This is a genomic window from Rahnella variigena, assembly GCF_003610915.1.
Taxonomy (GTDB): Bacteria; Pseudomonadota; Gammaproteobacteria; order Enterobacterales; family Enterobacteriaceae; genus Rahnella; species Rahnella variigena.
In genome coordinates, this window is record NZ_NSDJ01000002.1 from 1 (window position 1) to 742,735 (window position 742,735).

668 protein-coding genes, 1 tRNA gene and 22 pseudogenes are annotated in these 742,735 nt (G+C 51.5%); 362 read left to right on the plus strand and 329 right to left on the minus strand.

Going from position 1 to position 742,735, the window contains the following annotated elements:
* Positions 1–363: pseudogene (locus tag CKQ54_RS21970) on the minus strand (GntR family transcriptional regulator); the annotation flags it as partial.
* A 145-nt stretch (positions 364–508) separates the two neighbouring features.
* Here CKQ54_RS21970 and CKQ54_RS21975 point away from each other — a divergent pair.
* Positions 509–1,772: pseudogene (locus CKQ54_RS21975) on the plus strand (4-aminobutyrate--2-oxoglutarate transaminase).
* Positions 1,773–1,780: 8 nt separating this feature from the next.
* Positions 1,781–3,235 (plus strand): NAD-dependent succinate-semialdehyde dehydrogenase, encoded by a 1,455-nt coding sequence (locus CKQ54_RS21980; RefSeq protein ID WP_120162895.1) that lies wholly within the window; start codon positions 1,781–1,783, stop codon positions 3,233–3,235.
* A gap of 86 nt (positions 3,236–3,321) precedes the next feature.
* Here the strand turns inward: CKQ54_RS21980 and CKQ54_RS21985 are convergent, their stop codons facing one another.
* Complete coding sequence (locus CKQ54_RS21985; protein WP_279630530.1) at positions 3,322–4,833, minus strand: sugar porter family MFS transporter; 1,512 nt, start codon at positions 4,831–4,833, stop codon at positions 3,322–3,324.
* Positions 4,834–5,139: 306 nt separating this feature from the next.
* Here CKQ54_RS21985 and fabV (CKQ54_RS21990) point away from each other — a divergent pair, with 306 nt between their 5' ends.
* Positions 5,140–6,336: an enoyl-ACP reductase FabV gene (gene fabV / locus CKQ54_RS21990; RefSeq protein ID WP_120162896.1), complete on the plus strand. Its 1,197-nt coding sequence runs from the start codon at positions 5,140–5,142 to the stop codon at positions 6,334–6,336.
* Positions 6,337–6,408: 72 nt separating this feature from the next.
* On the opposite strand, the gene CKQ54_RS21995 is transcribed toward fabV (CKQ54_RS21990), so the two are convergent.
* The 3 genes from CKQ54_RS21995 to CKQ54_RS22005 all read right to left on the minus strand — a co-directional run bounded on the left by CKQ54_RS21995 (position 6,409) and on the right by CKQ54_RS22005 (position 7,838).
* Positions 6,409–6,669, minus strand: a complete 261-nt coding sequence (locus tag CKQ54_RS21995; protein WP_113876598.1) for a helix-turn-helix domain-containing protein — start codon at positions 6,667–6,669, stop codon at positions 6,409–6,411.
* Between the two features lie 164 nt (positions 6,670–6,833).
* On the minus strand, positions 6,834–6,890 hold the full coding sequence (locus CKQ54_RS26120; protein ID WP_390889625.1) for a hypothetical protein: 57 nt from the start codon (positions 6,888–6,890) through the stop codon (positions 6,834–6,836).
* 225 nt (positions 6,891–7,115) lie between these two features.
* Positions 7,116–7,838, minus strand: coding sequence for a putative quinol monooxygenase (locus tag CKQ54_RS22005; RefSeq protein ID WP_120162897.1), 723 nt, complete (start codon positions 7,836–7,838; stop codon positions 7,116–7,118).
* A gap of 363 nt (positions 7,839–8,201) precedes the next feature.
* Here CKQ54_RS22005 and CKQ54_RS22010 point away from each other — a divergent pair, with 363 nt between their 5' ends.
* Both CKQ54_RS22010 and CKQ54_RS22015 read left to right on the plus strand, forming a co-directional pair.
* A complete protein-coding gene (locus CKQ54_RS22010; RefSeq protein WP_120162898.1) occupies positions 8,202–9,230 on the plus strand; it encodes an aldo/keto reductase in 1,029 nt (342 codons plus the stop codon).
* A gap of 81 nt (positions 9,231–9,311) precedes the next feature.
* The gene (locus CKQ54_RS22015; protein WP_120162899.1) at positions 9,312–10,220 is read left to right on the plus strand and encodes a LysR family transcriptional regulator; all 909 of its coding nucleotides are present in this window, start codon (positions 9,312–9,314) and stop codon (positions 10,218–10,220) included.
* A gap of 63 nt (positions 10,221–10,283) precedes the next feature.
* Here the strand turns inward: CKQ54_RS22015 and CKQ54_RS22020 are convergent, their stop codons facing one another.
* The 3 genes from CKQ54_RS22020 to CKQ54_RS22030 all read right to left on the minus strand — a co-directional run bounded on the left by CKQ54_RS22020 (position 10,284) and on the right by CKQ54_RS22030 (position 16,259).
* Complete coding sequence (locus CKQ54_RS22020; protein WP_120162900.1) at positions 10,284–13,997, minus strand: autotransporter domain-containing protein; 3,714 nt, start codon at positions 13,995–13,997, stop codon at positions 10,284–10,286.
* A gap of 281 nt (positions 13,998–14,278) precedes the next feature.
* Positions 14,279–14,584: a YdgH/BhsA/McbA family protein gene (locus tag CKQ54_RS22025; RefSeq protein WP_112287418.1), complete on the minus strand. Its 306-nt coding sequence runs from the start codon at positions 14,582–14,584 to the stop codon at positions 14,279–14,281.
* 283 nt (positions 14,585–14,867) lie between these two features.
* A complete protein-coding gene (locus CKQ54_RS22030; RefSeq protein ID WP_120162901.1) occupies positions 14,868–16,259 on the minus strand; it encodes an aldehyde dehydrogenase family protein in 1,392 nt (463 codons plus the stop codon).
* A 100-nt stretch (positions 16,260–16,359) separates the two neighbouring features.
* On the opposite strand from CKQ54_RS22030, the gene ptrR (CKQ54_RS22035) reads away from it, so the two are divergent.
* The 5 genes from ptrR (CKQ54_RS22035) to CKQ54_RS22055 all read left to right on the plus strand — a co-directional run bounded on the left by ptrR (CKQ54_RS22035) (position 16,360) and on the right by CKQ54_RS22055 (position 19,846).
* On the plus strand, positions 16,360–17,244 hold the full coding sequence (gene ptrR, locus CKQ54_RS22035; RefSeq protein ID WP_120162902.1) for a putrescine utilization regulator PtrR: 885 nt from the start codon (positions 16,360–16,362) through the stop codon (positions 17,242–17,244).
* Positions 17,245–17,779: 535 nt separating this feature from the next.
* Entirely contained in the window at positions 17,780–18,187 is a 408-nt protein-coding gene (locus CKQ54_RS22040) for an H-NS family histone-like protein (protein ID WP_112287421.1), read from the plus strand.
* Positions 18,188–18,394: 207 nt separating this feature from the next.
* Positions 18,395–18,928, plus strand: coding sequence for a cytochrome b (locus CKQ54_RS22045; protein ID WP_120162903.1), 534 nt, complete (start codon positions 18,395–18,397; stop codon positions 18,926–18,928).
* 163 nt (positions 18,929–19,091) lie between these two features.
* Positions 19,092–19,541: an STM2901 family protein gene (locus tag CKQ54_RS22050; protein ID WP_120162972.1), complete on the plus strand. Its 450-nt coding sequence runs from the start codon at positions 19,092–19,094 to the stop codon at positions 19,539–19,541.
* Entirely contained in the window at positions 19,541–19,846 is a 306-nt protein-coding gene (locus CKQ54_RS22055; protein ID WP_240783363.1) for a DUF1493 family protein, read from the plus strand. The genes CKQ54_RS22050 and CKQ54_RS22055 overlap by 1 nt, the downstream gene beginning before the upstream one ends.
* Positions 19,847–19,865: 19 nt before the next feature.
* Here the strand turns inward: CKQ54_RS22055 and CKQ54_RS22060 are convergent, their stop codons facing one another.
* The gene (locus CKQ54_RS22060; protein WP_120162974.1) at positions 19,866–20,348 is read right to left on the minus strand and encodes an Hcp family type VI secretion system effector; all 483 of its coding nucleotides are present in this window, start codon (positions 20,346–20,348) and stop codon (positions 19,866–19,868) included.
* A gap of 210 nt (positions 20,349–20,558) precedes the next feature.
* On the opposite strand from CKQ54_RS22060, the gene CKQ54_RS22065 reads away from it, so the two are divergent.
* Complete coding sequence (locus tag CKQ54_RS22065; RefSeq protein ID WP_120162904.1) at positions 20,559–21,023, plus strand: STM2901 family protein; 465 nt, start codon at positions 20,559–20,561, stop codon at positions 21,021–21,023.
* Positions 21,008–21,352 (plus strand): DUF1493 family protein, encoded by a 345-nt coding sequence (locus CKQ54_RS22070; RefSeq protein WP_120162905.1) that lies wholly within the window; start codon positions 21,008–21,010, stop codon positions 21,350–21,352. The genes CKQ54_RS22065 and CKQ54_RS22070 overlap by 16 nt, the downstream gene beginning before the upstream one ends.
* Positions 21,353–21,374: 22 nt before the next feature.
* On the opposite strand, the pseudogene CKQ54_RS22075 reads toward CKQ54_RS22070, so the two are convergent.
* Both CKQ54_RS22075 and CKQ54_RS22080 read right to left on the minus strand, forming a co-directional pair.
* A pseudogene (locus CKQ54_RS22075) lies at positions 21,375–21,470 on the minus strand (type VI secretion system tube protein Hcp); the annotation flags it as partial.
* A 43-nt stretch (positions 21,471–21,513) separates the two neighbouring features.
* The gene (locus CKQ54_RS22080; RefSeq protein WP_120162906.1) at positions 21,514–22,437 is read right to left on the minus strand and encodes a ketopantoate reductase family protein; all 924 of its coding nucleotides are present in this window, start codon (positions 22,435–22,437) and stop codon (positions 21,514–21,516) included.
* A 155-nt stretch (positions 22,438–22,592) separates the two neighbouring features.
* On the opposite strand from CKQ54_RS22080, the pseudogene CKQ54_RS22085 reads away from it, so the two are divergent.
* Positions 22,593–23,354: pseudogene (locus tag CKQ54_RS22085) on the plus strand (Fic family protein); the annotation flags it as partial.
* 39 nt (positions 23,355–23,393) lie between these two features.
* On the opposite strand, the gene CKQ54_RS22090 reads toward CKQ54_RS22085, so the two are convergent.
* From CKQ54_RS22090 to rhaS (CKQ54_RS22105), 4 genes are all read right to left on the minus strand, one after another.
* Complete coding sequence (locus tag CKQ54_RS22090) at positions 23,394–24,356, minus strand: ABC transporter permease (RefSeq protein WP_113876654.1); 963 nt, start codon at positions 24,354–24,356, stop codon at positions 23,394–23,396.
* A 56-nt stretch (positions 24,357–24,412) separates the two neighbouring features.
* Complete coding sequence (locus CKQ54_RS22095; RefSeq protein ID WP_120162908.1) at positions 24,413–25,426, minus strand: ABC transporter permease; 1,014 nt, start codon at positions 25,424–25,426, stop codon at positions 24,413–24,415.
* Positions 25,423–26,937: a sugar ABC transporter ATP-binding protein gene (locus tag CKQ54_RS22100; RefSeq protein ID WP_120162909.1), complete on the minus strand. Its 1,515-nt coding sequence runs from the start codon at positions 26,935–26,937 to the stop codon at positions 25,423–25,425. Before CKQ54_RS22100 ends, CKQ54_RS22095 begins: the two co-directional genes overlap by 4 nt.
* A gap of 67 nt (positions 26,938–27,004) precedes the next feature.
* Positions 27,005–27,997: a rhamnose ABC transporter substrate-binding protein gene (gene rhaS / locus CKQ54_RS22105; RefSeq protein ID WP_056779797.1), complete on the minus strand. Its 993-nt coding sequence runs from the start codon at positions 27,995–27,997 to the stop codon at positions 27,005–27,007.
* Positions 27,998–28,408: 411 nt separating this feature from the next.
* On the opposite strand from rhaS (CKQ54_RS22105), the gene rhaS (CKQ54_RS22110) reads away from it, so the two are divergent.
* The 6 genes from rhaS (CKQ54_RS22110) to CKQ54_RS22135 all read left to right on the plus strand — a co-directional run bounded on the left by rhaS (CKQ54_RS22110) (position 28,409) and on the right by CKQ54_RS22135 (position 38,267).
* Positions 28,409–29,227, plus strand: coding sequence for an HTH-type transcriptional activator RhaS (gene rhaS, locus CKQ54_RS22110; protein WP_120162910.1), 819 nt, complete (start codon positions 28,409–28,411; stop codon positions 29,225–29,227).
* 194 nt (positions 29,228–29,421) lie between these two features.
* Entirely contained in the window at positions 29,422–30,861 is a 1,440-nt protein-coding gene (gene aldA / locus CKQ54_RS22115) for an aldehyde dehydrogenase (RefSeq protein WP_120162911.1), read from the plus strand.
* A gap of 54 nt (positions 30,862–30,915) precedes the next feature.
* Entirely contained in the window at positions 30,916–31,497 is a 582-nt protein-coding gene (locus tag CKQ54_RS22120) for an LUD domain-containing protein (protein ID WP_120162912.1), read from the plus strand.
* A 140-nt stretch (positions 31,498–31,637) separates the two neighbouring features.
* Positions 31,638–32,681, plus strand: coding sequence for a coiled-coil domain-containing protein (locus CKQ54_RS22125; RefSeq protein ID WP_120162913.1), 1,044 nt, complete (start codon positions 31,638–31,640; stop codon positions 32,679–32,681).
* 853 nt (positions 32,682–33,534) lie between these two features.
* Positions 33,535–35,688 carry a TonB-dependent receptor PqqU gene (gene pqqU, locus CKQ54_RS22130; RefSeq protein WP_120162914.1) on the plus strand — a complete coding sequence of 718 codons (2,154 nt, stop codon included), beginning with the start codon at positions 33,535–33,537 and terminating at the stop codon, positions 35,686–35,688.
* 179 nt (positions 35,689–35,867) lie between these two features.
* The gene (locus CKQ54_RS22135; RefSeq protein WP_120162915.1) at positions 35,868–38,267 is read left to right on the plus strand and encodes a glucose/quinate/shikimate family membrane-bound PQQ-dependent dehydrogenase; all 2,400 of its coding nucleotides are present in this window, start codon (positions 35,868–35,870) and stop codon (positions 38,265–38,267) included.
* Positions 38,268–38,342: 75 nt separating this feature from the next.
* On the opposite strand, the gene CKQ54_RS22140 is transcribed toward CKQ54_RS22135, so the two are convergent.
* Genes CKQ54_RS22140 through CKQ54_RS22150 form a run of 3 tightly spaced genes read right to left on the minus strand, consistent with a single transcriptional unit; the run spans position 38,343 to position 40,724 of the window.
* Positions 38,343–38,987: a hypothetical protein gene (locus tag CKQ54_RS22140; protein ID WP_120162916.1), complete on the minus strand. Its 645-nt coding sequence runs from the start codon at positions 38,985–38,987 to the stop codon at positions 38,343–38,345.
* A 47-nt stretch (positions 38,988–39,034) separates the two neighbouring features.
* Positions 39,035–39,274 (minus strand): DUF1272 domain-containing protein, encoded by a 240-nt coding sequence (locus CKQ54_RS22145; RefSeq protein ID WP_120162917.1) that lies wholly within the window; start codon positions 39,272–39,274, stop codon positions 39,035–39,037.
* A gap of 31 nt (positions 39,275–39,305) precedes the next feature.
* Positions 39,306–40,724 (minus strand): MFS transporter, encoded by a 1,419-nt coding sequence (locus CKQ54_RS22150; RefSeq protein WP_120162918.1) that lies wholly within the window; start codon positions 40,722–40,724, stop codon positions 39,306–39,308.
* Positions 40,725–40,858: 134 nt separating this feature from the next.
* On the opposite strand from CKQ54_RS22150, the gene CKQ54_RS22155 reads away from it, so the two are divergent.
* Positions 40,859–41,764: a LysR family transcriptional regulator gene (locus CKQ54_RS22155; protein ID WP_120162975.1), complete on the plus strand. Its 906-nt coding sequence runs from the start codon at positions 40,859–40,861 to the stop codon at positions 41,762–41,764.
* A gap of 15 nt (positions 41,765–41,779) precedes the next feature.
* Here the strand turns inward: CKQ54_RS22155 and exoX are convergent, their stop codons facing one another.
* The gene (gene exoX / locus CKQ54_RS22160; RefSeq protein ID WP_120162919.1) at positions 41,780–42,442 is read right to left on the minus strand and encodes an exodeoxyribonuclease X; all 663 of its coding nucleotides are present in this window, start codon (positions 42,440–42,442) and stop codon (positions 41,780–41,782) included.
* Between the two features lie 401 nt (positions 42,443–42,843).
* Here exoX and CKQ54_RS22165 point away from each other — a divergent pair, with 401 nt between their 5' ends.
* The 9 genes from CKQ54_RS22165 to CKQ54_RS22205 all read left to right on the plus strand — a co-directional run bounded on the left by CKQ54_RS22165 (position 42,844) and on the right by CKQ54_RS22205 (position 51,974).
* Positions 42,844–43,998 (plus strand): mandelate racemase family protein, encoded by a 1,155-nt coding sequence (locus CKQ54_RS22165; protein WP_037033211.1) that lies wholly within the window; start codon positions 42,844–42,846, stop codon positions 43,996–43,998.
* Positions 43,999–44,050: 52 nt separating this feature from the next.
* Positions 44,051–45,694 (plus strand): ABC transporter substrate-binding protein, encoded by a 1,644-nt coding sequence (locus tag CKQ54_RS22170; protein ID WP_425272817.1) that lies wholly within the window; start codon positions 44,051–44,053, stop codon positions 45,692–45,694.
* Between the two features lie 41 nt (positions 45,695–45,735).
* Positions 45,736–46,752 (plus strand): ABC transporter permease, encoded by a 1,017-nt coding sequence (locus CKQ54_RS22175; RefSeq protein ID WP_120162977.1) that lies wholly within the window; start codon positions 45,736–45,738, stop codon positions 46,750–46,752.
* Positions 46,749–47,654: an ABC transporter permease gene (locus CKQ54_RS22180; RefSeq protein ID WP_120162920.1), complete on the plus strand. Its 906-nt coding sequence runs from the start codon at positions 46,749–46,751 to the stop codon at positions 47,652–47,654. Before CKQ54_RS22175 ends, CKQ54_RS22180 begins: the two co-directional genes overlap by 4 nt.
* Positions 47,626–48,492 (plus strand): ABC transporter ATP-binding protein, encoded by an 867-nt coding sequence (locus tag CKQ54_RS22185; RefSeq protein WP_120162978.1) that lies wholly within the window; start codon positions 47,626–47,628, stop codon positions 48,490–48,492. Before CKQ54_RS22180 ends, CKQ54_RS22185 begins: the two co-directional genes overlap by 29 nt.
* A 24-nt stretch (positions 48,493–48,516) precedes the next feature.
* Positions 48,517–49,287: an ABC transporter ATP-binding protein gene (locus tag CKQ54_RS22190; RefSeq protein WP_120162979.1), complete on the plus strand. Its 771-nt coding sequence runs from the start codon at positions 48,517–48,519 to the stop codon at positions 49,285–49,287.
* A 166-nt stretch (positions 49,288–49,453) separates the two neighbouring features.
* A complete protein-coding gene (locus tag CKQ54_RS22195; protein ID WP_208644648.1) occupies positions 49,454–49,768 on the plus strand; it encodes a helix-turn-helix transcriptional regulator in 315 nt (104 codons plus the stop codon).
* A complete protein-coding gene (locus tag CKQ54_RS22200) occupies positions 49,761–51,026 on the plus strand; it encodes a type II toxin-antitoxin system HipA family toxin (RefSeq protein ID WP_120162922.1) in 1,266 nt (421 codons plus the stop codon). Before CKQ54_RS22195 ends, CKQ54_RS22200 begins: the two co-directional genes overlap by 8 nt.
* Before the next feature lie 63 nt (positions 51,027–51,089).
* Positions 51,090–51,974, plus strand: a complete 885-nt coding sequence (locus CKQ54_RS22205; RefSeq protein WP_120162923.1) for a GNAT family N-acetyltransferase — start codon at positions 51,090–51,092, stop codon at positions 51,972–51,974.
* Between the two features lie 20 nt (positions 51,975–51,994).
* Here CKQ54_RS22205 and CKQ54_RS22210 read toward each other — a convergent pair whose 3' ends face one another.
* The 7 genes from CKQ54_RS22210 to CKQ54_RS22240 all read right to left on the minus strand — a co-directional run bounded on the left by CKQ54_RS22210 (position 51,995) and on the right by CKQ54_RS22240 (position 60,636).
* A complete protein-coding gene (locus CKQ54_RS22210; RefSeq protein WP_120162924.1) occupies positions 51,995–53,344 on the minus strand; it encodes a glycoside hydrolase family 10-like protein in 1,350 nt (449 codons plus the stop codon).
* An 89-nt stretch (positions 53,345–53,433) separates the two neighbouring features.
* Positions 53,434–54,375, minus strand: a complete 942-nt coding sequence (locus tag CKQ54_RS22215; protein WP_120162925.1) for a DMT family transporter — start codon at positions 54,373–54,375, stop codon at positions 53,434–53,436.
* Between the two features lie 78 nt (positions 54,376–54,453).
* Positions 54,454–56,241, minus strand: a complete 1,788-nt coding sequence (locus CKQ54_RS22220; protein WP_120162926.1) for an ABC transporter permease subunit — start codon at positions 56,239–56,241, stop codon at positions 54,454–54,456.
* Positions 56,241–57,749 (minus strand): ABC transporter substrate-binding protein, encoded by a 1,509-nt coding sequence (locus tag CKQ54_RS22225; protein ID WP_120162927.1) that lies wholly within the window; start codon positions 57,747–57,749, stop codon positions 56,241–56,243. The genes CKQ54_RS22220 and CKQ54_RS22225 overlap by 1 nt, the downstream gene beginning before the upstream one ends.
* Positions 57,750–57,762: 13 nt before the next feature.
* Positions 57,763–59,001: an MFS transporter gene (locus tag CKQ54_RS22230; protein ID WP_120162928.1), complete on the minus strand. Its 1,239-nt coding sequence runs from the start codon at positions 58,999–59,001 to the stop codon at positions 57,763–57,765.
* A 4-nt stretch (positions 59,002–59,005) separates the two neighbouring features.
* Positions 59,006–59,821 carry an ABC transporter ATP-binding protein gene (locus CKQ54_RS22235; RefSeq protein ID WP_120162929.1) on the minus strand — a complete coding sequence of 272 codons (816 nt, stop codon included), beginning with the start codon at positions 59,819–59,821 and terminating at the stop codon, positions 59,006–59,008.
* Entirely contained in the window at positions 59,821–60,636 is an 816-nt protein-coding gene (locus CKQ54_RS22240) for an ATP-binding cassette domain-containing protein (RefSeq protein ID WP_120162980.1), read from the minus strand. The genes CKQ54_RS22235 and CKQ54_RS22240 overlap by 1 nt, the downstream gene beginning before the upstream one ends.
* A 264-nt stretch (positions 60,637–60,900) precedes the next feature.
* Here CKQ54_RS22240 and pduL point away from each other — a divergent pair, with 264 nt between their 5' ends.
* The 12 genes from pduL to pduF all read left to right on the plus strand — a co-directional run bounded on the left by pduL (position 60,901) and on the right by pduF (position 72,992).
* Positions 60,901–62,637, plus strand: a complete 1,737-nt coding sequence (gene pduL / locus CKQ54_RS26010; RefSeq protein ID WP_279630531.1) for a phosphate propanoyltransferase — start codon at positions 60,901–60,903, stop codon at positions 62,635–62,637.
* Positions 62,634–63,320 (plus strand): flavoprotein, encoded by a 687-nt coding sequence (locus tag CKQ54_RS22250; protein WP_120162930.1) that lies wholly within the window; start codon positions 62,634–62,636, stop codon positions 63,318–63,320. Before pduL ends, CKQ54_RS22250 begins: the two co-directional genes overlap by 4 nt.
* A 12-nt stretch (positions 63,321–63,332) precedes the next feature.
* Positions 63,333–63,599, plus strand: coding sequence for a microcompartment shell vertex protein GrpN (grpN, locus tag CKQ54_RS22255; RefSeq protein ID WP_112289088.1), 267 nt, complete (start codon positions 63,333–63,335; stop codon positions 63,597–63,599).
* A 9-nt stretch (positions 63,600–63,608) separates the two neighbouring features.
* Complete coding sequence (locus tag CKQ54_RS22260) at positions 63,609–64,100, plus strand: GlcG/HbpS family heme-binding protein (protein WP_120162931.1); 492 nt, start codon at positions 63,609–63,611, stop codon at positions 64,098–64,100.
* Positions 64,101–64,111: 11 nt separating this feature from the next.
* The gene (gene tdcD / locus CKQ54_RS22265) at positions 64,112–65,320 is read left to right on the plus strand and encodes a propionate kinase (protein ID WP_120162932.1); all 1,209 of its coding nucleotides are present in this window, start codon (positions 64,112–64,114) and stop codon (positions 65,318–65,320) included.
* 205 nt (positions 65,321–65,525) lie between these two features.
* Positions 65,526–65,807 carry a propanediol utilization system shell hexameric protein GrpH gene (gene grpH / locus CKQ54_RS22270; RefSeq protein WP_095925478.1) on the plus strand — a complete coding sequence of 94 codons (282 nt, stop codon included), beginning with the start codon at positions 65,526–65,528 and terminating at the stop codon, positions 65,805–65,807.
* A gap of 49 nt (positions 65,808–65,856) precedes the next feature.
* Positions 65,857–66,642: a propanediol utilization microcompartment protein PduB gene (gene pduB, locus CKQ54_RS22275; protein WP_112289091.1), complete on the plus strand. Its 786-nt coding sequence runs from the start codon at positions 65,857–65,859 to the stop codon at positions 66,640–66,642.
* A gap of 42 nt (positions 66,643–66,684) precedes the next feature.
* Positions 66,685–68,208 (plus strand): aldehyde dehydrogenase family protein, encoded by a 1,524-nt coding sequence (locus tag CKQ54_RS22280; RefSeq protein WP_120162933.1) that lies wholly within the window; start codon positions 66,685–66,687, stop codon positions 68,206–68,208.
* A 9-nt stretch (positions 68,209–68,217) separates the two neighbouring features.
* Positions 68,218–68,523, plus strand: a complete 306-nt coding sequence (locus tag CKQ54_RS22285; protein WP_112289093.1) for a BMC domain-containing protein — start codon at positions 68,218–68,220, stop codon at positions 68,521–68,523.
* 62 nt (positions 68,524–68,585) lie between these two features.
* Positions 68,586–71,132, plus strand: a complete 2,547-nt coding sequence (grpM, locus tag CKQ54_RS22290; protein ID WP_120162934.1) for a glycyl radical diol dehydratase GrpM — start codon at positions 68,586–68,588, stop codon at positions 71,130–71,132.
* A 78-nt stretch (positions 71,133–71,210) separates the two neighbouring features.
* On the plus strand, positions 71,211–72,128 hold the full coding sequence (locus CKQ54_RS22295) for a glycyl-radical enzyme activating protein (RefSeq protein WP_120162935.1): 918 nt from the start codon (positions 71,211–71,213) through the stop codon (positions 72,126–72,128).
* A gap of 54 nt (positions 72,129–72,182) precedes the next feature.
* Positions 72,183–72,992, plus strand: a complete 810-nt coding sequence (gene pduF, locus CKQ54_RS22300) for a propanediol diffusion facilitator PduF (protein WP_120162936.1) — start codon at positions 72,183–72,185, stop codon at positions 72,990–72,992.
* Between the two features lie 92 nt (positions 72,993–73,084).
* Here pduF and CKQ54_RS26015 read toward each other — a convergent pair whose 3' ends face one another.
* From CKQ54_RS26015 to CKQ54_RS22340, 8 genes are all read right to left on the minus strand, one after another.
* Positions 73,085–73,579: a BMC domain-containing protein gene (locus CKQ54_RS26015; RefSeq protein ID WP_120162937.1), complete on the minus strand. Its 495-nt coding sequence runs from the start codon at positions 73,577–73,579 to the stop codon at positions 73,085–73,087.
* 49 nt (positions 73,580–73,628) lie between these two features.
* Complete coding sequence (gene metK, locus CKQ54_RS22310; RefSeq protein ID WP_120162938.1) at positions 73,629–74,774, minus strand: methionine adenosyltransferase; 1,146 nt, start codon at positions 74,772–74,774, stop codon at positions 73,629–73,631.
* 118 nt (positions 74,775–74,892) lie between these two features.
* Entirely contained in the window at positions 74,893–75,960 is a 1,068-nt protein-coding gene (locus tag CKQ54_RS22315; protein ID WP_120162939.1) for an AraC family transcriptional regulator, read from the minus strand.
* Positions 75,961–75,977: 17 nt separating this feature from the next.
* Positions 75,978–77,207 (minus strand): sensor histidine kinase, encoded by a 1,230-nt coding sequence (locus CKQ54_RS22320; RefSeq protein WP_120162940.1) that lies wholly within the window; start codon positions 77,205–77,207, stop codon positions 75,978–75,980.
* Positions 77,208–77,499: 292 nt separating this feature from the next.
* Positions 77,500–78,555 (minus strand): LacI family DNA-binding transcriptional regulator, encoded by a 1,056-nt coding sequence (locus tag CKQ54_RS22325; RefSeq protein WP_120162941.1) that lies wholly within the window; start codon positions 78,553–78,555, stop codon positions 77,500–77,502.
* On the minus strand, positions 78,556–79,965 hold the full coding sequence (locus tag CKQ54_RS22330; RefSeq protein ID WP_120162942.1) for a sucrose-6-phosphate hydrolase: 1,410 nt from the start codon (positions 79,963–79,965) through the stop codon (positions 78,556–78,558).
* Complete coding sequence (locus CKQ54_RS22335; protein ID WP_120162943.1) at positions 79,962–81,335, minus strand: sucrose-specific PTS transporter subunit IIBC; 1,374 nt, start codon at positions 81,333–81,335, stop codon at positions 79,962–79,964. The genes CKQ54_RS22330 and CKQ54_RS22335 overlap by 4 nt, the downstream gene beginning before the upstream one ends.
* Positions 81,336–81,408: 73 nt before the next feature.
* Positions 81,409–82,989, minus strand: a complete 1,581-nt coding sequence (locus CKQ54_RS22340; protein WP_120162944.1) for a carbohydrate porin — start codon at positions 82,987–82,989, stop codon at positions 81,409–81,411.
* A 251-nt stretch (positions 82,990–83,240) separates the two neighbouring features.
* Between CKQ54_RS22340 and CKQ54_RS22345 the strand changes: the two genes are divergently transcribed.
* Entirely contained in the window at positions 83,241–84,179 is a 939-nt protein-coding gene (locus CKQ54_RS22345; RefSeq protein ID WP_120162945.1) for an aminoimidazole riboside kinase, read from the plus strand.
* A 73-nt stretch (positions 84,180–84,252) separates the two neighbouring features.
* The gene (locus CKQ54_RS22350) at positions 84,253–85,248 is read left to right on the plus strand and encodes a LacI family DNA-binding transcriptional regulator (protein WP_120162946.1); all 996 of its coding nucleotides are present in this window, start codon (positions 84,253–84,255) and stop codon (positions 85,246–85,248) included.
* Between the two features lie 2 nt (positions 85,249–85,250).
* Here the strand turns inward: CKQ54_RS22350 and CKQ54_RS22355 are convergent, their stop codons facing one another.
* From CKQ54_RS22355 to CKQ54_RS22370, 4 genes are all read right to left on the minus strand, one after another.
* Positions 85,251–86,690 carry a glycoside hydrolase family 32 protein gene (locus CKQ54_RS22355; protein ID WP_120162947.1) on the minus strand — a complete coding sequence of 480 codons (1,440 nt, stop codon included), beginning with the start codon at positions 86,688–86,690 and terminating at the stop codon, positions 85,251–85,253.
* Positions 86,687–87,952 carry an MFS transporter gene (locus CKQ54_RS22360; RefSeq protein WP_120162948.1) on the minus strand — a complete coding sequence of 422 codons (1,266 nt, stop codon included), beginning with the start codon at positions 87,950–87,952 and terminating at the stop codon, positions 86,687–86,689. The genes CKQ54_RS22355 and CKQ54_RS22360 overlap by 4 nt, the downstream gene beginning before the upstream one ends.
* A gap of 315 nt (positions 87,953–88,267) precedes the next feature.
* The gene (locus tag CKQ54_RS22365) at positions 88,268–89,290 is read right to left on the minus strand and encodes a hypothetical protein (protein ID WP_232829894.1); all 1,023 of its coding nucleotides are present in this window, start codon (positions 89,288–89,290) and stop codon (positions 88,268–88,270) included.
* A 293-nt stretch (positions 89,291–89,583) separates the two neighbouring features.
* Entirely contained in the window at positions 89,584–90,471 is an 888-nt protein-coding gene (locus CKQ54_RS22370) for a MurR/RpiR family transcriptional regulator (protein ID WP_120162949.1), read from the minus strand.
* A gap of 453 nt (positions 90,472–90,924) precedes the next feature.
* Between CKQ54_RS22370 and CKQ54_RS22375 the strand changes: the two genes are divergently transcribed.
* Both CKQ54_RS22375 and CKQ54_RS22380 read left to right on the plus strand, forming a co-directional pair.
* A complete protein-coding gene (locus tag CKQ54_RS22375; protein ID WP_120162950.1) occupies positions 90,925–93,054 on the plus strand; it encodes a TonB-dependent siderophore receptor in 2,130 nt (709 codons plus the stop codon).
* A gap of 34 nt (positions 93,055–93,088) precedes the next feature.
* The gene (locus CKQ54_RS22380) at positions 93,089–94,201 is read left to right on the plus strand and encodes an ABC transporter substrate-binding protein (RefSeq protein WP_120162981.1); all 1,113 of its coding nucleotides are present in this window, start codon (positions 93,089–93,091) and stop codon (positions 94,199–94,201) included.
* Positions 94,202–94,327: 126 nt separating this feature from the next.
* Here CKQ54_RS22380 and CKQ54_RS22385 read toward each other — a convergent pair whose 3' ends face one another.
* The 8 genes from CKQ54_RS22385 to CKQ54_RS22415 form a co-directional block, all read right to left on the minus strand.
* Positions 94,328–94,714, minus strand: a complete 387-nt coding sequence (locus tag CKQ54_RS22385; protein WP_120162951.1) for a methionine-R-sulfoxide reductase — start codon at positions 94,712–94,714, stop codon at positions 94,328–94,330.
* A 112-nt stretch (positions 94,715–94,826) separates the two neighbouring features.
* Positions 94,827–95,870: a TRAP transporter substrate-binding protein DctP gene (dctP, locus tag CKQ54_RS22390; RefSeq protein WP_120162952.1), complete on the minus strand. Its 1,044-nt coding sequence runs from the start codon at positions 95,868–95,870 to the stop codon at positions 94,827–94,829.
* A 64-nt stretch (positions 95,871–95,934) separates the two neighbouring features.
* Positions 95,935–96,075, minus strand: coding sequence for a hypothetical protein (locus CKQ54_RS25610; RefSeq protein WP_167459678.1), 141 nt, complete (start codon positions 96,073–96,075; stop codon positions 95,935–95,937).
* A gap of 15 nt (positions 96,076–96,090) precedes the next feature.
* Positions 96,091–97,209, minus strand: coding sequence for an NADH-dependent flavin oxidoreductase (locus CKQ54_RS22395; RefSeq protein ID WP_120162953.1), 1,119 nt, complete (start codon positions 97,207–97,209; stop codon positions 96,091–96,093).
* Between the two features lie 12 nt (positions 97,210–97,221).
* The gene (locus tag CKQ54_RS22400) at positions 97,222–98,280 is read right to left on the minus strand and encodes an alpha/beta hydrolase (RefSeq protein ID WP_244220280.1); all 1,059 of its coding nucleotides are present in this window, start codon (positions 98,278–98,280) and stop codon (positions 97,222–97,224) included.
* A 192-nt stretch (positions 98,281–98,472) separates the two neighbouring features.
* Positions 98,473–99,363, minus strand: coding sequence for a LysR family transcriptional regulator (locus tag CKQ54_RS22405; RefSeq protein ID WP_120162954.1), 891 nt, complete (start codon positions 99,361–99,363; stop codon positions 98,473–98,475).
* Between the two features lie 261 nt (positions 99,364–99,624).
* A complete protein-coding gene (locus CKQ54_RS22410) occupies positions 99,625–100,197 on the minus strand; it encodes a TetR/AcrR family transcriptional regulator (RefSeq protein ID WP_120162983.1) in 573 nt (190 codons plus the stop codon).
* Positions 100,198–100,292: 95 nt separating this feature from the next.
* Positions 100,293–101,156, minus strand: a complete 864-nt coding sequence (locus tag CKQ54_RS22415) for an arginase family protein (RefSeq protein WP_120162955.1) — start codon at positions 101,154–101,156, stop codon at positions 100,293–100,295.
* Between the two features lie 61 nt (positions 101,157–101,217).
* Here CKQ54_RS22415 and CKQ54_RS22420 point away from each other — a divergent pair, with 61 nt between their 5' ends.
* On the plus strand, positions 101,218–101,475 hold the full coding sequence (locus CKQ54_RS22420; RefSeq protein ID WP_120162956.1) for a hypothetical protein: 258 nt from the start codon (positions 101,218–101,220) through the stop codon (positions 101,473–101,475).
* A gap of 240 nt (positions 101,476–101,715) precedes the next feature.
* Here CKQ54_RS22420 and CKQ54_RS22425 read toward each other — a convergent pair whose 3' ends face one another.
* Positions 101,716–104,136 (minus strand): TonB-dependent receptor domain-containing protein, encoded by a 2,421-nt coding sequence (locus CKQ54_RS22425; protein WP_120162957.1) that lies wholly within the window; start codon positions 104,134–104,136, stop codon positions 101,716–101,718.
* Positions 104,137–104,507: 371 nt separating this feature from the next.
* Between CKQ54_RS22425 and CKQ54_RS22430 the strand changes: the two genes are divergently transcribed.
* Both CKQ54_RS22430 and CKQ54_RS22435 read left to right on the plus strand, forming a co-directional pair.
* The gene (locus tag CKQ54_RS22430) at positions 104,508–105,320 is read left to right on the plus strand and encodes a siderophore-interacting protein (protein ID WP_120162958.1); all 813 of its coding nucleotides are present in this window, start codon (positions 104,508–104,510) and stop codon (positions 105,318–105,320) included.
* A 2-nt stretch (positions 105,321–105,322) separates the two neighbouring features.
* Positions 105,323–105,805: a PadR family transcriptional regulator gene (locus CKQ54_RS22435; protein ID WP_244220281.1), complete on the plus strand. Its 483-nt coding sequence runs from the start codon at positions 105,323–105,325 to the stop codon at positions 105,803–105,805.
* A 67-nt stretch (positions 105,806–105,872) separates the two neighbouring features.
* Here the strand turns inward: CKQ54_RS22435 and map are convergent, their stop codons facing one another.
* The 5 genes from map to CKQ54_RS22460 form a co-directional block, all read right to left on the minus strand.
* Entirely contained in the window at positions 105,873–106,628 is a 756-nt protein-coding gene (gene map / locus CKQ54_RS22440; RefSeq protein ID WP_425272832.1) for a type I methionyl aminopeptidase, read from the minus strand.
* 37 nt (positions 106,629–106,665) lie between these two features.
* Entirely contained in the window at positions 106,666–106,920 is a 255-nt protein-coding gene (locus CKQ54_RS22445) for a ParD-like family protein (RefSeq protein ID WP_120162960.1), read from the minus strand.
* A 130-nt stretch (positions 106,921–107,050) separates the two neighbouring features.
* The gene (locus tag CKQ54_RS22450; protein WP_120162961.1) at positions 107,051–107,332 is read right to left on the minus strand and encodes a pentapeptide MXKDX repeat protein; all 282 of its coding nucleotides are present in this window, start codon (positions 107,330–107,332) and stop codon (positions 107,051–107,053) included.
* A gap of 70 nt (positions 107,333–107,402) precedes the next feature.
* On the minus strand, positions 107,403–108,206 hold the full coding sequence (locus CKQ54_RS22455) for a molybdopterin-dependent oxidoreductase (RefSeq protein ID WP_120162962.1): 804 nt from the start codon (positions 108,204–108,206) through the stop codon (positions 107,403–107,405).
* Between the two features lie 10 nt (positions 108,207–108,216).
* Positions 108,217–108,873, minus strand: coding sequence for a cytochrome b/b6 domain-containing protein (locus CKQ54_RS22460; protein ID WP_208644642.1), 657 nt, complete (start codon positions 108,871–108,873; stop codon positions 108,217–108,219).
* 153 nt (positions 108,874–109,026) lie between these two features.
* Between CKQ54_RS22460 and CKQ54_RS22465 the strand changes: the two genes are divergently transcribed.
* The 3 genes from CKQ54_RS22465 (at position 109,027) to CKQ54_RS22475 (ending at position 111,667) form a co-directional block, all read left to right on the plus strand.
* Entirely contained in the window at positions 109,027–109,749 is a 723-nt protein-coding gene (locus CKQ54_RS22465) for a response regulator transcription factor (protein WP_120162963.1), read from the plus strand.
* A gap of 3 nt (positions 109,750–109,752) precedes the next feature.
* Positions 109,753–111,219, plus strand: a complete 1,467-nt coding sequence (locus CKQ54_RS22470; protein WP_120162964.1) for a sensor histidine kinase — start codon at positions 109,753–109,755, stop codon at positions 111,217–111,219.
* A 127-nt stretch (positions 111,220–111,346) separates the two neighbouring features.
* The gene (locus tag CKQ54_RS22475) at positions 111,347–111,667 is read left to right on the plus strand and encodes a DMT family transporter (RefSeq protein WP_120162965.1); all 321 of its coding nucleotides are present in this window, start codon (positions 111,347–111,349) and stop codon (positions 111,665–111,667) included.
* A 102-nt stretch (positions 111,668–111,769) separates the two neighbouring features.
* Here CKQ54_RS22475 and CKQ54_RS22480 read toward each other — a convergent pair whose 3' ends face one another.
* Genes CKQ54_RS22480 through hutW form a run of 3 tightly spaced genes read right to left on the minus strand, consistent with a single transcriptional unit; the run spans position 111,770 to position 114,214 of the window.
* Positions 111,770–112,393 carry an SDR family oxidoreductase gene (locus CKQ54_RS22480; RefSeq protein ID WP_120162966.1) on the minus strand — a complete coding sequence of 208 codons (624 nt, stop codon included), beginning with the start codon at positions 112,391–112,393 and terminating at the stop codon, positions 111,770–111,772.
* Positions 112,394–112,395: 2 nt separating this feature from the next.
* Positions 112,396–112,902 carry a heme utilization cystosolic carrier protein HutX gene (gene hutX / locus CKQ54_RS22485; protein WP_120162967.1) on the minus strand — a complete coding sequence of 169 codons (507 nt, stop codon included), beginning with the start codon at positions 112,900–112,902 and terminating at the stop codon, positions 112,396–112,398.
* Positions 112,889–114,214, minus strand: coding sequence for a heme anaerobic degradation radical SAM methyltransferase ChuW/HutW (gene hutW, locus CKQ54_RS22490; protein ID WP_120162968.1), 1,326 nt, complete (start codon positions 114,212–114,214; stop codon positions 112,889–112,891). The genes hutX and hutW overlap by 14 nt, the downstream gene beginning before the upstream one ends.
* A 490-nt stretch (positions 114,215–114,704) precedes the next feature.
* Between hutW and CKQ54_RS22495 the strand changes: the two genes are divergently transcribed.
* Positions 114,705–116,474, plus strand: a complete 1,770-nt coding sequence (locus CKQ54_RS22495) for an LTA synthase family protein (protein WP_147412494.1) — start codon at positions 114,705–114,707, stop codon at positions 116,472–116,474.
* A 116-nt stretch (positions 116,475–116,590) separates the two neighbouring features.
* Here CKQ54_RS22495 and CKQ54_RS22500 read toward each other — a convergent pair whose 3' ends face one another.
* The 3 genes from CKQ54_RS22500 to CKQ54_RS22510 form a co-directional block, all read right to left on the minus strand.
* Positions 116,591–117,295, minus strand: coding sequence for an SDR family oxidoreductase (locus tag CKQ54_RS22500; protein ID WP_120162970.1), 705 nt, complete (start codon positions 117,293–117,295; stop codon positions 116,591–116,593).
* A gap of 133 nt (positions 117,296–117,428) precedes the next feature.
* Positions 117,429–118,792, minus strand: a protein-coding gene (locus CKQ54_RS22505) for an IS3 family transposase (protein WP_120349708.1) whose coding sequence is annotated in 2 segments (ribosomal slippage) — positions 117,429–118,303 and positions 118,303–118,792 — 1,365 coding nt in all. Because the reading frame shifts where the segments join, the coding sequence is not laid out codon by codon here.
* 78 nt (positions 118,793–118,870) lie between these two features.
* Complete coding sequence (locus CKQ54_RS22510) at positions 118,871–127,405, minus strand: glycoside hydrolase family 94 protein (protein WP_120162218.1); 8,535 nt, start codon at positions 127,403–127,405, stop codon at positions 118,871–118,873.
* Between the two features lie 335 nt (positions 127,406–127,740).
* Between CKQ54_RS22510 and lldD the strand changes: the two genes are divergently transcribed.
* Entirely contained in the window at positions 127,741–128,889 is a 1,149-nt protein-coding gene (gene lldD, locus CKQ54_RS22515; RefSeq protein ID WP_120162219.1) for an FMN-dependent L-lactate dehydrogenase LldD, read from the plus strand.
* A 44-nt stretch (positions 128,890–128,933) separates the two neighbouring features.
* Here lldD and CKQ54_RS22520 read toward each other — a convergent pair whose 3' ends face one another.
* The 10 genes from CKQ54_RS22520 to fhuE (CKQ54_RS22570) all read right to left on the minus strand — a co-directional run bounded on the left by CKQ54_RS22520 (position 128,934) and on the right by fhuE (CKQ54_RS22570) (position 139,760).
* Entirely contained in the window at positions 128,934–130,064 is a 1,131-nt protein-coding gene (locus tag CKQ54_RS22520) for a GGDEF domain-containing protein (RefSeq protein WP_120162220.1), read from the minus strand.
* Positions 130,065–130,128: 64 nt separating this feature from the next.
* Positions 130,129–132,381 carry a pyrroloquinoline quinone biosynthesis protein PqqF gene (gene pqqF / locus CKQ54_RS22525; RefSeq protein ID WP_244220282.1) on the minus strand — a complete coding sequence of 751 codons (2,253 nt, stop codon included), beginning with the start codon at positions 132,379–132,381 and terminating at the stop codon, positions 130,129–130,131.
* A gap of 7 nt (positions 132,382–132,388) precedes the next feature.
* A complete protein-coding gene (gene pqqE / locus CKQ54_RS22530) occupies positions 132,389–133,522 on the minus strand; it encodes a pyrroloquinoline quinone biosynthesis protein PqqE (protein ID WP_425272818.1) in 1,134 nt (377 codons plus the stop codon).
* Positions 133,509–133,766 carry a pyrroloquinoline quinone biosynthesis peptide chaperone PqqD gene (gene pqqD / locus CKQ54_RS22535; RefSeq protein WP_232829931.1) on the minus strand — a complete coding sequence of 86 codons (258 nt, stop codon included), beginning with the start codon at positions 133,764–133,766 and terminating at the stop codon, positions 133,509–133,511. The genes pqqE and pqqD overlap by 14 nt, the downstream gene beginning before the upstream one ends.
* 26 nt (positions 133,767–133,792) lie before the next feature.
* Complete coding sequence (gene pqqC / locus CKQ54_RS22540; RefSeq protein ID WP_120162222.1) at positions 133,793–134,560, minus strand: pyrroloquinoline-quinone synthase PqqC; 768 nt, start codon at positions 134,558–134,560, stop codon at positions 133,793–133,795.
* 12 nt (positions 134,561–134,572) lie between these two features.
* A complete protein-coding gene (gene pqqB, locus CKQ54_RS22545) occupies positions 134,573–135,484 on the minus strand; it encodes a pyrroloquinoline quinone biosynthesis protein PqqB (RefSeq protein WP_120162223.1) in 912 nt (303 codons plus the stop codon).
* A 57-nt stretch (positions 135,485–135,541) separates the two neighbouring features.
* Positions 135,542–135,613: a pyrroloquinoline quinone precursor peptide PqqA gene (gene pqqA, locus CKQ54_RS22550; RefSeq protein ID WP_013578120.1), complete on the minus strand. Its 72-nt coding sequence runs from the start codon at positions 135,611–135,613 to the stop codon at positions 135,542–135,544.
* A gap of 170 nt (positions 135,614–135,783) precedes the next feature.
* Positions 135,784–136,821, minus strand: a complete 1,038-nt coding sequence (locus tag CKQ54_RS22555) for a dipeptidase (RefSeq protein WP_120162224.1) — start codon at positions 136,819–136,821, stop codon at positions 135,784–135,786.
* A gap of 15 nt (positions 136,822–136,836) precedes the next feature.
* Positions 136,837–137,139 carry a hypothetical protein gene (locus CKQ54_RS25455; RefSeq protein WP_147412488.1) on the minus strand — a complete coding sequence of 101 codons (303 nt, stop codon included), beginning with the start codon at positions 137,137–137,139 and terminating at the stop codon, positions 136,837–136,839.
* A gap of 398 nt (positions 137,140–137,537) precedes the next feature.
* Positions 137,538–139,760 carry a ferric-rhodotorulic acid/ferric-coprogen receptor FhuE gene (gene fhuE, locus CKQ54_RS22570; RefSeq protein ID WP_120162226.1) on the minus strand — a complete coding sequence of 741 codons (2,223 nt, stop codon included), beginning with the start codon at positions 139,758–139,760 and terminating at the stop codon, positions 137,538–137,540.
* Between the two features lie 895 nt (positions 139,761–140,655).
* On the opposite strand from fhuE (CKQ54_RS22570), the gene CKQ54_RS22575 reads away from it, so the two are divergent.
* The 7 genes from CKQ54_RS22575 to blaRAHN all read left to right on the plus strand — a co-directional run bounded on the left by CKQ54_RS22575 (position 140,656) and on the right by blaRAHN (position 149,636).
* Positions 140,656–141,558 carry a homocysteine S-methyltransferase family protein gene (locus CKQ54_RS22575; RefSeq protein ID WP_120162227.1) on the plus strand — a complete coding sequence of 301 codons (903 nt, stop codon included), beginning with the start codon at positions 140,656–140,658 and terminating at the stop codon, positions 141,556–141,558.
* 67 nt (positions 141,559–141,625) lie between these two features.
* Positions 141,626–143,167 carry an ABC transporter substrate-binding protein gene (locus tag CKQ54_RS22580; protein WP_192878644.1) on the plus strand — a complete coding sequence of 514 codons (1,542 nt, stop codon included), beginning with the start codon at positions 141,626–141,628 and terminating at the stop codon, positions 143,165–143,167.
* Between the two features lie 94 nt (positions 143,168–143,261).
* On the plus strand, positions 143,262–144,200 hold the full coding sequence (locus tag CKQ54_RS22585; RefSeq protein ID WP_120162350.1) for an ABC transporter permease: 939 nt from the start codon (positions 143,262–143,264) through the stop codon (positions 144,198–144,200).
* An 18-nt stretch (positions 144,201–144,218) separates the two neighbouring features.
* On the plus strand, positions 144,219–145,034 hold the full coding sequence (locus tag CKQ54_RS22590) for an ABC transporter permease (protein WP_120162228.1): 816 nt from the start codon (positions 144,219–144,221) through the stop codon (positions 145,032–145,034).
* The gene (locus tag CKQ54_RS22595; RefSeq protein ID WP_120162229.1) at positions 145,031–146,620 is read left to right on the plus strand and encodes an ABC transporter ATP-binding protein; all 1,590 of its coding nucleotides are present in this window, start codon (positions 145,031–145,033) and stop codon (positions 146,618–146,620) included. The genes CKQ54_RS22590 and CKQ54_RS22595 overlap by 4 nt, the downstream gene beginning before the upstream one ends.
* Before the next feature lie 338 nt (positions 146,621–146,958).
* Positions 146,959–148,623 carry a methyl-accepting chemotaxis protein gene (locus CKQ54_RS22600; RefSeq protein ID WP_120162230.1) on the plus strand — a complete coding sequence of 555 codons (1,665 nt, stop codon included), beginning with the start codon at positions 146,959–146,961 and terminating at the stop codon, positions 148,621–148,623.
* Positions 148,624–148,748: 125 nt separating this feature from the next.
* Positions 148,749–149,636: an RAHN family extended-spectrum class A beta-lactamase gene (blaRAHN, locus tag CKQ54_RS22605; protein ID WP_120162231.1), complete on the plus strand. Its 888-nt coding sequence runs from the start codon at positions 148,749–148,751 to the stop codon at positions 149,634–149,636.
* Positions 149,637–149,719: 83 nt separating this feature from the next.
* Here blaRAHN and CKQ54_RS22610 read toward each other — a convergent pair whose 3' ends face one another.
* Positions 149,720–150,709: an aldo/keto reductase gene (locus CKQ54_RS22610; RefSeq protein WP_120162232.1), complete on the minus strand. Its 990-nt coding sequence runs from the start codon at positions 150,707–150,709 to the stop codon at positions 149,720–149,722.
* A gap of 742 nt (positions 150,710–151,451) precedes the next feature.
* Between CKQ54_RS22610 and CKQ54_RS22615 the strand changes: the two genes are divergently transcribed.
* Positions 151,452–152,837: a diaminobutyrate--2-oxoglutarate transaminase gene (locus CKQ54_RS22615; protein ID WP_120162233.1), complete on the plus strand. Its 1,386-nt coding sequence runs from the start codon at positions 151,452–151,454 to the stop codon at positions 152,835–152,837.
* 18 nt (positions 152,838–152,855) lie between these two features.
* Positions 152,856–154,328, plus strand: a complete 1,473-nt coding sequence (locus tag CKQ54_RS22620) for a pyridoxal phosphate-dependent decarboxylase family protein (protein ID WP_120162234.1) — start codon at positions 152,856–152,858, stop codon at positions 154,326–154,328.
* A gap of 168 nt (positions 154,329–154,496) precedes the next feature.
* Here CKQ54_RS22620 and CKQ54_RS22625 read toward each other — a convergent pair whose 3' ends face one another.
* The gene (locus tag CKQ54_RS22625; RefSeq protein ID WP_112286534.1) at positions 154,497–154,874 is read right to left on the minus strand and encodes a hypothetical protein; all 378 of its coding nucleotides are present in this window, start codon (positions 154,872–154,874) and stop codon (positions 154,497–154,499) included.
* Positions 154,874–155,494, minus strand: coding sequence for a hypothetical protein (locus CKQ54_RS22630; RefSeq protein WP_120162235.1), 621 nt, complete (start codon positions 155,492–155,494; stop codon positions 154,874–154,876). The genes CKQ54_RS22625 and CKQ54_RS22630 overlap by 1 nt, the downstream gene beginning before the upstream one ends.
* A 302-nt stretch (positions 155,495–155,796) precedes the next feature.
* Here CKQ54_RS22630 and CKQ54_RS22635 point away from each other — a divergent pair, with 302 nt between their 5' ends.
* Positions 155,797–156,909 (plus strand): mechanosensitive ion channel family protein, encoded by a 1,113-nt coding sequence (locus CKQ54_RS22635; protein ID WP_120162236.1) that lies wholly within the window; start codon positions 155,797–155,799, stop codon positions 156,907–156,909.
* A gap of 57 nt (positions 156,910–156,966) precedes the next feature.
* Here the strand turns inward: CKQ54_RS22635 and CKQ54_RS22640 are convergent, their stop codons facing one another.
* Entirely contained in the window at positions 156,967–158,289 is a 1,323-nt protein-coding gene (locus tag CKQ54_RS22640; RefSeq protein ID WP_120162237.1) for a serine hydrolase domain-containing protein, read from the minus strand.
* 118 nt (positions 158,290–158,407) lie between these two features.
* On the opposite strand from CKQ54_RS22640, the gene CKQ54_RS22645 reads away from it, so the two are divergent.
* Positions 158,408–159,304 (plus strand): LysR family transcriptional regulator, encoded by an 897-nt coding sequence (locus CKQ54_RS22645; RefSeq protein ID WP_120162238.1) that lies wholly within the window; start codon positions 158,408–158,410, stop codon positions 159,302–159,304.
* Positions 159,305–159,442: 138 nt separating this feature from the next.
* The gene (locus CKQ54_RS22650) at positions 159,443–160,279 is read left to right on the plus strand and encodes an alpha/beta fold hydrolase (RefSeq protein WP_120162239.1); all 837 of its coding nucleotides are present in this window, start codon (positions 159,443–159,445) and stop codon (positions 160,277–160,279) included.
* A 305-nt stretch (positions 160,280–160,584) separates the two neighbouring features.
* Here CKQ54_RS22650 and CKQ54_RS22655 read toward each other — a convergent pair whose 3' ends face one another.
* The 5 genes from CKQ54_RS22655 to CKQ54_RS22675 all read right to left on the minus strand — a co-directional run bounded on the left by CKQ54_RS22655 (position 160,585) and on the right by CKQ54_RS22675 (position 166,702).
* The gene (locus tag CKQ54_RS22655; RefSeq protein ID WP_112286543.1) at positions 160,585–160,857 is read right to left on the minus strand and encodes an ElaB/YgaM/YqjD family protein; all 273 of its coding nucleotides are present in this window, start codon (positions 160,855–160,857) and stop codon (positions 160,585–160,587) included.
* Between the two features lie 348 nt (positions 160,858–161,205).
* Positions 161,206–161,703, minus strand: a complete 498-nt coding sequence (locus tag CKQ54_RS22660) for a YciE/YciF ferroxidase family protein (RefSeq protein ID WP_120162240.1) — start codon at positions 161,701–161,703, stop codon at positions 161,206–161,208.
* Positions 161,704–162,047: 344 nt separating this feature from the next.
* Positions 162,048–164,573 (minus strand): malto-oligosyltrehalose synthase, encoded by a 2,526-nt coding sequence (treY, locus tag CKQ54_RS22665; protein ID WP_120162241.1) that lies wholly within the window; start codon positions 164,571–164,573, stop codon positions 162,048–162,050.
* Between the two features lie 2 nt (positions 164,574–164,575).
* Positions 164,576–166,357, minus strand: coding sequence for a malto-oligosyltrehalose trehalohydrolase (gene treZ / locus CKQ54_RS22670; RefSeq protein WP_120162242.1), 1,782 nt, complete (start codon positions 166,355–166,357; stop codon positions 164,576–164,578).
* 153 nt (positions 166,358–166,510) lie between these two features.
* A complete protein-coding gene (locus CKQ54_RS22675) occupies positions 166,511–166,702 on the minus strand; it encodes a hypothetical protein (protein WP_112286547.1) in 192 nt (63 codons plus the stop codon).
* A gap of 305 nt (positions 166,703–167,007) precedes the next feature.
* Between CKQ54_RS22675 and CKQ54_RS22680 the strand changes: the two genes are divergently transcribed.
* Positions 167,008–168,114, plus strand: a complete 1,107-nt coding sequence (locus CKQ54_RS22680) for an ABC transporter substrate-binding protein (protein WP_120162243.1) — start codon at positions 167,008–167,010, stop codon at positions 168,112–168,114.
* A gap of 129 nt (positions 168,115–168,243) precedes the next feature.
* Here CKQ54_RS22680 and CKQ54_RS22685 read toward each other — a convergent pair whose 3' ends face one another.
* Positions 168,244–169,029, minus strand: coding sequence for a MipA/OmpV family protein (locus CKQ54_RS22685; RefSeq protein ID WP_120162244.1), 786 nt, complete (start codon positions 169,027–169,029; stop codon positions 168,244–168,246).
* Between the two features lie 124 nt (positions 169,030–169,153).
* Here CKQ54_RS22685 and CKQ54_RS22690 point away from each other — a divergent pair, with 124 nt between their 5' ends.
* From CKQ54_RS22690 to btsR, 6 genes are all read left to right on the plus strand, one after another.
* On the plus strand, positions 169,154–169,849 hold the full coding sequence (locus tag CKQ54_RS22690) for a response regulator (protein WP_120162245.1): 696 nt from the start codon (positions 169,154–169,156) through the stop codon (positions 169,847–169,849).
* On the plus strand, positions 169,846–171,027 hold the full coding sequence (locus CKQ54_RS22695) for a sensor histidine kinase (RefSeq protein ID WP_120162246.1): 1,182 nt from the start codon (positions 169,846–169,848) through the stop codon (positions 171,025–171,027). Before CKQ54_RS22690 ends, CKQ54_RS22695 begins: the two co-directional genes overlap by 4 nt.
* A gap of 95 nt (positions 171,028–171,122) precedes the next feature.
* Positions 171,123–172,265: an efflux RND transporter periplasmic adaptor subunit gene (locus CKQ54_RS22700; protein ID WP_120162247.1), complete on the plus strand. Its 1,143-nt coding sequence runs from the start codon at positions 171,123–171,125 to the stop codon at positions 172,263–172,265.
* Complete coding sequence (locus CKQ54_RS22705; RefSeq protein WP_120162248.1) at positions 172,262–175,327, plus strand: efflux RND transporter permease subunit; 3,066 nt, start codon at positions 172,262–172,264, stop codon at positions 175,325–175,327. The genes CKQ54_RS22700 and CKQ54_RS22705 overlap by 4 nt, the downstream gene beginning before the upstream one ends.
* Positions 175,328–175,426: 99 nt before the next feature.
* Entirely contained in the window at positions 175,427–177,115 is a 1,689-nt protein-coding gene (locus CKQ54_RS22710; protein WP_112286554.1) for a sensor histidine kinase, read from the plus strand.
* On the plus strand, positions 177,109–177,828 hold the full coding sequence (btsR, locus tag CKQ54_RS22715; RefSeq protein ID WP_120162249.1) for a two-component system response regulator BtsR: 720 nt from the start codon (positions 177,109–177,111) through the stop codon (positions 177,826–177,828). The genes CKQ54_RS22710 and btsR overlap by 7 nt, the downstream gene beginning before the upstream one ends.
* A gap of 31 nt (positions 177,829–177,859) precedes the next feature.
* Here btsR and yjiA read toward each other — a convergent pair whose 3' ends face one another.
* From yjiA to CKQ54_RS22730, 3 genes are read right to left on the minus strand one after another with little or no spacing between them, the layout of a single operon-like run.
* Positions 177,860–178,822, minus strand: a complete 963-nt coding sequence (yjiA, locus tag CKQ54_RS22720; RefSeq protein WP_120162250.1) for a GTPase — start codon at positions 178,820–178,822, stop codon at positions 177,860–177,862.
* A 48-nt stretch (positions 178,823–178,870) separates the two neighbouring features.
* The gene (locus CKQ54_RS22725; RefSeq protein WP_120162251.1) at positions 178,871–179,074 is read right to left on the minus strand and encodes a YbdD/YjiX family protein; all 204 of its coding nucleotides are present in this window, start codon (positions 179,072–179,074) and stop codon (positions 178,871–178,873) included.
* Between the two features lie 59 nt (positions 179,075–179,133).
* Positions 179,134–181,287: a carbon starvation CstA family protein gene (locus CKQ54_RS22730; RefSeq protein ID WP_120162252.1), complete on the minus strand. Its 2,154-nt coding sequence runs from the start codon at positions 181,285–181,287 to the stop codon at positions 179,134–179,136.
* A 378-nt stretch (positions 181,288–181,665) separates the two neighbouring features.
* Here CKQ54_RS22730 and CKQ54_RS22735 point away from each other — a divergent pair, with 378 nt between their 5' ends.
* The 3 genes from CKQ54_RS22735 (at position 181,666) to CKQ54_RS22745 (ending at position 184,881) form a co-directional block, all read left to right on the plus strand.
* A complete protein-coding gene (locus CKQ54_RS22735) occupies positions 181,666–183,102 on the plus strand; it encodes a glycoside hydrolase family 1 protein (protein ID WP_120162253.1) in 1,437 nt (478 codons plus the stop codon).
* Positions 183,103–183,628: 526 nt separating this feature from the next.
* Positions 183,629–184,387 (plus strand): winged helix-turn-helix domain-containing protein, encoded by a 759-nt coding sequence (locus CKQ54_RS22740; RefSeq protein WP_244220283.1) that lies wholly within the window; start codon positions 183,629–183,631, stop codon positions 184,385–184,387.
* Complete coding sequence (locus CKQ54_RS22745) at positions 184,384–184,881, plus strand: FidL-like protein (protein WP_120162255.1); 498 nt, start codon at positions 184,384–184,386, stop codon at positions 184,879–184,881. The genes CKQ54_RS22740 and CKQ54_RS22745 overlap by 4 nt, the downstream gene beginning before the upstream one ends.
* A gap of 195 nt (positions 184,882–185,076) precedes the next feature.
* Here the strand turns inward: CKQ54_RS22745 and CKQ54_RS22750 are convergent, their stop codons facing one another.
* The 11 genes from CKQ54_RS22750 to CKQ54_RS22800 all read right to left on the minus strand — a co-directional run bounded on the left by CKQ54_RS22750 (position 185,077) and on the right by CKQ54_RS22800 (position 196,725).
* Positions 185,077–185,511, minus strand: coding sequence for a DcrB-related protein (locus tag CKQ54_RS22750; RefSeq protein ID WP_120162256.1), 435 nt, complete (start codon positions 185,509–185,511; stop codon positions 185,077–185,079).
* Positions 185,504–187,681 carry a peptidase domain-containing ABC transporter gene (locus CKQ54_RS22755; RefSeq protein ID WP_120162257.1) on the minus strand — a complete coding sequence of 726 codons (2,178 nt, stop codon included), beginning with the start codon at positions 187,679–187,681 and terminating at the stop codon, positions 185,504–185,506. The genes CKQ54_RS22750 and CKQ54_RS22755 overlap by 8 nt, the downstream gene beginning before the upstream one ends.
* A gap of 16 nt (positions 187,682–187,697) precedes the next feature.
* Complete coding sequence (locus CKQ54_RS22760; protein WP_120162258.1) at positions 187,698–188,957, minus strand: HlyD family secretion protein; 1,260 nt, start codon at positions 188,955–188,957, stop codon at positions 187,698–187,700.
* 26 nt (positions 188,958–188,983) lie between these two features.
* Positions 188,984–190,306, minus strand: a complete 1,323-nt coding sequence (locus tag CKQ54_RS22765; RefSeq protein ID WP_120162259.1) for a TolC family protein — start codon at positions 190,304–190,306, stop codon at positions 188,984–188,986.
* A gap of 36 nt (positions 190,307–190,342) precedes the next feature.
* On the minus strand, positions 190,343–190,999 hold the full coding sequence (locus tag CKQ54_RS22770) for a response regulator transcription factor (protein WP_120162260.1): 657 nt from the start codon (positions 190,997–190,999) through the stop codon (positions 190,343–190,345).
* 68 nt (positions 191,000–191,067) lie between these two features.
* A complete protein-coding gene (locus tag CKQ54_RS22775; RefSeq protein ID WP_120162261.1) occupies positions 191,068–192,120 on the minus strand; it encodes a fimbrial protein in 1,053 nt (350 codons plus the stop codon).
* A gap of 13 nt (positions 192,121–192,133) precedes the next feature.
* Complete coding sequence (locus CKQ54_RS22780; RefSeq protein WP_120162262.1) at positions 192,134–194,722, minus strand: fimbria/pilus outer membrane usher protein; 2,589 nt, start codon at positions 194,720–194,722, stop codon at positions 192,134–192,136.
* Between the two features lie 27 nt (positions 194,723–194,749).
* The gene (locus CKQ54_RS22785; protein ID WP_120162263.1) at positions 194,750–195,487 is read right to left on the minus strand and encodes a fimbrial biogenesis chaperone; all 738 of its coding nucleotides are present in this window, start codon (positions 195,485–195,487) and stop codon (positions 194,750–194,752) included.
* Positions 195,488–195,547: 60 nt separating this feature from the next.
* Positions 195,548–196,078, minus strand: a complete 531-nt coding sequence (locus CKQ54_RS22790; protein ID WP_120162264.1) for a fimbrial protein — start codon at positions 196,076–196,078, stop codon at positions 195,548–195,550.
* Between the two features lie 97 nt (positions 196,079–196,175).
* Positions 196,176–196,397, minus strand: coding sequence for a hypothetical protein (locus CKQ54_RS22795; protein ID WP_120162265.1), 222 nt, complete (start codon positions 196,395–196,397; stop codon positions 196,176–196,178).
* Positions 196,398–196,407: 10 nt separating this feature from the next.
* Positions 196,408–196,725, minus strand: a complete 318-nt coding sequence (locus CKQ54_RS22800) for a hypothetical protein (RefSeq protein ID WP_120162266.1) — start codon at positions 196,723–196,725, stop codon at positions 196,408–196,410.
* Positions 196,726–197,755: 1,030 nt separating this feature from the next.
* Here CKQ54_RS22800 and CKQ54_RS22805 point away from each other — a divergent pair.
* From CKQ54_RS22805 to CKQ54_RS22835, 7 genes are all read left to right on the plus strand, one after another.
* On the plus strand, positions 197,756–198,346 hold the full coding sequence (locus tag CKQ54_RS22805; RefSeq protein WP_120162351.1) for a helix-turn-helix domain-containing protein: 591 nt from the start codon (positions 197,756–197,758) through the stop codon (positions 198,344–198,346).
* Positions 198,347–198,391: 45 nt separating this feature from the next.
* Positions 198,392–199,024 (plus strand): helix-turn-helix transcriptional regulator, encoded by a 633-nt coding sequence (locus CKQ54_RS22810; RefSeq protein ID WP_120162267.1) that lies wholly within the window; start codon positions 198,392–198,394, stop codon positions 199,022–199,024.
* 152 nt (positions 199,025–199,176) lie between these two features.
* Positions 199,177–200,145: a hypothetical protein gene (locus tag CKQ54_RS22815; RefSeq protein WP_120162268.1), complete on the plus strand. Its 969-nt coding sequence runs from the start codon at positions 199,177–199,179 to the stop codon at positions 200,143–200,145.
* 33 nt (positions 200,146–200,178) lie between these two features.
* The gene (locus tag CKQ54_RS22820; RefSeq protein WP_120349709.1) at positions 200,179–212,628 is read left to right on the plus strand and encodes an Ig-like domain-containing protein; all 12,450 of its coding nucleotides are present in this window, start codon (positions 200,179–200,181) and stop codon (positions 212,626–212,628) included.
* A 212-nt stretch (positions 212,629–212,840) separates the two neighbouring features.
* A complete protein-coding gene (locus CKQ54_RS22825) occupies positions 212,841–214,238 on the plus strand; it encodes a TolC family protein (RefSeq protein WP_167459680.1) in 1,398 nt (465 codons plus the stop codon).
* A gap of 88 nt (positions 214,239–214,326) precedes the next feature.
* Positions 214,327–216,597 (plus strand): type I secretion system permease/ATPase, encoded by a 2,271-nt coding sequence (locus CKQ54_RS22830; RefSeq protein ID WP_120162271.1) that lies wholly within the window; start codon positions 214,327–214,329, stop codon positions 216,595–216,597.
* Positions 216,594–217,838 (plus strand): HlyD family type I secretion periplasmic adaptor subunit, encoded by a 1,245-nt coding sequence (locus CKQ54_RS22835; protein WP_120162272.1) that lies wholly within the window; start codon positions 216,594–216,596, stop codon positions 217,836–217,838. Before CKQ54_RS22830 ends, CKQ54_RS22835 begins: the two co-directional genes overlap by 4 nt.
* A 224-nt stretch (positions 217,839–218,062) precedes the next feature.
* On the opposite strand, the gene CKQ54_RS22840 is transcribed toward CKQ54_RS22835, so the two are convergent.
* Together CKQ54_RS22840 and CKQ54_RS22845 are read right to left on the minus strand one after the other, a co-directional pair.
* Positions 218,063–218,380 carry a NirD/YgiW/YdeI family stress tolerance protein gene (locus CKQ54_RS22840; RefSeq protein ID WP_120162273.1) on the minus strand — a complete coding sequence of 106 codons (318 nt, stop codon included), beginning with the start codon at positions 218,378–218,380 and terminating at the stop codon, positions 218,063–218,065.
* A 49-nt stretch (positions 218,381–218,429) separates the two neighbouring features.
* Positions 218,430–221,333 carry an autotransporter outer membrane beta-barrel domain-containing protein gene (locus CKQ54_RS22845; RefSeq protein WP_120162274.1) on the minus strand — a complete coding sequence of 968 codons (2,904 nt, stop codon included), beginning with the start codon at positions 221,331–221,333 and terminating at the stop codon, positions 218,430–218,432.
* Between the two features lie 1,023 nt (positions 221,334–222,356).
* Between CKQ54_RS22845 and CKQ54_RS22850 the strand changes: the two genes are divergently transcribed.
* The 3 genes from CKQ54_RS22850 to CKQ54_RS26180 all read left to right on the plus strand — a co-directional run bounded on the left by CKQ54_RS22850 (position 222,357) and on the right by CKQ54_RS26180 (position 227,736).
* Positions 222,357–226,394, plus strand: coding sequence for a S6 family peptidase (locus CKQ54_RS22850; protein ID WP_120162275.1), 4,038 nt, complete (start codon positions 222,357–222,359; stop codon positions 226,392–226,394).
* 190 nt (positions 226,395–226,584) lie between these two features.
* Positions 226,585–227,280: an aquaporin Z gene (gene aqpZ, locus CKQ54_RS22855; protein ID WP_120162352.1), complete on the plus strand. Its 696-nt coding sequence runs from the start codon at positions 226,585–226,587 to the stop codon at positions 227,278–227,280.
* A 195-nt stretch (positions 227,281–227,475) separates the two neighbouring features.
* Positions 227,476–227,736: a hypothetical protein gene (locus tag CKQ54_RS26180; protein WP_120162276.1), complete on the plus strand. Its 261-nt coding sequence runs from the start codon at positions 227,476–227,478 to the stop codon at positions 227,734–227,736.
* Between the two features lie 185 nt (positions 227,737–227,921).
* Here the strand turns inward: CKQ54_RS26180 and CKQ54_RS22865 are convergent, their stop codons facing one another.
* Positions 227,922–228,812: a LysR family transcriptional regulator gene (locus CKQ54_RS22865; RefSeq protein WP_120162277.1), complete on the minus strand. Its 891-nt coding sequence runs from the start codon at positions 228,810–228,812 to the stop codon at positions 227,922–227,924.
* A 239-nt stretch (positions 228,813–229,051) separates the two neighbouring features.
* On the opposite strand from CKQ54_RS22865, the gene CKQ54_RS22870 reads away from it, so the two are divergent.
* Together CKQ54_RS22870 and CKQ54_RS22875 are read left to right on the plus strand one after the other, a co-directional pair.
* Positions 229,052–230,239, plus strand: a complete 1,188-nt coding sequence (locus CKQ54_RS22870) for an MFS transporter (RefSeq protein ID WP_425272819.1) — start codon at positions 229,052–229,054, stop codon at positions 230,237–230,239.
* 68 nt (positions 230,240–230,307) lie between these two features.
* The gene (locus CKQ54_RS22875) at positions 230,308–231,336 is read left to right on the plus strand and encodes an alpha/beta hydrolase (protein WP_120162278.1); all 1,029 of its coding nucleotides are present in this window, start codon (positions 230,308–230,310) and stop codon (positions 231,334–231,336) included.
* A gap of 70 nt (positions 231,337–231,406) precedes the next feature.
* Here the strand turns inward: CKQ54_RS22875 and CKQ54_RS22880 are convergent, their stop codons facing one another.
* Together CKQ54_RS22880 and CKQ54_RS22885 are read right to left on the minus strand one after the other, a co-directional pair.
* On the minus strand, positions 231,407–231,892 hold the full coding sequence (locus CKQ54_RS22880; protein WP_120162279.1) for a hypothetical protein: 486 nt from the start codon (positions 231,890–231,892) through the stop codon (positions 231,407–231,409).
* The gene (locus CKQ54_RS22885; RefSeq protein ID WP_120162280.1) at positions 231,892–232,704 is read right to left on the minus strand and encodes a transcriptional regulator; all 813 of its coding nucleotides are present in this window, start codon (positions 232,702–232,704) and stop codon (positions 231,892–231,894) included. Before CKQ54_RS22885 ends, CKQ54_RS22880 begins: the two co-directional genes overlap by 1 nt.
* Before the next feature lie 264 nt (positions 232,705–232,968).
* Between CKQ54_RS22885 and CKQ54_RS22890 the strand changes: the two genes are divergently transcribed.
* Complete coding sequence (locus CKQ54_RS22890) at positions 232,969–233,595, plus strand: helix-turn-helix transcriptional regulator (RefSeq protein WP_120162281.1); 627 nt, start codon at positions 232,969–232,971, stop codon at positions 233,593–233,595.
* A 771-nt stretch (positions 233,596–234,366) separates the two neighbouring features.
* Here the strand turns inward: CKQ54_RS22890 and CKQ54_RS26125 are convergent.
* Positions 234,367–234,624 (minus strand): LysM peptidoglycan-binding domain-containing protein, encoded by a 258-nt coding sequence (locus CKQ54_RS26125; RefSeq protein ID WP_120162282.1) that lies wholly within the window; start codon positions 234,622–234,624, stop codon positions 234,367–234,369.
* Positions 234,625–234,753: 129 nt separating this feature from the next.
* Between CKQ54_RS26125 and CKQ54_RS22900 the strand changes: the two genes are divergently transcribed.
* From CKQ54_RS22900 to CKQ54_RS22920, 5 genes are all read left to right on the plus strand, one after another.
* Positions 234,754–235,014 carry a GlsB/YeaQ/YmgE family stress response membrane protein gene (locus CKQ54_RS22900; RefSeq protein WP_120162354.1) on the plus strand — a complete coding sequence of 87 codons (261 nt, stop codon included), beginning with the start codon at positions 234,754–234,756 and terminating at the stop codon, positions 235,012–235,014.
* A 35-nt stretch (positions 235,015–235,049) separates the two neighbouring features.
* Positions 235,050–235,430, plus strand: a complete 381-nt coding sequence (locus CKQ54_RS22905) for a YidB family protein (RefSeq protein ID WP_120162283.1) — start codon at positions 235,050–235,052, stop codon at positions 235,428–235,430.
* Between the two features lie 181 nt (positions 235,431–235,611).
* A complete protein-coding gene (gene aqpZ, locus CKQ54_RS22910; RefSeq protein ID WP_120162284.1) occupies positions 235,612–236,319 on the plus strand; it encodes an aquaporin Z in 708 nt (235 codons plus the stop codon).
* A gap of 19 nt (positions 236,320–236,338) precedes the next feature.
* The gene (locus CKQ54_RS22915) at positions 236,339–236,740 is read left to right on the plus strand and encodes a DUF4354 family protein (protein ID WP_120162285.1); all 402 of its coding nucleotides are present in this window, start codon (positions 236,339–236,341) and stop codon (positions 236,738–236,740) included.
* Positions 236,741–236,864: 124 nt separating this feature from the next.
* A complete protein-coding gene (locus CKQ54_RS22920; RefSeq protein WP_120162286.1) occupies positions 236,865–237,656 on the plus strand; it encodes an MBL fold metallo-hydrolase in 792 nt (263 codons plus the stop codon).
* A gap of 212 nt (positions 237,657–237,868) precedes the next feature.
* Here the strand turns inward: CKQ54_RS22920 and umuC are convergent, their stop codons facing one another.
* The gene (umuC, locus tag CKQ54_RS22925; protein ID WP_120162287.1) at positions 237,869–239,134 is read right to left on the minus strand and encodes a translesion error-prone DNA polymerase V subunit UmuC; all 1,266 of its coding nucleotides are present in this window, start codon (positions 239,132–239,134) and stop codon (positions 237,869–237,871) included.
* A gap of 595 nt (positions 239,135–239,729) precedes the next feature.
* Between umuC and CKQ54_RS22935 the strand changes: the two genes are divergently transcribed.
* The 3 genes from CKQ54_RS22935 to CKQ54_RS22945 all read left to right on the plus strand — a co-directional run bounded on the left by CKQ54_RS22935 (position 239,730) and on the right by CKQ54_RS22945 (position 242,116).
* Positions 239,730–240,389 carry an SDR family oxidoreductase gene (locus CKQ54_RS22935; RefSeq protein ID WP_120162288.1) on the plus strand — a complete coding sequence of 220 codons (660 nt, stop codon included), beginning with the start codon at positions 239,730–239,732 and terminating at the stop codon, positions 240,387–240,389.
* Between the two features lie 286 nt (positions 240,390–240,675).
* On the plus strand, positions 240,676–241,356 hold the full coding sequence (locus tag CKQ54_RS22940; RefSeq protein ID WP_120162289.1) for a type 1 glutamine amidotransferase domain-containing protein: 681 nt from the start codon (positions 240,676–240,678) through the stop codon (positions 241,354–241,356).
* 157 nt (positions 241,357–241,513) lie between these two features.
* The gene (locus CKQ54_RS22945) at positions 241,514–242,116 is read left to right on the plus strand and encodes a TetR/AcrR family transcriptional regulator (protein WP_112286564.1); all 603 of its coding nucleotides are present in this window, start codon (positions 241,514–241,516) and stop codon (positions 242,114–242,116) included.
* 48 nt (positions 242,117–242,164) lie between these two features.
* On the opposite strand, the gene CKQ54_RS22950 is transcribed toward CKQ54_RS22945, so the two are convergent.
* Positions 242,165–242,560, minus strand: coding sequence for an acyl-CoA thioesterase (locus tag CKQ54_RS22950; protein ID WP_112286565.1), 396 nt, complete (start codon positions 242,558–242,560; stop codon positions 242,165–242,167).
* A gap of 156 nt (positions 242,561–242,716) precedes the next feature.
* On the opposite strand from CKQ54_RS22950, the gene CKQ54_RS22955 reads away from it, so the two are divergent.
* Positions 242,717–243,610 carry a LysR family transcriptional regulator gene (locus CKQ54_RS22955; protein WP_120162290.1) on the plus strand — a complete coding sequence of 298 codons (894 nt, stop codon included), beginning with the start codon at positions 242,717–242,719 and terminating at the stop codon, positions 243,608–243,610.
* Between the two features lie 40 nt (positions 243,611–243,650).
* Here CKQ54_RS22955 and CKQ54_RS22960 read toward each other — a convergent pair whose 3' ends face one another.
* Positions 243,651–244,106, minus strand: a complete 456-nt coding sequence (locus CKQ54_RS22960; protein ID WP_120162291.1) for a GNAT family N-acetyltransferase — start codon at positions 244,104–244,106, stop codon at positions 243,651–243,653.
* A 229-nt stretch (positions 244,107–244,335) separates the two neighbouring features.
* Between CKQ54_RS22960 and CKQ54_RS22965 the strand changes: the two genes are divergently transcribed.
* Positions 244,336–244,965, plus strand: coding sequence for a dTMP kinase (locus CKQ54_RS22965; protein WP_120162292.1), 630 nt, complete (start codon positions 244,336–244,338; stop codon positions 244,963–244,965).
* Here CKQ54_RS22965 and CKQ54_RS22970 read toward each other — a convergent pair.
* Complete coding sequence (locus CKQ54_RS22970) at positions 244,948–245,835, minus strand: LysR family transcriptional regulator (protein ID WP_120162293.1); 888 nt, start codon at positions 245,833–245,835, stop codon at positions 244,948–244,950. The two genes, CKQ54_RS22965 and CKQ54_RS22970, sit on opposite strands and share 18 nt — an antisense overlap.
* A 128-nt stretch (positions 245,836–245,963) precedes the next feature.
* Between CKQ54_RS22970 and CKQ54_RS22975 the strand changes: the two genes are divergently transcribed.
* Positions 245,964–246,227, plus strand: coding sequence for a DUF2798 domain-containing protein (locus CKQ54_RS22975; protein WP_112286570.1), 264 nt, complete (start codon positions 245,964–245,966; stop codon positions 246,225–246,227).
* 98 nt (positions 246,228–246,325) lie between these two features.
* Positions 246,326–246,535, plus strand: a complete 210-nt coding sequence (locus CKQ54_RS22980) for a DUF6434 domain-containing protein (RefSeq protein WP_112286571.1) — start codon at positions 246,326–246,328, stop codon at positions 246,533–246,535.
* A 55-nt stretch (positions 246,536–246,590) separates the two neighbouring features.
* On the opposite strand, the gene CKQ54_RS22985 is transcribed toward CKQ54_RS22980, so the two are convergent.
* The gene (locus tag CKQ54_RS22985) at positions 246,591–247,448 is read right to left on the minus strand and encodes an aldo/keto reductase family oxidoreductase (RefSeq protein WP_120162294.1); all 858 of its coding nucleotides are present in this window, start codon (positions 247,446–247,448) and stop codon (positions 246,591–246,593) included.
* Positions 247,449–247,543: 95 nt separating this feature from the next.
* On the opposite strand from CKQ54_RS22985, the gene CKQ54_RS22990 reads away from it, so the two are divergent.
* A complete protein-coding gene (locus CKQ54_RS22990; protein WP_120162295.1) occupies positions 247,544–248,464 on the plus strand; it encodes a LysR family transcriptional regulator in 921 nt (306 codons plus the stop codon).
* Here the strand turns inward: CKQ54_RS22990 and CKQ54_RS25890 are convergent.
* A pseudogene (locus tag CKQ54_RS25890) lies at positions 248,456–248,563 on the minus strand (hypothetical protein); the annotation flags it as partial. The gene CKQ54_RS22990 and the pseudogene CKQ54_RS25890 sit on opposite strands and share 9 nt — an antisense overlap.
* Before the next feature lie 26 nt (positions 248,564–248,589).
* Here CKQ54_RS25890 and CKQ54_RS25895 point away from each other — a divergent pair.
* From CKQ54_RS25895 to CKQ54_RS23000, 3 genes and pseudogenes are all read left to right on the plus strand, one after another.
* Positions 248,590–248,688 (plus strand): annotated as a pseudogene (locus tag CKQ54_RS25895) (sulfite exporter TauE/SafE family protein); the annotation flags it as partial.
* 270 nt (positions 248,689–248,958) lie between these two features.
* Positions 248,959–249,486, plus strand: coding sequence for a hypothetical protein (locus CKQ54_RS22995; RefSeq protein WP_244220284.1), 528 nt, complete (start codon positions 248,959–248,961; stop codon positions 249,484–249,486).
* 197 nt (positions 249,487–249,683) lie between these two features.
* Positions 249,684–250,172, plus strand: a complete 489-nt coding sequence (locus CKQ54_RS23000) for a hypothetical protein (RefSeq protein ID WP_112286698.1) — start codon at positions 249,684–249,686, stop codon at positions 250,170–250,172.
* 10 nt (positions 250,173–250,182) lie between these two features.
* Here CKQ54_RS23000 and mntP read toward each other — a convergent pair whose 3' ends face one another.
* Both mntP and umuD (CKQ54_RS23010) read right to left on the minus strand, forming a co-directional pair.
* Complete coding sequence (mntP, locus tag CKQ54_RS23005; RefSeq protein WP_120162296.1) at positions 250,183–250,755, minus strand: manganese efflux pump MntP; 573 nt, start codon at positions 250,753–250,755, stop codon at positions 250,183–250,185.
* Positions 250,756–251,021: 266 nt separating this feature from the next.
* Positions 251,022–251,441, minus strand: coding sequence for a translesion error-prone DNA polymerase V autoproteolytic subunit (gene umuD, locus CKQ54_RS23010; protein ID WP_120162297.1), 420 nt, complete (start codon positions 251,439–251,441; stop codon positions 251,022–251,024).
* 526 nt (positions 251,442–251,967) lie between these two features.
* On the opposite strand from umuD (CKQ54_RS23010), the gene tssB (CKQ54_RS23015) reads away from it, so the two are divergent.
* The 19 genes from tssB (CKQ54_RS23015) (at position 251,968) to kup (ending at position 275,211) form a co-directional block, all read left to right on the plus strand.
* Positions 251,968–252,447, plus strand: a complete 480-nt coding sequence (tssB, locus tag CKQ54_RS23015; protein WP_120162298.1) for a type VI secretion system contractile sheath small subunit — start codon at positions 251,968–251,970, stop codon at positions 252,445–252,447.
* Complete coding sequence (gene tssC, locus CKQ54_RS23020; protein ID WP_120162299.1) at positions 252,444–253,925, plus strand: type VI secretion system contractile sheath large subunit; 1,482 nt, start codon at positions 252,444–252,446, stop codon at positions 253,923–253,925. Before tssB (CKQ54_RS23015) ends, tssC (CKQ54_RS23020) begins: the two co-directional genes overlap by 4 nt.
* A 29-nt stretch (positions 253,926–253,954) precedes the next feature.
* A complete protein-coding gene (locus tag CKQ54_RS23025) occupies positions 253,955–254,446 on the plus strand; it encodes an Hcp family type VI secretion system effector (RefSeq protein ID WP_120162300.1) in 492 nt (163 codons plus the stop codon).
* A 52-nt stretch (positions 254,447–254,498) separates the two neighbouring features.
* Positions 254,499–254,915, plus strand: coding sequence for a GPW/gp25 family protein (locus CKQ54_RS23030; RefSeq protein ID WP_120162301.1), 417 nt, complete (start codon positions 254,499–254,501; stop codon positions 254,913–254,915).
* Between the two features lie 12 nt (positions 254,916–254,927).
* The gene (tssF, locus tag CKQ54_RS23035) at positions 254,928–256,730 is read left to right on the plus strand and encodes a type VI secretion system baseplate subunit TssF (protein WP_120162302.1); all 1,803 of its coding nucleotides are present in this window, start codon (positions 254,928–254,930) and stop codon (positions 256,728–256,730) included.
* Positions 256,721–257,668 carry a type VI secretion system baseplate subunit TssG gene (gene tssG, locus CKQ54_RS23040; protein WP_120162303.1) on the plus strand — a complete coding sequence of 316 codons (948 nt, stop codon included), beginning with the start codon at positions 256,721–256,723 and terminating at the stop codon, positions 257,666–257,668. The genes tssF (CKQ54_RS23035) and tssG (CKQ54_RS23040) overlap by 10 nt, the downstream gene beginning before the upstream one ends.
* Before the next feature lie 3 nt (positions 257,669–257,671).
* Positions 257,672–259,585 (plus strand): type VI secretion system Vgr family protein, encoded by a 1,914-nt coding sequence (locus tag CKQ54_RS23045; RefSeq protein ID WP_120162304.1) that lies wholly within the window; start codon positions 257,672–257,674, stop codon positions 259,583–259,585.
* A gap of 13 nt (positions 259,586–259,598) precedes the next feature.
* Complete coding sequence (locus CKQ54_RS23050; RefSeq protein WP_120162305.1) at positions 259,599–260,114, plus strand: DUF6931 family protein; 516 nt, start codon at positions 259,599–259,601, stop codon at positions 260,112–260,114.
* A complete protein-coding gene (locus CKQ54_RS23055; protein ID WP_112286583.1) occupies positions 260,114–260,413 on the plus strand; it encodes a PAAR domain-containing protein in 300 nt (99 codons plus the stop codon). Before CKQ54_RS23050 ends, CKQ54_RS23055 begins: the two co-directional genes overlap by 1 nt.
* Positions 260,414–260,430: 17 nt before the next feature.
* A complete protein-coding gene (tssA, locus tag CKQ54_RS23060) occupies positions 260,431–261,489 on the plus strand; it encodes a type VI secretion system protein TssA (RefSeq protein ID WP_341868561.1) in 1,059 nt (352 codons plus the stop codon).
* Positions 261,486–262,061, plus strand: a complete 576-nt coding sequence (locus CKQ54_RS23065) for a type VI secretion lipoprotein TssJ (RefSeq protein ID WP_120162307.1) — start codon at positions 261,486–261,488, stop codon at positions 262,059–262,061. Before tssA (CKQ54_RS23060) ends, CKQ54_RS23065 begins: the two co-directional genes overlap by 4 nt.
* Positions 262,061–263,455, plus strand: coding sequence for a type VI secretion system baseplate subunit TssK (gene tssK / locus CKQ54_RS23070; RefSeq protein WP_120162308.1), 1,395 nt, complete (start codon positions 262,061–262,063; stop codon positions 263,453–263,455). The genes CKQ54_RS23065 and tssK (CKQ54_RS23070) overlap by 1 nt, the downstream gene beginning before the upstream one ends.
* The gene (locus CKQ54_RS23075; RefSeq protein WP_120162309.1) at positions 263,452–264,078 is read left to right on the plus strand and encodes a DotU family type IV/VI secretion system protein; all 627 of its coding nucleotides are present in this window, start codon (positions 263,452–263,454) and stop codon (positions 264,076–264,078) included. The genes tssK (CKQ54_RS23070) and CKQ54_RS23075 overlap by 4 nt, the downstream gene beginning before the upstream one ends.
* Before the next feature lie 115 nt (positions 264,079–264,193).
* Positions 264,194–267,517 carry a type VI secretion protein IcmF/TssM N-terminal domain-containing protein gene (locus CKQ54_RS23080; RefSeq protein WP_244220285.1) on the plus strand — a complete coding sequence of 1,108 codons (3,324 nt, stop codon included), beginning with the start codon at positions 264,194–264,196 and terminating at the stop codon, positions 267,515–267,517.
* A 44-nt stretch (positions 267,518–267,561) separates the two neighbouring features.
* Entirely contained in the window at positions 267,562–270,132 is a 2,571-nt protein-coding gene (gene tssH / locus CKQ54_RS23085; protein ID WP_120162311.1) for a type VI secretion system ATPase TssH, read from the plus strand.
* Between the two features lie 20 nt (positions 270,133–270,152).
* The gene (locus tag CKQ54_RS23090) at positions 270,153–271,481 is read left to right on the plus strand and encodes a VasL domain-containing protein (RefSeq protein WP_120162312.1); all 1,329 of its coding nucleotides are present in this window, start codon (positions 270,153–270,155) and stop codon (positions 271,479–271,481) included.
* A 153-nt stretch (positions 271,482–271,634) separates the two neighbouring features.
* The gene (locus tag CKQ54_RS23095; protein WP_120162313.1) at positions 271,635–272,222 is read left to right on the plus strand and encodes a GNAT family protein; all 588 of its coding nucleotides are present in this window, start codon (positions 271,635–271,637) and stop codon (positions 272,220–272,222) included.
* 204 nt (positions 272,223–272,426) lie between these two features.
* Positions 272,427–273,140, plus strand: a complete 714-nt coding sequence (locus tag CKQ54_RS23100) for a hypothetical protein (RefSeq protein ID WP_120162314.1) — start codon at positions 272,427–272,429, stop codon at positions 273,138–273,140.
* A gap of 196 nt (positions 273,141–273,336) precedes the next feature.
* Positions 273,337–275,211, plus strand: a complete 1,875-nt coding sequence (kup, locus tag CKQ54_RS23105) for a low affinity potassium transporter Kup (protein ID WP_120162315.1) — start codon at positions 273,337–273,339, stop codon at positions 275,209–275,211.
* Positions 275,212–275,253: 42 nt separating this feature from the next.
* On the opposite strand, the gene CKQ54_RS23110 is transcribed toward kup, so the two are convergent.
* Complete coding sequence (locus tag CKQ54_RS23110; RefSeq protein WP_120162316.1) at positions 275,254–276,033, minus strand: hypothetical protein; 780 nt, start codon at positions 276,031–276,033, stop codon at positions 275,254–275,256.
* Between the two features lie 223 nt (positions 276,034–276,256).
* Between CKQ54_RS23110 and CKQ54_RS23115 the strand changes: the two genes are divergently transcribed.
* The 4 genes from CKQ54_RS23115 to CKQ54_RS23130 all read left to right on the plus strand — a co-directional run bounded on the left by CKQ54_RS23115 (position 276,257) and on the right by CKQ54_RS23130 (position 279,498).
* Positions 276,257–277,024: a basic amino acid ABC transporter substrate-binding protein gene (locus CKQ54_RS23115; protein WP_120162317.1), complete on the plus strand. Its 768-nt coding sequence runs from the start codon at positions 276,257–276,259 to the stop codon at positions 277,022–277,024.
* Positions 277,025–277,084: 60 nt separating this feature from the next.
* Positions 277,085–277,849 carry an amino acid ABC transporter permease gene (locus CKQ54_RS23120; RefSeq protein WP_120162318.1) on the plus strand — a complete coding sequence of 255 codons (765 nt, stop codon included), beginning with the start codon at positions 277,085–277,087 and terminating at the stop codon, positions 277,847–277,849.
* Complete coding sequence (locus CKQ54_RS23125) at positions 277,836–278,558, plus strand: amino acid ABC transporter ATP-binding protein (RefSeq protein WP_120162356.1); 723 nt, start codon at positions 277,836–277,838, stop codon at positions 278,556–278,558. The genes CKQ54_RS23120 and CKQ54_RS23125 overlap by 14 nt, the downstream gene beginning before the upstream one ends.
* Before the next feature lie 112 nt (positions 278,559–278,670).
* Positions 278,671–279,498, plus strand: a complete 828-nt coding sequence (locus CKQ54_RS23130; RefSeq protein WP_244220286.1) for a serine hydrolase domain-containing protein — start codon at positions 278,671–278,673, stop codon at positions 279,496–279,498.
* A 13-nt stretch (positions 279,499–279,511) separates the two neighbouring features.
* On the opposite strand, the gene CKQ54_RS23135 is transcribed toward CKQ54_RS23130, so the two are convergent.
* On the minus strand, positions 279,512–279,907 hold the full coding sequence (locus CKQ54_RS23135) for a VOC family protein (protein ID WP_120162320.1): 396 nt from the start codon (positions 279,905–279,907) through the stop codon (positions 279,512–279,514).
* 143 nt (positions 279,908–280,050) lie between these two features.
* On the opposite strand from CKQ54_RS23135, the gene CKQ54_RS23140 reads away from it, so the two are divergent.
* The 3 genes from CKQ54_RS23140 to CKQ54_RS23150 all read left to right on the plus strand — a co-directional run bounded on the left by CKQ54_RS23140 (position 280,051) and on the right by CKQ54_RS23150 (position 283,236).
* Positions 280,051–281,049, plus strand: coding sequence for an ROK family protein (locus CKQ54_RS23140; RefSeq protein WP_120162321.1), 999 nt, complete (start codon positions 280,051–280,053; stop codon positions 281,047–281,049).
* An 87-nt stretch (positions 281,050–281,136) separates the two neighbouring features.
* Positions 281,137–282,306: an MFS transporter gene (locus tag CKQ54_RS23145; protein WP_120162322.1), complete on the plus strand. Its 1,170-nt coding sequence runs from the start codon at positions 281,137–281,139 to the stop codon at positions 282,304–282,306.
* A gap of 117 nt (positions 282,307–282,423) precedes the next feature.
* On the plus strand, positions 282,424–283,236 hold the full coding sequence (locus CKQ54_RS23150) for a Cof-type HAD-IIB family hydrolase (RefSeq protein ID WP_120162323.1): 813 nt from the start codon (positions 282,424–282,426) through the stop codon (positions 283,234–283,236).
* An 87-nt stretch (positions 283,237–283,323) separates the two neighbouring features.
* Here the strand turns inward: CKQ54_RS23150 and CKQ54_RS23155 are convergent, their stop codons facing one another.
* From CKQ54_RS23155 to mntR, 3 genes are all read right to left on the minus strand, one after another.
* Positions 283,324–283,863, minus strand: a complete 540-nt coding sequence (locus tag CKQ54_RS23155; RefSeq protein ID WP_120162324.1) for a glycine zipper family protein — start codon at positions 283,861–283,863, stop codon at positions 283,324–283,326.
* A gap of 15 nt (positions 283,864–283,878) precedes the next feature.
* Positions 283,879–284,229, minus strand: coding sequence for a hypothetical protein (locus tag CKQ54_RS23160; RefSeq protein ID WP_341868562.1), 351 nt, complete (start codon positions 284,227–284,229; stop codon positions 283,879–283,881).
* 282 nt (positions 284,230–284,511) lie between these two features.
* Positions 284,512–284,952, minus strand: coding sequence for a manganese-binding transcriptional regulator MntR (gene mntR / locus CKQ54_RS23165; protein WP_112286701.1), 441 nt, complete (start codon positions 284,950–284,952; stop codon positions 284,512–284,514).
* Positions 284,953–285,140: 188 nt separating this feature from the next.
* Between mntR and CKQ54_RS23170 the strand changes: the two genes are divergently transcribed.
* The 5 genes from CKQ54_RS23170 (at position 285,141) to CKQ54_RS23190 (ending at position 288,965) form a co-directional block, all read left to right on the plus strand.
* The gene (locus CKQ54_RS23170) at positions 285,141–286,094 is read left to right on the plus strand and encodes a metal ABC transporter substrate-binding protein (protein WP_120162325.1); all 954 of its coding nucleotides are present in this window, start codon (positions 285,141–285,143) and stop codon (positions 286,092–286,094) included.
* On the plus strand, positions 286,091–286,870 hold the full coding sequence (locus CKQ54_RS23175; RefSeq protein ID WP_120162326.1) for a metal ABC transporter ATP-binding protein: 780 nt from the start codon (positions 286,091–286,093) through the stop codon (positions 286,868–286,870). The genes CKQ54_RS23170 and CKQ54_RS23175 overlap by 4 nt, the downstream gene beginning before the upstream one ends.
* Positions 286,867–287,721 (plus strand): metal ABC transporter permease, encoded by an 855-nt coding sequence (locus CKQ54_RS23180; RefSeq protein ID WP_120162327.1) that lies wholly within the window; start codon positions 286,867–286,869, stop codon positions 287,719–287,721. The genes CKQ54_RS23175 and CKQ54_RS23180 overlap by 4 nt, the downstream gene beginning before the upstream one ends.
* The gene (locus tag CKQ54_RS23185; RefSeq protein WP_112286607.1) at positions 287,718–288,572 is read left to right on the plus strand and encodes a metal ABC transporter permease; all 855 of its coding nucleotides are present in this window, start codon (positions 287,718–287,720) and stop codon (positions 288,570–288,572) included. The genes CKQ54_RS23180 and CKQ54_RS23185 overlap by 4 nt, the downstream gene beginning before the upstream one ends.
* Positions 288,573–288,785: 213 nt before the next feature.
* Positions 288,786–288,965, plus strand: coding sequence for a hypothetical protein (locus CKQ54_RS23190; RefSeq protein WP_112286608.1), 180 nt, complete (start codon positions 288,786–288,788; stop codon positions 288,963–288,965).
* A 138-nt stretch (positions 288,966–289,103) separates the two neighbouring features.
* Here the strand turns inward: CKQ54_RS23190 and mtr are convergent, their stop codons facing one another.
* From mtr to CKQ54_RS23245, 12 genes and pseudogenes are all read right to left on the minus strand, one after another.
* Positions 289,104–290,348: a tryptophan permease gene (gene mtr, locus CKQ54_RS23195; RefSeq protein ID WP_120162328.1), complete on the minus strand. Its 1,245-nt coding sequence runs from the start codon at positions 290,346–290,348 to the stop codon at positions 289,104–289,106.
* A gap of 979 nt (positions 290,349–291,327) precedes the next feature.
* A complete protein-coding gene (locus CKQ54_RS23200; protein ID WP_120162329.1) occupies positions 291,328–292,062 on the minus strand; it encodes a pirin family protein in 735 nt (244 codons plus the stop codon).
* Positions 292,063–292,222: 160 nt separating this feature from the next.
* Positions 292,223–293,956: an ABC-F family ATP-binding cassette domain-containing protein gene (locus CKQ54_RS23205; protein ID WP_120162330.1), complete on the minus strand. Its 1,734-nt coding sequence runs from the start codon at positions 293,954–293,956 to the stop codon at positions 292,223–292,225.
* Between the two features lie 286 nt (positions 293,957–294,242).
* A pseudogene (locus CKQ54_RS23210) lies at positions 294,243–294,905 on the minus strand (MFS transporter); the annotation flags it as partial.
* Between the two features lie 123 nt (positions 294,906–295,028).
* Positions 295,029–296,168: a phage integrase Arm DNA-binding domain-containing protein gene (locus CKQ54_RS23215; protein ID WP_120162331.1), complete on the minus strand. Its 1,140-nt coding sequence runs from the start codon at positions 296,166–296,168 to the stop codon at positions 295,029–295,031.
* A complete protein-coding gene (locus CKQ54_RS23220; protein WP_120162332.1) occupies positions 296,143–296,406 on the minus strand; it encodes an excisionase in 264 nt (87 codons plus the stop codon). The genes CKQ54_RS23215 and CKQ54_RS23220 overlap by 26 nt, the downstream gene beginning before the upstream one ends.
* Before the next feature lie 206 nt (positions 296,407–296,612).
* Positions 296,613–296,810, minus strand: coding sequence for a hypothetical protein (locus tag CKQ54_RS26130; RefSeq protein WP_425272820.1), 198 nt, complete (start codon positions 296,808–296,810; stop codon positions 296,613–296,615).
* Positions 296,811–296,878: 68 nt separating this feature from the next.
* Complete coding sequence (locus CKQ54_RS23225; protein WP_425272821.1) at positions 296,879–297,688, minus strand: DGQHR domain-containing protein; 810 nt, start codon at positions 297,686–297,688, stop codon at positions 296,879–296,881.
* Positions 297,685–298,380, minus strand: a complete 696-nt coding sequence (locus CKQ54_RS23230) for a hypothetical protein (RefSeq protein ID WP_120162333.1) — start codon at positions 298,378–298,380, stop codon at positions 297,685–297,687. Before CKQ54_RS23230 ends, CKQ54_RS23225 begins: the two co-directional genes overlap by 4 nt.
* Positions 298,380–298,871, minus strand: coding sequence for a hypothetical protein (locus CKQ54_RS23235; protein ID WP_120162334.1), 492 nt, complete (start codon positions 298,869–298,871; stop codon positions 298,380–298,382). The genes CKQ54_RS23230 and CKQ54_RS23235 overlap by 1 nt, the downstream gene beginning before the upstream one ends.
* Before the next feature lie 947 nt (positions 298,872–299,818).
* The gene (locus CKQ54_RS25615) at positions 299,819–299,977 is read right to left on the minus strand and encodes a hypothetical protein (RefSeq protein WP_167459681.1); all 159 of its coding nucleotides are present in this window, start codon (positions 299,975–299,977) and stop codon (positions 299,819–299,821) included.
* Positions 299,978–300,208: 231 nt separating this feature from the next.
* On the minus strand, positions 300,209–300,853 hold the full coding sequence (locus CKQ54_RS23245; RefSeq protein ID WP_112198718.1) for a LexA family protein: 645 nt from the start codon (positions 300,851–300,853) through the stop codon (positions 300,209–300,211).
* Between the two features lie 97 nt (positions 300,854–300,950).
* Here CKQ54_RS23245 and CKQ54_RS23250 point away from each other — a divergent pair, with 97 nt between their 5' ends.
* The 11 genes from CKQ54_RS23250 (at position 300,951) to CKQ54_RS23295 (ending at position 306,736) form a co-directional block, all read left to right on the plus strand.
* On the plus strand, positions 300,951–301,166 hold the full coding sequence (locus CKQ54_RS23250; RefSeq protein WP_120162336.1) for a Cro/CI family transcriptional regulator: 216 nt from the start codon (positions 300,951–300,953) through the stop codon (positions 301,164–301,166).
* Positions 301,167–301,185: 19 nt separating this feature from the next.
* On the plus strand, positions 301,186–301,692 hold the full coding sequence (locus CKQ54_RS23255; RefSeq protein WP_120162337.1) for a YmfL family putative regulatory protein: 507 nt from the start codon (positions 301,186–301,188) through the stop codon (positions 301,690–301,692).
* 183 nt (positions 301,693–301,875) lie between these two features.
* Entirely contained in the window at positions 301,876–302,052 is a 177-nt protein-coding gene (locus CKQ54_RS23260) for a DUF4222 domain-containing protein (protein ID WP_120162338.1), read from the plus strand.
* On the plus strand, positions 302,049–303,056 hold the full coding sequence (locus tag CKQ54_RS23265) for a conserved phage C-terminal domain-containing protein (RefSeq protein WP_120162339.1): 1,008 nt from the start codon (positions 302,049–302,051) through the stop codon (positions 303,054–303,056). Before CKQ54_RS23260 ends, CKQ54_RS23265 begins: the two co-directional genes overlap by 4 nt.
* Positions 303,053–303,778: an MT-A70 family methyltransferase gene (locus tag CKQ54_RS23270; RefSeq protein WP_120162340.1), complete on the plus strand. Its 726-nt coding sequence runs from the start codon at positions 303,053–303,055 to the stop codon at positions 303,776–303,778. Before CKQ54_RS23265 ends, CKQ54_RS23270 begins: the two co-directional genes overlap by 4 nt.
* The gene (locus CKQ54_RS25620) at positions 303,775–303,933 is read left to right on the plus strand and encodes a hypothetical protein (RefSeq protein ID WP_167459682.1); all 159 of its coding nucleotides are present in this window, start codon (positions 303,775–303,777) and stop codon (positions 303,931–303,933) included. Before CKQ54_RS23270 ends, CKQ54_RS25620 begins: the two co-directional genes overlap by 4 nt.
* A complete protein-coding gene (locus CKQ54_RS23275; protein WP_120162341.1) occupies positions 303,930–304,283 on the plus strand; it encodes a chromosome partitioning protein ParB in 354 nt (117 codons plus the stop codon). Before CKQ54_RS25620 ends, CKQ54_RS23275 begins: the two co-directional genes overlap by 4 nt.
* Positions 304,274–304,648, plus strand: coding sequence for a RusA family crossover junction endodeoxyribonuclease (locus CKQ54_RS23280; protein ID WP_120162342.1), 375 nt, complete (start codon positions 304,274–304,276; stop codon positions 304,646–304,648). The genes CKQ54_RS23275 and CKQ54_RS23280 overlap by 10 nt, the downstream gene beginning before the upstream one ends.
* A gap of 14 nt (positions 304,649–304,662) precedes the next feature.
* A complete protein-coding gene (locus tag CKQ54_RS23285; RefSeq protein WP_120162343.1) occupies positions 304,663–305,358 on the plus strand; it encodes a phage antirepressor KilAC domain-containing protein in 696 nt (231 codons plus the stop codon).
* Entirely contained in the window at positions 305,355–306,368 is a 1,014-nt protein-coding gene (locus CKQ54_RS23290; protein ID WP_120162344.1) for a DUF968 domain-containing protein, read from the plus strand. Before CKQ54_RS23285 ends, CKQ54_RS23290 begins: the two co-directional genes overlap by 4 nt.
* Positions 306,369–306,382: 14 nt before the next feature.
* Positions 306,383–306,736, plus strand: a complete 354-nt coding sequence (locus tag CKQ54_RS23295) for an antiterminator Q family protein (protein WP_120162345.1) — start codon at positions 306,383–306,385, stop codon at positions 306,734–306,736.
* 39 nt (positions 306,737–306,775) lie between these two features.
* Here the strand turns inward: CKQ54_RS23295 and CKQ54_RS23300 are convergent, their stop codons facing one another.
* From CKQ54_RS23300 to CKQ54_RS23310, 3 genes are read right to left on the minus strand one after another with little or no spacing between them, the layout of a single operon-like run.
* On the minus strand, positions 306,776–307,411 hold the full coding sequence (locus tag CKQ54_RS23300; protein ID WP_120162346.1) for a hypothetical protein: 636 nt from the start codon (positions 307,409–307,411) through the stop codon (positions 306,776–306,778).
* Positions 307,408–307,797: a hypothetical protein gene (locus CKQ54_RS23305; protein ID WP_120162347.1), complete on the minus strand. Its 390-nt coding sequence runs from the start codon at positions 307,795–307,797 to the stop codon at positions 307,408–307,410. Before CKQ54_RS23305 ends, CKQ54_RS23300 begins: the two co-directional genes overlap by 4 nt.
* A complete protein-coding gene (locus CKQ54_RS23310) occupies positions 307,798–308,850 on the minus strand; it encodes a hypothetical protein (protein WP_120162348.1) in 1,053 nt (350 codons plus the stop codon).
* A gap of 354 nt (positions 308,851–309,204) precedes the next feature.
* Between CKQ54_RS23310 and CKQ54_RS23315 the strand changes: the two genes are divergently transcribed.
* The 36 genes and pseudogenes from CKQ54_RS23315 (at position 309,205) to CKQ54_RS23490 (ending at position 339,607) form a co-directional block, all read left to right on the plus strand.
* Positions 309,205–309,279 (plus strand) — tRNA-Gly (locus CKQ54_RS23315).
* Between the two features lie 148 nt (positions 309,280–309,427).
* Positions 309,428–309,694, plus strand: coding sequence for a hypothetical protein (locus CKQ54_RS23320; RefSeq protein ID WP_120162349.1), 267 nt, complete (start codon positions 309,428–309,430; stop codon positions 309,692–309,694).
* A 160-nt stretch (positions 309,695–309,854) separates the two neighbouring features.
* A protein-coding gene (locus tag CKQ54_RS23325) for an IS3 family transposase (RefSeq protein ID WP_120349708.1) occupies positions 309,855–311,218 on the plus strand; the annotation gives its coding sequence in 2 pieces (ribosomal slippage) (positions 309,855–310,344 and positions 310,344–311,218; 1,365 coding nt in all).
* A gap of 190 nt (positions 311,219–311,408) precedes the next feature.
* Complete coding sequence (locus tag CKQ54_RS23330) at positions 311,409–312,467, plus strand: DNA-methyltransferase (protein WP_208644643.1); 1,059 nt, start codon at positions 311,409–311,411, stop codon at positions 312,465–312,467.
* Between the two features lie 282 nt (positions 312,468–312,749).
* The gene (locus tag CKQ54_RS23335) at positions 312,750–312,953 is read left to right on the plus strand and encodes a class II holin family protein (protein ID WP_120163615.1); all 204 of its coding nucleotides are present in this window, start codon (positions 312,750–312,752) and stop codon (positions 312,951–312,953) included.
* A complete protein-coding gene (locus tag CKQ54_RS23340; protein ID WP_120163616.1) occupies positions 312,953–313,492 on the plus strand; it encodes a lysozyme in 540 nt (179 codons plus the stop codon). The genes CKQ54_RS23335 and CKQ54_RS23340 overlap by 1 nt, the downstream gene beginning before the upstream one ends.
* Entirely contained in the window at positions 313,485–313,976 is a 492-nt protein-coding gene (locus tag CKQ54_RS23345; RefSeq protein ID WP_120163617.1) for a lysis protein, read from the plus strand. The genes CKQ54_RS23340 and CKQ54_RS23345 overlap by 8 nt, the downstream gene beginning before the upstream one ends.
* An 81-nt stretch (positions 313,977–314,057) precedes the next feature.
* Positions 314,058–314,243, plus strand: coding sequence for a hypothetical protein (locus tag CKQ54_RS23350; RefSeq protein ID WP_120163618.1), 186 nt, complete (start codon positions 314,058–314,060; stop codon positions 314,241–314,243).
* Positions 314,244–314,630: 387 nt separating this feature from the next.
* A complete protein-coding gene (locus tag CKQ54_RS23355) occupies positions 314,631–315,053 on the plus strand; it encodes a hypothetical protein (protein ID WP_120163619.1) in 423 nt (140 codons plus the stop codon).
* 57 nt (positions 315,054–315,110) lie between these two features.
* Complete coding sequence (locus CKQ54_RS23360) at positions 315,111–316,568, plus strand: glycosyltransferase family 2 protein (RefSeq protein WP_120163620.1); 1,458 nt, start codon at positions 315,111–315,113, stop codon at positions 316,566–316,568.
* Positions 316,550–317,161, plus strand: a complete 612-nt coding sequence (locus tag CKQ54_RS23365; RefSeq protein ID WP_120163621.1) for a hypothetical protein — start codon at positions 316,550–316,552, stop codon at positions 317,159–317,161. Before CKQ54_RS23360 ends, CKQ54_RS23365 begins: the two co-directional genes overlap by 19 nt.
* On the plus strand, positions 317,149–317,457 hold the full coding sequence (locus CKQ54_RS23370; RefSeq protein ID WP_120163622.1) for an HNH endonuclease signature motif containing protein: 309 nt from the start codon (positions 317,149–317,151) through the stop codon (positions 317,455–317,457). Before CKQ54_RS23365 ends, CKQ54_RS23370 begins: the two co-directional genes overlap by 13 nt.
* Before the next feature lie 108 nt (positions 317,458–317,565).
* A complete protein-coding gene (locus CKQ54_RS23375) occupies positions 317,566–318,057 on the plus strand; it encodes a terminase small subunit (RefSeq protein WP_120163623.1) in 492 nt (163 codons plus the stop codon).
* On the plus strand, positions 318,058–319,719 hold the full coding sequence (locus tag CKQ54_RS23380) for a terminase large subunit (RefSeq protein WP_120163624.1): 1,662 nt from the start codon (positions 318,058–318,060) through the stop codon (positions 319,717–319,719). It abuts the gene before it with no gap.
* 57 nt (positions 319,720–319,776) lie between these two features.
* Positions 319,777–321,714, plus strand: coding sequence for a phage major capsid protein (locus CKQ54_RS23385; RefSeq protein ID WP_120163625.1), 1,938 nt, complete (start codon positions 319,777–319,779; stop codon positions 321,712–321,714).
* 47 nt (positions 321,715–321,761) lie between these two features.
* Entirely contained in the window at positions 321,762–321,917 is a 156-nt protein-coding gene (locus CKQ54_RS25625; RefSeq protein WP_167459683.1) for a hypothetical protein, read from the plus strand.
* A gap of 18 nt (positions 321,918–321,935) precedes the next feature.
* Complete coding sequence (locus tag CKQ54_RS23390) at positions 321,936–323,303, plus strand: phage portal protein (protein WP_120163626.1); 1,368 nt, start codon at positions 321,936–321,938, stop codon at positions 323,301–323,303.
* Positions 323,304–323,427: 124 nt separating this feature from the next.
* A complete protein-coding gene (locus CKQ54_RS23395) occupies positions 323,428–324,297 on the plus strand; it encodes a phage gp6-like head-tail connector protein (protein ID WP_147412506.1) in 870 nt (289 codons plus the stop codon).
* Entirely contained in the window at positions 324,294–324,620 is a 327-nt protein-coding gene (locus CKQ54_RS23400; protein WP_120163628.1) for a head-tail connector protein, read from the plus strand. The genes CKQ54_RS23395 and CKQ54_RS23400 overlap by 4 nt, the downstream gene beginning before the upstream one ends.
* Before the next feature lie 10 nt (positions 324,621–324,630).
* A complete protein-coding gene (locus CKQ54_RS23405) occupies positions 324,631–324,966 on the plus strand; it encodes a phage head closure protein (RefSeq protein ID WP_120163629.1) in 336 nt (111 codons plus the stop codon).
* Positions 324,959–325,348 carry a hypothetical protein gene (locus tag CKQ54_RS23410; protein ID WP_120163630.1) on the plus strand — a complete coding sequence of 130 codons (390 nt, stop codon included), beginning with the start codon at positions 324,959–324,961 and terminating at the stop codon, positions 325,346–325,348. The genes CKQ54_RS23405 and CKQ54_RS23410 overlap by 8 nt, the downstream gene beginning before the upstream one ends.
* Positions 325,345–325,755 carry an HK97-gp10 family putative phage morphogenesis protein gene (locus CKQ54_RS23415; protein ID WP_120163631.1) on the plus strand — a complete coding sequence of 137 codons (411 nt, stop codon included), beginning with the start codon at positions 325,345–325,347 and terminating at the stop codon, positions 325,753–325,755. Before CKQ54_RS23410 ends, CKQ54_RS23415 begins: the two co-directional genes overlap by 4 nt.
* Before the next feature lie 13 nt (positions 325,756–325,768).
* A pseudogene (locus CKQ54_RS23420) lies at positions 325,769–326,223 on the plus strand (phage tail protein).
* A gap of 60 nt (positions 326,224–326,283) precedes the next feature.
* Complete coding sequence (locus CKQ54_RS23425) at positions 326,284–326,625, plus strand: phage tail protein (protein WP_120163633.1); 342 nt, start codon at positions 326,284–326,286, stop codon at positions 326,623–326,625.
* A gap of 220 nt (positions 326,626–326,845) precedes the next feature.
* Positions 326,846–329,824: a phage tail tape measure protein gene (locus CKQ54_RS23435; protein ID WP_120163635.1), complete on the plus strand. Its 2,979-nt coding sequence runs from the start codon at positions 326,846–326,848 to the stop codon at positions 329,822–329,824.
* Between the two features lie 3 nt (positions 329,825–329,827).
* Positions 329,828–330,166, plus strand: coding sequence for a phage tail protein (locus CKQ54_RS23440; protein WP_120163636.1), 339 nt, complete (start codon positions 329,828–329,830; stop codon positions 330,164–330,166).
* Positions 330,163–330,918, plus strand: coding sequence for a phage minor tail protein L (locus tag CKQ54_RS23445; protein ID WP_120163637.1), 756 nt, complete (start codon positions 330,163–330,165; stop codon positions 330,916–330,918). The genes CKQ54_RS23440 and CKQ54_RS23445 overlap by 4 nt, the downstream gene beginning before the upstream one ends.
* A gap of 2 nt (positions 330,919–330,920) precedes the next feature.
* Positions 330,921–331,631: a C40 family peptidase gene (locus tag CKQ54_RS23450; protein WP_120163638.1), complete on the plus strand. Its 711-nt coding sequence runs from the start codon at positions 330,921–330,923 to the stop codon at positions 331,629–331,631.
* 66 nt (positions 331,632–331,697) lie between these two features.
* Positions 331,698–332,135, plus strand: coding sequence for a zinc ribbon domain-containing protein (locus CKQ54_RS25900; RefSeq protein ID WP_120163639.1), 438 nt, complete (start codon positions 331,698–331,700; stop codon positions 332,133–332,135).
* Between the two features lie 8 nt (positions 332,136–332,143).
* Entirely contained in the window at positions 332,144–332,554 is a 411-nt protein-coding gene (locus tag CKQ54_RS23460) for a hypothetical protein (RefSeq protein WP_208644644.1), read from the plus strand.
* A gap of 58 nt (positions 332,555–332,612) precedes the next feature.
* Positions 332,613–333,203: a tail assembly protein gene (locus CKQ54_RS23465; RefSeq protein ID WP_120163641.1), complete on the plus strand. Its 591-nt coding sequence runs from the start codon at positions 332,613–332,615 to the stop codon at positions 333,201–333,203.
* Between the two features lie 59 nt (positions 333,204–333,262).
* Positions 333,263–336,442: a TipJ family phage tail tip protein gene (locus CKQ54_RS23470; protein WP_120163642.1), complete on the plus strand. Its 3,180-nt coding sequence runs from the start codon at positions 333,263–333,265 to the stop codon at positions 336,440–336,442.
* On the plus strand, positions 336,442–337,452 hold the full coding sequence (locus CKQ54_RS23475; protein ID WP_120163643.1) for a DUF6453 family protein: 1,011 nt from the start codon (positions 336,442–336,444) through the stop codon (positions 337,450–337,452). The genes CKQ54_RS23470 and CKQ54_RS23475 overlap by 1 nt, the downstream gene beginning before the upstream one ends.
* A gap of 74 nt (positions 337,453–337,526) precedes the next feature.
* Positions 337,527–338,753 carry a tail fiber domain-containing protein gene (locus tag CKQ54_RS23480; RefSeq protein ID WP_120163644.1) on the plus strand — a complete coding sequence of 409 codons (1,227 nt, stop codon included), beginning with the start codon at positions 337,527–337,529 and terminating at the stop codon, positions 338,751–338,753.
* A gap of 87 nt (positions 338,754–338,840) precedes the next feature.
* Positions 338,841–339,035: a hypothetical protein gene (locus CKQ54_RS23485; RefSeq protein WP_112288446.1), complete on the plus strand. Its 195-nt coding sequence runs from the start codon at positions 338,841–338,843 to the stop codon at positions 339,033–339,035.
* A 194-nt stretch (positions 339,036–339,229) separates the two neighbouring features.
* Entirely contained in the window at positions 339,230–339,607 is a 378-nt protein-coding gene (locus tag CKQ54_RS23490) for a hypothetical protein (protein ID WP_147412507.1), read from the plus strand.
* Positions 339,608–340,446: 839 nt separating this feature from the next.
* On the opposite strand, the gene CKQ54_RS23495 is transcribed toward CKQ54_RS23490, so the two are convergent.
* On the minus strand, positions 340,447–340,683 hold the full coding sequence (locus tag CKQ54_RS23495) for a DinI-like family protein (protein ID WP_120163645.1): 237 nt from the start codon (positions 340,681–340,683) through the stop codon (positions 340,447–340,449).
* Between the two features lie 80 nt (positions 340,684–340,763).
* Between CKQ54_RS23495 and umuD (CKQ54_RS23500) the strand changes: the two genes are divergently transcribed.
* Together umuD (CKQ54_RS23500) and CKQ54_RS23505 are read left to right on the plus strand one after the other, a co-directional pair.
* A complete protein-coding gene (umuD, locus tag CKQ54_RS23500) occupies positions 340,764–341,186 on the plus strand; it encodes a translesion error-prone DNA polymerase V autoproteolytic subunit (protein WP_120163646.1) in 423 nt (140 codons plus the stop codon).
* The gene (locus CKQ54_RS23505) at positions 341,186–342,451 is read left to right on the plus strand and encodes a Y-family DNA polymerase (RefSeq protein ID WP_120163647.1); all 1,266 of its coding nucleotides are present in this window, start codon (positions 341,186–341,188) and stop codon (positions 342,449–342,451) included. Before umuD (CKQ54_RS23500) ends, CKQ54_RS23505 begins: the two co-directional genes overlap by 1 nt.
* On the opposite strand, the gene CKQ54_RS23510 is transcribed toward CKQ54_RS23505, so the two are convergent.
* The 5 genes and pseudogenes from CKQ54_RS23510 to CKQ54_RS23530 form a co-directional block, all read right to left on the minus strand.
* Entirely contained in the window at positions 342,423–343,154 is a 732-nt protein-coding gene (locus CKQ54_RS23510; protein WP_120163648.1) for an SOS response-associated peptidase family protein, read from the minus strand. The genes CKQ54_RS23505 and CKQ54_RS23510 overlap by 29 nt on opposite strands.
* Positions 343,155–343,528: 374 nt before the next feature.
* A pseudogene (locus CKQ54_RS23515) lies at positions 343,529–344,116 on the minus strand (MFS transporter); the annotation flags it as partial.
* Between the two features lie 139 nt (positions 344,117–344,255).
* Positions 344,256–345,179 (minus strand): alpha/beta fold hydrolase, encoded by a 924-nt coding sequence (locus CKQ54_RS23520; protein ID WP_120163649.1) that lies wholly within the window; start codon positions 345,177–345,179, stop codon positions 344,256–344,258.
* Between the two features lie 59 nt (positions 345,180–345,238).
* Positions 345,239–345,856, minus strand: coding sequence for a TetR/AcrR family transcriptional regulator (locus tag CKQ54_RS23525; protein WP_120163650.1), 618 nt, complete (start codon positions 345,854–345,856; stop codon positions 345,239–345,241).
* Between the two features lie 119 nt (positions 345,857–345,975).
* Positions 345,976–346,653 (minus strand): SDR family oxidoreductase, encoded by a 678-nt coding sequence (locus tag CKQ54_RS23530; RefSeq protein ID WP_120163651.1) that lies wholly within the window; start codon positions 346,651–346,653, stop codon positions 345,976–345,978.
* A gap of 262 nt (positions 346,654–346,915) precedes the next feature.
* Here CKQ54_RS23530 and CKQ54_RS23535 point away from each other — a divergent pair, with 262 nt between their 5' ends.
* A complete protein-coding gene (locus CKQ54_RS23535; protein WP_120163652.1) occupies positions 346,916–347,689 on the plus strand; it encodes a DUF3750 domain-containing protein in 774 nt (257 codons plus the stop codon).
* A gap of 72 nt (positions 347,690–347,761) precedes the next feature.
* On the opposite strand, the gene fumA is transcribed toward CKQ54_RS23535, so the two are convergent.
* Together fumA and CKQ54_RS23545 are read right to left on the minus strand one after the other, a co-directional pair.
* Positions 347,762–349,408, minus strand: coding sequence for a class I fumarate hydratase FumA (fumA, locus tag CKQ54_RS23540; protein WP_113877325.1), 1,647 nt, complete (start codon positions 349,406–349,408; stop codon positions 347,762–347,764).
* 190 nt (positions 349,409–349,598) lie between these two features.
* Positions 349,599–351,110, minus strand: a complete 1,512-nt coding sequence (locus tag CKQ54_RS23545) for an anion permease (protein ID WP_120163653.1) — start codon at positions 351,108–351,110, stop codon at positions 349,599–349,601.
* 770 nt (positions 351,111–351,880) lie between these two features.
* Here CKQ54_RS23545 and CKQ54_RS23550 point away from each other — a divergent pair.
* Positions 351,881–354,658, plus strand: coding sequence for a flavocytochrome c (locus CKQ54_RS23550; RefSeq protein WP_120163654.1), 2,778 nt, complete (start codon positions 351,881–351,883; stop codon positions 354,656–354,658).
* A gap of 23 nt (positions 354,659–354,681) precedes the next feature.
* Positions 354,682–355,644: an FAD:protein FMN transferase gene (locus tag CKQ54_RS23555; RefSeq protein ID WP_120163655.1), complete on the plus strand. Its 963-nt coding sequence runs from the start codon at positions 354,682–354,684 to the stop codon at positions 355,642–355,644.
* On the opposite strand, the gene dcuR is transcribed toward CKQ54_RS23555, so the two are convergent.
* The 5 genes from dcuR to CKQ54_RS23580 all read right to left on the minus strand — a co-directional run bounded on the left by dcuR (position 355,638) and on the right by CKQ54_RS23580 (position 362,869).
* Positions 355,638–356,357 (minus strand): two-component system response regulator DcuR, encoded by a 720-nt coding sequence (gene dcuR, locus CKQ54_RS23560; protein ID WP_112286620.1) that lies wholly within the window; start codon positions 356,355–356,357, stop codon positions 355,638–355,640. The genes CKQ54_RS23555 and dcuR overlap by 7 nt on opposite strands.
* Positions 356,354–357,973: a sensor histidine kinase gene (locus tag CKQ54_RS23565; protein ID WP_120163656.1), complete on the minus strand. Its 1,620-nt coding sequence runs from the start codon at positions 357,971–357,973 to the stop codon at positions 356,354–356,356. Before CKQ54_RS23565 ends, dcuR begins: the two co-directional genes overlap by 4 nt.
* Before the next feature lie 185 nt (positions 357,974–358,158).
* A complete protein-coding gene (locus CKQ54_RS23570) occupies positions 358,159–359,802 on the minus strand; it encodes a carbohydrate porin (RefSeq protein ID WP_120163657.1) in 1,644 nt (547 codons plus the stop codon).
* 55 nt (positions 359,803–359,857) lie between these two features.
* Positions 359,858–361,249 (minus strand): MFS transporter, encoded by a 1,392-nt coding sequence (locus tag CKQ54_RS23575; RefSeq protein WP_112286623.1) that lies wholly within the window; start codon positions 361,247–361,249, stop codon positions 359,858–359,860.
* Positions 361,250–361,294: 45 nt separating this feature from the next.
* Positions 361,295–362,869, minus strand: coding sequence for an alpha-L-rhamnosidase-related protein (locus tag CKQ54_RS23580; protein ID WP_120163658.1), 1,575 nt, complete (start codon positions 362,867–362,869; stop codon positions 361,295–361,297).
* Between the two features lie 217 nt (positions 362,870–363,086).
* On the opposite strand from CKQ54_RS23580, the gene CKQ54_RS23585 reads away from it, so the two are divergent.
* A complete protein-coding gene (locus tag CKQ54_RS23585) occupies positions 363,087–363,905 on the plus strand; it encodes a helix-turn-helix domain-containing protein (RefSeq protein ID WP_112286625.1) in 819 nt (272 codons plus the stop codon).
* Positions 363,906–363,955: 50 nt separating this feature from the next.
* Here CKQ54_RS23585 and CKQ54_RS23590 read toward each other — a convergent pair whose 3' ends face one another.
* The gene (locus tag CKQ54_RS23590) at positions 363,956–364,273 is read right to left on the minus strand and encodes an RcnB family protein (protein ID WP_120163659.1); all 318 of its coding nucleotides are present in this window, start codon (positions 364,271–364,273) and stop codon (positions 363,956–363,958) included.
* Between the two features lie 249 nt (positions 364,274–364,522).
* Between CKQ54_RS23590 and CKQ54_RS23595 the strand changes: the two genes are divergently transcribed.
* Both CKQ54_RS23595 and CKQ54_RS23600 read left to right on the plus strand, forming a co-directional pair.
* Entirely contained in the window at positions 364,523–365,431 is a 909-nt protein-coding gene (locus CKQ54_RS23595) for an SDR family oxidoreductase (protein WP_120163660.1), read from the plus strand.
* Between the two features lie 364 nt (positions 365,432–365,795).
* Positions 365,796–366,017, plus strand: a complete 222-nt coding sequence (locus CKQ54_RS23600) for a hypothetical protein (RefSeq protein WP_112286628.1) — start codon at positions 365,796–365,798, stop codon at positions 366,015–366,017.
* Between the two features lie 2 nt (positions 366,018–366,019).
* Here CKQ54_RS23600 and CKQ54_RS23605 read toward each other — a convergent pair whose 3' ends face one another.
* The 6 genes from CKQ54_RS23605 to CKQ54_RS23630 are packed head-to-tail and all read right to left on the minus strand — an operon-like array spanning position 366,020 to position 371,975.
* Positions 366,020–366,670 carry a flavin reductase family protein gene (locus CKQ54_RS23605; RefSeq protein WP_120163661.1) on the minus strand — a complete coding sequence of 217 codons (651 nt, stop codon included), beginning with the start codon at positions 366,668–366,670 and terminating at the stop codon, positions 366,020–366,022.
* Between the two features lies 1 nt (position 366,671).
* On the minus strand, positions 366,672–368,096 hold the full coding sequence (locus CKQ54_RS23610; protein WP_120163662.1) for a M24 family metallopeptidase: 1,425 nt from the start codon (positions 368,094–368,096) through the stop codon (positions 366,672–366,674).
* 35 nt (positions 368,097–368,131) lie between these two features.
* Complete coding sequence (locus CKQ54_RS23615) at positions 368,132–368,962, minus strand: ABC transporter permease (RefSeq protein WP_120163663.1); 831 nt, start codon at positions 368,960–368,962, stop codon at positions 368,132–368,134.
* Complete coding sequence (locus tag CKQ54_RS23620) at positions 368,955–369,785, minus strand: ABC transporter permease (protein WP_181955523.1); 831 nt, start codon at positions 369,783–369,785, stop codon at positions 368,955–368,957. The genes CKQ54_RS23615 and CKQ54_RS23620 overlap by 8 nt, the downstream gene beginning before the upstream one ends.
* A 6-nt stretch (positions 369,786–369,791) precedes the next feature.
* A complete protein-coding gene (locus CKQ54_RS23625; protein ID WP_120163664.1) occupies positions 369,792–370,844 on the minus strand; it encodes an extracellular solute-binding protein in 1,053 nt (350 codons plus the stop codon).
* 15 nt (positions 370,845–370,859) lie between these two features.
* Positions 370,860–371,975, minus strand: coding sequence for an ABC transporter ATP-binding protein (locus CKQ54_RS23630; protein ID WP_120163665.1), 1,116 nt, complete (start codon positions 371,973–371,975; stop codon positions 370,860–370,862).
* Between the two features lie 415 nt (positions 371,976–372,390).
* On the opposite strand from CKQ54_RS23630, the gene CKQ54_RS23635 reads away from it, so the two are divergent.
* From CKQ54_RS23635 to fhuE (CKQ54_RS23655), 5 genes are all read left to right on the plus strand, one after another.
* Positions 372,391–373,494 carry a sugar phosphate isomerase/epimerase family protein gene (locus CKQ54_RS23635; RefSeq protein ID WP_120163666.1) on the plus strand — a complete coding sequence of 368 codons (1,104 nt, stop codon included), beginning with the start codon at positions 372,391–372,393 and terminating at the stop codon, positions 373,492–373,494.
* 151 nt (positions 373,495–373,645) lie between these two features.
* The gene (locus CKQ54_RS23640) at positions 373,646–374,383 is read left to right on the plus strand and encodes a GntR family transcriptional regulator (RefSeq protein WP_120163672.1); all 738 of its coding nucleotides are present in this window, start codon (positions 373,646–373,648) and stop codon (positions 374,381–374,383) included.
* 130 nt (positions 374,384–374,513) lie between these two features.
* Positions 374,514–374,954, plus strand: coding sequence for a DUF2231 domain-containing protein (locus CKQ54_RS23645; protein ID WP_120163667.1), 441 nt, complete (start codon positions 374,514–374,516; stop codon positions 374,952–374,954).
* On the plus strand, positions 374,951–376,255 hold the full coding sequence (locus CKQ54_RS23650; protein WP_120163668.1) for a PQQ-dependent sugar dehydrogenase: 1,305 nt from the start codon (positions 374,951–374,953) through the stop codon (positions 376,253–376,255). Before CKQ54_RS23645 ends, CKQ54_RS23650 begins: the two co-directional genes overlap by 4 nt.
* Before the next feature lie 220 nt (positions 376,256–376,475).
* On the plus strand, positions 376,476–378,674 hold the full coding sequence (gene fhuE / locus CKQ54_RS23655) for a ferric-rhodotorulic acid/ferric-coprogen receptor FhuE (RefSeq protein WP_120163669.1): 2,199 nt from the start codon (positions 376,476–376,478) through the stop codon (positions 378,672–378,674).
* 117 nt (positions 378,675–378,791) lie between these two features.
* On the opposite strand, the gene CKQ54_RS23660 is transcribed toward fhuE (CKQ54_RS23655), so the two are convergent.
* On the minus strand, positions 378,792–379,109 hold the full coding sequence (locus tag CKQ54_RS23660) for a putative quinol monooxygenase (protein WP_120163670.1): 318 nt from the start codon (positions 379,107–379,109) through the stop codon (positions 378,792–378,794).
* A 292-nt stretch (positions 379,110–379,401) separates the two neighbouring features.
* Here CKQ54_RS23660 and CKQ54_RS23665 point away from each other — a divergent pair, with 292 nt between their 5' ends.
* Together CKQ54_RS23665 and CKQ54_RS23670 are read left to right on the plus strand one after the other, a co-directional pair.
* Positions 379,402–380,742, plus strand: coding sequence for an ISNCY family transposase (locus CKQ54_RS23665; protein WP_120349722.1), 1,341 nt, complete (start codon positions 379,402–379,404; stop codon positions 380,740–380,742).
* 197 nt (positions 380,743–380,939) lie between these two features.
* Positions 380,940–382,280, plus strand: coding sequence for an ISNCY family transposase (locus CKQ54_RS23670; protein ID WP_120349723.1), 1,341 nt, complete (start codon positions 380,940–380,942; stop codon positions 382,278–382,280).
* A 192-nt stretch (positions 382,281–382,472) separates the two neighbouring features.
* Here CKQ54_RS23670 and CKQ54_RS23675 read toward each other — a convergent pair whose 3' ends face one another.
* Together CKQ54_RS23675 and CKQ54_RS25905 are read right to left on the minus strand one after the other, a co-directional pair.
* Complete coding sequence (locus tag CKQ54_RS23675; RefSeq protein WP_112286639.1) at positions 382,473–382,829, minus strand: hypothetical protein; 357 nt, start codon at positions 382,827–382,829, stop codon at positions 382,473–382,475.
* A 67-nt stretch (positions 382,830–382,896) separates the two neighbouring features.
* A pseudogene (locus tag CKQ54_RS25905) lies at positions 382,897–383,033 on the minus strand (arsenical resistance protein ArsH); the annotation flags it as partial.
* A gap of 123 nt (positions 383,034–383,156) precedes the next feature.
* On the opposite strand from CKQ54_RS25905, the gene CKQ54_RS23685 reads away from it, so the two are divergent.
* The 3 genes and pseudogenes from CKQ54_RS23685 to arsC all read left to right on the plus strand — a co-directional run bounded on the left by CKQ54_RS23685 (position 383,157) and on the right by arsC (position 385,249).
* On the plus strand, positions 383,157–383,477 hold the full coding sequence (locus CKQ54_RS23685) for a metalloregulator ArsR/SmtB family transcription factor (protein ID WP_112286640.1): 321 nt from the start codon (positions 383,157–383,159) through the stop codon (positions 383,475–383,477).
* A 45-nt stretch (positions 383,478–383,522) separates the two neighbouring features.
* Positions 383,523–384,812, plus strand: a pseudogene (locus CKQ54_RS23690) (arsenic transporter).
* Positions 384,813–384,823: 11 nt separating this feature from the next.
* Positions 384,824–385,249, plus strand: a complete 426-nt coding sequence (gene arsC, locus CKQ54_RS23695) for a glutaredoxin-dependent arsenate reductase (RefSeq protein WP_120163612.1) — start codon at positions 384,824–384,826, stop codon at positions 385,247–385,249.
* A gap of 73 nt (positions 385,250–385,322) precedes the next feature.
* On the opposite strand, the gene CKQ54_RS23700 is transcribed toward arsC, so the two are convergent.
* Together CKQ54_RS23700 and CKQ54_RS23705 are read right to left on the minus strand one after the other, a co-directional pair.
* Positions 385,323–386,717, minus strand: coding sequence for a M24 family metallopeptidase (locus CKQ54_RS23700; protein ID WP_120163611.1), 1,395 nt, complete (start codon positions 386,715–386,717; stop codon positions 385,323–385,325).
* 29 nt (positions 386,718–386,746) lie between these two features.
* Positions 386,747–387,169 carry a GFA family protein gene (locus tag CKQ54_RS23705; RefSeq protein WP_112286644.1) on the minus strand — a complete coding sequence of 141 codons (423 nt, stop codon included), beginning with the start codon at positions 387,167–387,169 and terminating at the stop codon, positions 386,747–386,749.
* Between the two features lie 253 nt (positions 387,170–387,422).
* On the opposite strand from CKQ54_RS23705, the gene phoC reads away from it, so the two are divergent.
* Positions 387,423–388,160 (plus strand): acid phosphatase PhoC, encoded by a 738-nt coding sequence (gene phoC, locus CKQ54_RS23710; protein ID WP_112286645.1) that lies wholly within the window; start codon positions 387,423–387,425, stop codon positions 388,158–388,160.
* Positions 388,161–388,233: 73 nt separating this feature from the next.
* On the opposite strand, the gene CKQ54_RS23715 is transcribed toward phoC, so the two are convergent.
* Entirely contained in the window at positions 388,234–388,614 is a 381-nt protein-coding gene (locus CKQ54_RS23715) for a YebG family protein (protein ID WP_120163610.1), read from the minus strand.
* A gap of 159 nt (positions 388,615–388,773) precedes the next feature.
* On the opposite strand from CKQ54_RS23715, the gene CKQ54_RS23720 reads away from it, so the two are divergent.
* Entirely contained in the window at positions 388,774–389,235 is a 462-nt protein-coding gene (locus CKQ54_RS23720) for a GNAT family N-acetyltransferase (protein WP_113878191.1), read from the plus strand.
* Positions 389,236–389,276: 41 nt separating this feature from the next.
* On the opposite strand, the gene CKQ54_RS23725 is transcribed toward CKQ54_RS23720, so the two are convergent.
* The gene (locus CKQ54_RS23725; protein WP_120163609.1) at positions 389,277–390,146 is read right to left on the minus strand and encodes a LysR family transcriptional regulator; all 870 of its coding nucleotides are present in this window, start codon (positions 390,144–390,146) and stop codon (positions 389,277–389,279) included.
* A 106-nt stretch (positions 390,147–390,252) separates the two neighbouring features.
* Between CKQ54_RS23725 and CKQ54_RS23730 the strand changes: the two genes are divergently transcribed.
* Positions 390,253–391,242, plus strand: a complete 990-nt coding sequence (locus CKQ54_RS23730; RefSeq protein WP_120163608.1) for a nitrilase family protein — start codon at positions 390,253–390,255, stop codon at positions 391,240–391,242.
* A 166-nt stretch (positions 391,243–391,408) separates the two neighbouring features.
* A complete protein-coding gene (locus CKQ54_RS23735) occupies positions 391,409–391,858 on the plus strand; it encodes a hypothetical protein (RefSeq protein ID WP_147412505.1) in 450 nt (149 codons plus the stop codon).
* Positions 391,859–392,092: 234 nt separating this feature from the next.
* On the opposite strand, the gene CKQ54_RS23745 is transcribed toward CKQ54_RS23735, so the two are convergent.
* The 11 genes from CKQ54_RS23745 to CKQ54_RS23805 form a co-directional block, all read right to left on the minus strand.
* Positions 392,093–392,389 carry a DUF6966 domain-containing protein gene (locus CKQ54_RS23745; RefSeq protein WP_120163606.1) on the minus strand — a complete coding sequence of 99 codons (297 nt, stop codon included), beginning with the start codon at positions 392,387–392,389 and terminating at the stop codon, positions 392,093–392,095.
* Between the two features lie 236 nt (positions 392,390–392,625).
* Positions 392,626–392,931 (minus strand): hypothetical protein, encoded by a 306-nt coding sequence (locus CKQ54_RS23755; RefSeq protein ID WP_120163604.1) that lies wholly within the window; start codon positions 392,929–392,931, stop codon positions 392,626–392,628.
* Complete coding sequence (locus CKQ54_RS23760; RefSeq protein ID WP_120163603.1) at positions 392,918–393,499, minus strand: DUF8093 domain-containing protein; 582 nt, start codon at positions 393,497–393,499, stop codon at positions 392,918–392,920. The genes CKQ54_RS23755 and CKQ54_RS23760 overlap by 14 nt, the downstream gene beginning before the upstream one ends.
* 181 nt (positions 393,500–393,680) lie before the next feature.
* Positions 393,681–395,336: an alpha,alpha-trehalase gene (locus tag CKQ54_RS23765; RefSeq protein ID WP_120163602.1), complete on the minus strand. Its 1,656-nt coding sequence runs from the start codon at positions 395,334–395,336 to the stop codon at positions 393,681–393,683.
* A 54-nt stretch (positions 395,337–395,390) separates the two neighbouring features.
* Positions 395,391–396,785, minus strand: a complete 1,395-nt coding sequence (gene otsA / locus CKQ54_RS23770; RefSeq protein WP_120163601.1) for an alpha,alpha-trehalose-phosphate synthase — start codon at positions 396,783–396,785, stop codon at positions 395,391–395,393.
* The gene (gene otsB, locus CKQ54_RS23775) at positions 396,782–397,609 is read right to left on the minus strand and encodes a trehalose-phosphatase (RefSeq protein WP_120163600.1); all 828 of its coding nucleotides are present in this window, start codon (positions 397,607–397,609) and stop codon (positions 396,782–396,784) included. Before otsB ends, otsA begins: the two co-directional genes overlap by 4 nt.
* A 281-nt stretch (positions 397,610–397,890) precedes the next feature.
* On the minus strand, positions 397,891–399,558 hold the full coding sequence (locus CKQ54_RS23780; RefSeq protein WP_244220289.1) for a Na/Pi cotransporter family protein: 1,668 nt from the start codon (positions 399,556–399,558) through the stop codon (positions 397,891–397,893).
* Positions 399,559–400,524: 966 nt separating this feature from the next.
* Entirely contained in the window at positions 400,525–401,205 is a 681-nt protein-coding gene (locus tag CKQ54_RS23790) for an oligogalacturonate-specific porin KdgM family protein (protein WP_120163598.1), read from the minus strand.
* 74 nt (positions 401,206–401,279) lie between these two features.
* Positions 401,280–403,448, minus strand: a complete 2,169-nt coding sequence (locus CKQ54_RS23795) for a right-handed parallel beta-helix repeat-containing protein (protein ID WP_120163597.1) — start codon at positions 403,446–403,448, stop codon at positions 401,280–401,282.
* Positions 403,449–403,536: 88 nt separating this feature from the next.
* A complete protein-coding gene (locus tag CKQ54_RS23800; RefSeq protein WP_120163596.1) occupies positions 403,537–405,102 on the minus strand; it encodes an MFS transporter in 1,566 nt (521 codons plus the stop codon).
* 413 nt (positions 405,103–405,515) lie between these two features.
* Complete coding sequence (locus CKQ54_RS23805) at positions 405,516–406,511, minus strand: VirK/YbjX family protein (protein ID WP_120163595.1); 996 nt, start codon at positions 406,509–406,511, stop codon at positions 405,516–405,518.
* Positions 406,512–406,811: 300 nt separating this feature from the next.
* Between CKQ54_RS23805 and CKQ54_RS23810 the strand changes: the two genes are divergently transcribed.
* The 3 genes from CKQ54_RS23810 to CKQ54_RS23820 are packed head-to-tail and all read left to right on the plus strand — an operon-like array spanning position 406,812 to position 408,131.
* Complete coding sequence (locus CKQ54_RS23810; RefSeq protein ID WP_113878181.1) at positions 406,812–407,303, plus strand: Hcp family type VI secretion system effector; 492 nt, start codon at positions 406,812–406,814, stop codon at positions 407,301–407,303.
* A gap of 14 nt (positions 407,304–407,317) precedes the next feature.
* Positions 407,318–407,842 carry a DUF2778 domain-containing protein gene (locus CKQ54_RS23815; protein WP_113878180.1) on the plus strand — a complete coding sequence of 175 codons (525 nt, stop codon included), beginning with the start codon at positions 407,318–407,320 and terminating at the stop codon, positions 407,840–407,842.
* Positions 407,820–408,131 (plus strand): hypothetical protein, encoded by a 312-nt coding sequence (locus CKQ54_RS23820; RefSeq protein ID WP_120163594.1) that lies wholly within the window; start codon positions 407,820–407,822, stop codon positions 408,129–408,131. The genes CKQ54_RS23815 and CKQ54_RS23820 overlap by 23 nt, the downstream gene beginning before the upstream one ends.
* Before the next feature lie 66 nt (positions 408,132–408,197).
* On the opposite strand, the gene CKQ54_RS23825 is transcribed toward CKQ54_RS23820, so the two are convergent.
* Positions 408,198–409,280 carry an oxidoreductase gene (locus CKQ54_RS23825; protein ID WP_120163593.1) on the minus strand — a complete coding sequence of 361 codons (1,083 nt, stop codon included), beginning with the start codon at positions 409,278–409,280 and terminating at the stop codon, positions 408,198–408,200.
* Between the two features lie 221 nt (positions 409,281–409,501).
* Between CKQ54_RS23825 and CKQ54_RS23830 the strand changes: the two genes are divergently transcribed.
* Positions 409,502–410,569 carry a sugar ABC transporter substrate-binding protein gene (locus CKQ54_RS23830; RefSeq protein ID WP_120163592.1) on the plus strand — a complete coding sequence of 356 codons (1,068 nt, stop codon included), beginning with the start codon at positions 409,502–409,504 and terminating at the stop codon, positions 410,567–410,569.
* A 9-nt stretch (positions 410,570–410,578) separates the two neighbouring features.
* Positions 410,579–411,826, plus strand: a complete 1,248-nt coding sequence (locus tag CKQ54_RS23835) for an LVIVD repeat-containing protein (RefSeq protein WP_120163591.1) — start codon at positions 410,579–410,581, stop codon at positions 411,824–411,826.
* A 33-nt stretch (positions 411,827–411,859) separates the two neighbouring features.
* On the opposite strand, the gene CKQ54_RS23840 is transcribed toward CKQ54_RS23835, so the two are convergent.
* Entirely contained in the window at positions 411,860–412,783 is a 924-nt protein-coding gene (locus tag CKQ54_RS23840) for a DMT family transporter (protein ID WP_120163590.1), read from the minus strand.
* 142 nt (positions 412,784–412,925) lie between these two features.
* Between CKQ54_RS23840 and CKQ54_RS23845 the strand changes: the two genes are divergently transcribed.
* The 9 genes from CKQ54_RS23845 to fbaB all read left to right on the plus strand — a co-directional run bounded on the left by CKQ54_RS23845 (position 412,926) and on the right by fbaB (position 427,093).
* Positions 412,926–413,648 (plus strand): 2-phosphosulfolactate phosphatase, encoded by a 723-nt coding sequence (locus CKQ54_RS23845; RefSeq protein ID WP_120163589.1) that lies wholly within the window; start codon positions 412,926–412,928, stop codon positions 413,646–413,648.
* Positions 413,649–413,775: 127 nt separating this feature from the next.
* Complete coding sequence (locus tag CKQ54_RS23850) at positions 413,776–415,221, plus strand: MFS transporter (RefSeq protein WP_120163588.1); 1,446 nt, start codon at positions 413,776–413,778, stop codon at positions 415,219–415,221.
* 50 nt (positions 415,222–415,271) lie between these two features.
* Positions 415,272–416,165: a dihydrodipicolinate synthase family protein gene (locus CKQ54_RS23855; RefSeq protein ID WP_120163587.1), complete on the plus strand. Its 894-nt coding sequence runs from the start codon at positions 415,272–415,274 to the stop codon at positions 416,163–416,165.
* Between the two features lie 221 nt (positions 416,166–416,386).
* Positions 416,387–417,442: a hypothetical protein gene (locus CKQ54_RS23860; protein ID WP_120163586.1), complete on the plus strand. Its 1,056-nt coding sequence runs from the start codon at positions 416,387–416,389 to the stop codon at positions 417,440–417,442.
* Positions 417,443–417,787: 345 nt separating this feature from the next.
* Entirely contained in the window at positions 417,788–418,843 is a 1,056-nt protein-coding gene (locus CKQ54_RS23865; RefSeq protein ID WP_120163585.1) for a hypothetical protein, read from the plus strand.
* A gap of 198 nt (positions 418,844–419,041) precedes the next feature.
* Positions 419,042–420,424, plus strand: a complete 1,383-nt coding sequence (locus tag CKQ54_RS23870) for an SrfA family protein (protein ID WP_120163584.1) — start codon at positions 419,042–419,044, stop codon at positions 420,422–420,424.
* 4 nt (positions 420,425–420,428) lie between these two features.
* The gene (locus CKQ54_RS23875; protein ID WP_120163583.1) at positions 420,429–423,401 is read left to right on the plus strand and encodes a virulence factor SrfB; all 2,973 of its coding nucleotides are present in this window, start codon (positions 420,429–420,431) and stop codon (positions 423,399–423,401) included.
* The gene (locus CKQ54_RS23880) at positions 423,398–425,791 is read left to right on the plus strand and encodes a virulence factor SrfC family protein (RefSeq protein ID WP_120163582.1); all 2,394 of its coding nucleotides are present in this window, start codon (positions 423,398–423,400) and stop codon (positions 425,789–425,791) included. The genes CKQ54_RS23875 and CKQ54_RS23880 overlap by 4 nt, the downstream gene beginning before the upstream one ends.
* A 252-nt stretch (positions 425,792–426,043) precedes the next feature.
* Positions 426,044–427,093, plus strand: a complete 1,050-nt coding sequence (gene fbaB / locus CKQ54_RS23885; RefSeq protein WP_120163581.1) for a class I fructose-bisphosphate aldolase — start codon at positions 426,044–426,046, stop codon at positions 427,091–427,093.
* Positions 427,094–427,184: 91 nt separating this feature from the next.
* Here the strand turns inward: fbaB and CKQ54_RS23890 are convergent, their stop codons facing one another.
* The gene (locus CKQ54_RS23890) at positions 427,185–427,790 is read right to left on the minus strand and encodes a helix-turn-helix domain-containing protein (RefSeq protein ID WP_113878166.1); all 606 of its coding nucleotides are present in this window, start codon (positions 427,788–427,790) and stop codon (positions 427,185–427,187) included.
* 383 nt (positions 427,791–428,173) lie between these two features.
* On the opposite strand from CKQ54_RS23890, the gene CKQ54_RS23895 reads away from it, so the two are divergent.
* From CKQ54_RS23895 to CKQ54_RS23905, 3 genes are read left to right on the plus strand one after another with little or no spacing between them, the layout of a single operon-like run.
* Positions 428,174–429,859, plus strand: a complete 1,686-nt coding sequence (locus CKQ54_RS23895) for an Hsp70 family protein (RefSeq protein ID WP_120163580.1) — start codon at positions 428,174–428,176, stop codon at positions 429,857–429,859.
* Between the two features lie 4 nt (positions 429,860–429,863).
* Positions 429,864–431,126 (plus strand): hypothetical protein, encoded by a 1,263-nt coding sequence (locus CKQ54_RS25695; protein WP_208644645.1) that lies wholly within the window; start codon positions 429,864–429,866, stop codon positions 431,124–431,126.
* Positions 431,123–432,445, plus strand: a complete 1,323-nt coding sequence (locus CKQ54_RS23905) for a hypothetical protein (protein WP_120163579.1) — start codon at positions 431,123–431,125, stop codon at positions 432,443–432,445. The genes CKQ54_RS25695 and CKQ54_RS23905 overlap by 4 nt, the downstream gene beginning before the upstream one ends.
* 45 nt (positions 432,446–432,490) lie before the next feature.
* On the opposite strand, the gene amyA is transcribed toward CKQ54_RS23905, so the two are convergent.
* Both amyA and proP read right to left on the minus strand, forming a co-directional pair.
* Positions 432,491–433,972 (minus strand): alpha-amylase, encoded by a 1,482-nt coding sequence (gene amyA, locus CKQ54_RS23910; protein WP_120163578.1) that lies wholly within the window; start codon positions 433,970–433,972, stop codon positions 432,491–432,493.
* Positions 433,973–434,094: 122 nt separating this feature from the next.
* Complete coding sequence (gene proP, locus CKQ54_RS23915) at positions 434,095–435,597, minus strand: glycine betaine/L-proline transporter ProP (RefSeq protein ID WP_112286704.1); 1,503 nt, start codon at positions 435,595–435,597, stop codon at positions 434,095–434,097.
* Between the two features lie 283 nt (positions 435,598–435,880).
* On the opposite strand from proP, the gene CKQ54_RS23920 reads away from it, so the two are divergent.
* Both CKQ54_RS23920 and CKQ54_RS23925 read left to right on the plus strand, forming a co-directional pair.
* Positions 435,881–437,062, plus strand: coding sequence for an oligogalacturonate lyase family protein (locus CKQ54_RS23920; RefSeq protein ID WP_120163577.1), 1,182 nt, complete (start codon positions 435,881–435,883; stop codon positions 437,060–437,062).
* Between the two features lie 3 nt (positions 437,063–437,065).
* Positions 437,066–437,386, plus strand: a complete 321-nt coding sequence (locus CKQ54_RS23925; RefSeq protein ID WP_120163576.1) for a cupin domain-containing protein — start codon at positions 437,066–437,068, stop codon at positions 437,384–437,386.
* A gap of 193 nt (positions 437,387–437,579) precedes the next feature.
* Here CKQ54_RS23925 and CKQ54_RS23930 read toward each other — a convergent pair whose 3' ends face one another.
* The 3 genes from CKQ54_RS23930 to CKQ54_RS23940 all read right to left on the minus strand — a co-directional run bounded on the left by CKQ54_RS23930 (position 437,580) and on the right by CKQ54_RS23940 (position 439,781).
* A complete protein-coding gene (locus tag CKQ54_RS23930; RefSeq protein ID WP_112286679.1) occupies positions 437,580–438,218 on the minus strand; it encodes an RpiB/LacA/LacB family sugar-phosphate isomerase in 639 nt (212 codons plus the stop codon).
* A 68-nt stretch (positions 438,219–438,286) separates the two neighbouring features.
* On the minus strand, positions 438,287–439,048 hold the full coding sequence (kduD, locus tag CKQ54_RS23935; RefSeq protein ID WP_120163575.1) for a 2-dehydro-3-deoxy-D-gluconate 5-dehydrogenase KduD: 762 nt from the start codon (positions 439,046–439,048) through the stop codon (positions 438,287–438,289).
* A 376-nt stretch (positions 439,049–439,424) separates the two neighbouring features.
* Positions 439,425–439,781, minus strand: a complete 357-nt coding sequence (locus CKQ54_RS23940; RefSeq protein ID WP_112286681.1) for a helix-turn-helix domain-containing protein — start codon at positions 439,779–439,781, stop codon at positions 439,425–439,427.
* Between the two features lie 357 nt (positions 439,782–440,138).
* On the opposite strand from CKQ54_RS23940, the gene CKQ54_RS23945 reads away from it, so the two are divergent.
* Together CKQ54_RS23945 and oqxB are read left to right on the plus strand one after the other, a co-directional pair.
* Positions 440,139–441,362 (plus strand): efflux RND transporter periplasmic adaptor subunit, encoded by a 1,224-nt coding sequence (locus CKQ54_RS23945; protein ID WP_208644646.1) that lies wholly within the window; start codon positions 440,139–440,141, stop codon positions 441,360–441,362.
* Positions 441,363–441,378: 16 nt separating this feature from the next.
* Complete coding sequence (gene oqxB / locus CKQ54_RS23950; RefSeq protein WP_120163574.1) at positions 441,379–444,531, plus strand: multidrug efflux RND transporter permease subunit OqxB; 3,153 nt, start codon at positions 441,379–441,381, stop codon at positions 444,529–444,531.
* 88 nt (positions 444,532–444,619) lie between these two features.
* Here oqxB and CKQ54_RS23955 read toward each other — a convergent pair whose 3' ends face one another.
* Positions 444,620–445,105 (minus strand): RrF2 family transcriptional regulator, encoded by a 486-nt coding sequence (locus CKQ54_RS23955; RefSeq protein ID WP_113878276.1) that lies wholly within the window; start codon positions 445,103–445,105, stop codon positions 444,620–444,622.
* A gap of 385 nt (positions 445,106–445,490) precedes the next feature.
* On the opposite strand from CKQ54_RS23955, the gene CKQ54_RS23960 reads away from it, so the two are divergent.
* Positions 445,491–446,354: a MurR/RpiR family transcriptional regulator gene (locus CKQ54_RS23960; protein ID WP_112286684.1), complete on the plus strand. Its 864-nt coding sequence runs from the start codon at positions 445,491–445,493 to the stop codon at positions 446,352–446,354.
* A 28-nt stretch (positions 446,355–446,382) separates the two neighbouring features.
* Here CKQ54_RS23960 and CKQ54_RS23965 read toward each other — a convergent pair whose 3' ends face one another.
* From CKQ54_RS23965 to CKQ54_RS23985, 5 genes are all read right to left on the minus strand, one after another.
* Positions 446,383–446,985: a 2-dehydro-3-deoxy-6-phosphogalactonate aldolase gene (locus CKQ54_RS23965; RefSeq protein WP_120163573.1), complete on the minus strand. Its 603-nt coding sequence runs from the start codon at positions 446,983–446,985 to the stop codon at positions 446,383–446,385.
* A complete protein-coding gene (locus CKQ54_RS23970; protein ID WP_120163572.1) occupies positions 446,972–447,835 on the minus strand; it encodes a 2-dehydro-3-deoxygalactonokinase in 864 nt (287 codons plus the stop codon). Before CKQ54_RS23970 ends, CKQ54_RS23965 begins: the two co-directional genes overlap by 14 nt.
* Positions 447,832–449,322, minus strand: coding sequence for a sodium:solute symporter family protein (locus CKQ54_RS23975; protein ID WP_120163571.1), 1,491 nt, complete (start codon positions 449,320–449,322; stop codon positions 447,832–447,834). The genes CKQ54_RS23970 and CKQ54_RS23975 overlap by 4 nt, the downstream gene beginning before the upstream one ends.
* Positions 449,323–449,473: 151 nt before the next feature.
* Positions 449,474–449,869, minus strand: a complete 396-nt coding sequence (locus tag CKQ54_RS23980; protein WP_112286688.1) for a RidA family protein — start codon at positions 449,867–449,869, stop codon at positions 449,474–449,476.
* A gap of 68 nt (positions 449,870–449,937) precedes the next feature.
* A complete protein-coding gene (locus CKQ54_RS23985) occupies positions 449,938–451,368 on the minus strand; it encodes an N-acyl-D-amino-acid deacylase family protein (protein WP_120163570.1) in 1,431 nt (476 codons plus the stop codon).
* 201 nt (positions 451,369–451,569) lie between these two features.
* On the opposite strand from CKQ54_RS23985, the gene CKQ54_RS23990 reads away from it, so the two are divergent.
* Both CKQ54_RS23990 and CKQ54_RS24000 read left to right on the plus strand, forming a co-directional pair.
* Positions 451,570–452,790, plus strand: a complete 1,221-nt coding sequence (locus CKQ54_RS23990; RefSeq protein WP_120163569.1) for an amino acid deaminase — start codon at positions 451,570–451,572, stop codon at positions 452,788–452,790.
* 329 nt (positions 452,791–453,119) lie between these two features.
* Positions 453,120–454,483, plus strand: a protein-coding gene (locus CKQ54_RS24000; RefSeq protein WP_120349679.1) for an IS3 family transposase whose coding sequence is annotated in 2 segments (ribosomal slippage) — positions 453,120–453,609 and positions 453,609–454,483 — 1,365 coding nt in all. Because the reading frame shifts where the segments join, the coding sequence is not laid out codon by codon here.
* 94 nt (positions 454,484–454,577) lie between these two features.
* Here the strand turns inward: CKQ54_RS24000 and ompC are convergent.
* From ompC to CKQ54_RS24015, 3 genes are all read right to left on the minus strand, one after another.
* Entirely contained in the window at positions 454,578–455,714 is a 1,137-nt protein-coding gene (gene ompC / locus CKQ54_RS24005; RefSeq protein ID WP_120163802.1) for a porin OmpC, read from the minus strand.
* A 603-nt stretch (positions 455,715–456,317) separates the two neighbouring features.
* Positions 456,318–456,506: a hypothetical protein gene (locus CKQ54_RS24010; protein WP_120163803.1), complete on the minus strand. Its 189-nt coding sequence runs from the start codon at positions 456,504–456,506 to the stop codon at positions 456,318–456,320.
* 159 nt (positions 456,507–456,665) lie between these two features.
* Entirely contained in the window at positions 456,666–457,079 is a 414-nt protein-coding gene (locus CKQ54_RS24015; protein ID WP_120163804.1) for a hypothetical protein, read from the minus strand.
* Between the two features lie 225 nt (positions 457,080–457,304).
* On the opposite strand from CKQ54_RS24015, the gene CKQ54_RS24020 reads away from it, so the two are divergent.
* Positions 457,305–458,084 carry a (S)-acetoin forming diacetyl reductase gene (locus CKQ54_RS24020; protein WP_120163805.1) on the plus strand — a complete coding sequence of 260 codons (780 nt, stop codon included), beginning with the start codon at positions 457,305–457,307 and terminating at the stop codon, positions 458,082–458,084.
* A gap of 80 nt (positions 458,085–458,164) precedes the next feature.
* Here CKQ54_RS24020 and CKQ54_RS24025 read toward each other — a convergent pair whose 3' ends face one another.
* From CKQ54_RS24025 to CKQ54_RS24040, 4 genes are all read right to left on the minus strand, one after another.
* On the minus strand, positions 458,165–459,031 hold the full coding sequence (locus CKQ54_RS24025) for a helix-turn-helix domain-containing protein (protein ID WP_120163806.1): 867 nt from the start codon (positions 459,029–459,031) through the stop codon (positions 458,165–458,167).
* Between the two features lie 35 nt (positions 459,032–459,066).
* The gene (locus tag CKQ54_RS24030; RefSeq protein ID WP_113878269.1) at positions 459,067–459,402 is read right to left on the minus strand and encodes an SMR family transporter; all 336 of its coding nucleotides are present in this window, start codon (positions 459,400–459,402) and stop codon (positions 459,067–459,069) included.
* Positions 459,395–460,012, minus strand: a complete 618-nt coding sequence (locus CKQ54_RS24035) for a TetR family transcriptional regulator (protein ID WP_120163807.1) — start codon at positions 460,010–460,012, stop codon at positions 459,395–459,397. Before CKQ54_RS24035 ends, CKQ54_RS24030 begins: the two co-directional genes overlap by 8 nt.
* Positions 460,013–460,183: 171 nt before the next feature.
* Positions 460,184–461,692, minus strand: a complete 1,509-nt coding sequence (locus CKQ54_RS24040; RefSeq protein WP_244220291.1) for a tannase/feruloyl esterase family alpha/beta hydrolase — start codon at positions 461,690–461,692, stop codon at positions 460,184–460,186.
* 505 nt (positions 461,693–462,197) lie between these two features.
* On the opposite strand from CKQ54_RS24040, the gene CKQ54_RS24045 reads away from it, so the two are divergent.
* Positions 462,198–462,365: a YhfL family protein gene (locus CKQ54_RS24045; protein WP_120163809.1), complete on the plus strand. Its 168-nt coding sequence runs from the start codon at positions 462,198–462,200 to the stop codon at positions 462,363–462,365.
* A 297-nt stretch (positions 462,366–462,662) separates the two neighbouring features.
* Here CKQ54_RS24045 and CKQ54_RS24050 read toward each other — a convergent pair whose 3' ends face one another.
* From CKQ54_RS24050 to CKQ54_RS24095, 10 genes are all read right to left on the minus strand, one after another.
* Positions 462,663–463,484 carry an alpha/beta fold hydrolase gene (locus CKQ54_RS24050; RefSeq protein ID WP_120163810.1) on the minus strand — a complete coding sequence of 274 codons (822 nt, stop codon included), beginning with the start codon at positions 463,482–463,484 and terminating at the stop codon, positions 462,663–462,665.
* Between the two features lie 135 nt (positions 463,485–463,619).
* The gene (locus CKQ54_RS24055) at positions 463,620–464,375 is read right to left on the minus strand and encodes an alpha/beta fold hydrolase (RefSeq protein WP_120163811.1); all 756 of its coding nucleotides are present in this window, start codon (positions 464,373–464,375) and stop codon (positions 463,620–463,622) included.
* A 732-nt stretch (positions 464,376–465,107) separates the two neighbouring features.
* Positions 465,108–467,249 (minus strand): 5-histidylcysteine sulfoxide synthase, encoded by a 2,142-nt coding sequence (ovoA, locus tag CKQ54_RS24060; RefSeq protein ID WP_120163812.1) that lies wholly within the window; start codon positions 467,247–467,249, stop codon positions 465,108–465,110.
* Positions 467,250–467,395: 146 nt separating this feature from the next.
* Entirely contained in the window at positions 467,396–468,520 is a 1,125-nt protein-coding gene (locus tag CKQ54_RS24065) for a tyrosine-type recombinase/integrase (protein ID WP_120163813.1), read from the minus strand.
* Positions 468,521–468,731: 211 nt separating this feature from the next.
* Entirely contained in the window at positions 468,732–469,529 is a 798-nt protein-coding gene (locus CKQ54_RS24070) for a fimbrial biogenesis chaperone (protein WP_120163814.1), read from the minus strand.
* Positions 469,526–470,608: a fimbrial protein gene (locus CKQ54_RS24075; protein ID WP_120163815.1), complete on the minus strand. Its 1,083-nt coding sequence runs from the start codon at positions 470,606–470,608 to the stop codon at positions 469,526–469,528. Before CKQ54_RS24075 ends, CKQ54_RS24070 begins: the two co-directional genes overlap by 4 nt.
* 16 nt (positions 470,609–470,624) lie before the next feature.
* The gene (locus tag CKQ54_RS24080; protein WP_244220292.1) at positions 470,625–473,177 is read right to left on the minus strand and encodes a fimbria/pilus outer membrane usher protein; all 2,553 of its coding nucleotides are present in this window, start codon (positions 473,175–473,177) and stop codon (positions 470,625–470,627) included.
* On the minus strand, positions 473,161–473,895 hold the full coding sequence (locus CKQ54_RS24085; RefSeq protein ID WP_120163817.1) for a fimbrial biogenesis chaperone: 735 nt from the start codon (positions 473,893–473,895) through the stop codon (positions 473,161–473,163). The genes CKQ54_RS24080 and CKQ54_RS24085 overlap by 17 nt, the downstream gene beginning before the upstream one ends.
* A gap of 59 nt (positions 473,896–473,954) precedes the next feature.
* Positions 473,955–474,512 carry a fimbrial protein gene (locus tag CKQ54_RS24090; RefSeq protein WP_120163818.1) on the minus strand — a complete coding sequence of 186 codons (558 nt, stop codon included), beginning with the start codon at positions 474,510–474,512 and terminating at the stop codon, positions 473,955–473,957.
* A gap of 318 nt (positions 474,513–474,830) precedes the next feature.
* Entirely contained in the window at positions 474,831–476,378 is a 1,548-nt protein-coding gene (locus CKQ54_RS24095; protein WP_120163819.1) for a methyl-accepting chemotaxis protein, read from the minus strand.
* An 874-nt stretch (positions 476,379–477,252) separates the two neighbouring features.
* On the opposite strand from CKQ54_RS24095, the gene tssB (CKQ54_RS24100) reads away from it, so the two are divergent.
* From tssB (CKQ54_RS24100) to CKQ54_RS25630, 24 genes are all read left to right on the plus strand, one after another.
* A complete protein-coding gene (gene tssB, locus CKQ54_RS24100) occupies positions 477,253–477,747 on the plus strand; it encodes a type VI secretion system contractile sheath small subunit (RefSeq protein WP_120163820.1) in 495 nt (164 codons plus the stop codon).
* 31 nt (positions 477,748–477,778) lie between these two features.
* The gene (gene tssC, locus CKQ54_RS24105; RefSeq protein WP_113876422.1) at positions 477,779–479,326 is read left to right on the plus strand and encodes a type VI secretion system contractile sheath large subunit; all 1,548 of its coding nucleotides are present in this window, start codon (positions 477,779–477,781) and stop codon (positions 479,324–479,326) included.
* 14 nt (positions 479,327–479,340) lie between these two features.
* A complete protein-coding gene (gene tssK / locus CKQ54_RS24110) occupies positions 479,341–480,699 on the plus strand; it encodes a type VI secretion system baseplate subunit TssK (protein WP_120163821.1) in 1,359 nt (452 codons plus the stop codon).
* Complete coding sequence (gene tssL / locus CKQ54_RS24115) at positions 480,696–481,382, plus strand: type VI secretion system protein TssL, short form (RefSeq protein WP_120163822.1); 687 nt, start codon at positions 480,696–480,698, stop codon at positions 481,380–481,382. The genes tssK (CKQ54_RS24110) and tssL overlap by 4 nt, the downstream gene beginning before the upstream one ends.
* A complete protein-coding gene (locus CKQ54_RS24120; protein WP_120163823.1) occupies positions 481,382–483,073 on the plus strand; it encodes an OmpA family protein in 1,692 nt (563 codons plus the stop codon). Before tssL ends, CKQ54_RS24120 begins: the two co-directional genes overlap by 1 nt.
* 32 nt (positions 483,074–483,105) lie before the next feature.
* The gene (locus tag CKQ54_RS24125) at positions 483,106–483,597 is read left to right on the plus strand and encodes an Hcp family type VI secretion system effector (RefSeq protein ID WP_120163824.1); all 492 of its coding nucleotides are present in this window, start codon (positions 483,106–483,108) and stop codon (positions 483,595–483,597) included.
* 162 nt (positions 483,598–483,759) lie between these two features.
* Entirely contained in the window at positions 483,760–486,414 is a 2,655-nt protein-coding gene (gene tssH / locus CKQ54_RS24130) for a type VI secretion system ATPase TssH (protein ID WP_120163825.1), read from the plus strand.
* Complete coding sequence (locus CKQ54_RS24135; protein ID WP_120163826.1) at positions 486,411–488,942, plus strand: type VI secretion system Vgr family protein; 2,532 nt, start codon at positions 486,411–486,413, stop codon at positions 488,940–488,942. The genes tssH (CKQ54_RS24130) and CKQ54_RS24135 overlap by 4 nt, the downstream gene beginning before the upstream one ends.
* Positions 488,935–489,516: a M35 family metalloendopeptidase gene (locus CKQ54_RS24140; protein WP_052188946.1), complete on the plus strand. Its 582-nt coding sequence runs from the start codon at positions 488,935–488,937 to the stop codon at positions 489,514–489,516. Before CKQ54_RS24135 ends, CKQ54_RS24140 begins: the two co-directional genes overlap by 8 nt.
* A complete protein-coding gene (locus tag CKQ54_RS24145; protein WP_120163827.1) occupies positions 489,485–490,387 on the plus strand; it encodes a hypothetical protein in 903 nt (300 codons plus the stop codon). The genes CKQ54_RS24140 and CKQ54_RS24145 overlap by 32 nt, the downstream gene beginning before the upstream one ends.
* A gap of 177 nt (positions 490,388–490,564) precedes the next feature.
* On the plus strand, positions 490,565–493,234 hold the full coding sequence (locus CKQ54_RS24150; protein ID WP_120163828.1) for a type VI secretion system Vgr family protein: 2,670 nt from the start codon (positions 490,565–490,567) through the stop codon (positions 493,232–493,234).
* A 40-nt stretch (positions 493,235–493,274) separates the two neighbouring features.
* Positions 493,275–493,682, plus strand: a complete 408-nt coding sequence (locus tag CKQ54_RS24155) for a hypothetical protein (protein ID WP_047607003.1) — start codon at positions 493,275–493,277, stop codon at positions 493,680–493,682.
* A gap of 24 nt (positions 493,683–493,706) precedes the next feature.
* Positions 493,707–495,299, plus strand: a complete 1,593-nt coding sequence (locus tag CKQ54_RS24160) for a LysM peptidoglycan-binding domain-containing protein (RefSeq protein ID WP_167459684.1) — start codon at positions 493,707–493,709, stop codon at positions 495,297–495,299.
* Positions 495,296–496,042, plus strand: a complete 747-nt coding sequence (locus CKQ54_RS24165; RefSeq protein ID WP_120163830.1) for a hypothetical protein — start codon at positions 495,296–495,298, stop codon at positions 496,040–496,042. The genes CKQ54_RS24160 and CKQ54_RS24165 overlap by 4 nt, the downstream gene beginning before the upstream one ends.
* Positions 496,043–496,234: 192 nt before the next feature.
* On the plus strand, positions 496,235–497,467 hold the full coding sequence (locus CKQ54_RS24170; RefSeq protein WP_167459685.1) for a DUF92 domain-containing protein: 1,233 nt from the start codon (positions 496,235–496,237) through the stop codon (positions 497,465–497,467).
* Complete coding sequence (locus tag CKQ54_RS24175) at positions 497,464–500,889, plus strand: ImcF-related family protein (RefSeq protein WP_120163832.1); 3,426 nt, start codon at positions 497,464–497,466, stop codon at positions 500,887–500,889. Before CKQ54_RS24170 ends, CKQ54_RS24175 begins: the two co-directional genes overlap by 4 nt.
* Complete coding sequence (gene tssA / locus CKQ54_RS24180) at positions 500,889–502,481, plus strand: type VI secretion system protein TssA (RefSeq protein WP_120163833.1); 1,593 nt, start codon at positions 500,889–500,891, stop codon at positions 502,479–502,481. Before CKQ54_RS24175 ends, tssA (CKQ54_RS24180) begins: the two co-directional genes overlap by 1 nt.
* Before the next feature lie 22 nt (positions 502,482–502,503).
* A complete protein-coding gene (locus CKQ54_RS24185; protein ID WP_120349711.1) occupies positions 502,504–503,760 on the plus strand; it encodes a PAAR domain-containing protein in 1,257 nt (418 codons plus the stop codon).
* 1 nt (position 503,761) lies between these two features.
* A complete protein-coding gene (locus CKQ54_RS24190; protein ID WP_120349712.1) occupies positions 503,762–504,178 on the plus strand; it encodes a DUF1240 domain-containing protein in 417 nt (138 codons plus the stop codon).
* 170 nt (positions 504,179–504,348) lie between these two features.
* The gene (locus CKQ54_RS24195) at positions 504,349–505,539 is read left to right on the plus strand and encodes a PAAR domain-containing protein (protein ID WP_425272823.1); all 1,191 of its coding nucleotides are present in this window, start codon (positions 504,349–504,351) and stop codon (positions 505,537–505,539) included.
* A complete protein-coding gene (locus tag CKQ54_RS25910; protein WP_244220293.1) occupies positions 505,539–505,964 on the plus strand; it encodes a hypothetical protein in 426 nt (141 codons plus the stop codon). Before CKQ54_RS24195 ends, CKQ54_RS25910 begins: the two co-directional genes overlap by 1 nt.
* 69 nt (positions 505,965–506,033) lie before the next feature.
* Positions 506,034–507,077, plus strand: coding sequence for a polymorphic toxin type 44 domain-containing protein (locus CKQ54_RS24205; protein WP_120349713.1), 1,044 nt, complete (start codon positions 506,034–506,036; stop codon positions 507,075–507,077).
* A 7-nt stretch (positions 507,078–507,084) separates the two neighbouring features.
* On the plus strand, positions 507,085–507,555 hold the full coding sequence (tsiR, locus tag CKQ54_RS24210; RefSeq protein ID WP_120163348.1) for an immunity protein TsiR: 471 nt from the start codon (positions 507,085–507,087) through the stop codon (positions 507,553–507,555).
* 548 nt (positions 507,556–508,103) lie between these two features.
* The gene (locus CKQ54_RS25630; RefSeq protein WP_167459686.1) at positions 508,104–508,541 is read left to right on the plus strand and encodes a hypothetical protein; all 438 of its coding nucleotides are present in this window, start codon (positions 508,104–508,106) and stop codon (positions 508,539–508,541) included.
* A 268-nt stretch (positions 508,542–508,809) separates the two neighbouring features.
* Here CKQ54_RS25630 and CKQ54_RS25465 read toward each other — a convergent pair whose 3' ends face one another.
* Positions 508,810–508,995 carry a hypothetical protein gene (locus CKQ54_RS25465; RefSeq protein ID WP_147412499.1) on the minus strand — a complete coding sequence of 62 codons (186 nt, stop codon included), beginning with the start codon at positions 508,993–508,995 and terminating at the stop codon, positions 508,810–508,812.
* Between the two features lie 174 nt (positions 508,996–509,169).
* On the opposite strand from CKQ54_RS25465, the gene tssF (CKQ54_RS24225) reads away from it, so the two are divergent.
* The 17 genes from tssF (CKQ54_RS24225) (at position 509,170) to CKQ54_RS24305 (ending at position 524,373) form a co-directional block, all read left to right on the plus strand.
* Complete coding sequence (gene tssF / locus CKQ54_RS24225; protein WP_120163350.1) at positions 509,170–510,933, plus strand: type VI secretion system baseplate subunit TssF; 1,764 nt, start codon at positions 509,170–509,172, stop codon at positions 510,931–510,933.
* On the plus strand, positions 510,897–511,988 hold the full coding sequence (gene tssG, locus CKQ54_RS24230; protein WP_120349715.1) for a type VI secretion system baseplate subunit TssG: 1,092 nt from the start codon (positions 510,897–510,899) through the stop codon (positions 511,986–511,988). The genes tssF (CKQ54_RS24225) and tssG (CKQ54_RS24230) overlap by 37 nt, the downstream gene beginning before the upstream one ends.
* Positions 511,909–512,499 (plus strand): type VI secretion system lipoprotein TssJ, encoded by a 591-nt coding sequence (gene tssJ / locus CKQ54_RS24235; RefSeq protein ID WP_369964523.1) that lies wholly within the window; start codon positions 511,909–511,911, stop codon positions 512,497–512,499. Before tssG (CKQ54_RS24230) ends, tssJ begins: the two co-directional genes overlap by 80 nt.
* On the plus strand, positions 512,499–512,933 hold the full coding sequence (gene tssE, locus CKQ54_RS24240; protein WP_120163352.1) for a type VI secretion system baseplate subunit TssE: 435 nt from the start codon (positions 512,499–512,501) through the stop codon (positions 512,931–512,933). Before tssJ ends, tssE begins: the two co-directional genes overlap by 1 nt.
* A gap of 161 nt (positions 512,934–513,094) precedes the next feature.
* Positions 513,095–513,904: a lysozyme inhibitor LprI family protein gene (locus tag CKQ54_RS24245; protein WP_120163415.1), complete on the plus strand. Its 810-nt coding sequence runs from the start codon at positions 513,095–513,097 to the stop codon at positions 513,902–513,904.
* 82 nt (positions 513,905–513,986) lie between these two features.
* Positions 513,987–515,366, plus strand: a complete 1,380-nt coding sequence (locus CKQ54_RS24250; RefSeq protein ID WP_120163353.1) for a VasL domain-containing protein — start codon at positions 513,987–513,989, stop codon at positions 515,364–515,366.
* Positions 515,367–515,405: 39 nt separating this feature from the next.
* Positions 515,406–515,843, plus strand: coding sequence for an STM0539 family protein (locus CKQ54_RS24255; RefSeq protein WP_120163354.1), 438 nt, complete (start codon positions 515,406–515,408; stop codon positions 515,841–515,843).
* The gene (locus tag CKQ54_RS24260; RefSeq protein WP_147412501.1) at positions 515,840–516,661 is read left to right on the plus strand and encodes a DUF2145 domain-containing protein; all 822 of its coding nucleotides are present in this window, start codon (positions 515,840–515,842) and stop codon (positions 516,659–516,661) included. Before CKQ54_RS24255 ends, CKQ54_RS24260 begins: the two co-directional genes overlap by 4 nt.
* A 59-nt stretch (positions 516,662–516,720) precedes the next feature.
* Positions 516,721–517,191, plus strand: coding sequence for a hypothetical protein (locus CKQ54_RS24265; RefSeq protein ID WP_120163416.1), 471 nt, complete (start codon positions 516,721–516,723; stop codon positions 517,189–517,191).
* Between the two features lie 54 nt (positions 517,192–517,245).
* Positions 517,246–517,848 carry a CDP-alcohol phosphatidyltransferase family protein gene (locus tag CKQ54_RS24270; RefSeq protein WP_120163356.1) on the plus strand — a complete coding sequence of 201 codons (603 nt, stop codon included), beginning with the start codon at positions 517,246–517,248 and terminating at the stop codon, positions 517,846–517,848.
* Entirely contained in the window at positions 517,841–518,770 is a 930-nt protein-coding gene (locus CKQ54_RS24275) for a phosphatidate cytidylyltransferase (protein WP_120163357.1), read from the plus strand. Before CKQ54_RS24270 ends, CKQ54_RS24275 begins: the two co-directional genes overlap by 8 nt.
* An 87-nt stretch (positions 518,771–518,857) precedes the next feature.
* Positions 518,858–520,621 (plus strand): bifunctional alpha/beta hydrolase/class I SAM-dependent methyltransferase, encoded by a 1,764-nt coding sequence (locus CKQ54_RS24280; RefSeq protein WP_120163358.1) that lies wholly within the window; start codon positions 518,858–518,860, stop codon positions 520,619–520,621.
* A gap of 44 nt (positions 520,622–520,665) precedes the next feature.
* Positions 520,666–520,911, plus strand: coding sequence for a dual specificity protein phosphatase family protein (locus CKQ54_RS26135; RefSeq protein ID WP_120163359.1), 246 nt, complete (start codon positions 520,666–520,668; stop codon positions 520,909–520,911).
* Positions 520,912–520,964: 53 nt separating this feature from the next.
* On the plus strand, positions 520,965–521,243 hold the full coding sequence (locus tag CKQ54_RS24290) for a hypothetical protein (protein WP_120163360.1): 279 nt from the start codon (positions 520,965–520,967) through the stop codon (positions 521,241–521,243).
* Between the two features lie 519 nt (positions 521,244–521,762).
* Positions 521,763–523,187, plus strand: coding sequence for a cytochrome ubiquinol oxidase subunit I (locus CKQ54_RS24295; RefSeq protein WP_095925805.1), 1,425 nt, complete (start codon positions 521,763–521,765; stop codon positions 523,185–523,187).
* 2 nt (positions 523,188–523,189) lie between these two features.
* Positions 523,190–524,197, plus strand: a complete 1,008-nt coding sequence (gene cydB / locus CKQ54_RS24300; protein ID WP_120163361.1) for a cytochrome d ubiquinol oxidase subunit II — start codon at positions 523,190–523,192, stop codon at positions 524,195–524,197.
* A gap of 11 nt (positions 524,198–524,208) precedes the next feature.
* Positions 524,209–524,373 carry a DUF2474 domain-containing protein gene (locus CKQ54_RS24305; protein WP_013577857.1) on the plus strand — a complete coding sequence of 55 codons (165 nt, stop codon included), beginning with the start codon at positions 524,209–524,211 and terminating at the stop codon, positions 524,371–524,373.
* Positions 524,374–524,409: 36 nt separating this feature from the next.
* Here the strand turns inward: CKQ54_RS24305 and CKQ54_RS24310 are convergent, their stop codons facing one another.
* The 3 genes from CKQ54_RS24310 to CKQ54_RS24325 form a co-directional block, all read right to left on the minus strand.
* Entirely contained in the window at positions 524,410–524,988 is a 579-nt protein-coding gene (locus CKQ54_RS24310; protein WP_120163362.1) for a TetR/AcrR family transcriptional regulator, read from the minus strand.
* Between the two features lie 47 nt (positions 524,989–525,035).
* Positions 525,036–526,532, minus strand: coding sequence for an MFS transporter (locus CKQ54_RS24315; RefSeq protein WP_120163363.1), 1,497 nt, complete (start codon positions 526,530–526,532; stop codon positions 525,036–525,038).
* A gap of 719 nt (positions 526,533–527,251) precedes the next feature.
* Positions 527,252–529,591 carry a molybdopterin-dependent oxidoreductase gene (locus tag CKQ54_RS24325; protein WP_120163365.1) on the minus strand — a complete coding sequence of 780 codons (2,340 nt, stop codon included), beginning with the start codon at positions 529,589–529,591 and terminating at the stop codon, positions 527,252–527,254.
* A gap of 230 nt (positions 529,592–529,821) precedes the next feature.
* Between CKQ54_RS24325 and CKQ54_RS24330 the strand changes: the two genes are divergently transcribed.
* The 5 genes from CKQ54_RS24330 to CKQ54_RS24350 are packed head-to-tail and all read left to right on the plus strand — an operon-like array spanning position 529,822 to position 535,796.
* The gene (locus tag CKQ54_RS24330) at positions 529,822–531,369 is read left to right on the plus strand and encodes an ABC transporter substrate-binding protein (RefSeq protein ID WP_120163366.1); all 1,548 of its coding nucleotides are present in this window, start codon (positions 529,822–529,824) and stop codon (positions 531,367–531,369) included.
* Positions 531,369–532,367 carry an ABC transporter permease gene (locus tag CKQ54_RS24335; RefSeq protein ID WP_120163367.1) on the plus strand — a complete coding sequence of 333 codons (999 nt, stop codon included), beginning with the start codon at positions 531,369–531,371 and terminating at the stop codon, positions 532,365–532,367. The genes CKQ54_RS24330 and CKQ54_RS24335 overlap by 1 nt, the downstream gene beginning before the upstream one ends.
* Complete coding sequence (locus CKQ54_RS24340; RefSeq protein ID WP_120163368.1) at positions 532,364–533,179, plus strand: ABC transporter permease; 816 nt, start codon at positions 532,364–532,366, stop codon at positions 533,177–533,179. The genes CKQ54_RS24335 and CKQ54_RS24340 overlap by 4 nt, the downstream gene beginning before the upstream one ends.
* A complete protein-coding gene (locus CKQ54_RS24345; RefSeq protein ID WP_120163369.1) occupies positions 533,179–534,804 on the plus strand; it encodes an ABC transporter ATP-binding protein in 1,626 nt (541 codons plus the stop codon). The genes CKQ54_RS24340 and CKQ54_RS24345 overlap by 1 nt, the downstream gene beginning before the upstream one ends.
* Positions 534,801–535,796, plus strand: coding sequence for a dipeptidase (locus CKQ54_RS24350; RefSeq protein ID WP_120163370.1), 996 nt, complete (start codon positions 534,801–534,803; stop codon positions 535,794–535,796). The genes CKQ54_RS24345 and CKQ54_RS24350 overlap by 4 nt, the downstream gene beginning before the upstream one ends.
* 52 nt (positions 535,797–535,848) lie before the next feature.
* On the opposite strand, the gene CKQ54_RS24355 is transcribed toward CKQ54_RS24350, so the two are convergent.
* Complete coding sequence (locus CKQ54_RS24355) at positions 535,849–536,610, minus strand: FadR/GntR family transcriptional regulator (RefSeq protein ID WP_120163371.1); 762 nt, start codon at positions 536,608–536,610, stop codon at positions 535,849–535,851.
* A gap of 222 nt (positions 536,611–536,832) precedes the next feature.
* Here CKQ54_RS24355 and CKQ54_RS24360 point away from each other — a divergent pair, with 222 nt between their 5' ends.
* The 8 genes from CKQ54_RS24360 to CKQ54_RS24395 all read left to right on the plus strand — a co-directional run bounded on the left by CKQ54_RS24360 (position 536,833) and on the right by CKQ54_RS24395 (position 544,741).
* Complete coding sequence (locus CKQ54_RS24360; RefSeq protein WP_120163372.1) at positions 536,833–537,573, plus strand: SDR family oxidoreductase; 741 nt, start codon at positions 536,833–536,835, stop codon at positions 537,571–537,573.
* 38 nt (positions 537,574–537,611) lie between these two features.
* Positions 537,612–538,454, plus strand: coding sequence for an ureidoglycolate lyase (locus CKQ54_RS24365; RefSeq protein ID WP_120163373.1), 843 nt, complete (start codon positions 537,612–537,614; stop codon positions 538,452–538,454).
* Between the two features lie 27 nt (positions 538,455–538,481).
* A complete protein-coding gene (locus tag CKQ54_RS24370) occupies positions 538,482–539,759 on the plus strand; it encodes an L-fuconate dehydratase (protein ID WP_120163374.1) in 1,278 nt (425 codons plus the stop codon).
* Positions 539,760–539,793: 34 nt separating this feature from the next.
* Complete coding sequence (locus tag CKQ54_RS24375; protein ID WP_120163375.1) at positions 539,794–540,645, plus strand: amidohydrolase family protein; 852 nt, start codon at positions 539,794–539,796, stop codon at positions 540,643–540,645.
* Positions 540,645–541,421, plus strand: a complete 777-nt coding sequence (locus CKQ54_RS24380; protein ID WP_120163376.1) for an L-fucose dehydrogenase — start codon at positions 540,645–540,647, stop codon at positions 541,419–541,421. Before CKQ54_RS24375 ends, CKQ54_RS24380 begins: the two co-directional genes overlap by 1 nt.
* Positions 541,418–541,786, plus strand: a complete 369-nt coding sequence (locus CKQ54_RS24385; protein ID WP_113876454.1) for an L-rhamnose mutarotase — start codon at positions 541,418–541,420, stop codon at positions 541,784–541,786. The genes CKQ54_RS24380 and CKQ54_RS24385 overlap by 4 nt, the downstream gene beginning before the upstream one ends.
* Before the next feature lie 317 nt (positions 541,787–542,103).
* A complete protein-coding gene (gene fucP / locus CKQ54_RS24390) occupies positions 542,104–543,342 on the plus strand; it encodes an L-fucose:H+ symporter permease (protein ID WP_120163377.1) in 1,239 nt (412 codons plus the stop codon).
* A 193-nt stretch (positions 543,343–543,535) separates the two neighbouring features.
* Positions 543,536–544,741 carry an MFS transporter gene (locus tag CKQ54_RS24395; RefSeq protein WP_113876456.1) on the plus strand — a complete coding sequence of 402 codons (1,206 nt, stop codon included), beginning with the start codon at positions 543,536–543,538 and terminating at the stop codon, positions 544,739–544,741.
* A 47-nt stretch (positions 544,742–544,788) separates the two neighbouring features.
* Here the strand turns inward: CKQ54_RS24395 and CKQ54_RS24400 are convergent, their stop codons facing one another.
* The 3 genes from CKQ54_RS24400 to CKQ54_RS24410 are packed head-to-tail and all read right to left on the minus strand — an operon-like array spanning position 544,789 to position 546,228.
* On the minus strand, positions 544,789–545,499 hold the full coding sequence (locus CKQ54_RS24400; RefSeq protein ID WP_120163378.1) for an ArsR/SmtB family transcription factor: 711 nt from the start codon (positions 545,497–545,499) through the stop codon (positions 544,789–544,791).
* Positions 545,496–545,888 carry an amino acid-binding protein gene (locus tag CKQ54_RS24405; RefSeq protein WP_120163379.1) on the minus strand — a complete coding sequence of 131 codons (393 nt, stop codon included), beginning with the start codon at positions 545,886–545,888 and terminating at the stop codon, positions 545,496–545,498. Before CKQ54_RS24405 ends, CKQ54_RS24400 begins: the two co-directional genes overlap by 4 nt.
* Positions 545,881–546,228 (minus strand): antibiotic biosynthesis monooxygenase family protein, encoded by a 348-nt coding sequence (locus CKQ54_RS24410; RefSeq protein WP_120163380.1) that lies wholly within the window; start codon positions 546,226–546,228, stop codon positions 545,881–545,883. Before CKQ54_RS24410 ends, CKQ54_RS24405 begins: the two co-directional genes overlap by 8 nt.
* A 242-nt stretch (positions 546,229–546,470) precedes the next feature.
* Here CKQ54_RS24410 and CKQ54_RS24415 point away from each other — a divergent pair, with 242 nt between their 5' ends.
* The 6 genes from CKQ54_RS24415 (at position 546,471) to CKQ54_RS24440 (ending at position 553,540) form a co-directional block, all read left to right on the plus strand.
* Positions 546,471–547,454, plus strand: coding sequence for a DUF1852 domain-containing protein (locus CKQ54_RS24415; protein ID WP_120163381.1), 984 nt, complete (start codon positions 546,471–546,473; stop codon positions 547,452–547,454).
* A 30-nt stretch (positions 547,455–547,484) separates the two neighbouring features.
* Positions 547,485–548,516 carry a methionine synthase gene (locus CKQ54_RS24420; RefSeq protein WP_113876461.1) on the plus strand — a complete coding sequence of 344 codons (1,032 nt, stop codon included), beginning with the start codon at positions 547,485–547,487 and terminating at the stop codon, positions 548,514–548,516.
* A 253-nt stretch (positions 548,517–548,769) separates the two neighbouring features.
* A complete protein-coding gene (locus tag CKQ54_RS24425) occupies positions 548,770–549,465 on the plus strand; it encodes a fimbrial biogenesis chaperone (protein WP_120163382.1) in 696 nt (231 codons plus the stop codon).
* Between the two features lie 100 nt (positions 549,466–549,565).
* Positions 549,566–550,138, plus strand: a complete 573-nt coding sequence (locus CKQ54_RS24430) for a fimbrial protein (protein WP_157961000.1) — start codon at positions 549,566–549,568, stop codon at positions 550,136–550,138.
* A 103-nt stretch (positions 550,139–550,241) separates the two neighbouring features.
* On the plus strand, positions 550,242–552,674 hold the full coding sequence (locus tag CKQ54_RS24435; protein ID WP_120163383.1) for a fimbria/pilus outer membrane usher protein: 2,433 nt from the start codon (positions 550,242–550,244) through the stop codon (positions 552,672–552,674).
* Complete coding sequence (locus tag CKQ54_RS24440; protein WP_120163384.1) at positions 552,665–553,540, plus strand: hypothetical protein; 876 nt, start codon at positions 552,665–552,667, stop codon at positions 553,538–553,540. The genes CKQ54_RS24435 and CKQ54_RS24440 overlap by 10 nt, the downstream gene beginning before the upstream one ends.
* Here the strand turns inward: CKQ54_RS24440 and CKQ54_RS24445 are convergent.
* The gene (locus CKQ54_RS24445; protein ID WP_120163385.1) at positions 553,515–554,645 is read right to left on the minus strand and encodes an HD-GYP domain-containing protein; all 1,131 of its coding nucleotides are present in this window, start codon (positions 554,643–554,645) and stop codon (positions 553,515–553,517) included. The two genes, CKQ54_RS24440 and CKQ54_RS24445, sit on opposite strands and share 26 nt — an antisense overlap.
* A gap of 274 nt (positions 554,646–554,919) precedes the next feature.
* On the opposite strand from CKQ54_RS24445, the gene CKQ54_RS24450 reads away from it, so the two are divergent.
* The 4 genes from CKQ54_RS24450 (at position 554,920) to CKQ54_RS25635 (ending at position 557,199) form a co-directional block, all read left to right on the plus strand.
* A complete protein-coding gene (locus tag CKQ54_RS24450) occupies positions 554,920–555,702 on the plus strand; it encodes a winged helix-turn-helix domain-containing protein (protein WP_120163386.1) in 783 nt (260 codons plus the stop codon).
* Positions 555,699–556,190, plus strand: coding sequence for a FidL-like protein (locus tag CKQ54_RS24455; protein ID WP_112289708.1), 492 nt, complete (start codon positions 555,699–555,701; stop codon positions 556,188–556,190). The genes CKQ54_RS24450 and CKQ54_RS24455 overlap by 4 nt, the downstream gene beginning before the upstream one ends.
* A gap of 199 nt (positions 556,191–556,389) precedes the next feature.
* Complete coding sequence (locus CKQ54_RS24460; protein ID WP_112289707.1) at positions 556,390–556,956, plus strand: YfaZ family outer membrane protein; 567 nt, start codon at positions 556,390–556,392, stop codon at positions 556,954–556,956.
* An 81-nt stretch (positions 556,957–557,037) separates the two neighbouring features.
* A complete protein-coding gene (locus CKQ54_RS25635) occupies positions 557,038–557,199 on the plus strand; it encodes a hypothetical protein (protein ID WP_157960999.1) in 162 nt (53 codons plus the stop codon).
* Positions 557,200–557,219: 20 nt separating this feature from the next.
* On the opposite strand, the gene msrA is transcribed toward CKQ54_RS25635, so the two are convergent.
* From msrA to CKQ54_RS24500, 8 genes are all read right to left on the minus strand, one after another.
* Entirely contained in the window at positions 557,220–557,948 is a 729-nt protein-coding gene (msrA, locus tag CKQ54_RS24465) for a peptide-methionine (S)-S-oxide reductase MsrA (protein ID WP_120163387.1), read from the minus strand.
* A gap of 18 nt (positions 557,949–557,966) precedes the next feature.
* On the minus strand, positions 557,967–558,473 hold the full coding sequence (gene msrB, locus CKQ54_RS24470) for a peptide-methionine (R)-S-oxide reductase MsrB (protein ID WP_120163388.1): 507 nt from the start codon (positions 558,471–558,473) through the stop codon (positions 557,967–557,969).
* 240 nt (positions 558,474–558,713) lie between these two features.
* Entirely contained in the window at positions 558,714–560,753 is a 2,040-nt protein-coding gene (locus tag CKQ54_RS24475; protein WP_120163389.1) for a glycoside hydrolase family 31 protein, read from the minus strand.
* Positions 560,750–562,129, minus strand: a complete 1,380-nt coding sequence (locus tag CKQ54_RS24480) for a glycoside-pentoside-hexuronide (GPH):cation symporter (protein ID WP_120163390.1) — start codon at positions 562,127–562,129, stop codon at positions 560,750–560,752. Before CKQ54_RS24480 ends, CKQ54_RS24475 begins: the two co-directional genes overlap by 4 nt.
* A 242-nt stretch (positions 562,130–562,371) precedes the next feature.
* On the minus strand, positions 562,372–563,925 hold the full coding sequence (locus CKQ54_RS24485; RefSeq protein WP_120163391.1) for a peptide MFS transporter: 1,554 nt from the start codon (positions 563,923–563,925) through the stop codon (positions 562,372–562,374).
* Between the two features lie 378 nt (positions 563,926–564,303).
* The gene (locus tag CKQ54_RS24490) at positions 564,304–564,531 is read right to left on the minus strand and encodes a non-oxidative hydroxyarylic acid decarboxylases subunit D (RefSeq protein WP_112289696.1); all 228 of its coding nucleotides are present in this window, start codon (positions 564,529–564,531) and stop codon (positions 564,304–564,306) included.
* Between the two features lie 29 nt (positions 564,532–564,560).
* Positions 564,561–565,991, minus strand: a complete 1,431-nt coding sequence (locus CKQ54_RS24495; RefSeq protein WP_120163392.1) for a non-oxidative hydroxyarylic acid decarboxylases subunit C — start codon at positions 565,989–565,991, stop codon at positions 564,561–564,563.
* A gap of 49 nt (positions 565,992–566,040) precedes the next feature.
* The gene (locus tag CKQ54_RS24500) at positions 566,041–566,628 is read right to left on the minus strand and encodes a non-oxidative hydroxyarylic acid decarboxylases subunit B (RefSeq protein ID WP_120163393.1); all 588 of its coding nucleotides are present in this window, start codon (positions 566,626–566,628) and stop codon (positions 566,041–566,043) included.
* A gap of 156 nt (positions 566,629–566,784) precedes the next feature.
* On the opposite strand from CKQ54_RS24500, the gene CKQ54_RS24505 reads away from it, so the two are divergent.
* Complete coding sequence (locus CKQ54_RS24505; RefSeq protein ID WP_112289692.1) at positions 566,785–567,204, plus strand: MarR family winged helix-turn-helix transcriptional regulator; 420 nt, start codon at positions 566,785–566,787, stop codon at positions 567,202–567,204.
* A gap of 25 nt (positions 567,205–567,229) precedes the next feature.
* A complete protein-coding gene (idi, locus tag CKQ54_RS24510) occupies positions 567,230–567,763 on the plus strand; it encodes an isopentenyl-diphosphate Delta-isomerase (RefSeq protein ID WP_120163394.1) in 534 nt (177 codons plus the stop codon).
* Here the strand turns inward: idi and CKQ54_RS24515 are convergent.
* Positions 567,716–568,252, minus strand: coding sequence for an AAA family ATPase (locus tag CKQ54_RS24515; RefSeq protein ID WP_120163395.1), 537 nt, complete (start codon positions 568,250–568,252; stop codon positions 567,716–567,718). The two genes, idi and CKQ54_RS24515, sit on opposite strands and share 48 nt — an antisense overlap.
* 216 nt (positions 568,253–568,468) lie before the next feature.
* Entirely contained in the window at positions 568,469–568,717 is a 249-nt protein-coding gene (locus CKQ54_RS24520) for a hypothetical protein (RefSeq protein ID WP_112289687.1), read from the minus strand.
* A 51-nt stretch (positions 568,718–568,768) separates the two neighbouring features.
* On the opposite strand from CKQ54_RS24520, the gene CKQ54_RS24525 reads away from it, so the two are divergent.
* Entirely contained in the window at positions 568,769–569,026 is a 258-nt protein-coding gene (locus tag CKQ54_RS24525; protein WP_112289685.1) for a biofilm/acid-resistance regulator YmgB/AriR, read from the plus strand.
* A gap of 70 nt (positions 569,027–569,096) precedes the next feature.
* On the opposite strand, the gene CKQ54_RS24530 is transcribed toward CKQ54_RS24525, so the two are convergent.
* Complete coding sequence (locus tag CKQ54_RS24530; RefSeq protein ID WP_120163396.1) at positions 569,097–569,954, minus strand: SDR family oxidoreductase; 858 nt, start codon at positions 569,952–569,954, stop codon at positions 569,097–569,099.
* Positions 569,955–570,086: 132 nt separating this feature from the next.
* Here CKQ54_RS24530 and CKQ54_RS24535 point away from each other — a divergent pair, with 132 nt between their 5' ends.
* The 5 genes from CKQ54_RS24535 (at position 570,087) to CKQ54_RS24555 (ending at position 576,419) form a co-directional block, all read left to right on the plus strand.
* Positions 570,087–570,503, plus strand: a complete 417-nt coding sequence (locus tag CKQ54_RS24535; protein WP_120163397.1) for a winged helix-turn-helix transcriptional regulator — start codon at positions 570,087–570,089, stop codon at positions 570,501–570,503.
* Between the two features lie 118 nt (positions 570,504–570,621).
* Positions 570,622–571,182, plus strand: a complete 561-nt coding sequence (locus tag CKQ54_RS24540) for an antibiotic biosynthesis monooxygenase (RefSeq protein WP_120163398.1) — start codon at positions 570,622–570,624, stop codon at positions 571,180–571,182.
* A gap of 14 nt (positions 571,183–571,196) precedes the next feature.
* The gene (locus tag CKQ54_RS24545) at positions 571,197–573,068 is read left to right on the plus strand and encodes an amidohydrolase (RefSeq protein WP_120163399.1); all 1,872 of its coding nucleotides are present in this window, start codon (positions 571,197–571,199) and stop codon (positions 573,066–573,068) included.
* Positions 573,069–573,873: 805 nt separating this feature from the next.
* Positions 573,874–575,592 (plus strand): ABC transporter permease, encoded by a 1,719-nt coding sequence (locus tag CKQ54_RS24550; RefSeq protein WP_120163400.1) that lies wholly within the window; start codon positions 573,874–573,876, stop codon positions 575,590–575,592.
* Between the two features lie 35 nt (positions 575,593–575,627).
* The gene (locus CKQ54_RS24555) at positions 575,628–576,419 is read left to right on the plus strand and encodes an ABC transporter ATP-binding protein (protein ID WP_113876484.1); all 792 of its coding nucleotides are present in this window, start codon (positions 575,628–575,630) and stop codon (positions 576,417–576,419) included.
* A 122-nt stretch (positions 576,420–576,541) separates the two neighbouring features.
* Here CKQ54_RS24555 and CKQ54_RS24560 read toward each other — a convergent pair whose 3' ends face one another.
* Positions 576,542–577,555, minus strand: a complete 1,014-nt coding sequence (locus tag CKQ54_RS24560) for a zinc-dependent alcohol dehydrogenase family protein (protein ID WP_120163401.1) — start codon at positions 577,553–577,555, stop codon at positions 576,542–576,544.
* 174 nt (positions 577,556–577,729) lie between these two features.
* Between CKQ54_RS24560 and CKQ54_RS24565 the strand changes: the two genes are divergently transcribed.
* Positions 577,730–578,635 carry a LysR family transcriptional regulator gene (locus tag CKQ54_RS24565; RefSeq protein WP_120163402.1) on the plus strand — a complete coding sequence of 302 codons (906 nt, stop codon included), beginning with the start codon at positions 577,730–577,732 and terminating at the stop codon, positions 578,633–578,635.
* Positions 578,636–578,646: 11 nt separating this feature from the next.
* Here the strand turns inward: CKQ54_RS24565 and CKQ54_RS24570 are convergent, their stop codons facing one another.
* Positions 578,647–579,618: a LysR substrate-binding domain-containing protein gene (locus CKQ54_RS24570; RefSeq protein WP_120163403.1), complete on the minus strand. Its 972-nt coding sequence runs from the start codon at positions 579,616–579,618 to the stop codon at positions 578,647–578,649.
* A 143-nt stretch (positions 579,619–579,761) separates the two neighbouring features.
* Here CKQ54_RS24570 and CKQ54_RS24575 point away from each other — a divergent pair, with 143 nt between their 5' ends.
* The 7 genes and pseudogenes from CKQ54_RS24575 (at position 579,762) to CKQ54_RS24605 (ending at position 583,571) form a co-directional block, all read left to right on the plus strand.
* Positions 579,762–580,628, plus strand: a complete 867-nt coding sequence (locus CKQ54_RS24575; RefSeq protein ID WP_120163404.1) for an SDR family NAD(P)-dependent oxidoreductase — start codon at positions 579,762–579,764, stop codon at positions 580,626–580,628.
* An 11-nt stretch (positions 580,629–580,639) separates the two neighbouring features.
* Positions 580,640–581,500 (plus strand): SMP-30/gluconolactonase/LRE family protein, encoded by an 861-nt coding sequence (locus CKQ54_RS24580; RefSeq protein ID WP_279630536.1) that lies wholly within the window; start codon positions 580,640–580,642, stop codon positions 581,498–581,500.
* A 117-nt stretch (positions 581,501–581,617) separates the two neighbouring features.
* Positions 581,618–582,103 carry an Hcp family type VI secretion system effector gene (locus CKQ54_RS24585; RefSeq protein ID WP_120163406.1) on the plus strand — a complete coding sequence of 162 codons (486 nt, stop codon included), beginning with the start codon at positions 581,618–581,620 and terminating at the stop codon, positions 582,101–582,103.
* Between the two features lie 6 nt (positions 582,104–582,109).
* The gene (locus CKQ54_RS24590; protein ID WP_113876487.1) at positions 582,110–582,550 is read left to right on the plus strand and encodes an STM2901 family protein; all 441 of its coding nucleotides are present in this window, start codon (positions 582,110–582,112) and stop codon (positions 582,548–582,550) included.
* Positions 582,544–582,870, plus strand: coding sequence for a DUF1493 family protein (locus tag CKQ54_RS24595; RefSeq protein WP_120163407.1), 327 nt, complete (start codon positions 582,544–582,546; stop codon positions 582,868–582,870). Before CKQ54_RS24590 ends, CKQ54_RS24595 begins: the two co-directional genes overlap by 7 nt.
* Positions 582,871–582,882: 12 nt before the next feature.
* Positions 582,883–583,245: pseudogene (locus tag CKQ54_RS26140) on the plus strand (STM2901 family protein); the annotation flags it as partial.
* A complete protein-coding gene (locus tag CKQ54_RS24605) occupies positions 583,239–583,571 on the plus strand; it encodes a DUF1493 family protein (RefSeq protein WP_120163409.1) in 333 nt (110 codons plus the stop codon). The pseudogene CKQ54_RS26140 and the gene CKQ54_RS24605, both read left to right, overlap by 7 nt.
* Before the next feature lie 125 nt (positions 583,572–583,696).
* Here the strand turns inward: CKQ54_RS24605 and CKQ54_RS24610 are convergent, their stop codons facing one another.
* From CKQ54_RS24610 to CKQ54_RS24625, 4 genes are all read right to left on the minus strand, one after another.
* Positions 583,697–584,332: a DUF421 domain-containing protein gene (locus CKQ54_RS24610; protein ID WP_112289659.1), complete on the minus strand. Its 636-nt coding sequence runs from the start codon at positions 584,330–584,332 to the stop codon at positions 583,697–583,699.
* 11 nt (positions 584,333–584,343) lie between these two features.
* Positions 584,344–584,787 carry a DUF3290 domain-containing protein gene (locus tag CKQ54_RS24615; protein ID WP_112289657.1) on the minus strand — a complete coding sequence of 148 codons (444 nt, stop codon included), beginning with the start codon at positions 584,785–584,787 and terminating at the stop codon, positions 584,344–584,346.
* A gap of 232 nt (positions 584,788–585,019) precedes the next feature.
* Complete coding sequence (locus CKQ54_RS24620) at positions 585,020–585,490, minus strand: GNAT family N-acetyltransferase (protein ID WP_120163410.1); 471 nt, start codon at positions 585,488–585,490, stop codon at positions 585,020–585,022.
* A gap of 131 nt (positions 585,491–585,621) precedes the next feature.
* Positions 585,622–586,167: a cysteine hydrolase family protein gene (locus CKQ54_RS24625; RefSeq protein WP_112289654.1), complete on the minus strand. Its 546-nt coding sequence runs from the start codon at positions 586,165–586,167 to the stop codon at positions 585,622–585,624.
* 484 nt (positions 586,168–586,651) lie between these two features.
* Between CKQ54_RS24625 and CKQ54_RS24630 the strand changes: the two genes are divergently transcribed.
* The 3 genes from CKQ54_RS24630 to CKQ54_RS24640 all read left to right on the plus strand — a co-directional run bounded on the left by CKQ54_RS24630 (position 586,652) and on the right by CKQ54_RS24640 (position 589,900).
* Entirely contained in the window at positions 586,652–587,089 is a 438-nt protein-coding gene (locus CKQ54_RS24630) for a GNAT family N-acetyltransferase (protein WP_120163411.1), read from the plus strand.
* A 179-nt stretch (positions 587,090–587,268) separates the two neighbouring features.
* Positions 587,269–588,537: an MASE1 domain-containing protein gene (locus CKQ54_RS24635; protein ID WP_120163412.1), complete on the plus strand. Its 1,269-nt coding sequence runs from the start codon at positions 587,269–587,271 to the stop codon at positions 588,535–588,537.
* Between the two features lie 37 nt (positions 588,538–588,574).
* Positions 588,575–589,900: an HdeD family acid-resistance protein gene (locus CKQ54_RS24640; protein WP_120163413.1), complete on the plus strand. Its 1,326-nt coding sequence runs from the start codon at positions 588,575–588,577 to the stop codon at positions 589,898–589,900.
* 27 nt (positions 589,901–589,927) lie between these two features.
* On the opposite strand, the gene CKQ54_RS24645 is transcribed toward CKQ54_RS24640, so the two are convergent.
* Together CKQ54_RS24645 and CKQ54_RS24650 are read right to left on the minus strand one after the other, a co-directional pair.
* Complete coding sequence (locus CKQ54_RS24645; RefSeq protein ID WP_113876495.1) at positions 589,928–590,263, minus strand: DMT family transporter; 336 nt, start codon at positions 590,261–590,263, stop codon at positions 589,928–589,930.
* A 427-nt stretch (positions 590,264–590,690) separates the two neighbouring features.
* On the minus strand, positions 590,691–591,626 hold the full coding sequence (locus tag CKQ54_RS24650) for a LysR family transcriptional regulator (protein ID WP_120163414.1): 936 nt from the start codon (positions 591,624–591,626) through the stop codon (positions 590,691–590,693).
* A 452-nt stretch (positions 591,627–592,078) separates the two neighbouring features.
* Between CKQ54_RS24650 and CKQ54_RS24655 the strand changes: the two genes are divergently transcribed.
* Positions 592,079–592,978 (plus strand): GNAT family protein, encoded by a 900-nt coding sequence (locus tag CKQ54_RS24655; protein WP_120163280.1) that lies wholly within the window; start codon positions 592,079–592,081, stop codon positions 592,976–592,978.
* A 375-nt stretch (positions 592,979–593,353) separates the two neighbouring features.
* Positions 593,354–593,974 carry an acyl-homoserine-lactone synthase gene (locus CKQ54_RS24660; protein WP_113876498.1) on the plus strand — a complete coding sequence of 207 codons (621 nt, stop codon included), beginning with the start codon at positions 593,354–593,356 and terminating at the stop codon, positions 593,972–593,974.
* Here the strand turns inward: CKQ54_RS24660 and CKQ54_RS24665 are convergent.
* The 6 genes from CKQ54_RS24665 to CKQ54_RS24690 all read right to left on the minus strand — a co-directional run bounded on the left by CKQ54_RS24665 (position 593,946) and on the right by CKQ54_RS24690 (position 601,717).
* On the minus strand, positions 593,946–594,695 hold the full coding sequence (locus CKQ54_RS24665; RefSeq protein ID WP_113876499.1) for a LuxR family transcriptional regulator: 750 nt from the start codon (positions 594,693–594,695) through the stop codon (positions 593,946–593,948). The two genes, CKQ54_RS24660 and CKQ54_RS24665, sit on opposite strands and share 29 nt — an antisense overlap.
* A 352-nt stretch (positions 594,696–595,047) precedes the next feature.
* Positions 595,048–598,122: an efflux RND transporter permease subunit gene (locus CKQ54_RS24670; RefSeq protein ID WP_120163281.1), complete on the minus strand. Its 3,075-nt coding sequence runs from the start codon at positions 598,120–598,122 to the stop codon at positions 595,048–595,050.
* Positions 598,119–599,219, minus strand: coding sequence for an efflux RND transporter periplasmic adaptor subunit (locus tag CKQ54_RS24675; protein ID WP_120163282.1), 1,101 nt, complete (start codon positions 599,217–599,219; stop codon positions 598,119–598,121). The genes CKQ54_RS24670 and CKQ54_RS24675 overlap by 4 nt, the downstream gene beginning before the upstream one ends.
* A gap of 72 nt (positions 599,220–599,291) precedes the next feature.
* A complete protein-coding gene (locus CKQ54_RS24680; protein ID WP_244220295.1) occupies positions 599,292–599,906 on the minus strand; it encodes a TetR/AcrR family transcriptional regulator in 615 nt (204 codons plus the stop codon).
* A gap of 248 nt (positions 599,907–600,154) precedes the next feature.
* Complete coding sequence (locus CKQ54_RS24685) at positions 600,155–600,679, minus strand: phenolic acid decarboxylase (protein WP_112289636.1); 525 nt, start codon at positions 600,677–600,679, stop codon at positions 600,155–600,157.
* A 180-nt stretch (positions 600,680–600,859) separates the two neighbouring features.
* Positions 600,860–601,717: an MBL fold metallo-hydrolase gene (locus CKQ54_RS24690; RefSeq protein WP_120163283.1), complete on the minus strand. Its 858-nt coding sequence runs from the start codon at positions 601,715–601,717 to the stop codon at positions 600,860–600,862.
* A gap of 93 nt (positions 601,718–601,810) precedes the next feature.
* On the opposite strand from CKQ54_RS24690, the gene CKQ54_RS24695 reads away from it, so the two are divergent.
* The 3 genes from CKQ54_RS24695 (at position 601,811) to CKQ54_RS24705 (ending at position 603,380) form a co-directional block, all read left to right on the plus strand.
* A complete protein-coding gene (locus CKQ54_RS24695; RefSeq protein WP_120163284.1) occupies positions 601,811–602,215 on the plus strand; it encodes a winged helix-turn-helix transcriptional regulator in 405 nt (134 codons plus the stop codon).
* A 194-nt stretch (positions 602,216–602,409) separates the two neighbouring features.
* Positions 602,410–602,877: a DUF3237 domain-containing protein gene (locus CKQ54_RS24700; RefSeq protein WP_120163285.1), complete on the plus strand. Its 468-nt coding sequence runs from the start codon at positions 602,410–602,412 to the stop codon at positions 602,875–602,877.
* Between the two features lie 26 nt (positions 602,878–602,903).
* Positions 602,904–603,380, plus strand: a complete 477-nt coding sequence (locus CKQ54_RS24705; protein ID WP_120163286.1) for a glutathione peroxidase — start codon at positions 602,904–602,906, stop codon at positions 603,378–603,380.
* Between the two features lie 133 nt (positions 603,381–603,513).
* On the opposite strand, the gene CKQ54_RS24710 is transcribed toward CKQ54_RS24705, so the two are convergent.
* From CKQ54_RS24710 to yihU, 7 genes are all read right to left on the minus strand, one after another.
* Complete coding sequence (locus CKQ54_RS24710; protein WP_120163287.1) at positions 603,514–603,954, minus strand: PACE efflux transporter; 441 nt, start codon at positions 603,952–603,954, stop codon at positions 603,514–603,516.
* Positions 603,955–604,095: 141 nt separating this feature from the next.
* Positions 604,096–605,514: an MFS transporter gene (locus CKQ54_RS24715; RefSeq protein ID WP_120163288.1), complete on the minus strand. Its 1,419-nt coding sequence runs from the start codon at positions 605,512–605,514 to the stop codon at positions 604,096–604,098.
* A gap of 46 nt (positions 605,515–605,560) precedes the next feature.
* Positions 605,561–606,946, minus strand: a complete 1,386-nt coding sequence (locus CKQ54_RS24720) for an MFS transporter (protein WP_120163289.1) — start codon at positions 606,944–606,946, stop codon at positions 605,561–605,563.
* Positions 606,947–607,002: 56 nt separating this feature from the next.
* On the minus strand, positions 607,003–609,039 hold the full coding sequence (locus CKQ54_RS24725; protein WP_120163290.1) for an alpha-glucosidase: 2,037 nt from the start codon (positions 609,037–609,039) through the stop codon (positions 607,003–607,005).
* Between the two features lie 17 nt (positions 609,040–609,056).
* Entirely contained in the window at positions 609,057–610,298 is a 1,242-nt protein-coding gene (gene yihS / locus CKQ54_RS24730; protein WP_120163291.1) for a sulfoquinovose isomerase, read from the minus strand.
* Positions 610,299–610,313: 15 nt separating this feature from the next.
* Positions 610,314–611,192 carry a sulfofructosephosphate aldolase gene (gene yihT / locus CKQ54_RS24735; protein ID WP_120163292.1) on the minus strand — a complete coding sequence of 293 codons (879 nt, stop codon included), beginning with the start codon at positions 611,190–611,192 and terminating at the stop codon, positions 610,314–610,316.
* A 22-nt stretch (positions 611,193–611,214) separates the two neighbouring features.
* The gene (gene yihU / locus CKQ54_RS24740; protein WP_120163293.1) at positions 611,215–612,111 is read right to left on the minus strand and encodes a sulfolactaldehyde 3-reductase; all 897 of its coding nucleotides are present in this window, start codon (positions 612,109–612,111) and stop codon (positions 611,215–611,217) included.
* Between the two features lie 172 nt (positions 612,112–612,283).
* On the opposite strand from yihU, the gene CKQ54_RS24745 reads away from it, so the two are divergent.
* Genes CKQ54_RS24745 through CKQ54_RS24755 form a run of 3 tightly spaced genes read left to right on the plus strand, consistent with a single transcriptional unit; the run spans position 612,284 to position 614,843 of the window.
* Complete coding sequence (locus CKQ54_RS24745; protein ID WP_120163294.1) at positions 612,284–613,180, plus strand: sugar kinase; 897 nt, start codon at positions 612,284–612,286, stop codon at positions 613,178–613,180.
* Positions 613,181–613,216: 36 nt separating this feature from the next.
* Complete coding sequence (locus CKQ54_RS24750) at positions 613,217–614,002, plus strand: DeoR/GlpR family DNA-binding transcription regulator (RefSeq protein ID WP_120163295.1); 786 nt, start codon at positions 613,217–613,219, stop codon at positions 614,000–614,002.
* Positions 614,003–614,051: 49 nt separating this feature from the next.
* Positions 614,052–614,843, plus strand: coding sequence for a spermidine synthase (locus CKQ54_RS24755; RefSeq protein WP_120163296.1), 792 nt, complete (start codon positions 614,052–614,054; stop codon positions 614,841–614,843).
* 59 nt (positions 614,844–614,902) lie between these two features.
* On the opposite strand, the gene chbG is transcribed toward CKQ54_RS24755, so the two are convergent.
* From chbG to CKQ54_RS24785, 6 genes are all read right to left on the minus strand, one after another.
* Complete coding sequence (gene chbG / locus CKQ54_RS24760; RefSeq protein ID WP_120163297.1) at positions 614,903–615,661, minus strand: chitin disaccharide deacetylase; 759 nt, start codon at positions 615,659–615,661, stop codon at positions 614,903–614,905.
* A gap of 44 nt (positions 615,662–615,705) precedes the next feature.
* Positions 615,706–617,049 carry a 6-phospho-beta-glucosidase gene (locus tag CKQ54_RS24765; protein ID WP_120163298.1) on the minus strand — a complete coding sequence of 448 codons (1,344 nt, stop codon included), beginning with the start codon at positions 617,047–617,049 and terminating at the stop codon, positions 615,706–615,708.
* A 65-nt stretch (positions 617,050–617,114) separates the two neighbouring features.
* Entirely contained in the window at positions 617,115–617,951 is an 837-nt protein-coding gene (gene chbR / locus CKQ54_RS24770; protein WP_147412497.1) for a transcriptional regulator ChbR, read from the minus strand.
* A 14-nt stretch (positions 617,952–617,965) separates the two neighbouring features.
* Positions 617,966–618,313 (minus strand): PTS N,N'-diacetylchitobiose transporter subunit IIA, encoded by a 348-nt coding sequence (gene chbA / locus CKQ54_RS24775; protein WP_113876517.1) that lies wholly within the window; start codon positions 618,311–618,313, stop codon positions 617,966–617,968.
* A 63-nt stretch (positions 618,314–618,376) separates the two neighbouring features.
* Complete coding sequence (gene chbC, locus CKQ54_RS24780) at positions 618,377–619,735, minus strand: PTS N,N'-diacetylchitobiose transporter subunit IIC (RefSeq protein ID WP_112289611.1); 1,359 nt, start codon at positions 619,733–619,735, stop codon at positions 618,377–618,379.
* Positions 619,736–619,862: 127 nt separating this feature from the next.
* Positions 619,863–620,186, minus strand: a complete 324-nt coding sequence (locus CKQ54_RS24785) for a PTS sugar transporter subunit IIB (RefSeq protein WP_279630537.1) — start codon at positions 620,184–620,186, stop codon at positions 619,863–619,865.
* A 344-nt stretch (positions 620,187–620,530) separates the two neighbouring features.
* Between CKQ54_RS24785 and CKQ54_RS24790 the strand changes: the two genes are divergently transcribed.
* Positions 620,531–621,565 carry a LacI family DNA-binding transcriptional regulator gene (locus CKQ54_RS24790; protein WP_120163301.1) on the plus strand — a complete coding sequence of 345 codons (1,035 nt, stop codon included), beginning with the start codon at positions 620,531–620,533 and terminating at the stop codon, positions 621,563–621,565.
* On the opposite strand, the gene CKQ54_RS24795 is transcribed toward CKQ54_RS24790, so the two are convergent.
* Positions 621,557–622,315: an AraC family transcriptional regulator gene (locus CKQ54_RS24795; RefSeq protein WP_120163342.1), complete on the minus strand. Its 759-nt coding sequence runs from the start codon at positions 622,313–622,315 to the stop codon at positions 621,557–621,559. The two genes, CKQ54_RS24790 and CKQ54_RS24795, sit on opposite strands and share 9 nt — an antisense overlap.
* Before the next feature lie 94 nt (positions 622,316–622,409).
* On the opposite strand from CKQ54_RS24795, the gene CKQ54_RS24800 reads away from it, so the two are divergent.
* Entirely contained in the window at positions 622,410–622,802 is a 393-nt protein-coding gene (locus CKQ54_RS24800; RefSeq protein ID WP_113876520.1) for a nuclear transport factor 2 family protein, read from the plus strand.
* A gap of 93 nt (positions 622,803–622,895) precedes the next feature.
* On the opposite strand, the gene CKQ54_RS24805 is transcribed toward CKQ54_RS24800, so the two are convergent.
* On the minus strand, positions 622,896–624,098 hold the full coding sequence (locus tag CKQ54_RS24805; RefSeq protein ID WP_120163302.1) for an MFS transporter: 1,203 nt from the start codon (positions 624,096–624,098) through the stop codon (positions 622,896–622,898).
* A gap of 63 nt (positions 624,099–624,161) precedes the next feature.
* On the opposite strand from CKQ54_RS24805, the gene CKQ54_RS24810 reads away from it, so the two are divergent.
* Positions 624,162–625,205 (plus strand): AraC family transcriptional regulator, encoded by a 1,044-nt coding sequence (locus CKQ54_RS24810; RefSeq protein WP_120163303.1) that lies wholly within the window; start codon positions 624,162–624,164, stop codon positions 625,203–625,205.
* Between the two features lie 271 nt (positions 625,206–625,476).
* On the opposite strand, the gene etsC is transcribed toward CKQ54_RS24810, so the two are convergent.
* Genes etsC through etsA form a run of 3 tightly spaced genes read right to left on the minus strand, consistent with a single transcriptional unit; the run spans position 625,477 to position 629,975 of the window.
* Positions 625,477–626,847, minus strand: coding sequence for a macrolide efflux RND transporter outer membrane subunit EtsC (gene etsC, locus CKQ54_RS24815; protein WP_120163304.1), 1,371 nt, complete (start codon positions 626,845–626,847; stop codon positions 625,477–625,479).
* Positions 626,848–626,850: 3 nt separating this feature from the next.
* Complete coding sequence (locus CKQ54_RS24820; RefSeq protein WP_120163305.1) at positions 626,851–628,791, minus strand: MacB family efflux pump subunit; 1,941 nt, start codon at positions 628,789–628,791, stop codon at positions 626,851–626,853.
* Positions 628,788–629,975, minus strand: a complete 1,188-nt coding sequence (gene etsA / locus CKQ54_RS24825; RefSeq protein WP_120163343.1) for a macrolide efflux RND transporter periplasmic adaptor subunit EtsA — start codon at positions 629,973–629,975, stop codon at positions 628,788–628,790. The genes CKQ54_RS24820 and etsA overlap by 4 nt, the downstream gene beginning before the upstream one ends.
* Positions 629,976–630,604: 629 nt before the next feature.
* Here etsA and CKQ54_RS24830 point away from each other — a divergent pair.
* Genes CKQ54_RS24830 through CKQ54_RS24840 form a run of 3 tightly spaced genes read left to right on the plus strand, consistent with a single transcriptional unit; the run spans position 630,605 to position 634,433 of the window.
* Positions 630,605–631,330: a gluconate 2-dehydrogenase subunit 3 family protein gene (locus tag CKQ54_RS24830; RefSeq protein ID WP_120163306.1), complete on the plus strand. Its 726-nt coding sequence runs from the start codon at positions 630,605–630,607 to the stop codon at positions 631,328–631,330.
* A gap of 46 nt (positions 631,331–631,376) precedes the next feature.
* Positions 631,377–633,146 carry a GMC family oxidoreductase gene (locus tag CKQ54_RS24835; RefSeq protein WP_095925350.1) on the plus strand — a complete coding sequence of 590 codons (1,770 nt, stop codon included), beginning with the start codon at positions 631,377–631,379 and terminating at the stop codon, positions 633,144–633,146.
* 15 nt (positions 633,147–633,161) lie between these two features.
* Positions 633,162–634,433: a c-type cytochrome gene (locus tag CKQ54_RS24840; RefSeq protein WP_425272826.1), complete on the plus strand. Its 1,272-nt coding sequence runs from the start codon at positions 633,162–633,164 to the stop codon at positions 634,431–634,433.
* 56 nt (positions 634,434–634,489) lie between these two features.
* Here the strand turns inward: CKQ54_RS24840 and CKQ54_RS24845 are convergent, their stop codons facing one another.
* Both CKQ54_RS24845 and CKQ54_RS24850 read right to left on the minus strand, forming a co-directional pair.
* Positions 634,490–634,879 (minus strand): DUF4440 domain-containing protein, encoded by a 390-nt coding sequence (locus CKQ54_RS24845; RefSeq protein WP_120163308.1) that lies wholly within the window; start codon positions 634,877–634,879, stop codon positions 634,490–634,492.
* Entirely contained in the window at positions 634,876–636,264 is a 1,389-nt protein-coding gene (locus tag CKQ54_RS24850) for an MFS transporter (protein ID WP_120163309.1), read from the minus strand. Before CKQ54_RS24850 ends, CKQ54_RS24845 begins: the two co-directional genes overlap by 4 nt.
* Before the next feature lie 114 nt (positions 636,265–636,378).
* Between CKQ54_RS24850 and CKQ54_RS24855 the strand changes: the two genes are divergently transcribed.
* Together CKQ54_RS24855 and CKQ54_RS24860 are read left to right on the plus strand one after the other, a co-directional pair.
* Entirely contained in the window at positions 636,379–637,302 is a 924-nt protein-coding gene (locus CKQ54_RS24855) for a LysR family transcriptional regulator (protein WP_120163310.1), read from the plus strand.
* 19 nt (positions 637,303–637,321) lie between these two features.
* Positions 637,322–637,849 (plus strand): GNAT family N-acetyltransferase, encoded by a 528-nt coding sequence (locus CKQ54_RS24860; RefSeq protein WP_113876530.1) that lies wholly within the window; start codon positions 637,322–637,324, stop codon positions 637,847–637,849.
* Positions 637,850–637,858: 9 nt separating this feature from the next.
* On the opposite strand, the gene CKQ54_RS24865 is transcribed toward CKQ54_RS24860, so the two are convergent.
* Positions 637,859–638,488 carry a Vat family streptogramin A O-acetyltransferase gene (locus CKQ54_RS24865; protein WP_120163311.1) on the minus strand — a complete coding sequence of 210 codons (630 nt, stop codon included), beginning with the start codon at positions 638,486–638,488 and terminating at the stop codon, positions 637,859–637,861.
* Between the two features lie 123 nt (positions 638,489–638,611).
* On the opposite strand from CKQ54_RS24865, the gene tehB reads away from it, so the two are divergent.
* Positions 638,612–639,211, plus strand: a complete 600-nt coding sequence (gene tehB, locus CKQ54_RS24870; RefSeq protein ID WP_120163312.1) for a tellurite resistance methyltransferase TehB — start codon at positions 638,612–638,614, stop codon at positions 639,209–639,211.
* Positions 639,212–639,267: 56 nt separating this feature from the next.
* Here the strand turns inward: tehB and CKQ54_RS24875 are convergent, their stop codons facing one another.
* From CKQ54_RS24875 to CKQ54_RS24905, 7 genes are all read right to left on the minus strand, one after another.
* Positions 639,268–640,686, minus strand: coding sequence for a gamma-aminobutyraldehyde dehydrogenase (locus CKQ54_RS24875; protein WP_120163344.1), 1,419 nt, complete (start codon positions 640,684–640,686; stop codon positions 639,268–639,270).
* A 13-nt stretch (positions 640,687–640,699) separates the two neighbouring features.
* On the minus strand, positions 640,700–641,506 hold the full coding sequence (locus CKQ54_RS24880; protein ID WP_120163313.1) for an ABC transporter permease: 807 nt from the start codon (positions 641,504–641,506) through the stop codon (positions 640,700–640,702).
* Positions 641,496–642,428, minus strand: coding sequence for an ABC transporter permease (locus CKQ54_RS24885; RefSeq protein ID WP_113876645.1), 933 nt, complete (start codon positions 642,426–642,428; stop codon positions 641,496–641,498). Before CKQ54_RS24885 ends, CKQ54_RS24880 begins: the two co-directional genes overlap by 11 nt.
* 15 nt (positions 642,429–642,443) lie before the next feature.
* Positions 642,444–643,466 (minus strand): ABC transporter ATP-binding protein, encoded by a 1,023-nt coding sequence (locus tag CKQ54_RS24890; RefSeq protein WP_208644647.1) that lies wholly within the window; start codon positions 643,464–643,466, stop codon positions 642,444–642,446.
* A gap of 156 nt (positions 643,467–643,622) precedes the next feature.
* The gene (gene ydcS / locus CKQ54_RS24895) at positions 643,623–644,780 is read right to left on the minus strand and encodes a putative ABC transporter substrate-binding protein YdcS (protein WP_120163315.1); all 1,158 of its coding nucleotides are present in this window, start codon (positions 644,778–644,780) and stop codon (positions 643,623–643,625) included.
* A gap of 35 nt (positions 644,781–644,815) precedes the next feature.
* The gene (locus CKQ54_RS24900; protein WP_120163316.1) at positions 644,816–646,279 is read right to left on the minus strand and encodes a gamma-aminobutyraldehyde dehydrogenase; all 1,464 of its coding nucleotides are present in this window, start codon (positions 646,277–646,279) and stop codon (positions 644,816–644,818) included.
* Between the two features lie 149 nt (positions 646,280–646,428).
* Positions 646,429–647,337, minus strand: coding sequence for a LysR substrate-binding domain-containing protein (locus CKQ54_RS24905; protein ID WP_112289580.1), 909 nt, complete (start codon positions 647,335–647,337; stop codon positions 646,429–646,431).
* Between the two features lie 205 nt (positions 647,338–647,542).
* Between CKQ54_RS24905 and CKQ54_RS24910 the strand changes: the two genes are divergently transcribed.
* Together CKQ54_RS24910 and CKQ54_RS24915 are read left to right on the plus strand one after the other, a co-directional pair.
* On the plus strand, positions 647,543–647,776 hold the full coding sequence (locus CKQ54_RS24910; RefSeq protein WP_112289578.1) for a type II toxin-antitoxin system Phd/YefM family antitoxin: 234 nt from the start codon (positions 647,543–647,545) through the stop codon (positions 647,774–647,776).
* A 37-nt stretch (positions 647,777–647,813) separates the two neighbouring features.
* On the plus strand, positions 647,814–648,161 hold the full coding sequence (locus CKQ54_RS24915) for a type II toxin-antitoxin system RelE/ParE family toxin (protein ID WP_120163317.1): 348 nt from the start codon (positions 647,814–647,816) through the stop codon (positions 648,159–648,161).
* Between the two features lie 58 nt (positions 648,162–648,219).
* Here the strand turns inward: CKQ54_RS24915 and CKQ54_RS24920 are convergent, their stop codons facing one another.
* Positions 648,220–648,651 (minus strand): OsmC family protein, encoded by a 432-nt coding sequence (locus tag CKQ54_RS24920; RefSeq protein WP_112289575.1) that lies wholly within the window; start codon positions 648,649–648,651, stop codon positions 648,220–648,222.
* 133 nt (positions 648,652–648,784) lie between these two features.
* Here CKQ54_RS24920 and CKQ54_RS24925 point away from each other — a divergent pair, with 133 nt between their 5' ends.
* Positions 648,785–648,964, plus strand: a complete 180-nt coding sequence (locus CKQ54_RS24925; protein ID WP_113876646.1) for a YodC family protein — start codon at positions 648,785–648,787, stop codon at positions 648,962–648,964.
* 215 nt (positions 648,965–649,179) lie between these two features.
* Complete coding sequence (locus CKQ54_RS24930) at positions 649,180–649,539, plus strand: hypothetical protein (protein WP_120163318.1); 360 nt, start codon at positions 649,180–649,182, stop codon at positions 649,537–649,539.
* 71 nt (positions 649,540–649,610) lie between these two features.
* Here the strand turns inward: CKQ54_RS24930 and metQ are convergent.
* Positions 649,611–650,425, minus strand: a pseudogene (metQ, locus tag CKQ54_RS24935) (methionine ABC transporter substrate-binding lipoprotein MetQ).
* A 201-nt stretch (positions 650,426–650,626) separates the two neighbouring features.
* Complete coding sequence (locus tag CKQ54_RS24940) at positions 650,627–651,838, minus strand: MFS transporter (RefSeq protein ID WP_112289569.1); 1,212 nt, start codon at positions 651,836–651,838, stop codon at positions 650,627–650,629.
* Between the two features lie 453 nt (positions 651,839–652,291).
* Here CKQ54_RS24940 and CKQ54_RS24945 point away from each other — a divergent pair, with 453 nt between their 5' ends.
* On the plus strand, positions 652,292–653,518 hold the full coding sequence (locus tag CKQ54_RS24945; protein ID WP_120163319.1) for an MASE1 domain-containing protein: 1,227 nt from the start codon (positions 652,292–652,294) through the stop codon (positions 653,516–653,518).
* A 3-nt stretch (positions 653,519–653,521) separates the two neighbouring features.
* Positions 653,522–654,805: an HdeD family acid-resistance protein gene (locus CKQ54_RS24950; RefSeq protein ID WP_120163320.1), complete on the plus strand. Its 1,284-nt coding sequence runs from the start codon at positions 653,522–653,524 to the stop codon at positions 654,803–654,805.
* Here CKQ54_RS24950 and CKQ54_RS24955 read toward each other — a convergent pair.
* The 7 genes from CKQ54_RS24955 to CKQ54_RS24985 form a co-directional block, all read right to left on the minus strand.
* Positions 654,800–656,599 (minus strand): ABC transporter ATP-binding protein, encoded by a 1,800-nt coding sequence (locus CKQ54_RS24955; protein WP_120163321.1) that lies wholly within the window; start codon positions 656,597–656,599, stop codon positions 654,800–654,802. The genes CKQ54_RS24950 and CKQ54_RS24955 overlap by 6 nt on opposite strands.
* A gap of 2 nt (positions 656,600–656,601) precedes the next feature.
* Entirely contained in the window at positions 656,602–657,519 is a 918-nt protein-coding gene (locus CKQ54_RS24960; RefSeq protein ID WP_120163322.1) for an ABC transporter permease, read from the minus strand.
* Entirely contained in the window at positions 657,519–658,493 is a 975-nt protein-coding gene (locus tag CKQ54_RS24965; protein ID WP_120163323.1) for an ABC transporter permease, read from the minus strand. The genes CKQ54_RS24960 and CKQ54_RS24965 overlap by 1 nt, the downstream gene beginning before the upstream one ends.
* The gene (locus tag CKQ54_RS24970; RefSeq protein WP_120163324.1) at positions 658,490–659,452 is read right to left on the minus strand and encodes a nucleoside hydrolase; all 963 of its coding nucleotides are present in this window, start codon (positions 659,450–659,452) and stop codon (positions 658,490–658,492) included. Before CKQ54_RS24970 ends, CKQ54_RS24965 begins: the two co-directional genes overlap by 4 nt.
* A 4-nt stretch (positions 659,453–659,456) precedes the next feature.
* Positions 659,457–660,407 (minus strand): nucleoside hydrolase, encoded by a 951-nt coding sequence (locus CKQ54_RS24975; RefSeq protein WP_120163325.1) that lies wholly within the window; start codon positions 660,405–660,407, stop codon positions 659,457–659,459.
* On the minus strand, positions 660,404–661,288 hold the full coding sequence (locus CKQ54_RS24980) for a dihydrodipicolinate synthase family protein (RefSeq protein ID WP_120163326.1): 885 nt from the start codon (positions 661,286–661,288) through the stop codon (positions 660,404–660,406). The genes CKQ54_RS24975 and CKQ54_RS24980 overlap by 4 nt, the downstream gene beginning before the upstream one ends.
* Positions 661,289–661,378: 90 nt before the next feature.
* Positions 661,379–662,944, minus strand: coding sequence for an ABC transporter substrate-binding protein (locus CKQ54_RS24985; RefSeq protein ID WP_112289558.1), 1,566 nt, complete (start codon positions 662,942–662,944; stop codon positions 661,379–661,381).
* Positions 662,945–663,085: 141 nt separating this feature from the next.
* On the opposite strand from CKQ54_RS24985, the gene CKQ54_RS24990 reads away from it, so the two are divergent.
* On the plus strand, positions 663,086–663,973 hold the full coding sequence (locus tag CKQ54_RS24990; RefSeq protein ID WP_120163327.1) for a LysR family transcriptional regulator: 888 nt from the start codon (positions 663,086–663,088) through the stop codon (positions 663,971–663,973).
* Between the two features lie 379 nt (positions 663,974–664,352).
* Positions 664,353–666,842, plus strand: a complete 2,490-nt coding sequence (locus tag CKQ54_RS24995; RefSeq protein WP_244220296.1) for a membrane-bound PQQ-dependent dehydrogenase, glucose/quinate/shikimate family — start codon at positions 664,353–664,355, stop codon at positions 666,840–666,842.
* 70 nt (positions 666,843–666,912) lie between these two features.
* Here CKQ54_RS24995 and CKQ54_RS25640 read toward each other — a convergent pair.
* From CKQ54_RS25640 to CKQ54_RS25010, 3 genes and pseudogenes are all read right to left on the minus strand, one after another.
* A pseudogene (locus tag CKQ54_RS25640) lies at positions 666,913–667,278 on the minus strand (type II toxin-antitoxin system HipA family toxin); the annotation flags it as partial.
* A complete protein-coding gene (locus CKQ54_RS25700; RefSeq protein WP_120163329.1) occupies positions 667,248–667,448 on the minus strand; it encodes a HipA N-terminal domain-containing protein in 201 nt (66 codons plus the stop codon). The pseudogene CKQ54_RS25640 and the gene CKQ54_RS25700, both read right to left, overlap by 31 nt.
* A 4-nt stretch (positions 667,449–667,452) precedes the next feature.
* Positions 667,453–667,749, minus strand: coding sequence for a helix-turn-helix domain-containing protein (locus tag CKQ54_RS25010; protein WP_112289735.1), 297 nt, complete (start codon positions 667,747–667,749; stop codon positions 667,453–667,455).
* A 187-nt stretch (positions 667,750–667,936) separates the two neighbouring features.
* Between CKQ54_RS25010 and CKQ54_RS25015 the strand changes: the two genes are divergently transcribed.
* The gene (locus tag CKQ54_RS25015; protein WP_120163330.1) at positions 667,937–668,647 is read left to right on the plus strand and encodes a GntR family transcriptional regulator; all 711 of its coding nucleotides are present in this window, start codon (positions 667,937–667,939) and stop codon (positions 668,645–668,647) included.
* Between the two features lie 5 nt (positions 668,648–668,652).
* Here CKQ54_RS25015 and CKQ54_RS25020 read toward each other — a convergent pair whose 3' ends face one another.
* The gene (locus CKQ54_RS25020) at positions 668,653–669,852 is read right to left on the minus strand and encodes an enolase C-terminal domain-like protein (protein WP_120163331.1); all 1,200 of its coding nucleotides are present in this window, start codon (positions 669,850–669,852) and stop codon (positions 668,653–668,655) included.
* A 325-nt stretch (positions 669,853–670,177) separates the two neighbouring features.
* Between CKQ54_RS25020 and CKQ54_RS25025 the strand changes: the two genes are divergently transcribed.
* A complete protein-coding gene (locus CKQ54_RS25025; protein ID WP_120163332.1) occupies positions 670,178–671,578 on the plus strand; it encodes a PTS transporter subunit EIIC in 1,401 nt (466 codons plus the stop codon).
* Between the two features lie 6 nt (positions 671,579–671,584).
* On the opposite strand, the gene CKQ54_RS25030 is transcribed toward CKQ54_RS25025, so the two are convergent.
* Positions 671,585–672,457 carry a fumarylacetoacetate hydrolase family protein gene (locus CKQ54_RS25030; RefSeq protein ID WP_120163333.1) on the minus strand — a complete coding sequence of 291 codons (873 nt, stop codon included), beginning with the start codon at positions 672,455–672,457 and terminating at the stop codon, positions 671,585–671,587.
* Between the two features lie 159 nt (positions 672,458–672,616).
* Here CKQ54_RS25030 and CKQ54_RS25035 point away from each other — a divergent pair, with 159 nt between their 5' ends.
* Positions 672,617–673,540 (plus strand): LysR family transcriptional regulator, encoded by a 924-nt coding sequence (locus CKQ54_RS25035; RefSeq protein WP_113876553.1) that lies wholly within the window; start codon positions 672,617–672,619, stop codon positions 673,538–673,540.
* A gap of 31 nt (positions 673,541–673,571) precedes the next feature.
* Here the strand turns inward: CKQ54_RS25035 and CKQ54_RS25040 are convergent, their stop codons facing one another.
* The 20 genes from CKQ54_RS25040 to CKQ54_RS25135 form a co-directional block, all read right to left on the minus strand.
* Positions 673,572–674,537, minus strand: coding sequence for an ABC transporter ATP-binding protein (locus CKQ54_RS25040; RefSeq protein ID WP_120163334.1), 966 nt, complete (start codon positions 674,535–674,537; stop codon positions 673,572–673,574).
* The gene (locus tag CKQ54_RS25045; RefSeq protein WP_120163335.1) at positions 674,534–675,538 is read right to left on the minus strand and encodes an ABC transporter ATP-binding protein; all 1,005 of its coding nucleotides are present in this window, start codon (positions 675,536–675,538) and stop codon (positions 674,534–674,536) included. Before CKQ54_RS25045 ends, CKQ54_RS25040 begins: the two co-directional genes overlap by 4 nt.
* Entirely contained in the window at positions 675,535–676,482 is a 948-nt protein-coding gene (gene opp4C / locus CKQ54_RS25050) for an oligopeptide ABC transporter permease (RefSeq protein WP_167459688.1), read from the minus strand. Before opp4C ends, CKQ54_RS25045 begins: the two co-directional genes overlap by 4 nt.
* Positions 676,482–677,441, minus strand: coding sequence for an ABC transporter permease (locus CKQ54_RS25055; protein ID WP_113876647.1), 960 nt, complete (start codon positions 677,439–677,441; stop codon positions 676,482–676,484). Before CKQ54_RS25055 ends, opp4C begins: the two co-directional genes overlap by 1 nt.
* 51 nt (positions 677,442–677,492) lie before the next feature.
* Entirely contained in the window at positions 677,493–679,112 is a 1,620-nt protein-coding gene (locus CKQ54_RS25060; RefSeq protein WP_244220308.1) for an ABC transporter substrate-binding protein, read from the minus strand.
* 431 nt (positions 679,113–679,543) lie between these two features.
* Entirely contained in the window at positions 679,544–679,765 is a 222-nt protein-coding gene (locus CKQ54_RS25065) for a DNA-binding transcriptional regulator (RefSeq protein WP_120163338.1), read from the minus strand.
* Positions 679,766–679,859: 94 nt separating this feature from the next.
* Positions 679,860–681,011, minus strand: a complete 1,152-nt coding sequence (locus CKQ54_RS25070) for a phage late control D family protein (RefSeq protein ID WP_425272828.1) — start codon at positions 681,009–681,011, stop codon at positions 679,860–679,862.
* Positions 681,012–681,019: 8 nt separating this feature from the next.
* Positions 681,020–681,490 (minus strand): phage tail protein, encoded by a 471-nt coding sequence (locus CKQ54_RS25075; RefSeq protein ID WP_120163340.1) that lies wholly within the window; start codon positions 681,488–681,490, stop codon positions 681,020–681,022.
* Between the two features lie 12 nt (positions 681,491–681,502).
* Positions 681,503–683,998, minus strand: coding sequence for a phage tail tape measure protein (locus tag CKQ54_RS25080; RefSeq protein ID WP_120349716.1), 2,496 nt, complete (start codon positions 683,996–683,998; stop codon positions 681,503–681,505).
* Positions 683,991–684,113 (minus strand): GpE family phage tail protein, encoded by a 123-nt coding sequence (locus CKQ54_RS25085; protein WP_112150974.1) that lies wholly within the window; start codon positions 684,111–684,113, stop codon positions 683,991–683,993. Before CKQ54_RS25085 ends, CKQ54_RS25080 begins: the two co-directional genes overlap by 8 nt.
* Before the next feature lie 32 nt (positions 684,114–684,145).
* Entirely contained in the window at positions 684,146–684,427 is a 282-nt protein-coding gene (locus CKQ54_RS25090; protein ID WP_120349675.1) for a phage tail assembly protein, read from the minus strand.
* 58 nt (positions 684,428–684,485) lie between these two features.
* Complete coding sequence (locus CKQ54_RS25095) at positions 684,486–684,995, minus strand: phage major tail tube protein (RefSeq protein ID WP_113876562.1); 510 nt, start codon at positions 684,993–684,995, stop codon at positions 684,486–684,488.
* A gap of 13 nt (positions 684,996–685,008) precedes the next feature.
* The gene (locus CKQ54_RS25100) at positions 685,009–686,178 is read right to left on the minus strand and encodes a phage tail sheath protein (RefSeq protein WP_120349717.1); all 1,170 of its coding nucleotides are present in this window, start codon (positions 686,176–686,178) and stop codon (positions 685,009–685,011) included.
* Between the two features lie 151 nt (positions 686,179–686,329).
* Positions 686,330–686,656 (minus strand): hypothetical protein, encoded by a 327-nt coding sequence (locus CKQ54_RS25105; protein ID WP_120349718.1) that lies wholly within the window; start codon positions 686,654–686,656, stop codon positions 686,330–686,332.
* Between the two features lie 49 nt (positions 686,657–686,705).
* Entirely contained in the window at positions 686,706–687,161 is a 456-nt protein-coding gene (locus CKQ54_RS25110; RefSeq protein WP_120349719.1) for a tail fiber assembly protein, read from the minus strand.
* A gap of 9 nt (positions 687,162–687,170) precedes the next feature.
* On the minus strand, positions 687,171–689,924 hold the full coding sequence (locus CKQ54_RS25115; RefSeq protein ID WP_244220297.1) for a phage tail-collar fiber domain-containing protein: 2,754 nt from the start codon (positions 689,922–689,924) through the stop codon (positions 687,171–687,173).
* 9 nt (positions 689,925–689,933) lie between these two features.
* Positions 689,934–690,461, minus strand: coding sequence for a phage tail protein I (locus tag CKQ54_RS25120; protein WP_112286882.1), 528 nt, complete (start codon positions 690,459–690,461; stop codon positions 689,934–689,936).
* Complete coding sequence (locus tag CKQ54_RS25125) at positions 690,454–691,362, minus strand: baseplate assembly protein (RefSeq protein ID WP_120164114.1); 909 nt, start codon at positions 691,360–691,362, stop codon at positions 690,454–690,456. Before CKQ54_RS25125 ends, CKQ54_RS25120 begins: the two co-directional genes overlap by 8 nt.
* 3 nt (positions 691,363–691,365) lie before the next feature.
* A complete protein-coding gene (locus tag CKQ54_RS25130; protein ID WP_120164115.1) occupies positions 691,366–691,716 on the minus strand; it encodes a GPW/gp25 family protein in 351 nt (116 codons plus the stop codon).
* The gene (locus CKQ54_RS25135; RefSeq protein ID WP_120164116.1) at positions 691,713–692,354 is read right to left on the minus strand and encodes a phage baseplate assembly protein V; all 642 of its coding nucleotides are present in this window, start codon (positions 692,352–692,354) and stop codon (positions 691,713–691,715) included. The genes CKQ54_RS25130 and CKQ54_RS25135 overlap by 4 nt, the downstream gene beginning before the upstream one ends.
* Positions 692,355–692,671: 317 nt before the next feature.
* Between CKQ54_RS25135 and CKQ54_RS25140 the strand changes: the two genes are divergently transcribed.
* Positions 692,672–694,351 (plus strand): retron Ec67 family RNA-directed DNA polymerase/endonuclease, encoded by a 1,680-nt coding sequence (locus CKQ54_RS25140; RefSeq protein WP_167459689.1) that lies wholly within the window; start codon positions 692,672–692,674, stop codon positions 694,349–694,351.
* 38 nt (positions 694,352–694,389) lie between these two features.
* Here the strand turns inward: CKQ54_RS25140 and CKQ54_RS25145 are convergent, their stop codons facing one another.
* From CKQ54_RS25145 to CKQ54_RS25195, 11 genes are all read right to left on the minus strand, one after another.
* Positions 694,390–694,845, minus strand: coding sequence for a phage virion morphogenesis protein (locus CKQ54_RS25145; RefSeq protein WP_120164090.1), 456 nt, complete (start codon positions 694,843–694,845; stop codon positions 694,390–694,392).
* Entirely contained in the window at positions 694,838–695,305 is a 468-nt protein-coding gene (locus CKQ54_RS25150) for a phage tail protein (RefSeq protein ID WP_104922614.1), read from the minus strand. The genes CKQ54_RS25145 and CKQ54_RS25150 overlap by 8 nt, the downstream gene beginning before the upstream one ends.
* The gene (gene lysC, locus CKQ54_RS25915) at positions 695,268–695,513 is read right to left on the minus strand and encodes an Rz1-like lysis system protein LysC (RefSeq protein WP_244220298.1); all 246 of its coding nucleotides are present in this window, start codon (positions 695,511–695,513) and stop codon (positions 695,268–695,270) included. Before lysC ends, CKQ54_RS25150 begins: the two co-directional genes overlap by 38 nt.
* Positions 695,401–695,826: an Rz-like lysis system protein LysB gene (gene lysB / locus CKQ54_RS25160; protein WP_120164089.1), complete on the minus strand. Its 426-nt coding sequence runs from the start codon at positions 695,824–695,826 to the stop codon at positions 695,401–695,403. The genes lysC and lysB overlap by 113 nt, the downstream gene beginning before the upstream one ends.
* Entirely contained in the window at positions 695,826–696,335 is a 510-nt protein-coding gene (locus CKQ54_RS25165) for a lysozyme (RefSeq protein ID WP_120164088.1), read from the minus strand. The genes lysB and CKQ54_RS25165 overlap by 1 nt, the downstream gene beginning before the upstream one ends.
* Positions 696,316–696,525 (minus strand): phage holin, encoded by a 210-nt coding sequence (locus tag CKQ54_RS25170; RefSeq protein ID WP_120164091.1) that lies wholly within the window; start codon positions 696,523–696,525, stop codon positions 696,316–696,318. Before CKQ54_RS25170 ends, CKQ54_RS25165 begins: the two co-directional genes overlap by 20 nt.
* Before the next feature lie 5 nt (positions 696,526–696,530).
* A complete protein-coding gene (locus CKQ54_RS25175; RefSeq protein WP_120164087.1) occupies positions 696,531–696,734 on the minus strand; it encodes a tail protein X in 204 nt (67 codons plus the stop codon).
* On the minus strand, positions 696,734–697,207 hold the full coding sequence (locus CKQ54_RS25180; RefSeq protein ID WP_120164086.1) for a head completion/stabilization protein: 474 nt from the start codon (positions 697,205–697,207) through the stop codon (positions 696,734–696,736). The genes CKQ54_RS25175 and CKQ54_RS25180 overlap by 1 nt, the downstream gene beginning before the upstream one ends.
* A gap of 94 nt (positions 697,208–697,301) precedes the next feature.
* Complete coding sequence (gpM, locus tag CKQ54_RS25185) at positions 697,302–697,958, minus strand: phage terminase small subunit (protein WP_120164085.1); 657 nt, start codon at positions 697,956–697,958, stop codon at positions 697,302–697,304.
* A 10-nt stretch (positions 697,959–697,968) separates the two neighbouring features.
* Positions 697,969–699,045: a phage major capsid protein, P2 family gene (locus CKQ54_RS25190; protein WP_120164084.1), complete on the minus strand. Its 1,077-nt coding sequence runs from the start codon at positions 699,043–699,045 to the stop codon at positions 697,969–697,971.
* A gap of 44 nt (positions 699,046–699,089) precedes the next feature.
* A complete protein-coding gene (locus CKQ54_RS25195) occupies positions 699,090–699,941 on the minus strand; it encodes a GPO family capsid scaffolding protein (RefSeq protein ID WP_120164083.1) in 852 nt (283 codons plus the stop codon).
* A 143-nt stretch (positions 699,942–700,084) separates the two neighbouring features.
* On the opposite strand from CKQ54_RS25195, the gene CKQ54_RS25200 reads away from it, so the two are divergent.
* Together CKQ54_RS25200 and CKQ54_RS25205 are read left to right on the plus strand one after the other, a co-directional pair.
* Complete coding sequence (locus tag CKQ54_RS25200; protein WP_120164082.1) at positions 700,085–701,851, plus strand: terminase ATPase subunit family protein; 1,767 nt, start codon at positions 700,085–700,087, stop codon at positions 701,849–701,851.
* Between the two features lies 1 nt (position 701,852).
* Positions 701,853–702,890, plus strand: a complete 1,038-nt coding sequence (locus CKQ54_RS25205; RefSeq protein WP_120164081.1) for a phage portal protein — start codon at positions 701,853–701,855, stop codon at positions 702,888–702,890.
* A gap of 296 nt (positions 702,891–703,186) precedes the next feature.
* On the opposite strand, the gene CKQ54_RS25210 is transcribed toward CKQ54_RS25205, so the two are convergent.
* From CKQ54_RS25210 to CKQ54_RS25220, 3 genes are all read right to left on the minus strand, one after another.
* A complete protein-coding gene (locus CKQ54_RS25210) occupies positions 703,187–704,119 on the minus strand; it encodes an S-4TM family putative pore-forming effector (RefSeq protein WP_120164080.1) in 933 nt (310 codons plus the stop codon).
* The gene (locus CKQ54_RS25215; protein ID WP_120164079.1) at positions 704,119–705,123 is read right to left on the minus strand and encodes a nucleotidyltransferase; all 1,005 of its coding nucleotides are present in this window, start codon (positions 705,121–705,123) and stop codon (positions 704,119–704,121) included. The genes CKQ54_RS25210 and CKQ54_RS25215 overlap by 1 nt, the downstream gene beginning before the upstream one ends.
* A 515-nt stretch (positions 705,124–705,638) precedes the next feature.
* On the minus strand, positions 705,639–705,827 hold the full coding sequence (locus CKQ54_RS25220) for a hypothetical protein (RefSeq protein WP_120164078.1): 189 nt from the start codon (positions 705,825–705,827) through the stop codon (positions 705,639–705,641).
* Between the two features lie 212 nt (positions 705,828–706,039).
* On the opposite strand from CKQ54_RS25220, the gene CKQ54_RS25225 reads away from it, so the two are divergent.
* The 3 genes from CKQ54_RS25225 (at position 706,040) to CKQ54_RS25240 (ending at position 708,354) form a co-directional block, all read left to right on the plus strand.
* Complete coding sequence (locus CKQ54_RS25225) at positions 706,040–706,531, plus strand: Hcp family type VI secretion system effector (protein WP_047607110.1); 492 nt, start codon at positions 706,040–706,042, stop codon at positions 706,529–706,531.
* Positions 706,532–707,020 carry a DUF2778 domain-containing protein gene (locus CKQ54_RS25230; RefSeq protein ID WP_120349721.1) on the plus strand — a complete coding sequence of 163 codons (489 nt, stop codon included), beginning with the start codon at positions 706,532–706,534 and terminating at the stop codon, positions 707,018–707,020.
* 848 nt (positions 707,021–707,868) lie between these two features.
* Positions 707,869–708,354 carry a toll/interleukin-1 receptor domain-containing protein gene (locus tag CKQ54_RS25240; RefSeq protein ID WP_244220299.1) on the plus strand — a complete coding sequence of 162 codons (486 nt, stop codon included), beginning with the start codon at positions 707,869–707,871 and terminating at the stop codon, positions 708,352–708,354.
* A 119-nt stretch (positions 708,355–708,473) separates the two neighbouring features.
* On the opposite strand, the gene CKQ54_RS25245 is transcribed toward CKQ54_RS25240, so the two are convergent.
* The 7 genes from CKQ54_RS25245 to CKQ54_RS25275 all read right to left on the minus strand — a co-directional run bounded on the left by CKQ54_RS25245 (position 708,474) and on the right by CKQ54_RS25275 (position 712,621).
* Positions 708,474–710,717 (minus strand): replication endonuclease, encoded by a 2,244-nt coding sequence (locus CKQ54_RS25245; protein ID WP_120164075.1) that lies wholly within the window; start codon positions 710,715–710,717, stop codon positions 708,474–708,476.
* Positions 710,718–710,796: 79 nt separating this feature from the next.
* Positions 710,797–711,021, minus strand: a complete 225-nt coding sequence (locus CKQ54_RS25250) for a TraR/DksA C4-type zinc finger protein (RefSeq protein WP_120164074.1) — start codon at positions 711,019–711,021, stop codon at positions 710,797–710,799.
* Entirely contained in the window at positions 711,021–711,275 is a 255-nt protein-coding gene (locus tag CKQ54_RS25255) for a DUF2732 family protein (protein WP_120164073.1), read from the minus strand. Before CKQ54_RS25255 ends, CKQ54_RS25250 begins: the two co-directional genes overlap by 1 nt.
* A 65-nt stretch (positions 711,276–711,340) precedes the next feature.
* Positions 711,341–711,643, minus strand: a complete 303-nt coding sequence (locus CKQ54_RS25260) for a hypothetical protein (RefSeq protein WP_013573902.1) — start codon at positions 711,641–711,643, stop codon at positions 711,341–711,343.
* Between the two features lie 7 nt (positions 711,644–711,650).
* Entirely contained in the window at positions 711,651–711,821 is a 171-nt protein-coding gene (locus tag CKQ54_RS25265; RefSeq protein WP_120164072.1) for a phage filamentation protein Fil family protein, read from the minus strand.
* 2 nt (positions 711,822–711,823) lie between these two features.
* Entirely contained in the window at positions 711,824–712,330 is a 507-nt protein-coding gene (locus CKQ54_RS25270; RefSeq protein ID WP_113876586.1) for a phage regulatory CII family protein, read from the minus strand.
* Positions 712,331–712,360: 30 nt separating this feature from the next.
* On the minus strand, positions 712,361–712,621 hold the full coding sequence (locus CKQ54_RS25275; protein WP_120164071.1) for a hypothetical protein: 261 nt from the start codon (positions 712,619–712,621) through the stop codon (positions 712,361–712,363).
* A 134-nt stretch (positions 712,622–712,755) separates the two neighbouring features.
* On the opposite strand from CKQ54_RS25275, the gene CKQ54_RS25280 reads away from it, so the two are divergent.
* The gene (locus CKQ54_RS25280; RefSeq protein WP_120164070.1) at positions 712,756–713,343 is read left to right on the plus strand and encodes a phage repressor protein CI; all 588 of its coding nucleotides are present in this window, start codon (positions 712,756–712,758) and stop codon (positions 713,341–713,343) included.
* Entirely contained in the window at positions 713,343–714,335 is a 993-nt protein-coding gene (locus CKQ54_RS25285; protein WP_120164069.1) for a phage integrase, read from the plus strand. Before CKQ54_RS25280 ends, CKQ54_RS25285 begins: the two co-directional genes overlap by 1 nt.
* Positions 714,336–714,714: 379 nt before the next feature.
* Here CKQ54_RS25285 and CKQ54_RS25290 read toward each other — a convergent pair whose 3' ends face one another.
* From CKQ54_RS25290 to pdxR, 4 genes are all read right to left on the minus strand, one after another.
* Positions 714,715–715,701, minus strand: coding sequence for a replication initiation protein (locus tag CKQ54_RS25290; RefSeq protein WP_112289539.1), 987 nt, complete (start codon positions 715,699–715,701; stop codon positions 714,715–714,717).
* 1,372 nt (positions 715,702–717,073) lie between these two features.
* Positions 717,074–717,283 (minus strand): plasmid partition protein ParG, encoded by a 210-nt coding sequence (locus tag CKQ54_RS25295; protein ID WP_112289538.1) that lies wholly within the window; start codon positions 717,281–717,283, stop codon positions 717,074–717,076.
* Positions 717,280–717,906 (minus strand): ParA family partition ATPase, encoded by a 627-nt coding sequence (gene parA / locus CKQ54_RS25300; protein ID WP_120164068.1) that lies wholly within the window; start codon positions 717,904–717,906, stop codon positions 717,280–717,282. Before parA ends, CKQ54_RS25295 begins: the two co-directional genes overlap by 4 nt.
* 1,488 nt (positions 717,907–719,394) lie before the next feature.
* Positions 719,395–720,939, minus strand: coding sequence for a MocR-like pyridoxine biosynthesis transcription factor PdxR (gene pdxR, locus CKQ54_RS25305; protein WP_120162894.1), 1,545 nt, complete (start codon positions 720,937–720,939; stop codon positions 719,395–719,397).
* 146 nt (positions 720,940–721,085) lie between these two features.
* Between pdxR and CKQ54_RS25310 the strand changes: the two genes are divergently transcribed.
* Together CKQ54_RS25310 and CKQ54_RS25315 are read left to right on the plus strand one after the other, a co-directional pair.
* Positions 721,086–722,354: a 4-aminobutyrate--2-oxoglutarate transaminase gene (locus CKQ54_RS25310; RefSeq protein ID WP_113876593.1), complete on the plus strand. Its 1,269-nt coding sequence runs from the start codon at positions 721,086–721,088 to the stop codon at positions 722,352–722,354.
* An 8-nt stretch (positions 722,355–722,362) separates the two neighbouring features.
* A complete protein-coding gene (locus CKQ54_RS25315) occupies positions 722,363–723,817 on the plus strand; it encodes an NAD-dependent succinate-semialdehyde dehydrogenase (RefSeq protein ID WP_120162895.1) in 1,455 nt (484 codons plus the stop codon).
* Between the two features lie 86 nt (positions 723,818–723,903).
* On the opposite strand, the gene CKQ54_RS25320 is transcribed toward CKQ54_RS25315, so the two are convergent.
* Positions 723,904–725,415 (minus strand): sugar porter family MFS transporter, encoded by a 1,512-nt coding sequence (locus CKQ54_RS25320; RefSeq protein WP_279630530.1) that lies wholly within the window; start codon positions 725,413–725,415, stop codon positions 723,904–723,906.
* 306 nt (positions 725,416–725,721) lie between these two features.
* Here CKQ54_RS25320 and fabV (CKQ54_RS25325) point away from each other — a divergent pair, with 306 nt between their 5' ends.
* Positions 725,722–726,918, plus strand: a complete 1,197-nt coding sequence (gene fabV, locus CKQ54_RS25325; protein ID WP_120162896.1) for an enoyl-ACP reductase FabV — start codon at positions 725,722–725,724, stop codon at positions 726,916–726,918.
* Between the two features lie 72 nt (positions 726,919–726,990).
* Here fabV (CKQ54_RS25325) and CKQ54_RS25330 read toward each other — a convergent pair whose 3' ends face one another.
* From CKQ54_RS25330 to CKQ54_RS25340, 3 genes are all read right to left on the minus strand, one after another.
* Complete coding sequence (locus CKQ54_RS25330) at positions 726,991–727,251, minus strand: helix-turn-helix domain-containing protein (protein ID WP_113876598.1); 261 nt, start codon at positions 727,249–727,251, stop codon at positions 726,991–726,993.
* Positions 727,252–727,415: 164 nt separating this feature from the next.
* Positions 727,416–727,472, minus strand: coding sequence for a hypothetical protein (locus CKQ54_RS26145; protein ID WP_390889625.1), 57 nt, complete (start codon positions 727,470–727,472; stop codon positions 727,416–727,418).
* 225 nt (positions 727,473–727,697) lie between these two features.
* Positions 727,698–728,420, minus strand: a complete 723-nt coding sequence (locus CKQ54_RS25340; RefSeq protein WP_120162897.1) for a putative quinol monooxygenase — start codon at positions 728,418–728,420, stop codon at positions 727,698–727,700.
* 363 nt (positions 728,421–728,783) lie between these two features.
* Here CKQ54_RS25340 and CKQ54_RS25345 point away from each other — a divergent pair, with 363 nt between their 5' ends.
* Positions 728,784–729,812, plus strand: a complete 1,029-nt coding sequence (locus CKQ54_RS25345) for an aldo/keto reductase (RefSeq protein WP_120162898.1) — start codon at positions 728,784–728,786, stop codon at positions 729,810–729,812.
* A gap of 81 nt (positions 729,813–729,893) precedes the next feature.
* On the plus strand, positions 729,894–730,802 hold the full coding sequence (locus CKQ54_RS25350) for a LysR family transcriptional regulator (protein WP_120162899.1): 909 nt from the start codon (positions 729,894–729,896) through the stop codon (positions 730,800–730,802).
* A gap of 63 nt (positions 730,803–730,865) precedes the next feature.
* Here CKQ54_RS25350 and CKQ54_RS25355 read toward each other — a convergent pair whose 3' ends face one another.
* From CKQ54_RS25355 to CKQ54_RS25365, 3 genes and pseudogenes are all read right to left on the minus strand, one after another.
* Positions 730,866–734,579, minus strand: a complete 3,714-nt coding sequence (locus CKQ54_RS25355; RefSeq protein ID WP_120162900.1) for an autotransporter domain-containing protein — start codon at positions 734,577–734,579, stop codon at positions 730,866–730,868.
* Between the two features lie 281 nt (positions 734,580–734,860).
* Positions 734,861–735,166 carry a YdgH/BhsA/McbA family protein gene (locus tag CKQ54_RS25360; RefSeq protein WP_112287418.1) on the minus strand — a complete coding sequence of 102 codons (306 nt, stop codon included), beginning with the start codon at positions 735,164–735,166 and terminating at the stop codon, positions 734,861–734,863.
* Between the two features lie 283 nt (positions 735,167–735,449).
* A pseudogene (locus CKQ54_RS25365) lies at positions 735,450–736,840 on the minus strand (aldehyde dehydrogenase family protein).
* A gap of 100 nt (positions 736,841–736,940) precedes the next feature.
* Here CKQ54_RS25365 and ptrR (CKQ54_RS25370) point away from each other — a divergent pair.
* Positions 736,941–737,823, plus strand: a pseudogene (gene ptrR, locus CKQ54_RS25370) (putrescine utilization regulator PtrR).
* Here ptrR (CKQ54_RS25370) and CKQ54_RS26020 read toward each other — a convergent pair.
* Positions 737,798–737,926, minus strand: coding sequence for a hypothetical protein (locus tag CKQ54_RS26020; protein ID WP_279630538.1), 129 nt, complete (start codon positions 737,924–737,926; stop codon positions 737,798–737,800). The pseudogene ptrR (CKQ54_RS25370) and the gene CKQ54_RS26020 sit on opposite strands and share 26 nt — an antisense overlap.
* Positions 737,927–738,357: 431 nt before the next feature.
* Here CKQ54_RS26020 and CKQ54_RS25375 point away from each other — a divergent pair.
* The 5 genes and pseudogenes from CKQ54_RS25375 (at position 738,358) to CKQ54_RS25930 (ending at position 740,411) form a co-directional block, all read left to right on the plus strand.
* A pseudogene (locus CKQ54_RS25375) lies at positions 738,358–738,761 on the plus strand (H-NS family histone-like protein).
* Positions 738,762–738,966: 205 nt separating this feature from the next.
* Positions 738,967–739,371: a cytochrome b gene (locus CKQ54_RS25380; RefSeq protein WP_279630533.1), complete on the plus strand. Its 405-nt coding sequence runs from the start codon at positions 738,967–738,969 to the stop codon at positions 739,369–739,371.
* Positions 739,326–739,499, plus strand: a complete 174-nt coding sequence (locus CKQ54_RS26025; protein ID WP_279630534.1) for a cytochrome b — start codon at positions 739,326–739,328, stop codon at positions 739,497–739,499. Before CKQ54_RS25380 ends, CKQ54_RS26025 begins: the two co-directional genes overlap by 46 nt.
* A gap of 150 nt (positions 739,500–739,649) precedes the next feature.
* Positions 739,650–740,108 (plus strand): annotated as a pseudogene (locus CKQ54_RS26150) (STM2901 family protein).
* Positions 740,109–740,228: 120 nt separating this feature from the next.
* Complete coding sequence (locus CKQ54_RS25930; protein WP_244220301.1) at positions 740,229–740,411, plus strand: DUF1493 family protein; 183 nt, start codon at positions 740,229–740,231, stop codon at positions 740,409–740,411.
* A 19-nt stretch (positions 740,412–740,430) separates the two neighbouring features.
* Here the strand turns inward: CKQ54_RS25930 and CKQ54_RS25395 are convergent.
* Positions 740,431–740,912: pseudogene (locus tag CKQ54_RS25395) on the minus strand (Hcp family type VI secretion system effector).
* Positions 740,913–741,119: 207 nt separating this feature from the next.
* Between CKQ54_RS25395 and CKQ54_RS26155 the strand changes: the two are divergent.
* Together CKQ54_RS26155 and CKQ54_RS25405 are read left to right on the plus strand one after the other, a co-directional pair.
* A pseudogene (locus tag CKQ54_RS26155) lies at positions 741,120–741,582 on the plus strand (STM2901 family protein).
* Positions 741,567–741,910, plus strand: a pseudogene (locus tag CKQ54_RS25405) (DUF1493 family protein). The pseudogenes CKQ54_RS26155 and CKQ54_RS25405 overlap by 16 nt, the downstream one beginning before the upstream one ends.
* Positions 741,911–741,931: 21 nt before the next feature.
* Here the strand turns inward: CKQ54_RS25405 and CKQ54_RS25410 are convergent.
* From CKQ54_RS25410 to CKQ54_RS25945, 3 genes and pseudogenes are all read right to left on the minus strand, one after another.
* A pseudogene (locus tag CKQ54_RS25410) lies at positions 741,932–742,027 on the minus strand (type VI secretion system tube protein Hcp); the annotation flags it as partial.
* A gap of 51 nt (positions 742,028–742,078) precedes the next feature.
* Positions 742,079–742,315, minus strand: a complete 237-nt coding sequence (locus CKQ54_RS25940; RefSeq protein ID WP_244220302.1) for a ketopantoate reductase family protein — start codon at positions 742,313–742,315, stop codon at positions 742,079–742,081.
* A 5-nt stretch (positions 742,316–742,320) separates the two neighbouring features.
* Entirely contained in the window at positions 742,321–742,683 is a 363-nt protein-coding gene (locus CKQ54_RS25945; RefSeq protein WP_244220303.1) for a hypothetical protein, read from the minus strand.
* Positions 742,684–742,735: the final 52 nt, after the last annotated feature.

Genomic DNA, 742,735 nt, shown 5'->3' on the forward strand with positions numbered 1-742,735 from the left:
AGCAACCGGGTGCCTCGTTTGGAAAGCGCAACATGACTGCGAACTGGTGAAAAGTATCGGGCAGTTTTTCGGCAATTACACCGTCCTCGGGCAAATCAGATGTGACGAAAGTCCCACTTCCGGTACGGGTTTGAATATAACCCTCCGCCTGCAATTGGTCATACGCAGCCAGCACCGTATTGCGCGAAATATCCAGTTCTTTTGCAAGATCACGCGAAGCCGGTAAACGGCTGCCTGGTGTGATACTGCCGTCGAAAATTGCCTGTTGTAACGCCTGATACACGCGCTTATCAGCGTACCTGTAGACGTGTCGGAAAGGCCGGTCAGGCGTTGCGAAATGAGGTCAGAAAGCAGTGAACGCAAAAGTGGTACCTCAAAATAATTCAAACTGGTTCTGGATTATAGAACCGCTGGCGCGATAAAACACAAGAACGGATTGCTATTTCGACAAATTGTTCATCTTTGCAACCGCAATCTATAAAACATCAACCTTCATGCAGGAGCGAAGATGAGTCACAGTGAACTGGAAAAACGCCGTAAAGAAGCGACCCCAAGAGGTGTTGGCGTCATGTGTGATTTCTACGCGGCGAAGGCGGAAAACGCCACGCTGTGGATGAGCAGGGACGGGAATACATCGATTTTACTGCCGGGATTGCTGTGCTGAACACCGGGCATCGTCACCCGAAAATTGTTGAAGCGATCCGCACACAGCTCGACCTTTTCACTCATACGGCCTATCAGATTGTCCCGTACGCCAGCTTTGTGAATCTGGCAGAGCGCATCAATGCGATTGCTCCGGTCAATGGTAAAGCTAAAACGACCTTTTTCAGCACAGGCGCGGAAGCGGTAGAAAACGCGGTGAAAATTGCACGCGCGGCAACTGGTCGTCCTGGCATTCTGACATTCTCCGGCGCTTTCCACGGACGCACGCTGCTAACCATGGCGCTGACCGGCAAAGTAGTACCTTATAAAGTCGGGTTCGGGCCTTTTCCTGCCTCCGTTTTCCATGCGCAATATCCGAATGCCGTGCATGGCGTTACCACTCAAATGGCACTCGACAGCATCGAACGTATTTTCCGCAGTGATATTAGCCCTTCGCAAGTTGCAGCAATTATGTATGAGCCGGTTCAGGGCGAGGGCGGTTTCAATATTGCGCCGGAAGATTTCGTAAAAGGGCTGCGTGAAATCTGCGACGCCACGGCATTGTAATGATTGCTGATGAAGTCCAGAGCGGTTTTGCCCGTACGGCAAAATGTTTGCTTCGGATTATTATCCGGATGCTAAACCAGACATCGTCACGATGGCGAAAAGCCTCGGTGGCGGGATCCCGATATCCGGCGTAACGGGACGCGCAGAGCTGATGGATGCACCTGAGCCGGGAGGTCTGGGCGGAACTTACGCAGGTAATCCGCTGGCCGTGGCGTCAGCACTTGCTGTGCTCGACATCATCGAAGAAGAAAAATTGTGTGACCGCGCCAGCAGGTTAGGAGCGGAACTGGTGGAAGTGCTGGAAAAAGCCAAAACGACATGCCGGCGCTGGTGGATGTCCGCGCACGCGGGTCGATGGTCGCTGCCGAATTTAATGATCCGCGACCGGCAAACCATCTGCTGAGCTGACTAAACAGTATCTTCGCAAAGCGCTGGATGCCGGTTTGCTGATGCTGAGCTGCGGCGTACACGGTAACGTGATCCGCTTCCTGTATCCGCTGACCATTCCTGACGCCCAGTTTAAAGACGCACTGGCGATTTTATCCCGCGTTCTGGCTGACTGAGGCAACCTATGCAACTGAAACATCAAAGTCTTCTGCGCCAGCAATGCCTCATTAATGGCGAATGGTATGACAGTGAAAACGGTGAGTTCGACAATGTGATTAATCCGGCAAACGGAGAGGTAATAGGTCACGTTCCGCAAATCACCACGGCGCAAACGGCGCAGGCCATCGTGTATGCAGAACAGGCGCAGCGCGGCTGGAAAGACAAGACGGCAAAACAACGCGCTGCGCTGATGCAGAAATGGGCTCAGCTGATGCTGGAACACGCTGACGACTTAGCGGCATTGCTGACGGCGGAACAGGGCAAACCGCTGGCGGAAGCGCGGGGCGAAATAGTCTACGCTGCTTCCTTTATCGAATGGTTTGCCGAAGAAGCCAAACGCGTCGAAGGCAGCGTTCTGGCTCCTGTGCAGGCGTCGCAGCGGATGCTGGTTCTGAAACAACCGATCGGCGTATGTGCGGCTATCACACCGTGGAATTTCCCTGCGGCGATGATCACCCGTAAAGCCGCACCGGCGCTGGCTGCGGGTTGTGCAATGATTGTTAAACCAGCCGAACAGACCCCGCTCAGTGCGTTAGCGCTTGGACAACTGGCGATGGAAGCCGGTATTCCGGCAGGCGTTTTGCAGGTGATCACCGGTTCAGCGCAGGCCACGGGCAAGGTGTTGTGCGACAGTCCGGTGGTGCGCAAGCTGAGCTTTACTGGTTCGACTGAAGTGGGGCGCATCCTGATGGCGCAAAGTGCGCCGACGGTGAAAAAACTTTCGCTGGAACTGGGCGGTAACGCGCCCTTTATTGTGTTCGATGACGCCAATCTGGAGCGTGCTGTGGCCGGGATCATGGCCTCGAAGTTCCGTAACAGCGGGCAAACCTGCGTTTGCGCTAACCGGATCTATGTCCAGCAGGGCATTTATCCGGCGCTTATCGCCAGACTGGTCGACGAAGTGGAAAAACTCAACGTGGGTGAAGGCACACAAACCGGCATCACGCAGGGGCCGCTTATCGACCAGGCTGCGGTCAGCAAAGTGCAGGAACATATAGAAGATGCGTTATCGCAAGGCGCCACGTTACTGACCGGGGGGCAGCCGCATGCGTTGGGCGGAACTTTCTTCCAGCCGACAGTTATCGGCAATGTCACCTCAGCGATGAAATTTGCGCGTGAAGAAACCTTTGGTCCGGTAGCACCTGTATTTAGCTTTACCGATGAAGCGCAGGCTGTGGCGATGGCAAACGATACAGAGTTTGGCCTTGCTGCATACATTTTTACCCGCGACGCTGCACGTCAGTGGTGCGTGCCGGAAGCGCTGGAATACGGCATGGTGGGCATTAACACTGGCCTGATTTCCAACGAAGTCGCGCCGTTCGGGGGGATCAAGCAGTCCGGCCAGGGGCGTGAAGGGTCACGTCACGGGATGGACGATTATCTGGAAATGAAATACTTGTGCATTGAACTGGGTGAATAAGGGTGCAGGTTACGGGGAGTATGGGAACAGCATACTAAGAAAGCGCCGGACAACGTGTCCGGCGTATTAATGCGGCGATACAAAAGTTAACTTCTTGCTTCCTGCGGAGCAGGGTCATCCTGTAAGTGCTTTTTGAAGTGTTTCTCAATTTGCTCTAACGTTTTGCCCTGCGTTTCCGGTGCGAAGATGATCGCGAAAATGCCCCCTGCGACACCGATGGCGGCAAAGCAGAAGAAGGACATCGTCAGTCCGATGGTATCCAGCATGATCGGGAACATAAAGGCGATGGAGAAGTTGGTCATCTGCATAGCAAAGACTGATACGCCGTTAGCCATACCGCGGATGCGCATCGGGAACATTTCCGACAGCAGCAGCCAGGTCACAGGCGACAACGCGCCCTGCTGGAAGCAGAGGAAAATCAGCATACCGCCAAGAACCAGATAGCTGCGAACCGCATCGGGATGGCCGTTGACAGTTTCCGGCATCAGCCAGGTGACTAATCCGATGGCAAGCAGAGTCAGGGTACAGCCGATCTGACCGGTCAGCAGCAGCGGACGGCGCCCGAAGCGGCTGAGCAGCATGATGCCCACAAACGTCATGATCACCGAAATCACTCCGTTGGCGATGGTCGCCATCAGAGACGCGTTAGTGCTTAACCCCGTGGCCTGCAACATGGTCGGCGCGTAGAACATGATGGTATTCACGCCGGAGAGTTGTTGCAGCATGGCGATACCAATTCCCAGAAATACCAGGCGTTTCATCCAGACGGAAATAGTCTTCTGGCGGCGGGAATGCTTCTCGCTTTTGGAACTCATAGAACTGCGGATCTCACTCAGCTCTTTCTCTACTCTGCCTGCTTTACGGGTGCGCTCCAGCACGTCACGTGCCTCGCGATAGCGGCCATGCATGGCATACCAGCGCGGCGTGTCAGGCAGGAACAACATACCGACCCATAAAATCACTGCCGGAACACAGGCGACACCCAGCATCCAGCGCCAGGTAGTTTCGCCGCCCCAGACTTCGTTAATGGCCGCATTACTGGTGTAAGCAATCAGCTGGCCGGACACGATCATCAGTTCCTGCAAGGTGACGAACTGCCAGCGGCGGTTAGAAGGCACGATTTCCGCAATATAAATCGGCACAATCGCCGCCGCGCCACCGACGGCCAGCCCGAGAATAAAGCGGAACATAATCATCAGTACGACGTTGGGTGCCATGGCACAACCCAGCGAACCGGCCATGAATATGATTGCCATCACCAGAATGATTTTTTTGCGCCCGAACCGGTCAGCGACCCGACCCGCAAAGATCGCACCGATGGCAGAACCCAGTATCAGGAAGCTGGTCACCATCCCGGTGGTCACCGACGTCAGATGCAGATCGTGCTTCATGAACAGCAGCGCGCCCGCAATCACACCTGTATCGTAGCCAAACAATAAACCACCGAGGGTGGCAATAAACGCAATTACTTTTACCAGCGGTTCGGTCGGCGGCGGCGTTTTCTTCGCCTCGCTTTCCTGCCCGCTGTTGAGTTTCTCAGTCACAAGTGCTCCCTGTATTTCATTATTGTTGTCATATTTTTGTGTGATGCAGATCACACAACCTCTAAATCTAACCCATGTTTAGGATTTTGGTAGGCGGCGGGGGAAATTAGTCATGGATTACAACGCAGACACAAAAATTTCGGAAAATACTGAATGCCGCGCAGGAGTGAGACTGGAAGTGCATTACACTTTCTCAAAGAGGATATCGCGGTTCGTTTTTTATCCATTCGGGTAAAATAAGCGCTGTTTTTACTTCAGAGAAGTCTGTTTACGATGGGAAAAAGCAGCAGGTTTTGCCTGAAACGGCGCAAACCTATATTCTATCGGCCAATTTACTGAGACAGTTGCAATGAGGTCTATATGATTATCAAACCACGCATCCGTGGCTTTATCTGTGTTACTGCCCATCCGGAAGGTTGCAAGGCGAACGTTAAAGAACAAATCGACTACGTTACCGCGCAAGGCAAAATCGAAGGCGGTCCGAAAAAAGTCCTGGTGATCGGTGCTTCTACCGGTTACGGCCTCGCTGCCCGCATCTCAGCTGCTTTCGGTTCTGACGCAGCAACGCTGGGCATCTTCTTCGAACGTCCGGGCGATGAATCGAAAACTGCTACCGCAGGCTGGTACAACTCTGCTGCTTTCGAAGAATTTGCGGACGCAAAAGGTCTGTACGCTAAAAGCATCAACGGCGACGCGTTCTCTGATGAAGTGAAGCAAAAGACCATTGAGCTGATCAAACAAGATTTAGGTCAGGTAGATCTGGTGGTTTACAGCCTGGCCGCGCCGCGCCGTACCCACCCGAAAACCGGTGAAGTGTTCAACTCCACCCTGAAACCAATCGGTAAGCAAGTCACCATTCGTGGCATCAATACCGATAAAGAAACTATCAACGAAACCACGCTGGAGCCGGCAACCCCTGAAGAAATCGCGGGCACCGTTGCGGTCATGGGTGGTGAAGACTGGCAGATGTGGATCGAAGACCTGAAAGCCGCCGGTGTACTGGCTGAAGGCGCGAAGACCACGGCGTTCACCTATCTGGGTGAAGAAGTGACGCAGGACATCTACTGGAACGGTTCTATCGGTGAAGCGAAGAAGGATCTGGACAAACGTGTTCTGGATATCCGCAGCACACTGGCAGAGCAGGGCGGCGACGCACGTGTTTCCGTACTGAAGGCCGTTGTCACTCAGGCGAGTTCTGCTATCCCTGTGATGCCACTGTACCTTTCCCTGCTGTTCAAAGTGATGAAAGAGAAGGGCACTCACGAAGGTTGTATTGAGCAGGTTTACGGTCTGTACAAAGACAGCCTGTACGGCGCTGAGCCTCTGCTCGATAACGAAGGCCGTCTGCGCGCTGACCTGAAAGAGATCGCGCCAGAAGTGCAGGCAGAAGTCGGCAAGCTGTGGGATGAAGTCACCAATGACAACATCCCTGAGCTGACAGATTTCGCGGGCTACAAAAGCGAGTTCATGCGTCTGTTCGGCTTTGGCCTGAACGGCGTTGATTACGCAGCCGATACTAATCCAGACGTGAAAATCAAACATCTGATCCAGATGTAATTTGGATTAACGCTTAGATTGTTAAAACCCCACATTCGCTGAGAAGCGGGTGTGGGGTTTTTTTATAACTTTCTACATGCCGCCCGCAGATCTCACCTTCCGCTGAATAAGTTCACGCGTGTTTGGGTCGAAATACCGGCTTGGCCAGATGGCGCTCGGGTGTATATCCAATGCCTGCGCAATAAGCATTTCGCCTTTCGGCCAGGGTCTTGAAAGTGCGTTAGACAGTGTCGAGGAACTCAGACCGGCAGCGCGGGATACGGCGGCCATCGTTGTACCTTTCTTACGTAATCCGGCAATGATATCGGCCTGATGCCAGTCGCGATTATTCATGACGGGGTGCTCTTGTTTTTAACAGCACAGGAACAGCAGAGCAGAAGGGCAGAAATGTGGGGCTATGCGATAGTTTCATATACGACTCCTTGTAGTGAATACGACTACCACTGGAGCTGCGAAACTCTTTGGGTGGTAGCTCAGACAAGGTTCGCAGTACCGGCCTACAAGGACACCGGCCAGCCCGAAGGCTGCCCTGCCTGAGCCACCATTGATGTTATTAAACAGGGTTAGCTGCCTAAATAACAGGTGAGCAGAGACAATTGCACTCGATGTATAACATCAAGTACGTCCTTATAGTGTTGGCCGAGCTGCGAAACCCGGCTGCGGATTTTGCCGCAGCGGGCGCACTATAGCCTAATTGAGTAAGCTAAACCAACAGGCTAACCGCGAAAATGAGGTGCGCTTTCCAGAGAAATTTCAGGCGTTGCAGTGGGTTACATCCCTTACGGCCTTGTAAATCTTAAACCCCCTTTGTTCAGCAGAAGGTCCGGGCTTACGGACACGGCTTCTTTATTGGTCGTCATATTTGCTGTTTGTTTCAGGTAGTGGATGAAATGCGGGGTCTGGCGGTGCGCCTCATAAGCCGCTGTACTGGCGTAGATCTCGTAGAAATACCAGCGGTTGCTGTTTTCTTTATCGGTTGCTGCATACATTGCCAGTACGCCATCTTCCACTTTAAGCGACTCCACCATTTCGGGAAGAACGATGTCTTTAAAGGCCTGGCTGAATTCAGGTTTCACATCGACGATAACGAAGTTGTTTATCGTTGCATCATTTTGTACCACTTTTTTATCGCCCAGAAACTGAGGGACAGTATCGATCTTACGCTTGTGATTCGGTTCAATAATATCCGGGGTGTTCTGAATAAAAGCTTTATATTGTGGGGACTCAAGATGCTTTTTATAAGCATCATTGTCTGCGTAAATTTCCACCATATAAGCAATATTCACGTTGGCTTTCTGCCTGATGGAATACATGCCCAGCGTTCCCGCTTGGTCAGCGATGGAGGCCGTAATATTCTTTTTTGCCATCTCTTCGTAAGTGGCCGTTTTTCCTTGCTGAATACCCAGCTCAAAAATAGAAAAAACGGGAGCCGCAGGCGTGATCCGTTCCTGAGCGGCAACCGCGCTGCTCAGCGCAAGAGTAAAAATAAGGATGTTTTTCATAGTGTACCTGTTCAGAGGATTTATTTTATCCGGCCTGTTATAAATCAGTTTCCATTTCCCTGATGGCAGCAATCAGGCGTGCAGCATGATCTCAGGCCAGCGTTTTTTGCTTCGCAATGATGGCATCATCACGTCCGTTAAGAATGGTGGCATTGCCCACTGATTCTTCGAGGTTTGGCTGACCGGAGCTTATCAATAATTTCAACATTTTTTCTTGTTTTACAGCGGAATGCAAAAGTGAGGGCAGGTATCAGCCCAAATTACGGCCATTAATGAATTTTACTCAATGCGCCATGCATTAAAACGCCCTTCACGCAGTGAGTTCCGCCGGTTACGGTAACTGATATAACTCAGGAGAAGCACATGGAATATATCAATTTAGGCCGTACCGGACTGAAGGTCAGCAGGCTGTGTCTCGGATGTATGAGCTACGGTGAACCCGACCGGTTGCCGCAGCCCTGGTCGCTGGGAGAGGATGATTCACGTCCGCTGATCAGGCAGGCACTCGAGGCGGGCATCAATTTCTTCGATACCGCGAACGTTTATTCCGGCGGCAGTTCGGAAGAGATTGTCGGGCGCGCCATCCGCGATATGGCAAAGCGAGATGAAGTGGTGATTGCCACCAAAGCGTTTTTCCCGTTGCGCAATGCGCCGAATAACGGTTTTCTGTCGCGCAAGGCGTTGTTTCAGGCAATTGATGACAGCCTCAGTCGCCTGGGTATGGATTATGTTGACCTCTATCAGATCCATCGTTTTGACCACAGTACGCCGGTTGAGGAAACGATGGAAGCTCTGCATGACATCGTGAAAGCGGGCAAAGTGCGTTATATCGGCGCTTCATCGATGGAGGCATGGCGGTTTGCCAAAATGCAGCATACCGCGGAGAAAAATGGCTGGACGCGTTTCGTGTCCATGCAGCCGCAGTACAATCTTCTATATCGGGAAGAAGAGCGCGAAATGTTGCCGCAATGTCTGGATCAGGGCGTGGGTGTTATCCCCTGGAGTCCGATGGCTCGCGGGCGGCTGACGCGTGACTGGGATGAGAACACTACACGCAGCGAAAACGACGCCTTTGCGCTGAAAATGTACCAGAACGCCGCCGAACTGGATAAGCCGGTTGTGGATGTGGTGGCGCGTATTGCTCAGAAGCATGGCATATCCCGTGCACACATAGCACTTGCCTGGCTGCTGTCGAAACCGGTGATCACCGCACCCATTGTCGGTGCGACGAAACCTGCACATCTTGCTGAAGCCATTGGTGCGTTAAACTTCCGGCTGAGTACTACAGAAATTGAAGAACTTGAAGCGCCTTATCTGCCACACCCTGTCGATGGCGTGATCCCGCCGCTGCCTGCCGCAGCCCCCGCGCTGACCCCGCCTTGCGGAATTTAACTACCCCGGGGCAGACTGGCGCGACGATTATAACGGTGAGCGGATAAGGCGGAATGCGTTAACTAAAAAGGTATTTCGCGTATGCAAACCAACCGCTCTGACGTGGCCGATCTGATTTACTTTCTGGCTATTGCCCGGCACCGCAGTTTTAGTCGCGCGGCAGTTGAAATGGGTGTCAGTGCGTCGGCGCTGAGCCACGCGCTGAAAGGGCTGGAGAGCCGTCTGGGTGTCCGGTTACTTAACCGCACGACTAAAAGCGTGACCCTGACGACCGCCGGTGAAGCACTGGCAACGTCGGTGGGGCAGCCGTTTGAGGCGATTGATAACGCGCTCGAGACACTCAACAGGTTTCGCGATACGCCGAGCGGCCGGATCCGCATTAATGCAGCGGTTGAAGCCGCGAACCTTTTGATTGCTCCGGTCATTCCGGCATTTATGGCGCGCTACCCTGATGTGGAAATTGATCTCGTGGCCAGCAACCGGCTGATCGATGTCACCGATGCCGGATTTGACGCCGGTATCCGTTATGGGGGCACTGTGCCTGAAGACATGATTGCCCGGCGGCTTTCGGCGGATATCCGTTGGGTGATCGCCGCTTCCCCTGATTATCTGGCGCGGTCCGGCACACCTGAACATCCTGACGACCTGATGAACCACCGTTGCATCAGCAATCGCCTTGGCGATGACCGCATTTACCGCTGGGAGCTGGAACGTAATGGCGAGGCTCTGCAGATCACCGTACCGGGATCGGTTACGGTCGATCAGGCCCAGACCGGGCTGGTTGCAGTGCTCGGCGGGGCTGGTCTGATGTATTTGCCGGAGCCACTTGTCGCCCCTTATGTGCAAGACGGGCGTCTCCGGCTGGTGCTGACAGACTGGGCGCCAGCCGGAGAAGGGTTCTACATTTACTATTCCAGCCGCCGGCAGTTGCCAACGGGATTACGCCTGCTGATTGATTTTATCCGTGAAGTCAGGCCTCTGGGTTTGTAGTCGTGTGGTGGAGCCATGTCGGTTACATAAGTCGGTTACTTAAAAACAGGCCTGGCTTCCTTATCAGAACCCGATGTTCACCCGGATCATGATCATTTGTGAGCGGCTGCGTGCTTCATCCAGCCCGAGCGTGCCCTGATAGGCGATGCCCGGCGTGATGTTATGCGGCAGCAGGAAATCCAGCCCCATGCCTAACACCAGATTTTCCTGACTGTCGCCGTAGACATCCGCACTCCACGTATCATTGCCGGAATCGGCGTAACCCAGACGGGCGCGGCCCGGATCGCTGAAAGCCTGCGTGTATTCGAAACGACTTTGCCAGCGCAGCACCGACCACGTCAGTGGCAGTGCGTATTGGGTGCGAACGCCGAGCGCGCCGGTCACATCATTCAGCACCTGGGAGGCGAAAGCCAGATCGTAGGCATCGGCGCTGGATTCCGTGTAGCTGTCGAGCCGGGTGCGAGACAATTGCAGGCGTCCGTATGGCGAAATCAGCAGGTCGGGCAGACGATAGTCATAACCCGATGTCAGAGCCCCAAATACCTGATAACCGCCACGGTCGCCGCGGGCGAATTGATCCATTTCTGTCACATAACGACGGCTGTCGTAGTCCAGACGGCTGTATCCGAGCAAACCATCGATAAAGAAACGGCTGGGATGATAGCTGCCATAAAGCGCCGAGCTGATGGATCGACCGTTGCTGCGGGAACCGCTGTCACCGATATCGCTAACGTCTCTGCCAAAACCAATCCCCATACCTGCGGTGAAAGTCGGGGTGAACTGATAGTCCGCGCCGGTGCTGATGCCGACCAGCGTGTGACTGAAACTCACACTGTCTTTCCCCGAGTGGCCGAAGTCAACAAATCCGCCGGTCCAGTAATTGATACGCGAGTTCGCACCATTAAGCGGATGCTGCGCGGCGTTTTTATCGGTCAGTTGCGGCAGTTCAGGCTGCGGACGATTGTGCTCCCACGCGGTGTCCCACAGCGTGTCATCGTTGCCGCGTTCCTTTTTAGACGCTGGCATATTGAAACGGATGCCGTTCATATCGCTGCGCGCACTGGCCGGGTTGTGCAGCGTTTCCAGACGATCGCCGAAGTTGCGGATTTGCGCACGCGCGAAATTTTGCGCCGACTGAATCTGCGCGCTGACCAGGCCGAGCACATCCGGATCTTTGGACGGGTCAGGACGTCCGGCGATGGTCAGCGTCACGGTCGCTGGCGCAGATTGCGAGTCTTGCGTCAGCAGCACATAACGCAGTACCACCGTGCCGGAAGCCTGAGCCGCAGCCTGGAAGTCGAAATAAATACTGTTGTCGCTTTGCTCCAGTGCCGCACTGCCGAGCGTTACCGCCGGAGAATCGACGAGACGCGCACCAGTGAACGGCCCGCCGGTGGCATTTTCTGTCAGGTTTACCCGCACGGATTTGCCAGCCAGAACGGAGGCCGCATGGCTGACGCCCACCGGCTGCGCGCTGTTAATGTTTAGCGTGTACGCGACCTGAGCCGTTACGCCGCTGGCGTCGGTGGCGATCAACGTAAAGCTGTTGTTTCCCGATGCGGAAGGGGTTCCGCTCAGGGTGTCGCCGCTCAGTGTTAATCCGGCAGGCAATGTCCCTGACACGCGGTACTGATACGGTGCCGTGCCGCCGGTTACGCTGAACGTCTGACGATAAGGCTTGCCTGCGCGACCATCGGTCAACGCGCCGCTGGCAGGCGTAAAGGCCAGCGATACGGCAGTGATATTCAGCGTGACCGTCGCCTGTGCTGCGCCAAAACTGTTGGAAGCGTTGTAAATGAAACTGTCACTACCGGAATAACCTGCGACTGGCGTATATCGAATTTTTAGGTTCTGGATGCGCGCCGTGCCGTGTGCGGGTTGCTGCACAATCGCCAGTGACGTGACTGCGCCGCCCGACAGCAACGGCTCGATCAGATTCTCACTGGTATTGGCCGCCACGCTCGAGGATACCGCACTGACCACCGGTGCCTGTCCGGAAACGGTCAGTGCGTAGTTTACGGTGCCGGTGATCCCGTGACTGTCCGCGGCACTCACCTGAATGGCATAAGTGCCGGAAGCGGCGGGCGTACCGGAAATCTCACCCGTGCTGGCGCTGACGGAGAGTCCGGCAGGCAGGCCGGATGCGCTGTAGGTGTATGGAGCGTTGCCGTTGCTGGCAGTAATGATCTGCGACCACGGCGTACCTGCGGTGGCTGCGGGTAATGCGCCGCTCGCAGGCGTGAAGCCGAGCGTCACGCTGGCTACGGTTACATTCACCGTTGCAGCGGATGAAGTTCCCCAGTTATTGCTGGCGGTATAAGTGAAACTGTCGGTACCTGAATATCCGGGCGCAGGGGTGTAACTCAGTGAGGTACCCGAAGCCGTTGCCGTGCCGTGAAGCGGTGCGGTCGTAACGGTGACTGACGCTGCGACGCCGCCTGAAAGCGCCGGCACAATGGCATTGTTGCTGCTGTTACCGGCAACTGTGGTGCTGACTACACCCGCGACCGGTGCCTGCCCGTTAACGGTTATCGTATAGCTTTGGTTTCCGGTGGCAGCATTCGCCGTATCGTGCGCCACGACGGTAACGTTAAAGCTGCCCGTTGCAGTCGGCGTTCCCGAAATTTCGCCATTCAATGCCAGTGTTAATCCGGCAGGTAACGCATCCCCGGTCGTGAACTGATAGCTGCCTGACCCGCCGGTTGCCGTCAGTGTCTGGCTGTAAGCGGTGCCGGATGTGGCAGAAGGTAAGGTGACAGGCGACAGCGTAATCACCGGTGCTGCGACATTCACGCTGACGGTCGCTGGTGCGGATGTGCCCCAGTTGTTGCTGGCGGTATACGTGAAAGTGTCCGCACCGAAATAGTTTTGCAGCGGCGTATAAAGGGCAGTTGAGCCTGAGAATACGACCGAACCGTGTGCAGGTGCCGCACCCTGTGCCACCAATGTCGCTGCGCCACCGGAAAGGGGCAGGGCAATCGTATTATTACTGCTGTTAAACGCTACGCTGGCGCTGGCAGAACCGGCGACCGGTGCTAAACCGTTGCGTTGAACCTGAACAGAATAGCCGGACGTGGTGGTGCCGTCGGCAGCCGTCACGGTGACGGTGATCGTGTTACTGCCTTCACTTAACGGGATCGCCCCTGACGCACTGCCGGAAGTGACGGAAGTTCCATTCACTTTTACGGTTGCGGTGCTGTCGGTGGTCACTGGTGTCAGCGTAATGCTGGTCACGTTATTGGCGACGGTTGCGCTGTAAGAGGTTGTCCCGCTGGAAAAGGTCGGGGAAAGCGAACCGGTTGAAAGTGACAGCGCCGTGAGGCTGGCATCGGTGGATGCGCTGACCGGTGAGGTACAGGAAACGCTGAGAGGGCTCAGGTAGCCGTGGCTGGTGGTGATGCGAAAGCGAACTCCCGCACTCGCCAGTTGTGACCCTGTCACGGTGTAAGAATGAGTACCTGCCGTGCCGCCGGTGACGTAGTAGGTTGAGAATGTCGACTGCGCATAATTCGTCAGGCCGAAGCTGTCCGTATCTGTCATCTCGCTGTTCACACCGGCGCCAGAATCTGAAAACGTCAGCGTTAAGGTATCACTGGTATCAAACTGACTGGCCTGATAAGCCTGAGTTGAAAAGTTCGCGGTAGAAAACGTGCGGTTATTCAGCGCCGTACACCCTGCCGATTGAGCAATGGCCTGGGATACCGAAAAGAGTGATAACAAAAGAAAAGCGCAGACAAAACGGGCAAAGTGCCCGGTCGCGCGGCGATGGCGAGTCATGTAAATTCCCTGAGATATTATGACGTGCAGGCGTCTTTTGGTGTGGTTGTTTTGGTAATGTTATAAGAATGTTCCTAATGCCATTGCTCAAATAGCGAGTAAAAAACGGCTAATTACGGTGAGATCAAAAGGGATGACGTCAGGGTGTTTCAATCGCAATCGGGGGATGAGTATTAAGAAGGGCGTTCAGAGAAATGATATTGAAAGGCGAATTAAATAAAAAAGCCGCAGACCTGTCCGGTATGCGGCTTATTATATTTTACTTAAACTGTCAGGAAACATCAGTCATAGGCCACTTTATGGTTGATATGATAAAATGTCGCGGTGGCCGCCATGACGTGTTGTTCCTCTTTACCCGGTTTATGGGATTCCACATTAGTAATGTGATAACCGACCGCACCGGCATCTAACGCTTTTTTAACAATCGCATTGTTGAGTTCTTCCATGGAGGTAGCCCAGGAAACCGTTGTTACACCAACAGCTTGCAGGGAGGCTATTTCACGATGTGATAATCCGCTGCGGATCAAAACAGGCTTAACAGACTTCGGATAAAATATGGATAAAACATCATTTACTAAGCCTTTCATGGAGTTATTCCTCAAGAGTTCAATGTCTGAATCAGGTATTACGTTGCCGTCAATTCATCGGCACAACATTAATAAACACCTTTTCATGTGACGAACTTTAGCTTTAATTGCTAATTTCCTGTTAAGAAGGGTTTCGCCACAATTAACGCGATTTTAAAAGAGGATGCTTTCATTTCGTTACAGGTTCGTTATTTTTGACATGAATAAAAGGAAGGAAAAGACAACGGGCACTTTCGCGCCCGGATGAGTTTTCTTTTATACCCCTTACGGAGCGCGGCGGGTTTTATTTCCGGTTGCTCCACACGGTCTGCACGTTACAGAACTCGCGTAAACCGAAGTGTGAAAGCTCACGACCATAGCCGCTTTTTTTCACGCCACCGAACGCAACACGCGGATCGGATGCACTGTAACCGTTGATAAACACACCGCCGGTTTCCAGTTCATTCGTCATCTGTTCTGCCCGCGCAAGGTCAGTCGTGAAGATGGTCGCAGTCAGGCCAAAATCGCTGTCATTAGCCAGTTCGACGGCATGGTCAGCATCGCGCGCGACCGTAATGGCGGCGACCGGACCGAACAGCTCCTGGCGGAATGCAGTCATTTCAGGCGTCACATTGCTTAAAACAGTCGGTGCATAGAAATTACCGTTTCCGGGAATTTTCTCGCCGCCGAGCAGCAGGGTTGCGCCTTCTGCCAGCGTATCCTGGACTTGTTTATCCAGTTCATCACGCAAATCATAACGCGCCATCGGGCCGATATAGGTCGAGTCATCCAGCGGATCGCCCGTCACCAGCGCCTGTGCGGCGGCCACAAATTTTGCCGTAAAGGCATCCAGCACACCTTCCTCAACGATAAACCGCTTGGCTGCGGCACATACCTGCCCGGTATTTTGATAACGACCGGCGACTGCCGCTTTTACCGCTTCATCCAGATTTGCGTCATTGAGTACGATGAACGGGTCTGAACCGCCCAGTTCCAGCACACATTTTTTCAGAGACTTACCTGCCAGCTCTGCAATTGCCGCACCGGCACGCACGCTGCCTGTTACCGTCACGGCAACGACGCGCGGGTCAGCAATCAGTTCTGCCACTGCCGGATTTCCGACATTAATCACACCAAACACACCGGCCGGAAAACCAGCTTTCAGCGCGGCCTGTTTCACCAGATACGTGGTGCCCATCACGTTCGGCGCCGGTTTTAACAGGAAAGTGTTACCCGCCAGCAACGCCGGCACGGCACCGCGCAAAATCTGCCACACCGGGAAATTCCACGGCATAATCGCCAGTATCATCCCGGACGGCCTGTAATGAATGTGCGCCTCGCCGTTGTCGACCATCGTCGGTTCCGGTGCCAGCATCGCCGGACCGTTTTTAGCGTACCACTCACACAATCCGGCTGATTTTTCCACTTCAGCGCGTGCCTGTTTCACCGGCTTGCCCATTTCGAGGGTGATCATGCGGGCGATGTCTTCGCTGGCGGAGCGCAGTTCGGCGGCCAGATTGACCAGCAGCTTTGCCCGCTGTTGGACGTCAGTTTTGCGCCATTGCTTAAATGCCGCGCTGCCCTGCGAAACCGCCGCTTCCAGTGCCAGCGTGGTGTCAAAAGGATATTCAGCGATACGTTCGCCGGTGAACGGATTTTGCGAAATGGCATGTGCTTGCGAATTTGTCGTCGTCATTGTTTATTCCTCGTTAAACCAGTGCGTTCAGAATAGAGGGTTGCGTGTTTTAATAAAAATGAATAAAAATAAGTAAACCATTCACATTTTGAGAAAACCTATGAATCTCTCACAGCTTGAGATGTTCCGTGCCGTTGCTGAAACCGGCAGTATTAGTGCCGCCGCACAGCGGGTACATCGTGTTCCGTCGAATCTGACAACACGCATTAAGCAGCTTGAGGCGGAGCTGGGCGTCGAATTATTCATCCGCGAGAATCAGCGGTTACGTCTTTCGCCAGCAGGGCGTAATTTTCTTGATTACAACAACCGGATCCTGGATTTAGTGGAGGAGGCGCGGTTGTCGGTAGCCGGAACAGAACCTCAGGGGATTTTCGCACTGGGCGCCCTGGAAAGTACCGCCGCCGTGCGTATTCCGGCGCTGCTGGCGCAATATCATCAGCAGTTCACCAAAGTTGAACTGGCACTAAGTACCGGTCCGTCGGGTGAATTGCTGGATAAATTGCTCGAGGGTGAGCTGGAAGCAACATTTGTAGACGGGCCCGTTCTGCATCCTGTGCTGGATGGTGTACCGGTATATCCGGAGGAAATGGTGATTGTCGCGCCGCTGCATCATGCACCGGTCACACGCGGGCAGGACGTAAACGGAGAAATCGTGTATGCGTTTCGCTCCAACTGTTCTTACCGGCGTCATTTTGAAAGCTGGTTCGCGGATGATGGTGCAGCGCCGGGGAAAATTTACGAGATGGAGTCCTATCACGGCATGCTGGCCTGCGTCATTGCAGGTGGCGGACTGGCGCTGATGCCACGCAGTATGCTGGAAAGTATGCCGGGCAGCAGTACGGTGAGTATCTGGCCGCTGGCTGACAATTATCGTTATCTGACGACCTGGCTGGTGTGGCGGCGGGGGATCCTGACCAGAAACTTGTCTGAGTTTGCGAAGATGGCCAGGGAACTGACAATCAGCCTTCAGCTACCTGCAAAATGATCTGCCAGTCCAGCGCAAGTTTCAGCGCTACACAGCCAGCACAAACAACAAAAATGGTTTTGAACATAACGGTCAGGGGTCTTATTTTGTGATTTAAGTCTCATTTTGCCGTCGGAGTTGTTTAATTGCTTCTAAAAAATGGTGCAGAAGATGCTTTTTCTAACCCGTTTTACCGAAATGATTATTCAGAAAAGAGTAATGCTTCGCACGTAAAGACCAGACTTTGACAAATTTGTACATAATAACAACATAGTTTATTCACGTACTGACACTATTATCAAAGTGTGCAAATTGTGATTAATAATATTTTTCTGGCGTTTTTTAGGTGTTTAAAGTGATTTCTTCGTAAAAGTTTTAATTACTCAGCGACAACAAGTTGTTATGAGAGGGGGTATTAACAATTAAAGAAAAAGAGTGGCGACTGCCACCGTTGTGTCACGGTGAATAATATTATGCTGGCGCAATTGATATCATTATTTCTTTGTGTAGAATCAGGGTCACTAATTTAATGATACCCCTCTAAAGTGAGCACATCATGGACAACGCGTTAAACGTTTTGAATAATATCCGTACACTTCGGGCACAGGCTCGTGAAATGCCACTCAGCACTCTGGAAGAAATTCTCGAGAAGCTGACTGCAATTGTTGAAGAATCACGCGAAAATGTGAAAGCGCGCAGTGCGCAGCAGCAGGAACGTGACGAAAAATTACTGAAATACCGTGAAATGCTGGCAAACGACGGCATCGCTATTGATGACCTGCTGGGTCACCAGACAACCAAAGAATCCGGTAAAGCTAAGCGTAAACCACGCCCGGCAATCTATGAGTATACCGATACCGACGGTTCTAAAAAAACCTGGACCGGCCAGGGCCGCACTCCTTCTGCCATTAAAGCGGCACTGGATGGCGGTGCAACATTAGAGAGTTTTCTGATCGCGCGTTAATCAGGCTACCGATGTGTTCAGTGTTTTCTGCCTTGCAAACAGCAGGGCAGATAACACACTTATTTGTCTTTTTCCCATTCCGCAACTCCCTTTTTTAACATCGTAATACCCCTGCGTCCGATCATTTCTCACTAGTGCTCATTCCTCTTAATGTAAGCTTAAGTCTCAGCAAGTATGGTTAACGTCTCTTCGTTTACCGGAAATGCTATGCGTACCCGATATTCTTCCGTTCAAATTTTGCTCCACTGGCTGGTGTTTGTTTTAGTAGTATTGACCTATGCCACGATGGATATAAAAGGATGGTATGCAAAAGGCACGCCCTTGCGGGAGTTATTAGCCCTGACGCATTACAGTCTGGGATTTTGCGTATTATTTCTGATGTGTATACGGCTGTTTGTTCGCGGGATGTATGTTACGCCACCGGTCAAACCAGCGTTGCCGCGCTGGCAGCATTATTTTTCAGGTGGCGCGCAGATTCTTATATATCTGATGTTTCTCAGCTTACCGGTGATGGGTATTTTGTCACAATATTATGGCGGGCATGAGTGGACGATGTTTAACATCCTTATGCCGAGAAGCGTGTTTCCGAATTTACCGTTACAGAAACTATTAAAAACGCTGCATGAATGGCTCGCTAATGCGGGGTATTACCTCATCGGATTACATACTTTGGCGGCTCTCTGGCATCACTATCGCCGGCGCGATAACACGCTGATCAGGATGTTACCTTCACGAAAATAGCCCGCGGGTGCGTGGATCAATGTAACCGTTGCAAGGTTCTGGTATCAACAGACCGATTAACGTGACGGAAAGGAGCAATGATGATATCCAGTGCAAGGGGCATATTGCCTGCTGATAAATGCAGCAGTATCCTAAAGCCCTGCTAATCAAATGGATATTGAAAATGGATACTACCGAAGAACTTAATGGAACCTACTTTTACCATGGTCATGCCAATGTAAGCGCTCAGGAGTTATTTTGGTTGATTTTTGCGGAGTCCTTTGCTGAGCATCAAGGGCTCGCTATAGAAACCTCTGCGATGATCATTGCAGGCTGGCCAATTCTTCCAAAACCGAAGGGATTGGGGGATTCAACCTGGGGAACCAGCGTCGCTTCAAAACTTTCTCGAAGAATTTTTAAAGATATGCGCTTTGTTGAACCAGTTGCAACACCTGTAGGTTTTATGAAAACCCGCATGACAAAAAGTGTTGGTGCTGCTGTCGGGCGTTATGCGCCGTATGTCGGAGGAACAATTCCTGCCATGATCATATTTGGAATCATAGCCAGAAAAACCAGGAATAAATATAATCTGATTGCACGGCCGAAAGACTGTATTGAATGGACGTATTTCTGATGGTCGATGAGAAAGAGATTTTAAGTTACATCACTGATAAATATAGCGTACGGAAGCAAAAAGTTCTTAAAGAATGGACCTTTCAGGAGCATTTTAATTATCTTCAGGAAGAATTAGAAGAAATGTTAGTAGATTTGTTTACCCGGTACGGTATTTCGTACGATAATTTTAATTTAGATAATTATTTTGAACCAGAATGGCCTGTGTGGTTATGGTGGAAGAAATTACAACGTCGAGTTTACAAGCCGCTTACGGTCGAGATGATTATCGAATCAGCAAAGGCGGGTCGTTGGCTATATGATTAAGGGGCCTTAGCCCCTTTTCTTATGCAGTCTGGCGGTCATCCCATGAATCAGCATAGATGATATTGCCATCGTTATGCTTCCACGTAATCTTCTCGTAGCGTAATTCAACAGATTCCATATGGTTTTCATTAGGATTGCTTGAATGACCCATTACTGGGGAAATAGAGACAATCCGCACACCTTCTAACAGCATGTTGAAATACTCAACTTCCTGACCTGCATCATTAATCCGATACCATTTGAATTCAGCCGAAGCAAGGCATTGACCCGTCACCACTGCTTTGTAGATATACGGGCTTGAACAGTCAAAATCTTTCACCAGCATCATAGGGGAATGAATACGTGTACCCGTAATTTTCCCTGTACGATCATCAGTTGGCGTCATCAGATTATGATGGAATCCTTTTACTTCGATGCTGTATTCCCGCCCGATAACATCCACACCGCCTTTAATCAGTGCGCCGCCATCGTCTTTAAGCCATAAATAAGCTGGTATAGCCATTTTCAAAAAATCCATTTTAAAAGTGAGGCTTCAAAGTATTCCTTTGTTCAGCGGGGTACAATTATCGAAAGTCGTAGTTGCCTGATTTTCAGATGTTTATTACTGTAAGCGGGGCTCCTGCTGCGTGAAGCGCCCGCACATAGAATTCCCTTTGCCTGCTTATGAATACAGCAGTATTCTAAAGCCCTGCTAATCAAATGGATATGGAAAATGGATACCACCGAAACGCTAAACGGGACGTACTTCTACCACGGTCATGCGAATCTGAGTAATCAAGAGTTATTCGGGTTAATTTTTATTGAAAGCTTAGCGAACCACCTCGGCTTAGACACTACGGCTACAGTTCTCATTATTACAGGGCAGCCTTACATTCCGGTTCCGGGCAAAATGGTAACTGCAATAACGGGAACCAGCGTGGCGTCAAAGCTAACAAGAGCACTTTTAAAGCAAGCCAAACTACCCTTTGGCCTTAAAGCGTGGACGCCGGTTGGTAAGACTTTCAATACTCTGACTATGCGAAGAACCACTAAATGGGCTGCATTGATTGATAGATATGTTCCCTTTGTTGGATATGCAATGGCAATCATATTAGTCCAGCAGGTAGCAACTGAAACCAGATCGAAATATAACTTAATCGCCCGTCCAGAAGATCGTATTGAATGGACGTACTTTTAATGGAAGAAAAAGTTTTGTTAATGTTCCGCGAGGAAATACCTGGATACTACGATTTCGATTTAAAAAGGGAAGTGCCGCTTGAGTTTGATACTGAGCTACAGGATTTTGCTCCGGGTGATGATTTCATATGTGCTCTCGAAGCCTATGAAAAAACCTTTAAAGTGGATCTTTCAGTCGTAAATTGGTCCCACTATTTCCCTTGGGAAAACCTTCCTTTTTTAACTCGCTGGTTTAAGGCTAAGCGTAAGGATGTTGAAAAGATCAGAAAGCCTTTAACGGTGAGAATGTTTGCAGAATCGGCTCGGGCGGGTAAATGGCTTTATGATTAAGGGGCATTTTGCTCCTTTTTAATTATGCAGTTTGGCGATCATTCCACGAGTCAGCAAATATGATGTTCTCATCATTGTGCTTCCACGTAATCTTCTCGTAGCGTAATTCAACAGAATGCGCCCGTTCAGCGTTGAAATTTGCATGAACAGGCGGAAAGGTTTTACTGTTTTAAGTAGTTCTTCTGATAAACACACAAATGTGTATAAGCGGCCTGCAGATGCGGTACGCTGATCCCCACACGCGTGGCGCGCTCGACCAGATCACCAACAATCTGATCGGCTTCAATCGGATATTCCTGCATCATATCGCGGTACATGGACGAGGTTTGTGGCGAGTTTTTATCCGTCACCGCTTCCCTGACTTTTGCCACCGCCGCCGCGCGTTCCGCGTAGCCAAAGGCTTTCATGGTGGTCAGTGCCTCCGTGACAATAGCCTGGGCGAACTCTGTTCCGCCCGGTGCAGAAGCCACCTGGCCGATGTTTCCGCGCATGGTGCAGGTGATGGCGCCGAGGCTTGAAAGCAGCAACCACTTCTCCCACAAATCCGTGATAATCGTTTCAGAAAGGATGGCTTCAACGCCTGCGCTCTGAAACGCCTGATCGACTTTCAGAATGCGTTCGGTTTTTTCGCCAGAAAGTTCGCCATAAATAATCTGGTGCAATGGCGTCATCTGATGGATATGGCCGTCGGCATCCAGCGTTGCGTTGATTTTGCATAATCCGCCGATCAGGGCGTGCTCGCCGAAACGCAGACTCAGCGTCTCCATGTGTTTCATGCCGTTGAGAACCGGCATCACCATGGTATTTTCACCGACAACCGGCGCGATATCTTTCATTGCCGCTTCCAGCCCGAAGCTTTTAACGGTCAGTAAAATCAGGTCATAGGGACCGGAGAGCTGCGAGGCCTGTAAGACATTAGGCTGGAAATGGAAATCACCATGCGGACTGTGAACAGTCAGCCCGTTTTGCTCAACCGCAAGCGCGCGTTTTTCACGTAAAAGAAACGTCACATCCTGCCCGGCCTGCGCCAGACGTGCCCCGAAATACCCGCCGGTCGCACCAGCACCCACAACTAAAATCCGCATATATTTTCCCCTGTTACAAGTCATTCAGAAACCCGGTGTCTGATTAAACTACGGGAGGAGGGCTGCACGGATCAAGGGGCTGTGATGAAAGAAGGTTTTTTGAAGATTTTACCGCGTGATACTATGCGCAATCATTATTTCAAAAGGAGCACTGAATGGCAGGTTATCAGCCTCCGTACACTATCACATCGCAGATCCTCAGCCGTGTTGTGGACGTCGGGGAATTGCTGGGGCGCTGGGCTGCACATGCTGAACACTCATCTGTGCTTCTGCGCAAAGAAAACCGTATCCGTACTATTCAGGCTTCACTCGCTATCGAACATAACAGCCTGTCCACGCAGCAGGTCACGGCCATTATGGAAGGCAAGCGCGTGCTTGCGCCGCAAAAGGATATTCAGGAAGTGCGTAACGCCATCCTGACTTACGAACAATTACCGGCGTGGAAAAGTCATCGTCTTGATGATGTCCTGAAAGCCCACCAGACGCTCATGCTCGGACTGGTGGATGCGCCGGGACACCTTCGCACTGGCAATGTGGGCGTGTATCGCGACAACCAGCTGATTCATATGGCACCGCCTGCGGGGCAACTTTCCCGTCTGATGTCTGATTTGCTGAATTGGCTAAAGGAAACGGATATCCACCCGCTCATCGCCAGTTCGATTTTCCATTATGAGTTTGAATTTATTCATCCGTTTGCCGACGGCAATGGCAGGATGGGACGCTTATGGCAGACGCTGATCCTCAGTCAGTGGCGACCTGAACTGGCCTGGCTTCCGGTTGAAACGCTGATCCACAATCAGCAGCAGGACTATTACCGCATATTGGGCGAATGTGATCGCGCCAGTGACTGCACGGCGTTTATCGGTTTTATGCTCGATAAATTGGCTGAAGCGCTGAGTGAAGGTATTGACACACAACTCTCCAGCCATAATCCCCGCCCGCAGGCAAAGTGATCGCTATTTTCCCCGCGCCAGCACCTTGCGGTACAACACCGGCAATGAAATCACCACGATCAGCATCGCGCCGACAATCACCGACATCACAATCCCCGGCACATTCAGCAGGCTGAGTCCAAAGGTCAGCAAGCCCATCAGGAACGCGGCGATGATCACGCCGGTCATGCTGCCGGATCCGCCGAGCACGCTGACGCCGCCGAGCACTGCCATGGTGATCACGCTCAGTTCCCAGCCGAGTGCCAGCGTCGGACGCGTACTGCCGAGGCGCGACGTCAGCAGCACTGCCGCCAGTCCGGACATTACACCGACCAGCACGAACAGCGTCAGGTTGTGGCGTTTCACGTTAATCCCGGAATACCACGCCGCGACCGGATTGTTGCCGATGGCATACGTACGGCGGCCAAAGTTGGTTTTATGCAGCAGGAAATAAAACACCGCGCCGAGTACCAGGAACAGGGCGAATTCAAACGACAGCGGCCCCCAGACATACCCCTGACCAAACCACGCAAAACTGGCGGGATATTTATTCAGCGACTGATCGCCGAGCAGCACATACGTGATGCCACGGAACAGGCTCATGGTGCCGATAGTAATTACGATTGACGACAGATTCAGCCGCGTCACCAGCAGCCCGTTGATCAGGCCGCATAACAATCCCACGCTCAGCCCGACGCCCACCAGCGCGGGTGTCGGCAAACCGGCCTGCGCGCAGAATCCCATCACGGTGGAACTGAGCGCCATGGTGGAGGCGACCGACAGGTCGATTTCACGGGCGATAATCAGCATCGCCATCGGCAGCACGATGATGGCTTTTTCGGTGAAGTTAAACGTCGCGTCCGACAGATTCCAGATGTTGAGGAAATACGGCGAAGCGAACGCATTCACCACAAACACCAGCAGCGTTACCAGCAGCAAAAATCCTTCCCAGCACATCAGGCGGCGGAAAAACGGCGTGACGGACATGGTGGATTTTTCTCCGGCAGTTGAATGCGGCGTGTTGCGCGAAGTTAAGGTCTTACTCATGATCTTGCTCCGGTTTCAGTTCGCACAGGCTGGACGGCAGGAGAATGGCGCAGGATCAGCCGTCCCTTACGTTTATTGGCGCGTTCGTTGAGGATGACGGCAATCACGATCACGCCGCCGGAAATCGCCATCTGCCAGAACGGCGACACTTCAATCACCGGCAGGGCATTGTTGATGACGCCGAGGAACAGCGCGCCGAGCAGGCAGCCGACCACCGAGCCGATGCCGCCCATGGTGCTGATCCCGCCGATGACGCACGCCGCGACAATCTGTAATTCAAAGCCGTTGGCAACATCGACGTAAGCGACAGCGAAGCGTGAAATCCACAGATAGCCGCAGAAACCGGCCAGCGCGCCGGAAAGGCAGAAGCTGACGAACTGCATTTTACCGGCGTTAATACCGGTGTAATACGCTGCCGTGGCATTGCCGCCTGCGGTATACAAAGCGCGTCCGGTGCGGCTGTAACGCAGGAAATAGGCCACCAGAATCAGTGCCGCAATCGCACACCAGCCGAGCAGCGGCAGGCCGATAAAAGTGGCACGTGGCAGGCTGAGGAATTGCGGGCTCATCTGGTGAGCGTTGATCCAGCCGCCGTTGGAAAGCAGAAAGATAATGCCGCGATAAATGCTCATGGTGCCGAGCGTGACCACAATTGGCGGAATGCCGACTTTCCACACCAGCAGGCCGTTAATCGCGCCCATCACCAGTCCGAGAACTGTCGCCAGCACAACCAGCGACCACACCGGAATATCGGGATGATGGAAGTTAATCAGCGCGACGATCATGCCGGTCAGCGCCAGATTGGCGGCCATCGATAAGTCGATCCCTTTGGTCAGCAGCACCATCATCTGGCCGAGGGCGAGGATGATCAGAATCGAGGTATCGTTGAACATTTCAAGCAGGTTTCCGGCACCGACAAACTCCGGCGAACGTGCGCCGACGCCAAGCATCATCAGCACTATTACCACCGCCAGCAACAGCTCGCGATATTTGAGCAGGTTTTTGATCATGCTGCCTCCTCGCCTGCGCCGCTGGCGGCACTGACAATCATTTCTGCGCTGGCTTCACCGGCATTAAATTCCGCCACCATCAGCCCTTCATGCATCACAATGATGCGATCTGCCATGCCCATCACTTCTGGTAATTCGGATGACACCATAATCACCGCCAGCCCGCGCCCGACCAGTTCAGACATAAACTGATGTACCGCCGCTTTGGAGCCGATATCTATACCTTTAGTCGGCTCATCGAGAATGATGATGTCCGGTTTGGTCGCCAGCCATTTGGCTATCACCACTTTCTGCTGGTTACCGCCGGAAAGCGTACCTACTGCCTGTTTCCAGCTGGATGCTTTTACCTGCAAACGTCGGGCGTAATCATCCGCCAGCGCCCACTCTTTTTTGTCATTGAGCACGCCATGCGGATTCAACTGACTGAGCTGCGGCAGACTGATGTTCTGGCTGATGGGCAAATCAATAATTGCGCCTTGTTTCTGGCGCTCTTCCGGCACGTACACAATCCCTGCGCGGATAGCCTGAGAAGGGCGGGAGAAATGTTGTTCTTTGCCATTGATCAGAATTTTTCCGCCACCGGGTTGTGTGACGCCAAACAGCGCCTGCATCAGCTCGGTTCTGCCAGCTCCGACCAGCCCGTAAAAGCCGAGAATTTCGCCTTTGCGCAGAGAGAAGTTAATGCCTGCAAACTCGGTCGGATGGCTGAGGTTTTGCACCTCGAGCACGGTGTCACCCGGCTCGCAGTTCACTTTCGGGTAAGCCTGACTAACTTCGCGACCGACCATCATGGTCACCATCTGCTGTTCGCTGATGTCGCTGATTTTGCCGGAACCGACATAACTGCCATCACGCAAAACCGTGTAGTAATCGGAAATGGAGAAAATCTCGTCGAACTTGTGCGAGATAAACAGGATAGCTTTACCCTCGCGTTTCAGGCGTTCAACAATCTGATAAAACTCAACAATTTCATGCTGCGACAGCGCAGCGGTCGGTTCATCGAGAATAACCACCTGGGCATCAAACGACAGCGCACGGGCAATCGCCACCATATGACGCTGCGCGATACTCAGGTCTTTAAGGGTGGCGTGCGGGTCAATGTTCACTTCCAGGCGCGTCAGAATATCGCGTGCCTGCTGATGCATAACCGGCCAGTTCAGGCGTTTAAACAGCCCGCGATAGATGTAATGGCCGACAAAAATATTCTCGGTGACGGAAAGCTCGTCGAACAGCACGGTTTCCTGATGAATGGCGGTAATGCCAACTTTGTGCGCGGATTCGGGATTCGGCAGTTTGATTGGAATCGCTTTATAACGCAGTTCGCCTTCTTCCGGCTGATAAATGCCGGTCATGACTTTCACCAGCGTCGATTTTCCCGCGCCGTTTTCGCCAATCAGGGCGGTTACTTTTCCCGGATACAAATCCACGTGAACGTTGTTTAACGCCCTGACACCCGGAAAGACTTTGCTGATGCCTTTTAATGATAAAAGCGGCGTCGTTGAGTCTGTCATTTCAGTTCCCCTGTCTGGCTAAGCACAACAAAACGGCTCACCGCATCACGATGAGCCGCATTCAGGATCAGAAGATTTTGGAGAATTTGTCGATGTTACTGGCGTCGTAGACAAACGGTTCTGCCATCGCGCCGCTGCCGTCAGCATCCAGTTTCACTTTGCCTAAACGGCCCATGCTGGCTTCGGTTTTGGTGGCGGTGCCTTTGACTAAATCGTCCGCCAGATAAGTCGCGGCGTAGCCCAGATCAATCGGGTTCCAGATGGCGAAACTTTTCGTTGCCCCGGATTTCACCGCACCCGCCATTTCAGACGGCAAACCCAGGCCGGTTACGTAAACCTTGCCGATTTTGCCCTGATCTTTCACCGCCTGCGCCGCCGCCACGATACCGACGGAAGACGGAGAAATAATCACTTTCAGATCCGGGTAGGATTTCAGCAATCCGATGGTTTCACGGTAGCTTTTATCTGACAGATCATCGCCGTAAGCGACAGTCACCAGATTCACCGAAGGATATTTAGGCAGCACTTTTTTCATCTCTGCGATCCACAGATTCTGGTTAGTGGAGGTCGGCGTGGCGCTGAGGATTGCCACATCGCCTTTTTCCACGTTCAGGGCTTTCAGCGCATCGGCGGCCAGTTTGACGTTAGTTTCGCCGATCAGCGCGTTATTGGAAGGATTGAGGTGGATCTGGCGGCCATCTTTGGCGACGCCGGAATCCCACGACACCACTTTAATCCCGCGCTGCATGGCTTTTTTCAGTACCGGCACCAGCGCATCAGGGTCGTTTGCGGAGACGGCAATGGCATCGACACCCTGCGCGATCAGGCCGTTCAGCACTTCAATCTGCGCTTCGGCGGTGGTGGTGGTCGGGCCGGTATAAATTACCTTAACGTCCCCCAGTTCTTTGGCTGCCTGCTGCGCACCGACGTTAGCCGCCTCAAAAAAACCGTTGCCCAGCGATTTCGCTACCAGCGCAATTTTCACTTCTGCCGATGCCGCGCCCGCCAGCAGGATGCTGCTCGCCATCAGGGTAAGGCTCAGTACGTGTTTTAATTTCATTGTTGGTACTCCGCATGCTATTCGCATAAATCTGCAAAAAGTTTAACGACGAAAAGTTGCCGACGCGCCAGGCGCATGATCACGACTCTAGGAGGTTGCCGTCAGACTGACCTTTCCGCGAGTGCCAGTTCAGCGCTAACTATGGCAAAGACGCAAAGGTTTAAGCGAACAACCTCACAATTTGATAACAATTTTGTTTCGGTCATGCCAAACGGTCAGAAAACCACACATTACCGGTCTCTGAAGTCCGCACTTAAATAAGGTGTAAAGCCACGCGGTACGGCGGATGGCGCAGGATTTTGTAAGGAGGGAAATGTTTTGTTCAAAAGCGGCTGGCGGATCACAGTTTCAGCCTTATAGACGCGCCGGTGACGACTAAGATATTACGATAATGTTAATAAGGAGTTGGAAATGACCGTGCTACGCAGTAGTGAGTATTTTTCCTCAGGGGATTTTCCGGTCGCCATTGAACCCCGTTATCCGCAGGAAACGTTTCCCGAACATCATCATCAGGATTTCAATGAAATTGTGCTGGTCGAGCAGGGTACCGGCACGCACGTTTTCAACGACCAGCCGCTGATCCTCAGTGCCGGCAGCGTCTGTTTTGTCCGCCACAGCGACCACCATCTTTATGAAGATACCGACAATCTGCATCTGACCAACGTGCTGTACCGCAGCCCAAATGCGTTTCGGTTCCTGAATTGCGTCAGCGATTTGTTACCGCAGGAAGTGGACGGAATTTATCCGGCGCACTGGCGCATCAGTCCGAATCAGATAACTCAGGCCAAAACCATTATTGATCAGCTGGCGCGTAAGCCCTTCAGCCTGTCACCGGAAAATCAGGCGCAGCAGGAGCTGTACTTTATGCAGCTCTTATTGTTGCTGCGCAAAGGCAGCCGCGACGTGGGTTATCGCGGGCAGGGCGGTGACCTGAATAATTTGCTGGACTGGATGAACGAACATTACGACGAAGAAATCGACTGGCCGCAACTGGCTGCGCAGTTCTCGATGTCGCTGCGCACCTTGCACCGGCAGATGAAACAGCAAACCGGCTGCACGCCGCTCAATTATCTCAACCGTCTGCGCCTGCTTAATGCGCGCAATATGCTGCGTTTCAGCGACAGCCCGATTACCGAGATCGCCCATAACTGCGGTTTTTGCGACAGCAATTACTTCTCCACATTGTTTAAACGCGAGTTTGGCTATGCGCCAAGAAGTGTTCGTCAGTAGATATCACCATAATTTGCAGAAATGTTATGTCGGGCAACACGACTATGACATTTTTGCCATTTCTCAAAATTAAATGGCAATCACGGAAAGGTAAAAACCAGACGGATAGAACAGGCTGTTAAAACTTCACAAAAAAGAGCTTTTTTATTAACAACTCGTTCATCACCTCTATCCGTATCTTGGAGACTCCCTACATGAGCACAGTTCAGAAACGTATGTACATCAACGGCGAATTCGTTGAAAACACCGGCGGTAAGTGGATTGACGTTGTGAATCCGGCAACAGAACAGGTAATTTCGCAGATCCCTGAAGGCTCGGCAGAAGATGCCAGAAGAGCCATTGATGCGGCAGAAGCGGCGCAACCGGGCTGGGAAGCATTGCCTGCGGTTGAACGCGGCGTATGGCTGCATAAAATCGCCGCCGGTATCCGCGAGCGCGAAGCCGAACTGACTGACACCATTATTGCTGAAGGTGGCAAGACTTATGGTCTGGCGCAAACCGAAGTGCTGTTCACCGCGGATTATCTCGATTACATGGCTGAATGGGCGCGCCGTTACGAAGGCGAAATCATTCAGAGCGACCGTCCCAACGAAAACATCTTTGTGTTCCGCAAAGCCATCGGTGTGACCACCGGTATTTTGCCGTGGAACTTCCCGTTCTTCCTTATTGCCCGTAAGGCGGCACCGGCGCTGATCACCGGTAATACTATCGTGATCAAACCGAGTGAAATCACGCCGAACAACGCGGTGATCTTTGCTGAAATCATCCACAAAATCGGTCTGCCAAAGGGCGTGCTGAATATCGTGACCGGTTACGGTCCGACGGTTGGTCAGGAACTGGCAGCCAACCCGAAAGTCGGCATGGTCAGCCTGACCGGCAGCGTGGCGGCGGGTATCGCCACCATGACCGCCGCAGCGCAGAACGTCACGAAAGTCTCGCTGGAACTGGGCGGTAAAGCCCCGGCCATCGTGATGAATGACGCCGATTTGGATCTGGCGGTAAAAGCCATAGTCAGCTCCCGCGTCATCAATACCGGGCAGGTGTGTAACTGCGCCGAACGTGTTTACGTCCAGGAAGGCGTCTACGACGAATTCATTTCGCGCATCGGCGAAGCGATGAAAAAAGTCACGTTTGGCAATACTGCCGAACAAAAAGAGCTGGATATGGGCCCGCTGATCAGTGGTGCGGCGTTGCAGCGCGTGGAAGACAAAGTGGCGAAAGCCGTTTCTCAGGGCGCGAAAGTGCTGCTTGGCGGTAAACGCCATGGCGACAAAGGATTTTTCTATCAGCCAACGGTGCTGGTGGATGTGACGCAAGATATGCCGATCATGCACGAAGAAGTGTTTGGTCCGGTGTTGCCGGTCGCGACATTTAAAACGCTGGATGAAGCCATCGCGATGGCCAATGACAGCGAATACGGCCTGACGTCGTCGATTTACACCAGCAACATCAACACCGCGATGAAAGCGCTGAAACAGCTGAAATTCGGTGAAACTTACATCAACCGTGAAAACTTTGAAGCGATGCAGGGCTTCCACGCGGGCTGGCGTAAATCAGGCGTCGGTGGCGCAGACGGTAAACACGGCTTGCAGGAATATCTGCAAACGCACGTCGCGTATTTGCAATTCCACTAATCAGCAGTAACGGCCGGAGTGGGGCAACCTGACTCCGGCTTATAAGGACATATCATGAGCCGCAACGATTTCCTCACCGGCATTCGTCAGCATAAGATTATGCAAACGCTATTTCCGCCACAGCCTGAAAACCCTGACCTGGCGGAAGAGTTTGGCCGCGCGCTGACCCTGATGGGCGGCATCTGGGACGATACTTTTCTGCGTACGCCGCAGAATGGCTACACCACGCTGAACGCCTATCTGCGCGGGTTGTATCCGGCTGATTCCCTGTTTTGCTCCGCCACGCCGGAGATTATCGCGGAAGTGGATTTCAGCGCCCGCACTCAGGCGGCAGCGCTTAAAGATGTGGATGTCGGCGTGGTTCGCGCCTGCTTTGGTGTGGCTGAAACCGGTGCAGTGTTTCTCAGCGATCCGCAGCTTTGTGTGAATTCCCTCAGCGCGATGGCGAAACATCTGGTGGTGCTGCTCGACGTGAAGCACATCATCGAACATCTGCACCTTGCTCATCGCCATCCGCAACCCTTCAATGCCCGTTATACGGTGATGGTAACGGGGTCCGCCGCGATGGCCGACAGCGAAAGTGCGCTGATGCTCGGCGCAAAAGGGGTGCAGAGTTTGCGGGTGATCGCGATTTAAGTCCTAAAATCCACGGATCCTGCTGTACTCACTTCGCTTAAAATAACTCCTGTAAATAAAATAAATCCTATCTGATACAATAAGTAAACGGGGTCACAACGGGAGTGTCCTGACTTTTACTGCAGGTGAGCGCGACAACCATGAGCGTGATACAGAGCCTTATCAAACAAGCCTTTGGCACCGGTAACAGCAATGAAGCGGCCACTTTTCTGGCCAGCGCGTGCAACCGGATGAAGGCAATGGATAAAACGTCTATCGCCCGCGAAGTGGAAAGCGCGCTCAGAGGCGTCAGTTTCGGCCGTGCCGAAGGCGATAAAGCCAAAGTCAAAACCGTTTTTAAAGACACCGCCATCACGCTGGAAAAACTGGCGTCACTGGAAAAACAGGTGCGCAGCCTGACTCAAGAACTGGCTGTGGCGCGTCATCAAACCGGCAGCGGGAACAAAGAAGATGTTCAGCGACTTGAAGGCGAGCTATACCGCCTGAACACGCGGGTCAGCGAACTGCTGCGCCAGTCTGAAATACAGAAAAAGCAGCACGCCGACGAACTGGCGCTGATGCGATCCCGTCAGCAAACTGCCGGAAACTCTGCCTCCGCCGGGCTGGAAGAGTCAAGAAATCTTGTTGCTTACATGGGCAGTCAGATGGCGGCGATGGCCGCCGCCCGCGACAAGCTACAGGGCCAGATCGTTGAGGAAGAAGACAAACGTCACGCTGCCAACCGCCGTGCGGACGGTAATTACGCGCTGCTCGGACAGCAGAAAGAACTGACGGCTGAGGCGAACCGTAAAGTCACGCAACTGCGTGCCAGCCTGAAACTGGAAGAGTACGAAGGGCAAAACGCGAAGAGCGAAAGGACGAAACTGAAAAAGCAGCTCGCTGAGCTTCAGGACGAAAACAGCCGTCTGGCAGAACGTTTTCGCGATAACGAAGAAGATTGCGAACGGCTTAGCCAGGCGCTGGAGCGCACGAATCAGGAGTTCGCTGCCTACAAAGCGCAAAAGCAACGCTTAACCCGCTGGATCCATATTCCCGGCGCAATGATGGGAATTTCCGTTGTCGGGTTGGTGCTGTACTCAGATGCCCAGCCGGGGCATCTTTTCGATAACCTTGCCCCCGCTGCTTTTCTCGGCAGCGTCGTCTACGCACTTTCCCTGATGATTGCGTTTACTCGCCGGGCGTAGCGGCTGTCTGTGAACCGAATGCCGCTGTAGCGGCCAGTAACAATGTTGAAGCTAAACGTAAACGCACGGCACTTCCTCTCTTCGTTTTAAACCGGAATGAACATCTGTCTGCGGGGCCACTGTGAGCCTGACGGTCTGACAGAGAAGTGACGCGATCATGACAAAAACGTCATCAGGGCAGGGCGGCTAAGGTCGTGGAAGCGTTTTCCCTGAGCGGATTGTGGATATTTTAAACAGCGGAATGGATTTTGATTTTATATCTTATGTAAAGAAGGGAAGGTTTCATTACCCGGAACAAATTGGGTGAAAAAACGTCAGAGAATATTCTCTTGTCTTAAAATAGTGGTCTATATTTATTCTGACTCAGATTCAGTTTGTGCGGTTTCGAAAGATGAAAGTCAAATTACCTAACCGTAAGTAGCGCATGATTAATAGTCGTAATGGGCATTTCGTGATTATGATTTATATGTTTTATATCAGTGAATTATCTATAATGTAACCGTTACCATTCACAGGCTTATTATACGCGTCGATTTATCCGGTGAATTTTCAAATGAAAGCGGTGTTTTATTTTGCCCGGCCTTCAAAACGGTATCAGGCCAATTAATCCACGAAGTTTACGCGGGGATTTAATTGAAAAATCGCATCATGATGCACACTGCGTGCGGTATTTTGTTAAAAAGTTATATTTGTAAAGTTGCGTATGTACTAACAGGAAGAAAAAATCTATAGTGAGCCCCCTTACGGCTCTCAATCAGAACGGTCGATTTATGTCTACTTCTAATGTCTAAAATTGAGAGATGTGTCTTGTTTTTGACCCAGCCTTTTAACACAAAACAAAAGAACTCATAAAGTGAACGCCAAAACCTCTGCTTTTATCATCACGTTCTTGTCATTTTTGAACCCGGTTTCAGTCAGTTACGCGCAGTCAGCGACCGACGCCTCTAAGGGCGATACTGACGATTCATCAGACTCTTCTTCCCTGATGATCATTAAACGCGAAATCAGCGGGGGTCTGTCAGAACTGGACACACCCGCAGCGGTCAGCGTGGTGGATGGCGACGATTTCAGAAACAGCAAAGCGCAGGTCAACCTGTCAGAAAGCCTCGGCAGTGTTCCGGGTTTACAGGTGCAGAACCGCCAGAATTACGCGCAGGATCTCCAACTTTCCGTGCGTGGCTTCGGCAGCCGTTCGATGTACGGCGTGCGCGGTGTGCGTATTTACGTTGATGGTATTCCGGCCACGATGCCTGACGGGCAGGGCCAGACCTCCAATATCGATCTGAACTCGGTAGAACGCGTGGAAGTGCTGCGCGGTCCTTTCTCGGCGCTGTACGGCAATGCTTCCGGCGGCGTGGTGAACGTGGATACCCAGACCGGTTCTCAGCCTGCAAAACTGGAAGCAGGCACTTATTTTGGCAGTTACGGCTCGTTTCGTAACAGCGTAAAAGCCAGCGGTGCGACCGGCGACGGCACACACGCGGGTGATGTGAATTACCTGATTTCCGGCTCACGTTTTACCACCGACGGCTATCGCGACCACAGTGGTACGCAGAAAAACCTCGGTAACGGCAAACTGGGCGTGCGCATTGATGATGCCAGTACCCTGACGCTGATGTTTAACAGCGTTTCTGTTGATGCGAACGATCCGGGCGGTCTGACTGAATCCGAATGGCACGATGACCCGACGCAGGCGAAACGCGCCGATCAATACAATGCGCGCAAATCGCTGGATCAGACTCAGGTTGGCCTGCGTTATCAGCGTCAGATAGGCGAGAACGATGAGTTCAGCCTGATGACCTATCACGGCGAGCGCCACACCACGCAATACCAGACCATTCCGGCAGCATCGCAGAAGAATCCGCTGAACGCAGGCGGGGTGATCGTTCTGGAACGTAAATACTCCGGCGTGGATACCCGCTGGAAACATGACGATCAGATTGGTTCTGTGCCGTTCTCCGTTACCGGCGGTCTGGATTATGAAACCATGACCGAACGCCGCTTTGGTTATGAAAACTTCAATGATGAAGGCGATCTGGGCGTGAAAGGCGACGAACGTCGCAATGAAAAGAACGTGATGTGGAACCTCGATCCCTATCTGCAAACCACGTGGAACCTGACGTCGCGCTGGACGCTGGATGCCGGTGCGCGCTACAGCACCGTGAGTTTTGATTCGCAGGATTACTACATTACCGGCAGTAATCCGGATGACAGCGGTTCGCGCCGTTATCACAAGCTGCTGCCAATGGCTTCACTGAATTATGCAGTGACGCCGGCGCTGAACACCTATATCTCTGCCGGTCGCGGTTTCGAAACGCCAACCATTAATGAGCTTTCTTACCGCACTGACGGCAAGTCTGGCCTGAACCTGGGGCTGGAACCTTCGACCAGCAACACGGTTGAACTGGGCAGCAAATGGCGCGTCGGCAATGGTTTAGTTACCGCCGCGGTCTTCCAGACTGATACCGACGACGAGTTAATTGTTGCAGAAAGTGTCGGCGGACGTTCGAGTTACACCAACGCCGGTAAGACCCGTCGTCGCGGACTGGAACTGTCGTTAGATCAGCAGATTGAAGAAAACTGGCGCGTTAAAATGGCCTGGACTTTACTCGATGCCACCTTCCGCAATGAGACCTGCGGCGCCGGGGATTGCACGCCAGCGGGCAATCGTCTGCCGGGTATCGCACGCAACATGGGCTACGCTTCTCTGGAGTGGGCACCGGTTGATGGCTGGCATGCTGGCGCTGATGTGCGCTACATGAGTGACATCGAAGTGAATGACGAAAACAGTGAACAGGCACCGGCTTATACCGTCGCCAGCGTGAATGCGGGTTATCGCTTCAACTGGAACAAAGTGACGCTCGACCTGTTTACCCGCGTCGACAATCTGTTCGACAGAAATTACGTCGGTTCTGTCATCGTCAATGAAGGTAACGGTCGCTATTTCGAACCGGCACCTGGCAGAAACTACGGTGGCGGCGCTACGCTTTCTTATAGTTTCGAATAGATTTCATAAAGTAAGCGTTTTAGTCAGTAAGAACAATGAACCACGCGGTGTTGCCCGGTGCCTGCACTGAGAAAGCAGGGCGGCACATGCAAGGAATGACACCCGGTGAGAACCGGATGTTCTTGAAGATTCGGGTCACCCTGAATCGACGATTATAAAAATCAGTAAGGTCATCAACTATGGAAACGAAAGCCTCGTTATCACGCATCGTCGTCATAATTACCGCTTTGTTCGCCGCGTTAAGCGGGATTTATCTTCTTGTCGGCGGTATCTGGCTGGCAAAATTAGGTGGTTCTCTTTATTACATTATTGCCGGTGTCATTTCGCTGGTTACCGCGTGGCTGCTGTATCGCCGTCGCTCTTCTGCATTGTTGCTGTACGCCATCTTCCTGTTCGGCACCACGGTGTGGGCTGTGTGGGAAGTGGGCACAGACTTCTGGGCACTGACGCCGCGTTTAGACGTCACCTTCTTCCTGGGCCTGTGGATCCTGCTGCCAGTCGTTTATAACCAGATGCTGGCGAAAAATGCCTTCGCCCGTGGCGCACTGGCCGTTTCCCTGCTGTTCACCGTGATTGTGCTGGCGTACTCCGTCTTCAACGATCCGCAGGAAATCAACGGCACCATCAAAGCTGCCGATGCTGCACCTGCAGCGACCGATTCCGGCGTTCCTGCCAGTGACTGGCCGGCCTATGGCCGTACTCAGGGCGGTACCCGTTACTCGCCACTGAACCAGATCAACGATAAAAACGTCAGCAAACTCGACGTGGCATGGACTTTCCGTACCGGTGATCTGAAAACTCCGAACGATCCGGGTGAAATTACTGATGAAGTGACGCCAATTAAGATCGGCGACATGCTTTACCTGTGTACGCCACACCAGAAGCTGTTTGCTCTGGATGCCGCGACCGGTAAAGAGAAGTGGAAATTCGATCCACAGCTCAATTCTAACCCGACCTTCCAGCACGTGACCTGTCGCGGTGTGTCTTATCATGAGACGACGCCTGCGGCACAAGGTGATGCTGCTAAGGGCGCGGCACCTGCTGTCTGTTCACGTCGTATCATTCTGCCTGTTAATGATGGCCGTCTGTTCGCACTGGACGCTGAAACCGGCGCACGTTGCCCGGCATTCGGTAACAACGGTGAGCTGAACCTGCAAGGCAACATGCCTTACGCAACGCCGGGCCACTACGAGCCAACGTCACCGCCAATCATCACTAAATCTGTGATCATCGTGGCGGGTGCGGTTACTGATAACTACTCAAACCGCGAGCCTTCCGGCGTTATCCGTGGCTTTGATGTTGAGACCGGTAAACTGCTGTGGGCATTCGATCCGGGTGCTGCTGAACCAAACAAAATCCCTGCGGATGGTCAGCATTTCACACCGAACTCCCCGAACTCATGGGCACCAGCGGCTTATGATGACAAGCTGGATCTGGTTTACCTGCCAATCGGTGTAGCGACACCAGATATCTGGGGCGGCAACCGTACTCCGGAAATGGAACGTTACGCGAGCGGCTTGCTGGCGCTTAACGCAACCACCGGCAAACTGGCGTGGTTCTACCAGACTGTTCACCATGACCTGTGGGATATGGACGTTCCGGCGCAGCCAACCTTAGCTGATATCACTGACAAGAGCGGCAACAAAGTTCCTGCGATTTATGTTCCGACTAAAACCGGTAACATCTTCGTGCTGGATCGCCGTGACGGTAAGCTGATTGTTGATGCACCTGAAAAACCTGTTCCGCAAGGCGCAGCGAAAGGCGACCACGTTTCTCCGACTCAGCCATTCTCCGAACTGACTTTCCGTCCGGAAGCCAAACTGACCGGTAAAGACATGTGGGGCGCAACGATCTATGACCAGCTGATGTGTCGTGTGATCTTCCACAAACTGCGTTATGAAGGCACCTTCACACCGCCATCCGAGCAGGGCACTCTGGTGTTCCCGGGTAACCTCGGCATGTTCGAGTGGGGTGGTATTTCTGTTGATACCGATCGTCAGGTGGCTATCGCTAACCCGATTGCTCTGCCATTCGTGTCTAAACTGATCCCACGTGGTCCTGGAAACCCTATGGAGCCAGATGAAAACGATAAAGGCGGTTCCGGTACTGAGACGGGCATTCAGCCACAGTACGGCGTGCCATTCGGCGTGACGCTGAACCCGTTCCTGTCTCCGCTGGGCTTCCCTTGTAAACAGCCTTCATGGGGTTACATCTCCGGCGTTGACCTGAAAACCAACGATATCGTGTGGAAAAAACGTATCGGTACCGTGCGCGACAGCTCACCATTACCGCTGCCGTTCAAAATGGGTATGCCAATGCTTGGCGCACCGATTTCTACCGCCGGTAACGTGTTCTTCATCGCAGCGACCGCAGATAACTACCTGCGCGCATTCGATATGAGCAACGGTGACAAACTGTGGGAAGCACGTCTGCCAGCAGGCGGCCAGGCGACGCCGATGACTTATTCTGTGAACGGTAAACAATACGTTGTTATCGCAGCAGGCGGTCACGGTTCGTTCGGCACCAAACTGGGCGATTACATCATCGCTTATGCGCTGCCAGACGCTGACGCTAAATAATTAGCCGTCATAAGCTCTGAAATCTGAAAGGCCGCGCAAGCGGCCTTTTTTGTGGAACTTTTTCAGCAGTGGCAGCTATTTCCCACAGCCTGTCACTTGCGGATAGTTGCGGCAAACCAGCATGAGTTTATGTTTCGGTTCAAAGCCTTTATCCAGCATACATTGCTGAACTTTGGCGGCTTTCAGGACGGTTGGAACGAAAGGAACCGAGCCCAGCGGTTTCGGATATCCGCATTCATACATCACCTGTAACGCGAGCTTGTCATTCTCAGCTGCGTGCGAAAAATGCCGTGAGGCACCCGCTTTACGCCAGCTGATGAGTTGGTATTCATTCCGGCCTGAATCCGGTTTGATCGGATGAAAACCCTCATCAGCGACAAAAGGCAGTGCTTCGAGCTGTCGCTGACTGAGCGGGTGACCCTGTTGTTTCTCGATGCAGGCAGGGGTGTTTTTGTAGTAATCGCAAATGTGAAAACCCCCCTTATAGGTAAATCCTTTCCCCTCCATGCACTGGTAATACAGCACCGATTCATTATCGGTAAAAGAAGGTTCCGGCCCCGGCAGCGGGACGCCGCATTGCCCCATCGCAACACGCGCATCATCTATGCTGCTATTGGGGCGCTGCCACTGCGTTAAATCAGGCGGAGGCGGACATCCGGTGAGCAGAAAAACCGAACCAATCAGTGCAGATGAAGAAACCAGAGAAAAATAGCGAGGCATAAAAATCCTTTATTTATAATGATGATCCAGATTTCATTCAGCCATTACTAAGAAGCACACCCCTCTGGCTTAAATACCCGCGTGGTGGAGGCCGGATTGTTCGCCAGTTTATTTGCCGGTCTGCGCGGGCGTGCGACAAGTTCTCCGCCGCAATTGGGGCATATCCCGCTCAGTTTATCTTCGGCACAAGGGACACAGAATGTGCATTCAAATGAACAAATTCTGGCGTCAGCAGCCGGGGGCAGATCGGTGTTGCAGCACTCGCAATTGGGTCTCAGTTCCAGCATAGAATTTATCCTTGATCAGCATGTGTAAGTTTTAGCCATTTTGCAGGTGAGTGGCAGGGTTTCGCAAGCGGCTCAGACTGATCAGCATCGCCAGCACCGTGGCAATCACCGCCACCCACAAACTGACCTTCACCGCCTGCGCTTCCTGTAACACAGTACTGGCCGAATAAATGGTCAGGATAATGCCGACACACGCCGTTCCCAGACACTGACCGAAGGTACGCATGATCGCCAGCACACCGGAGGCATAACCGCTGTTTTCCCGTGAAGCGCTGGAGAGCATTTCACGGTTGTTCGGGCTCTGGAAGCAGCCGAAGCCCAGGCCGCAGATAAAGCTTCGCAGACCGATATCCCACATCTGCGGGTGTGGTGGCAGTTTTGCCAGCAGCAATAAACCCAGCGCGAAAACGCACAATCCTGCGGTCGAAATGATCGCTGCCGGATAGCGGTCAGCAAGGCGTCCGGCATGCGGCGCGGCGAGAATAATTCCCAGCGGCCACGGCGTGAAAAGCAGTGCTGAAACAAACGCGCTGTAACCGTAAACGCTCTGGAAGAGAAATGGCAGCGCGACAAAAGTGATGCCCTGACTGACAAAAGAGGCCAGCGAAGTGAACGCCGCCAGCGTGAACCGGCTGGATGCAAACATACCAGGCGGCAGCAGTGGTTTTGGTGCACGACGCTGACGCCAGACAAAAGCTGCGCCTGCGATCACTGCTGTCAGGCCATACGTTAAGGCTGTCGCCAGTTCGTCACTGCCCGGATGTGCGAAGGATTCGGCGGCCATAATCAGCGCGCCCAGCGCCACCGCCGACAGAACTGCACCCGCCGTATCAAATGGCTGACGCGTGCCAGCCGGATTGGAGGGCACCACGCGCAGCGTAATCACCACGGCAATAATGCCGAGCGGAATATTAATGGCGAACAGCCACTGCCAGCTCATCGCCGAAAGTATTGTCCCGCCCAGAACCGGCGCGACGGCGGTGCTGGTGGCGATCATCAGGGCGTTCAGCCCCAGTATTCGCCCGAGTAAACGATTGGGAAACACCGAGCGCAAAATCGCCGGGCCGATACTAAGCGTAGCCGCCGCACCGATACCCTGAAGCACACGCATGATAATCAGCATGTCGAGGGATGACGACAGCGCACAACCCAAAGAGGCGAGGGTAAAGACCGTCAATCCGGCGGCAAACAGCCGACGAAAGCCGATGTGGCTGGCGAGCGCGGCAAATATCGCCAGCGTCATGGAGGCTGAAAGCAGATACCCGTTCGACACCCATACCGCGGCGCCCGCAGAAATGTCCAGTGCCTGCGCGATTTGCGGCAGGGCAATGTTAACCATCGAGCCGTCGAACACTGCCATCGTCGCCATGATCATCACGGCGGCCATTGCCAGTCCCCGTTCATGGCCGGGTAATCCTTCATCGCCTGGTTTGTCGGAAAATAATTCCATAACGCATTCGCCTTATTGATATTGAGTCAGGTAACTATACCGGCAGGTAATATAGTGCGGAAGGCGCAGCATCTGCACTTAATACCTGCACCAAACGCCTTCTCTCATTATTGCTGTTGCGTTACTCTGTGCAGATGACTGAACCCGATCTGAACTTACTTATTGCACTTGATGTGCTGCTGGCTGAAGCAAGTGTAGCCGCTGCTGCCCGACGTCTGGGATTAAGCGCCTCTGCCATGAGCCGTACGCTGGGTCGCCTGCGCGAAAGTACCGGCGATCCGCTGCTGGTGCGTGCCGGACGAAATATGGTGCTGACGCCTTACGCCGAAGAAATCCGCCAGCGTGCCCGTAATGCCAGTTTTGAAGCCCGCGCGCTGTTGCGGCCTTCATCGGCAGATTTCAATGTCGCCAGACTTGAGCGCACTTTCCTGATCCGATCTAATGATGGTTTTGTGGTGGCCTTCGGCGCAGCGATGATTGCCGCTGCTGCGCAGGTCGCCCCTTCCGTGTGTTTGAGATTTATGCCAAAACCGGAAAAAACCTCAAATGCATTGCGGGAAGGGCGGGTCGATCTTGAGATTGGTGTTTTAGGCGAAATGGGGCCGGAAATTCGTTTACAGACGTTGTTCCGCGACAGGTTTATGGGCGTGGTAAGAAAAGGGCATCCGCTGTCGGGTGAGAAAATGATTACCGCGAACGAGTATGTGTCTTTCGGGCATGTTGTCGTTTCGCGCCGAAACAACACCTACGGGCCTGTCGATGACGCGCTGGCCGAAGTCGGATTGAAACGGAAAATCGCCGCCGTCGTGCCGGGTTTTTCTGCCGCGCTGGCGATTGCACAAAACTCCGATCTGGTGGCATTGATCCCCGCTTCATTTCTCATTGCTGAGCCAGACCGGTTACATGCGTTTGAACTGCCGGTGATCACCCGCGAAATCACTATCTCTCAGATGTGGCATCCGCGTTCAGAAGTCGATCCGGCGCATCGCTGGTTGCGACAACTGGTGCTGAGTGTGTGCAGGAATAAAATCCCGGATTGACTCACATTCAGTCCCTTACTCGGCGTCGAGATAATGTCTGAGCGTCATCCGCAAATCCGGCGTTAATTCTTTGATGTTTTTAAGCATCCAGCGCAAATATCCCGGATCATCCTCGGCGATTTCTGCAATTTTCCGGCCGCGATATTTTCCGAACATCATGGTGCTGACCAGGGCCGGGCGTCCGGTAATGGTCACCATTTCTTCGGGCGTCCAGCCGGATTCATCCATGATGCGGATCAGCAGCGCGGCAGTAATATAGCAGTCAAACAGCGCACGGTGATGATGCAAGTCCGCAGGCGTGGCAACTTGCAGCTTGAGAGATTTGTAGAGTGCCATATTGCTGTACTTAATCCCCGGCCATAAACGCCGCGCCAGTTTCACGGTACAAATCCATTCGCCCGACATATCAGGCAGCATGCGCTGATCAAAACTGGCATTGTGAGCAACATAATACTGACTGCCGTGGTAGCGCGGGATGATCTCCTCAATCCACGGTTTGTCGGCCACCATCGCTTCGGTGATTTTGTGGATGGCCATCGCCTGATGGCTGATCGGACGGTCCGGGCGCACCAGATCACTCATCGGGTTAACAATTTTCCCGTTCTCGATATCGACGGAGGCCACTTCCACCACGCCACCCTGCAATCCGCAGGTTTCCGTATCAATAACACGCAACATTTTCTACTCCGGCTGATCACCAAATACTTTCCAGTACCGATAGCCTAACGGAATGGCTTTCCTGTGCCCACTTTTCTGATCACAACTTTTTTCATCACAAACATAGACTGAATATCTCCCCATACTCACTCCGTCTATTTCCTGTACAGATCACACTTCCCCCTGCTTTCGTGAAAATGCTCACATTCGTCCGTGCAGATGCCCAAACAAACACGGAAATTTTCGGCTTTTAGCCGTGGAAATGCTTCAGGAAACTGTCTAAGTTCAATATTGAAACGCTATTTTATTATTGTTGGATTGCGGTTTTAAGGAAGTGTGAGTGCGCTCACATTGCTGAATGAACACGCAATTGCGGCGCGCCCTGAAGGGCGTTAACTCACTCAGTAATGGCAGGTATCGCTGTGAAAATAAGTTCTGTTGAAGTCTCTGTTTTTACTTATCCGACCCGTCGTGTTTCAGACAGCGCGGGTCATTCGCATCCGGGTGAAGAAAGTCAGGCAAAAATGGCGATGTTAACCATCACCACCGATGAAGGCGATTGCGGATATTCGTTCGCGCCGCCGGAAGTTGTGCGTCCGCACGTCGTGAACGCATTTTTCAGAAAAGTACTGATCGGTCAGAATCCGTTCGACCGTGAACGTCTCTGGCAGGATCTGGTGCACTGGCAACGCGGCAGTGCACATCAGCTGACCGAACGGGCGCTGTCGTTTGTCGAGCAGGCGCTGTGGGATCTGATCGGCCGCAAACTGAACATGCCGGTACACAAACTGCTGGGTGGATTCCGCGAGAAAGTACCGGCCTACGGCAGCACCATGTGCGGCGATGAATTGAAAGGCGGATTATCGACACCGGATGAATTCGGTCAGTTTGCTGAAAAACTGGTCGCGCGCGGTTATCAGGCCATCAAGCTGCACACCTGGATGCCGCCGGTGGCATTCGCCCCGGATCCGAAAATGGACATCAAAGCCTGCGCCGCCGTGCGTGAAGCCGTCGGGCCGGACATCGAACTGATGCTTGACGGCTATCACTGGTACAGCCGCAGTCAGGCGCTGACCATTGGTAAAGCGCTGGAAAAACTCAACTTTGCCTGGTTCGAAGAACCGATGGAAGAAGAGAGCATGGCGTCCTACGCATGGCTGGCGGAAAACCTGTCCATCGACGTGATCGGGCCGGAAAGTCTCGGAGGTAAACATCACAGCCGTGCGGACTGGGTCAAAGCCGGTGCCTGCGACATTTTACGTGCCGGTGCTAACGGCGTCGGCGGCATCTCGCCGTGTATGAAAGTTGCCAGTCTGGCAGAAGCCTTTGGCATGGATTGCGAAGTACACGGCAACGGCGCAGCGAGTCTGGCGGTGGTCGGTGCTATCCGCAACTGCCGCTGGTACGAGCGCGGTCTGCTGCATCCGTTCCTGGAATACGACGAACCCGCTGCGTATCTGAACAGCATCGTTGACCCGATGGATGAGCACGGTTTTGTGCATCTTTCTGACCGCCCTGGCCTGGGTGAGGACATCAATTTTGATTACATAGAAACCCATACCGTCAGTCGCGACTGACCTGCGGGCAGAAAAAAATAATAAACCTCTGACTCTACCCGGAAGGTACATCATGAACTCTGGCAAAACGTGGGGCGCGTGGATTTTCGCGCTCCTGCTGATGACCGGTGGCTGGACGGCGCAGGCAAAAACGCCGCCCGACCAGCTGATCATCGGCATGAACATGAATAACCTGTTAACGCTCGATCCGGCAGCGATGACCGGCAATGATATTGTCGGCATCGTGGTCAATCTTTATGACCCGCTGATTGAGCTTGATCCCCAACAACTCACCAACGTGCGCCCGGCGCTGGCGACCTCGTGGGAGGTCAATGACGCCCGTAATCTCATCACGTTTCATCTGCGCGACGGCGTGAAATTCCACTCCGGCAATCCCGTGACCGCTGACGATGTGGTGTGGTCCATGCGCCGCATTCTGCACCTCAATCTGGCACAGGCCTCGGTGTGGAAATCCTACGGTTTCAGCAAAAAGAATGTCGATGAGATGGTACGTTCGCCGTCTCCCGGTGTCGTCGAAATTCAGTTACCGAAACCCAATGACCCGAAACTGGTGATTTACTCACTGGCGGCGCTCGGCAGCGTGGTAGCGCTGGACAGCAAAACTGTGCAGGCGCATGAAGTGAACGGCGACTGGGGTAACCGCTGGCTGACCACCAACGAAGCCGGTTCCGGGCCGTTTCGCCTCGATAACTGGCAGGCGAAAGACGTGCTGAACATGAGCCGTAATCCGCAGTACTGGCGCGGTGAACCTAAGCTTTCGCGCGTAGTCTTCCGTCATTTTCAGGAGTCGCAGACGTTGCGCCTGATGATTGAAAAAGGTGATCTGGATATTGCCAATAACATGGCCGTATCGGATGTTACCGCGCTCAGTCACGACCCGGCGATGCAGGTCGATCAGGTAAAAAAAGGCACCATTTATTACGTGGCGATGAGCATGAAAGAGCCGCATTTTGCTAACCCGAAAGTACGCGAAGCGGTGCGCTATCTGATTGATTATCAGGGAATCGGCAAGGCGCTGATGAACGGCTACGGCATTGTGCATCAGCGGCCGATTCAGGTCGGGATGCCTGCCACGTTGCCGGATCCGGGTTACCAGCTTGATATTCCGCGGGCGAAAACTTTGCTGGCAGAAGCCGGATATCCCGACGGTTTTGATACCACGCTGCGGGTGCTGGCGGATCAGCCATTCCTCAATATCGCCATTGCTGTGCAGTCAACGCTGATGCAGGCAGGCATTCGCGCCAAAATTGTCACCGGCACCGGTAACCAGATTTACGGCGCGATGCGTGAACGTAAGTTCGACATGCTGGTCGGGCGCGGCGGCAGCGGCGTGGAACCGCATCCGCATTCCAGCCTGCGCGCGCTGGTTTATAACCCGGATAACAACGACGCGGCGCGGCTGACCAACTTTCAGGGCTGGCGCACCGGTTTTTACGACAAACAGCTGAACACGGATATTGATCAGGCGCTGCTCGAACGTGACCCGGAGAAACAAAAACAGGATTACTTCGCCATTCAGGAACGCTATGACGCGCTGATCCCGGCGCTGGTGCCGCTCTCGCAAATGGTTGATTCCATCGTGGTGCGCAGGGACGTCAAAAACTATCTGCCGCATCCCTCTGCGACCACGTTCCTGCGCGACGTCTGGAAAGACGAACCTGCTGACGTGCAGCCAACCGGAGGTAAAGGATTATGACCATGCAAATCCCGGCTCCCGCTTCAAAGCAAACGGCGCGGATGTCATTCCCCGCCGGACGTATCGGCAAACGGCTGGTGCAGGTGGCGGTCACACTGTTTGGCTTGCTGTTGCTGACTTTTTTTATTGGCCGCGTGATGCCGGTGGATCCGGTGCTGGCGATTGTCGGACCGGACGCCGACCACAGCACCTATGAACAGGTTTACCACCAGCTCGGTTTTGATAAACCGTTGTGGACGCAGTTCGGCATCTACCTTTCCGGGCTGGCGCACGGCGATTTAGGCAACGCGCTGCTGACCGGCAAACCGGTGACGCAGGACATTCTGCGCGTGTTCCCGGCCACCATGGAACTGGCGACGCTGGCGATCATTCTTGGCGCAGGCGTCGGCATACCGTTAGGTGTGCTGGCGGCGGCAAAACGCAACAGTATTGCGGATTACGTGGTGCGCATCATCAGTCTGGCCGGTTATTCCACGCCGATATTCTGGGTCGGCATGATGGGTTTACTGGTGTTTTATGCCTGGCTCGGTTGGGTAGGCGGTGCCGGACGGGTAGATTTCAGCCTCGACGGGCAGGTCACCCGCCACAGCGGATTTATGCTGATTGACGCGCTGATCGCCGGAAACTGGGAAGTGTTTCGCAACGCGCTTAATCACCTGATCCTGCCTGCGTCGCTACTCGGCTTTCATTCGCTGGCCTACATCAGCCGCATGACCCGCAGCTTTATGCTGGCGCAACTTTCACAGGAATTCATTATCACTGCCCGCGTCAAAGGGCTGAGTGAATGGCATGTGCTGTGGAATCACGCCTTCCGCAACATTCTGGTTCAGTTGCTGACCGTGGTGGCGCTGGCGTACGGCTCGCTGCTCGAAGGCGCGGTGCTGATTGAAACCGTGTTTTCCTGGCCTGGCTTTGGTTCGTATCTCACCAGCAGCCTGATGCTGGGTGACATGAACGCGGTGATGGGCTGCGTGCTGCTGGTCGGCATGATTTTCGTGGTGCTGAATTTGCTCTCTGACCTGCTCTATCAGGTCTTTGACCCGAGGACAAAAGTATGACGATTTCCCTCGATTCCGTCACGCTCAGCGCAGGCGACGAAAAACGTCAGCGCGTGAAAAGGGCGTTTGGCCGCGTGGGCCATTTTCTGTGGCAGATGGCCTGTAATCCGCTGACGGCCATCGGCGGCGCGATAGTTCTGGTGCTGATGATTGTGGCGATTTTTGCGCCGTGGATCGCGCCGTTTCATCCGCTGGTGCAGGATTTAAACAACGCGCTCAGCCCGCCGTCGGCAGCGCACTGGTTCGGCACCGACGAGTTTGGCCGCGATATTTTCAGCCGTCTGGTGTATGGCTCGCGCATCACTTTGTACATTGTGCTGCTGGTATCGGTCACCGTCGGGCCGCTTGGATTACTGTTAGGTGTCACCGCCGGGTATTTCGGCGGCAAAACCGACATGGTGCTGATGCGCGTCACCGATATTTTCATCTCTTTCCCGAGTCTGGTGCTGGCGCTGGCGTTTGTCGCCGCGCTCGGGCCGGGGCTGGAACATGTAGTGATCGCCATTACGCTCACCGCGTGGCCGCCAATTGCGCGTCTGGCGCGTGCTGAAACGCTCTCACTGCGACAGGCTGACTTTATCTCAGCGGTGCGTTTGCAGGGCGCGAGTCCGCTGCGGGTTTTGTGGCGTCACATTGTGCCGCTGTGCCTGCCGTCGGTGATCATCCGTATCACCATGAATATGGCCGGTATCATTCTGACTGCCGCCGGTCTGGGCTTCCTCGGCCTCGGCGCACAGCCACCGGATCCGGAGTGGGGCGCGATGATATCCAGCGGGCGTACGTACATGATGGAGTGCTGGTGGGTGGCGACTATTCCCGGTCTGACGATCCTGATTAACAGTCTGGCGTTCAACTTTTTAGGAGATGGCCTTCGTGACATTCTCGATCCCCGAAATGACTGACGCTCAGGCGTTACTCGATGTGCAGGATTTGCACGTCAGTTTTGTGAATGGTCGTCAGGTGACGCAGGCGGTACGCGGCGTGTCTTTCCAGCTCGGACGCGAAAAACTGGCGATTGTCGGCGAATCCGGCTCGGGTAAATCCACCGTCGGTCGTGCGCTGTTGCATCTGCATCCGTCAAAAGCGCAGATCACCGCCAGCAAAATGCAGTTCGCCGATGTCGATTTGCTGCACGCCAGCCCGAAGCAGATGCGTCAGGTTCGCGGCAAACGGATTTCGATGATTATGCAGGACCCGAAATACTCACTGAATCCGGTGCTGTGCGTGGGCGATCAGATTGCCGAAGCGTGGCGGTCGCACCACAAATGTTCGTATCAGGATGCCAAACGCAAAGTGCTGAATATGCTCGACGTGGTGCGCATCCGGGATCCGGAACGGGTGTACGGTCTGTACCCGCATGAGATATCCGGCGGGCAGGGACAGCGCATCATGATTGCAATGATGCTGATCACCGACCCGGAAATGGTGATCGCCGATGAACCGACCTCGGCGCTGGATGTGTCCGTGCGTTTACAGGTGCTGGCGCTGCTCGACGACCTGGTGAAAACGCGCGGTCTGGGGCTGATCTTTATCAGTCACGACATCAATCTGGTGCGCAGTTTCTGCGATCGTGTGCTGGTGATGTACGCCGGACGCATCGTGGAATCCATCGCCGCTACCGATCTTGATAACGCGCAGCATCCGTACACTCGCGGCCTGCTGAACGCGCTGCCGGACATGGATAACCGCCGTTATCCGCTGCCGGTGATGCAGCGGCAGGCCAGCTGGCTGACAGATTAAGGAACCGACATGACAGCTAAAACCATGATTGATGTGCGCAACCTGAACCTGACGTTTGGCGAAGGCGCGAAAACCACGCAGGTGCTGACGGATGTGAATATCGCCGTGCGTGAAGGCGAGATTTTCGGGCTGGTGGGCGAATCCGGTTCCGGTAAAACCACGGTGCTGAAATGTCTGGCGGGGTTGTTTACTCACTGGAAGGGCGAGCTGAAAATCGATGGCCAGCAGCTTGAGCACCGCATCGGACGCGACCGCTGTCGTCTGGTGCAGATGGTGTTTCAGGATCCTTACGGCTCCTTGCATCCGCGCCATACTATCGGCGACATTCTGGAAGAACCGCTGCAAATTCACCGTATCGACCAGCGTGATCAGCGCATTAATACCATTCTGGAGAAAGTCGGCCTGAACCGTGCGTTCCGCAGCCGTTATCCGCATCAGCTTTCCGGCGGCCAGCGCCAGCGCGTGGCAATTGCGCGGGCGCTGATCCTCAAACCGCGCGTGTTACTTCTCGACGAACCGACTTCTGCGCTGGATGTGTCGGTACAGGCAGAAGTCCTCAATTTGCTGTTCGATCTTCAAAAAGAGGAAGGCCTGACTTATCTGATGGTCACCCACGATTTGGGTGTGATCGCCCATCTCTGCCAGCGCGTCGCGGTGATGAAATACGGCAAAATCCTTGAAACACTGGAAACCGATGCCCTGCTGCGCGGCGATATCACGGACGATTACACCCGCGTGCTGGTCGACGCCAGCCGTGACTACAGCCGTGAAATGGCGGCGAAAGTGATGTTATGAGACTGGGCTAGCAAGTAATTTACTGCCGCTGCATCGGGCATGATGCAGCGGTCAAGATTCTTTTTCAATGGCTCACAAACCCTTCCTGATATTTCTATGCGGCATCTGTGTTTAATTCTATAATATTGTGTATTAAGTCTGATATTTAAGGTTTAAACACAATATGATGGATTTAAGTCTCAGCAGACCCGATGAAATTGTTAAAATGCTTTGTGACCGTCTGCGTAACGAACGGCTGTCACAGCAAATGACACAGGCTGATGTGGCAGCAAGGGCTGGCGTCGGCGTTAATACGGTTTCCAATCTCGAATCGGGAAAAAATGTGGGCTTTGAGAATGTGATCAGAGTAGCGATGGTACTTGGACGCCTGAGCGAACTCGAAGAACTTTTTAAGCCGAAAGTTGACAGTCTGGACGACATTCTCCGCTATGAAAGTAGCCTGAAACGCCAGCGGATCAGAAAGAAGACTGACGATGCCTGATAAAATAGAAGTGTATTACGAAGGATGGAGCGAACACTGGCTGTTGGGAACTCTAGTGTCTTCCACTGCGCTTACCGGTCGTCCGGTCATCTTGTTCGAATACAGTGATGAAGCCTTACGCAAAGGGCTGGAATTGTCTTCATATACGCTGCCGTTGCGCGGGTCCAAACTACGCAGAGAATTTCCCTTACATCAGCTGGGTTTGCCTGCGCCTGTCTATGACTCATTACCCGACGGTTGGGGGATGCTCCTGATGGACAGATTGTTCAGACAGCGTGGTCTCAACGCAGCGCGGATTGGGCCGCTGGAGCGACTCACCTATATCGGAAGTAATGCGATGGGGGCGATGTCATTCCGGCCTGCGCAACCGGAAGCATCTCCTCCTGAAGAAGACATTCCGCTCGTTCAATTAGCGTCTGAAGTTCAGGAAGTACTCGATGGTGAAGGTGGCGAGTTTTTGCAAAGATTGATGAAAATGGGTGGATCTCCGCAAGGTGCGAGACCCAAAGCGTTGCTTTGCCGTGATCCTGTGACGGGGATATTTACGACTAAGTCTGCTCCAGACCTGGAAAACTGGCTGATTAAATTTCCTGCCCGGCAGGAACATCCTGAAGTCTGTGCCATTGAGGCGGTCTATGCGCAAAGTCTGCGCAACTGCAATATTGTCACGCCGGATTCTCAGTATTTCAGTCTGCCGGGTGGGCAAGCTGCATTCGCCAGTAAACGTTTTGACCGCCAACAAGGGGTGAGAGTACCCATGCAAAGTCTCGCCGCATTCACCGGCGCTAACTACCAGTCCCCCGGGGCGCTCGATTACACCAATTTTTTACGTGCCACGCAGATGTGTACGAATGATGTTCGTGAAAAAGCTCGCGCGTTTGAGCGAGCGGTATTCAATATTGCGTTCAATAACCGCGACGACCATCCAAAAAATTTCTCTTACCTGATGGCATCTTCGGGTCAATGGACACTGGCACCGGCTTACGATGTCACTTATTGCGACGGGCCAGGCGGTTATCATCAGATGGATGTGATGGGTGAGGCACTCGACATCGAAAGGAAACATGTCATGGCGCTGGGCATGCAGGAAGCTGAATTAACCTCTCAGGAAACAGAACTTATTATTGAGAAAATATGTGAAGCTGCTGCCAGTTTTGCCGCGTTGTGTCAGGAGATGTTCCACCATCAAATCACGTTCGAAACGCGCAATACGATCCAGGCAACCATTAATGCCAATATAAAGCGGCTTTCAAACTAGCGTCTTGACAGAATAATGGAGACCCTTTAATTTCATTGATACTATCAACAATCAGGGTTAATCATGTCGGCCATTCACACGATCCGTACCGAGCTCCGCTATCTTGTCAGGGAGCTCGGGCTGCTGGATAAAAACTGTTTTCGCTCGGGTTTATCCCTGACACAGGCGCATCTGCTGACCTATCTGTCGAAGAATGGCGTGACGTCTTTTGCCGAATTATGTCTGCAGCTGAGTATGGATAAGGCGTCACTGAGCCGGACGCTGAACGTGCTGGCCGGGAAAAATTATGTTGAACCGGTGGCGGGTGTCAAAGACAAACGGCAGAAAAGTTTTCAGCTGACGGCGGCGGGTGCGCGGAGTTTAGAGACGGCGGATGACGCGGCGGATAATGAATTATCATTTATCGATAATGCAATGGCGTTGCAGGATGCGCAGGAAATAATAAACGGGTTACGTGCGCTGAGAATTAACACCTTCCGGCGTAATGCTGCACGTCATCCGCAAAGAATACAAATTGAAATAATGCGCAGTAATTACCTGCCGGAAGTGACGAAACTATTAACTGAGACCTTTGCGCAGGAGCAGAATATTCCGGCGGAACTGATTTCATTACCGCCGCAGTTGAAAAGTCAGTGCTGGATAGTCCGCTCGGGGGAATATGTTATGGGCACCGTTTCCTGCTGGTATGAAAATAATCACTGGCACTGGGGACGGTTTGCGGTGAATCCGTGCTATCGCGGAATGGGGATCGGTAAACAACTGGCGCGTGTTTCATTGCAGGAGATGCTGGAGCAAACGGATAAAGTGCTGCTGGATGCGCGGGATTCCACGGTGAAAATCATCAGTGATCTGGGCGGTGTAATCACCGGCCCGACCACCGATTTTTACGGTATGCCGATTACACCGATGCGCCTTAAAAAAGAAGATTTTCAAAACGCGACCGCCTGACCGGTCGCGTTCCTGTTGCCTCAGCCTGCGTTGCCCCATCTGCGTTTCAGGTAGCTGACGGCTTCCTGCGTCTGCGGCTGGTTGAGGTAGTTTTCCCTGAACAGAATCGTGCCCTGAATTTGCGGGTTGGATTCATTCATATCGAGCTGTTTTTTCAGCTCAGGCACGCCGCCGCTAATCATCCAGTCGGGTTCACTCTTCGAAGGTTCACCCACTTTATACAGTGCGACACCAATGTAGAGGCGCGTATGGGTGGGTTTCACCACTTCCGCCCACCACTGCGCCAGCACATCATAACGGGCGGCTTTGCGGGCAAAAGGCCAGTAAAGTTGCGGCGCGATGTAATCAAGCAAACCCTGCTGCACCCAGAGACGGGTATCGGCATACGCCTCATCATAGGCCGCCGCGCCAGAGGTGTAGGAACCTGCCGGATCGTGCGATACATTCCGCCAAACGCCTGCCGGACTGACGCCAAATTCCACGCCGGGTTTCAGCTGTTTAATGGTGCGTGAAACCTGCTCAATTAGCAGCTGGGTATTATGGCGTCGCCAGTCGGCTTTCGAGGCAAATCCGTGTCCGTAGCGCCGGAACGTCAGATTATCGTCAAGCGTCGAACCCGGCGCTTCAGTATAGAAATAGTCATCAAACTGCACGCCATCCACCGGATAACGCGACACCACTTCGGCCACGATGCTGGTTATCCAGTCGCGCGCTTCGGGAATACCAGGGTCGAGCACAAAGCGGTCGCTGGCGGTGCGGATCCAGTCGCGGTGCAGGACAAATACGCTGGCAGGATGCAGTGGCAGCGTGTTGTTCAGCTCAGCCACGGTAGAAGGTTTGGTGTTGACCGACACGCGGTAAGGGTTAAACCAGGCGTGGACCTTCATTCCGCGCTTATGCGCTTCATCGAGCATAAACTGCAACGGATCATAGCCCGGATCCTGGCCGATTTTGCCGGTCAGCGTATCCGACCACGGCAGGATTTTAGAGGCCCACAGCGCCGTGCCATCCGGTTTCACCTGGAAGAATACGGTGTTTATTCCGAGACTTTGCAGCTTGTCGAGTTTGTCAGTCAGAGCCTTTTTCTGCTGGCTGATGCGTGCAGCCGGACTGCTGGCCGTCACCGAAGACACCGGCGGCCAGTCGAGACGGGAAACCGTCGCCAGCCATACACCGCGCACCGGTTCATGCGACTGCGCAGATTTACCCGGCAGTGGCTGTTTGGACACCGGTGGCAGCGGCGTGACCAGTGATTTCGGCGGCTTCGAAGAGCAACTGGCCAGTAACAGCGCCAGCCCTATCAGGGTCGCTGATGTTTTGACGATCTTGATCGCTGAAATGTCTTGTGATCGGGCGATGATAAACTCCATTTTTCTTGTAATCGCGGGGACAGGCAGCAGATTAGCTGCTTCGTGTCGCGTGCTTAATGATCAGGATTAATTTTCACTGTAATCAGGCATTAACGCAATTTCCCCAGACGCCTTTTTGCTATCCACTGGCGCAACATTCCTTCGGCGCTCACGGTCAGGATCCCCAGCATGATAAGCAGCGCACCGGCGATAAAGTTGATTTTCAGCGGTTCATGCAGAAAAACCACGCCCGCAATAATGCCGAAAACCGGCGTCATAAACGAGAGGATCCCCAGACGCGAAGCCTGATAACGGCGCATCAGGCTGAACCACGCCAGATAACTGCCGAACGTCACGATCACGGTCTGAAATACCATGCTGCTGACAGAAACCGGCGTCAGGCGAAACTGCGTCTGACCGGTCAGTAACGCCATGGCACCAAGCAAAACGAACGCGCCAGCCAGCTGATAAAACAGCGTCATGGTGGCGCTGCCGGAAGATAACGCGCTGCGACGCACCACGATAGTGGTCATGCCCCAAAAGGCACCGGCCAGCAGGCCGAAGAAATCGCCGAGCAGCATATTGCTGGCCTGCGGTGCCGTAGAATTATTGCCGCCAAACAGGAAAGCGACAACTACGCCGAGAAAGGTGATGCCGACGCCGGACCATTGCAGGCGGCTCAGGCGTTCTTCCGGCACCAGAAAATGCAGACCGAGCGCAGCGAAAATCGGTGCGGTATACAGGAAAACCGCCATGTGAGCGGCAGTCGTGAACCGCAGCCCTTCAGCGACAAACATAAATTCAACGGAGAACAGCAAACCGACCAGCAATCCGGGGCGCAGCGTCTGTGCGCTGAACGGGATTTTTCGCTGGCGGATGAGCATCAGGATCATCACCGCCAGCCCCGCCATGCCCGAGCGCAGCGCCACCTGTAACAACGGCGTGATATCCGCTGCGGCGCTTTTGATCGCCACCTGCTGCATACCCCAGATAATACAAAGCCCAACCATCACGCTGCTGGCAAATCCGTCCAGCGGTTTACGCGAGTCCATTTTCTGTCTTCCTGTTCTGTCTTCTTGTCATAAATCAGTCCAACAGATTAGCGCGAAACTATAAATTCAGATAATGGTTCAGCGAGCACGGGCCGGATTTTTCCAGCGTACATTGCTCAGGGTTACGGCCATCACCGACAGTAACGCCAGCGCGCCTGCCGGGGCGAAAACCGTCCAGCCCGCACGCTCGATATAAGGCATGCCTTCGGCCAGCACGCGTCCCCATTCAGGCACCGGCGGCGGTGCGCCAAGCCCGAGAAAACCCAGAGACGCCAGCGCCAGCGCGATGCCGGGTAAACGCAGTAATGCGTGGCGCAGAAGCGGACCGGCAAGGGCGGGAAACACATAAAACACATGACGACGAATAGCCCCGACGCCGGAAAGGGGCAGCATCTGCATATAAGGACGCGCGCGGATTTCCGCCACCCGCGCGGCGGTGTGAGCTGCCAGCGGCGCCCAGCTGACGGCGGTGACGGCAATGATGGCGCCTCCTGCCGTAGCGCCGTTAAGGGCAGCGACCACTAATCCGGCGATCACCGGCGGCAGCGCATTGGCGACTTCAACAGGGCCGGTCATTGCGCGGGGAAACGCACCGGCAATCACCCCAGCGACCAGACAAATCAGCGAAACTATCAGCGCCTGAAAACAGGTATTGAGTGTGCCGTGCGCCACACGGGCGAGAAGGTCGCGCCCCATCGCGTCCGCGCCAAAAGGCAGGGCGAAAGACGGCGGCTGTAACCGTAAATAGTCCGATGCCAGCGGGTCGCGTGGCAAACCGGCGCAGACCATTACAACCAGAATCAACAGGCATAACAGCGGGATCCACGGGCGCGATTTTTCCGTGCGATTGGAGGATACCGGAACCGGCACCGCGTTCAGCCTGACGGCGCGCCCCAGCAAGACGATCCGCACCCCTCCGGTTAACATGCCAAAAAGAGACGCCAGTAACAGCAGGATCAGAATTCCGGTCTGTAAGGCCGGTAAATCACCCGCAGCCGCTGCGCCCAGCGTGGCGCGCCCGAGACCCGGAATGGCGAACACCTTTTCAACCGCCACTGCGCCGCCGGTCAGGGAAACCAGCACCAGCCCGGTCAGTGGCATTACCCCGGGCAGCGTCCGGCAGACAACGGCCAGTGCGGTATGACGGCGTTTAATACCCAGCACGCTCCAGGTCGTCAGCCAGTTTTCTTTAAAGGTTTCGCAGAGCGCATCAGAGTAAATTCGTCCGAGATACCCGCCAGCCGGAATACCCAGTGCCAGCGAAGGCAGCACTGCGTAATGCCAGCCTTGCCAGCCATAAGGCGGAAAAAGGGAAAGCCAGACCGCACCGACGATCAGCAGAACTGACGCCAGTAAAAACTCCGGCAGGGCGGTGAAAAGCGCTGCGGTAAAACCCGCCGGGCGGGGCGTTCTGCCCTGTAATCCGCGCAACATTGTGCCGGCGCACAACAACAGCGCGAGAGTAAAGGCCACGCCCGCGGAGGATGCCATCAGCGTTATTGAAACGCCGGTTGCCTGCAACGTACCGGGCAGAACCGGCAATCCCGAAACCCATGACACACCGGCGTCGCCGTGCAGCAAACCGTTCAACCAGTGCGTCAGCGCAAACCACGGCCCATTGTCCAGCCCGAGCGACTGGCGGATTGCCGACAGTGTTTCTGCCGTGGCTTCCTGCTCGCCGGAACGCGCGCGCAGTAATGACAGCGCCGGATCACCGCCGGACAACCACGGCAGCAGACCGGTCAGCACTACTATCGCCGCCAGGGTCAGCAGGCGTGAAATCAGTGGCATCAGTGCTCCGGCGGACTGGCTCATGCGCAGACGGCTGACACCCGCGCAGGTGCGGCAATACAGAGATTCGCTCATCAGCCAGCCTGACTCACACGCTGTGTAGCAGCGTTGATTAGCGTGCGTTCACGCGGGTCGCGCACGGCGTCACGAATATCAGCCGCTTCGCCCTGAATCACTCGTTCATGCAGTATTGGAATGGCGGCATCAGTTGAGAGGATCAGGTTTTCAGCCCGCATAATGGCCTCACGGCGCGCATTGCCTGCCGGAATGGCAGCGGCTTTTTGCAACGCCTGGTCGATTTCAGGGCGACAAAGTTGCGCGATGTTAAACGAACCTTTGCAGGCGAAATCGCTGTACATGTAGGCCACCGGATCGCCGGAATCAAGTACTGTCGCACGCGATAAAATAAACGCATCGAACTTACCTGCCAGCGCATCAGATTCGATTTGTGAATACTCGCGAACCACCTGATTGACGGTAAAACCGGCCGCCGTCAGCTGCTGCGCCAGATACACCGCCACTTCCGGCAGTTCGGCGCGGTCACTGAATGTCGCTAATGTGATGGTTTCACCGGCAGGTTTAGCAGCAGTAACAGGATCGCTCACCGGCTGGCGCAATTCTGCCGCCCACGGCAGCGCCGGGCCGAGCAAACCCTGCGCCACGTCGGCACGTTTTTCGTAGACGTTATCCACCAGTTGCTGACGGTTAATCGCGTCGCGCACGGCGGCACGCAATGCCGCATCCTGCATCACGCCGGATTTCGTATTGAGATACAGCGTGTTGGTGCGCGGCATGGGCACTTCGTGGATTAAACGCTGGTCGAGCAACGGTGCCTGTGAAACCGGAATAGCTTCCACAATATCCGCTGAACCGGTACGTAACGCTGCTCCCCGCGCGGTGCCATCCGGCACAAAACTGACGTCGATGCCGCTGGCTTTAGCCTGTTTCCCCCAGTAACCGGCGAAACGCTCGAGTCTGGCGCTGCTGGTGCCGTTGACCTGCACCAGTTCAAAGGGGCCGGAACCGGTATGACGCGGGTTAACCGTGCCATCCGCGCTGTAGGCTTTTTTTGAAAGGATGGCCAGCTGCGGGCTGGAAAGTCGCTGTGGCAACAACGGATCGGGTTGCGCGGTGGTGACGATAACGGCCAGCTGACCGTCCGCTTCAGCGGTCAGTTGCACGCCATCCAGAATGCGTGGTTTTGGCGCAGCTTGTGCGGCGACGGTCAGCGCATTTACCACCGTGGCGGCATCAAGCGCGCTGCCATCATGGAATTTTACCTCCGGGCGTAACTCAAACCGCCAGCGGTTATCGCCGGTTTGCTGCCAGTTTGTCGCCAGCGCCGGTTTCGCTTCACCCATTTTATCAAGCACCACCAGCGTTTCTGCTGTGCTCCAGCGCGAGAGTTTAAACGCATCGTCGCTGAGCGGCGTCAGGCCGGAACGTGGCGGTTGTAACATCGCCAGCCGCAGGCGCTGATCGACACTTTGTTGGGGAGTTTTATCGGCTTCATTGAAGCAACCGGTCAGTAATAGCGCAGCAGAAAGCAGCCCGGCCAGCGGGCTTACACGTAACAGAGACATCAAAAATTCCTTGTCAGATTGCGGGAGGAGGCAGGCGGCGGCAGATTCGCCACATCGCCAGCGCACTTAAAAAGGGAACCGCCGCCAGCGCCAGCCACGGAATGACCGCGGCGGGTGATGGGGTTAGCGCGTTATCAAGCAGGCCGCCGAGCAGGAAATTGCCCGCCAGCACCGCAATGCCGCCCATCGAAGAGAGCGCACCGTAATGCGCACCGAGATTATGTTGCCCGGCAAAGCGTGGGATCAGATCCATCCCGACCGGCACAATCAGCATCTGGCCGACAGTCAGCAGGGTGATCAGCAACACGGATGGAAGCAGCCGCAGCCAGCCCTGGGGCGGGATCGTCCAGGCGAACAGCGCGACAGCGACAAATGCGGCAGAGAGCAATCCGAAGCCCGCAGGCAAAATCCGTGCGGCACCCATCCGGCGGGCAAAACGCGCCAGCGGCATTTGCAGTACGATCACCAGAACCGAAGCCAGGACGAACAATGGCCCGAGATCTTGCTCACTGCCGCCAGAACGGCGCAGTTCAACCGGCAGTGCCAGATAGAGCTGGTTGTAGCTGAACAGGTACGCGCTATAGGCGATGATAAAAGCCACAAAACGCGGCTGACGGAACGTCTCCCACCACTGCACAATTTTCAATTCTGTGGCGCGTTTTGGCGTGGCGGGCAGGGTGAAAAACAGCACCAGCAGCGCAATCAGAAACAGTCCGGAACCGGCCAGCGCTACCGGCTGAAAACCGTATCCGGAAAGCAGGGAGCCTAGCAGCGGCCCAAGCACGGCCCCCAGTTCGGCACATACTGCTGACAGAGCAAACCATTCGGCGCGGCTGCGTTTTCCGGCTTTTTCGCTGTGGGTTCCGGCCTGCGCCAGTAGGGCTTCAATGGAAGGGGAAAACAGCGCGCCACCGACACCGGTCAGGCAGGCACCGAGGATCACGGGTGCCAGCGTGTCGGAAAGTCCGAGCAGCAGGAAACCGGCGATGCGCACCACGCAACCGAGCAGAATAATGAGACGTGCGCCGTAGCGATCTGATAACGCGCCGCCGAGTAAAAACATCCCTTGTTGTGAGAACGTCCGCAGACCCAGCACCAGCCCGATCGCCCAGCCGGAAAGCAGTAAATCATCGCGAAGAAAAATCGCCAGAAATGGCACGACAGCATAAAAGCCAATATTAAACACCAGACTGCTGGCAAGCAGCAGCGGCGGTTTGGGCGCAGAAGGGCGCGCAATAAAACGGGTCAGCATCCGGTTATCCGTTAACGATCAAAGGTAAATGAGGTATGGCGTTGAGTAACTGCCGCGTATGAGTATGGTCCGGCGAACGCAAAACGTCCTGCGTGGCGCGGTCTTCTACAATCTCACCGCCGTGCATCACCAGCAGACGGTCGCATAAACCGGCGACCATCGAAATATCATGTGTCACCATCAGCAGGCCCATGCCATTTTGCTGCGTCACCTGTTGCAGCAGCTGTTTGACCTGCGCACGCAGCGGCAGATCCAGCCCGCTGACCGGCTCATCAGCCACCAGAAATTGCGGGCGGATCGCCAGCGCACGGGCAATCGCCACACGCTGCGCCTGTCCGCCGGAAAGCTCACCTGCCGTCCGGGAGGTGAGAGTGTCGCTGAGACTCACCTGCGCCATCACATCGCTGACCCGCAAACGAATATCGCCTTCAAAACCCAGACGTTTCAGCGGTTCGGCAATAATCTGACCGATCGTCTGCGCAGGTGGCAATGAGCCTGCAGGATCCTGCGGAATATACTGCACGCACCGCCGGTATTCCCGCAAAGAACGTGCTGAGCCCGGGCGGATTTCTGTACCCGCGCAATACACTTTTCCGCTGTCGGGTGCTTCGAGCGCCAGAAGAATTTTCAGCAGGGAAGACTTACCGCAGCCGGAGGCACCCACCAGTCCGAGAGTTTCGTGGCGGCTTACGCGTAGCGACAAATGCTCAAACAGCGTCTTGTGCTGTCTGCGCCAGAAGGCACGTGGTAGCGCATGATGACGGCTGACGTTATGCAGATGCAAAAAGGGTTCGGTGACCAGATGCAGTGGAATTTCCATCAGACTGCAACCCCGCAAAGTGACGCAGCATTCTGATGCAGCATGGCGGCCTGTCTGGCGGCGTGAACCAGTTGTCTGGAATACGGATGTTGCGGGCGGCTGAGCAACTGCGACATCGCGGCAGATTCCACCAGAACACCGTTTTCCATCACCAGTGCGCGCTCGCATAATTGCGCGGCGACGGCGATATCGTGGGTGATAAACAGCAGCGCACGTGAAGGGCGGGCAAAACAGGCTGTACGTATGGCCTGCAAAACCTGATGTTGAGTTAACACATCCAGCGCGGTCGTCGGCTCGTCCGCCACCAGCAACGCTGCGCGAGATTGCATCGCCAGCGCAAGGCACAAACGCTGGCGCTGACCACCGGAAAGTTCAGCCGGATAACGTGAAGAGAGTCGCGCAATATCGCCCAACCCCACGGCGTCCAGCATGGCGTGAATCTCATCCGCGCTCGCAGCGGGCAGGGCGAGGCGCAGCTGTTTTCCAAGTGTCATCAGCGGGTTGAGTGCAGCGGAAGAATCCTGAAAAACCGTGGCGACACGGCTGTACGCGCAACGTGATACCGGCGGTTTGCCGCAAACTTCTGCGCCATTCACCCGGATACTACCACTGAGATCCGCGCCTGCGGGCGCTGTGCCAGTGATCGCCCTGGCGGTCAGAGATTTGCCTGAGCCGGAAGCGCCGAGCAGACAAACGCGCTCGCCTGCGTTGATGCTGAAGGTCAAACCGGAAATACGGTTTTCACCGGCGAGCCGCAGTGTCAGTCCTTCAACCACCAGAACCGGCTCATTGTTTTGTGTTTTGTCTAGCGTCATCCCTGAACCCGTCCACTCAGGCGTTTTGTGATATGTGATAACATAACAAATTGTGTCAATTTGATGCAAAAGGTTTTGTGTTTTTTTCTCTGTCATCTTCTTGCGTCCTGCATTTTTTTGCCCGTTGCAAAAACAACAGGGCAAAAAAGTCCTCCACCTGCACAACCCTGAGCAACAGCCTTTCAGAAGCAGAATGTTAGGTTAAATGCATCTTTTTTCGGCCGCCTTCCGTAAGCCGGCATCCTGAGTAAAGGTGTTGAAATAATGGCGAGTTATTTTTTCTCCAGCCCGCGCGTGTACTTTGGCGACGGCGCCCTCATGGCATTAAACAGCCTGATTAATATGAAAGTGGCGATTGTCACCGATGAATTTATGGTGACGTCAGGTAAGGTCGCGTATCTGACGGAACAGATGCCGCAGGCCACGATATCGGTGTATGGCAAGGTCAGGCCAGATCCGTGCACGGAAATTTTGCAGGAAGGCGCAGCACAGTTTAAAGCCTTCCGGCCACAGGTGATTATTGCACTGGGCGGCGGGTCTTCGCTGGATGCTGCCAAAGGCATCAAAGTGACGCTGGAAGACTACTATCAGCAGACCGATTCTCAGCAATATGACATCGAACTGATCGCCATTCCGACGACCAGCGGTTCCGGTTCGGAAGTGACGTCCTATGCGATTATTTCTGACCCGCAGAATGGCCGCAAATACCCGCTGGTTTCGCAGGCACTCGTACCGGATACCGCCATTCTTGATCCGCAACTGGTGCTGAGTGTACCGCGACATATCGCGGTAGATACCGGAATGGACGTGCTGACTCATGCCATCGAAGCACTGGTTTCAACCGGCGCTAATGATTTCAGTGATGCGCTGGCCGAAAAAGCCATCGCCCTGACGTGGCAGCATTTGCCGCAGATTTATGAGGATGATAAAGACGTCGCGGCGCGGACTCATATGCATAACGCTTCCTGTATGGCGGGCATGGCGTTTAACTCGGCCGGCCTTGGGCTGGTGCATGGCATGGCACACGCCATCGGCGGGATGTTGCATATTCCTCATGGTAAAATTAATGCCATGGTGTTGCCTTTAGTCACCGAATTTAACGCCGCGCATGCCTCGCCTGAAACGACCCGCCGTTACTGTCTGTGCGCCCAAATTATGGGTATCGCAACTGCTGATCCACAAGACATGATTTCACAACTGGTGGAGTGCCTCCGACAGCTAAACCGGCAATTTGGTATCCCCTGCAGCTTAAAAGAACTCGGTACGGATCTGGCCGCATATGAAACGATGCGCCCCTTGCTGACACAGGCCGTGCTGGCCGATGGTTGCACCGCTTCCAATCCCTATACGCCTTGTGCGCAGAGTATTGACCTGCTGCTTTCCTGCATCGCTGAAACCGGCGAATACCGCGCACTGAAGTTTGCTGTGCCAGTCGGTATTTCTAACCGCCACGTGCATTTGTGCCGTGAAGATATGGATGTGTTGTTCGGATATGGCTCGACGCTGACGCGCCTGAAAGCGGTTAAACAACCCGGTCAGTTTGCTGCGGAAGAGACCGTTACCTTGCGTACGCCCAAGGGTGATATTGCCAATGTGCGGGTGCTCGGGCCGCTGCGCAGCGTCACGCAGATTGAAATTTCAGTGGCCGACAGTTTTGCGCTGGGCGTCAAAGCGCCGGTGAGAATGTCAGGTGATCTGGAAAATTCGCCAGGTATCGAGCTGGTCGGGCCGAAAGGACAAGTCAGCAAACCGCACGGGACCATTGTGGCCTGGCGACACATTCATATCTCCCCGCAGGAAGCAGAACGCCACGGTTTGCGCGATGGCATGGAAATCGATTTGCAGGCACAGGGCCAGCGGGCGGGCATTCTGAGCCATGTGCTGGTGCGGGTCAGTGCGGATGCAGTGCCGGAATTGCATATCGATGTGGAAGAAGCCAACGGCCTGGGGCTGCGCAACGGCGACCTGCTGTTTCGGACCGGCAAGGTGACGCACCCATGAATACGCCGGAGCTTCAGCGTTTGTCACGGCTGATTGATAAGTCGATTGCCGAGCTGCTGGTGCGCAAACGTGCGGCACGCAATGCAGGACGCAAAACCGTGCGCGTGGTGATCACCGGCAGCGATCTGAATACCTTGCCACAGACTCTGAAAAGCCTGCGGGCGCTTGAATCTGCCGGTTATGATCTCCGGGTGATGTTTTCACACAGCGCCGGACAATCCGGCCTGAAATCTGCGTTACTCTCTGAAATTCAATCGGTTAGCGGTACCGATGAGTTTTCAACGCTGACCGACGACAGCCTGTATTTGCCGGCGCTTTCCACCAACAGCCTGAGCAAAATTGCGCTGGGGTTACGCGATAACCTCGCGACTACGCAGGTTTTTCACGCGCTCAGCTTAAATACGCCGGTGATTGTCACACTCAATTCCAAACTGCTGCATCTCAGTGACAGTGCGTTTACGCCGCCGCTGCAGGCCCGGCTGAATGATTATGTTGATTCGCTCAGGCAATACGGCATTGCGATAAAAGGCCTTGAAGACACTGCCTGCCAAAAGCGACTAATCACACTGAATGATATCCGTCTTCATCACACCAGCGGCTTGCTGCGCATTGGCCGTAACACGCTGATTACCCCCGCTGCGCAAGATGAAATTCGCCGACAGAACATCACCGTGATCCGGTGAACCGGAGGAATTATGTATCTGGCAAAAGTGACCGGCGCGCTGGTCTCGACCACCAAACACGTCTCGTTAAACGGGGCCAAATTACTGATGGTTGCGCGGCTGGATGAGCATTACCAGCCCACCGGCAGCGCCCAGGTGGCGGTGGATTTCGTCGGGGCAGGCAATGGCGAAATCGTCATTATCTCCACCGGCAGTTCGGCGCGCATGAGCAACAGCAAAGAGCATTCTGTGATTGATGCAGCCGTGGTTGGCATCGTCGATCCGCAAGATCTGTCTTAAGGAAACGCCATGTCTGAACAACTCGATAGCTGGATCAGCGCGGCGATTACCGTCCAGGGAACGGGTTCGCAGCGCACGTTTAGCCTGGAAGACGGCGCCTTGCTGGCGCGGTTTGCCGCTGAAGAAGCGCTGAGTATTGGCGTGCCGATGGTGTTCAGCCTGGCGGATGCCAGCGGCCATCAGCGCTATTTCTTCAGCATGGAGAATGCATTGCTGATCAGCCACCAGCTTGCGCCGGAAAAAGCCCGCACCGCCGTGGCGCTCAAAATGCCCACTCACAAACTTGCTGCGCTGATCCAACCTGGCGCAGCGCTTTACAGCCTGCAACATCAGAACGGCATTTGCTGCATTGGTGGCGGACTACCGTGCTGGTCGAAGGGGATTTTACTTGGCGGGATTGGCATCAGCGGCGGCACGGTTGAACAAGATCTGACTGTCGCGCGCAACACGCTCACACGCTTCAGCGTCGCCCGCTTCGTACTCACAACAGGAAATGATTAACAGGGGTCAACATGTCCTTCGGTTCACTGGTTTTAGTTATTAACTGCGGGTCATCCTCGCTGAAATTTTCGCTGATCCCGTCTGATTCAGGCGCGCCGGTGTTGTCGGGTCTGGCTGAAAGGCTGGGGCTGGATAACGCCAGCATGACGCTGAAAAACAGCCACGGACAGAAGACCACGGTGGCGCTGAGCGAAGCCAGCCACGTTTGCGCGCTGAAAGTGTTGTTCAGGGAACTGGCAGAACGCCAGTGGTTGCCTGCGGTAAAGGCTATTGGACATCGTGTCGCCCATGGCGGCAATGAATTCAAACAATCGGTTCGGCTCACGTCGGAGGTCATCGAAAAAATTCGTGCGCTGTCGGCGCTGGCGCCTCTGCATAACCCGGCGAATCTGACCGGCATCGAAGCGGCCATCGCACTGCTGCCTCAGGTGCAACAGGTCGCGGTGTTTGATACCGCGTTTCATCAGACACTGCCTGCGGCGGCCTACACCTACGCCATTCCGCTGGAATATCAGCAACGCTATCAGGTCCGCCGTTACGGATTTCATGGCACCTCGCATCGTTATATTGCGGGCGAAGCGCTGACAATGCTGGATCTCGACCCGGCCGATCATGGCATTCTGATTGCCCATCTTGGTAACGGTTCTTCGGTATGTGCTGTGCAAAACGGGCGCAGCGTGGATACCTCAATGGGCATGACGCCGCTGGAAGGGCTGGTGATGGGGACACGCTGTGGCGATCTGGATTTTGGTGCTGCGGCGCATATTGCGACCTGTACCGGTCAGAGTATCGATGCGTTGTACAAAATGGTGAATAACCAGTCAGGATTACTGGGATTATCCGGGTTATCCAGTGATTGCCGCACCTTACTGGAAGCGCGCGGGCAGGGTGATGCCCGGGCAACGCTGGCAATAGATGTGATGGTTCACCGGCTGGCGCGCCATCTGGGGGCGCATCTGACCTCACTGAAACGACTCGATGCGCTGATTTTTACGGGTGGCATTGGCGAAAATTCAGCGCTGGTCCGCGAACTGACGCTTGCGCGCCTTGGTGTGCTGGGGCTGAAACTGGACGTGCAGAAAAATCAGCACACCTGCGGCGGTCGCACGGGCGTTATCTCATTGCCTGGTTCCCCGCGCGTAGTCGTGATCCCGACTAATGAAGAAAAAATGATAGCGCTGGATGCGGTAGCGATTTGCGTCGAGCAGACGGTGAATTAATTAAAAAGAAAACAAAGAGATTTTATTGTCCGGTTGCCGGATGAAATAACAAGAAAGTCCGGCTGGCGGGCAAAACATTTTGTCGTGCAGTCCTTATTATCATTGTGCGTGAATAGTTTACCTGCAGGATATAAGTGCGCGGATTTTTGGCCGACGTTAATAACCCTGCATTAATTAATTTCCCAACTCAATATCAGAGGTCGTTATGCAACAAGAAGCGTTAGGTATGGTTGAAACAAAAGGTCTGGTTTCTGCAATTGAAGCCGCAGATACCATGGTTAAATCCGCCAATGTCACTCTGGTTGGTTATGAAAAAATCGGCTCAGGGCTGGTTACTGTGATGGTGCGCGGCGATGTTGGTGCAGTGAAAGCGGCGACGGATGCCGGTTCTGCTGCGGCGCTCAAAGTTGGCGAACTGGTATCTGTACATGTTATTCCTCGCCCGCATATTGAAGTTGAAAAAATTCTTCCAAAAGCCGTCGGCTAATAAAGGTCGGTAAACAGTTGTCGGTTAATAACCCCAGAGGATACTGACCATGAGAGATAATCTTGTTGAGCAGATTATATCTGAAGTAGTGAATAAACAGACCAGCGACAATGCCAGGGATAAAAAAGCCGCCAGTATTGCTGGTTGCGGTTTAACGGAATTTGTCGGCACCGCGCTCGGACATACTATTGGTCTGGTTATTGCCAATGTCGATCATCAGTTACATGACGTCATGAATATCGACAAGAAATATCGCTCTATTGGTATTCTTGGGGCGCGAACCGGTGCGGGTCCGCATATATTTGCGGCAGATGAAGCAGTGAAAGCCACCAACAGCGAAATATTATCGGTGGAACTGGCGCGTGATACTGAAGGCGGCGGCGGGCACGGATGTTTAATTATTTTTGGTGCTACTGATGTGTCCGATGTCCGCCGTGCTATTGAAGTGGCGCTTTCAGAGATTGAACGCACGATGGGCGATGTTTACGGCTCTCCGGCCGGTCATCTTGAATTCCAGTACACAGCACGTGCCAGTTTTGCGCTGAATAAAGCTTTCGGTGCGCCGGTCGGTAAAGCTTTCGGCATGACTTGTGCGTCACCTGCGGCCATCGGCGTGGTCATTGCCGATGTGGCGGCCAAATCGGCAGTGATCGAGCCGGTGGGTTACGCCAGTCCGTCGAAAGGTACCAGTTTTAGCAACGAAGTCATTTTCACCTTTGCCGGTGATTCTGGTGCAGTGCGACAGGCCGTAATTGCAGCACGTGAAGTCGGGCTGCAACTGCTTGCCACGCTGGATCCGACGCCTATCAGCTCTACCACCAAGCCCTATATTTAAGGGTTAACCTGGCGAAGCGACGTGAAGTAAGGAATTAACAGCATGAATGATATTGAAATTGCTCAGGCGGTCTCCAACGTGCTGAGCAGGTTTACCAAAACAACGTCAGATACTGCGCCTGAGGCAGTGTCTGAAATCGCTCAGGCAACGGGCGGTGACACGCTCGACGCCATTGTTGCCAGAGCGCTGGCGCAGGCACCTTCTAAAGCTCCTGCAACGGCGGTGCAGTCACCGGCATGTGAGGCAGGTAACGGTGCGTTTGCTTCCATGGATGAAGCGATTGCCGCGGCAGTGCTGGCGCAGGTTCAGTATCGCCACTGTTCAATGCAGGATCGGGCGACGTTTGTTCAGGGCATCCGCGATGTATTCCTGCAGGACGCCGTTTTGCAGGGTATTTCCCGCATGGCGGTAGAAGAAACCGGCATGGGCAATTACGCCGACAAGCTGACCAAAAACCGCGTGGCGGCACAGAAAACCCCCGGGCTGGAAGATCTCGTTACCGGCGCGCTGAGTGGTGACAGCGGCCTGACCCTGACGGAGTTTTCTGCTTACGGGGTTATCGGTTCGATCACGCCGACCACCAATCCGACAGAAACCATCATCAACAACAGTATCGGTATGCTGGCGGCAGGCAATTCCGTGGTATTCAGCCCGCATCCGCGCTCCCGCAACGTTTCTTTATACTGTGTTGAACTGATTAACCAGAAACTCGCCGCCCTGGGCGCGCCGGCCAATCTGGTGGTGACGGTAACACAGCCTTCCATAGACAACACCCGCTCGCTGATCAACGACCCGCGCATCAATATGCTGGTGGCGACCGGCGGTCCGGCGATTGTGAAAACGGTAATGTCATCCGGTAAAAAAGCGATTGGCGCCGGTGCAGGCAATCCGCCCGCAGTAGTGGATGAAACCGCCGATATTGAAAAGGCGGCCCGCGACATCATTCGCGGATGTAGCTTCGATAATAATTTGCCGTGCGTGGCTGAAAAAGAAGTGATTGTGGTCAATCAGGTAGCGGATTATCTGATCCATTGCATGAAAAAAAGCGGTGGCTATTTACTGTGTGACAAACAACTTATCCGCCAGCTGGAATCTCTGGTGCTGAACGAAAAAGGCTCCGGTCCTGACACCGCTTTTGTTGGCAAAGATGCTCGCTATATTCTGCAACAACTGGGCGTCAGTGCGCCGGAAGACACTAAAGTGATTCTGATTGAAACCGAGAAAAATCATCCGTTTGTGTTGCATGAACTGATGATGCCGGTGCTGCCGGTGGTGCGGGTCGATAATGTGGATGAAGCCATTGAATTGGCGGTGCAGGTCGAACATGGCAACCGCCATACCGCCATCATGCATTCAACCAACGTCGAAAAGCTGACCAAAATGGCCCGGCAGATCCAGACCACGATTTTCGTCAAAAACGGGCCTTCTTATGCCGGGTTGGGTGTCGGCGGCGAAGGGCATGCCACCTTTACCATTGCCGGACCTACCGGAGAAGGGCTGACGTCAGCGCGTTCATTTGCCAGAACCCGTCGCTGCGTGATGGTCGAGGCCCTTAACGTCAGATAAGGGGCGTCGATGAAAAAACGCATTATTAATGCCCCGACCCCGGACATCGTGGCGATGATAAAACGCAGAATGCCCGGGGAATTTCGTTCAAGGCTTGATCTTATCCGTATCGATGCGATTGGCATGATTATGTTGCCGGTGCCGGACCTGTATTTTTACGCAGATGCTGCCAGTAAAAGCGCCAACGTTGTGGTCTCGGAAATATTTGGTAGTTGTCCACAACATATTACGACGCTTGCTATTTTTGGCGAAGTCGCCGCGGTAAATGAAGCCATGCGAATAATAGAAGACGATAACAATAATAGCGCTTTCTGATTATCCGCTAATAAAAACTATTACTGCCGCAAGGTTAAATCACTCATTTCGGGAGTTACACTATGTTAGAGAAAGGTTTTTCTAATCCGACCGAACGTGTTGTCAGACTCAAAAATATGATCCTGCATGCGAAACCTTATGTTGAATCGGAACGTGCAGTATTAGCGACGCAGGCGTATAAAGAAAATGAACAACTGCCCGCTATTATGCGCCGGGCACGCGTAGTCGAAAAAATATTTAATGAGCTGCCGGTAACTATTCGTCCTGACGAACTGATTGTTGGCGCGGTGACGATTAATCCTCGCTCCACTGAAATCTGTCCTGAATTCTCTTACGACTGGGTAGAAAAAGAGTTTAATACCATGGAACACCGGGTCGCCGACCCGTTTATTATCCCGAAAAAAACGGCTGATGATTTGCATGAGGCATTTAAATACTGGCCGGGAAAAACCACCAGTTCACTGGCGGCATCTTATATGTCAGAAGGCACCAAAGAAAGTATGGCCAGCGGCGTATTTACCGTCGGCAACTATTTCTATGGTGGTGTCGGCCATGTCAGTGTGGATTACGGCAAAATACTGAAAATCGGCTTCCGAGGTATTATTAACCTCGTGACCCGTCAGCTGGAAGCTCTGGACCGTTCGGAACCGGGATATATTAAAAAAGAACAATTCTACAATGCCGTGATTATCAGCTATCAGGCGGCAATCAATTTTGCGCATCGCTATGCGCTGGAAGCGACACGTCTTGCGCAGCTGGAAAGTAATCCAACGCGTAAGCGCGAACTGGAACAAATTGCCCAAAACTGTAAGCGGGTGCCGGAAAACGGTGCCAGCAATTTCTGGGAAGCCTGTCAGACCTTCTGGTTCCTGCAAAGCATGTTGCAGATAGAATCCAGCGGTCACTCCATTTCCCCGGGGCGTTTCGATCAGTACATGTACCCGTATCTCGCCGCTGATACTTCCATCTCGAAAGAATTCGCGCAGGAGTTAGTGGATTGCTGCTGGATAAAGCTTAACGACATCAACAAAACCCGCGATGAAATTTCCGCACAGGCATTTGCCGGTTACGCCGTGTTCCAGAACTTGTGCGTCGGTGGTCAGACTGAAGATGGCCGCGATGCCACAAACCCCCTGACTTACATGTGCATGGAAGCCACTGCGCATGTGCGCCTGCCCCAGCCGTCTTTCTCCATTCGCGTCTGGCAGGGTACGCCGGACGAATTCCTCTACCGTGCATGTGAACTGGTGCGCATGGGGTTGGGCGTTCCGGCAATGTATAACGATGAAGTGATCATTCCGGCGCTGCAAAACCGTGGCGTTTCTCTGCACGATGCCCGTGACTATTGCATTATCGGTTGCGTCGAACCGCAGGCACCTCACCGTACCGAAGGCTGGCATGATGCGGCATTCTTCAACGTGGCGAAGGTGCTGGAAATCACACTGAACAATGGCCGTGTGGGCAGTAAACAATTAGGACCAGTGACCGGCGAAATGACCGGATATGCCAGCATTGATGACTTCTTCACTGCCTTCAAAAAACAGATGGCACACTTCGTTCATCAGCTGGTCGAGGCCTGTAACAGTGTCGATATCGCTCACGGCGAGCGCTGCCCGTTACCGTTCCTTTCCGCGCTGGTGGATGATTGCATAGGTCGTGGTAAATCATTACAGGATGGCGGAGCAATCTACAACTTTACCGGCCCGCAGGCCTTTGGTATCGCTGACACCGGGGATTCTGTTTACGCCATCCAGAAGCAAGTTTTTGAAGACCGCAAACTGTCAATGACTGAGCTGAAAAGCGCGCTGGACGCTAATTTCGGTCATGCCATCGGCAGCGCTCCTCATGAAGCAGGCGGTAAGTCATCCCTCGGCGAGCAGGAAATTCATGAGATGGTGAAACGTATCATCAATCAGCATGGTTCTCTCGATCCGGCGGCGATTAAAAATGAAGTTTACCGTCAGCTTGCCAGCACTACTTCTGCGGCTCCGGCTGGCAATAACCCGCGCTTTGAAGAGATTCGCCACATTCTGGAAAACTCACCGTGCTTTGGTAACGACATCGACGAAGTGGATTTGGTGGCGCGCAACTGTGCGCTGATTTACTGCCAGGAAGTCGAAAAATACACCAACCCGCGTGGTGGCCAGTTCCAGGCTGGGATCTATCCGGTTTCCGCTAACGTTTTGTTCGGCAAAGATGTGGCTGCACTGCCTGACGGACGCATGGCGAAAGAACCTTTGGCCGACGGCGTATCACCGCGTCAGGGCAAGGATACACAGGGGCCAACGGCAGCGGCTAACTCAGTGGCTAAACTCGATCATTTCATTGCCTCCAATGGCACGTTGTACAACCAGAAATTCCTGCCGTCTGCTCTGGCCGGTGAACAGGGGCTACGTCATTTCAGCGGACTGGTGCGTAACTACTTTGATAAGAAAGGTATGCATGTCCAGTTCAACGTCATTGACCGTAACACTCTGATAGAAGCGCAGAACAATCCACAACAACATCAGGATCTTGTTGTGCGGGTCGCCGGATACAGTGCGCAGTTTGTGGTGCTGGCGAAAGAGGTGCAGGACGACATTATCAGCCGTACAGAACAGCAATTCTGATCAGCTACCTTCACGGGCTATGTAGCAATACATAGCCCGTTTTTTAAATAACCTGTGGCGCTGATGGCGGGTCAAGTTATGAATAAAGTCGATTATGAGATGGAAGGGGTGCTGTTTAATATTCAGCGCTATTCTTTGCATGACGGGCCGGGGATCCGCACTATTCCTTTTTTTAAAGGTTGTCCGCTGTCATGCAAATGGTGCAGTAATCCGGAATCACAACGTCCTCAGCCGGAATTAATTTTTAAGAAGAGCGATTGTATTCGCTGTGGTAAATGCATTGAGGCATGCAAGCAGCAGGCATTATCGGTCAGTAATGCTTTCTTTATTGATCGCGAACGTTGTATTCAGTGCGGCAAATGTACGCAGGTTTGTCCGACACAGGCTCTGGAAATGAAAGGTAAACGCATGACGGTCGCTGACGTTATGCGGGAACTACAAAAGGAAGAAAATCTCTACCGTCGTTCTGGCGGCGGCATCACGCTTTCCGGCGGTGAACCGCTGGCGCAGCCTGATTTTGCCCGGGAACTGCTGAAAGCCTGTAAGGAAAAGGGCTGGCACACGGCCATCGAAACGACCGGTTTTACCACGCCGGAGGTGATTGCCGATGTATTCCCTTACGTTGATCTGGCACTTACCGACATTAAAGCGATCAATCCGGCCGTTCATCTGGCGAATACCGGGATTGAAAATAGTCAGATCCTGGAGAATTTACTGCGTATTTCATTCCTGACCAAAACCATTGTGCGTATTCCGGTGATCCCTGGCGTGAATGATAATTCCGAAGAAATACATAATATTGCGGAATTTGCGCGGCTGATGTCTAACGTCGATACCTTGCATTTATTGCCTTATCACTCTTTTGGTGAAAATAAGTATGGCCTGCTGGGGCGTATTTATCCGATGGGCGAAGCAGACAGTATTGCCGAATCAAAAATGGAATTATTAAAAAGAGAAGTTGAGTCGTCTGGTTTTCATTGCCATATCGGCGGCTGAGTTTCTGTTAAGGAAATCCAGCCTTATAAAACAATTATCGGGAAGGGTCGTTGTATGAATGATTCAGTGAAGACGCAATGTATTGCGGAATTTCTTGGTACCGGCTTATTTTTGTTTTTTGGCATCAGCTGTCTTGCGGCAGTAAAAGTTGCAGGAGCCAGTTTTGGTTTGTGGGAAATCTGCATTGTGTGGGGGCTGGGGATTTCGCTGGCTGTCTATCTCACCGCAGGCATTTCCGGCGCACACCTGAATCCCGCGATCACCATCGCTCTGTGGCTGTTTGCGTGTTTTCCCGCCCGTAAAGTGGTGCCATATATTATCGCCCAGGTAGCCGGGGCTTTCGGTGGCGCGCTGCTGGCATACATGTTCTACCATAATCTGTTTATCAATTTTGAAACCGCCAGCCATATGGTACGCGGCAGTGTGGAAAGCCTTCAACTGGCCAGCATTTTCAGTACTTATCCTTCGGCGGCCATCAGCGTGTGGCAGGCCGCGTTTATCGAAATAGTCATAACCTCGATTCTGATGGGACTGATCATGGCGCTGACCGACGACGGCAACGGCGTGCCGCGTGGCCCGCTAGGTCCGTTGCTGATTGGCATTCTTGTCGCAGTTCTCGGCGCTTCCACCGGTCCGCTGACTGGTTTTGCCATGAATCCGGCGCGTGATTTTGGCCCGAAATTATTCACTTTCTTTGCCGGCTGGGGTGACATCGCCATGACCGGAGGTCGTGACATTCCTTATTTCCTGATCCCGATTATTGCGCCTGTTATCGGTGCTTGCCTGGGTGCTGCGGTGTATCGCCTGTGTATAGGTAAAAACCTGCCGGGTAATGTGCCGGTGGCGGAAGTTGCAAAACCTTAGATTTCATTTAGCCCATAAAAACATCCCATAAAAAAGGCGGTGCTGATGCATCGCCGTTTTTTTATCTGCAAATTACGTTTATTTTTTTACGTTTATTTTCTACGGCCAGCGCCACGAGGCTTTTGGCTGTTGTTTACAGTGACCGTTGATTGTTCCTTCTTCGGTGCCTCTTCTGAAAAATCCATACAAGTGGATTGATCCGGCGTTTCTTCCACATTCAGTTCTTCCACATTACGCACCGGAATAGTGAGTGGGTTTTCAAACGGCACGGGTTCAGCTTCAGGCTCGGCAGCGGTTATGCCGAGGGTATCTGCAGAATAAATCATGCATTCAATGTGTTGCGCTGTGCGGGCAATTACTTTGTGCGCATAAACGGTGCCAACTTTGCTGGCCGCCATCACACCCGCTGCGACCCCCGCGTTAATCGCGCCGATTTCGCCTTCGAGTTTGACGGTGACCATACCGCCACCTTGGGTCAGTTCATAGCCGATAAGCGTGACGTGCGCGGATTTTATCGCGGCATCCGCGGCTTCTATTGCCGCGGCCAGACCGACGGTTTCAATTAATCCCAAACTTTGTCCGGGCATAAGTCGCTCCTGTTAACAGATTCAAGGTGAAGTGCGTCGCGCACTATATTCAGGCGTTATCGCGCAGTCCCTGTGCTTTATCGGTTTTTTCCCAGGGGAAAATGTCGCGACCAAAATGGCCGTAGCAGGCGGTCTGACGGTAACGCGGGACAAGCAAATCCAGTGTCGCGATGATGCCGCTGACGCTGAGGTCAAAATGTCGGTTCACCCGCTGAACCAGCTGTTGCTCCGTCAGCGGGCTGCTGCCAAAAGTGTCGATGCGGATGGCGACCGGGCGGGGCAGGCCGATGGCCCAGGCGAACTGGACTTCGCAGCGTTCTGCCAGCCCCGCCGCGACAATATTTTTTGCCACATAGCGTGCAGCATAAGCGGCCGAGCGATCGACTTTCGACGGATCTTTACCCGAAAACGCACCGCCGCCATGACGTGCTACGCCGCCGTAGGTATCTACGATGATTTTCCTGCCAGTCAGACCACAATCGGCTGCCGGACCGCCGGTGACAAATTGTCCGGCGGGGTTGATCAAAATACGGGTTTGCGGCGTTAGCCAGCGGGCAGGTATAACCGGTTTGATGATCTCTTCCAGCACCGCTTCGCGAAGTTGTGTAAGAGAAATCTCCGGGCAATGCTGCGTTGAAATCACCAGCGTATCGGCGGATACCACCTGATGCTGGCGATAGCGCAACGTCACCTGACTTTTAGCGTCTGGGTGCAGAAAGGGCAGCCGCCCAGACTGGCGTGACGCCGCATGACGCGCCATCAGCCGGTGCGCATACACCAGCGTCGCCGGCATATATTCCGGCGTTTCATTGCAGGCATATCCGAAAGTGATGCCCTGATCGCCCGCGCCCAGTGAGTCAGGGGTTGTGCCGCCGATGCCTTGTGCGATATCGGCAGACTGCTTACCCAGCATATTCAGTACGGCGCAGGTTGCGCCATCGAAACCCAGGCTGGAATGGTTGTAGCCAATTTCTTTAATGGTGTGACGGATAACCGATTCGATATCAACATGGGCGGTTGAGCTGATTTCCCCGGCCACAATGGCTACGCCGGTTTTGACCAGGCATTCACATGCCACTCTGGCCTGTGGATCCTGTAAAAGAAAGGCGTCCAGAATGGCATCAGCTATCTGGTCGGCCATTTTATCAGGGTGCCCGGCGGCAACCGATTCAGAGGTAAAAAGAGAGTCTTCCAAAGTCGCGCCACGTTGTTCAAAGGTTCCCCCATGGTAGGGGGCGGCGGCTGAAAGCAACGTGAATTATCTTGCGGGCAGGGTGGACTTTTTTGCCCTTACGGCGAGCCCGCCCACAAAATTAGCCCGCTTGTGAATTGACGGGTTCTGGTGCGACGATTTTACGGAAATCTGACGGTGACATGCCGGTTTCTTTTTTAAATATCCGGCAGAAGTAATTGGCGTCCTGATATGACAGTTCCAGCGCGATGGTGTTGATTCTGAGATCGCTGAACTGCAAAAGTGATTTGGCTACGCTTAACTTGCGGGCAGCGATGTAATTTGAAAAACCGTAGCCTGTCATTTTCTTGAAGGCCCGGCTCAGATAGCAGGAACTGACGAAGGAGCGTGCGGCAATATCGTCGAGCGTCAGATTATTAAGAATGTTTTTCTCAATGTGGAATCTGGCGCGATCGATAAAACTCATGGTGCCTGAAAAGTGCTTTAGTGCATGATCGAAAACGTCTTCACCAATGCTTAGCAGGCCGGTCATGATGCGGAAATAGGCTCCCGGCGTAATGCCTGACTGGCTGATTTCCTGGATCATTGCCGTCACTTTCTTCCCAGCGGGCAGTCCTTTATCTCCCAGTGAAGAAAGATGCTGATGCAGTAATTCGAGTATATCCGTTAGTAATTTGCGTTGACTGATGCCGGAAGGCGTACCCGCGCAGGCGTCATCGAGCGCATTCAACAGAAACTGATGCCACCGATGATAATCGCATTGTTCGATCATCTCGCCGACAGATTGTTTGAGTGCCCGTGACGCCGCAATGTCCACGTCACTGACTTCGAGGGTTTTGCTGATGGCGTCAGTCAGTGTGCTTTTCTTCACCGGTTTCAGCAGATAATCATCCACTTTCAGGTTCAGCATGCTGCGTACAATATCAAAGTCGTCATTAGCGGTAGTGACAATGACTTTGGTGCTGGCACTTTTGGTGCGCAGATATTCAATCACCTGATTGCCGTTAGGCAGCGGAATATTGATATCGACCAACATCATATCGATTTGATCGAGCTGGTCGATCAGCTGGATGGCTTTTTTGCCGGTATTGGCTTCATGCACCACGGAATTATCGACGTACTGAGACACAATGCGTCGCAAAGATTCAGATTCAATCAGTTCATCTTCTACAATCACAATATTGTACATAGTCTTTTCTCCCTGTTTCAGGCTTGCAGCATGGGGAATTTAAGAGTGATGGTGGTTCCCATTCTTGGCTGATGCGCGCTGGAAATCACCAGACCATAGCTTTCGCCAAATAACAGCTGAAGGCGGTTTTTTATATTATTAATGCCGATACCGCCTTTCTGACGGTTTTCGTCACCGGATAAAATGTTGGCAATATCAGCACGTGACATACCGTCGCCATTGTCGGTTACCTCAAGAATGACATCGTGCCCGTCGTCAGTCGCGCTGATGCGCAGCATACTGGGAGTGTCTCTCGGCTCGACAACGTAATTGAAAAAGTTCTCGACCAGGGGTTGCAAAATCAGAAACGGGCAGACGACATCAAGATATTTTTCCGGAATATCACACTCATAATCGAAACGGTCATTCATACGGACTTTCTGAATTGACATGTAGCAGGTGACATAATTAATTTCATGACTTAGCGTAATCAGACCATGATTATTTTTGCGCAGCAAATAGCGCATCATGTCGGAAAAATCATGCACCATGGTTTCTGTGCGCTGTGCATCTTCCAGATATGCCAGACGGCCAATGGTATTTAATACGTTAAATAGAAAGTGCGGGTTAATCTGATAAGACAGAGCTTTGAATTCCGCTTCGTGCAATGAACGTTCTATTTCCACTCTTTTACGCAACTCATCGGTGAGTTCGAGATCTTTGCGGTGCAGTTCCCGCTGAATATTGTTGGTATGTGCCTGTTCTACCAGATATGACGAGACATGTAATAATGTGGAGGCGGTCGATTCGAAACGATCGTAAGGCATGCGTTTAGCATCATGATGTAAGTCGATCAGCCATTCATTTTCTTTCCATATTTCGTTGTTATCGAGAATATACGGAATGGTGCGCTCTTTCTCTTCCTCGACTTTTACCTGGCCGGAAATAAACGCGCCAAGATAATGATCGTTAATCATGATCGGCACAGCGAACTCAACAAAGCCGCAGTAACAGCGGTACACCACCGGTTTTCCGGACTCCATAGCGGCACGTCCACCGGCGTTATCACTTTCGTAGCAGTGGTTCGCCAGCGATTCATTAAGGCGTGACCGGGCGCAGAAATCTGAAAACCCGCTGGCCTGTGTCACCGGAACGCCATCCTGATCGACTACCACTAAGGCAATCATCATCGATTTACTAAAATTATCCTGGAGAGTCTGAAGTCTTTTTACATCAAGAAATTCATGCAATTTATATTTGTTATTCATTATGATTACCTGCACTGGTAATTAAATACATTCACCGTATAAATATACAGGAAGGCATCTTTATGTATTTTGAAATCCGTCACAGCGGGGGAAATTTAATTAGCCTGGAATATTAATTTATATGCACTAATGTTAATTATAAGTGTGAAAATCAGTCAGGTATTTATCGTTCACACGCAAAATGATCAGGGTGCTCTCCCGCATGGATGACCACAAAGGACAACGCAGGCGGAATAAATCAGATGATGCGAAATGAATTATCACATCATCTTGTTGCGAGAGTATTTACTATTTATTTGATCTGCGAGAAGTGCCGGGAACGCCAGTGCAATTTAGGGGTCAGGAAGCATTGGGTTTGTGCGATGGGTTGTTCATTCATCAGGTCACTGATCATGCTGAAGCAGTGCATAGCCAGTTCCCCGCAATCCTGCGCGACCGTGTCAATTTTCACGGACAGGGAATCGTACAGATAGTGGTCGTCAAAACTGCACAGATGAATATCGCTCTCGAGCAGCTGATGCTGGCTCATATAGCGCAGAACGCCTTCCATCAGGCCGCAGGAAGCCACGAAAAGCGCTTTGGGCGGACGTCCGAGTCGGGCGCATAATTGTGCAAACATTTCATAGCCAGAGCTTGGGTGGTAATTGCCGTACACAATCCAGTCCGGATCCAGGCTGACACCCGCCCGCTGCAGGCCAAGCTGATAACCCGCGAGGCGGTCACGGGTAGGGGAAATTCGCGGCTGTCCGCCAAGAAAATAAAATTCATCACGCTGGGTTTGCGCTATACGTGAGACCAGTTCTGCTGAGGATTCGATGGCTTCACAAACCACAATCGGCAACTGCGTGTCTTGCATATGACGGTCAAATAAGACGACTGGTAACTGCTGGCTGATTTTGACGTATTCTGCATCGCTGAGCATGCTGGATGCGACAATCAGTCCGTCGACCTGACGCTGAATGAGATTATTGACCACCATGGTTTCCTGACTGGTATTTTCATCCGTGCATGCAATCAGCAGCTGCATGCCGTTCTCGCGACACAGCGTCTCAAGTTCGTTGGAGCAGGCAGCAAAACCATAGTTGGTCATTTCCGGGACGACTAACCCAAGTGTGAAACTGCGCGTGACATTGAGCGAACGGGCGTGAATGCTGGGCTGATAATGATGTTCAGCCGCCACGGCCAGCACCCGATCCCGGGTGGGATCGGAGATTCGAAACTTCTTGCTGTGTCCGTTGAGTACCTGGCTGGCAGTCGATTTTGAGACGCCAGCCAGTTCGGCTATGCCACTGATAGTGATGCGTTTGGTCTTTTTCACTGCGCCATATTCTGTTGTCCGGAAAGACATTTATTCTATCACGCATTCCGCCAACGACCAGTGGTGCAGCGTAATCTGATGTGACCCCTGTAAGTTCAATTGTGCCGGTAAAACAGGGAAATAGCGTGAGGACATCACTGCTTCTCCGCCATTAATGAAAATCTCAAGGCTCGACGCATCGCTTAACACCGTTAGTTTGTGCAGCGCGCCGCGCCAGATACGCTGTTCGGGCAAGCCAGTGCGCCGGTTTTTTCGCGTTAAATGCAGCCATTCTCCGTCGAAGCTGAGCGTCATGTCGCCACCTAAATCCGCGCTGAAAGCGTGTTCTGTGACGATTTCTGTTTCGGCTTTTGTGATGTTCAGAGGAGGGCAATCGTCGGCAATCCCCTGCCATGCCTGCTCATCACGACGGAGTTGTTGCAGCTCGCGCGCCGGTTTTTGCATGATTTTACCCGCCACCAGCGTCACTTCGCGCGGGCAGGTCATCGTATGCAGCCAGCCATTTTGTATTGTCGGCTGGAAAAACTCATCGCCGTCAGGGATACCCATCCATCCAATCAGCAGGCGTCGCCCGTCATCCGTTTGCGTGGTCTGTGGCGCATAAAATTCGAACCCCAGATCCAGCTCAGTGAATTCGCCGTGCTCAAGGGTCGCATTGTCGTAATCCAGTTGCCCGACAAAATAACCCGACTGGAACGTATTCAGATAACGGTCAGATTCCGCCGCTAAACCTTGCGGACAGCAAATCAGAATGTCGTTATCTGCCAGCCGGAATAAATCCGGACATTCCCACATGTAGCCGAATTCGCCCAGCCCCTGTAAACCTGAACCGGCAATTTCGCCCAGAAGATCCCAGGCTGATAAATCGTCAGATCGCAGCAATAACACTTTGCCTTTGAGGCTGAGATCCTGAGCGCCCAGCACCATGTACCAGTGGTTTTCATGCCGCCAGACTTTCGGATCACGCACATGTCCGGTGTAGCCTTCCGGCAGATTAAATACCGGCCCGGTTTTATCAAATTCGCCGTCTGCATTTTCGCGCGCCAGACACTGAAATGCGGTACGGCTGCCATCGGGATACTTCACGTTACCGGTATAAATCAGCGTCAGCTTGCCGTTATCTGTCACGGCTGAGCCTGAATAACAGCCGTGGGATTCGTAGGCTTCTGAAGGTGCCAGCGCCAGTGGTTCATGCTGCCAGTGCAGTAAATCTGCCGAACTCCAGTGCCCCCAGAATTTAGCACCGTGCGCGCAGGCCAGCGGGTTCCATTGATAGAACAAATGGAAACGACCGTTATGCTGAATAAATCCGTTCGGGTCATTGAGCAGCCCGACCGGCGGCGCGAGATGCCAGCCGGGGCGATAAGGGTCTGCCGCCGCTTTAACCTGACCGGCTACCACGCTGCGCAGTGCTTTTTTCAGCAAACTGGTTTCCGTCATTTCTCACTCTCCGTGTTGTATTTCAGCAGCAATGACAGCAGGAATGCGCTGCCGAAGGCAATCACCAGACCGATCAGGTAGCTGAGAATAGAGCTGGCCTGCACGATAGCCAGCCCCGGAATGCCGGTCAGACCGACTGCCGTCATATTGACGTGCATCGCCACCACCCAGGCACCGCCGAGCGCACCGCCCGCCAGCGCCGCCAGAAAAGGCTTCATAAAGCGCAGGTTGATCCCGAAGATTGCTGCCTCCGTAATACCCAGCATGGCGGAAAACGCCGAAGGCACTGCGATGGCTTTAATTTTCGCATCACGCGTTTTGAAGTAAACCGCCAGACAGGCACCGCCCTGCGCAACGTTAGCCATCGACCAGATCGGCAGCAGGAAATTCACGCCGATATTTGGATTACCCAGCAAACCGGCTTCGATCGCATGGAAGCTGTGGTGAATACCGGTGATGACGATGACCGAATACAGCCCGCCAAATATCAGCCCCGCGAACCAGCCTGCATGAGTAATCAATGTACTGAGAATAAAGGAGATGCCGTCACCCAGCGCACGACCCGCCGGGCCGATAATCAGGAAAGCGATAAAGCCGGAAATGATCACGGTCATGAAAGGCGTCAGGATCAGATCCAGCGCATCCGGAATGATTTTGCGCAGGCGTTTTTCGATGAAACTCATGAACCACACCGCCAGCAGTACCGGGAAAACTGTGCCCTGATAGCCGATCATCGCAATCTCAATACCAAAGAAATTCATGGTATGGAAACCGCTGGCGACGCCCCAGGCGTTAGTCAGCGCCGGATGGGTCAGAATGCCGCCCAGCGTAGCGCCGAGGAACGGGTTGCCGCCAAACTCCCGCGCGGCGGTAAAACCAATCAGAATTGGCAGAATGATAAACGCCGCTGAGCTGAACATATCGAGCATGATAAAAATCGCGCTCTCCGGGTTGGCCCAGCCGTAGGTTTTCACCATGCCGAGCAGCCCCATCAGCAGGCCGGATGCCACAATCGCCGGAATGATCGGCACGAAAATATTCGACAGCACGCGGGCGATGCGCTGGAACGGATTCAGCTTTTGCGCCGCAATATCCGCGGCTTCAGATTTACTGGATTCGCTGATACCGGCCACTTTAATAAATTCGGCGTAGACCTTGTTCACCAGCCCCGTACCAAAAATGATCTGAATCTGTCCGGCATTGCTGAAACAGCCTTTAACGCCTTCGACCTGTTCGATAGCACTTTTGTTGATCAGGTTGTCGTCCGCCAGCACCAGGCGCAGACGGGTGGCACAGTGTGCCGCGCTGGCAATATTCTCCTTGCCACCCAACAGCGGAAGCAATTCAGTCGCGATTGCATTGATATTCATAGAATCCCTTAGTTTTTCATTATCATTTACGCCCGGTCTGGCCGGGCGTTTTATTTAAATCAGACCCTGCCGTTTAGAACCAGGTTTCCATCTGGATGCCAAAGTTCCACTGTCCGCCCGCCGTGAATCCGTCGGTACCAAATGAGTCCGCGGAGGAATAACTGTCGAGCTCTTTGCTCCAGTCCATATACGTGGCGAAGAAGCGGATTTCCGGACGACTCAGCATGTCGCTGATATCGCCTACCTTGAAGGTCGGAGCGAAGGTCAGTTTGTAGAAACCGCCTTTCACTTTGTTGTAATCGCTGTAACCCTGTGGATTGAGATCCATATACTGATAGCTGCCTTCATATGCCAGTTCGAAGTTCTCGGTAATTTGCTGGATCAGGCGCGTGTTAAAGGTCAGCCATTTGTAATCATCGCCAGAGACATAACGGTCTTTGCTCTGCTGCGCCAGAACCGCCGGGGCGATACTCCAGTTTTTGCTGAGCGGCGTGATGCCATATGTTGCCAGACGCAGCGTACTGGCATCGTCAGTCAGACGTCCGTCAGAGCCCAGCGCTTTCACTTCTGCGCCCAGTCCGTGCCCGTAAAGCAAGGCTGTTTTCGATGTCCCTTCGCGCAGGCCGTAGAAACTGTCACCGTGATACGCCAGCATCGTGTGGAAGCCGGTGTCCGCCGCGGTGCTGATCCCCCGGTTGCCGGTATTTTCACGATCCTGATTATTTTTGGCACGCAGGCCGCTCAGCATCCACTGGAATGGACCGGCATAGTTGTTGGCCGTGACAATGTAGTTTTCGATGCGGGTGTCGTCGTTATTGTCATCTTTCAGATCGTCAAAGTTTCTTCCGTAAAGCGAGAAGTTACTTTTCAGGTTATCGCCCCATTTGACGTCGTAGATCCCGCCGCCGGTACCCGCCAGGAAGATGATGTCGGAATCCAGCCAGTGAATGTCGAAATTATCCCTGTCAAAGCGTTTACCCGCCCAAAGCGTGGAATCTTTCCAGACCCCGGTGAATGTCGGCAGTGAACCCAGCTCGACAAACGCCTGACGGATATTTAAGTCGCTGGTCGCGCCGGTCCAGTCGTTGTAGCTGCGCTGACCATCAGCCAGCATGACTTTATAGCGGGAGGTCGCACCGCTGGCCATCGTCTGGTTGTGCTCCAGATTGAGTTCGACGTAGGTGTTATTTTCGTTACCCAGACGCCCGACTGCACCGCCTGTTTGTCCGGCTGGGGTGACGTACGGGCCACTTTCCGTTGAGGTGCCAGAATCGTTCATGATCACGCCGGAACGGGCATAACCACTGAATTTAAACCCGCTGTTATCACTGCTGTTGCTTTTGGCATTGCCGGCTAACGTTTCGGTGCGTTTAGCCACATCGGCAGTTTGCTGCTGGGTGATTTCAGCCGTCTTCGCCACCTGACGGGTTTGCTGTTCGTTGCTGGCGGTGCGTGTCTCGAGTTGTTTAACCTGCTGTTCTGCCTGCGTAGCACGGGCTTCGGCCTTAGCGGCTCGGCTTTCGGCGAGTTGTAGTCGTTTTTCCATCGCCGCAAAGCGGGCTTCAATAGCACTGGAAGAAAGATCGGCCCCCTGAGCCGCAGAAGAAAGAATAAGTCCAATAGCAACAGCAAGATAGCGAGGTTTCATCATCATTTTTATCCCTTCAGAGGAAGTTTAATTATTATGGGAAAACCATTTTGCTAAATTGATAAACTGGTTTTCCTGAGCACAATAAACACCCGCTATGTATTTACGCAACGAAGTTCGGCAGCCTTGTGCCGGATTTGTGATCTTGCTGGCAATTCCCAATGTCGTCCTGAAAATTCATTTGCTCTTGATTAGCTAAACCGGTTCTTCTATTTTATCGACAGACGATTTATCAGGATTATGAAAAGGGAATGAAGATGAATAACCGGGTTTGGGTACTTGGCGATGCCGTGGTGGATTTGATCCCTGAGCAGGATGGCCGCTTATTAAAATGTCCGGGCGGAGCACCGGCAAACGTTGCCGTCGGCATCTGTCGTCTCGGCGGCGACAGCGCTTTTATCGGACGCGTGGGTGATGACCCGTTCGGGACGTTTCTGATGAAGACCCTGGATGATGAGGGCGTCAATACAGAGTGCATGACGCCTGATCCGCATCACCGCACTTCCACGGTGGTGGTGGAAAACGACGCTGACGGCGAGCGTTCCTTCACGTTTATGGTGCGTCCGGGCGCGGATTTATTCCTCCAGGCCACCGACATTCCGGCGTTTAGCGCAGGACAGTTTTTACACTTGTGTTCGATTGCCTTATCCGCAGAACCTTCCCGGGCTTCAGCTTTTCTGGCAATGGCGCAGATGAAAGCGGCGGGCGGATATGTCTGTTTTGATCCCAATATCCGGCATGACTTGTGGCCTGATGATGAACAGCTGCGTGACAATCTTGACCGCGCCTTGTCGCTGGCGGATGTGATTAAAATATCGGAGGACGAGCTGGAATTTCTGACCGGAGAAGCGTTGTTGTCCGAGGGAATGCTGCGCCTGTGTGATCGTTATAACCCCGAAATGTTGCTGGTCACGCAGGGGAAACAAGGTGTGTCGGTCTACCGGAAGAAAAATGCCAGCCTGAAGCATTACCCGGCACCCGAAGTGCGGGCGGTGGATACTACCGGTGCAGGAGATGCCTTTGTCGCCGGGCTGCTGGCCGGACTGGCGCAACACTGGCCACTGACCTCGGACAGCGCATGGCAGCAAACCATTCATCAGGCGCTGGCGTGCGGGGCGCTTGCCACCACCGCGAGAGGCGCAATGACCGCTTTGCCCGACAGCGCGACCTTAAAGGCGTTTTCCTCTCAGATCTGATCTGAATAGATTTACTCCCAGACCCTTTTTTTGTGTAGGATCAGGGGAGTCAATTTTGCCGGACCGGAGAGTTATGGCTTCGCTGAAAGAAGTAGCACAACTGGCCGCGGTGTCGCTGATGACAGTGTCCCGCGCCATTAACGAACCGCAACGGCTAAAGCCCGAGACACTGGCGCGTGTTCAGACGGCGATCAGCGCCCTGAATTATGTGCCTGATTTTTCCGCACGCAAAATGCGTGGCCGCAGTACCAAAGTCTCGACTCTGGGTGTGCTGGCGCTTGATACCGCCACCACGCCATTTTCCGTTGAACTCCTTCTCTCGATTGAACTGACGGCGCGTGAATTTGGCTGGAGCAGTTTTCTGGTCAATATCACGTCGCAGGAAGACAGTAAGCGGGCGGTAAGTCAGCTGCTTTCTCAGCGCCCGGACGGCATTATCTTTACGACCATGGGGCTGCGTGAAGTAGAAATCCCGGAACGTCTGCTGGATAAAAACCTGGTGCTGGCAAACTGCCTGAGCCGCGAACACGCGCTGCCGGGTTACATTCCTGATGACTTTGAAGGGCAGTATCAGGCGATGAAAGCCCTGATCAAGAAAGGTTACCAGCGTCCGCTATGCTTTTATTTACCCGATTCCATACCTGCCGGAATTTGCAGAAGGGCGGGCGCGGAAGCGGCATGGCAGGAAGCCGGATTGCCTGCACAACAACTGCGCCAGTTCCATATGGCGTCAGGTGATGAGCATTATCGCGATGTGGTGGCTTTACTTAATGAGTTTACCCCGCACGATAAGCCGGATTTTGACGTGCTGGTGTGCGGCAACGATCGTATTGCGTTTCTGGCCTATCAGGTATTGCTGGCGAAAGGCATCGCCATCCCGCAGCAGGTGGCGGTTCTGGGTTATGACAACATGGTCGGTATCGGTGACCTGTTCCAGCCGCCGCTGACCACGGTGCAGTTGCCGCACCGCGAGATAGGCCGTGAAGCGGTATTGCATCTGATCGAACAGCGGCCGAACAGCGGAGTGATACAGATTTCCTCCCCGCTGCTTGAACGTGCTTCTTTGTGACGTTATTCGGTGCTCAGTGTCCAGCTATCTCCCTGACTTAACATGGCCTGTCCTTTTTCTGCAAAGAGAGAAAGGGCGCGCTTGTCCGGCTGCGGATAAATTCTGCTGCTGAGCGTTTTCTCCCCCTGATTAACAAAAACTTCCACCGATGAGCGGTCGATAAAGACACGCAACTCCAGAAGATTGCCTTCCGGCAGCGCGACATTGCGGCTGTCCTGAATTCCGTATGCGGAATAATCCCGGTTCAGAAAGAGTCTTTGTGTCTGTTTGTCCACGAACAGGCAAAGACCGTCGCCGAGCGTGATGCCAAAGCGTTCCGCGTCCGAATGACTGAGATCCCATTGCAAGATAATTTCAGTTGCCTGAGCATTTTCAGAAAGTTGCTGCACGCTGCTTTTCAGCACGCAGGGCGTCAGCGGGCGATGTTCCCGGCGAAGTGTGCAGACTTCCTCTGCCGGCATCATGCGGACTTTTCCGTCACGTAACGTCAGCCCGCGGGGCAGGGTAAGGCAGCCCGCCCAGCCTTCTTCTTTGGACGGCATCACCGATTCCCACATATCCATCCAGGCGATAATGATCCGGCGTCCGTCAGCCGCAGTGAATGACTGCGGCGCATAGAAGTCGTGCCCGTGGTCGAGTTCCATAAAGCCTTGCGTAATCTCAAAGTTTTGACCCGGCTGCCAGTGCCCGCGCAGATAACCGCTCTGGAATAAGTTCTGATAATCATGGCCCTGCGTGCGGATCCCTTGCGGCGAGCACATCAGAATATGTTCATCGCCCAGCGGGAAGAAATCCGGGCATTCCCACATGTAACCGTCACCGGCGTCGGCTTTGGCGAGAACGCGATCAAACGTCCAGTCGCGCAAGCTGGTGCCTTTATAAAGCAGCACCTGTCCACAATCGCTGGCGTCACGGGCACCGACGACCATCCACCAGTGACCGTCTTCCTGCCACACTTTCGGATCGCGAAAGTGCATGATATTTTCCGGCGGCGTCAGCACCACACCCTGTTTGGTAAAATGAATACCGTCCTGACTGGTTGCCAGACATTGTACTTCGCGGATGGCGCTGTCATTGCCTTCACCATTGAGCCAGACGTGGCCGGTGTATATCAGGCTCAGCGTGCCATTGTCATCGACGGCACTGCCGGAGAAGCAACCGTCGCGGTCGAATTCTTCTCCCGGCGCCAGTGCCACCGGCTGATGCTGCCATCTCACCATATCCTTGCTGGTGGCGTGCCCCCAGTGCATTGGCCCCCAGTTTTCACTGAACGGGTGGTGCTGATAAAACGCGTGATATACCCCCTGATGATAAATCAGGCCATTCGGATCATTCATCCAGCCCGCCGGAGGGGCGAGGTGAAAGTTGGGATAAAAGGCGTTACCGCGCTGGTTTGTTGCCTGATTAAGCGCCAGTTGCGCGCGTTCAAGTTTTGTATTCATATCATCTCACTTTTATTCAGAAGCATGTTTTTGGATGCCGGGGAAGGTGGAGCCTGGCTTTTTTCGCCGGTCAGCAGGAAAACTGAAACGAGAGTGAGCACCAGAACCAGCGTCCCCATGATCATGTAAGTGTCAGCAAAGCCCAGCAGGTCGTAGCCGTGACCGGCCAGTGGCGACAACACACTGGCGCAGACTTGCGTAATGAACTGGAATCCAACCAGATATAGCGTTGCGGAAAGGCGCGGGTCAAAGCGGGTGGTAATGTATTTAAACATCGCAATCAGCAGGATGGGCAGCTCAACAGCGTGCAGCAATTTCATGCAGGAAATGGTGACCGCATCCGCTGCCAGGCCTGATCCAAACACGCGCAGTGCCATGATCGTCCCGCTGAGTAACAGTCCGTTTTTCGCCCCGATTTTGTTGACAACAAAAGGTGCCAGGAACATGCCGCCCGCTTCCAGAAACACCTGGAAAGAGTTAAGGAAACCGTACATCTCGTTGCCGTGGCGGACATCAGAAAACAGTGACGCGAAATACACCGGGAATTGCTGGTCGTAGACGTTGTAGACGCTGACGCCGGTAACAAAAACAATCAGCGCCCAAAACCGCGGGAGGCGGAACAGGGTCATCGCATCGCTGAGCGTCAGGGTGCTGGATTTGCCGTATTCGAGCTGGCTCAGGGCATCCGTTTTCACTTCCCGAAGTTGCCATAGCAGCAGCAGAAAAATGGCAGCCGAACAGGAAGCCATCCAGAAGTTGAGGTTGGGATTGATATTAAACAGCATCCCGGCAAAGAAGGTTGCGACGGCCCAGCCCAGTGAACCCCACATTCTGGCTTTACCGAACTCAAATCCAAGAATACGACTGACGCGCTCGGTGTAAGACTCCAGCGCACCGATCCCGGCAAAAAAAGTCGCACCGACATACAAACCGCCCGCCACAGCGCCTGACAAAATACTGATCTTCAGCAGCGGCGCAAAAACGAAAATAAAGAAAGGCCCGCTGATGAGTAACAGAAAACCCAGAAACCAGAGCAGGTTTTTACGCAACCCCAGTTTGTCCTGAATGAAACCGTACAGAGGCTGTGCACAAAGCGCGGTCAACGCGACGGCGGAAAAAAACAAGCCTGTTTCAGTGCCTTTCAGCCCGACCTTTTGGCTCAGCCACAGTGAGATAAGCGAAAAGGCGGAAGACCAGGTGTAGAAAAAGGAAAAAAGTAAACCACTCAGCAATGCGTAATGACTTCGTTGACTGTTTTTCATGGCATGTCCGGGTTTGAATCGTCACAAGGAGTCATATTGTTAACGTTAACATATGAGTTTTCAAAGATTCATAAAGCGCAAATTATGATGTTAATCACGAATGTTAACGTTAACATTTATGGAGTGTGATCAAAGTATCATTTTTCGGGAAGGGCATCTCTTTGTTGAGTGAAGCGAGCGGGTCAGCGAAAACAAAACGAGAAGGAGCATGGTAGGAAAAAGGGCGGGTTAAGCAGCTTCCGGGACTGAATAAAAAAGGAGGAGATATCGCTATCTCCTCCCGTGTTTTACATCAGGACATTTATGAGGCTGTCATTACAACGGGCGCTGATGGGTATAAACAGCACGGGGTTGAGTACGGCGTCCCAGCATGCCCATAAAGCCCGCCAGAATGGCTTCAATCACCAACATCACAAAGGTAAACCAGCTGGCTTTCGCCGTTGCAGCAGCTGCTTTTTCAGCGGCTTCGCGGGCTTTCTGCTCTGCCTGCTGTTTCAGTTCTTCATATTTAGCACGGGCCTGCTGATAGGTTTTTTCAGCCTGGCTGACAATCTGATCGACTTCCTGATCGCTTTTTCCGGTACGGGCTTTAATGATATTTTTCAACGCGTCACGGTCAGCTGCCTGGAATGTATCTGCATTACGACTAATTAAACCTTTAATAAAATTAGTGAGATCCGTATCGGCGGTTTGCGGATGATTACTGGTGTCAGCCGCCTGATTTTGGGCATTGTTTACTTCACCCTCGGCTTTATTTTGCAGGTTCTCTGGTTGCAACTCCGGTTTCCCGGTCTGGCGCAGAGTGGTTTCAAGTTCATTCTGCAGACTGTCGAGATTAATATTATTTTCTCCCAGCTTGTCTTTTACCATTTGACCTACCGGTGGCGCAGCGGCAGATATTCCACTGCCTAACGTTTGTAACCCGGATCCCACAACACTGGCTGCACCGCTGACCGCATTATTGACGACCACAATCAGGAACCAGGTGCAGATTAAGGTGTTTACCCCAAACATCAATACGCCATGCAAAGCTCCCTCACGCTGAGCCAGTCGTCCGCTGGCATATGCCCCGGCCGCAATCGAAATCAACATGCTGATGCCTGTCCAGATGGCCGCTCCTTTCCCTAATCCATCGAGCGGGTTTTGCTCTTTCAGGGGATCAATGGTACTGGCTCCGATGGCTGTCCCTAATATTGCCAGTAACAAATAAACCACCATTGAAATAATGACGCCGGCAAAAATAGCACTCCACGAAATACGTTTAAGCGGCACTCCGTTCGCAGGCTCAATCAACGTTTCGTTATAAACTTCAGTGGCAGGCCTTTGATGATCAGTCATTTGGACATCTCCATATATCGCCATATTTTTGATAGTAAGAAGGGAGCTTACCCCCTCATAATCACTGCTTATCCTGGCTAATGTCAGTGAATAATCACACGATTACATTAGCTGCCTTAATGTTAGTAAGAGAATGACGATTACACCAAAAAATAATTATTTCGCTAAATAATCAGGACGTTATTTACGACATGTCGCGCGCGTAAGTAATATCCCTGAGCATTGAGGGGAGAGGATCTCAGGAATAAAAAATTTAACCCGCTGTGTAATTACGCAGATCCGTTACATGATCTTCATTTAGAACGGGGAGCATTTAAGGCTTTGTTCAGATCCTGGATCCGCTTCATCGTTTTCATGGTTCGCGATGCAGATGCGGAAGCGACGGATAAAATCAGCATCTCAAGACACACCAGGACAGTGCCATGAAGTGGCATTCTGCCATTCTCACCACCCCGCGGCACATTGATAACGACGGTGGCTTCCCTGGTGAAAAAGGATTCCGCGGCATTTGTCAGTAATATTATCGGAATACCCAGACGTTTTGCTTCATGTACCGTCGTTTTCCCCTCACGGTGCGCGCTCTTCTGCGCCATCATGATCAGCACATCTCCACGCTGCAGGCCGATCAGTTGTTCTGCCAGCGCAATTCCCGAACGGTTAAGGCAGATAGCCGGGATCCCAATGCGTGTGAACAGTCTCGCACTGTACTCGGCCAGAATGCCGGACGCATTGATACCAAACAGCGCCACCTGACGGGCACCGGCCAGTAAGGCAATGGCTTCAGAAATAGCCTGTCGGTTTGCGGGCTCTGCCAGGGCATCACAAGCGCGCTTATGGCCGTCGAGAACAAAGTCCATTCCTGACGTCATATCACACGAGAGTTCGCTGACTGTGGTGATCATCTTTTCTTCAGAATTGACCGATGTCCCAAACCACGCCTCCAGCGTTTTTTTCATATCCCGCAACCCGGCAAAACCTAATGCCTGGACAGCACGTATTACAGTCGCATCGGAAACTTCTGTGGCGGCAGCAATCTCCATGGCCGTTGCGTCCAGCGCTGCTTCACGATTGTTCTGGATATAAGACGCAACGGTTTGCAACCCTGGCGGGAGCGTATGAGCCCGTGCGCGATATCGTTCTCCGAAAACATCGATCCTTTTTTTAATTCGCACATCAGCCATGGAGTTTTACTTATCCTCTTAATTTTTAATCACTTAAAAATGACATCGGGTTAACGGGCACTTTTACCATCTTAGCAATGTAGTGTTTTTAGGGGGAAGAATATTTTTAATCCGGAGCAGTAAAGTCTTGGAATTTTCATTCTGGGGAAGGGGTTTTGTTATAATATTGAATTAAATCAATATCTTAATGTTGTCCCTGCTTTGCCGGTAAAGGCACGGCCTGACGCATCTTCATGTAGCAGAAAAATGAAAAAGACAATTTACTACTACATCAGTGCGTGGTTGAATGATAATCAATTGCATTGACGGGGCTATTTGTTGCCCTATCAAAATAAAAATAAAAGACAGTGAACAGCCAGAAGATATAACCCATTTCTTTATGTGGATGTTGTTTTAACGCTATCTGGCAATTTTTTACGGAAAAGGCGTCATTTTCATACCAGGTCGAATTAAATGAATAATAAAGCGTTATTTAATTTTAAAAGAAAACACCATCCTGCATTAATTGCCGCTCTTTATGGCGTCGCGATGATAACCCCAAATACCGGTTATTCAGCAGACGATGGCGATACCCTGACGATTAGCGGTCAGGAGCAAAATAATCAGGGGTACAGCGCAGGCTCAAGTTCTGTTGCCAGCAAAACGCCGACACCTCGTCTTGACGAAGCGCAGTCGGTCAGCGTGGTGAGCCGGCAACAGCTGGATGACTATCAGGCTGAGAGCCTTTCTGACGCGATGCGTTTTGTTGCGGGTGTGAGCGAGGGCAATACGCTGGCGGGCACGGAGGATGGCTTTGTCCGCCGTGGCTTCGGTTCCAACTCTGATGGTTCTGTTTATCGTGACGGGGTACGCAGCAGCCAGGGCCTCAATTTTGATGCTACCACGGAGCGAGTTGAAGTGCTGAAAGGCTCTGCTTCTTTACTGTATGGGATCCAAAACCCGGGTGGCGTGATTAATCTTGTGAGCAAAAAGCCACAATATGACTGGCATACGAAAGTCAGCGGGCGTTATGCCAGTGAGGGCGGCGGCGCAGGGACAGTGGATGTTACCGGCCCGCTGGGTAACGGGTTTGCATTTCGCATGATCGCTGAAAAACAAGATCAGGATTACTGGCGTAATTTTGGCAGTGACAAGCACACGTTACTCTCTCCCTCTCTGCAATGGTATGGCGAAAAGGCCAGTTTCCTGATCAGCTATTCCGATTATCGCTACGACATTCCTTACGATCGCGGTACCGCTTTTATTAACGGTAAACCGATCGATATCGGCTACAAAGACCGGCTGGACGACAAGTCAAACCGGGCCTGGGGACATAATAAAACCCTGAACGCCCATTATGACTGGCAGTTCAGCGACGACTGGAGTACCCGTCTCACGCTTGGCTGGAACCAGCGCCGCTACGACAATGACGAAGTCAGGGTAACCGCAGTGAACACAACAACCGGTGCGGTGACGCGCAGGGCGGATGCTAACCGCGGCTTTAATCACAAGACCAAATATGTTTCCTGGGATTTGCTGGGCTCTCAGGACATTCTGGGCATGAATCACAATATCGTGCTGGGCACGGATTATGAGATGAACCAGACCTATCGTGCGCATCAATATCAGGGCAAGGCGAACAGCAGTTTTAACTATAATGATCCGCAATACGACATCCTCTCACCGGTCGTCGACAGCACAACAGAGAATACCGCGAACGGAAATAACCTGAACCGTATCCACAGCCGTTCAGTGTATGCAAAAGACAGTATTTCGCTGACTCCTAATTGGATTGCCGTCGTCGGCGGCCGTTATCAGCATTATGAACAGCGTGCTTCAAAGGGATTTGATCCGGTTGTTCAGACCCTGGATTCCGAAGGCAATAAATTCCTGCCACAGGCAGGGCTGATTTATAAAGTCACGCCTGATGTGTCCCTGTACAGCAGCGTCAGCAAGTCCTTTACCCCGTCCACGGATGTTGATGATGACGGCAACGTCGGCAAGCCGGAGCAGGGCACGACCTGGGAAGTGGGCAGCAAATGGCAGATGACTCCGCGCCTGTTTGCCAGTGTGGCGCTGTATCGTATTGATGAGCGGGATATGTCGCTCAGCATCAACGGAAACACCCGCGCCATTGATAAAGCACGCTCACGCGGTGCTGAATTTGAGCTCAACGGTGAAATTCTGCCTGACTGGGATGTCAGCGCGAATTACAGCTATGACAAAGCGGAAATTGTCGATGATGGCGTGAATTCCGCCAATAATGGCAACCGCCTGCAAAACGCGCCACGCCATTCAGGGGCACTGTATCTGAGTCATAACCTGACCATTAACGGCCTGCCGGGGGATTTCCGCATCGGCGGGGGAGCACGTTATGTCGGCACGCGGGCGGGGGATCCGGAAAACAGTTTCACTCTGCCTGATTATGTCGTCGCTGACAGTTTCGTGGCCTGGAATAACCGGCTGTTCGGTGAGAAAACCCAGCTGAAACTGAACCTGAATAATCTGTTTAATAAACATTATTACACTTCCAGTGGCGGTAATCTTCGCGTGCGTGAAGGTGAAACCCGTAATTTAATGGTGCAGGCAAGTGTTGAATTCTAATCTGAATATTGCTTTTGTTCCCGGCCAGAGGCGCATGCTACATGCGCTGATTAGCCTGCTGCTTATGTTGTTTCTGGCGCTGATAAGTCTGAAAGCGCAGGCGCGGACCATTATCGATATCGACGGCAATCATGTTGAAATTCCGGATAATCCGCAACGTATTGTGCTGGGAGAAAGTCGCATGCTCTATACGCTGGCGATGCTGGAACCCGGCGATCCGGTCAGACGCATCGTCGGCTGGCCCCTTGATTTGAAGAAATATGACAGTCAGATCTGGGCGATATTTGCGCAGAAGTTTCCCGATATGCTGGCTATTCCGTCGCTGGGGCTGGGCGGGACTAATGACATGAATCCTGAAAAGGTGCTGGCGCTCAAACCGGATCTGGTCATTTTGCCGAGTCTGGCGCGCTATGACGATGCAGATTTACGGCTAAAAGCCATGCTCGACGCCGCGCATATTCCGGTTGTTAAAATAGATCTCCGTGTGCGTCTGCTTAAAAATACCACGCGCAGTGTGGCTATCCTGGGCGAAGTGCTTAATCAGAGCGCAAGAGCGCAGGCTTTCAATCGCTTCTACGATGCGCATATGCAGGTCATTCATGACCGCCTGGCTTCTTACCACGGGAAAAAGCCGACCGTGCTGCTTCAGCTACATCTTGGACGCCGGAATGAATGTTGCGTAACGGCGGTAAAGGGAAGTCTTGGTGAACTGCTGTCCTTTGCCGGGGGGGATAACATCGCCAGCAAAACGGTACAGGGCGTCTTTGGACGATTAAATGAGGAAGTGGTGATCATGGCGCAACCCGAAGTTTACATCGCTACCGGCGCGGGTGCTGCTGAAGATCAGAATGATTTGAAACTCGGTCCGGCGATCACCCCCGACATGGCGCAGCAGAGCCTGCGTGAATTAACGGCCAGACAGAATGGATTACGTGAACTGAAAGCCCTGCATAATGGCCGAACGGGGATAATTTGGCAGAATTTCTACTTAAGTCCATGGCACGTTGCCGCCACGGAGTTCATGGCGAAGACACTTTATCCGGAACTGTTTACGGATATCGAACCGGAACACACGTTGAAGCAGATTTTCCATGATTATCTGCCGATACCTTACAGCGGGACATTCTTTGCGACCGGAGGTCAGTAAACACGTCAGACCCTGGCATTAGGTTTACTGAGCACCCCCCGGATAAAACATCACGCCATGATGATATTGTTGGCGTTTCCTTATAAGGGCTGCTCCTGAGCGGCCCTTTTTCACATCGTTTCCTGCTTATTCCGCTTTGTGATAATTACCACGCTCGTCTGCGCTTTCAAAAACCATTGAAACGGAGTTCACACAGTGACGCAGATTCTTCTCGGTTAAATATTCTCCCTCAAAGACATGCCCCAGATGCGCCTTGCAGTTGGCACAGACAATTTCGGTTCTGCGGCTATCGGCATCAGGCACGCGCTCAACCGCACCCGGAATTTCATCATCAAAAGCGGGCCAGCCGCAGTGAGATTCGAATTTATGTTCTGACGAATACAGCGGCGCAGAACATCTTTTGCAGACATAACGGCCCGGTGAAAAGTGCTCATTATATTCACCGGTATAAGGGCGCTCCGTCCCTTTATTTTCAATAACAAAACGTTCGAATTCGTTGAGTTCTTTATTCATTCTGATGACTCCTCAGATTACAGACATTGCAGGTGCTGGCTTTCAGTTTACACGATAAACCTGACCGCGTGGCGTACACGACCGGACCTGAGCACCTGCTGCTAAGCGCCGGTCAGCGGGAGTTCATCGACTCAGTCATCAGCACGCTGACTTTTTCCATCACCGGCACGGCCAGTGTGTTGCCTTGTGCTTCTTGCTCTTTTACCCACTGAGCCTGAGCGTCCTGATAGCGGGTAACCTTTTTCCAGTGGGTCACTTCGCTGTGTTGCAGCTCGCGGACATTTGCGCCCTCTTTGCGCAGGGCATCGAGCTGTGGTTCATAATTGCTGTCCATCACTGAACCGGCAGTTTTGTAGGCGATGCCGGCAGCGCGGGTGATGGCGTCTTTATCCTGCTGCGCCAGCTCGTTCCAGACTTTCTGATTCATCACCAGCAGATAAACATGGCCCAGCCACAGCTCTTTCGAGACTAAAACATCAGGGGCCATCTTTTGAATTCTAAGATCATAACCGCTGTCGACATTGACCATAATGCCGTCCAGCGTACCGGTTTTAAAGGCTTCCACAGTCTGCGGCCCCCACTGCATGGTTACCGGCGTGGCACCGGCATTACGCAGAAAACCCTGATGCCAGAAACTGGCTGAACGCCAGGTTGTCCCTTTAATATCCTCGAGGTTTTTGAGCGGATGTGTGCTGAAAAATGCCAGCGGATAACCCGTGGCAATCAGCACATTCACTACGCCTGCTTTTTTCAGTTCAGCAGGGAAGGCGGGGATTTCAGTAAAAACGCGACGGAAGAAAGCAATTTGCTTATCGCCGGAAGGCCCGACCGGAAAGCTTTTGAAGATCTGATGCAGCGGCAGTTCTTTCGCGGCATATTCCGGCACGACAATGCCGATATCTGCTGTCTTTCCCTCGCGCACGGTGCGTAATGCGTCGTAGCTGGTCGAAAGTTCGCCGCCCCAGTGCGCTTTAATCTTAAGGCGACCCTGAGATTCTTTTTCGACAGCAGGGAAGAACACGTCGTGGATAAAACCTGTACGCATTCCGCCCAGCGGTTCGTGATCGGTATATCGCAAGGTGGTGGTGGCTGAAACAGCCGCCGGTAAAAGGAGCAGGGTGAGCGCAAACGCCAGAGGTTTTCTGATTAATTCCATGTAATCTCACATTTTGGTCAGGCAAAACCTGAGTTTATCTGCTGACCAAAAATGTGAATGTGCGTTAAAACAGGTTATGCAGAAAGATGTAGGTTCCGTTCGGGCCGAACAGGAATTCGGCCAGTGCGCCGATTTCATCTGGCGTACCCCCCGCGACCTGGCGGTGACCTGGCGAGCATATTTTGATAAAACGCGCCGCGTTCATCACGGTTAGCCGTATTTAACGGATGTTAAACCAGCCAGTCGTTTCCTCAATTACACGCCACAGTTTTTGGGGTATAGCAAGTTTCTCTACGTCTGATGCAGCAATATTGAGAGCAATTTTTCCTTCAGCTTTGCCATCCACGAATTGAACCCAGTCTGGGTTCATAACCATACCCTGACCTACTGCCGTCAATGATACCCCTGCTTTTACAGCATCCTCGGCTTGCTCTGGTGTTCGCAACTGCCCGGCAACAATCAGAGGTATACGTCCAGCAAGGTGATCACGCACGATTTCGATGACTTTGGGGCCATTCGGTGCATCAACTGGTCTGGCTACAAGTGCATTACCGAGTGATACATGAAGATAATCGATACCCTCATCGACCAGGCGGTCAACCAGCTGAAGCGACTCATCAATGCGCAACCCATCTTCGTAATGCTCATCCGGGGAAATGCGGTATCCCATCAGGAAGGGATGGGTTGCATGATCAGCAATCGTTTTACGCACACTCTCAATGACGCTGAGCGGGAAACGCATACGGTTTTTAAGAGAGCCGCCCCATTGATCTTCTCTACGGTTGGAATGAGGTGAGAAAAAGTTTTGAAGTAAAAAACCATGGGCACCATGTAGCTCAACACCATCAAATCCTGCTTCTATTGCACGGCGAGTTGCTTCCCCGAAAGCCTGAATAACAGTTTCGACTTCAGTGCATGTCAGTTCACGAGGGGTAACGGACGGTGCGAAAGGACCGGCGTCACCGGGAATAGCACTTGCAGCCACAATATCCGAAACCAGTTCAGGGCTGGTTTTTACACCTGCATGGAATATTTGTAAAATTGCCGGTGCTCCACCGCTTTTTGCAGCCATAGCAAGGCGCTTTAAACCCGGAATAAATTTGTCGTCATACGCAGCAAACTCTCCCGTAAACCCAATGCCGTTTTCCTGAACATGTGTACAGCCAGTAATGACCAGCCCGATATCCTGAACGCGTCGACGATAATATGCTTCTTCCTCATCAGATACCGTGCCGTCATCATTACCCGCCCAGGTCGTCATCGGAGCCATCACAATACGGTTGCGCAGCGTCACACTTTTACCAAGTGGAAATTTTTCTAGTAGTGGAGTTTGTTTCATGGATAGTCATACCTATGCGAGATTTTTCTTGAAGAAAGGAGCCAGCTTACTCGCTGCAACCGTTGCACCCTGACCATCATAGAGGTCCATATGGGTGGCACCCGGAATGATATGCAGCGTTTTTTGAACAGAGGCCGCAGTGTTGTGTAATTCCTGGCTGTGCCAGAGCGATCCTGCTTTACTACCGGCTACAATCAGAAGTGGTTGTGTTAAATAGACATCCGCCCCTTCAAATCCGGTGAAAGACGCCAGCGTACTGATACTTGTCATCAGCATTTGATTGGTAGAAGTCGGATATTTTCCGCGTTCGGTCAGATAGTAGTCCGCAGCTTCCTGAAGATCTTTGGGGGCACTGGTATCACCCAATTTGGGCACATAGTTGACATAAACCGGTGCGCCGCCTGCTGCTTCGACTGTGCGCTGTTTAGCAACCGCATCCAGAGTTGGAATGAGTTCAGATTCTGATGTTGTTCCTTCCCAGCCTTTACGGGTCGCTGCTCCAACATCTACGGCACTGACCGTTGCCAGCGCTTTGATTCGGCGTTCCGTCATCGACGCTTTAACCGTGATACCACTGCCTGCACAAACGCCTAATGCGCCGATTCGATTATTATCGACATAAGGCAGAGTCGTCAGGTAATCGACTGCGCTATAGAAATCGACGACTCGCTTCATGGGGTCATCAACAAAACGCGGTAATCCGCCACTAGCCCCCTGATGGGAGGCATCAAACGCCAGGGTGACAAATCCTTCTTTAGCCAGTTTGAGGGCATAAAGTCCAGCTGTCTGTTCCTTAACGCCACCACCAGGGTGGACAACGACAATAGCAGCGTATTGACGGTTTTCGCTGAAATCCGGGGGGACGTAGATATTTCCGGACATCATTATCTCATTGTTCCGGAACAGAACGCTGGTGACTGTGATGCCATCTACGTGTGTAGTGGTGCCAGATGTATTAGGTGTAGGTGAGAGCATGGCTGAGGCATGACCCGCCATCAGTAATCCTGCTGAGGCCACTGAACTCGTCAGGATAAAATTACGGCGACTTAACCCACCTGTTTTTTTACTCATTGCAAGACTCCTTCATATACATGATGGCGGCCCTGGCCGCTGAAAGAACATGGATTGTTTCAGCGGCCATCTTAATCTCTTTAGTATTGAGAAATTAGATGCTTAATTTCGCATGGGCTTAGAAGGAGGTTTTATTAATAGGGTTATAAGTCACTGAGTTCGACATGAAACAGGACAAACAGCGCTCAAAGGTTATGGGGCACGGAGTGCTTTGAGCACAAGTGCAAATGCCGGAGAATGTTGTAGACGGCTGGGGTAGTAAAGATGATAGGGGGGACGCGGTGGACACCAGTCTGTCAGCACCTGGACTAACATCCCGTTTTCAAGATAATTCTCCACGATATCTAGCGGCAGATAAGCAAGTCCCAGTCCATCAAGGGCGGCCTGCCTCATCATATTTATCGTGCTGAAAGTCGCTCGTCCATCAATACGGACCTTAATTTCCGTCTCATCCTTGCGAAACTCCCAGGTATAGAATCCGCCATGAGTGGGCAGGCGTAATCTGATACAGCTATGATCGTTTAAATCACGAGGCGTTCCCGGATAGGACTTCCCCATGAAATAAGAGGGCGCACCGACCACTGCAAAACGAAAGTCCCTGGCAAGTGGCAGGGAAACCATATCCTTATCGACCTGTTCGCCCAACCGAACGCCAGCATCATAACGCTCAGCGACAATATCTTTGAGTCCGTACTCGCTGATAATTTCAATGTTGATATCGGGATACTCAAGCATCAGCGGGGCGAGTTTAGGCCAGAGAATTGTATCGGCTGCATGTTCAACGGCAGTAATACGCACAGTACCGGCTGGTTTTTCTCTCAACCCGCTGAGTGCGGCGATCTCACTTTCAATTTCGTCAAAATGTGGTCCTATACGGGAAAGTAGCCGCTCGCCAGCTTCTGTCACAGAAACGCTACGCGTGGTACGGGTAAGAAGGCGAAGGCCAAGATCTGCTTCAAGAGTCCTTACCGTGTAGCTCAGTGCCGACTGCGAGACACCTAACTGAGCGGCCGCTTTTGTGAAACTTTTTTCACGGGCAACTGCGATAAAAGCTTGATAATCGTTCACATTTTTACGGCGCATTTATTGACCAGGTTTTTTGGATTAATATTTCTTACTTATAAAATAATTCCTGGCGTGGAGGTTTGTCTATTGGTAACGAGCCAACGTTCCACATCCACGACAAGTATCCATTAGCACTCACTCATGCTCAATTGAACCAAGGCTTACCAACTTCCGCTTTTGGCACACAGCATACAAGTATCTGGCGCTGAAGGTCTGCTGAGAGCGATCAGCGGACATTAACGATTCGTGGGCCATCATGTTGACTAAATCTGGTTAGCACTAATTCAATAATTTTGACATCAGCTCAAAAAACATTGGCAGGTCATGGCTGATCGAGAAGGACGCATTTATGGCTTTACGTGCGATTAAACCGTCAATAAAGGCAAAAAGTATAATCGTGATTTCCTCCAGGTTAATGTTCCGGCGAAACTCTCCCGCCGCAATACCTTCTGTGATAATCCCTGCAATACTTTTCCGCATGATGATATCACTGGATATATACGTTTTTTGCAATTCAGGGTTCCGTGCAGATTCCGCAATGATTTCAACCCACAGTCGATGCGTGACTGGGTAACCTACATCGCTTATGCATGAAGTAACCTGCGTACAAAGGCGGTCGAAATAAGTACCGCCAGATGGAGTGTTATGGCCTATCAACGCTGAATTCTGCTCCTCAAGAACGATTGCCTTGATGAGGTCATCTTTGCTCTTGAAATACGTGTACATTGCTCCCTGGCTGATCCCAGCCCGGATGGAAATTTCACGCACGCTTGTCGCACTAAAGCCTTTTTCTGCAAAGCAGGCTGCAGCAGCGGTAATCAGCTTATGGTAGGTTTCAGTTTTCTTTAACATGTCGACTATTACGTTTAATCTGGTGCCCAACTTTAACGCTCTTTTATAATAGGAGCCAGGGTAGAACGCTGTAGCCTGGCTCCCTCAATCCGATGTTACTTTATAAGCGGTAACGCACTGAGCATATTCTTGAGGTTCAGCATATCCCAGGGCAAATGTTCAGCGATCGTCAGGCCAACAGGTTGTGCTTTTGAGTTAGCCTGAGCTATCAGGTTGAGTACATTTTCAATAGTCAGTTTGCCTTCTGCCACGTCACCAAAGTCATGCTCTCCTCTGCCAGGCCTTGCGAAAAGAACAGAACGGAAAAGTGATGGATCGAGAACGTCCAGATCAATGTGTATCGCCAGATATTCAATATTTTCCTTTTTAATCCACTCAATAACGTCTTTCCCGTCGTCTTTGATTTGTTCAGGACCGATAGTCGCAATGTTATGATGAGCAAGGTATTCCGCTTCATAAGTCAGTGGATCGTGGATACCGGCAATCATTATTTTTGAGGGATTGAGTCTGGTGGCCACATGAGCAAGCAAGTCTTTATCACCTGTTCCAATCAGTGCTCCCAGAACATGAGCATGGGCGTTTGGATATTGTTTTGCAGTCTGTACGTCGGGATGGGAGTCAATCCAGAGCACACCGAGTCTATCACCGTATTTATTGAGCAGATGTGAAAAAGGTGCCAGTGATACCAGGCAATCGCCGCCAAATACGACAATTGAATCGGGATCATGTTTCTCAATCAGAGCGGCTGCATCCTTGAGTTGCCTGATAATTTGAGGTTTAGCGTTAATGCCGTCCACCTCAACCAATGGCTCCGTTGTGGGCTCATCGACCGGAACAGACTCAACAGGACCATCCGATTCGGGTGAAAGATACGAGAGAAGAAGCGAGCCAAGATGATAGGGGGGATTATTGCCACCTTGCCATTGAGGAAATAATAATCTGAGTGTTTTACTGGTCATAATTTGCCTGTCTTGTTTGAGCAATGGATTGATTTGTGTGAAATTACCACTATAAAAATGAATGATCGTTCATTCATTTTACGTAATCATTGCTTTTCCGCAAGCAGCGCGGCACGTTCAGCTAATGCCGCAAAGTGAGAGCCTTTTTACCGAACACAAAAATCATCAGGGGCAGGAGCTGTCGGGCAGCGTGCGCATTACCCTTCAACCTTTGTTTGAAAATCAGGAAATTTTGCGGCGTTTACTTAAGCATTTGCGAGATTATCCGCACCTGAATATCGAATGGCTGCCGACCGGGTGTCCCGGAGTCTTTACGTGACCTGCAATTTAATTACCCGCTCAGCGCGCTGAATAACAGTAACTCCGGACGGGCCTGGCCCTGGCAATTTTCCGCCCCCATCAGCCTCTGCTACCCGCCCGCGTACGGCTGGTGTTTGACTGGCTGACGCAGATCCTCAAAGAGCTGTTCAGCGAATAGCGGCGTTATTAAGGAAATAAAAAAGCGCCATGTTTGCACATGACGCTGTTGTGATTAAACGGCTGTGTTTACCGTCTGATGTTAGAAATCAACATTGACGCCCAGCTGGAAGCTGCGACCTGGCATCACGGCCAGTGCCTTGTTGTATTCATCCTGATTAGTGGTATCAGTCAGAGTACGGCTGCTCAGGTAATCCCAGTATTTGCGGTCGGTGATGTTGTAAACACCACCGCTGAGTTTCACGTTCTTCGCGACTTTCCAGTACGCCGTTGCATCAACCATACCGTAGCCCGGTACGTTCATGTATTCGGTGGTGGAACCCGTGATTGGCGTACCGGCGTTGGTGTAGCTCTGACGGTTTGTCGCTTCGGCTTTTTTACCTTTGACGAAAGTCGCGGTCAGCGCAGTACCGTACACGCCGGATGGATCATCCCACGCCACGCCAGCGACAAATTTCATTGGCGGCACGCTGTCGAGATCCACATACTTGTCGCCATCGTAGCTGGATTTCGATTCACCTTTGGCATAACCCAGTGCGAAGGTGGTGCTCAGACCGTCAACGCTGCTGAACCAGGTACCGTAGTTAATTTTGGTGCTCAGATCGCCACCATAGATAAACGCTTCATCGCGGTTTTCGGCCTGATAAATCGTATAAATATTGGAGGGCACATTGGTGAACATGCCCGGGTTGGCAGCACGGCTGTAGCGGGTGTTGGCAATAAAGTTTTTGTAGGTGTTGTAGAAAACGGAAGTCTTGAAGGTTACACCTTCAGTCGCTTCACCTTTCATACCCCATTCGAAGTTATTGCTGGTCTCGGTTTTCAAATCCGTGTTGCCGATCAGCGCGTATTGCTGAGAACCGGCATAAGAAGAACCGAGGTTCCAGGAACCGTAAAGCTGGCTGGCATCCGGGAATTGCGCACCACGACGATATTGCAGGTAAGTCATCAGCTTAGGCGTGATGTCATAGGTGAACGCCAGGGACGGCAGAAATTGCGTATCGGAATTGGCTTTGCCATATAGGGTAGAAACCTGGCCTTCAGAGACGGTGCTGTTGGACAAGTCAGACAGATCTTTCGCTTTGGTGTTCTGATACGCCACACGCACAGCAGGCACGATGGAGAAGTCATGGCCATCAAGGTCAAACTTCATGGTGTCCTGCAGGAAGCCGCCGAGAATATAAGAACGGCTGTTCGCTTCCGGCTGCATGATAGTGGTGTAAACGCTTTGCTCCGGGCTTTCACGGAACGGACGTTCAGTGTTGGACATACGACCGTTGATACCGGCGCTCAGCTCATGACGACCCAGCGTTTTCAGCCAGCTGGTTTCCCCGCCGAAAGTGTTGACGTCATAGTTGGAATAGACGTTCATCATCTGCTTACTGGCGTTCGGCATGTAGGTATTGTCGTGCGCCTGCGTGTACTGGTAATACACTTTCGAAACAATAGCATCGACGTAATCGTTGAACGGTGTCCATTCGTCTTTCAGCGTCGCGCCCCAGCGGCGGGTGTTACTTTGCTGCTGTGCGGTGCCGAGAATGGCGCTGCCTGAGCTGTTCCACGCATCGTAATGGGTATGGTTTACTTTTTCGTAATAATCGAGCGTACCGGTGACTTTATGTTCGTCATTTGGCTGCCAGATAACGGATGTCATGACTGCGTCGGAGTGCCAGTTAGCCGGATACGCATCGTGCGTTCCGCTGTTATTGCTGGTTTCCTGGCCGTCGCGGCGGCTGATGGCGATCAGACCACGCAGGGTTTCATCACCTGCGGCGGCGGTGATGCCGTTGTGCCAGGAGCGGTCGGAAGAATCATAATCAGACTGGTAACCGAAATAGGTTTCCTTGCCCGGACGCAGATAATCATCGGCAGATTTTGGCAGGAAGGAAACGGCACCGCCGATTGAGGTGTTGGCGCGATCAGCGGAGGTGGCGCCGGATTCGATATCTACCTGGCCGTAAATGTAAGGATCGATGTAATCACGGCCAATACCGGAGGTGCCCAGACCCGCGCGGCTTGCGTAGCTGCGGCCGGTGGCGCTTGGCTGTGGAATGCCGTCGACATCGATGCCGACGCGGTTGCTTTCCAGACCACGGATGTTATAGCCGGTATAACCGTTACGGTCGAAGCCGCTTTTGCCGTTGCCGGAACCGCCGCTGGAGCCGGTTGCGGTGATCAGGGGCTCATAACGCATGATAGTGCCGAAATCATTGCCGCCTTTTTGCTGCATTTCTGCTGCGGTGATAGTGGTTTTCGAGCCCGGTTTTTTATCCGGTATCGTTTCGGTAACCGTCATCACTTCTTCATTGTTCTGCGCCAGATCCTGCGCAGTACGCACCACCGGTTTTTTCCTGATGGCTTCAGAAGCTGGCGTTTTATTGGCTGCCAGATCGGTGGTGTCTTTAACCGCTTGTGCTGCATTTACGTTAAAGGTGGTGGTGAGAATCGTCCCCATGAAAATGACGTTTTTCACCAAACCCTGCTGTGTAAAGGATTTGAACATTTGTTTTTAGCCCTGCACTATTTTTTAAAAGTTCTGCTCGCATTTACTGCCTTTCGACAAATCAGACGCGCTGGTCATCTGCTTTCAATTCTTCCGTAAAAAGCCCTTGTCCTTATAAAATATGGGTTTATTTGACGTCCTTACCCACTTCGGCTTGGTGCGAATGATAATGATACTGAGAATTGTTATCAACAAATTGATAAATAAAAATGGGCTTCTTAACGAAATCTTTGCAATGTGTGGCTCAGAATGAACTACCGCGAGATCAAAAGTGCGGGGGATGATGCCTGTGTCCTTACGTTTTTCAGGGTTGCGGAAAATATTCCTAAGATATATCTTTCGTTCAACCTTACTTAAAAAGAGAAAACGTGATGACTCAACATCGCAACGAAACCCCTGCCGTAAACTTGCCTGTCCGCGTCAAAAACGACCTGGTTTTCCGTCATATCACCGTCAAAAGCAGCGAAAACGTGGCTGGCTGTTTTCAGCGTATCGTGTTGAACGGCGACGATCTGAAAGGTTTTAACTCGCGTGGTTTTGATGACCACATCAAACTGTTTTTCCCGGCAAATCCCGGTGATGTGATCACGCCGCCGACCGCGACCGACGAAGGCATTGTCTGGGGCGAAGGGCCGCGTCCGCTTAACCGCGAATACACGCCGCTGCATTTCGATGCACAAGCCAACGAACTGACGCTGGATTTCTATCTTCACGATGGCGGTGTCGCCAGTGAATGGGCGGCTGGCGCGAAGCCGGGCGATAAACTGATCATCGGCGGACCGCGCGGTTCACTGATTATCCCGACCACTTACGCATGGCAGTTGTATGTCTGCGATGAAACCGGTCTTCCGGCGGTGAAGCGCCGTTTGCGCGAGCTGAAACAGCCCGCGTCTGCCGCGAAAGTGACCGTGCTGGTCAAAGTGAAAGATGTCAGTTGCGTTAGCTACTTAGACGATGAAAAAGAGTTCGACATCGAATGGGTTGTCAGTGAAGAACAAAACGGTTATCAGGAAGATGACGCGGCAGTTAAAAAACTGAAAAGCATTTCTTTGCCGGAAAGTGATTACTACATCTGGGCGACCGGCGAGGGGAAATTTGTTAAAGGGCTGAATGATTACTTCGTCGAAAATCGCGGACTGGACGCCAATCTGGTGCGTTGTGTCGCTTACTGGCACAACAAGTAACGATGATGAATCATAAACACCGTCGCGAAAGGATGTTTGAAACGGGTGATATCCGTCTGCTGATGCTGCATTTTTTACAGCAACGTTCCGCTCACGGTTATGAACTGATCAAAGCCATCGAAGAACTCTCCAAAGGCGAATACACGCCGAGCGCCAGTATCATTTATCCGAACCTGACCTTCCTGGAAGAACAGGGTCTGGTAACGGCAAAACAGGAAGAGGGCGGCAAGAAACAATATTCGATTACGCCGGAAGGCACGCAGTCGCTGGCAGAGCAGGGTGATTTGCTCGGTTCAGTGACGGAAAAACTGCATTCACTGGCGATTTTATCGAATAACCGCAGTATTCCGGAAATGCAGCGGGCGATTAACAATATGCGCATGGCGCTCAATTTGCGGCTGGCGAAAGGTCCGATCGGGCAGGAAACGCTGTATAAAATCACCGATGCGTTAGACCGCGCGACCAAAGAAATTGAGCGCAGCTAAACGGATTATCAAAAACTATAAAGCCTCCGACCGGAGGCTTTATACGTTCAGGAAATATCACGGAAAATCAGTTCTCTTCAGGCCATGGGGTCAATATTTCATAGCCATCTTTTGTCACCGCAATCATATGTTCCCATTGTGCGGACAACGAATGATCTTTAGTCACCACCGTCCAGCCGTCGGGCAGCACTTTATTCTGCTTTTTACCGGCGTTCAGCATCGGTTCGATGGTGAATAACATGCCTTCCTGCAACACCAGTCCGCGGCCTTTTTCACCGTAATGCAGCACCTGCGGATCTTCGTGATAACCCATGCCGATGCCGTGACCGCAGTATTCTTCTACGATGGAAAACCCTTCGCGCTTCGCTACCGAGGCAATGGCATGACCCACATCACCGAGGGTTGCGCCGGGACGCACCACTTCGATACCGGCCATCATTGCTTCAAAGGTGGTATCCACCAGACGGCGAGCCATAATGCTCGGCTCACCGGCGTAATACATGCGGCTGGTGTCGCCGTACCAGCCATCTTTGATCAGCGCCACGTCGATGTTCACGATATCGCCTTTCTTCAGCGCTTTATCGGAAGGAATACCGTGGCAAATCACATGGTTGACGGAGGTGCAGGTGGTTTTCTGATAGCCGTGATAACCGATATTTGCCGGGATCGCCTGTAATTCGTTGACGATAAAATCGTGGCAGATGCGGTCCAGTTCATTGGTCGTGACACCCGGTACCACATAAGGCGTGATCATATGCAGCACCCGCGCTGCCAGTTTACCGGCGATACGCGCTTTATCGATGCCTTCCGGCGTTTTGACCATGCGGTTATTATTGACGAAATATCGGCTGTCTAAACCATTATTCATTGCTTGCCTTCCTGTGTGTGCCGCTGACATTTAACAGCGTGCGGATACTTCCGGTGTTTTCTTCAGATTCCAAGCTGCAACGCACCAGCAATTGCGAAATCTCGCTGTGCGTCATGTCCGGATGAGTTTCCATCAGCATACCGATTTTCATCCAGTGCTCGGCCTGCGCGTTGATGGAACGCGTATACGCCAGACTGGCGATGCGCAGATTCTCATGCATCAGTTCGGAGATTTTAATGATACCCATCGGGCGTCCTCATTAGTATACGAATCATATATGTTTTATATACTACGCAGGTCGCTGTCAATTTTCCAATAAAAAAGCCTCCGCTGAACAGACGGAGGCGTTTTCGCTGCATAGCCGGGTTTAGCGGCGTTTACTGGGCAGAGGTGTTTTTTTTCATGGCATCTTTCGACATGTTGTCTTTGGACATTGAGTCTTTAGACATGCTGTCTTTCTTCATATGATCTTTCGACATGCAGTCTTTGCCCATGCTGTCTTTAGCCATGGAATCTTTACTCATGCTGTCTTTTTTCATGCAGTCTTTCGACATATGGCCCATGGTATCTTTCTTCGCCATCGCGTCAGCAGCATAAGTGGTGCTCACAGCGCCCATCATCAGACAAGCAGACATCATCATTACGGTTAACTTTTTCATGATAAATCCTTCTTTTAGGTTTTGAGATACAAAGGTTGTTGTGGACAGTGTTGATCCTTGAGGATCGTGTTCAGCTTCCGCCGAACCAGTTGTAGCCCTGATCTTCCCAGTAGCCACCAGTGAACTTGTTTGTTATTTCAATGACTTCAATATGCTTTGGATTCTTATAGCCGAGTTTGGTCGGCATTCTGAGCTTCATCGGGAAGCCGTATTTTCGCGGTAAAATCTGGCCGTCATAAGTCAGCGCCAGCAGGGTTTGCGGATGCAGTGCCGTCGCCATATCAATGCTGGTGTAATACTGATCTGCGCATTTAAAACTGACGTATTCCGCCGTGAGATCGGCCCCGATCAGACGCAGAAAATCACCGAACGGCACGCCGCCCCATTTGCCAATCGCGCTCCAGCCTTCGACACAAATGTGACGAGTCACCTGGCTGACCTGCGCCATTTTGTACAGCGTTGGCAATGACCATTCGCGTTTATCCAGCGCCAGACCGGCGATTTTCAGGCGATAAGCGTTACCGTCTACTTCCGGTGCGTCGTCTTCGGCGTAAAAAGCGTTAAACGGAAACGGACGTGTGATCATCGATTCGGCGTACACCGGCGCCAGGCGCGTCGAGCCAAACAGCCAGCCTTGCACGCGGTCGTTGAATCCAGAAATCTTACCGAGCGCGTTTTCGACGCTGGCGTTATCGCTGATATCGCAACCGGTGAGCATCGCGACGCCGCCGAGCGTCAGCCCGCGTTGCAGGAACAGGCGGCGGGAGGGCGCATCCAGTTCGCGGATAATCTGTTTTTTCGCTTCCTGTAAAATCGCTTCGCTGTCGGAAGGGCTGAAAATCTGGCTGATACTTTTTTTGAGGATGTTTTTCATCAGGTCTTCCTTAACGTCCGCGGATCATGGCAATCAGGGTTTTCGGCACCAGCGCCACCATCACGATATGCAGCACCACAAATCCCACCAGTGAAGCCATCGCCAGAAAATGCACATAACGCGCCGTATCAAAGCCGCCCATCAGTTCGCGCAGCAGCGGAAATTGCACGGATTTCCACACCACCAGCCCGGAAAGCACCAGCACAATGCCGTCAAACATCACGAACACATACGCCGCACGCTGAACCATATTGTAGTGACGCAAATCGTCGTGTTTCAGCTTGCCGCGCACGGCAGCCAGTAAATCGTTGAAGATGCCGCGCGGCGTCAGAGGCCAGAATTTTCGTTTCATGCGGCCGGTAAAAATGTTCATCATCAGATAAAACAGGCCGTTAAATCCAAACAGCCACATACCGGCGAAATGCCACTGAATGCCGCCACCGAGCCAGCCACCAAGTGTGACCGTTGGCGGGAAATCAAAATTAAACAGCGGTGAGGCGTTATAAATCTGCCAGCCGCTGGTGACCATAATCAGCACCGCCAGCGCGTTCAGCCAGTGCGTCAGACGAAGCCATAACGGATGCACGATGGCGGGTTTTTGTTTTGACGGATGCACGATGGCGGGTTTTTGTTTTGCCTGTCCGGGTAAATCCGTGTGTATTGTCATGATGAAGTCCGGCTGTCCGTCCTGTGATGAAGCGAGTATTGAGCGGATTTGTTCCCCGATACCTCACGCAAAGTTAAATAAAATGTGATAACTCGCGGGCGGTTGCTTGTGTAGACTCAAACCATTGGGGAACACCACGTTTTGGGATGACATATGGATAAGACGAAGAAGATCCTGATCGTTGAAGATGACGGGGATATCGCAGAACTGCTCAGCCTGCATCTGCGTGATGAAGGTTATGAAATTACGCACGCCGCAGACGGTAATCTGGGCGTGGCGCATCTGGAGAAAGGCGGCTGGGACGCGCTGATCCTCGACCTGATGCTGCCGGGTGTAGACGGTCTGGAAATCTGCCGCCGTGCGCGCAACATGACGCGTTATACGCCGATCATTATTATCAGCGCACGTTCCAGCGAAGTGCATCGGGTGCTCGGGCTGGAACTGGGCGCGGATGATTATCTGGCAAAACCTTTCTCCATGCTGGAACTGGTGGCGCGGGTCAAGGCGCTGTTCCGGCGGCAGGAAGCGATGAGTCGCAATATGAAAATGGATGCCGGTACCCTGAGTTTTTCCGGGCTGGTCATCGACCCGATTGCTCGCGAAGTGATGCTCAGTCAGCAGCCCGTTGAACTGACGCCGCGAGAGTTTGATTTGCTGTATTTCTTTGCCAAAAATCCCGGCAAAGTGTTCTCGCGCCTCAGCCTGCTCAATCAGGTCTGGGGCTACGAACACGAAGGGTATGAACATACGGTGAACACCCATATCAACCGTCTGCGCATCAAGATAGAAGCTAATCCGGCCGAGCCGGAACGTATTCTGACCGTGTGGGGAAAAGGCTACAAATTCGTGTCTTCCGCTGAAGACGCGCAAGGGTAAATCATGAAAAATCTCACGCTGGCGCAAAGACTGACTCTGGTATTTACGGTGTTACTGATCGCCTGCTGCGCGCTTTCCGGCTATATGCAGGTGCGCTCCAGCAACCAGTACAGCCAGTCGGTGATCCAGCGGCTGTCGGCCAACCTGGCGACGCAGATAGCGGCGAATAATCCGCTGCTCAGCGAGGGTGACTGGGATCCGAAAGTGGTCCATACCTTGTTCGATCAGCTGATGGCGGTGAATCCCAGCGTTGAGGTTTATCTGCTGGATAAAGACGGCAATATTGTCGGCAATGCTGCTCCTGCTGGCAGGCTGCAACAGAAACGCATCGATCTGGCACCGGTGAACGCGCTGATTCATGGTGCGAAAATGCCGGTGTATGGCGATAATCCGCGCGACCCGCATACTCCGCAGGTCTTCAGTGTCGCGCCGTTGCGGGTCAACGGAGAAACTCAGGGTTACGTGTACATCGTTCTGCTCGGGGATGCTTACACCGCGCTGACCAGTGACGCGCAATATCAGTCGGCGATATCTCTGGCGCTGCGCTCGATGGGGCTGGTGGCGCTGTTTGGTTTGCTGGCCGGTGCGCTGGCGTTCCGCTGGGTGACGCGTCCGGTGCGAAAACTCACGGCGCAAATTGCCGAACTTGATACCGGCGGCATGGACGCCATTCAGGCGCTGGCGAAAACGGAGACACCGGCCGGTGCCGCCCGCGATGAAGTCACGCAACTGCAACAGGCATTTGTCGCGCTGGCAAAACGTATCGATCAGCAATGGCAAAGCCTGATGGTGCAGGATCAGCAACGGCGTGAATTTATCGCCAATATTTCCCACGATCTGCGTACGCCGCTGACGTCGTTGCACGGTTATCTGGAAACGCTGTCGGTGAAATCAGACCATCTGAGCAATGAAGATCGCCAGCGTTATCTGAATATCGCTCTGACGCAGAGTAAAAAAGTCGGCCGTCTGGCGCAGGAATTATTCGAACTGGCGCGGCTGGAATACGGCGTGGTGAAACCGCAGAAAGAACCGTTCTCGCTGAGTGAATTAGTGCAGGATGTTTTCCAGAAATTCGAGCTGGCAACCGAAACCCGCGGGCAAAAATTACTGGCCGATATCACGCCGGGGATCCCGCTGGTGAATGCTGATTTAGGCATGATTGAACGGGTGCTGACCAACTTGCTGGATAACGCCATCCGCTTCACGCCGGAAGGGGGCACGATAGAAATTAAACTGTGGCCGCACGAAGGGCAGGTGATGGTACAACTGAAGGATAGCGGACCGGGCATTGCGCCGGAACTGAAAGACAGCCTGTTTGTACGTCCGTCGATACTCAGTACCAACAAACACCGCGCAGGCGGGCTGGGGCTGATGATTGTCCGCCGCATTCTGCAACTGCACGGCAGCGATATCCAGCTGATTGAACAGCCGAAACACGGCGCTTGTTTTCAATTTTCAGTGCCGGTCTGAATCCTGATTATGTTTTTGTAACAGCATGAAAGAGTGAACTATAATCTTTCACTCTTCATGCTGACTGGACGACCAGAGACTCAGCCATACTAAGCAGGGACGACCTTGCGCGTTTTCAGGAACTATCATGGCCTGGTTCTATCTGTTTCTTGCCGGTATTTTCGAAGTGGTCTGGTCGACCGCAATGAAAGAATCCCACGGTTTTACCCGCCTTATTCCCAGTATTCTCACGGTTTTCTTCATGATCCTCAGCGTCATTTTGCTGGCGATTTCGATGAAAACGCTGCCGCTCGGCACGTCTTACACCGTCTGGGTCGGCATCGGCGCTATCGGTGCCTTCATTCTCGGCGTGGTGATGTTCGGCGAAAGCCTCAACCCGCTGCGGGTGATCGCCGTGCTGCTGATTTTCTCCGGCGTGGTTCTGCTAAAAGTGGCGACGAAAGATTAAAGGCGGAAACGCTGATATGACAAAGCCGCTCTGTACAAGGAGCGGCTTTTTGTTATCTGATAACTTCAGCAAATCATTTGTACAGCACTGCGGGCATCTTCCTCAGAACCTTTCCCCTTCCAGCGTCGAATCACACAACGCGAAAATCTTACCCCAGCCTTCGCCGGAGGCCAGCAGTTGCTGAATGTGCAGCGCGACATCGCTGCGGCGCACGCGGCCATGGGCTTCGGTTTGAATCAGATGGGCTTTGCCTGTCGCTTCGCCATTCATCAGGCCGCCGGGCCGTAAGATGCACCCGTCCAGCGCGCTGGTTTGCAGCCAGCTTTCCGCCAGTGATTTTTCGCGTACGGCCTGACCGAAGGCCTGTTTTGCGCGGGCAGACAGCGTCGGCCAGCTGTCGCCGCAGCCAATTGAGGTGACCAGTAACATTTGGCGGATACCGGTTTGCTCCGCAGTATCAATGATCAACCGGTTGGCGGTGTAATCGGCGAGTTTACCGCCCAGCGTTGACACGATTTGTGCCCCGCTGCCTGCCATTTGGCAGGCCTGTAAAACGTCGGCGGGATTAAGCGCATCGCCCTCAATGACGGTCACACCACGTGCGCGCAAGGTTTGCGCCTGTTCGGCGTTGCGGATAAGCGCGACCACCGGACGTTCCTGCGCCGTGAGCGCCACCAGTTCAGCGCCGACGCCGCTGCCTGCGCCAAAAATCAGCAAAGTGTTCAAGATTATTTCTCCCTCTCAGCCAGAGTGGCGGGAAGGGCACGAAATGCATTCAGCTGATCGGTCAGTAATTCACGATGGCTGTCGCGCCCCACGAAAACCTTGAGCATGGCATAACCGGAAGCGTTTAAAAACCAGACACTTGCTGTGCTCATTCCCATAAACGGACGTTCAACCAGTGCAATGTGCTGACAGTGCGTCGCGCGGATATGCCCGCTCATGCCCCGTTTACCGCGCAGGTTAAAGTAACCGTGACGATGCGTGCCGGAGGGCAATTCGCCATGGAATTCGAGGATCAGATCGTCATTATTGACCAGCGTCGTCACTTCACCCCATCCGGTGATGTTGTCCCATACGGCATCGAAATGGGTTCCGGCAAACAGATAACTTCCCGGCAGGTTCTGAATCACTTCCAGCGGCGTGATGTGGTATTCGCGGGCGATATCTTCGACGGTGCCTTCTGGCTGCGTGGCGAGAAAGTCGATCAGGGACTGAAGTTTATCCGTTGGCATGAGTGGTATTCCGTAAAGTCAGTTGTGGGATCAATGTCTGTAAGGCCTGCAACATATTGCTGGCCCAGAATCGTCCGGAGGGAGTGAGACTGAAGCGCGGGCCTTCGTTGTGCATCAGGCCGCATTGTTGCCATTGCTGCAACAGGGGTTCGAGCGGGAAAGGGTTTTCGATGATACGGCTAAGATCATAACGGCCTGCTTCGATGCCGCCCTGTAAATCCAGCCGCCAGCGGTGCTCACCGGTCGTCGCTGCGGTCATCATCATGATCGGTTTTTGTCCGGCGTCCATTTGCTGGTAATACATCTCCAGGCTGCGCGCCGTCATATAGGATTGCCCACCGAGATTGCCGCCTGCGCCGCTGCCAAAAGCCAGACAGTCGGCTCCTTTTTTGATCAGCAAATTGTACAGATTGCGTTCGCGAGTGGTGCGCGCCCAGTGACTGTTGCTTATCTGATGCCAGCCGTTGCGCGCCAGAAAAGCTTCACCCTCGAGGTAAAAATCACGACGCTGAGTGACATCCGGCAGCGACACGCGTTTATTTTCCACCGCTTTGCCCAGCGGTGTGGAAGGCAGCAGATTCAGGGCGTAAAGATCGACGCCATCAAGCGGTAAATCACGGACGATTTGCAAATCTTCCCGCCAGCTTTTAGTTGTCTGTTCCGGTAATCCGAACATCAGGTCGCAGACCACCGCAGCGCGATCACGCTCCCCGAGTTTACGCAAAAACTGTATCGCTTCTTCACGGCTGGCGCGGCGTCCCATGCGCTGGCGGACACGGGTATCAAACGTCTGGATACCAATCGAAAAACGGTTTGCGCCCGCCTCCAGACAGGCGTCGATGCGCTCGTCATCGAAATTAAGGATCCGTCCCTCGACGGTGATTTCGCAATCCGGTGCCAGCGGCAAACAGCGACGCAGCGTGGTGATGATCCGGTGCAGCTGTTTTGCGCTGAGTGCCGTCGGTGTGCCGCCACCAAAATAGACAGCGTGGACAGGCGCGGACTGATGCAGCGGCGAAGCGGCTTCCTGTTCGATCTCCCGGATCAGATAATCACAGTATTGTTCTGTGGCCTCTGCTTCCAGTTTGTTCTGGTAGAACCCGCAAAACTTACAGTGCGTCGCACAAAAGGGGATATGCAGATAGACCAGACGCTTATTGGCCGGAAGCGGACGCTGGCACAGCGCCTGCCACTGAGCGGGGATCTCCTGCGGCGGAACCGGCTGCTGTGGCCGCCAGGGCATCACTGCCCAGCGGTCAGGGAACGGCAGTCCGTCTGCGGCAGCGTAAAAACGCGTGAGGTCTAAGCTCATTGAGTTTGTCTTCTCCTAAAAACAATCATTCATTCGCCGGCATTAAACGATAATGATTATCATTCGATCAAACCCAAAACGCATTTGTGATGATCTGTATCAAGTTTGGAAAAGTGAGGGAGGGTCCGAGGGATCAGTTCAGCGCTTCGCCTTATCCTGATGGTGATATTTGTACAATACTGGACCAGGTCCAAATGAAAATTTTTCTTAACTGAACCTTTCCCGATGCGTAATGAATTTTAAAAATAGGGCTGCAGACATTAAACTTTAAGGTATTTCTTATTTCTGATAACAAAAATATCGTATTTAGGCCAGGGTTACGTAGCCAATAGCAGAAATTGAGAGGAGTATATAAATATTAAGGTTATTATTGTTTCAAAATATTTATATGAGGGATTCATCAGGTATGTGAAAGTGATCTATGTGTCAGTTTTGTTTCATGATAAAATCAGGAGCACAAATTTTTAAATGATATAGGGTGTCTGCCAGCATGAATTCAGGTCTCAGATCTAATGGGAAGGGAAAGCAAAAAATAAGCATACTTATTGACTTTATTGCTTTTTTGGTAATACTTTTTGTTTTAAATAAAACACTTATTGTTCCCCTTGTTGGCACCAGTAACTATTCAAGCTCATATGAACTTATACGTTATATTTGGCTTTCATCTCCATTAATTCTAATATTTATAATCCTTCGAGTTCTGGGTGCGTCTTCATTATTTGCATTATTCCTGACAGTTGGGGTAATCTTAGTTTTAAACTATATAAACGGCACTAAAATAGCACTCACAGGTGAGCCTCTGTCTTTCAACGATATCTCATCAGGAGTGAATCTCAGCGTAAGTGCAAAATACGTGTCTTTCGCATCAATATTGAGAATTATAGCTGTATTGGTGCTGGGTGCTGTTGTGTTTATGTTGGGGCGTAAGTTAATCACAACAAAAATACATTATCGTATACTGGTGCTTCTCTTAATAATCACAGCTCCTTTTGTTTTGTCTCCCTATTTTGGTGAAGTATTCGGCAACAATAGTGCTATTACTGAAAAGTTTAATATTTTATTTAAAAAATACGACGTTGCATATTATGCATGGGACTGGCCAAAGAATGAAGCTGCTCATGGATTACCGATGCACCTGGTGCAAACAAGCGTTAGAAAAACAGTACCTCATGCTACCAGGTTACAACGTGAGTTGTTTCTCAAAAATAATGATGTTGACCCTTTAGTAACTCAGCAACCCCAAACAGTTATATACATATTATGTGAATCCTGTTGGTATGATAATAACCATTTTAAAGAATATTTCCAGCCCTTGGTTAACTCAGGTTACAAGACCTTTAGAGCGACATCACCAGTATATGGAGGAGGAACGGCGAATGCAGAATTTGAAATGCTCACAGGATTGCCAAGTAATTCCGGGGTTCTTTCTGGTATAATTTACCAAGAGTATGCTGATTTAATAAAAGACAACGCCTCTTCCTTGCCTAACGCCTTGAATCATGAAGGATATCTGACAATTGCTGCTCATGACTATATCGGTAAATTTTGGCGCAGAGACGTCATGTATAAAAAGTTTGGCTTCGACAAATTTATCACTCTGGATGATATGGGGCAGTTGCCAAAAGCTTATAGCGATCAGAGAAAAACAGGAACATGGCCACCTGATGATTTCCTCCTATATCGCTCAGTTTTAAATGAAGTCATTAATAACCCAGGCAAGAAGATGTTTTTCCATCTTATTACTATGTCCTCTCATGGGCCTTATCCTCATGACAATGACTTAGGAGAAGGTATATATAAAAGCAGAGTGCAAGAAAACGTCAATCGGTTAGTGGAATTCACTGATAAGCTTTCACAATTAGAACCGAACGCAATTATCTTAGTTTATGGGGACCACAAGCCTGCATTGAACCGCTATTTTTACGAGAATAAGGTGTTCCCTTCGAATCTATTTGTCAGAACAGGCAAGGAAGAGAATGATTTCTTATTCGGAAAAAATGTCACCCCAGTAGATTATGGTGACGTACCCGCTTTCATCAAAGGAGGTGATGATAAAATTGTTCAAAAATTTATCTCAGATGCCAACGGAAAGCCCTTTTTCTGTGTGTCATCAATTTTTGACAGGTATTTTATCAATTCCGGTATGTTCTCGTTTAACTATAATGTTCAGCATGGTTGCCTTTCTCCTCAACCTTATGACTATCATACTATGATAAACGTGACCCCGCCTTGGGTATATTCATTGTCTTTATTTGAATAATTTAAGGCACGGAAAAATTTATTTGTGACCGCCGGAGCTTTGGCGGTCTTACAGCCCACACACAAATAGCAGCACCCAAGCGCTGACGTAGTTTCTGCAATCCTATTTATCCTGATTCAGCGCTTCGCCTTATCCCGCCTCGGTCTGACGGCGATATCCGTAATTTGCGTATCGTCACTGGCGGCGATCACCAGACGCACCGCCGCAGCCACTGATTTCGGCGTGCTGTATTCACGCGGGTCGATGGCTTCAAAGTTGCCCTGACTTTCGCGAGTTTTGCGGTTCATCGGCGTATCTGTCGGGCCGGGCGCGACGGTGGAAACACGCACCCCGTATTCGCTTTCCTCCTGCCGCAGCGCGTGGGCGAGGGCGCTGAGGGCAAATTTTGACGCACAATACACCGTGTTTCCGCCATCAGCTTTGGTGCCGGATCCTGAACCGATAAACACCACCTGACCTTCCTGCTTTCTCAATGCAGGCAATGCCAGCCGGGTCAACTCAGCGGGCGCAAACACATTGATGGCAAACTGCTGCTGCCAGTCCTCTGGCGTTGCATTTTCAAGACGCAATGGTTTGGAAATGGCCGCCGAATGCACCAGCACATCAATTGCCGGTAATTCACTCACAAACTGCGCAACGGCGGCGAAGTCCAGCAGATTAATCTCTACCGCCTCGACATTTTCAATCAGGCGCAGCGCAGCCAGACTTTCTTTATTACGCCCAAGCGCATAGACCTGATGATCGCGCGCCAGATTATGAACAACCGCCAGCCCGATACCGCTGGTTCCGCCGGTGATAACTGCAACAGGGAATGAACTCATGATGTTTTCCTCAGGTTTTTCATCAAGTTATCAGCTCAGCGCCGGGCGGACGATTGCGTTTATTGGATTAGCTTTTGTGCAAAAATGAAAAGCCCCGTAATTGGACTGACCCCATAAAGTTGGACAGTTCATGTTAAGCGGCTTTCAGGGCCTGGGTTCGGTATTCTACCGGACTCAGGCCTTTTAATTTCAGGCTTATTCTTTCGTTGTTGTAGTAATGGATATACCCCTCTATCGCCTCCCTCAGTTCCCTGAGACTCCCGAACTGGCTCAGGTAAAAACACTCCGATTTCAGCGTACCGAAGAAGTTCTCCATTACAGCATTATCCAGGCAGTTTCCTTTACGCGACATACTTTGCGTTATGCCCTCTGCCTTTAATTTTGCCTGATAGGCTGCCATTCGATACTGCCAACCCTGATCCGAGTGCAACAACGGGGCATCTTCTGGACTGAGCTTTGCGAACGCATCACGCAGCATGGTATTCACCATTTCCATCACCGGTCTTTCCGACAGGCTGTATGAGATGATTTCCCGGTTAAAAAGATCGAGAACCGGTGACAGGTACAACTTTTTACCCTGTATCGAGAACTCTGTAACATCCGTAACCCACTTTTCGTTGGCTTTTGATGCACTGAAGTCCCGACTCAGGAGGTTGGAGGCTGCCTTGCCCGCTTCCCCTTTCCAGGCGCGATATTTCTTCACCCTGATAAGCGACCGGAGCGACACCTCTGCCATCAGCCGCTGTACTGTTTTATGGTTCACCAGCAGCCCCTGCTTTCTCAGTGAGAGCGTGATCCTGCGGTAACCATAACGCCCTTTATGATGGTGGTATATCTCTCTGATTTTGTCTTTCAGTCCGGCATGCCTGTCCACTCGCTTCAGCGCGTTCATATTGTGATACCACGTACTGCGGGACATCCCCGCTGCACGCAGAAGGTCACTAAGCGCATAATTACGCCTTAGCTCACTGATTATTGCGGCTTTTTGCCGTTTTTCTCGCTTTGAACTAAGGCCTTTAGCTTTTTTAGGTAGGCATTCTCTGCACGCAGGTAACGGAGCTCAGCCCGCAGCTCTTCGGGAGATAACTTTTCCAGCGCCTCATCGGTAAGTGGGGATGCTTTTTTGGGTTTTGTCATGCCTTTTCTCCGGCCGGGTTTTATGCTCAGAAGTCCATTCTCACCAGCGTCTTTGTAGACATTAACCCAGTGCCGGACGACGGTCTCGTTTGAGATATTAAACCGTGCGGCAGCTTCGCGCATTGAAAGTTCTTCACCGAGAACAGTCCGGACAACAGCAATCCGGAATGCCGGAGAATGGCGGTCATTTTTCCAGGTAATGCCATCAATACCGTGTAATTGCCAGGCTCTGACCCAGCGACGAACGGATGTTCTTTCGACACCAAAACGTTCTGCGGTCCGTTGTGTCCCGTCATTTCCGTAGAGGTAATGGCTGACCACAGCCATTCTGGTTTCGAGGGTATATTTTGGCTTCGCCATAAAAAACTGCACCTTACTCAGTTGGGTGTCCAACTTTTGGGGTGCAGTCCAAATACGGGGCTTTGAGTGGCAGCGGTATTATTCTCCCAGTTCAACCTCCACCCGATGTTCAATTCCGTCATCATTGAGCGGGATCTTGTCATCAGGAAGCGGCGTGCCGTCCAGCGTGACGCGGTATTCTCCGGTACTGCGGCGGACGGTGATCAGATAACGGCTGCTGCCCTGCTGATAAGTGACGGTGATTTCAGGCCAGTCCTGCGGAAGTTTGCTGTGGATCGAAATGGCATCGCCGTGGCGGGTGATGCCGAGCAGCGATTCGGTGATCAGGCGATACGTCCAGCCTGCGGAACCGGTGTACCAGCTCCAGCCACCGCGCCCGCTGTGCGGATCCACCGAGTAAATGTCGGCGGAAATCACGTATGGTTCGGCTTTGTAACGACTGACGGCCTCCGGCGTCAGGCTGTGATTAATCGGGTTGATCATCGACATCAGTTGCCACGCGCGTTCGGTGTTGCCTTGTCTGGCGAAAGCCATCACCGCCCAGATCGCACCGTGAGTGTATTGCCCGCCGTTTTCACGTACACCCGGCAGATAGCCACGGATATAACCCGGATTCGGCCCGTTGCCGTCGAAAGGTGGCGTCAGCAGTTTGATGAGTCCCGCGTCACTGTCCACCAGATATTTGTCCACCGACTGCATGGCGCTGGCAGTACGTTCCGGCGTGCCTGCGCCGGAAAGCACTGACCAGCTCTGAGCGATGGCGTCAATCTGGCATTCCGCATTGACGTGCGAACCGAGATTTTCACCGCTGTCGAAATATCCGCGCAGATACCATTCCCCGTCCCAGGCATGATCGTTGAGATTTTGTTTCAGCTGCGCCGACTGTTCACGGCACAATGTGGCAGTGTTGGCGTCCTGACGGATGTCCGCCAGTTCGCCGTAACGTTGCAGCACGTCATACAGGAAGAAGCCCAGCCAGACGCTTTCCCCGCGCCCGCCCAGACCGACCAGATTCATGCCGTCGTTCCAGTCGCCCGCGCCCATCAGCGGCAGACCGTGTTCACCCATTTTCAGGCCATGTTTCAGCGCGCGTATGCCGTGCTGCCACAAGCTTTCGCGGGTTCCGCTGACCACCGGTTGTTCGTAAAACGACTCTTCGCCCGGGGCTAGTAAACGTGCCTCAAGATACGGCACCTGTTCTTCTGCAATCGCGTGATCGCCGGTCACCGCGATGTAATGGCTGATGGCCAGCGGCAGCCACAAATAGTCATCGGAACAGCGGGTGCGGACGCCGTTGCCGGTTGGCGGGTGCCACCAGTGCTGGACGTCGCCTTCAACAAATTGCCGTGATGCACACAACAGGATCTGCTCACGCATCCGTTCCGGTGCCGCGTGAGTCAGCGCCAGCGTATCCTGCAACTGGTCGCGGAAACCAAACGCGCCGCCGGACTGGTAATAGCCGCTGCGGGCAAGGATCCGGCTGGCGAGGGTCTGATAAATCAGCCAGCCGTTAGTCAGCAAATCGACTGATTTATCCGGCGTGGTGATCTGAATTTTATCCAGCATCTGATGCCAGTGGTGATGAATTCTGTCCAGCTCAGCCTGCGCGGCGCCTTCCTGGAAGAACTGATGGATTAAGGCTTCGGCCTCACCGGCGTTTTGCCCCAGACCGAGGGCGAAAATAAAGGTGCGCTGATCGCCGTCGATGAGCGTGGTGGCGGACTGAACCGCACCGCACGGATCGAGCATTGCGCCGGTTTTATCCGACAGCCGCTGATTTTTCATTGCAGCGGGCGCTGCCGTTGACCCTGTGCGCCCGAGGAACTCACGACGATCGCCGCTCACCGAGCAGTGCGCGCCGGTTACGGCGAAGAAGGCGGTGCGCGGGGAGCCGTTACTGGTGTAATGGTTGGTCGCCAGCACGCCGCAACCCTGAGCCACGTGTGCCGCAGAGGTAACGATGTGCATAGCCGATTTGGCGCGTAAATCCGCCATCACCCATTCAGCATAACCGGTCACTGAGAGCCTGCGTGGCCGCCCGGAAAGGTTGGTCAGCGTCAGCATAATCAGTTTCACCGGCGCATGTTCCGCCACTAATACCGTCATTTCGCTGCTGATCCCGTGTCCGGTGTGTTCAAAAACGCTGTAGCCAAAACCGTGGCGTGTCACATAGCCGCCGTTACCACGTACTGGTAACGGTGCCGGTGACCAGACGCTGCCGGTTTCCTCATCGCGCAGATAGAACGCTTCACCGGAGCTGTCGCTGACCGGGTCGTTTTCCCATGGCGTCAGGCGGTATTCGTGGGCATTTTCAAACCACGTATAGGCCTGTCCGCTTTCTGAAATCACCGTCCCGAAACCGGCATTCGCCAGCACGTTTGACCACGGCGCAGGCGTATTCTGACCTTCGTTGAGCACAATCTGATATTCACGTCCGTCCGGCGAGAATCCGCCCAGCCCGTTGAAACAGGTCAGGTCACGTGGTGCTGCGGCAACCGGCGTATTGTCGGTGACGGTGCGTACCGGCAACAGAGCAGGCAGTGAGACGTGTGGCAATTGCATACGCAGGTTGAGCTGATCGGCCAGCGAGCCGCGGCGGTCGTCGATCACCACCCGCGCCACACTCATCAGCAATGTGCGGTCTTCCTGCGTCAGTTGTTCGCCATTGCGAACAAAAATTCCGCCCGGAATATCGGTCTGACTGGAGCCCGCGCCGGAAGCGACCAGGCTGAGGATCTGATTTTGCAACGCCTGCTGATAGCCGCCGGAGTCATTGCATAACAACACCAGATCCACCTTCAGCCCTTTGAGACGCCAGTAGTTGTGCGCGCGGATAAGTTGCGTCACTAGCCCGATATTTTCATCGCTGGTCAGGGTGAGCAGCACGATCGGCAGATCGCCGGAAAGCGATTGCCCCCACAGACCGGATTGTCCGCGGCGGTTGGCGGCCACGGTCTGCGCATCGCCGCGCAGTTCCTGACTGGCGAAAACCAGCGCACCGGCCAGACGGTTATACAATCCCGCGTCGTCTTCGGTGGCATTCAGCTGGCGCAGCACCACCTGACTGTGCGACCAGGCGATTTCGAATACCCGATCAGCAATATGATGGTCACGGTATTTTTCCAGCAACATCAGACTTTGCAGTCGTGTTTCGGAAATGCCGTACACCATATCGATAATCACCGGCACGCCGGGTTTCAGGGTAATGCGCTGGCGGATGGACATCACCGGATCCAGCACCGCACCGGCGCTGTTAGTGAGCGGTCCGCCCTGACGCAAGGCCTGCGGGCTGGCCGCGGTATTGCCGCGTCCGATAAAGGCCGACCGGTCGGTTTCGAACGACGTTTCCCGTTCGAAAGAGCCGTGGATTGCCATCATATGGAACATCCACGGGCACTGTTCTTCCGGTTCACGCGGACGGCGGTGGCACAAAATCCCTTCCTGTGCGGGCACCAGTTCGGTCTGCACAAACAGATTGCTGAACGCTGGATGTGCGGTGTCATTGGCGGCTGGCGCCAGTACCACTTCGGCATAGGTGGTGATTTCCAGCTCACGCGGACGGCGGCCATGATGCGTAACCGTCATGCGGCGGATTTCGACGTCATCTTCCGGCGAAACCACGATGTGGGTTTGCATGGTCAGCGAACCCTGTGTGCGTTTGAATTCCGCACCGAAATCGTTCAGCACCGCGTGATAGGTGCCTTTCTGTTTACCGAGCGGTTGCCAGGTATTGCTGTAGACCGCGCCGGACTCCGGATCGCTGAGATAGCAGAAAATCCCGCGGTTATCGCGCGTTGCATCTTCCCGCCAGCGGGTCAGCGTCAGGTCTTTCCAGCGGCTGACGCTGCCACCGGCCTGCGTGACCATCAGATGGTAATTGGTGTTAGACAGCAGCTGAATTTCCGGCGAGGCACTGCTGGTGTCGGTGAATTCACGCAACTCAATGTTCACTTTTTGCAGCGTATTGTCATGGGATTCAAAGTGACGACGCGGACTGTAAAGCTCGACGGCATCCGGCACCCGTTCCTGCAACAACAGGCGTGCCGACTGGAACGCGGCATTGGCGGCGAAGCGTGCGGTCATCGGCGCGCCCAGCAGCACATTGCCCAGCGCCAGGAAACCCATTCCCTGATGGTGAGCCATGTAAGAGCGCACCACGATGTAAATCTGGCCGCGGATCAGACGCGACGGGCTGTAATCCAGCGCGTCGTAAAAGCCATATTCGCCACGCGCACCGCAATGTTCCAGTACGTTGAGATTGAGACAGGCTTCCTGCGGGCGGATCATCAGCGCCATCATGGTGGCATAAGGCGCGACCACCATGTCTTCACCAAGACCGCGCTTCAGGCCCAGACCGGGCACACCGAAGGCGTGATACTGATAATTCTGATTGAGGTCAAATGCCGCATAAGCGGATTCAGAAATCCCCCACGGCACGCTGTTTTCCTTACCCCAGGCGATTTGCCGGTCAACGGCGGTCTGACACATCTGCACCAGCAGGGTATCCGGATAGGCCGGCATCACCAGTTGCGGCATCAGGTATTCAAACATCGATCCGCTCCACGACATCAGCGACGGCTGTTTGTCGATCACGGTGAACAGGCGTCCGAGCGCAAACCAGCTTTTTTGCGGCAACTGGTTGGTGGCGATGGTGACGTAGTTGGTCAGACGAATTTCAGAAGGCAGCAGATCGTATTTCCCGCTGTCCAGTTTATGCGAGTCGCAGTTATATCCGACGGTCAGCAGATGGGTATTCTTGTCGTACAGGAAGCGGAAATCCATGCGTGCATGGTCATTAAGGCGCTGTTCAAGTTCGCCGATAATGTCCAGACGCTGCCGTGCCAGACCGATCGCGCGGGAAAGCGCCGGTGCCGTACGGGCATCCTGTTGCGCCAGCCATTGCAGCGAAGGGAGCTGTGCGTTTTGCGCCTCCGGCGACAATTCTGCGTAAAAATCTGACCACGCCTGCAGACCGGCATCAAGTTGCTGCGCCAGTCGTTGCAGCCAGCCTTCTGCGGTGGCGGAAATCAGCGCACGCATCTCGCGCAGGCTCAAAATACTCTGCTCAGCTTTTTCATCCGCAGCCTGTTTCAGACTTTCGCGAAGCTTAGCCACCAGCGGGGCATCTGCCGGGGTTTCCGCCATATTCAGCGTGTCTTCCAGCCCTTTTAGCCATGCCGGAAGATTGACGGCTGGTTGTTTTCGCCACAGGCGTAAGCCGGTGCTCAGCGTCAGTAAATGCCCGGCCAGATTGCCGCTGTCTACACTGGAAATGTAGCGCGGATTGAGCGGCTGGAGCGTGCGTGTGTCGTACCAGTTATATAAATGTCCGCGATAATGCTCGAGTTTATCCAGCGTATCGAGCGTCAGCATCGTGCGTTCCAGCACTTCACCCTGGGTGAGATAACCAAAATCCCACGCGGTAATATTGGCCAGCAGCGACAACCCGATGTTGGTCGGCGAGGTGCGGTGCGCGATCACCGGCTGGGGGATTTCCTGGAAGTTATCCGGCGGCAGCCAGTTTTCTGTTTCATTCACGAAAACTTCAAAGAAGGACCAGGTCTGACGGGCAGCCTGACGCAGGTAAATCTGTTGTTGTGCGTCCAGATCCGGCACCTGGCGGCGGGCGGGCTGACTGAGCCAGCATAAAATACGCGGCGCGATAAACCACAGCAGGCCGAGCGGGACGGCAAAGCCCAGCAGCGGCGGACTTGCCTGCGCAGCGAGCAAAATGACCGCCACGCCTGCCAGCGGATTAGCCCACATGCGGCGGTAGAAATATCCCGGCGAATGCGCACGGGATTTCGCGCTGATATTGACGCTCGCCCACTCATGTAACTTGCGATGGCTGACACTGAGTCGCCACAGTGTCAGCAAAATCGCCTGCACCGAGTAGACGGCTTCGTGCGGCAACGTCATCAGATTAAGCAACACGCGGGAAATCCGGCTGACGGTGGCCGATGCCACACTTTTCAGATGCGGAACCAGCGCCCGTCGCGGCCCTTTATTCAGCAGGTCTAACACCAGCGCCACCAGCGCCGGGAACAGCAGCATCACGGTAATAAAACCGAGCCAGTAAAGTTTGTCCGGCACCACCAGCAGCGTGGTGAAGATCAGAACCAGCAGGGCTGGCGCGACCAGACTGCGGCGCAGGTTATCGAACAGTTTCCAGCGGGAAAGCGTGGTCAGCGGATTACGGCAGCGCGTCCCATCTTCCTGCGTGACATAAAACCCCAGCCAGTTAAGCAACTGCCAGTCGCCACGGATCCAGCGGGTTTTACGCGCTACGTCTGCCAGATAATGATCGGGATATTGCTCGTAAAGCACCACATCGCTGAGCATACCCGAGCGCGCGTAACAGCCTTCCAGCAGGTCGTGGCTGAGCACCAGATTTTCCGGGCAGGTATTGTCCGTGGCGCGGATGAACATATCGACGTCGTAAATACCTTTACCGACAAAAGAGCCTTCCCCGAATAAATCCTGATAGATGTCGGAAGACATCGACGAATAAGGATCGTTGCCCGGCACGCTGCTGCATAAAGCGGCGTAGCGTCCCTGACCGTTTTCCGGGATTTCCTCCGCCAGCCGTGGCTGGAGAATGGCGTAACCGGACACCACCCGATGACGTTTTTCGTCATACACCGGATGATTGAGCGGATGCGCCATTGCCGCGATCAGCTGATGAGCGGTGGCCCGCGGCAGCACGGTATCGCTGTCGAGAGTGATAACGTATTTCACCTGACGCAGATGCGCCTGCGTGCTGCCTTCGGTCAGCGAGAACGGCTCGCCTTCATCGCGCAGCCAGCGGTTAAGCGCATTCAGTTTGCCGCGCTTACGCTCATACCCCATCCATACGCCTTGTTTCTCATTGAGTTCGCTGTCGCGGTGCAACAGCGTAAACAGTGCGCCCTGCGCAGAGGGATAACGGCGGTTCAGCACCTGAATTTGCTGCACGGCAAAGGCCAGCAGGGCATCGTTATCCGCATTCTGCGGATTTACGCTGTCATGAAAATCACTGAGCAGCGCGAAATTCAGGTTAGGTAACACGTTGCCGAGATAACAAACTTCAAGGCTGCTGATCAGCGCCTCGATATTTTTGCGGCTGCCGAGCAGACACGGGATCACCACCAGTGTGCTGGCGGACGCGGGAATGCCACCGGCATATTCGAGGCGCGGCAGCGGTTGCGGCGTCCGGCTGCGGGTGGTGATTTCGCTGAGCAGATTGAGCGCGAACTGGCTGGCGACCAGCACCACCGGTACTAACAAACTCCACCATAACCAGTGCATAGGCGTATGGGCGGAACGGTAGAGCGCGTCAGCGGTGACAGCGGTGGTCAGCAGCAACAGGCTGCCGAGCCACGAGAGAAGCGGTGTCTGGTTGAGGCGGCCACGCATGCGCGTCACCCATGAGAATCTGACATTCAGGTCTTTTTCGAGAGCCTTGCGCCCGGCGTCGATCAGGTAATAACCCACATGTCGTTGCTGTACGGCACCGCTCGCCTGTTGCGCTAAGGCAATCGCGCGGCTGGCAACAAAGGCCTCGTCGTGGCGGGAGTTGCGCGAAAGGCGTTCTATCTGATGGCGGTAATTATCGCGGGTATCGAAGTGCATGGAGGCGTAAATGCCAGCGGGATCTTCATGCAGAATTTTCTCCACCACGCTGAGATTTTCAGCGAAATCCGCCCAGTCCATTTCGGTCAGCTGGCGTAATCCCATAATGCTGTTGCTGACTGAAAGCTGGTTGGCCGCCAGTTGCTGATTAAATTTGTCGATCACTTCCCGCTGCGTCAAGCCGACTTCGCTCAGACGCTGTTCCACCCAGGTCAGCGGCAGCGCCAGTATTGAACCGTGTCCCTGCAGACGGCGAACCAGTTCAGCGACAAACGCGCTGGTGCGCGGTGGATTGCTGCGTGCCATATCGGCAATCACGATGATCTGACTGGCCGGATCGTTCTCGGCGCTGTCTTGCAATTTATTGACCCAAAAATCGGCCAGATTGCGCTCCTGCTGGGCATTTGCCACTTCAATGCTGACGCGGCGCAGGTTCTCGATCAGCGCCAGACGCAGCATCCCCGGAAACGCCCACAATTCGCCGAGCGTCAGCTGTCGCACGCTCTGATAGGTGGAGAGAAAACGGGTGAGCGTGGTGATGTCCCAGAGTCCGTCGCTGTGGCTGACGACTTCGGTGGCGATGTCATAAATGCGCGGGCAAAAATGCGGTGCGCCCAGTGAGGGCAGGCCTTTGCCGAAGTTTTTCGGCAGCAACTGGCGAACGACGCGGATCTGTTCTTCGATCAGATAAAAGTTGTCGAGCAGCCATTCTCCGGCGGGCGTAATACTGGCTTTCTCGCCACTGCTGAGGATAAGACAGCTGCGGGTCAGGACTTTTTCGTTATCGTCGAGACGTTTAAGCAGGTAGTAGGGCAGTTTCTTACCGGAAAGCTTATGCGAGAGTGCCAGCTTGCCGCCAAAACGTTCCATCTGATCCGCTGAGAAGAGTTCGGCGCGGATAGGCGCGGGATTTTCCAGCGCGCTGGCCCGATGACGTCGGGTAATGACCGGAACAGGTGGTTCTCTTTTACTTTTAAACCAGTTAATCACAGCATTTTTCACGTCGACTTACCTTACGCGAACCCGAAAAGGCAGTTGCCTGAGCTGCGATAAGAGTTCACACGAAGAGAATAGTGGGCAGAGGGCAGGGAGGCAGATCGAATTTGTCGCCGGGCGGGCGTCTCCCCTGAGCTTAGTCTCTTTTGGGGCGGAGCGTGGGTTTAGTTTCCAAAGTTGCTGACGTTTCAGCGCAGATCACTGCAAAATTAATGGGGATCGTGAAACAGCGCTGAAATTCGTAGTCATTGTTTTCTCTCGTGTTGTGTATTTTCAACTACACTTTCTGCACCCCTACAGCGCCAAATAAAAGAGCGCGTTATGAATAACGAGAAAACATCATGATCATTTCTGCATCAACGGACTATCGCGCTGCGGCAAAAAGTAAACTGCCGCCATTCCTGTTTCATTACATCGACGGTGGCGCTTATAACGAGCACACGCTGCGTTGTAACACCGCCGATCTGGCTGATATCGCCCTGCGCCAGCGCATTCTGAAAAACATGTCGGATCTGAGTCTTGAAACCGAATTGTTTGGTGAAAAGCTGGCGATGCCTGTGGTGCTGGCACCGGTCGGGCTGACCGGCATGTACGCGCGACGTGGCGAAGTTCAGGCCGCCCGCGCCGCAGCAAAAAAAGGCATTCCGTTCACGCTTTCCACCGTTTCCGTTTGTCCGATTGAAGAAGTCGCACCGGCCATCGATCGCCCGATGTGGTTCCAGCTTTACGTGCTCAAAGACCGTGGATTTATGCGTAATGCGCTGGAACGCGCACAGGCCGCAGGCGTCAAAACGCTGGTGTTTACTGTTGATATGCCGGTGCCTGGCGCTCGTTATCGTGATGCCCATTCCGGTATGAGCGGCCCGAATGCCGCCGCCCGCCGCATGTTACAGGCGGTGATGCATCCGCAATGGGCCTGGGATGTGGGTCTGAACGGTAAACCGCACGATCTGGGGAATGTCTCGGCCTATCGCGGTAAACCGACCACGCTGGAAGATTATATCGGCTGGCTGGGTGCCAACTTCGACCCGTCGATTTCATGGAAAGATTTAGAGTGGATCCGCGAATTCTGGAAAGGTCCGATGATTATCAAAGGCATTCTGGATCCGGAAGACGCGAAAGATGCGGTGAAATTTGGTGCAGACGGCATCGTGGTGTCTAACCACGGCGGCCGCCAGCTCGACGGCGTGCTTTCTACCGCGCACGCACTGCCTGCCATCGCCGATGCGGTAAAAGGCGACATCACTATTCTTGCCGATTCCGGTATCCGCACCGGTCTGGACGTAGTGCGCATGATTGCCCTTGGCGCAGACAGCGTATTACTGGGCAGGGCGTTTGTGTACGCGCTGGCGGCGGCGGGCGAGGCGGGCGTGATTAATCTGCTGAACCTGATCGAGAAAGAAATGCGCGTGGCGATGACATTAACCGGCGCGAAATCGATATCTGAGATTAGCGCGGAATCGCTGGTGTACGGAAGAAGTTTGCGCTGATGCGGTCATTCCCGGGGCCGTCTGCTATGACTGCCCCGGTCTTATCACTCTGCCACGCAATACCCGTTTCTTCCCGCATGTTTTGCCTGATACAAGGCGCTGTCAGCGCGCTTTAGCAACTCCAGCGCCGTCATTCCCGTTGCCCATTGCATGATGCCCTGACTGACCGTTATGGTTTCTGAAACCTGTGATAACGCATGGGGAATAGCGGCTTTTTCGACACTCTCTTTGATGCGGTGCGCGATCACTGCTGCATCGTTGGCACCTGCGTTATGCAGCAGAATGACGAATTCCTCGCCACCGTAGCGGGCGACCAGATCAGCCGGTTGCCGGACGACATTCTTGAAGCATTCTGCGATGCCCACCAGACAGCTATCTCCCGCCTGATGACCATAGTGGTCGTTGTATTTTTTGAAGAAATCGACGTCAATCATGATCAGTGAAAAGGTGCCACCCGAACGTTCTGTCTGAGCAATAAGTTGTTCGAGCTGGTTATCAAGCTGGCGACGATTTGCCACGCCCGTCAGCGGGTCGTAATGCGCCAGATTATCCAGCTTACTGACCAGCAGCTGGTTATCACATTCCCGGCGAATCGAGAGCACAAACCAGCGGCTCAGCATGATGCGACCGGTTTCGAACAGGGCACTGGCGATCAGAATAGCCGCAACTTCTAATACCGGAATAGTGTTGTCACGAAAAATCAAATGTATAAACAGTGATAACCACAGCGGCGCGATGAAGCTGTAAAGGACCGGCATGGTCGGATAGAGCGCAATCAGCGCGGTAAAAATCAGCATGCAGAACAGAGGAAAGACCATTTGCTGCTGCGCATCGCTGGCCAGCATGTAGTGGAACACCACCGCCCAGTACAAACCGACCAGGAAAGCCAAGGCCATCGCCGGTGTGCGCGAACGGATGAAACGTAACACTGGCAGTGCAATGACAAAAAACACTAAAAAAATTAGCGATAACTTGTCCAGCACCGGTCCGGCAATCGCCACGTCGGCGTGCGGATCGAGCAAAAGTCTGAACTGGTGGCGACCAAACAGAAAAAGTACAAAACATAAATTAGCGATCAACAGCCAGATACCGCTGGTGCGCAGTGACGCTTTTTTATAATGATCCAGCATGGCGTTAAACGCAGTGTCTTGCAGCGTGTGAGTGGTCTTTTGCATGGCTTTCCTTAACTTCGTCTTCGTGGATAGTGTAGACGAAGAAGAGTTTTTACTCCTCCCCCTGCTAAGAGGCAGGCGGGGAGGGGGTTTTAAGGACGAACCGATGTACAAAGCAGACATCAACTTCTTGATTTTTCAGTAATACCCCACCCCAACCCTCCCCTTCGCAGGGGAGGGAGTTGTCCGGTTCGCGCACACAGGCCAGCAGTTGTTCTGTTGTAATCGCCGCAACAGACTCTTCATTCAGCTCTGGCGCAGCCGCAAACTCCCTCAACCATTGCTGCGTCGCTGCTTCCAGCCTGTCAGCAGGCCTGACTGCCAGCGATTCCCGCAGCGCGCCGCGCTTCTCCTCCAGTGCCTGCGGGGTGATGCTGTTAATCATGGCGGGGATCTGCGCGATAAACGCATCAATAAACCCCAGCAACGCTTGCGCGTCATATACGGGTGACTGTAAGGCAAACAAAATACCGGACTGGCGCGCGGTCTGATGGAAACGGCAACTGACCACATAGCCAATATTCTTTTCAACGCGGTATTGCTGGAAGAATGCTGGCTCAAGAAAAGACGCCAGAATCTGCGTGGCGGCCAGACATACGGCGGTGTTTTCCTTCAGCGGCCTGAACACTAGTACTGCGGCGTCATCACCCGCGGTCGCGAATTCATGTGACTTTTCGGACGAGCCGCAGATCACTTCCGGCAGTTTTGCGAGCAGCGTGCGGATCGCAATCTCCGACTCTGCCTTGCGTTGCTCCTGTTCAAAAAGCCGTTCGCCCTGCGTCAGCGCTATAGCCGAGGGCGAGCGCAGCAGCGCACGTGCTGTGGAGAGCGTACGTGTTACCCATTCCTGTGGCCCGCTGAGCTGCAATAATCCGTTTCCCTGAACATGCGTAAAGACCAGCGAATTGCCTTCATGAGCAGATTGCGCACTAAGTGCGCGCAGACAGGCACGGGCGATACAGGCCTGATGTAAGGTCAGGGGCGCACCGGTGGTATGCACCCTTTCGTCTGTTTTGTGCACAATTCCATTAGGTGGGAGATGAAAAGCAAAAGATGATTTTGTGACATTGTCACTTATTCCGTCCCACTCAGCGAAACTCACTGGCAGGTTGAAACCTTGTGCGGGCGTGCTTTGCCCCTGAACATCTGGCGCAATCCACAGTCGCGTCATGTTCCGCGGATGCAACTCAGCGAGTAATGTCTGCCAGCCATTTTGGGTGGCGGGCGGAAAGTCCAGCGTTCGCGTGCGCAGCTGATCCAGCGGCGTTAAACGGCTGAAATCGCGATGTGCGAGGGCGGCATAATGTTGCAGATGTTCCGCGCTTAAATCGCGGAACTGTTGCAGCCACAGGCAGAACAGCGTTTCGATGCGGGCGCGCAAACCGGGCGAAGTCTCGCAGACCAGAAATTCAACGCTGAGAATAGCGTCACGCTCTGATGCATACGGCAGCGAAACCCGCACATCATCGGCCAGCGCCTGCGTCCGCAGGGTGTCCAGCAAACTATCCGGTGCTTCGTCTGTCAGTAGCTGACGCAATAAGGTCAGGGCAGGGCAATGTGTGACCGGGAACGAAAAACGCAGCCGCGGTGAACCGTCAAGACGCAGCTGAAGATGGTGTTTGTCGCGTAATACAACAGGCTGAGCGGGCGCTGGCTGATAACCGTTGCGGGCTGAAAAGGCATTGCCGTAACGTTCTGACAGCGCGGTCAGTTCTGTGAAAGATTGCGGGCCCTGCAGCCACAGCGTCAGATGGTCTGCGGTGAAAAATTGCTGATGATAGTGCGTCAGCGCCCGTTGCAGTGCGGGAATATCTTCGCCGAAAGAGGCACGGTTACCGACGTGAAAATCGTGCAGGCGCGCCGGAGCGTTAAACGCCAGACTCAGTGCCGCATCACACAGCGAGTCTGCATGGCCGGTCAGCATGTTGTATTCGGCGTCAATGACAGACACTTCCTGCCTGACCGAATCCTCTGCCAGCAGCGGTTGCGCCAGCATATCCACCAGCCGTGCCAGACCCGCTTCAAATTTTGCCGGTGTCATGTCGAAAAACCATGCGGTGGCATTCGCGTGCGTGGTGGCGTTGAGTTTTGCACCCTCGGCCTGCGCCCACATCATCAGCCGATCGTCACCCTGAAACTGACGGCCTCCGGCAAACACAACGTGTTCGAACAGATGCGCCAGACCGGGGAATTCCGGCGGTTCGTGATGACTTCCGGCATCAAGGTGAATGAGTGCGGCAGCACGCGAGGCCTGCGGGTCGTGAAGCATGTTAACCCGCAGGCCGTTCGCCAGCGTCAGTGACTGCACGTCAGGCAGCATCAGCGTTTCAGCCTTTGAAGATCAGTTGCGAGTTCGCGCGGTTGCGGAACTGGAGCTGATTGATCTGAATGTTGGTGCAATTCGCCTGCTCGCGTGCGGCGAGGATCATGCCGTGATGTTCAGATTTGGAACACACCGGATCGGCGTTATCAGCATTGCCGGTCAGCATAAATGCCTGACAGCGACAGCCGCCGAAATCCTTCTCTTTTTCAGAGCAGGAACGGCAAGGTTCCGGCATCCAGTCGAAGCCACGGTATTTGTTAAAGCCGAAGGAGTCGTACCAGATTTCCTGCAGGGTATTTTCCAGTACCGATGGGAATTCCACCGGCAGCTGGCGCGCGCTGTGGCACGGCAGCGCCATGCCTTCCGGCGTGACACTTAAGAAAATCGCGCCCCAGCCGCCCATGCAGCCTTTCGGACGTTCTTCGTAATAATCCGGCGTCACAAACAGCAAATTCGCCAGATTACCGGTTCCGGCCATTTTCTCGCGGTACTGATGTACCACGTCTTCGGCGCGGGCGATCTGCTCCCGGGTCGGCAGCAACCCTTCGCGGTTGAGCTGTGCCCAGCCGTAAAACTGACAAGTCGCCAGTTCGACATCGTCGGCGTCCAGCTCAATGCTCAGGTCGATAATTTTGTCGATCTGATCGATGTTATGGCGGTGCAGCACGAAGTTCAGCACCATCGGATAACCGTGGGCTTTTACTGCTTTTGCCATCGCCAGCTTTTGCTGGAAAGCTTTAGCATTGCCCGCCAGCGCGGCGTTCAGCTCTTCGTCACTGGCCTGGAAGCTGATCTGAATATGGTCCAGACCGGCTTGTGCAAACGCATCGATTTTCTTTTCCGTCAGCCCGATCCCGGACGTGATCAGGTTGGTGTAAAAACCCAGATCACGCGCAGCGCGGATGAGCTCCGGCAAGTCTTTACGCACCAGCGGTTCGCCGCCGGAGAAACCGATTTGCACCGAGCCCATTTCCCGCGCTTCTTCAAACACCTTGATCCACTGGGCGGTGGTCAGTTCTTTTTCCTGTTTGGCGAAATCAAGCGGATTCGAGCAATACGGGCATTGCAGCGGGCAGCGGTAAGTCAGTTCGGCCAGCAGCCACAGTGGCGGTTTGACCGCAGGTTTAAGCAGGTTCACGGAAGGTAATCCACTTTTGTGCATGGGCCTGAGCGAAGAAATCTTTGACGTCATCATTCACGCCACCGGCTTCAGGGAAGCGCTCATTCAGCTCATCAATGATATTGGCAATCGTCCGCTCGCCGTCGACCAGTTGCAAAATAAACGTCGCACTGTCGTTGAGTTTTGCCATGCCTTCCGGATACAAAATCACGTGGCAGTCCTGCGTTTTTTCAAATTGCATGCGGTAGCCGCGGCGGAACATCGGCGTGTAGTGTTCGGTAATGGTGATCACAGAAGTCGTCCTTTGTGCCAGACCGCCAGTTGCGTCACGCTGTGGTACGGCGGGCGGTTAAGTTCGTAAGCCAGGGTCATGGAATCGAGCATGCTCCACAGAATGTCGAGTTTGAATTGCAGGATTTCCAGCATACGCTGTTGTTTTTCAACGGTATCGCAGTATTCCAGCGCCAGTTGCAGGCCGTGTTCGACGTCGCGATTCGCCTGACTCAGACGGCTGCGGAAATAGCCGTAACCCTCTTCCTCGATCCATTTGTAATGCTGCGGCCAGGTGTCGAGACGCGCCTGATGGATTTGCGGGGCAAACAGTTCAGTCAGCGAGCTGCACGCCGCTTCCTGCCAGACGGCGCGGCGGGCAAAGTTGACGTAGGCATCGACGGCGAAACGCACGCCCGGCAACACCATTTCTTCTGACAGCAGCACATCACGATCCAGACCGACCGCTTCACCCAGTCGCAGCCAGGCTTCGATACCGCCTTCACTGCCGTCATAACCGTCGTGATCAAGAATACGCTGCACCCATTTGCGGCGGGTCAGGGGATCCGGACAGTTAGCCATAATAGCCGCGTCTTTCAGCGGAATACTGGTCTGATAATAGAACCGGTTCGCTACCCAGCCCTGAATTTGCTCGCGCGTCGCCTGACCATTGTGCATCGCAATATGGTAGGGATGATGGATGTGGTAGAACGCGCCTTTGGCACGCAGCGCCTGTTCAAATTCTTGCGGCGTCATCGGTGACGTCGGGTGTGAAGAAGTCGTCATAATCGTATTTACCTAAAGTTCGATGCGCATCCCGTCCCGGCTGACTTCAATATTTTGCTGCGTCAGCGCCTGCCGCTCGGCAGAGGATTCATTGAGGATCGGGTTGGTATTATTAATATGGATGAGAATTTTGCGTTCCGCCGGAAGGGAAGAAAGCAGGGCAATCAGCCCCTGTTCTTCGGCAAGCGCCAGATGGCCCATGTCTTTGCCGGTATTGCGGCCAACGCCGGTGGTCGCCAGCTCGTTGTCCTGCCACAGCGTGCCGTCAATCAGCAGGCAGTCAGCTTTATTGAGCCACTTCATCAGCTCGTCGTCTGGCTCGCCCAGACCCGGTGCGTACAGCAGCGAGGTGCCGGTTTTCGTGTCTTCAATAAACAGCGCGATATTGTGGCCGGGGAGCGGTTTGCCGCGGTATTTCGAATAAGGCGGTGCGTTGCTCAGCAGCGGAATGGCAGTGAATTTCAGATCCGGGCACACGGCCACGGAGAAGCTGTTCTCCGGTTCGATAGCGTGGTGTTGCAGGCCGCCATTCCAGTGCGAAAGCATGGTGAAAATCGGGAAGCCGGTAGTGAGATCGTCGTGGACTTCCGGCGTACACCACACCTGATGCGGGCAGCCTTCGCGCAAATTCAGCAGACCGGTGCAGTGATCAATCTGGCTGTCGGTCAGGATGATGGAACCGATGGCGGTGCCGCGCAAAACGTCGTGTTTAATCAGTTCGGGCGTGGCGGCTATCTGGTGGCAAATGTCCGGCGAAGCGTTACACAGCACCCAGTCTCTGCCGTTGTCGCTGACGGCGATAGAAGATTGCGTGCGCGCGGAGGTTTTCATGGTGCCATTGCGCACACCCTGACAGTTGCTGCAATTGCAGTTCCACTGCGGGAAGCCGCCGCCAGCCGCTGAACCAAGTACGATAATTTGCATGTGTGAACCAGGGGAAAGGGAAGGAAGATGCCCACAGCGAACCGTGGGCATAAGGGCTTAGCGGTTAGAAATGTACAGCGTCACTTCTAAGCCTAAACGCAGGTCTTCGAAAGAAGGTTTAGTCCACATGATAACGTCCTCTTGGTGATTACAGTTTTAAGTTCACTGCCGCTTTCATTGCGGAAGGTGATCGGCTTATTGTCAAATATCGCCGGTTTGGCTACAAAAATGTTGCGATGGTGCCAGACCGATATTGCCCTGTAAGCCACAGGGATTAGCGCAAAACGCCGGATGAAAAACTATTCACCCCACGTTTGCTTTAATACTTTCAGCCAGTTGCGGTACGCGATTTTTTCGATAAGCGGCTTGCCGTAGCCCGCATCAGACATGGCCTGCAACAGAACGGGCAGTCCGGCAACATCACCCAGCGCGTCCGGCACATTGATACCGTCGAAATCCGAACCAAAACCGACATTTTCTTCGCCCAGTTTACCAATAAGGTTATCAAGATGTTTAACAATTTCGGTGATCGGGGTGTCGCCGTTGCGTTTCCCATCGGCACGCAGGAACGCGGTGCCGAAATTCACGCCAACAAAGCCGTCACTTTCGGCAATGGCGGCCAGTTGTTTATCGGTCAGATTACGCGGTTGCGGGCATAACGCATGGACATTGGAATGAGTGGCGACCAGCGGGGCATCGCTGAATTTTGCTGTCTGCCAGAAGGCTTTTTCGTTCATGTGCGAGACATCGAACAGAATTTTTTTGCGGTTGCATTCACGCAGTAAATCAAGCCCGGCGGGCGTCAGGCCATCACCGGTATCCGGCGAACCCGGAAAATCACCTTTGACTCCAGTACCAAACTGATTGGGTAAATTCCACAGCGGCCCGATGCTGCGCAGCCCTTTTTCATACCAGACTTCCAGCCGTGAATAGTCATCGCCCAGCGCTTCCGCGCCCTCGATATGCATCACCATTGCCAGCAGGCCGTGAGCCATACAATGCTCAATTTCGGCGACCGTCCGGCAGATTTTTGCCCGCCCGGATGACTGCGTTTCAAGGCGTTCAAGCAATGAAATCTGCGCCTGCGTGATGGCTAACGCGTCATGCGGTTCTGGCGGAGAATTTGGCTTCAGTTGCGGCATATACGAAGCAGGTGGTACGAAAATGGCAAATAAACCGCCTGCGAAACCGCCGAGGCGACAACGCCTGAGATCGAGATGCCCTTCAAGTGCGCCATCAAGAAACTGAGCAGCAGGATCTGCTGCGTCATGCAGCCACAGGCGAAGTAACAGGTCGTTATGACCGTCAAAGACAGGGGGATTGGGGATGGTGTTCATGATGTTAATGGTACTTTATAAAAGCATGTTGAAACATGGGGAATTATGTAAGTTTTGGTTTTTTGCACGGATCGGTGCAAAGGGGGCGATTTTAAAATCAATTTCCAGGTCAAGGTCAAGACCGTGGGCGTCGGCCCACACCGACCAGAGACCCGGTAACGCGCGGGCCTCTGGACTCCGCGCTTTTTTACTGCGCGCTGTCGCAGGCACGACGGACATGTTCTGGTGCAATAGTGAGTGGCGCAAAATGTCATCGCTGCGCGATCCCCGAATTTCAGGCTTCGAGCCAAAGGTCTCGAACCGTTCATTCGGTGCCATTTTTGATCACGCCAATCAACCTTTTTAAAAGATGAAAAACAGTATGCCGTTGAATTTAAGATCGTGGGGGCGATTCAGAAAGCTTGCTGAACGGAGCGGCCTGAAGACCTCAGGCTTCAGGACCGAGAGAAGGTACCGCGCAGCGGCAAGATTTCCAGCCTGTCGCGGAGATACCTGAAACATAGCCAGCGAGCGGAGCGCGTATTGAAAAAGCGAGGGGAGTTCAGAGGGGAAAGCCTTTCCCCTCTGGTCGGTTTCGGCGCAGCGCGTCATGTGACCGCAGCACTTGAGAAACCGAAATATTCTCGATCCAGCCCTCACGGCGAGTGAGAAACCGAAATATACCCGTTCTGCCCTCACTGCAAGTGATAAGCCGCAATTGCTGCGGCCTGAGCAAATCAGAAACTATAGCTCGCCGTCACCGACACATTCCGCGGCTCGCCATATACCACATACTGGTTCACGCTGGTGTCATATTCCTTGTCGAACAGGTTGTTGATATTGCCCTGCACGGCCAGCTGTTTCGTGACCTGATAACGGCTGAACAGATTGACCAGCGCGTAGCTGCCTTGCTCTGCATAACGGGTGCCGTTGCCGCTCGGGCCAGGGACGTCCTGCCAGACGTGAGTCTGCCAGTTCACGCCACCGCCGACGGTCAGATCCTGCAACATCGGCAGACGGTAGCTGGAGAACAATTTCAGCTGGGTGCGCGGCAGTTGCGGGTTAACCGCATCACCGTTTTCATCTTCTGCAATGTAACGGGTGCCGCCGAACGTCATCTGCCAGTTATCGGTCAGTGCGCCGTTCACTTCAAATTCCACGCCACGGCTGACGGTGCCGTCTTTCCCTTCATAGGCCGTATCGGTCGAGCCCGGGATTGTACGTCCGGTACTCTGCGCAACGTTGTCCAGTTCTGCGCGGAAGATGGAAACGGACGCTGTCAGGCGGCTGTTAAACCAGTCAGATTTCACACCCGCTTCGTAGTTTTTACCGATGACCGGGGAAAGATACGCGCCGTTGATATCACGGTAAGTCTGTGGCTGGAACACCGAGGTGTAGCTCGCGTAGGTCGACCAGGTATCGTTGATGTCAAACACCAGACCGGCATACGGCGTGATGTTGTTCTTCTCGATCTGATCGGTCAGCGTGTGCGAGTTCCAGTTGGTGTAACGCGCCCCGACGATCAGATGCAGCGGATCGGCCAGTGAAAGACGAGTCGCAACATAGGCTGACTTTTGACGGATAGTGTCGTCTTCGGCCAGAGAACGCGGGTTCCAGTCGGTCTCAGGGAACTGTCCGTTGAAATCATTAAAGTTGCCGAGCTCTTCGGTGGAAATATTGGCAAAGGAACTGTAATAGGTGTTCTGCTGTTTGCTGTAGCTCACGCCGGTCATCAGCTCGTGCTGACGGCCAAACAGCTGATACGGGCCACTGGCAAAGGCATCGACGCCATCGACTTTACGCTTACCGGTGTTGTAGCCGGTACCCGCAACGACCGGATATCCGGCATAGGCCGATTCACCGACGCCGGTGGTTTTATCAAATGTGCCGTCGATATACATCATCTTAGAGTCGATGTGCGATTCGGTATGCGTGCCGTTCAGGGTTGCCTGCCAGCCGTTGTCGAAGGACTGTTTCAGGGTGGTGAACAGCTTGGTGGTTTCTTTATCGCTGTAAGCCCAGTCCGGTGCCGAGTTAAAACCACGGCGATAGTCTGTTTTGCTGCCGTCCAGATACCAGCGCGGCATTCCGCCCCAGGTCGGGCTGTCGGTGTTGGTTTGCTGGAATTCGTAGCCCGCCGAAAGCAGAGTGGAATCGGTCAGGTCAGCATCCACGGTGGCATACACGAATTTTTTGGTCGCGCCGTAACGTTCAACGTAGCTGTTTTTATCCTGATAACCGGTGACAAGACGGCCGCGCACGCTGCCGGATTCATTCAGCGGGGTAGATAAATCCGCCACATAGCGTTGTTTGTTCCAGCTGCCGTAACTGGCGGCAACGTTACCGGTGAACTCTTTACTGTCGGCATGTTTACGCACCTGGTTAACGGACGCTGACGGATTCCCCGGACCGGTCATCAGGCCGGTCGCACCACGGACAACTTCGATACGATCATAAATGGCCGTGTCGGACTGGGAATCACCAATGTCCCAGCGTGGGTCAAAGGTGGTCGGGATGTTATCAACCATGTAGTTGTCGATCAGAAAACCGCGCGCGTAGTAGGTACGGCGGTCAAGGTCAGAGACACTTTCCTGGATCCCGGTGGTGTTTCGCAGCACATCACCCAGCGACTGAAGCTGCTGATCCTGCATACGTTGTGTGCTGATAATGCTGACGGACTGCGGGATATCGCGTGCAGTCAGCGCCATTTTGGTGCCCGCGGTGGTAACCGGCACACTGTAATCGGTCGCTGAGGTATCTGCCGCGCTGGTGTCGTTCTGACCGGTGACGACAACCGTGTCTTCAGCGGTTTTTTTTGCGCTGGCTTCTGCTGCATAAGCACTATGCAATGAAGATGAAACCAGCAGGGCAATGATGGAAAGTGAAAGTTTCTTTCCTGAATTGTTTTGAGGATTTTCCTTAACACTCCTGACGGCGTAATTCCCTGTAAAATTTGACATAAGTATTCTCCACACGGTTATTTTCTTATTTTTTAAACCACTGCATTTTTTTATGAATACGGCTTTATCAGCATGAGCAAACCCCGCCAGGATCCCCGGAACAAGGGCTGGAGAAGATAAAATGAGCATGGTTAATAAAACGAATGAGAATAATACGCATTGGGTTTACTGCTGTAAATAAATATTACAGACAGGGGGAGAGGGTGCGTGGGTTGGCCGCCCACACCGATAGCCGCAACGCTCCCTCCCCTGCGAAGGGAAGGGTTGGGGTGGGGTATTAAAAATAAATTAAGAAGCAGGAGTTTGCTCTGACCAGAACAAACAGTGTTTGCGCTTAAAACCCCCTCCCAGCCTCCCCCTTCGCAGGGGGAGGAGCAAAGATAAAAAACAGTATGCCGTTGAATTTAAGATGGTGCGGGCGATTCAGAAATCTTGCTGAACGGAGCGGCCTGAAGACCTCAGGCTTCAGGACCGAGAGAAGGAACCGCAAAGCGGCAAGATTTCCAGCCTGTCACCGGGATACCTGAAACATAGTGTCTGGCGGAGCGCGTATTGAAAAAGCGAGGGGAGTTCAGAGGGGGAAAGCCTTTCCCCTCTGGTCGGTTTTGGCGCAGCGCGTTAAGTGATCGCAGTACTTGAGAAACCGAAACATTCTCGATCCAGCCTTCACGGCGAGTGAGAAACCGAAATATTCTCGATCCAGCCCTCACGGCGAGTGAAAAACCGAAACATTCTCGATCCAGCTCCTCACCGCCAGGTGAGAACAATTTGCAATTAAAAATCCACCTTTTAGCCATTAAGAAATCTAGACATCTAAACGTTCGTTTTGTAGAGTGTCATCACCTGCCGTGTTAACGATTGATTCGGCTAAGAAAAATACGATGGTGGTGACACAATGTTCAGTAACATTCAAATCCTCGATGGCGGCATGGGTCGCGAACTGGCCCGGATGGGCGCTCCTTTTCGTCAGCCGGAATGGTCTGCGCTGGCGCTGATAGAGGCTCCGCAGTTTGTGCGTGCCGCGCATGATGCCTTTATCGCTGCCGGTTCTCAGGTGATCACCACCAACAGCTACGCCGTTGTACCGTTCCACGTCGGGGACGATGTTTTTGCTGAGCAGGGCGCGGCGCTGATCGCTCTTTCCGGCAAACTGGCGCGTGAAGCGGCGGATGCGGCTCCGGCTAAGGTGCTCGTTGCGGGTTCGCTTCCTCCGGTTCTGGGTTCTTATCGCCCGGATCTGTTCGAACCGGTGGCGGCTAAAAAATTACTTCAGGTGCTGGTGGATAACCTGACCGGTAACGTCGATGTCTGGCTGGCGGAAACACAGAGTTCTGTGGCGGAAGTTGAAGCGGTGCGTGATGTGCTGGGCGATGACCCCCGTCCGCTGTGGCTGTCCTTCACTTTGCAGGACAATCTTGATCCGCAGGGCAATGCGCTGCTGCGTTCCGGCGAATCCGTTGCTGAGGCGGTGAACGCTGCACTGCGGATTTCTGCCGGTGCGGTGCTGTTCAATTGCAGCCGACCGGAAGTGATGGCGACGGCGGTGAAAACCGCACGCGCTGCACTGACCGCGCAGGGATCGGCGCTTGATATCGGTGTCTATGCCAACGCCTTTGAACCTTCCGATAACACGCGCGGTGCCAACGAAGGGCTGAGCAAAATGCGTCAGGACACCGATCCTGCCGGATACCTCGATTTCGCCAAAGACTGGGTGGCGCAGGGCGCGACGATGGTTGGCGGCTGCTGCGGCATCGGGCCGGAACATATTGCGGCGCTGAAAAAAGCCTTCGTTAAATAACGTCCATAAAAAGAAAAAATCACATTTATATTCTGAAGGCATCCTTCGGAGACAGGGGAAACACATGATTGATCGTCGTTCGTTTATTAAAAGTGCGGGGGCACTTACCGTTGCTGCGGCAACGCATTCTCTGTGGCTGGGAAATGCTTTTGCTGCGGAGACAGATAAACCGAAAAAAGGCGGCCATCTGGTCGTCGGCGTAGATAACGCCTCAAGTACTGACCGTCTGGATCCAGCGTTCTGGTTCGAAACTTATATGTATTTCGTTGGCTCGCAGATGTTTAACAATCTGGTGGAAATCGACGAAAACGCGAAGCTCGCGCCGTCGCTGGCCGAGTCGTGGGCTTCCACTGACGGCAGCAAAACCTGGGTGCTGAAAATCCGTCAGGGCGTGCAGTTCCATGACGGTCGCTCACTGGGCGCGAAAGACGTGGTGTATTCCCTTAATCACCATCGTGGCGAGAAATCCACGTCGCCGGTGAAAGGGTATCTGGATCCGGTCAGTTCCATTGAAGCTACCGGTGAACATGAAGTGACGATCAAACTCACCGCGCCGGACGTCGAATTCGTCTGGCTGCTGAGCGCCGTGCATTTCGCCATTACCGCTGAAAACGAAAGCTTTGATAAAGGCATCGGTACCGGCGCCTTTATCCTGGAGAAATTCCAGCCGGGCGTCACCACGCTGACCAAACGCAATCCGAACTACTGGAACAGCGAACGTGGTCATGTCGATTCGGTCGAAACGCTGGCAATGAACGATTCTACTGCCCGTGTGGCCGCGCTGGTCAGCGGATCGGCGCAACTGATTAACCGCGTGAATCCGCGCATTGTCAGCCGCATCGAGCGTATGCCGAACCTCAAACTGGTGCGTGCCAAAGACAGCATGATTTACACCTTCCCGGGGCTGTCGAATCTCGCGCCGTTCGATAATGTTGATGGCCGTCTGGCGCTGAAATACGCCATTGATCGTCAGAAAATAATCGACACCGTGCTCGGCGGTTATGCCAGCGTGGCGAATGACAACCCGATCTTCCCGTCGAACCGTTACTTCGCGAAAGACATTCCGCAGCGTCCGTACGACCCAGAAAAAGCGCAATTCCACTGGAAGAAGTCTGGTTTCAGCGGTCCGCTGACGCTGAATGTGGCTGATGCCGGTTTCCCCGGCGCAGTCGATGCCGGTCAGATTTATCAGCAATCCGCGGCCAAAGCGGGCATTAACCTGAATGTGGTACGCGTGCCGGACGATGCGTTCTGGAATGATATCTGGCAGAAGAAAGCTTTTGTTTCGTCTAACTGGGCAAACCGTCCGACTGCTGATGCGCTGCTTTCACTGGTGTTCACCAGCCAGTCTTCGTGGAACGAATCGGCGTGGCATGTGCCTGAGTTCGATGCGATGGTGAAAGCCGCACGCGGTGAACCGGACGAAGCGCGCCGCAAGCAGATTTATCACGATATTCAGGTGATGCTGGTCGATCAGGGCAGCGAAATCATTCCGCTGTATGCCGATGCGCTCGATGGCTGTTCTTCCAAAATCAAAGGGTTCACCTCCGTTCCGGGGATGCCGCTGAGTGGCAACCGCGCGGCGGAAAAAGTCTGGATCGAAGGCTGAACCGGGTAAAAATATGTCTGACTTATCTGCACAACAGAAAGCGACTCAACGGCCTGCGGGCCGTTTTTCGCAACCTCATTCCGGCCTTCTGAGCATGGTGCTGGTGCGCCTGTTTTATGGCGTGCTGGTGGTGCTCGCGGTCTCGGTGCTGATTTTTGCCGGTGTGCAGCTGCTGCCGGGCAATGCCGCGACGGCTATTCTGGGCCAGAGCGCGACGCCGGATGCCATTCGCGAACTGAATCTCCAGCTCGGGCTGGATAAACCGGCCGTCAGCCGCTATCTGAGCTGGTTGTTTGGCGTGCTGCACGGTGATTTCGGCACCAGTTTTTCTACCCGTGAAGCCATCAGCGGTCCGCTGTTTACCCGTCTGGGCAATACGCTGTTTCTAGCCGGATGCACCGCCGCGATTGCGGTTCCGCTGGCGCTGCTGATCGGGTTTATCTCAGTGCGCTATCACGGCAGTGTTATTGATACGCTGCTCAATGTGATCACCCGCGCGACGGTCGCGTTGCCGGAGTTTTTCTCCGGTTATCTGCTGATCCTGATTTTTGCCATCACGCTGGCGTGGGCGCCAAGCAACAGCAGTATCACGGCAGATATGCCGCTGACGGCCAAACTTTCAGCGATTTCCCTGCCGTGTGCCACGCTGGTGCTGGCGATCCTCGGGCATATGAGCAACATGACCCGTGCTGCGCTGATTGCCGCGCAAAGTTCGGCGTATGTCGACACTGCGCTGCTGAAAGGGTTGTCGCCGTCGCGCATTTTGTGGCGTCACGTTTTACCCAATGCTATCGGGCCGATTATTAACGTCGTGGCGATTAATCTGGCGTATCTGATGGTTGGCGTGGTGATTGTCGAAAACGTGTTTGTGTATCCGGGACTCGGACAATACATGGTCGACAGCATCAGCAAGCGTGATATTCCGGTGATGCAGGACTGCGCGCTGTTACTGGCCGGCATTTATATCCTGCTGAATTTGCTGGCAGATGTGATGGCGCTGATCTCAAATCCGCGTTTACGCCACAACCGCTGAATCTTAGGAATAGTTGTCATGCCTGCATTAAAACCTGCTTCGATTCTCGGCCTGCTGGTGCTGAGTCTGTTTATTGTTATCGCCATTTTTGCTCCGTGGCTGGCGCCTCATGCACCGGATCAGACGCTCGGCATGTCGTGGGATTTACCGGGACCCAACGCACTTCTTGGCACCGATAATCTCGGACGTGATCTGCTTTCCCGGCTGATCTGGGGCACACGCGTTTCCCTGGGCGTGACCGCGCTGGCGGCGCTGGTGGCGTTTATCGTCGGCTGTACGCTGGGCTTTATCGCCGGACTGCACGGTGGCTGGCTGGATCAGGTGATTTCCCGCTGCAACGATATCGTGATGGCGATCCCGACGCTGATCCTGGCACTGATCGTGCTGGCTGTGTTACCTAAAACCATTCTGGTGCTGACGCTGGTGCTCGGTTTACTGGAATCTACCCGTGTACTGCGTGTGGCACGTTCTCTCGCGGTGGATATCGGCGTGATGGAATTTGTCGATGTGGCGCGTCTGCGCGGCGAAAGCCTCGGCTGGATCCTGTGGCGGGTCATTTTACCGAATGCATTACAGACGTTAATTGCCGAATTCGGCCTGCGTTTTATCTTCATTTTGCTGTTCCTTTCCGCGCTGTCTTTCCTCGGTTTAGGCGTTCAGCCACCGACCGCCGACTGGGGCGGACTGGCACGCGATAACAAAGACGGCATTCTGTTTGGTGTCTGGGCGGCATTAATTCCAGGCGGTGCCATTGCCGTGCTGGCGCTGGCGGTCAACGCAGTGGCGGACTGGCTGATGAGCGGTCAGCGTCGCGTCTGGGGGAAAAAAGCATGAATGAACAGTTACTGAACGTTGAAAACTTGTGTGTGGTTTCGCAGGGAAAAAGTCCGCGCACGCTGGTGGATAATGTCTCTTTTACCGTCAGACGCGGCGAAGTGCTCGGACTGATTGGTGAATCAGGTGCGGGCAAATCGACCATCGGACTGGCAATCCTCGGGCATTGCCGTCAGGGGATGCGCATTCAGTCAGGCAAGATTGCCTTCAGCGGGCAGGACCTGACGCAGCTTTCTGACCGACAGTTGCGTCAGGTGCGCGGCAGGCAAATTGCCTATGTGGCGCAATCTGCCGGTGCGGCGTTTAATCCGGCGATAACGCTCGGCGAGCAGGTGATTGAAGCAGCGCTGAAACACAATATTTTTAACCGCCAGCAGGCGCAGGCGAGGGCAATTGAGCTGTTCGAACAGCTTGGTTTGCCGGAGCCGCAGCAGTTTTATCAGCGCTATCCGCATCAGGTTTCCGGTGGCCAGTTACAGCGGGCGATGATTGCGATGGCACTTTGCGCGGGGCCGGAACTGCTGATTTTCGATGAGCCGACGACGGCACTGGATGTTACCACGCAGCTCGGCGTGCTAAAGGCTATCAGCGATGTCATTCGTCTTTCCGGCGTGGCGGCGATTTATATCAGCCATGATCTGGCGGTGGTCGCGCAGATAAGCCATCACATTATGGTATTGCAGCATGGCAAAATGGTGGAGCACGCGCCGACGGCACAACTGCTGGCTGAGCCTCAGCAGGATTACACCCGCCGCCTGTTACAGGCGCAGGGCAAGACCAAAACACCGCAAACCGGCGACGCGCCGCTGATGCTGACGATCAGTAATATCAGCGCCCGCTATCATGCGCAGCCGGTGCTGCAAAACATCTCACTCAGTTTGCCGCGTGGCCGCACGCTGGCGGTCATTGGTGAATCGGGTTCAGGCAAATCGACCCTCGGAAAAGTGATTTGCGGATTACTGGTGCCGGAATCAGGAGATGTCAGCCTGGAGCAGACCTTACTTCCCGCCGGACTGCGTCAGCGCAGCCGCGTGCAATTGCGCGATGTACAGATGATCCATCAGATCCCTGATACGGCGCTTAACCCGAAAGAGCGTATCGGCGGCCAGATTTCGCGCGTGCTGGCGTGTTTTACCACGCTGAACCGCAGTGAGCGTGAGGCACGGGTAAAAGCTTTGCTGGCGCAAGTCGGGCTTAATGCTGAACTGGCAGAGCGTTTTCCTGATGCGCTTTCCGGCGGTCAGAAACAGCGCGTTTGTATCGCGCGGGCACTGGCGGCTGAACCCAAAGTTATCGTTTGTGATGAGCCCACCTCGGCACTCGACCCGTTAGTCGCCCGCGATGTGCTGGCATTACTGCGCCAGATCCAGCAAGACACCGGCATTTCTTACCTGTTCATCACTCACGACTTGCAGGTGGTGCGGGAAGTCGCCGATGACGTCGCGGTGCTAAAACAGGGCGTGATTGTGCGCCAGGGCCCGGTCAGCTCCACTTTGGCCGAACCGCTGGACGATTACACCCGCGAATTGCTGCACTCCGTACCTGAGATTCGGGTCGGCTGGCTGGAAGAAATGTTTGCTAATTAATACTCCTCCTCCTGCCCGGCGGTTTCGTTGTGCTCCTCCCCCTGCGAAGGGGGAGGCGGGAGGGGGTATTAATGACGAAAAGAAAGCTTAAGTGAATTTCAACGTTATCGACTGACCTTAATACCCCACCCCAACCCTCCCCTTCGCAGGGGAGGGAGCAGAATGGTCATCCTTATTTACACTTTCCTAATATTCTCTTCGCTAAAGATTCCTTTATTTATACCGATAACCCTGTTGGATTAAATAAATATCTGCAAAGTAGTTCCTCTATGTAATCAATATTTTGAAATATTTTTTCATTGTATTTATTTTATTGGCCAGGAAACAAGGGAGAAGGAATGTTTAAAGCGATCAACAATATGCGTGTCGGTGCCCGTCTGGGTGCGGCATTTAGTCTGGTGATACTGCTGCTGATCATCGTCAGCGTAACGGCAGTGACGAAAATAAGCAGTATTAACAGCACTATCGAACAAATAGTCAGCGACCGTTATGTCAAAGTGCGGCTGGCATTTGATGTCCGTGACGGGGTGAACGATCAGATTAAATATCTTCGCGGTATTGTCATCGATACCAAAAATCCTGAGCAAAATAAAAAACGTTATTTACAGCTTGATGACACCGTTAAACAAACTAATTTAGCGATGGATAAAATCGCCGCTATCCAGACGACGGTGACAGGCAAACAAAAGATTAAAGCGTTGCAGGATGCCAGTGACACCTTTGAAGCCGCGAAAGAACAACTGGTCAATTTAGCGCGTGCCGGGGATATGGACGGCGCGACGGAATTCGTTCTGCGCAAACTGACTACGTCACAAAATGCTTATCTGGATCTGGCAACGGCGTTTGCCGACTCGCAGGATCAGCAGTTACAGAGCGAAGGCAAAACGGCGATTGCCGATGGCGCAACGGCGATTCAGCTGACACTGATTTTCTCCGCGCTGGCGATTCTGGTGGCGGCCACGCTGGGCTTTTTCCTCACCCGTTCTATCACCCGTCCGCTGAATACTGCCGTAAAAGTGGCAGAAAACGTCGCGGCAGGGGATCTGACCACGCAAATCCACGTGAGTTCAAACGATGAAACCGGTCAGCTCATGCAGGGGTTGAAAAACATGAACGAAAACCTGCTGAAGATTGTGACCGAAGTGCGTGCGGGTACCAACGCGATCCACAGCGCCTCGGGTGAAATCGCGGCCGGAAACCTGGATTTGTCTTCACGCACCGAACAGCAGGCCAGTTCGCTGGAAGAAACGGCCTCGGCCATGGAGCAGATGACCGCGACTGTGAAGCAGAATGCCGATAACGCGCGTCAGGCCAATCAGCTGGCGGCGCAGGCTTCCCGCGTGGCTGTGCAGGGCGGAGAAGTGGTGGGCGAAGTGGTTCACACCATGGAAGGCATCAACGCGTCTTCACGCAAAATCGTCGATATCATTGCCGTAATTGACGGCATTGCGTTCCAGACCAATATTCTGGCGCTGAATGCTGCGGTTGAAGCCGCGCGCGCCGGTGAGCAGGGGCGCGGTTTTGCGGTAGTGGCCTCTGAGGTGCGGAATCTGGCGCAACGATCTGCCAGTGCTGCGAAAGAGATCAAAGTGCTGATTGACGATTCTGTAGCGAAAGTGGATAACGGCACGCAACTGGTCGCCAAAGCCGGTTCGACGATGGCGGAAGTGGTGTCCAGCGTGAAAAGCGTGACCGACATTGTGGGCGAAATCGCTATCGCCAGTAACGAACAAAGCACCGGCATTGAGGAAATTAATAAAGCCATTACGCAGATGGATGAAGTGACGCAGCAGAACGCCGCACTGGTTCAGGAAGCGTCGTCGGCAGCGTATTCTCTCAATGAGCAGGCGGAGCGTTTATCACAAGCCATCAGCATCTTTAAAGTCAGCGCAGGTTCTGCGACGGCGGCGGTGCGTAAGGCTGCTCACGCGAAAACACCGGCCTTGTTGTCAAACCGCCAGCCGGTTCCTGCCGTTGAAGAAGGTAACTGGGAAACTTTTTAAACTTCCGCATAGTTTCTGAAAAATTTCTGTTTTACGTCTGAAACCCGACAAATTCTGTCGGGTTTTTTACTTTATGTGTCAGCTTTTGCCATAATCCCTTCGCCAATATAAAGGAGAAGGCTTTGATGATGAAAAATACCCTGCGTAAAACCGTGCTGATGGCAGCGGCTGTGGTGCCAATGCTCGCATTCAGCGCGCCGTCATGGGCGCAAACTGCGACGAAAATGACGTCAGTTCAGCAACAGCTGACGGCGTTGGAAAAAGAAAGCGGCGGACGTCTTGGCGTGATGCTGATTGATACGGCGGACAACTCGCAAATTGCTTATCGTGCGGATGAACGTTTTGCGATGTGCAGCACCAGTAAGTTCATGGCGGCTTCGGCGATCCTGAAAGAGAGCGAAGTGAAGAAAAATCTCCTTACTCAGCATGTCGCGTTGAAAAAATCGGATCTGGTGAATTACAACCCGATTACCGAAAAGCATCTCAACGAGGGTATGACGATTGGCGAACTGGCGGCAGCGGCCTTGCAATACAGTGATAACACCGCCATGAATAAGCTTATCGAACATCTCGGCGGGCCACACAAAGTCACCGATTATGCACGTACGCTGGGCGACAACACTTTCCGTCTGGATCGCACCGAACCGACGCTGAACACCGCCATTCCGGGCGATGAGCGCGACACCACGTCACCGCGTGCGATGGCGCTGAGCCTGCAACACGCGACGCTGGGCTCCGCGCTGGCGGAACCGCAGCGCGCACAACTGGTGGAATGGATGAAAGGGAATACCACCGGCGCGATGAGCATCCGCGCAGGATTACCGGCGACCTGGATTGTCGGCGATAAAACCGGCAGCGGCGATTACGGCACGACCAATGATATCGCAGTGATCTGGCCTGAAAACAAAGCGCCGCTGGTGCTGGTAACGTATTTCACCCAACCGGAAAAAGATGCAAAATCTCGTCGTGATGTGCTCGCCAGTGCGGCCAAGATAGTGACGCAGGGTTATTGATCCACGCACATAAAGATCAATTAAAAAAATAAGAAAAGGGTCCGCAGGGACCCTTTTTTGTGTCTGTTTAACGCCTGATCCGGTTAACGGCCAACGCGTGCCATCAGTGAAGCCGGATAACGGTCGCCCTGAACTTTCACGGTCTCCAGTGCGGTGGCTATGGTGCGCAGTTCGGCGTCTGACAGCGTGACCTCAGCAGCGCCGAGATTTTCTTCCAGACGGTGCAGTTTAGTGGTTCCCGGGATCGGCACTATCCACGGTTTCTGTGCCAGCAGCCAGGCTAACGCTATCTGCGCGGGCGTCACTTTTTTGTCCTGAGCAATCTGGTGAATAACTGTGATCAACTGCTGATTGGCCGCCAGTGCTTGCGGAGAAAAACGTGGCACAAGGCTCCGGAAATCATCACTGCCGAACGTTGAATCAGCAGTGATGGAACCGGTCAGGAAACCTTTACCGAGCGGACTGAATGGCACAAAGCCGATGCCCAGTTCTTCCAGCGTGGGGATGATTTCCTGCTCCGGCTCACGCCACCACATCGAATATTCACTTTGCAGTGCGGTCACCGGTTGTACCGCGTGCGCACGGCGGATTGTCTGCGCACCCGCTTCGGACAGTCCGAAATGCTTCACCTTACCTTCGCTGATCAGGTCTTTCACCGTACCGGCGACGTCTTCAATCGGTACTTCCGGGTCAACACGGTGCTGATAGAGCAGGTCGATAACGTCGGTTTTCAGACGCTTCAGCGAGCCTTCAACGGCCTGGCGGATATGTTCCGGGCGGCTGTTAAGGATTTGCTGCTTATTATCATCGCCGAAAGTGAAACCAAATTTTGTCGCGATCACCACTTTGTCACGAACCGGTGCCAGCGCCTCGCCAACCACTTCTTCATTGAGATAAGGGCCATAAACTTCAGCGGTATCAAAGAAAGTAACGCCCCGTTCGACCGCAGCGCGGATCAGTTCAACCGCCTGTTTGGTCCCCGTGGCAGGCCCGTATCCATGGCTCAGACCCATACAACCCAAACCGAGTGATGAGACTTCAAGGCCGGATTTTCCCAGCAGACGTTTTTGCATGTGGTTTTCCTCTGATTGATTTCTTAAATCCTGTCATCTTGTGATTATGGGATTTCCCGTTGCGGGCAACGGCAGGTGATGTAGTGTCAGTCATACTAGACGCTGAACTTTCATCAGATTAGAGGGGGTTATCTGCAAGAGCTTATGAGCAGGATTCATGAATCAATATGAGGCCGTTGTTATATCCTTGAAAAGTGGCCCTGTATTAAAGGTTTTAATAAGCAGTAATAAAAGTCCGGATTATTTCGTCCCTAAGTGGAATTGATCTCGTTGTAATATATTTAAACATTTATATCAGGCCAATATTCAGCCAGTTACTGGCGATATAATTATTATTGACACTTATCTGCTGTCCCCGAGACTATAATTGCAATGTTCACTATGACGTCTGATCCGGGTATCCCAACCTGTGCGGCGTCAAGCCTATCTGGCCAAACCTCTTCGCGATTTCGTCAGCAGGAAGTGCCTGCCGGGATCCCTGTTTAGCCTGTATTTAACAGGCCGGAAGTGCTTTTTAGGCCTTTATTAATGACCCCGTAATGGGCTAAACTCAGCACGATCGTTCATTAAATCAGCAACATATTGATTAGTATGCAAAATAATAAACAATTCTATACAAAATAAATTATTGAGGTGGGGGCAAAAAAGCCATATATTGGCCGCGTTTTTCACAGGGTACTTACTTTTAAATTCCATTTATTCAATTGCGGCGTTACCAATAACCCGCGGTTGTAGGAGAGATATGATGACGGATAAAGTCCGTATTGACAGTTTAGGTGCGAATTCATTAAACGGAAACAATGAAACCTATTTGGCGAGACAAGCTGAATTTGAATCGAATGTTCGGAGCTATCCTCGTAAATTGCCTCTGGCAATCGCGAAAGCCAATGGCGTGTGGATCACTGATGTTGAGAATAATCAATATCTTGATTGCCTGGCAGGCGCGGGTACGCTGGCTCTGGGACATAATCATCCTGACGTGCTGCAAAGCATCCAAAATGTCATTACCAGCGGCTTGCCGTTACATACACTGGATCTGACAACACCGTTGAAAGATCAGTTCTCCGAATATCTGCTTTCTGTGTTGCCACAACAGGGCAAAGAATATTGCCTGCAGTTCACCGGCCCGTCCGGTGCTGATGCTGTTGAAGCGGCAATGAAACTGGCTAAGAAAGTCACTGGCCGTACCGGTATCATCAGTTTCTCTGGTGGCTACCACGGCATGACGCACGCCACGCTGGCGGTGACCGGTAACCTGTCTCCGAAAGAAGCGGTTAACGGCATGATGCCGGAAGTGCAGTTTATGCCTTATCCGCACCAGTACCGCTGCCCGCTGGGCATTGGCGGTGACGCTGGCGTCAAAGCATTAACTTACTACTTCGAAAACCTGATCAACGACGTGGAAAGCGGCGTGCGCAAACCAGCGGCTGTGATCCTGGAAGCCGTTCAGGGCGAAGGCGGCGTGAACCCGGCTCCGGCTGAGTGGTTGCAGCGCATCCGTAAAGTAACTCAGGAACACGGCATTCTGCTGATCCTCGATGAAGTTCAGGCGGGTTTCTGCCGTACCGGCAAGCAGTTCGCCTTCGAACACGCAGGTATTGAGCCGGACATCATTGTGATGTCTAAAGCGGTGGGCGGTGGTCTGCCACTGGCTGTTCTGGGTATCAAAAAAGAGTTCGACGCCTGGGCGCCGGGTCACCACACCGGGACCTTCCGCGGCAACCAGCTGGCGATGGCGACCGGCCTGACCACGCTGAAAATCCTGAAAGAAGAAAAAATTGCCGAGAAAGTGGCTGCACAGGGCGAGTGGCTGAAAGGCAAACTGGCTGAGATGCAGAAACGTTATCCGGTAATTGGTCACGTGCGCGGTCTGGGTCTGATGATCGGTATCGAGATCGTGAAACCGAACGAAGCGCAGGATCATATGGGTTGCTACCCGGCTGACGGCGAGCTTTCTGCCCTGTTGCAGAAAAAATGCTTCGAAGCAGGCCTGATCCTCGAACGCGGTGGCCGTAATGGTTGCGTTCTTCGCCTGTTGCCTTCCCTGCTGATCACCAATGATGAGCTTGGTATTTTCCTCGATAAGTTTGAGCAGGCGCTGTTAGCGGCTGGCGTCAAGCCTGTCTGAGCGGAGTAAGAGATTCTGATGTCCGAGTTAAACCCGATTCTGGCAGGTTCAGCGCAAAGCACTGAAGCCTATCAGCAAGCCATTGCGCAGAGCAGTGAAGCTGTTGTGCAGTGGCTGCAACAACCTGAGATGTATCAGGGCAAAACCGTTGCTGAGCTGCGTGAACGTATCAAACTGGACTTCAATCCAAACGGCCTGGGTAATCAGGCCGCGATTGAACGCGCCATTGAATACTTTTTAAAAGACAGCCTGTCTGTACATCATCCGCAGTGTGTTGCGCATCTGCATTGCCCGAGTCTGGTCGTCAGCCAGGCCGCGGAAGTGCTGATCAACGCCACTAACCAGAGCATGGACTCCTGGGATCAAAGCCCGTCAGCGACCATCATTGAGATGAAACTGATCGAATGGCTGCGTACTCAGGTTGGCTATCAGGCTGGCGACGCGGGCGTGTTCACCAGCGGCGGCACCCAGAGCAATCTGATGGGGCTGATGCTGGCGCGTGATGCCTTCTTTGCCCGTCAGGGTCATTCCATTCAGCAGGATGGTCTGGTCGGTAATCTGCGTAAAGTTAAAGTGTTATGTTCTGAAAACGCGCATTTCTCTGTGCAGAAGAACATGGCATTGCTCGGTCTGGGTTATCAGTGCGTGACGCTGGTGAAAACCGACGAGTTCGCGCGTATGGATCTCAACGATCTGCGCGATAAAGTCGCACAGGCGCAGGCCAATGGCGATCAGATACTCGCGATCGTGGCGACCGCCGGGACCACCGACGCCGGTGCTATCGACCCGCTGCGCGCCATTGCTGAACTGGCCGCTGAGCATCAGATTTGGGTTCATGTGGATGCGGCGTGGGGCGGTGCTCTGTTGCTGTCCGAAAAATACCGCGACTATCTGGACGGCATCCAGTTAGTGGATTCCATCACTCTGGACTTCCACAAACAGTTCTTCCAGACCATCAGCTGTGGCGCGTTCCTGCTTAAAGAAGAACGTCATTACGAGCTGATGCGCTATCAGGCGGCTTATCTGAACTCTGAGTTCGACGAAGCTGCTGGTGTGCCAAATCTGGTGTCCAAATCGCTGCAAACCACCCGCCGTTTCGATGCACTGAAACTGTGGATGGGTCTTGAAGCGTTAGGGCAGAAACAGTATGCCGCCATCATCGATCACGGTGTGACGATGGCTCAGGAAGTCGCGCAGTATGTGACTTCTGAAGCCGCGCTGGAACTGGTGATGAAGCCTCAGCTGGCGAGCGTGCTGTTCCGTTATCGTCCTGAGCAACTGGCGGGCAGCAGCGATGCGGCTATCGCGTTGCTGAACCAGAAAATCGGCGATGCGCTGCTGGAATCTGGTCGCGCCAACGTAGGCGTTACTGAGCATAGCGGCGTGACCTGTCTCAAGCTGACTCTGCTGAACCCGACAGTAACGCTGGAAGACGTAAAAGTTCTGCTGGCGCTGGTTGAGAAAACCGCACAGCAACTGCTGAACCAGTAAGTTTTAGTTCTGCGCCCAGGCGCAGCCAAAAGCCGGTGATACGAAAGTGTCACCGGCTTTTTTATGTCCTTATTCACCGCAGGCCCTTTGTATTGCTGAACCACGGGAAAAAAGAACCCACCTGATGGTGGGCTGTGTAAGGGGTAATGCTGAAAGTATGCGACTCAGCTAAATCAGGGTTTGCTTGTCAGGTAATTTCATTGGCGGGTGAGCGGAGTAATGAACAAATCTTGCCGATGTAGTATTTTCATTTTGATAATGCACCACATGGCTTGATGTCCAGTCACCAAACGGCTTGCTCTGATTATATGACTGGTGACCGACATGGTAATGCCAGAGTCTGTTGGCGATTGCATACTGGATCAATTCCAGCCTCCTGGTGTGATTGAGACTGACTCCTGCTGAGGACTTATTCCTTCCCGGCAGGGAACTAAATCCACTTGACTTCAGCAATGCGACGAAGTCGCCAACGACCTTAACCTCTTCTTTTTTCAGGGTTAACATCAAATTAATGAATGATTGTGAATAAGTTACACTGACAGTCATTATGCATCCTTTCTCATTGACTCGATCCAATTGGCAAAATCTTCACCAGTAGTAACCCAATCAGGGTGGTTAACGCTTTTTGACTGGATAGATTGGGACATCACGTTAAGGTCATACGAAAATTCGTCGCTGCTTTGGGTCTGATATAGAGCAACGAGCTCACAGAGTTCACTGGTTATTTTTTGATAATCTTCAAAAGATTGCAGTGCCTTGGTCTTCATATATCGCAGATGCGTGATGTGGGGAGCCCAGGCTTCATGCATTTCGGCTTTAAAAAAGGTATATAGCATTCTTTTATTACCTAGCGAAATCTCAGCAACCCGTGAACGAAGATTTTCAGCTGAGTTCTCTTTAATCTGAAGGCCTTCTATGTCTGCTTCAGTTCCTGATTTCAGAGCCAAAATCATTTTGCTGCCTTCGATACATTGAAGCCTCACCGAATCAACAATGGCATCTGTTTTCTTTATTGCGTCCGACACCTGTTTTTTAGTCAGTGAACGATGATGGCTTCGATCAAAATCATCCAGAGGCCGCTCAACCACCTGAGAAGCCTTTCTAAATATGCCATCAACCTTATCCAGGTCGGGGCTAAAAAATGCCAAAGCCTCAATGCCAATCATCTCATTCATCCTTTGAGTTTATTGTGTATATCCCTTTACCGCAAATAGCCCGTAATCATTGTTCGGGCAGATCCTTACTTATTTCATAACATCGGATTTCATAACATCGGATTTCATAACATCGGACTCGCCCCAGAAATCATAGTAAACGAGCCAGTCACTCATTTATATACCGATGGCGCTAAGCCTTTAGCACGTTCTCTTTTCAGAAAACCCGCCTAATCACCGAACTTTCCTATTCTTCCGACCGCCAGGGCCTCGTTTCCTATACTGGTACTTTGTGCTGAAAACGGGGAGGGACGATGAATGTTCTGTCACATTTTAATTTTATCGCGCTGGTGATGACACCAGCATTCTGGATTGGCGTCGCGACGATGGTGATGGTTACGCTGGTGACTTACTGGCTACTGAGCTGGTTACTGTCGTTTCTGCGCAAAGGCGTTAAGAGCTGGGGGGAGGTGCATCCGGCGACCAACAGAATGCGATTTATATTGGGCGATATTCTCAACCGCACTAATAATCTGCTGATATTCGTCGCCGCATTCCTGTTCAGCCTGCGGTTCGTCGATCTGCCGGACAATCTCTACAACACCATCAGCCATGCGTGGTTTCTGGTGCTGGCGCTGCAAATGGCGCTATGGCTTGATCAGGGTGTGGTGTCGTGGTTGCGGCATATCATGCGGCAGCCGGGCATGAACAAAAATCCGGTGACGCTGGTGATCACCGGTCTGATATTCCGCGCGATGGTCTGGTCGGTAATGCTGTTATCCATTCTGGCTAACGTTGGCGTCAACATTACCGCGCTTGTCGCCAGTCTGGGCGTGGGCGGTATTGCTATCGCGCTGGCTATCCAGACCATTCTCAGCGATGTGTTTGCCTCGCTGTCGATTGGCTTTGATAAGCCTTTCGAAATTGGTGATTTTGTGGTGTTCAATGATGTCGCCGGTACGGTGGAACATATCGGCCTGAAGACCACACGCATCCGCAGCCTGAGTGGGGAACAGATTGTCTGCGGGAATGCCATTTTGCTTCAGCAGACGCTGCATAATTACAAGCGTATGCAAACCCGCCGTATCGTGTTTAATTTTGGTATCGCCATCAATACCCCGCCGGATAAGCTGCGCAATATCGGTGACATGGTCAAAGGGATTATTATCGACGTCGGCGAAACCAAATTTGACCGGGCGCATCTGCTGGGTTTTGGTACCGACCGTTTGAATATTGAGGTGGTTCATATCGTTAATACTGCCGACTACAACAAATATATGGATATCCAGCAGGAAATTAATATCCGCATTATCGAAAAGCTCATGGAAAACGGAATTGAGATGGCGCTGCCTAATATGATTGTTAAAACACCGGAGAAAAGTGGCGTTGGAGAATGGGAAGCTGCCAGCGCAAAACCGCAGGGTTAGGATAAAAAAGGGTTGCCGCACATCACAGTGCAGCAACCCTGGTTTTTTTGGATCTGATTAACGTAACTGCTGTGCGATGGCGCTGTACATCAGCGACGCTTCCAGCGGTTGCGCGCTGAAATCAGGTTCTGCCTGCGGCCATGTTGACCACTGAACAATAACCAGATTTTCAGCGCGGTTCACCATAATCACCTGACCATAAATACCCAGCGCCCACATCGAACCTTTTAGCGATTCAGACGGCGCTGGCGTGACGTTTTTGGCATTGGCGGGGACGGCATTATTCCACCACTGATAGCCGTACATGCCTTCCGGATGCGCAGCTGAAACCGAATTCTTCGCCTTATTCCAGTCTGCCGCCTGTTCCAGCCAGTGTTCAGGCAGACTTGTTTTACCGTCCGGCAACTGGCCGCCGCTCATTACAAACTCGCCGAAACGTCCCCAGTCTTCTAACGTCGCGTTAAAGCCGTGCGCCCCTACGTCATGTTTTCCCTGCTGATACGAGTGCCAGACGCCATCCTGGGCCATGCCGTAAGGCTGCCAGAGGGTTTTTTCCAGATATTTCGCCAGCGGCTTACCGGTGGCTTTTTCCAGCACATCGCCCAGCAGCCATGCACCGCCAGAAGAATACGACCAGGATTCACCCGCCGAATGCGCGCGTTTCAAACCCGTAATGATTTTACGAACGCAATCGTAGGTGCCCGGCTGCGCTTCACATTGGGTGAGATGAGCAAAATCTGATTCAGGATTAGTGTAGTCCTCATTCCATGCCACGCCGGAGGTGTGCTGAATAAGCTGGCGCAGCGTGACGCCTTCCCACGCGGTGCCTTTGAGGTCCGGCTCGTAATCGGTGATGAGGTCATTCAGTGATTTGATTTTTCCCTCTTTGATCGCAATCCCGACCAGTGTTGACACCACGGATTTCCCTACAGAACGCGATGTCCACAAGGTGTGGTCTGTATTGCCTTCGCCCAGATATTTGTACGCGATTTTGCCGTTCTTCAGCACAAGCATGCCGGTTACATTTTCACGCTTCAGGTAATCCTGCAGCGTATAGGTTTTACCGTTCACGCTGTACGTCGGATCCTGAAGTTGTTTTTCTGCCTGTACGAATGGCGTAGCCTTGCCATGACGGAAAACGTCGCCAGCATAATTGCGGTAGTCGTTACGAAAACCGATGACACGGGCGGCCTGATCCCAGTTCAGCATGTCTTTGGTATCCGGCAGCGTCTTATCGAATGGCGTCGGACAGTTGCTGAGTTTGATACCGCCGCAGTCCAGTGGTTGTTCTGCAGAAGCAGGCGTCATAAACGAGACTGCTGCACTCATGGTTACAGCCAGCATCAGAGGTTTTAGGAGGGGATGATTCCATGTTTTCATGTTTTCACTTATCCATCGGAGTATCGGGAAACATGAGTATAAGGAGGGTAAATGATTTAAAAAAATCAGCTGATGGGGGAAAATCCCCCAATAAAATGACATTTACAGGGAGCAGAACATGTCAGCGTTACGTTATTCCTTCTCACAGATAGAGGCTTTTGCCTGCGTTGCTGAAATGGGCAATTTATCCCGTGCCGCGTTATCACTGGGTAAGGATCGCACCACGCTGCGTGATTTAATTGATTATTTCGAAGACGCGCTGGGGTATCCGCTGTTTATCCGTCAGGGGCGCACGCTGGTGCTGACGGAGCAAGGGCAGCAACTCCACCGGCAGGCACATTTGCTGATGCGTCAGGCTCAGGCCTTTGAGTTTTACGCGCAGTCGCTGCCTCAGCCTGATCAGCAGGAACTGGTGATGGTCTACGACCCCTTCGTTTCGCAGGCGTTTATCGACGCTGTTATCGTGATGATGTCGAAAGAGGGGATCCGTTTCAGCGCATGGAGCGCATCGCGGGAAGAGGCCGAAGCGGCGCTGACTGCCGGGACGGCCCAGATTGCAGTCTGTCAGGCAAATAATCGTGCGCTGGGGATGGATATGGAATGGTGCGCGCTGGGCAATATTGAACTGGATTTTTACACCGCAAGCGGTTTGTTTCAGCATCAGCAGCGTCCGCTAACGTTGCTCAATCTTTCCCTGAAACCTCAGCTGGTCATGCATCACAAACAGGATGAGCAGATTGCCCGCCGGTTACAAATTTCGGGGCATACCCTGTATGTCAACGAGCGTTCTGCGCTGCGCAGTTTGCTGGAAAATGCGCAGGGGTGGGGATTTTTACCCACACATTATCAGGCATCGACATGGAAGGATGTGCAGGCGATTGAGACGGAAGTGGGCAATCAGGGACTGACCATTACGATGGTGGCTATCTGGCAGCCCGGTCAGACAAAGCAACCGGTCACTGGCAGATTAATCAGTGCACTGCCGGAATTATGGCGTAACAGCCTTCAGGGCTGAAGGATGTGATCGCCGGATAAATGTGCCCTCAGGCAGGCAATTTCAGCGGGCTTTGCTACGCTTTCTTAGCATCCTGTATCTGAACCTCGCCCTGCAAACCATACTGTTTTCCCGAAAATCTGCTGAGGAGTTCATTCTATGCCTTTTGTTAAAACGAAAGACGGAGTCAATATTTTCTTCAAAGACTGGGGTCCGAAAGACAAGCAACCGGTTGTTTTCCATCACGGATGGCCGCTGAGTGCGGATGACTGGGACAATCAGATGCTGTTCTTCCTGGCTGAAGGTTTTCGTGTGATCGCCATCGACCGTCGCGGACACGGGCGTTCGGATCAGACCAGTGAAGGTAACGATATGGATCACTATGCGTCCGATGCTTCCGCTGTCGCCGAGCATCTTGACCTGCATGATGCGGTGCATATCGGTCATTCAACGGGCGGAGGACAGGTTGCCCGCTATGTGGCGCAATATGGCCAGCCGCAGGGACGTGTGGCGAAAGCTGTGCTGATCAGCGCGGTTCCGCCGCTAATGGTGAAGACTGATGCTAATCCCGACGGTACACCGATTGCCGTCTTCGATGGTTTTCGCAGTGCGCTCGCCGCGAACCGTGCGCAGTTTTATTTAGACGTCGCTTCCGGACCTTTCTACGGGTTTAACCGCGACGGGGCAGAAGTGTCACAAGGCACCATCAATAACTGGTGGCGTCAGGGTATGACCGGCAGCGCCAATGCGCATTACGAAGGGATCAAGGCATTTTCGGAAACTGATCAGACCGACGATCTGAAAGCCATTACTGTGCCGACGCTGGTCTTGCAGGGGGATGATGATCAGGTTGTGCCCTATAAAGATGCTGCTCTCCTGCAGGATAAACTGCTGGCAGACAGCACCCTGAAGATTTATCCGGGCTATCCTCACGGTATGCACACCACACACGCCGACGTGATCAATAAGGATATTCTGGCGTTTATCCGCGGATAATTCCTGCGTCATTTACGTGAAACATTTTTGTTTACAAAGACCCGCTGAAATGGCGGGTTTTTTCTGCAAGGCATAAAAAAGCCCGTCAGGGGAAACGGGCGTTTTTAAGGTTACAAGGGGAAGTCTTGAGATTTCTGTAGGTTGCTACAGAGATGCTCACTATACACTCCCACTGTGACAGAAATGTGTAGGAGAATTCTGGTTCTCACGACAAAGCGTGGCGCGTACGGTGGCGGGATTGCGTCTTTCGGGCAATAAAAAAGGCCCGAAGGCCTTTTTTATGCGGACTATGCCAGCTTACTCACTTACTTACGGCCAAGCAGTAAACCCAGCACAACACCAATTGCGCCTGCCGCGATCAGACCGGACAGGGGATTTTCTTTGATCTTCTCCGCGACGTCAGAGACGACTTCACCGGCCTGAGCCGAGTATTTCCGCGCTGCGCCTTTAATCTGGTGCTTAGGAGAATCAACAAAATCGCCAAATTGTTTCTGTGCTTCACCGGCAAGCTGCTTGCCTTTGTCTTCGAGTTTATCTGCCAGATGGTTTGCGTCTGCATCGATATCATGTGATGACATATCTCTATCTCCTTTAGTTAACCGTTATTAAGCGTAGTCGAGATTTTAAGGTTGTGGCGTTAATACAGAATAAAAAATCGGATATGCTGTAAGGATATGTTAATGGCTGAGATTTTTCTTATTTTGTCTGAAGACTCATTTTTAAGAGTAATGTCCATTGCCTGATGGGATTTGAGTATTTGCAATGTCTGTTAGTAATGAATGAAAATTGTGATATTTCCCTTTTACTTGACATCGAATATTCAATTATCCCTGGGGCTTTCTTTTAACGTCATTCTTTTATTATCAGAAAGAAAAAGTGATTTCCGGATAAATACTACCCGCCTTTAGGGCGGGCATTATCATGCACTAACGGGTTTTGCTGGCGGAAGTCGATTCAGATTCAGCTATCGCCGTTAATTTAATATCGGCATTTTTTTCTTCCTGCAAAGTGGCTTCCAGAAGTTTGGCCGCTTTGGTATAACCCAGTTTTTTTGCCAGTGCGGCTAAGGTGCCGTAGGTAGCAATTTCATAATGCTCCACTTTTTGTGCGGCACCGATAAGGCCTGCATCCAGCACTTCACCTTTTTCTACAGAATCAATCAGTTCTTGTGCTTCCTCTACCAGGCCTTCCATCGCATGGCATTTCATTCGTTTAATGCGCAGTTCGTCGGAGGACTCTACAACCTGATCCAGTCTTTCAATCTGACCCTGTGTTTCTTCCAGGTGAGACTTAAACGCCTCGACCAGTTTGGGATCCGTCGCAGCGCGTGCCATTTTAGGCAGCGCTTTAGTAATTTGACGTTCTGCGCTGTAAACGTCAGATAAATCATGAATAAAGAGTTCTTTCAGATTTGTAATAGACATTTTATTTTCCTGTGGGTTATTTGTGACATCCCCTTTAGCTTAGCGGTATTATAATAAATGACTGTGAATTAAGAATTTTCTCAGGTGGAATTTAACGTTTCTGTAAAAAAGAAAATTTAAAGGTATGACGTTATTTTAAAGCACTATTTTTTTAGAAATAACTGCTTTGGATAATATTTTTTAAAATGGTCTTTTTAATACCATTCCTACCGTTAGGTCATGATTTTGCGGTTGATGTTATTTACTTTAAGGCGGTTGAGGAAGATGCGTAAATTAAAATAAAATAAGATGTTGCAATGAATATAAAAAACATTGCAACACCTCTTCTTTCTTTTCAGAACTCCTCAGCCAACTGAAACAGAACATAGCACGACCGGCTGATCACGCGGCCAGGTACTGAGATCCAGCCGGTCAGTCACGTGGATTTCTCTGCCGCTGAGCAGGTCACAACAGGTGCGGTGAGCCAGTGATTCTGGCAGCAGCACCTGCGTATCAACTTCCTCTGCGGGCTGAGTAAAGCCAACTTTTTGCTCATTAAAAACCAGACGGGGCGCGGCGACAATCACCGCTTCACCGTTTGCCTGCCGCGCAAAAGCGATGACCTTACCGGCGTGGTCGCCAGTCGTTTCCAGCGGGAGATAATCCCCTTGCAGAAAAAGCGCGGTTTTTTGCTGACGATAACGGGCAAGAACGGCAACGATATGTTGTTTCAGCTGCCCGCTTGTCCATGCGGTTTCATCGTTCCATGCTGGTTTTTCCCCCTGAACCAGCAGGCGCTTCAGCTCACCGAAATCAGGCAGACGCCGGTTATCCGGATCCACCAGACTGAAATTGAGCACTTCGCTGCCCTGATAAATATCCGGGACACCCGGCGCGATCATTTTGATCACCGTTTGGGTCAGACTGTTCACCAGCCCGGCGCGGATAAAGGGACGGATGGCAGCATAAAAATCATTCAGAAACAGACTGTTATCCGGAGAAAGAAGATGACGGGCATAGCCGAGTACGGCGTTTTCATAATCATCGTTGCTGTCACCCCAGCTGGTACGAAGCTTGGCTTCACGCAGCGCCTTTTCTACAAATAGCTGGAATCTTTCATTGAGTTCACGCAAACCTTCTTCATCGGCCGGATGCAGTGTTGCCGGCCATGCACCGGCCAGCGCCTGATAAAGCATCCATGCGCCGGTCAGTTTCGGTGCGGGGCCGTCGGGCAAGGTGATGACTTTCGACTGATTCATCTGATGCCAGCGGGTGACATTTTCGGCCCAAAGTTCCGGCGCTTCGGTGAGGGTAAACAGTCTGGCGCGGGCATCTTCGCCGCGTTTGGTATCGTGAGTTGACGTGGTGGAGAGTGCTGCCGGTTGTTCCCCGAGTCGACGGGCCATTTCCTGATGGAACCGGTCGAGGGAAAACCTGCGCAGCAGAGGCTCTGCGCCCACTTCGTTCAGGGCCAGATCCATGTGCTGGCGGAAGAACAGCGTGTCCTCCACGGATTTCGCCATCAGCGGCCCCGTCAGTTGCTGGAAGCGGGTGCGGAACTGGTCAGCCTGACCGGATACGGACTCCGGTGTTTGCGCACAGAGAATACGAGCCAGAAATTCGAGAATATCCGCCGGTACGGCAAGCGATGAGGTGGTGATCTTCCCGATAATGTTATGCAGCAGGGCAGCGTCATCGGCGGGCAGTCCACGCGATGTGCCATAAGTGCGATACACCGGGAAGGCGATCAGCAGTTCACGCAGCGCTGCCCGCAGGGTGTTGGCATCCCAGGTGTGGTCTTCCGCTTCTGCAATATTCAGCGCCAGCTGGCACAGCGTAGTGAATTCCCCTTCGAAATTTTTCTCCACCATCATCAGTTTGGCGGCGCGCAATTCTTCGCGCATATCCACCGGCTTGCCGACCACGTTTTCATACAGATTGCGCAGCACCGCGATGTTTTCATCTTCGACCAGCACATCGGAAAGTGCGGCGATAAATTCATAACCGGTGGTGCCGGAAACCGGCCAGTCAGCGGGCAGACGTTCGCCTTTACCGAGGATTTTCTCCACCGTGATGTAGCAATCCGCACCGGCCTTTTCCCGCAGACGTTCAAGATAAGCTTTTGGATCGGCAAGACCGTCCACATGATCCACCCGTAACCCGTCCACCGCGCCGGAATGCACCAGTTCGAGGATCAACCGGTGCGTATCATCGAATACCGCGTCATCTTCCACCCGCACGCCCGCCAGACCGGTAATTTCAAAAAATCGCCGGTACGAAAGCTCACGCGGCGCATCGCGCCATGACATCAGCCGGTAGGGCTGGCGCTGATGTAACTCCGCCAGCGCGCCGTTATCCGGCGTAGCTGCGCTGGCGTCGTGCGTGTCTGGGGCAAGGGGATAGTACGTGTCGAAATAGGCGAGTGCAGGCTGACCGGTTCGGGGATCCGGCTTCAGGGTGATTTCACCTTTTTCAAGCACCTCTTCAAACGTATCGCCGAGAAAAGGCAGGGTCAGCCGCTGCGACCAGTCGATATCAAAATGCCGTGCATAACGGCTTTTTTCGCCGTGTTCAATCACGTCACGCCACCATGGGTTTTCCAGCGACGCGGCCATATGATTCGGCACGATATCGAGGATCAGTCCCAGACCAGCGGCTTTCAGCGCCTGCGACAAACGGTCAAATCCCGCACGTCCGCCAATTATCGGATCGATTTCGTTGGCGTCGGTAATGTCGTAGCCATGCGTGGAATCGGAAGTCGCAGTAAAAATCGGTGAAGCATATAAGTGGCTGATCCCAAGTCGCTTTAAATAAGGAACCAGTGCCACTGCTTTATCAAAATCCATGCCATCGCGGAACTGAATGCGGTAGGTCGCGGCGGGTATGTTCACATTTATTCTCCCCTGAAAAGACGGACGATGACGGAGCCGGGTTCTGACGCTTCTGTCGATTCGGGCCAGGCAAACAGCGTTTCACCCGGCTGGTCCGGCAGCGGTTGTGTGGTTTCCCCGAGATTGAGGGTCAGAGACAGGATGCCTTTAGGGAATGTCCAGGTGACGGCGAGCATACCGTCCGTGGCCTGCACTATTTTGCCTACGTTGCCCTGCACCGGCGTGAGTAACGGCACGACATATTCACGACGCAGCTGGAGCAATGTGCGGGTCAGCGCCAGGCTGTCGGCGCCATCAGGGCTGGCGGGCTTCTGCCAGTCCAGTTTAGAGCTTTCGAACGTCGCTACGGCGTTAGGATCGGGCACGCTTTCATTGCCATATCCGCTGTGACCTTCGAATTCTCTGGCGCGTCCTTCGCGAACAGCCTGCGCAAGATCACCCTCGAAATCGGTGAAAAACAGGAACGGATGGGTTTCGCCGTACTCTTCGCCCATAAATAACAGCGGGATATGAGGTGAAAGCAGTAATGCGGCCAGCATGGCGCGTGTTTTACGTTCACCTGCCAGCGTGATCACACGGTCGCCCTGTGCGCGGTTGCCAATCTGATCGTGGTTTTGGATGAAATCGACAAAGGCGACCGGTGGCTGATCGCGGCTCTTTTCTCCGCGAGGCTTGCCACTTTGCGGGGAAATTTCGCCCTGATACGCAAACCCTTCCGCGAACGCGCGGGCGGCTAACCCGAGGGGATCGGCGGCGAAATCCTGATAATAGGCGTGCGTTTCACCGGTACTGAGAACGTGGACCGCGTTATGTAAGTCATCATTCCATTCAGCGGTAAACAGCGGGACATCACCTGCGGGCGTGCGCGGATGCAAAGAGGTAATATTGCGGCTGTCTTCGGTGGTCAGATGCACGTGGCGGCCGGTGATTTCTGTGCGAATACGCCGGGCGATCTCCGGCAGAATATGCGGGTCTGAGGCGTCTTTCATCTGATCGACCGCGTCAAAACGCAGCCCGTCAAGCTGATACTCCTTCAGCCAGTAAAGCGGCGCATCGGTGATGTACTGACGGGCACCTTCCTGATCATAAGCAATGCTCGCGCCCCAGGCGGTCTGGCGTTCAGAATCGAAAAACTGCGGCGCCAGCAAGGGCAGATAATTGCCCTCAGGGCCGAAATGGTTGAGCACAATATCGAGCACCACCGAGATGCCGTGACCGTGCGCCGCATCCACAAAAGCTTTGAAATCATCCGGTGTGCCGTAAGCAGAATGCGGCGCATAGAGCAACACGCCGTCATATCCCCAGCCACGATCACCGCCAAACTGCGCCAGTGGCAACACTTCTATCATGGTAATGCCGGTTTCAGCCAGATAAGGCAATTTCTCCATCGCCGCTGCGAACGTGCCCTGTGGGGTAAATGTGCCGACATGAAGCTCATAAATCACCGACTCTTCCCACGGACGTCCTTTCCAGTCAGCGTTCTGCCACTGATAGCTTTCTGATGACGTGACCAGCGAAGGGCCGTTGACGCCTGCCTGCTGGGCACGGGAAGCGGGATCAGGCACCGCCATGCCATCGGCCAGAATAATCTGGTATGCCTCACCGGCAGAAACACCGGTTGCTACCTGTTCAAACCAGCCGTCTTCAGCAGCGGACATTTCTGTGTCCTTGCCGGAGAGCCGCAAGGTTAATTTTGCCTGACCCGGTGCCCAGACCCGAAAGTGAACCGTACCGGCAGCAATGAAATTAGCCCCCCAGCTGGTGGTGAATGCGTTGAAATGCATCGCGTTACCTCGCATAAAAATGGGCGATCAAAAGGTCAGTTAGCCAACGAATAATAATGATAGTCGAGGATGACGCGGATGGGAGGCTTCAGGCATCAGGCCCCGGTTAAGGCCGGGGCGTTAAGGGTAAGTGTGATGAAACCGGTGCTGGCATCAGGACGATGAGGTGAAAAACACGATGGAAATAATGAAAGAAACGACGGTCCCGATGAGCAACATACATTTGCTCGGCGTGAAGAACTTCTTGTTCTGATTGGCTTTATAAGCCTTGAGTAATAACCACAGCATCACGATGCCAATGATAATAAATATTACGCCACCCGATATACTCGCGACTGGAGCCATATAAGTATCCTTCTCGTCGGTAAAATTTAATTATAGCTCAGCATCAGAGAAGCGTTTTTGAAGCGAATATTAACGGTTCATCGGCAATACTGGCATCAGACGATATGACATGCCCGGCCTGCCGCAGCGTCCGGTTCAGACTGTACTGAAGCCGCCGATCAAATGTATAATATCCTGCCGCGATAATGACATAGCGGAACTACCGTTTTGCAGTGACTTAAGTGAAATAAAGCGTTTAATAAATGGGTTTTTATAAAATGGCGTTCAGCCTCAGATAATAATCACACAATACCTAAGGGAATTAAATGAAGTTTCTTCATACTCTGCTTTTCATGCTGTCAGTGGTGATTACCGGACAGGCCAGTGCGGCAACAACCACCCTGACCGATGTACTGGGAAATAAAATAACCTTAAATACCCCGGTAAAAAGAGCGGTATTAGGTTTCTATTTTGAAGACTATATGGCGGTTGGCGGTGAACAGGCGTTTGACCATATTGTCGGTATCTCCCGCGAAGCCTGGCACGGCAAAGTTCCGGCGAACTGGGATATGTACATTAAACACCGTCCCTCCATTGCCGACATCCCGGATATTGGCGAAATCGATCTGCATAACGTGTCACTGGAAAAAGTGATCAGCCTGAAACCGGATGTGGTCATTTTAGCCAGCTGGCAGTATGCCGCCCTGAAATATGAAGTCACACAACTTCAGAGTCTGAACATCCCGGTTGTGGTGCTCGATTACAATGACCAGACGGTGGAAAATCATGTGAAATCCACCGAAATCATCGGGATATTAACCGGTCAGACTGAGCGTGCGCATGAGCTTGCTCAGCTTTATAAAAATAACATCACGCTGATTGAAGACCGCATCAAACAGGCAAATCTGCCGAAACCAAAAGTCTACATTGAGTTTGGCAATAAAGGTCCGGCGGAGTATTCGTTTACCTATGGCGAAAATATGTGGGGCGTGATGCTGCGTCTCGCGGGTGGTGAAAATATCGCGGCGCCGTTTGTTAAACAGTGGGGCGAAATTAACCCTGAGCAGTTACTGGTCGCTAAACCGGATGTCATTTTTATTTCCGGCCGGGAAAATAATAAGGTCGATACCGCATTAGAAATGGGTATTGGCGTCAATGAAGCCACGGCGAGAAAAAAACTGAACGGGTTCGCGCATCGTGACGGCTGGAGTTCATTACCGGCCATTAAGAATGACAGACTCTTCGGCGTTTATCAGGGCGCATCACGGACGCTGGTAGATTTCACTATGGTGCAGTTTATTGCCAAATCTCTTTATCCGGATTTATTTAAGGATATTGATCCGGTGAAAAACTATCACGATTATTACACAAAATATCTGCCTGTTATGCCGGTGGGAACCTTTGCGTTATCGGCCAGTGCTGAGCAGCAGTAATTATTCCTGATAACCGATCGTTGCTGTTAATCCATCGCCGCGATACGTTGCGGCGATGAGTCAGTCATCTCATGGGATGCCGCCCTGTCGCCGCGTACATTTCAGTGACCGCGAATTAAAAGGGATGAATTAAAAGGTATAAAGCACCGCCAGATTAAAAGTTGTCCCGCCGCGTTTTTCCACTATCGGACTGTCAGCGGCTTTATCGTCCAGCCAGGTGTAATCCGCACTGACCAGACCGCTCCAGTTCGGGGTTAACTGATGGCTCCAGGTCAGGCTGCTGTCCACGCCATAGAATCCTCCGGCGGCCTGATAAGCCCCAAAATGACTGCGACTGCTTTGCTCGCGGCTTACACCATAAAAGGTATTCATGTAGCGCCGGTCGCCAAAGAGCGCCGCCGACTGGAGCGCGACGGTGTCCGTATCATTCTGAAGCGGGAGTAACGTTACGGAAGTCTGATAATGCACGCCTTGCCCGTCGGTCAGCGGCAGGGTCGCTTTGCCTTCAAAAGACAGCCACGGTGTGGCTGACCAGCCCACGGCAAGGGCCGTGTTGGCGGTCGCATCAATATGCCCCATACCTTTGAGTTTTGCCGAGCCATCCCGCCACATGGAATTTTTGTCCGTACGTCCGAGGCTGTATCCCAGCGTATGTTCCAGATACAGGCCGTTATCCGTCTGCAAGTCATAGCCGATGCCTTTGAGCGAGTCGAAGAAAAACGCTCCGTCCCGCGCCTGAATAACAGGCGCAACCAGCCAGTTACGCTCACCGGAACCACTGTAACGCGGCGCGTTCTGCGCGCCCATTCCCACCGTGAAGGTGGTCGCTGGCGGGGTGTCATCGGCCAGTGTTTTAAGCACTGTCGCGGACAGGGCGAAACAGGTAATGTGCAGTATTAGTTTTCTGGATATCATGTAATTCCTCATCACCCAAACGTATGGTTCGTAGCGGATTGCAGCCGCGCCTGAAACCGAAGTATGAAGAGGCAGTGTCAACAAACTGTCGGGGATTTATGAAGAAACCGTCAAGGCGACAAACATGCAAACAACACGAGTCCTGATCATTGAAGACGATGCCGATGCGGCAGACGTTCTCGATGCCTATTTACAACGTGAAGGGTATGAGGTGCAGATTGCGGGCGACGGCATTTCCGGGCTCGACAAAGCATTGCGCTGGAAGCCCGATCTGGTGCTGCTGGATGTGATGCTGCCGGGCATGAGCGGCACCGACGTGCTGGCGACCCTGCGGCGGGAAACCCGTACGCCGGTGATTATGGTGACGGCGATGGGCGATATGCCGGACAAAATTGGCGCGCTGCGGGAAGGTGCCGATGACTACGTGGTTAAACCTTATAATCCCGGCGAAGTGGTGGCGCGGGTGCAGGCCGTGCTCCGGCGCACTGCGTCCGGTGAAAAAGATTCAGCAACCCTGCGCTGGCAGGCGCTTGAGGTGGATGTTGATGCGCTTACCGCCGCCGTCAGCGCCCCGGCGGGTGAAAACCGCTATCTGGATTTAACCCCGACCGAATTCAGCATTCTGAGCACCCTGATGCGCGCCCCGACGCGGCCGTTTTCGCGCCAGTATTTGCTTGAGCAATGCCTGCCCGAGAGTGAGGCGCTGGAAAGGGTAGTCGATACGCATGTCTATAACTTGCGTAAAAAGCTTGAATCAGCGGGCATCCTGAATGTGCTAGTCAACGTCCGCGGCGTGGGCTACAGGTTCAGACAGCCATGATACGCTTACACTATCAGTCTTTATGGCGCTGGATCTGCGTGCGCATTCTGACACTCGCCATCGGCAGCGTGGTTGTGATTGCGCTGTGTATGTGGCTGCGGTTTGTGATCGAAAACCTGTGGGTTTTGCATCATATGTCTCCTGCGATGCGACAGGAGTTTGAGGTATTGCGCAATAACCCTGAACTCAATCTTTCGCGTTTTCATGAGATTGTGGATCTGGGCTGGGGAGCGCGTTACTCGGATCCTTCTATCGCGTCAGCTGACTGGATCATGGTCGCCATTCTGGTGCTGGTGGTCATTCCGTTTATCGCGATTTTGGGATTAAAAGCCGCGCGGCCGCTTTCCTCGCAGTTTAGCCGTCTGGCGCAGGTGGCCCGTGCGGTAACCAAAGGGGATTTCAATACTCAGGCTGAACCGGTGAAAAATGCCCCCGCAGAACTGGTGCAGTTCACCGATGATTTTAACGCCATGATGCTGCAACTCTCGCGCTACGAGCGTGAACTGCGGGCATCGCATGTCGCGATGGCGCATGAGCTGCGTTCACCTCTGACGGCGGCGGTTGGGCGGTTGCAGGGGATGCTCGACGGCGTATTTCCGCCGGAGCCACGCCAGTTGCAGATGGTAATGAAACAGCTTCTGCACCTGAACCGGCTGATTGACGAACTGCATCTGCTTTCTCTGGCGGATGCCGGTCAGCTGAATCTGAGCAAAACGCCGCTGGATCTCACTGAACTGTTGCGCGAACGGGTTGCGTGGCTGAAACCGCAGTCAGCGGAGGCCGGTTTTGACATCCTCCTCACAACTGAGACTCCTTGCCGTTATGTTGGCGACCCGTTCCGTCTCGGGCAGGTATTTACCATTCTGATGGAAAATGCGCTGCGTTACGCACTGGAAGGGCGGCGTCTCGACATCACGGTCAGGCCGGAAAACGGCGGTTATGAGATAGCATTTCGGGACATGGGTCCGGCAGTCGATGACCATTTTCTGCCCGTCATGTTCGAGCGCTTCAGCCGGGCAGAATCTTCCCGCGCCCGGCATTCCGGTGGCAGCGGCCTTGGTTTATCCATTGCCCGCGCGATTTGTGAAGCCCACGGCGGGCGGATCAGTGCTGCGAAAAATGCGGGGGGCGGTCTGACCGTGACCGTCAGTTTACCTGTGCCGGAAAACGGACAATAAAAAAGACCGCGTCTTGACGGTTCCTTGATGAAATATCACGGGAATCTGGACAGTCAGTGGATTGAATAGCGATATCTCAATTCAGGACGACTGTTATGACCGTGACTTTGACTGATTATGTGCGCCACGCGGTGCGTCATCTGCACCCCTGTATTTGCCTGGCACCTCTCATCCCCGCAGCCTGTCTGCTGGTCCTGACTGTGATACTGACGGGCTGCGGGGATAAATCCCGTAAGCCCGCAGCGCCCGCACGCCCCGTCCGTGTGGTGATCGCCCCTTTACCCTCGGCATCCGCTACTGTGCCCCTGACCGGCGAAATCCGCGCTCAGGAAGAGGTGACGCTTGGGTTCCGGCTGGACGGTCGGGTGCTGAGCCGCGCGGTCGATGTCGGCGATCCCGTGGTGGCCGGGCAGGTGCTGGCAACGCAGGAAAGTGGCACCAGCCGTAATCAGCTCAACAGTGCGCAGGCCGATCTGGACAGCGCGCGGGCGGCAGAGCAGGTGGCGGCGCTGAATCTCAGGCGTATGCAGTTGCTGATGCCGGGTGGTGCTATCGCCCGCACTCAGCTCGACAGCGCGCAGTCTGACTGGCAGACCGCCCGCTCGCGACGTCTGAGCAGTGAGGATTCACTGAAAACCGCGCGGGAAAACCTTTCCTGGGCACAGCTTACGGCGCCAGCGGAGGGCGTGATCACACAGGTCAGTGTGGCGGCGGGACAAGTTGTCAGCGCCGGACAAACCGTGATGACACTTGCGTCGGGCCGCGGACGTGACGCGGTTTTCGACGTTGCCAGTCCGCAGTCCCTTTCTCAGCAAACCGGCGGCACTTTCAATGTCTCGCTGCTTTCTGACCCGTCTGTTGTGACGGCGGGACATTTACGCGACATCAGCCCGCAGGCCGATCCGCAAACCCGCACGTGGCGCGTTCGCCTGACGCTCGATAATCCGCCGCCCGCGATGGCGCTGGGCGCCAGTGTTCAGCTTTCACTTGTGCATGCCGGTAAGCCGGTGATCGCGTTACCTGCTTCTGCGCTGACCCGCGCCGGTGGCAATCCGGCCCTTTTTATCGTCAATACCCAAACACAGACGCTGCATCTGCGCCCCGTTGTTTTAGAGGGTTACAGCGCTTCAGACATCTTTATCTCTTCCGGTCTGAGCCCCGGTGAAAAGGTGGTGATCGCCGGAGTGAGTCAGTTGCGTGAAGGCGAGAAAGTGATGCCCGGTGAGAGTGCCGGATGAATCAGCGCCCCTCCTTACGTACCTTTAATCTTTCCGCCTGGGCGCTGGATCATCAGTCCCTGATGGCCTTTTTCATGCTGCTGTTAATGACCGCAGGGGTCATCAGTTATGAGCATTTACCGCGTAATGAGGATCCGGCATTCACTATTAAAACCGCCGTTGTGACCGCCCGCTGGCCGGGGGCTGACGTGGCGGATTCGGTCAGCCTGATGACGGATCCGCTGGAGAAAAAATTACAGGAAACGCCCTATCTGGATTACGTCCAGAGTGAAACCCGCGCCGGGCAGTCGGTTATTTTTGTTAATTTGCGCGATGACACACCGCCTGCCGCCGTGGCGGGGATCTGGTATCAGGTGCGTAAAAAGATGCAGGACATTGCCCCGTCGTTACCCGCAGGTGTGCAAACCAGCGTGAACGATGAGTTCGATGATACGTTTGGCACTATTTATGGTTTTACCGCCGAGGGCTATACGCCGCGTGAACTGCGCGACCGGGTAGACGATATCAGCCGCAGTCTGATGTCTTTGCCGGACATGGGTAAAACCAGTCTGCTGGGTGTGCAGGAGCAGAATATCGTGATTGCGTTTTCGCCCGCACAACTGGCGGGAATGGGGCTGGATTTACAGCAAATTACCGATGCGCTGAAAGCGCAAAACGCCGTCGAACCTTCGGGTGTTTTGCGCAGCGACCGTGACAATATCGCCTTGCGGGTGAGCGGTGCGCTGACGACGGAGCAGAGTCTGCGCGCGGTGACGCTGCATATCGCCGGGCGCTACATTCCGCTGACGGACGTCGCGACCATCAGCCGTCAGGATGCCGAACCGCCGTCACCGGTCTTTCGTGTCAACGGTAAACCGGCTATCGGGCTGGCTATTTCCATGGCGGCCAACGGCAATATGCTCTCCTTCGGCAAGGCGCTGAATGCGCGGATGGACGACATCAGCGCCAGACTGCCGCACGGCATTGAAATGAGTAAAGTCGCCGATCAGTCGGCAGTCGTTTCGCAAGCCGTCAGCGGCTTTATCCGGGTACTGATCGAAGCGGTAATGATTGTTCTGGCTGTCTCTTTTGTTTCGCTTGGCACCCGCGCCGGGCTGGTCGTTGCTGCCGCCATTCCGGTTGTGCTGGCGATGACATTTACCGGTATGTTGCTGGCGGGAATTGGCTTACAGCGGATTTCACTGGGAGCGCTGATTATCGCGCTGGGGTTGCTGGTCGATGATGCCATGATCACCGTCGAGGCGATGGTATCGCGCATTGAGGCCGGTGAGTCCAAATGGCGTGCGGCGACGTATGCTTTTGAAACCACTGCGTTCCCGATGCTGACCGGCACGCTGGTGATGATCGCTGGTTTTATTCCAGTCGGTTTCGCCGCCTCCAGCGCCGGTGAATATTGCTACTCGTTGTTTGCGGTGGTGTGTATCGCGCTGCTGTGCTCCTGGCTGGTTGCGATTCTTTTTTCTCCGCTGATGGGTTTGTGGATCTTGCCTGTAAAACAGGCTTCACAGGGGGGAAAAAGCAGCCGGCTGATGGGGTTGTATCAGCGCCTGCTGAATCAGGTACTGGCGCACCGCGGAATGACGATCGGTGTTGCCTGTCTGCTGCTGGGGCTGGCGGTGTATGCAACGACGTTTATGCAGGGCGAGTTTTTTCCGGCATCTGATCGCCCGGAACTGCTGGTAAGTCTGAGTCTGCCAGCTAACGCGTCGCAAGCGGAAACCGCCCGGCAAACTGCGCGGCTGGAGCAGGCGTTGCAGGGCAATCCTTATGTCGATCACTTTTCCAGCTACGTCGGATCCGGCGCGGTGCGATTTTATCTGCCGATGGATGTGTTACTGAATGACGAGAACACCGCGCAACTGGTGGTGGTCGCGAAAAGTCTGGATGACAGGGATAAGCTGAGTGCGCAGCTGGACTCGCTCCTGGTCCGGGATTTCAGCGATATCATTACCCGCGTTTCGCCGCTGGAACTGGGGCCGCCGGTGGGCTGGCCGGTAAAGTATCGGGTCAGCGGCCCCGCTTATGACAACGTCAGACAGATCGCGCAGCATCTCGCCAGCGTGCTGGGAAGCAGTCCGCTGACCCGCGAAGTGAATCTGACCGCCGGAGAACCGGAGCGGCTCATCACGTTGCAGGTGAATCAGACTGCGGCGCGGGCGGTGGGCGTCTCATCAGAAAGTCTGGCGGCATTGCTTAATACCGTATGGTCAGGCAGCGTCGTTACCACGGTCAGGGATAAAAACCGGCTGACCGATGTGGTTCTGCGGGCTAACGATCGTGAGCGGCTGGAGGTGGGCACGCTGTCGGGGCTGATGATCACCAGCGCAACGGGACAAAAAATACCGCTGAGTCAGGTTGCCACGCCGGTCTGGGGAATTGACGATCCGGTGGTCTGGCGGCGTCAGCGCCTGCCGTTTATCACCGTACAGACGGATTTAGCCGCGGGGCTGCGGGCAGAAGCGGTTTCACAGCAGCTTGCCCCTTTGGTTTCCAGCCTCCGTGCTTCGCTGCCTGCCGGATATCAGATTGAGGAGGGCGGAGCGGTGGCGGAATCAGATAAAGGCAACAGTTCGGTGTTCGCGGTGTTACCGGTCACCTTACTGATTATGATGACGTTGCTGATGATTCAGTTGCAGCGTTTTTCCCGCCTGTTGCTGGCGTTATTGATGGCGCCTTTCGGTCTGCCTGGCATCGTGCTGGCGATGCTGCCGACGGGTACTCCGATGGGATTTGTGGCTTTGCTGGGCATTATTGCTTTAGCAGGAATGATCATCCGTAACGCGGTGATCCTCATCAGCGAGGCCGATAACAATGTTCTCGCCGGGATGCGTGGCGATGAGGCCATCAAAGCCGCCGCCGTTCACCGGTCACGCCCGATCCTGCTGACAGCCTGTGCGGCAATACTCGGGATGGTGCCGATTGCTGAGCAGGTTTTCTGGGGACCGATGGCATACGCCATCATCGGCGGATTGCTGGTCGCCACTTTCGTGACGCTTACCGTATTACCGGCTGCCCTGAGTCTGGTGATGCAACGCGAGAAAATCCCGGGAGAGAAAATGTAATCCGTCAACCACCGCATTCCCGTTCTTCGGGCTGCTTCAAGGTAAATTTTTGCGCAACACGATATATTGCCCGCTTGTTGGATTTTGGACACTTTGGGAATGTACGAGTTTAATCTGGTGTTGCTGCTGTTACAGCAGATGTGCGTGTTTTTGGTGATCGCCTGGCTGATGAGTAAAACGCGGTTATTTATTCCGCTGGTTCAGGTCACGGTGCGCCTGCCGCACAAACTGTTGTGCTATATCACGTTTTCTATTTTTTGCATTATGGGCACCTATTTCGGGCTGCATATCGAGGATTCTATTGCCAATACCCGCGCGATCGGCGCGGTGATGGGCGGATTACTTGGCGGGCCGGTGGTCGGCGGATTAGTCGGCCTGACCGGCGGCATCCACCGTTATTCGATGGGGGGCATGACGGCGCTGAGTTGCATGATCTCCACCATCGCCGAGGGATTACTAGGCGGCCTGATCCACAGTGTTTTAATCAAACGCGGACGCATCGATAAGTTATTTAATCCGCTGGTGGCCGCTGGCGTCACCTTTGTGGCCGAAATTGTGCAAATGCTGATCATCCTGCTGATTGCCCGCCCGTTCACAGATGCACTCCATCTGGTCAGCAGTATTGCCGCGCCGATGATGGTGACCAATACGCTCGGTGCCGCCATGTTTATGCGTATTCTGCTGGATAAGCGGGCAATGTTCGAAAAATACACCTCGGCGTTTTCGGCAACAGCGCTGAAAGTCGCGGCCTCGACGGAAGGTATTTTGCGGCGCGGATTTAACGAAGAGAACAGCATGAAAGTGGCGCAGGTGCTGCTGAAAGAGCTGGATATTGGCGCGGTGGCGATAACCGATCGCGAGCGATTGCTGGCCTTTACCGGCATCGGCGACGACCATCATCTGGTCGGCAAACCTATTGCTTCTGACTATACCTGGCGCGCCATCGAGAACGACGAAGTGGTATACGCCGATGGCAACGAGATGCCTTACCGCTGTTCGCTGCATCCCAGCTGCAAACTGGGCTCGACGCTGGTGATCCCGCTGCGCGGCGAGAATCAGCGGGTGATCGGTACTATCAAATTGTACGAAGTGCGAAACCGGCTATTCAGTTCCATCAACCGCACATTGGGCGAAGGCATTGCCCAACTGCTGTCGGCACAGATCCTTGCCGGTAAATTCGAACAACAAAAAGCGCTGCTGGCGCAGTCTGAAATTAAGCTGCTGCACGCGCAGGTGAATCCGCATTTCCTGTTTAACGCCCTCAATACGCTGATGGCGGTGATACGCCACGACAGCGATAAAGCCGGGCAACTGGTGCAGTATCTCTCAACGTTCTTTCGCAAAAATCTCAAACGCTCTTCCGAGATTGTCACGCTGGCGGATGAGCTGGAGCACGTGAATGCCTATCTGCAAATCGAGCTGGCACGTTTTTCGTCGCGTCTGAACGTGGATTTACAGGTGCCGGATGCATTGTCTTTTCAGCATCTTCCGGCCTTTACTCTGCAACCGCTGGTGGAAAACGCCATAAAACACGGCACATCCCAGTTGCTGAGCAATGGCAATATCATCATTCGTGCTTACAGTGAGGGGCAGACAGTGATCGTCGAAGTGGAAGATAACGCCGGTTTGTATCAGCCGGAAGAAAGCGGTGACGGATTAGGCATGAGTCTGGTGGACAAGCGCCTGCGGGCGCGTTTTGGCGATGATTTCGGCATTACCGTCAACTGTAAACCGGATGATTTCACGCGTATTACGTTACGTCTGCCAGCGGAGGGCGCGCCATGCTAAGAGTGCTGATTGTCGATGATGAGCCGCTGGCGCTGGAGAATCTGCGCTTACAGCTTCAGGATGAAAGCGACATTGAAATTGTCGGCGAGTGTACCAATGCCATTGAAGCGATTGGCGTGATCCACAAAATCCGCCCTGACGTGGTGTTTCTGGACATTCAGATGCCGCGCATCAGCGGGCTGGAAATGGTCGGTATGCTCGATGAGCAGCACCGCCCGCACATCGTTTTTCTGACCGCCTTTGAGGAATATGCGGTGCAGGCGTTTGAACAGTGCGCGTTTGATTATCTGCTCAAACCCATCCAGACGCCGCGTTTACAAAAAACGCTGGCGCGTTTGCGGCTGGGTTTTCAGGAACAGGATGTCTCGCAGTTACCGCAATACCAGCAGCCGCTGAAGTTTATCCCCTGTCTGAGCAGCAACCGGATCTGGTTGTTGCAACTGGAAGATGTGGCATTCGTCAGCAGCCGCATCGGCGGGGTGTATGTCACCGGACAGGATGGCAAAGAGACATTTACGGAACTGACCTTACGCACGCTGGAAGTCCGTACGCCGTTGTTACGTTGTCACCGGCAGTATCTGGTGAATATGGATTATCTTAAGGAAATCCGCCTGGAAGATAAAAATCAGGCGGAGCTGTTACTGCGTGATGGTCAGGTCGTGCCGGTCAGCCGTCGCTATCTCAAATCGCTGAAAGAGACGGTGGGGCTGTAAACCCCGCCGGTTTTTCTTTTGGTCAGATCAATCAAGCCGGTCGCAGCCGGGCAAAAGCTTCGCGGATTTCGGTTTCAGGCAATTGCATACCGATAAACACTAACGCACTGCGCGGGGTTTCATCCGGCTGCCACGGGCGGTCCCAGTCGGCGCTGTACAGGCGCTGAACGCCCTGAAACAGCAGGCGGCACGGCTGATCTTCTATCCACAACATCCCTTTGTACCGCATCAGATTGTCGGCGAAGCTGGCCAGCAGTTCTTCCATCACCGCGGAAATGGCGGTCAGCGCCACCGGATAATCCAGCTCCACCACAATGGAGGAAACCGTGTTTTGCTGTGGCGCGACGCGATGGAACAGCGGTTTCGCGGCGATCACGTTTTCTTCGAGCATAAATCCGCGGGTATCAAACAACAGTGCCGGATCGATATCGCCCTGAACCATTTTATATACCGGCGCACGGGCATTAATACGTTGCAGCCGTTCTGTCAGTTCAGGGCATTCACCGGATACATCCGTTTTGGTCAGCAGGATGCGGTCGGCGTAACCAATCTGCGACTGTGCCAGCGGGAACTGATCCAGCTGCGACATGGCATGTACGGCATCCACCAGCGTGATAACGCCGTCTAAGACATAACGTTCACAGATGACTTCATGGGCGAAAAACGCCTGCAGGATCGGGCCGGGATCGGCCATGCCAGTGCATTCAATCATCAGCCGGTCAAACTGCACTTCGCCTTTATCCACGCTGTCGAGCAAATCCAGCAGCGCCGCTTCCAGCTCGCCCGAACGGGTGCAGCAAATACAGCCGTTGGATAAGGTGGTGATGCGCGTGGCGCGATCGCCAATCAGCTGGTTGTCGATGGGCATTTCGCCAAATTCATTCTCGATCACCGCAATTTTTATCTCTTGCTGCGTATGCAGAATCTGGCGTAAAAGCGTGGTTTTTCCGGCACCTAAAAAACCGGTTAATACTGTGACTGCAATCGGTGTCATGTTCGCTTTCCTCTTAACTACGGTGCTCTTTTTAACTTCAGCTACTTCTCAACAACAGCGCATTCCGCCTTTCCCGTCGCCGCCATAACGCGCCTGCTGGCGCTCGCGGAAAAACTCCTCGTAGGTCATCGGCGTGGTATCCGGGTGGTTGGTCTGCATATGCAGAACGTAAGTGTCGTAATCCGGTATGCCCACCAGCATACGCACGGCCTGACCGAGGTATTTCTTTGCCGCACCTAAGTTGTCAAACATACGTAATCCTCTGAATTATTTGGAAAAGCCCCGCGTGTGCGGGGCTTTCTGGTAAACGGTTAGTGCCCGGAGGAGATTTTAATCCCTTCCGCAGGAACCGGCACATAAGGCGTTTCCTTATCGGTACGCTTGTCGGTTTTACGTGCCTGTAGGCAGGCGCGAATACCGTAGAAAATGATGCTGTACACCACAATCAGGAACAGAATACTCAGCCCGGCGTTGGTGTAGTTGTTGATCACAATGTGATGCATATTGCTGATTTGTTCCGGTGTCAGGTTCTCGCCGCCAGCAGAAATGCGTTCTTTGTACTGACCGGCCATGTAGAAGAAGCCTTCCATCTGCGCATTGGTGCTGAACAGTTTCAGACCCAGCGCCCAGGTAGTACAAATCAGTAACCAGATGGCAGGCACCATGGTGACCCAGATGTACTTGGTGCGTTTCATTTTCACCAGTACTACGGTGGCGAGGATCAGCGCAACGGCAGCCAGCATCTGGTTCGAAATCCCAAACAGCGGCCACAGACTTTTCACGCCGCCCAGCGGATCGACCACGCCCTGATACAGCAGGTAACCCCACAGCCCGACGCAGCCTGCGGTACCAATAATCCCGGCGACCAGGGAGTCAGTTTTTTTCAGGAACGGCACAAAGTTACCCAGCAGATCCTGCAACATAAAGCGGCCGGAGCGCGTACCCGCATCCAGTGCGGTCAGGATAAACAGCGCTTCAAACAGAATGCCGAAGTGATACCAGAAGCCCATATCCGCCAGTGGCATGATCTTGTGGAACACATGCGCAATACCTACGGCAAGCGTAGGTGCGCCACCCGCACGGTTCAGCACTGACGGTTCACCGATGTCTTTCGCCGTTTGCATAATCTGCTCAGGCGAGATCACAAATCCCCATGAACTGACGGTTGCTGCCGCGTGCGCTGTAACATCTTTCAGCTGCGCCAGAATCATCGGTGCATTATCGCCGCCCAGTTCGTGCAGGTTTGGCATGGTGATGCCAAGCCCGGCTGGCGGGGTATTCATCGCGAAATACAGACCCGGTTCAATGATGGAGGCCGCGACCAGCGCCATCACCGCCACGAAGGATTCCATCAGCATCGCACCGTAACCGATAAACCGTGCATCGGTTTCACAGGCCAGCAACTTAGGCGTGGTGCCGGAAGCAATCAGCGCATGGAAACCGGACACTGCACCGCAGGCAATGGTGATAAACAGGAACGGGAACAACGCGCCTTTCCACAACGGACCTGTACCGTCGATGTACTGGGTCAGCGCAGGCATTTTCAGTTCCGGATTGAGGATCACGATACCGATCGCCAGCCCGACGATAACGCCGATTTTCAGGAAGGTTGCCAGATAGTCACGCGGCGCAAGAATAAGCCACACCGGCAGCAGGGCGGAGACGAACGCATAACCAATCAGCGTGAAGGTGATGGTGGTGTCTTTGAACGTCAGCGCCGGACCCCAGAACGGGTCGCTGGCGATAACGCCCCCGAAATAGATTGACGCGACCAGCAGGACAACGCCAATGACCGAGATTTCACCCACGCGTCCCGGCCGGATAAAGCGCATGTAGATGCCCATAAACAGCGCAATCGGCACCGTAGAACACACCGTAAACACGCCCCACGGACTTTCCGCCAGCGCTTTCACCACGATTAACGCCAGCACCGCCAGAATAATAATCATGATCAGGAAGCAACCGAACAGCGCAATAGTGCCCGGCACCGGCCCCATTTCTTCTTTGATCATCTCACCCAGAGACGCGCCGTTACGGCGTGAAGAGATGAAGAGCACCATGAAGTCCTGCACCGCACCGGCCAGAACCACACCGGCCAGCAACCACAGCACGCCCGGCAGATAACCCATTTGCGCGGCGAGCACCGGACCGACTAACGGACCGGCACCGGCGATGGCGGCAAAGTGGTGACCGAACAGCACGTTGCGGTTGGTCGGCACATAGTTCAGGCCGTCGTTGTTGATCACCGCAGGCGTGGAACGGGAAGGATCCAGCTTCATGACCTTTTGCGCGATATACAGACTGTAATAGCGATAGGCCACCAGATAGACCGACACCGAGGCGACGACTATCCATAATGCGCTGATGTGTTCACCCCGCCGCAGGGCGACGACGCCCAGACAGCAGGCACCGAGGAGGGCAACAAGCATCCACGGTAAGTGTTTGAAGAAGGCTTTTTTGTTCATAAATAACCCGGTTATTTAAAAAAACTCACGAAATGCCCGTCTCTGTTTTCTTTATTAAGCACTGCTTTCAGAGAGGCTGGGCCTGTTTATTGCGTATTTTTCTTGCGCACTTTTATTGCCCGTATAGGGTGCCAAAATCGCAGTTGCACAGGCGGGAAAGTTGGTCAGCGGTCACAGAGAGAGATAAGCGGTTGTCAGGCGGGATGAGCGGTTAAGGGGGCGATTAAGGACGTGAAATCTGTGAGTTAGGTCACGTAGCAATCCTGTCAGAAGGTCAGGACAGCAGCGTAACTTTTGTGGCACCGTCGTGTTTTGACAGGTAAATTATTCATTTGCTAAATGATCCGAGGGATCAATCAACACATTCAGGGAGTTTTTATGAAAGGTAAGTTTCCGCAAGGTTTTATGTGGGGCGGGGCAACGGCGGCCAATCAGGTGGAAGGGGCATACGATCAGGATGGCAAAGGGCTGTCCATCGTCGATGCCATTCCGGGCGGCAAAGACCGTCTGAAGATCGTTTCCTCACCGGAATTTGATTTTACCCTTGATCCCGCAAACCATACGTATCCGAATCATAAAGGCATCGATCACTATCATCGTTTTCAGGAAGATATCGCGCTGTTCGCGGAAATGGGATTCAAATGTTACCGTTTTTCTATCGCCTGGACACGCATCTACCCGAACGGCGTTGAGCAGGAGCCTGAGGAAGCCGGGCTGAAGCATTACGATCAGGTGATTGATGCCTGTATCGCGCACGGCATTGAACCAGTGATCACCATTTCACACTATGAGATGCCGCTGCATCTGGCGACCGCGTTTGGCGGCTGGAAAAACCGCGAACTGATTGGTCACTTCGAGCGTTTTGCCCGCACGGTGCTGACCCGCTACGGACATAAAGTGAAGTACTGGATGACCTTTAACGAGATCAACAGCGCGGCGCATTTCCCGATCATGAGTCAGGGGCTGACGGTGCAAACCGGCGCGCTTGAGGCGCAGGCGAAGTTCCAGGCGTGGCATAACCAGTTTGTCGCCAGCAGTCTGGCTGTCAAAATTGCCCACGAAACCAACGCGCAAATCCAGATCGGTTGCATGATCCTGTTTGCCACCAATTACGCTTATGACTGTAATCCGGTCAATCAGCTGGAAACCCTGAAAGAGACTCAGGCGTTTAATTTCTACTGCGCCGACGTGCAGGCGGGCGGTAAATATCCGTATTACGCCAAAAGCCTGTGGCAATCGCAGGGCGTCGAACTGGATATTCAGCCGGGTGATTTAGAGCTGATTAAAGAACATACGGTGGATTACATTGGTTTCAGCTACTACATGTCTTCGACCATCAACAAAACCAATCCTGACGCGGTCACAGCACAAGGTAACCTGCTCGGCGGCGCGCGTAATCCGTTCCTCGAAGCCAGTGACTGGGGCTGGGAAATCGACCCGGTCGGCCTGCGGATTGCCCTTAATCAGCTGTACGATCGCTATGAAAAACCGTTGTTCATTGTTGAGAACGGACTGGGCGCCGTCGATAAGCCGGATGAGAACCACTATATTGCCGATGATTACCGTATCAACTATCTGCGTCAGCATATTGAAGCCATGGCGGAAGCGATTGAAGACGGCGTGGAACTGATGGGCTACACCCCTTGGGGTTGTATCGATCTGGTGAGTATGTCCACCGGTGAGATGAGCAAACGTTACGGTCTGATTTATGTCGACCTCGACGATAAGATCTCCGGCACCGGTAACCGTTACCGCAAGAAATCGTTCCACTGGTATCAGAAAGTGATCGGAACGAACGGGGAAGATATCAGCTGATATTCTCCCGTCAGGCCTGAAACAGTCCGGGTGATGCCCGGACTGTTCTTTATTTTCGTTTCATTACCCGGGAACGGCAGGCAGTGGTAAGGGGGATACAGCATTGATGTTTCTCTTGAGCCCATAGGATATCTTTTTCAAATAAACCTCATCCTTAATATGAGCATAACCATATTAATAATATGGCTATTGAGAAAATCCTTAATTGGTGAAATTACGATTGTAAAAGAATTAAACAGGTAAGCGTGTCACCAGATATGTTCTTATTCAAACTTAGTCTGTGATAATTCGTAATAATCTGGAGATAAATTTCACTTAAGTTAAGGTCAGCGCGGGAGGTATACGAAGACAGTGCCATTTAAAGAAAGCAGTATAACGTATCATTAGTGCTTCTTTATTTAACTTATCCTATACTGTTATGACATAGTGATAATTCAGTGATTTTTTAATGATTTATATAATAGATGGCAGCATTACTTACAACCCAGATGACTGCACTCTGGGTCATATACCCACTGAAGAGTCCGTGAGCCTCAGTATCTCGGCAGGGCGCTTGCTCGAGCGACTGTTGAATTCTGAAGGGGAGATACTGGCCCGGGATATGTTGCTGACAGAAGTATGGGATAAGTATGGTTTGCGTGGGTCGAACAGCAACCTGAATCAGTATCTGAGTATTCTGAGGAGAGTACTCGCAGGATACGGGTGCGATAATCTCATCATCACCATTCCTAAAATAGGGATCCGTATTAATACGGAATTAAAGATCGAGCGTGAATCGTCTCCGGTATTGATCGCGAGCGATGATAATGTGGGGGAAGGGCAAGAAAGTATTACGACTCATGAAATAAGTACTGAGACGGTTCCGCCATTGCTTCGCGAACAAGAACAAATTTCACCTAAGCCATCGTGGTCAACTCCAGGATTATTGATTGCCGCAACGATTACTGCACTGCTCGCCGGGGGAGCGGGTTGGTATTACTGGACAATTCGTTCTGCGGAACAGATGCTACCAACAACCACGATAAAGCTGGAAGGGGGTTGTGAGGCAGTGTTATTACATGGACTGGATGTTCTTGAACGTAAGTCATTAGATCAACAAATTCGGGAAATAATAAAAGAAAATAATCAGTCTTGCGATACGAGTCATCGATTTTATTTTGACAATAATACGTCATTTACCACTCATAATTATGGCAGGACGATCCTGTCATCTTGTAAGATTGACAGCGGTGGCCACGTTATTTCATGTGATAATTTTTATTATTTAGACTGGAGAATGAATTGAAGCGGAATATTTTTTTAACGTTTGCTTTTGTGCTGATCTCACTTTTGTTACTACTTTTCATTGGTATTAACTATTCTGCTCAAAAAAGCGAAGTTTTTCCATTTCGTTGTTCAACTTTTTCCCGTTATGATTTAAGTCGTAAAGAAGGAAAAAGAATTGAATTTGCTGTTACACAAGATTTGCGGTTCCAGAATGATAAAACAGGCTATCTGTTACTCAATGGACAGACAACCTTAGGAGACGATTCTATGATAGTTAACAGAAGAATCGTTCTGTCCGGCGGAAATAAGATTGACAGTGATACTTACCGCTACAATATTAGTAATACTATCACGTCACCCACTGATACAACGCCAGACAGTATGTTCAATATGTTGCTAGCTGAACTCACGCTTGATCACTCTTATCTTCAGCTTAGTGTCGATAAGGTTGATAATAAATCTTATTTGATTGGTGGTCCGCTTTCATATTTATTTACATGTCAGCGATATTAAAATTTAACGATCACGGGTCTTCTGGTTTTGTTGAGGCAGAAAGGTTGAAAAAATTTCTGCCGATATAAATCATTAATTATTAGGTTTTTATTCTATTTTTCTAAAAAAAAGCCGCTGAACAGCGGCAGCGGCAAATAGTGTTTCCAATTTTACGGCATGAAATATGATACAAAATCAGTCTTTACTCTGATTCATTTACAAATTTGTTTTGAAGCTTTTCAGTGTATCTGTGAAACATTGATTATCTGCGTTTGTCAGGACAGATGATTTAGAAACTGAAAAAATTAGCAAGTCTTCCATGTTCAGCGTGAAAATAGCCTGTTTCTGGTAAGAACGAACTTTGTCTGGGCGTAAGAAACTGTAATTAATTAATATTCCTGAGGTCAGGTTGTCGCCAAGCACCACAAGTTCATAGGGTTCTTGCAACCACTCTTTCATTTTGGATTTTAAAATACTGAGCTGGCTGTCAATATATTCCTCAACGCTATTGTGATTGCCGAGACTATCACGAGAAATAGTAATCGTTGGCAGAATAGACCTCGTATCGTTCAGCGTATTCAAAGTACGCTCACAATATCCTGAAGGCAGTGTAACTACACCTTCACTAAAGCGGCAAATATTCTTATCCATGTGTTATCTCCATTTCCTTACTGTTGTCTGCACGAACGAATAATTGTTCTGCTGTGACTTCGCTGAGAGTACCGTTATGCATCATAACGATTTTATCTGCACTACGAATCGTTTCTGGTCGATGCGCAATGATAATGCGGGTGATGTTCATACGTTTAATCGAATCGTTGATTTTCGCTTCGTTTGAAATATCCAGGTGACTGGTCGCCTCATCCAATACAAGAATTTGTGGATCCCGGTACAGTGCGCGGGCCAATAAAATGCGTTGTAGCTGCCCCCCCGAAAGAAACGAACCCATATCGCCAACCAGACTCTGATAATTCATAGGCATTTTCATTATATCGCCATGAATTTGTGCCAGGCGTGCGACGCGGGTAATTTTGGCGTGATCGGGTTCGTTATCAAAGAAGCTAATATTTTCGCTGATAGATCCTGAAAAAAGTATGTCATCTTGCATCACGCAGCCTATCCGATCGCGATGATGAGAAAGCCCGGTTTGTTTTATATCGATACCTCCTACAGTAATAGTACCGCTCTCAGGATGTAATAAACCAAGGATGACTTTCGCTAACGTTGTCTTACCCTGACCAGATGGACCGACAATCGCTATACTTTCGCCCGCACGAATGGTCAGGTTGGCACCGTCAATAACCCAGGCATCAGTCGAACCATAGCGGAACTTAATGTCTGATAATACGATATCCTGTGCTGGCTGGTGCTCGTCGGTGGTATGCACGAGACCCGGGCTGGCTTCAGAGCTGGCCTCTGTTTCAGACAGGACGATATCTGCAAGTCGTTCTCCGTGCATTCGCAGCATACGAAAATCTATTATCGCATTGATTAAACCTGCACCACGGCTCATAAACTGATCGGAAAAACTAATGAATGCCGTGAGCATACCTGCAGAGAAATTCCCATCGAGCACCTGAAGCGCGGCTAACCAAACCAGGGCTACTCGCCCTACAGAAGTGAGTAAGCCTTGTGCGGAGCCGAACAGAATGTTGAGCTTCTGCATGACAATGCCTTTGTTGGTGCTGTCCACCATCAAATTCATATAGGCTGCCAGTCGGGGTACCTGCTTATTATTCGTTTTGACAGCCTGAATGCCGCGAAGTGTTTCCAGTAATGATGACTGCGTGCGTGCCGAACTGATAATTTGCTCTTCATTGGCGCGGCGAACCGGGTCATAAGCCATGAATCGCAGCAGGGCATAAACAACAAACAAGCCAATGACTAACCAGGCAAGTTTAGCGTTGTAAATAAACAACATTACTACTGTCACGATTGACATCACACCATCGAGAACCGTGCTGATAAATCGGGTGGTGAGAGTGCTTTGTATCGTGTTTAATGAGGCGTAGCGCGAAAGAATATCGCCCACATGACGCGATTCAAACCAGTCAAGAGGAAGCTTCAGCATATGGTGGCAGACATTAATGGTCCATTGCACACTCAATTGACTGGAGAACCAACTCATTACCCATGAGCGTAGTGCTGAGATAATGGTCTGAAACAGGGCAATCATCATGAAACCGACGCCAAGTAGCGTTAGTAATGAATAATCGGCAGAAACTAGCACCATATCCATGACCCATTGCATAAAGAATGGGGATAAAACACCGAACAGCTCCAACGCTACCGACAAAATAAGAACCTGAACGAAAGCGGACTTTACCCCTGTCACGCTTCCAACAAGTTTTCTCATTGAAATCCGCGCTTTCTCTTCTTTCACTTCAAAGGTGGAGGAGGGCACAAGTTCCAATGCGACACCGGTAAAAGTATTCGATGCTTCTTTAAACGTGACCTCACGAATGCCACGCGCGGGATCGTGAAGAGTGATCTTGTTACCACGCACTTTCTTAAGTACGACAAAATGGTTCAATTCCCAATGTAAAATACAAGGGGTACGGAGTTTCGACAGCTCTTCAAGGTCAACGCGCAGTGCACGCGAGCTCATATTCAGTTGCTGCGCAATGCCGATGACATCGGAAAGCGTCGCCCCTTTAAGCGATGTAGAAAATTGCCGGCGCAGGGTGATCATATCGATCTCATGCCCGTGATAGTTGGCAATCATACCCAGACAGGCTAATCCGCATTCGGCCGCTTGCGACTGACGGATTAAAGGCAGACGGTTAAACCATTTAAAATTGAGTTTCTCTAATAACAACACAGAACAGACCTTCTAATCAGAGCGAAATTTTGTGACCCAGCGCGAAAATCGGCTCAAGTACCCACTCGTAAAGACGACGTTTGTCGACGATAAAATCGGCGTCCAGCGCCATTCCCGGTTTTAGTGGCTCGTTTTGCATATAGGCTTTAATAGATTGTTTATCTAATGCCACCAGTACACGGTACTGTTGTTCTTCAACATTGTTTTTTCCGGTGAGCGTGGCGACTTCCTGCGGAGAAAGTGCTGTACGAGAGACCTCAATGACTTTTCCGTATTGCTGACCAAACTTCTGATAGGGAAAGGCTTTATAACGCAGTACGACGCGCTGCCCGGCCTGGATGAAACCGATGGACTTAGTATTCACCATCATGCGAGCGACAAGTTCAGTGTCACTGGGTAATATCGAGATCGCTGACTGGCCAGCGTTCAGCATTTGGCCATTCTTAATCATGATCATGCCGATATAGCCACTTTTTGGAGCACGCAATTCAAATGAACGGCGTGCTTCGTTCTCAACCAATGCCTGGCGATTGTCCGCGAGTTGCCGTTCGATATCGTTACGTTTCTTATCGTCATCAAGAGGCTTCTCATGGCGCTGCTGCTGAGCCTGCAAGATTTTTTGCGCGATATCTAAAATTTGCCGCTGATATTCCTGTTGCCGTGCCTGGCTGTCGAGTAAGTTTGACTCCTGCTCTTCAAGTTGACGGCTGGAGGCGTAACCCTGTGTATGCATGGCATTGAGTTTATCCAGCTGTAGTCGTGCTAAACTCACTTGTTTTTTGCGTTGTGCTAATTGAATTTTTAGCTGTTCTTGCTGTAGCTCAAGGCTGGCGATTGTCTCATTAACACCTTGCATCTCAACGGCATGCAGTTTGCTCAGTGTATTAAGATCTTGCTGTAGCCGTTCACGTTGTGCCGCCAGGTTTTCAGCAATCATCTGGCGAGTCTGACCCAGCTGTGTCGAGACCTCAGATGACAACACCATAACAACATCGCCTTTTTCTACGTGCTGGCCTTCTTTGACTGGAATATCAATTACAGTCGCGCTAACCGGGGGGGGAATAACTAACATGCCGTTCCTGGGTAATAACTCACCCGTTGAAGATTCGTATTTGGTATAACTGCCAAAAATAAAGAACAGGGCAGTGGCTGCCGTGATAACGACAACAATAGAAATAACCAACCAGCGATAGGGTGGGCAATAAAGTGCGACGGTTCCAAGATTACCGCGGTTGGCTGCATCGAGCGCTTCCTGGCGAAAAAGTGACTGTTCCATTTAACTATTCATTTTATTGGGTTGATTTAGCGGCACTGAAAAAAATTCAGCATATCGAGCGATAATGAACCGGTACTCTGTGCAAGATTGATCATGGCGTTTAAGTAATTCAAACGAGCCTCTGCCTGATCTTTAAGTATGCTGTAATACTTTTGCTGAGCATCGAGTTCATCATTAACTGTGCGAAATCCCATTTCACGTCCATATTGAACGGATAAGACTTTTTCGCGTGCAGAGGCGACCGCATTCTTTTCAGCGTCGATAAGAGCGGTGCCATTAGTGAGACTGAGCCAGGCAGAACGGGTATCCTGAACGGCCTTTCGCTGCGCTTCTAACGTGGAGTATTTAGCGGCTTCGCGTCGATAAGTGGCCTCAAAAGATTGCGATAGCTGGCTGCCGCCTGCGAAAAGCGGAACAGAAACGTTTACACCGTATTGCAGGTTATTGCTTTTGGAATTGGTGCCGAAAATAGCATCATAAAGAATATTGTCATCATTATCATTGCGGCTCCAGTTCTTGCCATAGCTTGCATAGAGCGAAACCACTGGCATATGCGCGCCGTCTGCGGCGAGCACATCAGCATCAGTTTGGTCATGCTGAAATTGCGCGATTCTGATATCTGTATTGCGCAACTGGCTGACACTGATCGCTTCTGACAAGGAAGAATAGGGCGTCGATTTAAGGCATTGAAAATTCACCGCCTCCAATGTGTCTGGGTTAATCCCGGATAAACGGCGTACGGCCTCCCCGGCCAGAAGCAACTGGTTACTGGCTTCAATCTGCTTTGCCTGCGCGATAGCATAGTTAGCATTTGCCTCATCAACTTCAGTGCGTGTGTTTTGATCATTGCGCAATCCGGCCTGAAGTTTTTCCATTTGCTGTTTAAAATTGTGCGTTGCAGCTTGTGCTGCCTGTAATACTTCCTGCTGGTAGAGAACCGTGAAATAGGCATTGGCGATCGAACCGAGCAGTTTTTCTTCAGCCTGGCGCGCCTGCGCTTCTGCGGTATTAGCAATCGCGACGCCTTTACGCCAACCGGCATATTTACTCATATCAAACAAGGGTTGCCGGACACGGACATCATAGTTGTGGGTTGTCACGCCACTCTGGTATTTTTTGTCTGGTTGTTCCTGACGGTCCCAGCCTCCTTCCAACGTCAGAGTGGGCAGCATTCCTGACATTCCTTGCCAGTATTTCTGTTTATCGGCTTCGCTGGTCTGCTTGCTTGACTGCAACGCCGAATCATAAGTTAAAGCTGCCTGCGCAGCTTGCTGTAAATTAGTTGCGTTTGCGCCGGATGAGGCACAAATAAATGCAATAAAAATACAATTCTTTTGATAGTGTTTCATTATTTTCGCTGTTTCATGCAATAAGTAATATCAGGCCTAAATTAATTCCTGAGTCAAAACATACTTTATTAAATCTGTGTTCGAATGTAGTTGAAGCTTACGCATCGCATTGTATTTCTGTGTTGCTACAGTACTCACACTACGTTTACGTAACCTTGCTATATTCATTAAGCTGTGCCCCATTGCAAAAAGCCGGATTATTTCCAACTCTGATGGGGTTAAAACATTATTACTTTCAACAAACAGCCGGTCTGATACCAAATTTTTCATCTGTTCTGAATAATAAATTCTTTTACGTGGATAAGTAATCCAGTGAAAAGCTTCAACTAACTGATGCCGGTTATCACGTTTGCTTACGATGCCGTTTATCGGAGTCTGAATGACCTTATTCAAAAGAGCTTGATTGGTCTGAGCTGTAAAAATAATAATTTTCATGTCAGGATGCCGCTTTCTAACCTCCTCAATTTTTCTAATGCCGTTTAAATTCGATTGTTCAGGGCCGAAATTCAAGTCAGTAATTAAAATTTCAGGTGGATTTTCATTTAACTGTGTTAACAAGTCCTCCCCGTCAACCGGATAAGAGAAAATTTCGTGCCGGATAAGTTCAGCTGCCAGTATAGTCTGGATGGAATACACAATGAAGGGACTCTCATCAGATACACCAATTCGGAATATGTTTTTTTTCTGTGGCATATCGTTTGAAAGTCCTTTATTCAATACTATCCAGATAAGGCAAGGCTCCGGTGGAGCCTTGCCAGGTATTACTGATAACTTATCGTATACGTTGCAACAGCATTGGCACTTCCCGGACCCACAGTATCTTTAATCTGATAATAACGTGCATATAAAGGTACTGTTATTAACGCAGCAGAAAGAGGGTACGATGCCACATTAAAAGGTGTTGCTAAGGCAACCGGTTGTTGATTTTCATTCAAAATCTGTACCCCTACACCGCTTGCGGTCGAAGAAGAATTAAGTGCCATTACACCTATGTCCGATAAACCGCTAACGGCGTCACCATCAAATTGCATCATGACGTCAAAAGAACCGGACAATAATGATTCGCAGTTGAGTTGTACGTTAAAGGGAATCATATTGCTGGTCTGCCCGATGCCTGACCCTAATCCACTGCTTTTGCTGACAGAATAACTCCCAAGCGGTACATATTTGTTAGTATCGCCAGCGACAGAACACGTTTCGTCCTTAACCGTGATACCTGATTTGATATTAGTGAAGTAAAACTTCAGGTCTGTTCCGGTAACAAAAGAGCCCACATCAAAGACGTTCACATAACTACGGAGCGAGTTTGAACTTGTCATGGACGCTGACGTCCTGACAATTTCAAATGGCACAGTCAGAGAGACGTCTGTATAAGCCCCGACCGTTCCCCCGCTGGTAAGAGCATAGGTGCTGATCGTTTGTCCGGTAGCGACTGATACGGGTTCGGCCGCCATATCACCGCCATAACCCGTATAAATAGTCAGACCGTAGCCCAGCGTGCCTTCAGCGATAGCCTTGCGCTTGAAATAAACTTCGCTGGTCAAACCATCTACGAACTGCTGCAAGTTGTCCAATGCGCACTGAAACTGAACCGTAAAACTGCCGCTGTAGACGACAGTACCCACGGGTACGGCTGACGATATAGACAATCCTAGAGAACTGAAGTCTAAGGCCGCGTCAGTATTCGTTTTCTTACACAGCAAAGTGACATTATCATCTGCCTGCGCATTAGCCGTCAGCATACCCAAAGTTAATGCCACTGCCATGGCAGGAATCAAATGACTCATTTTTTTGTATAAATTAAAATATGACATAAAATTCACCTGATTAGCCCTTGATATCATTATTGCTTGATTCATTGGAAACATAACGAGACTCGCGAGACTTATCATCGCTACAGGTTGTTTCTATTCTCGCCAGAGTATTGTTATTACTGCTACGAACGTTGCCAGATTCAAGGTTAACCAGACAGTTGTCTGTTGGCTTTTTACCCCATGAAATATGTAGCTGACTGATGTCTTTATTCAGCCTGGTATATATTTGTCCTCCCTGGGAGACAGTGGCTACGAGGTTTCCATTCTCATCATTAACTGCTGCACCAAAGGGGAGGGGATTCCCGTCCAACTGATTTGCACGTATTAAAAGTGGTTGCCCTTTACTTGTTTTGTAATCAACTTTTACTACCGCACCTTCAATAGGAATAACACGCTGTTGTGTCGCTTCCAGTTCAACATCGAGCGGAATACCTTTTGGATCTATTGCCAGTTCATTGATACGGTAAGGCATCAGATTTGGAACAATAGCCCGTCCATTACCATCTAAAACAATGTTTGGATAACCTATTACATGTGCGCCACTTGCATCCGGGGCAGTAATAATTGCATAGGTTGTTGCCTGATAAGCACTAAATGTCAGGCTATCAGGTAACGCGACCACTGTTCCACTGGCACCACCTGAAGCGGAATAATAGTTGCTTCCCTGGGTATAAGAAGCTGTAAGGGTGCTATATGGAGAGCGATATTGCCCACTGACCGAGCCGGACTTATTGTTCTCAGCATCACGTGCAGCGCTGACATTATAATTATATTGGTCGTAGTCTCCTAAAACACCATTAACAGCAGTCTGTGCAGTAACGCCTTCTTTTGAATGTGCTGCGCTTCCGGTGAGATAATTTTTACTATCGCTGCCTAAAGGAACAGAGAAGTCGATAGAGAATTGTGTATCGTGGCCGCCGGTTGAATATAATAATCGGTTTGCAGAAAAAGTATAGGCCACACGCCCGATAGTATTATTGTAACCTACCTGAAATTGGGTGTTTGTACCGGTTGAATTCCAGTAGTTTTGAACAAAACCAGTAAGATATACATTCCCAAATGAATCTCCTAAATTTTGGCTTGCTGTCAATGAAAAGCGTTGTTTTGGCCGGGAAAGATACGCTTTGGTTGTTTCGCTACCATACTTCTTGTAATAGTTGTTAATCTGCAGTGCATCATTAAAACTATAATAACCGGATGAAGAGAACCGGTATGCAGCAAGTGTAAAATTAGTATCAGTAGAAGAAACCTTCTTGCTATATGTTGCCCGATAGCTGACACCTTGTTTTTTGCTATCTGCATATTCGGTCTGCGCCCCGGTGACATCCACGGAAATCGCACCAAATGGCAACCCGAAAGCCCCACCCAGTAATAAGGAGGTATAACTATCAGAGCCAAGAATGCCTGAATAGCCTGTCAGACTATTAGTGAAGCCATGCTGAATTGTGCCCTGATAAATTGACGGGGTGTAAACCATATTATCGCGGCGAGACTGGCCACCTGTCAGGGTGTAATAAGTCATCCCCGGACGTTTTAAACGAGCCATGGAAGCATAAGGAACGGAAAAGTGTGATTCACTTCCGTCAGCTTCTTTAATCGTAACGTCTAAATCACCGCCGTAGCCAGTAGGGTAGAGATCGGAGATGTTAAATGCGCCAGGAGATACAGTGGTCTCATATATTTTATTGCCATTTTGTGTGACGGATACTTGTGCGTTAGTACGGGCAATACCACGAATTTCAGGGGCATAGCCGCGTTGAGAGTCTGGCAACATCTGATCAACGGTCGAAATTTGTGCCCCTCTGAAAGACAGGGTATCGAAAATTTCACCACTCGTATTGCCTTCACCCAGCAGTAAGCGTGACTTAATCTGCGGAATATCTCGTTGCACATAAGTATTAATGTCATCGTAATGATGATATTCAGTGCCTTGCTGACGTCGCCAGCTGAGTGCGCCATCGTGGCGGAACATCCAGCCACCCACATTAAAACCGGCCAGCGCGCGACCATAAAAGGAGTTGTACTCTTTGGCGCTATAAACAGAGCGATAATAGTTGGTGTTATAATTTAATGAAAACGCATTTTCACCGTGGTCCCAATACTCAGGCGATACATAGCCACGCGCCGTTCTGAACAGATAAATTTGCGGAATCGAGATGTCCATCTGCATATCGGCACTATTTATTGCTGCATGGCTATCCTCAACAACTTCCTCGAGCGCTATACACTGGCTTTCTGAACGTAAATTCGTGATCTGTTTTGCATCAAAAACGCTATCCTTGATTGCCAGGCTTTTGATTAAATTATAGGAAAGGCAGGCCTTATTACTATTGCCATCACGTATTACACGCACATTTTCACGGCTTACCAGGCGGCCATTGAGGTAAATATCAAGCGTATATACACCAGGGTCGATGGGATTTCCCTGAGCATAACGAGTCACATCTACCTTGACGCCCGACAGGTTTTTTACAAAAGACTCATCAAAATCATAGCTGGTTTCTGCAAAAGTAGGGGCAGCCGAAGTTGTAAGAAAAACTGCCAAAAAAGAATACAGAATATCCCGACCCACTGACTTTTTCATATAGACTATCCCTGCCATTATTGTTTCCTTATATAACTAATCTTGTTACTGACCGAGTTGGCTTTCAACATCACGTGCTGCGCCAAAATCATCCAAATATTGATAGTGAAGAGTGGGCTTTATATTGTCGATGTTGCTTGTTTTAAAGGTGAAATCTTTTGTTCCGTGGGGCAAAAGCATGCCACCATTTTCGCTTAAGACTTTGCGGCCATCAGCAGTCTCTGCCGTAATTTGAGCGACATTAATGTGATAGGGGGAATTGTTAACAGCGGTGAGCCGGTTAGTTTTATTGTTTTTACGCCAAATTAATGCCGCAGCCGATTTGTCAGCATCCCGGGAATTCAATCCTGTAGGCCGATAAAACAGTTTAATACGACTACGAATAGCCATCTGTAGCTGGTTTTTATCAGCCAGACTTTTATCTTTTGGTGGGATATCTAATACATTAAGCCAATAGATGGATTCTTTATCTGCGGGAAGATTGTTTCCTGTAAATACAATACGTAATGTCTGGCCCTTGTTGGCCTCCATGCGAAAAACGGGAGGGAGGAGAACAAAAGGAACATTGATTTTATCCACGGCCTGATTAATGTCGCCGTCATCAATCCATGCCTGTACCAGGGCGGGTTGATTACCACGATTATCCAGCCGTACTGTCACTTCCTTTTCGGAGGACGGATATATGACACGCGTTCCAATAATGGTGACATTGGCGGAAGCAGAGGAAAAGTAAACAGATGCTAGCAGAAGTGCAGCTAAAGAATTAAGGATTTTTTTTTTCATGATGTTACTGGAATCATTCAAGAGGGAAAGAGGTGGGAGACAAGCTCCCACCATCATCAATTAAAGATAATTGATAGAATAAGTTACTGATGACGCTACGGTACCGGCAGTAGCTGCAGCAGTAGCATAGTAACGTGCAGCGTAAGTCAGAGTTGCCGCGCCGTCAGCCAGGGTTGCAGTGGTAGGAGAGGTTGACTGGTCAGTGCTACCTGCATTTAAAGTAGTACCTGCATTATCCAGCAGTTCCAGATCAACGTTAGTAGCGGTCCCGGTATTCGTCAGACGGCCATTAGCATTCACATTGGCGCCTTGTTCAAAATAGGCATAAACGTCGCCAGTTGTTGTTGAACATTCACTCAGATCAACAGTGAAACGGGTGGCACCCGCAGTTTCGCCAGCAGTTTTGAGCAAGCTTGCTGCTACAGTTGGCAATGCTACGGTTGCTGAGCTGCTGCCGCCGTTGACGCTAACTGTACAAGTCTGGCTGTCAATATTACCAGTGAAGCTGATAGTGCCATCCGATGCTTCAGCAGCATTCACCTGAGAAGCAGCCAGCAGTAAACCTAAAGCAATCATGGAGACCTTTTTCATATACTATCCTTTGTATAAATAAAATTTAAATTACATTATGTTGAATGACGTTGATCATTCGTTTTACTTCTCTGAGAGAATCATTCTCTCCAGGGAATTAGAAAAGCAGCAGACCAAAGACGACGGTAGCAGCAATGCCGACAATACCCATTCCAAAAGCATTACCATTTACCGGCGTTGCTTCAGGAATCGAATCGGGCCGTTGCCATTCGACTTTTTCTTCAGATGAAGTGCCTAACTGTTTAAAAAAATCTAGAATTAATGATGTGAACGAGCCCCCGCTGACATCTTCAATTTCTTTTGTATTTAACTCACGCATTGAATTTCCTTTATGCAGTGACTACAGATGCATTTGGATCAAATTGGTTTTCAACGATTTCATTGAACCAGGCAGATGTGGTGCTCCAGCCGTTAATCGCACCATAAAGTGCACCATCAACAAGACCCACTACGGCGCCGACAACTAATCCCACACCGCCTGAAATAATCCCTGCACCAACGATGCCACCAGCACTTCCGCCACTCATTGCCCATTTCAAGCCAAAAGCGGTAATACCCGTTACAGCGCCTACAACTACAGCACCAATAAAGTCAAAAAAACCCGCGCCTGAAACATTTTGCGTTTCAAATGATGTTAACTCTCTCACTTAATCTCTCCATCCATTTAATCTAATAATTTTTCCATTTACTTACATCACCGTCTGAAGCAAGTGGCGCTATTAAATTGATTAATTGATTCGAGTTAAATAGTAAAAAATCCATAATTTATATTTTTTTAGAAGTTCTTTGGCGTTTTTTACATTTTTATAACGCCTATGATTTTTTTTGTGCCGAGTGTTTCTGACTCAAAGCTAATCTAATTAAAATGAATAATATCAATAAATTGTAATAATTCTGCTCCTGATTTAATTAAGGATTTGTAATTATCACTCCAAATTCAGACGCTAAATTTACAGAAATTTCAAAATATCAGTCATTCATCAATTTCGTTAATTTCGCTGTTCAACTATCTGGTCATAAAAACCGTTCAATAAACTGAAGTTTGCTGCACATTTTGGAGTGTAAAACTATTTAAAAGTTAATTATAAGCATAAAAAACTAAATAAATGGCATTTTCTTATTTAAATACCTGTTTTGGGCATGATGTGGTTAACTACTGTGGCAATGAACGAACAAGAGGGAGTGTGTCAGATGCGTGTATTAACATTGAACCCAAAATGATTATTCACTTTATTACCTCAGGTGATTTTTTAATAGATTGTTGTTTTTATTTCCATAAACGATGTGATGTATAACATCTATGGTTCATATGGTAATGGAAAATACAATTTTTCAGAAATAAGTTATAAAACAATCAGGAAGCCACTGTTTGCAAGATAACGGATCTGAATCATGATCATTAAATGGTTTGTTATACGGCTTATGTTCAAATAACTAGCATTTATATCTATTTTTGGCTCAGTTTGTGGGATTGAATTTTATTAGCGTGGAATTAATATAGTTCTCCCGGTTAAGTGTCTCTTTATCGAACCATAAATTTCATGGGTTTCGTGGATGACTTTTATTAGTTGTTCTCGATCACTATAAAGAACACAACAGGCTGGTTTGAGTTACTTTTGATACTAACAAGGACCATGGAACCTTGCCTTGTAAGTCAGTTTAATTGAGTTGACAGATATGCATAGAGTGAACGCAAATTATGACCGAATTATCGACGCATTAGCTGGATATACGCATGTAGCAAATCCTGATGAGATTTCACGCGGTAAACGGCGATATCATTTAACCAAAGATAACGTACGTCGGGTTATGTTTATCATGGATGGAGACTTTTTGCTGAAGCTGAAAGGAAGAAATAAGGTGCTTAATATTTTATCTTCACCGTCAGTGGTGGGGGTGACACCTGCTTTTGATGAGTCGCCAGTATATCTGGAAAGGATAGATTATGGAAAAATCAATTACATCGAATATGATGTTTTTTGGCGATTAATTTTTGAAAAGGATTTATTTAATGATGCCATGTCTATTTTGGCATGCCAATATTCAGACTTAATGGATTACATTCAGTTATCTAAAAGTAATTCTTACGATGAAGTGACTTCTCTGATTGAGCGTTGGAATAAATTGCCCACTCATCTTAAGAGACGTTTTTCTGTTCTCTATTTGATTGAACATAGTTCCCATCTTTCAAAAAGCTCCATAAGCAGAGTTTTGAAAGACCTTAAAGAGAAAGGGGAACTCGAGTTGATTAACGGAAAATTTATCTAGCGGGCATGTGGTTTTCCTGCCTTTGGATGAGGAATAGAACGCAATATGGATATTAAAGTTATATGTTCTGATGCTGATTTTTATTTTAAGAATGGCATTTCAAAAATAATTGAAGATGCTTTGCCAACGAAAAATAAAATTTCGTTTGTCGATAAGATCAATAGCGAAAGTATATCTCAGGCAGACTTCATTATAATTAATGCTGCCCACTGGCGTCTTTATATGTGTCATCCTGCCTACCGCTTTAGAAAAAAAAGCAGTGTCCTGATTTTATTCACTGACGATGACAGTAATATTTCGTCCGAAAAATTGCCAGTCTGCTATCAATCATTGACCTGCATATCGCAGACGGAAACTGTCAGAAACGTTAAGTATAAAATCGCGAAAGCCTGGTTTTTAGCAAATGAATTAAACATTTCTTACTACAGGTCAGGTGATTGTATAAGGTGCAAGTTACCACGGATTTCATTAATTCAGCTGAGAGTGTTACATCATTTTAAAAAGGGCGATACCGTCCACCAGACTGCTAAATATCTTGGTGTGTCAGTAAAAACAGTTTATACGCATAAATATAACATTATGAGGAAGTTTTATATAAAAGGTGATTTTCTATTTTATTCCTTCATCAGACATGTTTCCCTTTTCGAGCTCTATACAGGGTCATTAAATGATGAATGAAATCACTCCAGAGGAGCGGCGTATTCGAAAATAGTACGGTAACTCAATATAAATTCATCTCATTATTAACGATGGCCATCTTGTAAGCTTGCATAGTCATGCGTGTAACTTATTGTTTATTTTTGTTTTTTAGTAGATTGTAAGAGGTAGTTATGAAAATTGAATCATCCACCAAGAACAAGAGTTTCATTATTCCCTTCAAAGTTTTTACGGGGATTTCTCTTGGGTTATTTTTAACATTATTAAGTTATATATCTGGTAATTATGCATTCGCGATGCCATTTCAGGCTCAACATGTGTCAGAAGATCAAGGGCACTGGCAAGAGCTGGATACGCACGCGCACATTATTATTTATCGCCTTGACGATGACTCGGCAAAATCATCAAAGAGCGTCGTAAATATTTTCGTTAATCATCAGTATCATACGAGTTTCTTGTCACATAATCGTGCAGTGGAGTTACTGCTTTGTCCGGGTGAAAAGGCACTCGAATTCTCGATTGGTCAGCTTGACCGCCACCGTTTTGGTAACTCTGAAAAGGTAGGGCTGGTTTCCCCAACGTTGAAATCAGGTGAACGTTACTACTATCAGGTTTCTTTAAATGACCAGGGTAAAATTGATGCCCGTCTGGTTCCTGAAAAAGAAGCTGAAGCAGCGCTGGTAAATCTACAGCCGCAAGACAGAACATTGTCCCGTGTATTGAATGAGCGTACCTGTCCTGCAGTGACCTATTCAATTAATGCAGAAGACGTATTCACACATCATAAAAACTCAACGACGTTGAGCCATGCTGGTGAAAATGCGTTGTCTTCACTAGTGAAAACTATCGAGCATGAGTTTGGTGAAATAGATGAAGTTGTTATTAAAAACTCCAGTGACATTAATGATGAAACCGCCACTACACATCCTCTTTCACAAATGCGTGCGAATACGGTCACCACATGGCTAATAAACTCTCCGCTTTTATTGCCGCAATATCATGCGAAAGGAGTAGACATTAAATCCTGCTCATTACCTTTTGATAATAAAAGAGGCGCTCAAGCTTGCCTGGAGTCTTCAAGGACTATTGATGTTGAAGTTTATGGTGTAAGAAAAAACACTCACTCCGCTTTAATAAAATAATTGGATTTATCTTTATTTAATAAGAAGGTTATCATGTTAAAAATTAATATGCGTAGTGCAAAGGGGATTACATCTTCTTTCACTGTCGAAACGAATACAGATCAGAGTACGACAATTAAAGTGCCTAATCATGGTGCATTAAATATTGAACTCATCGATAGCGCGACGGGTCATGCACCACAAATGGTGATGACTAAGCGTGTTGGTAACAATTTACTCCTCGTTATCGGCCAGGGAGATCTCGACCATCCCGATGTTATTTTTGAAGATTATTATGACAATGATAATGCTCATCTGGTAGGCCTGGGTGAAAACGGACAGTATTATGAATATGTTCCCACATCTGGCGATGTCGCTGAATACACTCCCGCTCTGACCGAAGGTAAAAGTGGTGAATTAGTACTTGGCGGTGAAGGTTATACAAGTGCTGATCCTATCCTTGCTGACGATAATCATTTCGGCTGGCTTCCTTTTATGTTGTTAGGCGGTGCGGCTGCAGCGGGGGGTATTGTTGCAGCGGTTTCCAGCAGCGGCGGCAGTGATCATCATTCTGAAAATAAAACAGTGACGGTCACTCTCGACCCCATTACTGATGCAGATCAGAACGGGCGTCCGGAATTCTCCGGGACTTCAAATACTGCTAATTCGCAGGTTGTCATTCTCTTGCCTGATGGTTCGCAAATCACCACACAAACTGACAGCGAGGGTCACTGGTCTGTTGAAGCGCCATCTTCGCAACCGAACGGGACAGTGACTGTCACGGTCACTGACAGTGAGGGTAACAGCGCAAGTCTGGTAGAAGAGTACTCTGACAACGTATTGCCTGAGTCTGCTGTTATTAACGTTAATGACAATGATCAGATGGCGGGCAAGGCAGAACCGGGCTCTACAGTCATCATTACTGATGGTGAAACCGGTGAAACAATTACCGTTGATGTTGATGAAAACGGCGACTGGAGTATCCAGCCTAACCCGGTCAATGAAGGTGACAGCGATGTAAGCATCGTCGTCGTTGATCCTGCAGGTAATGTTTCTCCTCCGACTGACGCTTCTCGTGAAGATACCACGGCGCCGGACAACGTCACTTCCGGCGTGGTGACCGACAGCATCACCCTGACCGACGACGTGGGACCGGTGACCGGCGCTATCGCGGACGGCGCGGTGACCGACGATGCGCGTCCGACCTTTGCGGGTCAGGCGACGGCGGACATTGATCACGTCAACATTTACGACAACGGCGAGCTGGCGGGCACCGCAGCGGTGGACGAAAACGGCCAGTGGAGCTGGACGCCGGAGCAGGACCTGGCGGACGGTGAGCACGATCTGACGGTCGCAGCGGTAGACGCGGCGGGCAACGAAGGTCCGCAGGCGGACGGCGGTTGGGGCTTTACCGTGGACACCACCACGGCGGTGCCGGAAATTACCGTGAACACCGAGGACGAGCTGGCGGGTAACGCCGAGCCGGGCGCGGTGATCGTGATCACCGATCCGACCAGCGACAGCGAAACCAGCGTGGTGGCGGACGAGGACGGGCACTGGAGCATCCAGCCGAACCCGCTCGCCCCGGGCGACGCGGCGGTGGTGGTTGAGGCAACCGATGAAGCGGGCAACAGCAGCAGCATCGTGATCGACGGCCCGGCCGACAGCACGGCGCCGGACAACGTCACTTCCGGCGTGGTGACCGACAGCATCACCCTGACCGACGACGTGGGCCCGGTGACCGGCGCTATCGAGGACGGCGCGGTGACCGACGATGCGCGTCCGACCTTTGCGGGTCAGGCGACGGCGGACATCGATCACGTCAACATTTATGACAACGGCGAGCTGGCGGACACCGCAGCGGTGGACGAAAACGGCCAGTGGAGCTGGACGCCGGAGCAGGACCTGGCGGACGGTGAGCACGATCTGACGGTCGCAGCGGTAGACGCGGCGGGCAACGAAGGTCCGCAGGCGGACGGCGGTTGGGGCTTTACCGTGGACACCACCACGGCGGTGCCGGAAATTACCGTGAACACCGAGGACGAGCTGGCGGGTAACGCCGAGCCGGGCGCGGTGATCGTGATCACCGATCCGACCAGCGACAGCGAAACCAGCGTGGTGGCGGACGAGGACGGGCACTGGAGCATCCAGCCGAACCCGCTCGCCCCGGGCGACGCGGCGGTGGTGGTTGAGGCAACCGATGAAGCGGGCAACAGCAGCAGCATCGTGATCGACGGCCCGGCCGACAGCACGGCGCCGGACAACGTCACTTCCGGCGTGGTGACCGACAGCATCACCCTGACCGACGACGTGGGCCCGGTGACCGGCGCTATCGAGGACGGCGCGGTGACCGACGATGCGCGTCCGACCTTTGCGGGTCAGGCGACGGCGGACATCGATCACGTCAACATTTACGACAACGGCGAGCTGGCGGGCACCGCAGCGGTGGACGAAAACGGCCAGTGGAGCTGGACGCCGGAGCAGGACCTGGCGGACGGTGAGCACGATCTGACGGTCGCAGCGGTAGACGCGGCGGGCAACGAAGGTCCGCAGGCGGACGGCGGTTGGGGCTTTACCGTGGACACCACCACGGCGGTGCCGGAAATTACCGTGAACACCGAGGACGAGCTGGCGGGTAACGCCGAGCCGGGCGCGGTGATCGTGATCACCGATCCGACCAGCGACAGCGAAACCAGCGTGGTGGCGGACGAGGACGGGCACTGGAGCATCCAGCCGAACCCGCTCGCCCCGGGCGACGCGGCGGTGGTGGTTGAGGCAACCGATGAAGCGGGCAACAGCAGCAGCATCGTGATCGACGGCCCGGCCGACAGCACGGCGCCGGACAACGTCACTTCCGGCGTGGTGACCGACAGCATCACCCTGACCGACGACGTGGGCCCGGTGACCGGCGCTATCGAGGACGGCGCGGTGACCGACGATGCGCGTCCGACCTTTGCGGGTCAGGCGACGGCGGACATCGATCACGTCAACATTTATGACAACGGCGAGCTGGCGGACACCGCAGCGGTGGACGAAAACGGCCAGTGGAGCTGGACGCCGGAGCAGGACCTGGCGGACGGTGAGCACGATCTGACGGTCGCAGCGGTAGACGCGGCGGGCAACGAAGGTCCGCAGGCGGACGGCGGTTGGGGCTTTACCGTGGACACCACCACGGCGGTGCCGGAAATTACCGTGAACACCGAGGACGAGCTGGCGGGTAACGCCGAGCCGGGCGCGGTGATCGTGATCACCGATCCGACCAGCGACAGCGAAACCAGCGTGGTGGCGGACGAGGACGGGCACTGGAGCATCCAGCCGAACCCGCTCGCCCCGGGCGACGCGGCGGTGGTGGTTGAGGCAACGGACGAAGCGGGCAACAGCAGCAGCATCGTGATCGACGGCCCGGCCGACAGCACGGCGCCGGACAACGTTACTTCCGGCGTGGTGACCGACAGCATCACCCTGACCGACGACGTGGGGCCGGTGACCGGCGCTATCGAGGACGGCGCGGTGACCGACGATGCGCGTCCGACCTTTGCGGGTCAGGCAACGGCGGACATCGATCACGTCAACATTTATGACAACGGCGAGCTGGCGGGCACCGCAGCGGTGGACGAAAACGGCCAGTGGAGCTGGACGCCGGAGCAGGACCTGGCGGACGGTGAGCACGATCTGACTGTGACGGCGGTAGACGCGGCGGGCAACGAAGGTCCGCAGGCGGACGGCGGTTGGGGCTTTACCGTGGACACCACCACGGCGGTGCCGGAAATTACCGTGAACACCGAGGACGAGCTGGCGGGTAACGCCGAGCCGGGCGCGGTGATCGTGATCACCGATCCGACCAGCGACAGCGAAACCAGCGTGGTGGCGGACGAAGACGGGCACTGGAGCATTCAGCCGAATCCGCTCGCCCCGGGCGACGCGGCGGTGGTGGTTGAGGCAACCGATGAAGCGGGCAACAGCAGCAGCATCGTGATCGACGGCCCGGCCGACAGCACGGCGCCGGACAACGTCACTTCCGGCGTGGTGACCGACAGCATCACCCTGACCGACGACGTGGGACCGGTGACCGGCGCTATCGCGGACGGCGCGGTGACCGACGATGCGCGTCCGACCTTTGCGGGTCAGGCGACGGCGGATATCGATCACGTCAACATTTATGACAACGGCGAGCTGGCGGGCACCGCAGCGGTGGACGAAAACGGCCAGTGGAGCTGGACGCCGGAGCAGGACCTGGCGGACGGTGAGCACGATCTGACGGTCGCGGCGGTAGACGCGGCGGGCAACGAAGGTCCGCAGGCGGACGGCGGCTGGGGCTTTACCGTGGACACCACCACGGCGGTGCCGGAAATTACCGTGAACACCGAGGACGAGCTGGCGGGTAACGCCGAGCCGGGCGCGGTGATCGTGATCACCGATCCGACCAGCGACAGCGAAACCAGCGTGGTGGCGGACGAGGACGGGCACTGGAGCATCCAGCCGAACCCGCTCGCCCCGGGCGACGCGGCGGCGGTGGTTGAGGCAACCGATGAAGCGGGCAACAGCAGCAGCATCGTGATCGACGGCCCGGCCGACAGCACGGCGCCGGACAACGTTACTTCCGGCGTGGTGACCGACAGCATCACCCTGACCGACGACGTGGGGCCGGTGACCGGCGCTATCGAGGACGGCGCGGTGACCGACGATGCGCGTCCGACCTTTGCGGGTCAGGCAACGGCGGACATCGATCACGTCAACATTTATGACAACGGCGAGCTGGCGGGCACCGCAGCGGTGGACGAAAACGGCCAGTGGAGCTGGACGCCGGAGCAGGACCTGGCGGACGGTGAGCACGATCTGACGGTCGCAGCGGTAGACGCGGCGGGCAACGAAGGTCCGCAGGCGGACGGCGGTTGGGGCTTTACCGTGGATACTACTGCGCCTGGTGATGACGCGTTCGGTGAAGAAAGCATTACGCTGATGGATGATGTCGGACCTGTGCAGGGTGTAATTGCCGACGGTTCGACCACTGATGACGCACGTCCGATGTATAGCGGTAGCATAAGTGCGGAAGGCAAAGCAGCCGGTGTCGTCAGCGTCAACATCTACGACAACGGCGTATTCATTAGCAGTGCACCAGTGGATGCAGAGGGCAACTGGAGCTGGACAGCGGAAAGCGCGCTGGCAAGCGGGGCTCATGCCCTGACCGTTGCAGCAGTTGATGCGGCAGGCAACGAAGGTCCGCAGGTAAGTGGCACCACCGACGAAGCTTGGGACTTCAACGTTCTGACAAGTGCCCCGGCGCAGCCAGCGATTGAGAATGTCGTTGACGATTACAGTCAGGGTGAAGATGCGGATACTGGCTTCCTGCAAAAAGGACAATCCACCAACGACAGCACGCTGACCGTGAACGGCACAGCAGGTGCGGGTCTGACGGTAATAATCTGGGCGACCGACACTGCTGGCAATAAAGTGAAAGCAGGTGAGGGCGTGGCAGATGATGAAGGTCGCTGGAGCATCACCACGACAGAACTGGGCGAGGATGGCAATTACAACTTAACGGCTACTGCGGTCAACGCAGCAGGGGTATCTTCAGCCGAAACCGGGATGTTTAATGTCGTGCTCGACACTACGGCACCTGACGCGGCTACGGCTGCATTGATGGATGACCAGGGCGCCGTGCAGGGTGAAGTTACCGATGGAGGTGTTACCGATGACCGTTCACCGGTGCTGAATGGCATGGCTGAGGCCGGCGCAATTGTGGCTGTTTATCTCGATGATAGCGAAACACCTGCGGGTAGCACGGTAGCTGTTGATGACGGCAGCTGGACGTTGCCGCTGGGTACTCTGGCTGATGGCGAGCATCATTATCAGATTAAAGTCATAGATGCAGCGGGCAACGAAACGCGTGGTGATACCGTAAGCTTCACGCTGGACAGCAGCAACGTGGAACTGACCATTGATCTTGCGAACGATGACGCTGGCAGCATTACCGGTGTTGTACTGAACAACGGTCTGACCGATGACAATACGCCGGAATTGCAAGGTACTGCGTTGCCTGGCGCGGTGGTGACCATCCGCAACGCCGCGGGTGACATACTGGGTGAGAGTACAGCGGATGCGAATGGAACCTGGCTCTTTGCCGTGCCGTTACTTTCGGACGGTGAGCACAGCTTTACGGCGCAGGTGACTAATGCTGCGGGTAACAGCAGTGAAGCGACCTTCACCCTGACGGTCGATACCACACCGCCCGAGCCAGTGATTATCCAGTCACTGGAAGATGACGTGGGAACAATCCAGTTCACATCGCCTGTAGCAGGTAATGTGACCGACGATCCGGCACCGACCTTTACCGGTACGACGGAAGTGGGATCTCTGGTCACGCTGTATGACAACGGTATCTTGCTGGCAACACTCACCGCAGATGCACAAGGTAACTGGAGCTATACACCCACCACGAATCTGCTGGAAGGCACGCACAGCATCACTGCGACGGCAACTGACGCCGCTGGCAACGTGAGTGAACTCAGCAACAGCTGGAATTTCATTCTGGACATTACTGCCGCTAATGTAGGCATTTCGGGTAACTCTGAAGAGTCGCTTGGCGGTGTGACTGAGCCGGGTGTGGTGGTTGTCGTCGTTGATAAGAACGGAACCGAATATCGCACAGTGGCAGATCAGCAGGGTAACTGGATTATTGCCCCGAACCCGGTTGCCGCCGGTGAGTCTGGCGAGATCTATACCATAGATCCTGCAGGTAATCAGGGCACACCGGTTGCATTCCAGGGATCGGCGCTTGCCAGTTATAACCTGCTCAATGAAAGCGCGCAGGTGAACACCACCACCACCGGTGATCAGCTCAACCCGGCCACCACCCGTCTCGCCGACGGCCGTATCGTGGTGGTATGGCAGGGTGACGGTAATTCCGGTACTGAGGTCTACATGCAGCTTTTCGAGGCTGACGGTGTACACAAAATAGGTACCGAGCAGCAGGTAAACCAGCGCACCGCTAACAACCAGGACAGTGCGCAGGTTATCGCCCTGACCGACGGCGGTTTCCTGATTGTTTATGAGTCCAACAACAACGGGCTCGATAACAACGGCGATGGCGTGATGGCGCGCCGCTACGGCTCCGATGGCCAGGCGGTCACCGATGAGTTCCAGGTGAACACCACCTACAGTGGTGCTCAGAACCGCCCTGGCGCAATGGCGACCGACGACGGCGGCTACATTATCAGCTGGGAAAGCCAGGGCACCAGTATCGTTCAGCGCACCTATGATGCCGACAATACGTCCGCCGCCGGAGAAGTCGTTGTGGCAACCGGCAGCAGCATGGGCGCCTCGGGTGGTCCGGAAATGGCGGCCTTCACCGACGCGGCGCACAGCGGTATGTACATCACGGTGTGGAATGCGGGCAGCGGTCCGGGCGATACCAGTGGTACCGGTATCGTCGGGCAGATTTTTGCCGCTGACGGTACGCCGCTGGGCAGCAATGTTCAGATAAACACCACCACGGACAGTTCACAGAACTATCCGGACGTCATCACCCTGAGTGACGGCAGCGTAGTGGTTTACTGGGACTCCAGCGACAGCGGTGCGAACGGCTCTGACATCCGTGCGGTGCACTATCGTGTTGATGCAGAAACCGGCGCGCTGACGCTGGTCGGCAGTGGCGACTTTATCGTCAACACTTACACCAGTGGCAAGCAGTACAAGCCGGTGGGTGTGGCGCTTGAGGATGGCGGCTACCTGCTTATCTGGGGCTCAGAAGGCGGTGACGGAGATGGCTCGGCTATCTATGCGCAGCGCTTCGACGCGAACGATAACAGAGTAGGGCGTGAGTTCCTGGTCAATACCACTACCAGCGGTAACCAGGGCAGCGGCGGGGATTCGGTGGATGCTACGCACATCTTCGATGCGGTACTGACCGAAGACGGCAGCGTGTATGTCACCTGGCAGTCCGACAACGTGGACGGTGCGGGCACCGGTATCGAAGGTATCGTGATTGACGCCGATGCGGCGTTCTACTCCGAGTACACCATCAATACCACCACTGCTGGCAACCAGACGGTGTCATCAGTGGCCAGCCTGCCGGACGGCGGCGCAATCGTGGTGTGGCAGTCGGCAAACGGCGATGGTTCCGGTACCGGCATTAAAGGGCAGTTGCTGGATGCGAAGGGCCAGCCGGTCGGCGCAGAGTTTACTGTGAATACCACGACGGCAGGCGATCAGCTGACGCCGCAGGTCACGGTGCTTACCGACGGCAGCTTCCAGGTGGTCTGGAGCACCGGCTCGGGCGCAACCATCAAGGGTCAGGGCTTCGGCTACAGCTATGACAGCGAAGGCAACGTGAACGGCGTGGCGGCGGACGGCGCGGAGTACAGCGTCAACACCGGTACCACGGCAACCAAACAAACGGAACCGGCTATCACCGCGCTGGAGGATGGCGGTTATCTGGTGGTTTGGCAGGCGAACGTCAGTGGTAACTGGGTGATATACAGCCGGCAGTACGATGCCAGCGGCGTTCCGGTCACCGGCGAAACCGTGCTGATCACTACCACCCTGAGCGTGAATGGGGTACTGGGCGTCGGCGCCGACTGGCAACCGTTGCCGTCTGTTGCGGTACTGGAGAATGGCCAGGTCGCCATCACCTACACGGTGAAAGGCACCGGTTATGACGTGGGCGTGAGCATTTATGATCCGTCGAGCCATGCTGTGTTAACGAGTTTTGTGGCGAACCAGACGCTGACCAGCGATCAGGCCTCACCTGCGGTGAGCGCGCTGGACAACGGAAACTATGTCGTGACCTGGGATTCTAAAGACACCAGCGGGCCGGATCAGAATGGCCTTAGCGTCTGGGGCCGCATTTATGCGGCGGATGGCACCGCGGTTACCGATGAGTTCATTATCAACACCGCGACGGCCGGCGACCAGCATCTGGCACGCGTGGTGAGTCGCCCTGATGGCAGCTTCGTGGCGGTGTTCCTTTCGGCCACCGATACCCTGCCGGGTGCAGGTACCAACGGTATCTATGCGCAGTATTTTGATGCGGCGGGTAACAAGGTGGGGCAGCAGATGCAAATCCACCAGCTGACCTACGGCGCTCAGGTAGAGATTGATGCGACTTTCCTGGAAGGCGGTCAGCTGTATGTGACCTGGACCGATCAGGGCGTGGGTGACGGTGATGGCTCAGCAATCAAAGGACGCGTAGTCGACCTGGTGGAAACCCTGGGGCTTGAGCAGTTAACCCCGAACAATGACGATCCGACCAGCATTGACTATCAACCTGCGACGACGCCAATCTCCAATGATACGGATGTGTTGCCGCCAAATGTGGGTATCTCAACCAACACTAAAGAGACGCTGGGTGGCCAGACTGAAGCCGGCGCGACCGTCACAGTGACGGATGCAGACGGAAAGATCTATTCAACCGTAGCGGATGCTGATGGTGTATGGAAGATCGAACCTAACCCGCTGAGTGTAGGCGAAAATGGCACCATCACGGCGACGGATGCAGCGGGTAATGAGAGTCAGCCTGTTTTGATCTCCGGCGCTGCACTGAGTTCTTATGACCTGCTCAATGAAAGTGCGCAGGTGAACACCACCACCACCGGTGACCAGCTCAACCCGGCCACCACCCGTCTCGCCGACGGCCGTATCGTGGTGGTATGGCAGGGCGCAGGTACCTCCGGAACCGAAGTTTACATGCAGCTTTTCGAGGCTGACGGTGTACACAAAATCGGAACCGAGCAGCAGGTAAACCAGCGCACCGCTAATAACCAGGACAGTGCGCAGGTTATCGCCCTGACTGACGGCGGTTTCCTGATCGTCTATGAGTCCAACAACAACGGGCTGGATAACAACGGCGATGGCGTGATGGCGCGCCGCTACGGCTCCGATGGGCAGGCGGTCTCCGACGAGTTCCAGGTGAACACCACCTACAGTGGTGCCCAGAACCGTCCGGGCGCAATGGCGACCGACGACGGCGGCTACATTATCAGCTGGGAAAACCAGGGTACCAGCATCGTGCAACGTACCTATGATGCGGACAACGAGCCAACCACCGGTGAGGTGGTTGTGGCAACCGGCAGCAGCATGGGCGCCTCGGGTGGTCCGGAAATGGCGGCCTTCACCGACGCGGCACACAGCGGTATGTACATCACGGTGTGGAATGCGGGCAGTGGTCCGGGCGATACCAGTGGTACCGGTATCGTCGGGCAGATTTTTGCCGCTGACGGTACGCCGCTGGGCAGCAATGTTCAGATAAACACCACCACGGACAGTTCACAGAACTATCCGGACGTCATCACCCTGAGTGACGGCAGCGTAGTGGTTTACTGGGACTCCGGCGACAGCGGTGCGAACGGCTCTGACATCCGTGCGGTGCACTACCGTGTTGATGCAGAAACCGGCGCGCTGACGCTGGTCGGCAGTGGCGACTTTATCGTCAATACCTACACTACCGGCAAGCAGTACAAGCCGGTGGGTGTGACGCTTGAGGATGGCGGCTACCTGCTTATCTGGGGCTCAGAAGGCGGTGACGGAGATGGCTCGGCTATCTATGCGCAGCGCTTCGACGCGAACGATAACAGAGTAGGACGTGAATTCCTGGTGAACACCACCACCAGCGGTAACCAGGGCACCGGCGGCGACTCCATCGACGCCACGCACATCTTCGATGCGGTACTGACCGAAGACGGCAGCGTGTATGTCACCTGGCAGTCCGACAACGTGGACGGTGCGGGTACCGGTATCGAAGGTATCGTGATTAATGTGGATGCGGCTTTTTACTCCGAGTACACCGTTAACACGACCACTGCCGGCAATCAGACGGTCTCATCCGTTGTCGGTCTGCCAGACGGCGGCGCTATCGTGGTGTGGCAGTCGGCAAACGGTGATGGTTCCGGTACCGGCATTAAAGGGCAGTTGCTTGATGCGAAGGGCCAGCCGGTCGGCGCAGAGTTTACTGTGAATACCACGACGGCAGGCGATCAGCTGACGCCGCAGGTAGCGGTGCTGGCAGACGGCAGCTTCCAGGTGGTATGGAGCACGGATTCAGGCGGCCATATTAAAGGCCAGGGCTACACCTACAGCTACGACAGCAGCGGTAATGTCAGCGGCGTCGTTGCTGACGGCGCAGAGTACAATGTCGACTCCGGTACTGCCGCAAGCAAAATGCGTGTTCCGGCGATCACTGGCCTGGACGATGGCGGTTATCTGGTCGTCTGGGAAGCGAGCCTGAACGGTTCATGGGTGGTCTACGGCCGTCAGTATGACGCCAGCGGAACGCCGGTTACGGCCGAAACCGTACTGGTCAATACTGGTCTGAACCCGAACGCTATCATAGGTGAATGGGAGCCGCTGCCGTCGGTTGCGGTACTGGAGAATGGTCAGGTCGCCATCACCTACACGGTGAAAGGCACCGGTTATGACGTAGGCGTGTCGGTTTACGATCCGTCGAGCCACGTAGTGTTAACGAGCTTTGTGGCGAACCAGACGCTGACCAGCGATCAGGCTTCACCGGCTGTGAGCGCCCTGGACAACGGTAACTATGTCGTGACCTGGGATTCAAAAGATAACACCGGGCCGGACCAGAATGGCCAGAGCGTCTGGGGCCGCATTTATGCGGCGGACGGTACGGCGCTGACCGGTGAGTTCCTGATTAACACGACGACGGCCAGCGATCAGAGTATGGCGCGCGTGGTGAGCCAGACAGACGGCAGTTTTGTGGTTGTGTTCCTCTCGGATACCGATACGGCACCGGGCGCAGCTACCAGCGGTATCTACGCGCAGTACTTTGATGCGGCGGGTAACAAGGTGGGGCAGCAGATGCAGATCCATCAGCTGACCTACGGTGCTCAGGTGGAAGTTGATGCAACCTTCCTGGAAGGCGGTCAGCTGTATGTGACCTGGACCGATCAGGGCGTAGGTGACGGCGATGGCTCAGCAATCAAAGGCCGTTTAGTCGACCTTAATGAGACGTTGGGGCTGACTACTGAAACCGGCGCAACGCATATTGAGTATCAACCTGCGCAGTACGACCTCAATGGCACTGCAGACAGCGATGTGCTTGATGCTCGCGGCGCGAACTCAGTCGATGCGAAAGAGGGTGATGACACAATAGTCGTTAACAGCACTAACTTCACCAGTATCAAAGGTGGAGAAGGGCACGATACGTTAGTCTGGGATTCTAATAATGACTTAGAACTTGGCAGTGTCTCGAATAAAGTGAGTGGAATTGAAACTATCCACATGGGTAATAATACGGCGCAAACATTATTTATTAATGTTAATGATGTACTCGAGCTCACCAAAGAAAATGGTGATGAGGCCAATACGTTACGTATTACCGGTGATGTGGGTGATTCAAACTCTAATAATGCGAGTGATACTGTCAGTATTAATAAGTCGGAGTGGACAACGACAACGTCGCAAACTGAGAATGGTGTAAATTATGATGTATACACAAGCAATGATGACGCTACCGTCAAGCTGTTAATTCAGCATGGCTTAAACGTTATCTAATCTTAATGGCGGTAGCGAAGGCTACCGCCATTTCTTCATTCGTTGCTATTTTTCTTCCTGTTGCTGATACCTTCACCGATTTTTAACAGTTGGCGTATGTTCACATTTTTGGAACAAAAATGTAAATAAGAGCCCATTTTAAGGATTTAAAATCCATATATGGACTTTTTGCAGAATTAACGTTGTAGGTGATGCTCGGGTCGTTACAAGATATGCCATCGCAGTATTTGTCTGGTGGCAGTGTAAATAGCCAGTTTCACTCACTAGTTATTTTTGAGTTAATTATGAATGCAATCTTCTTGGCACTAAAATCGAAATTACCTTTGCGCAGTCTGATAATAGTGGGTTTGTTTTTTAATCCTTTATTAAATGCCCGCGCTACTGACTTTATTGAATTGCTACGTATGACGGCTGAACATCCTTCTGTGCGGTCCGGGATATCAACCAGCGCAGGTGCATATTATGATATCGAGCAGGCTAAAGCAGCTGATGGTTTTCAAATAAGTACGGGTGTGAGTAGCGTAGGATATACAGGGCAACCGGGTTATGAAAGTAATCCACTGTCGCCCCATATTTCTATCAGTAAATTACTTTATGACCATGGGCGTACCGCTGCCAGTGTTGCCGGAAAACAGGCCGCCTATTCTATGCAACAGGCACAAGTCAATGTGACGCGTGAGAGCCTTAATCAACAAGTTCTCTCGTTGTTCACCTCTGCCGCGACGAATGCCAAAGTTGTCGCTGTGCTCGATAAAGAGATCGCAGCGCTACAAGATCTGTTGAACAGGGTGCAGGCAATTGCCAGAGTTGACAGTGGTCGTGGGTCTGAGATCAATCAGGTGGAAACGCGGCTCAATGCCGTGATAGCCAGTCGTGAAATGAATTTCACAACCTACATGCAGGCACAGCAACAGCTTAGTGCGCTGCTCAATAATGACATCGTACTTACCCGTGATCTTCCTGACCTGAAAAAGACAGGGCTGTTACCCGCGTCTTTGGAACAGGCGCAGCAAGTGTTGAAAGAAAATCCCAGCTGGATGGTCTCACGTCAACGTAAAGAAGAGGCTAAAGCCGCTGTTGAGCTGGCCTCAAAGTGGAACCGTCCGAAATGGAATGTGCAGCTTAGTTTGGATAGCCCAAAACGCAATGGAGAAATGGAACCCTTCAAGGCCGTGACGTTGCAGGTGAGCAGCGATATCAGCTTATGGGACGGGGGTGCCGGCCGTGCAAACGCAAATGCAGAAACGCAGCGCTTAATTGCCGCTGAAGCAGATCAGGATGCAACTTTCCGAAGCTTAAAACAGCAACTGGATCAGTTGTGGGTCTCATTGCCTTTGCGTGAGCGACAAATAAACGCGTTGCAACGGCAATCCGAAACCGCGCTAAAAACCTGGAAAGCAGGGGAAGTGCAGTTTTTCGCTGGCCAGCGCCCTTTAACCGATCTGATTTCCTTTGCCACGGATTACTACACCAGCCTGGCCAGTTATCAGGAGCAGCAAATGCAATACCTGGCAACGCAATGGCAGATTGTCGCCGCTTTGGGCAAAACAAGTGAACTGGCGCAAAAGGTGAACTCATTACCCGCCAACACTATTCAGCCTGTGCACTGAGCCTATTTTCAATAAAGGGTATGCATGCCGTGAGATCTTTCCGCTTGTCGCCATGCCACCCTGAATTCATTGTCCAGAGGACAACATCGTGACTGATATAACTACCGGGCCTGCGGGCTCTGAAATGAATGCTGACAGCGAGCAGAATACAGGAGCCAACACTCAGGAATCGCTGTTGCTCGCTTTGCAAAGTGCGTTACGCCTGTTTGACGTACGACTTACCTTAAATAACTTACGTGCTGATATGCCCGCTTTCTCATCGCGTGATGAGCTTGCCGATCAAAATCAGTGGGTACTGAATGCTTTACAGAGTCGCGGCATCAGTGCGGCCTGGCAAAAAATAGATCTGGCTGATGTAAAAAACTTTGTTCTGCCTGCGGTGATGCGTCTTGATACCGGCTACTGCGTTCTTACAAAATTCAGCGAAAAAAGCTGCGCCATTATCGACCCCTCACTGGGCAGCCAGCCTGTTGAGGTTGATTTTTCACGACTGGCTCAACATTACTGCGGCGAATTGCTGCTGCTTCGCCCTAAGTCCTATCTCGATCACCGTGCTGATGACATTGTCAGCGTAGGCGAAGGACATTGGTTCTGGCATACCTTGTGGGGTTTTAAGCGTTACATATATGAAGCCGCAGCCCTGTCAGTGGTGATTAATCTGCTGGTTCTGGCCATGTCGATTTTTACTATGACGGTCTATAACCGCGTATTGCCTAATCAGACCTATATCACGCTCTGGACCATGGCGATCGGTGTGACGCTGGCCTTATTGTTTGAACTGGCAGCGCGTTTAGGCCGTGCCTGGATCACCGACCGGGCCGGTAAAAAAATTGACCTGGTACTCGGTGCCCAGCTCTTCCGTCACGTTCTCAATGGCAAAATGTCGAACCGGACACAATCAAGCGGGGCGTTTGGCAATGTCATGCAAAGTTTCGACAGCGTTCGGGAACTGACGACCTCAGCGGCACTCACTACCGTGGCCGACCTGCCATTTGTCTTATTATTTCTGGTGGTGATCCATCTGGTGGCCGGGCCACTTGTATGGTGTGTCATCCTGATCCTGCTAATTATTGTGGCGATGGTTTTGCTGATGCAAATCCCTTTAAAGCGCCATGCTGAAGCCTCAATGAAAATCGGCAGTAACCGTTACGGTTTGGTAATTGAGTCGCTGGATAATCTCGAAACGATCAAAGTGCTGCGCGCTGAAAATCTGGTGGCATCAAAACATGACGTGGCAAGCGTCAAACTCTCCTATGTGAATATGAAGTCACGTTTTCTGGCCACTATGGGGTCGAGCATCATACAGACCACTCAGCAGTTCGGTACCGTTATTTTGCTGGTATGGGGGGCTTATCTGGTCGGTGATGGTGATATTTCAATGGGGGGGATTATTGCCACCATGACCCTGATGGGGCGCGCCATTATGCCGATTGCAACCTTAGCCGCGCTCGGTCTGCGTATCCAGCAGGCGAAGACCTCACTGGCGATCCTTAATAAGGTCATGCAGGCGCCGACAGAACGTGAAAAAGACAAAGTGTATGTGCAACTGCCGCAGGGTAGCCAGACAGAAATCGACTGTAAGGGAATATCCTTCCATTACAAAGATGATTTACCGGCAGTCGTGGAGCAACTTGACGTCCGGTTCCGTCAGGGAGAGCGCGTAGCCATCCTTGGAAAAATGGGCAGCGGAAAATCATCACTCCTTCGCTTACTGGTCGGGCTCTATCCGCTCAGTACGGGCACCATTACTGTTGCCGGGGTGGATCTACGACAAATAGAGCCGGTGGAATTACGTACGCGTATTGCACTGGTCAACCAGGATCCCCGCTTTATGTATGGGACCTTACGCGACAACCTGGTGATGGGAGCCCCCTACGCCAGTGATGAAGAACTCATGGCTGCGGTTAAAATGACCGGCGTCAGCGACATTATAGCGGCACATCCGATGGGGTTCGGTATGCCGGTAAGTGAACGTGGTGAGAACTTCTCGGGTGGCCAAAAGCAGGCTATTGCATTGGCGCGCGCCATATTATCCAACCCTGACGTCTTGCTACTGGATGAGCCAACATCGGGTATGGATATGGGCTCTGAACGCATGATCCTGCAGGCGCTGATCCCTGCGATGGAAGGACGAACGGTCATTATTGTTACGCACCGTCCCGCTGTTTTGAAATATGTCGACCGGGTCATTGTCATGGATAACGGCATTAAGGTCGCTGATGGTCCCCGGGACGAAATTATCGACCTGTTGAACAGCGGGAAAATACCGGCTGCATCAGTACTGCGTTCTGCAGCCAAACCTGCTGGTGTCGAGATAAGTACAGATAATGCACGTCAGTCTGACGAGGTAACAGCATGAGTAAAATATCTAATAAAGCTAAAGGCCAAGGCAAAGACCTGGCGGATCGTACGGCCAGTGACATGGTACTGGCAGCCCGACAAGATCGTTGGGAAGGCTGGCTCTTTATCGCCTGGGGAGGCGTGACATTAATGGTACTGGCTGTGCTATGGGCGGCGAATTTTAACATTGAAGAGGTGACGACAGGATCTGCCAAAATCGTGCCGAGTTCCCATGAACAGGTGCTGCAAAGTCTTGAGGGCGGTATTTTGCAGGAACTGATGGTACATGAGGGGGACACTGTTGAGAAAGGGCAGCCGTTGGCCAAAATCGATCCTACCAGGGCACAAGCATCCTTTCGTGAAAGTGCTAACCGCTTGCTGGCCCTCCAGGCTCAGGCCGCACGTCTTGAAGCTGAGGCGTCGGGACACGATTTGATTTTTCCAGCGAAGGTGATGCAACAACCTGAGTTAGTGGCGCGGGAAACGGATGCATGGAATCTGCGCAAACGCGCGCTGGATGAGTCAATCGCAGGCTATCTGAGATCAAAGACGTTATTGCAAAAAGAACTGGTGATGGCCCGCGAGCTTTCAGCTAAATCATTGTTGTCGAAAACTGAAGTCTTGAAGCTTGAACGACAGGCGAATGATGCCGAATTGCAGATTACTGAGCGACAAAATCGTTATCACAACGAAGCGAATGATGAATTGTCGAAAGTAGAAGTCGAAATGACCAGTCTGCAAGAGACCGCTATGGGGCGACAAGATACTCTCGAACGAACTGAGGTGCGGTCACCGGTGCGCGGTATTGTGAATCGCATTAATATCAATACGATTGGCGGCGTTATTCAGCCAGGCTCATCGATTATGGAAGTGACACCGCTGGATGACCAGTTGCTTGTAGAGACACGGATCAGACCTTCTGATGTTGCTTTTCTGGCCCCGGGACAAGCGGCGGTAGTAAAAATTTCTGCCTACGATTACTCCATCTATGGCGGTCTGGAAGGGCATGTTCAGAGTATAAGTCCGGGAGCGCTTAAGGATGAAGAAAGCAAAACTGCAAGAAAACCGGGTGCAGACGATACTTATTATCGGGTCATGGTGCTGACGGAAAGCAACACTCTGACCAAGAGTGGAAGTCAGGAACTGCGTGTAATCCCCGGCATGACGGCCACAGTTGATATCCGTACGGGTGAAAAAAGTTTATTACAATATCTTCTGCGTCCTTTATTACGTGTTCAGGAGGCATTTCGCGAGAAGTAATGTCGAGAAGTTATATCAAGAACTAATTTCGAAAAGTCATATCCAGGCAATCGTCGATATTACTAAGGAATGCAACAGCAGGACGATTTGTAACGAAGATGAAAATGTTGATGACAGCGAAAGTCCACATTGACTTTGGGTTATTTAATAAACCCGGACAACCTGAATAACGTAGATGAAAAAAGCCAGCATATTTGCTGGCTTTTTCATAACCTGTTATGACGTTATTTTAAAATAATAATCCGACTAACATCAATTTCAACCTGGCGGTCATCGCGGTCAATTTCTCCATTAATCCGTACTTTTTTACCTATGAAGTAGCGGTCATCATCATCATCGTCTTCGTCTATATCAATCCTAATCTTGCCCGTTGGATCCTGAAGCCAGTAGTGGTCATCATCCGCGCGGCTACTGATGGTACCTGTCAGGGTAACATGTCGGTCATCACGCATGTTTTTTGCCTCGGCGATCGACACTTCCTGTTGCGCTAAAGCAGATGTGGAATACAGCGCTGCAAGAGTAAGTAATTGATATTTGTTCATTTATAGCTCCTTTGGTAAATATAAACAGCCTTGTCTGGTTGGGGCCTGATTAGAAACTGAAACGATAACCGGCATTGATTTGACGTTGGTTGAAGCGTTGACCGTCAAGAATATCTGCTTCAAGAAAAACGGTATGGTTGCTGAGTTGAGCGCTTACACCGGCACCATTATTCCAGCCATTTCCTTTAAAAGAGATTTTCTCTGTTGAGCCATTTAAGGCATAAGATGCATTGCCAGAGAATTCGCGCATCATCCCTGATTTGATATAGGTATTGAGTTTGTAATCATTTTGATTGATTTCATAACCGGCAACTAAGTCGGCGCGGCTCACCAGTGTTTTATAATTTGACAAGTCGATGTTCAGCCCGTTAGAGGCACGCACTGAGCTGCCATTCTGATGCCCCGCGGTGAACTGGAGTTGAGGTTCAAGATAAAAACCCGCACCGTTGCTGGAAAAACTTATTTTCTTTCCAGCTTCCAATGACACACTCATGCCAGAAGAAACGCCGTTGCCCGATACTGCATTATTCTGCGTATCGTTGACTGAAAACTGGTTTCTCATGCGATTGAACTTCATCACCCCATCAATGTAATAACCTGCATCATTCAGCCATGTTCCGTATAAACCAAAATGTTCAGACTTTGTGGTACCGCTGCCCCGGTTATAGTTCGGAGAGCCTTCGGTCATCCCCATAAACAGACCCAGATAGACCGGCAAATCTTCTGAAATACGTTTATCAACGCCAAACTGATAGCCGCTGTAATTCAAACTGAAATCACTTAACTTGCCATTGACAAAGCCGCTAAAACGTCCGTCTACACCACGCAGCCAGACATTTCCTTCCGTTTTACCCTGACGCACATCCCCCATGCGTTGCATCAAAGTTTGCATTTCGGCATAACTCATCAGATATCCAATATTAAGGAACTGAGCCCCTGCATTGGCAGAACTGGTAATGACAGATTGACGCTCGGAGTCAGCCGCCGTACCCGGACTTGTTGTATCAGCAGTTGACGCCGGCGTTACATCTCCATTATTTACCGTTGTCGCATCAGTTGCCGCAGCGGTATCGCTTGCAGTATCCGTATCAGCGGGCAGGGGGGTAACAGCAGAGTTGCTATCTTCGGTTTTTGATGACGAAAGGACCCAGTTAGTGCCCTGCTGATTGACGGTATAGACATAGCCGCCCAGCTCAACTTCTGAATTGCCTTTGAAAGTGGCAATACCGTCAGGCGTTTCAACCACGGTCAGTACTTCATTACCTGTGGTGACGGCACTGCCTCTGTTTTCAATGGTCAGGCCGTAAACGCCAGCACTGCTTTCTGTTACTACAATCTTATCGCCAATGTTGTTGAGCCCCTCACCGTCACCCGCAAGATTTGTACGCAGCGCAAAATTACCTGTGCCACTGAGGTTGGCAACAGTCAGCGTCGAGTAGGTGTTGTCGTCAGTTGCGGCGGTCAGATCGACCAGAGAATTGCTTAATTGCAAATTATCTAGAGTGGAACTGCTCGCTATACGCCATTCGCTGTCGGTTAAATTGACGTTCAGGTGGCCGCCATTAACATTGTCACTGACAGCACTGCCGGACCATAGCGAGCCAGAGGTAAAGTTAAGATCGATTAACCCCCCAAGAGATTCAATACTGCCGTTAATATCCATCTTGCCATCGGCAGAAATGACGCTGGGTGAATAGCCATCATTATGCTGGGTGGCCATTGCGATACCTTCTGGCGAACCCATGTCAATGGTGAGACCATCCTGAAGATTTACGACACCGTCTGCCATCGCATATACGCCGATGGTATTGTCCGCAGAACCGGTAATCGTTAACCCACTACCGTTTATTGTGCCGCCAGTGGCCCAAAGACCCAGCCCCATGCTGTCTGCTGTGTTAATGGCAATGTCAGTGTTTTCGAGATTAATTGTCGAACCCGCCGACTGTGCTGAAACCGCATAGGAGCCTGCTGACTGAACGGTGTTGCGCTCCTCTTCACTACCAAAGAAATTGACTGTTGCGCTGTCCCCCAAGGCGACAATTCCGCCACTTTGAGCAGAGGAAACGACGCTGCCAGCTCCGATAGTGGCCTCCCCGTTATCCCGGACGGACAAGCCTGCGGAAGTCGTGCCTGACGTGCTGATGGTCAAATGGTCAGCGGTTAAATTGCCTAAGTTCCATATGCCTGCAGAGGTATTACCGGTGGTAATGATAGTTGAATTACTGCCCAGATCGACTGAACTATTCTCCTGAATATTGATACCCTGAGAGCTATTACCCAGAGTGTTGATAGTCAGGTGATTTGCTGTGAGGGTTGAAGAACCCTCGCTGGCCAGGCCCGAAAGTGCGTCGATCTGAATGCCATGGCTACTGGTGCCATTTGTCTGAATAACGCTATTGTCTCCGAGATTGGCCTGACTTCCGTAACCGGAAATGTGCAATGCGACTCCGCTCGTTCCCTGAGTAGAGATTTGTAATTGGTCAGCAACCAGAGACGATGCATTGCTTATTGTTATTCCATCAGCGAATCCGTCGCCGGTGCCAACGATGCTTACTGAGGTGCCTGATCCTAAATCAGCGCTGGATTTATTGCCGTTAAGCTCAATACCGGTTGCTGTTTTTCCAGAGACATTGATAGTCAGTTTGTCCGCGGTGAGGCTGCTATTATCGCTATTTAAAATAATGCCTTGAGCAAAGTGATCGGCATCTGTGACCCGAACCGTGCTACCACTACCCACCGCAACTGTGCCCGTTGTCGCTTTAGGAACAAGGATACCGTAGCGTCCACCGCCGGATGACAGGTCAGCGATGAGTGTCGTGCCGTCCGATAAACTGATCGCACTCCCTGTCTGGCTGCCGGTCACCGCGGCGTAACCTGTACCCGTTATCGCACCTATTCCGCTAACCAGCATTAATGCTTTGGTTAGCCTGCTCACTTCAAACTTATTATTCATGTCTGTATCTCTTCCGTAAGACTCTTGATGATTTAACCTTGTCAGAACTGACCTAATGAATATGTTTACTGCATAAAAAACGGTACTTAACTAAAATCCCGTTAAGTTGATTTGCCTTTTGTTTGGTGTGAATTAACAGGATTATGCAGAGGGTTGCTGAATTATGTAAAGTTGCTTAAATGACAGGGTGATTTTATTTTGGTTGCGCTAGATGCAGTCTGATCTTTTCTTGTGATTGAAAAATAAGGGGATTTTAGGTGTAAAATAGAGTGTGTTTGTTAAATTTAATAACATGCATTGTCTTTTGACGATATATATTTACTTATGTGTTGAGCTGATGATGCTTAAATTAAAAATAATCTGAAGATGATTTTTAATCATGAGCCTGAATAGAAGGAGTAGGGGGGCGATAGCGGATGACCATTTTTACAAAGATGATCGCTGTTCTACCAGAGATGGGCTGTCCTGAAATAAACGGGAGTAAGTATATTTATGGAATATTTTGCAGAACTTCACCGATACTGAAACGAATGGCTATATTTTTCAGCCGTTTTTTTGTTGAGATATCGTGATATTTTTTAAATTATGGTGATGCAATGCTATGTAAGGGATATGTAATTTTTTATCTGGATAATTTACCGGGAGCATGGAATTTTAAATGAAATGTCAAAGAGGCAGAAAACCTTGCCTTTTCCAATCAAAAGTTTTATTAACTATACAAAGAAACTCTTTTCAGGATTAAAATTCACTGGCAATAAGGTTATTTATTTCATAGTCAATGGCTATTGCTTATTTTTGGAAACTTAAAGTCTTCACCTTAATTTAATTTATCCAACAATATTATAAACTGCATGGTATTTTGACTATATAAATTTTCTCTTACGAAACAAGGAAGTAGTTGTGTTCCATGACTGGGGTCAACTAAAATAATAAAGCCGCGCCAGGAAATATAAGTCGCAATGTTATTATTAACGTGAAGTTAGTATTTGCTTTTAAAAGTGATTAATTCACAAGGAGAATACATTGAAACATTTCGGTGTGACGGCTTTTATTTGCACGGCTTTTGTCTGTTCAAAATCTTATGCTGGAATTATGAGGCACGATGTTGATGTCCAGAACTATCGTGACTTTGCAGAAAACCTTGGTAAATTCTCTGCGGGAGTAACAAATCTGCCAATATATAAAACCGATGGCACGCTCGCCGGCTATCTGGATTTCTCTATGCCTGATTTCGGTATGGTGGCAACTTACGGATATAGCACGCTGGTGGCGTCATCCTATGTGGCAAGTGCCCGGCATAACACCGGCTATAAAACACTCAGTTTTGGTAATGGTGCGCAATATGCCTCAGTTTACACATTAATAAACCGTAATGAATCGGCGGATGCTGATGTTGACTTCCACCTGCCGCGTTTGAATAAAGTCGTTACTGAGGCAGCGCCGGTTGAGACTGTAGAAAAATCTGCTCTTCGTGATGCGGATGCTTCACGCTATTCCTGGTACACACGCGTTGGCGGTGGCACACAAAGCCAGGTGAGTGAAGATCAGACTGAACAAATTACGCTGAGTGGCGCCTATCAGTGGGTGAGTGGAGGAACTATCAATGCAGCGACAGTGACGACGCCTTCAAGCTCATTACGTGCAACGAGCTATGGCCCTGATAACCCGCTGACCTCCCCGCTTTCCATCGGGACGATGGCTGGTGATAGCGGCAGTCCAATCATGGTTTATGACGAGCTGGACAAAGTGTGGAAAATTGCCGGTGTTTTGCACGGTGCGTTTGTCACAGACCAGGTTTACGGTACGACCAGTATATGGGAGTACATGCCAGATAATTATATTCAGGATATTACTGCCGCCAACACGTCTGCGGATGTAGAGGACATCGCGGGTAAGGGGGCTGTTTACTGGAATAATGCAGCTATCACGCAGCAGGATACCGCATGGTCATGGAGCGGGCTGGCTCAGGCCTATGCGAGTGTTGCCCCAGCAAATGCGACGAATGATGAGCTGGATGCTACAAAAGATCTGCGCTTCAACGGAGCAGGGGGGCTGATTACCCTTAATGCTCCGATCAACATGGGTGCAGGGAAACTCCAGTTCTCCAATAACTACATTGTTGCGTCTGCTTCGGATGTAAATGCGACCTGGGCTGGCGGTGGGGTTGAAGTCGATGCTGGCAAAGAAGTGTTATGGAAGGTCAATGGCTTAGCCAACGATGCGCTTCACAAAATCGGAGCGGGTACGTTACATATCAATGCCAGGGGAAGTAACCCGGGCAGCCTCAATGTCGGCGAGGGTACGGTTATTCTCGATCAGATTGCTGATGAATCGGGAGATAAACAAGCATTCTCCTCCGTCACCCTGGTGAGCGGGCGCCCAACCGTTGTAATTGAAGACAGCCAGCAGGTTTCAACCAGTAATATCTATTTTGGTTATCGCGGCGGAAGGTTGGATTTGAATGGTAATGAATTAACTTTCAAAAAAATTAACCATACCGACAGTGGCGCCAAACTGGTTAATCACAGCGATGAACTGGCTACGCTTAACATCACGGGTTACACACCGGAGGATGTGTCGTTTAATACGTTTAATGGCAGCAATCCCAACGGAACGCCGGGATCTATTTATGTCTATAACAACCCGTATACCAAAGAGACTGAATACTTTCAGCTTAAGACCAGCAGTTATTGGTATTTCCCTACCGATAAGAGTTCAACCTCAACCTGGGCTTATCTTGGAACAGACGCCAATACTGCAGTTAACCATCGTTTAAACGAGTTAAATATTCAGGTTTTCCGGGGCTTTTTAGGTGAAACAGCAGAAGAGCTCACCAATGGCGGCATGAATGTTAATGTCACCCCGAATAACGACACGGCATTAACGGCTTTAACCGGTGGCATGAACCTGAATGGCACCCTCTATGCTGGCAAAGGTACCACGATACTTTCTGGCCAGCCTGTCGCACATGCCGGTAGTGTCGTCATCGAGGATGACTGGAGCACGTCGTTATTCAAGGCCAACAAGATTCATGTTGCTCAAGGCGCAAATTTCCAGATCGGAGAATATGCTGGCGTTCAGGCAGATATTGTCGCTGATGAATCTGCTCGCGTGGTATTTGGTTATAACGATAGTGAGCTTTCCGATGAGAAGACCTGGCGTTGTTATGCGGTTATCTATAAAGATGATGTTTCGTGTAGTCAGCCCGCTCGTGATGCCGCTTCGCTGTCTCTTCTTCCTGCCAGTGAAGTCATCGGTGACGTGCAGTTGGCAAATAATGCGTCTCTTTATCTTGGAAAAGTTAATTACCAGGGCGCAGTGACCTCCCCCGGTATGGCAGTGATGACACTAGATGCAAATGCAAACTGGATAATGACAGGTAACAGTAACCTCAATACCTTATATGCCAAAAGCGGAGCTAAATTGTCAACGGTGCAGCAAGGTGACTGGCGGGCAAAAAATCTTACGCTTAACTCCCTGGATGCCACAGGCCTGAATCTGATGCTGGGTGTAAAGCCTTCCACGTTGGAAAGCGACAAGCTCATCATTAAAGATTCTGCCACTGGCGGTAATAATCTGCTGGATGTGAGTTTGTTAGTTGACAGTACGGAGCCGGTCAAGCTGAAACAAGATTTAGTGATGATCGATGCACCAGCAGGTACTTCGCACAGTTATTTTGGCTTCGCCAATAGCTATAGCGGGTTCAGTGTGTATACGCCGAACTATCAGGTAAAAGATGAAAATGACCGCGTATTATGGGTTCTTGAACATAATGATGAGGGATCTGAAGCTATTGTCGATCCTGAAACAGATGCGCCGATAACGCCTCCTGCTGCAGATCCTACGCCGGATAAGGGAAGTGAAACGCCGGAGCAGGCAGATCCTACACCGGATACGGGGAGTGAAACGCCTGAGCAGGCAGATCCTACGCCGGATACGGGAAGTGAAACGCCGGAGCAGGCAGATCCTACGCCGGATACGGGCAGTGAAACGCCTGAGAAGGCAGATACCACGCCAGATACGGGTAGTGAAATACCAGCTCAGGCTGGTGAGGAAGTCCCGGAAGAGGCAACGAGTACATCAGAGGCAGGGAAGGATAAAGATGAGGAAACGACTGCAGTTATTGAAAAGGAGCCAACATTTAGCGCTGATGACTGGTTTAGTATCTACGACAATCAGGCTTTAATTCAGAACTCGCGTGCATTGATGGCATCTCGCCAATATATCTTTAGTGAAGCTGTTAATCAGTTGCACCAGCGTACAGATAGCTTGCGCACATCGTCGGAAAGAAGCGGTTCCTGGGCAACGTTTCAGCAGGGTAAAGGCAGTTTTCTCGGGCTGAATGCCAGCCAGCAGACGCTGACGGTGGGGTGGGATAAGCAAAGCAACGGCCAAATCTTTGGGCTCAGCGCCAGTTACACCCAGGGCCAGGTCGGAAATAAAGGTAAAGAAAACCACCGTATGACCACTGCGGGAGTTTATTACTCCCTGCTGTCTGACTCTGGATGGTTTTTGGATGCGGCGAGCCGTTATATGTACCTGAACCAGGAGTTATCCTTAGATTCTTCTCTGGGGATTATTGCGCAAAAACGTGACAGCCACATGCTGGCCGGTAGTCTGCGGACGGGTTATCAATTGGGCCTGGCCCATGACACTATTTTCATCTCACCTTTTGTTGGTGTGAGTGCAGGAGCACTTTCCGGATACTCTCTCAAGGGACAGGATGCTGAAGTAGGTCTGAGTTCAGGAAATCCTTATTTCGCGACCAGTGGTGTTATGGTGCAAAAACGCGGACTTGGAGCCGAGCTTCAAAATATTAATATCTTCGCGAGTATTGAGTATCAATATTCTCCCGGAAAAAACGGTTCTAAAACGACCCTTACAGACCGTCAATCTACCCGTGAGTATGATGCCTGGTCAGATAACCGCTACCGAAGCAGCATTGGCCTGGAGGGTAATATTAATCGTAATCTTTCGTTAAATGCGAAAGTCGATAAGAGTTTTGGAGGAGAGTTTAAAACTGACTATAGCGGTCAGGTTGGTTTTTCATATAATTTTTAACATTTCTCAGAGCGTCACCACTTTATTGTGGTGACGCTCTGAATCCGGTATCAAAGTAATAATGCGAGGCGCTATGGATATTTTTTTAATATTCATGGATTTATTGTTTCCTTGACTGTATTTAAATGACAGAAGGTGGATTTTGAAAGTCTTTGAAGGTTTTTATCAATGAGTGAAAATAGAGGTCTATATGTTTAAGAAGTTATCTGCAGAGTTTATTGGTACTTTTGTATTAGTTTTTGGGGGATGTGGTAGTGCTATTTTTGCTGCCGGATATCCGGGCTTAGGTATTGGGTTTGCAGGCGTTGCGCTGGCATTTGGCCTTACCGTATTAATGATGGCTTTTGCAGTGGGCCATATTTCTGGTGGGCACTTTAACCCCGCCGTGACATTAGGATTGTTCGCCGGTGGTCGTATTCACGCCAGCACTATCCTCCCTTACATTATCTCGCAAGTTCTGGGCGGGATCGCTGCGGCGGCAGTGCTATATGGGATAGCCAACGGCCATCCCGGTTTTGATGCAACAGTGAGCGGTTTTGCGGCAAACGGCTATGGTCAGCACTCCCCGGCGGGCTATAGTCTTTATGCAGCAATGATCTGTGAGGGTGTCCTGACGGCTATCTTCCTGATCGTTATTCATGGTGCTACTGACAAACGTGCTCCTGCGGGCTTTGCGCCAATTGCTATTGGTCTGGCGTTGACCCTGATCCACCTTGTCAGTATTCCTGTGACGAATACATCAGTTAACCCGGCTCGTAGTACAGCGGTTGCGCTCTTCCAGGGTTCATGGGCAATACAACAGTTATGGGTATTTTGGCTGATGCCGATTGTGGGTGGAATTATCGGTGGTTTGGTTTATCGCTTTGTTTTAGCATCAAAAGACTAAACTTGTCGGTCCATCACTGATGCTCTAAAATTGCCCGCTGTTTATATGTTAAATGGTCAGCGGGCAATTAATTTTCCATTCTTAGGATTCATTCGTAAATCATCCATGCTTTGTAAAGTTAACGATAATAATTTTGTAAGTCTATGCTAACTCTATATGCTAAGTTTCTTATGGGTTTTTATAATGGAATGAGACATGAAATGGATTATCATCAATAGTTGCTCATGTAAAAATACTGGCACTGTATTTTCTCTAATAGTCACGGAGAGAAATAATAGACTCATCCTCTGGTCTGACAATAACGTACAAATCAAACGAGGTGATATATTGAAATACGGACTAAGTTCTATATATCTGAATAATGACAGGGTCAGCTTGCACATTTTAAAAATAATGCCGTATAACACACAACTCTGGCAAACTATATTGAGGTCAACAGGAACAACCCTCCCATGAATCTCGTTATAAGGTGGCTTTTCAATGCACCAAGATGATCACATAGCATCCCACATGGTGTTGCGAAAATTGATGAAAATGTCTGAGAAAAGAAGAGGCTGAGCATCCCTATGCATGTCTGCAATGCAAATGGCACAATGAAACCGGCAGTCTGATTCGATTTCATTCCTCTCCCGATACCGAAATTAACGCTCGATTTTCAGCGCTTCCATTACGAGTGAAAATGCCGGCGAATGTTGTTTCCTGCTGGGATAATAGAGGTAATAACCCGGGAACGGCAGACAGTAAGGTTCCAGAAAGCGTATCAGACGTCCTTCCTCAATATGGGGAGCAAACTCCTCCTCGGGTAAAAAAGCCACACCCAACCCGGCTAAGGCTGCGTCGACCATGTGGGCCGACGTGTTAAACGTCAGTTGCCCGTCAACACGCACGTTGACCGGTCCCTCATCGTTATCGAACTCCCAGATATACAGCCCGCCCGACGTCGCCATCCGCATATTCATGCAGCTATGTTGCAGCAAATCTTGCGGAGTCAGGGGGATGGGGTGTGAGCGCAAATACTCAGGCGAGGCTACCGCGGCCATGCGCAGCTGAGGGGTTAGCGGCATGGCAATCATATCTTTATCTATGGTGTCACCCAGCCGCACACCCGCGTCAAACCTGTCAGCGACAATGTTGCGAAAACCGTGGTTGGCATCGAATTCCAGTTTTATCTCGGGATATTCGCGCAGCAATGCGGATAATTTCGGTAACAGAATGGTTTTGAGAACGTGCGGGCCGCAGGTGATACGCACCGTACCCGCAGGCTTGTCACGCATCTCTGTCAGCATGTCCAGTTCCGCTTCAATCTCATCAAAACGGGTGCCGATAGCCTGCAATAAACGCTCGCCTGCTGCCGTCGGCGACACATTGCGCGTGGTCCGCGTCAGTAACCGGATATCCATGCGATTTTCAAGTGCGGTGATGGTCTGACTGAGTGCGGGTTGTGTCACCCCCAGCTGCGCTGCGGCGCGGGTGAAACTGCCTTCGCGGGCCACAGTCACAAACGCAATAAGATCATTGAAATTACGTTTCATCGCACCTTCTTCACTTTCGATTTATAAGCAGAGCTTATAGCCCCATTAAGAATTTATTAGCTGGTAAGACTATACCCGTCGTGTAGAATTTTTAGCAAGCCGGAATACGAAAGAACCGGGATAAAAACCCCTCCGTCTGATTCGATTAACCACATGAAATTACTGTTTTTATTCTCACGAATAAGACGCGGCACCGGCTTGCCAAAAATTCATCCTGCAGAAAGAAAAAAGGATCACAAGTGACGACAGCAGCAGAGAAAGATTTTGTGAACCAGACTCCGGTCGCGCACTGGAACGGGGTCTGGGCGATAACGATGTGCGTATTTGCGCTGGTGGCATCCGAGTTTATGCCGGTGAGTTTACTGTCACCGGTTGCCCGCGATTTGGGCGTCAGCGAAGGGCTGGCCGGGCAGGGGATTGCCATCTCCGGTGGACTGGCGGTGATAACCAGTCTGTCGATCTCCCGGCTGGCCGGTAACGTCAACCGCAAGGCGCTGCTTTTAGGGCTGACGCTTCTGATGGCCTTTTCCGGCGGGCTGATTGCTTTAGCGCCCGGCTATACGACTTACATGATCGGGCGAGCCCTGATCGGCGTAGCCATTGGCGGATTCTGGTCCATGTCGGCCGCTGTCGCAATGCGGCTGGTTCCGCAGGATCAGGTTCCCCGCGCACTGGCTATTTTCAACGGCGGTAATGCGCTGGCAACTGTGGTCGCCGCACCGCTGGGCAGTTATCTGGGGGGCGTCATTGGCTGGCGCGGTGCCTTTTTGTGTCTCGTGCCTGTCGCACTGATCGCCTTTATCTGGCAGTGGATCAGCCTGCCTTCTATGGCGCCGGAAAGCAGGAAAAATTCTGCAGGGAACGTCTTCCGTTTATTCAAAAATCCTTTAGTGCTGGCGGGTATGGCTGCGTGCGGGATTTTCTTTATGGGGCAGTTTGCCCTGTTTACCTATATCCGCCCGTTCCTGGAAACCGTCACACGGGTCAGTGCAGAGATGCTGTCCCTCATTTTGCTGGCGATTGGCGTCGCGGGTTTTGCCGGGACATTACTGATCGGCACGTTTCTGAAAAAGCGTTTCTATCTCACGCTCATGGTGATCCCGCTGCTGATGGCCTTCATTGCCGTCATGCTGATGGTTCTTGGCCATTCGTCCGGGATCGTGATGATTCTGCTGGCTTTATGGGGGCTGGTGGCAACGGCGGCACCGGTCGGCTGGTGGTCCTGGGTGGCAAGCACTTTCCCCAATAATGCCGAAGCCGGGGGCGGGCTGATGGTCGCTGTGGTGCAACTGTCGATTGCGCTGGGCTCGACCTTAGGCGGCGTTGCCTTTGACCATATCGGCTGGCAGAGCACGTTTATTGTCAGCGCCGCGTTGCTGGTTCTGGCGTCCGGCCTGACGTTTATCACTTCCCGCAATGACCATTGATCACACAAGTATTTTTAACCGGACGAACTGATGTCCATTCACCGCAATACCTGATTAAGGATAATTCCATGAGAGTGTTAACGATGTTGTTAGGGCTGTTTGTCAGCTCATTTGCTGCAACAGCCGCCGATATGTCCAACGGCGCAGATAACTTTTATAAAAGCGATAAAGTGACTCAGCAAAAGGTGACGTTTAAAAACCAGTATCAGATGAATGTGACCGGCAATCTTTTCATGCCAAAAGGCATGAATGAAAGCGCGAAAAATCCGGCCATTGTTATTGGTCATCCTATGGGGGCGGTGAAAGAACAGAGTTCCAATCTGTATGCGCAAAAGCTTGCCGAGCAGGGATTTGTGACGCTGGCGATAGACATCTCTTTCTGGGGCGAAAGCGAAGGTAAACCGCGCAATGCTGTCGCGCCGGATATCTACGCAGAGGATTTCAGTGCCGCTGTGGATTACCTCGGCACGCGCCCGTACATCGACAAAAACCGCATCGGGGTACTGGGGATTTGTGGCAGCGGCAGTTTCGTTATCAGTGCGGCAAAAATTGATCCGCGTATGAAAGCGATTGCGACGGTCAGCATGTATGACATGGGGTCGGCAAATCGTCACGCGCTCAATAATTCGTTAACCCTTGCGCATCGTAAACAGATCATTGCCGAGGCGGCAGAGCAACGTTACAGCGAATTCACCGGTGGCGAAACGAAATACACCAGCGGCACGCCGCATAAAATTGACGAGAACTCTCCCCCTGTTGCCAAAGAGTTCTACGACTTTTATCGCACTCCGCGCGGCGAGTTTACGCCAAAAGGTTCATCACCGGCGCTGACCACGCACCCGACGCTGACCAGCAATGTGAAATTCATGAACTTCTATCCGTTCAACGACATTGAGACCATTTCACCGCGTCCGATGCTGTTTATCACCGGCGATCAGGCGCATTCAAAAGAATTCAGTGAAGATGCCTATAAACGTGCAGGCCAGCCGAAAGAGTTGTACATCGTTCCGGGTGCCGGTCACGTTGATCTTTACGACCGTACCGATCTGATCCCTTTTGCGAAACTGACCGCGTTCTTTAAAGAAAACCTGAAATAACCCCGCGGATTCTCAACAGTCCGGGCCGTTGCCCGGACTACACTTTTGCTTTCTGCTGCGGAGCAGGAAATCAATACTCGGTACAAATCAGATAAGGAGTGGGAGTTGTTGTAATGATCCACACGCCAGGACGAATTGTCTTTATTCTGACATGATGAGTTCCGACATCGTTTCTGAAATAAAAATCTGGCAGGTATTTCTTAAGAATATCAGGATCACTGCCATTTAATTCCATAACCCCCCCAGGTTTTTGCTCAAAAACAAACTCCCCATCCTCCTGGGTATAGATAAACTCTTTGTGGAGGTTGATGTTGGACTTTTGGATCCCATCCCGATAAAAGACTCCGTCCATATTGGCAAATCCGTCGCCATGATTTAAGTTAAAATTCATTGAAAGGCTTAGCTTTTCATTGCCGGAGTGAAGGGTGAAATTTGAGGTACAAAAAAAGGAGTCCCGCTGACGAAGCTCAGTTTTACTCAGCAGATACCCACACACGCCGGAGAAGAGAAGGAAGGCCAGCGCGACACCAAATTGTAACTTTGTAATTTTAATCATCACTGCCCCGTTTCGGTAAAAAAGTCAGAAGTACACAGCGAGGTCTTATCTGTTCTTTTTGCATTCAGGGCATGTGAGCATCTCAACAAAGAGACCTGGGGGGAGGGCGGGTAATTCGTCAGGTACCACCATTTTTCTTTCACACACACCGCTTTTTGGTCGGTCAGAAACTGCGTAAAGAAAGCATCACTCCTTAATGAATGGTTTCTGTAGACCTGGCAGTCATCAATATTTTCAATTTTGTTAAAATCTGGGGCGATGTACTGCGGGATAATATTCTCACCCACTAAGTTAGTGAGAAAGTATGCGGTATAAAAAACTATCAGGCAGCCGGCTGCTAATGCACCCCAACGTAAATAAGGGGAACCGTCCACAGACTGAGTCAATGGTGCTGCTTTGATTTCTTCTGTCTCATCAGTGTTGATAATATCCACAGTAGATGTGGGTAAATGTTCATCATGCTCATAGATAAATTCAACGGGGAATGCCGAGGGGATAACAAATCCACGTTTGGGCACCGTTTTAATCATCTCATCCGAAAGACCCAATGACACTAACGCCTTCCGCAATATAGACATATTCTGATACAGCGTATTAGGGGAAACCATCATTCCTCTGGACTCCCATGCGAATGCCAGCAGATCAGCATGGGAAACGACCTCCCCTTTATGTTGGAGCAAAGATAAAAGACAAAGACTGGCTGGAATGGCTAAGGTTAACTGACTTTCAATTTTGTCGTTTATATAAACAGAGTGCGTTGAAGGATCGTAAAAGACCTTACCTTCAAGAAGGATGAGCTTTAGGTTTGTCACTTTGAAAAGGCCAGTCTATTTGAAATTAAAAGTTTCAATAACATTATCATATAAATCTAAAGCGCGCCAAGAGCTAAGCGTAAGTTAAGCGTAAAAATCTTTATCAGATTTTTATTATCTTGTAATTCAACATAATAAATGCTCTCGCTATTTGATCCTGACAAAGTTTCTAAAGTTTCGAATGAGAAAATCATGAGTTGCTCACAATCTTCTTCTCTAAGAAACTGAAATCAGAAATTTTAGGAATCACGGGTATTGAATCTTATGCCTGAAATGGCATTCATGTGCCTCATTTGTTATAGGAAAATTTTTGTGTATAGACCTTGTTTAACTTACGGCTCTCTTTGTTTTATCTCTGAAGATAACTACACGCTTCCGTATTTGATGGCACTTATTAGCAGGGAAATTGATATTAAGGCAGGTAGTTCTTGTTGTGTATTACTTTCAACCCATCATACGCTGATCGAAACCTCTGCCTTTTTATTAAAATACCTTAAAGACGTACGCAATTATGATATTATTATTTTTATCGCTCCGATGTCTATAAAACCGATCCTTGAAAACATCGGAGAACTTCCCATCTTCTTTATCAATGTTAAATCTCCTGCGGACATGATATCAAAAGAAGTCAGCATTTATTCATCTTTGAATATTCGGAGGTATTATAAATGGCAACCGCTCTTATTAACCCTGTGTGAAGAAAGAACGATGGCTTTACTACTGAAAGGCTATACACCCACAAGAATCACGAAGATACTAAATTTGAATGAAAAGACCATCAGTCTTCAGAAGCGCAGAGTGATGAAAAAATACAATGTGAGCAGCCTGGCAGAACTTTTTATTAAGCACAGATTGATGCAGGAAATGCACAGCGTCCTGCGCAATGTCTGATGTTTGTTAACGACACGAACAGAACCCGACCATCCTTCAATCACCCCGAAAATGCAGCTGTTCTTGTAAATCTGTGCATTGTGTATCAAGAGTAGGGCGTTTGCATTTTCTCATGAGGATCTCATGTTGACTGTCTTTTGAACTCAGAAGACTTTGCTCAGTTTGACTTGTTTAATGCATTGTATTTTTATTATCTTCCTATAAATCAATAGTATGCGCTCATCTCAAGAAGTCATAACACCTTGGTGACTTCATGTGAAGATACCTTTGATGCCGGCATGAGAACTTTATGAGTGGTATTTTGACACCCCACGTTTAAGATTAATCACACATTCAGCAGCCGTTTACACTCAGTTGAAAAATGATTGAAGCTTGGTTTATCCCGACAGTTTCGTTTGTAACTATAGAGTCAGGTGTGTGCCTGTAAGAGCATGGAGCCGAATGGAAGTGTATTTCATGCAGTCAGTAGAACAAATACGTTTTAGCGTGAAAACGCATTGCTGCCGGGTGTTGATATTTTTAAACGTATAAACCCGATACGAACAACTCATAAAATTCTCAAACACATCATTTTGTGAATTCAGAGAATGGGATATCCTTTCATATGTGAAATGGAAATCCTCTTAGGATTAATCATTAGTAATGATAAGAATGAATATATTAATCAAAAAAATATGAGAAATGGAGGGTGTAGTTAAAGCAATGAAAACCCACCCTCCAAGAATAAAGTTAATAATTCACATGAAGATTAACTTTGAAACATGAAATGAGTCACTCCGGGATGCGTAAAACCTGGCCGATTGCGATGTTATCAGGGTTAGTAAGTTGCTCTTTATTTTCTTCAAAAATTCTCATGTATTGAGAGGGTTGGTGATAAAACTCCTTCGCAATACTGCTTAATGTATCTCCTTCTTTCACGGTGTAGGTACGTACATTTTCTGACTTAGTTACCGGGGTCGGGGTGTCATTTTTTTGTACGTCATTTAACAATTCACTACCGATGTTTTTAACTTTTTCAAAAATATTCATATGAAGCCTCTCATGAAAATCTAATGTTTAGGTTACGTTTATAAATTAGGTTTGCAATACAAATGAAAGCACAAGTACTATATATTCAAATATTAAATGTACAATATTTATTTAAATGAGGTGGGTGTGATGGGTATTTTATCTTGGGCTTTATTTGGTTTGATTACAGGCGTTTTGGCCCGATGTGTTATGCCGGGTAAACAACATTTTGGATTGTTCATGACTATGTTACTCGGGGTTGCAGGTGCATTAACAGGCGGTTGGTTCAGCACATCGTTAGGATTGGTTAATGTAAATGGTTTTAATTTTCCCAGCGTTGCAATTGCTACCTTGGGTGCAGTTATTCTTCTTTTTATTATGCATATACTGCGTTCAAAAAAACAGCAGTGATATTAACTAATTTAATTTATTCAAGGAGTAATTATATGAGCTTAATACAAAATATTTTGGGAAGTCTGGGTCTAACTGATCAGATTAGTGACGAGCTAAAAGGGGTGGTTGAGTGGGTAGAGCAGCAGGGAGGGATCCACTCTATCGTGAATCGTCTTCAAAATGGGGAGTTCAGTGATATTGTAAAATCATGGCTTAGTGATGATAAGAATATGGCTATAAGTAGTGAGCTCGTTCAAAAAATGCTTAATACCAGCGAGATTAATCAATTGGCTGATCATTTAGGCATCAACTTCAATGACGCTTCAAAGCTGCTGGCAGAATGTCTTCCGCAATTAGTGAACATGGCATCATCGAATGGGAAGATGAATGAGAATACAGATTTGATTGATAATCTCAGTAAAATTTCTCACTAATATTTAACCTGAAGAACCCAATTTTGGGCTTGTTCGAAATACTCTACTCTCTGTCTATTGTTTGGTCAGACTAAAACACTGAAATGATAATCTCAGAAACCATCCCTTGAAATAATCTCTTAGGGGAGCGGTATCTGTATCACTTGAAATTTTCACAGCATGGCTGACACCAGGAAATTGTATGTTTAAAAAATTATCTGCCGAATTTATTGGCACATTTGTATTAGTTTTTGGCGGTTGTGGCAGTGCAATTTTTGCCGCTGGCTTTCCGGGAGTTGGGATCGGGTTTGCCGGTGTCGCGCTGGCATTTGGCCTTACCGTATTGACTATGGCATTTGCGGTGGGGCATATATCAGGCGGCCACTTTAACCCGGCAGTGACGTTAGGTTTATTCGCCGGCGGTCGTATTCCTGCCCGTGAGGTTGTACCTTACATTATTTCGCAAGTTCTGGGCGGCGTCGTGGCGGCCTGCGTGTTGTATCTTATTGCCCGCGGACATGCAGGATTTGATGCCACTGCGAGTGGGTTTGCGTCTAATGGTTATGGTTCGCACTCTCCGGGCGGTTACAGCCTTTCGGCTGCGTTGATCAGTGAAGGCGTTCTTACCGCTATCTTCCTGATTATCATTCATGGCGCAACGGATAAGCGTGCCCCTGCTGGCTTTGCACCTATTGCCATTGGTCTGGCATTGACCCTGATTCATCTTATCAGCATTCCGATAACGAATACTTCTGTGAACCCGGCGCGTAGTACCGCTGTCGCATTATTTCAGGGAACCTGGGCATTGCAGCAGTTGTGGGTATTTTGGTTGATGCCATTGGTGGGCGGGGTGCTCGGTGGTTTATTTTATCGTTTTGCTCTGGCATCAAAATGCCAGGCTGAATCTTAAAACTGATGAGAAATAGATTATGAATATTTCATATTTTACGCGTAGTGCTTTGCTGATTCTGTTCACAGTTACTGCGTATGCCAGCCCTGTTTCAACACCGGATTTACGAATTGATTCGTTTAAAGAAAAGCAAGGATCACTGGCTCAAAATGGTGAGGTTTCTTATGAAGTTGTGTTCGACGTTAACGTTGCCAACCTTCTTAATGAAGACTTCAAAATGCCTAAGAGCTGCTTCATTCTGAGTGATGAACAACATAATAAGGTTGTCAGCAGCGGCATCAGTGCCAATTTGTTGATGCCCTACGGTAAACGGGGCAGCAAAGAAGGGAAAGTCATGTTCACCAGTAAAGATAAGAAAATTTATGATATGTCGCTGGTGAGCTGGTCATCAACGGAATGTCATCTGGAAACAGCGAAATGACCATCTGAAAACCCATTACTTAAGTAAAAACTGCGAAGACAGTAATGGAAGACGCTAAGGCTGTGGCCAGTTTTGTTAACCACTACAGATCAGGTTCTTTATGTCGGACATTGAGGGAAGAAGGATGTCGTTAACCATTACTGTATTACTCGAAAATAATAAAAGTAATAACAACCTTATCGCCAAACCCGGGCTGAGTTTGTTGCTCGAGGATGAATGCAACAGGGTGCTGTTTGATACCGGCCCTGACGGCAGTTTTTCGCACAATGCCCAGAATATGGGCATTAATCTTAATGATCTTACTGCCGTTGTATTATCACATGGTCATTATGATCACTGCGGCGGAGTACCGTGGGTCACGAAAGGAACGAGGATCATTTGTCATCCTGGGGTGAACGATAAACGATACGCGGCAGTCCATGTAATGGGCCGTGAGATGAAAATGAAACAATTATCAGCTGACGTAGAGTTTGCACATCATAAGATGGAATATACCCGCGAGCAGTTGAGCATCGGCAAACGTTTTCTCTGGTCTGGTGAGGTCGACACACCAGAACCGAAGGCATATGGTCTTCTTGAAGGCGATCCCTGCCAACCAGATTACATCGATGATGAAGGGATTTTAATTTATCGTACAGCACAGGGACTGATCATTTTCACGGGATGCGGACATAAGGGGTTGATTAATATCATTCGTCACTGCCAGAAAATAACAGGTGATAATCGTATTTATGCGATTGTTGGTGGATTCCACCTCCGATGCGCTTCTCCACGTAAGTTACTCGAGGTACGTCATTTTATTCAGGAGTTAAAGCCACGCTGGGTGCTGGGATGTCACTGTACTGGCTGGTGGGGGAATTTATGGTTGCCTGGCACAATGAAACTGGTCACTGGCAGCAAGGTTGTGCTGCCCTGAAGCCATCCAGATAAAAGGCATACAGACAACTGTGAGGTTAGAGATAAAGACGGCAATCACCGGTTACATCATTCCGGCCTTTTCAAGCGTTTCTGCTTTATTATCAATAACCCTCACAATCTTACTAAATGTCAGACAGTCTCGATCATACTTTACGTATTACCGCCAAATGACGCATTAATAACCGAGTCTGCTCATCGACATTTCGAAGCCTACACTTTTGCCCGCACCAGCTCATTAAACCGCGTCGTGTACGCCGGTGACAACATTTCGCGTTTCATCGCCCAGCCGCGCTGGATCCCCTGACCGGCAAACCAGACTTTGCCGACCCCGTCCTTGTGGATCTTGTCCAGCGTGGCCATCAGCAGATCGCTGTTTTTCTTTGGCTGATATTCATCAAACAGATTGAGCTGGGCGACGCCCTGACTGAAAAAGTCACCCAGCATCACACCGCCTTTCTGATAGCGATATCCGGGTTTCCAGATCTGATCGAGACAACGCACGGCGGCGGCAAGAATATCGCGGCTGTCGTGTGTCGGCGTCATCAGTTTGATGCCGGCATGATTGCCGTAATAGGGGACTTTCGGGTCGTGCGGACTGGTTTTCACAAACGCTGACACGTAGCGGCAATACTGATGTTCTCCGCGCAGTTTTTCCGCCGCGAGTACGGCGTAATTGCAGATGGCTTCGCGCATATCCTGATACTCCGTAATGCGTTCGCCGAAAGAGCGCGAACAGATAATCTGCTGCTTGGTCGGCACCGATTCTTCAAGCGCCAGACAGGACTCGCCGCGCAGTTCGCGCACGGTACGCTCCAGCACCACGCTGAAATGTTTGCGGATCAGCGCCGAAGGGCAGTCGGCAAGTTGCAACGCCGTGGTGATCCCCAGCATGTTGAGCTTTTTACTGATGCGCCGCCCCACGCCCCAGACTTCTTCCACCGGCACCAGAGCCATCAGTTTCCGCTGACGCACGGTCTGCGATAAATCCAGCACGCCACCGGTGCCTTTCCAGGTTTTCGCCGCAAAGTTCGCCAGCTTGGCCAGCGTTTTAGTGGGGGCAATCCCCACCCCAACGGCCAGATGCGTCTCCTTCCAGAGGGTCTTCTGCACCTGTTTACCAAACTCATGCAGCGAGATGCAGTTTTCGATATTAGTGATATCCAGAAAGGCCTCATCAATGGAGTAGATATCCACCGCAGGCGCCAGCCGTTCGAGCGTTTCCATCACGCGGTTCGACATGTCGGCATACAGCGCGTAGTTGGAGGAAAACACTGCCACGTTGTGCTGGCGGATCGCGTCACGCGCCTTGAAAAAGGGCGCGCCCATCGGGATTTGCGCCTTTTTGGCCAGCGCATTGCGGGCAATCACGCAGCCGTCATTGTTGGACAACACAATCACCGGCCGCCCGCGAAGGTCTGGCCGGAACACGGTTTCGCAGCTCGCGTAAAAGGAGTTCACATCAACGAGGGCAAACATGGTTCGGCTGCCGCTTGTCAGGGTTCATTTTCCACATCTGTTTCCATATCCATAAAATACTGGTTATGCATACAGTATAATCATAAGTGCGGGAAATGGAAAACGCTTAATAGGGGTGAGTCGTCAATCAGCCGGGCAATACAAATCAGCTGCTGATCACCGAGTGTCTTACCCAGACTGAAAGGTGTCGCCAGCATTCGCTCAAGTTTTGCTCTCAGTCAGGTGAAATACACCACCGCCTTGCCGACGCGGCATTTAAGAAGGTGAGAAGTGAAGATGTGTTCCCGTATTTCCCCCAACCGCACAGGGTTATCCACAAAATCTGGGGATAACCTTGTGCAAAGTCTGGCCTGAAAATCAGTCGTAAATTCCTTCAGACCAGTCGGCATAACCTTTTGCGCCACCGCCGTAACAGGTTTCTTTTGCGGCGATGGTCAACTCAGCACCATAACGCAGACGTTTGGGTTGTCTGCCATACTGATTTCTTAATGGTTGACCGGTCGGCTAGTTTTGTGGTTGCATTTTGTGCGATCCATTTTTACCGGGTGTCGCTGCAAAGAATAATGGCGACACACATTTTGAGAAGGAGGCATTAATGACCACGATTTTCATTATCGGCGCGGCGGGTAATATAGGGCGCCGTCTGTCAAAGACGCTTGCAGATAAAGGACATGCTGTTCGTGCGCTTTACCGTAAACCTGAACAGGAACAGACGTTACGTCAGGCAGGGGCCGAACCGGTCAGCGGGAACCTGACAGAACTGGATGCCACTACTTTGGCAGCGTACATGAAAGGCAGCGACGTGGTGGTTTTCACCGCCGGGGCCGGTGGCAAAGGCGGACCGGAAATGACCAATGCGGTCGATGGCGAAGGGCTGAAAACCGCGGTCGCGGCGGCGACTCAGGCTGGCGTTTCGCGCTTTTTGCTGGTGTCTGCATTCCCGGAAGCAGGGCGCGGTAAAACCATTTCTGATACGTTTGAAAACTACATGCGCGTCAAAAAAGAAGCCGATGTGGCGCTGGCGCAAAGCGAACTGGACTGGGTGATCTTAAGACCGGGAACACTGGTGGATGACAGCGGTACCGGACTGATTCAGGCCGGACCCGCCATTCCTTACGGCGATATCCCCCGTGATGACGTGGCAGCCACGCTTGCTGAAATCATTGAGCAGCCTGATGTCAGCCGCGTCATCATTGAACTGACTGCGGGAGATGTGCCGGTTCGTCAGGCTGTAGAAAAGATAGCGAAACGCTAAAAGTTTTTGCCACTCCCAGGCGGGCAGAAGAACGTTTGCCCGTCAGGAGAGTGGCGGATCGGAAAGGGGAGCCGGCAGCCTGAATGAAAAGTTTTTTAAATTACCTGTAGACGACTGGTCTAATTGTTGTTAGTGTAGCGACAAGGTTAAGGCGAACGGGCGATATCACACTGCTTTGTTCAGACCGGATCCAAAGGCTTTTCGTAATGGGTTCACAGGTTTTTTTTATCTGACATCTAGACGACTGGTCTACTCAAATCACAATTCACTACGCCGGAGATTTATTATGAAGATTCTTATGGTTCTCACCTCACACGATAAACTGGGTAACACAGGCCGTAAAACAGGTTTCTGGCTGGAAGAGCTGGCCGCACCTTACTATGCATTTAAAGATGCCGGAGCGGAAATTACGCTGGCTTCTCCAGAAGGTGGCAACCCGCCGTTAGATCCAAAAAGCAATGAGCCTGATTTCCAGACTGAACAGACTCACCGCTTCGAGGCCGACGAGCAGGCAACCGCTCAGCTGGCTTCAACGGTTCGTCTCGACAGCGTGTCGCAAGCTGATTTCGACGCCGTTTTCTATCCTGGCGGCCACGGTCCGTTGTGGGATCTGGCAGAAGATAAAAATTCTGTCGCCCTGATCGAAGCGTTTCTGGCGGCCGGTAAGCACGTGGCGCTGGTCTGTCATGCACCGGGCGTACTGCGTCATGTTAAAACTTCTGAAGGAAAACCACTGGTTGAAGGTAAAAAAGTGACCGGTTTTACCAACACCGAAGAAGAAGCGGTAGGGCTGACTGACGTGGTGCCTTTCCTGGTGGAAGACGAACTGATAGCCAAAGGCGGTATCTATTCCAAAGGACCAGACTGGGGTTCCTATGTGGTTATCGACGGTCTGCTGATCACCGGTCAAAACCCGGGATCTTCTGCTGAAGCGGCTGAACTGCTGATTAAGCAACTGGGCGCATAGTCGTTCCTCACGCGGGGTGGCAGGCATGAATGTCGCCCCGCTTAGCAGGTGTCGACCTGTTGTTATTGCGGGGTGGGCGGGTGTATTGTCGTGCGTGAATATGTTGTCCTTTCATTCGCTCATAGACGACTGGTCTAGTTTCTGGTAAATTTGCCCTATGACTACTGCAACTCAACACCATAACAATGACGTCCGCGAGCATATCCTTGCGACAGGCCAGCGTATTATGGCCGGCAAGGGTTTTTCTGCTGTCGGACTGAATGAAATCCTCAAAGACGCGGGCGTGCCCAAAGGGTCTTTCTATCACTATTTTGGCTCGAAAGAGGCTTTTGGTGTGGGAATGCTTGAGCGCTATTTTGAAGACTATCTGGCCGACCTCGACAGGACGCTGAGCCAGCCCGGCCTTAATATGGCGCAGCGACTGATGAATTACTGGCAGCTATGGCGGGAATCTCAGTCATTCTCCGACTGTCAGGGCAAATGCCTCGCCGTGAAACTGGGCGCGGAAGTTGCAGATCTGTCGGATACCATGCGTTTAACGCTGCTTTCCGGCACGGCGGGAATTATCTCGCGTCTGGCGGAAGCATTAGAAACTGGTGTGGCTGAGGGATCTCTGACGATTGATGACACACCACGCACTGTGGCGGAAAGTTTGTATCAGCTCTGGCTGGGTGCCAGCGTGATGGTCAAGATTGTCCGCAACATGAGCCCGTTTGATTCCGCGATGGCGACGACGCAAAAAATTATTCACATCATCTGAAAATAATGCCAGCCATATTAAATGACTGGCATTCGCTTGCGAAAATGATTATTCCGGCAGTTGTGCTAACGCGTTTTTCACTGCATCAGGCATCGAAGGGCGTCCGTTAGTCAGACAGGTTGCCACAAAAGTGGCTTCGGCAAACACCACGCCATCCACTTTGATCTGCTGAACGAAGTTGACGCGGTTACGTTTCTCATTTCTCGCCAGTTCACAGGTTACTTCAACCTGATCGCCTTTTTGCAGGCTTTTACGAAAGCGCAGTGAATACTCCAGCACCATGTACATGTTGCCCTGAGCAAACTCTGCCTCGATATCAATACCCAGCGCTTCGCGCATGTAGGCATGGCGCGTCCATTCCATATAGAAGGGATAATACAAACCATCCACGACACCCTGAAAATCGATATGTTTTTCATCTACTTCATAATGCTTACTAAACATTTGCTGCTCCGTAGCCAGTCCATTTTTTTAAACAGGGCATCATATATACAACAGTAAGTTCTTTTGGTAAAAACCAACGTGTTTCAGAATATAAGATCTCTTGTATCAGGATAAAAAAATCCCTTTGCGGGAGCCGGTGACTATAGGAAAGAACCCATGCTGAAAGAAAACTTCAACGAACTGCAGATTTTTCTGGTCGTTGCGAGAGAACGAAGTTTTACCAAAGCAGCAGGAAAGCTGGGGGTTTCGCAGTCGGCACTCAGTCATGCCGTTAAGGCGCTGGAAGAACGTTTAAACATCCGCCTTTTGACCCGCACCACCCGAAGTGTGGCGCCCACTGAAATCGGCGAGAAGATTATTGCCTGCCTGGAACCACGACTTGCGGATCTCGAGCAGGAGCTGGAAACACTTGTTCAGCTTAACGGCCCGACCTCCGGGAATATCCGCATATCGGCGGGGGAACACTCCGCAAGAAAATTGTTGTGGCCAAAGCTGAAGCCGTTTTTACAAGAATATCCTGAAATCAATGTCGAACTGCATGTGGATAACGGTTTCGTCGATATCGTCGATGGTCGCTACGATGCCGGAGTGCGTCTGGGCGAGAGCGTAGATAAAGATATGATTGCCGTACGCATCGGTCCGGATTTCCGTATGGTGGTCGTCGGTTCGCCGGACTATTTTGTTGAAAAGGGTATTCCGCAAACTCCGCATGAGCTGCAATACCACAAGTGCATCAATATGCGTCTGCCAACCGCCGGTGGGTTGTACCACTGGGAATTCGAGAAAGAGGGAAAGCCGTTGCGGGTGCGCGTGGAAGGGCAACTGACGTTTAATTTGCTGTCAGAACGAATCGATGCGGTGCTGTCAGGATTTGGACTTGCCTGTGTGCCGGAGGACATGGTTGAGGACCGGGTGAAATCTGGTGAACTGATTCAGGTGCTGGATGCGTGGTGTCCGTCGTTTCCGGGCTATTACCTTTACTACCCGAGCAGAAAACAACATCCGCCAGCTTTTGCGCTGATGATTGATATGCTGCGCTACAACGGATAATACGTCAGCGGCACGAATTTTATCCTTCACAGGTTATGGTTCAGTCCCGCAATATTTTCGAGAAACATACAGCCTCATTCCGGCCGATATAGGGTCCGTAATTCTCTATGAGTACGTATCCGTTATTCTTATAAAAATTTACCGCCTTATGGTTAACGTGTCGGGTTTCAAGCCATATCTCTGTATATCCCATGTTTTTCGCGGATGTTTCGAGAAAATTGAGTAAGGCTTTTCCTACCCCAGGGGCGCTTCGATCTGAGAACATTCTTTTAAGTTCGGCGATATTTTCTGTTAACGGTCGGATAGCTCCGCACCCTGTTGCATCGCCTTTTTCGTTTCGTGCCAGCACCCAAAGCGATCTGTCACCATCCATTGAATCTATTGTGAAATTACTTTTTCCACTATCACCCGTTATCGCTGCAAGCTCCGCTGACAATTTTTCTACTAAAGAACAAGAATCTGGCGAAAATGGGTCTGATTTCTCTACTGTTATCATTCGATACCCTCATAAAGTTCTTAGTCAGAATAGAAGATGTTTAAGGTAAATTCCTCATGTTTTATTTGATGATGTTAAATGCCGGATTTCTACAGCTCCACCTGTGATGTTTTCCGTTTTTCTGGCCGATCACTTAAACTGCCCCACACAGGACGGAACATAGGGAAAGTAAGATGCTTTTGCCAGCGACAAGCTTTATAAAAAACGTGTATCAATCGTCATCTGAAGAATGAGTCATCAATTGTTTGTTTCTCTGGATGGGCCCAAGGGTGCCGGTAAAACCACATTGCTGGAGGCCATTACGAAAGTATTAAGGGCAGACAACAAGAAGGTGGTCCGCCTTTGCGAGAAAAAAAGCGATCCATACAGGGGCGAAACAATGGCTCTTGTTAACAAGTTCGCCCGAAATCCCACTCTGGATTTGGAATTAGAGGTTTGTAAGCGCCTTGCTGATAGCCGTGCCTGGATTTCTGAACATGTGCTGACTAAGCAGCCAGCGGACTGCATTATCCTGATGGATCGCTGGTATCCGTCGGATGCCGCATTTCGCCGGATGATCCCTTTTGCAGAGATTTTACAGCTTAACATTGAACGAAGGGTGAGAACGCCAGACCTGCATGTCGGGGTGGTGACTGCGCCTGAAATTTCCTGGGCAAGGGCCGCGTCGCGGTCGCGCGGGCTGGGCAGTACGGTGATTTCTAAGCTGGAAGAGCATGTCGCTTGTACCACGGCGTTCGAGCGAGAAGTTGCACATCATGACTGGATTTTATGCCGCAATGAAGGAACGATCGAAGACGCAACGATGCAGGTCATTTCAGAGATCTACAGGGTGTCCGGCCTCTTACATCCCCGCTTCTAAAAACTCAATAAAGGCTCTGACTTTTGAATTCAGTGCCGAGCGTTCGTTGACGCAGGCATAGATATTCATCGGCAGAGACTCTGCGTCGCTGTCGCAGAACAAAGGCATGAGCCGTCCGCTATCAATCAACGGCTGGGCGATAAAGCTTGCCAGCCGCGCGATACCGCCGCCGTTCTCTGCTATTTTGGCAATAATATCAATGTCATCGCTGATGAATTGCGGATTGAGTTTCGCATTAATAGGTTGCCCGTTAATCTTAAATGTCCAGGGCAGAAAACGTCCGTCGGTGGGATAACGAAAAACCAGGCAGGCGTGCCGGCTCAGTTCTTCGGGAGTCTGCGGGATGCCTGCGCGCGCCAGATAAGCGGGGGCGGCGCAGAATATAAACGGCAAAGAGGCGATTTTTCTGGCAATCAGTTGATCGTTTAGTTGTGCCTCGATGCGGATACTGACGTCTATGCCTTCCAGCCGGTGGTCAACGTTGCGATCTGTGCTGATCAGTTCGACATCAATATCGGGAAATGACGCTTTGAACGCTGGCATCAGTGGTGCGATGACATACCGGCCAAAGGCGGCAGTCGTGGCGATGCACAGCGTCCCTTGTGGTTTGGTTTCAAGCGCAGCAGCCTGCGAAGCGAGATCAATATCATGGGGAATATGACGGACTTTCTCGAAATAGCGTTTACCACTTTCGGTTAATGTCATGCTCCGGGTGGTGCGCGATATCAGGCGTACGCCCAGATGTGTCTCAAGTCGCGACAGGCTCTGGCTCACCGCCGCCGGACTCATCCCTTTACCACGTGCTGCCGCGGCGATACTGCCGTGTTCCACTACGCGGATAAAATTGCTGATCAGCCCTAACACATCCATAGTCTCTCCCGTGCCCGATTCGTCACTTTTTATTAATAATGATTAAAGCACAACCGCTCTACTACCGTCAGGGCTAGCTTGTTAGTTTATCCGCTGTTTCGCAAACCTCCGTTAAACAGGATAACCCGATGACTGACGCAGTGACTAAAAATATCCCACGTATTCGCTTTCCTAAACGTACTTCCCCCTACATTTTTGCGCTGTACATGGCGACCATTATGGCGTTTCTGATGAGTCTGGTGATCACTCTGGCTGAATTTGGCATGGGGCCTCATTACATGGAAAATGTGATGAATGCTTATCAGGTTGCTATGCCCGCGGCCTTTGTCTGCATACTCGTTGTCCGTCCGGTGGTTATCCGGCTGGTGGGATTAACGGTTCACGGTCACTGAGTCATTCAACAGGCTGCCTGGAGATATATAGAAAAGGGCGGGCGTCTCATCTACGCTGTATGAGCTTTGCCCTTTTTGCATTTACAGGAACTGGAAAGATGAAAGTCGACTGGCACAGTGCCTTACTGACACGTACCACGCTTGTGGATAAGCATTACAGAAACACCCAGAATGTTCGTCGTTTCCTGACTGAACAGTGCGGGGAGGATTTTCGCTTCGATCGTGATTTTATGGCCTGGATACGCAATGGAGTGCCAAAAACGCTGGGCGATGTGGCCGATGAGTGGAAGCGCAGGCAGTCACCGTAACGCTGATATTTTAAATTCTGAGTCCCCGATGCTGAGGACTCAGTTCACAAGATCCTCAGTTCATTCCGTTCAGTTTTTCCATCAGCTCATCAGATAAATTCAGCCGTGCGCTGGCCAGGTTTTCCTGCAAATGTTCCGGTGATGACGTGCCGGGGATCAGCAAAATATTCGGTGAACGTCTGAGCAACCAGGCCAGCGCGACCTGCATCGGTGTGGCCTGTAAGTCAGCGGCGACTTCATCGAGTTGCGTTGACTGCAGCGGGGAAAATCCGCCGAGCGGGAAGAAAGGCACGTAGGCGATGCCCTGATCCGCCAGCCGGTCCACCAGCGCATCGTCATGGCGGTTGGCCAGGTTATACATATTCTGCACGCAGACAATCGGCGTCAGTTTCTGCGCGTCCTCGACCTGTTTTGCCGTGACATTGCTCAGGCCAATATGACGAACCAGTCCGCGTTCTTTTAGCTTAATCATCGCCTCCAGCTGCGGTTCGAGCGATCCTTCTTTCGGCTGATGGGTATCCAGCATACTGCGCAGATTCACCACTTCCATTGCCTCAAGCCCCAGATTGCGCAGGTTATCTTCCACCGCACTGACCAGTTCCTGTGGCGTAAATGCCGTTAACCAGCCGCCTTTCTCATCCCGGCGCGCACCGACTTTGGTGACGATACACAGATTGTCAGCGTAAGGATGCAGGGCTTTTTTGATTAGCTTATTGGTTTCATGCGGACCGTAGAAATCACTGGTATCGATATGATTCACACCGCTCGCCACCGCATCGCGCAATACCTGAATGGCGCGGGCTTCATCTTTTACCGGACCAAAAACACCCGGACCTGCCAGCTGCATGGCACCGTAACCTAAACGTGCCACTTCGCGGTCGCCGAGACGATAAGTCATTGAGGGTTGTGACATGGGATTCTCCTTTATGTGTGTTCAATGATTGTAGCGCTGCGCTGGCTGTGCAACTATCCGGTGAAATCAGGACAAACTGTACGAGGCTACGCACAATGTCGATGGATATCGCCCTGCTGCACGCAGTGGTTGAGGTGGCAAAAGCCGGAGGATTTCGCGAGGCGGCACGGGTCACCGGCAGTAATGCATCACGGCTCAGCGATGCGGTACGCCGCGCCGAACAACAACTGGGCATCCGGTTATTTCACCGCACCACACGCACGGTGGTTCTGACCGAAGCTGGCAGGGCGCTGATTGAACGACTGCTGCCCGCGATGAATGAAGTGAATGCCGCGCTGGATGCGCTCAACCGTTACCGCCACACGCCCGGCGGCATATTGCGTCTGAATGTGCCGGTCAGCGCCACGCGGCTGGTTTTACCTGCCTTAGTGCCGGAGTTTTTACAGCGCTATCCCGATATCCAGCTGGAAATCATCGCCGAAAGTAATGTGCAGGATGTGTTTCGTGACGGCTGCGACGCCGGTATCCGCTATGACGAACGTCTGGAGCAGGACATGGTGGCGATCCCCATTGGTCCGCGTATTCAGCGCTACGCCGCTGCCGCGTCACCGGCATATCTTGATGTCCACGGCAGGCCGTCGCATCCGCGGGATCTGATCCCGCATCGCTGTCTGCGCGGACGCTATGCCAGCGGCATCATGCCCGACTGGGAATTCGAGCGTGAAGGCGAAACCGTCAGCGTGCAGGTGAGCGGTCCGCTGGTGGTCAGCGTGGGTGGCGCGGTCGATCTGGCGGTGGAAGCAGCGATTGCAGGAACGGGGATCATTTATCTGTTTGAAGAATGGTTACGACCCGCCATCACCAGCGGAAAACTCGAGCCCCTGTTGCAGCCATGGTGGCTGTCTTTTTCCGGTCCGTGGCTTTATTACAACGATCGCCGTCTGATCCCCGCGCCTTTACAGGCATTCATTGATTTTGTGCGCGAAGACAATTTGCGCCGGGAAAACTCACTCTGAGCCTGGCGCTGCCTGTGTGGTCGCCGCCGGATGATATGAAGAGGGCGGCTGCCCGGTCACGCGCCGGAACATGGTGGAAAACGACGAGCCGTTGTCGTATCACGGCGTCAGGTTCTTCTGGCATGCTCTTTACCCGCCGGTGTATTCCAGCCGTGCCCGACGTTCTGCATGCCCGGATTTATGTCATCTTGCTGCTGGCGGTGCTGATGGCGATGGCTATTTGAAAACACGAATAATTAACACAACCATAATATAATTCACGACTATTACCCATGAGGGATATATTTATCCAAAGCTCATAAATAACATTTACCTTAATAAAGGTATAGACCGGACTTGTTTAACTCTTATTTAGTTTTCCCACCTCAGAATAATAGTATTAAAAATATCCTTTATACACACTGAAGAGATATTAAATAAATTCAGTTCATCGGTAACAGGTACGAATTTTTCCGGTGGTTCAATACATTATCTGAGGCTGGAATAATCATCTTATGCGTAGAGTTAACCGGGTAAATCTTTTATGGCTTCTGGCCTTTACGGGGCCAGGGGCGGCTAAAAATGATGCCAGCGAACTGAGTTTGTACTCAATCAATACCGGTTCATTTGTTTACCATATGACGGGTAATGTCGGGGATTACAACGAAATTTTCAAGAATAAGTTCTTTTCCGTTGAGCGTAAATTATCTCAGGAGTCGAAGAACAGTATGCTCGTGGGCACGATGAAAAACAGTTTTAACGATCGCTGTTTGTCGATGGGTATGAGAAGGGATTTACACGAAATCAATTCTAGGTGGATGATAAAAGGGGTCTATGCCTACACCGGTGAGTTCTTTGCAAAAGCGTTCAGTGACTGCGGCAATCACGGGTCATATCATGATTTTAAAAAAGTCACCGGCATCGGTTTTTCGCCTTACATCTACCACGCTCTCCAGTACAATCCGACCACTTTCTTCGGCGTTGAAGCGGGGATTATTGCGCCTGACATTTTTGCAACCAGTATCCAGTGGAGCTTCCGATAAGGTTCTGACATAAATAGTTTTTTTCAATGCGATAACGCCTCCCTATATACCGAAAATACCTTTCGGTTCTCCTCCTGATATTCTTTTTATTCACTGCGTCTATACTCAAATTCAGGCTGATGCTGTTCGATTTTCAATACTTTTTTTTCATTAAGGCGGTGGCTGACGTGCTTAAGAAAACTTTCGGGCTTTCATGCCTGCCGTTATTAGTAGCCCTGCCTGCGAGCCAGGCAGATCAATTAAACTTATATTCGATTAACACCGGATCCTTCGTTTATCACCTGACCGGTAACCACGGGCAATATACCGAGAAATTTGATAACGATTTCTATTCGGTTGAGCGAAAATTCTCTGAAGATTCAAAGTATAGTGTGTTAGTCGGGACGATGAAAAACAGCTTTGATGACCGCTGTATCGCCATAGGGATGCGGCGCGACTGGGCGGAGAGCAACACGGGTTGGGTGTTCAAAGGCGTGTACGGTTACACCGGTGAGTTCTTTTTTGATGCCTTCAAACACTGCGGCGATGATGGATCTTATGCCGATTTCAAGAAAGTCACCGGCATTGGCTTTTCACCGTATATTTATCACGCCATTCAATACAACTTCACTGATTATTTCGGCGTTGAAAGCGGGATTATTATCCCTTCAGTTTTTGTGATCACCGTGCAATGGAGTTTTAGATAACGCCCCACGCTCAACCCAGCAATCCCAGATGTTCGACCAGAATCGATGTGCCGATGCCAATCAGTACCACGCCACCGAGGATTTCCGCCCATTTACCGATCGCCGCACCGAGAAAACGGCCCAGCAACATACCGGACGTTGCCATGATGGTGGTGGCCGCGCCAATAGTCAGCGCCATCACCAGAATATTCACCTGAAGGAACGCCAGCCCGACGCCGACGGCCATTGCATCCAGACTGGTCGCGACGGCGGTGGTGACCAGCAGCCAGAAGCCGTGGCGACGCGGTGCTTCTGTCTCTTCTGCGGTATCTTTTTTAAAGGCTTCCACAATCATACGGATACCGAGGATCAGCAGCAGGGTGAACGCCACCCAGTGATCCCAGCTCATAATAAACTGGCTGGCCGCCAGACCAATACCCCAGCCGATGACCGGCGTAATCGCTTCGATCACACCAAAAATGAGCCCGGTACGTAATGCCTCTTTAAAGGGCGGACGGTGCAGTGCTGCGCCTTTGCCGATTGCTGCTGCGAACGCATCCATGGACATGCCGAACGCCAGAATGAGGATTGTGTAAAGTTGCATAAAACAGACCAGTCAGGCCTTCATGAAGAAAAAAGGCTGTTTATTAAAAGATGCGCGCAGTTTGCCACAGAACTTAAAATAAAAAAACCATAACTTTCAATGTGTTATAGTATTGGTTAAGAATGTTAGCACAGGCTATATTTGGTTGAAATGCCCGCAAATTGCTGAAAATGGCATCGGCAGGAATGAAAAACATCAATCATCATAACGATTTATCGCGAGCCGGTTTTATTCACGGAATCTCACCTGCGAAGGCTCGCGCTTCCTCATCGTGCGGCGTAAACAATAAACGTCACTACGCCAAATATCTCCAGCGACTCTTCATCCTGGAAAGTGATCGGCTGATAATTCGGATTCATCGGTACCAGTTGCAGCACCGGATGAGTCCGCAATTTTTTTACTGTGAATTCCCCGTCCACCGCCGCCACTACGATATCGCCATCAACCGCTGTCAGGGCGCTGTCCACCACCAGCAAATCGCCTTCGTTGACGTTGGCATCGCTCATCGAATGGCCGGAAACACGGATAAAATAGGTCGCGCTGGGATGGGCAATCAGCAGCTTGTTCAGATCGATACGCGACTCCACGTAATCCTGCGCCGGAGACGGAAAGCCGCAAGGCACGCGATCCAGGAATAACGGCAGGGTGATTTTTTGCAGATGTTCTGCGGGTGTGTACAACATCATACTCATTTCTCGAGATACTGGTTTTATATACAGTATTCACGCTGAAGGGGCACGGATCAAGCCTGTCAGATGAAGAAAATCCTATCTGCCTGTGCGGACAGAAAATTTAGTGTTCCGCCTATATCCTGTTTCACGACGTACAACGGCGTTCAGACCGGGAGACAATAAAATTATGAGGTTTGTAATTTATTCGAGCTATTTTTAGACAGTAAACAATTGCCCTGTGCAAACTGCACACAAAATAAAGTGTTAAAAGATATTATTTTTAGAAAATTAAAATTTCTACGTATTATGGTGTCACATGAAATTTTTAATTATTTAATAGAGGTAGAGAAGTTTCTATAAATGTGTGCTTTTCATAAGTAAATAAATGTAATGTATTTATAATGTCATGATTTAATTGATTTAATTTTAATTAAATAAAGTTAATATATTAGTAAGCAGAAAGATATTTAAAAAGAAAAAGCAATTGTCTATCCTTGCCACTGTATTTTAATTACCTCCCCTCTATTATGGTGATTTATCTGTGAGCAATACACAACATAAACTTAGCAAAGCTCGCCCTCCTCGCGTTCAAATAACCTATGACGTGGAAGTTGGCGGCGCTGAATCCAAAAAAGAATTGCCTTTAGTCATGGGCGTTATTGGTGATTTTGCCAAAGATGAAATGTCTCTGCGCGATCGTCGTTTCACACATATTGATAAAGACAACTTTAACAATGTGATGGAAGGCATGAGCCCGGCAATTGACATGTTGATCGAAAGCACATTACCGGAAAAAGAAGGTCAGATGGCCGTTTCGCTGGAATTTAACTGTATGGATGATTTCTCGCCTGAGAATGTGGCTATGCAAGTTGAGCCTCTGCGCAAACTGCTTGAATTACGTGAACAATTGAGCGATTTGCGTAACCGCACAGCCAGCAATGATCGCCTGAAAGAACAGTTGGTTGAATTGCTTGAGAGCCTGAATAAAGACGCAGAACCTGCAAAAGGAGATGCTGAATGAGTGATATTCAGGTCATGAATACCTCAGCGCCGGCTGAGCAATCAAATGATTATCTTGATCAGATCATCGATAATACTCAGGCTATTCGCCGGGAATCTGATCGGCATAAAGTAAAAACGCAGCTGGATAACTTCCTGTCTGAAGTGGCATCCGGTGCGGTCATTGTGTCTAATGATCTGGTGGGAAGCATTGAAGCCCGTATTGCCGCCATTGATGAATTGTTATCTTCCCAGGTCAGCAAAATTATCCAGGCGCCGGAATTTCAGCGTATGGAATCCTCCTGGCGCGGTCTGCACAAGCTTGTGCAAAGCAGCGTGACAGAAAATACCAAAGTGCGCGTTTTTAACTGCACGAAGAAAGAACTGCTGCGTGATTTTAAATCAGCCTCCGATTTTGATCAGTCTTCCTTATTTAAAAGCATTTATGAAAGCGAATACGGCACCTTTGGGGGCGATCCTTATTCTGCTTTTGTCGGTGATTTCGAATTTGATTCCATGCCGGAAGACCTGCAATTGCTGGAACAGATTTCTCATGTCGCTGCCGCAGCACATGCACCTTTCCTGAGTGCCGCGAATCCAGGCATGTTCGGTATGGGCTCGTATTCTGAGATGCCGCGTCCGCGTGATCTGGGCAAGTTATTTGATACCTCTGATTATGCCCGCTGGAAATCATTCCGCCAGAGCGACGACTCCCGTTATGTTGGCTTAACACTGCCGCGTGTTATCGGGCGCCTGCCTTATGGCGCTAAAACCGTGTCTGTAGAGGCCTTCAATTTCGAAGAAAAAATTGCAGAAAACAATGATGGTGCAAGCTACCTATGGGTGAATGCTGCGTATGAATTAGCGGGCCGTATGGTCGAAGCTTTCGAAGAACATGGCTGGTGCGCTGCGATCCGCGGTGTCGAAGGCGGTGGTCTGGTCAAATCCTTGCCGACCTATAACTATATTTCGCAAACTGGCGAAAAAGTCATGCAATGCCCGACTGAAGTAGCGATTTCCGATCGTCGCGAAAAAGAATTAGCCGATCTGGGCTTTATTCCGTTGGTTTATTGCAAAGGCACGGATTATGCGGCGTTCTTCGCTGTGCAATCAACAAATAAACCGCGCAAATATGATTCTGAACTGGCTAATGCGAATGCTAAATTGTCCAGTCAGTTGCAATATATTATGACAACGTCGCGCTTTGCTCATTATTTAAAATCCATCGTGCGCGATAAAGTGGGCAGTTTTATGTCCAAATCTGAATGCCAGCATTTCCTGCAGAATTGGATCAACCAATATGTGGTGGGTTCCGACAATGTAGGGCCAACAATTAAAGCCAGTCATCCATTGCGTGAGGCAGTTGTGGAAGTTGTTGATGTCCCAGGTTCACCAGGCAGTTATCGCGCCGTTGCGTATTTGAAACCGCATTTCCAGCTTGAAGGTCTCAGCATGTCGCTGCGTCTGGTAGCGGAACTCCCTGCATCAACCGGTGCATAAATATTTAATCAACACTATAAGGAAATACCATGGCTACTGAATCCCTTTTTATGCAAATTGAAGGCGTTAAAGGCACCGTAAGTAATAAAGGTTTTGAGGGTTGGATTGCTGTTGAGAATATGAACTTCGGTGTGTATTGCTCTGCAAAAATCGATAATGCCAGCGGTCAGGTAAACAGCGATGGCGTGAATTTTGATGCGATTTCATTCTCAAAAGTAATGGACACCACTTCAACGCAACTGGCTAACATGGTTGCTCAGGGCACCAATCTTAAACAAATCTCCATTGTTAAAGCATTGTTCCAGGGCGAAAAAATGGTTCAGGCGTTGAAACTGACCTACAAAAACTGTGTGCTGACCAGCTACAACTTTGCTGCTTACTCTGAAGGTGAAGTGCCGAGTGAAAATCTGAGCTTCGTCTTTGGTCAGATGACATTCGAAACCAATATGGTTGAGCCAGACGGTAAAACCAGCAAACAAGGTCCTGTGGGCTGGAATTTGGTTGAGAATACCAAGCTGTAATTTTTCAAATCATCAGTGCATGTTTCGACATGCACTGTTTCACGGTGTGTTAATGAAAAGTTTATTACAGCAATTATCTGATGATAATCCGAAAGACCAAAATTGTCCTGATGTGGCCGAAGACAAAAGCAGCATGTTAATTGAAGAGATATTGCTGCTTTTGTCTTCACGCCCCAGAAGTTATCGAATTGATAAAACGCCATTAATTAATGAATCCATTCTTAATTATGGTGTGAGTGATGTATTTGCCAGCGATACACCTCGCCTTGAACGTAATGCCATTATGCAGTCCCGTATTGAAATTGCATTGCAACGATTTGAACCGAGGTTGAAAAATATCCGCGTTACGCCAGGAAATGAGCACGGAAGTTTGTGTTCATTCATCATTGACGCTGAGACTTCTGCTGGTGAAGTTCGCTACCGGCTTATATGGGACGATGTTATCAGTCAATTTTCTCTGCGTGAGTGACAGGTATTAATTATGTTAGCGAAAAAATTAATTTCTTATTATCAGAATGAACTCGCTTACCTGAAAACGCAGGGAAAGGCCTTCGCACGCCATTTTCCCAAGGTCGCCAGACGTTTAGGCATGTCAGAAGGAACATCAGAAGATCCGCATATTGAGCGAATGATCGAGTCTTTTGCCCTGGTGACTGCCCAAATTCAGCAGCGACTTGATGAGGATATGCCGGAAGTCACTGATGCATTACTGACGGTTCTGGCACCGCAGTTTCTGCGTCCTTTTCCTTCGGTGTGCATCGTGCAAATGTTGCCGGATAGTAAGGTGAGTGCGCTGACGGCCAGTAACCGTATCGACGCTGGTACCGCGTTATATTCCCGTCCGGTCAACGGGCAGATTTGTCGTTTTCGCACCACCTATCCGGTGACACTTCAGCCGGTCAGTCTTCACAAAGCCAGTCTGCATCTTGATGATGATGACATGAGCTGGAGTCTGAAAATGCAGCTGTCAGTCTGGCCTGGCGCTACGCTGACGGCGGAGACGCTGAGGATCCATCTGCGTGGTACCAGCACCATCGTTAACATCTTTTATACCTTGCTGTGCAGTGAAGTGGAGAGTCTGTCTCTTTTTGCGCAAGACCACTGTCATAGCTTGTCGCCGCAGGCGATACATGCCGTGGGCTTTGGCGAGGATGAAGGGTTGTTGTCCGGGGATTCACGGGTTTCGCCGACGCACAGTTTGTTGCAGGACTATTTTTTCTTCCCGCAAAAGTTTCATTTTATTGATATGCCGCTGCCCGCGGCAATGGTCGCTGGCGGACAGACAGAATTGTCACTGGTGGTGAAATTTAATCGCTGCGCGATGGCGCGCCAGCTAGAAAAGATAGCCGGTACGGTGGATGAAAATCTGTTCCTGCTCAATTGCACCCCTGCCATTAACCTGTTCGCGCACCGTGCTGAGCCGATTTCGCCTGACCATGAAACCGCTGAATATCCGGTGATCCCGGACATCCGTTATCAGGATGCGATGGAAGTCTGGTCTGTGGACAGCGTCAGTGCGATGCGTAAGCAGGGCAATGAAACACGCTCCCGTCCCATCTATCCGCTGTTTGGGCTGGATCATTCGGCCAGCGACGGTGAGTCCGGGCTTTTCTGGCAATGCATGCGTCGTGAAACCCTGCTCAATGAGGGCGTGGCGTCCACGTTGTTTATCGCTTTTTCTGACCGGGGAGAAAAACCGCTGGTGCCCGGCTGCGATATTGTCAGTCTGAATCTGTCCTGTACCAACCGGGATGTGCCCGCCGCTATGCGTAATGGCGATCCTGACGGCGATTTTGAATCAGAACTGCCGATTGCGGGCATGAAAATTATCGCGCTGACACGCCCGACGTTGCCGGTCAGACCGCCAGTGAAACAGGCTACTCGCTGGCGTCTTATTTCTCAGCTTTCGCTCAATCATATGCTGATCAGTGGGCCGGAAGGCGCACGCGTCCTTAAAGAGTCGCTGGCGTTGTACAACTTTACGGATAATCCAGGCATTAGCCGTCTGATTAATCTGATTAAAAGCGTCAGTGCCCGCCCCGTTGTCGCCCGCCTGAATCCACAGGATCCCCGTTCAATGGCGCGCGGCATTGAAATTCGTATGACCTTTGCCGGTGAGGCTGCCGAAGAGGTTGAGTATTTTTTGCTGTGCCGTTTTATCGACTGCTTCCTGGCGCTGTATTCCCCAGTCAACAGCTTTACCCGCGTAGTGACCTGCATCGATGGCCGCGATGAAACAGCATGTACCTGGCCCGTTCGCGCGGGACGACTGTTATGGATCTGAATAAAATTCTCAGCCCACATAACTTTTTCCAGCAGGTGCGCACCATGTTGCGCAGGCTGACACGCGGGCAGGGGACTGACAGCAAGCAGGTGCTTGAAGAACAGCTTTATTTCGTTTCGCCGCTCTCTCTGGATGCGCCGAGAGGTGAAATTACCGCAGTGACACCGCTCGAAGAGCAGCGCTGGCAGGTTGAAGTGTCAGGACACGGGCTGACGGGAACACTGGGCGCATTGCCGACGGTGTATACCGAATGGATGATTGAGCGTTACTACCGGCACGGGGATGTGACCGCCAAGGCTTTCCTCGATATTTTTAATCACCGGTTACATAGCCTGCGCTATCTCGCGTGGCAGAAATATCACTACTACGCGATGGCAGAATTCTGCGTAACACGGCCGCTAAGTTCGGCGCTGCGTGCGTTATCTGGCGTGACAAACAGCTCGCCTTCATTACAGCAGGAGCAATTTGCCGACCTTTTTTCGCATTCAGTCCGCTCCATGCTCAATTTTGAAACCTGGCTTAAGCACCGGTTCTCGGTCGGCGTGAAAGTCACGCCTTTTACCGGCGGATGGCAAGCGATGGAACCTGCGCTTTGTTGCTGCCTGGGGAATCCGGCTCAACCGCTGGCGGTCGCCCCGATGTTGGGCGGTGTCTATTGGGACCGGCAGGCACATTTTACGGTCACTCTGGGACCCGTGCCGATGCATAACGCGGGTCAGTATTTACCAAAGGGAAAGCATTACCAAAAACTATGGTCGCATATTCGCGAATATGTCGGTGAGGGACTGGATTTCGACATCGACCTGCTTATTGAGAATAAATCAAACGTCGTTACGCCATTGGGGAACGGGCAACTCGGGCTGGATATTTGCCTTGGTGCTTCTCCGGCGGCTGAGCTGCATAAAATTCGTTTACCCGTCTGCCGGGAAGGAAAATAGAACATGTCAAACTTACTGGGGCAAGACAACCGGTTTATCCGCTTTGTCGGGAACGCTGCGGATCAACTAACGTTGATGCATATCGAAGGTGATGAGCAGTTTTCTGACACCTTCCGCTATCAGATTCAGTTTCGTACATCGTTAATTACCGGGCAGATGGGCCGTTTTCTGGGGCATGAAATTGCCTGCGAGATGGGTCGTGGCAATCAAAAACGCTACGTTCACGGCGTGCTGACGAACATCAAAGAAGACAACAATGCCGATGGTCTCAGCACTTTCACTGGCACGCTGGAGCCGCGTATGGCGCTGTTGCGTCTGGGGCGTAATTTGGCGGTTTTTCAAAATATTACCGTGCCGGATTTAGTCTGCAAGCTGCTTCGTCAGCAGAATATCAACCACATTGATTTACGCTTGCGCGGAACATATACGCCCCGTGAATATTGCATCCAGTATCGTGAATCCGATTTTGATTTCATCAGTCGCTTACTTGAGCAGGAAGGTATTTATTACTACTTCCAGCACGACGCCGGACAACACACATTGGTGCTGGCCGATCATCCTTCCAGCCACCAGACCGGCAAAACGGCAGAATTACCCTTTATGCCTCAGGCAGGGCGGGGTGATGGCGTCGGGATCCTGAGTTGGGTGGCGTGCTCTTCTCTGGCGGCATCGTCCGTATTGCTGAAGGGTTTTAACATGGTCCAGGCGGCCAGTGTTGAAGGTGGATCTCAGGCTGTGGTGGCTGAATATGCAGTGCCGGGTGTCAGCTATGTTGACACTGATGGCCATGAAAAACGTGAATTACTGCAATCAGGTGCCCGGCTGAAAATGGAACAGCTTGAGTCAGACAACCAGCAGTTCTACGCAGAAGCCAGTATCTGGTGGCTAGGCTGTGGCGATAAATTCCATCTGAGCGCTCACCCTTCATGCCCGGGCGATTACCGTATTAAGTCTGTACACATGCGGGCTTCCAGCAGCATTGACCAGAGTGGTCCTGATTTCAGTTGCGAACTCACCGTGCTGAAAGACAGCCTCGCCTGGCGTCCCGCGTGTCTTACGAAACAGCCTGAAATCGCAGGTATCCTCACGGCAGTCGTCGTCGGTCCCAAATCAGAAGAAATCCATACAGACGAATACGGTCGCATCAAAATTCAGTTTCCGTGGGACGGGGAAAACAAACACGACGACGGCAGTTCCTGCTGGGTAAGGGTTTCACAACCCTGGGCTGGCGGGCGCTTTGGTGCCGTATTCCTGCCTCGCGTCAACAGCGAAGTCACGGTCAGTTTCGTGCAGGGCAACCCGGATTATCCACTGGTGACCGGTACGGTGTTTAACGGTCAAAACAAACCACCGCTGAGCTTGCCGGAGGAAAAAAATCACGCCGGATTCGTGTCACGCAGCTCGCTTAACGCCAGTGTTGAAGAAGGGCATGCGTTGCGCTTTGACGATAAAAAAGGCGCAGAACGGCTGATCATCACCTCGCAACGCGATCTGTTGCTGACGGTAAAAAACGATGTGATTTCCGACATTTCTAAAAATGTCACGGAAACCATCGGTGAAAACCGCACCACCGAAATAACAAAGGGCAACCAATCCCTGACGCTTAAACAGGGCGATTACAGCCTGGACATAAAAGGCAACCTGCAGGAAAGCCTGAGCGGTGGCGATCATCAGTTAAAAATCAGCGGGGGTGGGAGTTCCGTTAAAGCGGATAAAGCCTGCGTCATTGAATCCACCCAGACGATCGAATTCAAAGTTGGCAGCAGCAAAATCTCTATTTCTCCTTCCGGTATTACGCTCAGCGGAACCACGATCAAAATCGAGGGCAAGGGGACGGCAGAACTTAAAGGCGCAATGGTCACTGTTCAGGGTAGTGGTATGACCCAGATCAAGGGCGGCGTGACAATGATCGGCTGAGGACAAACATAACATGAAAGAAAAATTACTCTCGCCCGAGGCACTCGCAACGCACAACCCGCTGCAAAGTACCGCTGAAAATGCCGTGCGTCTGATGCAGGCAGGGCAATGGGAAGATGCATTGGCCTGCCTGGCGGCGGAAGAGCCACAAGAAAAACTGATGGCCTGGACATTGCAGCAGGTGCTAAAGCGCGCCGGGTCGCAGGACACAGCGGTAAAACACTGCACCAGCGACATCAGCCAGTGGCTAAGCGCACCCGATGACGCACTGCGTTTTAGTATTTTCCAGCAGGCTGAATTGCTGGGGTTTGATACTCCGCCCGGTGCCCTCGGTTTATCGCTGTTCTGGATGCAGGGCAGTATGACGGCCGCAGAGTTCGAAGCAGTTTATCCCGAACCTCATTTGTCACGGCTGATGCTGCTCTGTGCGTTGAAATTACTCAGTGTGGCGATAGCAACAGATACCCCGCCGCACACCGGCGCGCAAATCTTGCTGGCTGAATGGCTGGCTTTACGGAGCGTTAACTGATGGCCCAACCCGCTGCCCGAGTCGGCGATATGCATGTGTGCCCGATGGTTACGCCGGGTTTGCCGCCCATTCCGCACGTTGGCGGGCCGGTAACAACGCCGGGGACGCCAACTGTTCTGATCGGCGGGATGCCTGCCGCCACAATGGGATCGATGGCAGTCTGCGTCGGGCCACCAGATTCGGTGGTGATGGGCAGCAGCAAAGTGCTTATCGGCGGAAAACCTGCAGCGCGTATGGGCGACAGCACCGCGCATGGCGGAACCATCGTTGCGGGTTGTCCGACCGTCCTGATTTCTTAGAGCGTATAGACATGATAATGAACTTTGAGCCCCTGCTGGCGCCTCTCGATGCCGACCAGCCTGCCGGCCGTGATATGGAATATGAGCAGATCTTTGACGATATCCGCCAGGCGAGGGAAAGCGATCCTGACTATTTGCCACAGGGCGAATGGGCGACTGAATTGCGCAAGGCTGACTGGGGCAAAGTCGTCCGGTTGAGCACAAAGGTATTGCAGGAGAACAGTAAGGATTTCCAGGTCGCATGCTGGCTGACGGAAGGCCTGAGCCAGGTGCATGGGCTCAATGGTTTGCTCGCCGGGATCGGTTTTCTTACACCCTTTATTCAACGCTACTGGCAGAGCGGGTGGCCGGCACTGGATGACGATGGTGCGATTATCCGCCACGGCATGATCAATCGTTTGGATCGTCAGCTTGCGCAATTGCTGCAATGCCATCCTATATTCGGTCAGGCGGAAAGCACACTCGATCACTGGCGGAAAGTTCTCGCGTATGAGCATCGCGTCACCATGAAACCTGACAGCGCCGCAGTGCCGGGCAGTGATGACGATTTCTCGATGGAAACATTCAACCGCTGGGCCGCTGCACTGGCCCCGCAAAAAGTCGCTGCGAAAAGTGACATGTTGAATCAGATGGTCGCCACACTGGACGCGCTGGAAACGGCCTACGGTCAGCTCAATCCACAGGCAGATTCTGTGGCAATGGGGCAGACGCGCAGTGCGACGGTCGAAATGCAGGAATTCGTGAAGCGCCTGTTTGATCGTGCGGCACCCGCATATGACGACGTGATGACACTTAACGTATTAACGCCTTATGACGATGAACAGGAAAGCGACGTTAATTCACTGATGAACACGACCCATAAACAGACCATGTCGCGGGATCTGGCTATCAGCCAAATGCTGACCATCGCCCATTTCTTTCGCCAGACCGAACCCTCCAGCCCGGTGCCTTTTTTGATGGAACGGGCCGCACGCTGGGCAGGAATGACCCTGACCGAGTGGCTGGAGGAAATGTTGCAGGATGACAGCAGTATGCGCGATATCAACAATGTTCTTAAAGGGCACGGAAGAGAATGACGGGTAAAAAACGGGCGGGGCTGATGTTGGCCGCAATGCTTCTTGCAGGTTGCGTTTCAGACAATGACCAGGGACGTGAGCAAGCCATGGATGAGGCACCTGCGCCTTTTGCAAACGGTGCAATTACCCTGCAACTGCGGGCTGAACCGGGGCTGAACGCTGTCAATGAGATGCCTAACAGTTGCACGGTGTTGCTGTTGCAGGCGAAAGACAAACCGGCGCTGGAGAAATTGCTGGGTAATCCTGCCACGCTGAAAAGTTTGTTCGCTGGTGCGGGCAGTGAAGGTGAAGTTCTGCAGGTAGACCGTTACGTCATGATGCCAGGCCAGACCAATATCGTGCATGTCGATCGTGCAAGGGATACCCGCAATGTGGCACTGGTGGCGGGTTATTACCCCTTCCCGGTAAAAAAACACATGGTCAGCACAGCGGTGCCGGTTGAAGCCACCAGCACCGGCTGGTGGGAACCGGTCTGGCAGGCACATTTAACACCGCTCACCCTTTCGGTCACGCTGGGCAGTGAAAGTATCGTCAGCGCAGATGTTCCCGCCACTGACGGAGAAAAACGTTAATGTATCCGGAACAACAACAAATTTACTGGCACTCAGGGCTTTATCTTCAGCCTCAGCATTTTCAGTCACTTGACCTGCATTACGAATGGAGTCTGGCTGAACATCTGCGTCTTGCCCAACCCTATAATTACGGGCTGATTGAGCTGACAATAAATGAGGCAGCGCTAAGCGATTACGTCATCAGCGTTGAGCAGATCCGTTGTATTTTACCCGGCGGCACGTTGCTGTCGCAACCGGGTAACAGCCTGGTAGAAAAGCGCAATTTCCGCGATATGTGGAAACAGCGTGATCAGCCACTGACACTCTGGCTGGCGCTGCGCCGGTTCGATCCTTTACACAGTAATGTCACGACGCTGGAAAAAGAGCATGACCGTGCGGTCACCCGCTGGATAAATACCAGCGAAGAGCGGGTGATGAAAGATGTCTATGACCACGCCCCCGACGCGACGGTGGCGCGCCTTTGTTACAACGTAAGATTGCTGACCGATGTCGAAAAAGCCGATGCCGTTGACTGTGAGTGTATTCCGCTCACCCGGCTGCGTTATGAAAACGAAAGCGTGATTATTGATCCGGCATTTTCGGCGCCTGCGGTGACGCTCTTTGGATCGGGCAGCCTCGGTAAACTGATCGAAACACTCTATTTTGAAATGAGTGCCCGTGCCCGAAAACTTGAAGAATATAAGCGTTCTGAACGTCTGGTCAGTGACGCAGACCGTGGTGATCAGGTGACTCAACTATTGGCTATGCGTTCGCTGAACCGCGTGCTACCCCAGCTGAAAAGCTTTTGTCAGGCCCGTCAGATCCATCCGTGGCAGGTATATAACGTATTGTGCCAGCTGATCGGTGAACTCTCCTCCTTCAACGACAGTTGTTCTTTCCTGGGTGAATGGCGTGACGGTGAAAATCCGCTACAGGCCTATAACCATAATGATCTGCTGAGCTGTTTTGACAGTGCGCGTAAGACATTGATTACTCTGCTCAACAGTCTGGTTCTCGAAGACAACACTTACATCACTCTAGAGAACGATCAGCAGGGTGTGTTCATCGGCGATTTCGACACTACACAAAGTAAAGATGCTGAAATGGTGTTGTTGCTTTTACGTTCAGCCAGCATGCCGATGGAAAATCGTCAGGTCAAAAATCCGGGTGGCATCAAACTGGCGTCGCCAAAAGTAATTGAACCGCTGATCCAGCATGCCTTGCCGGGGATCCCTGTGACGCGTTGTCCTCAACCGCCACGTGGTGTGCCTAACCGCAGCGACTCGCATTATTTCATGGTTGAGCAAGACAGCGATTTGTGGCGTAAAGCCAGTCAGCACAACAGCATTGCTTTTTACTGGCCGGATATGCCTGACGATCTTCAGGTACAGATTATTTTTGTGGTGCCGTCATGATGACTTTACTGAATTGTTATTTGCCGTTGTTCCGGCAGGTCACCGCGTTCTTTATTAATCCGCAGGATGATGCGGATTACGCCGGGTTTCGCGAAAAATGCATAACGTTATTACAGCAGGCATTAAATGAATCTGAACGCCATCATGAACCTCAGGAATGTGAAGACGCCTTTTTTGCGGTCGTGCTTTGGATTGATGAAAGGGTATTACGTTCACAAGCGGCCTGGGTGAAAAACTGGCGCAGTAATTTACTGCAAAAATATTATTTTGATATTTCCGTCGGCGGTGAGGAGTTTTTTGTCTGGCTTGATGCAATTGATAAAGAAAATGTCTCACTCAGAATGGTGTATTTATTCTGTCTGCTGATGGGATTTCACGGTAAATATACTCATCAGGACGCTTCGTTGTTGCAGCAACGTATTGACGATGAACGTCAGTGCCTGCCCGAAGCCTGGCGTCATTGGCCAAATGATGCTTTGCTGGTAGAGCAGGACGGCGGATGCATTGAAAAAAACAGTGTTGTGATAAAAAAAATCCGTCAACGAAAGTGGTTATTACTCTCATTGCCCCTGGTTATTTATGTGTTGGTTATGTTCGCTGGCTTAGGAATGTTTATCGGATAATATTATGTTAAAAAAATTAACTTCCTTTGTCGCGTGGGCTTTGTTTCTGTGCGTGTTATTTATTGTCTGTCTGGTGATCTCATCAGTTCTAGAGCAAGAAATTATTTATGCATTTATGATGTGGTTTGTTGTGATCCTGACAATTTTAATTGCCCGCTTCATTTGGGGGTTTTCTTCAGGGATTACACAAGCGAAATATATTGCAGCCCTTAAAGCAAAATTCAAACTGACCCGGCTGGAATATGTATTATCCGAGCACTGGAAAACGGGTGCGGCGGTAATTAAACGCATCAGAAGACGTAAACAGCCTATTCCCTGGTTTATTCTGACGGGCGGACGAAGCGGTAAAACAACCCTGATGGCGGGCGCCGGATTACCTCTGTTTTCTAATGAACCGGAAAGTTCGCTGGTGGTGCCGACGCGCACCCTGCGCTGGTGGTTTTTCCGTTCAGCAGGCTTTCTGGATCTTTCCAGCCATTTTCTGAGTAAAACGCCCGCCTTTGAACGTGGCTGGCTGCGGCTGGTGAACTGGTGCGGTCGTTTGCCTGCCCCGGCAGGAATAGTGGTGTGCGTTTCTGTCACCGAACTGCTCGAAAAAGATGAAGCTGCATTGCATCTGCATGCGCGACATATCCGCACGCAAATCGAACCGCTGGTCAATAAAGTCAGACGCCGTCTGCCGGTGTACCTGTTCATTACCTGCTGCGACCGCGTAGCCGGGTTCAGTCACTGGGCTAACAAACTCTCGCCAGCCCAGCGTCAGCAGCCTTTAGGTTATTACTGGCGCCATTCTCCGGTCGTAGATGGTAAAGATCCGGCGCTGCTGGATCCCCTTTTTACCTGCGTGAAAGACGGACTGGATAAAGTACGGGTCAGCCAGCTTTCCGGTGGCGAACCTGACGGCGAGACGCTGCCGCTGATGAACTTTCCGGAACAGTTGCCGCAGTTACAACCCGCGCTGCAACGCTATCTGGCGGCCTTGTGCGAACCGGATGCGTACTTTCAACCGGCGGAGTTAGGCGGGATCTGGTTTACCGCTACGGAGCCGGTCAGTAAAAACAGTGCCACGCGTCAGGCTGTCTTTGTCCATGATCTGATGACGCGGATTTTACCGATATTAAGCCGTCAGCGTGAAGTCGTGCCCGTCGGGTTTGGCCGGCGTTATCTGCAGCAATGGGGAATGCTGACTTTCAGCGCACTTGCGGTCTTATATGTGCTGGTGAGCGGCTATTTTGTCCACAATCTGACAGGTGTCTTACACGAAAAAGCCGATGTAACGGCACAGGTTCAGCAACTGGAAAACATCGAAGGCTGGAGCAAGACACCTGTGCGTTACCTGCCTTTTGTGCCGGTGCTCAACCAGCGTCATGCGCAACTTGAGGCCAGTATCATGGCGGCAACGCCACGCGATAACATTAACATCCGCCAGATTGCTAACCAGTATCGGGAACAATTTGAACAGGCCGATGCGCCGCAAAAAAGGACCATGATCCTGACGCTGGCACGTACGCTGATCACTAAACAGGCCATGTGGGAAAAGCAGCCGTTAAGTGAACTGATGAAGCAGGAGCCTATTCCCGCTGAACTCAGCCTGACCGGGGCGACGCTTGCCTTGCCACAGTCGCAAGATGCGGTGTTGCAGCGAGCCTTGTTGCAACAGCCCGGTGGCGAAGAACAACTCACCGTGCTGCGTGAATTGCTGGGCCGTCTGGTGAACAGTGATCCGCAAACTGAGTGGTTAGTGGCACCGTCTGAAGATCTGACGCCGGTAAATCTGACCGATTTCCTGCCTGCTTCTGCCGATAAAACTTACCTCAGCGGTCTGTGGACGTTGCAGGGCACCGCTGAAATTCAGCACTGGCTGGATGAAATTCGCCTGGCGGGCGGCAATACCCCGATGCCGGAACTGGCCGCATTTGAGCAACGCTGGCCAATCCTGCGCCAGACACAATGGATGAAGATGATGCTGGCCATGAACCAGCAACCTGCCCCCGTGCTGGCTGATGAGCAGTGGCAAGCCACGCTGATCGCTCTTGATCAGGGGCACAGTCCGTCGATGAAATTTGCCGCGTATGCGAATGAGCAACTGGAAGATATCAGCGTAACGCAAGCGCAGTTCTGGCTGCGCGAGTTGCGCCGCCTGCATCAGTTGCAAACTATGCCGTTACCCGGCGCGCTGATGCCTCGCTTCAGCAGACTGCAGCAATCCATGCAACAGAAAATAGTGGCACTGTTGAAACTCGATAGCAAAACGCAGACGCCTGCAATTTCCGAACTCAACGTGAAGAACTGGAATGCCTGGGAGGCCGGTCTGCACGCGGCAGTCGCGGATGTTTTTGCCACGCCGAAAAATAGTGACCGGCTGACCCGTGGATTGTTCCAGACCGATGAGAAGGGCGACAGTAATCCTCTGCAACTGCTTGAAAGCCGCTTTAACGTGTTGCGTAAAAGCCTCTCGACGGAACGCCCTGATTTCGCAACTGACGCGGTGTGGGCACTGTATCAAAACGACTCCCGCTGGCTGGTGGCGCATGCCATGCAACGTTCCGGCTGCTGGCTGCAACAGCAATGGCAGAGCCGTGTGCTGTGGCCGATGGAAAATAACGCCAGTCGTCTTGAGTATCAGGATCAGCAAGATCTGGCCTGGCAGTATCTGTCTGATTTTATTCGCGGACCGGCGAAAAGCGTGCTGGTGGTTGATGACAGCGGGCCGAAAGCGGGTGAATTCAGCGGGCAAACGCCGGGTCTGACACCGGAGTTCCTGCGGATGGTCAATCACGTGCTGCGCCCCGATGACGTACTGGCGATGCCGGAGCGTGAGAATACCCGCAGCGACGATGCACTGGCCGCTCTGAAAGAAGAACAAACTCAGCTCGAAGCACAAATGGCCGCACTGGAGACAAAAACGCTGGAACTGACGTTGAAAAGTCAGCCTGCCACCATTCCGGGCGGCGCGCGTTTGATGCCAACCGGCACCCGGCTGACGCTGTTTTGCGATGAACAGCAGTGGAAACTTAACAGCATGAACTTCAGCGAACAGGCGCCATTCCGCTGGCGGGCAGGGCACTGTAGCCGCGCATCTCTGGTGATTAATTTCCCGGGCTTTGACCTGACTTATGAATATTTTGGCGATGCCGCCTGGCCGGATTTCCTGGAAGATTTTGCCAATGGTCAGCACAGCTTTAAAGCCGATGACTTCCCGGATGACGCCGCGCAGCTGGCTTCACTGGGCATTAAAGAAGTGATGGTGCGCTATCAGGCTGGCGCGCAAAACCGGATCCAGGAAACCTGGCAGCAGTGGCAGGAGTTGCGTCAGGCACTGAATGACAATGCGGATGCGCAACAGGATGCCCGTAGCAAAAAAGCGGAAAAACAACGACCAGCGGCGCTGAACAGTGGGTTCTCGCAGTTACCGGTTCGTATCACCGATTGTCACTGAGTGTCTGCTTAAGACCCGGTTGAGAAAACTAAACAGGATGACTTATGGGTAGCTACCTGAAGAAAATTGTAGAAAAAATGAATGTCGGGGCTCGTGAATGCCTCGATGCGGCGATAAGTCTGGCGGTCAGCCGGACACACCATGAAGTGGAAATCGAGCACTTACTGCTGGCGGTGGTGACTCGCCAGCCAGCCATGATTGAGCAACTCTGCCTGAATGCTGGGTTGCGCGGCGATGCGCTGGTCGATGCATTGAAAACCAGCCTGAATCAGCAGCGCAGCGGCAATACGCGCAGTCCGGTGTTATCGGAATTACTGGTGGAGCATCTTGAAAAATCCTGGCTTCATGCCAGCACCTGCTGGCAACAAATGCAGCTTCCGGTACAGGCGTTTCTCGGCAGTCTGATTGCCAATGAAAAAGACATTCAGACGCACCTTTGCCCCGCGCTACAGCAGGCATTGGTGTGTCAGGCGGATCGCGCCGATCAGTTACTGCGTGACGCTTGTGTGCACAATGCCAGTGTCAGCGCAGCCGCGCCGGTGGATCATAACGCGGATTCTGCGGTGATGAAATTCACCCGTAATCTGACCGAACAGGCGCGCAACGCGACGCTTGATCCGGCACTCGGACGCGAACAGGAAATTCGTCAGCTGATTGATGTGCTGTTGCGTCGCCGTCAGAACAATCCGGTACTGACCGGTGAGCCGGGGGTAGGGAAAACGGCGCTGGTCGAAGGACTGGCTCAGCGTATTACGCAAGGCAGCGTGCCGGAAGCCTTGAAGAATATGGAAATTTTATCGCTGGATATGGGGCTGTTACAGGCCGGTGCCAGCGTCAAAGGCGAATTTGAAAATCGTCTGCAAACGCTGTTACGTGAAATCAAAGAATATCCGTCTCCGGTGATCCTGTTTATCGATGAGGCTCACACGCTAATTGGTGCTGGTGGTCAGGCAGGGCAAAACGATGCCGCAAACCTGCTTAAACCTGCTCTGGCGCGAGGAGAAATGCGCGTGATGGCAGCCACTACCTGGGCGGAATACAAAAAGTATTTTGAAAAAGACGCCGCACTGGCACGTCGTTTTCAGGTCATTAAAGTGGCGGAACCGGATGAAGAAACTGCCACCGCCATGCTGCGCTCGCTGAAACCGGCGCTGAGCCAGCATCACGGTGTGCAGATCCTCGAAAGTGCGCTGGTGGCCGCCGTTCGCTTGTCCAGCCGCTATATATCAGGCCGTCAGCTGCCGGACAAATCGATTAGCCTGCTGGATACTGCCTGCGCCCGTGTGGCGATCTCGCAATGCCATGAGCCTAAGGAAATCGAAGATCTCAACGCGCTGCTCAGCAACATTCATACCGAACGGGAAAGCCTGCTCGAAGAAGGAGATAACGCCACAAGGTTGAAATGGCTGGATCAGCGTGAAAGCGAACTTACCCTGAGCTTAGAGAAACTGCTGCCCGTCTGGCGGCAACAGCAAGATTTGGTGGTGCAGATCACCGCGTGTGAGGACGTGGCGCAGACCGCTGCACTGCGTACCCAGCTGGCGGAGATGCATAAAGATCATGCTTTGGTTTATGACTGTGTCGATGCGGTCTGTGTCGCAGATGTGATCGCCGGGTGGACAGGTATTCCGCTGGGCAGAATGGTGGAAAAAGAGCAGCAACAGCTTAGCGATCTGGTCGCGCGGCTGGAAAGCCGGGTGATCGGGCAATCCCATGCATTAGCGACAATTGCACAACAAATCCGCATCGGCCGCGCCAATCTTGCTGATCCGGTTAAGCCAACCGGCGTCTTTATGCTGGCCGGGCCTTCTGGCGTCGGTAAAACAGAAACGGCGCTGGCCTTGTCCGAACTGCTTTTCGGCGGTGAACAAAGTCTGATTACCATCAATATGTCTGAATATCAGGAAGCGCATTCGGTGTCCGGACTGAAAGGATCGCCGCCGGGGTATGTTGGCTATGGACAGGGTGGCGTGCTGACCGAGGCGGTGCGCCGTCGCCCTTACAGCGTGGTGCTGCTTGATGAAGTGGAGAAAGCGCACCCTGATGTGATGGAAATGTTCTACCAGGTGTTCGACAAAGGCGTGATGGAAGACGCCGAAGGTCAGCTGATTAACTTCCGTAATACGCTCATTATTCTGACCAGCAACCTGGCAAGCGATCTGGTGATGACCGCCTGCGCAGCCGGAAGTACCGATCAAAATGCGCTGACCCGGTTATTGCGCCCTGAATTCGACAAATTCTTCCGTCCTGCGCTGATGGGCCGTTTGCAACTGATCCCGTATCTGCCGGTTGTGGGCGAAACGCTGGCAAAAATCATCCGCCTCAAACTCGATAAAGTCTGCAAACGCTTTATCGCCGCGGGTGAAGGCAACTCAGATCTGACTTACAGCGAGAAAGTGGTGGAGTTTATGGCCAGCCGCTGTCAGGTGGAACAAAGCGGGGCGCGCGAAATTGATGCCGTGCTGAACCGGGAATTGCTGCCGCTGCTGACCGATCGCCTGCTGGCGGTAGAAAGCAAAGCTGATATCCGCCTGCAAATTGGTGTCAGTAAAGATCAGCTCACACTGACCAAACAGCCAGCAGTGAAACGCTCTGCTGCGAAACAACCCGCCTGAATGACAGGGAAAGAGTGACCATGAAAAATCGGGTGAATCTTCGGGCGCTAAAAATCAACGGGCACGATCCGCGCCTCAGCAAGTCGTTTTTGCTGCTGAGCAGCGAGCTCAGTCCGCTGACCGGCACCATCCCAGCGAGGCTGGACTGGAATGCGCTGGAGGAAAAGTGTTTTCAGCTGTTCCATGAATATGGCTATGACCTGCAAAGTGGCATGTGGTTTTGCCTGATCAACTTGCGGCTTAAAAGCTGGAAAGGGCTGGCGCTGGCACTTGATCTGTTGTCCACAGCATTTGCCCACAACAGCCAGCGTTGCTGGCCACCGGTCGCGGCGGTTCAGCAACGTCAGCAACTGATGGACTGGTTCAATGCAAATGTGGCGACGCATATCTATACGCTGGAATATGGCCCGGAAAACAGTGGCGAAATGCGTCTGGTTGAAAAAAGTATTGGTGTGCTGTGCGGACAGTCTAAAAACCTGCACTCACGAAGCCATGATTCTCTGAACAATCTGCATTATTTTCTTCAGGTTCGCTGCCGGTCGGTGCCCTATCCGTCGCAGCCAAAACCTGTGAAAGCGTTGCAGCCTGTACCGGAGCCAGCGCCTGAAATCATCAGCGAGAAAAAAGCGCCGGTGACCGAAATACTGCCGGATGCAGATCCTACAGAAATCTGTCTGGAGTCTGTGTCATGTCGGCGTCAGCTTATGTGGGCTTTGTGCGGGATGGCGGCGGGTATCGCGATATGTGCTGTCGCAGCCGGTATCTGGTTCTCTATGCAGTCGCAGAGTTTCGGTGAAAAACTCAGTGCTCCGTTACTGGCACTACAACACAGTGAAGGTCAGCTGGATGAGGTCTGGCGTATGGCGCAGGAACCCGAATTGCGAGCACAGAAAACGGCGGTATTAACCCATGCTGCGCCCTTGCTGGGCTGGCTGAGCGCACAACCTTCCGATGTGCTGCTGCGGCAAGGAAAAATATTATCTGACCATCTGGAAAAAGCTTATCCGGGCAATGAATACAGTGCGCAATGGCAGCGCACAATGGATGAGAAGGCGGGAGATATCCCGGCGCTGGATGGTTTCGTTCTTGCTAATAAACATCTTGATGAGCTTGAAGCACGCTTACTGAATGCCGAAAAAAAACACAGCCAATATATGACTGTGTCGGAATTGAAAACAGCGGTATATCAGATACGCCAGGATTTGCAACGTAACGGAACCAGCGCGGAAACATTATTGTGGACGATTCAACAGGACAGGGAGAATAACCGTCAGGTTAACCCCGCCATGATAAAACAAATCTCACAGAGAATAGATGCCTTAAATGCTGCCAGTATCACACTGCATTAGCGAAAGGTAAAAAACTTAAAGTCCCGTTTATTGCTTAATCATCGCTGCCTATGATGACTCTAAAACAATTAATTTTTTCATTAATAGTACATCTGTAGTCAAATATTCGAAAATCATTCATCAGGCTAATCGTTCAGGAGAGGTACGAAAAATATGCATTTTATAGAAAAGTATCCGCAAGGTAAAAAACCATTAATTATGACGTTGTCAGAGGATGTGGAATCACCACCGGATTATGACCACAATGCCATGAATTTTTCGCTGCTTACGCAAGCATATCAGGATGTCGCTGCGGGACGTTGTTCTGTGCAATGTGAACCAGGGGAAAAAGATTTTTTGTATATATCAGCAATATACGTTGATGGCAATACCAATACACCTACGAAAAAAAATCCTAATCAATTTGTTGGCTTAGGACAGATTTTGGTATTCGCGGCGATAAAATATGGGCGCGAATTGAAGATTGAACAAGCCTCACTGTTGCCGGTAAACCACAGTCAGGGATTTTATCTAAAAATGGGATTTCATCCGACGGTTGTAGGCGCGGTAAATCGAATGGATAAAGGTGGGGCTTCGCTCAAATCTGGTGATGGAAAATTAAATCCCCAGTGGCTCAATCGTTTTTCGCAGTCGTCCTTTCAGAACGCAAATTTCCGGGGAGCAAACTGGTCAGGGAATATTAATAATATTTATTTGAATCTCAGGAATAACATCATGAAAAATTGGGACATTGTCGGTTGAAGCGACAATACCGTTTTTTTGAAAGGACAGAGCACGTAATCATTTAATCAGGTAATCAAGAGAGGCTTTCGTTATGGGCTATAAAATTTTTCTTGTGGTCTTTTACTAAAGCTTTAACAAACAGAGCTGCGAGTTGAGTGCATTGAGAGATTCTGACTGCACGCCAGCACTTGTTGAATATTAATCATGTAATGGAGTTACATTATGTTCGGAAAAACACACTTAAAGTCCCCTGATGCAGATAAAGTTAAGGCATTAAAAAAATGGGATGCGCGTAATAAGAAAAGACAACTTCTTATTCATACCGTTTCGGCTGCCTATGGATCCTCGCCTTTGATGACTCAACCCGCCCGGGAGGTATTTAAAACCTGGGATATTATTTCAAGTTCATTCATTGATGTGGATGCAGTGCTGAGAGGTTTCCGGCTGGGAGTCGGACTCAATGTCAGATCGCAGTCAGGATTGTTTTTCGAAGCAGGCTTTATTCTCGATGTGCCGGTGCAAAATATCATGGGGACATTCAGTGGTGATGTCTGGTTCCCTAATCATGCGGGTGTAGATAACGGTATGGTTCATGACCGTTTTGCGCTGGCTGACAATATCTTCGCGGGCAGATCTAAAAAGAAAGAGATTATTGCTCCCGGTGGTTACAATCAAATTCAACCCCCAGAAAAGATACTCAAGAATACCAATTACCAATGGCATAACGAAATTCTGCTTATTGGTCGTCCGGATATTAATACTTATCAGGGATTGCCTCCGACACGTGAGATTAAAATAGCGGGGATTTTTGTAGCACCTAAGACGATACGTCCGACCCAGATAGCGACCAGAGAGATTAACGAGAAGTTGTACAGGTTAGTTGAGAGGATGAAAAGATGTAATCCTGGTGTTCCGGTTATTGACATTTCTCGTTAGAGACCCAATTCGTTGTGATGAGGATCATGTGTAAGGCCCCTCAAACCGGTTCGCTTTACGCATGACCTTCATGCCATTGATGACAAAAGTCAGCCTTGAATAATAAAGCGTTCATCTAACCCCGATGGCTGTCGAGTGTATCTATACTCTTTCTGTGGGGCGACACATGTCGCCCCGGGAAACTGTGAAGCCACTCATGAAGCATACAAAAAATAAATCATCGCTGCTGACTGTGACCGTGGCGTGTATTGGTGTCGTTTATGGTGATATCGGTACCAGCCCGCTGTATACCCTGCGTGAATGCCTGACCGGACAAGCGGGCATCGCCGTGACCCAAAGTGCATTATTCGGCTTTCTGTCGCTTATTTTCTGGCTCCTGATGCTGGTGGTGTCGGTGAAATACATCAGCTTCGTGATGCGTGCCGACAATGACGGCGAGGGCGGCATTCTGACGCTGATGTCGCTGGCGATCCGCAATCTTAATCCGCGGTGGATCCCGGCGATCATGTTTATCGGGCTGGTCGGCGGCAGCTTTTTCTATGGTGACGGCGTGATCACGCCTGCCATTTCGGTGCTTTCGGCGATGGAAGGGCTGGAGATCATTGAGCCGTCGCTCGACCGTTTTATTATTCCGTTTTCGATTGCCGTGCTGACGCTGCTTTTCTTTATTCAGAAAAATGGTACCGGCAGCGTGGGCAAAATCTTTGCGCCGGTGATGGTGCTGTGGTTTGTGACTATCGGCCTGCTGGGGATTGGCGGTATTGTGCGTAATCCCGATGTATTACAGGCGCTGAATCCTTACTGGGCGCTGCATTTCTTTGTGGAATTCAAAACCGTCTCGTTCTTTGCGCTCGGCATGGTGGTGCTGTCGGTGACCGGTGGTGAAGCGTTATATGCCGACATGGGGCATTTCGGTAAAAAACCGATCCGTATTGCCTGGTTTATTCTGGTCGGGCCTTCGCTGGTGATGAATTACTTCGGGCAGGGCGCATTGCTGCTCAGCAAACCCGACGCTATCGTGAATCCGTTTTTCCTGCTCGCGCCGGGCTGGGCGCTGATCCCGCTGCTGATACTGGCTACGCTGGCGACGGTGATTGCCTCGCAGGCGGTGATTTCCGGCGTGTTCTCCCTGACGCGTCAGGCCGTGCGTATGGGCTATCTGCCGCCGATGCGCATCATCTATACCTCAGATGAAGAATCTGGTCAGATTTACATTCCGGTCGTCAACTGGCTGTTGTATTTCGCGGTACTGATTGCCATCGTCAGCTTTAAACATTCCAGCAATCTGGCGTCGGCGTACGGGATTGTTGTCACCGGTACGATGGTCATTACGTCGGTATTGATTGGCATTGTTATGGTCAAAAACTGGGGATGGAAAACCTGGGCTGGTGGCCTGATGATGGCAGCGATGCTGATCATTGATGTGCCGTTGTTTGCCGCCAACCTGACCAAACTGTTCTCCGGCGGGTGGCTGCCGGTGGCCATCGGGCTGACCATTCTGTTGATTATGCTGACCTGGAAAACCGAGCGTTCGCGCCTGCTGCGCCGCCTGAGGCAGGATCCGGAAGCGCTTGAGGCACTGATCGCCTCGCTGGAAAAAGCACCGCCGAAACGCGTGCCGGGCACGGCAGTGGTGATGTCACGCGGGCAATATGAAGTGCCGCTGGTGCTCTTGCACAATCTCAAGCACAACAAAATTTTGCACGAGCGTGTGGTGCTGCTGACGGTGGTGACGGAAGACGTGCCTTATGTTCACAACGTGAAAAGGGTGACGATTGAACAGCTTTCACCGGCATTCTGGCGGGTGATTGCCAGTTATGGCTGGCGGGAAACGCCGAATGTCACGGATATTCTCTACCGCTGCGGGCTGGAAGGGCTGAAATGTACGATGAACGAGACGTCTTTCTTTATGTCGCGGGACACCTTTACGCTGGGCGAACCCCGTCCGTGGTATTTAAAAGCGCGCGGGAAACTGTTCCAGGTCTTGCAGCGTAACTCTCTGCGTGCGCCGGAGCATTATCATATTCCCCCGAACAGGGTGATTGAGCTGGGGGCGGTGGTGAAATTCTGAGGATTTGCCCGCCGGATCGTGAGAACCGGCGGACAAAGCAGATTACGCTTGCGGTGCTGAAGTCAGGTCAGTGACTTCAGGCGTAGTCGAACTCTGCGTCGCCTGTGAGGTTTGCGACTGAGTGGTCGGCGTCAGGTCAGTAACGGCCGGTGTCTGCGGTGCTGGCGCAGCAGTTTGTGTCTGCTGAGTCGCTGCCGGGGTTGCAGGGGTAGCAGTTTGCACCGGCTGAGTCGCAACTGCCGCTGGAGTAGCAGATGCTGAAGTTGTTGAAGTCGCAGACGTTGCAGAAGTCTGCTGAGTCACTACCGCAGTGGCTGCTGGTGCGTCAGCTGGTGTTGCTGAAGCCTGCGACTGTTCGGCGACTGCCGGTGCTTCGATGTCTTTCGGCAGAGACGGAACAGGTTCTGCCGGAATCGATTCTGACTTCGGTTTCGGCACTGGCGTTGATGCGCGAACCAGGAACGTCGGTTTCAGATTCGCCACAGAATAAGTCACGTGGCTGACCGCATCACGCGATGTCGCGACTTCGACCGGCGCAATGGTGACGCGGCCAATCAGCGAACGGGCATAGCCGCCGACTTTGTGTTTACCTTCCGGAAGCTGGACTTCCATGCTCTCGCCAGTCCCCAGCGCACCCGCCTCTTTATCATCAATGGTCACATACAGTTTGGTGCCATCGTCGGTTTTCGTCGGGACGTGCGCTACGGTCAGGCGCGTCGAGCCAAAATCGAAAGCCGGTGCCTGGTCGGCGGTTTTCGTTTTTGCGCATCCTGTGAGTGCGATAACGGCTGCTGCGGCAGCAAGGGTGAAGCGATAACTCATAGTGCGACGTCTTCCTTTAAGGGATTTTTGTGATCTGCGTATCAATATACCTGATCCCACGGGAGAGATGAAAGTTCTTACAGGGAACTCGGAGGAGTCTGCTATTCACTTCTCAATGTGTTCTTCATATCAGCCCGCTGTAACTTTCGGTTGAAGCGCTTCGTCAACTTGTGTATTTTTATGCAAATTAACTGCATAAAATAACAATCACACAGGAGTGACCATGCTTAAGTCATTAATTTTCACCGGGTGCCTGCTTTCTTCATTAATCACATCTGCTTATGCCGCACAGACCACATACGTGGTCGGTTCCGGCGGTACATACCGTCCGTTTGAATACGAAAACAGCCAGAAACAGCTGGAAGGTTTTGATATCGACATCATCAAGGCGATCGCTAAAGCCGAAGATTTTGACATCAAACTGGTTAATACGCCGTGGGAAGGAATTTTTGCGACACTGAATTCCGGTGATCGTGACATCATTATTTCTGGCATCACCATTACCGATAAACGTAAAGCGATGGTGGCTTTCTCTGCCCCGTATTTCCCGGCAGAACAGTCCATCGTGGTGCCTGAAGACTCTAAAGTGGATTCCGTAGCCGCCCTGAAAGGTCAGAAAGTGGGTGTGGTAAACTCCAGCACCGGCGACATCGTGGTGTCCAATGAACTGGGCAAAAACAGCACCGACATCAAACGTTTTGATAACACTCCGCTGATGTTGCAGGAGCTGGCGGAAGACGGTATCGGCGCGGCAGTGGGCGACGTGGGCGTGGTGAAGTACTACATCAAATCCCATCCTGAGAAAGCGCTGAAACTGGTACCGGATGCTAAATTCGAACGTCAGTATTTCGGTATTGCGGTCGCCAAAGACAACACCGAACTGCTGGGTAAAATCAACGCCGGTCTGAAGAAAATCGTGGCTGATGGCACGTACGCTAAAATCTACGAAACCTGGTTTGATAAGAACGTTCCAGTGCTTCCCGCTCAATAATATTCTCATCACGAACAACGTTAATCAGGGGCGGTAACACGCTCCTGAACAAGGACAGGTATGACCGGATTTCGCTGGGAGATAATCTCAGAATATGCGCCACTGTTTGTGCAGGGCGCGCTGATGACCATCAAATGCACCATTATTTGTGTGATTTTGGGTACCACCTGGGGTCTGCTGCTGGGGCTAGGACGGATGGCCCGTGCCGACGAAGGCCCATGGAAACACGTTTTGCGTTTTGCCGTGCAATGGCCGGTGCGCATTTACGTCAGTGCTTTTCGCGGTACGCCGCTGTTTGTGCAGATTATGGTGGTTCACTTTGCTTTAGTGCCACTGTTTATTAATCCGCGTGACGGCATTTTAGTGGCGAACGGTCTGATGTCCTCGGATTTCGCCCGTGCGCTGCGCTCAGATTACGGTGCATTCTTATCCTGCGTGGTGGCGATTACCCTCAACGCCGGGGCGTATGTCTCCGAGATTTTCCGTGCGGGTATTCAGTCTATCGACAACGGTCAGATGGAAGCTTCCCGCGCGCTGGGAATGGGCTGGGGCAAAACGATGCGCAAGGTTATCTTGCCGCAGGCGTTCCGCCGTATTTTGCCGCCACTGGGCAATAACGCTATTGCGATTGTGAAAGATTCCTCGCTGGCCTCGGCGATTGGCCTGGCCGATCTGGCGTATGCCGCGCGTACTGTTTCCGGCGCTTACGCCACCTACTGGGAACCCTACCTGACTATTTCACTGGTTTACTGGGTTCTGACTTTCCTGCTCTCGCTACTCGTTCAACACATGGAAAAGAGGTTTGGCAAAAGTGATTCACGTTAAGGATTTACAGAAACAGTTTGGCGAAACCCACGTGTTGCGCGGCATTTCCTGTGACATCGCAGAGAAAGAAGTGGTGTGCATCATCGGGCCTTCAGGTTCAGGTAAAAGTACCTTTCTGCGCTGCCTGAATGCGCTGGAAAAGCCTAATGGTGGCGAAGTGGTGGTGAACGGTTTTGCGGTGCATGATCCGAAAACCAATCTTAATACGCTGCGTGCCGGCATCGGCATGGTGTTCCAGCGCTTTAATCTGTTCCCGCACATGACCGTGCTGGAAAACCTGATTATGGCGCCGATGTCGCTGAAGGGATTATCGAAAGCGGAAGCCGTAACGCGTGCCGAAAAATTGCTGCAAAAAGTCGGACTGATCGACAAAATCGACGCCTGGCCTTCCAGTTTGTCCGGTGGTCAGCAACAGCGCGTGGCGATTGCCCGTGCGCTGGCAATGGAACCGTCGATCATTCTTTTTGATGAACCGACGTCAGCGCTGGATCCGGAGCTGGTCGGTGAAGTGCTGGCGGTCATGAAACAGCTGGCGCTCGAAGGCATGACGATGGTGATTGTGACGCATGAAATGGGCTTTGCGCGTGAAGTCGCTGACCGCGTAGTGTTTATCGATCAGGGTGTGATTCAGGAGCAGGGGCCACCGGCGCAACTGTTTACCGCACCGGAAAATCCGCGAACCCGCGAATTTTTGAGTAAAGTATTATGATCCGACGGGCGCTTAAACAGCGCCCGTTTTCTTTAATGTGATGAGGTTTGCCATGCAGAGCTTTCATTCTTATTGTATTTCAGCCTCCGGCGAAGAGAGGGCAGGAGGCGATATGCAAGCTCGTTTTCCTTACTGGAGTTTCACGAAAACCGCGATCGCGATTTGTGCGCTGAAACTTAGTGAAAACGGGACTGTAAATTTGGATGGCTGTGTTGATGGCGAAGCTTACACCCTGCGGCAGCTGCTCAACCACACCGCCGGATTGCCGGATTACGGCGCACTGAAAGATTATCACGACGCTGTCGCTGCCGGAGGAGAACCCTGGTCGCGCGACAAATTGCTCAGTGCCGCGTTAGCCAGAGGCATGTTGTTTGCGCCGGATGCGGGCTGGTCTTATTCCAATATTGGCTACATGCTGGCCCGCGAACACATTGAAGCCGCGTCAGGGCTGAGTTTCGCGCAACTGATGACTGACCTCATCTCGACACCGCTCGGACTGACCAGTGTCGCACTTGTCACCACGCGCGAGGAATTCGCACAACTGCACTGTGAAGCCGCCGGAAAATACGCTCCGGGCTGGGTATATCATGGTTGTCTGGCAGGCAATGTGCGGGATGCGGCCAGACTGCTGCACGGATTATTCAGCGGTAAACTGCTGAGCGCAGCGTCAATGGCTGAAATGCAGGTGACCATCCCGCTTGGCGGTGCTCTGGAAGGACGGCCGTGGACAGAATGCGGTTACGCGCTGGGGCTGATGAGCGGTGCAATGGGAGAGGCAGGGCGTTCAGCTGGTCATTCAGGCGGCGGCCCGTCGTGCGTGAACGCGGTCTATCACTTCCCGGATCTCCGCGAACCTGTGACCGGTGCCTGCTTTACTGACGGGCATTACGAAGGTGTGGCAGAAACTGAACTGGGCAGGCTGGTGCAAAACTTCGGGTAAAAGGGCTAAAGCTTCAGGCCTCAGGATGATGGCAACAAATACACAGCTTATTACCGTCGGCATCCCGAAAATAAGCACCGTAGTAATCCGGATGATAATGCGGGCGTAGTCCCGGCGCGCCTTCATCTGTCGCGCCGTTTGCCATCGCAAACTGATAGATTTGATCCACGGTAGCACGCCTGTCTGCCAGTAATGCCAGCATCTGACCATTACCCGCACTGGCAGGTTCGCCGTCATGCGGCTGGCCGATAACAAACAGCGGCCTTGGCGAATCCGGTGCCATCCACGCCGCCCAGGGTTTTTCCCTGTCGCAAAACTTGAGGGTATGCCCCAGTGCCGCCATCACCGCCGAATAGAAAGTGAAAGCCCGTTCAAAATCGTAAACGCCAATACAAATATGGGAAATCAAAATCGCTCTCCTTTTGAAACAGTCCCCCTTGTTATAGCGGGTTATTTTCCGCTCTGCCGTTTTTTGAATGTGATCTCTAAAAAGTCGTGCCGCCGGATCCGTGCTAAATTACCCCCCATTCTTACCCGCATTCCCGAGGCAACATGATCATCCCTTCAAACCGTACCACCCGTGAAATGAAGATAAACAATGTCGTGCTGGTGACGAATGCATTGAAATCTCTGGGCTCGGCGACGAAGGCGGAACTGGCGGGTGTCACCGGTCTGAGTATCGCCACCTGCGGCGCAGTGCTGAATGATATGTGCCAGCGGCACGAAGTGCTGGCGCTGGAACTCGAAGTCTCGCGTGGTGGCCGTCCGGCGCAGCGCTATGCGTATAACCCGAACTATTTCTCGGTACTTAGCCTGTACGCGCAAGGCAGCGACGCTGCCGCACAGATTGTCTGGTCGGTGAATTCAGCCACCGGTGAAAGTCTGGCGCAGGGTGAAATCCGCTTTTTACCGCTGACGCTGGCGACGTTTTATCAGCAAATTGGCAGCCTGCTGGCGGACTATCCCAATATTAAAGCGCTGGGCATTGGCCTGCCGGGCGTGGTGGTCAAAGGAACCGTCGCGACCTGTGATATCAGCGTGTTTGCCGGGGTGGCGGTTGAGCAGCAACTGCGTGAACAGTTCGGGATTTATGTTCAGGCGGATAACGACATGAACTACACCGCATGGGGTTTTTACCGCAGCAGTTGCGCAGGCATTACCGCGCCGGTGGCGTATCTCTTCAAACCTGAAGTGCCTTGTCTGGGCTGTGGCATGGTGATTAACGGTCAGGTATTACAGGGTGCCAGCCAGTTTGCAGGGGAAGTGTCAAATCTGCCTTTTGAAGGATTGGATAAACTGCCGGTCGCAGAAGAAATGGCGAAAGTGATTGTCTCGCTGACCGCCATTATCAACCCGGCCACCATCGCGCTTTCCGGCCCGAAAATAAGTGAAGCACTGCTGCCTGAGCTGAAGATGCTTTGCCTGCAGCGCATTCCCGCACAGCATATGCCGCAGCTGACTTACCGCCCGTCGATGCGTCAGGATTATCTTCAAGGCATCGCGGAACTGACGCTCAGCAACTACAATCTGCACGTTGCTTTCGGTGAATAACGCCGGTTGACTTTGTTGTTCGCCCCCTTATACTGCGGACTTATTAAAAGACTTTTAATAACTAACTTCACCTCGCGGGAGAACCTGATGTCACTGTCATCTGAAATTGCGCACAACGGTATTCATGCCGGAAGTCCTGTCCGGCGTGTCGCGACGCGGGCGATATTTTTTGTCACCGGCATGGCGATGGGGCTGTGGGCGGCGCTGGTTCCCTATGCCCAATTGCGGACGCATTCAGAGGCGGGTGATCTCGGGTTATTGCTGCTGTGTCTTGGTGCCGGTTCGCTGCTGTCGATGCTTGGGTCGGGACGGATTATCGGCAAGTTTGGCTGTCGGGCAGTGATCGTCGCGGCGGTCATTTTGTACTGTCTGATGCTGCCACTGCTGGCGGTGTTCAGTGACATCTGGCTGCTGGCGCTCAGTCTGTTTATTTTCGGCATGGGCATCGGGCTGGCGGATGTAGCCGTCAATGTGCAGGGCACGCTGGTGGAACAGGCCGCGGATAAACCGCTGATGTCAGGGTTTCATTGCCTGTGGAGCGTGGGCGGGATCGCCGGCGCCGGTGGCGGTGCGTTGCTGCTCAGTGCCGGTATCACGCCGCTCGGCAGCACGTTTTTTGCCGTCGTGCTGGTTATCGCGCTGACGGCGTATTCTTATCGCGGAATGTTACCGTTTGGCGCACATGAGGAGCCTGAAGAAGGCCAGCCGAAAGCCAGACCGAATTTCCGTCTGGTGCTGATGGCGGTGATGGCGATGATTTGTTTTATGGCCGAAGGCGCGGTGCTGGACTGGGGCGGTGTCTTCCTGACCCGGGACCGCGGTCTGGCGCTGGAACATGCGGGCTGGGGCTTTGCGGTATTTGCCGTAGCGATGTCGCTGATGCGCCTGACCGGTGATGCGATTGTCAGTGCACTGGGGCGCAAACGGATCCTGATTATCGGCGGGATTTTGGGTATCGCCGGTTATCTGATGGTTGTGCTGTTGCCGGGCTGGATCCTGCCATTGTGCGGTTTTGCGCTGGTAGGGATAGGCGCAGCGAATATTGTTCCGGTGCTGATTACGCTGGCCGGTCAGGAAAAAGTGATGCCGGTCAATATGGCGGTGGCGATGGTGGCGACGCTCGGTTATCTCGGCGTGCTGGGTGGTCCGGCGCTGATCGGCTTTATTGCGCATCTTTCCAGCTTGTATGTCGCATTCTCGGCGGTCGCGGCGGCGTTTCTGATCATCACGTTTGGCGCATACAAACTGAAGTATTGATTGTTTTCAAAGACCAATGATTTATAACTGAGTGGCAAATTTGCCAGCTGGCGCGTAAAAACCGCCAGCCCTCTTTTAGCCTGATTGATTTAAAATCCGACTCTGTAAGGAGCAGTAATGGCTGTAAAACTTATCGCCGTAGACATGGATGGAACCTTTCTCAATCCGCAGCACGAATACAATAAAGCCCGCTTTCGCGAGCAATATCAGCAACTTTTGCAACGTGACATTAAATTTGTAGTGGCGAGCGGCAACCAGTATTACCAGCTGAAATCCTTCTTTGATGATCTCGATACACAAATTGCTTACGTTGCTGAAGGCGGCGGGTATGTGGTCGATAAAGAACAGGAAATTTACTGCGGCAAACTTGAACCGGAACAGGTGACGCAGGTGCTGGAATGGATAAGTCGCACGCCGGGCATTAACACCATTGTGTGCGGTCGCAAAGGGGCTTATGTGCTCAGCGGCACCGATGAGGATTTCATCAGCCGTATGCGCCGTTACTATCACCGACTGACAAAAGTGCATCAATACAAAGAAATCGACGATACGATTTTCAAATTTGCACTGAGCTACGTGGAAGACGATGTCTATCCGCTGATGAGTGAAGTTAACGCCAACCTTGGCGGGATTGTTGCACCGGTGACCAGCGGACATGGCTCTGTTGATTTGATCATCAGCGGAAATCACAAAGCCTGCGGTCTGCAAAAAATCCAGCAGATTTACGGCGTCCGTGATGACGAAGTGCTGGCGTTTGGCGACAGCGGCAACGATCTGGAAATGCTCAGCTATGCCGGTTACGGTTTTGCGATGGAAAATGCCTCTGCACCGGCAAAAGCCGCCGCGAAATACGTCGCGCCATCTAACCGTGATGAGGGCGTGCTGAAAGTGATTGATGACGTGCTGAACGGTCGCGCGCCATTCGCCTAAGCAGTTCAATGTGCATTAAAACGAAAAGGCTGCCGCATAAAACGGCAGCCTTTTTAGCATTGTGTAATGAAGATTGTGCTATGAAAATTAAGGCACGTAGTCTGGCGGCACGCCACTGTTACCGGGCTCTGCAGGGTAGTAATCCGGCGGAACCGGCGATTGCGGTGGTTGATTCGAGCTGTAACCGTCGCTGGCGTCTACCGGCACCTTATTGCCTTTGGCGTACATACATTGCGTGTACACCGTATCATACTGATCCTGTAAATCGCCGCTGCTGGCCCCCGCATTATTGCTGCCCATTGCGCTGCCAATCAGCAAACCACTGCCTGCGCCAATCAATGCGCCCGATCCGGCCTGATGCGACGCTGCGCCAATCAGCGCTCCGGCTGCCGCGCCCACGACGGTGCCAGCGGCAGCGGTACCGGCGGCATTATTACTGGCAGTTTCTGCGCCGCCATTCACACTGCCATAGGCCGCGTTACGGCATGACATTTCATCCATCTGAAACTGTTGATAATCCTTTCCGGTACCTGGCAGCACCATCACATCTGGTCGGGTTGGAGGAGAAACGCAGCCGGATAAGGCCGCGGCTAAGGCGAGAACCGCCACCGAAGTAAACCTGTTCATGACTTTTATCGCCTGTTAACGTGGTCCTGCGACCACTTTCATCCAGCCGCGCGGGCAGGCCGGGACTCGCGGATAATATCCCGCCGGATTCTGGCAGTAATACGCATAAGCCGGGGGTTTCTCGACATACGTTTGCGGCTGCGGTGGCGCAGCGTAAACGACGGCAGGCGGTCCGTAATAGACCGGCGGAGGAATGCCAATCACCACGTCCGGCCCATACCAGCCCCCGCGATAATAGCCGCCATGGTAATAACCATGGCCGTAATAGCCGTGACCATAGTAACCATGATTGTAGTAACCATGACCGTAATAACCGTAGGCGAACGACGCAGAACTGGCCGACATCAGCGCGCCAGCCGTAAGCATCAACAACAATAGCCTTTTCATAACGACCTCGAAGTGCATTGAGCGGATGTCCGAAGTGATAAAACCCACCACTCCTGAGGATAACGATACGCCTGTTGCGGCTAAAAGGTTGGCGGGGGATTAGGGTGAATATGACAAGGCTGTGGCAGCAATTGTGACCAAAAAATTCAGCAGCAAACGTTTGTTTACGTTCAGGGTTTGAGAGGCGGGGGATTCATATTTCAGACCCAGTTTTGCCACAGCAAATCCGGGCTGAGAATTAAAAAATTCGAATTTAAGGTGTTATTTCTTACTTGCTGTAAAACGTCTGAAGGCTTCCAGCGTTTCATCGCTGACGTGATGCTCCACCCCTTCAGCATCCAGACGCGCTGTCTCTGCGCTGATGCCGAGCGCGATGAAAAACGCTTCAACCACGTTATGACGTTCGCGGTTTTCCGCCGCCAGTTTCTCACCTTCCGGCGTCAGAAAGGTTCCGCGATAGGGCAGCTGGTGAACCAGTCCGGCATTGGCCAGGCGTTTCAGGGTTTTTGCCACTGTCGGCTGGGAAACACCCAGACGCGCGGCCAGATCTACCTGTCGCGCTTCGCCAAATTCGTGAATCAAATCTGAAATCAGCTCAACGTAATCATCCATTAATTCCCGGCGATGCGCCTCGCGCACCTGTAAGAAACCCTGCGCGTGTTCTTCCACATCCAGTAATGGATTCATTTTTTTATCTTTCACTACGCCTGCCTCTTTCTTGCTTAACGGTTTTTCACCGCAGCCGCGCTCACCGCAGCAACCCACGCATTGTAAACCAAGTCCACATATCTACCAATTTATGAAAACTTTGCATTGGCTATGGAGTATAGCCTGTGCTATACCTGAATAATAAACCGCCGTTTGATGCGCAGAATGACAGGAGAGATTTCATGGAAAATGGACGACACATCTTAAAATTATTCAGCCATTCGCCGTTTCGTTTGCGGCTGATGCTGGTCGGCATGATTGTGGCGCTGATCACCGGCAACGCGCAGGCGGCAGACCAGACGGCCAGCAAGGACAAAAAAAAGTTTAAAGTCGTGACCACTTTCACGGTGATCCAGGACATCGCGCAGAACGTCGCCGGCGATGCCGCCACCGTGGAGTCGATCACCAAACCGGGCGCTGAGATCCACGACTATCAGCCTACGCCGCGGGATATTGTGAAAACGCAATCCGCCGATCTGATCCTGTGGAACGGGTTTAATCTTGAACGCTGGTTCGGGCGCTTCTTTGCCAACATCAAACATGTGCCTTCGGTCACCGTGACGGACGGCATAACGCCGCTGCCGATTCAGGAAGGGCCGTATCTGGGCAATCCAAATCCGCACGCGTGGATGTCGGCTAAAAATGCGCTGGTGTATGTCGAAAATATCCGTGCGGCGCTGGTGAAATATGACCCCGAAAATGCCGCAACCTACGATCGTAACGCCAAAGATTATGCGCAAAAAATCAGCCAGCTGGATGCGCCGCTGCGTGAACGTCTGGCAAAAATTCCGGCAGGGCAGCGCTGGTTAGTGACCAGTGAAGGTGCGTTCAGTTATCTGGCGAAAGATTATGATTTGAAAGAGGCCTATCTGTGGCCTATCAATGCTGAAGAACAGGGCACGCCGCAGCAGGTGAAAAAAATCATCGATTTGGTGCGTCAGCAGAATATCCCGGTGGTGTTCAGTGAAAGCACAATTTCAGACAAACCGGCAAAACAGGTCAGCAAGGAAACCGGCGCGAAATACGGCGGCGTGCTGTATGTCGATTCGCTGTCAGCGACTGACGGCCCGGTTCCCACGTATATCGATCTGCTGAAAGTCACGGTCGGCACCATTGCAGAAGGGTTCGGACAATGAGAGAAGCCGCGCTGAATCTTAACGTTGATGACATTTCGGTGACCTATAACAACGGTCATACCGCGATTGAAAACGCCTCGTTTACCCTGCAAGGCGGTTCGATTTGCGCGCTGCTCGGCGTTAACGGCAGCGGTAAATCCACGCTGTTTAAAACCATCATGGGAATACTCCGTCCGACGCACGGCAGCGTGACGCTGGACGGCCTGAACGTGGCGAAAGCGCTGAAGCAAAACCTCATCGCCTACGTGCCCCAGTCGGAGGATGTGGACTGGAATTTTCCGGTACTGGTGCGTGATGTGGTTATGATGGGGCGCTACGGCAAAATGTCGTTTCTGCGGATCCCATCGGCGGAAGACAAAAAACAGGTGGCGTCGGCGCTGGCTCGCGTAGGCCTCACTGATCTGGCGCATCGGCAGATTGGTGAGCTTTCTGGCGGGCAAAAAAAACGCGTTTTTCTGGCGCGGGCGCTGGCACAGCAGGGGCGCGTCATGTTGCTCGATGAACCGTTTACCGGTGTGGATATCAAAACGGAAAACGCCATTATCGAACTCCTGCGCCAGCTGCGTGAAGAAGGGCATCTGATTTTGGTTTCGACGCACAACATCGCTAGTGTGCCGGATTTCTGCGACCGCGTAGTGCTGATCAACCGCACGGTCATCGCGGCCGGTGCGCTCGACACTACGTTTACCTCTCATAATCTCGAAAAGACCTTTGGCGGCGCGTTGAGGAATATCGGTTATTTAGTGCCACAGGAACCGGTGAGGCGGGCGGTATGATGGCGCTGCTGCTGGAGCCGTTTCAGTACAACTACATGGTGAAAGCCATCTGGGTGAGTGCCGGTGTCGGCGCGGTGTGCGCATTTTTATCGGCGTATCTGATGCTGAAAGGCTGGTCGCTGATGGGTGATGCGCTCTCGCATTCCGTCGTGCCGGGTGTGGCAGGCGCTTATGCACTGGGCTTTCCGTATGCCATCGGAGCCTTCGGTACCGGCATTCTGGCGGCACTTTCCATGACGCTGCTGCGCCATTTCACCAGGCTGCGCGAAGACGCGATCATCGGCTTCGTCTTCTCGACCTTCTTTGCGCTCGGGCTGTTGCTGGTTTCCCTTAATCCGACATCCGTTAACGTGCAGTCGATCCTGTTCGGCAATATTTTAGGTATCGATGACGCTGATATTTTGCAGGTGCAGATTATCGTCGGCGTTTCCCTGCTGGTGCTGTGCGTGATCTGGCGCGACCTGCTGGCCGTATTTTTCGATGAGGCGCACGCGGTTTCGGTCGGGCTTTCTCCGCTACGACTCAAAATCATTTTCTTCACTATATTCAGCGCGTGCAGCGTGGCGGCGTTACAAACCGTCGGCGCAATTTTGGTGATTGCCATGGTGATCACGCCCGGTGCGACCGCCTATCTGCTTTCCGATCGTTTCTCCCATGTGTTGATTATTTCGGTGATTATCGGCGCAGTCACCAGCGCGGCAGGTGCCTGGTTGAGCTATTTCCTGGATGGCGCAACCGGCGGCGTCATTGTCTGCCTGCAAACCGCGGTCTTCCTGCTGGCGTTTTTATTCGCGCCAAAACACGGCTGGCTGGCCAGTCATTTGCGTATCAAACGCCGGAGCCGCGCATGATGTCCTGGTTTGATGTACTGATGGAGCCAATGAGCTTCGACTTTATGCAGCGCGCGCTGCTGACCGCTATGGCGACCAGCATTGTCTGCGCGATATTCTCTTGTTTTCTGGTGCTCAAAGGCTGGTCGCTGATGGGCGATGCGATTTCACATGCAGTGCTGCCCGGCGTGGTGCTGGCCTATCTGGCGGGTATTCCTCTGGTGATTGGCGCGTTTGGTTCCGGTCTGTTTTGCGCGGTGGCAACCGGATTTATCAAAGAGCATTGCAGGGTCAAAGAAGACTCGGTGATGGGTATTGTCTTCTCGGGCATGTTTGCTGCCGGTCTGGTGCTGTTTTCCCGGGTGAATACGGAGCAGCATCTCAGCCATATTCTGTTCGGCAATGTGCTGGGCGTGACGGACAGTGAAATGCTGCAAACGCTGATTATCGCGCTGGTGGTGACGCTGGCGATCATCATCAAATTCAAAGACCTGATGCTATTTTGTTTCGACCCGGTGCAGGCGAAAGTGATCGGTCTGCCGGTACGTTTTTATCATTATGCGTTGCTGTGTATGCTGGCGCTGACCATTGTGGCGGCGTTGCAGGCCGTTGGCGTTGTACTGGTGGTCGCAATGCTGATTACGCCAGGCATTACAGCATTCCTGCTGTGTAAGACACTGCCAAAAATGATAATCGTGGCTGTGACGGTGTCACTTATTGCCGCCATTTCCGGCACCTTTATCAGTTTTTATATCGATGCAGCGACCGGACCGGCAATAGTGCTGATTCAGGCTATGCTTTTCCTGCTGGCATTAGCTGTGCATCTTTTGCGTAAACCGTTCAAATCGCGCCAGTCAGCACCGAATGCATAGTGTCTGTAACACAGGTTTGGCATGTTTGCGTGCATATATTCCTTATTAAAAGAGATTCTGATGACCCAACAATTTGCTCCTGTCGAACTGGAAAAGCCTCCGCCTGATTAACCACGGCACGACGGCGCTGGCTACCTGTCGCATAAAGACCTACCATCGACCGGCAACAAAAGGGTTTAATGAAGTTCAATGAAGTAAGCGTTAAGGATTGTTATGAGCGAAGTAGCAAGTTCCATCAGTGTTGGCGATAGCTTTACTGTCAAGAACGGCTCAACCCACGAAGTAACTGGCTTTGTGAAGAAGGGAGAGAGAATTTACCCGATGATCAAAACAGATCATGGTGATTCAAGCTTCACCTTCATCAAAGAAATTGTTTCGGTAAATAAAGCTTAAACATTAACAACCTTCTCTGTGATCGCGGCCTGTTTGTATTACGTAAAGAACAGGCTGCGTGATGTCAGTTTCCCACCAATTTCCTCTTCTTTCCTCCGTCTTTGCCATATGCACATCTGCCGGACATTGCAGTTTGAATTAACGATATACCGGCAGTAGATTCGCGCTTGAAAGAATATGTACTGCCGCATTGAGCACGCCGAACAGCAGCACCAGTACGATCATTTTATTCCCACCCCACACGCGGTACAGCGGGCTGCCAAAACGCTGGCGTGATGCGCGTGCCATCAGCGCCGGAACAATCACCGCCCAGACCGTTGCCGCCAGTCCGGCAAAACCAATCGCATAAATGAAACCATCGGGATAAATCACACCACCGATAATCGGCGGAACGAACGTCACCAGCGCTGTTTTGAAGCGACCAGTCCGGCTGTCGTTGAATTTAAACAGATCCGCCAGATAATCAAACAGGCCGAGCGTCACCCCTAAGAATGAACAGGCGACGGCAAAGTTTGAGAAAATCGTCAGCAGCAAGTCCAGACCGGCGCTGTTAAGTATCTGGCTCAGCGACTGCACCAGCACATCAATATTGCCACCCCGTTCAGCGATGCTGATGAATTCAGGACGCGGAATGTTGCCCATCGTTCCCAGCATCCAGATGATGTACAGCCCGAGCGCCATCAGTGTACCCAGCAGCAGACACTTCTTGATGATTAGCGGATTTTTGCCGTAGTACTTCATCAGGCTCGGCACATTGCCGTGATAGCCAAATGACGCCAGACAGAACGGCAGCGTCGCCAGCACATAAGGCATGTAGCTCGGATTAATTTCGACGTTGTTAAGCAAATTCACCGGTTTCACATGCCACAGCAGGCTGCCGAAGGTCAGGAAGAAGGCAATGATTTTCGCGCCAAGCACAATGGCCGTCATCCGGCTCACCGCGCGGGTGCTCAGCCAGACGATAAAGGCCACGACCAGCGCCGTCAGCAGACCGCCGAGGCGGGGAGAAAAACTCACCGACATCTCACGCAACGTATGCTGGATCACCGAGCCGCTGGCGGAAATATAGGCGTAGGTCAGAATATACAAAACGAACGCGATAGTGATGCCGTTCAGCCGGTTCCAGTGTTTACCCAGCAGATCGCCGGTCACCGTATTGAAACTCGATCCCACCGGATAGTTAAGATTTGCTTCAAGGATCATTAGTCCGGAATGCAGCATACAAAACCAGGTAAAAATCAGGGCAGCTACAGACCAGAAAAACCAGGCGCCGGACATCACCACCGGCAGGGAAAACATCCCTGCGCCGATGATCGTTCCACCAATAATCATTGCACCGCCCAGTACTGAACGTTGCGGGGCGGTCACAGAAAGCGTCGCCATAGTGCGTATCCTCGCGTGGCTTTTATCAGAATTCGTTGAAAGAATGGCTGAAAAAGAAAAGAGTTAAATAACGAACAGAAATCGCTGTTTTGTGCTGCGATTTTGGTCTTAAGCGCGGCAATATAGTGGAAATGAAGCGGTTTGTACACTGCTGAACTAGTTTGCTGATACAAAAACGCACATTCAGAAGCTGAACAGGGCAATCAGTAAGATGAGCAGGGAAATAACGCCGAAAATGTGTACAAAATATTAACGTTGTGCAATTTTGCGGTTAATAGGGTGCGGAGTATTCATGGCGCAGATCACAGATTTCATTACGATTTCTTATCTAAAAAAAATAAAAAACCCTGTTTGAAAATACAGGGTTGACACACAACATATAGCGAGTAAATTAGAACTCAGCACCAGAGAGAAGTGAAAAGAAATTTTTATTTCGCGGTGTAATTAGCAAGTTGATAAACTTGTCAGTAATGAGATGCGATAAAGGCCACGAAGTATTTTAGTATGGGTGATTCAACACCGGGCGTTATTTGAAAGTCCGTGAGATGATGCTTTAAGGCCACGCAGTAAAGCTGTGCAATCGCATGATGTGGACGAAAACGCGATGATGTAACGCCTTGTTAGTTAGAGTAATGTTCGCGATTTGGGTACGTAAGTATGAAATCGAGAATGTCGCGACGAAAGTAAGGCCATGCATCAAAGAGTATATATCGCGAGGGTGATGTACTCATTTATCCCGAGACATATCAGAAGGGTAAATGAAACGCGCAGGATACTGATGTTATTCCACAAAATTATAGGAGGATAGCGTTACCAGGCAGTAAAAATATATCCTGTGATAATATGTACATCTTTAGCAGTTGCATTACCTAAGCAGTACACGTAATTAAGTTGATGAATGTTAAATATTAATTTGATAGTACCTTAAAAGCCCCGGTTTAACGACTGGGGCTTTTTCACTTGTACAGCCTGTTACTCATTATTTCCCGCTGATAGTGCCTTCAAGAATCGCCTGCGCGCCCAGACACACCAGAAAACACACCAGCGTGGTGTCTTTACCTGCAGTCGCAGCAGTTAATGCGCTGTCCTCATCGCTGATCGCGTCGCCTTTTGACAGCGTGACATCGCCGATGCTGATTTCGCCGTCCATCACATACAGCCATTGAGCAAATCCCGCATGTGAGGGAACTTCCGTGGTGGTGTTTTCATCCATGCGAATGTCATAGACATATACCGCCTGCCTGATTTCAAGCGGAGACTCAATGCCTTCCGGCGCAGCCAGCAGCGTCCACTCATTGCTTTTTATACCGTCAGGGCGCGTCATAAACTGCACGCGGCCTTCCAGATTTGCCTGACGCGGCCGGATAAATATCTGCAACATCTCCGCCGACACCAGCGGTGTGGATTCCTCATGCCAGAAACTTTCACCGGCGTTCATCATCATCAGCTGTTTCGGTGAAAGGGGAACGCGGTGACCAGCAGAATCTTCATGCACCATAGAACCCCGCCACATATAACTGAGGATTTCGTCGTTATTATGCTCGTGCATTTTCACCAGCGTGCCCTGTTCGAGAGTGGCATGATCGATAACACTCAAAGGGCCGAACGCGTCATCATTTTTCTCAGGCTGGATTTGCCCCGGCCGCATACGACGGATACGAAACGGGCCATATTCAAAGGTAGTTTTGGGTTCAGCACGTAAAACGTTAAACATAATCTCTCCGGCGGCAGACAGGAACGCAGGGTTCGGATGAAAATCGGATACCATTTTTTAACATACTATGTTCATTAAAGCGTACCCGCCGTGAATAAACTTTCCGTTTAGTCCGAAACAAAGGCCCCGTCCCTGAGGCCTTTAGATCCAAAATGAGCAGTTAGCCAAGACTCAACAACGTACTCAGCTGCTCAATTTGTGATTGCCACTGACGTTGCAGCTCAGGTTTCTGGTGCTTAGGTTTGCGCGCCAGATCTTCTGCCAGAAGGTGTTCAACCTCTACCAGCCTCGCCAGCAGTTGCTCTTCTTCTGTTTCCTCAGTGTGGATTACGTCAGTCCCGCTTTCTGAAAGAATGGGTTCCGCTGGCGGGGGAGAACCCGCCAGTACGGCGTAAACCGGCGCAAGGGTATGCCACTCTTTTAACCGTTGCTCATCCACCAGCCAGAACCGGTTACAACTTTGCTCGATGAGCGTCCGGTCATGTGACACCAAAAGCACCGCACCACGGAAGGTTTTCAGCGTTTCCGCCAGCTCTTCTTTGCCTTCCAGATCCAGATGGTTAGTCGGTTCATCAAGCAGCAAAAGCGAATAATTCGCCAGCGTCAGCCCGATAAACAGCAGCCGCGAACGTTCGCCGCCGCTGAGCGTACTCACTTTTTGCTGGTGACGGATAAACGGGAATCCTGCGCCAATCAGCGCCATTTTTCTCTGTTCTTCCGTCAGCGGGGCGAAGTTCGCCAGCGCATCACCAAGAGAATCATCGTCCTGCAACTGATGCTGATTCTGATCGTAATAACCCACCCGCACGCGGGGATGGAAAGTCACACCCGTATGGGTTGTTTCCGGCTGACTGAAGGCGTGCCACAACGTCTGCAACAGCGAGGACTTGCCGCAACCGTTGCGCCCGACCAGTGCGATACGGTCACCGCTTTTGATGCGCATTTCATCCACTGTGAACAAAACCGGAGCATTGCGCGCAGGACGAACCTGCAAACCGGACAGCGCCAGAACCCGGTCCGCCGCCAGCGCTTCGCCTTTTAACTGCAGTTTCCACTGATTACCGGCGGTGACTTCAGTTTGATCCTCTTTCAGCCGGTCGACCTGCTTTTCCATTTGCTTTGCCTTGCGCGCCAGCTTTTCGTTGTCATACACGCTGCCCCACAGCGCCAGACGTTTGGCACTTTTAGTTACGCGGTCAATCTCCTTTTGTTCTGTTTCCCTGCGCACAGCGTCGGAGGCGTCTTTTTCTTGCAGCGCCAGACGTGCCTGCGTACAAGGGAGACGAATAAACTGCAGGGTTTTATCGCGCAGGATCCAGGTGCTGTTGGTCACGTTATCAAGCAGGCTGCGGTCGTGAGAAACCAGCACGAAACTGCCGTTCCAGTTTTTCAGAAACTGTTCCAGCCATAACAGCGTCGGCAGATCCAGATGGTTGCTCGGTTCATCGAGCAGCAGTAAATCGGGCTGGCGGATCAGCGCGCGGGCCAGCAGCAGGCGGGTATGCTGCCCGCCGCTGAGCGTTCCGGCCGTCAGCTGCCAGGCGGATTCATCGAAACCCAGCGTGGAAAGCAACACCTGCGCCTGCCAGAGCTCAGGCTGATGAAGGCCTGGCGGCAGATGGTTCAGAACAGATTCAAGCAGGGTATGGTGGTTCAGTTCTTCGGGCAGATGTTGTTCAACGCGGGCCATCAGGCACTGATTCGCCAGCGTGACACTGCCGGACGTTGCTGCCAGTTCACCGCTGAGGATTTTCAGCAGAGTACTTTTGCCACAGCCGTTGTGGCCGATAAGGCCGATGCGGTCGCCTTTTTTCAGGCCGAAGGAAATCTCAGCCAGCAAAGGGCCAAAAGAATTATCGAATGATACAGATTGTGCAGACAGTAAAGTCATGATGCTTACTCAGGTTTTCGGGCATAGGATGCCTCTCGTCAATAAAGCCGACGATAACCGGTAAGCCGGAGGGAAGAACTCAGATTGTCAGTTAGCTTCGCTCAGACAGGTTATCGCGGCAGGGAGCCGGAAACGCCTGAGCAGCGACGATCGCCAAAGACAGGTGAATATAAAAACCATTCACGGGTCAGCATGGGGATCCTCCTTATATATAAAATTGGTGAATGAATGAACTGATTATATTAGGGAATTTTGAATTGTTCCAGTTTCAAAATTCCCCGACCCGCCGTTACGCCTCAACAACCTCATTTTCCAGTTTCTGCCGCTTACGCAAACCGGGGAACCAGGTCATCCACAATCCGACGACAATCAATGTACCGATGCCGCCAATGGCTGCCGCCGTGACTGCGCCCACCCAGGCGGCCATCAGACCGGATTCAAATTCACCGAGCTGGTTCGAGGTGTTGATGAAGATCGAATTAACCGCGCTGACGCGTCCGCGCATATCGTCTGGCGTGTCCAGTTGTACCAGTGCACCGCGAATGACCATGCTTATCATGTCGAATCCGCCGAGCGCAAACAGTGCCAGCATGGATAACCACAGCGAGGTGGAGAACGCGAACACCAGCGTCGCCGCGCCGAAGCCTGCCACGGCGGCAAACATGGTCATACCCACGTTACGTTGCAGCGCGCGGTGGCTCAGCCAGAAACCGACAATCAGTCCACCCACGGCCGGAGCGCCGCGCAACAGACCCAATCCCCATGGGCCGGTATGCAGAATGTCGTGGGCAAAAATCGGCAGCAGGGCGGTCGCACCGCCGAGCAGAACCGCGAACAAATCCAGAGAGATCACACCCAGAACATCCGGACGGGCGCGGATGAAACTGATACCGGCGAACAAGGTTTTAAAGGTCGCCGGAACACGGCGAGGTTGCGCCTGTTCGTAACGCAAACAGCGGAAGTGGAAACTCATGTTTTTACTGAGTTTATTTTCTTCCCCAAAATCCCTCCAAAACATCTCCCCAAAATGGATTTTAAAAATTATCCCGTTTGTTGGGGAGTAATCCCGTAACTTTCACACAGCTAACGTTATCCAATCTGCTCCTCTGTCGTCATGGTACAACTCAGTCATAGCTGCCGTTTTGTGTCCGAGTAGAGTTTGCGTGTTGATCCCGTGCGCACTGAAGAGCCTTTCAGCCAGAGAACGTTGTTCGTGAAAAGTCGGGGGCGTAGTTCCTTCAGTAAATTTTAAACCACTTGCGATACGCGCCTGCTTAAACATACGAGTTACTCCGTTTCCCGTTACCGGGTCGCCAGGCTTTGAAGAACCATGAGCGCGAGAGTGGTGGATCATGTACTTGCTCATCACCCTGTCCCTGCATTGCCTGATCACATCATCAAGAGACAAATTAATTTCTGGAAGAAATAGGGTGAGAGGTAAAGCTAGCCGTGTTCCTGTCTTCGACTGTGTGATATGCAGGTGACCGTCCCAAACATCTGAGAATTTCATGTTCAGAATATCTGCACGTCGCTGACCAGTAATCAGGGCAAGAAGCATGGAGTTTTGCAGATAGGGCTGAAGGTCTGCCGCATTATCGAAAATCTTTTTCCATTGAGAAAAACTAAGCCTTCCCCTGGTAACTTTATTTCTTGGAACTCTGGTTGCCAAAGCTGGGTTGAATCCGGGTTCTATTTCGCCTGAGTGCTGGGCCTCTTTAAATATATCCCCCCACGTAGCCCTTAACATCTGAGCCATTCTGTTTTTTCCCTCTGATTTATACTCGTCAAGAATTGCGGCAATTGACTTTGTATCCAAATTATTAAGGCGCACATTCGGTAGCCTTTTTGAAAGAACCTGTGCACAGCTTTTACGTGTTTTGAACGTGGCCTTCTTTATTTCCCCTTCTATTAAACGCTCTTCAAGTAGAGATATATATTTACCAACCCAATCCGAAACCCTTATGCCTGCCTCTTTATTTGTTGTTTTTTTCACAGTCATATCAACGAGAAAGTTTATGTGTTTTGATTGCTGCTCTGTGATCATGGTATTGGCTGCAATAGCCGCCTCACGAGCGGTATCTCCATCGGTTCCGAATCCTATAAATTTACCAGTGATCGGGTGACGATATTGCCAATACACCTTGCTGGTTCGACGGTCGAACTTGCAGTAAAGGTTGGGGATATTTACTTTATGTGTGCGTGGTCTGGCTGCCATTTATCGTTTTCTCCAGTAGTGCTTTTACAGAAGCGGGGAGATGATTCGGTATCGCCGCTTTTGCAATAACGCCGACATACTTCGCATCTTCATCAACGACCCATTTGCTGCCTTGTTTGATCGGAGCAGGGATGATCTGGCCGGTTTTTGCATAACGATGAAGTGTTGCTGGCGCTGGTGGATATTTAAACCCTTTCGGACTGGATGCCCATTCCATCAAAGGTACGAGTTGGCCCATACGCTTTTTCTCCACACGTTTAGTTATAGCCGGCTGCACACCGGTTTACTGACTGACCCGAAATCGGCCGTAATATTTTCCAGATCGCCACCAGAGCATTTTCTCCCCTGGCGGCATTGCTGGCGCAAACTCAACTGGAACAAACCACAAATTTAGCATTCGTTTCACAAGTAACCGTCTGACTAAATACGAACGGTTTGACTCAGTCATGCAACTTCCGGTTTGAAAGATGTCTGTTGAATCGCAATAGCCAGGCGCTGACCGGCTGCCTTTTGAGCCGGAATACTTGCAATTACTGTTGGCCGTTCTTTGTCTGTATTTGCACAAATGCCTCCCCAGTTCGAAATCTCGAAGAAGTTTTCCAGTTCAAGAGATGTGCTCTTGCTGGCTAACTCTTCGATCATCAACACAACACCCTGAACAGGCCGATGTTTAAGCAGCTCCTGAATTGCGTAGCCGAATGCATTGATCATCACGGCGTGGAACTGGATGTAATCCCGTTTGTATTCAGCCGGTGAAACAGAATGGTGAAGATCCTTGATAGCTGTAAGACTAAGCCACGCTTCCCAGATGTCGTAAATACACCTTTTGAGACTTCTTTCCCCTTGCTGACAGAGAATTTAGTTGTTGCATCACTCAGTGCCTTAAAGCTGATCCACAACTCGCTTTTGGCCGGAACAACATTGTGCTCAAAGTCAGTTATCACTGAGAAAAGTTCGTGAGTAGACAGGAAAGAAACCATGCTTTGGGCGACAGTATCTCTTCCGTTGTAAGTCATATTGATGGCGGCGGACGGTTTCGAGACGTTGTTATTTATGTCAGAGAAAAACTGCTGCCTTACTTTTAGCGGTAATTTCTGTGTCAACATCAGAGGAATTGAGACCGAGGTGCTGTGGTTCCGGCAAAAATCGCTGATCCCAGCGGCGCGGTGCTGACCATCAAATAATTTAATTTCTGCATCCATAGGGAATCTAACGATACCGACGTTCGTGTTGCCGAACGGTTCGAATTCAATATCACAATCACAGTTGCCAACCAGCGGCGGAATAATGAATGCCGTTTTGGTTTCAACTGAATTGACTAAATAGTCATGGAATTTTTTAACTCGCGTTTTGTTTATTTCACGCTGTGAACGGTCCAGAGCATGGCCGAAATTATCAGATGACAATACTCTGGTCAGCGTTCTGCCCGGAATAGTCATCAGCAAAACATAGGTGTCGCCCTGAAAGCCGTATGACGCAGGGAACTCGAAGTAATATTCCATCTGTGTTTTATCAGTCATGGCTGCTCTCCTGCTGGCGCTACACGTTCGAATTCAATCACCCAGACCCACGGGTTAGTCTGCCAACTGCCTTCGCCGTAAATCGATTCCCACAACCAGGAATAAACTTCATTCGCGCTGTAACTGGCACTACCGAAATATTGGTCACCTGGATTGATGCAGTAGCGGCCTGATGCCGGAAGTTGGCAAATACCCTCGCGGACAGCATCACCCGAACTGATGTTCTGAATCCGCTGTACTCCGACATTGGATATTTTCAACTGAATGCGACTGGCCCAGCGGGGCATGTGCAGGGATGGGCGAAGTTTTCCTGGTTCGGTTACTACTGGGGGAGTGTCAAACCCTGTCCATTTACCAGTACGACCGCCATCAGCTTCAAACTGAATTGGGGCCCAGGGATTCTTATAACCAGCTGACATCGACAGATCCGCCACCTCGCGTGGTGAATGTATATCAAGGCTTCTTGCCATCCTGAAAGCCTCACGTACCCAGAGCTGATCACCTGGCTTACCCAGCGGGCTGTTGCGATAATCACCAGCGGCAACTTCCCCAGACAGTTCATTTCCCGCGAGCTCACAACCCATGTCTTTATCGATAAGCGGGAGTTTAATAACACGTCGCGTTTGCGTCTTGCTACCGCTGAGAATGGCCTTAACCATCTCAGCGTTGAATAAAATAGGGCGTTCTTTCATTATTCCACCCTCGTAGCTGTGCGCAGTACCTGATAAATCTGGTGTGCGATAGTGCGTTCATTACCCACAGGGCAGGCTTTGAAATATTCATAAGCAGCGGTGATCGCCACCTGGTGCTTTCCCAAAAAGTCGGTTTTAAGGCGCGCGATTTCCGCTTGTTCTTCAGTAGTGCGACGGAACCAAACGCTGTAAGGGCCATCTTCGGTATCGTGAACTGATGCGAGGAACCAACCTTCTCCTATTGGTGGAGTTGGCTCCCAAGCTGAAACATCGGCGCCGCCTTCTTCATAGGCTGCGTGAATATCATCAGCCGCCGGATCTGCATCAAGCGAAAGTGTATAAACCTCGACACCTTGAGCCTTTGCCCATGCTTCAAATTCTCCTGGCGCTGGGTATTCGTTACCGTTTGCCGGTTCGAAGAAATCAGGGTGAGTCCAAAAACCCAAGTTATCGGAGTTGCGTTCCGGTATAACCGGTTGAATAAGTTTCATGGCTGCATTCCTAAATAAGTGATTGCCATAACCACGCCGAGAGCCAGAAAAAGGCGATATCAGTTTTCATGAAATAACCCCTATGCGGATTTCGGCGTGAACGAATCCCTTGCCAGTGATGGCAATTAATTTGCTCAGGCATAGATAAGAGCCGCTGGTTGAGCAATGGGTATACCGGTTTCGCTCCGGGGTTGTTTTTACGACCCTTATTTACTCTGGTTTCAGCGGTAAGAACACTCGCGACCAATGCGCTTACCTGCTGTACCGACTTATCAGTGATCTTTCTGCTGCACTAATCCGACGAAAATGGAGAAAGCTGCTACACTAAAATATGAATAGGAAAACTCTTAATAATTCCAATTAAGTCCCGCACCTATCGCCAGAGTTCTAAAAATGCCTGATATAAAACTCTCTTGTGAGAAATGTACTTCTGAACGTTTTGTAGCCTCTTCCAATTATCCAAGCTCTGACATGGTTTCCTCACTCGTCTGCGCTCTTTGCCACCACCCAGTAGATGTGAGCTCAGTAGTCACATTCAGGGACACTCCCTATATTGCCCTAGTTCCGCCTCTGCCAGACCACCTCTTTCACCATATTGAATCCAGCCACCAGGGTTGAATTATTCAAACTGCCATTAAGCTACAGTGTTCTTTCTGTTGTGTGCCTGGTCACTTCTCCACCTCAGGCGGCGGTGTTATCTTGGTAGTTCTCACACAGCCAAGAAGGAAATGAAGGTGAAAAACGCTTCGACTATTTAGTCACTTTAGCCCGTAGGATTGAAGCTCTTGAGAACGCATTCACGGTAGCGCTTCATTCCGTTTCAACCGTCTTACCCACAGTAAAGAGCGACGTCATTGAAAATCTAAATCGTCATGTTCAAGCTTATAAAGGTAAGGATCCTGCCGTTGCCTCGGCAACCAAGTTGCTCATTAACCGAATTGAAGCTTTCAATCCGAAGATAAGAGATTAATTTTGGTAATCTCGCCGTCTTCTATAAAGGCGGCTACTCCCTGTGCTTGCTCTTGCAAGCTTTCAGGATCCGTTTCTTCGATGAACTCTTCATTCGAAGATGCCAGACCAACAGTTTTCGGTTCTTGCTTATCCATCCCGATACTTCATTAAGCTGCTCTGTTCTTGCTGTCGTGCTGCTGATACCTGAGAGAATCATTCGATGCTTCTTTGCCACCTGCAACTACTGCGTGGGCATCCACGTTGATCACTGCTGATGGTGTGAATCTAAAATAATTTAGTTTTTAATGCAACAGTGAAAACTAAAAATATTTAGATTTATAACTGAAAGGTGTTTTGAATGAAGTAGGGCTAGTAGGAAGGGGGGATCAACGCCGTCTGAATTTTCGGTGCTCTACCATTACGCCAATTATTGATATGGGTTCTTGGTCAGAATGTTTTGTTGGGAAATCTTGATTTAGAGGCACAAGTGAAAAAATCTCATTACCCCCAGCATCTCTACCACGTGCTCTGTATTTTTTGAATGTTGCTTCATGTTCACCATTCTTCGCTACAACGTAATCACCAGGCAGCGGACCTATGTCCGGATCAACGATAATTAGATCACCTTCAGTAAACTCTGGCTCCATTGACTTTCCTTTGATTTTTAAGGCAAAAGAACGGGGTGATAGTCCTATGTCAGTTAGGATATAGTCAATATTACCTTCAAGGTTGCTTGCGTCCGACGCGGATGTCCAGATACCAGCCTGAACGTAACTGATAATGGGGATCTGGCGTGTCCCAAAAGATGCGGGAATGATGTTAGAAATTTCTTCTTTACCGTAAAGAATGAAAGCCTCAGAAACACCGAAAAAAGCCGCCAAATTACTCAAAGACTTCCCACCCGGTTCATTCAGGTCACGTTCCCAGTAGCCAATAGTCACATCACTAACACCTAGCGCCTTTGCGACCTGAGCTTGAGTCAGTTTCCTGTCTTTACGAAGGTTTTTTATCCGCTGCCCTTGGGTAAGCATTTTCCATCCTCTTAATGAACCTAAGTTATTTTAGTTTTTATTGATCAAAATAAAATTAAATAATACTATCTAAAATAATTTAGAAACCGGAGGTGTTATGACGACGAGTGACCTTGAAAAATATTTTGGCGAACCCGGTAAAGTCGCTGAGTTTTTTGGGATATCCCCTGAAGCATTTTATTTGTGGAGAAAGCGCCCTGGCCAACTGATCCCGAAAGGCCGAGCTGCCGAAGCTGCATATAGAACCAAAGGTGAACTGAAATACGACCCAACACTTTACAAAAAGGCTATCACCACTGGCGAACAACCATAACTACCAAAGGGAAAACAACATGGTAGACCTGAAATCAGTAGTTAAAACGATGTGCAAAGCCTATCCCGGCGGTCGGTCTGCTATGGCTGGCGCTCTGGGCATGACTGAAACGCAGTTCAACAACAATTTGTACGAAAAGAACGGCTGCCGGTTCTTCGAAATTGCCGAGCTGGAAGCGATGGAAGACATCAGCGGCACTAATCATCTGGCGGATTACTTCGCCCAGCGCCGCGGCGGTTTTTTCGTTGAAATCCCCAATCGTGACGAACTGGACCACGTTGACCTGTTTATCAAAGGGGTAAAGGTTGCCGCTAAGAGTGGGAAGGTCGATCAGCAGATAAATATTTCGATTGCAGACGACGGGGTGATTGATGAAGGCGAGAAGGCAGAAATTATGGCTCTTCATCGTAAGCATTTAGCTGCCCGCGATGAGTACGTGAAGTCAGTGGTGGCTTTGCATGAAAGGGTTGACGCCTCAGGAGTGCAGTCCCGAGGCGTCGGCGCATTAAAAACGTGTGTGGAGTGATTAACGCATGAACAGTCTACTCATAAAAGCTGGCGTTCCGCAAATCCGCTGTGTTGCGAAAGGCGGGGCCGCTGGCTCTCTTTCGTATGAAGTGATGATAGGTAACCGCTGGATGCCGTGCAACTACCAGTTCGCGGCGTGGTGGGTAGGTTACGTCCGCCAGAGCAGCCAGAAGGTGACGGCATGTCTGAAGAAATCCAAAAGCTGGACAGGCGTTACAAGGATTGGCGGGGCGTTGTGGTACACGTCGTGGGCTTCGACAGAGCAGGGGATCGCGTCATCTTCATGCGCGCCGGTTACCCGCATGAGTGCGCCCAGCCTACTGAACAATTCCGGCGAAAGTTTAAGAGGGTCTTATGAGCGTTAAGTTATCCGCATACGTCTGGGATGGTTGCGCTGCTGCCGGTTTAAAAATATCGGCGGTTGCCATAATGGCGCGCCTCGCTGACTTCAGTTCTGACGAAGGCCTGTGCTGGCCGTCGATCACCACCATTGCCCGCCAGTTGGGTGCAGGTGAAAGCACTGTGCGCACTACGCTGGGCAAACTTGAGGCTGACGGCTGGATCACCAGTACCCAGCGCCGCAAGGGAAACCGCAATACGTCGAACATGTATCAGCTGAATATTGCGAAGCTTCGTGCTGCTGCTGAACCGTCAGATTCTGACGCATCAAAATCTGACACATCAAATTCTGACCGGTCAAAATTTGACGCATCAAAATCCAACACGAATACCGGTTTTCACCCGCCAGAATCTGGGGGGGATCCGTTAGTAAATTCAAAACAAGATCCATCAGATAATAAAACCTCTTGTCAGCCTGCTGTGCAGACCGACGCCGAAGTCGAAATTACTGATCAGGCTAAACAGGTTCTGAACTACCTGAACCAGGTCACCGGCTCCCGCTATCAGGTCAGCAAATCCTCACTGGATAACATCCGCGCCAGACTGCGTGAAGGCTTCACCACTGAAGAACATCAGCGGACGGTTGATTACATGCATGCCAAATGGGGAGGCGATCTGGAAATGGCCGAGTACCTGCGACCGTCCACGCTCTTTCAACCTTCAAAGTTCCCTGGCTACCTCGAAGGCGCTAACGCCTGGAATCGTGCAGGCCGTCCAGCGCGCAAAAACGGGAAGTGGGAGCGTGAAGGTGACGTTGCAGTTGATGCAGCCGAGCGGGATGCGGCATACCGCCGGTTCATTAGCGGAGTAGCGGCAACCAAGGCACCGAGTGCGCTGGAAAAAACGGTTTGCGCCGAGGCCAGCAAAGCCAACATCCGTAGCATGCGTGCCGATTTCGCCATATCGCAGTGGGCCAAGATCTGGAAAGAGTGCGCCCAGCGCCAGCAGGGAGTGAAAGCATGAGCTATCAACTGATATATGCGGACCCGCCTTGGCAGTACAGCAACAAAATCAGTAACGGTGCGGCGGGTGATCATTACAGCACCATGACGCTGGAAGACATCAAACGCCTACCAGTCTGGTCAATCGCCGCTGAAAGCGCGGTGTTGGCAATGTGGTACACAGGAAATTTCGCAGAAGAAGCTGTCGAGCTGGCGCAGGCCTGGGGCTTTAAAGTCAAGACGATGAAAGGTTTCACGTGGATCAAGCTTTATGAGCAGGCGCGGGGGCGTATTGAGCGGGCACTTGCAGAGCAGACCATGATCGACTTTGAAGACTTTCTGGATGCACTCAGCGCCGAAACAGTCATGAACGGCGGCAACTATACGCGCGGTAATAGCGAAGATGTTCTGATCGCCGTCCGCGGCTCCGGGCTCGAGCGCGTCAGCGCCAGTGTTAAACAGGTTGTTCACAGCTGCCGCGGTGAGCACAGCGAAAAACCAGCAGAAGTGCGTTTCCGTCTCGAAGAGCTTTACGGATCAGTATCCCGCATTGAGCTGTTCAGCCGTGGTGACGCCGCTGGCTGGCATCACTGGGGCAACGAAAACCCGTTCAACGATATCGATCTGGTACCGGCAACCTTTACCACGATCCCGCCGGCGCTCAATTCCCGCGTAAAAGTGTTGGCCGGTCATTATCTGGCTGTTACGGCTGGCGCTGATTACCTGCAGGAGGGGGCCGCGTGAACGATTTCCAGAAAATCTGGCTCGATGCCTACCGCGATTACCTGAAGGCCATATCCATCACCGGTGAATATTGCCCGGCTGATTACACCGCTTCGCGGGAACATGCTGACGCAGTTCTCAATAGCCTGATCAAGGCGGGAGAGGTGACTGCATGATCCTGGGAAAATTAATCAGTTCACAGCGCTATCTCGATCGGAAGAAAGTCGTTGATAAAGCGCTTCGCTTCAAAATGTTCCGCGTATCAGTGTATCCAGTCGTGCTTCGTGGTGTTCAGTACACGGTCCTGATGGACGGCCACCACAACTTTGCGGCGGCGAAATTGGCTGAAGTCGAGCCGGTTTACATCGGGACACCGAAAAAACTGGTGAAGATATTCAGCAAAATGACCGATCGGGAAATCGAGGTGATGCTGATAAACAACCTGACCGACTGCGATTATTACTTTGTCGATACCGGCGAAGTGGTGGAACACCTTCTGATGCCGGAGTACCACAAATGCAACTGACCCTGCCATTCCCGCCAAGCGTCAACGGTTACTGGCGAGCCATTAAAACCGGCGTAAAGATAAGCGCCCGCGGGAGGATCTTCCGGTCAAATGCGCTGGCGGCGATTTATCAGCAGTTGCGCTGCCGGCCACCCGCGCTGCTGACTGAACTGGATGTGCATCTGGTTCTGTTTCCACCGACCAGGGCGAAACGCGATTTAGATAATTTTCAGAAGGCGCTGTTTGATGGCCTGACCCACGCGGGGATCTGGAAAGACGACAGCCAGGTAAAACGAATGACGGTCGAATGGGGGCCGGTAACCAAAGAAGGGAAGGCAGAAATAACGATTACTGATTTCAAACCCGCCGGTGTGCAGCCGGTTTAACGTGTGGAGTGATTATGTCTAACAGTTTGCTGTCAGGAAAAGTGGTAACGATGTCGAGCCGTGAGATTGCTGAGCTTGTGCAGAGTAAGCATAGCGATGTGAAACGCTCAGCTGAACGGCTCGCAGTTGGTGGAATTTTAAGCGCGCCGTTGGCGCACACCCCCTATTTTCATGAGCAGAACGGTCAGGAGTATCAGGAGTACTGGTTCAATAAGCGTGACTCGCTGGTGCTGGTTGCCCGGCTGTCGCCCGAGTTCACCGCCGCGGTAGTTGACCGCTGGCAGGAACTGGAATCTAAAAGCCAGTTACCCCAGTCATTGCCCGAGGCTCTCCGCCTGGCTGCTGACCTTGCCGACGAAAAGCTGGCGCTGGAGTCACAGCTGGCGCTGGCGGCCCCAAAAGTGGAATTCGTTGATCAATACGTCATGGCTAAGGGCTCTATGGGATTCCGCGCAGTCTGCAAATTGCTGCATGCGAAAGAACCTGAATTCCGGATGTTCCTACTTGAAAAAGACATTGTTTACCGGCTGGAAGGCCAGTTGACGCCAAAGGCGAATCATTTAGAGGTAGGGCGGTTTGAGGTGAAAACCGGTACCAACCCGAATAGCCAGCATGCATTCCGTCAGGCACGCTTCACGGCGAAGGGTGTTGAATGGGTTGCCGGTCTGTGGGCTGGTTATCTGCGCCAGAAACAGGAGAACGCGGCGTGAGAGCATTACTGAAACCATACCCCCAGCGAGAGTTGGGGATCGTGCAGTTCGCGCTGCCGGCGGACATGGTGAAGTTCTTCAGCAGTAAACGCCTGCTGATCACCAACGAGCCAGCCGAACTCCATAAACTGCCTGATGGTGTGGTACCGGCTGAAGCGCAGTTTCTTTCAAGTGACCCGCGTCTGTCTGGTTTTCTGTCATCACCAGCGGTAATTGCCAGAGTTGGCGGCATGGACGCGCTGACGCTGTGGGTTAAACGCCACCGAGTGTGCCAGTGTCCGGACTACAACGGGGAATTCCATCACCATGAGCTGGTGCAGGTTCCCCGCGGTCGTGGCGTGGTCTGCCTGTGCTGGGCGCATGACAACGAATTTCGGGATAAAGAATCGGCAAAACTGGATGCTATCGCGCTGGCGAACGCCGCCGAGTTTGTGACTGAGGCAATCCGGTACCGGTATGGCCTGCCTGATGGTCGTCACCTGACTTTGCCGGAATTGTGTTGGTGGGTAACGAGTAAGGGGCTGGCGGCACAGTTGCCGGAGGAAATCATTTGCGAGGCTCTGGGCGTGAAATACCGTGCGTCTGGTACCCAGATGAAAGAATCCGACACCAATCCGTATGAGAAAGAACCGCGAGATGCCTTGGTGAGCAACATCAAACCGGTGTTGGCGCTGGCAATCGATCCGGAGACACCGGAATCATTCCTCCGTATTCCGAAGCGCCGCCGGTACGAAAACGCAAAATACACCCAATGGGTTAAGCGCCAGCCATGTTGTGCCTGTGGCAACGGGGCTGATGATCCGCACCACATCACCGGCAACGGGTTTGGCGGTATGGCAACAAAAGCGCATGACCTGTTCGTGATCCCGCTGTGCAGACGGTGTCACGACTCACTTCATGCGAATACCCCGGCTTGGGAAGAAGAACATGGTGATCAGATGTATTTGGTCATGAAGACATTAGACCGCGCGCTGGCGATGGGTGTTATCGCTACCGGCAAGCAAAAATAAGTGTGGAGAGAATAATGCGTGATATTCATGAGACTTTAGAACTTTGGGGCGCATGGGCTGCTAGCGACAATAGCGGTGTGGACTTTGCTCCGATTGCTGCCGGGTTTAAAGGGCTTCTGCCACAAACCTCGAGGTCACGCTTAAAGTGCGATGATGATGAAGGCATCTTGATTGATGGATGTGTGGCACGGCTTAAAAAATACAGGGGTGAAGAGTATGAATTGGTAATTTTGCATTACGTATTCAATATTTCACTTAGGTCGATAGCCAAACGACGAAAATGTGCTGACGGAACGATTAGAAAAAAAATGCAAACGGCTCAGGGGTTTATTCTTGGCGTTGTAAGTATGCTTGATAAAAAATATTAACCCTATTTAAAATATCGGATAGGTAATTTCACCTTGAGGTTACTTATCCTTTGGATCAAAATGTAAAACAACTGCTACATGCTTAACCTTGTAAGGAAGTCCTGAACTAACATGTTTATGGGTTGTATAAAAGCTAAGTTTTCCTCTTACTTCACAGTCTTCTTCAGAATATTCAGGTAGTGCTTCAGATTGTATTTTTGCTTTCCAATTATCAATAACTGATTTGGCATCTTTTACTCGCACATAAATAATCAAAGCTCCCTGAGAACAATTTTCTGTACCAGAAGAATATCTGGTGCATAATTGATTAAAACCTTTGACTAAATAGTCATATCCACTATGTATTTTAGCTTCACCTAACCATTTATAATTATTTTTCTTCAGAACTAAATCTGTATGGCCACCTTTAATCATTTCATCACGAGACGCAACATAACCGCGGCCCTTAAAAAAAGTGATTATTTCGGTTGAGAGACGGTCTTCTCCGTCATTAGATCTAACCTTCGCATCTTCCTCAATGATGTTGATACAATCTTCAAGATTGCTATATACGTTTTTAACAAAATCATCATAACTGTTACAGAAAAGTTCTTCATAGAAAATTTTTGCGCTTGGGCAAGATTTGGCTAAAATTCTTAATGTCTGAATTGAGATGTTATCTGTATCGTTCATCATTCATCTCTCCCTGTATTTAGAGAGAAATAAATATGAATTTTAGCTTGGAAATCCCTGATTGGATTACCAGAAATATATAAAATTCCTGTTTCATTTGCTTCTGCAACTTCTGCTCTAGTTAATTCCTCGCTAAAGTCACCTTCACTATATAAAAAGTTTACATTGAGAAGATGAGAGTTTTCACCAGTGAGATAAGTTGCAGCTCTGAAAATAACACCTTCATTTTCGGTAGGAACTTTCTGTTTCAAAGTATTGAAAGTAATAAATTTAAGACTATCATTATCACTTTTTTCTAAGAAGTCAATAATTAAAATGCAGGCATGTAACGCTTGTTGGTCCAAGCGTAATTCATCATGTACTTTCATTTTGACTTCTTCAATGTTCATTTAAATCACCTTTGATAACAACATGGTGAAATCACGTTTAGTACCACATCCATCAATTATAACATGGTCTATAGATGGATTCGAGCTTGTTGTTAAAGACGTAGTGCCAGGAATCGTAAGTACAAGATCGGTATTAAGTTCGCCCTTCCACGATTTAGATATAGCGTAATTATTAGTAATGCCATTTAGCGCTTTTAGACCAGCAATATGAAAGCTTTCATTTCTAAGGTCATTAGTTTTTTTTCTCATTTTCTCTGACTTATCAGAGCCTGTGCCTGTGGAATGTCCGAGGTTAACTATATTACCGTCTGAGTCATTGTAAAGTTTATTGATTTTATTAAATAAATTAAGTCGGCTAATTGCAACAACATCATTATGTTTTTTCATGATTCCTTTAATAATAAATATTCTATATCTTTCCTCTGCCTTGAGTGCTTCTTCAAGAGTTATGGTTGAGCAGTTGTCTATCTCGAACCTGAAGGTGAAGTTTTTTTTATCATAAATGATTTTATCAAAAAACTGCACGTATCTATTTTTGACACCAATGACCTCATCGAACTGATCAAGGTCTTTTATAGTTGTAGTGCTCATTGTTCCAAAATCTATTACATCTCTTTCTTTAAATACTCGTGGGTATGTGAAAACTAATGAAACGATATCATTATTAATCTCAACGTCAACAGCAGATGGTCTAAGCAATGACATTTTATTAAGTTCATTTTCCGGTAAAGGAAGGGGGAATTTTTTAAGGTACTTGTTGGTGTTTTTTTCAGTTAGGTCAACAGAAGTACTCAAAAAATTAAATATTTTATCTGATAGTTTTGTATTCGTTAACTTGCTTAAAAAAATAGTTCTCTTACCATAGTGGAATTGAGATTCATAAATTTCCTTCCAATCACTGAGTACTTGCTTGTCTTGACTATTTACATAAACGTCCCTTAGTAGATCCCAACCGCGTGCTGAAGTTAGTTGGTATTCTTTAAGCAAAGCTTGTACTAGTCGGAAAGACACATTCCTTCGCTCTAAGGCATCAATATAATCTATGGCCTTCATGTGTATTTCAATCCTCTGAAAATAGATGTTTTTTAATAGGAAAGCACTCGTTATGATGGTTAGACACTAAGTGTAACTATCAGTGACCAAGTGTGAAATAAACTATACAAAAGAATTAACGCGTACGCAAAAACTCTTGTAGTCTGGTAAGAGTGGTCACGTAGTCACAAAGCTTAGACAATCTCAGAACCTCGCTCCGGCGGGTTTTGTCTTTTGTGGGCATCTGATAGGTTTATGCTGTTGCGGTGAATCCTACCTATGCGGTAGGGCTAATCAGTTTACCCTCGAAGTGAAGACAGCGACCGCGGTTGACTGATCAACGGTTCACCGGGAGGCACCCGGCACCGCAACATTGCGGGCATCGTATAATGGCTATTACCTCAGCCTTCCAAGCTGATGATGTGGGTTCGATTCCCACTGCCCGCTCCAAACAATGTTTTTCAGTCTGCGATGATGGGCACCCCAGAGTGACAGGAAAGCACATTCGCATGAGTGCTGTGATGATGTTTTTAACGCGTGCGCGATAATTTTATCTTCTCAATGATCAGAAGAAATTTCATTAGTCAGAGGTGAGAACTTGGCAAAACCTGAAGAGCCTTATCGCCCGCTTAAAGTTGAAAGCTATGAGATTCAAAGCAGCTCGGGCAAAAGAGGGAAAATTCACATTAGGCCCCTACCAGGGCAGTGGGCTAAAGTCTCACTTCAGGTAGAATGCTCCAAGAAATTATCGAACGATTATCCCGTTGGTAGTAAGTTTGAGATTTTAGCTAAACTTACCGACCGGGAAGAAGGGGGCGAGTACATCTATAGCTCTTTTAGATGGAAGTTTAAGCTGCTTTTGTAAGTAAAAAATAATTCATTAAGGCTGCCTTTGGGCGGCTTTTTTTTATGCCCTCAATTCGGTTGTGAGGACACCAGCAGCGAAAGTTATATTAAAAAAAATGCCCCGGCAGTGGACTGCACCCCAAAAGTTGGACACCCAACTGAGTAAGGTGCAGTTTTTTATGGCGAAGCCAAAATATACCCTCGAAACCAGAATGGCTGTGGTCAGCCATTACCTCTACGGAAATGACGGGACACAACGGACCGCAGAACGTTTTGGTGTCGAAAGAACATCCGTTCGTCGCTGGGTCAGAGCCTGGCAATTACACGGTATTGATGGCATTACCTGGAAAAATGACCGCCATTCTCCGGCATTCCGGATTGCTGTTGTCCGGACTGTTCTCGGTGAAGAACTTTCAATGCGCGAAGCTGCCGCACGGTTTAATATCTCAAACGAGACCGTCGTCCGGCACTGGGTTAATGTCTACAAAGACGCTGGTGAGAATGGACTTCTGAGCATAAAACCCGGCCGGAGAAAAGGCATGACAAAACCCAAAAAAGCATCCCCACTTACCGATGAGGCGCTGGAAAAGTTATCTCCCGAAGAGCTGCGGGCTGAGCTCCGTTACCTGCGTGCAGAGAATGCCTACCTAAAAAAGCTAAAGGCCTTAGTTCAAAGCGAGAAAAACGGCAAAAAGCCGCAATAATCAGTGAGCTAAGGCGTAATTATGCGCTTAGTGACCTTCTGCGTGCAGCGGGGATGTCCCGCAGTACGTGGTATCACAATATGAACGCGCTGAAGCGAGTGGACAGGCATGCCGGACTGAAAGACAAAATCAGAGAGATATACCACCATCATAAAGGGCGTTATGGTTACCGCAGGATCACGCTCTCACTGAGAAAGCAGGGGCTGCTGGTGAACCATAAAACAGTACAGCGGCTGATGGCAGAGGTGTCGCTCCGGTCGCTTATCAGGGTGAAGAAATATCGCGCCTGGAAAGGGGAAGCGGGCAAGGCAGCCTCCAACCTCCTGAGTCGGGACTTCAGTGCATCAAAAGCCAACGAAAAGTGGGTTACGGATGTTACAGAGTTCTCGATACAGGGTAAAAAGTTGTACCTGTCACCGGTTCTCGATCTTTTTAACCGGGAAATCATCTCATACAGCCTGTCGGAAAGACCGGTGATGGAAATGGTGAATACCATGCTGCGTGATGCGTTCGCAAAGCTCAGTCCAGAAGATGCCCCGTTGTTGCACTCGGATCAGGGTTGGCAGTATCGAATGGCAGCCTATCAGGCAAAATTAAAGGCAGAGGGCATAACGCAAAGTATGTCGCGTAAAGGAAACTGCCTGGATAATGCTGTAATGGAGAACTTCTTCGGTACGCTGAAATCGGAGTGTTTTTACCTGAGCCAGTTCGGGAGTCTCAGGGAACTGAGGGAGGCGATAGAGGGGTATATCCATTACTACAACAACGAAAGAATAAGCCTGAAATTAAAAGGCCTGAGTCCGGTAGAATACCGAACCCAGGCCCTGAAAGCCGCTTAACATGAACTGTCCAACTTTATGGGGTCAGTCCACAGCTGCCAGGGCTTATTTGTTTGTGGAATGGGCGGCGTAGATGATGCTGATAACATCGTGCACGCCATTCGCCCGTTAGTTGGTCACGAGCGAACCGAGGCCCATTGCTGATGTGCACACAGCAAATGGAGCCTATCAAAAAGGGCGTCTCTGATCTATGAAAAATACTGTGAATTTAAACAGTATAAATATTATTTGTGCTGACTCACTCCAATACATCAAAACCTTACCTGATAACTGCATTGACCTGATAGCCACGGACCCTCCGTATTTCAGGGTTAAATCATGTAAATGGGACAATCAATGGCCTGATGAGTCAGCTTATCTGGCGTGGCTTGACGAGATGTTTGCGGAGTTCTGGCGCGTACTAAAACCATCAGGCAGCCTGTACGTCTTTTGCGGTTCTCGTTTGGCTGCTGACACAGAGTTACTGATGCGTGAGCGGTTCAAAATTCTGAACCACATCATCTGGGCCAAACCTTCTGGGCCGTGGAACAGGCAGCACAAAGAAGACTTGAGGTCGTATTTCCCAGCCACTGAGCGGATCCTCTTCGCTGAGCATTACAGCGGTCCTTATAGAGGTAAGGCATCAAGTTATTCCGCGCAGTGCAAGGAGCAGCGCAAAAATACGCTCAAGCCTCTGGTGGATTATTTTAGTGATGCCCGCAAAGCCTTGGGGATAAGTGCTAAAGAAATTCATCAGGCAACTGGTAAGCAAATGGCTTCGCATTGGTTCAGTGAGAGCCAGTGGCAATTACCCAGTGAGAAAGACTATCTGGCGCTTCAAAGCTTATTTGATCGCGTAGCCCGCGAAAAGCATGCCCGGCAAGAGCTGGAACTTCCTCATCATCAGTTGGTAGTTGAATATCATTCATTATCCCGACGTTATGCGGATCTGGTGGATGAGCTAAAGCGATTGCGGCGGCCTTTCACTGTGACGAGTCTTGTACCATTTACTGACGTGTGGATGTATAAGTCAGTTCCGTATTATCCCGGTAAACATCCGTGCGAAAAGCCGGCGGAGATGATGAGAGACATCATCAACGCCAGCAGCCGACCGGGTGATGTAATTGCTGATTTTTTCATGGGATCAGGTTCCACGATAAAAGAAGCAATCAAGCTGGGCCGTTTCGCGCTGGGCGTGGAACTTGAAGAGGAACGGTATAAACAGACATTGGGAGAAATATTTCCGAATGATGGCTATAAAAACTCATAATCTTTTGGCTAATACGTGGCAAAAAAAAACCTCACCTCTGCTCCGAACAGTAGGTGAGGTAGCCAATTTTCGGCCAACACCAGGGAAGCAAAAACCATACAACTTTAGTGGATAATAGTTAAATATTTTTTAAGTGAAATTAAGGGCTGCCAATTGGTGGCCCTTTCAGCATTTAGCGGCCAGTCAATCAGCTTCCCATTCAACTTTCGCAAAGTGACTGAGCCGCTAATTCCTTCTTTTATCACGACTGCGCACCCAACCGGCTGACCGGAGGGGGAGACTATGAAAATGGACAAATTGACTACAGGCATTGCGTACGGAGCATCCGCCGGTAGCGTCCTGAACGGCCTGTTAAATGCATTTAGTCCGGATCAGTGGAACGCTATAGGTGTGCTGGCAGGTATATCGGTCGCGCTCCTCACATACCTGACGAATCTGTATTTCAAAATCAAAGAAAACCGCCGCAAAGCACTCAGGGGTGAATGATGGCATCTCAGCCGGGAGTTAAAAGCAAACTCAGCAAAGCTGTAATCGCTCTGATCATTTCTGGCGCTGGCGCATCGGCTATCCTCGGACAATTTCTTGATGAAAAGGAAGGTAATAGCCTGACGGCTTATCAGGATGGCGTGGGGATTTGGACTATTTGCCGCGGCGTTACCCGCATTGATGGGCGGCCTGTTTACAAAGGCATGAAGCTGACTGCGGCGAAGTGCACCGATGTGAACAAACTGGAATCCGATAAGGCGATAGCGTGGGTTAAAAATAATGTCACGGTCACGCTGACTCAGCCCCAAATTGCCGGTATCGCATCATTTTGTCCCTACAACATTGGACCGGTGAAATGCTTCACTTCAACGTTCTACAAAAAACTAAATGCCGGAGATAAACGTGGTGCCTGTGCTGAGATAAAGCGGTGGGTGCGCGATGGCGGGAAAGACTGCAATGTCCGGGCAAATAATTGTCTTGGGCAAGTGATACGCCGGGATCAGGAAGGCGAGTTGACGTGTTGGGGGCTGGATGAATAACAATTTACCGATTGTAATGGCCTTCGTGGCTGGCGCTGCTCTTGCCTGGTGGGTTGAAGGTCTGCGCTGGGATGCTGACGCTTCCAAACTGAATGAATCCCACACCGCCGCGCTGAAGAAACAAAGCGATCAGGCCGTAATTGACCTGACCAACCAGCAGAAGCGCACCGAAGCGGCACAGTCCGCCCTGGCTGCGCTGGATGCTAAGCACACGAAGGAAATGGTAGATGAACAGGCCAAGAATGATAAGTTGCGCGCTGATGTTGCTGCTGGTACTCGCCGGGTGCGAATCGCCGCGGCAAACCTTGCAACCTGTCAGCTCGTCGGGAACAGCACTTCCGGCACCGGCGGCGTGGGCGATGCAGCACAAGTCGAACTCTCTGGCGCTGGTGGACGGGCTGTTTTCGATCTCCGAGCCAGCGCCATTAAAGACGATCAAGTGATCCGATATCTTCAAGACTACATCCGAAAAATTTCTAAATGAGGGATGATCTTTAAGACTTTTTGCAACTTCAATTTTCCAACCTCTGACTAAACTTAAAGCGTTAGGTTAGGGAGGAAACATATGGCAGAGAAAGATGCATATTCCATCTTATTGGAAGCCTCACATGGGAAGTTGAATTCGAGTGATCTATATAAAGGAAAGCCAGTCAATTCAGTGATTGAAGTTGCTCTAGATGCGATAAACGAGCTTGAAATGGAGATTCAAAGGCTAAATTACATTATCCGACAAAAAAATAAGCAACGTTAACCGCCTTTAGGCGGTTTTTTTATAACTGCAATTAGGTGCAGCTAAATGACTAACAAAATTCACTTGAGCTATAACCGTCTTTACACGTTGAATGATGGCGATTGTCACGGTGCAATGCATACTTAAACGGTTAGCCACGCTGTAAAGCGCTGCGTGATCCTGAACAAGATTCATGCAAAAATGGCGCTTTATTTAAGATTTTTTCCAACTTTGAACTCCTCAAGCTACACTTTGTATAATTATATTGAACCAGCTTTCCTGACTTAGTAAGATGTAGAAAAGACATTATGAAAAAGGAAAATCAATATACCTGAACACAGTCAGGGTGTTCACCTTAGGCTTATTTGCCGTTGCGAACGTTGTTCGCTTTTTAAGAAGGGTATATAAATGAGTACAGAAGATGATTTGAAGGAAATCAAAAAAAGTTTACACCGGATTGCTTATGGTGGTCCATCTATTGGGAATCTTTGGCTTATAGTTGCCGAAGTTATTGTATTCAACCTGTGCCTTGTGTTCATGACAGTTGAGCATGCAAAGGTGTCTTTTGGGTTAACTTTTGCGCTAGTTTATGGGGTCTCTGCTGTCTTATTGCTTCTGAGTAGACTGAACCTTATACCTCTTTTCATATGCTATACATATGTCAGCCTTTGTTGGTCCGTAATTCCTTATGGTGGATTTATGGACGCAAGACTTCCTGTAATTGCATGGATTAGTGCTGCTGCCGTATTTGTCTTCTCTATGTGGATTCACATCTTTTATGTAACTGAGGATGCGTTTAATGGAAAGAAAAAGTCTAAGCGCATAAGTTAAATATATATTTAGTTTTATCCAAGGCTCGCTTCGGCGGGCTTTTTTATTGGAGCTAATATGCAGGTCACTATTGATGGTGTCCCGTATGTGTCTGCGTGCAATTCAGGCTCTCAGATTGGAATTGCCATCACGACCCACAACCGGCCCGCTGTTCTGGCGAAAACGATTGAGCAACATCTGAAGTATCTGCCGGCTGGCGCTAAGTTTATCGTGATAGATGATGGTTCAGCGCCAGCAGCCACCGCCGCCGGTATCGAAATAATCAGGCATGAGAAATCACTGGGGATCGTGGCTTCGAAGAACCGGAGCATCGAGGCTCTGATTGATGCGGGGTGTGAGCACCTTTTCCTGTGGGACGATGACGCTTATCCGATCAGCGATAACTGGCACGTCCCATATGTCGAATCACCTGAGCCGCATCTGGCTTACCAATTTCTCGATCTGGCTGGCGCGCAGAAGCTGAAAGATATGGCGGTGCTGTATCGGGATGAACAACATATCGCTTACACCGGCCAGCGTGGGTTGATGCTGTATTACCACCGCAGCGCAATTGAGAAGGTCGGCGGCTTTGACCCGGTTTATGGTCGTGGTATGTACGAGCATCCCGATCTGGCGCTGCGCATCCATAACGCTGGCCTTTCGACGTGGGCGTTTGCTGATGTAACGGGTTCGGAAAAGCTGATTTATTCGCTGGATGAGCATGCGGCTGTCGAACGTTCTGTTCCACGGCCTGACCGTGAGGCGCTGGTAAAGCGCAATGTCGGGATTTACAACAGCAGGCGTGACAGTGGCTATACCGGCTTTGCCCCTTATCGGTGTGAACGTGACGTGGTCATTACCACCTTACTGACCAGCCAGCCAGACCCACAGCGCGCCGTGCCGATGAAATCAGATGAATCCGTGCTGTCTGCCTGGTCGTCTTCGATTCGCGGCGCCGACGCTGTGGTGCTGGCTGATCAGCTCAGTGTTGCACCTGCGGGCGCTTCGCTGGTTATGGTGCCCGCGGTTCAGATGAGCCCGTACTTTGCTCGCTGGGTTCACATCTACCAACACCTCAGAGCACATCCTGAATATCGGTTCGTCTGGTGTACGGATGGCACTGACGTTGAGATGTTGCGTGAGCCTTGGGCTGACATGGTACCCGGCAAGATATACGTTGGCTCTGAGCATAAGACTTACGCCGACGGATGGATGAAGGCCAATCACCACGGGCGCGCATACGGAGAATTCATTGATCAGCACCGCGATGACCCACTGCTTAACGCCGGTCTCCTCGGCGGCTCGCGCGCTGACGTGATGGAGTTCGCACACCGGATCGTCAGGCTGCATTACCGCATTGAGAGCCAGCGGTTCTGGAAGATGGAAACAGCGCCAGCGACCGCGGTTGATATGGGAGCATTTGGGATGGCTGCAAAGTCATTCGGTGACCGCATCGTTACCGGGCCGAAGATCCACACCGTTTTTAAATCTGATGATGGTATGGGTAAGGAGTTCGCCTGGTGGAAGCACAAATAAAGGTTGTGGTGGTCGGCCATCATTCCCGGCGGCATCAGGCCAGCCAGCTTGCGCACCTGCTTGATGCTCACCTGCTGATGGATGAAGGGGACAATGGCGCCAACTGGAATCATCGGCGCGCTATCGGGTGGGCCAGCCAGCAGGAATGCCGTGTAGTGATAATGGAAGATGACGCGCTTCTGCTGCCTGGCTTCACCGATTCAGTACGTGAATGGGTGACCCGGTTCCCCGATCACCTCATCAGTTTCTATCTGGGTACCGGCCGCCCGCCACAGTATCAGCAGCAGATAGCAGCCAGCCTGATTGATGCCGATAAGCACCGCAGAGATTACATCACGATGGACCGCCTGCTTCATGGTGTGTGCTACAGCCCGCCAGTCAGCGGACTAAGCCGCATTATCCAGAACTGGAACCGAACCAAAGCGGCTGACTATGCGGTAGGTGACGCTCTGGGCGGCAAGGTCATTTATCCCTGCTACTCGCTGGTCGATCATGCCGATGGCGCGACAGTCGAGCGACACCCGGACAACCAACCAAGGATTGAACGCCGCCGTGCGTGGCGACTTGCAGGAGGTACCGCATGGCAAAGCTGACGACGCTTAAGCCCCGGTTACAGGCAGTCACTACACAACGATTGAAGCCAATGGTCATCGCTGACAGCCGCATTACTGGATGGAAGTTACAGGCGCGGCGTAAACGAATGTGGGCAGCCAGTCCATGTTGTGCAGTCTGCGGACGACTTACTGAGTACCCGAATGGATTTGAACTCGATCACATTATATCGCTCTATCAGGGTGGCCCTGATACCGATGATAACTGTCAGATCCTCTGCAATGGTGATGACGGCTGCCATCGGAAGAAGACGCGGGACGACATGAAGGGCAGGTGAGCGCGCCCGAGAGGGGTGGGGGGGTAAGGGAAAGCTTCAACCCCTCTCGCCCGCGAAACCGCGCTCCCTCTCACGCGCAGAAAATTTCCCCCTTTGGAGGGTGTAAACATGTTAACAGCGCAGAAGCGAAAATTCGCCATTGCGCTGGTTTCCGGTATGTCACAAAAAGACGCGGCAATTAAAGCTGGATATTCAGAAAAATCCGCTCGTTCCAAGGGGTCGCAGCTCGCTAATGACCCGGAAGTCATCGCATTTATTAAACGAAAAAAGAAAGAAAAAGTTGAAGTCGATGATGTACCGACGTTCGGAAAAAATGTTAACACCCCATCAGTAACAGCTACCTCTCCACGACCTGAAGAAAATGCCGGAGGTATAGGCGTTTATGAGGACCCGCTGGATTTTCTAAAAGCCGTGATGAATAGCGCCGCTGAGGATATCGACATTCGAAAAGATGCAGCAAAGGCTATGTTGCCTTATGTTCACAGCAAAAAAGGCGAAGGCGGAAAGAAAGATGCGAAGCAGGCAGCAGCAAAAGCGGTTGCCAGCAAATTTGCGGGTATGGCCCCGCCACAGCTTGTGGTCAACAACGGGAAACAGTAAATGCCTGAATGGTCTACTGCATGCACTGACTGGGGTTCGAAGCTTGTTAACCGTGAGTCAATCATCCCGCCACCGATATTCCCTGACTCTGGTCAGTATGCTCTGTCGATATTCAAAGAGCTGAAAGTGACCGATGTGCCCGGCAAACCGACGTTTGGAGAGTGCTCGGAACAGTGGGTGTTTGACTTCGTGCTGGCAATATTTGGTGGGTATGACCAGGCAACCGGAAATCAGATGATCCGAGAGTACGGACTACTGATCAGCAAAAAGAACACAAAATCCACTATCGCGGCGGGCATTATGCTCACCGCGCTGATTATCTGTTGGCGCGCCGATGAAGAACATCTGATTTTAGCGCCAACAAAAGAAGTGGCAGATAACTGCTTTAAGCCAGCGGCCAGCATGGTGAGGGAAGATGAGGAGTTATCAACCATCTTCCATATTCAGGATCACATCAGAACCATAACCCATCGTATAAACCGTAACAGTCTTAAGGTTGTGGCCGCTGACAGCGACACCGTGTCCGGGAAAAAGGCGGGGCGTATTCTGGTTGAAGAACTCTGGCTTTTTGGGAAGAACGCAAAAGCTGATGCGATGTTCATTGAGGCATTAGGTGGTCAGGTATCACGTAATGAAGGTTGGGTAATTTACCTCACCACACAAAGTGATGAGCCGCCTGCCGGTGTTTTTAAAAAGAAACTCGATTACTGGCGAAATGTCCGTGATGGCATCATCAAGGACGGCAAAACGCTCGGGATTTTGTATGAGTTTCCGCCAGAAATGGTTGAAACTGAGGGTTTTAGAAATCCAGACAACTTTTATATTACCAATCCCAACATGGGGCGTTCGGTAAGCAAAGAGTGGCTGGATGATGAATATCTGAAACGCTCCCAGGAAGATGAAGGCAGCCTGAGGAAGTTTCTGGCGAAGCACCTGAATGTCGAAATAGGCATGAATCTTCGTAATGACCGATGGGCCGGTGCTGAATATTGGGAAACTCAGGCCGATCCGGCCGTCACCTTCAAGCAGATACTGAGCCGTTGCGAAGTGATAACCGTAGGAATTGACGGCGGTGGCCTTGATGACCTTCTGGGTCTTTCGATAGTTGGAAGAGATAAAAATACGCGGGAATGGCTGACCTGGTCACACGCCTGGGCGCATGAAAAAGCCCTCGAGCGTCGGAAAAGCGAAGAGAGCAAACTGAGGGATTTTGAAAGGCAGGGCGATCTGACGATAGTCAAAACAATGGGCGATGATGCCGATGAAGTCGCGATGTATGTTTCTCAGATTTATGAGGCCGGTCTGCTCGACAAAGTTGGCATGGACCCCGCCAGCGTGGGCGTGTTGCTCGATACTCTGATTGAATCAGGTATACCACAGGATTCTGTCGTTGGCGTGAGTCAGGGCTGGCGACTGGGAGGGGCATGCAAGGCAGCAGAAAGGAAGCTGGCAGAAGGTGTGCTGAAGCACGCTCTGCAACCGCTGATGAACTGGTGTGTGGGTAACGCAAAAGTAGTGATCAGCGGCAATGCCCCTCTGGTGACAAAAGGAGCCAGCGGCATTGGTAAAATCGACCCATTAATGGCGCTCTTTAACGCCATTTATCTGATGGCGCTGAATCCAGCCCCGACAAAAAAAGATTACGGCGTTTTCTTTATATAGAGACAGCGTCTTCCATGACCCGCCACGGCGGGTTTTTTCGTTTCTGGAGATCAGGAAATGAAGCAACAGCATGCCGTCAGTCTTCTGAAGGTGAAATCGGTCAATGAGGAGACGCGGGAGATCACTGGCATTGCAACCACGCCGACACCTGACCGGTATGGCGACATCGTAATGCCGGAAGGGGCAGAGTTTCAGCTTCCGATCCCGCTTTTATGGCAACACGACCATCAGGCCCCGATAGGAGAAGTGACAAGCGTTAAGGTCACCCCCGAGGGGATTGAAATTAAGGCAAAACTGGTTAAGGCAGATGCCCCGAGCCAGCTGGCCGCCAGACTTGAAGAAGCCTGGCAAAGCATTCGCCTCGGGCTGGTTAAGGGCCTGTCTATAGGCTTTCGTCCGATCGAATACGCCTACATCGACGAAGGCGGCATCCGCTTTACGAAGTGGGAGTGGTACGAACTCTCAGTCGTGACGGTTCCGGCTAACGCCGAGGGGACGATTCAGGCAGTCAAATCTATCGATGAGAAACTGCGCGCCGCGTCAGGCACAGGGCAGAACGATTCGAAAAACAACAAACGCGCTGGCGCTACAGCATCAAAAACCAATTCGATTAAAGGAACAAAAATGAACATTTCTGAGCAAATCAAATCGTTTGAAACTAAGCGTGCAACGCTGGAAGCGACCCGTGAATCTGTGATGGCAAAATCTTTTGAAGAAGGCCGCACGCTTGATCTGGAAGAAGAAGAGAAATACGACGAAGTTTCTGCGGAAATCAAAAGCGTCGATTCTCACCTCACGCGCCTGCGCGATATGGAAGCCACCAAAGCCGATACCGCAAAACCGGTTCAAAAAGCCGCCAATGGCCATGTTGTTACTACGGAAGGTAACCGTGCTCCGGGCATTATCCGCGTGGAACAAAAGCTGGAAAAAGGTATCGCGTTTGCCCGCTTCGCGAAATCTCTTGCCGCCGCGAATGGTAGCCGCTCCGAAGCGCTGGAAATTGCCAAAAAGCAATATCCTCACGATGCAAAACTTCACCATGTCCTCAAAGCCGCTGTTGGTGCAGGTACCACAACTGATCCGACATGGGCCGGTAGCCTGGTTGAATATCAGGAATACGCCAATGACTTCGTAGAATTCCTTCGACCTCAGACCATTATTGGTCGTTTCGGGCAGGGAAGTATCCCGGCGCTGCGTCAAGTTCCGTTCAATATTCGAATTCCGGCGCAAACGTCCGGCGGTTCGGCCAACTGGGTTGGACAGGGGAAAGCGAAACCTTTAACCAAATTCGATTTTGAGTCGATCACGTTTGGTTTCTCAAAAGTAGCCGCTATCGCTGTGCTGACTGATGAGCTGATCCGCTTCTCTAACCCTGCCGCTGATGCGCTGGTACGAAATGCACTGGCTGAAGCGGTCATTGCCAGACTGGACACAGACTTCATCAACCCGGCAAAAGCCGAAGTTGCGAATGTGTCACCGGCCTCCATCACAAACGGTATTGCAGGCATTCCATCTACTGGCGATCCGGACGCCGATGCAGAAGCGGCATTTGGTCAGTTTGTTGCTGCCAATCTCCAGCCGACGGGCGGGGTGTGGATCATGTCCAGCACCAACGCGCTGGCGCTTTCAATGAAGAAGAATGCACTGGGTCAGAAAATGTACCCGGAAATGACTCTTCTTGGTGGCAGCTTCCAGGGATTACCGGCAATCGTGTCTCAATATGCCGGCACGAACCTGACACTGCTGAATGCGCCTGATATTTACTTGGCGGATGACGGCGGTGTTGCTGTTGATATGTCTCGCGAGGCTTCTCTCGAAATGGAAAGCGACCCTACAGGTGACAGCGTTACCCCGACAGGTACCGAAATGGTGTCAATGTTCCAGACCAACAGCGTCGCCATCCGCGCAGAACGCTGGATCAACTGGAAGCGTCGCCGTACTGCTGCGGTTGCAGTGATTACCGGGGTTAATTACGGGGCGAACGCGGGCAGCTAAGCGCTTAAACGTCAGGAGATGCGGGGGGAAACCCCCGCATGCTTTGCATGAAACAAGTTCGCTATCTGAAAGATACACACGATGCACATGCCGGTGAAAGGCGATTTATTCGTGACGATTATGCCGAAGTACTTCGTTTAACGGGTCATGTAGAAATCATTGACACTGTCGAGAAAAAAACGAAAACGCGAAAAAAAGAATAAAACTCAGGAGAGGCAGCGATGTTAAGTTTTTTCCGCAAAAGACCAAAAGAAGAAAAAGCGCTGCAGGCTGCTAACGGGGGATCATGGAGGAGAATATTTGAATCCTTCACGGGTGCCTGGCAACGAAACATAGAGGTTGATAGCGCAACCGTTCTGGCTTATCACGCCGTGTTCTCCTGTATTTCTTTGATATCCGCCGACATCGCAAAAATGCCGCTGCTTTTGAAAAAAAAGGTAAGCAGTGGGATCTGGACTGAGCACGCCGATCAGAAAATTTCTACTTTGCTGAGAAAGCCGAATAGCTTTCAAACACGAATGCAGTTCTTTGAGTCATGGATGAACTCCAAGCTGTCGGATGGCAACACATACGCACTAAAAATACGGGACGCCGCTGGAGCAGTGAAGCAACTTCGCGTGCTTGACCCCAACAAGGTGACCCCATATGTGACGGATGATGGAGAAATTTTCTATCAGGTTCGGCCAGACAACATTAATGGTCTGGAAGCTGAGGTAATGGTTCCTGCTCGCGAGATGATTCACGACCGGTTCAACTGTTTTTTTCATCCTCTTTGCGGATTATCTCCTATCTACGCCTGTGGCCTGACTGCAATGCAGGGCGATGCAATCCTCACGAATTCAGCCAACCACTTTAAAAATGGCGGTAAGCCCGGCGGGGTGATCACCGTACCCGGCGCGGTTGATGCTGATAAGGCGAGGGAAATTAAAAACGCATGGGATGAGGGCTATTCAGGGGCAAACGCCGGTAAAACGGGGCTTTTGGCGGATGGCGCAGGGTTTATGACAATTGCGATGACGGCGGTCGATGCTCAGATGGTTGAACAACTTGACCTGACTGCCAAAATTATCTGCTCAACTTTCCATGTTCCACTTTACAAGGTCGATACCGCGACAACCCCGTCTTATAACAATATTGAGGCGTTAGATCAGGGCTACTACTCCCAGTGCCTTCAAACGCATATCGAGGCTATTGAGCTATTGCTGGATGAGGCGTTCGAGCTTGACCCACAGACTAGTATTGAGTTTGACCTCGACGTCCTGATACGGATGGATACAGAAGGGCGATACAAAACCTATAGCGAAGGCATTGGTGCTGGTTTTCTTACGCCGAATCAGGCGCGAAATAAAGAGAACATGCTTCCACTTGAAGGCGGGGATACGGCTTATATGCAACAACAAAATTACAGCCTGTCTGCGCTTGCTAGGCGAGATGCTCAGGAAGATCCCTTTAGCTCGGGCAATAAATCTCAAACCACTATCGCACCGACGCCAACACCGCCCGCAGAGAATGAAAGCAATAAGGCTCTGTCCGAGCCTGAGCAATTCATGGTCAGGGCAATGCTGAAAGGACTGCTTACTCATGAATGAACGTGACATGTCACTGCTAAAGGCTGTCGGAGAGGCGGTCAAAGAACAACTGGCTGTGGTGCAGCAAAAGTATGAAAGTGCGCTGTCTGCGCAATCTCAGGAAATTGAAAACCTGAAAGAAAAGGTGAAAATGGTTTCAGCGGCATCACCTGATGAAGCTGCCATTGCCAGGGCTGTTTTAGCGCAGATTGCTGTCCCCGTCGCGCCTGAATTGCCAGACATCCAGCAGCTGGTGAAAGATGCGGTTTCAACTATTCAGCTGCCAGAAGCTCCGAAAGCCCCTGAGTTGCCTGATATTGAGGGCATGATAAATAAGGCCGTCGATCGAATTCAAATTCCGCAGCCGGCTTTACCCGATGTTGAGCAGTTAGTTAAAGATGCAGTCTCTGCTATTCAGCTGCCTGAGGCCCCGAAAGCACCTGAGCTTCCTGACATTGAAGGCATGATCGAGAAGGCTGTTAACGGAATTCAAATCCCGCCCCCGAAACTGCCTGACATTCAACAGATGGTAAAAGAAGCTGTGTCTGCTCTTCCTTCCCCAAAAGACGGTGATCCGGGAGAAGACGGCAAAGATGCGTTGCAGTTAGAAATAATGCCCTGCATCGATGAAGAAAAATCATACCCACGCGGCAGTTATGCAATACATCACGGTGGATTATGGCGCTCATACCAGAAAACAACCGGGTTGAATGGCTGGGAATGTCTGGTTGATGGCATTTCCTCCGTTGATATCAGCCAGGCCAATGAGCGTGAATTTACCATCACTGCTCAGCTGGCCAGCGGCACTAAGACCGAGAAATCCTTCAGCATACCGGTAATGATTTACCGCGACATATTCAAAGACGGTGAAAAGTATTTACCCGGCGACAGCGTCACATGGGCAGGGTCGGTCTGGTATTGCCACGCAGAGACAACCGATAAGCCAGGTGAGCCGTCCTCAAAAGGATGGAAACTTGCGGTTAAGCGCGGGCGGGATGCGAGGGCAAAATCATGATCGGGCTGGTTACGCTTGACGAGGTGAAGTCCTATCTCCGTATTGATACTGATGCTGCTGATAATGATCTGCAGGAGGCGATTTATCAGGCCAGTGCTGTGATTTTGGATTACGTGAAGGGCTCACGCTCATTGATCATTGATGATTCCGGAGAAGTCATAGAGGGGGAGGCTTTACAAAGAGTCAAACGCTCAACTCTCATTTTGGTGGGCATTTTCGACAGAGTAAAAAATGGAGAAGAGGAACAGCGTTACTCTCAGGGCAACCTTCCTTTTAGCGTGACTGCTTTCATTTATACCCTCCATACTCCAACGGTTGTTTAAGGATGATTTTATGACAACGGGTCTCGAAGCCGGCAGGCTCACTGAACAGATAACGCTTCAAGTCATAAATATATCGACGGGTCCCCTTGGCGAGCCTTTGCCAGACGTTCCTGTCGATGTTGCAAAAGTCTGGGCGGCAGTTGAAATGAAATCAAACAGAAAGATCAGGACGTTGGACCAGCAACAGGTTGTCGAAACCTGGCATTTCACCATCAGGTCCGGGCGCGCCGTGAGTATCGACTGGAAGGTGAAGTGGAAGGACGCAAGCTACACCGTTGTGTCGGTTGACCACAGCCTGAAAGACCGGCTGATCCTCAAGGCTGAGAGAGATACACGCCATGATTGAAAATGCCATCCTCAAGGCACTCGGCGGACTTTCCGGCCTGCCAGTCTATCCTCTGCTACTCCCTGATCCGGTCCAGCAAGGGATCACTTTCCAGCGCATATCCGATCCTGAGGTAGGTGGTGGGTTGGTGCGTACGGGCCTAACCGCAGGACGGTTTCAGATATCGATTTATAAGGTTAATGATTATACCGCTGTCGTGGAACTGGACCGTGCCATATGGGAAGCATGGCGCGATATAAGGCATGGAAAAATCGCGGATTATCCAGTCCAGTACGTTGAGCGCGGTGGCATTGTTCAGGACTGCACCACATTGCCGAGCAACAGCGTGCAATACCGGCTTGTAAGGGACTACATCATTTATTTTTATGAGGATTCATCATGATCAGAATGGAGGTAAAGGGACTGCAAGAACTTGAAAGGCAACTTGCAGCTATGGGTGAAAAAATAGCTGTGAAAGTGATGGCTAATGCGGGTAAGGAGGCGATGCAAATTGTCAGCGCCGATATGCAGCAGCATGCCGGTTATGATGAGAAAAGCCCCGGTCCGCATATGCGTGACAACATCAAAACCACCTCCCGTAATCGAATGAAAGATGGCCGGTATCTTACCGTTGTCACCATCAGGGTTGGTCCATCCAAAGCACATACACAGAAAGCGCTGGCGCAGGAATTTGGCACTGTCAAACAGGTCGCCAGCCCTTTTATGCGGCCTGCGCTGGACTTTAATCGTACCAAAATACTGAGCATTCTTGCGGTACGTCTCCGTGAGGGTATCGAAAACAATCGTTAAATGAGGCAATGAAATGGCAGATAAAAGCTCTCCGGAATACGCAATGCTCCCCGCTGGAACAGTTGTTCTGTGGGGGGGATCGGCGATACCGTGGCGGAAATGCAGCCGCTGATTAACTGTAAAGCGCTTGGGGCAACAGGTGCCACGGGTTCCTTTGTTGACTGCACGACCCTGATTGATAAACAGAAACAGTTTATTTCTGATCTGCCGGAAGGCCCTGAAAAATCACTCGGATTTGTCGATGACCCGTCTAACACCAGCTTTACAGCTTTCATCAATGCTGCAGAACAGCGTCAAACCGTGCAGTTTTACATCCAGCTGCCGAACGGGCGTACCGCGACAATGGTAATGGCACTGTCTGGCTGGCAGTTGAATGAAATCACAGCCCCGGCCAGTGATGTTATTCAAATCACTGTCAACGGTAAACAGAACAACATCGACTGGGGCTATACGGCGCCGGGCAGTTAATCACCATCCTAATAACCTTTGAGGCCGCCATATTGGCGGCTTTTTTAATGGAGAATTTTAATGAAAGACCTTAAATCCCGCTTGTTGTCCCCCGAAACTGTCGCTCATCCGATCGTCTTATTGGGTACGGAGCTATTTATTCGCCGACTCACGGCCTACGAACTGGCCGATTTTGAAGACAAAGCCGCTCAACTTCGCGCTGATGGTAACACCCGGGACATGGCGCTCGCCGGTGCCTCACTTGTCCTGAATTCCCTGGTCGATGAAAATGGATTGCCAGCTCAAGACCTTCCGGCACCGGATGAGTTGATGAAGTCCCATTCCTATGCGTCGCTCATTGAGGCGTTGACCAAAGTTCAGCGTCACAGTTACGGCACGCTCGAGGAAGCGAAAAAAAACTAAGGGACTCCCCCTGGCTGAGGCTGGTCTTTTCACTGGCTGAGCGCTTCGGGGAGTCTGACCCACGGAAAATTGCCAACTTACCGGCTGAAATTCTTTTGCACTGGGAGGCCTGGTTCTCTCTTTCCGGTAATGCCGAACCGCCTGACCCGGCGGCGCCGGTTGTTGCCACCAATACCCCTGCTGACCGGCAGTGTGCCGATGTTATGAGGATCCTTGGACAATGAGTGATGTCGCAAGCCTGTCAGTTGCCCTGCATCTCAATTCGGCAACCTTCAAATCTCAGATTACAGATGCGTATCAGAAGGCAGGGCAAGCCAGCAAGAAATTCAACGAACAAGCGACGTCTCAGGCAAACGAATTGTCTGAAGCCATTGCAAAGACCGTCACGGCGGCAAAAAATATTAGCGGCCAAAGTGCAGGTGCCGACCAGTTTGCCGGAGCGACCCGTGGCGCCGGCCAGCTTAACTTTGTGCTTCATGAGGTGGCTGCTGGCAGCAATGTAGCCAGCAGCACGATCATTAATGCACTGATCCCGGCCGTTCATTCACTGAAAGGCCAGCTTGATGGTTCAACCAGCGGCTGGCAGGCGCAGCAAGAAGCCGCAAAAAACGCCGCTGCTGAGTTGGCAACAGTCGCACAGGCACAGATAGCGGCGGCTCAGGCAGAAAAACAGGCAGCCATTAACCAGGCCGCTATTGCTGAAAAAACGATTGTGGCCGCGCAGGCGCAGCGCGATCAGGCCATCGCGCTTGATGAGTATTACGCCAAACAAACCGAAGTTAACAAGCTTTACGGTCTCAGCGTCAGTTATCAGGATGAACACCTGAAAAACGAACGAGCGATCATCGAAGCAAACCGTCTCGAAGCCAGCGGACTGGATAAGTTGAAAGCGGCAAAAGCGTCTGCGATTGCTGCGGATCTGGCTGAAACGGAAGGCAAGGCGGCTTTGGTTGGCGCAACGGAGGCGGCGGCGGCGGCAAATACCCAACTTTCCATTACGCAGCGTATTGCCGCCTCCAGCAGCCGCGCACTGAGTGGTGCGATGAGCCTGCTTGGTGGGCCGGTCGGGATTGGTCTGAGCGTGCTGGCCGCGGGCGGCACACTGCTTTACACCGAATTCAAAAAAGCAGAAGAGCAAACCAAGAAACTCAATGCTGCCGTGCTCGACCTGAGCACGTCATCCCTTGTATCAGCTTCGGACCTTAAAAAACTGAATGGTGAACTGGGGAACACTGATGTAGCGGTCGATGCCATTACAGCATCGGTTAAAGGGGGTTTTAGCGGACAGATGTTAACGAACGTCGCGACTCTGGCAAATGCCTATGCTCAGGCCGGTGGCAGTGCTCAGGACTTGGTTAATTCTCTGACGTCGCTTCGTGGTGAGCCTGTAGCCGCGATGGAAAAACTGACGGCATCAGGAATTGCTCTGAGCAGTTCAGTCATCAGCCAGGTCATGGCGTTAAGCCAACGCGGTGAAGCTGCGCAGGCCAGTCAAATTCTGATCGAGGCGGCAATTCAGGCAGAAAAAGAGCGTCTTGCAGAACTGGGGATTGAAGTCGATAAGACAGCTGAATCGGTGAAGAACCTCGGGATAATGTGGGGAACTACCGGGGAGCAATCCTCAATAGCGCTCGGCGGGGCAATTGATAAAGCGAAGGTTGCGCAGCAGCAGTTTGATGATGTTTCGCGTCGTTTCATTGCTTCCAGTAAAGCCGGTTATGCGGAAGCACAAAATGAAAGGTTAAAGAATTCAGCAGGCCTGAAAAATTATCTGGCCGAGGGTACCAGCGCTGCTGAGAAGCGCGCGACAGCTATCAAAAAACTCAACAACAGTATTTATTCGTCCAATTCATCTGAGTATCAGAACATCCTGAAGGGGATTAATGATGAATACGATAAAGCGACCAAAAAGAATAAGCCGCGGTCAACCTCTGGTGAGAGCGAAGGCCAGCGCGCTCTGGAACAGGCTCAGCAGCGAAATGCTGTGTTGCGGGAGCAAGCACAAACAACTGATGCGCTGACCGACTCGGAACGTCAACTGGCAGCGTTTGATCAAAAAATTGCGGGGCTGAAAGGCCAAACCCTGAATGCCAGTCAACAGAGCCTGGTCAACATGCAGGGGCAGATTCGTGCGCAGATGCAATCAAATGTCCAGTTAGAGAAAGAAGCCGCGCTGCGGAAGGTTTCGCAGAAGTACCAGGACGAAAGCCGTAAATGGACGGAAGAAGCGGATGCAATGCAGCGAGAAGCCGCGATTAATCTCGGTAAATACAGCCAGTCTGACAGCGAGTCCGCAGATGCTGATGCGCGAAACGCAATCATCAACCGATTCAACCAACGCCGGATTGCTCTTGAAAAAGACTTCACTGATAAATCGTCAACGGAATATCAGGCCCGTTTGGCAGATCTGGAGAATGCCAAACAACAAGAGCTGCAGATCACTGAGCAAACCAATCAGGACAAACTCACCGCTGAACAGGATTACAGTGCGGGTTTCCGCCGCGGTACGCTTAACTGGATTGACAGCGCACGTGATGCAAATAGCCAGATTGCCACTTTCTCATCTGGCCTTTTCGACAGCATGACTGATTCTCTGGCGACTTTTGCCACAACAGGTAAATTCAGTTTTAAATCATTTACTACATCTGTTCTTTCCGATTTGGCAAAAATCGCTGCGCGGATCGCTATGTCCAGCGCACTAGAGGGCATCTTTGGGGCAGCAACTAGCCTGTTTGGTTCCGGCGCAGCGGCTTCTGGAGCTGGCACAGCAGCGAGTGGTTTTTCAACCGGTGCCTATAGCAATCTTTCATTGAATGCAAAGGGGGGCGTTTATAACTCACCGAGTCTGAGTGCATACAGTAACGGCATCGTAAGTTCGCCGACCATGTTCGCTTTTGCGAAGGGGGCCGGATTGATGGGCGAAGCGGGGCCGGAAGCTATCATGCCGCTAACGCGGGGATCTGATGGTTCGCTTGGGGTGCGCGCGGTCGGTGGGAGTTCTGCGGGCACGACCGCCTCTGCTGCACCTCAGGTGTATATCACCATCGACAGCAGCGGCGATTCTTCATCGCAATCCACTTCTGGCTGGGAACAGTTCGGTTCGCAGATCGCTAACTACGTTAACCAACTTTATCAGCAGAATAAGTCAAAGGATTTACGCCCAGGTGGCGATATTTGGAATGCTATAAAAAGCAGGTGATAAATGGCTATTGAAACATTCACATGGTATCCACGGGTGAACGCTGAGGCGGATGTAAAACACCGCGTAAGAAAGGCCAGTTTTGGCGATGGCTATACACAGGTCGCGGGGGATGGGATTAATCCGCGCGCACAAGAATGGAATCTGAGTTTCATCGGCACAGAGGAATACATTCAGCCAATTCTGGACTTTCTCGATCGTATGGGCGGGACTAAATCATTTCTTTGGAAGCCACCACTCAATCCGTTGGGTTTTTGGCGTTGTTATGAATATAAAGCGGTCCCGATGGGAGGAGATAACTACACACTCACAGCCACTTTTGAGCAGGCATTCAAACCATGATAAACAGTGATTATCAGAAATTAGAGCCGGGGGACACTGTCCGCCTGTTTGAAGTGGACGGCACCGCTTTTGGCACGGGCGAAGTGCTTCGGTTTCACAATTACAATCTGGCATACACCGAGGCAGAAATCGTGGCCGCCGGTGGCGATGAATCGAAACTGCCAGCGAAATCCATCTGGTGGCAGGGTAACGAATATTCAGCTTGGCCTGTTCAGATTGAGGGAATCGAAGCATCAACCAGCGGCAGTAGTGCGCAGCCAAAACTGACAGTGGCAAACCTCGACGGTTCGATCACGGCCCTTTGTCTGGCTTACGATGACATGCTTCAGGCCGTGGTGACGATTCACGATACGCTGGCGCAATATCTCGACGCCCGAAACTTTGCGGGCGGGAATGCCACGGCGGACGCCACGCAGGAAAAGCTGCAGGTTTTCTACGTCGACAGCAAGAGCATGGAAACCAACATCTCTGTTGAGTTCACGCTGAGCAGCCCGATGGATTTGCAGGGATTGATGATCCCGACGCGGCAACTTCATTCTCTTTGCACCTGGTGCATTCGTGGAAAATACCGTTCAGGGGATGGATGTGATTACGCCGGTACCAACTATTTCGATAAGCATGGTAATCCGGTTAGCGATCCCTCGCTCGACGTATGCAACGGCACGCTGAACTCTGGCTGCAAGCCCCGCTTCGGGGCAAACAACGAATTGCCGTTCGGCGGCTTCCCGGGCACCTCTCTGATTAAGAGCTGAATATGCGAGATAAAACCCTGCAGGCTATTTTTGAACATGCCCGGCAGAGCTACCCGTACGAATGCTGTGGCGTGGTTGCACAGAAAAGCCGGGTAGAACGTTACTTTCCTTGTGCAAATCTGGCAGCTAACCCCACCGAAGATTTTCATCTTGATCCTGTGGGATACACTGATGCTGAGGATTGGGGAACGGTTATTTCTATCGTTCACAGCCATCCTGATGCAACGACGCAGCCCAGCGAACTGGATAGGGTGCAGTGCGATGCAACCGAATTACCCTGGCATATTGTGAGCTGGCCGGAGGGGGATTTTCGAACCATCCAGCCGCGCGGTGAACTCCCTTTGCTCGAGCGCCCGTTTGTACTCGGGCATTCAGATTGCTGGGGATTGGTCATGAGCTATTACAGGCAAACGCACGGCATCGAACTTACCGATTACCGCGTGGATTACCCATGGTGGGAGAATGACTATCCGGATAATTTTTATCAGGACTGCTGGTATGAATGCGGGTTCCGAGAATTTAGCGGGCCGCCTATGCCTGGCGATATGGTGATCATGCAGGTTCAATCCAATAAATGGAATCACGCTGGGATCCTGCTGGAAGGCAATATGCTTCTGCACCATATGTATGGCATGCTCAGTAATCGGGTACCTTATGGTGGGTACTGGCAAGAGCGGACAATGAAAATTGTCCGACATATGAATCTTATATAACAGCATTGCCTTGCTATAATCTGGTGGTAGGATGCTATTACTTGTTATGGATTAGAGGATAGGGAAATGCGGATATTAGGTTTAATGATTTTAGTGGTTGGTATCATATTCGCTATATCAGCGTTCACAATGGATGTGAGTGTTTTAGCTGGAAATGGGTATAGAGTAAATAACATTGGACTGATGTCTACAAGACAAAATGGAATAATACTTGGAGGCTTCATAAGCCTATGCGGGCTGTTGCTGGCTATATTTGCCGATAAGCTTAAAAGCTCGGATTTAAAGCAAGTGAAGTGTCCATTTTGTGCGGAGAGGATCAGTCCAGAAGCCATAAAATGTAAGCACTGTGGAAGCAATGTGGAAAAGAATCCCTTGACCGAAATAGCTGCTGGAAATGATGAAGTTAATCATGATTCTTCATATCCTATATATTTATTGGTAGCGGTTTTGTGTATTTTTGCCGTTATAGGTGTAAGTTTAATCATTTCTCGAATGCATTATTAAGGATGACTATGAGATATATACTTATTTCATTGTTGGCACTTGGTCTGGCAGGGTGCTCGACAACGCCAGTATCTTCAAGCCTAGCAAAAGAGGTCAAAGCGTCCTCTTCCTACCAATTTAGACAAGGATACGTGCCTGTGACAATCATTAGAGATAAAGGGATGATTGCTAGTGCATGTGCAATAACCGCATTTATTAATGGCAATAAAGTTGCTGAATTGAACACCAGCGAAAAAGTTGTCGCATACGTCGAGCCTGGTGAATTGATTGTCGGTGCTGGATTTATAGGATCAGGCCTATGCAATGGGGCTCCAAAAAGAGAGAGAGAATTTATAATCAAAGAAGCACAACCACGAAGCCTACGCATATTTATTGATCAAAGTGCTAATGTAGACATTCTGCCGACCACTGAATATTGACATAACCGATTAGCGAACAAAGTCAGCCTAAGAGCTGGCTTTTTTTATGAGGATTTTTATGCAAGGAATAATGACTAAAATTGAGCTTGGCGGTTCTTTGGGGAAAATATTTGGGAAAACCCATCACCGACTCATCAGAACAGTGGGGGAAGTAGGAAAAGCATTAAGCTGTACAATCCCTGAATTTGGACGCTATATGAATAATAGTAAACAAAGAGGGATTACTTACGCTGTATTCAGAGGAAAGAAGAACATAGGAGAGGATGATTTAGGTTATCCGGTCACGGAAGAGGTTATAAAAATTATCCCCCTGATAATTGGAAGTAAAAAGGCAGGGCTTCTACAGACAATTCTCGGCGCTGTTATCATTGCAGCTGCATTTGTGGTTTCTTTTACCCCGTTTGCTGCCGCATCTCCATTTTTATATGCGATGGGTGCATCGATGGCGCTGGGAGGTGTAATCCAATTACTTTCACCACAAACTGCTGGTTTATCCAGTAAGCAAGATGCAGATAACCAAGCATCTTACGCCTTCGGCGGTGTCACAAATACGGCTGCTCAGGGCTATCCGGTACCGCTTCTGTATGGGAAACGCCGAATCGGCGGTGCTATTATTTCCGCCGGGATTTATGTCGAAGATCAGCAGTAAACCCTACCTACAATTCTTCCATTAAGGTCGCTCAGGCGGCCTTTTTTTATGGGCGCAATATGGTAACCGCAACCAAAATAAAAGGCCGCAAGGGCGGCAGTTCTTCATCTCGTACGCCTGTAGAACAGCCTGATGACCTTCAGTCTATCGCGAAAGCAAAACTGCTTATTGCTCTGGGTGAAGGTGAATTTGGCGGTGGCCTAACAGGCCAATCCATTTTTTTGGACGGAACGCCGCTTCTGAACAGTGACGGTTCGAGCAATTTCAGCGGGGTGGTGTGGGAGTTCCGCGCCGGGACGCAGGCACAATCCTACATTCAGGGGCTGCCGGGCACGGAAAACGAAATAAGCGTCGGCACTGAAGTTAAAAGCGCCGTAGCCTGGACGCATACATTCACGAATACCCAACTCTCAGCTATTCGCTTGCGTCTTAAATGGCCGTCTTTATTTAAGCAAGAAGATGACGGTGATCTGGTTGGGTATTCGATCAACTACATTATTGAACTGCAGACCGGCGGCGGCGCATTTCAGACAGTTGTTAATACAGCTGTTACTGGGAAAACTACCTCGGGGTATGAGCGTAGCCATCGCATTGACCTGCCACCGGCGGGCACCACCTGGACAATTCGTCTGCGCAAGATTACGTCAGATGCGAACAGTGCCAAGATTGGCGATGCAATGACGATCCAGAGTTACACGGAAGTTATTGATGCAAAACTGAGATATCCGAACACCGCGCTGCTGTATATCGAATTTGATTCCAGTCAGTTCAATGGCTCCATTCCGCAAATTTCATGCGAGCCACAGGGCCGCGTTATTCGTGTACCTGATAATTATGATCCGGTGACACGCACGTACAGCGGTACATGGACCGGTGCTTTCAAATGGGCATGGTCAGATAATCCTGCGTGGGTTTTCTATGACCTTGTGGTCACTGATCGCTTTGGATTAGGCAACCGTCTCACCGCGGCTAACACCGACAAATGGGAACTTTACCAGGTCGCACAATATTGCGATCAGATGGTACCGGACGGAAAAGGCGGCAGCGGCACAGAGCCGCGTTATATCTGCAATGTTTACGTACAAAGTCGAAACGACGCCTATACGGTTTTGAGAGACTTTGCGGCGATCTTCCGTGGCATGACGTACTGGGGCGGGAATCAGATTGTTGCACTGGCCGACATGCCGCGCGATATCGATTACAGCTATACGCGCGCGAACGTTATTGACGGCCAGTTCAGCTACTCAAGCAGCACCACCAAGACCCGATACACGACGGCCCTTGTGTCATGGTCTGATCCGGACAATGCCTACGCTGACGCAATGGAACCCGTTTTTGAACAAGATCTGGTTACTCGTTACGGATTTAACCAGTTAGAACTGACGGCTATTGGCTGCACGCGGCAATCAGAGGCTAACAGGAAAGGGCGCTGGGGGATCCTGACCAATAACAAAGACAGAGTGATAACTTTCGCTGTCGGTCTGGATGGCATGATCCCTCAGCCGGGTTACATCATTGGGGTCGCCGATGAAATGCTGTCGGGTAAAGTTATGGGCGGTCGCATAAGTTCAGTGAATGGCAGGGCCATAACGCTGGACCGCGCGCCGGATGTTGTCGCCGGCGGCCGGCTTATTTTAAACCTTCCCTCAGGTGCAGCTCAGTCACGCACAATTCAGTCGGTGTCGGGGAAGGTTGTCACTGTCACCACGGCTTACAGTGAAACCCCGGAGTCGGAAAGCGTCTGGGTGGTAGAAACAGACGAGCTGTATGCGCAGCAATACCGCGTACTCAGCGTGGCTGACAACAACGACAATACCTTCACCATTTCTGCGGCGTATCACGATCCGGATAAATATGCGCGCATCGATACCGGCGCAATTATCGATGAACGCCCGATCAGTGTTATCCCTCCGGGCAGTCAGTCGGCACCGGCCAACATTCAAATCGGTTCCTATTCCGTGGTCAATCAGGGGATCAGCGTTCAGACCATGCGGGCGACGTGGGACGCAACGACGAATGCTATCGCCTATGAGGCCCAATGGCGACGCAACGACGGCAATTGGGTAAACGTACCGCGAAGCTCAACCACTTCATTCGAAGTGCCAGGCATCTACGCTGGCCGCTATCTGGTGCGTGTGCGAGCTATCAATGCAGCGGAAATATCAAGCGGGTGGGGTTATTCCGTAGAAGTGACTCTGACCGGCAAAGAAGGTAACCCGCCGAAACCGGTAGGTTTCACGGCCACCGGCATCAACTGGGGTATTCAACTGAATTGGGGCTTCCCGGAAAACACTTCGGACACGCTGAAAACAGAGATTCAGTACACGCCGAATTCTGATCAGTCTAACCCGCTGTTGCTGTCTGATGTCCCCTATCCGCAGGCAATTTATACTCAGATGGGATTAAGGGCAGGTCAGGTTTTCTGGTATCGCGCGCAGCTGGTGGATAAAACCGGAAATGAGTCGGGATATACCGACTGGATCAGAGGGATGGTGAACGATAATGCCGATGATTATCTGGGCGATATCGCTGATGACTTCCTGAACTCAGCCGACGGTGACCGGCTGACCGGTGACATTGAAACCAACATTGATGCCATTCTGCAAAATGCTTTGAACCTCAACTCAACCGTTGATCACCAGTTTGCCCAGAACGGTGAGGTGCGCGCTGATATTCTGACTGTGAAAACCACAATCGCAGAAGTCGATCAGGGACTGGCTGATTTAAGCACTCAGGTTCAGGCGCAAATCGGGGACGTAACAGCGGCGCTCGAGGACAAACTAACGGCCGTTGTTGATGCCAGCGGTGCTTCAGCTATTTACACCCTGAAAACCGGCGTGCGGATCGGTGGCGTCATGTACAACGCAGGTATGTCTATCGCTGTGCTGGCGCAGGCAGGCCAGCCCGTGGTGACGCGGGTGGGCTTTAACGCAAACCAGTTCGTACTGATGTCGGGATCGGGTGACACGCAGTATTCACCATTTGCCGTGGTGAATGGCCAAGTGTTTATCAGTGATGCGTTTATCCAGGACGGGACGATTACCAATGCCAAGATCGGTAATTATATCCAGTCGAATAATTACGCGACCTCGGGTACTGGATGGAATCTCGATAAGAACACCGGCTTTACGTTTAAATCGGCCACTGCGGGACAGGGCAGCATCACGCTGGATGGTCGTGGATTACGTGTTTATGACAGCGTCGGGAACTGGAAAGTTAAGGTGGGGGATTTAAGCTGATGCCTTTCGGAATAGCAGTCGCTGGTGCCAAAAGTTACGACATGTCAGTCAGCCGGCCATTAACGTGGATCGGCAGTCTTTCGATTGGTGCCAGTATTGGTAACGTAAACACCTCATCAGCAGATTTTTCGGCGAAATGCCCGGCGGGTTCACAACTGGTCGCCATTCCGGATAACGTGGTCGCGATATTAAAAACATCGATATCTGCGGCCATGCAGTTCAAATCACTGGCAATCAGCGTGGACAACAATGCAAGGACGGTGACAGCCTCTCTGGATTTAACCACCAACTTGCAAAGCCCGAGTTTTGCCAGTAGTTCGGCTGATCGTCCAAAACTGGTCAATGTGTACTGTGTTTACCCGGGCGAGATAAATCAGGGCGGTTTTGGTTTCGCTGTGGCCGCCGGCGGTTCCTTCCCTTATGTCGTGGACAGCAATTCAGGCTTATTTCTGACGTATTCATACAACGGCGGGTTCACGGGAAACCTTACTCTTCCAGTGGGCGCAAATTCCACCGTGTTCTGTTATTGGGATGACCCCAATATTGGAATGATATACGACGAGGCAAGCCGTACGCTTAAAGGCTACAGCAGTGCCAATAGTCAGGCGGGGATCAATATCGCTATCAAAATTTGCGTATTCACCATTAAAACGCCTGTGGTACCAGCCTGGGGTATTGCGGTCCGTGGGATTGATGGCGGGATCAGTTTTACGAGCGCCGAAACACCGATGATGTACCGGGGAAACATAAATACTCCAGCATCAAATGGAACGGCCACCGCATTCGGTGCTGGGGATCAGGCACAGCAGCCAATGGTGCCGATTATGAAAATTGGCGGCCAGCTCGCAGCGCAGAGTTGGTGCCATCTCGGCATGGCCAGAAGTGGAGCGTCATTTTTCGGACGGCCCACAAGCTTTATCAACGGTGGTGATTCAACGAATCCTAATCAGCAGGTGGTCGGTTACGCCAGTAAGCCACTGCCGTTTCTATGGGCGACAGATTATTTCTAACGCCATACTTCCTCAAAATTTTAAGCATTCTCATCAACCCGCTACGGCGGGTTTTTTAATGCCCGGAGAAAAACATGTCAGCAGGCACAATCGCATTAACCAATAATTCAGCAAACGTCACCGGTACCGGAACTGCCTTCACCGCCGATTTAAAAGCGGGTGACTTCGTTGTCGCTATTGTCGGCGGGGTGACCTATACGCTAGGTGTCAAAACAATTACTTCGTCCACGGCATTAACTCTGGTTACAGCTTATGGTGGACCTACCGCGACAGGTAATGCATGGACTGCGGTACCGAATGCAACATTGGTAGGTATCACCGCGCAGGTGGCCGCTGACACTGCAAGGGCTATCCGCGGTTTAAATCTGGACAAAGCTAACTGGCAACAGGTCTACAGTGGCACAGGCAACATCACTGTAACGCTTCCTGACGGTTCCACTTTTACCGGCCCATCATGGAACTACCTGGTAACGAACATGGCTACTAAAGTCGGTGGCGCTGTTCCGGTAAATCAAGGGGGCACTGGCGCTACCACAGCCGCGGCGGCTCGCAGTTCTTTAGGAGCAGCACCCACATCTGCTCCCGTTATAACCGATGGAGCAACATTAAACGGTACGATTGCTATCGAAGGAACTCAGTTAAATCTCAGGGCATCGGCATCTGGCGGTGGTTGGCCATTTTTTATCACTTTCATGGCAGGGCAGGGAAACAATCTTCCTTACTCACGGATATATGCCGAAAACTCTGGTGATATAACGATGGCCACCGGCGTAAACGCCACCGTGAAATATTTCCAACATACGGCAAGTGGTGACTTAATCGTCCCGAGGAATATTCAATGTACAACACTTATTCAGACGTCGGACCGGGACAAGAAAGACTTCATTACGCCGATCGCCAATGCTCTGGATAAAATTAATGCCATTGACGGTGTAACTTTCGCATGGAAAACGGACGGCACTCCATCAGCGGGAGTGATTGCCCAAGATCTGATGAAAGTGTTACCGGAAGCCGTTGGTTCTATATTCGATGAGAATGACGAATACGGTACTGAGGAACAGCAGGTAGAAAGAGAAGTTGTGGACGATGAAGGCAACACTACCACCGTGACGGAGACTGTCAGTGTTACCAAGCTGACCAGCAAGCGTGACGAATCGAAACGGTCGTACACTGTGGAATACAACGGTGTTATTGCGCTGGCAGTGCAGGCTATCAAAGAGCTTTCAGAAAAGGTTGCGGCAATGGAAGCTTACATCGGCCCCGAAAATCTGACCGCCATGTCAAAAGAACCCACTTCATAACTTTCTCTCCATGCCGAACATTCACACCAATTTGCCCTATTTCAAGTCATCCTATGCTAGGCTCACGAAAACTATTTCGAGGTGCTTATGCTTACAGATGAAGAATATTCACAAATACGGCAGGAAATTGGTGAGGCAGTTATAACGGTACTTGAGGAAGGTAAGATAGTAAGCGTTGAAACAATCATTACTCAGTTGGAGCAAAAGCACCAAAAGGTAGTTCATCTGCACCACAAGGATAGATTTTGGAAAGCTATTGACCTGCTAATAGGTAAATCTTAAAGAAAGCTTAGCGGGGAAGGTTAGTGGATCTGGATAAAAATTTAGTCCGGAACAATCTAAAAACTCTATCGTAAACAAAATATTAGGAGTTTAATTTGCATTTAGAAACATAATGTAAAAAAAATTACAATCTTCTGACATTTCTTTGCAGTGTATTTAGGAGTACTCTTAATTCACATACTGCTTTGGAGTTGTTGAAAGTGAAAAAAAGGAACGCAGCTTTGTATGGATTGCCACTGTTGTTAGTGGGTGGCATTGCCTTCGCTAGCTATAGCGGTGGGAATAACCCGGTCTATGTTCAAGAAGCTATTACAGCTGTGAGTAGCAAAATGTCGTATAGTTACGGCCCTACCAACTGTAAAGCCATTGAGAAAGATGCATCTCATTGGGATATGACCTGCAGCTCTTCCATTACCCCTTCAGCATTAACGTTTACCATCCAATCGGCCGACAAAGCTCCCTACGATTTGGCGACTTCGTTTTACCTGATTGCCAGCAATGACCCGGCTAGAAAGGCATCTGATGAAGGTTTGCTTCGATATTTGATGATTAACGACGGTTCAAAAATTTAGTCGACTGTATGCTTTAAAATAACCCGCTTCGGCGGGCTTTTTTTTCGCTCAATAATCATCATTCGTATCATCGGCACCCGATTTCATAACCCACCAAATCAGCCCAGCAACAATCGCCAGAACGATGAGTATAAGCAGTATGATTTTCACAATGTTCGTAGTCCTCAGAAATTTATGCAATCTTCCGCTGAATACCCTTAGGACTCCAATGGTAATTACCGATCGAAACGCAACTATTGATCGTTATTACCGATCGAAAAACCAATCGTTCTTTATTTTCTATCTGTGCCATATAGTTATTGTGGTTGGAGTTTGAATAACAACCTTCATGAGTTCCGGCTTAGGTAACCTACAAGGGTGTTCACTCAGGTACAGTAAAAAAGCCCTCGCGAAGAGGGCCAGTGAATCATCACAAAAAATTTAGTTCGGAACAGGAGTGTTACTCCTTTGTTAACAATAGCTGATAAATAAAATTTGGGTTAAGTAACATTAGTTTTGTAGTTAAAAAAAAGCCCGCGTTAACGGCGGGCAAATATCAAGGTTATCAACATTACTTAGTACTGGTAGGTAGTCACTCCATCCATTTTCAATTTTAGTCCAGGGCGAAGAAAAAGCTATCTATGGGTAAAAAAGAACCCACGTATAAGGTGGGTTATCAGAAGATAGGCATGCATAGCCTTGGCAGGCTTGCTGTTCTACGTCAGCTGATATGAGAATAGTGCAGGGCGGTGATTTTGCCAGATTACAGGCACAAAAAACCCGGCTCGGTGGCCGGTTGCTGTCATGACGGAGAAAATATAATTTTGGTTTTTTTATGGCGTCAATATTGGCCTCAAATTTCATGAACCAGGCTGATACCAGCCCTCCGCGCTTTCCCACGTATTCTGCAGCATCACGTCGATCACTTCTTTATCCCGCGCCGTACCTCCCATCACAGAAAGCCCATCGCTATGAACACGCCGAACTGCGAACGTCGCGCCCGTGTAATGATCATCAAGCCTTTTCTGGAATTCTTCTTTCAATGCCTCGACGGCACCGGCGCTTTTTATTGCTTTGCAGATCAGCCCTCTAAGAATTTACCCGCAGTCTACCCTTCACAATCACAAGATCACGTGATTATACTGTATGCATAAACAGTATTTTGTGAGGTTATTATATGAACATCTTTTACCCAATACCAGACCCATTGAAGCTTCTAATACCTTTCTTCCAAGACAAAGTGCAGGCAGGTTTCCCCTCACCAGCACAGGACTACATTGAGAAAGGTATTGATTTAAATGAGCTTTGTGTAAATCATCCCGCAGCTACATACTTCGTGATGGCGACAGGCATGTCGATGGTCGATGCTGGAATCTACGAAGGGTCTTTACTTGTTGTTGACCGAAGCCTGCAGGCTAAGCATGGAGACATCATCATTGCATCATTGGCTGGTGAGTACACCGTGAAGCGTCTCTGCACTCATCCAGTTGTTCAGCTTGTGCCAATGAATCCAGATTTCCCGCCGATCGTTCTTCATGACGGTGGCGATGAACTTGAAGTGTTTGGAGTCGTCACTTTCAGTATTAATGGGTTCCAGTAATGTTTGCCCTTGCCGATGTGAACAGCTTCTATGCCAGCTGCGAGACTGTGTTTCGTCCTGATTTGAAAGGGCGGCCAGTGGTTGTTCTTAGCAACAATGACGGTTGCGTAATTGCTCGCAGTACAGAAGCGAAGAAACTAGGAATTAAGATGGGGGACCCGTTCTTTAAGATGCGTGATCTCTTTGAACGTCACAAGATAGTGACCTTTAGCAGCAATTACGCGCTGTATGCAGACATGAGCTCGAGGGTGATGACGGTGTTGGAAGAAATGTCGCCAGCCGTGGAGGTTTACTCAATTGATGAGGCATTTATGAACCTGCAAGGGGTTAGTAATTGCCAGAATCTGGAAGAGTTTGGACGCGAGGTGAGGGCTAAGGTTCTTCGGTGGACTGGTTTGACCGTAGGTGTTGGAATTGCACCGACTAAGACCCTAGCCAAACTAGCTAACCATGCTGCAAAGAAATGGACAAAGACCGGCGGTGTGGTTGATCTGTCTCTACTTGCCAGGCAGCGTAAGCTGATGGCATTGGTGGAAGTTGGGGATGTGTGGGGAGTTGGCAGGCGCATTTCCAAAAAACTTAATGATATGGGCATTAAAACTGCGTTGCAGTTGGCAGACACTCCGACGCCGCTGATACGAAAACACTTTAATATTGTATTAGAACGAACCGTGAGGGAATTACGTGGGGAGCCATGTTTAGAACTCGAAGAATTTGCGCCAACCAAACAGCAGATCGTCTGCTCTCGTTCATTTGGTGACCGCGTTAGCGAATATGACCTGATGCGTGAAGCTATCTGCAGCCATGCAGTGCGGGCAGCAGAGAAGCTTCGCGGTGAGCATCAGTACTGTCGCCATATTTCAGCATTCGTCAAAACCAGCCCGTTCGCTATGAATGAACTGTATTACGGCAAAACTGCAGGTACAAAACTGCAGATACCTACTCAAGACAGTCGCGATATAGTAGCCGCTGCCACGCAGTGCCTGGATGCAATCTGGCAAGATGGCCACCGGTTTCAAAAATGTGGAGTGATGCTGGGTGACTTCTATAGCCAAGGGGTGGCACAACTGGGCCTATTCGATGAGTACAAGCCACGTACAAATAGTGAGCAGCTCATGGCTGTTCTCGATGGTATCAACCACAGTGGAAAAGGACGAGTCTGGTTTGCGGGGCAAGGTATTCAAAAGAGTTGGGAGATGAAACGTCAGATGCTCTCACCCGCCTATACCACGCGCTTCAGTGATTTGATGCGCGTGAAAGTCTAACCAGTGGGTCATTTATCGGTTTTATCAGCTCAGGCCCGTTGTTCCGAATGCTGCCGACCTTTTGCATAACTGGATGCCAGGTGAATTTTGACGACGGCACGGACTCCTTCTCGGCTATTTCCAATGCGCGTTCTGGAAGAGTGTCACCATCCAGCCACTCCAGCGCCTGTGTGCGGTCAAGAACGAGCGGGCGTCTGTCATGGATATCGAGCAGTCCCTCATCACTAGCAGCGGTCACGATTACAAAGCCATCATCCTCCGGCGTTTCGGCTGCGTCAGGGTGATACTGGCTTATGGCCGCAAAGAACAGCGGGACATGTGATTTATGGTAGATGAAGTACGGCTGTTTGATCTTAGCGTTAGATTGGTCTTTCTTCCATTCGTACCAGCCATCCGCCATTACTAATGCACGCCCATGCTCGAATAGCGGTTTAAACATCCTGCTCGTTGCCACCGTTTCAACACGCGCATTGATCATCGGTGGCCGCTTTGATTCTTTCGCCCAGCCAGGTTGATATCCCCAGTTAACAGGATCGAGAAACATTTTATCGTCGCGCTGATTGAGCAAAAGGACGCGTGAACCGGGTGCGACGTTGTAACGGTCGAGCGGTATATCATCGATGCTGCTGGCGAACTCTTTATCAGGCGAGAGAACTTCAATGTAATGAGATCGGGGTTCGTACTGAGTGAAGCGTCCGCACATATAAAATCCTCCATTGGTGGATCATAAGTATAGACCTTGAAGATAACTTGATGGGGTAGTCAGTCCTTCTGCACAACTAATTATATTATTCGTAAATTCATGCAGTTATAAACACCACCTTTCACAAGTTAAAAATTGCAGAAACAGATGTATTTGCTTTGCTAATCAGAAAGTTAAAATATTTCTTCGCGCTGCTGCTGCGTCATATGGAATGCGCGGAAAAGAGAGATAGAGGGAAAAACCTTCCCCAAAACGAAATGTAAGTGGTTGATCTAAATAGCATGAGATATACACTGCGTGCGACTGAAAAAGCGCAAGAAAAACACACTTAACACACTGTTTTTTATAAACAAAGTAAATATTTTAAGCATGTACTCGTAACGTAAACGGCTGACCATCACAATCGATAACAGATAAAGACAGGCGCACACCGAGTAAGCGACGCCGGCTCCGGCGACATACATAAAACCGCCGAGCGCCGGGCCGACCATAGACGCCGCCTGACCTGAAACACTGTTAGCGGCCATCGCCCGCGCCAGTAAATGCGGCGGCACCAGTGCCGGAAGCATCGACTGTAAAGACGGCGCTTCCATGGCTTTGGCGGTCGAAATGATAAAAATCAGGCCGAGGATAATGACTTCGTTGACGTGATGCGTCAGTGACAAATACGCCAGGGCGGCAATCGCCACCCATTCTGCGATTTGTCCGAGCAAGACCACGCGGCGGCGGTCAAACTGATCCGCCACGTGTCCGGCGACCAGCGCCAGCGCGACAGAGGGGAAAAACTGCACCAGCCCGATCAGCCCCAGATCAAACGCCCTTCCGGTAATCGAGTAGATTTGCCAGCTCACCACAATGGAAAGCATCTGGAAACCAAAACTGGAGGCCGCACGGGCTATCCAGAACGCCACAAACGAGCGGTGCTGTAACAGTGAATCCGGATTACCGGAAGAAGATGACATGACAAATCCCTGAAAAATGAAAGATGCCGTGTCTGCTGGTCGCATGCGACAAGTTAGCCCGGCAATTATTGTGGATACAAATAATTAACAAACAATCTTACCGGCCGTTTTACCATAAAAAATTCAACAAATCTTCCTATCACATTGTGAAGAAAGTGTGCAGTTCGTGTGCAAGTGCCTCTGGTTGCTCCTCGGGAATAAAATGCCCGCTGTTGGCGATAATAATTCCGGTGACGTTTTCTGCGAAATCTCGCAACGGTACGGCCATATCCGGGATAGAACCCTGATCGGCACTCACCGCCAGCAGCGGCATCTGCAATTTTCCCTGACGGTTAAGCTCACGGTTCTGCTCAGCAGAAACTGTGACCGAACGGTAATACGCCAGCCCGGCGCGCAACCCGCCGCTTTTGAGGAGAACGCGCAAATATTCGCTGATATCTTCGTCCGTAAAGGCATCAGGCGCTGCCGTTTTTCTGCGTAAAAACCAGTCCAGATAGATCCGTTCATTTCCGGTAATCAATGCTTCAGGTAAATCGGGAAGGGTATGAAACGCAAAGTGCCAGGTTTTCCATGATTTATCCGGCGTGACCGGCAGCGCATCCGGTAAGGTAATTCCGGGGATCCCGGCATCGAGCAGCGCCAGCCGTTTCACTTCATTCGGGTAGAGCGCGGCATACGGATAAGCCACCCAGGCTCCGACATCGTGGGCAACCAGAAAATAGCGTGTATGTCCAAGAGACTGCATCAGCCCGTGGGTTTTCTGCGCCAGACTCTGTGTGTCGTAGCCGGTTTCTGGCCGGTCGGAATCGCCCTGACCCGGCAGATCAGGGGCTACCAGCCAGAAAGTATCCTTCAGATCCTGCATAACGTGACGCCATGCAAACCAGCTCTGCGGGAAACCGGCCAGCAGCAGTAAAACCTCGCCGTCAGGATTTCCGCCACAAACGTAATGCATTCGCACGCCGTCCACTGTGGCGTAATGGTGATGAAATCCTTTCAGTGTTGGATCGGGTGTACCGAAAGGCGCCGTGGCAACGGAAGTGGAAGGCATAATCTGAGTCATGATATTTCTCCTGTTAAAGTTTATTAGGAAATGTTTATTTCCTAAATGACAAAAAATTTTTAATCGAGGATTTTTAGCGCCAGTTCCAGCGTGGAGTCAGCGTCCGGATTGTTTTCAACTTTGCCGGCAACACGCATTCCCAGCACGATATAAAGCATCAGGGTTGATGCGGCTTGTGCATCAATGGCCGTTGAGACTGAACCGTCACGTTGCCCCAGTTCGATCAGCGAAATCAGGAACGCTTTATTGCGGGTAATCGCCTGGCGAACCAGCCCGGCAACTTCATCATCGAAAGTCAGCAACTCAACAGTGCCGGCGACAACCAGACAACCGCGACGGCCTTCAATTTCATGGGAGGATTTGAGATAAAAGCGCAGCACCTGGGCAATACGTTCGCGCCCGGTCGTGACGCTCTCAATCTGCTGGCGCAGCTGAGCATTGCGCAGAGAGGTATAGCGCTCAAAAACGTTGAGAAACAGAGTACGTTTATCAGTGAAAGCCTTGTAGATGCTGCCCGCCGTCAGGTTCATCGCCCGACTCAGGTCGCTGACTGATGCGGCATGAAAGCCTTTCTCACGAAATACCGTCATGGCGTTATCCAGCGCCAGACCGGTGTCGAACTCACGCGGGCGTCCGCGTTCTCTGGAAGGGGAAGGTTGCATTGGAATCGCCACCATTAGGAAACGTTAATTTCCTAATGGTGGCACTGCGTCGAGGAACCGGCAAGCTATTTTTCTAAAGCTGGCAGAATTGACGCAAAACGGGTGTTTATTTGTGACTGTTTGCCAGCAAAAAGTTACCAGCGTAACTTACGACCAGAATATTCCACGAAATGATGGCCGCCCTTACCGGATAAGGCTTCAAACTGTTCGACAATACCGGTGCTACTTTCTTCAATCGTCAGGGTGGCATTTTCACCGCCCATATCAGTTTGTACCCAGCCCGGATGGACGGAAAGCAGCGTCACTTCCTGTTTTTCTGTCTGTTCCTGCAAACCACGGGTCAGCATATTCAGCGCGGCTTTGCTGGCAGAATAAAGCGGATAGGTTGCCACTTCGTTCTCGTTGAGACTGGAAAGCTCAGACGTCATCAGCGCCAGCACGCCAGTGCGGTGGTTTAGCAGCGGCAGCAATTCGGCAGCGCAGCGGACAGGGGAGATGGCGTTGGTCAAAAACAGCTGAAGAATTTCGTCATCGCTGGCCTGATGAATATCCTGATGATCCGGACCGAACACGCCTGCATTCACAAAAATCAGATCAAAATGGCTGGCGGAAAGCGCGTCTTTTACCGCCTCCCTCGCTTCGGATTTATTGATGTCCAGTTTTACCCATTCAACCGACGCGGGGCTTTTATCAGGTACGGCCTCACGCGTGGTAGCAGTCACCTGCCAGCCGCGCTTTGTGAGTACGTCCACCACACCTAAACCGATACCGCGCGATGCGCCGATGATCAATGCTTTCTTAGAGTCAGTCATATTCATCCTTATTTAATCAATACGTTAACATCAGTTTATTGTTTTCATTAAATCCGTAAATCTGCTTCGTATTAATTGCAGTATGAGCCTGTAAAGTTTGGGCAACAATGGGCTGGAGTCTGATTTTCCTTGTCGGCAGAGCGCCTGATGATGGACTTTGGTTTTATGGCTAGCGCTAGTGAATGAGGCGGTAAGTCTTTATTATAGGAGCGGATGAAGTATTCATGTTGTTTCCAACAGACAGGCAAAGGTGAATAAAAGCATGATCGCCATAAAATGGTTTAGCCTCGTATTTGTCCTCGTTTTACTGCTGTCTTTTGGATACAGCTATGCAAAAGCCTCGCAAACCCGTGAAGAACCCGCAGGGCAGAGCTGGTCTACGGCGCGGCGGGATTCCGCCGGAATTGCGCCGGATCCGGCCAAACTCAAAAGTACCGCCATTGTGCAGATTTATGCTGCACCGACCTATGGCTGGCGCGGACTGGTTGCTGTGCATCCGTGGATCATATTCAAGCGGGAAGGGGAAACACAGTTTACCCGTTATGACGTCATCAGCTGGGGCAGTACCAATGTGGTTCGCCGTAATTACGCTATTCCGGATGGCTACTGGTTTGGTTCGCAGCCACGTTTGCTGGTGGATCACCGTGGCGCGCAGGCGCAATTGATGATCCCAAAAATTGAAGCCGCCATTAAAAGTTACCCGTATCCGCACACTTATCACGCCTGGCCGGGACCAAACAGCAACACGTTTATGGCGCATATTGGCCGTGAAGTGCCGGAACTTGAACTGGATATGCCGTCTAACGCCATCGGTAAGGATTATCGCGGAATCACTAATCCGATTGGGTTGCCGCCTTCCGGGCGTGGTGTTCAGGTATCGTTGCTTGGGCTTCTGGGCGTTACGCTGGGCGTGGAAGAAGGTCTGGAAGTTAACGTGCTGGGGCTGAACCTGGGTGTCGATGTCAAAAACCCGGCGTTGCGTTTGCCGTTTGTCGGGCGCGTAGGATTTGATAATCCGGGAAAAGCAGAGCTTTAATCAAGACTTAACCGGCATTTCAACAAAAAAGGCCCGCCATTTCTGGCAGGCCTTTTGTCTTTCAGGAGGCGCTTACTTCACGCACTTCGCGCAGGTGCTTGCGTGGATTTGCTGGAAGAAATCGTTGCCTTTGTCATCCACCAGAATGAACGCCGGGAAGTCTTCGACTTCGATTTTCCAGATGGCTTCCATACCCAGTTCAGGATATTCCACACATTCCAGGCTCTTGATACTTTGCTGAGCCAGAACTGCTGCCGGTCCGCCGATGCTGCCGAGATAGAAACCGCCGTGTTTATGGCACGCGTCGGTCACCTGCTGGCTACGGTTACCTTTTGCCAGCATGATCATGCTGCCGCCGTTGGATTGCAGAAGATCCACGTAGGAATCCATGCGGCCAGCGGTGGTCGGGCCGAGAGAGCCGGAAGCGTAACCTTCAGGGGTTTTCGCCGGGCCTGCGTAGTAAATCGGATGATCTTTAATGTACTGCGGCAAACCTTCGCCGTTATCCAGGCGCTCTTTCAGTTTGGCGTGCGCAATATCACGACCAACGATAATCGTACCGCTCAGGGAAAGGCGGGTTGATACCGGATATTCAGAAAGCTGCGCGAGGATTTCTTTCATCGGACGGTTCAGGTCAACCTTCACCACACCGGCTTCGCCTTGCTGACGCAACGCTTCTGGAATGTACTTGCCCGGATTTTCTTCCAGTTTTTCGATCCAGATACCGTCGCGGTTGATTTTGGCTTTGATGTTACGGTCTGCTGAGCAGGAGACGCCCATACCGACCGGACATGACGCGCCGTGACGTGGCAGACGTACTACGCGGATATCGTGGGCAAAGTATTTGCCGCCGAACTGTGCGCCCAGGCCAAGATTGTTGGCTTCAGCCAGCAGTTCCTGTTCCAGATTGACGTCGCGGAATGCCTGGCCGTGTTCGTTACCTTCAGTTGGCAGACCGTCGTAGTAATGGGTAGACGCCAGTTTCACCGTTTTCAGCGTCGCTTCAGCTGAAGTTCCGCCAATCACGAAAGCGATATGGTACGGCGGACACGCTGCTGTACCCAGCGTGCGCATTTTCTCAACCAGATAATCTTTCAGCTTAGCTGGCGTGATCAGCGCTTTGGTTTCCTGATACAGATAGGTCTTGTTCGCTGAACCACCGCCTTTGGCGATGCACAGGAATTTGTACTCGTCGCCATCGACACTGTAGAGATCGATTTGCGCAGGCAAATTGGTGCCGGTGTTCACTTCTTTGTACATATCCAGCGCAGCGTTTTGGGAATAGCGCAGGTTATCTTCAATGAACGTGTTGTACACGCCCTGAGACAGGCTGGCTTCGTCGCCGCCACCGGTCCAGACGCGCTGGCCTTTTTTACCCATGATGATGGCGGTACCGGTGTCCTGACAGGTTGGCAGGATACCTTTGGCCGCGATTTCAGAGTTACGCAGGAATTGCAGCGCGACATATTTGTCGTTTTCGCTTGATTCCGGGTCATGAAGAATAGAGGCCACTTGTTGCTGATGCGCAGGGCGCAGCATGAAAGAGGCATCGTGGAACGCCTGCTGGGCCAAAAGGGTCAGCGCCTGCGGTTCCACTTTTAACACTTCTTCACCATCGAAGGTGCTGACAGATACGTGATCTTTGGTCAGCAGGTAGTATTCGGTGTCATCTTTAGAAACGGGGAAGGGATTTTGATAATAGAACGGTTTGTTCGACATTGTTTTCTCACTTTTTCCGTTTTTGCCGCCACGGATGGGACTGTTGACTCGGTATAGCAGAGGTATTCGGGGCGACGTTTATATTCGTTCTGTATGTTGCCAGCCAAGTACACAGGCTGGCAACGGGGTTTATATGTTTTCTTTCAGTAAATGCTCTGTTAATGCTTTGTGGGTGATTTTATCGCCACAATCAGAACATCATCACCATCCACGGATAACCGATTACCAGTAAAGCAATCAGGAAGATGGCACCAAAGATCGTCCCGAGACGCCAGTAATCTTTGGTTGGCAGATAACCGCTGCCGTAATAAATCGGGCTTGGACCGGTACCGTAAGGTGTGATGATCCCCATAACACCCAGAGACGTCACCATCAGCAGACAGAATACCTGCATATTAATACCCGGAATGGCGGCACCAATAGTCAGCATAGCCGGTAACAGCGCGGTGGTGTGCGCCGTGGTGCTGGCGAACAGGTAATGCAGCAAATAAAACGCCAGCAGCAGGGCAATCGTCGCCGCACCCGGGGAGATACCGCCCATCAGCGCTGCGCCTTCTTTACCCAGCCAGGCGATGAAACCGGTGCGGGATAAGCCGTCGGCCAGTGCCACCAGTGTGGCGAACCAGGCAAAGGTGTTCCAGGCGGGTTTGTTGCTGGTGATGTCGTTCCAGTTCAGCACACCGGTCCACAGCATCAGTACCACGACCAGCAGTGCGGCCATTGCCGGTTCAATGAAGCTGGCTGCGAAAATCCACATTGCCAGCGCACAGCACACGAATACCAGCAGCAGGATTTCATGACGGGACATTTTGCCCAGTTTCGCCAGTTCAGCGGTCGCCCAGCGAGGTACTTCGTCATTGATTTTCACTTCTGGCGGGTAGAACCAGTACGCCAGCAGCGGCATGGTCAGCAGAAGCAACAGACCGACCGGCAGGAAGGCGATGAACCAGGTGCCCCAGGAAATGTTGATACCGGTTACGCTGTTCACGATGCCCAGCGCCAGCAGGTTTGGTGCCAGTGCAGACAGGAACATGGAACTGGTGATACAGGCTGCGGTAATCGCCACCCACATCAGGTAAGAACCAATTTTACGTGCGCTCGGGTCATTCGGTTTTGAACCGTACAACGGCGGCAGGTTGGCAATGATCGGGTAGATTGTGCCGCCGCTGCGCGCGGTGTTGGAAGGCGTAAACGGTGCCAGTAATAAGTCAGCGAAGGTGATGGCGTAACCGAGCGTCAGGCTGCGGCGGCCGAGATATTTCACCAGGATCAGCGCCAGACGGCGGCCAAACTGGGTTTTATCGTAGCCGGCAGCAAACATGAACGCGCCGAAGATTAACCAGACCGTGGAGTTACCAAAACCACTGACGGCCCATTTGAAGGACTGTGCTGCGGTTTTGAATTTAGGATCCGCCAGCTCAGCCGGGCTGAACAACAACCACTGGCTGAACAGGGCGATGACCACTACACCGGTTAAGCCGATAACGGCACCCGGCAATGGTTCGAAGATCAGGCCAACAATGACGCCCACGAAGATGGCGAAGAAATGCCATGCATAAGGTTCAAGCCCGGCAGGCACCGGAACCAGCAGCAACAACACCGACACCAGCACGGGAAGTATCATAAAGATCCAGCGATTTTTTTTGCCGGGTTCGGCTTTTTTCGCTGGCTCTTTCACCGCAGTTTTTGTTATTTCGCTCATAATATTTATCTTAGGTAGTTAGGAATATTGTGATGATGCATAGGTAAGATGTAGTCTGGTTTTTTTAGTTACTTAATATTTTTTTAGTTATTAAATGGTGGCATGTTCATTGCCTCATTATTGTTATTTTTGTCTGATAACTCTTATTCCCCGTAAGAGGGAGGAAATGTTTATATAATGCGATTTCCCTATTTTTAACTGTTGATCTTGATCAAGAAAATACGGGGCTGAATTGTTTTTTAAATCGAATAAAACAAAAGAACAGGCTTTATCTGATTAATTATGGCGAGACAGGAGGGCGACATCGTTTGCGGGCAGTATTCTGGAAGTGTTCGGGGAGTAGATCAGCAAAAATGGAGTAGGGCAAATGAGAGGCATTCACAGTGTTGAGCTACATCCGCAGGTTGTCTTCAGGCTTTCATGCGCCACTTGTCAGCGGCTGAACTTCATGATCTGCCGGAGGATAAGGGCGGCAGGATGTAATAATATTCTCATCAGTTAAATACAATTACACCCGTAGTTTACAGGAATGTGATTATTTAATTTGTTAGTTAACATATTTTTAATATAACAGGCATTAAGTTAATAGATAAATAGTTAATTAACTAATGTTAGAGGTTTAGAAAGTAAAAATAAAACTATATTAATAAGCATGATTCCGGCTTTGAAATAATACAACGAATAATAAATAAACATTTCAACACGCTTCACAAAAATAGCGCGCCGGTGACGAATTCAGATTTAAAACCTTAAAGTTTGGAGTCACTATTATGAGCAACAACGATCTGCTATTGAGCCCGTTTACTTTACCGAATGGCACTGTGCTGAAAAATCGCATTCTGATGGCGCCAATGACCACCTGCACCGGCTTTTATGACGGCACCGTCACCAGCGAACTGGTCGAATACTACCGTGCCCGCGCCGGTAGCATCGGTACGGTGATTGTTGAATGCTGTTTTGTAGATGACAAAGGTCTGGCATTCCCGGGCGCCATCGGTATCGACAACGACGCTAAAATCGACGGACTGGCGAAAATCGCTGCCGCAGTGAAATCTCAGGGTTCAAAAGCCGTTCTGCAGATTTATCACGGCGGCCGCATGAGTGAGCCAAAACTGATCGGCGGCCAGCAGCCTGTCGCGCCAAGTGCATTAGCAGCACCGCGTGAAGGCGCAGCCACACCTGTCGCGCTGACTGCAGAAGAAGTCGACGGCATGATCGCCAAATTTGGTGAAGGCGTGCGTCGTGCCATTGAAGCCGGTTTCGACGGCGTAGAAATCCACGGTGCCAATACCTATCTTATCCAGCAATTCTTCTCTCCGAATTCCAACCAGCGTGACGACAAATGGGGCGGCAGCCGTGAAAATCGCGCACGCTTCCCGCTGGCAGTGCTGGACATTACGCATGAGATGGCGAAGAAATACGCCGACGACTCTTTCATTATTGGTTACCGTTTCTCTCCGGAAGAGCTGGAAGAACCGGGTATCCGTTTTGCTGACACCATGTACCTGCTGGAACAACTGGCGGCGCGCGGTCTGGATTATCTGCATTTCTCCCTCGGTTACTCGCTGCGTCCTTCCATTGTCGATACCACGGATCCGACACCGCTGATCGACAAATACGTCGCAATGCGTTCCGACACACTGGCAAAAATTCCGGTGATGGGCGTGGGCGGCATCGTCAACAAATCCGATGCGGATATGGCGCTGGAACACGGCTACGACATGATTGCTATCGGTAAAGCGTGTATCGCTTATCCGGACTGGACTGACCGTATCGCCGCCGATCAGAAACTCGATCTGTTCATTGACAGCACACAACGCGAAGCGCTGACCATTCCTGAGCCGCTGTGGCGTTTCTCGCTGGTAGACGCGATGATCCGCGACATGAGCATGACGTCGAAGAAATTCAAAGCCGGTGTGTTCCAGGAAAAAGTGCAGGCCCCTGCACATGAACTGGCGATCAGCGTGAGTCTTGAAACTGATCGCATTGCGGATATCGCGCTGGAAGCAGGTGCGGATCTGGATGTGGAATTCACCACCAGTTTTGAAATTATCCGTACCCGTATTCTGGACGCCAACAGCCCGCACGTTGATGCGGTGACTGGCGCGACCGAACAGAGCGAAGCGGTAAAAAAAGCGGTATCCAAAGCGATCGCTAAATCCTGCAAAGCGCAGTTGCTGGAAGAGGGCGGCAGTCTGAATGAGCCACAAAACTACGACGTTGTGGTGGTGGGCAGCGGCGGCGCAGGTCTGGCGGCGGCAATTCAGGCGTGTGACGAAGGGGCGAAAGTCCTGATTGTTGAGAAAATGTCTACCATTGGCGGTAACACCATTAAAGCGTCGGTTGGTATGAACGCCGCAGAAACCCGCTACCAGAAACTGAAAGGCATCGAAGACAGCAAAGAGCTGTTCTATCAGGAAACCCTTAAAGGCGGCCAGTTCAAAAACAATACTGTGTTGCTGAAAGAGTTCATCGAACGTGCGCCGCAGGCGGTGGAATGGCTGGCGGAGCACAATATTGAACTGAGCGACATCACCATTACCGGCGGGATGAGCATCGACCGTACGCACCGTCCGGCGGATCGCAGCGCAGTTGGCGGCTTCCTGATCAGCGGCCTGGTGAAGAATCTCAACAAACGCAACATCGACGTCATGCTCGACACTTCTGTCACTGAAATCCGTTATGCCGATGGCGCGGTGCAGGGCGTGAATCTGCTCAATGATGAAAACGAAGTGCTGGTGGTTAACGCCAAAAGCGTCATTGTCGCTACCGGCGGTTTCAGCGCTAACCGCGACATGGTCGTGAAATATCGCCCTGAGCTGGACGGCTTTGTGACCACCAACCACAAAGGCGCGACCGGTAGCGGCATCGCCATTTTGCAAGATATCGGCGCTGGCACAGTTGATATGGGTGAAATCCAGATCCACCCGACCGTTGAACAAACGACGTCTTATCTGATTTCAGAAGCCATCCGTGGCGGCGGTGCGATTCTGGTCAGCCAGGCGGGCAAACGCTTCTTCAATGAAATGGAAACCCGCGACAAAGTCTCCGCGAACATTATCGCGCTGCCGGAGAAATTTGCTTACGTGGTGTTTGATGAGCAGGTGCGTCTGAACAACAAAGCGGCTGACGAATACATCGCCAAAGGATTTGTGATCAGCGGCAATTCACCACGCGAACTGGCGGCGAAACTGGAGATGAACTCAGACGCCTTCCTGGCGACGCTGGAAAGCTATAACGTGGCCGTTGATAAGCAGGATGACGTGGAATTTGGTCGTCGCACCGCGCTGCGCCACCCAATCAATCAGGGGCCGTTCTATGCAATCCGTATCGCGCCGGGCGTGCATCACACCATGGGCGGCGTGACCATCAACACCGATACCTGCGTGCTGGATGCGCAGCAACAGATACTCGGCGGCGCATTTGCGGCGGGTGAAGTGGTCGGTGGTATCCACGGCGGTAACCGTATCGGCGGTAACGCCGTTGCAGATATCATTATCTTCGGTATCCTTGCAGGACAAAACGCCGCGAAATTCGCGATGCGGTAACCGTTTATCACCAAGGTAATACAATGACGCCAGACGATCGTGTTTATGCTTATTCCGCTGTTTTGATGGGTTCGCCCATTCTTCTTAAGCTGTTTGAACATAACGAGAGTCTGGCGTCTGGCGTTTTCAGGCTGATCAAACATCAGGAAAACACCTTCACGGTGAACCGTCCGCACTCCGATATCATGGCGATTAACCATGCCGCAGGACGTGACCCTGTCACTGTCAGCCCACCGGTGTTTGAGTTAATCCGTCGCGCTAAAGCCATCAGTTGTCTGCCCGACAGCAGTTTCAATTTCACTATCGGCCCGCTGGTTAAACGCTGGAAAATCGGCTTTAGCGGTCACAGCATTCCGGCGGCTCAGGATCTCCAGACGCTGCTGGCGCTGACAAATCCTGAAGATGTGATCCTTGATGAACAAACCCGCTCGGTGTTTCTGCAACAGGCAGGAATGGAGATTGACCTTGGCGCGATTGCTAAAGGTTATATTGCCGATGTGGTGCGTGATTATCTGCGTGAACAGCAGGTTGAGAACGCGTTAATCAATCTGGGCGGGAACGTACAGACGTTAGGTGCCGGTGCGGATGGAGCGTGGGCAATTGGCCTGAAAAAACCGTTTTCCGAGCCGGATACGCTGATTGGGGTAATCAACGTTATCGGTAAATCGGTCGTGACGTCTGGTATTTACGAACGTTATTTCGAGCTGGAGGGTCACTGTTATCACCATATTCTCGATCCGAAAACCGGCTATCCGCTGGATAACGAATTGCTCAGCGTAACCATTATTTCAGAAGATTCGATAGACGGGGATATCTGGACAACGTTGCTGTACGGAATGGGCGTGGAGAAAAGTCTGGCGTATCTGAAGCAGATACCGCACATCGAGGCGATTTTTGTCACCCGCGACGGGCAGATTGTTTTGTCATCTCAGCGGCAGTTTACCTTCACGCCGCTGGATGACAGTTACCGTGTCACAATTTACTGACAATACTGTTTTAACAGCGAATAGTGATCGGCCTGCAAACGGTAGCGGTAAACCGGGCGGCCGGTGACACCGTAGTGAATGCTGGTAAACAGAATGTTCATCTGCGCCAGCCAGATCAGGTATTTACGGCACGATACCCGCGAAATATTCACCGAACTGGCCAGTTCATCCGTGGAGAATTCCATGGTCGGATGGGCATCAATCCACTGACACAACGTGCGCAATGTCTGCGGCGTTAAACCTTTCGGCAGCTTTTTGGTGTCCGCAGCGGCAGGATTACTGCCGTGGATCAACCGGTCAACGTCAGACTGCTCGTAATACTGCTGATTATCCATCAGCGTTTTTTTCTGCTGCCAGCCGGTCAGCGCTTCCTCAAAACGGGAAAACTGGAACGGTTTGATCAGATAATCCACCACGCCATAATTGAGCGACTTCTTGATGGTTTCCGCATCAGCAGCTGAGGAAATCACAATCACGTCGATTGGCCGGCGGGCGTTGCGCAGTTCAGGCAGTAAATCCAGCCCGTTGTCCTGCTGCATATACACGTCGAGCAGAATCAGGTCGATAGAAAGCTCTGAATTCAGAACCAGATCTTTCGCCTGTTGCAGCGTCGATGCCGTACCGCAGCACGTAAAACCTTCTATCTGGCCAACATAACAGCGGTTCAGCTCTGCTACCATGGCATCGTCGTCAACTATCAGCACATTGATCAAGAACTTGTCCTCTCCGCATCCCAGGGAAGTTGTACAAAAAATTGGGTGTAAACGTCAGGCTCTGATTCGACATTAATCGAACCGCCCAGGCTTTCGACCTGCTGTTTAGCCAGGAACAGGCCCATACCGCGTTGATCGCCTTTTGACGACACCCCTTTTTCAAAAATGGTTTCAATATTTTCCGGCTGAATGCCCGGACCATCGTCACTCACGATGCACGCCAGCTGTCCGTTCTGATAATGCAGCAACACGCTGACTTCACCATCAGGCTGCTCACCGAGTGCGTCCAGCGCGTTTTCAATCAGATTGCCGAGCACGGTGATCAGCGCAGCCACCTGATCTTCATTATTGTTGTCCGGCAACAGGCTGTCATCGCTGAGCGTCAGCAAATGCCGGGTATCAGACGCGCGGTTAATTTTGCTCAGCAGGAAACCGGCAATCACCGGAGATTTAATTTTCAACAGCAGGGAACCGATTTCCGCCTGATAATTATTGGCCGTTTTGAGGATGTAATCCTCAAGTTGCGCGTAACTTTTCATATGCAGCAATCCGAGGATCACGTGCAGCTTGTTCATAAATTCATGCGATCTTTCACGCAACGAATCGGCATAGTTTACCATGCCGCTCAGACGCTGCATTAACTGGCTGACCTCGGTTTTATCCCTGAAGGTACAGATGGCGCCAATAATCACGCCATTATTGCGTACCGGCACCGTGTTGCTGAGCAGTAAACGGCCTTTGAAATTGATCTCTTCGTCACGGCGCGGCACACCGGTATTCACCACGTCCCGCAGATTGGCGATCAGCGGCAGAGTGCTTTCATCCGGTGTCACGTCTTTAGCGGTTTCCTGAAATATTTGCCGGGCTGTCTGGTTAATCAGCGTGACATGCGCCAGATCGTCTACGGCGATTACGCCTTCTTTGATCGACTGCAACATCGCCTGACGCTGTTCGAACAGCGTCGAAATTTCATAAGGTTCCAGCCCGAACAGGATGCGTTTGAGCATTCGCACCAGACAATACGTGCCAAGTGCGCCGACAATGATGCCGAACAGCACCGTCCACAAAATACTCCAGCGGCTCTTATTGATTTGCTCGGTGACTTTGACCAGCGAAATCCCGATAGCAACCACGCCGATTTGTTTGTGATTATTGTCGTAGACCGGCGTGAAAACCCGCAGCGCTTCATCGAGCGTGCCTTTATTGATTGAGACGTTCTCTTTGCCGAGCAGTGCCGGATTGATGTCATCGCCGATAAAATGATGACTGATCACATCCGCATTCGGATGCGAATAACGGATGCCGTCCATATTGGTGACTACGATAAACAGCAGATCGTTACGTTTTTGGACGGAGCTGGCGATCGGCTGAATGATATTGCTGTCAGGCGGCAGAAGCAGGGCGCGTTTGGTTTCCGGCAGATCCGCCATGGTGCGGGCCACGGCCAGCGCTTTATCTTTCACACCGTCGCGGGCGGTATCACTGACTTGCACAAAATACAGCATATGCACGACCAGCAACACGGAAGCTATCACCGCGCTGACCATCAGAATGACCGATGTGCTGAGTTTCATGGGGTGCTTGCGCACGGGATGGCGTTGCTGCGAGTCGCTCATGGGATGGGAGCCCCGGAAAAAGAGCCAAATGCTCATTGATGATTTTGACAGTTCGCGTTGTTCGTCCGGCGGCCTGGCGTTGAACACTGCGTGAACCATCCCTGTTCACGCATAATGATATGACTATTTGTCTGATATTTCCGCTATTTAATACTTTCAAAAGTGGGATTCACGGGGAATCTTCATCAGAACCAGATCTCAGTTTGCACCCCGAAGTTCCAGTTTCCGCCTGCGGTGAAGCCTTCACTGCCAAAATCATCGTTCACCGCATAACGATCCAATTCTTTATCCCAGTTCATGTAGGTGACAAAGAAACGAATTTCAGGGCGCGCTTTGATATCGAACACGTCGCCGACCTTGAATGTCGGAGCAAAGGTCAGTTTGTAGAAATCTCCTTTTACAGCCTGATACGCATCAATATCTCCGTCATTGTTGTAGGTTCTGCCGTTAGGATTGAGATCCATATATTGCCACGAGGCTTCGTAAAGCAGCGCGAAGTTCTGCGTGATGGCCTGGGAGGCACGAAGGTTGAATGTTGCCCAGTCATAACGGTCGCCATTGCGGTAACGATCCTCACTGTGTTGTGCAATTACTGACGGCGCGATTTCCCAGTTTTTCGACACCGGCAGAATACCGTAAGACGCGAACCTGACTGACATGGCATCACGGGTCAGATCTCCATCGCTGCCCGGTTGCCGTGCTTCTGCACCAAGACCGTGACCGAACTGTAATGCACTTTCTGAGCTGCCCGGCAATACACCATAGAACCGCTCTTTATCATGATAAGCCAGCATCGCGTAATACCCATGTTGCGCGGTGTTGTCACTGCGCAGCGCGTAACTGCCGGTGGTGGAGGTGTTGTCTTTCAGCTCATCGTTACCCTGCGCCGCCATGCCGGTCAGCATCAGTTGCCAGTTATCATAGAAACTGTTAGCAGTAAGCATGACGTTTTGCACATCGTTGTCGTTATAGCGGTCACTGCCAAGATCGCCAAAATTGCGGGCATAAAGGGAGAAATCGTTTTTGAAGTGCGGTGTCCATTGCACGTCATTAATCCCGCCACCGGTGCCGCCGAGGAACATGATGTCGCTGTCGGTGAAGTGGATATCAAAATTATCCCGGTCGAACCTTTTGCCTGCCCAGAGAGTGGCGTTTTTAACCGGCCCGCCAAAACTGGGTAAATCCGCCATTTCGACATAAAGCTGACGCACATTCAGATGATGGCTGTCGTTATCCTGAACCCACGGATCGGGATTGTTTGCCCCGTCGGCCAACATGGTTTTAAACCGTGCTTTCGAGCCATCATCAAACTGAAGATGTTTGATAAAACTTAATTCTACGTAATTATCTTTTTCATTACCCAGACGCCCGACATGGGCATCGCCGCCAATAGAGCTGGCCGGAGACACGCCCGGTCCACCGCGGGCACCCCGTCCGTTACTGTTGATTAACATGCCCGACCGCGCGTAACCGGAGAATTCAAATCCATTGTCTGCGGGGTTGGTCTTTGCGGACACCAGAGCGGTATCGTCGATTTTTTTGCCCGTTTCCGCAGTTTGTGCCTCAACGGCTGACGTGCGGTTTTCCAGTTGTTGCACCCGGTTTTCCGCCATCCTGGCACGGGCATCGGCATCACGGGTTTGCTGTTCAGCCTGTGTGGCGCGTAACTTCGCCTGTCTGGCATCATTTTCAGCCTGATTTAATCGTTGCTCCAGCAAAGCCAGACGCTGTTCTACCGTTAACGTATTTCCGGCTGCGAAACTGATTGCCGGCGATGCCATGCCGATAAAAAGACATGACATTCCTGCGTAAATTGTCGTTAAACGCATAGCGAACCTTTATTGTTATTTGAGGTTATTGTTGAAAGGGCAGTTTATTTTTATTTTAAAGGTTATTAACTGTTTGTGGTGCTACCTTTCGTCCGGAATTATTGTCGTTTTCAGTTTTTCTTTTATCCAGTTCGGATTTAATTTTCTCATAATTATCATCGAGCCGGTAATAACACCCTATCCAGAACATTGAGCAGAGAATAAGGGCAGCAGGGATATACAGATAACAGGCTTTGATGGCCAAAAGTGCCTGCGGGTTTTGCGCATGGTTAGCGACATACCCGCCCGCAGAGAGCAGGATGCCGCTGATTGCGCCTGCGCCAGCCATAGCCACCTTACCGAGGAATCCATTAATGGAGGTCAATATGCCTGCGGTGTTAATACCGGTTTTCCATTCGCCATAATCGACAGGATCAGCCTGCATTGAAAAATAGATCGCCGTGCGTTGCCCCGCACCAATTGATAATATTGTTGCCCCTGCAAGTAAGCCTGTAATGGCGCTGCCGGAAAATATCATAACTATCATGCCGGCTAAGTTAATCGCGCAGGATAATAAATAAACGTGCCGCTTTTTCATTCTCGCTGCCATAAAGGGCACGGTTAATGTGCCTAATAACGGAACAAAGGTTGAAATACCTGCAGCAATAGCAGTGATATTTGGATCACCGACATAATAATTAAAGAAATAGACCAGCGCGCCAGTCTGGAAAAAGAAAGCGCCCCACATCAGGAAAATATTAACGGCAAAAACAAACCACGGACGGTTATGTCGCAGACTGGTCCACGCCCGGCTAAGGGTCATTCTTTCGTTATGCACGTTGATGCTTTCTTTGACGTTGGCAAAGCTCAGTAGCAGGAAAAAGATGGCAATCCCGCCGAAGATCATCGCGGTATACAGGAAGCCGGACTGCTGATTGCCGTTGCCGAGCGAATGAACCAGCGGCAGGGTGGCGACGGCCACAATGGTTGAGCCAAGCGATCCCATGACAATACGCACCGCTGAAAGTGTGGTGCGTTCTCTCGAATCATTGGTGATAAAAGGCAGCATGGCGCAGAAGGGGATATTCACCAGCGTGTAAAGGAATGAGAGGCACAGATAGGTCAGGAATGCATACCAGAGTTTGCCTGTCAGACCGAAATCCGGGACATAAAATGCCATCACGCATAACAACCCAAAGGGCACTGCGCCAATCAGCAGATAAGGACGGCAGCGTCCCCAGCGGGTATAAGTGTTGTCGATCACCAGTCCCATCAGGACATCGGCGACACCATCCACCAGCCGCGTGACTAAAAACATCAGTCCGGCGTAGTAGGCGGGCAATCCCATAATGTCGGTATAGAAGAACATCAGATAGAGCGAGATCATTTGCCAGACGAGGTTACAGGACAAATCTGCGATCCCATATCCCAGGCGTTGCCGCCACAGGGAAAATGTTGTGTTTTGCATGGTTTATTCTCTTCAGGGTGGAGGTTATTGTTATTTTTTAAAACGTTATAACCCGTATTTGCGAATGAAATAAGCGGGGGTACAGCTCCATGCATGACAGTAGCTGTTAATCAGTTTGCTGCCATACGGAGAAAAGTCAGGGCGTTTCGGGTCATATAATTCCCAGAACGTATCCGCACCGGCCTGAACCATGCCGCCCCAATAATTTTTTATTTCCTGCACTGCGCGGCTTGTCTGCCCTACGCTTATCAGTGCATCAATGAAATGGTGCATCATGTAGGGGGTATTCATGCCGGTCTCCGGTGGTGTGGTCAGCAGATTCGCCATGATGCGGGCACGAAATTCCTCTTCCCCCACACCAGCCAGCACCAGCCAGACCTGAGAGGCACAGGAGATTTGCGCCTGAGTGCCGCTGACAAAAAAGCCTTTTTCTTCGTCCCACAGTTCATTTCTGGCCGCCGCATCCAGACGTCCGATTTGCTGATCCAACCAGGCGACACGGGGGTGATCACATCGCTGCGCCAGTTCCCGCCCTTTTTTAAGGCAGTAAATCAGCACGCCCTGTGCAGGCGCTTGTTTATTCAGTGATTCATGCCAGTCGATAAATGCCCACCAGTCTTCGCTGTCGTGCAGAATGCCATTTTTGCCGACACGTTCAAGAGCTAGTTCCATCTGCCGTACTGCGGTTGGCCAGAGGTCATTCTGGGTCGTCAGGTCGTCCGTTGCCTCTATGTAGTCGGCGAGCGTTGCGACAAAAAAGAGGGCGTAATCAAGTAAAAAAGTATCGTCTGCGATGATCTCGGGTTTCATAAACAAGTTCGATGAAACCATGCCATCTTCACGGGTCACTCCTGCGAACAAATACAGGCAGCGCCTGACCAGATCGTTCTGGCCGTAGGTCTGGTAATTGACCAGCGCCTGCAACCGTAAATCACCCAGCCATAACCTGCGGTCACGTTTTGGGCCGTCTTCAAACACCTCCTGCATACAATTACGTAAGGTAAGTACGCTGACCTGATCGATCTGACCCAGCAGGGCATCCGGATGGTTCAGATTTTCAAGTGCGGAGGGATCTGCTGACGTCACCGTCATGAGATGAATGTCGCTAAGGCGCAGCGAAAATTTAGCAGAGGTCGATATCACTTTAATTTTGACGTAGCGGCAGCAATAGCGGCGGGGCAAACGGACATGCGCGGGCAACACATCCAGATAGAGATCTTCCTGTTGCAACCAGCTACTGCTAAGCCAGCCATCATAGTCACTGAAGGGTTCGGCGATTTCCGCAGGTGTTTCACCAAAAATGAATTGCAGATGGGCCGGGGCGTCAGGCGGGCTTCCGGCGGCCTCACAGCGCAGGCTGAAGTAACCGACGCAATGCGTTCCGAAATCGACAACGATTTCTTCCCCCGGACCGAATTCCCGGTTTGCCAGTCCGGCCGGCGTACCGCAGGAATCGGTGCGCCAGCCGTGGATCTGCGAGGCATCGGGGACAGCATTTACCAGACTTAACGCCGGACAGCGATGCTGTTGCAACGCAGGTACGAGGCTGGCTGCGGTAGAAAGAAAGTGGGTGTTGCGCTGAAAAATCACTTCGCTGTTTTTTTGAATTCCCTGGGACATGCCTGATTCCTGATCGATATTGTGGTGGCAATCAGTGTGCACCCGGCGGGAGCGGCCAGCTATTCTGAGATTGCCAGCCAGAGGGCAGGGATGGCAGCCAGAGTGGGGTAGTTAAGGTAATGATCACAAATTCCGAAAACAGATTCGCCGCCCTGAAGGCAATAATTTATGTTGGCTGCCTGCCCGGATATGTTAACGAAAAGAGATAACGTGCCCTATGGAGAAGCTCAGAGTTGAAGCCTATTTTCCGTCTGCTGATGAGAAACTTTCGGTCTATTCCAGTGACCCGGAAGATAATAACAGTGAGCATTGTCATGATTTCAACGAACTGGTGATCGTGGATAGCGGGCACGGCCTGCACGTGATCAATGGCAAACCTATTTTTATTCAGGAAGGGGACGTTTTTTTTGTCAGGGACAATGACTACCATTTCTATGATGAGCTGGGCACGCTGAAACTGATTAATGTGCTTATCAACCCGCAAACTCAGTTCAATTATCTGACCAATACGGAAAGTTTATTGTCCCGCTTTTCAGCCAGCGAAGGCAGCCATTACGGCTGGCTGTTGCCTGACGTCAAAAATCATTGTCGCGGTCTTGTCGGTCAAATGTTTGCCCATAACCGGGAACAGGATCCTCAGGCGTTACAACAAGAGGGCCTTTTTTTTCAACTGATCATGAATCTGGTGAATCAGCAGGAAACCGGGGATCGCAATCATACCCAATACAAACTGCACCGTATGCTTGGTTATCTGCAGGAACACTGTTTCACCGAGATTAACTGGACAGATGTGGCGGATGAATTTTTGCTGACCCAACGAACGCTGTTCCGGCGCATTAAGGAAACCACGGGCATGACACCGGAAAATTACCTGAAAAGATTACGGTTGGTTTCTGCAAGGGTGAAAATTAAAAATACCGAAACGTCCATTACAGATATCGCTTTTATGTGTGGGTTCTCCAACAGTAATCATTTCACCACATCCTATAAGCAGGTCTTTGGCCTGACGCCTTCGCAGGAAAGAAAAAAGGCCTGAATCTCTTAAGGCCCTTATCTTTGCAATTCGCAGAGTCGTTTACTTGCGGATCACTGGAAGTAAATATCACCGTTTTCGGCTTTGAGGATTTTGCCGTCGGTATCGGTGATCAGCGCGTAGCTGCCGCCGATATAAGTCCAGTGGCTGCCTGCATCCGGGGCTGGTAAATGACGTTCCTGCCAGCCGACGATTTCGTAAGGCTTGGTGCGGTACAGCGCCGGAACCTGGTCACCGATCGCATACAGTTTGGAATCATCGTAGAACGATTTGATTTCATGCGAGTTTGATGCGGCAAACGCCGTATTGGCCAGAGGTAACATTGAAGAAACAACCAGAGCAGATAACATAACAATTTTAAAATGACGCATAGATTATCCCGTTTAAAACCATCAACTTAATGCGTGCCTCGGTGATATGCTGCCAGTCCATTGTATGAGTCATAAAGCCAAAGCCTGTGCTTTTTCTGTAGGACAGGATAATAACGAGAAAGTGTCCGGATGACGGGACGTTTTTTTGTGTCGAAATGCAAATGATTTCAGAACTGTCCGTTAGTGCAAACGCCCGTCGAAATTTCTTCTAGCCTTATAGTTCACTCATTTTTCAAATAAGGAATGTTGATGAGCAATCAAAAAACGATTCCCGACTCACTCAATGCGCCACATGTGGACGCTTTCCCGACACCGCCGTTCGAACGCCAGAAACAACCGTTTCCCGGACTCGCCAGCAAAATGAAGCCGGTTCCCGATCACGGCGAGAAAACCTATAAAGGCAGCGGGCGTCTGAAAGGGCGTAAAGCGCTGATCACCGGCGGTGATTCCGGCATAGGCCGCGCAGTGGCGATTGCGTTCGCCAGAGAAGGCGCCCAGGTGGCGATCAATTATCTGCCTGACGAAGAATCTGATGCGAAAGAAGTAGTTGAATTGCTTGCAGGTGAAGGGCTGAAAGTGGTGACGCTTCCCGGCGATATCCGTGATGAAAAATTCTGTCAGCAACTGGTGAACGACGCTGCAGAAAAACTCGGAGGCCTGGATTTGCTGGTCAATAATGCCGGTCGCCAGCAGTTCTGCGATTCGATTAAAGATCTGACGACCGAAGCGTTTGATGCCACCTTTAAAACCAACGTATATGCCATGTTCTGGATAACTAAAGCAGCGCTGGAATTTATCCCTCGCGGCGGTTCGATTATCAATACCTCCTCGGTTCAGGCATTTTTACCAAGCGATAATCTGCTCGATTATTCTCAGACCAAGGCGTCTATCGTGGCGTTCACTAAAGGTCTGGCTAAACAACTGGCGCCTGAGGGCATCCGCGTGAATTCAGTTGCGCCGGGCCCGTACTGGACGGCGTTGCAGGTTTGCGGCGGTCAGCCTCAGGAAAAGGTCGAATCGTTCGGTGAACAGGCTCCGCTGAAGCGTCCGGGACAACCGGCGGAAATCGCGGGTATGTATGTGACGCTGGCTTCGCAGGAAAGCAGCTATGCCTCGGGGCAGGTCTGGTGCTCTGACGGCGGCACCGGTACGTTGTAGTTTTCATTCGCTGCGATGACAGAAAAAGTCACCGGCGTCTGCCGATGACGTCGTGGTTTGAAGGGAGCAATCTGCGGATTATTCCTATTTTTCATCACGCAAGCAAAGTCGCCTCGCGGACAATGTAAAGGAAGCTATGATTGATTCATCTGTACCACGCTACAGATAACCACTGCATTTAATCCTTGTGTCTGTCTGTGATTGCCCGCCGTCGTGCGGGCTTTTTTTTTGTGGGATTTCTGACCAGTTAACGAAAAAAAGCCACTTTCCGTTTGAAAACCCTGAGTTTTACTATGGACAATGAGAATTATCTAATTATGCTATATTTAACTTAAATATTTATTCTTATTGCCGGACCCGTCACATGCCAGATATCAGGATTGTCTGCGAACAATGCGGCTCAGACCGCTTCGTCGCCAGCGCAAATACACCTTTCGCTGAACAGGTGAATGCTATTATCTGCGCAGTCTGTTCGCATCCGGTCAGGGTGGATGAAGTTGTCATTTTCAGAGAAGGGACCTATATCAGCGGGATCTACGACAACTTCCCCGCTGGCATACCACGAATGAATGATTTCGATATCTGACGTTATAATCCCCGTGCGACCCATTCCTCCGGCGTCAGCGTTTTGACATCAAACTGGTCACGTGTGCGGGTGTAAGTGTGACCGCCCATTCTTCCGATGGCATCCATTATCTGCTGGTCGATGTGCAGATTCGACGGGTCAACCGCATCGCTGCGGACATACACACCAAGCACTTCACCGAGAATAATTTCACGCGCCGGTCCCACCTGAAGTGTGGTGTGACGACGGCATTCCAGCGCCGCCGGTGCCGCGAGAATACGGGGACTTCTGACCATCAGCCCCGGCGTGGTATCCAGCCCCGCTTCTTTAAGCTCGTCTACCTCCTGTCCGAATTTAATGGCACAGATTTCCATCTGACTGACCAGCGCATCATCGACGATATGAACCGTAAATTCGCCGGTTTCGCGGATATTGCGCGCGGTATCTTTAAAACGCATATCGGCATAATTTTCTACGCCTATCGCCACAATCGCAGGGTCATGCGTCAGGACATTAAAAAAACTGAAGGGCCCGGCATTCGGTATGCCGTCCTGACTGACGGTCGTGACCAGCGCGACAGGACGTGGGATCACCGTGCCGATCAGGATTTTGTACCGCTCACGTTCCGTCAGCTGTGCAAAATCAAAATGAGTGTGCGAAGAAGGTCGGGTCATATCAGTTTCCTGCCGTAACGCGATGGGTTTCAAGTGGCGTGTGACGGCTCAGATTTTCAAAACCGTCTTTGGTGACAACGTAACAATCACCGATATTACAACCTGCGGACAGCGGCTCAAGCCACTGAGTATGCAGGACAAACACCATACCTTCTTCCAGTGTGTCGTAATTATGCGACGAAATATTAAAGCTGTTCTGCGCACCGGCCATGCCGACGGAATGCCCGAGATTGGGATTGTGCGGGCCATGTGTCGCCGGATAAACATGCATCAGCTTGCGCCCCTGCGCTTCCCAGTCGATATCCTGCACATACTGATGCGGTATCAGCCGCGCGTCGCCGTCCGGCATCGGTGCCCAGTTATACGGCATCGTTCGCGCCTCCGGTGAGGTCAGCATGCCGCGCTCAATCATCGGACCGAAGGCGGCATTGTTGATATCACGCATTAATGCACCCGGACGGATCAGCTTTTCTGCCCGTTTCACACCTTCGGTACAGGCGGCGAGTACGTCTTCCTGATGCGGTGTGATGTCGCCGACCGCAATCATTCTGGCCGTTTGCGCGGTATAACCCCGGCATGTCACGTTGGAAATATACAGATTGATCAGATCGCCCGGACGGACCACATGCCCGTAGGGTTTGCCGCAATGCGTGCCAAATTCGTTGATACCAATCTGATAACCATCGCCGGTTTCGCCTCCGGCTGCCAGCTGAGCAAAAGAAAACGCCGCGTAAATTTCATGATCTGTCACCCCCGGCCTGGCGACATGGTAGGCGGCCTGTGTCCCGAGGCTGATCATCTGCGCTGCGCCACGGAATAACGCAATCTCACGCGGAGAACGGACTTTTTGCAGACGATCCAGAATGGCGTTATCGGCCACGTATTTGCATTTTGGCGTCAGCGATCCGAGTGCCGCCCAGAAGGTCAGGGATGTACGGTCACCGATTATGCCAATCTGCGCGGCGGTCAGTGCGAAACGGGCAAGTACCTGCGCACATTTTTCCGCTGTTTTAATCACGGAATCACCCGGACGGTCGGCGTATTCGCGCCCGATGGGCCCGATTTGCCATATTTCATCCACCAGCACCGGTTCGCCACCCGGCGGCAGCAGCACGGATTGCGTGAAGAAAGAGAGCAATACCAGCGGCTGATGCGAATCCGTGGGAATGATCAGCACACCTTCGCGCATCCAGTCGCAGATATAACGCAGATACGCATTCGACGCATGGAACCAGCCGACGCTGCCGGCGTGAACCACGATAGCGTCGTGTCCGGCTTCGACCGCCTGACGGCGGATTTTACGCAGACGTTCTTCGAATTCTTCCACCGGCAGAGGAAGCGGGGCGGTGAAATCGAAATCTGGCTGGAAATCCGCCAGCAACTGTCCGATGCGGGAACCGTTGGCCATCGTCGCATGAGTGTTCATAGGGTCTTCCTTACGTCAAAAAAAGAGTCAGTGAGTTATGAGTTTTCAGGTATGGGACGCGGGGCGAGAACCCGACGGGCAACCAGCAGGCCGAGTAAAGTGACAGCAATCAGGATCCCGGAAATAGCCGCCACGCGGACATCCAGCGATTCTTCAATCAGCGCGAACATGCGCAGAGGCAGCACCGTGGTTTTGGCGTCTGCAAGGAACAGTGAAACCGACACGTTGTCGAGCGACTGGATAAACACCAGGAACGCGCCGGCCAGGATCCCCGGTAGCAACAGCGGTAACGTGACGCGGCGCAGCGTCATAAACCAGCTGGCACCCATGGTGGTAGAGGCTTCTGCCAGCGAAGGGTTGATCCCCTGCGCAACTACCGACGCCGCGCGGTACATCAGCGGGCCAAATACCACTACATGCCCGATCACCGTGAGCCACAGCGATGGCTGAAAGCCGATGAAGTTAGCCACAATCAGCGCCGCCAGCCCGTAAACCAGGCTCGGCAATACCAGTGGCGCGAGCAGCAGCGGCTCGATAGTGCTGACGCTGCGGCGCTTCATACGGGTCATGCCGATAGTGGCGGGAACCGCGAACAGCAAGGCACCAAGCACGGCCAGACCGGCGATTTTCAGCGAGTTCCACGCTGCGGTCTGCTCCGTGGCAGAACGCACCGGATCCAGCAACGCTTCGTACCAGCGCAATGAAAAGCCCTGCGGCGGGTATTTCAGCGTCTGACCGGAGGTAAACGACATCATCAGGGCGATGACAATCGGTGCCACCAGATAAATGACGCACAGCGTGCCGAAGCCATACACGAACAGTTTGTAGAGCAGCGCCGGAAGCGGATTTTCTCGTTTTTTAAGCATGACCGACCAGTCTCCTGTGGCGTGAAATCATGGTGAGCGCCACCAGCAGGCAGCCCGTGGAGAGCAACAGAACCACGGCGATGGCCGAGGCCAGCGGCCAGTCGAACAGCGTACCGACTTCACGGTAAATCAGCTGCGGGACGTATACATTTCGCGCGCCGCCGATCACTGCCTGAGTGACGAAAGAGCTGCTGGTGCTGGCAAAAACCAGGATCCATCCCGCCAGCAGACCTGGCAACATCAGCGGCAGCAGCACGGTCACCAGAATGCGCCACGGCCCGGCGCCTGAAACCTGCGCCGCTTCGGTAAGCTGATACGGCGTGCGGGAGAGAATGGCAATCAGCGGCAAAATGATCAGCGGCAGATCAATCTGACACATCGCCATCACCAGCCCGAGTTCGGTAAACATCAGGCTGACCGGCATCCCGGTAATGCCCATCGCCATCAGTGCCTCGCTGATCGGCCCCTGACGCCCGAGGATCACAATCCAGGCAAACGTGCGCACCACGTTGCTGGTCAGCATCGGAATGAGGGTCAGGAATATCAGGATCTGCCGCAGATTGCGTCCGCCATGCCAGTAAAGCAGGGCAATCGGAATGCCCAGCAGAGTGGTGCCGATAACCGTTTCGATACCGAGCCGCGCAGTGTTGACCAGTACGCGGAAATTAAACGCATCCCCGAAGAAACGGGCGTAATGATCCAGCGTCATTCCGCCGTTACCGGTAAAGCTGAAACCGACCAGCACGGCGAGTGGCGTCGCAAAAAATGCCACGGAAAGCAATAACATCGGTACGACGTAAGGGAAGCCGCTCTGCTTCATCATTCCACCTCAGCCTGCAACCAGTGTGTCGAACTGGCGGATCCAGTCATCACGGTTTTTGTTAATTTCTGCCCAGTCCGGATAGACCAGGGTTTTAAGCTGTTCGCGGGTGACATAGGCGGAAATTGCCGGGGTCAGTGCCACGTTTTTGTTGGTCGGGAACATCTCGGTCGGCGGTTGTTCCAGTTGCTGCTGTGCAGACTGGGAAATGGCGGCATCCATATAGGCGTAGGCGGCGTCGAGATTTTTGCTGCCTTTGGTCAGATGAATATTGACCGGCGCGGCCGGAGAGCCGGTTTCCGGATGCACGAATTCTGCATTCAGCCCGAGGCTTTTCAGGCGCGCCACGTTGCTGGTGCTGCACATGAACACCGCGATTTCGCCCTGCTGGAACAGCGTCATCTGATGGTTGGTGCTGTCCACCACGCCTTTGAGTTGCTCAGGATGTTCCTTGAAAAGCTTAAACACGGCGGCCATATCCGCAGGCCCTTTGCCGTAAATTTTGGCGATTTCGGTATACGCCATCACGGCGGTATTCGAGGCAAAACCGGTCCACGACACCAGCCCTTTGTAAGCCGGATTTTCAAACAAATCGCGATACCCTTTTGGTCGGGGCACCAGATCCGGGTTATAGGCGATACCGTTCACTTCTACGGTCACGGTCGGGCCGTATACGCCCTGGAATGACGGGTCGAGCAGGCTCCAGTTTTTCAGTCTGGACGGGTCAATTTTCTGGATAAGATCGTTCTCAACCGCAATCGTCATTTGCCCTGGCGACATCAGCAAGGTGTCATAAGGCGGATTCCCTGGGCTGGCCATGATTTTAGCCAGCTGATCCTGCGCCATGGCAGGTGCGATGGTCAGGTCAAAGCCTTGTTTTTTCAGCACCGGTGTAAGAACGTTGCGATAGGCATCTTCCCAGTTGCCGGGGAAGGTGGCCGCAACCGCACTGCCGCCGGTAGCTGCACTCGCAGCGCGTAACGGAAAAGGCAGCATTGTGGAGGCCGCAACGCCCGCCATGAGATAACCGAACCGGCGACGACTGATTTCAACGTCTTTCATAAAGCTCACCTCTGTTTATTCACTGATGAATTCCGGTTCAGCCGGAAAGGCATGACACCTTGCGGTATCGATTTCTGCGAAAAGTTGTGACCCTGGTTCAGGGATGAACGTCGACGGACCTCTGACTTCGGATGCGCGCAGGCTGGTTCCGTCTTCCAGAATCAGGTCGTGAACCAGCGACGGTCCGAGCGGCACCGAGACGGTCATCCGTGCGGGTTGGGTGTTTTCGCCCGGCAGCGCGGATAAACGCACTTCTTCCGGACGGAAGGTGATGGTGACCCGAGAACCCAGAGTGAAATTCAGACGGCGTGGCAGGCGAAGCTGCCGGTTATCCGCCAGGCCGATCACGGTGGAGTCGAGTTCAAAACGCAGCACCGTACCGTGCAGCAAATTGGCCTGCCCGATGAAAGTGTTCACGAACAGCGTCTTCGGACGGTCATACACGGTCATCGGCGTATCAATTTGTTCGACGTTGCCTTTGTTCATCAGCACCAGACGGTTTGCCAGACTTTGTGCTTCTTCCTGATCGTGAGTGACGATCAACGTGGTGATGCCGAGCGTTTTTTGCAGATGCAACAGCTCAACCTGAAGATCGAAACGCAATGCACGATCCAGCGCGCCAAAAGGCTCATCGAGCAGCAGAAGTGAAGGACGACCGGCGATAGCACGGGCGACGGCGACACGCTGTTGCTGTCCGCCGGATAGTTCGCGCGGCAGCCGGTTGCCGAAATCATTCAGCCTGACCAGTGACAGCATTTCTTCCACACGCTGCTTACGGGCGGCACGGGAAATCCGCTGACAGGCCAGCGGATAGGCGATGTTCTCGGCAACAGTCAGGTGCGGGAATAACGCATAGTTCTGGAACACCATGCCGATCCCACGGCCTCTGGCTGACACATCGGCCAGATCCTGATTACCGAGCACGATCTTGCCGTTCTTCGGTTGGATCAGACCGGCGATTGCCCGCAGTACGGTGGATTTGCCACAGCCGCTCGGCCCCAGCAACGCCACAATCTCGCCTGCTTCTATTGAAAATGACACATCACTGATGGCGTTCTTTCCACCGTAACTGTGAGTCAGGCCGTGAACGTTCAGGCGTTTGCTTTCAGTGGTGTTTTGCATGTCTGGCATAAGGCTTCCCGGATCTGAGTCGTGTGCTTGAAAAAGAAATAGCAAACGGCGTGCCAGAATCGAATATGCCCGGCAGGTTAAAATTCAACCCGTTGAAAAACAGACGTTAAATAGAAATTTCGAGTTGCGCATGCAGATGTTTATGAAAATAAAGCATGATATTCGTATGTTTAAACACCCTGCTGTTACGCCATGATGGTGCATTGTGTTAACCATTTTGGTGCGAATGTTGTTATTTCAATACGCAATAACTTTCGAAAATGTTTGCGAATATATCGTGTTATTTATAACAGACTGATAACTAGATTTATTTATGGTGATCTCAGCGTATTTCTCTGTCATGGCATGTGATTTGCACTGTTTACGATGAATCTTTAATTCCTCTTTTTGGCAGTCACAGGCTGCGGAGTCATTTATGAAATTAGGCATCGACGGACAAAAACTCCCTGAAGTTAAGAAACGCGGGCCGCTGGGCAGCCTCGACCATGTCAGGGAGCTGGGTCTGGAAGGGATATTTTTCAGTACCGTACTGGATATGAGCCCGACGCTGGACGCGGGAATGCTGCGGGAAATCCGGGCTAAAGCGGACGAATTAGGTCTTTATCTGGAAAGTGGTCTGGGCAAAATCAATCCTTATTGCAGCGCAGAAGCCCCGGAATTACGGGCGATTGGCGATGGCGACATTATTGCCGGTTTCACACGAATGATCGAAGCCAGCGCAGAGATAGGTTGCCGCGAGATGTGGGTGTCACCCGGTAATTTTAAAGGCGAATATCGCGGACGTCTGGCAGTCGATCGTTTTCGAACCGATGTTACCTGGGACGAACAATTGCAGGCTATGGGCAACGTGCTGCAAAAGCTGGCGCCGGTGGCGCGGGCGCATGGCGTACATATGAATATTGAGACGCATGACGAAATCACCTCTTTTGAAATCCTGCGCCTGATTGAAAGAGTGGGCGAAGACTGTGTCGGCGCGGTGCTGGATACTGCCAATATGTTGCAGCGCGGCGAGCATCCGGTGATGGCGGCGCAGCGGCTGGCGCCTTATATACGGCAGACGCACATTAAAGATGCCTGGGTCGGTCGTGCGCCCGGCGGTCTGGATTTCCAGCCCCGTGCCTGCGGTCAGGGTGTGGTGGATTTTGCGGCGATTTTACCGATACTCGCTAAGGCCAATCCCGACCTGAATTTGTCGCTGGAAATTAATCAGTCAACCGACGACAAACGCCGCCAGCCTAATCCGCGCCAGTGTATTCAGATTGATGATCCGGTCTGGCGTGCCGGTCATCCGGATCTGAATACGACGGAGCTTGAACTCTATTTTGCCATGCTTAATGAGGGCGAAAAGCGCGTTGCTTCAGGTGAAATCCCGGACTGGGAAGGATTTGAAAGTGCGCAGTACGGTTATCCGACCTATGAAAATCAGTCTTACGGCTTTGATGCAGCGACGCGGTTTATTCAGGATTCTGCACGCCATATCCGCGCTATCTGCGAACAGAAAGGCATAATATTAGCCTGAAGCCGGGGGGATTAAGGGGTTCTGTGCAAATATTGCCACAAGCTTATTCAGCATTTGCGAAGAAACATTCTTAACGAGATACTTAAACCCGCAATGACCGGAGCGCCTTTGTCCGGCATAAGGTATGACTGAGCGTAAATTGGAGACAACAATGAAGAAAACGCGCGCGCAAAGCGCCAGGACAGCGCCGGTCGCGGCCAGTATGGCCGATAATAACGACGATGTTTCCGAGCGGATCCGTGCCACGCTGGCGGCGGCGATTGGTGAAGGAGCGTTAAAACCGGGCACCAAAATTCTCGAAGAGGCGATTGCCGAACATTTTGGTGTCAGCCGCACGGTGGTGCGTGGCGCGCTGGGCGTACTGGAAAGCGACCATCTGCTCGAACGCAAAAGAAATCGTGGCACGTTTGTCGCAGAACCTGGCATTGAGCAGGCCAGAAACCTGTTTGAAGCACGGCGTAAAATCGAAGCCCTTCTGCTGGAGCTGGTGGTGGAAAGGGCGACTTTCGAACAGCTGGAAGCGCTGGAAAAGCTGGCAGACGAGGAAGAGCACATTCATCATCATGGCGATGAAAAATCGAAAACCGTGCTTTCCGGCAAATTCCACATCGTGCTGGCGGAAATCGCCGGGAATCCTGTGCTGACCGAAATGCTGGCGAAGATTGTTGCGCGGCTCTCACTGGTGATGTCTTTGTATGAAGAAGATCATAAGGACGATTGCGGCGCGGATCATCACCGAATGATTGTGGCGGCCATCAAAGAGAAAGACCTGACCAAAGCGCAGCAGCTGATGGACCACCATCTTGCCGACATCGAAGGGCGCGTGCGCTTAACCGAAGGCCACGGCGACCGGCATACGTTTCTGTCTGTTCTGGAAAATTTCTCGTGATGAAACCTTCCGCTTAGCGGCATTCATTCCGGCAGCATTCTTCAACTTTACTAATCTATTACAGGTAACCCTGTCGGCTGTCGCGCCATTTCTGGCGTTGACAGCTTTGGATTAGTCAAAGGAGAAGGACATGCAAACGCATTCGAATTCGACGCGCCGTGGAATTGCCACGGCGTTGTACGAACTGTTAAACCCCATTCCTCTTGGTTTTTTTGTCGCCGCCTGGATTTTCGACATTCTCTATATGAAAACCTTTATCACCATGTGGACCGATGCGGCGAACTGGTTGATTGTACTGGGGCTTTTCATCGCTGTTATTCCTCGTCTTATCAATCTGGTCCAGGTCTGGACAGGTCCTGAATCTATCGCTGACAGCGCGCGTAAACTGCACTTTTGGCTGAACCTGCTGGCAATCGTGCTGGCGATCTTCAATGCCTTTATTCACAGCCGTGATGCTTATGCGGTTGTCCCGGCGGGCGTCATTCTTTCGACGCTGGTGGTGGTGCTTCTGCTTCTGGCCAATGTCCAGCTGGCATTACGCCTTCCGGTTGCAGGAGGGGCGACACGATGAAAAATTATCAACGTTTATTGTCCGCCTGTGTGCTTGCCGGGCTGCTCAGCAGCTGTGATAACAGCTCGCAAATTGATCCGAAAAAACAAACCGGGGCAGATCCTGAACTGCCAAAAGCGCAGAACTTCCTGATGCCGCCAATGAAAGTGCCGGAAGGTATTCCCTGGAAAAGCGGCGAAATGCCGAAAGTTGCCGACGGACTGAAAATCGAGAAAATCGCTGAAGGTTTGAAACATCCCCGTCAGGTTTACGTGCTGCCTAATAACGATGTGCTGGTAGCGGAATCGAATGGTCCGGCCAAAAAACTCATCTTCCGCCCGAAAGAGCTGATTATGGGCTTGGTGCAGAAGTCGTCAGGTAAAGGCGGCGAGGGCGGCAATCGCATTACGTTGCTGCGTAATACCGGCGGCAAATGGGAGAAACATACGTTTATTGCGCAGGTAAACTCACCTTTCGGCATTCAGCTGACCGGAAATACGCTGTGGATAGCGAGTGCCGACAGCCTGATAAAATATCCCTATCAGACAGGTGAAACAGAAATTACCGCGCCTGGTGAAGTGGTGACGCAATTGCCGGGCGGTCCGATTAACCATCACTGGACGAAATCCCTGCTGGCCAGTCCGGATGGCAGCAAATTGTATGTCGGCGTCGGTTCCAACAGTAATATCACCGAGAATGGCATCGGGGCAGAAGACCGTCGTGCAGCGATACTGGAAGTGGATGCTGCAACCGGAGCCAGCCGCATTTTTGCCAGCGGATTACGCAATCCGACCGGCCTGCAATGGGAACCGCAGAGTGGAAAACTTTGGGCGGTGGTGAACGAGCGCGATGAAATTGGCTCTGATCTGGTGCCGGATTACATGACGTCGGTACAGGAGCACGGTTTCTATGGCTGGCCGTACAGCTATTATGGCCAGCACGTTGATGAACGGGTCAAACCGCCGCGTCCGGACCTGGTAGAGAAAGCGATCAAGCCTGATTATGCCATCAGCTCACACGTCGCGCCCCTCGGACTGCTGTTCTATACCGGCGATAATATGCCGCAATATCGCGATGGCGCCTTCGTCAGCGAGCACGGCAGCTGGAACCGTAAACCGCTGAACGGATATCAGGTGATGTGGGTGAAATTCGAAAACGGTAAGCCGGTTGGGTTGCCGCAACCTGTGGTGACGGGTTTCCTGACTGACGATCAGAAACAGGTTCGCGGTCTTCCTGTCGGGCTGGCGATGGATAAACAGGGCGGCGTACTGATCGCCGACGATGCGGGCAACGTCGTCTGGCGGGTAAGTAAGGCGCAGTAACATCCTGCTCAGGAATGCGGGCAGGAAGCCTGCATTCCTTCATCAAAACGTCCCATTCTCCCTAAACTCAAATTAATAATTTGTTACGTAATAATAATGAACCTTCTCGCGACAATGCCAATGTTAATAATTACTATTTTCGTTCTCATTGCGATCTGTTCTTGTAAAAATAAAAATAGAAACAGCGTCGCGTCCTCAAAAAATTTTACGAGAATGCGTTATGTCCTTTACTGGCAGGGGAAAAGTCGCGGAGTTTTGCGCACCGGATATAAGAAAAGTCTTTACCGTTTCATCACTGGCGCTGGCTATTGTTGTGGCGATCAATCCCGTCTGGGCGGCTGAAACCAGCAGCACGGCAAATGCCGCAACGTCCGGTGACTCGCAGGATATGGTGATCGAAGGCTCACCGACCGTCGCCGGCAGTGACGCGCTGGATTATGCGGTGAAAACGACGACCGCAGGCACCAAAATGAACCTGACCCCGCGCGATATTCCGCAGTCGGTCAGCGTGATCACCCGTCAGCGTATGCAGGATCAGAACCTGCAATCGGTCGGCGATGTGCTCGACAACACCACGGGCATCTCCACGGAAGTGATCGACAGCGAACGCGTGTCCTATTTCTCCCGTGGCTTTTACATCAACAACTACACCTATGACGATATTCCTTCGTCCGTCAGCGACACCTGGAACTTTGGCGATGCAGCTGAAGACACGGCGATTTATGACCGTATCGAAGTGGTGCGTGGTGCAACCGGCCTGATGACCGGCGCAGGTAATCCGGCAGCGTCGGTGAACATGGTGCGTAAGCACGCCGACAGCAAAGAATTTACCGGCGATATCAGCGCCAGTTATGGAAGCTGGAACAAGCAACGTTATGTGCTGGATGCTTCCGGCCCGCTGAATCAGGAAGGTTCAGTGCGCGGACGGGTCGTTGCGGGCTATCAGGATCAGGACAGCTGGCTGGATCGTTATCACAAGCGTAAAAAATTCCTCTACGGCGTGATCGATGCCGATGTCACTGACAACACCACGGTATCGCTCGGTTACGATTATCAGGAAACCAACACCGGCAATCCGACCTGGGGCGGCCTGCCGACCTGGTATTCGGACGGTTCGCGTACACATTACGACCGCAGCACTAATACCTCCGCTGACTGGACAAATTACGCCATTCAGTCGCGTAAAGTGTTCGCCAACGTGAAACACGATTTTGATAACGGCTGGACATGGCGGGTTAACGGCACGCATGGCGAGCAAACCTTCAATGATAAACTGCTGTATCTGATGGATTTCCCGGATCACACCACTGGCGAAGGGCTGAGCGGTTTTGGCAGTAAAGACCGTGGCACGCGCAAAGTGGATTCGGTAGATACCTATGCCACCGGGCCGTTTGAACTGTTTGGTCGTCAGCATCAGATGGTTGCCGGTCTCAGCTACAGCCGCCAGCATAACCAGACTTACAGTGCGGATGGATCCATTGACAGCGACGCCATTGGCAGCTTTGGCAACAGCTGGGATGGCAGCGTCAGCGAGCCGGAGTGGGGCGACTGGTACCTGAATGCCGACGATGTAGTTCGTCAGAAAGCGGGCTATTTCGCCACACGCTTCTCGCTGGCTGATCCGCTTTCGCTGATCGCCGGTGCGCGTTACACCGAATGGACAAGCAATGGCAGCAGCGGCAATATGCAGAAGAACAACATAACGCCATACGGCGGGCTGGTGTATGACATCAACGACACCTGGTCGGCCTACGCCAGCTATACCTCAATCTTCCAGCCGCAGACAGACCGCGATATCAACGGCCATTATCTGTCACCGACTACGGGTAAAAACTACGAAACTGGCCTGAAATCGGCATGGATGGACGGTCGTCTTAACGCCTCGCTGGCGGTGTTCCGCATTGAGCAGGATAATGTCGCGCAGGCCGATGGCAGCAATTACGTCAACGGTTCAAGCGAGCAGGCGTACGTCGCAGCAAATGGCACAGTGAGCAAAGGGGCAGAGTTTGAGCTGAGTGGCGCTGTCACCGACAATCTGCAAATGACCTTCGGTGCGACGCGTTATGTCGCGAAAGACGATACCGGCAGCCGCCTGAACAGCAACATGCCACAGACACAGCTGAAACTGTTCAGCCGTTACCAGTTGCCGATGTTGCCGGATCTGACGGTCGGCGGCGGCGTAAACTGGCAAAACCGCACCTTCCAGGATGCAACCGGGCCAGACGGTGAGACCCACCGCGTATCACAGGGCAGCACGGCGATTGTCGATCTGTTCACCCGTTATCAGGTGACTAAACAGTTGTCGGTTCAGGCCAACATCAACAACCTGTTTGACCGCACCTATTACTCATGGCTCAGTGATTACGCCGTTTACGGCGAACCGCGCAGTGTCTCGGTCAGCGCGAATTATGCGTTTTGATGTGATGCGATAAAGACTATCAGGGCAGCATCGGGATTTCCGGCGCTGCCTTTTTTATGCCTGGTTCAGGCAATGCGTCGTATTTTTGTACAGGGGATGTGAAGGATGCGAGACTTATTACAGCTCAGTCAGACGCTGAACGTTCAGGCTCTCCAGTTTACCGTTCAGGATATCGAGAAAATCATCGTGGTAGGACATTGCCACGTGTTTTTTCAAATCTTCTTCAGACTTCCAGCGTTCAATAAAGACGAATGAAACTTTACCTTCATTTTCGAGGTTACGCACATCGGGAACAGCATGACTTTCATGCAGATCATATTGCAGGCATCCTGCTTCTTGATGAGTTGGAGAAACCATTGCCAATGCGGCATCTCTTACAGTTTCGATGAATTCGGGCAAAGGGGTTAATGTGGCAACAATTTTTACTTCGCTCATAGGGAGGCCTTTGGTTATCAGTTATTTATTCTGGATTTATACAATCCGGGTACGAATTTTTCAGGGTAGTTGTGAATTGATCATTGTGCCAGCCAATATGACAGAATCAATACTGAAAGAGTCAACATGCGACGTGGGGGATGGGGTATAAATGAAGAACTCATTGATTGATGCATTCAATTTAACATAATCATGATTATGCGCACCAAATCTGTAAGTCCCATTTGATAATGTCACTCAGATACGGCGCATTTGCCACCTTTCTGGGAGATCTCTTCTGATGCTGGTAACCATGTCCAATAAAGAACTCCACCGCTTGCCGGTGATCCAGGCCGTTGTTGAAAAGCGCCTGCGTCGCCGTGATGCCGCCTCTCAGCTGGATCTCACTGAACGTCAGGTACAACGTCTTATGAACCGCTTCAGGGAATCCGGTCCTGCCGGGCTGACGAACACTCGTCGCGGTATGCCCGGAACGCATCGCATTGATGTTGCACTGCGCCATCGGATACTGACGCTGCTACGTGAAAATTACGTCGGTTTCGGGCCCACACTTTCCGCAGAAAAGCTTCAGGAACGTCACGGGATTTCTGTTTCAGTCGAGACGCTGCGCTGCTGGATGACTGCCGACGGTCTCTGGGTGCCGCATGCCCATCGGCGACCGCGAGTTTATCAGCCCCGTTATCGACGCGACTGTTTGGGTGAACTCATTCAAATCGACGGTTCACACCACGACTGGTTTGAAGGACGTGCCTCCAAGTGCTGCCTGTTGGTTTACATCGATGATGCCACCGGTCGCCTGATGCATCTGCGGTTTTGTCAGAGCGAATCAACCTTCGACTACATGCTGGCAACGCGCGAGTACATGGATAAACACGGCAAGCCGGTGGCCTTTTACAGCGACAAGCATGCTGTGTTCAGAGTCAGCCAGGCTGAGACTCGTCGGACCGGCATGACTCAGTTCGGACGTGCGTTGCATGATCTCAATATTGAACTGATATGTGCTAACAGCAGCCAGGCTAAGGGGCGCGTCGAGCGTGCCAACCTGACCCTGCAGGATCGGCTGATTAAGGAGATGCGGCTGGAAAACATCAGTGGCATTGACGCGGCCAATGCGTGGCTGGACGTTTTTATTCGCGACTTTAATTGTCGATTCGCCAGACCCGCAACCTACCCGAAAGACCTCCATCGACCCGTCAGCGAGAACCGCTCAGAGCTGGATGATATTTTTGCCTGGCAGACGCTGCGCACGCTCTCAAAATCGTTGACCTTTCAATATGATAAGATGCTTTATCTTGTTGAACCCTCGGAGGAAAATGCGCATATTGCGGGTGAGAAAATCCTGGCTTTTGACTATCCGGACGGCACGCTGGCGTTCCGCTATGGCAACAGAACGCTGAAGTATCAGGTATTCGACAAGCTGGCCTGTATCGACCAGGGCCGCATTGTGGACAATAAGCGACTGGGGGCAGTTCTGAAATTGGCGCAGGAAAAGCAGGACGAACTCGAGACACCGGGGAAAAGAAATCGCAGCCAACATATGCCTAAAAGGCGTGCTCAGGTTCAGGAACAACTGAGGGCAATGAACCCGGTACTTGCCGACCCGACCCTGTTCAAACCTAGTCTGAAAAGATGACCTGACTGCCCTTTTCTCTTCAGAATTTGGATAAAAAGTGACATTCAAAAATGGGAAATCAGGGTGACATTTCAAACTGGGATAGACAGAGTGTGTAAGTCCCATTTGATAATGTCACTTTTTAGCTAGTTTATAATGTCACCCAGATACGGCGCATTTTCCACCTTTCTGGGAGATCTCTTCTGATGCTGGTAACCATGTCCAATAAAGAACTTCACCGCTTGCCGGTGATCCAGGCCGTTGTTGAAAAGCGTCTGCGTCGCCGTGATGCCGCCTCTCAGCTGGATCTCACTGAACGTCAGGTACAGCGTCTGATGAACCGCTTCCGGGAGTCCGGTGCTGCCGGGCTGACGAACACTCGTCGCGGTATGCCCGGAACTCATCACATTGATATTGCACTGCGTCATCGGATACTGACGCTGCTACGTGAAAATTACGTCGGTTTCGGGCCCACACTTTCCGCAGAAAAGCTTCAGGAACGTCACGGGATTTCTGTTTCAGTCGAGACGCTGCGCTGCTGGATGACTGCCGACGGTCTCTGGGTGCCGCATGCCCATCGGCGACCGCGAGTTTATCAGCCCCGTTATCGACGCGACTGTTTGGGTGAACTCATTCAAATCGACGGTTCACACCACGACTGGTTTGAAGGACGTGCCTCCAAGTGCTGCCTGTTGGTTTACATCGATGATGCCACCGGTCGCCTGATGCATCTGCGATTTTGTCAGAGCGAATCAGCCTTCGACTACATGCTGGCAACGCGCGAGTACGTGGATAAACACGGCAAGCCGGTGGCGTTTTACAGCGACAAGCATGCTGTATTCAGAGTCAGCCAGGCTGAGACTCGTCGAACCGGCATGACTCAGTTCGGACGTGCGCTGCATGATCTCAATATTGAACTGATATGTGCTAACAGCAGCCAGGCTAAGGGGCGCGTCGAGCGTGCCAACCTGACGCTGCAGGATCGGCTGATTAAGGAGATGCGGCTGGAAAACATCAGTGGCATTGACGCGGCCAATGCGTGGCTGGACGTTTTTATTCGCGACTTTAATTGTCGATTCGCCAGACCCGCAACCTACCCGAAAGACCTCCATCGACCCGTCAGCGAGAACCGCTCAGAGCTGGATGATATTTTTGCCTGGCAGACGCTGCGCACGCTCTCAAAATCGTTGACCTTTCAATATGATAAGATGCTTTATCTTGTTGAACCCTCGGAGGAAAATGCGCATATTGCGGGTGAGAAAATCCTGGCTTTTGACTATCCGGACGGCACGCTGGCGTTCCGCTATGGCAACAGAACGCTGAAGTATCAGGTATTCGACAAGCTGGCCTGTATCGACCAGGGCCGCATTGTGGACAATAAGCGACTGGGGGCAGTTCTGAAATTGGCGCAGGAAAAGCAGGACGAACTCGAGACAGCGGGGAAAAGAAATCGCAGCCAACATATGCCTAAAAGGCGTGCTCAGGTTCAGGAACAACTGAGGGCAATGAACCCGGTACTTGCCGACCCGACCCTGTTCAAACCTAGTCTGAAAAGATGACCTGACTGCCCTTTTCTCTTCAAAATTTGGATAAAAAGTGACATTAAAAATGGGAAATCAGGGTGACATTTCAAACTGGGATAGACAGAGTGTGTAGTAGCTAAATTGAGATGTTCGCTTAGGAGATGCAGATGCTTTATGCCACTGCCGTCTGATGCATTTGCATTTTTGCGAGACTGAATCAGCCTTCAACTACAAAAGCCGACATTGGGAGATCATCGAATTTATCGCAGCCGTTATCTCAGGTGCATGCGGAGCATAGTAAAAATTAGCACTGGTTTTTCTCCTGCCGCCAGAAGATAAATCAATCCATGCGACATCCTCATCATTCCCGTCTTTTAAGTTATATCGTTGTAAACCACCGGCACCGGTTTCATCTTCCAGTAACGTCAGGCGTTGTTTTTGTGCGGCTAAGAATAGGCAATCCGACACGTCTTGTGGCTTACCGTCAAAGTAAGCAGTCTTTAGGGTCGGGTGCGTCCCTACCCGGCCGAGGTCAATACAGCCAGATATGGCGATAATAATCAGCAAAAATCCAAGCTTGTACATTTAATTCGCCTCTTAAAGATTGTTGTTAAGTATATTGTTCTGCACTCATTTGTATGAATATATCACCGATAAGTCCGGTACACCTTTCCTTAAACCTTGATTCGAGCACTTTCGAATGGGTATCCGGCGCATCATCCGGCAAAGGCAACCGGAAGGATTAAAGTTTTCCACTTCTGCTCCCATTTCTGCCAGCAATCGCCCCATCAAAGCAATCTGGTTCAATTGCCGGTAACTGCGTTATAAAATTTCCCCGTGTCGTAAGTTATGCTTTAAAACTCAACACATATGAAATAGCATATATGTGAATATTTCAAACCGAGGTTTTCAATGCTTCAGCCTGTCCAGCTTTTTAAACTGCTCTCCGATGAAACCCGCTCGGCCATCGTAATGCTTCTGCGAGAATCCGGCGAGTTGTGTGTCTGCGATATCTGCGCAGCAACGGCTGAATCTCAGCCGAAAATCTCCCGTCACATGGCGATGTTGCGAGAGTCCGGGATGGTTATCGATCGCCGGGAAGGAAAATGGGTGCATTACCGGTTGTCCCCCCATATGCCTGCCTGGGCTGCAGCCATTATTGATTCAGCGTGGAATTGTGAAAGAGAGAATGTGCGCAAAAAGCTCGACAACACATCGCCCACTTCTTGTTAAAACATGTATTCACATTCACCATGGTGAATGTGTCAGGGGTTTCTGATGTTACTGGCTGGTGCTATTTTTGTATTTACCCTCATTCTGGTTATCTGGCAACCACGGGGACTGGGAATTGGCTGGAGCGCTGCGCTGGGCGCCGGTCTGGCATTGCTGACAGGTGTCGTTCACCCTGCCGATATTCCGGTGGTATGACAGATTGTCTGGAATGCGACCGCAACCTTTATTGCCGTGATCATCATCAGTCTGTTGCTCGATGAGTCAGGTTTTTTTGAATGGGCCGCCCTGCATGTCGCCCGCTGGGGCAATGGCCGGGGACGGGTGCTCTTTACCTGGATTGTCCTGCTGGGTGCGATGGTCGCTGCACTGTTTGCTAACGATGGTGCCGCGCTTATTCTGCCCCCCATCGTCATTGCGATGCTGCTGGCACTGGGATTCAGTCAGCGGGCAACGTTAGCGTTTGTCATGGCCGCAGGGTTTATTGCCGATACTACCAGCTTGCCGCTGATTGTCTCGAATCTGGTCAATATCGTCTCGGCGGATTTCTTTAAACTGGGATTTTCTGAATATGCCGCCGTAATGGTGCCGGTCAATCTGGCGGCTGTCGCGACAACGCTGGGCATGCTGCATCTGTTTTTCCGCAAAGACATTCCGGCTGTTTACGATGTCGCTCTGTTAAAGGAGCCGAAAGCCGCTATCCGTGATGCCGGAACCTTTAAAACCGGCTGGCTGGTTCTGATTTTGCTTCTGGTGGGATTCTTTGCCCTGGAGCCGCTGGGGGTGCCAGTCAGCCTGGTCGCTGCCGCGGGTGCCCTGCTTCTGCTGGCTGTTGCGAAGAGAGGTCATGCCATTAACACTGGCAAAGTGTTGCATGGCGCGCCGTGGCAAATCGTTATCTTCTCGCTGGGAATGTATCTGGTGGTCTACGGGCTACGCAACGCCGGGCTGACCCACTATCTTTCCTCCCTGTTAAATCATCTCTCAGATCAGGGGTTGTGGGTCGCCACGCTGGGTACGGGTTTCCTGACGGCTTTCCTGTCGTCAGTGATGAACAACATGCCCACCGTTCTTATCGGCGCGCTGTCTGTTGATGGCAGTACCGCAACCGGTGTTATCAGAGAAGCGCTGATATACGCCAATGTGATCGGCAGCGATCTGGGGCCAAAAATCACGCCCATTGGCAGTCTGGCAACATTGCTGTGGCTGCATGTTCTGTCGCAAAAAAATATTAAAATCACCTGGGGATATTACTTGCGGGTGGGCAAGGTGATGACTATTCCGGTGCTGTTCGTTACGCTTGCCGCGCTGGCGTTGCGGCTATCTTTCACTTTCTAATGAGATACCCTATGAGCTTGATCACTATCTATCACAACCCGGCATGCGGTACGTCCCGTAATACGCTGGAAATGATCCGCAACAGCGGCACTGAACCCACCGTTATTCTGTATCTGGAAACGCCGCCATCCCGTGAGGAACTGGCTACGTTGCTTGCAGATATGGGTATTACCCCGCGGCAGTTGCTGCGTAAGAACGTTGAGCCTTATGAGCAACTCGGACTGGCTGAGGATGTCTTCACCGGCGGTCAGCTGATGAGTTTTATGTTGCAGCATCCCATTCTGATTAATCGTCCGATCGTGGTGACACCGCTGGGAACCCGACTGTGCCGCCCGTCTGAAGTGCTGCTGGACATTTTGCCTGATACTCAACGTGGCGCGTTTACCAAAGAAGACGGTGAAGAGGTTGTGGATGGTCAGGGTAAAAAGATTAAATAACCGGTTACGGTAATGGCTCAGCTTTTCATGTTTGCCATCATTTTGAAGGGAGGCACATTGCCTCCCCTTCCTTCTATGCCTTCACCAGCGCACGTGTTTTATCGAGCAGGTACGGGCGCAGATACCCCACGGTGTTCGACAGCAAAATCACATCGTCAGAAACCTGAATGTTAAGCACTTCCGCCAGGTATTTTTTGCGTGCCACCATCCTTTGCCACACCTGCGGATACTGACTTTCCAGTTCACGGCGCAACGCTTCATCCGCCAGCGCAACGGTATCTTCAATGCTGCTGCCTCCGTAACCCGGCAGCGAGGGAATAATATCTATCTGGAACAGCATTCCGCTCGCCAGTGGCACGGCGGAATCAGGGTAAACCGGCGAACACAGCCATTCCTCATCGGCCACCAGATGCCCCGGATTGAGATGCCAGTTCCAGGTTTTCTGCTCAAGGGTTTCTTGCACCAGACGGTATAAATCGCCGCCGCGCATGCCGATATGCAAATTCTCCAGCCACGTGACGACCGTATGATAATAAGGGAGCGCCAGACGCGGCAGCCAGTCAGCGACGTCCTGCGGCAACTCTTCCTCACTGGCAACGACGTACGCGGCGCGACTCGATAACCCCCCTTTATAACCGACGGTCAGTGAAAATTTATCCCCGTGACGGATGACTTTGTCCGAGGGATAAAGACTGGCATGCGCAAACCGGTCGCCGGTTGCGGCGATCATGATGACATTGTTCTGCTGACCATCGCCTGCCAGCAACTGACCGACTTCTTTCTCGGATTTACCGGGAGCAATCGCGTCCAGTGCGGCCATCAGGCTGGATGACGCCAGATTTGCGCCGTACTCATAAAACGCGACTTCATTGGCGTTATTAATGCAGCGTGCGCCATTTTCCGGTGCGATAAACAGGCCGGTGGCATTCACCACATTCTCTTTTCCACCGGCAGCATTGCGCACCGCATCCAGAATAAACGCCGGAACATCAAAGCTGTATGGATCGGTTTGCAGATCGATACGGAACAATTTCCAGCCCGCGACGCCGGTTTTTTGTGACGCTGTCACGCCCGCCATTGCCAGCAGATTTTGCAGCGGCTGATGATGTTTCATCGGCTGATTGGGCAGGGAAAACACCGGCGCGTGCAGACAAGCTCCTCCGTTGCGGGCATGCGGTACCAGTTTGAGATTCTCATTACCCATTATGTAGGTCAGTTCGCCGTTACTGCTTACCACCAGCAAAGCTTCTTCAAAACGCGGGATAAAACCAGAAAGGTATTCAAAATTGCCGCCGTGTTCTTTATCGGCGTAAATCACCAGCGACGATAAGCCTTGTTGCTGCATGGCGCTCAGAACGCTGTTCAGCCGGGCTTTCATGGTTTCATCCGACAACACCGGCGTGGGCACCTGAGGGTAAGTGACCGGTGCCGGGACAGTGGCCAGTGTGTAGGCAGTATCAGAATTCATTGCGTTTCCTTATGCGTCAGAAATCATTATCAGGAGTCAGATTCAGAAATGTTGGGTTCATAAATAACGTAGCCCGCCACGCCGCCCTTCCCGCCGTCTTTCGGATGGTTGATGCCATCACTGACCGGGATCGGAGAGAAATCGAAGGGCGATACGCCTTCGATGCAGGCGACATTGACGCCATAAAATTCGGGATTGGAGCGACGTTGATGGAAGGTATAAATACCGCAAACCGAACAGAAGAAATGCGCGGCCTCACCGCTGTTAAAGCGATATTCCGTCAGCTTATCCTTGCCTTGCGTGATGTCAATTTCACCGGCAGTGGCGACGACCGCGCCGCGCATACGGCAAAATGAACAGTTGCAGCGCAGCACGCCGTTAAAACCGTCGGTCAGTGCGACCTTGAACGTGACGGCACCACAATGGCATTGAGCGGACAATTTATCTGGCATAGCAATCTCCCTGTGTCGGATGAACAGACGGATAGGCGGAGAAAATGTTGTACCAAATTTCGCCGCGCATTACAGCTTTACCTTAAAAAGCCCATTTTTTAGCCGTAAAACATTCATGCCCGCTATCAATTTCTCGTTTTGAGATCTCATACCAACTTTCTGTCACCTATTTTGTTTTACTACCCAATGTTAGGAAATGTTACGGAAATGATTCCGTAATGAAAATAAAATAGCTGCACGTAAGGAAGCTAACATGAAAAGACTCACCACTTTTTGCCTCGCGGGACTTGTTTCATTTAATGCGTTTGCCCTGACCGGCAACGATGCCACCACCAAACCGGATCTCTACTATTTAAAAAATGACCAGGCCATCAACAGCCTGACTTTACTGCCACCGCCACCGGCTGTGGGCAGCATTGCGTTCCTCAATGACCAGGCGATGTATGAGCAAGGCCGTCTGCTGCGTTCAACCGAGCGCGGCAAGCAGGCTGCTGAAGATGCAAACCTGAGTGGAGGCGGTGTGGCGAATGCCTTCTCCGGTGCGTTTGGATCACCGATTACCGCCAAAGACACGCCGGAACTGCACAAACTGCTGACCAATATGATTGAAGATGCCGGGGATCTGGCGACGCGTGGCGCGAAAGAGAAGTACATGCGTATCCGTCCGTTTGCCTTCTACGGCGTCCCGACGTGTAACACCACCGAACAGGATAAGCTTTCGAAGAACGGCTCTTATCCTTCAGGTCATACGTCTATTGGCTGGGCAACGGCGTTAGTGCTGACTGAAATCAACCCGCAACGTCAGGATCAGATCCTGCAGCGCGGTTATGATTTAGGCCAGAGCCGTGTGATTTGCGGATACCACTGGCAGAGTGATGTTGATGCAGCACGTATCGTCGGTTCTGCGGTTGTAGCAACGCTGCACACCAACGACGCTTTCCAGCAACAACTGAAGAAAGCTAAAGAAGAGTTCGCGAAACAGCATAAATAAGCGTTTTTGCTTCTTGCAGGACAAAAAAAACCGGCCTGATAAGCCGGTTTTTTTATGGAGAGCAGAAAGCGATTCAGGCCGCTTTAACAGCACGCGTCTTTTTAGGGGCTGGCGCTGCTGCGGTTTCTTCAGTCGTTTCTTCCGCTGCTTCTTCTGTTTCAGCTTCAGTCACTGCCGGTTCTTCAGTCTGCGCGACAGGTTCTTTTGCAGCTTCTTCTTCCGGCAGCTTGCTGGTGCGCAGGATGTGCTGAACGGTATCTTTTTGCTCAGCCAGGCGAAGGGCAATGTTTTCTGCCAGCGATTCATCGATCTCAAGTTCGCTCTGCAACAACCAGTCAGTAAAAGCATCTGCCATATCGAGCATTTTGTCGTAAGCGTCCGCTTCTTTCTTATTGGCAAATGTCATTTTTTCTTCACCTTTTCTGACGACAACAAACTTTGTTTCAACAGCCATGATTCGCTCCTTATACTGTAATTATATACAGCATACCAATAATCAATGCAGGATACATCATCCAGCCTGTTTTTTATAGTGCGGCGCAGGCGTGAATTTCTTCCAGATAACCGCTAAGGTAGAAAATAACCCGTTTTATAACGTACTTGTGAGGATTCCGTGACAAACGTGAAGGAAGTCTGCAACTGGAGCAAAGACGCCTACCGGATAACCACCGACATCAGCCAGCTGGATATTCCTGCCGTCCACGCCTATCTGACCCGCTCGAGCTGGGCGCCGGGAATTGACGAGCAGACGGTGCGAGATGGCGCGGAAAACAGCCTCAACTTTAGCTTGTTCGACGGTGAAAAACAGATTGGTTACGCCCGCTTTATCACTGATTACGCCACCTTTGCCTATCTGTGCGATGTGTATGTGTTAGAGGAATATCAGGGGAAAAATCTGGGAGCATGGCTGATTGAATGTGTTCAGTCGCATCCGGTCACCGCCCGGCTGCGCAGGATGGCATTGTTTACCTCAACGGCACCCTGGCTGTATGAGAAGTTTGGCTATACGCCGGTGAACGAGCCCAATTACACCTGGGTGATCACCCGTCCGGGGCTTTATCTGAAGAAAGACTGATCACGCTTTCTGAGTTTTTTTTCTGAATATTTCGGCTGTTTTCAGTCAGCGCTGGACGTCATTTCAGTCACCATCCGCACAAAATTATCGCGGATTAAATCCTCTTTGCGCGGATCCCATGCAATCCCGACCTGCCAGCGGGTGGCTTTGCCACTCAGCGGCAGCGTCTTCAGTCCTGGCGGCGCAATATGCATGACACTTTTGGGCAGCAGCGCGACACCGACACCGGCGGCGACCAGCGCGACAATCGTCTGGATATCCTCGGACTGCTGCACGGAAGCTGTGTACAGCTGGTTTTCATCCAGAAAGCGGTCGGTTTGCGCGTTCAGCCCGCGCCCGCGATCGGGATATAAACGCAGCAGCGGTTTCTGTTTCAGCCACCCAGCCACCGTCGTCCCGTCGTCAGCGGGCACCACACACACCAGTTCATCTTCAAACAAGGTGTGATAACTCAACGGAGCACCCGGTGGCACGCGCACAAATCCAGTCTGTAATTCCCCGCTTTGCAGCATGTCGTATTGCACGGCAGAAGGCAGATCTTCCAGCGTGATATCCACACCGGGATATGCTGCCCTGAACCTGGCGATGCATTGCGGCGCAAAGGTAAAACTCGACAGGCCAAATCCCGCCGCCAGTAACCCTTCTCCGCCCTTTTCCACCTGACTGGCGTGCTGCATAAAGGCCGTCATTTGGCGCAGCACTTTCTCCGCTTCGGGTAAAAGCCGTCGCCCTCCCGGCGTGAGCGTGGTGCCATGGCGTCCGCGATCAAACAGCGTCACATTAAGCCGGGATTCCAGCAAACTGATCTGCTTGGTCAGCGCCGGCTGCGAGATGGAAAGAGTATCAGCCGCCTCCGCATAATTCCCTGCCTGCGCGAGCGTGACGAAAGCTTTAAGCAAACGCGTATTCATTTTGCATTCCGTTTGGTTATCAGAAACAGAAAATACTTCATTATAAAGTTATCAGTCGCATTGCTTTAATACCAGCGTGAACCCTAAACATTAACGCTTACGGAGAATGACAATGTCGGCATCAATTAAAACGGCGGTAGTTCAGTTTCAGCATCAGGCCGGAAACAAAAAATATAATCTGATGATGATGGAGGGTTTTATCCAGCAGGCGGCGATTAATGGCGTACAAATTCTGGCGTTCTCGGAAATGTGTATCACCGGCTACTGGCATGTGCCGAAACTGGATAACGACGGTGTGGCGGCGCTGGCCGAATCCGTCGAAACTGGTTCGTCTGTGCGCCTTATCCGTAAACTGGCCGTTAAACATCAGATGCTGATTGGTGCCGGTTTTATTGAACGCGGAGATGACGGTCGTCTGTATAACGCCTATGCCGCCTGTATGCCGGACGGTTCGGTGCATACACACCGCAAAATGCACGCCTTTGAACATCCTTCCATCAGTTGCGGCGATACCTATACCGTGTTTGATACGCCCTGGGGCGTGAAGGTCGGTATCCTTATTTGCTGGGATAACAATCTGGTGGAAAACGCCCGTGCAACAGCACTGCTGGGGGCAGATATTTTACTGGCACCGCATCAGACCGGTGGCACAAATTCCCGCAGCCCGTACGGCATGAAGCCCATTCCGCTGGAATTATGGCAGCAGCGTGCCACACGACCGGAGGAAATCACCGCAGCTTTTAAAGGTGCCAGTGGCCGCGAGTGGCTGATGCGCTGGCTGCCGTCGCGGGCGCACGATAACGGCATGTTTATTTTGTTCAGCAATGGCGTGGGTGCAGACGATGATGAAGTCCGCACAGGGAACGCGATGATTATCGACCCGTACGGCCGCATCGTCGAAGAAACCTGGGCGGCGGCAGACGCGATGGTGAGTGCAGAACTGGATCTTTCGCTTATTCCGATGAGTACTGGCAGGCGCTGGATGGCAGGCCGTCGCCCCGATCTCTACCGCATTCTGACGGAGCGTCAGGGCTACGAGCGTGATGCCATTACGGCGCGTTTTTCCGAAGAATTGCCAGGAATGAAAACACGCTAAAATCGGTGTTCGGCGTACAGGGAAACCGGATCATAAGATTGCCGTCTCAATTGCACCTTGCTGTGTTTCCCGCAGCAAGGCTTTGCTCTATCATGATGCTTTCATTGATCCTTTTGCTCAGCGAGACTTTATTTTGCGCATCCTTCCTTTCGGTTCCCGTATTTTCATGACTTTACTGACTGGCCTGCTTTTGTGCTTGCCGGGTTTGAAAGTTGGTGCCGCGCAGGCTGAGATGGCGTCTCCGGCAGATATAGTGGTTGCCTTCCAGACAGATTATCTGTGCTGGAATAACCAGACCGTGGCAGCGAAAGCGGATCATACGCCCGCTGACAACATAGCGATGGCAGAGAAAACCTACCGCGAGATGCTGAAGAAATACACCCTGCCCGATTTTGTCGGCGAACCTGTCGCTTACAGCTCTGAACCGTTGCACGATCCGGCTAAAGAGAAAATCGTGTCGGTGAAAACCCAAGGTGGCGCGGCGGTAGTGACGACGAAGTTCCCGCAGCAATTTTACACGCCGACGTATGAGTACCGTCTGGTGTATCAGCAGCACCGCTGGTATCTGACCGCCGTGGATCTCGTGGACGATGACGGCAAATACCCCAGCCTTTAAGGGATATTTCAGGTCAGCGCTTATCACAGGTGCCACGGCCTTACGCCAGTGGTACTGAAAGGTGAGGCTTTGCCGAAGTAAATCGCAAAGGAGGCTGCAGCTTCCGTCGAGAGCAATGTACAGAAAACCCTGCTCCACCAGGCATTTTAATTAAACACTGTTGTGTGGTACGAAGGTAGCTTTCTCCAGAAAGAAAGGACCGTGAGATCCTTTTGATTTTCATGGCATACATCATCATTTTTTATGACTATTTATCTTTGCTAACTCAACTTTTAAAAGGTTGTAGAGTTTATTTTTTAAGGCGTATAGCTCATTATTTTCTTGGGTGAGTGGCACTTTGTTTTTATGAAGTACAAGGTCAGTAAAAGATCCCGCCCCTCCAAATACGCTCCTTAATGAAGACAATGCCGCTTCATAATCATTTTCAAGCTCAACGTTCAATTCTTCAAATATTTTTGCCCAAGCGTTAGCATCATTATGCGAGAGGATATAAATAATACTGACTACGGTAGTCTTAATTTCATTTTTCATTTCAAATGCCCTTTATTTAATACTCTAACTCCTGATATTTCCCAGGGTGTAAGAACAACGACTTGCTCTGTACCACCTGAATATAGAGGCGTTTGATACCCAACTTGACCAACATATACGTTTGTTCCCGCAGGTATTTGAATCTCATAAAAGCTATCAATAGGGGATTGTCCACCGGTTGGCCATTTGGGTAAAACAGCCTTATCGACACGCGATTGCAAAATCCCTTGAGGCTGTTAATAGGAAAAGAATTGCCCAAGCTCCACTCCATCCCCTCCACTACGATAGAAGGTAGTATTCTGAGAAAGGGTTACTTCTTTATATGCTCCACCGGAAAATGTTTCAGCCAACATATTATCTAACGGTCCCGGATTTATTGCCGAGTACTCCCCTTCAACCTTGCCGAGCACATGGAGATTCTTTAGCTCGGAAATCTCACCAACAGCGCCCATTCTTCCAAAACCTAAGCCTGCGGCAACAGAGACTGCCGCGATACCCACGCCTTTAGTCGCCTCATTTAGCATCTGATCAAGGAGCTTCACCGCCTAGCTGCTCTGCCGTTTGGCGGTATCCCTCAATGTTACCGTTATAAATACCACCAGCCGCCAGTAAACGTCCTGCTGCCTTACTGTTTATCGCCTCACCATGCTGCGCCTGTTTCACTGTCGGCGCAGGCTTTCTGCCGTTATGGTTGTCGAGGCATTTCTCGTAGGCGTCTCTCACGTGCATTTCGAACCACTCGTGATGATGACTCATAAAACAGTCGTACACTAAATTGCTTACTGCATCGAAAAAGAAAGGATTGTGGTAGTAATCCCACTGTTCAGAAGTGTCTATTCCGATGATCCAGCCGGAATCGATGTTACTTTTAGTAAAGTCATAAGCATCATCAACGTAGTGAGCGTAACGGCGCTCATCTTGTGCTGAGCTCCTCTCTTTTCTCCATGGGACGTCATGAGCATTAAACCGGTGTGAATGGGGGTAATTATCGCTGCTGAGTTCGTAGTAAATCCGCGCTTGCCTGAAAGCCTCATGCGGCGTCAGGATGTACTGAAAGTCTTCTGGTGAAAGTTCTCTCTTTGCATCCCATGCTCTGATTAATCTAAACATTGCTCAAGCCACTCCTTGCCTGTTGCTATTCCTGTCAATAGGTTACCGATTAAACGGTGACGAAAGTGTGAGCGGCAAAGAGTTCTATGTATGAATATACAATTGTGTTCGGGGGAACCGCTCCACCAGGCCTTTGAAGACTGGCTGGTGAAGCAGGATCACCGTGGTGATGTGGTGCGGATCAGTCGTAGTTTTCGCCGTACAAACCAATCAGGCGGCGGACGACGCCGTTGGTCCAGCCGAAGCCGTCCTGAAGCGGGTATTCCCCGCCGCCGCCTTCACGCGACGCATTGCCGGAAATGTGATATTTCTCGATAAGTTTATGATGCTGCTGGTAAAACTGATTTACTGTTTTCAGCCAGCTGCGGGCAATCTGGTCGCCGAGTACGTCGTTGCCATACAGCTTGAAGCCCTGAATTGCCATCCATTGCAGCGGCGCCCAGCCGTTAGGTTTATCCCACTGTTCGCCAGTTTCGTATTCCGTGGTCATCAGTCCGCCGGAGGTCAGCAGGCGCGTCTGCACGGCGTCAGCAATACGTACGGCCTGATGATGCGTGGCCAGACCGACGTACAAAGGCACCACGCTGGCGGCTGAGAACAGTGCCAGCTGCTGACGGTGCCAGTCGTAATCGCGGAAACACCCTTCTGTCTCATCCCACAAATAGCGGTTGATGGCTTCGCGGCGGGTTTCAGCTTTCTGGCGGAACTCCGCTTCGGTCGCCCGGTCGCTATTGAGGCCGGAAATATTGGCGATGGCGCTTTCCAGTTTGAATAAAAAAGCGTTCAGGTCGATTGGAATAAACTGCGTGGTGCGGATACTGGCCAGCCGGTGACCATCACGCAGCCAGCGCGAGGAATAATCCCAGCCTGATTCCGCACCGGCACGCAGATCGCGGTAAACTTCGTTAGCGGGACGACTGGAGAGTTTCGCGGTTTCCACATCTTCGCGCCAGGATTCATCACGCGGCGTGTCCCTGTCATCCCAGTATCGGTTGAGCAAGGTGCCGTCTGGCAAACAAACCACGTGGCGATAAGCCTGATTGGGTGCCAGCGAATCCGCACCATCCATCCAGAATTCATATTCCATTTTGAGATGATCAAGATAACGACGCGCACCGCGCACACCATCCTCTTCAAACAGTTCGACCATCAGCGCAAAGACCGGCGGCTGCGAACGGCTGAGATAATAGGTGCGGTTGCCGTTAGGGATATGCCCGTAAATCTCGATCAGCCACGCAAAGTTATCGGCCATGGTGCGCAGCAAATCGTTGCGCCCGCTTTCCGCCAGCCCCAGCATGGTGAAATACGAATCCCAGTAGTAGGTTTCGCCAAAACGCCCGCCTGGCACCACGTAAGCCTGTGGCAGGGGCAGCAGTGACGACCAGGAAACATGGTCTTCCGGCTGGCGCGTCAGCACCGGCCAGAGTTTATCGATGTGCTCTTTCAGCGAATCACCCGGATCAGACACGTATTCGTCACCGTGCGGTTCCGGCAGCCAGAAATGCGCCTCAACAAAGCGTTTCAGATTAAAGCCCGGATGGTTTTTTATCCGGCGGTAGCGCAGCAGGATATCCAGCGGATCCATTTTTGGCGGACAGTCAGGAAACGTTTTGCTGTCGGCAAAAAGCGATGAGGACTGGACGCTGGTGAACAGTTCCATATATCGGTCGGCAGGCGTCAACGCATCGGAAGGCGGCAGGCCTTCGATCATCTCCGGTTCCGGCTCGGCGTCCATCATCCGGTCAAGGATCAGCTCAATTGGCTCGAGTTCGCTCAGACGAAACTCTTCGCCTTCCAGTGCTGCGATCTCCTTCGTCTGATGTTTCTCATTTAGCATAAGCGAGCCTTTTGGTTAGAGGACTTGGGTTTTGAGAACGATTGCAACAGCGTTTTATTTGCCGCCGTGCAATGTCAGATTGTTCAGATCCCGCAAATAGGTGTCACCCCAGTTTGCGATATCATTTTTAGTCAGCACAGCCATCATGTCGTTATACCGCGCCTGACGTTCGGCCAGCGGCATGGTCAGGGCTTTATCCAGCGCCGCCGCCACGTCATCACGGTCATAAGGATTGACAATCAGCGCCGAGGTGAGTTCATTCGCCGCGCCGGCGAATTGCGAAAGTACCAGTACGCCGGGGTCAGCCGGATCCTGCGCCGCGACATACTCTTTCGCCACCAGATTCATGCCGTCACGCAGCGGCGTCACCAGCCCGACGTCGGTCAGACGGAACAATTTCATCAGCAGACTGCGCTGGAAATGCTGGTTGAGATAGAACAGCGGCGTCTGATTCATGCTGCCGTATTTACCGTTGATGCGTCCGACTTCGGTTTCCAGCTGATGACGCAGTTCCTGATAGGCCTGCACATCGCCACGTGACGTCGGGGCAATCTGGGTATAACGCACCTTGCCGCGATGCTGCGGGAATTTTTCCAGCAACGCTTCAAAGGCCAGAAAACGCTCCGGCAGCCCTTTGGTGTAATCGAGGCGCTCGCAGGAAATAATATTCTGCGCTTCACGCAGTTCGCGTTCAATGGCGGCCATTTTCGGCGGCAGCGGCCCTTCCGCCATCTCTTTAATACTCTCTGGCGCAATACTGATCGGATACACGCCGGTGGCAAAGGTATTGCCGAAAGCCTGATGGGTGCCGGAACCGGTTTGTTCCAGCGCGGTAAGCTGGCTCAGATTATCGAGAAACGCCTGACGATCGCTTTCGGTCTGGAAACCGAGCAGGTCGTATTCGCTCATCATTTTGATCAGCTCATCATGCGTCGGCACCGCATTGAAAATTTCCGGCGTCGGGAACGGAATATGCAGGAAGAAACCGATGCGATTTTTCACGCCCAGCTTGCGTAATGCGGCAGCAAACGGCAGCAGGTGGTAGTCGTGAATCCACAGAATGTCGTCTTCTTTAATCAGCGGCTGCAATCTTCTCGCCAGCAGGTCGTTAACGCGGCAGTAGCCGTCCCAGGCTTCACGCTGGAAATCGACTAAGTCAATGCGGTAATGAAGCGCGGGCCAGAGGACGGCATTGGAAAACTGGCAGTAATACAGGTCGTAATCGTTCTGATCCAGCGGAACAGAAGCGTACGTGATGCCGTCATCTTCAACCAGACTCAGCTCATCTTCGTCATCTTCGCCGGAAATTTCGCTGATTTCGCCATTCCAGCCAAACCACAGACCGGAGGTGTTTTTCAGTGCGTCAAGGATCCCAACGGCCAGCCCGCCTGCGGACTTCGACCCGTCAGGAATAGCGATACGGTTAGATACAACAACCAGGCGGCTCATGAGTGTGACTCCTTTGTATGTGTGTTTGTATGAGTAGTAGATGAAGATAATGCGGCGTGACGTTGTAACGTGCCCAGCCATTGATAAACATCGCGAACGTGTTTAACACGGTATTTCGCCAGACTTAAACCTTCGCCAACCTTTACGGAAATTCCGCTCAGCGCGTTGACGACTTCAAACCCTTTCTCATCGGTCAGATCGTCACCGACAAATACCGGCAGGCGTCCGGCAAACGGGGGTTGTTGCATAAAATCATAAATCGCCGCGCCTTTGTCTTTGCCGCGGGGCTTAATTTCAATTACGCATTTCCCCGGCTGAAGAACCAGCTCCGGGTGTTTTGCTACCACAGATTCTGCCAGTTCGAGCACGTGCTGCTGATGAAGCATGGCCTGACGGTAATGCAGTGCGAAGGCCATCCCTTTCACTTCCAGTAAGGTGCCTGGCAGCTTTTCCATACCGGCAGCGAGCGTCTGTTCAACGTCTTTCGCCATCTGCGCCGGTAACGTCACGCGGTGAAACTGCCCTTCGCCGTCACGCATTTCTGCACCGTGAACACCGGCTGCTGGCAGAATTAACGGTGCAACCAGCTGGTCCAGTTGTTCAACCGGACGGCCTGAAATCAGCGCCAGTGCGCCGGAGGAAGCGGTAAATAACGCCTGTAAATGCTGACGGACTTCGGGCGGAATGGACACGGCATCGGGCTCATCGCGGATTTCGGCGAGCGTGCCATCGACATCGAAAAAGAAGGCGTATTGTTGACTGTCCGGGTGCGGAAGTAGCGGTGTTTCGGTGGTATTTACCTGAATTTCTGAGGTCAAGGTCATTCTCCTGCTGATAAGTTACGACACAACGCGTCATTGCGCTGAAAACCCTCGGGCGTTTTCTTATTTTGTAATAGTTGTATCTGATACCTTGTTCACGATTAACTATTAATCGATGAACTATTTCGCTCTGAACTATTTCATCACAAGCTATTTCGCGATGAACAATTTCGAATTAACAAATATAGTCTCTTATCAGCGCACCGCCGGGATAATCAGATTTATCCACAAGCCCGCCGGTGCAGGGTATTCTCAGAAAATCCCGATAAACGTGACGATGTCACTCATGCGTTTGCCCGGCTTTCATCAGTTACGATTTCGTCATCGCTCAGACGGTCAATCACCGGATAGGCGACGGCGGCAATGTGATGATGCACACGCCGGTAATCACGCAGCACGCGCTGGAAAATATCACCGGATTCCGCCCAGGCATTTTTATCGTCACGCAGCTTTCTGAAGTGCTCGCGGCTGGCAGTCGCCTCTATCTGACGTACCACCTCTTTACGCGCCACCAGCTGATGCGCTGCCGCCAGATCCTCGCCAAGAAATGCGGTGATGGCCAGACGCAGACTCACCAGGATTTCCGCGTGCAGCAGGCCGATATTGTGCAGCTCGAATGCGCTGAACTGCTCGCCACGGCGTCCGCGACGCGTTGCCAGCTGCGTCAGGCTGCTGGACAGAATGTCGCCCGCGTGCTCGATATTAATGACAAACATCAGGATTTCCTGCGCCCGGTCGGCATCTGAATCGCTCAGCCCTTCCTGCCCGATATCCGCCAGATAGGCGCGGATCGCCGCACTCAGTCCGTCGAGTGACTGATCGGCCTGCCGGATTTTGCCTGCTTTCAGCGGATCGGGAGCGGCAAACAGCGCACGCAGGCGATCGAGCATAACGTTCAGCATGTCCGCAACCCGCAGTGATTCGCGCACGGAATTGGACAGCCCGATGTAGGCAATATCCAGCCCGGCCTCATCGAGATACATCGGCATACCCGGATCCGCCGGGCGCGGTTCTTCCGGGAAAAACCGCTCCAGTGCGCGCGCCAGCGGACCGGTCAGCCCGATAAAGATAATGGCCAGCACGGCGCTGAACGCGGTATGAAACATCACCACCAACTGCGGTGTGGTCAGTTCGAAAGCGGCGGCCAGTTTGCCGAGCAGCGGCATCAGCGCCAGAGCCACCACACATCCCGCACCGCGCACCAGCAAATTACCAGCTGGCAGACGACGAGCCACGGCCGAACCCGCGTTCAGTAACGGCGGCAGCGCCCCGCCGATATTTGCACCCAGAACCAGCACCATCGCGGTAACAGGTGTCATCACGCCAGTGGCAGCAAGCGAGGCAATCAGCAAAATCACCGCCACGCTGGAGTGACAAACCAGCGTGAGAATAATGGCAACCATCAGCGCAATCAGCGTGTCGCCTTCCAGCCCCTGCATCACCGCATGAAATACCGGCGTGGTTTCGATATGTCCCAGCGTGGCGCTGAGCATCCCGAGCGCCAGCAACATCTGGCCGAGGCCTATCAGCGCGCAGCCCGCACTTTCAAAACCCGAATGGTCACGAAGTTTAAACACCACAAATCCGCTCAGAATCAGCAAGGGAACGGCAATTTCGGTGTTGAAACTCATCAGTTGAACCACCAGCGTCGACCCGACATTCGCGCCGAGCATAACCGCCAGCGCCGGTGCCAGACTCAGCGTTCCGGCGGCGGTAAATGAAGTCGCCATCAGGCTCACTGCCGTGCTGCTTTGCAACAGGCCGGTAATGGCGACGCCAGCAAGCAGCGCCATCCAGCGGTTAGTGAGATGCCGCCCCATCCAGTGACGCAGCGGCGTACCAAATCCGCGTTGCAGCGCGGTTGAAATCATATGAGAACCCCACAGCAGCAGCGCGATGGCGCCTGCCAGATGGACAAGCAGTGTGGTTCCGGATTGAGTTGTCATAATCATTGTCATTCCCCTTTTTCAGGGTTTTTTTTGTGGTGTGAAAACCGTTACGAAAAGCAAGGTCACGATAAAAGCCGGTACAGCCATGGTGATGCTCCTGTCACCGGATAACGCGCAGATGAAACCGCAGTCTGTTATTTTCAGACAGCAGAAACCCTTCACCTTATTTCAGTGATCGGTATTTAATTATTTTCGCGCAGAATTCCCCGCCGTTTATTTTCCTTTAATTAAAAAGTTAATAAACAGAGTGAAATCGATTATGTGTCTTTTATTGATGCATAACTGACGCTGGAATTTTATTAAAGAAACAATAAAACGATCAAAGCCGTCAGACATGTGTCAAGACGATGTTCAGCGCAGCGAAATGCTGACGTTGAATCAGTGAAAGGAAATCCGACTATGTGGATCTTCGCTGTCAGAAACGATACAGCGTTGTTCCAGCTGACCGGTGACAGGACTGACCCTCCACGTGGTAACGCGGTGATTAAGTCTGTTGATTTTAGAGGAAAAAATAGATGATGCATCTTTCTTGCGGGCAGCCAACATCCTGTCACGAGACGGGCGGACACGCAAAGTGGATGTCATTGTTTTGACATCAGAAAAAAGGGTAGATTTGAAATTCATAATACACCTCGGGACCGTGACATTCAGGTTGAGGCGGGATTACACGAGAGCATCAGGCTCTGGCGAGGCGCACCCAAACGGTGAAATGATCACAATCGATTTTATGTTTACTGTTCCGGCACGCTATATCAGCGTCATCCGGCAAGCTACTGGTTACAGTGTCCATTAGTCTCTTATGTAAAGTTAATAAAGGCCGCTACTTGCGGCTCGTGCAATTTACCCATGCGCTATATTATTGTCAACCCGAAAACATTTATTGATATGTTTCGTTTATATTTCAGTGAAGAAATAGCCGGACAGCATTCGCTGACCGGCTGACAGATGTCTCACCCGAATGTGATAACATCAGAAGTTATATTGTATCCCTAACCTGAAACGCGTTTGTCTTTCGTCAGTGGTTTTCCGCACAGACACATTACCGATTTGCGCATAAGGCGTCCATTGCTTATTAATATTGTAAGCGACTTTCAGATCCTGCTCATAATCCCATTTATCATTGTCGTAAAGAATTTGGTCGCTGTTTTTATATATATAATTATATTCAAATCGCCAGTCAGCAATCCGATAACCTAACCAGATTTCACCACGATTAGTTTTACGGTCTTCGGTATTTTCTTTGGTATAACGGGTATATTCATAACGATAACGGGCATTGAAATAGATCCCGCTGTCGAACGTATATCCTGCGGTTAAAAAAGGTTTATAGATGCTGCTGTCAGAACTGGATTCCAGCGTGAAACCAGGCTGGATAAACACCTTAGGGGTGATCTTATACTGATAGCTTATGGTGCTTTCAGTGCCGTTATCCACCAGATTATTAAAGGGTTTGTTCGGGTTGTCACCGCCGGACTTCCATTTGGCTTCCAGCGAGAAACCAAACCCGTTAGCGAAACGGTGCGATACCATCGCGCGGTCTTTATGCTGTTTACTGTCATCCAGCCATTCATGGCGAAGATCAATCGTCACGGCATGACTGCTGGCGCTGGCCAGCAGTAAGCCGCAGAGTATCAGTCTGCACTTTTTCATTATTTATAAATCCCAGAGATATTGAGTAATATTATTTTATTTAAAATGAGTATTGCTTTTTAACTGCGCTGCAATCACTTTTTCTTCAGAAAGTCAGCGTAATTAAATCCGCCGTCAGAAAGACGGGTTATCGGATCCGGCAGCCGCAAAGAAATAAAATCTCCGGGCTGAATTTCTTTATTCAGTTTATTCACCGTTTTGTGGCCGGTATAAAAATAATTGCTGTCGTCCACATTGCCGGTCACGGCATCGTCATATTTACCGGGCAAGGTGCGCAGGGAAAAATTGTCTTTGAAGATGCCCTGCTTGTCCGCCGTGGTGTAAGGCGACGGGCGGAACAGGAAGTTGAAGCGTTTGTTGTCCAGCGCGCGGTTGTTTTCAACCACCAGCGCACCGGGGTTGAAATTATCGGTGAAACCGTCCATGCCGTTTTCGACCGCCACGCTGTTACGGATGATGTGTGCGACAGGCAATCCTTCACCGCCCAGTTTAAAACCGTTGCTGCCGTTGTGAACCGACAGACTGTTTTCAATCGTCACGCTGCCGTTCGGGCCGTCCTCAATTTTGTTGAACAGGTCAAAGCCATCGTCAACATTGTCATGCGAATAGCAGTTCACCAGCCGGTTACCCTCTCCGACGCGCATTTTAACCGCGAAGCCGTCAGCATTTTTGCGTCCCGGATCCTGATTCCCCCAGGATTCTGAATTACTGATCAGGTTATGGCTTGCCCACAGCGCACGGCCAATGCCGTCCGGCGAGGCGACCCAGATGCCGGTATCATCTGCATGATGGGCTTTCACGCGGTCAATATGATTGTAGCTGCCGGCAATGTGGAAGCTTTTCTGCGTGACGGTAATGTCCCGTATATTCCAGAAGCTCGCATCGAGCTTCAGCCCGTTAAACACCACGTTGTTGCCCTGCGCACGCAGCGTTTTGCGATTCTGTTCCGTGCCGCTGGCCGTTGCCGGTATCACGCCCGCCGGATATTCCCCCTCTGCCAGCCACAAGGTGCCGCCTGGCGCTAACAGATTAACAGCACTGGCGAAATCCAGCGGATGTTGCGAGGAACCGTCGTTACCGGCCTCGCCCTGCGGGGACACGTGCAATTCATCAGGGTTGCTGACCAGTGCCATTTTGAGCGGGAATTCCAGCGTGACCGGTGTGCCGTCATCCGGCGTAAAAATTATCTGTAATGGCGTGACAGGCTGCTGTGCGTGGAATGGCGCGGTCACCACTTCGCCGCCGCGAACGGCGGTCTGGCGCAGTAAAGGTTTGCCATCCTGATTAATCTGCAACTGACCGTCACCGTTGGTGCGCAACTGAATCACGCTGTCACGCCGGGTGATCAGTGGCGATGACATGACTTCGATACGCGCGTTAAGTGACGGCGTCACGTAAGGTGCGGAAGGTTGGGTATGCGCTTCATCCAGCGTCAGTCTGGCGTGACTGACGGTGATGCTGGCATTGCGGGAAGCAAAAAAACCGACGTAATAGCCGGTTTTATCCAGCTGCGTCACACGGTCAGCGCCTGCAACGGACTGGCTGATCCACTTGTCGCTGCCCTGTGGCGCGTAAGCGACATCAAAACTATTATCCGTGCGGGTCAGGCGTAATGTGAAATGCGCAGGCGTGGTCAGCGGGTGATAACTCTCACGCACGATGCTGATCCCGGTATTTCCCCACGGTTGCTGCACGCCCTGACGGGCAATCAGCGCCAGAACCGGCGGTTTATCGCCGGTAGCCATTACGCTGTTCATCACCATATTTGATGCAGCCGGTAATTCTTCAATGCCGGGTTTGGTCACGGGTTCACGAGGCGTACCCAGAATATCGCGCACCAGTAATCCTGCCCCTTCCTGCCCTGCCGGTTTTGCGCCGTTTTCCGGCCCGAACTGGTTGAGGGTAAAATCGGCCTCAAGACGGAAATTCACGTCAGCCGGTAATTTCGTATAGAAGTAGGTTAAGCCATCATGACTGTTACCGACCTTGCCGCCGCGGCTTTCCAGCGTAAACGGCGTGCTGAGCAACGTGCCGGCGGCCGGCACCGGTTTACCGTCAGCAAGCCGGGTTTCGTTCATGCCGATTTTTTGTGGCAAAACGTTGGTGGCAAAATTGACGTCAGTAGACTGACCAAACGTGATGCTGTGCCAGACCAGTTTGCTGGCGTCAGGCAATGCAGCGGCGAGGCTTTGTGCGCACATCCCGAGGGACAGCGCGGCAATAACAAATTTTGATGCCCGCATAATCGTTCTTATCCTAAAAACGTGAGGGGTCGCTGGCCGGTTTGCCCGGCCAGTCGGTGAAGTAAGAAATGCAGAGTTAAATCAGGGTTTACGGTTTTTGCGTGGCGCTGACCATCGGTTTGGCCGCGTCCAGTTCAACGGCGGGAGTGTCGAAGATTTTGCGGCAGACTTTGCTGTTGCCCCAGCATTCTTCATACGGATAGCCGATCAGTTCTTCCATCACTGCGCGAACTTCCGGCTGAACGTCGGTGATCGCGCCGCCGGCTTTGATACGCGCCACTTCACCCAGAACCACTAAGTGTGTTTTGCGGTTAAGCTTCATCTGGTGGCTGAATACCATCGCCATCAGTGCCAGTGCTATCACGCCGATGCAGAACACCAGCGCAATCGCCGTTACCGCGCTTTCAGGCTGCGTATGGGATTTAGACTGGAAGCCGTAGAAGCTTAAAATCGCGCCCATCACGAAGACGATCACCGAGCGCATCAGCTTGCCGGAGAAGGTCATCGCACCGGCGTAAATCCCTTCACGGCGGCGGCCGGTAAAGGCTTCATCAATATCAGCCAGGAAGGTGTAAATGGTCCACGGAATGTAATACACACCACCGGTGCCAATCCCAAACACCACAGTGATCGTCAGCATCGCCACGGTCGCGTACTGTTGCGGCAGATGCAGTAAGTGCAGCAGGCTGTAGCATACAACCGAGAATACAACGATGCCGAGCGCCAGAATATAAGGTTTGCTGAAGCCGTGCTTCACGCAAATTCCGATGAAAATGGCGGTGGAGAACAACTGCAGAATCGAGTTCAGACTGCTCAGCCCGGCCACCATCGTCGGATCATATTGCAGCACAAAGATGATGAAATACGTGAACACCGAGGCGAACAGCCATTCCGCGCCGAACCCGCACAAATACATGCCGAGATGCTTGCGGAATACGCGCAGGTGAAACGTGGATTTCATGTCCCGCACCAGCGTCAACATGGTTTTGCCCAGCGTCATTTTCTTCTCATCCACCGGCGTGGTTTCTTCCACCGGACGTTCCCAGGAAGATAAATATAAGAGGCCGATGGCGATAAACAGAATGACGCCGTAAGTCAGTGCGGTGAAGAAGAACGGCTCAGCGGAATCTTTGCCGTAAATCAGGATGAACTGACCCGGAATAAAGGCCGCCAGGAAGTTCGCCACTTTGCCGAAAATCGCTTTGTAGCCGGTCAGTTTAGAGCGGGCTGAGAAATCAGTGGTCATTTCGGTGGCCAGTGTTTCGTAAGGCACCATCACCGAAGTGTAAATCAGTTCGAACAGCACGTAGGTGGAAAGGTAATACCAGAAACCGAAGCCTTCGACCCATAACAACGGGTAGAACATCATCAGCGGTACACCGAGCAGAATGAAGAAACGACGACGCCCGAAGCGTTTGCCAAGGCGCGTTTTGCCAAAGTTATCAGAAAGATAACCCATCAGTGGATTACTGATAGCATCAATGATACTGGCGACAGAGAAGATTGCTGAAGCCTGCAACAACGTCAGGCCGCAAAACGTGGTGTAGAAGTACAGCAACCAGATACCGGCGATTGCCAGCGCCCCGCTGCCCAGTAAGTTCCCGCCGCCATAGGCCAGCTGGTGTCTGAAAAGAATTGGTTTTTCTGCGTTCATAGTCGTCCCGCCCGGAGAATGATTATAAAATTGAACCGCTGTTTCGATTTTATGGATATGGCGTTTTATATAGGCGAGGCGAATGAATAGATGTGAATTAGTTCACATTTGACACAGGAGTGTACGAATGAGCGGTCAGTTTTGAGATACGTGTAACAATATCATTCATAATTAATACACAATTTGCGCGACTATTGGGAATGAATTGGTTTTAATTCGAATGATTAGATAACTATGACTTATGAAACCGTGGCTTAAGCAAAGTGCAGATAAGAATTTCTTAAGGGAATTTTCCGTGAAGGTCGTGCATCTGGCGGGCGTTATCGGGGCTATGTCGTGCAAGACCAGGCAGAAAGGCCATTCCCTGGCCCTGTTGCCTGCTACAGCGAGTCATAATTCTGAGGACGTTGCTGTCAGCTTTTCAGCAGCGACGCGGTGCTTTCATGCAGTTCATCGAGCAGCGTGTAACGTTTGCGGTATTCGGAACGTTTCTTACTGGCAATCTCTTCCATCGGTTTGCGCGGCAATTCCAGCGGGACGTCATACAGTGCCGAGGAATACGGCGTCGCGCTGATGGAATCCCAGAATTCGTTATAACTGGCGACAAACACATTTTTCTTGCGGTGACGGTAGCGCAGGCTGCGGAAAACGTGGCCGGTATCGCTCACGGCCAGAATGCGCTGAACGCCAGTCTCCGCCGCGACGCGTTGCAGGCTTTCCAGCAGCAGGCGTTTTGGGAAAAGCCCGTAACAGGATTTCGTCGCCTGTTTAATGACTTCATGTGGCGTCGAGCGGTGTGCGCCCTGGAATCCCCCGACGATCATCGTCGGCCCTTCCGAGCGCTGCACAATGCTGAAGGTCAGCGCCGCCAGCAAGGTGTCTTCCATAAACAGGAACATATTGGCTTCGCCTTCGCGCTCGGATTTACCGATGGAACCCAGTACCACGCGAAAAGCTTCCCCATCTTTACCGGTGAACTGCGTCACGGTGTTCCCCTTTTCGCTGAGGAAAGTGTTACGCATTTGCACGTTTTCGAGGCTTTTGACGAAATCGTAGTGATCCACCAGCGCATCCGCACGACCGGCAGAAGGCAGGCCAAGATGCAGATAGGGTTTGTGGATTTTGCTCGGCAGTTTGGTTTGAATGCTGAATGCTTCCTGCCAGACGGGTTCACTGGCCATTTTATTGAGCACTTTCAGGGTATCAAGCGGGTGCAGCAAGGTACGCACAGCGTATTTCACACGGAACATCCGGTCACGCCACAGATTATCAGGCACGCACGCGCCGCTCAGCAGATCCATAAACAAGCTGAATCCGCTGCTTTTTTTGATTGTTTCTTCAACGCCGATTTGTCCGGAGGAAAATGTGCCGTTGAGGGATTCGGTTTCGTTAAGGGGTGAGTGTTCCATGATCGGTTTCCGCTGCCTGAAAAAATCACGGTATCACCCGATTTTTAAACATCTTTACAACGTAGAATTAAAGAGAACGCAATGCAGGTGGGAAAATGAAGCGCGTTTAGCTGTTGTTTACATATTCCTGACATTAACCTCTTTCTGCCTCCTGATTGTGCGAAGCGTCGGAGAGTACATAAGGCTTTCCGCGGATAGATACTAAATGTCTGAAAATTGTCTTTTTTACAGGGACTGCTAATTGTCAGACCTCTTGCACAGGCATAACGTATACCCCTCAATACATAAAGGGATTTGATTATGTCCGTACCAGCTTATTTATGGTTATACGATTCAAACGGTGTATTAATCCAGGGAGGTTCTGAGATTTTAGGTCGTGAAGGCGCGATTGAAATACAGAGTTTCACACACGGTCTTTCCGTTCCTTTCGATGGGAATACCGGGCGGTTAATGTCTACTCGTGTCCATCAAACGATGGGGCTTGTCAAAGAGTTTGATAAATCTACGCCTTATCTTTACCGCGCAGTAGCTACCAGCGAGAAGCTACAAAAAGCAGTCGTTAAATGGTATCGGATTAACGCGGCCGGAATGGAAGAGGAATATTTAAATATGACAATGGAAGGTGTTCGTCTTCTTAATATCAATCCGCATATGCATAATTTTAAACATGCTGAGGGACAGGCCAGCATTCCTACCGAGTCCATTGGTCTCGGGTATCATAAAATCACCTGGTTGTACCTCGATGGACATATCAGTTTTACCGATGAATGGAATTCCAGCTTGTACGCATAACAGGGAACACAGGGATGATTTCGTGCAAAGTGGATTTCAATCGTCTTTATGAAGGCGGAAAAATCGCAAAACTTTATTGTGCTGGTGTGGGGGTCTTTCCTGTATTTTCAGGCTTATTCCCGCACACAAACAGAATAGGTTGTGGAGGTAATGAAAATGGGCCAATTCCGACGGGTAAATACTGGATTGTTAACCGCCCCAGAGGGGGAGTGAGGTCGAGATTAAAGGAGTACGAAAAGCATATTCGCACCGGTAATGATTACTCATCTTGGTTTGCCCTGTATCGACAAGATGGCTTGATAGATGATTCAACTTATATCGGTGAGACCTTGCGCAGAAGTTTCCGTTTGCATCCATTGCGTCCGGATGGTACCGGCGTATCAGATGGGTGTTTAACATTCATGCATCATGCCGATTTTGACACGCTCAGAAGCGCGTTGTTGAATTCGCACACTATAGACATTCCAATCATACATCTGAAGGCATATGGAGAAATCGAAGTTACGGGGGATATGAATGCGCCATGCCTTATTCTGTAAGATAGCGGTGCGGCTGGCGCTTTTTATTTTTATAGATTACTACCTGTTGTCGCCCTTTCCCGGCTGGCTGATTGATTATGAATACATCAAATCGATAGCCATCGCGGATTATTTTGATCAACTGATGAAGCCAGATTACGGAGAGCCGCCGTGGCCTGGATTGCAGGATGATATTTTTGTCGTGCTCTTGTCTGTTACTGGATTGATCCCTACCCTGTTAATAATGGTTATTATTGAAGCAATAGTGAAAGCAGTTCAGAGGAGTATTAAACGTAAAAAGTTAAATTAAACCCGGTCAATGCCGGGTTATTTATTTATGAATACAAAAACATGAATAGAATAAATTAGCGCATGACTATTTATTCTCTACAAATTCAAATGCCAGTCGCAGTTGTTCGGCGTCAGGGTGTCCGGGCAACAGATGAATGGATTCTCCGGCCTGTAATGTGCGTTCAATCAGGCGCGACATCTGCCGTTCATCGTGAATATCCACCTGCAATTGCGCCAGACTGACCGGCAAATCCAGCACTTTGTACAGTGCGGTTAACTGCTGAACTACTTGCGGCTGATTGAGCAACGCGCTTTGCACCAGAATGCCATACGCCACTTTCGTGCCGTGCAGAAACGCATCGGTTTGCGGCAATGCGGTCAGGCCGTTGTGGACCGAATGCGCCGCCGCGATACGCGTATAACGGTCGCCAAGCCCGCCGACTAATCCCCCGCCCGCGATAATCGCGTCCAGAACGTTAAGGAACGACTGCGTCAGCTGATTATCATCCTGCGCCTGCAACGCCGCTTCGCTTTCATTGAGCAACACATCCCGAATGGTCAGCGCAGTATTCAGGCCGAGCTGAACGGTTAAGGGCAGTTTTTCCGGCTGCGGGCTGAGCACCACGGCTTCGTACCATTTCGCCAGCGTATCGCCGATACCGGCCAGCAGATATTCCTTGGGCGCACGCAGAATAATGCGTGGCTCGACCAAAACCAGATGGTTAGCGTCGTTAAAGATTTCATAACGCAGCGCCTGCCCCTCATCGTTGTACCAGACAGAAAGCGGCGTCCAGGCGGCACAGGTCGCGGCAATGGTCGGAATAGCGACAACCGGCAATCCCAGACGTCGCGCCACGACTTTCGCAGTATCCAGCACTGCACCGCCGCCAATGCCGATCACTACCTGACGGTCATTCCCGCCAATATCCGCAATACGCTGCACTTCGGTTTCGCTGCAATGCGCTTTAAACAGAACCCGCCTGGCCTGCGAAGCGGTAAAGGCTTCCGGCAGGAAATCCTGCGCAGCCACTAAGGCACGCTCGCCGTAAATCCACAGCGCGTTATCCAGTTGCGCCGGTGTGTAGAAGTCGCTCAGCCGTTCGATAGCGCCGGGGAACGAAAAATAGCTGGCGGGGCCGGTGACCACGCGGATATCTGTCTCACTCATGGGGAAATCCTTAATTTAGAAGCTGTTATCATCCTACGCCCGGACATCCGGATGGCTAATAATCTTTGGCATTAACTTATGCCTTTTCGTTCGTTGCCATTCATTCGCGGGTCATCAAAACTCGGGCAATCAATTCATTAACTCAATATAAGAGCCTGTACAAGGCCTGTCATGAATTGTCCTCCCGTTAAAATGATGATTAACCACACAGGGTAATAACCATGAAACTGTTTTCCTCGTCGTTACTGGCGTTAAGTTTGCTCTCCGTTTTCCCTTCTTTTGCCGCCGGCACTGCGCCTGTACCGAAAGCCATCAGCGATCATAAAGGGCCGGTACGCATTGCGGTGATCCGCAATCTGGGCTCAGACGACAACACTACGCAGTTTGTCTCCGGCGCAATTCAGGAAGGCCGCAAGCTGGGCTTTCAGGTGAATACATTTCTCAGTAACGGCGATGACGCCAAATTCCAGGACTTTGTAAATCAGGCGATCAGCCAGAAATACGATGGCATTATTTTGTCGCAAGGGCGCGATCCCTATTCCACCGAACTGCTCAAACGCATCACCGCCAGCGGCATTGCCGTTTCAGTGTTTGATACGGCGGTCAACGGCGACATTCCCGGTGTGACCGTCACCCAGCAGGACGATGCGTCGCTCACCGATCTTTCCGTCGGTCAGCTGATCAAAGATTTCAACGGCAAAGCCAATATCGTCAAACTTTGGGTCGCCGGTTTCCCGCCAATGGAACGTCGTCAGGACGCGTATAAAAAAATCTTAGCCGCCAATCCGGGCATTCATGAGCTGGAATCCGTCGGCGCGGTGTCTTCTGACGTTCAGGGAGATACCGCAAATAAAGTCGGCGCGCTGCTGGCGAAATACCCGAAAGGCAAAATCGATGCTATCTGGGGAACCTGGGATGCGTTCAGTCAGGGCGCGTACAAAGCCCTGCAGGAGAATGGCCGTACCGAAATCAAACTCTACAGCATTGATATTTCCAATCAGGATATTGGTTTGATGCGCGAAGCCAACAGCCCGTGGAAAGTCAGCGTGGCGGTCGATCCGAAACTGATTGGGGCGATCAACCTGCGTCTGGTTGCTAATAAAATTGCCGGTGAGAAAACGCCTGCCAGCTATGAATTCAAAGCCGCAGCCATTCCGCAGGCGCTGCTGGTCAGCAATCCTGACGCGGTAAATGTCGCGTCGCTGGCGAAGGTGATCCCAGGCTGGGGTAAATCCGATGATTTTATTGCGCCGTGGTTCGCCACGCTTGAAGCGCAGCACAAAAAATAAGGCCTGAAGATGACTACACATTCTCTCCCCACGCCGGAATACAGCCGCAATATGCGGCTGATCGGCCACAGCGATCAGGGCGGAAAACCTGACGGCGTGCAGGTCATGGTTCACCGTGGTTATGCCTATATCGGTCATATGGTGTCGCAGGGCTTTTCCATTGTGGATGTCCGCGACCCTAAAAATCCGCGCCCTGCCGGTTTTGTCGCTGCGCCTCCGGGTACCTGGAACGTGCATTTACAGGCGCACGACGATTTACTGCTGGTGATCAACGCGCGGGATTTGTTCGCCGACGTGCGTTTTGCCGATGAAAAAGTCTATTACACCCGCTCCGTCAGCGAGACAGTGCAAGGCACGCAACAGCGTGGCTGGAGTGCCGGTGTGCGTATCTTTGATATTTCGCTGCCCGATCAGCCAAAAGAGATCGGCTTTCTCGGGCTGGAAGGGATCGGTGTGCATCGTATCTGGTACGTCGGCGGGCGCTGGGCGTATGTGTCCGCGCTGATTGACGGCTACAGCGATTACATTTTCCTGACCATTGATCTGGCCGACCCGCGCAATCCTCAGGTTGCCGGTCGCTGGTGGTTGCCCGGAATGCACACCGCTGGCGGTGAAACGCCGGACTGGCCGGAAGGTAAACGCTACGCGTTGCATCACGCGATCATCAGCGGTGATACCGCCTATGCCAGCTGGCGCGACGGCGGCCTGACACTGCTGGATATCAAAGACCGCAGCGCGCCGCAGCTGATTTCACACCGTAACTGGAGCCCGCCATTTGGCGGCGGCACGCATACCGCTCTGCCGTTGCCGGACCGGGAGCTGCTGGTCGTGCTCGATGAAGCGGTGCTGGATAATCAGGAAGATGGCGAGAAGCTGATCTGGGTATTTGATGTGCGCGAGCCGTCGAATCCGGTGAGTATTTCGACTTTCCCGCAACCGGAGGAACGGGATTACGTCAGCAAGGGCGCGCATTTCGGGCCGCATAATCTGCATGAAAACAGGCCCGGTAGCTTTGTCAGTTCGACGCTGATTTTCGCCACCTATCAGAATGCCGGAGTGCGTGCGTACGACATCAGCAATCCGTATCAGCCAAAAGAAACCGGTGCGCTGGTGCCCGCGGCACCAGCAAGCATGATGGATAAACGTCCGGGCAGGCCGCAGGTGATTCAATCCTGCGACGTGTTTGTCGATGCTCAAGGCATTATCTACAGCACCGACTACAACGGTGGTTTATCAATCATCGAATATCTTGGCTGACGCCCTGCCCGCGCCTGGCTTAGTGGATTGAATCTATTTCGCTTCAGGTGCGGGCGTTTTTGCTTTTGCCGCCAGCTTTTTTCCCGGACTGAGTACCAGCCACACCGCCACGCAGATCAGTATTCCGCCCGCGAAGAAGCCTTCAGACAGCGTTTCATTGAGTAACAGATAACCCCACAAAATGCCGAACGGCGGTATCAGAAATGTTACTGTCATGCTGCGCAGCGGGCCGATGTCGGCAATGAGCCGGAAATACAGGATATACGCCCACGCGGTACAGATAAGGCCGACCGCCAGCACGCACAGCCAGACCAGCGGCTGCGCCCAATGGACCGGCGCTTCGGTCGCCGATGCGTAAAGGAAGAACGGCAACAGGAACAGCGTGGCACCCAGCTGGCTGCCAGTGGCGACCAGTTTTGGATCTAATCCGCCGCGTTCTGTTATCCAGCGACGGGTCAGGAAACCGGCCACCGCATAGCAACCGGTCGCCACCAGACACGCGATCACGCCCGCCAGCAGTTGCGGTACCGACTCTGCGCTGCCCGTTGTGGTTAGCAAGGTGATGCCGAATAAACCTGTCAGCACGCCGAGCGCCTTTTTAAGCGTCACTGCCTCGTTGAAGAACAATCCGCCCATCACCACGCCCATCAGCGGCGTGGTCGCGTTGAGGATCGCCGAATAACCCGCCGGTAACCAGCGTGCCGCCAGACAATACATCAGGAACGGCAAACCGGAGTTGATCACCCCGAGCAGCAGCGAACTGCCAAATTTTTGCTGGTAATCACGCGGCGTTCGCATTACGGCAAGGATAACGACCAGTCCGATAAACCCAAACAGTACGCGCAAAAACGCAGTATTGATGGCACCGAATGCCGGTGCCGCCACCCGCATAAACAGAAAACTACCCCCCCAGATCGCCGCCAGCAGTAACAGACGGCAAAAATCACCCGCTTTCATTCACATCCCCTATTGAATATTGGCTATTGCCTTGTTTTAGTAATGGAATTATCAACGTTAAAATCGTGTTAATCAGTGTAGTGAATACGCTGGCGAATGAATCCGCTTTTTCTTGCTTTTATATTCTGAACAGGACGCTTTCATGACTGATTTTTCGCAGGCTGATTTTGATGTTCGTGTGGAATGGGGCGCGCCAGCCATGGAGCATCTGGCGGCAGAAGCGGACTGTATTGTCATTATCGACGTGATGTCGTTTTCCACCTGCGTGAGTGTGGCCGGTGAACGCGGCGGCATGATCTTCCCGTATCCCTGGAAAGACGCCAGTGCGCAGCAATTTGCCGCAGATAATAATGCCGAATGTGCGCAGTTTGACCGGTGTTTTCAGGGGCAGGGTTTCACCCTTTCTCCCTGCTCCTTGCTGAACATGACAGCGGGAACGCGGCTGGTGCTGCCTTCGCCGAACGGATCCGCGCTGACTTTTAAAGCCAAAGCGCACAAGGCGGCGATTTTCACCGCCTGTTTTCGCAATGTGACCGCGACCGCCCGCGCGTGTGAAAATTATCGCCAGATTTTGATCGTACCCGCCGGTGAAAAGTGGCCGGACAACTCACTGCGTCCGGCACTTGAAGATTTTGCCGCCGCCGGCGGGCTGGTTTCGCGCCTTTCGCACCGTCGTTTATCTGCTGAAGCCCGCGCTGCCTGTGCTGTTTATCAACATCTGACACGGGCAGAACTTGAAGGCTGTGGTTCAGCGCGTGAGCTGAACCGTCGTGGATTTGCCGCCGATATCGCACTTTGTCTGGAGGAAGATGTCAGCGATTTTGCCTGCCAGTTACAGGGCGGGTTCTTCACTGCGCTCCGATGACATGAAATCGCTCTTTTTGATCCTCATGCGATCTATAACCCAGCCAAAGGTGTGTGATAGGTTTAATACTTATCATCTATCTTTTGCTGCGTTCTGCAGCGATGCTGTTTTTCCGGGACAGAAGACAATGAGCCACACTAAATCGGATGCGTCAGAACATCCGCAGGGAGAAACCGCTGCCAGTAACGGGATCTCCGTTATTGCTTTATTGGTTGCGGCTGCTTTCTTTATGGAGTTTATCGACGGTACGGTGATTGCCACCGCGCTGCCGCAAATGGCGATTTCTTTCGGCGTATCAGCGGTCGATCTTAATGCCGGGATGAGTGCGTATATGCTGACGCTGGCGGTACTTATCCCCGCCAGTGGCTGGGCGGCAGAACGTTTTGGTGCCCGCAACGTATTCACCTTTGCCCTCGCGGTCTTTACGCTGGCTTCGCTGTTTTGTGCCATGGCGACCAGCGTCAGTGAATTTATCATTCTGCGTATTATTCAGGGTATTGGCGGTGCGCTGATGGTGCCGGTCGGGCGTCTCACGGTGCTGAAAACTACGCCAAAACCACAGTTAATCAAAGCTATCGCCACGCTGACCTGGCCTGCGCTGGTGGCGCCGATCCTCGGGCCGCCGCTCGGTGGGTTCATTACCCATTACGCCTCATGGCACTGGATTTTCTATATCAATGTGCCGCTCGGAATTATTGCGATGATGCTGGCGTGGCGTCTGTTTCCTCAGGCACCTTCCGATGAACCCAAACATTTCGACAAACCGGGGTTCCTGCTCACCGGGCTGGCGATGCTTTCGCTGGTCACCGGTCTGGAGCTGATCAGTCAGGATCATATTTTGTGGACTACCGCCGGGCTGTTGCTGGTCGCAGGTGTGGTGCTTTCGGTGCTGGCTGTCCGTCATCTTTACCGCGACCCCGCGCCGATGGTGCATCCGGGGGCGATGGTGATCCCGACATTTCGTATCAGTATGGGCGGCGGTTCGTTGTTTCGCGTGACCATCAGCGCGGTGCCGTTCCTTTTGCCGCTGATGTTACAGGTCGGATTTGGTATGGATCCGTTCCATGCCGGTTTACTGGTGCTGGCGGTGTTTGCCGGTAATCTGGCGATGAAACCGGCGACCACGCCGCTGATCCGCCGTTTCGGCTTCCGTCCGGTGCTGGTGGTGAATGGCCTGCTGAGCGTTTTCTCATTGCTGTTCTGCGCGTTTCTGACGCCGGGCACGCCGGACTGGCTGGTGATGTTATTGCTGTTTCTCGGCGGCCTTAGCCGTTCAATGCAGTTTACCGGCATCAGTACGCTGGCCTTTTCTGATGTGCCTGCAAAACAAATGGCCGATGCTAATACGCTGTTCAGCACGGTGCTGCAACTGTCGGTCGGGCTTGGGATCACGGTCGGTGCGCTCGGTACGCGCCTGGGTGAACAACTGGTGGATATGCTGCACTGGGAGTCTGTTCCCGGCATGAGTTTCAAAGTGGCCTTTATTGTTATCGCGGTGCTGACCCTGATTGGCTGGCTGGATATGTTGCGCCTGAAACCGGATGCCGGTTCATCTGTATCGGGCAAAAAGTAAATCGCTGCTCTATGCTGAGTCTTGTTAATTAACCCCTTTGGGAGTTCCCGATGTTCACAGGATTAAGTGCTTTTCCTCTCACCCCGCTGACGGATAAAGGCATTGATGAGAAATCTTTTGTCAGGCTAATGTCGCGTCTGGTGATTGCGGGTGTGGATTCCATCGGCGCACTGGGCTCGACGGGCAGTTATGCTTATCTGAAACACAGTGAGCGTGACCGCGTTGCCCGGCTGGCGGTAGAACACGCTGAGGGTATTCCCGTGATGGTCAGTATCGGTTCAGTGCGTACCTCTGACGTGCTGCACCTTGCGGAAGATGCCCAGCGGGCGGGTGTGAGTGCTGTATTACTGGCACCTGTGTCGTATCAGAAACTCACCAGTGATGAAGTCTTCATGTTGTATGAAACGGTGACCCGTCATCTTTCGGTGCCGTTGTGCGTTTACGATAATCCGGCCACAACGCATTTTGATTTCACCGATGAACTTTACGGGCGTATCGCGCAACTGCCGCATGTTGCCAGTATCAAAATCCCCGGGTTATCTGCTGACCCTGTTGCCACGCAAAAACGTCTGGCGGCGCTTCGTCCGTTGGTTCCGGCGCATGTGACGCTCGGCGCAGCGGGTGATCTGGCTGCTGCCACGGTTCTGACACAGGGCGGCGATGTCTGGTATTCGGTTATTGCCGGATTGTTCCCGGAAATTCCGGTGGCCATCACACGTGCAGCACAAAACGGGGATACTCAGACTGCTCAGGCTTTATCGGCACAACTTGAACCGTTATGGGAAATGTTCCGCCAGCACGGAAGCCTGCGCGTTGTCGCTGCCGCAGCGGAAATTCTCGGCCTGGTTTCTGCCCCATGTCTGCCGTTACCGCTTCAGTCTGTTACCGGTGATCAACGCCAGCGACTGGAACGTGTTATTGAAGCGCTTAATTTGCGAGCCTGATAATATCGGCGGAAATATTTCCGCCGATATTTATTTCATCTGCGCAGCAGGTGAGAGTGATTTATTTTATAAATAGATGGCATTGCTATTATTCATCATGTTTATTAAGCTCTGCCACATAGAAAGTTCCTCTTTTTGCCTTTCACCCTGTGTTAGACTGGGTTGCCTAAAAATGAAGTCTCAACTTTCGTCGATGTGATTATTTAAAAATAAGGATATTTATGCTGACACAGGTAAAAAATAGGCATCAGTCCAAAGATGACCTCTTTCTTCAAAGACTTAAAAACAAACAACTCGCGAAACTCACCCGGACAATAAAAAATACCAGCCATACGTACGAGTTTCAAAATAAGTTGGCGCACGATCGTAATTTCAATAACATAGAGAAAACCGTTCAGGAGTCCTGGGCTGCTGCTGTTATTCTGAGGAATGCCAATGTCTTCGGCGAAACGGTTTATAAACTCTGTGGTAAGTTAAAGAGCATATGGTCAGAAAGTAATAACTCTGAGGCGTTTGCTTTTTTTAAAAAGAAAGTTGAAGAAGATGTTGATATCGATGGTCAGTTTGCAAGGATATCCAGACAGGATATCACCTCTGTTCTGTTGTCTGCAGAATATTCAGCAGAAATGTTCGTCAGAAAAATACAGTTACTTAAATCGATGGGGACGTTTATCATTGATCATGCGATTCATGATGCGGATAAATATGCGTTTCTGTTTAAAAATAATGCCTCACCGGTGGAAAAAATAAAACAAAGGAACAGGCCGGACAGTCTGTTCACTGTCAGGGGGCGCAGCGGCGTGCTATCGAAAACTTATCGTGAAGACATCGGTATTCTTGATAAAGCCACCTTCGATCAGCTTGACCCAAAACTGCAAAAAATATTAACCATTAACGGACTGACGAAAATCCGGCCGCTTTTTCGTACCCGGATCAGTCACAAACTGGCTGATGGCAGTCGCGCATTTGTGGAACGTCAGTTTGACCGCGATAACCCTTTGCTCGCCTCTATCTCCGGCAGTACCGCAGACATATTTATTGCAGCAGAAATTCTTGACGATAAACTGAGCCAGTCTCAGCTTGATCAGCTAACCCTTTCCGCTATCGCCCTGATTGTCGGGGGCGGCTATCACGCTATGCACGAAGTCATTAATATCCGTTCACCACACCTTAATGTTATCGCCAGCATTGAAAGCCAGATGCGGCTAAAAAATTGTAGCGCAGAATTGCAGGAATATATCGCGGCTTTACATGATGCTTGTGACCGGCTCAGATAATTTATTCACCCGCTTTTTTTGCCGGCAGCGTCCTGCACAGTGAGGATGCTGCCGCTTTTACGTCATGGCTTCGACAGTCACCCTTTTTGTGGATTACCATCCCTTTGATTGCGCTGAAATTGCTCAGGATGGCAGCATCTTGACTTTTAATTCCAGCGCCTGTCGCCAAAGCAGAACCATTTATCTTATTAATAGATATTTCCCATTCCTATTATTCATTAAATTTATTAATAAACCTAAACTAACGATTAAATCCGTTTGGTTATTTCCTTGTGTTAGACTCCGCTGCCAAAAAATGAAGTATGATTTTTGCAGAAGTGATTCTTTTAATTAATAAGGAAATTTATGCTGTCACAGGCAAGAAATGGATCCCAGTCCAAAGATGATTTATTTATATACAGATTGAAAAACAAACAACTTGCTCAACTCACCAGCACGAAAAAAAAGTTAAGCCATACTTATGAGTTTCAGGGAAAGTTGGTACACGATCGCAATTTCAACAATATAGAGAAAACGGTTCAGGAATCCTGGGCTGCTGCCGTTATTCTCAGGAATGCCTCTGTTTTTGGTGAGACGATTTATATTCTTTGCGCTAAGTTTGCGAAGATCTGGTTAAAAAATAACGGCTCTGAAGCATTTAACTTTTTTGCAAAGGAAGTTGTAGAAAATGTAGATGCTACTGGCCAGTTTGCAAGGGTATTTAATAAGGATATTACTTCTATCCTTATGTCATCAGAATATTCAGCAGAAATTTTCGCCAAAAAAATACTGCTCGTTAAGGCTATGGGTGAATTTATCATCAATCATGCCATTAATGATGCGGGGAAATATGCATTTCTGTTTAAAGATAATGTTCCGCCGGTAGTAAAAATAGTGCAAAGAAACAGGCCTGACAGTCTGTTCACCGTGAGGGGACGCAGCGGCGTGATGTCGAATACCTATCGTGAAGATATCGGTATTCTTGACAAAGACGTCTTCAGCCAGCTTGATCCGAAACTGCAAAAAATATTAACCATTAACGGACTGACGAAAAACAGACCGCTTTTTCGTACCCGTATCAGTCATAAACTGGCAGACGGCAGTCCGGCATTTGTGGAACGCATGTTTGATCGTGATAATCCTTTGCTTGCTTCTATCTCCGGCAGCACCGCCTGTTTATTTACGGCGGCAGATGTTCTGGACGATAAACTGAGTCAGTCTCAGCTCGATCAGATAACCCTGTCCGCTATCGCCCTGTTCGTCGGGGGCGGCTATCATTCCGTGCACGAAATCATCAATATCCGTTCACCTCATCTTAATGTTATCGCCAGCATTGAGAGCCAGATGCGGCTCAAAAACCGTGGTGCGGAATTGCAGGAATATGTGGCGGCTTTACATGCCTCCCGCGATCTCCTGAGATAATTTGCCATTCTCCGCTATTTTAACGGCGACACCCTCCCGCGGAGGATGCCGCCGCTTTTATGTCACGCAACAAACAGCCACCCTTTTTGACCCTTATTCCCCCGTTTGATTTCGCTTAAATCGCTTAAGGTGGCAGCATCATGAACCTTTTCTGCCTGCGCGCTGGCGCGGTGCAAAACCACTAAAGGCTATTCAGGCGTGGCAAAATCATTTTTACGCAGTGGCAGTCTCAACGACATCCTTGCGCTGGGCGAAAACGGGCAGCCGGTATACGCATCAGCCCTGCAATTACGGGAAACCTTACGCCTGCGTAAACAACCTGCAATCGCGGATTGTCTGGCTATTCCTCAACTTAATGAGGCCGGTGACCGTCTCGACTGGTATTCCCCTCGCGAAGGCAAAGTGGTTTCCTGGGCAGCTGCAACTGACGCGGCGCGTGCCTCGGCCTTACGGCAGCTCGAAAACTGCCTCGATGTGGTATCGCAAATCAGTAAAGCCGCTAAATCCTCTGAAAAATCAGCCAGTCAGTTTTTTGGTGCGCTGCTGGAAAAAGCCTTTCGGTTTCCGGATCAGAACCACGTTTATCTGGTCGGCGGCCAGCCTGTTCTGACGTTCTGGGGCTTTGTCAGCCTCGACAGCACCGCCAGTGCCGAACCTTTTGCCGCCTTGCGCGACACGCTCAAAGCTGACGAACCGTTGCCTTCACTTTCTCTGGCTGCTGAAAAAGTCAAAACGCCTGAACCGGTTATCGCACCTGAAGCGCCTGTGCGTGTGATAAAAACCATTGAGGCGCGCGCCGCAGAACAGGAGGCCGTCACGCCTGAACCGGTGGCTGCACCGCGCCGTAAAATATCGCCGCTGATCTGGGCACTGCCGGTGGCGGCGCTGGTCGTGGCCGGTTCTGCTGCGGGCTGGTTGTATTCCCGCACCCCTGCGCCGAAAGCAGAGACAGCTCAAACCGAAACCCGGAAACCTGCTCCGGCAGCTGAACCTGCGGTGATCGCCCCGCCACCAGTTGCTGAACCCGCGAAGGCACCGGAAGTGAAAACATCCGAAGTGATAGCCCCGGAAGTAAAAGCATCAGAAATGAAAGCCCCGGAAGCCGTGCCTGCTGCTGTAGTGGTGCCTGCGCCAGAGCCGGTCGCGGAAGTCGAGAAAACGCCGGTGGTAGCAGAACCTGCCCCAGCGCCAGTCAGCAAAAATGCGCTGGTACTTCCGCCGGATGCGGTAAAAATCGGTTCGACGAAATTCCTCAACGGTAACTGGAATGGCATCGTTGAAATCAAAGATCCGGTTACCGGCAAGCCGCCGGTGCTGCGTTATCAGTTCAAACAGGGTCAGGGCACGGTGAAAATTACCTATGGTGCCGGGGTTACCTGTCGCGCGCCGGTTAATGCCGGGCTGATGCAGTCAGGGAATCTGGTGATCAATACCCGTTACAGAGCGAAATGCAGTGACGGCTCCCGATATCAGATGCCGGAAATCAGTTGTACCCAGGGCGCGACTGGCGCTGCCGTGTGTCAGGGCCGTTATAACGGCGACACGGTTTACCCAATGACGATTAAGCGCGAAGGTAAATAAGACCATGCTGGCAACCATTACTGATTTTAAACAAAAGATTACTCTGATCCGGGACAGCGGCATCCAGTTCCTCGACTTCGCGCTTAAGCCGGTCTGGGACCTCGAACTGCCTGCCAAATTTGTGCGTAAAAGTGCCAACGGCCCTCTGTTGCGTCTGGATTATAATCCGCAAAATGGCCGACACTTTTTACCGGCAACCGACGGCGGCGCGCCGGAAGTCGTGCGTCCGGAGTTCAGTTTTCCGCTGGAACAGTCGCTTAAATTGCTCGATCAAATCTGGCTACCGCTGCCTTTCCTGCGCTTTAATCCTCCGCGCACCTTTATGGCAGGCCCGGATAACTGGGCGCGGGTGCAAATCCGTCAGCTGGATACGCCGGAAGCGGACGGCAGCACGCACCGCGTGGTGATTGCTTTTGATACCCGTGTGGTGGAAAGCGATGATGAACAAACTCAGCTCGCCCCGACGCCTGATGATGTGAAAAACGGCATCAGTTTTGCGCTGGCCTGGCATAACGACGAACTGCCGGAATTCCTTGACCAGACCTGGGTTGACGGCTGGCTGCGTGAAGTGTTTACCGAACAATCCGCTATTCGCGAACAGCGTGAGGCACGCAACATCAAAGTTGCCCTGCGCGAGTTTGAATATCAGGCGCACTACCTGAATTTACTGGAAATGCTCGGCAGTCAGCTGGGTATTCCTGAGCTTAAAATCAGCGGTGCCACCTTGCAGGAACCGTCCATTAACGTGGACCTGATTCTGGATGTTGGTAACTCGCATACCTGCGGCATTCTGGTTGAAGATCACGTCGGCGAAACTGACGGTCTGAAGCAGACCAGCGAACTGCAACTGCGCGACCTTTCTCAGCCACATTTTCTCTATAACGAACTGTTCGAAAGCCGCGTGGAATTTGCTCAGGCGCGCTTCGGCAAACCTAACTTTTCTGCCGAAAGTGGCCGGGATGATGCGTTTATCTGGCCGTCGATTTTGCGTGCCGGTCGCGAAGCCAGTCGTCTGGCTTTACTGCGCGAAGGTACCGAAGGATCAACCGGAATTTCCAGCCCGCGCCGCTATCTGTGGGATGAAGACAGTTATACGCCGGGCTGGCGTTTCAGTCAGGGCGGGCACGGCGCGATCGCTGAACCGGTCGCGGCGGCCATGCCGCTGACGTTTCTGATTAACGATGAAGGCCAGCCGCTGTCTGATTTGCCCGTTGACGATCGTCTTCCGGTGTTTTCGGCGCACTACAGTCGCAGTTCGGTGATGACGCTGATGTTGTCCGAACTTCTGGCACAGGCGCTGATGCAAATCAACAGCCCGGCTCAGCGAACCAAAATGCTGCGATCTTCCGCCCCGCGTCAGTTACGCAATATCATTCTTACTCTGCCTTCGGCGATGCCTAAACCGGAGCGCGAAATCTTCCGCCGCCGTATGCAGGAAGCGATTGGTCTGGTGTGGAAATCGATGGGCTGGCATCCGTCTGATGACGGTTTTAAACATCCGGCTGACAAGGCGAAAAGCCTGATGCCGGTGCCGGATGTGCAGATGGAATGGGACGAAGCCACCTGCGGCCAGATGGTGTATCTGTATAACGAAACGCAGGTGAATTTCGGCGGACATACCGGTGAATTTTTTGCCAGCATGGCGCGTCCTGACCGCGAACTGGCGGATGACGAACCGGTTGGCAAAACCCTGCGCATCGCCTCCATTGATATCGGTGGCGGCACTACCGATCTGGCGATTACCCAATACTGGCTGGATGACGGTATGGGGAATAACGTCAAAATTACCCCGCGTCTGCTGTTCCGCGAAGGCTTCAAAGTGGCGGGCGACGATATTCTGCTCGACGTCATTCAGCTCTACATTTTGCCAGCGCTTCATGCGGCACTGAAAAAGGCCGGTCTGGCGAATCCTGACGGGCTGATGACGCGTCTGTTCGGCAGCGAAGGTCGCATGGACGGGCACGCAACGCTGCGCCAGCAAAGCACGTTGCAAATTTTCATTCCGCTGGCCCATGCGGTGCTGGAAGTGTATGAACGTTTTGACCCGCTGGACACCCACGCGGAAATTGACGCACCGTTTGGTGAGTTGCTGGAACAGCCACCGACGCAAAAAGTGCTTGATTATCTTCATACGGAAATCCAGCGCGTGCTGCCTGCCGGTTCCGCGGTCTTTGATATTTTGCAGACACCGCTGGTGCTCAAGCTCAGCAAGCTGCACGGTGAATTTTTATCAAACCGGATGAGTATTACTCAGAATCTGCGTTCACTGTGTGAAGTGGTGTCGTTGCATGATTGCGATGTCCTGCTGCTGACCGGCCGCCCTTCGCGCTTCCCGGGGATTCAGGCGTTGTTCCGTCACCTGCAACCGCTGCCGATTAACCGCATGTTATCGCTCGACGGTTATCACACCAGCGGCTGGTATCCGTTTAATAAACTCGGTCGCATCGATAACCCGAAATCTACCGCCGCCGTGGGCGCAATGCTGTGTCTGCTGGCGCTGGATCTGCGTCTGCCGGGCTTCTATTTCAAAGCCGGTGATTTCCAGCCTTATTCGACCGTACGTTATCTGGGCATGCTCGATGGCAATCAGGCGCTGACCGACGAGAACGTCTGTTACAGCGATATTGACCTCGATGCCCATGATTACAAACTCGACAGCGCGGCCAGTTTCCGTATTCGTGGTGCCATTTGTCTGGGCTTCCGTCAGCTGGAAAATGACCGCTGGCCTGCGTCACCGCTGTATACCCTGTCAATTGCCGAACCTGAACTGGCGCGTAAAGTGGCCGGTGACAGCGTGCTGCGGGTGAAAATGGCGGTGAAAAAAGGCGAAGATCACCCGACGCCTGAATTTTTTGATATAGCCAGCGCAGTGCTGGATAACGGCACCAAAGTGCCCGTTCATCATCTGCGTCTGCGGCTAAATACACTGGGCGAAAGCCATTACTGGATCGACAGTGGGAGCGTATTCGTCTCATGACAACACGCACAACAGCAACAATCCCGGCACAGGCAGTGACTACAAATGTGCTGCAACGTCAGTTTGCCGCCGCGTCTGACACCATCGGTGACGCGCTGAACTGGGTGGAACACACCCGCGCTCAGGCACCGCGTTTAGATCTTGAAGCTGACCGGCTGAATTTGCAGCTAAAACGCTGCCGCGATAAAGCGCAGCGTCTGGCACTGGCCTGCGAACTGCCGCCCGCGCTGGGCTTTTACGGTCATTCTCAGGCGGGAAAATCCTATCTGATCTGCTCGCTGGCAGCGGGGAATTATGGCCGGCTGGAAACCCGTCTGGGCGGCGTCACGCTGGATTATCTGACGCAAATTAATCCGGGCAACCGCACTGCACGCCTTGCCACCCGCTTCACCCGTCAGTCTGATGTGCGCGACCGGGCTTTCCCGGTACGCGTGTTGTTACTGAATGAGCCAGATCTGGCCCGCATTGTTATCCGCGCCTTCCAGCCGGACAGTCATTATCACGTGCCGGATACGCAGCAGATCACCGAGCATCTGAATAAGCTGATGATGCATCGCCAGCCGGAGCCGGTTGAAGGCTTCAGCAGCGAGCAGATGATGGGATTATGGGATTCTATGATTCGGCTGGATGCCCGTCGTTTTCGCCACCTCAATGCGCACTTCTGGCCGGTCGCGGTAAATCTCGCGCCGTATCTGAATGTCGATGACCGTGCGCGTTTGTTTTCCATACTGTGGGACAACGTGCCCGCGCTGACCACGGCTTACCGTCATTACGCGCATACGCTGCAACATCTGGGCGGCGCAAAAAGTCTGCTGGCTCCGCTCAGCGTGCTGGTTGATGACGCGATGCAACCGGCTGATGGGATTTTCAGTCAGTCTCCGGCCTTTGACATTGAGATTTCCGTCTGCCCCGAAGTTGAAGGTACGAGCACAGCACCGGTGACGTTGTCACTTGAAGAGCTGACCTTGCTGGCCGCAGAAGTGCAAATCCCCCTGCTTTCGCCGCCACGCGAAGCGTTATTCGAACAGTTTGATTTACTGGATTTACCGGGCTACGGCAGCGCTGAAAACGATGAAAGTGACGATGATGGCGGTGATGATATCAGCCCGTTGTTTCGTGCCAAAGTTGCTTATCTGCCGGAACGTTACACCGACCGCCATGAGATGAATATGCTGATGGTTTGCACCGCTGCGGATAAACGCGATGATGTGGTCGCTGTGGGCCGGACGCTTGAGCACTGGGTGAAAGAGATGCACGGCGAAAACACACAGGTGCGCAGTCGCCGCAAACCGGGGCTGGTGTGGGTGCTGACCCCGTTCGACCGGCGGATGACGCAGTCTGTGCATTTCGACGAGGCCGTCCAGCGTCATGTCGGCAATCCGGGCGATGCCTGGGGCGCGCTGCTGGCGATGGACGAGCGGGGTCTGCAACGCATGGCGGATTATCTGGTGGCTGAAATTCGTCCTGATGTGCGTCTCAACCGTCTGAGTGAATTGCGTGATGAACTGCATCGTGAACTGGCGGATAACCTGCTGGGTCGCTGGTATCAGGAAGGCGAAGCGGCTGACCCGTTGCAGAAACAGCGCACGGTACAAACAGTGATTAAAGCGCTGCAAACCCGCACCGGTGTTCATGGCGAACTCCTGGAAAAGCTGTTGCCTGGCCGCGACGAGCTGCACCGTATTTATCTGGAACATACCGGCCAGCCAGTGGATTCCGGCGCTCAGGATCAAAACGGTGCAGAGAGTTTTGGTATTGGCATTGATATTGATCTGTTCGCTGAACAACAGGACGCGCCAGTCTGGCAGGCTAAACCGGATGACGGCACCGCCTTTGCCCGTCAGGTACAGCGTTACTGGATCAACCATCTGCGCAGCCTGCCGGAAAACGAACCCTTGATCGCCTTGCTTGGCGTGGCGAAACCGACGGTTGAATTGCTGATGGAAGAGCTGATCACCGCCAGTTTCCGACTTAATATGGGCGAAGCGCTGGTGCGGTCTCTGGGCAGCACATTACCGGCGGGCGCGCGTGAACATGATCATCATGCCGACCGGCAGGTTTCCCGTGCGCTGACCGTGCTGGGTGATTTTGTGGCGTGGCTGGGTTTTGAAAAACAACCGGAAGCTGAGCGTCCGGAAAGCCGTATTAACAAAGGCCACAAGATTTTCGCCAAACCGAAGAAAAGCGTCGCCAGCTGGAAGTCATCCCAGCGCCTGACTAAATTATCGGCTACCCCGACCAATTCCACCGCGTTTTATATCTACGACTGGCTGGTGGGTTTGCAGGAAAGCATCATGCGTAATGCAGGTTACGCAGCGGGCGGTGAAATCCCGGCAACGCAACGCGACAGTCTGGCGCGGTTGCTGAAGGTGTTGAGAGTCGTAAGCTGAAAAAAACCGGGACACCAGCGTGGTGTTCCGGGTTTTGGTATTAATTCTCACCTTAAGTGGGCTGCCAGGCGTTCTTCTGCAAACCAACTGAAAGCACAAAATTCTATGACGAGGGAGTAAGCGCAGAGTGATCGACTGCTGCAAAAGCGCAATCTGAGTTACACAAAATGCCGGTAAGGCGACTATAAGTATGGGGTCAGGAAATTTCATTCACTGCTCTGAGCGTTCGCAAAGAGCCGAAAAGGAGTCCATATGACTGATATCGCTAAGTTACTCGGTAAAGAAGCTGATTCACTGCTGCAGCATCAATGTTCCACTATCACCGCCGATCAGCTTTATCTTCCCGGCAGCGATTTTGTTGACCGTGTAATGATCGACAATAACCGCTCTCCCCGCGTGCTTACCGCAATGCAAAACTTGTATAACACCGGACGCTTAGCCAAAACGGGTTATCTGTCCATTTTGCCGGTGGATCAGGGCGTCGAGCACTCCGCAGGCGCTTCCTTTGCCGCGAATCCCCTCTACTTCGATCCTAAAAATATTGTCGAACTGGCAATTGAAGCCGGCTGTAACTGTGTGGCATCCACATACGGTGTCTTAGCGTCAGTTTCACGCCGCTATGCCCACAAAATTCCGTTCCTGGTTAAGCTGAATCATAACGAAACCCTGAGCTATCCGACGCAATACGACCAGACGCTGTATGCCAGCGTGGAACAGGCATTCAATCTTGGTGCACAGGCAGTCGGTGCGACGATTTATTTTGGCTCGGAACAATCTCGCCGCCAGATTGAAGAAATTTCAGCCGCTTTCGAGCGTGCGCATGAACTGGGAATGGTCACTGTTTTGTGGGCGTATCTGCGTAATCCGGCGTTTGTGAAAGACGGCAAGGATTATCATTCCAGCGCCGATTTGACCGGACAAGCCAACCATCTGGCTGCGACCATTGGCGCGGATATCGTGAAACAGAAAATGGCGGAAAATAACGGCGGCTATACAGCGGTGAAATTCGGTTATACCGATGAGCGTGTGTATTCCAAACTCACCACCGATCACCCCATCGATCTGGTACGTTATCAGCTGGCTAACTGTTATATGGGGCGTGCTGGTTTAATTAATTCCGGCGGCGCGGCCGGTGAAAATGATATCCAGGAATCGGTCCGTACGGCAGTTATCAATAAACGTGCGGGTGGCATGGGCCTGATTCTGGGACGGAAGGCCTTTAAGAAATCTATGAAAGAAGGCGTTTCTCTGATAAACGCTGTACAGGATGTTTATCTGGATAAGAAAGTCACTATTGCCTGATGCTATTTTAGCAATGTAAGTTTAGAAGTATAAGTTTAGTAATATATGCATGCTGGCCGGAAGGTTTCTTCCGGCTTTTTTAGGCATCATCTCAGAATATTTTGTTTTTAATTAATTTCAGACAACTGAGTAATTCCGAATCCGATAGCAGATTGAATTTAGCCATGATTTTTCTTTTATGCACGCTGACGGACTTCTCTGCTATCTGCAATTTTTTGGCAATATGCCCCACATCATTACCCGCGTGGATCAGCGTTGCAACTCTGGCCTCTTTTGCAGACAACTCTGGTTGCTTGCAGTTGGCACAATCACGTGGCAACTGGTCAGGAATACCGGTCGTGTGGTTCGCCCAGCCGCTGATCACCCGTTTTCTGATATGTTCAAGAGAGCTCTTACGGTTAATAAAAATAATGTTAGTAATACACAACGGCAGGTCTGTGACGAACGGCACTGTCCGGCAGTCGTACACGGCAATAATCAAACTGTGCGGAGTGCGTTGCTGAAATAGTGGCTGGCAAATAGTACTTTCGCCAGCGCTGAATCTTTTAACGATAATGTTCGCAGCAGGAATGTTTTCTTCAGTCAGATCAGATATCTGTACAGGGATTTTCTTTTCCAGAGAAAATATCTGCGTAAGGAAATTCTCCATACCATAACGATATGCTGCATTCGGATCATCAAAAATAATATTTAACATGACGGGCTTCAGCTTATTAAGATAATAAATAGCGCCTGTTATCCTCTTGCAGGCTTGCGGCTGATATTACTCAGTTACGGGCAGTGCTCAACACTTTTCGAGTCTACTTTTACACCATAAAAACTGTTGATTTTAAAATTCCCCTGTTCAATGAGTGAATTGTATCTTACGGATACTCCTTTTCTGTAATAACCTCGGATAAAGATAATCCCATGAGGGGTGGTTAATGACTCGCTTCGCCAGCCGCTTAATCTGATTAAACAAAATTCAAAAATTTTATCGGAACATCAAAGCAGTAACGCTAGAATGTTCACTATATTTTCTGCATTCAGCCGATCAAAATTCTCACGGTTGTTTCTCCGACTGTCTCAGGGGGCATACGGATGTTGATAGGGATAGATTTAGGTACTTCAAACTGTGCTGTTTCGATATGGCAGGACGGTCAGTCTCTGCTGGTTCCCAATGTCTATGGAAAAAATCTGACCCCTTCGGTGGTCGGGATAGACGATGACGGGCATATGCTGGTGGGGGCCCCCGCACATGCACGCTTATTTACTCATCCGGAACTTACCCTCGCCAGTTTTAAACGTTTCATGGGAACGGATCATTCATTCCGACTGGGTAACCAGCATTTTCGTGCTGAAGAACTGTCCGCCCTGCTTCTGCGTAGCCTGAAAGCAGACGTGGAACAGCACTGTGGCTGCAAGTGTGACCGCGCCATCATCACCGTCCCTGCTTACTTCAACGATGTACAGCGTAACGCGGTCAGGGCTGCGGGTGAACTCGCAGGGCTGCATGTTGAACGTTTGCTCAACGAGCCGACCGCCGCATCGCTGGCTTACGGACTGGCAAATCAGCAGGAACATAAATTTCTGGTGTTTGACCTGGGCGGCGGCACTTTTGATGTCTCGATCATCGATATGTTTGAAGGCGTGATCGAAGTCCGCGCCAGCAGCGGCGATGTCTTCCTTGGCGGTGATGATTTCACGCGCAGTCTTGCCAGCTGGATGTTGAACCAATATCCCCGTCTGGATAAAGAAAATACCGCATTGTTCGGACAATTACTGACACTGTCTGAAAAAGCCAAGTGCCAGCTGACGACTGAAGAGAGCACCACGCTGCAATACCAGTGGCAGGGTGAAACTCTTAGCTGGAACCTCACTACCGACATTCTGTTGCAGTGCTGCGAAAGCACGCTGGAGCGGATGAAAAAGCCGGTTATGCAGGCACTGCGTGATGCCAGATTCTCGGCCGATGAAATGGATCACATCGTGCTGGTTGGTGGTGCCACGAGGATGCCGCTGGTACGTCAGGCGGTAGCTCGTCTGTTCGGGCGCTTCCCACGCGGTGAGTTGCAACCCGATGAAGCCATTGCAATCGGGGCCGGTATTCAGGCCGGACTGGTGCTTCAGGATCAGGCACTCGACGATATTGTTCTCACTGACGTGATGCCATTTACACTCGGTATCGCTACTTCGCGTCGCAAGGGCGAAGGTTATGAAGATGGCCATTTCCTGCCGCTGATCGAGCGCAACAGTTTTGTGCCAGTGAGCCGGGTCGAAACCATCATGACGGTGTTTGACCAACAGAAACATCTGGATATCTGCGTTTATCAGGGAGAGTCCCGGCTTGTTTCCGATAACGTACTGCTCGGCATGCTCAGAGTTGATGTTCCTCCTCTCCCTGCCGGTGAGGCCAGCGCTGACGTCCGTTTCACTTACACTCTGGATGGTATTCTGGAGGTGGAGTGCAAGATCAACAGAACGGGCCTGAGCGAAAAACTGGTCATAGAAAAAGCGCCGGGCAGCCTGACACCCGAGCAAATAACTGAAAGCTTGCGAAAACTCGATGCCATCAAACAGCATCCGCGTGAACAACTGGTTAACCGGCAACTGGTGGCCGAAGCGAATGCGTATTATGAGCAGAGCCTTGGTGAACAGCGACAGTATATTGCCGATCACCTGTACCATTTTGAACGAATTCTTGATACGCAGGATGCCCGCCAGATCGCTGCAGCGCGCAAGGAAATCGAGGAACTGATCGCGTATCTGCGCAGGGAATGGGAGTAAACGGATGGGCATCTGGTCAGTCTTAGACATCGAACCTACTGATGATCTGAGCATTATCAAACGCGCTTACGCCCGGAAATTGAAAACCACGCGGCCAGATCAAGATCCGGTAGGCTATCAGCGGCTGAGGGAGGCGTTCGAGCAGGCGAAGGATATTTCCTATTCAGGGGATTTAAATCCTCCCCAAGACCGTGCTTTCATCGACGTGGTGAAGGCTGAATACAATGAGCCGGTTTCACAACAGCAGGTCCTCAATCAGGTCGATGAAATTGTGACTTTGCTGCTAGCCGATGTCCCCGCCGGTTTTGAAAGGCTGTACACCTGTTTGTTTGACGGTCCGCTTGAAAATATTCACGCCCGCGAAATGTTCAGCCATTTTTTGGCAGAAGAATTGGGTAAACGTAAAGGCGTTACCCGTTCAATGTTAATCAATGTGGCTGCCATGATGGGATGGGAAATCGAGAATTTCAGACCTGAAGGGATTTCAGCGGACCAGTTATGGGCGATTTACGCGCAGACGGAGAACACAGAGGCTTCGCAATACTGGGACTCCCTCGTAAATAAACCCGAGAAGTCCATGCAGGAACATGAACGATTTGAGCTTTTGAGCGTTGAGGGCAAAAAGCTGCCTTTTATGGCAAGGTTAATTCCCGGTTATGTCGGCAAGCTACGCCAGACTGTAGAGGAAATCAGCGCGTACCATCCTGTCTTGCTGGAGCGAGTAAATCCTCAGCTGCTTAAAACATTATCCGGACTGCGTTTAGAACTGGGCTGGAGTACAGCATTTTTTATCGTGTTCTGGGGAATGGCGATCGCTATTGGAATTCGCCACGACGAACATCCGCTGCGCGATATGTCGATTATTATTTGCGTTCTCCTTGTCTGTACGTGGTGTAAAAGCGAGCTACAGCGCAAATTCAGACATTCTCAGCACGTTGTGGCGATATACGAAACTCTGCTTTCGCTTCTCATTTTAGGTGTGTTTGCTAAAATTTTCAGCGGCCTTTATGGGCAACTGCATTTTATGTACGACGACCCGGGCCGTGGTTCTGCACTTTTTGGCATGCTTACCACTTTCGTACTTTTCCTCATATGGGCAATTTGTCCGCGATACTGGCGCTGGTACAACCTTATCAGCAATAGCCTGACCGCATTTGTCACATTCCCCTGGCAGCAGGCAAAAAAGACGGGGGTGATATGGCGCATTGTCATTTGTGCCGTGATGTTATTCCTCTATTCGTGGCTAGTGACCTGGGCGGTGGCATGAACAATCCACACATCTGGTCAGTCTTAGACATCGAACCTACTGATGATCTGAGCATTATCAAACGCGCTTACGCCCGGAAATTGAAAACCACGCGGCCAGATCAAGATCCGGAAGGCTATCAGCGGCTGAGGGAGGCGTTCGAGCAGGCGAAGGGTTATGCGGCGCGCTCTTTGCGGAGTGACGTTGTCACGGAGATTGTCGATGAATCCCCTTCTTTCACCTTACCGACGCCGGTTCACATTGAGCCTTTAAAAGAGCTCACGCCAGATATTGATGATGCGCTGGAGCAGGAATTAGAGGCGTTAAAGCCGGTGACAGAAATCATTGATGTCATGATGGACGATGAAACCGAAGGCCTGAGCCTGCTGAAATCCGCGCTATCCGGCGGGCTTTTACAAAATCTGCGTCTGCGGGAAGTATTCAGTCAGGAACTGGCTGCGCAACTGAGTGAGCGCGAGGGACTGAATTCGGCCCTGCTTATTCGTGTTTCAGAGGTCATGGGTTGGGATATTGATCATTATCAGCCGGAAGGTATTTCCCCATACCGGCTGGCGGCACTTCAGCATCAGGTTGAAATGACCGGTGCAAACTATTACTGGTCGCACATGGAACGGGAGTATCAGAATTCAGCGCTTAACCGTTTGCGCCTGAGACTTCTGACCGTTGAAGGCGCTACGTTGCCGTGGTGGGCCAGACTGGTGCCAGATTTTATGACATCGCTGCACGACAAGCTCAGAGACATCAGGACTTATTATCCTGCACTGTTGCCGCGTTTAAATTCAGTTTTACTGAAAACGTTGTCTGAAACCCGAGTGGTTTTGCGCTGGGGAACGGTATTTCTGACGGGCTTCTGGCTGTTGCTCATCATGCTGGCGACACGCGAACATCCGGATCCCTGGCGGTCACGTATCATACTCATTGCCATCATTGGCTTGTATATTCACGGCTACAGTTTTCTTGAACAAAAACTCCGTAAGTGGCCGCGAATATTATGTGGCACGGTGTGCGCGTTCTCGCTGCTGTCGGTCGGTATTATCGTGAAGATAATGTTGGGCTTTTTCACGATGTTTAAGCCTGAAACGGGAAACCTGGCTATGGCCGTCACCAACTACGCGGTACTCAGTGCCAGCAGTTGTTGCGTGCTATGGATGATGGCGCCAAAACACTGGAAGTGGTATGGCGTTCCACTAAACTCGATGATTATTTTAGTGATTTTCCCCTGGGAGTGTATGAAAAAAGCCTCAGGAGTGGTGGGTGTTGTAGCCTTCATTTTGCTGCTGGCAATGTATTCCCTGCTGATCGCTTTCGGCTTCCGTTAGTTATTGCGGGCGGGCTGCTTTTGATAAGCAAGCCCGCCCGGGTACTTATTCTGTCAGCACCCAGACACTGACACTGCCCCCGGCGCAGAAGAATACTGCCGATCCTTTTTCGTCAGTTTCGATGATCTCTTCGCGGTTACCCAGCAGGTCATGCCATTTTTTATGGCCGAAATTATCACCCATTTCGATGGCTTTTTCCCCGGCTTCGCTGTTTGACATCACGACGACACAGCCCGGATGCTCGGCGGTACCGCTGCGGCTGAAGGCCAGACAGTTCGGGTGATCAAAATAATCGGTCTGAACGCCCCATGCGTGGGTTTGCCGCGCTTTAATTAAGGTTTCCAGCCCAGGGATCACCGGCATGTCGATGGTGTAACTGTTGCCGTCATCGCCTTCATCTTCGTAATTCGCACCGCACAAGTCCGGATAAAAGACGATCGGCACGCCCTGTTCACGCAGCAAAATCAGCGCATAGGCCAGCGGTTTGAACCAGGGTTCAATAGGCGCTTCCAGTGACTGCAACGGCTGAGTATCGTGGTTTGCCACCAGCGTGACGGCATGTGCCGGATCGGCTGCTACCAGCGTATTGTCGAAAATCTGGCTCAGGTTGTAATCTGCGCCTTGCTTTGAAGCGTGATGAAAATTCAGCTGCAACGGCGCATCGAAAAGCATGGTTTTGCCTTCGACCTGCTCAATATAATTTTGCAGCGTCGGCACATCGTGCGACCAGTATTCAGCCACGATATAAATCGGTTCTTCAGCCTCATTCTGGACATGATCGATCCAGTCTTTATAAAACCATGCCGGTATGTGCTTAACCGCATCCAGACGGAATCCGGTGCAGCCGGTCTGTTCAAGAAGCCAGCGTGCCCAGTATTTAAGCTCTTCGCTGACCGCGTTGTTGCGAAAATCGACATTGGCGCCCATCAGATAATCGTAGTTACCGAATTCGTCATCCACCTGATCGTTCCAGCCGCCACCGGTGTAATCGTTGATGATTTTGAAGATGCCATTCTCGTCAGGATTTTCGATATGATCGACGCCGCTGAAGCAGTGAAAATCCCAGATGAATTTCGAATACTGGCCGTTGCGGGCAGCGAATATAAAGCGCGTCCAGGCATCGGCCTCAATGATGTCGTCACTGATTTCTTCACGATTATCGATATTGACGCGGTTTACCTGCACGCGTTCTTTCTCATCCGCACCCATTTTATGATTGAGCACCACATCAAGGATCACGCCCATTCCGTTAGACTTCAGTGCGTTGATGGCGGCGAGTAAACCCTCTTTGTCGCCGTATTTTGTTGCGCGGCTTCCCTTCTGGTCAAACTCACCCAAATCGAACAAATCGTAGGTGTCATAACCAACCGAGTAACCGCCGGAATCCCCTTTATAAGCAGGCGGGAGCCACGCGGCGGTGATACCGGTTTCGGCCAGCCATGCGGCCTTTTCGGCCACTTCCGGCCAGAGTTGTCCACCGTTCGGGTAATACCAGTGAAAGAACTGAAACAACGTAGGATTCTGCATACAGGCTTTCCATTCAGATGACCGGGAAATGAAGTATGGAGCAGGAATGGAAAAAATGCGGCGCGGAGCAAAAAAAAGCCGGTCAGTGAGGTGACCGGCTTTGAGATTACGCGGGAGTATGATCAGTCAATATCAGGATGCTGCGCAATCAGGTTCTTTCTTTTAGCTTCAAGTTCAACAATCTGCGCGTCAATATCTTCGATTTTCTGTTCGATATTGTCGTGATGTTCCTGAAGGATTTCTTTCGCTTCTGCACGGTCCGATGCGGCCGGCGTTGCGCCTTTCAGCGGACGGTTAGCCGTTTCTTTCATGAAGATACCGGTCACCAGGCCGATGATTGCCACCACCATCAGGTAGTAAGCAGGCATATACAGGTTACCGGTGGCTTCGACCAGCCAGGCGGCGATGGTCGGTGTCAGACCGGCAATCAGCACGGAGATGTTGAAAGCAATCGCCAGCGCGCTGTAGCGGATGTGTGTCGGGAACATGGCCGGCAGTGTCGATGCCATGACGCCGATGAAGCAGTTCAGCAATACCGCGAGGATCAGAAGTCCGGCAAAAATCAGCCCGACAACACCGCTGTTAATCAGAATGAAGCACGGGATAGCCAGAATGAACAGACCCACGCTGCCGATCAGAACGAACGGTTTACGGCCAAATCGGTCACTCAGCAAGCCCATGAACGGCTGTACAAACAGCATACCGACCATGATGGCGATGATAATCAGCACGCCGTGATCTTCTGAGTAATGCAGGCTGTGAGACAGGTAGCTCGGCATGTACGTCAGCAACATGTAGTAAGTGACGTTAGTCGCAATCACCATCCCGACGCAGACGATCAGCGGTTTCCACTGCTTGGTCAGAATTTCACGGAAAGAGACTTTCGGCGGCTCTGCAATGTCCTTACGGGAATCGCTGTCGATTTTATCAACGTGCTGCTGGAACGTCGGGGTCTCTTCCAGCGCATGACGCAGGTAGATACCGATCAGGCCCAGCGGTGCGGCGATGAAGAACGGAATACGCCAGCCCCATTCGAGGAAGTTGGTTTCACCGACAATACTGGAAATCAATACCACCACGCCCGCGCCGAGGATAAAACCGGCGATAGAGCCGAAGTCCAGCCAGCTGCCGAGGAAGCCACGTTTTCTGTCAGGGGAATATTCGGCAACGAAAATCGCTGCGCCGGTGTATTCACCCCCGACCGAGAAGCCCTGTGCCAGTTTAGCCAGTAACAGCAAAATCGGAGCCCAGATACCGATGGTGGCGTAACCGGGGATCAGGCCGATACAGAAGGTACTGACCGACATGATAATGATGGTGACGGATAATACTTTTTGACGGCCAAACTTATCGCCCAACGCACCAAAGAACAGGCCGCCCAGAGGCCTGACGAGGAACGGAACGGAGAAGGTAGCCAGAGCGGCAATCATCTGAATGCCCGGATCGGCGCCCGGGAAGAAGACCTGACCCAGTGCAAAAGCGACAAAGCCGTATACACCGAAGTCGAACCACTCCATTGCGTTACCTAACGCAGCTGCGGTGATCGCCTTCTTGAGCTTGGAATCATCAATGATAGTAATGTCGTTGATTTGCATCGGTTTAACGCGTTTCTTTCTTAATCTAATCATGTACATCCCTTTTCTAAAATAACTTCACTGTGTAAAGCGTGAGGTATGTGTTCAGCACCCTTAATCTATTTTGGGTATCAATTGTTATTTACGAAACCATGACATTATAGAATGTTTTTTACAGAAGGGAAAAATGTGATCAATGTTGCATTTTCGGCAGCGATCGCCGCCAGTGTGCAACGGTAAGTGGTAATGTGTTTTCAATTTAATGAAATTGCATTTCAATTAATAAACAAAAGCCCACACAAGGCTGATTTTATTGCCACTTATGAGGTGAATCATGGCGAAAGGTTCTCAGATTCAATTCAATTTTCACACGGTTCAGGACGCACAGACCGGCGCGCGCGTGACGCGTCTGACCCCGCCCGATGTTCTTTGCCATCGCAACTATTTCTATCAGAAATGCTTTACCCGTGACGGCGGCAAGCTGCTGTTTGCTGGTGAGTTTGAAGGTAACCGCAACTATTATTTGCTGGATCTGCAGACGCAAAAGGCGGTTCAGCTGACGGAAGGACAAGGTGACAATACCTTCGGTGGCTTCCTGTCGCCAGACGATCAGTGTCTGTATTACGTGAAAAATGAGCGCAGTTTGCAGTGCGTAAAACTGGACGATTTCAGCGAAAAAACCGTTTATACCGTGCCGGAAGATTGGGTTGGATACGGCACCTGGGTGGCGAACAGCGAATGCACCAGTCTGGTGGGCATTGAAATCAGTCGTAAAGACTGGACGCCGTTATCTGACTGGAAAATCTTCCAGGAGTTTTATCATAGTCATCCCCACTGCCGCCTGTTGCGTGTCGATCTCATCAACGGCAAGTCCCGCGTGATACACGAAAAGAATGAATGGCTCGGGCATCCGATTTATCGTCCTTTTGACGACCATACCGTCGCGTTCTGTCATGAAGGCCCGCACGATCTGGTGGATGCCCGCATGTGGCTGGTGGATGAGGATGGCAGCAATGTGCGCAAGGTGAAGGAACATGCACCGGGTGAAAGCTGTACGCACGAATTCTGGGTGCCGGACGGCTCCGCGCTGATGTATGTGTCTTATCTTAAAGGCCAGCACGACCGCCATATCCGCCGTTTTGATCCGCAAACCGGCGAAGATATTTGCCTGATGACCATGCCTGCGTGTTCGCATCTGATGAGTAATGAGAACGGAACGCTGCTGGTCGGTGACGGTTCCGGCACGCCGGTTGATGTGAAAGATACCGCCAGCCATACGATTGAAAACGATCCATGGCTGTATATTTTCGACGCCCGTACCCGTCAGCATGCCCCGCTTGCTGCCCATAACAGTTCATGGCGTGTGCTGGATGGCGACCGTCAGGTGACGCATCCGCACCCTTCTTTCTCGCCGGACGACCGCCACGTGCTTTTTACCACTGATTACGAAGGCCTGCCGGCGCTGTATCTGGCAGAAATTCCGGATGCCCTGCTCAGCTCGTTAAGAAAGGACTAACCGATGTTTGTATTTAAAAAAGAGATCCCCTTACAGGATTTAGGTGACGGTATAAGCCGTCGCGTTCTGGCACATAACGGCAGCATGATGGCCGTCGAAGTGTATTTTGAGGAAGGCGCAGTCGGGCCGATGCATAACCATGTGCATGAGCAACTGACGTACGTGCTTTCCGGTCGCTTCAAATTCACTATCGGCGAGGAAACTCACGAAGTGACCGCGGGCGACACGTTATACAAAAAACCGTACATCATGCACGGCTGCGTGTGTCTGGAGAAAGGGGTGTTGTTAGATACCTTCACGCCCCAAAGAATGGATTTTCTGTAACCCGTCATCTTTTGAGCCGTCTCTGCGTTGGCTGCCTTGACTCACCCCGGTCACTTACTTTAGTAAGCTCCCGGGGATTCGCTCAGTTGCCGCCTTGATACAACTTAAAATATTTAGGGTTAAACGAATAGAGCTGCATAAAAAACCGGTGCCACATGGGCACCGGTTTTTTTGTCATCAAGAAAATGAAATCTTACGCGAGGATTTCACGCACGAAGGTTTCGATCTCTTTGTTCTGACAGTTCTCGAAGAAACATTTCTGGAAACGTTCACCGGTCACGGCGGTTTTCACCAGTTCCGGATCGATGGCACGCAGCGTATCGAGATAGTTTTCTTTCACTACCGCGGCTTTCACCTGGTTCAGAATACCGGCATTGCGTACCTGAGGTTCTTTACGATCAGCCGGATAACCCTGGCCTTTCTCGCCGGTAAAGGCTTTCTCGAAGATGAAACGCACGTTGAGTTCTGCGCCCCAGCCGAAACCTTTGGCGAATGGCAGTGACAATGCGTTGCCGTTGTTGATTTGCGCGAACAGGAAAGCATCTGCAGGATCAATACAGTAACCGCAGTTAACGCCCGGATGAATGTTCAGTGACATCAGCGCACCCTGTCCGGTGCCGCAGCCCGCCACGACAAAATCAACCGCTTTGGAGTTGAGTAAAATGCTGGCCATGATGCCCAGATGGATGTAGGTCAGGTGGTGATCCTGCTCATCAGACATGCCCACGTTGTACACCGGATATTCTTTCTCAGATGCCACTGCGTTCAGTTCTTTCAGGATAATCGCGTTTTTAGCGGCCTGACTGTTTTCCATCATCAATGCAATTTTCATGAGATTTCCTCTTTGGGCAGCGGTGTGACCCGCCGCTGTCGGTGATTATTGAGCAATAATTGGCGTAATTAACGAGCCAGCCAGCCGCCGTCAACGGCAATCGTGTAGCCATTAATATAGTCGGATGCCGGAGAAGACAGGAAAACAACCGGTCCCATCAGATCAGAAGGCAAACCCCAGCGACCTGCAGGAATACGCCCCAGGATTTCTTCGCTGCGCGCTTCATCGGCACGAAGTTGCTGAGTGTTGTTGGTGGCCATGTAGCCCGGTGCAATGGCGTTCACATTGATATTGTGTTTCGCCCATTCGTTCGCCAGCAGACGGGTGACGCCCATCACGGCACTTTTCGATGCGGTGTAGGAAGGAACGCGGATGCCGCCCTGATAAGAAAGCATCGACGCAATGTTAATGATTTTGCCGCCGGTGCCCTGCGCGATGAATTGTTTCGCCACCGCCTGTGACATGAAGAAGACAGATTTGATGTTCAGGTTCATGACGTCATCCCAGTTCTTTTCGCTGAACTCAATGGCGTCTTCACGGCGGATAATACCGGCGTTATTGACCAGAATGTCGATATGGCCCATTTCCGACACCGCACGTTCGAGCAGCGCCGGGATCACTTTAGTATCGCTAAGATCGGCCGTCAGGCTCAGGAAACGACGCCCTGTCGCGCCGACACGTTCGATGGTTTCAGCAGGTTCGACAATATTGATGCCGACAATGTCACACCCTGCTTCAGCAAGACCAATGGCCATGCCTTGCCCCAAACCGGTATCACAACCGGTGACGACCGCGACTTTTCCCTTCAGAGAAAAATTATCCAGAATCATGATGTTTCCTTTTCATAAAACGGAGGCGAATGCGCTTTTCCGTAGGATTTTTGGTTGTCGGGCTGTGCCCGGCTCCTGAGTCATGAAAGGAGTTTAACGAGAAAATTCTCTCAACTCAACAAAATGAAACATCATTTCAATTTAGATGAACTTTGATGTCGTTTTTTGTTGGGTTGATCACGTCCTGAGAAATGCCGCTGTGCGGATGCCTGAAATGGTCATCATAAAGTGAGGTAAAAAGCAGAGATAAGTTCGACGTAAAGCATCGTGAGAATAACTGTGAGAGATGATGAGACACGCGAGAAAACAGAGTTCACTGCCCGGCAGGAAGCCGGGCCAGCGGTACACACTTACCGGGAGTAAGTGGAGAGAAGAATCAGTGCAGGCAGCCCTGACATTCCGCAGACATATTCAGACCGCGGCGCCAGTCACCAGGCGTCTGACCGAACTGACGTTTGAAGCTACGTGTAAAAGATTGTTGGGAGTCAAAACCCAGCGAAATCGCCACGCTGACAATCGGCTCTCCGCTGCTGGCCAGCATATCGGCAGATTTCTTCAGTTTTTTCTCACGAATGAATTCGCCCATCGGTAAACCGGTGTGCTCTTTGAACATTCTCTGAAGATACCAGCGCGAATAGCCTGCACGTTTGGCAACGGTTTTAATATCCAGTCGCTCTTCCAGATTGTGATCGATCCAGTCGATCAGGTCGTGAATGAAATCCTCGGTTCTCATGGGCAATCTCCTGCTTATTTTTTTGTTTGTGCGCCCCGAGGGCGACTCGTCTTTTTATAAACTGACCTAGTTTTCGCTTAAATGCAAGTTTTACTATTGCACTTAATTTGCCATTACCGGATAGTCACCCACCCCGAAGTAAACATTCTGTAAAATAGCACAGAAAGTGTAACAGTAATTCTTGCACTTTAGTAGGAGCATCCCTACAATCCCCTCGAATCAATTGTATCAGTATTTGATACATTATTGTGCTGATGAACGGCACAAGTCCCAAAAAAGTCAGATCAGGCAAAGGACGTTACCCGGCGGACAGGCCGTGTATTGCCTGGCAGCACTTACTCACTGGAAATAAAAATAATGATTAACCTGCAAAAATCACAGGTTGTTGCACGCGGCCGCTCCGGTGGCTCGCATTTGACGTTGCGCCTTTCAGGGATCGCGCTGATGGTTGCCCTGCTTGCCGGGTGTGATAACAGCGTGGCACAAAATTCGGCTCCACCTGCCCCGCAGGTCAGTGCCGCAGATGTTTTGATTAAATCTATAAGCCAGTGGGATGCGTTTAACGGACGCGTGGAAGCGGTACAAAGTGTGCAACTGCGCCCTCGGGTGTCCGGTTACATCGATAAGGTGAATTATCAGGAAGGTCAGGAAGTGAAAAAAGGTCAGGTGTTATTCACCATTGATGACCGCACTTACCGCGCTGCACAGGAACAGGCTCAGGCAGAACTGGTCCGTGCGCGTAATCAGGCCGGTCTGGCGAGAAGTGAATCGGCACGTACCGAAGCGCTGATGGGTACCCAGGCGGTATCAAAAGAAATCGCCGAGCAGCGCCGTTCCGCAGCATCTCAGGCGCAGTCAGATGTGCTGGCCGCTCAGGCACAGCTTGATATGGCGCAGCTTAATCTTGATTTCACCCGCGTAACTTCACCCATTGATGGCCGCGCCAGCCGCGCGATGATCACTTCAGGAAATCTGGTGACCGCCGGTGACAGCGCCAGTGTGCTGACCACGCTGGTTTCGCTCGATACCGTTTATGTCTATTTCGACGTAGATGAAGGCACTTTCCTGCGTTATCAGGCGCTGGCCCGCGACGGAAAATTCAATGACAACCCGCAAAATCGTCTGCCGGTTCACGTGGGCTTAGTTGGCGAAAACGGTTATCCGCACCAGGGCGTGGTGGATTTCACCGATAACCAGCTCAATTCCGGCACCGGCACCATCCGTATGCGCGCCCTGCTCGATAACCGCGACCGTACTTTTACGCCTGGATTATTTGCCCGCGTTCAGATGCCGGGCAGCGCGCAGTTCAGCGCCATGCTGGTGGATGATAAAGCCGTGCTGACCGATCAGGACCGCAAGTTTGTGTATGTGGTCGATAAAGACGGTAAAGCCCAGCGTCGCGATGTGGAAGTCGGCAGGATGTCCGGCGGATTGCGGATTGTGCAAAAAGGTCTGGAAGCCGGTGATCGCGTCATCATTGATGGTGTGCAAAAAGTCTTTATGCCGGGAATGCCGGTGAATGCCAAAACCGTCAGCATGGCCGCCAATGTTGCCGCGCCTTCTCCTGCTGCCGTTCAATAAAAGAGAATCCTGACTCATGGACTTTTCCCGTTTTTTCATCGACCGGCCTATTTTTGCGGCTGTTTTGTCGATTTTGATTTTGGTCACCGGGGCTATTGCGATCCCTCTGCTGCCGGTCAGTGAATATCCTAACGTCGTTCCGCCAAGCGTGCAGGTACGCGCCGAATATCCGGGTGCCAACCCGAAAGTGATTGCTGAAACCGTGGCGACGCCGCTGGAAGAAGCCATTAACGGCGTGGAAAACATGGTGTACATGAAATCTGTCGCCGGTTCGGATGGCGTGCTGGTCACGACCGTCACTTTCCGTCCGGGTACCGATCCGGATCAGGCGCAGGTTCAGGTGCAAAACCGTGTGGCGCAGGCGGAAGCGCGTCTGCCGGAAGATGTCCGCCGTCAGGGGGTAACCACTCAGAAGCAATCGCCAACGTTAACGCTGGTGGTGCATCTGGTGTCCCCTTCCGGCAAATATGATTCCCTGTATCTGAGCAACTACGCCACGCTGAAAGTGAAAGATGAGCTGGCGCGTTTGCCGGGTGTCGGGCAGATCCAGATTTTTGGTGCGGGTGAATATGCCATGCGCGTCTGGCTGGATCCGAACAAAGTTGCGGCCCGTGGCCTGACGGCTTCTGATGTGGTGAAAGCCATGCAGGAGCAGAACGTGCAGGTTTCTGCCGGTCAGCTTGGCGCAGAGCCGATGCCAAAAGACAGCGATTATCTGCTGTCCATCAATGCGCAGGGACGGCTTAAAGACGAAGACGAGTTCGGCAAAATCATCCTGAAAAGTGGTGATAATGGTGAAATTGTTCGTCTGCGGGATGTCGCGCGCATCGAAATGGGTTCCGGCAGTTATGCGCTTCGTTCCCAGCTTAATAATAAAGATGCCGTGGGTATTGGTATCTTCCAGTCGCCGGGGGCTAACGCCATTGATTTGTCGGATGCCGTGCGTGCCAAGATGACTGAACTGTCGGCCCGCTTCCCGGAAGGCATGACCTGGCGTGCGCCGTACGACCCGACGGTGTTTGTGCGTGATTCGATCAGTGCCGTAGTCCATACGCTGCTCGAAGCCGTGGTGCTGGTAGTGCTGGTGGTTATCCTGTTCCTGCAAACCTGGCGTGCGTCGATCATTCCGTTACTGGCAGTGCCGATTTCAGTCATCGGGACATTCAGTATTCTGTATTTACTGGGATTCTCGCTCAATACGTTAAGCCTGTTCGGGCTGGTACTGGCGATAGGGATAGTCGTTGATGACGCCATTGTGGTGGTGGAAAACGTCGAGCGAAATATCGAGGAAGGACTCGCCCCGAGAGAGGCCGCGCATCAGGCAATGCGGGAAGTTTCCGGGCCGATCATTGCGATTGCGCTGGTGCTGTGTGCGGTGTTTGTGCCGATGGCGTTTCTGTCCGGCGTAACCGGTCAGTTCTACAAGCAGTTTGCAGTGACTATCGCGATTTCTACCGTGATTTCCGCCATTAACTCGCTGACGCTCTCCCCCGCGCTGGCTGCACTGTTGCTCAAACCACATGGCGCGCCGAAAGACTTGCCGTCTCGTTTGATCGACCGTCTGTTCGGCTGGATTTTCCGTCCTTTCAACCGTTTCTTTAATGCCAGTTCTCATCGTTATCAGAGTGCGGTGTCGAAAACGCTCGGGCGTCGTGGTGCTGTATTTGGTGTTTATGTTCTGCTGTTGTGCGGCGCGGCATTTATGTTCAAAGCGGTGCCGGGCGGCTTTATTCCGACGCAGGATAAACTGTATCTGATCGCCGGTGTGAAGATGCCTGAAGGGGCGTCGCTGTCCCGTACAGACGCGGTGATCCGCAAAATCAGCGCCATGGGACTGAGTACCGACGGGGTGATTGATGCGGTCGCTTTCCCGGGACTGAATGCGTTGCAGTTCACCAATACGCCAAATACCGGCACGGTCTTCTTCGCGCTTAAACCCCTGAGCGAACGTACCCGCACGGCGGCAGAGATTAACGCGGAAATTAATGCCAAAATCTCGCAGATTCAGGAAGGATTTGCCTTCTCGATTATGCCACCGCCAATTCTCGGATTGGGTCAGGGTTCGGGTTACTCCCTGTATGTGCAGGATCGTGCAGGGCTGGGCTACGGTGCGTTGCAGACGGCGATCAATACCATGTCCGGTGCCATTATGCAGACGCCTGGCATGGGTTATCCTATTTCCTCTTATCAGGCTAACGTGCCTCAGCTGGATGCGCATATCGACCGCGATAAGGCCAAAGCTCAGGGCGTGTCCCTTGATGACCTGTTCAGTACGTTGCAGGTTTATCTCGGGTCGTCGTATATCAATGACTTCAACCGTTTTGGTCGTACCTGGAAAGTCATGGCGCAGGCCGATGGCCAGTTCCGTGACAGCGTGGAAGATATCGCTAATCTGCGTACACGTAACGATAAAGGCGAAATGGTGCCGATTGGCAGCATGCTGAATATCACCACCACTTACGGGCCTGATCCGGTGATCCGCTATAACGGTTACCCGGCGGCAGACCTGATTGGCGATGCTGATCCGCGCGTGCTGTCTTCTGCGCAGGCGATGACGGAGCTGACTGCAATGTCTAAAAATCTGCTGCCGAACGGGATGAATATCGAATGGACTGACCTGAGTTATCAGCAATCGACACAAGGTAACGCGGCGCTGATCGTATTCCCGATGTCGGTATTGCTGGCGTTCCTGGTGCTGGCGGCCTTGTATGAAAGCTGGACGCTGCCGCTGGCGGTCATTCTGATTGTTCCGATGACCATGCTGTCTGCGCTGTTCGGCGTCTGGCTGACCGGTGGCGATAACAACGTGTTCGTTCAGGTCGGGCTGGTGGTGCTGATGGGACTTGCCTGTAAAAACGCGATTCTTATCGTCGAATTTGCCCGCGAGCTGGAAATGCAGGGTAAAGGGATTATTGAATCGGCTCTGGAAGCATGTCGTCTTCGTCTGCGACCTATCGTGATGACATCAATTGCGTTTATCGCAGGGACCATACCGCTGATCCTGGGACACGGTGCCGGCGCTGAAGTACGCGGAGTGACGGGGATTACCGTGTTCTCCGGTATGCTGGGTGTAACACTGTTCGGGTTGTTCCTGACGCCGGTATTCTATGTGGCGCTGCGTAAGCTGGTGACGCGTAAGAAAGTCGTCGTGGAAACACAAACTGCCTGATCTGAAAATCAGAACGCAAAAAGCCGGGAAAATATCCCGGCTTTTTTTATGTGCTTTTTTAAGGTTTCCCGGAAGGAAACGTTGAACGCTATTTAGAGCAGACCGAACCTTCTGAGTATTCAGCAGCTAAGTCCTTGGTGCATTTGTATTTGCCACCACGCTCGAATTCCGCCAGAGCATCTGCGACCGTGTGGCGAGCCAGAACCTGGAAGGAGGCTTCTTCTGCTTCGTTAACGATATTTTTGAAATACGTACAAGCATTGGCGCTGACAACACAACGGGCAGGAACGTCAGGACGTGCGGCCCACAGGCGCTTGTCTTCTATCACCGCGCAATAAATATCACGAAGTGTGATTTCTTCCGCGGGACGACCCAGTGTGATCGAGCCGGTGCGACCGAGTGTGGAAACAATAATGCCGTGCTGCGTCAGCGGCACCATCAGTTTGCGGATAAAACTGGAGTTGGCTTCCAGACCCGTTGCTAAAATCGCACTGGTGCACCGCTGTTCAGCCTTTTGGGACTGAGCGATACAAAACACCATCTGCATAGCTGTCGGAAAGCGATAATCTAACATGTCATTGTCCTGAGAAACCAAGTCTTAGGTTAAGCACCCTATCACAGAGGAATTACCCTGTCCGTGATCTGGTCAATAATATAACAAAAAGACACGCCGTTGTACACGCGATTTATCAATACATTTCAATCATGTAGGGCACAAATCGCTTAATAAACAGCCCCGTCAAAATCCCCTTTTCACCTCTTTAAATTCAAGCGCTTGTAAGAAAATTCAGTAGGATCAGGCAAGCATTTGTGGAGTTTTTAGACGAATACAGCACGCGATACTTAACCAAAATATAACACGACGTTCATCACACCCCTTTCTGGCAGCCGCCATACTCCTGTATGCGTATTTATGGTACAAAGTATCGGCTATTCACTTACCCATTCAGAGACGCGCAATGGCCTTCTCCATCGACATTATTTCCTGCATCACCGACCGCTTTGTGGAACTTACCGCGACGGAAAAGCGTATCGCGCAATTTATTCTGGATGACGTGCAGTTCGCCTCCACGCTGCCGATTGCAGAAATGGCGCATCTTACCGGGACAAGCCAGGCGTCGGTCACCCGCTTTGCCCGCGCTATCGGCTGCAAAGACGTGCGTGAACTGAAAGTAAAACTCGCGCAGTCACTGGCGGTAGGCCAGCGTTTTATTCTGGACGTGCCGGATCTGGACGGCGTTCAGGGGATCTACGAAACAATCATTAATGTGCTGGACATCAACCGGCGCGCGCTTAACCCGGATTCACTCAAAAAAGTTGTCGGATGGCTCAGTAATGCCCGGCAAATTCTGGCGATTGGGATGGGCGGTGGCTCTACGATTTGCGCTCAGGAAGTCCAGTACCGCCTGTTCCGCCTTGGCCTGCCGGTGGTGAGCCAGAGCGATGGCCTGCTGGTGCGCATGATGTGCTCAGCCGTTGCGCCAAACGACGTGGTACTTGCGCTCTCGCTGGGAGGTTACACGCCGGAAATCATTGAGAGTGTGGCGATAGCCCGGCAGTACGGGGCCAAAGTCATCGCCATCACCACGCAGGATTCACCCCTGGCGGCCAATGCCGACATCGTGCTGCCGCTGATCGTGCGGGAAAATGACTACATTTTTAAGCCAAGTACCTCACGCTATGCCATGCTGGCGATGATCGATGTGTTGGCCACCGAACTGGCGATGGCCAACAAAACACAGGCAAAAGACCGTCTGAGACGCATTAAGCTTGCGCTGGACGGGCACCGGGGCGGCGTGGACCGCCAGCCGTTAGGGGATTAGGAAGAGATGACGTGCGCTTCGCGGGGTTTTAACTCCGCCATGCTGCCATAAACCGCCGTGCCTGAAGGCGGGTGGTTTCGACATCCTGACCGGCACGATACAGATCGCCGCCGAGCCCTGCCCCGGCACAACCGGCACGTAAATATTCCGCCAGATTATCCGGCGTGACGCCTCCCACCGCCAGTACCGGGACTTCCGGCGGTAACACCGCCTTAAGGGAGGAAATGTACGCCGGACCGAATGCCGCCGAGGGGAAAATCTTCAGCCATTGTGCCCCGGCTTCCAGCGCGGTAAACGCTTCGGTAGCGGTGGCGCAACCGGCACAAACCCACATTCCGGCATCGACAGCCCGACGGATCACCTTGGGCTGCGTATTCGGCGTCACCACCAGCTTTGCCCCGATATTCGCCAGAAAATCGACCTGTTCAACCTTTAGCACCGTTCCCGCTCCGATGCACGCCGAGTCGCCGTAACGCGTGACCATTTCAGCGATACTTTTCTGCCAGTCCGGCGAGTTCAGCGGGATCTCAATGTAACGGAAGCCCTCTTCAATCAGTGCGCCGACATGATCACTGGTCTCATGAGGATAAATGCCGCGTAAAATCGCGACCAAAAGTTTAGCGTCGTGCATCAAGAATGCTCCTTATTCCCTGCTGGAAAGCGGTGTCACCCGCAATTTCATTCACCGTTATGCCCGCCTGTTCACAGGCCAGCCAGTAACGACGACAAAGCGACTCACCACCGACCAGAGTGACCTGACTGACGGATAATTCACTGCGCATTGCCACCACTTCCGCACCTATCAGCAACCCGGACAACCAGTCGCCGACCGATCCCGGAGCCAGTTCGCCAAGCACCCGCCGCGCACGCGCTTCAAACAGCCTGTTCACTAATGCAGGCGATTCCAGCCCGCGTTGCAGGCCAGCCTGAAACGCCCGGTTATCATCTTGCTGTGCCGGCAAGCCTCTGCCAATCAGGGAATGCTGCATCAGCAGGTGATACAGTTCGCCCGTCATCGCTGTGGTGAACCCGCTGACTGCCCCCTCTGCCACCTGCACCCATTTGCTGTGCGTACCGGGCATAACGTAACAGGTGTCAGGGGCCAACTGCATCGCGCCGAGCAACTGCGTTTCTTCACCGCGCATGACGTTGTGTAGCGTGTTAAGACCCGGCACAATCCAGACCTGCGGCACGACCTCAAAAAGTTGCGCGCTCAGTGTTTGTAACGACACAGGGCAAGCCAGATAAGGCACCGTTTGCCAGCCTGCATCGCTGCCGACCATACCGGCCATTATCACGGGAAGAGTTTCTTTACCGCGCCACGGCTGGATATATTGCGCGAACACGTCACAGGCGGTTTGATCCACCAGCCGGCTGATGCCGTAAGGCAGTTGCAGGCTATCCGCGCACTGCCCGTTCAGGTATAACCAGGCGCGCAGATGCGATGATCCCCAGTCAACGGCAATATAATCCCCGCTCATCGTGCGCTCCCGGTGGCGCGTTTGCCCAACGGCACCGGTAACGGCTCAGGCTGGCTTTCGCGTTCGCGGGTGATCATATCCAGTGCCTCTTCGCGGCTCATTTTGCTGGCCGGCGTTACCAGCGTCACGACCAGCGCGCAGCCCAGACTCATCAACACAGACGGCACCACCGGGTTACCCCAGAAACTCATCCAGCTGTCGTTTACCAGCATCGCCAGTGAGGTCCCGGCGCCGCCAATCAGCGCAGCCATCGCGCCCTGCCAGTTAAAACGTATCCAGAATCGCCCCAGTATTGAGCAGATAAACAGGCCGGACATGATCATCGAAATCATTTTGGTGATGTAGCTGATGATGTCGTTGGAGGTCAGCGCGAAGATCAGCGCCAGCCCGATCACCAGCACAAGGGAAATACGCGACATGCGGATCGCCTTTTCTGGTGCGGGCATATGACCGGTGATCAGAGTGTAAAGGTCACGCAGCATGATAGAGACGGCGGCAATCGCGTCAGAACTGCCCGAAGACATATTGGCTGACATACCCGCAATCAGCACCGCCATTCCCAGCACCGGTGGCAAAACTTGAGTGGCGAACAGGAAGGCAAAGCCGCTGTTTGCCAGTGCCGGATTCATCGTGTAAGCGGCCATACCAATGATCGCGGGCAGGAAGGAGAAGCCCAGATAGAGCAAACCGGTGATCACAAAGGATTTACGCACCGTGCCTACGTTTTTGGCGGAATAAATACGCTGGCGGTAGGAAGGCGTGGCCAGTACTCCGACGCCAATTACCATTGCCAGAGAAAAAGCAGGCAGGATGCCGAGTTTATCCACTCCAAACAGGCTTTGCTTTGCCGGAACGACGGCCTGCTGGATATGGCTCCACCCGCCAACGTGATGTACCGCTAGCGCTGCCATCAGGATAAAACCGATAAACAGAATTAACGACTGCACGGTATCAATCCATACCACTGCGGAATATCCACCAATACCGACGTAAACCACAAAAGCTGCTGCAATAATAATTTTCGCCGTATTAATATCAATTCCGCTTGCCCATGACAGATATAAACCACCACCAAGAATATGCGCCCCCAGCCAACCAATAGATGCAATGAAGATTAATATTGCCACGACATTTTTAATGATTTTATTGCCGCCAGTGTAATAAGAGATCTCTTCGCTCATGGTCATAAAACGCATTTTTCGCACCGGCGCAAACAACCAGGCCAGCAGCAGAATACCTACCGCACCGCCCAGACCATACAGCATGCCCGCCCAGCCGTTGGTGTAACCGAAGCCTACCGCGCCGACGCTCGACCCCGTACCGACCATCGTGCCTACGGTGGATCCCAGCGTTAAAATTAAGGGTAATGAACGTCCGCCTAATAAAAAGTCATCGCCATTTTTCTGATTACGTGACACATACCAGCCCAGTGTAATCATGGCGCACGCATATATTGCAAACCAAATAAGAAAAGAATAATTATTCATGGCTCACTTCCAGATTAATTAAGTTGCAATGGCTCCCTGAAAAAAGACAAAGAAAGCCCGTTGGCACGTTCGTAGCGCACCTGAGTTATTTATAAATATATTTTGATAAGCCGGATGCACGCAGAGGGCATCCGGCCTGATCACGGAATAATTACTTCACGCGTTCAGCGTTATAACAGGTCAGGTCCACTTCTACTTTGCAATCCACCACCAGATCCGCAACGCAGCAGACGCGGGCCGGAGGATGGGCGGAAAAAAACTCGCTGAACACTTTGTTAAAGGACTGGAAATAACGCGCGTCGGTCAGGAACACCTTCACATGCACCACATCCGCCAGGGTGTAGCCTGCGCTCTCCATGATGTCCACGCAGTTTTGGATAGCCAGCCGCGACTGCTCGATAATGCCCCCTTCCACCACTTCGCCATCTTTCATCGGTGTTTGCCCGGAAACATAAAGCCAGCCGCCCGCCTCTACGGCCTTGGCAAACGGCAGTGGCTGCCCGCCCGTTCCTGTACTCCCGCCCACTCCGTAACGTTTAATACTCATTATTGCTCCTTATGCATACTGTATAAATGCGTGCTCAGGGGACAGCGTCTGGCTCTCCCCGCAAAATTCTACCGGCGTAAAAAACGCCCGGCGCGACCGATAACCTTTTTATCCCGGCCATAACTCATTACGCCGTTGACCAGCACCGCTTCGATACCCGCCGCAGGCTGCTGGGGATCGCTAAAACTGGCCACATCGCGCACGGTTTGCGGGTCGAACATCACCAGATCGGCGAAATAGCCCTGTCTGACCAGCCCGCGTTCAGCAAGCTGGAATCGTGCCGCGGACATGCCCGTCATCTTATGAACCGCCACCGTCAGCGGGAAAAGTTTCTCGTCACGGCTGTAATGGCCAAGCACCCGGGGAAATGCGCCCCACAGACGCGGATGCGGCATCGGGTCGTTTGGCAGTCCGTCGGAACCCACCATCGTGACCGGATAACTCAGTACGCGCCGGACATCGCGCTCGTCCATGTTGTAGTAAATGGCGCCGGCGGGCATCAGTAATTTTCCAGCATCGTGAAGTGACATCGACCAGCTTTGCGCAATCTGCTGTAACGACTGTCCGGCCACTTCCGGATGCGGCTCAGACCAGGTGATGACTATTTCAAACTCGTCGGTGATTTGTTTGAGGTCCAGCGTAGAAGAGCTGGCCGAATACGGGTAGCAATCGCAGGAAACATCCTGCGTTTCGCGAACTTTATCGAACAGCTTCAGTGTTTCCACCGTACGCCCCCAGTTCTTCGCTCCGGCACATTTGTGGTGGGACACCACCACCGGCACGTTGCCGTGACGACCAATGCGAAACGCCTCATCGAGTGCCTCCAGAATCGGCTCAAACTCGGAACGCAAATGGGTGGTATAGATGCCCTTCTGTGCCGCGAGTTCCTCTGCCAGCGCCATCACTTCTTCCGTCGAAGAGTGAAATGCCGAAGCATAAGCCAGGCCGGTGCTCAGCCCCAACGCGCCCTGCTGCAACGCCAGTCTAAGCTCTGCGCGCATCCCGCTGATTTCTTCTGCCGTCGCGGTGCGTAACAGGTCATCCATATGGTTATTACGCAATGCCGTGTGGCCGATAAGCGTACCGACGTTAATCGCCGGTCTCGCCTGCTCAACGGCCTGAGCGTAAGCACTCACCGTCGGGTAGATAAAATGCTTTGCCTCACCGAGTAAATTCATCGGGTCTGGCACGTGGCCTTTGATGGTTGCCGTGGCCGCGCTGATACCGCAGTTGCCAACAATCACCGTAGTAATGCCCTGACTGATCTTAGGCAGATACTCCGGCAGCCGGATCACATTGATGTCGTCGTGTGTATGCACGTCAATAAATCCCGGCGCCAGCACGCGGCCGGTACCGTCGATTTCATGCACAGCCTGACCACGGATTGCCGGTGCAATTTCAGCGATACGGTCGCCCTGCACTGCAACATCGGCGCGGTATTGTTCCCCTCCGCTGCCATCAATGACCGTAACGTTTCTGAACAGATAATCAAACTTCATACGTTCCTGCCCTTCATAGTGTTCTGAGTTAAATTTAACCATTTACAAGGATGGAAAACAGTGGAAGACTACACAAAACGCACACGATTACCTGATACTTTTATTCATAAAATTGCTTAATTAAAATAAAAACACCTAATTTTCATTATGTTAATATTGATATTTATAATGAAAGATTAAAAAAATGAAAGGAACTATGTTATGAAATACCAAGAAGGTAACCTCGTTCCGCACAAGTCAGCGCTCCTGGTTTCCCCAGCCAACATGCTGAATGAAGACGTCTGCCTGCCCGCCGCTGTGATCAAAAAATCCGCTCTGGAAAATAACATTCAGTGGATGCAACGCTATGCCGATACCCGTGGCGTATCGCTGGCACCTCATGGCAAAACCACTATGACGCCGTGGATTTTTCAGCAACAGCAGCGTGCTGGCGCCTGGGCCGTTGGCGTGGGCAGCGCCTGGCAAGCCAGTATCGCGATGGTAAGCGGCATGAAGCGGGTTTTGATGGTTAACCAGCTGGTGGGCAAAGCGAATATGCAGCTGATTTCAGCGCTCAAAAATGAATATCAGGACGTCGATTACCTCTGCTGCGTTGATAGCCTTGCCAATGCCAAAACCCTTTCGGCATTTTTCAGCGCGCAGAACCAGCAGCTGGATATTTTGATCGAGCTGGGCGTACCCGGCGGGCGCTGCGGCTGCCGTACCACCGCGCAAGCCCTGCTGCTGGCAGAAGAGATTTCTGGCTTGCCGGGCTTACATTTACGCGGCCTCGAACTTTACGAGGGGGTACTGCACGGTGACAATCCGCAGCCCAAAGTGGAAGCGTTGTTACGCGATGCCGCAGGCCTTGCCTGCCAGCTTGAACGCTATGTCGAAGGGGAATTTATCCTCACGGGCGCAGGATCAGTCTGGTATGACGTAGTGTGTAACGTCTGGCTTGAAGCACAAAAACCGGCAAACTGCCGCGTGGTGATTCGCCCCGGCTGCTACATCACCCACGATGCAGGCATTTATCAGCAGGCACAAGACGACCTGATGGCCCGCGACCCTGTGGCCTGTGATTTGGGGGGTGATTTGGTTTCAGCGCTGGAACTGGTTGCAATGGTGCAATCGGTGCCGGAAAGTGGCCGTGCGATTGTGAACTTCGGCAAGCGCGACAGCGCCTTCGACGCAGGTCTGCCGCAGCCGGTGGCGCATTACCGTCAGGGTAAAGCACTTCCGTTGACGGCAAAAAGCATCAAAACCACGGGGATTATGGACCAGCACGCGATGCTGGAACTGGCTCCTGAGGCCGACGTGCAGGTGGAGGATATTCTGGTATTCAGCACCTCTCACCCCTGTCTGACCTTCGACAAATGGAAAGCGCTGCTGCTGGTCGATGAGAATTACAACGTGCTGGAGACACTGGAGACCGCATTCTGACGGGAGCCCAGGTTGCTACTCTGTTATTTCATGGGCAGCATCGCTGAAGCTTACGTAACCAGTCACTCGCACACATTCATTCTTCAGGCTCCTGAAGAAGAACTCCATCGGGCTTCTGGTTATTTCTGGGCTTTGTCTATCACAAGCTCACTGGCTCGAGTGAAAAGGATTGTGCGGTTAAAGGGGGAACAGAAGAGTGTTATTATGATTAGACTTATCAATATAATATTAACAAACTGTTCATGAAAATCAGTAATGCGAAAAAAAAGCCCATCCGATGGACTGCACCCCAAAAGTTGGACACCCAACTGAGTAAGGTGCAGTTTTTTATGGCGAAGCCAAAATATACCCTCGAAACCAGAGTGGCTGTGGTCAGCCATTACCTCTACGGCAATGACGGGACACAACGGACCGCAGAACGTTTTGGTGTCGAAAGAACATCCGTTCGTCGCTGGGTCAGAGCCTGGCAATTACACGGTATTGATGGCATTACCTGGAAAAATGACCGCCATTCTCCGGCATTCCGGATTGCTGTTGTCCGGACTGTTCTCGGTGAAGAACTTTCAATGCGCGAAGCTGCCGCACGGTTTAATATCTCAAACGAGACCGTCGTCCGGCACTGGGTTAATGTCTACAAAGACGCTGGTGAGAATGGACTTCTGAGCATAAAACCCGGCCGGAGCAAAGGCATGACAAAACCCAAAAAAGCATCCCCACTTACCGATGAGGCGCTGGAAAAGTTATCTCCCGAAGAGCTGCGGGCTGAGCTCCGTTACCTGCGTGCAGAGAATGCCTACCTAAAAAAGCTAAAGGCCTTAGTTCAAAGCGAGAAAAACGGCAAAAAGCCGCAATAATCAGTGAGCTAAGGCGTAATTATGCGCTTAGTGACCTTCTGCGTGCAGCGGGGATGTCCCGCAGTACGTGGTATCACAATATGAACGCGCTGAAGCGAGTGGACAGGCATGCCGGACTGAAAGACAAAATCAGAGAGATATACCACCATCATAAAGGGCGTTATGGTTACCGCAGGATCACGCTCTCACTGAGAAAGCAGGGGCTGCTGGTGAACCATAAAACAGTACAGCGGCTGATGGCAGAGGTGTCGCTCCGGTCGCTTATCAGGGTGAAGAAATATCGCGCCTGGAAAGGGGAAGCGGGCAAGGCAGCCTCCAACCTCCTGAGTCGGGACTTCAGTGCATCAAAAGCCAACGAAAAGTGGGTTACGGATGTTACAGAGTTCTCGATACAGGGTAAAAAGTTGTACCTGTCACCGGTTCTCGATCTTTTTAACCGGGAAATCATCTCATACAGCCTGTCGGAAAGACCGGTGATGGAAATGGTGAATACCATGCTGCGTGATGCGTTCGCAAAGCTCAGTCCAGAAGATGCCCCGTTGTTGCACTCGGATCAGGGTTGGCAGTATCGAATGGCAGCCTATCAGGCAAAATTAAAGGCAGAGGGCATAACGCAAAGTATGTCGCGTAAAGGAAACTGCCTGGATAATGCTGTAATGGAGAACTTCTTCGGTACGCTGAAATCGGAGTGTTTTTACCTGAGCCAGTTCGGGAGTCTCAGGGAACTGAGGGAGGCGATAGAGGGGTATATCCATTACTACAACAACGAAAGAATAAGCCTGAAATTAAAAGGCCTGAGTCCGGTAGAATACCGAACCCAGGCCCTGAAAGCCGCTTAACATGAACTGTCCAACTTTATGGGGTCAGTCCACGAAGATGGGCTTTCAATATTGATATTTGCGATTTAAATCACAAGCATCTTAATCACGAGCATCAGAACTGGTAAACCAGACCGACTGCTACGATATCATCGGTAGAAATACCGGCTGCTTTGTAGAAGTCATCATCGTTATCCAGCAGGTTGATTTTATAATCAACATAGGTAGACATGTTTTTGTTGAAATAATAAGACGTGCCGATTTCAACATATTTGACCAAGTCTTTATCATTCCAGTCTGAGTTCAGATGAATATCTGAGTTCAGATCCTTGCCTTTGGATTGCAGGTAAGCAATAGAAGGACGCAGACCGAAATCGAACTGGTATTGTGCCGTCACTTCAAAGTTCTGAGTTTTGTTTGCAATCGTATCATCACGATCACCGTAACCCGTCATGTTACGGGTTTCGGAATACATAGTAGCCAGATAGAGACCATTAGCATCGTATTTCAGCCCTGCAGTCCATACGTCCGCTTTATCGCCGTCTGCTGTTGTAAGATTTACCTGATCGTTAGTACGGTCTGAAGAGGCATAAGCTGCCGCTGCACTCACACCCATGCCGAAATCATAGGAAGTAGAAATACCGAAGCCATCGCCATTTTGCTGACGCATGGAACGACCACCACGGTTATTGGTGCCTTCTCCTGTGATATCACCGTCGTTTGCGCCCTGATATTGCAGTGCAAAGTCCCAGCCTTTCACTTCGCCGAAGAAATCGGTGTTACGGTAGGTTGCCACGCCGTTGGTACGACCCACCATGAAGTTATCCGCAGTGGTGTAAGTATCGCCACCAAACTCAGGCAGCATATCGGTCCAGGCTTCAACGTCGTATACAACACCGTAGTTACGACCGTAGTCAAAAGAACCATACTCACCAAATTTCAGGCCCGCGAATCCCAGACGGGTCGCATTACCTGATGTACCGCTATTGCCTTCAGAATTATCGGCCTGAATGTTGTATTCCCACTGACCGTAACCAGTCAGCAGATCACTGATTTCTGTTTCACCTTTAAAACCGACACGGACATAAGTCTGGTCGCCGTCTGCGCCAGCATCGTCAGAAAAATAATGCAAACCATCAACCTTACCGTACAGATCTAATTTGTTGCCATCTTTGTTATAGATTTCTGCTGAATGAGCTGCGCCTGCAACCAGTAATGCCGGGATAATAATCGCCAATGCTTTTAATTTCATGATGTCATTCCTTTATCATTTAATTGAATACTAGAATTTATTATATATACATTATCAATGAGTCTAAGCTCGTGTTAATACTACCTACAGAGTTCCATTGCTCAGTAGATAAATTATCTCTTTTGGTTTTATTATTTATTGCTAATTATTTCCCGGTGGCGTTTTAATATATTCCCTGAATAATTCATTAAAATACATACAAAATTTATATTTATAGCCGAGCTATGTAGTGTGATAATTTAATTTCTGAGTTCCGGCATCATCACTGGAATTCGATTTACCCTTCCTTGGTTGTAACTTCATAGAACGCGCCGCATCCCCCTTAGCGGCTTTACCATTTACCCCGCCTGACTGCGGGTTTTTTTTTGCATAAAAAAACCCATAACCGGCGAAAGTTATGGGCTCAACAATTGAGAGAGAACTAAAATTTCTACGACGAGGTCAGAGAGACTTTCCACAACAACCTTCATAACGGAGGCTGACATTGTGCCAGGCACAAGGGCAACACCGGTTATTAAGGGTACAACAAGCACTATCAGGAGAAACTAAGGTTAATCGCACAGCTCGTTCCAGTAGCTGAAGCGCATTAAACGTATATAGCGGTCAGGGGCGGCGAAACCAGGCCGGATCACTGTTCCCCACATCAATACCGTACAGACAACCGGTTGCCAGAAAACTTTCCAGCAGACGCGACGTGTCCTGCGCCATTTCTTCAGTCTGGTGGTGCGGCTTACGTTGAGTAATGCGCTGCCATAAGGAGCGGTGTTCAGCAGTTTGAGCGGTCGTTGACATACAGGCCTCCGGTTATTCACGGCTTTCTGTTTAAAGCTTTTATGCAACAAGCTTTACAGACTCGTAGCAGAAAGTATCTTCTGCTGGAATGACCTCAGTTAACCTTTTTCTTCCTGCAAACAGAACCAACGATTTATGCTTTCTTTATGAAGTTTTGGACTATAACTTCCCCGGCCAGACACCCTCGCAGAACAACTTCGCACACGCCAGACTATTCTGATGACGCGTTTGCGGATCCCCTGGAGTTTGTGCCAGTTGCACCAGAATGCCGGTAAAACATTGTGCCAACAGCACGGCGGAAATATCGTCACGAAACAGCTTATCCTCCTGACTGACTGTAAGATTTTCAGCCATCAGATCACACAATAATCTTTGCGTTTCCTGTGCCTGAGGAGGTAACAAAAAGGCCTGTTGGGTGCGTGCATCATCTTCTGCAAAAAAGTTAAGCAATTTCCTAAAGCTTAACGCCATCCGGTCGAGCACCTGATTCTCCGCAACCTGTGGGGCAATTTGTAACGTGCGTACAAGCGTGGTCAGACGCTCGCGAAAAGCAATAACATCGGTATGGCTCATTTCTCTATCCCGGGTATTCCCCATTTCAGTGCGCTTCTAGTTTATTTGCGTAAATGTACTTTGCTACCTATTTGAATTCTATAAGTTAATGACCGTGGCTAACAATTGCACATCCCGGCACTCAGGCGTAAACCAGTAAGTAGCTCACGTAAGGCGATCGGGTCGGTCAAACCGTGCCTTGCGCGCAGCACCTGAAAAGATACCGAATACATAGAGGATAGTGGTATGTCTAAAAATGGAAAAGTGGCTTTAGTGACAGGTGGTGGTCAGGGGATTGGCCGGGCAATTGCGCTGCGTCTGGCGAAGGATGGTTTTGCCGTCGCTGTCGTGGATTATAACGCAGACACGGCGAATAAAGTCGCCGAGGAAATTAACCATGCTGGTGGCAAAGCGGTTGCCCTGCTTGCCGATGTGTCAGACCGCGAACAAGTTTTTGCTGCGGTTGAGGCTGCGACTAAACAACTTGGCGGATTCGACGTTATCGTCAATAACGCCGGTATTGCGCCGACAACCCTCATCGAAGACATCACGCCTGAAATTGTAGACAAAGTTTATAATATCAATGTGAAAGGTGTGATTTGGGGTATTCAGGCGGCGGTAAAAGCGTTCAAAGCTGCCGGGCATGGCGGTAAAATCGTCAATGCTTGCTCGCAGGCCGGACATGTAGGCAATCCTGAACTGGCGATTTACAGCTCGAGTAAATTTGCGGTACGTGGCCTGACGCAAACTGCTGCGCGCGATCTGGCATATCTGGGGATTACCGTGAATGCGTACTGTCCGGGGATCGTCAAAACACCGATGTGGGAAGAAATTGACCGTCAGGTTTCTGCTGCTGCAGGAAAACCGGCGGGTTATGGTACGCAGGAGTTTGCAAAAAACATCACGCTCAAACGTCTTTCAGAACCTGAAGATGTGGCTGCCTGTGTTTCTTATCTTGCAGGCCCGGATTCAGATTATATGACCGGTCAGTCACTGCTGATTGACGGCGGTATGGTCTTTAACTGATCCCCTTCCCGCCTGCCCAGCCTCTCATTTCGGGAGGCTTTTTTTTAAGCCTAACGCTTTCCTGACCACTACAAACCCGCTCAGAGTTGTGCCAGCGGAATGTAGTATTCGCAGGTCACGCCGTTCAGTGCGGATTCTCGTGAATACTTTTCAAGGTCGGGCTGCATGATGAACTCCAGACCCAGTGTCGGTAAAAATACCGAATACAGATACAGGATAAAATCATTCAACCGGCTGAGATCGTAAGGATAATTGATCTTCAGATAACGGCTGGCCGGAACCAGGATTGTGTGGCTGTCACTGAGTTTTACCTGATGCGCTACGGTGTATTCCATCTGCAGGGCATTGGCGACTTCGTCGTGAGTATCAGGGCGGCAATCTGAAAGTCCCCAAACTGGTGCCAGCAGGGATTCCGGCGTTTCCAGATAGCGCAATAATTCGGCACGATGAACGTGGTTTTTACTGTTGAACAAAGCCTCTATCGGATACGAATGGACGACGGTTTCCCCTTCGAACGCCATTTCTGGCAAATCGACAATCTCATATTTCGGTTGAGGAAACTCATCGACGGTCAGCGGTGCGGTGATCCCGTTCATTGTCCATGACGCATTACGGCGGTACATCCCCGGTGTTTCTGCAAAGTTCTTTTTAAATGAACGGGTGAATGTTTGCTGCGAGTCATAAGAGTAATACAACGAAATATCGAGGATCGGCATATTGGTAAGACGTAACGCGATCGCCGCCATGGTCAGACGGCGGTCACGGATGTATTTGCCCAGTGCGTAACCCGTTTTACTTTTAAACAAACGCTGAAGATACCACGGAGAATAGCCTGTTTTTTTCGAGGCTTTTTCCATGGTCAGACGGTCACTTAAGTTGACTTCGATCCAGTAGAGTAACTCTTTGATCAGGTCATCGTGAAAATCAGGTTTTTGTTCGCTCTGCAAAATGAACTCCCTGTGCTGCTATAAAGTTGCGCGGCTTAGTGCGCAACAGATTTTGAAAACACGTTCACTACGATGACGCCCGCGATGATTAGCCCCAGGCCAATAATCGCCGGCGTATCCAGCTTTTGTCCGTAACCAAACCAACCAATCGCAGAGACCAGAACAATACCGACGCCGGACCAGATGGCATAAGCAATACCGGTGGGCAGGGTTTTCAGAGTCAGAGATAATAAGAAGATGGCAATCGTATAGCCCAGCAATGTAACGACGCTTGGCCATAAACGGGTGAATCCTTCCGAGCTTTTCAGACTGCTGGTGGCGATGACTTCCGCCACAATAGCCAGTCCGAGAAGCAAATATGTTTTAAACATCTGTCGTTTCCTTACTGCAAGAGTTATGAGCATACAGCTCATTTTCAATGGCGCGGCCGAGGTTGTATTGCGCGCAGGTCGGGCTCAGTCCAAGAGTTTCAAGTCGCGACATGGCATCCATGCTGCTGCTCAGGCCAATCAGGCGCCAGGAAATATGCTCCGGCGATTCACCCTGCACAAACTCCCCTTTCTGTCTGCCAAAGCTGATGGCATCAGACACCAGCTGATGCCAGTCAGACACTGAAAGCGCAAATGCAGCTTTCATCAGCGGCTCCTGCTCGGTCAGCAACATGGCTTCATGCCACAGTGGGATCGCCATCAGAGATTCTTCGTCTTGCGGATCAACCAGCAACAGGTTCAGCCGTTCGCGAGCTGTCAGAGCCAGAGACTTTTCTTCCAGCTGGGTTTTGAGGATTTTCATCACCTGCGTATAGGCCTGAGCCCGCAGCTGAGCGGCGCTGGAAAAATGGTGATGAACCTGACCGGTTGCCGCACCGGCTTCTTGCGCGACACGACGAACGGTGGTCGCGGCCAGTCCTTCACGGCGGGCAATTCGCGCAGCAGCTTCCAGAATAGTATTGCGGCGGGCTTCTTTACACAGGTAGACCACTGAAAAATCCGAAGCAGAGTAGGCAGATGAGGATAATGCCAAGACTTGGACGGATGTTCAAGATTTTTTGAGAACGTTCATTCACCTGTGATTTTATATAGGTAAATGACTTGCAATCTCTGTGAAAATTGTACTCGCCGAAAATGACCGCAGCCTGACGTTTCAGGCCACTTACTGATCAGTACACACAAAACTCGACGCTGATCTGCTATCACCCTGCCCGTTATATTTCGGATACAACGGGTAATCACATAAGGGCATTTCACGTCCTGCCGTCGGTTTGTTGACATCAATCATAACTTGCTGACCGGGTGGGATCCCATGATCGACCCACTTATCCAGTGTGCCGAGTGAATCCCAGCTCGCACGAAAAGTTCCGCTGCTGTGGGTAAAGCCGGGTGCCAGGTAGAAGCGTGCAAACTGACGGAGCTCTTTCTCGCCGAATTCCGCTTTCAGTTTTTCGTAATACGCCACGGTATTCCCCGGTGGTACTGCCATGTCTGCGGTACCGTGCATCAGCAGCAACTTACCACCATGTTGCACAAAGGCGCGGAGGTTCGCATCGTCGTTATCGACCTGCGCAGCCAGCTCTTTGAGCCGCTGCTGATGTGCGGCCGGGTCGAATTTCAGAGAGTCGTAATCCGCATTACGCATGACTTCATAACGGACGGCCTGATCGCCCATCATATAAGGAAAGGAAATAATGATATTTGTAGCTTCGGGTTTCGGCTTGTCTGCGCCGGAGCCAAATACGCTGACCAGCGCGGAAGCGTCAGCACCGCGTAATATCGGCCAGGGCGCAAAGTGATCGCCGGTAGGCAGGTTTATGCCAAGTTGTACGGGCTTATTCAGCATGCCGACCATCGCTATTTGCGTGTCAGAAAGACAATTTGACCCGGTATCTTTGCCCTGCGGACAACGCAGATGCGCTATTTTAAATGTCGCACTACAGGCATCCGGATTGGCGACAACGCCGTCGGCCAGACCGTCCAGTTTATCGCAGGCACCGGTCACGGCGTTGGCAATCAGCGCGGCTTTTGCCGGTGAAATCCACGCACCCGGCGTGTTGTAAATAGCTTGCCCGATACGGATACCTGCCATGTGCAGTTCGACGACGTTGTATACCGGATGAATAGCGATCGCGCCGTCGTAGTCGAGCGGGAAGCGCTGAATTGCAGCAAGTGCTTCGTGTCCGCCCTGAGAATTGCCCTGAAAATACAGGCGCGAGGGTTTTTTACCGTAAGCCTGTGTGATGAGTGCGACCGCAACATCGTGGGTTTTCTTAATCTGAGCACCGGCAAAATTATCCCAGGATTCCTGGTTGAGAGCAAAAGACGCATCGGATACGCCGCCCTGATGCCCGGAATCGCTGCCAAAAGTCGCGTAACCTTGTTTCAGCGCGCCGGGTGTAGCGGCTGGCGCCAGCCGGGCTGTATCGGCATCCTTAACGGCACCGTCGAATCCGCTGCCGCCGAGCTGCAAGGCTTTACCATTCCATATGAGGGGCAGATAAAGCTGAAAATTAATATCAGGTGCTGTCACATCAATGGGTTTAATCAGTCCTTCGAGTTTGCAGTGCTGATTACCGGGATGACCGGCCATCGCAACATTGGTCACCAACGCGCCGCGGGTTGGTAAACCTATTTTGGCAGCATCGATGCGGGAATTTTTTAGGGCCACACATTGCGACTGGTTTATACCTGCCGGGGACGCTTCGGCTACATTTGCTGAGAACAAATTAGCGAAGAACAACGCAAAACAAAAAGTACAAAAACGCGCATTCATCAGACAGCTGTTATCCCATTGCGTAAAAGTGGCAGTTTGTCATTAAATGATCTGCGAAAACAGCCCTCCGTGCTGGAATTAGTCACTCACGACATTATGGATATGGCATACGCATCTCATCACGCAAACAAATGAACTCAGGTTTAATAGCCTCCTTATTTATGAGTAGAACGGGTTTTTATATTTTTACACCAGACCTTATGCAATTAAAATAATATCCCCATTGTGAGCTATCATTTTAATGAATGATATAAATGCCTGGGTGTTTGATATTGGCATGGTGAATGAAATAAATCTAATTTTTAATTTGTCTCTTATTGGTAATTAAAGGTATATTGCTGCCGCCTGCCTGGTTGCGGGTGCGATTAATATTAATCAACTTTTTTGAAAAGGAATTTACATGAAGTCTTTAGTCAAGTTGTTTGTCCTGGCTGCTGTGGTCTCTACGCTTTCTGGTTGTACAGGTAGCGTCTATAACAAAGAAAAAAACTGTGATTACATGTACTTACTTCACCCTGCTATTTCAATTTCTAAAATGATTGGTGGTTGCGGCCCGACTGAAAAATAATGTTATTTTCAGTGTAAAATATGCCGGGCGATGATGCCCGGCATTTATTTAATAACACGTCTGTTTCTTAATACTTTCTTAAAACGTCCAGCAGATACCGCTGGCACCCTCCTGCCTTTTAGAGCGTTGCCGATAATTTTCGTCAACAGTTATGTACTAACCTGCTTAACCAATAAGAGTTTCATAATAAATCACCTGTGTTTTAGATTAACAATCTAAATGTAGACCAGTCGTCTCCAGGCAAGTTAAAAGCATTCCATTTTGCTAAAGCTTATTTGTAGATTTCTCCACATCGCATTACTCTTCAATGAATCGCAGCAGGTCTTCATTAATCGTCCCGGCTTGGGTGATTGTCATCCCGTGGCCAAATCCCGCATAGACCTTGAGCTGCGCATCTTTGACAAGTTGCGCGGACAGAATGGCGGAGTCCGCCAGCGGAACGATCTGGTCGTCATCACCATGCATGATCAGGGTTGGCACATCGATTTTCTTAAGGTCATCAGTGAAATCAACCTCAGAGAACTGTTTGATACAGTCATATTGACCTTTGATCCCACCCCGCATGCCCTGAAGCCAGAAGCTTTCTCTCACACCCTCAGAAGGCGTCTCTGACGAACGGTTATAGTTGAAAAAAGGCGTGGTCAAATCCTTGTAGAACTGAGAGCGGTCTTTTTCGACCGCAGCACGGATGCCATCAAACACTTCCATAGGCAGACCGCCAGGATTTTTCTCACTTTGCAGCATAACCGGAGGGACTGCGCCGATAAGTACAGCTTTGCTGACGCGCGCCGAGCCATACGTACCGATATAGCGTGCGACTTCACCGCCACCGGTCGAATGTCCAACCAGAACAACGTCGTGGAGATCTAACTGCTCGATGAGTGATGATAAATCTTCAGCGTAGGTATCCATATCATTGCCGTCCCACGTCTGACTGGAGTTGCCATGGCTGCGGCGATCGTGAGCGATGACACGGAACCCCTGCTGACCGAAGAACAACATTTGCGCATCCCATGCATCACTTGATAATGGCCATCCGTGGGAGAAAATAATGGTTTGTCCCTTGCCAAAGTCTTTATATGCAATCTTAGAACCGTCTTTCACCTGAATAGTTTTCATCTCTTTATTCTCTTTTCTGTTGGCGACGCCTCATTGGCGGCGCATTTGATTTAAAAGTATTTTTCTTCGTATATTGATTTTTACACTGGGCAGTCATTGAAAGAATGACTGGCCTGGAAAGCATTTAACTGATGTTTACTGAGATAAGCTTTGTGCCGCTTTTTCGATCACCGCCGCAATTTTTTCCGGCTGTGATGCGTAAATGGCATGGTTGCCTTTCAATTCAGTAACGGTGCTGTGCGCGCGTTTGGCCATGAAGCGCTCCAGTTCTGGATTAATAGCACGATCCTGCGTCGCCACGACGGCCCAGCTAGGCTTCGTTTTCCATGCCGGAACGCCTGCCGGGGCAGCGAATGCCGCTACTGCAGGCATGAGTTGAGATTGCGCCAACAGATTTGTCTCTTTGACTGGCAAGTCAGCGGCAAAGTCCGCGTGGAAATTTTCCGGTTTGATATAAAGGAAGTGATCTGGCGTTTCAGTAATTGACTGAGCGGCTGGCGGATATTTTTTGGCCAGACTCAGCAATGAGTCACCTTGATCCGGCTGGAACGCTGCGATGTAAACCAGCCCCGCAACAGAGGGGTCATTTCCCGCGTCACTGATGATCATGCCGGCGTAGCTGTGGCCAACCAGCAATGATTTACCACTTTGTAACGCGAGAACGCGTCGGGTCGCCGCGACATCGTCAGCCAGCGAGGTTTGTGGCTCCTGAACAATCGACACTTTGTAGCCCGCTTTATTCAGAATGCGAGCCACCGGATCCCAACCTGAACCATCAACAAAAGCGCCATGTACCAGAACGATGTTTTTTACCGGCGCAGCCATTGAAGACTGAGCATAAACAGACAGAACCAGGCTTAAAGCCAGAGTAGTCAATGATTTTTTGAACATGATTAATTTCCTGTATTTTATATGGATTATTGAATTAGACCGGTCGTCTAACCATCTCTTAAATAAAAAATTACCCGTACCTGCTATTCAGGCCAACTCTGTGTGCTGTTCTTTATACCGGAACGGCTGTTGTGCTATGTCGTTTAGTTGCCGTGCCATGTGTGTAAGCTAACAGCTATTAGACCAGTCGTCTACATGTAATTAATAAAACTTTTCCATCTTTCATTCGCAAGTACCTTCTCATTGCGGTTACCTGCCACGATGAGATAACCCACTAATTTTGATGCTTGTTCAACTGCGTTTGTTCACGTTTCGATGATGCACTTAGTCGGCTTTCTTTGCCCAAACTGCATGAGTATTTGTGAATTCACGCATCCAAAGTGCGAGAGTTCGCGACAATACCCACTCTTTTTCACACAGCCATTGGCCCGATTCTATCTTGTAGATCCAGCGGATCGCCTACCTTCGACAGTCTGACGGCTGCGCTGAACCAGAGCGGCTGCTTTCAAAGCTTGTGTGACGCGAGCCCGCTGTTGTTTGAAGGGTAAATGGTTTAACCCATGTTTTTTAGTTACAACATTCTAATAATTTCAAACATCAATAACAGTGACTAATTCAACTTCATTTTAACATTCGGTCTGGCAGGGAATGAACACCAGCTCTTACCAATACGATCTCCGAAGACATGAAAAAGCGGTCGCAAAGCGACCGCCTGAGTTCTCAAAAAACGTCTTATCGTTTACGCCATATCGTCAACTGCGCGACGGTATGTTGGAATTTTCTTGCCGTTTCCCGGATAACAAATGGCACATCTTGTGGCTGCTGAATTTCCTCAAAATCACTGGCCAGAAGGCGGCGCAATGCCTGATGGGTGGTCACTGCTTCACCGTTCTCGCGGAACCCCCCTACCCAATTCTCTTTTGGGGTGAATTCTTCAAGCCAGGTATACGGCGATGACAACATCAGCAATCCGCCTGTACGAATCATTGGTGTGATGTCTTTCAGGAACCGCGCAGGTTCACGCAGACGGTCAATCAGGTTTGCCGCCAGAACCAAATCATACAATTCAGCCTGCGGTTTAAGATTGCACGCATCACCCTGCACAAAACTGACACGTTCTGTCTGCTGCGCATTGATCCCTACATCTGCCAGCGTCGCCTGACAATAATCGACCAGATCACCCTCTTCCGGGATCACATAACGACAAGCTTCGCCTCTCGCCAAAGCCAGAGCGACATCGATAAACCGCGCGGAATAATCCATGCCCACGACAGCATCAAAATGACGTGCAAGCTCGAAACTGGCGCGGCCGGTCGCACAGCCGATATCTAGCGCCCTGCCTTTCTGACTGACATTTTTTACAGCTATATCAACAAGTTGTTCGGCGTAATTTGGCACGTTAAAGTGGCGCGGACCGTACTGGAAATCCAGATACTGAGCCACCAAACCATCGGTTTCATACGGATTCACCGTGATCTGTTCCTGATGACTGGACACCACATAACGGAAACCTGCATGCTGGAAGAAGTGACGGCGGAACGCGTAACGGGAAGATTTCAATGCCTCGTTACCGGTCGAAATCCAGCTTCCACCTTTGATCATCGAGTGTTTACCATCAAAAGTCGGCGTCGAAAAATCGTCATATAACGGATGCACACGGAAACCATCAAACCCGCTGATGGGGGTTGATGCCCATTGCCAGACGTTCCCGACAATATCGTAAAAATCGCCCTGTGCGAAATGATCTACCGGACAAGAAGAAGCCCAACAGGCCAGATTGATGTTACCCGGCGCAGTCTGCCAGTCTGGCTGATCGCCAGGCACCTGATTACGTAAAATCATCCATTCTGCTTCGGTCGGCAACTGAACAGATTCACCGGTTTGTTTCGCTTTCCAGCGACAAAATGCCGCCGCTTCAAGCTGATTGACTTCTGCAGGCCAGTCCCACGGCATCGGCACTTCTTCAGTCATCAGACGTAATTTTAGTTGCTCAGGTTCACGCGGCGAACCGACCCAAAATGTCGGCATTTCTGCCTGCGCAAACTCACGCCATCCTGCACCTTCTTCATCCCACCACTCAGGATTCTGGTAGCCGCCCGCCTCGACGAAAGTATAGAATTCGGCGTTGCTCACCAGCATTTTACTGGCGCTAAATGCCTGAATTTTATGCTCTGACGTGCCGTATTCGTTGTCCCAGCCGTACGTGTCGTCCTGCTTACCTAGTGTGACAACGTCACCTTTAACGGCTACTGTTTCGTTTTCAGGCACCGTTTTCCGGTCATGTCTTGCCAGTTCACAGGCAGGCCAGTGTGCCTGAGGTTTGACCCATTCCACCGGTAACTGGCGGATCAGTACGCTGGACGTTTCAAGATGGATGCGTTCATGCTCGATACCCATCAGGATCACCCACGCCGGGCTGCTCCAGTCGATCGGTAAACTCAGCGGCATCGTATCGATAATAGCGAGGACTTCTTCGCGAACTTTGTTGCGATATGTCCGTAAATTGGCGACAGATGGCCAGTGATAGTTCTGATCGTCGAGATCGTCCCAACTCATTTCATCCACGCCAATCGCCAGCATTGCCTCGATGTGGGAATCAATACGCTCAGGAATTAAACCTGCCGCCATGAGCTTGTTGATATAAAAAGTGGCGGTATGACCAAAATAGAAAATCAGCGGATGGCGCAGGGAAATCGCTTTGTTGAAGTAAGCGCGTTCGTCCGCCAGACAATCGAACAGGCTTTCATACAGTTCCCAGGTCTGAATATAGTAATCACGTATTTCCTGACGTTTTTGTTCCGCCGTTCCTGTGCTTAGTAAAACTGTCTGCGTCGGTTCCGGCAAGCCGTTTGCGTTCTCTGGTTGTGAAAGCATCATTAATTCCTCTGTCCTCTGGCAACGCCAAATCAATACTCAAGTGTAGCAGCTGACATCAGCGGCTTATTTCCGGCGCGTGCGGGCCGGTCTGTTCGTCGTTAAATCAAAAAAAATTGCAGATATTTCTATTTCGAAAAAAAAGCCTATCTTTCCATATATAGCAGCGATATCGCCGGAACCTGCAGGCATTCACCCTCAAATTGATGACGCAAATCGAAGTAATCCGGCGCGCTGATAATGCCCTGAATATTGTCAGAAAATGCTTCCAGCGCCTTTTTCATTTGCGGCAGATAGTCGTGGGTATCGTAAACACGGTCGATACCTTCGAGCGAATGATTCATGATTTTACGGGCAACATCGTTAGGGACATTCAGGGAGGATAATTTGGATCTGGCTGTCCGGCGCAAATCCCGTGTTGCAAATGGCTCAATGCCCAGCCCTCTTTCTGCACGTAACATACGGCGGATTACCTGAGTGACGGCGCCCCGCGATAACGGTTTTTGTGCATCAAGCGGCGACGGAACCAGCCACGGACTATTTTTTGGACTGGCCGCCAACAATGCTTCCACACAGGTCACCATTAAAGATGTCAGGGGCAGGCTATGATCGCGGGCTGATTTATTACGCGTGCCCTGCCGCCAGACGCCAATTCGCAGGTGAAACTCCTCTTTTCTGGCACGTACGATTTCATCCGGACGCCTGGCAGTCAGTAAACAAAGGCGTAGCGCCCAGCGACATTGTTCCGAAATATCCCATAAATCAAGGCCATGCCAGAAAATCCAGATTTCAGCATCGGTTAATGCCCGCTCGCGGGGCGGCGTATTTCTTCCCCCGACGTCACGGCGTTTCATGGAACTCAAGGGCGAATGGCCGAGATATCCCTGCGTTTCCGCCCAGCCCAAAAATTGCTTACACAGGGCAAATACCCTTTTGGCTTCGGAAATTTTTCCGTCCGCTAACAACACATTGAATAAGCGATTCAGACGCAGGCGGGTAATTTTGTTGAGTGGCACATCGCCAATCACCGGCAGGACATGTTTCATTAAAGAGGACACGGCAATTTCCGGACGACGACGTGTCAGGATCAACGAAAGCCGGATCCAGACATTGATCACCTGCCCAACCGTCGCATTACCCTCTTCGTCAAAATCATCCAGCTTTGCGAGCGGCGTCATTTTCACATTCTGAAGATAGGCAAGCACATGCCGGCCAACATTCTCGGCAGCAAAATGTGTTTCGTTGATCGTTCCGGATACCGCGTTGCTCATCAGCCCTATTTCACCTGAAAAAATCACAGGGCGGTTTTATAACAAGTCATAGGATCTTAGGCAAAAGGTTTATGACTCCAGACCTATTAAGTCTGGAGTCACAATGACAATCTATAAAGAAAAACAAACGACTTAGCAGAAGGATTATGACGTAAGTGACGGGTTAAAAAACCTACAAACTGGACAAGCAGTCCAGTTATCCTGATGCAGTTCACTGGACAATTGCTACTGTTTCATTCAATTCTGCAGGATGATATTCACTTATGACACCGTAATCATCAATGTAACGGACGGTCATCGACAATTGTCGGCTGTCAGTAAATTGAATAACAGGGAGACTGATATGGCTGAATGGTGCGATCATTCCGTCATGAGGTAAATTATTTTCCCAATGCGCTTCTCCATATTTTATTTGTGTCAGCGTCACGTACAGCGGTGAACGATTTTCAATTTGGAGTAGGGACTTATTGCTATCTTTGACGTATGAAAAATGTAATTTTTTTACCGCGTCACTGCTGGTTATATCTCCCAGCGCATTGGGACGATAGAAAATTTTAATTCTGGTGCGGATGGCCATTTGTAACACAGGGTTATCCTCCGACACTGGCATTTTCGGCGGGACTTCAAGAACATTGAGCCAAAACAAGGACTCCGAATCAGCCGTAAGGGAAGGCCCTTTACCGGTAAACAATACACGTATACCCAGCGAACTTTGTGGCTCAAGCCTTGCTACTGGCGGCAAGACAACAAAGGGAACATAAATATGCTCAGGTTTTTCTTCAGGCTCTTCTTTATCAATCCATAATTGCATCAGTGCAGGTTTTGCCCCTTCATTGATAATACTGAGGGACTCATCATTTGCTTTTTGGCTGAATATTAACCGCGTTCGGTTAATGTAAGTTTCACCTATTCCCTGTTCTGTAGTCATTGTCCAAAATAATACTGAAGCTAAAATAAAACAGGGTAAGGATAATAGGATTTTCATAGAAAAAATATTTTTGTTAGTCATTTATATTTCAGCGTAAAAGTCACTGAACCACTCACATTGCCGGAAGATACAGCATTCTCTGTTTGATACAAACCTGCCCTGAGAGGAACAGAGTAATTTGTATTGGCCGTTCCTGAATCATAACTGGTGAGCAGATAATCCGTATTGAACGTCACGGGAATGTCCTGATCCGTGAGCATTTGCAAAGCGACGCCGCTTGCCGTAGAAGTACTGTCCGGCGCAAACACTCCCTGTGAATTATTTTTAATCGTTGTTGTTGGCATAAACGAATAACTGATGCTGGCCAGCCCAGCAGGACATTGCGTGAAATTGAGCTTAAAGTCTGTTCTGGATGTTGTGTAGCCTGGACCGCTAAAGTCAGACCGCGCGGCTGGCGGGAGTGTCACATCCACATTGGGTGTTGTACAGGTGCCTCCCGTGGTATTAATGACCAGCCCACCCGCAAGGAACTCCGCAATCATATAAGTACCCCCACCGGTGCTGGAAGCGCCGTTGTAAAACTGATAATGCCGCGTATACATCGGATCAAAAACAGGCGTAGTACCCGCAGTCAGCGTATTTGCTGTCTTTACAAAACGAATTTGTACATCAACCCCGATATTAAATGAACGCCCGCTGTCGTAGGTGACAGGGAAGAGTTCCGCTGGTGTTTGGTAAATACCAGCAGCTACAGTCAGCGGATACCAGGTGCTGGTTTGACCTTTCACCGTATAACGCCAGCGGGCTATGTACCCCAGTCCGGATTTCACCGTTGAATTATAAACGCTGTAGGCCTGGCCTTCTGTCGTCGTCGTATTCCAGATGGGATAAGGAGGATAACCCTGAACCGCAAGTTGCGGTGAAATCGTCTGAGAGGAACTTCTTTGCGCACAAGTCCACGCGGTCGGATCTGATGATGTTATCCACCCGCCCAGCAGATCTCCCACAACAGCATCTTTCCCAATCTGAATAGTGGTTGTAGAGAAATACTGGTAATAAGAATTTGTCCGGCTGCAATCGACCCACGTACCATCCCCCCATACCGGATGACTTATACCGGCGAACGCAATAAAGAGAATTGACCTGAAAATTTTTGCCATAACATTTCTACCCTTTTTACTGGCACACCACGTTCGCACGCCTGAGATTATCTTCCTCTGACGGATTATCAGCGGGCAGCTGGTACAATAATTCACATTGTTGCGACGGCGAACTTCCCCATTTCACATTTAGTTTCCCTTCGCTATTTTTTACCCGAATAAAACTCTGGCTTCCTTGTGCGATATATCCAACCCTCTCGTTCTTCTCATCTGTAACAGGCGTGCCAAACGGAATTTCCTCGTTACGAATCGAGCTGATTTGCAACAAAGCGGAATAACCAAAATCCGTTTCATATTTCAATAACACCACCGCACCGGCCGTCGGAACGCTATTCTGGCGGGTGACGTCGAGAGCAATATCATTGGAAAGCCCTTTTGGATCCAGTTCGATGCTATTCTGCCGATACGGTGTTAAATAAGGCACTGCGGCTTTACCTGATTTATCCAAAGCCAGGCTTGAATTATTCGCCACTTTCGCGCCGCTGGCATGGTTCGCTTCCACAACTGCCATGGTGTCGCCCATTATCGGCGTGAACACCACACCATTTCCGTAAGCAATTGCGCCGCCGGAAAGCGTTGCCCCATACTGCTGGTAGCCTTGTCCGGCTGAAAAGCTTCCTCCTAACCGGGTATAAGGTGAATTCCAGTTCCCACTGGCGCCTGCGGTATTGCGGTTACCCATCGATGAATAATGATCTGCATTGCCGAAAGCAGTGTAAGTATATTGACGCTCATCGCCAGCGGAACCCGAGACCGAATTCTGAATCCCCTGATGATCACGTTCCTGTACATAGGTGGAATTGAAATAAGCCGAATTTGCGCTGCTACCCAGAGGTAGTGAAATCCCTACGGCAATTTTGTTGTCCCAGATATTTTTCACCAGATCCCGGGTACGGCTGGCATTAATATTCAAATTGAACCATGAGAAAGTGTTGGTGTATCCAATTTGGTATTCAGTATCACGCCCGCCTCTGTTCCAGTAATCCTGGGTGCTTGCACTGATATTCAATGTTCCCCAGACCTCCGACAAATCCTGTGTTGCGCTGATCTGCACACGATTTTTACGATTGATACTGCTGGAATAAAAAGCGTTTCCGGCAGAGGTTTGCTGGTCCCGTATCAACATTGCATCATCAATACTGTAGTAACCGGCGCTTGAATAACGATAATTCGCCAGCGTGATATTCGTGTTCACCACTGGCAGTATTTTTGAGAAAGCCAGACTGTAACTTTGCCCCTCTTTTGAGATTTCGTTATGTAGCTGAGTACTGGCATGAGTGATATCCGAAGATATCGCACCCAGCGAAGTATTCAGTGCAATCCCCCCGGCCACCGACTGATACTCTCCTCCCCCTAATACACCTCCGTAACCCGTGATCAGATTGGTAAAACCGTGCCGTATAGTGCCCATCGCAATCAGGGGTTTTTCATTCACGGTCGAATTACGATAAGTCCCGCTCATCAGTGTGTAGCGGGTTGTCCCTGGCCTTAATAGTTCAGCGATCGATGCATAGGTCACAGTGAAACTACGCTCGCTGCCATCCGCTTCTTTCACTGTGACCAGCAAATCTCCTCCAGTGCCCGTCGGATACAGTTCATCTATGACGAACGGGCCAGGTGGAACCGTGGTTTCATAAATACGCGTGCCGCGCTGTGAAATCTGAACTAATGCATTGGTATTCGCCACGCCACTGATCACCGGCGCGTATCCGCGCTGCGAGTCCATATACATTCGGTCATCGGATGCCAGCATGGCCCCGCGAAAACCCACGCTATCAAAGACCTGTCCTTCCGTCATAGACTCACCGATCACCAGCTTACTGCGTATCGGCACTATCGCACGTTCGAGATAAGTGCTGGCGTTATCATATTCCCATCCATTTTCATCGCTCTGGTTAAAAGACCCTTTATATCGCAAACGCCAGACATCCCAGTTTATACCACCGAGAAGTCCGAGATATTGAGTAGAGATACTTTGGGTTTCTGACATTTCTGAATGATAAGCGTTATAGTCATATTCTAATGTTGCCGCTGTGATACCTTTATCCCAAAGTTCGGGGCTGACATACCCTCTGGCATGGCGAAGTAAATAGATCTGCGGCGCTGTCACATTAAGATGTTGAGTGGTAACGTCATAACTGGCATCGAGTCCGGGGAGCAATTTATTAATATCAGCACATTGATGGGGATCTTTAAGCTGATAAACGACATTTTCATCGAGTCTTTCACTATCAATACCCAAATCTGATAGCAATTTTATATTGAAACACGCATGGGCTATTTTTGATTGATTATCAGGAAGTGAAAAATTAACGTCTGTACGCCCTTTCCACCTCTCATTTACATACAGATCCACCCGATGTATTCCGGGTAGTACAGGGTTTCCTTGCGCATAATCATTAACGTCTATTGCTGACCGCATAAATGCACTGTTAAAAATAACCGTATCAGAACCTGCATAACAGACGACGTGAGAGAACAGCAGTGCAGACCAAGCTGTTCTTCTTAATATCGCCATGGTGAATGAATTTTTAAGCGAGCCAGATATCATTTCATAATATCTGTTCATTGACTGATTCCCCGCCATAATCATTTATGATGCTATAGAATAACTTTTCGCCCCGTATATCTTTATTCTCATTCGACTTCAGATTGAATTCTATTTCACTTTCAGGCTCAACCATTCTCTTCGTAAAATTTTCCACACGGGAAAGTACCGGTGATGTTTTTGAGTGTCTGACTTCCAGCTTACTGAAAGTGATAAAGTAAGGTGAAGGATTGATAATTGTCAGTTTGTTGCCAATCACTGATACTTTTAACTGTTTATAAGCCTGAAGTGGCGAAGGTACTAAGTTATCTGGTCGATAAAACAACTTAACCCGGGTACGAAATGCCATTTGCAATACATTATCACCTGCCTGAATCTTCTGTGTCGGCTTTGGAGGCACTTCCAAAAGATTAAACCAGAACAGCGATTCCCGATCCTGTGGTAAATGCTCGTTCAGTGCCATCAGCCGTATCGCCTGACCTTTCTCTGGATCGATGCGAATGACGGGAGGATTGACAATAAATGGGACATTGACTTCACCGGGCCGGGCTTTCGGGTTGCCATCATCCAGCCACATTTGTACCAGATAGGGTTTTTTACCCTTATTCATTAATTGTATTACTGACTCTTTATCTTGAGCATGGAACACAATCCGCGTTCCATTAATGACAACTTCCGGATACGCTTTACAGGAAAAGAAGCAGGTTAAAATAATACTGATGAATATAGACTTACACATCCCTGAGTTCCTCTTTATTGAAACAGGGGTGAAATTCCTGCTTCACCCCTTTTTATCGGTTACTCGTATGTCATGGTGTAATCAACTTGCGTGGTGACCGTTCCTGCCACAGAAACTCCGGTGGCATAATAGCGGGCGAAATAATTCAATGTCCCGCTGCCGGCGCTGATATCAACCGGAATATCATTTTGGCCATCGGTTACCGGAGATCCGGCGACTATTGACTCCATACTGGCATTTAATAATTCAACCTGAACATTTTTTGCTGCATCCGACGCGGTGGTATCTATATTAAGACGGCCGGTGGCACTATCAACATAAGTACCGGGTTCATAATAAGTGCTTGCCGTGCCTAAAGCCGTACCTGAACAACTTGTCAGTGAGATATTAAAAGGTGTCGCACCGGCAGTTTCCCCCGGCGCTTTCAAACTGTTTGCTGAAACAGTAGGTAATGTCACGGTCGCATCCTCACTTCCACCATTAACAGCAATTGAACAGGTAGTATCTGTTACCTTGCCATTAATAGTAATAGTTCCATCGACCGCCATTGCCGATGCAGCAAACGTAGATGTCATGACTAACGCAAGGATGGGTATGACGTGTTTAGTATTATACATATGCACTTCCCTATATACGTAAGGATTGATCACTAGCTAATAATGATGGCATCAATATATAATAAGTCTTTCATCAACCCGACAGATAAATATATACAGAAGTTCATTATTAACGTCACGCATCATATACCGAAAATTATGATAAGCAATACAAGTTACTTGAATAGGCAGAGTTTAATTTTGGGGAGGGTTAATTAATAGTTATTGATATAAAAAGTTCTCCTAATAACATTCAAAATATACTCGGCCATAAAAATATAATAACCAAATTAGTCGTCAGGGTATTTGCGTGCAAACACCCTGAACTGATGGGCTATGTTACGCTGTCGCCAACCTGAAGGCCGAGACAGACTGCGTCAGATATAACACCTGTTCTTCAAGTGAGGCCGCTGCTGCTGCGGATTCTTGCACCAGCGCCGCATTCTGCTGAGTTACGCCGTCGATTTCGGTTACAGCCTGCTCAATCTGGCTTATCCCACGGCTTTGCTCATCAGATGCGGTCGAGATATGTTCCATCAGCACATCAACCTGAGTCACGGAAGAAATAATTGCCGAGATAGAATCCCCGGTACGCGATACCTGTTCAGATCCTTCCTTTATATTGGCAACGGATTCAGAGATCAGACTTTCAATTTCCTTCGCTGCGACAGCACTGCGCTGCGCCAGACTGCGCACTTCGCTGGCGACCACCGCAAATCCACGCCCCTGTTCGCCGGCACGTGCGGCTTCAACGGCGGCATTGAGCGCCAGAATGTTGGTCTGGAACGCAATGCTGTTGATGACGCCTGTTATGTCTTCGATTTTCTTAGAGCTGCTGTTAATACGGCCCATCGTTCCGATCACATCCTGCGCGACCTTTTCACCTGCACGCGCATTTTTAACGGCTTCACGTGTCAGGCCACTGGCACGGGTGACATTCTCGGTATTCTGTTTTACGGTCGCCCCAAGTTCTTCCATGCTGGCCGCGGTTTGTGTCAGTGCAGCCGCCTGTTGTTCTGTGCGGGAAGCCAGATCAATGTTACCTGCAGAAATTTCCTGCGATGCATGAGCAACGGTATGACTGGTGTCGCGCACCTGGCCGATAATGCGGGTCAGCGACTGACGCATATGCTCAATGGACTGCATCAGCTCTTCAATTTCGCTGCGTGAACGGGCATTAACCGGCACCGGGGTATCAAGATAACCTTCTGCAATCTGCCGGCAATGATCGCGTGAATTCAGAAGTGGTGTCAGGACGAAGCGCTTAAGCAATATCACCACACCAATAATGATGATCAGGAAAAGCAGACCAAACCCGATGGTCAACCCGATGCCAAATTTGAAGTTATCCTGCGCATCATTGTTTAGATTTCTGGCGTACTGCTCGTGCAGCGCCAGCACTCTATCTAGTACGATTTCATACTGTCGATCGAGTTTTATGACTGTCGGGATCTTTGCTTTAAACCGCGCCTGGTCACCCGCTTTAGCGGCATCGATCAGCGGCTGTATTCCGTTCTGACGATATTCCAGATAAGTGGCGCGATATGCCTGGGCCAGTTCATCCTCACCCGGCAGTTTAGGTGCATCTATATAGGCCTGAAATGCGGCATCGGCCTTCACGATAACTTCATTGACGCCGTCAAGTGCAGCGCCGTTTTGCTGACCATTGCTGCTCTCGATTTCCTTCATGTACTCCATAACGCGTACACGTGAGGTACGGCTATGATTAATGGGGTCAATCACGGACAGGACGACACGGATTTCTTTGTTGACGTCATCAAGGGAATGATTACTTTGGGTTAGCAACCAGATATTTGATAACATACTGGTGAAAAAAAGAGCGAAAAGGACTACAAGAACGAGTAAAGAGGACTTTTTAAGCGACATCGGTAGATTCTCAAAACAGAGCAAGGATCTGTTTATCGGCATTTGGCTTAAAAGGTTTAATGACTGCTTCACCCTATCAGGAATTTAACAGACGATGATCGGCCCGCCATCAAATTTTTAGCTATATCTGATACCGCTCTCCACTTAAAGGCAGCTTCAACTGCCGACACAGCGCAAAACTAAAAAATTTCTTTACACTTTTACGTTAATGAAAATCGCATTCAAATCTCTTACACAGAACCTGCATAGGTATTTATTCCTGCAGGAAAGATCCTAATAAACATCAAATAAAATTATGCCATGCGTGTGTCACCTTCGTTTTACAAATAGAATATTCATTCGGCATATGAATATTCCCATAGGAAAACATGAAAATTCCTATGAATTAACCGTCGCAATGAAATGAAAAATTTTTCATGAAAGAAAAATTTTCTCAGATATTTCCTGCGTTTTTTCATTAATAATCCTGATGGAGTTTTCACTTTTCTATTTTTTTCTACAAACCGATCAGCCTCAATGCCTTATCACATGCTGCCTGCGAGGGTATTAAGAGAAAATTCCTATATTTCAATATGATGTTCCGTAATCCTTCGCTCCGAGCAATGTAATACTTAGTTACAAATTATGATTTTCAATAGAATCACTAATGTTTCTAAAATGCCAACGACAGGTACTTACCTGAAATTTTAATTTTTCAGATAAATTCAATACACACTGCGAAATGCTCCGGAAAATATCAACTCGCTTGTGACCCTGAAGTTATTCGCACGTTATTATAATGCGGCATGGACACATTTTTATGGCAGGGTTGCCAGCCTCAATGTATTTTCCAGATTCATTGGCAGCGTTTATCACTCCACAGTAAGGGATAGGCATGTCTAATAGTTTTCAGGAAGAAATACCCAAAGCCCGCGTTAATATTAAATTAGATCTCCACACGGGCGGCGCTCAGAAGAAAGTCGAATTACCTTTAAAATTGATGGTAATGGGTGATTACAGTAACGGGAAAGAAAATCGTCCGTTATCAGAACGCGAAAAAGTTAACATCAATAAGAATAACTTTAACAGCGTTCTGGCCGAGTTCAGCCCTTCACTCAATCTGACCGTTGAAAATACGCTGGCCGGCGATCACAGTGAAGAAAACATTTCTCTGAACTTCAACGAAATGAAAGATTTCGAGCCAGAACAGGTAGCCCGTCAGATCCCACAACTGCGCGCCATGCTGGCCATGCGCAATCTGCTGCGTGACCTCAAATCCAATCTTCTGGACAACGCGACGTTCCGCAAAGAACTCGAAACCATTCTTAAAGATCCGTCCCTGAGCAATGAGCTTCGCAGTGAACTGAACGCTCTGGCACCTAAGGCATAACAGCCTCCACTTAACGGATTAATGCGAGAAAATGCTTATGTCAGTCAATACTGAAAACTCTTCTTCAAGCCAGACTACTGTTCTTGAACGCCCTGAAGCGGGCACCGTTTACGCTTCCCTGTTTGATAAAATCAATCTGACGCCGGTGACTTCACTGGGCGACCTGAATGATTTCCAGGACACCGCTGCCCTGGCTGATGTGACCGCCGATCAGCGTGTGACGGCAGCCGTTCAGGTCTTCCTGGAGCGTCTGAAACAATCTGGCCAGACCGTTGAGCGTCTGGATAAAACGCTGCTCGATCACCATATTGCAGAACTGGACAATCAGATCAGCCGTCAGCTCGACGCTGTGATGCATCACCCTGATTTTCAGCGAGTGGAATCCGGCTGGCGTGGTCTGAAGTTCCTGGTTGACCGCACCGATTTCCGCCAGAACGTCAAAATTGAAGTGCTGGATGTTTCTAAAGACGACCTGCGTCAGGACTTCGAAGATTGCCCTGAAATCATCCAGAGCGGCCTGTACCGTCACACTTACATTCAGGAATATGACACACCGGGCGGCGAACCCATCGGTTCTGTAATTTCCAACTACGAGTTTGATGCATCAGCCCAGGATGTCGCACTGCTGCGTAACATCTCAAAAGTCTCCGCTGCCGCACATATGCCGTTCGTTGGCGCCGTCGGTCCTAAATTCTTCCTGAAAGATTCCATGGAAGAAGTGGCTGCGATTAAAGACATCGGCAACTACTTTGACCGCGCAGAATACATCAAGTGGAAATCCTTCCGTGATTCTGACGATTCCCGCTATATCGGCTTGACTATGCCACGCGTGCTGGGTCGTCTGCCGTATGGCCCGGATACCGTTCCGGTTCGCAGCTTCAACTATGTCGAAGAGGTGAAAGGTCCGGATCACGAGAAGTATCTTTGGACCAACGCAGCGTTCTCGTTTGCAGCCAACATGGTGAAAAGCTTCATCAAAAACGGCTGGTGCGTGCAAATCCGTGGCCCGCAAGCTGGCGGTGCGGTGACTGACCTGCCCATTCACCTGTATGACCTCGGCACCGGCAATCAGGTGAAAATCCCGTCAGAAGTGATGATCCCTGAAACCCGTGAGTTTGAGTTTGCCAACCTGGGCTTCATCCCGCTGTCTTACTATAAAAATCGTGATTACTCCTGCTTCTTCTCTGCCAACTCCGCACAGAAACCGGCGCTGTATGACACCGCGAATGCCACTGCAAACAGCCGCATCAATGCACGTCTGCCGTACATCTTCCTGCTGTCACGCATCGCGCATTATCTGAAGCTGATCCAGCGTGAAAACATCGGCACCACTAAAGATCGCCGCCTGCTGGAACTGGAACTGAACACCTGGATCCGCACGCTGGTCACTGAAATGACCGATCCGGGCGATGACCTGCAAGCCTCTCACCCGCTGCGTGACGCCAAAGTGACCGTAGAAGATATCGAAGACAACCCGGGCTTCTTCCGCGTGAAACTGTACGCCGTACCGCACTTCCAGGTGGAAGGTATGGACGTGAATCTGTCACTGGTTTCTCAGATGCCTAAAGCGAAAGCCTGAAGCCCGGAGGCACGATGAAGATTGAGCGTCCGCTGTGGACACGAGGGATCCTCGTGTCTCCACAGCAGTTTCAACAACAGGCCTCTTTTGAGGCCTGGACAAACGAATGTATTGCGCAAATGGGCATACTTCACCCGTGGGGTGTGCTTCATGCGACCTTTGAACAGGATGCACTGGCACAAGGACGTCTGAAAGCTGAGCGGCTGCATGTCCGTTTTCAAGATGGCATATTGGTCGATACCGACTGTGCAGATTTACTGCCGCCAACGCTGACGCTTTCTGCAAACTTACCGGCAGACGCCAATGAAGCAATTGTGATGCTGGCGTTGCCACAAGTTTACGCGAATGGCGGAAACTGCCTGCAGCCCGATGAACGGGCTGAACGTCCGGTACGCTATCGTCAGGCCTGGCGGGATGTCCAAAACCAGTATGGCGATGACAAAAAACAGGTCGCCGTCATGTCGCATGAATTGACGCTGCGACTGGATATTCAGGAAAACGGTGACTATCAGATCTGTCCGGTGGCACGTCTGCTGCGTGATGCCCAGGGACGGTGGATGCAAGATACGAACTTTATCCCACCTTTGCTGAGTCTTCAGGCTAGTCACTGGTGTACAGAGCAGCTCGAACTGTTGATGGTGCAGCTGAGGGCGCGTTTAAAACGCCTGATGGGAATGCGCCGTGAAAGCAACGCGCGCATGGCAGATTTTGCAGTTGCCGATGTGTCCCTGTTCTGGCTACTGAATGCACTTAACGGTGCAGAGCCCGTGCTGGGCAATTACCAGCGCAACCCCCAGGTTCATCCTGAGCGCCTTTACCAGGAGCTGGCCCGTCTTGCCGGAAACTTGCTGACTTTTTCCCTGGAGCATGACGTCGCCGCTATTCCGCCCTATCAGCACGGTAGCCTGACTACGGTCTTCCCACCGCTGTTTACCTTGCTGAATATCCTGCTGGAAGCCAGCCTGCCGTCGCGCGTTGTCGCGATAGATCTGGTACATGAACCCCGCATTAACCAGTGGCGTGCAGCGCTGCACGATCCCCGCCTGCGCGAACGCGAAGAGGTCGATTTCTATCTGTCCGTGCGCTCTACCCTGTCTTCTGCCCAACTGCAAACTCAGTTCCCGCAACTGTGTAAAGTCGGTGCGCCGGATGATGTCGGTAACGTCGTCAATGTGGCACTAAGCGGTATTCCGCTGCGCCCGTTAAGCCATGTTCCTGCCGCCATTCCGCTTCGTCTGGAAAATCAGTATTTCTCTTTGGATCTCACCCATCCTGCAGCGCAGCAAATGATGGAAGCAGGCACCTGCGTCTTCTATGTGCCTGGCACACTGGGCGACATTCAGCTTGAACTGTTTGCGGTGTTACGCGCATGAGCCAATCCATGAGAATGACAACACAGGCTGTTGATATCGATGCCCTGCTCGCGGATACCTGGTTGCAGGTTATCAGCCTGCGTCAGGTAATGAACTGCCCTGAAGGGGAAGGGCAAATTTTCTGGAAGCGATGTGTGGCTGATATAGAGCGCGTGCAACTGGCGCTGAAAGAGGCGGACGTCAGTGAACAAAACTGTCAGCACATCATGTATGCCCAGTGCGCCATTCTGGATGAGACCGTTAAAGGCCGCAGCGTCCAGGATGATGCTTACTTTGTCTGGTGTAATTCTCCGCTGCAGGCGTACTTCTTCAAATCACTTGACGCGGGTAACCAGCTATATGAACGGATGCGTACCGTGCTGCGGGAACCCGCCCCCGACATGGCAGTACTCACCTGTTTTCACCGGGTACTGATGTTGGGTTTTCTCGGCGGTTATGCCTCGCAGGCAGTGACCGAGCGCGAACAGCTGGTTGAGCAACTTACAGCGCTTGTACCTGCATTTAGCTTTGCGTCATCCCGTCCTGTTCTGGCAATGGCGTCTTCCAGTCATTGCCTCGGCATAGGGTTACGTTACTGGCCGGTACGCCTTGGACTCGCAGGACTGATTGTCGCCTTGCTGTGGTGCGGACTGGACCACTGGCTGTCCGGATTATTGACAACGTTGTTGCCGGGGTCCGTGTAATGAGTCCTATGTGGCGACGTAGTTTATGGCTATGGGCGGGTATTCTGGCTGGCATTCTTTGTCTGACGTTCCTGCCTTTTTCAACCGTGATGCGCTGGCCAACCTTCGGACTGGTGGTGATCATCTGCCTTGTTGGGATATGGCGTGCGGGTCAAAAGCAAAATTCAGAGTTTGCAGAAAAGTACTTCGACGGGCTTCCGCCGGAGAAATACCGCCTGCCAGTCGTATTGGTCTGCGGCGACGATCTGGCATCGCTGTTTGGCACAGATCACGTACATCTGACTGCCCAGGGTTGCTGGCTACGGGTCGACGAAAACAATTCTCTGCGGCAATTTGCCCGACAGTTGCTGTGGCAGCGCCCCGAGTGGGCGAAACAGCTGGCCGTCATGGTGGCAGTAAATCCTCAGCAGCACAGCGACGAACGCGAACTCACCACCTGCCTGTATGAGCTGCGCTGGCAGCTTGTGCAGTTACGCCGGGATATTCGCCGCCCACTTCCTCTGCTTCTGAGTAGCACGATTGCCACCGCCACTGCAGACGCGCCTGTCTGGTTATCGCAACAAAATGATCGGTCGGTGACGCTATGGCCAACAGTAACCATGCCAGAAACGCTGGCAAACTGGCAGCGTGAGGATGGCACTGCCCGGCAGGCTGAACGGGTGAAACAGACCGTCATTTTCGGCCAGCAAAATAACTGGCTTAATACGTACGTGCTGCCTGCATTGCAGGCGCGTAACGATGATGTCGCCTGTGTTTCTCCGCAACAGGTTGTCCTGCATCAGGTCGGCGGCCTGAGGGGGATTGTGTCCGCCTCGCTCTGGCAACAATGGCTTAGCGCACACACCTCTCTGACACAAGTCGCCGGATGGCATCCCGAAGAGGGCGTTGATAACAGTCTGCAAACCTTCCCTGACTTTATCTTTACTGTCTTGCCTTCCGGCAGCGGCGTGTCATCTCGTCGTCGTACTTTACGCCATGGTGTCACCCTGCTGACCGTCGCGGTGGTTGCCGCGCTCTGCAGCAGTGCCTGGCATAACCGCCAGCTTCTGCATCGAGTGGCTTTCGATATCCGCCATTACGACAGTATCGGGATGACAGATTATGCACCAAAAGCAAAAGCGGTGGAGATATTACGACGCGATGCTGCACAGCTTGATGACTGGTTCCGTAATGGTGAGCCGGTGCATCTTAGTCTGGGTCTTTATCAGGGGGAACGCCTGCGTCTGCCTCTGATGGCAGCAATCAAAAGCTATGTCCCAACCCCACCGCCACCTGAACCCGTCGAAAAAGAGGCCCCAAAAACGGTGCGCCTTGATTCCCTGTCGCTGTTTGACACGGGCCAGTACGAGCTTAAACCGGGCTCGCTCAAAATGCTGGTTAATACGCTTGTGGATATTAAGGCCAGGCCAGGCTGGCTGATTGTGGTGGCCGGACACACGGACATTACCGGTGACGCAAAAGCCAACCAGACATTGTCGCTCAAGCGTGCCGAGTCACTGCGTGACTGGATGCTTTCAACCAGTGATGTCTCCCCGACCTGCTTTGCCGTTCAGGGTTATGGCGCAACACGCCCTATTGCTTCAAATGATACCCCGGAAGGCCGTGCGGCTAACCGTCGTGTCGAAATCAGTCTGGTGCCACAGGCAGACGCCTGCAAGGCAACAGCAACCCCAAGTTCATCAAATGATTGATGAATGTTTACCTTAGAAATGGAGAACTACCCATGGCAATTCCTGTTTATCTGTGGCTGAAAGACGACGGCGGTGCGGACATCAAAGGCTCCGTAGACGTTAAAGATCGCGAAGGCAGCATCGAAGTGGTGGCACAGGATCACAACCTGTACATCCCGACCGATAACAACACCGGCAAACTGACGGGTACGCGTATTCACACCCCGTTCCTGTTTACCAAAGAAATCGATTCTTCCAGCCCGTACCTGTACAAAGCGGTGACCACCGGCCAGACCCTGAAATCCGCTGAGTTCAAATGGTATCGCATCAATGACGCTGGCCAGGAAGTGGAGTATTTCAACACCAAGCTTGAAAACGTCAAACTGGTGAAGGTCGCGCCAAAAATGAACGACATCAAAGACCCGGCGTTTGAAAAACATAACCACCGCGAAATGATCGAGCTGCGTTACGAAAAAATCACCTGGACCTACAAAGACGGCAACATCATTCATTCCGATTCCTGGAACGAACGTACCACCGCGTAACACCCCACAGCAGACGGCTCGCCGTCTGCTGTTTTTGTTTCCTGAGCCGCTGCGTGGCGGTTGAGCAAACAAAAACACCACCGGACATCGACCTTATGGGCCTGGGTTTCCTGCAAAGGAAAAGGCTAGGGGCGGTAGCGTACCTAAAAAAGGGAATTCAGCATGGAACAACAGTCAGCCGTATTACTTCGCCGCTTAAATCCGTACTGCGCGAAAGCGCTGGAAGCCGCCGCGACGCTCTGCCAGACCCGCGCCCACAATGAAATTACCGTCGAGCACTGGCTGCTCAAACTGCTGGAACTGGGCGAAGGCGACATCACCGTGCTGGCCCGCCGCTATGAATGGGATATGGATGCGCTGTGGCAAAGCCTGCTGGCCCATCTCGACGCCCTGCCGCGTTCAGTACATTCGCGTCCGCAACTTTCCCAAGATTTACAATCGCTGATGAAAGCGGGCTGGCTGGCCGCATCGCTGCAGGATGACAACCAGAGCATCCGCAGTGTCAATCTGCTGGAAGCGCTGATGGCGCAACCGCGCCTGTTGCGCTGCGAAGGGTTATGGCCGCTGTTCAGCCTGAGCGAAGAACATATCCGCCGCCTCAAGCCAGTGCTGGATGCCTTGTCCGAAGAGCGCCCGGAGTTGCAACAACAGGAAAGCCTTAGCCGCACGCCTTCCGCACTTTCTGAAAGCTCAGCGACACAAAAAGCAGAGTCTGGTGTTACCGGCCAGTCGTTAAGCGAAGCGCTGCAGGCCGCGCTCGATAAATTCACGCTGGACGTCACCGCCAAAGCCAAAGCCGGACAAATTGATCCGGTGTTTGGTCGCGATAACGAAATCCGTCAGATGGTGGATATTCTGTCCCGTCGCCGCAAAAACAACCCGATTTTGGTCGGTGAACCGGGCGTCGGCAAAACCGCGCTGGTGGAAGGTTTGGCGTTACGTATTGCGGAAGGCAACGTGCCCGACAGCCTGAAAACTGTCAGCCTGCGCACGCTGGATTTAGGTCTGCTACAGGCCGGTGCAGGCGTTAAAGGTGAGTTCGAGCAACGCCTGAAAAACGTCATCGACGCCGTACAAAAATCACCCACGCCGGTTCTGCTGTTTATCGATGAAGCGCACACTATTATTGGCGCAGGCAATCAGGCCGGTGGCGCCGACGCCGCCAACCTGCTCAAACCCGCGCTCGCCCGTGGCGAACTGCGCACCATCGCCGCCACGACCTGGTCTGAGTACAAACAATATTTTGAACGCGACGCTGCCCTTGAGCGCCGCTTCCAGATTGTCAAAGTCGATGAGCCGGACGACGAGATGGCCTGCCTGATGCTGCGTGGCCTGAAGTCCCGCTACGCGCAGCACCACGGCGTTCACATCACCGACGAAGCCGTCAAAGCCGCCGTCAGCCTTTCCCGCCGTTACATCACCGGCCGCCAGCTGCCGGACAAAGCCGTCGATTTGCTCGATACCGCCTCTGCCCGTGTACGCATGAGCCTCGATACCCTGCCGGAAGAGCTGACCCGCCTTAAGGCGCAGATAGCCGCACTGGGAATGGAGGAGCAGGCATTGCTGGAAGATATCGCGCTCGGCAGTCAGACCCACGGTGAACGTCTGGAAAAAATCGGTGAGCTGGACCGCGAACTCAATGCGCAGCTTTCCGCGCTCGAAGCGCAGTACGAAGCCGAAAAAGCCCTGACGCATAAGCTGCTGGAAACCCGTCAGGACATCAGCCGTCAGGAAGATATTCACGCGCTGCAACAAGAACTGGCCCAGTTGCAGGGCAGCGCCCCGCTGCTGTCTCTTGACGTGGACGTCCGCACTGTTGCGACAGTCATTGCCGACTGGACCGGCGTGCCGCTGACCAGCCTGCTGAAGGACGAACAGACTGACCTGTTGCAGCTAGAAAACCATCTGGGCAAACGTGTCGTCGGACAGGATCATGCGCTGACCGACATGGCGCAACGCCTGCGCGCCGCCAAAACCGGCCTGACGTCTGAGAATGGCCCGCTGGGCGTCTTCCTGCTGGTCGGCCCGAGCGGCGTAGGCAAAACCGAGACGGCCCTTTCCCTTGCCGACTGCCTGTTCGGCGGCGAGAAGTCCCTCATTACCATCAACCTCAGCGAGTATCAGGAAGCGCATACCGTCTCTCAACTGAAAGGTTCACCTCCGGGCTACGTCGGTTACGGTCAGGGCGGTATTCTGACTGAAGCCGTGCGTAAACGTCCGTACAGCGTCGTCCTGCTCGATGAAGTGGAAAAAGCGCACACGGATGTCATCAACCTGTTCTATCAGGTGTTCGACCGCGGCTTTATGCGCGACGGCGAAGGCCGCGAAATCGACTTCCGTAATACCGTGATCCTGATGACCGCTAACCTCGGCAGTGACCATTTGATGCAACTTCTGGATGAACAGCCGGAAGCCACTGACGGCGATTTACAGGAACTGCTGCGCCCAATCCTGCGCGATCATTTCCAGCCCGCCCTGCTCGCCCGTTTCCAGACGCTGATTTATCGTCCGCTGAACGCCGTTGCCCTGCGCACTATCGTTGAGATGAAACTGGCACAAGTCGCGAAACGTCTGAACAAGCACTACGGCCTGACCTGCTCCATAGAAGAAAGTCTGTACGACACGCTGGTCGCCGCCTGTCTGCTGCCGGACACGGGCGCGCGCAACATCGACAGCCTGCTCAATCAGCAGATTCTGCCGGTCCTGAGTCAGCAACTGCTGCAGCGCATGGCCGGACAACAGCGCACCACCTCGCTTGCGCTGGGCTGGGATGAAGAAGAAGGGATCACGCTGGAATTTGACGGAGAACAGAAATGAGTACAACCGGACTGCCTTTTTTCGACCACAGTCACCATAAATTAGCCATCCGCGGCAGCAGCGCACAACCCGATGTTCTGAGTTTCACCAGCCTGGAAACGCTCAGTAAGCCTTTCCATTACGACATTGAATTTACCAGTGCTGACCGGGCTATTGATCCGAAATCGATGCTGATGAAGGACGCCTCACTGACCCTGCAGGCACCGGTAGCCGACGCCTTTGGTGTCTCAGTCCAACAGCCACAGCGCGTAATACAGGGCCTAATCACCGCCTTTAAACGTCTTTCCACGTCGAAAGATGAAAGTCATTACGAGGTCCGCCTGCAGCCGCGTCTGGCTTTGCTCGCCCGCAGCCATCAGAACTGTATTTATCAGGACATGTCGGTTCCGCAGATTGTCGAAAAAATCCTGCGTGACCGTCACGACATGCGCGGACAGGACTTTATCTTCACACTGAGTAAAGAGTACCCGCGTCGCGAACAAACCTTGCAGTACGGCGAGGACGACCTGACCTTTATCTCCCGACTTCTGGCCGAAGTCGGGATCTGGTTCCGCTTTACCGCCGACCCTAAACTCAGCATTGACGTGGTCGAATTCTATGACGACCAGCAGCATTATCAACAGGCGCTGACGCTGCAGGCCGTACCCCCATCCGGCATGCACGACGTCGGCGTCGAATCGGCATGGGATTTGTCCAGCCATTATCAGGTGGTGGAAAAAACCGTCTCCACCCGGGATTACAACTACCGCACCGCGACCACGGATTTATCCGGCAGCGCCGATGTTACCCGCGGGGATACCACCACCTATGGCGAAGCCTATCATTACGCCGATAACTACCTGACCGCCGGTGGCGGTGGTCGCGATCCGGAACCGGAAAGTGGCGCGTTCTATGCCCGCCTGCGTCACGAACGTTACCTGAACAATCAGGCGCGCTTTTCCGGCATCGTGAATGCCGCAACCCTGGTGCCGGGTCAGGAGCTCAAAGTCACCGGCAGCGATGCGCCGGCACAGTTTGCGCAGGGCGTGGTGATCGTGTCTATCCAAAGCTCGGCGCGTCGCGACAAAAGCTTTGAAACAAAATTTGAGGCCATTACCTGGTCTGAAGATTACTGCTTCCGCCCGGAGCCGGAGCCTAAACCGGTGATGGCCGGTACTCTGCCCGCCCGCGTCACCAGCACCACCGTCAACGACACCTACGGTCATATCGATAAAGACGGGCGGTATCGCGTCAATATGCTGTTCGACCGAGATGCATGGGAACAAGGCTACGAAAGTCTGTGGGTCCGTCAGGCGCGCCCTTACGCCGGCGACACCTACGGCATGCATATGCCGCTGCTGGCCGGCACCGAAGTAGCGATTGCCTTTGAAGACGGCAACCCGGACCGCCCTTATATCGCCCACGTTCTGCATGACTCTGCGCACGGCGATCACGTCACCATCCAGAACTACAAACGCAACGTACTGCGCACGCCGTCGAACAACAAACTGCGCCTCGAGGACGAGCGCGGCAAGGAGCACATCAAGCTCAGCACCGAATACGGTGGTAAAAGCCAGCTCAACCTCGGCCATCTGGTGGACAGCGGCAAACAGCAGCGCGGTGAAGGGTTCGAGCTGCGCACCGACAGCTTCGGTGCAATACGAGCACAAAAAGGCATTTTTATCAGTGCCGACGGACAGCCAAAGGCACAAGGGAAAGTGCTGGAAATGGATGCGGTCATGAGTGAGATGAATTCACTCAAGGAAATGGCGCAATCTCTCTCAGATGATGCGCAAACAGCGACCGCCAATCCAGCCGATATGGCCGCCCAAATCTCACTGATTAACGACCGTGTAAAAGATCTGACTGCTTCTGTTTTGCTGATGCACGCCCCTAAAGGCGTAGCCCTGAGCAGCGGAGAACATCTCCAGGTTTCTGCAAAGCAAAACCTTATCGCTACGGCGGGAAAAAATGCCGATATCAGCGTGGCAAAAGATTTTTTCATCGGCGTGGGAAACACCTTAAGCATCTTTGTGCGAAAGCTGGGGATGAAACTTATCGCCAATCAGGGCCCCGTCACTCTGCAGGCGCAAAACGATCTGATGGAACTACTGGCCCGCAAGGCGATCACCATCACCAGTACCGAAGATGAAATCAAAATCACGGCGAAGAAAAAAATTACATTAAACGCCGGTGGCAGCTATATCACGCTTGACCAGAATAAGATTGAGTCGGGCACGGCTGGTGAATACCTGACAAAGGCTGGTAATTATGGGCGTTTAACTCAGGCAACGAATAAAGTTGAGATGGCTGTGTTTCCGCTAATTAAACGAGATGAATACAATATTAAATTTTCATTTTCTGATGACGAGGGATTACCTTATAGCAATTCAAAATACATTGCCTACCTCCCGGATGGTACAGAAAGAAAAGGAATTACTGATGAAAAGGGACACACAGAACAGTTTGTAAGGGAAGATGCGAAGGAAATAAAAATAAAATTAATTAGTGAGTATCTTGATCCGGCTTGGGAGGGTTATCATGAATGACAAAGTAACTATAGGCACACCAACTAAAGATGACAATAACATCGTCACAAACAAAATAACAAACAAATTTGATAAGATGATAATTGAAACTTTAGACGAACAAAAAAAAGTTTTAACAAAACGTAAATTGGATCTTGAAACTTGGGGGGAGAACGAAAAAAAAGAGTTTGAAAAAATTTTTGGCATAAAAGATGAAAAGGCCAGGCAGTGGATATTGCTGGGGGTCGATAGAATGTTAACGCTCAATAGTGAATTAAAAACAAGTAACTTTAGACCTGTTGATGAAAATGTCCATGCATCAGTTAATAAAACCCAAGATAGGGATTTCATAATAGACATAGGGAAAAAATTTGGCAATGATAAGATGCGAGGGCGCGACTCTCGCGTTGCGACTCTATGTCATGAAATGTCACATTATGGCATAATATTAAATACATCCGACATGACACCTTCTGGCAAAAACCCAATGAAAACATCCCCGAAAGACTTTCAAAGTTTTGCCGACGATTTAGTGAGAAAACATGATACAGGAGTGATGATGAATGCGTATAACATTGAAAGATATTTTGAGTGACAATATATTTAAGTTGTTCTTTTTAATTTTTATTACCTCGTCTTATGCGAGAGCTGATCAGAATATACTATTAATACAAAATGGTTACGGCACATTGTATTGGGGTAGTACAGGCGAGCATCACGATAAACCTGAAATATACTCACATCTAGACTCCTTTCGTTATAAACCAGATAATGAAATATCTGATGAAATAGAACACACTTACAACATTAGCTCTATAGAAAGTGATAAAAACAAATCAACATACGATTTTAATCTTCATTTAAAAATCCAAATAAAAAGCGAAGACGTTCTTGCAAAAATCACATTTAACAATAATAGCAAAGCAGCAAGGTTCATAAATAAAAAATATGTACCTTTCGACTTCAAATCAAAGATATCTTCACGACTATGCGATACGCTCTTCTTCATAAGATCAGATAACGTCAAATTAGATTATCTTGGTTCAATGTGCAATTACGGGTCAACCTTTGACCGCCATGATTGGCTAGAAATCCCTGCGAAAACTAATTTATCTTTCACAATAAAACTTAATGATGCATATGCATTCCTTCCTGGCAAAAATCATTATGACATTGAGACGCGAGAGTATTTAGTAGTCGATAATAACTGGCTGATACAAGGGAGTATTGATAAGCTATTTTTTACCATATTAAATTGGAAAGTAGATTGCGAAACCGTTAAAAACGAAGAATCAACTTCAACTATATCAGACCAATGCAATTCATCTCACAATGAAGATAACGTTGAGAACTTTCTTGCTAAACACTCTTATTATGATGAAAGTAAAGGCGGCTTTATAATTCGCTCCAATAATGTATCAACCTTTGTTAATGGTGATAAAATAAAATCTATATATGCAAATTAGTTTACTGGATACAAAACACATCACCTACGATAGTAATAAATCTAATGAGGAACGCTCGAGTCATGTAGATAAATGACTCTCTAAGACAGACTATAAAACTTTCAACCTCAAGTAAGACGCAAAAATTCCATCTGGTGTGGCTGAAAATGCTAATTATGCTGATAAGGACATTTGTACATGACGATCTCACTGCCTGTTTTTTTCGATCACAGTCACCACAAGCTAGCGATCCGTGGCAGCAGCGCGCAGCCTGATGTCCTGAGTTTTACCAGCCTGGAAACGCTCAGCAAGCCTTTCCATTACGACATCGAGTTCACCAGCGCCGACCGCGCCATTGACCCGAAAACCATGCTGATGCAGGACGCCTCCCTCACGTTACAGGCGCCGTTAATGGAGGCGTTAGGTGTCTCAGTACAGCAGCCACAACGGGTTATTCAGGGCATCATCACCGCCTTTAAACGCCTTTCCACCTCGAAAGACGAAAGTCATTACGAAGTGCGCCTGCAACCGCGTCTGGCCCTGCTCGGCCGCAGCCATCAGAACAGCATTTATCAGGATATGTCGGTTCCTCAGATTGTCGAAAAAATACTGCGTGAACGTCATGACATGCGCGGTCAGGATTTCGTTTTCACACTCAGTAAAGAGTACCCGCGTCGCGAACAGGTGATGCAGTACGGCGAAGATGACCTGACATTTATTTCCCGACTGCTGGCCGAAGTCGGGATCTGGTTCCGCTTTACCGCCGACCCTAAACTCAACATCGACGTGGTGGAGTTTTACGACGACCAGCAACACCACCAGCCGGGGCTGACGCTGGCCGCTGTGCCTCCTTCCGGCATGCACGACGTCGGCGTGGAATCAGCATGGGATCTGGCCAGCCATTATCAGGTGGTGGAAAAAAAAGTTTCTACCCGCGATTACAACTACCGCACCGCCACCACCGATTTAACCGGCAATGCCGACGTCACCCGTGGCGATACCACCACCTACGGCGAAGCCTATCATTATGCCGATAACTACCTGACCCCCGGTGGCGCAGGCCGTGATCCGGAACCTGAAAGCGGCGCGTTTTACGCCCGCCTGCGTCACGAACGTTACCTGAACAATCAGGCACGTTTCTTCGGCAAGTTCAATGCCGCCACGCTGGTACCCGGCCAGGAACTCAAAACCACCGGTGATGCACCGGCGCAGTTTGCGCAGGGCGTAGTGATCGTCCGCATTGAAAGCTCGGCGAAGCGCGACAAAAGTTTTGAAGTGACCTTTGAGGCTATCGCGTACTCCGAAGATTACTGTTTCCGCGCCGAACCGGCGGATAAGCCAGTGATGGCCGGTACCCTGCCCGCCCGCGTCACCAGCACCACCGCCAGCGATACCTACGGCCATATTGATAAAGACGGGCGTTACCGCGTCAACATGCTGTTTGACCGTGATGCGTGGGAACAAGGCCACGAAAGCCTTTGGGTACGTCAGGCACGCCCTTATGCCGGGGATACCTACGGCATGCACATGCCGCTGCTGGCGGGCACCGAAGTTGCGATCGCCTTCGAGGACGGCAACCCGGATCGCCCTTATATCGCCCAGGTACTGCATGACTCTGCGCACGGCGATCACGTCACCATCCAGAACTACAAACGCAACGTTCTGCGCACACCGTCGAACAACAAACTGCGCCTCGACGACGAGCGCGGCAAAGAGCACATCAAGCTCAGCACAGAATACGGCGGCAAAAGCCAGCTCAACCTCGGCCATCTGGTGGACAGCGGTAAACAGCAGCGCGGTGAAGGGTTCGAGCTGCGTACTGACAGCTTCGGTGCAATACGAGCACAAAAAGGCATTTTTATCAGTGCCGACGGACAGCCAAAGGCACAAGGGAAAGTGCTGGAGATGCAACCGGCGATCAGCCTGTTGAAAGGCGCGCAGGACCAGATGCAGGCCATTTCGACCGACGCGCAAACTGCCTTAGCTAATCCATCTGACCTGCAGGCCCAAATCAATCTGTTGCAACAAAACCTCGCAGAACTGAAACAGGCGGTCCTGTTACTGAGTGCGCCAAAAGGCATCGCGTTGAGCAGCGGTGAGCATCTGCAAATGAGTGCCAGTGATAATTTGATTGCCACGGCCGGTAAAAATGCTGACATCAGCGTCGCGAAGAATTTTTTTATCGGTGTAGGCAATACCCTTAGCATCTTCGCCAGAAAGCTGGGGATGAAACTCATCGCTAATCAGGGCCCCGTCACTCTTCAGGCGCAAAACGATCTGATGGAATTACTGGCCCACAAGACGATCACCATCACCAGTACCGAAGATGAGATCAAAATAACGGCAAAGAAGAAGATCACGCTTAACGCAGGTGGCAGTTATATCACGCTGGATGAGAACAAGATTGAGTCAGGTACAGCTGGAGAATATCTGACAAAGGCGGGGAATTACGGTCGACATGAGAAGGCTAGTTTGAAATCAGCCTTGCCAACTTTTCCTATCATTGACCCGGGTGAACAGAGCTTACGGTTTGCGCTATCTGAGGATTCTGTGGGGCAACCTTATATGATTCATAATAGTATGGGAGAATTAGTTGCAAAAGGTATAATTGATGAAGATGGGAGAACACCCAGAATTAAGCTGAGCGAGCCTGATGAGTTAAAATTAAGCTTAGGTGATCCCAAGTGGAAAGTGGAGTTTATAGAAATAAATTCCGGGCCGCCAGGAGCAGAACTGACCGATACACCTCTCTATGAAGAATTCTATAATGACCCTTATCTTGATAAATTAGATGAAGACAATAGCAGTAACTACCTTCCCTCAGTGCTACTGGAAAAAATTGTCGGAAATGTCGAAGGAGAAGCATAGAACTATAGCTCACTATAATGCTTACCAAAAGGAATGAACAATGTTTCGTTTATTGATTGTTTTTTTATTTATTTCCTTCGCAGTAAACAGCTCTTGTTTAAAGAGCGGTGATTATGTTGAATTATCCGGAAAATTGGTGGTTACGCGATTTCCTAACCCACTTGCGGAGGGCGATAGTCCAGAAGAAAATAAACCCTATTTTATATGGATGCTGGAACTAGACAATCCATTAAGTTGCGTTACAGAGGTTGATGATGAGACATTTAAAAACTGGAATAAAGAAATACAATTATTCCATGGCAGCGAAATCGGTAAAGATGAAATAGAGAGGTTGAAAAATAAACATGTTGTTATCAGCGGAGAGTTAAGTGTAGCGGGCGGTGCTCCATCTGAATTTTCGGCAGTAGGAATGGATGTCGAAAAAGCAATTATCGCGCAAGTGAAATGAATATTTTTATTTATGGATGATCTTATGAAATATGTTAGTGCGACACACGACAAGAAATTATTAACAGTCGAGTATATTGCAGAGGACGGTACGCACTACCTACGCTCAGGAGGTACCATCTGCTGGAGATTCTTTAACCCTGGGAATATTCGCCCTTCAAAGACTTCTGTATGTAATTCATTAAAAATAGGCATAGGGGACACTAAAAGTGGGAGATTTATGATTTTCCCTAGTGAGGAAGTTGGCTGGAATGCGCTTAAATTATTATTAAAGTCTGTATATAAAGACATGGAAATTAATAATGTTGCTAAAAGATTTGCACCAGCCACTGATAATAATGATCCTGAAAAATATTCAAAATTTATTGTGAAAGAATCTGGTTTGGATGGTGATAGGCATGTAATAGATCTTGAAGAAGTCTCTTTAGTGAAATTAATGGAGGCAATCAAAAAAATGGAAGGATATTATAACAATCAAGACTCACGGCGAGAAAATAAAGTACCTACTACCAGTGTTATTTTATCTGACGGAAGCAAACCTATTGCCAATGAGAAATTCAAGGTGGTTATTGATCAATGCACTTATGAATGGAGCACAAACAAGTATGGAGAATTACCAGTTGTAGCCCACTTGGCAAGTAGAGGGAGGCTTGATATTTTTGCTACCACTGCCAGAGGTGCCTATGAGAGAATTTACTCATCAAAGATAGGAGAAACCAGTCAAAATATACTTCTTTTGAGGAGTAACAGTAGCTATGCAGCTAAAACAGACTTTCACAAACAAGGTGAAAAGTCTACCGCTATATACCATGTAAAGAAAGGCGATACCCTTAGTAAGATTGCAAAAAAACTACAAACAACGGTGAAGAGAATTGCTGATTTAAATAAGATCCAAAATGTAAATATTCTTTCAGTTGGCCAGGAGTTGAAGATCCCTGATGGAAGAGGTTTGCCTCAGACTGTACCATCGCCATCAAGTAATTCATCGCGAGGTAATCAGCAACAAGCATCGACAGGACGTTCTGATGCTGGTTACCCGCAAGCAAATATTAGTACAAGTGTTGAGCAAGCTCCATGGATGAAAGTCGCTTTAGAGGAAGCAAAACGATGGGCTGGTAAACGTGAAGAAGAGATTACATTAGGTATAAATTATCATAAGGAGGTTAGTGTAAATTTGAATTCTTTAGCTGGTGATAGCAATCCCTGGTGCGCATCTTTTGTTAACTATTGCTTAATAAATTCCGAACCGCGATTCCCAAAAAGTAATCGACCCGCTAAAGCTTTATCATTTTCAAGTGATTCTCGTTTTAAGAAGATCGAACAGCCCATTTTCGGAGCGATAGCTGTATATTCGAGAAAAGGGGGTGGGCATGTTTGTTTTGTTTATGCCTTATCAGAAATAGTTAACGGGAATGTAATTGTGTTAGGTGGTAATCAAGATGATCAAATAAATTTTGTTGATAGAACCACTCGAAGATTAGTTGGATATTTTGTTCCTGTTCAGTATGAAGCTCAAGCTTTAACAGAAATAACATCAGCGCCTCTCCATAAAAAAACAGCTGAGGAGATGAATTCATCTTTAAATATAAATAAAATAAGCAACGGGAGAGAGTCATGAAAAATATATTTGAAATTTTATTAATAATGATTTATACCTTTATAGCTGAAAGTGCTCTTGCGACCACTGATAACAACTATCAAGGGAACTCATTGATTAACGCTGTTAGAAATAATTACAACAACTCAGGTAGTGTCAATTTTTCAGTAGTTAAGACTGAATACTTTGATAGTTATGCTTATTTTTGTGGCATCCCTTTATATGACAATGGCGATTATTTTAAAAACAATGAGTTTATTTCAGTATATGACATGCTTATGCAACGTAGTGATGAGGGTAGTTGGAAACAGATTGCTAATTTTAATCACTTTGCATCGAACAATACTAAATCAGTATGTCATTTGTCTGGTGGGATAGAAAAACTCTTATCTGAATTAAATAACTCCAATGATTTCTGCAAATCCGTAGAAAAAGGAACACCTGAAAGAAAAAATATACTTGATGCTGTCAGAGACAAAAAAAATCAGCAGCTTATTGTAACCAGGTTATGCAAAACATCTTCTATTGCTTATTTTTGTGGTGTTAGTCTTGATGAAAAAACTGGATTTATTAATAGAACTGATAATGCAATAGATGTCAACGATGTGATTTTGATGAAAAATAGCGATGGGAAATGGAATAAAATCGTCGATCTGGGTCTTTTTGCTATTAAAGTAAAAGATGTGAAATGTTATTTTGGCAATGAGGGTGTTAGTTTACAGAATTACGTTTTGCAAGATGCTGCGAATAAATTAAAAGAGTAAGAGTAAATGATACCGGCATCTCCTGCCCCTCCCAATTTAAGCAAGTGCAACTAAATAAAAATCAAGAACTATAGCATTCAAACATACTTGATCGCCTTTATCTATTTCAATATATCAGGGCATGATTTATTAAATCGTCACTCCAAGCACTCAATAAATATTTAATATAATTTATACTCAAACGAGCCTCCTATGCCTGTCAATCTACAAAGCATTCCTGCCCCGTCACTACGCCCTGCCCCACCGAGAGCATTACGCTGGCTTGGTGCATTGGCGGCCTTTATTGCATCGGGAATATTACTCATGCGATTTCTGGGGAAACTGGTGGGCGAGACCTCCTTTTGGTGGTTTGCCATTGGCATTCCGCTTCTGTTTTGGGTCGTACTCCTGGGCTTACGCCTGACGGTATATATGATGCAGCAAATCCATGCCAACGCCTGGGATAAAAGACGCGAACAGTTCGTTTTGCAAGAAGTCCGTCGCGGACGCCGGGCGTTACAAGTTTTGGCTGCCGATTGTATTACCGCGCATTGTGATGAAGAGCAATTCATCACGGTGGCTGATGCGTTAATCAATAATGAAAACAAGCTGTATCCCCAAGCGTCGTGGGAAGCCGAGAGCAGTGTTCGTCATAGCCGTCTTCCTGTTACTGAGGACATGTCAAAAGAAACGCTTATTTCTAAGTCTTTTGATCATCTGCTCAGCAATCTTGCTGAGCAGTTTTCCTCTCTGCCGCCTGATAATCCTGTGGCCATTTTATTCGAGTCCTCCTGCTCGTTGCCAAAAGAGCGTGTTCAGGAAATTTGGATGCGAGCCTGGCGGACCCGTGAAATCTGTCAGCCTTTCTGTTTCATGTCTGGTCATGGTTTAGGTGTCATCGACCAATGGTTAGATCACCGGATTAAAAGTTCTGAACTCCTGCTGGTCATCGCCGTACAGATTGGGCCGAAGAGTTCAGCAATGAGTGCTGAATCTGTCGTGAGTCTTTTACTGGGAAATCGCCTGACTCAGAAAACACTGTTGCCGCTCGCATTATTACACCGACCGGAGTCCTCTTTGCCACAGCAAATTCCATTGCAGGCGGGGCTTTTACAATCCGCCGACTGGGCTCTCTTGCCCCCTGATGCGATACAACACCTCTGGATGACTGAAATACATCCGGAGACAGATGCATATCATAGTGCTATTGCGGTTCAGGGAAAGCCTCCTCTACTCAATATTACTGAGGATTCATCAGTACATGATTTTAATTCCTTTATGGGTGATCCCGGGATTACCGGCCACTGGCTTGCGATCGCCGCTGCTGCTCAGGCCATTAGTCGTCATCCCTTACCACATATGGTTCTCAGTGGCGAACAAGACAGTGACACTGTCTGGAGTACCGTCGTATCCCCTGTCGCTTCTCACAAGGAGAATAAAGCGTGAAGCGTATTTCCCTGCCAGTTAAAAAACCAGAAATTGGATTCTGGACTGTCGTTCTGTTGTTTCTGGTTGCCGGTATTGTTCTCTGCTGGTTGGCCTGGCAGCATCCGGAACACATAGGTTTAGTTCAGGGGATGCCAGAGCGCGATCGTTGGCTGACCGGTCTGATAGTCGGGACCGCCATACTTACATGTTGTGCACTGCTGTCATTTTTCGGCACGAGGCTCGCGGGGAAAAAACATTTTGATGAAATCCTTAAGCAAACTCAGGGAGATGATAATCCTTTACCAAAAAAAACAATGAGGTCAGAAGATAAATCTGACAATGCGTTAGTCCAGCTCAAAGCTCGGCTGCGCCGCCGCTACGGTCTGTTCTGGCGTTATAAAGTACGCCTGTTGATGATCGTCGGTGAGGCCAATGAAATCACTGCCCTGGCACCTACACTGGCAGAACAGGGCTGGCTGGAAGGTCAGCGTACCGTGCTTATTCACGGTGGCAGTCTGCATGAAGCTGCTGACGATGCGCGTCTTTCTGAATGGCGGAAATTGCGTCGCACCCGTCCGTTTGATGGCATTCTCTGGGCCGTCACCGAATCTCAAAGCAAAACGTCGCAGTGGATGGACGACGGTCTGCGCTCGCTTGAGAAAACCGGCGAAGCATTGCGTTATCAGGCGCCGGTATATCTGTGGCAGGTTTGCGAAAGCGACTGGTCGCAGGATGAACGTTTCGAGCAGCCGGTCGGGGTTATTTTCCCGGCTAATGCCACCTCACAATCGGTAGAAAGAACGCTGAAATCGCTGATACCCCTGATGCGCGAGCAGGGAATGCAGCAGGTATTGACCCAACCGACACACGATTTTCTGCTGCGTCTGGCGCAGTCGTTAGGCGAGTCTGGTGCAGCCCGCTGGGGTCAGATACTTACACCCTGGTCTGCTGACTATGCCGCACGCATTCCAATGCGCGGCCTGATGTTCAGCTTGCCGCAGACCTCAGCAGTCTCTGCCGGTGTACATGATAAAACCTGGACACCGCCTGCAAGCTGGCAGAGCGTGCTGGATGACTGCCGGTCTGCACGCGGTCGTCGCGTCGGTCTGCCGTGGGAGCAAACGCTCTGCTACGGTGTGCTCGCGCTGATCGTCCTGTGGGGCATTGGCAGCGTAGTGTCCTTTGCTGTGAACCGTCATCAGATGGTCTCTGCCGCTGAGCAGACGCAATACCTCGCCAAACCGCAGCCTGTTTCCGATGAGCAATTAATTGCCTTGCAGACACTGCGCAATGATATCGGTCGTCTTCAGGCTCGCGTTACTGAGGGTGCGCCTTGGTATCAGCGTTTTGGTCTGGACCACAATGCGCAGCTGCTCACAGCCCTGCTGCCATCATATGGCAGCGCTAATAACCGCCTGATCCGCGATGCCGCAGCTGAAATTTTGCTACATAAGCTCAACGAACTTGCCAGCCTTCCCGCCAACAGCCCGAAACGTGCTGCGCTGGCAAAGTCAGGCTACGACCAGCTTAAAGCATATCTGATGATGATCAGACCGGAAAAAGCAGATGCCGCGTTTTACGCACAGGTCATGAAAACGACAGAACCGCAACGCCCCGGCGTGTCTCCGGGATTGTGGCAGAGTCTGGCTCCTGACTTATGGCAGTTTTATGCCGCCAACCTGCGCACGCAGCCAGACTGGAAGATTAAGCCGGATCTGGCGCTGGTTTCCCAGTCGCGACAGGTTTTGCTGGGTGAAATCGGTCAGCGCAATGCTGAAAGTACTTTGTATGAAAATATGCTGCTTTCAGTCCGCCGCAATTACGCAGACATGACACTGCTGGATATGACGGGTGATACAGATGCGCAGCGTCTGTTCAGAAGCGATGAAGTGGTACCGGGTATGTTCACGCGCAAAGCCTGGGATGAACAAATCCAGGAGGCGATCGACAAAGCGGTATCTTCGCGTCGCGAGGAAATTGACTGGGTGTTGAGCGATAACCGCCGGGCGATCTCTGAAGATATTTCACCGGAAGCGTTAAAGAAACGCCTCACTGAACGCTATTTCACAGACTTTGCGGGTAGCTGGCTGAATTTTCTCAATAGTCTGCGCTGGAATGAAGCTAAAAATCTGTCTGATGTTATTGATCAGCTTTCGTTGATGAGCGACGTACGCCAGTCCCCGTTGATCGCCCTGATGAACACGCTGGCATGGCAGGGACAAACCGGACAGCAAAACGAAGCGCTGTCAGATTCTCTGGTGAAATCAGCCAAAGCACTCATCAATAAAGATTCACAACCTGCTATTGATCAGCACGCCAGCGGGCCTGTCAGGCCTCTGGATGAAACCTTTGGTCCGCTGCTCGCCCTGATGGGAAAAGGCAGTGCGCAAAACATGTTGTCATCGGACAGTTCGCTCAGCCTGCAAACGTTGCTGACCCGTATTACCCGCGTGCGCCTGAAACTTCAGCAGGTGGCGAATGCCTCTGACCCGCAGGAGATGACGCAAGTGCTGGCACAAACGGTATTCCAGGGTAAAAGCGTAGACCTGACCGATAGTCAGGAATATGGCAGCCTGATCGCTGCCAGCCTCGGTGAAGAATGGAGCGGTTTCGGCCAGACCATGTTTGTACAGCCACTGACACAGGCATGGGAAGCCGTATTACAGCCCTCTTCGGCCAGCCTTAATGACCAGTGGAAAAACGCCATTGTTAACAACTGGAAATCCGCCTTCGACGGACGCTATCCGTTTGCTGCCAGCAAAAGCGATGCTTCTCTTCCGATGCTGGCAGAGTTTATTCGCAAAGACAGTGGCCGTATCGACAACTTCCTGACCCGTGAGCTGAGCGGTGTCTTGCACAAAGAAGGGACAAACTGGGTGCCGGATAAAGTGAACAGTCAGGGTCTGACCTTCAATCCGGCATTTCTGGCGGCGATCAACCAGCTCAGCCAGATATCCGACATCCTGTTCACCGACGGCAGCCAGGGAATGCGCTTTGAATTGCTGGCCCGTCCGGTTCCTGATGTTGTCGAAACGAATCTTTCGATCGATGGACAAAAATTGCGTTACTTCAATCAGATGGAAAGCTGGCAAAGCTTCCGCTGGCCGGGCGATACCTATAAGCCGGGCACCATGCTGACATGGACCTCGACCTCCGCCGGTGCCCGGTTATACGGTGATTATCAGGGGACCTGGGGACTTATCCGCTGGCTTGAACAGGCTAAACAACAAAAGCTGGATGAAGGCCGTTATCAGCTGACATTCACCACGTCAGATAAACAACAACTGCAGTGGATATTGCGCACTGAACTGGGTAAAGGCCCGCTGGGTCTGTTGCAGCTGCGTAACTTCACATTACCAGCACAGATTTTCCTGATTCAGGCTGGTCCGTCAGCGTCCGAACAACCTTTTGATCCCGATGCAATCGCCGAGGAACCGTAATGACCACATTAACCACCCTGCTTACCGCCTGCGCGGCAGAGCCTGAATATCTTTTATCTCAGGCAGAAAATCAGGTTGCCCTTTGGGATAAATGGTTGCAGCCAATTACACCGGATCAGCCCGCGGGCGAAGATCCGGGTTACGACGATGACTTCCAGCAAATGCGCGAAGAGGTCAACAAACTCTCCGGTGCGGATACTACCCTGACCTGCGAACTGGCAGAAAAACTGCTCGCCAGCCAATGTAAAGACGTCCGCGTGGCCACCTATTACATCTGGGCGCGTCTTCATCGTGACGGTGAGGCCGGACTGGCTGACGGACTTTCTCTTCTGGCCGGACTGATTGCCCGCTACGGGGAAAACCTGCATCCTCTGCGTGCAAACAGCCGCAAGACATCACTGGAATGGATCGCGGGATCACGCGTACTGGACAGTCTGTCGCTTTATCCTGAAGTCGATAAAACAGATTTTGCGCGCATCATTGGCGCACTGGCGCTAATTGAACAGGCCGTCAACAACTGGAATGACTCCTCAAAACCAGAACTGGGGGCGCTCTACGCCGCACTTGAAAATCGCCTCGCTCAGTCAGGCGGGATGAGCGCCGTCGTCCCGCAAACCAGTGCATCGTCGTCACAGTCAGAAAACAGTGGTTTATCCCCTTCCTTGCGATCCGTGCAGTCAGGGAGGGACCTGCTTGATCAGGCGAAAATGCTGGCAAAATACCTGAGGGATCAGCCACAAGGTTGGTTGTCAGGCCATCATCTTATTAAGAGTGTGCGCTGGGACACCGTTCACGAACTGCCGCCGCTGGATGCCAGTGGCCGCACCCGCTTGCTCCCGCCCCGCCCTGAATATCGTGCTCAGCTTAAACGATTGTATTTGCAACAGAGTTGGGTCGAACTGCTGGAGCAGGCGGAATCCATGTTTGGTGAAGGTGTTAACCATTTTTGGCTCGACGTGCAGTGGTATTTACATCAGGCGCTGATTAAGGCAGGCGCGCCATATGAAGGCTGGGCATCCTGCATCACACAGGATCTTGCGCTGTTTCTCACCCGTTTGCCGGGTCTGGAAAGTTTGTCATGGAGCGACGGCACACCGTTTGCCGATGAAGTCACACAAGGCTGGATTAACCAGCAGGTGCTGGAATCTGTCTCGGGTTGGGGAAATGAACCCGCTGCCTCCCTTGCTTCCGGTGAAGATGACATTCTCCTGCTGGAGCCTGAAGCGCTTGCCCAGGCAGACAGCGACGGTGTGGAGTATGCACTGACCTGGTTGCAGACCAGACCGGGCATCCACACCGCCCGCCACCAGTGGCTGTTGCGCTTAGTGATGGCGCGGGTTTCGGAGCAGTACGGTAAAAATGATATGGCGCTGCATCTCCTCGGCAGCCTCGATGCTGACAGCCTGTCACTCACGTTGCCGCAGTGGGAGCCGGGGCTGGTATTTGAAGTCAAAGCCCGCCGGCTGAAATTACTGCGGATGAAATCGCAACGAGGCGACGGAGATAAAAACCGGATGCTGAGTGACATGGATATTTTACTCAGCGCACTGATAGCCATCGACCCTGCCCGCGCCGCTGTATTATGTGGTTAATAGTCAATAAAGGATTATCACTATGGCAAAAGGTTATTACTTAGTTTTGGGCGATAAAACCACCTGCGGAGGAAAAATCCTCGGCGGTGAACCCACTCATACCATCATGGGCAAACCTGTTGCCCGTGAGCAGGAACCCGTTACCTGTGGTCAGCATCCCGGAATTTATAAGATCATCGGGCATATTCCGGGAGATTCCATAATGGGCCGAAAATTTGCTGGATCGTTGCACAGCAAATGCAGTTGCCCCTGTCAGGCTAGATTTGTTCCGTCGATGGTGAATGATTCATATGACTTCTCAGGAAGTTCATCAGCAGAAACAAAAAGTTCTGCTGAAACGAAACAACCCATGTTGTCCTCATACGTCACTGGCGAAACCACGGCGTCGGGATTTGTTCCTGATTATCCGGCCACCGCATTGATCAATACGAACAATTTTCCGGACATGAAACTTCGAGCATTGTTACAATCGAATAATCAAGATATTGCTCTGCTAACACCTGAGGAATGTATTGAAGTACTTAGCTCATGGGGAACATTTAAGGATGGATGGATTACGATCACGCAATCTGCACCGGGGTCATTCATAGTCAACTATGGTACAAATGTGAAGGACGTGGTCACTACTTCAATGATTATTTCTAAACTGGGTAGCTTTGGTATTAAAGCAACAAATTTTACTAATTCTAAGGGTACTGAATTGATTAAAATAAGTGGCTATCCCGGTGTCAGGAAGATTTTGAATGCCCCAGTTTTTGCCGTTAAGAATCCTAAAATTGTAGACTTAGGGATCGGAAGATTTGGAGTTACAAAATCGATTATAGAAGGTGCCAGAGTTACTTTTTATGTTGCTGCAGCATACAGAACTCTTGATTATATTTTAAATGATGAAACCACCCTTTCTACATTCATAGGTTCTCTTGCAACTGATGTAATTAAAATAGGCATTGTATCTACCGTTTCATTTATAGCAGGAGCTGTTGTTGTAACTCCATTTATAGTTCTAAATTTAGCAATTGTTGTAGGTGTTGGATTTTTAGCCGCATGGGGCTTAAATCAACTCGATAGTAAATTTGGGATAACGGACCATACTGTTGAATACATCGAACATGCTCAACAAGAATTTGTCGAGAAAGCACGAGAAATGGAAAAGGGCATTTGGGATTTAGGAGCTATGTTTGCCGATGATATGCTTATAAAAGGCAAAGCAGTGATAGAATTGGAAATTAAAAAATACTTAAGAAATACTCTTGAAGAAATATATTACAGGAAATATTGATATGAAAAGAAAAACAAGAAGTATTTTATCATTATTTTTTTTATCAAGCATATTTTTGTTATCGGTTTATTTTTGGGTTATTGAAATGGATAACTATCTTGATTTTAATCATGTCATCACTTTTTCCTGGATGTCCACAAGCTTGGTTTGCATTCCTCTTATTTTCACACTCCCAATTTATTGGTTTATTTTAGAATGCATATATGAAGAAAAAATAGCGATAAAGAAGATGGAAAAATTAATGCCATTTTTCAAATGCCTTTGTGTTTTTTCATTATTTTTATCCATATCTTTATCACTTGGGTATGTCTCTGTATTAAAGAATAAAGGATACATTTCATGTCCAGGCATTCCATCAGGCTGGATGCCTGGGACAGCTACAAAGTATGCGTTTAGTGGCGACTTATGTAGAAAGTAAATTAAATGCCGAATATTATTTGAAATACATAAAGCCCGTTGTCTTTCTCCATTTAGTATGGATTTATCTCAATAAAGGATTATCACAATGGCAAAAGGTTATTACTTAGTTTTGGGCGATAAAACCACCTGCGGAGGAAAATCCTCAGCGGCGATCCCAGACACACACTGATGGGCAAACCGGTTGTACGCGAGCAGGAACCTGTGACCTGCGGTCTGAATCCGGGCATGTTTGCCGTGGTTGGAGCCATTCCGTCTGATTTGGTTAATGGCCGTAAATTCGCCGGCACAACGTACAATAAAAGCAGCTGCCCATGCCAGGCACGCCTTATTCCTTCGATAACAATAAAAACATATGAAACCAGGACAGGCGAGGCTCAAAATAAAACCACAGCAGATCAGGCCAAACAGCCGGTATTGTCGTCCTATGTGACTGGGGAAAAAACAGACTCAGGCTATGTACCTGATTATCCTGCGACTGCATTGATTAATACATATCCTAGCCCAGATAATCGCATTCGTGACTTGTTACAGGCCAATAGTACTACTGTGATGCTTCTTACCTTAGCAGAATGCTTTGATGTGCTTGGCGCATGGCACGCTGTTAAAACTGGCTGGGTTAGTATTACTCAATCAGGGCCGGGGAAGATTATTGTAAACTACGGATTAAATGTTAGAGACATAGTCAATACATCAGTCGTAATAGCGAAGTTAGGTAGCCTTGGCATCACTGCAACAAAATTCGTAAATGAAAAAGGCACTGAACTGATTAAAATATCAGGCTATGCGGGGATTCGTAAGATATTAAATGCCCCTGTATTTTCCCTTCGTAACCCACAAATACTTAAAGCAGGTATAGAGAAATATGGATTAAGAGGTGCAATGATAGAAGGTGCCACCATTGCATTTATATTTATAACGGTATATCGCACTGTAGATTTTATTTTGAATGATCAGACAACTCTGGCAATGTTCATAGGTAATTTAGCTACTGACGTAGCGAAGTTAGCAATTAATACAACAATTATCTGGGGCATTGGTGAGGTATTGGTTGCATTTGTTCCTGTCGTTGCAGTGCCCTTAGGAGTTGTAGTGTTAGGCGGGCTAGGAATAGCAATTATCTTAAACATATTAGATAGCGAGTTTGGTGTAACTGATAAAGTGGTGGCATACCTTACAGCTGCTCAGCAAGAGTTTGTTGAAACAGCTAGAAGTAAGTGCAAGGATATGGAACAAGGCTTGTGGGATTTAGGCGCCATGTTTGCAGATAAAATGCTGGAAAAAGGTGTAGAAGTTATCGAATCCGAAGTCATGAAGTATTTGAGAAATTCAATTGCCGACATAACACCGAGGATTTATTGATGATATATAATACGAAACAACGCTTCTCTTCTTTTTTGGGCTTTTTACTTTTCTCTGGATTATCTTTCTCTGTTTTTTATGCTGGATTTTATTTGCTATCCTCATATCAAAAATATAATTCTGTTGTCATTTATTCAATGTGGTCTATCTTCGCCATTTGCTTCCCTCTTTTCTTCATGCCGTATGCATTAATGTTACTCCCTGTGTTCACTAAAGGTAAAAGCATTTCTACGAAATCTGGCTCGATACTTATAAGAATTTCATTGTTTTTTTTATTAGTAACTTTAATAGGAATCACTTCATTTTCTATGATAGATAAAAAAAGTCTAGAAAACAGAGGGTATATAGAGTGTAAGGGAACTCCATCAGGCTGGACACCAGGGATGGCAACTAAATATGCACTTAATAAAAGTTATTGTTTATAATAAAATATTGCCTGTTGATTTCTATTCAATCATTTAATGATGATTGCCTCTCCTTAAAGGATTATCACTATGGCAAAAGGTTATTACTTAGTTTTGGGCGATAAAACCACCTGCGGAGGAAAAATCCTCGGCGGTGAACCCACTCATACCATCATGGGCAAACCCGTTGCCCGTGAGCAGGAACCCGTTACCTGTGGTCAGCATCCCGGAATTTATAAGATCATCGGGCATATTCCGGGAGATTCCATAATGGGCCGAAAATTTGCCGGATCGTTGCACAGCAAAAGCAGTTGCCCCTGTCAGGCTAGATTTGTTCCGTCGATGGTGAATGATGCATATGATTTTTCTCCAACAAATACAGGGGTGTCAAAAAGCACGACGGATAATAGTAATAAAGTATTAGATAATAGAAATCATAAAAATGAAGAGAAGCCAAAAATAGTTTGTCAGCATAATGACGGGGCAATAAGCGTAGCTAACTATATACTTGATGAGATCAAAAGAAATGTTAGATGCGAAACAGCTAATCAAATTAGATATTTCATTGACGAAGAAACACTGAATCAAAGGAGACAAGTATGGGATGAGTTACCATTTTATGTGAAACTGACCCCGCCTCCACAACAAGAGCTATTATTAGCGATGGCCTTATGGTACCCGAAGGTTAAAACAGGAGCGATATGGGATCACAAACAGATTATACGGCAAAAATTCCTCAATAATGCCGTTACTCGCCCCCTTGAAAGCGGACAGTTGTCTAAGTCGTATTACCACAAATATAAAAGGCATGATTACTATCTTGATGTCTGGTCAAATATCCACTATGGATTTGTAGGGCTCAGCGTTGGATTTAGCGAATCGCTTCTTTTGAACGGTTCTTCCTGGGAGCAGAATATGACCCCAGGAGCTATGGGCAATGATACTATTGATGACGTTACCAGTATGCGGATCGGATTTGCTCTTTTCAAAGAACATGGGAAGTTCGCCGAAAGCCTAACAACCCAAAATATCCTAGATGCATTAGAGTTTGCGTCAGATAGCCAACTCGCAGAGTCTCGATCTACTCATTGGTGTTGGAATAGCGAGAATCCGGAATACATACCTTTTCCATAAGGTTAAAATGAAAAATAAAATATATTTGTTATTTACTGTAGCGGCAATTTTCGCACTCATACAGTACGGAAAGCCCAATATTGTTGTAACAAACAATACGGGCCACGCGATTTTTGTGTATTTCAGTGTTGGTAGACTCGGTATTGAACCTGATGTAAGTGAGGCAAAATCAGCTAATCACCCCAAAAAATTACTCGCTGGTGATTCTCTTCACATACCACTATCACTTTCCGACTTAATTACAGATAATGGGCAGATTCACTTAGGATGGAAAGTCAACGGGGTGGTTAACTCGGAAAAAATAGGTGGTTACAAAACCTTTGACATTAAGAAATCAAAAGGTCATTGCGCGGCTAAAATAGCAATAGCACGACATGAAGATATCCTGGAGCACACCCCTCGTTATTTTTGCTTTAAGTTCATTGAATTAACATCTAACGATAACTGGCAGCAGTTACCTGAAGGGTATTTGAAGTAATTGCAGGCTTATACCCACCCATCTGAAATATAATAAGTCACATAACCACACGCACAGCAAAAGCAGTTGCCCCCGCCAGGCTAGATTTGTTCCTTCGATGGTGAATGATGCATATGACTTCTCAGGAAGTTCATCAACAGAAACTAAAAACCCTGCCGAAACGAAACAACCAGTGCTGTCGTCCTATGTGACTGGGGAAAAAAAGACTCAGGCTATGTACCTGATTATCATGCGACTATATTGATTAATACGCATACGTTACCCGGCGATCGCATCCGGGCAATGCTTGAAGCCCGAAATCAGGATGTGATGCTACTTACCCCTGAAGAAGGGTATGAAATACTGGCTAGTTGGAATATCTTTAAAAAAGAATGGGTAGATATTACTCAGTCTAGTCTAGGACAAATCATTGTGACTATGGTCTAAATGGACGAGATGCAAGAAATACATCAACTCTGATAGCCAAACTTGGTAGTTTTGGTATCAAAGCCACGACCTTTGCGAATGAAAAAGGAACTGAGCTTATCAAGATATCTGGTTATCCAGGTGTGCGTAAAATACTAAATGCACCGGTATGTGTATTAAAAAAACCTAAGATTGTAGACATTGGCATCGGAAAGTATGGATTGGCGAAATCAGTAATCGAAGGTGCAAGGCTAACTATATATGTTGCTGCTGCATATAGAACTGTTGATTATATTTTAAATGACCAAGCAACTTTAGCAACGTTTATTGGTAGTCTTGCCACTGATGTTGTAAAGGTTGGTATTGTTTCTGCTGTAGTTTGGGGCGCTGGTGCAGTCATTTCAATGACACCTTTTATCATAGGGCCTTTGGTTGTTGTCGTTGTTTTTGGTTTTGGTTTTGGTTTTGGTTTTGGTTTTGGTTTTGGTTTTGGTTTTGGAACAGCTTGGATACTTAATATGATGGATGAAAAATTCGAAATAACTGACAAAGTAATTAAGTATATAGAATCAGCGCAGTAAGAGTTAGTTTGGGAGGCAAGGAAGATGCAAAAAGGAGTTTGGCATTTGGGCTCTATGTACGCAGATAAAATGCTAAATAAAGGCGTGGAATTTATAGGGAATCAAGTGGTTGAATATTTACGCTCATCTATTAACGATGTTACACCACGGATGTATTAATCATGTATGACCTTAAACATAGATTTCTAGCATTTTTAGGATTTGTTTTTTTCTGTCTGTTATCATTAACGATATCCCTCTTCGCTTTTGAATCTATATCCAAATATTTTCATAACCCCCCTGTCGTTACTTTTTCTGCGTGGAGTTTTTTTGCGGCATTTTCACCATTAGTAATCATCCCTTTTTTATTGATGGTCATTCCTGTTATTGCCCATGGAAAACAAATATCTATCGAGCGTGGGAGGAAGTTAATGCTATTCTCGATAATTTCGTTGGTTGTAATATTAATTTTCACAACTTTATTTTATTTACATGTAAATATGATTTGAGTAATCGAGGGTATATTCAATGTCAAGGCATTCCTCTGGGCTGGACTCCGGGCATGGCAACCCAATATGTACTAGATGAATCGCTATGCCATAATTAATGCCATCCCGTTCAGCTCACTCACCTTAATGAAAAGAAAAATATGGACGATTTAACCCTGCGTTATTTTGACGCTGAAATGCGTTATTTACGCGAGGCGGGCGAAGAATTTGCCCGCGCGCACCCTGACCGCGCTGCCGGACTTAATTTGGATAAAGCCGGTGCCCGTGACCCTTATGTCGAACGTCTGTTTGAAGGTTTTGCCTTCCTGATGGGGCGTCTGCGTGAAAAGCTCGATGATGACCTTCCGGAACTGACCGAGGGATTAGTCAGCCTGCTGTGGCCGCACTACCTGCGCACCATCCCTTCCCTTTCCATTGTGGAATTCGCACCTGACTGGCAGGGTATGAAAGAACGGATGGTGATGACAAAAGGATTTGAAGTGTTGTCGCGCCCTATCGGCGAGCGGGCTACGCGCTGCCGCTATACCACCACTCAGGACATCGAATTGCTGCCCCTTTCGCTGCAACGTGCTGTGCTGGATACCGAACCCGATGGTCGCTCGGTGATCCGAATGCGTTTCAACTGCGGTGCACTGGCAGACTGGAGCAAAATCAATCTGAGCCATATTCCGCTCTATTTTGATGCCGATGCGCCACTGGCCTGTGCCCTGCATGAAGCTCTGACGCTGAATACCGCCAGACTTTGGGTACGTTTGCCCGGTCAGGCCGATCGTCATCCGCTGGAAGGATTCTTTGCCCCGCAGGGATTTGGTGAAACAGATACGCTGTGGCCAAAAGGTGAGAGTGCGTTTAGTGGTTATCAGTTACTGCTAGAATACTTCACCTTCCGCGAGAAATTTATGTTCGTCGCGCTCAAAGGACTGGAGACAGTTGCCTTACCGGCTGAGCTGAGCTGGTTTGAAATAGATGTCGTGCTGGAGAATCGCTGGGAACACGATTTTTCGTTCTCAGAGAAGCATCTTCGGTTGAACTGTGTGCCGGTCATTAACCTCTTTGCGCTCGAGTCCGATCCTTTAACACTGTCATCGTTGCAGACAGAATATCTGCTAAGACCTATGCGTGTTCAGGACGGTTATACCGAAATTTACTCAGTCGATTCGGTTATTTCGTCCAAGCATTCCGGCCATCAGGTGTATGTGCCCTTCACCAGTTTCCGCCACAAGGGTGGCATGTTGCGTCACGATGCGCCGGAATATTACTACCACACCCGCGTCAGGCGCGGTCCGTCCGGACTGCACGATACCTGGCTGGTGCTGGGTGGCGAAGCTTTCGATAATCATACCGTGCCGGAAAACGAAAATTTGTCCCTGAGCCTGACCGGCACCAACGGCCAGTTACCGCGTAAATCACTGCAAAGTACCGTACTGGATACCACAGTCAAAACCACCAGCGCGAACGTTCGCGTACGCAATTTGTCCGTACCGACCATGCCGTGCTATCCGCCGAACCGTGACCGTTTTCACTGGCGGGTACTCAGCCATCTGGGCAGCAGTTTTCTGTGGATGATGGACAACGCCGAAGTCTTACGCGGGACGCTGGCACTGTATGACTGGACAGAAAGTGAGATGAACCGCCGCCGTCTTGAAGCGATTGCCGATGTCCGGCACAGCGAAATCGAGCGTTTTGAACGCGGCTATCTGCTGCGCGGTGTACACATTGAAATCACGCTCGACAGCAATGGATTTGCCGGCAGAGGCGATATTTGCCTGTTTGGCGAAATGCTCAGCCGCTTCTTCGCACTGTATACCGATATCCATCTGTTTAACCGCCTTACCCTGATACTGCAACCGACAGGAGAACGTCTGGAATGGGAAGAGAATCACCAGCCCCGCATTCCCGGCTAAGTGCCAGGCTTAAGCGGGACATCAGTCGGATTAACTTCTACCGCTTCTGTCAGCTTCTGGAAAAACACCAACCGGATGGACCGCAGTTGGGAAGCACCAGCAATCCGGCAGATGATCCGGTGCGTTTCCGGCCACATCCTGGGATGGGTTTCCCGGTCAGTGAGCTGAAAGCGCTGGAAAAGGATGAACATCATCCGGACGCGCCGCTGACCGTTCGCACCACCTTTATGGGGTTATACGGCGTAGATGCCCCGCTGCCGACGGCCTATATCGACGACATCACCCAGCAGCGTGAAGGACATGAAGTACTCGAAGGTTTCCTCGACATTTTCAACCACCGCATCATGACTCAGTTTTATCGCATCTGGCGAAAATACTCTTATCCCGCGACGTTTGAACCAGGTGGTAAAGACAGTACATCTCAAAGTCTGCTGGGTCTGATTGGCATGGGTATTCCCGGCACACAACGGCATTTCGCAACGCCTGCCTCGAGGTTTCTGGCACTTCTCGGGGTAATGCGTCAGCCGGGGAGAACGGCGGAGGGGGTGCAGGCGCTGGTGCGTTTACTGGCACCATTTACCCGCACGGAAGTGACTCCGCATTGCCTGCGCTCAGTACCCATTACCTCTCCGATGGCATTCGCTGGTGAAGGCGCTAACTGGCTGGATGGCGATACCGTAATGGGCGACGAAGGTACTGACGCCAACAGTCAGTTACTGATTTCGCTGTATACCGAAAACGCGGATGAAGCAGAGGAATGGCTGCCCGACGGACCGATTTATGCTGATTTTTTGGTGTTACTTCGTGTTTATCTCGGCTGGCGTTATAAAGCCCGTATCCAGCTGACTGTCCCTGTCCGGCTGTTACCGGCTCCTGTGCTTGGTGACGTTCCTTTCAGACTTGGGCTGACCGGTGTGTTGGGTCTGGAAGAAGGCGGCGCATCTGACGATATCCCTGAATACTTTACCGTGGAGCTTGGTCACTACTGTGGACTGGCGCCTCAAACGCATCAAGAAGGAACGCGACGTGTTATTAAATACCGCCTGGAAAAATAAATTCTGCCTGCCTGCACTGGTCCTGTTATTGAGCGGCTGCGGGCTGACTCAGGCAGTGACAGACGGCACCGTCTCTGCAACCAAATCTATTTTCTACAAGCAAATAAAAGACTTACATTTGGATTTCACTGCCCGTGAAGCCCTCAATACCGATGCCTCTGAGGCGAGTTCTTCCTCACAGCCGGTGCTGGTGCGCGTTTATCAATTACGTGATGATAAAAACTTCCAGAAAACGGTTTATCAGCAGCTGGCGGGAGAAGGCGATGACGCGCTGAAAGATGACTTGCTGGCCAGCCGTAATGTGGTGATTAAGCCGGGCACAGCCATGTCACTGGATATGCCAATGGAAAAGGATGCCAAATTTGTCGCTGTCGTCGGGTTATTCCGTCATCCGGATATGGATAAAAATCAGTGGCGGCTGGTTATGAAAAGGGAAGAACTGGATCCGGATAAAGCGCGTGTTATCGAGCTTGGAAATAATGGTCTGACGCTGCAACCGGTGAAAGACTGATGCCCAACTCACGCTCACCCTCACTTTACGAAATGCTGCTCGGCAACTTTGCCGGCGGCCTCGATCTGCACAACGTCAGCGAAGAGAATCAGGTGATCCTCTCTGTGCTTGATAACATGCAGCGCATTCTTAACTGTCGCGCGGGCACGCTTACGCACCTGCCCGATTATGGCTTGCCGGACATGAGCAAAATCCTGCAAGGGATGCCCGGCACGGCGCACTCGCTGCTGACCACACTTTCCGGCACGTTACTCAAATACGAACCCCGCCTGAGAAAAATCAATGTGATATTGCTGCCTCAGTCCAGGCCTGGGCACCTCGAATATGCCATCGACGCTGAACTGAAAGACCTCGGGCTGGTGCGTTTCGGAACAGAGTTTATGCCGGAAGGCCGCGTGCTGATGCGTCATATGAAACAACAGAATTACGTGTGACAAATTTAAAATATTTTAATTCCTGTTTTTTAAAATTTAATGTCAACAGGGAGGAGTAACCCAAGATCATGAAATAGCCTCTAAATAAAACAGATGATATGCATGGAAAAGCTAACCAGGCGCAATGTCTGGTCATTTTAATTAATAAAGGGTTTTTATATATGTTTAAAGGTATTTTTTTACTGACCACCGCCTCATTATTTTCTTTAAGCGCACAAGCGGGGCTATTTGGAGGCGAAGATTTCAAATGTGGCAGAGAGGATGCTGTCAAAGCTGTTCAGGACTACATCAAAAGTGAAGCAGGAGCGAAACTGCAGAACGATTACATTACCAGTCCTGAGACATTCCATAAAAAAGACATTCAGGAATTTCAGAGTAAAATAGATTCAATACCCATGACGATTTCAAATGTCTCAACCACATCAACAACCGACGGAACGCTGAATTGCAGTGCAACAATAGCGGCACAACTTCCACCAGAAACCCTTGAAGTGTTAAAAAACAATCCGGAGTATCTGTCCAGTATCATTTCAGATAATGGGAAAATGAATAATGGCAAGGTTGTGTGGAGTAATTATCCCTACAGTCTCAGCCTGGCAGATAACAAAAAAGATATATCAGTAAGCAGAATTAATTACATTCAGAATTCTTTATATCAAATGTCCACGCTCGCAGTGAATAAAGATTATATCATCACTTCCAAATTCACCGTAAAATTATCCAGTTCAAAAAATAATTATGCGAGAAGCGACAGAAACTTGAATGATATCTGGAAAAGCCTCCCGGACTCGATTAAAACTTCCATGAAGAAATCACAACAAGCCTGGGTGAATGAAAAAGCGCTTAAATGCGGAAAATTATCTGATGCGGATATGGAAATTACGCCGATTCAAAACAGGATTAATACTTATGATTGTCAGACAAAAATGACGAATGAACGCATCGAATTTTTAGGTGGGGATAATTATTAATTTACCATGTTAGTCATTGTGCACCCAGAGAGTCGGGTGCACAAACTTCACTGCCAAATAACGCTTTCTCAGGTAAGACAAGATGATGACCCAAGAAAAAAACCGCCAATTGCGCACCGGTGGCGATCCGCGTGCGCTGGCTGATTACGCCGGTTTGCGCGAAGAACTGAGTAAACTGACGCATCCGGCCCGTCCCGACGTTGACTGGAAAAAGGTAGAACAGCTGTGTCTGAACCTGTTTCAGCAAAACGGCATAGAGCTGCAAACTGCGTCATGGTATACCCAGGCCAGAACTCAGCTTATTGGCCTGACGGGTCTCAATGAAGGTCTGGCGATCCTTGAGGCGTTAATCTCCCGTCAGTGGTCCGCGCTGTGGCCATTGCCGGTGCATGCGCGGATGGAAATTCTGACCGGTCTGAGCCAGCGCCTGCAGCAGTCGCTGCGTACCATGACGCTGGAGTATCGCGATCTACCTGCGATTTATCAGGCGGAAAAGCTGATCACTTCGTTGTGCGATGTGCTGCAACGTCTGGAACTGAAACACGCCAGCCAGTTCGACGCATTAGGCACGTTTATGCACGGAGCCGCCGTCCGTCTGGAAAATATGCACGCCGCTACCGATGCGGCCGTAGTGCTGCCCGCCGCGGGAGTTCAGGCAGAAACTCAGTTAGAAAACGCGCCCAGAGAACAATGGGTGTATGTCACGCAAGCTGAGGCCGCCGAATCCCAGGTGGTGATCGCCCCGCCGCCGCCGGTAAAACGCGTAGTCCAGTGGAAGGGATTTATTGCAGGTGTGGCGATTACGGCGCTGGCGGGCATTGGTCTTCAGGCGGGCATCCATGCGTTCTATCGTCCGCAGGCCGCAATGCAACTGACCGCAATGCTGCCGGTTCTCCCGAAACCCCTTAGCCCGCAGGCACTGGAAACGCTGAAATCTCAGCAGGCGGATATGCTCAACCGTGAAGCACCCGCGCTGATTGCAGCGATGCAAAAACAGGTCGACCAGCTGGCAAAACTCTCTCCTCGCTGGGCACTGGACTCCGGAACGCAACTGGTCAAACAGACACAAACGCTGTTGCCGGATAACCCGGCGACTCAGCAGCTGGCAAAAAACTGGTCACAGCATATGAACGCCAGCGCGGTTCCGCTGGAAAATCTCGATGGCTGGAACCAGGCCAATACCCAGTTGCAGCAACTGGCGGATAAATTAAACGGGCTGGATGAGCAGCGCGGTAAATATATGACCGTCTCGCAACTGAAATCCTCCGTATTTGCCATCCAGCAGGCGCTGAACAGCTCACCTCCGGTGGAGGAATCGCTGCGTAAACTGGCGCAGGATAAACAACAGAACAAGAATGTTTCGCCGCAGATGGTGATGCAAACGGATAATCAGTTCACGCAATTGCTTAACCGGTATGCATTACTGGCGTCCACCCCGGATCATGCCCAACCTCAACCCTGATACGCATCAGCCGATGCGTTTTTAAATCTGAGTTTCCTTATGAACAAAATTCTAAGCATCACCCTGGTCGCTTTACTGACGACCGGCAGCACATGTGCCCATGCAGATGAACGCTCAACCGTGTATATGTTATCCGGAACGTTGGCCAGCGCCGGAAGTTCGGTTGTGGTCAGCGGTCTGATCCTCTCCCCGGTTTTATTACCCGCTGCGCTGGTACTTAAAAGCGTGGAATACAGCAAGGGAGAGAAGACTGCCACCCTGGTAACCGAAACGCCTGATACGAAAACTGTGAAACTCAAACTATCCGATAAAATGGCGCAGGATGCCAAACTGAAAGCCGGGGATCACCTTACTCTTGAACCAGCACCGCAGGGAGAAGGTGCAGTGCTCAAGAAAGAAGGAAAACCTGTTGCCCATATGCGCAATGCCAGTGATGAAGGGTTGTCCTCAAGTGTGCCGATGGCAGAAAAACAGTGAAAACCCTCTGTTACAGCCTCTCCTTAATGTGTTGTTTAGCCCTTCCCGCTTATGCTGCCAGCTCGGCCTGTGAATCAGATATTCAGCCTGAGGTAAGTAACGTCTCAAAAACCATGGCGAATGCTGTTGCCTTAAAAAACAAGCTGAATTCACGTTCAGATGAAATTGTCATTCTGGTACGTCAGGGACAGGATTTGGGGAAATACAATATTCAATATTCTCATGCGGCGTGGGCCAGTAAAAAGGCCGACGGCAACTGGCAGGTGATACACAATCTGAATATCTGTAATACGTCACGTTCGGCGCTCTATATTCAGGGGGTTTATGAATTCTTAAGCGACGACCTGACAGGGAAGCAGATTGCTATTCTGCGCCCCACTCCTGAACTCCAGAAACGGGCAAAAGTAATGCTCAGCGAGCCACGGCAGGCAAAACGTCTTCACGATAGCCGTTACAGTTTGGTGGCTTATCCCTATTTCTGGCACTACCAGAACTCAAATGGCTGGTTGCTGGAATCATTCGCTCAGACCTATCAACCCGATATATCCACCCGGATGCAGGCTCAGCGATGGTTAAAACAAAAGGGGTATCAACCCTCCGAAATCTCAGCAAGTCTGCCGGAGCGTATTTTGGCCTCGCTTTCCTCGCAAAATATTTTTATCGATGACAGGCCCGAAGCGCTAATTAAAGCGGGGAAAATAAGCTTTAGCAGTGGTGACAGTGTAATTAGTTTCCTGGGTCAGTTTAGCCAGTCCATTTCTGATTGTGACCACGGAAAGTGGCAACAGAACGTGTGTGTTTTTACTTTGCCTGAGTGAAATGAATCACAGCATCAGAAGGTGTGATGACGTCAGCCATTTTAAATTACAGAGGACGTATGTCAGCAAAAGAACGGTTTCTAAAAAAGCTGCAAGACAGCCAGCCCCGCAGCGGCTCATTTGATAATAAAGGTCAGGCGGATATCGCCGAGTTCCGCCAGCGGATGAGCGAACTTCAGGAAAACATAGAAGAGTGGCTGACGGACACCGGCATCAGGGTGGAGAGCACCAGCGTCTCACTGGTTGAATGCCTGATCGGAGGAAAATCGTTCAGCGTGCCGGGTATTCAGCTGCAGTATGAAGACCGGAAAGTTAAGTTCACGCCGGTATTTTTATACGGGCAAGGAGTGACAGGCTGTGTGGAAGCCAATCTATGTACGCAAGGCGGGGTCACTGTCTTGTGCCGGTTATTTATGCAGGCAGGTGAAAACAGACACTGGACCTGGCGCCCTGCCAATGCGTTCACCGGACCGGGCGGCGCATTTGGCGAAGATGCCTTTTTCGAACTGGTAGAACGTTTATTACCATGACGCCTTCGGGCGTCATTCCTCACGACTATTCATCACCAGGGCAGGAGCCACACAGTGACGCTTTACGACATGAAACCCCGCTTCCAAAATCTATTAAGACCCCTGGTCGTAAAACTCCATCAACGGGGGGTGACAGCCAATCAGGTCACACTTGTGGCTATGTTCAGCTCTGTCGTTTTGGGCGGAATATTGATGCTCTTCCCTTTTCCCGTTCTGTATATTTCACTGCCGATTTTTTTGTTTTTCCGCATGGCATTGAATGCCATTGATGGCATGCTGGCTCGCGAATTTAATCAAAGAACTCCGTTGGGCGCGATCCTCAATGAGTCGGGAGACCTTATCTCTGATGCAGCTCTTTACCTCGGTTTTGCCTTTCTGACCGGCGTTTCGCCACAGCTTGTGGTCGTCGTGGTGCTGTTGTCATGGTTCAGCGAATTTTGCGGCATTCTCACGCAGACACTGACCGGTAAAAGAGACTATCGCGGCCCACTTGGGAAAAGTGACCGTGCCTTTTTATTTGGTACGTCAGGGCTTGGCATTGCGTTGTGGCCTCAGTATTTATATATCTTCAACGTGGTGTTAATCGTCGCTGCATTATTACTGATCTGGACATGCATCAATCGCTGTCGTGAAGCCGTGGCGGTAATGAATGTCTGATTCAGCTCAAACGCTGCAATATTGCCTTTCAGGTATTTTTGGTATTTTGCTTTTCGCTACCTTCATTTTATTCATATTAATTAAATGCAAACCACAACGTGACTGGCTTGAATTAAGACAACGGATCACAAGCTGGTGGGTGATCATTTTTGTTTTTTCATTAGCCATGTTGTCACCAAAATGGTTAGCGTTAAGCTTCTTTGGCCTTGTCAGTTTTTTATCACTCAAAGAATATCTGACACTCGCCCCTACCCGCCTTTCTGACCGTATTCCGCTTTTATGGATGTATGCGGCGATCCCGCTGCAATATATCTGGGTTGGAATGTCATGGTACGGCATGTTTATTATTTTTATCCCGATTTATGTCTTCCTGTTGCTTCCTGCCAGAATGGTCATGATCGGCGACACTAAAGGTTTTTTGCACTCTGCTGCGGTCATGCACTGGGGAATGATGACCACCGTTTTTGCGCTGAGCCACGTGGCGTATTTACTAACCCTGTCAGGTAACACTAGCAGCGCGGGTGCCTTGCTGGTTGTCTTTCTGGTCGCTGCCACTGAAATCAACGACATTGCTCAATATTTATGGGGCAAACGGTTTGGGAAAATCAAGGTCACGCCCACGGTCAGCCCGAATAAAACCCTGGCTGGTTTAGCGGGTGGCATCTTCACGACAACACTTCTGGCGGGGATATTTGGCCCGCTGCTGACCCCGATGAATGGTCTGCATTCTCTCTCTGCGGGCCTCATCATCGGTTTTGGCGGATTCTGCGGGGATGTGGTGATGTCTGCCATCAAACGCGACGTCGGCGTGAAAGATTACGGGAATCTGTTGCCCGGTCACGGTGGCATTCTCGACCGGCTGGATTCTCTGATTTATACCGCACCGTTATTTTTCCACTTCTTTAATTATTTCTATGGATAGGTGCGTGTATTAAAAACTCTGGCGCGTGCTGCGACGCTATATTCACACGCTTTTCATTATGCAGAATTAAACAACAAGGAAAGTCACATGAATCAGGAAATTCGCCAATATCAGGAAAATACCTTTTCGACCGGCGATGGTGAAGCGTTGTACTTTCGCCACTGGCCGGCGACGCATAGTGCTGGCAAGAAAGTGATCATTTTATTTCACCGCGGGCACGAACATTCCGGCCGGTTGCAGCATATAGTGGATGAACTGACGATGCATGATACCGATTTTTATGCCTGGGACGCACGCGGGCACGGCCAGTCTCCCGGTGAACGCGGATACAGTCCGAGCCTTGCCCGATCCGTACAGGACGTTGATGAGTTTGTCCGTTTTGTTGAAAAAGACGCAGGGGTACAAGCAGAAGATATTGTGGTGATCGCGCAAAGCGTGGGCGCCGTGCTGGTTGCTACGTGGGTGCATGATTATGCGCCGAAAATTCGCGGTGTCGTGCTGGCTTCCCCGGCCTTCAAAGTCAAACTGTACGTGCCTTTCGCCCGAACCGGACTGGCATTCATGCGGCGCCTGCGCGGTCTGTTTTACGTTAACTCTTACGTCAAATCAAAATTCCTGACACACGATCCACAACGTAACGCGAATTTTGATCAGGACAAACTGATCACCCGCCAGATTGCCGTCAATATTTTACTGGATTTGTACAAAACGGCTGACCGCATCATCAGTGATTCTTCTGCCATTACCCTGCCGACTCAGTTGCTGATTTCGGGCGACGATTTTGTCGTTCACACAAAACCACAGAAGCAATTTTACGCCGGTCTGCGCAGTAAAATTAAAGAGCAACACATTCTGCCGGGTTTTTACCACGACACATTAGGTGAAAAAGAACGCCATATTGCCTTCGATAAAATCAAAAGTTTCGTCACCCGACTTTACAATCAAAAACAAGAGTCGTTTGACTACAAAGATGAAGACTGCTGGAGTCCCGGCGCGGATGCTTATCGTGATTTGCAGGCACCCTTGAAAGCAGGCACGCCAGAAGGCATGTTCTATCGGATGCTGAGTTACGGCATGAAAACGGTCGGACGACAATCAAAGGGCATGCAGTTAGGGTATGAAACTGGATTTGACTCAGGCAGCACGCTTGATTACGTCTACCGCAATGTTGCTGAAGGTAAGGGTGTTTTAGGGCGAATGATTGACCGGGTCTACCTCAACAGTATTGGCTGGCGGGGTATACGGATACGCAAAATTCATATTCAAAAGATGATCGGACAGGCTATCGGGAATTTACTTGAGCGTGATATGCCAGTACGCATCCTGGATATTGCTGCCGGGCATGGGCGATATGTACTGGATGCACTCCAAAATCAACCGGAGATTGAAAACATTCTGCTGCGCGATTACAGCGATATCAATGTAGAAAAAGGCATAAAAATGATAGAGGAGCGCGGGCTTTCCCACGTTGCTCAGTTCAGGAAAGGCAATGCTTTCGACTACGACTCTCTGGCGTCACTCGAGCCCAAACCGACGCTGGGTATCGTTTCCGGACTGTACGAATTATTCCCAGATAACGATTTACTCAGAAACTCACTGGCCGGGCTGGCCGCAGCGATACCACCCGGCGGTATGCTGATTTATACCGGTCAGCCGTGGCATCCGCAGCTAAAAACCATCGCGTATACCTTAACCAGTCACCAGAACGGCATCCCGTGGATAATGCGCGTTCGCAGTCAGGGCGAAATGGACGCCCTCGTAGAACAGGCAGGTTTTGAAAAATCTCATCAGCTTATTGATGAGTTTGGCATTTTCACCGTATCTCTGGCGGTAAGAAAATCCCATGGCTGACATTGCAATACCGGCGCAGACCGCCAGCCCCTGGAAACAGGGCTATGCTGGCTGTTCGTACTGGGCCCACTGTTTTTTCTCAGCTATGGTCAGGTGAACCAGATTTAGCGCAACTCAAAGAAGCAGTGTACCGGCTGACCCAGCTTAAGCATTCACATGACACCGTTCTGGTTTGCTGCGCGTTAGGCTTGTCACGCAGCGCCACTATCGCCGCGGCATGGTTAATGTCAGAAGGCGGATTTCAGACTGCACAACAGGCGATCGCTCATATCCGAACACAACGGCCTTAGGTGGTATTTTCTGCTGCACACATCCGGGCACTCGGTCACTATCAGGAGTCGCTATGCCAGACCCCCTGATGACCAATAAAATTATGCAAATTCAGCTGGGGAGCTGGCGTTTGTGGCTTGACGAGAAACTGTTCGTCCTGCTCATCAGCCGCCATGACCTTGAGTTTTTTGATGAGGGGATGGCACAACTGTGGCTTGTCAGAAAAGGTCCGACCCGCCCGCTTGAAGCCCGCTGGCAAGGCGCACGTAAACTTCTGCATCGCACAATGTTAACCGTGGGATTACTGTGGCTGATCACGGCTGGGTTCTTGTTAATACACCTCCTCATATAGCCACCTCACGCCACACAAATGTAAACAAATGCTACAATCATTACCTGATCAGGTGCGGTTTTTGCCAAAACCGATGACATAAATTTACATTGCATTAAAAATAAGAATGCGCTGATGCCCTGCCCGATTTAACCTTTTTGTTACCGATTTTGCACACAACAAATCATTACCGGATGCAGGGTAATTACATTTGGAAAACATCAAAACTCTTTGATCCAGATCAATGCAACAACATAACCATCCTCTTTTTAGGGTTATCCCCCCTCACGCCCTCTGACATCGAAAATTGTTTTGTCCCGCCTCACTCTGTGCCCGCCACGAAAGTGTTTCAGCCAGTAATTCCCTCCCGTGACCGTCCCTGTTAATGCCTTCTCCCACTGTGGTTAAATCCATTCCTCGCGAAACCCCAGCTGTACTGCCCTTTCATTCAAGACTTCACCTGCGAATGTCCGACATCGCCGGTTCCCGTACCGGTGCCAGCGTCTGGAAGGGTTATCTGACACACAAAAAGAGGTTGTTATGTTTGGTCTTGATGCGCTAGAACTGGCCCGGATCCAGTTTGCCTTCACCGTCTCTTTTCACATCATTTTTCCCGCAATCACCATCGGGCTTGCCAGTTTTCTGGCGGTTCTGGAAGGCATGTGGCTAAAAACAAAGAAAGAGGCTTACCGCGACTTGTATCATTTCTGGTCTAAAATCTTTGCCGTTAACTTCGGTATGGGCGTAGTCTCCGGTCTGGTGATGGCGTACCAGTTCGGCACCAACTGGAGCATGTTCTCCTCATTTGCAGGCAGCATTACCGGCCCGCTGCTGACCTACGAAGTGTTAACCGCATTCTTCCTTGAAGCCGGTTTCTTAGGCGTGATGTTGTTCGGCTGGAACCGCGTCGGCCCTGGCCTGCACTTCTTCTCTACCTGCATGGTGGCGCTCGGTACGCTGATGTCGACGTTTTGGATCCTCGCGTCGAACAGCTGGATGCAGACCCCGCAGGGCTACGAGATTGTTAACAATCTGGTCGTTCCGGTCAGCTGGATGAAGATTATCTTCAACCCGTCATTCCCGTTCCGCTTAATGCACATGACCACCGCCGCGTTCCTGGCGTCTGCGTTCTTCGTAGGTTCTGCTGCAGCGTGGCATTTGCTGCGCGGTCGCGACACGCCAGCCATCCGTACCATGTTGTCGATGGCAATGTGGATGGCGTTGATCGTCTCGCCAATTCAGGCGTTTCTGGGTGATGCGCACGGTCTGAATACCCTGAAATATCAGCCAGCCAAAATTGCTGCCATCGAAGGCCACTGGGAAAATAAAGACAACAAACCGTCCCCGCTGGTGCTGATTGGTTACCCGGACATGAACCGTGAAGAAACCCGTTACGCGATTGAAATCCCGTATCTGGGCAGCCTGATCCTGACGCACAGCCTGACGCATCAGATCCCGGCGCTGAAATCCTTCCCGAAAGAAGATCGTCCGAACTCGTCCGTTATTTTCTACACCTTCCGCATCATGGCCGGTCTGGGCATGCTGATGATTTTGCTGGGTGTGCTGAGCCTGATCCTGCGTCGTGGCGGCAAAATGTATACCTCCAAAGCGTTCCTGCGCTTTGCTTTCCTGATGGGGCCTTCCGGTCTGCTGGCGTTACTGGCGGGTTGGATCACCACTGAAATGGGGCGTCAGCCGTGGGTGGTTTATGGACTGCTGCGCACCAAAGATGCGGTATCCAACCACAATGTGCTGCAAATGAGCGTCAGCCTGATCCTGTTCATCGTCATTTACTGCTCGGTGTTTGGTGTCGGTTACGGCTACATGATGCGTCTGATCCGTAAGGGTCCGCAGGCGCATGAAGGCGAAAGCGTTGACCACGGTGGTCCGGGCCAGCACCGCACGCCTGCACGTCCGCTGTCTGCGATTTCAGAATCACTGACCGACGAAAATAAGGGAGCTTGATAATGGGTATCGACTTACCGCTGATCTGGTTTTTGATCATCATCTTCGGCGTGATGATGTATGTGGTGATGGACGGCTTCGACCTGGGTATCGGTCTGCTGTTCCCGCTGGTGAAAAAAGAGCACGACCGCGACGTGATGATGAACACCGTTGCGCCGGTCTGGGACGGCAACGAAACCTGGCTGGTGCTGGGCGGTGCGGCGCTGTACGGCGCATTCCCGCTGGCGTATTCGGTAATACTGGACGCGCTGACTATCCCGCTGACCCTGATGCTGTTCGGCCTGATCTTCCGTGGCGTCGCTTTTGAATTTCGCTTCAAAGCCAGCCCGGCCAAACGCCACGTGTGGGATAAGTCCTTCATTGGCGGTTCAGTGCTGGCGACGTTCTGTCAGGGCGTGGTGCTGGGCGCGGTCATCAACGGGATCCCGGTGGTGAACCGTACTTATGCCGGTGGCGCGCTGGACTGGCTGACGCCGTTCACGCTGTTCTGTGGTTTTGCGCTGGTGGTGGCTTACTCCCTGCTCGGCTGCACCTGGCTGATCATGAAAACCGAAGGCGAATTGCAGGAAGCGATGCACAACATCGCCAAACCGCTGCTGATAGTCTTCCTGCTGGTGACGCTGGCGGTCAGCCTTTGGACGCCGCTGACACACAGCGATATCGCCACCCGCTGGTTCTCCCGCCCTAACCTCTACTGGTTCCTGCCGGTACCGGTGCTGGTAGTGCTGGTCTCTGCATGGATGTATCGCGCCATCAGCAAAAATGCGCACCACTCGCCGTTCCTGCTGACGCTGGCGCTGGTGTTCCTGGGCTATACCGGTCTGGGGATCAGCATCTGGCCGAACATCATTCCACCGTCCATCTCCATCTGGGAAGCGGCGTCACCTCCGCAAAGTCAGGGCTTTATTCTGGTCGGCGCCCTGTTCATCATCCCTATTATTCTGGTGTACACCTTCTGGAGCTACTACGTGTTCCGCGGGAAAGTCACACCGGATCAGGGTTATCACTGAGGAATCGCATTATGAATCTCATCAGAAAAATGGATGACAGCAACATCACTAAAGCCCCGTTCTTAAAGCGTGTCGGCTGGATGGCCGTCATCTGGGGCGGCAGCGTGCTGGCGTTATTTGTTGTGGCATCGGTGTTTCATTTGCTGATGTTTGCGGCAGGAATGAGAAGTCATTAAGTGAAAAAGGCCGCCATCATGGCGGCCTTCTGTTTTTTATTTTTCCAGCACCCTTCCGATAAAATCCAAAATGTCATCCATCGCTTCCTGACGGGCTTCGGCAGAAGGCATGACGATCAGCTGATCGGAATAGCCATTCATGATGGCGGATAACTGGCGGGTGACGCGTCCGGCATCGGTCGGACGGAACACGCCGCTGTCGATCCCGGCGCGGATAATCTCAGCCAGCAGTGCCAGCCACTTATGTACCATCAGCCGCGCCAGTTCGGCGTAAGCCTCGTTATGTGCCGCCAGTTGCCAGAGCGATCCGTACAACTGCCAGATATCACCCTGCGTATCAGGCAGATAATTGCACACCAGCGTGTGCAATTTTGCTTTGGGCTCCAGCAGTGCGATTTCAGCGGAAAACTCTTTCAGTTCCGCCATCATCACCACTGACAACGCTTCAATGCACAGCGTCTGCCAGTCAGGAAAATAATGATAAATATGGCTGCGGGAAATCCCGACGTACTCCGTCAGCTCACGCGTCGTGACTTTCTCAATCCCCTTTTCGATAAAGAGACTGATGGCGCCGTCAAGAATTTTAGCCCTTAACGCTTCCCGGTTTTCTTTCATCATTTATCCTGTGCTGGCATTGAGCAACTGCTCAGACCGGCATTTTATCAGGAAGCCCGGCGTGTGCCCACGGACTTACGCAGCACGATTTTCAGCACTACGACGCTGGCAATCACCAGCACAGCGGCAGAAATCAGTACCGCCAGAAACGCCTGATCAAACGCGGTTCGTGCCAGGCTGGTCAGCAACGACGCATGCTCAGGGCTGAGATGACCAGCAATCGTTAACGCTTCATCGAGACTGTCATACGCCGTTTCACCGCTGACCAGTCCTTGCGGAAGGGTCAGACTGCGGCTGTAAACGGCCGTCATCAGACCACCCAGCAAGGTGACGCCAAGCACGCCGCCCATTTCCCACGACACATCTTCTATCGCGGCGACCATTCCGGCCTTGTCTTCCGGTGCATTAAGCATGATGGAGGTGGAAGCCGCCGTCACAGCGCCGCCCAGGCCAAAACCTAAAATAAACAGACTGATCAGCTGCATCACCGCGCTGCCATCATAGACCAGTGCGTGAATGACGATGCCGAGCGCAGATATCGCGAAGCCGCCCAGCATCATTTTACGCACACCCACACGCGGGATCAGCATACCCGCCAGCGGCGAGGCCAGCGCAGACGCCACCGGGATAGGCAGGATAAACATCGCCGCCATAAACGGCGTCAGTCCGAGCACCAGCTGCAACCGCTGACTCAGCACCAGTTCGATACCGATCAGCGCAATCATTGAGGTGATCGCCACGCCCACGCCACAGGCAAACGCACGATTACGGAACAGTGAAAAGTCGATCATCGGCTGTACAGCGCGTTTTTGTCTTCTGACGAATAAACCGAGGAACAGCACACCGAAGGCGGCAGAACCCAAGATCACCAGCCATGAAGAGTTAATCTGGCTCAGTTCTTTCAGCGCGTAAATAACCCCTACCAGCCCCGCCATCACCAGCGCAGAACCGGCAAAATCACACGGACGTTGTTTATTGCCTTCACCGCGTGGGATCAGTGCCTGGGCAAACGGGAAAACGGCCAGCACAATGGGCACGTTGATCAGGAACACCGAGCCCCACCAGAAATATTCCAGCAACACGCCGCCGATCACCGGCCCGAGCGCCGCCGCACCTGACGCTACCGCCGACCAGATACCGATCGCCAGCGCACGTTCACGTTCGTTGGTGAAGACATGACGCACAATCGCCAAGGTCGCAGGCATCATCATGGCCGCGCCAATCGCCAGGAAAACACGAGAAGCGATCAGCATTTCAGCGCTGGCGGAAAACGCCGCGCACAGGGAGGCGAGCGCAAATACCGGCAGCCCGCTCATAAAAAGATTTTTGTGTCCGATACGGTCACTGAGCATTCCCGCGCCCGGTAACAGACCGGCGACCACCAGCGGATAGGCGTTCACTATCCATAATTTTTCCGATGCCGTGGCACCCAGCGCCTGCGTCAGACGCGGTAACGCGGTGTACAACACGGTCATATCAATGATGATCAAAAAGAGTGTACTGGTGACAATCGCAAGTATCAGCCAGCGGTTATTGACGAACATAAAAAGTGCCTCAGATAGATTTTGAGCAAGCGCTCAAGTCCAGCAAGATACTTGAGCAACCGCTCAAACTCAAGCAGCAACTGTCCGCCAGTTGATGAAGCGTTGAAGTAGCGAATGGGGGAAGTTTGGATTTGCAGTTGGCCGCTGCAAAGAGGCGGCTTTTAAAAACAAATTATGATCAAGGTCGTGGGTTGCCACCCACACTGGCTCTTAAGGTCAAGGTCGTGGGCGTCGGCCCACACCGACCAGAGACCCGGTAACGCGCGGGCCTCTGGACTCCGCGCTTTTTCACTGCGCGCTATCGCAGGCACGACGTACATGTTCTGGTGCATTGGTGAGTGGCGCAAAATGTCATCGCTGCGCGATTCCCGAATTTCAGGTTTCGAGCCATAGGTCTCGAACCGTTCATTCGGTGCCATTTTTGAGCACGCCAATAAACTTATCTAAAAGATAAAAACAATCTGCCGTTGATTTAAGATCGTGCGGGCGATTCAGAAATCTTGCTGAACGGAGCGGCCTGGAGACCGGAGGCTCCAGGACCGAGTGAAGGAACCGCAAAGCGGCAAGATTTCCAGCCTGTCGCGGTGATACCTGAAACATAGCCAGCGAGCGGAGCGTGCAGTTAAAAAAACGCAGGATTCCAAAGGGTTTCGTTTAAAACCCTTTGGGCCAGTGTGGGCGGCGAGCCCACGACCTTGACCTTAGGGCCAGTTTGGCTGTCAACCCAAGGTCTTGTCGGTGTGGTCCGACGCCCGCGACCTTAACACCGGCGGCTGGAAAGCCGTGACATCGGGTAAAGGCGCGTCCCAGCGCTCGATATCAATCCAGCAACTTTGCGCACTGCAGCCTTGCCCGAGTCGCGAACTGCCGCGATCTTCCGTCAGTACGTTCGGGTTGCCGTGTTTATCCAGCGAGTCGGGTTGCGACGGATCCTGCGGGTCGTACCAGGCACCGGTCGACATTTGCACCACGCCGGGGCGCAGATCCTCGGTCAGATGAACACCCGCCAGGATTGCGCCACGATCGTTAAACACCCGCACGATACTGCCCTCAGTAATGCCACGCGCAGCGGCATCCTGCGGATGTAACCAGAGCGGTTCACGGTCGCTGATTTTTGTCTTACGGCTGACGCTGCCGTGATCGTACTGACTGTGCAACCGTGTCCGTGGCTGACTTGAGAGCAAATGCAGTGGCCAGCGGGCACGGGTTGCCTGCTGTTCACGGTAGTCCTGTTCATACCAGAACGGGAAACCGGGACATTCTTCGTAATCGAAATTCGCCACCGTCTGTGAAAACAGTTCGATTTTGCCTGACGGCGTAGCCAGCGGCGATCCTTCAGGGTCACGGCGGAAGTCTTCGAACAGGATCTGCGGCGCATCCGGACGCGCATATTCCAGTTTGCCCTGTTGCCAGAAATCATCGAATTCGGGCAGCTCAATGCCATCGGCCTGCGCACGGGGAACCGAAAGCTGGTAGATATGCCGCAGCCAGTCCGCCGCATCGCGCCCTTCGCTGAAGACCTCGCCAAAGCCCATTTGCTGCGCGAGCGCGGCAAATATCGCGTAATCGCTGCGCGCCTCACCGACCGGCGCAATATGCTGACGCATGGCAATCATGTAGCCGTCGTTGCTGGCGCTGCCGATATCCTCGCGCTCAAGTGACGTTGTCACCGGCAGCACGATGTCTGCGAACTTAGCCTGCGCCGTCCAGTACTGTTCATGCACCACCACGGTATCGGGCTGACGCCAGGCTTTCACCAGCCGGTTGATATCCTGATGATGGTGAAACGCGTTACCGCCCGCCCAGTAAACCAGCCGGATATCGGGATACTGACAGTTTTTGCCATCGAACTGATACGCGCCGCCGGGATTGAGCAACATGTCGGAAAGCCGCGCCACGGGGATGTGATCGTTCACCGCATTTTTACCCATCGGCAAACGCGGGCCGGAGAAGGTGCGGCGATCGGAGCCTGCAAGATTGGTAGACGCGTAGGCAAAGCCCAGCCCGCCGCCCGGCGTGCCGATCTGTCCGAGTAAAGACGCCAGCGCCACCGTCGCCCAGAAAGTTTGTTCGCCCTGTCGTGCGCGTTGCAAAGACCAGGCGATATTAATCATGGTCTGCTTTTCGGACATCTCGCGCGCCAGCGTGCGGATTGCCTGCGCGCTGACGCCAGTCAGCGGTTCTGCCCATTCCGGCGTTTTGGCCTGTCCGTCGCGTACGCCTGTCAGATAATCGCGGTACGTATCGAATCCGACGGTATGACTGGCGACAAAACCGGCGTCATAACGGGATTCATCGACCAGAACATAACTCAGTGCCAGCAAAAGTGCGGTATCACTGCCCGGTTTGAGGGACAGCCATTCAGCCGTTTTCACCGACGAGAGATCATTCTTCACCGGGCTGACATTGATGAAACGGGTGCCGGTTCGCTCCATTTCCTGTAACCAGTATTTCAGAGAGTGATCGTTGGCACCGCCGCCGTTGACCTGCGCATTGCGCCACGGCAGTCCGCCGAACGCGACGAACAGCTCGCACTTTCCGGCCAGCACGGACCAGTGAGTATGCTGTTTTTGCAGCACATCCAGATCACCGATAATGTGCGGCAATAAACGCTCCGCTGCGGCCAGACTGTAGGTGTTAGTGCTGCCGGTATACCCGCCAAACTGATTGAAAAACCGGTGCATCTGACTTTGCGCATGGTGAAAACGACCGGCGCTCGACCAGCCGTAAGACCCGGCATAGAACGCAGAATTACCGTGGGTTTCCTTTACGCGCGCGAGTTCAGCCGCGACCAGCGACAGCGCCGTCTCCCAGCTGACTTCGACAAAAGGCTCTTTGCCGCGTCCTTCACGCGAGGCCGCGCCGTGTTGCAAATAGCCCAGTCGGACCGCAGGGCGACGCACGCGGCTGGGTCCGTCTACCGAACCCACCAGGGATTGTCCGATTTCAGACGGATTACGATCCCATTCCACGGGTTCGACAGATTTTAAAACACCGTCAGCCGTGGCAACGCGGTACGTTCCCCAGTGCATAACAGCCAGATCATGGTTTTTTTTCATTATAAGCAGGTAAATTCAGGCAAAAATGCACACTAGCATGCCGTTGCGCCCGCGGCTACGCTGTCTGTGTTATTTCTATTTTTATCATACGCTTATCTTATTTACGTATTAGACACCCCCTTCCCTATTTCTTAGGATTACGCCCCTTTGGGGCAATTTCTGACCATCAGATTCGCCTGTGCAGCAGGGTATTCACACCGTATCAGCCTATAAAATAAGGATAATAAAAAATGCCAAATTCCTGGAATCGTCGCGATTTCCTCAAGTTTTCTCTGGCAGCCGGCGCCGCTTCCGGGCTCAGTTTTACCCTGCCCGCCACCGCTGCCGACAACACACCGAAGAAAGGCGGACACCTCAAACTGGGCATTGATGGTGCGGCGACCACCGACGTGTTGGATCCGGCAAGCTGGATCAGTTCATACATGATGGTGGTAGGTTGTGCCTGGGGCGATACGCTGGTGCGTACCGATCCGGTCAGCGGCAAAGCGATACCGGGGCTGGCAGAAAGCTGGGAAAGCGCCGACAAATCAACGCGCTGGATATTTACCCTTCGTAAAGGCGTTCAGTTCCATAACGGCCAGGCGCTGACGGCAGAAGATGTAGTCAAAACCCTTTCCCGTCACCGTGATCCGAAATTCCGTTCCGGCGTAATTGCCTATCTGTCATCCATCAGTACCGTCACCAGTGATGGCGATAAAATCACCATTACTCTTAATGAAAGCAATGTCGATTTCCCGCTGGTACTTTCGCTGTGGAACCTGCAAATCCAGCCCGGTGGCGGCTATGAAAATCCTAACGCCGGGATCGGCACCGGGCCTTACCGCATCGTCAAATTCGAGGCTGGCGTCTATACCCAGCTGGAGAAAAACCCGCATGACTGGGACAGCAGCCGGGGCAATGTGGCGAGTGCAGAAGTGATCGCGATTAATGATGCATCGAGCCGGGTTGCGGCACTGTCTACCGGAAAAGTGCATTTCATCAGCGGGCTGAGCCCGAAAATCGTGGCACTGCTGAAAAGCGGCCCGGTCACGATTTACAACACACCGGGACGCGGACATTACACGTTGCCGATGATGGTCAACACCCCGCCATTCGACAATAACGACCTGCGTCTGGCGCTGAAACTGGCCATTGACCGCCAGCAAATTCTGGATCGCGTGCTGGGCGGTTATGGCTCGCTCGGCAATGATTTCCCGGTCAACAGTGCGTATCCGTTGTTCCCGGCCGATATTCCGCAACGCCAGTACGACCCCGATCAGGCCGCATTCCACTTTAAAAAATCCGGCTACAGCAGGCCCATTGTGCTGGATGTCGCTGAAGGGGTTTTCCCCGGTGCCGTCGATGCCGCCACGCTGTTCCAGCTCAGCGCGCAGAAAGCCGGGATCAAAATTGATATCCGCCGCCAGCCGGATGACGGCTACTGGAATAATGTCTGGCGTAATAAACCGTTCTGCGTGTCGTCATGGGGAACACGTTTAACCCAGGATCTGATCTATTCGCTCGAACTGGGCCCGTCCTCAGCCAGCAATGAAACCCACTTCGCTAATCCGCAATTTGCCAGCCTGCTCAAACTTGCACGGGCTGAAGAGGATGAGGCCAAACGCCGCACGCTGTATCACGACATTGCGCTGATTGTGCGTGATGAAGGCGGCACCCTGCTGCCGGTGTTCAATAATTACCTCAACGCCAGCAGCAACAAACTTCAGGGTTATATCGAAGATGTCGGCAACGATTTATCCAACGGTCACGTCATCTCACGCGTCTGGCTGAACAACTGATGAAAAGTCTTATTGCGCGCGGGATGCGCAGCACGGCGCCCCGTCATCCGCTCGCCCGCGCCATCATTCACCGCCTGCTGCTGGCGGTGATTTTACTCTGGGGTGTATCGCTGCTGATCTTCGCCGCCGTCAACGCCCTGCCCGGTGATTTTGCTGCCGCGTCACTGGGACGCGCAGCGACACCTGAGGCGATTGCCAGTATCAGGCAAAGTCTCGGGCTGGATAAGCCGCTGGTCACCCGTTATCTGCTGTGGATGCTACAGATTTTCAAAGGCGATTTCGGGCTCTCATGGGCCAGTCAGCAACCGGTCAGCGCACAGCTCGGGCACCGGTTACTCAATTCACTGTGGCTTGCGGGTGCCGCCGCGTTACTTGCGATCCCGGTCGCGTTACTGGGCGGTCTGTTCGCCGTGCGCTATCTGCACCGCCTGCCCGACCGTATGATTACGCTGGTATCCCTGATTATTCTCTCACTGCCGGAATTTTTAATCGGCTATCTGCTGATTCAGGTGCTGGTGTTACACGTGGGCGTCTCGACGTTTCCCTCTACGATTTATGACGGCATGAGCCTGCCGGATCGTCTTTCCGCCCTGTTGCTGCCGGTGCTGACACTGGCGATTGCAGTGCTGGCAAACATGTTGCGATCGGCACGCAGTGCGCTGATGTCGGTCACCAGTACGCCGTGGATGGAAACAGCGCGGCTGAAGGGATTACCGCCGCTGCGTATTTTATGGCGACACGCCGCACCGAATGCCATTTCCCCCGTACTGACCGTGATCGCCATGAATCTGGCCGGACTGATTGTCGGTGCAATGATCATTGAAGTGATTTTTGTCTATCCGGGTGTCGGGCAATACATGGTGGATGCCGTCACCGTACGCGACATTCCGGTCGTGCAGGCCTGCGGGCTGGTGTTTGCCGCCGTGTATATTCTGCTTAATTTACTGGTCGATATGCTGGCGATGGCGGCAAACCCACGACTGAGGTTCCCGCGATGAAATCACTTTTCTCCTCAGTAAGCGCCGTGACCGGTGCGTTTCTGCTGATCCTGTTTGTCTTCGCCTCGCTGGCCGCGCCGTGGATCGCGCCTTACGATGCCCGTCAGATAAGCGGTGAAATCTGGCAACCAATGAGTGCCGCCCATTGGCTGGGCACCGATAATCTCGGCAGGGATTTGTTCTCCCGTCTGCTGTCTGGCGCACGTCTTACCTTGTCGTTTGCTTTTGTGATTTCAGTAATGGCTACGCTTGCGGGCACGCTGCTTAGCTTTCTGGCGGTCAGTGTGGGAGGCGCGGTGGAGGGAATATTGTCACGCCTCAACGATCTGTTTATGTCACTGCCGTCGCTGATTATCGCGCTGGTGGCGCTGGCGGTGTTACCACAAACTAACAGCACGCTGATCGTTGTGCTGGCCGCCATCGGTGCGACGCGCGTTTATCGTCTCGGTTACAGCCTTGCCTCGCATATTCTGGCCACGGATTACATGGAAGCCGCAAAGCTTGCCGGTGAATCTCACGCGTACCGGGTCATCCGCGAAATGCTGCCCAACGCCCGCTTTCCGCTGCTGGCAGAATGGGGAATGCAGTTCAGCGCCAGCATTCTTTTTATCTCGACACTCTCTTTCATCGGGCTGGGGATCCAGCCCCCCGCAGCCGACTGGGGCGCCATCGTGCGGGAAAATAAAGACGGCATTCTGTTTGGTGTCAGTGCCGCCTTTTACCCTGCCATCGCCATTTCGTTGCTGGTCATTGCCGTCAATTTGCTGGTCGATGCCCTGAGCAGAAAGCTGCAACAACAGGAGGATCAGTAATGTCAGAGGCACTCTTACAGGTCGCACAGCTGTGCGTTGGACATCAGCAAACTGTATTGATTGACCACGTGTCTTTTGAATTACGCAAAGGCGACGTGCTGGGCGTAATCGGCGAATCTGGCGCCGGGAAATCCACCCTCGGGCTCGCGGTGATGGGGCATTATCGCGGCGCGCTGCGACCGCTCAGCGGCAGCATTACTTTTCAGGGGCAAACTTATCATCCCCGGGATGCGTGCCGTTTAGCAACACTTCAGGGCAAACGCGTTTGTTATGTCGCGCAATCGGCCAGTGCCGGTTTTAATCCGGCATTTCCGCTGGGTTCGCAGGTTATTGAAGCCGCGTGTTATCACGGTGTCCTGACGCGTGAGGCCGCACAGGAAAAGTTGTTGCAGCTGTTCGCCCTGCTCGGTTTGCCGGATCCGGTACAGTTCGCCAGACGCTATCCTCATCAGGTTTCCGGCGGTCAGTTGCAGCGGGCAATGACCGCCATGGCACTGTGCTCCTCGCCTGATTTGATTGTTTTTGATGAGCCGACCACCGCGCTGGATGTCACTACGCAGCTCGACGTTCTGGCGGCTATCCGCCACGCGGTGAAGCAAACCCGCACGGCGGCGCTGTATATTTCGCACGATATTGCCGTGGTCTCGCAAATTGCCGACAGCCTGCTGGTGTTGCGCCACGGCAAACAGATCGAATATGGCCGCACTGCCGATATCCTTAGGTCAGCCGCACATCCTTACACCCGTGCGTTGCTCAATACCCGACACCCGGCACCGCTGCTGGTCGCTGAACAACATGCGCCGGTGCTTGAACTGCGTGATCTGACCGTCGGGTACGGTAACGGGCAGCCGGTTATCTCGCAGCTTTCGATGACACTGCCCCGCGGGCAAACCTTTGCGCTGGTCGGCGAGTCGGGCTCCGGTAAATCTACCCTGGCCCGCACGCTGGCCGGGCTGCAAAAACCGCAATCCGGCGAGCTGACGCTGGAAGGCAAGGCACTGTCGTTTGATTGTCAGCGGCGAACTGCGCAGCAGCGCTGGCAAATCCAGTACATTTATCAGAACGCGGATACCGCACTGAACCCGCGCCACCGGGTACGTGAGCTGATCGGGCGGAATATCATGCGCCGCAGCGGTTTGCGCGGTGCCGCGCTTAAAGCACGCCTCAGTCAGTTGCTTGAGCAGGTAGAACTGGCGCCGGAGCTGGCCGATCGTTTTCCCTCGCAGCTTTCAGGCGGGCAAAAACAGCGAGTGGCAATTGCGCGGGCGCTGGCAGCGGAACCGGAAATTCTCATTTGTGATGAACCGACCTCGGCACTGGATCCGCTGGTCGCGCAGGGCGTACTGGCCTTGTTCAGACAGCTTCAGCAGTCTGCCGGCCTGACCTTGCTTTTTATCACTCACGACATCGCGACGGTGCGCAGCATTGCCCATTCCGTGGCCGTCATGCATCGCGGCAAACTGGTGCGTCAGGGCTTGCGGGAGACGGTGCTGACGCCGCCTTTCGATGATTACACCGCGCGTCTGTTGCAGGCCGAACCCACGCTGGAACCCGGCTGGCTGGCATCAGCCCTGAAGGTTCCGTCCCCCGAACACCCCTTGTCATTGCAGGAAATACTCACATGATCCAGACCGATATAGCCCGACGCGCCCGCGCAATTTTTTCCGACTCGCTGGTCTGGGATGGCCACTCCGGCTTCATGCCCGATCCGGCAGCAGACCTGAATAATCTACAACTCTGGCGGGATGCGGGCGTGCATTACCTGTCAGTGGATGTCGGCTTCGATGTCCTGCCGTGGGAGCAGACAGTACGCAATCTGGCGGCGTTCCGGCACTGGATCCTCGATCATGCCGATGACTATTTGCTGGTGAACCAGCCGGAGGATATTCTGACCGCCCGTGCTGCAGGAAAGCTGGCGATCACCTTTGATATCGAAGGGATGAACGCGCTGGATGGCCGCGTTGAAATGGTGGAGTTTTATCATCACCTGGGCGTACGACAGATGCTGTTTGCTTATAACCGCAATAATCTGGCGGGTGGCGGCTGCCATGATGAAAACGCAGGTTTGACGTCATTCGGCAAAGAAGTGATTGATGAAATGAACCGCGTTGGCATGTTCGTTGATGTCTCTCATTGCAGTCTTCAGACCAGCATCGAAGCCATTGAATATTCCCGTAAGCCGGTCATCTTTTCCCATTCCAATCCAAAAGCCGTACATGCGCACGGCAGAAACATCAGCGATGAACAAATCAGGGCATGTGTGAACAATGGCGGGCTGATTGGCGTGAACGGGATTGGTGAGTTCCTGGGTGACAGCGCGCCCGACGCCGCGCTGTTCGCCCGGCATGTCGATTATCTGATACATCTCGCCGGTCCCCGCCACGTGGGAATAGCACTGGATTATGCCTTTCCTGTGGGCAATGTCAGTACCGGCGAAATTCTGGCGGCACATCCTGAATACTGGCCCGCAGAGGAATATTCCGGCGAAGGTGGCTACGTGCATCCCTCCGCGCTGGAAGAGGTTGCTGGCCACTTGTTACAGTCAGGACACAGCGAAAAAGTGATCCGCAATGTGCTAGGGGAAAACTTCTTACGGCTGGCGAGAGAAGTCTGGTAAACGCTTATGGCAGGCACTGAAATCCAGTAAGGAGTCAGATGCCTCGCCTATTTCACCCCTGGCCAAAAATCTTTATGACCGCATCCAGATGATCTTTCATCGCTTTCTTTGCTGCACGACTGTCACGTGCTTCCAGTGCAGTCAGGATTTCGAGGTGTTCAATCTCTGAACGGTGCGGCATATCCTGCGGCGTGTAATGTAATTGCAGGCTGCGGAACATGGTGCCATAACGGTGGCCGAGCAGGTGCGCGATGATAAAAGCGTAAGCCGGATTACCACTGGCCTGCGCGATGCGGATATGAAACAAACGGTCACCGGGATGAGTGGCCGAACCATTGCGATTATCGCGACAGTTCTGTTCATAAGCCAGCCTGATCGCCGCAAGTTCTTCGTCGGTTGCGTTTCTTGCCGCGAGTGCCGCAGTTTCCGGTTCTATCAGACGCCGGGTTTGCAGCAGGGAAAATGGCGGCAATTCGGCAGTGAAATCCAGCTCGATATTCAGCTCATCATCCACGTCCGCCCACTGATTACGCCCTGCCTGCGACATCACCGGCTCCTGCGAAGGCGCGACCGGTACCGCCGGAGGATGGCGCACAATGACACCGTTTCCCACACGCACGTCCACCAGTCCGATAACTTCCAGCGCGATTAACGCCTCACGGACAGACGCACGGCTGACCTGCAACTGACTGGCCAGCTCACGTTCGGCAGGAAGACGGCTGCCGGGCGGAAATTCTTTGTTATCGATTAACGTTTTTAGCTGGTCAGCTATCTGCCTGTAAATTCTGGGATTTTCTAATTTTTTTATCGGCATCGGACACCTGAGGTCAATTCTCATTAAGTGATTCAGCTAGCATTTCCCGGACAAAAATCTTGCTGAATTGTTTTATGCATGTAAAAAGTTGGTTAAACGAAATGGCGTTTTAAGTACAAGCTTGCCGAACATCTTAGCAAAAAGCAGTGCTTATCACGCGTTTTTTTCACCTCCAATGGCCTGACCATTAGGCCTTTAAAGACACTTTTACGGGGAACAGCTATGAGCCTGGCAGGGAAAAAAGTTCTGATCACCGCCGCCGGACAAGGCATCGGATTTAACACCGCGACGCTGTTTGCCCGTGAAGGCGCAGAGGTGATTGCCACAGATATCAACATCAGCGCCCTGCGTGATATTCCGGGCATCACTCCGCGTCTGCTCGACGTAACCGACCCGCAGGCGATTGCCGCACTGGCGGAAGAAACCGGTGCGCTCGACGTGTTGTTCAACTGCGCGGGTGTGGTACACAGCGGCGACATTCTGACCTGCACAGAACGCGAATGGCAGTTTGCGTTAGATCTCAACGTGACGGCGATGTTCCACATGATCCGCGCGTTTCTGCCCGCCATGCTCGAACGCAACAGCGGCTCGGTGATCAACATGTCGTCGGTCGCTTCCAGCATCAAAGGCGTGCCGAACCGCTTTGCTTACAGTGCCTCGAAAGCGGCGGTGATTGGCCTGACGCGCTCAGTTGCGGCGGATTACGTCACCCGCGGGATCCGCTGTAACGCTATTTGCCCGGGCACGGTGGAATCACCTTCCCTGCGCCAGCGCATTGCTGCTCAGGCACAGGCTGAAGGCCGCAGCGAAGAAGAAGTGTATGCGGCGTTTGTTTCGCGTCAGCCAATCGGGCGCATCGGTAAAACAGAAGAAATCGCCCAGCTTGCGCTGTATCTGGCCTCAGATGCCAGTTCATATACCACCGGCACGGTTCAGATTATTGACGGCGGCTGGAGCAACTGATTTTCACAGATCTGACTTTCACAGAAGGACACTGACTCATGAAATTATTACGTTACGGCAATGCAGGTTCTGAACGCCCAGGCCTGCTCGACAGCAACGGCAAATTGCGCGACCTCAGCGCCCATGTCGCTGACATCAGTGGCGAATTTTTACAGCCGGAAACGCTGGATAAACTGCGCCAGCTTGATCCGCAAAGTCTGCCGCTGGTCAGCGGCGAACCGCGTCTCGGCGCCTGTGTTGGCAAGGTGGGGAAATTTATCTGCATCGGCCTGAATTACGCCGATCATGCCGCTGAAACCGGCGCGGAGATCCCGAAAGAACCGGTCGTTTTCAGTAAATGGACCAGCGCGATTGTCGGGCCAAACGACGATGTGGAAATTCCGCGTGACTCGGTTAAAACCGACTGGGAAGTCGAGCTTGGTGTGGTGATCGGCACCGGCGGGCGCTATATCAGCGAAGCAGATGCGCTGTCGCACGTGGCCGGTTACTGCGTGATCAACGATGTGTCCGAGCGCGAATTCCAGATTGAACGCGGCGGCACCTGGGACAAAGGCAAAGGCTGCGACACCTTTGGTCCGACCGGCCCGTGGCTGGTTACGGCCGACGAAATCCCTGATCCGCACCAGCTGAATCTGTGGCTGGAAGTGGACGGCAAACGCTGGCAGAACGGCAACACGCGCACCATGATTTTCCAGATCCCCGAAATTATCAGTTATCTCAGCCGTTTTATGAGCCTGCAAGCGGGCGACATTATTTCCACCGGAACCCCGCCGGGCGTCGGGCTGGGGCAGAAACCGCCGGTATATCTGAAAGCCGGTCAGGTGATGCGTCTTGGGATTGAAGGTTTGGGTGAGCAACGTCAGAAGACGGTGCAGGTATAACCTCTTGCAGCTGAAGGATTTTTTGCGATGACAACCATTACCGCTTTACGTGTTGAAGATGTGCGTTTCCCGACCTCGCTGGCGCTGGACGGATCGGATGCAATGAACCCGGATCCGGATTATTCCGCCGCGTACGTGATCCTCGAAACTGACAATCCTGCGCTCAAAGGCCACGGCCTGACGTTCACTATTGGCCGCGGCAATGAAATCTGTTGTGCGGCCATTAAAGCGCTGGAACATCTGATCGTCGGACGGGATCTGGCGGCCATCACCGCCGATATGGGTCAGTTCTGGCGCGATTTTACCAGTGATAGCCAGCTGCGCTGGATTGGACCTGACAAAGGCGCAATCCACCTGGCGACCGGTGCAGTAGTCAATGCCGTGTGGGATTTATGGAGCAAAGCCGCCGGTAAACCCTTGTGGAAACTGGTGGCGGATATGTCGCCGGAAGAGCTGGTGCGTTGCATCGATTTCCGCTACATCACCGACTGCATCACGCCGCTGGAAGCGCTGACATTATTACAGCGCCGCGCTGACAACAAGGCGCAGCGCACAGAGAAACTGCTGGCAGAAGGTTATCCGTGTTACACGACATCTGCGGGCTGGCTGGGTTATCCCGACGATAAACTGCGCCGCTTGTGTCAGGAAGCCGTCGATGCCGGTTTCGATTATCTGAAACTGAAAGTCGGGCGCGACCTGGAAGATGACATCCGCCGTGTGCGCATTGCGCGTGAAGTTATCGGCCCGGATCGCAAACTGATGATTGACGCCAATCAGGTCTGGGAAACCAACGACGCCATCCCGTGGGTGAACGCCCTCGCCTTCGCCAGTCCGTGGTTTATCGAAGAACCCACCAGCCCGGACGATATCGAAGGCCACCGCAAAATCCGTCAGGCTGTAGCGCCGGTCAAAGTCGCCACCGGCGAAATGTGCCAGAACCGCATCATGTTTAAACAGTTCATCATGCGCGAAGCCATTGACGTGGTGCAGATTGATGCCTGCCGCATGGGCGGCGTCAACGAAGTGCTGGCCGTGATGCTGATGGCCGCCAAATACAATCTGCCGGTGTGTCCGCACGCAGGCGGCGTCGGGTTATGTGAGTACGTTCAGCATCTTTCGATGATTGATTATCTGTGTATCGCGGGAACGCACGAAGGTCGCGTTATCGAATACGTTGACCATCTTCACGAGCATTTTGTGCATCCGTGCGACATCCGTGGCGCGGCGTATATGCCGCCGGAAGCGCCGGGATTCTCCATCGAAATGCATCAGGCGTCGATTGAAAAATATCGCCATCACGCCTGAAACCCATGCTAAAGAAAGCTCGAGGAGAACGCCGATGCGCATCGACAGCCACCAGCATTTCTGGCGCTACACGCCGCAAGATTATCGCTGGATAAGCGATGACATGGCAGTGCTGAAGCAGGACTTATTACCGGAAACGTTACGAGATACGTTACAACGTCACGATGTTCAGGGCTCGATTCTGGTTCAGGCCTGTTCCTCAGTGCAGGAAACGCGCTGGCTGCTGGAGCTTTCAGAGAAAACCGACTTCGTGCGCGCCGTAACAGGCTGGGTGGATTTGTCATCACCCGCACTGAAACAGGAACTGGAGGCAATTTCGCATCCGCTGTTACGCGCTGTCCGCCATCAGGTTCAGGACGAGTCTTCGCCTGCGCAGTGGCTGGAAAATCCGGCGATCAATGCCGGACTCCGTGAGTTGCAGCAGCAGAAAACTGTCTACGAAATTCTGGTGACGCACCGCCATCTGACAGACGCCGTGAAATTTGCCGAACGTCATGACGACTATTTTCTGGTGCTCGACCATTTCGGCAAGCCCGATCTGAGCCTGGGTGCCGCGCACTGGAAGCAGCAGGTTGCACCGCTGGCGGGGTTAAAACACGTCAGCTGCAAACTCTCCGGGCTGCTGACCGAGCCGCGTCCGGCAGGCATGTCAGCCCGCGACCTGTTGCCATATTTTGAGGCCGCGCTGGAGATTTTTGGCGCTGAGCGGCTGATGTTTGGCTCCGACTGGCCGGTGTGCCTGCTGGCTGATGCGGATGAAAATCCGTGGGATTTATGCGAACAAGCCACCGCGACATTAAGCAGTGACGAGCAGGCAGCCATTTATGGCGGCAACGCCTGCGCGATTTACCAATTACAGCCTTTACCGATTACAGGAAATGACTGATGAATCTGCATCTGCAAAATAAAGTGGTGATGGTCACCGGCGGCGGATCTGGTATCGGCGCGGCGATTTCGCTGACGCTGGCGGAAGAAGGCGCGATCCCGGTGATCATCAGCAATACCGAACCGGCCAATGACCTGATGCATAAACTGCAACAGCTTTCGCCACAGGCCATTTTTGTGCTGACTGAACTGCGTGACGAGGCCAGCTGCAAAGCCGCCGTGGACGACGTTCTCAGCCGTTACGACAGCATCGACGGGCTGGTGAATAACGCCGGTGCCAACGACAGCGTGGGACTGGATGCCGGTCGCGAAGCCTTTGTGAAATCACTCGAACAGAATCTCATCCACTATTACCTGATGGCGCATCTGAGCCTTGACGCCCTGCGCGCCAGCCGGGGAGCCATCGTCAATATCAGTTCGAAAACCGCATTAACCGGGCAGGGCAATACCAGCGGTTATGCCTCAGCAAAAGGCGGTATTCTGGCGCTGACACGCGAATGGGCGGCGGCGCTGCTCGGCGACGGTATCCGCGTGAATGCGGTGATCCCGGCAGAAGTGATGACGCCGCTGTACGAAAGCTGGATCAAAAGCTTCGATCATCCTGAAGAAAAGCTGCAACAAATTACCTCGCATATTCCGCTGGGACAGCGCATGACCACACCGCAGGAAATCGCCAATACCGTGGTGTTTTTGCTTTCTTCCCGCGCCTCGCACACCACCGGCCAGTGGCTGACCGTGGACGGCGGCTATATGCATCTCGACCGGGCGCTGACATGACGCGCCGCTATTGTCAGGCGCTGGATCTGGCGGATGATCCGGCACTTATCGAAGAATATCAGCGTTATCACCGCGAAATCTGGCCGGAAATTACCGCACATCTGCGCCGTTACGGCATCGCAGACATGGAAATTTACCGGCTGGGCAACCGGCTGATGATGGTGATGGAAACCACGGAAGATTTTGACAGCGGGCTGTTCGAACGCCGCAGTCTGGAGGATCCCAAAGTCTGCGAATGGGAAGCCCTGATGTGGAAATATCAGCGCCCTACGCCGTGGACGCCCGCCGGTGCAAAGTGGGTGGAAATGGAGAAGATTTTTTCTCTGGCCGGTCAGGCTCCCTCGCATACGGAAGGCGTTGAGTAAAACCCGGTCGGCACCCTCCCCTGCGAATGGGAGGGTTGGGGTGGGGTATTAATGGCAACTCCGGATCTGGCGTTGCCTGCTAAACCCCCTCCCAGCCTCCCCCTTCGCAGGGGGAGGAGCAAAGCGAAATCCGCTCAACCCTGTGAATGTGGGGGGGAGCAAAGCGAAACCTGCCTCACCCCTGAGAATGGGAATGAGCAAAAGTAAAACTCCCTGCTATGAGGGAGCTAATCACGTTTTTCACGATATCTGACATAAAAAAATCAGCCACCTGAGCTGAACCCCTACATGCGTTACCAGATACTGAGGAATACACTATGCTCGCCGATAAAACTGCCGCGCCTGCTTATACGCAGCGCAAAACGACGTCCGGTTTCAGACTGGCGTTCATTCTGGTCACCACACTGTTTTTCCTGTGGGGTTTATCCTACGGGCTGCTGGATGTCCTGAATAAGCATTTCCAGGAAGTATTGCACGTCAATAAAGCCCAATCCGGCCTGTTACAGGCCGCGTATTTCGGGGCGTATTTCATCATCGCCCTGCCCGCCGGTTTCTTCATGGACAGGTTCGGCTATAAAGCTGGGATCCTGGTCGGATTATGTCTGTATGCGCTGGGCGCGCTGTTGTTTGTCCCCGCCGCCTCTGCAGGCAGTTTTGGCATGTTCCTGTTTGCGCTGTTCGTGATTGCCCTGGGTCTGGGTTGTCTGGAAACCGCCGCTAACCCGTTTGCTACCGTACTGGGCGACCCTGCCGGAGCAGAACGACGCCTGAATCTTTCTCAGTCGTTTAACGGGTTAGGTCAGTTTATCGGCCCGATTATCGGCGGCTCGCTGTTCTTCTCCGCCACTCAAGGCACCACGGCGGATGGCCTGTCCTCGGTCAAAACTACTTACGTCGCTATCGCGGTGTTAGTGCTGCTGATCGCTTTCCTGTTCGGGCGCACCAAATTGCCGGACATCCGCGAGCAAAGTACGTCGGAAGATCACGGCATCGCGAAAGGATTGTGGCAGCACGGTCATTTTACCGGCGGCGTAATCGCACAGTTTTTCTATGTCGCGGCACAGGTTGGCGTCGGTGCGTTCTTCATTAACTACACCACCGAACACTGGCACACGCTGTCGAACCAGAATGCGTCGTACCTGCTTTCGGTCGGCATGATCAGCTTCATGGTCGGGCGTTTCTTCAGCACCTGGCTGATGGGCTTCGTCCGCCCTGCCACATTGCTGGTGATCTACGCCATCATCAATATTGTGCTGTGCGGCGTGGTGGTGGCGGGGATTGATAACGTCTCGGTGATTGCGCTGGTGGCGATTTTCTTCTTTATGTCGATCATGTTCCCGACCATTTTCGCCATGGGTGTCAAAAACATGGGCAAACAAACTAAACGCGCCAGTTCGGTGATGATCATGGCGATTGTCGGCGGCGCAGTGATGCCGTATCTGATGGGCGCGATTGCTGACCATTACAACACCGCCGTTTCCTACGCCCTGCCGATGGTGTGCTTCGCCGTGGTACTGATTTATGCCGTGAAACAACGAGCGAAAGTGACAGTCTGAGGAGAGTGGTAATACAAACACTCTGACTGCCATACCTCACCAAATTCCCTCCTCAATGCCTTTCGGCGTTAAGGAGGGACTGCAACGCTGAAATCCACGCACTGAGCTTTAACATTTCTGTCATCCCGGAGTGGAAAATCCTGCTTATACTTCATCGCGTATGAAACTGGTTAATAACGCTGAAGGGTAAAATATGTCGATTCGTTCATTGCAGGCACTGTGTTTAACCAGTTTTTTTATTGCGGATGTCCGTGACGGGCTGGGGCCTTTTTTGGGAATATTTCTGACGCAACGTCACTGGCAGCCCGATGATATCGGATTGCTGATGACTGCCGGCGGTGTGGCAGGTTTGCTGGCGACGCTGCCTGCGGGGTTCATTACTGACGCATCGAAAAACAAGCGTCTGATTCTGGCACTGCTGTGCGTGCTGATCACCAGCACGACACTCCTGCTGTGGCTCAGTCAGGCAAATGCCGTGGTGGCGTTTTCGCAGATCGTGAGCGGAATATGTGCTGCTTTTGTCGGTCCGCTGATAACCGGCATCACGCTGGGTCTGACCGGGCAAAAAGGCTTTAGCGCGCAGATGGGCAAAAATGAGGCGTTTAACCATGGCGGGAATTTTATCACCGCGCTGATTGCCGGAGGGATCGCCTGGTACTGGGGCATCGGTGGTATTTTCATCCTGATGACCTGCACCATGCTGTTAACGCTCATCGCGCTGACGGGCATTCGCAGCAGCGATATAGATGATAATGCGGCGCGTGGTCTGGAGTCCGGCGCATCTGCGCAAGTTCCCGACTTCTCGGTGCTGGCTAAAAATAAACCGCTTCTGATAACGGGTCTGACATTGCTGCTGTTTCATCTGGCGAATGCGGCACTGTTGCCAATGCTCAGCATGAGAGTGGCTGCGGCACCCGGCGCTGTCAATCCCGGACTTTATGCCGCCGCAACTGTGATTATTTCTCAGCTGGTGATGATCCCGGTGGCAATCTGGACCGCAGGGCGCATCGACAGAGTCGGCTACTGGCGGCTTATTATGTTGGCTTTGTTGGTCATGCCCGTCAGGGCTGCGCTGGCGGCGAGTTCTGCCGCGCCCTTAATGATGGTGCCGGTGCAAATACTTGATGGCGTCGCCGCTGGCGTACTGGGAGTGGTAGTGCCCAGCTTTATCGTGGTGCTGCTGCGCGGAAATGGTCACGTGAATGCGGGACAAAGCGTGGTGATGCTGATGCAAGGCGTCGGTGCGGCCATGAGCCCGGCCCTGACCGGTATGATTGCGGGTCATTACTCTTTTGCTACGGCGTTTAGCGTTTTGAGCGTGATCGCACTGACGGCGCTGCTGATTTGGTGGCGGTACGCCCCGTTACTTTCACCACCATCTTGTATGGAGACCCGCTGAATCTTCCGTCGTGCCGGGCAAATAAAACGGAATCATAACCGGCGGGATCAGGTCAGATTCACACCAAACAGGCGGCTCAGAGCCACTCTGCCGCCGCCTGTCACGGTCACTTCGCGGTAGCCCGGCGTGCGGGTGATCCACTCTTTTTGCAGTAACAGCGTCATCAATGCCTGCCCTGCATCCCCGCCCAGATGAAAACGTCTTTCACTCCAGTCCAGACAAGGACAGCAAGCCTTACGACGCGGACGCGGATCAAGCACTGCGCCAATCCGTTGAAAATGCGCTTTTCCCTCGGATGTCAGCGCATTGCCGTCAGGCTCAAGCCATCGCTCACGCAGCATAAAATCATAGATTTTTACCGCCAGTTCTCCTGCCAGATGGTCATAACAGGTGCGTGCATAACGAAAAACGACCGGCGTGCTCGGCGTAAAAGAGCGTTGACTGCGCATGGAAACGCCCATCAGGTTTTCCAGCAGTCCGGCGATATGATGTCCCGCCAGACTGTAATACCGGTAACGTCCCTGCATCAGGCAAATCACCAGCCCGTTGCTGAGCAGCCGGGTAAGATGCCCGCTGGTCGTGGAGGCAGCGATGCCTGCCACCGCGCTGAGCTCAGTCGCAGTCCATGCACGCCCGTCCATCAGCGCACACAAAATACTGACCCTGGAAGGGTCAGATATCGCAGAAGCGACCAGTGACATGGATTTTTCAAGAGAATCATCCGGCTCACTGTCGTATTCGGTATGAAGAAAATTCATGCAGAGTGTATTGCCCATTGTTGGGTGACTTCTGCCGCCCGGATATCGTCATCCGTCAGCAGAATAAGCCGGTTATCGTGATCGCTATACTGTACCAGAATGTTAATGCCAGCCTGGGCGAGAGTCTGGGCGATTTCGCCCAGTTCACCCGGCTGTTTCTGGGGTAATTTCCTGATCAGCGGACGTGACAGGTTTCTCACGTTAAAACCTGCGTCAGTCAGCACCTGACGGGCTTTCTCGCCATCTTCTATCAGGAAATGCGCGTGCGCACCTTCCGGCGTGGTAAATACTCCGCCGCCTTCCAGACCCACGCCGTTGAGACCGAGAACGCGTCCGAATGAAGCCAGCGAACCTGAAGTATTATCGAGAATAACGTGAATGTCATACATGCGGATGCGCTCCTTTACCAGACGGCTGATGGGAAGATTTGTCGGAAGAATAGTCACGAAAGACACGGGCAACGCGAATTCTGTAGTATGAAAAAATCGACTGTTTGCCCTCTTTCTGGGCGGCCAGATGCGTCAGATTTTGTTTCCATCCGGCGACCGACTCTTCATCTTCCCACCACGACAAAGAAAGAATTTTCCCGGACGTGCTCAGGCTCTGGAAGCGTTCAATAGAGATAAATCCCGGCGTGTCCGACAACAACGGCTTCAGCTCTGCCGCCAGCTCAAGGTAGCGCTCACGCGCTTCGGGTACTGCGTCTGCCTCAAAAAGTACTGCGATCATCTTTCTGCTCCCTCATGAATTTCACTCAGCTTAATACCGGCAATAAGGGGATGCTTCGGTCAGCGCCGAAGTATGTCGGTGACGCGCAGGCAGGATCATGAACTTTGCTCATGTTCAGTGAATTTAAATCACTTTTTTTCACTCAATGACTCAGGCATAAAAGAGTCATCGCGATTCACCCTTAAAATATGAAGACTACTGAAATAATGTAGGTTTTTCAGCAGCCGGGACACCTGATAAAAATGAAAAAAGAAATTACATTCACTATTAAGAGCATTCGTTTCGACGAAGACTATAACCCCTCGGAAAATACGCGTATTACGACTAACTTTGCCAATCTGGCGAGGGGCGAGAAACGTCAGGAAAACCTGCGCAACACTTTAGTGATGATTAATAATCGCTTTAATTCTCTGGCGCACTGGGACAACCCAACCAGTGACCGCTACGCCGTTGAACTGGACATCATCACCGCTCAGTTGAATATCAGTAGTGAAGGAAAATCCGACGCCTTCCCGGTGATTGAAATATTAAAAACCAATATCGTCGATAAAAAAACAAACGAACGCTTTGAAGGCATTCTGGGAAATAACTTTTCTTCTTATGTCCGTGATTATGATTTCAGTGTTGTACTGCCTGAGCATAATAAGGACAAAGCCGGATTCAGCCTGCCGGAGAATTTTGGCGTATTACACGGTGATATCTTTAAGCGCTTCATTACTTCAGATACCTACAAACAGTATTTTAATAAGACACCGGTTATCTGCCTGAGCGTTTCAAGTAAAAACACCTATTACCGTACCGGCAATCAACATCCTGTATTAGGCATCGAATATCAGCAGGATGAGCCTTCCCTGACGGATGAATATTTCGCCAAAATGGGACTGCGCGCCCGCTACTTCATGCCTGAAAACAGCGTTGCGCCGCTGGCGTTCTACTTCAGTGGCGATTTGCTAAGTGATTACACCAATCTTGAGCTGATCAGCACCATCAGCACGATGGAGACTTTCCAGAAGATTTATCGCCCTGAGATCTACAACGCGAATTCACCGGCGGGTAAACAGTATCAGCCGAGTTTGAATTTCCAGGATTATTCATTAACCCGGATTGTTTATGACCGGGAAGAACGTAGCCAGCTGGCTGTTGAACAGGGCAAGTTTACTGAAGAGCAATTTATTAAACCTTACCAAACTGTTCTTAAACAATGGTCTGCTGAACCCGTTCTCTGATTTACCAAAAAAAATATAAGGTCACCTGTGATGAAAAAATTATTACCGACATCGACTGCGGGCAGTTTACCGAAGCCCTCCTGGATTGCGCAGCCAGAGACACTCTGGTCGCCATGGAAACTGGAAGGTCAGGAATTAGTTGACGGCAAACTCGATGCGCTGCGTTTATGTCTGGAAGATCAACAACAGGCCGGTATTGATATCGTCAGCGATGGCGAGCAAACGCGTCAGCATTTTGTCACCACGTTTATCGAGCATCTTGAGGGCGTGGATTTCGAGAAGCGTGAAATCGTTAAGATCCGCAACCGCTATGAAGCGAGTGTGCCGACCGTTGTCGGCCCGGTGAGTCGTAAGAAGTCTGTGTTTGTTGAAGATGCGAAGTTTTTGCGCAAGCAGACCACGCAGCCGATCAAATGGGCCCTGCCGGGACCGATGACGATGATCGACACGCTCTATGACAATCACTATAAAAGCCGTGAAAAACTCGCCTGGGAATTCGCTAAAATTCTTAATGAAGAAGCTAAAGAGTTAGAGGCGGCGGGCGTCGATATCATCCAGTTCGATGAACCGGCCTTTAACGTGTTCTTCGACGAAGTGAACGACTGGGGCATTGCCACGCTGGAACGAGCCATCGAAGGACTGAAGTGCGAAACGGCTGTCCATATCTGCTACGGCTACGGCATCAAAGCCAATACCGACTGGAAAAAAACGCTGGGCACTGAGTGGAGACAATACGAAGAGATCTTCCCGAAACTGCAAAAATCTAATATCGATATTATCTCGCTGGAATGCCATCACTCGCATGTTCCGATGGAGCTGATGGAGCTTATCCGCGGTAAAAAAGTGATGGTTGGTGCCATTGACGTGGCCACCAATACTATCGAAACCCCGGAAGAAGTTGCCGCGACGCTGCGTAAAGCGCTGCAATTTGTCGATGCCGACAAACTTTATCCGTGCACTAACTGCGGCATGATCCCGTTACCGCGCGGCGTTGCGCGTGGCAAGCTGGATGCGTTAAGCGCCGGTGCAGAAATCGTGCGTAAGGAATTGCTGGCGAAATAACGTCGCCGGATGGAAGAAAAAGTCCAGGCTGGCGATCGGTTCGATCGCCAGTTGCCCCGCCCCGATATTATTATTTACATCCCAATCCCTGATTCCCCCCCCTGCGCTTTACATTGCATTCCGTTCATTTTCATCTCTGTAACACCGCTGAATATCACCTCCCTCCGTTTATATTTCGTTGAACATTCAAACCTATAATCATCACAACAGTGTGTAAAACACCTTAAGTAAATTTTATAATTTCGGAAATATAATGAACGTTAAAATGGCCGTCAGACTTTCAGCCGCTGCCCTGATTTATTTGATGCCTTTTTATTGCCTGGCATCTTTGGTTTTGGATGAAACTCGTGTGATATACCCGGAAGCCGATCCGCAGGAATCGGTGAAAGTCGATAATCCCACTTCCCTCAATTTTCTGGCTCAGGCGTGGATTGAAGATGAGCACGGACGTGAGGAACAACATTTTACGGTCTATCCGCCCTTATCAAGGATTAACGCCAACAGTACCAGCTCGGTGCGCATTGAGAAGATAGACAGCGAGAAACTTCCGGCGGATCGTGAAACACTGATGTGGCTGAATATCAAGGAAATTCCCCAGCGACAGAAGGCTGATGGTCCGCAACTGGTGGTGGCTTTCAAAAGCCGCATCAAGATTTTATACCGCCCGAAAAGCATTGATCCCGAACTGCATGAAAGCTTTACCAAAATGACCTGGCAGACGTTACCCGGAAAACTGATTGTCTCTAACCCGACGCCTTACCATATTACTTTCGATAAAGTCTGGGATGGTGCGATGAATAATCCGGCCAATGAATTGCCCGCAAATATGGTAGCTCCTTTCTCCTCATTGACTATTTCTGTGCCTGCCGGGAAAACAGTTCATACCGTTTATTACGACATTATCAATGACTTTGGCGGGCTGTCAGAAATTCAACACGTCTCTTTATAACAGGCGTTACTCTCGTAAGTAATAACTATTATCAGAGTGAATACTTCCCATCGGGAAGTGGATATTTATGTTCTCAGTAAATAACAAAGGCAAGGAAAAAATGTTTACCCGAAATAAAATGGCATGTGCTCTGGCATTCTCGTTATTACCTTTTATCAACACGGCAATGGCGGATGATACAGCCGCTAACTCGGTTGAAATCCAGTTCAATGGTCAGGTCAAAGCCCCGACCTGCACTATTAACGACAACACGTCTCACTCTGTGGTGTTACCGGAAATCAATTTGCAAAAGGTTGAGGCACTCACCACCGGTCAGGCAACAGCCGATCAGCAAAAGCGCTTCCAGATTAATGTCAGTTGCGCCACTAAAGCCACCGAGAACGACATTCAACTGACCATCGAAGGTAACAGCGCCAGCGCGACGCCTGAGGTGCTTTCCAACAGCAGCAATGATGCGGAAAGTGCGCACGGTGTCGGTTTCGAGTTGTTCAGTGAACAGGATCAGAACACGCCATTGCAGGTGAACAGCGTGGTTCCGGCCAGTGATTACATTGACCGCCTCAATCAGGGCGATGACAACATCAATTTTATCGTGGAATACGCGAAACAGGACGCCACGGTCACGGCCGGAAATGTCACCTCCAGCGCGACGTTTGCGTTCACTTATAAATAGTCTTCAAGGATATAAAACCTATTAACGGAAATAGCGTCTGGCGCACCTCACTACTTCACCGTCAGACGCTACCGGGCCGCAAGGCCCGGATCCCGCCATCGTTATGAAAATCGTCCCGTGTTGTCTCATCCTTTTTCCGATATCCGCAGCCCATTGTTCGCGGGCTTACGGTGACGACTTTGATCTGTCACTGATGGAGAAAATGGACAACTTACGCGGCGTTGACACGTCAGTACTGCTCAAAGGCAGCCAGATGCTGGCCGGTGATTATCCGGTTGCCTTGCTGATCAATAGCGAAGAATTTGGACAGATTACGCAACCTTTTCGTTTAACGCAGGGTTCTGTCCAGCCGGTATTTACCGCCGTGCAGCTAAAAGCACGCGGAATTGCCACCGACCATGCCCCTGCGGGGCTGCATCCGCTGGCCGCATTTGTTGATAACGCCAGTGTCACTTACGACGCAGGCAGTGAGAAACTTTCCCTGACGGTGCCCCAGGCCAGGTTGACGCCACCTTCCGGCGATATCGCCCCGCAGCAGGAGTGGAACGCCGGGCTCAATGCCGCCCGGATCAATTACAACCTCAATCTGCAACGCGACACGGGCGGTCAGAGTCAGAATACCCACAGCGTCAGTTCAACCTTTAATAATGGCCTCAATCTGGGCAACTGGCGCCTGCGCAACGACGGTTATTTCCGCTATCAGCGTGGTCAGAGCGGCCATTATCAGAGCAGTTCCAGTTATCTCACCCGCGATATCGCCGCGCTGAAAAGCACCTTTCGCGGCGGGGATTTTTTTACCAACGGCAAGATTTTTTCATCGGTTTCCCTGCGCGGTATAACCCTGTATTCCAGCGAAGACATGCGTCCCGATAACCAGCGTTTTTTCATGCCTGCGATCAGCGGCACTGCCCGCACTAATGCCACGGTAGTGATCCGCCAGAACGGCTTTGTTATCGATCAGCGTCGCGTCACGCCCGGCCCGTTTGCTATCCGTGATGTGCACAGCGCCAGCAGCTCCGGCGATCTGGAAATCAGCGTGAATGAAACCGACGGCAGCGTTCAGCATTTTACGCAGGCTTTTAATGCTATCGCCGCCCTTCTGCCGCCGGGAGTGTTCAGTTACGAGCTCTCCGCCGGGCGCTATCGCAGCAGCGGCGCGGGTTCGCTGACGCCCTCGCTCTATCAGGCCAGCGCATTTTATGGCCTGAATAACACCTTCACTTTGCTGGCCGGGCAGCAAATGGCCAGCCGTGACGCGTTCCGCTATCAGAACAGCGGCGGCGGATTAGGTGCCAATCTGCCGTTGCTCGGCGGGATGTCGGTATTGCTTAAGCGCAGCGAAACAAGTGCCACCACGACGAACGATGCAGCGCGACAGGGAAAGCAACTGGAAACGCTGTTCGTGCGCACGCTTAATCAGACGCAAAGCACACTGAGCCTGAGCTGGAAACACAAGTACAGCGCAGATTACCAGGAAGTCAGCGACGCAATCGGCACTGCGCAGCACAGCGCGGGCAGCCTGGCGTATCACGATCAATACAACGTGCAGCTCGACCAGAGTGTTAAGTCGCTGACCCTGCTGCTGCGTTATACGCAAGACCGTACATGGAACGGTAAAAAGCAGCACAGCTCACGCATCGGTCTCACCATGAATCGCTGGCAATCTCAGTTTCAGATTTACTACACGCATCAGCGCGATCTTCGCGGCAGCATCGATAACAGCCTGACGTTAAATGTCCAGATCCCGCTCGGCGAATCGCAGAACCATCGCGCTGGCTTTAACTCCCTGACCGGCTCACACGGCAGCAGCCAGCAAACAGCGTCCCTGAACGGCTCGTTTCTTGACGATAATCAGTTGAGTTACGACGCCAGTATTTCCACCCAGGGAGCGGACAATTCCTCAAACTTATCCGGTACTTACAGTGGTTCAGCCGGGCTGGTGAGCGCCGGGTTGTCTCAGGGCACAGGGTATCAGCAAACCCTGATCGGCTTTCAGGGCGGCGTACTGGTTCATCATCACGGCATCACGCTCAGCCAGCCGCTGGGCGATACCGTGGTGCTGGTGCATACGCCGCATACCCGCGATTTGAAAATTGAGAACAATCAGAATGTGTATACCGATCGCTGGGGTAATGCCGTCGTGCCTTACGCGGTGCCATACCGGGTGAACGATGTCGGGCTCGATCCCAGTTCGTTGAATAAACAGATTGATGTGCCCTCTGCTGTGGAAAGAGTCGTACCCACGCAGGGCGCCATCGTCGAAGCAGACTTTAATGCACGCCGTCATGACCGGCGCTTCGCCAGAATATCCGACAGCCACCGTCATCCGCTGCCTTTTGGCGTTAGCGTTCAGGATGCCAGTCAGTCCCCCATGGGCACCGGCGGCGCGGCCGGCGTGCTGCTGGCCGATTTCACTCACCGCCGCTGGCCGCTGACGGTCAGCCGTAATGGCCATGTGCTGTGCCACATTGCGCAACCCTCCGCTTCCTCCGTGCCCTCTGACGCATCAACATTATGGAAATTATCATGCCTGTAACTCATCGTACTGCCCTGCTGCTGCTCTCTCTTTGTGCTGCGCTGTCGGGGATTTCGCCGGTCTATGCCGGATCCGGCGGCCTGATGTTATTCAAAGGCGGCACCCTGGCGGTGAAACAAATGCAGACCAACGGCAGCCTGCTGGCAACACTGCCCGCCAGCACATTCAGCGGTACAAATCTTTCCGGGGAAAACCTTCAGATTGCTATCACGCAGGCCTCATGGGATGAAAATCGGGGGATTTATCAGAGCGGAATTCCAGGCATTGGTTTTAGTTTTTGCACGGAAGATGGCGGAGAGTGCCTGCTGAATGGGAAGTCTTTGTCAGGAGACATATTGAGCCAGCGGATGCGTAATTTCGCCGTCAGGCTGTACAAAACAGGCGACGTCACGGCGGGTGATTACACCTTACCGGCGCTGCTGACGCTCAGTTATCAGGGAACCCCGCGGATGACAGTCGGGCTGAGTGCGCTGCGCGTTAATGTCAGCCAGTGCAGCGTCACCCGCGACAATCTGCGGGTCAGATTCCCGGATACCATACTCAGTAATCGCACCCTGCTGTCGGCGGTGAGTTTCCATATGCCGGTCGTCTGCAAAAATGCAGCAGATTATGACAACATCGCCATCCATTTCAGTTTCAGCGGCGCACGCCATGACGCACAGCACATTGAAACCGGTTTGCCGGGCATCGCCCTGAGTGTGAAAAATGAGGCGGGAAGGTATGTCGATTTCAGCGCCGCCGCCAGCGATCCGCATACCCTGTTTCATGAAACAAGTTACGTAGCCGAACTGACCCGCAACGCCCGCGAAAAGGCGCAGGCGGGGGAATTCAATGTCAGCATTACAGCAGAAGTGGAGATGCGCTGAGCATTGTCTCTCCGGCAGCCAAAACATCGGCATGCAACGCACCGACCACTTCAGCATCCAGCCCGCCGCGTTCTGCGGTTTGCTGCATGATGCTGAAGCATTTTTCCGGTGAGCAGGCTGTTTTGTATGAGCGGGCTTCGCGCAGTGCGGCATAGCAATCGGCGACTGAAATAATGCGTGGCCCGAGATCGAGCTGGACACCGCGCAGGTGGAAGGGGTAGCCCTTTCCGTCCGGTCGTTCATGATGAAAACTGGCCATGCGGGCAATGTCATGCATACCGGCAATGCGCGAAAGAATTTTCCAGGTGAACTGCGGGTGAATGTGGATCTGACGGCGTTCAAAATCTGTCAGCGCCGATGTTTTGGTGAGCAACGCGGCGGGAACGACCAGTTTGCCCAGGTCATGCAGTAAACCCGCGACGCGGATGCGCAACACGCCTTTTTTGGAAAACCCGTACATTTGCGCAAGCCGGCCAGCAATGTCCGCTACCACTACGGAATGTTGTGCGGCTGAACGGCAATGCTGATCAATGACCGCCGCCAGCAGGGAAGACAAGGCGGTGAGTTCGTCGTCAGTCAGCACGGTTCCCGCAAACGGTGAAAAGGACGCGGCAGTATTGATCAACGTGGCGGAGGCAAGCTCTGCCCAGAATTTTTTTTCCAGACCCAGCTCACGTAAAGCGAGAATGTCGTCGAGCTGATAACGGGAACCGATGGAATCGCACAATGTTTCAATCGCGTGTGACGGGTAGTGGCCGCGGGGGTATTCATGAAGCGCCAGTAAATCCAGATTATCGGCCAGATCAAGCAGGCGACTTTCCGGATGCCGTTGCCCTCTTGCGGCGATGAGGCCTGCGCTGCCAGCCAGCAAAGGAATGTTTGCGATTCGCCTGACACAATCTTGCGGGGTATGCGCGCCGTGGCTGATATCTCGCAAAAGTGCAGCAATAAAAAGGCGCTTTTGCACCAGCGGACTGAACCGCCGCTGACGGGCAATATTCATCACGATATAGGCACGCCGCACGCCGCGGTGTCCGTTTTCAGGACTTAACAAATCCAGCGCAGAGGAAAATCCAATAAGAAAGTCTGTAAAGGTAATATCCACGTCACCACTCCGCTCAGTTAACGATGCGAGCAGGAAAACGCATTTCGACGTGGCAGACAATTTAATTACATAAAGCGGGTATATTTAGATTTTTATTCCTGCATACAGCCTTCAGGCAACATAATAATTTACTTTCTGCATCAGAAGGCTGAGAGTTTTACATATCCCCGGTTCAGATCCGGCAGGCAAAATTTAGCTTGTATACTATTAATCTGAAGCGTTTTTTAATTCCGACAGAGTGTTGAGTAGTTTTACTCATCTCAATCAGGGCAAGATGAAATATCTCATTGATAAAGCAATTGAATTCAACTCAGATGATGGCACGCTGTATTATGCCGCCAGTCAGGATGTCATTAAACTTCCACTTCCGGCGGCACGTCTGCTGGAAGAGTTTCTTTCATCAGAAGGACGGGATCTGACGCGGGAATATCTGCTCGAAACCGTCTGGGACAACCACGGTCTGCACGCTTCGGGCAATAATCTAAATCAGTACGTGAGTATTGTCCGCCGCAATCTGGCGATATTAGATTGCCACGAACTGATCGTTACCCTGCCGAAAGTCGGTTTTAAACTCAACCCGGCAGTCAGTGTGCGTCGCCTTGAAACAGTGCCGCCTGTGGAACCGGCCTCTGTTACTCCGCTTGCGGTACTGCCGCCAATACCTGCTGCTTTATCTGCAACTGTCAAACCTGCCCGGCGCGTCCTTTTGATCCTGCTCTGCCTGCTGGTTCTGGCTGGCGTGTCAATGAGTGCATGGAAAAACGGAGATGCCACCAACGGCATCACTGAAATAAAACAACCTGACACTGGTTGCGATATTATTTTCCTGAAAGATATTTCGGATGATGAGAAACCTGCGGTGCTTGAGCGGGTCAGCCACACGCTGAAAGTCAATAATCTGACGTGCAATAAAGGCAATGTCATCATCTATAACAGCGAGTTACCTTATTCGTATCAAAACAATGCCAGAACGCTGCTGTCTTTATGCACCCTTGGCAATAATAAAGAAATTATTTCGTGTGATAACTTCTATCACTATAAGTGGGTCGGCCAATGATCATGATTAAGAAGAAGTGGTTCTATACATCCGTTATCGCGGTTTGTATTATCGCGGGGGGCATGTTGTATTTATGGCCATCTAAAGATATTCCGACTTTAAAATGTAAAGCTTTCGGCAAAGTGAATATGGATATTGAGCAGGGACAACTGGTTTTTTCCGTTGTGGAAAGCCTGCAATTTTACGATAAGAACAAGGGCATTATTCAGTACGAGGGGGATGTGAAATCGGCAAAAGGCAGTACATATCTTGAACGTACTGTTTATCTCAGTCATGGTGTTAAAGTCGATAATAAGACCTATCATTTCACTATTGATAAAGTGACGCCGTCACCTTTAGATACCACACCAGATGCTGATTTCGACCAGATGTGGCTGGAGAATACCGGTGATAATGCCTCTCTAAACATCGGCGTCAGGCGGATTCGTGACCAGGCTTACGTGGTCAGCAGCACGTATTCGCCGCAATTCGTCTGTGTCGCGTATTGAAGCCAGCCTCCTGTTTCAGGTTAATTATCTAATTAATTAAAATATTAAAGGATAAAAACCTATTTATCACATCATCTGACATATAAATTGATGCTGGCTGTGCCTGAGTGTGTGATAGCTCCTCACGGACGGAACATCCGTCTGACGGCAGAACGGCAAAGACCGCTCAGAGCCGAACACTTAATCAACAGGTAAACAAATGCGTAAGAACACAATCAAACTGACTGTCGCTGGCAGTGTAATGGCCGTATTTTTGGCTTTCTCAGGCCAGACTCAGGCTGTTGAACTCGGTGCAAAAGCGGGCACAGATTTCACTGAACTAAACGCCGGCATGGGTCGTCAGACATCGGGCCTGTATATCGACGGTAACTGGGCGAAGAACACGAAAAATGGTCGTCAGATCGGCGGTGCGGCCACAGGCTTTAATATTCCTGTTGGCCCGGCAATGATTAATCTGGGTGCAAAAGCCCTTTACATGCAGGGTTCAACGTCTGATAACGAAGGTGTTGCATTTCCCGTCGGCGGCGGTATTACCGTCCCCTTCACCGATAGCCTGGCATTTTATGCCGAGGGTTACAGTGCACCAGATGCATTAAGCAATCGTGTGAAATCTTATACCGAAGCGGATGCCGGATTCAGCTGGGTACCGTTTGCACCTGTGAAAGTCAAAGCTGGCTACCGTTATATCGGCCTTGACGGAACAGCAGGGAATCCTAATGAGCGCATCATTGATGGCGCATATTTAGGCGCTGAGATGGATTTCTGATTTAACATTTAATTTCCTGCGAAGAGTGCATATTCCATTTTTAGGGAAGGTGCTCTCTTCTCTATTTTTCAGGGTGTAAGAATGAAAGCCTTATTACGTCTGGTAATCTCCGCCATATTATTATTTTCACTGACCGGATGTGTGATGGCGGGTCCTCACGGCCACCACCACGATCCTCATCATGATCATGCGCATCATCATCAGCCGATGCCGTCAAAAAACGGCCATCATCACGGCCGTTGATACCGTTGATACTAAGCGGGCTACTGCTTCACCAGCGCCGGTTGTTCACGATAATCCGCCGGGAAATGCTGTTTCAAATCTTTTATTTTCGGCAGATCGTTCACCACAATGTACGGATAGTCCGGGTTATCGTTTAAGAAGTTTTGGTGATAAGCCTCAGCCGGATAAAAGTATGCATTGTTTTCCACTTTCGTCACCAGCGGTTCGCTGTAACTGTGGCTGGCATCGAGCTGGGCAATGTACGCTTTTGCCACGTCGGCCTGCGCCTGATTGAGCGGGAAAACCGCCGAGCGATACTGACTGCCGGTATCCGGTCCCTGACGGTTTAACTCCGTCGGGTTATGCCCTACCGAGAAGAAAATGTGCAACAATTCGCCGTAAGTCACCTGAGTCGGGTCAAACGTCACTTTCACAGATTCTGCATGGCCGGTATCGCCGTTGCTCACCTGCTCATAGCTGGCCGTTTGCGCCTCGCCTCCGGCATACCCCGACACCGCGCTGGTCACGCCTTTCACATGCTGAAACACGCCCTGAATCCCCCAGAAACAGCCACCGGCAAACAGCGCCGTTTCGCTGTGCGACGTTCGCGCAGGCTCATCTTTTGCCGGTGCCGGGATCACCACCGCCGGTTCTGCGCCACCGCCCCACGACCAGGCGTTATTTTGAAAGGCAAAGGCTGAAGCCAGCACCAGTCCGGCGATCAGGCTGTAATTTCGCAAGCTGCGCACTTTTTTAGATGCATTTTTCATTGTGAATGTCCTGACTGATTAAGCTTTGGGGGTGAACGTCATCGCCAGCCCGTTCATGCAATAACGCAGGCCGGTTGGCTGCGGACCGTCATCAAATACGTGTCCCAGATGCCCGCCGCAGCGACGGCAATGCACCTCATCGCGCACCATGCCAAACGAGGTATCCCGGCTGGTCAGCGCGGCATTGGGTAACGGCTTCCAGAAACTCGGCCAGCCTGTATGGCTGTCGAACTTGGTCGCTGAGGAAAAGAGAGGAAGATTGCAACCCGCACAGGCAAACTCGCCCGCCCGATGTTCGTTATTCAGCGGGCTGGAATAAGGCCGTTCGGTGCCCGCCTCGCGCAAAATGTGGTACTGGTCATCGTTCAGCTTCTGATGCCACTGCTCATCGGTCAGGGTGAATTCAAACTTTTCGGCTTTGGCCTGAGCATCCGCTTTACGTGGGAAAAAAGATGGGATCAGCCCCATCACCGCGACCACGGAAACCGCACTGCTGCCCAGCAGGAAATTGCGTCTGTTAATCATTTTTTGCCACCGTGCCGGTTGTTGTCGATGGCATCAGACTACAAGCCGAGGGGTTACGGAATCCTCGCGGAGAGTTAACAGTTTTGTGATAAATGGGGAATTGGGTTAACTCCCTCCCCTGCGAAGGGGAGGGTTGGGGTGGGGTATTAAGGTCAAAAACTAAGGTCAGAGTGTATACGAAGATGGGTGTTGTCTGCTAAACCCCCTCCCCGCCTCCCCCTTCGCAGGGGGAGGAGCAGGTCAAATACCAAGTTCTGCTTTCACCTTCGTACCCTCCCGCACAAAAACCGGGATTTCACTCATCGGCGCGGCGACCGTAATCGCCCTTCCGCCTTCATACTGTTCCCCATTAAGCGCCACCCACATCTCTCCCGCCGGTAACCACACGTCCCTCTCCCGCTGACCCGCGTAGAGCACCGGCGCAACCAGAATGTCGGCACCGAGCATGTATTGATCTTCCACCTGCCAGCTTTCAGCCTGATCGGGATACTGGTAGAACATCGTGCGCATCGCCGGATCGCCGCTCTCGTGGGCTTGCTGCATGACGCGGCTGATGTAAGGACGCAGTTTTTCACGCAGGAACAGGCCGCTTTTCATCAGCTGGTAATTCTCTTCGCCGTAGCTCCACACTTCATTCGGCGCCCCGCTGTTGCATTGGGCGATGCCGTCGCGCCACGGTTCTGATGGCTGGATTTGGGGTTCGCGGTAACCGTGCAGACGCATCACCGGGCAGAATACGCCCCACTGGAACCAGCGGATCAGCAGTTCCTGAAACGCAGGGTCATTGACGTTACCACCCTGGAAACCGCCGATATCTGTCGTCCACCACGGGATACCCGCCAGTCCCATGTTCAGTCCGGCGGCTATCTGATTGCGCAGCGCGTGGAAGGAGGAATGGATATCGCCCGACCACGCCAGTACGCCGTAACGCTGACTGCCAGCCCAGGCGCAGCGCACCAGATTGACGATTTCGTGCTCGCCTTCCTGTTGCAGGCCGTCGTAAAAACCTTGTGCAAATTTCTGCGGGTAGATGTTCCCCACCTCCAGCACCGGTCCTAAATGATAGCGATAGTTATCAAAATCATAGGCGCGGTATTCCGGCTCGGCTTCGTCCAGCCAGAAGGTGCGGATCCCCAGTTCATAATAGTTCTGCTTCACTTTTTCCCAGACAAACTGACGGGCGCCGGGATGGGTAGCATCAAAGAACGTGCAATTGCCGAGGAAGTCCAGATTCACCGAGACGCCACGGTCGGTATTCACCAGATAACCTTTGGATTTCATCTCCTTGTAGTTATCGGTGCGGCTGTCCACCGTCGGCCAGACCGAGACCATCGTTTCGATGCCCAGCGATTTCAGTTCCGCGACCATCGCTTTCGGATCCGGCCAGTCCACCGGGTCAAAACACCAGGTGCCCTGATTCGGCCAGTGGAAGAAGTCGATCACAATCACTGAAATCGGCAGGTGACGGCGCTTGTATTCACGTGCCACTTCCAGCACTTCCTGTTGCGTGCGGTAACGCAATTTGCACTGCCAGAAACCGGTGGCGTATTCCGGCATTAACGGCGCAGTACCGGTCGCGCGGCCATACTGATGCATGATGTCAGCCGGTGTGTCACCGGCGGTTATCCAGTAATCCATCTGCTCCGTGACCTGCGCTTCCCAGCGGGTGATGTTCTTGCCGAACGTCGCCTCGCCAATTGCCGGATTGTTCCACAGCATGCCGTAGCCAAGGCTCGAAAGCATAAAGGGTACGCTGGCCTGCGAGTTACGCTGCGCCAGTTCCAGCGTGCAGCCTTTCAGATCCAGACAGCTTTGCTGATATTGCCCCATGCCGTAGATTTTCTCGTCGGGGCGCGACTCAAAACGCACGGTGAGCTGATGCTTGCCGCCGGGAATAGCCTTAAATTCGCGCGCATCCATTTTCAGCGCACTGATGTATTTGTCCTGACTCTTCTCCGTCGCGCCGATGCCGACGGTGGAACGCTGACGCCAGAACTCCTCAAGGATCAGCTCACCGCGCTGGTTATAAAACGCCAGCTGCCCTTTGATATTCACCGTCGCCATTATGTTGCCGTTGCGGATGCTCAGCGTTTCTGTGCCGCGGCTGATGTCAGTTTGCGGCTGTTCGGTTTGCGGCAGCAGCGCCCAAAGATGTTCATTCAGTTCAGGCCGGCAGGTAGCACGCACGCGCAGGCTGTTTTCACCCCAGGGTTCAATCACCAGCGTTTGCTGATCGAAATGCCAGAGGATACGGTTCTTTTCGGCGATTAATTCGCTCATGCGGACTCCTGTGTATGCAAGGTGGCCTGAGGGACAGGCTCGTGTTCCCGTGAAATTTTGGACTGGTTAATCTGTTTCATGGTCGCGTCGTTAAGCTTGTACCAACGCATCGACAGCGCGCTGAACATCGACAACACGCCCGGCACCAGTGAGAACAGCGCGATAATTGACAGCATCGCGGCAGTATTTTGCTGCGCGGCGTGCGGCACGTAACCGCTCATGCCGAGGGTCCAGCCAACGACTGCCCCGCTCACCGCCATCCCCATTTTGAGGATCGCCAGCAAGGTCGAGAACACCGTGCCGTCCATGCGTTTGCCTTGTTTGTATTCGCCGTAATCCACCACGTCCGACATCATCACCCACATCAGCGTGGTCGTGACCTGATAGAACGTGGACACCAGCAACGTCATGCCGACCAGCAGGGAAATCCACGCAGGAACGAAGAATATCGCCATGCTCAGCAAGCCGGTCAGAATGGCGCACAGCGTAAACGCCGCCAGTTTGCTGCGGTTGCGGGTCAGCGGTTTGACCAGCAAACTGCCGAGACTTTTACCGATAATGTGCGCCGCCAGCAGCCACATAAAGTAGCTGGCATTGCCAAGATAATAAGTGACGTAATACATCATCGCGCCAAGGCGGACGACGCCGAATGAGATGTTGAAGAAGATCAGCGCCGCGACCACACGCCACTGATCGTTACGCACTAAATCGCGCAAATCAGAGAGGAAATTTTCGTGCGTTGGCGGTGCGCTGATACGTTCTTTGGTGTTGAGAAAACACAGCAGGAACATCACCACGGCAATCGACGCCATGATGGCCATCGCGCCGAAATAGCCGTCGAGCTTATTACCGCCCCCCATCATTTCTGCCAGCGGCATCATCAGGAACGTGGACATCGCGCCGCCGAGCGTGGCGAGGAAAAACCGGTAAGATTGCAGAGAAATACGCTGGGTGTTATCCGGCGTGATGATCGCCCCCATCGAGCAGTAAGGAATATTGATGGCGGTATACATCAGCATCATCACGCAATACGTGACGCTGGCATAAACCATTTTGCCGCCCAAAGACAGCGATTCAGGCACCGCGTAAACCAGTAAACAACTGGCACCAAACGGCAGCGCGAGCCAGAGAATATAAGGACGGAACTTACCAAAACGGGTTTGCGTGCGATCGGCGATCAGCCCCATTGCAGGGTCAACAATCGCATCCGCCACGCGGGCGACCAGAAACATTGTCCCGACGAAAACCGCCGGTAATCCCACGACATCGGTGTAATAAAACGTCAAAAATATAATCACGTTATCCAGACCAATATGGCTCGCCATATCCCCCAGACCGTAGCTGATTTTTTCTTTTACGGATAACTTCGCCGTCATTTTTCGTCCTGCCTTTTGTAGGGTTAAACACAAAAAAGTCAGTCCGTCCGTGGCCCGAGGACTTGTTATAGAATGGTTAAAAGGCAGTCACAATTGCGAGATGTTATAAATTTCTTATGTTTTTTGATTAATGTGATACCGGTAACATGGATAGGATAAAAAAAAATGAGGCAGTCCGAAGACCACCTCATTTCTGTTTACTGTACCAACCGGTTACGGGTCGATAATCACATCACTGTCCGTCAGGCGTGAGTGACAGGTTTCTGTTCTGAACTGGCCTGTGCGTTTTCCAGCATTCTGCGTACCGGAATAATCAGCACGAACAATACTGCGGCACAGATAAGCAACGCGATGGAACAACGCGCAAAGAGATCAGGCAGCATATCCAGCTGATCGGCTTTCACGTGACCACCAATAAGGCCCGCTGCCAGGTTACCCAGCGCACTGGCACAGAACCACAGCCCCATCATCTGACCGCGCATTCTTTCCGGTGCCAGTAATGTCATGGTCGCAAGCCCTATCGGGCTCAGGCAGAGTTCGCCGAGCGTCAGCATCAGAATACTGCCCACCAGCCAGAATGGTGAAACACCTGCGCCGCCGCTGTTCAGCACGTTCTGCGCCGCCAGCATCATCAGGCCAAAGCCTGCCGCTGCGCACAAAATACCGATGATGAACTTGGTGATGCTGCTCGGACGGATGTTTTTACGCGCCATCATTGGCCACGCCCAGCTAAATACCGGTGCCAGCATAATGATAAACAGCGCATTGACAGACTGGAACCAGACCGCCGGGATTTCGAAATCGCCGATCATGCGGTTGGTGTAGTCATTCGCAAACAGGTTGAACGAGGTTGGTTTTTGCTCGAACGCAGACCAGAAGAACGCAGCGGAAACCAGCAGGATAAAGCAGACCAGCAGTCTGGCGCGCTCTTTGCGGTTAAGTCCGGCGAACAGGAACAGGTAGATAAAGTACAGGGCAACGGATGCCGCAATCACATACACCAGCACGCTGGCGACAGCAACCGGATTGATGACGATCACGCCCTGCGCAATCAGCGTTACAACGACAGCCACACCGACGGCCAGCGCCAGCAACCAGGCACCGACGCCGTTTTTCTTCGCGACAGGATTGTTCCAGGTGGAATCCAGACCGACTTCGCTGTCATAGCGTTTCATTGCCGGTACGGCATAAACGCGGAAGATAATCAGCGCCACCAGCATACCGATACCACCGATACCAAAGCCCCAGTGCCAGCCATGCGATTTTATCAGCCAGCCGGAAATCAGCGGTGCAATAAACGACCCCATGTTGATGCCCATATAGAACAGCGAGAAACCGCCGTCACGGCGTGCATCTCCCTTCTTATACAGCGTGCCTACCATGACCGAGATACAGGTCTTGAACAGGCCGGAACCCAGTACGATAAACATCAGGCCGATGAAGAACAGGTTGTCGCCCATAAAAGCCGACAAGGCAATCGACAGGTGACCCAGCGCAATCAGGATTGAGCCGTACCAGACTGCTCTTTGCTGTCCCAGCCAGTTATCTGCCAGCCATCCGCCCGGCAACGCCGCCAGATACATACAGCCCGCAAAGATACCGACGATGGCCGATGCATTTTCACGCGCCAGTCCCATGCCGCCGTCATACACCGTCGCTGCCATAAACAGGATCAGTAAAGGACGGATACCGTAAAACGAGAACCGCTCCCACATTTCTGTGAAGAACAGAGAACCCAGCGGATAAGGATGACCGAAGAACGTCCGGCTCTCGTTTTTGTGATCAGAGGAATGCATAAACTCTCCAAAAGGTGTGTCGTAGTGTTTGTAAAATCTCAATGCCTGGCGGTTATCATTTCGCCGCTCTTTAACATTCAGAAATTATTATTTGCCATTCGAAACTAGTTTTGTCTGGCGAGAACTGCAGAACTTTTAGAGGAAAAGTCGACAACTGTCTACCTTTACAGAGTTTATGTTGGCAAAAATGCGGGACTATTGAGGAGAAAAAAGAAGGGAGTTTTCAGGGAAATAGAATTTTAACTGCTTGATTTCAGGAATTTTCTTAGAGCTTACCTAAACTGTTTATATGCGGAAAATTTATGTTCAGATGAATTTCCGTAAAAACGGCTTCTGAAGCTTCTCACTCCCTCTTTTCAGAGGGAGGAGAAAGTCACATTACTCCGCCAGAAGTGGCGGGATCGACGGCACCATCGGCGCATTGTCGATATCTGCCTGCGTCATCTTAAACGCCTCGGGATAATGTTCGCGGCTGGTGCGACGCAGAGGTTCAGTAGAACGCCAGGTGTATAAACAACGCTGGCACTGATGCACGGTCCAGACACCTTTCACCGGGGACACGGCCATCAGTTCGATATGCTCATCGGCACAACGTGGACAAATCATAATCACTCCTTACTATCTTTAATGAATGTTCAGGCTTTGCGCCCGTCCAGCATGGAATTGAGTTTGGCGACCCAGTCTTTGGTTTCTGGTAAATCGCGTACCGGCTGGCTGTAATGACCGCGGTTATCCGGCGCGACCGGCGTTGTGGCATCAATAATCAGTTTGTCAGTGATCCCCGCCGGCGATGACCCCGGATCCAGTTCCAGCACGGACATATTCGGCAGCTGAACCAGGTCGCCCGCCGGATTGACCTTGGCGGAAAGCGCCCACATCACCTGCGGCAGGTTGAACGGATCCACATCCTCATCGACCATAATCACCATTTTCACGTACCCCAGACCGTGCGGCGTGGTCATTGCGCGCAGCCCCACGGCACGGGCAAAACCGCCGTACCGTTTTTTGGTGGAGATAATTGCCAGCAGACCGTGGGTGTACATGGCGTTGACTGCCTGCACTTCCGGGAATTCGGCTTTGAGTTGCTGATACAGCGGCACGCAGGTGGCTGGTCCCATCAGGTAGTCGATTTCGGTCCATGGCATGCCGAGATAGAGGGATTCAAAAATGGGATTATTGCGGTAAGAGACTTTATCGATACGTACCACGGTCATATTGCGGCCACCAGAATAGTGTCCAGTGAATTCGCCGAACGGCCCTTCGATTTCGCGTTTACGCCCTTCAATCACCCCTTCGAGGATCACTTCTGAACCCCATGGCACGTCAAAACCAGTCAGCGGTGCCGTCGCGATCGGATACGGCGCCTGACGCAATGCGCCCGCCATTTCATATTCCGACTGGTCATATTTCAGCGGTGTTGCGCCCATCAGCGTAATGATCGGGTCATTACCCAGTGTGATGACTATCGGTAAATCTTCGCCGCGTTCTTCCGCTTTATGTAAGTGCAGCGCAATGTCATGCATCGGCACCGGTTGCAGCCCGAGCTTACGTTTGCCCTTCACTTCCATACGATAAATGCCGACATTCTGTTTATCGAAGCTGTCCGGGTCGGTCGGGTCGCGGGACACCACGCAGGCTTTATCGAGATAGAAACCACCGTCGCCGTCGTTCAGGCGGAACAGCGGCAGAATGTCGAACAGGTTAATGTCTTCCCCGTCGACGGTATTTTCTGCCCACGCCGGATTTTTACGACGTTCAGGTGTGATCGGAAACGTATCCCAGCGGCGGATATATTCGGCAATCTGCTCGTTGGTCGACGTGGAAGGCGGCAACCCCATGGCAATGGCATGATTGGGCCATGACCCCAGCGTATTTAAGGCGATACGCGCGTCCGTAAACCCTTCCACATTGTCAAAATACAGCGCAGGTGCGCCCTCGCCGATACGGCCTGTGGCATTCGCCGCCGCGGCCAGATCCGGCTCCGCTTTCACCTGTTCGGTGATTTTCAGCAGTTGTCCGTTCTCATCCAGTGCGCGCATAAAACTGCGCAGATCATCAAAAGCCATCTCGATTCTCCTGTACTTGGTACGTAGTAGATTTAACACGTTTTAGAAACTAATTAGTGACACCGTCACTCTTGGGCGTTAACCCGGCCCAGCGCTTAGCCCGATGATATTCAAGGCCAAACTGGTCGAGCACGCGGGTCACAATGTGGTCTGTCACGTCCTGAATGGTTTCAGGGTGGTTGTAGTAAGCCGGCATCGGCGGCACGATTGCGGCCCCCATGCGGGAAAGTGCGAGCAGGTTTTCAAGGTGAATGGTGCTGAGAGGGGTTTCACGCGGAACCAGCACCAGTTTGCGGTTTTCTTTGAGCACCACATCTGCCGCGCGCCCGACCAGCCCTTCGGCATATCCGGCGCGGATCCCCGCCAGCGTTTTCATGCTGCACGGGATGATGATCATGCCGTCCGTTTTGAATGAGCCGGAAGAAATTGTGGCTCCCTGATCGGCGCAGTTGTGCGTGAAGTCCGCCATGGCACTCACCTCACGTGCGGTGTACGGCGTTTCAAGTTCAATCGTGGTTTTCGCCCATTTCGACATCACCAGATGTGTTTCCACATCGTCCATATCCCGCAACGCCTGCAACAGTGTCACCGCCAGCGGCGCACCCGTCGCGCCCGTCATCCCTACAATCAGTCTCATTTCAGCCTCACACAGATCATGACCTTGAACATTTCGTTCGTATACGAATGATTTTTACCTTATACTCCTTTTCAAATCACCGCAATGGTCTGTCGCATTCATTCCTCATAGGTTGCTAAAATAGCCGGAGACCTATAAGAACAGCGGAAACCGATGATGAGCACACAATTGAGACAGGAAGCCTTTCACATAATGCGTAAGGTATTCCAGCAGCACACTGCGCGCTGGCAGCAATGCATCCCGGAACTGACCAAACCGCAGTACGCCGTGTTGCGCTCGATTGCTGAAAATCCGGGAATTGAACAGGTACAACTGACCGGTGTGGCGATCAGCAGTAAGGCCACCCTGGCAGAAATGTTGTCGCGGCTGGAATCACGCGGGCTGTTAGTGCGTCAGGCCGATCCGGCAGATAAGCGCCGGCGTTTTATCACGCTGACCGCAGAGGGAAAAGCCGTTCTGGCGAATACTCAGCCTGTCGGTGAGCAGGTGGATACTGAGTTTTTGGCAAGATTATCTCCTGACGATCAGCGGCATCTGGTGCGTTTACTTAAGCAAATGCTGGAAACAGAAGACTGAAGGTTGAGGAGTCACGGGAGTTTTTATGATTGAAGAAGTCGTGTTGCTGGATGGACAACATCAGCCATCGGGAACCATGGACAAAGCGCTGGTGCATTCCGGACATACTCCGCTGCATCTGGCGTTTTCCTGTTACATCCGCAATGACCGTGGCGAGATTTTGCTGACGCGCCGTGCGCTAGGCAAAGTCGCGTGGCCGGGAGTCTGGACGAATTCGGTGTGCGGGCATCCGTTGCCCGGCGAGTCCCTGCAGGCGGCGGTTCTGCGCCGTTGTCAGTATGAAATCGGATTATCCGTGGAAAACATCGCCTCGCTGGTGGATGAATTTCAGTATTGCGCCACCGATGCTTCCGGCATTGTCGAAAATGAATTCTGCCCGATTTTTACCGCTTTCACCGGCCAGACACCGGCACCGCGCGAGTCTGAAGTGATGGATTATCAGTGGGTGAAACCGGAAGATTTGCTGAGCAGCGTGCGCACGACGCCGTGGGCCTTCAGCCCGTGGATGGTGTTACAACTGGGTCAGATCACTGAGAAAAACCTCAGTCTGCTGGGGTGAGCGTAAACGCACGAAGCGAACATGCTGCCATGCGGGGTCACGAATTAACGCCTCATACTGGCGGCGGTTTTTCCTGTAAGTTTTCAGCGTCCACAGAATTATCGACTCCCGGCTGAAAAAGCTTTTGCGAAACGTCTCGTAGTTTCCCGTTCCCGCCCAGATTTCCTGCCCGCCCCACGCACGCGTAGCCGCCCGTTTCACTGCCTGAAACAACGTGCGCCCGAACGAATAATCCACCCAAACGATCAGATCAATATTGCGCCATTTAACCGGTTGCGAGCGTTTGTAATTTCCATCGATCACCCAGCTATCGCTGGCTGCCATTTTTTCTTCAAGGCGGGCAAAGAATTGTTCGTCAGGCGTACCCTGCCAGTCAGCCCGCCAGAACAACGCATCCAGTTCAATATAGGGAATATTCAGTTTCTGAGAAATGCCGCGTGCCAGCGTTGATTTGCCACTGCCGCTGGTGCCTATGACGTTAACTTTCACCGCAAGACTCCTGATCTGCTGTTGCAGAATTCGCCGGATGGCGAAAAAAAGGGCAGTTATTCTGCCGCACAGGCGGACTGTTGTACAGACGCAATAGACAACCGCAGAAGTCACCTTATTTACCATTACATATGAAACTAACGCGTCCTGTGAATGTAACCGCTTTAAATGAAATTGAGCATTTCGTGCTTTTTTAAACATTGCTAGCAACACTATTTAAGATTTTTCGCATCCATACCTGTACAAAATTGCAATCATTGTATAACTTTCTTGTACCCCTGCTTCATCATTAGTCCGTCTTTTACGGGCAGTTTCAGCCTGGCCTTTGGAAGAAAAAATTGGATTTCCCTTCTTCCAAAGGTTTTTTTCATGGCTGATTTTATTTTTGTACAAAATAATCACGGGATGAACAGGGAAGGCAATTGTGAAGAAACGCTTCACAATATTCTCTTTTCTGACTGGCAATAGGCACTTTTCCGGCGATGATAATTCGCAGAAAAGTTTGAGGAGGTCTACATGCAACTCGAAGCAGAACAAACAGTTACAGAAATCAGTGATTATTTCAAAACCCGTGAAACGCCAACATTAAGCGAAGTCGAGATCCTCGGCACCATCGTTTCAGGGCTGTTAAACAACGGCTATCCGGTAAGCAATAAAGCGATTATTGAAGGGCTGCTGCGCCAGCTGGAGCAGGAGTCTAACGTCAGCAACCAGCAGGGTTGCCGTAATTTGCTGGAGCTGGTTTTGCTCTCCACGCAAGATGACATAATTTAACAAATACACCGGCCTGTTAAGTAACAGTGCTAGCAGGCCGGTGTTCACTTCTTTCTGAAGCTTTAGCGTATTACAGCGATTTCAGTGTCGCAGCGATCACGTCTTTCACCGGCGTCGTTGGACGACCAATCAGTTTGCTCAATGTATGAGAATCATCAAACAGACCGCCCTTCTCTGCGCCCGCGTCAGAATCTGCCAGCATATTCGCCAGACCTTCGGGTAAACCGGCGCCCAGTAACGCTTTAGCAAATTCTGCTTCCGGCAGATTCACGTAATCCACTTTTTTGCCGGACTGATGTGCGATTTCCGCCGAGAATTCAGCCAGCGTGTAGGATTCATCGCCCGCCAGTTCGTAGATTTTCCCGCCCTGATCCCCGAGCACCAGAACGGCAGCCGCCGCTTCGGCATAATCCTGACGGGCAGCAGAAGAAATCCGCCCCTCTCCGACAGAACCTATAAAGGCGTTATGCGCCAAAGCCGGTGCAATGCTCGCGGCATAGTTTTCCGTATACCAGCCGTTACGCAGCAGGACAAAAGGAATGCCGGATTCACTTAACGCTTTTTCGGTCGCGCGGTGTTCCACGCCCAGACCGAGCGGAGATTTATCCGCGTGCAGCAGGCTGGTATAAGCCAGAAGTTTCACGCCCGCACGTTTCGCCGCCGCGATCACCGCGTTGTGCTGCGCTTCGCGCTGACCGACTTCGCTTGAGGAAATCAGCAGCAATTTCTCTGCGCCTTTAAACGCTGAATCCAGCGTCTCCGGCTTGCTGTAATCCGCCTGGCGAACCTGAACGCCTAAATCTGCCAGATCTTTGGCTTTTTCAGGGCTGCGCACTGCGGCAATAATCTGATTAGCGGGCACTTTTTTCAGAAGCGCGGCAATAACAAGGCGGCCTAACTGGCCGGTAGCACCGGTAACTGCGATCATATTTATTCTCCTGAAGGGTTCGACACACTGTTCATATTGTGGGTTTATGTTCTGCAAGACGCGAAATTCGTCGCCGTGAAGACATCCTATGCGATACACTTACTTTTCGTAAGTACGCACCAAAAGGTAAGTATGAAAATAATTCCATCAGACCCGGCTGAGGCACGCCTGCCGCTGTCAGAACAAATCCGTCAGGGGAAAGTCCTCGATCCGAATTGTCCATCACGCGAAATTCTGCGCCACGTCACCAGCCGCTGGGGCTTGCTGATCCTTATCGCCCTGTGCGACGAAACGCTGCGCTTTAGTGAACTGCGCCGCAAAGTCGGGGGCATTAGCGAAAAGATGCTGGCGCAAACGCTGCAGGCGTTAGAAGAAGATGGCTTTGTTGACCGGCATTCGTTTCCGGTGGTGCCGCCGCACGTTGAGTATAGTCTCTCGCCTCTCGGACTTGAGATGAAAGACCAGGTTGCCGGGCTGGCCGACTGGCTGGAATTCAATCTGCACCGCATTCTCAGGCAGCGCGAACTGCGTGTGGTCGGGGAAGAATAACCCTCAAAAAATCTTAACAAGAACGCAAAAATTCTCACCTATCATTGTTTCAACCCGCCGACTAACATCATTTCATTGATTCGATAAATGCTTTTATTTAAATCAGCTGAGGTGATGTATGTCCCAGTCCCACAAGCAACACGTTACGCTCGTCATTACGCACAAAATTGCCCCCGCCAGCGAGGCGCAATACGAAGCCTGGCTGAACAAAATCATGCCGCAGGCGAGCACGTTCCCGGGACATCTGGGCGTCAACGTCATCCGTCCAAGCCGCAGCGGGGATCCGTACACCATTCTGGTGCGCTTCGACACGCTGGAAAATCTCAACGCCTGGCACAACTCTGAACTGCGTAAACAACTGGTGGCAGAAGTAAGCCCGCTGCTGTTGCAGGACGACAGCACCGAAGTGCGTCCCGGCGCGGAATTCTGGTTTACCCCGCCGAGTGCGACAGTTCGTCCCCCTGCCCGCTGGAAACAATATCTGCTGACTTTGCTGGTGATTTACCCTTCAACCCACATTGTGCCCTGGTTTTGGGTGCAATTTTTGCCACAGCTGAAAGGCACGGAAGGCGGTCATTTGCTCAATGACGCCTCCGTGGTTGCGCTGGTGGTTTTCCTCTGGATGCCAGTGATTACCCGAGTTTTCCATTCATGGCTGACGCGCACTTCCGCGCAATGACAGGAGCTTTTCCAATGACAAGTTTTGCTTCCCTGATCCTGATTAATGGCAAATTTCATACCGTTGACCGGGAGAAACCCCTGGCGAACGCCGTGGCGATTAAAGACGGCAAATTTCTTGCTGTCGGCACTGAAAATGAAGTGATGCAGTTCGCGGATGCGTCTACTCAGGTGGTGGATCTGCACGGTCACACGGCGATCCCCGGTCTGAACGATTCCCACCTGCATCTCATCCGTGGCGGGTTGAACTACAATCTGGAACTGCGCTGGGAAGGCGTGCCTTCTCTGGCCGATGCGCTGCGGATGCTGAAAGAACAGGCACTGCGCACGCCCTCACCGCAATGGGTACGCGTGGTCGGTGGCTGGACGGAATTTCAGTTCGCCGAACGCCGGATGCCGACGCTGGAAGAGATCAATCAGGCCGCGCCCGACACGCCGGTATTTATCCTGCATTTATACGACCGTGCCCTGCTCAACCGCGCCGCGCTGAAGGTCGTCGGTTACACCAAAGACACGCCAAATCCGCCGGGCGGAGAAATTCAGCGCGACAGCAACGGCAATCCGACCGGTATGTTAATCGCCAAACCGAATGCGATGATCCTCTATTCGACGCTGGCTAAGGGACCGAAACTGCCGCTGGAACAGCAGGTCAATTCCACCCGCCAGTTTATGCGCGAACTGAACCGTCTCGGCCTGACCAGCGCGATTGATGCGGGTGGCGGCTTCCAGAATTATCCTGAGGATTATCAGATCATTGATGAGCTTCACCAGAAAAATCAGCTGACCGTGCGTATCGCTTACAACCTGTTTACCCAGCGGCCGCAGCATGAACTGGAAGATTTTGAGCTGTGGACCGATATGCTGAAACCGGGACAAGGCACAGATTTTTATCGTCACAACGGCGCGGGCGAGATGCTGGTGTTTTCCGCCGCCGACTTTGAAGACTTCCTGCAACCGCGTCCGGATTTACCGCCGGGTACCGAAGTTGAGCTGGAACGCGTGGTGCGTCATCTGGTGGAACACCGCTGGCCGTTCCGTCTGCACGCCACTTACGATGAGTCGATCAGCCGTATGCTCGATGTCTTCGAGAAGGTGAATAAAGACATTCCGTTCAATGGATTGCACTGGTTCTTTGACCATGCGGAAACCATCACTGAGCGCAATATCGAACGCGTGAAAGCGCTGGGCGGTGGCATTGCCGTTCAGCATCGCATGGCGTTTCAGGGGGAATATTTCGCTGACCGTTACGGCATCGAAGCCACTAAACATACGCCGCCGGTGGCGAAAATGCTTTCCGCCGGTTTACCGGTCGGGCTGGGCACCGACGCCACGCGCGTTGCCAGTTACAACCCGTGGACAGCACTGTACTGGCTGGTTTCCGGCCGCACCGTTGGCGGCATGGCGATGTACGACGACGATGCGCGCATCGACCGCGAAACCGCGCTGATGCTGTGGACGCAGGGCAGCTCATGGTTCTCCAGCGAACAGGGCAAAAAGGGGCAGATCAAAGCCGGACAGCTGGCGGATCTGGCGGTGCTTTCAGAGGATTTCTTCAGTGTGCAGGAAGAACGCATCAAGGGCATTGAATCGGTGATGACCGTCGTGGACGGCAAAGTGGTGTACGCGGCAGGCAGTTTCTCACCGCTCGCCCCGCCAGCAATCCCGGTCTTACCGGACTGGTCGCCGGTCACCAAAGTGCCTGGCCATTACCGCTCTGCCCCGCCAGAAGGTGCCGCGCGCGTCGGGCTGGTTCGTCAGGCACATCAGTGCGCCGGTCCGTGTGGCGTGCATAAACATAGCCATGACATCGCCCGCGGATCGGATGTCCCGGTGTCCAACGACAACGCCTTCTGGGGCGCGCTGGGATGTTCGTGTTTCTCGTTCTGATCATGCGTGACTGAGTGACAAAAATCAGCGCCCGATATGACGTCGGGCGCTGTAACTGCGCTTCAGTAACACTGCACATAATATTGATAATGCCATTCAATAACCAATCAGGCTCTGTTGAGTTTTGCTCACGAAACGGCGTTATTTCTTTCCAAAGATCCTGCCCAATTAACACCCCGGAGAAAGTCTTCTCAATTGTGTGTATATATACGTTCTGTTTAATATTAACCTGATAGTATCCGCTTGCATTTAATAATAAATCTAAAGAGGACGTGTATGTTAAACGATGAACCCCCGTCGGGTATTCCGACCAACACCTGATTATCCCCGGCACCTGTCAGTGTCTGTAAGGATAATCAGAACCACAAGCCCGATAAATTAAGGGCGAAGATTATCTTTATTTCGATGCTGTTATATCGAGGTGCTCTATGCTGTTACAAAAATTTGTTTTTCCATTGATGTTGAAGACTACACATTCTTCATCTTTCAGCGATACGCTTGCCAATAAAAGCATTACGGCCCCAACTGCCAGGGCGCCGCGGTCCTTTCCTTTCGTTCAGACCCTGAAGCAATACTTCTCAACACATTACCAGCGTGCGATTAAATCGCAAATAGACAGTCTTCTCCCCTGACAGGGCGAGGTTCGTTACGGTATCGACGTCTTACACTGTTACCGTGATGAACATTATTCTAAATTGAATACGGCGTATAAATAACTCCATTTATCCGGAGGGATTAATTACGCCCTATTCTCTCTGCTTATCGGTTTTAATCGATATAAAAATTCCCACTGAGAATTAACGTTATGCAGAAGAACACCCCAGTGATGAGCCGGAATAAATTCGGCCTGAATGATCTGATTATCATCTCAATATTGTGTCTGTTAGCAGGATTACTGATTTATGGCTGGCAAGGTATGCACACGCCTTTTGACGGGAGCACGCTGCCGCCAGTCACACAAGACTATAAAGACTTACCTTATTACGCATTACGTACCACTATGCGCCTGCTGTTTGGGTTAGCGTTCTCACTCATTTTCACCATCGTATTTGGTGTGCTGGCAGCAAAATATGCTGCGATGCGTCGCATTATTTTGCCCTTTGTGAACTTTATGGAGTCCGTTCCTCTCCTGGGATTCCTGACCTTTACCACTGCTTTCTTCCTGGGGCTGTATCCGCACAGTGTTATGGGGCTTGAGGGGCTCGCCATCTTTGCCGTATTTACCGGGCAGGCGTGGAATATGATGCTGACGATGTATCAGACTTTACGCGTGGTGCCGAACGAACTCACCGAAGTCTCCTGCGCGTTTCAATGCAATCCGTGGCAACGATTCTGGCGGCTGGGATTTCTCTACTCTTTCCCCGGTTTGCTGTGGAATACCATGGTGTCTCAGTCGGCGGCATGGTTTGCGCTGATTGCCTCCGAGATGCTGACTATCGGCAACAATAACGTCAATCTGCCCGGTATCGGATCGTTTCTGGGTCAGGCCATTGATGCCGGAAGCATCCACGGTGTGCTCTGGGGCGTGCTGGCTCTCGTCATCACCATCGTGCTGTTTGACCAGTTACTTTTCCGCCCGTTAGTGCGCTTTGCCAGCCAGTTTAAATATGAAGATACCTCTTATGCTGAACGGCCAACCTCCTGGTTTTACAGCTGTTTGCAGCGGTCATTCACCGGGCAGCTGCTGGGAAAACTGGGCAGCCGCTTCTGCCAGTTCTGGCTGTTCACATTGCCTAAGGCGTGGTACCTGCTGGGGCTGAGTCGTCTGTTTAATTTCCTCGGATTACTCAACTGGCTATGGGCGAGTTTGTGGTATCTGGCGATTGCCGTCGCCTGCTTGTACTACGGCAATATTTTATGGGGTTATCTGCCCTTCCAGTATCTGTCAAAGCTTCCTGAATGGATGGGACTGACGGCGGCGCGGGTAATCATCGCCATGCTGCTAAGCATTGTTATCTTTACGCCGCTGGGCGTATGGATCGGCCTGCGTCCGCGACTGGTGCGTATTTTCCAGCCCGTGATTCAGATCATGGCAGCCATTCCGTCTAACGTTTTCTATCCGATTGTCACCGTCATTTTGATCACCTGGCATCAAAGTCTGAATGCCTGGACAATCCCGATGATCATGCTGGGTACGCAGTGGTACGTGTTGTTTAACGTGATTGCCGGGGCGTCTGTTATCCCTAGTCAGATGGTGGATGTGAGCCGTGTCTTTGGCGTGAAAGGCTGGATGTGGTGGAGCAAGTATATTTTGCCCGCCATTTTCCCCTACATCGTGACAGGCATTATTTCTGCCGCCGGCGGAGCCTGGAACGCTGCCATTGCTGCCGAAGTACTGAACTGGGGCGACGTCACTCTCAAAACCAACGGACTGGGCGCATTCATTTCCACCACCACCGAGGCCGGGCAAAACCCTGAGGCTGCACTGGGCTGCATTGCCATGTGCTTTATGGTTGCCCTTTGCGTGATATTCATCTGGCAGCCACTTTATCGTTTTGCAGAAACCCGGTTTAAATTTGACTAACTCGCTTATAAATAAAGTTAAAAAGAGATAATGACATGAAAAATACCCGTACTGTTTTAGAAATTAAAAATGTGTCGAAGTCCTTTCAGAAGGACCAAAAACATACGCAATGCGTTCTGGATAACATCAATCTGGAGGTCAGCGAAAATGAAATTGTTGCCTTGCTCGGACGATCTGGCTCAGGGAAATCCACCTTACTGCGCATGATTGCCGGGCTGGTTGACAGCAGCTTCGGTTCCATCGTGTGTAATGACCAACCCGTCACCGGCCCTTGCCCGGATACCAGTATGGTCTTTCAGACATTTGCGCTTTTCCCATGGTTAACCGTGTTTGGTAATGTCTCCTTTGGCCTGCAGGCGCTAGGTTTACCCGCCAGTGAGGTGAACCGCAGGACGGTAGATATGATCGACCTGATCGGTCTTTCAGGTTATGCGGACGCCTATCCAAAAGAGTTATCCGGCGGGATGCGCCAGAGGATTGGTTTTGCACGTGCTCTGGCGGTTGAACCTCAGCTGTTGTTGCTCGATGAACCTTTCTCCGCGCTCGACATTTATACCGGCCATAAGCTGCGTCAGGATCTGCTGGAGTTGTGGGAGAAGCACTATATTAAAACCAAGTCGATGATTCTGGTGACGCATGATATTGAAGAGGCCGTGATGCTGTGTGATCGCGTTCTCTTATTGACGGGTTCACCCGGTACCATCACAGATGAATTTAAAATCGATATTCCGCGCAAGACCCGTACACAGGAAAATACCAAACTCTGGGTCGATACAATCAGTGATACCTTGAATCATAAGATTGCGCTGACGGCGACGCAGCTTTGAAGCGGCTGTTGATCCTCTAGTTTTTTCACCTTCAGACTCATCATGCTGATATGACCCCTGTTCCTTATTATCCGGGGACAGAGGGTCATACCACGTTGTGTGCAAAGCGTAATTCCTGGCGGTCAGTCGCTAATCTTAATAACGATTTTACCGAATGCGCCACGGGAGAGGTGTCTGAACGCTTCGATCGCGTCACTAAAGCTGTACACCTGTTCAATGACCGGCCTGATATTATGTTCAGTGAGGAAAGGATTCATGCGATCAAAGGATGAACGCGGTGCAACAGCAATACCGCGTATCGTCGTCTGCCGGAAAATCAAAGGCATCAGATCAAGCTGTGAGGTCTGTCCGGTGAGAAAACCGACCTGAGCAATCGTCCCGGCCACTTTAGTGGCGGCAACCGACTGATTAACCCCGTTACCCCCGGCAACTTCCACCGTAATATCGGCGCCTTTACCCCCGGTCAGTTCAAGCACTTTGTTCTCCCAGTCAGGCGTGTTTTTATAGTTGATTCCCTCATCTGCGCCCAGCGCCTTGATCCGCTCAAGATTGGCGTCATTGCTTGACGTGGCGATGACTTTCGCACCGTACGCATGTGCAATCTGCGCAGCAAAAACAGATACCCCACCGGTACCTTGCACCAAAACCGTCTGGCCGGGCTGAAGATGACCGATGTCCATCAGCGAATACCAGGCGGTCAGCGCGGCGATAGGCAATGTTGACGCTTCTTCATCAGTCATGTTGTCCGGAGCTTTGACGGCGCTGTCTTCGTGAATAATCATATATTCAGCCAGTCCTCCCGGCAGCGGCATACCCATACACCAGGCGGGTTCATCTGCTGCGGGTTCGCCATCCAGCCAGCGCGAATAGAGATGTGAGTTGACACGATCGCCGGTGCGAAAACGTGTTACCCCCTCGCCCACGGCCACAATGGTTCCCGCGGCGTCAGAGACAGGTATAAGAGGTTTTGGAACCAGATGAGGCTCATAAAAGCCTTCAACAATCGCTTTATCACGAAAATTAAGGGAGACCGCACCTACTTTAACCAGAAGTTCACCTGGCCCCGGCGTCGGTGTTTCGACCTCTTCGAGGTGCAAATTTTCAAGACCAAAATCTTTCAATAACCATGCTTTCATTTCGTTGCGTCCACTTTGTCTGCATAAGATAAAGCCATGTTAGAGCGCAAAAGAAAGGGGAAAAAGTCACTGCAAAGGATTTCAGTGTTATTGCAGGGGAAACAATTCGGGTAAGGTACATCCCGCATTCCTGGTCATTGATGGGTAGAATTTGCCGGAAGAGGAGAAAAAACGATGCGTACTAATATGCTTGAGTTAATGAGTATTTTTGTTCAGGTTGTCGAACTGGGCAGTTTCACCAAAGCCGCAGATGCCTTGCAATTACATCGTCCTGCTGTCAGTAAATCCATTCAACACCTGGAAGACGATTTCGGGATAAAACTTCTCCACCGCACCACGCGCAGCCTGAGTATGACGGCGGAAGGAGAAGAAATTTATCAGCGCGCAAAAGGTCTTTTAAGCGACGTCAACGACATGATGGCGGTTTTTTCTCCCAGCCAGCCGCCGCGCGGGCGCTTGCGCATCGATGCTCCGCTTGCCCTGACACACGCAATCCTTATTCCTTCTTTAAGTGAGTTTCAAAGCCTTTATCCGCAAATTGACATTGTACTCACCGCATCCGATCGCCTGACTGATCTGATTTCAGAAGGTGTTGACTGCGTGATTCGTCTGGGAGAGTTGGTCGATTCCGGTTTTAGCGCGCGCCGTGTGGGCAGCGTCAGTATGGCCACCTGTGCTGCGCCGTCATATCTGGATAAATACGGTGTTCCGCTGACGCCGGATGAGCTTGTGCATCATAAAGCGATCAATTTTTTCAGTGAACACAGCCGTGAAGTGATGGACTGGAAATATGTGATGAACGGAGAAATTATGTCACGGCGACCGGGGAGTAATATGTTGGTTAACAATTCCGATGTACTTCTTTCCTGCGGGCTGGAAGGGCTGGGTTTAGTGCATGCGTTACGGACAGCGCTGGAACCTCACATTCAGTCTGGCAAACTGACGGAAGTTCTCACGGATTACGCGGCTGTCACAAAACCAGTGTCTGTTCTGTATCCCGATCGCCGCTACCTGCCTTCGAAAGTCCGCGTTTTTATCGACTGGTTCTGCGAGGTCTTCGCAAGAAAGTATCAGGAATAACAGTGACACTGTCACAAAAAATTCATTTTGTGGTATTCAGATCCCTTTTCCTGCATCTCGCAGACTGCCGCTTTCGCAACCCTCTCCTGCTTCGCTTGCGCGCAATTCAGAAAAGCCCTCGCGCAAGCAGACAGGTGACGATGGCCGAGAACCAGCTCAAATTCGGGCTCAGTACCCGATAAGTGATGATAGCTGATTTGATCCTGGCGAAAGCCACTCATACTTTGTGGCACGACGGACACCCCGCCCCCGACAGACACCAGTGACAGCACAGCGTGCATCCCGTGCGCTTCCTGAGTAATCGTCGGCACAAAACCTGCATTGGCACACAGGCGGATCACCTGCAGATGAAAGCTTCGCCCTTCTGCCATTGGCCACAAAATAAAAGGCTCAGCGGCCAGATCGGCAAGCGTAAGATTTGTCCGCTGGCTCAGGGGATGATCTACAGGCATCGCTATACAGAGACGGTCCTGGTCAAAGCGGGTCTTCACGACGTCTTCCGCGTTTTCAAGTGGAGGGATCAGTATTCCGATATCCAGCATTTCATCGCGTAAAGCAGCAATCTGAGAAGCCGTTGTCGCTTCACGCAGTTCAAGACGCACCTGCGGATGGCTTGCCCTGAATTCACGGATCACATCAGGCAGGCGACCATACAGCGCGCTTCCGACATAGCCCAGCCTTAAAACTCCTGTTCGTCCCTCAGCCACATCAACCGTTGAAATAAGGGTTTTTTCGGCCTGTCGGAGTGTTTCACGTGCCTCACGTACAAACGTCGCTCCTGCTGGCGTCAGGCCAAGTACGCGGTTACCGCGCTCAATCAGCATAACGCCCATATCCTCTTCCAGTTTTCTTATCGCATGGGTCAACGGCGGCTGAGACATATTCAGGCGCTGTGCAGCACGATGAAAATGCAATTCCTCCGCGACGGCGATGAATTGTTCCATCATCCGTAAAGTGACGCGTGCCTGCTTTTCTGTCGCCATGTCCGGCTCTCCCTGTGTTCAATGCGTTTGCTGACTGCCGATACAATTAAAGTATCACAGAGCCTCATAGTCAGTATTTTATCTATCGAAAGCGTGACTTTATGCTCTTTTCCCAATGAAAGCGTGTTAACGGGAGAAATGAGATGGTGACGTTTAAAGATCAGGTCGTACTTATCACCGGCGCAGCTCGCGGGCTGGGTCTGGCATATGCCCGGTGTATCGGTCAGCTTAGCGCAACGGTTCTCATACAGGATATCGGAGCCAACCCAGAGGGTGAAGGCACCGATCTGCTGGTCGCAGAGCGCGCGGCAGATACGTTGCGCTCAGAAGGTCTGGACGTACGGGTTATGACGGGAGACCTTGGCACACGTGAGGGCTGCCATACGCTGTGCGCAGACGCACTGCGTGTTGCCGGGCGGCTGGATGCCGTGATCCATAATGCGGGCTGGGTGGCTTACGAAAAAATCGGGATGATAGAAGAACGTTCTTTTGACCGCATGATGACTGTCACGGCTAAGGCGCCTCTCTGGCTTGCCCAGGCGGCCTGGCCCGCGATGAAAGCGGCGGGCTATGGGCGCATCGTAATGACCACTTCTTGCCGGGCGCTTTATCCGCAATATGTGCATCAGGGACTCGCCTCGTACGCGGCAGCCAAAATGGCGGTGGCAGGCCTCGTGAATGTTCTGGCGGAAGAAGGCAAACGTGACGGCATTATCGTGAATGCTGTTTCCCCCGTCGCCAAAACACGTATGTGGGGTGCAGAAGAAGAACCTGATGAACTTCTGCCATCGGCGGTGGCTCCGGGCGTGGCATATCTTGCCAGCGCACAATGTACCGAGGGCGGGTGGATCCTGCGTGCTGCGAACGGGCAATTCCATGCGACCAAAGCGGCAGAGGCCGCGGGTGTAGATTACCCCCGAAATCTTCAGGCTGTTCAGGCATCCACCGCTCTGGAGGTTGCACAAAACTGGGCGTCGATCGCGATTACCGCAGTGGAGCCACGCTCGTGAATGGCGTATCCGTGATATTTGCAGGCCAGGCAATACTGGGGGAATCTCCTATCTGGAGCCGTTCAAGAGCCAGACTCTTATGGGTCGATACCATGGGGGCCTCTCTGAACTTTTTCGATCCCGCCACGGGCAGAAATTTCAGCCACCCGATGCCCGCTCCGCTCGGTTTTGTCGCAGAAAAAAGCTCGGGTGAGTTACTCCTCGGTATAGGTTGTCATGTTGAGCAAATTGACGCAGCAGGAAACCGACAGCGAATCGCCACCGCGCCACACGCACAAGAAGGCTTTCGGCTTAATGATGCGTGTATGGACAGCGCAGACCGCCTGTGGGTCGGGCTGATAGATGAAGACCTGAAGGACGGAACAGGTTATCTGTATCGTCTGGATCCTGATGGTCGCTGGCACACCCTGGATTCGGGTTTCACACTTATCAATGGCATGCGATTCAGCCGCGACGGCGAAATACTCTATGTGACGGATTCCCGGCGTGGAGAAATTTATCGCTATGAGTGCGACCCGACATCAGGCAACCTCAGCCATCGGCGCGTCGTTATCAGTATTGATCCCGGCAAAGGTAAGCCAGACGGACTGATCGTCGATCAGAATGGATTTCTGCTCAGTACGCTCTTCGATGGCGCGGCCATCGCGCGGATATCTCCGGAAGGAGAAATAGCCCAGCTGATCCCCCTTCCCGTACAGCGGCCGACAAGCTGTGCGTTTGGTCATAATGAACAATCACTGTATGTCACCTCGGCACGGCTTGGGCTGTCGGAAAGGCAGTTAGAACACATGCCATTCTCAGGGGCACTTCTGAAAATTGACTACAAACGCGCAATACAACAACAGGCGATACAGGGGAAGAGCCTGCGGTAAATCCCTTAAAAACTCATAATAAACTTCTGAAACTTTTATTTTTACGTGATTCGCTAATTGTTTCCTGCTCTGCGAAGGAATAGCTTAAAGCCTCACATTTAAAAGGAATTTATAAAAATGGCAATCCCAGCTTATCTATGGCTTAAAGACGATGGCGGCGCACTGATCAAAGGTTCTGTAGATGTTAAAGATCGTGAGCGTTCAATAGAAGTTACTTCTTTCGGACATTCCCTTAGCATCCCCACAGATAACGGTACGGGTAAGCTGACAGGAACACGTATCCATGGCGCTATGCAGATTGAGAAGGATTTTGATTCATCAAGCCCATATCTATATAAGGCTGTGGCCACTGGCCAAACGCTGGAATCAGCAGAATTTAAGTGGTATCGAATTAATGACGCGGGGCAAGAGGTTGAGTATTTCAATATGTACCTCGAGGGCGTGAAAATTGTCTCAGTTGTTCCGATGATGCACGACACAAAAACAGTTATAAATGTTGGTCATAAAGAAGCGGTTCAGTTGCGCTATCAGAAGATCACCTGGAAGTATTTGGATGGGAACATTCAGTTTTCAGACGCATGGAATGAACGCGTAACCGGATAAAAGTTAATGGATACCACCGAACAGACCAGCGGATACTACTTTGATGGCTTATCGAATATCTCTGCTGGTGAGTTATATTTTTGGGTATTTCTGGATGAAGCGGGTAAACAACTTGGTGTTACTGACTTAGCTGGGCTTGCAATGTTTATCCTTGGTCAGCCCATTATGAGCACACGCGCCAAGCCGATGGGAACAACGAAGGGAACTTCACCATTAAGCTACTATTTGCGGCAATGGTTAACTACCGAGGTCAAGCAATGGCGCACACTAACGACTGGAAGTATCAGGCGTCTCAAATTCTCCTATGTCGATAATCTTGGAGCATTTGTGGCACGCTGGATTCCTTTCCTTGGTATTGTAATCCTTGCAAGTGACATATCTCAAATTGTCTGGAAAAGCACAAGTCGTTACAACACTATTGCAAAAGAGAGTGACCGCCTATGGTAACTAATGAGGATGTCATAGACTGGTATAATGCAGGATGGAACAAGTCGGGGAAATGGCCTGTCACGATTGACACCAGCCTCACCACGGGGCGTTATGTCTGGGTGTGGGAGACTGGAGAAGAAATCATGGAAAGCTATTTCAAGGCCTTTGAGGTAGACACGCAGGGGTTTAGTTTTCTGAAATACTGGCCCAATGAAAAAAGCATGATTCCAAATTTCCTGCTGCCTAAATCACTCCGAGTTAAGGAATTCGAACCAGCTCCGCTTACGCTAAAAATGCTTGCTGATTCGGCACGAGCAGGTAAATGGCTCTATGACTGACTCAAACTGGGTATCGGTCTATTTACTACCGCTGAACATTTCGGTGTTGATGACTTCCTGACAATTGGCCTGATTCTGCTTGGTCAGCCAACTCTAGGTACGCGCGGTAAGCCTGGGGGGACAACACAGGGAACATCACCACTGAGTCAGCAGTTGCGTCATTATCTGGACATTGAAACCAGACGTTTACCCACGCTGACAACGGGGAGTATTAAGCGCCTTGAGTTCAGCTATGTGACAAATCTGGGTGCTTTCGTTGGTCGGTGGATCCCCATTCTGGGAATTATCATCATAGCTACTGATGTCTCGACGATTGCCTATAAAGCGACGAACAAGTACAACACCATAGCGCGGGGTAATGACAAACTATGGTAAGCAACGAGGATGTCATAGAGTGGTACAGGCAGCGGTTCAACAAGCCTGTTCTGTTCTCTAAGAAACAGATTCCGGTCACGATTGACACCAGCCTGTCAACAGGTCGCTATGTCTGGGCAAGTGAAGCTGGTGCTGAAATCATGGAAGAGTATTTCCAGAAATTTGATGTAGACCCTGCTGGATTCGATTTCTATAAATACTGGCCTGTAGAGACCTTTATCTTATTTGCACTGTGCACGTCTGGCGCTGATGACGATGAACCTCAACCTTTAACCCTGCAAATGCTGGCAGAATCAGCCAGGGCAGGTAAATGGCTCTATGACTGACTCAAACGTATCGGTTATTGATCCTAATTCTAACCCGGCTAAAGGCCGGGTTTTTACATGTACGGACTGCCTGTCGATCACCCGCTACATCATCGATACCGTGAGAACTAATTTAAGCCCGGCAGTTATCGCGTATATCCGTACAAATTAATCCTGCCCGAAAGGTATTCGCCCAAGTAGACTTCACTGATTTTTTTGAAACCTTGCTCGGCGATCCTTGCTTCTAACCATTCAGCGTCTTTATTAATTATCTCAAGCAGATCGAAGTTTGCTGATCCATCCACGATGATGGGATAACGAATATTCTCGTCACCGCTTTGGATAATTGTTAACTGACCATTTTGCTCTAGGACCACGCGCTTAAGCTGTTCAACTTCATAAATGCCATTAGATCTTAACTTAAACATCAGGTCATTAGCTGAAACGCCATTTCTCAAACATTCTTTAACATCCACATTGCCGTTATGTACCAGCGTAATGGGTTTACCATCAATAATCCGCTTCACAAACCGGTTATTTTCTTTCAGGAATTTAAGAATGAAGACCAGCAACGTCCAGATAATTAAGACCAACACAAATTGCAGCACTGTAATTGATTCATTGTAGATGACGCCACCGATGATACCGCCCAGAACGTAGTTCTGAACCTGATCCATTGCAGATGTCGGGGCAAGATTGCCTTTACCCATAAGGTTGATTTGGACAATCAGGCACAGTATCCCCAGTCCCAATTTGATGATGATAGGTGTGTATATAGGCATTTGATTTCTCGTTATTTTATGATGTTAACTTCCGGATTTGTTAACCAGACGTCCGTTAAGTTATAGGTGTTTTGATCTGAACTTAAGTTAACACGGTAATAGCCGTCGTTAACTTTAACGATCACGCCATCGGATAACTGCACTGAGCTGGAATAAATATCATTTATGCTGACATTCTTTTCTTTTGATAATAACGTGACAAAATTAACCATTTGCGACGACTGGGAGTGAATATTTTCACTGTTTGCATAATCTGCATACTGAACACCTGAAACGAACAGCAAAAACAAAAAAGCAATAATCGTCAAATCCCGATATCGGGTCTGCAGGCGATGGCGCATATACAAGCTGAAAACGACAATCAAAACAAACAATGTACTGAAAATAATTACATACTTAAGGTAATCATTTATATTTGACTGCGTTTGCAGATAATTTATCCCATAAAAATTCATACTAAAATCATTCCTTGTTGATTAAGGCTCTCTGCTTTTTATAATTATAGCAACGTATTGTCAATTATCTTGATGGTGATGAGTGTTTTTGTTAAAATAAAAGAGTGAGTGTCAAATCCTTTGAGTATTACACGGACGTTATTTATACATTATTTTCACAAATTCAAGTGATACTACGACATTCTTTTCTCACTGCCCCGCCTGACAGGATTCTATAAAGGGGCATAACGCATTAACTCTCTTTGCGTACAATTGAATTACAGAATGCTCTTCTCTTTTTCTCTAATCTGATATCAACATCATTAATAGCCGCGTCATTACCCCAACCGAGATGTCTGTAAAATTTCGCAGCACGGCTGTTCTTATCAGTTTCCAGCCAGACTACATCATGGTGTTTAAATAACTCTTGCTCAGCAGCCATAACAAGCTTACGCCCTGCCCCTTTATTTTCATATTCCGGGCGAACAAATGCCGCAAAGAGGCAGCCTTCATCCTGTAAAGTCATTGAAAAACCGATAATATTTTCATTATCAACTGCTACCCAGGCACAAGGGTTTTTCAGGATCATATCTGCCACAACGCTTTCAGTGATCCCCATCAGCCGCATTTCCTCACGACTGAGATGATTTTCTATCACCGACGTTCTCACATCGAAAATACTCCCGACATCAGAAACAAGTGCTGGTCTTATGTTTATACCCATCAGATAAGGTCTCAGGCATGATTTAAAATGTGATGATACCAAATATATCAACCAGATACTCACCCGACAGGTTCGTGGCAGAAACGACAATGGATTATTCAGCCGCCCTGGGGACGGCTCTCCGCTCAAACTCATTTGTCAGGAGCAAATCTCAAGTTATCGGCAGTTGCCAGAGTCACAAACGGTCCGGCCAGCGTGACATTGTGATGAGCAATAATTTCATTTGCTGATAAAAATTCGTTATCCATTGTTGTATGCGCATCTGAAATCAGCACGGTTTTGAATCCCAGTTCCGAGGCAACCCTGCAGGTTGTGTCGACACAAAATTCTGTTTTCATCCCGGCGATAACCACCCGCTTCACGCCTCGCTGGATGAGCTGAAGCTGCAGGCCGGTATCGCGGAAACAGCTGGGGTGCTTTTTAATAAAAACGATATCCCGCTCAACGTTCACGTCCATTTCAGGTATCAGTTGTGTTAACGGACTTTGTTCAGATAAGGGAGAGTCATCGGGTCCGGTGTGGCGGGCGAAAAAGACGGGCACCTGAGCCTGTCTTGCTTTTGCAATCAGCAGACAAATATTCGACAGAACCGCTCCGGCTGAATGCGGAGATGTCGGGCCACGGAAAAGTCCTTGCTGCATATCGATAACGATAAGTGCATTTTCAGATGAAATCATAATGTTTCTCCATTCAGAATATTATGAACGGAGAGATTTTCTTCCCCGTCCGGATTGGCGGGGAGTGAGGATCTGTTTTGTCAGGAGTCAGTCACAGATACGCCCACACCACCGCAGGTTCCGATAGTGGTGGTGACTGTGGTTGTTGGCCGAACTGACTTAATCATTTTCTGACCTTAACTTAGTTGATGAAAATCAGGCACTGGAAACAACAGAAATCGTAAATACTGCTCATTTCTTATAACACTGAGCAAATACCGGATTCAATACATTTAACCTGAATGAAGTACAGCCCTTGTTGCCCCGAAAAAGAGCCTATACCGGCTTTTGCTCAAAGCTGGCGGTAAGATATTTCATCTCACCAGATGGACGGCCGAAGCATGCTTTAGTGCAAGTGGCAGAGCAAAACAGAAAAAAAGCTGGGATTTTGGATTTACGACTGTATATTTAAACAGTTATTTATACAACGAATAGGCCATTTGAAATGAATAGCACTGTTGAAGAGATAAGTTTTGAGATTTGTGAAAATGCTGATGCGGAACAATTATTACCCATTGAAGAAGGGCTTAATGATTTCAACGATTTAATGACGGGGATCAGTGATCGTAAGCCATTATCGGTATTAATAAAATCAACGAAAACGGGTGAAGTTCTTGGAGGAATGCAAGGACGTTCCTCACTGGGCCTCCTTTTTATAGATCTTTTCTATCTTCCACCAGAGCTGCGGAGAATGGGGCTTGGCACAGATATCCTAAATCGCTTCGAGGATGAAGGGCGAAGAAGGGGCTGCACAGCAGCATTTTTGTATACGATAAGCTTTCAGGCTCCTGATTTTTACAAAAAACACGGTTGGGAAGAGTTTGGGCGTATTGACTGCGCGCCGGAAGGAACAAGCCGGATATTTATGAAGAAATTCTTATAAAATCCAATTTTGTCTTTCAGCCGGGACGTCCGCTTTTCGCACTTCGAAATATGCAGCCCCTGAAATATCCTGTGAGGAGCTGATTTTGTAATTTCAGCAAAGGGTTGTTAAAATTTATGTTAATTAACGATCCACAGCAGCGATGCTGCGTCCTTTACCTGACCCAAAGTTGACCAGAAATGAAAACGAATATCCCCTCCTGGCTGCAGCAAACTGCGATCCTGCTCTTATGGGGGCTGGTTTATTATTTATCAGGATTGATGTCTCTCAAATTTGACGACACAAATTCTGCGATTGCTATAGTGTGGTTTCCTCCTGGCGTGGCGGTAGCAGCCTTTTTATCTGCTCGCTGGCGCCATTATCCCGCGCTTATCCTTATCTTTGTTCTGGTGAGCGTACTACAGGACCGGGCCTGGCAGAATCTCCCCACTTTTCTTATCTCAGTGGGTTATTCACTACTCGAAATGCCAGCCAACGTTCTCATTGCCTGGATCGTCCGGCGTTTCGCGCGGCCAAGTGATGATCTGCACGTCATTATTTTGTGGATATGCTCCACTTTTGTGATCAGCATGTTGGATGCGCTAATCGTGGCGGGAGGTTACGCTTTCTTCAGCGGACAGCCGATAATGACAACTATCTGGAACGGTTTCGTTGCTGACGTGACCGGGATTTTCTTTGCTACAACTGTGGTGATGGGTTTCGTGAACAAGCGTGGCTATCAGGCTTTCCTCCCCTGGACGAAGCTGCTGGGAGGCCTTGCCTTGTTGCTATCGATCTGTGCCCTGACAGTATTTATTTTCGGCTATAGTGACACATGGCTTAAAACCGAAGCTCCCGCGCTATATTTCGCCCTTTCCTGCTTGCCTATTGTCCTGAGTTTGATGCTCGCCCTGGTATGGGGCAACCGTGGAGGATCCATCGGCCTGCTGGTATTAGGGCTGATTGTCATCCATTTTACCGACATGCATCAGGGTCCGTTCTTTCTGCGCAACCTTAGCCTCGTCGAGTCACTGCTACTGGCGCTAAGCTACCTTTCTGCGACAGCATTGCTCATCGTATTTGTACGCGTATTAAGACGCTCGACAACCCGTTTCAATCCAGATACAGGCAGGCTTTCAGGTAACGGCGTACTTTACAGACTTGAGCCTGAAACTGGCAAGTTTACCTGGGAAAATGATCTCTCTTCGCTGCTGGATTCTGCTTCTCTGACAGAGTTCGATACGGTTGAGAAAGTGCTAAGTCATGTACATCCTTCAGACAGAGAAAAACTCAATCAACACTGGTTTAATTCGATGTCGAGCCAGCACGATACCGTCATTTTTCGTATTAAGTCGAATAATGATGAGTGGCTAACGCTGGTAGACAGCGGCGGTATCACCATGGCAAATGCTGACTCGTTGATTATTGTCGGGAACTGGCAGTCCAGCCATTACGATTTGGCTATTTAAACTCAGACGTCATGATTTAATAAAGAGAGACCGACTTGTGATACAGATTGCATTATTATTGTTCGGCGTTGATTTTATGCGTTACTGGGGCAAATATCTGATCCTGTTTGGGAGCCTGTGGAGCCTGTTCGGATTGGCCATCTTCCTCGACGGTCTGGACGGGGTGACGTACTTCCCTCTGCGATTTTTTGGTTTGCTTTTGCTCACGGAAAGTTTAGTGACGCTAAGCATAGCGTCAGGAGGCATCGGTGCGCAAAAAGCCCTCCTCTACTTTAAGGGGGGCATCTTTTGCTTCGTCTCGCTTCTTATCTTATCAAACCAGTCTTATAGCAATTTGCTCCTGGCGATCGTATTCGGATTTGCCTATTTCGTGATTGGTCTGTTTGTGGTTTTCTCGGCGTGGATTGTGCGTTTCCCTAACTGGAAGAGCTCTTTTTTGAACGGCCTGGCACAAATCTTTTTTGCCATTTTCATATTCAGTCCCTACCCAACACATTACAAGGCTACGGTCTCTTTCTTCCTGGGAACACTGATGGTTTTCAGCGGTATTCATACCGTACGCCTTGCTCTTCGGGTTATGCGACTGCAGGAAGGGACTTCTGTATTCGAACTTTTAGCGCCTGAAGGTATAGGATTAGAGTTCAATAAAGGTGGCGCGGCAAAGCCAGAAGTTGCTTCGCAAGTTATGACTGATTTTCGCGAACCCCTCACCGTTCATATATGGACGCCCGAAGGGACAGCCAGCGCATCGACTATTCCACGCCCGGTGATCAACCGTTACATAGCCGCAGTAGACTCGGAAGGTGTAATATCAACCGGCCATGCTGCGCTGGAAGTCCCTGACAGTATTTACATCAGCCTGTACCCAGCGGAAGATATCGACCGGTCGCCATCGGAGTTCCTGAATACACTTAAAGCAACACGCGATAATGATGTTTTGGGTAAGTTTCAGCCTGACTATGCCACCGAGGCAGCAGAATGGTGCCATTCAGATCGTAAAATTTGTTTCACCAAATACAACGGAACAGCTTTACACCGTTTTTGGAGTGACTACAAGTTAACAAAGACCTATAACCTGACCTACCGCAACTGTTCAAGCAGTGTTGCCTACGCGTTGGAAAACGCCCTGGATGGTGTGCTCTCCGGACGTACTGAAAGCTGGTTATCCATAATCAGAACGCTCACTATGCCTGAGCTTTGGGTTGCCGCTCAGTTACGCAAACGCGCTATCTCAATGGCCTGGACGCCAGGTCTGGTGATGGATTATTCCAGGGCGCTGCGCAGCATCATCCATCCGGTACCAAAGCCCTGGTATCAACGCGTTCGCTTCAAACGGCATGACAACAGAGAGGCCGATGAATAGCGCACTGACGGGATACTTAGGAGTCAGTCAGTGGGAAACGGATTTCGAGAACAGCTGGATAATCAAAATTCCCACAGCAATAAAAACCATGCCCATGATGGCAGGAAGATCGAGTTTCTGCTTATAAAACAGGAATGACATTATAGAAACCAAAAAGATCCCCATCCCCGCCCAAATCGCGTAAGCGATACCAATATTCATGGTCTTGACCACCTGGGAAAGACCATAAAACGAAATAGCATATCCCACCACCACAACCATGCTTGGGATTATCCGGGTAAAGCCATCTGAAGCTTTCATCATGGTTGTGGCCAGCGTTTCAGCGCAGATAGAAATGGCGAGAATAATGTAGGTGTTGAGCATCTTATTTCCTCTTGTATAAAATATTTGGAAGAGTATATAACCCGACTCAATCTAAAGTTTAAACAACCGGGAAATCATCCGCTATTAAACACGTCGCGGCGGCAACCGAAGCTCAGGGCTTATATCCACGCCACGTCTGGACATGAATTTTGTTTCTGATGCTTTGGTTGACGGGCGACGACTGCGCTTGTAGACGAAGACCGACGTTTACACCCGCAAATGTCTGGGGATATGCGGGGGCAGAATTGGCGCTCGTCAGAGGTGGCTGGGATGCTGAACAGTATAGCGCTCAGGCTTCCTTTACCGCAGTTGCTGAAGTCCGCCAATGGTTGTGCCGGGTATTCCTGATTATGGCTGGATCACATACGGGGAACGGGGCAAGATCCTGCATGACTCACTGAGCGTTATAGCACATCCTGAGTGCAGGTCATTTTAAATAAACCTGGTTAAAATTGTTCCATTTTTTTTCCACATAATTAATAAAATCTAAAAACAGAGGGGAATAATAGGGTCTATGCATCCAGACAAGATAGACGGGTATATTAGCCAGTTTCCAGTCAGGAATGATCTGCACAAGCTCTCCGTTGCGGATATGTGTTAATGCTAGCCATTTGGGTGTACCCAGAAGCAGCCCTTTTCCTTCAAGGAGTAAGTTGAAAAGAGCCAGAAAATCGTTAGATTTAATAGAAGGTTTGTGATTTTTGTCTAAGGAAATTGTTTCATCCCCTTTTGTAAAAATCATATTATCTTTTAAATTACAATTATCCACCATCAACAAGGTATGCCCTTCGAAACTGTCGGGTCTGTCTAACATATTAAATTTTTTAATGTATTCAGGAGAGGCACAGCTAATAAGCTCAACAGAGTTTAGTTCTCGATGTACCAGTTCTGGCCTTTGAATATTTCCGTATTGAAGTGCTACATGATCGAAGTTTTTTACATCATGATTGAATTCAAAAAGTTCCTGTGATTTTATCTCAACCCTGGCCATAGGGTTTTTGATTATATATTCACTTGTCCAATGATTAGCGAGCAACTGACATACTACAGAGGGTACGGAAAATTTTATGTCACCCTGAATTAAAAGTTCAGGATTCTGTAATTCAGACAGCAGGGACTGAAAGGATTCAGTAATATTCTTCGCTTTACTATACGCAATATGACCCGCAGAAGTGATTTCAAAATTACGAGCATCCCTCTTAATCAGCATCGTTTGGACATAATCCTCTAACCTGGATATAGCCTTGCTCACGGTGCTGACACTGACACCGAGCTCACGAGCAGCAAGAGAAAGGTTCGCCTTCTCAATTGTCTTTATAAAAATCACCCAATCACGAAGCTCGCGAGTGTTATTATATTTCAAGTTTCACCTGCAAAGAAATAAAAACAAAATTTACTATAGCATGAAATTTTAAATAAGGGATAAACATGATGCTCTGGTAACTATATAGCATAATGTTCTATTGTGTTATTTTATTATGTAGCTAACTACATAATTCCAATTTTTCCAAATTGGAAAAGTTAATTTTCCCACTTGTTCATTCACTTGTTTGAAATGTAAATGTATTATAAACGAATTGATTTTTTAGGCTTAACATTTGAATAGAATGAGAACTAATCATGAAAAAAAAGCATTTAATACCGTTAGGTTTACTCATTGTTTTTTCTCTTTCTCAGGGTTTAAGTTATTTCAAAGTTTGCATTCCTCATGCTATCAAAAGAACTGCAAGAGCAGTAGCCAACGGGTACTTCATTAAAATATTTGTGTTGATAGTGTTAAATTGAAAATTTAATTTATTTTAAAAGATTGAAATTATGAATAAAATGTTTAAGAAAATATTTGGCTGGGAATGTTCTTCATTCGACATATATCAACAGAGTTATTACAAGTTTGGAGGGAGTGTAAATACACACCCTAAAATTTTGCAGTATCTTTTAGATAAGAAAATATGCGAAATAGATTTTTATCATTATAAAGAGAAAGATATCATTCAAGGTTGTTTTTTTGAAATCAATAATAAGATTGGCATTAACCTGTGGAGAACATATCCCATAACGAGTGATGAAATCATATTACCTGTAAATGTAGATAAGAAAGTATTCCTTCCGGGGCGTTCAAATAAGATATCTTCTGCCCATTCCAACCATTTTTACAACACAATTTTTACCAAGTTCAGACCAAAGAAGAAGTTTATATGCTTGGCCAAGGATGATTTTTCTAAAAAGAGCCATAAAAACAGAAGGAATGAATTCAATAAATTCATTAAAGAGGGTGGGGTCGTTAAAAATGTAAATGAACTCCAACCAGAGCAACTTGCCAATATATATGCACTTCTTTTCAAAAAAAGATTTCAGGACAATGTGAAATGCTACAATAAAGAAATTTTGATAGATTTCTTCACATATTTCAAAGATATGATTTTTGGTTATGTTCTTTTTATCGATGGTTCGTTACCCTGCGCATATGATTTTATACTTAAGGCAGAGTCAGATAAATGGATATATTTTGATGTGCCTAATGGAGGTGTAGATCCGGATTACTCACATCTGAGTGTCGGAAGTATACTTATGTGGTTGAATATAAATGAAGCTGACAAGTTATGTAATGATAAAAACAAAAAGAGGCTATTTTCAATTGGATTGTATGACCCAAAATGGGATTATAAAACGCGTTGGTGCAATAAGGTGCCTGTCGGTAAAACAATCTTCATGTAAGCAGACCTCAGTTGTCACTGTTTGTATTTTATAATGCAACTGCAAACAGACCCGTTTTAGTTCCACGTACTTTTTGAGATCACGGCCAGATTGATCCTTTCCCAATATCGTTGCCAGGATAAATCAGAGATCCGGGCGAGATATACCTGCTGATTAAACCCTTGCTCAGATTTGAGTCAAATCAATAAACGCGCAGGTATTGTTGCGGATATCGGATCGGAACTGTAATTTCCTATTGAGCGGGATTTGACGAGATATTTATTACTTTACTAACATCCTGTTATTCGGTGCATTTTCGGGTCTGCGATTGCCCAGTTTTGTAGGATAATGATGTACGGTTTACGGGATACAACGCTTTATTAACAGGATAATGGGATGCTTGAACTGTTTGACGTGAGCTATGAAGAGCTCAGAATGACCAGAGTAGATGAACTTTACCGGCTTAGAAAAACGACCTTCAGTGACCGTCTGGGATGGGAAGTTGTTTGCAACCAAGATATGGAGTTCGATGAATTCGACAATGACTCAACACGCTATATTCTCGGATTGTGTAAGGGGAAACTCGTTTGCAGCGTGCGCTTTACCGCTCTCGACCAGCCAAACATGATAACCCATACGTTTCGTGCGTGTTTTGATTCGGTTCCGCTTCCTTCTGAGGGAGTTGAGTCGAGCCGTTTCTTTGTCGATAAATTGCGGGCCCGGGAGCTTCTCGGCGAACGATATCCTGTTAGTCAGGCACTTTTTCTTGCCATGATAAACTGGGCTCAGGATAACGGACATGCTGGTATTTATACCATCGTAAGTCGCGCCATGTTGACGATATTGAAACGCTCGGGCTGGAAAATACAGACACTTAAAGAGGCATTTCTTAGTGAGCGGGAACGCATCTATCTGATCTATCTTCCTGCCGGGCAAGACGATCAGATAAACATGGCCACAGGACTCAACAGCCAAACAGACTCTTTGTTTACCTGGCCGCTGACGCTGCCGGTATAATCAGCTCCAGTTCAACGCCCAGCCTGATTGCCTGGCGGGCGTTACTGACACCCAGCTTAGCAACGACATTTCCCATATGAAACTTTATCGTACTGACTGAAACGCCGATAATCGTCGCAATCTCTGCATAGGTTTTCCCCATACTGGCCCAGTAAAGCACCTCATTTTCACGGAGAGTGAAAATGTTATTTTCCTTTCTCGCCGTAATTTGACGTCCGCGGGCGGATATACCGCCAACAAGCCGATACATCTGTTCATTTATATCGATGAGAAGCATCTGCAAGTTGCCACGTTCAGAAGTCAGTCGCTCTTCCAACTCTTGCTGGCTATTGTCGGCAATGATAAAAGACAGCAATGCCAGATTTCCCATCTGATCATGCAGCACAAATGTATAGCCATTCAGAATGTTGTACTGCCTGGAAAGGGAAAAGATTTTTGTAAATTTCAGTTCAGACATCAGCGTGATGTTTTCATCCCACGCAAAGGGAGAGGTTCTTTTGAATGCGGTGAGTATTACCGGGTCGGTAAGCTGAAAATTGTTGGCCCGATAGAGATTGACCCACTCATCAGGATAACTGGAGATGATCAGGACTTCTGCAGGGTTTTTTTTCCTCACAACGGTATAGGCATAGTCGGGACTGCCTAGTGGACACAGCTTACGGTCGATATAATCTTTCAATGTTTCAGTGATCGTGTGATTTTGTTCAAAAGCACTAAACATACTGACTCCCTGAGGGCTGCTTATCCCTTAATGCCGACATCTATACTTAAGTACAGGTTTTTTCAGGACTTAAGTACAACTTACGCCCCATTATAATGAATGGTACCTTCTTTAACGAAAAAGAAACCTCACACACTGCTCCGAACAATGTGTGAGGAGGCCAATGGACGGCCAACACCAGGGAAACACTCGTACTAAAAACCATAATAAATTAAATTTTAAGAATATAAAATTTTTTTGATAAAAGCGCCCATTGGGTGCTTTTTTTTTGCCCGATTAAGTCGGCTAAAAGACCGGCAGAACCGGCCATTATGCGGGCAGGTGATGCAAAACCTTTTTGCCTGCCCGACATTCATTCAGAAACCTTCTCATCGTCAGGTCTGATCCTGAACCAGATCGCATACATTGCAGGCAAAAATACGAGAGTAATAATTGTGCCGCCGAAAGTTCCGCCAATAAGCGTATATGCCAGTGTTCCCCAAAAAACCGAGTGTGTCAGGGGAATAAAGGCCAGAATCGCTGCCAATGCCGTCAGTAAGACGGGTCGCGCGCGTTGAACGGTGGCTTCCACAATGGCATGAAAAGGGCTAAGGCCTTCCTGCTCATTGTGGTGAATTTGACCTATCAGAATCAGCGTGTTACGCATCAGAATGCCGGACAATGCGATTAGCCCCACCAGTGCGTTGATGCCAAAGGGTTGCTGGAAGAGAAGCAGCGTAGGCACTACCCCGACCAGCCCCAGCGGCGCCGTCATAAACACCATGACCATTGCCGACATCGACCGCACCTGCACGATGATAATGAGCAGCGTAAGGGCAATCATTATCGGGAATAGCGGCAGCATTGCCTGGGTGGCCTTGCCCGACTCCTCGATGGCCCCCGCCTGCTCAATGTGATACCCCGGCGGCAGGGAGGCGATGACCGGCTGAAGTTCGCGCGTGATCGACGCCGACACATCCGGGGGCTGCAAGCCGTCGGCGATATCACCACGCACGGTAATCGTCGGCATTCTGTCGCGACGACGCAGCAGCGGATCTTCCATGCGAACTTCGGTTTCACCCAGTTGCGAAAGAGGAATGCGCTGCCCCTCAGCGCCAGCAAGCGTCAGTGCGCCAAGCTGAGCCGGATCGAGACGCACCTCTCCCGCCGCCCTGCCCGTGACTTCCACCGAACGAATATCTTCACGGACCGCAGTGACCGGCGCACCACTGAGCAGAAATTGCAACTGCCGGGCTGCGTCGGCGGGTGTCAGTCCCATAGCCTGCAGCCGGTCCTGATTTAACGCGAAATGTATCACCGGTACCCGTGAACCCCAGTCGGTATTAACCGTACGCATCATCGGGCTGGTCTGCATCAGCGCTTTCACTTTGGTGGCAAGCTGGCGAAGGACGTCAGGATCAGGTCCCGTTACCCGATAAGCAACCGGGTATGGGGAGTAAGGACCAAACACCAGCTGGGTAACGCGCACCTGTGCCTCAGGCGCGAGCCCGTCAGCCACGGTGTCACGCAGGCGCTGTTTAAGCGCATCGCGTTCACGCTCACTTCTGGTGAGGACCACGATTTTCGCGAAAGATGGATCCGGCATCTCTGGCGCCATAGCCAGATAGAAGCGCGGCGCGCCCTGGCCGATATAGGCTGTTACCGTCTGCGTCTCTTTTTGCTCACGCAGCCAGCGTTCAATCCGGGCAGTCGTCATACTGGTCTGTTCAATTGAGGTGCCGTAAGGCATCTGGACTTCAACCAAAACTTCCGGTCGATCGGAGGTGGGGAAAAATTGTTTCTTCACCAGCCCCATACCCAATATGGCGATGATAAAGCAACCCATCACCGCGCCAGCGACCCACCACTTACGCCTGATGACCAGAGTCAGCCATTGTCTGAAGCGATTATAATGACGGGTGTTGTAAATCGCCGCGTGACCGCCTTCTATTGGCTTAATGTCAGGCAGCATTTTCACACCGAGATACGGGGTAAAGACCACTGCAACGACCCAGGAGGTGATCAGCGCAATCCCCACAATCCAGAACATGTTGCTGGTGTATTCGCCGGCGGTCGACTGCGCAAAACCGTTGGGCATAAATCCGACAGCAGTGACCAGCGTCCCCGCAAGCATGGGGGCAGCCGTATGGCTCCAGGCATAGGCGGAGGCCTTAATACGGTCGTAACCCTCTTCCATTTTGACCACCATCATCTCCAGCGCAATGATGGCGTCATCAACCAGCAGTCCCAGCGCGAGGATGAGCGAGCCAAGCGTAATGCGATCGAAATTTTTACCGGTGGCGGCCATCACGACGAAAACCACGGCGAGAGTTAGCGGCACCGCGGCGGCGACTACAATGCCAACCCGCCAGCCCATGCTGACGAAACACACGACCATCACCACCAGAAGCGCCACGAAGAACTTGATCATGAACTCATCGACAGCAGCACTGATATTGACGGCCTGATCGGAAACATTAGTCAGCGTCATGCCCAGCGGCATCCCTTCATTAATCGTACTGACTTCTTGTTTCAGTGCTTTACCCAGCTCGAGGCCGTTCCAGCCCTCACGCATCACCACGCTCAGCATCAGCGCGGACTCACCATCATTACGAATAAGAAAATCAGGGGGATCGACATAACCGCGCTCTACCCTGGCGATATCCGCCAGCCGTAAAGTATGATTACCGGCAACAACGGGGGTGTTACGAATTTTCTCCAGCGTATCCAGCGCGCCGTCAAGACGGATAAAGATTTCAGGACCGCGCGTCTGTATCGAACCTGCGGGCGACAGAACGTTCTGTGCATTAAGCGCAGTAAAAATTTGTTCCGGTGAAATACCGAGTGTGGCCAGCCGGTCATGGGAGAAAGAGACATAAATACGCTCGGCCTGCTCACCGGTAATGGTGACTTTTTTCACGCCGGGCACATGGAGAAGCTGCTGACGAAGCTTCTCGGCGTCACGCGTCAGAAAGCGCTGCGGCTCCCCTTTTGCCTTAAGGGCATACAGCGCGAACACCACATCGGAAAATTCATCGTTAACCATCGGTCCGATCGCCCCCGCGGGCAGATTACGCGCCTCATCACTAAGCTTTTTACGCGCCTGATAAAACTGCTCCTGCACTTCTGACGGCGGAGTACTGTCCTTCAGGGAAACCATGGTGTAAGCCATTCCCGGGCGGGTATAAGTCTCTGTACGGTCGTACCATTTCAGTTCCTGCAGGCGCTTCTCGAGAGGTTCCGCCACCAGGTCCTGCATCTCCTGTGCAGTAGCGCCGGGCCACGCGGTGATCACCGTCAGTTGTTTGACGGTAAACGGGGGATCCTCAGCCCTGCCCAGTCCGAGAAAAGCCATTACCCCGGCCACGGCTATCAGGATTATCAGGAACAACGTGATTGACCGTTCGCGCACGGCCAGCGCCGACAAATTAAAGCGATGGTGACTCATGGTGCGATCCCCTCAGGGCCAGCCATCGCCGTTCGCACGGTTTCGCCTTCATGAAGCAGATGCACCCCCAGGGCTGCCACCTGCTCTCCGGTGGTAAATGCCCCTGAAACGCGCGCACTGTCATCGCTGATGCCGAGTATCGTTACCGCATGCCATTTCACTTTGGCGGGTTTGCCTTCCACCACCCATACGCCAGAACCCCGTCCGGCATCCCATATGGCACTGAGCGGCACCGACCATGAGGGTGAGGTCGCCGAAGATTCCGGGATGTGCAGCGTCACGGTCGAGCCTAAGGGGGCACTGGCCGCCGCGCCGCTCAGCACATAGCGCGCCTCAAAGGTACGTGTCGCGTTATCCGCAGAATCCGACAGTTCCCGCAATCTGGCTTCACTGACACTCTGACTACCGTACATGACGGCAGACGCGACCGATCCGACCTGCGGACGCAGTGTCTCCGGGAGACTCACCATCGCCTCGCGCTGTCCGGCACGCGCAAGACGCACTACCGTTTGTCCCGCGCTGACGACCTGCCCGGGATCTGCGAGTGTATCCACAACCACGCCATCAGCATCTGCGCTAAGAACGACGTACTGAGACGCGTTAAGAGCTACGCGCGCCTGCGCCTGAGCGGCACTCAGCTCGGCGCGTGCCGAGTCTGCCGCAGCACGTACCTGACTGTAAGCCGAAGCTGAAATCGCACCGCCACCCACCAGACTGCGATAGCGTTTTTCATCCTCGCCGGTCTGACGGGCGCGAGCCTGCGCGGCGGTCACTGCATCCTGAGCCGCGCGTGCCTGTAGCGCCAGGTCTGCGGGATCCAGCCGAAGCAGCGGCTGGCCTCGCGTGACGCTTTGCCCTTTATCCACCATCCGTTCAAGCACTTTACCTGATACGCGAAAACCGAGATCTCCCTGAAAACGCGCGGCCACAATGCCGTTAAAAACACGAGATTGTTCCTGAGCAGGTTTGACCTCCGCCGTCCGGATAAGCGGTGGCCGGATGCGCGGATCGTCAGCTGCAGTTGAAGGCTCACCGCAAGCGGTCAGCAGGAGCGGGAGCAGACAGGTGGCGGACAAAAAGAGAGTGTGCCGGAGCATGGGTTGCCTTACTTAAAAAAAGTATGAGCCGCCATTCTCTGACTAGTGACCAATTATGTCAATGGTCACAACTTAAGGTTTCAGGCTCCTGAGCACCACTGCTGTCAGCAGTGCGGCATCAGCTTCTGCGGTATCAAGGTAGATCTGCAACTGAATCGGATCGGCGAGGGGTCTTAGCACCAGATAAACAGCCGCAGCCGTTTCATCGAGCGGTGTTGTCTGCTCAAACTCACCGGCACTCCGTCCTTCCTGCAAAATATCGACCACGGTTTTGCGCAATCCGGCCTCATAATCAACCGCCGCAGCCCAGCGGTCACGGGATGAGACGGCGGCGATGTCATACAAACGCCTTTCGCGGAAAAACAGCTCAGTGCCGCCCAGCGCAATCACCTGAAAAAGGGTGCGAATTTTCTCTGTGGCGGAGGATGAAGCCGCCAGCGCGGCCTCCAGACGGCGGGCAATCTCCGTAAGGCAATTAGTGCAGATTACTTCTCCGATTTCCTGTTTGGAACTGAAAAATTTGTAGATATATGCCTTTGAAAATCCGATGGATCTGGCGAGGTCTGAAACGGTTGTTTTTTCAAAGCCATAATGGCTGAAGTACTCCATTGCGGCATCCACAATCTGATCACGGATATTGTGATCAGACGGTCCTCGTGTTGTGGTGGACATTTTTTTATCGGTCATTTTTCAGCCTGGAATTTGGTTAATTACACAGATAGCTTGTGACCCTATTATATTTTGGTCACAAGTAAAAATCGTTAAAGTGTTGTTTATTTTCTTTATCGCTGAGAAGTGGTGATGAGGTGACAGGGGAATGGAACAGAAATACGTCGGGGTTGTTTCTCAAAATCAGGGGCGCATTCAATATCATTGGGGCGCACCGCGCCCCGGTTTAACAGTCAATACGCGCCAGTCAGGCATCGCTATGAAGATTACTTACCCTCAAAAAAGTCTGAAGGAAGTTGTCCCGGCGGCATATTGATCACCTGGTCATTATCCGGACCTTCATTTTTCATGTAGGTCACTTTGGCAAACTCAGGGATGACCACATAAGGATAAGCGGGGCCTTCATCGCGGAAACGGTGCATATCTTCAATAAACTCATTCTGATAACAGATGGTTTTCTCAGGATGCTGCCCCTCTCCGGCTATCCACTGAGGGAAGAAAATGGTCCCGTGGATCACTTTTCTTCGAATATCAAACAGCAGGCTAACGCAGGTGCCGGTAGGTTCGTGCCAGTCGACTTTAAAAATGCCAGGCGCAAATTGCACCGCATTCATCTTCTGATTCGTGACCCAGCGTCCGCCTACTAACCCCTGATGAATTCGATAATCGCAGGTGTTGTCGTTGCGCGCATACCATTCATACTTCCAGCCATTGTCATAGGTATACACGAAGTGTGTACCGACAAACTCTGATAAATCACTCGCAAAATCTTTATCCTGGATTGTGTTCATGACATCTCCTTTCAGCGCTGTTGAATATTAAAAGTAAGAGAAAACGTCTGAGTTCGCCAGTCTGGTTGTGTTGAATATCCTGCTCTTTGCCATACCCGTGAGCAAAACGCGCTGCCTGAGGGTATGCCTGCGGTAAGCAAAAAAACGCCGCGCCGCGCACGGCTGAATGAACACAATCGTTCAGAAGCCAGAAGGCATGTTTCTCAGAGAAAGTGGCCAGTCGCCGGGCCAAACGTATTTGTCTTTGAGGATCCTTGCGCTGTATTCAAGACAGATATGAACCGGATAGTCAGGATAAATACGATCCATCGCGTCTGTCAGCTGTTGTGCATTTTCACTGCGATTCAGCTGGCAGATAAAGTCCTTAATATACTGTCGGGTATAGCTGATAGCGCCGGGATGGAGTGTCAAAGCACGGGAAGAGTGTCCCGGAATAACGACTTTAGCTTCAAGAGCCTCGAGTTTGTCGAGAGTTTCAAACCATTTTTCCAAAAGTTCCGGCGTACGCATGTCTGCAATCCAGACATGACAGTCTGCGAACACCAAATCGGACGCAATCAGAGTGCGGCTTGAGGGGATCCATAACGGCGCAATATCAATACAATCCCCGGACATTAACCCGAGGATCTTGATAATTTCCCCTTCCAGTATCAGTTCATCTTCAGACCATTTTTCTATATCGAATTTAATATTCGCACCATTATTTTTGAGAACAGTATTTCCCCAATACTCAATCTTAAAATCATAGGCGTCATTAATATCTACAGCTGCTTTTTTATACGCAATGACCCTGGCGTCAGGGTAATGTTGTTTGATGACTTCAAGCCCCAGATAATGATCAGGATGAAGATGAGTAATGAAGATAAATCTGAGATTACGGTTAAGCTCAATAAGTTCCGCAAGTAACCTGTGGGCATTTGCGATGGTGAACTGAGCATCAACAAGAATTGCATCATTATCACCATAAATGATTGTCGAAGTGACGCCAAAGCCATCATTTTTATCGCTGCTTAAAAAAACTTTAGTATTAAGTGCCATGTTAATTCCTCCTGGTATTGATATTCCTGAAACTCTATATAATGGCCAGGAAATCATATTGTAAAGCAGATACCAGAAAGGAAGTTAGTATCCATGAAGAAACCCATACAAGATAAAAAAATAGATTATTCAATAAGTAATGATGCCAACAGCCCTCAAAAATTTCTTTTTGAGAGGCTGGCAAATAAGTGGTATCTGATGATTATATGTGATGTGGAGTTCGAATCGGGGCGGTTTAATCAGATACTAAAACGTAACGGAGAGATTTCACAAAAAATGCTTTCTCAAACTTTAAAAAACCTTGAAGAAGATGGCATGGTAAGCCGGAAGGTAAATGGGCAGAAGATGCCTGTCGAGGTGGTTTACAGTATTACAGATTTTGGCGCTGAATTGATTAAGGTAATAAGACCCCTTATTGGCTGGTCAAATGAGAATTTCAGCAGAGTAACCCAATGTCGCAAAGAATACAGGAAGAAGTACAGCATTGAGAATACCTGACCTGAGAGATATCTTAAACATTATGAGGCATCAAATTGACCATGATAATGCTTTTTGGAGTGGCCGTTCAGATCCCTTCTGACAGGAGCACTGTGCCTAAAAATATATTCATTCGAAAATCCGATGAAATTCATTGATATTTTGCGTTTTTCAGATCCTCCCTGATGAACTATCCTTTTATTAAGGAGATTAATATGCAACCAAAACTAGAATTTAGCTTCAGCATTAGCGTTGTCGTCGACAAACCCATTGTGGTTTCTAATTCAGCGCGGTCTGGCAAGCGACAATTAATCCCCATTCTGGGCGGTCGGGTGTCCGGTGCACTCACTGGTGAAGTTTTGCCTGGTGGCGTAGACAGTCAGATTATTGAACCTGATGGCGTCTGCAGGCTCTCAGCAAGATATGCCTTACGTGTCAATGAGGGCACGATATACATTGAGAACAATGGCATCCGGCGTGTACCAGAAGCCTTTACAAATAAACTTTTCACTGATGATATGAGCTTCTTTGATCAGCTTTCTCCATCCGATATCTACTTCAAAACAGTTCCCGTTTTCGAAGTAGATACCTCCGAACTCATGTGGCTGACAAATTCTATCTTTCTCTGCTCCGCTACCCGTACTGAAGCGGGTGTGAAGCTTGATTTTTATCGCGTTGCTTAAGCGTCTGTCGACGTGAGGATCCCGATATGACCACTTTTTATCAACTTTCGGCCACCAGTCTCGAGGGTCAACCTGTCTCTATGGCTGACTACGCCGGCAAGCTGGTTCTGGTGGTTAATACCGCCAGCCATTGTGGTTTCACGCCACAATACGCAGGCCTTGAAACTCTCTACAAGAAATACGCGACCCGGGGTTTTGTCGTGCTGGGTTTCCCCTGCAACCAGTTCGGTAAACAGGAACCCGGCGGGGCCGACGAAATCGCGCAAACTTGCCACATCAACTACGGTGTGAGCTTTCCGATGTTCGAAAAAGTGGAGGTTAACGGCGCCTCCGCGCACCCGGTGTTCCGTTACCTTAAGGATGAATTGCCCGGCGCACTGGGCGGAAGGATCAAATGGAACTTCACTAAGTTTCTGATCGGACGCGACGGAAAACCGCTCAAGCGTTTTGCACCGATCACGACCCCGGAGAAAATGGAAGCGACAATCCTTACTGCACTTTAAGCAATTTTTGGTTTCGGACTTCTCTTCACGAAATCTAATTGGGGGCAATTCCACCTGCCCTGCATACAACTTTCACCTAATCTTGAAGCCCTGTTGTTCTTCATGATTTGCCTTTAATAAAATCAGAATATCATTACGCCGAAGCTTTATTGGCTACAAAACGCCAGCGGATATAATCATAAGTCCAGTTAAAGACTAACGTATAAGGAAGAAAGACGAATATCAGCCCTATTTCGACCATGAAAGCCTTAGCTAATGACAAATCGAGTAAAAACATAGCAACTGGCGTCAGAGAAAGTACCAGTACAATTTCAAAAATCACGGCATGCAGAATTCTTACTGTAAAATTCCGTTCGAATGCAAAACGCCTTTGAATTGCGTCAAAAATCTTATTGAAGATATAGTTCCAGATTGTTGCGGTAATCGCGGAGATAACAGAAAGTTTACCAGACTGTAATAAAGAAACTTTCAGAACAGTAGAAATAAAAATGGCGATAACGACATTCCCAAGCAATTCGAAAAGCACAGCATGAAAAATCCTCTCGGCTGTGCTTTTATTCAACTCCACTTTCATCTTACCCGACTCCCGTTTACCGTAAATGACCTGACGTTAAACGTTGTAACCTAAACCAATACAAAACACAGCCTTAATCTATCCGATCATTAGCCCATTATCGCGGAACCAGCTTTGACGACCCTTGTTGTTATTATTTTGTTATTGTTGTGTAACAACAGAAACACTGATTTTTTCAGTTCCCAATTCTGGCGAATTCATTTTCTTTCTGGTATGGATTTCCTCAATAATTTTGGCGAAGCGTTCTTCATTAAGTTTATAAAACACGCCCATAATCACAGCCGCCATCACAGCCAGTACGCAGGGCCAGATAAAAATAAGCTGCCGTAAGCCGAGTAATGTCGCACTGCTTTGCACCACGTTAGGAATATAACCAATTTGCGTCAGCATAATTCCTGGCAGAAAACCCGCCAGCGCCGCAGAGATTTTGCGCGAAAAGGTGTAACCGGTATACACCGAGCCTTCAGCGCGGATGCCGGTTTTCCATTCGCCGTAATCCACGGTATCCGGCACCAGCGCCCAGTTCAGGCTGTTAACAAAGGCGGTGCCAAAGAACGCCATGCAGGAAAACAGCACAAAACTTAACGAGCTGTTTCCCCAGAGAAAATTGAAAATATCGCCGGTCGCCCACAACAGTAATCCGCCCAGATATACCTGCTTTTTGCCAAAACGTTTCACGCAACCGGGCACCAGAAAAACGCCGAGCAGAATACAGCCCATACTGAAAAAGCCCATCCACGACAGCAGATGAATATCATTGAGGACGTACTGCGTGTAATACACCTGGATCGCCAGTTTGATATTAAACGCCGCCAGCGTGCAGAGGTTGGCCAGACACAACACCAGCAACGGCGGATTGCGAAATATGGCGCGAAACGACCGCAGAATGCCGGATTTATGCCCCGCTGGCGTGAGTTCAACGTAACGTTCCCGGACGCCGCGATAACACCAGCCCATACACAGGATGCCGCAGGTGGCGAAAATCAGCGCAGCGGAGAAATATCCCACCGGGGGAGAGTGACCCAATAACGCCTGCACCGGCATAAATCCCACGGTACACAGCAGTAACCCAAGCGTGGCACCGCCCTGACGCCAGGCCGCAAGTTGTGCCCTTTCATGCGGATTTTTGGTGATGGCGGGCACCATCGCACCGTACGAACAGTTCATCAGGCTGTAGAACAGGCCGAACAGCATAAACAGTACGGTGGCGAGCGCCGTTTTCACCGGCAGGCCAAAATCATTCGCCATAAACTGCGCAGTCGCCACCAGTCCCACCGGCACCGAGGCATACAGAATAAACGGCCTGAACTTGCCCCGCGCGCCGATATGGCGGCGGGAATCGAGCAATACGCCGGTCAGCATATCGGTGAAGGCGGTGAAAAACTTCGCCACCAGAAAGATGATGCCGCCATAAAATGCTGGCATGCCCAGCTCATCGGTATAAAACTTCAGCAGATAAAGTGTCCCGATGCACAGCATCAGGTTCGAGCCAAAATCGCCCATTCCATAGGCGCACTTCTCACGCAGGGTCAGCGGATCAGGGTGATGTAAATCCTTCATAGTCGATCCTCACAGCGCCCCGCAGGGCGCTGACACAGTGAATGCCTTATGCCGTCTGCCTGCGCTGCTCGATTTCCGCCACGATGCGCACGTACATTTTCTCGTTGAGGTTATAAAAACAGCCCATCGCCACGATAGTGATCGCTGCCAGCGCGCAGGGATAAATGAAGATCAGCTGGCGCAACCCTTCCTGCGTAGCCGCCGACTGCACCACGTTAGGCACATAGCCGATTTGCGTCAGCATCAGGCCGGGGAAGAACCCCGCCAGCGCCTGCGAGACTTTACGAAAGAAGGTGAAACCGGTGTAGACCGTACCTTCTGAACGCACGCCGGTGCGCCATTCGCCGTATTCCACCGTATCGGACACCAGCGCCCAGTTCAGGCTGTTGACGAATGCCGAACCGAAGAACGCCAGGCAGGAGAACGCGACAAAACTGACCGATCCGCTGCCGTAGAAGTAGTTAAGAATGTCGCCGACAATCCACAGCGCCAGACCGCCGATATAGACTTTTTTCTTGCCGAAGCGGCGCACGGCGGCGGGCATCAGGAACACGCCGATGAAAATGCAGCCCATGCTGAAAAAGCCCATGTAGGAAAGCAGGATCGGATCGTTAAGCACGTACTGCGTGTAATACACCTGAATCGCCAGTTTGACGTTGAACGCGCCGAGCGTGCAGAGGTTCGCGATGCACAGGATGAACAGCGGACGGTTACCGGCGATCGCGCGAAACGACTGCAACAACCCCGGCTTTTGCGCAGGATCCTGCGGCTGCGCTTCGACATAACGCTCTTTCACACCGGCATAACACAGCCACATAAACAGCAAGCCCACCAGTGAGAACAGCGTCGCGGCAAAAATATAACCGCGCTGCGAACTGCCTTCGAGCAGATTCATTACCGGCACAAACCCGACGGTACACAACAACAGCCCCAGCGTGGCACCGCCCTGTCGCCACGCCGCGAGTGAGGCGCGTTCGTCGGGATTTTTAGTGATGGCGGGCACCATCGCGCCATAGGAGCAATTCATCATGCTGAAGAATAAGCCGTACAGCATAAAGAGCAGCGTCGCCACCAAGGTCTTACCGGTAATCTCCAGTGGAGTGCCGACGAAATTGGCGACGGCCAGCAACGTCACCGGAAATGCAGCGTATAACACGAAGGGGCGAAATTTACCTTTCGGCCCGATTTTGCGGCGCGAATCCAGCATGATGCCGGTGCCCATATCGGTAAACGCGGTAAAGAATTTGGCGATCAAAAAGATAATGCCGCCGTAAGTCCCCGGCAAACCGAGTACGTCAGTGTAGAATTTCAGCAGATACAGCGTGCCGATATCGAGCAGGATATTGGAGCCTAAATCCCCCATGCCGTAGGCCAATTTTTCCCTGAAAGGCAGGCGCAGCGTCGCAGGGTTTTCCGGTGTTGTCTGACTCATTATTATTCTCCTTCACCTGCCGGAGCGATGTCCTGAACCCCGGCGGGTGAGCCTTATCAGAGGTAACGTAATTCGCCGAACAGCGCTGACCACTCGCTGTCTGCACGATAAAAGACCGGTGGTTTACCCAGCGGCGCAACCACGGTGACATCGCCGCCATGATGAGTTTCGCCTGTCCAGGCGTTGATCCAGGTATCCTGCGGCAGATACAGCGACCACTCGCTGCGCCCTTCTTCATGCACCGGTGCCACCAGCAGATCGCGGCCAAACAGGTACTGGTATTTCAGCGTGTAGGTACGGGCATCGTCTTCATAATGCAGGAACAGTGGCCGCATCACCGGCAAACCGCTCTGGCTGTTATGCTTCACGGCCTGTCTGATGTAAGGCTTGAGATGAGTGAACACGCCGGTCATGCGGGCGAAATGCGCGATGGTTTCGGCATCGCCGTCAAACTGCCAGTTGTCGCCCGGACGGTTGCCTTCGTGGGTGCGCATCATCGGCGTGAAAGCGCTGAAATCGCACCAGCGCAGCAGCAGTTCTTTGCTGCGTTTCATGTCGAACAGCGTGGTGTAACCGCCGATATCGCTGTGATGCAGACCGTGGCCGCTCATCGCCAGCGATAATGCTGCCGGGATCACCGAGGCCAGCCCGTCGTCCAGGCTCCAGTCAACGTTCTGATCGCCTGCCCACATCATGGTCGAGTATTTCTGGCTGCCGGTGTAACCGGCGCGCATAAAGAACAGCACCTCGCCGAGTTTGCCGGTTTCCTGCAAGGCTTCGTAGTTGCACTTCGCCCACAGCGCGGGCCAGGCGTTATGCATGATTTCCGCGCTGACGCCGTTATGCAGAAAAGTATCGGTTGGCAGATATTCGCCAAAATCCGCCATCCAGCCGCCGCAGCCCAGTTCAATCAGGTTCTTCTTGATGACGTTTTTAAACCACTCATAGGCCGCGGGATGGGTCAGATCGACCACGCCTGCGTAAAACTCACCGAACTCAACGTGGTAATCCGCGCCGCTGGCATCTTTGGTCAGATAGCCGTGTTCTGATGCTTCTGCGCACAAATCACGATCGCTGGCGACGTACGGATTGATGTAAGAAAGAAACTGCACGCCCTCTTCTTTCCACTGAGCGATACGTTCGTCGAGTTGCGGATACAGCTCGCGGTTCCACTTCCAGTTCCACATCACGCGTTTGCCGAACGAGGTCATGCGGATACCTGACCAGTCCTGCGCCCAGATGCCATTGACTTTCACACCGCCCTGGCGCATCACGTCGAGTTTTTGCTGGCAGATTTCCGTGCCGCCCTGAACGCCCAGCGTCACGCCGTCGTATACCCAGTCCGGCAATTCCGGCTGGCGACCTAACAAGGCGGTGAGTTTTTCCAGCAGACTGATACAGCTGTCGGCGCATTCAAAACGCAGTGTGGCGTTATCTTCCCAGAAGGCCAGTTCGTGATAGTCCGGCGCACTGAAATCGAAATTCATATAGCCGCTGTTTTCAACGTGGCAGTAAAACTTCTGCGTGCTGACAAAGGTTGGCTGCGGGAAGAACGTCCAGTAATAGTCGCCGCCTGCGTTCTCTTTGCAGTCGGCCTGCCAGGTGACATAGGTTTGTTTGTTACGCCCGACGCCCTGCTCGCTGGTCCACAACGGGAAGGGTTTGCCGCGCAAATCAAAGTAAGAAAACTGTTCACCGCAGCCGTAAATATGATCTTGCGGTTCTGCCGCCAGACGCAGCCAGATGCGGTTGTGCGCGCGGTTGTCGTTTTGCAGGTTGAGCTGTAAACGCCCGCTGTCATCGGTGGTGATCGCAAGCCTCGCGCTGAGCGTATCGCCCCGGCTGAAATGCAGGTCCCATCCCGCAGGGTGCGCGATAATTTTTACATCGGTCAGGGCAACCTTTTCATTCAGGCGGTCTTTAATGCTGAAATTGCCACGGAACATGTCGATAACCGCCTCGCCAGCGCCAATCCATAAACAGGGCGCTTGCGCGGTGTGACGTAAAATCTGGCGCTGCTGATAAATCAGCGAAAATTCATTATTACCGGCGATAAATTCAATCTGAGTATTTTTATTTTGTAGGGTACTCATGATGGTCTCCGTGATGTTTATTTTGCATTGATGTCCAGCAGACCGGCGGCCACGGCAGGTGCCAGCCCCGGTGCCAGCGGCAGACGCGGGATCACCAGGCAATGCAGAAGATGATAAATATCCTGTTTACCGTCCCAGACTTTGGTGGTCACTTTGTTGTCGGTATCCAGCTCCTGCCACCACGAGCCATTTTCGAAGTCCATCAGGTATTTCACGCAGTATTCCCACCAGGTCTGATACCAGCTTTCGTATTGCGCCTCGCCGGTCAGGCAATGCAGCGCATACGCGGTACCCATCGCCTCCACAATGGGCCAGCGCACGCGTTCGCGCACGATAGGCTGCCCGTCCCAGTCAACGGAATAAACAAAACCGTCTGCGCCGTCCGGTGCCCAGGCATCGCGGATCGTGGCGTGGAACAACCCTTTGGCATCTTCCAGCAACCAGTCCGGTGGCGTTTCAAAACGAGCCTCGAGCGCGGCGTGAAGGTGTAGCATCAGGCGTCCCCATTCGATCCAGTGCCCCGGCGTGCCGCCATAAGCGCGAAAACGGTGCGCAGGATTGTCTTTGTTGTAATCGCGGATCGGCTTCCACTGCGTATCAAAATGCTCATTTACGCGAAACTCGCCGCGACGGGCGACGTCATGAATGATCACCGAGGCGATTCTCAGTGCGCGATCCAGCCATTTGCGCTCGTGCGTGACGTCGTAAACGATCAGGAAGGCTTCAACCGCGTGCATGTTGGCATTACCGCCGCGATAGGCTTCGGTTTCGGTGAAGGCTTCATCCCACGACTCGAGACACATCTGTTCGTCTTCACTCCAGAAGTACTTTTCGATCACGCCGATGGCCTGATCGAGTAATTTTCTGGCCTCAGGATGGCCGGTGGTGACGGCGCTGGCCGCGCCCAGCAGCACAAAGAAATGCTGATAGCCCTGTTTTGAAGCATCCACTACGCCTTCATCATTCACGCAGGCGTACCAGCCGCCGTGCTGTTTATCCGCCAGCGCGCCATTGAGCGCACGGATACCGTGATCGACCAGCGAATACGCGCCGGGACGCCCCATACCTGCGGCAACGGAATAGACGTGCAGCATGCGGGCGGTGATCCATAAATGCGTGCCCATATCTGTCCGCACTTGTCCGTTATTGCCCAGCCAGCCGAAGCCGGTGGGCACGGCGGCATTTTTGCCAAAATCGAAAATCCGGTCGGTTTCCTGCTCAAGCCAGCGATGGTGGCTCATCGTGTTAAACCATTTCATTTTCCACTCCTTTCGTTAACGGCGGCGCGCCATCATCTCGTCCACAATGTCGCCCAGACGCTGCAATTTCGGCGCGGAAATATCCCTGAGCATGAGTTCGGTATCAGGTAAACCGACCACAGATGACCAGACCGCACGGCCTGCGAGAAAACCGGATGCGCCCGCCGTCATAGCGACACTGACCGCACGCGGGAAGAGTTTTTCATCAACGCCGGAGGAGAGGATCACCCACGGCATATGAATATGTTCATTGAGGTGTTGTGAGGCGCGCAGCAGTTCAGCCTGCGTGCCGCGCCCGCTGAGCGGCATTTCGACTTTATAAAGGTCAGCGCCGCTGTCACCGAGTTCTTTCGCGGCATCAATAATCGCCTGTTCGCGGTCAAATTTATCGCCACGACGCGGCGGCCTGACGACCGGCTCGATAATGCTCAGCAATCCGTGCGCATGGCAGCGCTGATTGAATTCTTTCACCTTCTCAAGACGCTGTTGCGGGTCTTCATCGCTGCGCCACAGCACCAGCAGTTTCAGCGCCTTGCCGCCGTTTTCCCTGACCTGTTGCGGATCCACATTTTTGTCGATCACCACGCTGTCGACCGGAACGCCATTGCCCGGAATAAATTCGTCTGCCGCGACAATCATCGCGCAGTTCTTTGCAATGGCCTGCTGCTCAACAATCTGGCGGTAACAGAACTGCTGATCGACCAGAATCGCTGAGGCGTACGGTGATAGAATCCGTGCGGCATTGACTTTAAAATCAGTAAGAACCTGATCGGCGACCGGCGCTTTCGCACCCGCGGCCACGAACATTAAGCGCATCGCTTCGCGCTGATCGACCGCCAGCATGGCGAAACCGCCGGAAGGACGGGTGATATCGTTAAGGCTGTATTGAGTCATTTAACTTTCCTTGGTTAATGCGTTACGGATGTGTTTTCTGAGTCAGACCGGCGCTGGTGCGCACCTGCTCAAGAATGGCGGTCCAGTCCTGACGTCCGCGCCCGGCGGCACGCGCCTGGTTGTAGACTTCGCGGGAAGCCGCACCGAGCGGCATCGGCACATGCAACTGATTGGCGACGTCCAGCGCGATACCGAGATCTTTATGGGCGAGGTCAATCATGAAGGCCGGCGACAAATCGCCTTTCAGCACTTTGTTTGGCCATGAAGTGGTGAAGTGACCTTTTCCGGCAGGTGTTCCGCTCATGACCTGCAACGCCACTTCGAAAGAGAGTTCCAGCGCTTCGCACAGCACGGCGGCTTCGGCGGAGAGCGCATTCAGGGCGATGCTCATGTAGTTATTGATCAGCTTGACGCGGATACCTTTGCCCGGCCCGCCCGCATTAATCAGTTCAGATCCCATCGCCATCAGCACAGGCGTCGCCCGCTCAACCTGTTTCTGCGTACCGCCCGCCAGCAGCAGTAAAGTCCCTGCTACAGCGTGATCCGAGGTTCTGCCGACCGGCACGTCCATCAGGCTGAAACCTTTTTCGTGCATCTGCGCGATCAGCTTGTCAGTTTGCAACGGATGAATGGTCGACATGTCGATAACCAGCGCCGACGGGCTAAGGGTTTCGCAGATACCGTCGCGGCCAAATAACACATCGCGCACCAGATCACCGTTGGGCAGCATGGTGATGACAAATTCTGCGCCCTCCGCTGCCTCTGCCGCGCTCTTGCTGCCCGTTGCTCCCTGCTGCACCAGCGCTGCCACAGCCTGCGGATTAAGATCGAACACCGCTAACCGGTGTTCCTGTTTAATCAGGTTGGCCGCCATCGGAGCGCCCATTTGCCCCAGACCAATAAATGCCACATTTGCCATGCGTCTCTCCTTTGTGCTGATCAGCCATGTCACTTTTTGATAATCAGTGCTGTCTTTGTTTGTCGTTTTTTGATCGTATTTGTAATTTCAGGTCAAAAAATTGACAGCCATCACTTTTTTAACAATTCGCTTAATTAAAATAACCTCATCAAAACACGCTTAAGGAACAGCCATGATTCGCATTGCCTGTGTCGGGATCACCGTGATGGACCGGATCTATTACGTGAATGAATTACCTGCGGAAGGAGGGAAATATGTCGCTGAAAAATATCATGAAGTGGGTGGAGGTCCGGCAGCCACTGCCGCAGTGGCTGCGGCGAAACTGGGCGCAGAGGTGGACTTTATTGGCCGCGTGGGCGATGACGATACCGGCAACCGGCTGCTCGCGGAGCTGGGATCCCTGGGGGTAAATACCCGCTACGTCCGTCGCATTGATCAGGCGCGTTCTTCGCAATCTGCCATTCTGGTGGATCAACACGGTGAGCGGATTATCATCAATTATCCCAGCCCGGATTTACCCGTTTGCGCCACGTGGCTACAGGCCATCGACTTTTCGCAGTGGGATGTGGTGCTGGCGGACGTGCGCTGGCACGACGGCGCGAAACAAGCGTTCACACTGGCGCGTCAGGCCGGTGTGCTCACCGTGCTGGATGCCGATGTAACACCGCAGGATATCGCCGATCTGGTGGCGTTAAGCGATCACAGCGCATTCTCTGCCCCTGGTTTGCAGCGGCTGACCGGAAAAACTGACGCCGGTGCTGCGTTAATTAACGCACAAACGCTCACAAAGGGTCATGTGTATGTCACGCAAGGCGGACAAGGTTGTCTGTGGCTGGAAAATGGCAGTCTGCATCATCAGCCCGGGTTTGCCGTCAGCGTGGTGGACACGACCGGCGCGGGGGATGTTTTTCACGGCGCGCTGGCCGTCAGTCTGGCCCAGGGCGCGGATTGTGGGGAAGCCGTGCGTTTTGCCAGTGGTGTGGCCGCCCTGAAATGCACAAAGCCAGGTGGCCGTGCCGGAATTCCCGACTGTGATCAGACACGGTCTTTTTTGTCACTTTCTGTATAGAATACGACTCAGACGCTCATTTTTAGAGGTATGCCCATGAGTCTTACTGAACTGACTGGGAATCCGCGCCACGATCAGCTGCTCGGGCTGATTGGTGAAAACGGGTATATGAACATTGAAGAACTGGCAGCCTTACTTGATGTCTCGACGCAAACCGTACGCCGGGATATCCGCAAGCTCAGTGAACAGGGATTGGTATCGCGTCATCACGGCGGCGCGGGTCGGGCCTCCAGCGTAGTCAATACGGCCTTTGAGCAGCGGGAAATGTCGTGGACAGAAGAGAAAAAAGCGATTGCACAAGCGATCGCCGATTACATTCCCGACGGCTCGACGGTATTTATTACCATTGGTACCACGGTTGAACAGGTGGCGCATGCCCTGCTCAATCATAACCATCTGCGCATTATCACAAACTGCCTGCGTGTCGCCCATATTCTGTATAAGAATCCGCGATTTGAGGTGATGGTGCCGGGCGGAACGCTGCGTCCTCACAACGGCGGAATTATCGGGCCTTCGGCGACGGCTTTTGTGGCGGGATTCCGCGCAGATTATCTGGTCACCAGCGTCGGCGCGATAGAAAGCGATGGCGCTTTAATGGAATTTGATGTCAACGAGGCCAGCGTGGCGAAAACCATGATGGCGCACTCACGGCATATCCTTCTGGCTGCGGACCATACCAAATATCATGCTTCCGCCGCCGTTGAAATCGGCAATGTTTCTCAGGTGACGGCATTATTTACGGATGAACTTCCTGCGGCGGGTTTACACAAGTTATTGAAAAACAACCAGGTCGAAATTGTTAAAGCCATTCCGTCGGATTAACGGGCATAATCCCCCTCCTCGTAAATTTTTATAAGAAATGAGTCTGCATATGACAAATAAGGATGTTTTTTCAAACAAATTCAATATTCAGCCTGAGGGCGATATTGTTTGCCATGTTACAGATGAGTACGGGGACATCATCGTCGCGGACACAGAAGAGCACCGGATATTGCGTTTTGAAGGCATTAACGAGCAGAGCAAAATGCTCAAAAAAGACGTTAATTTGCCTGTTCATCACTATTCCAAAGCCATGTTGATGGCGACTGCGTTTACTTCCGGGCGGACTGCGCTTCTGCTCGGACTTGGCGGAGGCGCATTACTGCGCGCGCTTCATACTCTTGATGAACAGCGGATTATGGATGTGGTTGAGCTGAGAGCGGGTGTGTTATCCGTCGCGCAGGAATGGTTTACGTTGCCCGGGTCGGACAAAATCTCTTATTACATTGAAGACGCAGAACATTATTTGCGCAGAGAGCATACGCATCAGTACGATCTGATTTTCTCAGATCTGTACTCAGCCTTTTCGATGGAGCCACGTCAGGGTACAGAAGCTTTTCTGAGATTGTGTCTGGAAAAATTGAGCGATCAGGGCTGGCTTGTGCTGAATTATTACGAGGTGCCACGAGCCGGAAGCGCATTATCTTGCGCACTGCGGGAGGTATTTGGTGAGGTACTTTATTGCCGGGTGCCGAGTGGGAATGTCGTCATTTATGCAGCCAGAAAACCACATCTGCAGACAATAAGTGAATTTAGAGAGCAGGCCCAATTGTTGCTTTCTCGTCTGAACATCGGCAACGAGATGGGTGATCTGTCGAAAAATATTGTCCCGCTGTACCCGTAGCCGCCTCTCAGGCGTGCCCCTGACCTCTGACATTTATGCCAGCGGCAGGGGCATTCCGGTCATAAATCTTTAAACGATCCCAGCCGGAATCCGCGTTCTGTAATGGCGGACTTCAGCGTTTCTGACGTCAGCACATCCAGTTCTGCCAGACGCGGATAGCAATATTTACTCGCCAGAATGGTGTTATCAATAAACGATGGATGCGTCATGATCTCAACAGAGCGATTGCCGCGCTGCGTCGCATTGTCCAGCGTTTGCAGAAACAGCGCTTCTGAAATGGCATCGCCGTAGAACGTGCTGTCGAAACCGTCGGTACTTTTCGCGCCACACAGAGCAATTTCACCCTTGCGGACTTCGTCACGGTCAATACGCACCGGAACGCCCTTCTCTTTCGCGAACGCTTCCACTATAGGGAATATTTCCGCAAACATATGCACGTGGTGGTGACTGTCGATATGTGTCGGCATTTTGCCAAACAGCTCGATAAAACGACTGAACTGACATTCCAGTTCACGGGCGATTTCATCCAGCGGCAGGGTTCCGGCCTCGGCCATTTTCCAGATCCATTTGCCCAGCTCGCCTTCACGGGTCAGATTTGGCATAGGCGAAAGTGGACGACCTAACGTCAGGACAAAATGCATCCCGACGCTCAGTTGCGGACTGACTTTGCTGAGTACGGCGGCGTGTTCGATGCCCGACGCATTCATCATCGCCGTGGTAGATCGCACCACGCCGTGAGTAAACGCCTCAATGATCCCGTAATTTTGTGCTTTGCAAAGCCCGAAGTCGTCCGCGTTCACAATCAGTAATTTATCCATAAACACCCCTTCCGGAGAGCCTTCCCTTGCGGGAAGGCGATGGGTTATTTTAACGCGGCAATGGTTTTTGCAAAATTCGGCAGCAGTTTTTCATGTGCCAGCAACATTTCGCGTGCCAGTATTTCGGCATCTTTATCGGAATGGATCAGCGGGCTGAGGTTCATCGCCAGCAGCACATCGTTCAGCTCGCCGCTGATGGCGGCATTGCTTGCAGCAATCTCAAAACCTTTGATGGTGTAGATAAGCCCCAGCACTTTTTCGTCGAAGTGCGTGATGCGCGGATGGGGTTTTGCGCCGTCACGCCCGATGGTGCAGGTCATTTCCACCGCCCAGTCAGCCGGAATATTATCAATATGCCCGTTGTGCGGGAAATTGACGTACTGTTCAGTTTGCTTGTCGTTATAAATCGCGCTGATCACTTCACACGCCGCATCGGAATAATAAGCGCCGCCGCGAAGTTCCAGCTCTTTTGGCTTCACGTTCAGATCAGGATTTTTGTACAAATCGAACAGCTGCTTCTCGACTTTTTGCACCACAGTGGCACGCGCGCCGCCTTTGTAGAACTCACCCATTTCAATCGCCAGCATCTCTTTCTGCTTGAAGTAGTACAACAGGTAAGAACACGGCAGCAGATTCAGAGAGCGGATCAGGCCTTCGCTGAACGGCAGGTCGAAGATGTTTTTCACCGAACCGGCGGTCAGTGTGCCGGAAGCCACACCGTCGAGCAGTTCGTCAAAACGTGATTCGCCGTTCACAATGACATCTTTGATGAACACCATGTGGTTCAGGCCAAAGAGGTCAATGGACAAGTCATCCTGCGGCGTCAGTTTCAGTACATCCTGAATGAACATTTTCATGCCGACAGGGATGTTGCACACGCCGATGAATTTTTTGAATTTGGTGTGACGGAATACCGCTTCAGTGACCATACCGGCCGGGTTGGTGAAGTTGATCACCCAGGCGTCCGGGCAGATTTCTTCGACATCTTTAATGATGTCAAAAATCACCGGAATGGTACGCAACCCTTTAAACAAGCCACCTGCGCCGTTGGTCTCCTGCCCCAGATAGCCGTGACTCAGCGGAATACGTTCATCAAGTTCACGCGCTTTTAACTGACCGACGCGCAGTTGCGTGGTGACGAAATCGGCGTCTACCAGTGCTTCGCGGCGGTTCAGCGTTTTATGCATGACAATCGGCACACCGGCGCGTTCCACCATACGCTGGCAGAGATTGAAGATAATATCCTGCTTCTCTTTTCCGCCTTCGACATCCACCAGCCATAATTCAGTGATCGGTAATTCTGCGTAGCGTTTAATAAAGCCTTCCAGTAATTCCGGGGTATAGCTGCTCCCGCCACCAATAGTGACGACTTTCAGTTTTTTAGTCATAGGGACTCCCGTGCAATAATCATGCACTGCAAATTAATACAGAAATATTGTTGAATGAACCGACATTAATTAATACTGCACAACTTCTTCCGGTAATGGTTCGGCGTAAAAGAAGTCAGCTTTTTAAAGTTTTTAATAAACATACTCGGGCTACTGTAACCGGAATCAAAAGCAATATCCGTGACCGAGTAGTTGGTGATCTCCAGCTGTTTTTTGGCAAAATCAATACGGATTTCATTTATAATCTGCATCGGCGTTTTGCCATAATGTCGCTGCGTCGCGCGCGTCAGGTATTCCTGCGACTTCCCGGAAAGCTCCACCATATTGGATAATGCTTTATCACCGAAGCGCGCTTTATCATGCATTTTCTCAATCGCCGTTTTCAGCCAGACTGGAATATCAGGCGTCACTTCTGATTCACGGTGATGACGTAAGCGGTTAACAATATAAAACGTCACCATCTCCAGAAATTCATTGAATTCACCGTTGCGGAAATTCAGTGAAGCAATGACCGACTCAATATAAGCCAGGAATTCCGTTTTTATCTGATAGACCTGCGATGCAACAAATCTGGCAGGTAATAAAGATAAATAATGTTGCTCGAAAAAAGCTTTACTGATCCCAACATTTAAAATCCGGGTGGCACCAAATTCATAAAAACTTTGATGGTTAGAACCTAACGGGATGAAAACGAAATCGCCACGTTCTAAAAGTACCCGTTTGCCGTTAACGTGTTGAAAATACCGGCCAGTCAGGACGATGGTGAACTCATAGTAGTCATGCTCATGCAACCCGGAGATGCTTTCTACCTTGTTGTAGATAAACATGTGGAAATTCTGACCGTCGAAGAGTTGATTTTCGCGCGCTGTCTTAATTTCCATACTGAGTACCGGTGGCTGCATTATGGTTCCCTACGTTATTTTATTTTCTCATGAAGCTCAATGAGTTCTGCAATCAGTTCGCGGGCGAGCATGGATGTCATCAGGTGATCCTGCGCGTGAACCAGCACCAGGCTGACTTTGGTTTTGCCTTCGCCCTGATCTTCTTCAATCAGTTTGGTCTGTATCAGATGGGCTTCATTGAGCGCCATTCTCGATTGCGCCATCACTGCACGCGCCTGCTCAAAATCGCCTTCTTTAGCTTTTTTCAGTGCTGAATACGCCAGGCTGCGGGCCTGTCCGGAGTTAATAATCAGCCCCATCACCACTTCTTCTAAATCCTGCAGTTCGCTTTCGGTATCAACAATGCTGTCTAAATCCATCATTTTTATCTCTCCGTGATTTACCGGGTAGCGGCAGGAAGCTTGCCCCGCCGCTGTCCGTTCAGATTAAAATTTCAGTGCTGCGGCAATGTCTTCTTCGCTTTCTTCTTCCTCGATTATCGCCTGCGCTTTGTTCGACAAGATTACGAAAGGCATATAAACCAGCGTGGCGATACCAAGGTTGAACAGAGCCACTAACAAGGCGGCGATGCTGCCGTTACTGTTAAAGAAAGCACCCAGCCCCGTCGGCATGGTCCATGGCGCAAGGTTCGTCACCGGTGGAATAATCCCCATGCTGTAAGCCGCCAGCGTAATCGCAGCCAGAATCGGCTGAACCAGCACGAACGGAATAAACATCACCGGGTTCATGATAATCGGCAGGCCGAACAGGATAGGTTCGTTAATCTGGAAGATGCCTGACGGCAGCGCAAGCTTCGCGACCTGGCGGTGATCTGCACGGCGTGATGCGATAAAGATGGCGATAATCAGACCCAGCGTCGCTCCGGAACCGCCCAGCAGGATGTAGGAATCCAGCATCGGTTTGGCCCAGAAGTGGAAGGTTTTACCCGCGTCAATCGCTGCGCTGACAGAACCGTACTCGGTATACAACGCAATGTTTTCCAGTGCCCAAGGCGTCATGATGCCGTTGTCCAGTGCGGTCAGCGCCAGTGAACCATGCACACCGAAGAACCACAGCAGGGAGTTGAAAATCACATACGCCCAGCCGACTACGCTGCCCATCGCCGCCAGAGGTTTGGAAATAGAATCCATAATAATCTGGTGGAAGTTATGACCGTATAATCCCAGCAACCAGGAAATGACCCCGAAGAAGAACAGAATAATAAAGCCCGGAATTAACGCAGAGAATGAACGGGAAACCGACGTCGGAACGCTCGCGGGTAACGTAATCACCCAGTTTCTGCGAATAACAAAGGTGAACATTTCGGCGACAACCAGACCGATTATCATGCCTGAAATAATATTCGCGCCGCCTAACCAATTTGCACCGACCGCATAAGCTTCACCCACGCTATAAGGGGTAACCGTCATAAATGCGGCGACAGCTAATAAGCCTGCGGAAAGCGAATCGACTTTTCGTTCTTCTGCTAATGCCATACCGATAAAGAACGGTGCCATTAGCGACATAATACCTAACGTTCCGTTATAGACATTAATACCAATCGTTTTTAAACCGGCCAGCGTTTCAATGGTTGATGGGTCTAAACGTACGCCCAGAGAATAAAAGAAGGAACCGGCACCGAAGTTCAGAAATACGTTATTAATTAAAACGAACATGGCGCCAGCCAGGGTCAGCGGCATTAATTTGATAAAACCATTTTTGATGGCATTAATATGCGGCTGTTTACCTATTTTGACGGCAAAAGGAAGAAGTATCTTTTCAAGTGAATCAATGGCTTTGCTCATTGGGATTTTCCTTTAATGCCGCCATCCGGCGGCCAGGGTATGAAATTCGCTCTTTGACTGGAGTTCTCTTTGACTTAAAAATTTCAATATAAAGACGTTCAATTTAAAAATAAGGAAAAACGGTAAATTACTGCGCTGCTGCTTTTTTGATCGCAGCAACCGCTGCTTTCAGTACACCTAACCCATCAATTTTGCCGTACAGAGCAGAATCGATCACTTCAACCGGTTTGCCCGGTAATACTTTTTTGATTTCGTCGAGCATGTAGGCAATTTGTGGTCCGAGTAACACCACATCTGCGGCGGCACCTTTTTCGGCAGCCAGTGTTTCTGGGAATGCTTCGATAATGACCGGTACTTCATATTTCTCGGCCTGGACTTTCATTTTAGAAACCAGCAACGAGGTAGACATTCCGGCGGAACAAAACAAATAAATGACTTTCTTTTCCATGATGAAACCCTCATATCCCGAATAAATTACAGCTCCGACAACGGTTCCTGGTAAACCAGTAAGAATGCTTTCAAAGCCAATCGATGAAAATGACCTATTGTCTCTGCCTGAATGGAGTATACGGCATCGCTTAGGCAGGGGATAATTCTCAACTAACCAAAATTGTCTCTCCTTGACCAACGCCTATGACTCCCTTCACGTTTTGGGCAAATAATTCGCGGGGATAAATAAGATTGCGGCGCCCATGAAGCAACAACAAATTAACATTTAAGCCTACCTAAGCCGGTTATGTTATGAGAAACTAAGAATGTTTGCGCAAACATTCTTGTATCGATCCCCGGACATCAGTGAACAACGTTTTGAATACTAAAATAAAAACCCAAAAAGGCCGTTCCCGTACGGCTACGCTCGAAGATGTCGCCCAGGCTGCCGGACTTTCTCCGATGACAGTCAGCCGCGCCTTAAACAATCCCAAAGTCGTTCGCCCTGCGACCATCGCGCGCGTGATGGAAGCGGTCAACAGCACCGGATACATCCCGAATATGCTGGCCGGTGGACTGGCGACCAGCCGCACCAAACTCATTGCCGTGGTGGTGCCACAAATTAACAACAACATGTTTGTCGATACCGTTCAGGCGATCAGCGATCAGCTGGCGGCACGCGGTTACCACATGTTGCTGTGTATTGTCGGCTACGAGCCGGAAGACGAAACCGATATTGTCTCGACGCTGCTTTCCCGCCGGCCGGATGGCATCGTGCTGACCGGTATTCATCACACGTCAGAACTGAAAAGAATCATTCTTAACGCCAATATTCCGGTGGTAGAGATTTGGGATCTCACGCCAACACCGATTGATATGCTGATTGGCTTCTCGCATGAAAAAGTCGGTAATGCCATCGGGGAATACTTCGCCGCTAAAGGGTTTACGCATTTTGGTTTTATCTGCGCCTCAGACCGCCGCGCGATGGTACGTAAAAACGGAGCGATAAGCGTATTGCGGGCAATTCCTGAGCACGACATAAAAGAAGTGATTGTCTCACGTCCCGCTAATATGGAAGTCGGACGCCAGGCACTGCGCCAGTTGCTTGAGAGCGGTCACCGGTTCGACGCCATCATTTGCAGTTCCGACACCCTGGCCCAGGGCGCCATTATGGAAGCTGAAGCGCATGGCTTACGTGTTCCCGATGATTTCTCGGTGATCGGTTTTGCGGATTTGAATTTTGCTGCACACAACCGCCCTGCCATTACCACCGTCAGCGTCGATAAATGGGATTCAGGCATCCGCGCGGCGGACATGCTGGCGGATAAAATCGAAGGCATCGCGGTTGAGGAACCTATAGTCGATATCGGCTACCGGCTTGTTATCAGGGAATCAGCCTGATGCCTTTTGTCGACTCTCCGTGCGAAGGAGGGCATTTTGAAACTGCCCCGGCGTCTTTCCAAAACGTTGCCGGAAGACGTCGATATAAGCACTGACGTTGCTGTAACCACTTCTTAACGCCACCTCGCTGACCGGCAAGCCGGCAAGCACCCATTGCAATGAAGTGACAACTTTTGCCTGCTGTCTCCACTGGCTAAAACTGAGGCCGGTTTGTTGAGTAAACAAACGACTCAGGTTGCGAACGCTGAGCCCCCATTGTTGGGCAAGCTGCGTCTGGTCCAGCTCGCATGCCGGGTTTTTCAGTAATTGATTCGCGACATTACGCGCCCGGCGATCGACGGGCAACGTCAACTGAAGCGGCAAGTCAGGAGCTCCGGCAATTTCAAAGCCTAATAATTTGAGAAGATGGCTTTGATATTCCGCAGGGGATGAAAGATCACCTTCCCGGCACAGGCGTTCCAAAATCGCCATCACGAAGGCATCTGCCCCATAGACACCCGGATGAGCGGGAAACGGTGAGCAGGAAGCAGGTTCAAGGTAAAGGCTTTGACCTTTCACGCCTGCCGGAACCCAGGCGCTGTGGCTGACATCAGCGGGAAACCATCCCAGTGATCCCGGTGTGACAGTCCACTGTACTGACGTCGTTTCAATGACAAGAATGCCATGACTCAACCAGTACAGCTGACCGGATGCGTGTTTATGCCAGGGCGTCGAATGCAGACTGTCGTAGTCGAATCTTTCAATTTTCATCTTCTGGCCGGTTAACCGTATATCTTGTCCAGATACGGATAATACCCTCATCCGCTCTTCCCGTACTCTTACTGTTCTCAAAATGGAGGAACCGATGAAAAAGACAACTCAGACAGTCATTGATGCACTGCAAAACGTGGTCTGCAGCCCTGAACACAGCGAGCATGAAATTGCCCTTTACTTTGATCCGGGCTATCAGCAGGTGGTCGATGGTCACCGGCTCGATTACCGCGAATTTATTCAGCATATGGCGCTGCTTAAATCACAGACCACACAAATAAAAGTCTCTGTTCTGTCAGCTGTCACGGAGGATCAGACGGTGTTTACACACCATCATGTCAACGCAGCAAAAATTCAGGGTGAACACTGTGAATTTGAAGTTTTTGCCCGCTTCACGTTGTCATCTGGAAAGATCATCCGCTGCGAAGAACTCACCCGGATGATTCGCGGCACATCAGGCGACCGCGATCTTGGGGGCAGACATTAACAGTCCCCCACTCTTTGCTTAGGGGTGGGGACCACCACCCGATAACCAGGCTTAATTGATAGGTTACCCTTCACTCGCTACCTGGTCTGGTGGTCAGGTCAGCGCGCCCCTCACCTTTAGTCCAATAACGAGCGTGGCAAAAAACATGATGCAACTGGCGGTGATGAAAACACCTGTTGCACCGCTGATACCAAAGAGTAATCCTCCCAACGCCGCACCCGCAGCAATTGAGGACTGAACGGCTGCGACTACCATGCCGCCAGCGGTTTCAGCCTGATCGGGAACCGAACGCGCTACCCAGCTTGACCACGCAACCGGTACGCCACCAAATGCCATCCCCCACAACGCGACGAAAAACATTAATCCCTTTTCCTCCAGTGGCAGCAAAATCATGCTTAATGCCGCGAAACCGACAAGTGCTGGCATGAGTATCAGGGTAAGACGCAGGCTTCTCTCCATCAGCCACCCGGCCAGCAGCGTACCGATAAAATTAGCGATGCCAAATCCAAGCAGTATCAAAGACAAACGATCCACATCGAGTTGGGCAATATTTTCAAGCGCCGGGCGAATATAGGTAAACAGCGCATACTGACCCGTATGGGCGATTACACACCCCGTCATTCCCATCGCAATGCCTGGGCGGCGGAGTAAATCCATGACAGATGACGTTATCGTCATTCTACGCGGCGCCATTCCAGGAAGGGTAAACAGCTGAAAGATCAGTGTCAGCACGCCGACTGCGGTTGCAGCGATAAAAGCACTACGCCAGCCATAAAGCCCACCTAAATAGCTCCCCAGCGGGATCGAAACCACAGTACCGACAGCAATACCGCTAAAAATAATGGAGAGAGCACGCGGAACGCTTTTAGCAGGGACCAGCCGCATCGCTACGGCAGCAGCCATACTCCAGAAACCTCCCAGCGCGATGCCCAGCAAAATGCGCATGACTAACAGAACAGCCAGACTGGATGAAAGTGCGACAAGCAGGTTGGAGGCAATCATCAGCACGGTAAAACCCAGCAAAACATTTCGGCGATCATAATTACGCGTCAGGCGGGGAACCATCAGACCCGCAAACAGGGCCACCACCGCCGTTACCGTTACAGACTGACCAGCCAGAGCTTCGGTCACACCGAGATCGGCGGCCATGGGTGTCAACAGGCTGGCAGGAAGATATTCTGCAGTTAGCAAGCCAAACACACCCATCGTCAGTGATATCACGGCCATCCATGCAGACTCTTTGGGTTCCGCCCTCTTCAAACTCGCGGATACAGCTTCAGTTGCTTCATTTCTCATAACACACTCTTCTTGGAGTAAAAATCACAATGCCAAGTCTAGAGTTGAGCAGCTGGACGATCTATGATGCCACATCCTGATTTTTTACCCGAAACGCCGATTATGTATGTGAATAAACATTTTGCCCTGTCATCCGAGCTCATCAGTGAACTGCTGCTGGAAATGCGCCTGCGTGGCGTGCAGTATCGCCGTTTACAGACTGGCTCTGAATTTGGCGTCGGTTTTAGCAACAGACCGGGACATGCCTATTTTCATTACATCGCTGTGGGCACTGCTGTGCTTCGTACGCGCGACGGGACGTTGCACGAACTGAAAGCCGGAAGCATGGTATTTATGCCGCAGGGTGAGGAGCATCAGCTTTTATCGGATGTCAGCTGTTCATTTCAACATATCGACACGTTAGGCTTTGCACCTTTGGGCGAGGCCGTCAGCGGAATCAATACTTGTCCGAGTTCGCATCCGACACCCAGCACGGTTCTGTTTTATGGCTGTATGGAGTTCGATCTTGGTGGAATGCAGGGTCTTGGTAAACTGATGCCGCAAGCCATAGTGGTTGAGGCAAATGAACAGATCTATCCGGGACTGGTTCCCATACTGGGCGCGATGAAATTTGAAATCTGTTCCGGACGCGCAGGATTTGCGGGCATTCTGGCACGCCTCGCAGAAGTGGCGGCCGCCATGATTGTGCGTGGATGGATCGAAAACGGCAGCGAGAACGCCGCTGGCCTGATCGCTGCGTTACGTGATCCCCGACTCGCCCGTGCTATTCTGGCCATTCATCGCGATACGAGTCGGGAGTGGTCTGTTGCAGAGCTCGCTGCACAGTCGCATGTGTCACGTTCTGTTTTTGCTGAACGCTTCAAATCAATCATCGGCATACCTCCCCAGCGCTATGCAAGGGAGGTGCGAATGCGCATCGCAAGTCACTGGATTATTCACGATAAGATCTCAATTGACACCGTTGCTCTTCGCCTCGGTTATGCCTCACAGGCAGCGTTTAGCAGAGCTTTTAAGCGCATCAATGGATATCCGCCGGGCGCTATGCGTCAGCGACCCGCGAGACAAAGGGGAATCGCATCAATCACCCATCCGGGCTCTGCCGTTTAAATGGATAAGGAGCATTTACCGCTGCTGGAAGACCAGAACCCTCAACGACGAAGCGAAATAAGAGATGGGAGAAAGGGTTAAAGGAGAAATCTGGTACTCCGTGCCCATATGAAAAGCTATTTGATCTGTGCATTTGCCAAAAGCACTTTCACTCCACTCAGAGGTGTCGCAGTTCGCTAAAAAGCACGCCTCCAGGCTGACGTCATCTCTATTAGGATGGATATACCCACGGGGATCCGTTCCATCCTATTAAGAAATGAGTTATCCGTATTTATGGGAACGTCGCCGAACCCCCGAATTCCAGATAGATTTTCGCCAGATTTTGGAACTGATTAAAGCGGTTTTCATCCAGTGATAGCTCCGCCTGGCGGCGCTTCTCCTGAGCATCAAGCCAAAATGAGACCGGCACAGCGCCCTGGCGATATCGTACTTCGTTCAGTCGCTCAGACTCCCTTGCCAGTTCAAGTCCTTCATGCAGCCTTTTTTCCTGCGCCAGTAACTGGTTACGCAGGGACAGCTCGTCTTCAATACTGCTCATCGCTTTATAAAGCGACTGCTTAAACTCCAGTAATCGCTGTTCGTAGTCGTTGCGGGCAATTTTTACTTCCACGCCCTGTTGCCTCCACTCGAGAAACGGCAGTGTCAGGTTGGCGCCAACGGAACCGACAGGATTTTGCAGGAAAGCCATCAGCGAGCTGCTGCTGGTACCCAGAGAACCGGTCAGACTGAAAGCGGGATAGAATTCGGTGCGCCTGATATCAACGGTGGCCAGAGCTTCACGCACCCGCCACTCTTTAGCACTGATATCGGGTCGGTGTCTCAGCACGCTCGCCGGAATGTTCGCATTAACCGCGGGCATTCCCCCTTTTGGCAACGTCATCGGTTCAGCCACGGGGCTGCCTGGCGCGGTACCCAGCAATACCGCCTGCTGATTCAACGCCTGCAAACGTTCACGCTGCAGCCCGGTGAGTCTGTTTTCCTGGGTCAGCAAGCTTTGCCGGGCATCAACCACATCAAGTGATGAAGCACCACCCGCGTGGTAGCGAGCCATCGCCAGGCGTAGCGTTTCTTTTGCATAACCGATGCTCTGCTGAAGGACGCTTATCTGTTGGTTAATAAAACCAATGCGCCAGTAGTTGTCACTGGCCTCTGAGAGCAAGGTCAGGCGTGCTGCACGCAGATCCTCTTCTGTGGCCTGACTTGCCCAAACCGCGGCATCTCGCTGCCGGGCTATTTTGCCCCACAGATCCAGTTCATAACTGGTATTCAGAGTGGTGGAGCTGCCCTTTTCCCAGCCAGATGCGCCGCTAAGTGGTTTTCTGCTGTCCATGCCCAGCGTCCCTTTTAACCCAGGATCGCTTGCAATGCCCACTCTCTCGGCGTCAAGCCTTGCCCGGTACATCCTTAACACGGCTAAAGCCACGTCATTATTGCTTGCCATCACCTGGCGTAACCAGCTATCAAGCAGGGGGTCATTAAACGCGTTCCAGTCAAACGGTGCGGACTCCCCGTCGGCATCGTCGTGATACCAGCTGGCCGGATACTCTACGGCAGGCGCGTGATAGTCGCTTTTTAGTAAGTTTGCGCAGCCTGCGCTGAGCGTGGCGGCAAGGCATAAAGCCAAAGGGGATAATATTTTCATAGGTTACTCGCTGGCCAGTGAAGCGACCGGATCCATCCTTGCCGCCTTGCGGGCGGGGAGATAACCGAAGATCATGCCAATGATTGTTGAACAGACAAATGCGGCGGCAGCAGCCTGCCAGGAATAGATGGCGGTAAACATTCCGCCTGCCAGTGCGGTGAAAAGAGCGCCTGCGGCATACGACAGCGCGATGCCTAATGCCCCCCCTATCAGGCACACCAGGACGGCCTCAATCATAAATTGCTGCATGATATCGCTTCGACGCGCTCCCACCGCCATCCGCACGCCAATTTCATGGGTACGTTCGGTAACGGACACCAGCATGATGTTCATCACCCCAATACTGCCGATCATCAGTGAGATGCAGGCAACCATAAGAATCAAAATGCTGAAAGTCATCGAAGTACTTTCGATGGATTTTCTTATCTGTTCAAAATTATAAAGCTGGAAGTCTTTTACGCGGTGACGCTGTGTCAACAGCTGAGATATAGCACTGACAGCGGCCTCGTTAGCCACATTGTCCTTCAGCCGGACGCTGATGCTGGTCAGTACCGGTTTACCTGCCATTCGGTACATTACCGTACTGTAGGGCATCCACACGGTAATACGGTTAGGTGCATAGCTACGGTTATTGCTCTTAGCGATGCCCACAACGCGTGCAGGAACGGAACCGAGGAATACAATTTGCCCCAGCGCCTTTAACCCCGCCTCATCAAATAACGCTATGCGGGCATTTTCATCGATGATCACTTCCTGCAGGGCGTTACGATCGTCCCTGAACGTTGCCCCCTGCAAAATCTCGATGCCATTAACGCGGAAGTGATCTCGCCCAACGCCATTGATTGAGGCGGTTGCGGATTTTCCGCGAAAACGAATGGTGTCTGAGGCACTGACTTCCGGGCTTACGCTGTCAATAAATCCCTGCTTCGCCAGTGCTGCAGCATCTGCAGGCACCAGCGTACGAATGCTTTCGGCGCTGTCGTCGAAGAAATCGCTCCCGGGATAAATGCTCACTACGTTGGTGCCCAGATCTTTAATATTCTCCAGCGTCCGCTGCTTCGCCCCTTCACCGAGCGCCACCACTGTGACCACGGCAGCGATGCCGAAAATAATTCCGGTCATGGTTAAGGTTGTGCGTAAACGGTGTGCGTTCATCGCTTTCAGCGCCATTCCCAGCGATTCACGTGTACGATCGAGAAAACTTTGCCAACGACTTTGCCGGGTCCTGTTGGCGGGCGGCAGTTTTTCCGTCGCGGTCAGGCGGCTGCCGCTGTCTGAGATAATTTCGCCGTCGCGCAGTTCGATAATCCGCTGAGCATGTTGCGCCACCTTCATGTCGTGGGTCACTATCACCACGGTATGACCCCGCTGGTGAAGTTCGCTGAGGATGGCCAGCACTTCCTGCCCTGACTGTGAATCCAGCGCACCGGTCGGTTCGTCCGCCAGAATTATCTCCCCGCCATTAATCAGCGAGCGGGCAATACTGACGCGCTGTTGCTGACCGCCGGAAAGTTCACCGGGTTTATGATGCTCCCGCCCTTCCAGCCCGAGCCTGCCCAGCAGTGCTGCGGCTCGCAGCCGACGCTGGTCACGCCCGCTGTTGGCGTAAATCGCAGGGATCTCAACATTGCCCAGTGCGCTGAGGTCTGGCATCAAATGATAGCGCTGGAAGATAAAGCCGATATGTTCCCGGCGTATTCTTGCAAGCTCATCCGGTGAAAGCTGGGCAGCATTTTGCCCGCCGATGTAATAATCCCCGCTGTCGGGGACATCAAGGCAACCCATGATGTTCATCAGGGTCGATTTACCCGACCCTGAGGCGCCGATAATCGCCACCAGTTCACCTGCCGCGATCGTCAGACTCACCTCTTTGAGGACGGTAAGCGTCTGGCCACCATTACGGTAGGTACGGCTAATACCGTTAAGCTCAATAATATTGCTCACAGCACGAACCCTTCCCCAGGTGCTTTTTCACCCGGCTGCGACAGCACCACCTTTTCCCCGACTTTCACGCCATCAAGGATCTCAATATCCACGCTGTTGGTTATTCCGGTTTTTACCTGTCGGGTTTCAAGCTTGCCGTTACTTGTCAAAACCTGCACCTGCTGCTTATTGCCATCTGCTTTATGCACCGCCTGAATGGGCACCAGAAGCGTATTTTTACCTTCACCGGCAAGCAGCGTGACCTGAGCAGTCATGGCAATTCGCAGCCGGTTTTCCGGATTGGGCACGTCCAGCAGCGCGTTGTAGTAGACGGACGCATTCGAGGTACCTGAGCCTGATGCCGAACTGCTGCTGGCAAGCGTGTCGTCTTTCATTACCGATTCCGGCGCCAGTTCAACGGTGCGCAGTATCGCGTCATACTCTTTGTCAGGTTCCGAGAAAATGGTGAAGCGCGCTTTTTGGCCGATGAAAATACGGGTGATATCGGCCTCAGAGATCTGCGCCTTAATGGTCATCACATCCAGTCGTGCAAGCTTGATAATTGTCGGTGCACTTTGGCTGGAGTTAACCGTCTGCCCTTGCTGGGTCACTACTGCGATAACGATGCCGTCCATCGGCGCGACGACACGTGTATAGCTCAGGTCGACCTTTTTCTTATCCACCTCGATCTGCGCCTGCACCAGACGCGCGTTTAGCGACAGTAGCTCCGCACGCGTGGTCGCCAGCGTGGCTTCTGCGGACTCAAAATCTTCACGTGAGCTGGCTTCTTGGTTAAGCATCTGCCGCTGCCGTTTGTAACGGAGTTCAGCCTGTTTTAAGAGCGCCTGCTTGGCTTGCAGATCGGCTTTGACCACGTTAAGTGCGGCTTCTGCGGTGCGCAAATCATTACGCTGCGGCACATCGTCAATGTCAGCTATCGGTTGCCCTTTAATGACCTGATCGCCAGGCTTAACTTTCAGCGATTTTACCTGGCCTGAGACCTGAGCACCGACGTTAACGCGCTCAATCGCATCGATTCGGCCGGTAGCCAGTACGGTATTTTCAATATCCCCTTTACGCACCGGAGCCGTGACATACTCCGGGACCGGCGCGCTGCGCAGGAAGAACAAGGAGACGGTGATAAGAACAGTAAGCATCACCGCAGCAAAAATGGCGACGCGACGTGAAGGGAGTTTCATTAACATTGTGCGGGTTTTCCATAACATTAAAACGCAGCGATATAAGATATCATTTTGCCCCCCTGAGTCTCTACGGGAGTTAAACACGGGGTTAGCGGCTATCCCCTTGCACAAAGTCGGAGATAGCACATTCCCGGATCCCTCTTGGGATTAAAGTGAACGGGTAGCCTCATTGGAGGTTGTCGTTAATCATCTTCACCCTCTCTTTGCCGGGGAAGGGTTAACTTGTAGCTTATTTCAACTTCACTTTTGTCCCACAAATAGATATCACCCTAATTGAAACCCATTCCCATTTGTTAAAAATGTTAGCTAACATTCATAACAACAAATAACAGAAACTTTCCGTTCGAAATTAGATTGAACTAAATCCAGCCAATGGAATTATAAAGAAGACTTTGATAAACAATGCTATTCCTTCTCTCATTCACCACACACCAACAAAGCCATATCTGACTGTTTTTAATGAACTTTAAATCAAATTAAACCTGTAAAAAACATTGGAATATTTCCCACCTCATAGTTCATGTGGAATTTATTCATTTATTTTAAATGTAGCGGTGATATTATCGGCTTGTACCCAAAAATAATAATAATTAACCCAAACTTAACATCAGGCATGTGAGAGTCGTAATTCTATGCTCCTTCAAAAAAAAACAACCCGTCGCAAGTTTTTACTTGGGTCGCTGATGGCTTTGCCTGTCGGGACCATCATGATGAAAGGGCTGTCAGCGGCACAAGCTGCGGAAATGGCTGCCCCGGATTTGCTCGATTATAAACCGATATTTTTCAGCGCCGATGAGTGGCAATTTATTATGGCCGCCGCTGACCGTCTGATCCCTGCTGGCGGCAAAGGTAAAGCGCCGGGCGCACTCGAAACCAACGTGCCGATTTTTATCGATCAGCAAATGCACGGGGATTTCGGTGAAGAAATTTACATGCAGGGCCCGTTCAACGTGCATGCACCGGCGACGATGGGATATCAGATCCCGTTCCGTCCGCAGCAAATCTACAAAACCGGCATTCGTATCGCGAACAGCTGGTGTCAGCAAAATCATCAGAAAGCCTTCCATGAGCTTAACGATCAGGACAAAGACAACGTACTGACGCAGCTTCAGAAAAACGGCATTAAGTTTGCGGACGCAGGCGAAGAGAATCTTGTCGCTTCGCAATTCTTCAGCGAACTGCTTTCAGACACCAAACACGGTTATCTGGCAGATCCGATCTACGGCGGAAACAAAGGGATGAAGGCGTGGATCGCCATCGGATTCCCCGGCGCTCGCGCCAGTTTCACCGAGTGGGTTAAGCAGCACAACGTCCCGTATCCGCTGGGGCCAGTGAGCCTGCAAGGCGCGCGTGCCTGATTGCCGCGCCCTAATTCCCCTTTTCTGATGACTGACAGGATTTAAGATGGCAAAAGTAACTAAACCAGAAGTCGACGTCGTTGTTGTCGGCCTCGGCTGGGCTGGCTCGCTGATGAGTATCGAACTGGCGATGGCAGGCCTGACCGTTCGCGCCCTCGAACGCGGCGGCGATCGCGGCTACGAAGAATTTGCATACCCGAAACCGGCAGACGAGTACGCTTATGCGGTGCGTAACAAAGTCATGGCGACACCGGCTGAAGCCGCGGTCACCGTGCGTTACAACATGAGTGAAACCGCCCTGCCGACCCGTAAATGGGGCGCGTTTGCGCCGGGTACCGGCGTCGGTGGTTCTGGTCTGCACTGGACGGCGGTACTGATCCGCCCGACGCCGACCGATTTAAAGCTCAAAACGTATGCAGACGAAGCGTATAAGCCGGGCATCCTGCAGGAAGATATGCGGATCATGGACTTCCCGTTCACGTGGGACGAAATCGAGCCGTATTACACCAAGTTTGAGCACATTTGCGGTCAGTCCGGTAAAACCGGTAACCTGCGCGGTCAGATTATGGAAGGCGGCGACCCGTTCGAAGGGCCACGTTCCGAGCCGTATCCGCTGCCAGCGCTGGAAGATACGCTCAACAGCAGCATGTTTGCTGAAGTCACCAAAAAGATGGGCTATCACCCGTTCCCGAACCCGTCGGCCTGCGTGTCCCGCGCGTGGACCAACCCTTACGGCAACCAGATTGCGCCGTGTAACTACTGCGGTTATTGCAGTAAATATCCTTGCCTGAACTACTCAAAAGCCTCGCCGCAAACCGCCGTGATGGACGCACTGAAACGCATGGATAACTTCTCTTATGAAGTCCATGCCAACGTGCTCAAAGTCGAGTTGCACGATGATAAGAAAACCGCCAAAGGCGTGATCTACATGGATGCAGACGGCAATGAATGCTTCCAGCCTGCGAAAATCGTGGTGCTGAGCAGCTTCCAGTTCTGTAACGTGCGCCTGATGCTGCTGTCCGGGATCGGCAAACCGTACAACCCGATCACTGAAGAAGGCGTGATTGGCCGTAACTATGCGTTCCTGAGTAACGGCGGCTCGACGCTGTTCTTCAAAGACAAAAACTTCAACCCGTTCGCCACCGCAGGCGCTACCGGCCAGATGTTCAACGACATCTCTCCGGGCAACTTCGACGGCCCATCTTTAGGCTTTATCGGCGGCGCGAAAATCCACAGTTCTCAGGCCACCGGCACACCGATCAGCACCTCGCTGCCAAAAGGCACGCCTGCGTGGGGCACCGGCTGGAAAGAAGGGATGGAAGAATGGTACGGCCATTCGATGAAAATCAGCATCACGACGACCTGCCAGTCGTATCGCGATATTTATCTGGATCTCGATCCGAACTACAAAGATGAATACGGCTATCCGCTGCTGCGCATGACCTTCGACTGGAAACAGAACGAACTCAAATTGCAGCAATACCTGAAAGGCATCGTCGGCAATATCACCAAAGAGCTGAACCCGGACAGCTACAGCGAAAGTTTCCTGCCGATGGACGCGCATTTTGACCTGACCAAATACGTTTCCACGCATAACGTGGGCGGCGCAGTGATGGGCGATAACCCGAAAACCTCGGCACTGAACAAGTTCCTGCAAAGCTGGGATGTACATAACGTGTTTGTGCCGGGCGGTAATGCGTTCCCGCAAAACTTCCAGGCCAACCCGACGGACACCATCGGCGCGATCACCCTGATGGCGGCGCAGGCGATTAAAGATCAGTACCTGAAAAACCCAGGCCCACTGGTTCAGGCATAAGCGGAGATGAACAGGATGAAACTTAAAAGTTTATTTATCGCTAATGCTCTGCTGCTGGGAGCAGGTTTTATGGCGAACGCGCAGGCGGATACCAATACAAAATCCGATAACGCAGCGCTGATCAAACAGGGCGAATATGTGGCGCGTCTGGGCGACTGCGGGGCGTGTCATACGGTCGCGGGCAAACCGGCGTTTTCCGGCGGACTGGCGATCAACTCTAATCTGGGCACCATTTATTCCACCAACATTACGCCAGATAAAGACCACGGCATTGGCGGTTATACCGAAGCGCAGTTCTCGGATGCGGTGCGTAAAGGCGTTCTGCCTGACGGCACCCGTTTGTATCCGGCGATGCCTTATCCGGATTACGCCAAAATTAATGACGAAGATATGCACGCGCTCTATGTTTACTTTATGCAGGGCGTAAAACCGAGCGCGGAACAACCACCGGAAACGGATCTGAGTTTCCCGTTCAGTCAGCGCTGGGGGATGCGTTTCTGGAACTGGGCGTTTGCCTCGGATAAGCCTTTCAAGCCAATCGGGGGGGCTTCTGAGCAGATAAACCGTGGCGCGTATCTGGTGGAAAGTCTCGGTCACTGTGGCAGCTGCCATACACCGCGCGGTTTCGGTATGAACGAGAAAGCGCTGGACAGCAGCGACTCTGATTTCCTGGCGGGCGGCAGCCTGAATAACTGGGACGTCCCTTCCCTGCGCGGCGTCGCGCACTGGAATGAACAGGAGATCGTCGATTATCTGGGCAAAGGGCGTAATGACAAAGCGGCGGTTGGCGGCGAAATGACGTCTGTGGTGGAAAACAGTACCGCGCACATGACCGATGACGACCTGAAAGCCATCGCGGCGTATATCAAATTCCTGGGCGGCAATCCGCCGGTTCCGGCAGAGGACACGCAGAAAGCCAGCGCGACCGAAGCCAAACTGACAGCGGCAAAAAATCTCAGCGAAGGCGAGCGTTTGTATCTGGATAACTGCGGTGCCTGTCACTTTGTCACCGGCAAAGGCGCACCGGGCGTGTTCCCGCAGCTGGATCAGGCAACGATTGTGAACGCCAAAGACCCGACCGGATTAATTCACACCATTTTGGCGGGCGCACAGCAACCGTCCACCGCGCGCGCACCGTCCACGCTGGTGATGCCGGGCTTTGCTAACCGTCTGACGGACGAAGAAGCGGCGCAACTGTCGACCTTTATCCGTCAGGGCTGGAGCAACAATGCTCCGGCAGTGACCGCAAAAGACGTCAGCGAAGTCAGAAAAACCCTGACGAAGTAATCACTTTTGCAGACTCAAACGGCTTTCCTCGCGGAAGGCCGTTTTTTTATACTCGATCAGGCGGCTGGTGTTTCATGCAAATGACGCCACAGAATTTTCCCTTCTGCATCCGTCACAAACAACACCGTCGAATAACGCAGCGTTTCCGGCTGACCGGGCAACTGCTGGCGTTCCTGATACGCAACGACCGCGCCTTTTTCACTTTCAGCAATCAGCACCGGCTTTTCGACCTCAATCTTCAGCCCGCTTTTCGCGCCCCGCTGCGCCCTGAAAAAAGCACATAACGCCGGATGATCCAGCCGGTGGCCGGTGATGGTTACCATCGAATAGGCCGGACTAAACCGCGCCAGCAGTTCATCACAAACCTGCTCAGGTGCAGCGGAGTCTGTAAACCAGCGCTGAATTAACACATGCGCATCAAACACTTCTTTCACATAACGATTCATCTTCTTTCCTTTTGAGCTTCCTGCTGATGCAGTTCCTGCACAATTTCACGGCCCGGCAACCGCAGACACAATATAACCGGAACAATAACGCTGGCGGCGGCAAAAATGAACGCCAGCCTGAACGCAGATTGCGGGAGGTAAATCTGCAAAATATTGAGCATCACGCTGACCAGCGTCACGCCCAGGCAAAAACTTAGCTGGCGGTTGATGTTCCACAAGGCGCTGGCATCGGCCAGTTTCTCCGTCTGAATATGTAAAAACGCGCCACTTTGCGCCGTGCTGCTGCACAAACTGCTGCCCGCACCCATCAGCGTAAACGCGGCGATCGCCAGCCAAGGCTGTGCGGGAAACCCGCTGAGCAGCGCCAGCAAGCCAATACCTGCGCCATGTATCAGACAGCCGGGAATAAACAGCGCCCGCGGCCCGATCCGGTTAAACATTTTGCCGGTAAAACTGATGGCTGCAAACGACGCCAGCGACCAGGGCAGCATCAGACCACCCGACTGCGTTGCCGAGAAATGATGTTCATTTTGCAGATACAGCATCGCGATCAGGCTGACGCCGGTAAACACGCCGGGAACCCACTGATAAACCAGCATGCCGGTGCGCAGCAGCGGATCTTTCATCAACGTCAGATCCAGCAAAGGCTCAGGCTGTTTTTGGGATACGCCAACAAACATCGCCATCAGCCCTGCGCCCGCCAGCAAGAATGCGCTGCCGCTCAGCCATTCACTATTTTCACCCAGCGACGTCAGCCCCCATAACACCAGCGTCAGCCCGCTGTTAAGCAGCGCGAATCCCTTCACATCAAACCGCTCCGCCGGTTCCCGCGGCGTTTGTGGCAGCCAGCACAGTGCCAGCACCCAGGCCAGCAGCGCCAGAGGCAGACTGGCAATAAACACCCAGCGCCAGCTGAAACTGTCCACGATAATGCCGCCGATGGCCGGAGAAAGCGCCGGTGCCAGCAGCCCGACCAGCATGATCACTGCCGACAGTCTGGCGCGTTCATGGCTGCGGTACAGCGCGTACGTCAGCGTCTGCCCGAGCGGGATCAATAATCCGCCGCCCAGCCCCTGCAAAACCCGCCAGCCAATCAGCGTGGTCAGATTTCCGGCGCTTGCTGCGCCAACAGAGGCAAGCATAAAAATCGTCAGTGAAAGGATGAAAATCCAGCGCGCCCCGAAACGTGCGGCCAGCCAGCGGCTGAGCGGGATAACCAGCGTCAGCCCGAGAATATATCCGGTGCTGACCCACGCCAGCGCGCTGACCGGTGCATCAAACTGCCGTGCGATGCCGGGATACGCCACGTTAGCGATAAACATGTTGATCAGATCAACGATAAAACCGAGCAAATACACCGCGGCAACCCGCGCTCTGTGACTCATCTGCACTCATCCATAATCAGTTAAGACGTGCAATCTAACGGAGATATTATCCGGGATAAACGGGCGCGGCGCAGTTACACTGTCAAAAATATTTTGACAATCAGGAAGTATGAAATGCTGAATTTGCAGCGGCTGGAGATTTTCGTGGCGGTGGTTAACGCAGGCAGTTTTACTGGCGCGGCAGCTTCGCTCGGGCTGACCAAGGCAGTCGTCAGTTTCAACGTCAAACAACTGGAAAGCGAAACCGGCGTCGCGTTGCTGACCCGCAGCACGCGGCGGCTGGCGCTAACTGAATCGGGCGAACGCTTTTATCAGCGCTGTCAGGATTTATTGCAGGAAGCCGAATCGGTACTGGATGACGTACGCCGGGAACACGGCGGTCTGAGCGGACAGCTGCGCATCACCAGCACGCCTGAATACGGCGCGCGGGTGGTGGTTCCGGCGCTGGCCGCGTTTTCTGCGCTGCATCCGCAACTGCGCATTCAGCACGTTGCGTCCTCGAATCACGATGACCTGATTTCCGGACGCTTCGATCTGGCGATCCGCCTCGGTCAGTTAGCCGATTCCAGTCACCACGCCGCCACGCTGGGGAGTTTTGAAATCCTGCCGGTCGCTTCTGCGGCATATTTGCAACAATCAGGAAGTATTCAAACACCGGAAGAGCTTGCCCAGGCTTCATGGATTGCGCACAGCCGGTTGCCGCTGCCAATGAGCTGGCCGGTAACCCATACCCGTGGGGAGCAAATTCCGTTTCGTGTTTCTTCGCCTCCGGCCGTGACCGCCGACAGCGCATCGGCGTTGTTATCTTTTGCGCTCGCAGGAGCAGGCGTTGCATTGCTGCCCGACTGGCTGGTGCAACCGGAAATCGATGCACAGCGTTTATGCCATTTGCTGCCCGATCACCGGTTCCCGACACAGGGCATTTTCGCGTTGTATCCCAACACCCGCCATGTTCCTGAGAAGGTGCGGCGGTTTATTGATTTTTTGCAAAAACAGATGGCGGAGTTTCCCGCTCGGTCTAAGATTTACTTCAGCTAACAGAAGGAAAACGCTGACTATGATCCTCGAAACATCGCGGTTGTTGCTCCGGCCTGTCGAGGCTGATGACATCGGTTCATTTTTTGCTATTTACGGCGATCCGCAAACTAATCTGTTTAATCCGCGCGGTCCGCTCAAAGACATGGCGGCAGCGAAGGAAAAACTTAGCGGCTGGTTACAGGAATGGCCGGAACACGGTTTCGGCCATTGGGCGATAACGTTGAGTCATAAGCCGGATGAGATTATCGGCTTCGGTGGGCTGGGAGTTCGCGAAGGCTACGAAAATCACCGGGTATTTCTCGGCTATCGCTTTGCGACCATCGCGTGGGGAAAAGGGCTGGCAACGGAGTTTGCCAGCGCATCGCTGAACGCAGGTTTCGAAAAACTGCATCTTGAGCGGATCTCCGCCACCGTGCGCGAAAATCATCTGGCTTCGCAGCGTGTGCTGGAGAAAATCGGCATGCAAAAAGTCGGTTTTGAAGGTGATCCGGTACATGGCACCGGCAGTTACCTTTACCGGCAGACGGATCACCGCACAATCCGCTGATCGCTAAAATCAGCAGGCGGCCAGCGCGTCAACGTCACCTGCGGTGATCAACGCCAGATTTGTGGAAATTTTATCTGCTGGCCAGTTCCACCAGGCGATCTGCTCCAGGCGGGCGATCGTCTCATTGTCGAAACGGTATCTGATGACCTTAGCCGGATTACCTCCCACGATGGCGTAAGCAGGGACATCACCGGTGACCACCGATTTCGATGAAACAATGGCTCCGTTCCCGACCTTAACGCCGGGCATAAACAGCGCTTCATAGCCAATCCACACATCATTCCCGATCACCGTATCGCCTTTATAAGGCAGGTCTTCTGCCGCAGGCATCACCTTTTCCCATCCGTTGCCAAATATCTGAAACGGATAGGTCGAAATGCCAGAGAGCTTGTGATTCGCCCCGTTCATGATGAATTTCACCCCGCGGGCCAGCGCGCAGAACTTTCCAATCACCAGCTTATCGCCAATAAAAGGAAAGTGATAAAGGACGTTGCGCTCGAAATCTTCTGAATCAACAGGATCGTCATAGTAGGTGTAGTCGCCAATAATAATATTGGGGTTGCTGACGGTGTTTTTGATGAAGCAGACCTGAGGAAATCCCTCCATCGGATGCTTGTTATCGGGGGACGGACCAGACATGTTATCTCCTTATAAAAATGACCCGGCGGGATATGATGCAGGCCCCATTAAGAGTCATGGTGCCAGCACTCTATTTTAGAGGATAATCGCGGGTATACGATTCACTATTCAGGAAATCCGCGAATGACACAACACCTCGCACCAGAAGACTATTACACCGAAAAATACGGTCTGACCCGTACCCATTCCGAAATTCTCAACGCGGTAAATTATGTTCAGCCGGGTAAAGCGCTGGATTTGGGGTGTGGCAGCGGACGTAACTCGCTGTATCTCAACCTGAAAGGCTTTGATGTCACCGGCTGGGACAACAATGCGATGAGCGTCGCAAAAGTGCATGACATTATTGCCGCAGAATCCCTGCAACACATCAATATCAGCGAGCAGGATCTGAACACGCACCGTTTTACCGGCGAATACGATTTTATCTTTTCAACGGTGGTGATGATGTTCCTGCAACGCGACAGCATCCCGCATATTATTCAGGATATGCACGCTGCGACAAAAACCGGAGGCTACAACCTGATTGTCGCCGCGATGGACAGCCCGGATTTCCCGTGCCCGTTGCCCTTCCCTTTCACCTTCCAGCCTGAAGAACTGCGCGAGTATTACCGTGGCTGGGAAATCGTGAAGTACAACGAAAACGTCGGCGAGCTGCATAAACGCGACGAAAACGGTAACCGCTATAAACTGCGGTTTGCGACGCTGCTGGCGAAAAAGATTTGATGTGAAATAAGCTGGCGGGAACGCCGCCAGCCCTGTAAATCGGCCGAAGCCGGATGCTAGTGTTTTATCATCACATGCCGGATTGCCGTGTAATCTTCCAGTCCGTACATCGACATATCCTTGCCGTAACCGGATTGCTTTTGTCCGCCGTGCGGCATTTCGCTGACCAGCATGAAGTGCGTATTCACCCAGGTACAACCGTATTGCAGACGGGCGCTGAGGCGATGGGCACGACCGATGTTTTGCGTCCAGACCGACGAAGCCAGCCCGTAATTCGATTCATTTGCCCAGTCGAGAACCTGCTCTTCGGTATCGAATTCGGTGATGCTGACCACCGGCCCGAACACTTCGCGCTGCACAATTTCATCTTCCTGACGCGCTCCCGCCAGCACGGTAGGCTGGAAATAATAGCCTTCACCGCGCACGCGTTCGCCGCCGGTGACAACCTGAATATGCGCCTGCTGTTTTGCGCGTTGCACGAAACCTTCCACCCGTTCTAAATGCGCAGCCGATACCAGCGGCCCCATTTCGGCGCTTTCATCCGTCCCGAGTTTGATCGTAGAAACGGCTGCGCCGAGCGCGTTGACCAGCCGCGAATAAACCCCTTTTTGCACATAGAGTCGACAGGCCGCGGTGCAGTCTTGTCCGGCGTTGTAGAAACCGAACGTGCGCACGCCTTCCACCACCTGATCGATATCCGCGTCATCAAACACGATCACCGGCGCTTTGCCACCGAGTTCCATATGCGTGCGTTTGATACCACTGGTGGCCTGCGCTACAATTTTCTCGCCGGTTGCGACCGAGCCGGTCAGAGAAATCATCCGCACTTTATCGTGATGCGTCAGTGCGTTACCCACCGTCTGACCGTCGCCAAACAACACATTCAGCACACCCGCCGGGAACAAATCCTGCGCCAGTTCGCCCAGCTTCAGCGCCGTAAGCGGCGTGATTTCAGAAGGTTTGATCACCACACAGTTGCCCGCCGCCAGCGCCGGAGCAATTTTCCAGGCAGCCATCATCAGCGGATAATTCCACGGCGCGATGGAAGCAATAACTCCCAGCGGATCACGGCGGATCATGGAAGTATGACCGGTCAGATACTCGCCGCTGGCCAGTCCGTTCAGGCAACGGCTGGCACCGGCAAAGTAACGAAACACATCGGCCACCGCCGGAATTTCATCGCCCAGCGCCAGATGAAAAGGTTTGCCGCAGTTCAGCGATTCGAGTTTCGCGAGGGCTTCAGCATTGGCTTCAATGCGATCGGCCAGCGCCAGTAACAACTCAGAACGGGTTTTCGGCGTGGTTTGCCCCCATTCAGTAAAAGCTTTGTGCGCCAGATCGACAGCCTGTTTGGTCTGCTGCTCGCTGGCCTGCGCCAGTCGCACTATTTCCTGCCCGTTATGCGGGTTGTAAACCGGCAACGACGTCCCTTTTCCGGCAACCAGCTCACCATTAATCAGCATGTTCGTTTGCATTATTTTTTCCTTATTATTTGCCGTCACCGGCCACATCAGACCCGTTTCTTGTCAGATACCATGCGCCCAAAATCGGGATCATGGTCAGTACCATCAGGCACAGCGCCACCACGTTGGTGACCGGCACTTCGCGCGGACGTCCCAGCTGATTGAGCAGCCAGATAGGCAGCGTGCGCTCGTGCCCGGCGGTGAAGGTGGTGACGATGATTTCATCGAAAGACAGCGCAAACGCCAGCATTCCGCCCGCCAGCAGCGCGGTGCTCAGGTTGGGTAAAATGATGTAGCGGAAGGTCTGCCAGCCGTCGGCGCCTAAATCCATCGATGCCTCGATCAGGCTGTGGGTGATGCGACGGAAACGGGCGATGACATTGTTATAAACAATCACCATGCAGAACGTGGCATGACCGATAACGATGGTCAGCATGCCCGGTTCGATTTGTGCGGCGTGAAACGCGTTGAGCAGCGCCAGCCCGGTGATGATCCCCGGCAAGGCAATCGGCAGCATGAACAGCAAGGTGATACTGTTTTTGCCGAAGAAATTGCGCCGGTACAGCGCCGCTGCTGCCAGCGTGCCCAGCACCATCGCAATCACCGTGGCGTAACAGGCGATTTGCACCGAGAGCCAGACGGCGTCGAGAATGTCATGTCTCCCCGCCGCCACCGCGAACCAGTGCAGCGTGAAGCCTTTTGGCGGAAAACTGAACGCCGCGTCTTCAGTGTTAAAGGCGTAGACCGCGATGATCAGCAGCGGGAAATGCAGGAAAACCAGCCCGCCCCATGCGGACAGTTTGAGTAACCAGGGTGCGCGTTTAGAGTGCATCGAAAGCTCCCAGTCGTTTAACCATCGACAGATAAACAGCAATCAGCACAATCGGCACCAGCGTGAACGCCGCCGCCATCGGCATATTGCCAATCGACCCCTGCTGGGAATACACCATATTGCCGATGTAATACCCCGGCGGCCCCACCAGCTGCGGGATGATGTAATCGCCCAGCGTCAGGGAGAAGGTGAAAATCGAACCCGCGGCAATACCCGGCACCGCCAGCGGGAAGATGACATAGCGCAACGTCTGCCAGGGTTTTGCCCCCAGATCTTCGGATGCCTGGATCAGGGACGGCGGCAGACGTTCAAGCGCTGCCTGGATCGGCAAAATCATAAACGGCAGCCAGATGTACACGAACACCCAGAAGCGCCCGATCCCCGACGTTGACAGCGTATTGCCGCCGATACCCGGCAGACTCAGCATCGCGGTCAGCAGCGGTTCCAGCCCGAGATGTTCAAGGAACCATTGCAGCACACCGCCTTTGGAAAGCAGCAGCGTCCACGCATAGGCTTTGACGATGTAACTCGCCCACATCGGCAACATGATCGCGACATAGAAGAAGGCTTTTTTCTTGCCCGTAATGTAGCGCGCCATGTAATAAGCAATCGGAAACGCCAGAACCGCGCTGAAAAACGACACCAGCAGCGCCATGCTCACCGTGCGGATAATGATGTCGGCGTTCACCGGATCAAACAGCGCGCGCAGATTCGCGGTGGTCAGCGTCGAGGACACCGTCATGGTGAAATCGTCGAAGGTATACAAACCCTGCCACAGCAGCGCAAACAACGAACCTAAATAGATGGCACCGAACCACAACAGCGGCGGAACCAGCAGCAGCGCCAGATAAAATCCGGGGCGATGATGCAGGAAAGTGATCAGCGCCCGGCCACGCCGCGCCCGCTTCTCGTAAGGAGTCATACTGATATCCATCGTTTAACCCTCAAGCAGCGCCACCATGGCGTCCCGGTTCCAGCACGCCACCACCGGTTGCCCGGTCTGGAAGTGGGTTTGCAGGCTGGCCGCCAGATTATTCGGTTCACTGACAAACAGCCGCTCACCGCCATTCAGCGCCAGTTCGTAGCGCGTCGCCGCCCCCTGAAAATGGATATCTTTCAGGATGGCACTGACCTGCACGATACTGCTGTCAGCTTGCGGTTGCGGCGTCAGGCGGATATGTTCCGGACGAATCGAACGGCTGCCGGCAAGGCCGGTGAGCCTGAGGGAGAGATCGGAATTAAGCACATTGGCGGTACCGACAAACTGCGCGACAAACGCCGTGCGCGGATTGAGATACAGCTCGCGCGGTGAATCCACCTGCTCGATGCGCCCGTTGTTAAACACCGCCACGCGGTCCGACATCGACAGCGCTTCACTCTGATCATGCGTGACGAAAATGAAGGTAATGCCCAGTTCACGTTGCAGTTTTTTCAGCTCGCCCTGCATCTGCTCTCGCAGTTTGAGATCGAGCGCGCCGAGCGGTTCATCGAGCAGCAGAACGCTGGGCTGATTGACCAGCGCACGCGCCAGAGCCACGCGCTGACGCTGACCGCCGGACAAAAACGCCGGTTTGCGCGCCGCAGTAAAACCGAGCGCCACCCGTTCCAGCGCTTCCAGCGCGCGGATATTGCGTTCTTTTTTGCCCACGCCTTTCACCATCAGGCCATACGCGACGTTCTCCAGCACGGTCATGTGCGGAAACAACGCGTAATCCTGAAAGACGGTATTCACATCCCTCTCATACGGCGCGAGTTTTGTGGCCTCTTTGCCATGAATGCGGATGGAACCGGATGACAGCGTTTCAAACCCGGCAATCAGGCGCAGACAGGTGGTTTTACCCGAGCCAGAAGGCCCGAGCATGGAAAAGAATTCGCCGTCCTGAATATCGATCGACACATTATCGACGGCTTTGGTTTCCCCGAATATTCGGGAAACATTGATAAATTGTACGGCGGGCATAGTCAGCTCCCGGTTTCAAAGTTTTCACTGGAATACGCAACATCATTTGAGTCGCAGGAAGGCGGCAAACTCACGAATCCCGATGAGCTGACACAGGTCAGTGATTCGGGTGAGAGAGTGCAGCCAACGCATCTGCGGCGCAAAGGATGCCGCGTATTAACGGCCGCCCATGATGGCGATATAGTCTTGAGTCCATTTACTGTATGGAACGAACTTGCCGCCTTCGGACTGCGGGGTTTTCCAGAATGAAATCGACGCGAATTTATCGAAGCCGTTGGTCTGACAGCCTTCTGCGCCTAACAACGGGCTGGCTTTACAACCCGCCGGAACCGCAGGCACGGAACCAAACCAGGCGGCGACGTCGCCCTGCACTTTCGGTTCAAGCGACCAGTTCATCCACTGATAAGCGCAGTTCGGATGTTCGGAATCTGCCGCGAGCATGGAGGTATCCGCCCAGCCGGTAACGCCTTCTTTCGGAAACACGGTGGCAATCGGCTGCTTCTCGCCTTTCAGTGAGTTGGCCTGATACGGCCATGAGGAACTGGCGACCACACCTTCGTTTTTGAAATCGCTCATCTGCACGGAGGCGTCGTGCCAGTAACGGTGGATCAGCGGATGCTGGGCACGCAGCAGTTTCAGCACGGCCTGATACTGGGTTTCATTGAGCTGATACGGATCTTCAATTTTGAGATCTGGCTGGGTACTTTTCAGGTACAGCGCGGCATCGGCAATGGCGATCGGACCGTCATAGGCCTGAACGCGCCCCTGATTCGGTTTGCCATCTGGCAGGTTTTGCGGCACAAAAATCACCGCCCAGCTGTCCGGCGGTGTCGGGAATGTTTTAGTGTTATACATCAGCAGGTTCGGCCCCCACTGGTATGGTGTGCCGTAGACTTTGCCGCCTACGTTAAACCATGCGCCTTTGGTCAGGCGCGGATCGACGTTTTTCCAGTTAGGGATCAGCGCAGGATTGATCGGCTGCACGCGTTTACCGTAAATCAGACGCAGCGATGCGTCGCCGGACGCCGTCACCAGGTCATAGCCGCCCTTCGCCATCAGGCTGACCATTTCATCGGACGTCGCCGCGGTTTTCACATTCACTTTGCAGCTGGTTTGTTTTTCGAACTGCGTCACCCAGTCATAATTTTTGTCACTTTCGCCGCGCTCAATATATCCCGGCCACGCAACAATATTTAACTGGCCTTCGCCTTTGCCAATACTGGTGGGTGCGTCGGCAGCCAGCGCGCTATTTAAGAAACTCAGCAGGCCCAAACAAATAGCAGATAAAGCGTAAACACCTTTGTTCTTATTCATCGCTTACTCCTGTCCTGTCGTCGTAAATGTTGTTTTTAGAATTGAGGTTTGAACTTCGCCATGATGTGTCTGACTACGCTGTAGTCCTGTAAGGAATAACTGGAAAGATCGTTGCCGTAGCCGGAGCGTTTCAGTCCGCCGTGCGGCATTTCACTGACCAGGGAAAAGTGGGTGTTAATCCACGTGGTGCCATATTGCAGATGCGAGGAAATCTGCATGGCGAGGTCGATATTTTGTGTCCAGACTGAGGAAGCCAGTCCGTATTCAGATTCGTTGGCCCAGCTGACGACCTGCTCAAGCGAGTCAAAACGCGTCACGCTGACCACCGGCCCGAACACTTCGCGCTGGACGATTTCATCACTTTGCAGACAGCCCGCCAGCAGCGTCGGCTGGTAATAAAAACCGGAACCGGAATGGGATGCCGCGCCGGTAATCCGCTCGATATGCGGCTGACTCAGCGCCCGCTCGACAAAGCTGGAGACGCGGTCACGCTGTCTGGCACTGATCAGCGGTCCCATAAAGTTTTCGCTGTCGTTCTTTTTGGCGAACGGCAACTGAGCAATGGCGTCGCCCAGTTTTTCCACCAGACGTTCGTAGATCCCGGCCTGCGCATAAACGCGGCAGGCGGAGGTGCAATCCTGTCCGGCGTTGTAGTAGCCCCAGGTGCTGACGGCGTGGACCACATCGTCAATATCCGCGTCATTACACACAATTACCGGCGCTTTACCGCCCAGCTCAAGATGAGTGCGTTTTACGGTTTTAACTGCGGCCTGCAAAATCCGTTGTCCGGTGACGATATCGCCGGTCAGGGAAATCAAACGAACGTGAGAATGGCTGACCAGTGCGTTGCCGACGCTTTCTCCGCTGCCGGTGATCACGTTGAGCACGCCCGGCGGCAGGATGTCCTGCAAGGCAGGCAGTAAGGCAAGAATGGTCAGGGGAGTATGTTCAGAAGGCTTGAAAACGACGGTGTTTCCAGCGGCCAGCGCTGGTGCGATTTTCCAGGCCGACATCATCAGCGGATAATTCCACGGGGCGATAGAAGCGACAACGCCAAGCGGGTCACGGCGTACCATCGAGGTATGACCGGGCAGATATTCACCGGATAATTGCCCCTGCTGACACCGGACAGCACCGGCGAAAAAACGGAAGACATCCACGGCGGCAGGCAGATCGTCATTCAGCGCCTGATGCAGCGGTTTGCCGCAGTTTAAGGCTTCAAGACGCGCCAGCTGCGGCGCCTGCTTTTCGATAGCATCGGCAATGCGCAAAAGGAGAGTGGCGCGTTCGGCAGGCGTGGTACGTGACCAGCGGGTAAACGCCTGACTGGCGGCGTTAACGGCCATATCGACCTGCGCCAGCGACGTTTCCGCCACTTCTGCAATCACCTCGCCGGTGGCGGGATTAAAAATACTCTGCGTTGCGCCCTCGCCATGCAGAAGGTCGCCGTTGATCGCGTGTTTATCAGAGAAACTGGCAACAAATTCTGCATCCGACATCGTACTGCCCCTCAGAGAAGTCAGTCATAGGGAATTAACAAAAATGTTATTAGCTAGTAACAAAACCGCTAATTCACATTAGGTAATTTCTCTGAGGGCAACAAATAGCAATTACTGAAGGCTGCGTTCGGAAAAAACGAATGCTCCGGTTATGACGGTTTTCTTTTGGCGCTGTTTTCTCGGGCGATCGTCAGAAACGGCGTCACCAGTTCAGGCCGCGCACTGCCGCGACGCCATGCCAGTCCGATGTCCAGCGGTTCGATGGAATCCTCAAGCTTGCTGGCTTCGATCATATTCCCTTCCAGTGACCAGGCGCGGTAAGCCATGTCCGGCTGTACTGATACGCCCAACCCGGCAGCCACCAGACTGCGCACCGCCTCGGTTGACGCGGTTTTCATCGCAATATTGGGCTTGAGTCCGGCCCGCGCCCACAGCCGCTGCGCGTGTTTTTCCATCTCATCCACGTTGAGCTGGATCAGCGGTTCATTGGCAATATCCGCCAGAGAAATACTTTCCCGCTCCAGCAGCGGATGCAACGGCGGCAGCCACAGACGGTACGAAGAATGGGTCAGAACCTCGGTTTGCAGCGCGTCACGATCTTCCAGATTTGAAAGGATCAGCACACCGATGTCGATCTCGCCGCTGACCAGCAGATGCTCGATATACTGGCGTTCATCCTCGACCACTTTGACATCGACATTCGGGTAATAGGCGTTGAATTGTTTGAGTAAATCCACCAAAAAGTATCCGGCCACCAGACTGGTCACGCCCAGCGTCAGCTGACCGGTGACATTTTCGGTCCCCATTTGCAGGCTGCGTTTGGCGTTATCGACGGTGGCCAGAATAAGATATGACTGGCGTAAAAACTGATGCCCCTGATGGGTCAGCGTCATCCCTTTGGCATGGCGGTCAAACAGCCGCGCCTCGGTTTCCGTCTCAAGTTGCTGAATCGCCTGTGTCAGCGAGGACTGTGAAACAAAAGAGGCCTGTGCGGCAGCGGATATCGATCCGGTTTCAGCAACGGCAATAAAATGGCGGATCTGGCGCAGTGTCAGCATAACGGCTCTCTCATCGCATTAAAAAACCGAATCCTGTGCGGCAGCATTCGGTTTTTGGGAATGATCAAGTAATGGCAAAGAGGGGATTTTTGTCAAACCGGGTACAGGCGTTTTGCGAGGCGTACCGGAGAATGGGAAACTTACTTTGCAAGCAGTCTTTAAAAGAACTATATTTAGACCGTAAAACTTGGCGGAGAAATTAAACATGCAAATACAGACTATCAGCTTCGTAAAGAAGCATGCTGCTGTACTTGATTTATCACAACCGATACTGGTCACTCAGAATGGTGAACCGGCTTACGTGATTGAATCCTTTGAAGACAGACAAAAAAGGGATGAAACCATTGCTTTACTCAAGCTGCTTACACTGGCAGAAAATGATAAAGCAGAAAGCCGGACATTCACGAGAGAACAGTTGTTAGCAGATCTTGCCAGATGAATCTCTCATCTGATCTGCTGATTATTGGGATCAATTTATGTCTGCGACGAAAAGTAAAATCACTATTGAGTACCTGCAAACTGTAAAGTTGTCTATTGATGAAATTGCGTCGTTCCAGACCTCACAGGGAAACGATGCGCTAAAAATCATCAACGAAGTGTTGGATGAGTTTGAAGCAAAAGTGAAAGTTTTTCCTTTGTCCTGCCCGGTTGCACCCGATCTCGCCGCGCTGGGTATCATCAAATTTCGCGAATGTAATACATTGAATGGTTACCGCATCATTTATACCTATGATGAATCGGCAAACCTTATCTACGTGTACGTGCTTCTTTCGCAGCGGCAAAATGTTCAGGAACTGTTGTTTAAAAAGTTGATCATGGGCTAACAACAGAAAAGCCACGCAAACTTCGCGTGGCTTTCAGATTCAAAACTTCATTCTTTCATCAATTTTCAAGCTGATACGTCAGCGTGATTTCTGCGTTCAGTACCTTAGAAACCGGGCAACCGGCTTTGGCTTTTTTGATGATTTCGTCGAATTTGTCTTTATCGATACCCGGCAATTTCACTTTGCTGTCGAGCGCGATTTTAGTGATCGCAAAGCCGCCATCCACTTTATCCAGTGAAACATCTGCGACAGTATCAATGCTTTCTGGCGTGTGCCCTGCTTCGCCGAGCATGAGCGAAAGTGCCATTGAGAAGCAGGCTGAATGCGCTGCTGCTATTAATTCTTCCGGGTTGGTGCCGGGTTTTCCTTCAAAACGGGTGTTGAAACCATAAGGCTGGTCCTTCAGCGCGCCGCTCTCAGAAGAGATGTGACCTTTACCGTGTTTAATGTCACCTTCCCAATGCGCTTGCCCTTTCTTATGAATGGTCATGTTTTCCTCCTGTTTGTATTACATTCACTTTAAGTATAGCTTCAGATCCGTGTTTCGCGAGGATGGCGCGGCTATGCGGCCTGCGGGCACGTTTTTCCATCATTACAACGTCATTGAAAACAGAGGCAAAAATATGTTTAACCCCCAAGATATCGTTCAGTCCAAAACCGGCGGCCCGAAACTGGTCGTACAGCGTGTTGAAGGCGACACCCTGTGGTGTACGCGTCAGGACGACTTCGGCGCAACGGAAATTGAAGTGAAAGCGGATACCGTGAGCCTGTACCACGAAGAAGGCGATTTCGGCGTTTGCTGATCCCGTTTTGCTTCCTGCCTTTGGCTGCCACTGGCGGCCTTTTTGACTGCCTGTGAATGGCTGAAACTCAGACTGGAATAGTCCTTCCTCGGGGATGGCCGGAATCATGCGTATGAATGTATTGATTAGCCATAATCATAATTTCCAATTATGTAAGATTCTGAATATAGTAGTCGGAAATTACAGAGAATTATCGGATGAAGGAACCGGCCATAATGAATAAGCATTTTGCGTGGATGTCTGTCGTTGTCGCTGCCGCATTTTTAAGCGGATGTGCGCAACAAACAGTTAAAAACGCCGAGCAGGATCAGTCAGCACTTAACTCCCGTTGCTACACTGAGTTCAAAGCACTTCAGACGCTGGATAAAAACGCTTTCAATGTCTACAAGCAGCAATTTAATCAGCTCAATGAGGCGTATGCCGTTTATAAAACCAATGCTTCGCTGATCAACAAAGACTCTAAGGAAATGTTTGCTCTTGAATTAAAAGACAAGCAAACCCTTATCTGTGCCCGTGTTAAAAGCGCCGTGTTCAATAACATGAATCAGCGTTCTCAGATGCTCAACGATATCTAAAAGATTTCAGTATTGAATCCTGAGATTCCACAATCTCAGGATTCAATGATTCCCGCCTTACCAGATATCCATTACCAGCCTTTCACCGCATCGCCGTGATAAATAGCATCTGCCGCTTTGATAGTGGCGTCAGTCTGATAGGCTTCCACCAGTTCCTTCACTGCCTGACTGTCTTTATTATCTTCACGCGCCACAATGATATTCACGTAAGGGGAATCTTTATCTTCCACAAAGAGCCCGTTTTTACCCGGCGTCAGTCCGACCTGGCCTGAATAGGTAGTATTGATGATCGCCAGCTCGATTTTGTCATCATCAATAGCGCGGGTCAGCTGAGGCGCTTCGATCTCAACAATCTTCAGATGTTTTGGATTTTCGGTAATATCCAGCGACGTCGGCAGCAAACCTGTGCCCTCTTTCAGTTTGATCAACCCGACTTTTTGCAGCAGTAACAATGAGCGGCCAAGGTTAGTCGGATCGTTAGCTACACAGCCACCTGTGCGTTATCACTCAACTGGTCGATGGATTTAATTTTGCGCGAGTAACCGGCGATCGGATAAACGAACGTTTTACCCACTTCCACCAGCTTATAGCCACGCTCTTTGATTTGTTTATCCAGATAAGGGCGATGCTGGAAGGAGTTAACGTCGATATCGCCGCTGCTCAGCGCGGAATTAGGCAATACGAAATCGTTGAATGTCACCACTTCGACATCCAGATTGTATTTGTCTTTGGCCGTTTTTTTGATGGTTTCCCACATCTGCTGATCGATACCGGCACTGATCCCGACCTTGATGTGATTCTCATTAGATTTTTGATCACAGGCAGTCAGCGCCAGAACGCCCGCCAGAGATAAAGCCAGAACAGATAATTTTAATATTGTGCGCATAAGGTTTACTCTTTCCGTGAATAAATTTTCAAGTTGAAACAGACTGTTAAGCCGACAGTGTTTCAAATCGCTTCCCGCGCGGCAAATACGAAAAAGAAATAATCTAATGCAAACCCGCCAGAAATAAACAAAGCCCGCAATATGCGGGCCTTGGCAAGGCAGAAATTTCAAATGTGGAAAGATTTCCTGATCGTTATCCGATCATTCTGAAGCACCGTGCAATGTCACAGGCTGAGGACGGGAGAGGAAAATCGTGATCCCCGCCAGCAATGTCAGCACACCGCCAAGCAGGAAGGCGCTGCTCACGCCCGAATTGTCTGCGAGGATCCCGCCAAACAATGCGCCAAGCGCCAGCGAGGTCTGGAAAACACACACCAGCAGCGCCGAACCGGTTTCGAAAAGCGCAGGCGACGCCTGATACGTCCAGATATTCAGACACACCGGCAACGCGCCAAACGCTAATCCCCAGAGGATCACCAGCGCACAGGCCAGTGCTAACGGCACCTGGAACAGCGACAACACCAGCACAGAAACACTCAGCAGCAGCATATTGAGCATAAACGCTCTCTTTACACCGAACTCGCGAACACTGATTTCAGTCGTCAGCGTACCCACCAGCCCGGCAACACCGTAGCCCATCAGCAACAACGAGATATCACTGGCGGAAAGATGCAGATTGAAGCGCAGCCAGGGTTCGAGGTAGGTATAGGCCGCAAAATGACCGCCCGCCATGAAGATGCCGATGATAAGCGCGTAACGGATCCCCGCGACTTTAGTGACGCCCAGCATCGCGCGCAGGCCGATAGATTGCTGAGCGGGCAACGACGGCAGCGCCAGCCATTGCAGTACGAAGAAGACCAGCGCCAGCACGGCATTGAGGGTAAATGCCATGCGCCAGCCAAACAGATCCCCGATAAACGCGCCCGCCGGTACGCCCGCGACCGTCCCGACTGCCACGCCTGCGGTGATCAGCGAAATAGCGCGTGCGCCCTGCTCTTCGGACACCAGTCGCCGCCCGGACGGAATAGCAAACGACCAGAAGCCCCCCACGCCGACGCCCAGAATAATGCGTCCGATCAGCAAAATGTTGAATGAGTCCGCCATGACGGCAATACCGTTGGCCACAATGACCGTCGCGGAAAGCAGCAACAGCAGATTGCGACGGTCCATTTTGCGGGCAAACAGCATGATCAGCGGCGCAGAAATTGCCGCCACTAAACCGGGCAGCATCACCGCCAGTCCGGCATGACCTTCAGTGACACCCAGAGATTGCGCGATCGGCGAAAGTAATCCGATCGGCAGAAATTCGGTATTAACCAGCGCGAATGTGCCGCAGGCCAGTGAGAATACCGCCAGCCAGCGGCGGAATGCAGAGGTTTCTGGCCGGGTGTCCAGCGATGAGCACTCAGTCATTTATTATCCTTATCCCCTTCATTCTTCAAATTGCAGATGCATTGGCTGCACTTGCTCACCCGAATCACTTACTTTAGTAAGCTCATCGGGATTCACTCGCTTGCCGCCTTCCTGCAATTCGAATTATTTCGGGTATGTTGTTTTGTAATTAGAACGTAATAAACGTGATCACTATCACAGGGTCAAGGCATTTTCATAATGACTGTTAGGGTATTTCTTATCCGCCATGCAGATAAGCCAGTCCCCGCCTGCGATGCGGGCTGCAGAGGCGTGCGGACGCAAAAACGAAAAAGGCACATACAGATAACGCCGATCAGAAAATTCCTCCACATATAAGTATGTTGTAACTAATTCGTGTAACAGGATCCCAGTATTCTAAAATCCTCTCAGCAGGATCCATTTGTTCTACGCTTTAGCTACAACTCAACGCGTGGAATCTGCCCCGAGGTCACTGTGTCTCCTGCTAAATTCTGTCTGCAACTGCTGGTTTGGTGCCTGCTCTATTTTTCCCTCGGGTACATCTCTCTGTTTCTGGATGATCCCGCGAGCCGGGTTTCGTTTGTCTGGTTTCCTGCCGGCCTCGCCGTCGCCGCGTTTCTGCTAACACCGCGCCGGTTCTGGCCGCCTCTGTTTGTTGGGCTGTTAATCGTGCGTACGATTCTGGATGTCACGATGCGGCACTCGCTTGAGACTTCGCTGGTGCATTCGGTGATTTCACTCGGGAATGATTTCGCCATCGCCTGGTTTGTGCGGCGCTTCAGGCGCCCGGATGACATGCTGTATAACGTGTTGATCTGGCTGTGCGCCACTGTGGTAATCAGCGCCTTCGCCGCCGCTGCTGGTGCGGGATGGGTGCTGTTTCGTCACAATATCAATTTTGTTCAGACGCTGTGGATCTGGTGGTCAGCGAATGTGGTCGGCACCATTTTACTGACCACCATTATCATGGGCTTATTCTGGAAGCCGGAACCCTTTGTTCTGCGTAAATGTCTGACTGGCGGCGGATTATGGATAGCGTTATGTCTCAGCGCTGCCTGGGTTTTCAGTCAGCCTTTTGGTGATGCCCGCAGCGAAGCGCTACATTTTATCCTGGCCTGCATCCCGGTCATGATTATGATTGCCATCCCGGTTGTCAGTGGTAACCGGCCCGGTGCGCTCTCCTTTCTCACCTTTTGTGTGATTGTCATCTATTGCTCCTGGCACCGTCTTGGTCCGCTGTTTATTCCGGGCTTACGGACGGGAGAACCGCTGTTGCTGGCGCAGTGCTATCTCTCAGGTACTGCACTGCTGCTGAATTTTGTGTACGTGCTTAAGCGGCATGTGCCGGGCATGGTGTCCTCATATTATCTGATCCCGCACAGCGGCCGTCTCACCTGGGACCAGACTTCATCAACATCGCTTACGCAACATCTTCTGAAGCTCCATCATGTGGATCAGCTTCTGGCCCTGCTTTTACCTGACGATCAAAAACGAATGCGCGCCCGCTGGGAAACGATCAGCCACGGCGGCAGCGTAACAGACACGTTCTCTTTCCTGATACGGCTCTCACCGGCAATAAAAATACAGCTTCAGGAAACGAAACTGACCGGCCTGCCGCAACCGGAAGGTGTGGTGATTATTGGCTCCTGGTCAGAAGAATTGCCCAACCGGGCATTCACCCGCACGGTCAGGGAGGCGTAAACGATGCTGCAACTTGCGCTGTTGTTGATGGGTGCCAATTTTGTGCGTAAATCCGCGCCGGTTCTGGCCATTATTGGCGTGTTATGGGGCGGACTGGGCGTGACTGTTTTTATGGATGGTCTGGAAGGAATGCGCTACTTTCCTTTTCATGTCTTCGGTCTGATCCTGCTGGCAGAAAGTCTGGTGACGCTCTTTCTGGCCGGAGGTGCCGCCGGGGCGAAGAAGTCAGTGTTCTATTTTAAGGGCGGCATATTTTGCTTTATCGCCGTGCTGATCCTTTCAGGTCGTGACAGCAGTAATCTGCTGCTGGCGATTTTGTTTGGTTTCGCGTTTTTCATCACCGGTCTTTTTGTGATGGCGTCGGCCTGGGTGGTGCGGTATGACCGCTGGCGTCAGGTGTTTTTCAGCGGCGTTGCGCAGCTGATTTTCGCCCTGTTTTTGTTCCTTCCCTATCCCACCCATCACCACGGCACGATTTCACAGTTTGTCGGCATGATCATGATCCTCGGGGGGATCCAGTGCATTCCGCTGGCCTACCGCGCCTTTAAAATGCGGGATGGCGTCACGCTTTCCGCCCTGATGGCGCCGCCCGGCCTGATCCCCGTCATCCCGCCGGTTTCGGTGAATAGCCGTTCTGAAGGTGCGCTGATTGTGCATATCTGGACACCGGAAGGCTCTGCGGCGAACTCCCCGGTTCCGCGCCCTGTGTTCAACCGTTATATCGCCGCCGTAGACGTGCATGGGGTGATTTCTACCGGCCATGCCGCGCTGGAAATGCCGCCGGATCTTTACATCAGCCTTTATCCGGCGGTCGATATTGAGCGTTCCCCCGCCGAGTTTTTCAATACTCTGAAAGCCATTCAGGAAAACAACGTGCCGGGGCTTTTCCAGAAGAGTTATGTCAGCGAAGCCGCGGGCTGGTGTGATTCAGACCGCAAAATTGTGTTCAGTGATTTTAACGCGCAGGCGTTGCAGCAGTTCTGGGATAGTTATCGCCAGCTGGTGATTTACAACCTGACCTGGCGCAACTGCTCCAGCAGCGTGGCTTACGGCCTTGAAGCCGCGCTTGAGGGCGTTATTTCCAGCCGCGGAGGCTGGCTGCATTTCCTGAAGTTATTTTTTATGCCTGAGTTGTGGATTGCCGCCCAGCTAAGAAAACGTGCCACCACCATGGCGTGGACGCCGGGTCTGATGCTCGATTACGCACGGGCCTTGCACGCGCTGGTGCATCCGGTCCGGCATTCGTGGTTCAGGCGCTGGCGACAGCTGGATAAATCGCAATCATAGCTGCACAAAATGCCCGTCACTGACTTCGCGGTAATGACGCGCCGGCGGCTCATAGGTGGCCGGACGCAGCGGGCTGGCGAGTTCTTCCGGCACCACAGTGCGTTTACGGTGAACATCCGGATCAGGCACCGGCACGGCGGCCAGCAGTTTACGGGTATACGCGTGCTGCGGATTATCGAAGACATCGGCACGCGAACCGATTTCAACGATTTCGCCCAGATACATGACCGCCACACGGTGGCTGATGCGCTCAACGACGGCCATATCGTGTGAGATAAACAGATACGAAAGGCCAAGTTCCTGCTGAAGATCGAGCATCAGATTGATCACCTGCGCTTTGACCGACACATCAAGCGCTGACACGGCCTCATCGGCGATGATCATTTTCGGTTCCAGCGCCAGCGCACGGGCAATGCAGATGCGCTGACGCTGTCCGCCGGAAAACTGATGCGGAAAACGTGTTGCCATATTGCTTTGCAATCCTACCTGTTCCAGCAGTTGCGCCACGCGATGCTTCGCGCTTTGTGCATCATGCAGCCCGAGGCTTATCATCGGTTCGGCAATCGCCTGGCCGATACGCATTCTCGGGTTCAGGCTTTCGTACGGATCCTGAAAAATCATCTGCGCCTGGGTGCGGATTTCCGCCAGCCGTGCGCTGTCCGCCCGGCGGATGTCTTGTCCGGCAATCAGCACGTCACCGGAGGTGGCTTCGGTGAGGCGTAAAATCGTGCGTCCGGTGGTGGATTTCCCGCAGCCGGATTCGCCGACCAGTGAAAGCGTTTCGCCCTGTTGCAGGCTGAATGACAGGTCTTCCACCGCATGTACCCGGGCAGAAACCCGGCGCAGCAGGCCGGATTTCACATCAAAACGCGTCACCAGATTTTTGACCTCCAGTACCGGCTGACCGGTGCGCAGCGTATCGACAGACTCCGCTACCGGCTGCGGTTCGCCGGTTTGCATGTCGGTGAGCGGGAAGCGTTTCGGCAACGTTATTCCCTTCATCGCGCCCAGTCGCGGCACCGCAGAAAGTAATGCCCGCGTGTAAGGATGTTTGGGCAGATGAAAGATTTCCCGCGTGGTCGCCTGTTCCACGGCTTCGCCCCGGTGCATCACCAGCGTGCGGTCCGCCACTTCCGCCACCACGCCCATATCGTGCGTGATGAACAGAACGGACATGCCCTCTTCCTCCTGCAACGATTTAATCAGCGCCAGAATTTGCGCCTGAATGGTCACATCCAGCGCCGTTGTGGGTTCGTCAGCAATCAGCAAACGCGGGTTACAGGCCAGCGCGATGGCGATCACCACGCGCTGACGCATGCCGCCGGAAAAGCTCAGCGGATATTCATTCAGCCGCGAGGTAGCGGCCGGAATACGCACTTTTTCCAGCAGGCGCACGGCTTCGGCGCGGGCGGTTTTATCGTCCATGCCGCGATGCCGTTTCAACACTTCGGTAATTTGCACGCCAATTTTCAGCACCGGATTCAGGCTGGTCATCGGCTCCTGAAAAATCATGCCGATACGGTTACCGCGAATGCTTTGCATCTGCGCACGGTTCAGGCTGAGTAAATCCTGGCCGTCAAACCGGATGCTGCCGGAATAACGGGTCTGTTTTTCATCCAGCAAACGCATGACGGACATCGCCGTGACGCTTTTACCGGAACCGGATTCACCCACCAGCGCCAGCGTTTCTTTCGGGCCAATCGAGAAGGAAAGATCCCGCACCACATTGAGCCATTCGCCGTCCACGGAAAACGCGGTATTCAGCTTATCGACCTGTAAAACCGGGTTGTGCATCATCAATCCTTATTGCGCGGGTTGAGGATGTCGCGCAGGGCGTCACCGACTAAGTTGATGGCGACGATCAGCACCAGAAGCGTGACGCCGGGGAAGAAGCTTATCCAGTAATCACCGGACATCAGATAATCAAAGCCGTTGGCGATCAGCAGGCCGAGCGACGGTTCGGTGACCGGCAGACCGATGCCGAGAAACGACAACGTGGCTTCAAGCATGATGGCGTAAGCAATGCGCATGGTCGCCACCACAATCAGCGGCGGCAGGCAGTTGGGCAGAATATGGCGGAACAGAATGCGCGGACTGGAAAGCGCCATGCTGCGCGCAGCGTCCACATAACTTCGGCGACGTTCGAGCAATGCCGAGCCGCGAATGGTGCGTGCGTAATACGCCCATTGCGTGACCACCAGCGCCAGAATGATTTTATCGACACCCTGCCCGAGCACCGCCAGTAAAATCAGCGCAATCAGGATCGGCGGAAAGCTCAGCTGGATATCGACAATGCGCATGATCAGCGCGTCCGTTTTGCCACCAACATAAGCGCTGACTAGCCCTAAAGCCGCGCCGAGGGTCAGCGCAATTACCGCGCTGGAAACGCCGACCAGCAGGCTGGTGCGCGTGCCGTACAAAATGGCACTGAGTAAATCGCGCCCCTGATCGTCGGTGCCCAGCCAGTAAATCATCCCGCTCAGGCTGGCGGTGCCCGGTTTCAGACGGCCATCCATGATATCGAGCTGCGCTAAATCATACGGATTTTGCGGCGAAATCCACGGTGCCAGCACGGAGAGCACAATGGCGATGCCTAAAATGACCAGACCACACAATGAGAATTTATTGCGCAGCAGCGCACGCGCAGTGTTGTAAAACGCCGAATGCGGTTTGCCCTGAATGGTGCTGCGCGAGTGAACGGATTCAGACGCCATCAGTTTTCGCCTCCCAGCCTGACACGCGGATCCACCAGCACATACAGCACATCAACCAGCAGGTTAATCAGGCTGAACATCACCACCGTTATCATCAGATAGGCCAGGATCACCGGACGATCCAGCACGGCGATAGAATCAATGATCAGCTTGCCCATGCCCGGCCAGGCGTAAATGGTTTCGGTAACCACGGCGAAAGCAATCAGCGAACCCAGCTCAAGGCCGATGACGGTAATCAGCGGGATCAGGGTATTTTTCAGGACGTGAACCAGCACGATGCGGCTTTCAGATAAGCCTTTGGCGCGGGCAAAACGGATGAAATCCTGTTGCAGGCATTCAAGCACACCGGCTCGCGTCAGGCGGATAATCAGCGAGATTTTGAACAGCGCCAGATTGAAGGCGGGCAGGATAAGATGCGCGAGGCCATCGGCGGTAAACAGGCTGAGCGGAACGCCGAAAACGTCCACCGTCGCGCCGCGTCCGGAGGCCGGAAGCACGCCGAGTTTCACGCTGAACAGCATGATCATCATCAGGCCAATCCAGAACGTCGGCAGGCTGAAGCCTAAGATTGAAACGGTCATGATCGACTTCGATAACCAGCCATCAGGGCGCAAACCGGCATACACGCCGAGCGGAATGCCAATCACCAGCGCCAGCACAAATGCCACCAGCGCCAGTTCGAGCGTGGCGGGCATGCGCTGAAAAATCAGGTGCAGCGCGGGCTGATTGTAGATAAAGGAGTTGCCCATATCGCCGTGCAGCGCATTAATCACGAACAGGCCATATTGCTCCCACACCGGTTTATCGAGGCCAAATGACTGGATCACATTCAGGCGTTCGGCGGGCGTCGCGGTGGTGCTGAGCAGTAAATCGACGGGATTGCCGACCAGATAGACGCCGCCAAAAACCAGTAACGACATCACCAGCAGCGTCAGCAATGTTTGTCCGAATCGCCCCAGCAGATAACGGCTCATGCCTGTGCGTCGCCATCACGGCTGCCGTATCGCGAGAAAACGCGGCGCATCAGGCTGAAAAAGCCGTATTCATCCACTTTTTGCATGACCGTGGCGTTAGGCGGCGTCGACAGTTTGTTCCAGAAATCCGCATAAGTATAACCAGCTGTCTTACCCGAGATTTCTACCCCCACGCGGGCAGGCTGGCCTTCAAACAGACCGGGTTGCAAAAGCCATGCGACGACGGTGGCGTCATGTACCGGCCCGCCTTCCCGGCCAAACCGGTTGAGGTCACTGCGGTCAAACGCATTGAGTAAAGCAGCAACAGATTCGCCCGGTAAGCCGCCGTCCTGTTTTAACGCATCGATATCATCTTTGCTGATCAGCGCCTGGAAGGTCATGTCCAGAGGCATGATGATCAGCGGTACGCCGCTGTTAAACACTTTTTCGGCGGCGTGGGGATCGGCGTACACATTGAATTCTGCCCACGGCACGCGGTGCCCGAGCGCGGTAAACGCGCAGCTCATCGTGACGATGTGCTTAATGCCGCGCGCGACGTCCGGATGCATCCCCAGCGCCAGCGCAATATTGGTCATCGGCCCAATCACGCACACCGTGATCGGGTCGTTATCTTCGGCGGCCTGCCGCAACGTACGCACCAGAAAGTCCACCGCGTGTTCAGCCTGCGGTTGCAGTTCCGTTTCAGGCACCAGTTCATCTTTAAATGCGCCGATGTGCGCATATTTGCCATAAACCTGGTCGCGCACCAGCGGACCGGGTGCGCCGGCAAAAACCGGTATCTGCGTGTTGCCGGACAACGCGACAATCTTGCAGGCGTTGCGCACGCTGTTTTTCAGCGCCACATTGCCCGCGACCACGGTCACGCCAAGCACATTAAGCTCGGGCGACGCCAGTGCAAGCCAGATGGCGATGGCATCATCCACGCCGGGATCAGTATCAATAATGATGCGCTGGCTCATAAGATTATTTCCCGGCATAACGTGAAAGCAGTTCGTAAAACAGTGCGAAAACTTTGTTCGTTTCTACACGCGTGACGATATCAACGTCAGGTACCAGCCCCGACTTGCCGTACCAGTCGGCGACGGTTTGTCCCATACACAGTTCGCTGTCGTGTTCGACAAATACCCGCGCTTTTTCGGTGCCGAACAGTTCCGGTGCCAGCACGTAAGCAATCACCAGCGGATCGTGCAATGGCCCGCCGCGTGAACCGTAACGGCGCACGTCGTTGCGGTCCCAGAACGCCATTAACTCACCCAGTTGCGCGGAAATCCGTCCTGAGACTTTAATGAATTTCGCCACATGTTCCGGCGTCAGGATCACCTGATGCGTGGCGTCGAGCGGCAACGCGGTAATATTAAGACCTGATGAAAACACAATATGCGCAGCATGCGGATCGGCCAGCATATTGAATTCTGACGTCATGGTGCGGTTACCGGCTTCGCGGTAAGCGCCGCCCATTAATACGACGCGACCGATACCGGCGGCGATGTCAGGTTTCATGCGCAGCGCCGTCGCCAGATTGGTCAGCGGCCCGAGTACGCACAGTGTCAGCGGTTGCTGGCTGGCAATCGCCCGCTCGCAGCTATTAATCAGAAAGTTAACAGCATGAAGGGATTCTGCGGATTTTTGCGGCGCGGGAAAGGCAGTATTGCCGAGGCCGTTTTCGCCGTGGAACTGACCGTGGATCGGGGATCGCAGCATTGGCTGATGACAACCGGCAAACACCGGAATATCCAGCCGATATCCCAGCTCAGTGATTTGCAGCGCGTTGCGGGTGGTATTCGCCAGCGGCTGATTGCCGCACACCGTGCAGATGCCGAGAATAGTCAGCTGCGGAGCAACGAACGCGCTGAGCAGCGCAATGGCATCATCAATGCCCGGATCGCAATCAATGATAACCGGAATGGTTTTCACAGCGCCCCCACGGAACGTAAAACATCAGCGATTTCCTGACGTGCCGCCTCGTTTAACGGCACCTGCGGCGGCAGCGGATCGCCTACCGCGAAGCCCTGCAATTGCAGTGCGGCTTTGATACAACCGGCTATCGAGTATTTGGCGAAGATTTCGTTGATGCGCCACAGCGGACGCTGCAACTCCATCGCTTTCTTCCAGTCGCCTTGTTTCGCGGCTTCATAGAGTGCCAGACTTTGCTTTGGCACAATACATGCCGGACCGGCCATCCAGCCCACGCCGCCAATCAGCATCACACACGCCGGAATATGCGCCGATGCGGCAAATACCTGCATCCGTCCCTGCGTGCGTTCGATGATCGACAGTAAGCGGCCGGTATTGGTCGAGGCGTCTTTAATATAGTTGATGTTTTCTACGTGGCTCAGTCGCTCGATCACCGGCAGGCTGAGATCAGAACGCTGGAACTGCGGATTGGTGTACAGCACGACCGGCAGTTTTCCTGCGGCAGTCGCGATGGCACGGAAATAATCCTCGACGCCCTGTTCAGGCACCGGGAAATACGCTTCAAGTATCGCCAGAATACCGTCGACACCCAGAGCGGCGTAGCGAGCGGTTTGCGCGACAGCGTCCTGGATGGTGGTGGCTGCAACTCCGGCGATTACCGGAACGCGGCCTCGAGCGGCTTCGACGACGGTTTTCACTATCTCCGTACGTTGATCTGCATTGAGATAAGCGAATTCACCTGTACTGCCGAGCGGCGTCAGACCGTGCACGCCACTGTTAATCAGATGTTCGACCAGCGCTGTTAACACTGGTTTGTCTATCTGGCCGCCATCAGTGACAGGCGAAACCAGATAGGGATACACACCGCTAAAAGAAGTCATAGCTTCTCTCTCTTTTCTTAAACTACTACCTTAGTACAGCCCTGGTGTTGGTGCTGTATTCCCCGCCTGGGTTCGGTCTGCACTATGCGCTTATTGTTTCTCATGCACAAAGTACGGCAACGTATAGCCGTCGGAACGGCCAACGTAGGTGTAAGGTGTTTTCATCGCCCAGGTGTATGAAAGGAACAGCAACGGGATAGTGCCTTCGTCTTTCATCGCAATCTCTGTGGCCTGCTGCAACAGCTTTTCACGCTGGCCGTCGTCGAGGGTTTCCCGCGCTTTTGCCAGTGTTTTATCAAATTCAGGGTTTGAGTAGCGTCCGCGGTTGCCCTGTCCGCCATTTGGCCCGAAGGTTTCGAGCAACGGCCCCAGCACGCCGGAGGCTTCACCGGTTTCAATCGCCGCGCCACCCATGATCAGGCTGAAATCGCGTTTGGACGCACGCGAGAAATACACGCTGCCCGGCATGGTCACAACGTCAGTTTTAATGCCGACGCGGCTGAACATCTGCCCTAGCGCCTGGGCGATTTTAGAATCATTCGGATAGCGGTCGTTCGATGCATGGAACGTCAGCGTGAAACCGTCCGGATAACCGGCCTGCGCCAGCAGTTGTTTGGCTTTCGCCGGATCATAGACCGGCGCGGCAATCGACGGCGTATAACCGAAATAGCCTTTTGGCACCAGCTGTGACGCCGGAACGCCCTGCCCGTCCATAATGCGGTCTACAATCGCCTGACGGTTTATCGCCAGCGACATCGCCTCACGTACTTCACGTTTTTTAAGCGGATTGCTGCCATCCGGCCCTTTGGCGAACGGCGACACATCACGATCCTGATCCGGGTGTAAATACAAAATGCGGTTACCGGCAACGGACTCCAGATGCAGGCTGGTTTGTTTGCCCAGATCCCGTCCGTCCGCGGTCGGCACGCTTTCAATCATATCCACATCACCGGAACGCATCGCGGCGACACGGGCGCTCGGGTTTTTGAACACGCGCAGCGTGACGTTATCCCACTGCGCTTTTCCGCCCCAGTACTGGTCGTTGCGCGCCAGCACCACATTATCGTCCGGCGTCCAGCTGACAAATTTGAACGGGCCGGTACCGATGACGTCTTTCCCTTCATTAAGGGTTTGCGATCCGACCGTTTCAAGACGTGCCGGTAAAATAGCGACACGGCTTAAGTTATTGAGTAATAAAGGTGTGGGCGCTTTGGTGACAATTCTCACCGTTAAAGGATTCACTTCGGTGACATCGGCGATGTCATTCACGTACGGCGTATAAGCACTCGGACTGTTTTTCGACGCCAGCGCCACGCGTTTCACGCTGGCAATCACATCTTTGGCGGTGAAATCGCTGCCGTCGTGGAATTTCACGCCGGGCCGCAGGGCAAATTCCCATGTGGTGTCGTTAATCACTTTCCATGACACCGCGAGCGCAGGCGTGATGTGTTGTTTTTCGTCCTGATTCACCAGACCGTCAAAAATATTACGCGCCATGGCGCTGTTGGCACCCCCGACATAAAATTGCGGATCCATTGAAGTGGTTGACGCGGCAAGGCCGATTTTCAGATCAGCAGCCTGTGCAGAGAGGGTATGAAAAACGAAAAGCGTGGCCAGTGCTGAGGAAAGCACTCCTGCCAGAACGGACTTTCTCATGCATTTAACCCTTAATTATTTTAGATTTTCAGGCAATGTGTGTCAGATCGTAAATTGGAGTCTAGGGGGTGGACTTCTGAATTGAAAATTGTATTTTGTGTTACATCCATAAACAAATGTTATGGATCTTGAGGATATATTATGAAAATTAATCCCCGTCAGGTCGAAGCTTTTCACAAAGTGATCCTGACAGGTAGCATTACCGCAGCCGCGAATATGATGAATATTACCCAGCCTGCGGTGAGCCGGTTGATCCGCGACTTTGAATATGCCGTGGATCTGAAGCTGTTTGACCGCGACGGTCGCGGGCTGATCCCGCGTGACGATGCGATCAAGTTGTACCGCGAAGTCGAGCGTTTATACCTCGGACTTGAACATATTTCACATATCGCAGACGAAATCCGTCATTCCAAAGGCAGCGTATTGCGCATTGGTTCTGTGGCAGCGTTATCGGCGCTGTGCGTCGAGCATATTCTCCCGCCGCTGATTGAGAGTATTGGCGATATCTCGCTGTTTCTGGATATCGAAAGCACGACGCATATCACCGATGTTGTTACCAGCAATCAGTACGACGTTGGGTTCATTTTCGGCAAGCCGGATGTGAAAGGTCTGGAAGCGGAAATGCTGGCACGGGCAAAAGCGGTTGCCGTGATGTCGCCGCGCCATCCGCTGGCGAAACAAGACGTGGTGACTGCGATGGATCTGACGCGCTACCGCCCTATTATACCCGGACGCAAGACGCCGCTGCGCGAACAGCTTGATCAGGTGATGAGCCGCCTGGACTTATATCTCAACAATCCGATCGAAACCTCGCTCAATAACTGTTGTGTGATGGCAGGAAACAATCTGGGCGTCGGCGTGGTCGATTTCATCACCGCCCGCAGCCATAAAAGTGATCTGGTGCTCAAACCCTTTGCACCGGATATCAGCATTGCGTATTTGGCCGTTTTCCCGCCGCAGATCCCGAAAAGTCGTCTGGTGGAACACATCACCAAAGAAATGAAGACCTTAATCGAAGGCTATTTGTAAAACGCCCCGTCAGGTTCGCCGAATTCGTACCAATGAGTCCACAATGTTACATTTCAGTCTCAATGACGAAAAATGAGCGGACAGTTGGTGCTATCGGTTAGATGAAAAACGTATATCCACTTATGTATTAATTAAAATAATGAATAACACACTTTATTTTATTCTTTAAAATCAACGCATAAAATTTCCCTGCATAAATAATAATCTACTCTATAATAATTTACCTAAATTCAAACTCTTCGTTACACATTCACAACCTCGATGAGAAGTATTACTATTTGCGCGAAATTGTTCTATTTGGTTCATTTAATTACGGGTGGTCATTAAGTGTTACCTCTTTTCATCAACAGTTATCTACAACTATGCAGTGAGATAAATCATGCCAACAACAAATAGCAAGTGGACCTGGCTCCTCTGGCTGCTGAGTGCGCTGATGGTCGTCATCGGTCTGACACTTGGTATCGGTGGCGCGTATCTGGCAACATTGGGAGGAAGTGTTTACTTCCTGCTGATGGGTCTGGCGCTCATCGTTTCCGCCGTTTTGATTTTTAAAGGTAAGCCTTCAGGTGCATGGCTGTATGCCGTGGCCTTTGTGCTTTCTATTATCTGGGCTGTCTGGGACGCGGGCTTCACGTTCTGGCCTCTGTTCTCCCGCCTGTTCACTTTCGGCGTGCTGGCATTCCTGGTCGCACTGGCTTATCCGCTGCTGAAAGCACGCGCGGGACTGGTGGCGCGTAAAGGGCCAAGCTTCTCGCTGGCGGCTGTGCTGGCTGTTGCCTTGATTGCCGCTTTCGGTAACACCTTTGTGCCGACGCCAATCATCAGCGCTGACAATGATCAGGTGCCAGTGAAACCGGTAGATAAAGGTGCAGAGCAGAAGAACTGGGAAAACTGGGGTAACACTACCGCTGGCGACCGTTTTGCTGCATTGGATCAGATCAACAAAACCAACGTGGATAAACTTCAGGTTGCGTGGATTGCCCATACCGGTGATATCCCGCAGAGCAACGGTTCTGGCGCTGAAGACCAGAACACTCCGCTGCAAATCGGCGACAAGCTGTTTGTCTGTACCGCTTACAGCAAAGTGATCGCCCTGAATGTGGATGACGGTAAAAAGCTGTGGTCTTACGACTCCAATTCTACCGCGCCTAACTGGCAGCGTTGCCGTGGTCTGGGCTATTACGAGAACAGCAGCGTAAACGGCGCAGCGCCACAGGCTCCGGCGGCACAGCCCGCTGCAACTCCTGCGGCCGAACCGGCCACGCCAAATGCAGCGTCAGAAGCTGCCGCGCCTGCCACTAACGCACCGCAAACGCCTGCTGCCACCGGCGGCACCGTCAGCGCTACCTGCGAACGTCGTCTGTTCCTGCCAACCATCGATGCGCGTCTGATCGCCATCAACGCTGACACCGGCAAGCCTTGTGCTGATTTTGGTGACAACGGCGTGGTTGATCTGAAAGTCGGCATGGGCGAAGTGAAACCTGGCTACTATCAGCAAACCTCTACCCCGCTGGTTGCGGGTAATGTGGTCGTGGTCGGTGGTCGCGTAGCAGATAACTTCTCTACCGGCGAACCTCCGGGTGTGGTCCGTGCATTCGACGTGCACACCGGCGCACTGGTGTGGGCGTGGGATCCGGGTAATCCGAACATCACCAAACTGCCACCGGAAGGTCAGACTTACACCCGTGGTACCCCGAATGTCTGGTCGGCCATGTCATACGATCCAAAACTGGGTCTGATTTACATGCCAACCGGTAACGCGACGCCAGACTTCTTCGGCGGCACGCGTACTGAGCTGGATGACAAATACAGTTCTTCAGTCGTTGCAGTCGACGTGGCAACCGGTAAAGTCCGCTGGACGTTCCAGACCACGCATCACGATCTCTGGGACTTCGACCTGCCGTCTCAGCCGCTGCTGTATGATCTGCCGGACGGTAAAGGTGGCAGCACGCCGGTTCTGGTGCAGACCTCCAAACAAGGCATGATCTTCATGCTGAACCGCGAAACCGGCCAGCCGGTCGCGAAAGTGGAAAACCGCGAAGTGCCGCAGGGTAACGTCCCTGGCGAACGCTACTCCAAAACGCAGCCTTTCTCTGTTGGCATGCCAAACATCGGCAACCAGACGCTGAAAGAGTCTGATATGTGGGGCGCAACGCCGATGGATCAGTTGCTGTGCCGCATCGAGTTTAAAGGCATGCGTCACGAAGGCGTTTACACGCCTCCGGGTCTGGATCGTTCCCTGCAATTCCCGGGTTCTCTGGGCGGCATGAACTGGGGCAGCGTCTCGGTTGATCCGAACAATGCCATCATGTTCGTGAATGATATGCGTCTGGGTCTGGCGAACTACATGGTTCCACGTGCACAGGTTCCGACCGGCGCGAGCGGTATCGAGATGGGGTTGGTGCCGATGGACGGTACGCCTTACGGCGCAGTCCGCGAGCGTTTCCTGTCACCGCTGGGCATTCCTTGCCAGAAACCACCGTTCGGTACCATGTCTGCGGTTAACCTGAAAACCGGTAAAATCGTCTGGCAGGTTCCTGTCGGTACGGTGAAAGACACCGGTCCGCTGGGCATCAAAATGCGCATGCCAATGGAAGTCGGTATGCCAACGCTGGGTGCGAGCCTGTCAACGCAATCCGGCCTGCTGTTCTTCGCCGGTACGCAGGATTTCTATCTGCGCGCGTTTGATACCGCAAACGGTAAAGAGATCTGGAAATCCCGTCTGCCGGTCGGCAGCCAGTCTGGCCCGATGACCTACGTTTCACCGAAAACCGGTAAACAGTACATCATCATCAGCGCCGGTGGCGCACGTCAGTCCGCAGAACGCGGCGACTACGTGATCGCCTACGCACTGCCTGACGAAAAGTAAGATTTAGCAGTCAATGACAAAGCCCGCTGGTGAAGACCGGCGGGCTTTTTTGTTGGGGAAGACTTACAGGTTAAGCCTGTGCTTTCAGCCTGACCCGCTGCTGTTGCATTCCTGTAAAAATGGTGTCTGCCAGTTCAGCCGGAAACGATTCGGGCAATTGCCTCGCGACATTTTCAATAACGGCCGGGGTGAGTTCGATGATTTCATCAATCATGGTTTCTATTTGTCGTTTCCCCAATCCGCTCTGCTCACCCTGCTTAATCCAGTGTCTGCGCTGGATCTTGCTGATCAGGTAATAATTACTGCTGCCACGGACGGCCATAGCCAGCTTACATTTCTGCCATGCGATCTTATTGTTTCCCCGGCCAATCACCGGCCAGGCTGACAAAATATCGTACAGCGGCGTCATGTGATAACGATTTTGAGAGAGGTGCGATGCACCTGATTACCCGGCGTAAACGGCAGGGAAAGCGACAAAGGTCGCCCTTGTGGGTCTTCTGTCCATTCCAGCGAATACTGTAAACGATCCTCGCCTTTTTGCTTAACCCAGTACCCCACAGGAATACCGTTCATCCATATCGCTAAACGCTGCTGCGCACGACGCATATCATCACCATTGTTCCTTTCTGGCGGGCGTACTTAAATAATCCGGCTTAATTTCCTCCATAGAGGATTTTTCAGGATCGGATTGTGAGGAAAACACCATCTCAATACCTAATACATTAAATACCCGAAACAGCCGGTCAAGGCTGGCAGTAGCAGGGTTTGCCTCAAGCCGGGCATACGTCTGCTGAGTCACTCCCAGTTTTTCTGACACATCCTTTTGCGTCAGACCTTTTTCCTTACGGAACCCCACCAGTAACGGACGGAGCTGGTTAAGTGTTTTTAACGGATAGACTGTATTCATTATTTTGGCTCTGGTATCGCGGTTCTTATACAGATTATAGGCTGTATTTAGCACATTACACCCTAAAAGCTGTAAAATCAAAATACAGCCTGAAAGCTGTAAAAGATAAATACAATTTATACGCTGTAATTTGCCCACTACCGCCTCCTCATGCTCAAATGCCTGTTCCACGCACGGATGAAACCTCATGAAAAAAAGCGAATTTATCGCTCAGGATTTACTGAGCAAGATTTATCAGAACAGCGGTTCTGTGCCGGAGAAGTTACCTCCGGAGCGCCAGCTGGCGGAAGAATACGGGGTTTCGCGCTTTACCGTGCGTAAGGCGCTGGAAAAGCTGGTCAGTATCGGAGCGGTGCATATCGTGCAGGGTTCGGGCATTTACATCAATGCGGGCGTCAGCAGTAATCCGCTGATTTACAACTCTGTGACCGAGAAAAAATTCGCTGAAATCAGTTTCAAAATTCTCGAATTGCACAAGCGCCGGCCAGATAAAGAGGAACAACAGGTATTCGGTTTAAGCACCGACGACTTTATCTGGGCGTTCACCCGCTTGCGGCGGATTAATCTGCGCAATGTGCAGATTGAATATTCCCGTATGCCCGCGGAAGTGTTTGCCGATTTGAATCAGAAAACCATTGAGCATTCCATTCAGCAATATGTTTTGAGTAAGGGCTACGCGATTTCGCATTCCCTGACCCGTTACCAGGCCGTCACAATCAATAAAGAGCAGGCGCAAATACTTGGCTGTAAAAAAGGCATTGCTGCCATGCATATCACCAACAGAGGTATTTTGCAGGGCGGCAAGGTTTATGCGTTCAGCGATATTGTCGATATCGATTATTCCTGCACCTACGTCATCCCGTTTAATCAGGACAATCTGGCTTTTCGCCAGACGTAAGCGCGTTAAGGCGTGTGGATCACGCCATCCGGCAGACGGCTTTGCGTCCATTCATGCGGACGATAGACCACCGGAAATTCTGCCGCAGCCTGTTGGTTAAAGCCCACGCCAATCCCCGCTTCTTCTCCCGGATAGAAATAACCGTTCTCAGGTGCCCGTGCGCCCGGAAAGACCTGCTGCGTGTTAGCCGGATACGCGACAAATTCCTGGATTGCCGCATTATGCAGATGAATATTCAGATGCGTATTCACCGCAGCGCCAATCGGGGTCATGTCCGGCGGACAATGCCAGGCCAGACGCACGCCAAAACTCTGGCAGAAATGCGCCAGTTTTAAGGCTGGCGTGATACCGCCGATTTGCGAAACGTGGCAGCGGATGAAGTCGATCCGGCGGTTGATAATCAGATCTTTCCATTCTGCAGGATTATTGAATAGCTCGCCGGTTGCCAGCGGAACGGCGGTCTGGCTGCGGATCTGCGCCAGCCATTCGTTCTGATCGGGCGGCAGAATGTCTTCAATAAAGTAAGGCCGGTATTGTTCAACGGCTTTGGCGAACTGCACCGCCTGCTGCGGGAACAGCCGTTCATGAACATCGTGCAGAATGTGGAACCGATTGCCGTATTTTTCACGCAGCGCTTTGAACATCGCCAGCGTGTTATCGATGTACTGATCCTGATCGTAATACGCACCCGCCGTCGGTTCACGGGTGCTGTGAAAATCACGCGCATTGCCGCCGTAAAAACCCAGCTGACAGCGGATGTGGCGGTAACCTTCGGCTAGCAGACGATCGACTTCGCCGTACAATGCTTCCAGCGTTTCACCCGCGGCGTGGCTGTACGCCGTCACTGCATCTTTCGATTTCCCGCCAAACAAATGATACAGCGGCATATTCGCCAGTTTGCCTTTGATATCCCACAACGCCATATCAATACCCGCGATAGCATTATTGATCACCGGCCCGTTACGCCAGTAAGCGTTCACCATCATCATCTGCCATAAATCTTCGATATGGTTCGCATCGCGTCCCATCAGCAGCGGTTTGAGATATTCATCCACCATCAGTTTGACCGCCAGCGGGCGCTGCTGGAATGTCGCGCAGCCCAGACCGAAGACTCCACGATCTGTTTCAATTCTGACCACCACTAAATTATGACGATCGGGACGTGTTATCTGGCATTCGATATTGGTAATCAGCACAGGCTGCATGATAAATCCTTAATAAAAACCGTTATTCCTTTTCATAAAAAAGGCGGCGGGAATATTCGTATTGGCGTTATTTCAACGTATTTTTATCCTGCTTGTAAACCTAAAATTCAGGCTTTTATTTTGGTTTGAAAGCACGGCGTATTTTCGATAAAAAACAGACCAATTTGGCATTGATGTGCAAAATAAGCGCCATTCAGTGAAGTTTTGTGATGAAGATCCTGTTTTATTGGTTTGTTTTTGAAAACCACCCTCATTACACTCCCCTTCAATCAAATAAAGAATAATTCATTTTTTCGTCGCGGGGTTCAGGGTGAATACAGAAATAATGCAGTCAGTCATTAAACTGGTCGGCGGTGCGGGAAATATTAATAAAGTCTGGCATTGTATGACCCGTCTGCGTTTTGATTTACGTGACGAAAATAAAGTGGCATGGGAAGAAATTAAAAATCTGCCCGGCGTACTGGGCGCACAAAGCCAGAGTGATCAGGTGCAGATCATTATCGGGCCGAAGGTGAATATCTGGTACGAAGCCATCGTGTCACAACTGGAGCCGGTAACCGGAAATTCAGAAACAGCAACAGGAAATGTTTCCACAAAAGGACGTAAAAGTCTGATCTCGATGTTCATGGATACCGTCTCCGGCGTGTTCGGCCCGATCGTTCCGGCCATCGCGGGCGCGGGGATGATCAAAGGTTTGCTGGCCGGACTGATTGCCCTGAAAGTGATTTCAGCCAAAAGCGAAACGGTGATGATCATCGATTTGATCGCCAGCGGCGTGTTTTACTTCCTGCCGTTTTTCCTCGCGGTTTCTGCGGCGAAGATCTTCAAAACCAATGAATACCTGGCCGCTGCCGTGGCCGCCTGTCTGATGTATCCGACGCTGATGGACGCCGCGAAGGCGCTCGCCAGCCATACTGCTGGCGCACCTACCGCATTGTATTTTATGGATGTGCTGCCGGTATCCGTTTTCAACTATTCGGCGAGCGTGATCCCGGTGATTTTCTCTGTGCTGGCGCTGAGTTACATCCATCGCTGGGTGGACAGAATCATGCCGGACGTGCTGAAAACCGTGTTTACACCCACGCTGACACTGTTCATTGCGGCGCTGGTATCGCTGACGCTGATCGGTCCGGCGGGGATTTATCTCGGTAAGTTGCTGGCATTTGGCATTCAGGGATTGTTTGACGTGTCTGCAGTATTTGCCGGATTTATTGTCGGTGCGATCCGCCCGGTGGCGATCCTCACCGGTATGCATCATGCGATGACACCGATTGCGTTGCAGAACTTTACCGATCAGGGCTGGGACATGCTCATGCCGATGATGTTTATGGCCAACATGGCAATTGCCGGATCGACGTTTGCGATTTACTTCCACGTCAAAACCCGCGAGCAAAAATCCGTGGTGCTGTCTGCGGCAATTTCCGGCCTGCTGGGGATCACCGAACCTGCGCTGTTTGGCGTGCTGACGCGCTACAAAAAAGCGTTTATCGCCACCACCATCAGCAGTTCTGTGGCGTCTGCATTTATCGCGTTCTTCGGGGTGCGGTTGTACGGCTATATTCTGTCGAGTATTTTCAGCCTGCCCGCCTACATCGGTCCGTATTTTATCTACATTCTGATGGGCGTGGTGCTGTCACTGGGGCTGTCGTTTACGCTGACGTATCTGATGGTCGTCAAAAACAAAGGCACCGAACAATCGGTGCCTCTGGTTAATCAGACGCGCTGAGGTTTATCAGGCCGCTGTCTTTGAATGCGAAATCTCAGACAGCGGTGCGTTCTGAATAAGATTGGTCAGACGTCCGATATTTTCGATTTCCACTTCAATCTTGTCATTCTCATGCAGGAACAACGGCGGTACGCGGGTTTTACCGACGCCGCCCGGTGAACCGGTCATGATCACATCGCCCGGAGAAAGCTGAGTAAATGTGCTGATGTAGGCAATCATCTGCGGAATAGTGTGGATCATGCTGGCGGTCGTATCGTCCTGCACCAGCCGGTCGTTAAGCCAGGTTTTGATACTCAGCTTTTGCGGGTCGCCCACTTCATCCGGCGTCACCATCCACGGGCCAAACGCCCCCGTCGACGGCCAGTTTTTCCCGGCGGTATACCATTTATGCTGCCAGTCTCGTACTGAGCCATCCATATAACAGCTGTAACCGGCGACAAAATCGAGTGCGTTTTCTGCTGAAATATTGCGGCCGGTGCGGCCGATAATAATCGCCAGTTCACCTTCATAATCAAACTGCTCAGAAGAAGCCGGTTTGATTATCGTGCCGTTATGGCCGACCTGAGAATCTGCAAAACGGACAAACAGGGTTGGCGCGTCGCTGGTTTCATTAAATTCTTTGCGCTTTTCCGCGTAGTTCATGCCCACGCCGAAGATTTTTCCCGGACGGTCGATAACCGGCAGGAAACTGATGTCATTCAGTTGAAGATCCGCAGGCAGATCAGCGTAGCGTTGCAGCCCGGAAAGTGAATGGCGTGCCATGAATTCGTTAATATCGCGGCATCCTGAGTGACTGCCGACATCGACAATCCCCTCTTCTTTATAGATGCCGAAGCTTTTGGTGTGGTCTTTACTGATGGTGAAATTAACAATTTTCATAGATGCACTTAGATTCTTATTTTACTTAAAAACAGGTAAATTCGCTGGCGTTCGTGTTGCGAAAACGGCTTGCCCGTCGCAACGTTGGCGTGATTATTGACCCTGCCTCTCATGCCTTCTACTATATTTTATTATCAAATCGATGAATTTCAGGAATCAATGTTAAATAACAGAGACTTAGAGTATTTTGTGACAGCCGCAGAGATGATGAATTTGAGACTTGCGTCACAAAATTTAAATATAACTCAGCCTGCGCTTTCGAAATCCATCACCCGTTTAGAGAAAGAACTGAACATCAAACTGTTCAAGCGGGCAGGTCGCGGGCTGGAACTGACCGAAGCAGGACGGGTGCTTTATCAGCGTGGTTTAGCGCTGCAAAGTTCCTACCTTGAGCTGGGCGAAATCATGAATGAACTGAGCAGCGGCGCGGGCGGGATTGTGCGCGTCGGCGTTTCCGGTTCCGCAACGCAATTCCTGCTGCCTGAAATCTGCAAAATGCTGCAATCGCAGGTGCCGAATATGAAACTGGAAATCCAGATCGGCATGAACGACGTACTTTTTACGTTGCTGGAGCGTCATGCCATTGATGTAATTATTGGTCCGCTGGTCAATTACGACAGTCCGGTGGTGCAGTTGCCGGTCACCGCTGACCGGGTAATTGTCGCGGCCTCACGCGACCATCCGCTGGCCGGTAAACCCGCCAGTCTGCGCGAACTAAGCCGTTATGGCTGGATTTTACCGGCGAAAACCGTCTCGATGCGCCAGTGGCTGGATAAGATGTTCTATGAAAATCATTGCTCGCCACCAGACGTCAAAGTGGAAATCAGCTCGCTGGCATCGGTGCCGGGGCTGATCGCAAAAAGCGGTTTGCTAAGTTTTTTGTCCGAAAACATTCTGGTCGAAGAAGAATTTCTTTCGCGGCTGATCCGTATCGATAACGATCAGTTAGTGATGGAACGTCGGGTGGGCATCACCTGGCTGGAAGGCGCGTTTCTTTCACCGGCGACGCAAAAAGTGATCGACGTGACCAAAAGCGTCGGGCAAAAAATGCAGATGGAAGCCCGCCGGATCCTCGAAGACTGAAATCCGGCGGTCAGGTTTATATCAATCGGTTTTACACCAGATGACAGGCCACGCGGTGACCGTTTTCCACTTCACGTAGCAACGGAGTTTCCGCCCGGCAACGAGCCATGGCGTGAGGGCAGCGGGTGTGGAAACGACAACCGGCGGGCGGCTTTGACGGATCCGGGATTTCCCCGCTGACCATCGCGACCGGTTCGCTGTCGGGATCGAGCGTCGGCACTGCCGCCAGCAGCGCCTGCGTGTACGGATGCAAAGGCCGCTCAAACAGCACATCCCGACTGGCGGTTTCCACCAGCTGGCCGAGATACATCACCGCCACGTCATCACAAAGATGTTCCACCACGCCAAGATCATGCGAGATAAACAAAAATGTCACGCCGTGATCGTCGCGTAAATCCGAGAACAAATTGATGATCTGCGCCTGAATGGACACATCCAGCGCCGAAATAGGTTCGTCGGCAATGATAAAATCCGGTTGCAGGATCAGCGCACGGGCAATGCCAATACGCTGGCGCTGACCGCCGGAAAATTCATGCGGGAAGCGGTTGTAATGCAACGGGGACAGCCCGCAGATTTTCATCACTTCCAGCACTTTTTCCCGCAGTTCTGCGCGTGAACATAACCGGTGCTCAAGCATCGCCTCGCCAATGGCGTCGCCGACGCGGATGCGGGGATTCAGCGAACTGTACGGATCCTGAAACACCAGCTGGATTTTCGGACGCAACGCTTTCAGTTGTTTTGGCTTCAGGGCATGAAGTTCTTCGCCACGAAACTTCACGCTGCCCGCGGTTTTGTCATACAGCCCAAGCAGTGTGCGCCCTACCGTGGTTTTGCCGCTGCCAGATTCCCCGACCAGCCCGAAAATCGTGCCCTTGCGGATGTTAAAACTGACACCATCAACCGCCCGCAGCTGACCGGTTTCCTGTCCGAATACGCCGTCGCGGATCGGGAAATACTTTTTTAGCCCGTCGACTTCAATCAGATATTCCGCGTTCATGGTTGCAGCTCCGTGTCTTTATTCTCTTGCGCCGTCGTTAATCCGCTATAGAAACAGGCGGCCTGACGGTGTTTTCCTTCCAGCGGCGGGATCCCTTCACGGCAACGTTCGGTAGCGCGCCCGCAACGATCGGTAAACGCGCAGTAAGGCGGTAATGCTGCCAGGCTGGGCACTTGTCCCGGAATGGAATACAAGCGGCGGCGACGTTCTCCCGCGGTGGGCCGCGAAGCGATCAGCCCCTGCGTATAAGGATGAAGCGGATTACGCAGCACATCGGCGGTCGCGCCCTGCTCAACAATTTTACCGGCGTACATCACGACTACGTGATCTGCCATCTGAGCGATCACGCCTAAATCGTGGGTGATAAGCATCAGCGCCATATGATTTTGCTGTGCCTGATCGCGCAGTAAACGCAGGATTTGCGCCTGCACGGTGACATCGAGCGCAGTGGTGGGTTCATCCGCAATCAGCAGCTGCGGTTTACAACTGATTGCCATCGCAATCATGATGCGCTGCAACATGCCGCCGGAAAGCTGGTGCGGATAACTGGCCATCAGGCTTTCCGCGCGCGCCAGTCCGACTTCAGTGATCATCTGCGTTGCCAGTGCCCACGCCGATTTCGGTGATTCACCACGATGGCGGATCAGCGGTTCCACCAGCTGTTCGCCGATGGTGAGCACCGGATTGAGCGCGGTCATCGGTTCCTGGAAAATCATCGCCAGCTGATTGCCGCGCAGATCCGCCATTTGTGACGAACGCAGTTTCAGCAAATCACGCCCCTGAAACAGGATTTCGCCCCCGTCAATACGGGCGGCCTGTGGCGGTAATAACCCCATCAGCGACATCGCCGTGACGCTTTTTCCACAGCCTGATTCACCAACAACACCGACAGTCTGCCCGGCCTGAATGTCGAACGTGACGTCCTGCACCGCACGCACACGTCCTTCATCGCTGGCAAAAGATAATGAAAGCTGGTTAAAACGGATCAAGGGTTCAGTCATTTTTTGCTCCGTTTCATCTTGGGATCCAGCGCATCGCGCAGGCCATCGCCCAGCACATTAATCGCAATCACCGTAATAAAAATCGCCACGCCCGGCGGCATCCACAACCACGGACGGCGCTGAAAGTCGATCAGGCTGTTGGCGGCATCCATCATATTTCCCCATGACGGTGTTGGCGGCACCACGCCTAATCCCAGATAGCTGAGCGCAGATTCGCTGAGGATGGCGTTCGCCACGGCCATCGTCGCCATCACCACCAGGATCGGCACGGTATTGGGCAGTAAGTGACCGAACAAGCGACGGCGCGATGACAATCCGAGAACCTGAGTCGCCAGCATAAAATCACGCTCACGCAGGGAGAGGATCTGCCCGCGCACCAGACGCGCCAGTTTCGGCCATTCCAGCAAACTGAGCATAACGATCACCATGTACACACGGGAGTCCGGCGAGAAATCCAGTTCAGACAGCATCGCGCCCATCACGATAAGCAGCGGCAAACTCGGAATGGTCATCACCAGATCGGCAAAGCGCATGATGATTTTGTCGGTGATGCCCCCGACATAACCGGATACAGCGCCCATCAGATAGCCGAGCGTCACGGAGAGCAACATAGTCAGCATGCCGATAATCAGCGAGATGCGACCGGCCAGCAGCAGCCGCGTATACACGTCGCGCCCGAGAAAATCGGTACCCAGCCAGTGCTCAGCGTTGGGCGCTTTATTGATCATCAGCGCATCGGTCGCATCATCCCGCCATGGCGAATAGTAAGGGCCCACTATGCACCAGACCGCCATTACCACCAGTAAAATCAGGCAGAGCATCGCCAGACGGTTCTGGCGTAAAGCACGCCATGCCTGTAACCAGGGTGACGGTGTCACCTGAGACAGCACGGGGATCTGTGCTTCACGTAACCGCCGGTTAGTAGAAAATAAAGAGCCAAACATCACGACCTCACACGAATGCGCGGATCCGCCCACGCATACAGGACATCAGCAATCAGGTTGCCAAGAATGGTTAATACCGCCAGAAACAACGTAAACCCCATCAGAACCGGGTAATCACGCGCCGCCAGTGAATCAATGTGAATGTGCCCTGCTCCCGGCCAGTTAAAGACTTTTTCGGTGATCAGCGCTCCGGAAAACAACCCCGGCAGCTCGAACCCCAGCAGCGTAATAATCGGCAGCAGCGCATTTCGCAGCGCATGTTTCAGTATAACCGTGCGCTCGCGCAGACCTTTGGCGCGCGCGGTACGGATGAAATCCATACGCACCACGTCAAGCATACTGGCGCGGAAATAACGCGTCAGGCTGCCCGCCTGCAACATCACCAGCGCAACTACCGGCAACACCAGATGCGCAGCCACTTGTGCTACCCACGCCCAGCCCGTGGCATCGCTACCTGTATTGGTCATACCGCCCACCGGCAGCCAGTGAAGATCCACGGCAAACCATTTAATCAGCAGCAGGCAAAGGAAGAAGGTCGGGAAAGACATCGCGGCAAAAATCACAATGCTCACCACATGGTCGAACAGGGAGTAAGGTTTCATCGCAGAGACAATGCCCACCGCCAGCGCGATCCCCCAGTACAGCACCATCGCAATGGTCGCGAGCAGGAAGGAGTTCCAGATGTACTGGTTCAGCAGCTGACTGACGGGGATCTGATATTGCAGCGAGAAGCCGAGATCGCCTCGCAGCAAATTGCCCAGCCAGTGCAGATAACGGCTGAGCAGCGGTTGATCCAGTCCATAAAGCGCTTTAAGTTCGGCGGCGCGCTGCGCAGTCAGGGTGATATTCCCGTCAATGAAATCGCCCGGTGTTTTGGCAAACAGCATGAAGATGAGCAGCGAAGCGAGGAACAACATCGGAATGGTTTGAAGCAAACGACGCAGAATGAAATTTCTCATGACTTTCTCATTGAAGCTGCCGGAAGGATCCGGCAGCCGCATTATTTCTGATTATTTTACGATTTTGACGTCCGGCAGACTGCCGGTCAGGCCGTTATAGATATCCGGTTTAAAACCGGTCACGCGGGCGCTGCTGGCCGATAGAATTTTACGGTTACCCAGCAGGATCACCGGCGGATCGTTCGCCAGCACTTTATACAGTTCATGATAAATCGGCTTACGCTTTTCGATATCCAGCGTGGCGTTGCCTTCGTTGATCAGCTTATCGACTTCAGGATTGTTATAGCCCGATTCCGTGGATTCTGTGCTGTAGTAATCCCAGACGCCATCGTGCGGATCGTTAAGCGTGCTGGTGCTGAACGACGCCAGATCGTAATTCCCGGCCTTGCGCTGAGACATCAGTGCGTTGAAATCCACCACCTGTGGTTTCAGCAGCACACCGATTTTCTGATAGTTCTCTTTAGCGATCGGGATCAGCGCATCGTTCAGCACTTTTTTGCTGACCAGCAGCGTCAGTTCAAGACGTTTACCGTCTTTCACACGGATCCCGTCACTGCCCGCTTTCCATCCTGCTTCATCCAGCAATTTGTTGGCCTGCGCCGGATCGAATTTGTACGGATTCACGCCATCAGTGTTATACGCCCAGGAAATCGGCGCGATGGGCTCGATCGCCACAGAACCGTAGCCCTGATACACCACGTCGATCAGTTTCTGACGATCCAGACCATAAATCAGCGCCTGACGGACTTTCACATCTTGTAATGCAGGGCGTCTGACGTTGAACTCAATCTTGCTGTAATCGCTGGAACCGTACAGGTTGATATTGGCAAAGCCGAGCATCTTCAGCTGTTCGATATCATCCGGACGCGAAGTGAACGCGTCATAATCGGTGTCACCCGTCTGGAACAGCTGGAAGTTAGTCGACGGATTGGTCACGCGATAGATAAAGCGCGGAGTCGGTGGTACACCACGATAGTAATTCGCGTTGGCGTGGAAACGGATCTCCTGCCCCGGAATATATTTGTCGTACACATACGGGCCATTGCCCAGAGGTTTGCCGTGCAGCGTGCGCAAATAATCGAGATTACCGCGCGTGTAGCCTTTACCGTAATACGCTTTCGAAAGTACCGGTCCGCCGATTTTTTGCAGCGTCGTAGCGCCCGGCTGTGTGGTGGTGACCTGTAACGTCAGCGGGTCAATCACTTTCAGGCCACTGATGCTGTCCGCCTTGCCCTGCTTATATTCATCACCGCCAGTAATGTGTGCCAGCGTGATATCGGTGTCGCCATCATATTTCGGGTCGTACAACACCGTCAGCGTGAACGCGACGTCTTCTGCCGTCAGCGGAGAACCATCGCTGAATTTCAGGTCATGGCGCAGTTTGATAGTGTAAGTCTTGCCGTCAGGGCTGACCGTCCAGCTTTCTGCCAGACCAGGGACCAGTTTGCCCTGGCTGTCCCAGTCAATCAGACGGGCGAAAATCACATTAGTGACGTTTTCATCCCAGCCGTTAACGAAGAAGTAAGGGTTAAAAATACCCTGAGGTTCAGAGATCCCCGCGATCACTGTATCGGTGCGCAGTTTTGCTGCAGCAGGAACCTGACTGGCATCGGTGGCCGGTGTGATGCCTTCTTTTAAGACATCATCAGCGAAAGCAAAAGAAGACAACATTACGGCACTGGCCAGTAATGCGATTTTGAAAGAGGCAGTGCGACGTGCGCGTTGTACGGCTGGCGCGAAAGCGGAACGTAATAACGTAGCCAAAAGAGATCCCTCATCTGTAATGTGTGCAAACGGTTTACAAAACATGACAAAGAGTAAGGATGCCGTTTAGCCTTGTCTAACAACGAAAAAATATGGCTTATAGCTAATTGTTATTTCTTAATGACGAAAAATAATTTCAAATAATCAAGTTAAATTCAATGAATTCATAATGTTATTTTTAGATTACTTAAGTTGCTTTTTAGCTATGGTTTTAATGATGGCGATGAAATGGCGGTGGAGTTTAGCCACCCCACCTTTTAAAGCGGCTAACAATCATAGCCTGTAATCATTGATAAGGCACAATAGATAAGAAACCCGCCATTGGCGGGTTTCATGTTTTAGTGCATCAGCAAAGATTGCTGCTGATGTTTGTCCGGATGCAACTGCACGGCATGAACCGTCCCAGGCTCAACAATGATGTCAGCAATGGACTCATGAGTTTTAAACGTGCAACTGCAATTAATATTCTGACACTGATGATAACGCTCTTTGGTGTTGAGGCTCAGGTAACGACTGGAACGGGCGTGAGCGGCGTGCTGGCATTTCGGGCAGTGCATCATAATAATCACCATGTAATCATTTTAATCAGATGTAATCATTGTATATTATTCGCTAAAACATACATCACACATTACAGTGATTTACACATTCAGCTTATTCAGCACCGTCGCTTTCCGTCGCCTCATAACTCACATCCGACAGCAACACCTCCAGATTTAACGTCGTCACAAAGCCACTGCCGCCCAGGCTGTGCGTCACCTTGCTGATTATCCAGGGCTGCGCGTCGATCACTGATTTAAAGCCGGACACCGCCACCGGCGTCTCAGGAAATAAATCAGCCCGTCCGCGTGCCAGTGAGATCGAGAACTCTGCGACACCGCGCTGGAGTTTGTCCCACTTCGCCTGGGCTGCCCGCATGGCGGCCTTTTGTGTGGCGTAAATGGTGGTGAGCGCAAACACGTTTTCATCACTGCCCGCCAGGTAATCCCCTTCCTTCGCCTCCGGCGCTTTCTGCACCTTCGCGCTGGTCTTCTTTGCCTTCGGATGTTGCAGTGCGCGCAGGTACTGCACTTTCGGTTTGCGCTGTACCTTCACTTTTTTAGGCTTTGGGTCTTTGGTATGCAGCCAGCTTGCCGACACGCCGGTGTAAGCCCCACGGTCAGCAATATTGAACGTATGCCCGTCGCCATCGCTGCGGATAATCGTCATCTGCGGGATGGGCTTCCCGCTCGCCGTCTTTGCCGCCCCAGGCTTGATAAACAGCAGCCTTCCCGCCTTGATGGCGACAACCGCGCCGTTCAGCTCCGCCAGACGCGTGATAAATTTCGCGTCTGTTTCCTGGGTCTGGTCGATGTGCGACACCGGTACGCCCCTGAAAGGTTCAGCAATCGCGGGCTTGAGGTTGTTCCGCGCTGCCACGGCGGACACCACCGCCTCCAGCGTCGTGTCGTGATAGGAGTTGTCGCGGCGGGAGTTCAGGCTGCCGCGATAGTCCGCACTGCGGGCGCGAATGGTCAGCGTGTCCGGCGTGCCGCGATGCTCCACCTCATCCACGGTAAAGTCGCCTTTGTTCGTCAGCGCCTGGCCTTTCCAGCCGAGCGCGATATTAATCACCGCGCCGCGTGGCGGCATGTCCAGCAGGCCGTCGGTGTCGCTCAGCTCGATATCGAGCTGGTCAGCCTCAAAGCCACGATTATCTGTGAGCGTCAGAGAGATTAGCCGGTTGCTGACGTCCTGGGTGATGTCCTTACCGCCGACGGTCACCGTGAAGTCCGGCGCAAACTGCGCACCGGCGCCAATGGTCATATCTGTAATCACAGCAGACCTCCCAACTGACCGGTTAAACCACCGGCCTGATTCAGCAACCCGTCGGCCTGGGCTTTCATATCGCCGAACATCGCCGCCAGTGATTCATCTACGCGGGTCAGCGTCAGCGTGAATTCAATCCGGCGGGCGGCACCGTTGGAAAAATGTTCCGTGTGGGTTTCGCTGACGCTGTTCACCACGAACATCCCGTAAATGGTGCCGCTGCCCTCCAGCAGAGGCCACGCCTTGCCCTCTTCAGCCATCAGGTTCAGTGTCATCAGGGAAAGCCGTCCGCCGGTGATTTCCGGCATCAGCACGCCGGACAGGGTGATTTTCTCCTCATTGACGCCGAGGAACTGCGGCAGCGGGCGCAGGCCAATGCGGTTATTTGCAGGCCAGCGGTAATCGACGTCCCGCTGCAAACTTTGGTAAGGGACGGTCTGCAACTGAAACACAAACAGCCCGAGCGTTAACATCATGCGGATATCTCCTTAATCATTATCCATGCGGGAACGTTGCTGTGCGGCGCGGGCGCGGTCACGGGCTTCCAGCTCAGCGCGGATCTGACGACTAGTATCCTGGACGCCTAAACCGGCACCGGCGGCAATGGTGTAATGGTGCGTGCTGCGGTCGATATAGCTGCGCCCGCCGCCAACAGATACCGGCGTGTAACCGCCGCCCAGCAGGCCGCCAGACGGCGGGGTAATCGGGGCGGGATTATCCAGCGGGTGCGCTTGCGGATCCCCGTCGCCGGATTGCTTCGAACGCTGATCAGCCTTGTCCGCCGTTTTATCAATGTCTGCCGATTCATCCTTGATGATGCCGAGTTTCTCCAGCAGCCAGTCCACGCCATGCCGCAATTTATTGAATGCTTTAAGAGGCCAGGTAAACGCATCGGCAATTCCCTGCCCGACGATGACGCCCGCGTTTTTGAAATTATTCAGCGTGTCCTGGGTCGCTTTCACCGGTGCGATCAGGTCTTTGAACCACTGAACGGCAGATTTCAGCCAGCCACCGAGCGAATCAAACATCGGCTTGAGCGGGGCGAAAAGCTCCTTAACAGGCTCAAATGCCACACTCAACCCTTCCACCACACCGGCAAAGAAAGCACTAATCGGTTCCCAGTATTTGCGGATAAGCAACGCACCGGCGACAAACAGCGCGCCCACACCAACAATGATCCCTCCCACAGCCCACAGGGGCATACTTAACCCACCGATAACCGTGGCTATTGCTCCGCCTGCTATGGTCAGAACTGTCCAGAGCGTACTGGCAGCAGCTACGATCAGATTAATGCCGCTGATAACCGGACCCGCCACCAGGCCAAACACGCCGAGCGCGCCGATAATCAGCAGCGCACCGCCCGCAATTTTGCCGAGCGTCGTCGCCAGGGCTTTATTGTTCACAATCCACTTATCGAGTTTCAGCACGTAGCCGGTGGCGGTTTGCACCAGTTTGCGCAGGGATGAATCCTGCTGATCGAACAGGTCAGTGCCGACGGCCTCATAGGCTGACTGAAATTCCTTAAAGTCGCCGCCGAGGTTGTTCTGCATCACCTCCACCAGCGCCTTGGTTTTGCCGTCCGAGGTTTTGAATGCCTGGGTAAGTTTGTCGAGCTTGCCCGACGTTGCCCCATCCATCAGCACCATCGCCGCCGAACTGGCTTCCTCGCCAAAGACGGCTTTCATGTACTGCGCCCGCTGGGCATCACCAAGCTTATTTTTCTCAAAGCTCTTTTGCATTTCTTTCAGGATGGTAAACAGCGGGCGCATGTTGCCTTTCTTGTCCGCCGTTTTCACCTTCAGCTCACCCAGTGCGGCGGCGGCGGTGCCCGTGGGTGCCTGTAAGCGGGTAATGACCGCACGGGCACCGGTGCCCGCCATTGAACCGGTGATTTTGGCATCCGCCAGGGAGGCAGCCATCGCGGCGGTTTCTTCGACGCTGATACCGGCCTGTTTTGCCACCGGCGCGGCATAGGTCATGGTGTCTGACAGCCCGTCAAAGGTGGCGGCAGACTTATTCATTGCTGCAGAAAGCACGTCGCCGATGTGCGCCACGGTGTCATTAGTCATGCCGAACGCGGACTTTACGCCCATCAGCAGGGTGGCGTTTTCCTCCATGGTGCGCTTGTTTGCCAGGGACAAATTCAGGATGGTCGGCGTCGCCGCCAGAATGCCGTCCTTGTCCGCGCCGGATTTGGCGACAATGATTTGCGCGGCGGCGGCATCATCGGCAGACGCGGCGGTGTTGTCGCCGAGCTGCCGCGCCTGGGTGCGCAGCGCGGTCATATCGGCAGAGTCTTTTTCTAATCCTAACGTCGCCTGTAACTCTGAGTTTTTCAGGGCAAAGTCATATCCGGGCTTGAGCATCCCGGCACCGGCTACCGTGCCCGCCGTCGCAATCCCGACACCCGCAGCCCCTGCACCGGTCACGCTACCGGCAAACTGTTTGCCCGCCTGATACCGCCCTTTCACCGCGTTGAGTTTGGCCTGCTGCGCGCTGACGCGTGCCAGGGATTCGCGCTGCCGGTTGAGCTGCGCGGTGGTTTCACTGATGGAGGTTTTCAGGCGGCGCTCGGAGTCAGACAGCGTGCGCGTACTGATGCCCGCCTGGCTGAGTTCCGTGCGCTGACGCTGAACCGACTGCCGCAGCCCGTTGAACTGGGTCTGCAACTGCGCGGCGGTGCGCTTCGCGGACTCCATCGCCTGCGCCTGGGCGCGGGTCGGGTTGGCGGTGTTTTTGAACTGGATAGCCAGCGCCGCCGCTTCCGCTTTGGCATCTTTGAGTTTCTGACCGGTGACGGCAAGCTGCGCGCTGGATTTCCTGAAACCGTCAATCTTTCCGGCCTGAGCGTTCAGGTCTTTGAGCGTGTTCTGTGAATTGCGAATATCTCCGGACAGCGCCTTACTGGCGTTCTGCACCGCTTTAAACGGGCGGGTCGCCTGGTCAACCGCCTTTAACAACACCTCTAACTTTAAGTTACTCACTGTCGGTGGCTCCGCTGCGCTGCATGGCCTTATGACGCCACACCAGCAGCTCGGTCAGCGTCATCGGGTTCAGTTCTGACGGCGGCCAGTGAAAAATCACCGCCACGTCCGCCATCAGGTCATCAACGGTCAGTGCCGCCGGAAGTTTTATTGTTCCGATTTCGGCGATAAAAAACCGATCACCTTGCCCGCCATGGCAATCAGGTCGGGCAGATGCAGGCTTTTGCAGTCCTGAGTGGTCAGGTTCGGGACGGTAATGCGCGGCAGGATCACGGTCAGCGCGTCAACGTCGGCATTCGCCAGCGCCGCCAGGCCAATCCCGCGCAGGTGTCCCGCGTTCGGTTTGATGATTTCAATCTGAGTGATTAGGGTGTCGCCGCGTTTGATCGGCTCTTCCAGGATAACGATGTTTTCATTCTGTTCTGACATAGCGGTGTCTCTTATTCAAAGGTGAGGTTTTGCGCCGATGTCCGGCGCGGGTTACGGGTTACAGGCCGATGTTTTTGCGGTGTTCCGCCACGCGGTCAACGCCGCCGACGATTTCCACCATGTTCACGGTATCGACTTCGATCACGTCTTTGCCGTCAATCGTGAGTTTGAAATAGGTGCACTGGGTAGTGATTTTGGTTTCGGTGTCTTCACCCTGTTTGTACTCGCCGAAATCCATTTCTTTATGGCGTCCGCGCAGGGTGACTTCCACGGCGGAGGTGTCGCCGGTGTCGTCACGCTGGAAGGAACCGGCAAAGCGCAGCGGCACGGCATCCACTGCCCCCCACTGTTTCAGCACCAGTTCATCCAGCCCGCCCACCGTCCACTCAAAGGTCAGCGCGTCATCGTCCAGGCCAAAATCAATCGAGGCCGAACCGGTCATGCCGCCGCCGCGATAGTTCTCCAGCTTGCGGGTGAGTTTTGGCAGCGTCAGCGCGCTGACCATGCCGAGGTAGCTGTTCCCGTCGTTAAACAGGTTCAGGTATTTCAGTTTCTTAGGCAGTGCCATGTTTTAGCGCCTCTTAGCTGTTAACGGACGTGGCGAACGTCGCCAGGTACTGATCGGTGATGCGCTGACGCAGGGTTAAATCTTCCAGCGGCGGCACCGGCGTATAGTCGTAATCAATGAATAATTTGCCCGCTTTGAGGCTTTCAACAGTATTCGCTTCGGGGTCATACCAGCAGGTGCCATCAATGATCAGACCGGCGGTTTTCATTTCGCGCAATTTGGCGTTAATGCCCGCAATCATGTCTTTGATAAGCGTCGGGGTAACGGGCTTATCTGATGCCCACATATGACCTTCGGCGATAGTGTCCGCCAGCACCTGCGCGGTGCGGGTGTAGTTCTCAAACAGGAACAATGGATCGTCAGAGCAGGTGCGCTGCCCCCAGAACTTAAAGCCGTCCTTGCGGATAAGGGTGGTGACGCACGCCTGGTTCAGCAGGTCAGCATCGGTGCCGGAGGTTTGCAAATCCCAGTACACGCTGGCAGACAGGCCGGTCACGCCGTTGATGCCGACGTTTGAAAGCGTTTTATGCCAGCCGGTTTCGGCGTCGATTTTGGCACGCAGGCCGAGCGCGTAAGCCGTCGCGGGGGCGATGTCGCTGGCGTTCGTGGTGGTATTCCAGGAGACGAAATCCGGCCAGACCACCATCAGTTCACGCTGGCTGAAATTGTCGCGGTACTTAATGGCATCGGACACGGTTTTACAGCCATACGCGCTGACGTAGCCAAACGCGCGGAGCTGCTGACAGACGGCGGCGAGTGCGGTGGCGACGTCCTGATTATCAAGCCCCGGCACGCCGAGAATGCGCGGCTTTACGCCGAGTTCCGTTTGCGCAGACAGCAGGGCTTTCATGCCGGTATACATGCCGTTTTCATCTGAACCGCCGATGATGTTGGAGGTGGTTTCCGCGTCGGTTTCGCCCTCTGCGACGCGAACAACGACGACCACCGGTTTAGCCTGGTTGGCGATTGCCATCAGGGAGGCGCGGAGCGTGCCGGTTTTACCGGCCTTGCCTGCGGCGGTCAGTACGTTGGTGATAAGCACCGGCGTATCGAGCGGGAACGCGTCGGCATCCGCATCTTCTGCGGTGCAGACCATCCCGATGATGGCGGTGGAAACGGTGGAAATAACGCGGGTGCCGTCATTGATTTCAACAACGCGCACACCGTGATGATAATCAGCCATGGTGTTTTTTCCTGTGATTAATAAGCCAATCAATCATCGCGTGTTGTGTACGCTCAGGCACGGCGGGAGGGAAGTGTGGGGAATGGCACAACGTGGCCGTCTCCCCGCCCATAACAGGGAGACGGCTGAGGTAATAAACCTTCAGAACATGTCAGGCGAAGACATCAATCTTTGTCAGTTTTGGGGTAACGGATATTTTTTTATCCGTTTCCCCCGAGCTGGATGTTTTTTTATCACCCCCTTCTTCCATTTGTTTTTGCAGTAACTGCGCAAGTTGTTGATAAAGAGCCTCTAGTTGCTCTTTCAGCAGTGCTTGCTCTTCTTTTGAAAGGCCTCCCTCTGCAATACGCTCGAGAACAGCTGAAATTTTCTCTTGAATATCATGTATCTGTGCCGAGATATCCTTTTTAGAATGTGACTTACCAACTTCATTGTCTGTATTTATCGGATTGCCACGCATGCCTGTATCTATAACCATATAACCCCTCCTTTTATGAGTTAACTCCTCATAATTAATCGGAGCATGATTAAAAAGGATAAGCAGGCCAGGCAATATCCGGCGCTGCTGATAAATCCAGCCGGTTCAGGGCAATGCGGTATTTTTTCCAGGCGGTCAGGCTTGCCCGTTCCGCCTCCGTCGCGTCGTCAATATCGACGGCATCCTGCAAAGGCGCGATAGCCGCGTTTGCCTTAGCCATCAGGGCTGACAGCATGGCGGTGGCTTCGGCTTTCAGTTCCGCCACGGACGGGGCGGGGATATCTGCCCAGGCTGGCAGCCCGTCGTTGCCCGCAACCCGCACTTTCCCTTCCGGCGGGGGAAGGGTTTGGTATTCACGGTAAACGACGTCACTTACCGCAATGCCATCATCAGGCCAGCTTCCCGCATCGTCGTACACTTCCCGCAGTTCACGCGGATAAAAGCCGTTAGTGAGCGGGCTGTATACATAAAGACTTGACGTGATTGCGCTGTAATAGTTGCTCATGTTATCCCCTTACCAGCCGGTGGCTTCCCAGTAACTGCCGCCGCTGTCCTGACCGCAGGTGAAACCGATGTTATTAATAATCTGTGCCGTGCCGTAGTTATCATTGAAGGTGCCGTTCCCGCCGTTGAGGACAGTGACCTGGACGTTGACGCAGGTATTCGGGAAGGGAATGGGGAAATTCACCGTAGACCAGCCGCGACTCCCTTTATTGACGACGCCCCACTGCTTGATCATTCCGGTATCACCGCATCGCCACCAGCCGCCGCCGAGGTTGGCGGTATTGGCATTGACCGGCTGCCGGTTATTGGGACTGAAAACGCGCTGCCCCATCTCATAAATCCCGCCACCGTCAGTGTAAAAGTTACCCTGCGCGCTAATGTCGCCGGTGCCGGAAATTCTGACGTATCCTGTTTGTGCTGAATTCGCCTGGTTGACGATGCGGAAAACAAATCCACCCACGCCGCCGCCCTTGTTGTTAATAAAGTTGGATTCGCCCTGTCCGCCGCTCTCATTCCACCCGACATAGGTTCCCTGGCCTTCACCAGGATTGGCGGAGCTGATACCGCGTAAATAGTTAGCCGTCACACGCCCATTCACATCACCACCAACGCGGGGAAAAGCCCCAACGTTGTCCGCATTCAGCGAAATGTCTTTGGTGCCATCAAACGCCACACCGGAAATCTTGCGTGCGGTGGCGAGTTTCGAGGCCGCGACGGCTGTGCCACCCGATGGCAACGCACCAACGTCACCAGCTGTCGGCTTGTTTGCCTGACCGTACATTTCATTCCAGGCAGACCATGGACCATCAACGCCGTTCCACGCTCCGGTCGCGTAGCGGGTGAACTGCCGCCCGTTACTGTTAAAGGCAATTTGCTGCGTCGCATTCGGTCCCCAGGTCACGAAAATCACGCCGACAAACCCGTTCATCGGATAGCCTTTGTCCGTGGTCGCCGCAGCAACGCCTGGCACGCCGTAATGCCCGAACATGCCGCTGCCGCGCAGGGTGTTCGGGGTATCGGCTGCGGTTAAGTTCGTGCGGATTTTAAAGGCCGTTGCAATTTCATCAGACAGCGCCTTTTCACTGGCGGCACTTTGCGCTGCCGTCCACGCACCAACATCAGCAGCAGTGGGTTTGTTGTTCGCGCTGTAGGTCGGCACCCATTCCTTCCATGGACCATCTACACCGTTCCAGTCACCGGACAATCCGCGATTCCAGATATTGCCGGTGAACGTGACATACATCTGCTGACAGCCGTAGGCGCTTGGCGTCACGTACAACGTTCCCGCGATGCTTTGAGGGTAATGCAGCGCCGCCGTCGCATTGACGTTTTTAGGCTGCGAGTAAATCGCCGTGCCTGAATTGCCGCTGGCAAAACCCAACGTATTAATATCCGTGCCGGTCAGAATAGACGTGGGGACGTTAACGGAATTGACGGCGCTGGCCTGCACCCAGTCGCGCCATGGTCCGTCTTTGCCATTCCAGGAAGCATTCAGCGCACGCGTCCACACCATGCCGGTATTTTGTACCGTGTAACGCTGCAATACGCCGCCCGTCCAGGACGCGGGGATAACTTCCAGTACGCCCGCCGCCTGCGAACCTGCCGGATAGCCGTTTGCTACCGTGGCATTCGCGCCGGTGCTTTGCACATACAGGCCAATTTTTGCCAGGTTAAAGGTGTTGATGTTGGCGGTGCCCAGAATGGCAGAAGCGACGGGCAGCGCCCCCACCTCAGAAGCCGTCGGCGGGTTGGCGGTGTCGTAAAGTTTGCGCCATCCGAACGGCAGCACACCATCAGTCTGACGCCATTGCCATCCCGTCGGATCCGTTTTACTGACAACCCCCACGCGCACGTAAATTGTGCCGCTTGTGCAGTGCAGATACTGGGTCAGCGCCGCCCCCGCGTCATACCAGCGGCGATAGGTCATCAGCGTATCCGCCGCCTGAAAGGTCGCGCCCAAAGGGTGATCATCAAAAAAGCCTGCCAGGGTGACGCCGCCGGTCAGCGCAACAATCGACGGGTCGTAAATTTTCTTCACCGTGGCGTTATCGACGTTCACCAGAATATTACTGACCGCGCCGACGTCCGCCGCCGACAAAGTGATATCAGCACTCAGCGCTTTGTTATTTACTTTGCGGGTGGAAGGGACGCGGGTGTTGGCATTGTCATTGGCGGTCTTTACCGCCTTTGGCGTCGCCGCCAGCGTTTCGCTGGTACTGCTGACCGAGCTGTTAAGCTGCACAAAACCTTTTGCCGTCAGCGTACCGTCGGGATGGTTACGGGATTTTTCATGCGCCGCCAGCAGGTCATTCACATACTGCTCAGTCGCCATAATCACCGAGTCATCGATCAGCAGGCTGATAGCTTCGGTGTTGCTGACGGCAATCACCATGCGTAAAGTTTGTGTGCGGCCTGAACCTTCCGCCAAAGTTGGCTTGTACGTGTCCGCCATATTACAGACGGCAATCAGCGCACCGTCGTCAGCAAACAGCCCCATTTCACGCATCCAGAAGCCGCCGACGCTGGCAGAAATCACCGCCTCAGCAATCACCCAGTTACCATGAGTCGGATCCAGCTTTAATGAATTGAGCGGCGTGCGGTACACCTCTTTAACCAGTTTGGTCTGCGTGGCGACGGGTGTGGTCGCCTTGCCGTTGCCGTCGCCGACGGCAAGCTGCGTAATGTTGATGTCAGTTCCCGCCGCAATGGCTGCCGCAATGCGCGACTGCCCGAGCGTGGTGACAACGGATTTAAATGTGCTCATATCGTCCTCTTATGCGGGGTAAACGGTCAGCAGTTCGCCAAGGTATTGCGCCGCGCCGATGTAAACATCGCCTTTGATGTCCTGGGTGATGGTCAGCCCGATGAGATGGCGGCTGGCAGGTTTAGCGTCAGCAATCAGCCTTTCCATTTCTAAATACATTTCTTCGGTGATGCCGGTTTCCAGCACGCCGATGTCCAGGCGAAACGTCCCTGGTTCGTCATTCGTTTCCCACCACTCGGTCACGTTAATCAGGTAGCCGAGCGGCTCCACCACGCGCCGGATGGCACCGATGGTTCCCTTGTGGCAGTGAATGAACCAGGCCGACTGAATGACGCGGCGCTTGGTGGCGACAGGCCAGTTTTCATCCCAGCGGTCAACCGACAGCGCCCACGCCAGGTACGGCAAAAACTTTGCCGGACAGGTCAGCGGATCCCAAAGCTGCCGCAGCGGCACCGGCACGTTTTCAAGCGCGGCGCAGGCGTCGGCGGCGGCGACCTCCAGCGCGGAGGAACCGGCGGGCAGCAGGCGATCACTCATCGTAACCGCCCACTTTCAGGGTGTAAGCGGTGCAGAATGACGCCTGCGTTTTATCCAGCTCGATGTCAGCGGCGGGGCTTTTCAGCTCCACCCGCTGCACGCCTTCAACGTGCAGCGCGGCATAAATGGCGGACAGCCGGATGTCGCGGCCTAAACGGTGCTGCGCGGTGGTGTAGGCGATAAGCTTGGCTTCGGCGGCTTCGCGGATGGGTTCGGCTTCCGGACCAGGGAACAGATACAGCACGGCATCAATGGTGTAACTGACCACGGTGGCAGACTGGACGGTCACGCGGTCAGCCACGGGGCGCACGTTTTCATCATTGAGCGCGGCCTGCACTTTCGCCAGCAGGTCGGCGGGCGCGGTGCCGTTGCCGGTCTGTGCCAGCACGGAAATCGTCACGCAGGCAGGCGACGGACTGATCACCGAAATATCCGCCACGCGTCCATCAGCCGAGCGCCCGTGATACTCATAGGAACCAATCGGACCGGCCACGCTCAGCCCTTCAAAAGCCTGCTGCGCACGGATACGCAAATCAGCATCGCTTTCCATGACTGCCGCCACGGCGGGCACGCTGACCGTATCCGCAGGCGTGATCGTCAGGCGTTCCACGCTGAACGTGGCGGCGATATTGTCCAGGTCTGTTCCGGTGGCATAAGCCAGCATCACCGCCTGCGCAGCTTCATTAACCCGCTGACGCAGGATCACTTCGCGATAAGCGTTCTCCTCCAGCAGCTTCACAATCGGTTCAGACTCCAGGGTCAATGTGCGGGCGATGGCGGCCTGCTGGTCTTCGGGGTAAAGCGATACCAGCGTGGCTTTGCGTTCCGCCAGGAGGATTTCGTAATCCAGCACCTCCACCACGTCGGGGGCGGGTAACTGGCTCAGGTCGATAGTTGCCATAATTCAGCTCACGGGTAGGGTTAAGGAAATGGCGGCGGACGTGTCTTTGCGGATGCCGGTGATATCCACTACGCCTTTTCCGTCAAACGTCGTTTCAAAGGTGATGCCGGTCAGGCTGACGCGTGGCTCCCACTTGAGGATCGCGCTATAACAGGCCGCCATGATTTGCAGGCGCAGCGCGGCATTCTGCGGGCGGTCAGTCAGTTCAGACAGCAGTGAACCATAGTCACGGCGCATGACGCGGGAACCGACGGGCGTGCGCAAAATGTCGCTGACCGACTGCTGAATATGTGCCAGGTCTTCGACGCTGCGCCCCGTGTCGCGAGCCAGGCCGATGTATTTGGCGTTAGTCATGAAGGCACCTGCGTCTGACCGCCGCCCGTCTGGACGCCGCCGTGTTTATGGGTATGCACGACAATGCCGTTTGACGTGATGCTGCCGCCCGAGTGGGTGAGATTGCCGGTCATGGTGCCGCCTTGTTTGATTTCGATAGTGCCGGTGGTGAGCTTGTTTGTGCAGACCACCTCCGGCGTGTCGAGCGTGATGCGCGTTTTCGCCGTGCAGGTGATCAGCGGAGCAGTTACAACCACCTTATCCGAGGCGTTCACCGTGGCGGATTTGATGCCGGTTGCCAGCAGTGCGCCGGTTTTTGGTTCGTATTCGATCACCGCGCCATCAGGGAAAGTGACGTGTACAGCATCGGCGGACGCAGAGGGTGCCGGAAATTTATTAGAAAAAATGCCAGGCATCACAAAGGCGGTATCCAGCTCACCACCCAGACAGAACAGCACAACCTGTTCACCGGCGGACGGTGCCCACCAGGAACGAGAGCGCCCCGCGCGGGACGTCAGCCAGTGCAGCCAGTCGGTGACGTTGCCGCCGGTGTTCACGCGACAGGTGCCCGCCTCTAAATCCACCTCGGCAACGGTGCCAATGCGGATCAGATTGCGCAGCAGGCGCGGAATGTCGTTGTTGGGGATGGATGTATTCATGGATAAAAGAATGCCGCCCTGTCAGGCGGCATACAATTTGAGGCGAGTTGATGGCGGGTGGCACAACGTAGGGTATTAAAAAGATAAAAACATACCTTTCCGCTACCCAATCAAGTTTCGAAAAACGTTGATTTTATTGGATAGAAGTGATAAAAAAAACTTGGTCTATAAACAGATTTTGTGTCGCGTATCGCGATAAGTGAAAGTAAGGTTGGAGACAACCGCCGCGTTGAAATAATATGGCCACCGGTGGGTCGCCGTATGAGTGCGATAAGAGTGTTTATAGACCCCTCCCCTCAATTTTTAATATGGATATTATGTCAAAACTAGCGGATATACGTAGTTTAAAAAGTCTCAGCGATGTTGCAGATTTTTTGGGTTGCGAACCGAAGAACCTTGCTTACTCTTTATATTTCGCAAAGAATAAATATAAATCTTTTGAAATTTATAAAAAAAGTGGTGGGGTACGGATTATTAATGCACCCAATGAAAAACTAAAATCTTTGCAGAAGATACTAGCTGGATATTTAAGTGAATGCTTGGATGAGATTTACAATACACATGGTGGAAATAAAATATCACATGGTTTTGTGAAAGGAAAAACAATTATTACTAATGCCAGTCAACATAGAAATAAAAACCTCGTATTCAATATTGATTTATCTGATTTTTTCAATACTATAAACTTTGGTCGTGTTCGTGGCTTTTTCATAAAAAATAAATATTTTTCCATGGATGAAAAAGCAGCAACTGTTTTTTCCCAGATTGCTTGTCATGAAGGTAGATTACCACAAGGAAGTCCATGCTCTCCTGTAATTTCAAATCTAATACTTAATATTCTGGATATCCGACTAGCAAGTTTAGCATTTAAGAATAGTTGTAATTACACTCGTTATGCGGATGATTTAACATTTTCTACAAATAGGAAAGAATTTCCTATCGATATAGTCAAAGATGAACTTGGAGATTGGGTTGTTGGAAACAAACTACATAAAGAAATCACCAAGTGTGGATTTATAATAAACAAATCAAAAACAAGACTTCAATACAAAGACTCTAGGCAAGATGTTACGGGATTAGTAGTAAATAAATTCGTCAATGTACCTAGTGATTATAGACGCTTGACTAAATCAATGGCTCATGAGTTATTCAGAACAAATGAGTTTTATATAAAGCTTCCTGACGGGGAAAGTATTGAAGGGACGCAAAATCAACTAAATGGAATGCTCAGTTATATTTATAGCACTAGAAAAATTACTATACACAAAAACTTTGACAGTACCATCCCTCGTGACGGCAAAGGAATACCTATTCTTGATGCTAGCGATAGATTGTATTCGGATTTTCTTTTTTATAAAAATTTTGTGGCTAACGATAAGCCGATTGTAATTTGCGAAGGTAAAACTGATGTTGTGTATTTGAAGCATGCAATAAAATCAAGATATGAAAAATATCCTAACTTAGTTGAAATTAAGAAAAAAGAGAAGGCACTAAAAATACAGATCTTAGGTGCTTCTTTCTTAGTGAACCATTTGCTAGATCTTCTTACAGGTACCACTGCAATTAAAAGATTCGTCGAGTCTTATGCTACAAGATTGTCAAAGTATAAATGCCCCCCTCTCAACAACCCAGTTATTATTCTTACTGACAATGATGACGGAATTAAAGGTTTAATTCACGCAATAAATGGGAAGTACAAGGAGTCCGAAGACAGAGACGGAATATATTTCATTACTAGTAATTTATATTTAATAAGAACGCCTTTGCTTAATGATAAGAATAGTAGCAAAATTGAAGACTTTTTCACTAAAGAGCTGCTTGCTAGAAAGTTAGACGGTAAAACTTTTCATCCTGATAATGATACTGACAATACAATGCATTATAGTAAGCAAGTTTTTGTCGAGAAAATAATAAAGAAGGAATACAAATCCATCGATTTTTCAGGATTTGATTCGATCATTAACTTATTAGAAAAGACAATAATTGATCATAAATAATATCTTTGATGGATGGAAAGTTAAATGGAATTTGCACTTTATTCAACTCCGTGCAAAATTTTGATAATCTCATCTTCCACAATCTTCATATCCTCCCCATCCAGCCCCAACAGCGGGCGCGCCGGATACTGCATTTCTTTTGCACGGACGGACGGGCGATCCCGCAGCCCGTACTGATGCACCTTTGCCATGCGCTGAACCTGGCCGGTGAATTCCACCACGGCGTCGTCAGCGGTGCCTTTGGCCTTCATGTATTTTGCCGTGCGCAGTCTGGCGAACATTTCCCGCTTAATGCGGCCTTTCTTTGCCCGCAACGGCTGCGGACGGCGCGGGGTGAAGGGCTGCCCTTCCGGCGTAACTTGCTGCTTAATGCGCTGCTGCTGATGTTTGCGCAGACGCTTCGCAATGGTCGCCGCCATCGCCTTACGGCTTTGCGGTGACAGCGCCGCAATCAATCCGGCCAGGCGGGTATCAAACGCTGACAGCTCACTCATGCCACTGGCTCACTAACTCACCGTGCAGGTACAGTTCACGCGGCCTTTCCACCGGCTCCGGCAGCGGCGGTTCCGGAAAATGCTCCACGTACAGACCGGCATCAATCTGTTTCACGATCACGCGCTCGGTGAGCTGCACGTCAATCGCGATATCGTAGGAACCATCATCGAGCATATCGGCCTTGAATTTAAAGCCGGTCTGCTGCTTTTCAGGTGTCGCCATGATGTCCGGCTGATTCTCACGCAGCCAGGCCAGAATCGGCACAATGATCAGATCGCAGTCCTGGGCAAAGTTAGTGATCAGCAGCTCGGTCTGATACTGGTATTCAAACGACAGCGAGCTGGCTAACGTGGAAACGATGCGCCCGTTATCCACAAACATCCGCAGCTGGTCGGGGCTGGTTTGCAGCACCGGCACGGCGTCAGTCAGGGCTTTTCGTAGCTGTGCGGGTTTTAACACGGTGTTCCTCCTGGCATTGTTTGACCGCTTCCACCTGGAGGCCGCAGGCGGTTAGTGCGGCCTCCAGATTTCTGACATCGGCGCTTAAGTCGCCGTTAGTGGCCGGTGAGCTTGCCGGTATCGGGCAACTGGTTACCGCCGGGCAGCCAATGTAGATAATCTGCGGCGCTGGCAAAGGCGGGACGCGCGTGCATCCGGCTAATACCATCAGGCAGAGGGGCAGCGTACCAGTCGCGCATTTCCTGATTTTCATTGAGCAACCTTTGAATGTGAATTTCACGATCCCGCGCTAACTGACCCGCCTGTGAGAGCTGGGTGCGCAGGCTTTGTTCCTGGCGTTCGCGCCTCAGTGCTTCATCGCTCAGGCGATTAATGGCGTTGTCGCGGCTTTCAATACCGGCGGACAGCGTGCCGATGATGCGTTGCGCCTGTTCGGCTTCATCATGCAGGCCACCAATGCGCCAGGTTTGCAGTCCCGCCAGCGCGCAGGCTGCCAGCAGTAATAAAATTAAAACGCGCATCAGACTCCCCGCAGGCAGTAGGCCAGCTCATTCGCGCGGCGGCGCTCCAGGCCGGTGACGCGGACACCGTTCACAAACACCCAGCGCGGCAACTGCTCGCAAGCGTCTCGCCATTTCCCCTTGCTGATAAAAAACGCCAGCGTGGACTTACACGCCGCCGTCACACCGACGTTAAAGGCAAAGGACACCACGGCGTCATACACCGGCTGCGGCATGGCAACCGGCATACATCGGGCAATGCCTTTCTCCACCCGCATCACGTCTTCCACCAGGTTAACGGCGGCCTGACGTTGGCTGATTTGCGTTTGCGGTTTCACGCCTGCGGTGTGCCCGATGCCGTTTGTCCAGACGCCCGCGCTGCACTGATAGGCGGAAAGGCGGCAGCCTTCAAAATCAGTAATCAGTGCCAGACCGGCGGCGGAGGTTTTCAACGTTGGCGTTTGCGGCAGCAGCGCGGCAATCGCCAGGACAGCGGCGACGGCGCAGCGTCTAACGATTGATGGCGGCATTAATGTCCCCTCTGATGCCCATAGCTTTCAGCAGGCGGTAAGTTTTGCGCCGGTAGTACCAGTTCACCAGGAAGGTGGCGACGCCGACGGCGGCACCGACTAAAAAGGCAATATCCTGATAAGACATCCCACCCAGCCAGGCCAGAAACACGGCAATGCAGTAACAGATAAACGAGGTGATGCGCTCCATGGTCATCAGTCCCAAAGTGAGACGGTTTCACTGACTGCGGCCAGGGTGATGTCCGGCAGCTCCACCGCGTAGCCATGGGGCAGGATTGCCCCCTGAGCGGCTAAGCCAACGTTAGCCGCGTAAACTTTTTCAACTACCGATTCCGTGCGCCCGTAGTACCGCCAGCAAAGCGAATCTAAGGTGTCGCTCTGTTCGGCATAGACTTTCATCAGAGCAGCCCGATGATGCAGTGAGACACACCGGCGACGTCGCTGATCGCGTTGCGCCCGTCCCGCCATAAATCATCCACCGTACTTTCCACGATCTCGGCCTTTTTGCTGCCCTTGTCCGTGGTGTCGTTATTCGGGTAACGCTCCGCCAGGAAGGCCGCCGCAATAGACGCCACGGCGCGCTGATAGGCGCAGACCTTCACGCTTTCATCATCAATATGATCGGCAGGAACATCAGCCAGGCGTTTATAGCCCTGCGAAATCTGCGCATCACGAAAGCTGAACAGCTCGGCATTTACCTCGGTCATGGCAAACTTTGCGGCAGTTCTCAGACGTTTAGCGGTAACCGTGCCCTCCAGGCGCAGCGTGTCACGCAGCTCAACCGGATCGACATCAGGCCAGAAATGGGTGTTTTTAATCGCGGGTTCCGTCGCGGCGTCCGGCTTTGGTGCAGGTATAACAAGAGACGACATGTTGACCTCTGAATGGGGGGCGGTGGACGCCAGCGTTGAACGAGGTCAAAGACCTGCCGCGGCTGGCGTGCCGCCCTGCGCGGGGCGCATTCTTTTAGCTGCCGGATGCCTTTCTGATGGCGGATTCCAGGCGCTCAATGTCTTTCTTAACGCCTGATTTGTTATCAAGAATTAAGGCATTTTTCAGGCGTTCCAGGGCTAACGCGTCCTTGCCGCCGTCGCGGTAGAGATAGCCGATAATTTTGTGCAACTGGGCACGGACTTTATCGGGCATATCCTCAGCGTCAGTCAGTTCCAGCACCTCCAGCATCAGCTCAATGCTGACCGGTTCACCGGCGTCGCGGGCGCGCGTAGCCTGGTCGATCACTTCCTCGGTGAACGCACAGCCAGCGGTGCGGGTGCCGAACGGCATGGCGAGCCGGTGCTTAAAGGCGTAGCGTGCAATGTTCAGCGCACCGGCAATATCACCGGCGTCGATACGCCAGATCATGACGGTCATCAGGATGGCATCCTGCGCGCCGTTCCCTTCGGCGAGTACGCCCGACACCCACGGGGCGTATTCAGGGAGCAGCTTGCGTTTCAATTCCGCTTTCGCCTGAAAGGACTGGAGCTTATGCAGCGCCTGTTTATCCGCATTGAGCTTTTGCATTTGCAGTTCGTAGCCGGTGGCATGGGTCAACTGACCGGCGGCCTGCTGTGCGGCGACGATGGCGGACTGTCGCAACATGTGACGACGGCAAGGGCTAATCATGACGTCCCCCTTATTCCACTGCTTCGGACGCTGAATCCGGCTTAACTTCTTTGAAGTTGCCGATCTTGATGTTCTCGATCAGGCAGCCGCCGCGATAATCCTCCACAACAAAATCTTCATTGATGGATTCGTAGTTTTCGATACGGTCACGCTTCGGCACTTCTTCGATATGGCGGCGGTGCGTGCCGTCCTGCCAGTAAATGGACAGATTATCCAGACGGGTGATCATGAGCGCATTGGCTGGGAAGGCAGGTACGCGCACCGCCGGTAAGTTACCGATGCGCTTCTGGCTGATAATCATATCCGCCGCAAGACTTTCAGAGTTCTCCTGCGCCCTGTTCACCAGCGGGAAGTATTTGTCCGCCAGCAGCTGACGCCCGCAGATCACCACCAGGCCGGTGTCGTCCTGATAAATCGGGTCAATCATGTCGTTGGTGGCGTCCATCACCAGCGCGTCCAGATTTTCATAGTCACCGTCAGCACCGACGCGGACGATTTCAGAAGTCACGGTGCCATCCTCACCAGTAACCTTATCCATCACGCGTTCCGGCGCATTGTTGCGGTACTTCTGCAGCCAGCCCACGTTCACGTCCTGCAACAGCGGGTATTTAGCGCGGTCTGATGTTGCCGCACGCTTTACGCCATTGAAGCCAATGGTGATGCGATCCAGCGCCTGACGTTTCACGATGGCGTCACGTAAACGCGCCTGGAAGTCCTGATAGCGCGCCCAGAGATCGAGCGTGGCGTAACGGAAATGGAAATCGTAGTTCGTCTGGCGGCACTCATAACCCTCAGCGGTCAGGGTGTTGAAGTCAGCTGTCTGGCGTTCACCGGTACCGCTGGTGTCTGCGGTGCTTGCAATCGAACCGGACACGCCCACGCCGACCTTTTCACCCTTCATTTCATCCACGGGCACGATGTTAATCATCTGCAGGAACGCGGAGGATTCCTGCACGCGGGTCATCAGCGTCTGCGTTACCGACGGCTCCACGCTGAATTTTTTATCCAGGTCACCGGTGTCCACTGAGTTCAGTTCAGCAATGCGGGACAGGTAGGCGTTAAATTGAAAACGGGTTGTTTGTTTCATGCTTTTTTCCAAATTGGTTAACGGGTTAATCGCGAGCGTCGTGCTTAGCAGTCGGTGAAGTTGGCTGCATCACCCTTGCCGCCGCCGCTTGAAACGGGGCGCTGTGTGTAACTCTGCGGCGCGGACTTTTCCAGCTTGCCTTTGAGCGTGCTGAATTGTTCGCGGTCATCTTTCGCGGTTTGCTCCAGCGCGTTCAGGCGTTCCGTCAGTGAGGATTGCAGCGCGGACAGCTTTTCATCGCTGGCTTTCAGGCCGGTTTCGACGTGCTCCACCACCACTTCCACGGCGTCATGCACGTCTTTAAAACGGGCATCATCCGAGGCGGATTTGCTGGAGAGCAGTTGTTTCACGCGGGAGAACAGTGACGGCGCGGCCGGTTTTTCGACTTCAAATTCGAACGCCGTTTCTTCTGCGACGGTAAAGAGGTTTCCAGCATCCTGTTTGCGGCTCGCCAGCGGATTTTGCTGTGCCTGCGCGCTGAATTGCAGGTACTCGGTGCCGAGGCTGGCGGGGCTGTCGGTCACGGCCAGGCCGATCAGATAGGCTTTGCCGGTATCGGAAAACGAGGGGTTCACTTCGATGGAGGTGTAAACCTTCTGGCGGGCTTTCACCATCGACACTAAATCAGGCGTCGGGTCGATATCGGCATACAGTGCCAGCTTGCCTTTCAGGGCACCGTCGGCCACTTCTTCGGCATAGACGCCGGTGACATCGCCGTACATGCGAAATGCACTGTCAGGGAAATAGCCCTTGATGTGCTCCATGTTGATGCGTGCGCCGTAGACCTTCGGGTCATAGGTCGCTGCCATCTGTTCAATCCAGTCGCGGGTGATTTCGCGCCCGTCGGTGGTTGCACCTTCGGTACAGATGCGAAAGCGCTTTGCTTTTGTTGCCATGTGTCGGACTCCAGTCGGTGTGTGCTGCTGAGAAATCCCAGTTTCCCGACAGATGCCCGACACCGCCAGCCGAGGCGGGTTGATGCTCGATGGCACAACGTGGGCAGCAGGAAAATCAGCGTGCCGCCCGTTAACGTGCAGTCATGAAAATGACAAACTCCCCCATCATCAGCGACCCACGGCGACAGGCGGCTCTGCTTTACTGGCAGGGGTTTTCTGTGCGTCAGATTGCGGAAATGCTGAACCAAAAGTTACCGACGGTGCAGAGCTGGAAAACCCGTAACGCCTGGGACAACGTTGCGCCCATTTCCCGCGTGGAATCCAGCCTGGAAGCGCGTCTTATCCAGCTCACCACCAAAGACGTCAAAGGGAATGCGGATTACAAGGAAATGGAGGCGTTAGGCCGGTTAATGGAGCGCCTGGCAAGGGTGAACCGCTACAGCCAGAGCGGAAACGAGGTGGATTTGAATCCCAACGTCGCCAACCGCAACAAAGGGGAGCGTAAGAAGCCGACTAAGAACTATTTCAGTGAAGAAGCGCTAGAGAAACTGGAGGATATTTTTCTTGCCCAGTGCTTCCGGTATCAGCGCGTGTGGTATGACGCGGGGCTTAAACATCGTATCCGCGACATCCTCAAATCCCGCCAGATTGGCGCAACGTTCTTTTTTGCGCGTGAGGCGTTATTGCGCGCCCTGGCAACCGGCCATAACCAGATTTTTCTTTCAGCCAGTAAAACCCAGGCTTACGTGTTCCGGGAATACATCATTCAGTTTGCCCGCCAGGTGGATGTCGAGCTGACCGGCGACCCGATTGTGATCGGCAACAACGGCGCAAAGCTGATTTTCTTAGGCACCAACTCCAACACAGCCCAAAGCCATAACGGCGACCTGTACGTGGATGAAATCTTTTGGATCCCGAACTTCCAAAAGCTGCGCAAAGTCGCCAGCGGCATGGCCTCGCAGGAACATCTGCGCACGACCTATTTCTCCACCCCGTCAGCACTGACGCACGGCGCGTACCCGTTCTGGTCAGGCGAACTGTTCAATAAGGGGCGGGAAGATCGCAATGACAGGATTGAGCTGGACATCAGCCATCACGCCCTGGCTAAAGGCCAGCTTTGCGGCGACGGACAGTGGCGGCAAATCGTCACGATTGAGGATGCTTTAGCCGGTGGCTGCAACCTGTTCAACATCGACACGCTGAAACAGGAAAACAGCGCCGAGGATTTCCGCAACTTGTTCATGTGCGAGTTTGTTGACGACCAGGCGTCCGTGTTCCCGTTCGCCGAGCTGCAGCGCTGCATGGTGGAGAGTGCGGAGGAATGGGAGGATTTCAGCCCGTTTGCCCTGCGTCCGTTTGGTTATCGCGCCGTCTGGATTGGTTACGACCCGTCTCACACCGGCGACAGCGCAGGCTGTGCCGTGGTGGCTCCGCCGCTGGTGGACGGGGGCAAATTCCGCGTGCTGGAACGCCACCAGTGGAAGGGCATGGACTTTGCCGCCCAGGCGAAAAGCATTGAGGAGTTAACGAAACGATACTGCGTGGAATATATCGGCGTGGACGCCACCGGTATCGGCCAGGGCGTTTTCCAGCTTGTCCGGCAGTTCTTCCCCGCCGCGATGGAAATCCGCTACAGCCCGGAAACCAAAACGAAAATGGTGTTGAAAGCAAAAGACACCATCACGTCCGGACGCCTGGAATATGACACCAACCACAAAGACATCACGTCGTCATTCATGGCGATCCGCAAAACCATGACCGCCAGCGGCAGCCGTTCCACCTACGAGGCCAGCCGCAGCGAGGAAGCCAGCCACGCGGATGTCGCCTGGGCAATCATGCACGCACTGCTTAACGAGCCGCTGACCGCTGCGAACGGCGGCCAAAGCCCTAACATCCTGGAGTTTTATTAATATGAGTAAGCGCAAATTCCGCAAACCGGCATCAACTACCGTTACAGCAACGGGGCAGCAGACAAGCGGCGCGGAGGCGTTCAGCTTTGGCGACCCGACGCCGGTATTAGACCGCCGTGAAATTCTGGATTACATCGAATGTACGGGGAACGGCCAGTGGTACGAGCCGCCGGTCAGCTTTGACGGACTGGCTCGCACGCTGCGGGCTGCTGTTCACCACAGTTCGTCGCTGTATGTGAAACGTAATATCCTGGCCTCGACCTTTGTCCCGCACCCGCTGTTATCACAGCAGGAATTCAGCCGGTTTGCCCTGGATTACCTGGTATTCGGGAATGCGTTTTTAGAAGTGATCCGTAACCAGCTCGGCGACGCCGTGGTGATGAAAACGGTGCCCGCTAAATATGCGCGACGCGGGGTTGAGCAAGATACTTACTGGTTTGTGCAGCAGTGGAAGGATGCGCATCAGTTTGAAACAGGCAGCGTATTTCATCTGATTGAACCGGACATTAATCAGGAGCTGTACGGTCTGCCGGAATATCTCAGCGCCCTGAATTCTGCCTGGCTCAATGAGGCCGCCACGCTGTTCCGCCGTAAGTATTACCAGAACGGTGCGCACGCCGGATATATCCTGTACATGACCGACGCGGCACAAAGCAGCTCCGACATCGATCAGATGCGTAAAGCGATGCGCGACACGAAAGGTCTGGGCAACTTCCGGAATCTTTTCATGTACGCACCGAACGGTAAGCCGGACGGCATTAAGATTTTGCCGCTGAGTGAAGTCGCTACCAAAGACGATTTCTTCAATATCAAGAAAGCCAGCCAGAACGATTTGCTGTGCGCGCACCGCGTTCCACCGCAGATGATGGGCATTATTCCGGAGAACAGCGGCGGGTTTGGCGATTCGGTGAAGGCATCGCAGGTGTTTGTCCGCAATGAGCTGACACCATTGCAGGAACGGTTTAAGGAGTTGAATGAGTGGTTTGGGGAGGAGGTGATCAGGTTTACTTCTTATGAATTGACGCCAGAGCAGGACTAAAGCCCCGAGAAACGGGGCTAAAACAATCTTTTGTCTCTTAGTTTTTATTATAAGACTTATTTTAACAGTGTTATGTAGCAGGGCGTTAGACTGGATCTGGAAAGAAATGCTATTTTATCACGAGTTAATATTCAGCCTGCACATATATGGTTGTAAATGTATCCGATAGCATATGTAACGGGGCATACTGAGGCCATTTGTTCGAGATAGTCTCAGTATTGGCGCTCATGGAACTGGAGAAAACTTTATTCTCAATTACAATATTCAGTGTCAAGTGTACCGTGACACCATTCAGATCATATAAGTGGCTCCAATAATTTCATTCTTTCTGAATAAGTATCAAATATACGGTCATAGCGTTCTTCATCTCTCATTCTGTTATATCGATGCATCCTATCCGGAGCTGGGTTGCCGGATGAACGATATATGAAGATCTGATCCTGGATATTTCTTGATAGTCTCTTTAGGGATGCTTCATCAAAAAAACCTGTCTCTGTGATTTTATCAAGTTGTGATTCGACCTTCTCACGCAATTCATCAGCGCGGGCAACTGATTTTTTATTTTCATTAACATAACGGTAGTAAAACTGATAAACCGGAGCCAACAGGGCTATAAGTGAAAATATATTCGCTGCAGGAGGGTTAATAATAATTGAAAGTATTAGTAATACAATGCCATTAATGACTAAAATTATGGAAAGAAAATCCGAAATGATTTTTTTTAAACGTGCATCCCATCCTAGATTTTTGCTCTGACACAGCAACGTCATTACTGAAGAGGGTAAGGCAATTGAATAGTTCAAATACCAATCGGTGAGAGCTGCACTTCCATTTTTTTTCAGATGCTTGTCAGCAGGTTCAATCCACTCATGTGGTCCAGGGCGTTTGCCTGCTACTACGTCATTCCATTCCATTGCGAAGAGTCGTGTGTCAAATTCTTCCTGGATACGTGCCGCCCTTTTTTTAATTGAGCTGATATGGTTAAGTAGTAAATTGTTGATGAAAAGCATTATAAAGCCGTAAACGGTTAATGCGGTTTTCAGCCATGGAAATGTATAGTTTGGAAAAAAGCTCAATATCAAATATAAGACAGATGCTACTGTCGGAACTAATACGGCAAACAAAAAGCTGTATGCTAGATATTTTTTTACCAATGAATATAGTTCCCGCTGTGCCGCTTGTAACTTTATCATCTCGGGATGATTCTGATTTTCAAAGTAATTGTTCATCATGCCTCCTCAATCGGAAAGTCATTGCCCAGAACCTGTTGCCAATATTTTCCGGATTTTAAAGGATCACTAAACTCCAAAGCGATGGCCTCCTCAGCCAGAGTTGCATCTGTAGATGCTTTTTCCCATACTTTCCAGCGTTCATCTGAGCTCAAGTTATTGATGTCTCCCTGGAAACTTTTCTGGTCATAAACAGGAAGCAATATAGCATTGGCGAGCGATCGCAGCGCAAGGGGGAATTCTCGGTCAACCCAGTCACTCATCTCACCTTGAAAAAGATTTTCATAGCGGTTAAGTAAAATAGTTTCTAAAAGATAAGAGCCGATTGCTGGCACGCCACGCTTTCTCTTCCAGTATTTTACAAGACGAATGGCATTAAGAACTTTGCCGTTATGCTTCTGATTTAAGCGAGTAGTTCGATCTTTATCAATCCTTGGGTCGGTTTTTTTCCAGTTACCATATCCGTCAGGGATTAGATAAAAATTTGTGCCATCTGATTCTGCTACAGTACTGAAGGCTGGTACGATATCAAAGTTCCAGGTTCGGCTAAGTAGCTTAAGGGTGGCAGCTTCTCCTTGCCGCTTGCTATCAGCTTTTGAATACTGTGGCACCTCTTTAAGTGATGAAACAAATTTATTTACGATTTTTCTAGAATTTATCCACTGTCCTGACTCATCAAGGTAGTTTAAAAATCGTGAATTCTCGCCGGGTGAGAGATATACAGTACTTCCATAATCATAATACGAACTCCCTTGTGCGTGCATAATGATCATCATATCGATATCGTCCAACTCTCTTATTTTTGTCCGGCGTGAAAAAGATCCGAACCACATTTTATAATTAGTTTGCATAAGAGGGAACTTATCATCATTTATTGGAAATTTTGTTATTTGCTCCTCAACAAGCCACTTTCTACTTTTTTTTCCTTCCTGGCTAGAATCAGCAGTAAGATTAACAAATTCTTTCATCAATGTAATGAATGCATTGTTCACGCTATAAGACATCTTGTAGTCCTTTATGCAGAGTAAGAATAATGTTCAGTGAGCACGAGAAGGTCGCCCCCATTAAAAGGGTATAACTACTAAGCTAGTATTTTTATGATGTAGAACAAAATACCATTGTTAACGCAGAGAAGAAGTTCGGTACACGTATTGCACAAATCACAGGATGCTGAAAAGACGAATTCATGTCAAGAACGTCGCACAATTACGCACATTGCAGTGATAGTGACCATAAGCACTTTACAGAATTTCAATTCAGTGCTCAAAGGGTGCCTTGTCTATGAGGCACGTGACCGTCTAGGAAAGTGGGGTTGGTTCATTTTCATGACGCGGCACCTCAGCGCGCGCAATGTTACCCGCCTGCCCGCTTCTGACTTGGTTCACTGTTTTTAATGCATGACTAATAGCGCCCCTAAGCCCAGCTATAGGGGCGAACAGGCATTTTTTGATCCTTTCTGGATCATGCAAAACCATGCAGGTAATGCATGCATAGCCCCTCAAAGAGCTATGCACCGAAATCAATGGATTTTGCCCGCACCGTTTACATCAAAGATAACGGCAAGTAACTCCTCTTTTGCGGTTACGGCCATTTCCGCAATCCAAATGGCAACCATCTCACGTTCATCATGATCGCAATCTGTAGATGTGGCTAATTTGGCAATTAACGCGATCCTCTCCAACAATGCAGCCGTTTGTAATCCTTCCATTCCCACCTCATTTAACTGTGTATTTATACAGTATACTAGGTTTTTTCTGATATGATTTCCATATATTTCTGAATGTTATGCATAGCAATTATCAACCACATGAATGCTTTGCCTGCAAAATAGGCAATCTCCGCCTTGCGGTAAAAGTCCATATTGTTCAAGTGGTTTTTTGGGTGTATGTTTTCCCTACAAAACATAAGGAGTTGTTAACAATGGCTATACCAGCGTATTTATGGTTGAAGGATGACGGCGGAGCAGATATTAAAGGATCTGTCGATGTGAATGGACGTGAAGGTTCAATTGAGATTCAAGGTTTCGGGCACTCTCTGCATCTTCCAACTGACGGGGCTACAGGCAAGATCACCGGCACACGTATACATGCGGCGTTAGGTTTTGAAAAAGAATTCGACAGCTCTAGCCCTTATCTCTACAAAGCAACCGCCACCGGCCAAACCCTCCAATCTGCCGAGTTTAAATGGTACAAAATCAACGATGCAGGACAGGAAGTTGAGTACTTCAACATGTATCTCGAAGGCGTTAAAATTGTATCAATCTGCCCAACAATGCACCACATCAAAAACCCAGCCTTCGAGAAACATAACCACAACGAAAGTGTTGAGCTTCGCTATGAAAAAATCACATGGAAATATTGTGACGGCAACGTAATTTTTGCCGACGCCTGGAATGAAAGAGTGACAGCTTAAATGGCTATCACCTGCAGCTATGTATTAAATGGAATGGAAACATCAATTCTGAGTTGTGCTGGTGTCGGCAATTTCCCTGCCTTCTCAGGCCAGTTAGTTGGTCGAAATAACCCAACATTAACTAATATTGCTGATCTGGGACCACTTCCTACAGGGCGTTACTTTATTGTCAGCCGCGTCTCTGGGGGGCGCTTAGGCGGCTTACGAAATGCTGTCCTTAAATATGGTTACGGCACTGACAGAGATACATGGTTTGGGCTCTATCGTGATGACGGAAAGATAAATGATGAAACTTTTATTGAAGGAGTTAAACGTGGAAGTTTCCGGCTTCATCCAATCGGACCAAAGGGACTCAGTGAAGGCTGTATTACCATGACATCACAATCTGATTTTGATTATCTTCGTACTGCATTGCTGGGTACCTCAATGATCGGTGTACCTGGGTCTTCGCTTAAGGCACACGGTACGATCAGGGTTACACTCGGATGAAGTGGGTTAAGTATGTCGCTTGTGGCTTAGGCTACTTGATTTCATTCGTAGTATTAATGATCATCAGTACACAGGTGATCGACAACTTTATTACTGGTAACCAGATCCAGCGTTTCGCGCAGTTCTTCGGAATACAGGATATTGAGGGGACATTGGATCTGTATGTTGATACCTCAATAGCTATTTCCGCCTTACTTTCTATAGGCATTATTTGGCTGTGCCGTCTATTTATACGATACCGATAAGAGCAATTGACTGAGGTATAGTTGATTGGAGATATAGCTTGTTAAATAATTATTAATTAAATAGCTCTAGTGCATTTTATCAACTCAGTGCTTAAATCAAAAAATACTTTTCCAATGAAAATCAAGCCAGATCTAATATGAAATCTAGTCGATTTTTTCCAAAAAATTCAGGTTATAAAGTTTATTAACAACCCCAATAATTAGTATTTTTCAAATTATTGAAATTTATTTAGTTGCAGTTAGTGGATAACTAAAGCCGGATGGAAGTTATGCGCCCGCATTTAAGCACCTGTAATGCTTATGACGGACATCATTTTTGTCAAAACCTCTACTTGAAAGAACAATTGAAATGGGAGAAACACACTATGGCTAGATGCACAGCCCCAGTACGTGGGCATCACTCATCAGCTGCAGCAGCAGCTTGCCCGGCATGCAGCAGCTTGCCCGGCATGCAGTAGCCGCGGTAGCTATCGCAGTAGTTACCGCTATGACAGTTATGATTCGCCCTATTCCTCACCGAGTAGTAGCGGACGGAGCTATGGAAGCGGTAGTAGCGGTAGTAGCGGTAGTTCAAGAGCGCGCTGGTCAAAAGCAGGTTCTTCAGTGTTATACACGCCTGCACAAATCCAGTCACTTACACCAATTAGGCAAACTGTCGAGACGCGAGCAGCGGAACAGCCTGACCTACGTGACGTATTCCTGTGCCATGCGTGGGACGATCGGCAAGGTATTGCTAAGGAACTTCACGATTTGCTTGAAGCGGCTGGTGTCAAAGTCTGGTTCAGCGAGAAAGATCTTGGGCTCGGCGTTCCTATGATGCGCGCCATCGACAAGGGCTTAGCAAATTCGAGGATCGGACTAGTATTAGTTACCCCTGCGCTGCTTAAAGGACTTCCAAAAGAGGGTGTAGCTGACAAAGAGCTTTCGGCACTATTGGCGGGAAATCAGCTCGTTCCAATCGTGCATAATACGACGTATGTGGAACTTCGCAATGTCAGCCCCTTACTCGCCTCACGAAGTGGTTTGGACACCGGAGAAGATTCAATTACCGTTGTTGCAAAGAAAATCGCCGAGCTAGTAGCCCTGTAAATCTATGATCTACATAGACTTTCGATTAAGATACTTCTGTTCATAGACATACGACATTAACCATTGTTCAATGGGACTTGCCTTAGACAAGTCCCATTGCCTATAACTTAGTTCTTTAGCTAATTAAATTCAGTCCAATCCTCAACGACTTCAAAATGCATGTTGATATCGCCGAACCGGAAACGAGCACCACGTGTTAACGCTTCCAGCTCCCATCTTTGAGCCTTGATATCGTTTTTAAGCAATTCCTGTTCAATCTGAGGCAACCGCGCCCGTTCTTCAGCAGTCAATCTTGCTGATGGAGCAACATCGCGCCCTTTTGTTGGGTCAAAACTTCGCTGCGCCTTGCTGACTCTCGGCGTTTCCTCCCTAATGCGTGCCACAATCGCCCTCACGGCGGATGTGTCTGTCCAGTCAACAACTCGCAGGTTGTCAGAAGTGGACGCCGTAGCGGTGCTCCCAACCTGCCTATCACGCCAATTAGTGGCCTGTTTCTTTCCACCTAACCCACAGTTATTGACAGGACTCCGAGGCGCGCCGGAGGCGCTTTTTAAGGTCAAAACCTCAACGTCAACGGCAGAAGAAACGATCCGCCATTGTGTTGTACGGGTTTCATAAACACGAGAGTCGCCGAGGTGAGGCGCGAAAATACCGACAACCTTTTTCACTTCCTCATCGTATGCGTTCAGCTCATCAGCCACGCGGCGGGCGACACGCACAGTCTGAGCGGCGCGTGGGACATTAGCGCCGCCCTGGGCTGACATGTACGCCATAAAGTCACCGGCATCAGCAGCTGCGCGAACGGCTTCCACTTCTTCGTCAAAGGTTTCAGTCAGATTGATAGAACGGATGCGGCGGCATTCACGGTATGAACCCATGGTAGGCAGGCCGATAGGATGAAACTGCGGGATCCGCCAGGTAGCAGCCCAGGCAGTAACGGCAGCAGCGGAGTCCGTTAGCAACTCGCCGGTTTCGTGGTCGCGCTCGCCTTCCAGTGCATAACCGTCGATGTTCTTTGCTATGTATTTGGCAATATAGCCAGCCGCGCCGCCGCGATTTAGGTGCTTACAGTCAAAGCGGTTTTTAGCTGCACCGCGTTCGTCGCCGTCTTCTTTCATGGCGTATTTGCGCATGATATCGATCACCGGCTGCCGCATGGCAGGTTTGGTGAATAGCATCATGTGCCAGTGCGGCGTCGCGTCGTGATGAGGTTCGACAACGCGCATCCCGTAAACAGACAGGCCGCTATCCTTAAACGCGGTACGCATTTTGCTCCAGATCCCGCACAGATAACGCTGCGCATCTTTCGGGGTATAGGCTTCTTTGTCCCAGGCATGATTTCGCTGAACGCGCTTTTTATCGCCCTTACCCACCATGCGGGTCGGGTGATATTTAGAAGGGGTGGTAATCGTCAAAAACATGCCGACGTCGCCATTTGCAGCGGCATATTTTTCGGTACCGGCTATGGTGCTCATTAGTTCCATGCGGCGGATTTCAGGATTTGAAATACTCGCCATCACTTTGTCGATCAGACTGAAACGCTCGCCGGTTTCGACGTTTTCCAGGTCGCAGCTTTTCAGATAGTCGAGATTGGAAAGACGTCGCGCACGTACTTCACGGATAGCCTGCTTACTGGCATAGGGAGAGGCGTCACGGTTAACCTTGCCGATGGCGATCAGCAAGCATTCACGCCAACGAGTGCGCTGACCTTTAAACTGGCGTAACCACCAATCCGGATTAACCAGGCGCGACATGGCAGCGATCGCGGAAACGACATCCAGTTTTCCTTTGCAATACCTTGTCCAGTACATCGGCGTGACATTAAAAGCCTGTGCCATACCGGCGATTTCGCTGTACAGCTCGCACTGGGTATCACCTTCAAAAAGAATCGAATTATCCCCGTTGTACTGAGCAAGAAGCTGATCACAGCGGTCTTCATAGATTTCTTTCAGTTGTCCGGCGATGTCCTGGGCGAACCGGCGCAAAGGTTTATCGCTCATGCTCGGCAGCCGGTGATAGGTGTCTGCCTCAGACATAAACTTCATGGAGGCATTAAGATTCATTTCATGCGCAGAATTGACTGCATCCACACGCGGCAGAATGCTGCGCCCCAACGTATAGACCAGATATTTATGTGCAGCGTGAACGCCCTGCTCTTTCAGCAGAAATTTATAGCGGCCTGTAAAAATTTCGCGGAGATCGGTGGAGAGGTTTTTTACTTTGATTAAAACAGCTTGCCCCTGATCGTATTCATCACGGGTAAGCGGTCTTTCGAGGCCAGAAACGGCCTGGCGTGGTTTGTTCCAGGGAAACGCCCAGACTTCGGGCGTTTTAATCTGCGGAGTAAAGCGGCTGGTCTGCATTACATGCCGTCTTTGAGATCAATGACCAGATAGCCCGCATTGATAGCAGCCAATACGAGCAACACCACCGCGAATATGATCACTGGTTGCCTCGGTAGTGTTTGGCATTGAGTTCACGAAGTTCTTTGCAATACACACAAAGCTCAACACCTGGCAGAGCTGCGCGGCGTTCTTCTGGAATTGGGCGCTCACAGTCAAGACAGAACATTGCAGAAATACCCGTCACTACCTGTCTAACTGCGTTAATCTGGGACTCAAGTATTTCTGCCTGACGCTCTGTGATTGAATCGAGTAAATCCGGCATCAGACAACCTCCCACGCTTCGTTTTGAATGCGCTCAGCTTCTTGGCGCAGTATTTCAACAGCACCACGCCCCCCAACATCCTTTTGAAGAATGAAAGCCGCAATCGCATCAAGGCGGGCAGAGAACACGGCAGCCAGATTTCGCCTTTCGTCTAAACGTGCATCAGATAATGAAGCTAAATAAGCAATATATTCGGCCTGCGCTGCCCCCTGATTAGATGAAAATTTGATTGGGTGAGTCTCAATATTTCGCATAATAATTTCCTGTTTTTAGGCAAAAGAATACCCGGCGGGTTTACGCCAATTAATTTCGATTCGGGTTAGTGTCTGATATTTATCTTGCAGTCATCTTCACTGATAAATTTCGGAAGTGACTCAGTTAAACCCAGTAAGGAATTCAGCGCCGCAACCACTTGATGCCGCTCAGTCGGCGTTAGTTCTGCAAACTTCATTTCTACGTGGCGATTTTTCAGGCCAGCATGAAAGCAGATCGTTTTGCGCATATGTAGCGGCTGACTATCAAATGTTTCCTGCGCTACATTCTTTTTGTGTTCCAACATCTCTTTAATTCTTGTCAGATGCTTTTTACCGATCTGGATATGTTCTTCGTTCCCTAAAAACATAGTCACCTCAACTAAACAGTCGCTTAAGAAGCGGCATTGAATTTCTAACGGCCTGCGGGGCAGTGGCTTTTAACAGTGAAGGACTCCAACGCTTTCCGCCTGGCAACTCGATGCAACCATGACCAAAGTGACGTAAAGGACTTTGCTGTTTCAGAAGTGGTGCAATTGAGATTGGCATAGTCAAAGCATCCCATTGGTAGCAACGCTTGCCACGGCGCCGACGGCGGAGGCCAGCACCGGTGAACCTTCAACCCGCCCCTGAATCGCCAAACCGATCAGCGACAGATGGCGGATCCCTGCGTTCACACTTTCCATAATTGCGTTTTTAGCCTGGCGTGTTTGCCGTTCCGGTGATGCCGCACCTGCAGCAACCGATCCCAACGCTGCCGTGGCGTGAAGCGTGTAGGTAGCAATATTCCCCTCGGCCAACTCATTCACTGGAACCGCAGGCATACATTTCATCTGTGCCAGCAATCCATCGATCAGAGTTGCGTCTTCGGTAGCATCAGTGATCACTGCAATTTCAATGGCAGTAAGCTGATGAACCTGATCAGGATTCAGCTTGTTACGCAGGGTCTGTTCTTTCATTCCGATAGTGCGAGCAAGTTTTGACAGGTTGTGACGAACGGCAAAAGCACGACACGCGTTATCAAAGTGCGGCTGGTTGGAAACCTGAAAATCAAACATGTTTACCTCTCAAAATTCACTTAATGTGAATTAAGCGCCAATAACAATTTGAAATCGTGAATGACCAAGATTCTTTTTGGCTTCCATTTCTTTATAACGAGCGTACAGAATTCTGATTGGACCACCGGCGCGCTTGTTGCCCTTCTTGATAGTGCGCGGTTCTATTGGAATGCGAGGGTTTTCGCCGGTTGTCTGGCGATATACGGTGCGAACAGATACACCTTCGAGAGCTGCGAATTCTTCTGGGTGCACAGTTGCACGGGGGATCTTAATTGTAATGAGAGCGGTCATAATGCATCATTCCCTTTTTAGTGATTTATTTGTCATTGATTGCCACCGTTTGCCAACTATCGCCATCAATGAATCAGGTTTAACCGCACTTTAATGCGTAAAAACGCATTAATCAATACGCAGGTACGTATTTCATGGAAAAAGATGCTGGGATAAGTAATGAAGATGTTCTTAATCGAATCTGCCAAGCCTACGGATTTAGCCAGAAAATCCAGCTAGCCAGGCACTTCAACATTGCCGCAAGTTCGCTGCAAAACCGCTATACACGCGGCTCCATCTCCTATGACTTCTTAGTTCACTGCTCTCTCGAAACCGGAGCGGAGACACGCTGGTTGCTTACTGGGGAAGGACAAAGCTTAAGAAGTGGTTTAGATGCTTCAAATACTCAAAACTCTTCTTCAACATTTAAATTATTCACTTTAAGTGAAGGAAAACTTAGTGAAGACGGTTCTTTGAACATCGATCACAAGCTTTTTGGTAAAGCTCTTACTCAACCTATCTGTGTTAAGTCTGATGGAAAGACTCATATGGTTGAAAAAGATGCGTCTCTTTCTGATGGAACATGGTTGGTCGATATTGAAGGATCTATCAGCATCCGCGACTTGACGTTATTACCGGCAAGGAGGCTTCACGTTGCTGGCGGCAAAGTCCCTTTTGAATGCGGCATTGATGAGATAAAAACGCTTGGTCGTGTGATAGGGATTTATGCAGAGGTAAATTGATGGCAGTCAGAAAACAGGCTGATGGATGGTGGCTGTGCGAGCTTTATCCGAACGGTGCAAAGGGTAAGCGTATACGCAAGAAATTCGCCACCAAAGGCGAAGCATTGGCCTTCGAGCAACACACCATTACCAAACCCTGGCAGGATGAAAAGGACGATAATCGCACTCTGATAGAAGTGCTGAAAATCTGGTACTACGCCCATGGCCTTACGCTAAAAGATGCAGACAGACGTCTCGCCGTAATGACACACGCTTCTGTTTGCATGGGCGAACCACTTGCCAGGGAATTCGATGCAAAGATGTTTTCCCGTTATCGGGAAAAGAGACTTTTAGGGGATTTTTCACGCGGCAACAGAGTGAAGAAGATCACCCCACAAACGATCAATCTTGAGCAGGCATATTTTAGAGCTGTTTTTAATGAGCTTATTCGCCTTGAAGAATGGAAAGGTGAAAACCCGATCAAGAATGTTCGGCCGTTCCGCACAGATGAAAGCGAAATGGCTTTTCTGACAAAAGAGCAGATAGAGCAGCTTTTGGCGGAATGCAGAAACGAAAGTAACGGCGACTTAGAATGTATTGTAAAACTATGCCTCTCAACGGGCGCACGCTGGTCGGAGGCTCAGGAACTCAACAGAAGCCAGGTGACGGAATATAAAGTCACATACACGAAGACTAAAGGGCGTAAGAATCGAACCATACCGATCAGCAAAGACCTTTACGACTCGTTACCAGCAGTAAAAAGCGGGAGGCTATTTACAGACTGCTACCGCGAATTTCGCTCTGCCTTGCAACGCACCGATATACAGCTACCAGCAGGTCAATCATCGCATGTGCTTCGTCACACGTTCGCTTCTCACTTCATGATGAAGGGGGGAAACATTCTCGTTTTGCAGCGTGTTTTAGGCCACACCGATATCAAAATGACAATGCGTTATGCCCACTTTGCACCTGAGCATCTTGAGGAAGCAGTGAGGCTAAACCCCCTGGCTTAAATGGCGATAAAATGGCGGTGCAAATGGTGCATACTGGCAATTTAAGGAAATGCGTGGCAGACAGCGTCAGTACTCACTTACATTCCTAACCAGTAAATACGCTGGAAACAGGCTTCTACCCTGGTTTTTAGGGCTCATGTGATCCCTTTTCGTAACGTATGGCTTATAGCTTTTGCTACAGTACGCTGAAAAAGCCGCCAAAACGGCTAATGTGGAAAGATTACCTGATCACACCCAGTGAGTGCTTACTAACCTCACAGAGCCAACTACATCAGGAGCACTGTAGGAAACTTATCTATTTCTGCCGGATAACAGGCAAAGAAAAACGGCGTATCTTTTTAAGGATACGCCGTTGAATGTGATGATGAATGCTGTGAGGTCAGGCAGCCACTTTTTTGCTGCGGGAACTGACTTCTGCGAGGATCTCTTTCTGCTTGTTCTTTTCGCCAATCATTTTGTACCAACCTGAAAGCTTGCGAAGATCCGGTAAGGTAGCCTTTTCCTCAACATCGTAAGCACTTAATTTCTCACGATACTCTTCAAAGATGGCGATGCAGCGACGTGCCCACTCGCCTTCCAGAGCAGAACCGGCCACGGCACGCGGACGTCGTGGTAAGCGCGGACGCAGCGGCTTGCTGGCTTCTGGTGCGGATTCATCCACGTAGGCAAACTTGATGGATACGACCGTTCTGCCCTGTTTTACCGGCTCCCAGACCACTGAAATATCCGTATTGGCATTGATCCGATTGATCGTCGGCTCAAGCAGCTTCTGGCGGAAGTCACGATAGTCCTCGTATTTGCCCGCCAAACCGGCCTTCTCGCGCATCCAGTTGAGATCAAGTGTCACTTCGATGGCTTTGCCACTGCGTCGCCCGTAGAGGTTCTTGGCTTTGATTAGCCAGCCATACAGGCGTACGGAGAACGGGGTATCCAGCTTCGCGATATTGGCGAAATTGAGTTTGGTAAAAGATTCTTTAAGTTCATACAGATACGGAGCCACGTCCTGCCCGAATCTCAGTACGACTGCACTATGATCGTCACTGCTGACGTATTCCAGACGTGAAAACCAGGAAAGCTGCACGGTACGCACTTTGCCGGTTTTCACATCAGGCTTGTAGATGGTCACCGGCTTTTTCATCAGGCTTTCAGCTGCTTCGCGCAACTGGCGGTGGCTGCTTGTCGGGTTAACCCCGTAGATCCGCTGATAATCCTGAGGGAAAAGTCGATAAAGCGTATCCGGTTGCGGTTTCCTGCTATCAATTTGAGCCAGCGCCAGGTTAAGCAGGCGCATTTCATCCAGAGTAACGCTATAGGCGCCTTCAAGAAGATCGTTCCCCTGAACTACTGTGAGTTTATTCAGTTCCATGTAGCAGGATCCATAAGTGGAAAGTAGGTAAATTATTCCACATAAAAAATGCTGTCGTAAAGTAAAAACAAGGCTTATTTAATGCCTATAAATCATTGCGTTAAGTAAGGATCGAAAAAATCCGATCAGGAAAAATCTCCACATAAGCATTTCAGGCCCAGCAGGGATCCTTTTTTTAACATGCTGGATCGACAGTCTTTTTACAGGAAATCACTCCACATATCTTCTCAGGGATCCTCAACGTTCATGCAGCACAGAACCTCCCCTTCCACTGGCCGATGATCAGATAATTCCTCCACATTAGAGGTGTGATAGCACGCTTAACCATCAATCTCTGCAATGTGATCCCCTTCTCACTTCGTTTTAAGGCTGTATTCGGGTCCCCAAATGGATCATCAGGAAAACTTTCCACATATGCCTGTGAGTGGGATCAGAAAATGTCTCCACATTAGCGACGCGACGGGCATTTGATCAGGAAATCTCTCCACATAGCCCCAGCGATCAGATCACAGAAAATCTTTCCACATAAACCGCTTTACGGGAACAGGAAATCTTTCCACTTATTGTAGGCACTTCTTTTTTCAACCTGGTGTTAGAAAGCTTAAACGACGTCCTGGATCAGGAAAAATCTCCACATATCATCAAGTGACACCGTCACAATAAATCTAACTCATTGTTTTTCAATGAACCGAGTTCAATCTTGATCCAAAATACTCTTTTTGGGATCAGATAATGTTTCCACATATAGGCTTTCAGGGATCAGGAAAAATCTCCACATAATGGCTTTATCCCCCCTGAATAGCCTTCTGTACCCTGCCAGCAGCCTTTCGGGGAGCCTATTTTGGTCTTTGTGACATCACGTGACGCTGTCACAGGAAATTCTTCCACATAACCCACTTTCCTCCTCGATCAGGAAAAGTCTCCACGTATTAGAAAAGGCAGTTATGGCAGTATGTTAGGGAGTTTGGGGCTATTTGGGCAGTGCGGGATCACACAGGAGGAAAGTATCCACAGAAAATTATTCCACCTTGGTAATGGCTTGATCCCTAAAGAAATTATCCACATAAAAAGACTCTACATTGACCATGAAAAGGATCCACATCTAACATGAAGGATCTCCACCTCTGGCAGGAAATGACTCCACAATATGTGTTTTAACTACATGATAATTAAAAGTAAAAGTGCTCCCTAAAGAGAAAGATCTAAACTTATAAAATAAACAAAACATTATTTGATCTTGGGATCTGATAACAACGGAGAGAATACTTCAGGAAGGGATTGATTAGCGTTTAAGGCACATAAAGCAAAGGTTACAGGCTGGATGAAACCTGAAACGGGCCTGTAAGACCCGATCCAGCCAGTGATCATATTCTTATGCGCGTTCGTTGTGGATGAGCCATGCTTCGATCAGTTCTGTCAGAACATCTTTCATTTCGCGATCCTGCAGGAAGCAGCTGGTTTTGAACCGGCGATGCAGTTCCTCATCGATATTCGTTTGTAATTTTTTCACCGATGCAGGTGGTTTAGCCACAGCGTCCAGTGCTGTAGTCAGTTGTCTGTGCTGGCCAAGTTTCATTTTCATTTCAGCAACTCCTTGATTTCTTTGGTCATAATTTCAATTTCACCCTTCGCATTTCCGTCCGTTGTATCGAAAACGGTGCCGCCGTCCATCATGGTTCGTATGTAAACCTGGCGTTGGGTCGTGCCGGTACGCAGTGCAGGAACACCCGTGTCGGCAATGGATTCTTTAAGTACTTCAAGCATTTTAGCGGATGCCACTTTTTTAGTGATCAGAAAGCGGGCAATTACCGGTTGCAGGTTTTCGCGGGCCTCTACCACGGCCAAAATAGCGCCACAGGCGGCAAAATCTAAAGGTGACGGTGTCACGGGGATCAGGACTAAATCACTGACCATAACCGCTGCAGATGAAATTGCAGAAATGGCAGCTGCCCCATCGATCACTACGTAATCGTATTCTTTCAGTTGCTTGCGTACGGTATAAACTTCTTTTTCTGAAGCGGCTTCGGCCAGGTCAAACTGGCATTTGCTTTCGTCATACCAGTTGCTGATGCTTCCCTGTGGATCGGTATCAACCATCACCACTTTATGGCCTTGTCTTGCCAGACAGGTTGCGATGTTTATTGATGTCGTGGTTTTCCCTACTCCGCCCTTCCCGTTAAGGAAGGAAATAATTTTCGCTGCCATGACAACCTCTTAATGAAGCGTTCGGTAAAGATATCAGGATTCCAAAATCATAAGATTTTAGGATTCGTATAGTTTGTAATCTTAGGATTCTGAGATTTTCTAATCCATGAATCACAGGATTGGAGTGCTACTATAAAGTTTGCAGCCTGGGATTTCAATATCTAAGGATTATCGAATTACAATATCCTATGATTACAGGATTCTGTGTGGTTGTTGAACTCGTCATTCGATAATACGAGAATGGTAATTCGCATAAATCACAGGATTTTATGAGGTCAGGATTTAATGATTTTAGGATTACGAAATCTTCGGATTTTGCTTGAACCTGCTTGCAGTGTGTTTGCGTCAACCCTGCTATCCGGTGATTATTAAATCTCTGAATCTCTGAATCTCTGAATCTCTGAATCTTATGAGCTTGAGATTCAACTATCCGGTTATCACCAGATGACAGGATACACAAGTTGAATCAAATGACTGGACATGACCGCATCAGGATATAAAATCTCACCATCTCACCATCTCACCATCTCACCATCTCACCATCTCACCATCTCACCATCTCACCATCTCACCATCTCACCATCTCACCATCTCACCATCTCACCATCTCACCATCTCACCATCTTATACTCCTGAGACAGCATCACGTGAGCTAGCGGATTTCAGGATTCCAGAAGCATCAGGATTCCAGGATTAATATTTAAAATAACCTGATCGGAACGCTGATAGCATACCCGGATTCTAGCCTCTCAGAATCACAAGATACTTAAATCTCATTCTGAGATGATCGAATCCTGTAATCTTAACATCCCGTATGAGTGTTTTTGTAGTAGCCAGATTGCGGATAGGATACCGGGATTTCATCATCCTGAGATTATATAAGAATGGGTGATTGCAGGATTATAGGATTATGCGTGTAACTTAAGATTATGAGATTATATAATCATTCTAAGTATATCAATGATTTAATAATAGATCCCGACTCAATACAAAAGGATTGTAGAATCTCAGGATTATATTGGGATTCCAAGATTATAAGATTTCATGTCTGTATTTCATGATTATGAGATTCTATAGGCGAAGGTGAGGATTATATCATCCTGAGATTAAGAAGGGATTATAGGATGCTAGGATTCTTATCCTGTGATTCTGTGTGGTCAGGATGGGATTATGTAATCACAAGATAATAGGATGTAAGTAGCCGAAATCTCAAGATTCAGAGATTCTGTGATTGTAAAATCCTGGAATTTATATCTTATGATTTCAGGATGCAGGGAGTATCAGGATTCAAAGATTTTTGTCTGATTACAAGATGATGGGATTCAATGATTTTTTGATTGTATGCTCTTAGAATTGTAAAATCACGCAATCACGCAATCACGCAATCACGCAATCACGCAATCACGCAATCACGCAATCACGCAATCACGCAATCACGCAATCACGCAATCATGCAATCACACAATCACATGATTATGGGATTAATATTTACTGACTTACTTCTGGCCCGGTTGTACCAGCGGAAAGCAACCGACGTCGCAGACACTCGATGATATGCCTGAATGCAGTTTCTATTTCTTCCTCAGGTACACAGCCATAACCGAGCAACAATCCGCGACGCGGAGTCGGGCGCAGATAGTAAGCTGAGAGAGGGCGGGTCAAGATATTTAATTGCTCAAGCTCTGCACTCAGCGCCACATCATCAATAGAATCCGGCAGCGAAAGGATCAGATGAAGTCCGGCATTGCTGTCTTCACACAGATATTCTGGTCCAAGTTCCTGTCCAATCATCCGTGTCAGCGCATTTCGGCGTTTACCATAAATCAGCCGCATTTTGCGAATGTGCGCGGCGTAATGTCCTTCGCGAATGAATTCCGCCAGCGTCAGTTGCGTGAGTCCATTTCCCCCGCGGTACAGTTCTGAGTGCGCAATTTTAAGGCGTGATGCCAGCGGGCGGGGCAGAACCATGTAACTGATGCGCATGGCGGGATACAGCGTCTTGCTGAATGTTCCGATGTAAATCACAGGCGCATCGCTGCTCAGTCCCTGCAGTGCCGGGATCGGACTGCCCGAGTAACGGAATTCACTGTCGTAGTCATCCTCCACAATCCAGCTGCCTTGCTCACTGGCCATTGCGAGAATTTTTTGGCGCCTTGCCAGACTCATCACCGAGCCGAGTGGATAATGATGTGACGGTGTCACGCATATCAGTTTCGGTACACGGCAATCCGGTGGTTTTTTAGACGGATTTTCAGGCGGATTGTCAGGTGGATCCATTCCGTTGTCGTCTACCTGAATCGGCTGAATATCTACGCCATTAATTGTCAGCACATTACGAATTCCCCAGTAGCTCGGCTCTTCAATCCAGGCGGTGTCGCCCGGGTCGCAGAGCATTTTAGCCAGCAGATCCAGCGCCTGATGCGTTCCTGTGGTGATCAGGATCTGGTCAGCAGTGCAATCAACAGAACGTGCAACACGAAGATAATCCGCCAGTGCATGTTGCAGCTGCGGGCATCCGCCGTGGCGGGAATAAGTCAGGAATTCCGGGTGCAGGCGGCGGCTCAGTCGGTTATGAATTTTGCGCCAGATTTCATGTGGAAATTTGGTCACGTCGGGTACGCCCGGCATGAACGCGCCCCATTGTTGCGAGGCAACGCCTGTGCGCGTCAGCAACCGGGTGCCTCGTTTGGAAAGCGCAACATGACTGCGAACTGGTGAAAAGTATCGGGCAGTTTTATCGGCAATTACACCGTCCTCGGGCAAATCAGATGTGACGAAAGTCCCACTTCCGGTACGGGTTTGAATATAACCCTCCGCCTGCAATTGGTCATACGCAGCCAGCACCGTATTGCGCGAAATATCCAGTTCTTTTGCAAGATCACGCGAAGCCGGTAAACGGCTGCCTGGTGTGATACTGCCGTCGAAAATTGCCTGTTGTAACGCCTGATACACGCGCTTATTCAGCGTACCTGTAGACGTGTCGGAAAGGCCGGTCAGGCGTTGCGAAATGAGGTCAGAAAGCAGTGAACGCAAAAGTGGTACCTCAAAATAATTCAAACTGGTTCTGGATTATAGAACCGCTGGCGCGATAAAACACAAGAACGGATTGCTATTTCGACAAATTGTTCATCTTGCAACCGGCAATCTATAAAACATCAACCTTCATGCAGGAGCGAAAGATGAGTCACAGTGAACTGGAAAAACGCCGTAAAGAAGCGACCCCAAGAGGTGTTGGCGTCATGTGTGATTTCTACGCGGCGAAGGCGGAAAACGCCACGCTGTGGGATGAGCAGGGACGGGAATACATCGATTTTACTGCCGGGATTGCTGTGCTGAACACCGGGCATCGTCACCCGAAAATTGTTGAAGCGATCCGCACACAGCTCGACCTTTTCACTCATACGGCCTATCAGATTGTCCCGTACGCCAGCTTTGTGAATCTGGCAGAGCGCATCAATGCGATTGCTCCGGTCAATGGTAAAGCTAAAACGACCTTTTTCAGCACAGGCGCGGAAGCGGTAGAAAACGCGGTGAAAATTGCACGCGCGGCAACTGGTCGTCCTGGCATTCTGACATTCTCCGGCGCTTTCCACGGACGCACGCTGCTAACCATGGCGCTGACCGGCAAAGTAGTACCTTATAAAGTCGGGTTCGGGCCTTTTCCTGCCTCCGTTTTCCATGCGCAATATCCGAATGCCGTGCATGGCGTTACCACTCAAATGGCACTCGACAGCATCGAACGTATTTTCCGCAGTGATATTAGCCCTTCGCAAGTTGCAGCAATTATGTATGAGCCGGTTCAGGGCGAGGGCGGTTTCAATATTGCGCCGGAAGATTTCGTAAAAGGGCTGCGTGAAATCTGCGACCGCCACGGCATTGTAATGATTGCTGATGAAGTCCAGAGCGGTTTTGCCCGTACCGGCAAAATGTTTGCTTCGGATTATTATCCGGATGCTAAACCAGACATCGTCACGATGGCGAAAAGCCTCGGTGGCGGGATCCCGATATCCGGCGTAACGGGACGCGCAGAGCTGATGGATGCACCTGAGCCGGGAGGTCTGGGCGGAACTTACGCAGGTAATCCGCTGGCCGTGGCGTCAGCACTTGCTGTGCTCGACATCATCGAAGAAGAAAAATTGTGTGACCGCGCCAGCAGGTTAGGAGCGGAACTGGTGGAAGTGCTGGAAAAAGCCAAAACGACATGCCCGGCGCTGGTGGATGTCCGCGCACGCGGGTCGATGGTCGCTGCCGAATTTAATGATCCCGCGACCGGCAAACCATCTGCTGAGCTGACTAAACAGTATCTTCGCAAAGCGCTGGATGCCGGTTTGCTGATGCTGAGCTGCGGCGTACACGGTAACGTGATCCGCTTCCTGTATCCGCTGACCATTCCTGACGCCCAGTTTAAAGACGCACTGGCGATTTTATCCCGCGTTCTGGCTGACTGAGGCAACCTATGCAACTGAAACATCAAAGTCTTCTGCGCCAGCAATGCCTCATTAATGGCGAATGGTATGACAGTGAAAACGGTGAGTTCGACAATGTGATTAATCCGGCAAACGGAGAGGTAATAGGTCACGTTCCGCAAATCACCACGGCGCAAACGGCGCAGGCCATCGTGTATGCAGAACAGGCGCAGCGCGGCTGGAAAGACAAGACGGCAAAACAACGCGCTGCGCTGATGCAGAAATGGGCTCAGCTGATGCTGGAACACGCTGACGACTTAGCGGCATTGCTGACGGCGGAACAGGGCAAACCGCTGGCGGAAGCGCGGGGCGAAATAGTCTACGCTGCTTCCTTTATCGAATGGTTTGCCGAAGAAGCCAAACGCGTCGAAGGCAGCGTTCTGGCTCCTGTGCAGGCGTCGCAGCGGATGCTGGTTCTGAAACAACCGATCGGCGTATGTGCGGCTATCACACCGTGGAATTTCCCTGCGGCGATGATCACCCGTAAAGCCGCACCGGCGCTGGCTGCGGGTTGTGCAATGATTGTTAAACCAGCCGAACAGACCCCGCTCAGTGCGTTAGCGCTTGGACAACTGGCGATGGAAGCCGGTATTCCGGCAGGCGTTTTGCAGGTGATCACCGGTTCAGCGCAGGCCACGGGCAAGGTGTTGTGCGACAGTCCGGTGGTGCGCAAGCTGAGCTTTACTGGTTCGACTGAAGTGGGGCGCATCCTGATGGCGCAAAGTGCGCCGACGGTGAAAAAACTTTCGCTGGAACTGGGCGGTAACGCGCCCTTTATTGTGTTCGATGACGCCAATCTGGAGCGTGCTGTGGCCGGGATCATGGCCTCGAAGTTCCGTAACAGCGGGCAAACCTGCGTTTGCGCTAACCGGATCTATGTCCAGCAGGGCATTTATCCGGCGCTTATCGCCAGACTGGTCGACGAAGTGGAAAAACTCAACGTGGGTGAAGGCACACAAACCGGCATCACGCAGGGGCCGCTTATCGACCAGGCTGCGGTCAGCAAAGTGCAGGAACATATAGAAGATGCGTTATCGCAAGGCGCCACGTTACTGACCGGGGGGCAGCCGCATGCGTTGGGCGGAACTTTCTTCCAGCCGACAGTTATCGGCAATGTCACCTCAGCGATGAAATTTGCGCGTGAAGAAACCTTTGGTCCGGTAGCACCTGTATTTAGCTTTACCGATGAAGCGCAGGCTGTGGCGATGGCAAACGATACAGAGTTTGGCCTTGCTGCATACATTTTTACCCGCGACGCTGCACGTCAGTGGTGCGTGCCGGAAGCGCTGGAATACGGCATGGTGGGCATTAACACTGGCCTGATTTCCAACGAAGTCGCGCCGTTCGGGGGGATCAAGCAGTCCGGCCAGGGGCGTGAAGGGTCACGTCACGGGATGGACGATTATCTGGAAATGAAATACTTGTGCATTGAACTGGGTGAATAAGGGTGCAGGTTACGGGGAGTATGGGAACAGCATACTAAGAAAGCGCCGGACAACGTGTCCGGCGTATTAATGCGGCGATACAAAAGTTAACTTCTTGCTTCCTGCGGAGCAGGGTCATCCTGTAAGTGCTTTTTGAAGTGTTTCTCAATTTGCTCTAACGTTTTGCCCTGCGTTTCCGGTGCGAAGATGATCGCGAAAATGCCCCCTGCGACACCGATGGCGGCAAAGCAGAAGAAGGACATCGTCAGTCCGATGGTATCCAGCATGATCGGGAACATAAAGGCGATGGAGAAGTTGGTCATCTGCATAGCAAAGACTGATACGCCGTTAGCCATACCGCGGATGCGCATCGGGAACATTTCCGACAGCAGCAGCCAGGTCACAGGCGACAACGCGCCCTGCTGGAAGCAGAGGAAAATCAGCATACCGCCAAGAACCAGATAGCTGCGAACCGCATCGGGATGGCCGTTGACAGTTTCCGGCATCAGCCAGGTGACTAATCCGATGGCAAGCAGAGTCAGGGTACAGCCGATCTGACCGGTCAGCAGCAGCGGACGGCGCCCGAAGCGGCTGAGCAGCATGATGCCCACAAACGTCATGATCACCGAAATCACTCCGTTGGCGATGGTCGCCATCAGAGACGCGTTAGTGCTTAACCCCGTGGCCTGCAACATGGTCGGCGCGTAGAACATGATGGTATTCACGCCGGAGAGTTGTTGCAGCATGGCGATACCAATTCCCAGAAATACCAGGCGTTTCATCCAGACGGAAATAGTCTTCTGGCGGCGGGAATGCTTCTCGCTTTTGGAACTCATAGAACTGCGGATCTCACTCAGCTCTTTCTCTACTCTGCCTGCTTTACGGGTGCGCTCCAGCACGTCACGTGCCTCGCGATAGCGGCCATGCATGGCATACCAGCGCGGCGTGTCAGGCAGGAACAACATACCGACCCATAAAATCACTGCCGGAACACAGGCGACACCCAGCATCCAGCGCCAGGTAGTTTCGCCGCCCCAGACTTCGTTAATGGCCGCATTACTGGTGTAAGCAATCAGCTGGCCGGACACGATCATCAGTTCCTGCAAGGTGACGAACTGCCAGCGGCGGTTAGAAGGCACGATTTCCGCAATATAAATCGGCACAATCGCCGCCGCGCCACCGACGGCCAGCCCGAGAATAAAGCGGAACATAATCATCAGTACGACGTTGGGTGCCATGGCACAACCCAGCGAACCGGCCATGAATATGATTGCCATCACCAGAATGATTTTTTTGCGCCCGAACCGGTCAGCGACCCGACCCGCAAAGATCGCACCGATGGCAGAACCCAGTATCAGGAAGCTGGTCACCATCCCGGTGGTCACCGACGTCAGATGCAGATCGTGCTTCATGAACAGCAGCGCGCCCGCAATCACACCTGTATCGTAGCCAAACAATAAACCACCGAGGGTGGCAATAAACGCAATTACTTTTACCAGCGGTTCGGTCGGCGGCGGCGTTTTCTTCGCCTCGCTTTCCTGCCCGCTGTTGAGTTTCTCAGTCACAAGTGCTCCCTGTATTTCATTATTGTTGTCATATTTTTGTGTGATGCAGATCACACAACCTCTAAATCTAACCCATGTTTAGGATTTTGGTAGGCGGCGGGGGAAATTAGTCATGGATTACAACGCAGACACAAAAATTTCGGAAAATACTGAATGCCGCGCAGGAGTGAGACTGGAAGTGCATTACACTTTCTCAAAGAGGATATCGCGGTTCGTTTTTTATCCATTCGGGTAAAATAAGCGCTGTTTTTACTTCAGAGAAGTCTGTTTACGATGGGAAAAAGCAGCAGGTTTTGCCTGAAACGGCGCAAACCTATATTCTATCGGCCAATTTACTGAGACAGTTGCAATGAGGTCTATATGATTATCAAACCACGCATCCGTGGCTTTATCTGTGTTACTGCCCATCCGGAAGGTTGCAAGGCGAACGTTAAAGAACAAATCGACTACGTTACCGCGCAAGGCAAAATCGAAGGCGGTCCGAAAAAAGTCCTGGTGATCGGTGCTTCTACCGGTTACGGCCTCGCTGCCCGCATCTCAGCTGCTTTCGGTTCTGACGCAGCAACGCTGGGCATCTTCTTCGAACGTCCGGGCGATGAATCGAAAACTGCTACCGCAGGCTGGTACAACTCTGCTGCTTTCGAAGAATTTGCGGACGCAAAAGGTCTGTACGCTAAAAGCATCAACGGCGACGCGTTCTCTGATGAAGTGAAGCAAAAGACCATTGAGCTGATCAAACAAGATTTAGGTCAGGTAGATCTGGTGGTTTACAGCCTGGCCGCGCCGCGCCGTACCCACCCGAAAACCGGTGAAGTGTTCAACTCCACCCTGAAACCAATCGGTAAGCAAGTCACCATTCGTGGCATCAATACCGATAAAGAAACTATCAACGAAACCACGCTGGAGCCGGCAACCCCTGAAGAAATCGCGGGCACCGTTGCGGTCATGGGTGGTGAAGACTGGCAGATGTGGATCGAAGACCTGAAAGCCGCCGGTGTACTGGCTGAAGGCGCGAAGACCACGGCGTTCACCTATCTGGGTGAAGAAGTGACGCAGGACATCTACTGGAACGGTTCTATCGGTGAAGCGAAGAAGGATCTGGACAAACGTGTTCTGGATATCCGCAGCACACTGGCAGAGCAGGGCGGCGACGCACGTGTTTCCGTACTGAAGGCCGTTGTCACTCAGGCGAGTTCTGCTATCCCTGTGATGCCACTGTACCTTTCCCTGCTGTTCAAAGTGATGAAAGAGAAGGGCACTCACGAAGGTTGTATTGAGCAGGTTTACGGTCTGTACAAAGACAGCCTGTACGGCGCTGAGCCTCTGCTCGATAACGAAGGCCGTCTGCGCGCTGACCTGAAAGAGATCGCGCCAGAAGTGCAGGCAGAAGTCGGCAAGCTGTGGGATGAAGTCACCAATGACAACATCCCTGAGCTGACAGATTTCGCGGGCTACAAAAGCGAGTTCATGCGTCTGTTCGGCTTTGGCCTGAACGGCGTTGATTACGCAGCCGATACTAATCCAGACGTGAAAATCAAACATCTGATCCAGATGTAATTTGGATTAACGCTTAGATTGTTAAAACCCCACATTCGCTGAGAAGCGGGTGTGGGGTTTTTTTATAACTTTCTACATGCCGCCCGCAGATCTCACCTTCCGCTGAATAAGTTCACGCGTGTTTGGGTCGAAATACCGGCTTGGCCAGATGGCGCTCGGGTGTATATCCAATGCCTGCGCAATAAGCATTTCGCCTTTCGGCCAGGGTCTTGAAAGTGCGTTAGACAGTGTCGAGGAACTCAGACCGGCAGCGCGGGATACGGCGGCCATCGTTGTACCTTTCTTACGTAATCCGGCAATGATATCGGCCTGATGCCAGTCGCGATTATTCATGACGGGGTGCTCTTGTTTTTAACAGCACAGGAACAGCAGAGCAGAAGGGCAGAAATGTGGGGCTATGCGATAGTTTCATATACGACTCCTTGTAGTGAATACGACTACCACTGGAGCTGCGAAACTCTTTGGGTGGTAGCTCAGACAAGGTTCGCAGTACCGGCCTACAAGGACACCGGCCAGCCCGAAGGCTGCCCTGCCTGAGCCACCATTGATGTTATTAAACAGGGTTAGCTGCCTAAATAACAGGTGAGCAGAGACAATTGCACTCGATGTATAACATCAAGTACGTCCTTATAGTGTTGGCCGAGCTGCGAAACCCGGCTGCGGATTTTGCCGCAGCGGGCGCACTATAGCCTAATTGAGTAAGCTAAACCAACAGGCTAACCGCGAAAATGAGGTGCGCTTTCCAGAGAAATTTCAGGCGTTGCAGTGGGTTACATCCCTTACGGCCTTGTAAATCTTAAACCCCCTTTGTTCAGCAGAAGGTCCGGGCTTACGGACACGGCTTCTTTATTGGTCGTCATATTTGCTGTTTGTTTCAGGTAGTGGATGAAATGCGGGGTCTGGCGGTGCGCCTCATAAGCCGCTGTACTGGCGTAGATCTCGTAGAAATACCAGCGGTTGCTGTTTTCTTTATCGGTTGCTGCATACATTGCCAGTACGCCATCTTCCACTTTAAGCGACTCCACCATTTCGGGAAGAACGATGTCTTTAAAGGCCTGGCTGAATTCAGGTTTCACATCGACGATAACGAAGTTGTTTATCGTTGCATCATTTTGTACCACTTTTTTATCGCCCAGAAACTGAGGGACAGTATCGATCTTACGCTTGTGATTCGGTTCAATAATATCCGGGGTGTTCTGAATAAAAGCTTTATATTGTGGGGACTCAAGATGCTTTTTATAAGCATCATTGTCTGCGTAAATTTCCACCATATAAGCAATATTCACGTTGGCTTTCTGCCTGATGGAATACATGCCCAGCGTTCCCGCTTGGTCAGCGATGGAGGCCGTAATATTCTTTTTTGCCATCTCTTCGTAAGTGGCCGTTTTTCCTTGCTGAATACCCAGCTCAAAAATAGAAAAAACGGGAGCCGCAGGCGTGATCCGTTCCTGAGCGGCAACCGCGCTGCTCAGCGCAAGAGTAAAAATAAGGATGTTTTTCATAGTGTACCTGTTCAGAGGATTTATTTTATCCGGCCTGTTATAAATCAGTTTCCATTTCCCTGATGGCAGCAATCAGGCGTGCAGCATGATCTCAGGCCAGCGTTTTTTGCTTCGCAATGATGGCATCATCACGTCCGTTAAGAATGGTGGCATTGCCCACTGATTCTTCGAGGTTTGGCTGACCGGAGCTTATCAATAATTTCAACATTTTTTCTTGTTTTACAGCGGAATGCAAAAGTGAGGGCAGGTATCAGCCCAAATTACGGCCATTAATGAATTTTACTCAATGCGCCATGCATTAAAACGCCCTTCACGCAGTGAGTTCCGCCGGTTACGGTAACTGATATAACTCAGGAGAAGCACATGGAATATATCAATTTAGGCCGTACCGGACTGAAGGTCAGCAGGCTGTGTCTCGGATGTATGAGCTACGGTGAACCCGACCGGTTGCCGCAGCCCTGGTCGCTGGGAGAGGATGATTCACGTCCGCTGATCAGGCAGGCACTCGAGGCGGGCATCAATTTCTTCGATACCGCGAACGTTTATTCCGGCGGCAGTTCGGAAGAGATTGTCGGGCGCGCCATCCGCGATATGGCAAAGCGAGATGAAGTGGTGATTGCCACCAAAGCGTTTTTCCCGTTGCGCAATGCGCCGAATAACGGTTTTCTGTCGCGCAAGGCGTTGTTTCAGGCAATTGATGACAGCCTCAGTCGCCTGGGTATGGATTATGTTGACCTCTATCAGATCCATCGTTTTGACCACAGTACGCCGGTTGAGGAAACGATGGAAGCTCTGCATGACATCGTGAAAGCGGGCAAAGTGCGTTATATCGGCGCTTCATCGATGGAGGCATGGCGGTTTGCCAAAATGCAGCATACCGCGGAGAAAAATGGCTGGACGCGTTTCGTGTCCATGCAGCCGCAGTACAATCTTCTATATCGGGAAGAAGAGCGCGAAATGTTGCCGCAATGTCTGGATCAGGGCGTGGGTGTTATCCCCTGGAGTCCGATGGCTCGCGGGCGGCTGACGCGTGACTGGGATGAGAACACTACACGCAGCGAAAACGACGCCTTTGCGCTGAAAATGTACCAGAACGCCGCCGAACTGGATAAGCCGGTTGTGGATGTGGTGGCGCGTATTGCTCAGAAGCATGGCATATCCCGTGCACACATAGCACTTGCCTGGCTGCTGTCGAAACCGGTGATCACCGCACCCATTGTCGGTGCGACGAAACCTGCACATCTTGCTGAAGCCATTGGTGCGTTAAACTTCCGGCTGAGTACTACAGAAATTGAAGAACTTGAAGCGCCTTATCTGCCACACCCTGTCGATGGCGTGATCCCGCCGCTGCCTGCCGCAGCCCCCGCGCTGACCCCGCCTTGCGGAATTTAACTACCCCGGGGCAGACTGGCGCGACGATTATAACGGTGAGCGGATAAGGCGGAATGCGTTAACTAAAAAGGTATTTCGCGTATGCAAACCAACCGCTCTGACGTGGCCGATCTGATTTACTTTCTGGCTATTGCCCGGCACCGCAGTTTTAGTCGCGCGGCAGTTGAAATGGGTGTCAGTGCGTCGGCGCTGAGCCACGCGCTGAAAGGGCTGGAGAGCCGTCTGGGTGTCCGGTTACTTAACCGCACGACTAAAAGCGTGACCCTGACGACCGCCGGTGAAGCACTGGCAACGTCGGTGGGGCAGCCGTTTGAGGCGATTGATAACGCGCTCGAGACACTCAACAGGTTTCGCGATACGCCGAGCGGCCGGATCCGCATTAATGCAGCGGTTGAAGCCGCGAACCTTTTGATTGCTCCGGTCATTCCGGCATTTATGGCGCGCTACCCTGATGTGGAAATTGATCTCGTGGCCAGCAACCGGCTGATCGATGTCACCGATGCCGGATTTGACGCCGGTATCCGTTATGGGGGCACTGTGCCTGAAGACATGATTGCCCGGCGGCTTTCGGCGGATATCCGTTGGGTGATCGCCGCTTCCCCTGATTATCTGGCGCGGTCCGGCACACCTGAACATCCTGACGACCTGATGAACCACCGTTGCATCAGCAATCGCCTTGGCGATGACCGCATTTACCGCTGGGAGCTGGAACGTAATGGCGAGGCTCTGCAGATCACCGTACCGGGATCGGTTACGGTCGATCAGGCCCAGACCGGGCTGGTTGCAGTGCTCGGCGGGGCTGGTCTGATGTATTTGCCGGAGCCACTTGTCGCCCCTTATGTGCAAGACGGGCGTCTCCGGCTGGTGCTGACAGACTGGGCGCCAGCCGGAGAAGGGTTCTACATTTACTATTCCAGCCGCCGGCAGTTGCCAACGGGATTACGCCTGCTGATTGATTTTATCCGTGAAGTCAGGCCTCTGGGTTTGTAGTCGTGTGGTGGAGCCATGTCGGTTACATAAGTCGGTTACTTAAAAACAGGCCTGGCTTCCTTATCAGAACCCGATGTTCACCCGGATCATGATCATTTGTGAGCGGCTGCGTGCTTCATCCAGCCCGAGCGTGCCCTGATAGGCGATGCCCGGCGTGATGTTATGCGGCAGCAGGAAATCCAGCCCCATGCCTAACACCAGATTTTCCTGACTGTCGCCGTAGACATCCGCACTCCACGTATCATTGCCGGAATCGGCGTAACCCAGACGGGCGCGGCCCGGATCGCTGAAAGCCTGCGTGTATTCGAAACGACTTTGCCAGCGCAGCACCGACCACGTCAGTGGCAGTGCGTATTGGGTGCGAACGCCGAGCGCGCCGGTCACATCATTCAGCACCTGGGAGGCGAAAGCCAGATCGTAGGCATCGGCGCTGGATTCCGTGTAGCTGTCGAGCCGGGTGCGAGACAATTGCAGGCGTCCGTATGGCGAAATCAGCAGGTCGGGCAGACGATAGTCATAACCCGATGTCAGAGCCCCAAATACCTGATAACCGCCACGGTCGCCGCGGGCGAATTGATCCATTTCTGTCACATAACGACGGCTGTCGTAGTCCAGACGGCTGTATCCGAGCAAACCATCGATAAAGAAACGGCTGGGATGATAGCTGCCATAAAGCGCCGAGCTGATGGATCGACCGTTGCTGCGGGAACCGCTGTCACCGATATCGCTAACGTCTCTGCCAAAACCAATCCCCATACCTGCGGTGAAAGTCGGGGTGAACTGATAGTCCGCGCCGGTGCTGATGCCGACCAGCGTGTGACTGAAACTCACACTGTCTTTCCCCGAGTGGCCGAAGTCAACAAATCCGCCGGTCCAGTAATTGATACGCGAGTTCGCACCATTAAGCGGATGCTGCGCGGCGTTTTTATCGGTCAGTTGCGGCAGTTCAGGCTGCGGACGATTGTGCTCCCACGCGGTGTCCCACAGCGTGTCATCGTTGCCGCGTTCCTTTTTAGACGCTGGCATATTGAAACGGATGCCGTTCATATCGCTGCGCGCACTGGCCGGGTTGTGCAGCGTTTCCAGACGATCGCCGAAGTTGCGGATTTGCGCACGCGCGAAATTTTGCGCCGACTGAATCTGCGCGCTGACCAGGCCGAGCACATCCGGATCTTTGGACGGGTCAGGACGTCCGGCGATGGTCAGCGTCACGGTCGCTGGCGCAGATTGCGAGTCTTGCGTCAGCAGCACATAACGCAGTACCACCGTGCCGGAAGCCTGAGCCGCAGCCTGGAAGTCGAAATAAATACTGTTGTCGCTTTGCTCCAGTGCCGCACTGCCGAGCGTTACCGCCGGAGAATCGACGAGACGCGCACCAGTGAACGGCCCGCCGGTGGCATTTTCTGTCAGGTTTACCCGCACGGATTTGCCAGCCAGAACGGAGGCCGCATGGCTGACGCCCACCGGCTGCGCGCTGTTAATGTTTAGCGTGTACGCGACCTGAGCCGTTACGCCGCTGGCGTCGGTGGCGATCAACGTAAAGCTGTTGTTTCCCGATGCGGAAGGGGTTCCGCTCAGGGTGTCGCCGCTCAGTGTTAATCCGGCAGGCAATGTCCCTGACACGCGGTACTGATACGGTGCCGTGCCGCCGGTTACGCTGAACGTCTGACGATAAGGCTTGCCTGCGCGACCATCGGTCAACGCGCCGCTGGCAGGCGTAAAGGCCAGCGATACGGCAGTGATATTCAGCGTGACCGTCGCCTGTGCTGCGCCAAAACTGTTGGAAGCGTTGTAAATGAAACTGTCACTACCGGAATAACCTGCGACTGGCGTATATCGAATTTTTAGGTTCTGGATGCGCGCCGTGCCGTGTGCGGGTTGCTGCACAATCGCCAGTGACGTGACTGCGCCGCCCGACAGCAACGGCTCGATCAGATTCTCACTGGTATTGGCCGCCACGCTCGAGGATACCGCACTGACCACCGGTGCCTGTCCGGAAACGGTCAGTGCGTAGTTTACGGTGCCGGTGATCCCGTGACTGTCCGCGGCACTCACCTGAATGGCATAAGTGCCGGAAGCGGCGGGCGTACCGGAAATCTCACCCGTGCTGGCGCTGACGGAGAGTCCGGCAGGCAGGCCGGATGCGCTGTAGGTGTATGGAGCGTTGCCGTTGCTGGCAGTAATGATCTGCGACCACGGCGTACCTGCGGTGGCTGCGGGTAATGCGCCGCTCGCAGGCGTGAAGCCGAGCGTCACGCTGGCTACGGTTACATTCACCGTTGCAGCGGATGAAGTTCCCCAGTTATTGCTGGCGGTATAAGTGAAACTGTCGGTACCTGAATATCCGGGCGCAGGGGTGTAACTCAGTGAGGTACCCGAAGCCGTTGCCGTGCCGTGAAGCGGTGCGGTCGTAACGGTGACTGACGCTGCGACGCCGCCTGAAAGCGCCGGCACAATGGCATTGTTGCTGCTGTTACCGGCAACTGTGGTGCTGACTACACCCGCGACCGGTGCCTGCCCGTTAACGGTTATCGTATAGCTTTGGTTTCCGGTGGCAGCATTCGCCGTATCGTGCGCCACGACGGTAACGTTAAAGCTGCCCGTTGCAGTCGGCGTTCCCGAAATTTCGCCATTCAATGCCAGTGTTAATCCGGCAGGTAACGCATCCCCGGTCGTGAACTGATAGCTGCCTGACCCGCCGGTTGCCGTCAGTGTCTGGCTGTAAGCGGTGCCGGATGTGGCAGAAGGTAAGGTGACAGGCGACAGCGTAATCACCGGTGCTGCGACATTCACGCTGACGGTCGCTGGTGCGGATGTGCCCCAGTTGTTGCTGGCGGTATACGTGAAAGTGTCCGCACCGAAATAGTTTTGCAGCGGCGTATAAAGGGCAGTTGAGCCTGAGAATACGACCGAACCGTGTGCAGGTGCCGCACCCTGTGCCACCAATGTCGCTGCGCCACCGGAAAGGGGCAGGGCAATCGTATTATTACTGCTGTTAAACGCTACGCTGGCGCTGGCAGAACCGGCGACCGGTGCTAAACCGTTGCGTTGAACCTGAACAGAATAGCCGGACGTGGTGGTGCCGTCGGCAGCCGTCACGGTGACGGTGATCGTGTTACTGCCTTCACTTAACGGGATCGCCCCTGACGCACTGCCGGAAGTGACGGAAGTTCCATTCACTTTTACGGTTGCGGTGCTGTCGGTGGTCACTGGTGTCAGCGTAATGCTGGTCACGTTATTGGCGACGGTTGCGCTGTAAGAGGTTGTCCCGCTGGAAAAGGTCGGGGAAAGCGAACCGGTTGAAAGTGACAGCGCCGTGAGGCTGGCATCGGTGGATGCGCTGACCGGTGAGGTACAGGAAACGCTGAGAGGGCTCAGGTAGCCGTGGCTGGTGGTGATGCGAAAGCGAACTCCCGCACTCGCCAGTTGTGACCCTGTCACGGTGTAAGAATGAGTACCTGCCGTGCCGCCGGTGACGTAGTAGGTTGAGAATGTCGACTGCGCATAATTCGTCAGGCCGAAGCTGTCCGTATCTGTCATCTCGCTGTTCACACCGGCGCCAGAATCTGAAAACGTCAGCGTTAAGGTATCACTGGTATCAAACTGACTGGCCTGATAAGCCTGAGTTGAAAAGTTCGCGGTAGAAAACGTGCGGTTATTCAGCGCCGTACACCCTGCCGATTGAGCAATGGCCTGGGATACCGAAAAGAGTGATAACAAAAGAAAAGCGCAGACAAAACGGGCAAAGTGCCCGGTCGCGCGGCGATGGCGAGTCATGTAAATTCCCTGAGATATTATGACGTGCAGGCGTCTTTTGGTGTGGTTGTTTTGGTAATGTTATAAGAATGTTCCTAATGCCATTGCTCAAATAGCGAGTAAAAAACGGCTAATTACGGTGAGATCAAAAGGGATGACGTCAGGGTGTTTCAATCGCAATCGGGGGATGAGTATTAAGAAGGGCGTTCAGAGAAATGATATTGAAAGGCGAATTAAATAAAAAAGCCGCAGACCTGTCCGGTATGCGGCTTATTATATTTTACTTAAACTGTCAGGAAACATCAGTCATAGGCCACTTTATGGTTGATATGATAAAATGTCGCGGTGGCCGCCATGACGTGTTGTTCCTCTTTACCCGGTTTATGGGATTCCACATTAGTAATGTGATAACCGACCGCACCGGCATCTAACGCTTTTTTAACAATCGCATTGTTGAGTTCTTCCATGGAGGTAGCCCAGGAAACCGTTGTTACACCAACAGCTTGCAGGGAGGCTATTTCACGATGTGATAATCCGCTGCGGATCAAAACAGGCTTAACAGACTTCGGATAAAATATGGATAAAACATCATTTACTAAGCCTTTCATGGAGTTATTCCTCAAGAGTTCAATGTCTGAATCAGGTATTACGTTGCCGTCAATTCATCGGCACAACATTAATAAACACCTTTTCATGTGACGAACTTTAGCTTTAATTGCTAATTTCCTGTTAAGAAGGGTTTCGCCACAATTAACGCGATTTTAAAAGAGGATGCTTTCATTTCGTTACAGGTTCGTTATTTTTGACATGAATAAAAGGAAGGAAAAGACAACGGGCACTTTCGCGCCCGGATGAGTTTTCTTTTATACCCCTTACGGAGCGCGGCGGGTTTTATTTCCGGTTGCTCCACACGGTCTGCACGTTACAGAACTCGCGTAAACCGAAGTGTGAAAGCTCACGACCATAGCCGCTTTTTTTCACGCCACCGAACGCAACACGCGGATCGGATGCACTGTAACCGTTGATAAACACACCGCCGGTTTCCAGTTCATTCGTCATCTGTTCTGCCCGCGCAAGGTCAGTCGTGAAGATGGTCGCAGTCAGGCCAAAATCGCTGTCATTAGCCAGTTCGACGGCATGGTCAGCATCGCGCGCGACCGTAATGGCGGCGACCGGACCGAACAGCTCCTGGCGGAATGCAGTCATTTCAGGCGTCACATTGCTTAAAACAGTCGGTGCATAGAAATTACCGTTTCCGGGAATTTTCTCGCCGCCGAGCAGCAGGGTTGCGCCTTCTGCCAGCGTATCCTGGACTTGTTTATCCAGTTCATCACGCAAATCATAACGCGCCATCGGGCCGATATAGGTCGAGTCATCCAGCGGATCGCCCGTCACCAGCGCCTGTGCGGCGGCCACAAATTTGCCGTAAAGGCATCCAGCACACCTTCCTCAACGATAAACCGCTTGGCTGCGGCACATACCTGCCCGGTATTTTGATAACGACCGGCGACTGCCGCTTTTACCGCTTCATCCAGATTTGCGTCATTGAGTACGATGAACGGGTCTGAACCGCCCAGTTCCAGCACACATTTTTTCAGAGACTTACCTGCCAGCTCTGCAATTGCCGCACCGGCACGCACGCTGCCTGTTACCGTCACGGCAACGACGCGCGGGTCAGCAATCAGTTCTGCCACTGCCGGATTTCCGACATTAATCACACCAAACACACCGGCCGGAAAACCAGCTTTCAGCGCGGCCTGTTTCACCAGATACGTGGTGCCCATCACGTTCGGCGCCGGTTTTAACAGGAAAGTGTTACCCGCCAGCAACGCCGGCACGGCACCGCGCAAAATCTGCCACACCGGGAAATTCCACGGCATAATCGCCAGTATCATCCCGGACGGCCTGTAATGAATGTGCGCCTCGCCGTTGTCGACCATCGTCGGTTCCGGTGCCAGCATCGCCGGACCGTTTTTAGCGTACCACTCACACAATCCGGCTGATTTTTCCACTTCAGCGCGTGCCTGTTTCACCGGCTTGCCCATTTCGAGGGTGATCATGCGGGCGATGTCTTCGCTGGCGGAGCGCAGTTCGGCGGCCAGATTGACCAGCAGCTTTGCCCGCTGTTGGACGTCAGTTTTGCGCCATTGCTTAAATGCCGCGCTGCCCTGCGAAACCGCCGCTTCCAGTGCCAGCGTGGTGTCAAAAGGATATTCAGCGATACGTTCGCCGGTGAACGGATTTTGCGAAATGGCATGTGCTTGCGAATTTGTCGTCGTCATTGTTTATTCCTCGTTAAACCAGTGCGTTCAGAATAGAGGGTTGCGTGTTTTAATAAAAATGAATAAAAATAAGTAAACCATTCACATTTTGAGAAAACCTATGAATCTCTCACAGCTTGAGATGTTCCGTGCCGTTGCTGAAACCGGCAGTATTAGTGCCGCCGCACAGCGGGTACATCGTGTTCCGTCGAATCTGACAACACGCATTAAGCAGCTTGAGGCGGAGCTGGGCGTCGAATTATTCATCCGCGAGAATCAGCGGTTACGTCTTTCGCCAGCAGGGCGTAATTTTCTTGATTACAACAACCGGATCCTGGATTTAGTGGAGGAGGCGCGGTTGTCGGTAGCCGGAACAGAACCTCAGGGGATTTTCGCACTGGGCGCCTGGAAAGTACCGCCGCCGTGCGTATTCCGGCGCTGCTGGCGCAATATCATCAGCAGTTCACCAAAGTTGAACTGGCACTAAGTACCGGTCCGTCGGGTGAATTGCTGGATAAATTGCTCGAGGGTGAGCTGGAAGCAACATTTGTAGACGGGCCCGTTCTGCATCCTGTGCTGGATGGTGTACCGGTATATCCGGAGGAAATGGTGATTGTCGCGCCGCTGCATCATGCACCGGTCACACGCGGGCAGGACGTAAACGGAGAAATCGTGTATGCGTTTCGCTCCAACTGTTCTTACCGGCGTCATTTTGAAAGCTGGTTCGCGGATGATGGTGCAGCGCCGGGGAAAATTTACGAGATGGAGTCCTATCACGGCATGCTGGCCTGCGTCATTGCAGGTGGCGGACTGGCGCTGATGCCACGCAGTATGCTGGAAAGTATGCCGGGCAGCAGTACGGTGAGTATCTGGCCGCTGGCTGACAATTATCGTTATCTGACGACCTGGCTGGTGTGGCGGCGGGGATCCTGACCAGAAACTTGTCTGAGTTTGCGAAGATGGCCAGGGAACTGACAATCAGCCTTCAGCTACCTGCAAAATGATCTGCCAGTCCAGCGCAAGTTTCAGCGCTACACAGCCAGCACAAACAACAAAAATGGTTTTGAACATAACGGTCAGGGTCTTATTTTGTGATTTAAGTCTCATTTTGCCGTCGGAGTTGTTTAATTGCTTCTAAAAAATGGTGCAGAAGATGCTTTTTCTAACCCGTTTTACCGAAATGATTATTCAGAAAAGAGTAATGCTTCGCACGTAAAGACCAGACTTTGACAAATTTGTACATAATAACAACATAGTTTATTCACGTACTGACACTATTATCAAAGTGTGCAAATTGTGATTAATAATATTTTTCTGGCGTTTTTTAGGTGTTTAAAGTGATTTCTTCGTAAAAGTTTTAATTACTCAGCGACAACAAGTTGTTATGAGAGGGGGTATTAACAATTAAAGAAAAAGAGTGGCGACTGCCACCGTTGTGTCACGGTGAATAATATTATGCTGGCGCAATTGATATCATTATTTCTTTGTGTAGAATCAGGGTCACTAATTTAATGATACCCCTCTAAAGTGAGCACATCATGGACAACGCGTTAAACGTTTTGAATAATATCCGTACACTTCGGCACAGGCTCGTGAAATGCCACTCAGCACTCTGGAAGAAATTCTCGAGAAGCTGACTGCAATTGTTGAAGAATCACGCGAAAATGTGAAAGCGCGCAGTGCGCAGCAGCAGGAACGTGACGAAAAATTACTGAAATACCGTGAAATGCTGCAAACGACGGCATCGCTATTGATGACCTGCTGGTCACCAGACAACCAAAGAATCCGTAAAGCTAAGCGTAAACCACGCCCGGCAATCTATGAGTATACCGATACCGACGGTTCTAAAAAAACCTGGACCGGCCAGGGCCGCACTCCTTCTGCCATTAAAGCGGCACTGGATGGCGGTGCAACATTAGAGAGTTTTCTGATCGCGCGTTAATCAGGCTACCGATGTGTTCAGTGTTTTCTGCCTTGCAAACAGCAGGGCAGATAACACACTTATTTGTCTTTTTCCCATTCCGCAACTCCCTTTTTTAACATCGTAATACCCTGCGTCCGATCATTTCTCACTAGTGCTCATTCTCTTAATGTAAGCTTAAGTCTCAGCAAGTATGGTTAACGTCTCTTCGTTTACCGGAAATGCTATGCGTACCCGATATTCTTCCGTTCAAATTTTGCTCCACTGGCTGGTGTTTGTTTTAGTAGTATTGACCTATGCCACGATGGATATAAAAGGATGGTATGCAAAAGGCACGCCCTTGCGGGAGTTATTAGCCCTGACGCATTACAGTCTGGGATTTTGCGTATTATTTCTGATGTGTATACGGCTGTTTGTTCGCGGGATGTATGTTACGCCACCGGTCAAACCAGCGTTGCCGCGCTGGCAGCATTATTTTTCAGGTGGCGCGCAGATTCTTATATATCTGATGTTTCTCAGCTTACCGGTGATGGGTATTTTGTCACAATATTATGGCGGCATGAGTGGACGATGTTTAACATCCTTATGCCGAGAAGCGTGTTTCCGAATTTACCGTTACAGAAACTATTAAAAACGCTGCATGAATGGCTCGCTAATGCGGGGTATTACCTCATCGGATTACATACTTTGGCGGCTCTCTGGCATCACTATCGCCGGCGCGATAACACGCTGATCAGGATGTTACCTTCACGAAAATAGCCCGCGGGTGCGTGGATCAATGTAACCGTTGCAAGGTTCTGGTATCAACAGACCGATTAACGTGACGGAAAGGAGCAATGATGATATCCAGTGCAAGGGGCATATTGCCTGCTGATAAATGCAGCAGTATCCTAAAGCCCTGCTAATCAAATGGATATTGAAAATGGTACTACCGAAGAACTTAATGGAACCTACTTTTACCATGGTCATGCCAATGTAAGCGCTCAGGAGTTATTTTGGTTGATTTTTGCGGAGTCCTTTGCTGAGCATCAAGGGCTCGCTATAGAAACCTCTGCGATGATCATTGCAGGCTGGCCAATTCTTCCAAAACCGAAGGATTGGGGGATTCAACCTGGGAACCAGCGTCGCTTCAAAACTTTCTCGAAGAATTTTTAAAGATATGCGCTTTGTTGAACCAGTTGCAACACCTGTAGGTTTTTGAAAACCCGCATGACAAAAAGTGTTGGTGCTGCTGTCGGGCGTTATGCGCCGTATGTCGGAGGAACAATTCCTGCCATGATCATATTTGGAATCATAGCCAGAAAAACCAGGAATAAATATAATCTGATTGCACGGCCGAAAGACTGTATTGAATGGACGTATTTCTGATGGTCGATGAGAAAGAGATTTTAAGTTACATCACTGATAAATATAGCGTACGGAAGCAAAAAGTTCTTAAAGAATGGACCTTTCAGGAGCATTTTAATTATTCAGGAAGAATTAGAAGAAATGTTAGTAGATTTGTTTACCCGGTACGGTATTTCGTACGATAATTTTAATTTAGATAATTATTTTGAACCAGAATGGCCTGTGTGGTTATGGTGGAAGAAATTACAACGTCGAGTTTACAAGCCGCTTACGGTCGAGATGATTATCGAATCAGCAAAGGCGGGTCGTTGGCTATATGATTAAGGGGCCTTAGCCCCTTTTCTTATGCAGTCTGGCGGTCATCCCATGAATCAGCATAGATGATATTGCCATCGTTATGCTTCCACGTAATCTTCTCGTAGCGTAATTCAACAGATTCCATATGGTTTTCATTAGGATTGCTTGAATGACCCATTACTGGGGAAATAGAGACAATCCGCACACCTTCTAACAGCATGTTGAAATACTCAACTTCCTGACCTGCATCATTAATCCGATACCATTTGAATTCAGCCGAAGCAAGGCATTGACCCGTCACCACTGCTTTGTAGATATACGGGCTTGAACAGTCAAAATCTTTCACAGCATCATAGGGGAATGAATACGTGTACCCGTAATTTTCCCTGTACGATCATCAGTTGGCGTCATCAGATTATGATGGAATCCTTTTACTTCGATGCTGTATTCCCGCCCGATAACATCCACACCGCCTTTAATCAGTGCGCCGCCATCGTCTTTAAGCCATAAATAAGCTGGTATAGCCATTTTCAAAAATCCATTTTAAAAGTGAGGCTTCAAAGTATTCCTTTGTTCAGCGGGGTACAATTATCGAAAGTCGTAGTTGCCTGATTTTCAGATGTTTATTACTGTAAGCGGGCTCCTGCTGCGTGAAGCGCCCGCACATAGAATTCCTTTGCCTGCTTATGAATACAGCAGTATTCTAAAGCCCTGCTAATCAAATGGATATGGAAAATGGATACCACCGAAACGCTAAACGGGACGTACTTCTACCACGGTCATGCGAATCTGAGTAATCAAGAGTTATTCGGGTTAATTTTTATTGAAAGCTTAGCGAACCACTCGGCTTAGACACTACGGCTACAGTTCTCATTATTACAGGGCAGCCTTACATTCCGGTTCCGGGCAAAATGGTAACTGCAATAACGGGAACCAGCGTGGCGTCAAAGCTAACAAGAGCACTTTTAAAGCAAGCCAAACTACCCTTTGGCCTTAAAGCGTGGACGCCGGTTGGTAAGACTTTCAATACTCTGACTATGCGAAGAACCACTAAATGGGCTGCATTGATTGATAGATATGTTCCCTTTGTTGGATATGCAATGGCAATCATATTAGTCCAGCAGGTAGCAACTGAAACCAGATCGAAATATAACTTAATCGCCGTCCAGAAGATCGTATTGAATGGACGTACTTTTAATGGAAGAAAAAGTTTTGTTAATGTTCCGCGAGGAAATACCTGGATACTACGATTTCGATTTAAAAAGGGAAGTGCCGCTTGAGTTTGATACTGAGCTACAGGATTTTGCTCCGGGTGATGATTTCATATGTGCTCTCGAAGCCTATGAAAAAACCTTTAAAGTGGATCTTTCAGTCGTAAATTGGTCCCACTATTTCCCTTGGGAAAACTTCCTTTTTTAACTCGCTGGTTTAAGGCTAAGCGTAAGGATGTTGAAAAGATCAGAAAGCCTTTAACGGTGAGAATGTTTGCAGAATCGGCTCGGGCGGGTAAATGGCTTTATGATTAAGGGCATTTTGCTCCTTTTTAATTATGCAGTTTGGCGATCATTCCACGAGTCAGCAAATATGATGTTCTCATCATTGTGCTTCCACGTAATCTTCTCGTAGCGTAATTCAACAGAATGCGCCCGTTCAGCGTTGAAATTTGCATGAACAGGCGGAAAGGTTTTACTGTTTTAAGTAGTTCTTCTGATAAACACACAAATGTGTATAAGCGGCCTGCAGATGCGGTACGCTGATCCCACACGCGTGGCGCGCTCGACCAGATCACCAACAATCTGATCGGCTTCAATCGGATATTCCTGCATCATATCGCGGTACATGGACGAGGTTTGTGGCGAGTTTTTATCCGTCACCGCTTCCCTGACTTTTGCCACCGCCGCCGCGCGTTCCGCGTAGCCAAAGGCTTTCATGGTGGTCAGTGCCTCGTGACAATAGCCTGGGCGAACTCTGTTCCGCCCGGTGCAGAAGCCACCTGGCCGATGTTTCCGCGCATGGTGCAGGTGATGGCGCCGAGGCTTGAAAGCAGCAACCACTTCTCCCACAAATCCGTGATAATCGTTTCAGAAAGGATGGCTTCAACGCCTGCGCTCTGAAACGCCTGATCGACTTTCAGAATGCGTTCGGTTTTTTCGCCAGAAAGTTCGCCATAAATAATCTGGTGCAATGGCGTCATCTGATGGATATGGCCGTCGGCATCCAGCGTTGCGTTGATTTTGCATAATCCGCCGATCAGGGCGTGCTCGCCGAAACGCAGACTCAGCGTCTCCATGTGTTTCATGCGTTGAGAACCGGCATCACCATGGTATTTTCACCGACAACCGGCGCGATAT

Bases quoted from the DNA above. Each gene is read 5' to 3' on its own strand.
- CKQ54_RS22730 (WP_120162252.1), bottom strand. From the start codon at position 181,287: ATGAACAAAAAAGCCTTCTTCAAACACTTACCGTGGATGCTTGTTGCC.
- CKQ54_RS25120 (WP_112286882.1), bottom strand. From the start codon at position 690,461: ATGAGTGATCGCCTGCTGCCCGCCGGTTCCTCCGCGCTGGAGGTCGCC.
- CKQ54_RS25265 (WP_120164072.1), bottom strand. From the start codon at position 711,821: ATGCCAATCTCAATTGCACCACTTCTGAAACAGCAAAGTCCTTTACGT.
- CKQ54_RS25940 (WP_244220302.1), bottom strand. From the start codon at position 742,315: ATGAAAGCCTTTGGCTACGCGGAACGCGCGGCGGCGGTGGCAAAAGTC.
- CKQ54_RS22455 (WP_120162962.1), bottom strand. From the start codon at position 108,206: ATGAAAAACATCCTCAAAAAAAGTATCAGCCAGATTTTCAGCCCTTCC.
- CKQ54_RS22625 (WP_112286534.1), bottom strand. From the start codon at position 154,874: ATGACTGTCAGTGTAACTTATTCACAATCATTCATTAATTTGATGTTA.
- CKQ54_RS25220 (WP_120164078.1), bottom strand. From the start codon at position 705,827: ATGGAAGGATTACAAACGGCTGCATTGTTGGAGAGGATCGCGTTAATT.
- CKQ54_RS23765 (WP_120163602.1), bottom strand. From the start codon at position 395,336: ATGCTAAATGAGAAACATCAGACGAAGGAGATCGCAGCACTGGAAGGC.
- gpM (WP_120164085.1), bottom strand. From the start codon at position 697,958: ATGATTAGCCCTTGCCGTCGTCACATGTTGCGACAGTCCGCCATCGTC.
- CKQ54_RS23790 (WP_120163598.1), bottom strand. From the start codon at position 401,205: ATGAAAAAGTGCAGACTGATACTCTGCGGCTTACTGCTGGCCAGCGCC.
- CKQ54_RS24865 (WP_120163311.1), bottom strand. From the start codon at position 638,488: ATGTCTGGTCCGTCCCCCGATAACAAGCATCCGATGGAGGGATTTCCT.
- CKQ54_RS25140 (WP_167459689.1), top strand. From the start codon at position 692,672: ATGTCAAAACTAGCGGATATACGTAGTTTAAAAAGTCTCAGCGATGTT.
- tssC (WP_113876422.1), top strand. From the start codon at position 477,779: ATGCTTATGTCAGTCAATACTGAAAACTCTTCTTCAAGCCAGACTACT.
- CKQ54_RS24280 (WP_120163358.1), top strand. From the start codon at position 518,858: ATGAATCAGGAAATTCGCCAATATCAGGAAAATACCTTTTCGACCGGC.
- CKQ54_RS25900 (WP_120163639.1), top strand. From the start codon at position 331,698: ATGCGGATATTAGGTTTAATGATTTTAGTGGTTGGTATCATATTCGCT.
- CKQ54_RS24720 (WP_120163289.1), bottom strand. From the start codon at position 606,946: ATGAGTCAGACAACACCGGAAAACCCTGCGACGCTGCGCCTGCCTTTC.
- CKQ54_RS22220 (WP_120162926.1), bottom strand. From the start codon at position 56,241: ATGAGCGAATCTCTGTATTGCCGCACCTGCGCGGGTGTCAGCCGTCTG.
- map (WP_425272832.1), bottom strand. From the start codon at position 106,628: ATGGTCAAAACGCCGGAAGGCATCGATAAAGCGCGTATCGCCGGTAAA.
- CKQ54_RS25380 (WP_279630533.1), top strand. From the start codon at position 738,967: ATGCGTACCCGATATTCTTCCGTTCAAATTTTGCTCCACTGGCTGGTG.
- CKQ54_RS23155 (WP_120162324.1), bottom strand. From the start codon at position 283,863: ATGAACAGGTTTACTTCGGTGGCGGTTCTCGCCTTAGCCGCGGCCTTA.
- CKQ54_RS23565 (WP_120163656.1), bottom strand. From the start codon at position 357,973: ATGAGCGACTCGCAGCAACGCCATCCCGTGCGCAAGCACCCCATGAAA.
- CKQ54_RS24860 (WP_113876530.1), top strand. From the start codon at position 637,322: ATGATCCTCGAAACATCGCGGTTGTTGCTCCGGCCTGTCGAGGCTGAT.
- umuC (WP_120162287.1), bottom strand. From the start codon at position 239,134: ATGTTTGCCCTCGTTGATGTGAACTCCTTTTACGCGAGCTGCGAAACC.
- CKQ54_RS21980 (WP_120162895.1), top strand. From the start codon at position 1,781: ATGCAACTGAAACATCAAAGTCTTCTGCGCCAGCAATGCCTCATTAAT.
- tssG (WP_120162303.1), top strand. From the start codon at position 256,721: ATGGATCTGAATAAAATTCTCAGCCCACATAACTTTTTCCAGCAGGTG.
- aqpZ (WP_120162352.1), top strand. From the start codon at position 226,585: ATGTTTAAGAAGTTATCTGCAGAGTTTATTGGTACTTTTGTATTAGTT.
- CKQ54_RS24315 (WP_120163363.1), bottom strand. From the start codon at position 526,532: ATGTTCGTCAATAACCGCTGGCTGATACTTGCGATTGTCACCAGTACA.
- CKQ54_RS22770 (WP_120162260.1), bottom strand. From the start codon at position 190,999: ATGCCACAGAAAAAAAACATATTCCGAATTGGTGTATCTGATGAGAGT.
- CKQ54_RS23590 (WP_120163659.1), bottom strand. From the start codon at position 364,273: ATGCGTCATTTTAAAATTGTTATGTTATCTGCTCTGGTTGTTTCTTCA.
- CKQ54_RS22070 (WP_120162905.1), top strand. From the start codon at position 21,008: ATGGACGTACTTTTAATGGAAGAAAAAGTTTTGTTAATGTTCCGCGAG.
- CKQ54_RS25615 (WP_167459681.1), bottom strand. From the start codon at position 299,977: ATGGATAAGCAAGAACCGAAAACTGTTGGTCTGGCATCTTCGAATGAA.
- CKQ54_RS24360 (WP_120163372.1), top strand. From the start codon at position 536,833: ATGAGCCTGGCAGGGAAAAAAGTTCTGATCACCGCCGCCGGACAAGGC.
- CKQ54_RS23470 (WP_120163642.1), top strand. From the start codon at position 333,263: ATGGTAACCGCAACCAAAATAAAAGGCCGCAAGGGCGGCAGTTCTTCA.
- CKQ54_RS22345 (WP_120162945.1), top strand. From the start codon at position 83,241: ATGAATAACCGGGTTTGGGTACTTGGCGATGCCGTGGTGGATTTGATC.
- CKQ54_RS24910 (WP_112289578.1), top strand. From the start codon at position 647,543: ATGCAAATACAGACTATCAGCTTCGTAAAGAAGCATGCTGCTGTACTT.
- CKQ54_RS22045 (WP_120162903.1), top strand. From the start codon at position 18,395: ATGCGTACCCGATATTCTTCCGTTCAAATTTTGCTCCACTGGCTGGTG.
- pduF (WP_120162936.1), top strand. From the start codon at position 72,183: ATGAATGATTCAGTGAAGACGCAATGTATTGCGGAATTTCTTGGTACC.
- CKQ54_RS23160 (WP_341868562.1), bottom strand. From the start codon at position 284,229: ATGCTTACGGCTGGCGCGCTGATGTCGGCCAGTTCTGCGTCGTTCGCC.
- CKQ54_RS24620 (WP_120163410.1), bottom strand. From the start codon at position 585,490: ATGGGTATAAACATAAGACCAGCACTTGTTTCTGATGTCGGGAGTATT.
- CKQ54_RS22430 (WP_120162958.1), top strand. From the start codon at position 104,508: ATGACTCAACATCGCAACGAAACCCCTGCCGTAAACTTGCCTGTCCGC.
- CKQ54_RS22765 (WP_120162259.1), bottom strand. From the start codon at position 190,306: ATGAAACACTATCAAAAGAATTGTATTTTTATTGCATTTATTTGTGCC.
- CKQ54_RS26180 (WP_120162276.1), top strand. From the start codon at position 227,476: ATGAAATGGATTATCATCAATAGTTGCTCATGTAAAAATACTGGCACT.
- CKQ54_RS22780 (WP_120162262.1), bottom strand. From the start codon at position 194,722: ATGGCAGGGATAGTCTATATGAAAAAGTCAGTGGGTCGGGATATTCTG.
- CKQ54_RS22210 (WP_120162924.1), bottom strand. From the start codon at position 53,344: ATGGAGTTTATCATCGCCCGATCACAAGACATTTCAGCGATCAAGATC.
- CKQ54_RS24350 (WP_120163370.1), top strand. From the start codon at position 534,801: ATGATCCAGACCGATATAGCCCGACGCGCCCGCGCAATTTTTTCCGAC.
- CKQ54_RS22915 (WP_120162285.1), top strand. From the start codon at position 236,339: ATGAATATTTCATATTTTACGCGTAGTGCTTTGCTGATTCTGTTCACA.
- CKQ54_RS22905 (WP_120162283.1), top strand. From the start codon at position 235,050: ATGAGCTTAATACAAAATATTTTGGGAAGTCTGGGTCTAACTGATCAG.
- CKQ54_RS22380 (WP_120162981.1), top strand. From the start codon at position 93,089: ATGCTACATGCGCTGATTAGCCTGCTGCTTATGTTGTTTCTGGCGCTG.
- CKQ54_RS22980 (WP_112286571.1), top strand. From the start codon at position 246,326: ATGAAAGTCGACTGGCACAGTGCCTTACTGACACGTACCACGCTTGTG.
- CKQ54_RS25285 (WP_120164069.1), top strand. From the start codon at position 713,343: ATGGCAGTCAGAAAACAGGCTGATGGATGGTGGCTGTGCGAGCTTTAT.
- CKQ54_RS23520 (WP_120163649.1), bottom strand. From the start codon at position 345,179: ATGACTCAGATTATGCCTTCCACTTCCGTTGCCACGGCGCCTTTCGGT.
- CKQ54_RS24990 (WP_120163327.1), top strand. From the start codon at position 663,086: ATGAAAATTAATCCCCGTCAGGTCGAAGCTTTTCACAAAGTGATCCTG.
- CKQ54_RS25910 (WP_244220293.1), top strand. From the start codon at position 505,539: ATGATATATAATACGAAACAACGCTTCTCTTCTTTTTTGGGCTTTTTA.
- CKQ54_RS24440 (WP_120163384.1), top strand. From the start codon at position 552,665: ATGCCTGTAACTCATCGTACTGCCCTGCTGCTGCTCTCTCTTTGTGCT.
- CKQ54_RS25945 (WP_244220303.1), bottom strand. From the start codon at position 742,683: ATGAAACACATGGAGACGCTGAGTCTGCGTTTCGGCGAGCACGCCCTG.
- CKQ54_RS22370 (WP_120162949.1), bottom strand. From the start codon at position 90,471: ATGGCTGATGTGCGAATTAAAAAAAGGATCGATGTTTTCGGAGAACGA.
- CKQ54_RS23545 (WP_120163653.1), bottom strand. From the start codon at position 351,110: ATGAGCGAAATAACAAAAACTGCGGTGAAAGAGCCAGCGAAAAAAGCC.
- rhaS (WP_056779797.1), bottom strand. From the start codon at position 27,997: ATGAAATTAAAACACGTACTGAGCCTTACCCTGATGGCGAGCAGCATC.
- CKQ54_RS23875 (WP_120163583.1), top strand. From the start codon at position 420,429: ATGCTGGCAACCATTACTGATTTTAAACAAAAGATTACTCTGATCCGG.
- tssB (WP_120163820.1), top strand. From the start codon at position 477,253: ATGTCTAATAGTTTTCAGGAAGAAATACCCAAAGCCCGCGTTAATATT.
- CKQ54_RS25060 (WP_244220308.1), bottom strand. From the start codon at position 679,112: ATGTTGTCTTCTTTTGCTTTCGCTGATGATGTCTTAAAAGAAGGCATC.
- CKQ54_RS23820 (WP_120163594.1), top strand. From the start codon at position 407,820: ATGCGCCATGCCTTATTCTGTAAGATAGCGGTGCGGCTGGCGCTTTTT.
- CKQ54_RS23310 (WP_120162348.1), bottom strand. From the start codon at position 308,850: ATGAAGGCCATAGATTATATTGATGCCTTAGAGCGAAGGAATGTGTCT.
- hutW (WP_120162968.1), bottom strand. From the start codon at position 114,214: ATGAGCTTAGACCTCACGCGTTTTTACGCTGCCGCAGACGGACTGCCG.
- tssA (WP_341868561.1), top strand. From the start codon at position 260,431: ATGAACTTTGAGCCCCTGCTGGCGCCTCTCGATGCCGACCAGCCTGCC.
- CKQ54_RS25340 (WP_120162897.1), bottom strand. From the start codon at position 728,420: ATGAAAAACATCCTTATTTTTACTCTTGCGCTGAGCAGCGCGGTTGCC.
- CKQ54_RS24670 (WP_120163281.1), bottom strand. From the start codon at position 598,122: ATGAGTCACCATCGCTTTAATTTGTCGGCGCTGGCCGTGCGCGAACGG.
- CKQ54_RS23830 (WP_120163592.1), top strand. From the start codon at position 409,502: ATGAAACTGTTTTCCTCGTCGTTACTGGCGTTAAGTTTGCTCTCCGTT.
- CKQ54_RS25930 (WP_244220301.1), top strand. From the start codon at position 740,229: ATGTTAGTAGATTTGTTTACCCGGTACGGTATTTCGTACGATAATTTT.
- CKQ54_RS23660 (WP_120163670.1), bottom strand. From the start codon at position 379,109: ATGAGCGAAGTAAAAATTGTTGCCACATTAACCCCTTTGCCCGAATTC.
- CKQ54_RS23905 (WP_120163579.1), top strand. From the start codon at position 431,123: ATGAACAATCCACACATCTGGTCAGTCTTAGACATCGAACCTACTGAT.
- CKQ54_RS25635 (WP_157960999.1), top strand. From the start codon at position 557,038: ATGAAAGCCTTATTACGTCTGGTAATCTCCGCCATATTATTATTTTCA.
- CKQ54_RS23735 (WP_147412505.1), top strand. From the start codon at position 391,409: ATGACTTTACTGACTGGCCTGCTTTTGTGCTTGCCGGGTTTGAAAGTT.
- CKQ54_RS24595 (WP_120163407.1), top strand. From the start codon at position 582,544: ATGGTAACTAATGAGGATGTCATAGACTGGTATAATGCAGGATGGAAC.
- CKQ54_RS22640 (WP_120162237.1), bottom strand. From the start codon at position 158,289: ATGAAAACATGGAATCATCCCCTCCTAAAACCTCTGATGCTGGCTGTA.
- CKQ54_RS22835 (WP_120162272.1), top strand. From the start codon at position 216,594: ATGAGTAAAATATCTAATAAAGCTAAAGGCCAAGGCAAAGACCTGGCG.
- CKQ54_RS22100 (WP_120162909.1), bottom strand. From the start codon at position 26,937: ATGACAGACTCAACGACGCCGCTTTTATCATTAAAAGGCATCAGCAAA.
- CKQ54_RS22595 (WP_120162229.1), top strand. From the start codon at position 145,031: ATGAATGAACAGTTACTGAACGTTGAAAACTTGTGTGTGGTTTCGCAG.
- CKQ54_RS23730 (WP_120163608.1), top strand. From the start codon at position 390,253: ATGACAATGTCGGCATCAATTAAAACGGCGGTAGTTCAGTTTCAGCAT.
- CKQ54_RS25280 (WP_120164070.1), top strand. From the start codon at position 712,756: ATGGAAAAAGATGCTGGGATAAGTAATGAAGATGTTCTTAATCGAATC.
- CKQ54_RS24455 (WP_112289708.1), top strand. From the start codon at position 555,699: ATGATCATGATTAAGAAGAAGTGGTTCTATACATCCGTTATCGCGGTT.
- CKQ54_RS23610 (WP_120163662.1), bottom strand. From the start codon at position 368,096: ATGAACACTCATGCGACGATGGCCAACGGTTCCCGCATCGGACAGTTG.
- CKQ54_RS24610 (WP_112289659.1), bottom strand. From the start codon at position 584,332: ATGCCTATATACACACCTATCATCATCAAATTGGGACTGGGGATACTG.
- CKQ54_RS23025 (WP_120162300.1), top strand. From the start codon at position 253,955: ATGGCTACTGAATCCCTTTTTATGCAAATTGAAGGCGTTAAAGGCACC.
- CKQ54_RS24370 (WP_120163374.1), top strand. From the start codon at position 538,482: ATGACAACCATTACCGCTTTACGTGTTGAAGATGTGCGTTTCCCGACC.
- CKQ54_RS23370 (WP_120163622.1), top strand. From the start codon at position 317,149: ATGGCAAAGCTGACGACGCTTAAGCCCCGGTTACAGGCAGTCACTACA.
- CKQ54_RS23450 (WP_120163638.1), top strand. From the start codon at position 330,921: ATGCGAGATAAAACCCTGCAGGCTATTTTTGAACATGCCCGGCAGAGC.
- CKQ54_RS23190 (WP_112286608.1), top strand. From the start codon at position 288,786: ATGAGCGAAGTAGCAAGTTCCATCAGTGTTGGCGATAGCTTTACTGTC.
- blaRAHN (WP_120162231.1), top strand. From the start codon at position 148,749: ATGATGAAAAATACCCTGCGTAAAACCGTGCTGATGGCAGCGGCTGTG.
- CKQ54_RS25350 (WP_120162899.1), top strand. From the start codon at position 729,894: ATGCAAACCAACCGCTCTGACGTGGCCGATCTGATTTACTTTCTGGCT.
- CKQ54_RS25100 (WP_120349717.1), bottom strand. From the start codon at position 686,178: ATGGCTGATTATCATCACGGTGTGCGCGTTGTTGAAATCAATGACGGC.
- CKQ54_RS24565 (WP_120163402.1), top strand. From the start codon at position 577,730: ATGCGTACTAATATGCTTGAGTTAATGAGTATTTTTGTTCAGGTTGTC.
- tssE (WP_120163352.1), top strand. From the start codon at position 512,499: ATGCCCAACTCACGCTCACCCTCACTTTACGAAATGCTGCTCGGCAAC.
- CKQ54_RS22820 (WP_120349709.1), top strand. From the start codon at position 200,179: ATGTTAAAAATTAATATGCGTAGTGCAAAGGGGATTACATCTTCTTTC.
- CKQ54_RS24800 (WP_113876520.1), top strand. From the start codon at position 622,410: ATGAAAAAGACAACTCAGACAGTCATTGATGCACTGCAAAACGTGGTC.
- CKQ54_RS23575 (WP_112286623.1), bottom strand. From the start codon at position 361,249: ATGCAAAACACAACATTTTCCCTGTGGCGGCAACGCCTGGGATATGGG.
- CKQ54_RS23170 (WP_120162325.1), top strand. From the start codon at position 285,141: ATGGAAAATGGACGACACATCTTAAAATTATTCAGCCATTCGCCGTTT.
- CKQ54_RS22945 (WP_112286564.1), top strand. From the start codon at position 241,514: ATGACTACTGCAACTCAACACCATAACAATGACGTCCGCGAGCATATC.
- CKQ54_RS25245 (WP_120164075.1), bottom strand. From the start codon at position 710,717: ATGCAGACCAGCCGCTTTACTCCGCAGATTAAAACGCCCGAAGTCTGG.
- phoC (WP_112286645.1), top strand. From the start codon at position 387,423: ATGAAAAGACTCACCACTTTTTGCCTCGCGGGACTTGTTTCATTTAAT.
- CKQ54_RS24405 (WP_120163379.1), bottom strand. From the start codon at position 545,888: ATGTATGACATTCACGTTATTCTCGATAATACTTCAGGTTCGCTGGCT.
- CKQ54_RS22900 (WP_120162354.1), top strand. From the start codon at position 234,754: ATGGGTATTTTATCTTGGGCTTTATTTGGTTTGATTACAGGCGTTTTG.
- CKQ54_RS22355 (WP_120162947.1), bottom strand. From the start codon at position 86,690: ATGAATACAAAACTTGAACGCGCGCAACTGGCGCTTAATCAGGCAACA.
- CKQ54_RS23100 (WP_120162314.1), top strand. From the start codon at position 272,427: ATGTTCGGAAAAACACACTTAAAGTCCCCTGATGCAGATAAAGTTAAG.
- CKQ54_RS24325 (WP_120163365.1), bottom strand. From the start codon at position 529,591: ATGAAAAAAAACCATGATCTGGCTGTTATGCACTGGGGAACGTACCGC.
- CKQ54_RS22815 (WP_120162268.1), top strand. From the start codon at position 199,177: ATGAAAATTGAATCATCCACCAAGAACAAGAGTTTCATTATTCCCTTC.
- CKQ54_RS24530 (WP_120163396.1), bottom strand. From the start codon at position 569,954: ATGATCGCAGTTACCGGTGCTACCGGCCAGTTAGGCCGCCTTGTTATT.
- CKQ54_RS22810 (WP_120162267.1), top strand. From the start codon at position 198,392: ATGGATATTAAAGTTATATGTTCTGATGCTGATTTTTATTTTAAGAAT.
- CKQ54_RS24680 (WP_244220295.1), bottom strand. From the start codon at position 599,906: ATGACCGATAAAAAAATGTCCACCACAACACGAGGACCGTCTGATCAC.
- CKQ54_RS22465 (WP_120162963.1), top strand. From the start codon at position 109,027: ATGGATAAGACGAAGAAGATCCTGATCGTTGAAGATGACGGGGATATC.
- CKQ54_RS24505 (WP_112289692.1), top strand. From the start codon at position 566,785: ATGAGCACACAATTGAGACAGGAAGCCTTTCACATAATGCGTAAGGTA.
- CKQ54_RS24755 (WP_120163296.1), top strand. From the start codon at position 614,052: ATGACAAATAAGGATGTTTTTTCAAACAAATTCAATATTCAGCCTGAG.
- CKQ54_RS24830 (WP_120163306.1), top strand. From the start codon at position 630,605: ATGCTCCTTCAAAAAAAAACAACCCGTCGCAAGTTTTTACTTGGGTCG.
- CKQ54_RS25015 (WP_120163330.1), top strand. From the start codon at position 667,937: ATGAAAAAAAGCGAATTTATCGCTCAGGATTTACTGAGCAAGATTTAT.
- CKQ54_RS26125 (WP_120162282.1), bottom strand. From the start codon at position 234,624: ATGAATATTTTTGAAAAAGTTAAAAACATCGGTAGTGAATTGTTAAAT.
- CKQ54_RS25035 (WP_113876553.1), top strand. From the start codon at position 672,617: ATGTTAAATAACAGAGACTTAGAGTATTTTGTGACAGCCGCAGAGATG.
- CKQ54_RS22420 (WP_120162956.1), top strand. From the start codon at position 101,218: ATGATCGTTCATTCATTTTACGTAATCATTGCTTTTCCGCAAGCAGCG.
- CKQ54_RS24665 (WP_113876499.1), bottom strand. From the start codon at position 594,695: ATGTTTAGTGCTTTTGAACAAAATCACACGATCACTGAAACATTGAAA.
- CKQ54_RS23150 (WP_120162323.1), top strand. From the start codon at position 282,424: ATGGCTGTAAAACTTATCGCCGTAGACATGGATGGAACCTTTCTCAAT.
- CKQ54_RS22805 (WP_120162351.1), top strand. From the start codon at position 197,756: ATGCATAGAGTGAACGCAAATTATGACCGAATTATCGACGCATTAGCT.
- CKQ54_RS24275 (WP_120163357.1), top strand. From the start codon at position 517,841: ATGTCTGATTCAGCTCAAACGCTGCAATATTGCCTTTCAGGTATTTTT.
- CKQ54_RS22215 (WP_120162925.1), bottom strand. From the start codon at position 54,375: ATGGACTCGCGTAAACCGCTGGACGGATTTGCCAGCAGCGTGATGGTT.
- fucP (WP_120163377.1), top strand. From the start codon at position 542,104: ATGCTCGCCGATAAAACTGCCGCGCCTGCTTATACGCAGCGCAAAACG.
- CKQ54_RS24020 (WP_120163805.1), top strand. From the start codon at position 457,305: ATGTCTAAAAATGGAAAAGTGGCTTTAGTGACAGGTGGTGGTCAGGGG.
- CKQ54_RS25455 (WP_147412488.1), bottom strand. From the start codon at position 137,139: ATGGCACCGAATGAACGGTTCGAGACCTTTGGCTCGAAGCCTGAAATT.
- CKQ54_RS23880 (WP_120163582.1), top strand. From the start codon at position 423,398: ATGACAACACGCACAACAGCAACAATCCCGGCACAGGCAGTGACTACA.
- yihU (WP_120163293.1), bottom strand. From the start codon at position 612,111: ATGGCAAATGTGGCATTTATTGGTCTGGGGCAAATGGGCGCTCCGATG.
- mntP (WP_120162296.1), bottom strand. From the start codon at position 250,755: ATGCAACTTTACACAATCCTCATTCTGGCGTTCGGCATGTCCATGGAT.
- CKQ54_RS26015 (WP_120162937.1), bottom strand. From the start codon at position 73,579: ATGCCCGGACAAAGTTTGGGATTAATTGAAACCGTCGGTCTGGCCGCG.
- CKQ54_RS23860 (WP_120163586.1), top strand. From the start codon at position 416,387: ATGCTGACACAGGTAAAAAATAGGCATCAGTCCAAAGATGACCTCTTT.
- CKQ54_RS25230 (WP_120349721.1), top strand. From the start codon at position 706,532: ATGGCTATCACCTGCAGCTATGTATTAAATGGAATGGAAACATCAATT.
- CKQ54_RS23115 (WP_120162317.1), top strand. From the start codon at position 276,257: ATGCTTAAGTCATTAATTTTCACCGGGTGCCTGCTTTCTTCATTAATC.
- exoX (WP_120162919.1), bottom strand. From the start codon at position 42,442: ATGTTGCGTGTTATTGATACGGAAACCTGCGGATTGCAGGGTGGCGTG.
- CKQ54_RS24930 (WP_120163318.1), top strand. From the start codon at position 649,180: ATGAATAAGCATTTTGCGTGGATGTCTGTCGTTGTCGCTGCCGCATTT.
- CKQ54_RS24545 (WP_120163399.1), top strand. From the start codon at position 571,197: ATGACAAGTTTTGCTTCCCTGATCCTGATTAATGGCAAATTTCATACC.
- yihT (WP_120163292.1), bottom strand. From the start codon at position 611,192: ATGACTCAATACAGCCTTAACGATATCACCCGTCCTTCCGGCGGTTTC.
- CKQ54_RS23235 (WP_120162334.1), bottom strand. From the start codon at position 298,871: ATGAAACTTATTCAACCGGTTATACCGGAACGCAACTCCGATAACTTG.
- tssG (WP_120349715.1), top strand. From the start codon at position 510,897: ATGGGAAGAGAATCACCAGCCCCGCATTCCCGGCTAAGTGCCAGGCTT.
- CKQ54_RS25040 (WP_120163334.1), bottom strand. From the start codon at position 674,537: ATGAACGCGGAATATCTGATTGAAGTCGACGGGCTAAAAAAGTATTTC.
- grpM (WP_120162934.1), top strand. From the start codon at position 68,586: ATGTTAGAGAAAGGTTTTTCTAATCCGACCGAACGTGTTGTCAGACTC.
- CKQ54_RS24655 (WP_120163280.1), top strand. From the start codon at position 592,079: ATGAATAAAATGTTTAAGAAAATATTTGGCTGGGAATGTTCTTCATTC.
- CKQ54_RS22710 (WP_112286554.1), top strand. From the start codon at position 175,427: ATGTACGAGTTTAATCTGGTGTTGCTGCTGTTACAGCAGATGTGCGTG.
- CKQ54_RS23355 (WP_120163619.1), top strand. From the start codon at position 314,631: ATGAGTACAGAAGATGATTTGAAGGAAATCAAAAAAAGTTTACACCGG.
- CKQ54_RS21995 (WP_113876598.1), bottom strand. From the start codon at position 6,669: ATGAATAATCGCGACTGGCATCAGGCCGATATCATTGCCGGATTACGT.
- CKQ54_RS24955 (WP_120163321.1), bottom strand. From the start codon at position 656,599: ATGCACAACCCGGTTTTACAGGTCGATAAGCTGAATACCGCGTTTTCC.
- CKQ54_RS24835 (WP_095925350.1), top strand. From the start codon at position 631,377: ATGGCAAAAGTAACTAAACCAGAAGTCGACGTCGTTGTTGTCGGCCTC.
- CKQ54_RS22705 (WP_120162248.1), top strand. From the start codon at position 172,262: ATGAATCAGCGCCCCTCCTTACGTACCTTTAATCTTTCCGCCTGGGCG.
- tssK (WP_120163821.1), top strand. From the start codon at position 479,341: ATGAAGATTGAGCGTCCGCTGTGGACACGAGGGATCCTCGTGTCTCCA.
- CKQ54_RS23120 (WP_120162318.1), top strand. From the start codon at position 277,085: ATGACCGGATTTCGCTGGGAGATAATCTCAGAATATGCGCCACTGTTT.
- CKQ54_RS25180 (WP_120164086.1), bottom strand. From the start codon at position 697,207: ATGTCGTCTCTTGTTATACCTGCACCAAAGCCGGACGCCGCGACGGAA.
- CKQ54_RS22865 (WP_120162277.1), bottom strand. From the start codon at position 228,812: ATGAAACGTAATTTCAATGATCTTATTGCGTTTGTGACTGTGGCCCGC.
- CKQ54_RS24585 (WP_120163406.1), top strand. From the start codon at position 581,618: ATGGCAATCCCAGCTTATCTATGGCTTAAAGACGATGGCGGCGCACTG.
- CKQ54_RS24045 (WP_120163809.1), top strand. From the start codon at position 462,198: ATGAAGTCTTTAGTCAAGTTGTTTGTCCTGGCTGCTGTGGTCTCTACG.
- CKQ54_RS24885 (WP_113876645.1), bottom strand. From the start codon at position 642,428: ATGACTCCTTACGAGAAGCGGGCGCGGCGTGGCCGGGCGCTGATCACT.
- fabV (WP_120162896.1), top strand. From the start codon at position 5,140: ATGATTATCAAACCACGCATCCGTGGCTTTATCTGTGTTACTGCCCAT.
- CKQ54_RS22590 (WP_120162228.1), top strand. From the start codon at position 144,219: ATGCCTGCATTAAAACCTGCTTCGATTCTCGGCCTGCTGGTGCTGAGT.
- msrB (WP_120163388.1), bottom strand. From the start codon at position 558,473: ATGATTAACAGACGCAATTTCCTGCTGGGCAGCAGTGCGGTTTCCGTG.
- CKQ54_RS22735 (WP_120162253.1), top strand. From the start codon at position 181,666: ATGAAAGGTAAGTTTCCGCAAGGTTTTATGTGGGGCGGGGCAACGGCG.
- tdcD (WP_120162932.1), top strand. From the start codon at position 64,112: ATGTCCTTCGGTTCACTGGTTTTAGTTATTAACTGCGGGTCATCCTCG.
- CKQ54_RS23745 (WP_120163606.1), bottom strand. From the start codon at position 392,389: ATGAAAAATGAAATTAAGACTACCGTAGTCAGTATTATTTATATCCTC.
- CKQ54_RS25315 (WP_120162895.1), top strand. From the start codon at position 722,363: ATGCAACTGAAACATCAAAGTCTTCTGCGCCAGCAATGCCTCATTAAT.
- CKQ54_RS26130 (WP_425272820.1), bottom strand. From the start codon at position 296,810: ATGATCGAAGAGTTAGCCAGCAAGAGCACATCTCTTGAACTGGAAAAC.
- CKQ54_RS22150 (WP_120162918.1), bottom strand. From the start codon at position 40,724: ATGGAATTATTTTCCGACAAACCAGGCGATGAAGGATTACCCGGCCAT.
- CKQ54_RS23445 (WP_120163637.1), top strand. From the start codon at position 330,163: ATGATAAACAGTGATTATCAGAAATTAGAGCCGGGGGACACTGTCCGC.
- CKQ54_RS25020 (WP_120163331.1), bottom strand. From the start codon at position 669,852: ATGCAGCCTGTGCTGATTACCAATATCGAATGCCAGATAACACGTCCC.
- CKQ54_RS24805 (WP_120163302.1), bottom strand. From the start codon at position 624,098: ATGAGAAATGAAGCAACTGAAGCTGTATCCGCGAGTTTGAAGAGGGCG.
- CKQ54_RS23065 (WP_120162307.1), top strand. From the start codon at position 261,486: ATGACGGGTAAAAAACGGGCGGGGCTGATGTTGGCCGCAATGCTTCTT.
- CKQ54_RS22620 (WP_120162234.1), top strand. From the start codon at position 152,856: ATGTCCGAGTTAAACCCGATTCTGGCAGGTTCAGCGCAAAGCACTGAA.
- CKQ54_RS24685 (WP_112289636.1), bottom strand. From the start codon at position 600,679: ATGAACACAATCCAGGATAAAGATTTTGCGAGTGATTTATCAGAGTTT.
- CKQ54_RS24715 (WP_120163288.1), bottom strand. From the start codon at position 605,514: ATGAAGGATTTACATCACCCTGATCCGCTGACCCTGCGTGAGAAGTGC.
- idi (WP_120163394.1), top strand. From the start codon at position 567,230: ATGATTGAAGAAGTCGTGTTGCTGGATGGACAACATCAGCCATCGGGA.
- oqxB (WP_120163574.1), top strand. From the start codon at position 441,379: ATGGACTTTTCCCGTTTTTTCATCGACCGGCCTATTTTTGCGGCTGTT.
- CKQ54_RS25045 (WP_120163335.1), bottom strand. From the start codon at position 675,538: ATGACTGAACCCTTGATCCGTTTTAACCAGCTTTCATTATCTTTTGCC.
- CKQ54_RS24635 (WP_120163412.1), top strand. From the start codon at position 587,269: ATGAAAACGAATATCCCCTCCTGGCTGCAGCAAACTGCGATCCTGCTC.
- CKQ54_RS23300 (WP_120162346.1), bottom strand. From the start codon at position 307,411: ATGATGAACGATACAGATAACATCTCAATTCAGACATTAAGAATTTTA.
- CKQ54_RS23530 (WP_120163651.1), bottom strand. From the start codon at position 346,653: ATGACTGACTCTAAGAAAGCATTGATCATCGGCGCATCGCGCGGTATC.
- CKQ54_RS23670 (WP_120349723.1), top strand. From the start codon at position 380,940: ATGTCCAATAAAGAACTTCACCGCTTGCCGGTGATCCAGGCCGTTGTT.
- CKQ54_RS24920 (WP_112289575.1), bottom strand. From the start codon at position 648,651: ATGACCATTCATAAGAAAGGGCAAGCGCATTGGGAAGGTGACATTAAA.
- CKQ54_RS25130 (WP_120164115.1), bottom strand. From the start codon at position 691,716: ATGACTAACGCCAAATACATCGGCCTGGCTCGCGACACGGGGCGCAGC.
- CKQ54_RS23635 (WP_120163666.1), top strand. From the start codon at position 372,391: ATGAAATTAGGCATCGACGGACAAAAACTCCCTGAAGTTAAGAAACGC.
- CKQ54_RS22795 (WP_120162265.1), bottom strand. From the start codon at position 196,397: ATGCGTGAGTTAAATACAAAAGAAATTGAAGATGTCAGCGGGGGCTCG.
- CKQ54_RS22700 (WP_120162247.1), top strand. From the start codon at position 171,123: ATGACCGTGACTTTGACTGATTATGTGCGCCACGCGGTGCGTCATCTG.
- pqqB (WP_120162223.1), bottom strand. From the start codon at position 135,484: ATGCAAATTATCGTACTTGGTTCAGCGGCTGGCGGCGGCTTCCCGCAG.
- CKQ54_RS22575 (WP_120162227.1), top strand. From the start codon at position 140,656: ATGTTCAGTAACATTCAAATCCTCGATGGCGGCATGGGTCGCGAACTG.
- CKQ54_RS22630 (WP_120162235.1), bottom strand. From the start codon at position 155,494: ATGATTGGCATTGAGGCTTTGGCATTTTTTAGCCCCGACCTGGATAAG.
- CKQ54_RS23920 (WP_120163577.1), top strand. From the start codon at position 435,881: ATGGCGAAAGGTTCTCAGATTCAATTCAATTTTCACACGGTTCAGGAC.
- CKQ54_RS25135 (WP_120164116.1), bottom strand. From the start codon at position 692,354: ATGAATACATCCATCCCCAACAACGACATTCCGCGCCTGCTGCGCAAT.
- CKQ54_RS22280 (WP_120162933.1), top strand. From the start codon at position 66,685: ATGAATGATATTGAAATTGCTCAGGCGGTCTCCAACGTGCTGAGCAGG.
- kduD (WP_120163575.1), bottom strand. From the start codon at position 439,048: ATGATTCTGGATAATTTTTCTCTGAAGGGAAAAGTCGCGGTCGTCACC.
- CKQ54_RS24605 (WP_120163409.1), top strand. From the start codon at position 583,239: ATGGTAAGCAACGAGGATGTCATAGAGTGGTACAGGCAGCGGTTCAAC.
- CKQ54_RS23385 (WP_120163625.1), top strand. From the start codon at position 319,777: ATGAAGCAACAGCATGCCGTCAGTCTTCTGAAGGTGAAATCGGTCAAT.
- CKQ54_RS22385 (WP_120162951.1), bottom strand. From the start codon at position 94,714: ATGAATAAAGAACTCAACGAATTCGAACGTTTTGTTATTGAAAATAAA.
- CKQ54_RS25065 (WP_120163338.1), bottom strand. From the start codon at position 679,765: ATGATGCACTGCCCGAAATGCCAGCACGCCGCTCACGCCCGTTCCAGT.
- CKQ54_RS25345 (WP_120162898.1), top strand. From the start codon at position 728,784: ATGGAATATATCAATTTAGGCCGTACCGGACTGAAGGTCAGCAGGCTG.
- CKQ54_RS22445 (WP_120162960.1), bottom strand. From the start codon at position 106,920: ATGGGTATCATTAAAATCTCCGAACTGATGCATGAGAATCTGCGCATC.
- CKQ54_RS25110 (WP_120349719.1), bottom strand. From the start codon at position 687,161: ATGAGCAACTATTACAGCGCAATCACGTCAAGTCTTTATGTATACAGC.
- CKQ54_RS24500 (WP_120163393.1), bottom strand. From the start codon at position 566,628: ATGAGACTGATTGTAGGGATGACGGGCGCGACGGGTGCGCCGCTGGCG.
- CKQ54_RS24375 (WP_120163375.1), top strand. From the start codon at position 539,794: ATGCGCATCGACAGCCACCAGCATTTCTGGCGCTACACGCCGCAAGAT.
- CKQ54_RS25695 (WP_208644645.1), top strand. From the start codon at position 429,864: ATGGGCATCTGGTCAGTCTTAGACATCGAACCTACTGATGATCTGAGC.
- CKQ54_RS24400 (WP_120163378.1), bottom strand. From the start codon at position 545,499: ATGAATTTTCTTCATACCGAATACGACAGTGAGCCGGATGATTCTCTT.
- CKQ54_RS24015 (WP_120163804.1), bottom strand. From the start codon at position 457,079: ATGAGCCATACCGATGTTATTGCTTTTCGCGAGCGTCTGACCACGCTT.
- umuD (WP_120162297.1), bottom strand. From the start codon at position 251,441: ATGATGTTGTACACACCCGCAGAACATCTGCAAAAAATCACCCTGCCG.
- CKQ54_RS25125 (WP_120164114.1), bottom strand. From the start codon at position 691,362: ATGGCAACTATCGACCTGAGCCAGTTACCCGCCCCCGACGTGGTGGAG.
- CKQ54_RS23580 (WP_120163658.1), bottom strand. From the start codon at position 362,869: ATGTCCCAGGGAATTCAAAAAAACAGCGAAGTGATTTTTCAGCGCAAC.
- CKQ54_RS22365 (WP_232829894.1), bottom strand. From the start codon at position 89,290: ATGACTGATCATCAAAGGCCTGCCACTGAAGTTTATAACGAAACGTTG.
- CKQ54_RS23140 (WP_120162321.1), top strand. From the start codon at position 280,051: ATGATCATCCCTTCAAACCGTACCACCCGTGAAATGAAGATAAACAAT.
- CKQ54_RS24335 (WP_120163367.1), top strand. From the start codon at position 531,369: ATGAAAAGTCTTATTGCGCGCGGGATGCGCAGCACGGCGCCCCGTCAT.
- CKQ54_RS24940 (WP_112289569.1), bottom strand. From the start codon at position 651,838: ATGACTGAGTGCTCATCGCTGGACACCCGGCCAGAAACCTCTGCATTC.
- CKQ54_RS23390 (WP_120163626.1), top strand. From the start codon at position 321,936: ATGTTAAGTTTTTTCCGCAAAAGACCAAAAGAAGAAAAAGCGCTGCAG.
- CKQ54_RS22010 (WP_120162898.1), top strand. From the start codon at position 8,202: ATGGAATATATCAATTTAGGCCGTACCGGACTGAAGGTCAGCAGGCTG.
- CKQ54_RS24525 (WP_112289685.1), top strand. From the start codon at position 568,769: ATGCAACTCGAAGCAGAACAAACAGTTACAGAAATCAGTGATTATTTC.
- CKQ54_RS24575 (WP_120163404.1), top strand. From the start codon at position 579,762: ATGGTGACGTTTAAAGATCAGGTCGTACTTATCACCGGCGCAGCTCGC.
- CKQ54_RS24065 (WP_120163813.1), bottom strand. From the start codon at position 468,520: ATGAGCAACGCGGTATCCGGAACGATCAACGAAACACATTTTGCTGCC.
- CKQ54_RS24555 (WP_113876484.1), top strand. From the start codon at position 575,628: ATGAAAAATACCCGTACTGTTTTAGAAATTAAAAATGTGTCGAAGTCC.
- CKQ54_RS22135 (WP_120162915.1), top strand. From the start codon at position 35,868: ATGGAAACGAAAGCCTCGTTATCACGCATCGTCGTCATAATTACCGCT.
- CKQ54_RS23055 (WP_112286583.1), top strand. From the start codon at position 260,114: ATGGCCCAACCCGCTGCCCGAGTCGGCGATATGCATGTGTGCCCGATG.
- CKQ54_RS23955 (WP_113878276.1), bottom strand. From the start codon at position 445,105: ATGTTAGATTATCGCTTTCCGACAGCTATGCAGATGGTGTTTTGTATC.
- CKQ54_RS23675 (WP_112286639.1), bottom strand. From the start codon at position 382,829: ATGTACAAGCTTGGATTTTTGCTGATTATTATCGCCATATCTGGCTGT.
- CKQ54_RS22335 (WP_120162943.1), bottom strand. From the start codon at position 81,335: ATGAATATCAATGCAATCGCGACTGAATTGCTTCCGCTGTTGGGTGGC.
- CKQ54_RS23130 (WP_244220286.1), top strand. From the start codon at position 278,671: ATGCAAGCTCGTTTTCCTTACTGGAGTTTCACGAAAACCGCGATCGCG.
- CKQ54_RS23415 (WP_120163631.1), top strand. From the start codon at position 325,345: ATGATCAGAATGGAGGTAAAGGGACTGCAAGAACTTGAAAGGCAACTT.
- CKQ54_RS24880 (WP_120163313.1), bottom strand. From the start codon at position 641,506: ATGCACTCTAAACGCGCACCCTGGTTACTCAAACTGTCCGCATGGGGC.
- CKQ54_RS25205 (WP_120164081.1), top strand. From the start codon at position 701,853: ATGAGTAAGCGCAAATTCCGCAAACCGGCATCAACTACCGTTACAGCA.
- chbA (WP_113876517.1), bottom strand. From the start codon at position 618,313: ATGATGGATTTAGACAGCATTGTTGATACCGAAAGCGAACTGCAGGAT.
- parA (WP_120164068.1), bottom strand. From the start codon at position 717,906: ATGGCAGCGAAAATTATTTCCTTCCTTAACGGGAAGGGCGGAGTAGGG.
- CKQ54_RS25355 (WP_120162900.1), bottom strand. From the start codon at position 734,579: ATGACTCGCCATCGCCGCGCGACCGGGCACTTTGCCCGTTTTGTCTGC.
- CKQ54_RS22840 (WP_120162273.1), bottom strand. From the start codon at position 218,380: ATGAACAAATATCAATTACTTACTCTTGCAGCGCTGTATTCCACATCT.
- CKQ54_RS26135 (WP_120163359.1), top strand. From the start codon at position 520,666: ATGCTGGCTGTTCGTACTGGGCCCACTGTTTTTTCTCAGCTATGGTCA.
- CKQ54_RS23410 (WP_120163630.1), top strand. From the start codon at position 324,959: ATGATTGAAAATGCCATCCTCAAGGCACTCGGCGGACTTTCCGGCCTG.
- CKQ54_RS23685 (WP_112286640.1), top strand. From the start codon at position 383,157: ATGCTTCAGCCTGTCCAGCTTTTTAAACTGCTCTCCGATGAAACCCGC.
- CKQ54_RS24395 (WP_113876456.1), top strand. From the start codon at position 543,536: ATGTCGATTCGTTCATTGCAGGCACTGTGTTTAACCAGTTTTTTTATT.
- CKQ54_RS24625 (WP_112289654.1), bottom strand. From the start codon at position 586,167: ATGATTTCATCTGAAAATGCACTTATCGTTATCGATATGCAGCAAGGA.
- CKQ54_RS24970 (WP_120163324.1), bottom strand. From the start codon at position 659,452: ATGAGCCAGCGCATCATTATTGATACTGATCCCGGCGTGGATGATGCC.
- CKQ54_RS22460 (WP_208644642.1), bottom strand. From the start codon at position 108,873: ATGACAATACACACGGATTTACCCGGACAGGCAAAACAAAAACCCGCC.
- CKQ54_RS23475 (WP_120163643.1), top strand. From the start codon at position 336,442: ATGCCTTTCGGAATAGCAGTCGCTGGTGCCAAAAGTTACGACATGTCA.
- CKQ54_RS22875 (WP_120162278.1), top strand. From the start codon at position 230,308: ATGAGAGTGTTAACGATGTTGTTAGGGCTGTTTGTCAGCTCATTTGCT.
- CKQ54_RS24095 (WP_120163819.1), bottom strand. From the start codon at position 476,378: ATGTCGCTTAAAAAGTCCTCTTTACTCGTTCTTGTAGTCCTTTTCGCT.
- CKQ54_RS22260 (WP_120162931.1), top strand. From the start codon at position 63,609: ATGTCTGAACAACTCGATAGCTGGATCAGCGCGGCGATTACCGTCCAG.
- pduL (WP_279630531.1), top strand. From the start codon at position 60,901: ATGGCGAGTTATTTTTTCTCCAGCCCGCGCGTGTACTTTGGCGACGGC.
- CKQ54_RS24245 (WP_120163415.1), top strand. From the start codon at position 513,095: ATGTTTAAAGGTATTTTTTTACTGACCACCGCCTCATTATTTTCTTTA.
- CKQ54_RS24985 (WP_112289558.1), bottom strand. From the start codon at position 662,944: ATGAGAAAGTCCGTTCTGGCAGGAGTGCTTTCCTCAGCACTGGCCACG.
- tssH (WP_120163825.1), top strand. From the start codon at position 483,760: ATGGAACAACAGTCAGCCGTATTACTTCGCCGCTTAAATCCGTACTGC.
- CKQ54_RS23890 (WP_113878166.1), bottom strand. From the start codon at position 427,790: ATGTTAAATATTATTTTTGATGATCCGAATGCAGCATATCGTTATGGT.
- yjiA (WP_120162250.1), bottom strand. From the start codon at position 178,822: ATGACACCGATTGCAGTCACAGTATTAACCGGTTTTTTAGGTGCCGGA.
- CKQ54_RS24550 (WP_120163400.1), top strand. From the start codon at position 573,874: ATGCAGAAGAACACCCCAGTGATGAGCCGGAATAAATTCGGCCTGAAT.
- CKQ54_RS22950 (WP_112286565.1), bottom strand. From the start codon at position 242,560: ATGTTTAGTAAGCATTATGAAGTAGATGAAAAACATATCGATTTTCAG.
- CKQ54_RS24700 (WP_120163285.1), top strand. From the start codon at position 602,410: ATGCAACCAAAACTAGAATTTAGCTTCAGCATTAGCGTTGTCGTCGAC.
- CKQ54_RS24810 (WP_120163303.1), top strand. From the start codon at position 624,162: ATGATGCCACATCCTGATTTTTTACCCGAAACGCCGATTATGTATGTG.
- CKQ54_RS24495 (WP_120163392.1), bottom strand. From the start codon at position 565,991: ATGGCTTTTGATGATCTGCGCAGTTTTATGCGCGCACTGGATGAGAAC.
- CKQ54_RS24570 (WP_120163403.1), bottom strand. From the start codon at position 579,618: ATGGCGACAGAAAAGCAGGCACGCGTCACTTTACGGATGATGGAACAA.
- chbR (WP_147412497.1), bottom strand. From the start codon at position 617,951: ATGCAGCCACCGGTACTCAGTATGGAAATTAAGACAGCGCGCGAAAAT.
- CKQ54_RS22935 (WP_120162288.1), top strand. From the start codon at position 239,730: ATGACCACGATTTTCATTATCGGCGCGGCGGGTAATATAGGGCGCCGT.
- CKQ54_RS22500 (WP_120162970.1), bottom strand. From the start codon at position 117,295: ATGAGTTCATTCCCTGTTGCAGTTATCACCGGCGGAACCAGCGGTATC.
- CKQ54_RS23220 (WP_120162332.1), bottom strand. From the start codon at position 296,406: ATGGGCCAACTCGTACCTTTGATGGAATGGGCATCCAGTCCGAAAGGG.
- CKQ54_RS24345 (WP_120163369.1), top strand. From the start codon at position 533,179: ATGTCAGAGGCACTCTTACAGGTCGCACAGCTGTGCGTTGGACATCAG.
- mtr (WP_120162328.1), bottom strand. From the start codon at position 290,348: ATGGCGACGCTTTCTGTGACCGCCCCGCAACGTTCAGTACTGGGCGGT.
- CKQ54_RS23400 (WP_120163628.1), top strand. From the start codon at position 324,294: ATGATCGGGCTGGTTACGCTTGACGAGGTGAAGTCCTATCTCCGTATT.
- otsA (WP_120163601.1), bottom strand. From the start codon at position 396,785: ATGAGCCGCCTGGTTGTTGTATCTAACCGTATCGCTATTCCTGACGGG.
- tssC (WP_120162299.1), top strand. From the start codon at position 252,444: ATGAGTGATATTCAGGTCATGAATACCTCAGCGCCGGCTGAGCAATCA.
- CKQ54_RS24330 (WP_120163366.1), top strand. From the start codon at position 529,822: ATGCCAAATTCCTGGAATCGTCGCGATTTCCTCAAGTTTTCTCTGGCA.
- CKQ54_RS24155 (WP_047607003.1), top strand. From the start codon at position 493,275: ATGTTTCGTTTATTGATTGTTTTTTTATTTATTTCCTTCGCAGTAAAC.
- CKQ54_RS22785 (WP_120162263.1), bottom strand. From the start codon at position 195,487: ATGAAAAAAAAAATCCTTAATTCTTTAGCTGCACTTCTGCTAGCATCT.
- CKQ54_RS23665 (WP_120349722.1), top strand. From the start codon at position 379,402: ATGTCCAATAAAGAACTCCACCGCTTGCCGGTGATCCAGGCCGTTGTT.
- CKQ54_RS24960 (WP_120163322.1), bottom strand. From the start codon at position 657,519: ATGGCGTCTGAATCCGTTCACTCGCGCAGCACCATTCAGGGCAAACCG.
- CKQ54_RS23725 (WP_120163609.1), bottom strand. From the start codon at position 390,146: ATGAATACGCGTTTGCTTAAAGCTTTCGTCACGCTCGCGCAGGCAGGG.
- CKQ54_RS23625 (WP_120163664.1), bottom strand. From the start codon at position 370,844: ATGAAAGACGTTGAAATCAGTCGTCGCCGGTTCGGTTATCTCATGGCG.
- CKQ54_RS23555 (WP_120163655.1), top strand. From the start codon at position 354,682: ATGACGCCAGACGATCGTGTTTATGCTTATTCCGCTGTTTTGATGGGT.
- CKQ54_RS23940 (WP_112286681.1), bottom strand. From the start codon at position 439,781: ATGAGAACCGAGGATTTCATTCACGACCTGATCGACTGGATCGATCAC.
- etsA (WP_120163343.1), bottom strand. From the start codon at position 629,975: ATGTTAATGAAACTCCCTTCACGTCGCGTCGCCATTTTTGCTGCGGTG.
- CKQ54_RS22080 (WP_120162906.1), bottom strand. From the start codon at position 22,437: ATGCGGATTTTAGTTGTGGGTGCTGGTGCGACCGGCGGGTATTTCGGG.
- CKQ54_RS23715 (WP_120163610.1), bottom strand. From the start codon at position 388,614: ATGGCTGTTGAAACAAAGTTTGTTGTCGTCAGAAAAGGTGAAGAAAAA.
- cydB (WP_120163361.1), top strand. From the start codon at position 523,190: ATGGGTATCGACTTACCGCTGATCTGGTTTTTGATCATCATCTTCGGC.
- CKQ54_RS25275 (WP_120164071.1), bottom strand. From the start codon at position 712,621: ATGACCGCTCTCATTACAATTAAGATCCCCCGTGCAACTGTGCACCCA.
- CKQ54_RS23970 (WP_120163572.1), bottom strand. From the start codon at position 447,835: ATGAGCGGGGATTATATTGCCGTTGACTGGGGATCATCGCATCTGCGC.
- lysC (WP_244220298.1), bottom strand. From the start codon at position 695,513: ATGGTATTAGCCGGATGCACGCGCGTCCCGCCTTTGCCAGCGCCGCAG.
- CKQ54_RS23095 (WP_120162313.1), top strand. From the start codon at position 271,635: ATGCATTTTATAGAAAAGTATCCGCAAGGTAAAAAACCATTAATTATG.
- CKQ54_RS23465 (WP_120163641.1), top strand. From the start codon at position 332,613: ATGCAAGGAATAATGACTAAAATTGAGCTTGGCGGTTCTTTGGGGAAA.
- CKQ54_RS23270 (WP_120162340.1), top strand. From the start codon at position 303,053: ATGAGCTATCAACTGATATATGCGGACCCGCCTTGGCAGTACAGCAAC.
- CKQ54_RS24415 (WP_120163381.1), top strand. From the start codon at position 546,471: ATGAAAAAAGAAATTACATTCACTATTAAGAGCATTCGTTTCGACGAA.
- hutX (WP_120162967.1), bottom strand. From the start codon at position 112,902: ATGCCAACGGATAAACTTCAGTCCCTGATCGACTTTCTCGCCACGCAG.
- CKQ54_RS23865 (WP_120163585.1), top strand. From the start codon at position 417,788: ATGCTGTCACAGGCAAGAAATGGATCCCAGTCCAAAGATGATTTATTT.
- fbaB (WP_120163581.1), top strand. From the start codon at position 426,044: ATGACTGATATCGCTAAGTTACTCGGTAAAGAAGCTGATTCACTGCTG.
- CKQ54_RS24305 (WP_013577857.1), top strand. From the start codon at position 524,209: ATGAATCTCATCAGAAAAATGGATGACAGCAACATCACTAAAGCCCCG.
- CKQ54_RS23650 (WP_120163668.1), top strand. From the start codon at position 374,951: ATGAAAAATTATCAACGTTTATTGTCCGCCTGTGTGCTTGCCGGGCTG.
- CKQ54_RS24630 (WP_120163411.1), top strand. From the start codon at position 586,652: ATGAATAGCACTGTTGAAGAGATAAGTTTTGAGATTTGTGAAAATGCT.
- CKQ54_RS22015 (WP_120162899.1), top strand. From the start codon at position 9,312: ATGCAAACCAACCGCTCTGACGTGGCCGATCTGATTTACTTTCTGGCT.
- CKQ54_RS22890 (WP_120162281.1), top strand. From the start codon at position 232,969: ATGCCTGAAATGGCATTCATGTGCCTCATTTGTTATAGGAAAATTTTT.
- CKQ54_RS22320 (WP_120162940.1), bottom strand. From the start codon at position 77,207: ATGAATAACAAATATAAATTGCATGAATTTCTTGATGTAAAAAGACTT.
- CKQ54_RS24170 (WP_167459685.1), top strand. From the start codon at position 496,235: ATGCCTGTCAATCTACAAAGCATTCCTGCCCCGTCACTACGCCCTGCC.
- CKQ54_RS22155 (WP_120162975.1), top strand. From the start codon at position 40,859: ATGACTGAACCCGATCTGAACTTACTTATTGCACTTGATGTGCTGCTG.
- tssA (WP_120163833.1), top strand. From the start codon at position 500,889: ATGACCACATTAACCACCCTGCTTACCGCCTGCGCGGCAGAGCCTGAA.
- CKQ54_RS24995 (WP_244220296.1), top strand. From the start codon at position 664,353: ATGCCAACAACAAATAGCAAGTGGACCTGGCTCCTCTGGCTGCTGAGT.
- CKQ54_RS25195 (WP_120164083.1), bottom strand. From the start codon at position 699,941: ATGGCAACAAAAGCAAAGCGCTTTCGCATCTGTACCGAAGGTGCAACC.
- CKQ54_RS22030 (WP_120162901.1), bottom strand. From the start codon at position 16,259: ATGACGACGACAAATTCGCAAGCACATGCCATTTCGCAAAATCCGTTC.
- CKQ54_RS22090 (WP_113876654.1), bottom strand. From the start codon at position 24,356: ATGTCCGTCACGCCGTTTTTCCGCCGCCTGATGTGCTGGGAAGGATTT.
- CKQ54_RS25075 (WP_120163340.1), bottom strand. From the start codon at position 681,490: ATGATGTTAACGCTCGGGCTGTTTGTGTTTCAGTTGCAGACCGTCCCT.
- CKQ54_RS24340 (WP_120163368.1), top strand. From the start codon at position 532,364: ATGAAATCACTTTTCTCCTCAGTAAGCGCCGTGACCGGTGCGTTTCTG.
- CKQ54_RS22920 (WP_120162286.1), top strand. From the start codon at position 236,865: ATGTCGTTAACCATTACTGTATTACTCGAAAATAATAAAAGTAATAAC.
- CKQ54_RS24355 (WP_120163371.1), bottom strand. From the start codon at position 536,610: ATGCCGATAAAAAAATTAGAAAATCCCAGAATTTACAGGCAGATAGCT.
- CKQ54_RS25200 (WP_120164082.1), top strand. From the start codon at position 700,085: ATGAAAATGACAAACTCCCCCATCATCAGCGACCCACGGCGACAGGCG.
- CKQ54_RS23505 (WP_120163647.1), top strand. From the start codon at position 341,186: ATGTTTGCCCTTGCCGATGTGAACAGCTTCTATGCCAGCTGCGAGACT.
- CKQ54_RS22175 (WP_120162977.1), top strand. From the start codon at position 45,736: ATGTCATTCCCCGCCGGACGTATCGGCAAACGGCTGGTGCAGGTGGCG.
- ovoA (WP_120163812.1), bottom strand. From the start codon at position 467,249: ATGCTTTCACAACCAGAGAACGCAAACGGCTTGCCGGAACCGACGCAG.
- CKQ54_RS24430 (WP_157961000.1), top strand. From the start codon at position 549,566: ATGTTTACCCGAAATAAAATGGCATGTGCTCTGGCATTCTCGTTATTA.
- CKQ54_RS24450 (WP_120163386.1), top strand. From the start codon at position 554,920: ATGAAATATCTCATTGATAAAGCAATTGAATTCAACTCAGATGATGGC.
- CKQ54_RS22170 (WP_425272817.1), top strand. From the start codon at position 44,051: ATGAACTCTGGCAAAACGTGGGGCGCGTGGATTTTCGCGCTCCTGCTG.
- CKQ54_RS23990 (WP_120163569.1), top strand. From the start codon at position 451,570: ATGAAATACCAAGAAGGTAACCTCGTTCCGCACAAGTCAGCGCTCCTG.
- CKQ54_RS23535 (WP_120163652.1), top strand. From the start codon at position 346,916: ATGATCGCCATAAAATGGTTTAGCCTCGTATTTGTCCTCGTTTTACTG.
- CKQ54_RS22685 (WP_120162244.1), bottom strand. From the start codon at position 169,029: ATGATATCCAGAAAACTAATACTGCACATTACCTGTTTCGCCCTGTCC.
- CKQ54_RS22880 (WP_120162279.1), bottom strand. From the start codon at position 231,892: ATGATTAAAATTACAAAGTTACAATTTGGTGTCGCGCTGGCCTTCCTT.
- CKQ54_RS25175 (WP_120164087.1), bottom strand. From the start codon at position 696,734: ATGAAAGTCTATGCCGAACAGAGCGACACCTTAGATTCGCTTTGCTGG.
- CKQ54_RS24980 (WP_120163326.1), bottom strand. From the start codon at position 661,288: ATGACTTCTTTTAGCGGTGTGTATCCCTATCTGGTTTCGCCTGTCACT.
- CKQ54_RS23050 (WP_120162305.1), top strand. From the start codon at position 259,599: ATGAAAGAAAAATTACTCTCGCCCGAGGCACTCGCAACGCACAACCCG.
- pqqD (WP_232829931.1), bottom strand. From the start codon at position 133,766: ATGTTCCGCCGCGGCTACCGCATGCAATTTGAAAAAACGCAGGACTGC.
- pduB (WP_112289091.1), top strand. From the start codon at position 65,857: ATGAGAGATAATCTTGTTGAGCAGATTATATCTGAAGTAGTGAATAAA.
- CKQ54_RS22600 (WP_120162230.1), top strand. From the start codon at position 146,959: ATGTTTAAAGCGATCAACAATATGCGTGTCGGTGCCCGTCTGGGTGCG.
- CKQ54_RS25270 (WP_113876586.1), bottom strand. From the start codon at position 712,330: ATGTTTGATTTTCAGGTTTCCAACCAGCCGCACTTTGATAACGCGTGT.
- CKQ54_RS22040 (WP_112287421.1), top strand. From the start codon at position 17,780: ATGGACAACGCGTTAAACGTTTTGAATAATATCCGTACACTTCGGGCA.
- CKQ54_RS25165 (WP_120164088.1), bottom strand. From the start codon at position 696,335: ATGCCGCCATCAATCGTTAGACGCTGCGCCGTCGCCGCTGTCCTGGCG.
- CKQ54_RS24090 (WP_120163818.1), bottom strand. From the start codon at position 474,512: ATGTATAATACTAAACACGTCATACCCATCCTTGCGTTAGTCATGACA.
- CKQ54_RS23630 (WP_120163665.1), bottom strand. From the start codon at position 371,975: ATGCCAGACATGCAAAACACCACTGAAAGCAAACGCCTGAACGTTCAC.
- CKQ54_RS24485 (WP_120163391.1), bottom strand. From the start codon at position 563,925: ATGCATTCCTCTGATCACAAAAACGAGAGCCGGACGTTCTTCGGTCAT.
- CKQ54_RS22470 (WP_120162964.1), top strand. From the start codon at position 109,753: ATGAAAAATCTCACGCTGGCGCAAAGACTGACTCTGGTATTTACGGTG.
- CKQ54_RS22760 (WP_120162258.1), bottom strand. From the start codon at position 188,957: ATGGAACAGTCACTTTTTCGCCAGGAAGCGCTCGATGCAGCCAACCGC.
- CKQ54_RS24255 (WP_120163354.1), top strand. From the start codon at position 515,406: ATGAACAAAATTCTAAGCATCACCCTGGTCGCTTTACTGACGACCGGC.
- CKQ54_RS24145 (WP_120163827.1), top strand. From the start codon at position 489,485: ATGCGTATAACATTGAAAGATATTTTGAGTGACAATATATTTAAGTTG.
- CKQ54_RS25215 (WP_120164079.1), bottom strand. From the start codon at position 705,123: ATGTCTTATAGCGTGAACAATGCATTCATTACATTGATGAAAGAATTT.
- CKQ54_RS24250 (WP_120163353.1), top strand. From the start codon at position 513,987: ATGATGACCCAAGAAAAAAACCGCCAATTGCGCACCGGTGGCGATCCG.
- tsiR (WP_120163348.1), top strand. From the start codon at position 507,085: ATGAAAAATAAAATATATTTGTTATTTACTGTAGCGGCAATTTTCGCA.
- CKQ54_RS22295 (WP_120162935.1), top strand. From the start codon at position 71,211: ATGAATAAAGTCGATTATGAGATGGAAGGGGTGCTGTTTAATATTCAG.
- CKQ54_RS24425 (WP_120163382.1), top strand. From the start codon at position 548,770: ATGAACGTTAAAATGGCCGTCAGACTTTCAGCCGCTGCCCTGATTTAT.
- CKQ54_RS23110 (WP_120162316.1), bottom strand. From the start codon at position 276,033: ATGAGTTATCGCTTCACCCTTGCTGCCGCAGCAGCCGTTATCGCACTC.
- CKQ54_RS25145 (WP_120164090.1), bottom strand. From the start codon at position 694,845: ATGAGTGAGCTGTCAGCGTTTGATACCCGCCTGGCCGGATTGATTGCG.
- CKQ54_RS23960 (WP_112286684.1), top strand. From the start codon at position 445,491: ATGGCCTTCTCCATCGACATTATTTCCTGCATCACCGACCGCTTTGTG.
- CKQ54_RS24855 (WP_120163310.1), top strand. From the start codon at position 636,379: ATGCTGAATTTGCAGCGGCTGGAGATTTTCGTGGCGGTGGTTAACGCA.
- CKQ54_RS22650 (WP_120162239.1), top strand. From the start codon at position 159,443: ATGCCTTTTGTTAAAACGAAAGACGGAGTCAATATTTTCTTCAAAGAC.
- CKQ54_RS23045 (WP_120162304.1), top strand. From the start codon at position 257,672: ATGTCAAACTTACTGGGGCAAGACAACCGGTTTATCCGCTTTGTCGGG.
- CKQ54_RS25360 (WP_112287418.1), bottom strand. From the start codon at position 735,166: ATGAAAGGCTTAGTAAATGATGTTTTATCCATATTTTATCCGAAGTCT.
- CKQ54_RS23460 (WP_208644644.1), top strand. From the start codon at position 332,144: ATGAGATATATACTTATTTCATTGTTGGCACTTGGTCTGGCAGGGTGC.
- dctP (WP_120162952.1), bottom strand. From the start codon at position 95,870: ATGGAATTAATCAGAAAACCTCTGGCGTTTGCGCTCACCCTGCTCCTT.
- CKQ54_RS22230 (WP_120162928.1), bottom strand. From the start codon at position 59,001: ATGCTGACCCGTTTTATTGCGCGCCCTTCTGCGCCCAAACCGCCGCTG.
- CKQ54_RS23180 (WP_120162327.1), top strand. From the start codon at position 286,867: ATGATGGCGCTGCTGCTGGAGCCGTTTCAGTACAACTACATGGTGAAA.
- treZ (WP_120162242.1), bottom strand. From the start codon at position 166,357: ATGCATTTCAACGCATTCACCACCAGCTGGGGGGCTAATTTCATTGCT.
- CKQ54_RS24265 (WP_120163416.1), top strand. From the start codon at position 516,721: ATGTCAGCAAAAGAACGGTTTCTAAAAAAGCTGCAAGACAGCCAGCCC.
- CKQ54_RS25225 (WP_047607110.1), top strand. From the start codon at position 706,040: ATGGCTATACCAGCGTATTTATGGTTGAAGGATGACGGCGGAGCAGAT.
- CKQ54_RS23175 (WP_120162326.1), top strand. From the start codon at position 286,091: ATGAGAGAAGCCGCGCTGAATCTTAACGTTGATGACATTTCGGTGACC.
- CKQ54_RS22055 (WP_240783363.1), top strand. From the start codon at position 19,541: ATGGTCGATGAGAAAGAGATTTTAAGTTACATCACTGATAAATATAGC.
- CKQ54_RS23425 (WP_120163633.1), top strand. From the start codon at position 326,284: ATGAAAGACCTTAAATCCCGCTTGTTGTCCCCCGAAACTGTCGCTCAT.
- CKQ54_RS23405 (WP_120163629.1), top strand. From the start codon at position 324,631: ATGACAACGGGTCTCGAAGCCGGCAGGCTCACTGAACAGATAACGCTT.
- CKQ54_RS24140 (WP_052188946.1), top strand. From the start codon at position 488,935: ATGAATGACAAAGTAACTATAGGCACACCAACTAAAGATGACAATAAC.
- CKQ54_RS24890 (WP_208644647.1), bottom strand. From the start codon at position 643,466: ATGCCCGCCGTACAATTTATCAATGTTTCCCGAATATTCGGGGAAACC.
- CKQ54_RS23350 (WP_120163618.1), top strand. From the start codon at position 314,058: ATGGCAGAGAAAGATGCATATTCCATCTTATTGGAAGCCTCACATGGG.
- CKQ54_RS22395 (WP_120162953.1), bottom strand. From the start codon at position 97,209: ATGAAACAAACTCCACTACTAGAAAAATTTCCACTTGGTAAAAGTGTG.
- CKQ54_RS24420 (WP_113876461.1), top strand. From the start codon at position 547,485: ATGAAAAAATTATTACCGACATCGACTGCGGGCAGTTTACCGAAGCCC.
- CKQ54_RS24460 (WP_112289707.1), top strand. From the start codon at position 556,390: ATGCGTAAGAACACAATCAAACTGACTGTCGCTGGCAGTGTAATGGCC.
- CKQ54_RS23440 (WP_120163636.1), top strand. From the start codon at position 329,828: ATGGCTATTGAAACATTCACATGGTATCCACGGGTGAACGCTGAGGCG.
- CKQ54_RS22020 (WP_120162900.1), bottom strand. From the start codon at position 13,997: ATGACTCGCCATCGCCGCGCGACCGGGCACTTTGCCCGTTTTGTCTGC.
- CKQ54_RS22205 (WP_120162923.1), top strand. From the start codon at position 51,090: ATGTCGGCCATTCACACGATCCGTACCGAGCTCCGCTATCTTGTCAGG.
- CKQ54_RS24900 (WP_120163316.1), bottom strand. From the start codon at position 646,279: ATGTCGGATGCAGAATTTGTTGCCAGTTTCTCTGATAAACACGCGATC.
- CKQ54_RS22585 (WP_120162350.1), top strand. From the start codon at position 143,262: ATGGTGCTGGTGCGCCTGTTTTATGGCGTGCTGGTGGTGCTCGCGGTC.
- CKQ54_RS23585 (WP_112286625.1), top strand. From the start codon at position 363,087: ATGGAGAAGCTCAGAGTTGAAGCCTATTTTCCGTCTGCTGATGAGAAA.
- CKQ54_RS24660 (WP_113876498.1), top strand. From the start codon at position 593,354: ATGCTTGAACTGTTTGACGTGAGCTATGAAGAGCTCAGAATGACCAGA.
- CKQ54_RS22615 (WP_120162233.1), top strand. From the start codon at position 151,452: ATGATGACGGATAAAGTCCGTATTGACAGTTTAGGTGCGAATTCATTA.
- CKQ54_RS22325 (WP_120162941.1), bottom strand. From the start codon at position 78,555: ATGTCTTTCCGGACAACAGAATATGGCGCAGTGAAAAAGACCAAACGC.
- CKQ54_RS23080 (WP_244220285.1), top strand. From the start codon at position 264,194: ATGATGTGGTTTGTTGTGATCCTGACAATTTTAATTGCCCGCTTCATT.
- CKQ54_RS24185 (WP_120349711.1), top strand. From the start codon at position 502,504: ATGGCAAAAGGTTATTACTTAGTTTTGGGCGATAAAACCACCTGCGGA.
- CKQ54_RS23250 (WP_120162336.1), top strand. From the start codon at position 300,951: ATGACGACGAGTGACCTTGAAAAATATTTTGGCGAACCCGGTAAAGTC.
- CKQ54_RS24615 (WP_112289657.1), bottom strand. From the start codon at position 584,787: ATGAATTTTTATGGGATAAATTATCTGCAAACGCAGTCAAATATAAAT.
- yihS (WP_120163291.1), bottom strand. From the start codon at position 610,298: ATGAAATGGTTTAACACGATGAGCCACCATCGCTGGCTTGAGCAGGAA.
- grpH (WP_095925478.1), top strand. From the start codon at position 65,526: ATGCAACAAGAAGCGTTAGGTATGGTTGAAACAAAAGGTCTGGTTTCT.
- CKQ54_RS24165 (WP_120163830.1), top strand. From the start codon at position 495,296: ATGAAAAATATATTTGAAATTTTATTAATAATGATTTATACCTTTATA.
- CKQ54_RS23945 (WP_208644646.1), top strand. From the start codon at position 440,139: ATGATTAACCTGCAAAAATCACAGGTTGTTGCACGCGGCCGCTCCGGT.
- CKQ54_RS24380 (WP_120163376.1), top strand. From the start codon at position 540,645: ATGAATCTGCATCTGCAAAATAAAGTGGTGATGGTCACCGGCGGCGGA.
- arsC (WP_120163612.1), top strand. From the start codon at position 384,824: ATGAGCTTGATCACTATCTATCACAACCCGGCATGCGGTACGTCCCGT.
- CKQ54_RS24850 (WP_120163309.1), bottom strand. From the start codon at position 636,264: ATGAGTCACAGAGCGCGGGTTGCCGCGGTGTATTTGCTCGGTTTTATC.
- CKQ54_RS23295 (WP_120162345.1), top strand. From the start codon at position 306,383: ATGCGTGATATTCATGAGACTTTAGAACTTTGGGGCGCATGGGCTGCT.
- CKQ54_RS24070 (WP_120163814.1), bottom strand. From the start codon at position 469,529: ATGACTAACAAAAATATTTTTTCTATGAAAATCCTATTATCCTTACCC.
- tssK (WP_120162308.1), top strand. From the start codon at position 262,061: ATGTATCCGGAACAACAACAAATTTACTGGCACTCAGGGCTTTATCTT.
- kup (WP_120162315.1), top strand. From the start codon at position 273,337: ATGAAGCATACAAAAAATAAATCATCGCTGCTGACTGTGACCGTGGCG.
- tssF (WP_120162302.1), top strand. From the start codon at position 254,928: ATGTTAGCGAAAAAATTAATTTCTTATTATCAGAATGAACTCGCTTAC.
- CKQ54_RS23145 (WP_120162322.1), top strand. From the start codon at position 281,137: ATGTCACTGTCATCTGAAATTGCGCACAACGGTATTCATGCCGGAAGT.
- CKQ54_RS22985 (WP_120162294.1), bottom strand. From the start codon at position 247,448: ATGTCACAACCCTCAATGACTTATCGTCTCGGCGACCGCGAAGTGGCA.
- CKQ54_RS23230 (WP_120162333.1), bottom strand. From the start codon at position 298,380: ATGAAAGAACGCCCTATTTTATTCAACGCTGAGATGGTTAAGGCCATT.
- CKQ54_RS22400 (WP_244220280.1), bottom strand. From the start codon at position 98,280: ATGAGTAAAAAAACAGGTGGGTTAAGTCGCCGTAATTTTATCCTGACG.
- CKQ54_RS24290 (WP_120163360.1), top strand. From the start codon at position 520,965: ATGCCAGACCCCCTGATGACCAATAAAATTATGCAAATTCAGCTGGGG.
- chbG (WP_120163297.1), bottom strand. From the start codon at position 615,661: ATGGATAAATTACTGATTGTGAACGCGGACGACTTCGGGCTTTGCAAA.
- CKQ54_RS24950 (WP_120163320.1), top strand. From the start codon at position 653,522: ATGCTGCAACTTGCGCTGTTGTTGATGGGTGCCAATTTTGTGCGTAAA.
- umuD (WP_120163646.1), top strand. From the start codon at position 340,764: ATGAACATCTTTTACCCAATACCAGACCCATTGAAGCTTCTAATACCT.
- CKQ54_RS22990 (WP_120162295.1), top strand. From the start codon at position 247,544: ATGTCGATGGATATCGCCCTGCTGCACGCAGTGGTTGAGGTGGCAAAA.
- CKQ54_RS23030 (WP_120162301.1), top strand. From the start codon at position 254,499: ATGAAAAGTTTATTACAGCAATTATCTGATGATAATCCGAAAGACCAA.
- CKQ54_RS22790 (WP_120162264.1), bottom strand. From the start codon at position 196,078: ATGAAAAAGGTCTCCATGATTGCTTTAGGTTTACTGCTGGCTGCTTCT.
- CKQ54_RS22645 (WP_120162238.1), top strand. From the start codon at position 158,408: ATGTCAGCGTTACGTTATTCCTTCTCACAGATAGAGGCTTTTGCCTGC.
- CKQ54_RS24840 (WP_425272826.1), top strand. From the start codon at position 633,162: ATGAAACTTAAAAGTTTATTTATCGCTAATGCTCTGCTGCTGGGAGCA.
- CKQ54_RS23825 (WP_120163593.1), bottom strand. From the start codon at position 409,280: ATGAGTGAGACAGATATCCGCGTGGTCACCGGCCCCGCCAGCTATTTT.
- CKQ54_RS23645 (WP_120163667.1), top strand. From the start codon at position 374,514: ATGCAAACGCATTCGAATTCGACGCGCCGTGGAATTGCCACGGCGTTG.
- CKQ54_RS22235 (WP_120162929.1), bottom strand. From the start codon at position 59,821: ATGGAAATTCCACTGCATCTGGTCACCGAACCCTTTTTGCATCTGCAT.
- CKQ54_RS23780 (WP_244220289.1), bottom strand. From the start codon at position 399,558: ATGATTATGACAACTCAATCCGGAACCACACTGCTTGTCCATCTGGCA.
- CKQ54_RS23985 (WP_120163570.1), bottom strand. From the start codon at position 451,368: ATGAAGTTTGATTATCTGTTCAGAAACGTTACGGTCATTGATGGCAGC.
- CKQ54_RS23895 (WP_120163580.1), top strand. From the start codon at position 428,174: ATGTTGATAGGGATAGATTTAGGTACTTCAAACTGTGCTGTTTCGATA.
- CKQ54_RS23805 (WP_120163595.1), bottom strand. From the start codon at position 406,511: ATGGAACACTCACCCCTTAACGAAACCGAATCCCTCAACGGCACATTT.
- CKQ54_RS22725 (WP_120162251.1), bottom strand. From the start codon at position 179,074: ATGTTTGACAACTTAGGTGCGGCAAAGAAATACCTCGGTCAGGCCGTG.
- CKQ54_RS24490 (WP_112289696.1), bottom strand. From the start codon at position 564,531: ATGATTTGTCCACGTTGTGCCGATGAGCATATCGAACTGATGGCCGTG.
- CKQ54_RS22660 (WP_120162240.1), bottom strand. From the start codon at position 161,703: ATGTCTATTACAAATCTGAAAGAACTCTTTATTCATGATTTATCTGAC.
- CKQ54_RS24915 (WP_120163317.1), top strand. From the start codon at position 647,814: ATGTCTGCGACGAAAAGTAAAATCACTATTGAGTACCTGCAAACTGTA.
- CKQ54_RS25330 (WP_113876598.1), bottom strand. From the start codon at position 727,251: ATGAATAATCGCGACTGGCATCAGGCCGATATCATTGCCGGATTACGT.
- CKQ54_RS23640 (WP_120163672.1), top strand. From the start codon at position 373,646: ATGAAGAAAACGCGCGCGCAAAGCGCCAGGACAGCGCCGGTCGCGGCC.
- CKQ54_RS22965 (WP_120162292.1), top strand. From the start codon at position 244,336: ATGAGTCATCAATTGTTTGTTTCTCTGGATGGGCCCAAGGGTGCCGGT.
- CKQ54_RS23340 (WP_120163616.1), top strand. From the start codon at position 312,953: ATGGCATCTCAGCCGGGAGTTAAAAGCAAACTCAGCAAAGCTGTAATC.
- CKQ54_RS22775 (WP_120162261.1), bottom strand. From the start codon at position 192,120: ATGTCATATTTTAATTTATACAAAAAAATGAGTCATTTGATTCCTGCC.
- CKQ54_RS23480 (WP_120163644.1), top strand. From the start codon at position 337,527: ATGTCAGCAGGCACAATCGCATTAACCAATAATTCAGCAAACGTCACC.
- CKQ54_RS22940 (WP_120162289.1), top strand. From the start codon at position 240,676: ATGAAGATTCTTATGGTTCTCACCTCACACGATAAACTGGGTAACACA.
- CKQ54_RS23245 (WP_112198718.1), bottom strand. From the start codon at position 300,853: ATGCTTACCCAAGGGCAGCGGATAAAAAACCTTCGTAAAGACAGGAAA.
- CKQ54_RS22195 (WP_208644648.1), top strand. From the start codon at position 49,454: ATGGATTTAAGTCTCAGCAGACCCGATGAAATTGTTAAAATGCTTTGT.
- CKQ54_RS22690 (WP_120162245.1), top strand. From the start codon at position 169,154: ATGCAAACAACACGAGTCCTGATCATTGAAGACGATGCCGATGCGGCA.
- CKQ54_RS25010 (WP_112289735.1), bottom strand. From the start codon at position 667,749: ATGAATACAGTCTATCCGTTAAAAACACTTAACCAGCTCCGTCCGTTA.
- CKQ54_RS24710 (WP_120163287.1), bottom strand. From the start codon at position 603,954: ATGAAAGTGGAGTTGAATAAAAGCACAGCCGAGAGGATTTTTCATGCT.
- CKQ54_RS23925 (WP_120163576.1), top strand. From the start codon at position 437,066: ATGTTTGTATTTAAAAAAGAGATCCCCTTACAGGATTTAGGTGACGGT.
- chbC (WP_112289611.1), bottom strand. From the start codon at position 619,735: ATGAGCAAAGCCATTGATTCACTTGAAAAGATACTTCTTCCTTTTGCC.
- CKQ54_RS22635 (WP_120162236.1), top strand. From the start codon at position 155,797: ATGAATGTTCTGTCACATTTTAATTTTATCGCGCTGGTGATGACACCA.
- aqpZ (WP_120162284.1), top strand. From the start codon at position 235,612: ATGTTTAAAAAATTATCTGCCGAATTTATTGGCACATTTGTATTAGTT.
- CKQ54_RS23510 (WP_120163648.1), bottom strand. From the start codon at position 343,154: ATGTGCGGACGCTTCACTCAGTACGAACCCCGATCTCATTACATTGAA.
- rhaS (WP_120162910.1), top strand. From the start codon at position 28,409: ATGACCGTGCTACGCAGTAGTGAGTATTTTTCCTCAGGGGATTTTCCG.
- CKQ54_RS22350 (WP_120162946.1), top strand. From the start codon at position 84,253: ATGGCTTCGCTGAAAGAAGTAGCACAACTGGCCGCGGTGTCGCTGATG.
- ptrR (WP_120162902.1), top strand. From the start codon at position 16,360: ATGAATCTCTCACAGCTTGAGATGTTCCGTGCCGTTGCTGAAACCGGC.
- CKQ54_RS23225 (WP_425272821.1), bottom strand. From the start codon at position 297,688: ATGACTGATAAAACACAGATGGAATATTACTTCGAGTTCCCTGCGTCA.
- CKQ54_RS24845 (WP_120163308.1), bottom strand. From the start codon at position 634,879: ATGAATCGTTATGTGAAAGAAGTGTTTGATGCGCATGTGTTAATTCAG.
- CKQ54_RS22825 (WP_167459680.1), top strand. From the start codon at position 212,841: ATGCCATCGCAGTATTTGTCTGGTGGCAGTGTAAATAGCCAGTTTCAC.
- CKQ54_RS25610 (WP_167459678.1), bottom strand. From the start codon at position 96,075: ATGAACGCGGCGCGTTTTATCAAAATATGCTCGCCAGGTCACCGCCAG.
- CKQ54_RS24875 (WP_120163344.1), bottom strand. From the start codon at position 640,686: ATGCAAACGAACATGCTGATTAATGGTGAGCTGGTTGCCGGAAAAGGG.
- CKQ54_RS23800 (WP_120163596.1), bottom strand. From the start codon at position 405,102: ATGAACGCAGAAAAACCAATTCTTTTCAGACACCAGCTGGCCTATGGC.
- CKQ54_RS22520 (WP_120162220.1), bottom strand. From the start codon at position 130,064: ATGCAAAAGACCACTCACACGCTGCAAGACACTGCGTTTAACGCCATG.
- CKQ54_RS25255 (WP_120164073.1), bottom strand. From the start codon at position 711,275: ATGCGAAATATTGAGACTCACCCAATCAAATTTTCATCTAATCAGGGG.
- CKQ54_RS24195 (WP_425272823.1), top strand. From the start codon at position 504,349: ATGGGCAAACCGGTTGTACGCGAGCAGGAACCTGTGACCTGCGGTCTG.
- grpN (WP_112289088.1), top strand. From the start codon at position 63,333: ATGTATCTGGCAAAAGTGACCGGCGCGCTGGTCTCGACCACCAAACAC.
- CKQ54_RS22680 (WP_120162243.1), top strand. From the start codon at position 167,008: ATGAAGTTTCTTCATACTCTGCTTTTCATGCTGTCAGTGGTGATTACC.
- CKQ54_RS24075 (WP_120163815.1), bottom strand. From the start codon at position 470,608: ATGGCAAAAATTTTCAGGTCAATTCTCTTTATTGCGTTCGCCGGTATA.
- CKQ54_RS22240 (WP_120162980.1), bottom strand. From the start codon at position 60,636: ATGACGCTAGACAAAACACAAAACAATGAGCCGGTTCTGGTGGTTGAA.
- etsC (WP_120163304.1), bottom strand. From the start codon at position 626,847: ATGAAAATATTATCCCCTTTGGCTTTATGCCTTGCCGCCACGCTCAGC.
- CKQ54_RS22750 (WP_120162256.1), bottom strand. From the start codon at position 185,511: ATGGATAAGAATATTTGCCGCTTTAGTGAAGGTGTAGTTACACTGCCT.
- CKQ54_RS22145 (WP_120162917.1), bottom strand. From the start codon at position 39,274: ATGCTGGAACTGAGACCCAATTGCGAGTGCTGCAACACCGATCTGCCC.
- CKQ54_RS22050 (WP_120162972.1), top strand. From the start codon at position 19,092: ATGGATACTACCGAAGAACTTAATGGAACCTACTTTTACCATGGTCAT.
- CKQ54_RS24295 (WP_095925805.1), top strand. From the start codon at position 521,763: ATGTTTGGTCTTGATGCGCTAGAACTGGCCCGGATCCAGTTTGCCTTC.
- CKQ54_RS24905 (WP_112289580.1), bottom strand. From the start codon at position 647,337: ATGCTGACACTGCGCCAGATCCGCCATTTTATTGCCGTTGCTGAAACC.
- CKQ54_RS24205 (WP_120349713.1), top strand. From the start codon at position 506,034: ATGGCAAAAGGTTATTACTTAGTTTTGGGCGATAAAACCACCTGCGGA.
- CKQ54_RS22125 (WP_120162913.1), top strand. From the start codon at position 31,638: ATGAGCGTGATACAGAGCCTTATCAAACAAGCCTTTGGCACCGGTAAC.
- CKQ54_RS23600 (WP_112286628.1), top strand. From the start codon at position 365,796: ATGCCAGATATCAGGATTGTCTGCGAACAATGCGGCTCAGACCGCTTC.
- CKQ54_RS25070 (WP_425272828.1), bottom strand. From the start codon at position 681,011: ATGACCATTGGCGCCGGTGCGCAGTTTGCGCCGGACTTCACGGTGACC.
- CKQ54_RS24135 (WP_120163826.1), top strand. From the start codon at position 486,411: ATGAGTACAACCGGACTGCCTTTTTTCGACCACAGTCACCATAAATTA.
- CKQ54_RS23525 (WP_120163650.1), bottom strand. From the start codon at position 345,856: ATGGTGGCGATTCCAATGCAACCTTCCCCTTCCAGAGAACGCGGACGC.
- CKQ54_RS25295 (WP_112289538.1), bottom strand. From the start codon at position 717,283: ATGAAAATGAAACTTGGCCAGCACAGACAACTGACTACAGCACTGGAC.
- CKQ54_RS23260 (WP_120162338.1), top strand. From the start codon at position 301,876: ATGTCTGAAGAAATCCAAAAGCTGGACAGGCGTTACAAGGATTGGCGG.
- CKQ54_RS23570 (WP_120163657.1), bottom strand. From the start codon at position 359,802: ATGCGTTTAACGACAATTTACGCAGGAATGTCATGTCTTTTTATCGGC.
- CKQ54_RS23185 (WP_112286607.1), top strand. From the start codon at position 287,718: ATGATGTCCTGGTTTGATGTACTGATGGAGCCAATGAGCTTCGACTTT.
- CKQ54_RS23435 (WP_120163635.1), top strand. From the start codon at position 326,846: ATGAGTGATGTCGCAAGCCTGTCAGTTGCCCTGCATCTCAATTCGGCA.
- CKQ54_RS23845 (WP_120163589.1), top strand. From the start codon at position 412,926: ATGACTGATTTTTCGCAGGCTGATTTTGATGTTCGTGTGGAATGGGGC.
- CKQ54_RS22970 (WP_120162293.1), bottom strand. From the start codon at position 245,835: ATGGATGTGTTAGGGCTGATCAGCAATTTTATCCGCGTAGTGGAACAC.
- fabV (WP_120162896.1), top strand. From the start codon at position 725,722: ATGATTATCAAACCACGCATCCGTGGCTTTATCTGTGTTACTGCCCAT.
- tssL (WP_120163822.1), top strand. From the start codon at position 480,696: ATGAGCCAATCCATGAGAATGACAACACAGGCTGTTGATATCGATGCC.
- CKQ54_RS23850 (WP_120163588.1), top strand. From the start codon at position 413,776: ATGAGCCACACTAAATCGGATGCGTCAGAACATCCGCAGGGAGAAACC.
- CKQ54_RS22250 (WP_120162930.1), top strand. From the start codon at position 62,634: ATGAATACGCCGGAGCTTCAGCGTTTGTCACGGCTGATTGATAAGTCG.
- CKQ54_RS25260 (WP_013573902.1), bottom strand. From the start codon at position 711,643: ATGTTTTTAGGGAACGAAGAACATATCCAGATCGGTAAAAAGCATCTG.
- CKQ54_RS22360 (WP_120162948.1), bottom strand. From the start codon at position 87,952: ATGAAAAACAGTCAACGAAGTCATTACGCATTGCTGAGTGGTTTACTT.
- CKQ54_RS22065 (WP_120162904.1), top strand. From the start codon at position 20,559: ATGGATACCACCGAAACGCTAAACGGGACGTACTTCTACCACGGTCAT.
- CKQ54_RS25085 (WP_112150974.1), bottom strand. From the start codon at position 684,113: ATGGCGGACGTGGCGGTGATTTTTCACTGGCCGCCGTCAGAACTGAAC.
- CKQ54_RS22120 (WP_120162912.1), top strand. From the start codon at position 30,916: ATGAGCCGCAACGATTTCCTCACCGGCATTCGTCAGCATAAGATTATG.
- otsB (WP_120163600.1), bottom strand. From the start codon at position 397,609: ATGACCTTGACCTCAGAAATTCAGGTAAATACCACCGAAACACCGCTA.
- CKQ54_RS22610 (WP_120162232.1), bottom strand. From the start codon at position 150,709: ATGCAAAAACGTCTGCTGGGAAAATCCGGCCTTGAAGTCTCATCACTC.
- CKQ54_RS24150 (WP_120163828.1), top strand. From the start codon at position 490,565: ATGACGATCTCACTGCCTGTTTTTTTCGATCACAGTCACCACAAGCTA.
- CKQ54_RS25030 (WP_120163333.1), bottom strand. From the start codon at position 672,457: ATGAAAATTGTTAATTTCACCATCAGTAAAGACCACACCAAAAGCTTC.
- CKQ54_RS25090 (WP_120349675.1), bottom strand. From the start codon at position 684,427: ATGTCAGAACAGAATGAAAACATCGTTATCCTGGAAGAGCCGATCAAA.
- CKQ54_RS23550 (WP_120163654.1), top strand. From the start codon at position 351,881: ATGAGCAACAACGATCTGCTATTGAGCCCGTTTACTTTACCGAATGGC.
- CKQ54_RS23485 (WP_112288446.1), top strand. From the start codon at position 338,841: ATGCTTACAGATGAAGAATATTCACAAATACGGCAGGAAATTGGTGAG.
- CKQ54_RS24310 (WP_120163362.1), bottom strand. From the start codon at position 524,988: ATGAAAGAAAACCGGGAAGCGTTAAGGGCTAAAATTCTTGACGGCGCC.
- CKQ54_RS24010 (WP_120163803.1), bottom strand. From the start codon at position 456,506: ATGTCAACGACCGCTCAAACTGCTGAACACCGCTCCTTATGGCAGCGC.
- lysB (WP_120164089.1), bottom strand. From the start codon at position 695,826: ATGCGCGTTTTAATTTTATTACTGCTGGCAGCCTGCGCGCTGGCGGGA.
- CKQ54_RS22415 (WP_120162955.1), bottom strand. From the start codon at position 101,156: ATGACCAGTAAAACACTCAGATTATTATTTCCTCAATGGCAAGGTGGC.
- CKQ54_RS23605 (WP_120163661.1), bottom strand. From the start codon at position 366,670: ATGACCCGACCTTCTTCGCACACTCATTTTGATTTTGCACAGCTGACG.
- CKQ54_RS23965 (WP_120163573.1), bottom strand. From the start codon at position 446,985: ATGCACGACGCTAAACTTTTGGTCGCGATTTTACGCGGCATTTATCCT.
- CKQ54_RS24750 (WP_120163295.1), top strand. From the start codon at position 613,217: ATGAGTCTTACTGAACTGACTGGGAATCCGCGCCACGATCAGCTGCTC.
- CKQ54_RS23795 (WP_120163597.1), bottom strand. From the start codon at position 403,448: ATGCGGGCATCAAAATTTGTTATTGCCGCGCTGTCCCTCGGGATGTGC.
- CKQ54_RS23090 (WP_120162312.1), top strand. From the start codon at position 270,153: ATGAAAAATCGGGTGAATCTTCGGGCGCTAAAAATCAACGGGCACGAT.
- CKQ54_RS26020 (WP_279630538.1), bottom strand. From the start codon at position 737,926: ATGAGACTTAAATCACAAAATAAGACCCTGACCGTTATGTTCAAAACC.
- CKQ54_RS24675 (WP_120163282.1), bottom strand. From the start codon at position 599,219: ATGCTCCGGCACACTCTCTTTTTGTCCGCCACCTGTCTGCTCCCGCTC.
- CKQ54_RS24560 (WP_120163401.1), bottom strand. From the start codon at position 577,555: ATGAAAGCATGGTTATTGAAAGATTTTGGTCTTGAAAATTTGCACCTC.
- CKQ54_RS23305 (WP_120162347.1), bottom strand. From the start codon at position 307,797: ATGAACATTGAAGAAGTCAAAATGAAAGTACATGATGAATTACGCTTG.
- CKQ54_RS24120 (WP_120163823.1), top strand. From the start codon at position 481,382: ATGAGTCCTATGTGGCGACGTAGTTTATGGCTATGGGCGGGTATTCTG.
- CKQ54_RS24365 (WP_120163373.1), top strand. From the start codon at position 537,612: ATGAAATTATTACGTTACGGCAATGCAGGTTCTGAACGCCCAGGCCTG.
- aldA (WP_120162911.1), top strand. From the start codon at position 29,422: ATGAGCACAGTTCAGAAACGTATGTACATCAACGGCGAATTCGTTGAA.
- CKQ54_RS22695 (WP_120162246.1), top strand. From the start codon at position 169,846: ATGATACGCTTACACTATCAGTCTTTATGGCGCTGGATCTGCGTGCGC.
- fhuE (WP_120163669.1), top strand. From the start codon at position 376,476: ATGTCCTTTACTGGCAGGGGAAAAGTCGCGGAGTTTTGCGCACCGGAT.
- CKQ54_RS25095 (WP_113876562.1), bottom strand. From the start codon at position 684,995: ATGGCACTGCCTAAGAAACTGAAATACCTGAACCTGTTTAACGACGGG.
- CKQ54_RS22960 (WP_120162291.1), bottom strand. From the start codon at position 244,106: ATGATAACAGTAGAGAAATCAGACCCATTTTCGCCAGATTCTTGTTCT.
- CKQ54_RS23980 (WP_112286688.1), bottom strand. From the start codon at position 449,869: ATGAGTATTAAACGTTACGGAGTGGGCGGGAGTACAGGAACGGGCGGG.
- CKQ54_RS22140 (WP_120162916.1), bottom strand. From the start codon at position 38,987: ATGCCTCGCTATTTTTCTCTGGTTTCTTCATCTGCACTGATTGGTTCG.
- CKQ54_RS22285 (WP_112289093.1), top strand. From the start codon at position 68,218: ATGAAAAAACGCATTATTAATGCCCCGACCCCGGACATCGTGGCGATG.
- CKQ54_RS22655 (WP_112286543.1), bottom strand. From the start codon at position 160,857: ATGTCATCACATGATATCGATGCAGACGCAAACCATCTGGCAGATAAA.
- CKQ54_RS24705 (WP_120163286.1), top strand. From the start codon at position 602,904: ATGACCACTTTTTATCAACTTTCGGCCACCAGTCTCGAGGGTCAACCT.
- CKQ54_RS24535 (WP_120163397.1), top strand. From the start codon at position 570,087: ATGAAAATAATTCCATCAGACCCGGCTGAGGCACGCCTGCCGCTGTCA.
- CKQ54_RS23595 (WP_120163660.1), top strand. From the start codon at position 364,523: ATGAGCAATCAAAAAACGATTCCCGACTCACTCAATGCGCCACATGTG.
- CKQ54_RS22555 (WP_120162224.1), bottom strand. From the start codon at position 136,821: ATGAACACCATCCCCAATCCCCCTGTCTTTGACGGTCATAACGACCTG.
- CKQ54_RS23375 (WP_120163623.1), top strand. From the start codon at position 317,566: ATGTTAACAGCGCAGAAGCGAAAATTCGCCATTGCGCTGGTTTCCGGT.
- CKQ54_RS25290 (WP_112289539.1), bottom strand. From the start codon at position 715,701: ATGGAACTGAATAAACTCACAGTAGTTCAGGGGAACGATCTTCTTGAA.
- CKQ54_RS26025 (WP_279630534.1), top strand. From the start codon at position 739,326: ATGCCGAGAAGCGTGTTTCCGAATTTACCGTTACAGAAACTATTAAAA.
- CKQ54_RS25310 (WP_113876593.1), top strand. From the start codon at position 721,086: ATGAGTCACAGTGAACTGGAAAAACGCCGTAAAGAAGCGACCCCAAGA.
- CKQ54_RS22330 (WP_120162942.1), bottom strand. From the start codon at position 79,965: ATGACGGAAACCAGTTTGCTGAAAAAAGCACTGCGCAGCGTGGTAGCC.
- CKQ54_RS24540 (WP_120163398.1), top strand. From the start codon at position 570,622: ATGTCCCAGTCCCACAAGCAACACGTTACGCTCGTCATTACGCACAAA.
- CKQ54_RS22340 (WP_120162944.1), bottom strand. From the start codon at position 82,989: ATGATGATGAAACCTCGCTATCTTGCTGTTGCTATTGGACTTATTCTT.
- CKQ54_RS24965 (WP_120163323.1), bottom strand. From the start codon at position 658,493: ATGAGCCGTTATCTGCTGGGGCGATTCGGACAAACATTGCTGACGCTG.
- CKQ54_RS22975 (WP_112286570.1), top strand. From the start codon at position 245,964: ATGACTGACGCAGTGACTAAAAATATCCCACGTATTCGCTTTCCTAAA.
- CKQ54_RS24795 (WP_120163342.1), bottom strand. From the start codon at position 622,315: ATGAAAATTGAAAGATTCGACTACGACAGTCTGCATTCGACGCCCTGG.
- CKQ54_RS23620 (WP_181955523.1), bottom strand. From the start codon at position 369,785: ATGATGAAGCAGAGCGGCTTCCCTTACGTCGTACCGATGTTATTGCTT.
- CKQ54_RS23330 (WP_208644643.1), top strand. From the start codon at position 311,409: ATGAAAAATACTGTGAATTTAAACAGTATAAATATTATTTGTGCTGAC.
- CKQ54_RS24645 (WP_113876495.1), bottom strand. From the start codon at position 590,263: ATGCTCAACACCTACATTATTCTCGCCATTTCTATCTGCGCTGAAACG.
- tssF (WP_120163350.1), top strand. From the start codon at position 509,170: ATGGACGATTTAACCCTGCGTTATTTTGACGCTGAAATGCGTTATTTA.
- CKQ54_RS22060 (WP_120162974.1), bottom strand. From the start codon at position 20,348: ATGGCTATACCAGCTTATTTATGGCTTAAAGACGATGGCGGCGCACTG.
- CKQ54_RS22375 (WP_120162950.1), top strand. From the start codon at position 90,925: ATGAATAATAAAGCGTTATTTAATTTTAAAAGAAAACACCATCCTGCA.
- CKQ54_RS23200 (WP_120162329.1), bottom strand. From the start codon at position 292,062: ATGTTTAACGTTTTACGTGCTGAACCCAAAACTACCTTTGAATATGGC.
- tssH (WP_120162311.1), top strand. From the start codon at position 267,562: ATGGGTAGCTACCTGAAGAAAATTGTAGAAAAAATGAATGTCGGGGCT.
- CKQ54_RS24125 (WP_120163824.1), top strand. From the start codon at position 483,106: ATGGCAATTCCTGTTTATCTGTGGCTGAAAGACGACGGCGGTGCGGAC.
- CKQ54_RS22955 (WP_120162290.1), top strand. From the start codon at position 242,717: ATGCTGAAAGAAAACTTCAACGAACTGCAGATTTTTCTGGTCGTTGCG.
- amyA (WP_120163578.1), bottom strand. From the start codon at position 433,972: ATGCAGAATCCTACGTTGTTTCAGTTCTTTCACTGGTATTACCCGAAC.
- CKQ54_RS23855 (WP_120163587.1), top strand. From the start codon at position 415,272: ATGTTCACAGGATTAAGTGCTTTTCCTCTCACCCCGCTGACGGATAAA.
- CKQ54_RS22095 (WP_120162908.1), bottom strand. From the start codon at position 25,426: ATGATCAAAAACCTGCTCAAATATCGCGAGCTGTTGCTGGCGGTGGTA.
- CKQ54_RS25625 (WP_167459683.1), top strand. From the start codon at position 321,762: ATGAAACAAGTTCGCTATCTGAAAGATACACACGATGCACATGCCGGT.
- CKQ54_RS22225 (WP_120162927.1), bottom strand. From the start codon at position 57,749: ATGTCTCTGTTACGTGTAAGCCCGCTGGCCGGGCTGCTTTCTGCTGCG.
- fhuE (WP_120162226.1), bottom strand. From the start codon at position 139,760: ATGTCAAATTTTACAGGGAATTACGCCGTCAGGAGTGTTAAGGAAAAT.
- CKQ54_RS24695 (WP_120163284.1), top strand. From the start codon at position 601,811: ATGAAGAAACCCATACAAGATAAAAAAATAGATTATTCAATAAGTAAT.
- CKQ54_RS23265 (WP_120162339.1), top strand. From the start codon at position 302,049: ATGAGCGTTAAGTTATCCGCATACGTCTGGGATGGTTGCGCTGCTGCC.
- CKQ54_RS24050 (WP_120163810.1), bottom strand. From the start codon at position 463,484: ATGAAAACTATTCAGGTGAAAGACGGTTCTAAGATTGCATATAAAGAC.
- CKQ54_RS25170 (WP_120164091.1), bottom strand. From the start codon at position 696,525: ATGGAGCGCATCACCTCGTTTATCTGTTACTGCATTGCCGTGTTTCTG.
- CKQ54_RS23215 (WP_120162331.1), bottom strand. From the start codon at position 296,168: ATGGCAGCCAGACCACGCACACATAAAGTAAATATCCCCAACCTTTAC.
- ydcS (WP_120163315.1), bottom strand. From the start codon at position 644,780: ATGAATAAGAACAAAGGTGTTTACGCTTTATCTGCTATTTGTTTGGGC.
- msrA (WP_120163387.1), bottom strand. From the start codon at position 557,948: ATGAAAAATGCATCTAAAAAAGTGCGCAGCTTGCGAAATTACAGCCTG.
- CKQ54_RS22475 (WP_120162965.1), top strand. From the start codon at position 111,347: ATGGCCTGGTTCTATCTGTTTCTTGCCGGTATTTTCGAAGTGGTCTGG.
- CKQ54_RS23255 (WP_120162337.1), top strand. From the start codon at position 301,186: ATGGTAGACCTGAAATCAGTAGTTAAAACGATGTGCAAAGCCTATCCC.
- CKQ54_RS23615 (WP_120163663.1), bottom strand. From the start codon at position 368,962: ATGCTTAAAAAACGAGAAAATCCGCTTCCGGCGCTGCTCTACAAACTG.
- CKQ54_RS24925 (WP_113876646.1), top strand. From the start codon at position 648,785: ATGTTTAACCCCCAAGATATCGTTCAGTCCAAAACCGGCGGCCCGAAA.
- pqqC (WP_120162222.1), bottom strand. From the start codon at position 134,560: ATGACGACTTCTTCACACCCGACGTCACCGATGACGCCGCAAGAATTT.
- CKQ54_RS22405 (WP_120162954.1), bottom strand. From the start codon at position 99,363: ATGCGCCGTAAAAATGTGAACGATTATCAAGCTTTTATCGCAGTTGCC.
- CKQ54_RS24475 (WP_120163389.1), bottom strand. From the start codon at position 560,753: ATGAGCGAATTAATCGCCGAAAAGAACCGTATCCTCTGGCATTTCGAT.
- fumA (WP_113877325.1), bottom strand. From the start codon at position 349,408: ATGTCGAACAAACCGTTCTATTATCAAAATCCCTTCCCCGTTTCTAAA.
- CKQ54_RS22200 (WP_120162922.1), top strand. From the start codon at position 49,761: ATGCCTGATAAAATAGAAGTGTATTACGAAGGATGGAGCGAACACTGG.
- CKQ54_RS22995 (WP_244220284.1), top strand. From the start codon at position 248,959: ATGCGTAGAGTTAACCGGGTAAATCTTTTATGGCTTCTGGCCTTTACG.
- CKQ54_RS23275 (WP_120162341.1), top strand. From the start codon at position 303,930: ATGATCCTGGGAAAATTAATCAGTTCACAGCGCTATCTCGATCGGAAG.
- CKQ54_RS22180 (WP_120162920.1), top strand. From the start codon at position 46,749: ATGACGATTTCCCTCGATTCCGTCACGCTCAGCGCAGGCGACGAAAAA.
- CKQ54_RS22410 (WP_120162983.1), bottom strand. From the start codon at position 100,197: ATGTTAAAGAAAACTGAAACCTACCATAAGCTGATTACCGCTGCTGCA.
- CKQ54_RS25115 (WP_244220297.1), bottom strand. From the start codon at position 689,924: ATGAGCACATTTAAATCCGTTGTCACCACGCTCGGGCAGTCGCGCATT.
- CKQ54_RS24590 (WP_113876487.1), top strand. From the start codon at position 582,110: ATGGATACCACCGAACAGACCAGCGGATACTACTTTGATGGCTTATCG.
- CKQ54_RS24085 (WP_120163817.1), bottom strand. From the start codon at position 473,895: ATGTGTAAGTCTATATTCATCAGTATTATTTTAACCTGCTTCTTTTCC.
- CKQ54_RS25210 (WP_120164080.1), bottom strand. From the start codon at position 704,119: ATGAACAATTACTTTGAAAATCAGAATCATCCCGAGATGATAAAGTTA.
- ompC (WP_120163802.1), bottom strand. From the start codon at position 455,714: ATGAAATTAAAAGCATTGGCGATTATTATCCCGGCATTACTGGTTGCA.
- CKQ54_RS23280 (WP_120162342.1), top strand. From the start codon at position 304,274: ATGCAACTGACCCTGCCATTCCCGCCAAGCGTCAACGGTTACTGGCGA.
- pqqF (WP_244220282.1), bottom strand. From the start codon at position 132,381: ATGCTGCCTGACGTGCAGTCACTGACGCTGGCGAACGGCCTGCGGGTT.
- CKQ54_RS23810 (WP_113878181.1), top strand. From the start codon at position 406,812: ATGTCCGTACCAGCTTATTTATGGTTATACGATTCAAACGGTGTATTA.
- CKQ54_RS24030 (WP_113878269.1), bottom strand. From the start codon at position 459,402: ATGTTTAAAACATATTTGCTTCTCGGACTGGCTATTGTGGCGGAAGTC.
- CKQ54_RS24410 (WP_120163380.1), bottom strand. From the start codon at position 546,228: ATGATCGCAGTACTTTTTGAGGCAGACGCAGTACCCGAAGCGCGTGAG.
- CKQ54_RS24435 (WP_120163383.1), top strand. From the start codon at position 550,242: ATGAAAATCGTCCCGTGTTGTCTCATCCTTTTTCCGATATCCGCAGCC.
- CKQ54_RS25190 (WP_120164084.1), bottom strand. From the start codon at position 699,045: ATGAAACAAACAACCCGTTTTCAATTTAACGCCTACCTGTCCCGCATT.
- CKQ54_RS25105 (WP_120349718.1), bottom strand. From the start codon at position 686,656: ATGGTTATAGATACAGGCATGCGTGGCAATCCGATAAATACAGACAAT.
- CKQ54_RS23075 (WP_120162309.1), top strand. From the start codon at position 263,452: ATGATGACTTTACTGAATTGTTATTTGCCGTTGTTCCGGCAGGTCACC.
- CKQ54_RS23380 (WP_120163624.1), top strand. From the start codon at position 318,058: ATGCCTGAATGGTCTACTGCATGCACTGACTGGGGTTCGAAGCTTGTT.
- CKQ54_RS25700 (WP_120163329.1), bottom strand. From the start codon at position 667,448: ATGCGTCGTGCGCAGCAGCGTTTAGCGATATGGATGAACGGTATTCCT.
- CKQ54_RS24480 (WP_120163390.1), bottom strand. From the start codon at position 562,129: ATGACGGCGAAGTTATCCGTAAAAGAAAAAATCAGCTACGGTCTGGGG.
- CKQ54_RS24080 (WP_244220292.1), bottom strand. From the start codon at position 473,177: ATGAACAGATATTATGAAATGATATCTGGCTCGCTTAAAAATTCATTC.
- CKQ54_RS24745 (WP_120163294.1), top strand. From the start codon at position 612,284: ATGATTCGCATTGCCTGTGTCGGGATCACCGTGATGGACCGGATCTAT.
- tehB (WP_120163312.1), top strand. From the start codon at position 638,612: ATGACACAACACCTCGCACCAGAAGACTATTACACCGAAAAATACGGT.
- CKQ54_RS25250 (WP_120164074.1), bottom strand. From the start codon at position 711,021: ATGCCGGATTTACTCGATTCAATCACAGAGCGTCAGGCAGAAATACTT.
- CKQ54_RS23285 (WP_120162343.1), top strand. From the start codon at position 304,663: ATGTCTAACAGTTTGCTGTCAGGAAAAGTGGTAACGATGTCGAGCCGT.
- CKQ54_RS23815 (WP_113878180.1), top strand. From the start codon at position 407,318: ATGATTTCGTGCAAAGTGGATTTCAATCGTCTTTATGAAGGCGGAAAA.
- CKQ54_RS24055 (WP_120163811.1), bottom strand. From the start codon at position 464,375: ATGTTCAAAAAATCATTGACTACTCTGGCTTTAAGCCTGGTTCTGTCT.
- CKQ54_RS24690 (WP_120163283.1), bottom strand. From the start codon at position 601,717: ATGGCACTTAATACTAAAGTTTTTTTAAGCAGCGATAAAAATGATGGC.
- CKQ54_RS22190 (WP_120162979.1), top strand. From the start codon at position 48,517: ATGATTGATGTGCGCAACCTGAACCTGACGTTTGGCGAAGGCGCGAAA.
- CKQ54_RS23835 (WP_120163591.1), top strand. From the start codon at position 410,579: ATGACTACACATTCTCTCCCCACGCCGGAATACAGCCGCAATATGCGG.
- CKQ54_RS25055 (WP_113876647.1), bottom strand. From the start codon at position 677,441: ATGAGAAATTTCATTCTGCGTCGTTTGCTTCAAACCATTCCGATGTTG.
- CKQ54_RS23760 (WP_120163603.1), bottom strand. From the start codon at position 393,499: ATGTTTAGATTAATCAGAGCATGGGATGCAAAGAGAGAACTTTCACCA.
- CKQ54_RS24160 (WP_167459684.1), top strand. From the start codon at position 493,707: ATGAAATATGTTAGTGCGACACACGACAAGAAATTATTAACAGTCGAG.
- CKQ54_RS23345 (WP_120163617.1), top strand. From the start codon at position 313,485: ATGAATAACAATTTACCGATTGTAATGGCCTTCGTGGCTGGCGCTGCT.
- CKQ54_RS22450 (WP_120162961.1), bottom strand. From the start codon at position 107,332: ATGAAAAAGTTAACCGTAATGATGATGTCTGCTTGTCTGATGATGGGC.
- CKQ54_RS22005 (WP_120162897.1), bottom strand. From the start codon at position 7,838: ATGAAAAACATCCTTATTTTTACTCTTGCGCTGAGCAGCGCGGTTGCC.
- CKQ54_RS22845 (WP_120162274.1), bottom strand. From the start codon at position 221,333: ATGAATAATAAGTTTGAAGTGAGCAGGCTAACCAAAGCATTAATGCTG.
- CKQ54_RS22435 (WP_244220281.1), top strand. From the start codon at position 105,323: ATGATGAATCATAAACACCGTCGCGAAAGGATGTTTGAAACGGGTGAT.
- lldD (WP_120162219.1), top strand. From the start codon at position 127,741: ATGATCATTTCTGCATCAACGGACTATCGCGCTGCGGCAAAAAGTAAA.
- CKQ54_RS22675 (WP_112286547.1), bottom strand. From the start codon at position 166,702: ATGGCTCCAGTCGCGAGTATATCGGGTGGCGTAATATTTATTATCATT.
- CKQ54_RS23700 (WP_120163611.1), bottom strand. From the start codon at position 386,717: ATGAATTCTGATACTGCCTACACACTGGCCACTGTCCCGGCACCGGTC.
- CKQ54_RS24765 (WP_120163298.1), bottom strand. From the start codon at position 617,049: ATGACTAAAAAACTGAAAGTCGTCACTATTGGTGGCGGGAGCAGCTAT.
- CKQ54_RS23705 (WP_112286644.1), bottom strand. From the start codon at position 387,169: ATGCCAGATAAATTGTCCGCTCAATGCCATTGTGGTGCCGTCACGTTC.
- CKQ54_RS25025 (WP_120163332.1), top strand. From the start codon at position 670,178: ATGCAGTCAGTCATTAAACTGGTCGGCGGTGCGGGAAATATTAATAAA.
- CKQ54_RS23840 (WP_120163590.1), bottom strand. From the start codon at position 412,783: ATGAAAGCGGGTGATTTTTGCCGTCTGTTACTGCTGGCGGCGATCTGG.
- CKQ54_RS22315 (WP_120162939.1), bottom strand. From the start codon at position 75,960: ATGTACAATATTGTGATTGTAGAAGATGAACTGATTGAATCTGAATCT.
- CKQ54_RS24190 (WP_120349712.1), top strand. From the start codon at position 503,762: ATGAAAAGAAAAACAAGAAGTATTTTATCATTATTTTTTTTATCAAGC.
- CKQ54_RS22495 (WP_147412494.1), top strand. From the start codon at position 114,705: ATGAATTCAGGTCTCAGATCTAATGGGAAGGGAAAGCAAAAAATAAGC.
- CKQ54_RS24725 (WP_120163290.1), bottom strand. From the start codon at position 609,039: ATGAGTACCCTACAAAATAAAAATACTCAGATTGAATTTATCGCCGGT.
- CKQ54_RS23975 (WP_120163571.1), bottom strand. From the start codon at position 449,322: ATGAATAATTATTCTTTTCTTATTTGGTTTGCAATATATGCGTGCGCC.
- CKQ54_RS23360 (WP_120163620.1), top strand. From the start codon at position 315,111: ATGCAGGTCACTATTGATGGTGTCCCGTATGTGTCTGCGTGCAATTCA.
- CKQ54_RS23930 (WP_112286679.1), bottom strand. From the start codon at position 438,218: ATGAAAATTGCATTGATGATGGAAAACAGTCAGGCCGCTAAAAACGCG.
- opp4C (WP_167459688.1), bottom strand. From the start codon at position 676,482: ATGTTTGGCTCTTTATTTTCTACTAACCGGCGGTTACGTGAAGCACAG.
- CKQ54_RS24385 (WP_113876454.1), top strand. From the start codon at position 541,418: ATGACGCGCCGCTATTGTCAGGCGCTGGATCTGGCGGATGATCCGGCA.
- CKQ54_RS22025 (WP_112287418.1), bottom strand. From the start codon at position 14,584: ATGAAAGGCTTAGTAAATGATGTTTTATCCATATTTTATCCGAAGTCT.
- CKQ54_RS23335 (WP_120163615.1), top strand. From the start codon at position 312,750: ATGAAAATGGACAAATTGACTACAGGCATTGCGTACGGAGCATCCGCC.
- CKQ54_RS22425 (WP_120162957.1), bottom strand. From the start codon at position 104,136: ATGTTCAAATCCTTTACACAGCAGGGTTTGGTGAAAAACGTCATTTTC.
- btsR (WP_120162249.1), top strand. From the start codon at position 177,109: ATGCTAAGAGTGCTGATTGTCGATGATGAGCCGCTGGCGCTGGAGAAT.